Raw genomic sequence first — 922,746 nt, forward strand, 5'->3', positions numbered from 1 at the left:
TTATTTATTAATAATGAAAATTATAATAAATATATAATATATGGATACTATGCATCCCCGGCAGATTATCACATGACAAACGCAGCGGAGGGTATTCCCGGCATACCCGGAAACCCTGCACCCCGTTATGCAATTTAATCTATATTAAATGGCTATTTTAGCGACCAGTACGTCAGCAGATGCAGGCTGGCGGAGTAATAATCCTCTTGCGACAGGATGTTGTCGGTGACCTGGGCCTGATTCCCCATAATAGCGTCCCGGATGGCCAGCATGCCCGGCGTCAGCATGTAATTGGGCTTTTCGCCGGTGAGTACATCCACCCAGGCCGGGGTGCTCAGACGGTCGAACTGCCGCCAATAGCCGACATAGGGCCCCAGGGCCAGGCTCCTGGGCTGCGCCCAATTGATGTAGAGGGGAATGCGAACGGCATCGAAGCTGAAGCGGGCAGGCTTGTTATCCGCCGGAGACAGGGTTTTATCCGATCTTAGGGTGACCCAGTCGGTGGGCAGCTGCGGGTCGCCAAAACGCATCTGCGCCAGCAGCTTCAGGCCGTCGGTGGATAAATCATTCCAGGTTTTCAGGTGGCCCTGCTGATAAAACGCCTGCCAGGCCGGGAAGATGAAATAGGAGGGATTGAGCGTTATCGCGCTGGTTTGATTGAACCCCGTCACACCGGGCAGCAAGACGGTATAGCTGGCGTACCGGATCACGTTGTGTTTGATCAGCGCCTCCTGAAGCTTGCCGGAGGCGGCGATATAGGCCGGCTGCTGCCATTTTTGGCCCGCCAGCAGCAGTGCCCAGGCGATAAGGGTATCGCCGTCGGATGCGGTATTGAGATCCGCCACCGGCGGGGTGCTGGCGGGGTCGTAGCGCCAGGAATAGAGGCCGATATCTTTGCGATACAGGTGGGCATCGCTCCATTTCAGCAACTGATCAAAAGTGGCGCGATCGTTATTGAACACCGCCAGCAGCATGCCGAAACCCTGTCCTTCGCTGTGGCTGATATTGTGGTTGCCGGTATCGATGATCCGGCCTTCCGGCAGCAGAAAGCGGCTTTTATAATTATGCCAGCCCATGGTTTCCCCCTGGGTGGAGCCGGAGATCAAGGCAAAAACCAAACCTATCAGCAGTGCGAAATGGCGAGCGAATTTCATAAAACGACCGTCCCTTATAAGCCGTTACGGTAACTGAACGTCATCACGCCTTCGGCGCTGTCTTGCTGCCAACGCAGCGCAACATGTGATTGACCCCCTTGCGCCACCAGCCATGCGGCGTAGGCGCCTTCCAGTATTGCCGCCAGCCCGGCAATCCATTGCGACTCATCCGCTCCGGCCGCCGCCGCCGGGAAGGCATAATGCTTAAGCGTCAGCGAGGCCTCCGCCGGCTGCAGACGCACATAACCCCAGTGAAAACCGGCCCACAGGCGGTTAAGCTCGTCCTCGAGATCGCCGACGGTTTGCGCCTGCGCCATGGGAAAACGCTGGGCAAGACGGCTGCCCATCAGGTTGAGAAACTGCCGCCGGTCTTCATCGCCGGCGTTCTCGGCGATGCCGGAGAGCATAATATCCAGTATATCCTGCCAGCCGGACTGATATTGCCGCCGGCGATAATAGCCCAGCTCGGGAGAAGCGTTAAGCATATCCTGCATTCTTAATTACCACCCAATAAATATTTGAAATATAACAAGGCTGTGCTTTCGGAATAATCGCCGAATGTATCGTAACCCACCTGTCCGCCCACCGTTACATGAGGATTGATTTTATAGCTGCCGTTGGCATGCACATTATAACTTACGCCGTTTTTGCTTTGGGCGTCGTAATAGGCCGCGGTGCCATAACCCGCCGCCACCAGGGCTTCCAGTTCGGATTGCAGGGTGGAATTGCCGGGGAAATAAGCGGTCTTATCCTGGGTGTAGGATTGATAGCCCACCGAGCCCCCCAGGTTCAGGTTCCAGTCGTCGTAGGTTTGGTTGTAATTCACCGGCAGCGACACGCTGATATAGTTTTGCGGGCTGAAATACCCCCCCTGGCCGAAGCTGTAATAGCTCAGGTTTTTATCATAATCCATAAAGGTAATATTGACGCCGGTTCGCAGTTCGCTGTTGTCGTCGCGATAAGGGCGCATATAGACGCCCTCTGAGGATGTGATACCGGTATTGCGGGGAACGTTTTCCCCCACGTAGCTGTAGCCGCCCACCCCGGCATATAAGCCGGCGTCGCCGTCATCATAGGAGTACTGGATATAACCGCCGTTCTTGGTCACCTGTCCCCATTTATCGCCGCTGATTTTATCCCGGCTACCGACGTAGGCCAGCAAACTGTCGGTGACCGGCCGCCGTTCAGCGGTGATCGTCAGCTTGCTGAAATTGGTCAGGCTGGGGGACCATTGGAACCCGCCCACCAGAGTGCTTAGATCCTGTCCCAGCGGAGTGGAGCCGATATCCGCCTGATAGCTGTCGCCGCTCAGCGCCAGGTTCACTTCCGTACCGGTGGCTTTTTGCGAGCCGGGGGAGTCGGCGACATAATCGTCCGGGTTGACCGTGGTGGTGCTATCGGTGGTGGAAGAAGTGGTGGTGGTAGTGCTGCTCTGGGTCCCGTCGGCATTGGTGGTGGTGGACGTGGTGGTGGTGGACGTGGTGCTGTTCGCCGCGGCGGCGGTAGCGGCGGCGGCGGTAGCGGCCTCAACCATTCTGGCCTGCTGCAGCGCGCCGGTACCGAAACGGTTGCCGGAGGTGCCGGAGGTGGAGCCGGCGTCCAGTGAAACCGGCGTCACGGTGAGCTTAAGACGGGAGCTGTCGAACGGCACGCCGGAGAGAAGCAGGGGCGCCTTGATTTCGGTCAGGTTGCTAAGGCCGCTTTCGCCGTCGCGGCTGCGGATACCTATATCCCCCTCCACCCAGGTGGAGGTCGCGTCCTGCTCCTGATCGAGCAATTGATTGATTTGCTTGAGCGTGCGCTCTGCCGGCGTTTGCGCCCGGACCGGGGTTTGCGCCACGCCCGTCAGGGGCAGCGGCGTCACGGTATCGGAGCGCTGCCAGGGTAATATCGTGCCGTAGGCGGAGGCGGTACGCGGCGTAGGGGCATCGGTGCTCTTGTTGATAAAAGGATTGTCGGCGATTTCCAGTCCGCCCACCACCGGCGCGCCGCCGGCGCCGGAGGCGCTCATGCCGATAACCTGTCCCTTGGCCGAACGCAGGAGGGCGAGGGCCTGCTGGTGATCCCCTGCCGCTTCCGCAATGCGGGCTTCCAGTATCATGCGATCGACGGTACGCGGTCCCTGCATGCCCGCCACCAGCCGCTTGGCGCGGCCGATGTCCCCCTGCGCCAGCGCGGCATTGGCCGCGCCGGTACGGGCATCGTCATTATTGGGCTCTTTGGTCAGCACAAAGTCGTAGACCCGCATCGCCTGCTCGTTCATTTTGCCGGATTGATACAGGCGGGCCATGGCCAGCATCAAATCGACATTTTGCGGGTCGCTTTGCATCGCCGCGATGAGCTTATCGTAGGCGGCGGCATATTGTCCGCGCTCGCGCAAATCGTCCGCCTGCTGGATAACCGAACCCTGCCGGATGCGGCTCAGTTCGGCCGGGGTGCTGCCGGCCACAATCTTCGGATTGTTCAAAACGGCGTCCGCCTCGTCGTTAAGGCCCGCCTGGGTCAGTACGCCGATTTGCGCGGCATAGTCGTCGAGAGTGCCGTTAATCCCGGCCCGCATATTGCCGCGTACCAGGGACACCGCGGTGGCGCTATCCCCCAGCTTCATCAGATCCTGCGCCAGGTTGCCCACGTCGGACGGGGCGGACGGCGGCGTTTGCGCCAGGGCATGGAGCGTGTTCAACGCCGCGGTGCGGTTACCCTGCTGCATGTAAGCCTCGGCGCTGCTCATCTGTTCATTGAAGCTGACGCTGGCGGCCAGGTCGCGCATCGCCCGGTTACGGCGGTTTTGCGGTATCGAGGCCAGCAGTTGGGATGCCACGGACCAGCGCTTGGTTTCACTGGCGAACAGGGCGGCGGCATAGAGATTATCCGCCGGGGCGCCACGTTGGCCGGCGGCGGCCATCAGCGACTCCGCCTGAGCGCTGTTCCCCTGTTTTTGCAGAATGCGCGCCATATCCAGCCGGACCCAGATATTGGACGGCTGTTTTTGCAGCGCCTGCTGCAACAGGTTTAGCGCCCGTTGCGGATCCCCCGCCTGCAGCGCCTGGGCGGCCTGTTGCCGCAACGGATCCACATTGACGCCCACATAGACTTTCGGACGTTTATCCGCCGGAATGGTTTGCAATAACTGCTGCGCCTCGGCGCCTTTATGCTCCTGCTGCAGCGTGTAATACAGCCCCAGCTTGGCATCGGTATTCTGGCTGTCTTTGGCAAGCAGGCCGCGATAAGTCTGCTCCGCCCCCGGCAGGTCGTTTTTTCGGCGCTGCACATCGGCACGGAATAATTCCGCCGATGTGCCCTTGTCGCCTTCCTCCTGCGCCAGCGGTTCACTAAGGGCCAGGGCCGAATTCAAATCGCCGGAGGTCACCGCTCCCTTGGCTTTGTTCAGGGTGCCGTAAAAATGCGCGTCCTTGGCCAGGGACGCCCACTGCGCGCTGTTGGGACCGCCCTGTTTCACCGCCTGGTTCAGATAGTTTTCCGCCGCGGCAAAATCGCCGCCGCGCATGGCGATATACCCCAATCCCGCCAGCGCATCGCCGTCATTGGGGTTAGTGGTCAGCACCGCTTCAAACCGGCTGCGCGCCGCGGCGAGATCGCCGCTGTTCAGCGCGGTGTACCCCTGGCCCTTCTCCTGCCCGCCGACGCTTTGCTGGAAATGCGTCAGTACGCCGGCATCGTCTGGATGGCGCTGCATGTAGCTGTCGTAAACGGCTTTATCTTCCGGTTTCGGCGCCATCCAGATGAGCGCCTGGCGCAACGCGCTGTCCGCTTGTTTATTGCCGGCCGCCAGGGGCATCAGCAGGCCGATGCCTTCCCGGCGGCTGCTTTCGTCATAAGTCAGGATACGGCCAAGGGCCGCTTTGGCGGCATTGTCGGTGGGCTGCCGGCTCAGCCAGTCCCGCAGGCCGGCAATGGCTTCGGGGCGGGAGGCGGGTACGCCGGACAGCGTTTCGTAGTACTCCACCGCCAGGCTGTCCAGGGGCTTGTTACCCTGAAACAGCGTGCGATAGCTTTCCAACGCGCGGGCGGTATTGCCCTGGGCCGCCAATTGACGGGCATTGGCCAGCTGGGTGGGAGAAATGGCCTGCATGACCTTGGCGTTATCAAGATTTTGCAGCCGGGGATCGTTCGGAGAAACCGCCTCCAGCCTTTGCCGCCACTGCTGGGCCTGGGCCCGCTGTCCGCTGCTTAGGGCATAAAGGGCCAGCAGGTAGAGCGCATCGGCGTTGCTGCTGTCCACCGCCAGAATTTTCTGCAGCGATTCTTCCGCCAGTTCGTTATGGGCTTTGTCATGCCAATAGGCGGCCTGTTGCAACAGGGCATTGATGGCAGGGCTGTTTTGGGCCGCCGTGGCCATGGCGGAAAAGAACGATAGGCCCGCCAGGCCGACCAGGCACAGCGTTCTGAATTCTTTATTTTTGTCCTGTTTCATCTTCTCTTACCCATATGGCCCAGTGGTGCGATCCGTCTTTGAATCCCGTTATTTATTGGCGCTGTTCGCCAGGCGCTTGGCCGCATGCCGCGCCAGCAGCACAGTCACGCTGCTGCCGATGACGATAGCGAACAGCAGGCCGCATAATGAAAGAAAAATAATATGCTGGTTGGCATACCAGATAATCATCATGTACCAAGGCATCTCGCCGCGGGGGAACTGTGAGCCGACACTAAAACTCTTTACCCCGTTTTCGCTATTGATGACCGCAATGTCTCCGCGAATGCCCGCATTAATCGTTAATGACTGCAAATCGGTATTCAGGGCGGCAAGCTGGTCGCTGTCTGTGGCGGTGGCCATGACCACCAGCCGGTTGCCGGGCCAGGGAGAAGCGAAACTCAGAAAACCCCGCCAGGCGTCCGTGGAGGCCAGATAGCGATCCGCCTCCACGCCCTGCCGGAAGAAATTGCCGGAGAAATAGCCCTTAATCTTATCCGACAGGGTCTCCTCTCTGACCGACAGCAGTCCGTTGCGCATTTCAAAGGGCGAACCGGCCAGCACATCTCCCATCAAGGCGGTTTGCTTGAGGGAAGAGAAGACGAGAATATCCTTATTGGCCAATTGGGCATTATCACCCTGCAGACCGAGCCGCACTTCGACATGGTTCAGCGGGATGCCGGTGGCGTTGCCGGCGCGGGCGGCCATGGCCAGCAAGGCGGCGATTTCACCCGCCTCCGGCTTGGCGGGCAGCAGCATTACCGTCTCGGAAAAATCCGCCAGGCGGCTGAAGGGAAACGCCGCGCCGACGTAATACGAGAGGTTGGGCAATAAGGTGAAATGGTGTGTCTTGCTCAGATCTATGTAGGAATCGGGATCGATCCGGCTTTTGATATTGTTGCTGGTGAGCAGGCTGCACGGGGCATCCGGTTTCGGCTGCAGTGAGAAGTAGAACTCCAGCTGGTTGTCGCCATAGATCAGGTAAGGCGACAATTGCAGGCTGTAGGATTCCTGGCGGGTATCGCCCCCCAGCTTATGCCAGGCGGTTTCCACCAAACCGTGTTTATTCACCGAAAGGCTGCGCAAAAAGGTGCCGTTCAGGGTGATGCTCAGTTGGGAGCGATCCTCGTCAATCCAGCTTTCGGTGGGAAAGCGGTAATCGATTTGCACCGGGAAAAAGTCGCCATCCCACAGGAACAGATCCGGCGCCGCGCGAAAGCCGATGCGAATGCCGTCATGATATAAGCCGTTAACGGTAAGCGAGTCCGTATTTTGCGCCAAATCCTTCAGGTAAACCGGTTTGCTGGTATCAATCCAGCGCGGGGCATCATAGGGTTGCCGCAGCGGAATGCCCTGGGTAGCGACCTGAATAGTATCCTGCCGAGCGGGCAAGGGTGAAGAGATGGCACGATAAGCGGCCTGACGCAACTCTTCGCTGTTGCGTCCCACCACCAGTAACAGCTTGTAGACCGGATTCAGCGGATTATCAATCATTTGCAACGTCGGGCCAGAGGCGGCGGGCAGGGTGATGTCGCCGATTTTCTCTCCCGGCGCGCCGAACAGTATGCCGTTTTGCACCGGCAGTTCGTTCAAATGCACCGGAAAATTCACGTTACGGTAATTTGACAGCAGGCCGAAATAGGACGCCAGCATGGCGGCGGCGGTGACCGCTTCCGGTTTCACCGTCTGACCGAAAATAAACGACACCGAAGGGGATTGCATGGACATCGGGTCGAAAAAAGGCCGGGGAAAATGGCTCAGATCGCGGCCGATATCCAGTATCTGGCTGCTCAGCTGAATGTGGCTGGCGGGTAAAATGGTGACCCAATATTTATCCGACTGGTTGCGATCGCATTGCAGGGTATTTTCGTCGCTGACGCTGAAGCTGAGGTTGTTATTGCCCACCACCATGGCGGCGGGAATATCCAGTTGGAAGACATTATCCACGGCATTCGCCTGGTTCAACGCCACAGTGCCGAGATCCTGGCCGTTAAGCGTCAGGCGCAGGCTGGTATCGCGGGCGGCGAGCTCCGGCGAGACTTTAAGCGCCAGGAATAAGCGCGCGGTGGTGGCCACCTGATCCTGCGGCAGGGTGAAGACCACCCCCGACTGGAGCTGACCGCCGCTTAAGGTCAGGCCGTTGGGCTGGCCCATGGTGGCGACGCTGATGGCTTCGTCCCGGATGGGGTTTATCTGCGCCGACTGGCCGTCCGCCGCCTGCCCGCCGCTATTGTCCTGGGGTACGGCGCTTATCACCGGCGGCGGAAAATCCATCGGCAGTCCGCCGGTCGGCGCGCTGCCGCTATCGGACGACGCGGGGGCATTGGCGGCAGACGGTGGGGCAGCATCGGCGGAAGACCGGGCCGGATTGGCCGTTGCGGCGTCCGCCGCGCCCTGGCCGTCAGCGCTGCCCGGCGGCAAAGCCTGGCCGCCGGCCGGCACCGGCAGGGGCGGCAATCGATAGACCGGTTTCGCCGCCTCAGCGTTGTCCGCTCCGTAAGCCGGATTGATTTGGGCAGAAAACCCAAGCCCTCCCATAATGGCAATAACCACAAAAAAACAAGCAATCTTCCCGATACGCTGTGGCATTCGAATTTTTCCGAGTTAAGTCGCTTCACCAGGTCCGGCGGACTTGGCACTCTTTCTTTTCTGGCCGCGTTCTTTCCATGTGTTATAAAACAGTTCAAAAACACAACGGACAATGCTGGCAAAAGAGTGCAGCGGACGATCGCGCGGATAGGGCGGCGTTATCCAGGCATCCGCCCGGGCCAGGACCACCCGCACCAGTTCGCGTCTTTTTTCCAACGGCATCTCTTCAAACATCATTCGGATGGTATTGGCATCGGCATCTATCAGGCTGACGGGAATGCACACCCCCCCGGATTGGAGCAGCAATTCCACTTCCTCGATGCGATCGCGCTGATAGCGATCGTCGGGCGTGATCAATTTCACTCCGCCCATAGAGAGGTCCAGGGTTTCTGTGCGGGCGGAAATGCCGCTGGCGAAGTGGATAATGGCCGGTATTTTCACATCAATGCGGATGGTTTTGCGCACCTGTCGCGTCTCTTTGGCAACGGCTATCGCCGCCAGCAGGATGATGACGCTGAGAGATGCCCAGACGACGTTAAGCAGGATAACGCGCGGATCGACATTAAAGTAGTCATGCATCACCGCGCGCACAATACCGGCGGCAATGCCCAGCCCCAGCAGAACCGCCACGATCAGGTGAGGTTTAACGATATGAAAGTCGAAAAAGCCGACATCCAGCAGACCCCCCTTATCGGTAACGTTAAATTTGCCGTGTTTGGGGGAAATCAACGTCAGTACCGTGGGAATTATGAGATGGAAAGCCATCACCGTTTCATAGATTTCGCCCCAGAAGGCATAGCGGAAGCGGCCGTTCATGCGGGAGTTAATGTAGATTGCCAGAAACAGGTGGGGAAGCACATAGGCAAAGATGGTGCTGGCCGACGAGGCGATAATATTCTGGTTAAACAGGAGATAGGCCAGCGGCGCGGTTAAAAATACCACCCGCGGCAGGCCATATTGGAAATGCAGCATGGCGTTGAGATAACACAAACGCTGCTGCCATTTCAGTCCCCGGCCGAACAGAGGATTATCCATACGGAAAATTTGCGTCATGCCCCGGGCCCAGCGGGTACGCTGGATAACATGCAGTCCGAGGCGTTCGGTGGCGAGGCCGGCCGCCAGCGGCACCGACAAAAAGGCGGAGTTCCAGCCCAGGCGCTGTAGCTTCAGGGCCGTATGGGCGTCTTCGGTGACGGTTTCCACCGCAAAACCGCCGATCTCTTCCAGGGCGCTGCGGCGGATGACCGCGCAGGAGCCGCAAAAAAACGTCGCGTTCCAGTTATCGTTGCCCTGCTGCACCGGGCCGTAGAACAGCGCCCCTTCATTGGGGATATCCCGGGCCGCCGACAGGTTGCGCTCAAAGGGGTCTGGGGAATAGAAATAGTGAGGGGTCTGGATCAGCGCCAGGCGATCGTCAATGAGAAAGCTGCCCACGGTGGCCTGGAGAAAACCCCGGGTGGCGACATGATCGCAATCGAACACGCAGATATATTCGCCTTTGGTAATGGTCATGGCGTGATTAAGATTTCCCGCCTTGGCATGCTTGTTATCGTTGCGGGTAATGTATCCCACGCCGGCGTCGGCGGCGAAAACCGCGAATTCGCTGCGTTTGCCGTCGTCGAGAATGTAAATTTTCATTTTATCGCGGGGATAATCGATGCACTGCGCCGCGAGCACCGTGTCCCGCACCACGTCAAGGCTTTCATTGTAGGACGGCACGTAGACGTCCACCGTAGGCCAGGTCGCCGGATCGTCCGGCATCGGTTCTATTTTGCGCTTCAGCGGCCAGGTGGTTTGCAGATAACCCAGCACCAGGATCAGCCAGGCGTAAAGCTCCGCAATAAACAAGCCAATGCCCAGACCCGCCTCGATAACCGAATTGAAATGCAGCGTTTCGGTGGCGCGCCAGTAGATATAGCGGGTTGACATCAAAAATGACATCACCACCATAATCACGCTAACCAAATGGCTTTTACTGACGCCCAACAGCAGCAGCAAAACAATGCTTAGCAGGCCGAAAACATACTGCTTATCACTGTCCATGGGCGTGATGATGATCACCACCGCCACGGGCAGCAACAATAACAGTAGAAAGGCAAATATCAGCTTATTCATACCTGAACCTGTGCTTTATTTAATGCCTTGATTGGGCGCGGCGTAAAATTCCCCGTCACCCACTTTCACCCCGACGATAGCGGCGACCTTTTTACTGATAAGTTCGATATCAAAGGCAGCGGCGGAAACCGGGCTGAATTCGATGATGGAGCGCTGGGACGCATTGGCTTCCGGCACGCATTCGTCCCGATGGATGATGCCTAATAATCGGTCCCCCAGCCGCTGCTCGAAAAATTGCGAGACATCGCGGCTCAGATTTCGCCGCATATCGCTTTGGTTAACCACATAATATTCGCCGAGCCGGTTATTCATCGCCGAGCCGAGAAATTTATGATTTTCCATTTGCGGCAGCAGCGACAGCGAAGCGGTATCCGCCAGCATCACCACGATATGCAAATCCGCCAGGTTTTTCGCCGCTTTCAGCGCCGGGACCGGGCCGGGAGGGAAATCGGCGATAATCACCAGGCCGGGATAATTCAACACCGTATTCAACCCGCGCTGCAGAAAATGGGGATCATGGCTGACCGCGTTTTCAAATGCCAGCCGCTCTTCCTCTTCAACCTCGCCATAGGGCAGAACAAACAAATTGGCATCCGCTTTCAGGATAAATTGGCTCCAATCTACGGCCGTGGTCGCTTGGGCCACATAACCGCGGGTATCTGAAATAGGGACGCCAAAATGTAAACGCAGCGCGTTTTGCACATCAAAATCGATGACCAGCACCTTGCTGCCGCTACGGGCAAGCGCATACGCAAGGTTGGCGCTGACGGTCGTTTTCCCTACTCCGCCTTTTGGCGAACAGACACACACTAACGGCATAAAGCGATATTCTCTAATAGAAGTAAAAGGGGCATATCCCGGCCCGGCGCAACTCCGGTCGTCAGTGGGGACTTGCGGTTGAATAATCTACTGAAGCGCATTTCATTGACCGGGGCTGCTGCGGGCTCGCGGCGGCCGATGCCGTCAAAAATCGACGGCCCGGCGGCGGGCTGGGCGCGCACATTATCCCTATTCAATGGCGACGCCGGGGCTGCTGCGGGCTCGCGGCGGCCGATGCCGTCAAAAATCGACGGCCCGGCGGCGGGCTGGGCGCGCGCGTTATCCCTGTTCAAGGGCGACGCCGGGGCGGCGGCGGGCTGCGGAAGCCCGCGGTCGACGCTGTCCAGGATGGACGGCCGGAACCCGCGCTCGCCGTGACCGGAGCCGCTCACCGGCGAAGAACCGGCCGACGGCCTCTCCTCTTCCGCATAACCGGCACCCTGTTCAGCGGAAAGGACCTTGCTCACGGCCGCCATCAGCGGAGAGGCAAAGGAGGGTTCCTTAATGCCCTGGGCATTGTTTTTGCTCAAATCGCGGGGCGATGGCATGGCCGCCGGTTTATCGAAAGCCGAGGCGGTGAATTCCTTATTGGAAACCTGCACCGGTACTGGCTGGGTGGTTTGCCCCTGATCCAGGGGATGATACGGCTCGTCGGCAGCGGGTATTTGCTTGAGGATGGCCCAATTATGCGGGGTATTATGAGGGTTATTTTTGGGGGTTTCTTTATAATCAATTCCTTCCATATTTTATTTTTCTTTTAACCGCTTAATATCATCATAATTATTCATTTTCAACCTCATAGGTTAAATTTGGACGGCATCCCGCCGAGGCGTCTTTGCAGTAAAGAAAGTTGACGCCGATCGGCTTATCGAGTCTTTTCGGTGGTTCTAGATGATGGATATAACAGATCTAAAGATAAACTAATACATGTCTCATTTTTTTACAAAATTAAATCCGCTGAAACACCGTTAATCGCGTTATCCTCAAACCGGAGCGTTGCCAGGCTAGGCGTGTAAAAAGCATTATTTTTCAGGGTGAAAAATACGTCATTACAAATATAGCCATTATTCCGAGCAAAATGTCATTATCTGCAAGCCCTAAATAAAAGCCGTGAAAGACGTCGCGAAATGTTAAAGAAAACAGCAAATTCCGGCACGGCGGCAACGCGTTTATTCCCGCGGTCCGGTTTCGCACCGGCCTGATGCTTTCGCGGGTAACCGGCTGGCCGCCACGGTTCCGGTCCGGCTGTCCGGGACTGGAGCGACGCCAAAGTTTATCCTAAGACAGAATATTCGTATGCATAATGTCAACTTTTACGAGCTCTATAGGTTATACGCACAGTTTGAACGAAATGCTTGTTTTAAAGAACAAAATGCCGCTCAAGATAGTATATATTAATATACATATCTTTACCTATAGACTCGAGCGGCAATCTACGTTGTCAAAAAAGGTCAATCATCTTGGGATGTCCCCGGTACGCCGCGCTGAAAGTTTCGGGGATGAATGCCGTTGCTGGTGCGGCGGGACGGAAGGAATTCTTTGGAGAACAGTTTGCGGATCAGACGCTCATTAACGATTAAACAAATGGCATCGGTGTCAGGCGTGACACTGGTGGTTGTTTGCATCTTTATCGTGATCCAACTGTTCCATTTTGTTCAGCTCCGCCGTGAAGACTATGCCCAGCAGTTGCAAAATATCGCCATGTCGGTGCGACAACCTCTGGCCAACGCGGTGCTTAAAGCGGATGTGCAGCAAGCCGAACGGATACTCGATACCCTTAAACCGGTGGGCATATTAAGCCGGGCGGATGTGGTTTTACCGGATAACTTCCAGGTACTGCATGGGAATTTTCCTCCCGAGCGGCGGGTGCCGGATCTCATCGAATATCTATTCAGGCTGCCGGTGGAGATCTCCGTGCCGCTCTATGCGCTCCCCCATGTTTCCCATCCGCGCGCCCTGGCATCATTGGTGCTTCAGGCCGACTCATACCGGCTGTATCAGTTTATCGCCAGTACGTTCTCCACCCTGCTGTCTACCTTTATCTTGCTGGCATTGATCATGACCGTGGCCATTACCTGGTGCATGAATCGTCTGGTGGTCCATCCTTTACGGGAAATCGCCCGTGAATTGGAAAAACTCGCGCCTGAGGATACTCCCCGGCACCAGCTTTCGCTGCCGGATATGCATCGCGACGATGAGCTGGGGGTGCTGGTTCGCAGCTATAATCGTAATCAGCAGGTATTGTCCGGCATGTTCGAGGAACTGAGCCGTCTTTCCACCCGCCACGCCGAGACCGCGCTGCCCAACAAGAATCTTTTCACCGCCATGCTGGATTCACAGATGGCCTTGCCGACAAAATCGAAACATTTCTGCTTACTGGCCATCAGTATCGGCACCTTGCAGGAAGCCACCGGCGTAATGACGGAAGCGCAGCGGGGAATCCTGCTGATGACCCTTATCCGGCAGATCAAACAGCATATCAATGAAAACCGGTTTCTCGGCCAGCTTAACCATAATGAATTCGCCATTTTCGATAACGGCATCCAAAATCCGTTCGAAGGGATGCAGTTAGCGCAAAAAATCTTGAAAAGCATCAACGAACCGCTGAATATCGGCAGTCTGTCGCTACGGCCGATGGCCAGTATCGGCATCGCCCTGGGCCAGCCTCTTGATGAATCCGCCCATCAATTATTGCGCCGAGCCACCTCCGCCATGATGTCGGCCCATGACAAAGGCAAAAACCAGATTTTATTCTTCGAGCCCAAGCTGATGGAAATGGTCCATCGGCGTTTGACGCTTGAGAGCACCATCCTCGAAGGCATTGAGTTGGGCCGTTGCAAACTGTTCTTCCAGCCCCAGGTGGATATCCGCAATCAGCAGCTGATTGGCGCTGAGGTACTGTTGCGCTGGCGGCGTGAAGACGGTACCTATTCCCTGCCGCCGGATTTTATCAGCGAGGCGGAAGAGATAGGCGCGATGGTGCCCCTGGGCAACTGGGTGCTTGAAGCCTCCTGCCAGGTATTGGCCGACTGGCGCAAGCAGGGCATCCATATTCCGCTGGCGGTGAATATATCCGCCAAACAGCTGCAGGAAGCCAATCTGGTGCCTTACCTTAAATTGCTGTTGTCACGTTACGAAATCGGTCCTGCCCAACTGGTGCTGGAGATCACGGAGACCGCCGAGATCGATGAGTTTGAACAATCCCTGCTTTTACTGCGCCAGGTACGCGATTTGGGGATTTTGATCGCACTGGATGACTTCGGCATGGGTTACGCCAGTTTGTATTACCTGGACCGGTTGCGTAATCTGCCCATCGATCTGCTGAAAATAGATCGCAGTTTTATCGAGGGGCTGCCGGAAGACCCGGTCATGCTGCGTATTGTCAGCGCCATCGCACAGGTACTGGCATTACCTGTCATCGCCGAAGGCGTGGAGACCGAGGCGCAACGCCAATTCCTGCTGGAACAGAAAATCGCCTGGGGCCAGGGTTATCTCTTCGCCGAGCCTTTGCCGCAGAAGGTATTCGAACAGCGATTTCTGAATTTCGCCGCGGTGTAAGCCGCCGGCGCGACGCATCCGCCCTTGAATCGGACAAAATAACCGTTTGGTGTCTCAGGCCCGGCTCCGCCATGTCAATGCTTTTGTAAAGCCTTCTTGCCTCGTATTTTCCTGCTGTTTCAACGCGCAAGAGTAATATTTTCTGCGGTACGGTGACATCCGCAAAGGTCCGCGGTCTAACAACATGGTACACTTTGCGCCACACTTTTTTCCGACGGAAAAGTACTGACGATGGAACGCAAGTAGCCGTCTGACTGAGATACACATAATTTAATAGGTAGTTTTTGAGTAGGGGTTCACATGCAGGGCACCGGAATTCGTCTTTTCATGAGTGGAATGTTACTGGCGACGGTGGGTGGCAATGTGCGAGCAGAAGCATTACAACCCGATCCCGCCTGGCAACAGGGTAAACTCATCAATGGCTTCTCCTGGCAAGTATTGACGACACCGCAGCGGCCGAACGACCGGATTGAATTACGCCTGATGGTCAATACCGGTTCACTGGCGGAAAATGCGCAGCAGACCGGCTTCGCGCGGCTCTTGCCCCGGTTGGCGCTGGCCCACAGCGAAAATTTCTCCGCCACGCAGCTCAAATCTTTGTGGCAGCAGGGTGTCGATGCCGGACGTCCGCAAGCGCCGGCGGTCATTTCTTACGATTACACCCTATATAGCCTCAGCCTGCCCAACGGCCGACCCGATTTGCTGCGGGATGCATTCAGATGGATGGCGAACACCGGCGGGCGTCTCATCATTAATCCGGCGACAATACACAGCGCCACGCAGGGAGCCGATCCGGTGGCGACCGCTCCCGACAAGCCCGGCAGCACCTGGTGGCACTACCGCTTGAAAGGCTCGGTTTTGCTGGCGCACGATCCCGGCCAATCGGCCCGGCTACCCGTCAGCGGCCAGCAGTTGCAGCAATTCTACCAGCGCTGGTATACCCCTGACGCCATGACGCTGTACGTGGTGGGCAACGTGGACGGCCGCGGTTTGAACGAACAGATCGTGAAAGCGTTTTCTTCGCTGAAGGGTAAACGGGATACGCCTCCCCCCATGCCGGCGCTGTCGCCGCTGCCGTCTCAACCGGTCAGCCTGATAAGCGATAACGGCAAAGAGGATAGCCTGAAACTGATTTGGGACGCCCCGTGGCAGCCTATCAGGGACTCCCGTTCCCTGAACCTCTACTGGCGCAGCGATCTGGCGCGGGAGGCACTCTATATGCATGTGCAGCAAGCGCTGCAGGCGTCAAAGGACAATAATCTCAAACAGGCCAATCTGCGCTTCGATTGCAATGTTCATTACCAGCGCGCCCAATGCGCCATTCATATCGATACCCCGGCTGAAAATCTGATGCCCACCATGACTTTTGTGGCCCATGAACTGGCCGGCTTGCGTAATTCCGGGCTTGGCAAGGCGGAATTCGATGCGCTGATGGCACGTAAGACCGGGGAGCTCAGCACGCTTTTTGCCACTTATGCCCGCACCGATACCGGTATATTGATGAGCCAGCGTTTGCGCTCGCAGCAAAATGACGTGGTGGATATCGCGCCGGAGCAATACCAGAAATTACGCAACGAATTTTTGTCCCAATTATCGTTGCCGATGCTGAACCAGGAGCTGCGTAATCAATTATCCCAGAACGCGATCCTTGTCCTTATGCAGCCCAAAGATGAACCGGAAGTCAACATGAAGGCGCTGCAGGAAACCTACGATCATATCATGGCGCCGGGGCCGCAGCCCTCATCCATCGATGAGAGCAAACCGGAAGTCACGGACATCCCGCCGCAGTCCTGACGCATTTCAGCGCGGCCGGGGTGTTATACCGCAGCCGCGTTGTCTACAAGATCAGGCGCTCCTCTCTTCAAAACCGCCGGCAGAATTCACATGCCGGCCGGCGCGGCGCTAAAACCGTTTTTCCGCAGGGTGATATGGATTAGCCAGTACAACATACTCGCCACCAGCAATGAATTGATGGAGGGAATGCCCCAATGAACGAACAGGCCGAAAAGGCTGCCGATTATCCATGCGAACATGGCCGGCCAGCCGATGACCGGCGTAGCGGCGGCATCCGGTAATTGTCCGCTTATGCGGGTTGCCTCGAGGATGGATCGATGTGAGCGCAAAATATAATAATCAATCAGCATCACGCCGGCGATAGGGGGAAAAAACACGCCGAACAGCGTCAGTATCCCGGTGAATTGGTCGAGGATGCCCATGACCGACAGTGACGTGCCCACCACGCCCAGGAACAGCGTTAAACGCCGGTAGGACCATTTTTTGCCGGTAATGGCTTCCAACATAGTGGCGAAGCCCAAGGTGGAGGAATATAGATTGATATCGTTTATCTTCACCGCCGACAGCAGTGCCGCGGCCAAACCCAGCCAACCCGCGCTTTGCGTCATGATGGCCACCACATCTGACGTATGCAAGGCCTTGGCCACCAGAATGGCTATCCCGTTAACGATAAATTCCCCGATAAGAATGGAGAGCGTCATCATCCAGAAGACATGGCGGCCGCTCCGGCAATAACGGCTCATATCAGGGGAAACAATGGCGAACACCATATGGCCGCCGGCGATAATGGTGGCGGCCGCGCCAAGAGACAACGGCGGCCCGTCGGGCGCGGCATCCATGAGTTCCCGCAGGTCCTGGCCCTGTATCAGACCGAAGCAAATCCAGGCTATCGCCAGGAAAAACAGCGGCACCGCCACTTTTGCCGTCCATTTCAAACCTCGAAAGCCAAAGGCCACCAGAATGGTGAGCAACAGCCCTGATATGGCCGCCCCCCAACGAAAAATCCCCTGATGCTCCTTATCCAGGTCCAGCGCGGAGATAGCCCCTTTAGCAAGAATGGCATTTTGTACGCCAAACCATCCCAGCAGGCTGAAGGCAATGGCTAAGCCAATCATGGCCGAACCATAACGGCCAAAACCGCACCAGCGGGCCAGCAGGCTGGTGGACAATCCTTCCCGCGCAGCGGCAATACCTAAACCCAAACTGATGAATTCTAGGATGAGACTCCCCAATAGCGTGGCCCACATGGCCTGGGAGAGCGTCATGGAGTGCCCGAGCGTGGCGCCCAGCATGAATTGCACCAGCGACGTGGTGGCGCCGATGCGAATAAGGGCGACGCTGAACAGGCTGGCGCGGGCGGATGCCGGCACGCGGCCGGAGACGAAATCATCAGTGGAAATATGTTCTTTCATGGCTTCTCCTTGAAAATTGTTGCTGTCCTGAAATAGTGCCATGCACACCCTGTTTAAATGCTCAATCAATTTGAATTGTTAACCCCATTCACTGTAATCAATAAGCTTTTACTAAATTAACAAAATAATTAATTAAAAAAGTTATTTGCGATTTAATTGTAAATACGAAGATAATATCTATGGTCTAAATATATTTAGACGCGACTAAATTGGAAAAATCGTAAAATGATGAGTTATTTTTTCCATCTATTATCATAAGAAAAAACGACAGTAACCCAGCGCGCCTGTCACTTGAAACCTGATGGGTATATTTGAGGGGCGGCAATGGTGGATGACATCTCATCCGTTGTGAATTAATACACCTAAATGGCTGCGTTATAATGGCTTAACGCTACAGCGCGGGCGAAGGTAACCAGAATGTTCCGCCGCGTCTCGTGCAAAAGGCGCGACGGAATAACCGGCTGGGGTCGACGAAGCGGGGACTCAGCGCGGCATGGCTTCCCGGGGAATAATGGCGCCCCGGTATTGAATCACCGTGCCGGCGGTGAGATGGCCGCATTTGGCCGCCGCCTCGGCATCGCCGCCGGTCAGCCGCACCGCCAGGTAGCCCGCGCTGAACGAGTCTCCCGCCGCGGTGGTATCAACCACTTTTTCCTTCGGTAATTTTACGGCCGGTACGTCCAGCAGTTCACCGGCTTCGGTGGAGACCAGACAGGATTCGGCGCCGCGTTTGATCACGATTTCCCGCACGCCCCATTGGCGGGTGCGTGCGAGCACGTCGTCAACGCTGTGTCTTCCCCACAGCATGTCCTCATCGTCCAGCGTCAGAAAGGCGATATCGGTACAGGACAGGATATTTCGGTAAGCCGCCTGGGTTTCTTCTTTGCTTTGCCACAGGCGCGGACGATAATTGTTGTCAAAAATCACTTTGCCGCCCTTGTCACGGCAGGCTTTTAACAAAGCCAGCAACCGTTCCCGGCTTTTCGCGCTTAAAATGGCGATACTGATGCCGCTGAGATAAAGATAATCAAATTCGGCCAACTGCCGGCATATACGCTCGGAATCGTCGCTTTCAAGCCAATAACGGGCGGCGGCTTCATTGCGCCAGTAATAGAAGGTGCGCTCGCCGGTTTCATCCGTCTCGATATAGTATAAACCGGGCAAACGGTTATCCATTCGCTGAATCAAATCGGTTTGCACGCCTTCCCGCCGCCAGGCGCCCAGCATTTCCTCGCTGAAATTATCGGTACCCAGCGCGGTGACATAATGTACGCCGAGGGTTTCCGGCTTCACCAGCCGGGATAAATAGACCGAGGTATTCAGCGTATCGCCGCCGAAGCCGCGCTTCACATCGGTCCCTTTTTGGGACAGTTCAATCATGCATTCGCCGATGACGGCAATGTTTTGGGTTGTCATTAACTGCGACCTGTATGAGTAAAAAAGAATGGATAACAATATAGCTAGTCTCAACAGATTGGTTGGTACAGTCAATAGCCGATGAAACGTTGTTTTAATTTTTCATGACCTGGATCGTCTCCCGTCCAAATGCCCATCGGCGGCAAACGCCATGCCAAAACGGCGGGGCGGACCGGAAATCCTCGACTATGATTAATGTTACAAAGACGCTTGTGGAGGGACGAAACAATCATGACACTGACCAAAAAAGCGATCGGTGGGACAGTATTGTTTCTGCTATTGGTAATCGTTGCCCTAATCATTTTTATCGCGACATTTGATCTCAATCGCCTAAAACCAACCATCAATGAAAAAGTGACCGCCGAGCTGCACCGCCCCTTTGCCATTAACGGCGACCTGGGCGTGCAATGGATGCGCCAACCGGACCAGGCGGGCTGGCGCTCCTGGGTCCCTTGGCCGCATCTCCATGCCGAAGACGTGGTCTTGGGCAACCCGCCCGAGGTTCCCGGCGACTATACCGCCCGGATAAAAAGGGTGGAGGCCAGCATTTCACCGCTTGCATTGTTGCATAGGGAAGTTTATCTGCCCCGCATTACGCTGGTTGAACCCGATGCCGCGCTAAAGCGTCTACAAAATGGTAAGAATAACTGGACCTTTAATCTGGCTAACAGCGATCAGCCGCAGCAGGGCACTCCGCCTTCCCCCTGGTCGTTCAAGGTGGACGATATCGCTTTTGACCAGGGAAAAATCGGTTTTCAGGATCCCATCACCAAAGCCGACGTGCAGGTTCTGGTGAACCCGCTGGGCAAGCCGGTACCGTTCGCCGAGCTGGCCGGCGGCGAGGAGAAAGCCACCGGTACCGCTTCTCAGAATGCGACTGAAACCTCTTCGAAGAAAACCGCCGGAACCACGTCGAAGGAAACTACCGGAACCACGTCGAAGGAAACCCGGAACCACGTCGAAGGAAACCGCCGGAACCACGTCGACGGAAAGCGCCGGTACCGCTTCGCAGAAAACCGATGATTATGTGTTCGGGTGGAAAGTCAGCGGTAAATACAACAATGAACCCTTGAAGGGGGACGGAAAAATCGGCGGCATGCTGGCCCTGCGCAGCAGCAACCGACCGTTCCCGCTGCAGGCGGATGTCAGCTCCGGCTCTACCCGGGTGGTGCTGGCGGGAACCCTGCAAGACCCCATGAATTTGGGCGGTTTGGATTTGCGGCTGAAATTGGCCGGCGACAGCCTGGGGGATCTCCACGGCCTTACCGGTGTCGTGTTGCCGGACACGCCGCCTTACTCCACCGACGGCCATTTGATTGCCCGTTTCCAGGAGAAAGCGGGTAACCGTTTCCGCTATGAAAAATTCAACGGCAAAATCGGCCAAAGCGATATACACGGTACGCTGGAATATATACAGGGTAAACCGCGTCCTTCGCTGAGCGGCGAAGTGGAGTCCAATCAGCTGCGTTTTGCTGATTTGGGCCCGTTGATTGGCGCCGATTCCGGTACCGCCGGCAAGAAACAACAGGCCAAGACCAATTCAATCCAGCCGCCGGATAAAGTCCTGCCGTACGATAAATTCGATACCGACAAATGGAGCACCATGGATGCGGACGTGACTTTTAGTGGTAAACGCATCGAACATGGCAAATCCCTGCCCATCAGCGATCTGTTTACCCACGTCAAACTGGACGACGGCGTGCTGCTGCTGGACCCGCTGCGCTTTGGCATGGCAAGGGGCAACCTGAACTCCACCATACGGCTGGAAGGCAACCAGAAGCCCATGCGCGGCCGGGCCGACCTGCATGCGCGCAAACTCCAGCTTAAAGCGCTGTTCCCGGATGTGGCGGCGATGCGCAGCAGCATGGGGCAGTTAAACGGCGATGCGCAGTTCACCGGCACCGGTAATTCGGTGGCGGCCCTGCTGGGCAGCAGCAACGGTGAATTACGCATACTGATGAATGACGGCGTTATCAGCCGCAACCTGATGGAAATCGCTGGTCTGAACGTCGGCAACTACGTGGTGGGCAAGCTGTTCGGCGATGATCAGGTGAAGATCAACTGCGCGGCGGCGGATCTCGGCGTACGCAACGGATTAGCCACCCCGAAGGTATTCGTTTTCGATACTGAAAACGCGGTGATCAAAATCGACGGCACCACCAACTTCGCCACTGAGCGGCTGGATCTCTCCATTAACCCTGACAGTAAAGGGATGCGAATCGTGACGCTGCGTTCACCGCTGTATGTGCGCGGGACCTTCAAACATCCGGATGCCGGAGTGAAACCCGGCCCGCTGATTGCCCGCGGCGCGGCGGCGGTGGCCCTGGGGGCGGTATTGGCCCCGGCGGCGGCGCTGCTGGCGCTGATCTCCCCCAGCGGCGGCGAGGAGAACCAGTGCGGACCGATATTGCAGGAAATGAAAAACAGTAAATAAGAGCCGCTAATGACGCAAAATAGCGCAGCTGTGGTCCTGGATTTCCTCGGTAGAGGCATTATCGAAGTGCAGCAGACTGCGCTGGTTGGCCAACAGCGCAAAGGATCCATCCGGCAACTGCGCCAGCGCCAAACCAAAGTGCCCCATATTGCCGGCGGCGCCGGGAACCTCCCGCGCCAGGGTGATAAACGGGCTTTGCTCCGCCAGACCGGCGGCGGTGATGCGTTTGGCCAGGTAGGAATGACCCATCACCGCGGCGGGCAGCGGTTGCCAGGCTGAACCTATGCTGCCGGCTTCATCATCCAGCTGCCGGCGCACTTCGGGGCGCAGGCAGGAGATATGGATATGCAGCTGGTTTTGCGTCCGTGCGGAGGGTGAATTGATCGCCAGCGCCAAGGCCCGGTCGGGAACCGGCGCGCCGGCTTTTTCCGTCAGGTATTGCCGGGCTTGCCAGGCGTGATAAAAAAAGTTGGGCGTTTTTTCGTTCAACAGCACCGGACTTTCGATACCGACTATTTTTTCCACGGGAATCAGCAAAAATTGCAGCGGGCCTTCAAGGTCTTTTAGTACCGTATACCCCGCATCCAGATTCACTTCGCGACAGGGATCCGGCCGGTCGAGCTGCTGCTGGTGGGGTATGCACTTCTGGCTGACTATCTGCCACAGGGCATCGGGATTGCCGGCCGCCGCCACGTGGCGATAGTAATAGAAACCGCTGGATGCGGCGATGGCCACCGCGGCAAAAAACAGGATAAAGGGGTTGTGGCCCCAGCGCCATTTCATCATGAGTTATTCTCTGAGCGGGCTCCGAACGAACCGGATGACACGTCTTCCCGGCTGTTCTTATTCTAACGGACCGGCGGAATACATTCGCCGGTCCGCTTATCCTACGCTGTTTTAAATGAGAAATTATTACAATGCCAGATGACGGGTCTCGTGGGTGGCCAATAGCGCCAGCAGCGTCAGGACCGCCATGGAAGCCAGATAAATCCCCACATAGAATAGGCCATAATGGACCGTTAGCCAGGCGGCGATATAAGGGGCGACCGAGGCGCCGATAATGGACGCGACGTTATAGGAAAACGATGCGCCGGTATAGCGGACCTCCGTTGGGAACAGCTCAGGCAGTAATGCGCCCATGGGGCCGAATGTCAAACCCATCACAATAAAACCGCACAGCAGGAAGGCCATCACCAGCCAGGTCTCGCCGGAGCCGAGCATAAATGGAAAGACCAGCGCGAAAGCGATAATGGCCAGGGTAATGACTATCATGGTCTTGCGGCGGCCGAAGCTGTCGGCCAGTTGCCCGGAAACCGGCACCAGCAAGCCGAAACCGACGACCCCCACCATCAGCATCAGCAGGAAATCATTACGGGAAATGCCCAGGCCCAGCGGCTTGGGCGCGGTGCCGTAGGTTAATGAATAGACGGTCATAATGTAAAACAGGGTATAGGTGGCCACCATGATAAAGGTGCCCAGAACCGTGGCTTTCAAATGCTTGCCGAGCAGGGTGCCGATGGGCATGCGCACCTGGGCTTTCGCCAGGGCGATTTTGGCGAATACCGGAGTCTCGTGCAGCGATATCCGCACATACAGGCCGATGATCACCAACACCGCCGACAGGATAAACGGCACGCGCCATCCCCAGCTCAGGAACTGTTCGTCCGTAAGCCCCCAGGAGAGCAATAAGAATATGCCGTTGGCAAAAAAGAAGCCGATAGGCGCCCCCAGTTGCGGGAAGGAACCATACAGCGCCCGCCGGTGCGCCGGGGCGTTTTCGGTGGCCAGCAGCGCCGCGCCGCCCCATTCGCCTCCCAGCCCAAGCCCCTGGCCGAACCGCGCCAGGGCCAGCAGTATCGGCGCCAGGATACCGAGGGTGTGATAACCCGGCAGCAGCCCGATAACCACCGTCGATATGCCCATGGTCAGCAGCGAAGCCACCAACGTGACCTTGCGCCCGAGCCTGTCGCCGAAATGACCGAACAGCGCCGATCCGATGGGCCGGGCGACAAATGCCAGGGCGAAGGTGGCCAGCGACTGAAGCGTGGCGGCGGCGGCATCCCCGGGCGGAAAAAAGATATGCGGGAAGACTATAACCGCGGCGGTGGCATAGATGTAAAAATCGAAAAATTCGATGGCGGTGCCGATTAACGACGCCACAAGGACTTTGCCCCGTGAATTGGTCGGGACGGTATCGGAATCAAGGACGGGCGCGATGGTGGACTGCATTATTGTTTCTTAATGATTAAATGTGTAAAAGAAAGGCATCTTAGACAGAGAAAATCTCAATTTCAATGGCGTTTTATTGACCATCGGCGGGCCGGCGGCGCCTAAAAGCAGATAATACAAGCGGACTCACTTCCCGTAGCCAATCCCTCTCGTCAAAAGGGATATCGCAGGGTTAAACCCTGGCACGCCGGCGACAGGAGACGGCGAACCGGCGTTATATGCCGGATTATGGCTGAATTTTAGGAAAACCTGGTGACAACCACTGACGTAATCGCCTATGGGTAGGGTTATGCACTGGATTTTTCTTTGTTAGTGCTATGAGATAAGGAATGGCGTCTCTTAGGCCGGCCGGACACGGGCCGCGGACGCCAAGCCAAGGCTTAGGTGCGAGGCCCTGGTTCCTCCTTATAGTCGGCGGTGGCAATCCAGGCGGCGCAAAAAAGCGTCAGCCGGGCAAAGAAATAGAAAAAGGCCATCAACCCCAATACCGAACCGAAAGCGGCGCCGGAAGGCGAGGTGGCCAGTTTAGGCAGCGTCAGGGTCATAATGATTTTGATGACTTCAAAACCCACCGCCGCCAGCAGCGTTCCGCGAAAGATAGCCTTGCTATGGGGCCGGTGGCGGGGAATTATCCAAAATATCCACAAAAAAAGCAGATAATTGGCCGCAATGGACACGATGAACCCGGTGGCGGTCATGGCCGGGCGCAGCCATGCAATGCCGTCCAAGCCGAGGGCGGTGACGATGCTCTGCTGGGCGGCGCCGGCAATGGAGGTCAATGACAGCGTGACGATAAGCGCCACGATAAGACCGATCAGGGAAAGCAGGTCCCGCAGGTACTTCAGATAAAATTTCTCTTCATCCTGGGGGTTGCGCTCCCATTCATCCCGCAACTGGGCGCGGATCGCTTCGCGCAAATTACCCATCCAGTTCAGACCGGAATACAGGGCTATCAACAGACCGGTGATGCCCACCGTGGTTCGCTGCGCCACTGCGGTTTTCACCGTGGTTTTCAACGTATCGGCCAACGTCCGGTCGCTGATACTGTCGACAATTTTATTAATCAGGTCGGTGAGAATATCGGGATTGAACGCCAGGAAAAATCCGACCCCGGCGAAAGACACCATCAGAATGGGAATCAGCGACAGGAAGGAAAAATAGGTAATCGCCGCGCCAAACTGGCTGCCCATGCGATCGTTGAATCGATCCGCCGCCCGTAGCAGATGGGCTATCACCGGGTAATCACTTACTTTTTGGATTAAGCGACCCGATTTCAAAGCAAGTTTGTCCACCCGTTCATTGCCGGTATGGATATCGGCGAATATCTGTGGGGATTTTGATTGCCGGGCGGTGGCGGTCGTTGAGTTTTTGTCGGCCATAAATTCTCTTATCCGCTGCGGAAACTTAACCAGATAGAATCATTATAGGAAAAAATAGCGGCAACGGGGCGTGCCGGGGGTTATCTATGCGGCTTCGCGCCAATTTACCGGTATCGTTGCCATGGCGAGCGGCCTGGGGCGCGGGAAGCCGACGCCGGAGACTGGAATCTATTCTTGATATTTTTTTAACAAAAAGGGGTAAAATCATGAAAGCGGGAATCATAACAATCAATATTAATTTTATTTTAATGATGATGGTTTTTGATGGAATTGATTGCCAAAAATCCAATAATTCTTCTTAAATTAATAATATAGAAATAAAAGAAGTGTTAAACTTTCACTATTAACCTGGTTTTTTATTATATTAAACTAATTAATTGAATTATTATCGTACGTATGAATTAGCTGTTTTAATGCTATTGGAAAATGTGGCGTAATCAATAAAAATTAATTTGCGATATAGCTTATTAATATGCTATCTACTATTTAGAAGTTAAAGAAAAATTGGATTGAGATCACAATTTTGATTCTAAATATGGGATGAGGTTTTATCCATCGTGAGTTAATGGGATTAACTATGGCAAACACCACGGAAAATAAATTATCTATTTGGTCACTCTCCGCGTTAGTTGTGGGATCGATGGTGGGGCCGGTATTTTTCTTTACCGGCAACCTTCGGCCGTGCAACCGGTGGTTTTGGCGCCCTTATTGCCTGGGGTATCGCCGGGGAGGTATGCTGATGCTGGCATTTGTTTTCCAGTCGTTGGCTCAACGTAAACCCAATCTGGATTCCGGCGTCTTCATTTATGCAAAAGAAGGTTTCGGCGACTATTTAGGCTTTGCTTCAGCATTGGGTTTCTGGGCGGGGACCTGTATCGGCAATGTTTCCTATTTTGTATTAATCAAGTCGACGCTGGGGGCTTTTTTCCCGGTCTTCGGCAACGGTAATACCGTGTCGGCTGTGCTGGTGGCTTCAGTTATTCTGTGGGGATTTCATATATTACTTTTAAGGGGGGTAAAAAGCGCGGCGTCAATAAATACAATTGCCACTTTTGCCAAGATTGTTCCCATATTCTGCTTTATTATCATATTGATTATAGCTTTTGATCACAACCTTTTCGTTCTTAATTTCCATGGAGGAACCGATCCTGCTAATGCCGGTGTCCTGGCGCATCTGAATGATTACGGTTATGCCGGCCACGCGGCGCTGGCCATTACGTCGGCGGCGGGAACGGAATCCCTCTTTTCCCAGGTCCGCAGTACCATGCTGGTGACGGTATTTGTGTTCTTGGGTATTGAAGGGGCCAGCGTATACTCCCGTTACGCAGAAAAACGCAGTCATATCGGCCTGGCAACGGTGGTGGGATTTATCGGCGTGCTGTGCCTGCTGATATTGGTCACCATGCTGTCCTACGGCGTCATGCCGCGGGCCGATCTGGCGGCGCTGCGGCAGCCTTCCATGGCCGTCGTGCTTGAAGCGGTGGTGGGCCGCTGGGGCTCGATATTTATCAGTATCGGTCTGCTTATCTCAGTACTGGGCGCTTACCTTTCCTGGTCTCTGCTGGCCGCCGAAGTGTTGTTTTCCGCCGCCAGGCATCAAAGCATGCCGAGGATCTTCACCACGGAGAATAGCCGGGGCGTGCCGTCCGCCGCGGTATGGCTCACCAATATCACCATTCAGGTTTTTTTGATTTTAACCTTATTCAGCGATTATGCATTCCAACTGGCGCTTGAATTAACCAGCTCGTTAACTCTCATTCCTTATTTGCTGGTGGCGGCCTATGGTTTCAAACTGGCCTGGACCGGCGAAACCTATGAAACCATTAAACGCGGGCATAAGAAAGATCTGGTCTTTGCCATTATCGCCACTTTTTATTCTTTATTGATGCTCTATGCCGGTGGCCTGAAATATATACTACTTTCGGCCATTATTTACGGCCCTGGCTCTGTTTTATATCTCATCACCAAACGTGAACAACATGCCGTTTTTTAATCCGGTTGAAAAATAATTTTCATCATTGTCATGCTTGCCGCCATTGTGGCGTTGTGGAGTATCGCTACGGGCATTATCACGATCTAAGCGGATGGAGCTAATATGACCAGAAAAAGATACTGTTAAATATGGCGTGTATTCCGAAGTAGGTAAATTACGCAAGGTGTTGGTGTGCGCGCCGGGGCGGGCACATAATCGGCTGACCCCCAGTAACTGTGATGAATTGCTGTTCGACGATGTATTATGGGTAGAACGGGCGAAACGGGATCATTTTGATTTTATCGTCAAAATGCGCGAGCGCGGCGTGGATGTGCTGGAAATGCATAATTTATTGGCGACCACCCTGGAAAATCCGACGGCCAAGGCGTGGATTCTGGACCAGCAAATAGTGCCGAACGAGGTTTCACTGGGCATACTCAAGGAAACCCGCGACTTTCTCGACGGCCAGCCGTCCCGCCTATTAGCTGAAATCCTCATTGGCGGTCTTTCAACCACCGAACTGGCGGACGCCGGCCATTATGATAACGAAGAACTGAAATTGATTCGCGAAGCGGTGGGCATTACCGAATATATGTTGCCGCCGCTGCCCAATACGTTATACACCCGGGATACCACCTGCTGGATTTATGGCGGCGTGACGCTTAATCCGCTGTATTGGCCGGCCCGGCATGAAGAAACGCTTCTGACCGCCGCCATCTATAAATTCCATCCGGATTTTGTCCACGGGGATTTTGACATTTGGTATGGCGATCCCACACAGCACCATGGCACCGCCACTCTGGAAGGGGGGGATGTAATGCCTATCGGCAACAAGACCGTGCTTATCGGCATGAGTGAGCGTACCTCCCATCAGGCCATTACCCAACTGGCGGCCGCGCTGTTTGCCAATCCGCGTTCCGGTGTGGAGCGGGTAATGATTGCCGCCATGCCTAAACTGCGAGCGGCCATGCATTTGGACACGGTGTTCACTTTCTGCGATCGGGACGTGGTAACGCTCTATCCGACCATTGTTAATCAAATCAAAACTTTCTCCCTGCGCCCGGACAGCGGCCCCACCGGCATGAAGCTCAGCCGCGACGGCGGCAGCTTTGTGGAAGCGGTGGCGGCGGCGTTAAACCTGGACAAGCTTCGGGTGGTGGAGACCGAGGGCAACGATTACGACACCGAACGCCAGCAGTGGGACAGCGGCAATAATATGGTAGCCCTCTCGCCGGGGGTGGTGATGGCCTATGATCGCAACACCAAAACCAACACGCAATTGCGTAAAGAGGGCGTGGAGGTGATTGAAATCGTCGGCAGCGAGTTAGGCCGCGGCCGCGGCGGCGGTCATTGCATGACCTGCCCGCTGTGCCGTGACGCGGTGGAATGAAAGCAAGATGGCGCTAAACGCCAGGGGCGGTAATGCCATTTCGCATAATGATTCGCGAACCAGGGTAAAAATACACTAAGCTACCTTTTTCAGGAGCGTTTTATCTGGGCCGGGATAGCCCTTTTCTCCGAGTAAATTAAGGGGCTTTTATGCTGTTCCGCCGTTTTGAAAGCATGATCGATATTTTCCAGGAATCCCCCGCGTCCGCGCCGCCGGATCGGGTTTTACCCTTCTATGTGTATTATCTGCGCCAGGTGTGGCCTAGCTTCGCCGCTCTCCTGGTGGTGGGGCTTATCGGGGCGTTGATCGAGGTGGCGTTATTTCCTTACCTCAGCCGTCTTATCGACCTGGCGCAAAGCAGTGGTTCAGGTCAACGTTTCTTCAGCGAACACGGGCACGAACTGCTGTGGATGGCGGTGGTGATACTTATCCTGCGGCCGATTTTTTTGACACTGCACGATTTGCTGGTACACCAGACCATCAATCCCGGCATGACGAGCATGATCCGCTGGCAGAATCATAATTATGTCCTCAGGCAGAGCCTGGGGTTTTTTCAAAACGATTTCGCTGGCCGTATCGCCCAGCGCATTATGCAAACCGGCAATTCATTGCGTGATTCGGCGGTGCAGGCGGTGGACGCTTTATGGCATGTGCTGATCTACGCCGTCAGTTCGCTGGTGCTGTTCGCCGAAGCCGACTGGCGCCTGATGATTCCGCTGATCGTCTGGATAGTGGGCTATCTCTTTTGCCTGTATTATTTTGTGCCGCGGGTTAAATCCCGCTCGGCGGTCTCTTCCGCCGCCCGATCCCGCTTGATGGGGTGCATCGTCGACGGTTACACCAATATCGCCACGTTGAAGCTGTTCGCCCATACGGATCTCGAGCGTCAGTACGCCCGGGAAGCCATTACCGAGCAGACGGAAAAGACCCAGTTGGCGAGCCGGCTGGTGACCGGCATGGACGTCACCATTACCATCATGAACGGTCTGTTGATTGTCAGCACCACCGGGCTGGCGCTGTGGCTGTGGTCGCAGTCGTTGATAAGCGTCGGCGCCATCGCCCTGGCCACCGGCCTGGTGATTCGCCTGGTGAATATGTCCGGCTGGATCATGTGGGTGGTGAACGGTATCTTTGAAAATATCGGCATGGTGCAGGACGGTCTTAACACCATTTCGCAGCCGGTAAGCGTTACCGATCGCCCACTGGCGCCCAAACTGCAGGTGCGTGAGGGCGCGGTGAGCTTTGAAAATCTGCATTTCAATTATGGCAAGGGACGGGCGGTGATCGACGGCCTGAATCTGGCTATCCGTCCCGGTGAAAAAATCGGTCTGATTGGCCCCTCCGGCGCGGGCAAATCGACGCTGGTGAACCTGCTGCTGCGCCTGTATGACCTCAACGGCGGGCGTATTATTATCGACGGGCAAAATATCGCCGAGGTGAACCAGGAGAGCCTGCGGGCCGGTATCGGCATGATTACCCAGGACACGTCGCTGCTGCATCGCTCCATTCGCGAAAATCTGCTGTACGGCAGGCCCGGCGCCAGCGACGCCGAGCTGTGGCAAGCCATACACCGCGCCCGGGCCGATGAGTTTATCCCGATGCTGTCCGATGCCGAAGGGCGCACCGGCCTTGATGCCCACGTAGGGGAACGGGGCGTGAAGCTGTCCGGCGGCCAGCGCCAGCGTATCGCCATCGCCCGGGTGCTGCTCAAGGACGCGCCGATCCTGATAATGGACGAAGCCACCTCGGCGCTGGATTCGGAAGTGGAAGCGGCCATCCAGGAAAGCCTGGAAGTGCTGATGCGGGGTAAAACGGTTATCGCCATCGCGCACCGACTTTCCACCATTGCCAAAATGGACCGGCTGGTGGTGATGAGCGACGGTCGTATCGCTGAAATCGGCAGCCATAGCGAACTGCTGAGCCGGCAGGGACTCTATGCCCGGCTGTGGCAATACCAGACCGGCGGTTTTGTCGGCGTGGACTGACTCCTGACGCTTACTCTTGACGATAGGGCAGCGCTTTGCGCGCTTCTTCCGCCCAGGCGCGCACCGCGTCCCGTTCTTCGTTAAGAAATTCCGCCACCGCGGTTCGCAGCCCCGGATGGCGCAGGTAATGCCATGAATCGGTCAGCACCGGCTCAAAGCCGCGAATCAGCTTATGTTCCCCCTGGGCGCCGGCGTCGAAGCGCGACAGACCGTGGGTGATGGCATATTCGATTCCCTGGTAGAAACAGGTTTCAAAGTGCAGGCGATCGAACTCCGCCAGGCAGCCCCAATAGCGGCCGTAAAAGGTGTCGTCGCTCACCAGACTGAACGCCATGGCAACGGGTTGGCCCAGCCGGCATGCCAGCACCACCCGGATTGCATCGGGCATCCGCTGAGCCAGCAGGCTGAAAAAATCCCGCGTCAGGTAAGGCGACTGACCCCGCACTTCATAGGTATTGGCATAGCAGGTATAGATAAAGTCCCACTGCGCCTCGCTGACCTGTCCTCCGGCCAGCCAACTGAAATCAATGCCTTGCGCCGCCACCGCTTCGCGCTCCTTACGCATCTGCTTGCGCTTGCGCGAACTCAAGGCATCCATGAAATCCTGGAAATCCCGATAGCCGCGGTTATGCCAGTGATACTGGCAACCTAATCGATGCAGCCAGTCCGGCCGGGCCGCCAGAAGAGAACCGGCTTTGGCATCGGTGAAATTCACATGGGCGCCGGACCAGCCCTGTTCGGCCAGATAATCCGGCAGCGCATCCAGCAGTTTTGCCGCCGCCGTCTCCGCCCCCAGCACACGGGAACCGGTTACCGGGCTGAAGGGCACCGCCCCCAGCCATTTGGGATAATACTGAATTCCGGCGCGATGGCAGGCTTCGGCCCAGCCGTGATCAAACACGTATTCTCCGCTGGAGTTTCTTTTGCGATAGCCGGGCATGGCGGCCAGGCAGCGGCCGTTTTCCCGCCACAGCAAATGATGGGGACGCCAGCCGGAAAGCGGTCCCAGGCTGCCGCTCTCTTCCAGGGTCGAGAGAAAAGCGTGCTGTAAAAAAGGCTGTCCCGCGGGGACCAGGGCATCCCACTCGCCGGCGGGTACATCGTTCAGGTGCGCCAGGGACGTCAAAGACATAACGTTGTGCTCCGGTTACATGCCGTCAACCACAGACAGTAGCCAGTTGCCGGGCGATACGCAAGACAAGGGGCACGCAGAGCCAAAAGCCGGGCGCACCCACGGGTGGAAATGTGCGTTGCTCACGGCTTAATTGTGAAAGCGGTCTCTGCCCTATCCGCTTCAGATCCAGACATAATCAGGGATCGTGGAAAAAATCGATCATACTGAAAGGAGAATAAAAACATTATCAGGAGACTCCATGGGTTTTACGGGATGGATAGCGGCCGTGGGCGGTCTGTTGTTGTTGATGTCGCTGGCCTCCGGCTGGATCCATCGCGGTCCCGTCACTTCTTTCGGGTTGTATTTGGCGGCGGGCATTGTCTGTGGTCCATGGGTCCTGAATCTGCTGCGGGTGGACGTGGCCGCCCATGCGGTGCTGATAGAGCGGGTGACCGAAATTGCCATGGCGGCTTCCCTGTTTATCACCGGTCTCAAGCTGCGGCTGCCGTTTCGCGATCCGGGCTGGCTCATGGGGGTGCGTCTGGCCTTTCCGGCCATGATCTTTACCGTGGTGGGCGTCACCGTGGCTGCTCATTTTCTGGCCGGCTTTTCCTGGCCGCTTTCCCTGGTCTTCGGCGCGATAGTGGCCCCCACCGATCCGGTGCTGGCCAGCCTAATCTCGGTTAACGATGCACGGGACGACGACAGCCTGCGGGTTTCCCTGTCCAGCGAAGCGGGCATGAACGACGGCACGGCGCTGCCGGTATTGATGCTGGGGATGCTGCTGCTTAACGCCCATCATCCGCTGTCGTTTGCCCAACTAGGCCATTGGGCGCTGGTGGATGTTCTTTGGTCGCTGCTGGGGGGGCTGGGCATCGGTTTCGGCCTGGGCCGGCTTATCGGACATCTGGCAACCCATCTTTCAAGCTCGCAAAACGACAGCGCGCCCAATGATTTCCTGGCCCTATCCCTGGTGGCGTTAAGCTATGCCGCGGCGCAAAGCCTGGACGCGTCGGGCTTTTTGGCCGCCTTTGCCGCCGGTGTCGGCCTGCGCCGAACCGAACTGGGCATTTTTAACCGCCATCCGCCGGATCACCTGCCGGAAGAGGAGCGAGGCGGCACGGCGGAATCCCTGGTGAACCCCAACCAGCGTGAAGCGTCGGGCGCCACCGGGCCGCTGCGCTCCGTCGGCCTGGTGGTGAGCGACGCGCTCTCCTTCGGCGATACCATGGAGCGACTGTTCGCCGCCGGTATCGTGATCGTGCTGGGCATCACCTTGGCCATGCATTGGGATCCCCAGGGGCTGCTGATGGCCGCCATCCTGTTTTTGCTGATAAGGCCGGCCTCGGTTTACCTGGCGACCATCGGCAGCGGCGAGCCGCCTCTGCACCGGGCATTAATCGGCTGGCTGGGCATCCGCGGCATTGGCAGCATCAACTACATTACCTGGGCCTATAACCAGGGCCTGGCCGGCCCCGAGGCCGAACGCATGGCCAACATGGCCTTTACCCTGGTGGTGGCCAGCGTCATTGTGCACGGCGTTTCGGTGTCGCCCCTGCTGAACTGGCGGCAAGGCAAAATGGCGGCGGACGCGGAGCGGGAGAATAATCGGTAACCAAACAGGTGGTCTGGACAAAAAAAGGGATTACCCTTGCGCTGGGTGATCCCTTTGGCTTTATTTACCGAGCCCATTGTGAGGTAGGGTGAGTATTACTCTGGGCCCAGATCGTAAACGTCTACCGTAAATTCTTGTGCACCATATCCATTAAAATAGTAGCCCGGAGAGTGAAGCTCTCTACCTACGCCCGAATTAAGCGCGCGAATGGGAGTAAGACTATCGACGGCCAAAAGGGTAAAATCACGAGTAATGTCAAGGCGGCATTGTTGTGAAGATTCATTAAGTACATAAGAATTTGGGCACTCGCTAAAGGTTAAACCGCTCGTGGGAATACCCTAATACTATACCTATGACCCGCAGTAATAACTAAGGGACCAAAAAGGACTCTAATCCCAAAAATATGTTTCCGGCGGCGTCGATACCCTGTTTGGACCCAAAAATACAGGATACGTTACCACTGGCGTAAAAGTGATGGTTTCGCTGGTAGATACGGATGGATCGCTTCTCAGTTGCGCGCTGACGTTAAAAGAGCCGGGGTTAGAACTGGTGAAATAGGCGGTATACAGGCCATCGGTCCCGGTTGTTCTTGATACCGGTGGGTGGGTGGGAATGTGGTCGGAAATGAGTATAGTGCTGGAGACGCCGCTGCCGCCATAGGTTAAGTAAAACACCACTACGTTTTGGCTGGTGCCGTCCGCCGGTGCATAGTTGGCCACGATACGTGCGTTTAGGTCATAGTTGGTAGACGGGGAGACCGGGCATTCGGGTGAGGTAACAGGATGGCATATAGTATTCTTTTCCATCGCCGACCCCTTGAAAAATTGCTAGTTTAGTCAGTATTGACGTCTGCTCTTCGTGTAAACATAAATGTATGGAGAATCATTATTAATTTCTGTGATTGGTAATAATCGTAGAAAATGCTTAGCGCTTCAATTTAAGCGGTATTTAACTACTATTTATTTCAAAATTTTAAATTTACTAACCAAATCCAAAAACCAAAGAAACAAATTAAAAAAATTAGCATTCTACCGCCAAAAGCAGAAGGATAATAGCTGTTATCAGCATTTACTTTCGATTACAATGAAGATAGCAAGCTGTATAAGAAAGCAATGCCGATGAACTAGCATCAAGGTATTACCCTGGGATCAGGGTAATACCTTTATTTTAGGACATGGAACACCGTGCTTGTTATCAATCTGGGCCGTCATCGTATACCTGAACCACAAATTGCGTTACTGTTGGGCGATTCCAATAATATCTAACCGTAGCACGGAGATCCACTCCTTGGCCGGAGTTCGACGCTCGAACATGCACTTGATTAATACCGGTTTGCAATAACATTATGAAATCAGGAATTCTTGACGCCGAGCATGCTTGATTGCTTTGTTCAAACGCATAGTTACTGCAATAATTGATAGTCGACCATCCCGTAGCAATGTTTTCGATACGATAAGTATGGCCCGCAATAAATTCAAAAGGGCTTATAAGGCTTTCAATTCCCATATAAAAATTGAGAGGGATAACTACCAAAAGGGACCCTAAATAGATGGGATATGATGCTACGGGGATGAACGTCACTGTCTCGGAGGCGAACACACTTCTATTGCTTTCTACTTCCGCCCTGACGACAAAGGATCCTGGTTCGGTGCTGCTAAAAGAAGCAATATAGAGGCCATTGGGCGCGGTAGTGACCAGCTCAGTGAATGAGCCGTTAAAATATAAGCGTAACTGACCGGAGACGCTCGCGCCGCCATATGTTAAGTAAAATTCTACTTGGTTTATGCTGGTGCCATTGGCATAGGCATCATTAACGATTCTTCTGGACGTTAATTCGTAAGTCGGTTGAGGACCCGTCGGAATAAATGTTAACAAGCTATTGGCACTCACCGTGGGGTCTGCAGACAAGCTTGCGAATAATTGAACCGTTTCAGGTTCAGTATTTGTCGCCGCCACATCAAGAACGCCGTTGTTGTTGGTATAGGGAGTCGGAATAATTAAAGCGGCGCTGCCGCTAACGAAAAATTCAAGCTGCTGGTTGGCCACCTGAAAATTCACCGGGCTAGAGAGAGTGAAGCGTACGCCATTAAAGCTGGCGCCATCCGCCGGCGCATTATTAGCAACGATTTGTGAGGAGAGCACGTAATTGGCTAACGGCGATACCGGACACTCCGGAGGGATAACTGGGTAACATTTGTTTTCTTTTCCCATCATAGGCCTCTTAAAATGTTGATGCTATTTGTTAGGGAATACAATTGCTCTCTGTGTAAAATTAAATGGACCGAGCATATCATATCCAACTTACGGCATAGATAATTACTGTGGAAAACGGAAAAGACCTGCTAATAGTTAACCACCACATATTCAAAGACTATTTTGGCTCGCGCAGATGGTCTATGAGTAAGTGCGTAATCAATTACTATTATCTTGCTCTATGAAAACTATCTTTATTTTCCACTGTATGCCTCTTATACATTTTCAAGAACGTAAAGGCTTAAAGTAAAATGTTTTATTATGATTATATTGAAAATTACTGGGTTACCGTTAATGCTCATATTTAGCATTAACCCCATTTCACTACATCTTTTATATAAAAGTGACAAGTGTGGTATTTGTAGCATTGCCTAACGCATATTCAGCGGTGATAATGACACTTAAGACCACGGGACTTGTTATGCTAACGGTAATTTGTCCTTGGGTATTGGTTAGTGCTATTTCTGGATTTACGGCGGCTTGCGTAGGATTGGCGATAAAAGTCATCAATGCGCCAGGAACCACATTGCCGTCGATATCTCTAAGCGTGTAACGAATACGATAGATGCCTCCTACGGGTACATTGATATCGAGAGGTTCGGCGGAAATAGTATGGGTGATCGGTGAAGTGAAACTGACTACGGTATAATTATAGACCGTAGGCTGACCATCCAAAATGGCTTTTACTTCCACCGAAGCCGGGGTACCACTGCGCAAAGAAACCCGCGCCAGTCCTGCGTCGTTGGTAGTGTCAAAAGTGTTATATAAGCCACCCATGCCCCGTACTATCGAATAGCTTAGCACCCTACCCGGCACGGGCTGTTCAGTGGTGAAATCCCACAAAGTATATTGAATAATATTACTAGCAAAGTCATTTGCCGGCGCGTAATTGGTCTCGACATTGGCGATAATGCCCAAGCCGGTGATTTCATCAGGGCTTTCAAAAGTGGAATAGCTTACCGCAGATATCCCGTCGAACTGGCAAGTCACGGCCACCGTTTCCTGTTGGCAGTCGGTAAAATACACTATTGCTTGGCCCCGGTTATCCGTTATCGCGCTAGTTTGTTTGCTATCATCGCAAAACGCTGCATTGCCCGAAAGCCAGAATGTGACAAGAGACCCGCACAGCGGTAGCCCAAACCTATAAAGCGTCGCCACAGCATTATTTTTGTCTCTTCCGTCAGCCTTTGCGGTAGCGGAAGAGGTTAAGGCAAGATGGTAATCTCTCTTAGGAATATGATGAGACGAACATTGATTTTGCATAAAATACCTCCGGCAGATCTTCTGTTTTTATAGCTATAAAGATAAAATAATGTGACTAAGTGAATGTCACTCTGGTAAAATTTTCCGTGCCAAGACCCGACGGTAGTAAAGCCGTAATTGTCACTATTCCACTCGTATTGTTGGTCAATGTGAGGGTAATGTAGCCATTCGAATCAGTAAACTCCGCTGAAGGTGAAAGAGCCGCACCGCCGGTGGCACTGAAATTGATCGCGGCATTCGCCACCGGCAGGTCGCCGGCCAGGGTTCTGACCTGATAGCGTATTCTATTGACCCCCAGACCATTTCCCTGCGCCTTGTCAGCTTGTACTTCGGCCGAGATAAGCTGTGTCAGCAAGGTACCGAAAAAGGTTAGCCTGATATGGCTGTAAACGGTACTTGGATCGGATGCAAGAACGGTATGCACCGTCACGGTTCCCGGCACGCCGCTGAAGATGCGCAGTTGGGTATGCCCGTTGCCATCAGTGGTATCCGACAAAGGAGGCACAAGCGTGGCGCTGCCATCGACGCTGTATTGCAACAAGCGGCCGGGAGCACCTACGCCCGCCGGAGTAATTAGCCAGTAATCAATGATATGTGGGATTCCGCTGCCGGCCACAATGTTTGCGGTGCTCACCTCGGCTTCTAGTAGCAAGGCGTTATTGGAAACTTCCACCAGAACAGTCTCGGATGACGTCGTATTGCCGAAACGGTCCTCTATGATATAAGAGACTAAATATCTTCCTATGGGGGCGAAGACTGCCGGTATGCGGATCACGATGGGAAAGCTTGGATTATAATCCGCTACGGTGTACTGTCCTCTACCTATAAAATTCCACAATACCGTTATCTGGTCTAAGGGCGCAGGATTGGTATAAGCTGGAATCAGGACTATCACGGCTCCATCATTCGTAACGCTTTGGATGGGTATTATGCCATCGACCGTTTGTGGAAAAAGAGGATCCGCGAGTGCCATAGTTTTACCTTGTTTTAAATAAAATCCGTTAAATCAATGAAAGTATGACTTATGCTTTAAGGTTATGCATTGAACAATAGAATATATATAAAGGCTCACTCAAATAAGCAAGGTTAATATGCGCCATCGTTCTGCTAAAAAGGCTAACGTATCGGACTATTGAAGTTTTACCGCAGATGGGGATAAAATCAAAATATCCAAAACGGCATTGTGAATGCTAATTTTTGTCATCTGATTATTAATGGAATTGTGGTAGTTGATGCTGTAATAATAAAATGTATTATCAGACCAGGCGTTGTACCTTTAAAAGGTTAGAATGCTTTTCAATTCATTCGTCAACTAGCCCACTTTCTTTAAGGAACTGCTGCAAGGTACAAGTATTGAATTGAACACAGCCCCTCCCATGATCGGTCGGGGCATCGGCAGCTATCACTGTCGTCCTGCGGTATTGTTAACTCTGCTTATCGCATGGTCACCAATTCTTCCGCCGCCGTGGGATGGATAGCCACGGTATTATCAAAATCGCGCTTGGTGGCGCCCATTTTGATCGCCACGGCAAAACCCTGCAGTATTTCATCCATGCCCAAGCCGATGCCGTGCAGTCCGACGATTTTTTCATCCGGCCCGACGCACACCAGCTTCATGCGGCAAGGCTGGCGATGATCGGTGACGGCGGTATACATGGAGGTAAAGCCGGTTTTATAGATTTTGACCTCTTTCTCGCCGTATTTCGCCAGCGCCTCCGGTTCGGTCAAGCCGATGGTGCCGATAGGGGGATGGCTGAACACCACGGTGGGAATCAGGTTGTAATCCAGGTGTTCTTCCGGCTTGCCGTTGAACAGGCGTTCGGACAGACGGCGGCCCGCCGCCACCGCCACCGGGGTCAATTCCACCGCGCCGGTATTGTCGCCGACGGCGTAAATTCCCGGGACGTTGGTGTTCTGGTATTTATCCACCCGGATATAGCCGTTGCTGTCGGTTTCCACGCCGGCGGCGGCCAGGTTCAGGTTGTCGGTGGAGGGTTCCCGGCCGATGGCCCAAATCAGCGCATCAACAATAAATTCGCTGCCGTTTTCCAAGGTCAGCGTCAGGCTGCCGTCGCTGTTTTTGACGATGGATTCCGGTATGGATCCGGTATGCAGGGTAGGGCCTTCCGCGTTCATGATCTCCACCAGAGTATCGATAATCAGCGGGTCGAAGGTACGCAGCGGCGCATGTTTGCGCACGAACAGGTGCGTTTCCGCCCCCAATGCGTTCAGCACTCCGGCGAGTTCCACCGCGATATAACCGGCGCCCACCACCGCCACCCGCCGGGGCATGGCATCCAGGGCAAAAAAGCCGTCTGAATCGATGCCGTATTCCTCACCGACGATATCGATGTGGCTGGGACGGCCCCCGGTGGCAATCAGGATATGATCGGCGGTAATGCGTTCGCCGTTGACTTCAACGGTATGGGCGTCCACAAAGCGGGCGAAACCTTCAATAACGTCTACTTTGTTATTGCCCAGCACCCGTTCATAGGATTGATGGATGCGGTCAATATACGCGCTGCGGCTTTTGACCAAAGTCCCCCAGTCGAGACGGTTGATGGTGGTGTCAAAACCGTAATCGGGGCCGTACAGTTTTATCGCCTCGGCAATCTGTGCCGCATGCCACATGATTTTTTTCGGGACGCAGCCGACATTGACACAGGTACCACCGAGATATTTGGCTTCAATCAGGGCGCATTTCTGGCCGTACATCGCCGCACGGTTAATGGAGGCAATACCGCCGCTGCCGCCGCCAATAGCAAGGTAATCGTAATGTCTGGTCATCGGATCTTCCCTTTGTTCATATCAATGGGCACAAGTTTAACCCGCAAAGGTAAATTGTCGCAAAGATTGCATCAATCCCTCCAATAGGCGAAACGGCTATACCGGGTTTATCCCGGCCATTCCTGGATGACTCCGGGGATTTATTGCTGGATTCGTCAGCTAAACCAGGATTGGTCAGGATAGGGATCACTCCGGCGCCACCCAGCGCACCAGGGTATGGCCGATTCCTTCGGGCACCAGCGCCTGATGAATCCAGGGCAATAATTCATTCATCTGTTGTTCCAGCATCCAGGGGGGATTAATCACGATCATGCCCGATGCGGTCATGCCCCGTTGATCGCTGTCAGGGCGCAGCGCCAGCTCAATCTGCAAAATCCGGCGGATGCCGGTCTTCTCCAGCCCGGCCAGGATGCGTTTCACATTCTGACGCAGCACAACCGGATACCACAGGGCATAGACGCCGGTGGCGAAGCGTTTATAGCCCTCCTGGATGCCGGCCACCACGTCCTGATAGTCCGTTTTCATTTCATAAGGCGGGTCGATGAGTATCACGCCCCGCCGCGACGGCGGCGGCAGCTGGGATTTCAACTGCTGGTAGCCGTCGGCACGCAGCACCTCGGCACGGGGGTCTTTTTGGAATTCGCTGCGCAGCAGCGGGTAATCGCTGGAGTGCAGTTCCGTCAGGTGCAGGCGATCGTGCTCCCGCAGCAATTGGCGGGCAATCAGCGGCGAACCGGGATAATAACGCAAGGTACCGCTGCGATTGTAGTGATTGATAACCGTCAGATACGGTTCCAGCAGCGCCGGACAATCTTCCCGCTGCCAGATACGGGCGATACCTTCGCGATATTCGCCGGTGCGTTCGGCCCGGTCGCTGTTGAGCAGATAGCGCCCGGCGCCGGCATGGGTATCCAGATAGAGGAAGGGCTTATCCTTCTCCTTCATGGCGGCCAGGATCAGGCTCAGTACCGTGTGCTTGAGCACATCGGCGTGATTGCCGGCGTGAAAACTGTGGCGATAACTTAACATTTATTTATATCCAATTGGAATTTATCGATTTTATTATAATTAGCATTTTCTTCATTTGTTGCTTTCACAAAAGACCGCGCTGGTACAAAGCGGAGAAAGGATCACCGACCATAGTAATGGTATCAGACAGTTTATGGCTTCATTGACATTCCATAGACGATGGAGAGCAAAAAAACCGAGGAAATAAATGCACCTTTAGTTTCAGATACCGATTTAATCCTCTTGTTTTATTAATCGACCATCAAATGAAAAATCAATTTCTGTAACTGATTGCAACGCCTGCCGAAAATCAGTGTGTAGAGGATTTAAAATAGCATTGTTTTCTTGTGGAATAATGCATGATGGAATTATTAAAGCAATACCTTCAATTGAGTCAAGCCAACCTGTCCCCAAGTCCATGGTGGAAAACGGAGCCGGATCCTCTCTCCAGTCATCAGGCAAATAGGCATTTTCGAGGTATTCAACCTTATCATCGGGCAACTCGATACTGAAAAGGGAGTACTGATTCAGCAGGCTATCATGAATTGAATGCACAAGAATTTCTAATGAGGCCAGAGCGATGGTGGTAGATACATAAACAGCCGCACTGCCTTTGTGATTCCATCTCCTCCATAAATACTCGCGCCATAACCTTTTCATGCTTCCGCCGCATGGATTTTTTTTGTAAGCCTGTAAAAAATTATGAATAGAAGCCGTGCTCTAGCCTTCCCATCAAATCAAGGACCTCAAGCGCACCCCTCTCCGTGGCAAGAAGCGAGACCGGTGTTACATTTCCCAAGCCCTTTTCGGGGGTTCTCAACCCGGGTTTACGATCGGGGTTATTTCATCCAAAAAGATGTACGCTTGCGTCCATCACCCGCACAAGCCGGGCGATACGTTCACTTTCATCGGGTGAAAAAGTCGTTCCTGTACTTTTACGCCTGGCCACGTTTCTTTCATTTATGCCGGCAATCCGCAGAATATCGGCCTTAGACATGTCTGACCATTTATGAATACTTTCAAGTACGTTAACCGGAAGGCCAATCTTCAGCACATTGGTCAACTCACGGCCTCTGCTGACGGGCAGACCGGCAAATTTCCACAAAGCATTATGTTGTGGTTCATGGGACGGAATATAAGCTCTCATGGCAATCTCTCCAGCAGACATTTGTCATGTGATAGTATAGACAATTGTCAGATGGGTATAAAGCAATATTTATGCGTATTTTGCCAACGCAGCTGCAACTTGAAGTATGACGGGTATATATACAGTGAATGGCATCGTTTTGGGTCAGTCACCTCGTTCCGGCAATGTTACAAAACCGCGGCGGGGCGAGATGCGTATCCGCCGCCCAACTGGTATGCTGGGGGAGTATGCCGGTTTACCCGCTGGCGGATGCCGACGGCGGGATAAAAGCCGTCTCTATTACCGCTATGAAATCACGGGAGGCAGCCATGACTGCGATTAAACAGGTTTTGATAGCCTATGATGATTCCGACTGCGCCAAACAGGCGCTGGGATTTGCCTGCGAATTTGTCAGGCGTTTCGACGCCAGGTTACATATTGTTTCCGTCTGCCAATTGCCACAATTCGGCAGCGGAACCGCGACGGAAATGATTATCGAAAATGCGCGAGGGATATATGGGAAATTCTTCGATGGCTTGAAAGATAATCCCGCTTACCGGGATATGGATCTGGTGAAGCAAATGGAAATCGGTAACCCGGCGGAAATGATCCTGCATTATGCGGAAAGCCACAAAATAGACCACATTATCGTCGGCCATCGCGGTTTTTCCAATATTGAACGCTGGTTAATGGGATCGGTGGCGCGACAGATTATCGACAACGCAGGCTGCCCGGTCACCGTGATCCGGGAATCCTCTTATTCAGCACAATAATAACAAAGCGGCATTCGGCTGATAAAAAAGGCGAACGCCGGACTGATATTTTGCCGGTGTATGGAAAGAGTCGGGCTGAATGACACGCCGGCGGTGTGGAAAAACTCGCCGGTATGTCACGTGCCGATTAACCGTTTTCAAACGACACGCTGCTTCCATCAATGGTCATTGGACGGGCCGCCTGCATCCCCATCGGCTATCCCCAGCGTGAAATGGGCCTTGGCGGGATCCCCCACCTGGCGCGGCAGGTCCGCTTCCCAGGCCAGATAGGCGGCGCTGGCGGCGGCATTGCCCTCATGGCGATCGTGCAGCCAAAATAAAAAATCGATTTGCTGAGCAACGGCAGGGGTTTGCGAACTGCTGTGCAGTTCCAGTCCGGCGGCCAGCCAATCCTGCCGTTTACCCTCAACCGCCGTGGCGTTGAAACCCGCGTCGCTCAAATCCAGGACCACCCCTTGCGCCAGCGCCGGATCTTCGGCGAATACCAGGATGTCCCGGGCATTGCCGGCGACGGCAGGCAGATCATCCAGCCGCGAGCGGTTTACCCAGTGGGTGCCGGCGGGATGATACCGGCGATAGTCCCAGCTGCGGTCGGCGGAGAGTCCGATGGCGCCGTTCAGAAGCCGTTGCCGCGCGGCGGCGGCGTCTATCCGTGGGACGGTAGGCGGCGCAAGGAGACGGGACGGCGGGCGAATACCCTCGTCAATGCCTGCCAGCACATAGCATTGCCAGCCAAGCTGTATAAGCCAATGGGCAGTGGTGGCGGCCCGGACGCCGTCATTGTCGTTGAGCACAATTCGACTACCCCGCGTGCCCACCCATTTATCCAGCGCCTGAACCAGCTGCCCTCCCGGCACCCAGCGGGCGTCGGCCCGGTGGCCACGCCGGTACTCGTCATCATGGCGGACATCAAACACGTACGTGGTGCGGTTTTCATCCCCTTGCCACTGGCGGAGGGTGGCCGCATCAATGTGCGGTACATGGTAGCGCCGGGCCAGTTTTGCCGCTCGTTGCCGGGACGATTGGGCAGCGGTATCGCTTTGGGGCTGAAAGTAGCGATTGCCGTCCCGGACGGTGGCGAAATCCGCCAGCCGCCAGCCTTGGGTGCCGCCGGACAGCGCCGCGACCCGATTGGGGACGCCGGCGTTTATCAGGGTTTGCGCGCCGATAATGCCGCGGGTTCGGCCGGCGCAGGAAACCACCACCAGGGTCTGCGGCGAGGGGACCAGATCGTCGAAGCGGTAAAGCAGTTCGGCGCTGGGTACGGATATGGCGCTCGGTACATGGAAGCGGTCGTACTCCTCCACCGTCCGGCTGTCCAAAAGAACGTAATCCCCCTGCTGTTCAATCAGGCGCGCCAGCGCGTCGGCTTCGATGGCCGGCGTCCGGTAATGATGTTCGACGAATTCGGCAAACGCCTTGTACGGCACATTCACGCCTTTGAACAGCGGCAGGCCGGCCTGTTCCCAGGCGCCGATCCCTCCCTTCAGGATGTGAATGTCCGAATAACCCAGGGCCGACAGTCGTCCCGCGGCCCGTTCGCCCCCTCGGGTATCTTCCGCCAGCAGCACCGTGCGGGTATCGGCGCGGGGCACCAGCGCGGGGAACTGGCTTTCCAGCAGGCTGTAAGGCACGTTCACCGCCAGCAGAGGATGGCTGTCGCCATACAGCCCCTCTTCCCTGATATCGATAAAGGCCAGCTCTTCGCCGTCTTCAAGCCAATTAAGCAGGTCGGACAGGGGGACGGCCGATCCGTAATCATTATATTTAGTCATAAGTAGCCCATTGATAGCCGTCATCTTTCACGTGGCAGCCGTGCTGGCTGCCTATACCCGTCATATTTTAAGTTGCATGTGCGTTGGCGATACTCGGCCCCTCCTTGGGCCTCGCCCCTTCGGGGCCGCTGTAAGCAGCGTTCAAATCTGCTCCAGGCAGATTTGTCGCTGCGTTGCCGCCTTCCTGCAACTCGAACTATTTAGGGTATAGTGAAGTTAAATAATTAAAAAACTTACAGACGCAGGCCCGCTTGTTTAAGCAGCGGCAGGATGCGTTCGCCGAAGTAGGCCAATTCCGGTTCATAGTCCACAAAGCAGAGCTGCAGCCCGTCGCAGCCGATGGCTTTGAGGCGCAGTATTTGCCCGGTTATCTGTTCCGGCGTGCCCACCAGCTGGATATTGCCCCCCACGATGCGCTCATCACGCTGGTGGCCGCGCCAGGAACGGCTGTCGCCGGTGGCATGGGTATGGAAGAAGCCGTCCACCGCGCCATGGTCGGTCTGCCGGAGGATCTCCTGATAAACCCCATGGGCTTCTGCCTCGGTATCCCGGGCGATAATCATCGGATTCACCAGAATGCGGACGTTGCGGCCGATGGCCGCCGCCGCTTCCCGCACCTGGCGGGTGATGCCCGGCAGCGCCTCGATGGCCGCATCGAAAGAGGCGCCGGCGGGGCTGGTGACGAATATCAAATCCGCCTGGCGCACCGCCTGGGCGATGCCGGCGGCGGAGCTGGTGGCGCTGACGATAATCGGCCGGCCATAGCGGGGTTTAGGCGTGACGAAGGCCTTGCTCAGCGTCCATTGTGCGCTGTGGTAGTCAAGATCCTCTTCGCCGGCCCACAGCTGTTGCAGCAGGGAGACATACTCATCCGCCAGCTCATAGCGGCGGTCGTGGTCGGGCTGCTGTTGGCCGAACATGGACCATTCATCTTTGCGAAAACCGGTAACGACGTTGAGCCCCCAGCGGCCGCCGGACATATGGTCAAGGGTGGCGCCGAACTTGGCCAAATGCAGCGGATGCCAAGGACCGTAGAAAATATGCACGGTGGAGATCAGCAAAATGCGCTCCGTCACCGCCGCCAGCCCCGCCGCCGCCATCAGCGTGTCTAGGGCGGTTTCGCGATAGCGTATCTCGCCGCCGAAACCCCCCTTGGACAACCAGTGGGCCGGCCCGAACACCAGATCGAATCCCAGGGCTTCGGCCTGGCGGGTCAGCGCCGCGTTGTAATCGAAGGTCCAGTCGGTGGCCCGCGGATAGGCGGACATGGTCCAGCCGCCGTTATGTATGGGTAAAAACAGCCCGAGTATCAGCGGTTGATCCAGCACTTTCCCCAGCGGACTGTCAGGGGGAAGCGGCGGTAAAACGGGGTAAGGCATAGGCCACCTCAAAATGTATTTAATCGCGATAATCGGGTTCGCGCCGGTCCAGCAGCCGCCTTAACGCTTCAAAATGCAGCTGATAGCCGGGTTTGTATTGTTCTCCCGGCGAATTGTGCAGGGGAGTGTTATGGATTTGATCCTGCACCTTGTCCACCTGGGCCGGGCTTAAGCCCCGCAGGCGCTGGCCGGTCCACAGGGCGAACAGCTGGACCCGGGCGGCCCGTTCCAGGGTATAAAGGCGATCGTAGGCCTCGGCGGCGGAGCGGCCGGTCACCAGCACGCCGTGGTTGCCCATAAAAAGAATGGTTTTTTCACCCAGTATTTTCGCCAGGCGCCCCCCTTCCGCCGGATCGCGGGCCAGGCCGTCGTAGGCGTCATCGTATGCAATCTGATCGAGCAATAATGCCTCCGTCTGGCCGAGAGCCAGCAGGTGCTGGCTCTCCAGCCGGGTCAGCGCGCCGGCATAGGGCATATGGGTATGGAATACCGCCTGGTGCTTGGCATGGGCGGCATGTATCGGCGCGTGAATGCAATACGCCGAGCGTTGGATAATGCCTTCCCCCGCCAGGAGCTTGCCGTCGAAACCGATGGTCATCAGCTGGCTGGCCTGGATTTCCGACCAATGCAGGCCGAACGGCGGCAGCAGAAAACGATCGTTGGTGCCCGGCACCGCCAGGGTGAAATGATTGTAGATACCTTCGCTAAAATCGTGCCAAACCGCGAGCCGGTGCGCGGCGGCCAGATCCCGCCTGGCCTCCAGCCTCGTCTGCTCATCGGCATCATCAGCGAAATGCCCTCCGGCCTCCGGCCGCGCCTGCTCGGCGGCGCCCTGCCGTGACGACGGGCGGGTAGCATTGTCCGTGGCGGCTGCGGCGGTAAAAGGCTCGGTTTGTTCACGCGGGTCCTGTGGGTAGAAAGCGGTCATGATTATTTTCCTCCGGGTTCCAAAGACACGTCTTTAAGGGACGATAAAGCGCCGTCGGGAGCGGTGCTGACGCCTTTGAGCCGTGCGCTGTAGACGGTAAAATTCTGTTGTTCAACCAGGGGTATCACCGGCAGATCGGTTTGCGCCAGGCGCTGAAACTGGTGGAATTCGTCGGCGCGTTTGGTCGGGTCGCTTTCCACCTGCAGCGATGCAATCAGCGCATCCATCTTGGGATTGGTATAATTTGAGGCATTGGACCAAGGCGTTCCTTTGGCGATGTTCTTGCTCCAATAGTGGCGCAGCCCGCCAATCTGTGGGTCCATCATCGGCACCCAGCGGCCGGTCTCGATATCAAAATCGTAATCGCTGTAGATCCGCTTGATAAAGGTGGCCAGGTCCTGATTGCGCACCGTCAGTTCGATACCTATTTTGCTCAGGCTCTGGCGGATAAATTCGGCCTGGTTTTTAAAGCCGTCGTTAACCGGGAAATAGTCAATGGCCAGCTTAAAGCGAATACCGCCCGTCTTGCGGGGGTAGCCGGCCTCATCCAGCAGTCTTTCCGCGGCGGCGTGATCGTAGGGATACTGCGGTACGCCGTCGGCGGTGTAAAACTGCTTGAGGGAGGAGGGGATCGGACCGGTGGCCGGTTTTCCCAGGCCGTACCAGACCACATCCACCAGCGCCTGTTTATTGATGGCCCGGGCGATGGCCTGGCGGACCTTAAGATTCGCCAGGATGGGATTTCGCAGGTTGAACTCCAGGAAGGTATAGGCCGCCGAGGAATCGTAGCCCTGCTTGGTGACCACCAGCTGCGGATTTTGGCGCAAACGCTGTACGTCGGATAACGGCACCGAGTCATAAGGAGCGTACAGGGCTTCCCCGGTTTCCAACGCCGCCGCCCTGGAACCCGCGTCCGGAATGATGCTGAAAATGACTTTGTCTACTTTGGGTTTGCCGCTGTCCCAGTAGTCGGGATTGCGTTCCAGTTCGATATATTGTCCCCGTACCCACTTCACAAACTTGAAGGGTCCGGTACCCACCGGCTTGGCGTTGTAAGGGCTGGTGCGAATATCCGACCCGGCGAACAGATGCTCGGGCAGGATCTCCGCCTCATTGGCGTTAATGGAACTCATGATCACCAGGGAGGGGTGCTCAAGGCGGAATATTGCGGTGTAAGCGTCCGGGGTTTCCACGTCTTTCAGGGCGGCAAAGGTGGTGCGCCCCCGCGGGTGGACTTTTTTCCACAGCTCCAGGGCGGAGTATTTCACGTCCGCCGAGGTAAAGGGCTGGCCGTCATGCCATTTCACGCCGTGACGCAAATGAAAGGTGATGCTCAAGCCGTCCGGCGCCACTTCCCATGAGGTGGCCAGGCTGGGTTCCGGCTGCATATCCTGGTTGTAAGTGACCAGTCCTTCATAAATATTATTGGATACTACCCCGTTGGGAAAATTGGTGTTGAACGCCGTATTTAGCGCAACCGGTTCGGGCTGGACGATAGCGACCAAACTGCCCCCGGCGGCAAGTGAGGAAAACGCGGGGAAAATGCTGCAAAGACCCATGGCGGCGAATAGCGTTTGCCGCAAGGTTACACTGAATTTACGCATAGCAAATTATCTTATAACCTCGATGATGAACAACGAAACCTAATTCCATATAAATATTAAGGTGATGCCTGTTCAGTGATAAATCCCCGTTAAGAAGTCCGTTAAACAGAATGGGCGCTCATTTTTTAGTAACATATTAGAAACACTTTAAAATAGAAATCTATAACCCGTTTAGCCAATGCTTTTTTTGTATTAGCTAAGAACAAACATGATAATAAGCCACAGAAGTAGCGCGTATTCAGATTTAGCCAAGATTACGGCGTGAACGGGGGATTGTCAGCTATTGTAGCGCATGATTAATTAAGACAGACTATTCAAAATATTGCGTAAGATGCGAAGATGGCGGAATTTGCATCGGGTTAATGCTTTTAATCGCTATGGTTATGCTTTATTGTTTTTAACATTCTTATAGCATTGAGATGTCTATAAACATCATTTATTGATATTTAGTAAATGAGCTTGCGCCGGGATAATATTTGTCGGGTTTACATTTCACCTGCGCCATTCGACAAATAATGTTTATTAGAAAAAAAGGGTTAATCCATGTCCCGGAAGTTTATATCTGCTTTATCCCTGGGGATAATACTGCTGGCGCTAAATGCCATGGGCCGGGTACTGGCGGATGAGCAGACGCCGGTACGAGGCGGAACGCTGATCGCCGCTATATATCCTGAGCCGGTAACGTTGACGGCGACCTATAATAACCAATATGCCAATCGGGTTATCTCCGCCAATATTTTTGACGGCTTAGTGTATTATGACGATAACTACCGGCCCCAGCCCCGTCTGGCCACCTCCTGGGAGGTGGCGCCGGACGGCTTGAGCATCACCTTTCATTTGCGTCACGGCGTGAAATGGCATGACGGCCAGCCCTTTACCTCAGCGGATGTGAAATACTCCGCCCTGGAAGTCTGGAAAAAAGTCCATTCTCGCGGGCGGTCCACCTTTGCCGCCCTGAAAGACGTGGAAACCCCGGACGATTACACCGCCATCTTCCGCCTAAGTTCGCCGTCCCAGGTTATTCTCAGCGCGCTGGACGGCGCGGAATCGCAGGTGGTGCCTAAGCATATTTTCGACGGCGGCGACATTCGCAAAAGCCCGGAAAACGCCCGGCCCATCGGCACCGGTCCCTTTCGTTTCAAGGAGTGGAAGCGCGGACAGTACGTTATCCTGGAACGTAATCCGGATTATTGGGACAAGGGAAAGCCCTATCTTGACCGGGTGATTTACCGTTTTATCCCCGACGCGGCGGCGCGCAGCGCGGCATTGGAATCCGGCGAAGTGTCCTATATCCCCTACGCCGGGGTGCCGTTTTCGGATATAAACCGGCTTAAGCAAAATCCGGAACTGAAATTTGATTCCCGCGGGTACTCTTACGCGGCGCAAACCTATTTTCTCGGTTTCAATCTGCGCTCGGTCCCATTGTCCAATCTGAAAGTCAGGCAGGCCATTGCCCATATTATCGATAGGCAACGGATTATCGACACCGTCTGGTATGGTCAAAGCAATCCCGAATACAGCGTGGTGCCTCAATCATTGACCCAATTTTTCACGCCGGATATCCCCCGTTATGATTACAGCGTGAAGCAGGCCAATACTCTCCTGGACGAAGCCGGTTATCCCGTCAAGGCGGACGGAAAGCGCTTCACCCTGCGCCTTTATACCGACCCGAGTTCCAGCCAGTTCCTGCTGGCGGGGGAGTTCCTCCGCCAGGAATTCAATAAAATCGGTATCGCTATCGACTTTACGCCGCTGGACAACGCAACCTTCCTCAAGAAGGTCTATACCGATTATGACTTCGATATTATTTTCCAGGGATTCGGCGTGATGCTGGATCCGCAAATGGGGTTAACCCGGGTCTATTACTCCAAAGCCCAATCGCCGGGGGTGCCCTATGCCAACGCCTTCGCTTACGTCAGTCCGGCCACCGACCGATTGATCGAGGCCTATCAGAATGAAGTTGACCCCAAAAAGCGCATTGCCGTGATTGCGGATTTCCAGCGGCAGACCCTTACCGATCTGCCGCTGTTGCCGGTCATGGCGGCGCCGTTTTTTACCGTTTACAACCGTAAACTGCACGGTCTGGATTTCTCGCCGGCGGGAGCGCATTCCGGCTTTCGCGACGCCTGGATAGCCGGGAAATAGGGGTGCAGGCAGCGGGCACAATGTCTCGACCGCCGATCATGAGACGCCCTTATCTTAGCGGTGGCCAGCAGGATGATTCCTCATAGTGGCGATGGCCGGGCGCAAGATTTCTTGATTAAGGTCGGGTCCTGCGCGGATCCGTTATTTTTCACCGTTTTTTGGAGCAGCGTTATGTCCTTGAATATGACTCCCCCCACCCCCGCCGAAGCGCCGGAGGATCGTAACGGCCGGTTTGCCGAGCCGGTGGCCGGCCGGGATAGCCGGGACGATTTGCTCGCTGCGGCGCGGGATATCGGCGCCCGGTTGGCGGTGGACGCCTCGGTGCGGGATAAAGAACGCATTTTGCCCCACGATGAATTGAACTGGGTGTTACAGGCGGGCATTGCCGCCGCCAGGGTGCCCAAAACCCACGGCGGTCCTGAGCTGAACTACACCGACCTGGCGCGGATATCCATCCTGCTGGCGAAGGGCGACCCCAACGTCGCCCAGATATTGATCCCGCATTTTACCTCGGTTGAGCGCATTCGCCTTACCGGCACCCCCCATCAGCAAGCGCGCTATTTTCAGGGACTGCTGCGGGGGGATTTGATAAGCGGCGCCACCGGGGAACTGGGAGGAAAATTCGTGTCGGACATGACCACCCGGCTCAGTAATACCCCTCGGGGTTTGCGGCTGAGCGGCCAAAAATTCTACAGCACCGGCGGATTGATGGCGGACCGGCTGCGGGTCACGGCCAAGGATGATAGCGGCGATACGGTGTCGGTTTTCGTGCCGAGGGGGCGTGCGGGCATTGTGCAGCATGACAACTGGGACGGCATGGGACAGCGGTTAACCGCCAGCGGCACCACGGAGTTTCTCGATGTCGCGGTGGCCGAAGATGAAGTGATGTTTTACAGCGGCGAAGAGCGCAAGAAACGCAATTATCAGCCGGCCGCCACCCAAATGCTCCATTCCACCATTGAAGTGGGTATCGCCCTCGCGGTGCTGGACGACGCGGTGGCCTGGGCGCACCGCGGGGCGCGTCCCCGCGCCGACTCCGGCGTGCAGCGGTCGGTGGACGATCCCTACGTGCAGCATACCATCGGCAATATCATCGCCAACGCCCATGCCGCAGAGGCGGCGCTGCTGCGCGCCGCGGCGCTGGTGGATACGGCGGTGGCCGCCTGGTACGGCAACGCGGCGGCGGATGAATTGGAACAGCGGCTGATTGAAGGCTCCATTGCCGTCGCCGAAGCCAAGATAGTTTGCAATGGCGCGGCGCTGCGGGCGGCGGAGCTGATTTATGAGGTGGGCGGCTCGTCCGCCACCCTGCGGGAGAATAATTTTGACCGCCATTGGCGCAACGCGCGTACCCATACCACCCACGATCCCATTAATCACCGCTATCGCGTGGTGGGGAATTATTACCTCAATCAGACGCCGCCCCCCATCACCATGTATGACTGATAAAGCCTCGGTCCGGGTCGGATAACCGTTTCGCCATGGGTGAAAATGATGACAGAACAGAAAAGACAGATGCATTTGGGGGCTTTTTTACAGGATGTCGGCCATCATATCGGCGCCTGGCGCCACCCGGACGCCCCGCGGAACGCCGGCATGAATCTTGAGCATTTCAAGCTGCTGGCGCGGCGGGCCGAAGACGCCAAATTCGACATGATTTTCCTCGGCGACCAGATGACCTTTCAATACGAGGAGGACGAGCATATCGGCCGCACCACCCGGACCGTCAATTTCGAGCCGCTGACCTTATTGTCCGCTCTGGCGATGCTCACCCGCCGCATCGGGCTGGTGGCGACGGCGTCCACCAGCTATAACGAGCCGTTTAACGTCGCGCGCAAATTCGCTTCGCTGGATCATATCAGCGGCGGGCGGGCCGGCTGGAATATCGTGACCTCCTGGACGCTGGGGGAAGCGCTGAATTTCAATCGCGACGAGGTCATGGATCACGGCCTGCGTTATCAGCGCGCCCAGGAGTTTGTGGACGTGGTGCAGGGGCTGTGGGACAGCTGGGAAGACGACGCGCTGCTCAACGATAAGAAAACCGGACTTTTCTTCGATCCGGACAAGCTGCATGTGCTGGATCACCAGGGCCGGTTCTTCAAGGTGCGGGGGCCGCTGAATATCTCCCGCGCCATCCAGGGCCAGCCGGTGCTGGTTCAGGCCGGTTCCTCTTCCGATGGCCAGGATCTGGCGGCCCGCAAAGCCGAGGTGATTTTCACCGCCCAGCGATCCCTCGCCGAGGCGCAGGGGTTTTATCGCAGCGTCAAAGAGCAGATGCAGGCCCACGGCCGCCAGCCTCATCAGCTGAAGATCATGCCGGGGGTGTTTCCCATCGTCGGCGAGTCCCGCGAGCATGCCGGGGAAAAGTTCGAACAGCTGCAAGAACTGGTGGATCCTGAAATCGGCTGGCCGGTGCTGGCCCGGCATTTGGGCGGCTTTGATTTGTCTGGCTATCCTATTGACGGTCCGGTGCCTGAATTTCCCTTGTCCCAGGGCAACCAGAGCCGGCAGCGGCTGTTGGCGGATTTCGCCCGGCGGGAGAAACTGACCATACGGCAACTGTACTGGCATGTGACCGGCACCCGCGGCCACTGGGCGATTTTCGGCACGGCGTCGGACATTGCCGACCAGCTTGAAGAGCGCTTCACCGGCGGCGGCGCGGACGGCTTTAACATTATGGCCCCCTGGCTGCCGGGAGGATTGCTGGAGTTTATCGACCAGGTGGTGCCGGAACTGCGGCGGCGGGGGCTGTTCCGCACCGAGTACAGCGGGTCGACGCTGCGGGAGCATTTGGGTTTATCCGCGCCGCCGAACCGTTATACGCAGCCGGCTGCGGGAGCCGCCTTATGAGCGGGGCGCAGCGGCAGATGAACCTTGGGGTGTTTGTGGAGACTACCGGCCGGCACGTGGCCGGCTGGCGCCACGAAGGAGTTGATCCCCTGGCCCCGCTTGACGTCGGGCATTACCGGCAGGTGATCGGGATTGCCGAGCGCGGCCTGTTTGATCTGTTTTTCCTGGCGGACGGGCTGGCTATTCGCGATCGATCCGCCGAGCGCCTGGGCCGCGGGCCGAAAGCGCATTTCGAACCCCTGACCCTGCTGTCGGCCCTGAGCATGGTCTCCCGCCATATCGGACTGGTGGCCACGGCTTCCACGACCTTTAATGAGCCCTTTCATATCGCGCGTAAATTCGCCTCCCTGGATTTTCTCAGCGGCGGGCGGGCCGGCTGGAACATCGTCACCTCCTCAAGCCCGGCCGAAGCGGAAAACTTCGGCAACGGGCGGTTACCGCCGCCGGAGGAGCGCTACCGGCGGGCCGCTGAGTTTGTGGAGGCGGTGCGCGGGTTATGGGATAGCTGGGATGACGACGCCATCGTCGCCGATCGGGACTCGGGCGTCTATTTCCGCCCCGACGGCCTGCATGCCCTTCATCATCACGGCGAGTTTTTCGACATTCGGGGGCCGCTGAACATCGCCCGCCCGCCACAGGGACATCCGCTGCTGGTGCAGGCGGGATCGTCCTCCGCCGGTATCGGGCTGGGGGCCAGGGTCGGGGAGATCATCTATACCGCCCAGACCACCCTCGAGGATGCAAAATCTTTTTATGCCCGGCTAAAGGGATTGGCGCGGGAGGAGGGGCGTCAGCCCGAGTCGCTGCGCATTCTGCCGGGACTCTTCCCCATTGTCGGCCGCTCCCGCGACGAGGCCCGGGAAAAATTCGACTATCTGCAATCCCTGATTCATCCCGAGGTGGGACTGGCGCAGCTTGAGCATCACCTCGGCGGGGTGGATCTGTCCGGCTATCCGGTGGACGGGCCTTTGCCGGAAGACGCATTGCCCGGAGAAGGCGCCGACAGCCGGAGCGGGTTGCTCCGGCATATTGCCCGGCGCGATAGCCTGAGCATTCGGGATCTCTATCTGCAGGTTTCCATCGCCCGCGGCCATCCGGTGTTAACCGGCACCGCGGCGGATATCGCCGATTACATGGCCGCCTGGTTCCAGGAGGGCGGCGCGGACGGTTTTAATATCATGCCCGGCTGGCTGCCGGGCGGACTGGGGGATTTTGTCGACCTGGTGGTGCCGGAGCTGCAGCGGCGGGGATTGTTCCGCACCGAATACCGGGGTTCCACCACCCGGGAAATCATGGGGCTGGCGCGGCCAGCCAGCCGGTATAGCGCTGTTTGAACCCAATGACGGGGCTGCACTATTTCCAGGAAGTGATGTCCAGGAAGTGATGTCCAGGAAGTGATGTCCAGAAAGTGATGTCCAGAAAGTGATGTCCAGAAAGTGATGTTCAAAAAATGATGGGTGAAAATGATGGCCGGAAAGGGTGGCCGGAAAGGGTGGCCGGAAAGGGTGGTACTGGCGCGGCCGGCGAGCCGGGCCGAGGTGGCTTACATGAATAATCAGGGTTTACAGCGGGGAGTCAGGCGTGTCTGCACATTATAAAGAACAAGGCCGGCGGGACCCCGCCGGACCGGATGCGGTGAAGGCCACGGCGTTATTGGCGCAGGCGGAGGAGTTCAGGCTGCGTTTTGCCGCCGGCGCGCCGCAGCGCGACCGCCAGCGGCTATTGCCCCATGAAGAGATGCTGGCGCTGCGCCGCAGCGGCCTGTTGGCCATGCGTGTACCGCGAGAGTACGGCGGCCCGGAGATAGACATGGTGAGTTTTTCCCGGATTATACGCATGCTGGCTGCCGGCGATCCCAATATCGCCCAGGGCATTGCGCCGCATTTCACCAACCTGGAAAAACTTCGCATTTACGGAACGCCGGCGCAGCAAAAAGTCTACTTTGACCTGGTGCTGGAAGGCTGCTTGATGAGCAATGCCGCCGCCGAACGGGAAGGCGCATTTATCGGCGATGTCTCGACGCTGCTTTTCAGGGAGAATGGGGTCTGGCGCCTGCGGGGCAATAAGTATTACAGTACCGGCAGCCTGTTCTCCAGCATTATCCTGGTGACGGCGGCTCACGAAGAGGGGGGCCGGGCGGCGATTTTTGTCCCGGTTGACCGACCCGGCGTCACGGTGGCGGATGACTGGGACGGCATGGGGCAACGCACTACCGCCAGCGGCACCACCGAATTCGCCGACGTCGAGATTGCCGAGGAGGAGATTTTGCGTATTCCCGCCTATGGCGATCGCCGCACCCATGAGGGCGGCTTCGCCCAGTTGATACACGCCTCCATTGACGCCGGTATCGCCCGGGCGGCGCTGGAGGATGCCTGCGAATACGGCCGAACATCCGCGCGGGTATTGCGGGAAAGCGGCGTGCGCGGCGCCATAGAGGATCCTTATGTGCTCCACACCGTGGGGGAGATGGCCATTATCACCCACGGGGCGGAAAGCCTGCTGGAGCGGGGGGCGGTACTGCTGGAAAACGCGGTACGGGTTGCCTTCGCCGGCGGGGCGGATGCCGACAGGCTGCTGGGAGAGGCCTCGGTGGCGGTGGCCGAGGCAAAATACGCCACCACCGAAGCGGCTATCAAGGTGAGCGAGATGATATTCCGCATCGGCGGGGCATCGGCCACCTCAGCCCGGCTCAATCTGGACCGGCACTGGCGCAATGCGCGCACGCATACCACACACGACCCGGTGGCCTACAAGGCGCGGGCGGTGGGCGATTTTTATCTGAACGGCGCACTGCCGCCCATCAACACCAAAATCTAAGGGGTAGGGTCATGGAACTCGGTTTAGCGGGAAAAACGGTACTGGTGACCGGCGGCAGTAAAGGCATCGGTCTGGCGGTGGCTCGGGCGTTCATTCGCGAAGGAGCGCGGGTGGGTATTGTCTCCCGCGACGGGGGGAACCTGGAACAGGCGCGAAAGGCTCTGGAAGAAGAAGGCGCGGTCATTGCCGTGGCCCGGGCGGACCTGAGCCAAAGCGAACAGGCCGATGCCGCCGTGGCGGCGATTATCCAACAGTTGGGGTCCATCGATATTCTGGTGAACAGCGCCGGCGCCGCGCGCCGGAATCCGCCGGAATCCCTTGACAGCGCCGCCTGGCACGCCGCCCTGGACGCCAAGTATTTTACCTACATCCATACCCAGGACGCGGTGCTGAAACGCTGGGTGGATAAGGCCCGTTCAGTGGGTACGAGCCAGGCAGGCGGCGCGCCGTCGCGGCAGCTCGGCGCCATCGTCAATATCGTCGGCACCGGCGGACGGGTGCCTCATCCCTCCCATGTGGCGGGCGGCGCGGCCAATGCGGCGCTGCTGCTCTCCACCCTGGGACTGGCAAGCCATTACGCGCGCTACGGCATCCGGCTGAACGTGGTGAATCCGGGTTATACCCTGACCGAGCGCATGGACCAGACCGTGGCGCAGGAGGCGCTGCGCTTGGGAGTTTCACGCGAAAAGGCGTTAGAGCGGCTCAGCGCCGAATTGCCCCTGCGCCGCTTCGGCGAGCCGGATGAAATCGCCAATGTCGTGCTGTTCCTGGCCAGCGAACGCGCCAGCTATGTGGTGGGGGCATTAATCTCGGTGGACGGCGGCCAGCATCCCATAATTTAACTGATTGCCGGGTGCGTGCCGCAATTCCCATTGTTTAGCGGGGTATCCGGAGCGCCGCCGGGCCAAGCCGCTATTTTGATTAATAGAACCGATTATCCGGACGGCTATCGGACCCGAGTCGCTAAATCGAAGCGGCTCGTCCCCCCGAGCCGGCATTTCACGCCGCCGCCAGAATCAGATTGCGGGTATAGGCATGCACCGGGGCGGCCAAAATCGACATGGCCTCCCCGGCTTCGATAACGTTGCCGTCTTTCATCACGATAATCTGATGCGCCATGGCGGCCACCACCGAAACGTCATGGGTGATAATCAGGTAGCTTAGCCCGTGTTCCCGCTGCTGGCGCTGCAGCAGGGCGATGATCTGCCGCTGGATGGTGACATCCAGCGCGCTGGTGGGCTCGTCCAGCACCAGGATATCGGGATTGATGATCAGCGCCCGCGCGATGGCGATACGCTGGCGCTGTCCACCTGAAAATTCATGAGGATAGCGTTGCAGCAGACCGGGGAACTGCTCTTGTGTCAGACCCACCTCGGCGAGCATAGCCACGATGCGCCTATCCCGCTCGCGAACCGACAGCTCGGGGTGATGAAAATGCAGATTTTCACCCACGATTTGCGCAATGGACATGCGCGGCGACAACGAAGAGAAGGGATCTTGGAACACTGCCTGGATTTTGCGGCGCTGGGCCTTGCGTCCCTGCTTACTGCCGGCATTGGCCTGTTTCCACGATACTCCTTCCACCAGCAGGGAGCCTTCATGTCCCATCAGTCCCAACACCGCGGCGGCCAGGGTGCTTTTGCCCGAACCGGACTCGCCGATGACCCCCAGCGTCCGGCCCGGCGGCAGCGTAAAATCGGCATTTTTCACCGCATTGAAACGGTGGCGCCGAAACCAGTTGCTGATGCCCGGCTGGGATATGGGATAGCTTATATTGATGGCTTTGCCTTCCAGCCGCGGCGGCGTTCCCGCCGCAAAGGCCGGACTGTCGATATCCCGTTCGGGACGGCTGTTGATTAACCGGCGGGTATAAGGATGCCGGGGCGCCAGGAATAACTGCTCGGTGGGGGCGACTTCAACGATGTTGCCCGCCTCCATGACAATCACCCGATCGGCGAAGCGGCGCACCAAATGCAGATCGTGGGTGATCAGCAGAATGGACAAACCGTTCTTGCGCTGCAGGGCGGCCAACAGCTCAAGAATTTGCAGCCGCAGGGTGACATCCAGCGCCGTGGTGGGCTCATCCGCCAGCAGCAGCCTGGGCTCGCCCGCCAGCGCCATGGCTATCATGGCGCGCTGGCGCTGGCCGCCGGAGAGCTGGTGCGGATAGGCATGGGCACGGCGCTCCGGCTCGGGGATGCCGGTTTCCGCCAGCCGCGCCACGGCGCGGATCCAGGCCTGTTTCTGGCTCATTCGGGATTTCAGCCGGTAGACCTCGGCGATTTGGTCGCCGACGGTATGCAGCGGATTGAGGGCGGTCATGGGATCCTGAAAAATCATGGCAATATCTTTACCGCTGATATCGCGTATCTCCCGCTCCCCCAGCGCCAGCAAATCGGTGTTCTCGAACAAGGCCTTGCCCGATACCTCGGCGCCGGGAATCAGATGCAGCAGGCTCATGGCGCTGACGCTTTTGCCTGAGCCGGATTCTCCCACCAGGGCCACCTTTTCATGGGGTTTGATGTGAAAAGAAATCCCTTTGACGATCTGTTCGCCGTTAAAGCCGATGCGCAGATCCCGGACATCAAGAAGGTTCATTGGCGTCTCCCCGCCCGGTGATGGTAACAGGCGTCTTGCGGGCTTTATGCAGGCGCGGATTGAACACATCGTTCAGACCGTTGCCTATCAGCATAAAAGCCATGACGGTGAGAAAAATAGCCAGCCCCGGCAGGGCGGTCATATACCAGGCGGTGCGCAGCACCTCGCGCCCCGAGCCCACCATGCCGCCCCAGGTAACGACGCTGGGATCGCCGAGGCCGAGAAAGGAGAGGGATGCCTCGGATAAAATCACCTGGGCCACCAAGACCGACGACGCCACCATCACCGGTGCGATACTGTTCGGCAGTACATGGCGGACGATAATGCGAAAATGCCCCAGTCCGATGGTGGTGGCGGCCCGGACAAACTCCAGCTCCCGCACGCGCAGAGCCTCGCCGCGCACCAGCCGGGCGATTTGCGGCCATGAGGTGGTGCCCAGGGCCAGGGAGATGCTGAACGTGGACGGACCCAACACCATCACCATGGCAATGGCGAACAGCAGGCGAGGCATGGTGAGAAAGACTTCGGTAAGCCGCATCAGGACATCGTCAACCCAGGATGCGCCGAAATAGCCGGCGATCACGCCGATAATAATGCCCAGCACCACTGACAGCGCGGTGGCGAACAGGCCAATCATCAGGGAGGTACGGGCGCCATACAGCAGGCCGGACAGCATATCCCGGCCCATCATGTCGGTGCCCAGGGGAAACCTCGGGTCGCTGCCGGGCCACATCGTCGGGCTGCCCACCATATCCCGCGGGTCCCCCGGGAAGAAATAGGAGGCGGAAACGGCGCCGAACAGAATCAGCAGCAGCAGTATCAGGCCGCACTGGGCGGAGGCGGAGTCCGCCAGGCGCTGGAGAAATCGGCGTGACCTCATGAACGGCGCCTCCCGATGCGCGGATCCAGCGCAACATACAATAAATCCACCGCCAGGTTCATCAGCACCACCAGCAGGGAGCTGAACAGGAAAATGCCCAGCAGCAGATTAAGGTCGCGGGAAAAAACCGCATCATAGGCAAGACGGCCGATGCCCGGCCAGCCGAAGACCGTTTCGATAACCACCGAGCCGCTCAGCAGACCGCCGATTTCAAGGCCGGTAATAGTGATGATGGGCAGCGCCGCATTGCGCATGATATGGCCGAAAATCACCTGCCATTCCCGTAGTCCTTTGGCCCTGGCGGTGCGTACAAAATCCAGCCCGTAGACTTCCAGCATCGACGAGCGGGTAATCCTGACATACATGGACAGGAAGAACAGGCTTAGGGATAACGCCGGCAAAATCAAATGCCGCCCAACGTCCAGCAGGTATTGGAAGGTATTGGCGTAATCCGCCCCCACCGTGGACAAACCGCTGACCGGTAGCCAGCGCAGCTGTATGGAAAACAAGACGATTAGCAGCAAACCGATCCAGAACAGCGGCGTGGCGAAGCCGATGGTGGAGAACACGGAAATGAGCCCGTCCAGGGCTGAACCCCGGTATCGGGCGGCGATCATTCCCAATAATACCCCGACCACCAGCGCAAAGATGATGGCGGTTAGCGAGAGGGTAATCGTCGCGGGGAGCCGGCTGACGATAAGTTCGGATACCGGCATGTTTTCACGGAATGAATAACCCAAATCGAAATGGGCCAATGAAACAATATAATGGATAAATTGCTGCCACACCGGAATATCAAGTCCGTACAGATGGCGCATTTGGGCCATATATTCCGGCGTGGCGCCGCCCGATTCCCCCGCCACCACGTCGATAACGTCGCCGGGCGCCAACTTCATCAGCACAAACGCCAGTATGACGATGATAAATGTCGTCGGCAAAATCTGGAATAACCGCCAACCTATATACCCGATTCGGCCATGCATCGCTAATCTCCGGAATAACAAGCAGAAAAACCTTCTAGGAGGCGGTTATGCCGTTAAATTGCGCCTGCCGTTCCATTGCGCGCGAAAATGTCCCCAAAGATTCCATCAGCCGGTTTTCCAGCTCAGCACTGAGCTGCGGGTTACGGTCGTAATGGGTTATCTGGCTGTCCTCGGCAAAGACGCCGTGCAGGATTTCCTGCGCTTTCAGCGCGTTAAGCACCGGTTTGAGGGCATAATCCAGCGCCAGCATATGCCCGCTGGAACCGCCGGTAGCCACCGGCAGCACCACCTTGTGTTCAAAGGCCCGCTCCGGCAGCAGGTCCAGCAGGGTTTTCAGCGCGCCGGCAAAGGAGGCCTTATAAATAGGCGTACTGATAATGATTCCGTCGGCGTCCGCCAATTGCTCGATAAATACCTTCAGCGCCGGGCTGTCAAAACGGGCGTACAGCAGGTCTTCCGGGTTGAAATTGAATAAATTCCAGGGAGTGACGTCGATACCTTGTCCCTCGAGCCAATGCTGCGCGACGGTAAGCAGTACGGCGGATCTTGAGGGAAACCTGGGACTACCGGCCAAGGTAATAACATTCATGGCAACTCCTTAACTGCTTTCCAAAATGGCCTGATCACGTGATTTTTTGTCATGGTTAAGCCGCTGGTTCATACCGGTTCGGCAGCCTGATTTACATCTGGTTAACCATGTTATGATTTAAATCCTACAAATTAAAATACGTTTTATGGCTGACTATATTCAGAAATGGAGGATTGGCGGGGAATATTGATGGCCTTTAGAGGGATAGCGACACGCGTCGGGAGACGTGGCGCTGACTTATCAGTTTTAACGCATTTATAATTAAGGCTGTGGCTTACAGGCTCAAGGCGCAGCGATTCCCAAAGAGCTTGCTCAGGTATGACTGGAATGAGCGAGGACAACTCTGCCTGGAGTAGAATTGAACGCTGCCGGCAGCGGCCCCGGAGGCGAGGCCCAGAGAGGGGCAGGGTATTGACAACGTGCCTGCAGCTTGCAGTATGGCGAGTATAGGCATGTAAAAAATGTAAAGAAAGCGAGTGCTCCCATCTATTGGGGCGTAAACGGTAAATAGGACAAACTTTAGACAAAAAGGGATTAAAGCTGAAAGGCTGAATCTCAAAATGGAGCGGATTAAGCGACAAGTTTCAAACGGGAAAATGAACGCCTTTTTCCCCGAGGAAAAATAAGCGTATATATTGTCAAAACACCTGACCATAAAGCACATGCAGCTAATGGAAACCACAAAGGACGAAAAATGTTTAGGTAAGGAGTACCACGTTTGATAAGCAATATCTGCACCGCTTAAGATTGACGCAGAAAATAATATCGATAAAAGAGTAGAATATATCGAACTATTTTTTGTCATGAACAGGTTCTCTGTGCTGAAAATATTATCTAGACATAACATGCTAATATCGGCGGCGTTAATAGCAGATCTTTATCTCTTGTTGTTTAAACTGTTATCGCCTTGACCCTTCCCTTTTCAAAGCACCCACCGGCTATGGCGCCGCCGATCAGCCCTAATGCCAATCCCGGCGCGCCTCCCGCCGATCCCGCGACCATGCCTCCAATAACGCCATTATTGCAACTGATAACCTTATCGCCCAACTTATTATGATAACCACTAGAATTAGGCGCATTTTTCGAAGCGGCTTCAGCATTGCTGGCACTACTATGCTGGTTAACAGTAGATGAGTTATTCATAAGATTCTCCTTGTTAATAGTGATTATCTATTTTATCCGTTATGCTAATCATCCAATGGATATCACAAAACGCTTAATAAAATAAGCCACTTATCATCATTGTTCATGAGGAGGTATCAAGGCTCAATGACATTTTTCCACTTTACTTATTGGCTTGGTTAATTTCAAGGGATTTTCAAGATTCTTTATTACACATAAGTGATGTATTATATTTGCTGATTATTTATTATGATACGTCTTTTATTTAATTGAATGTCATCGCCTAGTGGGAATTTTCTTACTTAATAGGCGCACTCGTACCGCGCTTCGCATAAAATGTGAACCACATAATTTATAGACCCTATTTTTACGCTGAGGGGAGATGACTTCATCCCCTTTTGGAATCGCGGGTGGCCAGCCAGCATAACAATGAACCGGCGGTCACCATCAGCACACCCAGCCAAAAGGAGAGCAGCAGCTGGGTGTTCAACAGCACGCCCGCCAGCAGCGAGGACAATACCGGGGTGAAGTAGGACGCGGTGGCCAACAGCATTAAGTTACCCCGCATGATGCCGCGGTTCCACGCCGCATAGGCCACCGCCGAGGCGCCGCCGGCCACTAAAAAACGTACCACGGCGGCAACATCCATCTGCATCCCCCGTTCGTGGCTGAAGGCATATTGTATCCACAAGGTGACGGCGGTGAGGACAAAAAACAGCGTGACGCCGTCTTTCCCCTTTGCCCATTTCTTGGTGATATTACAATACGCCGCCCAAATCAGGGCGCCGCAAAAGGCCAGGCCGTAGCTTAGCGGATTCGAGAGGATATTCCGGCCTATTCTAGGCAGCGACCAGCCGCCCTCGCCGCCCATGATCCAGCCGATGCCGTATAGGCATAACAGCAGCCCCGGTATCAGCCATTTATTGGCTTTTTCGCCGTTAATCAATACCGCCATCAGAATGGTGAAACTGGGCCAAAGATAATTTACCATGCCGATCTCGATGGCCTGGGCTCGGTTATTGGCGTATCCCAAGGCCAGGGAGAGAAAAATCTCATAGCTGGCAAACAGGATACCGCCGGCTATCAGGTACCTGCGGGGAAAAGATCGCAGGGAAGGAAAACCCACCAGCAACAGCAAAAACAGCGAGCTGACGCTGTAAATTGTAGCGCCCCCGCCGATGGGGCCCAGTGCTTCGCTGACGCCCCTGATTAAACCAATGGTGCTGCTCCAGAGCAGAATGGCCAACAATCCGCACCCGGTCGCCTTATTTTCCGGCGAAACGACAAACATCTTTAACCTCTTTAAATGGGTGTTTTATTTCACCGGTTTCCACTGAAGGACGATGGTTACTTTTCCAGCATTCTGCCGGTTTTTTTCGCCTTCCATTTATCGATATGCCTATCGAACACAAATGTTCTCAGTCCACGATTGATAAGCAGAACGCAAAAAGCGGCAATGACAATGACGGACCAGGTTATTGCATGGCTAGTTAGCCAGTTGATTAATAATAACAAAACGCCGGTGACTATATAGCCGCCCATCTGTCGATAAAATTTGGCTTCCGAATCAATTTGCCGTTTGATTTTTGCCAACTTTTCGTCGATAGCCTGGGCCTGATGACGTTTCCCCGAGGTTGCTTCATCTGAGTAAAGCTCCGTGACGCTCAGGTCAAAAGCAGAAGCAATGGCTGCCAGGGTTTCCAGGCTGGCCTGCTCGCCATTCTCGATACGCTGTATGGTCCGGGCGCTTAAGGATGACAATTCCGCCAGTTGCTCCTGTGACCAGGCTTTCGCCAGCCGTAACGCCTTTATACGATATTCACTCATGATTCCACACCCCCGTTGTCTTTTGGTGGGATCAACCGTATCGCTTTTTACAACGTGCCGACACGACAGCAACCAGACAAACCGCCGACAGGGAGGCGACACTAAAGCCCTATCGGCGAAGGGAAGTTAACGCCAGTTCGGATTCTTCATAATACTGATGCGGCCGCAGCCCAACAGCGCAATGGCCAGACCGGCGAAGAAAAACACCGCCATCACCTCTACGCCCCAGCCGCCGACCTTGTCCATGGTAAAGACCAGTTCGGGCTTGGTAATCAGCCAGGCGAATATCATGGTAAAGCAGAAGATCAGCGCCGCCGGACGAACCAGAATGCCTAGGATAAGCAGAATCGGCATCGCAACCTCGCCAACATAAACGCCATATCCCACAGATGCCGGCAGACCGTGGGCCACCACCATGGCGATGATATTGTCGATACCGTGAATGATTTTATGTATGCCGTGCGGCAGCATCATGCCGCCGAAGGCCAGGCGAAGAATAAATTTCCCCAGATCCGGGTGGTCCAGCATCCGATTAAAAGCAGCTATCATTATAAATTGTCCATTGATAAAAAGATGAATAGTTATCGTTACATGTGTCACTTTGATATTCAATGACAATTCCCGCCGCCACCGCCATTGATTTTCGCTATAGTTAGCCTCATGTTATTCAGATAGATCTTTAACGATAATCAGGGCCGCCTTATGACTAATCCGTTACTTGCTTCTTTTATCCTGCCGCCTTTTTCCGCCATCAAGCCCGAGCATATCGTCCCGGCGGTAAAATCCGCCCTTGAGGATTGCCGCCGGACCGTGGAACAGGTAGTGGCGCTATCAGGCCCCTATAGCTGGGACAATCTGTGCCAGCCGCTGGCCGAGACGGACGATCGCCTGGGCCGTATCTGGTCGCCGGTGGGCCATCTCAATGCGGTGAAGAACAGTCCTGAACTGCGGGAAGCCTATGAACAAAGCCTGCCGCTGCTGTCAGAATACAGCACCTGGGTCGGCCAGCATAAGGGATTATACGACGCGTATCGCAATCTCCGCGACGGCGAGAACTACGGGGATTTGAGCGTGGCGCGCAAGAAGGCCATTGATAATGCCCTTCGTGATTTCGAGTTATCTGGTATCGGCCTGTCGCCGGAAAAACAAAAACGATACGGCGAAATCGCCGCCCGGCTATCGGAATTAGGTTCCGCGTACAGCAACAACGTGCTGGATGCCACCATGGGCTGGAGCAAGCTTATTACCGATGAATCCGAATTGAGCGGCATGCCGGAAAGCGCGCTGGCCGCCGCCCGCGCCAAGGCCGAGGCCAAAGGGCAGGAGGGATGGCTGCTGACCCTGGACGTGCCCAGCTATTTGCCCGTGATGACCTATTGCGACAATGCCGCGCTGCGGGAAGAGCTCTATCGCGCCTATAATACCCGCGCTTCCGATCAGGGGCCGAATGCCGGCAAATGGGATAACGGTCCGATCATGAGCGAAATCCTGGCGCTGCGCCATGAACTGGGGCAATTACTGGGATTCGCGAGCTACGCCGAGAAATCCCTGGCCACCAAAATGGCGCACGATCCGCAGCAGGTACTGGATTTCCTTACCGATCTGGCCAAACGGGCCCGGCCGCAGGGAGAGCAGGAGCTGGCTCAGCTGCGCGCGTTTGCCGCCGAGCACCATGGCCGCGACAATTTGCAGCCTTGGGATATCACCTACTACGGCGAGAAGCAAAAACAGCATCTGTATGCTATCAGCGATGAACAGCTGCGGCCGTATTTCCCGGAGCAGCGCGTCGTTAACGGCCTGTTTGAAGTGGTCAACCGGATTTATGGTGTGACCGCCGAAGAGCGAACCGATGTGGATACCTGGCACCCGGAGGTGCGTTTCTTCGATTTGTTCGACCACCAAGGGGAACTGCGCGGCAGTTTCTATCTGGATCTCTATGCCCGCGAAAACAAACGCGGCGGCGCCTGGATGGATGACTGCGTCGGCATGCTGCGCAAGGCCGACGGCAGCCTGCAAAAGCCGGTGGCTTACCTGACCTGTAATTTCAACCGCCCGGTCAGCGGCAAGCCGGCGCTGTTCACCCATGACGAAGTCACGACGCTGTTCCATGAATTCGGCCACGGCCTGCATCATATGCTGACCCGTATCGACACCCCGGGAGTTGCCGGCATCAACGGTGTGCCCTGGGATGCGGTGGAACTGCCGAGCCAGTTTATGGAGAACTTCTGCTGGCAGCCGGAGGCGCTGGAGTTCATTTCCGGCCATTATGAAACCCACGAGCCATTGCCAAAAGAGATGCTGGACAAGCTGCTGGCGGCCAAGAACTATCAGGCCGCCCTGTTTATCCTGCGTCAGCTGGAGTTCGGTCTGTTTGATTTTCGCATGCATTACGAGTACAGCGCCGAGCAAGGCGCCCGGATCCTGGACACACTGGCGGAAGTGAAACAACAGGTGGCCGTGATGCCGGCGGTGGAGTGGAGCCGTTTCCCCCATGCGTTCAGCCATATTTTCGCCGGCGGATACGCGGCGGGTTATTACAGCTACCTATGGGCGGATGTGCTCGCGGCGGATGCCTGGTCCCGTTTTGAGGAAGAGGGCATTTTCAACCGCGAAACCGGCAAGTCGTTCCTGGACAATATCCTGTCCCGCGGCGGTTCGGAAGAACCGATGGTGTTGTTTACCCGTTTCCGCGGACGCGAACCTACACTGGATGCCATGCTGCATCATTACGGTATCCGTGGGTAATCCATTGAGCGCTATGCCATGCCGCGCTATGGCGGGTTTCGAGGATAACGAGTGAGTTCTGTGTGCCTGAGCCGTGAAGGCGACGTGGATGCGCAGCGGCTTATCGCCCTGGCGGAGCGCTGGGGCTTGATCAGCGATCCGTCGGCGGTGATGGAGCTGATGTTGACGCCACAGCGTCTGGAATTGCGCAAACGGGATGAGCCAAAGCTTGGGGCTATTTTCGTTGATTTTGCCGGCGGCGTCGCCGCCCATCGCCGCCGTTTCGGCGGCGGTCGCGGCGAGGCGGTGGCCAAGGCGGTGGGGGTCAAGGGCAGTCACCTGCCGGACGTTGTGGATGCCACGGCGGGGCTGGGGCGAGATGCGTTTGTCCTGGCTTCGCTGGGGTGTCGGGTGCGGATGTTTGAACGCCATCCGGCGGTGGCGGCGCTACTGGATGACGGCTTGCAGCGGGCCTACGCCGATCCGGAAGTGGGTGAGTGGTTGCGTCAGCGGCTTACCCTGGTCCATGGCTCCAGCCTGGAAGGCTTAACGGGAGTACTGCCCCGGCCGGAGGTGGTTTACCTGGACCCGATGTTTCCGCACCGGCCCAACAGCGCGCTGGTAAAAAAAGAGATGCGCGTTTTCCAGTCGCTGGTAGGCAGCGATGAAGACGCCGACAGGCTTTTAGCGCCGGCACGAGCGCTGGCGACCCGCCGGGTGGTGGTGAAACGGCCCGATTACGCACCGCCTTTGGCCGGCATCGCGGCCCAGGCCCATATCACCACCAAGAACCATCGATTTGACTTGTATACGCCTGCGCCCGCCGAATCCTGATCACAACCCAGCTATTCCTCGTACACTTCTTCGTCGTTAAGCGGGACGATCAGCATATCCACATGTACGGTATTGATCAGCTGCCGCGCCGAAGACATCAGCTTGCTCCAGAAATCCTGATGGTGGCCGCATAACACCAAATCTACATCGTACTTGTTAATGGCATCCACCAGCACCTGGGCGAGATCGCCGCTGCCGCTCAGCACTTCGGCAATGGGATAACCGGCGTTTTGCGACAGCTGGGTCATGGCGTGCGAGGTCTCCTCGGAGATACGTTTTTGCATATCGCCCAAATTGACGTCAATCAGGCCGGTATAGAGATCGGAATAATTGACATCGACATGGATCAGCGAAACCTTGGCATTGTACGGTCTGGCCATCGACACGGCTTTTTCCACCAATACGTTACTTTCCGGTGAAAGGTCAACGGCGATAAGAATGTGTTTGTAAGACATAATCAGACTCCTTGTAAAATGTCACTCGTTAACTCGTCGCGGGTCATTCTTTCGGCCTGCCTGTGACAGAATGAGTTTACCACCCCGCGGCACCGGAGAAGTGATGCCGGGATCACGTCGAACCGAATAATATCAGCCGGTTGGCATAAACAACCATCACGTAAAATACGGCAGCGTCTCAAAAAATCAGCAGAAATATATGTTGCTGACTGTTAATGGTTTGAATATCAATGTACTCGTTCTAGTATAGTCATTTATGGGAGCCGGGTCGCAACCTTGGCACCCCACCGGCGTTGGCAAAAAAAATTGCAAAAATGCACAAATTTTGTCGCTTCGGTTGCTTTCTTTTGACAAACCTTTTCTACACTCAATATTGTAGAACCTCATAATACTGTGAGTAAGTTGATCTAATCTCAGACATATCATTTTTGGGGTGGGCTTGTTCAGCTCTGTGGTAAGTTATTAAGAGGCGTAACCGCTGAGAGCCCGCGGGTCGGGGATTCAGTGTGGATTTGCGTCGCCGGGGAGGGGGTATGATCAACACCGTTGCGCTTTTTTGGGCTTTATGTGTCGTCTGCGTCATCAATATGGCGCGCTATTACTCTTCATTGCGGGCGTTATTAGTCGTACTTCGCGGCTGCGATCCGCTGCTCTATCAGTATGTTGACGGCAGCGGTTTTTTCACCGCTCACGGGCAACCCAGCAAGCAGTTGAGACTGGTTCGCTATATCTATGCGCAACGCTACCTTGATCATCACGATCAGGAATTTATACGCCGTTGCGAACGGGTGCGGCGACAGTTTATGCTCACCAGCGGGCTGTGCGGGTTGATTATCGTCAGCCTGATTTCCCTGGCTATCTGGCATTGAGAGAAGGGCAAGGCGACCCTCAGGCCGCCTGTGTTACGCTATTGAATACATTTCAGCGCCAGCCAATAAAGAGACCCTGACAGCACAATCGCCACCGGCAGGGTCAGTACCCAGGCCAGCAGGATATTCTGCACCGTCTTGCTTTGCACGCCGCCGCCGTCCACCACCATGGTGCCCGCCACCGCCGAGGAGAGGACATGGGTGGTGGAAACCGGCATGCCGGTATAACTGGCGACGCCGATGGAGACCGCGGCGGTCACCTGCGCCGAAAGCCCCTGCGCATACGTCATGCCCTTCTTGCCGATTTTCTCGCCGATGGTGGTGGCCACTCGCCGCCAGCCGATCATGGTGCCCAACGACAGCGCCAGCGCGACGGCAACGATAATCCATAGCGGGGCATATTCAACGGTGGCCAGCAGGTCCTTGCGCAAATTCCCCAGCAAACGTTTATCTTCACCGGAGGTTTGCGGCAGTTTGACCAGTTTATCCGTGGTGTCGGCGATGCACATCAGCAGGCGCCTGACGTGTGAACGCTCGCCGGGGCTGAGGTGATCGTAGCTTTGCAGATTTTCCAATAACGCCATGGTGCGGTCTATGGCGATGAGCGCCCGGCTGCCGTCGCAGTGGAATACCGTGGTGGCGGGCAGGGCTGAAGGGAGATCGGGCGCCGGTATTACCTGCGTATCGGTATCGGCGGTTTGCGGCAGGGTTGCCGCATGCAGATGATAAAACTGCTGCAGGTTGCCGACGGCATCCCTGGTGCGGGCGATATCATAGCCGGTGGAGTTCATATTCACCATAAAACCCGCCGGGGCGACGCCTATCAACACCAGCATAATCAGGCCAATCCCTTTTTGTCCATCATTGGCGCCGTGGGCGAAGCTCACGCCCGCCGCCGAAAGGATAAGCGCCGTTCGGGTCCAGAACGGCGGCTTGCGCTTGCCGTCCTTCTTTTCCCGTTCCGCGGGGGTCAGGTGGATACGGCGGCGTTTCGGCGTGCCGCTCCAGTAACGGCGCAAACAGAATACCAACGCGCCCGCCAGTACCAGCCCCACGATGGGCGAGATGATAAGGGACAGGAAAATCTCAATCAGCTTTGGAATATTCAGCGCCGCCAACACCGAGGTATGGGTCAGCAGCGCATTGGTCAGGCCGATACCGATAATGGCGCCAATCAATGTATGGGAGCTGGAGGCCGGCAAACCGAAATACCAGGTGCCCAGGTTCCAGATGATGGCCGCCAGCAGCATGGAGAACATCATTGCCAGTCCGTGGGTGGAGCTGACATTCAATAACAGATCCACCGGCAGCAGATGAACAATGGCGTAAGCCACGCTCAAACCGCCCAACAGCACCCCGAGAAAATTGAATACCCCGGACATTCCCACCGCCAGCTGAGAGCGAAGCGCGCGGGCATAGATTACGGTTGCCACCGCATTGGCCGTATCATGAAACCCATTGATAGCTTCATATATTAATACAAATATTAACGCGATAACCAACATAAGACCGGTATGAAATTCCAGGCCGGTAAATAGATGCAGCATAAGGTTACGCCATTTATTGGACATGAACGGGGCGCATTATCTGCGACAACGGGGGCGCTGGAAAAGCAAAATATGACCTTTTTATGACATTTTTATTGACGCTGCCCTTGCGCTTGCTGATGATTATCATTTTTATCAATAGGTTAATTCTGTTTCACCCGGCGTTTTTTCGCGCGGCTGGCGTCTGCCGCGGTGGATGGCTACAATCAGGTGCCCCGCCAAACGCGCCGACCGGGGGTATCCCCCTTAAAAACAAAGGCGGGTGCACATAAGTCAATTGAGCATGATAAGAGTAAGAATAAGTTTGGTTTGTATTTATTGAGCGAATATAAATTGTTTAAGCATCAGTCGAAAGTGCAGACATTGAATGGATATAAATTGACTGAATACCAGTCGAGCAGACTCCTGTTGAAGAGTGATAAATTGATTGAGAATCAGTCAAGCGAGAATAGATTGGTCGGGCTTAAGGTGATTGAGTGAGCACAGGGGAACAATTTGACGCCATTATCATCGGTGCCGGGGCCGCGGGCCTGTTTTGCGCCGCCCAGGCCGGCCAGCGCGGCCTCAGGGTACTGCTGCTGGATAACGGCAAAAAACCGGGCCGGAAGATCCTGATGTCCGGCGGCGGCCGCTGCAACTTCACCAACCTGCACGTGGAGCCCGCCGCCTTTCTCTCGCAAAATCCGCATTTTTGCAAATCGGCCCTATCCCGTTACAGCCAATGGGATTTTATCGAGCTGGTACGGCGGCACCGCATTGCCTTCCATGAAAAAACCCTGGGCCAGCTGTTTTGCGACGATTCGGCCCAGCAGATCGTGACGCTGCTCCTGGATGAATGCCAGCGCGGCGGGGTGACCTTGCGGATGCGCAGCGAGGTGGCGGCGGTAGAAAAGCGTGGACTAGAAAAGCGCAGTGAACAGTTCCATGTGCTCCTCCCCGGCGGCGAGGTCACGGCGCCGTCGCTGGTGGTCGCCACCGGCGGCCTCTCAATGCCCGGACTCGGCGCCACGCCGCTGGGTTACCGCATTGCCGAACGGTTCGGTATTCCGGTGGTGCCCACCCGCGCCGCGCTGGTGCCGTTTACCCTGCATAAACCGCTGCTGGAGTCTTTAGGCGCTCTCGCCGGCGTCGCCCTGCCAACGCAGGTGGAAGCCGCCGGAGGCATGTCCTTTCGGGAAAATCTGCTGTTTACCCATCGGGGCCTGTCCGGCCCGGCGATGCTGCAAATTTCCAGCTACTGGCAAAACGGCGAATTTCTTAACCTCAACCTGGTGCCGGAGCGGGATCTGGGGGCGTTTCTCACCGAAGAGCGACGGGATCACCCCAACCAAACGCTGAAAAATACCCTGGCAAAGGTGCTGCCGCGCCGGTTTGTAGAGTGCTGGCATACCCTGTTGAACATCCCGGAATGCACCTTGACGCAGCTCAGCCGCCGCCAGCAAAACGACTGGGTGATGTCTTTGCGGCAGTGGCGCGTACAGCCCAACGGCACCGAGGGCTATCGCACCGCCGAGGTCACCCAGGGCGGCGTGGATACCCGCCGCCTCTCCTCCAAAACCATGGAAAGCCGGCAGGTGCCGGGGCTCTATTTTATCGGCGAGGTGGTGGACGTCACCGGCTGGCTGGGGGGCTATAACTTCCAGTGGGCCTGGAGCTCGGCCTGGGCCTGCGGGCAGGCGCTGGCCGAAGTCGCCGGCCTGTGAGCAGAGGAGCTTTATCCCCTCACCATGTCACCTCTATCTTGGCGGTGACCGTACGGCTGGTTCGGCCGTAGCCCCGGCAAAACATCATCGATACACCTTATGGAGAAATAGGTGTAACGACGCTGCTATGTCATCCACCTGCTCATCGAGCGCAAAGTGACCGGCATCAACCAGTTGAACCTCTGCATCAGGCACATCGCGCTGGTAGGCTTCAGCTCCCGGCACCAGGAACGAGCTGTCGTAGCGGCCCCAGATTACCAGCGTCGGCGGCTTATGCGCGCGCAGCCATGCTTGCCACCGCGGATATGCCGCGACGTTGGTCTGATAGTCATACAGCAATGCCGTTTGGATCTCCTTTTCGCCGGGCCGGGAAAGAAAGGCGTATTCGTCCGTCCAGCTATCGGGGTTGTAACATTCCGGGTTTGGGCTATCGCCGGCATGGCGGAATTTTGTACCCTCTAATGACATAAAGGCTTCAGGCACTTCCGGATGATTCTTTGGGTCGGCCCAATAAGCCTTGATGCCTTGCCATTTGGGCCCTAAGCCCTCTTCGTAGCTGTTGGCGTTTTGAATAATGAGGCCCTGAACGCGGGCCGGATGCGCCAACATGACGCGAAAACCTATGGGGCCGCCGTAATCCTGCAGGTAAAGGCTGTAGCGATCGATCTTCAATTGCTCAATCAGCCTATTGGTTGTTTCGGCCAGGTGGTCGAACGTATAGCGGTAGTGGGACGGGGGAGGGGCGTCACTTTGTCCGAAGCCGGGATAGTCGGGCGCGACGACATGATAGCGGGTGGCGAGCAGCGGAATCAGCGTATCAAACATCCTTGATGACGAAGGGAAACCGTGGAGCAACACGATGGTCGGTGCGTCCTTGGGGCCTGCTTCGCGGTAAAAGACACCGACGCCGTCTACCTGGACCTTATGATAGGTCGTGTTCGAATGCGTGGCAGGTAGGGCCGCGGGTGTCTTGTATGTAAACAAAGACAACGCGGCGGAGATGCTGGAACGGGACATTGCGTCCTCCTTTGGGCGTGCCGATTAATGGGTTGGATAGCGACCGATTAGCGCGGTACTGGCTCGACCGTAGCGTTCAGTTAACGTCGCGATGATTACATACAATTTTATCCGCCGCGACCCGTGAAAGAAAGCCCTACTGCTTTCGTATTCCGGATGGCTGGCAACGAACTGGTCGATGCGACGAATCAGCAATGATGGCAAGGTAACATAAGCTGCCCGTTTATTATCGCAACGGTCACCTGCTTTCCGGTGGTGAAACCGCAATGATGCCGCCAACGACCTTTCAAATTTATGGCGGGCCGGGCATTGGGCCTGCCGCCATTTGGAATGTAGCCTACCGTATAACAATGGCTTTTCATGTGTTCAGGTTTCTGGCGGCTGTTTTTATAGAACATGGTCATTGGGAAATTCTATATTTAATAGCGGGTTTTCTATAAGTTATCATCCTATTACCTTCAATTTCAGATAAAGAAAAACTTGTTGAAAAACGTCGAAATTTATCATCTGAAGTAATTAACATCACTGTATAATGATACGTCTTTTCGTTCTCAAAATTAAAATCTTTATTGGATATGCATTGATTCTGTAAGGGTCTATAATGCACTTTAGTATTATCGAAAGGCGTAAATAACTTATTACTGTGATTGCCAGCTTCTTCAATGAATATGAAACTCACTTCTTCTTCCGGATAGGCGGCGACGGTTACACAAATTTCATTATTAATAATATTCACTTTCGCTTGATAATCAAGATCTACAGGGTCGCCTAGTAAATGGCATGCTGTTATAAAACAAGTCATAAAGGTATTATTTCTTTTTCATTCGCTCACATTCCTGGGGAAATTTGGATAATGCACTTCTATAATGTAATAGTATTTCTTTATTTGGATCGCCTTTGAGATTTACCGCTTTTCCCAACTCTTTATGCCAATAGGATGGCCCATGTACAGTTAAAAGAAAATAATCCGCAATAATAGACGCCTGCTGTTCCATACCATATTCCCTTAGCATTTTTTGCCATCAAGCTGATATTGATAATTCGCAGCCCAGCTGAAAAGCCCTCTTGCTTTTACCCACATCCCTTTCTGATATTGCCAAACATGGGCCATTTCGTGAATGAACAAATGCTGTTCTCTATATCTTTCTTTGAAAAGTCAGGTGAATAGGTCGCTTCCCTGAAGTACAGCTCGCCATTAGGGGTCATAGCCACATTTTTCCCCTGCATACCAAAGGGTAAATAACCATCACAATGTACCCATACCTTGTGATATTCGATCTCATCAGCGTAAATTGATCGGGCAAGAGCGATCTCGCCTGAGGTTAATAAACGCAGCTTACCTTCCTTGGATTCCCGCAGTAAGACTGGGGCGTCATCAACGATTGGCGGTGGTGGTGGCGCAGTGAGGGGTTTCTTGGCCGACTGGGCAAATTGCACAGGCTCGTCCCGCATCGCTGGGGATGACGCCATTACCTGTTTTGCCGCGTTCTGAGCCCGGCAGTAGGTCGCATTGTGCAGTGAGATGATAAGTAGGGCTTTGCAGGGGCAGCCGCTCCTGCTGTCCAGCGTTCCGGCCAGGGGAATGACTTGGCTCGACATATCGCGGATGCCGCCGATGATGGCATAGGTTTTTTTATCTTTACCGCACGAGACTTTATCCCCGAGTCGGGCAACGGCGAACCCGCCCATTTTCCATGCAGGATCACCGGTGAGGATTCGCCCGCCGCAGGTGGTCTTATCACCGATACGAAGATAATTGCCTACCGCCATAATTAATCTCTCCTTGTGGACTTTATTTTATCCATGACCAAATAATACTTTGTTTCAATAATTATGCGCTAAACAATCAGTCGAAAAGTATGATGCTGACACAGCCATAAATATGATGTTGGTATGATTTTATTTGGCTTTTGGTGGCAGGCGGGATATATCCTGCGTCTTTTAAAATAACCGTGTTTATTATCCTAATGAAGCTTATTCAATTCCAAAAGAGGTTGTTTCTCATTAATGGCAAACGTTATCGTCTTTAGCTGACGAAAATAGGCAACATTGCATTTCAGTCATGATGACCTTGTAGGCCAATGTACACAGGGACGGTCCTTTGTCGCCCTTGCTGTTCAACGATTTCAAGATTGCGATAAAGGCCGCAATAATGGCTTGTTGCCTACCTGGGACAGCTTATCGCCAAGCCACTGCATGAATTCGATGACATGCTACGCCCAAAGAACGGGGCGTATCATGGTGAGGTGACCAAGTGAGGTGGGTGTGCCCGCGTGCCCGCGTGCACGATATAACGGCATGTTTAAGCTTCGGTACAAGATGTTCGAGGGCGTGTAGGTGTATTCGCCGTCGTTCCAATGTGGATCGGTGCGAATACCGTCGAATACCAAGGCCCAGATAGTCCCTTCATACTCCGGGTCATCCAGGTAATTGTCGATATTGGTGGCTTTCGGCACTGACTCTCCAACCCCATTTTTGCCGGGTGCTTGAACGGGTGGTGGCTGCCTTTTACTCTCACCAGATACCTTCCTTCAGCTTCAATCAACGCTATTGCGTTCCCGCTGCCCATCCGCCGGTTTTTTCCTTACTTCTGGGGTTATAAAGATGAAGTATTATCGGAAGTATTGCCAAGCTCCGAAGGTAACACGGTGGAATTTTTGAAATTATTTTGTTCAGGCTATTATGTTATCGTTGCACAATAAGCCAGTCCGCGGTTAATCGCTACGAATCAGTTTGCCCCCAGCCCGTCGGGAAGGATTCTTTGTCGATAAGGCTGGGTTCATTCATGGCATCTTTAGGGTACTTGCAGGGCACATAGTAACTCCTATAATAGTAGTAGCTAGAGATACGAGCAAACCGAGCCTCGCTGTGGGATGACATCTTATGAAAACCTCCTCAAATGAGTGGGCAAAATTCATCGCAGCCCCTGAGTTGGGAATGCAGGGACTGCATGCCTATTTTAATAAGCATCAATACGAGCGCCACTCTCACGATTATTATGTCCTCGGCACCATAGACGCCGGCGCGCCGAAAGTCGCCCTGGAAAACAGCTCATTTATCGCCCCCGCGGGAAGCGCCATGATCATCAATCCGGGTGATTCCCACGATGGCAAGGCCTGCGGGGATCAGGGCTACCTGTACAGCATGGTCTACGTGGAGCCTTGGGCCATTGCGGACATTGCCGGAGAATTCGGCGTTTCCACGCCTGCTTCCATACTCTTTACCCGTTCGGTGCTTACCGATCCGGACGTGGTCTTCGCCTTGAGGCGGCTCCATCGCACATTATTCTATGGGCAGGATCGGCTGGCGGTGGAAATACATCTGATTGAAGCGCTTAAACCGCTGTTGACCCGGTATTCCACGCGTCCCGCGACGTTGAGGGCGAAGGCGCATGATCCTCGCATCGAGCGGGTGCGGGAGCTTATCCATGCCTGTTTTGCCGATTCGCTGACCACAGCCGATATGGCCGACGCCGCGGGTCTTAGCCGGGTTCGTTTGAACCAGCTGTTTCGCGCCGCTTATGGACTTCCCCTCCATGCCTATCTCAATGGGGTTAGGCTGGAAGCCGCCAAAAAACTGCTGGCCTCCGGGCTATCGTCCGCCGACGTCGCGGCAACCATCGGTCTGTTCGATCAGAGCCATTTGATCCGGCGCTTCAAGGGCTGCTTTGGCATCACGCCGGCCCAGTTTGTCGATGCGCATTTTCCAGTTGTCCAATACGGCACGTCTCTAAGCCTTCCATAATCCCCTTCAGCCACAACAACCCACTTGGAGCGGACCGTATGCCTGATACAACCAATGAGCGGCAGCGTGGGCGCGCCTATGTCAGTCCTTCCGCCTGGGCCCTGGTAGTGATTGGCGCCGGAAGCGTGCTGTCATCCCTTGATCTTTTTGTAGTGAACGTAGCCTTTCCGGCGATCCGCGACGGCTTTCCCGGCGTCACCAACCAGACCATGTCTTGGGTGATAAGTGCTTACTCCATTGCGTTTGCCGCATTCCTGGTGCCCAGTGGCCGGATTGCCGATATTTACGGACGTAAGCGGGTTTTCAAAGCGGGTTTGCTGGTGTTCACGGTTGCAAGCGTAGCCTGCGCAATCGCGCCCGGCGCGCTGACTCTGATTGGCGCCCGCGGCCTGCAAGGCTTGGGAGCGGCGCTGATGATCCCCACCAGCCTGGGTTTGCTGTTGGCGGCCTATCCCCAAGAGCGCCACAAGCAGATGGTGGGCATCTGGGCGGCGACCGGGTCGGTTGCCTCGGCGTTAGGACCCATTCTGGGCGGCGCGCTGGTGGACATTAACTGGCGGCTGATTTTTATCGTTAATCTGTTTGTCGCCGCGCCGGCATGGCGGCTAAGCAAACATTTGACCGAAACGCCCATCGTTAACAGCGCCTTCCCCGATGTCATGGGCTCGCTACTGCTTATCATCGGCCTTGCGCTGTTGGTGGCCGGGATTTCATATGCAGGCGATTGGGGTGTGACGATCACGGCGCTTTGGTCGGTGTATTGTGGGGCCGCCCTGTCTTTGGCGCTATTTGTCCGGCGTTGCCTGACCTGCGCCTCGCCTGCATTGGATCTGCGCGTCTTTGCCGTATCCACTTTTACCGTCGCCACGGTGGGCATGGCCTTTTTCTACATGGGTTTCGCCATCATGCTGCTGGGCGGTTCGCTTTTCCTGACCGAGGTCTGGCGCTGGGCGCCGATGTTGACGGGCGCCGCCCTCGGCGTGGGCCCTTGCGCTGCGGTGGCGGCAGCGCTGCTGGCCGGCAGAACGACATTCTCACCCAAACAGCTGACGCTCGCCGCCGGGCTGCTGTTCTTTATCGCCGGGCTTTGGTGGTATGCCCTGTTAGGCGCCGAATCTCAGTATTTTTTCGCCTATCTGCCCGGCATTCTATTCACCGGCGCGGGCGCCGGGATCGGGCAAACCGGATTTCTTGCCGGGGGAGCTTCCGCTCTCCCGGCCCATCAATACGCCACCGGCACCGCCATTATCAATACCTCAAGACAAATCGGCGCGGCTATCGGCGTCGCCGTATTCGTGGCGGTAGCCGGGACCGCGCTGCATGCCGGGCAGTTCAAGACCGCCTGGCTGCTGATGGCGGCTTTCGGTTTGATGGCGACGCTTTCCGCGCTCTTGCTGACCGTCCGGACCGGGGATTGACGCTTTCGGTAATAGCCGGTGGGGGCCATCTATGATCTGCCCATTTCCAAAGGCGGTTTAGTTTGCGGCATGGAAGACCGCACTGCAATCCGCCACCAAGAAACATGGCGGCATAATGTCGTTAAAATCGGACATTAGAGCCAAAATTGAGGCTTAATGTTCGCAAATGCCGGCATTGAAATGAGTGGAGTTTGATGCCGCGGAATAGGCCATACAGGCCCACTCAGTCGGCGTACTGGGCAATACCGTTGCCAAATGACCAATTCTCCTTTTTCACCTCTACCAGATTGATAAAAACGTCGCCGGGAGAGACGCCGAGCTGATGATTCAGCTCATCGGCGATAGTCTGGTAAAGCCGCTTTTTTTGATCCAGGGTTCGGCCCTCATTGAGGGTTATCTGGATCATCACCAGCCGGTCGGTTCGCTTGATGCCCAGATATTGTGCGTCATAAACGAAATGCTCATGATCGTGCTCATTCAGCACCTGGAAGTTGTCGTTTTCCGGAACGGAAATGGCGGTTCGCATAGCATCGTACACGATATGGCCGATTTTTCCGATGTAGCCGCCGTCCTGATTCTTCATGGTATCTATACGTACTATAGGCATCGCTGGTGCTCCTGTTGCCGAGGATGTTTGAATCAGAGACGCTGCGAAGAGCGTCCCAACAGTATAAATGTCGCTAACGCCGATAGGGCGGCGATAACCGCCGCGCACCCCATCAGCAGGCTGAAGCCGAAAATGAATCCCTGATGGGCCGTTTGCAACCAAAGGGCGGTATCGGCGGACGGGATTTTTCCCGCCAGCCATGACTGCAGCTGGCCGGTTGCCACATGATGAACGGCGTCCCGCAGGTTGACGGTATCCGCCAGGGGAAGATTAAGACGCTTTAGAGCAAAAAAGCGGCTGATGCCCGCCGTTAACACCGCCCCCAGTCCGGTCAGCCCGATAAGCAGCCCGACAAAACGGAACGTGGATGCCAGCCCCGACGCCATTCCGGCACGCTCCAACGGTACGACCTGCATGGAGACCCTGGCGGTTTCACCGTTAAGCAGGCCGGCGCCCATGCCCAATATAAACATGCCTATGGCGACAAAAAGGTAACTGCCCACCGCGGCCCAGGCGATGTCGGCATTACCCGCCGCCGCCAGCAGCAGTCCGATAACCAATATCCCACGGCCGGAAAAGCGTTGCGAAAGGCGCGCGGCGAACCAGGGGCCGGCCAACAGGGGAATACTGAAAGGGAGCAGCGCCAGTCCGGTTTTACCCGGATTGGAAAAGAAGGTTCCCTGCAGGAAAACCGGCAGATAGGTGGTCATGACATAACAGGTGGACGCAAAGGCAAGCATCGCAAGGCTGCAACCGATAAATGCCGGGTTGCGAAAGAGCCGCAGATCCACCATCGGCCGTTTCTGGCGCCGTTCGGCGTAAATGAAGGCCATCATTAACAGGGCGCCGGCAAGAAAGAGCATCTTAACGGAAAGGAGGTTGAATCCCTGATTGCCGCCGTCAATCAATGCGGTGGCAAAGCAGGCCAATGCCGCGGCAAACAGTACCGCTCCGCCGATATCAAGGCGGGCGTGGAGCAGATCCCGTGATTCGATAACCGAACGCGTCGCCAGGATAAACAGCGCCGCGCCAATGGGCGCATTGATTAAAAAAGCCCATTGCCAGCCTAAACCGGCGGTGATGACGCCGCCCACGATCGGCCCCGCCGTGGCCGCTACGCCTATCACCACGCCCCAGGTCGCGAATGCCTTGGCTCGCTCGCTGCCCTGGAATTCATGGCCCAGCACGGCAAGGGCCGAGCTCAGCTGCAACGCGGCCCCGATCCCCTGCAGGGCCCGGCCGATATTGAGCTGCATAATGGTTTCCGACAAACCGCAGAGCACGGACGCTAAAGTGAATATCGCCACTCCCCACTGCAGGCTTTTTTTTCTGCCGAAGCGATCGGCCATGGCCCCGGCGGGCATCAGGCAGGCGACGAATGCCAGGATATAAGCGCTGACTACCCACTCCACGCCGCTGAAGGCGCTGTGCAGGGAGCCGGCGATGGACGGAAGAGAGACCGCAACAATATTGGCATCGAGCATGATCATAAACGAGACGCCGGAGGTCGCCACCAGGACTTCGTAACGCCGCTGCTTTTCCGACGGAGCCGCAATGATATTGGTTAAGGACATCGTCTTCTCTTTCGTTGAATGGCTAAAATAGATTATGACTATAATATATTTTAATCAACAAAAAAACTCAACGCAAATGAGAAGCCGATGTCCGGCGCAGCAAGGGGAAACCGTGCTGCCGTTACTTATTCCGCAAGTTCCACCGCCCTGCGTCTGTCATATTCCAGCTGGGCCCGTTCGATATCGGATTGATGGTGAGCCGCCCAGCCGTACAGGGCGGTAAAAGGTTCCTGCAATGAGTGTCCCATCGCGGTGAGAGAATATTCCACCGCGATGGGGGATGAGGTGATGACCCGTCGGGAGACCAGCCCGTTTCTTTCAAGGCGGCGGAGCGCTTCGGTCAGCGCTTTGTGGGTGATCCCGTCCAGACGCCGTTTGATGGCGTTGAAACGCGCGGGTTCCGCGCAGAGGAAGGTGAGGATCAATACCGACCACTTATTAGCGATCTGGTCAAGAATCGGCCTGGTGGACAAGGCTTCTACCAGTAGGCAGTCTTTGATTTTCGGCCTGGCTTCTTCCCGTATCGGGTTCTCAATTTTCGGCATGGGGGTTACCTCGTCTATATCTGGGCTACTTCAGGTGCGTAATTGACATTAGATATACGTCGTATATCTTGATGTCAACCTAAAAGATGAGGAGTGACCATGTCGAGATTAAACGGAAAGATTGCGGTTATCACCGGCGGCAACAGCGGAATCGGCTTTGCCGTGGCGCAGCGGTTTGTGCGGGAAGGGGCCTATGTCTTTATCACCGGGCGCCGGCAGGGGGAGCTGGACAGCGCGGCGGCATCGCTGGGAGCGAACGCCCAGGCGGTGTGCGGCGACATTACCTCTGAAGCGGATATGCAGCGTTTATACCAAACGGTTAAGGATAAAAAAGGCAAACTGGATATCCTGGTGGTGAACTCGGGAATATCGGAATACGCCACCTTGGACGACATCACGGCGTCCCATTTTGATAAGACCTTCAATCTGAACGCCCGCGCCTCGCTGTTCACCGTGCAAGGCGCCGTGCCGTTGATGCCTGATGGCGGCGCCATCGTGCTGATGGGGTCCATCGCCGGATTTATCGGCACGGAAGGATACGGCGTTTACGGCGCCACCAAGGCGGTGATGCGATCCTATTCCCGCACCTGGGCCAAGGAGCTTTCCGGCCGGGGTATTCGCGTGAACACCCTCAGCCCCGGTCCCATTGATACGCCGATGTTTGACAGCGCATCCGATGAACTGAGAAAAACGATGACGGGGCTGATTCCGCTGGGTCGTCTCGGCCGTCCGGAAGAGGTGGCGGCTGCCGCGCTTTTTCTCGCCTCGGACGAGAGCAGCTTTATCACCGGCGCGGAGCTCTGCATCGACGGCGGAATGGCGCAGATTTGATGCGGTCTGTTTTAGATAGCTTAAGCCTGGAGATGCGTTCCGTCAGCCGGTCTTACGTCCATGGGTTAAGGCGGAATTCGCGTTCGGTTAAAGGCGCTTAAGCCGTTCGGCCAACAGCGCCAGAAAGCGCGGATTATCTACCTGGGTCATCACCTGTATATTCGGCGGGGCGTCGCCGGGGTGGCCCGAGGCAAGGGTTACCAAGGTCTGGCCGCGCAAACCATCGTCTTGGCAGTTAACCCGTACCCGTCCCGATACGCCGTCAAACAGCGGCGGATCGATAAGCCAGGCGATCACGCAGGGGTCATGCAGGCAACGATCGCCGGTGCCGTAACGCTGGATCATGGCGCTGACTGTCGACGGCAGCGGGCCGGACTGCCGCAGGTCATCAAGAAAGGGTCCGCTGGTTTTGGCCTGGTGGGTGACATCCAGCCCGAACATCACCTGGGGTATGCCGGCATCAAGGACAATCCGGGCGGCCCAGGGATCGAAAAAAACATTGAATTCCGCCACCGGCGAGACATTGCCCGGACAAAAAGCCGCGCCGCCCATAAAGACGATCTGTTTGATTTTTGGCGCGATGTCGGGCTGTTTGACGATGGCCAGGGCGATATTGGTCATCGGACCGATGGGACACAGCGTGATTTCTCCCGGCGCCTCGTTGACGGTGCGGATAATGAAATCCACTCCGTGCAGGTCCTGCAGGGGCACCTTGGGCTCAGGAAACGGCACATCCCCCAGCCCGTCGCTGCCGTGTATCGGGGCGGACCGGCCCTGGGCCTCAATCATCGGCCTGCCGCAACCGGCATACACCGGAATATCGCCGCGGCCTGCCAGCGTGCATATCCGGCGTGCATTGTACTGAGTCTGTTCCAGCGGCCTGTTGCCCGCCACGGTGGTGATCCCCACGACCTCTATTTCCGCCGGCGAGGCCAGCGCCAGCAGAATCGCCACGGCGTCATCCACCCCCGGATCGCAATCCAGAATAATTTTATGTGTAGCCATTACGGTGCTCCGGTTGCGGCGCGCAAAGCCCGCCATCCTTTAATTTATCGCCGCCGATAAGAGGCTTAAATAAAGCTTTAATAGAGTCCTGAGTCTTTAAGCGCTTTATATGACACTTCAAACCCGTCTTCCTAAATGCCAAAGAGGCAAATTTCAGGCTATCCTCAGGACTCCCCGCGCCGGGTCCAGAGTGACCGTTTGCCCGTCATGAATCCGGTCCATAAGGCCGGTTATGCCCACCAGTATGGGAATGCCCATCGCCCGCGCCAGGATAGCGGTATGGGACAGAGGATGCCCTCCCTCCAGGGCAATGCCCGCCACCTTGGCGCGGTCCAGCGACGCCAGCCGGGAGGGGTATAATTCCTTGCCGATCAGGATGTATTCTTCACTGGGCGGCGGTGGCGGTGGCGGAGCCGTGTCAATCAGCGCCAGTACCGTGGCCTGCATATCGCGGACATCCAGCTCACGTACCCGTAAATACTCATCCTGCAGGCCGGCATAATCAGCTGCCATCGCCGCGGTCTCCTTACGCCAGGCTGCGGCCGCGCTGCCGAACCGAGGGATATTTTCCGCAACCGCGGCCCGTAGCCCCTCGTCCGACAGCAGCATGGCCTGCGCCTCGAAAATGCCGGCGAAGCGCGGTCCGAGCCGCAGTCTGATGGCGGCGGCGAGCTGCTCCAGCTGACGCTGCGCCTGGTCAATCGCCTCGGCAAAACGCCGCTGCTCCGGCTGCATGCAATCTAATGGGGCATCCGCGCGCGGTTGCGCCGACTGGGTTTGATTGCCCGTCATGGCCGGGATCCCTACCGCATTTTGCCTCGGGTCGCCGGTAAGACGCCAAGCGCGGGCGGTGACGGGGGGCTCCGCTACCGTTGTTCCTTGCAGCATTTCACCCTCTTGCGTCGGGATGGTCTCGCCAAAGCCGGTCCGGGCCTCCTGGAGAAATGCCGCCAGCGCCGCGTCGGCCTGCTCGCCTTCGGCGTACAGTACTATCTCGTCCCCCTGGCGCACCTGCAGGGCGGCTACCTGGTTTAGCCGCGTGGCGTCGGCGAACTGTCCGGTTTTTTCCAGCGTCAGCCTGGCGGCGAACGGCGAGAGCACCGATACCAGCCGGGCGGCGGGACGGGCGTGTAAACCGTGGGGATTCTCTATTCGCCAGAACGCGCGGCGCGCGCCTTCCCCCGGCGGGGTTGCCTGCGCCCCGGCGGCAGTGGCGGTTTCATCCGGCGGCGCTTTCCCGCCGGCGGGCACGGTTTCCCCTAATTGGGCCCGTTTGGCGGCCAGGGCATCCATGGCGTCGGCCATCACCCGGTCAAGATCGGCGCCGTTGGAAGCCGCCACCGCGGCCGCCAGCGTGCCTTCCACCAGCGGTGCGGCACAGAGCCTGACCTGCCGCGCCATATCCGGATCAAGGAGTTCCAAGGCCGTTTCGGCGCTGAGCAACGCGCTGCCCAAATCCATCATGACCACCACGCCGGAGGGATCGAACACCTCTTCAATAGCCGCCATGATCTTTACCGCATCGGTCCCGATGGGGTGCGCTTCGTCATCCACGCCGGCCGCCGTGATGAGGCGGCAGCCGCCCTGTATCATTTGACCCGCCAGTTCCGCCACCCCCTCCGCCAGTTTGGCGCTGTGGGAAACCACCACCAGATTCACCATAGCTTGCTCCATTCCGCCTGCCGCGCCGCTGACATCACGCCGTCGGCGTTTTCGCCGCCGGATTAACCTTGGCTAGCCCCGTTACCCTTGATGCACCGTGGCCGCCAGCGCCTCCACCATCAGCATCGCCGAGGTGGCGCCGGGATCCTGGTGACCGATGCTGCGCTCACCCAGATAGCTGGCGCGCCCTTTGCGCGCCTGCATGCCGACGGTTTCCTCCACTCCCCGGCGGGCCTCCGCCAAAGCGTGATCCAGCGCGGCGGCGAGGGTATCCCCTTCGCCCTGCGCCCGCTCGAGCGCCGCCACCACCGGCCGCCAGACGTCGCACATGGTTTTATCCCCTGGCTCCGCCTTGCCCCGCGCCGTCACGCCGTCCACGCCGTCCTTAATCATTCGATACAGTTCCGGTAGCTCAAGGCTCTCAAGGGAGGCGGTGCTTTGCGCGGCGCGGATAAAGAAAGAACCGAACAGCGGGCCGCTGGCCCCGCCGACGCTGGAGAGCAGGGTCATGCCGGTATTTTTCAGGATGAAACCGATATCCTTATCGGCGAAAGAGGGCAGCTTTTCCACTACCTTGCTGAATCCACGGTGCATATTAAGACCATGATCGCCATCGCCGATCTCGGTATCCAGTCCGGTGAGAAAATCCCGCTGCTGTTGAAAAACCTCGCCGCAGCGCTGTAGCCAAGCCACAATCTGCTGTTTGGTTAATGCCATGTCTGTCTCCCGTTAACTAACAATGCCAGCGCAGGGCGGGGGTATTCACCGGCGCGTCCCATAGCGCTAGGGTTTCTTCATCGGCCCGCATCAGCGTGATGGAAACGCCGTACATATCCAGCGACGTGCACCAGGAGCCCACCAGGTTGCGGGCAATTTCAATGCCGGCCTCGGCGCAACGCTCGGCAAGGCGCCGGTAAACGTCGTAGAGTTCGGAAAGCGGCGTGCCGCCAAGATTGTTCACCACGGCAATGACCCGTTCACCCCGTTGCAGCGCGTGTTTATCCTGGATCTCATCCTGCCAGTCCCCGAGTTCGCGATCCCAGCGGCGGATAGTGCGCTGGTAATTGCCGTTTTCAATCAGTGTAGCGAACATCTGGTCCACCGTGTCATCCAGGTTGTGAAAGTTCCGCCGCTCAATACCCGGCTCACCGTGGATGCCGACGCCGAATTCCATCTCGTTTTCCGCCAGGATAAACGACGGGCGGCCCGCGGCCGGCACGGTGCAGGCGCTGAGCGCTACGCCCAGGGAAAATCCGTCGTTGTTGAGCCGGTGCCCCAGGGCCTGCAGTTCATCGAGGTTGTCTCCCCGGGCCGTCGCCGCCCCCAGCAGTTTTTCCAGCACCACGGTATTGGCGACGCCGCGCCGGCCGGCGGTGAAGAGGCTGTCCTTGACCGCGACGTCGTCGTCCACCAATACGGTGGCCACCGGAATGCCGGCATCGTGCAGCAGCTCGGCGGCGGTTTCGAAGTTCATCACATCGCCGGTATAGTTCTTGATAAGCAGCAGAACGCCGTGGCCGCCATCCAGCGCCATGGCGCATTCGAACATTTGATCCGGCGTCGGGGAGGTAAAGATCTCACCCGGACAGGCGCCGTCCAGCATGCCTTCGCCGACATAGCCGGCATGCATGGGCTCATGGCCGCTGCCGCCGCCGGAGAGCAGCGCCACCTTGCCGGTGACCGGCGCATCGACACGGGTAACATACACCGGGTCCCGGTGCAGAATAAGAGCGGGATGAGCCGCCACCAGGCCGGCCAGCTGACCGGCCAGCAGATCGTCCACGCCGTTAATGAATTTTTTCATAGTGCGTTCCTTGGAAATAAGGGGGCCTTCCGGCATCGTTGCCGATCAAAAGCAGCGCCTCCGGATGCCGGCAAAAGCCGGCAGCGAACCGGATAGTCTTCAACATGTGCCTTCTCCTGTTCAGAATAGGCGGTTTATGTCCAGAGGCTGTCGGGCGAATGCAAGGAGCAAAATTACTGCGGAAAATCATTGAATTGTAGGAGGGGTTGAGACCAATTTCTGAGGGTGGCGTCTCATAACGGAACATCCCGTTCCAGCCGATGATGTACGCCGATATAACGTTCATAACGGGCGGGTTTTAACTGGTGTAAATCCACCAGCACCAGGCCGTCGACGCAGTTGTTGAAGGCCGGATCGGAACCGAAGTCAATAAACTGCACGCCGCCCGCTTCGCACAGTTCGGAATACTGTTTATACAGCGGGGGTATACTGCAGCCGAAGTTGGCAAACAGGCGTTTTAGCCGGTGGAGGTCTTCCTGGTAGTTATCGCCGGTGAATTGGGCCAGGACTTCGGGCAGCGAAGCGGGGTAAGGCCGGCGGGACGCGGCCAGCGGCAGCGAGGGGGCAAAATAGAGCCGGTAGAAGGCAATCAGCAGATCCCGCGCCGCCACGGGCATGCCGCCGGAAATGGACACCGGGCCGAACAGGTAACGGTACCGGGGGTATTTGGCCAGATAGGCGCCGATGCCAATCCAGAGATAATCCAGGCTGCGTTTTCCCCAGTAGGCCGGCTGGACAAAACTTCGCCCAAGTTCGATACCCTGCGCCAGAATGTCGTCCATCTGGTGGCCGTAATGGAACAGGCTGTGGGTGTAGATACCGTCAATGCCTTTGAGCCGGTATTGTTCCGCCGTGGGAATAAAGCGATAGGCGCCGACAATTTCCAGCCCCTGGGCATCCCAGAGGATCAAATGATAATAATCATCGTCATAGCCGTCCAGATCACGGCGGCGGCCGCTGCCTTCACCCACCGCGCGAAAGGCGATTTCACGCAAACGCCCCAGCTCGCGCAGTATGGGGACATAATCCTCGCCGTTACGTCGGTACAGATAAATGATCTTGCCGTCCGGTAAATGGCCCAGGATTTCACTGCCCTCCAGGGCGCGTTTCAGCACGGCGCGGTCTTCCGCCCGCGCTATGGCGGATTCGCTGTGGAAAAACCCTTCTTTACCTTGCCCCAGCCGGTAAACATGGCGACGGAAACGTTCGGCGAGATCCTTGGCCTGGGTATGGCCGTCATGCCAGTTGGCAAAGGGGATGCGCGCGCCTACCCTCAGCCGCAGCCGGTTGCCGCCCTGCAGGAACATCTCCCGTACCAGCAACAGCATGGACAATGGCCGGTATAATAGGGCAGAGGCATAAAACAGCGCGCTGTTGCGTCCGCCGATGTGCACCGGCACGATGCAGGCGCGGGTTTTGGCCGCCAGACGGATAAATCCGGTGTGCCAGTGGCCGTCCCGGATGCCTTTGCCGCCGAGGCGGGAAACTTCGCCGGCCGGGAAGAGTATCAATACCCCTTGCTTCTCCAGATGCTGCTGCATCATGGCCACCTGGTTGCGGCTGGTGCGATTGCCCATGTTATCCACCGGGATCATCAGACTGCCCAGGGCATCCACGCAGGACAATACGCGATTGGCCACGACCTTCACATCCGCCCTTACCGAAGAGACGGCATGCAGCAGCGCCAGGCCGTCCAAGATGCCCAGGGGATGATTGGCCACCAGGACCACCGGTCCGTAGCTGGGTATTTGCTCCAAATCCCGTTCGGACAGCTCACAGCGCAGGTTAAAATGCTCCAGCATCTGCTCCACCATATCCATGCCTTTGAGATGCCGGTAATCTTCCGCCAATTGCCGGAAATATTTTTCGCGGAATAAATAACGCAGCAGACTGAGTTTCCAGGGCGCGGTTTTATGCAGCGGATCAAGATCCTGCAGCACCATATCCATACTAAACATGGTATTACCTCCGGGTAACTTGCTTTGAACATAATCCGGACAGATGACAGTTCAATGGCAGGTAAATGATGATAAGGAGAATGATGCGTGCTTCCTAAAAACGACCAGCGCCGCGAGGAAATTATCTGCGCCGGGCCAGACAGATATAAAATAGTTGCTCATAAAAAATAATCGCTGCACTGAACCGGACCTTAGGTATAGCATTCTGTGTCTGAAATAAAGATTTCATTTATATGACATTCCTGTGACTATCAGATCATGCGGTGTTATTGAGCTTGTACTGCGTCGGCACGATAAAAGAGATTGCTTTTATTTTATTAACTGTCGTAATAATGTTTTCTCATGATTTGACGATATGAAAAATGCCGGCGGAAATTACTCAGCAATTAAACTTTAACGATGAAGTGACCGGGCTTATTTACGGCTATGTTTTTGAACCGGATACGGCGGCGCGTCGTATTCCCTCCCGTGAAGTGCTCAATGAATTTCAATCCATCGAGCCGGGCCGGGGGTTCATCTGGCTACATGTGAATCTTAATCACGCCACGGCCGAGAAATGGCTGAAAAAACATTTCGCCATGGCGGATTTTTTCTTCGAGGAGATTCGCCAGGGTTCGCGCAGTACCCGGATAGAACGCCAGGGCGAAGTGCTTTTCGCCGTGCTCAACGATGTGATATTTCGCCCCGAGGGCGGCGGGGAAGATGCGGCGACGCTCTGGCTATATTGCCGGCCCCAACTGGTGGTGACCGCGCGCCATAAGCCGGTGCGCCTGATCGAGAATCTGTTTCGCAAGCTGGATCAATTGATGCCTGCGTCGCCTACGGCATTATTGGTCGACTTGCTGGAAGAGCAGGAGGATGTGCTGGAGCAAATAGTCCGCCAGGCCAACCTGTACGTAGACGCCATCGAGGAGCGGCTGCTCAGCCACCATATCAAAAACAACCGTACCGCCTTGGGCCGCCTGCGTCGGCTGTTGTTGCGCTATCAGCGTTTGCTGGCTCCCGAGCCGGCGGCATTATTTCGTCTGATGAGCCGTCCTCCGGCATGGCTCGAGACCGTGGTAGTGCAGGATATACGGCATTTCGCCGAAGAGTTCACGGTAGTGCTCAATGATTTGGTGGGTTTGACCGAGCGGATTCGTTTATTGCAAGAAGAGATCGCCGCCAAACAGATGGAGCAAAATAACCGTACGCTGTTTCAGTTGACCATCATCACGGTACTGGCGCTGCCTATTAATATCGTTGCCGGTTTTTTCGGCATGAATGTCGGCGGTATCCCCTTTGCCAATAATCGCCATGGCTTCCTGCTGCTGGTGCTTATCGTGACGGGCTTTACCCTGATTACGGCCTATTGGGCGCTTAGGCGCCGGGACAATGATTAAGCCGGTGGGATTTCAAGGCGTCGATCGTCAATGTCTCAACCCCCCGGCATGCCCGGAGCGAATAAATGCACGTCGGACGAACGTGAGAACCGTTACTGATTATTTAAAATCAATGCGCTCGGAATGTGATAATTGAGACGAATTTCCCGGCCGGCGGGAATATCTTCCGTGGCGAATAACGCGATAACATTAACTCTTCGCCCACCCTCGAGGCAGGCCTTGAATTTCGCGCTTTCAGCGTTGTAGCCGGTTTTCGCCTGGCTGACGGGCGTGCCGTGATCATCGTATTTATAACGCGTATTGATTTTTGACAGTATGCCGTCACTGTCCAGATAGGTTATCGGCTGTCCTTTTAACGAGAGGTCGATAATATAAGCATGGTCAAACAGATCGGCGTCTCCCATTTCCTGCGGCGAGACCAGAACACCGGCAAAAATCCCTAAACAGGTTGCCCGAGGGATGAGTTTGGCGGCCAATACTCCCCATTGACCGATAAGGCAGGATTCCTGCGGCGGTACATCATCGCCGGTTAAGATGCGACAATCCAGATAATGAAATAACCTCCCTCTTTCGGCGCCGGTTGACGTTAATGATATAAAGGGCCTAACCGCTTGTGCACGGTAATGTTTCCCTGAATCGGCGATGGCGGAAAGGTCGGCGATATTTTGTATGGTTATGGTCTTTCCGGCGGTATCCCGGTATGGAGGCAAATCATTATCTCCGGAATAATAATCACGATTACGATTAATTATGGTTTGACGCAGCCGGTATTTTATCGCCATTTTCAATAAACCATTCATGGCCTGTCGGGAATAATAATGCATGGCGGCGCGCTCGATATCGTCGGCCTGTGCTTCCGATTTGCCGTTACGCATATTCACCAAGCGGGTAATGTATATTAGGGTAGATTCCGGCAAGTCCTCCGTAGGGAGAGAGGCGGGGTTGATGCCGATGGGGGCCAGAGCGGCCCGATCTTCTTGCGTTATCAATCTGGTGCTAAGGGAACGCATGCATTTCAGGGCTATAAGGATAGGCTTGCTGGGATGCGCCGCATTTATCCCCCGGGCGGCGGCGGATAATAATGCGCTGTCCGCTATCTGCCGCCATTGCCGCCAGAGCGGACGGCAATGGCGGCAGCAATTCTGCGCGGCGCGCAGGCGTTGCCGTAAAGCCTCAGTTTGGCGGGGCAATTCATTACGCAAGGCAGGGAACGAGATAAGATAGCCTGCGACATCCGGGGGGGCGATAGCGTCCATAGTAGTTCTTCCTTTTTGAGGCAACGGCTTTTATGCGTTATGGATTGGGTCACTGAATGCTCAGCGTTTCCATAGGGTAACATCGCAGGAAAAAGAGTATAGGGCCGGGCATGCACCGGAAGGAAAAGTGTTATTGCCGGGGGTGTCCCCGGCCTGATACGGTCACTCTGTAGCGGGTCGCTCGGAGGCGAAATAACATAATGCAATCGCCGGCAGTGCGGTGCCCAGAAGAGAGGCAAGCCCCCACCCGCCCTGGGCATAGGCCCATCCCCCCAGGGCCGAACCTATGGCGCCGCCGACAAAAAAGGTGGCCATATAGATGCCGTTCAGACGGCTTCGGTAGTGTTCTCCCAGAGCAAAAATGGCCCGCTGGCCAATCACCAGGTTCATGGTGACGCCAAAATCCAGCAGTATCGCCGCCAAGACCAGGATGCCCAGCTTCAGGTGGGAACCCGTATCGCCGATATGGGTAAGCAGAAACGCCGTGCCGGCGGCCAGCATGGCAAACAGCGTGGCGGGCTTGCTTAAACCGCGATCGGCAACGCGTCCGGCTATGGGTGCGGCGATGGCGCCGGCCACCCCGGCAAAGGCGAACAGCGCCACCCCCACCTGGGAAAGATGAAATTCCGGTCCGGTGAGGAGCAACGGCGTCACGGTCCAGAACAGGCTGAACGCGCCGAACAGGGCGGCGTGGTAAAGGGCGCGCCGCCGCAGGGTAAGATTATGCACCGCCAGGCTGCCGATAGAGGCCATCAGCGCGCGATAGCGTAGTCCCGGGGCCGGTCTGCGGACGGGTAAAACATATCCCAGCGTCAGCGTCAGCAGGATCATTACCAGGGTGGATATAATGAATACCATCCGCCACGACGACAAATGCGTGATCAGGCTCGATACCGGGCGGGCGAGCATGATGCCCAGCATCAGACCGCTCATCACGTCGCCCACCGCTTTGCCTCGCAGAGCGGGGGCGGAAAGATGCGCCGCATAGGGCACCAGTATTTGCACCGCCACCGAACCCAGCCCGATAAACACCGCGGCGGTCAAAAACAGGCTGACGGTATGGGCGAGTACCGCCGTCGCCAGGGCGGCAATACCCACGCCCATGACGCATAGCGTCAGCCCGCGGTTTTCGAACAGGTCACCTAGGGGCACGATCAAAAGCAGTCCCAGTCCATAGCCGATTTGCGTCATTGTCACGATAAGTCCGGCCGCCTGGGGCGATAGGCCAAGGGCGCGGCTGATTTCTCCGGCCAGGGGCTGGGCATAGTAGATATTGGCGACGATCAGGCCGCAGGCGGTGGCCAGGATCAGCGTCAGACGCCTGGATAAAGCCGGTGGTTGCGATGGTTGTGTCATGGGATCCCTTAAATGGGAATAACTATTCCCCAATAAAAAAGGGCCGATTTCTCAAGACGAAATCTACCCTACGACTTTAAGGGCCAGTTCAACCAGCCCAGGCATTTCTTCTTTGGCGCGTCCGGTTTTCCCCGGCACGCGCAAACCGAACCGTATGCATGACATCAGTTCCGCGTCGCTGCCGCCATAAATGCCGGCAGCGGTTTTTAATGCCATGGGCGGATTGTAGGTAATGAATGTTTCTCAATCAAATTAATCATTGGTAAATAACCATGGAATTTATTTTTTCGGCATGACGGCTGCCGCCGCCAGCAGCGTCAGCAGGATGGCGAGATAACCCACGCCTTGCCAGCCCGCCCGTTCCCAGGCCAGCATCGCGCACATGGAACCGAAAGTGCCGCCGAGAAACATCCCGCCCATAAACAGAGTATTCACCCGGCCTTTAGCCTCTTCGCGCAAACCGAAGATAATGTGTTGATTGGCCACCAGCGCGCTCTGCACCCCAAGGTCCAGCAATATTACGCCTACCGTTAAGCCGGTTAAGGATGTCCAGCCCACGAACAGCAGCCATGCCGCCAATACCAGCCCCACACCGCTCATGATTACCCGGCGGCCGCCAAGCTTGTCCGACAGCCTGCCGGCGGCGGGAGCGGCGAACACGCCCGCCGCGCCCACCACACCGAACAAACCGGCATATCCGGCGCCGAGGTGAAAGGCGGGCTGGGCCAGATAGAGCGCCAGTACGGTCCAAAAAGCGCTGAACGCGGCGAACAGCGCCCCTTGGGTCAGGGTTGCCTGGCGCAGGCGGGGTTCTTCACGCCACAGATGCACCAGGGAAGCCATCAGCGCGCCGTAGCCCAGGGCGGTTTGCGCCTGGGTTTTCGGCAGCATCCGGGCCATCAGCCAGGCGCCGAGCAGCGACAGGGGCACGCCCAGCATAAACATTCCCCGCCAGCCGACATAGACGGCTACCAGACCCGCCAGGGTTCTGCTCAGTAAAATGCCGCACAATAAACCGCTCATTACGCTGCCCACTACGGCGCCGCGACGGGCAGGTTCCGCCATGGAGGCCGCCAGCGGGACGATTTGCTGCGCCGCCGTGGCGCCGATGCCCAGCACCAGCGAAGCCGCCAACAGCACCCAGGCTGAAGGGGCAAACGCCGCCAGCAGGGACGCCAGCGCCAGAGTCAAAAACTGGGCCACTATCAATTTGCGCCTTTCCAGCAAATCCCCCAGCGGCACCAGTAGCAATAGCCCCGCCGCGTAACCCAACTGGGTGATGGTGGGTATAAGGCCGGTGGCGAACCGGCCGGGGAAACTGGCGGAAATGACCACCAGCATCGGCTGGTTGTAATAGATATTGGCGACCGCGATACCGCAGGCCGCCGCCATGGCGAAAATAAGCCAGGCGCCGAGCGCGTCGGTCTTTTCATTGGGTATTAACGTTGCGACAGACATCTTATTCCATCCATTCAGTGGCCGACTCCGGTCGGCGTTCGATGACGGAAGAATAAAGGATGTCCCGCCGGGCGGGTAGTGGGGGTAAAAAGATAGTATTTATTCCTGTTGAGAATAAAGCGGGTTCGCCAGGGGCGACGAAGCGCCTTGAACCACTTCGGCGAGGTAGGCGACAAATGCCCGGGCCTTGGCGCTGGCCATGCGGCCGGTAGGAAAAACCGCCCATAGATCCATGGTGGGCAGATGCCAGTCGTTCAGCACCGGAACCACCAGGCCGGCGGCCAATTCCGGTGCGAACATCCATTCCGACGCCATGGCAAGCCCCAGGCCCGACAGTACCAAGGTGCGGATGCCCTCCGCCGCGGATGCCCTCACCCGGCCCCGTCCATGGACGATGCGCTCCTCCCCATGGCGGCTGAAAACCCATTTGGAGCCGCCGCCGCCGCGCTGGGTATAGACTACCGCCTGATGAGCCACTAAATCCTCCGGTATCCGGGGTTCGCCGGCGCGGGTGAAATAGTCCGGCGTACCTAAAATCAGCAGGCGACAGGTAGCGAGGCGGCGGGCTATCAGGCTTGAATCCCGCAGATCGCCCAGCCGCAGCGCCACATCGATGCCTTCGGAAACAAGGTCGATATGGCGATCGTCCAGCACCACATCAATATAAAGGTCGGGATTGCGGGCCAGGAAGGCGCCCAGATGGGGCAGAATATGCAGGCGGGCAAAGGTGACCGGCGCGCAAATGCGCAGCCGGCCGGTTAATCCCGATCCCGAACCGCGGGCGGCCACCTCGGCTTCATTAATATCGTCCATGGCGCGTTTGGATCGCTGGTAATACTCCTCACCGGCCTCGGTGGGGGTCAGGCCGCGGGTAGAGCGAATCAATAGCCTGACGCCGAGCCGCTCTTCCAACTGGGCGACGGTTTTGGACACCGCCGGCTGGCCTAGATTCAAGCGCCGGGATGCCGCCGTAAACGATCCGCTTTCCACCACGCAAATGAACGTCTCCATCGCCGCCAGCCGATCCATGGTATTCCTCCCGGGAATGATTAAATCACTCCCGTCAGTCTACCTTTCAGGCTGGGGAAGCGGAAGGGGAAAGTATATTCCCTTATTACGTGCGGAGAATAGTGCGGCCTCGCGTTTAGCGGGCGTGCCCCATCAGCGCCGCATCATGCAAATCCAGGCGTTGCCAGAAATTCTGCTCCCCTTCGCCGGCGGACAGCGGGTAGCCGTTCGGTATGGCGGTTTTAACCAGCAGGGCCCGGCGCTGAGCTGCCGAAAGGTTAGGCAACGGCCCTTCCAGTAACACTTCGGCGCCAGCGGGCACCTTGACGGCACTGGCCGGCGCGGCGCTATCCTTCGGCAAACCGTAGGTCATGGTATAGCGATAGAACGAGGTCATGCCGCTGCCCAGATAAGGGTCGGCCTGGCCCTGGCTTTTGGCGCATTCGGCCAACGAGACGCCGCACTCTTTCTCCAGCGCGCCGCGCAACTGCTGTTTGGCTTCTTCGAACAGGGCGCGGTAGCGGGGATCGTTAAGAAAATGGGCAACGTTGCGTTCAGCCACCATACGGGAACCGATTATATCCAGCGGATAATGCACCCCAAGCACGATACGGGAGTAGCCGTAGCGGGCGCCGCGATCCACCAGCGGCACGAAGCGTTCCGGGATCATCTCCCCCATCAGCAGGGCATCGGTGTAACCGGTATTGGTATGGCCGCTGGGGAAGGCGCCCTGGGTGGCTGTGTAAGGATGGTTATCCTGGACCACCATGTCATCCGGCACCAGGTGAATTTCATTACCGGGCTGCAGGAAAGGGCGGGGATAATTGAAGTGGTCTTTGGCCGCGCCGGTGCTGATTTCCGAGGTTTTTATCAGCGCGGCGGCCTTGCCCATTTCGCCGTTTTGATAGGCGGCGAGGAAAGCTTTACCGAGCCGCGGACCGAGTGCATCGGCGATGAAAAACAGATAGTTCTGCCCTTCCGCATCCACCAGCGCCTGCTGCCGCTGTCCCTTGGTGGCGTCACGATTGATTTGGGTGACTATCGCCATGCTGCGCTTTTGTACTTCCGGCGTTAACTGCGAAAAATCAGATAAAAGGGCGATGCCTGCCTGTTGATTTTGTTTAACGGCAAAATCATAGCCGGATTGGGTCAGCCACTTTTTATCCGCTTGCTTGGCGGTTTGCTTGGCTTTATCCAACTGCGGACGGGTCAGGGTTGCCGCGTCGCCTTGCAGAGATTTGCGCAACGCATCCTGCACGTGCTGATCCAGCTCCAGGTAGTCGGCGTTCAGGCTGTAGAACGAGGTGGTATCCACGATGGCGCTGATTTGGGCCGGATCCTCCGCATTCGGTCGCGCCCAGGCCGAGGAAATGAGCATCGCGGTAGCCGCGACGACGAAAGAATAGGTATGCCGCATGTCGAGTCCTTTTAGCTAATCGAGACAAAAGAAGGAAAACGTCACAACATCATTAAGCTAGGCCGCGTTTATGACAATTTAATGTCAAAAGATACGGCCCCGTGATGTGGCCCTCCTTTAACACGCTCGGTTCAAGCTTCGGTGATTGATGGCCGGTCTGCCATCGCGGCCGGCACAGGCATCGCATTGATAAGCTGCGGTTATAAATCCTTCAGGTAGCAGCCGATGCTCTGCGCCGCTTTGCGTCCTTCCGCGATGGCGGTGACGATCAGGTCCGCCCCGCGTACGATATCGCCGCCGGCGAATATCTTGGGGTTGCTGGTCTGCAGCGGATAACCCGACACCACCGGCGCCACTACCCGTCCCTGTTTATCCAGCGTCACGTTATGATCCGCCAGCCAGGACATTCGGTGCGGACGGAAACCAAACGCCAGCAGTACCGCATCGGCGCTGATTATCTCCTCGGATCCGGCGATGGGCACCGCCTGCCGGCGGCCCGATCCATCCGGTTCGCCCATGGCGGTATGGATCATGGTAACGCCGGTGACCTGTCCCTGTTCATTAACCTCAAAGCGCAGGGGCTGGAGGTTGAACATGAATTCCCCCCCTTCCTCCCGGGCGTTTTTCACTTCCTTCTTCGAGCCGGGCATGTTTTTCTCATCGCGGCGATAGGCGCAGACAACCCGGGCGGCACCCTGGCGCAGCGAGGTGCGCACGCAGTCCATGGCGGTATCGCCGCCTCCCAACACCAGAACGGTTTTCTTTTCCATACTGGTAAAAGTGTGCTCATCGGTATCGGGATAGCCCATTAAATGGCGGGTATTGGCAATTAAAAAGGGCAGGGCGTCAAGCACGCCGGCGGAGTCTTCATGGTCCAGGCCGGAACGCATAGATTGATAGGTCCCCACCCCCAAAAACAACGCATCGAACTGTTCCAGTAATTGCTCCATGGTGATGTCCCGCCCGATTTCGGTATTCAACCGGAATTCCACGCCCATGGCGCTGAAAATTTCCCGCCGGCGGATCATGACGCTTTTATCCAGCTTAAAGGCCGGAATGCCGAAGGTCAGCAGGCCGCCGATTTCGGGGTAACGGTCAAACACTACCGGCTGGATACCGTTGCGCACCAATATGTCGGCGCAGCCCAGCCCGGCGGGGCCGGCCCCGATTACCGCTACCCGTTTGCCGGTGGGCTTAACCTGCGTCAAATCCGGCCGCCAACCCGCGGCGAGCGCCGTTTCAGTAATGTAGCGCTCGATATGGCCGATGGTCACCGCGCCCTGGTGTTCGTTAAGAGTGCAGGACTGTTCGCAGAGGCGATCCTGCGGACAGACCCGACCGCAGACTTCAGGCAGGCTACTGGTGCTATGGCTGAGCTCCGCCGCCTCAATGATGCGGCCCTGTCCGGCCAGCGCGATCCACTGCGCAATGGCGTTGTGCAGTGGGCAGGTCCATTGGCAAAAGGTCTGTTCGCCGCAATGCAGGCAGCGCGCGGACTGTTCGCCGATCTGCGCCTCGGTAAACGGCCGGTAAATCTCGGCGAAGGTGGTCTTTCGCTGTTCAAGGGGAATTTTGCTCGCTTCCAGCCGGGCAGGACGCGGCGCATCGAGCAGATTTACCACCGGCAGCGGGCCGGGAACGGTAAACGATGGCGGCACAACGGTCCGGCGGTCCGGACCGAACAGATGGCCGGCGGGATCCCTGAGGGCGGCGGCCAGACGTTTTTGCTGCTGCCGTTCATTCATCTGCCGTTCATCCATGATGTGCAGCGCCCGTGTCGGGCAGGCGCGGACACAGGCCGGATCGTAGTTTTGGTCGGCGCATAAATCGCATTTTTGCGCTTCGGTCCGTTGGTAGGACTCCGCCAGACGCCGGCTGGCGGGCTGCACAGTCTCGGTTACCACGGTTATCATGCCGAACGGACAGGCGATGACACAGCTTTTGCAACCGATGCAGAGCGCCTGACGCACCTGAATGGAATCATGGCTGCGGATAATGGCGTCGTTGGGACAGACGGCGGCGCAAGGGGCATCTTCACAATGGCGACAGGACACGGCAAAACTGGCGGAGGCGCCTTTCATTACCTGCAGCCGCGGCGTGAAGTATTCGCGTTTATCGGGGAAGAGGCCGCCGTGATGGCTGACGACACAGGCCACTTCGCAGCTGCGGCAGCCGATACAGGTTTCTGGTTCTGCGACGACAAATCTGTTCATGGTATTTTTCCTGCGGCGGGTATAGCCCCTCGCCGCATACATAATAGGAGAGTTCTGCCCGGAGCCGGGCAGCCAGGCGGCAAAATAACCTTACCTTTATAAAGGTTACTATTCCGCGAGCGCAATCCTTTTTTTACAATAAAACCGGGCGGCAGCGCCGGTTTGTGCAGGCTGCGGTAAACATTCCTCCCTTTTGGTGTAAATGCCCAACCCCGATGGGCGGGGTGGCAAAAGAGGCGCGCCTGCCTGCCGCCGCTTTTTCTGCGTGCCGGCGGTTTCGCGGCTATTCTTTTGCTTAGAACCCATCGATTTTTGTATGCAGGAGACGTGTATGAGTCACTCACCCATTGCCCCTGAACGGGCCGAAACCGACCGGCAGGTGGAAGCCTTTCTCAAATCACTTAACGCCGCCGATGCGCCGCCGGTTGAATCCTTATCGCCACAGGCTGCCCGTGAAGTGCTGATCCGGCTGCAAAAATCTGTTGGGGTCAATCTCGACGGCATTGATGAGTCCGAACAAATCATTATGGTGGACGGCCAGGAGCTGAGCCTGAATATCGTCCGTCCCGCCGGGCATAACGAAGCGTTACCGGCATTTATGTTTTTCCACGGCGGCGGCTGGGTAATGGGTGACTACTTCACCCATAAACGCCTGCTGCGGGATTTGGTAGTGGAAAGCGGCGCAGCCGGAGTGTTTGTGAACTATACCCCCTCCCCGCAAGCGCAATATCCGACGGCGATCCAGCAGGCATACGGCGCTACGCGTTGGGTGGCGGAGCATGGCGCCGCCGTCAATATCGACGGATCCCGGCTGGCGGTGGCGGGCAACAGCGTAGGCGGCAATATGGCGACGGTGGTCAGCCTGATGGCAAAAGAGCACGGCCGGCCTTCCCTTAAGTATCAGGTCTTGTTCTGGCCGGTGACCAACGCGGATTTTGCTACCGAATCCTACCAGCGTTATCCGGAAGGCTATTTTCTGACCAAGGGCATGATGGAGTGGTTCTGGGATAATTACACCACCGACCCGGCGCAGCGGCGGGAAATCACCGCCTCGCCCCTGCAGGCGCTGCCGGGACAATTGGCCGGTTTGCCGCCGGCCCTGGTTCAGGTGGCGGAGTACGATGTACTGAAAGATGAAGGCATCGCATATGCGCGTAAACTTAACGAGGCGGGCGTGGATACCACCCTGACATGCTATTACGGTTTGATCCATGATTTCGGCCTGCTCAATCCCTTGCAGCAGGTGCCGGGAGTGCGCAGCGCGCTGCTGCAGGCCGCGGCACAGCTGAAAAAACATCTGTTTTAACGCCTTGCGCAAGAAATGAGGGCCATGCAGGAGCACAAAAAGTGCGCTTTTGGGCAAATGCCCGGTGATTCTGGCATCCCCACGATGAATTGATCGTTACCATTCGTTATAGTTATTAACTATTTGTTCACAGGGCGGCTTCGGTGAGACCGCCCCTTTTGTATGAGTATGATGATGGCCATGCGTGGTACCTCTCCCCAGCCGGCCGCCAGCGGATGGCGTCTCAACCTGAAAATAATGTCCGTCGTTGTCTTTAATTTTGTTAATTATCTGACTATCGGACTGCCATTGGCGGTGTTACCCGGCTATGTGCATAACCATATGGGCTATAGCGCCTTTTGGGCCGGACTGGTCATCAGCCTGCAATATCTTGCTACCTTGATAAGCCGTCCCTGGGCCGGCCGGTATGCCGACCGGGTCGGGCCAAAACGCATTGTCGTGCTGGGATTGGGCGGCTGTCTGTTAAGCGGCGTAGGCTATCTGCTGTCATTACTTATGGATTCCTGGCCGGTAACGGCCCTGCTTTTTCTGTGCGCCGGACGCATCATTCTCGGTATCGGGCAGAGCTTTGTCGGTACCGGCGCCACCCTGTGGGGCGTGGGCTCGGTGGGATCTATGCATATCGGCCGGGTGATTTCCTGGAACGGCGTGGCCAGTTACGGCGCGCTGGCGGTTGGGGCGCCGCTGGGGGTCTGGCTGCACGCCATCGGCGGCCTGGGACTGCTGTCGGCATTTATCATCCTGGTGGCCGGCCTTGCCATCGCGGCGGCCATACCGCGTCCCAAGGTGAAAACCGTCGCCGGTAAACAAATCCCGTTCAGTGCGGTAGTTGGGATTATCTGGCGTTATGGCCTGGTTTTGGCCTTTGCCTCCTGCGGTTTCGGCGTTATTGCGACTTTCATCACCTTGTTTTATGCCGACAAGGACTGGAGCGGGGCGGCTTTTGCCCTTACGCTGTTCAGCGTGGCGTTTGTCGGTACCCGGCTGTTTTTCCCCAACAGTATTAATCGCTTCGGCGGCCTGCGGGTATCCATGGGCTGCTTTACCGTGGAAGCGCTGGGCCTGTTGCTGGTGTGGCAGGCCCCTTTGCCCTGGCTGGCGGGTGCGGGGGCATTGCTTACCGGGGCGGGATTTTCCCTGGTGTTCCCTGCGCTGGGGGTGGGGGCGATGAAAGAGGTGCCGCCGCAAAATCAGGGCAGCGCCCTGGCCACCTTCACGGCGTTTATGGATTTATCCCTGGGGATTGTCGGCCCCTTGGCGGGGTTGCTGATGGCCCACGCCGGCGTTTCGTCGATTTATCTCGCCGCCGCGGTTCTGGTGATAATCGCCTTGTTAATGACTCTGTCGCTTCAGCGCCGCGTTTTACGGCACCGGGCTTCCGGCCAGGAAGGCTGAAGGGCGCGGGCTTTATACCGGAACACTTCGCGGTATGGGCCTGCCGGGGCGGAAGATTGCATTCCGGGGACGCATTATACTCTCGCGTTAAGCGCTGCCGACAGCCGCCGGGATAGCGCCGGCGACGCATGATTTACCGACGGCATTACGGCCCCTCGTCGCCGCGAGCCGTGGTCGCCGAGGGTAGAGCGGTTATTTGATGGTGATGGTATTCAGTATGGTTTGGGCGTCGCTTTGGGCTTTTTGCTGATTGCCGGCCGGCAGCGTGACTTGCATGGTCAACAAATGATTGTCCACCTTGCCGAAGACCACCGAGGAATAGGCCGGCTTGCCGCCGCTGGAAACGATGCTGTCCAGCTGTTGCAGGGGCGCTCCGTTAACGGTGATGGCTTTGTTGGTCACCACCTGCAGGTCCGGATCCCGGGCGCGCTGCTGCTCTTCCATCCGCTGCGCCAACTGCTCCAGGCTTTCGGGGGTATCGTCGCCAAGAATCACGATAACCGCCTTATGGCCGGATTCATCGGCGTAAACGTGCATATTATTGGCCTGAGTGCCCACTTTACCGCTTTGATCGGTAATATCAGACGGCAAAGCAAAGGCCAGCTTGCCTCCCAGCAGATTCACCTTGTTGGTCGTCTGGGTCTGGGCCGCGCTGTTGCCGGCGGTGGCGTTTTGATCATTTTTATTATCACAAGCCGCCAGACCGATAACCAGCATGCCGATACCCACATACTTCGCTACATTCCGCATATATTTCCTCAATGACTCCATTTTCTCAGCCGGTAGGTCGGCATTTAGTCTGATAGCCCGTACGAATTATTCAGGGTATGAAAAGTCATTAACACTGAGTCAAAGGCTTTTTGCCAGCCATACCAAATTTTCCTCTTCATCATCCTGCGCGTCCACTCGCGTCAACCGATAATGATTTGTTATGAGAAACAATAGCATCCCTTTGAAGCGGTTGCGTGTTTTTACAGTAATCTTACTATAACCCCGCGCTCGGGCCCACTCCTCCTGTGCCGTCCATAGGGCGCTAGCGTAACCCCGGCGGCGGTACTCGGGTGATACACCCCCCAGCCAGCTGCAAAATAGCATACTGTCCAACGCATAACCGGCGATGAACCCTGCGGGACGACCGTCCGCTTCCGCCATCAGCAGATGATGCGGCTGGTTTTGCAGCCGCATTTCGATTTCCAGCAGGGTATGCCGCGTATCAAACTCGGGTAACTGAGCATAGAGCAGATGAATTTCTTTCGCACTGGCGGTGCGCAAGAAGACAGTCATGGCAATCTCCCGATAGCGAGTACGCCAAGAATAGACCAATCCGGACGTTAACTCAGTTGGAGAAATCCGGTTTCCGGCTGTTGCCTTAATTTCTTTAACAGCAGATTGAGCAACACCCCGTACATCGGCAAAAAGAAAAGCAAACTTATCAGTAGTTTAAAAGTATAGTCTACGATGGCTATTTCCACCCAATGGGTTGCCATAAAAGCATCGGTGCTGTGATAAAAAGCGATAAAAAAGAACGCCAGCGTATCGCTGAGATTGCCCAATACCGTTGATGCAGACGGCGCCACCCACCAGCGCCGGCCTTGGCGCAGGCGGTTAAATACATGGACATCAAGAATTTGGCCCAAAGCGTACGCCATGAAACTGGCGCAGGCGATGCGCGCTACGAACAGGTTGAATACGCCCAGGGCGCCAAATCCTTGGCACCGGCCCAGGAAGAACAGCGATGAGACGCCATAGGACACCAGCAGCGCCGGGACCATGACCGCCAGTATTATCCGGCGGGCCAGCGGCGCGCCAAAAATCCGGACCGTCAGGTCGGTGGCCAGAAAAATAAAGGGAAAGGTAAAGGCGCCCCAAGTGGTATGGAAACCCAGAATGGTCACCGGCAGTTGCACCAGGTAGTTACTCGAGGTAATGACAATGATATGAAACAAGGCAAGCCAGAACAGCGCGCGCAGACGCTGCCGGGGAGTAAATTCAAACATATTGCGGCCTTTTTTAGCTATGGGGTGAGGGAACCCAAAACAACCAGCGCGCCATTTTTGTTACGCGGCGCGCATCCTATCAGGTTATGCTGCTATCCGTTTATACTGATAACGCAGCCGCAGAGTTTATCATTGAACCCGCTGAAGCTTGCAACGGAATTTCACCGAGGTAAACTTCACGTGTGCGGGTGAACGCGGAATCAGGCACAGCGCTCGTGCTTAGCTTCTCAACGGAAGGCGAGCGCCCCATGGTGCGGTAGGCCCGCCGACACCGAGTCTGGACCGGACGTGTTAAAGGGAGACCGTGCTGATGGGGTCGAAGCGGGCGTGGTTTTCCCGCCCGCCGGAGCGCCCCATGGTGCGGTAGGCCCGCGATCATCGAACGTGCAGCGAGCATGTTAAAGGGAGACCGTGCTGATGGGGTCGAAGCGGGCGTGGTTTTCCCGCCCGCCGGAGCGCCCCACAGCGCGGTAGGCCCGCGATCACCGAACGCGCAGCGAACGTGTTAAAGGGAGACCGTGCCAATGGGGTCGAAGCGGGCGTGGTTTTACCGCCCGCCGGAGCGCCCCACAGCGCGGTAGGCCCGCGATCATCGAACGTGCAGCGAGCATGTTAAAGGGAGACCGTACCAATGGGGTCGAAGCGGGCGTGGTTTTACCGCCCGCCGGAGCGCCCCACAGCGCGGTAGGCCCGCGATCACCGATCGCGCAGCGAACGTGTTAAAGGGAGACCGTGCTGATGGGGTCGAAGCGGGCGTGGTTTTACCGCCCGCCGGAGCGCCCCACAGCGCGGTAGGCCCGCGATCATCGAACGTGCAGCGAGCATGTTAAAGGGAGAGCATGCCGCTGGGCGACAATATCCCCCTACGCTGTTCCTTTTATTTAGATACTGAATGCGGAAACATCTTTATGTCAGATCCATTCGCCGAAGCCGACCGTACCCTTGATGCCCAGGGGCTGCGATGTCCCGAACCGGTCATGCTGGTACGCAAAACCGTCCGCGGCATGGATACCGGACAAACCCTGCTGATCATTGCCGACGATCCGGCCACCACCCGCGACATCCCCGGTTTTTGCCGCTATATGGAGCATACCCTGGTGGCGCAGACAATCGATCGTCCGCCCTACCGTTACCTACTGCGCAAAGGGTAATATCAGACGTACAGCGAACGAACGATCAAAAAGTGACCGGCGAAATAACCGGCTGCGATCGCCGCCCTGGCCGCCCCGAACGGATAGCGGTAATGGCTGACCAGCCATACCACGGTAGCCAGCAGCAGCAGCGCGGTGCCGGCCAGCAATGAAAACCCATGGTCGTTGCTGCGGGCAAAATACTGCTCTCCCGCCACCCAAACCATCAGCAGGGTCATCGCGATATAGGTGCAAACCGGCCAGCGCAGCTCCTCAAGACGAGACCATATCACCGCTATCAACACCGCGCCAACGATCAACAATGCCGCCGGCAGCGGCCAGAAAACGGTAAAGGTCATCTGGCTGGCGAAACCGACGGTATAAAGCAGATGCGAGAGGAAATACGCGCCGATGACATACATCATCCGTTCCCTTGGCAAAAGCAGCAAGGTATCGGCCACCATGGTCGCCAGTAAACCAAGAATGATCAGATAACCGGTGGCGGTGATGACCGGCGCCTGGCATGCCAGGGCCAACAGCAGCAAAAGGGTGACCGGCCTGAATAACCAGCGCTGCCAGACCGGGCCGCGATAGGCGGCATCAACAAAAAGCCAGCCCGACAGCACAACCGCGATAAATGACCAGAGCATTTTTTTTCCTTATAGATGTGCAGAACTAATAATCCATGAAACAGCGAAATCAAAAGTTGGAATTCGGGTGCCGATCGTCGCTCCAAAGTAGGGATCGGTATATGTTTAAGCAAGATTAAGCAAGGAAGATGCGTCGCGACTGCGCTTCATGCTATGTTAGCGCCAGATTTTTTATATGCAAAATGCATTAACCCAGAATTTAGGGAGATAGCCGGGTTATGAGCAGCGAACAACCCCTATATCGGATTCAATTTATCAACAATGGCAAAAACTATCAGCTTTTTGTCCGTGAGCTTATCCAGAGCGCCATGTTCGGCTTTATTGAAATCGGCGATTTTGTTTTTTACAGTCATAGCACCGTGCTGGTGGATCCGTCCGAGGAGAAGCTGAAAACCGAATTCGAAGGCGTCACCCGCAGTTATATTCCGCTTCATGCCGTGATTCGTATTGATGTGGTGACCGAAAAAGGCAGCGCGCGAATTTCCGAACTGGGCGACAATGTCACGGTATTACCCTATTTTCCGGGTAAAAGCCCCAGAACATGAACCGTTCGCCGCGACACTTCTGAGCGCGCGGCGCCCCTGCGCGAAAGCCCTGCGTTTGACAAGCATTTGCGTATAACTCAGGGCCGCCGCAATTTTTTCTGCCAGGCCAGCATCTCGAATATGCCGAAAAGAAACATCCTGATCTGAAAGAGGATCGTGAATTTGGGCTCGTTTTTCGTCAGGGAGATCTTGAGCAGCAGCAGTTGCAAAACATGCATCAGCACCATGAATATCAGGGCAACATCAAAAAAATATTTCAGCGGCCTGGGGAAGGGCTGGATCACGTTCAGAATCAAAAAACACCAGACCAGCACCATCATTAAACGACCGAGATTAATCCACATCGTTGTGCTCCTGTGGTATGCCTTGACGGACAAATAGCCGGTATGCCACCTGGCCTGCGGATTTTTCGCGATGCAGGCGCCAGTTGGCGGGTATCGCCGGCGTACCGGTTTCCGTCTCTGTTTCGATATAAATCCACGCGTCCGGCGACAGCCAGTGATGTTGTTCCAGTAATTGCGCCGTCTGTTCGATAAGCCCCTTGCGAAACGGCGGATCGAGGAAAACCACATCGTAGGGTTCTCCAGGCTGCGCCAGCCAGCGCAGGCTGTCGGTTACCACCACCTGTCCGTTGCGGGCCCCCAGCAGCCGCAGGTTTTTATCCAGCTGCGCCGCCACGGCCCGATCCTGTTCCAGCAGCGTGGCCGCCGCCGCATGGCGGGACAGCGCCTCCAGACCCAATGCGCCGCTGCCGGCGAAACAATCCAGGCAACGGGAGTCCTGCACCTTCGGCGCCAGCCAATTGAACAAGGTTTCCCGCACCCGGTCGGTGGTGGGGCGCAGGCCGGGGCTGTCGGGAACCGGCAATTTACGTCCGCGCCATTGACCGCCGATCAGACGTATTTGCCCGGCGGGACGGGAGGGGGGATTTTTCGCCATATGCGCCTTGTGGTCACTCAAACGGTTGATAAGCCGTATCAGGGGATATTCTACCGGCCCGATGGCCCGGGGGGAATGTTAATTCGTCACAGTTCGCCAATAGAGCTGAAAAGCCGAGCCTTACGTGTTGGGGCACGGGGAAAAGTGATAAACTATCAGGTTAATCAGTCACGTTATACCCAATAGCTTCAAAGATGACGGGTATATTCATCCGCCATGATTATCAGGCGAGGAGTCTAGTCGCAAATGGCAAAAGATAAAAAACGCGGTTTCTTGTCCTGGTTAGGCCTCAAGCGCCCGGATGAGGAACAGGAAAACCCCCGGCCGGCGCCGGGGGAAGCTGATGACCGGGCCGTTGAGCAAAACGCGGATACCGTAGCGAAGCAGGCTGCGCCCGTGGCCGGTGAATCTGACGCCGTGCGCACCGCCAAGGATATCGTCGACGTCACCGAGCGGGTGGCGCAAGAGCAGGCCGCGGTCACGCCGGCTGCCGATGGCGGCCGCAATACGGCGCAGGCGGCAGAAACGGCGTCCTCCTCTCCGGTGCCCCGTGATGCCTCCGTCTTGGACAGTGTTCCCGCCCCCCGTGATGCCCCCGCCTTGGACAGTGTTTCCGCTCCGCATGATGCCTCCGCCTTGGACAGTGCCCTCCCTCCGGCGGACGAGCGCCCCGTCCAACGCGATGAGGCCGCATTGACGCTGGCGGAGGATGTCCGCCCCGACCGGGATCTCGCGCCGGCGGACGAATGGGAACCGGAACCTTTGGGCGCCGTTATGGCTGAGCCGCCGGTCACCGAGCAGGCGCGTCCGACCCGCGAAGGACTTTTTGCCCGTCTCAAACGGGGGCTGCTTAAAACCAAACAAAATCTCGGATCCGGATTTATCGGATTGTTCCGCGGTAAAAAAATAGACGATGATTTGTTCGACGAGCTGGAAGAGCAATTGCTGATTGCCGACGTGGGGGTGGAAACCACGCGTAAAATCATCTCCAGCCTGGTTGAACATGCCGATCGCAGCCATCTGAAAGACGCGGATGCGTTGTACGGCAAGCTCAAAGAGGAAATGGCCGCTATACTGGCCAAGGTCAGCCAGCCTCTGCAGGTGGGCGGCAAAACCCCGTTCGTTATTTTGATGGTGGGAGTGAACGGCGTCGGTAAAACCACCACTATCGGCAAATTGGCGCACCAGTACCAGGCGGAAGGCAAAACCGTTATGCTGGCGGCCGGCGACACCTTCCGGGCGGCGGCGGTGGAGCAACTGCAAATCTGGGGCCAGCGCAATCAAATCCCGGTGGTGGCGCAGCATACCGGCGCCGATTCCGCATCGGTGATTTTTGATGCCATCCAGGCGGCCAAGGCCCGCGGCATCGATGTCCTGATTGCCGACACCGCCGGCCGATTGCAGAACAAAAGCCATCTTATGGATGAGCTGAAGAAGATTGTCCGCGTCATGAAAAAGCTGGACGCGGACGCCCCCCACGAGGTTATGCTGACCCTGGACGCCAGCACCGGCCAGAACGCCGTCAGCCAGGCGAGACTCTTTAATGAAACGGTGCCGTTAACCGGGATTACGCTGACGAAACTGGACGGCACCGCCAAGGGCGGGGTTATTTTTGCCGTAGCCGATCAGTTCGGCATCCCGATTCGTTATATCGGTGTCGGGGAAGGCATCGAGGATTTGCGGCCCTTTAACGCCGATGATTTTATAGAGGCACTATTTGCCCGAGAGGATTAACTAGGATGATTCGCTTTGAACACGTCAGCAAAGCTTATCTCGGCGGACGGCAGGCACTGCAAAGTGTCAATTTCCACCTTCGTCCGGCCGAGATGGCCTTTTTGACGGGCCATTCGGGAGCGGGTAAGAGTACCTTGCTCAAACTGATTTGCGGTATTGAACGGCCTAGCGCGGGTCATATCTTTTTTGACGGTCACGATATCAGCCGCTTGAGAAATGGCGAAGTGCCCTTCTTGCGTCGCCAGATCGGCATGATCTTCCAGGATCATCATTTGCTGCTGGACAGAACCATTTACGACAACGTGGCGATGCCGTTGATTATCTCGGGAGCGAGCACCGAGGATATCAGGCGCCGGGTGTCGGCGGCGCTGGACAAGGTCGGCTTGCTGGATAAAGCGCGTAACTATCCCATCCAATTGTCCGGCGGCGAACAGCAGCGGGTGGGCATTGCCCGCGCCGTGGTGAACAAGCCCGCGGTTCTGCTGGCGGATGAGCCCACCGGCAATCTTGACGACGCACTGTCGGAGGATATTTTGCGGCTGTTCGAAGAATTCAACCGGGTAGGCGTGACGGTACTGATGGCCACCCACGACCTGGCGCTGATCGCTCGGCGGCGGTATCGTATCATGTCGCTGAATCAGGGAAGAATGGGCGGGGGCGTTGATGGCGAATAAACTTAACCGGCCGCAGACCGCGAGCGGCGCCAAAGCGGCCAAGAGCAAGGCTTTGCGGGGCGGCTGGCGCGAACAGTGGGCTTATGCCTGGAGCAATGCCTTCGGAGATATGCGGCGCCAGCCGTTAGCAACTCTCCTAACCGTTACCGTTATTGCCATATCGTTGACGTTGCCCAGCATATGCTATCTGGTATGGAAAAACGTCAGCCAGGCGGCGGCGCAGTGGTATCCAAGCCCGCAGCTCACCGTCTATCTGGATAAAACCCTGGATGATGATGCGGCCCTCAAGGTCATGAATCGCCTGAAGCAGGAAGCCGGCGTGGATAAGGTGAATTACCTTTCCAAAGAAGAGGCGATGGGGGAATTCCGTAACTGGTCGGGCTTTGGCGGCGCGCTGGATATGCTGGAGCAGAATCCGCTGCCGGCGGTGGCCATCATCACGCCGAAGCTGGATTTCCAAAGCGCCGACACCCTTAAAACGCTGCGGGATCGGGTCGCGGCGGTGCCTGGGGTGGATGAGGTGCGAATGGACGACAGCTGGTTCGCCCGACTGGCGGCCCTGACCGATTTGGTGGGACAGGTCGCGGCCACCATCGGCGTGTTGATGATCGTTGCGGTATTCCTGGTTATCGGCAACAGCATCCGTCTGAGCATCTTCAGCCGCCGTGACACCATCAACGTGATGAAGCTGCTGGGGGCCACCGATGGGTTTATCCTGCGGCCGTTTCTCAACGGCGGGGCTTTGCTGGGGCTGGGCGGCGCCATTGTTTCGCTGATCCTGTCGGAAGCCCTGGTATGGCGGCTGCAATCCGTGGTGGAGAAGGTGGCCTCGGTGTTCGGCACCACCTTTGCCCTGCACGGGCTTGACTGGTCGGAGATTCTGCTGCTATTACTGATTTCCACCATGATTGGCTGGCTGGCGGCCTGGCTGGCGACGGTGCAACATTTACGTCGTTTTACACCCCAATGATGTTTTTTTGTTATACTCGGATAACGATATTACAACCGCACAAGCTGATCTACGTTACGTTTTAACCTGAACTAATATGCTGCGAGTGGGTCTTAATATCGGCTGTTGATACAAAAGTTGCCCGTAAAACAACGGCCGCTTGATGTGACAGCATATGAGAATTTAGCGAGAGGACTTGAATGATTAAAGATATGCAAGCTTTAGCCCTGGTTCCCCAAGGCAGTCTGGAAGCCTACATCCGGGCAGCCAATGCCTATCCTATGCTTACGGCGGAGGAAGAGAGGTCTTTGGCTGAACAACTGCATTATCAGGGCGATTTGGAGGCGGCCAAGCGGCTTATCCTGTCTCACCTGCGCTTTGTCGTCCATATCGCGCGTAATTATTCCGGTTATGGTCTGCCGCAGGCGGATTTAATCCAGGAAGGCAATATCGGCCTTATGAAAGCGGTGCGCCGCTTCAATCCTGAAGTAGGGGTCCGGCTGGTTTCTTTCGCCGTGCACTGGATTAAAGCTGAAATTCACGAATACGTTCTGCGCAACTGGCGCATCGTGAAGGTGGCCACTACCAAGGCCCAGCGCAAGCTGTTCTTCAATTTGCGCAAAACCAAACAGCGCCTGGGCTGGTTCAATCAGGCCGAAGTCGAGATGGTGGCGCAAGAACTCGGCGTCACCAGTAAAGACGTGCGTGAAATGGAATCGCGCATGGCGGCTCAGGACATGACCTTTGATCCGACCCCGGATGAAGATGTCCGCGAGGGGCAATCCATGGCCCCGATGCTCTATTTGCAGGATAAGTCTTCCGATTTCGCCGACGGCATTGAAGAAGACAACTGGGATGATCATGCGGCGGACAAGCTCGGCCTGGCGCTGGAAGGCCTGGATGAGCGCAGCCAGCATATTATCCGCGCCAGATGGCTGGATGACGACAACAAGACCACGCTGCAGGAACTGGCGGATAAATACGGCGTTTCTGCGGAACGCGTGCGCCAGCTGGAAAAAAACGCCATGAAAAAAATGCGGATGGCGATAGAGTCGTAATTTGAAAGGCCTGCCTCATTGCTGAGGGCGGCCCTAGACTGCTGACAAGCGTACTCGGAGTCAATAAGGCGGGACAGGCTGCCAGAAGAGTAAACCGTCCGCGCCAGGGATGGCGCGGATCGAGCCTACATGGATGTATTCACGGCGAGTTTACGATCTGGCAGCCTGTCCCGACCGGGCAGTTTGTCAATAAGCTCAGGCACCCTCATTGCTGAGGGCGGCCTTTTTGCTTTCGGTGGTTAGCCCTTGACGCTGGCTATCACTTCGCGGGCGGTGCGCACGATGGCATCGGTCGTGATATCGAACTTGGCGTACACGTCTTGAATCTTGCCCGATTCGCCGAAGTCGTGCATGCCGACGAATTTGCCTTCAAAGCCGATGTACCTTTCCCAGCCCAGTTCAACCGCCGCCTCGATGGCGACTCTGGCCGCCGTATCCCCTAATACCGATTTTTGGTATTGGCGATCCTGCTCTTCAAAAAGCAGCCGGCACGGCATGGAGACCACGGCGGTGGGCACGCCTTCTTTTTGCATTATTTCCCGCGCCTCAACGGCAAGATGCAGTTCCGAGCCCGTTGCTATCAGGGTCAGCTGACGGGGTCCGCCCTGGGCCTCCAGCAGAACGTAGGCGCCCCGGGCCGATTTATTTTCGGTCCCGGCTTCTTTTCGCAACAGCGGCATGGGCTGCCGGGACAGCGCGATAAGGGCGGCGCGGCGCGGCTGCTCCAGGATCAGTTCCCAGCATTCGGCGGTCTCCACCGGATCCCCCGGCCGGTATACGCCCAGATGGGGAATCGCCCTAAGCGCCGCCAGATGCTCAACGGGCTGATGCGTCGGTCCGTCTTCCCCCAGCCCGATGGAATCATGGGTCATGACAAAAATTGTGCGTATACGCATCATCGCCGCCAGCCGGATGGCCGGTCGGCAATAGTCGGAGAAGCAAAGAAACGTGCCGCCGTAGGGGATTAAACCGCCATGCAGCGCCAAACCGTTCATGGCCGCGGCCATGCCGTGCTCGCGCACGCCGTAATGGATATACGAGCCATCATAGTGACCGGGGGTGATCTCCACCTGATTTTTCGCTTTGGTATTGTTTGACGGCGTCAGATCCGCCGACCCTCCCAGCATTTCCGGTATCGCATCGAACAGATGATTAAGCACGGCGCCGCTGGCTTGGCGGGTGGCCATGTCGGCTCCGCTTTTGATGAATTCTTCGCGCGCGGCGGCGATGGCGGCTTTCCAGTTTACCGGCAGCTCACCGCGGGTGCGGCGTTCGAACTCCCTGCGCAGATCCTCAGGCGTATTTTTCACGCGTTCCGCCCAGGCCATCCGGGCGGTCCGGCCTTTTTCGCCGATGGCGCGCCACTCTTTTAACAACTCCTCCGGGATCACGAACGGCGGTGAATCCCAGCCGAGGATTTTACGGGCGCCGGCGATTTCTTCCTCGCCGGGAGCATCGCTATGGGCTTTCTGGGTCCCGGCCTTGGTAGGGAAGCCAAAACCGATGATGGTCTTGCAGGCAATCAAGGTGGGTTGATCTTCTATCCCACGAGCCGTGGTGATGGCGTTGCGGATGGCGTCGGTGTCATGGCCGTCGATTTCCAATACGTACCAGCCCGACGCGCGGAAACGTTCAATCTCATTGTCAGAGACCGACAGGCTGGTGGCGCCGTCAATGGAGATGGAATTGTTATCCCAAAACGCAATAAGGCGGCCTAGCTTGAGGTGGCCCGCCAGGGAGATAGCCTCCTGGCTGATCCCCTCCATCAAACAGCCGTCACCGAGAAAAACGTAAGTGTAGTGGTTAACCAGGTCATCGCCGAAGGTTGCATTCATGATGCGTTCACCCAGCGCCATGCCGACCGATTCCGCAATGCCCTGGCCCAGCGGTCCGGTGGTCAGCTCAATCCCATCCGCGTGCCGGTATTCAGGATGGCCCGGCGTCTTGCTCCCTACCTGGCGGAAACGCTCCAATTCCTCCACCGGCATGTCCGCATAACCCGTCAAATACAACAGGCTGTAGAGCAGCATCGATCCGTGGCCGTTGGAGAGCACGAAGCGGTCGCGGTCCAGCCAGTGCGGGTCCGCGGCATCGAACTGCATGAATTCTTTGAACAGGACGGTGGCGATGTCGGCCATACCCATGGGCGCGCCGGGATGGCCGCTTTTCGCCTTTTGTACAGCATCCATGGAAAGGAACCGGATACAGTCCGCCATATCGCGAAGGTGCCGGTCACGAGGCGCCGGTACGCTTTTCGGCGCTGTTGGTGTTCCGGAAGGTTGTTCTGTCATCGTTATACCCTCTTATGTCATTGACGTTTAGCGTTCATCATCGAGTAAATGGGTAAGCGCAAGGCGTAAGACAACGGCATCCTGACCGGTGGAGCGACGGCATCCCATCCAGCGGAGATTAGGCCGAGCGGACCGTCTATCGTTTTGCTCGGCATTGGCCCCATGTGCTGCCCGCAAGTTACTTCGACGATCAACAGCTTAGTGGGAAAGGTATTGATACCACGGCATCTGATGGTTCTCTGTTCTACATAATAGCGTAAGACGTCGGTTCACGCCGCTCTTCGGTCATCACCTGGCGGCTTTCGGGACGGCGACTTCCCTTTTGAGACGAACGGAGCCAGCATCGGTAGTCTTTTGGTTATCAATAAAATAAAGATGCGGCTTCCCATACGCCTTTACCGCAATAATATTAATTGTTATTTTGCCTGTTACCGAAGGAATATATAGCAGTGAAGGAAAAATATATTAATTTTCATAAAATGATTATTGTTAATATTTTAATTTTTCATTGTAAGCGTGAACGGTATCTATCAATAACAACGCTGTCTCAAGGAGCGTAATAATGGACTATAGGGCTATTTACATTCTTATTATCAGCCGTATGTATTACCTGTTTACCCGCGGCCGGGTCAATATAATACAATGAATATGCCGTTATATTACTACCCGGTCATGGGCAGTTACTACGTCCCGCTACAGCGAGTGATGATGCCGTTAATCAATGTCGGTTATGCTTTACCCGGAGAATATGCCGCCAGGGCTGTACCGGAGCATATTCCCGCTATGAATGGCATACCGGGTATACGTGAAAGGCTCAGGGGCGCCGGGCAGGCCGCGCCGTTATTGCACTGTCCCTGCCTTAGTCAACGCCCGTCCCGCGTCGCCGCTCCGTTTAATACCGCCAGGGTATCCCGCGCCGCCTCCCGTCCGGTTGAGCATTCTCCCCCTCAACGGGCGCAGGCTCCTGACTCCGCCCGTGGCAGACGAAGTCCCGCATTGCCGTTAACCCGCCACAACGTCAAACAATGGGAGGGGGCGAATCCCGCGCCGGCAAATCCCAGTGGTGCGTGGCTGGTGAAAAAATGAATCACCGGTTAGCCATGGCGAAAGGGGGCAGGTGAAGTCCGGCGGAAATCATATTGCATACATTATACAAAAATGAGATATTGTATAAAATAATTGCCTATCAATGTGATTAAAAGAGGATTTCAATGAACACCGCCCCGGTCTATCTCAATCCCGAAGGCGCCTGCCCGGCGCAAGGACTCTATTCCCACGCGACGCGGGTGAGCACCGGCACGATGTATTATCTGGCCGGTCAGCTCTCCGTGGCGGAGGATGGCGGCGTTGCCGGGAAGGGAGACTTCGCCGCTCAGTTTATCCAGGTGTTCGCCAATCTTGAGGCGGTGCTGAAGGGCTTGGGTCTGGGCTGGCGGGATATCGTCAAATTCACCACCTTTATGGTGCACTCACAGCATATTGAATTGTTTATGCGGCTGCGCGCCGAGCACTTTCCCCATTTTTTTTCCGGCGATCTGTTTCCCCCCAATACCTTGCTGGTGGTGAACCGGCTGGTGAAAGAGGACTTTTTGCTGGAAGTGGAGGCTATTGCCTGCAAAAGCGCTGAAGATTTACGGTGAGATTGAAATAATTCCCGGCGGACAGGAAAGGCATGAAATAGTACACTGTTGCAGTTGGCGGGGCCGATAAGCAGCGATATTCCGGATGCCGCGGTGCGATAGCTCCGGGCTGGGGCGGCCTATGACAAATGAATTGATGACGGAATAACAACATGCCCTCAGTGATGCTCGCCGGCGGGTCCGCAATGCCGGAGCCGATGTCGTTGCCGGAAATAGTCTACCGAAAACTGCGTGATGCGATTCTCAACGGCGTCTATGCCCCCGGCGCCATGCTGCGCCAGGAAGAAGTGGCCGCCCAGTTGGGCGTCAGCCGCAATCCGCTGCGGGAGGCGCTGCCCCGTTTGGAGTCCGAGGGCATCGTGGTGCTGTATCCCCGGCGCGGTTATGCGGTGGTGAAACTGGATCCCACAGAAATATGCAATGTGTTTGATTTGCGTATTTTATTGGAAACGGACCTGGTGGCCCGCTCCGTCGTGCTGAAGACCAAAGCCGATGAGCAGCGGGTCCAATCCATTCTCGACGATATGGCGCTGCTGGTGGAGCAGGCGGAAGCCGCTGACAGAACCCGCTGGTTCGATTTGAACCTGCGCTTTCATGACGCCATGCTGCTGCCGGCCCGCTGTCCGCACCATATGAAAGCGCTGGCCCAGTCGCGAGGTGCGCTGGAGGCCTATATACGCGCCGAGGTCCGGTTGACGGGGGATCTTAACCAGGCCCAAAGGGAACATGCCGAACTGACCCTGGCGTTTATCTCCGGCGATAAGGACCGGCTGATCCGGCTGACCCGGGAACATTCCGAACACACCCGCGATCGACTGTTGCGCGGGCTGCCGCGCTGGCAATAGACGTCCCCGAAGAAAGGGACTCATCGTCCCCCTTCCTGATTCAGCTCGCCTTCTTAAGATGACGGCTATAGGTTTCATACAGCCAGCGATTGAATTCCGGCAGGATTTTTTCCAGATGGGAATAGCGGCCGCGGGGGGCGAAGCGGGATTTAAAGGCCTTCTGCATGGTCATATTGGTCTCTTCATCCTGCTCGCCGAAGGTTTCCGTTGAGGAAATCTGTACTTTGCGCATCCAGTCAAAATTGGGCAGTTCGGTGGTTTCCTTCGGATAGTAGAAGTTAATCAATAGATCGATGGAACCCACCGAACGGGGAAACACCCGGAAGGTGAACGCCTGGTCCGGCAGCAGACAGAAGAACAGCGTGGGGGGAACCGAGGAAAAAATCGTTCGGCGCCGCTCTTCGTCGGTAAGATCCTTTAGAATCGGGAACTGCGCTTTCTGGCTCGGGTTAAAGGCCGCATCCTGGCGCATACCTTCAAAGTAGGTGGAGTGGGTTAAGTAATTTTCACCCTCCTGCCAGTCGTCCCATTCGGAGAAACGGGCGTTTTCCGCCGGGGCTATTTCATGGAATCCCTTGTGCACATAGGAGGTGTGATAGGGTTCCAGGCCGTTTTCCAGCGTGATCTTCCAGTTCCAGGGATAATTCTGGTGCGCCAGGGTCGGCATCACCTGCATGTCGGCGAAATTATAGTGCCGCAGCTCTTCGTCGGCTTTCGCCAAGGTCGGCGCCAGCGGCGCGGCGTTCATATCGAAGTTGGCGAAAATAAAGCCGTGGAACAGCTCCATCTTGAGCTCCGGCAGCGCGGTATCTTCACGCTGCTGGGTAATGGGAATGGTCATGCCCATTTCCGGCGCCGCGCGCAGTTTACCGTCCAGGCGATAGGACCAGGCATGGTAAGGGCAGCTGAAGGTGACGCAGTTACCGGTTTTTTCCTCCGCGCAGTCACGTATCAGCGGATGGCCGCGATGCTGGCAGATGGCGGACAACACCTTGATGGAGCCGTCGTTTTGCCGTACCACCAGCAGCGGTTCGTCGATGATTTCAACGGTGAAATAATCCCCCGGATTGGGAATCTGGTTTTGATGGCCCAAAGCCAGCCAGCTTTTGGAAAAAACCGCCTGCTTTTCGAATTCGAAAAAAGCCTCTGAGGTATAAAATTCACTGGGCAGCGAACGTGCCTGGGTGAAATCTTTAATGGACGCTTCCATCATTTTGAGCAGTTCATCGATATTCACATCTGATTGAGTTTGTTTAATGCCCACAGCTACCTCCGGCAAGAATGAGTTGTCATGAGTGACATCGGGATGGGTTGTTGGTAAATGCTGCAACCCCACAGCGAATCAACATCAAAGGGTTCGGCCTTTATGATCAGGGCGATACCAATTCCATCTGCAATCCCCAGGGCGTCAGAAAATAAACCCAGCGGCGGCCCGCCAAGGGATGATCCGGGCCGATGACCGAAGGTTCGCCGAGAATTTTTACCCCCGGCACCTGCCGCAGGGCCGCCAGCGCCTGCGGGAGATTGTGCACGGTGATGCCAAGATGGGCGCCGCCGGCGTCACAGTTCCTCGGCATGGCCCGGTTAAGGTCCGGCGCCCGGTATTCGAATAATTCCAGCGCCGTGCCCAGGAAATCCAGCTTGGCCAGGCGGCAGGCGGCCTCGGGGTGCGTATTGAAGCGTTCCGCCATCGACGCCGCATTGTCCGGACCGGGCCGGTAATGGCGGCGATATAATTCGCGCGCCCCCAGGACCTGGATAAAGAATGCCGTCGCCGCGTCCAGATCCGGGACGGTGAGGGCGACGTGGTCCACCCTGCCGCATGACAGCACCGGCGCGGCGAGCGGCTGCGGAGTGCCGGGCTTCATGTTTTATCGTCCAGCGCGGCGAAGCGTTCTTTCAGCCAGCCCGCCCCATAAGGCGTGCGGAACTCGATATAAAGCTTGAGATGCCTGAAACGCCAGACGCCGTTACGGCGCTCAAACACATCGTCATAGCGGCCGCCCATCCACAGCGCCATCCGGTCCTGAAATGTGCAGGGTTCAAGAAGTTTCCAACTGCCGCGGCCCCGTTCGCCGGCGACGTATATAGATTCGTTCATTAAATAGTGAGTGGTAAAAGAGAGCCGGCGCGGGCTGGCCTCGAACATATCGGCAATGGCGTCATGGCCGGTAACCTTGTTGGCCGTACCCTGCGCCTCGCTTTCCCAGATACCGTCCGGCCAGAACAAATCGGCCACCGCCCGCCCGAGCTTATCGTCGCAAGCCTGCATATAGTCCGCTTTCAAACGGCGGATGGCATCTTGGGATTCCAGGGCGTCCAGGCGCTGTAGCAAAGACTGTTCGTCACCGGTCAGGTTTCTGTCAATGGGCATGATGTTCTTTGGATATTATTTTGGATACAATATAAAATACAATATGCGCCGGTGATTTATCACTGTCAACAGGCAAAAGTGGATATTGGAAAATGCGTATGACATGCTAGATTTCCTTGCCGGACATGAAACTTTTAACTTTCTTTTTTCAGCGATATAAGAAAAACAACCTATGAAGACTTCGAAAAGGCAAACGGCCACCGGGCGGACAACCGAGCGCATCCGGGAACTGATCATCAGCGGCGAAATCGGTGCCGGCGAAACCTTGCGTCAGGAAGAACTTTCGGTCCGTCTGGGCGTTTCACGCACACCGCTGCGGGAAGCGATTATCATCCTGCAAGCCGAGGGTCTGGTGATTAACCATCCCCACAAAGGCACCGTGGTCTACAAACCCACCGTGGCGGAGCTTGAGGAAATTTACGCTACCCGCCTGCTGCTGGAGCCGGCGGCGGCCCGATTGGCGACCCGCAACATGACGCCGGAAGCGCTGCTGGACGTGGATCGCATCGTGCATGAGATGACCGCCACCACCACGCCCTGGCAGTTAATCCGCCTTAATCATGAATTCCGCTATACCTTTTATTCCGCTTCCGGCAACCGAACGCTGGCGGACACCATCCGCGGTCTGACGCTGCGCGCCGAACCCTATGTCGGCATACTGGTAAGCGGGCTGAACCGGCCTTTCACCGATCAAGCCTTCGCCGCCCTGTTGGACGCTATCCGCGCCGCTGACGGCGACCGCGCCGCCGCCGTCACCCAGGCGCACCTCGAGGCGACGGTGGCCAACGTTCTGCCGATGCTGCAGCGCTGAGTCCGCTAAGGCGCACCTAGGAGCGGCGGTGGCCGGCGTCCTGCCGATGCCGCGGCGCTAAAGCGCGTCGAGAAACCGGCTTACGGTGCGGTTGAATTCGCCGGGATGCTCGTAAAAAGGCAAATGTCCGCACCGTTCAATGGTGTGCAGCCGCGCCCTGGGGAAACATGCCACCGCGGCTTCGGCGCGGGCATGGCTGGCACGGGGATCCTGGCGTCCCCACAGCAGCAGGGTGGGGGCGGCGACCTCATTGAGCCGTTCGGCGACCCGGAAGGGCCGTGCCCGATTTACATCCAGCATGGCCGCCAGCAGCGATTTATAAGCCTGGGCGGCGCCTTCCCTGGCATAGGCCGTTAATTGGCTCAAAATCAGCGGGTCGAAATCCAGCGTTCCGTCAAAACAGAGATTCGCCAGGCGCTGCCGGCAACTGTCCCAGGTGGCGGTATCAAAGGCGCTGCTGCCGTTGGCCAGGGTCTTGCCCAGGGTTGCCACGGTTTCGGCTTCGGTTTGCAGCGCGGTGCCGCTGCCCACCACCACCAGGCGCTTTATCCGCGCCGGCATACGTAAGCAGAGCAGCAGGGCAAGCTGGGCGCCGAATGAGCTGCCGACAATGGAGAATTGTTCAAAGTCCAGCCGGTCCACCAGCGCCTCCAGATGCGTCATTAGGGCGGCATGGCCGATATCGCCGCGATCGTCATACAGATCGGTAAAGCCATGGCCGAGCAGATCCGGCGCGCAAACGCGCCGCCGTGCCCCCAGGTCGGCCAGATTACGCAGCCAGACATCGGCGGAAAACCCCACCGGATGCAATAACAGCAGCGGTTCTCCGCGACCCGATTCAATCACCCGGGTGCGGATGCCCCCCGCCGTCAAAAATTGGATATGCATGGTCAGGCCTCCTCGCGCAGGCAGGCCAATGCGTCGGCGCGGGAAGCTTCTCGGGGCAGGAGGGCGGCGCCGGTATAAAACGCGAGATAGATGCTGTTCGGGTCGCGGGAAAAACAGCGGGCGCCTTCCTGCCGGGTTTGCCGAGCCATCCCCGCCGGCATGGCCGGCTGGGAGAGCAGAAAGGATTGGGGGGCGATTAAAAACCACAGGGAGTGCAGTCCCGCCTGCTCATCCCTTCCCGCCGCCACCAGGGCCACGCAGGCATGTTGTTGCCCGGGCAGACCCAATAGCGCCGCCTCCCCGCTCTGGCTGATAAGCTCCAGACCGGCGATGCGCCGATAGAAATCCAGTGAGCGCGGCAAATCGGCGACAAAAAATGTCCCGCCGCAGATCTCCATCGACTGGAGGGCCGCGCCGTCCACCCGGGTGTCTAGCCGGGGCAAAGGCTCAAAGGCCGGGAAAGGCGGCGTTGTCAGCGGATCCCAGCGGGCGCTGATCAGGTTATTTTGGTTTTCGGCATAAAAACCGCGCCAATCGGGCACGCTGTCGATATAGAACTCCACGGCGTTGCCGTCCGGATCGTAGAGATACAGGCTGCGGGACATGCCGTGATCCAGCGCCTTTTCCACTGCGATATCAAAACGTTCGGCGTTGCGGTAGGCCTCGATAAGCGACGCCTCGCTGCAGACGTGAAAAGCGATATGATTGAGGCCGGGCTGTCGGCCGCGAACCATGGTGTTCTGTACGCTGCCGTCCCGGCCGATCAGCGGGGCGCTGGAAACCTGCATTAATCCCATGTCGTGATGGGTGGCGCCGTTGCTGAGGAATCCCGCCTTGATGCCGGGTTCGCGAAAGACTTCGGTCAGGCCGCAGACATCCCGGTAGAACGCCACGGACTCGTTCACATCCGCCACGAAAATATTCGCATGGGCGAAGCGGTCGGGACGGAAAAGTGCAGTATTTGCGGACATTTTTCTCTCCAATCAATTACCCGGACATTACCGGAAGCGGGCGACGACGCTTTTTTCCAAGGCCGACATCACCAAAAACAGCAGGATGCCGAAACCGCCGGCCATCAGCGTCGCGGCCCACAGCAGGGCGATGCTGTCGCTTTGCATGGCGGAAATCAGCAGCGGGCCGATACCCTGATCCAGCCCGAACCATTCGCCGAAAATGGCCCCCACCATGGCGGCCGGCGCCGCCACTTTCAGGCCGGACATAAACGTCGGCAGGCATGCCGGCAGTTCCAGATGAAAAAATCGTTTGTTGCCGGGGCAGTCCAATACCGCGAACAGATCGTAATGGGCCTGGTTGACCTCGGCGAAACCGGACAATGTGGCGATAAATACGCTGAAAAAGACAAAAAAGGCGGCCACCGCGATGGGGAGATCCTGGCGTTCCATCGTCGCCAGCAGTACCGGCCCCAGGGCTATCACCGGCGTTGCGTTGATAATGGCCGCCAGCCGGGTGATACCCGGCCTGAGCCAATGGCCCAGCTGGGCCATGACCGCCAGCAGCGTGCCGATAAGGATGCCGATAAAATAGCCGCGAAATGCGCTGTCGGCGGTGTGCAGCAGCGCATCAAGGAACACCGCGTGGTTTTCCGGCGCCAGAAATTGCCCGATAACCTCGCTCAGCGGCGGTATCACCCCGCGCAGCCAGGACGATCGGCCGCCGGCTTCCCATAACGCCGGCAAAATGAAGGCCCCGGCTAAAGCATACAGCCGCTGGCGCCGTAACAGGCGAGTCGTCATGTCGGCACCTCAGTCAACATAAATCCTCCCCGGCTTCCAGCTCATCCAGCGCCAGGGTCAATTCATCGGACAACGCATGAAACTGCGGGCTGCGCATGATCTCCGGCTGGCGCGGGCGCTGGAAAGGTATGCGCCTTTCCATCCGCACCCGGCCCGGACGGGGCGACATCACAATGACCCGATCGGCGAGAAAAATGGCCTCTTCCACCGAGTGGGTGACCAATAACGTCGTCAGCCGTTCGGCGCTCCACAGCGCCTGTAATTCAATATTCAGCCGCCGTCTCGTCACCGCGTCCAGTGCGCCGAACGGCTCGTCCAGCAGCAGCAATTCCGGCCGCAAAACCAGGGACCGTGCAATGGCTACCCGCTGGCGCATGCCGCCGGAAAGCTGTTTCGGCCGGGATTTCTCGAAGCCGGTCAGGCCCATCAGATTGAGCAGCCAGGCGATGCGCTGTTCATTCACTTTATGTCCGGTGATTTTGCAGGGCAGCGCCACATTGTCCCAAGCGGAAAGCCAGGGCAGCAGGGCATGGTCCTGAAAGGCCACGCCTAATCGGTTGTTTTTGATGAACTCTCCCGGTCCGTCGCAGCCGTCCATCACCAGTTTCCCGCCGCTTGGGGTCTCAAGGCCCGCGATAAGGCGCAGAATGGTGGATTTACCGCAGCCCGACGGGCCAATCAGCGCGACGAATTCATATTTACCGATGTGCAGATCGACATTATCCAGCGCGGTGAATTCGCCGCCGCCGCTGGCAAACCGCTTGGAAACCTGCTTGAGATCCACCAGCACATGCTGCCCGGACGCGGGCTGTTGCGCCGGTATGATTTCTTCAGCCGGCGTCCCGGCGGTCGCCGCCGTAGAGGTTGATGAAAGCTGCATGGCGTGTCTCTTAGAGTAATTGGGTCCGATTGCCGAAGACCTCTTCGAGCAGGCTGGTATCCACATAGCTATCCACCGCGGGCAGCTGGGTTTCGCCGGCCGCGCGCAGCGCCGCATAAATGGGGCCGCTGATTTTGGTCTTGTCGATCCAGAGCATGCCTTTGTCGCGGGTCAAATCGCTTTGCGTCAGCGGAACCATGGCCTGATTGACCCGGAGCTGATGGGGCTGATCGATTTTCATGGAGCCGGCGTAGCGTTCCGCCACCAGTTTCGGCGCCAGGGTGGGATCTTTGGCATTCATTTCCCAGCCTTTGATACTGCCGCGCAGGAAGCCGAGAATAACTTTGCGGTTTTTGGCGATAGCGTCGCTGCTGACCACAATCGGGCTGGTATAGGTGGGCAGTCCCATAGCGGCGAACAGGATCATATTGGTTTTCACCCCCTGTTCCGCCAGCGTCACCGGTTCGGAGGTGGCGAACACGCTGATGATGTCGACGCTGCCTTTGGTCAGCGGTGTGGAGTCATAGCCGATGGGCACAAAGGTATAGCCGTTGGCCGGCAGGCCATTGATTTTGAATACGGCGTCAAGCTCGCGCTGACGTCCTTGGGCGGCGCCGATCCGCTTGCCCACCAGATCCTTGGCGCTGTTCAGCGGCAGGCTTTGCAGGCTGATGAGGGCCAGGGGCGAAGTCTGGAATACGGAGCCGATGACCGTCAGCTTGGCCTGGTGCTGAACAGCATTGATAGTGCTGGTGAGAAAGGTCGGCAAGCCGGCGGTACCGGCGCCGCCGGCCACGACCTGCTCCACGCCCTGCATATTGGGGCCGCCGGGCAGGAACTTCACGCCGATGCCTTCCTGTTTGTAATAACCCAAGGCGTCGGCGATATAAAAGCCGGCGAAATCCACGCTCGGGATCCAGTTCAGCTGCAATGAGACCGTATTGCCGACGGCGGCAAGGACGACGCCGGGGCCGAACAGCGATGCGATGGTAATGCCTGCGCCGGCGGCGGTGAGTAAACGGCGACGGCTGATGTGACCTTCTTTCATTTTTTTTCCTCTTTATAATATCTGTGCAGGGAATTAACGAAACTTCATGCTCACTTTTCTTTCCAACCCGCTTGCGATACCGAAGATCACCAGCGATAGCACTACGCCGATCAGGCTGACTTGCCAGGCCTGGTCGGTATCCATAATCTGTTGCGCTTTTGCCAGCCGGTAGCCCAGGCCGCGGGTGCCCAGCAGCCACTCGGCGGTCAGCGCGCCCACCACGCTGAGCATGGCGCTGATGCGCAGCGCGGTGATGATGTTCGGCACCGCGGCAGGCAAGGCCACGTGCAGATAATGCCGGCGTTTGCCGGCCCCCAGCACGTGGAGCAAATCCGCGGCCCCCGGCGGTATGCTGTCCAGGCCGGAGCGCGTCAGCACAAAGGCCGGAAAATAGGAAATCAGCGCGGCGATGACGATGATGGTGTAAAGGGTGTAGCCGAATATCGACGCGACGATGGGAATCAGGGCGATGGACGGCAAGGTATTGAGCAAAATGGTCAGCGGCGTCAATACCCCCGACAGCATGGGAGAAAACCAGCTGAGGGAGGCCACCGTGATGCCTAGCAGCATTCCCAGGCCCAAGCCCGTACCGATGACCATCAGGGTGGTCAGCAGGTCGGGCAGGTATTGGGCGAATCCGGTCACCGTCCCGGCCAAGGTTTGCAGGGGGGAGGGGGCAATAAGCGCGGGAACATCGTCCAGCACCAGCCAACACTGCCACAGCAGGATGATCAGGCAGTAAGGCCATATCATTCGGATAAGTCCTGCGGCGGCCCGGCCGGCTCCGCGACCGATGTCCTTTGTGCCGGCGGGCGGCGGCGCGGGTACTTCTCTTGCGGCCATAAAAATCCCCCTTGTCCCGTTACGTCCAAAAAACTGCATTTTTTTCGCCCATGGCGGTTTGCACCGGTTTAATGCAATTTCGGATAAAATTTTGGATATTTTGAATTTTATGCAAAAGCCGCTCCAATTTCGGCGGCTTTACAGACAGAAGCAGTCTGTTTTTTGTACTTACCTTACTCGCGCAAGGCTAAAACGGGATTGACTAACCTACCGATAGGCTGAATCTCAATCTCCACACGGTCGCCGTGACGCAGGAATCGGGGTGGAGTGAAACCGATTCCGACCCCGGCGCAGGTGCCGGTGGCGATGATATCGCCGCTCTCAAGGGACATGGTTCGGCTGATGGTTTCAATCAGCGTGGGGATATCGAAAATCAGGTCGGCAACGCCGGCATGCTGCCGCAGCTCGCCGTTGACCCAGGTTTTAAGCTGCAATTGCTCCGGGGCCGGGATTTCGTCCGCAGTGACGATGGCAGGCCCCATCGGGCAGTAGCCGTCCAGGCTTTTGCCCAGGAACCATTGGCGATGGGTCTGTTGCAGGGTGCGGGACGTCACGTCATTTACGATGGTATAGCCGAACACATGGGTAAGGGCGTCAGCTTTGGCGATATTACGGCCGCCCCGCCCTATTACCACCGCCAGTTCACCCTCGTAATCCGTGGATTCGCTGTAGTCGAGATAGGCGGGTATGGCCATCTCGGGGCCGATGACCGACGACGGCGCCTTGGTAAAAATCACGGGGAATTCAGGGGTGTTTTCGCTGGCGCTGGCATCAAACCCGCTGGCCTGGAACTCCACGGCGTGCTGATGGTAGTTTTTACCGACGCATAGAATATTGCGCGCCGGGCGGGGAATCGGGGCCAGCAGCTGTACTCGGTCCAGCGCCACCCAGTCGCCATGGTCTTCGTCGGGGTTATCTATCTGTGCAAACCGCCGGATCAGATGCAGCATATCGCTGCCCGCCTCACCGGGAAAAGCCTGTACCGCGGTGCCGGCGGTATTAAGGCGGCCGACCCGCACCACTCCTTCCAAGGCATAACTCACCAATTTCATGATTGGTTTTTCTCCTCTATGATCTCTGTAACGAGAAATGACAGCCTAGACCTTCCGGCACCCATATTCAACCAATATTGAATTGGACTGCATAATTGGCTTGATTGGGCTGAAATTGGCTATTCCCCTTGGCAAACCGGCGGATTGCGCGGCGCGCTCGCACTGAATCAGCCCATCAACTGCCGCCACCGATAACCTTTTGCACCTTTTGAAGGCAATACTCGTCTTCAATGGCGCAAAACAAGGGGGAACTGATTCATATTTAGCGCTCCGTAATCAGGATATGGTATCCTAATCTACGTTTCGGGCCGCCGTTGGTTGTTCCAATGGGTAACCAATCCATATCGGCCTGTTTTCCACCATTCCCGTACCGCAGGGTTCACGTCCCCTGGCAAACCCGCCGGGCCGTCGGCCGGCTCTGAAGGAGATCCCTATGAAACCCGCTATGGAAGCACAATCGGCAGCATCCTCGTCATCGACGTCCGCCAGGATTAAAACAAAAACGCATTCCGTTGCCGATCAGATCAAATCCTACCTGGTCCAGTTGGATCTGGCGAAAGGCGCGCGGCTGCCCGCCGAGCGGGAGCTGGCCCAGGCGCTGGGGATTACGCGCTCGATTTTGCGCCGGGGGCTGGATCAGCTTGATGCGGAAGGCTTTATCTGGCGTCATGTCGGCAAGGGCACATTCATCGGTTCGTCCCCCGCCGGTACTGCTTCCCTCAGCGCCGGTATGGACAGCTACATGAACCCGCACGATTTAATGGAAGTGCGGCTTTTCCTGGAGCCTCCCGCCGTGGGCCTGGCGGCCATTCGCGCCACCACCGCCGAGCTCGATGAAATCCAGGCCTGCCTGGAGAATTCCCTGAAAGCCTCTACGGCGCTGGAATATGAACATTGGGACGGACGTTTGCACCGGGCCATCATCAAAAGCACGAAAAATTTGCTGTTGGTGAAAATCGGCGAATTGTTCGAGTCGGCGCGGGACGAACGGGTCTGGGGTAAGCTCAAGGAGCGCTCCTCCACCCCCGAGCGGCGCGAGCACTATAGCCGGCAGCACCGGGCCATCGTGAACGCGCTGCTCGATCGTAACCGTCATGAAGCCGAGTCGCAAATGCGCGAACACCTTATCGATGTTCAGACCGATCTGCTGCGGGCCAGCGGACAGGCCTAGCGAGATCGGGCGGGCCTTCGGGGCGCGGGGCCGCCACCGCTATGCCATGATGAACAATTTATTTGCCCGGACCCGCCGGTCGTATAACCTTTTTAAAACCAATTTGGCATTAATTAAACCAATTTGGAGCCAATTTGCCTGTTTTATGCATGCAGCATTGGCGCTATCCCTGTTACAGCGTGTTTAATCTAAATTTTGTATAATCTCCCCGCTGTTTGTCCCTGACTTTGTCAAACCATTACAATATTGGTTGATTTCATCTCGGACCGAAGGCTATAGTTATCGCCGGGCGCTGACGTGCAGCTGGTTATCCGTAGGTGGCAGAGGTTTTGAACATGACCCATTCTCCCGACACTCTCGCCGTAAGATTGGTGCGCGTTACGTATCTTACGGAGCATGTCAGCCTGTTTGAATTCGCCTCGCTGGACGGCGCCCCATTGCCGACCGCCGCCGCCGGCGCGCATATCGCTCTGCAACTGCCGAACCTGGGGGAACGCGCCTATTCCCTGGTTACCGACAGCAGACATCCCGAGCGCTACGCCATCGCCGTGAAGCGCGAACCGGCCGGACGGGGCGGTTCGCGGCATATGCACGATGTGCTCAGGGTGGGGCAGGTGATTACCGTCACCCCGCCGCGCAATCTGTTTGAACTTAACGAGCAGGCGGAGGAAACGCTGCTGTTCGCCGGCGGTATCGGCGTCACGCCGATCCTGAGCATGGCCCGCCGTCTGCAAGCCCTTAACCGTCCGTTCAGGTTCTTCTATTCCAGCCGCTCCCGTATCCATGCGCCGTTTCTTGAAGAGATCGCCTGTCTTCCCGACAGTCATTGCCGTTTTGGCGATGAACACGGGCGCGATCCCTCCTTCGGGCAGACCCTCGCCGGCACCTCGAGAAATGCCCATCTCTACTGCTGCGGTCCGGTGCCGATGATGGACGACTTTCTGACGGCTGCCCGCGCCGCCGGTTTTGCCGAGGAACATATTCATGTGGAATATTTCGCCGCCAAGGAGACGCCGGCCCTAACGGGCGGTTTTGTGGTGAAACTGGCCCGCAGTAACCGCAGCCTGACGGTGAAGCCCGGACAATCCATATTGTCGGCCCTTCGTGCCGCCGGCGTGGCCATGACCACGTCCTGTGAACAGGGGATTTGCGGCGCCTGCGAAGTCCGGGTGCTTTCAGGCCTGCCGGATCATCGCGACAGCGTTTTGACGGATGAGGAGAAACTGGCCAACCAAACCATGATGGTGTGCTGTTCCGGCGCGTTAAGCGGTGAACTCGTCCTGGATTTATAACGGCCCTTGCGCCGCCGCCGGTACATTGTCGGCAGCGGTACGTTCAATTGTGGCACCGGCCACCCAGCAAAAGGAATATCCAGCGCCATGACGCAGAACAGGCTTTTTACCACCGTGCATGATGTACTCGATCCCCTGACCGGATTCCGCCACTCTTTACGCTGGCCCGCCGGCGGCGCGCTGCTTCGGGCGGATGCCTGGCCGAAAGGGCAAGGGCGGGATATCGACGGCAGCCATTTGTGGGTGCTGCCGGCGCTGTATGATGCCGATGCCCATTTGCCCATGGTGCCGTTCGGGGTCCGTCAGAGCGATTTGTACCGCGCCATGGCGGGGGGGATAGGTCAGATGAACGTCGCGCTGCCCTGGCAGCAGGCCAAACACTTCACGCTGCGGGAACTGGTTAACGACAGCGCCGGGTATTTCCCGGCCATCATACCGGTGCTCTCGGTCTCGCCGAATGAGGACAGTCGCGATTTCCCGCAATGGCTCAAGCAATATGCCGGGGAGGTAAAAGAGTGCCTGCCGTCGGTCTGTAAACTCTATTCCTACGATCCGCATTTCGAGCGCAATCTGGAGGCGGTGTGGCAGGCCGGGCTCAAGGCGGTGGTGTGGAACTCTACCGACGAAGCCCTTGAGCGTCTGGTGGTCAATGCCAATGCTTCGGGCCGGCCGCTGCATCTGCGGCACGCCGTTTCGGCCGGCATGATTGGTGTGATGCGCCGTGCCCGTCAGGCCACGCTGCAAAGCAGCCCGCATTTTCTGCTGCCGCTGGGGAAGGGTAAGCGAGAGTCCCTCACCGTTTTGCCTCCGCCCCGTCCGCCGGAGGATATCCAATCTCTGGCGGACAGCGTTTTAGACCAGGTGGATTTGCTTTCCAGCGACCATGGCGCGCCGCATCAGAGCGGCATTTCAGTCGGGCCGGGCTTGCAAACCCAGCAGCATTTTCTGCCGGTGCTGCTTACCCTTTGCGAACGTTATTCCTGGCCGCTGGAGTCCATATTGGCCAAAGTAACCCGGGCGCCGGCGAAGATTTTCGGCACTCGCGTGCCGCAGGGGGTGCTGCTGGTGGATCCTGATTACCGGGAAACCGTCGCTCCCTGGCCGAACCAGGCTTCGGACCGCGCGCCTTATGAGGGGCTGGAATTGACCGGCCGGGTATTGGCTATTAGCAATGACCGGCAGGTTTTGCTGGTGTAGGCGCAGCCACGATCTCCCTTTAACACGTACGGTTCAGGCCTTGGTGGTAGCGGGCCTACCGCGCTGAGGGGCGCTCGGTCGGGCAGAAAAACCATGCCCGATTCGACCCCACCAGCACGGTCTCCCTTTAACACGTACGGTTCAGGCCTTGGTGGTAGCGGGCCTACCGCGCTGAGGGGCGCTCGGTCGGGCAGAAAAACCATGCCCGATTCGACCCCATCAGCACGGTCTCCCTTTAACACGCACGGTTCAGGCCTTGGTGGTAGCGGGCCTACCGCGCTGTGGGGCGCTCTGTCGGGCAGAAAAACCATGCCCGATTCGACCCCATCAGCACGGTTTCCCTTTAACACGTACGGTTCAAGCCTTGGTGGTCGGAGGATTTTCCTGCCGCTTCAGCGCCTTTTATGCCAGCCGTCCTGCTCCAGGCAAAATCCGCAGGCGGCCATGAATTGCTCCATTACCGCCCGATCTTCCATCGGCTGGGCGCCGCTTAACCACCAGTGATTGATCTCCGGCAACTGTCGCTGTGCTTCATTGAACAAATACAATCCCACGCCGCGGCGCCGGGTTACCGGCCGCACCAGGGGCGAGACCAGCCTGCCTTCGCCCCATTCGTTATCAATGACCACCTGTACCGCGCCCAGCAACCGATCGTTGAACCTGGCGGCAAATACCGCATAGGAAGGTGAGAGTTTACCCGCCAGGGCGGCGATATCCTGTTCCGGCCATATTTTGGCCAGATCAATTTTATCCTGTTCGGTAAAATCGGAGAGTCGTTCGATTGTCAATTTCATGCGTGTAATCACTTAAAGACGTAAAGGAATAATGTAGCGAATTTGTTTATAAAAGATTATGTAAATCTTGCTATCGCAAAACCTCAAGAAACCTTATGTCATTCAAACATTTTCGGAGCAATTAAACTTACATAAAATGACAATCTAGCATGACTATCTGAAAGATTATCGAATGATGGATAATTATACCATTATTTTGTGCTGCCAATGCAGGTTATTTCTTAAAGTATAAGTTGATTTACAGCATAATATTTCTGTTTAATAATATGAAAATAAAAGCTTATTTTGGATCTTGCGTTCCAGAAGGCTAAATCATTATTACGTATAATAAAAACATCTGGTTGCCGTGGAAAGCCGGTTAATAATCAGACAGCAAACACAACAAACATGGAGAAAAGGTGGATGAAATTCAACAAAGGTAACGCTTTGCTGGCCGGTTGTATGGCCATGGCGATGAGCCATACTGTCTGGGCGCAGGATATCAAGGTAGCGGTTGTCGGTGCAATGTCCGGTCCGGTTGCCCAATATGGCGACATGGAATTTACCGGCGCGCGTCAGGCGATTGCCGATATTAATGCCAAAGGCGGCATAAAAGGCAATAAACTGGTGGCGGTGGAATACGACGACGCCTGTGATCCGAAACAGGCGGTGGCGGTGGCCAATAAGGTGATTAATGACGGCATAAAATATGTCATCGGCCATCTGTGCTCTTCCTCCACGCAGCCGGCGTCGGATATCTATGAAGACGAAGGGGTCATCATGATCACCCCGGCGGCCACCAATGCCGATCTCACCACGCGCGGCTATAAAATGATTCTGCGCACCACCGGCCTGGATTCGGATCAGGGCCCCACCGCCGCGAAATATATCCTCGATGAGGTCAAACCCAAACGCATCGCCGTGGTCCATGACAAACAGCAATATGGTGAAGGGTTGGCCCGCGCCGTGCAGGACAGCCTGAAGAAAAACGGCGGCAACGTGGTGCTGTTTGAGGGCATCACCGCCGGCGACAAGGATTTTTCCACCCTGGTGGCGCGTCTGAAGAAAGAAAACGTCGATTTTGTTTATTTCGGCGGTTACTACCCGGAAATGGGGCAAATCCTGCGGCAGTCCAGGCAAGCCGGCCTGAATATCCAGTTCATGGGGCCGGAAGGGGTGGGTAACTCATCGCTGTCCAATATTGCCGGCGCCGCCTCCGAGGGCATGCTGGTGACCCTGCCGAAGCGTTATGACCAGGTGCCTTCCAACCAGCCGATTGTCGCCGAGTTCAAAGCCAAAAAACTGGATTATACCGGGCCTTTCGTCTGGACGACCTATGCGGCGGTGCAGTCCCTCACCACCGGCATGGAACGGGCCGGCATGGATCCGGCGGATATCGTGAAGAACCTCAAAGCCAACTCGGTGGATACCGTGATGGGACCGCTGAGCTGGGATGATAAAGGCGATCTGAAAGGTTTCGAATTCGGTGTATTCAAATGGCATGCAGACGGCACTTCCACCGCGGTGAAGTAATCTGCTCCCTCCCCTTGTCTTAAAAAATCGTCGCCCCCGGCATCAGTCCCGCGCCGGGGGCGGCTACAAAGGTTATGGTATGTCCGAGCAGTTCCTTTACTTTTTGCAGCAGTTGTTCAACGGTTTGACGTTGGGCAGCACCTATGCATTGATTGCCATTGGCTACACCATGGTTTACGGCATTATCGGCATGATTAACTTCGCCCATGGCGAGGTGTATATGATCGGTAGCTATGTTTCGTTTATTGTCATTGCCGCGTTGATGATGATGGGTATCGATGCCGGCTGGCTTTTGATAGGCGCCGGGTTTATCGCGGCCATCGTCATCGCCAGCGCGTATGGCTGGAGTATCGAGCGGGTGGCCTACAAGCCCGTGCGCTCCTCAAAACGCCTGATAGCCCTGATTTCCGCTATCGGCATGTCCATCTTTCTGCAGAATTATGTCAGCCTGTCGCAGGGGTCCCGCGATCTGGCGCTGCCTAACCTGGTGAGCGGCCAGTGGATCCTGGGGCAAAACAACGGTTTTGTTACCAGCATCAGTACCATGCAATTCATTATCTGGGCAGTGACCTTTGTCGCCATGCTGGCATTGACGCTGTTTATCCGCTATTCCCGCATGGGACGCGCCTGCCGCGCCTGTGCTGAAGATTTGAAGATGGCCAGCCTGCTGGGCATCAGTACCGACCGGGTGATTTCGCTGACGTTTGTGATCGGCGCGGCGATGGCGGCGGTGGCGGGCGTGTTGCTCGGCCAGTTTTACGGCGTGATCAACCCCTATATCGGCTTTATGGCCGGCATGAAGGCGTTTACCGCCGCGGTGCTGGGCGGTATCGGCAGTATTCCCGGCGCCATGCTGGGGGGATTGATTCTAGGCGTGGCGGAAGCCCTTACGTCGGCTTACCTGAGCAGCGAATACAAAGATGTGGTGTCGTTTGCCCTGCTTATCGTGGTGCTGCTGGTATTGCCTACCGGGATTCTGGGCCGTCCGGAGGTTGAGAAGGTATGAAGATCAATACGTTCTTCGGCGCGCTGTTGTCCGCGCTGATGTTATTAGTGCTGGCCTCTATCGTCATGGGGATGCAGCTTAGCCTGGACGGCACCCGCCTGGTGGTGCACGGCGCCGGACAGGTGCGCTGGTATTGGATTGGCGCCGGCTGCGGGGTAGTGTTCCTGTTCCAGCTGCTGCGGCCCTCGTTCCAGCAGGGCCTGCAAAAAATCAGCGGCCCGTCCTGGGTGCTGCCCAGCTTCGACGGTTCCACGCCGCGCCAGAAATGGCTGGCGCTGGTGATGATCCTGGCCGCCATCGCCTGGCCGTTCCTGGTGTCCCGCGGTACGGTGGATATCGCCACTCTGACCCTGATTTATATCATGCTGGGCCTCGGCCTGAACGTGGTGGTGGGGTTGTCCGGCTTATTGGTATTGGGCTATGGCGGCTTTTATGCCATCGGGGCGTATACCTATGCCCTACTGACCCATTATTACGGCCTGAGTTTCTGGGAGTGCCTGCCGCTGTCCGGACTGGTCGCGGCGGTGTTCGGCCTGCTGCTGGGATTCCCGGTGTTGCGGCTGCGCGGGGACTATCTGGCGATTGTCACGCTGGGATTCGGCGAAATCGTCCGTATCCTGCTGCTGAATAACACCGAATTGACCGGCGGTCCGAACGGCATCAGCCAGATACCGAAACCGACCTTGTTCGGCCTTGAGTTCAGCCGTGAGGCACGGGAGGGGGGATGGGATACCTTTCATCACTTTTTCGGCCTGAAATATGACCCCAACGATCGCATCATCTTCTTATATATGGTGGCGCTGCTGCTGGTTATCTTGACGCTGTTTATCATCAATCGCCTGCTGCGCATGCCGCTGGGCCGGGCCTGGGAGGCGCTGCGGGAAGATGAGATTGCCTGTCGTTCCCTGGGTTTGAGCCCTACAAGAATCAAACTGACCGCTTTCACCATCAGCTCGGCGTTCGCCGGTTTTGCCGGTACGCTGTTCGCCGCGCGGCAGGGGTTTGTCAGTCCGGAATCGTTCACCTTCGTCGAATCCGCCTTTGTGCTGGCCATTGTGGTCTTGGGAGGCATGGGATCGCAGTTCGCGGTGATCCTGGCGGCGATTCTGCTGGTGGTCTCCCGTGAACTGATGCGGGACCTGAACCAATACAGCATGCTGTTGCTGGGTGCCCTGATGGTATTGATGATGATCTGGCGGCCGCAGGGCCTGCTGCCGATGAAACGTCCGCAAATGAAAATGAAAACCGGTAAAGGAGCGCAGGCATGAGCGACGCTGCTTTACAGCCGTTATTGTCCGTCCGGCAATTGTCCATGCGTTTCGGCGGCCTGCTGGCGGTGAATCAAGTGGATCTGGACCTGTTCCCCGGCGAAATCGTCTCCCTTATCGGCCCCAACGGCGCCGGCAAGACCACGGTATTCAATTGCCTCACCGGTTTCTACCGCCCCACCGGCGGCACTATCCTGCTGCGGGATCAGCATCTGGAGGGACTGCCGGGCCAGAAAATCGCCCGGATGGGCGTGGTGCGGACATTCCAGCACGTGCGGCTGTTCCGCGAGATGACGGTGATTGAGAATTTGCTGGTGGCCCAACATCAGCACCTGAAGAGCGGGGTATTCGCCGGCTTGCTGAAAACCCGCGCCTTCCGCCAGGCGGAAGCCGAGGCGCAGGATTACGCCGGTACCTGGCTGGACCGCGTGGGCTTGCTGGAGATGGCCAACCGCCAGGCGGGGAATCTGGCTTACGGCCAGCAGCGCCGGCTGGAAATCGCCCGCTGCATGGTGACCCGTCCTTCGCTGTTGATGCTGGACGAGCCGGCGGCGGGCCTGAACCCGAATGAAACCGCCGAACTGAATAATCTGATCGCGGAGCTGCGTTCACAACATAACGTCTCGGTATTGTTAATCGAGCATGATATGAAGCTGGTGATGGGCATTTCCGATCGAATTTATGTCGTTAATCAGGGGACGCCTCTGGCGAACGGCACCCCCGCTGAAATCCGTTCCAATCCGGACGTGATTCGGGCTTACCTGGGTGAGGCCTGATGAGTAAGAGAACAGAGATGCTGTCATTTAATCAAGTATCGGCCCATTACGGTAAAATCCAGGCGCTGCACGAGGTGAGTCTGCATATCGAACAGGGTGAAATCGTGACGCTTATCGGCGCCAACGGCGCGGGCAAGACCACCCTGCTGGGCACATTATGCGGCGATCCCCGTGCCACCGCCGGGGAGATATTCTTCGACGGCAATGAGATAACCCATTGGCCCACGGCGCGCATTACTCGCGCCACCATCGCTATCGTACCGGAAGGCCGCCGGGTCTTTTCGCGCATGACGGTGGAAGAGAACCTGGCGATGGGGGGCTTTTTTGCCGACCGCGTGCAGTATCAGCAGCGCATCAAACGCGTATATGAACTGTTCCCCCGACTCTACGAGCGGCGCATCCAGCGCGCCGGCACCATGTCCGGCGGCGAACAGCAGATGCTGGCCATCGGCCGGGCCCTGATGAGCCAGCCCAGGCTGCTGCTGCTGGACGAGCCCTCCCTGGGCCTGGCGCCGATTATCATCCAGCAGATATTCGATACCATCGAGCAGCTGCGCCAGGAAGGGATGACCATCTTCCTGGTGGAACAGAACGCCAACCAGGCGCTGAAGCTGGCGGATCGCGGCTATGTGCTGGAAAACGGCCGCATCGTGCTGGAGGATACCGGCGCGGCGCTGCTGGCCAATGAAGCGGTGCGCAGCGCGTATTTGGGGGGATAAATAAGACAGTGCGGCGCGGACTTTCCCACAGACATGCCTGTCTTCGCCATCGCTGATGGCGGGGCGGCGTGTCTTAGGCTAAGCGGCCATCATCTGTAAAAAGCTATCCCGCAGCGCATCCTTTATGTCTGGATTCCATGCCACCCCAATCTGCCAAAGGGCGTGGCTTTCCTCCGGCTGCACAATACTCACGCCCGTCGGCAGAAAATGGCTGATACCGGAGGGCAGCAAAGCCACACCGTTTCCCGCCGCGATTAATGCTAATAGGCTATGTATATCATCAGCGGCAGAGGAACATTTGGCGCTGAGATGATTTAATTTGAGGAAAAGGGCTGATTGCTCGGCCAGGCAGCGCCCGCGGCGCGGATTGATTTGCAGCAGCGGGTGTATTTCAAGTATGCGCTGGATATTCGCGGGATCCGCCTGAACGCTTGCAGGAACAGCCAGTACCAGTTTCTCTTCCATCAGCACCTTGGCTTTAAGGGGTTCGGGCATCGGCAAGCGGATAAAACCGGCCTGAAGTTGTCCCTCAATGAGCATTCGGCATTGCATATTGGACGGAATGTCATTTAACGATACTTCTACATTGGGGAATTGTTCACGAAAAGTATGTACCCAGGCAGGAGCAAGCTGAAATGACGATATGCCGAACCCAAGCGCCAGTTTTCCCTCGTTGCCTTCCCGTATTCGGGAGGTATATTCCTGAAAGTCATCGAAATGTTTCAGCAATTCGCCTGTTTTGGCATAAAGCTGTTTCCCCGCCAACGTGAGCATGGAACCATGGCGGCCACGCCGGAAGAGACTGACGCCGATCTGGTGCTCAAGCGCTTGAATTTGCTTGGTCAATGCAGGTTGCGTCAAGCACAGGATTTCGGCCGCGGCGTGATAACTTCCCAGCTCCGCCAAGGTAACGAATGACCGCAACAGCTTTATATCCATTCATCCATTCCCGCCGCTTATCAAACCTGGAAAAAAAGTCATTATACAGTGTGGTTTTTATGGGTGACATTGATATTCCTTTCAGGCAGTCGCCGCCATCCACATTAAGCGCGACGCGCTATTGTGTCATGGAGAAATAATAGATGAGTGAGAAAATAGCGGCGGTCTTGTTTGATATGGACGGCGTATTAATCGATTCACGGGCCGTCATTGAGCAGGGATGGCGCGAGGCTGCCCAAATGTACGGGCGCCGGATCGCACCGGAAGACATCGTTAAGCACATCCATGGACAGCCCGGGCCGCATACCATTCGCGCGCTATTCCATGATCTGCCGCTTTCCGATCAGGCGAAGGTTCAGGCGCATATTATCCATGTTGAAAATACCGCCGATTGCGAACCCATTCCGGGCGTGGCGCAGCTTATCGCTTCCCTCGGTTCGGCCGGGATTCCGGTGGGTATCGTCACCAGCGGTTGGCGCCTGAAAATCGATCGGGTCATCGCGTTACTCCAGGCTGAGCCCTATATCTCGGTAATCGTTGAACGGGATGACGTGGCCCGTGGCAAACCCCACCCCGATCCCTACCTGCTCGCGGCCGAACGTCTGGGTATACCCGCGAGCAGAACCGTCGTTTTCGAGGACGCCAAGAGCGGGGTGACTTCTGCTGTCGCCGCCGGCGCCTATTGCATCGGCATCGGCGATGAAGACCTGATACCCCTTGGCGCAAAAGTCGTCGTACCCGACTTCCGGGGCATGAAAGTCATCGTCAACGACGCGACAGGCGCTATCCTTTCATTCTGCCCAGGGTATGAGGTAATCGTGGAGCGGATTTCTGCGCATCATGACAAACGGCCGGCACTATGAGGCTACGGGGGCTAAGGGAACGGCGGGCGTGCATTTACTCTGACGGACCTGAAAGTCCTGCTATCGGCTCGTTATCTTACGAGACGTGTGCAGAACGCGCTCGATAAGCACCTCCTCATCGCGTATATCGTACATCAGGACATAGCGTCCGTAAGTGCAGCTTCTCCGGCTTTTTCCTAACTCTGAACGTTCGCGATAGGGCCGGGGATTTTCACATATCAGCTTACACTACTCGAGCAGCTCATGGGTAAAGCTGAACGCGAGTGTGGCCTTGTACCGTACCCCAGCGGCCTTGCAGAGAGCGAGCTAGTTTTGTTGCCGCGCCAGTGTTCGGGTTATTCCACCTCGAACGCGCTTTCATATTGCCGGCCGCCGTGCCAGAAGCCCGTGATGTTAACTTCCTGAGCTTCGTCATTCACCACTATGGCGATAATGGTGCGTTTTCGATAGTGGGTTATCCGTAACCCCGGCAACAGTTCGTCGCGCCGGTTTCCTCTGTACGGGAACTGCGCTAACGATTCGCAGTAACTCACAACGCCGTCCGTATAGCTTTGTGCTACACCCGCCGAAGCGGCGTCAGCGATATAGTCATAGAGTGCGATAAGCTGTTTGTTCGCTTCCGGTGCGAACACCACCCGATAGTCCGTCATGCCTTTTTGGTTTTCTCCCTGTGGGCCCGCGCTAGGTTGGCGCGCACTTCGTCCGCGCTCATTCCCCTGCTTGGGTCGGCCTTAAGCGCTTGATACGCCGGGACCACCTCTTCGCGCAGCCAGGTTTCCATGGCTCTATCGCGCGCGTCCAACGCTCGTAGTCCTTCGCGGATAACTTCGCTTTCCGAGGCATATTCGCCGCTGGCGACTTTGGATTTTACATTGGCTGCCATTTCATTGGGCAGGGTAATGCTCATTTGTTGTGTGGTGCGCATCGCGTTTCTCCTCCTAATGAGTAGGATTTAATCATACTCATTTTTGTCGCCCACGTCATCTGCCAGCAGGTCGGCCAGCAGTCCGGTGTCTTCATCAGCATCCGGACCTTCGCTCTCCGTCTGTTCCGCCGGGTGCGTCGACGCATGCACCGCCGACAGCGCCACCGGTCACCACGGTGGCTGTGCCTACCGCCGCCCCTAGTGCCGCCATAAATGTAATAAAATATTACTATAACTTTTAATCAGGCATTATGCGGCGCATTGAATGAAATTCAACTACTTATTGACCGGCGGTGTGGCGTGGTTTATGGCCGATAAAGCATAGGTCCGCATAGCAGGAGGGAGATTCAATTCGATAATTTAAGGGATTCTTCATTTCTCGTAGCAAGCCCGCTGTCATCCCGCTGTCACAACCCTGTTCTTATTCTGTCATTTCGACATGTCATGTTACAGACCGATGAATTTTTTCGTTGGGCATTCAGGAGACAGGCATGTTGAAGCACAGTATCCGTATAACAACAATGAGCATTGCACTGACGCTGGCGTTAAGCACCGGCGCGCAGGCCGTAACCGAAATACCTTTTTGGCATTCGATGGAGGGCGCGCTGGGCACCGAAGTCGACTCCTTGGCGACCCGTTTTAACCAATCCCAGTCGGATTATCGCATTGTCCCTTCTTACAAGGGCAACTACGAACAAAGCCTGGCGGCCGGCATCGCCGCGTATCGCACCGGCAATGCGCCGGCGATTCTTCAGGTGTATGAAGTCGGTACCGCCACCATGATGGCAAGCCATGCCATTAAACCGGTTTACCAGGTATTCGAGCAGGCCGGTATCAAAAACGATGAATCGGCATTCGTGCCAACGGTCTCGGGATATTACAGCGACAGCAAAACCGGCCATCTGCTCTCCCAGCCGTTCAATAGCTCCACGCCAGTGCTTTATTACAATAAAGACGCGTTCAAAAAAGCCGGTTTGAACCCCGATGTCGCGCCCAAGACCTGGCAGGAACTGGCGGAAGATGCGTCCAAACTGCGCGCCGGCGGCATGACCTGCGGTTACGCCAGCGGCTGGCAGGGCTGGATCCAGATTGAAAACTTCAGTGCCTGGCACGCCCTGCCGGTGGCCACCGAAAACAACGGCTTCGGCGGTTTCGATGCGGTGCTGGTGTTTAATAAACCCCTACAGGTCAAGCATATCCAGCTGCTGGAGGATATGAACAAGAAAGGCGATTTCAGTTATTACGGCCGTAAAGACGAGTCCACCGCGAAATTCTATAACGGCGAATGCGCAATGACCACCGCCTCCTCCGGTTCGCTGGCGGACATCCGTCAATATGCCAAATTCAATTACGGCGTGGGTATGATGCCTTATGACGCCGACGTGAAAGACGCGCCGCAGAACGCCATTATCGGCGGCGCCAGCCTGTGGGTTATGAACGGCAAGGACGACAACACCTATAAAGGCGTGGCGGAGTTCCTGCAGTTCCTGTCCAAACCGGACATTGCCGCCGAATGGCACCAGAAAACCGGTTATCTGCCCATCACCACCGCCGCCTATGAATTAACCAAGTCCCAGGGTTTTTATGATAAAAATCCCGGTTCGGATATTGCCACCAAACAGATGCTGAACAAACCGCCGTTGCCCTTCACCAAAGGGTTACGGTTGGGCAATATGCCGCAAATCCGCACCGTGGTGGATGAAGAGCTGGAACGGGTCTGGACCGGTAAAGCCACGCCGCAGGAAGCATTGGACAATGCGGTGAAACGCGGTAACGAGCTGCTGCGCCGCTTTGAACAATCGGTACGTTAAATCCACCCTTTCGACCCGCGGGTTATTGCCCCGGGTCGTTTTGCGTCCACCGGATTGGGTTGTCTATGGCTAACGCTCCGCATCGCGGTTTTACCAACACATGGCTGCCTTATGTCCTGCTGCTGCCGCAATTGGCGATTACCGCGGTATTTTTTCTCTGGCCGGCGGGAAAAGCGCTGTGGTATTCGGTACAACAGGTGGACCCCTTCGGCCTGTCCAGCACTTTTGTCGGCCTCGATAATTTCATCCGGCTGTCGCAGGATGAGTACTATCTGGCTTCTTTTGAAACCACGATGATTTTCAGCGGGTTGGTCACCGGTATCGGCCTGGTGGTCTCGCTATTTCTGGCCGCGCTGGTGGATCATGTCCTGCGGGCCAAGCGCATCTATCAAACCCTGTTGCTGTTGCCTTACGCCATCGCCCCGGCCGTGGCGGCGGTACTGTGGATGTTCCTGTTCAATCCCGGTATGGGATTGGTGAGTTATCTGCTGAACCACTTCGGCTATCTGTGGAATCATGCGCAGAATAGCGGCCAGGCGATGTTCCTAGTGGTGCTGATTTCCGTATGGCAGCAGGTCAGCTACAACTTTTTGTTTTTCCTCGCCGCGCTGCAGTCCATACCCCGTTCCCTGGTGGAAGCGGCGGCCATCGACGGAGCCGGTCCGGTCAGGCGCTTTTTTACCATTACGCTGCCGTTAATCTCGCCGGTGAGTTTTTTCCTGCTGGTGGTGAATCTGGTGTACGCCTTTTTCGATACCTTCCCGGTCATTGACGCGGCCACCGCCGGCGGTCCGGTGCAGGCCACCACCACGCTTATCTATAAAATCTATCGTGAAGGCTTTGCCGGATTGGATCTGGCCAATTCGGCGGCGCAATCCGTGGTGTTGATGATCCTGGTAATGATTTTGACGGTTATTCAGTTTCGTTTTGTGGAACGTAAGGTGCGCTACCAATGATTGAACATCGCCGCGGACTGGATATCTTTAGCCACATCATGCTGATTCTGGGGGTGGCCATCATCCTGCTGCCGTTATACATCGCCCTGGTGGCGGCGACGCTGGATGATAAACAAGTATTCCAGGTGCCCCTTACCCTGCTGCCGGGCAGTGCGCTGTGGGATAATATCCGCCATGTCTGGCTGCAAGGCGTCGGTTCCCAGGCGGTGCCGTTCAGCCGGCTGCTGTTCAATAGCCTGGTCATGGCCCTGGGTATCACCATCGGCAAGATTTTTGTCTCGATTTTATCCGCTTATGCCATTGTCTATTTCCGCTTCCCGCTGCGCAGCCTGTTCTTTTGGTTGATTTTCATGACGCTGATGCTGCCGGTGGAAGTGCGTATTTTCCCCACCGTCGATGTTATCGCCAATCTGCATTTACTGGACAGCTATACCGGGTTGACCCTGCCGTTGATGGCTTCGGCCACCGCCACCTTCCTGTTCCGTCAGTTTTTTTTAACCGTACCCCATGAATTGCTGGAAGCGGCGCGCATCGACGGCGCCGGCCCGCTGCGGTTTTTTTGGGATATTTTGCTGCCGCTGTCGAAAACCAACTTGGCGGCATTGTTCGTGATCACCTTTATCTACGGCTGGAATCAGTATTTATGGCCGATTCTGATTATCAATAACGGCGCCATGGGTACGGCGGTGGCGGGCATTAAAAGCATGATATCCCTGGGAGACGGCACCACACAGTGGAATGACGTGATGGCGGCAATGCTGCTTACCATGCTTCCGCCGGTGGCGATCGTGCTGCTGATGCAGCGCTGGTTTGTGCGCGGGCTGGTTGACAGTGAGAAATAATTATCTATGGCAAGTCTAATTTTACGATCGGTGGTCAAAAGCTATGACGGCCGCACCCCGGTAATCGCGCCGCTGGATCTGGATGTGGCCGACGGTGAATTTATCGTGCTGGTGGGACCTTCCGGCTGCGGCAAATCCACTCTGCTGCGCATGGTGGCCGGGCTGGAAAGCGTGAGCAGCGGCGATATCTATATTGACGGCGAGCGGGTAACCGAACGCGAGCCCAAAGATCGCGGCATTGCCATGGTGTTTCAGAATTATGCCTTATATCCCCATATGAGCGTTTATGACAATATGGCCTACGGCCTGAAAATCCGCGGCTTCGGCAAGCAGCATATCCGCAAGCTGGTGGATAACGTCGCGCAAATGCTGGAGCTGGAGGGGTTGTTGGCCCGCAAACCGCGGGAACTCTCCGGCGGGCAGCGGCAGCGCGTGGCCATGGGGCGGGCATTGGTGCGCGAACCGGCGGTGTTTTTATTTGACGAGCCGCTATCAAACCTGGACGCGAAGCTGCGCACCCAAATGCGCCTGGAGCTGCAACTGCTGCACCGGCGCCTGCGGACCACCAGTCTCTATGTCACCCACGATCAGGTGGAGGCCATGACCCTGGCGGAGCGGGTGATAGTCATGAACAAAGGCCGGGTGGAGCAAATCGGCACCCCGACGGAAATTTACCGCCGGCCGGCGTCGCTGTTTGTGGCCGGTTTCATGGGATCGCCGGCGATGAATCTGCTGCCCGGCCGAGTCAGCGAAGACGGCGGTTTTTTTAACATAACGGGCGGTCCCTCCCTCCCTTTTCCCGGTTTTGCCGCATTATGGCGCGGACGCGAGTTGACCGCGGGTATCCGTCCGGAGCATATTGAACAATCCAGGTCCAAAACCGGGGGTGTTGAATTGGAAGTCGTGACCCTTGAACAGCTTGGGGCCGATAATCTGGTCCACGGACGCTGGGGCGCCTGCGATATCGTAATGCGGCTCTCCCATGACGACCAACCCGCCATCGGCACGGTCCTCCCTATATTGTGCCCGGCCCAGGCATGGCACTTTTTTGATCCCTTAAGCGGATCCCGGGTGGAAATATGACAGAAGATTGGCCTTACCCGACTATTGTAGCCCACCGCGGCGGCGGCGCGCAGGCGCCCGAAAACACCCTGTCCGCCATTGATACCGGAGCGCGTCTGGGACAGAAGATGATTGAAGTGGACGCCAAGCTCTCCGCTGACGGGCAGATATTTTTGTTACATGACGATACCCTAGAACGCACCACCAACGGCCGGGGCATTGCCGGCGAGCAGCCTTGGGAGACGCTTTCCAGGCTGGATGCCGGCGAGTGGTACAGCGATGCTTTTCGCGAGGAGCCTTTGCCCCTGCTCACCGAGGTGGCGGCGCGCTGCGCCAAATATGGAATGGCGGTGAATATAGAAATAAAACCCACCACCGGCGCCGATGTTGAAACCGGCCGCGCCGTTGCGCTGGCGGCTAGGGAGCTGTGGCGCCATATGTCGCCGCCGCCGCTGTTATCCTCGTTTTCCGTCGAGGCGCTGGCCGAGGCGCTGAAAAGCGCGCCGGAACTACCGCGCGGACTATTGCTCGACGAATGGGACGACAACTGGCCGGCGCTGTCTCAGCGGCTGGAATGCAGCGCCCTGCATCTTAATCACGAACTGCTGACTGAAGAGCGCGTCACGAAGATTATCGACGCCGGTTTGCATATCCTGGCCTATACGGTGAACAGTCCCTATCGTGCGCGAACACTGCTAAGCTGGGGCGTCGATTCCCTCTGCACCGACCGGATAGACCTGATTGACGCCGATTTCGGCGCCGATTTCACCGAGAGCGCGAATTAGCCTCCTGCTTCAACCGATCAAATTCCGCCGGCAACCGGCGCCCTGCTTAGTGCGGTGAAAATTCCGCCGGGAAGGGCGCCATGCGTGAACGGTGCCGATTTCGCAATGAGCCGGCATCCTGTTTAAACGGTACTGATTCTGCCGTTACGGGTTTTGCTGCAGTTGATTGGCCGGCGCGTTTTGCTGCGTTCGCTGCCGATCGGCATTGAGCTGGGATTGCAGCTGGCTGCGCTGCTGGTCTCGTTGCATTTGCTGTTGAAGCTGTAAGCGGGTTTGCTGCTGTTGCGTGTTCATTTGCATTTGCTGCTGCAAATGCTGCTGGGCCGGCGACGGCGTGAAGGGCGGGTAAGGCTGCCCGGCAACCCCGGGCTTTTGCGCCGCCGACACCGCGCAGGCCGCCAGCGCGATCGTCAAACCCAGCCATATCATTAATTTCATATACACCTCGTTGGTGACACCCTACGTTAATTTTACGCCAAACCGGTGGAAACGCAGGGTTAGACTGTGCTTATTGCGATTCATGCCGCAGGATAAAAAAACCATAGGGTGCTAAGTTAATTAATAATTCGTTAGTTTACCATTTGGGTGAAGAATGTTTCTTGCCATTGTCTCCCGTTGCCGGGTCGGCTTATTACTGGCGGCGCTGTGTTCCCAGGCACTGCTATTGCCGGCCGCCGGCGCACCCCTCACTTACGGGGTTGAAAGCGATATTCATCACCCGGTCACCGCCCGGCACGGCATGGTCTCCACCGTGGACGAGACGGCCACTCGGGTGGGGGTGGATGTACTGCGCGCCGGCGGCAATGCGGTGGATGCGGCGGTGGCGGTGGGTTATGCCCTGGCGGTGACCCATCCGCAGGCGGGCAATCTCGGGGGCGGCGGCTTTATGCTGATTCGTACCGCCGCGGGCAAGACGGCGGCGGTGGATTTTCGGGAAATGGCGCCTGCCGGGGCCACCCGCAATATGTTTATCGGTACGGACGGAAAGGCCGACAGTCGGCTATCCCTGTTAAGTCCCCTGGCATCCGGCACCCCCGGCACGGTGGCGGGATTGTCCTTGGCGCTGGAACGATACGGTTCCTGGCCGTTGCAACGGGTGATGCAGCCGGCCATCGCCCTGGCAAAGAACGGATTTATCGTTAACCGGGCCCTGGCGTCCGATCTGGCCGGCTATGGCAAAGAAGTGCTCGTTAACCACCCGAACAGTAAAGCGGTATTTTTCAAGGCAGACGGACAGCCCTACGCAGAGGGGGAAAAACTGGTACAGCCGCAATTGGCCCATAGCTTGGAGTCCATCGCAGCCCAGGGGCCGGCGGCTTTTTATCGGGGCGCTATCGCCGATGACATCGCCGGCGAGATGCAGCGGCAGGGGGGATTGATTAGCAAGGCGGATCTGGCGGCCTACCGCGCGGTGGAACGCCAGCCGGTATCCGGCACCTATCGCGGCTACCGGGTTTATTCCATGCCGCCGCCGTCCTCCGGCGGTATCCATATCATCGAGATCCTGAATATTCTGGAGAATTTTGATTTGGCGAAAATGGGCGCCGGCAGCGCCGATACCATCCAGGTGATGTCGGAAGCGATGAAATTCGCCTATGCCGATCGCTCGGAATACCTTGGCGATCCCGATTTTATCAACGTGCCGGTAGCCGCACTCACCAACAAAGCCTATGCCAAAACCCTGGCGCAGCGCATCAACCTGGCACATGCCATTCCTTCCACCCAGATCAAGCCCGGCCGGATTCAGCCTTACGAGAGCGACCAAACCACCCATTATTCCATTGTCGACGGGCAGGGGAACGCAGTGGCGGTAACCTATACCCTGAACACCTTCTTCGGCAGCGGTATCATGGCGGGCAACAGCGGCATCCTGTTGAATAATGAAATGGATGATTTTGCCGCCCAGCCGGGCGTACCGAACATGTACGGGCTGGTGGGAGGGGATGCCAACGCGGTACAGGCGCGCAAGCGGCCGCTGTCGTCCATGTCCCCCACCATTGTGGAAAAAGACGGTAAAATCTGGCTGGTTACCGGCAGCCCGGGGGGCAGCCGAATTATTACCACCGTCCTGCAAATCCTCGTGGACACCATCGATTTCAAACAGAATATCGCCGACGCCACCGATGCGCCGCGTTTCCATCAGCAGTGGACGCCGGATGAGCTGCGGGTGGAAAAAGGCTTCAGTCCGGATACGCTGAGGCTATTATCTGAAAAAGGCCAGCATGTGTCGGTTCAACCGGTCATGGGCAGCACGCAGAGCATCATGGTGATGCCCGACGGCACCCTCAGCGGCGCATCCGATCCAAGAACCATAGATGATTTGACCGCTGGTTATTAGGGCCGGCCCCGCAGTTACCCTATGCACAACGCAATTGCCAGAGCGGGCGCGTGTTAAAGGGAGACCGTGCTGATGGGGTCGAATCGGGCATGGTTTATCTGCCCGACCGAGTACCCCACAGCGCGGTAGGCCCGCATTAACCGATCGTGCAACAAACCTGTTAAAGGGATACTGCCTAGGGTGATCGACGCGGCAAAAAGTGCGTCGGCCCAAGAGTATTGTTTGCTCAATAATCATTCATTTGTAAACCATATTCGTGATAATTATGATTACCGCATCGGCTATCATAGGGTTTTGCATGACAGGATGAGTGACGGTGCCGCTGCTTATTATCACGACTATTTTATGGGCGTTTTCCTTCAGCCTGATTGGCGAGTATCTGGCCGGGCAGGTGGACAGCTGGTTTTCGGTGCTGGTGCGCTTGACGCTGGCGGCGCTGGTATTTTTACCCTTTCTGCGCTGGCGCGGTTATCGCGCAACGCATCTGTTGCTGTATATGGCGGTGGGCGCCTGCCAATTAGGCATCATGTATATGATCAGTTACCGGGCTTATCTCTACCTGTCGGTGCCGGAATTTTTACTGTTTACCGTGATGACGCCGCTGTATGTCACCCTGGTTTATGACCTGTTGCGCCGCCGGCGCCTGCGCTGGGGTTATGTATTAAGCGCCCTGCTGGCCGTGGCGGGGGCGGCGATTATCCGCTACGACCATGTCAGCGAACATTACTGGCGCGGCCTGCTGCTGGTACAGGCCGCCAATCTGGTGTTCGCCGTGGGGCAGGTGGGTTACAAAAGATTGATGGAAGTCTATCCCATGCCGCAGCACACGGCATTTTCCTGGTTTTACCTTGGTTCATTCATCGTGGCGGTCATCGGCTGGTGGCTGTTCGGTAATGCCCGGCAATTGCCCACCACCTCGCTGCAATGGGGAATTTTAGTCTGGCTGGGGGTGGTTGCTTCCGCGCTGGGCTACTTTATGTGGAACTATGGCGCGACCCAGGTGGATGCCGGCACCCTCGGCATCATGAACAACTTCCATGTTCCCGCCGGATTACTGGTGAACCTGGCCATATGGCAGCAGCGGCCGCACTGGCCCAGCTTTATTGTCGGCGCCTCGGTGATTATGGCTTCGCTATGGGTGCACCGGCGCTGGATCGTTGCGCGTCCCGCACATAAGGCAGATGCGCGCACGCGTGCTGACGGGCCGAGCGAATAAACGCCTCGATGGCCGGCTGGCGCTGCTCGCCGTCCCGGGACGCCGCATATAGCCGGCTCCATAAGCCGCTGCCCAGCGTTTTGGTAACTATCAGCCCCTGATGTTCAAAACTCTCTACCACCCAGTGGGGCAGCGCGGCGATGCCCATGCGCGCCGACACCATCTGAATCAGCAACAGAGTATTGTCTACGCTTTTCAGCACCGGACTGACGCCGGCGGGCTGCAGGAACTGGCGCCAGACATCCATCCGCTGGCGCTGTACCGGGTAAATCATCAAAACTTCTTCACTGAGATCCTCGGGAGCGATGTGCTCTTTTTTCGCCAGAGGATGGTCCGGGGCCACCACCAACCGTACCTCAAAATCAAACATCGGCGTATAAAACAATCCACTGCGCGGCAGGATATCCGACGTCAGCACCAGATCAAGCTCCCCCTGCTGCAGGGCGGGCTGCGGGTCAAAGGTGACGCCGGAGCGGAAATCCACCAGCACCTCCGGCCATTGCTCGCGAAACTCGGTCAGCGCCGGCGTCAGCCATTGAATACAGCTATGGCACTCGATGGCCAGCCGCAGCGTCGTTTGATGCGGTTCCAGGCAATTTTGCAGCGCCTGCTGTACCTGAGGCAGGATTTGTTCGGCCAACTGCAGCAGGATCTCTCCCTGGGGCGTAAAGCGGAGCGGCTGGCTTTTGCGGACGAATAGTCTGAAACCCAGCCGCTGCTCAAGATCGCTGAATTGATGGGACAGCGCGGATTGGGTTTGATGAAGCTGGGCCGATGCGGCCGCCAGCGATCCGCTGTTACGCAGGGCTTGCAGCGTCCGCAGATGTTTAAGTTCGATCATGAGGGTGTTTCACCTGGAAGTGAATAATTTGCGCTTGTGGTTAATACAGTACATGTTGATTATGGATGTGTAAACATCTGGACGTCCATATGGGAGAAGGTAATGACAATACTAAGCCACACACTGGGTTTTCCGCGCGTCGGTCTGCACCGTGAATTGAAAAAAGCGCAGGAAAGTTATTGGGCAGGAAAATCCTCGCAACAAGAGCTATTGGCGGTGGGGCGCGAACTGCGGTCCCGTCACTGGCAGCAGCAGAAAGATGCCGGGGTCGATCTGCTGCCGGTGGGTGATTTCGCTTGGTATGACCATGTGCTGACCACCAGCCTGATGGTGGATAATATCCCGGCACGGCACCGGCAGGGCGACGGGCCGGCGGATCTGGATACCCTGTTCCGCATCGGCCGCGGCCGCGCGCCGGGCGGCGAGCCCGCCGCCGCCGCCGAAATGACCAAATGGTTCAATACCAATTATCATTACATGGTGCCGGAATTTACCCGCGGACAATCATTCCGCCTGGGGTGGACCCAGTTGCTGGATGAAGTGGATGAAGCCCTGGCGCTGGGCCACCGGGTTAAACCGGTTATCCTCGGGCCGATAACCTACCTGTGGCTGGGCAAGACCAAGGGAGAGGCTTTTGATCGGCTATCGCTGCTGGCGGAACTGCTGCCGGTGTACCGGCAAATACTCGGCGAGCTGGCGCGGCGCGGTATCGAATGGGTGCAAATCGACGAACCCGCCCTGGTACTGGAGCTGCCCGCCGACTGGCAACAGGCCTATGAAACCGCTTACCGTGAATTGGCGGGACCGGTCAAATTGCTGCTGACCACTTACTTCGACAGCATCGGCCATCATCTGGATCTTATCCGATCGCTGCCGGTGCAGGGTTTGCATGTGGATCTGATGGCGGGACAGGATTCACCCGACGAATTGCACCGGCGCCTGCCGGCCCACTGGCTGCTGTCTTTGGGCGTGATTAACGGACGCAACGTCTGGCGCGCCGATCTCGGCGCCTGGTTTGATCGTTTGCGCCTGCTATCGGGGCAACGGCCGATTTGGGTGGCCACCTCCTGCTCGCTGCTGCACAGCCCCATTGATTTATCGGTAGAATCGCGCCTGGATGAAGAAGTCAAAAGCTGGTTCGCCTTTGCCTTGCAGAAATGCGGCGAGCTGGGTTTGTTGCGTGCCGCCCTCAATCAGCCGGATGAGGCGCAGGTCTCCTTGTTGGAAGAGTACAGCCGGCCTATCCGCGCCCGCCGCCACTCGGACCGGGTGAACAATGCCCGGGTGCAGGCGCGTTTGACGCAGATTACCCCACGGGACAGCCAGCGCGGGCAAGCCTATGAACGGCGTGCCGAGCTGCAACGGCAGCGTTTTAATCTGCCGGCCTGGCCCACCACCACCATCGGTTCCTTCCCGCAAACCACGGAAATACGCGGCCTGCGTCTGGATTTCAAGCGGGGCAGCCTGGATAGCGCCCGCTACCGTGCCGGTATCGGCGAACATATCCGCCAGGCGGTGGCCGAGCAGGAGCGTCTGGGACTGGATGTGCTGGTGCATGGGGAAGCCGAGCGCAACGATATGGTGGAATATTTCGGCGAACATCTGGATGGGTTTGTCTTTACCCAGAACGGCTGGGTGCAAAGCTACGGATCCCGTTGCGTGAAACCCCCGGTTATCATCGGCGATATCAGCCGACCGTCGCCAATAACCGTCGAATGGGCGAAATATGCCCAATCCTTAACGGATAAACCCATGAAGGGCATGCTCACCGGGCCGGTGACGATTCTATGCTGGTCTTTCCCCCGCGAGGACGTCAGCCGCAAAACCATCGCCCGGCAAATCGCCCTGGCATTGCGCGACGAAGTGGCGGATCTGGAACAGGCGGGCATCGGCATCATCCAGATCGATGAGCCGGCGCTGCGGGAAGGTTTGCCGCTGCGCCAGTCCGAATGGCGGGAATACCTTGATTGGGCGGTGGAGGCATTCAGACTGAATGCCGCGGTGGCGCGGGACGATACCCAGATCCACACCCATATGTGTTATTGCGAGTTCAACGACATCATGGATTCCATCGCGGCCCTGGACGCCGATGTCATCACCATAGAAACCTCGCGTTCGGATATGGAATTATTGGAAACCTTTAAGGAATTCGATTATCCCAATGAAATCGGACCGGGCGTCTATGACATCCACTCGCCTAACGTACCCAGCGAGGAGTGGATTGTGGCACTGCTGCGCAAGGCGTCGGAGCGTATTCCCGCCGAACGGCTTTGGGTTAATCCCGATTGCGGGCTGAAGACCCGCGCCTGGCCGGAAACGCGCCAATCCCTGGCGAATATGGTGAGCGCTGCGAAACGGCTGCGTGCTGAAAAGGTTTAGGGCGGCGATAAACGGGCGGCGGCGGATTATTTGCCGTCGCCGCTCATTCCGTGCTGCGAAAACCATTGCAACATGCGCCGCCAGCCGTCTTCCGCCGAGGCGGCATGATAATTAGGACGGTAATCGGCATAAAAAGCATGGCCGGCTTCGGGATATACCCGAATTTCGGCCTTGGCATTGGCGGCGCTGAGCGCATGGCGCATAGCGTCAATATGCTCCGGAAGGATGCCGGTGTCCTGTGCGCCGTACAGGCCCAGAACCGGCGTCACCAATTCCTTCGCCATATCAACCGGGTGCCGTGGCGTCGTCAGCGTTTTATCCCCCACTAATTTGCCATACCAAGCCGCCGCCGCTTTTAACTGGGGATTATGAGCGGCATATAGCCAAGCGATGCGACCGCCCCAGCAAAATCCGGTTACCGCCAAACGCTGCCCGTCGCCGCCATGGGTGGCTGCCCAATGGGCGGTATGATCCAAATCCGCCATCACCTGCGAATCCGGCACTTTACTCACCAGCTCTTTAAATAATTGACCGATATCGTCATAGGCTGACGGATCTCCCTGGCGGAAATAGAGCTCCGGCGCAATCGCCAGATAGCCTTGCTTTGCCAGCCGGCGGCATATATCGCGGATATGTTCATGAACGCCAAAGATTTCCTGAATTACGATAACGATAGGCAAAGGCCGGCTTTCACCAGCGGGTTTCGCCATGTAAGCGGGCATCCGATCGCTTTGTGAAGGGATAGTGAACTGCCCCGTTTCCAGGCCAGCGTCATCGGTATGAATGGTAGTAGACGCGACATTGCCTGCTGCCGGGGCAAAGGCGGCCGGTTTCCTGTTCAGATCGAGGGTATCGTCGATGTTCATATAGCTGCCTTGTTGAGTTTTAACGTTAGGTTGATTATAGCTAAAGTTAATGGCTTGTGAATCATTTTAACAAGACAGTTACGATAATAAAAGTCTCATCCAATACAATTATTTTTAATGTAATAAATATATAAAACAAAACGGATATGTAATATGTAAATATAATAGAATTTTTACTTCACGCATCTCGCCGCGAGGATTTTTGACAGCCGATAACTTTATGAAAATCAATAGTTTTAGTTTATTTTTCGATTGTTTATCCGTTATTGCATCAATAATGCTACGTATATCCTCAAGGCTAGAATCATTTATAACGGAGAGCGAGGTATTGCCAGGCTGATATTTAAAATGTCCGTCACACTTTCCATTTTAATCTCCGCCCCGCGGTCGCTTTATGCAATTTATCTGCAGCGAAGCGTTATAAGTTCGATTTTCATTATCGATTTATTTTATTAAGAATCGACCCAGGCGAGGAGGATGGTATCAACAGAGGAATACGTTATTTTGTCGATAAATACATGCAAGATAATATAGATTTTAAATAATATTAAAAAAATTATAATAATGGAAAATTGTTATTTCTTTATTTAACACAATTTGAACTATTTCACGATGAAATTAATAGCTATGTTAAAAGAGCAATACTTTTAAAAATTCTGTTTTGGGAGTAACCACCATGACTATATCGATAGATTATTCCGTTGCCAAAACTCCACCTGCCGTTCATAACGGTGCGGCGGGCGCTGATACGGGCAATCTGGCCGCCAAGCTGGAATCCGTTAAAAATAGTCCTGATAACGTCTCGACTTTCTCTTTAACGTCATCGCTATCTGCTTCCGCCGCTAAATTATCCACTCGCCTGGGTTTGGACAAATTGATCAATGGATTGACATGGGTAGGCAGTCTGACCAGCAGTACGATGGGCAATATTGTGCAATTCAGTCAGTACGCTGCGGATACCGTGCAAATGGTCCATGACGGCGCAAAAATCGTACAATATGGCATAGAGCATGGCATCAAAGGGTTGCTAAGCGAAATCATGGTCTTATTAAAAGCTCAGTCGTTGCCCATAGTGGAACGCTGGATCGATAAAGTTTACGAAGCCGGGAAAGACGTCACCTTGACGCAGATCCTGAAGATCCTAATGGAATGTATTGCGAACAACCAAGAAATCAAAGGGTTGTTCAAAGAGATAATCGCAACCTGATAACGGTGTGAATGTGAGATGCCCCACGGATTTCGGCAGATAAATATTAGTATTCTAACGATATTATGTTTGGGTTAACATGTTATTTTTAGAGGTATCTGCCATGTCCTCATCCGATGTTTTTCATCTTGGTTTGACACACTCCGATCTGAAGGGTGCCACGCTCGCCATCATCCCGGGAGATCCGCAAAGGGTTGAAAAAATCGCCGCGCTGATGGAGAATCCGGTGCACCTAGCCTCTCACCGGGAATTTACCACCTGGCGAGCAGAAATATCAGGCAATCCGGTTATTATCTGTTCAACCGGCATTGGCGGACCCTCCACATCCATCGCCGTAGAAGAACTGTCCCAGTTGGGCATCCGCACTTTTTTACGGGTTGGTACCACCGGCGCGATTCAATCTTATATTCAGGTGGGTGACGTATTGATCACCACCGCCGCGGTACGTTTGGATGGGGCCAGCCTGCATTTCGCCCCTGTGGAGTATCCGGCGGTGGCGGATTTTGACTGCACTTCCGCTCTGGTGGGGGCGGCGAAACACCATCGAACGAAATTTCACATTGGGGTAACCGCGTCCTCCGATACCTTCTATCCGGGGCAGGAACGTTACGATACCTATTCCGGACGGGTGCTGAACCGCTTGAAAGGGTCCATGCAGGAGTGGCAAAGCCTGGGCGTCATGAATTATGAAATGGAATCCGCCACTCTGCTGACCATGTGCGCCACGCAAGGGTTGCGGGCAGGTATGGTGGCCGGCGTCATCGTTAACCGTACCCTGCAGGAGACCCCCGATGCCCGTTCCATGCAGTTGGCCGAAAGCGTCGCGGTAAACATCGTCGTCGATGCCGCCCGCCGTCTTATTATCTGATCCGATTATGGCGACCGGTGTAAACACCCCGGTCGTTTCAGTCCGGTTTAACCTGAAGATTCGCTTCAATGGCATGATAAGCCGTGCCTTCCTTACCGATATCCCGCCGATGTTAATCATTATTTCCCCGTGAGGAGAGCCTTGTCTTAGAGGATATTCCACCGTGGTATTGCTGGCGCCGGGGGGGTTGGGTAGAAGATGGCTTATCGGCCTTATCAACTGATATACCCTTCATCTTACATCTTTCATCTTTTGAGTGGCGGCGGCGTTGGCTGAAAGCCGAAATCCATCGGGTATAAATGGGTCTGGACATTTATACAGTTCCCACTTAACGTGACGGTTGGCACAGGTTACGGCGGAGGTTATATGGATTTCAGCCTGTTATACGCGGCGGGGGGCGTGCTGGCGGGGCTGCTGCTCGGCCTGCTCATCGCAAGCCACCGATACCAGAAACGGCTGGCAGATCATCAGGCGGCGCTGGGTTTGCATGAACAATCCCTGGCGTCGGCTCGGCAAGAGCTGGAGCGGGTAGAAGCGGCTCACCGTCAAAGCGTGCAGCAGCTCCGTGACGGCGAGCGTGAGCTGCGCGATCTCTACAGCCGGCTCGCCGCCGCGGAGGAGCGTCTGCAACCCCTGGAACACTGGCGAAAAGAGTGTGAACAGCTCAACGGCGAATTGCGGGCGCTGCGAGAGGTGAATAGCGCGCAAGAGGCCGAACTGCGGGAAGTGACTATTCGTCTGGAAGAGACCCGCATCGGCGCGGAAGAAAAACAGCGCTTGCTGATGAACAGCGAACAGCGGCTGGCATCGCAGTTCGAAAACCTCGCCAATCGCATTTTCGAGCAAAGCGGGCGCAAGGTGGATGAGCAGAATCGGCAAAGCCTGGATCTCCTGCTGACCCCTTTGCGTGAACAACTGGACGGGTTTCGCCGCCAGGTCCAGGACAGTTTCGGCCAAGAGGCGCGGGAACGCCATACCCTGACTCATGAGATCCGGAGCTTGCAGCAGCTTAACACGCAAATGGCGCGGGAAGCGGTCAACCTGACCAAGGCGCTCAAAGGGGATAACAAAACCCAGGGCAACTGGGGCGAGGTGGTATTAAGCCGTGTTCTCGAAGCATCGGGGCTGCGGGAGGGCTACGAATATCAAACCCAGGTGAACATTCAAATCGATAATGCGCATCGGATGCAACCTGACGTTATCGTGCGTTTGCCACAGGGAAAAGATGTGATCATCGACGCCAAAATGTCGCTGGTGGCTTATGAACGTTTTTTCAACAGTCAGGATGAAAGCGAGCGCCAGCTGGCGCTGACGGAGCATATTCAATCCCTGCGCGGGCATATGCGGCTGCTGGGGAGAAAAGATTACCAACAATTGCCCGGTTTACGCTCGCTGGATTATGTGTTGATGTTTATCCCGGTGGAGCCGGCCTTTATGCTGGCTATTGATAAGCAGCCCGAACTGATCGGCGAGGCCCAGAAACAGAATATCATGCTGGTGAGCCCCACTACGCTGCTGGTGGCCTTGCGGACCATCAGCAATCTTTGGCGCTACGAGCACCAGAGCCGCAATGCCCAGCATATTGCCGAGCGGGCCGCTCGCCTGTATGACAAGATGCGCCTGTTTGTGGACGACATGCTGGCCATAGGGCAAAGCCTCGACAAAGCCCAGGGCGGCTATCGTTCGGCCATGAATAAGCTGACGCAGGGCCGCGGCAATATTCTCAGCCAGGCCGAGGGGTTCAGGGCGCTCGGGGTAGAGATCAAGCGCCCCATCAATTCCGTGTTGGCGGAACAAGCGGAGCAGGGATATAACGACGCCGATATCAGCAATGCGCGAACTGCCGATGATGACCGCGATGGGCAAGACGAAACGCCGTTAACCATCCCCGATAATTGTCCGCCGTCGGTTGACGACAACGCTGTCCGGGGCGAAACTCCGGAGCAGGCGTAAGAGGAATATACGCCGACGATGCAAGCGGACCCTCGGCGCGGAGCGATAAGACTTCCGCTGAGTTGACCAGCCCTGCTGTGGGGCTTTGCGCTCGCTTCTGTTACACTTCTCTGATATCTCATTAAGCAGGATGAATAACATGGCAGATGAAGACAAACGCGAAACGACCCATTTCGGCTTTCGCACCGTGCCCAAAGATGAGAAAGCGGTTATGGTGGCGGATGTCTTTCATTCCGTCGCGGCAAAATATGATTTGATGAATGATTTAATGTCTTTCGGCATTCATCGCCTGTGGAAGCGTTTCGCTATCCATTGCAGCGGCGTGCGGCGGGGTCAGAAAGTGTTGGATCTTGCCGGCGGCACCGGCGATTTGACGGCGAAATTCTCCCGGCTGGTGGGAGAAGAGGGTGAGGTGGTCTTGGCGGATATCAACGATTCGATGCTGAAAGTCGGTCGCGATAAACTGCGCAATAAAGGCATTATCGGCAATGTGAGTTATGTCCAGGCGAATGCTGAATCGCTGCCGTTTCCCGATGATACCTTCGATTGCATCACCATCTCGTTCGGCCTGCGCAATGTCACCGAAAAAGAGCAGGCGCTGCGCTCCATGTATAGGGTGCTGAAACCCGGTGGCCGTCTGCTGATCCTGGAATTTTCCACCCCGTTGTTCAAGCCGTTGAACAAGGCATACGATCTCTACTCCTTTCACGTATTGCCGCGCATTGGCGAGATGGTGGCGCGGGATGCGGGCAGCTACCGTTACCTGGCCGAATCCATCCGCATGCATCCGGACCAGGAAACATTGAAAGCCATGATGCTCGACGCCGGTTTCGACTCCGCCGAGTATTTTAATATGACCGGAGGTATCGTTGCGCTGCACCGCGGTTATAAATTTTGATCGGGAAATCATATGCTGATGTCATTGATCGCCGCGACTCTTGAAATTGCTCTTAAACGCTTGCTGTATCAGGATCAATTCATGAAAACGGCTCGCCAGCGCCTCAAGGGTAAAACCCTGCGGTTTGAGCTGGCGGAACTGGACAGTCCGGTCATTTTGGTTTTTGGCGAATCACAGGCGGATGTTCTCACCTCTTGGGACGATCCGGCGGATTGCACCGTCAAAACGCATTTTTCCGCGATTCCGGCGCTGCGCCGGCGGCAACGGCTTCCCGCCCTGATTAAGCAGGGGGATCTAGAAGTGGATGGCGACATACAGGTGGTGCAGCAATTTGTCGCCCTACTGGATATGGCGGAATGCGATCCGGCCGAACTTCTGTCGCCCTATCTTGGCGATGTCCTGTCGGAAGGGCTGACGCAGCGCGTTTCCGCCCATGCCGATAATATCAAACGCCGCTGGACCGACCGGCAAACCCAATGGGGACAGGCGGTCACCGAAGAGTGGCGGCTATCCCCATCGGCCCTTGAGCTTGCCTGGTTCAGCGAAGAGGTAGACACCTTGGATCGGGATGGCGCCGCTCTGGCGGCCCGTCTGGAAAGAATGGAGATCAGCCGATGATTTTGGAGAAATCGGCCGCCTTTATTATATCGTGCGGGTATTGCTCAGCTACGGACTGGATGAACTTATTCCCAAAGTGCGCCTGACCCTGCCGCTTCGCCTGGGGCGCAAGCTTTTGTTCTGGATCCCCAATGAGCATGCCCAGCAGCCCTTGGGTGAACGATTGCGGCTGGCCCTGGAGGAATTGGGACCGGTTTGGATCAAGTTCGGGCAAATGCTGTCCACCCGCCGCGATCTATTCCCGCCGGTGGTGGCCGATCAACTGGCGATGCTTCAGGACCGGGTGAAACCTTTTGACGGCGCCCTGGCGCGCCAGCATATCGAACGGGCAATGGGCAAGCCGCTGGAGTCCTGGTTCGACGATTTCGATCAGCAGGCGCTGGCGTCGGCATCCATCGCCCAGGTCCATACCGCGCGCCTGAAAGAAAACGGTAAAGAGGTGGTGATCAAAGTGATCCGCCCCGACATCATGCCGATGATCAAAGCCGATATGCGGTTAATGTACCGGCTGGCCAGCTGGCTGCCGCGGCTGCTGCCCGACGGACGGCGTCTGCGGCCGGTGGAAGTCGTGCTTGAGTATGAAAAAACCCTGTTGGACGAACTGAACCTGCTGCGTGAAGCGGCGAACTCCATCCAGCTCAGGCGTAACTTTGAAAACAGCCCGATGCTCTATATACCGGAGGTCTATCCGGATTACTGTAGCGAGACCATGATGGTCATGGAACGCATCTATGGTGTTCCGGTGTCGGATGTGGCGGCCCTCGAGAAACAGGGAACCAATTTGAAATTACTGGCGGAACGTGGCGTGCAGGTCTTTTTTACGCAGGTGTTTCGTGATAGTTTTTTCCATGCGGACATGCATCCGGGCAATATTTTCGTCAGCTTTGAGCATCCGGAAAATCCGCAATATATCGGTATCGACTGCGGTATTGTCGGTTCGCTTAATAAAGAGGATAAACGGTACCTGGCGGAAAATTTCATCGCTTTTTTCAATCGCGATTACCGCAAAGTTGCCGAGCTGCACGTTGATTCCGGGTGGGTGCCCCCCGATACCAATGTGGAAGATTTTGAGTTTGCCATCCGTACCGTGTGTGAGCCGATATTCGAAAAACCGCTGGCGGATATCTCTTTCGGCCATGTTTTGTTGAATCTGTTCAACACCGCCCGGCGCTTCAATATGGAAGTACAGCCGCAACTGGTGTTATTGCAAAAGACCCTGTTGTACGTCGAGGGAGTGGGACGCCAGTTATATCCGCAGCTCGATTTGTGGAAAACGGCCAAACCCTTTTTGGAAAACTGGATCAAAGATCAGGTGGGTATCCCGGCCATCATGCGGGCGCTCAAAGAAAAGGCTCCCTTTTGGGCGGAAAAACTGCCGGAGTTGCCTGAGCTCATCTACGAGGGATTCAAGCATCATAAGTCACTGCAAAAGAGCGTGGATAAGCTGGCGGTGGAGTTTAAGCAGCAGCGCGTTAAACAAGGACAGGCGCGGTTTTTGTTCGGTATCGGCGCAACATTGCTGCTCTGCGGGACTTTTCTGTTATCGCAGGGAAACGAGATGTCGTCTTTTCCCGCCTGGTTGATGGCGGCCGGTATCGTAAGCTGGATCGTCGGCTGGAAACGCACTGAATAGTACGCTCGACATAATAATAAATAACCTGCATCCGGTTTGTAACCGGCAATATGAATCAACTTAAAACAGAGGTGCCTATGGGCGGTATCAGTATCTCACAATTGTTAATCATCGCGGTGATCGTCGTATTATTATTCGGCACCAACAAATTGCGCGGCCTGGGATCGGATCTCGGTGCGTCAATCAAGGGCTTCAAAAAAGCCATGAACGACGATGACGATAAAAAAACGCCGCCCAAGGCGGATCAAACCGTACAAGATGCGGACTTCACGACCCAACCCATTGCCCAATCCAGGCAATCCGAGTCGGAAGAGTCGAAAAGTAAAAATAAAGAGCAGGTATAATCCGTGTTTGATATTGGATTTGGTGAGCTGGCGCTGATATTCGTGATCGGGCTGGTGGTCCTCGGGCCCGAGCGTCTGCCGGTGGCGGTCAGAACGGTAGTGGGCTGGATCAAGGCATTGCGTTCGATGGCGGCGACGGTGCAAAACGAATTGAGCCAGGAATTGAAACTGCAGGAATTGCAGGACAGCTTGAAAAAAGTGGAAGAGGCCAGCAAAATAATCTGTCGCCGGAGCTGAAAGCCTCCATGGAAGAACTGCGCGAGGCGGCCGATTCAATGAAAAAAACCTTTCAAAGCAAGCTGGTTCCCGATGAGGAAAACCCGCCACATACTATCCATAATCCGGTGGTCACTGATTCCGCGGCGACACACAGCGGCGTGACCCCGGCCGAAGGCGCCAGCCAGGCGCAAGCACCGGCGATGGCCCCCGGCGCAGATGCCCCATCCCCGGACGAAATGGCCCGTCGGGCGGAAGAAACATTGCCGGTCCCGCCGGGGATTGCCGATGGCGTCACGCCGGATACAACAGTCCGTCAGCGGGAAACGCCAACGGCGGTCCCGCAAGGAATTGCCGATAATGTCACGCCGGCTAAAGCGGCCCGCCTGGCACAAGCGCCGGCAGCGGTTCCGTCCACCCCCGGCGAGTCCGGCAATGATGGTAAAAATTCAGTCGTAGCGGAGCCGAGCCAGCACCAGGCGCCACCCATTCCTACATCACATAACGATCGCTAAAACATGGCCGTTGAAGATACTCAACCGCTTATCAGCCATTTGATTGAGCTGCGTAAGCGATTATTGAACTGCATTATCAGTGTGCTGGTGGTATTCCTGGCATTAGTCTATTTTGCAAACGACATCTACCAGATCGTGTCGGCGCCGCTGATCAGACATATGCCGGCGGGCGCCAGCATGATCGCCACCGATGTGGCGTCGCCGTTTTTTACCCCCATCAAGCTGACCATTATCGTCTCGGTGTTTGCTTCCGCTCCGCTGCTGCTTTACCAGGTCTGGGCTTTTATCGCCCCGGCCTTATATAAGCATGAGCGGCGCCTGGTCATGCCGCTGCTGTTCTCCAGCACCTTTTTATTTTATGCCGGCATGGCTTTCGCGTATTTCATCGTTTTCCCGCTGGCATTCACTTTCTTCGCGCATACCGCCCCGCACGGGGTACTGATTGCTACCGACATCAACAAGTATCTCGATTTTGTCATGTCGCTGTTTATGGCGTTCGGCGTGTCGTTCCAGGTCCCCATCGCCATCGTCCTGCTGTGCTGGACCGGCGTGGTGACCCCGGAAAGCCTGAAGAAGAAGCGGCCCTATGTCCTGGTGGGCGCCTTCGTGGTGGGCATGTTGCTGACGCCCCCGGACGTTTTTTCCCAGACGCTGCTGGCTATTCCACTGTACCTGCTGTTTGAAATCGGCTTGTTCTTCGCGCGCTTTTATGTCGGCAAGGGCCGCCGCGATGGGCAGGATACGGATGAAAACGAGGATAGCGGCGATGGCGAGTAAGCGGACTACAACTCAGCGGTACAATCACTGACAAATCGTCTTGGAGCTCAAGAGGCGGGACGGGTTCACGGCTTGTTTGCGATCTAGCAATCTGTCTCGCCTGGACACTTTGTCATCGATCTCAGATAGTTTTTTATTGAGTAAAATAAACGCCGCCCTGGTTATGAACGGCGTTATTCAGGAGATAAGATTATGAGCAATGTCTATGGTGCGTATCCACATCGCCGCTTGCGCAGGGTTCGTCGCTACGACTTCAGCCGCCGGCTGGTGGCCGAAAATCAGCTGACGGTAAACGATCTGATTTACCCGGTGTTTGTGATGGAAGGCCACAACCGCCGGCAAGAGGTTCCCTCCATGCCCGGCGTTTACCGGATGACCCTGGATTTGCTGATAAAAGAGGCGGAAACGGTCGCCAAATTAGGGGTGCCGGTGCTATCGCTGTTTCCGGTGATCGAGTCCGATTATAAATCCCTTATGGCGGAAGAGGCCTACAACCCGGACGGGCTGGTGCCCCGCACCGTCCGGGCGCTGAAAGACGCGGTACCGGAATTGGGCTTGCTCACCGACGTGGCCCTCGATCCCTATACCACTCACGGCCAGGACGGCATCATTGATGACCAGGGTTATGTCATCAATGAAATCACTAAAGAGATCCTGGTTCGTCAGGCGCTGTGCCACGCCGAGGCGGGAGCTGAAATCGTCGCCCCCAGCGATATGATGGACGGGCGTATCGGCGCCATTCGTGAACGGTTTGAACAGCATGGCCTGGTGAACAACCAGATCATGGCCTATTCGGCCAAGTATGCCTCCTGTTATTACGGCCCCTTCCGCGACGCGGTGGGCTCAAGCGCCAATCTCAAGGGCGGCGACAAAAAGACCTACCAGATGGATCCGGCCAATAGCGACGAAGCCTTGCAGGAAGTAGCACAGGATTTACAAGAGGGGGCGGACATGGTGATGGTGAAGCCGGGCATGCCTTATCTGGATATGATTCACCGGGTCAAGGAAGAGTTCGGCGTACCAACCTTCGCCTATCAGGTTTCAGGTGAATACGCCATGCACATGGCGGCAATCCAAAACGGTTGGCTGCAGGAAAAACCGGCGATAATGGAATCATTGCTGTGCTTTAAACGGGCTGGCGCGGACGGCATCCTGACCTATTTCTCCAAACGCGTGGCGCAGTGGCTGCATGACGACCATCAACGGGGCTATTAAAAATACCCTTCATCTTTCAAGCCGCAGCGGCGTTGGCTACGCTTGGTCATCCCAGTCACTTAGTAATCTAAGCTCCTAGGAATGCCCATGCTTGCCGCCTTGCTGCAACTCGAAATCTATAGGGTATTTATATCCGCAGACTGCTGACAAAGTACTCTGCGTTAATAAGAGGGACAGGCTGCCAGAAGAGTAAACCGTCCGCGCCAGGGACCAATACGCCGGGAGCGTATTGGAACAACGCCGCCAGGCGTTGGCCCGAAGGGTGACCCTCAGGGTTGAGGGTCATAATCGCGCGGATCGAGCCTCCAGGGACGGATTCACGGCGTGTTTACGATCTGGCAGCTTGTCCCGACAAAGCACTTTGTCAACAAACTCAGGGTATTTATACTCGTCATCTTTCGAGCCGCAGCGGCGTTGGCTGCGGCCGCTCACTCGTTGACAATTTACTGCATCTTTTGGAATTGGCGATTGTCCAGGCTTTGGGAAATCTGCTTGTTAAGGAAATTAAGCAGCAGCATCGAGCGGGCTTCGCCGTCCGGCTCGGTGTAAATTGCCTGGAGTCCCTCAAAGACGCCTTCGGTTATCAACACGGTATCGCCGGCATGGGGCGTTTGCGGATCCTTAATCCCTTCATAAGCATGTTCCCTGAGCTCATTGATTACATCTTCCGAAATGGTTACCGGTAAATTGCCGAAACGGACGAAATGGCTGACGCCGCGCGTGGCGCTGATGGTGGTGGTATGAATGCGCTCGGGATCGAACTCTATAAACAGATAATTGGGAAATAGCGGCTCATTAACCTCGGTGCGTTTGCCCCGGACGATTTTTTCCAAGGTGACCATAGGAGTCAGGCAAGCGACCGCCTGTCGTTCCAAATGTTCTTTAGCGCGCATTAACTGACCGCGTTTGCAATACAATAAATACCATGCTTCCATAATCTGCTTTACTCGGTTCACTGATAATTCAGCATAGCAAAAGCCTTGAACTATATATAGCATCCGCTTTTAATGCTGCAGGCAGGTGGCATAAAAAATAATCTATTTACCCCGAATTTTGACAAAAGGCCAGCACGGTTGGTAAACAGACTTTATAATGCATCGATAACCCGGCTCCCGACGACTTTATGAAATACCGTGACTTGCGCGACTTTCTCTCTTTGCTGGAACAGCGAGGGGAGTTGAAACGAATTACCCTGCCCATCAGTCCCCATCTGGAAATGACGGAAATCGCCGATCGAACTCTGCGGGCCGGCGGACCCGCGCTGCTGTTCGAAAATCCCAAAGGTTATGCCATGCCGGTATTATGCAACCTGTTCGGTACCCCGGAACGGGTGGCGTTGGGTATGGGACAAGAGAGCGTCTTGGCATTGCGTGAAGTCGGGGAATTATTGGCTTTTCTTAAGGAACCGGAGCCGCCGAAGGGATTTCGCGACCTGCTGGATAAAGCGCCGAAGTTTCGCCAGGTACTGAATATGCCGGTGAAACGGCTCGGTTCGGCACCCTGCCAGGAGCAAATATGGCAGGGCGAAGATGTGGATTTATCACGCATCCCGGTAATGCACTGCTGGCCTGGAGATGCCGCCCCCCTGATTACCTGGGGGCTTACCGTGACACGAGGTCCCCATAAAGAACGCCAGAATATGGGTATTTACCGTCAGCAGGTTCTGAGTAAAAACAAAGTCATCATGCGCTGGCTTTCCCATCGCGGCGGCGCGCTGGATTTCCAGGAGTGGCGCCAGGCCCATCCGGGAGAAAGATTCCCGGTGGCGGGGGCGCTGGGGGCTGACCCCGCCACTATCCTGGCGGCGGTAACGCCGATACCCGATACTCTTTCCGAATACGCTTTCGCCGGGTTGCTGCGCGGTTACAAAACCGAAGTGGTTAAATGCATTTCCTGCGATCTTGATGTGCCCGCCGGCGCCGAAATTGTCCTGGAGGGATACCTTGAGCCGGGGGAAACCGCACCGGAAGGCCCTTACGGCGATCACACCGGCTACTATAATGAAGTGGATGAGTTTCCGGTGTTTACCATTACGCACATTACTCAGCGGCGTGACGCTATTTATCACTCCACCTACACCGGCCGTCCGCCGGACGAACCGGCTGTAATGGGCGTGGCGCTTAATGAAGTATTCGTTCCGATTTTACGTAAACAGTTTCCGGAAATTGTCGATTTCTATTTGCCGCCGGAGGGCTGTTCATACCGGCTGGCGGTGGTGACGATCAAGAAACGGTATCCGGGCCATGCCAAGCGGGTCATGATGGGCGTCTGGTCTTTCCTGCGTCAATTCATGTATACCAAATTTGTCATCGTGTGCGATGATGATATTAACGCGCGTGATTGGAAAGATGTTATTTGGGCGATAACCACCCGCATGGATCCCGCGCGTGATACGGTGTTAATGGAAAATACGCCGATTGATTACCTGGATTTTGCCTCGCCGGTTTCCGGATTGGGTTCAAAAATGGGAATGGATGCCACCAATAAATGGCCGGGTGAAACACAACGGGAATGGGGCACGCCCATTCTTATGGACGCTGAGGTCCGCACTCGTGTTGATGCGATCTGGGATGATCTGGCCATCTTTGAAAACAGTGGTAAAAGGCCGTGATATTTCTGGCTTTCTATTCCGTTTTGTATAATGACCCGACAGAGGGAATGCATGACAACAATGACCTGTAAGGTCACTTCCGTGGATGCTATCACCGATACGGTATATCGGGTGTGTTTAGTCCCTGAAGCGGCTTTTAGTTTTCGCGCCGGCCAATATCTGATGGTGGTAATGGATGAACGCGATAAACGCCCTTTTTCCATGGCTTCCACCCCGATGGAGAGTTCCTTTATCGAGCTGCACATTGGTGCTTCGGAGCTTAATCTTTATGCCATGGCCGTGATGGATCGCATTTTAAAGAACCGTGAAATCATCGTAGACATCCCCCATGGCGATGCCTGGCTCAGGGACGATACCCAGCGGCCGATCGTGTTGATTGCCGGCGGCACCGGATTTTCCTATGCCCGCTCCATTCTGCTGACCGTACTGGATAAACAACCGGAACGCGAAGTGGCCATTTACTGGGGCGGCCGCGAATTACAGCATCTGTACGATCTCAGCGAACTGGAAGCCCTGACGCTGCAGCATCCCCGTCTTAAAGTGGTCCCTGTGGTGGAACAGCCTGACGAAAATTGGCTGGGCAGAACCGGCACGGTGCTCAGCGCGGTCATGCAGGATTACGGCAACCTGGAGCAATACGACGTTTATATTGCCGGTCGTTTTGAAATGGCTAAAATCGCGCGGGAACGTTTCTGCGCTGAACGCGGCGCCACCGCGGAACGAATCTTCGGTGACGCGTTTGCCTTCATCTGACACTGGTTTGAATCCAGCGGTAAATTAAGGTCGGATTATGGAATCTTTTTCTTCTCTATATCAGGAGCATCTCGCGACGCTGCAAAAGCGGACCCGCGAGATCCTTGCCCGGCAGAATCTCGATGCGTTACTGATTCACTCCGGCGAACCCATCACGGCATTCCTCGACGATCAGGATTATCCCTTCCGGGTCAATCCACAGTTCAAGGCCTGGCTGCCGGTGACCAACGTCGCACATTGCTGGTTATGGGTCGACGGCGTGAACAAACCCATATTATGGTTCTACCTGCCGGTGGATTATTGGTACAGTGTAGAGCCGGTGCCCGACAGCTTCTGGACGCCTTTTATCACTATCGTACCCATCCGGAACCCCGACGATATTGGCGGATTGCTGCCGGCCCGCCGCGACAAGGTGGCATATCTGGGCTCCTCTGCTGCGCGGGCGTCAAGCCTCGGCCTGACGGCGAAAAACATCAATCCGAAACCGATATTGGATTTTCTGCATTTTCATCGGGCCTATAAGACCGATTATGAACTCGCCTGCATGCGTGAGGCGCAAAAACCGCCGTTACCGGGCACCGCGCCGCCAAGGAAGCGTTCCTCTCCGGCATGAGCGAATTCGATATCAATATCGCCTATCTCAGCGCCACCGGCCACCGCGATATCGACGTTCCCTATGGCAACATTATCGCGCTGAACGAGCATTCGGCGGTATTGCATTACACTACGCTTGAAAACCGCTGCCCGGATGACGTCCGCAGCTTTCTCATTGACGCCGGAACGGAATACCACGGTTACGCAGCGGATCTGACCCGCACCTACGCCGCGCGGAAAGATTCCGAATTCGCTCAGCTGGTGGCCGCCATGAATACGGAACAGCTGGCGTTAATCGACACCATCGAAGCCGGTGTCAGCTACATCGATTATCATATCCAGATGCACGGACGGATTGCCAAATTGCTCAAGACCTTCGATATCGTCACCGGCATCAGTGAAGAAGCCATGGTGAAAGAGGGGATTACCGGTCCGTTCCTGCCGCATGGCCTGGGGCATCCACTCGGGCTGCAGGTCCATGATGTGGGGGGCTTCATGCAGGACGATACCGGTACCCATCTGGCCCCCCCGGCCGCTTATCCATACCTGCGCTGTACTCGCGTTATGGAGCCGGGTATGGTCATGACCATCGAGCCCGGCCTGTATTTTATCGAATCGCTGCTTTCGCCCTGGCGCAGCGGCGCATTCAGCAGACATTTCAACTGGCAGCGCATCGAGATGTTCAAGGCTTTTGGCGGTATCCGCATCGAAGACAATATCGTCATAAAAGAAAAGCAGACTGAAAACATGACCCGCGATTTGAAGCTGGCATAATGCAGGCCTATTTCGTTCCCGCGGCGCCGGTCACCGCGGTGATGGAAATTAAAAAAAGTCGTTTTATCACCTTCCTGTCACCTGCGCGAGGGATTGATGCCGCCAGGGAGTGCATCCGGCAGGCCCGCGAGCAGCACCCCTCGGCGACACACCATTGCTGGGCCTATATTGCCGGACCGCCGCAGGATTCATCGCAGTTCGGCTTTTCGGACGACGGCGAGCCCTCCGGCACCGCCGGACGTCCCATGCTGGCACAACTTCAGGGCTGCGGGGCGGGAGAAATCACGGCGGTAGTGGTGCGATATTTCGGCGGCATAAAGCTGGGTACCGGCGGACTGGTAAGGGCTTACGGCGGCGGTGTGCAGCAGGCGCTAAAACTCATGGTCCGTGTGGAAATAGTCCCGCAGGTGGAATTCGTTGTATCTTGTCGTTATGAACAGCAGGCATGGATTGAAATGGCGGTCAAACAGGTTGCCGGCCGCATTGTCCAGAGCGAGTATGGCGAATCCATTAACTTTCGTGTGGCCATTCCCTTCGACAAGGTGGGCGAGGCTTCGCGGAAATTGGGCGATTTAAGTCGCGGCGCTTTGCATTTCTTGCCGATTACATAATAATCCCGTCCCCGGCTACCGTTGAATTTTTATTAAGGAACATGCTGAAATGCATTTTCGCGCCATAATCCGCATAGTCGGTCTGCTCGTCATGTTATTTTCCGGGACCATGATTGTTCCCGGTCTGGTGGCGTTGATTTATCGAGATGGAGCCGGCAGCGCCTTTACCCAGACCTTCTTTTTCACTTTGCTGATTGGTTTGCTGCTGTGGTTGCCGAACCGCCGCCAGAGGTATGAATTAAAACCCAGGGAAGGTTTTTTGATTGTGGTGCTGTTCTGGACGGTGCTGGGGAGCGTCGGCGCATTGCCGTTCCTGTTCGCCGATCACCCCGATCTGTCGCTGACCAATGCCTTTTTCGAGTCATTCTCCGGCCTGACCACCACCGGCGCCACCTCGCTGGTTGGCCTGGATAACCTGCCCAAGGCCATTCTCTTTTATCGGCAGATGCTGCAATGGTTCGGCGGCATGGGGATCATTGTGTTGGCGGTAGCAATTTTGCCAATACTGGGGGTTGGCGGCATGCAGCTTTACCGTGCCGAGATGCCCGGACCGTTAAAAGACAATAAAATGCGGCCGCGCATTGCCGAAACGGCTAAAACCCTCTGGCTGATATATCTCACTCTCACCATAATTTGCGCAGCGGCGCTCTGGGGCGCCGGGATGTCGGTTTTCGACGCCATCGGCCACAGCTTTTCCACCGTGGCCCTCGGTGGTTTTTCCACCCATGATGCCAGCATCGGCTATTACCACAGCCCGATGATAAACTCTATCGTGGCGGTTTTTTTACTGATTTCCGGTTGTAACTACGGCCTGCATTTTGCCGTGCTGAGCGGGCATAACCTGCGGGTATATTGGCGTGACCCGGAATTCAAGGTATTTATCTCCGTGCAGTTCATCCTGGTGGTGGTGGCCACGCTCATCCTTTGGCGTTTCAACGTGTACCAGACCGGACTACAAACCCTGAACCAGGCTTTTTTCCAAGTAGTTTCCATGGCCACCACCGCCGGTTTTACCACCGACAGCATCGCCCGCTGGCCGCTGTTCCTGCCGATACTGCTGTTGTGCTCGGCATTCATCGGCGGCTGCGCCGGTTCTACCGGCGGCGGCCTGAAAGTCATCCGTATTCTGCTACTTTATCTGCAGGGTTCGCGGGAGCTGAAGCGCTTGGTACACCCGAATGCGGTCTATACCATCAAGCTCGGCACCAGGGCTTTGCCGGAACGTATCCTGGAGGCGGTGTGGGGGTTCTTTTCAGCCTATGCCCTGGTTTTTATTGTCAGTATGCTGGCGATTATCGCCACCGGCGTTGATAATTTCTCCGCGTTTGCTGCGGTAACCGCTACCCTGAATAATCTGGGCCCGGGGCTGGGGGTGGTTGCGGAAAATTTCACCGCCATGAATTCGGTGGCTAAATGGATACTGATTGCCGACATGCTGTTCGGCCGATTGGAGGTATTCACCGTATTGGTGCTCTTCACGCCCACTTTCTGGCGCGAGTAGGTTTGTTATGCATATTTTGATTCTTTATTCCAGCCGGGACGGACAAACCCGAAAAATTTCGCGGTTTATTGCGTCCGCCCTTACGGATACCGCGACCTGTGATGTCGTTGATCTCAGCCAGGCCGATGACTGTTCGCTTCAGAATTACGATGGCATTATTATCGGCGCCGCCATCCGGTACGGCCATTACGCCGCCGACCTGCATAATTTCATCCGGCGGCATCTGGACCGGCTGAATACGCTGCCCAGCGCTTTTTTCTCCGTTAATCTGACGGCGCGTAAACCGGATAAACGCACGCCCGAAACCAATGTGTATACCCGTAAATTCCTGGCCGCTACGCCCTGGCGGCCTGATGGATGCGCCGTTTTCGCCGGTGCGCTGCGCTATCCGCAATACCGCTGGCTGGATCGGGTCATGATCCAGTTGATCATGCGGATGACCGGCGGCGAGACCGACAGTTCAAAAGAAGTCGAATATACCGACTGGGAACAGGTTACGGCCTTCGCCCGGGATTTTGCAGTTTTAACCGATAAAGCTTCCCGCCAGGAGGGCGAAGCGAAGGGATTTGGTGAAAAATAAACCGATCGGTGGAATTGTTGCAATTAGCACTTGTCTCGCCTCAGGAAATCCCTATAATGCGCCTCCACTGACCGGGATTAACCGCTGCGACGGACCGGGTCGGGAAGGGAAAAGCGCTTCGCTAAAGCAAATAAAAGCTTGACTCTTCAACGGGAAAGCGTAATATACGCAACCCGCGCCAGGTGAGAATAGTGCTCCCCGACGCACGCTCTTTAACAATTTATCAGACAATCTGTGTGGGCACTCACAAGACCGTATCGAAACACAACAATACAAGTCTTGAAGAGTGACAAACAGTTAATTCAAAAGATTAACCAGATGAAATCTTTGAGCATCAAGCTTTTAATTGAAGAGTTTGATCATGGCTCAGATTGAACGCTGGCGGCAGGCCTAACACATGCAAGTCGAGCGGCAGCGGGAAGTAGCTTGCTACTTTGCCGGCGAGCGGCGGACGGGTGAGTAATGTCTGGGGATCTGCCCGATGGAGGGGGATAACTACTGGAAACGGTAGCTAATACCGCATAACGTCGCAAGACCAAAGTGGGGGACCTTAGGGCCTCACACCATCGGATGAACCCAGATGGGATTAGCTAGTAGGTGGGGTAACGGCTCACCTAGGCGACGATCCCTAGCTGGTCTGAGAGGATGACCAGCCACACTGGAACTGAGACACGGTCCAGACTCCTACGGGAGGCAGCAGTGGGGAATATTGCACAATGGGCGCAAGCCTGATGCAGCCATGCCGCGTGTGTGAAGAAGGCCTTCGGGTTGTAAAGCACTTTCAGCGGGGAGGAAGGGGTTGGGTTGAATAGATTCAATCATTGACGTTACCCGCAGAAGAAGCACCGGCTAACTCCGTGCCAGCAGCCGCGGTAATACGTAGGGTGCAAGCGTTAATCGGAATTACTGGGCGTAAAGCGTGCGCAGGCGGTTTTGTAAGACAGTGTGAAATCCCCGGGCTCAACCTGGGAACTGCATTGTGACTGCAAGGCTAGAGTACGGCAGAGGGGGGTGGAATTCCACGTGTAGCAGTGAAATGCGTAGATATGCGGAGGAACACCGATGGCGAAGGCAGCCCCCTGGGTCTGTACTGACGCTCATGCACGAAAGCGTGGGGAGCAAACAGGATTAGATACCCTGGTAGTCCACGCTGTAAACGATGTCGATTTGAAGGTTGTGGCCTTGAGCCGTGGCTTTCGGAGCTAACGCGTTAAATCGACCGCCTGGGGAGTACGGCCGCAAGGTTAAAACTCAAATGAATTGACGGGGGCCCGCACAAGCGGTGGAGCATGTGGTTTAATTCGATGCAACGCGAAGAACCTTACCTACTCTTGACATCCAGAGAAGACTTCAGAGATGGAGTTGTGCCTTCGGGAGCTCTGAGACAGGTGCTGCATGGCTGTCGTCAGCTCGTGTTGTGAAATGTTGGGTTAAGTCCCGCAACGAGCGCAACCCTTATCCTTTGTTGCCAGCACGTAATGGTGGGAACTCAAAGGAGACTGCCGGTGACAAACCGGAGGAAGGTGGGGATGACGTCAAGTCATCATGGCCCTTACGAGTAGGGCTACACACGTGCTACAATGGCGCATACAAAGAGAAGCGAACTCGCGAGAGCCAGCGGACCTCACAAAGTGCGTCGTAGTCCGGATTGGAGTCTGCAACTCGACTCCATGAAGTCGGAATCGCTAGTAATCGTGGATCAGAATGCCACGGTGAATACGTTCCCGGGCCTTGTACACACCGCCCGTCACACCATGGGAGTGGGTTGCAAAAGAAGTAGGTAGCTTAACCTTCGGGAGGGCGCTTACCACTTTGTGATTCATGACTGGGGTGAAGTCGTAACAAGGTAACCGTAGGGGAACCTGCGGTTGGATCACCTCCTTACCGAAAGATACGCGTCAAGTGACGTGTCCACACAGATTGTCTGATAGAAGTGATGAGCAAACAGCTCGTATGGTTTACACGTGAAGCCCGGCTTCGCACGTGCAAGGCATCGTCCGATGATAGGAGAGCAACGCGATGCGTTGTTCGACTAGAAAGAGGTCGCTTACTTTCATTAATGAAAGTTTCGCCTTACGGAAAAGCAACGCGGTGCGTTGCAAGCATTTTCCGTGTCCCCTTCGTCTAGTGGCCTAGGACACTGCCCTTTCACGGCGGTCACAGGGGGTCGAACCCCCTAGGGGGCGCCAAACAGCCTACGCGTCTGATAAATTTCAGAGCGCATTTGAAAGAGTGCGCTGCGAAATACTGCTCTTTAACAATCCGGAACAAGCTGAAAATTTGAAAAAAACATGCTGAGCAAAATCAGTATGCGAGTCTCTCAAAGCAAGCAAACCTAGAATGCTGTTATGTCGATAACAGCCTCTGTCCAACGCTGGCGATGTCCGTAACAGGCCGCGCCGAAGCAAGACTGAGCGAACGACTGCAGGGCAAGGCGCCCGGCACGGAGAAACCGGAGTGGACTGTATGTCCATGAGGATTTCGAGTACCGGAGCAACGCGGCCATGTAGTCGTGCAGCCGGTCGGACAGAACAAACACTTTAGGGTTGTGAGGTTAAGTGACTAAGCGTACACGGTGGATGCCTAGGCAGTCAGAGGCGATGAAGGACGTGCTAATCTGCGAAAAGCGTCGGTAAGCTGATATGAAGCGTTATTAGCCGGCGATGTCCGAATGGGGAAACCCAGTGCAATTCGTTGCACTATCATTGCGTGAATCCATAGCGCAATGAGGCGAACCGGGGGAACTGAAACATCTCAGTACCCCGAGGAAAAGAAATCAACCGAGATTCCCCCAGTAGCGGCGAGCGAACGGGGAACAGCCCAGAACCACCATCAGCTTTTGCATCAGGAGAACGGTCTGGAAAGTCCGGCGACAGAGGGTGATAGCCCGTATCCGAAGGTGCAGAGGTTGTGGGTTCGATGAGTAGGGCGGGACACGTGATATCCTGTCTGAAGATGGGGACCATCCTCCAAGGCTAAATACTCCTGACTGACCGATAGTGAACCAGTACCGTGAGGGAAAGGCGAAAAGAACCCCGGCGAGGGAGTGAAACAGAACCTGAAACCGTGTACGTACAAGCAGTGGGAGCCTTGAGAAATCGGGGTGACTGCGTACCTTTGTATAATGGGTCAGCGACTTATATTCTGTAGCAAGGTTAACCGCATAGGGAGCCGTAGGGAAACCGAGTCTTAACTGGGCGCACAGTTGCAGGGTATAGACCCGAAACCCGGTGATTCAGCCATGGGCAGGTTGAAGGTTGGGTAACACTAACTGGAGGACCGAACCGACTAATGTTGAAAAATTAGCGGATGACTTGTGGCTGGGGGTGAAAGGCCAATCAAACCGGGAGATAGCTGGTTCTCCCCGAAAGCTATTTAGGTAGCGCCTCGTGAATTCATCTTCGGGGGTAGAGCACTGTTTCGGCTAGGGGTCCACCCCGGATTACCAACCCGATGCAAACTGCGAATACCGAAGAATGTTATCACGGGAGACACACGGCGGGTGCTAACGTCCGTCGTGAAGAGGGAAACAACCCAGACCGCCGGCTAAGGTCCCAAAGTCATGGTTAAGTGGGAAACGATGTGGGAAGGCATAGACAGCCAGGATGTTGGCTTAGAAGCAGCCATCATTTAAAGAAAGCGTAATAGCTCACTGGTCGAGTCGGCCTGCGCGGAAGATGTAACGGGGCTAAACCATGCACCGAAGCCGCGGCAGCGGGCGTATCACTTAAGACAATTGTGCGGTAAAGACGATTGACGGAGCGCAGCGACGTCAATGCGTTCATGACGTCGAGTTGACTTAAGGATACGCCCGTTGGGTAGGGGAGCGTTCTGTAAGCCTGAGAAGGTGGCCTGTGAGGGTTGCTGGAGGTATCAGAAGTGCGAATGCTGACATAAGTAACGATAAAGCGGGTGAAAAGCCCGCTCGCCGGAAGACCAAGGGTTCCTGTTCAACGTTAATCGGAGCAGGGTGAGTCGACCCCTAAGGCGAGGCCGAAAGGCGTAGTCGATGGGAAACAGGTTAATATTCCTGTACTGGGTGTGACTGCGAAGGGGGGACGGAGAAAGCTAGACCGGCCGGGCGACGGTTGTCCCGGTTCAAGCGTGCAGGTGGAGAGGACAGGAAAATCCGTTCTCTTATAACACTGAGGCGTGATGACGAGCCACCACGGTGGCGAAGGGTTGATGCTACGCTTCCAGGAAAAGCCTCTAAGCACCAGGTCACATCGAATCGTACCCCAAACCGACACAGGTGGTCAGGTAGAGAATACCGAGGCGCTTGAGAGAACTCGGGTGAAGGAACTAGGCAAAATGGTGCCGTAACTTCGGGAGAAGGCACGCTGGCATTAGGTGGAGGAACTTGCTTCCCGAGCTGAAGCCAGTCGCAGATACCAGCTGGCTGCAACTGTTTATTAAAACACAGCACTGTGCAAACACGAAAGTGGACGTATACGGTGTGACGCCTGCCCGGTGCCGGAAGGTTAATTGATGGGGTTATCCGTAAGGAGAAGCTCTTGATCGAAGCCCCGGTAAACGGCGGCCGTAACTATAACGGTCCTAAGGTAGCGAAATTCCTTGTCGGGTAAGTTCCGACCTGCACGAATGGCGTAATGATGGCCAGGCTGTCTCCACCCGAGACTCAGTGAAATTGAACTCGCTGTGAAGATGCAGTGTACCCGCGGCAAGACGGAAAGACCCCGTGAACCTTTACTATAGCTTGACACTGAACATTGAGCCTTGATGTGTAGGATAGGTGGGAGGCAGTGAAGTAGGGACGCCAGTCCTTATGGAGCCAACCTTGAAATACCACCCTTTAATGTTTGATGTTCTAACTCCGGCCCCTAATCGGGGTCGAGGACAGTGTCTGGTGGGTAGTTTGACTGGGGCGGTCTCCTCCTAAAGAGTAACGGAGGAGCACGAAGGTTAGCTAATCACGGTCGGACATCGTGAGGTTAGTGCAAAGGCATAAGCTAGCTTGACTGCGAGAGTGACGGCTCGAGCAGGTGCGAAAGCAGGTCTTAGTGATCCGGTGGTTCTGAATGGAAGGGCCATCGCTCAACGGATAAAAGGTACTCCGGGGATAACAGGCTGATACCGCCCAAGAGTTCATATCGACGGCGGTGTTTGGCACCTCGATGTCGGCTCATCACATCCTGGGGCTGAAGTAGGTCCCAAGGGTATGGCTGTTCGCCATTTAAAGTGGTACGCGAGCTGGGTTTAGAACGTCGTGAGACAGTTCGGTCCCTATCTGCCGTGGGCGTTGGAAGATTGAGAGGGGCTGCTCCTAGTACGAGAGGACCGGAGTGGACGCACCACTGGTGTTCGGGTTGTCATGCCAATGGCATTGCCCGGTAGCTACGTGCGGAAGAGATAACCGCTGAAAGCATCTAAGCGGGAAACTTGCCTCGAGATGAGTCTTCCCTGTGGCTTTAGGCCACCTGAAGGGACGTTAAAGACGATGACGTTGATAGGTCGGGTGTGTAAGCGCAGCGATGCGTTGAGCTAACCGATACTAATGACCCGTGAGACTTAACCTTACAACACCTAAGGTGTTTGGGCGATGAGAGCGTTGTCCGCGAGGGCGATGAGAGAATTTTCAGCGAAGTTCCGGATAAAGGCCAATGGTCATCGTTGAAAGATGACGGTTGGATAACGAATTTGCCTGGCGGCACTAGCGCGGTGGTCCCACCTGACCCCATGCCGAACTCAGCAGTGAAACGCCGTAGCGCCGATGGTAGTGTGGGGTCTCCCCATGCGAGAGTAGGGAACTGCCAGGCATCCATTAAGGCCGATACCTCGAGTGTGACAAGAGGCGTTGGTGAAGCACCACAAACGGTTTTATGACATGCGTTGACCCCGCAAATGTTAAGTTTGGGTGTAGTACCGAATCGTGGTGCGGTAGTTCAGTCGGTTAGAATACCGGCCTGTCACGCCGGGGGTCGCGGGTTCGAGTCCCGTCCGCACCGCCACCCTATTTAGGGGCGTAGTTCAATTGGTAGAGCACCGGTCTCCAAAACCGGGTGTTGGGAGTTCGAGTCTCTCCGCCCCTGCCAGAAAACAGATAAAGCCCTTCGCTTACGCGAGGGGCTTTTTTTTATTTTTAAACGCAATACATCCCTCGTAGTATGGCGCTATTTTTGTTATGCACTTACACAAAATAATGCTCAGATAACCAGTCTACTTTTAACGATGGAAGTGTCATTGGCTGATGATACCGCCCTTTGATAGGGCTGTTTTTATAAAATGATTTACCAGCCTGATTTCTTATGCGTTCCACAATTCGGACGCGGCGGGCAAGAGTACTGCGGAGGCGGATAGCACCCTGGGCGCGGCGGATAATATGGCTGCCTATAATAAAGCGGCGGAGTAACAAAATAAGTACCGGCAGGCTCTAAACTGTATTGTCCATCAAAGCCGACGGCGAACGCTTGGAAAGCATAATTAGTGTTCGGGTTCAAATTATACAAAGCAAGCCAGGGAGTATTTCCATCGGTTTGTCCCGCCCAGTAGCCGGGGCTGGCGGCTTGCCATACATTAAAGTATGCCACAGGCGCACCACCGATGCCGGGCGTCCAGCTAAGCAATACTGACGTTGGAGTAAGATTGCTGGTCACCATATTGGTAGGCGATACAGGCCTTTCATTGATTGGCCGATTACAGTAGGAAAAATTAGAATTCGTCATAATAATATCCTCAATCTCTCAGGTCAACGCTATAATCAATCAGACGCGATATGAGTTACTTTTCTATAAACAGTGGCGATGCGCAATAAACATTGTTGAAGTGAAGACATTTAACAGTAAATATAATTAAGATTAGAATCTTAGCTTTTAGATAAAAATATAACCATAAGTTTTATCAAAATTTGAAAATTATTATTTATTCCTATAATCTATTGGTTGCGTGGAATGCCGTCAATTGTCAAATTTAAAATGGAAGTTTCCTTTATCAATGCAAGAGGCGATATGCTTTGGATAACATAGTTAACTATATGATTTTAAATTCAATGCTATTACTAATAAATAGTTTGAAAGAAAAACAGAATTGATAAAATAGCCATTCGAAAGCATGACTTAATATGCTGGAGTGATCTGCCGGTTCGAGCCCCTTCACCTGATTCTCGTTTTACGGCGGGAGTGACCTCCACCAGCCATCACCAGGGCTTATAAAATTAAGCCGTCGCCAAGACTTTCAAGATCATAACGAAATGCCTTCCCGGCAACTGCCGCCCCAGCCGTGGGCGATCTGGCCTGATGCAGAATTTCGTTGCAAAAATAGAATCCGGGAAATAACAGCAATGTAATCCATATTTTCAAACCGATTTTACTAGGGTTTCATATGATCGAGAGACACTGTGCAATGCCGCAGCTCAAAATGTTGCAATAAATGTAAAAACCATAATGTTCTCGCCAAAAGATATATAGCAGATTAATGCATGGCTCAACTCATGTTACATGTTGATGAGTGAAATGTTAAGGCGGTATTTCCCTAATTTTGAAGCATTTAATTTTTCCTCTGTATGGACACTGTACAAAAATATATCCATAAGCCACAGATTTAAATGAAAAAAATTACGATGCCTCTCTAGTCCTATTTGTCAAAAGTGTGATGCGCTACGATATAAAAAAGCCTTTTCTTGTTTAATTTTATTGTTGTTAGCCTTTAAGAAATACCCGTACATTTTATGATTATAAGAGGACGATGACTATGTGGAAGCGTTTACTTTTAGGATCTGCCATTTCTGTCGCGATGTCTGCAATGGCACTGGCCGCGCCGTTGACGGTGGGGTTTTCTCAGGTCGGCTCAGAGTCTGGCTGGCGCGCGGCGGAAACTACGGTAGCAAAAAGTGAAGCCCAGAAGCGCGGCATAACGTTGAAAATTGCCGATGGACAGCAAAAACAGGAAAACCAGATTAAAGCGGTCCGTTCATTCATTGCCCAGGGCGTAGACGCCATATTTATAGCGCCGGTGGTGCAAACCGGTTGGGAACCCGTTTTACAGGAAGCCAAAAGCGCTAAAATCCCGGTCTTCTTGCTGGACCGCGCTATTGTAGTCAAAGACAACTCGTTATATATGGCCGTAGTAACCGCTGATAATGTGCTTGAAGGCCGGCTGATAGGCGACTGGCTGGTGAAAACCATGAACGGCAAACCTTGTAACGTGGTGGAACTGCAGGGTACGGTGGGCGCCAGCGTGGCAATCGATCGTAAGAAAGGTTTTGCGGAAGCCATAGCAAAAGCGCCGGCAATAAAAATTATTCGCTCTCAGTCCGGTGACTTTACTCGCACTAACGGCAAAGTAGTCATGGAAAGTTTTATTAAAGCTGAAAACAATGGTAAAAATATATGCATGGTTTTCGCCCATAATGATGACATGGCAATAGGTGCGATACAGGCAATCAAAGAAGCGGGGCTTAAACCGGGCAAGGATATTCTTACCGGTTCAATTGATGGTGTTCCTGATATTTATAAAGCAATGCTGGCGGGAGAAGCCAATGCTAACGTGGAATTGACGCCTAATATGGCTGGCCCGGCATTTGATGCGCTTAACGCATATTTAAAGGATGGAACAAAACCACCTAAAATCATTAAAACAGAAAGCAGATTATATCTGCCCGCCGACGCTCAGGCGCAGTTAGCCAAGAAAAGTGGCATGGGGTACTAAAAAGTCGCTGTTTTATACCTAAAAGAGGGAAGGTCGAACTGCGAGTGATCGCACATTATAAAAATTCGCCACTGGGACAGGGGCAGAGGGAATATTCAACGTAAAACATTCCGCGTCATGGGTCCCGCGCTAAGGCCCATGACGCGGCAACAGCACATGACCCGTGTTGTTTCAAACGCTCCTGGCCGGTGGGTTGCCAGCGGCGACGGTTTATTCTTCTGCATCCTGCCTGGCGGGTCGTGGCACGGTTTGTCAAAATCCGGGTCCTTAGGTGTATTGATAAGGCAGTTTTTCCGGCTACGTTTTCAGGAGCATATTCCGTGGGCATCAACGAAAAACACGATGACGTATTACTCAGGATTACCGGTCTGAGTAAAAGCTTTCCCGGTGTCAAGGCGCTTAATGACGTTTCGTTAAGCCTGCGACGGGGTGAGATTATGGCGCTGCTCGGGGAAAATGGCGCTGGAAAATCCACACTAATCAAAGCGTTAACCGGTGTCTATCAGCGCGACAGCGGCTCAGTCAATCTGGATGGTCAGGACATTCATCCCAAAAATACCGCTCATGCACAGTCGTTGGGTATCGGCACCGTGTATCAGGAAATCAACCTGCTGCCCAATCTGTCGGTTGCCGATAATCTCTTTATCGGCCGCGAGCCGCGGCGGTTTGGTTTTATCAATCGCAAGGAAATCAACCTCAGGGCACGGGACATTCTGGCCGGCTACGGCTTCGCCCTGGATGTAACGGAACCACTGGGGCATTTCTCCGTCGCCATGCAGCAGATTGTGGCGATTTGCCGCGCGGTGGACCTGTCCGCCAAGGTGCTGATACTGGATGAACCCACCGCCAGCCTGGATGCCAACGAAGTTGAAATGCTGTTTACCATCATGCGGCAGTTGCGCGATCGGGGAATCAGCCTCATTTTCGTTACGCATTTTCTCGATCAGGTTTACAAGATTTCCGACCGGATTACGGTATTGCGCAACGGTGAATTCGTTGGTACCCGCGAGACCCGTGAGCTCCCCCATATAGAGCTGGTGAAGATGATGCTGGGGCGCGAACTGGATGAACATGCCTTGCAGCGGGCCGGGCGCACGCTGCTCAATGACAAGCCGGTGGTGGCGTTTGAAGGCTACGGTAAAAAGAATACCATCATGCCTTTCGATTTGGCGGTACGGCCGGGGGAAATTGTCGGTCTTGCCGGCTTGCTGGGATCGGGACGGACGGAAACCGCGGAGGTCATTTTCGGCATCCGCACGGCGGATTCGGGCAGCGCCCTCATCAAAGGGAAAAGAAAGGTTATACGTTCTCCCAACCAGGCCTCGCGGCTGGGGCTGGGCTTTTGCCCCGAGGACCGCAAAACCGACGGCATTATCGCCGCGGCGTCGGTACGGGAAAATATCATTCTTGCCTTGCAGGTTCAGCGCGGCTGGCTGCGCCCCATCTCACGCAAGGAGCAAAACAATATTGCCGAGCGCTTTATCAGGCAGCTCGGGATTCGCACACCCAGTCCCGAACAGCCCGTTGACTTCCTTTCCGGCGGGAACCAGCAAAAAGTGCTGTTGTCCCGCTGGTTATTGACCAAACCGCAGTTCCTGATTCTCGATGAACCCACCAGGGGTATCGATGTCGGCGCCCATGCTGAAATCATTCGGCTGATTGAAACCTTGTGCGCCGATGGCCTTGCCCTGTTGGTTATCTCTTCGGAACTGGAGGAATTGGTGGGATACGCCGATCGGGTGGTTATCCTGCGTGACCGCAAACATATCACCACCATTCCCCTGGAAGAATTGTCGGTTACCGCCATTATGAATGCCATTGCCGCCTAAGGAGCATGAGGTTATGTCCGGTTCAACGCCTTCCTTGACTAAAACGGTTACCGCCAAGCGGTGGCCGAGCGGCATGCCTCAGCTGGCTGCGCTGATCGTGGTATTGATCGCCGACGGTATTGTCGCCAATAATTTTTTCTCGATACATATGCAGGACGGCCGGCTGTTCGGCAGCCTGATTGATATTTTGAACCGCTGCGCGCCGGTGGCCTTGCTGTCCATCGGCATGACGCTGGTCATCGCCACCGGCGGCATCGATTTATCGGTGGGCGCGGTAATGGCCATCGCCGGTGCGGTGGCCGCCACGCTGACGGTACATGGCTACAGCCTGCCCGTTGTCATTTTGTCCACAATAGGCGTCGGTGTGCTATCCGGTTTGTGGAACGGCACGCTGGTGGCACTGTTAAAAATACAGCCTTTTGTCGCAACCCTGATTCTGATGGTGGCCGGACGGGGTATCGCCCAATTGATTACCGAAGGGCAGATCGTTACCTTCGACAATCCGTCCCTGGCCTGGATTGGCAGCGGTTCACTGCTGTATTTCCCCGTACCGGTCTTTATTACCCTTATTACCCTGGTCCTGGCATGGCTGCTGACGCGTAAAACAGCGCTGGGGTTGTTTATCGAGGCGGTGGGAATCAATATCCGCGCCGCCAAGAACGCTGGCGTAAAAACGCGCGTCATCGTGATGTCCACCTACATACTGAGCGGAATATGCGCCGCCGTCGCCGGGCTTATCGTCGCCGCCGATATACGCGGCGCCGACGCCAACAATGCCGGTTTGTGGCTGGAGCTGGATGCCATCCTGTCGGTGGTTATCGGCGGCGGCTCGCTGATGGGCGGCCGTTTCAATCTGTTCCTGTCGCTGTTGGGCGCATTGATCATTCAGGGAATGAATACCGGCATTCTTCTCTCGGGCTTCCAGCCGGAACTCAACCAGGTGGTGAAAGCCGTCGTCGTGCTCTGCGTGCTGGTGATGCAGTCATCCAGTTTTATCGTTTTTCTCAGGAGGCGCCGCCGCCATGTTTAAACGCAACCTTCCCCTGGTGATCACCATCTCGGTCTTTATTCTGGGTTATCTGTTCTGCTTGACCCAGTTCCGTGGGTTCGCCTCCACCCGGGTCATTTGTAACATCCTGACGGATAATGCCTTTCTCGGCATCATTGCGGTGGGCATGACGTTTGTGATTCTTTCCGGCGGCATCGACCTGTCGGTGGGATCGGTTATCGCGTTTACCGGCGTTTTCCTGGCGCGGGTTATCGGCGACTATCATATGTCCCCGCTGCTGGCGTTTCCGCTGGTGCTGGTCATGGGCTGCGGGTTCGGCGCCTTTATGGGCTGGCTGGTGGATACCCTGAAGATTCCGGCCTTTATCATCACCCTGGCGGGCATGTTTTTTCTGCGCGGCGCCAGTTATCTGGTGTCGGAAGAGTCCCTGCCCATCAATCATCCCATCTATGACACTCTCTCCAACCTGGCCTGGCAGATCCCGGGGGGAGGGCGCCTGAGCGCCATGGGGGTACTGATGCTGCTGGTCATCGTATTCGGCATGATCCTGGCGCGCTATACCCGGTTCGGCAGCCAGGTATACGCCATCGGCGGCAACGCTACGGCCGCGAATCTGATGGGTGTCTCAACGCGCAGCACCACCATTCGTATTTACATGCTGTCAACCGGGCTGGCCACGCTTGCGGGGATAGTCTTTTCGATTTATACCTCCGCCGGCTATGCCTTGGCGGGAATGGGGGTGGAATTGGATGCCATCGCCTCGGTGGTTATCGGCGGCACCCTGCTCAGCGGCGGTATCGGCACGGTATTCGGCACCCTGTTCGGCGTGTTGATCCAGGGGCTGATCCAGACCTATATCAATTTTGACGGCACCCTTAGCTCCTGGTGGACCAAAATCGTCATCGGGATTTTGCTGTTTGCGTTTATCGCCTTGCAGCGCTTGCTGAATTCGCTATGGGAAAACAATCAAAACGCCAAAGTTACCAACATTCCCCGCACCGTAGGGAATCAAAGCGTCAAAACATCAGGGGCGGGATTGTGATCGGTATCTCTTTAATCCGCCTAAAACGGCTTTTAACGCATTTTAACCTGTAGAGGCTGGTGGGGTTAGGCAGACGTTTTAAGAGAATATGGCCGCGTTAAGGCGCTTAAATAACGGGAGTTTTCAGCAGTTGGCGTATGAGCGTGCGTTGATCGCTATTTTGTAACCAAACCGCATACAAAGGACGGAGCAACGGCGGCATCTCGGCGATGGCGATGAGCTCGGGGAAACTTTCCGCCCAGTGGCTGGGTAAAAAAACGCATGCCTGGGTGGTGGGCAATAAATAACGTGCCAAATGTGCCGAAGTGGTGCTCATGATCGGATTCGGATTATGCACCAGCAACCGGCTTTCATAAGTATGAAAATCCGCGCCCCATTCCAAACGGATATAAGGCCGCTCCTCTTCCTCCGGCTCGCTGGAGGCGGCAAAAAGTGTTAACGAAAAATTCCCCAGCAGCTGGCAGGTCAGCTCTTCCATTTTGGGAGCCTCCGTGGTTATGAGGAGATCCAACTGCCGTTCATGCAATTGATTTATCAGCGCGTGGCGCAAGGCGATGCGGGCCTCTACCTGCAGGGTAGGACGTTGCTGGTACAGCAACTGCAGCCATTGTCCCAGCCAAGCCTCCCAAAGCGACGCCGTGGCGCCGATAGACAACAGGTTATGCTGGAGCGAGCGTGTGACCTCCTGCTTGGCCAACTGCCAGGTGGCCATCAGGTTCTCCGCGTAGGGCAGCAGGCTCTCTCCGGCGGGGGTTAACCGGATATTATTGCGGTGCCGGGTGAACAAACTGACGCCTAATTGTGTTTCCAATTGGCGTATACGGAAGCTCACCGCGGACTGCGTCAGGTACAGCGCTTCGGCCGCGCGACCAAAGTGTCTGGTCCTGCTAACTTCTAAAAAGGTTTTAAGTAATTCCGTGTCCACGGCCATCTCCAAAAAATTTTTATCGTGACGATTTAAATGTTTTGTTTTACAGAAAGTCAAGCCTATCTAATACTCCGCGCCATAAACAGTACGGCTTATGAAAGGATGGGGAGCGCTTAAGATGGCGGACAGCTTTTCTACTACCAACCGGTATTTCGATAACAAAAACTACCCTCGCGGGTTTTCCCGACACGGCCATTTCACCATTCGGGAAGCCCAATTACTGGAACGTTGCGGCCATGCCTACAACGATCTGGACAGTGGTAAACGCGAGCCTGTGACCGACGAAGAGAAACAATTTGTTGCTGTATGTCACGGTGAACGGGAACCGTCAACGGAACATGAAAAAGTGTGGTTCAAGTACATAGAGCATATCCGTCGCCCCAAACGCTTCCATACCTTGTCCGGCGGTAAACCGCAGATGGATGTAGTGGAAGATTATACCGATAGCGAAGATTAATCCTTTCATGGGGCTTTCGCCCCATGTTATTCCATTTGTTGCCAAAGTTGTTGCAGTAAGCGGTCGATACTGCGATAGCTGACGGCTTCCGCCAAATGGCAACGCCGTATCTCCGGCTCGCCGGCCAAGTCAGCCAGCGTACGGGCGACCTTCAGCGTTCGGTGCCAGGCCCGCGCGGAAAGTCCGAGTTTTTCCATGATATTTTCCAAAAAAATCGCTTCAGCTTCGTCCAGGCGACAATAAACGCTTACCTCCTGATTATTCATATGTGCATTGATTTTCTGACAACGGCCCAACTGCGCCAGCCGGGCTATCCGCACCCGTTCCCGCACCGTCGCGCTCTGTTCGCCGTCCGTACCCGGCTGACGCAGCATGCCTGGAGGCAATAGCGGCACTTCAATGGACATATCGAAACGATCGAGGAACGGACCGGATAAACGGTTCAGGTAGCGCAAGGTCTGCTGGGGGCCGCTGCGGCTGTGGACGCCTTGATAATCACCGGAAGGGCTGGGGTTCATCGCTCCGATCAGCTGAAAGCGCGCCGGGTAGAGGACCTTGGCCTGGGCGCGGGAAATGTTGATTTCGCCGGCCTCCAGCGGCTCGCGCAACGCATCCAGCACCCGCCGCTGGAATTCCGGCAGTTCATCAAGGAACAGTACCCCGTTATGGGCCAGGGAAACTTCCCCGGGTCGCGGTATGGCGCCGCCCCCCACCAACGCCGCCAATGTGGCGCTGTGATGGGGGGCGCGAAAGGGACGCCGGCGCCAGTGCCGGCGGGCATTATCGACACTTATCAGACTGGCGATGGCGGCGGTTTCGATAGCCTCGTGATCGTCCAGGGCCGGCAACAACCCGGGCAGCCTGCTGGCCAGCATGGTTTTGCCGGTGCCCGGCGGCCCCATCAGCAGCAGGTTATGGCCGCCGGCGGCGGCGATTTCCAGCGCTCGCTTGGCCTGCTGCTGGCCGATAATATCCCGCAAATCGGTCCCTTCATGCTCGTCCGGCGGGTCGGCGTGGTATGCCACCGCGGCCAGTTCTCCCGCCCCCTGTATAAACCGGCAGACCTCCTGCAGCCGTTCGGCTGTCCGAACACGGCTATGGGGCACCAGCCCGGCTTCGGCGCCGTTGCGGTTCGACAGTATAAGCTGCCGCTCTGCCCGTGACGCTTCCAGCGCGGCGGGGATTGCCCCTTGTACCGGCCGGATTTCACCGGACAGCGCCAGTTCACCGAGGAATTCAAACCCGACCAGCTTCTCATGGGGGACCTGCTGTGACGCCGCCAGGATGGCCATGGCAATAGGCAAATCATAACGTCCGCCCTCTTTGGGCAGATCCGCCGGCGCCAGACTGACGGTAATGCGCCGGGCGGGAAAATCGAAGCCATTATTCAATAACGCGCTGCGTACCCGATCCCGCGCGCCCTTGACGGTGGCGTCGGGCAGCCCCACCAGGGTAAATCCGGGCAATCCCTTGCTGATGTGGGCCTCCACTGTTATCAAGGGGGCCTGGACGCCAATTGAAGCCCGGGTATAGACGAATGCGAGTGACATCACTGCCTCCATGCCGTGTTTTTACCCATTCTGCCCGACGACGCCGTGATGAATGATCTTAATAAGCGATCTTGCGGCGCCCATGGAGAAATTAATTTTCCCCATGATGCCCATGACACGGGTTATGCGTCCGGTCTCGCACGCTTTTTATGCGGTATGCCGCTGTGGTAATTCGGACTGACTACAGGGACAAAATGAAAAAAATTCATATGTAAACAAATTATTGAATATGTTTATGTTTATGCGTTTTTTGCGCCGCCCTCCGCGGCCGAAGAGATAAAAAAGAGTTGTCACCGGCGTCACTACTGTGATAACTCTGTAGGCATTCATTCGACCCGAAGTAAAATGAAAACCTATTTATGAAAGTCCTAGCCCAAGTGATTAGCCTAGTCGTGATTAGCGTGGTGGTGATTATTATCCCACCGTGCGGGGCTGCACTTGGACGACGAATAGCTTAGCAAACAAGCTTAACTCTCAAGAAAACCCCCGCACCGAAAGGACGGGGGTTTTTTTTTGCACCTTATTTTTTGGCAGGGTAAACGTAAAATGTATAAGGAACAGACCATGATTAACGGCATAAAATCCTGTTCCTGCCACCAGCGGGCGGGGATGTGACTATGAACGGGGCTCAGTGGGTGGTACAGGCGTTGCGCGCGCAAGGCGTGGATATGGTGTTCGGTTATCCCGGCGGCGCTATCATGCCGGTATACGATGCGCTCTATGACGGCGGGGTGGAACATCTGCTTTGCCGGCATGAACAGGGTGCGGCCATGGCGGCGATTGGCTACGCGCGGGCTACCGGCAAAGTAGGCGTTTGCATCGCCACCTCGGGTCCCGGCGCCACCAACCTTATCACCGGTCTGGCGGATGCCCTGCTGGACTCTGTTCCGCTGGTGGCCATTACCGGCCAGGTGGGCTCGGCGCTGATCGGCACCGATGCCTTCCAGGAAATCGATGTGCTGGGGCTGTCGTTGGCCTGCACCAAGCATAGCTTTTTGGTGGAGTCGCTGGAGGAGTTGCCGGCCATTATGACCGAGGCATTCGCCATTGCCGCCGGCGGACGGCCCGGACCGGTACTTATCGATATCCCTAAAGATATCCAGTTGGCAGTAGGGGATCTTAACCCGCATTTAATCAGCGTCGACGACCAGAGCGGCGTGGTCCAGGGCGATGTGGCGGCGGCGCGGGAATTATTGAGCCAGGCCAAAAAACCGATGCTGTATATCGGCGGTGGGGTGGGTATGGCGCGCGCGGTACCTGCGCTGCGTGACTTTATCGCCCAAACCGGCATACCGAGCGTGGCGACGCTGAAAGGTCTCGGCGCGCCGAACCCTGACGATGACTGTTATCTGGGCATGCTGGGTATGCACGGTAATCAGGCGGCCAATCTGGCGGTGCAGTCTTGCGATCTGCTGATGGCGGTGGGGGCGCGTTTTGACGATCGGGTTACCGGTAAGCTCAACGCCTTTGCCCCTCATGCCAAAGTGATTCATCTGGATATCGATCCGGCGGAATTGGGTAAACTCCGGCAGCCCCATGTGGCATTGCAGGGCGATTTGAACCGGATGCTGCCGGCCCTTGCGCAGCCGCTGTCGATAAACGGCTGGCGTTCCGAGACCCGGGCGCTGAAAGCGGAATACCGCTGGCGCTACGATCATCCCGGCCCGGCGATATACGCGCCGGCCTTGCTTGACAAGCTGTCCCGGCGGGCGCCGGAAAATACCGTCGTCACCACCGATGTCGGCCAGCATCAAATGTGGGCGGCGCAGCATATGCGTTTCAGCCGGCCGGAAAACTTCATTACTTCCAGCGGGTTGGGCAGCATGGGATTCGGCATCCCGGCGGCGGTAGGCGCGCAGGTGGCCCGTCCGCAGGATACCGTGGTCTGTGTTTCCGGCGACGGCTCGTTTATGATGAACGTCCAAGAGTTAACCACCATCAAGCGAAAACGGTTGCCGTTGAAAATCGTTTTGATGGATAACCAGCGATTAGGCATGGTTCGACAGTGGCAACAATTGTTTTTCGATGCACGTTACAGCGAAACCATCCTCTCAGATAATCCCGACTTCCTTGTACTGGCCAGCGCTTTTGACATCCCCGGCCAACGAATCACCCGCAAAGACCAGATTGATGCCGCCCTTGAGACCATGTTCGCCCACCAGGGTCCGTACCTGCTGCATGTCTCCATCGACGAAAACGACAACGTCTGGCCCCTGGTGCCCCCCGGCGCCGGCAATGAAACCATGTTGGAGAAATTATCATGATGCAGCATCAGCTTTCCATCGACGCCCGTTCCCGTCCCGAAGTATTGGAGCGTGTTCTGCGGGTGGTTCGTCATCGCGGATTCCGCGTCTGCGCGTTGAATATGGCGCCGCAAACCAATCCCGAAAATATAAATATTCAGTTGACCGTTGCAAGCCAACGCCCGGTCGATTTACTGTCTTCACAATTAAGTAAACTTATGGATGTCGCCTGTGTCGAGATCCTGCAATTGGCATCACAACAAATACGCGCCTAAGGCACGAGTAAGGAAAAGAAAATGACGACGAAGAAAGCTGATTTTATCTGGTTCAATGGCGAAATGGTTCCGTGGGCGGATGCCAAGGTCCATGTGATGTCCCATGCGCTGCATTATGGATCATCAGTCTTCGAAGGTGTGCGTTGCTATGATTCCCATAAAGGGCCGGTGGTTTTCCGTCATCGTGAACATATGCAGCGCCTGCGCGACTCCGCCAAGATTTATCGCATGCCGGTAAGCCAGAGCGTGGATGAACTCATGGCGGCAACCCGCGCGGTGCTGATCAAAAACAAACTGACGAGCGCCTATATCCGCCCGCTGATATTCGTGGGCGACGTGGGCATGGGCGTTAACCCGCCGCCGGACTATACCACCGATGTCATCATCGCCGCCTTCCCTTGGGGTGCGTATCTGGGCGAAGACGCATTGGATCAGGGTATCGACGCCATGGTCTCATCCTGGAATCGCGTCGCGGCCAATACCATACCCACGGCGGCCAAAGCCGGCGGTAACTATCTTTCATCCATGCTGGTGGGCAGCGAAGCCCGTCGCCATGGCTATCAGGAAGGAATAGCGCTGGACGTGCACGGCTATGTTTCCGAAGGTGCCGGCGAAAACCTGTTCGAAGTGAAAGAGGGCATCCTGTTTACGCCGCCCTTTACCTCGTCCGCCTTGCCCGGTATTACCCGCGACGCCATTATCAAACTGGCCAAGCAGCTCGGCATCGAGGTTCGCGAACAGGTGCTGTCCCGTGAATCCCTCTACCTGGCGGACGAAGTGTTCATGTCCGGCACCGCCGCTGAAATCACCCCGGTGCGCAGCGTCGACGGTATCCAGGTGGGCATCGGCCGCTGCGGTCCGGTGACCAAGCAATTGCAACAGGCGTTTTTCGGTTTGTTTACCGGCAAAACCGAAGACAGATGGGGCTGGCTGGATCCGGTCAATAGCTAAAAACAGATGATGAGTGTGGGCGGCGTATACCCAATAGCTTTCACGTTGCAGCAAGGCGGCAAGCTTGTGACAAATCTGTCTGGAACAGATTTGAACAGCGCTTGCGCTGGCCCGAAGGGTGAACCTCAGGGATGAGGTTCATCATCCCCAGGAGCTTAGATAACTAAGTGACTGGGGTGAGCGGGCGCAGCCAACACAGCTGCAACGTGGAAGATGAAGGGTATCGGCCGCCTGACAAAAAAGTTTAACTGGAGTATTGAGCATGCCTAAGTACCGTTCCGCGACCACAACCCACGGCCGCAATATGGCCGGCGCCCGTGCCTTATGGCGCGCCACCGGAATGACCGATGATGATTTCGGCAAGCCGATTATCGCGGTGGTGAACTCCTTTACCCAATTTGTGCCGGGTCACGTACACCTGCGCGATTTGGGTAAATTGGTGGCCGAGCAAATCGAAGCGTCCGGCGGCGTAGCGAAAGAATTCAATACCATTGCCGTGGATGACGGCATCGCCATGGGCCACGGCGGCATGCTGTACTCACTGCCTTCCCGCGAGCTTATCGCCGATTCGGTGGAATACATGGTCAACGCTCACTGCGCAGATGCCATGGTCTGTATTTCCAACTGCGATAAAATCACCCCGGGGATGCTGATGGCGGCGCTGCGGCTCAATATCCCGGCGATTTTCGTGTCCGGCGGACCGATGGAAGCCGGTAAAACGAAGTTATCCGACAAAATCATCAAGCTGGATCTGATTGACGCCATGATGCAGGGGGCCAATCCCAACGTGTCCGACGAAGACAGCAACCAGATTGAGCGTTCCGCCTGTCCCACCTGCGGTTCCTGTTCCGGTATGTTCACCGCCAACTCCATGAACTGCCTGACGGAAGCCCTCGGCCTCTCCCAGCCGGGCAACGGTTCGCTGCTGGCCACCCATGCCGATCGCAAGCAGTTGTTCCTCAATGCCGGTACCCGCATCGTCGGTTTGGCCAAACGTTATTATGACCAGGATGATGAAAGCGTATTGCCGCGCAGCATCGCCAATAAGGCCGCATTTGAGAACGCCATGACGCTGGATATCGCCATGGGCGGCTCAACCAATACCGTATTGCATCTGCTGGCGGCGGCGCAGGAAGGGGAAGTGGACTTCACCATGGCGGATATTGATCGCCTGTCCCGCAAAGTGCCGCATCTGTGCAAAGTGGCGCCGAGCACCCAGAAATACCATATGGAAGATGTTCACCGCGCAGGCGGCGTGCTGGGTATTCTGGGAGAACTGGACCGAGCCGGGCTGCTTAACCGCGGGGTGGGCAACGTGCTGGGCCTGACATTACCGGAAACCCTGCGGCAATATGATGTGATGGTCACCGACGACCCGGCGGTGAAAAGTATGTATTCCGCCGGTCCGGCCGGAATTCGCACCACCCAGGCGTTCTCGCAGGACTGCCGCTGGCCGTCCCTGGATACTGATCGCAAAGACGGCTGTATCCGTTCCCGTGAATCCGCCTACAGCCAGGACGGCGGGCTGGCGGTGCTTTACGGCAATATTGCCGAAGACGGCTGTATCGTGAAAACCGCCGGGGTGGATAAGAACAGCTTGGTATTCCGCGGTCCGGCAAAGGTCTATGAAAGCCAGGAAGAGGCGTCGGAAGCCATACTCGGCGGTAAAGTGGTGGCGGGGGATGTGGTGGTTATTCGCTATGAAGGTCCCAAGGGCGGACCGGGCATGCAGGAAATGCTCTATCCCACCACCTTCCTGAAGTCCATGGGCCTGGGCAAGCAGTGCGCGCTGATTACCGACGGCCGTTTTTCCGGCGGCACCTCCGGCCTGTCCATTGGCCATGTTTCCCCCGAAGCCGCCAGCGGCGGGTTGATTGGCCTGGCCAATGACGGCGATATCATCGCCATCAATATCCATGAGCGCAGTATCGCCCTGGACGTGGCGGACAGCGAGCTGGCTGCCCGGCGCGAATCCGAGCTGGCGCGCGGCGATGCCGCCTGGCACCCCCATGGCCGCGAGCGTCAGGTGTCGTTTGCCCTGCGAGCCTATGCCCTGCTCGCCACAAGCGCCGATAAAGGCGCGGTGCGCGATAAAAGCAAGCTGGGAGGCTAAGCCATGGCAGACTCACAACCGCTTCCCGCCGCGCCGTGCGCCGCGGAGTATCTTCGCGCCACGCTGCGCTCGCCGGTATATGAAGTGGCTCAGGTCACGCCGCTGCAGCACATGGACAAGCTGTCGGCGCGTCTTGGCAATAACGTGTTGGTCAAACGGGAAGACCGGCAGCCGGTGCACAGCTTTAAGCTGCGCGGCGCCTACGCCATGATATCCGGCCTGACCGAAGAGCAGAAAGCCCACGGGGTGGTGACCGCCTCGGCGGGCAACCATGCCCAGGGGGTGGCGCTATCGGCCACCAAATTGGGCATCAAGTCCCTGATCGTCATGCCGGTGGCGACGGCGGACATCAAAGTGGACGCGGTGCGCAGCTTCGGCGGCGAGGCCCTGCTCTACGGCGCCAATTTTGACGAAGCCAAAGCTAAAGCCATCGAACTCTCCCGGGAATTCAATTATACCTTTGTGCCGCCGTTCGACCATCCGGCGGTGATCGCCGGGCAGGGCACGCTGGCCATGGAGCTGTTGCAACAGGATGCCCATCTGGATCGCATTTTTGTGCCGGTGGGCGGCGGGGGTCTGGCCGCCGGCGTCGCGGTGCTGATTAAGCACCTGATGCCGCAAATCCAGGTCATCGGCGTCGAGGCGGAGGAGTCCGCCTGCCTTAAGGCGGCGCTGGATGCCGGCGAACCGGTGGATTTGCCCCGGGTGGGCGGCTTCGCCGAAGGGGTGGCGGTACGGCGTATCGGCGACGAGACCTTCCGTTTATGCCGTGCATATCTTGACGATGTGGTGACGGTTGACAGCGATGCCATCTGCGCGGCGGTAAAAGATATTTTCGAGGATGTCCGCGCCATCGCGGAACCGGCGGGGGCGCTGGCGCTGGCGGGTATGAAGAAGTATATCCAGCAGCATAATATCCGCGGCGAGCGGCTGGCGCATATCCTGTCAGGCGCCAATGTGAATTTTCACGGGCTGCGGTATGTCTCGGAGCGCTGCGAACTGGGAGAGCAACGGGAAGCCCTGATGGCGGTCACCATTCCGGAACAAAAGGGCAGCTTCCTGAAGTTCTGCCAGCTCTTGGGCGGCAGGGCGGTGACCGAATTCAACTACCGTTATGCCGATGCGGATAATGCCTGTATTTTTGTCGGTATCCGCCTGACCCGAGGCCATGCGGAACGGGACGAAATCCTGGCCGAACTTACCGCCGGCGGTTATCAGGTGGTGGATCTGTCCGATGACGAAATGGCCAAACTGCACGTGCGCTATATGGTAGGGGGCCGTCCCTCCAAGCCATTGCGCGAGCGCCTCTACAGCTTTGAGTTCCCGGAATCGCCCGGGGCGCTGTTGAAATTCCTGCAAACCCTCGGCACCCACTGGAATATTTCCCTGTTTCACTATCGCAGTCACGGCACCGATTACGGCCGGGTCATGGCGGGGTTTGAACTGTCCGATCGGGAGCCGGAATTTGACAAGCACTTGTCGGCGCTGGGTTACGAATGTCATAACGAAAGCCAAAACCCGGCGTTTCGGTTTTTTCTGCAGGGTTCGTGAGAAATAGAATCAATTTCTTTGACCTATGATATGGGCCTGCGCGGCAGGCCCGAAGGTAGCAGACGTAAGTTGAGTGAGTGATTCAACCTTCTTTCAATACTGTGGTTTTAATCTCGGCGGGAACTAAAATAGACATCAGCAGAGAGTCGTCTGCATAAAATTCCTTCAAGTCTAACGGTGACCCGTAAGATTTAAATTCAGGGCGAGATCCACTGACAAACAATTTATGTAACCCCTGTTGCAGTTCTGTCGGCAGTCGAGTCAGTCTAGGATTTTCTCTTAGATCCAAAATTCGCAAAGTAGGCGTCAATTCACCATGGAAAAGGATCAAATTGTTATTGTGCGCATAAAATTCGATAAGAAATAAAGGCAGTATCGGTATTTCTTCCAGTAGGTTGTTGCTGACATTAAGCATTTTCAGCGCCGGGGGTAAATCACCCGTCAGGACTTCAAGATGATTATAGCTGACATCGAGTGATTGTAATTCATATTGAAACTTCATATCCGGAAGAAATGTAAGCTGATTATTACTGGCGTTAAGCTTAATAAGGGTAGGCGCCAAAGCTGGGGTTATTTCGCTGAGTTGATTATTGTGGATATCCAATACTGTGATTGCTTTGGGCAGTACAGGCGGGAGGCTGGTCAAACCAAGGCCGCTGAGGTCTAGCTCATTACTATTATAACGCTCGCATTCAATCATACGTTGTAACGCGATGGACCTTTCTTCCCCCATTCCCGGTATCGCACTGTTTTTCCAGTTTTCCCATAGGATATAGGGTAAATCTACAAAATCGGAATAGTATAGGATCACTGTTCCAGAAGATAAGTTTGGGCAGAAATTTATCATTAAGTGTCTCCGTTATAAACGCAGAAGATAATACGTTTACATTTATAACGTGACTTAAACCTTCTATATAAATGACCGTTCCAGGCGCTGCCAGAACGCATCGATAAGCGGTTCCTGTAATCTTTTGATTTGTACGCAGACTCCCAGCTCCAGCGGCGCCACCGGTGTGCCGTGTTCGATAATTTGCACGCGGTTGCGCACCGGCTCAGGGCTATTGTCCACCACCACTGATGGAATCAATGCGATGCCGCAGCCCAGCGCCACCATGGAAACAATGGCTTCGTGACCGGCCACGGTGGCATAAATCTGCGGGGTTGAGATATGGTTGCTGCGAAACCAGTGATCGATGCGGCGGCGCGCCGGACCGTGTTCCGGTAAAATAAACGGCGTGCTGGACCAATCAGGGGTCTCCGCCAGCGCCTGGGCTCGCACCGGACAGGGCAGCGCAGGGGCGATAAGGATCATCGGAATCTGGCCGATGGGAGCGAAATCGATGCTGGCGGGCAGGATCTCCGGATGGCCGGCGATGCCTAGATCCGCATCGTTGGACTGTACTTTTTCCACCGCATCGGCGGGGTCGCCGGTGGTGAGTTTGATCTCTACCAGCGGATGCTCGGCGCGGAAACGATCGAGAATTGGCGGTAGATGGCTGTATGCGGCGGTCACAGAGCAAAACAGGCGTAATTCCCCGCTCAGAGACGGGCCGTGCTGGCCCAGGCGGTGTGATAACTGTTGATATTGCAGCAGCGTTTGCTGGGCGAAGATTTTCAATTGCTCGCCGGCATCGGTAAGCTGCACGGTACGATTATCGCGTAAAAACAGGGTGCGGCCTACGTCCTCCTCCAGCCGCTGAATCTGCCGGGACAGCGTGGACGGACTAACATGGGTCGCTTTGGCGGTGCGGCCGAAATGGCGACTTTCCGCCAAATGAAGGAATAATTTCAGATCCCTGAGATCCATAAAGGAGTCGCCTTGATATCATTGCACAATCTGCAACATGAGATTGTTAATATATCAATTTCAGCAACGTGATGCATGCTTTATAGTGGGCACCATATCGATCCCGCACAACGCTCCCGCCGGGCCCATGATCACTACACCCGGTTGGAAAACGCCAACTGAATTCGGCGGGCCGTTGCCGGGAACTCATACCCTATAGATGTCATAGATACGGAGTAGCAAGATGGCCAATTATTTCGATAGCTTAAACCTGCGCCAGCAACTGGAGCAGTTGGGTAAATGCCGCTTTATGGGCCGGGATGAATTCGCGGATGAAGCGGGTTATCTGAAAGGCAAGAAAGTGGTGATTGTCGGCTGCGGCGCACAGGGGCTTAATCAAGGCCTGAATATGCGTGATTCCGGTCTGGATATCTCCTATGCCCTGCGCCAGGCCGCCATCGACGAGAAACGTCCCTCATGGCGTAAAGCCACGGAAAACGGCTTTAAAGTGGGAACCTATGAAGAGCTGATTCCCCAGGCGGATCTGGTGGTGAACCTGACGCCGGACAAACAGCACTCCTATGTGGTGAAAGCGGTGCAGCCGCTGATGAAAAAAGGCGCGGCGCTGGGCTATTCCCATGGCTTCAATATCGTCGAAGTGGGCGAACAGATCCGTAAAGATATCACCGTCATCATGGTGGCGCCGAAATGTCCGGGCACCGAAGTGCGTGAAGAATACAAACGCGGTTTCGGCGTGCCGACCCTGATTGCCGTCCATCCGGAAAACGATCCCCAGGGCGAAGGCATGGCCTTGGCCAAAGCCTGGGCCGCCGCCACCGGCGGTCATCGCGCCGGGGTGCTGGAGTCCTCGTTTGTCGCCGAAGTGAAATCGGACCTGATGGGCGAACAGACCATCCTGTGCGGCATGCTGCAGGTGGGTTCACTGCTGTGCTACGACAAGCTGGTGGCCGACGGCGCCGATCCCGCTTATGCCGGCAAGCTGGTGCAATTCGGTTGGGAAACCACCACCGAAGCCTTGAAGCAGGGCGGCATCACCCTGATGCTGGATCGCCTGTCCAACAGCGCCAAACTGCGTGCCTTTGCGTTGTCCGAACAGTTGAAAACCCTGATGAAGCCGCTGTTTGAAAAGCACATGGACGACATCATCAGCGGCGCGTTCTCCAGCGGCATGATGGCCGACTGGGCCAATGACGACATCAAACTGCTGACCTGGCGTGAAGAAACCGGCGCCACGGCGTTTGAAAACGCCCCGGTATATGAAGGCAAAATCAGCGAACAGGAATACTTCGATAATGGCGTGCTGATGATCGCCATGGCGAAAGCCGGCGTCGAGCTGGCTTTCGAAACCATGACCCGTTCAGGGATTATCGCTGAATCGGCCTATTACGAATCCCTGCATGAGCTGCCGCTGATCGCCAATACCGTGGCCCGCAAGCGCCTGTATGAGATGAACGTGGTGATTTCCGACACCGCCGAATACGGCAACTATCTGTTCGCCAACGCCGCCATTCCACTGCTGAAAGAGACATTCATGTCCGGCCTGCAGCCGGGGGATCTGGGCAAGCCGGCCGCCGCCGCTGAAGTCGACAACGCGCAGCTGCGTGATGTGAACGAGGCTATCCGTCAGCATCCCATTGAGGTTATCGGAGCCACCCTGCGCGGCTATATGAAAGACATGAAGCGCATTGCGGTAGCGAACTGAGTTTGGTTCCGCGCCGTTGCCGGCGCGGACGGGTTGGTTTTCCTGCAAATAATTAGACTGTCAGGAAAACTTCAATAAGGCGTACACGTAACGTCTTATTGTCATCGCCTTGCACAAATACATGTTCGCCGACAGTATTACACAGCGAGAAAGCCTATACACGAGCTGACAGCAGACGAACTTCAATGCCCAAAAATTCAGGAATGTCCGGTTCATTTTATTTCCGTGACGAAGCTATCGCGGCTGCGCCGGACTTTTTTCAAGTTCACCAGCCAATCACCTTCGGACGCCCGATAACCCAGCGGCAGAATAACAACGCTACGCAGGTTCTTCGATTTCAAACCGAGGATCTCATCCACCGCCGCCGGATCAAATCCTTCCATCGGCGTCGCGTCAACCTCTTCGAACGCCGCGGCAATCAAGGCAGCGCCCAGGCCGATGTATGCTTGCCGCGCGGCGGCCTGATAGTTAGCTTCCTTTCCCCGAGCGGCGACGATACCCAGCAACTGCTGGCGATAATTTTCCCAACCCTCGTTTTTGAAACCCCGGACGTCATTGGTGAGGTCAAACATCATATTGACGCGGTCTGGAGTGATGTCGTCCCAGGCGGCAAATACCAGCAGGTGCGAACAATCGGTAATTTGCGCCTGGTCCCACGCTACGGTCCGAATCTTTGCGCGAACATCCGCATTGCTCACGACAAACAGCTCAAAGGGTTGCAGCCCGCTTGAAGTCGGCGCCAGCCGCACAGCTTCAACAATACGTTCGAGCTTTTCCGCAGGGACGGTTTTCGTCGCATCGTACTTCTTGGTTGCATAGCGCCAGGCCAGTCTTTCATTTAAGGTCGTCATTAGGTTTCTCATCAGATGTTATTTGCAGCACGCAGCGTCAGCGGCCGTTGCGTAGTGTTTTGGTTTACTCCGTGGAACCGGCTTATATTCGGGTGACTCATGAGGCTCAAATAAAAATACTATACGATTAGCATCCGTAACCTGTTATCGATTATGGCTCTTGCGTCCTTTATGGGGTGTTAACTTTCGAGGCGGCATAACAGTAGGTCGTTGCTGCCAATAGGCTCAGCAATGAGTGAGGGGCTGATAGGCCATCGTTAGGCGTTAACGTAATGTCTCGGACCGGTTTTTTCAGGGGCTGATCACGGTGTGATGTTCATTAATGTATGCTATGTGATACATTAACGTCGATAGGATTCCCTATAGAATGCAAATGGCGGTTTTGCACCCTGGTCTGGAGCAACCGTCCCCATCTGTCCGGGGGAAATATCCTGGAATGCCCCCACAGTTTATTATCGGGATACGGGATACGGGATACGGGATACGGGAATGAACTCCAAGGCCGGATCAATGGCAAATCCGTCCCTGGCCCAGTCTGCGGTATAGGTGAACTGATAACGTTCCGTTCCCCTGGATGCGTACACGTCCAGTTGGCCCACCAGGCGCTCGTTGCCCTGCCAGTGAATGACGACGTTAATAGACTTCATCCTTGTCTCCTGGTACGGATGCGGACGGGTAACTGTTCATCCATTAAATGTCGCTACCGATGTAATTATGACCCACCTACCAATGTAAATCTGACCCACCTGGGGTAACAATGGCAGCTTTAAGAAGCTGCCCATGCTGACATTGGAGTTACGAGTGGAGATCGCAGTTCTTTTACGTCAGGGCATGTCTATACGCGGCATTGCTCGCCAGCTTTCCTGTTCCCGGCAGACCGTCCGCCGCTATATCCGTATGCAGGAGTCCCCGGCCAAGGCCAGCTACAAGGCCAGGGCGCCGAGGCCCGGCAAGCTTGACCCGTATAAGCCTTATATTCTTGAACGTGTGTACGCCGCCAGACCGCATTGGATACCTGGCAGCGTCATGCTCAGTGAGATACAACTTCGGGGATATTCCGGTGGCTACAGCATGCTTACCGCCTTTTTGCTCAACCTCAAGCAACAACCGGCTGACCCGGTGGTCCGTTTTGAGACCCAGCCCGGCGAACAGATGCAGGTTGATTTCACCGTGATAAGACAAGGCCGTCACCCGTTGTTGGCTTTTGTCGCCACCCTTGGCTGGAGCAGGGCAACCTTTGTACGTTTCTACGCCTGCCAGGATACCGCCGCTTGGTGTGATGGCATCGAGCAGGCGCTGTGCGCCTTTGGCGGTACACCGCAGCACCTTCTTTTTGATAACGCGAAGACCATTATCCTTGAACGCGATGTCTATGGCGTTGGCCGCCATCGGTGGAACCCGCCGCTACTGGCGCTCGCGGAGAAGTACGGTTTTACGCCCCGCGTGTGCCGGCCTTATCGCGCGAAGACCAAGGGTAAAGTTGAGCGATTCAACCACTATTTGAAGACCAGTTTTGTCGTTCCCCTGGCGACCACGTTTAAGCAGGCCGGTTTAGTCCTTGACGTGGATTCTGCCAACAGCCGTATCGGGCCATGGCTTACCACCGTCGCCAACGCCCGCAAGCATGGCACCACCGGCATTCCCCCCGAGCAGCGGCTACAGCAGGAGATTGACGTGCTGCTCCCGTTGCCGCGCGAAGGCACAGAGGTACCGTTATCGGTTGATAACCGCCGGGTTTTGCCCGTGAGAGTTTTCAACATCCGCTGTCGGTCTATCAGTCGCTGCTGGAGGTGAGGTCATGAGCCTTCAGCATCAGCGGATCAGCGAACTGTGCGAGTACTTTAAGCTTGACCGCATCGCCGCCGAGTGGCCTGGATTGGCACAGAAGACGCTGGATGATACCGGAACGTTCGGCGATTTTCTGGAGCAGTTGCTTCGCCTGGAGAATGACAGCCGCAACGAGCGGCGGCGCCAGACGCTGCTGCGCCTGTCGGGTTTGCCTGCGGTCAAGACGCTGGAGCAGTTTGACTTCAAGTTTGCCAGCGGCGCACCACGGGCACAGCTGCAGGAACTGGCTGGATTGGCGTTTATCGAAAGACAGGAGAACATCGTATTACTCGGGCCTTCCGGCGTTGGCAAGAGCCATTTTGCCTGCGCGTTGGCACATAAAGTCGCGATGGCCGGACTCAGCGTACGCTTCATTACGGCGGCGGATATGATGTTGCAACTGGTCGCCGCTCACCGTCAGGGCGATTTAAAAGGCTATTTAGGTCGGTGTGTCACCAAGCCCCGATTATTGGTGATCGACGAAGTGGGTTATCTGCCGTTCGGTAAAGAAGAAGCCAATTTATTCTTCCAGGTCGTGGCCCGCCGTTATGAAACAGGCAGCGTGATATTGACGAGTAACCTGCCGTTTACGCAGTGGTCTGGGACGTTTGGCGATGATGAGACGCTGACAGCGGCGATGTTGGATCGACTGCTGCACCATGCGCATATCGTCCAAATAACCGGCCAAAGCTATCGATTAAAAGACAAGCTCAAAAGTGGTCAGCTAAGGAAACCAACGCTGGCTGAACCACAACGATAATTCGTGGGGGGGTGGGTAACTTTTACTTTGGCATGGTGGGTCACAATTCAATCGGTATTGACAATTAAATCCAGCCCAAGGGGATCACGCGTCCTGTCGATGATTTTTTCCAATTCATCCAGCTTGCCCAGCACATACAGCGCTATGGCATAACTTCCCATGGAGACCTTCGGATCGCCGGCCTCCAGCCTGCTGAGCGTGGCGCGGGTGATGGGGTGAAATTTATTGCAAAAGTGGGGGTGATGGGGGAAGGATGTTTACCTGAGAGAAGGAGCCCGCTCTTGGGGCGGGGTTTTCCGTTGCGGTGCCAGATTCGACATCCTAATGGTGGGTAATCTATCAGAGCTGGATAGCAATCCTTTTACCCGTAGGGAGCGTGACATCAATGCTCAGATCCCCGCCCAATGCTACCACATAACGTTTTAATGTAGACAGGCGAGGATCGTTATCGGGTTGCTCCATGCGAGCAACACTCGGCTGTTTAATGCCCATTGCCTCTGCCAGTTCAGTCTGAGAGATGTTGAGTGCTTCCCTGAGCTGGCTTAAGGCGATGTCGCGTCGAAGTACTTCCACTTTTTCAGCTACGCGACTTTGCACTTCCGGGCTTTCCCTGGCCAGCAGTTCTTTATAGGTTGCCATCGATTACTTCTCCAGTGTATCCAGATGATTGCGGTACTCTGATTCGGCAAACCGGATCATGTCCCGATAGAATCTCTTTTCGTTCAATCCGGTTTTATCAGCGGCACAGAGAATAATAGCGCGGCGAACAGGATCGAATGCAAAAAGGCTCTAACAGGATCACCACGGTGTTGTATACGCAATTCTTTCATATTAGGAAATGAGGTTGCCTGCAAGGTATCGACATAAGGTCGGCCTAACTGTGGGCCGTAAATTTCCAAAATACCCATTGAAACAAGCACATCTTCCCGTAATGAAACCTCTTGTTCTAAAAACCACTCATCAAATGCTTTTGTTGTAATGACTTCCCACATGTCGCGCCGCATAGCCTATTCCCTATACACATACTATAGCCTATTCACTATATTTTCAATGGGCAGACGGACAGCTTATTTTCGTCTGACACCAGGTTTTGGGATGAGCTCCTCCTCAGGAAGAACCGGGTAGCGCAATGATGGCCCGATCCGTTGAGTATCCCTGTCCGGCCTCAAGCCTGCTGAGCGTGGCGCGGGTGATGCCGATACGCTCCGCCATCAGCGAGGTGCTGATGCGACGCCGTTTACGCGCATGCTGTATATTGCTGCCCAGTTTCTTCAGGGCCTGCTCGACGCGGAATAGTCTCATATTTGTGTGCTATATTAAGCACTAACAATGATAATGACCTATATAGCTTGCATTTTTTGCGACGTCAGTTCAAGAGATAAACACTTATACCGAAAATTCTTGCCGTTTGATTTACGCCGTTGTATTGTGCCTTTGCATCTGCAAAATCAGATGTTGGGATTGGTCTCCCGAGAATCATACTGGCGACATATGACGCGTCCGCGTCTTTTTTTATGTCGTGCGTCCGGCTCTGGAAGCGATACATTATCGCTTCCCCATTCAATGGTGGGCTGGGCGGGGGCACCGCAAGGTGCGCCGGTTTCCAGTATGGCCGGTAAGACCAACTCCGTTCAGTCCATCACCCGCAAGATTGGTCTCTTCGGTGGTGGTTTAAAATCACATACTGGAGGCTGCCTGAATGGCTATGATCCTTAACCAAACTCATCCCTTGCTTTCAATCACGTTCAGTTCAACCACGGATTTCACCGAGCTGGCCGGGTATTGCGAACGGTTCGCTGAAACCCTGCTGGAAAGCAGCGATCCTAGATTGCGGCATGCACTTTGCGAACGGCTTAGCGATTGTCTTGCGCTGTTGTATCCTACGCTGGACGATCCTATTCCGTCTCACGTGATGGATAGACTGACGGTGGACGAACTTCCGCTGACATCGCCCCGTTTTGAGCCCGATTCCGATTTGCTCTGCGAATACTGCCAGGTGCTGGTGCAACTGCTGACCGAACGGGCGGTATCGCCGCAAAGGGAGAAAATCCTCACGGGACTGCTGTTTGATCTGACGAGCTATTTTGCCGAAGAATTGAAGGCGCCGCGCTGGATACGTACCGCCGACGGGGTGAAGTTTATTGCGGAAGTGGAGGTGGCGAGGGAACGCTGAGTGCCCCGGTATAAGATGCCCGCCTTCATTTGAGGCGGGTTTAAAATGTATTAGCGGCTCTTTTGATAACATGCTTTTGACAGTTTGCCCGCTGGATATATATGTAAAAAATTAGGGGTATTCCTGCCTGGCATGCAGCACAGCCAAAACTTCGAGATAATCACTGAGTACTCGATAAACAACGATGTAGTGAGGGATGACGACTATTTCTCTGGTACCCGGCACACGCCCAGGGCGATATAAGTAAGGGTGCTCAGTTGCAGGGATCACGGATTCTTCGATATGTTGCAGTAGAGATTCAGCGGGAATGATTGTGCTCAGCGATGAAGGCGATAAGGTGATACAAGTCGGTTCTTGCATGGTAAGTCCATTTGACGGTTAACATTGTTAAGCCAATCTCCTGCGATTATTTGATTTTTCGATAACTTTACGTGCGCCAGCCATAACCTCATTGTGCGGCACGTTGGGTATTGCCGCATTCATGGATGTATTGACTTTAGCGCGAAACCAGCATTCATAACGCCCGGCTTGCTCTTGGGTCTCGAATTCCGACACGATAGGGGACTGTTTTTTGACAAAACGTTTCCACGCTAATCCGGCAATATAGATCAGTTTGTCATTCTCAAAGGACATGACACCGCAAACGGAATCCATGTGCCTAAAAAAAGGGTCGGACCCGACAGTCCGACCGATCTCACTTGCCCATCCATGGCTTACAGCAAAAGAATGAGGTTGTAGAGTGCCACCCTAGTGCTAAATGGTTCCTTAACCGTTCCTAATTTTGGGCTGGCGGTACGCGCTTAGCTGCGTGGCATATTTCTTTTGAAAACGATAAATTATAGAATCATATGTTATGAATGCAAATAACCAGCAAAACTCTAATATTTTCTTTTACAGCTTGCGATAATTTTCCTAAGTTTGAATAAATATCATTCAGAGGTAACCTAATGAAGATCGCAGGCACTGAGTCAACATTATCTTGCACCGATTCTATAACGGATTTTAATTCACTGGCTAATAATGCTACATCAAAATTACCCACGGCATTGAATAATGCCAGGAACAGCACGGAAACAACCTCTAGATATAAACAGCATGACGATAATTTAAGCCTGACGTCCGTCGCCGCTACGCTGGCTGCCGGTACGGCCACTCTTGGAATGACGGTTTTGGAGGCGTGGTTCATTGCTTCGCCGGAGGCGCGTCTGGCTTCGTGGTTTTGACCCCATATTTCCATACACCTATTCCCGCTTAGGTTGATGGTTTCCCCCTGCGCCGATATTCTCTTGGTGAGCGATATCCTAAAGCGCTATGAGGGTGATATTCGTTGTAGTGCTCGAACGCCAGTGACAGGCTTAACACCGCCGTCTGGCTGTCCGGTTTTGGCATCATGCCGATATAATCACGTTTCATCGTCTTGACGAAGCTTTCTGCTACACCGTTACTTTGTGGACTTCTGACCCTGGTCGTTCTGGGCTCTAAGCCCAGCATTTTAGCGAAGCGCCGGGTTTCATCTGCGCGATAGGCCGAACCGTTATCCGTCAGCCATTCGATGGGCGCTGTCGGCAGGTTTTGCCCGAACCGGCGTTCAACTGAGCGCAGCATAACGTCCTGTACCGTATCGCTGTCATAACCGCCAGTGCTGGCCGCCCAGTCCAATGCTTCCCGGTCGCCACAGTCGATGGCGAAGGTGACCCGCAGCTTTTCGCCATTATCGCAGCGGAACTCGAAGCCATCCGAACTCCAACGGCGATTGCTTTCGGCCACCGACACCCGGCCTGTGTGGCGCCGGGTTTCCGGTGTGGGACTGGGTTTCGACTCTAACAACAAGCCGTTATCACGCATCACGCGCCATACCCGTTTTGCGTTCACCCTCGGCAGACCTTCCTGCTCCGAACGGCGGCGCAGATTAGCCCAGATGCGTCGATAACCATAACTCGGCAGGTCGGCAACTTCGGCACGGATGTGTTCCAGTAATTCGGCGTCATCCTGATGCCGCTGCTTGCGGCCATCCTGCCAGTCAGCCTGCCGATATCGATAAAGCGAGAGCTGCGCACGCGACACACCCAGAGCTTCACTCACTGGTTTTACTCGTCTTCCCCGGGCAATAAGGGTCCGTGCGCAATCCATTTTTTTGTTTTGCCGTATTCAACCGCCTCCTTGAGGATCTCGGCTTCCATGGTTTTCTTACCCAGGAGACGCTGGAGTTCGCGGATCTGTTTCATGGCACTGTTTAACTCAGAAGCCGGCACAACCTCTTCGCCGGCAGAGACCGCCGTCAGGCTGCCGTCCTGATATTGCTTACGCCATTTAAAGACTTGATTAGCATTCACATTATGACGACGAGCGACAAGAGAAACGGAGCTACCTGGCTGGAAGGTCTCCTGAACAATGGCGATCTTTTCCTGCGGAGTGCGGCGGCGACGTCGCTCTGGCTCAGTAAGAACAGTATCCATGATTTCACTTTGACTAGGCTTAAACATAGCTTTAAGACTACCTCGTATTTTAAGCGGGTCAAAGTGTCTGGATCATTAGGGGGCTAATACACTTCGTTAATCGCATGCACAACGGTAGGGTCGGCTACCGGCATGTTCATCGGTGGTAAGACCGGTCTTTACCTCTCGAAGAATATTTCCGGTGTCTCAGAGCTGGTAGGGGCAGGAATTGGCGTTGTGTGCGCGGGCGCATGGGGAGGAGTAAGCGGAGCGATTCTTTCTCAGGCAGTCAACAATAGATAATCACGTTTCATAAGTATTTTCTGAACACTTCTTGCAGCTTTGTTAAAGACTTACCAATACAACCGTTTATCCCATATCGGCGAAATTTTTGGAGAGTGTAAAACAAACTGAAGTGGCATAGGCCTAAAGCGCGTGGATATTAAATCTCCGCGCTCATTAGGCAGAGAATTAGATATGAAATACTCGCCCGCTACCATCAGGCAGATCGACGGTCAAACTTAATTTCCCCCCCATTGCTTCAATGTAGCGCTTTAGAGTAGTCAGCTTTACGTCGTTCCCGCGCTGTTCAATCTGCGTAACGGCTGGTTGGCTGACTCCCATTGCTTCCGCAAGGGATTTTTGTGACAAATGCAAATCTTCACGCATGAGTTGCAAGCCCGTTTCCAAGATCATTTCGTCAGCCATTTCCTTGATACGCGCTTGGCTCTCAGGAGAACGGGCGGCAATGGCATCACGTAACGTTTTCATTTTATATACTCCATAAGCTCTAACTTATATTTTCAATAATATAATCTATGGCTTATAAGTCCAGAGGTTTTGGCGTTTTTTGGAATGAACTCCACACAAGGTAAGCCCTCAATCTCCCCCGCGCTTTCTGCTACAATCTCCCTCCGTCACTTTCAGCCCCTATGAATCCGGGAAGCCTTATGCGTTTGAACCCCAGCCAGCAACATGCCGTTGAATTTGTGACCGGGCCGTGCCTGGTGCTGGCGGGCGCCGGATCGGGCAAGACGCGGGTCATTACCAATAAAATCGCCCACCTGATCCGCCAGTGCGGTTACCAGGCACGCCATATCGCCGCGGTGACCTTTACCAATAAAGCCGCGCGGGAAATGAAAGAGCGCGTGGCGCAGACCCTGGGGCGGCAGGAAGCGCGGGGGTTGACCATTGCCACCTTCCATACCCTGGGCCTGGAGATCATCAAAAAGGAATATAAAGCGCTGGGGATGAAGGCGAAATTTTCCCTGTTCGATGAATATGACCAGCAGGCGCTGCTAAAGGATCTGACCGAGCAGTGGATCGATGGCGACAAGGATTTGCTGAAACAATTGGCATCGGCCATCGGCAACTGGAAAAACGATCTGCTGGGCCCGGAGCAGGCCGAAGCCCTGGCCCGCTCCGAGCGGGATAAGCTGTTCGCGCACTGCTACGGCCTGTATGACGCCCATCTCAGGGCCTGCAATGTGCTGGATTTCGATGATTTGATTCTCAGGCCCACGCTTTTGTTGCAGCGGGATGCCGAGGCGCGTGAGCGCTGGCAGAACCGGCTGCGCTATCTGCTGGTGGACGAGTATCAGGATACCAATACCAGCCAGTATGAATTGGTGAAGATGCTGGTGGGGGCCCGCGCCCGTTTTACCGTGGTGGGGGATGATGACCAGTCTATATACTCCTGGCGCGGCGCCCGGCCGCAAAACCTGGCATTGCTGCAGCAGGACTTTCCCGCGCTGCAGGTGATTAAGCTGGAGCAAAACTACCGTTCCACCGAACGTATTCTCAAAGCGGCCAACATCCTGATTGCCAATAACCCCCATCTTTATGAAAAGCGCCTGTTTTCCAGCCTGGGTTATGGCGAGGCGCTTAAAGTGATCACCGCTAACAACGAAGATCACGAGGCGGAACGGGTGGTGGGTGAATTGATAGCCCATCACTTTATCCGCAAGACCCGTTACGGCGATTATGCCATTCTGTATCGCGGCAACCATCAGTCCCGGCTGTTTGAAAAAATGCTGATGCAAAACCGCATTCCTTACCGTATTTCCGGCGGTACCTCGTTTTTTGCCCGGCCGGAAATCAAGGACCTGTTGTCTTATTTGCGAGTACTCACTAACCCCGATGATGACAGCGCTTTTTTGCGGGTGGTGAATACACCGCGCCGTGAAATAGGTCCGGCGACGCTGCAAAAGCTCGGGGAGTGGGCGGCCACCCGTCAGAAAAGCCTGTACTCAGCAAGTTTTGATGTCGGGCTGAGCCAGACCCTCACCGGCCGTGGTCTGGAGTCGCTGCAACAGTTCACCGGCTGGATGGCCCATATCGCCCGGCTGGCGGAAAGCGAGCCGGTGCCGGCGGTGCGGGATCTTGTCCGCGGCATGGAATACGAGAGCTGGCTGTATGAAACCTCCCCCAGCCCGAAAGCCGCCGAGATGCGGATGAAAAACGTCGATCAGTTATTCGCCTGGATGACCGAGATGCTGGAAGGGTCGGATTTGAACGAGCCGATGACGCTGGATCAGGTGGTGACCCGTTTTACCCTGCGGGAAATGATGGAGCGGGGGGATAACGACGAAGAACTTGATCAGGTGCAGTTGATGACGCTCCATGCCTCAAAGGGGCTGGAGTTTCCCTATGTCTTTCTGGTGGGCATGGAAGAGGGCCTGCTGCCGCACCAAAGCAGTATCGACGAGAACAATATCGACGAGGAGCGCCGGCTGGCCTACGTCGGCATCACCCGGGCGCAGAAGGAGCTGACTTTCACCCTGTGCCGCGAGCGGCGCCAGTACGGTGAAACCATTAAGCCCGAACCCAGCCGGTTTTTATTGGAATTGCCCCAGGACGATCTGGCCTGGGAAAGCAGCCGGAAAATTGTCAGCGCGGAAGACCGCATGGTCAAAGGGCAAAGTCATCTGGCCAATATCAAGGCGCAGCTGGCCAAAGCCAAAGGGCAGGCCCTAAAATAGCTTAGCCTTAGACGTATTGGCTTGATTCATACTTCTTGTAAAATGTCTTTTGTGAATGAGTTTAACCTTCAGACTATAGCAAAAATTTTCTGCGCAGGCATTATCATAACAACTTTCCAGACGAAGGTGATTTTACCTACCCATTTTTGATTAGGAATGTCGGCATTAACGTGTGAAGTCAGCAGGTTGGGTGCCACAAATACACGAGGGTTGCTATCCGACATGATTTTAAAACGCGGTGCTGTATGCGCTTTCAACCCTTGGCGACGCAGACTGTCCGCAACTATTCTGCAGACCGATATAGGGCAGAATTAAGCATATTTTGGATAATCGTTTTTGAAAGTATTATTATCAATAAAACTATATTACATTCTTTTTAATAATAAGAGAATGGGATTTTGACAATATCAGCAACGCAGCATCGGGCATCAATAGGAAATTACCAGGATCAGCTTTACGAAAAAGCCTTGAGAGGTATTAATCATACTTTGGGAGCGATCGTAAATCATTCAACCATACCGGATGAAATGCGTCTTTTGCGTCGCAGATTAACCGAGCCGAAAACTCTTCGGAAATATTGAACATGCCATTAGGTCAACGTCTTTCCCGGCGGAGTAGTGTCGCCACCGCAGTTCAATGGCTGTTACTGCTTAATCAGATTCAGCCGAAAACGGCTGCATCAGTTGTTTCATGGGATACAGGATTGTTTGCGAGCGGCAGCGACCCGCTTTCTGTCGGCCGAAATCATGCCCCGTGATCAACCAGAGCACCATCGCGACGACGGATAAAACGAGCCCCGTCCGGGGTATATCGTTATCCAGCACTGATTACAGGGGCTGAAGCTGCACCCGTAACTCATGGTGATGAGGGTGTAATCAGGGATATAAAGGATGACAGCTATATTATTACAGGCGAACAAAAGAAAAATGAGCTGATTGCAGCATTAAAGCAGTATCTGATCTCCTATGGGCAACTAACATCAGATGAAGGCCAGGATTTTGAGTTTTTACTCAGGACAGCGTCTGCAGGCAATTCTTTAATCATCACACATTTAGGCGATTATCCTGACTTTGCGAATCGCGCAAAACGATCACTCATGGCAGATAACGACCCACGCACAGCAGAGCACATAAAAGAACACTGTGCTTATGAAGAAGAAGTGTTGAATGCCAGAGGAGAGAACGTAGGAAAACTGCTTATATTTCAGGCGCAGCGCGCTGAAAACCCGTTCCGGATGATTTTTGATAACACGGACGGAGGCGTCTCGCCTGAAGCACGGGGCGTTGCTCAAGGGCTGAATGTTTCAGCAGACATTTTGACGCTTGGTATCAAGCCACTTTTCGGGAAGTTAATTGCGAACGCAAAACGCCGGAAGTACTACCAAAATGAAGATGATGCAATCTGCGCAGAAAGGTACCGGAGATTGTTTATTGCTGAGCTGGCGACATCCCTTGACGTTGAAGGGTTGGCATACGTATCACGTCGAACTTCCCTGCGGGTGAAACCTTCAGAGCTCTTAAATGTTTTGCCTGTTCAGCAAAAAGCGGCCTTTTATACCCGGAATCCGTCAACCGGTATACGGAAAGAAATTCTGCTGGAACTGAAAAAGGGAAAATCCGCAATAAATGACGGTGGACGTCGAGTTTATCTGCAACCTACTCAAAAACCGAATGAGTTCATTACACACCATCCTGATGCCGTGAGACCGGAGCTGCTGGAGCGCAGGGTCATCGTAGATGAGAATAATCTTACATGGCGATATGCAGACAATTTTGATTCAACAGGGCTTAACGTCCACGTTAGTGAGGGAAGAAGCTCATAACGCTGCATGGTGATTATTATGAGCTTGCAAGGAATAGCGCCGGTAAGTACGATATAGTAGTACATCAAAAATCAGGTAATAAAGAGTACATTCTCGTTTATATGGAGCCGTTGTCTAAGACATGGCATATGAGTGTACATAACAAGCATCCAGTGTTTAACAATAAACAAAAGGAAATACTCTCAAAAATTAGGTCCAGCAAAGAGAAGGATTTTATTATATCCCAGAGTTAAATAATAATCAGCAATACTACGGTGAAGGGAAGATTTATTATCAAGAACAAATTGGTGATGCTGGGCACTATCCCTGGGGTAGATATATTGAGATGAACGGAGAGTTGGTGCCAGTAAGAGTTACTCAGCATAAAGGGCAAGGTGTATTATACGAGGTTTACAATGTCAAAAATCCGGATAATAACGGTTGGCCGGTCGAGTGGGATGGAGAACGGTGGATATTCGAACGCCAAAATTCTGTTCATGTGTCCAGATCTCTAAAAGAACAGGTTTCACCGGATATGTTTGCCAAAGATGTTAACGCAAGAACCCTTTCAGCTCCTGACCATATGGGTTTAAGAGTTGATTTGGATGGAAATAAATATATTAAAGTCAATGATAATTTTATTAAAATTGAACATCAGAAAGACCTGCCGTTTATTAGAAATGGCAATGGTGATAAGATCTATTTGAATTTCAAAAAAAATAAGTTTTATCCGGTGAAATTCGAAAGAAAAAATGGCTCTCTTGTATCAAATCAAGCCGAGATGAAAAAGATATACAATTAAACTCCCCATCAGGTCTTGAATTTAATCAAAAAATTCCAAAATGAGGCATGGGCCTTGACAAAAGTAAAGGTCAGGAACTCAAATTTTGATAAGCCCAATGCTGTAGGTTCTAAAATCGATGTCGTCTTCACAATGAAATATAACAAGTTGGACAGCAAGAAATTCAAGGAAATGCCAATCCTTGAGTGGAATGAGATTATAAGGGTTAAGGATGAAGATTCCATATGGGAATTTCAGACTGATATGTACAAGCATAACCCAACAAGTATGACTTTTTTCCCATGGATTAACAGATATGCAGAAGCATATAATTATGTGAAGGCGGCAAATAAGGTATCTTTTAATGGCAATGTGAAAATTTATAAAAATAACATGGAGCCGCTTGGGATAAATGATATTAAAGACGCACGCTCACCTGCTGAGAGGGTCAGGAATGTCCAAAATTATCTTGCAAAAAATGAAGGGGTGATGGAAATAACGATAACCGACTTGCCTCAAATGAATAAAAGAAACGATGGAAATAATAAGGAACGAAGGCTGGACTTTAATGTGGGATTTGATAAGGATTCTATGATAACGTTTGGGCAGGGGATATCTTTACGTAAAAATGGAGGGGCAGATGTGTTTGTTACTACAAGTAAAGAAATTAACCTCGCCAAAGGAAAAGTAAACGCCCAGCCCCCTGAAATAGTAACAAAACCAAGGGAGCACACCCTTTTGGCAGGTGAGGTTATATAATATTTGCATTCGGAACAACGCCATTTAGACGGCAGATTCCGATTAGCGGGTATTAAAGCACCGTACCTTCGCCACCACGCCATAGCCTGCTTTTTCGGGCTATGGCAGCAGCGTACTCTTTACGACCGCAATGTCGGCTTTTGCCAACCGCTACAGCATTACTCGTTAAAAGTCCCATGGCTTAAGCATGTATCTTCAAAATCCGTAGATGTTCAGGAACTGCCATCGTATATAAAATGACCTTCAATGTTAGCACAGTTACGTGCGGCAATCGCTCTGGTTCGCGGTAACAGAGCTGGCGGGACGGAACGATATCAAAATCGAAACCATCAATAAATTTCTTCCAGCAACAGCGGCCAATGGACGTAGCTTTGCCATTGGCTCTCCTGTTCCAGGTATTCCCCACGCAGGGGATGCTGATTCAGCCAGCCATGGGGCAACAGCACATGCAGGGTATCGTCCAGCGCCCGCAGTTTCACTTCCGGCACTGCGTCGTCGCGACGGCGGCTGGCGAAGATGATCGCCAGGCGCATCAGCCGGCACAGGCGATGCGCCATCCGGGGCGGCAGGCTGTTTTGCTGGTTTAACTGGGCAACGTCAATTTGTTGGCTTTGATTTTGCAACAGCGTAGCGATGAGCTTCTGCTGGGCAGGGGTAAAGCCGGGTAAATCAGTATGCCGGGTCAGGTAGGCGGCATGTTGCGGGGCATTTTTGATATCGATACTCAGGCCAATTTCATGAATCATGGTCGCGCAGTGCAGCAAAGTGAAACATCGGGAGTCCAACTGCCACGCTTTAGCCACCTGATGGGCGAAATTGTCCGCCAGCCGGCTCACCCGCTGCGCTTGTTCGATATCCAGCTGATAGCGGCGCTGCATGTTTTCCAGCGTCCGTTCGCGGACATCCAAGCATACCGAGATATTCAGCATGCCGTACATGATGCCTTCCCGCAGCGCGCCGCCGGCCAGCGTCATGGTTTTTATGCCCAGCTCATGGAAAATCGCCAGCAATATCGACAGGCCGCTGGGGAATACCAGCGCCCGTTCCAGGGTCAATCCCTCGATTTCCAGTTCTTCCAGCTTGCCGCACTGGATGGCCCGCTGTTTGAGCTGCAAAAGTTTGCTCAGGGTGATGTGTTCGTCCATGCCCTGCGCCACCATGATTTCCTGCAGGGCCTGTACGGTGCCGGACGCGCCGACGCAAATCTGCCAGCCCGAGGCCAGCAGGCTTGATGCCACCGGACGGATCATTTCCCGCGCCGCCCGTTCCGCCTGCTCGAAATTCTCTTTGGTCAGGCTGCGATCGTTAAACCAGCGTTCGAGCCAGGTAACGCATCCCATCTCAAGGCTGAACAGTTCCAGGGCACGGGCGCCCCGTCCCACTATCAGCTCGGTGCTGCCGCCGCCGATATCCACCACCAGGCGCTCGTCCGACCCCCCGGTGGTATGGGCCACGCCCTGATAAATCAGCCGTGCTTCTTCTTCGCCGCTGATGACCCGTACGGGATTGCCCAGGATTTCGCGGGCGGGGACCAGAAAGGCGTCGGCATTGACGGCAATACGCAGCGTAGCGGTCGCCACCACGCGAATATGCGCCGGCGGAATATCCTGCAAATGTTCGGCAAAAAGCGTCAGGCAGTGCCAGCCGCGCTGCATGGCTTCATGGGATAGCCGATTGTCGGCATCCAATCCGGCGGCCAGGCGCACTTTACGTTTAATGCGCGCCAGCGTCTGGATGGAGCCGCCCACCTCACGAACCACTAACATATGGAAACTGTTAGAGCCTAAGTCAATGGCGGCGTAAAGAGAGGTGCAGCTCGGCATCTTGGTTAGCCCGGACGTTTGCGGTTATGACGCGGCGCTCCGCTGCGACGGGATACGGAATGACGGCGCGGGCCCGTGCCGGGCCTGGCGCGCGTGAGCCGTTTCGGCGCGGGGAGCTCACTCAATAGCGCATCGCTATTGTATTTACTGACGGGGATTTGATGGCCGATATAGCTTTCAATCGCCGTCAGGTTCAATGCATATTCTTCACACGCCAGGCTGATGGAGCTGCCGCTTTCCCCGGCGCGCCCGGTCCGGCCGATACGATGAACATAATCTTCGCAATCATCGGGCAGATCGTAATTGAATACGTGGGTCACCAGCGGGATATGAAGGCCGCGGGCGGCGACATCGGTGGCCACCAGAATATCCAGCGCCCCCTGGGTAAAGTCTTCCAGGATACGCAAACGCCTTTTTTGCGAAACGTCGCCGGTGAGCAGGCCCACACGGTGTCCGTCGGCGGCCAGATGGCCCCAGATATCTTCGCAGCGGTGTTTGGTGTTGGCGAAAATGATGCAGCGATCCGGCCACTCTTCTTCAATCAGCGTTTGCAGCAGGCGCATCTTTTCTTCGTTGGAGGGATAAAACAGCTCTTCCTGGATGCGGTAGCCGGTTTTTTGCAGAGGCTCCACTTCCACATACTCGGCGTTGTTCATATGTTCAAACGCCAATTCGCGTACCCGGTAGGATAAGGTGGCGGAAAACAGCATATTCAGGCGTTGTTCAACGGCGGGCATACGCCGGAACAGCCAGCGGATATCCTTGATGAACCCCAAATCGAACATGCGATCGGCTTCGTCAAGCACCACCACCTGGATGGCACCCATATCGACATAGTTCTGCTTGGTATAATCAATGAGACGGCCGGTGGTGCCCACCAGGATATCGACCCCGGCTTCGAGAACCTTAAGCTGTTTATCGTAGCCGTCGCCACCGTAAGCCAGACCCATTTTCAGGCCGGTTGCCTGGGCTAAGGGTTCAGCGTCCGAATGGATTTGCACCGCCAGCTCGCGGGTAGGCGCCATGATAAGCGCCCGCGGCTGATTGATTTGGCGCTGCTCATCCGCGGGATGTGACAGTAAATGATGAAACGTGGCAGCGAGGAAGGCCAGCGTCTTTCCGGTTCCGGTTTGCGCCTGGCCCGCCACATCTTTCCCGTCGAGGGTGATGGGCAACGTCAGCGCCTGAATAGGCGTGCAATTACTAAACCCTTGCTTTTCAAGGGATTCAATAATCAGCGGGTGCAGGGCGAAGTCGGAAAACTTCTTTTCGGTTAAGTGTGTTTTGCTCATAGTGTGGTAGAATAACAGTTAACTATTGCATTACGAAAGCGTATCCAGTGAAATAAAGTCAACCCGGCGTCTGTAAGCTGTGAATCAGCCGGGTAATGATAATCCTGTGGAGTAGAACATGAGCGATAAAATTATTCACTTAAGTGACGACAGCTTCGACAAGGACGTGTTGCAGGCAAAGGGATTGTTCCTGGTCGATTTCTGGGCGGAGTGGTGCGGTCCCTGTAAGATGATAGCGCCGATACTCCTTGAAGTCGCTGATGAATTCGAAGGCAAGTTGACCATCGCCAAGCTTAACATCGATGAGAATCCGGCCACGGCGCCTAAATACGGTATCCGGGGCATTCCGACGCTGTTGCTGTTCAAGGACGGCGAAGTGGTGGCCACCAAGGTCGGCGCGCTATCCAAGGGCCAGCTGAAAGAGTTCCTGAATAAAAATTTGTAATTGCCCTGGGGCGATTTTTTGCCGGGCCCTGGCTTCATTATGATTTCTCGTATTGACCGCTAGACGCCCGTCAAGAACCATGCTAAGTTTATGTCCACTGCATTTAGATCTTACCCGTAGTTTGAATCTGAGCTTTACTCTTTGCCCGAGTCCCGTTATAGAACAGCATTGGCGTGATCAAGCAAGGTGTTCAGGCAATCTGGATTTGAATTGATACGTTTTTAGGCGCTCTCAATCTTCAGTCTTCTTGTATTCATATTGCATGATTTGCTGTTCATCAGCCCAAACGGGATGCACTGGGATTAAATGCCGTTAGACAGGCACGATTTTACGCTGCCATACCATCCACAAGAATAGTTCGAGAAATACCCCGAGTTTAAGAACCCACCATTATGAACCTTACCGAATTAAAAAATACGCCGGTTTCTGAGCTAGTTACTCTCGGCGAAAATATGGGGCTGGAAAATCTGGCCCGCATGCGCAAACAGGACATCATCTTCGCCATTTTAAAGCAGCATGCCAAAAGTGGTGAGGATATCTTTGGCGATGGCGTTTTGGAAATTTTACAGGATGGATTCGGTTTCCTGCGTTCCAGTGACAGTTCCTATCTGGCCGGTCCCGACGATATCTATGTTTCTCCGAGCCAAATCCGCCGCTTCAACCTGCGCACAGGGGATACCATTTCCGGCAAGATCCGGCCGCCGAAAGAGGGCGAGCGTTACTTTGCCCTGTTGAAAGTCAACGAAGTCAATTACGACAAGCCGGAAAATGCCCGTAACAAAATTCTGTTCGAAAACCTGACCCCGTTGCATGCCAACTCCCGTTTGCGCATGGAACGCGGTAACGGTTCCACCGAAGATCTCACCGCCCGGGTGCTGGATTTAGCCGCCCCCATCGGTCGCGGTCAGCGCGGCCTGATTGTGGCCCCTCCCAAGGCCGGTAAGACCATGCTGCTGCAGAATATTGCGCAAAGCATCGCCTACAACCATCCCGATTGCGTGCTGATGGTGCTGCTGATTGACGAACGGCCGGAAGAAGTGACCGAAATGCAGCGTCTGGTGAAAGGCGAAGTCATTGCCTCAACGTTCGATGAACCGGCCTCACGCCATGTGCAAGTGGCCGAGATGGTTATCGAAAAAGCCAAGCGTTTGGTGGAGCATAAAAAAGACGTTATCATCCTGCTGGACTCCATTACCCGCCTGGCCCGCGCCTACAACACCGTGGTGCCCGCGTCCGGTAAGGTATTGACCGGCGGCGTGGACGCCAACGCGTTGCATCGCCCGAAACGCTTCTTCGGCGCGGCGCGTAATATGGAAGAAGGCGGCAGCCTGACCATTATCGCGACGGCGCTTATCGATACCGGCTCGAAGATGGACGAAGTCATATACGAAGAATTCAAAGGCACCGGTAATATGGAACTGCACCTTTCGCGGAAGATTGCTGAAAAACGTGTTTTCCCCGCCATTGATTACAACCGTTCCGGCACCCGTAAAGAAGAGCTGCTTACCACGCAGGAGGAACTGCAGAAGATGTGGATCCTGCGTAAAATCATCCATCCCATGGGTGAAACCGATGCCATGGAATTCCTTATGAACAAATTGGCCATGACCAAAACCAATGACGAATTCTTTGACATGATGAAACGCTCTTAAACAACAAAAACTCGGGTAACGCCACGTCTAAACGTGGCGTTTTTTGTTTGTGATGCTAGGATAGTCGCATCTTGCTTGTCGTATCTTTCTTACCCAAGAGATTTCAAATTGCAGCTATAAGGGTAAAGGCAAGCGGTCTTTTGCTTCAATAAACCTGACGCAGAGTCGGGTACGATGAAAAGATGAAAGAAAAATATTTCAGTGTCACGGAACTTGGTGACAATTGAGGCAAAAAGTGTGAGGCGTACACCACAGTAGCGTCCCAAACAGCCCGATGGATGCAGAGAGCTTTCTATTGTGAACCTACTCAATATGAGTACTGATTTTATTGCCATTTTTCTGTTCTCAATGGTTTTTTTGTTTTTTCTGCGCAAGATTGCCAAGAAGATAGGTCTGGTGGATCGGCCCAATTACCGCAAACGCCATCAAGGGCAGATCCCGCTGGTGGGCGGCATATCAATCTATGCCGGTATCTGTTTCACTTTCATTTATACGGATCATGCCGTACCCCATATCGGACTCTATTTATTATGCGCGGGCATCCTGGTCATTACGGGCGCTCTTGATGATAAATACGATATCAGCGTTATCTCCCGCGCCGCCATTCAGGCGTTAGTCGCAATCGCCATGATGGTTTTCGGCGGCCTGTATATCAATAGCCTGGGTTTTATCTTCGGCCCGTGGGAAATGGTGCTCGGACCTTTTGGTTATTTGGTGACGCTGTTCGCCGTGTGGGCCGCCATCAATGCGTTTAACATGGTTGACGGCATCGACGGGCTGCTGGGAGGATTATCCTGCGTCTCTCTCGGCGCCATGGGCATCCTTATGTGCCTGGATAACAATCCCGGACTGGGGCTGTGGTGTTTCGCCATGATTGCCGCTATTTTACCCTATATCCTGCTTAATCTCGGGTTGTTCGGTCGGCATTACAAAGTGTTTATGGGCGACGCCGGCAGCACCATGATCGGTTTCAGTATCATCTGGATCATTTTGCAAAGCACGCAGGGCGCGGGCCATCCCATGAATCCGGTGACCGCCCTGTGGATTATCGCCGTTCCGCTTATGGACATGATAGCCATCATGTACCGCAGGATGCGCAAGGGAATGAGCCCGTTTTCCCCCGATCGGCAGCATATCCACCACCTTATTATGAGAGCCGGCTTTAGTTCCAGGCAAGCCTTTGTTATTATTACCGTTACTGCAGCTTTGCTGGCTGCTTTCGGCGTCGCGGGAGAACGCTGGCTGGTCTGGCCTGAATCCGTGATGCTGATTTTATTCGTGCTGGTATTCTTGCTTTATGGCTATTTGCTTAAATGCGCCTGGCGAGTAGCGCGCTTCGTAAAGCGGACAAAGCGGCGGTTCGGCGATAAAAGATTACCGGCCGGCCGCACTTCGGGACGGAAATGACACCAGATAAACATGCTTCCTCACACGACCCCCGACTGGATAATGAACTGGATATTCGCGGTCTTGTTCTCCGGTTATGGCGCGGCAAGCGCTGGATTGTCGCCATGGCGGCGATTTTTGCCGCGTGCGCCTTGATCTACTCTCTATTGGTGAAGCAGGAATGGACCGCTACCGCCATCACCGATCGGCCGACGGTGAATATGTTGGGCAGTTATTTCTCACAACAGCAATTTTTACGTAACCTGGATGTGAAAAACTCTACCTTGCCGACGTCGGATATGCCGTCTATCGGGGATGAAGCCTACCAGGAGTTTATCCGCCAGCTCTCCTCCTATGATACCCGGCGTGATTTCTGGCTACAGAGCGCTTATTACGTTGCCCGTAAAGAGGGGCGTTCCCGTGCCGATGCGCTGCTGCTGGACGAGATGATCAATAACGTTCAGTTCGTTCCCCGCGACGATGCGAAAAAGTTGCCGGACCAGGTGACATTGACGGCCGAAACGGCGGCGGATGCCAATACGCTGCTGCGCGCGTATGTCGCTTATGCCAACCAGCGCGCGGACGGGGTTCTGAACGAAGATGTCACCGGCGCCTGGACGGCCCGCGCCATCTCACTTAAGGCCCAGGTCAAGCGTCAGGAAGCGGTGTCCCAGGCCATGTTTGAACGGGATGTGAATGCGCTTCGGCAAGCATTGGAGATTGCCAAGCGGCAAGGCATCAGCCATAGTCAAACCGATACGCCGGCGGAATCTTTACCACAATCCGCCCTCTACCTGCTGGGGCAGCCGGTATTGCAAGCCAGGCTGTCGGCATTGCAGGCCGCCGGGCCCAATTTTGACCTGGAGTACGATCAGAATCGCGCAATGTTGGCTACGCTGAATGTAGGACCGACATTGCAAAATAAATTCCAGACATATCGTTATTTACGAACGCCCGAGGAACCGGTAAAACGCGACAGACCTCGCCGGGTTTTCCTGCTCATTATCTGGGGTGCCATGGGTGTGCTGGCGGGTGCAGGGATAGCGTTAAGCCGCCGTCAATGATGTTGCCATTGCACAAAGTAAACCCTGAATAATTCGAGTTGCAGGGGAGCCAACGCACCGGCAACCGGAAGTATGACGGGTTTAACCGGGCATCAATCCGGATAGATGCTCCGCACGCCACGCGGCAGAGCTTATACGGGCCATCCCGGTGGCTTACACGAGACGGAAGGGAATTGCTGTGAAAGTGTTGAGTGTCTTCGGCACCAGGCCGGAAGCCATTAAAATGGCACCGTTGATCTTGGCCCTGGCCAATGATCCGGCCTTCGAGTCAAGAATTTGCGTGACGGCCCAGCACAGGGAGATGCTGGATCAGGTTTTGCGTCTTTTCAGCATCATTCCCGATTACGATTTGAATATCATGCAGCCGGATCAAGGGCTGACGGAAATCACCAGCCGGATCCTTACCGGCATGAAACCGGTTTTGCAGTCGTTTGAGCCCGATGTAGTGCTGGTGCATGGCGACACCACCACCACCCTGGCCACCAGCCTGGCGGCTTTTTATCAGCATATTCCAGTGGGCCATGTGGAAGCGGGGTTACGCACCGGCAATCTTTACTCGCCCTGGCCGGAAGAAGCCAATCGTAAATTGACCGGCCATCTGGCCATGTACCATTTTTCCCCCACTGAAAACGCCCGGCAAAATCTTTTGCGGGAGGGTCTGGCGGCGGAAAGGATTTTCATCACCGGCAACACCGTGATCGACGCGCTGTTTTGGGTGCGCGATCGCGTCATGAATGACGCCGCTTTGCGCGCCGCCCTTGAGCAGCGCTACGATTTTCTCGATGGGCAAAAAAAGCTGATCCTGGTTACCGGTCATCGCCGGGAAAGTTTTGGCGATGGATTTGAACGGATATGTAGCGCATTGGCCCATATCGCCCGCAACCATCCCGAGGTACAGGTGGTGTATCCGGTGCATCTGAATCCGAACGTCAGCGAACCGGTGAACCGTATCCTCAGCGGCATAGCCAATATCAAGCTTATCGATCCCCAGGATTATCTGCCGTTTGTCTATCTCATGGATCGGGCTTATATGATCCTCACCGACTCCGGCGGTATTCAGGAGGAGGCGCCTTCACTGGGTAAACCGGTCCTGGTGATGCGGGAAACCACCGAGCGTCCCGAGGCGGTGGCGGCGGGGACGGTGCTGCTGGTGGGAACCGATCCCGCCAGGATACAGGCGGCGGTATCGACATTGCTTAATGACGTCGATGAATATCATGCCATGAGCCGGGCTCATAATCCCTACGGCGACGGACAAGCGTGCCGGCGAATAATCGAAGCATTAAAAAATCATCAGGTGAAAGTATGAGTTTTGACATGATTTCCATCATCGGGCTGGGCTACATCGGTCTGCCGACCGCCGCGGCGTTTGCCTCGCGCCAAAAACACGTGGTAGGAGTGGATGTCAATCAACGAGCCGTGGATACCATCAACCGCGGTGAAATTCATATTATCGAGCCGGATCTGGAGCGACTGGTCAAGAGCGCGGTTGATGATGGCTATTTGCGGGCGGTGACTCGTCCCGAAGCGGCGGACGCCTTTCTGATCGCGGTACCTACCCCGTTTAAAGACGGCCATGAGCCTGATCTGACCTATGTCCGGACGGCGGCCCTCTCCCTGGCGCCGGTATTGAAACCGGGGGACCTGGTGATTCTTGAATCCACTTCGCCGGTGGGCACCACTGAACAGATGGCGTTATGGCTGGCGGATGCGCGTCCCGATCTGCATTTTCCGCAGACGGCGGGAGATCAGGCGGATATCAATATCGCCTACTGTCCGGAGCGGGTCTTGCCGGGCAAGATCGTGGCCGAACTGATTAAAAACGATCGGGTGATCGGCGGGATGACCCCGCGCTGTTCCGCACGCGCCAGCGAGCTTTATCGACTCTTTCTGGAAGGTGAGTGTGTCGTCACGAACTCCCGTACCGCCGAGATGTGCAAACTCACCGAAAACAGTTTCCGGGATGTGAATATCGCCTTCGCCAATGAGCTGTCGCTGATTTGCGCCGAGCAGGGCATCAATGTGTGGGAGCTTATCCGCCTGGCCAATCGCCATCCGCGGGTGAATATTTTACAGCCCGGTCCCGGCGTGGGCGGCCACTGCATTGCGGTGGATCCCTGGTTTATCGTGGCGCAGAATCCGCAGCAGGCGCGCTTGATCCGGACCGCCCGCCTGGTGAACGACGATAAGCCGGCCTGGGTGGTGGACCGGGTGAAGTCGGCGGTGGCGGATTGTCTGTTTGCGACCAATAAACGGGCAGGGGAGGTGATCATTGCCTGTTTCGGGCTGGCGTTTAAACCGGATATCGATGATTTACGCGAAAGTCCGGCGGTGTCCATTGTCCAACGGATAGCATCCTGGCATCAAGGCGCTACCCTGGTGGTCGAACCCAATGTCCGGCAACTGCCCGAGTCCTTGGCCGGGCAGGCCACGCTCACCGAGCTGGAGGATGCGCTCAACCGGGCGGATGTACTGGTGATGCTGGTGGATCATCGTCAGTTCAAAGCGCTGCCTCCCTCGGCAGTACGCCAGAAATGGGTGGTGGATACACGGGGGGTTTGGCGGTGAAGCGGATACTGGTTACCGGCGGCGCCGGGTTTATCGGCTCCGCGCTGGTCAGGCATATCATCTCCGCTACCCCGGACAGCGTGCTGGTGGCGGATAAGCTGACCTATGCCGGCAACCTGGATTCCCTGGCGCCGGTCTCAGGGGATGAACGCTATCATTTCCAACGGCTGGATATCTGTGACGGCCCGGCGCTGGACCGGCTTTTGCAGGCCTACCGGCCTGACCTTATCATGCATTTGGCGGCGGAAAGCCATGTGGATCGCTCTATCGACGGGCCGTCGGCGTTTATCCGCACCAATATCGACGGTACCTATATTTTGCTGGAGGCCGCACTGCGCTATTGGCAGACGCTTGATCGGGCAAAGCAAGCGGCGTTTCGTCTGCACCATATTTCCACTGATGAAGTGTACGGGGATCTCGGCGCCTCCCAGGGCCTGTTTACCGAAAACACCCCCTATGCCCCCAGCAGTCCCTATTCCGCCTCTAAAGCCGCCAGCGATCATCTGGTGCGGGCCTGGCGGCGAACTTTTGGTTTGCCTACGCTTGTTACTAATTGCTCCAATAATTACGGCCCCTATCAGTTTCCGGAAAAACTGATTCCGCTGGTGATATTGAATGCCCTGGCGGGAAAACCGCTGCCGGTATACGGCGACGGCGGGCAGATTCGCGACTGGCTGTATGTGGAAGATCACGCCCGTGCCCTATATCAGGTAGCGTTGGCTGGGAAAATCGGCGAAACCTATAATATCGGCGGCCATAACGAACGTAAAAATATCGACGTTGTGGCCTCTATCTGCGAGATATTGGAAGACTGTGCGGTAGGCAAACCTGCCGGAGTGGCGAATTTTCGCGATTTGATCCGGTTTGTGACCGACCGGCCAGGGCACGATCGTCGCTATGCCATCGACGCCGGAAAAATCGAACGCGAACTGGGCTGGTTGCCGCATGAAACATTCGACAGCGGTTTGCGCAAAACCGTGCAATGGTATCTTTCCCATCCGGCCTGGTGGCGTAGAGTGCAGGACGGCACCTATGCCGGCGAACGTCTGGGACTGGCTCGCTGAGGGGCCGTCTGCGACCAGGCCGGCTAGTGTGCCGGTCATGGCTGTTTTTCAAGAATCGACGGCAGGAGAGCCTATGAAAGGCATCGTTCTGGCGGGCGGCTCCGGCACCCGTCTTCACCCCATCACCCGCGGCGTGTCCAAACAGCTATTACCCATATATGACAAGCCGATGATTTATTATCCCTTGTCGGTGCTTATGCTGGCGGGTATTCGTGACATCCTGATCATCACCACACCCGAGGACCAGCCTTCTTACCGGCGACTGCTGGGCAACGGCGACCAGTTCGGCATCCGCCTGAGCTATGCCGGCCAGCCTAGCCCCGATGGATTGGCGCAGGCCTTTCTGATTGGCGAAGCCTTCATCGCCGGCGAGCCCTGCTGCCTGGTGCTGGGGGATAATATCTACTTCGGTCAGGGTTTCAGTCCGAAATTAAGGCAGATAGCGACGCGCACACAGGGCGCGACCATTTTCGGATATCAGGTAATGGACCCAGAGCGCTTCGGCGTGGTTGAATTTGATGATAATTTTCGGGCGCTGTCCCTTGAAGAGAAACCGGCCAAGGCCAAATCCAACTGGGCGGTTACCGGCCTCTATTTTTATGACGCCCAGGTGGTAGAGTTCGCCAAACAAGTCACCCCGTCATCCCGCGGCGAACTGGAGATCACGTCCATCAACCAGATGTACCTGGAGCGTGACCAGTTGCAGGTGCAACTCCTCGGCCGGGGCTTCGCCTGGCTGGATACCGGCACTCACGACAGCCTGATCGAGGCCAGTATGTTTGTGCAGACGGTGGAAAAGCGCCAAGGATTTAAAATCGCCTGCCTGGAGGAGATCGGCTGGCGTAACGGTTGGCTGGATGACGACGGCGTACGCCGCGCCGCCCAGGCATTGTCAAAAACCGGCTACGGCCAATATCTGGTGAATTTACTTCATGCCCGTCCACGCCAATATTGAACCTCTGCGCTGGGAAAGCGACTTTTTCGGTTTCGCCAGCGGCAAACTGGTCTTTGACCCGGCGGCTCCGCCGGTGTCTTCAGCCGGGCTGGATGCCTTCAATATCGTCCAGGCCAAAGTGGCGGCCCAGTGCCCACAGCAACTCGATGCGCTGGCGGCCCTGAATTTTCGTCTTGTGGAAAGTGAAATCGACCTTAGCGTTAACGTCGCGCCGCCCGCCGGGCCCGACATCGGCAAAAACGCTTATTCCGAGACCGTTTCACACTCCTCCGCGAAAATTCGTTTTGCCGGGGCGGCGGATATTCCGGCGTTACGCGCCATGGCGTCCACCGCATTCACCCTGAGCCGGTTTCGCGAACCCTGGTATTCCGGCCCGGACAGCAGCCGATTTTACGCCCTGTGGGCCGAAAACGCCGTGCTGGGACGTTTTGATCACCGCTGCCTGGTGGCTGGTCCGCCGGAGGCCGTTAACGGCATGGTGACCCTTAGGGATATCTCCGCGGAAGAGGTGCGTATCGGGCTGCTGGCGGTGGATCCGGCCTTCGGCGGTCGGGGCATCGGACGTCTGCTGTTTAACGCGGCCCTGGACTGGTGTCGCGATCATCACAAGAAACGCCTGCGGGTGGCGACCCAGACCGGCAACATCGCCGCGTTACGGCTCTACATAGCATGCGGAGCGACCATAGACAGCGCCGCTTATTGGTTATACAGGTGAACATATGATTCCGTTTAACGCGCCACCGGTGGTGGGTACTGAAATCGATTTTATCCGCTCGGCGATGGGCAGCGGTAAACTCTGCGGCGACGGCGGTTTTACCCAGCGCTGCCAGCAGTGGCTGGAGCAGCGTTTCGGCAGCGCCAAGGTATTGCTGACCCCTTCCTGCACCGCGTCGCTGGAGATGGCGGCTATTTTGCTGGATATCCGCCCCGGTGATGAAGTGATCATGCCCAGCTACACTTTTGTCTCCACCGCCAATGCCTTTGTGCTGCGCGGCGCCGTCATCGTCTTCGTGGATATCCGCCCGGATACCCAGAACATGGACGAAACCCTGATCGAAGCGGCCATCACCGAGAAAACCCGCGTTATTGTACCGGTTCACTATGCCGGCGTGGCCTGCGATATGGACCCTATCATGGCGCTGGCGAAAAAATACCGGCTGTTTGTGGTGGAAGATGCCGCCCAAGGCGTAATGTCCACCTATAAAGGCAAGGCTCTCGGCACCATCGGCCATATCGGCTGTTTCAGTTTCCATGAAACCAAAAACTACACGGCGGGGGGCGAGGGGGGCGCCACGCTGATAAACGACCCGGCACTGATTGAACGGGCGGAAATCATTCGGGAAAAAGGCACTGATCGCAGCCAGTTCTTTCGCGGCCAGGTGGATAAATACACCTGGCGCGATATCGGCTCCAGCTATCTCATGGCGGATATCCAGGCCGCCTATCTCTGGGGACAGCTGCAGGCGGCGGAAGAGATCAACCAACGCCGCCTGGCCTTATGGCGCCGTTACCGGGACGCATTATTGCCTCTGGCGGAGCAGAATCGCATCGATATCCCCTTTATCGCGCCGGGCTGCGAGCAAAACGGCCATATGTTTTACCTGAAGTTACGGGATATCCACGATCGTACGGCGTTCATCAACCATATGAAGGCGGCGGATATCCTGACGGTATTCCACTATATCCCCCTCCATGACAGCCCGGCCGGACAACGTTTCGGCCGCTTCCACGGCGAAGAGCGCTTTACCGGCCGGGAAAGCCGGCGGCTGGTGCGTTTGCCGCTGTTTTACAATCTCACCGACGATGCGCAATCCCGGGTTATCGACGCCATAAACGGATATTTCTCCTGATATGTCGCTGGCCGGGGCGTCATTATGGACCGCCGCGTCGACGCTGGTAAAGATCGGTGCCGGCCTGCTGGTGGTGAAGCTGCTGGCGGTATCTTTCGGACCCGGCGGCGTCGGGCAGGCGGGTAATTTCAGGCAGTTGGTGACGGTGCTGGGCGTACTGTCCGGCGCCGGTATTTTTAACGGCATCACCAGGTATGTAGCGCAATACCGGCACCAGCCGGAATCGCTGCGCAGGGTGCTGGGCACCGGTTCCACTCTGGTGCTGGGGTCTTCCGCCCTGCTGGCGCTGGTATTTCTGTGGGCCGCAGGGCCCATAGGCCGCGCGCTGTTCGGCCATGACCACTACCGGTCAGTGATCTATGCCGTGGCGTTTATTCAGCTCGGCATCGCTTATGCCAATCTGATGCTGGCCATCCTGAAAGGATTTCGCGATGCCGCGGGGAATGCCTTGGCCGTCGGCTGCGGCAGCATACTGGGAGCGGGCGCTTACTTTCTAAGTTATTATCTCGGTGGCTATCAGGGTGCGCTGGCCGGTTTAGCGCTGGTGCCGGCCGCTACCCTGCTGCCGGCGGCCCTGATCGTCGCCCGGCGGCGGAAGGTTCGACTGGCCGATTTACGCCCGGCATGGGATCGGATCCTGGCCACCGAGCTCGGCAAGTTTACCCTGATGGCGCTGATGACCTCCTTTACCCTGCCGGTAGCCTACATCCTGATGCGAAATTTGCTGGCGCGTCATTACAGCTGGTCGGAAGTGGGCATCTGGCAGGGCGTCAGCAGCATTTCCGACGCTTATCTCCAATTCATTACCGCCTCGTTTACCGTCTATCTGCTGCCCACACTGGCGCGCTTGACCGACAAGCGCGATATCAGCAAAGAAATCGCCCGTACGCTGTTGTTTGTGCTGCCTGCGGTGGCCGTTGTCAGCCTGGTGCTGTGGCTTATGCGCGATATTGCCATCCGTTTGCTGCTGTCCGCACAGTTCGATGCGATGCGCGATCTCTTTGCCTGGCAGCTGATTGGAGATGTACTGAAAGTGGGCGCTTACGTATTTGGTTATCTGGTCATTGCCAAAGCCTCCCTGCGCTTTTATCTTCTGACGGAATTGAGCCAATTTATCCTGCTGACCGGCTTTTCCCATTGGCTGATTCCTCTCCATGGGGCTCTTGGCGCGACCCAGGCCTATATGGCAACCTATATCGTCTATTTCTTGCTATGCGGCGGCGTGTTTACACTCTATTCCAGGAAAAAATGACTTTGCTGATCCACGTATTGGGTGCCGATATCCCCCATCATAATGTGACGGTCTTGAAATTCTTTAATGACCGCCTGGCCGGTGCGTTGCCGGCTGAACAGGTGCGGCATTTTATGGTGGCGGCCTCTGATATCTCCCTCTATCCGGACTTTCCGGCGTTGGACATCGCTGCCTATACGAATAAACCGGCCTTGGCGCAGGCGGTCATCAAGCGTGCCGCCGCCGACCCGGGGGCGCATTTTTTCCTGCACGGGCAGTTTAATGCCGGCATATGGCTGGCGCTGCTCACCGGCCGGTTATCCCCGGCCAGGATGAGCTGGCATATCTGGGGGGCGGATTTATATGAAGAATCCGTACAATGGAAACATCGCCTGTTTTACCTGCTGCGCCGCCGCGCCCAGGGCCGCATCGGCCATGTATTCGCCACCCTGGGGGATCTCTCGGTTTATCAACCGCGCTATCCCAAGGTGCCGTGCGAGCCGCTCTATTTTCCGACCCGTATGGATCCCGACCTGTCTTATGCTCGTCCGCCGATGCCGGCGGGAAAAAAGTTGACCATCCTGCTGGGCAATTCCGGCGATAGCTCCAATCGACATCTGGATGGCTTGCAATCCATCCGGCGGCAGTTCGGCACCCAAGCGCGGATCGTTATACCCTTGGGCTATCCGTCGAACAATGACGGCTATATCGCCCGGGTACGGACGGAAGCGGAAAAGTATTTTTCCCCGGAGCAACTGGAGTTGTTAACCGAACCGGTAGCCTTTGACGACTATCTCTCCTTGCTGCGGCGATGCGATTTAGGCTATTTTCTTTTTAACCGACAGCAGGGCATCGGAACGCTTTGCCTGTTGATTCAGTTCGGCGTGCCTTTTGTGCTGAGCCGGCAAAACCCGTTCTGGCGGGATTTGGCGGAGCAGCAGGTGCCGGTATTATTCCATGGCGATGCCCTGGATACGGCGGTGGTAGAGGAAGCTCAGCGGCAGCTGTCCGCCGTGGACAAAAGCCGTATCGCGTTTTTCTATCCCAATTATATGCAGGGCTGGCGGCGTGCGCTGGCCGTTGCGGCGGGGACCACCCTATGACTCTGGGGCAGTTTGGCGGGTTATTGGTCGTGTATCTGCTGGGACTGGTGTTTGTCCTGACGCTGACCTATCGGGAATTCAGGCGTATCAGATTTAACTTCAACGTGTTTTTTCGGTGCTCTACCTGCTGACCTTTTATCTCGGCTTCCCGTTTACCTGCGTACTGGTCTTCCGTTATAACGTCCAGGTGGTGCCCGCGGAGTATCTGATGTACGCCCTGCTGGCAGCCACGTCGTTTTACGGTATTTATTATGTCAGCTATAAAACACGCTGGTTTGCCCCAACGCAAACCCGCCCCATCGGGCTGCTGGCGTTTAACCGGGTAGAGGCCCATCTGGTCTGGGTAATACTGGCGCTCATTGCCGTCGGGACCGTGGGGGTCTTTTTTATACACAACGGCTTCCTGCTGTTTCGCCTGCAATCCTACAGCCAGATTTTTTCCCGCGATGTCTCCGATGTGGCGCTCAAGCGGTTTTTCTATTTCTTTATTCCGGCGATGCTGGTGCTCTATTTTCTCAATCCCCACCGCCGCAGCTGGCTGCTGTTCCTGCTCAGTACCGTTGCCTTCGGCATCTTCACCTATATGGTGGTGGGGGGAACCCGGGCCAATATCATTATCGCCTTTGCCCTGTTCCTGTTTATCGGGATACAGCGCGGCTGGATAAGCCTGTGGATACTGGGCGGCGCAGGGGTGATGGCGATTGCGGGCATGTTCTGGCTGGCGCTGAAACGCTATGGACTGAATGTCAAGGGCGACGAAGCCTTCTACACTTTTTTGTATCTGACGCGCGACACGTTCTCCCCCTGGGAAAACCTGGCGTTGCTGTTGCAAAATGGCGATAAAATCATTTTTCAGGGACTGGCGCCGATTGTTCGGGATTTTTATGTTTTCATCCCCGGTTGGGTATGGCCGGAACGGCCTAATCTGGTATTGAATACCGCCAATTATTTCACTTGGAATGTATTGGATAACCATTCCGGCCTGGCGATTTCCCCGACGCTTATCGGCTCGTTACTGGTGATGGGGGGCGTTGTATTCATTCCTCTCGGCGCTATCGCGGTGGGCCTGATCCTGAAAATGTTCGATACCCTTTATGAGCGCGGCAAGGCAGCGTCAGATCGCTATCGCTCGGCTATATTGCAGGCGTTCTGTTTTGGCGCGGTATTCAATATCATTGTGCTGGTGCGGGAAGGCGTCGATGCGTTCGTTTCCCGGGTAGTGTTTTTTTGTTTGATATACGGATTTTGCCTGGTACTGGCTAAATTGCTTTTTTGGTTGCTTGACCGCGCGGGACTGATACGACCCCGGCAGCCGCGGGGAACGACAGAGGCGTTATAATCACCCCTCTGCAAGGATAAAAAACATGGATAACATTGACGGGGTACCTCAGTACCGGATTCGCGGTTTGGCTATCTGGGGCTTTCGCGACCAACAACACTGTGTGGATTACCTGTTTGACGGCCACCGGGTCAAAACCGGCTGTCTGGTGGCAATGAACGCCGAGAAGGTGTTGAAGGCGGAACGGGACGCCGCTCTGTTTGCGCTGCTTAATGAAGCGGAAATCAAATATGCCGACGGCATCAGCATCGTGCGTTCTATCCGTCGCAAATACGTCTCTGCCCGGGTTACCCGCATCGCCGGCGCCGATTTATGGGAAGGCATCATGGAGCGGGCGGGTAAGACGGGTACGCCGGTATTTCTAATCGGCAGCCGGCCGGCGGTGCTGGAGCAAACCGCGGCGATTTTACGCGCCAAATGGAACGTCGTCATTGTCGGCTGTCGGGACGGTTATTTCACCGAAGACGAAAAGCCCGCTCTCTACAACCTGATCCGGGAGAGCGGCGCGGCCATTGTCACGGTGGCAATGGGATCGCCCCGGCAGGAGAACATCATGTTCGAGTGCCGGCGCTATCACCCGGATGCGCTGTATATGGGCGTAGGCGGCACCTATGATGTTTTCACCGGACATGTCAGGCGCGCCCCTCTCATCTGGCGTAATATGGGCCTGGAATGGCTCTATCGGCTGCTGAGCCAGCCGGGTCGCATCTGGCGCCAGTGCAAACTTTTACGTTTTGTGGGTTATTATGTCAGCGGGCGCCTTTAATGGGCAGGAAATGAGCAAAGCGTCATCAAACACATCAAAAGTATGAAAAAGCACTAGACAGTCAGGCCGCGATTCCGTACTATCCCCACCCGCAACGGCGCTAAGCGCCCGTAGCTCAGCTGGATAGAGCGCTGCCCTCCGGAGGCAGAGGTCTCAGGTTCGAATCCTGTCGGGCGCACCATTTTTAGTGCGCAAGTGCTGTAGCAGTTGCTTCGCCGCGTTGCGGTAATTGGTAATGGTGATTGTAGCTCAGTTGGTAGAGCCCTGGATTGTGATTCCAGTTGTCGTGGGTTCGAGTCCCATCAGTCACCCCAGAATCAGTGGGCATGCGAAGGTGGCGGAATTGGTAGACGCGCTAGCTTCAGGTGTTAGTGTCCTTACGGACGTGAGGGTTCAAGTCCCTCTCTTCGCACCACAACCTTGATATATCGATTGTCGGTATCCTATGTCTTTCCCTGTACAGCCTATCCGCTTGACGGCGGTTATGAATGCAGTGGCTTGTAGTATGCCTTGTCAGAAAATGTAAAGACGCAAGAAATCGGCGAGTAGCGCAGCTTGGTAGCGCAACTGGTTTGGGACCAGTGGGTCGGAGGTTCGAATCCTCTCTCGCCGACCAAATTCCTCAAAGGCTTAGCCTGTTGACCTTCGGTCTGAGCTATAAAAGCTAAGAAACAGTAAGTTATTATGACTTGCTGTTTTTGTCTTTAGCGTTTCCCGTATTTTGTTATACCCTCCAGGTATTGACTGACATAGTGCCGATGCATCCGCCCGACGCCAACTTCCCGATAAAGCTCAATCACCGTATCGCCCAAAAGCCGATTCTGAAATCTGCTCTATACTTGTTTAGGGATTCTACGCATTTTCTCGGCATCTTCATCAAGGATGGCTGGTATGTTGAGGAAAACAGAGTAGGCTGGCAGTGAGGCGTTACTACCTGAAAATCATTAACCTAATTTTTCATAAATATAAATAGAATATGATGTATTCTAGCAAAAATTAACGTTTTCAGTTAAAACCTTGGTGAAAATATATTTTTCGCCGTGAAATTGTCAAAAGTGATTATTTATGGACAGCAAAACTGCCATATGACCAATAGCCGAGAATAATTGCAGGCGGCATACTTATATGAAAAATTAAGTCGGCTTTTTGAAAGGTGAAATGCCATGATGTGCGTTCGTAAAAAACGCCGGCATCTATCATTCAGCCGCCGCATGTTGTATCGTGCTGAAAATTTATTGAGGAAATCCTCTTTGTGGTCACCTTTTTATTAGAAAGTTTAAAACTCGCCGGATAGAGCATACGTCCTTAGAAAGCATAAGAGTCGATGAGAGGTAAAAAATGGAAGTTGATTTCTTATTAATTGAAAACGATGGAAAAACATCCATTTATCGGGATGAATTCAAAATCGGGCGTATCTTGGTGACACCAAAAATGACCTTGCTGGGTATGGCCCAAAGCAAAAAGAGGAAGTCAGTTCCGGCTGCCAGGAGTTATGAAACGGTTGTTCATATCAGCGCTGACGGACAGCGGTACGCGGTAGCATTTTCGGGGAAAACGTTATCCGCGCATGAAACCGATGAGTTAATCAAAAGGTCAGTTCCGAAACCGCTGCCGCTGTAAAAACTCCTTTCAAGCTATCGTCTCGCTCAGCGCAGATGGAAAGGGTGTAGAGGCAGTTGATGCTCCATTCTCGTTATTTCCCGTCTTATCAGATCATTGCTTGATTAAAAGTTAGGTTGGCCGGAACATTTTTAGCCATTGTTGGTGTATCAACCTTCGTTGCTGAAATATCTTGGTTGCGGCATTGATAACATTGCATATTTTCAATAACTCATACGTTATGAAATAATTTAACACTCTTTAATCTAATAATGAAGAATTATTCGGCTTATTCATTTTACTTCATTGTCGAAAGAGGCAAGTCACTAATTTAAATGAGCATTAAATCGCTGTGACTGATTTGGGAGGCCCTTGTGGCTAAATTTTTAATGATTGGCGGTTCCTTAGATGGACAAATACTCGAAAAAACCTACCCACGAGAAGTGATCCATAAACTTAATAATAACATAAAGTTAGGACCGGTAAGCGAGGCGGCGCAAATAGTGGAAATTAGCACTATTGAAACATATTGGGTGCACCATGCCTATTTTGAAGGGAAATTATATGCCTATGCCAGTTTAAAACCCTACAATCCCATAAAGTCAATGCGTTAATCAAAGCATCGGCCCTAGAGGCATTGAAATAGCCTGTCCGGTGAGGCGTATGGAAATGAGTCAAGAATATTGTTTAGGTTGACCACAATATTTATCATGCCATCGCTAAATTCCTTTGCAAACGGGCCGTAAGAAAGTCTTGCCTGGCGCAGTGCCGCGCTGAAACTGATAATAAAAGATCCTCATTATGAGGAAAACGAACGCTCTATGAGTAGGATCTGGCGAAATATTCGGTTGATAACCCGGTAGTCATCAATGCTGTTAATATTCAAAATCAGGTTATTACCTTATAGGATGCACTCTGGTTTACACGTAAATTAATCATCATGATTTTTACCCACCTTTGATGAAAAAGGTAAAACCAGTGTTCGCAAACTGTCAGCTTTTCGGCATGGATCTCGGGTTCCCTGATGTCTGTTTGACGCCTGCGCCCTTGCCGGTTCCGGTGCCTTACCCCAACGTGGCAATGGGATTTATGGCCACGCCGCGCACCTATAAAATCCTATTTTCCGGTTTGCCGGCACATAATATGTCCACGCTGACCTATGCCAGTATGGGCGATAACGCCGGGGTAAATCTGGGCGTGGTTTCCGGGACGGTCATGGGGACATCGCGTCATTTGACCGGTGCATTTACCACCTTGATTAAAGGCTCCCCCGCCACTCGTTTAACCAGCCTAACGTTACAAAACGGCAATAATACGGTGGGCATGCGTCTCATTCCCAGCCAATTCAAGGTCATGATGCTCGGCATATGACGGTCAAACGTTTAAAAAATTCCTATTGAAATATTCAGGAACGATTTTGCCTTTTTCCGCTAGTGCGCCCCGTATTACAGAGATAGTGTTTATGACGTTGTCGTTTAGACCGCATGCTGAATGTTTTCATTTGCTCCGTATGATTTTTTTTCTCAGCTTTTTCCTCCTCGGCGGTTGTGCTGCTAAGGAGGAGCCTGCCGGCCGTTGTTATTCGCTGGCGTTTGTAGCTGAAGGCGAAGCAAACGGCGGTTCGCCGTTAAAAATACATCTCTTTCTTTTAACCGATCGGTCTGCATTTATGTCAGCAATTTGTGCTGATTTGCAGGGCGATATCAATACAAAACTTGCAAATGCGCTTTTGGATAAAAAACATTTTTTTTTGTTGCCTGATGTACCTCTCACCGAACAAACCCTGACGGTTGTGCCTGGGGCAAAATTTATCGGGATCTTTGCCGAGTACAAGCATATAGCGCACCAGCATTGGCGATTTCTGCTGCCCTTGGAAGATGCGGACCGCTCCCCGTTATGGCGGCGGTTTTGGCCCGATGACGCCGATGCTTTCAAGCAGATTATTGTAGTTTCCCGCGACGGCTTGCGGCTCCCATGACCCATGAGCAGCAATGTGCGCATCCGCCGTACCGGGACCAAAGTAAATTCAGGAGAGCAACCATGAAAAACGTGCAGAAAGTTCTTTGGATGGAAGGCATGTTTTTGCGGCCGCACCATTTTCAGCAGGCGGAAGAGTACCTGGAAGATTGTCATCGGCGTCTGCGACAGGGCGCCTATATCTGGGGCTTTTCCTCCCTGTCGGTGGATGAGAGCCTGCTGGCGTTCGGCAAAGTCGCGTTGGCCGGTGCCGAAGGCCTGTTCCCCGACGGTACGGCTTTTCATTTTTCCGGCGCCGACGCGGCGCCGGCGGTCATGGATATCCGCGCCGATCAAGGCGGAGCGATCATCCTGCTGGCGCTGCCGATAACGCGTGCCGGACGCGAATCGGTGACCTTCACCGATTCGGCGGATTCGCTGGCGCGTTATCTAGGGGTTGAAAAGGAAGTTATCGACACAAATGCGCTCTCCACCGGCAGCGCAATGGTGTACTGCGGTAAGCTGCGGCTGCGGTTGATGCCGGAAAGCGAGCTTAATGGCGAATGGCTATCGCTCGGGGCGGTGCGTATTAAAACGGTGCATCAGGATGGCAGCGTCACGCTGGATCCCGACTATATTCCCCCGTTGTTGAATAGTCGAGCCAGCACGGTACTGCAGGGATTCAAACAAGAACTGGCAGGGCTCTTGCGTCAGCGCCGGAGACAACTTAGCCGCTATATTCAGCAATGCGACGGTAACCGGGAAATCTATCGGGATTTCATGCTGCAGTCGCTGATTCACCGTTTCAGCGCTGAGTTGGATCACGTTTCGGCGTTACCTTCAGTGCATCCCGAGCGGCTGTTTGCCCATTGGTTGTCCATGGCGCTTGAACTGACGGTGTGTCATCCGCCTTACTATTTTGACGGCGACATTCCACGTTATAACCATCGGGATGCCGGACGCTGTTTTTCCAATCTGATGCTGAAATTACGCCAGGGATTATTCATCGCCAGGGAGGAGTATGCGATATCTTTGCCGTTAACTAATCAAATGCCGGGCTTAAGCGTGGCCACGTTGCCCCATCCTGAAATGGTGCGGAATTTTGATTTTATTTTGGCAGTGCAGGGAGATTTCGGATCGGATGAGCAGTTCGCCCATTTTCTGGCGCAGATTAAAATAGCCCCCACCGGCCGGATAAACGATGTGGTGCAGTTGCAGCTGCCCGGGATTTCATTGAATGTTATGACGCAAGCGCCGAAGCAACTCGTTGGCCTGCACGGCTGGCAATATATTGCATTGGATAACCATGGTCCGTTATGGCCGGAGATTGAAAAAACCGGCGCCTTCGCTTTCTATCTTGGCGGTGAGTTCTCCGACCGAGCGCTCGCTTTTTGGGCCGTCAGGCGCCGGTCCTCCGTGGGAGATGGCGGAAAATGATAGGGGCAAATGAATATAGCCCGACGCCAGGGGCGCATTATAACCATTTGTTAATTAACTCTTTTACAATTTTGAATGCTATTGCACATTTCCGTTTTGTCCCGGGGCCGCCTGATCTTGCCGCCCTGCGACAAACAATGATCAATGAGGTGCGCCATTTTGAACAGGCTTGCCAGCGTCTCGGCTTGTCTGATGAGGAGATCAATGGGGCTCGCTATTGTCTATGTAGCTCGTTGGATGAAGCGGCAGCCCTGACCGAATGGGGGAAAAGCGATATTTGGGCCGGTAACGGCCTGTTGCTGACTTTTCATAATGAAACCCACGGCGGCGAAAAATTTTTCCAGATTATGGATACGCTGTCCCAACAACCGGACAAACATACCGATCTGCTGGAACTCATTTATTTCTGTTTAATGTTGGGTTTTGGCGGCCGTTACCGCGTGATTGAAAACGGTATTTACCGGCTCCAGATCATCACCCTGGATTTGGCGCGGCAATTGCGTAAAACCAAAGGGGAGTATGCCGCGCCGTTAAGCCTGCCGCTTTTTTCTCCGGTGACTCCTCGGCGCGCCGGCCGGCCGGGACTGTTGCTGCTGAGCGTCTTGCTTGTCGGTCTGGCCGCCAGTACCACCTATATTTGGCTTAATCAACGTCTCGAGCGGGTTGCCGAGCGGGTGCAAGAACAATTATACGGGTTGCCGTTGCCCAAGGCCAAGCCCCCTTTTGGCGGCATATCCCTGGCCGCGTTACGGCAACATTTCAAAGATGATATCGCCTCGGGAAAAATGGACATTGTCTTGCGGGAGGGGAACATCGTGATTTCACTGTGCGGCGGCGATCTGTTCGGCTCTGCTCGTGCGCGGCTCAACGCCGGTTACAAACCGGTGATTAGTCAATTGGCCCGGCTGATGCTAATGCACTCCGGTCCGATCATCGTCACGGGTTACAGTGATAATCAAAAAATCCGCACACCGGAATACCCGTCCAATGAAGCATTATCCCTGGCACGGGCGGAAGCGGTGGCGCGTCTATTGCGCTGTTCGCTGCGTCCGTCGCAACGGGTGCTGGCGGAAAGCGCCGCCGACGCCGCGCCCTTATTGCCGAACAATACGGCCAAAAACCGGGCTATCAATCGTCGGATAGAGATTGTTTTTCCATTGACGGTGCTCAACGCCGCAGACGGGGGCAGGGAATAAACCATGCTGAAAATGCTCTTGTCAGTGGTAACAAGTCGTTTATTTTGGAGCGGCGTGGTGGTTGCGGCTTTATGCCTATTGGTACTGTTTACAGGGCCGTTGTTGGCCTTCGGCGAGATGCGTCCGTTGACGGATATCGTCAGTCGCCGATTGACCGTCGGCATCCTTATCACGGTATGGCTGCTGTCAAGCTTGGCGCCGCGTATTTATCATCACCGACGGCAGCAGGCTTTATATCGCCGATTAAGCCGCTCTGAGACGCCCTCACCGGCCGGCCGGCCGGAAGACCAGTCGCTGGCGAAGAGTTTTAAACGCACCGTTCGTCTGCTGAAACATCATCACTTCAGCGGCGGCACGTTTTTGCGCCGGTGGTCGCAACGCCTCGGCCGGCAGTATATGTACCAATTACCCTGGTATCTGGTGCTGGGAATGGAGGGCAGTGGCAAGGATAAGGCGCTGCAATATGCCGGCCTGGACTTTCATCATTCCCTCCATCAAATAAATTGCTTATCTCCGGCGGACAATTCGGCAAATCACTGTGAATGGTATCTGACATCGCAGGGCGTACTGGTGAGCCCGTCAAGCGATTATTTAGCCCAGGGTAATGGATCTTGGCGGCTGATGCTGGGATTATTGACCCGCTATCGCGCCCGCCAGCCGATTAACGGTGTGGTACTGGCGGTCAGCGTACAAGATTTGCTGCATCTATCACCGGATGAGCTGTATCGGCAGGCGGTGTTGCTGCGTAAACGTCTGCTGGAATTGCGCCGGCGCTTCAATATCCGGTTTCCTCTTTATTTGATGATCACCAAAGCCGACCGGTTGGCCGGTTTCAGCCAATACTTCAGCCGGTACGACGGACCGGAGCTGGAACAATATTGGGGCATGGCCTTTCAGTGGCCGTGTGACCGGGGGCAGTACAGCGGTTTTCAGACGGACTTCGGTGAAGGTTACGACGGGTTGCAATATCGTTTGCACGCCGCCTTGGCCGATACGCTGGCGGCGGAGGGGGATCCCCGGCTGAGAGCGAAAATTTTGGCTTTTCCGCAGGCGTTTGCCGCGTTGCGCCCCTTATTGTTGCGTTATGTGTCCACCCTGTGCGCAGGATCCGATTGCGATGGCGACATTGCGCTGCGCGGACTGTTTTTTACCAGCGCCAATCAAAAAAACCACAGTTGCAAATTGTCTGCGTCGCCTGGTCAATCTACTGTTTTTGATTATGGTTATGCCGTGGACGAGACGTTCGAGGATAGCGTCAAAAATAGTGTGCCGTCCAGGCAAAGCTATTTTCTCAAGGCGTTATTCCGTGATGTGATCCTGGCTGAAGGCGGTCTGGCGGGGCTGAACTTTTGGTCCGCCTGCCGTCGCCGTTTTCAGGTCATCGCTGGCTGCGGCCTGCTGCTGGCTCTGCTGGGGGCCGTGGTGACGGAGTTTACAACCAGCTACCATAACAATCGGCTTTATCTGGCGCAGGTGGAGGGGCGAATTCACTCGTTGGCACAGCAAAGCGCGCGTTTGAATGATTTGGCAACGACGGGTCTGGCAAACCTGCTGCCTTTTCTCGATGATGTGCGGCAGTTGACCCGGCACGAGCAGTTCGACCTCAGCCATCCGCCGCTGAATTACCGTATGGGGATGTATAGCGGCACACTGTTTGGTAACGCCGGCGAAATTGTTTATCTGCACGCGTTGAAACGCCTGCTGCTCCCCCTGGTGGCGCAACACATCACCCAGATGTTATATCAGGCGAATGCAACCGACGCCGAGTTTGTCTATCAGGCTTTAGCCGCTTATCAAATGCTGTATGAACCACAGCACTATGACGGTGAATTCTTACTGGCTTGGCTAATCGCAACCTTGCCGTCGATGCCGGAAGTCATCACGCTCGGAGAAGAGCGGCGCGCGCACCTTGTGCGGCACCTTTCCCGGCTGGTCAACGGGCCGCCGTTGCGTTCACCCTATGCCAGGGATTCGCAGTTAGTGCGGGAGAAACAAAATGCTGTTCAGCAAATATCCCTGCCTCAGCGCGTATACTCCCGGCTCAAAAAAAACCTGTTGAATGACAGCCGGTTCGCCGCGGTCAATCTAGCAGATCTTGCCGCCGAAGGGGAGGGCGTATTGGTGCGTAAAAGCGGTCCGGCAGACCGAGCTTCCGTCCCCGGCTTTTTCACCCCCCGCGGTTACTGGCTGGGATTAAATCCGCTGATCGCGGATGAGGTGGAAGCTTTGCGGGTCCGGGATAGCTGGGTATTGAATCAGTTGGCTGAGCAAGGGAGCAAAACGTTTGCTAGCCGGGTTCGTTACCTGTATATGACTGATTTTATTCAGCATTGGGACGACTTCCTCGCCGATATCGATTTGAAACAAACGACAACGCTGCCGCAACGCATTAATCAGGTCCTTGTCATGTCCGGCGATCGTTCACCGTTGCGCGAGCTCCTGATCAATCTCGACCGGATTGTTTCGCTACCGGCCCCTCAAACCGATGAACCGCTGAAAAACCTGGAGGGAGATTTCAGAGCTGAAGCCATGTGCATGTTCCACCGGCTCTTTACCGACAAGCCGGAGGAGCAGTCTGACCAGACGCCGGAACGGATGGTCAGAAACCACTACCGGGATATTATCGATCTCGCCCGCCCGCAGCCGGCCAACGGCAATAGAACGGTATTCGACGACATAGTGCGGCAATTGGGCGGCCTTTATCACTATCTTGCCGCCCTGCGCGATCAAGAGTTGCCGATTGCGCCCGCGGAGATGCCGACTCAACTCCAGGCCAATGCCATGCGCCTGCCAACCCCGTTTCGCCATCTGCTGCTTTCCCTGGCGAAGGAAGCCCATCGCGATACCCACCGCGAGACCGTGCAACGGCTGCACCGGCTTTTTGCCGGACAAATAGGCGGATATTACCACTTTTCCCTCGCAGACCGCTTCCCCTTGGCGCCGAACTGCCGGAAAGAAGCGAGTCACGGTGATATAGCATATATGTTCGCCCCCGGTACCGGTTTGGCGGATCGTTTTTATCAGCGCTATTTGGCGGATAAAGTGAATACCCGTGACGAAAATTGGCGATTTTTCCCTTGGGTGAGAGAAGAAGACGCCCGTGACGATACCCTGCTGCTGACTTTTTTTCGGGACGCCGCGTATATTCGCGATGCGTTTTTTCGTCAAGGCGACGCGGCCCCCGCCTTTTCATTTACCCTGCGACCGCTGGAGATGGATAACCGGATCCTCAGCCTGGCGCTGGATATTGACGGTCAGTCCTTTGAATACAACCACGGCCCCTCCACCCCTTATCATATGAACTGGCCCGGACCGGAACAGACGGGCAGTGCACGTTTAACCATGACATCGAGCGACGGTCAGGTAAAAACCCTTGTTATGAAAGGACCCTGGGCTTTCCACCGGCTGCTGGACGCCGGTCATGTTCGCTGGGAGGACAATCATCCCGTCGGCCGGGTGACCTTTATTATCGAAGAACAGAAAGCCACGCTTGAAATCGCCGCCGACAGTATGCGCAATCCTTTTATATTACCGAACGTCGGCAGTATTTTCCAACAGGAGACACTGTGAATATCGAGACATTATTAACGCCCATCAGTGCCGACGCCCCTTGCGGCGTCAATATGGAATATGAAGCGGATTTTTTGCGCATGATGCAACTGTCGGGCGGCAAACAGGAACAGCAGTTTGGCAATACGCTTATCGCAGCGCAGGAACCGGACTGGCGGCAAGTGGAAAATCTTGCCTTGCGCCTGCTGGACAAGAGCAAGGATCTGAGGATTATGCTGCCGCTGGCCCAGTCATGGACGGCGCAACGCGGGCTGTCCGGTTATGCGGATGGTCTGGCGCTGATTGGCGAAGCCTTGACGCGATTTTGGGAGCCGTTATTCCCTCTGCTGCGGCAAGGGGAGGAAGATGATCCTTTTATGCGGATTAACGCCCTGCGGGAACTGGGTGATGAATTCACCCTGGCGCGGCTGGTGCGGCAAAGCCCGTTTATACGTGCCGGCGGCAGCGGCCTGACACTTTGGGAAACGGTGTCAACCCTGGAAAACCGCAGCGGAATGGAAGAGAAATATCCCGGAGGCCCGGTCCGGTTACTGAGCGATATTCATCAAGGGATGAGTCCGCAGGGGCACTGTATCCCCGTGGCGATTGCTGCCTGCGAACGTATCTTGGATATCTTACGCCACCGTCTGGGGGATAGTGCGTTACCGGAAATGTCATCATTATTGGCGGCGTTAAACGTCCTGGCGCCACCAGTCGCGACCGCCATCTTATCGCCCGCAGCGGCCGCCCATCCAGGAACAGCGCCCGCGAGCCATATCGAGCGGATGCCGGCGCCCGTCGAACATGCGGCAATATATACTCGGGATGAGGCCTGCAGGGCGCTGGAAAATGTGAAACGCTATTTCATGAGTTTTGAGCCCGGCCACCCGGCGCCTTTAATGATAGCCAGGGTGCAGCAGTTAATGAACCAGGATTTTCTGGCCATCGTCGGCAATTTAGCCCCCGAGGCGGTAACGCAATTAGAATATTTTTTTGGTTGTACCAATAAACCTCAATAAATTCATATTCACGCCAGTAATAATGTTGGCGTCTTTAAAATATGAACAGATATGCGACAGAAAAGGCTATTTTATTATTCGGTCATCATCAGTGATAAACAAGATGTTTGTATATCGTCGCCTTTAAATTTGTTGATAGAAATAAGCATAAGAATATTATGCATTATAATGGTCATAATAATGATCGAATATTTTGTCATGGAGTTGAAAAAATATGGATAAATCTACCGGCGCACAGAAATTTATTTCCCGCAATCGCGCGCCGCGCGTTCAAATTGAATATGACGTTGAACTTTACGGTTCGGAGCGAAAAGTGCAGTTGCCGTTTGTGATGGGGGTCATGGCGGATTTAGCCGGACAATCCCGTCAGCCGGCGCCGCGTATCGATGAACGCCGATTTCTGGATATAGATACGGACAATTTCAACGATCGTATGAAATCCTTTAAGCCCGGAGTGAGTTTCCAGGTAATAAATACCCTGACCGGAGAGGGTGAACTGTCGGTAATGCTGGATTTCACGCATATGGACAGTTTTTTGCCGGATGCCGTGGCACGCCAGATCGACCCTCTGAACCGCCTGCTGGAAGCCCACATCCATTTGTCGAATTTGCTTTCTTATATGGATGGTAAGCACGGTGCGGAAGATCTGATAGCGTCTATCTTGCCGGATAGCGCGTTACTTCAGCTGATCGCCGGCGCGCCGGCGGTGCCTGAGGACGTTGCGGCAGCGGCACATGATGGACATGATGAACTGCGCGTGTGCCATGTCCGCCTGTATGAAGCGTTTCGTCCAAAAACCGACCAGGCCCAGAGCGCGGTGGCGCAGGCGGTTAAAACCCTTGCGCAGCAGGTGCTGGAAAACCAACTGCCCGTGACCAATAATGCCTTTAGCGCCATTCAGGGGTTGATCTCGGCCATTGATGAAAAATTATCTCGGCAAATTAATGTGATTTTGCACCACCCTGACTTTCAGAAACTGGAAGGCGCATGGCGCGGACTGCATTATCTGGTGAGTAACACCGAAAGCAGCGACATGCTGAAAATCCGTGTGCTGAATATCAGCAAACAGGAACTCAGTCAGGCGTTAAAGCGTTATAAAGGCGCCAGCTGGGATCAAAGCCCGCTCTTCAAACGGATATATGAAGAAGAGTACGGCCAGTTTGGCGGCGAACCTCTCGGCTGCCTGGTGGGTGACTATTATTTTGACCATAGCCCTCCGGATACCGAATTATTGGGAGAAATGGCCAAAATCGCCGCCGCCGCCCATTGCCCTTTTATTAGCGGCGCGTCCCCCGGCGTGATGCAGATGGAGTCCTGGCAGGAGCTGTCCAATCCCCGGGATTTAAGCAAAATATTCCTCAACACCGAATATGCCGCCTGGCGCATGCTGCGGGAATCCGAGGATGCCCGCTATTTGGGCCTGGTGCTGCCCCGAGTACTGGCGCGGTTGCCTTACGGCATCCGTACCCATCCGGTGGATGCTTTCCTGTTTGAAGAGCAGACCGACGGGCCGACGCACGGCAATTATGTCTGGAGCAACGCTGCTTACGCCATGGCGGTGAATATTAACCGTTCCTTCAGGGAGTACGGTTGGTGTACCTCTATCCGCGGAGTGGAATCCGGCGGTGCGGTGGATAATTTGCTTTGCCATACTTTTCCCACCGATGATGGCGGGCTGGATATCAAGTGTCCGACGGAAATCGCCATTACCGATCGCCGCGAAGCTGAGCTGGCGAAAAACGGATTTATGCCGCTGGTCTATCGAAAAAATTCGGATTTCGCCGCGTTTATCGGTGCGCAATCGCTGCAGAAACCAGCTGAATATGACGATGCCGATGCCACCGCCAATGCCAATCTGGCCGCCCGTTTGCCTTATCTGTTTGCCTGTTGCCGGTTTGCTCATTATCTGAAATGCATTGTTCGCGATAAGGTAGGGTCTTTCCAAACCCGCGATGAAATGGAGCGCTGGCTGAACAAATGGATCATTAATTATGTGGATGGGGATCCGGCCAATTCCTCGCAAAAAACCAAAGCGCGCCGGCCCTTGGCGGCGGCGGAAGTGGAGGTGTGCGAGCTAGAGGACAACCCGGGTTATTATCAGGCCAAGTTCTTCCTGCGACCGCATTATCAATTGGAAGGCCTGACGGTATCGTTGCGGCTGGTATCGAAACTGCCCTCGCTTAAGCAAGCCGGTAAGGGGAACTGATCATGCATAATAGTCTTTATCTCCAGGTGGATGGTGTGACCGGCGAAGCCAAAGATTCCAGGCACAAGGGGTGGATAGATGTACAGACCTTCCGCTGGCAATTGAGGCAGCCCACTGAGGCCGGCGTGGGCGGCGGCGGCGGTTGCGGCCGGCTGGTGGTCAGGGATCTGGAGGTATTCGCCCGCATGGACAAAGCTATGCCGACGCTAATGACTCTGGGCGCGGAAGGCAAGAGGCTGAAAACCGTCAGCGTCGTGATGTGTAAAGCCGGCAGCGAGCAGGACGAGTATTTGCACATCATACTAAAAACCGTGATGTTGAGCGGTATTGAAATCGGGACGCATTCCGGGGATGACGGTATTGACGGCGGGGCCTTGAGCAAAGGGGATATCGGCGTTATCTACCGCTTTTCCCCCTCGCTGGTAGAGGTTAATTACCATGAGCAGGACGAAAACGGCAGTCCGGGGCCGCAGGTCACCTTTAACTGGGATGTGAAGGGAAATACCCAATAAGTGACCGCCGGGGCCGGGTCTCTTCCGTCCCCGGCGTTACACATTCAAGAAGGGCTCGGGGCAAAAATAAAAATCATCCCGATTGGAATGGCCGCTATTCAGCCCCAGCCAGCATCCTTGCCCCAGTGGGTGCCGGCGGCCCAATACGCAGCCCCGATAGTGTTCTTTCGCCAGCACCAGCTTGAGCTCCCAGATATATTCGATACCGGCATAGTGCGCCACCCAGCGCCGCAGCTCGGCGAGCCTGCCGGTGCGGCAGGGCTCCCCGTTAGGGGCGGAGGGCAGCAATTGCCGATACGTCCGCCAGGACAACGGTCCGATGACCAACTGAAATTTGCATTGCCTGTCCGCAATCGCAGTCCCGAGGCAACAGCGTTTACCCAGCGCGGGCGCGCCGCGCTTCTGCAGCCGTAATTGTGTTGCTCTCGGCAGGGCCAGCCAGTGAAACAGGTTTTCATGGATGTGGACCGGTACGGAAAACGAGTGGCGAATAATACTCGCCAGCCCCGCGGCATTGCGGGGATGACGTGTCAGATGCCCAGCCATGAAATAACGTGACGGTAAACCCGGCATATCGCCGTGCCCGGCGATATGACCCAGTCCGAGCAGACAGGCGGCGTAATGATCGAATCGCCGGTTATCCGGTCTGTCGAATGAAACACAGTGCTGAGCGTCCGCCCAGGCACGGTAAAACAATAAAATCAGCCGATGATGAAATATATCGGCAAAAGCGGCCAGACTGGTATCCTTGTATTGTCGCCGGCGCTGATAGGCATATTCCGTGATATGTAACGGTAGCGGCCCGTTTGGGCCGAACAGGCCGAATCCATGGATATCGATACGCCGCCGCCGACTGTCCGACATGGGTGAAATGGCGGCAATGGCGGCGGAGGCAAATCCCAGCGAGGGTCGCTGACCCATTCTCACCGGCTCATGACGCGGCAGGGGAGCGCGGCCCAGGGGATAATGCGCGCCGGCTTCTGCGTCCACCCGGCGCAATAACTGAAAGAGATCGTAGCGCCAGGGCTGTTCCGCGCGCGCCATCCAGTCATCGTTCTCCCCGCACGGGGCCGTGCGGTACGGGCCGGCTGCCTGTTTTACCGGCAACCGGCGATAGTGTGGGGCGGGGCAAAGCCGTCGCAAGCAGTTGATCTTCATAAAGGGGTTCTCCCCCCCGCCTGTGCCGGCCAAAAACCAATGGCGCCGCGTTGCACCGAGATGAGCCGAGTCTCGGTAAAACTGTTGATGGTCGCCAACCGTGCGAACAGACGGGACAGCACGCTGCCCAGCAGCCAGGAGCTCGCTCCGGAAAAAGCCTGCTCGTCCACCATAAGCTGTATGCTTATACCGCGGGCATACATGGCGGGCGGCGCCATCAATCGATGGCAGGGCTCCAGGCGGCAGCCACGGATACCGGCAATGTGCTGTCCGGCGCCGGCCTGTTCGGCATGAGTATTGAGCAGGCGCCGCAAAGCACCGCCGCTTTCATCACCATCCATCAGACTGAAATAATTAAGTTGCAGTTGATTGATCAACTGCCAGCAGGCATTGTTTTGTGCCTGCGCCGGCCTAGGCGCGCTGGGGCCATTGCGTAGCCGAATCCGCTGTATCGGCACGGAATCCTGCAGCACAAATCCGTCTGCATCCGCCGGTCCGTATTGCAAAGGCAGTTGGCGATTCGAGCACAAAACCTCGGCACTCAAAAACTTTAAATCGTTATGCCAAGGAGGATGTGCTTCATCGGCCAGAGCAATAAACACTTCCGAGCCGCTGTAGCCGTCACCGGCGGGCCAGGGTATCTGCTCCCGGCGTAAAGAAAAGTAGCCGGCGTCATGAGGGCAATCATCGCGCTGGACGGAATAGATCGGTTTGAACAGACGTTGGTAACCGTTGTCTCCCTGATGACCGCTGCCGTGCAGTTTCAGTACCGAGTAGATTTCGTAATCTCTGGGTCGGAGCCGGTCCACCACCAAATGATAATCGGGCTGCCGTTCATTGAGCACGATCCGCTCGGCGGTCCGGGGGAATAAATTGATTACCGGCGTACAGTGCAGCGCCAGATGATCCGCATTGACCCTGCACTCCAGCTCCGGTTCGGCTTTATCCAGCAACAGTATAATATCCAGTTGCCGCTGTTTTCCGCCCCGCGCCAGCAAGGGCTGTAATCCGTGGATACTGAAAAACCGGAAGCGGGGCGGAAAATAAAAATATTCCTGTACCAGGCGGTAACCGTCCAGATTGCGCTCGTCCGGCGGCAGCAGCGCCTGATTGATGTCAAATCCTTCATGATGCAGCGCGCCGGCGTCCAAACGCAGGTTTTGCGGCGAAAAACCACCGGTTTGGCACAATACGCCCAGGGTATGCTGCATAATCAATTCCAGCAATTGCTGCGCCTGCACATCTCCCGCACTGAGATAAAACATCAGATGATTGCACTGCATCTGCTCAAGGCAGACATTATCAAAACAGCTCAGTCTGATACGTAACGCGCTGAGCGCCTCCCCGGCCCCGTCCGCCGCGGGGGAAAGACCCGCCGGTAGGCCCCCAAGGGTAACATCCCGGATCTGCAAGGGCTGGAGCGTCACATCATGGGCGGTGCGATAGCGGCAGGTGATGCCTTTATACTTCAGCGCCCGGGCATCCATAACGGTGCCGCGGGGCACGACGAATCCCTGGCTAATGTCGCCTTTGCCGGCATCCGGCTGCAGCTCGACGATGGCCATGGACGGGATCCCGGCAAGATAATTCGGGTATAGCATGTTCAATAATTGGCCGGAAAAATGGGGGAATTGCGCATCCATTTTCATTTGAATGCGAGACGTCAGGAAGGCGAATCCTTCCAGCAGCCGTTCGACGTAAGGATCGGCTGCTTCATCGCCGCTCATTCCCAGTCTTCCAGCCACTTTGGGATACTGCCGGGCAAATTCCGTTCCCATTTCACGCAGCCAGGCTAATTCGCGGTTGTAATACTCCAGCATTCGATTATCCATGCCCTATCCTTTTTCGCCCAGCCTGACGTGGCCGGTTTCCAAATCCATATGACTGTAAAAGAGAAACTCGACATGGTCAGGCCGCCAGTGGAAGAATCCCTGAAGAGTGAATGATAAAATCTGCGGCGAGACGGACAGGGAAGGCGGGTGGCTGTTAATCCGCAGCCCGGTGGCTATAATCCGCGGTTCAAAACGCATGATCGCGGTCTTGATGTCGGCGGCGATATCCTGCCGCTGTATTTCCGATATCACTTTACCCGCCAGCGGCGGCATGCCGAAATTCAGGGTACTGCTGCAGATATGTTTTTTGTCCTGACCTGGCGGTAAAGACAACGGCCGGGTACAATTCAACAGGATTTGCAGGTTCGTCAGGATCGATGCTTGCAGGTGTTGCCGGGAAATATCCTGGCTATCCCAGGCTTCATCGGCATGTCCCGGCCGGTCATCGGTCAGCCGCTCCAGCAGCATCGGTAATTTCTGTTGTTGTGGGGCGTATGTCGCCCGGTTTCCGCCCGGCGGTGATAGGGTGTGGTCTGCCCATGTTAGCATGATAATCTTACCTTGAGGTCGCCGGCTAGCCGACATGGATTTGTTCGGCGTCCAGCTTGGTGATGGCGTCGGAGGTCATTAGCAGGTGCTTGCCGTGCAGGCGGGCATAATCCTCCGCCTCGCAATCCCATTGACCGACCCGGACATGCTCGGTTTGCGTGACTTTCCGCAGTAGCCGCTGGCTGATGGAGACCACCGTTTCCCAAACCGATTCCAAACAGCGGCCGACGATGGAGCCGTTTCCGACCCAAGCCGATAAGGCATTGCCGCGATAGTGCAACGAGTCGATGCGGCAATCCCCACGGCGGGCGTCGATGTCGAGGGTCTGGCTATGCAGGGCCAGCTTATCCGCGCTTGCGAGAGTCAGCGTTCCCTGCGGGGTGATGTGCAGATCGCCGTCAACGCTGAGTGAAAAAGGCCGGTAACGGTCGGCCCGGGTCAGTATCGCCAGCAACCATAGCTGCTGCCCGTTACCGGCAATCAGCACTTCATCGCCGGCTTGGGGTACCAACAGGCAACTGGCGGCCAGTCGGCATTGCCAGCCGCGCTGCCGGTGTTTCACAATGAAAAAACCATCCGGCAGTAAATTGACAACCTGTCCCACCGCCTGGGCGGGCGGGGTCACCGCCGGGGTACAATGTTTTTCTTGATTAAGCATAGTGCCTCAGTAATACGTGATTAAAGTTGACGGTATTTCGGCTTATGTTTTTTCGCTCCATTGTTCAGCCGCGTACAGCGCGTCGTCTTGCTCCACTAGCCCCTGGCGCTGTGAAAACGCGGCCTGCCTTTGGTTGGCCCGATGCAGCAGGGTGCGTTTGAATATTGCCTCCCGCAGATCGCATTCGCCCAGATCCGCCCGGCTGAAATCCGCATAGGTCAGATCGCAGGCGAACAGGCGGCTACAGTTCAGGCTGGCGTGATGGAACAGACACTGAACCAGCGTGCTGTGGGAAAAATCCGCCCGCTGCAGTTGAGCGCGGATAAACTGCCCCTGATTAAACCGGCTGTTCCGGCAGGCGGCGTCCTGAAGATCGCTGCCGATAAACAAAGCCCTATCCCCCTGAATACCCTCCAGGCAAGCGCCTTTGAGCGAGGCGCCGCTGAAGCTGCTTTGCGTCAATATGGACCGGCTGAAATCCACGCCGTCCATCCGGCTGTCGTTAAACTGGCAGCTTATAAATTGTTGCTCGCGGTAATCATTGCCGCGATGATCGCAGTTGAAAAACACGCAGCGTTCAAAACGGTTGCCGGTGAAGCGGGTTGAACGCAAACTGAGGTCAAATATTGTGCAGAGCGTCACCTGACAATCTTGCAGCATCCCCTGCGGCAGCGGGGTTTTAAAGAGGGTTACGGTATTAAGCGCGGTCCGGTCAAAAAACGCCTGTTTCAAGTCACTTTGCAGCAGATGGCAGCCGGTAAGCGATGCCTCGCGCCATCGGCTGCCCTGCAGAGAACAATGATTAAACAGATTGTTCTCTAGCCTGCATCCGGTGAACAGCGCCCGATCGAGGGAGCAATGGTTAAACCGGCATCGGGTGAGGGTGCCGAGGTGAAAATCTCCTTGATCCAGTCGGCATCGGTCAAACATGCAGTCGTCTAGATGATGTTGGCTGAACACCACCCGGTCAAACACCACATCGATAAATACCGCGCCGGCCAGGCGGACGCCAATAAGGGAATCGTTGTTTAAAATGAGCGATTCAATGATTTCTCCCTGACGAATTTTTTGTTGTAACGCTAAGGGAGAAAGGGTTGTATTCATGATTTCCCTTTCTTACGGGGCAGGGTTTTGCATTGCAATGTGTAAGCCTGCTGCCAGCGGGTCCGCTCATCAGCGACGGATAACGACAGGTCGGCGCGAAAGAGGTTGGCGGCGCGCAAATCGGCGCCGGCTAACCGGCATTTCTGTAGCAGCGCGCCGGTGAGATTGGCCTGGTTGAGCCGTGCGTCGGTAAAATCGGTGCGGACAAACAGGCAGCCGCGGGCGTCCATGGCGATAAGCTGTCCGCCGGTAAGATTCGCTGCGCTAAAATCACACCCCTCAGCCCTCGCCCGGGAAAAATCCGCCCCCGCCAGGGCGATTTGGCGAAAATTACAGCCTGACAGCCGCCCATGGCTAAAATCGGCCCGGCGGGCGCGGGTTTCACCGGTAAAAACACAATCAGTCAGTCGGCTTTTTCGGCAGCGAACGTTATCCAGCGCCATATGGATAAACGAACAATCCGTCAATGTCGCGGTGTCAAAGTTTACCCGTTCCAGGCTGCCGTCAAGAAAGGTCATTTTTGCCAGCCGGCCATGACTGAAATCCATTCGCTCAAGATGAACCGCCAAAAAAACGCAATTCTCCATGACCGCCTGATGAAATCGGCAGTCATTGAGCCGGGTGTGGTGAAACAATATGCCGTCAATCTTCGCCTGCTGGAAATCACAATGGCTGAAGGTCGTCTGTTGCACCAATACGCGCTGTAGACTTGCGGCGGTGAACCGGCTCTGTTGACACACCGCGCCGGTCAGGCAGGCATCGTCAAGTCGGGCGTTATTCAGCGAAACGTTGCAAAGAGAGGCATGGGCCAACATGGCTTCGCCGAGATCGGCATCGTCCAGCAGACATCCGTCCAGTTTGGCGCTCTCCAGCAACGCTTGGCGAAAATCCCCTCGTCTTAAATCCATGGAGCGCAGATCGGCGCCGCTAAAATCCTGATGGCGAAAATCCCGGGTGGTCTCCATAACGGCCTGCACCTGCCGGCGCAGGTTCAGTGAATGCTCATCGGCGAGGGGGGGCGCCGGCGGGCGGGTATCGGCGGAGAGCCGGTACATTTGATGCAATCCCTGTCGTGGGCCGGCTTCGTGAGAGATGCCGGTTAGCGGGGGTTCCGCGCTTGCCGCAGCGGATTGGCTTAATTGCAACAGGCGATAATAATGCGCCGGCCCGGTGGCGGGTTCATCGTTAATATCTGCATGTGCCGCCATGGCGGCGGCTTTTTGCCGTGCCTGTTGTTGATATCCGGTTGCCTGCTGTTGCATATCGGCCATAAAAGCCGGTAAATTATCCAACGCGGGAGGGGGAGGCGGCGTTGAAAACGTCCCCAAGTCCGGGCTGTCGGCGGTCGAAACCTGTACTTGCCCGCGCCGCTGCTGTTCCCGCCGCGCAAGATTTTCCCGCCAGGGACTTTCTTGCTGTCGCATGTCGGTATCCAGCCAGGGAGCGATCAGGCTTTCAGCCATTAAGTCCTGGTCACGCAGGGCATGTGCCGCGCCGGTATCCTTTTTTTCACGGCGATGGATGACCTCATGATAGTGCTCCGGAGGACGGGCTTCCCGAGACAATTCCATCGCCGCCGTCAGTTGCCGCACATCCGCCGCATCGTCCTGATCTATTGCGCAACAACCATGCCATATCAACAGCATTTTTTGCAGGTGCGGGAAAAACCACAGCGTGGTCGCCCGCAGGGTAATTTCTTCCGGACTCTGGCCCGGCGTGCCGGCGCGCTGAATAAAACAGCGAGCTTGCCACGGCGGCAGGCGCCCTTGCTGTACTGCTTTGTCGGGATGCATATTGCCGATACGCCATTCGGCCTCTAGAGGTAAGGCGCTTTGCTGCGGCCACCATTGATCCGGCTCGGCGCGGTTGAACAGATGCCAATCAATATCGCGGGCGTACCCCGGAAAATCTTGCTTTAGCCATTGGCTGTCGTATTTTTTGCCGATCCGTCCGAATTGCCTGGGCCAGGTAAAGTCCAGGGGACCGAAACCACAGGGCGGTGTTTTGTGCCGCAGCGGGCCGAGTGGGTGCCCGGGATGCTCGATGCGGGGCAGCGGGTGGTAGTGATGCCCCTCATGCATGACCGGCGCGGCGCCCATGCCGAGAGGATTCTCCGCTACATGTTCGCCGCCATAGGCATTTTCCCAATCCAGACGCAGTTTTTCGAAGGGGCGAGCAGGCGAGGGATAGCCGTTTACCCAATAACGTTCGCCAAATGCCAGCAGGCTTTTTTCCTTTTCCGCCACCCGGATAGTTGCCAGACAGACGTTTTTTTGTGCCTGATGGTGCGTATAGGCATAACCGGTAGCCAAAAATTCGGCGCAGGGTTTGGGAAGTGCCATATCCACCATCGCCGCGTTGCCGGTGAGTTCTTGCGCCGCCAATTGCCATAATTCCGGCTCGGGCCGTATCTTGGGCACGGCGCTCATGTCGGTCAGCGCCAGGACGGCTATACCCAACCGGTTTTCGCCTTGCCATTGCCAGGGGCGATGCAGTATCCCCAAGCGTAACGGTTTGATTATTTTCATGGACATGAGCCTTGTGGGTGTTCCCGGACTATGGCTATAGAGCGCGGCAAAGGTGGCGGTTCAGATAAATAGGGTGAGGACGCTGGTGTTCAGGTTTAATAAGGCGGTCCGAATATCCATTTGACCTTGAGTGATGTTGATGCCGATAGTTTCCATTTGCATGGCGGTATTGGCTATATTGACCATTTTGGTGGACATAACCAGATTATCGGTTTGCATGGACATTTGCGACATCGCGATATTGATCTGATTGATGTTTTCAGCCGTGCAGGCGACATGCACACTATTCATGGAATGGGTTTCGATGTTCTTTTGGACGTTGTGAACCAGTGAATCCGCGGAGATACGCATTTCCCCCGCGCTGCAAAGAGTGATGGCGGCGTCCGAGCATATCGAAAAATCTTTTTTCGCGTACTCATCGCATTTCCCGTCGATATGCCTGCTGGCGTCCCCTTTTATCCGGATGTCCCGGTCTTTCTCCACGGTGAGTTTATCGCCTCCCCGAATAGCGGTCAGTTTGCTTTTGACATAAAGAATATGGATCGGTTGCCGTTCATCACCCGGCCGGACGGCTGAGAGACGAAGAGGCACGGGCTGCCCGTCAGGAACACTTCCGGTCCGGCAGGTGGTTAATGCGTTATTCCCTTTATTTTCCTGGTCGGCCAACAGGCTTTCGCCATAGATAATCTTGTTCGCGGCTTCAAACATAAGACAGTCGCCGGCGTACTGACTGATGGTTTCACCGGCATGCTGACGAATGGTGTTGCTGACGATGCGCTCGCTATGCCCCTGGACCTGCCGGAAGTCACCGCCATTGATGATATCGGCTCGGCCGCCGCCGGCGATAATACCGGTTTTACCCAGTAAAAAGGTTTGCCGATCTGGCCCCGCTTTCAGCGTGTCGCAGGGGCCGTGGTGGGACGATGAGGTGCGGCCGGTTATCCGTTGCGTCAGATTGCCGTCGGTATCGTTATGCTGATCACCCTCGACGGATATCGTCATGTCCCGTTCGGCGTGCATAGCAAAGGTTTCCTGTCCGGGGGAATCCTCCAGATACAGGTAGCTGGCATTGTCCCGCCCGCCGGCTTTACTGCGGCTCATCATTCCCATTCTCGTGGCGTGCGCCGGCAGTTCCCAAGGCGGGAGCGCTTCTTCATTATAAACCCGGCCGGTGACAATCGGCCGATCCGGATCGCCGTTAATAAAATCGACGATCACCTCTTCTCCCACCCTGGGCACCTGCTGGCTGCCGTACTTCCACCCGGCCCAGCCGCTTGATACCCTGACCCAGCATGAACCGGTGTCATCGCCGGCGCCGTGCCTGTCCCAGCGAAACCTGAGTTTGACCCGTCCATATTTATCAGTCCAGATGCTCTGGCCCCGCGGACCGGTAACCTCGGCGGTTTGCGGTCCATGGGTTTTCGGCCAGGGCGTGACGCGGGCCGGTCGCCAGGTCACCTCGGCGGGAACCGCCTCGACGTCCGCGACAAATTCGGCGCGGGCTTCCTCCGGCGAGGATACCGATGAGGAAACGCCGTTCTGAAAACGAAAATCCCGCAGGCGATATCGCATGCCGGTTATCAGATAGCCGGCCATGACTGCCGGGCGAGGAAAGTTGAGCAAGGTAAAGGTAAAACCGGGCGCCATACCGCGGGCCGTTGCCAGGCCGGACATGGTTTGCTGGCCGGCCTCCAGCGCCTGCTGCCGGATTTGCGCCAAAAACTGTCCGTGCCGGTTATCCTGATAGCGGCCGGGCCAATCGAAGACACCGGTTTTAAGGGCGGCGAAGGAGGCCTTGTTCCGGCACACCTCCAGCAATTGCGCGCGTGGCTTGCGAAAATCGTAGTCGTCGAGAGAGCATAATTCGGGGGTGATTCGATGAGACATCGACCAGCGCCGAATGCCTTCCCCCAGCTCGGTCACGCCAAATCCCGGTTGTTCGTAAGCGATGGTTTCATAGCCGGGAAAAGGACCGTGGGCCTGCGGCGCATCGCATAACACCATAACGTGCCCGGCAGCATGATGCTTGAAATAATAATAGATGCCTTCGTGCTCCATCAGACGGCTGATGAAATCGAAGGCGCTTTCCTGGTACTGAACACAATTCTCATGGGGTTGGTAGCTGCAGCACAGCAGGTTTTCTACGCTAAAATGATATTCCGCCAATACGGACATGATAATATCCGGCAAGGTATACCCTTGCCAGATACGGCAATCCCGATTCATGGTCAGATACCACAGCGCGGGGCGCAAAAAAAACCTATAGAGGTTATATTTTTCTGTTTGCGAATCACGGCCGCTGAATTCAACGTGGCATATATGACCATGAAGATAACGCGATTCCCCTTCGGTGCAGGCTATTTCCAGCGCCATATCCTTGCCTAGCAGGGTTTCCATATCCATATCAATGCGCAGGCTCAGGCATTCCACCTCAAAAAGAAATAGCGCCGAAAGGCGTTCTTCCCCAACGAGCTGCTTGAATACCAAATCCGTCGGGCATTCATTATCAATGATAATGCGATTAATGATTTTGTAAGCCACTACGATTCCTCAATCCATTCATTGATAATAATAATGTTCGGCGCCTGGCTTAGCTTTACTAAACGCAGGTCTGTTGCTGATTAGACGCTAGGGTAATGGAATTCCGCCTCAATGTGTATAAGGTGTTTACAGGATATATCAGGCCAATATGCCAATTTCTTAACCAACGTCCCCATGGCCTTCGCCAAAAGAGATTACTCCACCAAACCTAGACGATGAGACCAGAGGACAAGTTCGGTGGCTTTATGTACATCCAGTTTACGCATGATATTAAGTCGATGGGTTTCAACGGTTTTCGGGCTTATGGAAAGGGTGCTGGCAATTGACTGGTTACCGGCGCCTTCCGCGATTTGTTTTAATACCTGGCGTTCCCTCGGGGTTAGGGATAGCGCGTCATTCGCCGGATCGTCCAGCAGGCGGCCGAGCCGGCTGTGATTCAATATGGGGTCGATATAGCGTTTTCCGGCGGCAACGATTTCGATGGCTTCCAACAGCCGCCGCGCCGGGCTCATTTTCGAGACAAAACCCGCGGCCCCGAGGCTTATTACCTTGGCGGCATGATGTTCGCCCTGTCGTGCGGTATAAACCACCACGCGTATCGCCGGCCAGCGGCGCATTAATTGCACCAAGACATCCTGCCCCTCCATACCCGGTAGCCCCAAGTCCAGGATGATGATATCCGGCCGGGTTTCGCGACAGAGTGGATAGGCGGATAGCCCGTTATGCGTGGAACCGACCACCTGGAAATGCGGAAAAGGCCGCAGCAATAAGTCGATGCCATGGATAATCAATTCGTGATCATCGATTATTAATATTTTATACATACTTTTCCTAATGATTATTTCTAAATAGTAGATTATGGCTTGTACCAAAAAACCAGAATAGTTCCTCCCCTAAACGCTAATTTTTTGCCACAAGAAAAGAGAGTATGCATTGACCATTAATACCGCGGGCGTTGGAAATATGATTGTCTATAAAATTCTCACTGTATAATTATAAAATGTGATCATATTTTAACTTACTTATAAATCAAGCATAAATTTCATCAGCGCACTTAATATTTCCATTCTGTTTAGGAATGGTACAATCGTAATGACCCTTTTCTCTCATGCGCTATTCTATACCCTGAATAATTCTATTTGCAGGAAGGCGGCAACGCCCTGCAACTTGAAGCAAGACAAGTTTAAAGAGCTTGGCGCATTGACGCTTTACTCTCCTTCTCGTCAAATAAGAACCATGGTAAAGCTTGACGTTGAAATAGGTTGTTTAAAATTCTATTTTTACTGAGTAGCCACTTGGTTGCGTCCGGTCACTGTTCATGATGAATAGTGACCGGACGCAACCAAGACATCCGATCTCGGGTCTACAACATTTCTGTACCATTAAGCTTACTCTTTGAAACACCAGGCCGGCTTGCCGATGTTGTCAAAAGACGCTCATGATTGTATTACTTATCGGTTTCAATAAAAAAACGGTGGTCCCGGAGGGCATATGCGGTTTTACTCTTGGATTTCTTAGTGAGGGCAAGAACGATGTCAAAAACGATGGCAAGATGGGGAGCTACTAATGAAATTATTGCGTTATGGCCTGCCAGGCGAAGAGCGTCCCGGCATACTGGATAGTCAGGGTAAATTACGCAGTCTCGATAAGTATGTGCGGGATGTGGGCGGTACCGCATTATTGCCGGCCTCCCTTAATGTGCTCCGTGGACTGGATATCCAGCAGTTGCCGCTGGTGGGCGGCGAACCCAGGCTGGGACCTTGCGTCGGCGGCGTGGGTAAATTTATCTGCATTGGCCTTAACTATGCGGACCATGCCGCGGAAACCGGCGCGGCGATCCCCGGTGAACCTATCGTATTCAATAAATGGACCAGCGCGATTATCGGGCCGAACGATGAGGTGCAAATTCCACGGCAATCGATGAAAACCGACTGGGAGGTGGAACTGGGCGTCGTTATTGGCCAAGGGGGCCGCTATATCAGCGAGCAGGACGCCATGAATCATGTGGCCGGTTATTGTGTGGTAAACGATATTTCCGAACGCGAATGGCAAATCGAACGGGGCGGCACCTGGGATAAGGGCAAGGGTTGCGATACCTTCGGGCCCATCGGTCCCTGGCTGGTGACCGCGGATGAAATTCCCGATCCCCAGGCGTTGAATTTATGGCTGGAGGTGGACGGCAAGCGTTACCAGAACGGGAATACCGGTACGATGATTTTCGGCGTCAGGCACATTATCAGTTATCTGAGCCGGTTTATGAGCTTGCAATCCGGCGATATCATCGCCACCGGCACGCCCCCGGGCGTGGGCATGGGGCAAAGGCCACAGGCCGTATTCCTGCGGGCGGGTCAAACCATGCGTCTGGGCGTCGAGGGATTGGGTGAACAGCGTTTAAAAACGATCCAGGCCTGAACAGATAGATTTTAGGTAGTGAATCCCGGCATGGCGGCCCATGCCGGGTCACAATCAGATGCGGTTAATGGCCGGCGGCTTTATCGATGGCGGCTTGTAAGGCCGCCTGATCAACCGCGCCGGCAAAAACAGTGATATTGTCTTTCGCGGCGCCTTCAGTGGGCATAATGACGAAGCCAGGAGTGCCGCTAAAACCGATTTGCTGCGCCAGCTCGTTGATATGGCCCAGCGTGGCGACATTTTTATGCAATTCCGCCGCCGCCGGCTGCGGGAAATGGATTTGTTTAAGCACGCCGGCGATATCTCCATCCGTCAATTTGCCTTCGTTGTGGCCGGTTTTATAGATCCCGTTGTGATAAGCAATATATCCTTTGGCGCCTTGTTCTTTCCACACGCTCAGGCCGGTTTCGGCGGCGGTGATGGAGGGCTGCCAGCGGCCGCCGAAAATCGGCCATTCCTTGAAGACAAATTTTACCTTGCTGTTAGCCTGCATCACGGATTCCATAATGGGCGCCATCTGATTGCAGTAGACACATTGATAATCGAAGAATTCCACCACCGCCACCTTGGCATCAGCCGGACCTACCGCGGGGGTATCTTTATCGGCGATTAGCGCGGCCTGATTATTCAATACGCCTTCGGTCAAGGCGCTCGCCTGCTCCTGGGCCTGTTGCGCCTGCAATTTCTGGCTGACCTGTACCAATATTTCAGGGTGCGCCATCAAATAGTCGGCGGCGATTTTGCCGATGGCTTCCTGCTGTGCCGGCGTGAAGGGCGCCTGTGCCGTGGTATCCGCCAGGGCAGTTCGGCTTATCAATGCAAGGGTCGTCACCAATACGGCATGTTTGAGTTTGAAATTCATCACATTTCCTTAGAAGCCGTCAAGTATACAAACATGACATAAATAGGGGGATTTCAGGGTGGGAGGATGCAGCATACCATCCTCCCACCGCTGCGAAAACGTAAATCATATGGGGTGAATAGGCAATGGATGGCGGCGGAGTTATGCCGTTACCTAAGATTGTCACTCAGTGGCGACATCTAACCTCATGTAAAAAAACGTTATATTGCGGATGAGCGGAAAACTGTCGTTATTCAGGGACAGTTAATGGCTGGGGGGAATGATGATGCCGGGCTATAGAAGTCGGAAGGCGGGATAAAAACTTGTGGATGCATGATATTTAATCACATGAATTTCAAGTATTTTTTTTCAAAAAAATCGTCTTGCGAGGCCTGTCTGCCGATGCTCTTGCCGGCCATAACGCCAGAGTGGCATGGGTTGTGCAACAGTCTGGAGGTAGATGCTCATTCCAACCCTTATGTTCGCGTTGACGCCTCATATCTACGCCTCATAAACCTGGGAATGACGCAGAGCCAAATTAGGGTGCCTATTGTCCATCCTCTTGATGAATTTTCATCAGACATCCCGGACAAACCGTTGAGTGAGGCACCACCTGTTGTCTTTGATCCGACCTTATGCACTTGCCTTGATGGCAAGTGCTTTTTTATGGCTGCGGCGATTTCAACGTCATCAGCAAACCGTCCCGACGCATCTGCGCCGACTCTTCCGGCAAATGCAGGCGGTCCAGCACATCCGCCAGCCAGGCGTAGTCATGGGCGTCCGGACGCTGTTTGAGCGCGGCGCGAAAAGCCTCGGCGGCGGCCTGCCATTCACCGCGCTTCATCAGCAATTGCCCCATAGTGCTATCAAGCAGCGGCGTGGCACCCTGCTGTTTAATCTGCTGGCGCAGCACTTTTTCCAACTGTTCGGGATCGCCGGTTTTCAGCCGGGGTATAAGCAACAGCAATTGTTCATTTTTCTGATTTTTCAGCCCCTTAACGATAATGGCCTGCGCGGTTTCATGATCATTGCATTCGATGAGATGTTCCGCCAGGGCCACCAGCAGGCGGGTATCGCCGCGGGTTTTGCGATCCTGACCGCGCCACCAGCGGTTAAGTCCTTCACTACCCTCATTTTCCATAATCTGATCCATCAGGCCGGTGTAACCCTGATAGGCCAGCGCATCTATTTTCACTTCCTCATAGACGCGGACTTTACGCATGGCCGGCAGGATATCCAGCAAAGCCTGCCAGGCATGGGTGCGGATAAATGCCTGTTCGGCCAGACGCAATACCTCCGGGTGCCGCGGGGCAATGGACAATAAATGGTCGACGCCATGGCGGGCAGCATGATTTTCATTGCGCGCCAACTGCAGCCGGACCCGGGTGATATCCACCGGCAACTGATCGCTGTCGGCGGCTTCCATAGCGCGCTCAAGATGCTGGTTGGCCCGGACATCATCCCCCCGCTGCTGGGCGGCTTCAGCGGCCAGCAAGTAGTTCACCACCGGCTGCTCCGCATGGTCGGCGTCACGGGTCAATAATTTTTCCACCTGGCGGTAGTCCCCTTCGGCCAGTTTCATCATTGCCGCTTTGGTGTGCCTCCGGGCATTGTGGCTTTTACGGCCGAGGAACCAGCGCTGCGTACGTGCGCCGGTGCGGAACACCCTGCGCAGGATGGCTTCGATAACAAACAGCACTATCAGCGATACAATCAATATAATGATGAGGCCGGTGACGCTGGTTTCAATATTGTAATTGTCGGTCTGTATCAATACGTAGCCCTGGTGACCGGCCACCATGGGGCCGATAACAATGCCGGCGATCAACAGGATAAGCAGCAAGAATACCCGTAGCATCGTCTATTCTCCCTGGTTGGCGGCGGCAGCGGTGGGTTGCGCCAACAGGTTGCGCACGCGGGTTTGCATCAGTTTTTCCATCAGGGGCTGGCTGCGCAGCTGATCCGGTACGTTCAGAGACACGCTTTGCTGGCTCAGGGCGTCCACGTCGGCGAGAAAAGCGCGGGTGCTGGCGTCATCGGTATCAAAATAGGCGCGTACCCAGGTGGACACGGTTTCCAGGGACTGTTGGTACACTTCGTTCTGATGGCGAGGCACTGCCTGGGCGGCGATGAGCAGGCGGGAGCGGATATTTTCCCGCAGATAAATATCCTGATTCGGTGCCAGCAAAGGTTCGGCGCCGGTATCTCTACGGCGGATAGTAATGAAATCATTGATAAAATTATGCCAGCTTTTGCTGAGATTTTGCCGCCATTCACGCACCGATCCCGAAAGCTTGCTGTCGCCGTCGCTGTCCATCGGCGCTTCATCGCTGTCGTTATCCGCCAGGCGCAGGTTATCCACCTGGTTCGACAGTTGATTCACTTTCAGAATTATGCCATCGAAATCAATCTGGCTGACGGCGGACAAACCGGCGATATCGTCGGTAATCGCGCGCCGCACCGGCATCAAACTGGGATCGTTCATGTCCGCCAGGCTGGCGTCGGCGCTTTTCAACAATGCGCCGGCGGTGACGACGTCCTGATCGCTCCACAGTTTACGACCCGCCAGTTTTATCAGAAAATCCGCCTGCGCCAATAGCCAGGTATTGGCTTCAGAGCCAGAAATAGTAGCGACTCTCTCTCGTAATTCTCCCAGCTGCCTGGTCTGATCCGCCGCCTGCTGCCGGGCGGCGGTCAATGCCTGGCCCTGTTGTTGCAGTGCGGTTTGAAATTGCTGCTGCTGCTGCTGCTGCGCCTGCTGCAGTTCGCTGAGACGGGATTGCAACTGCTGGCTGGCGGCGGCTTGCGCCTTGCCCTGGCGCACATTGTAGAAATAGAGCGCGGCGGCCAGCAGCAAGGCGAGGATAATGGCGATTACCGCCAGTATGATTCCTATAGTCGGTTTAACGCCGCCGGGACTGGCGCTTTTGCCTGCCGGCGACGGCTGCGCCTCGCCTAATGGGGGTGCCGTTGCTCCGGACCGGGATGCGCCGGAGGTATCCGCGGTGCCGGTCGCGTTTTCCTGCGGTATTGTTGGAGTAGTGTGTTCCGTCATATTGGCCTATCCCATGTTGAATTTAGAGCAGCACGCGCATAAGCGCATCATTGTCTGCCGCGTCGGCTACGACGATATCCGTCCAGCCCAATTGGCGGGCTAAAGCCCCTAATCGTTCACTCACCACAATCAGCCGGCAGGCAAGCAGCCAGGAGTCGCGATAGTAAGCAGGAATTAAAGTATAGAATTGTTGTAACATTTCGCCGCTGGTTATGATCAAAGTATTTATACCCAGTTGCAGGCATCGCCGACTTTGCTCATCACCGTCGTAACTCACCGGGCTGCGGCGGTAGCATTCGCAGTAACCGACGTCGACGCCCCGTTGGCGCAGCGTCTGTTCGAGAACTTCCCGTCCGCCGTTACCGCGCAAAATCAAGGCCCGCCGCCCCGCCACCCGTTGCAGGGCGGGAAGGTCGAGCAGATGCTCGCTGTTTTCGCCGTCGCGGGGATAGTCCACGTTTAATCCGCTCAGGGTATGCAGCAGTAATCCGCTGGTACGGCCCACGGCGAAATAATTGAGCTGCGGGGGCCACGCCACTCCTTGCCGGGCCAGCAAAGCGTGCGCGTAATTCACTGCATATTTGGATACCGCGAACAGCATATCCCCCGCCGTCAGTGTCTCAAGGCGCGACGGCAATAATGCCAGTTCTTCGCCGGGAGAGAATTCAATCAAGGGTAAATGCCAGGCGGATTGTCCCCGGGAGCGCAGGCGATTGACCAGCTGTTCGCCGGCCGGTGATGGACGGGTGACCAGGATGGTCATTGCGGCGGTTTTCCCTGGTAGACCAGGTCAAGGATGTCACGGGCGCCGCCCCGCAGCAGTTCTTCCGCCAGCGCTTCGCCCAGGGCTTGCGCCTCGGCGAGCGGGGCGCTGCGTTCAGCGCGGATTACGCGGCTGCCGTCAGGACTGCCCACCAGAGCCCGTAGCCACAGCCGGTCGCCGTGGATTTCGGCATAGCTGCCGATAGGCACTTGGCAGCCGCCGTCAAGGCGGGCGTTCATGGCCCGTTCGGCGGTGACCCGAATGGCGGTTTCCCGATGATGGAGCGGCGCCAGCAGTTTGAGCGTGCGGCTATCGTCCAGGCGGCATTCGATGCCCACCGCGCCTTGGCCGACGGCGGGCAGGCACTCTTCAGGCTCAAGGGGCGAGCGGATGCGTTCTTCCAGGCCCAGCCGCTTAAGTCCGGCCACCGCCAGGATCACCGCGTCGTAGTCTCCTTGATCCAGCTTGGCCAGACGGGTGCCCACGTTACCGCGCAGATCGCGGATGATCAAATCAGGCCGGCGTTCCTTTGCCTGGCACTGCCGGCGCAGGCTCGAGGTGCCCAGCACCGCGCCTGCCGGTAAATCTTCCAGACGATCGTAGCGGGAGGAAACAAAGGCATCGCGGGGATCTTCCCGTTCGCAAATCGTCGCCAAACCCAGTCCGTCGGGAAAGGAAACCGTGACGTCTTTCATGGAATGCACGGCGATATCGGCGCGGTCTTCCAACAGCGCCCGCTCCAGCTCTTTGATAAATAACCCTTTTCCTCCGACTTTGGCCAGCGGGGTATCCAGCATAATGTCGCCGTGGGTTATCATCGGCACCAGCTCTACCCGCAGATCCGGATGGTGGCGCAGCAGTTCCCCCTGCACGTACCGGGCTTGCCACAATGCCAGTGGACTTTGCCGGGTGGCGATCCTTATCAGGTTATCTTGCATAGTGTTCGTTACCGTTTCAATCATTCACCGCCCATCCTATCATTGCATCCCATCACTGCATCCTATCATTGATGGTAAGGCTCTGAAAGGCATAGGGATCCAGGGGGGGAAGCGTCGGGCAACCCGCCGACATCTTGGAATTAAAGGTAGCAACAGGGAAAAGTGTTATAATTAATGAGTAGCTTAACTTCCTTTACGGTCAAACAGCAAGGTGTTAAATTGATCACGTTTCCAGCAATTACCGGCCGAGCATTCTTCTAACTTTATATCCGGGCGGCTTTGGAAATAGGATTTTTTAGGCACCGGGATAACCAAGCGAGACGTCTTGTACTTCTATATCGAGACACTGAAACAGAGACTGGACGCGATCAACCAACTTAGGGTGGATCGGGCATTGGCGGCTATGGGGCCGGCCTTTCAGCAAGTCTACAGTCTGCTGCCAACCTTATTACATTATCATCACCCAATGCTTCCGGGTTACCTCGAAGGTAACGTACCCTGCGGCATTTGCTTTTACACGTCCGATGATAAACAAAACGCCTCGCTGACCGAGATGACCAAAAAATCGGCCATTCCGCTGGTGGCTCCAGTGAGCGGCGAACGGCCGATTACCGGCGTCTATTCCATGGGCAGCACGTCCTCCATCGGCCAAAACGCCAATTCGGATCTGGATGTCTGGGTCTGTCACCAGTCCTGGCTCGACAATGTGGAACGGGCCCAATTGCAGCGTAAATGCCTGCTGCTGGAAAAATGGGCGGCGGCCCAGGGCGTGGAGGTCAATTTTTTCCTTATTGATGAAAATCGCTTCCGCCACAATGAAAGCGGCAACCTCGGCGATGATGATTGCGGATCCACGCAGCATATCCTGCTGCTGGACGAATTCTACCGTACCGCGGTACGCATGGCCGGCAAGCGTATTTTGTGGAACATGGTGCCGGGGGATGAAGAAGATCATTACGATGAATATGTGATGTCGCTGTATGCCCGCGGCGCGTTGACCCCCAATGAATGGCTGGATTTGGGCGGCCTGGGTACGCTTTCCGCCGAAGAGTATTTCGGCGCCAGTCTGTGGCAGCTTTATAAAAGCATCGACTCCCCCTATAAAGCGGTGCTGAAAACCCTGCTGCTGGAAGCCTATTCCTGGGAGTATCCCCACACCCAACTGCTGGCGATGAATATCAAGCAGCATCTCCACGACGGCGAGATCGTCTCTTTCGGCCTGGATCCTTATTGCATGATGCTGGAACGGGTCACCCATTACCTGACCCAGATTAACGATATGACCCGGCTGGATCTGGTGCGGCGCTGTTTTTACCTTAAAGTCTGCGAGAAATTGTCTTCTACCCCGGCAAGCGTGGTCTGGCGGCGGGAGATCCTCAGCCAGCAGGTCAAGGAGTGGGGCTGGGACGAAGCGCGTCTGAGCATGCTCGACGATCGCGCTAACTGGAAAATCGGTCAGGTGCGGGAGGCGCACAACGAATTGCTCGACGCCATGATGCAAAGCTACCGTAACCTGATTCGTTTCGCCCGACGTAATAATCTAAGCGTCAGCGCCAGCCCGCAGGATATCGGGGTATTGACCCGCAAGCTTTATGCGGCATTCGAAGCGCTGCCCGGCAAGGTCACGCTTATCAACCCGCAGATTTCCCCGGATTTGTCCGAGCAGCACCTGACGTTTATCCATGTGCCGCAGGGGCGCGCCAATCGGGCTGGCTGGTATCTGTATAACCAGTCGCCGTCGATGGAATCCATCATCAGCCATCAGCCGTTGGAATATAACCGCTATCTGAACAAGCTGGTGGCCTGGGCCTGGTTTAACGGGCTGTTGACTCCTAAGACCTGCCTGCATATCAAAGGCAGCGATGTATGCGATCTGGGCCGGTTGCAGGAACTGGTAGCGGATGTTTCCCGCACTTTCCCGCTACGGGTTCCGGCGCCGACGCCCAAAGCGCTGTATAGCCCCTGTGAAATCCGCCATCTGGCTATTATTGTCAATCTTGAATACGATCCCACCGCCGTTTTCCGCAATCAGGTCGTGCATTTCGATTTCCGGAAACTGGACGTCTTCAGCTTCGGTCAGCAGCAGGAATGCCTGGTGGGCAGCATCGATTTGCTGTACCGCAACTCATGGAACGAAGTGCGCACACTGCATTTCAACGGCGAGCAGGCGGTGCTGGAAGCGCTGAAAACCATTCTCGGCAAGATGCATCAGGATGCCTCGCCTCCCGACACGGTGGAGGTGTTCTGCTATAGCCAGCATTTGCGCGGCTTGATCCGAACCCGGGTACAGCAGCTGGTTTCCGAATGTATCGAGCTGCGGCTTTCCAGCACCCGCCAGGATCCGGCCCGTTTCAAAGCGGTGCGGGTTGCCGGCCAGACCTGGGGATTGTTCTTCGAACGTCTGAGCGTCTCGGTGCAGAAGCTGGAAAACGCCATTGAATTTTACGGCGCCATTTCCAATAACAAGCTGCACGGCCTGTCCATCCAGATGGAAACCGATAAGGTGCATTTGCCGCCGGTGGTGGACGGCTTTGCCAGCGAAGGCATCATTCAGTTCTTCTTCGAAGAGAGCGCGGACGAACAGGGTTTCAATATTTATATCCTTGATGAAACCAACCGGGTCGAGGCTTACCATCATTGCGAAGGAAGCAAGGAAGAGCTGGTGCGCGATGTGAGCCGTTTCTATTCTTCATCCCACGATCGATTTACCTACGGTTCGAGCTTTATCAACTTCAATTTGCCCCAGTTCTACCAGATTGAGCAGCTTGACGGGCGTATCCAGGTGGTGCCGTTTCGCAACAGCGTGCTGTCGCATCTGGTGGCCGCCGCCCCCTATGATCAGGATGCATCTCAGCAGCAGGCGCGGTCGAATTAAACGTACCGGCCCAAGCAGCGCGACCCAACCTCCCCAACGATTCCTATTGCTTTTCAAGATCCAACTGCGATGATAGAGGGCTTGAGAGCATGAATGACAGGTAATGAATCGGATGAATAGTCAATTACGCCCCGTGATAACGGCGTTTTTAGTACTGGGATTGTACGGATGCGGGTTGAAAGGGCCGCTTTTTATGCCGCCGGCGCCTAAAACCACCGCTAAACCCGCTGAGTCACACAAGCTGACCACGACGGACACTTCCAGCCAATCACCGGTGCAAACGGCGAATCCCGGCAGTAACGCGCCTCATTCAGGCGATTCGGTCGTACCGTAAACGGAAGCGTAAAGGAGTGTCGTAAAAGGGTCGCAACGGGTGCTGAAAACGCGATTCGGTCGCATCCTGACATGAGAAGCGCTATGCTGCGCACAGAGTAGGTCAGCGGAGTAGGATATGCAGTTTTCCAAAATGCACGGTCTGGGAAACGACTTTATGGTCGTGGACGCCGTTACGCAAAACGTCTATTTTTCGCCGGAGCTTATCCGTCGTCTGGCGGACCGGCATTGCGGCGTGGGATTCGATCAACTGCTGGTGGTGGAGCCCCCGTACGATCCCGAACTGGATTTTCACTACCGCATCTTCAACGCCGACGGCAGTGAAGTGGCGCAATGCGGTAACGGCGCCCGCTGTTTTGCCCGTTTCGTCAGAATGAAAAGTCTGACCAATAAACGGGAATTACACGTCAGTACCCAAACCGAGCGGATGATCATCACCATTACTGATGATGATCAGGTGAGGGTGAATATGGGCGAGCCGAAATTCGAGCCGCAGGATGTCCCTTTTCGCGCCGCCAAAGCGGAAAAAACCTATATTATGCGGGTAGCGGAGCAGACGGTGCTGTGCGGCGTGGTATCCATGGGTAATCCCCACTGCGTTATTCAGGTGGAGGATACCGACGCCGCTCCGGTATCCTCCCTCGGTCCGCTGTTGGAAAATCACGAGCGTTTTCCCGAACGGGCGAATATCGGTTTTATGCAGGTGGTTAACCCCCAGAACATTCGGCTGCGGGTATTTGAGCGCGGAGCGGGGGAAACCCAGGCCTGCGGCAGCGGCGCCTGTGCCGCCGTGGCGGTGGGCATCCTTCAGGGCGTATTGTCGCAACAGGTGAAAGTCGAATTGCCGGGCGGCGTTTTGGACATCAGTTGGAAAGGTCCGGGCAACCCGCTCTTTATGACCGGGCCGGCGGTACATATCTACGACGGGTTTATTCATCTATGAAGAATATCGGGGAGCAAGTCGAGACGGCGCCGGTCCTGGACGACAGTACGGTTTCGCAATTCCTGGTACAAAATCCGGACTTTTTTATCCGCAACGCTCTCCAGGTCGAGCAGATGCGCATTCCCCATGTCAATCGGGGCAGCGTGTCCCTGCTGGAGTGGCAGATAACGCGCCAACGCCGGCATATCCAGCAGTTGGAAGAAGACATCGGCCGGTTGATGGAAGCGGCGGCGACCAATGAACAGCTGTTCAATCGCCTGCTGGATTTGCAAACCGACCTGGCCACCGCCGAAAGCCTGCAGGATTTCCTCAGCCGTTTGCAACGCTGGGCGCGCAGCCTCGGCTTGTCCGGTGCGCATATGCGATTATTCTCTGATAAATGGCTGATTGGCGCTCCCTCGGATTTTACCCATCTAGGCCTGTCCAGAACCGCCTTTGAGCCTTTGCGCATCCAGCGTCTCGGTCAGGGCAACCATTATCTGGGCACCCTTAACGGCCCGGAGCTGCTGCTGTTAATGCCTCAGGCCAGACAGGTCGGCTCGGTGGCCATGACCCTGATGGGTGAAGACGGCTCCCTGGGCGTGGTTATATTCACCAGCCGGGACAGCCAGCATTATCAATCCGGCATGGGGACCGTGTTGCTGCAGCAAATGGCTGCCCTGCTGCCCGGTTTGCTGGTGCGCTGGGTCGCTCGCCTATGACCGCCGGAGAATCGCCCCTACAGCCGAAGGTGGACGCCTTTTTGCGCTATCTGCGGGTGGAGCGGCAATTAAGTCCGCTGACCCAGGCCAGTTATGCCCATCAGTTAACCGCGCTGGTGGAGATTGCCGACGATCTTGGCGTCGCTGAATGGCCGCAGTTGGACGTAAGCCATGTGCGTTCGATGGCGACCCGCAGCAAGCGCCAGGGATTACAGGCCGCCAGCCTGGCATTGCGCCTGTCGGCGCTGCGCAGTTTTCTTGATTTTCTGGTGGGACGGGGAGAGTTGAAGGCTAATCCGGCCAAAGGCGTTTCCGCGCCCCGCGCCGGCCGCCATCTGCCGAAAAACATGGACGTAGATGAAGTCGATCGCCTGCTGGACATTGACAGCACCGATCCGCTGGCGGTGCGCGATCGCGCCATGTTGGAAATCATGTATGGCGACGGCCTGCGTCTGGCGGAAATGGTGAATCTCGACTGCGGCCATATCGATTTGGACGCCGGCGAAGTGAGAGTGGTGGGCAAGGGCAACAAAGAGCGCAAGCTGCCGCTGGGCAAATCCGCCGTCGCCTGGCTGCGGCATTGGCTGGCGCTGCGGGAATTTTTCGCCCCTGAGGACAATGCGGTATTTGTGGCGAAGACCGGTAAACGCATTTCCATGCGCAATGTGCAAAAACGTTTCGCCGAATGGGGAATAAAACAGGGCATTGAAAGCCATGTCCATCCCCATAAGCTGCGTCATTCGTTCGCCACCCACATGCTGGAATCCAGCGGCGATTTAAGGGCGGTGCAGGAATTGCTGGGCCACGCCAATCTCTCCACCACGCAAATCTATACTCACCTTGATTTTCAACATCTGGCCCAGGTTTATGACGCCGCGCATCCCAGGGCCAAACGAGGGAAGTCGTGATGCGTTTTTACCGCCCACTGCGCCCACTGCGGGCATTAACCTTTGATTTAGACGACACCCTGTATGATAACCGGCCGGTGATCGCCCGTACCGAACGGGAGTCACTGTTGTTTTTGCAGAACTATCATCCGGCCCTGAAATCCCTGGACGCGTCTTACTACCGCCGGATCCGGGCCGAGCTGCGCCAGCGGGAGCCGGAAATCTATCACGATGTGACGCGTTGGCGCTGGCGCGCGCTGGAACTGGGCTTGCGCAACCAGGGATTCAGCGATGCCGAGGCCGGCGCCGGCGCCGATGCCGCCATGGCGGAGTTCGCCCGCTGGCGCAGCAGCATTGACGTTCCCGCTGTCACGCATCAAACGCTGCGCGCGCTCGGCGCACGCTGGCCGCTGGTGGCCATTACCAACGGCAACGCTTCGCCCGCGGCCTGCGGCCTGGCCGGCTATTTCGCGTTTGTACTGCGCGCCGGTCCCGACGGGCGCGCCAAGCCTTTTCGCGATATGTACCATCTGGCGGCGGAAAAGCTCGGCCTGCCGCCGCAGAGTATCCTGCACGTGGGCGACGATTTGGCGGCGGATATTACCGGTGCCGTCCAAAGCGGCATGCAGGCCTGCTGGATAAACGATCGCGGCGGCAATTTCCGCCAGGCCCCCGACGCCCGCTTGCTGCCGCATTTGGAGATTTCGCGGTTGGAATCCCTGACAGCCTTGCTATAATCATCGCGGTTGCTGTATAAATAACCAGTAAATACGTACTAAAAGGCTCTTTATGGACGTCACTGAACTGCTTGCTGGCCTGAATGACAAACAACGCGAAGCCGTCGCCGCCCCGCGGGGCAACCTGTTGGTGCTGGCCGGCGCGGGCAGCGGTAAAACCCGGGTTCTGGTGCACCGTATCGCCTGGCTGCTGTCGGTGGAAAACAGCTCGCCCTATTCCATAATGGCCGTGACCTTCACCAATAAAGCCGCGGCGGAGATGCGCCATCGCATCGAGCATCTGCTCGGCCCGGGCCAGGGCGGCATGTGGATCGGCACCTTCCATGGTCTGGCGCACCGCTTATTGCGTGCCCATCATATGGATGCCGGCCTGCCGCAGGATTTTCAGATCCTGGACAGCGAAGATCAGCTGCGGCTGCTCAAGCGGATTATCCGCGCGCTGAACATCGACGAAAAGCAGTGGCCGCCCCGGCAGGCCATGTGGTACATCGGCGGCAAAAAAGACGAAGGGCTGCGTCCGCAGCATGTGGAAACCTACGGCAATCCCATTGACGCCACCTGGCTGCGTATTTACCAGGCCTATCAGGAAGCCTGCGATCGCGCCGGACTGGTGGATTTCGCGGAACTGCTGTTGCGCGCCCATGAGCTATGGCTGAACAAACCGCATATCCTGCAGCATTATCGCGATCGGTTCCGCAATATCCTGGTGGATGAGTTCCAGGATACCAACCGGATTCAGTACGCCTGGATCCGCCTGCTGGCCGGCGACCAGGGCAACGTGATGATCGTCGGGGACGACGATCAGTCCATTTACGGCTGGCGCGGTGCGCAGGTGGAAAATATCCAGCGTTTCCTTGATGACTTTCCCGGCGCGCAGACCGTCCGCCTGGAGCAGAACTACCGCTCCACCAGCAATATCCTGACGGCGGCCAACGCCCTGATCGCCCATAACGGCAGCCGGCTGGGTAAAAATCTCTGGACCGAGGACGCCGCCGGCGAACCCATTTCCATATATTGCGCGTTTAACGAACTGGACGAAGCGCGCTTTGTGGTCAACCGGATCAAAACCTGGCAAGAGGGCGGCGGCGCCCTTAACGACAGCGCCATTCTCTACCGCAGCAACGCCCAGTCCCGCGTCTTGGAGGAAGCGCTGCTGCAAAGCGCCATGCCGTATCGCATCTACGGCGGCCAGCGGTTTTTCGAACGGCAGGAAATCAAGGACGCACTGGCCTATCTGCGTCTCATCGCCAACCGCAACGACGATTCGGCCTTCGAGCGGGTGGTGAACACCCCCACCCGCGGCATCGGCGATCGCACCCTGGATGTGATTCGGCAAGCGGCGCGGGATCGCCAGCTCACCCTTTGGCAGTCCACCCGCGAGTTGCTGAATGAGCAGGTACTGGCCGGCCGCGCCGCCTCGGCCATGCGGCGCTTTATCGAACTGGTGGAAGCCCTGGCTGAGGAGACCGCCGATCTTCCCCTGCATGTGTTAACCGACCGGGTGATCAAGAATTCCGGCCTGTGGATGATGTATGAGCAGGAAAAAGGCGAAAAAGGCCAGGCGCGCATCGAAAACCTGGAGGAGCTGGTGACCGCCACAAGGCAGTACAGCTACCAGGACGAGGATCAAGATCTGATGCCGTTGCAGGCGTTTTTGTCCCATGCCGCGCTGGAAGCCGGTGAAGGACAGGCGGACGCGTATCAGGACGCGGTGCAGCTGATGACGCTGCATTCCGCTAAAGGCCTGGAGTTCAGGCAGGTGTTTATCGTCGGTATGGAAGAAGGCATGTTTCCCAGCCAGATGTCACTGGATGAGGGCGGACGTCTGGAGGAAGAGCGCCGGCTGGCCTATGTGGGCGTCACCCGGGCCATGGAAAAACTGACCCTCACCTACGCCGAAACCCGCCGCCTCTACGGTAAAGAGGCCTTTCACCGGCCGTCGCGGTTTGTGGGCGAACTGCCTCAGGAGTGCGTGGAAGAGGTGCGTCTGCGGGCCAGCGTGTCGCGGCCGGCGAACCATCAGCGCATGGGGACGCCCCTGAGCGAAAACGACAGCGGCTTCATCCTGGGGCAGCGGGTACGCCATCCCAAATTTGGTGAAGGAACCGTTATCAATCTGGAAGGCAGCGGCGAGCACAGCCGCTTGCAGATAGCCTTCCAGGGGCAGGGCATCAAATGGCTGGTGGCGGCCTATGCCCGGCTGGAGACGGTTTGACTCAGCCTGTGCCGTGCCGGCCGGTATAAAAGATATCCGCACCGGCAGGCTCCTGCGGCGGACGTCACAAATAATTCATCAATCAAAAAGCAGATTGTGCAAAAAATAGGCCATTGTGTCGTCGTTGCATATTGACAGCCTTTTTAATCTCGGCGTAACATGCGCGCACTATGATTGTGAGAGGATTACGCCTTGGACGCCCCCAGTAGATACTGGCTCGATAATCTGTTTATCAGGTACCACTAAGGCTTCCCCTATGCTGATGGCCTTAGCGGTTGTCAGCGACCCGCATGTATGTGTCGCGCTGAGTCAGATCTTTGATGGTCTGGAACTTGTCGGTGACATTCTCACCCCCCGGTTTCTCCTCTAATGCGTTTCCCGCTAGACACCGCTAAGGAAGCCATGGCGTATGCTTAACGCGTTTAAATTGGATCATAATCGCCTATCCCGTCTTGAATTGGATGAAGGCGATACGTTAACCGGTTCTCTCTGGGTGGATCTGATCGAGCCCGAGAACGGGGAGCGCGAAAAAGTTCAGGATGAGCTGGGACAAAGCCTGGCGACCCGCCTCGAACTGGAGGATATCGAAGCCTCCGCCCGTTTTTTCGAAGACGAGGACGGACTGCATATCCATTCGTTCTTTTTTTATGAAGACGCCGAGGATCATGCCGGTAACGCCACGGTAGCGTTCACCATCCGCGACGGCCGCCTCTACACCCTTCGCGAGCGTGAACTGCCGGCGTTCCGGCTGTATCGCATGCGCGCCCGCAGCCAGACCCTCACTGACGGCAATGCCTATGAACTGCTGCTGGATTTGTTCGAAACAAAAATAGAGCAGCTGGCTGACGAGATTGAAAACATCTACAGCGATCTGGAAGCGCTGAGCCTGGTCATTATGGAAGGGCATCAGGGCGATGAATACGATGAAGCCTTGTCTACCCTGGCGGAACTGGAGGACGTGGGCTGGAAGGTCCGCCTGTGCCTGATGGATACCCAGCGCGCGCTCAATTTCCTGGTGCGCAAGGCGCGTTTACCTTCCGGCCAGCTGGAGCAGGCGCGTGAAATCCTGCGGGATATCGAATCGCTGCTGCCCCATAATGAATCGCTGTTCCAGAAGGTCAACTTCCTGATGCAAGCGGCAATGGGCTTTATCAACATCGAGCAAAACCGCATCATCAAAATCTTCTCCGTGGTATCGGTGGTCTTTCTGCCGCCGACGCTGGTGGCGTCCAGCTACGGCATGAACTTCGAGTTTATGCCCGAGCTGAAATGGTCGTTTGGCTATCCCGGCGCCATTGCATTGATGATCCTGGCAGGCCTGGCGCCTTACCTGTACTTCAAGCGTAAAAACTGGCTATAACGCTGAGGGTGCGCCGGAAATAAGAAGATAATTTGTACGATAATTACTTATCTTGTTTCTGGTTTATGCTAAAACAATATGTTTTAGCATTACAGACAATTAACAATGAAACATTTGCCGTTATCTCTCCAGTGGCTGATATTGCTGTTTTTCTCATTGGCGCTGGGGTCCGCCCTGCAGTTGTATCACCTGCCGGCCGCCCTATTGCTCGGCCCGATGCTGGTGGGCGTGGTGATGGCTCTGTCCGGATCAACCCTGCATATTTCGCCTAAGGTTTTTATCGCTTGCCAGGCGGTGATCGGCTGCATGATAGCCTTGGTGCTCTCTCCGTCCATTCTCGGGATCCTGGTATCCTATTGGTGGCTGGTGGTGGTGGTGGTCTTGATGACGCTGGTGGCCAGCGGCCTGTCCGGCTTCCTGCTGGTGAGGTTCAGCAGCCTGCCCGGACCTACCGGGGCATGGGGCTCCTCGCCGGGAGGCGCGTCGGCCATGGTGGCCATGGCGGGGGAGTTCGGCGCGGATGTCAGGCTGGTGGCGTTTATGCAATACCTGCGCGTCTTGTTTGTGGCGGCGGCGGCCGCGATGGTAGCCCACCTCAGCCTCGGCGCGCAGAATAACGCGCCGGCGGAGATAATCTGGTTTCCCCCACTGGACTATCGTTTTGCCGCGACGCTTATCATTGCCGTCGTCGGCGCCTGGCTGGGCAGAAAACTGCATATACCGGCCGGGGCGCTGCTGATTCCCATGCTGGCGGGGGCGATGCTGCATATTACCGGTACCCTTACCATACAGGTCCCGCAGTGGCTATTGGCGCTGGCCTATGCTTTTATCGGCTGGAGCGTCGGCTTGCGGTTCACCCCGGCCATTGTGTTGCAAGCCTTGAAAACCCTTCCGCAGATGGTGGCGTCCATCGTGGGATTGATTCTGCTGTGCAGCGCGATGGCCTGGATTATGACCCTCTTGCTGCCGGTGAGCCTGCTTACCGCCTATTTGGCCACCAGCCCGGGCGGATTGGACACTGTGGCCATTATTGCCGCCGGCAGCCATGCGGATATGAGTTTTGTAATGGCCATGCAGAGCCTGCGGCTACTCTCCATCCTGTTGCTCGGCCCGGCCATAGCGCGCTTTATTTCACGCAATGCCGCGCCGCGCATGACGTGATTTTTTCTGCCAAAGCACGGCGTCGAAGATAAACACGGCCAGCGCCAGCCAGATAAAGCTGAACGCGTAGAGCTTGTCTTGGGTCATGGCCTCGCCATAGCAGAACACCGCCAGCAAAAACATCAGCGTCGGGCCGAGATACTGGAAAAATCCCAGGGTGGAAAGCCGCAGATTATTGGCGGCGTCGGCAAACATCAGCAGCGGCACCGTGGTGATGATCCCCGCCGAGATCAACAGCAGATTCAGCGACAGGCTGTTATCCCCCAGGTGGCTGGTGGGGCTGTCGGCGAAGTAGAACAGATACCAGGCGCCCACCGGCAACAGCCATAAGGTTTCAATCAGCATGCCGATTTGCGGGTCGATGCCGAGCCTTTTTCGCAGCAGGCCGTAAAAGGCAAAGCTGAAGGCCAGGCCAAGGGCAATGAGCGGCAGCGAACCGAATCTCCACAGCTGCATCAGCACGCCGCATGCCGCCAGCAGCACCGCCAGCCATTGCAATTTCCGAAACCGCTCGCCGAGAAACAGAATGCCCAGCAGGATATTCACCAGCGGGTTGATAAAATAACCGAGGCTGGCTTCCAGCATATGGCGATGATTCACCGCCCAGATGTACAGCAGCCAGTTGCCCCCCACCAACAGCGAGGTCAGGCCCAGCATCAGCAGCGTCCTGCCCTGGCGGAATATTGCCCTGACCTGCGCCCATTTGCCGCAAAGGGTCAACAACGCCGCCATGAAAAATACCGACCAGATAATCCGGTGGGTCAGGATCTCGGTGGCGGGCACCTGCTGGATCTGCTTGAAATAGGCCGGCGCCAGTCCCCAAATCAAGTATGCGCCGAGCGCGCATAACACGCCTCGGCGCGTGGATTGTTTATACATGAATCAACCAGACGGCAGTAAAGAAGCCAGCAAGTATAAGCCAAGCCCGTCGGGTTTGGCAGAGAGTAAGGTTTGCGTTAAAAAAAATCATGTTTTGGCAAATCGTGATAAATAAAAGCTTATCGTTAATGAAAATAGCTATTTGTGTGTAAACTAATTCAATTGCATACTTTATGCGTTGCGCACTTAGGAGATAAAAAATATGCGTAAGCTTTTGGGGGCCGCAGTACTTTTGGCAGGATCATCCACCGCTGTATATGCACAAGAAGCGACAGTAAAAACCGTTCCGGATGCACCCCCGGTCCGAGGCAGTATTATCGCCAATCTGCTGCAGGACCACGATAATCCTTTTCTTCTTTATCCCTATGAAAGTAACTATCTGATTTACACTTATACCAGCGACATCAATAAAGAGGCCATCAAGAGCTACGACTGGTCCGATCATGCCCGCAAAGATGAACTTGATTTCCAACTGAGCCTGGCATTCCCCCTCTGGCGCGGTATCGCCGGCGACAACTCGTTATTGGCGGCGTCCTATACCCAGGGATCCTGGTGGCAGGCCTCCAATACCAAAGAGTCCTCACCGTTTCGCGAAACCAATTATGAACCGCAGCTGTTTCTCGGCTGGGCTACCGACTATGATTTCGCCGGCTGGACACTGCGGGATGTGGAAGTGGGCGTCAACCATCAGTCCAACGGCCGGTCGGATCCCACTTCACGCAGCTGGGACCGCGCCTATACCCGCCTCATGGCGCAAAACGGCAACTGGCAGGTGGAGCTGAAACCCTGGCTGCACTTCGGCAGCATGGATGATAATCCGGATATCTCCAAGTACATGGGTTATTATCGTCTGAAAATCGGCTACGCTTGGGGGCCCAGCGTGTTTTCGGTGGAGAGCCATTATAACTGGAACAGCGGTTACGGCAGCGGCCAGCTGGGTTGGAGCTATCCTCTTACCAAACACGTACGTTTCTACACCCAGCTTTTTAGTGGTTACGGCGAGTCGCTAATTGATTATAATCACCGCCAAACCCGAATCGGCGTGGGTTTCATGCTTAACGACATGATGTAAAATGTTGCGGTTTTAATGACGGGCGCGGGAAATGGCGCTGTTCTGCAGGGAATAAGTTGGGGATGATGTGTCGACGGCGTTGGTGATAGATCGGGAAGCGCTGGCTGAACAGGTGTTGCACGACACCTTCGGCTATCAGCAATTCAGGCCGGGTCAGCAAGCATTGATTAATGCCGTCATGGGCGGCAGGGATTGTCTGGCGGTTATGCCCACCGGCGGCGGCAAGTCCTTGTGCTACCAGATACCCGCCCTGGTGATGGAGGGGCTGACGCTGGTGGTCTCGCCGCTGATTTCCCTGATGAAGGATCAGGTGGATCAGCTGCTGGCCTACGGCGTGGCCGCCGCCTGCCTGAACTCCACCCAGACCCGCGAGCAGCAGCATGAAATCATGGCGGCATGCCGTGAAGGACGCATCAAACTGCTCTATATCGCCCCCGAGCGTCTGATGATGGACAACATGCTCGATCAACTGCTGCAATGGCAACCGGCCATGATTGCGGTGGATGAAGCCCATTGCATCTCCCAATGGGGCCATGATTTCCGTCCGGAGTACCGGGCGCTGGGGCAAATCAAGCGGCATTTCCCCGGTCTGCCGTTTATTGCCCTTACCGCCACCGCGGACGATACCACCCGGCAGGATATTGTCCGCTTGCTGGACTTGCAGGATCCGCTGATTCAAATCAGCAGTTTCGATCGCCCCAATATCCGCTATACCCTGGTGGAAAAATACAAACCTTTCGAACAGCTGTGGCATTTTGTGCAGGGGCAGCGCGGCAAATGCGGTATTATCTATTGCAATAGCCGATCGCGGGTGGAAGATATCAGCGCGCGCTTGCAAAGCAAGGGCATCAGCGCCGATGCCTATCATGCCGGCCTCAGTAACGATCGGCGCGGGCAGGTTCAGGAGGCCTTTCAGCGCGATGATCTACAGATCGTCGTGGCCACGGTGGCTTTCGGAATGGGCATCAACAAGCCCAATGTGCGCTTTGTGCTGCATTACGACATCCCGCGCAATATCGAATCCTATTATCAGGAAACCGGCCGCGCCGGCCGCGACGGCCTGCCGGCGGAAGCCATTTTATTTTACGATCCGGCGGATATGGCCTGGCTGCGCCGCTGCCTTGAGGAAAAACCTCCCGGCGAGCAGCAGGATATCGAGCGCCATAAGCTCAACGCCATGGGCGCCTTTGCCGAAGCGCAAACCTGTCGCCGGCTGGTGTTGCTGAATTATTTCGGCGAGGGCCGCCAGCAGCCCTGCGGCAACTGCGACATTTGCCTCGATCCGCCGAAGCGCTACGACGGGCTGGAAGAGGCCCGCAAGGCCCTCTCCTGCGTTTACCGGGTGGGGCAGCGTTTCGGCATGGGCTATATCGTCGAGGTGCTGCGCGGCGCCAATAGCCAGCGTATACGGGAATATGCCCATGACCAGTTGCCGGTATACGGCATCGGCCGCGATCGCACCAGCGAGCATTGGGTCAGCGTGCTGCGGCAGTTGATTCACCTGGGGTTGGTAAGCCAGAATATTACCCGGCATTCGGCGCTGCAGTTGACCGAATCGGCTCGTCCGGTGCTTCGGGGCGAAGTGCCTCTGATGCTGGCGGAGCCGCGGGTGGCGAACCTGAAATCCCGCAGCGCGCCGAAAACCTATGGCGGCAACTATGACCGGCAACTGTTCGCCAAGCTGCGTAAACTGCGCAAGTCCCTGGCGGACGAGGCCAACGTGCCGCCCTATGTGGTGTTCAACGATGCCACCCTGCTGGAAATGGCGGAACAATTGCCGGTCACCGCCAATGATTTATTAAGGGTGAACGGCGTCGGTCACCGTAAGCTCGATCGTTTCGGCATGCCTTTCCTGACGATCATCCGCGATCACCTGATTGACGACGACGCGTTGCCGGTGCGCTGATGCGCCGAGAATAGAATCAAGATACCCACACACCTGCAGCTTGAAGTATGACGGGTAGAGAGGAGAGTTAATAATGTTAATGCTGTTCGCCACCGTGGCCATGGTCCATCTGATTGCGCTGATGAGCCCGGGGCCGGATTTTTTCTTCATCTCCCAAACCGCGGTCAGCCGTTCCCGCCACGACGCCATGCTGGGCGTGCTGGGCATCAGCCTCGGCGTCGCCGTTTGGGCGGCGCTGGCGTTAATGGGCCTGCATCTGCTGCTGACGAAAATGCAGTGGCTGCATAGCATTATCACGGTGGGGGGCGGTATGTATCTTTGCTGGCTGGGCTGGCAATTGCTGCGTTCCGCCCGCCATCCCGGGACACAAGCCGCCGAGCCGCTGCCGCATCAGGGATATAGCTTTTTGCGCGGCCTGTTTACCAATCTGGCCAACCCCAAGGCGCTGATTTATTTCGGCAGCGTCTTCTCGCTGTTCGTCGGCGATAATGTCGCCGCCGGCGCGCGCTGGGGCCTGTTTTTCATGATCGTCGGCGAGACCCTGTTCTGGTTCACTCTGGTGGCGATAGTGTTCGCCCTGCCGGCCATGCGCCGCGGCTACCAGCGCCTGGCGCGCTGGATAGACGGCGTGGCGGGAGTATTTTTCGCCGGTTTTGGCATCAGCCTGATTATTTCGCGGTAGCCAGCAGCGCGCCCACCATGATAAACAGCGAGCCGAAAGTGCGGTTCAGCCGCCGCATTTGACGGGGTCCTTTCAGGGCATGGGCAATGCGGGTTGCCAGGCCGGCATAGCCAATCATGACAATAATATCCATCACCAGGGTGGTAACGCCAAGCACCAGGTATTGCGCCCCCTGGGGATGTTGCGGCAGGACAAATTGCGGGAACAGCGCCGCCAGGAAGACGATGCTTTTGGGATTGGTGAGGTTGACAAAAACACCGCGCCGGAACAATTGCCGGCGCGGCATTTTGCCTGGCGGAGCGGCAAGGGTAAAGGTGCCGGCGGCGCGCCATTGCTGGATGCCCAGCCAGCAAAGATAAGCCACCCCCAGCCATTTCAGGATTTCAAATGCCAGCAGGGAATGCGAGAACAGCGTTCCAAGCCCGATACCCACCAGCAGAATATGCGTGGCCAGGCCCACCTGCAGCCCGGCAATGGACGCCACGGCGCCCCGATAGCCATGGCTGATGCCGGTGCTCATGGTATTGATGGCGCCGGAACCGGGGGAAAGGCTGAGGAGGGTTGTGGTCAGGAGATAGGTAAGCCACCAGTCCCAGGTCATTAAATGCGCTCCCTATATAGGTATTTTAATATCACTGCAACCCGAATAGTTTAGGTTGTATTACAATGTAAGCTTTTCCCCTACTTTACAGCAATATTTTCCGGCGCGCCGGACCTTAATTCTTTTGCCCCGCGTCATGCCAGGAGTATCAAGGGTGGTTTCAGGACATAAACAGAGCTGGTTGACACGCGAAGAACAATTCGCTGCTTTTTACACCGGTCCGCTGTTGGATTTTTGGCGCCGGCGCGAGGAGGGCGAATTTATCGGCGCCCAGGGCATGCCGATTCGTTTTGTCCGTTTACGTTCTCCGCGCCATAATAAAGTAGTGGTTATCAGCACCGGCCGCATCGAAAGCTACGTTAAATATCCTGAAATCGCTTATGATTTGTACCATTGCGGTTATGATGTGATGATAATCGATCATCGTGGCCAGGGGCGATCCGGCCGCCTGCTGGCGGATACCCATCGCGGACATGTTCTGCAATTCAATGATTATATTGCGGATTTTACTCAATTCTGGCAATGTTACGTTGAGACCGGCGGTTACAGCCGCCGTTTCGCCCTGGCGCACTCCATGGGGGGCGCGATATTGGCTTTGTTCCTGGCCGCCTACCCTGAATCCTGCGATGCCGCGGTATTATGCGCCCCCATGTTCGGTATTCGTTTACCGATGCCGCACTGGCTGGCCTGGAAGATACTGGAATGGACCGAACGGCGGCCCGCCATGCGCGATTATTACGCAATCGGCACCGGCCAGTGGCGTCCGATGCCTTTTATGCTTAATTTGCTGACCCACAGCTGGCAACGCTACCGGCGCAGTTTACGGTTTTATGCCGACGATCCGGAATTACGGATTGGCGGCCCGACCTATCATTGGGTCAGGGAGGGAATTCTGGCGGGCAACGATATCCTGGCCAAGGCCGCCGCCATTACCACGCCGCTGCTGCTGCTCCAGGCCGGTGAAGAAAAGGTTGTGGATAACCGTAGCCAGAATGCTTTCTGCCGGGCCATGGCCGACGCCGGTCACCCATGTGAAGGAAATAAACCCGTCAGGATCGAAGGCGCCCGGCACGAGATACTGTTCGAGAAGGATCCCTTGCGCGCCGAGGCGCTGAACATCATCACCGCTTTTTTCGCGCGGCATCATTAATTTTATTCCGGCGGTCTTCACCGTCGCTAACGCCAGAGGTTTAACAAGAATCATGTTTCACGTTGTCGTATCTGATTTGGACGGTACCCTGCTTGCGCCGGACCACACCCTCAAGCCTTACACCAAAGAAACTTTGCAACTGCTCACCGCCCGGGATATTCATTTTGTGTTCGCCACCGGCCGGCACCACATTGATGTGTCTCAAATCCGCGATAATCTGGGCATCAGCGCCTATATGATCACGTCCAACGGCGCTCGCGTGCATAATCCCGACGGTGAACTGATTTTCGCCCACGATCTGGACAGCGATATTGCCGGCGAGCTGTTCAGCCTGGTTCATGACGATCCGAAAATACTCACCAACGTTTATCGCCGTGATGACTGGTATATGAACCGTGACCGCCTCGATCAGCAGGATTTTTTCCGGGAGTCAGATTTCAACTACCAGCTGTTCGAACCGGGCATGCTGCCCACTGATGGCATCTGCAAAGTGTATTACACCAGTGACGATCATGACCGGTTAACGGAGCTGGAAGCCGCACTCAATGCGCGCTGGGGCGATCGGGTCAATGTCAGCTTCTCGCTGCCGGTTTGTCTGGAAGTCATGGCCGGCGGGGTCTCCAAGGGCCATGCGCTGGATCAGGTGGCTAAAACCATCGGCTACTCTTTGGCGGACTGTATCTCCTTTGGCGACGGTATGAATGATAAAGAGATGCTGGCCATGGCCGGCAAAGGTTTTATCATGGGTAATTCCCATCAGCGCCTGAAGGAGCTGCTGCCCGAGCTGGAAGTGATTGGCACCAATGAAGAAGAAGCCGTGTCCCGTTTATTGCGAAAGATGTATCTGGGCTAAAAAAAGACTTTACAAGTGCGAATGATAATGATTATTATCTCCATGCGTTCCGGATTTCCTCTCTGATGAGAGGGAGCCGCGAAAGCACGACATTGCTCACATTGCTTCCAGTAATACTTGAGCCGGCTTGGGTGCCGGCTTTTTTTTTGCGCGCCGTAAGGCCAATGTCAAACCTCAGAATGATGCCCAGCTTTCCCCTTTGCCCGGTTGCCCCTCTTTGGCCGGCTGCGGGTCCTGGTCCGCGGAAGGTTTGTCCTCAATCGCCTCATGGTGCGAGAGGGCATCGGCCAGCGAGGCTGAAGTCAGTTTAAACGTACTGACTATTTGCGTCAGGGATGCCGCCTGGGCCTGAAGTGAAACTGCCGCCGAGGCCGCTTCTTCCACCAACGCCGCGTTTTGTTGCGTGGAACTGTCTATCTGTCCGACAGCGACATTGATTTGGTGAATGCCGTCGCTTTGTTCGTTACTGGCCTGGGAAATTTCCTTGATAATATCAGTGACATTGTTCACGTTGGCCACCATGTCCGCCATAGAAGTACCCGCTTCTTCAACAAGTTTCATACCGTCATGTATCTGATTGACGGATTCATCAATCAGGTTTTTGATCTCTTTGGCCGCGGTTGCGCTGCGTTGGGCTAAGGCCCTTACTTCACTGGCCACCACGGCAAAACCGCGACCGTTTTCGCCGGCGCGGGCGGCTTCGACCGCGGCATTCAGCGCCAGAATATTGGTCTGGAACGCAATGCTGTCGATAACGCCGATGATTTCCGACATAGACTCCGATGATTTGCGGATGCTGCGCATCTTGTCCGTGACATGCCCCATCAGTTCACCGTTGTGTTTCACTATGCCGGACGCCCGCGCCGACACATCCGTTGCCTCGGCGGTATTCGCCGCCGTGTTCTTGATAGTTGAAGTCAATTGCTCCAGTGAGGCCGCGGTTTCCTCGATGGAAGCAGCCTGTTCCTCGGTGCGTGATGAGAGATCCTGATTACCCGAGGCGATTTGAGCCGTGGCGGCGGCAATCGCCTCCGCGCCATCCCTGACACGCTGTACAATACGATGCAGGTTGATATTCATATCTTCCAACGCCCGCAGCAATAAGCCGGTCTCATCCTTGGCGGTGATGGTTGCCGAGCCGGTCAAGTCGCCTTCCGCCACCTTCCTGGCCACGTTTACCGCCCGCTGAAGCGGGTGGGTAATACTCAGCGTAATGCGCCAGGCAATGAGAATACCCATGGCAAGGCTACCGAGAATCAATATTATCAGCACCAAACGGATTAATTTAAAATCCTCTGAAACCCGGAACTGGGAATTGAGCATTTTACTATCTTGGAGGGCAATGAATTTTTTTATTCCCGAACGGTATTCGGCAATAAGGGGCAAAGATGTCTCCATAAACTCGCGGGTCGCCGTCGTTTTATCTCCGCTGAGCATAGCGGCCTCGAAACGTTTGTTGGACGCGATAAAATCCTGCCGTACGGTGATGAGGTCTTTCAAAATCTGCATGGAGGGCGGATCCGTCAGGGCGCTCGCCATTGAGTCGTATTCTTCTCCGATCTGTTTCCGAATATCTATTATATGATTGATTTGGTGGTTGACACCGGTGGTGTCGGCAGCCAGCAGAATATATTGCTGCGTTGCTATAATTTGATTGAATTCGTCGACGATATTATTTGCGCTGACAGTGACCGGGTAGTCCACTGAAACGATACGAATGATGTTTTTATTGAACTTAGCAAGATTAAAGATGGATATTACGCCGGATAGTAGAATTAAGATTAATAGCAACGTAAAACCTATCGTTAATCTGCGACCAATTTTTATATTCGCAAGCCTCATACTCACTCCTAGATAACTACAGCCATTTCATAACCCCTATCCCTGTGTGTCGTTTCAGATGGGGAATGCGCTTTCCTAACGTGGAAAATGAAGACGATGTTTCTGCACTCAGCTTACTTATCGGATAGGCGGAGCGCTTCTTTACGATTTTGATCGGTTTAATCTTTCTTAGAATATTTTATGATAGGCGGTGACTATCATGTTTTGTTTATTGATCGATTATAGTTATATGATTGTAAAGCGATGTTTATCTATCGGTACGTTATCTGAAAAAAAAGTGAATCTTACAGCGTCCTTATCTGCAGGCAAAACCTCTGAAGCTACCGGCTTGATACGTTCAAATTTTTTGATGTCTGCGGTGAGTTTTTTATCCTTTCATATTCTCAGCCCAGGGATAGACTGTAAAAAAACATTGAGGAGACTTGAACATGATTTATTTACGTGCTGCAAAAGATCGGGGTCATGCCAACCACGGCTGGCTGGATAGCTGGCATTCGTTTTCGTTTTCCGACTACTACGATGCCAATTTCATGGGGTTTTCCGCTCTAAGGGTCATTAACGAAGACCGTATCGCGGAAGGTAAAGGTTTTGGGACCCATCCGCATAAGGACATGGAAATCCTGACCTACGTACTGGAAGGGACGGTGGAACACCAGGACAGCATGGGCAATAAAGAACAAATCCATGCCGGTGAGTTCCAGATCATGAGCGCCGGTACCGGCATACGCCATTCTGAATACAATGGCCGTGACGACATTCCGCTGCACTTGTACCAGATTTGGATCCTGCCGCAAGAAGCCGGCCTTACGCCGCGCTACGAACAGCGCCGCTTTGACGCGCCGCAGGGACGGCAACTGGTGCTGTCGCCGGATGCGCGGGAAGGCTCGTTGAAGGTATTCCAGGATATGACCCTGACCCGCTGGGCTTTGGGAGCCGAGGCGCAGGACACGCTGGCGCTGGAACCCGGCCGCAGGGTTTGGATCCAGGTGGTGCGCGGCGACGTGGATATCAATGGGCAACAGGCGCATGCCGGCGACGGTTTGGCGATATGGGATGAAAGCGCCTTATCCCTGCGGGCCGCCCAGGACAGTGAAATACTGATATTTGATTTGCCGCCGGTATAAGGGGCGGATGTGTTTATAAGCGAGGATTCGCCGTCAATCGTTTTACCCGCGGTTGACGGCTTTTCGTTATAAGCATACTCGCCGCCGGTTTTTTTTGCTAAACTCCCCCCATTCCAAGCTGGACTCTTATAATACTACATGAAGAAAAAAAGACCGGGTCTTCAAGATGTTGCCGATAAAGTGGGCGTCACCAAAATGACGGTTAGCCGCTATCTGCGCAACCCGGCTTTGGTTTCCGAAGCGTTGCAATGTAAAATCGCCGGCGCGCTGGACGAACTGGGTTATATCCCCAACCGGGCGCCGGACATCCTGTCCAATGCCACCAGCCGGGCCATCGGCGTGCTGCTGCCCTCATTGACCAATCAGGTTTTCGCCGAGGTGCTGCGCGGCATTGAAGCCGTCACCGATGCCAACGGTTATCAAACCATGCTGGCCCACTACGGTTATCAGCCGGAAACGGAAGAGCTGCGGCTGACCTCGCTGTTGTCTTATAATATCGACGGCCTGATCCTGGCGGAGCGTTCCCATACGCCCCGTACCTTGAAAATGATTGAAGTGGCCGGTATCCCGGTGGTGGAAATCATGGACAGCGTCTCGCCTTGTCTGGATATCGCGGTGGGTTTCGATAATTTCGAAGCGGCGCGGCAGATGACCCTGCTGATGCTGGATCGCGGCCACCGCCATATTGTCTATTTCGGCGCCCGCCTGGATGAGCGCACCATTATCAAACAGCGGGGTTACGAACAGGCGATGCGCGAACGTGGCTTGCCTGTCCATAGCGTGATGATCGTCGAGTCATCTTCCTATTCCACCGGTGTGGATTTGTTGCGCCAGGCTCGGGAAGAGTATCCGGCCATTGACGGCATAATCTGCACCAATGACGACCTGGCCATCGGCGCGGTGTTTGAATGCCAGCGGCTCGGCCTGCGCATTCCTCAGGACATTGCGGTAGCGGGTTTCCACGGCCATGATATAGGCCAGGTCATGCAACCCAAGCTGGCCAGCGTACTCACACCTCGTGAAGAGATGGGCCGCCTGAGCGCGGAAAAATTGCTGGCCCGGTTACGGGGTGAGGTGGTCGATCCGGTAAAAGTGGATCTTGGCTTCACGTTACTGGCCGGCGAGAGTATCTGATTTACCAGTTTATTCACCTATTGCTTTTCTTCTTGTTCATATCAGCGTCATTTACCAGGGTCATATTTATGATCTACATCCCAAAACGCTAATTTAGTCTTCAGAGTGGATTCCTTATCTGCGGATGTTACCGGTATCATGATACCGGTAACATCACTAATACTACTATGCTCAAACGGTTGGTTGGGAAATCACTCCCACTTGCGCATCACTAACCCGAATGCATAACTACTCGAAGGCCGGGGAAATCAAACCCTTGCCGGGAAAAAAGCCGTTGAGGATTTTTTATGCCGCTCTTTATCGTTGCTATCGGTGTGGCATTACTGCTGCTCCTGATGATTCGTTTTAAACTGAATGGATTTATAGCCTTGATCGTGGTGGCGCTGTTGGTCGGCGTGCTTGAAGGAATGCCAGTGAGCAAGGTGCTTGATTCCATAAAAAATGGTGTCGGCGGGACATTAGGCAGCCTGGCGCTGATTATCGGCTTCGGCGCCATGTTGGGTAAGCTGTTGGCAGATTGCGGCGGCGCGCAGCGTATCGCCACCACCCTGATTGAAAAATTCGGTAAGCAAAACGTTCAATGGGCTGTGGTATTAACCGGCTTTACCGTCGGTTTCGCGCTGTTTTACGAAATCGGTTTCGTCTTGATGATCCCCCTGGTGTTCAGTATCGCCGCGACGGCGCGGATTCCGCTGCTGTACGTGGGGGTGCCCATGGCGGCCGCGCTGTCCGTCACCCATGGTTTCCTGCCGCCCCATCCCGGGCCGACGGCGATAGCCACCATATTTCATGCTGATATGGGCAAGACTCTGCTGTTTGGCGCGATTTTGGCCGTGCCCACCGTTATCCTTGCCGGCCCGGTTTACAGCCGCTTTCTCAAAGATATCGATAAACCGGTGCCGGAAGGACTGTATAACCCGAAAATCTTCACCGAAGCGGAAATGCCGAGCTTCGGCGTCAGCGTCTGGACCTCGCTGATACCGGTGGTGCTGATGGCCTTGCGCGCGGTGGCGGAAATGTCCCTGCCCGCCGGTCATCCGATTCGGACCTATGCCGATTTCCTTGGCGACCCGATTATGGCGACGCTGATTTCAGTGCTGATTGCCATCTTTACCTTTGGCATCAACCGCGGCCGTACAGTGGATCAGGTTATGGGAAGCATCAGCGACGCGGTAAAGATCATTGCCATGATCCTGTTGATTATCGGCGGTGGCGGCGCGTTTAAACAGGTGCTGGTGGACAGCGGCGTGGGTACCTATATCGCCCGGCTGATGACGGGCAGTGCGATTTCGCCTTTACTGCTGGCCTGGTCCATTGCCGCGATTTTGCGTATTGCCCTGGGATCCGCCACCGTGGCGGCCATCACCGCCGGCGGTATCGCCGCGCCGCTCATTGCGTCCACCGGCGCCAGCCCTGAGCTGATGGTGATAGCCGTGGGCTCCGGCAGCGTTATCTTCTCCCATGTGAACGATCCGGGATTCTGGCTGTTCAAAGAATATTTCAATCTGACCATCCTGGAAACCATCCGGTCCTGGTCGGTATTGGAAACCATCATTTCGGTCTGCGGCCTGGTAGGCTGCCTGCTGTTGAATATGGCGATCGCCTAACGGATGTCCCGGCCTTACGGCCGGGATATTTGTGCCGGTAATGTGACCGAACAGTTTACATGCCCACCTGCTTGTAGGAGATCCACGGTTTTTTACCGGCGATGGCCTTTAAGTTCTTTTCATATGTCATGCCCAAAGTCTCTGAAACACGTTCAGACTCCTGCCGTAACTCCGAGGCGTTATGATCTGTCAGCGTAATCGTTGCCTTCCGGCCGCCGTAGACTCTATTAAAATTTTTGAAGAAAAAATCCTTCAGACCCATGCCGGATATGCCATTATCATAATCAGCCATACCACCGCACAACAGGATGTCCTTTTGGGCATCATAGTAAAAATAAGACCCTCGCGATCGCCTGATTTCAAAATACATCCTATGGGATAGCTATTCCTGATATAAATTACTATTTCATCGGCATATGCACACAACAGATGCTCCTGCGCCCTTATTTTTGAGCTGATTTTTTACTTGTGCTGGGGTATTCCTCGACTTTAATATCATCCCTGTCACTCAGGAATACTTCATGCGATATAACGCTACAAAAAACATCCAATATCCATTGGATGGCCGGTTTTGCTCAGATGATCAAGTTCCGGCGAAGAAAATGTTTGGGGATCGCTTGATCCGCTTTTCAAATACTCCGCCATCAAAAACAAGGAGGTGTTATCCCAGGATTGGCATTGGTTAGGATATCAAATTCAAGATGTTTCCTTTCAGAGTAATGTTTCTTCACCACAGAGTAAATATCGGTCTCATAAAAAATCTGTTATATTTAAATATGAAACATTCAAGCATGTGGGGTATCGTTTCAAAATTAGCGTTTTCAACAATATCTTCTTGTCCTTCCATGCGTAGCACTATATCATTGCCAATGTTTTCGACATGTATAACCAAGTCATTGGACAAGGCGATCTCGAGTTTTTTCGTTGGTATACGACTCCAAGAAAAAACTATGTAAAATAAAAAATATTATCTTTATAAATTTTTTTCTTCAACGCTGAGGTTATAAAGGGCCATAGTAATTACATCGGTTTCAATAGGTTCGACAGTGCTATATTGCGAACAGCCGCTACTAATGCTTAATTTAAGCAGCTGAAGCGTCCTTTTATGAGTAAACCGTACCGGGCTGTATCCTCGCTACTGATCGGGTATGAAGGCATATGTGGGGTTTGAGTTATGGGGCTGGTAGCATATATTACCCTTTGCTAAATATGATATGATGAAGCGAAATAGAACATAAAACTGAGAAATATACTGACTGCCGTCATCGCCCTGGCGCTACGCTATCAGTTGAGAGACTTCCAACATCTCCTGTGCGCTATGGTCGGTCAGGATCAGCGTTTCTTTTCGATCGGCATTTGCGCTATTGAACTTGATGGCAATAAAATCCCGCAACGCCATGCCGGATATACCTTTCTCTTTGGCGGCGGTTCCGCCAGAAAACACGATATCTTTTGGACATCATAGTAACAATAATGCCCCACGCCGCCGCCGACTTTGAGAATGCAGCCCTGCGGATAGGCGTTTAAGATGAGGTCCTGAAGGTTATCCGCATTTTCGTTCAGCCGTTTCTCCGGCGCTCTGATAAACAGACTGGCTTTATCTATTGAGCTTTTGTACAAATTGGCTTCAATATTGCCGATGACTATCTTGTCTTCTTCGCCGGAAATAAGGCAGCCGAAATCAATCTGCAAGCTACGTTTAGCTATATACTCAAGCGAAGGCGGTAAAACAAAATGGTATGGGCCTGGGGCTTCACTGCGTAAATATTCCGAGATCGCATAGCAGGGTTGCTCTTTTGATTATAAGCATTGATTATTACGTCTAATTCATTATGTTTTCTTTCAGTATAGCTCTTCAATATGGTAGCGTAAGTATCGGTGCCCTTGAAAAACTCTCATTATAGAATATAAAACGTTCAATCATCATCGGTATCGCTTCGAACTTGATATAGTCAACAAAATGTATTTTGTTCCCGATGGTCAGCATCATACCGTCGCCATTGTTTTTGACACTGAAAACCAGATTATTGGATAAGGTGATTTCCGTGCTTTTTGAGCCTGTAGCCGGCTCTAAGTCCAATGATTGGTATATGTTTTCAGATCGTAAATATAATCTCTTTTTGATAGACGTTTAGAGTGTCAAGGGATTATCGGTTTCAAGGGCGTTACGTCGTGAATGTTCGCTAATAAGGCTTGTCTCAAGCAGCTGAAGCGTTCTTTTTCCGGCGAGCCGGAATAGGTGCTGTTCTCGTTGTTGATAATATACAAAGGCATATGGGGTTGCTGGTTTACGGATGCTGGGAGCATATCTTACCTCTTGCTGACTATGAAAATTTGGAGCGTAATAATGGATAATGGCGTCGAGCAGATAGGCTGACTGCTTTATCCTACAGGCAATATTCAAGAAAGGAAGGCGGAAAATATTAAAATAGATATTTTTCCAGAAAGTTAAGTTTTATTTAATCTTCGTTACATATTGGACTAAAAATTTTATCTAAAAATTATTTAATTCGTTATTAATATATGGTTGTTATTACACACTGTTTGTAAATTATCGCAGGCGTTTTCCATCAGCGGCAAAGCATTGCCATAACGGGACGCGTAATGATCCCGATAAATGAGCGTAGCCAATACACCTGCAACTTGAAGTATGACGGGTATATCGTGCCCGTGAAAATACAGTCCCTGCGTTCTCGCCTGCTTAAAGGGCCGATGGGGGCAAAGCCAGCGCCCTTAACTCAGCCGGCTCCAGAAAAAATCGGCGATTGCCCGCCAGATGCTTCACCATAAAATCAATAAAGGTCCTTACCCTCAGGGGCAATTCCGTCCGCTGGCCGTAATACATATAGATGCCTTCATGATCGGTGACATGCTGAACCAATAGCGGTATCAGCCTGCCGCTGCGGATAGGCTCGGCGGCGGTGAAGCTGCCCAACTGGCCGATGCCCAGCCCGTCGAGCACCGCCTGGGCCTCCCCTTCGATATCATTGGTGCAAAAACGGGGCGTTACGTCCTGATATACCAGTTCGTCGTTGACGCGAAACTCCCAGGGGGCGATTTTTCCGGTATTCGCCGTGCGGTAGCCGGTACAGGAATGCAGGGCAAGCTCTTCTATTGAGGCCGGCGCCCCGTGCCGTTCAATATAAGACGGCGCGGCGCAAACGATCATCTGAATCGGCAGCAGATGACGCGCAATGGCCCCCTCCGACGGCAGTGCGCCGCCCCGGAAACCCACGTCCGCCCGATCCCCCACCAGATCGGTGAAACGGTCTTCAAGCTGGACATCCAGCTGTACTTCCGGATAGGCATCACAAAAGGCCATGAAATAGGTATGAAACAACGATAGACCCAACGCTCTCGGGGCGCTGACCTTTAACGGTCCTTCAATGACCTCGGTGGAACGCCGCGCGGCGGCGTAGGCGCCGGTGACCAGTTCTATGCCGGGTTTCACGCTGTCCAGAAAACGTTGCCCTTCTTGCGTCAGGCTTAATTTGCGGGTGGTGCGATGGAACAAGCGGATACCAAGGCTATTTTCCAGTTGCATCACCGCCTGACTGGCCGCCTGGGGTGAAATCCCCTGGTCAATGGCGGCCTTGCGTAAATTACCCAGCGCCGCGGCCCGGATAAAAGTGGTTATCGCGCGAATTTCATTCATGGCTCATCCCGTGATTCGCAAGTAAATACGGATTATCAGTCTAGCAAATGTCATCTAGTTTATTACAAACCATTCTTTATACTTTCTTCACTTTCAAAATACAGGGGCAAAAATCATGAAAAGCTATTCTGCATTCAAACGCGTGTGGTTTATTACCGGCGCGGCGCGCGGGTTCGGCGCCCTGGTTGCCGAGGCCGCGCTGGCGGAAGGCGACGCGGTTATCGCCACAGCCCGGAATCCCGACGCCCTTGTCAAGCGTTTAGGCATCTCTCCCGGGCTATTGCCGCTGAAAATGGATGTGACCGATTCGGAACAAATCCATGCCGCGGTGAAAGCGGCGGTCGCCACCTTTGGGCGGATTGACGTGCTGGTGAATAACGCCGGATTCGGTCTGCTGGGGGCGGTTGAAGAATCGGCTCTGTCAGATGTGCGGCGGATGTATGACACCAATGTGTTCGGCCTGCTGAGCATGACCCAGGCGGTTTTGCCGCAGATGCGCCAGCAGCGCGCCGGGCATATTATCAATTTTTCTTCTATTGGCGGTTACCGTTCCGCCGCCGGTTTCGGCGTTTACTGCTCCACCAAATTCGCCGTCGAAGGATTATCCGAGGCGCTGCATGACGAACTCAAGCCTTTGGGCATTCATGTCACGGTGGTGGAACCGGGTTATTTCCGTACTGATTTTCTCGATGCTTCTTCTCTGAGCAAATCCGCCCATATCATCGACGATTATGACGAGACCGCAGGCGCGGTACGCCGGGTCGCCGCCACGCTGAATCATAAGCAGCCTGGCGATCCCGCCCGTCTGGCAGCCGCGATGATCCAACTGGTTAACGCCGAGATGCCGCCCCTGAGATTGCCCATGGGGACGGATACTCTCGCGGCGATAGCCAAGAAAAATGCCTTGGTTGAACAGGAGATGAACGCCTGGGCTGCGCTGTCAGCCTCGACGGACTTTCCTGAATAAACAACAGCGGAATGAATGCCGGTGCAATTACTTCTATTCCTCATTATGTAAGGAGAACTGTCATGTTGATTTTTAAACGCCGTCTCGGCAAAGTAAAAAACAGCTTCGTCGGTTTTTGTGTCGTTTTGGCTTGGGTGTTGCTGGTCCCGACGACATGGGCGGAAGAGAATGGCGTTGAAGCGCAAAACAAGGCGATGGTCGTCGCCGGGTTCGACGCCTGGAAAAACGGTACCGGCAGTCCTTATGAGCAACTTGCCGATAATGCGACCTGGACTATCGAAGGCCATTCGCTGGCTTCCCGGACCTATAATGGCCGCGAGGATTTTATGGCAAACGTCATTCGCCCCTTCAATGCCCGGATGTCGGGACGCCTGATTCCGACTATCCGCAATATTTATACCGACGGCGACACGGTGATCGTGCATTTTGATGCCGCCGGCATGGCAAAGGACAATAAACCCTATCGTAATACGTATGCCTGGTTCTTAACCTATAAGGGCAACAAAATTGTTAACGCCACCGCCTTTTACGACAGCATCGCGTTTAATGATTTTTGGCAGCGCGTACAGCCCGCATCCTAAGGGATGCAAACCATCCGTTCCCGCTGGCGGGGACAGGATGTGAGGTCGATATTTAACCTGCAAGATTTGGAGAAGAAAATGCAATCACAACAAAAAGCGGTTTGGTTTATTACCGGCTGTTCCACCGGCTTTGGCCGTGAGCTGGCCGAGCTGACCCTGTCGCTGGGCTATCCCACCGTGGTGACGGCGCGTAATCCCGATCAGGTACAGGATTTAATCGCCGGCCATGAAGGCCATGCCCTGGTGCTGAAGCTGGACGTGACGCAGCAGGATCAGATTGACGAAGCCGTCAGCGCCGCGCTGAAGCATTTTGGCCGGATCGACGTTTTGGTGAATAACGCCGGTATCGGTTATTTCGGTTCATTTGAAGAGAGCCGGATGGAGGATGTGCACCGGATGTTCGATATCAATGTCTGGGGCCTGACCGCCATGAGCCGGGCGGTATTGCCGACGTTGCGCAAGCAGCGGAGCGGTACGATAGTGAATATCTCTTCTATCGGCGGCATTACCACCTTCCCGGCGCTGAGTTTTTACCATGCCACCAAATTTGCGGTGGAAGCGCTTTCCGAGTCGCTGTCGCAGGAAGTGGCGCCGTTGGGTATCAACATTTTACTTGTCGAGCCCGGGCCTTTCCGGACCGATTGGGCCGGCCGGTCGGCCGCCGAAGCGCCGCAATCCATTGCCGATTATGCCGAGACCGCCCATAAGCGGACGCAGGTCAGCCGGGGCTATAGCGGAAAACAGATGGGGGACCCGGTGCGCGCCGTGAAAGCCATCGTCAAGGCGGTGGAGGCGGATAACCCGCCGCTGCGATTGCTGTTGGGTAATGCCGCTTTGGAGAATGCCTATAAAAAGATCCAGCTGCTGCAGCGGGATTTTGACGGTTGGGCCGAGATGACTAAAGGGGCGGATTTCCCGGCAGGGGAATAAGTTTGGGCTGGGCGCTCTTCAACAGGTTCGTTGCACGATCGGTGGTAGCGGGCCTACCGTGGCATGGGGCGCTCCGCGGCCGACAATGGCCGCTTCGACCCCATCGCCGCGGTCTCCCTTCAACAGGCTCGTTGCACGATCGGTGGTAGCGAGCCTACCGTGGCATGGGGCGCTCCGCGGCCGACAATGGCCGCTTCGACCCCATCGCCGCGGTCTCCCTTCAACAGGTTCGTTGCACGATCGGTGGTAGCGGGCCTACCGTGGCATGGGGCGCTCCGCGGCCGACAATGGCCGCTTCGACCCCATCGCCGCGGTCTCCCTTCAACAGGCTCGTTGCACGATCGGTGGTAGCGGGCCTACCGTGGCATGGGGCGCTCCGCGGCCGACAATGGCCGCTTCGACCCCATCGCCGCGGTCTCCCTTCAACAGGTTCGTTGCACGATCGGTGGTAGCGGGCCTACCGTGGCATGGGGCGCTCCGCGGCCGACAATGGCCGCTTCGACCCCATCGCCGCGGTCTCCCTTTTACACGCTTGGCTCATGCCGCGGTGATAGCCTGCTTCAACTGCGCAAATAGGCCCGGGCGCCGTCCAGGAACATTTGGGTGGAGAGCATTACCAGCAGCAGGCCCATCAGCCTTTCCAGCGCATTGACGCCTTTATCCCCCAGCAACCGCAAAAACAGCGTGGATTGCATCAATATAATGACCGACAGGCCCCAGGCAATGAGCAACGCCACCACCAAGTGCGGGATCCGCTGCGGATACTGGTGGGACAACAGCATCAGGGTCGCCAGTATGGACGGGCCGGCCACCAGCGGGATGGCCAGCGGCACCAGAAAGGGCTCTTCCCCGGCCGGCAACCCGCTGCCGCCGCTTTCCGGCGTGGGAAAAATCATTTTCAGCGCGATCAGGAACATGATTATGCCGCCGGAAATCGATACGGTTTCCGTTCGCAGATTGAGAAATGACAAAATACTCTCGCCGGCGAACAAAAACAGCAGCATAAGCAGCAGCGCAATCAGCATTTCACGAATGACAATTATCCGCCGCCTTTTCGGTTCCAGATGTTTTAATACCGACATGAAAATCGGCAGGTTTCCTAAGGGGTCCATGATCAAAAACAGCAAAACGGTAGCCGAAATCATTTCAGTCATTATTAATTACCTCGATTTTCAGCTTTTTAACCCATGCGCTATCAAACCTTATCCTTGAGAGTAGGTAGGATGCTAATCTACCCATTTCCTCACCATTTGGCGGATATAAGCAGCGCAGCTGAAAAATTTGCTCTAATCAAATAATTTCACTTGCAGCAATTCAATCACTTTTTGTAATGTGGTCGTTGTGTAACCTGCAAGTTCCATGCAGCCAAAACACTACCAAGTCTCTTTGTCACCCTCCAAGGCAGGACAGTTAACATGAAAAACGTTGGTTTTATAGGCTGGCGCGGTATGGTCGGTTCGGTGCTCATGCAGCGCATGGCCGAAGAACGCGATTTTGACGCCATCCGCCCGGTATTCTTTTCAACATCCCAGCATGGCCGGGCTGCGCCGGTTATTAACGGACAACAAGGGATGTTGCAGGATGCCTACTCTCTGGACGCGCTCAGCGCGCTGGATATTATCGTCACCTGCCAGGGTGGGGATTATACCAACGAAATCTATACAAAGCTGAAGGAAATCGGCTGGCAGGGTTACTGGATCGATGCCGCGTCCTCCCTGCGCATGAACGATGACGCCATCATTATCCTGGAACCGGTGAATCAGGCGGTTATCCAGCAGGGTTTGAACGACGGTATCAAAACCTTTGTCGGCGGCAACTGCACCGTCAGCCTGATGCTGATGTCCTTAGGCGGGCTGTTTGCCCATGATCTGGTGGAATGGATTTCCGTGGCCACCTACCAGGCGGCTTCCGGCGCCGGTGCCCGCCATATGCGCGAACTGCTGGTGCAAATGGGCCAGCTCCATAATGAAGTGGCCAAGGAATTGCAGGATCCGGCTTCGGCGATTCTGGATATTGAACGTAAAGTTACCGCCTTGACCCGTAGCGGCACCCTGGCGACGGATAACTTCGGCGTCCCGCTGGCGGGCAGCCTGATTCCCTGGATAGATAAGCAGCTGCCGAACGGGCAGAGTAAGGAGGAGTGGAAAGGGCAGGCGGAAACCAACAAAATCCTGAATACCGGGCATGTGATTCCCATTGATGGTTTGTGCGTGCGTATCGGCGCTTTGCGCTGCCATAGCCAGGCGTTCACCATCAAGCTTAAGCAGGATGTCGGATTACAGGATATCGAGCAGATGCTGGCGACCCACAACGATTGGGTTAATGTGGTGCCCAATGATCGTGAACTGTCGATGCGTGAATTAAGTCCGGCTGCGGTCACCGGCACGCTGAAAACGCCGGTGGGCCGTTTGCGTAAGCTGAACATGGGACCGGAGTACCTCGCGGCGTTTTCCGTGGGGGATCAACTGCTATGGGGCGCGGCTGAACCATTACGCCGCATGCTGCGCCTATTGGCCTGATCTTCCCCCGCCATCTATACACCGGTCCCAGGGCAGGGGACCGGCTGACGCCTGCTTGGTTGAACTTTCTTTGTTCCACGTCAATATATTAATAAAACTTAACAATCAATCTTCTCCTCTGTGATCAATCTCGACTTATTGCAATGATTAACAATAGAAATCTTGCAGCGAAGTGATGAATTTTCAATAGTTTAATAAATGATTTAAATTTTCATTGTTGAGTATTAATCTTTCCTTTAAACCTTTGTCTATGCTTATTATTGGATGGGTATGGTTATGCCCACAGTGAAATAATCCTTTGAAGGGATTTCTGAGCATGCTGTCATCCCCCATTTTTCTTGCCGACACGGTCGGCAAGGATCGCTGCGCTTTGGGGAAACTGGGATGTGTGATGAAAGGATACGAACTGAATTTTTTGGAAATATTCTTTTATTTCATGGAGTAATCTAAGGAAGAATACCATGTCGGGATTTCCGGGCCATGAGGTCATCACAGCTTTGGTTTCAGGACGTTATGCGGATCCATTTTCAATTTTGGGTATGCATCTCACCAGCGAAGGATTGGAGATCAGGGCGTTATTACCAAACGCCAGTGCCGTGACATTAATTGAAAGTAAAACCGGACGTAAAATCACGGAATTAAACTGTGAAGACGACCGCGGTTTTTTTTCGGTGTTATTAAGCCGGCGCAAAAAACCGTTTCGCTATCAATTCGCCGTCACCTGGCACGAGCATACTTATATTATTGAAGATCCATACCGTTTTGGTCCCCTATTGCAGGACATTGATAGCTGGCTGCTGGCGGAAGGCACCCATTTACGGCCCTATGAGCGCTTAGGCGCCCACCCTGACGTTTTAGACGGGGTTGAAGGCATGCGTTTTGCGGTCTGGGCGCCCAATGCCCAGCGCGTTTCAGTAGTGGGCCAGTTCAATTTTTGGGACGGCCGGCGGCATCCCATGCGGCAGCGGCGCGAAAACGGTATTTGGGAACTGTTTTTACCGGCGGTAACGATCGGTCAGCTGTATAAATATGAAATCATCGACTGCAATGGCGAAACCCGCCTGAAAGCGGATCCTTATGCCTTTGAAGCGCAGATGCGCCCGGAGACCGCTTCGGTCACGCGGGGAATACCTGCCATTGCCGATGGAGATCCGGCCAGGAATGCAGCCAACGGGCGCCACCAGCCCATTTCCATCTATGAAGTGCATTTAGGCTCATGGCGCCGTCATGTGGAAAACAACTACTGGCTCAGCTACGGTGAATTGGCCCAACAACTGGTGGATTATGTCAAATACATGGGCTTTACCCATCTCGAACTGTTGCCCATCAATGAGCATCCTTTCGACGGTAGCTGGGGCTATCAACCCTTAGGTATTTACGCGCCCACCCGGCGTTTCGGCACGCCGGAGGATTTCCGGCTGTTTATCGACGCCGCGCACCAGGCAGGCATCAACGTACTGCTGGATTGGGTGCCCGGCCATTTTCCCGGCGATGAATTCGGCCTGGCGAAATTTGACGGCACCTCCTTGTATGAATATGCCGATCCCCGCGAAGGGCTGCATCAGGACTGGAATACCCTGATTTATAACTACGGCCGCAACGAGGTGCGCAACTATCTGGCGGGCAATGCTCTGTTCTGGCTGGAGCGGTACGGTATCGACGGGTTACGGGTGGATGCCGTGGCGTCGATGATCTATCGCGATTATAGCCGGCCGGCGGGCCAATGGGTGCCTAATCATTACGGCGGCAATGAAAATCTCGAGGCCATCGCTTTCCTGCGTTACACCAACCATACCGTCGGCACCCAGCGGGACGGCGCCATTACCGTGGCGGAAGAATCCACCTCGTTTTCCGGCGTCACCGCGCCCCCGGATTCGGGTGGGCTGGGATTCCATTACAAATGGAACATGGGCTGGATGAACGATACGCTGCGCTATATGCAGCTGGATCCGGTGCACCGCAAGTATCACCATCATCAAATGACCTTTAGTATGGTCTATGCCTACAGTGAAAATTTCGTCTTGCCGCTTTCCCACGATGAAGTGGTGCATGGCAAGCAATCCATTCTCAATCGCATGCCTGGCGATGTCTGGCAGAAATTCGCCAACCTGCGCGCGTATTACGGCTTTATGTGGGGCCATCCGGGCAAAAAACTGCTGTTTATGGGCAATGAATTCGCCCAATGGAAAGAATGGAACCACGATGTCAGCCTGGACTGGCACCTGCTGGACGATACCGACAGCATGCACAGCGGCGTGCAGCGGCTGGTGCGGGATCTAAATCAATGCTACCGGCAGCATTCACCGCTCTATGATCTTGATTACCGCTATGACGGTTTTGAGTGGCTGGTGGCGGACGATGCGGAAAATTCGGTGTTCGCGTTTTTGCGCCGCGACAGCCATGGCAATGAAATGATCGTCGTCAGTAACTTTACTCCGGTGCCGCGCCTGGGATATCGCATCGGTATTCCGACTCCCGGCCGCTGGCGCGAGGTGCTCAACACTGACTCTCAGTACTACAACGGCAGCAATATGGGCAACAGCGGCGAGCTGCACAGTGAACAGGTCCCCAGTCACCACCGTGAGCATTCACTGCTGCTCACCGTGCCGCCGCTGGCGACCATTTTCCTGGTCAGGGAGGCGTGATGATCCCACGGCCCGCCGGTTCCCCGGTCCTACAGGAAGCTGGCTTTGACGGTGAAGGCGGATTGCCCGCAGGCTTTGCCGCGCCGATGGCGGACGCTGACCACGGTGAAAATGCGATATCCGCCGGCGCCGCGTCGCCGTTAGGGTCGAGTTATAACGGTAGCGGGGCAAATTTCAGCCTCTATTCCGCCCATGCCGAACGGGTGGTGTTATGCCTGTTCGATGAACAGGGGCGGGAGAGGCAAATAGATTTGCCCGGACGCACCGGGGATATCCGGCACGGCTATCTGGCCGGCGTAAAGCCCGGCCAGCGATACGGCTATCGCCTCTACGGCCCGTTCGAGCCCCGGCAAGGGCATCGATTCAATCCGGCCAAACTGGTCATCGATCCCTGCGCCCGGGCGCTGGACGGCAAGGTGCCCGATGACCCGGCCCTGAACGGCGGCCTGGCGCAGCCTGATACCGCCGATAGCGCGTCGGCGATGCCGAAATGCCTGGTGGTGGATGAGCGTTACGACTGGCAGGAAGACGAATTCCCCGCCGTGCCCTGGGGCGAAACCGTGATTTATGAAGCCCATGTGCGGGGATTGACCCGATTACATCCGGACCTTCCGCAGTCGGTGCGCGGCACCTATGCCGGCCTGGCGCATCCGCTGATGATTGACTATCTGCGGCATATCGGCATTACCGCCGTGGAGCTGTTGCCGGTGCAGTTGCATGTCGATGAACCGCGCCTGCAGCGGCAGGGCCTGCGCAATTACTGGGGGTATAACGTGCTGGCGCCTTATGCGGCGGAGCCGGGTTACGCCTCCGGCCTCGACGGTAAAAGCGCCCTGGATGAGTTCCGCGATATGGTGAAAGCACTGCATCGGGCGGGCATCGAAGTGATTTTGGACGTTGTGTTCAATCACAGCGCGGAACTGGATGTCGAGGGACCTACGCTCTCGCTTCGCGGTATCGATAATGCCGCTTATTACTGGCTGGATGAAGACGGCGATTATCGCAACTGGACCGGTTGCGGCAACACCCTGAACCTGAGCAGCCCGGCGGTCACCGCCTGGGTGCTGGACTGTCTGGCCTTTTGGCGCCGGACCTGCCATGTGGACGGCTTTCGTTTCGACCTGGGCACGGTGCTCGGCCGCACCCCGGATTTCGTGCGCGACGCGCCGCTGTTTGCCGCGCTGCGGGACAATCCAGACCTTGCGGGCTGCAAGTGGATTGCTGAACCTTGGGATATCGGGCCCGGCGGCTATCAGGTGGGACAATTCCCGCCGCCTTTCGGCGAATGGAATGACCATTTTCGTGACGATATACGCCGGTTTTGGCTGCACGGCGATGTGTCGCTGGGAACGTTCGCCCGGCGTTTTGCCGCCTCCAGCGATCTCTTTGGCGGCCAGGGGCGATCCCCCTGCGCCTCGGTGAATATGCTGACCGCCCACGACGGTTTTACCCTGCAGGATGTGGTGAGCTACAACGAAAAACATAATCAGGCCAACGGTGAAAGCAACCGCGACGGGGCCGGCGATAACCATAGCAACAACCATGGCCAAGAGGGACCCAGTGCTGAACCCTCGGTCCGGCAGGCGCGGCGGGATAGCCAGCGGGCCTTGCTGGCAACGCTGTTGTTGTCCCAAGGCGCGCCGATGCTGTTGGCGGGAGATGAACTGGGCCACAGCCAGCAGGGCAATAACAATGCCTATTGCCAGGACAACGAATTGACCTGGCTGGACTGGCGGCAGGGGGATCGGGAATTGGCGGACTTTACCGCCGCCCTGATCCGCCTGCGCCAAAAGATACCCGCCCTCACAGACGATCGCTGGTGGCGGGAGAACGATGAGCAAACGGTACTTTGGTTAAATAGCCGCGGGCAGGCATTGAGCGCACAAGAATGGGAACAGGGCGAACGCCAAATGCAAATCCGGCTCTCCCGAGATCATCTCTTTGTGATCAACGCCACGACAAAAGCCTGTGAAATGACCTTACCTGAAGGGAAGTGGACGTTAATTGAACCGTTCAAACGCCCAGAACAACCGGGATCGGCCGACCACTTTTTCGTGGAAGCCCGTGCGGTTTATGTGCTGGTAAAACGATAATAAGGAGTCGGCCATGGTTAGGTTTGAAAGTAGTGACCCGGTGATGTTGGCCAGACAATTACCCATTCAGTCCGTCGCGTTGATTCTGGCGGGCGGACGTGGTTCGCGTCTGAAGGATCTGACCGCTAAACGCGCCAAACCGGCGGTACATTTTGGCGGAAAATTCCGCATCATTGATTTTGCGCTATCCAACTGCCTGAATTCCGGCATTCGCCGTATCGGCGTGATTACCCAGTACCAGTCCCATACCCTGGTGCAGCATATCCAGCGCGGCTGGTCTTTCCTTAATGAGGAAATGAACGAATTCGTCGATCTGCTGCCGGCACAGCAGCGCTTCGCCACCGAAAACTGGTATCGCGGCACGGCGGATGCGGTGTATCAAAACCTGGATATAATCCGCCGCTACCGCGCCAAATATATCGTCATTCTGGCGGGTGATCATATCTATAAAATGGACTACTCCCGCCTGCTTATCGATCATGTGGAAAAGGGGGCGAAATGCACCGTGGCCTGTTTGCCGGTTCCGCGTCATGAAGGCAGGGATTTTGGCGTGATGGCGGTTGACGATGAGTATCGGGTGCTGGATTTCGTGGAAAAACCGGCGGATCCGCCGGCCATGCCCGGTTCGCCGGATCAGGCATTGGCCAGCATGGGCATCTATGTCTTTGATGCCGATTATCTTTTCCAACTGCTGGAAGAGGACATGCTCATCGACAGCTCCAATCATGATTTCGGCAAGGATATCATCCCGAAGGTCACCGCCGCCGGAGAAGCCTGGGCGCACCCCTTTACCCTATCCTGTGTCTCCTCCGCCGAGGATGATTCGGCGCCGCCCTACTGGCGCGACGTGGGCACCCTCGACGCCTATTGGCGCGCCAATCTCGACCTGGCATCGGTAACGCCGGAACTGGACATGTACGATCAGCAATGGCCGATCCGTACCCATATGGAGCCGCTGCCGCCGGCCAAGTTCGTGCAGGATCGGGCCGGCAACCATGGGGTGACCCTCAATTCGCTGGTGTCCGGCGGCTGCATTCTCTCCGGAACCCATGTCATGCATTCCGTCCTGTTTCCCAGGGTGAGGGTGAACTCATTTTGCACCCTGGATGAAGCGGTGGTGCTGCCGGATGTCAATGTGGGCCGCTCCTGCCGGCTACGGCGCTGCATTATCGATCGCGCCTGTTCCATTCCCGAAGGCATGGTGATCGGGGAGAACGCCGAAGAAGACGAAAGACGATTCTATCGCTCTGAAGAAGGAATCGTACTGGTGACACGCAAAATGCTGGCGAGTCTAAATTAATTAAGCCGATTACGTTTGCGGTCATAGAACAGCAATAAGATAAGAATGGGAGCGATAATGCAGGTTTTACATGTATGTTCCGAACTTTTTCCCCTACTGAAGACCGGGGGGCTGGCGGATGTGGTCGGCGCTTTGCCCGCCGCGCAAATTATCGAAGGCGATGATGTGCGGGTGCTGCTGCCCGCGTTTCCGGATTTACGTAAAGGCATACCGGATACCCGCATCGTGAATCAGTTCGATGCGTTTAACCAGCACGTCACGTTATTATACGGCCGGTTTAACGGGGTCGGCATCTATCTTATCGATGTCCCCAGCCTCTATGACCGTCCGGGCAGCCCGTATCACGACCAGGATCAGTATGCCTATATGGATAACTACCTGCGTTTCGCGCTGCTGGGCTGGGTGGGCAGCGAAATGGCCACCGGACTGGACAGGACCTGGCAGCCGGATATCGTTCAGGCCCATGACTGGCACGCCGGATTGACCTGTGCCTATCTGGCCGCCAAAGGCCGGCCGGCGAAATCGGTGTTCACGGTGCACAACCTGGCCTACCAGGGGCTGTTCTCCCCGCGCCACCTGCCGGAGCTGGGGTTGCCCGAGGGCTATTTCCAAACCTACGGCATGGAGTTTTTCGGCCAGATATCCTATTTGAAAGCCGGACTGTTTTTCGCCGATCATGTCACCACCGTCAGCCCTACCTATGCCAGGGAAATCACCCAGCCGGCGTACGGCTACGGCATGGAGGGGCTACTGCTTTCGCTGCAATCCCAGGGGCGCCTGACCGGTATTCTCAACGGCGTCGACGACGCTATTTGGAACCCGACCCACGACCCCATGCTTTCCACCCGTTATAACCGCGACGTGCTGGAAGCCAAGGTTCATAACAAACGCCACTTGCAAACCGCCATGGGCCTGACGGTGGATGAAAAGGTTCCCCTGTTTGCCGTGGTCAGCCGCCTCACCAGCCAAAAGGGACTGGATTTGGTGCTGGAAGTCCTGCCGGATTTACTGGACCAGGGCGGCCAGCTTACGCTGCTGGGGGCCGGCGACGCCACCCTGCAACAGGGATTCCTGGCGGCGGCGGCGGAATACCCCAGCCAGGTGGGTGTGCAGCTGGGCTATCACGAAGCCTTTTCCCACCGCATTATCGGCGGGGCGGACGTGATTATGGTTCCCAGCCGTTTCGAACCCTGCGGACTGACGCAGTTATACGGCTTGAAATACGGCACATTACCCCTGGTGCGTCGCACCGGCGGGCTGGCGGATACGGTGACCGACAGCTCGCTGGAAAACCTCTCAGACGGTATCGCCAGCGGTTTTGTGTTTGAGGATGCTACAGCGGCCGCTTTACAGCGGGCAATCCGTCGGGCTTTTGTGTTATGGTCAAGACCTGCCCTATGGCGCTTTGTTCAGCGACAGGCGATGGGGCTGGATTTTAGCTGGCATGTCGCCGCCCGGGCTTATCAGTCTTTGTATCAACGCTTGTAGATATTCACTGATGGGGAATGAATGTCATGAACTCACCGTTTATTTATGCCTCACCCACGCTCAGCGTTGAAGCGCTGAAACATTCCATCGCGTATAAGCTCATGTTTACCATCGGCAAAGATCCTTCCGTGGCCAATAAACATGAATGGCTGAATGCGACGCTACTGGCGGTGCGGGATCGCATGGTAGAGCGCTGGCTGCGTTCCAACCGCGCCCAGCTGTCACAGGATGTGCGCCAGGTATATTATCTTTCGATGGAGTTCCTGCTCGGCCGGACGCTCTCCAACGCGCTGCTGGCCATGGGCATCTATGACGACACTAAAGCGGCCCTGGAGGATATGGGGTTTGAGCTGGACGATTTGCTGGAAGAGGAAAACGATCCGGGGCTGGGCAACGGCGGATTGGGGCGGCTGGCCGCCTGTTTTCTGGATTCCATGGCGACCCTGGCGTTGCCGGGACGGGGTTATGGTATACGTTATGAATACGGCATGTTCAAACAGAATATCATCAACGGGCAGCAGGCCGAATCGCCGGATTACTGGCTGGAATACGGCAACCCGTGGGAGTTCATGCGCCACTCCACCCGTTATAAAGTCCGTTTCGGCGGACGAGTCCAGCAAGAAGGCGCCAAAACCCGCTGGGTAGAGACGGAAGAGGTCCTGGCATGCGCCTACGACCAGATCATCCCCGGCTTTGATACAGACGCCACCAATACGCTGCGGCTGTGGGGAGCGCAGGCCAGCAACGAAATCAACCTGGGCAAATTCAACCAGGGGGATTATTTCGCCGCGGTAGAAGATAAAAACTTTTCTGAAAACGTCTCTCGCGTGTTATACCCGGACGATTCCACCTATTCAGGCCGCGAATTGCGCCTGCGCCAGGAATACTTTTTAGTTTCCGCCACGATGCAGGATATCCTGAATCGCCACTGGCTGATGCACCAAACCTTCGATAATCTGGCGGATAAAATCGCCATTCATCTTAACGATACCCATCCGGTGCTTTCGATCCCGGAATTAATGCGTTTGTTAATCGACGACCACAAATTCACATGGCAAATGGCTTGGGATGTGGTCTGCGACGTTTTCTCCTACACGAATCACACATTAATGAGCGAAGCGCTGGAAACCTGGCCGGTGGAAATGCTCGGTAAAATCCTGCCCCGGCATTTACAAATCATCTTTGAAATCAACGACCACTTTCTGAACGGGGTGCAAAAACTGATACCCGATGACTCCGCCCTGCTGGCCCGGGTGTCGATTATTGACGAGAATGACGGCCGGCGGGTCAGAATGGCCTGGCTGGCGGTGATTGCCAGCCATAAAGTAAACGGCGTGTCCGCCCTGCACTCGGAGCTGATGGTACAATCTCTTTTCGCCGATTTCGCCCGTATTTACCCCGATCGTTTTTGTAATAAAACCAATGGCGTTACGCCGCGTCGCTGGCTGGCGCTGGCGAACCGGCCGCTGTCGGCGGTGCTGGACGAGAATATCGGCCAGACCTGGCGTACCGATTTAAGCCAGTTGGAAGAGATAAAAGGCCAAATCGATTTTCCGGCTTTTATCCAGGACATTCAGAAAGCCAAGCTGAGCAACAAACGGGCCTTGGCTATCTATCTGGCGCGGGAGCTGAATGTCGTCACCGATCCGGCGGCCCTGTTCGATGTGCAAATAAAGCGTATTCATGAATATAAACGGCAGTTGCTGAACGTGCTGCACATCATCACCCGTTACAACCGTATCAAACAGGATCCGGATCTGGATTGGGTGCCGCGGGTGAATATCTTTGCCGGTAAAGCCGCATCGGCTTATTACATGGCAAAACATATTATCCATTTGATCAACGACGTTGCCGCGGTGATCAACAGCGATCCGGTGGTGAAGAACCGGCTTAAAGTGGTTTTTATCCCCAATTACGGCGTGAGTTTGGCGCAGTTGATCATCCCGGCGGCGGATCTGTCGGAACAGATCTCACTGGCGGGCACTGAGGCTTCCGGCACCAGTAATATGAAGTTTGCCCTCAACGGCGCGCTGACCATCGGCACGCTGGACGGCGCCAATATCGAAATGGGCGAACGCATGGGGGAAGAAAATATCTTTATTTTCGGCAATACCGCCGAACAGGTGGAGGAACTGCGGCGTAAAGGCTACAACCCGCGCCAGTATTTTGAACAGGATGCGGAATTGAACCAGGCGTTAACCCAGATTGCCACCGGCGCCTTCAGCCCCGGAGAACCCAACCGTTATCGTAACCTGTTCGATACCCTGGTCAATTTCGGCGATCATTACCAACTGCTGGCGGATTATCGCAGCTATGTGGATACCCAGGATAAAGTGGATATTCTCTATCGTAATCAGGACGAATGGGCGCGCCGTTCGGTAATGAATATCGCCAGCATGGGATATTTCTCCTCGGATCGCACTATCCAGGAGTATGCCGATGAAATTTGGCATGTGAAGCCCATCAGGTTATAGTAAAGAAACCGCTGGCGGAATCGGGCTAAAATCTCTTTTCTTCGCCAGCGGCAAAGGGTAAGTTCGGCATCACCAGGTTAAACTAAAGGCGTCAAGGGTAATGTTCGCCATGCCTGTCGTTATGAGATGAAGCTCCAGGCAGTTGAATTAATTAATGTCGGATATATTGCCGAAGCTTTTTAACCACACTTCCGATGGTCAAATGGTTTCCGCTTGATATTTTAACAATGTATAATATGTGGTCGCCAATAAAATAGGGTTAGTAGATATAGAATATAATATATTGATGTAATTATCATTTTATGAACAAACTCATTTATTCAAGAAATATCATAAATGATGCGCAAGGAATGTTCATAAAGCGCAGGCAGTTGTTTTTTAAAAGTGATTACCTTTTGGGATGTGAAAAATTATACATGGAGTAATAAGAGAAATGATGACTTACGAAGTTAATTATTCATGTCTGGAACCGAACAGAGTAGGCAAAGCTAATGATGATAATGGAAATAATAATCCGACATTTGTAAAATCCCTAGTAGGTGTAAGTTCAAGCCCTTGCGGTGAGCATTTTACAATGTTGCCTGCTGAAATGGTGGCAGAAATTATGATCCGTCTGCCAATAGTAGATGTATACCGTCTGGCAAATCTTACGAATACCACATGGCATCAAGCGAGGTTTATTATCTCAAAACGGGATGCTTTAGAAAAACAAGAATTATTGCGCACAGTGCATTCATTAAATAATTCTAAAGCATTGAAAAATGATAAAATTAGGTGTAGATCATTTTGGCGAGTATTATCAAGGCGCAGGTAATTTTAAAATTAGTCTCTCAGAAATAGTGATAAGTTCAAAAGAAACACTATAATCAAACTACTTTTAAAAAATAAAAAATTTAAAATCTCTTAACGAAGAGCACATTGATTTTTATCGAAGGCTGTCTATCTTGCTGTCTTATGGGGAACGCTTACGCTTTTGAAAAGCTACTCGCTATCCCTGGATATAAAAAGTTATGCGCACAAACGCATTTAACGCATTTGGTGACTCACACCTGCATGCTGCGGTGAGAAGCAAAAGTCTCGAGATGGTTAAGCTGGTTTTAAAGTCCAATATTTGCGATATTAATGAAAAAACCCTCAGGGAGAAACCCTCTTCAAAGCTCATGCTGGCTGAAATCTAAAGAAATCTGTAAATATTTATTGCAGATTAAAGGTATTGAACCTAAGATTCATAGTCGCAAGCATTCATTTGCAGAATTTGTTTTGTTTATAAAGAACGACGAGCTTATTGAACTAATGCTAATGCGGACAGATATAAGTTGGAAATTTATAGATAGAGGAGGTAATACTGCGCTCCATGGCATAATGCATTGCGAAAATGCAACCATTATGCACATGTTTTTAAAAAACGTAAGCTTGATATTAATGCTCGGAATTTTTGAGAGAAACTGCACTACATATTGCAACACGAAAATACTTTGCCGAAGGTATAAAAGCACTGCTTGGAAATTCCAATATTAATGTCAATGCTAAAGATCATGAAAATAGGACCCCGTTGGATATTGCATTACACAATGAATATGAGGATGCAATAAATATGTTGATATTCCATCCTAGGATAGTCTTTTCTAAGGCTAATAGGGACACCTTATCTGCTTTTGGAGCTATACTCCGCCCCCGCTATCCCAACCGACCCTGATTCAGGAGGCCAAAGAAAGGTTTCGTCCGCCACGGGAATGGCGGGCCAGCCACTCGGCTATATGCTGTTTTTGGCTGGCGTCGAGCCACATGCCCAGCTTGGTGCGCCGCCAGATGGCATCATCAATCGTCACCACCCATTCATGCGCCACCAGGTAATTCAGCTCCACCTCATACAGGCCGTGGCCGAAGTCTTCGCCGAGATCCATCATACGGGCGGTTCCCTTCAGCAGCAGTTCGCTTTGGCTGCCGTAGGTGCGGCTATACCGGCGCGCCAGGCTTTCCGGCAGAAAAGCGAATTTACGCCGCAGGGTGGCGGCATAATCATCCCGATCGCCATGGAGATCGCCGCCGGGCAATATCGCGCCTTTGGTCCAGGCTCCGGATGCGGATGGGTAATACTTCGCCAGCTTGTCCAAGGCATGTTCCGCCAGCTTGCGATAGGTGGTGAGTTTACCGCCGAACACCGACAGTAGCGGGGCTTTGCCGTGTTCGTCGGTTACCGACAGGGTATAATCGCGGGTTACCGCCTGGGGAGAATCGGATTCATCATCACAGAGCGGCCGGACGCCGGAATAGGTCCAGGCAATATCTTGGCGGCTTAACGGCTTTTTGAAATGGGCATTATAGACATTCAATAGATAATCGATTTCGTTTTCATCAATGGTCACTCCCTTCGGGTCGCCGTGATATTCCACATCGGTGGTGCCGATAATGGAAAATTCATCCAGCCAGGGGATGACAAAAACGATGCGGTGATCTTCGTTTTGCAAAATATAGGCCTGCTGGCCGTTATGCACGCGTGGCACCACGATATGGCTGCCCTTGATCAAACGGATGCCGTATTGAGACGGCAGCTTCAGGCTGTCATCAATAAACTCCTTCACCCAAGGGCCGGTGGCGTTGGCCAATCCCTTGGACTGCCAGGTCAGGGTTTTGCCGGTTAAGGCATCCAGCGCTTCAACATGCCATAGGCCTTCTTTACGCCAGGCACGGGTCACCTTGGTCCGGGTACGCACCTCGCCCCCTTTGGCAAGCACTTCCTGCGCATTGGCCACCACCAGCCGCGCATCATCCACCCAGCAGTCGGAATATTCAAAACCGCGCACAATCGACGGTTTCAAAACGGAATCCGCGCCAAAACGAATACCTCTGCTGGCCGGCAGGCTGGTGCGTTTGCCCAGATGGTCGTACATAAACAAGCCGAGGCGGATCATCCAGGCCGGACGAAGATGGGGGCGATGGGGCAGACGAAAACGCATCGGGAAAGCGATATGCGGCGCCATTTTTAATAAAACTTCCCGTTCAGCCAGGGCTTCGCTGACCAAACGAAATTCGTAATGTTCGAGATAGCGCAAACCGCCGTGAATAAGTTTGGAACTGGCGGATGAGGTTGCGCAGGCCAAATCATCTGCCTCCAGCAGCAGCACGGAGAGTCCGCGCCCGGCTGCATCGGCCGCAATGCCGGTCCCATTGATGCCGCCGCCAATCACAATCAGATCTTTGGTTTCCACAATCGCTTCCTCCAGATGTTCGAAAATGGTTCTTTTATTTTCGTTTTCGCTCAAGATTGTAATCGAAAACCAACATCTATGCCAAGTCTCTGTTGAAAATTTAAACTTATGCGTGATGGAGGTAACAGTTTCACCGGATCTGCTAAAAGGAATCCCTATGGAAAAAGGCTAGACGCCGGTGGAAGGATTGCTAAACTGGAAAAGCCCCGTGTGGGGGAAAATCTATGACTTCAAGCGGGGCGGCGGAGCACTATGGAACTTTTTGAGTCGATAAGCGTAGAGCAGGCCCGTCAGCGTTTGCAGCAGGGCGATGCCGAATTGGTGGATATCCGCGATCCGCAAAGCTATGCCGCCGGGCATACGCCGGGAGCGTTTCACCTTACCAACGATACTCTGGGCGCATTTTTGCAACGGACCGACCCCGAACGTCCGGTCATGGTCATGTGCTATCACGGCAACAGCAGCAAGGGCGCCGCGCAATATCTGCTGCAACAGGGTTTAAAAGCGGCCTACAGTATCGACGGCGGATTTGAAGCCTGGCGAAATGCCTTTCCCGGTGAAATCGCTGTCGCCGAATCAGCACAGTCATAAGGCCGGCCCTATCCCCTCGCCCCATCCTCGGCCTGTTGGCGGTGACGGCGAGCGGGGTGGTTAAATCGCTCATCACTCTGCGCCATTTTTCCATAATAGAAATTGACCGCCCGGCATTAACTTATTATGATAATTTCCTCAATATAGCATTTAGCGCAACAGACGAATTTTTATGGAGGATATATTATTTATTTCGGTTACTTTAAATTAAATAAAAATGTTTTACCTATAAATATGATAAGGCATTATCGAATAGCTAAGGGACGCTGGAAAGATAAATTAAGCGCATCGGTGTGCGTCTATTATTATCGCCAATATTATAAATAAAGATCATCTTCTTGTGCCTAATATAATGTTACTTAAAGATAAATCAAACTTATCATCATGTATCCGCTAACCTTTTCTACTTGGAAATTGAGGCTCATTCAAAAACCTCCGTTAACATGGCCATCAAGATAAATAAGAATACTGATAATAATAGTTATGAAGTTCCATAAATAAAGCTGTTGTCAATATTTCTATTAATATGAGGTGCTAACAATGTAAAAGATCATTTTAGGCTTATTACTCAATGCCAATATTGCATAAATTAATAAATACCATGAGAAAAGATGCTCTAATAAATATAATATTAGATATCTCATGACTTTCATAAAACCAATTGCACTGTTTATCATCTCCCGCTAAATCAAATATCAGGTAAAGAGAGACGATAATCTTTTCCAGGGAATCAAAGGATATTTCTATGCTAGGACGGCATTATCATTTCTTGCCTGCCCGTTATTCTGTGCCGGCCAGGGTGTCGTTATGGCCGGTGCTGCTAAGGCCAATGTTGTTATGGTCAATGCTGCTATCGCCGCTCTGCTCTTTTCAGGCCTCCGCCAGCCAGGGCGGCGGACAAGATATGCACCAGCAGGCGCAGCAAAAGGCCCTTGAACGGCAATTAACGCCGCAGGCGCCGGATATCACGCTTTTCGCACCACCTCCGGACCGTTCGGCGCTGGTTTTTCCCACTGAATCTCCCTGCCAGATAATTCATCGCGTCACGGTGGAAGGCACCGACGCCTTGCCGCGCTGGCTGCGGCTCAAGGATTTGACCGGGCATGCACAGGGCCATTGCCTCGGCACCCAGGGGATCAATCAATTAATGGCCGCGCTGCAAAACCGGCTGACCGATCATGGCTGGATCACTACCCGCGTATTGGCACCACAGCAGGATCTGCGCAGCGGGAATCTCAAATTGGTGATCTTACCCGGCCAGGTGGGTGAGGTTCGCTTTAGCGATGATTCTTCAAGTCACGCCGCCTTAGTAAATACTGTCCCGGCTCGCAAGGGTGATCTCTTAGACCTGCGGGATATCGAACAGGGCCTGGAAAATATGCAACGGTTGCCCACGGTAAAAGCCGTTGTCGAGCTTAATCCTGGACAGCTTGCCGGTGAAAGCGACATCCGTATCCACCGCAGCCAATCGAGCTACTACCGTCTGGGAACCTGGCTGGACGACGGGGGCACCCGGGCCACCGGACGCTACCAAAGCGGCCTGATGCTGGCTCTGGATAATCCATTGTCCTTCAGCGATTTGTTTTACGCCACCCTGGGCCGGGATTTAGGTTTCGCCGGTAAAAAACAAATTAAAACCTATGGCGCCCATTATTCGGTGCCGTTCGGCTATTGGCTGTTCAGTATCAACGGCGGCCATTATGACTATACCCAGAACGCGACGGAAATCGTAACCGGCAGCCTGCATCAGAAACGCTATCAGGGCAACAGCGGCAATCTGTCGGCGCAGGTAAAACGGGTGGTGCACCGCGGCGCCAGCTATAAAACTTCGCTGTCCTATGACGTCATGGCGCGTAAGAGCCGAAATTATTTCAATAACAACAAGCTAAGTAACGAAACACGACACACCAGCGCCTGGCGGATGGGATTATCCCATCGCCACCATATCGGCGCGGCAACTCTGGACGCGGGATTGAGCTATCAGCAGGGCACCCGCTGGTTCGGCGCTGAACCCGCCAATGAAGAACTCACCGGCACAGGCACCGCGCTGGGGAAAATCACCCGCTGGTCCGCTCTGCTCAATGCACCCTTCTCCCTGGGGAGTGAACGTTTTCGCTACGTGGCGCAATACAGCCACCAATTGAGCCACAGGCTCCTGACGCCGCCGGATCAATTCGCCATCGGCAACCGCTGGACGGTGCGCGGTTTTGACGGCGAGCGCACCCTCAGTGCCGATAACGGCTGGTATCTGCGCAACGATATCGCCTGGCGCACCCCGGTGCCGAGCCAGGAACTCTACCTAGGTATCGACTACGGCGAATTGCACGGAAGAATCGATCTTAAGTCCCCCGGCCGGCGCCTGGCGGGGGGCGTAACCGGGTTGCGCGGCGCCTGGCCCGCCGCCGGGCTTTCTTACGATGTGTTCACCGGCATCCCCCTGTCGAAACCGGACGGATTGGGAACCGACGGGCTCGCCTTCGGGTTCAATCTGATTTGGCAGCACTGAATCATCGATTGTTAATCCCGCAAATTACATGAACGCGGTATTGGGTCGGCAAGGAAACCAGGAAGACGCAATGAACAAAAATCTGTATCGAATCATTTTTAACCAGGCGCGCGGCATGCTGATGGTGGTGGCGGATATCGCTTGCGCCGGTCATGTATGCTCAGGGCGGGGCCAACCTGGGCGGATACTACCGAAGGCGGGTCGCCCCTGCCGGCTGGCGACGCTGAACTTTTGTTTGCTGATGGCTTTCGGGGGCATTTCATTTTCCGCCCGGGCCGGCTTCGCCGTCGACCCCCATGCTCCCGGAGATCAACAGCCCAATATCACCCAAACCGCCAACGGCATTCCGCAAATCGATATCCAAACGCCCAACGAACACGGACTTTCCCATAATTCTTTCAGCCAATTTGATGTGGATCCGTCCGGTGTGATCCTTAATAACAGCCGGGAACATACGCAAACGCAGCTCGGCGCTCTAGTGGACGGCAATTCATCCCTGGCCCGTGGCGAGGCCAGCGTGATACTCAATGAGGTGAATTCCCCCCACGGAAGCCACCTAAACGGTGCTATCGAAGTGGCCGGCCGCCGCGCGGACGTCATTATTGCCAATCCCTCAGGCATCACCTGCGACGGCTGTGGGTTTATCAACGCCCATAACGCCACCCTGGCCGCCGCCCAGGCGCTGGTGCAGGACGGCCGGCTAAAAGGCTTTGATGTTGAACGCGGCGAGATCGTGTTTGAAGGCCGCAACGTCAACCTCAACACCAATCACGCTTTGCTCATAGCCCGTGCCGTGCGGGTCAACGTCGAGGTTCAGGCCGGCGAGCTGACCCTCACCACCGGACGCAATGTAACGGACAGCCGGGGCAACGTCACCCACAAGAAAGCGGATAACGAGTCCCCTTCCCGCTATGCCCTGGATGTGGCGGCGCTGGGGGGCATGTACGCCCGTAAAATACAGTTGGTGGGCAATGAACACGGTCTGGGGGTGCGCAATGCCGGCCATATCGGCGCCGGCGTCGGTGAAATTACCCTCACGATAGCAGGCCGGCTGGAAAACAGCGGCTCGATCTCCAGCGCGTCCGATCTGCATATCACCGTGGTGGACGACGTGCATAATCCGGGGCGCATGTCATCCCAAGGCGATGTCGTTCTGCAGGTGGCCGGTGAGTTAAACAGCAGCGGCACCATAGCGGCCCGCGGCGCTATTTCCGCCAACTCGGCCAGCCTGCGCAGCGGGAAAGGAAGTGTCTGGGAAGCCGGCCGGGATGAGCAGGGCAATGCAACACCGGCAGGTCATCTGCTGCTGACCGCTTCCGGCGCCATCACCCTCGGCGGCGACAATCGGACTAGCGGGACACTGACGGCGGCGGGTTCGACCCTCGACTTGTCAGGCAGCCAAACAACGGCGCCGCGGATAAATCTCAGCGCATCCCAGGGCGAGACCCGTCTGACCGGCGCCGTCGTCCATGCCCCGGGTGGCTCGCTCACGATTAACTCTCCTCAGGGAATCAATAGTGAGAACGGCAACCTGGTCGCCCAAGAGATAACCCTCACCACCGCCACCCTGAGCAATAAAAAGGGCGTCATTCACCAAACCGGATCCCAGGATTTGATCTTGGCGATTCAATCCCCGTCCGATAGCTCAGCCCCTCAGCCTTCGGGTTCCGGGGTGCGCAATGGCGGTATTCAGAATAACCAGGTAATTGATGGCGATAGCCCACAGGACGTCGTATCTCCCGATATTGCCGTCACGCTGAATAATGCCGGCGGCATGATACAGACCGCAGGCAATGTCACGGTGGTCACCGGACGCCTGGCCAATACGGACGGCATGATACAAGCGGCGGGAAACGCGTCGGTGATGGCGAAGACTATTGACAACCAAAAAGGCAAGCTGCTTTCTGAAGGGAATGCCTCGGTGGCCGTTTCAACGCTTGCCAACCAGGGTGGCGTCATTCAGGCACCGGATCGCGTCAAGATCAATGCCGGGACGCTGGATAATAGCGCCGAAGGCCGGATAGTTACGAAAGGCGATGGCGAGATAAAAGCCCGATCCCTGGATAACACTCAGGGCTTGATAGACGTCAGCGGCAACCTGAAGATACATGCCGGAACGCTGGACAACCATGCCGGTAAAATTCATACCTTGGGCGCCGCGGTAGTGGATGCCACGGAGCGGCTGGACAACACCCATGGCGAGTTACATGCCGCCGGCGTCACGCTGGGTATCGGCACACTGTACAACTATGCCGGTGAGATACACTCCTCCGGCTTTGCGGTCATAAACAGCGCCATAGAGCTGGACAATAGCAAGGGCGAGATCCGTGCTGACGGCGACCTCACCTTGAAAACCAATGCACTGGACAACAGCGGCGGAAAGCTTTTTTCCCTGGGAGACACCCATCTTATCAACGCCAATCCGACCCTGGTTGGCGCTTTTATCAATGCCGGCGGCAGTATCCAGGGCAATCGGCATCTGGATATCGACACCGGCGCAATGGGCTTTGACAACCGGCAAGGTACGCTAACGTCTTTAAATACCCTGCAGGTGAAAGCCTCCGCCCTTGATAACCGGAACGGCCGGATTTACGTGGTGGACAAGGCAACCCTGCTGATTGGCGAACGGCTGGACAACGACGCGGGAACGATTCAGGGCGGCAACCAGCTAGCCATCCGTGCCGACGAGGTGATTAATACGAATACCCGCCGGGACCAACTGGGCATTCAGGCCCCACGAATGCACATCAACGCCCGGCGGCTGGATAATGCAAAAGGCTCGCTCAAAGGCGGGGAACAGCTTGAGGTCACCCTCACCGAGACGCTGGACAACCGTCAGGGACAGCTGTCCGCCAAAAAAATCAAGCTTGGGGATGATGTTTTGGGACATCGGCTGGAAGCGGACAATGACGGCGGAGAAATGATTGCCGAGGAACAGGGTTTCTACCTCCTGCGCCGCCTGACGGGTGGCGGTCGAATCAGCTCGATAGGGGATTTGGTTATCGGGCTGCAAAACGATTTCCACCTTACCGGCGAGATAAATGCCGGCGGCAATTTGACGCTGAATACAGCGGGCAGTATCCGCAATGATCATCTCTTAACCGCCGGCGGGATATCATTCCTCGACGCCGCCACATTGATGAATAACACATCGGCGCACCTCAAGGCCGGTGATTTGCAGCTCACCCTGCCCGGTACGCTGAGCAACCATGGTCAAATCGAGATCGGTACAGGGGAGCTTAGCGCCCAATCCTTAAACAATGCGGCAGGGGCGACCCTTAAAGCCGATGAGCTGCGGCTCACTTTACAAAGCGGCCTGGATAACGGCGGCGTGATCAACGCCGGCACCACTCGGCTCAATGCAGCATTCCTGAACAACGCCACGGCGGCGCAAATCCACGCCAAAGCTTTGTTACTCACGCTGCGGGACGGACTGGAAAACAGCGGGCTGATTAACACCGCTAAAGGCCAGCTCAACGCGCAATCCCTGGTCAATGCATCGGCGGCAGAAATCACCGCCGCCGACCTGCACCTTACGCTGCGCGACGGACTTGATAATGTTGGCCTGATTGACGCCGATACATTGCGTCTTGAAGCTAAAGCGCTTTCCAACGTCGGTAGCGGGCGCATTTTCGGCGATCATGTCGCCCTGCGAACCGATCGTCTGGAAAATCACGCCCAGGAAGGCCAGGCAGGCGTTATCGCCGCCCGTGAACGCCTGGATATCGGCGCCGGCCATATCGACAATCGCGATAAGGCACTGATTCTCAGCAACGGCAATATGTCCATCGGCGGCGGACTGGATGCCGATGGAAAAGCAACGGGCCGGGCCGGCAGCCTGGTTAATCATGACGCCGAGATAAACGCTGACGGCGATATGACCATAGCCGCCCGTGAAATCACCAACAGCAACGGCGGTATGGTCCTGACCAGGGTTTCCAGCAAAGAAAACCGCCATGAAGCGGTATTAAAGGGCAAGACTACCCGCTACGACTGGAACAACGTCAGGCGGAAAAAAGAAGCCTACGGGGTTCACGAAGCCTATATGCCTGATGGCAGCCACAACAATAACTTTTATGAATACCGCTATACCCGCCATATTACCGAAGATGCCGTACAGGAAAGCAATCCGGCGAAAATCCTGGCCGGCGGCCTGCTTACCGTAGATGCCGAATCCTTTATCAATCGCGACAGCCAGGTGAGCGCCGGTGGTGTCATAGACGCCAAAATCGGCGATCTGCGCAATGAATCGGCTCAAGGCGAACGGATCACTCAGGATCTTGGCAGGCAAACGCGCTGGTATGCAAAAAAACATAAGAAAAAGATGGGTGGCACCAAAACGTCCCAAGGTAGGGACGGCAGCAGATATCGTCCCATCCCCATCAGGGAAACCATCGACTTAAAAACCGCTGCCTGGAAGGAGAACACCCGTAGCGATTCCGGCTCACCTGAGACCCGCCCAGCGCTTAGCGGCCTGTTCGGGCGCATTCGCCATAACGACGAAGAGTCATTTACCGAGCATTGGAATCACTCGCCCTTTAAGGCGCCAATCCCGCCGGAGGGTCCGGAGCAGCTGTTTTTCCGCCCGCTGGATTTGGCAGTCGGCGAGTTTTATGAGAATCCCTTGCCACCGGTGTTAACTGCCGGCAATACCTGGACGCCGGCGGTGCGCGTTATGGTGCCGGAGGTCCGTCTGCCTGCCAGCAGCCTGTTTAGCCAGCACCCCGGTCCGGCCAACCCTTATCTGGTTGAAACCAATCCTCGATACACCCAGTACAAGCAGTGGATCGGCCTGGATTATATGCAGCAAAAAATGAAATTTGATCATAACTATACCCATAAACGCCTCGGCGACGGCTTTTACGAGCAACGCCTGGTGCGGGATCAGGTGCTTAACCTCACCGGCCAGCGGTATCTCGACGGTCACACCAACGATAACGAACAGTTTAAAGCACTGATGAACGCCGGTGTGCAATATGGCAAGGCTTTTAATCTGACGCCGGGGGTCATGCTCAGTCCCAGCCAGATGGCGTTGCTCACCACTGATATGGTGTGGCTGATAAATCAGGATGTTACCTTGAAGGACGGCAGCACACAGCGGGTGCTGGTGCCCCAGGTCTACGCCAGAGTGGGCAAAGGCGATCTGTCCGGCGACGGCGCACTGTTCTCCGGCCAGGACATCAAGCTGGAGGTGGCCGGCAACCTGGACAACAGCGGCGGCATCACCGCTCGTGAAACCCTGAAAGTGTCCGCGGAAAACGTTTCCCTCAGCGGACAGATGGCGGCCAAAGACATTGACGTACAGGCTAGGAAGGATATCAATCAGACCGGCGGACGCCTGTTCGGCGGCGACAGGCTCTCGCTGCTGGCCGGACAGGATATCCGCATCCAGTCCACGGCGCGCGGCGAGCAGGACAATCGCTGGCTGGATCGAACAGCGGGCATCTACGTACAAAATCCGGGCGGCGCGCTTGAACTCAAAGCCTTGAACAATATCACCCTCACCGCCGCCGATATCGCCAACCAGGGCGAAAGCGGGCGCACTGAGATCACGGCGGGCAATGATCTCAAACTGTATACGCTGCGCACCGCCAATACCGACAAGGCGTATTGGGACCAGGACAATTATCGGCTGGAAAGCCAGCGGACAGACGCGGGTACCCGTATCACCAGCGGCGGTGGCCTTGCCCTGTCGGCGGGACGGGATGTCAGCGCCAGCGCGGCCAATATCGACGCCGCGCAGCGGCTGGATCTGGATGCGGGGCGGGATATCACCCTGTCGGCGGGCCGGGCGGCTACCTCGGTTGTCGAACATATGAAACAAAGCAGCAGCGGCATGCTGTCGTCCATGTCCCTGGAAACCCATGACGAAGTCCATAGCCGACAGGCCCTTGGCACCTTGCTTAGCGGAGATGAGATCAGCCTTAATGCCGGCCGCGACCTGACGGTTACCGGCGGCGGCATCGCCGGCACCCAAGATATCGCTTTAACGGCCGGCAACAACCTGACCCTGACCACAGCCCTGGAAACTCATCATGAAAATCACTTCAGGCAGGAGCAGAGCTCAGGCCTGATGGGCAGCGGCGGCATCGGTTTCACCGTGGGTTCTGAAAGCCTGACACTCACCGATGATACCCTCCTCCACCAGCAAAAAGGCACCCTGGCGGGCAGCGCCGAAGGAAGCGCCACGCTGAGCGCGGGCGGGCGGCTAACCGTCCACGGCAGTGAACTGATCGCCGGTAACGGCATGGCTCTCAGCGGTGCTGACGTCGATCTTACCGCCGCTGAAAACAGCATTATCCAGCATCAAACCATGGAACAGAAAAAAAGCGGCTTCACCCTGGCGCTCTCCGGCACGGTGGGCAGCGCCATCAACAGCGCAGTGGAAAGCGCACAGCAGGCGGAAAAAACCGATAACTCCCGCCTGGCGGCCCTGCAGCGCGCCAAGGCGGCGCTGAGCGGCGCACAGGCGGTACAGGCCGGACGCATAGCGGCGGCCCAGGGCGATTCACCGGAAAACAACAACACCATCGGCGTCAGCCTCTCTTACGGCAGCCAGAGCGCCAGATCCGAACAACGCCATGAACAGCGCATGGCCCAGGGCAGCAGTCTTAGCGCCGGCGGCGCAATGACCGTCACCGCCACCGGCCGGGGCGGCGGGGGCGATATCATTTTACAGGGCGGTCAGCTTAAGGCGGGCAGCGATATCAGCTTCAAGGCCAAGCAGGATATCCATCTGCTTTCCGCCCTGAGCCGGGAAAAAACCGAGGGCAGCAACAGCAGCCAGGGCGGCTCGGTGGGGGTGGGCATCGGCGTCGGCCAGGGCGGCTTCGGCATCAGCGTGTTTGCCGGTATCAACAAAGGCAAAGGCAGCGAGAAAGGCAACGGCACCTTCCATACCAACGCCCTGCTGGATGCGGGACGGCAGGTCCGCCTTGAAAGCGGACGCGACGCCATCCTGTCCGGCGCGCAGGTCAAGGGGGAAACGGTGAAAGCCGATATCGGCCGCCATTTGCTGTTGCAAAGCCGGCAGGACAGCAATGACTACGATGCTAAACAGCAGAACGTCAGCGCCGGCGGTAGCTTCACCTTCGGCTCCATGACCGGCTCGGCCAGCGTCAACGTCAGCCGGGACAAGCTACGCAGCAACTACAGCGCGGTGCAGGAACAGACGGGTCTTTTTGCCGGCCAAGGCGGGGCGGATATCCGAGTGGGCGAACACACCCAACTGGACGGGGCGGTTATCGCCAGCGCCGCCGACGCAAGTAAAAACCGGCTGGACACCGGCACCCTGGGCTTCAGCGATATTCACAATGAGGCTGAGTTCAGCGCCGAACACCAAAGCATCGGCTTGAGCAGCGGCGGCCCCATCGGCGGCCAGTTCACCGGCAACCTGGCCAACGGCCTGCTGTCGGGGGTTAACCGCTCGGGCCATAGCAGCAATACCACCAGGGCGGCGTTCAGCCCCGGCAGCCTGCTTATCCGCAATCAGGCGGAGCAAAGACAGGATATCGCTGCCCTGAGCCGGGATGCGGAGCACGCCCACGAGACTTTAAGCCCGATATTTGATAAAACCAAAGAGCAGGAGCGGCTGCAACAGGCCGCGCTGCTGGGGGATATCGGCAATCAGCTGATAGATATCGTGCGCAGCGAGGCGGCCATCGGCGCTCTCAACGTCGCCAACAAAAGGGCGGAAAACATCAGCGAGGCGGACCGTCAGGATGCCCGTGATGCGCTGGCAAAGGGTAAAAACCCCAACGAAACCCCAACGGATAAGCAAATCAAGGACTATATCCGTGGCAATGCCTATAATCAGGCATTGTCGGAATCGGGATTCGGCACCGGCGGCGGCAACCTCAAGGCGCTCACGGCGGTGGTTGCGGCGGCGCAGGGACTGGCGGGCGGTAATCCGGGCCAGGCGCTCGCCGGACTGGCGGCGCCGTATGTGGCCACGGAGATAAAAGAGCGTTTCGACACCGACACGGCGCGTATCACCGCCCATGCGGTGGCGGGCGCCATGCTGTCGCATCTGCAAGGCCACAGCGCCCTTGCGGGCGGCGCGGGGGCGTTAAGCGCCGAGGTGGCGGCCAAGGGAATAACCCACTATCTGTATCCGGGCATCGAACCGGGACAGTTGACGGAAAAGCAAAAGGAGACGGTCAGCGCCTGGAGCAGCATGGTAGGCGGCTTGGCCGGCGGATTGACAGGGAAAGGCGGGGGAGATGTGGTGGCCGGAGCGCAGGCAGGGAAGAATGCGGTGGAGAATAACTCACTGGGCGGGGCGGCAGCGGGTTCCGGGCTTGGACTGTGGCTGGGTGAGATACCGGACTGCGATACGGAATGTAAGGCCCAACTGGCCGGGGATATCGCGCAAGGAAATGCCAAGGTGTCGGCTCATCTGGCGGGGACAATCGGTCTGGCCATGTTGCCCGGTGGAGCGCAGGTTGCTGCCGGCATCGGCAGTGGTGCGAATGCCGCAATACAATATGCTGTGGATGGTGAAGTTAGTTACACCGATGCGCTAATTGCAGGTTGGGTCGGTGGTTTAACGGCTACATCTGGTTTTGGGGTAACGGTGGGGGTGAATGCGGTTGGCGGTGCGGCGTCAAATGCTATTAAAGGGGATGACCCGTTAACTGGGGCTATAACTAGTGGGTTGGGTGCCGTAGGAGGATACGGTATCGGTAAAGGCGCAATATTGGGATCTAACGCTATCGGTAAATATGCAACCAAGGGTTGGAACCCGAAATTTGATCCTAACCATCTCAAGTACAGAGAAGTTAAGGGATTAATGGGAATCTCTAAGGAGATGTCCCCGAGCAAAATTCCTGGAGTAGCAGGCAACGTTGGATCATCAGCAGCTACGGAAATTGGTACTAAGATACTAGAAAAGCGCGTTGAGAAGCTGAAGACTCAAAACGATGAATAAATATTCTCAGTACAATGTCTTATTACCACAATGTATATTTATATTTTGTGCATTTGTTATTGGGATGATTATAATAAGCGTTATTAGTCTACTGGGTTTTGTATTTTTTAATGGGATAATTACAGGTATTTATGAATTGGATGGGGATTATATAATGTTAGCCGTTAAAGTTGGTGTCTATGGCGGTTCCGTGGCGGGTGGTGGGATAATTATTGCGAAGATTTTCAATGTTAGGGTTTTGACTCTGTTAGTTTATTAATTTGTTCTGCTACTTCTTACTATAGGCATTGGGCTAAATAATATTATTGATGAATCCTAGAAATTTGCGATTTTCCTTTAAATCCCGGCCCCCAAGCCGGGATTTTATCTTACAGGCCAGCCCGTTACTCCGCCTCAGTCACTATCACCAATCTTCCCGGTTCCACCATCACCCGTACGGCTTGATCGGTGGGAAACCCCGCCTCCATAAGCCACTGGCCCTTGAGATGCAGACTGGGGCTGCGGCTGTAATAGGTTGTCATCCGGGTCGCCCGCGTCTCGTGCCGGACACTGATATACCCGACCTTCAGCCGTCGCTGTGCTTTGGAAATACCTGTTTCTGACTTACAATCGTGCTTAGCCATGGTAACTATCCTCATTAGTTGCTTGTGGTCAGCGGGGTTGAGGTGCTCGTAACACCTCCGCCCCGCGCTGAATAACNNAGCTCTTCTCTTTAGCCGCTGTTTTACCAACGCGCGTCACGGTCTGGGTAACCTGACTCTTCACAATCATCGCATCGAGTACGGCTTTAGCCACCTCACGATCTTCCTCGGGCATGGCGGCCACCGCCTCAAAACGTAGCTTCATATCATCTTCCGGCTCACGCTCGCCGGGTTCGAACAACAGAAAATCCGCCGTGACGTGCAGGATAATCGCCAGCTTCTTGAGGGCATCGGCAGTAGGTAAAGAGCTACCGGCTTCGTAGCGCTTAATCTGCTGGACATGAATGCCGGTCGCGTCGGACAGGCCTTGTTGCGTGAGTCCGCGCTGCTTACGCAACGTGACAATGCGCTGGGAGAAACTCATGATGATTAACCAGTAATGAACGTTGTCCATGATAGTAACCCCCTCGGTTAAGCTGACTTGACTAAAGTATATTATAGTGTACCATAAAAGTACACTATATTAGTCTTGACAGGTTTTTACAGGAGTAACGCGATGGCCCGCATCCCCAAGGAAGAACTGGATGAACTCAAGCAGAAGATCTGCCTGCTGGGTCTGGCGGAATCGCAGGGCCATAAAACGCACAAGCAAGGCAGGGACTTCGTGTTGCTGTGCCCGTTCCATCAGGAGAACACCCCATCCTGCGTCATCAGCCCGAAAAAAAACCTGTTCCACTGCTTCGGCTGCGCGGCGGCGGGGTCGGTGCTGGACTGGGTGATGCACACGGAACGGTTGCCGCTGCCGGCGGCGGTGGCGTGGTTGCGGCGCTATGCGGGCAGCGTACCGGGGCGGGTGCTGGATCCGGTGTACGAACCGGCGAAGGTGGCGCATCCGCCGCTGGCCGATCTGGATGATGACGGCCAGGCGCTGCTGAGCCAGACGGTGGACTTTTACCACCGCAACCTGCTCCAGTCGCCGGAGGCGGTGCAGTNGCTGAGCAAACGCGGGCTGAACCATCCTGAGCTGGTCAGTCACTTCCGGTTGGGGTTCGCCGGGGCGCACGGCGTGGCAGGCGTCCTGCCGTCCACTCATGCCAATGAAGGCAAGCGGCTGCGTTCCCGGCTTACCGCGTTGGGCGTGCTGCGTGAAAGCACCCGTCAGGATCACTTCCGCGGCTGCCTGGTGGTGCCGGTGACGGGCTGGTCGGAGAGTTACGATCCGGCGGCGCGTGGCCGGATACAGCAGCTTTACGGGCGCAGAACCTTGGTTGACAGCCAGATCAAGAAGGGATCGCCCCGGCATCTTTATCTGCCGTCGCCGTTGACGGGCGTCTGGAACGAGCCGGCGCTGAAAGGGGCTGCCGAGGTTATCTTGTGCGAAGCGCTTCTTGACGCCATGACCTTCTGGTGCGCGGGCTACCGCAACGTGATCGCGGCGTTCGGCTGCAACGGCTTCACGGCGGGCCATCTGGCGGCGTTGCAATATCACGGGGTGAAGCGGGTGCTGATCGCCTTCGATCGTGACGAGGCCGGGGATCGGGGGGCGGAGGCGGTGGCCGGTAAGCTTCACGACGCTGGGATCGAGGCATGGCGTATCCGGTTCCCGGCGGGGATGGATGCGAACGAATACGCGCTCAGAAGCGGCAATACGCCCGGCACGATGAACATGGCGGTAGAACAAGCGGTGCGGATGGACAGCGGCGCGGGCGTTGCGACAGGCACGGTGCTTACCGGCAGTAACCCTTCTTCTTTAGCCGCCTTGCCGGGCATGCAGCCGGCCCCCGCCGCGCCTGACATCCCCTATGAAACCACGTCCGCCGGTGAGCTGTTGTTACGCTGCGGCCCGCGAGTGTGGCGGGTGCGGGGCTGGCGGAAGAACGCGCTGGCCGAGGTAATGAAGGTCAATGTGCAGGTGCGCGATGAGACCAGCGGAGCCTTCCATGTGGACAGCCTGGACATGTACCACGCCAAACAACGCCAGGGCTATATCACCGTCGCTGCCGGCGAGCTGGGGTGTGAAACGTCGGTCATCAAGCGCGAATGCGGCCGGGTGTTGCTGATGCTGGAGCAAAAGCAGGATGAGACCCGGCAGGCGGCGGCAGAGACTGAGGGCGCATCGGTTGCCACGGTCTCGGCGGAAGATGAAAAAGCCGCCCTGGTCTTGCTCAAATCCCCCGACCTGGCGGAGCGTATCGTCAATGACCTGGCCGCCTGCGGCGTGGTGGGTGAAGCCACCAATCTGCTGACCGGCTATCTGGCGGCCACTTCGCGCAAGCTGGCCAGCCCGCTGGCGGTGCTTATCCAGTCTTCGAGCGCGGCAGGGAAATCTTCGCTGATGGACGCGGTGCTGAACCTGATGCCGCCGGAAGAGCGGGTGCAGTACAGCGCGATGACCGGCCAGAGCCTGTATTACCTGGGGGAGAACAGCCTGCAACATAAAATCCTGGCGATAGCCGAAGAAGAAGGGGTCAGGCAGGCTGCCTATGCGCTGAAGCTCTTACAATCGGACGGCGAGCTGAATATCGCCAGTACCGGCAAGAACGAGCAGAGCGGCGAACTGGTGACGCGTGAATACCGCGTCAAAGGGCCGGTGATGCTGATGCTGACCACCACGGCGATAGATGTGGACGAAGAGCTGCTCAATCGCTGCCTGGTGCTGACGGTGAACGAATCACGCGAGCAGACGCAGGCGATACAGGCGCTTCAGCGGCATAAACAGACGCTGGCGGGCTTGTTGGGCGAGAGTGAAAAAGGTTATCTGACACAGTTGCACCAAAACGCCCAGCGGCTGTTGCGCCCGCTAAAGGTCGTGAATCCCTATGCCGACCGGCTGACGTTCCTGTCAGATAAAACCCGCACCCGGCGCGACCATATGAAATACCTGACCTTAATCCAGAGCATCACGCTGCTGCACCAGTACCAGCGGGCGGTAAAAAAGGTCGAGCATCGCGGGCAGGTTATCGAATATATCGAGGTGACGGCGGAGGATATCGCGTTGGCTAACCGGCTAGCGCACGAGGTGCTGGGCAGGACGCTGGATGAGATGCCGCCGCAGACGCGCCGGTTACTGGTGTGGCTGAAGGGCTGGGTGAGCGAACAGGCGCAAGGTCAGGCGCTGAAAACAGACGAGCTGCGCTTTACCCGGCGCGATGTCCGCGCGGCGCTGGGCTGGGGCGATACGCAGCTGAAAATCCACCTTGCCCGGCTGCTGGAAATGGAATACCTGCTGCTGTTCCGGCGCGGGCTGACCTATGAATACGGCTTGCTGTGGGATGGCGAGGAGAACGACAGCCCCCATCTGAGCGGGTTGCTGGACGCGGACGCCTTGCCTGACAGGCCGGTCACGATGGCAGGCAATGTGAACCGGTCGGGGTCTGACGCTGACCGGTCGGCCTGCGGTCGGGGTACGGTCGGCGGTCGGTCGGGCAATGAAAAAGCGGCATCAGCCCAGGCTGGGCAAGGCTCGGCGGAGAAGCCGGACGGCCTTGAGCCCAACGCGGTAATAAGAGAAAAAAATAACGGTGCAGCGGCCCATGCCGCCCTGTCGAGCGGCGTGACGGAGGTGACCCATGGCTAACCGCAAACCCCGCCCCGGCGCGTTGCTGAGCGTCGACGACATCTACCGCCAACCCATCGGCCCGGCCGACGACCCCAAGAGCCTGTATGCGCTGCTGTTGCGGTTCGTGGCGTGGCGGCGGGAGCGCAACTGGTCGGAGACCACGCTCAAGACGCAGACCCATCACCAGTATCACTTCATCCTATGGGCCGTCGAGCGCGGACTGCATCACGGCGCTGACATTACCCGGCCCATCCTGGAGCGTTACCAGCGTCATCTGTACCAGTACCGCAAGACCAACGGCGAGCCGCTGAGTTCGCGCACCCAGCGCAGCCAGCTGGAGCCGTTGAAGGTGTGGTTCCGCTGGATGAGCAAACACAACCTGATACTGGCCAATCCGGCCGCCGACCTGGAGCTGCCGAAGCTGGAAAAGCACCTGCCGCGCCATATCCTGAGCGTGGAGGATGTGGAGCGGGTGCTGAGCCTGCCGGACCTGGAGACGCCACAAGGTCAACGCGACCGGGCGCTGATGGAGCTGCTGTGGTCGACGGGGCTTAGGCGCGCTGAAGTGGCCAGGCTTGACCTCTACAGCGTGGACGGGAGCCGTAAAACGGTGACGGTACGCCAGGGCAAGGGCAAAAAAGACCGGGTTATCCCGATAGGAGAACGGGCGCTGCGTTGGGTAGAGCACTACAAGCAACAGGTGCGCCCGGCGCTTGTCATCAATCCGGCCATCACCGCGCTGTTCGTGGCGCTGGACGGCGTGGAAGGCTTAACGGTCAACGGTATCAGCTATGTGGTGGGCCGCTACATCAAAACGTCCGGTGTCGCCCGGTGGGGCAGTTGCCACCTGTTCCGCCACGCGATGGCCACGCAAATGCTGGAAAACGGCGCGGACGTGCGCTGGATACAGGCGATGCTGGGCCACGCCAGCCTGGAGAGTACGCAAATCTACACGCAGGTGAGCATCAAGGCGCTGTCGGCGGTGCATGCGTCGACGCATCCGGCAGAGCAGACGCAGAGCGAAGGGCCGGACGGTGGCGACGATGAAGACACCGGACTGCTGGCCGACTTGATGGCAGAAGATGAAACACCCATGAGGGGGGTTGACGCTAAACAAAACACCAAAGATACTAACAGATAGTAATAGATAATATCTTGAGTCTGGAGGCAACCATGACAACCAGTATCGCGCTGAGTCCTCACTTCGAAGAGTTTATCCGCGCGCAAATCGACAGTGGCCGTTATAACAATGTCAGCGAAGTCATCCGCGCCGGCTTGCGTTCGCTGGAAGAGCATGAACAACAACAGAAACTCGACGCGTTACGTGCAGCGGTAGAGCTGGGCGCGAACAGCGGTGAGGGCAAAACGGTAGAAGAGGTGTTCGGCCCCTTGCTGCAAAAATATCGGCGCATGATGGAAGATAATAAAGCGCAATGAGACTAAGAATATCCCCGTTGGCGGGGCAAGATATCGCCGCGATAGGCGATTACATCGCGCAGGATAACCCAACACGGGCGTTCAGCTTTACCCATGAGCTGCTCGAGCAATGTAAGCTGATAGGTGAAAATCCCTGTATCTACCGCGAACGCCCAGAGTTAGGAAAAAGCCGGAGAAGCTGCACTTACGGACGCTATGTCCTGATATACGACACACGAGACGATGAGGTGCTTATCGAGCGCGTCCTGCATGGCTCTCGTGATATCGACGGTCTGGGCTCATGGTCATCGGATGAGCTTAAAAGTTAGCTCGCTCCCTAGCAGTCCGCCGGTGTAGGTTGACAGGCAAGAGGCGCGCCCTCCTGGCGCACCTCTTGCCCCTGACCGACCGTGCTCCGGCGGTCAATGCCGCCCGGCCGGCACTGGGCTGGGTGCGTTATGCCGGAGCCGTTGCCGGCCGGTCGTCATTAACCATAACGTTGCGTTACGCGAAAGCCCCTGAACGGGGCCAACGCGTAACAAACGTTATAGCTGCGCCGATAAGCCTGGGGCGCTTCGCTACTGCCTCAACCACGCAACGCGGCTGGCCGCCGGTATCGGCCCCTTAGCCCGGCGTGACGCACAGGGCGGCGCCGTTGCCCGGCTTGCCCTCTGCTGCAAACCTCGGTTATCCCCTTAGCCCCGCCGGTGGGGCCGCCGTCCCTGGCGGCGTCAACGCCGGTGCCCATCCTCAGCAAACATCCAGGTCAACGACAAAGGGGCTGTCGGCCTGACGGCCTCCGCTTCAAGGCTACATGCCCGCCCGGCTGCGTCTGCCCGTCACGGCTCGCAGTCGCTGCGCTCTGCTCGTTCCCGTGCCGGCCAGCTTGCGCTACCCGCCCCGGTCCGGCGCGGTCATGCAAACCCTCCTTCCCTTAGCCGTCCGTGTCTCAAAGCGCCGCGCAACGTCGCTTGCGGGCTTCGCCAGCCCACGCCCGGCAGACGGTTCGCCGGGCCGCAGGCAAGCTGCGCCCCGCCTCACCGCCGCGATGTAAAAACCGCTTCGTATAAGAACCTGAGAGAAAAGCGTTGATACGCTGCTCTGGCAACGGCGCGTAAACAGGCGAAAAAGGCGCGTCGGGGCCTTCGGTCCGACAGGGTAAAGGACACTGGAGAAAACGCCGTCTAACGAGCTGATAGCACAACGAAAAATGACGTTCGATGAGAGGGCTTACATCAGGTGACGTTGTTGTGGAGAATAACTCACTGGGCGGGGCGGCAGCGGGTTCCGGGCTTGGACTGTGGCTGGGTGAGATACCGGACTGCGATACGGAATGTAAGGCCCAACTGGCCGGGGATATCGCGCAAGGAAATGCCAAGGTGTCGGCTCATCTGGCGGGGACAATCGGTCTGGCCATGTTGCCCGGTGGAGCGCAGGTTGCTGCCGGCATCGGCAGTGGTGCGAATGCCGCAATACAATATGCTGTGGATGGTGAAGTTAGTTACACCGATGCGCTAATTGCAGGTTGGGTCGGTGGTTTAACGGCTACATCTGGTTTTGGGGTAACGGTGGGGGTGAATGCGGTTGGCGGTGCGGCGTCAAATGCTATTAAAGGGGATGACCCGTTAACTGGGGCTATAACTAGTGGGTTGGGTGCCGTAGGAGGATACGGTATCGGTAAAGGCGCAATATTGGGATCTAACGCTATCGGTAAATATGCAACCAAGGGTTGGAACCCGAAATTTGATCCTAACCATCTCAAGTACAGAGAAGTTAAGGATTAATGGGAATCTCTAAGGAGATGTCCCCGAGCAAAATTCCTGGAGTAGCAGGCAACGTTGGATCATCAGCAGCTACGGAAATTGGTACTAAGATACTAGAAAAGCGCGTTGAGAAGCTGAAGACTCAAAACGATGAATAAATATTCTCAGTACAATGTCTTATTACCACAATGTATATTTATATTTTGTGCATTTGTTATTGGGATGATTATAATAAGCGTTATTAGTCTACTGGGTTTTGTATTTTTAATGGGATAATTACAGGTATTTATGAATTGGATGGGGATTATATAATGTTAGCCGTTAAAGTTGGTGTCTATGGCGGTTCCGTGGCGGGTGGTGGGATAATTATTGCGAAGATTTTCAATGTTAGGGGTTTTTGACTCTGTTAGTTTATTAATTTGTTCTGCTACTTCTTACTATAGGCATTGGGCTAAATAATATTATTGATGAATCCTAGAAATTTGCGATTTTCCTTTAAATCCCGGCCCCCAAGCCGGGATTTTATCTTACAGGCCAGCCCGTTACTCCGCCTCAGTCACTATCACCAATCTTCCCGGTTCCACCATCACCCGTACGGCTTGATCGGTGGGAAACCCCGCCTCCATAAGCCACTGGCCCTTGAGATGCAGACTGGGGCTGCGGCTGTAATAGGTTGTCATCCGGGTCGCCCGCGTCTCGTGCCGGACACTGATATACCCGACCTTCAGCCGTCGCTGTGCTTTGGAAATACCTGTTTCTGACTTACAATCGTGCTTAGCCATGGTAACTATCCTCATTAGTTGCTTGTGGTCAGCGGGGTTGAGGTGCTCGTAACACCTCCGCCCCGCGCTGAATAACTTAGCTCTTCTCTTTAGCCGCTGTTTTACCAACGCGCGTCACGGTCTGGGTAACCTGACTCTTCACAATCATCGCATCGAGTACGGCTTTAGCCACCTCACGATCTTCCTCGGGCATGGCGGCCACCGCCTCAAAACGTAGCTTCATATCATCTTCCGGCTCACGCTCGCCGGGTTCGAACAACAGAAAATCCGCCGTGACGTGCAGGATAATCGCCAGCTTCTTGAGGGCATCGGCAGTAGGTAAAGAGCTACCGGCTTCGTAGCGCTTAATCTGCTGGACATGAATGCCGGTCGCGTCGGACAGGCCTTGTTGCGTGAGTCCGCGCTGCTTACGCAACGTGACAATGCGCTGGGAGAAACTCATGATGATTAACCAGTAATGAACGTTGTCCATGATAGTAACCCCCTCGGTTAAGCTGACTTGACTAAAGTATATTATAGTGTACCATAAAAGTACACTATATTAGTCTTGACAGGTTTTTACAGGAGTAACGCGATGGCCCGCATCCCCAAGGAAGAACTGGATGAACTCAAGCAGAAGATCTGCCTGCTGGGTCTGGCGGAATCGCAGGGCCATAAAACGCACAAGCAAGGCAGGGACTTCGTGTTGCTGTGCCCGTTCCATCAGGAGAACACCCCATCCTGCGTCATCAGCCCGAAAAACCTGTTCCACTGCTTCGGCTGCGCGGCGGCGGGTCGGTGCTGGACTGGGTGATGCACACGGAACGGTTGCCGCTGCCGGCGGCGGTGGCGTGGTTGCGGCGCTATGCGGGCAGCGTACCGGGGCGGGTGCTGGATCCGGTGTACGAACCGGCGAAGGTGGCGCATCCGCCGCTGGCCGATCTGGATGATGACGGCCAGGCGCTGCTGAGCCAGACGGTGGACTTTTACCACCGCAACCTGCTCCAGTCGCCGGAGGCGGTGCAGTGGCTGAGCAAACGCGGGCTGAACCATCCTGAGCTGGTCAGTCACTTCCGGTTGGGGTTCGCCGGGGCGCACGGCGTGGCAGGCGTCCTGCCGTCCACTCATGCCAATGAAGGCAAGCGGCTGCGTTCCCGGCTTACCGCCTTGGGCGTGCTGCGTGAAAGCACCCGTCAGGATCACTTCCGCGGCTGCCTGGTGGTGCCGGTGACGGGCTGGTCGGAGAGTTACGATCCGGCGGCGCGTGGCCGGATACAGCAGCTTTACGGGCGCAGAACCTTGGTTGACAGCCAGATCAAGAAGGGATCGCCCCGGCATCTTTATCTGCCGTCGCCGTTGACGGGCGTCTGGAACGAGCCGGCGCTGAAAGGGGCTGCCGAGGTTATCTTGTGCGAAGCGCTTCTTGACGCCATGACCTTCTGGTGCGCGGGCTACCGCAACGTGATCGCGGCGTTCGGCTGCAACGGCTTCACGGCGGGCCATCTGGCGGCGTTGCAATATCACGGGGTGAAGCGGGTGCTGATCGCCTTCGATCGTGACGAGGCCGGGGATCGGGGGCGGAGGCGGTGGCCGGTAAGCTTCACGACGCTGGGATCGAGGCATGGCGTATCCGGTTCCCGGCGGGGATGGATGCGAACGAATACGCGCTCAGAAGCGGCAATACGCCCGGCACGATGAACATGGCGGTAGAACAAGCGGTGCGGATGGACAGCGGCGCGGGCGTTGCGACAGGCACGGTGCTTACCGGCAGTAACCCTTCTTCTTTAGCCGCCTTGCCGGGCATGCAGCCGGCCCCGCCGCGCCTGACATCCCTATGAAACCACGTCCGCCGGTGAGCTGTTGTTACGCTGCGGCCCGCGAGTGTGGCGGGTGCGGGCTGGCGGAAGAACGCGCTGGCCGAGGTAATGAAGGTCAATGTGCAGGTGCGCGATGAGACCAGCGGAGCCTTCCATGTGGACAGCCTGGACATGTACCACGCCAAACAACGCCAGGGCTATATCACCGTCGCTGCCGGCGAGCTGGGGTGTGAAACGTCGGTCATCAAGCGCGAATGCGGCCGGGTGTTGCTGATGCTGGAGCAAAAGCAGGATGAGACCCGGCAGGCGGCGGCAGAGACTGAGGGCGCATCGGTTGCCACGGTCTCGGCGGAAGATGAAAAGCCGCCCTGGTCTTGCTCAAATCCCCGACCTGGCGGAGCGTATCGTCAATGACCTGGCCGCCTGCGGCGTGGTGGGTGAAGCCACCAATCTGCTGACCGGCTATCTGGCGGCCACTTCGCGCAAGCTGGCCAGCCCGCTGGCGGTGCTTATCCAGTCTTCGAGCGCGGCAGGGAAATCTTCGCTGATGGACGCGGTGCTGAACCTGATGCCGCCGGAAGAGCGGGTGCAGTACAGCGCGATGACCGGCCAGAGCCTGTATTACCTGGGGGAGAACAGCCTGCAACATAAAATCCTGGCGATAGCCGAAGAAGAAGGGGTCAGGCAGGCTGCCTATGCGCTGAAGCTCTTACAATCGGACGGCGAGCTGAATATCGCCAGTACCGGCAAGAACGAGCAGAGCGGCGAACTGGTGACGCGTGAATACCGCGTCAAAGGGCCGGTGATGCTGATGCTGACCACCACGGCGATAGATGTGGACGAAGAGCTGCTCAATCGCTGCCTGGTGCTGACGGTGAACGAATCACGCGAGCAGACGCAGGCGATACAGGCGCTTCAGCGGCATAAACAGACGCTGGCGGGCTTGTTGGGCGAGAGTGAAAAAGGTTATCTGACACAGTTGCACCAAAACGCCCAGCGGCTGTTGCGCCCGCTAAAGGTCGTGAATCCCTATGCCGACCGGCTGACGTTCCTGTCAGATAAAACCCGCACCCGGCGCGACCATATGAAATACCTGACCTTAATCCAGAGCATCACGCTGCTGCACCAGTACCAGCGGGCGGTAAAAAAGGTCGAGCATCGCGGGCAGGTTATCGAATATATCGAGGTGACGGCGGAGGATATCGCGTTGGCTAACCGGCTAGCGCACGAGGTGCTGGGCAGGACGCTGGATGAGATGCCGCCGCAGACGCGCCGGTTACTGGTGTGGCTGAAGGGCTGGGTGAGCGAACAGGCGCAAGGTCAGGCGCTGAAAACAGACGAGCTGCGCTTTACCCGGCGCGATGTCCGCGCGGCGCTGGGCTGGGGCGATACGCAGCTGAAAATCCACCTTGCCCGGCTGCTGGAAATGGAATACCTGCTGCTGTTCCGGCGCGGGCTGACCTATGAATACGGCTTGCTGTGGGATGGCGAGGAGAACGACAGCCCCCATCTGAGCGGGTTGCTGGACGCGGACGCCTTGCCTGACAGGCCGGTCACGATGGCAGGCAATGTGAACCGGTCGGGGTCTGACGCTGACCGGTCGGCCTGCGGTCGGGGTACGGTCGGCGGTCGGTCGGGCAATGAAAAAGCGGCATCAGCCCAGGCTGGGCAAGGCTCGGCGGAGAAGCCGGACGGCCTTGAGCCCAACGCGGTAATAAGAGAAAAAAATAACGGTGCAGCGGCCCATGCCGCCCTGTCGAGCGGCGTGACGGAGGTGACCCATGGCTAACCGCAAACCCCGCCCCGGCGCGTTGCTGAGCGTCGACGACATCTACCGCCAACCCATCGGCCCGGCCGACGACCCCAAGAGCCTGTATGCGCTGCTGTTGCGGTTCGTGGCGTGGCGGCGGGAGCGCAACTGGTCGGAGACCACGCTCAAGACGCAGACCCATCACCAGTATCACTTCATCCTATGGGCCGTCGAGCGCGGACTGCATCACGGCGCTGACATTACCCGGCCCATCCTGGAGCGTTACCAGCGTCATCTGTACCAGTACCGCAAGACCAACGGCGAGCCGCTGAGTTCGCGCACCCAGCGCAGCCAGCTGGAGCCGTTGAAGGTGTGGTTCCGCTGGATGAGCAAACACAACCTGATACTGGCCAATCCGGCCGCCGACCTGGAGCTGCCGAAGCTGGAAAAGCACCTGCCGCGCCATATCCTGAGCGTGGAGGATGTGGAGCGGGTGCTGAGCCTGCCGGACCTGGAGACGCCACAAGGTCAACGCGACCGGGCGCTGATGGAGCTGCTGTGGTCGACGGGGCTTAGGCGCGCTGAAGTGGCCAGGCTTGACCTCTACAGCGTGGACGGGAGCCGTAAAACGGTGACGGTACGCCAGGGCAAGGGCAAAAAAGACCGGGTTATCCCGATAGGAGAACGGGCGCTGCGTTGGGTAGAGCACTACAAGCAACAGGTGCGCCCGGCGCTTGTCATCAATCCGGCCATCACCGCGCTGTTCGTGGCGCTGGACGGCGTGGAAGGCTTAACGGTCAACGGTATCAGCTATGTGGTGGGCCGCTACATCAAAACGTCCGGTGTCGCCCGGTGGGGCAGTTGCCACCTGTTCCGCCACGCGATGGCCACGCAAATGCTGGAAAACGGCGCGGACGTGCGCTGGATACAGGCGATGCTGGGCCACGCCAGCCTGGAGAGTACGCAAATCTACACGCAGGTGAGCATCAAGGCGCTGTCGGCGGTGCATGCGTCGACGCATCCGGCAGAGCAGACGCAGAGCGAAGGGCCGGACGGTGGCGACGATGAAGACACCGGACTGCTGGCCGACTTGATGGCAGAAGATGAAACACCCATGAGGGGGGTTGACGCTAAACAAAACACCAAAGATACTAACAGATAGTAATAGATAATATCTTGAGTCTGGAGGCAACCATGACAACCAGTATCGCGCTGAGTCCTCACTTCGAAGAGTTTATCCGCGCGCAAATCGACAGTGGCCGTTATAACAATGTCAGCGAAGTCATCCGCGCCGGCTTGCGTTCGCTGGAAGAGCATGAACAACAACAGAAACTCGACGCGTTACGTGCAGCGGTAGAGCTGGGCGCGAACAGCGGTGAGGGCAAAACGGTAGAAGAGGTGTTCGGCCCCTTGCTGCAAAAATATCGGCGCATGATGGAAGATAATAAAGCGCAATGAGACTAAGAATATCCCCGTTGGCGGGGCAAGATATCGCCGCGATAGGCGATTACATCGCGCAGGATAACCCAACACGGGCGTTCAGCTTTACCCATGAGCTGCTCGAGCAATGTAAGCTGATAGGTGAAAATCCCTGTATCTACCGCGAACGCCCAGAGTTAGGAAAAAGCCGGAGAAGCTGCACTTACGGACGCTATGTCCTGATATACGACACACGAGACGATGAGGTGCTTATCGAGCGCGTCCTGCATGGCTCTCGTGATATCGACGGTCTGGGCTCATGGTCATCGGATGAGCTTAAAAGTTAGCTCGCTCCCTAGCAGTCCGCCGGTGTAGGTTGACAGGCAAGAGGCGCGCCCTCCTGGCGCACCTCTTGCCCCTGACCGACCGTGCTCCGGCGGTCAATGCCGCCCGGCCGGCACTGGGCTGGGTGCGTTATGCCGGAGCCGTTGCCGGCCGGTCGTCATTAACCATAACGTTGCGTTACGCGAAAGCCCCTGAACGGGGCCAACGCGTAACAAACGTTATAGCTGCGCCGATAAGCCTGGGGCGCTTCGCTACTGCCTCAACCACGCAACGCGGCTGGCCGCCGGTATCGGCCCCTTAGCCCGGCGTGACGCACAGGGCGGCGCCGTTGCCCGGCTTGCCCTCTGCTGCAAACCTCGGTTATCCCCTTAGCCCCGCCGGTGGGGCCGCCGTCCCTGGCGGCGTCAACGCCGGTGCCCATCCTCAGCAAACATCCAGGTCAACGACAAAGGGGCTGTCGGCCTGACGGCCTCCGCTTCAAGGCTACATGCCCGCCCGGCTGCGTCTGCCCGTCACGGCTCGCAGTCGCTGCGCTTTGCTCGTTCCCGTGCCGGCCAGCTTGCGCTACCCGCCCCGGTCCGGCGCGGTCATGCAAAACCCTCCTTCCCTTAGCCGTCCGTGTCTCAAAGCGCCGCGCAACGTCGCTTGCGGGCTTCGCCAGCCCACGCCCGGCAGACGGTTCGCCGGGCCGCAGGCAAGCTGCGCCCCGCCTCACCGCCGCGATGTAAAAACCGCTTCGTATAAGAACCTGAGAGAAAAGCGTTGATACGCTGCTCTGGCAACGGCGCGTAAACAGGCGAAAAAGGCGCGTCGGGGCCTTCGGTCCGACAGGGTAAAGGACACTGGAGAAAACGCCGTCTAACGAGCTGATAGCACAACGAAAAATGACGTTCGATGAGAGGGCTTACATCAGGTGACGTTGTTGTGGAGAATAACTCACTGGGCGGGGCGGCAGCGGGTTCCGGGCTTGGACTGTGGCTGGGTGAGATACCGGACTGCGATACGGAATGTAAGGCCCAACTGGCCGGGGATATCGCGCAAGGAAATGCCAAGGTGTCGGCTCATCTGGCGGGGACAATCGGTCTGGCCATGTTGCCCGGTGGAGCGCAGGTTGCTGCCGGCATCGGCAGTGGTGCGAATGCCGCAATACAATATGCTGTGGATGGTGAAGTTAGTTACACCGATGCGCTAATTGCAGGTTGGGTCGGTGGTTTAACGGCTACATCTGGTTTTGGGGTAACGGTGGGGGTGAATGCGGTTGGCGGTGCGGCGTCAAATGCTATTAAAGGGGATGACCCGTTAACTGGGGCTATAACTAGTGGGTTGGGTGCCGTAGGAGGATACGGTATCGGTAAAGGCGCAATATTGGGATCTAACGCTATCGGTAAATATGCAACCAAGGGTTGGAACCCGAAATTTGATCCTAACCATCTCAAGTACAGAGAAGTTAAGGGATTAATGGGAATCTCTAAGGAGATGTCCCCGAGCAAAATTCCTGGAGTAGCAGGCAACGTTGGATCATCAGCAGCTACGGAAATTGGTACTAAGATACTAGAAAAGCGCGTTGAGAAGCTGAAGACTCAAAACGATGAATAAATATTCTCAGTACAATGTCTTATTACCACAATGTATATTTATATTTTGTGCATTTGTTATTGGGATGATTATAATAAGCGTTATTAGTCTACTGGGTTTTGTATTTTTAATGGGATAATTACAGGTATTTATGAATTGGATGGGGATTATATAATGTTAGCCGTTAAAGTTGGTGTCTATGGCGGTTCCGTGGCGGGTGGTGGGATAATTATTGCGAAGATTTTCAATGTTAGGGTTTTGACTCTGTTAGTTTATTAATTTGTTCTGCTACTTCTTACTATAGGCATTGGGCTAAATAATATTATTGATGAATCCTAGAAATTTGCGATTTTCCTTTAAATCCCGGCCCCCAAGCCGGGATTTTATCTTACAGGCCAGCCCGTTACTCCGCCTCAGTCACTATCACCAATCTTCCCGGTTCCACCATCACCCGTACGGCTTGATCGGTGGGAAACCCCGCCTCCATAAGCCACTGGCCCTTGAGATGCAGACTGGGGCTGCGGCTGTAATAGGTTGTCATCCGGGTCGCCCGCGTCTCGTGCCGGACACTGATATACCCGACCTTCAGCCGTCGCTGTGCTTTGGAAATACCTGTTTCTGACTTACAATCGTGCTTAGCCATGGTAACTATCCTCATTAGTTGCTTGTGGTCAGCGGGGTTGAGGTGCTCGTAACACCTCCGCCCCGCGCTGAATAACTTAGCTCTTCTCTTTAGCCGCTGTTTTACCAACGCGCGTCACGGTCTGGGTAACCTGACTCTTCACAATCATCGCATCGAGTACGGCTTTAGCCACCTCACGATCTTCCTCGGGCATGGCGGCCACCGCCTCAAAACGTAGCTTCATATCATCTTCCGGCTCACGCTCGCCGGGTTCGAACAACAGAAAATCCGCCGTGACGTGCAGGATAATCGCCAGCTTCTTGAGGGCATCGGCAGTAGGTAAAGAGCTACCGGCTTCGTAGCGCTTAATCTGCTGGACATGAATGCCGGTCGCGTCGGACAGGCCTTGTTGCGTGAGTCCGCGCTGCTTACGCAACGTGACAATGCGCTGGGAGAAACTCATGATGATTAACCAGTAATGAACGTTGTCCATGATAGTAACCCCCTCGGTTAAGCTGACTTGACTAAAGTATATTATAGTGTACCATAAAAGTACACTATATTAGTCTTGACAGGTTTTTACAGGAGTAACGCGATGGCCCGCATCCCCAAGGAAGAACTGGATGAACTCAAGCAGAAGATCTGCCTGCTGGGTCTGGCGGAATCGCAGGGCCATAAAACGCACAAGCAAGGCAGGGACTTCGTGTTGCTGTGCCCGTTCCATCAGGAGAACACCCCATCCTGCGTCATCAGCCCGAAAAACCTGTTCCACTGCTTCGGCTGCGCGGCGGCGGGGTCGGTGCTGGACTGGGTGATGCACACGGAACGGTTGCCGCTGCCGGCGGCGGTGGCGTGGTTGCGGCGCTATGCGGGCAGCGTACCGGGGCGGGTGCTGGATCCGGTGTACGAACCGGCGAAGGTGGCGCATCCGCCGCTGGCCGATCTGGATGATGACGGCCAGGCGCTGCTGAGCCAGACGGTGGACTTTTACCACCGCAACCTGCTCCAGTCGCCGGAGGCGGTGCAGTGGCTGAGCAAACGCGGGCTGAACCATCCTGAGCTGGTCAGTCACTTCCGGTTGGGGTTCGCCGGGGCGCACGGCGTGGCAGGCGTCCTGCCGTCCACTCATGCCAATGAAGGCAAGCGGCTGCGTTCCCGGCTTACCGCGTTGGGCGTGCTGCGTGAAAGCACCCGTCAGGATCACTTCCGCGGCTGCCTGGTGGTGCCGGTGACGGGCTGGTCGGAGAGTTACGATCCGGCGGCGCGTGGCCGGATACAGCAGCTTTACGGGCGCAGAACCTTGGTTGACAGCCAGATCAAGAAGGGATCGCCCCGGCATCTTTATCTGCCGTCGCCGTTGACGGGCGTCTGGAACGAGCCGGCGCTGAAAGGGGCTGCCGAGGTTATCTTGTGCGAAGCGCTTCTTGACGCCATGACCTTCTGGTGCGCGGGCTACCGCAACGTGATCGCGGCGTTCGGCTGCAACGGCTTCACGGCGGGCCATCTGGCGGCGTTGCAATATCACGGGGTGAAGCGGGTGCTGATCGCCTTCGATCGTGACGAGGCCGGGGATCGGGGGGCGGAGGCGGTGGCCGGTAAGCTTCACGACGCTGGGATCGAGGCATGGCGTATCCGGTTCCCGGCGGGGATGGATGCGAACGAATACGCGCTCAGAAGCGGCAATACGCCCGGCACGATGAACATGGCGGTAGAACAAGCGGTGCGGATGGACAGCGGCGCGGGCGTTGCGACAGGCACGGTGCTTACCGGCAGTAACCCTTCTTCTTTAGCCGCCTTGCCGGGCATGCAGCCGGCCCCGCCGCGCCTGACATCCCTATGAAACCACGTCCGCCGGTGAGCTGTTGTTACGCTGCGGCCCGCGAGTGTGGCGGGTGCGGGCTGGCGGAAGAACGCGCTGGCCGAGGTAATGAAGGTCAATGTGCAGGTGCGCGATGAGACCAGCGGAGCCTTCCATGTGGACAGCCTGGACATGTACCACGCCAAACAACGCCAGGGCTATATCACCGTCGCTGCCGGCGAGCTGGGGTGTGAAACGTCGGTCATCAAGCGCGAATGCGGCCGGGTGTTGCTGATGCTGGAGCAAAAGCAGGATGAGACCCGGCAGGCGGCGGCAGAGACTGAGGGCGCATCGGTTGCCACGGTCTCGGCGGAAGATGAAAAGCCGCCCTGGTCTTGCTCAAATCCCCCGACCTGGCGGAGCGTATCGTCAATGACCTGGCCGCCTGCGGCGTGGTGGGTGAAGCCACCAATCTGCTGACCGGCTATCTGGCGGCCACTTCGCGCAAGCTGGCCAGCCCGCTGGCGGTGCTTATCCAGTCTTCGAGCGCGGCAGGGAAATCTTCGCTGATGGACGCGGTGCTGAACCTGATGCCGCCGGAAGAGCGGGTGCAGTACAGCGCGATGACCGGCCAGAGCCTGTATTACCTGGGGGAGAACAGCCTGCAACATAAAATCCTGGCGATAGCCGAAGAAGAAGGGGTCAGGCAGGCTGCCTATGCGCTGAAGCTCTTACAATCGGACGGCGAGCTGAATATCGCCAGTACCGGCAAGAACGAGCAGAGCGGCGAACTGGTGACGCGTGAATACCGCGTCAAAGGGCCGGTGATGCTGATGCTGACCACCACGGCGATAGATGTGGACGAAGAGCTGCTCAATCGCTGCCTGGTGCTGACGGTGAACGAATCACGCGAGCAGACGCAGGCGATACAGGCGCTTCAGCGGCATAAACAGACGCTGGCGGGCTTGTTGGGCGAGAGTGAAAAAGGTTATCTGACACAGTTGCACCAAAACGCCCAGCGGCTGTTGCGCCCGCTAAAGGTCGTGAATCCCTATGCCGACCGGCTGACGTTCCTGTCAGATAAAACCCGCACCCGGCGCGACCATATGAAATACCTGACCTTAATCCAGAGCATCACGCTGCTGCACCAGTACCAGCGGGCGGTAAAAAAGGTCGAGCATCGCGGGCAGGTTATCGAATATATCGAGGTGACGGCGGAGGATATCGCGTTGGCTAACCGGCTAGCGCACGAGGTGCTGGGCAGGACGCTGGATGAGATGCCGCCGCAGACGCGCCGGTTACTGGTGTGGCTGAAGGGCTGGGTGAGCGAACAGGCGCAAGGTCAGGCGCTGAAAACAGACGAGCTGCGCTTTACCCGGCGCGATGTCCGCGCGGCGCTGGGCTGGGGCGATACGCAGCTGAAAATCCACCTTGCCCGGCTGCTGGAAATGGAATACCTGCTGCTGTTCCGGCGCGGGCTGACCTATGAATACGGCTTGCTGTGGGATGGCGAGGAGAACGACAGCCCCCATCTGAGCGGGTTGCTGGACGCGGACGCCTTGCCTGACAGGCCGGTCACGATGGCAGGCAATGTGAACCGGTCGGGGTCTGACGCTGACCGGTCGGCCTGCGGTCGGGGTACGGTCGGCGGTCGGTCGGGCAATGAAAAAGCGGCATCAGCCCAGGCTGGGCAAGGCTCGGCGGAGAAGCCGGACGGCCTTGAGCCCAACGCGGTAATAAGAGAAAAAAATAACGGTGCAGCGGCCCATGCCGCCCTGTCGAGCGGCGTGACGGAGGTGACCCATGGCTAACCGCAAACCCGCCCCGGCGCGTTGCTGAGCGTCGACGACATCTACCGCCAACCCATCGGCCCGGCCGACGACCCCAAGAGCCTGTATGCGCTGCTGTTGCGGTTCGTGGCGTGGCGGCGGGAGCGCAACTGGTCGGAGACCACGCTCAAGACGCAGACCCATCACCAGTATCACTTCATCCTATGGGCCGTCGAGCGCGGACTGCATCACGGCGCTGACATTACCCGGCCCATCCTGGAGCGTTACCAGCGTCATCTGTACCAGTACCGCAAGACCAACGGCGAGCCGCTGAGTTCGCGCACCCAGCGCAGCCAGCTGGAGCCGTTGAAGGTGTGGTTCCGCTGGATGAGCAAACACAACCTGATACTGGCCAATCCGGCCGCCGACCTGGAGCTGCCGAAGCTGGAAAGCACCTGCCGCGCCATATCCTGAGCGTGGAGGATGTGGAGCGGGTGCTGAGCCTGCCGGACCTGGAGACGCCACAAGGTCAACGCGACCGGGCGCTGATGGAGCTGCTGTGGTCGACGGGGCTTAGGCGCGCTGAAGTGGCCAGGCTTGACCTCTACAGCGTGGACGGGAGCCGTAAAACGGTGACGGTACGCCAGGGCAAGGGCAAAAAAGACCGGGTTATCCCGATAGGAGAACGGGCGCTGCGTTGGGTAGAGCACTACAAGCAACAGGTGCGCCCGGCGCTTGTCATCAATCCGGCCATCACCGCGCTGTTCGTGGCGCTGGACGGCGTGGAAGGCTTAACGGTCAACGGTATCAGCTATGTGGTGGGCCGCTACATCAAAACGTCCGGTGTCGCCCGGTGGGGCAGTTGCCACCTGTTCCGCCACGCGATGGCCACGCAAATGCTGGAAAACGGCGCGGACGTGCGCTGGATACAGGCGATGCTGGGCCACGCCAGCCTGGAGAGTACGCAAATCTACACGCAGGTGAGCATCAAGGCGCTGTCGGCGGTGCATGCGTCGACGCATCCGGCAGAGCAGACGCAGAGCGAAGGGCCGGACGGTGGCGACGATGAAGACACCGGACTGCTGGCCGACTTGATGGCAGAAGATGAAACACCCATGAGGGGGGTTGACGCTAAACAAAACACCAAAGATACTAACAGATAGTAATAGATAATATCTTGAGTCTGGAGGCAACCATGACAACCAGTATCGCGCTGAGTCCTCACTTCGAAGAGTTTATCCGCGCGCAAATCGACAGTGGCCGTTATAACAATGTCAGCGAAGTCATCCGCGCCGGCTTGCGTTCGCTGGAAGAGCATGAACAACAACAGAAACTCGACGCGTTACGTGCAGCGGTAGAGCTGGGCGCGAACAGCGGTGAGGGCAAAACGGTAGAAGAGGTGTTCGGCCCTTGCTGCAAAAATATCGGCGCATGATGGAAGATAATAAAGCGCAATGAGACTAAGAATATCCCCGTTGGCGGGGCAAGATATCGCCGCGATAGGCGATTACATCGCGCAGGATAACCCAACACGGGCGTTCAGCTTTACCCATGAGCTGCTCGAGCAATGTAAGCTGATAGGTGAAAATCCCTGTATCTACCGCGAACGCCCAGAGTTAGGAAAAAGCCGGAGAAGCTGCACTTACGGACGCTATGTCCTGATATACGACACACGAGACGATGAGGTGCTTATCGAGCGCGTCCTGCATGGCTCTCGTGATATCGACGGTCTGGGCTCATGGTCATCGGATGAGCTTAAAAGTTAGCTCGCTCCCTAGCAGTCCGCCGGTGTAGGTTGACAGGCAAGAGGCGCGCCCTCCTGGCGCACCTCTTGCCCCTGACCGACCGTGCTCCGGCGGTCAATGCCGCCCGGCCGGCACTGGGCTGGGTGCGTTATGCCGGAGCCGTTGCCGGCCGGTCGTCATTAACCGGCCCTGTACATGATTCTGTGTAAATGCCTTTCCTCAGAAGTGACCGTCCAGGCGGTCACCGAACTCGATAATAAAGCGGCTCATCGCCATACGCCAGTCCTTCAGCGGCATCGTCCATTTCTGTGATGCTGCCTGGATCGCCAGCCACACCACCTTTTTCACTGAGTCGTCTGTCGGGAACACCTTACGCTTTTTGATCGCGTGGCGGATTACGCTGTTCAGCGACTCGATGGCGTTGGTCGTGTAGATCACCTTGCGGATGTCCGGTGGGTAGCCAAAGAACGTGGCAAGATTCGCCCAGTTTACCTGCCAGCTGCGGCTTATCTGCGGATAGCGGTTATCCCAGGCACTGGCGAACGCTTCCAGCGCTTGCAAGCCAGCCTCTTCCGTAGGCGCCTGATAGATGGCCTTCAGGTCCCGGGTGACGGCTTTGTAGTCCTTCCAGGAGACGAACCGCAGACTGTTGCGCACCATATGCACGATACACAGCTGGATACGCGCCTGCGGGTAGACCGCATTGATGGCGTCCGGGAAGCCTTTCAGACCGTCAACGCAGGCGATGAGAATATCGTTCAGACCGCGGTTTTTCAGCTCCGTCAGCACGTTCAGCCAGAACTTTGCCCTTCATTTTCGGCCAGCCACATCCCCAGCAACTCTTTCTGCCCTTCGATATTGATGCCCAGGGCCAGGAACACGGTTTTGTTGATGACGCGGCTATCTTGCCGAACTTTAAGTACGATACAGTCAAGGTAAACAATGGGATAGACAGTATCCAGTGGCCGATTTTGCCATTCTACAACCTGCTCCATCACGGCATCAGTCACCTTCGATACCAGCGCCGGCGAAACATCAGCGTCATACAATTCTTTAAACGCGGCGGCGATCTCGCGGGTGGTCATGCCTTTGGCGTACAACGACAGGATCTGGTTGTCCATGCCGGTGATCCGGGTCTGGTTTTTCTTCACCAATTGCGGTTCGAAGGACCCCTCTCGATCGCGCGGAGTACGCAGTTCCAGTGGCCCATCGCCGGTGGTTACTGTCTTAGCCGAGTAGCCGTTGCGGGCATTGGAGCCGGTCCTGGGCTGATTTTTATCGTAACCGAGGTGATGTGTCATTTCAGCGTTTAGAGCCGCCTCGACACTGATTTTTTCAGTAAGCGATCAAACTGGTTGAGATCTTCCGGGTTTTAAGATTTTGGCCAATTCGTTAGCCAGAGCCTGCAACTGTTTTTCGTCCATAAATTAACCTGTTTTTGATGTTGGATAGAAGATATCAAAATCAGGCAATTACACAAATCTATGTACAGGCTCCATTAACCATAACGTTGCGTTACGCGAAAGCCCCTGAACGGGGCCAACGCGTAACAAACGTTATAGCTGCGCCGATAAGCCTGGGGCGCTTCGCTACTGCCTCAACCACGCAACGCGGCTGGCCGCCGGTATCGGCCCCTTAGCCCGGCGTGACGCACAGGGCGGCGCCGTTGCCCGGCTTGCCCTCTGCTGCAAACCTCGGTTATCCCCTTAGCCCCGCCGGTGGGGCCGCCGTCCCTGGCGGCGTCAACGCCGGTGCCCATCCTCAGCAAACATCCAGGTCAACGACAAAGGGGCTGTCGGCCTGACGGCCTCCGCTTCAAGGCTACATGCCCGCCCGGCTGCGTCTGCCCGTCACGGCTCGCAGTCGCTGCGCTTCTTGCTCGTTCCCGTGCCGGCCAGCTTGCGCTACCCGCCCCGGTCCGGCGCGGTCATGCAAAACCCTCCTTCCCTTAGCCGTCCGTGTCTCAAAGCGCCGCGCAACGTCGCTTGCGGGCTTCGCCAGCCCACGCCCGGCAGACGGTTCGCCGGGCCGCAGGCAAGCTGCGCCCCGCCTCACCGCCGCGATGTAAAAACCGCTTCGTATAAGAACCTGAGAGAAAAGCGTTGATACGCTGCTCTGGCAACGGCGCGTAAACAGGCGAAAAAGGCGCGTCGGGGCCTTCGGTCCGACAGGGTAAAGGACACTGGAGAAAACGCCGTCTAACGAGCTGATAGCACAACGAAAAATGACGTTCGATGAGAGGGCTTACATCAGGTGACGTTGTTGTGGAGAATAACTTCCTTAATGCAAAGCAGGCTTTGGATCTTGATAAGGAATTGTCGGAATGTCGAGAATCGGGCGGCGATTGTAGTGCTGTCGTCGATAAATATAAAGCTTTGAGTGATAAGCAGAGTGCAGAAACAAACGAAAAATTAAAAGACTTCCCGCTTGAAGCCCAAGTCATTGACAAGGAATTGGCTCTGGGTGGTATAAGTATGGCGGATCGTCCTAGCTGGATGGGTAAAATTCCCGGCGTGGATGTGATGACCAATGAAGAGGCAAAAGCTTACGTTCGACAATGGAACGGTCAAGATCTCAAGAACATAGATACAAATAGTCCTGGCTGGACGAAATTTGCAGCCTTTGCATCAGATCCCGAGAATCAGGCAGCGGTAGTATCAATGGGCCTACTGAGCAAGGATCTCGTTCATTTAGCAAAACCACTTTATCATCACAATCTTATCCTGTTGCTCTTAAGAGTTTACAAACAGGATTAAGAGATCCTGCATATATCGATAAATTGAAGAAGGATATGTTGAACGGAGAATTCAAATTCTCGGAGTCTAAAGGGCGTATTGCCGGTTATATTGATAACCAAGGGCGTTTTATATAACAGAGGGTAATCATCGTATGGTTGCAGCTCAAGAAATTTATAAGCAAACTGGCGATGCTTCACATATTGAAAAATTAATAAAGAATGGTGTATGGACTGAAAGTAAGAAAGCTCCTGCCGGAGCTGTTAAGATGCCTAAGCGTTAGCCGTGGAGATGGGAGATGAGAAAGTTAGAAATATACGTAAAATGTTTGAGCTAATTTTACCATACATTAGAAGCATTCAGTCGCAAAATGCTAAGGTAAAATCTCATGATTTATCTTGCTTTTTGAGGCTGAGCTTATACATAATCTACCAAAAGTCTCTTAGAAGAAGGTATTACAGAACATGACGTATGGTTTTTAAATTACCAGGCAAAATATTACTTTCAACATTGTAATGATGATATATCCCCTAATTATAATCAAAATATAAAGTATATTAAGGAGTTATTTAATTTGGTTCCAGAGGAATTAAAACCGGAGTTGTTATGGCCAGGTCCATAGAAAATGGCCAAAAATTACGAGCTGTGGTCCTATGTTTACGTCTAAATAAATTGGATGCAACTCGCCAGAACCAAATTCAAAAACTTACATATTGACGAAGCCGCATATAAAAGGTTCTTTAAAATCCTTAAGGCATAAGGGCATATGGACCCTGATTTTTATTAATATGTTATTCCCGGGAATCACGCCGGGGTTGTCGAATATCAATAGTATAATCCCGGCCTTCTACGCCGGGATCTTATCTTACATGCCAACCTGTTACCCCGCCTCAGGCAATATCACCAGTCGTCCCGGCTCCACCATCACCCGCACGGGCTGGCCGGTGGCGAATCCGGCTTCGCCCAGCCAATCCCCCTTGAGGTATAGACCGGGGTGACGACTGTAATAGGTAGGCACCGCCGCCGTGGTGACCGGCGGCGTCATTGGCGGCGTGGCTAACAGCGGTGTGCAGTTAACGACAAAGGGCGATAAGCCGTTCAGTTATACCGATGCGCTTATTGCAACTGGTATTGGTGCGGTGACGCAAGGACGGGGGATCGTGGCTCAAGAAGCGATTAACGTTGGCGGGGCTTACCTGGGTAGTACGATTAAGGGCGAAGATCCGGTGGGGCCGATGGTGGGGGCTGGCGCAGGTACCGCTGCGGGTGCGCTGGGGGGAGCAGTAGTAAAGGATAAATTAGCTCCTGTTATTAATAAAAATGCTGTAGAAATAAGCGGTGCAGTTACTGGTTCTATGATCAACGAGTCTGTTGGGGGAGAGGTTCAAAAGCAAATAAACAAAAAAGGTAAGGGGTAATGAAATCAATCGTAGTTGATCTTAAATTACTTGGAGCCTGTAAATTAAATTGTGTAATTGCCTGTTTTTGATATCGTTATCCGAACAGCGGAGACAGGCAAATTATGGACGAGAAGAAACTTCAGGCACTTGCTACAGAACTGGCCAAAGGCATCAAGACTGAAGCTGATCTCAATCAGTTTTCACGTATGTTGACTAAGCTCACCGTGGAAACGGCGCTGAACGCCGAACTCACTGACCACCTTGGGCATGAGAAAAACACGCCTAAAACCGGCACCAACACCCGTAACGGGTACTCCTCAAAACATTGCTTATCGATGACGGCGAGATCACGCTAAACACGCCACGTGACCGTGAAAGTACCTTCGAGCCGCAGCTTATCAAGAAGAACCAGACCCGTATCACCCAGATGGATAGCCAGATTTTGTCTCTTTATGCCAAAGGCATGACCACGCGTGAAATCGTCGCGACGTTCAAGGAAATGTATGACGCTGACGTGTCGGCCACCTTGATATCCAAAGTGACGGATGCCGTTAAAGAACAGGTAACCGAATGGCAAAATCGTCCGCTGGACTCACTGTATCCCATTGTTTATCTTGACTGTATTGTGGTAAAAGTCCGGCACAATGGTTCGGTGATAAATAAGGCCGTTTTCCTTGCCTTGGGTATCAATACCGAGGGCAAAAAAGAGTTGCTCGGCATGTGGTTGGCAGAAAATGAGGGCGCGAAGTTCTGGCTTAACGTACTGACCGAGCTGAAAAATCGTGGGCTTCAGGACATCCTTATCGCCTGTGTGGATGGCTTGAACGGCTTCCCGGAGGCGATAAACAGCGTCTACCCGCAAACACATATCCAGCTTTGCATTATCCACATGGTACGCAACAGCCTGAAATTCGTCTCGTGGAAAGACTATAAGGGCGTTACTGCCGGGCTGAAAGCCGTCTATCAATCGCCGACGGAAGAAGCCGCCCTGATGGCGCTGGATGCGTTCGCAAACGTCTGGGACGGTAAATATCCCCAGATCAGCAAAGCTGGCGGGCCCACTGGGAAAATCTCAATACCTTCTTTGGTTATCCGCCCGATATCCGCAAGGCAATCTACACAACTAATGCGATAGAATCACTCAATAGCGTGATCCGACAGGCTATCAAGAAACGCAAAGTGTTCCCGACGGATGACTCGGTACGCAAAGTGATATACCTCGCGATACAGTCGGCGTCGAAAAAATGGAGCATGCCGATTCAAAACTGGCGGCTGGCGATGAGTCGTTTTATTATTGAGTTCGGTGACCGGCTGAACGGTCACATTTAATAAGGTGGCAATTACACAGAATTATTTACAGGGTCATTACTTGCGTTATTACTATTTTATTGGGTAGCAATACTCATTGCTTTTGTTTTTCTTTCGAAAATTGCTGTGGCTTTGTTTTTTTATTTTAGTAACGGTAATTTTTATTTTGCTTGGACGGATGCTTTGGACTATGCCATCAAAGCTGGTTTAGGCGGAGGTATACCTTTAGCTTGCGGTATCTGGGTTATGTCAAAATTAGGGGAGCGTAAGAAATCCCTACTCCCCCCTAAAGGCTAAGATTATTAACCCCGGCAACTTCGCCGGGGTTCAATCATTAGCCCACCCGGCTACTTAGCCCGACTCTCTCCCGCCAGCTTCTCCCTGAGCGCCAGCCCCTGTATGACCTGCTCCAGCTCCAGCCGCGACTGGGCCGACAGCCGATCGGACTGTTGCAGCACCTCGTTGAGCCGCGAGCCGGACTGGGTGGTGATGACCAGACAGCCCTCCATGACCCGGACCACCAACGACATGCCGGTCAAAAAGCCGGCCTGCTGTAGCCACTTGCCCTTGAGCTTGACCTGGGGGTAACGGTAGGCATCCGGGCGTAGCCCACAACGCTCCGGCGCAGGGCTTGGGATATTACCGGTTCTGACTTATGATGCGCTTAACCGCTGTCTGGTGCTGACGGTGAACGAATCACGCGAGCAGACGCAGGCGGTACAAGTGCTTGAGCGGCATAAACAAACGCTGGCAGGCCTCCTGGGCGCGAGTGAAAAAGGCTACCTCACGGCGCTGCACCAGAACGCGCAGCGCTTACTGAAGCCGCTGAAGGTGGTCAACCCCTATGCCGACCGGCTCACCTTCCTGTCAGATAAAACCCGCACCCGGCGCGACCATATGAAGTACCTGACGCTGATACAAAGCATCACGCTGCTGCACCAGTACCAGCGGACGGTGAAAAAGGTGAACCACCGAGGCACGGTTATCGAGTATATCGAGGTGGCGAAAAGCGACATCGAACTGGCCAACCGGCTGGCGCACGAGGTGCTGGGCCGGACGCTCGATGAGATGCCGCCGCAAACGCGCCGGTTACTGGTATGGCTAAAGGGCTGGGTGGGTGAACAGGCGCAACGTCAGGCGCTGAAAACAGAAGAGCTGCGCTTTACCCGGCGCGATATCCGCGCGGCGCTGGGCTGGGGCGACACACAGCTAAAAATCCATCTCGCCCGACTGCTGGAAATGGAATACCTGCTGCTGTTCCGGCGCGGGTTGACCTATGAATACGGCTTGCTGTGGGATGGCGAGGAAAACGACAGCCCCCATCTGAGCGGGTTGCTGGACGCGGACGCCTTGTCTGACAGGCCGGTCACGATGGCAGGCAATGTGAACCGGTCGGGGTCTGACGCTGACCGGTCGGCCTGCGGTCGGGATACGGTCGGCGGTCGGTCGGTCGGCGAAAAAGTCTCTTCAGCCCAGGCGAGACAAGGCTTGGCGGGGAAACCGGTCGGCCTTGATGCAAACGCGGTAATCAGAGAAAAAAACAACACGGTCATGACCTTACTGCCTTCGGATAGGGACGCGGAGGTGAGCCATGGCTAAGCGAGCCGCCCGTGAGGGCTGCGCATCAAGCGTGGATGAACTCTACCGCAAGCCGGTGGGACCGAACCGCCCGGACAGCCTGTACCGGCGGCTGTTGCAGTTCCTGAGCTGGCGGCGGGAACGGCAGTTCTCGGAGAAAACGCTGACGGTGTGGGCGCACCACCTGTATCACTTCATCCTGTGGGCCAACGAGCGCGGGTTGCATACGCCGGGGGATATCACCCGGCCCATCCTTGAGCGTTACCAGCGCCACCTGTACCAGTATCGCAAAAGCAATGGCGAGCCGTTAAGCCCACGCACCCAGCGCACGCAGCTTCAGCCGTTGCAGGTGTGGTTCAAATGGGTGGTTCGTCAGGGCTTCGCGCTGGCTAACCCGGCCTGCGACCTGGAGCTGCCACGAATGGAAAAGCGGCTGCCGCGCCATATCCTGACCGTTGACGAGGTGGAGCAGATACTGGTTCTGCCGGATATCGACACCCCGGCGGGCCTGCGCGACCGGGCGCTGCTGGAAGTGCTGTACTCCAGCGGGCTTAGACGTTCAGAGCTGGCGGCGCTTGAGGTGTATGATATCCACCGCAGCCGGCGGACGCTGACGGTGCGCTTAGGCAAAGGCAAAAAAGACCGGGTCATCCCGCTGGGCAGTCGGGCGCTGGGCTGGCTGACGGCCTACCTGCACCGTGCGCGCTGCGAACTGCAACGAGGCCGGGCGACGCAGGCGCTGTTCCTGTCGCACAAGGGCGAGGGGCTGACGCCCAACGCCATCACGAATCTGACCAGCGCCTATGTCAAACGCTCGGGTATCGATAAGCCGGGCGCATGCCACCTGTTCCGGCATGCGATGGCGACGCAGATGCTGGAGAACGGCGCGGACGTGCGATGGATACAGGCGATACTGGGCCACGCCAGCCCAGAAACAACGCAAATCTACACGCAGGTGAGCATCGGGGCGTTGCAGGCGGTGCATGCGGCGACCCATCCGGCGGAGCAGGCGGACAGCGAAGGACCGGACGGTGACGATGATGTCGGACTGCTGGCCGACTTGATGGTAGAAGATGAAATACCCGGTAAGGGGGTTGACGTTAATAAAATCCCTATGGATACTAACAGATAGTAATAGATATTACTCTGTATCGGAAGATAACCATGACAACCAGTATCGCGCTGAGCCCTCACTTCGAAGAGTTTATCCGCGCCCAAATCGACAGTGGCCGTTATAACAATGTCAGCGAAGTCATCCGCGCCGGTCTGCGCGCGCTGGAAGAGCGCGAACAGCAACAGAAACTTGACGCGCTACGCGCGGCGGTGGAGCTGGGCATGAACAGCGGTGAAGGAAAAACGGCGGAAGAGGTGTTCGGCCGCTTATCACAAAAATATCGACGAATGATGGAAGGCAATAAAACGGAAGGAAACTAACGGTATCGCCGTTGGCGGAGCAAGATATCGAGGCGATAGGCGACTACATCGCGCAAGATAACCCAGGACGGGCACTCAGTTTTACCGAAGAGCTTTATCAGCAATGTCGCCTGATAGCTGATAATCCCTGGATATACCGTGAACGCTCTAAACTGGGGTACAGCGTCAGAAGTTGTGCTTATGGGCGTTATGTCTTAGTGTATAGCGCATCAGATCATACGGTCAGAATCGAACGTGTACTGCATGGGTCGCGTGATATCGACGGCTTGTTCTCCTGGCTGCCAGACGGTGAATAGCAGCCCACTCTCTGTAAGACCGCTGGGGTACGGTGACAGGCAAGAGGAGCGCCCGTCGCAAACTTGTTATGCCACGACTTCCGTTCATTATGGTGTATGCCATTGAAGCCCATAAAGTGCGAATCTTACGCGTTTTGCACACGTCTCGTAAGATAACGAGTCGATACCAGCAACTTTAGCCAACTCCCTATAAGTATGCATGTGCCGGTTGTCCAGGCTTCAGCGCGTCGCTTTGATCAGGTTAATAAAGCGGCAAGCTCATTCTGTCGTTCGTCATTAGCGAGCAATATTTTATTGTTCCAGCATACGGATTTGACAACATTTGGAATTGTTAAGGAACCATTTAACCCAGGCATGCGACTATGCAATTTCACTCTTATCCCTTTGCTGTGGTCGTAGAGCGGTGAGTGTACCAAGCAGTACCGGTCAGGCCTTCGGGTTCGACCATCTTTTTTTGTTTAAATGATGTATGTGTAAAAGTCCCGGCCCGCCTTAATCGAAAACATCTTTATCTTCAATAATTAATTGGTTAACGGATCAATATTGTTCTGAGTTCGTTGCTTGCTTGAAAATCTATCCCGTTTGATCAAAGGCTGAGATGCGCGCGGTCTATTTAAAGTGGCTGCATAGCTTGGAAAATAGCGCAGCGTTACTAAAATAGCATGGTATACTAAATGAAAATATATATTCTATTATCAGCATCTTTGTGTGCTTTGAGTCTGACTTCCTGTACGGCTTCGATTTACGGAAAAAATTATTAGCAGATAAGCAGTTAAGTGACAGCAGTATAAATTTAAAAATCATTGATAACAAATCGACCATGCAGATGGTCGATAATATTTTTGGTAAAAGAGATACTGGACGCTCAATCAAAATTCAATCTTTCCCTGATGGTAAATTATCTATCGCCACCTATCATGGCAATTTGAACGGATTAGGCGGCACTTATGCACATCGTGTGCTTTACGTGGCTTACGATGCTAATGATAAGGTCATAAATCATGATATAATTACTAATAATTTTAGCGACAAAAATAATTACGAAAAGATTATTTAAAGTACAAAAATATCGCTTATTATGAGCTTGCTAGAAACGATAAAAAGAAAAGGCAATATCAATTTTAGGCGAGCCGAATAAGATCACTTTTTCTGATGAAGGAAATTTGATGCTCGTTTATGAGAAAAACGTTAATTCAAGAGATGCATCTTCATACATTCCTATTTATAATTATGCAAACAGTACAGAATCAGGTATATCAGAAAGGCTATATCTGGAGTTTGGGAGAAATGACGAGCTGGTGAATATTTACTCGGTTTCAGTTCAAATAATCCAAGGGAGAGGAATCGTCAACGCTGAAAGCTACGATGAGAAATTCATTAGCTTATCTAAATTGCCCTGACGGGCACTTAATCATTGGTGATGGACGTAACCTACCGCATTTTTGCTTTTAACGTTAACACTCCAGACCAGACTTTTACCCGCCAAATGGGTCTGGAAACATTAGGAACTGTTAAGGAACCATTTAGGCCTGACGTGCCATTCTAAACTCTCATTATTTTGCTGTTTGCCATGGATGGGCGGTAGTACCGGTCGGACTTTCGGGTCCGACCTTCTTTAAACACCCTGTTTCCCAAACGGCCCTCGGCATCAACCTGCTAAGTATGAACCGGCCCCAATCGGGAATAAAACATCTCGCCTCTTTCACGGTCTCTGTCGCTGCCGGCATCGGCAAACAAGGTTACCACCCGTTCGTCCGGTCCCAGTGCGCGAGCCAGGTAATAGGCGCTCCTCCAGTTCGCCGCTGATGACGCCCCGATGCGGATGCCGGTAAGATGATTAAATTCAAACATGGCGCCCAATGCTTCTTCATATCCAACATGGTAAAACGGCACTTCGTCAGGAGTCATTCGGGTGATAAACGGTTGGCGAAAACCGAAACCCATCCCGCCGGCGCCTGCATACTTGTCCCGGCCATCGGGAGGAGCGAAGGTTGCAAAAGGCATCTCGCTGGGGGTGGTTCCCTGTACCTTAAGGTTCGGATTGTCGAATGCCAGCGCTGCGTATACGCCGGATAGCGTTCCGCCGGTTCCCACGGACGCCACCCAGCCATCGGCTCTGGCCCCTGCCAACTGACGCAGTATCTCTTTACCAGTCTGGTGCTGATGCACCGCCACGTTGGCCAGGTTCAAATGTTGTGACAATAGTGTCCAGCTGGGATCCCGCCGTTTGATTTCCTGCGCGCGGGCGATCATGCCCAACAAAAAATGCTGCTTATCCACCAGGGTGAGTTCGGCATTCGCCTCACGCAGGCAATTCACCAGCGTATCAGGTGAAGAATCGGGAATGACCAAATGCACGGGGATATCACAGAGATTGCCCAGCATCGCCAGCGCCCGGCCCATGTTGCCGCCGGAGGCATCCAGCAGCTTGAGCGGGCCCTGATTAAAATCGTGGCGATTGACGGCATCGCACATCAAGCCGAAAGCCGTACGATCCTTGACCGAGCCGAAAGGGTTGGCGGATTCCACTTTTGCCAGGATTCTGGCGCCTCCCTCGGGACCGGGTACCTCCTGTAACGGGGTGTTGCCGAGGGCGTTATAGAATGAGGCTAATTGCGGAAACATTTTCAGCGTTTTGGTGGGATCCGGTACGCCCTGCTGGGGATTGAATATTTCAAAATTCATCGTCGCTCCTTAGTTGATAATTCGGTAAAATACCTTTTCCCGCCATATTTCAAGCTGCAGGTGCGTTGAATTTCATCTGCCGCTCGGATTATTTAGGCTAGATTCTTGATGTTTTCACAATCGGCCCCTGTCAGAGAAAGCTTATCCCTAATAAAAATAATGGATATGACAAAAAGAATAGCGCTGCTGAGAAAATGTATTTATATTTGAAAGTATAACGGTAATTTTCAGCCATATCTTCGATATTAATGCAAGAAGACCGCTTAAAGACATTAATTATGGACTATTATTAACACTATGATTAGCATTGGGTCAATTATATTTTGCTAAATATATTATTGAATTAACAACATAACTTATTAATTATTTCAATAAAAATTAATGCATTTTTTGGCGTGGGACATGATTCCGAACGATCTTATTTCTGTCCGATGCTAATTAAATTCGAATAATATTAAGAAAGCAATATATCGATATCAGATGGGAAATGGCATGATAGTGAAAGCCGGCAGCATAGTCAGCTGCCGCTCATAGATCCCCATCCATGGTTGAAGGGACGGTTATTCCTGGACAACGCAATCCTTGCCCGGCGACGTTTCCCGCTTCGGGGAGAGCAGGACAAGTACCGCCGCTGCGGCGGCCAGTGTGACGGTAGCCAGTACGTATAACAGCATGGAAAACGCGGAATCATAGACGCCGGTGAGCGCCGCGCGCCCCATGGGGGCAAGCATGCCGGCGGACTTGTCAAGGTTGCCCGCGGCAAGCTGGCGGGCCGCTTCTCCAACATATTGGGCTGTTCCTTCCCCGGCAATGTTTTGCCTGACGGCGAAAAGCACCAGTGACGCGAGCAGTGCGTTCACCATGGCAAGGGTAATACCTTCGCTTGCCACCTTGGTCGTGTTGAAGATGCCGCTGGCCATACCGGCTTTATCGCGGGGCACGACGGTGACGGAAAGGCCGTCCATCAGCCCCCAGGGGAAGCCGGTGCCGACGCCGATAAGCAGAAGCGGGCCGAAAAGCCCCGACATCGGGCCGCCGGAGCCGATTTGGCTGAGCCAGAACAGGCCCGCGGCTGCGGGATAAGTCCCCCCGCCCGCCAGCCGGCTCGCCGGGATGGTCTTCGCCAGCATGCCGGCAATGGCGGGCACCGCCAGCATCGGGGCGGAAAGCGCGAGCATAAGAAGGCCGGCGTCCATCTCACTGTAGCCTTCTACCCCGACGAAACGCAACGGCAGCAGGATCAGCAGGACGACATAGGCATAACAGGTGGCAATCGGCAGTATCTGCACGCCGACAAACCTGCCATACCGGAACAGGGAGAGTTCCAGCAGCGGATGTTTGATATGGGTTTCGATAATGGCGAACACCGCCAATGCCCCCGCGCTGAGCGAAAACGCCCCGAGCACCGCGGGATCGGCCCAGCCGCGCTCCGGCGCCTGGTTCAGGCCGAGGGTCAGAAAACCGAGCGCGGCGATAAAGGATAACGCTCCGGGCCAGTCAAAGCGCGCGCTGTCCGGATTGCGGGTTTCGCGCATGACGGTAAGCGCTATAGCCAATGCCATGACATCAAGCAACGTTCCCGTCAGGAAGATGGAACGCCAGCCGAAACGTTCGATGAGGCTGCCGGACAAAAGCGGTCCGAGGGCAAGACCGATGCCGAAGGTGGTGCCGATCATGCTGAACGCGCGGGTTTGCGCGTGCCCGGTGAATTCCTGGGCCAGCGCCGCGGAGCCGCCCGCCAGCGCCGCGGCCGCGCCTGCGCCCTGCAGTGCTCGCAGGAGATTGAGAGTGATAATGCCGGGGGCAAAATCGAGCGCCAGGGAGCCAATGGCGAAGACGATGACACCGCCGATAAATACGCGCTTCCTGCCGTAGACGTCAGCCAGCGCACCCGCGGGCAGCATAAAGCTGCCAAAGGTAAGCATGAAACTGTTGGTGATCCAGTTAATCTGCGCGGCGCTTGCCTTGAATTCGATGCTGATAGTATGCGCGGCAAGCGCCCCACCGGTGAAGCTTATGGGCAGCGCCAGTGCCGCCAGGCAGACGGCAAGGAGCACCGCCAGCCCGTTTTTGCCGGTTGAGGACGCGAAGCTCGATGACATGGTATATCCCTCATTGTTCTGCGGTTGACAGCGTGATCCAGCAGGGAGCGGAATCATCTTGTCCTTTGTGCGGGCGCGGCCGTATTTATAACGCGCCGGCCCGTACACTTGGTCAGACTGTTTGTTCAGCAATCAGGGCGCGGTGGGCGTTGACCACGTCGGCCTCGTCCCGCAGCGCTTTTAATACGGAAGGATGGGCATCCATCCGTGCCTTCCAGGCCGTCACGTTCGCCAGGTGACTGACGTTGATGCCGGAGCGTTCGCCCCAAAAGGTTGCCCAGAGATAAGCATCGGCCACCGTCAGCGTGTCGCCGGCGAGATACGGGCGGCCGTCGGAGAGACGATCGTCGAGGATCTGATAGGCGGCGATGATTCTGCTGCTGGTCCATGCGATACCGGCCTCCGTCATCAGTTTGCGCATCAGGGGAATGTGCTTTTGCGCGATCTCGGTGGCGATAAAAACCAGCAACTGGTCATACTTAACTCGCTCCAGGGTGCCCTGGGGCGGGATCAGACCGGCTTCGGGATACTGGTCGGCCAGATAGGAGGTGACGACGATGGTTTCCGACAGCCGCTCTTTGTGCGCTTCGTCCAGAACCAGTAGGGGAACGTATTGCATTGGGTTTAATTCTGCAAAGTCGTCGCCATTGGAGGTGGACTTGCCGAAAACATCAAAATGAATGAGTTCAGGTGTAATACCAAGTTCATTGGCGATGATTTGCACAGCTTCGGAGCAGGTTTTGTCAGCGATATAAAGTTTCATTTCATAATCCTCTCGGGGAATGTTTTTGACAAAATGAAGTCTATCTGTGCCTGGAAGAGGGATAAACACCGCGTTAGGGTAAGCTCTGTATCCTGTAGGGAGACAATCCGGCGAAGGCCTGCCCTGGGGCCGGGGCAGACCCATTGGGTTCTCCCCCGGCGTAATGCTAATTGCGGATGCTGCGGAATGCCTTACGGACTTCATCCGCGAAAAGGACCGGCTGTTCAAAGGCTGCGAAATGGCCGCCGCGGGACGTCTTGTTCCAATAGACCAGGTTGGAATAGGTCTGCCGCGCCCAGGACTCGGGGGGAGTCCAGATTTCTCCCGGAAAGACCGATACGCCCACCGGGATGTGGACCGGAATGGCATAAAAATCGAGGTCCGGATGTTCGGCGTACATGCGCGCCGAAGAGGCGCCGGTATTGGTGACCCAATACAGGGTGATATCGTCGAGGATCTTGTCATAACCCAATACGCTCACCGGATCGCCGTTGCTGTCCGTCCAGGATTCAAACTTATCGTAAATCCAGCTCAACAGTCCCACCGGCGAATCGGCCAGGGCGTAGCCAATGGTCTGCGGACGCGTGACCATTTGCCAATAATAGCCGGAGCCGTCGGTGCCGAACCGGGCGAGTTGATCGTATACCCGCTGCTCATACGGGGTAGGGTAAGCCGGCTTATGCCTGGGCGTTACCAGCGGCAGGTTGGTGTGGATGGCCTTAAGCCCCGGGAGCTGCAGGCGGGCCATCTCGATAGTGACGTGGCTACCCCAGTCGCCGCCCTGGGCGGCATATTGGTCGTAACCGAGCCGGCGCATCAGAGTGTGCCAGGCTTTCGCGATGCGGTTTCGGTTCCAGCCTTTATCTTCCGGCTTGTCCGAGAAACCGTAGCCGGGAAGGGAAGGAATCACCAGATGGAACGCATCTTCCGCCTTACCGCCGTGGGCGATGGGATCCACCAGGGAGTCAATGATATCAAGGAATTCAATAACCGATCCTGGCCAGCCATGGGTCAGAATGAGCGGCATTGCGTTCGGATGGCGAGAGCGGACATGCAGGAAGTGAATGCCGAGCCCGTCGATGCCGGTTTTGAACTGCGGGTATTGATTCAACCGTTTCTCTACGCGGCGCCAGTCGTATTCGGTTTTCCAGTATTCGATGAGTTCCTTGATCCGGGCAAGACGTGGTCCCTGAGAGGCGTCCGGTACCGTCTCCTGTTCGGGTAAACGGGTCGCGTCCAGACGCCGTTTCAAATCCTCTAAAACGGCTTCGGGAATAGCAATGGTGAAGGGACTGAGAAACTCTGTCCGGCCGGGTGCGCTTTTCATGGGATCGATGAAATCTAACATAGCGGTGCTCCATTATATAAAATCATTGGCAGGGATTATTTCTGTTAAGAGACGGTAACTGTTTTCGGCGGCTGGATAAATTCGCCGTCAAGTGACGCTCTGTTTCGTTCCAGGCGACAATGCAAGGCAGCTGGGCCATGAAACCGGCTGCCGGGGGAGAAGCATCTGTCAAAAGGGGGGGAGCGGATGGATGCTTATAACGAAATGATCATTGGCGCCGGCTTGAACCGGCGCCGGCGCCAGGGTCTTTACACCGGCTATGCGGGCAGGGGGTGGCTAAGCGTCGGCAATTGTGATTACGACTTTGCCGAACGGTCCGCGGGCAAGGTGCTGATATGCTTGGCGGGCTTCGCTAAACGGATAGACCTTATCGATGACCGGTTTGATCTGATGCTGATTCAAGAAAATATTCATTCGCTCAAAGGATGTGCGGTGGCCCACGGCGATGCCGCGAATGGTCGTTTGACGGAACAGCAGCGGCATAATATCGAGCGACGCGGTCTGGCCGCTCAGAAAGCCGATTTGTGCAATCAGGCCGGCGGGTTTCGTGGCGGCCACAGACTGGTTCAGTCCGTTGCCGCCGGCGACGTCCAGTAAGAGATCGACACCGTTGCCGCCGGTAAGGGCAAGGGCTTCCTTTGCCCAATCAGGGTGTTTTTTATAATTGATGCCTTCGGCGGCGCCCAGCGCCCTGATCTTGGCCAGATTTTCATCTCTGCCCGACGTGGCGATAACGCGCGCGCCGAGGGCCGTTGCAATCTGGACCGCAAATAGGGATACCCCTCCGGTACCTTGCACCAGTACCGTCTGGCCCCTCTGCAAATGCCCCACATCCATCAGAGAGAACCATGCGGTGAGTGCCGCAATCGGTAACGTGGCGGTTTCCTCATCCGACAGAGTGTCGGGCGCCAGGACCGCGCTCTCTTCATGGATAATCATGTATTCGGCCAGTCCGCCGGGCAGCGGGGCGCCGAAGCAGTAGTCCGGCTCGTTCGGGCCAGGCGCGCCATCTATCCATCTGGAATAGAGCGTAGAGCTGACGCGATCCCCAATCTTGAACCGGCTGACGCCCGGACCGGTCTTGACTACTTTCCCCGCGGCATCGCTGACCGGAATCAATGGCTTGGGGATCATATTCGGCTCGTACAGGCCTTCAACGATCACCTTGTCCCGATAGTTCAGCGACACGGCGCCCACCTTGATAAGCAGTTCGCCTGTTTTCGGTTCCGGGGTGGGTATTTCCTCCAACTGCAGATTTTCCATGCCAAAATCTTTCAAGAGCCAGGCTTTCATAGCATATTCCTGTTGAAAAAGAGTGCGGGTATGCGCGCCGGCAAAGGCCGCGCTTTGGAGAGGACCATCTTCCGGTTATAAGCGGGCGGGATAAATATCCGCATCCCAACAGGACTGTTGCGTGCAGGCGAAACAATATGTGATGAACGCTTAACGCTTAACGCTTAACGCTTAACGCTTAACGCTTAACGCTTAACGCTTAACGCTTAACGCTTAACGCCCATTGCCCAATGCTCTACGTTTCACGTTAAGTCTCTAGCCAGTTGCCATGCAATGCGGGGAAATACTCCGTCACCCAATCGACAAATGCCCTTACCTGCGGGGCAAGATGCATCCTGCTGGGATAAAGCACGGATATGGGTCTTGGTTTGGGACGGTACTGCGGCAGCACTTCCACCAGGGCGCCGCTGGAAATATGATGGTCAACGCTTACCCCCAGCGCCTGGAGTATGCCGAAGCCGGCCAGACCGGCTTCGATGTAGGCCGCCGAGTCATTGACAAGAATCCCCGAGCGCAGATTAATCACGCGCTCTTTGCCATTGACCAGAAAACGCCATTCCAACGGCTTTCGCGACGCGCCGGAGAAATAATTCACCGCCTGGTGCCGGGCAAGCTCGTCCAAGGTCGCCGGATTGCCGAATTCAAGTAAATAACCCGGCGAGGCGCAGGTTATAAGGGGCGCCATGCCGATTCTTCGTCCTACCATGCTTGTGTTGGGCAGTTCACCCAGCCGGACGACGCAATCAACGCCTTCGGCAATAAGATCAATGGTGCGATCGGTGACTCCCAGAATCAACGAAATATCGGGATAGGTGCGGTTGAAGTCCCGCAGACTGGCCATAAAGCATGATTGGGCCAAAGCCACCGGCAGATCAATCCGCAGTCGTCCGCAGATATTCTCGTCATTGGCCGAGAACAGCGAGGTGGCCTCGGCGATGTCGTTCAATATATCCGTCACGCGGCCGTAAAACGCCTCGCCCTCCGCTGTAAGGATGACCTTGCGGGTGGTGCGATGGAAAAGGCGTACCCCCAGCGATGCTTCCAATTCCTGGATAATATGCGTGACGTGAGGGCGGTTTATCTGCATGGCATTGGCCGTCTTGGTAAAACTGCCAAGATCGGCCAGCCTGGCAAACACCCGTAGTGATTGGAGTAATTCCATAACGCCCTTTGGTTCGATGCCGGCGGCTGCGCAAGCGTGGGGATAGTGTATTTTACAGGTAAGAGGGACGACTTTGTCATTACCCCCGGTTGGTTTTAACATTTAATCGCCTATTTTTCCACCTAAGTCAGTAAGGTGGAAAACCCGGCTGGAAAAACTGAAAGAGCTGGAGCTTTATACGGAACAGGCGGATTTTTCGCGCTCAATACCAGCAAAGCAAACACGAAAATAAACAAAAGCCGGCGGCGAAAATTTTCTTGTAAAGAAAGACGAAAATTAAAAGATGATCTCCTGATGGCCGTTTATAATAGACCCTCAAGTCCGCATATAAGGTTCGTTAAACATATTCTAAGAGTATATGATAATGCATCATTCAATTACGTTAAAAAGGATAATGGGAATGTTTTCTACATTAAAATCTTTAAATGTTGACCTACCTTTAGGATCTAAAATGTCTCTATTTGTTCCTCTGAACAAAACAAATCCAAAGGTATTTTGCTTCTCTGACAAATGTAGAAGGTTGCTGTTATCCCATAAACAATACGACTCAAGAAACGAGAAGTGAATCATCTAATTTTATAAAATCTGAAGACATGAAAACGCCGTCTGAAAAGAACATAGGCGAACGTTTTTATTTCATCGATAAAATTAAAAGATAACCCTTATGTTATTCACATTACCGCCAAACAAATTCAGAGTATACCCCATCGATTTGAAATAGTCGAAGACACGAACATATCGTCATTGAAGTCCGACATCATGCTAAAATCTGATAAAGAAAAATATGACAATCATATTAGGAAATTAAAAGGTAGTTTTGAAAACCCAATGATAAAAAGTAAAGGTGTTGAGACAAAAGGATTGGACATACTCACGATTCTAAACGAGAATTCAAGATATGATGGAAATTCGCATTCTAATTATTCTTGTAATGATGAATTAAATATGACTTTACAGGAAGGATTAAATCCCAATTTCATTGCGGCATTAACATCGGAAGATCAGTATATTGAATTTAAACATGCTTTAGGTTTTTTTAATAAAAAAGATAATGCTATCTGTTTTTATTTTTCTCGTGGAGAATCTGTAAAGTTAAAATTAAATGAGAAGGGATTGCTTTTACGTTCCTCAGGTAAAAGCTTAAACATGCTTAAGATTTTTGATGCGGGAATACTAAAGCCTCGACTAGCAAACAGAATGCGAATTGATATTAGAGATGTTATAGAAGATACCGAACCAGTGGAACTGAAAATTGTAAATTCTAATGGATTCATCAGATTGCTGGAAATTGTGCTCAAAAAAGTCCGTGATTTATACAAGGGCAGTCAATATAAATCAACTAATAAAATACGGAACCATTTAAGTTCAGATGTCGAAGATGAAAGGCACCGTCGACTAAACGTGGCGAGAAACGAAACAGAAAACCTGGACATTAATCTGATAAAATCAATTGAGCTTGAAACAGGGAATTGTGGCGAAATGGCACACATTGCTTTAGCTATATGTCAAAAATATAAGTTAAATCCGCTTTTGATAGAATATGACACAAAGGAGGGTTTTTCTCATACGGTGTGTGGGGTGAGTGTAGATGGGAGCATGTATATTTTGGATCCTTGGGCGAATATTCTCAGTGAAGATAATAAACATAGAACTATGTTAGAATCCAAACTATCAAAATGGAACAGTGTGGGTAAACTAGTTATTAAACCCTTTAATGCTACATCGACTTCTGAATCATCTCCAAAGGGGTTAGATGGATTGCCGGTATCTCCAGGCGAAGCTCAGTCATTAGTGGTAACTGGACGCTTTAATTATACGTACGATATCGTAAGTAATAGTTTTATCGATTTTATTGAGAAAAAACTGGCGCAAAAATTAACAAAATTATACCTTGAAAAAGACGCTCTTCAAGAGATGTAATACTCTCGTGTCTTATAAATAAATTAGCCGCCTTTACTGATTGGCAGAGGTTATTATAGGCGGCTTTCGGCATCGCTATGGCGCGTTATAGCCCTTAAGGCGGGCCATGCCGCTATCCGTCTTACCCCCCCTGGCGGCACAAGCAAAGCTGAACGGACCACAATCTTCCTTCCCAAACCCCGTCAGCACGAAAAAATGACTTTATCCCAGGGCATGGGGGATGTGCTGGCGGACATGTTATGATGGTAATCAGTTAATTATCGCGGTGGGTGGCTGAATCGTTCAGGTTGACGCCGTGCACCGTCAAATATAACAATCAGGGATAACCCCAGCACTATGATCCGTGTAACGACCTTATCCAATCCCCGCCTGGCCCAGGCGTTTATCGATTATATGAAAAGTCAGGGCGTGACGATGGAAATGCAGCTGCAAGGGCGCGCGGCGGAGTTGTGGCTGGCCGACGACGGGGAATTGGCCCGTGTGGAGGCGGCATTGGAGATCTTTTTGCAGGATCCGCTGCACCCGCGCTACCAGGCGGCCAGCTGGCATTCAGGAACCGTGGGGCGCGGGCACTTCCGGCCTCAGCCCACATCCTGGCTGCCGGCCCTGCGCAGCAAGGCCGGGCCGCTGACCCTGGGCCTGACGATAGCCTGCGTGCTGGTCTATATACTGATGAACGTCCTGGGGGATGAGGTGGTGATGCGCTGGCTGGCCTTTCCCGCCGACCAGTCCCAGCGCGCGCAGCCGTGGCGCTGGGTAAGCCATATTCTGTTGCATTTTTCGCTGCTGCATTTATTGTTCAATCTGGTGTGGTGGTGGTATCTCGGCAGTGCGATGGAAAAATATCGCGGCTGGCTGCCGCTGGCGGTATTGACCTTGTTGTCGGCGGCAATCAGCGGGTTGGTGCAATTCCATTTCAGCGGCGCCTTGTTCGGCGGTCTCTCCGGCGTGGTCTATGCTCTGATGGGATATGTCTGGTGGTATGGCGAGAAAAATCCCGGCGGTCCGCTCCAGATGCCGCGCGGCGTCATCGTTTTCGCGTTGCTGTGGCTTATTGCCGGTTATTTCGATATTTTAGGCATCGCGATAGCCAATGCCGCCCATGTGGCAGGCTTGGCCATCGGGTTGTTAATGGCTTTCTGGGATACTCGCCGTAAAACAGGGGCAGGTCGCCATCGGTAACGGTAGGGCAGCAGAGGAATTCACGTGAAGCAAACGCAGCGGCATGATGCCATTATCGAGTTGGTACGTCGGCAGGGTTATGTCAGTACTGAAGAATTAGTGGAACATTTTGCGGTCAGTCCGCAAACCATCCGGCGCGATCTGAACGAACTGGCCGAGATCAATAAAATCCATCGCCACCATGGCGGGGCGGCTTTGCCTTCCAGCTCTGTTAATACCGCCTATCACGATCGCAAGGCCATGTGGTCGGCGGAAAAAGCGCGCATCGCCCAGCGGGTTGCGGCCCAAATCCCCAATGGCGCGACGCTGTTTATCGATATCGGCACCACGCCCGAAGCGGTGGCCCACGCATTGTTGGACCACAAGGATCTGCGGGTAGTGACCAATAACCTGAACGTTGCCACGCTGTTGACCGCGAAAGAGGATTTCCGCCTGATACTGGCCGGCGGCGAGGTGCGTACCCGCGATGGCGGCATCATGGGGGAAGCCACGCTGGACTTTATCTCCCAGTTCCGGCTGGATTACGGCATTCTCGGTATCAGCGGTATCGATATGGATGGTTCGCTGCTGGAGTTCGATTATCACGAGGTCCGCACCAAACGGGCCATTATCGATAATTCCCGCTGCGTGATGCTGGTTACCGACCACTCTAAATTCGGTCGTAACGCCATGGTTAATCTGGGGAAAATGTCACTGATAGATTATCTGTTCACCGATAAGATGCCCCCGCCCAGCGTGATGAGCATCATTGAACAATCCGAGGTGAAGCTGGAGCTGTGCTAGGCCCGGCCCGGCGTAAAAAGCAGCGGCGATCTCACCTTTTCAAGGCCGTTGACTATTCTTTGATCATCACAAACAAAACACTGTTTTTTTACGATAACTTGATATATCCATTTTATGGGGTTGTCCGTGATAATGACATGCCAGTGGGATGTCTTGCCGTATCCGGCGTTGATCAACTTATAACCAACAGGATAGAGACGCTCTTATGCCGAAAAACAAATTTGATAAAGCTGCCTTTCAGGCTGCCCTGGATCGGCGGTGGCAACATCTTGGCCTGCAAAATGCCCAGGAGATGACGCCGTTCCAGTGGTGGGATGCGGTCAGCGCCGCGGTCAACGAATTGATCCCCTGGCAACCGGCCACCGGCAGGCGGGACAGAAAAAATCCCCGTCACGTGAATTATCTTTCCATGGAATTCCTGATCGGCCGCCTCACCGGCAATAACCTCATTAATCTGGGCTGGTTCGATCCGGTCAAAAAGATCCTCGACGGCTATGGCATCAATCTAGGCGATCTCCTGGAGCAGGAAGTGGATCCGGCGTTGGGCAACGGTGGGTTGGGCCGGCTGGCGGCCTGTTATATGGATTCCATGGCAACGGTGGGACAGGATGCCATCGGCTACGGGCTGAATTATCAATACGGCTTGTTCCGCCAGCGGTTTGCCTCCGGCGAGCAGTTTGAAACGCCGGATGACTGGCATCGTGAATCCTACCCCTGGTTCCGGCATAATCCGTCGTTAACCGTCCAGGTTGGGCTGGGGGGGCGTCTGGAAAAGAATGAGCAGGGGGAGGTGGACTGGGAACCGGCGTTTACCCTGAACGGCGAGGCCTGGGACCTGCCGGTGGTGGGTTATGAAAACGGCATTACCCTGCCGCTGCGGTTATGGCAGGCGACGCATCCCCATCCCTTTGATTTATCGCTTTTTAATGATGGAAAATTTCTCAAGGCGGAGCAGGCGGGTATAGACGCCGCCAAGCTGACGAAGGTACTTTATCCCAATGATAATCATCTGGAAGGAAAGCAGCTCCGGCTGATGCAGCAGTATTTCCAGTGCGCCTGCTCGGTGGCGGATATCCTGCGCCGGCATCATTTGGCCGGCCGTTCGATACACAGCCTGCCTGATTATGAAGTGATCCAGCTCAACGACACCCATCCCACCATCGCCATTCCCGAAATGCTGCGGATTCTGCTGGATGAGCATCAATTATCCTGGCAGGAAGCCTGGCATATCACTTCGCGCACCTTCGCCTATACCAATCACACCCTGATGCCTGAAGCGCTGGAGCGCTGGGATGAAAAACTGGTACGCACGCTGCTGCCGCGCCACTACGCCATCATTCAGCAGATCGACCGGGAATTCAAAAAGCTTGTGCAAGCGCATTGGCCGGACGATGAAGAGGTGTGGAGTAAGGTGGCGGTGCGGTACGATAAGCAGATCCGGATGGCCAACCTGTGCGTGGTGTGCGGCTTCGCCGTCAACGGCGTCGCCGCGTTGCATTCCGATTTGGTGAAAACCGATCTTTTCCCGGAATATTTTGCGCTTTGGCCGCAAAAATTTCATAACGTGACCAACGGCATTACCCCGCGCCGCTGGCTTAAACAGTGCAATCCGGCGCTGGCGAGACTCATTGACGATACCATCGGCAAAGGATGGGTAACCCGGCTGGAAAAACTGAAAGAGCTGGAGCCTTATGCGGAACAGGCGGATTTTTGCGCGCAGTACCAACAAATCAAGCACGATAATAAACAGAAGCTGGCGGCGAAAATCAAGCAATTAACCGATATCACCGTCAACCCCGAAGCGCTTTTCGACGTGCAAATCAAACGGTTGCACGAGTACAAACGCCAGCATCTGAATTTATTGCATATTTTGTCCCTGTACCGTCAGTTGCGCAGCGATCCTAGCCTGGATATCGTGCCGCGGGTCGTGCTCTTTGGCGCCAAGGCCGCGCCGGGATATGCGCTGGCAAAAAATATTATTTATGCTATCAACCAGTTGGCTGAAAAGATCAATAACGACCCCAAGATAAACGACCGGCTCAAGGTGGTCTTTCTGCCGGATTACCGGGTATCGGTGGCGGAGTGGATGATTCCGGCCGCTGATCTGTCGGAACAGATTTCCACCGCCGGTAAAGAAGCCTCCGGCACCGGCAATATGAAGCTGGCGCTGAACGGCGCGTTGACCATCGGCACGCTGGATGGCGCCAATGTGGAAATCGCCGAACAGGTGGGAGAAGATCATATCTTTATCTTCGGTAATACCGTGCCGCAGGTGAAAACCCTGCTGGCTTCCGGTTATAAGCCGGCGCAATTGTTGAAAAAGGATAAAAACCTGAAGGCGTTGCTCACCGAACTGGGCAGCGGCTTATATAGCAATAAGCACAAACACGCTTTTGATCCTTTGCTGCAAAGTCTGCAACAGGGCGGCGATCCCTACCTGGTGCTGGCGGATTTCGCCGCCTATTGCGAGGCGCAGCAGCGTGTGGACGCGCTATTCCGCCGCCCGGAAGAGTGGACCCACAGCGCGGTGCTGAATACCGCGCGGGTGGGATTTTTCAGTTCCGATCGTTCGGTTCGCGATTATCAGCAGCGCATCTGGCAGGCAAAACGTTAAGGAGCAGCGATGGATCCCAAGGTATTGGATCAGGCCGCCGAGCGGGCGGGGATTATTCCGGAATATATTGACGCCTGGGGACAGCGCAAAGTAATCAGCACCGAGACCAAACGGCAATTGCTTAACGCCATGGCCGGTGTTACCGACGATCTCGCCCTGGCGGCGCCGCTGCCGCCGGTATGGGTAGTCAGGGAAGGGGAAAGCGCCGTGCTGTCGGTGGCGTTAAGCGAACCGGCGGATTGGGTATTAACCGAGGAAACCGGCCGGCAGCATGCAGGCTACCTCAGCGGCGGCCGGTTAGCGTTGCCTGCCGGGCTGCCGGCCGGTTATCACCGTCTCGCCCTGCGCAGGGAACTGCGCCACTGGAGCTGCCAGGTGATTGTCGCGCCGCCCCGTTGTTATGAGCCGGCGGCGTTGCTGGCGGGCCATAAGCTTTGGGGCGCCACCATCCAGCTTTACACCCTGCGTTCGCAGCGGAATTGGGGAGTGGGGGATTTTGGCGATCTGGCGCTGATGATTGAGGGCACAGCGAAAAACGGCGGCGCCTTTGTCGGCCTTAACCCCATCCATGCGCTGTATCCCGCGTTGCCGGGCTGGGCCAGTCCCTACAGTCCCTCTTCCCGGCGCTGGCTGAATATTATTTATATCGATGTGGGCGCACTGGATGATTTCCAGCAAAGCTCCGCTGCGCAGCAATGGTGGTGTCTGCCGGAAACCCAGGGGACCTTGTCCGCGCTGCGTGACGGCGATCTGGTCGACTATGCCGGGGTGATGGCGTTAAAACTCAGTGGATTAACCCTTGCCTTTCGGCACTTCATCACCCGCGGCCCGGAAGACCCGCAGCGTCGTTCATTCGAGGCGTTTGTCAGGGAGGGCGGCGAAAGCCTGCGGTTTCAGTCGACGTTTGATGCGCTGCATCGCCATCTTACCCTGGCGGGCCATCCGACGGAGGGCTGGCAGCAATGGCCGGAGCCCTTCCGCCAGGTTGACAGTGACGAAGTGCGCGAGTTCCGTCTAAAGCATCACCAGGACATCCGGTTTTTCAGCTATCTGCAATGGCTGGCGGCGCGGCAGTTTGATGACTGTTTCCAGCTCAGCCGCCGCTTGAATATGCCTATCGGATTGTATCGCGATTTGGCGGTTGGCGTCAGCGCCGGGGGGATGGAAACCTGGAGCGATCGCACGCTTTATCGCCTCGAGGTGTCCGTCGGTGCGCCGCCGGACCGGCTCGGTCCCCAAGGGCAGAATTGGAGCCTGCCGCCGCAGGATCCCAATGTGCTTTTCGCTCGCGCTTATGAACCCTTTATCACCATGCTGCGCGCCAATATGCGCCACTGCGGCGCACTGCGCATTGATCATGTGATGTCTCTGCTGCGATTGTGGTGGGTCCCGCTGGCGGGTAGCCCGCAGCAAGGGGCCTATGTCCGTTATCCGGTGGATGATTTACTGGCGGTATTGGCTCTGGAAAGCCATCGGCAGCAGTGCATGGTTATCGGTGAGGATTTGGGCACCGTTCCCCAGGAGATCACCGCCAAATTGCAGGCCGCGGGCATCTATTCATATAAGGTGCTGTTTTTCGAGCGCAAAGATCCCGCGCAATACCGGGCTCCCGATGAATATGTCCCGCAGGCCATGGCTACCCTGACCACCCATGATTTAGCCACCCTGCGGGGATTCTGGCAACTGGAGGATTTGCGGCTGGGCAACAGGCTGCATCTATACGCCGACGACGCAATCTATCAGCGCCTGCTGGCGGACCGGCAAAAAGCCCGGCAGGCATTGCTTGATGCCCTGCATGCGTGGAAATGCGTACCGGCCAAATTAGGCAAGAATGCCGAGCGAGTGGTCATGTCGCCGATTCTGAACCGGGGAGCCCATCGTTATCTGGCGCTCAGCCAATCGGCTTTGCTGGGGCTGCAGCCGGAGGACTGGCTGGATATGGCGCTGCCGGTTAATGTGCCGGGCACCACCGATCAATATCCCAACTGGCGGCGAAAACTGGTGCGCGAGGTGGCTGAAATCTTCGACGATCAGGGCATTACCAGGCTATTGCGGGAAGTGGGCCGGCTACGCAATAAAAGCGCCGACAGCCAGAATTCTTCGCCACGGCCCGAATGACGGGCCGAGTAAAAAGCCAACACGCCTGCAGCCTGGAAAATGAACGGTAGCGGCGGGCGCCTTAATAATAGGAGTGCTCGCCGCGCTGGTGTTCGGTTAAATCGCGAACCCCTTTCAATTCAGGGAATTTTTCCAGCAATTCCTTTTCAATGCCTTCCTTGAGGGTGTAATCCACCATCGAACAGCCGTTGCAGCCGCCGCCGAATTGCAGGATGGCCAGATTATCATCGGTGATTTCCATCAGCGTCACCTGGCCGCCGTGGCCGGCCAACTGCGGGTTGATCTGCGATTGCAGGACATATTCAACCCGTTCAATCAACGGCGCGTCATCGGAAACTTTGCGCATTTTTGCATTGGGCGCTTTCAGCGTTAACTGCGATCCTAACTTATCCGTTACAAAATCGATTTCCGCATCCTGCAAATAGGGGGCGCTAAGCTGATCGACATAAGCGGTGATTTTATCGAACGGCAGCACCGTATCAGTGGCTTCCACCGCGTCGGGAGGACAATAGGAGACGCCGCATTCCGCATTCGGGGTGCCGGGATTGATGACGAATACGCGAATTTGGGTGCCAGCTTCCTGATTGGCCAGTAATTTAGCAAAGTGTTCCTGGGCAGCATCGGTAATCCGGATCATGACATTCACTCAATAGTTGACTAATCTAGTCAGATATAATAACTCCATTAACCCGCCGACTACAAGGTACGGCAGATACACCACACCTGAACGGCTTTAGCCCGCCGGGACAGCAGCAGGCGGGTCAATTCCTCCACCGTACTGCCGGTGGTGACCACATCGTCCACCAATGCCACGGTTTTCCCCGCCACATCGATGCAGCAATCGAACGCCCCGCGCAAATTCCGGCGCCGGGCGCCGGCGTGCAGCGTTTGCTGCGGCGGCGCGGCGCGGATTCGCACCAGAGCATCGGCACGGTAATCCACCTCCAGCCAGCGGGACAGGGTATGTGCCAGCAGGTGGGTTTGATTATACCCTCTGCGCCAGTGCCGGTAAGCATGCAAAGGAACATTAAGTATAAGCTCGGGCCGGAAAACCTGTTGTTCCCGATGTGCTTCCTGCCAGCGCAGCAGCAGCAGCCGGGCGAGGACCCGCGCCAGGCCGATGCCGCCGTGATATTTTAGCCTTTTTATCAACTGGCTGAGGGGGGGTTGATAATCGGTGACATACAATAGGATTTCCCAGGGCGGTGCTTTCAGGAGACAACGCCCGCAGGGGCGGCCGGCGTTCCCGGCCGGCAGGCCGCAGCGGGGACAGCACCGGTCCCTGGCGTCCAGCAGCCGGACGGCGCAGCATCGGCAGATACCCTGATGGCTGAACCAAAGCGGTTGCCGGCATAGCCAACACAGGGCGCCAATGGTTAACATAAGCCGTTTTCCTTAACCCATATCTTCAACAAAAGAGACTATAACCGATGACGCCACTCTATTGGCATACCACCGGCAGCGGAACGACTGAACTTGTGCTGCTCCATGGCTGGGGTTTGAATTCCCAGGTATGGTCTTACATTGTGCCGCGGCTTACGCCGCATTTTCGGGTCCATCTGGTGGACTTGCCGGGATATGGCCGCAGCCAGGGCTTCGGGACCATGACGCTCGAACAAATGGCTCAAACGGTGGCGGAACGGGCGCCGGAACACGCCTGGTGGCTGGGCTGGTCGTTGGGGGGACTGGTGGCGAGCCAGGTGGCGTTAACCCTGCCGCAGCGGGTGGACGGGTTGGTCACCGTGGCCTCATCGCCCCGTTTCAGCGCCACCGACGGCTGGCCCGGCATCAAGCCGGACGTCCTGGTGGGTTTCGAACAGCAATTGGCCGAAGATTTTCATAAGACGGTGGAGCACTTCCTGGCGCTGCAAACCCTGGGAACGGAAACGGCCCGGCAGGATACCCGCCGTTTGAAACAGGTGGTACTGGCGCAGCCCCTGCCGTCGGTGGACGTATTGACCGGCGGCTTGGATATTCTGCGCACCGCGGATCTGCGGCAGGCTATGGCGGCCCTGGATATGCCATTTTTACGTCTGTACGGTAGCCTTGACGGGCTGGTGCCGCGCAAGGTAGCGGCGCTTCTGGACCCGTTATGGCCCCAAAGCAGCAGCTACCTGTTTGAGAAAGCCGCCCACGCCCCGTTTGTTTCTCATCCCGATCTGTTTTGCCAGCAGCTCATCAAATATATCCGACCATGATGGGGCAGCGCCGCCGTAACCTTCCCGCGCAAAATAATGCCTGACATTTTACCGTCCCCTGCGGCGGTAAAAGAGTTCCTGACCGGCCGTGAAATGCTTATTAAGCAATTTATCCCATAATCATTAAGTGCGAGGCGGTTATACCCTAAATAATTCGAGAGGGGATCGTTCAATTCTTTGTTTCCCCTGTTAGCGACTCATTTTAATTGAGAGGTGGTCTATATGAAAAAATTAATTTTATTCGCCATGACGCTTTGCGGTATTGTGTTTTCACTGAATGCGCTGGCGGCGCAAGAAATTACCGCTCAGGAAGCCGTAGAAAAAGGCTATAAGAGAATAGGCACGATTCATACCACCGCCAAGGCGACGTCTCCCATGGATGCCAAGGCCATCCTGTCGCAACGGGCGGATGAAAAAGGCGGTAATTATTATGTGATTATCGCCGGTCGCGAACACGGCAGATTCAGCGCCACCGCCGAGGTCTATGAATAATTCCGGCCAGCGCCGGGCGCAATAAAATAAAGCGCCGAATCTTTTAAGCCGGTGCGGGTTCTGCTTTGCACCGTGATTTTCTTTGCGGCCAAAAGCGTTTTGGCCGCGATAAACAAATCCGGCAACAAAAAACCGCCATACCGGCCCTTCATTACCTTAAGGCTAACGATCGGTCGCCGGGGTTAATTGATGACCGCCGCCGCCGCGCCCTAAACTCCCTTATCGTTTATACCCGTCATCTTTCAAGCTGCGGCTGTGTTGGCCGCCTTGCCGCAACCCGAAATCTGTTGGGTATTTTACCGCTGTTCGTAAAAAAACAGTCAATGTACCGAGGAGCTTTATCATGCCGCTTCATCAAGCATCCGCCAAAGTCTGGGATTCGCGGCGTACGGAAAAAAAACGCCGACTCGACAATCTTCGTGCCGTCGCCGACGGAAAAGTACTGCCCACCGATAAAATGACCGCTATTCTCGAGACTATTCTGGCCCCCGGAGATCGGGTGGTATTAGAAGGCAACAACCAGAAACAGGCCGATTTTCTTTCCCGCATGCTGGCTAAGGTCAATCCGGAAAAAATCCACGATTTGCATATGATCATGCCCAGCGTCAGCCGGTCCGAGCACCTTGACCTGTTCGAAAAAGGCATTGCCCGTAAGCTGGATTTCGCATTTTCCGGCCCGCAGAGCCTGCGTATATCCCAATTGCTGGAAGACGGGCTGATGGAAATCGGCGCCATCCATACCTACATTGAGCTGTACGCCCGCCTGTTTGTGGATTTGGTGCCCAATATCGCCCTGATTGCCGGTTTCAAGGCCGACCGCAAGGGCAATCTTTACACCGGTCCCAGCACCGAAGATACCCCGGCGCTGGTGGAAGCCACGGCGTTCAAAGACGGCATCGTTATCGCCCAGGTCAATGAGCTGGTGGATGATGAAAACGACCTGCCGCGAGTGGATATCCCCGGCTCATGGGTGGATTTTGTGGTGGTGGCGGATAAGCCTTTCTTTATCGAGCCGCTGTTTACCCGCGATCCCCGCTTGATTAAACCGGTGCACGTGTTAATGGCCATGATGGCGATTAAAGGCATCTACGCTAAACATCAGGTGCAGTCGCTGAATCACGGCATCGGATTCAATACCGCCGCCATCGAGCTGCTGTTGCCCACCTATGGCGAACAGCTGGGCCTGAAAGGCAAAATCTGCCGTCACTGGACGCTCAATCCCCATCCTACCCTGATCCCCGCCATTGAAAGCGGCTGGGTGGAAACCGTGCACTGCTTTGGCGGTGAACTGGGGATGGAAGACTATATCGCCGCCCGCCCGGACGTGTTCTTTACCGGCGCTGACGGCTCGATGCGCTCCAACCGCGCCTTCTGTCAATTGGCCGGTCAATATGCGGTGGACATGTTTATCGGTTCTACCCTGCAAATCGACGGTCTGGCCAACTCCTCCACCGTGACCCGCGGACGGCTGTCCGGTTTCGGCGGCGCGCCGAATATGGGGCACGATCCCCATGGCCGCCGGCATCCCACGCCCGCCTGGCTGGACATGATCGAAGAGCCGGATCCGATGCAGCGCGGTAAAAAGCTGGTGGTACAGATGGTGGAAACCTATCAGGCCGGAGCCAAACCGTCTTTCGTGGAAAAGCTGGAAGCGGTTGAAGTGGGCCAGGGCGCGGGTATGCCATTGGCGCCGGTAATGATTTACGGCGATGACGTGACCCATGTGCTCACCGAGGAAGGCATCGCTTATCTCTACCGGGCGCGTTCCATGGAAGAACGCCGGGCGATGGTGGCCGCCGTGGCGGGTATCACCGATATCGGCCTGGGAGTGGATGCCGCCAGGGTGGCGGATTTGCGCCGCCGGGAACTGGTGGTTTATCCCGAAGATATGGGCATCAAACGAGCCGACGCCAGCCGTTCCATGCTGGCCGCCGGCAGTATCGCCGATTTGGTTGAATGGTCGGGCGGGCTCTACCAGCCGCCGGCTAAATTCCGGAGCTGGTAATGAAAGCCCTTACGGCAGTCCCGGCATATGACGTTGAAGCGCAGGCTGACCGACTCTCCGCCCTGGCGGTGCGGGCGCTGATTGAAGAGGCCCGCCTGAGCCCTAAACCGGGACTGGTGGACAGCCGCGGCGCCGGGGCGCATCGGGATCTCAGTCTGGATCTCATGGAGCGCTCCGCCCTCAGCCTGCAGCCGACGTTTTACCGCCTGGCCTTGCACAGCTGGCTGCGGCCGGCCGACGGGGCGCTGCGCCAGGAAATCGGCCGTTTAGGCCGTGAAGGCGAGCAGCAGATGATGGCGGCTACCGACGGCGTTAATACCCATCGCGGCGCGATTTGGGCCCTGGGACTGCTGGTCAGCGCCAGCGCCATGCTGGGCGGTCGCGGCAGCGTGGCATTCATCGCCGCCGCCGCCGCGCAGCTGGCGTCGCTGCCGGATCCCTTCAGCCCCAAGAACTTTAGCAAGGGGCAGCGGGCGGTACAGCGCTACCGGGTGCCGGGGGCGCGGGATGAGGCCGTTGAAGGCTTTCCCCATGTGGTAAGCCGCGCATTGCCGCAATTACACCGCAGCCGCCGGCAGGGTGCCGGCGAATCCCAGGCCCGGCTGGATGCGTTAATGGCCATTATGTGCACGCTGACGGATACCTGCGTACTTAACCGTGGCGGTATGCCGGCGCTGAACGCCATGCACCGGGGCGCCTTGGCGGTCCTGGCCGCGGGGGGGGCCGCCACCCCCGCGGGGCGCGATGCCCTGGCCGAACTGGAGCGCCGTATGCTGCAAGACAACGCCTCGCCGGGCGGCGCGGCGGATCTGTTGGCGGCGACGATTTTCCTCGATTGGGTTAGCGCCTGATCATTTACATCATCATGAGGATGCTATGGAACGAATCGAATTGCATTTTCCCGCCGGTGAGGCATTGCCCGCACAGGCATTGGCCGGCGTAGTGGGTTCCGGCGATCTGGAGGTGCTTTATCAGCCCTCCGCGGATAAATCACTGCAGGTCACGGTGACCTCGTCGGTGGATGGCGGCCGGCAGCGCTGGCAACACCTGTTTGAACGGGTCGGCGCCGCCCATGCCCTGCCGGCGGGACGACTGGAGATCAATGATTTCGGCGCCACGCCCGGCGTTGCCCGTCTGCGGATCGAACAGGTTTTCGAGGAGGCCGAACATGTCTGAACGAACCAGTTTTATTGAATTAAGCGCCCGGCAGCGGGCCCGCGCCATGCTGGACGAAGGCAGCTTTCGTGAACTGCTGGGGCCGTTTGAACACATTGTTTCCCCCTGGCTCGAACCCCAGGGCATCGTGCCCCAGTCCGACGACGGTATGGTGGTGGCGAAAGGGACTTTGGACGGCAAGCCCACAGTGGTGGTGGCCATCGAGGGCGCCTTCCAGGGCGGCAGCATGGGGGAAGTCTCCGGCGCCAAGATGGCGGCGGCCCTGGAGCTTGCGGCGGAAGACCACCGCCGGGGTATTAACACCCAGGCGGTACTGATGCTTGAAACCGGCGGCGTGCGTTTGCAAGAGGCCAATCTCGGCCTGGCCGCCATCGCCGATATTCACGCCGCCATTGTGGATTTGCGCCGTTACACCCCGGTTATCGGGGTTGTGGCGGGCACGGTGGGCTGTTTCGGCGGGATGTCCATCGCCGCGGCCCTGTGCAGTCGCCTGATCGTGACCCGTGAGGCGCGTTTGGGCCTCAATGGTCCGCAGGTGATTGAACAGGAAGCGGGCCTGGAGGAGTACGACTCGCGGGATCGTCCGTTCATCTGGCGGATGACCGGCGGCGAAGTGCGCTACCAGGCCGGTTTTGTCGACGCCCTGGTGAAGGATTCGCTGGCGGAGGTCAGACAGACCACGGTGGATTTCCTGCGCCAAGGCGTACCGGCGCGGCTGCGCACCGACGACTATCGCCTGTATCTGTCCAAACTCAATGAATTCGACACCCGCCAGCAAGTGGAAAAAGAACAGACACTGGCGCTGTTTAGCCGGGAGGATCGCTCATGAATACCACCTACCTAAGTCGGGGAGATTATTGGTTTTCCCTGCTCACCACCGGCGCGACACCGCGCCATGGACAATGCGCCTCGGTAAAAGCGGCCGACGGAGAGCTTAACGACCAGCCGGCGCGCTATATCGCCGTGGTGCCCGATGCCGGTAATCATTACCCGCGCGCGGCGCTGGGGGAAGTCGGCCTGCTGGAAGGCTGGACGCTGGATGAAGTGGTCAGCGAGGTCATTGCCCTGGATAAAGATAACGCCGTTAAACGCGCCATCGTGGCCGTGGTGGATGTACCGAGCCAGGCCTATGGCCGCCGGGAAGAAGCCTTCGGCATCCACCAGTCATTGGCGGGAGCGGCCTCGGCCTATGCCCAAGCCCGGCTGGCGGGTCATCCGGTTATTGCTCTTATCGTCGGTAAAGCCATGTCCGGCGCTTTTTTGGCCCACGGTTACCAGGCCAATCAACTGATTGCCTTCAACGACCCGGCGGTCATGGTCCATGCCATGGGTAAGGAATCCGCCGCCCGTATCACCCTGCGCTCGGTGTCGGCGCTGGAAAAACTGGCGAAAACCATTCCGCCCATGGCCTATGACATCGAAAACTACGCCACCCTCGGTCTGCTGGCGCAATTACTCGACATCGCCAACCCGGACCAGGCCGGCGATGGGGACGTGCAGCGGGTGCGCGCCGCACTGACGGAAGCCTTGGCGAAAGCCCGTAAGCAAGGCAGTAGCCTGGCCAATCGGTTAACCGCCGAGAACCGCTACAGCTCGCTGCTGGTGAGGGAACGCATGCGTCAGGAGTGGTAACAAATATCCAGCCCAGGCCTTCAACACCTGCCGTCACCGGGAAATGGTCTCTTCAGCAACGGTCTACAGACTGCAGACAAACGTACTCGGCATCAGAAAGGCGGGACAGGCTGCTAGAAGAGTAAACCGTCCGCGCCAGGGACCAATACGCCGGGAGCGTATTGGAACAACGCCGCTAGGCGTTGGCCCGAAGGGCGGCAACCAGGGAGGGTAGCCGTAATCGCGCGGATCGAGCCTACAGGGACGTATTCACGGCGTGTTTACGAGCTGGCAGCCTGTCCCGACCGGGCACCTTGTCAACAAGCTCGGACTATTGCCCAAAGGGTGATAGCCGGACCGGTTTTATGCTGTTTTCCGGCTCACGAACAACAAAAATGCCATCGCGGCCGGGCCAAAAACATTATTTTTCATTATTGAACGGATGGTTATATGACTTATATTATTTTGCACGCTCTGGCGCCGATATTCGTGATCATGCTGCTGGGCTATTATGCCGGCAAAGCCAAAATGGTGGTGAACTCCAATGTTTCGCTGCTGAATGTGTTTGTGATGGACTTTGCGCTGCCCGCCGCGCTGTTCAGCGCCACGGTGCAAACCCCTTGGAAAGGGATAATCAGCCAGTCGCCGCTGATCCTGCTGCTGGTTTTATCCATGTGGATAGCCTATGCCGCGCTCTATTTCATCTGCACGCTGGGATTTAAAAAATCCCCCCAGGATGCGGCGGTGTTAACCCTGACGGTGGCGCTGCCGAACTATGCCGCCCTGGGCCTGCCGATTCTCGGCAGCGTGCTGGGGGAAAGCTCGGCCACCTCGCTGTCGGTGGCGGTGTCCATCGCCTGCGGTTCGGTATTGATGACGCCGTTCTGCCTGCTGATCCTCGAACGTGAAAAAGCCCGCGCCAGCGGGGAAAGCCATGGGTCCACCCTGATGCTGCTGCCGCTATTGATGTGGCGTTCGGTGAAAAAACCCATCGTCTGGGGCCCGTTGCTCGGGGTATTGCTGTCGGCCTGCGGAGTGAAGATGCCGGAAATCGTATTGGCTTCCATCAAGCCCCTGGGGCTCTCCGCCACCGCCTCGGCGCTGTTTCTCACCGGCGTTATCCTCTCGGCCCGTAAGCTGAAAATCAATGCGCCGGTACTGCTGTCCTGCCTGACTAAAAACATCATCCAGCCCTTTATAACCATAGGCCTGTTGTATGCTTTCGGGATTACCGGGCCGGTGGCCGTCACCGCGGTATTGATGATTGCCCTGTCGGCGGGTTTCTTCGGTATCGTGTTCGGTAACCGTTTCGGCGTGCAGTCGCCGGATGCGGAGGCCACGCTGTTGATAAGCTCCATACTCTGTATCATCACGTTGCCGTTGTTTATTACGCTCAGCGCCGGACTGTAGCCGGAGGAGTCGTTATGCGTCCGCCAGCACCGCACGATTTGTTATGGATTGATGATGGCCGCCGGCTGCACTGGCGGCCATCGCCGCCGTCCTGGGTCGCCGCCCAATGGTCGCCGTTATTGCCGTTGGTGGTACGACGTGACGGCAGCTTGCCGGCCTCTATTCCGGTGGGGATTCGCGGCACGCAACGTTCCCTGCGGGCCGCGGCCTGGGTCAATGCCGATGCCGTTACCCGCACGGCCACGCCGGAAGCGCTGGTGGGGCAATTGGCCCGCAGCGACCTCGGGGCCAACGAGGCGCTGCCGGTGATGCAGGCATTGCGCCAAATGGCGGCGGCGGATTGGCCCTGGCCCTGGGGCGTCACCGGCAGCTGCGGTTATATGCTGGCCACCGGCTTGCCGGTGTGCCGCGCCGAAAGCGATCTGGATCTGCTGATCCGCAGCTCGCGGCCGCCGCAGCCGCGAGATTTCGCCCCCTTGATGGCGTTCATACCCGCCTTGCCCTGCCGGGTGGATATTCAACTGGAAACGCCTCTGGGGGGCTGCGCGCTGACGGAATGGCTGCGGGGCGGCAAAGTCATGGTTAAGACCGCCGATGGCCCGATACGGGTAACCAACCCCTGGGCGAATGAGGAACAGGGCGATTGCGGCGTCGCGGACCATCATTAATCGCGCGGTCTGTCGGACGCGAGGGCAGGTTTTCCACCGTTTTACCATACCGGAGGGTTCGGTGAAAATTTTACTGACGTTTCCCGGCCAGGGGCCGCAGGTCCCCGGCATGCTGCATCACCTGCCCGATAACGATGAAACCCGTGGCCTGCTGGAGCGGGCCACGGCGATTCTCGGCGAGCCGGTGCTGGATTGGGATAGCGCAGAAGCGCTGCAATCCACCCGCGCCGTGCAGGTATGCCTCTATATCGCCGGGGTGGTCTATGCCCGGCAGGTACGGCAGGCCGGCATCCGGGCCGATTTCGTCAGCGGCCTGTCCATCGGCGCGTTTCCGGCGGCGGTGAGCGCCGGCGCGCTGGGCTTCGACGATGGCTTACGGCTGGTGGCGCTGCGGGGCGAATTGATGGAGCGGGCTTATCCCGACGGTTACGGACTGTCGGCCGTCACCGGCCTGTTGCAACGGCCGCTGGAACAGATTATCGCCCAGGTGCATCGGCCGGATAACCCGGTTTACCTGGCTAATCTGAATGCCGAGGATCAGTTCGTGATTGCCGGTAGCGAGCGGGCCATGGCACAGGTTTGCGTTCTGGCGCGGGAGCAGGGGGCGGGGCGCACCCAACGTCTGGCGGTGGCGGTGCCGTCCCATTGTGAACTGTTGCGGCAGCCGGCGACGGCACTGGCGGCCGCCATGGCGAAGGTCAGCCTGCGGCGTCCGGATATCGCTTATCTTAGCGGCAGCACCGGGCGGGTACTGTGGCAACCGGAGCGTATCGCCGACGATCTGGCGATGAACATGGCGCGGCCGGTACATTGGCAGGACGCCATGGTGAGCGCCTATGAACGGGATGTCCGCCTGGCGATTGAGATGCCGCCGGGGGCGGTGCTCACCGGCCTGACCAAACGCGTGATGGAACAGGGAGAGGCCATCGCCCTCGGCCAACATCCCCTGGAATTGATTATAGCCCTGGCCGGCCGCTTGTCTCGGCGATGAGGGACGGGGCCGCCTGTGCTTCGCTAGTCCGGCGGCCGAGGGCATACATCCTGCCTTCCGCCAGCAGGGCCAGTAAATCCGGGTCGTGCTCGCGGTTGCGGGCAAAGACCAGGGCGATGGTTTGCCGCATTTGGTATGGCGCCGCCAGCGGCAGCATGCGAAAGGCGGGATCGTGGATTTTTTTCATCCGCCCCGGCAGCAGAGTGCAGCCGACGCCGGCCTGCACTAGATTTACCATGGAGAAGATGTCGTTAACGCGGGTGACGATGTGCGGTTCAAAGCCGGCGATATGAAAGGCTTCCTGGAAGCCGTGATAGGTGGCGAATCCTTCGGTGAGGGAGACGAACTTTTCGTCTTTGAAATCCCGCAGATCCGCCGGACCGTTAACGATATGCGCGGCGGAGGCGGGTACGGCCAAAAAAATATCGTCATTGAATAACGGCAGGGTTTCAAAACGCGCCGGGTCTATTTGGGTATCGCTGACCGACAGCAGGATGGCATCCAACTGCTGGTCCTCAAGACGCAGCAGCAGATCCTGATTCGACCCCATCTGTAATTCCAGCTCAAGGTTCGGCCGGCGCAGTTTTAATCCCATGATCAATCGCGGTACGGTATCAAGGGTGAGAGAATAGAGCGTGCCGAGTTTTAGCCGGCCCTGCCCGACCCCGCCGCTTTTGCGGGTTTCCTCAATGCCCCGTTTCATCAGATCCACCACCTCGCGGGCATATTCCGCCAGGGTTTCGGCCGCCGGTATGGGTGAAAGATTACGCCCCTGGTGGATAAACAGCGGGCAGCGGACGCTCTCTTCAAGGGTATGCAACGCGCGGTGAACGCTCACCGTGCTTAACCCCAACAGGTCGGCGGTACGGCTGATATTGCGCTTGTCCATGAAAGCCAGGAAGATTTCCAGCTTCCGAAAGGTGATATCGTTATCAATCATAAAATTGCTTATATCCCGGAGATCTGGAGCCGGTGAGTCCGGTTAGGGATTCGTCAGCCAGAAAAACTGATAAGGTTCCAGACTAAACGCTATTCCGCCGGTTATCTCACGACACGTTATCACATCCCGGTAATGGCCGTCGGGCAAAGTGCAATTGATGGGTTTGATGCTCAGGTTGTACAGGCAAAGGATATTCTGGCGCGGATGACGCCGGTGAAAAGCAAACAGGGCATTATCCAGTTCCAGTATTTCCATGGCGGCATCCGGATGAAACGCCGGCTGTTGCCGCCGGGTTTGTATTAATCCGCTTAATTGATGAAATACCCGCGAGCGCAGCGAGGTTTCATCCTGCAGCGCCGCCTCGATGGCCTTCAGCGGATATTTTTCCCGGTTGACTGCCCGGTTGTAACCGGCCGCTTTTACCCCTTCATAATCGTTGCGCGAACCCAGTATGCTTTGGATGTAAACCGCGGGGACGCCGGGGAACGCCAGCAAAATGGCATGGGCCAGCATAAAGCGGCGCAGCCTGATATCATCCGTATCCTTGCGCCGGTTAAGGGCATCCATAAAGGTGACGTTGATTTCATAGGGGCTGGTGGTGCCGTCGGTATTTTGCTTGTAGGAAACCAGCGCCCCTTCCGATTCCAGATCCCGTACCAGGTTGTTGATTTCCAGCTCCGGCAGAATGCCCCGCAGTGGGTTCATGCCGATGCCGTCGTGGGATGCCAGGAAATTCAGGTACGTGGTATCCGTGCGTCCCGTTTCCATGGAGGACGCCCACTGCCGCAGGGCGCGGCTGCTGCCGTTGTGGATAGCGTGCAGCACCAGCGGCGGCAAGGGGAATTGATACACCATCTGGGCTTCGTCATGGCCGTTGCCGAAGTAGCTGATATTGTCTTTATGGGGGACGTTGGTTTCGGTGATAATCACGGTACCCGGCGCCACCTCATCGACGATGGCGCGAAACAATTTCACCAGCAGATGCGTCTTCGGCAGATGGATGCAACGTGTGCCGAGCTCTTTCCACAAATACCCCACCGCATCCAGCCGAATGTATTCCGCCCCTTGCGTCAAATAGTGCAGCAGCACCCCGATGATGTTGATCAGCACATGGGGATTGGCAAAATTCAGATCCACCTGATCGGCGCTGAAGGTGGTCCAGAGATATTTGGTTTGCTCGTCTTTAGTGGTAAAGGGCGTCAAGAGCGGCGAGGTGCGGGGACGAGTGACGGTGCTGAGATCGGTGGCGGGGGGCAGGGCGATAAAAAAATCTTCATAATCCGTGAGCTGCTCCCGATACCCCGCCAGCCATTTGCTGTGGGATGAAATATGATTACAGACAAAATCGAACATCAGGCGGGCGTACTCATTGAGTATGCTGATATGTTGCCAACTGCCGACGATGGGGTTTACCTGGTGATAGTCAATGACGGCAAAACCGTCATCGGAGGAGTAGGGATAAAAAGGCAACAGATGTATCAGGTTGAACGTCTCTTTCAGACGCTGTTGAAAAAAAGTGGTCAGGCTCACCAGCGTGGGCTGTTCCGCCTCCATAAACTGGTCCGCATAGGTAATCAGCACCACGTCCTTTTGGTCCCAATGGCTTTTGCGCGGCTGTTGCAGGGTCGATTTGGCAAAATTGATTTTACTTTTGATGGTATCCAACTGAGCCTGGGTCAATGACGAGGCATAAATCTCTTCAAGTAACTGGGTAATGGCTTCCATCATTGCACCTTGTTGATGTGACGACGTCCTGAAACAGCGTGACCTTGGCAAACAAGCCATGTTGTCAATGTAGCCATTAGAAATAAAAGCGCAAACCTTCTTATATATTCTGCATTGGCGGCAGCCGGTCCATTTCAGTCGCCAACGGCCATTAATAACCTTAATTACAATAGGTTATTACGACAGGATTTTATTCTGCTGCTTTTATCGGGCAGGAGATTTGCGGAGCAGTCCGATGGGAGGAGTTAACGTCCGGCAGTAACCAGTCGGTAAACCGGGGCACGGCATTGCCGTTTCTGCGGACAATGCTTGCAGCCGCCGGTAGGGGCGTCGGCAATACGCTCAACCTGTCCCATGCTTACCAGCTGTTCGAGCATGGCTTCGGTCATGGCGACGGAAAGGTTCAGCTGAGCGCTTAGCCGAGGGGTATCGGCCTGGCCCAGCAGCGCCAGGGCATCGCGTAATTGCAGCAGCTTGCCCACGGTTATTTCTCCGGTTGGCAGCAGCGGCCGGAAGCCGTAGCGTTCCGGGCGGGCCCGGGCCGGGCCAGTGACGGGGCAAAACGCTGCCTTAGCAGGTACAGTGACAAGATGAACAGCGCATTCGCCATCAATACCAGCAGGATGGCAAACGCGCTATCAGCCGGGTGGTCGGCAAAGGTTACCCCCTGGTAAAACAGCGTTGCCAATGAATAGGCCACGTTAATGCCCCAGAATACCGACAGGCTCATCCAGCCGCGATTGCTCTCGCGCGCGATGGCTCCCATCACTGAAACGCAGGGCACATACAGCAATACAAAGATAAGATAGCTGTAAGCGGCCACGGCGCCGCCGAATTTTTTGCTCATGATGCCCATTGACCCGCCGCTCATTTCGCCATCGCCCTTACTGGCTTCGATGGGGTTGGCAAGCACGCTCAGGCTCAGGGTGTCCAGCAGTTGTTGCCCGGTCAGCATCACTGCGTCGGCCAACTGGGCCAATAAATCATATTCATCCGCGTCGAATGGCGCCTCGACACGATTTTCCGCGGTATAAAGCTGATTCAAGGTGCCCACCACCACTTCCTTGGCCAATACGCCGCTTAACAACCCCACCGTGGCCTGCCAGTTATCCGGGGAAACCCCCATTGGCGCCAGCAGGGGGGTAATGGCCTTACCCACCGACGCCAGCGCTGAGGTGTTGATTGTCTCCGCCGCCGTGCCGCGCAGGGTAAAACTGCTCAGCATGCCGACAACAATACCGGCGGCGATAATCACTTTTCCCGCCCCCAGCAGAAACATTTTGAGCCGCTGCCAGGTCTGCGCCAACAGGCTTCGGATATGGGGAACATGGTATACCGGCAGTTCCATGATAAATGGCGTGGTCTCGCCGCGCAGAAGGGTGAGTTTGAGCATCAGGCCGGTCAATATCGCCACCACAATGCCCAGCAAATAGAGTGAAAACACTATCAGGGCGCCCTGCTGCCCGTAAAACGCCGCGGCGAACACCGCAAAAATGGCCAGGCGGGCGCCGCAGGACATAAAAGGCGCCATCATGATGGTCATCAGCCGTTCACGGTGGGCATCCAGGGTGCGGGCACCCATTACCGCCGGCACATTGCAGCCAAAACCCACTATCAGCGGTACGAAGGATTTGCCCGGCAGGCCAAGGGCCAGCATCATCCGATCCATGACGAACGCGGCGCGGGCCATATAGCCGGTTTCCTCGAGAAATGACAAAAACAGATACATCATGCCGATTTGCGGGATTAACGGCAGCAGCGTATTGATGCCGCAGCCGATGCCCTGCGCCAGCAGCCGGGTCAGCCAAAATGGAAAATGCAGGGTATGGCCCAGCCATTGAATGCCGTCGATAAACAACGCCGCCGAGCCCAGCTCAAAGAAGGGCTTGAAGGCTCCGCCGAGATTGATGGCCAAAAAAAACATCAGGTACATCACCAGGAAAAAAAACGGTATCCCAAGCCAGCGATTCAGCGCCAGCATGTCCAGGAGCTGGGTTGGCCGGCCGCCTTCGGCCTGCTGTCCGCCGCTCACCGACTCGCATATCCGGCCGATTTCGCGATAGCGCGCATCGGCGATAATCAGCGCCGGCTCGTCTCCAAGCGTCAGGCCCAGTTTGTCCCGGATGTTTTCCTGATATTGACGGGGAAGTCCTGCCCGGGCGCAGCAGTGGATATCGCCTTCCAATATTTGCAGCGCCAGCCAATGCCGTTGGTCGCGGGGGAGTATGGGGGGTAAACGGGGCACCAAAGCGTCCACGGCTTCGGTCAGCGTCGGTGGATAGATTACCGGCAGCGGGGGACAAAGATCGGCCGCGCCGCTAATGGCTCTTTTCAGGGCGTCAATGCCGTTGCCGCGGGTGGAAACCAGCGGCAACACCGGACACCCCAGCCGCCGCGACAGTGCCGGAATATCGATGTGAATGCGCTGCCCGCGCGCTATATCCAGCATGTTCAGCGCCAGGATACAGGGCATTCCCAGTTCAAGTATTTGCAAGGTCAGATAGAGATTGCGCTCCAGATTCGACGCGTCCACCACGTTAATCAGCAGGTCGGCTTCCCGGCCGAGTATAAAATGACAGGGAATCTGCTCATCCAGGGAGGTCTGCGCTGAAAGAGTGGTTAAAGAATAGGTGCCGGGCAGGTCAACCAGGGTAACATGCTGGCCGTTGGCGATAAATTCCCCTTCTTTTCGCTCCACCGTCACCCCGGCCCAATTGCCGACGCGCTGGCGTCTGCCGGTTAATTGATTAAACAACGTGGTTTTTCCGGCATTGGGATTACCGATCAGGCCGATGGTAAGCTGGTTCATATCCTTTGGAGCTTCCGTAGTAAGAATGGGCTTAGATAAAAATGCGGGATGGATTGATACTCCGACTTCTTAAATAAAGGCATTTAAAAAAAGTTTTCAAAATATTTACATCATTAATAGGAGATCAGCATCCATCATTGAATATAATCTGTGCAAGGTCGTTTTTCCGTAACGCTAAGTGTGTTCCACGGGTCTCAATTTGAATAGGATCACCCAAAGGGGCAATACGAACGACGCGAAATGAGCTGCCCGGCAGCATACCCAGGGACAAAAGTTTTTGCCGGAAGGCCAGGCTGATTTTGCTGGTGTAGCCGGTGATGGTATAGCGTTGATGTGGAATGAGGTGCATGTAATATTCTTTCTCATGAAATGGATGAACAACAATAAGATGTTATGAATTGAATAATATCCTCAATATTGATAATGTAATTTATTAGAAGACTGTAATATCAATATATACATTCATTTCATGATAATAGACAGGAAGGCCATCGGATGGCACAGTTTTTAACACCAATGAGATTCATTTGCAAATAAAAAGTATTCTTAAATGGCGCAAACGCTGGATATTTATTTGAGGTTAATAAGATATGTTTATTGGGATTGATTGAATGAATCTGTGATAATATTATCTAACTAATAGTTATTAACTATATTAATATGAAAAAAATATTACTCGGATCAATTAACGGTTAATGAATATCGTTTAAGGAGCATCAACAATAAAAAACCTGACTGGTAGGTCAGGTTTTTTTATTCTGCTTCGCCGAGATTGGTGGTCACTTTGAAGTAGCACCGCATGTATCTGTTAGCTCTAGGTGAGTTTAGCATTTTTTTTGGTATCGTCAATCTAATGTGACTGTCCGTTTCAGATGGAGAACATATAATCGGCGAGCTAACAGTTATGCGGATGCGGTCCTCTGAGCAGTAGTTGCAATTTACTCACTTCAACTTTACCCAATTAGAAACAGGTGGTGCTGTTTGATCTGCCTTCGCCCACAGAGTACTGCGTGTATCTGTTAGCGCTGATACCCGTCGCGAGGGAAACCCAAAGGCATAAGCGGCGTGTGGCGCTCTGTAATAAATAGGAGCAGCCTCAGTGATTAGTCTGAATACCATAGTGGTAACGCTGAATATAATTCACGTCACCCTGCAGATAATCGTTGTCGTCAAGCAGCTGACCGGACGCCCTTAAGGATCGAAGGAACTGAATAAAGGCGGAGGATTAACCACCTTCCGCCTTTTTAGTTGCTGAATCTTTAAATCATTCTGTATATTTTCTGTAAATCAACGTTTTTTACCCAACGCGGCGGCCAGCGCGTCGCCCATGGCGCTGTTGCCGGCGGCGGAGGGGCTGGCCTGACGGTTTTTCGACGCCGGCCGGGCCTGAGCCTCGCGCCGCTTATCGCCGCCGTCGCGGCGGCTGGCGGTTTCTCCCGGCTGCTCGTCCAGCCGCATGGTCAGGGCGATGCGTTTGCGCTGCAGGTCCACGTCCATGACCTTAACCTTGACGATATCGCCGGCTTTCACCACTTTATGGGGATCGTCCACATAATGCGTCGCCAGGGAGGAAATATGCACCAGGCCGTCCTGATGGACGCCGATATCCACGAATGCGCCGAAGTTGGTGACATTAGTGACGGTGCCTTCCAGTATCATGCCTAAGGACAGGTCATTCATGGTTTCCACCCCCTCGGCGAAGGTGGCGGTCTTGAATTCCGGCCGCGGGTCGCGCCCGGGTTTTTCAAGCTCTTTAAGGATGTCCGTCACCGTTGGCAACCCCACGCGCTCATCGGTAAAACGAACCGGGTCCAGAGTTCGCAGGGCACCGCCGTTACCCATGACCTTTTCCAAGGGCAGCTGTATCGCCTGGAGGATGCGTTCCACCACCGGATAGCTCTCAGGATGCACGGTTGAGGCATCCAGCGGATTATCGCCGTGATTGATGCGTAAAAAACCGGCGCACTGTTCGAAAGCCTTGGGCCCCAGACGACCGATCTTCAGCAATTGGTTACGATCCCGGAACCGGCCGTTTTCATCCCGCCAGTTGACGATATTTTGCGCCATCATACGGGTCAGCCCGGCCACCCGGCTCAGCAAAGGCACGGAGGCGGTATTCAGATCAACGCCGACGGCGTTCACGCAGTCTTCCACCACCGTATCCAGTTTTTTCGCCAGCAGGCTTTGGCTGACGTCATGCTGATACTGGCCGACGCCGATGGATTTCGGATCGATTTTCACCAGCTCAGCCAGCGGATCCTGCAGCCGGCGGGCAATGGACACCGCGCCGCGCAGCGACACATCCAGATCCGGGAATTCCAGCGCCGCCAGTTCCGAGGCGGAATAGACCGACGCTCCCGCCTCGCTGACGATGACCTTTTGCGCAGTGACGGCCGGGAACTGCTCTTTGACCTGGGCAAAGAACCGCTCGGTTTCACGGGACGCGGTGCCGTTGCCGATAGCCACCAGTTCCACCCGGTGCCTGACGCACAGGGCCGCCACGGCCGTCGCCGCTTTCGCCGTCTGGCCGGTATGGGGATAGATGGTATCCGTGGCCACCAGCTTGCCGGTATCGTCCACCACCGCCACCTTTACCCCGGTGCGCAAGCCCGGATCCAGTCCCATGGTGGGGCGCAGACCGGCCGGCGCGGCCATCATCAGGTCGTGCATATTGCGGGCGAATACCTGGATGGCCTCTTCTTCGGCCTTCTCCCGGATGGTGCCCAGCAGCTCGGTTTCCAGGTGCAGCAAGATTTTAATGCGCCAGGTCCAGTTCACCACGCTCCTGCGCCAGGCATCTCCCGGCGCCTGATCCAGCCGCAGCTGCAGATGATCGACAATCATCTGTTCGCAGTAGCTTTCACGGGGCGGTTCGTCGGAGTGCGGATCGGCGTTGAGGGATATTTGCAAAACGCCTTCGTTGCGACCGCGGAACATGGCCAGCGCGCGATGGGACGGGACCTGCGACAGGGGTTCCTGATGAGCGAAATAATCGCGGAATTTCGCCCCCTCCTCTTCCTTGCCGGCGACGACCCGCGACACCAGATGGGCGTTTTTCCACAGATAATGGCGGATTTTGGCCAGCAGGGCGGCATCCTCGGCAAAACGCTCCATCAGGATATAACGCGCCCCGTCCAGGGCGGTCTTGGCATCGGCCACGCCTTTTTCGGCGTTTACATAGTCCGCCGCCACTATTTCCGGCTGCCGGGAGGGATCCTGCCATAACAGATCGGCCAAGGGTTCCAGCCCCGCCTCGAGGGCGATTTGCCCGCGGGTGCGCCGCTTGAGTTTATACGGCAGATAGAGGTCTTCCAGCTCGGTTTTGCTCAGCGTCGCATTAATAGCGGCAGCCAGCGGTTCGGTCAGTTTGCCTTGGTCGTCGATGGATTTCAGAATAGTCTGACGCCGTTCCTCCAGTTCCCGCAGGTAACCGAGGCGGGTTTCCAACTGACGTAGCTGGGTATCGTCCAGGCCGCCGGTGACCTCTTTGCGGTAACGGGCAATGAAAGGGACGGTATTTCCTTCGTCAAGCAGGCGGATCGCGGCGTCCACTTGTTCAGGACGGGCCTTCAACTCAGCGGCGATAAGGCGATTCAGGGGTTCATTCATCATACTGTTTTGGTCGTCATCACGTTATAGGTAACTTATGCAGTGGACAGTTATACGGATTGCGTGAGCAAAATGCCAGCCGCGCGAGCATCCCCGACCCTGGTTTGAGAGGGGCGCCTCACCCAGCGCCGCGGTCTGTGGTATATTTTTATACCCGTCATAAGCTAGGTTGCATTTAGGATATATCGTCCGGCAATAATCCTTACGTTAAAAGGTCATGATGAAAACGAACCTTATTACCCGTCAGGGCTATCAGGAACTACAGGCGGAATTGGACCACCTGTGGAAGCGCTACCGGCCCGAAATCACCGAAAAAGTTTCCTGGGCCGCCAGCCTGGGGGATCGCAGTGAAAATGCCGATTATCATTACAACAAAAAAATACTGCGGGAAATCGATCGCCGGGTGCGTTATCTGCGTAAGGTATTAAAAGAAGCGCGGGTGGTGGATTACTCCCCTCAGCAGGAGGGCAAGGTTTTCTTCGGCGCCTGGGTGGAAGTGGAAAATGAGCAGGGGGAGCGTATTGGTTTTCGCATCGTCGGACCTGATGAAATTTTCAAACATAAATCCTACATTTCCATCGATTCGCCCATGGCGCGGGCGCTGATCAAAAAGCGGTGGATGACGAAGCGGTGGTGCAAACCCCGCCGGCCCCAAGACCTGGTATGTGACCGCCATTTCTTACCAGCCGCGGCCGGAATAATTCAGGATTATTTAACCGGGAAACAGGTTCTTAAATTTCGTAAACGGCGCACAATAAGAATGAAAGCTATTGGGTATAATCGGCGTCTTTGAAGCTCAAAATGTGGATAACTACGTATTTCCATATGCTTTGTAACAATTTTGCTTAGAATATACACCTGAAACCGCTGTCCGTGTCTTACAGGTTTCTGAACAATACGCTTACGGGTGTATCGCCTTTGGGAGAGAAACAATGCAAGAGAATTACAAAATTCTGGTCGTGGACGATGATATGCGTTTACGGGCATTACTGGAGCGGTATTTGACCGAACAGGGTTTTCAGGTACGCAGCGTCGCCAACGCCGAGCAAATGGATCGTTTGCTGACCCGCGAGTCGTTCCACCTGATGGTGCTCGATCTGATGCTGCCGGGTGAAGACGGTCTATCCATCTGCCGGCGCCTGCGCAGTCAAAGCAACCCGATGCCCATCATCATGGTCACGGCAAAAGGCGAAGAAGTGGACAGGATTGTCGGTTTGGAAATCGGCGCCGACGACTACATACCCAAGCCGTTCAATCCACGTGAATTGCTGGCCCGCATCCGCGCGGTCCTGCGGCGGCAGGCCAATGAATTACCGGGCGCGCCTTCCCAGGAAGAGGCGATTATCGCTTTCGGCAAATTCAAACTCAATCTCGGCACCCGCGAAATGTTTCGCGAGGACGAACCCATGCCCCTCACCAGCGGGGAATTCGCGGTACTGAAGGCCCTGGTAAGCCACCCCCGCGAGCCGTTATCCCGCGACAAACTGATGAATCTTGCCCGCGGCCGCGAATACAGCGCCATGGAAAGGTCCATCGACGTACAGATTTCCCGCCTGCGCCGCATGGTTGAGGAAGATCCCGCCCACCCGCGTTATATCCAGACCGTATGGGGTTTGGGCTACGTATTCGTGCCGGACGGCAGTAAAGCATGAGGCGATGGCGCTTCTCTCCGCGCAGTTCGTTTGCCCGCAGTTTGCTATTAATCGTTACCTTGCTGTTCGTCAGCCTGGTGACGACCTACCTTGTGGTATTGAACTTCGCCATTCTGCCCAGTTTGCAGCAATTCAATAAGGTCCTGGCCTATGAAGTCAGGATGTTGATGACCGACCGTCTGCAGTTGGAGGACGGTACGCTGCTGGAGGTTCCCCCGGCGTTTCGGCGAGAAATCTATCGTGAGCTGGGTATTTCCCTTTATACCAAGGCAGCGGCGGAAGAGAGCGGGCTGCGGTGGGCGCAACATTATGAGTTCCTGAGCCAGCAGATGGCCCAGCAACTTGGCGGGCCCACCGATGTGCGGGTGGAGGTGACAAAAAATTCGCCGGTGGTATGGCTGAAGACCTGGCTGTCGCCGGATATTTGGGTACGCATTCCCTTAACGGAAATTCACCAGGGGGATTTTTCACCCCTGTTCCGCTACACCCTGGCCATTATGCTCCTGGCCATAGGGGGAGCCTGGCTGTTTATCCGGATGCAAAACCGGCCGCTGGTGGATTTGGAACATGCCGCGCTACAGGTGGGAAAGGGGCTTATCCCGCCGCCGCTGCGCGAATATGGCGCCTCGGAGGTGCGCTCGGTCACCCGGGCCTTTAATCAAATGACCTCCGGCGTGAAAATGCTGGCGGACGATCGTACGCTGTTAATGGCCGGCGTCAGCCATGATTTGCGAACGCCGCTGACGCGTATCCGGCTGGCCACCGAGATGATGAGCGCCGAAGACGGCTATCTGGCGGAATCCATCAATAAAGATATCGAAGAGTGCAATGCCATTATCGAGCAGTTTATCGACTATCTGCGCACCGGGCAGGAGATGCAGACCGAAATGGCCGATCTCAACGCTATCCTGACGGAAGTGGTGGCCGCCGAAAGCGGTTACGAACGAATTATCGAAACCAGCCTGTTTGACGGCGAGCTGATGGTGAATGTGAATCCGTTATCCATCAAACGGGCGGCGGTCAACATGGTGGTCAACGCCGCCCGCTACGGTAACGGCTGGATCAAGGTGAACAGCGGCAAAGAGGCTCTGCGGGTCTGGTTCGAAGTGGAGGACGACGGTCCGGGTATCGAACCTTCCCAACTGAAGTACCTGTTCCAGCCCTTTGTGCGCGGCGACAGCGCCCGTAGCACCAGCGGTACCGGGCTGGGCCTGGCGATAGTACAGCGCATTGTCGACGCCCATACCGGCACGCTGGAGATTGGCAGCAGCGAGCGGGGCGGATTACGGATACGCGCTTATCTGCCGCTGCCGGTGAATGCCACGGATCATGCCGCGGGCACCGCCATGCTGAAGATGAGCTGAACATTCCAGCGGGCACCGCCGCCAAGTCCGGGGTGAGCTGGCAGTCGCGAAACCCTCGCCATGCTGATGCCCTGCTGAAATTCGGCGGCGCATAAAAAAGCCCTTTACCACCGAGAGACTGCCTTTCGGGGGTAAAGGGCGGATTGCTACAGGGTATTAGTCCATCATCAACCTGCCGGGGGGCTCTCATCCTTGAAAGCCGCTCCCTGTGTCGATAATCCTGCGGAACAACGACTTGCGGGCATTATTCCACGATTACCGGCACATGCGCCTTTAAAGCGCCGGCCCGGCTTTTACCAATGCCTGTCCTGCCGTGGTGTCGGTATATTTTTCAAAATTGGTGGTAAAGCGGCGGGCCAGATCCTCGGCTTTTTCCTGCCATGCCTTGGGATCCTCATAGGTCTTGCGAGGATCGAGGATATTGCTGTCTACCCCTTCCAGCTTCATCGGCACGGCAAGGTTGAATATCGGCAATGTAATGGTTTCTTCATCGTCGATATCGCCGCTTAATATGGCGTTGATGATAGTCCGGGTCGCTTTGATGGAAATACGTTTACCGGTACCGTTCCAGCCGGTGTTCACCAAATAAGCCTTGGCACCTACGGCGTTCATGCGTTTTGCCAGGACTTCGGCGTATTTTGTAGGATGCAGGGATAAGAATGCCGCGCCGAAGCAGGCGGAAAACGTCGGCGTAGGCGCCGTGATTCCCCGTTCCGTACCGGCCAGTTTAGCGGTAAATCCCGACAGGAAATGATATTGCGCCTGTTCCACGGTCAGCCTGGAAACCGGCGGCAGCACCCCGAAGGCATCGGCGGTGAGGAAAATCACTTTTGGATGCATGGCCGGCTTTGGAAACGGGTTTAACGATATTTTCAATGTGGTAGATGGGATAGGAAACCCGGGTATTTTCGGTTTTGCTGCCGTCATCATAATCCACGGTGCCGTCGGCGCGGACCACCACGTTTTCCAGCAGGGCGTCGCGCCGGATGGCATGATAGATTTCCGGTTCGGCTTCTTCGGAAAGATGAATGGTCTTGGCGTAGCAGCCGCCTTCAAAATTGAAGACCCCGTCGTCATCCCAGCCATGTTCGTCGTCGCCGATGAGACGGCGGTTCGGATCGGTGGAAAGGGTGGTTTTGCCGGTGCCGGACAGGCCGAAGAATACCGCGACATCATCATCGGCGCCGACGTTGGCGGAGCAGTGCATGGAAGCAATGCCTTGCAGCGGCAGGAGGTAGTTCATCATGGAGAACATACCCTTTTTCATTTCGCCGCCGTACCAGGTGCCGCCGATCAACTGCATCCGTTCGGTGAGATTGAATGCGACGAAGTTTTCCGAATGCATCCCCTGTTTTTGCCAATCCGGATTGGTGCATTTAGCGCCGTTCATCACCACGAAATCCGGTGTGAAACCGACTAATTCTTCTTTCGTCGGGCGGATAAACATGTTTTTGACAAAATGCGCCTGCCAGGCCACTTCGGTAATAAACCGAACCTTCAACCGGGTATTGTCATTGGCGCCGCAAAACGTATCCACAACAAACAGACGTTTGCCGGATAGCTGTTTCGCCACGAGCTGTTTAAGTTCGCTCCAGGTTTCCTGACTTAGCGGGTGATTGTCGTTATTGCCTTTACCCTGATCTGACCACCAGACCGTATCGCGGGTAACGTCATCGCGTACCAAATACTTGTCTTTCGGCGAACGCCCGGTAAAAATGCCGGTATCCACTGCTACTGCTCCGGACTGGGTCACGATGCCACGCTCGAAACCCTCCAGGGAAGGATCTGTCTCTTCCTGGAATAATTGCGCAAAGCCCGGGTTATAAATCAACTCACTGCAGTCGGTGATGCCATAGCCGACAAGGTCATGCGCACTGATACCATAACTTGCCATCTGACGACTCCTTAGCTTTCGATTAATGCCTACTGCGATTGTAAGGTTTAATCATTCCATCACTGAGAGGTGGGTCATGAAATGACCTAAGTCAGCAGTCTTTACACTGATTTGTGTGCTGACGCATAAATTTTGCTTCAGCTTGGGGTAATATCAGCAGGTTATCCTGCCTGGATTTCCGCATGACAGAAATCACCTTTTCAGTGCAATTGCACGTCAGAGCCGCTGTGGTCTTGCTTAAGCGTTTTGATATCGTCTGCGTCAAAGCGGTAAAGACTGCCGCAGAAATCGCAATGCATATCTATTTTTCCATCCTGGACAAGCATCTCTTGCAGGTCGTGTTCCGGCAGCGTCAGCAGCGCGTCAGCACATCGCTGGCGCGAACAGGTGCAGCGGAAGCTCACTTCCTGCGCCGGATACAGCGTGACTTCTTCCTGATGATAAAGCCGGTATAACAGTTCGTCCGCCGGAAGGTTAAACAACTCTTCCCCCTTGACGGTGGCGGTCAGCTGCGCCAGATGGTCAAAATCTTCCTCGCTGGCGTTTTGCGCCGGCAGCACCTGCAGCAGCATGCCGGCGGCGGCCACTTCGCCGTTATGGATGCCGGTGCGGATAAACAGCCGGGTCAGGAGCTGTTCGGATTGCAAAAAATAGCTCTCCAGGCAGTCGGCGAGGCGTTCTCCTTCCAGCCCCACCACGCCCTGATAGCGCTCACCTTCGTCCGGCGTCAGCGTAATGACCAGATAACCGTTGCCCACCATTTCATGCAGGGTGCTGTTATCGTCGATGGCGCCGTTGATACGCGCTACGCCGCGCATATGCTGCTCATGGTCGCCGTTGATAACCGCCAGACGCAACGGGCCGTCTCCCTGTAACTGTACGGTGATTTCACCCTTGAACTTCAGCGTGGCGGTGAGCAGGCTGGTGGCCACCAGCATTTCCCCGAGCAGGTTTTTCACGCATGGCGGGTAATCGTGCTGACCGAGGACTTGCCGGTAGGTATCATGCAATGAAACCAGTTCACCCCGAACGGCATAATTCTCAAACAAATAACGGTGCAGCTGGTCTTGAATGGCCATAATCGTCTCTTTTACCGGAGGTGGCCGGTTTACTCCCCAGGCTCACCATATTTAAATTTAATCAGGTTGCGACGCTCTTTTTTGTCCGGACGCCGGTCCGGATGGGTCACATTCTGTGCGTTTATCTTGCGCGCCGCGGCCAGTTTTTCCCGTTTCGCCACGCTCGCCTGGGTTTCGCTATAGAGCAGTTGCGCTTCACTGGCTGACCGGCGTTGCAGCGTCAGCGTAAGCGCAATCACCGTCCGTTCATCGTCACCCTGGCGAAGCGTGATTTGGGCGCCGCTTTCCATGATTTTACTGGGTTTGGTCCGTTGCCCGTTGTAGTGAACCTTGCCGCCTTCCACCATCTCGCGGGCGATAGCGCGGGTTTTATAAAACCGGGCCGCCCATAGCCATTTATCGAGCCGGATACTTTCATCCTGACCCTGTTCCTGAGTGCCCTTACTTTTCATCATGCCTCCGCATCACTACTTGGGGATAACCAAACGTATGGGTGGAAAGTAATAAATCAAGGTGCCGGTCCGGCAAAGTGCCGTCCATAGCATGGATAACATTATCAATCTGATGCCAATGGATAGCAGGTGGCATGCATGCTCCCGGAATGGTGGGCGGCGATACGTAAAACAGGGATGCCCGCGCCGGCCTGCGCCGGGGCGGACCTGTCCATTAGGGTAGCATATTTTTTTGTCGCACCGCGACGCGATGGGCTAAGGCAGCGTCTTCAGCGGCACATTGGGCAAATCGGGATTAAAGCAGCTTTCATAATACCGCTGGATATCCTGGTCGCGATGGCGGCTTTTCAGCAGGCGCCGCGCTGCCAGGCAGACATTCACCAGCGCGCTGATAATGACCAGCAATAACAACAAGGTGGTGCCCAGGTAACGCCAAACGGCAATGACATCCGGTTCGCTGTGCAGGGCTATGTGCCGGGTGCCGTTGACATCGACGCTGATATTGGTAATCACCCCCTGCGCGCTGAAGGGTGTGTGCAACAGCATGGACGAGAGACGCTGCAATTCCCGCCATTGGGCCACGCCGGTATAATCATATAACGAATTGACCGGCAAGGGGTGATCCACCAGCAGCTTGCCCTCGTCGCTGCTGATCAGGACCCCGCCCGGGGGAGGACTGTTAAGGGCGTTGGTGGCCAGTCGGGTTTCACTGGCGAAGAACGACCCCGTGGCGGCGTTGACCAGGTTTTCAAGGGTCTCGGCGCTGACCGGCCGCAATAACACATTCACTCCCTTCAGCGTCCCGCTGCGGGCGCGCTTAACCACCGACGGCCAGTCCCGGGCGTTGGCCAGATTGACCAGAGCGGTTTTAAGCCGGGCGCAGGCGGCATCGTCGCCGCACAAATCCTGCGTCTTCAATACGATATTGGCAAAGTCGTCCAGTAGGATCATGCCGGATTTTTGAATCGCGTTCGCCAGCACCGGATTTATTTTCGGATCGGAATTCAATTCCGGATGCAGCTGGGTATCGACGGTATTAAGCAGCGCCACCGCCTTGTCTACGGTGTCCGATTCAGGGGTGGGCAGGGGAACGGCGTTATTCCAGTAAATACTGGAACAGTCGAAGGGCAGGAAGGGATTTTTCGGCGCGGTGGTAAGCGTAGTATCCACAAAACACATGCCGGTCCCCTGCACCTTCAACGTATCGCCGATACGCAAAGGCGCCGCTTCGAGGGTTTTGGCTTCTGTCGCCTGGATATTCTGCGCCCCCTTCAGCCAAGCCGTGCTCAGCGTCAGCGGCAGCGAGAGCGGAACATAGGCCAGCAACAGGCACAGGACAAGCATAGAGCTGCAAAACAATACCAGGTTCTTACCCCAGCGCTGAACCGGGAAATTCACCATTTCGTCATGCAGTGAAAGAAACCGGCCCTGACGTACCACCTGGCGATTGATGTAGATATCCACCTCGGTTTTTTTACCCAAATCATGGTCGATAAAAGGCAGCCAGTGGGGTGGGTAAGTCAAATCGATAATGCCCAGCGAAACGGTCGCAAGGCGGTTGTGGTCGGATTCGCCGAATAGGCCCCAGCGTTTGGGCGTGCCCCGCAGACAATGGATGTCGAGCCGGGTGCGCTGCGACGGCGGCCGGAACAGCATCCAGCCGCCGCAGAGAATCAACAGACCGGCGACCGCCACCAGCCAGGGCACGGCCACCACGGGCGCCAGCAAACTCATGAACAGCAGCAGCAGCGCCGCGCTGACCATGGCGGCCTCCCGTATCCCCGAGGGACGGTTGACCGCGTGCTCCTGCGGCGTCTCCTTGCGGATATTCAGCAATTCGACCTGTTCGTTCTCCTGCTCGCGCATGGAGGAGTTCGGTACCGTCTGCGGCGGATTGACGGTTTGCGGCGCGTAGACATAGTCCACCAGCGAATGCCCATTGAGGGCAATGACCAGCGGGATGCCGGCTGTTCTAATCAGTTCGACGTGATTCTCTTCGGCGATGAATTGTTCCCATAGCGGGGGCAGGTGGATTTCCGTGCTGTCGAGATAATATCGCCACGTGTAAGGCGCGTCGGTGACCAGGCCATAGCGGGTAATGGCGTGGGTAGCCGCATAGATGTTCTCGCTTTGCGGGGTCAGTGCCAGTGATTCCGCCGTCGAGGCGGGCGCCAGCGGCGAGCTTTGCAGATGCTCATTAAGCTTGAAATAGTGTTCAATGGCCGCGCGTTCTTCCGCGGTCAGCTTGCGTGGGATCGGTTGCAGAAATGGCAAACGCTTGTTTGCGGCGGAGAGATGTCGTTTGCGATAAAGCCGGTAAGCAAGAACCGCGATCGCACAGGCAAACAGTACGGACAATACAAATGCTATTGTGCTCATGCCATCCCCATCGATACACGAAAAATTTGCGACACATCGAGAATATGATACGTATCAAGCTGGCGCCGTTTCGCGAGCATCCACCTTCGACAACGAAACATTCGATCCCTTGATTGATAAACCGCGCAGGAACGAAACAGGACGAGTATCAATACTTAGTACAGGTTAACAATCCATTCTTACCTGACATATCGGTATTTTCCTATTTTAATCTCAATAATTCTTTTCGCTTGCTACTAGATAACAATGAGTTGCTGATTCTTCCGGCCACTGGCGGGAAAATGAGCGGAACCGCTATTGACGGTTGCGGCGAAGGTTCTCATTAATGCACAATGCGATCAAGCCTTAAAACCGGCTAACGTTAACACCGTCAACATCCGGCATGGGAAACGACCTTCATCGTCTGCATCTGTTGTTTCGCCGTTCAGGCGGTTATGCTATGCCATGTATGTCGTCGACTCCGGGATAACTATGGATAAGCATCTGCAAAAACCAAAAATACATAAAGTCGAAACTGTCGCGCAATCCCGGGTGTTTAATGTTGAATCCGTTGATCTCGAGTTCAGCAACGGGGCGAGAAGGATTTATGAAAGGATGCAGCCTTCGGATCGCGAGGCGGTCATGATCGTGCCGGTGATCGACTCACATATTGTGCTGATTCGCGAATATGCCGTGGCGATAGAAGACTACGAGCTGGGTTTTCCCAAGGGACTGATTGATCCTGGGGAGGATATTCTCACCGCGGCCAATCGGGAGCTGATGGAGGAGGTGGGTTTCGGCGCCGGCCGGATGGATATCCTGACCAAACTGACCATGGCGCCCTCCTATTTTTCCAGCCGGATGAATATTCTGGTGGCGCGGGATCTTTACCCGCAGCGGCGCCAGGGCGACGAACCCGAACCTTTACCGCAGGTGCGCTGGCCCATCGCCGCCATGATGGATCTGCTGAACGAGCCGGATTTTCGCGAGGCGCGCAATGTGAGCGCGCTGTTTTTGGCCCATGCGTGGCTCCTCCAGAACCAGAAATAAAACGGCCGGCCTTCGGCGCGTTCACCCGCCGGCCGGGCACGGTTTAAGCCTTAGTGATAGCGGGCTTACCGTGCCATGGGGCGCTCGGGCAGGCGGGAAAACCACGCCTGCTTCGACCCCATTGGCGCGGTCTCCCTTTAACAGGTTCGATGCACGATCGGCGATCGCGGGCCTGGCCCGCCGTCAGAACAGTTCGTGGGATTCGCCGTTATCCATTAGGGTGGTGCCCACTTCATGCACGACTTTATCTTTTGGCTGCGTGCCGTCGATGAAATACTCTTCGCGGCTGTTGCCGCCCCCATCGGATAATTTGCCGCTGCTCTTGTCGATGCTGACGGTGACGATGCCCGGCGGCGGCGTGATTTTCTGCTCCGGTATGCCGTCCAGCGCCACTTTCATAAAATCATCCCAGGCCGGCTGGGCGCTTTGCGCACCGCCTTCGCCGCCTGAGGGGCTCCGGCCCAGGTCGCGACGGTGATCGTCGAAACCTATCCATACCGTGGTTACCGTCTGCGGACCGTAGCCGGAGAACCAGGCGTCCTTTGAACTGTTGGTGGTACCGGTTTTCCCGCCGATATCATGGCGTTTCAAATCGCGCCCGGCGCGCCAGCCGGTTCCCTGCCAGCCCGGTTCACCGAAGATATTGCTGTTAAGGGCGTCATGGATCAGGAAGGCCAGCGGGGTACTGATAACATGGGGGGCATATTGCTGCTCGCCGTCCGCTGCGGCCTGTGCGGGAGAAACGGTTTCCAGCCGCGGCATGGGGACGGCATCGTTATTACCGGGCTGATGGGATACGGCGACATTTTCCATGTCGTCATCGGACAAAACCGCTGATTTATTGGTATCGCCATATATCACCGGCAGGTTGCAGGTATCGCAGACGGTTTTCGGTTTGGCTTCGAACAGCACGTTACCCGACTCGCCTTCGATTTTGGCGGTGAGGTAGGGATCTACCAGGTAGCCGCCGTTGGACAGCACCGCGTAGCCGCGCACCATTTGCAAAGGGGTAAACGAGGCGGAACCCAGCGCCAGCGATTCGGTATGTACGATGTTCTGGGGCGGGAAACCGAAGCGCTGCAGGTACTCGGCGGCATAGTCCACGCCCATGGCGCGCATGGCGCGCACCATAACGACGTTTTTAGACTGCCCCAGGCCCTGGCGCAGCCGAATCGGACCGTCATAGGTGGGGGGGGAGTTCTTCGGCCGCCAGTCGGCGCCGGCGCCCGCATCCCAGCGGGAAATGGGCGCGTCGTTCAAGATGGTGGCCAGGGTCAGGCCCTTGTCCAGGGCGGCGGTATACAGGAAGGGTTTGATATTGGACCCAACCTGCCGCAGCGCCTGGGTTGCCCGGTTGAATTTGCTCTGGTTGAAGTCGAAACCGCCCACCAGCGCTTTTACCGCTCCGGTGGAAGGGTCCAGGGACACCAGCGCCGAGTTGACGTCCGGTACCTGCGCCAGCCACCAATCGTTATCCACCTTGCGTACCCAGATCTGCTGGCCGGGTTGCACCACATCGGTGACTTTCTTCGGCACCGCGCCCTGCAGCCGGTCGGTTCTGAACGGGCGCGCCCAGTGCATGCCGGTCATGGTTAACTGCACGCTGGTGCCGTCCGACATCATGGCGGCGGCCTGTCCGGCGTCAGCCTGGGTGATCACCGCCGGCAGCAGCGGGCCGTAAACCGGCAGCAATTTCAGGCTGCCGGTGATGCGTTTTTGATCCCAGGGCGTTTCGCCGATTTTCCATAAAACATTGCTCGGGCCCCGGTAGCCGTGGCGCATATCGTAATCAATGACGTTGTTCCGCACCGAGTCCTGCGCCGCCAGCTGAAGCTTTTTGGTGATGGTGGTGTAGACCTTGTAGCCGTCGGTGTAGGCATTATCCCCGTAGCGCTTGAGCATGTCCTGCCGGACCATTTCAGCGACGTAAGGCGCCGAGAAACTCATCTGCGGGGCATGGTAGTTGGCCACCAGCGGCGTATTGCGGGCCTGCTCGAACTGTTCTCGGGTGATGTAGTTCTCGTCCAGCATGCGGGACAAAACGAAATTGCGCCGCGACAGCGCGCGATCGTGGGAGAACAGCGGGTTGAACGTGGAGGGGGCTTTGGGCAAGCCGGCAATCACCGCCATTTCAGCCAGGCTGAGCTGGCCCACATCTTTACCAAAGTAGACCTGGGCGGCGGCGCCGACGCCATAGGCGCGGTAGCCGAGATAGATTTTATTCAGGTACAACTCGATGATTTCGTCTTTCGTCAGCAACTGCTCGATGCGAATGGCGAGAAAGGCTTCCTTGATCTTGCGGATTAATGTCCTTTCAGGACTCAAAAAGAAGTTGCGCGCCAGCTGCTGGGTGATGGTGCTGGCCCCTTGCGTGGCATGGCCGGACATGAGCGCAATGGAGGCGGCGCGCATGATGCCCACCGGATCTACGCCATGGTGTTCATAAAAGCGGCTGTCTTCGGTGGCGACAAAAGCATGCACCAGGTCAGGGGGTATTTGATCAAGCCGCAAGGGAATCCGGCGCTTTTCGCCGAACTGGGCAATCAATTCGCCGTCCGCGCTATAGACCTGCATCGGGATTTGCAAACGTACATCTTTCAGAGTGGCGACATCAGGCAGCTGCGGCTCAATGTATTTGTACATGCCGAATATCAACGCGGCTCCCAACAAGATGCAACACACTGCAAAAATTAATAAATATTTTACGAACTTCACCTGAGATTTCCCATTTCATGTCGTTTGGGCAGTTTATAAACAACCGCGCGCTAGTATAAAGGTAAGCCTGCACGTTGGATACGTACTTTTCATTACGGATGATAGGGAGCGGCAAAACATGGCATTCCGTCTTTGGCAGGTCGGATTGGAGATTGGAAACGGCGCGGTACGGGCCCTGGCGGTGCAACGCCGGCGAGGGGGTTGGCAGCTTAGACATTGGTGGCAGCGCGCTTTGCCGGCGGCGTCGTTAAATGAGAAGGAGGAAACCCCTTGCGACGGCGTCGGTCGGCTGCTGGCCGAGTGGCGCAAACAGTTGCCCGGTAGCATTTCGTTACGAGTTTGTTTGCCGGCTCATCTGTTTTCGCAGCGGCGGATCAAAGCGCCGGACCGGAGGCTGCGTGAACCGGAACGGGAATGGTATGTCGGCTCCCATGCCAAACGCCATTTCCCGGAGGACGGCGGCCCGCTGCTGTTTGATTACCAGGACGATCCCCTGGTGCCGCATACCCTGCTGGTCACCGCCGCCCGGCAAACTGCCGTAGCGCAATGGCAATCTTGCCTGTCCGCCGCCGGTCTTGATCCGCAGATCATGGATTTCATGCCGTGTGCCCTGCGTTGTATGGCCCGCCATGCCGAACTGGAGCGGAACGCCATGCTGATTCACGGGCTGGACGACGGCTGGTGCTGGATATCCCCTTTGTCCCGTCCTCTTGAATTCGGCTTCGTCCGCCGGGAGGACGCCTTAGACTTCGAGGCCTTGCGCCGGATAATCGGCCCGCCGCCGTCCGGCGAGAGGGGCGCGGTTTGCCCGGGCGCGTATTTTAGCAGCATCGCAGGCGCGGACGCGCCGAAGAATGCTCTTGCCTGGCCGCCTTTCGACACCTTCTGGCAGATATTTCCTCCCGTTCCGCCCCGGCCGCAGGCCTTTCTTATCGCCGGAGGCCTGGCGCTGCGCCCGGAGGATGCCTGATGTACCAGGTGAATCTGCTGCCGTGGCGGCAGCAACGCCGCCGCCGCAGGGCAAGGGCGGCGGGGGCCGTGCTGGCGGCTGAACTGCTGCTGGCTCTCTGTATCACCGGCGGGTTGGCCCTGCGCTGGCGGGAAGAGCAGCCGGTGCTGTCGGCGCGCCAGGCGCTGCTGCTGCGGCAGCAAGAACAGGCCCGGCGGCAGCGGCATGAGCACCAACAGCGGATGGACCAATGCGCACGGCTGCAGGATACCCTGGACCGTTGCCGGCGGAACCGGCTCGTTAACCAGCAATATCAGCGTTTTTCAACATTTGCCGGCGCTGTTGCCGCCGGGATTGTGGTTGACCTCGCTGCGCTTGCGGGAGGGGCGGTTGCTGGCCGAGGGCTGTAGCCGGAGTTATGCCGCCATCGCCGAAACTGATAGCCGCTTAAGGCATCATCCCCCGCTGGAAACGGCGCATTGGCGTGAAATTGCCCGTTTGGAGAACGGCCTGCTGCGATTTCAGCTGCAAGCCTCCTGGCCGGGGGAGGCGATAAAAGATGCGCCCCGCTGAACACTGGCCGTGGCGCGGGGGGGACCTGTCCTGGCGGGGTTTGACGTCGGCGCTGGCCGCGTCGGCGGCGATTATCGCCCTCGGCGCGTTGCTGCTGCTCCGTCCCGGTCACAGCGCTCTGGAAGATACGCGCCGGGATATCCGGCAGCTTGAACACGCGCTGCTGCAGCACCGGCGCGCCATGGCCGAATGGCCGGCGCAGACGCGGCTTGAAACGCGCATTTCATCAATCCAGCGCGATTTGGCCGCTTGCGAAACGGCGCGCCGGAAACCGGCTGTCTTTATCAGATCCATCGATCCCGGCGTTGGCGGGAAATTAACCTGGCGGGCCGCCCCGCTATCCCCCGCCGGGCACGACTGTCGCCGCCGCTGGACCGTGGCGGCGACCACGGATTATCCGGGGCTGCGCCTGATGTTAAAACGTTTGGCCGAGCTGTCGGGCGGTTTATCTCTGGCCTCTTTTGCGGTGGCGGCACGCGGGGGCGTCCTGGATATTGAGTTTGAGCTGGCGGAACCGGCGCCGGGGACGGACCATGGAAAATAGCCGTCGGCGGGGGGCGCTATTCATCTGGTTAAGCATCCTGCCATTGCCGCCAGGCGCCGCGCCGGTTTCGGCGGAGCGGGCAAGCGCTGAACGCAATCCCTTTGCCCCGGAACCGGACATCCGGGCAGGACGGACCGACGGCGCGCCGGTAAAAGGATGGGTGGGGGATAACGAATGCTGGCATCTTTGGACTACCGATAAGCAAGGCCGCTGGCATAAGCGCGAGGCGGAGGGGCCGGCCATTCCCCCTTTCGCCGCTGATTTTAACAAGCATGATTTTAACAAGGATGAAATACCGTGAAAGGACGCCGGTCAATTGCAGGATTGCTGTTTTTATTGTTGCCTATCGGGCTTTGCGCCGCGGAATCGCCCGCTGAATCTTCCGCCGGAAAAGGCAAGCCGGTGACGCTGGTGTTCGACGACGCCCCCATTCAGCAGGTATTGCGGGCCCTGGCTGAGCATCAGCGGCTCAACCTGGTGGTAGCGCCGGGTATCAAGGGCAATATCAGCCTCAATCTGCATGGCGTGCCCTGGCAGCAGGCGGTGGACCTGATCGTCGGTTCCGGCCGCCTTCACCTGGAGCGTCGGGGAAATGTGTTGCTGGTTTATCCCGCGGAGCAGCTTGCCGCCCGCCAGGAGCAGCAGGCCGAAGCGCAGCGCCGGCGGGAAAGTGAACAGCCGTTATCCAACCGGCTGGTGACGCTGCAGCACGCGGATGCCGCCGAAGTGGCGAAAAATATCGGGACATTGCGCAAAAGCCTTATGTCGCCTCGCGGTACCCTGGTGCTGGATAAACGTACCAATTCATTGGTGTTGCGGGATACCGACGAGGCGCTGGCCAACGTGACCGACTGGATAAAGATCTGGGATTTGCCGCTGGAGCAGGTCATGATTACCGCCCATATCGTGACCATCAGCCGCGATAATTTACGCAATATCGGCGTCGACTGGCAACATTCCGCCGATATGGGGCGGCGAACGGCGAACATGGGGGTGAGTCTGCCCCTGGGGGAGCATTATGCCAGCATGGGGTTCCGTCTGGCGCGCCTGAGCGGTCGTTTGCTGGAACTGGAACTGACCGCCCTGGAACAGGAAAACAAGGTGGATATCCTGGCCAGCCCGCGGCTGTATACCGCCCATCAGCGCACCGCCAGCATCAAGCAAGGCACGGAACTGCCCTATCAGATGAAAAAGAGCAAAAGCAAAGGCTCGTCCATTCAGTTCAAAGAGGCGGTGCTGAAAATGGAAGTGACGCCGAAAATACTGCGCAACGGCAAGGTCACTCTCGATTTGCGCCTCAGTCAAAACGTACCCGGACAAATGCTCAAGCAAGGTGGCAATGAGGGTGTTTCCATCGACATGGAGGAAATTAAAACCCAAGTGACCATTGCCGATGGGGAAACCATTGTTTTGGGCGGCATTTTCCAGCGCCAAAAACACGAAACCAAGGATAAAATTCCGCTGCTGGCGGACATCCCCTGGCTGGGACATCTGTTTAAACGCCAACAGGGACACTATAAACAGCGTGAACTGGTTATTTTTATAACGCCCACGCGAATATCAGGGTAAACTTGATTATCTCAATTTGGGCAAAATCGGGGCCTTAGCAACAAATTATGCGTTTTTTTCGCGATCAATTTGACGCTGTGACAGATTTCGCTTACAAGGGTAACCCATTGAGCATCGCTGTTTTTGCGTCACCTGTAATTTCGATAGCGATATCGGAATTCTTCCTTGCGGTGTGAGCATCGATTTAATCGGTTGCCAAACTACCCCGAGTGTTGAGATAATTTTTCGTCTGATTCTCGCACTATCGCTCATGAGTTTTCATTTTAGGTCCCGCCGCTAATTTGATTGGCGGGGCGGGTTGTCATTAACGAATAAAATTAGTAATAACGAAAAAAATGGCAGAGAAAAGCAATATCTTTTTGGTTGGGCCTATGGGTGCCGGCAAAAGCACTATTGGGCGTCAGTTGGCCCAACAACTTAATATGGAGTTTTTCGATTCTGATCAAGAGATTGAGCGACGCACCGGGGCTGATGTAGGCTGGGTATTCGACGTGGAAGGCGAAGATGGCTTTCGCGATCGTGAAGAAAAAGTCATTAACGAACTTACTGAAAAACAAGGGATCGTATTGGCTACAGGCGGTGGATCAGTAAAATCGCGTGAGACACGTAACCGCCTTTCTGCCCGTGGTGTGGTCGTTTATCTTGAAACCACTATTGAAAAACAGCTGGCGAGAACCCAGCGCGATAAGAAACGCCCCTTGCTGCAGGTTGAAGCCCCGCCGCGCGAAGTACTGGAAGCGCTGGCCAGGGAACGCAATCCTTTGTATGAAGAAATTGCGGATGTCACCATTCGTACCGACGAGCAAAGTGCTAAGGTTGTTGCCAACCAAATCATCAATATGTTGGAAAGCAACTGATCTAGTGTGTAACGAGATGCCGAAAAGGTCATTAAGCACCCCATGGAGAGGATTACTGTAACATTAGGGGAGCGTAGCTACCCGATTACGATAGCAGCCGGGTTATTCAGTGACCCGGCTTCTTTCCTACCGCTGAAAAGCGGCGCTCAAGTCATGGTGGTGACCAACGAAACGTTGGCGCCGCTTTATCTTAATCCTGTCCGGGCGATTCTCGAACACGCCGGAATCATCGTCGATCAGGTGATATTGCCCGATGGCGAACAGTACAAAACGTTAGCCGTCCTGGAGCGGATATTCACCGCCTTGCTGGAAAAGCCGCACGGTCGCGACACCACGCTCATTGCCTTGGGCGGCGGCGTTATCGGCGATATGGCCGGCTTTGCCGCCGCCAGCTATCAGCGCGGCGTCCGGTTTATCCAGGTACCCACCACGCTGCTTGCTCAGGTTGACTCGTCAGTGGGAGGGAAGACCGCGGTTAATCACCCCCTCGGCAAAAACATGATAGGCGCCTTTTATCAGCCGGCCTCGGTGATCATCGATTTGGATTGCCTGAAGTCCCTGCCGCCGCGGGAATTATCCTCGGGCCTGGCGGAAGTGATCAAATACGGCATCATTTTGGACTATGCTTTTTTTGTCTGGCTTGAAGAGCATATGGACAGCCTGCTTGCTCTCGATCCCGATGCGCTGTCTTATTGCATCCGCCGCTGCTGCGAACTGAAAGCGGAGGTGGTCGCCGCCGACGAACGTGAAACCGGCCTGCGGGCTTTACTCAATCTGGGCCACACCTACGGCCACGCCATTGAAACCCATATGGGCTACGGTAATTGGCTGCATGGCGAAGCGGTGGCGGCGGGCATGGTGATGGCGGCGCATGCCGCCCGGCGGCTGGGGCAATTCTCCGCCGACGACCTGCTGCGGGTTACCGGATTGCTGGCGCGCGCCGGATTGCCGGTGTCCGGGCCGGAAGGCATGGCGCCGGAAGAGTACCTGCCGCATATGATGCGTGACAAAAAAGTTGTTTCCGGCAAACTGCGGTTGATATTGCCCCAGGGCCTTGGCAAGGCTGAAGTGCGTGCCGGCGTGCCCGATGATATCGTATTGGCGTCAATCGCCGATTGCCGCACCTGAATCAGCCTTCTTGCCCCGGTCCCCTATGGGGGAGGGAAGATTAAGCTGGTTTAATCGCTTTAACCCTCCGCCGGGCCTTTGCGCCCGGTGGAATAATCTCTCAGTTGGAGAGTTGTAAATGGATGAGTTCAAGTCGGAAGACGAACTGAGACCTGACAGCAGTGATCGCCGTCCCCCACGTCAACGGAAAGGCCCCTCGGTTCCTAAAGTCGCGATGTCCAGACAGCATATGATGATTGGCATCGGTATCCTGGTATTGCTGCTGGTGGTTATCGGCGTCGGCTCGGCGTTGAAATCGCCGACCCAGCCGGATGCCGGCCAGCAAAACCCGACGACGGGTGAAAAGAATATCGATCTGTCCGGTTCCGCCGGTTCCTCCTCCGCGCCGGTCAATGGAACCGCGCCGGCGGCCAATTCCGCCAATCCGGATGCCAATAGTCCCGGCAGCGCCAACGGCGGGCTCTCCGCGCCATCCCAGGCCAACGGCGTTAACGGTACTGCTTCACAGCCCCAGGCCAACGGCGTTAACGGCGCTTCTTCGCAGCCGCAAACCCTGAACGCGCCCCCCATTGCCTCAACGCCGACCCAGGCACCGCCGGTTGTCGGCGCCGCGCCGCAGCACCGCATCGATTTGCCCGGCAATATGGCGGACGCGCTGTCGCAGCAAGGCAATCAGGTTAACGGCATGACCGAACAGATGAATAACGAGGGTTCCGCCTCGACCCTGCCCACCGCACCGGCCACGGTGGCGCCGGCGGGCAAGGAGCCGGCTCATAAATCCGGCGCGGTCAATACCTCCGTACCACCGGTCCACAAGGCGGCCAGGCCCCATGCCACGGTAGGCGCCAATGGACATGCAGTGGCCCCGGCTCCCATGGCCGCCGTCGGCCAGCAGCATAACCCCGCAACCGTCAGGAATACGCCTGCTGCGCCCGCCGGCAGGAATACCCGCGCAGCGGTTGCCGGCAGGAATACAGCCGCCGCCGCGCCCGTATCCGCGCCCGTATCCGCCGGCGCCCTGGCTCCGGCTACGCCCGCCCATGCGTCATCCGGTGCCATCCAGACCGCTCCCGCCGGTTTCTACACCCTGCAGCTTAGCAGCGCTTCGCAGGCGGCGACTCTGAACGCCTATGCCCACAAGCAGCAGTTGGGCCAGTACTGGGTCTATGAGACCCGCCGCGAAGGAAAACCCTGGTATGTATTGGTAAGCGGCGTTTATCCGACTTCGTCGCAGGCCAAGAGCGCGGTTGCGCAATTACCGGCTGATGTACAGGCTAATAAACCCTGGGCCAGGCAAATAGGCCAGGTCAAACAGGATCAGAACAAATAGTTCTTGAATTTAGCACTGATGTGCTGTCATAAACAGAGTACAATCCGCGGCTCTGAAGAGTGTATGAGTATCAATCGACGGCATGAAGAAGAACCGCGCGTTTTTAAAATGGGCTGGCGGTAAATATCCGCTAATAGAAGATATCCGCCGCCATTTACCGGCGGGCGATTGCCTTATAGAGCCTTTTGTCGGCGCAGGTTCGGTGTTTCTGAACACCGATTATGAGAAATATATTCTTGCTGATATCAATAGCGATCTCATCAACCTGTACAACATTGTAAAAGAGCGCACCGATGAATTCATCGGTGATGCTCGCCAACTATTTTATGCCGAGGCCAATACCCCGCAAATCTATTATTCGATGCGCAGCGAGTTTAACCTCTGTACTGATGCTTATCGGCGCGCGGTGCTATTTCTTTATCTTAATCGGCATTGTTACAACGGCCTGTGCCGTTATAATCTGAGCGGCGAGTTCAACGTTCCGTTCGGGCGGTACAAGAAGCCCTATTTTCCGGCAATCGAATTAAACTGGTTTGCCGAAAAGGCGCAAAGTGCGGTTTTCGTCTGCGAGCATTACCAGAAAACGCTGATGAAAGCCGAGTGGGGCTCGGTGGTGTATTGTGATCCTCCGTACGTGCCGCTATCGACGACGGCCAACTTTACGGCTTACCATACCAACAGTTTCAACAATATCGAGCAGCAAAACCTGGCGCGGATAGCTCATCAACTCGCCAGCGAAGTCCGGGTGCCGGTGCTGATTTCCAACCACGATACGTTGTTGACCCGTGAGTGGTACTGCGACGCGGTACTCCACGTGGTGAAAGGGCGTCGTACCATCAGCCGGAATATCCTGGGTCGTACCAAAGTGAATGAACTGCTGGCGCTGTATCATTATGCGGACCAGCAAGGAACGCCTGCGTCCGACCCTAACTGATTGGAGAAGCGGATGAAAAAATTCTTGATCGCCCCATCCATCCTGTCGGCGGATTTTGCCCGCCTGGGTGAGGATACCGCCCGGGTATTGGCGGCTGGGGCCGACGTGGTGCATTTTGATGTGATGGACAATCATTATGTTCCCAATCTCACCATGGGCCCGATGGTTCTCAAAGCCCTGCGGGATTTCGGCATTACCGCCCCTATCGATGTGCATCTGATGGTCAAGCCGGTGGACAGGATCATTCCGGATTTCGCCGACGCGGGCGCCAGTTACATTACTTTCCATCCCGAAGGATCGGAGCATGTCCACCGCTCCCTGCAGTTGATAAAATCTCACGGCTGCAAAGCCGGCCTGGTATTCAACCCGGCGACGCCCCTGAGTTATCTCGACTATGTCATGGATCAGCTGGATGTCATTTTGCTGATGTCGGTGAATCCCGGTTTTGGCGGACAATCCTTTATTCCCGGCACGCTGGATAAGCTGCGCCAGGTCCGCCGGCTGATTGACGACAGCGGGCGGGATATCCGTCTCGAGGTGGACGGCGGCGTCAAAGTGGATAATATCGGCGCCATCGCCGCGGCCGGGGCGGATATGTTTGTCGCCGGATCGGCGATTTTCGGCCATTCGGATTATCAGGAAATCATTGAGGCCATGCGCCGCGAATTAAACGGGATCAAACATGGCTGATGTGACGCGGATACGCGCCTTGGCATTTGACCTGGACGGTACGCTGACGGATACCGCGCCGGGATTGAGCAGCGCGCTCGATGGGGCGTTGCAGGCCCAGGGGTTGCCCGCGGCGGGGCAGGCGCGGGTCTCCACCTGGATTGGCAATGGCGCCGACATCCTGGTGGAGCGGGCGCTGAAGTGGGCGGGCGCAGAACCGGAAATCACGCTGTGCCGCCAGACCCGCCTGCTGTTCGACCAATTTTACGCCCAGACGGTGGAGCAGGGCAGCCGGCTTTTCCCGCAGGTGAAGGCCACCCTGGCACGCCTGGCGGAGCAGGGATTCCCCATGGCGGTGGTGACCAATAAACCCACGCCCTTCGTCGCGCCTCTGCTGGCCTCGCTGGAGATTGACCGTTATTTCTCCCTGCTTATCGGCGCGGATGACGTGGCGGCGAAAAAACCCCATCCCGCGCCGCTCTATCTGGTGCTGGGCAAGCTGGGATTATATGTGAACGAACTGCTGTTCGTGGGGGATTCACGCAACGATATCATGGCGGCCAAAGCGGCGGGCTGTCCCTGTGTCGGCATGACCTACGGCTATAACTACGGCGAATCCATCGCTGACAGTCACCCGGACTATCTGCTGGATCATTTTGCCGATCTTCTGCCCGTCCTCGGGTTGCCAACTTTACATAATCAGGAAACATATAATGAGTAAGCCCATAGTATTCAGCGGCGCGCAGCCGTCGGGTGAATTGACCATAGGTAACTATATGGGTGCGCTGCGTCAGTGGGTTAACCTGCAAGACGATTACGATTGCATATATTGTATTGTTGACCTTCATGCCATTACCGTTCGCCAGGATCCCCTCAAGCTGAGAAAGGCCACGCTGGACGTGCTGGCCCTGTACCTGGCGTGCGGCATCGATCCCCAAAAAAGCACCATCTTCGTGCAGTCCCATGTGCCGGAGCATACCCAACTGGGCTGGCTGCTGAACTGCTATACCTACTTCGGCGAACTGAGCCGCATGACCCAGTTCAAGGACAAGTCGGCCCGTTATGCTGAAAACATCAACGCCGGCCTGTTCGCCTATCCGGTACTGATGGCGGCGGATATCCTGCTTTACCAGACCAACCAGGTGCCGGTGGGGGAAGATCAAAAGCAGCACCTTGAACTAAGCCGGGATATCGCCCAGCGCTTCAATACTATCTACGGCGATATTTTTACCGTTCCGGAACCCTTTATTCCCAAATCCGGCGCCCGGGTCATGTCGCTGCTGGAACCGACGAAAAAAATGTCCAAGTCCGACGAGAATCGCAACAACGTCATTACCCTGTTGGAAGATCCCAAGTCGGTGGTGAAAAAGCTCAAACGCGCCATGACCGACTCCGACGAGCCGCCGGTGGTGCGTTACGATATAGCCAATAAGCCCGGCGTGTCCAATTTGCTGGATATCCTGTCCGGCGTGACGGGCAAACCTATCGCCGAGCTGGAACAGGAGTTCGCCGGAAAAATGTACGGCCATCTCAAGGGCAGCGTGGCGGATGCCGTTTCCGGCATGTTGATTGAATTGCAGCGCCGTTATCACGACTTCCGGGCGGACGAAGAACTGCTTAACCGGATTATGCGCGACGGCGCGGCCAAAGCCCGTGCCCGTGCCCGTGAAACGCTGGACAAAGTCTACGAGGCCGTGGGTTTTGTGGCGCATCCATGATCTGAATGCTGCACCGGCGTCCCAGGCGCGCTAAGATTGGAAATATCAGATCCACACCACTCGAGGCGCGCCGTGCAAATGCTTCCTTTGCAAAGAATCACCAACGTTCGTCTGCCCCAGCGTGAAGGCCTCTGGCAGATTGATATCGAACAAGAGCGGTTTCGCCAGATAAGCGCCGGCGGAACCGCCGGGCAAGCCCCCGCCGGGACCCTGGATGCCATGGGCGGATTGGCGGTGCCGCCCTTTGTCGAACCCCATATCCATCTGGATACCGCCCAGACCGCGGGCTCCCCCCGCTGGAATCAATCCGGCACGCTGTTTGAAGGCATTGAGCGCTGGGCCGAGCGCAAAGCGCAGCTCACCCATGAGGATGTCAAACAGCGCGCCTGGCAAACGCTGAAATGGCAAATCGCCAACGGTATCCAATATGTCCGCAGCCATGTGGATGTGTCCGATCCCCATCTGACCGCGCTGAAAGCCATGCTGGAAGTAAAACGGGAGGTGGCCCCCTGGCTGGAGCTGCAGCTGGTGGCATTCCCGCAGGAGGGCATACTCTCTTATCCGCGGGGAGAAGAATTATTGGAAGAGGCGCTGCGTTTGGGCGCCGATGCGGTGGGCGCGATTCCGCATTTCGAATTCACCCGTGAATACGGCGTTGAGTCTTTGCATAAAGCCTTTGCCCTCGCGCTGCGCTATGACCGGCTGGTGGATGTGCACTGCGATGAAATCGACGATGAGCAGTCGCGCTTTGTGGAAACCGTGGCGGCGCTGGCCCTACGCCACCATATCGGCCCTCGGGTTACCGCCAGCCACACCACCGCCATGCACTCCTACAACGGCGCCTACACCGCGCGGCTGTTTCGGCTGCTAAAGCTCTCCGGCATTCATTTCGTGGCCAATCCGCTGGTGAATATCCATTTACAGGGGCGTTTTGATGATTATCCCAAGCGTCGCGGGGTCACCAGGGTCAAAGAGCTGATGGCGGCGGGCATCAATGTCTGCTTTGGCCATGACGACGTGTTCGACCCCTGGTATCCACTGGGTACCGGCAATATGCTGCAGGTCTTGCATATGGGGCTGCACGTTTGCCAGCTTATGGGATACGAACAAATCAATCAGGGACTGGATTTGATCACGGTGAACAGCGCACGAACCATGAACCTTGGCGATTATGGCATTGCCGTCGGACATGGCGCCAACCTGGTGATTCTGCCGGCGGAAAATGGCTTTGATGCCGTAAGACGCCAGGTTCCGCCCCGTTACGTTATCCGCCGCGGACGGATAATCGCCCAGACCGAGCCGGCACAATCCACCCTGTTTCTCGCAGATTCACCGGAAATCGTCGATTTCAAGCGTTAACTTCATCCAATTGCCGTTTCACGGCGTTGCCGATGGTTTTAACCGCCTGTTCGATGGCGGGGGTAAGGGCAAGCGCGTAGCTCAGGCGCATGCAGTGGCGGTACTTGCCGGATGCGGAAAAAATCGGCCCTACCGCAATTTGCACCCCCACCTGATCCAATTGGCGGTTCAGGCGCAGCGAATCGAAATGCTCCGGCATTTCAATCCACAGCAAAAAGCTCCCCTGCGGCCTGCTTACCCGGGTTTCAGGCGGGAAATAGGTCTTGATCCAACCGGTCATGATGTCGCAGTTATGTTGATAGTGGGCACGCATCCGGCGCAAATGCTTCTGATATCCCCCCTGACGCACGAACTCGGCCACCGCCAGCTGCGGTTGCAGCGCGGTAGCGCCGGTACTGATGTATTTCATGTGGGTTGCCTGCTCCATGTACCGGCCGGGGGCAATCCAGCCGATACGCAGGCCGGGCGCCAGGGTTTTGGAAAACGAACTGCATAACAATACCCGGCCGTCTTCATCCAGGGATTTGATGGTCACCGGCCGGGGATAGCGGTAGGCCAGATCGCCATAGACATCGTCTTCGATAATCGGCGTATCGTAGCCTTGCGCCAGCGTCAGCAACGCCTGTTTATGGCTGTCCGGCATGATATATCCCAGGGGATTATTGCAATTGGGCGTTACCTGAATGGCTTTGATCGGCCACTGTTCGAGAGCCAGCTCCAGCGCCTCCAGACTGATGCCGGTCACCGGGTCGGTGGGGATTTCCAACGCCTTGATGCCGAATGCTTTTAAAGTCTGGGTCACGCCATGGAAACTTGGCGAGTCCACCGCCACGATATCGCCGGGCTGGCATAGGGCATGAATGGCAATGGAGAGCGCCTCGTGGCAGCCGGAGGTGATCATGATATCCTCCCATGACAACAGGTTGCCGCTGTCCACCAGGAGGCGGGCGATTTGTTCCCGCAGGGCGGGAGCGCCGCAGATATCGCCATAGGCCATGCCGCGCAAATCCGGCTGCAGCGCGATGCGGCTCAGGGCCTTCATCAACGGCCTCAGGGTCGGCGAGCTGATATCCGGCATGCCGATCCCCAGATGCACCATGCCGTCCTCCGGATCCGCCCGCAGCAATTTGAGCACCAAATCCCATTGGGAGATCTCGACCGGTCGCTGCGCCGGTCTGCTCATGGCCGGCAGCGCCGCTAATTCATGCTGCTGGCTGACAAAGTAGCCCGATTTCGGCCGCGCCTCGATCAGCTGCCGCTCTTCCAGTACCCGGTACGCCTGCTGAACGGTACTGATGCTCACTTCATGTTCCTGGCTTAAGGTACGCACCGAAGGCAGCCGCTCGCCGCAGGTGTATAAGCCCTGTTCTATGCGCTCGCCGATAATGCCGGCCAATTGATCGTAGCGTGTCATGCTGGTTCCATACAGATACAAGTGTACTTGTGAAAATCAATACAGATTGGCCCGGATAATACCATGACAGAAGATAAAAATGCGTATTGTATGGTAAAAATAATGGCTTTCTGAATCTGTACGGTGAGCGCCGATCCCTTCATCATAGTGGCAACATTTAACAAGGAGCAACCATGATGAAAACCCTGACAAAAACCTTCCAGGCCGTTCCTTTTTCATTACCACATCGCGCCGTGAACCCAATCCCGCAGCCTGATACGCTTTTCCGTCGGTTCATGGCCTGGAACCACCGTCGCCGCAATCGCGCCATTCTGATGCAATTAAACGACGATCAGCTGAAGGATATCGGGCTTTCCCGTGAGGATGTCCTGCATTACGGTGAAAAATAAACGGTTGTTGCCGCCTCATCGACTCCGAGCATGTTTGTCAGCAATCTGCTATCGCGGGCATGCTACTTGGCTCCGTGGCCGTACAGGCGGTGTTTGCTGACAAATCCCAGCAACAGGCAAAGAATGAACACTGCCAGATAGAGGCTGTTGGCGGTGGTCAACGCGGCTTTTGCGCCATATGATGCCACGATGGGCCCGGTGACCACAAACGTCAGCATGGTACCGACGGTGCCGCAGGTGAGGATAAAATTCACCAGTTTGGGCGACGTCACCCGGGTTTGCTGCGAACCCAGCGTAATGAGGGTGGTATAGATGGCGCTGGAGATAAATCCCAGTCCCAGCAGATAATAATGCAGGTGCGCCGGCCGATCGGTGGCGATAAACAGATACATGATGACTGCGGACAGCGCGGCAAGCAGGGTGACCATCCGCTGTAAATCCGTGAAACGCAGTACCGCGCTGAAAACCCACATCCCCAGCATATAGGCAATCCAGAATTGACTTACCAAACTCCCCGTCTGCTGTTGGCTCATGCCGAAGTTCAAGGCGGCGTATTCGGGTACCCAGGCGATAAAACCCAATTGGCCGAGGATATAGCATAACGCGGCGGCGGAGAGCAGCAATACCCCCAGTCCCCATTTCTCCTTTGACGACGGCTGCCCCCGCAGGGAGGCGTCTTGAGCGGCCGGCGCCGGAAACTCGGACAGCAGGGTCAGGATAAATATCGCCACATAGACCAGGCCGATACAGGCATACACCCAATACCAGGTAATATGCCGCGCCAGCATGACGCCGGCCAGCATGGGAAACAGCGTGCCGGCCATGCTGAAAAAGGAGTCGGAGAACAGCAGGCGCGCCCCCCGCTGGCGGCCGTCATAAAGATAGGTGATCAGATAGGTGCCGATGGACATGGTAATCCCGCTCACCACGCCTAATATAAAGATGTAAAATGAGAACAGGGCAATATTCCGGCCGCTCATCAATCCAAGCACCGTCACCGCCATCAGCACGAAACCGGCAATCAACTGCCGTTTCATGGGTATGATGGATATCAGCCAGGCATTGAGAAAAATCGATAACAGAATGCCGGAATTCAAAAAGGTGAAGGTGGAACCCATGCCGGATATCGGCAGATTAAAATAGTCGGCGATGTTGCCTAATTCCACGCCGGTGACAATCACTAAGGCGCCGGTTAATCCATAAGAAAGAAAACTAATCCATGTTAGCCGCAAGCGATTGCTATTATTCATTATAAACCTGTGAAAATCATACGATGGATGGCTGGCGCCGGTGGCGCAAAAGAGATTGGTTTCAACCTATATGGCAGCATATCATACCATTACAGCGTTAATTTTGGAGCTAAAAGTCATTTCATCGGGGCGTATCAGCGTTTTTTACAAGAACGCCTTGACGAATTTTTATGCCCTGTTACGTAAAAATAGGTAAATGGGTAGCGTTAGGCTGACCCCCTCTTTAGAATCTAAGCGCTTCCTGTTGCCCATGTCTTTACAAAGGAACCTTTCATGCTGAAACAAAAACTGGCGACCGCCGCATTATTTTTTTCTCTCGCCGCTTTGTCCTCCTCTGCGCTGGCTGCGCAGAAAGAGACTCATGTACTGCTCACCACTTCTGCAGGGAAAATTGAGCTGGCTCTTGACAGCCAAAAAGCGCCGGTCTCGGTTGGGAATTTTCTCGAATATGTGAAGAGCGGGTTTTATGACAATACTATTTTCCATAGGGTCATCCCCGGCTTTATGCTGCAGGGGGGCGGCTTCAATAAAGATATGACGCAAAAGCCGACTCAGGCGCCGATCAAAAACGAAGCCGATAACGGTTTGCGCAATTTACGCGGCACCGTGGCCATGGCCCGTACCGCCGATAAAGACAGCGCCACCAGTCAATTCTTTATCAATATTGCCGATAACGCTTTTCTCGATCACGGGCAACGTGATTTCGGTTATGCGGTGTTTGGCAAAGTGATCAAAGGCATGGATGTCGCCGACAAAATTGCCCAGGCACCCACTAAAAATATCGGGCCTTATCAGAACGTTCCGACGAAACCTATCATTATCCTGTCCGCCAAGATTCTGCCCTAACGTCCTTCGTCACGCCAGGGGGGAACGGTCGCTACGGCCTTTTCCCCCTCATGCCCCTATCCCGTCCCCCTTCAGGCGAATCCGCCATTGCCGGTTATACCCGTCATACTTCAAGTTGCAGGTACGTTGGCAATACTCGGCCCCTCCATGGGCCTCGCCCCTTCGGGGCCGCTGCAAGCAGCGTTCAAATCTGCTCCTGGCAGATTTGTCCTCGCTCGCCCCAGTCACTTACTCGAGTAAGCTCCTGGGGATTCGCGGCGTCGTCGTCTTCCTGCAGCTCGAATTATTTAGGGTATATACTTTAGGTAATTAACCGGGCCGATCGTTAACAGGGCTTCCCCATGAAAAAAATGACCGACAAGCAAAAAGCGCGATTATATCAGCAACGCCGTAATGAAAATTATAGAGAAAGCCAAAGGCTTCAAGGTTTTTCCGCCGAGCTGATCACCTTGACGCCACAAGAGGCGTTACGGCGAATCGACGAGCTCAGGAGCCATTATGAACGATAAATTCGGCGATGACCGCGATCCCTATTTTTACCCCGGCATCAAGGTGCTGCGCAATAAACTGAATATCCATGAGGCCGCCGGGCTGCTGGAGGCCGAACTGGCCTTGACGTCCCTTCGGGCCGCAACCCTTGAGCTGGGTACCGCCAAATTGGGACTACCGTGGCTGTGCGCCATTCACCATACCTTATTTCAGGATGTATACGATTGGGCCGGACAACTGCGGACGGTGGATATCTATCAAGACGATACGCGCTATTGCCACTTTGATTATCTTGAAAAAGAGGGCAACGCCGTGATGCAGCAGCTGGAGGATGAAAATTACCTGCAAGGCCTGTCCAAGGAGGAAATATGCCCTCGTCTGGCTCAATATTATGCGGATATCAATATGCTGCACCCGTTTCGCGAAGGCAACGGCCGTGCGCAGCGGATATTTTTCGAGCAGTTGATGGTGCACGCCGGCTACGATCCCCGTTGGCGATCCGTTGAACGGGACGAATGGCTGGCCGCCAATCGGGCCGGCGCGGTTGGCGAGCTGGAACCGCTCACCGCCCTGTTCATGCGGGTGGTGAATGAGCCGGGAGAAACGGAGTAGCCGCGGCCGGCCCGCTGCATGACGCTACCCCTCAGAGGACGGCGACGCTTTGATGCTGTCGACCCGGTCCGGATAAAATGCGACATGGTTTTTGATTGCCGCCACCGCGTCGTAAGGGTTTTCATAAGACCAGACGGCGTTAACCGATCGCAGGCCGCCGGGAGTAATGCTGTAATAAGAGCAATCTCCTTTGTAAGGGCAATACGTGTGGTGTTCGGTGCGCGTCAACAGGGACATATCGATGTCTTCACGGGGGATATAATACACCGGCGGATAATCCGCCTCCCGCAGCGTCAGCGCCTGCCGCGTATCGGCGATGGTTTTGCCGGCAACGGCCACCACAATATGCGAAGGGTTGGCCTCAACGGTAATGGGATGATCGGGGCCGGGAATCTTAACGGGCTTGGTAGTCATGGGACTCTCCTCTGCAAGACTGCATGTTATTGACCCCCATGGGCCTGAAAAACGAGTATGGAGTCGTTATTTCAGGGAGTCAATTTCATTACCGCTGTACGTATTTTAATTCAGCCGTTCCCGCAGGACCGCCTTGCCTAGATAAGCGAATTACGGCTTTCAGCCCAGGTCAGCAGCGCATCCAGCGCCGGACACAACGCTTGGCCCCAAGGCGTCAAACGATAGTCTACCTTGGGCGGGACCTGCTTATAGTCGGTGCGTATCACAATCCCGTCGGCTTCCAGCTGACGCAATTGCTGGGCCAGCATCTTTTGCGAAATATCGGGGATCAGTTTTTCCAGGTCGGAGTAGCGTCGCACCTGCCCGCCGAACAAATGGAAAAGGATAACCAGTTTCCAGCGGCCTTCCAGCAGGCGAAGCACCGATTCTACGCCGCTGGCGGCGGTCAGGGCGGTATAGGTTTTGTTGGTCATGGGCGCCTTTTTTGAACTTACTTTTTCGTGCGTACTTCCTAAAAAGAGAGCTTAAGGGGAAAATCCGGTAAAGGCAACCACCCGAACGGAGCAATCATGACAATCCTCTTACCTGAACCCATTGCCGGCTATTTCGCCGCGGACAATCAATTTACCCCCCAAAGCCTGGAACGTTTTTTTATGCCGGACGCCATCGTACGTGATGAGGGCAAGAGCTATCGCGGCCTGACGGCCATCACCGAATGGCGGCGTGCGGCCAAAGGAAAATATCAGTACACCGTCGAGCCGCTGCATTTCACGCAGCAGGACCAGGTAATCAGCCTGGTGGCCCGGGTAGCCGGTAATTTTCCCGGCAGCCCGGTTGAATTGACCTACACCTTCGGCCTCAGCGACGGGAAAATCGCCAATCTGGAGATTCGCCTATGATGGCTGAGACTGAATTTTCCGGCCGCCGCGTGCTGGTCACCGGCGGCACCAAAGGCATCGGCAAGGCCGTGGCCGCCCGCCTGCTTGCCGCGGGAGCCAGGGTGCTGATAACCGCGAGAAACCGGCCCGACCCAGTGCCGGAAGGCCAATGGTTCGTGGCGGCGGATATCGCTACACCGGAAGGATGCGCCGCCATAGCGGACGCCGTAACGGCCACGCTGGGCGGTATCGATATTGCGGTCCATGTGGCGGGGGGATCGTCGTCCCCCGGCGGCGGTTTCGCCTCCCTTGGGGAGAAAGAGTGGGCGGCGGAACTCAATCTCAACCTGATGCCGGCGGTGCGCCTGGATCGCGCCTTGCTTCCCGCCATGCTGGCCCAAGGATCCGGCGTTATCATCCATGTCACCTCCATCCAGCGGCAACTGCCGCTGCCTGATTCCACCACCGCCTATGCCGCCGCCAAAGCTGCCCTCAGCACTTACAGTAAAAGCCTGTCGAAGGAGGTCGGCCCGCGGGGCGTTCGCGTGGTGCGGGTGTCGCCGGGCTGGGTGGAAACGGAGGCGGCCGCCGGCATGCTGCGGGGGATCGCCGGGCGGGAAGGCACGGATCTCGACGGCGCCCGCCGGATCCTGATGGATTCCCTGGGGGGTATCCCCCTGGGCCGCCCGGCCCGGCCCGACGAGGTAGCCGAACTGGTGGCCTTTCTCGCGTCCGGACGCGCTTCGGCGATTACCGGCACCGAATACGTCATCGACGGCGGCACCGTGCCGACGGCGTGATATTCCCCGTTTAAGCGGTATAGCCGCCGTCGATGGTGAGCAGCGAGCCGGTAATGAAGCCCGCTTGCGGACCGGCAAGATAGGCCACCAGACTGGCAACCTCCCAATCCTTGCCCATGCGCCCCAGCGCCATCATGGGGCGCAGCATGGCGCGTTGGCTCTCGATATCGTTAATATCGGTTTCGGTGGGACCGGGTTGTACCGCATTCACCGTGATGCCCCGCGGGCCGAGATCCCGCGCGAAGCCGCGCGTCATGGCGCTCACCGCACCCTTGGTCATGGAGTAAATGGAAGCGCCGGGAAAACCGGTGTAGTCGGCCACTACGCTTCCGGTGGTGATAATGCGGCCCCCCGTCGTCATATGCTTAATGGCGGCCTGTACGGCGACAAACACCGCCCGTACGTTGACGTCCACCATTCGGTCAAAATCCTCCAGGGCAAACTCATCCACCTTGCCGTGGATCAAAATACCGGCGTTGTTCACCAGTATATCCAAAACGCCGAACGCGCCGGCGGTTCGGGCTACTGCCCGCCGCACCGCCTCGGCATCCCCACTGTCCGCTTTGATTGCCAATACTTTGCCGCCAAGGGCCTCAACCTCGGCAACCAATGCCAGCGCCCGCTCCTCTGAAGCGGCAAAGGTGAACGCGACGGCGGCGCCGTCGGCGGCCAGCCGGCGGACTATTGCAGCGCCGATGCCGCGGGATCCCCCCGTGACCAGGGCGACTTTACCGAGCAAAATTTTCGTCATGGGGTGTTTCTCCGGTAGGTTCAAATAGTTTTTCTATTCTGGATTAATCAGTCCAAAACAGGGTAAAAAAAGGATGCCCGTTATTTCAGACTCCGCAGCGCGGTGCGCGTGATGGAGCGCAGCGCTTCCGGGTCGGCCCCTCCGCGCGCCATGACCTTCAGGGCGATAAACGTCGCATTGAGGAATAGAGCCGCTTCCTGCGGTTGCACATCGGCGGCGATCTCCCCCTGAACGATGGCTTGTTTTATCGCGGATTCGAAAATGTGCTGCAAGGCAGCGCCGCTGGCGTCGCCAATGGCGGTAACTTCGCGGTCGCGCCGGCCGAATTCGCACAGGGCGTTTACCCCAAGGCAACCGCTTTCAGAGGAGGCGTGAGCACGCAGGGCAAAGCTCAGCAGGGCCGCCTCAATGCCGGCCAGGGGCGAGCCGCCACCCCGCAGGGCCGCCGCGATAGTGCCTATGCTCTCGAAACAATAGCGTTGCAGCGCTTCCAGAAAAAGCCGGCGTTTGTCGCCGAACGTATCGTACATGCTTTGACGGCTGATGCGCATTGCCTGCAACAGCGCCTCGGTGGAGGTGCCTTCATAGCCGTGCTCGGCAAAAACGCGGATTGCGCACGCCAGCGCTGTTTCGCGGTTAAATTCTTTAGGTCTCGCCATACTCAGCAGAGTAATGATAATAGATTAATCTGTCAATAATCAGATTGTGATGTGGGTTTGCCGGCTAAAGTATTGAGAGTCCGATGCCGATAGCTTAGGACAAGGCAGGTGATATCACCGGCACTTTCCAACGGGCAGGATGTTTTGCCGCCACGTTTATATCAATCATATTGGGGGCTTCAATGCAGGTTCCATCTTCCATAGCCGCCGCGCTGTTCAACATCGCCAATGCGGCGTCGTTCGCCAAACTTGGCGGATTCGGGATAAAGGCCTCGACGACGTCCTTCGCCGATGTTTACCAGAGTCAGCTGTTGCAGGCGGTGGATCCCAACGGCAGCGGCACCGTAACCGAGGATTCCCTCGAGCAGCAGGTTACGGCCGGCGGCGGCACTAAGGCCGAAGCCGATACGCTGTATAAGGCCATGGACGAGGATGGCGACGGCAAGGTTTCAGACCAGGAATTCAAGGACAGCATCCCGAGCCCGTTCAATACCCCGGATTTCGGCAAGGAATTCATCGCGCAGCAGATGTCGGGCGGCGGCGATGCGGCGGCAACGCCCAGCCTTGATTCCAGCCTGATTCTCGCCAATCTGGCGATGCAGGAGTCCGGCAAGGCATGAATTGACGGCAATGTCCTCCGCCGTCTCCCGAGCTGGAAAGCCTGCTGGCGTTATTCGCGAACTTTATTCACGAATGAAGCGAATGGAATGGCACTACCGGGACATTTGGGAAAGGCCAATACTGAATCCGTAAACCATACAGCAGACGGGGAGCACTCCCCGTCTCTTAACCTTAAGGATTCAAGCATGTCTAAACCACTTAGCAACAAACTCGCCCTGGTCACGGGTTCTTCCCGTGGTATCGGCGCCGCGGTGGCGGCCCGTCTGGCGGCCGACGGTGCATCGGTCATCATTACCTATGCCGCCGGCCGGGAACGCGCCGAGGCGGTGGTTAATGAAATCCGCGCCGCCGGCGGCGAAGCGGAAGCGGTTGGCGCCGATCTCGGCGACCCTAAGGGAATAGCTACCCTCATTGCCGCCATCGATGGCGCTTTCAGCGGTAAATTCAACGGCCGTCTTGATATCCTGGTGAATAACGCCGGCACGGTGGAGTACGGCCCGTTTCTCGAAACGTCCGACCAAAGCTACGACAATCATTTCAATTTGAATGTCCGTGCGCCCATGGCCTTGGCCAAAGATGCCGGCAGGCGCATGGCGAAAACGGGCTGGGGACGCATCATCAACATCAGCTCGGCGTTTGGCGAAGCCGCGCCGCTGCCCGGCGTGACCCTCTATATCGCCACCAAGTTCGCCCTGTCCGGTTTTACCAAAGGTCTTTCCCGTGAGCTCGGTCCATTGGGCATTACGGTTAACGGCGTCCAGCCCGGTCCCATCGACACCGAGCTGAGTCCGAACCCCGGCACGCCGGAATATGACGCCATGGTCAAGCTCACAAGCGTCGGCCGTTTCGGCAAGGTGAAAGAGATAGCCGCCGCCGTCGCTTATCTGGCTCACCCGGACGCCTCTTATACCAACGGCGAAAACCTTACCGTCGATGGCGGCTGGAACGCCTAGGATGCCGTATCCTTTTCACGAAATTGTTCCACCAGAAAATCCACGAACAGCCGGGCACGGATCGGCAGTTGGCGGCCAAAGGGATGCAGCGCGTGGATAGGGGATACCAGCATGGGAAACCCGGGCAGGACGTGGATCAACGTTCCGGCCGCGATGTCGTCGGCGACCGCGAACCGGGGGATTTGAATAATCCCCATCCCCTCGACGGCGGCCTGGCGAAGCGTGGCGCCGTCGCTGGTATCGAGAGGGCCGTCGGGGATGATGGAGGCGCCGCCGGCAAACGCGTAGGGGAAGGGACGTCCCGCAATAAGGAAACGCAGGCAGTCGTGATGTTGCAGATCGTCAAGGGTAAGGGGAGCGCCGCGGCGCTTCAGGTATGCCGGCGACGCAGCCAAAATATGATCGGTATAACCCAGTAAGCGGGCATTCAGCCCGGAATCCGGCAGGGCGCCGATACGCAAGGCGAGATCAAATCCTTCCCGGATGATATCGACGTTTCGATCGGTTACGTCGAGATCGAATTTAAGGCGTGGATAGAGAAGGACAAATTTCGCCACCCACCGCGCCATCAGCACGCGTCCCACCAAAACCGGCACGCTGATGCGGATAAGGCCCTGCGGTGTCTCGTTGGACTGAACATGATTTTCCGCTTCTTCCATTGCCTGCAGCAAAGGCGCCACCCGTTCATAATAATCCGTGCCTTCCACCGTCAGCCTCAGTGTCCGGGTTGACCGTTGAAATAGCCTCACCCCCAGGCGCTCTTCGAGACGGGCCACGCTTTTGGAGACGGCCGAGGGACTGGCCCCGATAATACGTCCCGCGCTGGCAAAGGAGCCGTTTTGAACCGTGCGGACAAAGGCGACAAGTCCGGTGGTCTTTTCCATGATGGTGGTCATTCAGGAACTTTGCTCACTAATTAAGTCAATTATGAGCAATATACGGCCTTTTATTCCGCTATTCCATTATTTGACTTCAGATATCCGATTCCTGACCTCTGGTTTTGACCTTTTGTCCCAGAATAGGTACGCGCGCCGCGCCAAGGCTCGATTTGCCTCACGCTAAAGCCGGTGAATCCCCCCGCCCGATGTTCGACAGCGGGATATGGAGCACGTTATACTTGGCTGAAATCCCGATGCGTGGGACAAGCTGACCCATTTCTTCATTTTCCTGCCTGAACAACCGGTAAAAATAGGCCACTCTTACCATGTTGCTGATCATCGATAACTATGATTCCTTTACCTATAACCTGTACCAATATTTCTGCGAACTGGGCGCACATGTAGAGGTTAAACGCCACGATGAGGTGCAACTGGACGATATCGACCGTATGGCGCCCGAGAGGCTGGTGATTTCTCCCGGCCCCGGTACCCCTGACGAGTCAGGCATCTCCATGGCGGCCATTGCGCATTTTGCCGGCAAGATACCGGTTTTGGGGGTTTGCCTCGGCCACCAGGCCATAGCGCAGGTATTCGGTGCCCGCGTTGTGCGGGCAAAGCAGGTTATGCACGGTAAGACCTCACCTATCGTCCATGACGGCCGGGGGGTTTTCGCCGGGTTGCCCGCGGATTTGACCATGACCCGCTACCATTCGCTGGTGGTGGAGACCGCCGGTTTGCCGCCCTGCCTGGAGGTTTCCGCCTGGAGCCTGCAAGAAGGCGTTCACGATGAAATCATGGGCATCCGTCATCGTACCTTGCCCCTTGAAGGTGTACAGTTTCATCCTGAGAGCATTCTCAGCGAACAGGGACATCGGTTGCTGGCGAATTTCCTGGCGATGTAAGCCGATGGCCCGCCGCGAATGCTTCAACCGGCCCGGCGTCGGTAGCGGATATAATTTTTTGCCGTTGAACGGCGATAAAAGATTGCATTGAAGTGATTTTTTATTCATATTTTATGATTATAATTTCATTTATCTTTTGCGGCGGATAGAGTAAAAAGCTTATGAAAACACATGATGACGCGGTAACCAGGGAAACGTTTGATCAGGTCATTTTGCCAGTTTATGCACCTGCTCAATTTATTCCCGTCAGAGGCAAAGGCAGCCGGGTATGGGACCAGGAAGGCAAGGAGTACATTGATTTCTCCGGCGGTATCGCCGTGACCGCCCTGGGCCATTGCCATCCGGCGCTGGTGGCGGCGCTGAAAAGCCAGGGTGAAACCCTGTGGCACACCAGTAATGTCTTTACCAATGAACCGGCGCTGCGGCTGGCGCGCAAACTTATCGATGCCACCTTTGCCGATAGGGTCTTCTTCGCCAATTCGGGAGGTGAAGCCAACGAAGCCGCCTTTAAGCTGGCCCGTCATTATGCCATCACCCGCCACAGCCCTTATAAAACCAAAATCATCGCGTTCCACAACGCCTTTCACGGCCGTACGCTCTTTACCGTCACGGTGGGCGGCCAACCCAAATATTCCGATGGTTTCGGACCGAAACCCGGTGATATTGTCCACGTGCCGTTCAACGATTTGGCGGCGGTAAAAGCGGTGATGGACGATCATACCTGCGCGGTGGTGGTTGAGCCGATACAGGGCGAGGGCGGGATCACGCCGGCCACGCCGGAATTCCTGCAGGGGCTTAGGGATCTGTGCGATCAATACCAGGCCCTGCTGGTGATGGACGAAGTGCAGTGCGGTATGGGCCGGACCGGTAAGTTATTCACTTATATGCATTATGGTGTCCTGCCGGATATTCTCACCACCGCCAAAGCGCTGGGAGGCGGTTTCCCCATCAGCGCCATGCTTACTACCGAGGAGATTTCGTCGGTGATGGCGGTGGGAACCCACGGCACCACCTATGGCGGCAATCCGCTGGCCTGCGCAGTGGCCGAGGCGGCGCTGGACGTCATTAACCAGCCGGCGGTGCTGGCGGGAATCAATGAACGGCATGACAGGTTTTTCAGCGCGCTGCAGAAGATTAACGACCGCTATCATGTGTTCGAAGAAATTCGGGGCATGGGCTTGCTGATTGGCGCCGCGCTGAAACCCGGCTACCACGGCCGGGCACGGGAATTCCTTCATGCCAGCGCCGCCAACGGTCTGATGATTTTGAACGCCGGTCCGGACGTGGTGCGTTTCGCCCCGTCGCTGGTGGTGGAATTTGACGATATCGATCAGGGCATGGCCAGGTTTGAACAGGCGGTAGCCCAGGTTACCGCCGGCTGAGCTCACTGAAAAAGAGCCTGGCGCGGACGGGTCACTTATCAAACCGCCTTTCTCGACCGGGCACTTTGCCAGCACGCTCAGCCGCCATTATCGGCGGCTATTGGGCATTTTCCCCCAATCGCCGCGATAGCCAGCGGCCGTGCTGCGGCCGCTGGCGCCAGGCAACCGACGAGATGGTATGCATTACTCCCAAATGGAACAGGATACGCCGCAGATGGCGTTCCATCGGGGTGCCCGGCTGCTCCGGCGTATCGCCGGCGGTGGCCAGTACCGGCTGTTCGCTGCTCGGACCATCGTATTCCAGCCGTTGCTGGCAGGTTTGCAGCGCCACCTCGCAGGCGGTCAGGTATTTTTCCGCCAGCATTGGCGTCAGCATGTAGTGATCCCGCGCCAGTATCGTCATGGCATTGATATGCTCAATAATAAACTGGCTATGGGTCACCCATAGGCGCATATCGATGAGGTAGCGGGAGTTGAAACCGGGCTCCTGCATGGCCTGGCTTAGCGAGGTGAACAGGGCGTTATGGGCCTGGTTGGCCCGCATACGGGCATAGGCCAGCGCCGCCGGCTCCGGATTCGCCTGTAATAACAGACGCAATGCGTCCTGATCCCTTTCCAGCGCCTGATGGGCGTTTTTGCGCAGCAGGCCGCTTTGCCACTGCGGCCACAGCCAGAGCGTACCGCCGAACGCCAGCATGCATCCGATCAGGGTATCCACCAGCCGCGGTACCAGAAAATGCGTACCGTTCAGGGACAATAGCTGCAGGGTGTAAACGGCGGTTACGGTGAAGCCGGTCATCGCCAGGCCGTAATTTTTCCGCAAAACCAGGTAAGCCGCCAGGGTCACCACCAGCATAAACAATAAAACCGTGCCGTCCCCCAGATGGAGCTGCAGGGTCGCGGCGGCGATAACCAGGCCGGCCAAGGTTCCCAGCGCCCGGTGCTGGATACGTACCCGGGTGGCGTTATAGCCGTTCTGGCTGACAAACATCACCGTCATCAGAATCCAGTAGGGTTTAGGCAGGTTGAACACCAGTCCCAGGCTGCTGCCGATGGCCAGCATAATGCCCAGCCGGGCGGCGTTGCGCAGCGCCATGGATTTGAGCGAACAGTAGCTGCGCAGCGCCTGCCAGAAAGAGAGCCGTTGCTGGTTATCCGCCATGATATCCCGCCGGTAGAGCGGACGTTGCGTCCTGAGCAGCCTGGCGATGCGGCTGAAGTGATAAAAACAAAATTGCCCCACCGGATTATCCGGATTTCGCTGGGCAATTTTTTCCACCGCCGACAGGGCTTCCGCCATGGTGAAACGGCCCGATAACCGATGATAAAGGATATCGTCCGCTACCACCCGCAGCCGGGCGGCAATCAATTGGGCATTATAGCGGATCACCGCTTCAGCGTGACTCTGCTCCACCAGCTTTTGCACTTCGTCCGGCTGATGCAAACTGACGGCGATATGCTCTTGCAGGTCCAGAGCCACCTGAAATGTCCGCAGCAGACGTTTGTACTGAAGCTGATGGTTGGCCGACAGCATATGCAGCTGCTGGTAAATTTGCGCAATCAGATCAATCACCCGCTGCTGCCGGGCAAACAGCGGCGGCAGGGCGGTTTCCGGGTCGGTATGCTGGGTCAGCAGGCTGTATTTCGCCTCGATATAATCCGCGAGCTCTCTATAGAGCAGGCTGAGGGTTTCCCGCATCGGCTGCTCTTTAAGCCATCGGAACCACAGGCCGGTAAACAGCCCGTACCAGGCGGTACCGGCGATATACAGCAGCGGCGGGATCCACACCGGGGCGTTGCCGGTCAGGCCGAGGGTAAAAATGGCGGCGATAAGGGAGGCGGGTAATAACCGCCCGTGCAACGGACTGATTTCACCGGTGACGCCCAGCGCCAGCGCCAGGCCCACCATGATAAAGGGCAAGGGTACGTGTACAAAGAGCAGCCACTGGATCAGTACGCTGCTGACGGCGAACAGCGTACCGCCGATGGCCAGGCGTTTAAAAAAGCGTTTATGCAGGGTATCCAGGCCGGCGATGTTGCAACAGGCGGGCACCAGGGAGAACAGCAGGCCGTTCTGCAGGCTGCCGAACAATAGCCCTATCGCCACCGGCAGGCAAAGCACGATGGTTTGCCGCAAGGCATAGTTGACTTCGGGGTGATAGATCAGTCGACGCCACATGCTGCCAACAAGCAGGCGTGGCACAGAGTACCACGCCTGTTTGATTAACGTTTAACGCGTACCGTAAACGACAATGGTCTTGCCGTGTGCGGAGATGAGATTTTGATCTTCCAGCATTTTCAGAATACGGCCCACCGTTTCGCGGGAACAGCCGACAATCTGGCCGATTTCCTGGCGGGTAATCTTGATTTGCATGCCGTCGGGGTGGGTCATGGCGTCGGGTTGTTTCGCCAGATTAAGCAAGGTTTGCGCGATACGTCCCGTGACGTCGAGAAACGCCAGATTACCGACTTTTTCCGAGGTGACCTGCAAGCGGCTGGCCATCTGCGCCGACAGACGCATCAGGATATCCGGATTCACCTGAATCAGTTGCCGGAATTTTTTATAAGAAATTTCAGCCACTTCACAAGCGGTTTTCGCACGAACCCAGGCGCTGCGCTCCTGGCCTTCTTCGAATAAGCCCAATTCCCCGATAAAATCCCCCTGGTTAAGGTAGGACAAGATCATCTCTTTACCTTCTTCATCTTTTATCAGCACCGCGACGGCGCCTTTGACGATGTAGTAAAGTGTTTCAGCTTTTTCGCCTTGATGTATTAGCGTACTCTTCGATGGATACTTGTGAATATGGCAATGAGACAGGAACCATTCGAGAGTCGGGTCTGTTTGCGGTTTGCCGAGAACCATTCGCTGTTATCCTCTTTTGTCATCGATGTCCTTGTTCAGGACATCGTATTCCCTATTACGGCGCTGTTTTATCGATCCATCTCCGTTGTAAACGGAGCGACGTTAGGGAACTTATTAGGGTCTGGTTTTAGTGATGTTCCGATCGCTCTCTTGCCCTTTCATTATCATGAGGTCGATCCAGCCTTGTTTTTAGCATAGGTTTGAAGCAGTGTCTTCTGTTGTCTTGCATCAGCATGAAGTATGTTAGGTAACATTGCCACCTTTCCAATAAAAATGTAGGGTGCAGGAAAAACTTTTTATCTGGAGTCATCATAATGCAAGCACGAGTAAAATGGGTCGAAGGTCTGTCTTTTATAGGTGAATCCGCCTCCGGCCACCAGATTTTGATGGATGGCAACGCAGGGGAAAAAGCGCCCAGCCCAATGGAAATGGTACTTATGGCGGCTGGGGGGTGCAGCGCCATCGACGTGGTATCGATTCTGCAAAAAGGGCGTCAGGATGTGCGTGATTGCGAAGTCAAGCTGACCTCTGAACGCCGCGACGAAGCGCCGAGGTTATTTACCCATATTAATTTACACTTTATAGTTTCCGGCACGGGGCTCACCGACAAAATCGTCGAAAGGGCGGTGGAGCTGTCAGCGGAAAAGTATTGCTCGGTGTCTTTAATGCTCGGCAAATCCGTGAACGTTACCCATAGTTTTGAAGTGCGTTTGCCGTCCTGAATGACGGATGCGTTACCGCTGGCGCGACGCTCCGGCCGCGCCCGGTTTATTCAATGCGTTTGCCTTCCAGTAGCTGCTTTACCAATGGTCCCATGATCAGTTCCATCGCCAGCCCCATTTTCCCTCCCGGTACCACCAGCGTATTGATATTGGAAATAAACGACCCCTGCAGCATCGCCAGCAGATAGGGGAAGTCGATATGATCCAGGCCGCGAAAGTGAATTACCACAAAGCTTTCGTCCAGCGAAGGGATGGCCTTGGCGGCAAAGGGGTTGGACGTGTCCACCGTGGGAACCCGTTGAAAATTGATATGGGTACGGGAAAACTGCGGTGTGATGTAGTTAATATAGTCTTCCATCGATCGCACCACGGAATCCATCACCGCTTCCCGGGAGTGTCCGCGTTCGCTGGTATCGCGCACCAGCTTTTGTATCCATTCCAGGTTGACGATGGGTACTACACCCACCAGGAGATCCACATGCTGCGCCACATTATGGTGGTCGGTAACCACCCCGCCGTGCAGCCCCTCGTAAAACAGCACATCCGTCGGCTCCGGCAGCGGCTGCCAGGGAGTAAAGGTGCCGGGAATCTGATTGTAGGGAACGGCTTCGTCATAGGTGTGCAGATATTTTCGCGCTTTGCCGTGGCCGGTGAGCCCATACTGCAGGAAGGTGTGTTCCAATAGGCCGAAGTCATTGGCTTCCGGCCCGAAATAGCTGATATGTCGCCCGAGATCGCGGGCCTTGCGAATGGCCATGTCCATTTCCGGACGGGTAAAATGGTGGAAACTGTCCCCTTCCAGCTCGGCGGCGTGAATATTCAACTGGTGAAAAATTTTACGGAAAGCCAAACTGGTGGTGGTGGTGCCGGCGCCGCTGGAGCCGGTAACGGCAATAATGGGATGTTGTGCTGACATGGTAACCCTACGCTTCGTTATATGGCGGCGTGATACCCTCAATAATTCAGGTTGCAGGAAAGCGGACGCACCTGCAACTTGAAGTATGACGGGTAGATTCACATGCGCCCGGCATGAAAGACTTGATTATTGTTATCATGTTTAGCGGCGCAGGGCCAATTTGCGTTATTCCGGATGAAACTGGCCGCGGGGCATAATATTGATGGTCTCATGCAGTTCCGACCATACCACTACCGCTTCGCCGCTTATCAGTTGACGTTTGACATCGGCGACTTTGGCCTCCAGTGTCTTTTCCTGTTCGCCGTAATCGGTGCCTTCTCGCAAGACAAAGGATTCAAGCAGGTTATACAGGGTGTCGGAGTCGATTTCTTCCCACGGAATAATCATCATGTTATGTCCAGTTTGTTAATGATTCAATGCCTTGAGGAAATTTCACCAGCAAAGCCTTGTGCGGATACAGGCGCGCTGTTAGTTTCTTACCTTCATTAAAGGGAGAGGAGCCCCCGAAACGTGGAACCGAGTCTTTTTCTTTCAATGTTGGGTTTTCTTTGGGTCGCTGCCATTACGCCCGGTCCTAATAATATGCTGCTCACCGCTTCCGGCGCGAATTTCGGTTTTTGGCGTTCAATGCCGTTGATGCTGGGTATTATGCTCGGGATGCAGTGCATATTGCTATTGGTGGCTTTCGGTATCGGCGGTTTAATTACCCTGTATCCGTCATTGCATTTTATGCTCAAAGTGGCCGGTTCCCTTTATCTGCTGTGGTTAGCCTGGAAGATTGCCACCGCGGCGTATGAAACATTGGAGACGGATGCGCCGCCGCCACGCCCCATTCCGTTTTACCAGGGCGGACTGCTGCAGTTCCTGAATCCCAAAGCCTGGTTGATGGCGCTGGGGGCGGTAGCCAGCTTCAGCCTGACGGGTAATGCCTATATTACTTCAGTGGGGGCCATCAGTATTGGTATTGTGACGGTGAATATCGTTTCCGGGACTATTTGGCTCGGCTTTGGTACGCTTATCGGCCGTTTGCTCAGCAGTAAACGCGCCTGGACGGTATTTAATGTCGCCATGGGATTGCTTACCGCGGCCTGCGTGCTGTTGATTTGGCGCTGATAAGGCCGCGCAATTTTTGCGGTCTTCCTTTAACACGCTCGGTTCACGCGCCGGTGATCGCGGGCTTACCGTGCCATGAGGCGCTCCGGCGGGCGGGAAAAACCACGCCCGCTTCGACCTCATTGGCGCGGTCTCCCTTTAACACGTTCGGTTCACGCGCTGGTGATCGCGGGCCTACCGTGCCATGAGGCGCTCCGGCGGGCGGGAAAACCACGCCCGCTTCGACCTCATTGGCGCGGTCTCCCTTTAACACGCTCGGTTCACGCGCCGGCGATCGCGGGCCTACCGTGCCATGAGGCGCTCTGGCGGACGGGAAAACCACGCCCGCTTCGACCTCATTGGCGCGGTCTCCCTTTAACACGTTCGGTTCACGCGCCGGTGATCGCGGGCCTACCGTGCCATGAGGCGCTCCGGCGGGCGGGAAAACCACGCCCGCTTCGACCTCATTGGCGCGGTCTCCCTTTAACACGCCCGGTGCGGCTTCGGTGCTGGCGCGGTCTTCCTTTAACACGCTCGGTTCACGCGCCGGTGATCGCGGGCTTACCGTGCCATGAGGCGCTCCGGCGGGCGGGAAAAACCACGCCCGCTTCGACCTCATTGGCGCGGTCTCCCTTTAACACGTTCGGTTCACGCGCTGGTGATCGCGGGCCTACCGTGCCATGAGGCGCTCCGGCGGGCGGGAAAACCACGCCCGCTTCGACCTCATTGGCGCGGTCTCCCTTTAACACGCTCGGTTCACGCGCCGGCGATCGCGGGCCTACCGTGCCATGAGGCGCTCCGGCGGGCGTGAAAACCACGCCCGCTTCGACCTCATTGGCGCGGTCTCCCTTTAACACGTTCGGTTCACGCGCCGGCGATCGCGGGCCTACCGTGCCATGAGGCGCTCCGGCGGGCGTGAAAACCACGCCCGCTTCGACCTCATTGGCGCGGTCTCCCTTTAACACGTTCGGTTCACGCGCCGGTGATCGCGGGCCTACCGTGCCATGAGGCGCTCCGGCGGGCGGGAAAACCACGCCCGCTTCGACCTCATTGGCGCGGTCTCCCTTTAACACGCTCGGTTCACGCGCCGGTGATCGCGGGCCTACCGTGCCATGAGGCGCTCCGGCGGGCGGGAAAACCACGCCCGCTTCGACCTCATTGGCGCGGTCTCCCTTTAACACGCTCGGTTCACGCGCCGCTGATCGCGGGCCTACCGTGCCATGAGGCGCTCCGGCGGGCGGGAAAACCACGCCCGCTTCGACCTCATTGGCGCGGTCTCCCTTTAACACGTTCGGTTCACGCGCCGGCGATCGCGGGCCTACCGTGCCATTAGGCGCTCCGGCGGGCGGGAAAACCACGCCCGCTTCGACCTCATTGGCGCGGTCTCCCTTTAACACGTTCGGTTCACGCGCCGGCGATCGCGGGCCTACCGTGCCATGAGGCGCTCCGGCGGGCGGGAAAACCACGCCCGCTTCGACCTCATTGGCGCGGTCTCCCTTTAACACGTTCGGTTCACGCGCCGGTGATCGCGGGCCTACCGTGCCATGAGGCGCTCTGGCGGGCGGGAAAACCACGCCCGCTTCGACCTCATTGGCGCGGTCTCCCTTTAACACGCCCGGTGCAGCTTCGGTGCTGGCGGTTGACTATAAAGGGCTATTCCCCTTCAAACTCTTTTATCAGGGTTTCAAGCTGTTCCTGGGCATCCAGCCACGCTGTTTCCGCCTGTTCCAACTGGGATTTTACCTGGGCCTGGCGCTGCAGACAGGCGGCGAGATCTCCTTTACGGGCGATATCGTACAGCGCTGAATCCGCCAGCTCGGCTTCCACTTTCGCCAGTTCGTTGCCCAGGGTTTCCAGCGCTTTTTCGTGGCGTTCGATGGATTTGCGCAGCGGCTGGGTTTGGCTGCGGAACTCGGCTTCGCGCCGCTTTTGGTCCTTTCTGGCCTGGGCGTTATTGGCGGAGGCGGGCAGATCCTCGCGGCCGTCGGCGCCCTGCGCCGCCTGGCGCTGCTGGTCCGCCAGCCATTGCTGGTAATCCTCCAGGTCTCCCTCGAAGGGCTCTACCAGCCCGTCATGAACCAGATAGAAATCGTCGGTGGTGGAACGCAGCAAATGCCGGTCATGGGATACCACTACCAGGGCGCCCTCAAAGTCAATCAGCGCCTCGGTGAGCGCCTGGCGCATATCCAGATCCAGATGGTTGGTGGGCTCATCCAGCAACAGCAGGTTAGGGCGCTGCCAGACGATCAGCGCCAGCACCAGCCGGGCTTTCTCGCCGCCGGAGAACCGTTCCGTACGCTCGGTGACCTTATCACCCTGAAAACCAAATCCGCCGAGATAATCCCGCAGCGCCTGCTCATACTCCTGCGGCGCCATCCGGTTCATATGCTGCAGCGGCGATTCGTCGGCCCGTAGGAACTCCAGCTGATGCTGGGCGAAATAGCCGAGCTTGATGCCTTTGGCCAGGGAGACCCTGCCCGACTGAGGCTCCAGCGTGCCGGCCAGCAGTTTGATAAGCGTTGATTTACCGGCGCCGTTGCGTCCCAGCAGCCCGATGCGCGAACCGGGCACCAGGTTAAACTTGATGGAATTCAGGACAGTGCGATCGCCATAGCCGGCGCTGACCTTTTCCATCGTCAGTAATGGATTGGGCAGGCTTTCCGGGGCGCGAAACCGGAATTGGAACGGATTATCCACATGGGCCGGAGCAATAAGCTCCATGCGTTCCAGCATTTTAATCCGGCTCTGCGCCTGGCGGGATTTGGTGGCTTTGGCGCGGAAGCGGTCGATGTAATGCTGCAGGTGCGCCACTTTTTCCTGCTGATGCTGATAAAGGGACTGCTGTTGCGCCAGTTTGGTCACACGTTGCAGCTCAAAAGAGGAATAATTACCGGTATATTCGTTCAATGACTGCTGTTCGATATGGAGTATCTTATTGACGACGGGATCGAGGAAGTCCCGGTCATGGGAAATCAGGATCAGCGTGCCGTTGTAATTTTTCAGCCACTTTTCCAGCCACATGACCGCATCAAGATCCAGATGGTTGGTGGGTTCATCCAGCAGCAGCAAATCGGAACGGCAGATCAGCGCCTGCGCCAGGTTAAGGCGCATCCGCCAGCCGCCGGAAAAATCGCTCACCGGCTTTTGCAGCTGTTCCTGGCTGAAACCCAGGCCGTGCAGCAGGCTGGATGCGCGTGGCCGTATGGTCCAGGCGTCGATGACATCCAGTTTGCCATGCAGCGTGGCGATGGCGTGACCGTCATTTTTTTCGTTGGCCAGCTGTAATTCGGATTCCAACTGACGATATTCCCGATCGCCGTCGATAACATAGTCTATTGCCGGTTCGTCCAGCGCGGGCGTTTCCTGGTTTACCCAGGCCAGGGACCAGTTGGCCGGGTAAGTGACATTGCCGGCATCGGCGCTGAGTTCATGTTTCAACAATGCCAAAAGTGTTGATTTGCCGCAGCCGTTTTTGCCCACCAGCCCGACTTTTTGCCCCGGGTTTACCGTGGCGGTCGCATTATCAAGCAGTACCCGGGTACCGCGACGAATTTGCACAGATGAGAAGACAATCATAAAGCGCCATAGTTTGAGAGTATGTTAAATTGACATTATTGAATGCAAGCCAGAGTGAAACGTCCTGGTTTTCGACTTCGCGGAGCATGGTAGCGGAAAACCCGCGCCCTGACGACGCTTTGGAGGGGAATTGATTACACAACCACCCAAAGTTTTGTTGCTGTATGCCCATCCCGAATCGCAGGATTCGGTTGCCAACCGGATTTTGCTGCAGGCGGCATCGCCCCTTGCGCATGTCACCGTACATGATCTTTACGCGCATTATCCGGATTTTTTTATCGATATTCATTATGAACAGCAATTGTTGCGAGAGCACCAGGTGATCGTGTTCCAGCATCCCCTTTATACTTATAGTTGCCCGGCGCTGCTGAAGGAGTGGCTCGACCGTGTATTGACGCGGGGCTTCGCCAGCGGCATCGGCGGCAATGCTCTGACCGGAAAGTATTGGCGGTCGGTCATTACCACCGGCGAGCCGGAAACTGCTTATCAGCATTTGGGATATAACCGCACTACCATGGAAGAGGTTCTGCGTCCCTTTGAACTGGCCGCGACCCTGTGTCGCATGCAATGGGTGTCGCCCTTGGTGGTTTACTGGGCCAGACGGCAAACCCATGACGCCTTGATGCGTCATGCCGATGCGTATGCGCGCTGGCTTAATGAGCCGGTGCAGGAAAGAGGGCAGCGTCTTGGGTAGCAGTCCGTCATTTTTAACCGCCGTCGTGCTGTTCCTGTTTGCCGCCGTGGTGGCGGTGCCCATTGCCCAGCGCCTGGGCATCGGCGCGGTAATAGGCTATCTGGCGGCGGGTATCGCCATCGGCCCCTGGGGACTGGGTTTTATCCGCGACGTGGATGAAATCCTGCACTTCTCTGAACTGGGGGTGGTGTTCCTGATGTTTATCATCGGGCTGGAGCTGAACCCCGGCAAATTATGGGAATTGCGGCGTTCCATTTTCGGGCTCGGCACGGCGCAGCTTGTCATTACCGCCGTTTTACTGGGCACCGTCTTGCTGCTGACCCATGCCTCATGGCAATCGGCGCTTATCGGCGGCATCGGTTTGGCCATGTCCTCAACCGCTATCGCGCTGCAGCTTATGCGCGACAAAGGCATGAACCGCAATGAAGGCGGCCAGCTCGGATTTTCGGTGTTGCTGTTTCAGGATATGGCGGTAATACCGGCGCTGGCGGTCATTCCTTTCCTCAGCGGCGGCAGCGGCGTACCCAGCGATTGGACGAAGATCGGCATGAAGGTGGCGGCGTTTTTCGTCATGCTGGTGGGCGGCCGTTACCTGTTGCGTCCGCTGTTTCGCTATATCGCCGCCGCCAACGTGCGGGAAGTCTTTACCGCCGCCGCGCTGCTGCTGGTGCTGGGAGCGGCGCTGTTCATGGATATGCTGGGCGCCTCCATGGCGCTCGGGACCTTTATCGCCGGAGTACTGCTGGCTGAAAGCGAATACCGCCACGAGCTGGAAATCGCCATTGAGCCGTTTAAAGGCTTGCTGCTGGGGCTGTTTTTCATCTCGGTGGGCATGGCGCTCAATCTGGGCGTCCTGTATGTCCATGTGCTGCAGGTCTTGGCCGGTCTGGCGATACTGGTGCTGCTGAAGGGAACGGTACTGTATATTCTGGCGCGCATTTTCGGTTTGCGTCGTTCGGTCCGGTTGCAATTCGCCGGGGTGCTGAGCCAGGGCGGTGAATTTGCCTTTGTGCTGTTCTCCGCGGCGGGGGCGCAGAAAATCCTGTCGCCGGATCAGCTGTCGCTGCTGCTGGTGACCGTAACCCTGTCGATGATCACCACGCCGCTGCTGATGAAGCTTATCGACGGCATTCTGACCCGCCGCTATAACGCCCAGGAGGAGCATGACGAAAAGCCGTTCGTGAACGACGACGAGCCGCAGGTGATTATTGTCGGTTTCGGCCGTTTCGGTCAGGTTGTGGGGCGGCTGCTGATGGCCAATAAAATGCGCATCACGGTGCTTGAGAGGGATATCAGTGTGGTCAGCCTGATGCGCAGCTATGGTTATAAGGTGTATTACGGCGATGCCACGGAGCTTGAACTGCTTCGCGCCGCCGGCGCGGAAAAGGCCCAGGCGATTGTGGTGACCGCCAATACCCCGGAGGCGAACATGGCGGTAGTGCATTTGTGCCAGCAGCATTTTCCCCATTTGAAAATCCTGGCGCGCGCCCGCGGCCGTGTAGAGGCCCATGAATTATTGCAGGCCGGCGTGACTCATTTTTCCCGTGAGACCTTTGCCAGCGCTCTGGATCTGGGCCGCAAGGCACTGCTGGAACTGGGCATGCATCCCCACCAGGCCCATCGTGCGCAGCAGCATTTTCGCCGGCTCGATGTGCGGATGCTGCGGGAACTGATGCCGCAGATGCAGGGGGATTTGGCGCAGATATCCCGCGTCAAGGAATCCCGGCGCGAGCTGGAGGATATTTTCCAACGGGAAATGATGAAGGAACGCTGGCAGCTAAACGGTTGGGAAGATGACGATCAACAGGGAGATAAACCTTATGACGGTTAAGCGTAAACGCTTTATTGCCGGCGCGGTATGCCCTCACTGCCAAAGCAAGGATACTCTGGCCCTGTGGAGTGATAACGATGTCGAGAGCTTTATCTGTGTGAAATGCGGTTTCACCCAGCAGCAAACTGACGGAACAAACGCGGAGAAAAGGCCGCTCCCGGAGCACATTATCGGTATTTTCCATCCGGAGTAGCCTTCACGGTCAGGTTTTTTTAAGCTGAAGGATACATACGTGCATTTTTTCGTTAGAATCTGCGCCAGTTTAGTTTCCAACGGTAGGAGATATCATGAAAGTTTCAAAAGATCTGGTGGTCAGTCTGGCCTACCAGGTACGTACAGAAGATGGCGTTTTGGTCGATGAGTCTCCGGTGAGTGCGCCGTTGGACTATCTGCATGGTTATGGTTCACTGATTTCCGGCCTGGAAAAAGCATTGGAAGGACATGACGTCGGTGATCATTTCGACGTGCATATTACCGCCAATGACGCCTATGGCCATTATGACGAAAACCTGGTTCAGCGCGTTCCCAAAGATGTGTTTATGGGCGTGGAAGAGCTGGAAGTCGGCATGCGCTTTTTGGCTGAGACCGATCAAGGCCCGGTTCCGGTGGAAATTACCGAAGTCGACGGCGATCATGTAGTGGTGGACGGCAATCACATGCTGGCCGGCCAAAACCTCAATTTCAACGTGGAAGTGCTGGCCATCCGCGAAGCCACCGCTGAAGAGCTTGAGCACGGACATGTCCACGGCGAACACGATCATCATCATGAGCACGATCATGAGCATGGCGATGACTGCTGCGGCGGACATGGTCACGACCATGAAGGCGGCGGTTGCGACGGTAAAGGCGGCTGCGGCTGTCATTAAGGGGTGAGGGGCCGGCTGCCGCCGGCCGGAAAAACCATGCCTGCTTCGAGCCCACCAGCACGGTTTCCCTTTAACACGATTGTTGCACGATCGGTGAACGCGGGCTTACCGCGCTGTGGGGCGCTCGGTCGGGCAGGAAAACTATGCCCGATTCGGCCCCACCAGCACGGTTTCCCTTTAACACGATTGTTGCACGATCGGTGAACGCGGGCTTACCGCGCTGTGGGGCGCTCGGTCGGGCAGGAAAACCATGCCCGCTTCGAGCCCACCGGCACGGTTTCCCTTTAACACGATTGTTGCACGATCGGCTAACGCGGGCTTACCGCGCTGTGGGGCGCTCGGTCGGGCAGGAAAACCATGCCCGATTCGACCCCACCAGCACGGTTTCCCTTTAACACGCTCATTTAACCTCTGGTGTTAGAGAGCTAACCGCCATGCGCAATGATAATCAATAGTGCGGCGGGGGCGTCTCTTCCGACTGTGAGGCGATCATCGAGGTTTGCTGCGTGCGCAGCTTCTCGGACAATAAGCGCAGCAGTTCCTGCAGGCGGCTGATGTCCCGCTCATGGGCTACGACGGTTTGGTTTAATTCTTCTATGGTGACTTCCTGAAAAGCCAGTCGGCCTTCCAGCAACTCCAGCCGTTGTTCGAATTGTGATAGTTCCATGATGTTCTCCTCCCGATATTGATAATGAAAAATGAGGGGGGCGTTATCCCTGCCGGCTTTTTTTAACGGTGATGCTACCCTTGATCCCACCCTATTCTAACGATAAAACGTCTCCATTGCCCGTCCTAAGCCTGTCTTGCGGAGCGCTTAAGCCACTTTGTTTCTTGACCCGCTGCGGTAGGCGATAAACAGGCGGGGGAGGGAAGGGGGGCGCCGGGGCGGGGGAATCTGGGCGTTGGCGTTAATAAAAGTAGCGCTATCGTCCTGCCTTCCCTACAATGGAAAACAGGGTCTATATTGATAGCAGGGATTTAGGATTGCAGGTGAAAAAAGAAAACGCCAATTCAACCATTATTGATATAGCGCGGCGCGCAAATGTCACCAATATCACGGTTTCGCGCGTGTTTAATCAACCCCATTTAGTTAAATCCGAGACGCGGGAAAAAATACTTTCCATCGCCAAGGAGCTTAATTATGTACCCAATGCATTTGCGCAAGGGTTGAAAAAAAACAGCAGCCGTATTATCGGCGTGGTAACCAGCAGTACCTATAATCCCTTTTATTCACACCTGATCCAGACCGTATCCCGAATCGCCAGGAATAAAGGTTATCAGATAATGTTATTTGATACTGATGACAGCGAAGCGGCGGAGAAGTTGGCTATTCAAACCCTGTTTAGTTACCAGGCCTGCGGAATATTGCTTTCCGCCGTGCGTGATGATAAAGCATATTCTCCGGCTTACCTGGATCTGGCGGACGTTTATCGAATTCCCCTGGTGCTTATCGACCGCGATATCTACGGAAAAAAACTGAGCGGCGTATTCCTGAATAATATCGAAATCGGCGTGCGCGCCGGCCGCTTTCTGGCGGAGCAGCCGGAGCAGCGCCTGTTGATCGTCGGGGGGCCAGAGGATTCGGAGATCACCAAAGATCGTACGGCCGGTATCATGGGAGCATTGATCGGCAATAATAAACAGGTGGAAATAATATATGGGGATTATAAATTCGATTCCCAGGAGCAGGCTCTGCGTAATTTACTGTCAGACAAAGAACGATGGCCTCAATATATTGTCGGCCTGAATGGCATCATTACCTTAGGCGCTATGTCGATTTGCAACCAGCTTAATATTTATAATCAGATTAAATTCTTTTCCATCGATACTCCTCCTTATTGTGAATCCTATGGTCAGCGGATCCCAGGTATATATCACAATACGGTATTACTGGGAGAAAAAGCGGCGGAGATATTATTCAAGCTTATTGAGAAGCCAAAAAATATGCAGGCGCCGCTGCGTGAATATGTTCCCGGCGAACTGACCGTTTAAGCCGTAAATCTATACCCTAAATAATTAGAGTTGCAGGAAGGCGGCAACGCAGCGAATCCCCAGCGCTTACTCAGGTAAGTGACTGGGGTGAGCGAGGAAAGCCAACGCACTTGTAACTTGAAGTATGGCGGGGTTTATTGGTGATGAGTTTGGGGTAAATTTTTCTTTCCCCTTTTAGGGGGAATAAACACTTTCCGTCGGCGCCAGCGCCGTTCGGCAAATATTGTTATTGACCGTAATAGGCGTTTTTTCCGTGCTTGCGCAGAAAATGCTTATTTAACAGGTCGGTTTGCATTGGCGCGATGGCCGGCGCCAATTGGCAGGTAAACAGCGCCATGGCGGCCACTTCCTCCAGCACCACCGCATTGTGTACCGCGTCGGCGGCATCTTTTCCCCAGGCGAAAGGGCCGTGGGAAAGCACCAGCACGCCGGGCATCTCCCCTGGTGAGCATTGTTGCCGCCGGAACGTCCGCACGATCAGTTCGCCGGTTTCCCGTTCGTAGTCTCCTTCTATTTCCTGCCGGCTTAACGGCCCGGTGCAGGGAATCTCGCCGTAAAAATAATCCCCGTGGGTGGTGCCCAGCGCCGGGATGGGGCGTCCGGCCTGCGACCAGACGGTGGCATAGCGGCTGTGGGTATGCACCACGGCGCCAATCTCCGGAAAATGCTGATACAGCACCAGATGGGTTGCAGTGTCAGACGAAGGCCTCCGGCGCCCTTCGACGATCCGGCCCGTTAAATCCACCACCACCAGGTCTTCCGCCGTCATGTCGGCATAATCGATGCCGGAAGGCTTGATGACGATCAATCCCTGTTGACGGTCGAGAGCAGACACATTTCCCCAGGTAAACGTCACCAATCCATATGTCGGCAGGCTCAGGTTGGCCGCCAGCACTTGCTGTTTCAGGTCATTCAACATGCTAACCCCCCCAGCCGCATCTGCTGCTCAATCCAGGTTTTGGCATAACGCACCCGATCGATGTCGTCCGTTTTGCCCCGTGCCCACATCTCCAGCAGATAGGGGCCGCGATAGTCCAGTTCCCGAAGAGTCTCGAAGGCATTAACAAAATCCACACAGCCGTCGCCGAAGGGCACATCGCGAAATTTGCCCGGCGAATCCGGCGTCACCGGCGAGGTGTCTTTAAGGTGGATGGCAGTGATCTTATTAATGCCTTTGGTCAATTCCCCCGCCACGTTATTGCCCCAGGCGCTGAGATTGCCAAGATCGGGATACACGGTAAACCAGGGGTTTTGAATGAGTTGGTCGAACTCCAGCCACTTGCTGATGCTATTGATAAACGTCGTATCCATTATCTCAATGGACAGCATCACTTGCGCCTTGGCCGCCTGTTCCACCGCCCAGTGAATGCCGTCGATAAACCGCGTCCGGGTATGGCGATCGGAAGGTTCATAATAGACATCATAGCCCGCCAGCTGGATATTCCTGATGCCGAGATCCACCGCCAGCGCCAGCGCTTTCTCCATCAGCTGATAGGCCCGCTGGCGGATAATGCCGTCCCGGCTGCCGAATGGGAAACGGCGATGGGCCGACAGGCACATGCTGGGCACCGCCACGCCGCTGTCCAATTTGGCCTGGGTAAAAGCCAGGCGTTCCCGCCGATCCCAATCCAGGCGCCGCTGCCGCTCCGGCTGTTCATCAATGGAGATTTCCAGGAAATCAAATCCCAGGTCCCGGGCGGTATCCAGGCGCTGCGGCCAGTCCAGCTGCAAAGGCAGGGCTTTTTCATAGATACCCAGGCAAATCCTTTTATCCGCCGGCTTGCCGTCGTTATCAAGCATAACTCACCTCGCTTAACGCCTTGGCGGTATCAAGGTAGCGGGCCATTTGCCGGCGCAACTGCAGATGGGCGTCCCGTTGCGGTGTATAGGTCCGGACCTCAGGCTGGGTTGCGGCGATGGCCGCGGCGAAATCGGCATAATATCCCCGGCCGACGGCGGCGCATAATGCCGCGGCGCGACAGCCGCTTTGCTTGATATCAATGACATCCAGCGGCAAGTTGCCGGCATCGGCGAACATCTGCATCCATACCGGCGAATGGGTCGGCCCGCCGGTGATGCGGATGCGTTTGACCTGCGGATTGAGCTGCAAAATCCGATCCTGGTGTAGTAGATGGGAAAACACAATGCCTTCGTAGAGGGCGTAGATAATGTCCGCTTTTTCATGATGGGATCGCATCCCCACCAATCCCCCCGCCAGATTGAGGCTGTAATTGGAGCCGAACAGATAGGGCAGGAACACGATTTCCGTATCATGCCCGCTGCGTTCGGCCACCCATTGATCAAACTGCTGGAAAGGGGTCTCTTCGTCGCCGCAGAAATTACGCATAAACCAAGCCAGATTGGCCGCCGATGTCGGACTGCCCTCATGCACGAAATACTTTCCCGGTACACAGTAGCTCCCCCAGACATAGGGATACTCCGCCGGGATAATGCTGTCGGTGACGCAGGTAGCGATGGACCAGGTGCCGGCCACGGCGCTGAGGGTCTGGTTATCGCACACGCCGGAACACACCGCCGATGCCACCACGTCAAACAAACCGCCGTAGACCGGCGTGCCGGCGGCCAGCCCGCAGGCTTGGGCCGCGGGCTCCGTTACCGACCCGGCCTGCTCGGCGGAGCCTACCACCGGGGCGGTTTTATGGCGCACTTCACTGATGCCGAAATCCTCCATCAGCTGCGGGTCATAGTCGCGTGTATGCTGGTTATAGAGATTGCTGCCGGAGATATTGGTCACTTCCGCCGCAATCACGCCGGTCAAGCGGTAGCGGACGTAATCGTGCACCATCAGCACCGACGAAATACGGGCGTAGTTTTCCGGTTCGTTGATTTTCAGCCAGCGCAGCAGGGTGGCCGGATGCGCGGTCCACAGCTGTTGCAGTCCGCGGGGATAGGTAAGGCTGTCGATACCCTGTTTCTGCCACTGCTGCACCAGCGCCAGCGCCCGGGTATCGGATGAGATGATGCCGTTGCGTACCGGGCGGCCTTCATGATCGATAGCGTAGAGCCCCTTGCCGTGAGAGGAGAAGCTGACGCCGAGGATGTCGGCGGGGTTCACTCCGCTATCCCCAATCACCTGCCGGACAACGCTGCATACCGTCTGCCAAAGTTCTCCCATATCCCGTTCGGTAAAACCCGGCTGCGGCGATAACACCTCGGCGTCGCGTTCGGCCACGCCTATCTCATGCCCATCGGCGCTATATAAACCTGCCTTGGTGACCGTCCCGCCGATGTCAATGCCTAGAAAACAGGCCATAGGGCCTCCTTGATAAAAGAATCACTTACGCTTCTCTGAGCTGATATAAATCGCCGCCAGGATAATGCCGCCCTTGATGACGTTTTGGACATAGGGGGAAACCCCCATCAGGTTCAGTCCGTTATTGAGGATGCCCAACATCATGGCGCCCACCAGCGTACCGATGATGGCTCCTTTGCCGCCGGTAATGGCCGTGCCCCCCAGCACCACCGCCGCGATGGCGTCCAGTTCAAATCCTTCCCCGGCATTGGGCTGCCCGCTCATTAGCCGGGAGGTCAACACCAGGCCCGCCAGGGCCGCGGTTATACCGCTGATGATGTACACCAGCAGTTTGTAGCGCGTGATGCGAATGCCGCTGAGACGGGCGGCCTCTTCATTACCGCCGATGGCATAGACATACCGTCCGAACGACATATGGTTGAGCATGGCGTAGGCAATGATGTAGATGCCGGCCATAATCAAAATCGGCACCTGGATGCCCATCACCTCGCCGCGGCCGAAAAAGGCGAACGGACCCGGCAGGCCGGAAACGGGATAACCGCCGGTATAAATCAAGGCGAGTCCCCTGGCTACGCTCATGGAGGCCAGGGTGACGATGATCGGCGGCATCCGGGCGTAAGCCACGCAGGCGCCGTTGATGGCGCCGAACAGCCCGCCGATCGCCAAACCGGCGAGCAGCGCCAGGGGCATCGGTATGCCGGTTATCATCAAACCGGCCGCCACCGTGCCCGATAACGCCATCACCGATCCCACCGAAAGGTCAATCCCGCCGGTGAGAATGGCGCAGGTCATGCCCACGGCGATAATGGCGTTGATGGAAACCTGCCGCGCCACGTTGGTGAGGTTATTGAAGGTTAAAAAGCTGTCGCTCAGAAAAACCATCAGGACAAACAGCACGATGAATCCCAACAAAGGGAAAACCGCCGGATGGCGCATGCATTTATCCCAATAGATGCGGCGTGGCGATGGGGTCATCACATCGCGGGAAGAAGGATTGCCGATACTGCTCATAATGAGCTCCCCGTTGCATGTAACATAATAGTGTTTGACTCGATCTGTTCGCCGGTGAGTTCCGCTACGATATGTCCGCCGCGAAAAACCAATACCCGATCGCAAATGCCGATGATTTCAGGGAGTTCGGACGATACCATGATGATCGAGATGCCTTTTTCAGTCAGCTGCTGCATCAGCTGATAGATTTCCGCCTTTGCTCCCACGTCGATTCCCCGTGTCGGCTCGTCAAAAATCAGGATATTGCAATCGTTGTTCAGCCAACGGGCTATCACCACCTTTTGCTGATTACCGCCGCTGAGGGTATTCACCTGAGTATCGCCGCCCGGAGTCTTAACCCCCACGGCTTTGATCAATCGCTGGACAATGCCGCGCTCTTTACGGGCATTGATAAAAATGCGGGCGGCTTTTTCATGGCGATTAAGGGTGATGTTTTGCGACACGGTAAAGGGCAGCACCAGACCTTCGGTTTTGCGGCTTTCAGGCAGCAGCCCGATGCCGTGTTCAAGCGCCTGGGCCGGAGAACGAAGCACGGTCGCTTCCCCCCGAAGCTTGATGTCTTTGCGATAGCAGGGCCGTGCGCCGATCATTGCCGACACCAGCTCCGTCCGGCCCGATCCCACCAGGCCGGCAAAACCGAGAATCTCCCCTTTCAGCAGATGGAATTCATCGGTGACGCCGTTTTTTTTATGCTGAATGCTGGCCTCCAGCAAGCGGGTATCGGGATCGATGAGATGGTTTTTCACCGGAAAGGCATTTTCCACCTTGCGGCCCACCATCATGTTCACCAGTTGTTCTATGTCGGTGGAGCCGGTGGGAACGGTACTAATGTACTCTCCGTCACGCAGCACCGTAATCTGGTCGCATATCTGGAAAATTTCCTCCAGATGATGGGAAATAAACACCATGCCGACCCCGAGCAATTTAAGATCGCGCATGACGCTGAACAATTGCTCCGCCTCTCCCGGCGTGAGCGTTGCCGTGGGTTCGTCCAATACCAGGATTTTCGCGTCCAGGGACAATGCCTTGGCGATTTCGACAAACTGCTGCTGCGCCACGCTCAGTTGCTCCACCGGTCGTTCCAGATCCAGTTGTACCTCCAGGCGTTTGAAAATTTGATTTACCCGGCGGCGCATGGCTTTCCTGTCTAAAAAACCGCAGCGGTTATGTATTTCCCGATTGAGAAAAATATTCTCAACCGCATCCAGGTAAGGAATTAAGGAAAACTCCTGAAAAATGATACCGACACCGGCGTTAATCGCTTCCCGATAATTTCCAAATTTCTTGGTTTCCCCTTCGATAATAATATCGCCGTCATCAGGGCGATAAATACCGCACAACACTTTAACTAACGTGGATTTGCCTGCCCCGTTTTCACCGAGCAGTGCATGAATCTCCCCTTGTTCAACGGTCAGGTTAATACCGTTTAATGCGTTAACGCCGGAAATGACTTTTTATCTGCCTGAGTTGCAATAAAGACGTCATGATAAATTCCTCGCCGGGCAAATGCGGCCGCTGCCGTTTGGCGGCGGCCGGAAATATATATACCCTTCATGTCTCGAATGGGTATCACCGCCGGTTACCAGCTAAAACCTTGTGCATTGGATTTATCAATCAATTTGACATCGACCGGTATTGTCTTGGGAACATTGGCGCCCCAATATTTGGCCAGCGCAATGCCTAAGCCGATTCTGACCTGATCGCGAGGAAATTGTGCGGCGGTGGCGATAAAGGGAGAATTGGGTTTCAGGATTTCTTTAATCGCTTCCGGATGACCGTCTACGCTCACCAGCTTGACTTTCGAGCCGCTGGCTTGGATGGCGGCCAGGGCACCCAGCGCGCCCACGTCATTCACGCTGAAAATTCCCGCCAGGTCCGGATTGGCCTGCAGCATATTTTCAGTTACCGTCAGCGCGGTATCACGTTCCTGTTTACCATTTTGTTTAGTAACGATTTTAATATCCGGATAGGCTTTCATCGCCGCCTCGAAACCCCGTACCCGTTCCAGGATAGGCACCACCGGAATGCCGTCCAGGATGGCGACTTTCCCTTTGCCGTTCAGGTTCTTGCCGAGGTATTGGCCGGCCAGAAAGCCCGCATCGTAGTTTTTGGAACCGACAAAAGAATCCAGCGGGCCTTGTGCCTGGGCGTCGATGGCAACCACCACCGCACCGGCATTATGGGCGGAAAGCACCGCGGACTGAACGCCCACCGAATCCGCCGGGTTAATCAGCAGAATATCGATTTTCTTTTGCAGCATATCCTCCACGTCATTTATTTGTTTGGAGACATCATGACGGGCATCGGCCACATACACGGTTGCGCCAATATCCTTGCCGGCTTGATCCAATGCTGCTTTCATGGTGACGAAGTAAGGATTATTCATCTCCTGAAAAGACATGCCGATGGTTATTGGCTTCGCCATGAGGCTCTGGCTAATAAAAGGCGTGAGTGCAATACAGCATACCGCAAATGTTTTTCTAATCGTAGACAACATATTATCTCTCCTGTAGGGTGTCGAGTTTTTATTATCAATATTTGTTGATCGATATTATTCTTGCGTATATGTATACGGGCCTGTCATTGCTGACAGACAAATGCTTTTCACATTGACAGTAATACGCTGCCGGGAAATATTAATATGACAACGTGAACATGATGCTAACTAACATCACTACCGCGCATTGTGATTCAGTGCAAACATTTGACTTTGTCATATATTTAACAGCGTTAAATAATACCGCTTTTAAAATGACCCGGCGGCTGTCCCGGCTTAGCTAGGGCAATCGGATAAAGACCGCTCATTGGCCAACATTCTTAACCGATGCATATTCTCTTTTAAATTAAGATAAACCTCCCGGTATTGTTCAAAGAGCCGATCGTAATGGGCATGGCGCATCGCATCCGGCTGTGCCCGTTCTGCAAGCGTGCTCCAGGTTTTGACAATATTCACGTCGCGAATCAATCCAACCCCCAATGCCGCCAGCAGCGCATCCCCCAGCGGCGCTTCCACCTCCTCTTTAAGCGTGAATACCGGATAACCGGTCACATCGGCGATGATCTGCATCCACAGATCGGAACGCGCCGCCCCTCCCACGACGATCAGGCGCGGCTCCAGCCGCACGGCGCCTTTTTGTCCGCACTCCATATTATCCCGCAGGGCAAAGGCAATGCCCTCCAGCACGGCGCGATAAAGATGTCCTTTGGTATGAACCAGCGTCATGCCCAAAAAAGCACCCGAGGCAAAGGGATCCCACAGCGGACTGCGTTCCCCCATCAGATAAGGCAGGAATAAAATGCCTTCGCTGCCCGCTCCGACGCTAAGCGCCTGGCGCTCCAGTAATTGATGAACATCTACGCCGTGCGATTGCGCCGCGGCCTGCACCTCAGACTGGCAGAACGTATCGCGAAACCAGCTGACCGCCGCCCCGGCGGTTCCGGCCCCGCCGAAAATATAGTTATCGCGCCGGCTGTTAATGACATAGGGCATGGAAATCAGCCGGTTGGCGGCATCCACTTCAGGATTGATATAGCCCCAGCACATGCCGGTGCCCATCATGGCCACATGATCTCCCGGCGCCACCACGCCTGCCGCCAGCGTCGCCACGGCGGCGTCGACCCCGCCTGCCATCACCGGCGTTTCGGGCTGCAGCCCCAGTTCGGCGGCGACTGACGGCAACAGCTCGCCCACTACCGCGCTGCTGTCCACCAGCCGATCCGGCATGAAGCGGCGGGGTATACCCAGCATATCCAGCGCCGTATCGGACCAGCGGCGGGCGTCGATATCATACACGCCGCCGATATTCCCGGCGGAACAGTGATCCACCGCCACCTGTCCGGTCAGTAAATAATTGACGTAGCTATTGGGTGGCAAAAATTGATGGATCTCCCGCCATATATCAGGGCAGTGCTGTTTGATCCAGAGCATTTTGGTGTAGCCATAATAGCTGTCCAGGCTATTGCCGGTAATACGAAACAGCTTTTCCGTATCCACATGCTCATTCACCCAGGCCACGGCATCCGCCGCACGGCGGTCCATCCAGATCAAACAGGGATATAGCGGCCGCATTTCTTTATTCACCGGAATACCGGCGCCGCCATACAGGCTGCTGACGCAAACCCCGCGGATTTCCTCCGGCGCCACCCCGGACGCCCGTACACAGGCGGCAATGGTTTGGCAAACGGCCTTGTACCACACATCCGGCCATTGTTCCGCCCACATGGGCTGCGGCTGGTCCACCTGATAACCGGCGGACGCCTGGCCCACGATCTTGCCGTCAAGACGCAATACGATGGCTTTGGTGCTTTGCGTCCCGATATCGACCCCAATGACATAATCCATCACCGCCTCCCGCCGTGCTAAGGATTGATGACCACTTTGATCGAGTCGGCCGAATCCGCCAGGGCGAAAGCGGTATCACACTCTTCAATGGGATAGCTGTGGGTCACGATGCCTTCCGCGGTCACCAGGCCGCGTTCAAACAGATCGATGGCGATTTCATAACTGTATGGGCCGAGATGGGCGCCGCGGATATCCAGTTCTTTACGATCGCCGATAACCGACCAATCAACGGTGGTCTCTTTGCCAAATACGCTGAACTCCACAAAACGGCCCAGTTTGCGGATCATCTGCAGTCCCTGGGTCACGCCCACAGGCGCGCCGGTGGCTTCTATATAGACATCGCAGCCGTAGCCGTCGGTCATGCCTTTGACGATAGCGTCCACATCCTGTGTTTTCGGATTGAGCACCACATCGGCTCCCAACGACCTGGCCAGTTCCAGCCGTTCAGCAATGGCATCAATCACCACCAGTTTCTTTGGTGTTTTCAGCCGCGCCACCTGCACCATGCAAAGTCCCAGCGGGCCGGCGCCGGCCAGTACCACCACATCATCCAGTTGGATATCGGCCCGTTCCACGGTATGAATGGCGCAGGCCATAGGTTCGATCAACGCGGCATCTTTATGAGAAAGGCTTTCAGGGATTTTATGGATGATGGCCCGTTCAGAAAACCGCATGTATTCCGCCATGCCCCCTTCGGCGACCGTTTTTTGAAAACCGTAAATATCATGTTTTTCACACATCCAATACTTGCCGGATTTGCAATAACGGCATTCCCAGCACGGAACAATTTGTTCGGCTAATATCCGGTCACCCGGTTTGATATGGAATTTTTCAGCGGCGCCTACGCCTAATTCCACCACGCGGCCATAAAATTCGTGCCCCGGCACCACCGGCGTTTTCACCCACGGATCGTCGCCCCAGAACATTTGCGCGCCGCTTTTTGCTTTGCAATCTCCTGCGCAAATACCGCAGCCATCGACTTTTATTACCACCTCTTTCGGACCGGGTTTTGGGGTGGGAATATGCTCAAATCTGTAGTCATGAGGGCCGTGACAGACGACTGCCTTCATAGATTACGGTAATTGGCTCATTTTCAGCTCCATGTTAGCTATTTTTAAATAATAATAGAAAATGTTGACGTTATCATTTTTTAACTAAAAACACATTATCGAGAAAAATACATCATTTTATGGTAACGAAAACGACGGATACGGTAAGGATCTGCTGGTGTTATTTGCTTAATGACAACGTTAACATTTCGAGATGATAGTAGTTTGGAATGAGAATAAAGTGAGTCAACTCACAAAATGTTAATGTTTAATCATATGGGGGAGGTTTTGTTATGATTTTGTGATGCCGCGATAAGGTTGCAAAATGGAAAAACGAAACTTCCCTTTGGAAAAAAAGTCTGAGAAAGACCCGATTAGTCGGGATAGAGATTGTGTTGTGTTTACGCTCACAGCTATAGTATCGGCTTAACTTAGTCATAAAACTTGGGAAGAGATAGCCCAGGCTATGGAGAAATGGATGAAATCACTGTTTAAAGTCACGCTGCTGGCCGCCACAATGGCGTTTGCGCTCAATACCGTTCATGTGCTGGCCGCGGATACCGCAGCAGCAGCCCCTGCGGCTAATGCGGATGCTCCTGCCGCAGCGCCGGCCGCCAATGCCGATGCTCCCGCCGCCGCGGGCACCACGGCGGCTCCCGCAGCCGCCCCGGCCAACGCCGTCTCGGACAAATTCAAAAGCAGCGAAGAACAGGCGGCTTATGCGCTGGGGGCGTCTTTGGGACGCTATATGGATAACTCCCTCAAGGAGCAGGAAAAGCTTGGCATTAAGCTTGATAAAGACCAGTTAATCGCCGGTGTCCAGGATGCCTTCGCCAATAAGAGCAAGCTGACGGATGAAGAGATTGAAGCCACTCTCCAGGGATTTGAAGCCCGCGTGAAAGAAGCAGCGCAGGCTAAAATGGAGCAGGAAGCCAAAGATAACGCCGACAAGGGCGATAAATACCGCGCCGATTTCGCCAAACAAAAAGGCGTGAAGAAAACCCCGGGCGGCGTACTGTATAAAGTCGAAAAAGTCGGCACCGGCAAAGCCCCAACCAACACCGATACCGTGGTGGTGAACTATAAAGGCACGCTGGTTGACGGCACGGAATTCGATAACTCCTACAAACGCGGCGAACCGCTGTCGTTCCGTCTTGACGGCGTAATACCCGGCTGGACCGAAGGTCTGAAAGAAGTGCGCAAGGGCGGCAAGATTGAACTGGTCATCCCGCCGGAACAAGCGTACGGAAAAACCGGCGTACCGGGCATTCCCGCCAATTCCACCCTGATTTTCGAGGTTGAATTGCTGGACATCAAACCGGCGGCCAAAACACCTGACGAAGGGAAACCGTCGGCAGATCAGCCGGCAGCCGGGGCTGAAACGGGCAAATAAGCTCCTGTCCCAGGTCGCCGCGGCGTGTTGATTCTTTAACATTCCGTCCCGGCCTGGCGGATTGCCGACACGCAAAGGCGGTGTTCTTCCGGCAAGGAGAACGCCGCTTTTTTGTAACATTGCCATGGGGATACGTAAGGTCGGGACGAGGGTTACGCCTTGGCGGGAGTGAACCTTGTCTCGGTTCGCCGGCTGAAAATCCCGTGAAATTCTTAAAAAAGGTATTACCGGTCATGAAGTTGCAAAAAATCTGTCCAAACACAAGGACAGCGTTTTACGGTATTTGCTAGACTAGCGGCCAGTAAATTTTTTATACAGCCGAGTCTGCCCCCCGATTGCGCGACAGGCTCTCTATAACGGGTGGTGTCTGCACATGTCTACTTCTCTTCCGATCCCAGATTTTACCGAACTGGATGTTTTGGACGAACGGCCATTCAGTCAGGTAGATCACGAAATCCTCGCCTCCTACGAAGCCGTTGTCGACGGGCTGGCCATGTTAATCGGCGAACATTGCGAAATTGTCCTGCATTCGCTGGAGGATCTGAAAAGTTCCGCCATACGCATTGCCAACGGCGAACATACCGGGCGCAAAATCGGATCGCCCATTTCCGATTTGGCGCTGCGCATGCTCCACGATATGGCCGGTGAGGACAGCAGCGTATCCAAAGCCTACTTTACCCGGGCTAAAAACGGCGTCTTGATGAAATCAGTCACCATTGCCATTCGCAACCGCGAGCAGCGGGTTATCGGTTTGCTGTGCATCAATATGAATCTTGACGTGCCGTTTTCGCAAATTATGCAAACCTTTATCCCCCCTGAGACGCAGGAGAACGCCACCTCCGTCAATTTCGCCTCGTCGGTGGACGATTTGGTGGCGCAGGCCCTGGAATTCACCATCGAAGAGGTGAACGCCGATCGCGGCGTGTCCAACAACGCCAAGAATCGCCAGATTGTTTTGAATCTCTATGAAAAAGGCATTTTCGATATCAAAGACGCCATCAATCAGGTAGCGGATCGGCTGAATATCTCCAAACACACGGTTTATCTCTATATCCGCCAGTTCAAAAGCGGCGATTTCCTGGGTTTGGACCGGTGAGCCTGGAATATTGCCTGATGGTGTCCGGTCCTGCGTACGGTACCCAGCAGTCCGCCAGCGCCCTGCAGTTTGCCCGGGCGCTGCTGGCGGCGGGACACCGGATTGGCACGGTTTTTTTTTATCAGGACGGCGTGCTTAATGCCAATATCTATACCTCCCCCGCCGGCGACGAGGCGGATCTGGTCCGCGCATGGCGGCAGTTTGGCCAGGAACACGGCGTGGCCCTGGAGGTCTGCGTCGCCGCCGCCCTGCGCCGCGGTATTGTCGATGAACGGGAAGCCGAACAGTTGAATTTGCCCGGAAATAATCTGCAGCCGGGATTCGTCCTGAGCGGCTTGGGGGCGCTGGCGCAAGCGGTTGCCCACTGCGATCGCTTCATTCAGTTTTAGGGTGCCGCCATGAAACGCCTCGCTTTTGTTTTCACCCACGGCCCCCATGGCAGCGCCTGCGGACGTGAAGGACTCGATGCCCTGCTGGCCGCTTCCTCCGTCTGCGAAGGTATCGGCGTTTTTTTCATTGCCGATGGCGTGTTGCTGCTATTGCCGGGACAACGACCGGCGGACATTCTGGCCCGCGATTTTATCGCCACCTTCGGCGTACTGCCGATTTACGACGTCGACCGCTTTTATATCTGTGGGGAGTCGCTGGCTGAACGCGGACTGGACGCGGGGCAACAATGGGTGCTCAAGACCGAAATCCTGCCGGCGGCGGATTGGCGGCAGCGGTTGTCCGAATTTGATATTGTGCTGACCTTCTAAGCTTCCGGAATCCACGATGCTCTATACCTTAAGCCGTTCCCCCTACGCCTCCGATCTGGCCTCGCTGTTGCTCACCGCCCGTGCCGGGGACGATTTGCTCCTGCTGCAGGACGGCGTCATCGCCGGGCTGGCGGGCACGCCGGCGCTGGAAAAACTACTCGCCGCGCCGTTGGGGCTGTATGCGCTGGATGTGGATGTGGCCGCCCGTGGATTGGCTGCTCATTTTTCAGACAAAATTGCCGTTATCGGCTATAATGATTTCGTCTCCCTCACGGTAAAACAGCCGCAGCAAATGGCATGGTAAGCAGGGTTTATTGTATATTTCTTGACACCTTTACCCGCGAGCCATAAAATTCTGCGTCCTCGTACTCTGCCTTGCGGCAAAACGAGGTGATTTATTACGTGTTTACGAAGCAAAAACCAGGAGCTTTATTGAATGGCAACAATTAACCAGCTGGTACGCAAACCCCGCACCATGAAGGTTGCTAAAAGCAACGTTCCGGCGCTGGAAGCCTGCCCGCAGAAACGTGGCGTATGTACCCGCGTATATACCACCACCCCGAAAAAACCGAACTCCGCGCTGCGTAAAGTATGCCGTGTTCGTCTGACCAACGGTTTTGAAGTCACCTCCTATATCGGCGGTGAAGGTCATAACCTGCAGGAACACTCCGTGATCCTGATCCGTGGCGGCCGTGTTAAAGACCTCCCGGGTGTGCGTTACCACACCGTTCGCGGCGCGCTCGACTGCTCCGGCGTTAAAGACCGTAAGCAAGGCCGCTCCAAGTACGGCGTGAAGAAGCCAAAGGCTTAATGGTTCTCCGTTAAGTAAGGCCAAACATTTTATTATTAATGTCAAAGAACTCATTGAGTTTTGGACAATCCTGAATTAACAACGGAGTTATCTCATGCCACGTCGTCGCGTCATTGGTCAACGTAAAATCCTGCCGGATCCTAAGTTCGGATCTGAGCTGTTGGCAAAATTTGTCAATATCCTGATGGTAGACGGTAAAAAATCTACCGCTGAAGCAATTGTCTATACCGCGCTGGAGACCCTGGCTCAGCGTTCCGGTAAAGGCCATCTGGAAGCTTTCGAAGTAGCTCTGGACAACGTGCGCCCGACTGTCGAAGTCAAGTCGCGCCGCGTCGGTGGTTCTACTTATCAGGTGCCAGTTGAAGTGCGTCCGGTCCGCCGCAATGCCCTGGCAATGCGCTGGATTGTAGAAGCTGCTCGTAAACGCGGTGATAAATCTATGGCTCTGCGCCTGGCGAACGAACTTTCCGATGCGGCAGAAAATAAAGGCACCGCCGTTAAGAAACGTGAAGACGTTCACCGTATGGCAGATGCCAACAAGGCGTTCGCCCACTACCGCTGGTAACCGCCTCGCAGTAGTTATGCTAACCAAGCGGGCGGGATAAAAAGTTCGCCCGCTTGGGCTAGCTCGAATAGAACGCCCCAGTAATCGAGGATACAAATGGCTCGTATAACACCTATTGCACGCTACCGTAATATCGGTATCAGTGCACACATCGACGCCGGTAAAACCACCACCACGGAACGCATTCTGTTCTATACCGGTGTAAACCATAAAATCGGTGAAGTCCATGACGGCGCCGCTACTATGGACTGGATGGAACAAGAGCAAGAGCGCGGGATCACCATTACTTCCGCTGCGACCACCTGTTTCTGGTCCGGTATGGCCAAGCAGTTTGATGCCCACCGCATCAACATCATCGACACCCCGGGGCACGTTGACTTCACTATCGAAGTTGAACGTTCCATGCGTGTCCTTGACGGCGCGGTGATGGTCTACTGTGCGGTAGGCGGTGTGCAACCACAGTCTGAAACCGTATGGCGCCAGGCGAACAAATACAAAGTTCCGCGCATTGCGTTCGTTAATAAAATGGACCGCATGGGCGCGAACTACCTGCGTGTTGTTGATCAGTTGAAAACCCGTCTCGCCGCTAACCCGGTGCCGATTCAACTGGCCATCGGCGCGGAAGAAAAATTCACCGGCGTTGTCGACCTGGTGAAAATGAAAGCCATCAACTGGAGCGAAGCCGACCAGGGCATCACCTTCAATTATGAAGAGATTCCGGCGGATCTGGTTGATTTGGCCCATACCTGGCACCAGCACCTGGTTGAGTCCGCAGCGGAAGCCAACGAAGAGCTGATGGACAAATACCTCGGCGGCGAAGAGCTGACTGAAGAAGAAATCAAGCACGGCCTGCGCCAGCGCGTGCTGAACAACGAAATCATCCTGGTAACCTGCGGTTCTGCGTTCAAGAACAAGGGCGTACAGGCGATGCTGGATGCGGTTATCGAATATCTGCCCGCGCCCACCGATGTTCAGGCCATCAACGGCGTGCTGGAAGACGGCGAAACCCATGCAGAACGCCATTCCAGCGATGCAGAACCGTTCTCGGCGCTGGCGTTTAAAATCGCCACCGACCCGTTTGTGGGTAACCTGACTTTCTTCCGCGTGTATTCCGGCGTGGTTAATTCCGGCGATACCGTGCTGAACTCCGTTAAAGACAAACGCGAACGTTTCGGCCGTATCGTGCAGATGCACGCCAACAAACGTGAAGAAATCAAAGAAGTGCGCGCGGGCGACATCGCCGCGGCCATCGGTTTGAAAGATGTTACCACCGGCGATACCCTGTGCGATCAAAGCGCGCCGATTATCCTGGAGCGTATGGAGTTTCCGGAACCGGTTATCTCCGTTGCCGTTGAACCGAAAACCAAAGCCGACCAGGAAAAAATGGGTCTGGCATTGGGGCGTCTGGCGCAGGAAGACCCGTCTTTCCGCGTATGGACCGATGAAGAATCCGGTCAGACCATCATCGCCGGTATGGGCGAGCTGCATCTTGAAATTCTCGTTGACCGCATGCGTCGCGAATTCAATGTTGAAGCTAACGTCGGCAAACCGCAGGTGGCTTACCGTGAAACAATCCGCAATACTGTAGAACAAGAAGGCAAGTTTGTTCGTCAGTCCGGCGGTCGTGGCCAGTTCGGTCATATCTGGCTGCGTATCGAACCGATGGAGCCCGGTGGTAAAGGCTACGAATTCCTTAATGAAATCGTCGGCGGCGTTGTTCCGAAAGAATACGTCCCCGCGGTGGATAAAGGCGTGCAGGAGCAGCTGAAGAACGGCGTTTTGGCCGGCTATCCGATTGTGGATGTCCGTGTCGCGGCTTTCGATGGTTCTTACCACGAAGTCGACTCCTCGGAAATGGCGTTTAAGATTGCCGCTTCAATGGCGTTTAAAGAAGGCTTCATGAAAGCCAAACCGGTTCTGCTGGAACCTATCATGAAAGTCGAAGTTGAAACGCCTGAAGACTATATGGGTGACGTGATCGGTGACCTGAACCGTCGTCGCGGTATGATCGACGGCATGGAAGATACTGCGACCGGCAAAACGGTTCGTGCGCAGGTCCCCTTGTCTGAAATGTTTGGTTATGCTACAGATCTGCGTTCACAGACTCAGGGCCGTGCTTCTTACTCCATGGAGTTCCTGAAGTACAATGAGGCACCGAACAACGTTGCTCAGGCCATTATCGAAGCCCGTAAAGCTAAATAAGTTTTAGGGTTTAAAATTATTATCCCGTGCTCTCGCTTAAGGTGAGAGCATAAGAGTAAGGAATATAGCCGTGTCTAAAGAAAAGTTTCAACGTACAAAACCGCACGTTAACGTCGGCACCATCGGCCACGTTGACCATGGTAAAACGACCCTGACCGCCGCCATCACCACCGTATTGGCTAAAGCCTACGGCGGCAGCGCCCGCGCCTTCGATCAGATCGACAACGCGCCGGAAGAAAAGGCCCGTGGTATCACCATCAACACCTCTCACGTTGAATACGATACCCCGTCCCGCCACTACGCGCACGTTGACTGCCCCGGGCATGCCGACTACGTGAAAAACATGATCACCGGTGCAGCCCAGATGGACGGCGCGATCCTGGTGGTAGCGGCAACCGACGGCCCGATGCCGCAGACCCGCGAGCACATCCTGCTGGCTCGCCAGGTAGGCGTGCCTTACATCATCGTCTTCATGAACAAATGCGACATGGTGGATGACGAAGAGCTGCTGGAACTGGTTGAAATGGAAGTACGCGAACTGCTGTCGCAGTACGATTTCCCGGGCGACGACACGCCGGTAATCCGCGGTTCCGCCCTGAAAGCGCTGGAAGGCGACGAAGCCTGGACCTCCAAGATCCTGGAACTGGCCGAAGCGCTGGACACCTACATCCCGGAACCGGTTCGCGCCATTGACAAGCCGTTCCTGCTGCCGATCGAAGACGTATTCTCCATCTCCGGCCGCGGCACCGTGGTAACCGGTCGTGTGGAACGCGGCGTGGTGAAAGTAGGTGAAGAAGTTGAAATCGTCGGCATCAAACCGACCGTGAAAACCACCTGCACCGGCGTTGAAATGTTCCGTAAACTGCTGGATGAAGGCCGTGCCGGTGAAAACGTGGGCGTGCTGCTGCGCGGTACCAAACGTGATGAAGTTGAACGCGGCCAGGTACTGGCTAAACCGGGTACCATCCATCCGCATACCCAGTTCGAATCAGAAGTCTATATTCTGAGCAAAGATGAAGGCGGCCGCCATACGCCGTTCTTCAAAGGCTACCGTCCTCAGTTCTACTTCCGTACCACTGACGTGACCGGAACCATCGAACTGCCGGAAGGCGTGGAAATGGTGATGCCTGGCGACAACATCAAGATGGTTGTAAACCTGATTGCCCCTATCGCCATGGACGACGGCTTGCGTTTCGCTATTCGCGAAGGCGGCCGTACCGTTGGCGCCGGCGTGGTAGCCAAGGTTATCGCTTAAGACTCCCATCTTCCTGGAGTCTGGCAAAGAAAGGGCGCTTCGGCGCCTTTTTTATTTCTTTCCATTTAATATTAACCCTATGGAATACCTCAAATTTACAAAACAATTATAATTCACCTATTGAAATGACAAGCGTTCTCATTTAAATTATTCGCAAGTTGGTTTAGAGAAGACGCAAATGTACGTTTGTTTATGTAATGCGGTAAGTGACGAAGCCATCCGTGATGCTGTCAGACAGTACCAACCCGTGTCGCTTCAAGAGCTTAAACAGATTGTTCCGGTAGGCACCAAATGCGGTAAGTGCACCTGCAAGGCGCGGGTCATCATGGAAGATGAACTACAGATCATTATGAGTTATGAAAAATTGCTTAATTAGTAGGGTTATTACCTTGATTTACTCTGCTCCGGTTATATTCTGTACTTAACCGTAACGGAGGAGTGCACTATGAAAGGCGATGCCCAAGTAATAACCCATCTCAATAAACTGCTCGGCAACGAGCTGGTTGCCATCAATCAGTATTTCCTGCATGCACGGATGTTCAAAAATTGGGGTCTGATGCGGCTAAACGACGTCGAATATCACGAATCCATTGATGAAATGAAGCATGCCGATCGTTATATCGAACGCATACTTTTCCTGGAAGGGCTGCCGAATCTGCAGGACCTCGGCCCCCTTAACATCGGCCAGGATGTGGAAGAAATGCTGCGCTCGGATCTTAACCTTGAACTGCAAGGGGCTCAGGATCTCCGTGAAGGCATCAATTATGCCGATAGCGTTCGGGATTATGTGAGCCGCGATATGCTCATCGAAATTCTCACGGATGAAGAAGAACATATTGATTTTCTTGAAACCGAGCTGGAACTGATCGGCCGCATCGGCGCGCAAAATTACCTCCAATCCCAGTTGAAAGATGCTGCGCAATAACGAGCGGGGCTGGATGATACTTCGCCGGTACTTTTACCGGCACGGTTCTAATCTGCCGTATAAATACGAAGATTCATAATAAACCCGTCCGCAAGCCGCATCAGTTCGTAGCAGGATTTTCTACGGACTGATGTATATCACCCAGCCGGCCAACGCCAGGCATGGGCCGAAGGGGATTTTCCCCTGTGTGCTTCCGCTTACGGCACAGACGGCCAGTCCGCTTAACGCCGCGTAGCAGCATAATCCCGGCAACGCCTGCCACCCCAGCCAGGCACCAAGGGCAGCCAGCAGCTTAATATCGCCGCCCCCTAGACCCTCATAACCCTTTACCCGCCGAAACAGGCGTTGAACACCCCAGAGCGCCATAGCGCCGCATATCGCCCCAAGCAGCCCGTTCTTGAACGCATCTGCCCCATCCCATGCAGTGACGTGGCTTGCGAGCCCGCAGGCCAGAAGCGGGCCGTTCAGCCGGTCCGGCAACAGCAGGGTAAGGGCGTCGACCCAACTGAGGGTCAGCAAAAACAAGCCAAAGAGCAGCCCGACGGGAAGATTCATCCCGGGCCCGCCGATAATCAGCATGGCGGTGAACACCAGGGCACAACTGCTTTCACAGCCGTATGAGCCGGCGTATGAATTACGTCGCGGGCGGTTCCGCCCCAAAGCCGGCCGCCGGGATGCCGGCGAGCCGTAACCGACGCCCCGCGCGCCGGCGGAAAATGCCCATGCCGGCATCGATTGCAGGATACGCCCGGTCAGATGCCCCATTATCACGCCATACAGCGCGACAGAGGCGATAAGCAGCCACTGCGCCACTATTTTTACCCTCCCTGGTTGCGGTTTTCATGGTTATGCGCTTTTATCGGGCGCATAATTCTCACGCATTGAAGCATGCAATATCCTTCCCCCTATGCCAAATGGTCTTGACAGTAATGGAATTCACTTCGCATGGTCATATCCCGCTTGCTTCCTGAGCGTATTTGCGTATAATGCGCGGGCTTATCTCGCATAAGTAAGGAATAAGCCGGCTCAATGTTACGTTGAGTTCGCGCTGGCACCACAGACGCATCCGCCAAAAGAAAGGGGGGTGTGGAAATGGCAAGTCGGCACACAACATCCCCGATATGGGGATAATACTGAACGATTACACTTCCCCATCAATCGAAATGGGTGCGAGGAGTAATTTTCTGCGTTTATAAATAATTGGAGCTCTGGTCTCATGCAGAACCAAAGAATCCGTATCCGTTTGAAAGCGTTTGATCATCGTTTGATCGATCAATCAACCGCGGAAATCGTCGAGACTGCCAAACGTACCGGTGCTCAGGTACGGGGTCCGATCCCGCTGCCGACACGCAAAGAGCGCTTTACCGTTCTGATTTCTCCGCACGTCAATAAAGATGCGCGCGATCAATACGAAATCCGCACTCACAAGCGTCTGGTTGACATCGTTGAGCCAACCGAAAAAACCGTTGATGCGCTGATGCGTCTGGACCTGGCTGCTGGTGTTGATGTGCAGATCAGCCTGGGTTAATCAGGTCACCAAACGATTGAGAGGTTGAAACAATGAAGGGTTTAGTCGGTCGTAAAGTGGGCATGACTCGCATCTTCACCGAAGATGGCGTTTCTATCCCGGTAACCGTTATCGAAATCGAAGCAAACCGCGTTACCCAGGTCAAAGATCTGGACAACGACGGATATCGCGCTATTCAGGTCACGACAGGCACTAAAAAAGCCAACCGTGTCACCAAGCCTGAAGCCGGCCACTTTGCCAAGGCTGGTGTAGAAGCCGGCCGCGGCCTGTGGGAATTCCGCGTCGAAGACGTTGAAGATATTGCCGCCGGTCAAAGCATCAGCGTTGAACTGTTTGCCGATGTTAAAAAAGTAGACGTTACCGGTACCTCCAAAGGTAAAGGATTCGCAGGCGTGACCAAGCGCTGGAACTTCCGTACCCAGGATGCTACCCATGGTAACTCCTTGTCCCACCGCGGCCATGGTTCAATCGGTATGAACCAGACGCCGGGTAAAGTATTCAAGGGCAAGAAAATGGCAGGTCAGATGGGCAATGAGCGCGTCACCGTTCTCAGCCTGGACGTAGTGCGTGTTGACGTTGAGCGCAACCTGCTGCTGGTCAAAGGTGCTGTCCCGGGAGCTACCGGCGGTGACCTGATCGTTAAACCGGCTGTCAAGGCGTAACGTCGAGGAGATAGGAATGGAATTGGTATTGAAAGACGCGCAAAGCGCGCTGACTGTTTCCGAAACTACCTTCGGGCGTGACTTCAATGAAGCGCTGGTACACCAGGTTGTTGTTGCTTACGCAGCAGGTGCCCGTCAAGGTACTCGCGCTCAGAAGACCCGTGCCGAAGTAACTGGTTCCGGTAAAAAACCCTGGCGTCAGAAAGGTACCGGCCGCGCACGTTCAGGTGATATCGCAAGCCCGATCTGGCGTTCCGGTGGTGTGACTTTTGCAGCCAAGCCGCAGGATCACAGTCAAAAGGTTAACAAGAAAATGTACCGTGGGGCGCTGAAAAGCATCCTGTCGGAACTGGTGCGTCAAGAACGTCTGATTGTTGTTGAATCATTTTCTGTCGAGGCGCCTAAAACCAGGCTGCTGGTTCAGAAACTGAAAGACATGTCGCTCACGGATGTGCTGATCATTACCGGCGAACTCGATGAAAATCTGTTCCTGGCCGCGCGCAACCTCTACAAAGTAGACGTTCGCGATGTCGCAGGTATCGATCCGGTTAGCTTGATCGCCTTCGACAAAGTCGTTATGACGGCTGACGCTGTGAAGCAAGTTGAGGAGATGCTGGCATGATTCGTGAAGAACGTTTGCTGAAAGTATTGCGCGCGCCGCACGTTTCTGAAAAAGCGTCTGCAGCGATGGAAAAGCACAACACCATCGTTCTCAAGGTAGCTATAGAAGCGACCAAAGCAGAAATAAAAGCCGCCGTGCACAAACTGTTTGAAGTCGAAGTCACTGATGTTCGCACCCTGGTCGTTAAAGGGAAAACGAAGCGTCATGGACAGCGTATCGGTCGTCGTAGTGACTGGAAAAAAGCTTACGTCACCCTGAAAGAAGGCCAGAACATGGACTTCATCGGCGGCGCAGAGTAAGTCGGAGGAGAAGAACAATGGCAATTGTTAAATGTAAACCGACATCTCCGGGTCGTCGCCACGTAGTTAAAGTGGTCAACCCTGAGCTGCACAAGGGCAAGCCTTACGGCCCGTTGGTGGAAAAACTCACTAAATCCGGTGGACGCAACAACAATGGCCGTATCACTACGCGCCATATCGGTGGTGGTCATAAACAACAGTACCGTATTGTCGACTTTAAACGTGATAAAGACGGTATCCCGGCAATCGTAGAGCGCCTGGAATATGATCCGAACCGTTCCGCCAACATCGCCTTGGTTTTATACAAAGACGGTGAACGTCGTTACGTGCTGGCGCCGAAAGGCCTGAAAGCCGGCGATCAAATACAATCTGGCGTCGATGCGGCCATCAAAGCCGGCAACACGCTGCCGATGCGCAATATCCCGGTGGGTTCCACTGTCCATAATGTGGAAATGAAACCGGGTAAAGGCGGTCAATTGGCACGTTCAGCCGGCGCCTATGTTCAGATCGTTGCTCGTGACGGCGCTTATGTCACGCTGCGTCTTCGCTCCGGCGAAATGCGCAAGGTACAGTCTGAATGCCGGGCGACCATGGGTGAAGTAGGTAATGCCGAACACATGTTGCGAGTACTGGGTAAAGCCGGTGCAACACGTTGGCGCGGTATTCGTCCGACCGTTCGCGGTACGGCGATGAACCCGGTGGATCACCCGCATGGTGGTGGTGAAGGTCGTAACTTTGGTAAGCATCCGGTCAGTCCGTGGGGCCTGCAGACCAAAGGTAAGAAGACCCGCAGTAATAAGCGTACTGATAAGTTCATCGTACGTCGCCGTAGTAAATAATTATTAGAGGATAAGCCATGCCACGTTCTCTCAAGAAAGGTCCATTCATAGACCTGCACTTGCTGAAGAAGGTAGAGAAAGCGGTGGAAAGCGGTGACAAGAAGCCTATACGCACTTGGTCCCGTCGTTCAACGATCTTTCCAACAATGATCGGTTTGACCATCGCTGTCCATAATGGTCGTCAGCACGTACCGGTGTTTGTTTCCGATGAAATGGTCGGTCATAAACTGGGTGAATTCGCGCCGACGCGTACTTATCGCGGTCATGCGGCCGATAGAAAGGCTAAAAAACGCTAAGGTAGGAGGAAGAGATGGAAACTATCGCTCAACATCGCCACGCTCGTTCTTCTGCTCAGAAGGTTCGCCTGGTGGCTGACCTGATCCGCGGTAAGAAAGTGTCGCAAGCTCTGGAAGTTTTGACCTACACCAACAAGAAAGCTGCTGGCCTGGTTAAAAAAGTACTGGAGTCTGCCATTGCTAACGCTGAACACAACGATGGCGCAGATATCGATGATCTGAAAGTCGCGAAGATTTTCGTCGACGCCGGCCCCAGCATGAAGCGTATCATGCCTCGTGCAAAAGGTCGGGCGGATCGCATCCTGAAGCGCACCAGCCACATTACTGTGGTTGTGTCCGATCGCTGAGACTCTGGAGACTAGCAATGGGTCAGAAAGTACATCCTAATGGTATTCGCCTTGGTATTGTTAAACCATGGAATTCCACCTGGTATGCGAATACTAAAGAATTCGCTGACAACCTGGACAGCGACTTTAAGGTTCGTCAATTCCTGAATAAGGAATTGGAATCCGCTTCCGTTTCTCGCATCGTTATCGAGCGCCCGGCTAAAAGCATTCGTGTGACTATTCACACCGCACGTCCGGGCATCGTTATCGGCAAGAAAGGTGAAGATGTCGAAAAACTGCGTAAGGTCGTGGCGGATATCGCCGGCGTTCCCGCGCAGATCAATATTGCCGAAATCAAAAAACCGGAACTGGACGCAATCCTAGTCGCTAAGGGCATTGCTCAGCAGCTGAAAAAGCGTGTTATGTTCCGTCGCGCTATGAAGCGTGCTGTACAGAACGCCATGCGTTTGGGCGCTAAGGGTATCAAAGTTGAAGTCAGCGGTCGTCTTGGCGGCGCTGAAATCGCACGTACCGAATGGTATCGCGAAGGTCGCGTTCCGCTGCACACGCTGCGTGCGGATATCGACTATGGCTTTGCCGAAGCGCACACCACTTATGGTGTTATCGGTGTAAAAGTGTGGATCTTCAAAGGTGAGATTCTGGGTGGTATGGCTGCCGTTGAACAACCGGAAAAACCGGCTGCTCAACCTAAAAAGCAGCAGCGTAAAGGCCGCAAGTAAGGAGAGTCGCTGATGTTACAACCAAAGCGTACAAAATTCCGTAAGATGCACAAGGGCCGCAACCGTGGTCTGGCTGCGGGCACGGATATTAGCTTCGGTACTTTCGGTCTGAAAGCTGTTGGCCGTGGTCGTCTGACTGCTCGTCAAATCGAAGCTGCGCGTCGTGCAATGACGCGTGCAGTTAAGCGTCAAGGTAAGATCTGGATCCGTATTTTCCCGGACAAACCGATCACCGAAAAGCCGCTTGAAGTGCGTATGGGTAAAGGTAAAGGTAACGTAGAGTATTGGGTTGCCTTGATTCAACCGGGTAAAGTCCTGTATGAAATGGACGGTGTTCCGGAAGAAGTTGCCCGCGAAGCATTTCAGCTGGCAGCAGCGAAACTGCCGATTAAAACCACCTTTGTAACTAAGACGGTGATGTAATGAAAGCAAAAGAGCTGCGTGAAAAAAGCGTTGAAGAGTTGAACGCCGAGCTGCTGAATCTTCTGCGTGAGCAGTTTAACCTGCGCATGCAGGCGGCAAGCGGGCAACTGCAACAGTCTCATCTGTTGTTGCAAGTGCGTCGCAATGTTGCGCGCGTGAAAACCTTATTGACTGAGAAGGCGGGTGCGTAATGAGTGACAAGATCCGTACTCTGCAAGGTCGTGTGGTCAGCGACAAAATGGAGAAATCCATCGTTGTTGCCATCGAACGTTTTGTGAAACACCCGATTTACGGCAAATTCATCAAGCGCACGACCAAGCTGCACGTACACGACGAGACCAATGTGAGCGCAATCGGCGACATCGTTGAAATCAGCGAATGCCGTCCGATTTCCAAGACCAAGTCTTGGACACTTGTTCGCGTTGTAGAGAAAGCGATTCTGTAATACAGTAAGCGCCCTCAAAAAGGTAAACGGCTCGGACTAGGGGCCGTTTATTTTTTCTACCCATATCCTAGGTGCGGTGTTATAATGCTGCGCCCTGTATTATGGGGTTTTTTTAACGACCTGTAATAGGTCCTTAAGTTGTAGTTGACATTAGCGGAGCACTAACATGATCCAAGAACAGACTATGCTGAACGTGGCCGACAACTCCGGCGCGCGTCGCGTAATGTGTATCAAGGTTCTAGGTGGCTCGCACCGTCGCTACGCAGGCGTCGGCGACATCATCAAAATTACCATCAAGGAAGCAATTCCGCGTGGCAAAGTAAAAAAAGGTGATGTCCTGAAGGCGGTAGTGGTGCGCACCAAGAAGGGTGTCCGTCGCCCTGACGGTTCTGTCGTTCGCTTCGATGGTAATGCTTGTGTTTTGTTGAATAACAATAGTGAGCAACCTATCGGTACGCGTATTTTTGGGCCGGTGACTCGTGAACTGCGTACCGAAAAGTTCATGAAAATTATTTCTCTGGCACCTGAAGTACTTTAAGGAGCGAATCATGGCAGCGAAAATCCGTCGTGATGACGAAGTTATCGTGCTGACCGGCAAAGATAAAGGTAAGCGCGGTAAAGTAAAGAATGTTCTGTCTACGGGCAAGGCCATTGTTGAAGGTATAAACCTGGTTAAGAAACATCAAAAACCAGTTCCGGCTACGAACCAGCCGGGCGGCATCGTTGAACAGGAAGCGGCAATTCAGCTTTCCAACATTGCCATCTTCAACGGGGCTGCCAACAAGGCGGACCGTGTAGGCTTTAAGATTGAAGACGGCAAAAAAGTCCGTATTTTCAAATCTAACGGCGAAACTATTAAGTAATTTGGAGTAGTACGATGGCGAAACTGCATGATTACTACAAAGACGAAGTAGTCGAAAAGCTAATGAAGAAATTCGGCTATCATTCTGTCATGCAAGTCCCTCGGGTCGAGAAGATCACCCTGAACATGGGTGTGGGTGAAGCGATTGCTGATAAAAAATTGCTGGATAATGCTGCTACCGATTTAGCAGCGATTTCTGGTCAAAAACCGCTTATCACCAAGGCGCGCAGATCCGTTGCGGGCTTCAAAATCCGTCAGGGCTATCCGATCGGCTGTAAAGTAACCCTGCGTGGTGAACGCATGTGGGAGTTCTTTGAGCGACTGATAACCATTGCTGTGCCGCGTATCCGTGACTTCCGTGGCCTGTCCACCAAGTCATTCGATGGCCGTGGCAACTACAGCATGGGCGTGCGTGAGCAGATCATCTTCCCGGAAATCGATTATGACAAAGTCGATCGCGTTCGTGGTTTGGATATTACCATCACCACTACAGCGTTATCCGATGATGAAGGTCGTGCACTATTGGACGCCTTTAACTTCCCATTCCGCAAGTAAGGCAGGGTTCTAATGGCTAAGCAATCCATGAAAGCACGCGAAGTCAAGCGCGTGAAATTAGCTGAAAAATACTTCGCAAAACGCGCTGAACTTAAAACCATCATCTCGAGCGTGAATTCTTCTGATGAAGAGCGTTGGGATGCGGTTCTCAAGCTGCAGACTCTGCCGCGTGATTCCAGCCCGTCTCGTCAGCGTAACCGCTGCCGCCAAACTGGTCGTCCGCACGCTTTCCTGCGGAAATTCGGGTTGAGCCGTATCAAGGTCCGTGAAACTGCCATGCGTGGTGAGATCCCGGGTCTGAGAAAGGCTAGCTGGTAATTGTCACCAATTGAATCACGGGAGTAAAGACAGATGAGCATGCAAGATCCGATCGCGGATATGCTGACCCGTATCCGCAACGGTCAAACCGCGAACAAAACAGCGGTCTCCATGCCTTCCTCCAAGCTTAAAGTGGCAATCGCCCATTTGCTGAAAGAAGAAGGCTTTATTGAAGATTATAAAATTGAAGGCGACACCAAGCCTACATTGGAACTTGAACTCAAGTACTTCCAAGGTAAGCCGGTGGTAGAAACCATTCAGCGTATCAGCCGCCCTGGTCTGCGTATCTATAAGAAAAAAGATGCGCTGCCGAAAGTTATGGCCGGTTTGGGTATCGCGGTTGTTTCCACCTCTAAAGGTGTCATGACTGATCGTGCGGCTCGCCAGGCTGGTCTTGGTGGCGAGATTATCTGCTACGTAGCTTAATCGGGAGGAAAACATGTCTCGTGTTGCAAAAGCACATGTCGTAGTTCCTGCCGGCGTAGAGATAAAACTCGACGGTCAGAACATTACGATCAAAGGTAAAAACGGCGAGCTGAGCCGTACTATCCACGACGCAGTTCATGTCAACTATGCGGACAATAACCTGACGTTTCTGCCCCGTGAAGGCGAAGCGAACGGTTGGGCCCTGGCGGGTACGACCCGTGCACTGTTGCATGCAATGATTGTCGGTGTTACTGAAGGCTTCACCAAGAAGCTGCAGCTGGTAGGCGTAGGTTATCGCGCCGCGGTAAAAGGCAATGTGGTGAATTTGGCCCTTGGCTATTCACACCCCATTGACCATGTTTTACCGGCAGGCATCACCGCTGAATGTCCAAGCCAGACTGAAATCGTGCTGAAAGGCGCTGATAAGCAGGCTGTTGGGCAGATCGCGGCTGATTTGCGGGCCTATCGTCGTCCTGAGCCCTACAAAGGCAAGGGTGTCCGTTACGCCGACGAAGTCGTGCGTACCAAAGAGGCTAAGAAAAAGTAAGGTAACACTATGGATAAGAAAGCAGCTCGTATCCGTCGTGCGACCCGCGCACGCCGCAAGCTCCACGAACTGGGCGCAACTCGCCTGGTTATACATCGTACCCCGCGCCATATTTATGCGCAGGTCATTGCCCCGAATGGTGCTGAAGTATTGGTGGCCGCTTCTACTTTAGAAAAAGCCATCGCGGAGCAATTAAAGGGTACCGGTAACAAAGACGCCGCCAGCGCCGTGGGTAAAACCATCGCCGAACGCGCTTTGGAAAAAGGCATCAAGGTTGTGGCCTTTGATCGTTCCGGATTCCAATATCATGGTCGTGTCCAGGCACTGGCAGATGCTGCCCGTGAAGCTGGCCTTCAGTTCTAAGGTAGGGGTGTAAGATGTCACAACACACTGAGAAGCAAGCTGGCGAACTGCAGGAAAAGCTGATCGCGGTAAATCGCGTATCCAAAACCGTAAAAGGTGGCCGTATTTTCAGTTTTACCGCTCTGACAGTTGTCGGTGACGGTAACGGTCGCGTAGGTTTTGGTTACGGCAAGGCACGCGAAGTTCCGGCAGCAATCCAGAAAGCGATGGAGAAAGCCCGTCGCAATATGTTGAATGTCGCGCTGAACAGCGGCACCCTGCAGCATCCTGTCAAAGGTGCTCACACGGGGTCGCGGGTGTTCATGCAGCCGGCTTCCCAAGGTACCGGTATTATCGCCGGTGGTGCTATGCGCGCCGTCCTTGAAGTCGCAGGAGTTCACAACGTGTTAGCAAAAACATATGGTTCCACCAACCCGATTAACGTGGTTCGTGCAACTATCGATGCGCTCGCTAACATGAAGTCTCCCGAAATGGTCGCTGCCAAGCGTGGTAAATCCGTTGAAGAAATTCTGGGGTAATTGACCATGGCACAGACTATTAAAATAACACAGACTCGCAGTTCCATCGGTCGTCTGCCGAAACACAGGGCAACTCTGGTTGGCTTGGGCCTGCGTCGCATTGGTCACACCGTTGAGCGCGAGGATACTCCTGCGATTCGCGGTATGGTCAATTTGGTTTCCTACATGGTCAAAGTTGAGGAGTAAGAGATGCGCTTAAATACTCTGTCTCCGGCTGAGGGTTCCAAACACGCGCCAAGGCGTGTTGGCCGTGGCATCGGTTCCGGTCTGGGTAAAACTGGCGGACGCGGTGTCAAAGGTCAGAAATCTCGTTCTGGCGGTGGCGTGCGTCGCGGTTTCGAAGGCGGCCAGATGCCATTGTACCGTCGTCTGCCGAAATTCGGCTTCACTTCGCGCAAAGCAGCAATTACGGCGGAAATTCGCCTGTCCGAGCTGGCGAAGGTAGACGGTGAGGTTATCGATCTGAATACGCTTAAAGCCGCTAACGTTGTTGGCACCCAGATTGAGTTCGCGAAAGTCATGCTTTCCGGCGAAATCAATCGCGCAGTAACCCTGCGCGGTCTGCGTGTCACCAAAGGCGCTCGTGCTGCAATCGAAGCCGCCGGCGGTAAAATTGAGGAATAAGTAGCAGATGGCCAAACAACCAGGATTAGACTTTCAAAGTGCTAAAGGCGGATTAGGCGAATTGCGACGCAGGCTTTTGTTTGTGGTCGGCGCTCTGATTGTCTTCCGTATCGGCTCTTTTATTCCGATTCCTGGTATCGATGCCGCTGTGCTTGCGAAATTGCTCGAACAGCAAAGAGGCACCATCATTGAAATGTTCAACATGTTCTCTGGTGGTGCGCTCAGCCGTGCTTCTATCTTCGCGTTGGGGATCATGCCGTATATTTCGGCATCGATCATCATACAGCTGCTGACTGTGGTTCACCCGGCGCTGGCGGAGATAAAAAAAGAAGGTGAGGCTGGCCGTCGCAAGATAAGCCAGTACACCCGCTATGGCACGTTGGTATTGGGGATATTCCAGTCGATCGGGATTGCTACCGGTTTACCGAATATGCCCGGGATGCAAGGCCTGGTTTATAATCCGGGCTTCGCGTTTTACTTTACCGCTGTCGTGAGCCTGGTCACCGGGACAATGTTCCTGATGTGGTTGGGCGAGCAGATAACTGAACGGGGTATCGGTAACGGTATCTCCATCATTATCTTTGCCGGTATCGTTGCGGGTCTCCCGCCGGCCATCGGCCATACCATTGAGCAAGCTCGACAAGGCGACATGCACTTCCTCGTGTTGCTATTGATTGTGGTTCTCGTATTTGCAGTGACGTTTTTTGTTGTATTTGTCGAGCGTGGCCAGCGGCGTATTGTCGTTAACTATGCCAAACGTCAGCAAGGGCGTCGTGTTTATGCGGCACAAAGTACACATTTGCCGTTGAAGGTGAATATGGCCGGTGTAATTCCGGCGATTTTCGCTTCCAGCATCATTCTGTTTCCGGCCACAATTGCATCTTGGTTCGGCGGCGGTACCGGTTGGGGTTGGCTGACAGCTATTTCATTGTATTTGCAGCCTGGTCAACCGCTTTATGTGTTACTCTATGCGTCTGCAATCATATTCTTCTGTTTCTTTTACACGGCATTGGTGTTTAACCCGCGCGAGACAGCAGATAACCTGAAGAAGTCCGGTGCATTTGTACCAGGCATTCGTCCGGGAGAGCAAACGGCTAAATATATAGATAAAGTAATGACCCGTCTGACCCTGGTCGGGGCAATGTATATTACTTTTATCTGCCTTATCCCGGAGTTCATGCGTGACGCAATGAAAGTTCCCTTCTACTTTGGGGGCACATCTTTATTGATTGTCGTTGTGGTAATCATGGACTTTATGGCTCAAGTGCAGACTCTGATGATGTCAAGTCAATATGAAAAAATGAAAGTTCGTGCTTCCGTCAAGAAGTTGTGTCGTAACTGCAAGATTGTAAGACGCCACGGTGTCGTACGTGTGATTTGCAGTGAGCCAAAGCATAAACAGCGCCAAGGCTAAAAATTCCGGCATTTTTTTCTTGCAAAGTTGGGTTGAGCTGGCTAGATTAGCCAGCCAATCTTTTGTATATCAACGCAACATCGTTTGAGTATCCTGAAAACGGGCTTTTCAGAATGGTGTTGCCGTTTACATTTTTAGGAGTGCATAGTGGCCCGTATAGCAGGCATTAACATTCCTGATCATAAACATGCCGTGATTGCATTGACCGCTATCTACGGTATCGGTAAAACCCGTTCGCAATCTATTTGTGAGAGTGCGGGCATAGCTGAACATGTTAAGATCAGTGAGCTGTCTGAAGAGCAGATCGACACGCTGCGTGAAGCAGTGGCTAAATTTGTGGTCGAAGGTGATTTGCGCCGTGAAGTTACCCTGAGTATCAAACGTCTTATGGACCTTGGTACTTATCGTGGTTTGCGTCATCGTCGTGGTCTTCCAGTCCGCGGTCAGCGTACTAAGACCAACGCCCGTACCCGTAAGGGTCCGCGTAAACCGATCAAGAAATAATCGGGGTGATTAAATAATGGCTAAGGCACCTATTCGTGCACGCAAGCGTGTTAAAAAGCAAGTTTCAGATGGTGTGGCTCATATCCATGCGTCTTTCAACAATACCATCGTAACAATTACCGATCGTCAGGGTAATGCGTTGGGTTGGGCGACGGCCGGTGGTTCCGGTTTCCGTGGTTCTCGTAAGTCTACTCCGTTTGCCGCACAGGTTGCAGCAGAACGCTGCGCTGAAGCAGTGAAAGAGTATGGCATCAAGAATCTGGAAGTTATGGTTAAAGGACCTGGTCCGGGCCGTGAGTCTACCGTTCGCGCGTTAAACGCGGCTGGTTTTCGCATCACTAACATTACTGATGTGACTCCGATCCCCCATAACGGTTGTCGTCCGCCTAAAAAGCGCCGCGTATAACGCCGCTTTTAGGTTAGTTGGAGAAAGAAAATGGCAAGATATTTGGGTCCTAAGCTCAAGCTGAGCCGTCGTGAGGGCACCGACCTGTTCCTGAAGTCAGGTGTTCGAGCGATCGATACCAAAGGCAAGATTGAACAGCCCCCTGGACAGCATGGCGCGCGTAAGCCGCGTCTGTCCGATTACGGGGTGCAGTTGCGTGAAAAACAAAAAGTCCGTCGTATTTATGGCGTTCTGGAACGTCAATTCCGCAACTATTACAAAGAAGCAGCGCGTCTTAAAGGCAATACCGGTGAAAACCTGTTGCAGTTGCTCGAAGGCCGTCTGGACAACGTTGTTTACCGTATGGGTTTTGGTGCCACTCGCGCTGAATCACGTCAATTGGTCAGCCACAAGGCGATCATGGTAAACGGACGTGTAGTCAACATCGCTTCTTACCAGGTTACTCCGAATGACGTTGTTAGCATCCGTGAGAAAGCGAAAAAGCAATCCCGTGTTCGTGCCTCATTGGAACTGGCTGAACAGCGTGAAAAGCCGACCTGGCTTGAAGTTGACGCTGCTAAGATGGAAGGGGTGTTCAAGCGCATTCCAGAACGTACCGATCTGTCTGCGGACATTAATGAACACCTGATAGTCGAGCTTTACTCCAAGTAAGGCTTAGTACCAAAGAGAGGACACAATGCAGGGTTCTGTGACAGAGTTTCTAAAACCGCGCCTGGTAGATATCGAGCAAATCAGTTCGACGCACGCCAAGGTGACCCTTGAACCTTTAGAGCGTGGCTTTGGCCATACTCTAGGTAACGCACTGCGCCGTATTCTGCTTTCGTCGATGCCGGGTTGCGCGGTGACCGAGGTTGAGATTGATGGTGTACTGCACGAGTACAGCACCAAAGAAGGTGTACAGGAAGACATCCTGGAGATTCTGCTCAACCTGAAAGGGCTGGCGGTGAGAGTTCAAGGTAAAGATGACGTTATCCTTACTCTGAATAAATCTGGCATTGGCCCTGTAACCGCAGCCGACATTACCCATGACGGGGATGTCGAAATCGTCAAGCCGCAGCATGTGCTGTGTCACCTGACCGATGAGAACGCAGCGATCAATATGCGTATCAAAGTTCAGCGTGGTCGTGGTTATGTGCCGGCTTCTGCCCGAATTCATTCGGAAGAAGACGAGCGCCCGATCGGTCGTTTGCTGGTCGATGCGTGCTATAGCCCTGTAGAGCGGATCGCCTACAATGTTGAAGCTGCACGTGTTGAACAGCGTACCGATCTGGATAAGCTGGTCATCGAAATGGAAACCAACGGTACGATCGATCCTGAAGAGGCGATCCGCCGCGCGGCGACCATTCTGGCTGAACAACTTGAAGCTTTTGTTGATTTACGTGATGTACGTCAGCCGGAAGTGAAAGAAGAAAAACCAGAATTCGATCCGATCTTGCTGCGCCCGGTTGACGATCTGGAATTGACTGTCCGCTCTGCTAACTGCCTTAAGGCAGAAGCCATCCACTACATCGGTGATCTGGTACAGCGCACCGAGGTTGAGCTCCTTAAAACGCCCAACCTGGGTAAAAAATCTCTCACTGAGATTAAAGATGTGTTGGCTTCCCGTGGGTTATCTCTGGGCATGCGCCTTGAGAATTGGCCTCCGGCAAGTATTGCTGATGAATAACCCGATCACAGGGTAAGGTTTTACTGAGAAGGATAAGGTCATGCGCCATCGTAAGAGTGGTCGTCAACTGAACCGTAACAGCAGCCATCGCCAGGCTATGTTCCGTAACATGGCCGGCTCTTTGGTTCGTCATGAGATAATCAAGACGACTCTGCCAAAAGCGAAAGAGCTGCGCCGTGTTGTTGAACCGCTGATTACACTTGCCAAGACCGACAGCGTTGCAAATCGTCGTCTGGCATTCGCCCGTACTCGTGATAACGAGATCGTGGCAAAACTGTTTAACGAGCTTGGACCGCGTTTTGCGAGCCGCGCCGGTGGTTACACTCGTATTTTAAAGTGTGGATTCCGTGCAGGTGACAATGCGCCGATGGCTTACATCGAACTGCTTGATCGTGCGGCAGAGTCACAAGTTCCAGCGGAAGCGGTTACAGAGTAATCTATAGCCGTCAGCTTACAAAACCCGGCCTTGGCCGGGTTTTTTATTTAGGTGCGCCGGGCATGGCGCGTAGCGCCTTGACGGGCGCTGTCTCTTGACCGTGGTGGTCAAGGGGCGACTTGGAGGTGTAAGTCCTCTGCACACCCGGCAAGGGGAAGTGCTAGCCGAACGGCAAGGGTGCCCACCGCGAGGTGGGATCTGAAGGAAGCTGAAGGCAAAATGCTGGTCTGACGAACAGGAAGCGGCTCAGGCGTTACAGCGGGGTAAGGCGGCCTATATCGTCAAAGCCCGATACTTGCACAGAACGCTGTAACGTAAAGTCGACAGGTATAAGCAGGAAGGTCGCGCGAATTACCCCGGGAGATCTGTACGTTTGCCATAGTGCTACCGAGCGTCGAGAGGCGACGGGATGAACGTGCAGAAGTCAGCCGAGGCCGTAGTAGCGGTGCAAAACCGGCATCGCGAAGGGCTGAACATGTACAACCGTGATTAGGACAGGTTATCTCGATGGGTATTGATGAGGCACAAGCGCAAAACATTGCGGCCCGGACAGGAAGGAGCGAACAGTATTCGCGAGAGCCGGTCCTGGGTGCTGAAATACCCACGGCGAAATCTGGGCAAACGAAAGCGGAACAACCCTTGTCAATCGAAGCGGTGATAACACGTAGCAACCTGATGCTGGCCTATCAGCGGGTACTTGAGAATAAAGGCGCAGCAGGGGTCGATAATCTGGGCGTCGGCGAACTTAAAGACTGGCTGAAACGGCATTGGCCGACGGTGAAAACGGCCCTGCTGGACGGAAGCTATGTCCCGCGGGCGATACGCCGGGTCGAACTGCCCAAACCTAACGGCGGAGTCCGGGTTCTGGGTATCCCCACGGTGGTGGACCGGCTCATTCAGCAGGCCATCCAGCAACACCTCACCCCGTATTATGAACCTGAGTTCTCCGAGTCCAGCTACGGCTTCAGGCCGGGCCGCAATGCCTGGCAGGCGGTGCGACAAGCACAAGCCTACGTGCAAGGCGGTCGGCGCTGGGTGGTGGATATGGACCTTGAGAAGTTCTTTGATCGGGTAAATCACGACATCATGGTGTCGAGGTTGAGCCGTAAGATCAAGGACGTAAGATTGCTCAAGCTCATCAGGCGTTATCTGGAAGCGGACATGGTCAGCGGCAAAGTGGTGACAAAACGGCGGGAAGGGATGCCGCAAGGCAGCCCGTTATCGCCGTTGCTCTCCAACCTGCTGCTGACCGACCTTGACCGTGAACTGGAGCGCAGGGGCCACCGGTTCTGCCGTTATGCGGATGACTGTAATATCTACGTGAGCAGCCGCAAGGCGGGAGAACAGGCGATGAACTCGATAAGCCGGTATCTGGAAAAGCATCTCCGGTTGACGGTGAATCGAGGAAAAAAGCGCGGTGGCCAGGCCCTGGGAACGCAAGTTCCTGGGATATAGCCTGACATGGCACAGGCAGGCCAGACTGAAAATAGCCGCGAGCAGCGTGGTCAGACTGAAGGAGAAAATCCGCAGCCTGACGACGGGAAACTGTTCAAAAGCGCTGAAAGCGGTGATCAGCGGTCTTGCGCCGGTGCTGCGGGGATGGATAAGTTACTTCCGGCTGACCGAAGTCAAAGGGATACTGGAAGAGTTGGATAGCTGGATACGCCGTAAACTGCGTTGCCTGATGTGGCGGCATTGGAAAAGGCCGTACGCAAGAGCAAGGATGCTGATGAGAGGCGGCCTGAGCGAAGAAAGGGCGTGGATATCGGCGACGAACCAGCGCGGACCCTGGTGGAACGCGGGGGCAAGTCATATGAATCAAACGTTGACGAAGAAAGTCTTCGAACGCGCAGGTCTGATATCACTGCTGGAGTTGCACAGGCAGTTCCAGTGTTGTAAATGAACCGCCGTATACGGAACCGTATGTACGGTGGTGTGAGAGGACGGCGGTTGTGAAACCGCCTCCTACTCAATTGCGCCGGGCGCCTGAAACATCACTGGTCGGGCTTCAGGCCCAGCGTGGGATAGTCGGTCAAACCGTGCGCGCCGCCGCCGAACAGGGTGTCGCGGTCATGCATATTGAGTTGCGCTCCGGTGCGCAGACGCTGCGGTAGGTCGGGATTAGCCACGAACGGACGGCCGAAACCGATCAAATCCGCCCAGCCTTCACGCAACGCCGTGCGGGCGCGCTCCGCGTTGTAGTGGCCGGCGTAAATCAGCGTGCCGGGGAACACCTCCCGAAGCCGCTGCTTGAAATCGATCGGCATATCCGGCGCATCGTCCCAGTCTGCCTCGGCGATGTGGATATAGCCCACGCCGATTTCGCCCAGCAGCTTTGCCGCTGCGGTGTAGGTGGTCTCTGGGTCATCATCGACGCAGCCGTTGAGGGTGGTCAGCGGGGCCAGGCGAATACCGACGCGGGTCTGGTCGCCAGTGCCCTCCACCAGGGCTTGCGCTACCTCGCCGAGAAAACGCAGACGGTTCTCCAGCGAGCCGCCATACTCATCGCTTCGGCCGTTGGCGCCGGAGTCGATGAACTGGTTGATCAGGTAGCCGTTGGCGCCGTGCAGTTCAACACCGTCAAAGCCTGCGGCCATCGCGTTGCGTGCGGCCTGGCGGAACTCATCGACAATGGCGTGGATTTCTTCCACCTGCAGCGCGCGCGGTTTGGATGCCGGCACAAAGCTCGGCATACCGTCGCTTTCAGCAACAAAGACATTCACGCCCTCGGCCTGGATGGCCGTGGACGATACCGGGGACTGCCCTTCGAGCAGGCTGATGTGGCTCAGGCGGCCGACGTGCCAGAGCTGCGCGAATATGCGTCCGCCCGCGGCGTGCGTGGCTTGGGTCACCTTGCGCCAGCCGGCGAGCTGCGCAGGCGTATGGATGCCCGGCGTCCATGCATAGCCTTTGCCGAGCGGGGAGATCCAGGTGCCTTCGCTGACGATCAGACCGGCGCCGGCACGCTGCGCGTAATAAGCGGCCATCAGATCGTTCGGCTCGTCGCCAGGTTGACTGGCGCGCGAGCGGGTCATCGGCGGCATCACGATGCGGTTGGGCAGTTCGAGGCCACCCAGGAAATAGGGTTGAAATAGCGGGTCTTGGATATCAGACATGATGGGTCTCCGCGACCGGCGCAGCCGCGCCGGTGGCTTGGGTAGGGAAAAGGGACAACAGGTACCAGTCGTTGTCGAGTGGGGCCTCGACGCCGATGCTGAATCCACCGGCGGCACGACGGCAAGCAGTGCAAGTGGTATGGTTGTGATTCAGGATATTGAACAAGGGTCACAGTATGCTGGGTTTACATTTGTAGATTAAGCCCTGTATAAGCCAAATTCTTTTGATATAAAATCAATAATGAAAACTACCTTAGACGAATTACAAGCGTTTGTTGCCGTTGTAGACACGGGCTCAATCACCGCAGCGGCGGAACAACTGGACCTGACCATTTCGGCTACCAGCCGTACGCTCAGTCGTTTGGAGGAAAAGTTACAGACGACCCTGCTGCGGCGCACCACGCGGCGGCTGGAGCTGACTGAGGAGGGAACGGACTTTTTGCAGCACGCGCGCACTATCCTTGCCTCGGTTGATGAAGCCGAAGAGCAAATGGCGGCAAGACGGATGCGGCCTGCCGGACGGCTGCGGGTTGATGCGGCTACTCCTTTCATGCTGCACGTTATCGTGCCGCTGCTGGAGGGGTTCCGTACCCGCTACCCGGACATAGAGCTGGAGCTCCACTCGACCGAGGGCATTATCGATTTGATCGAAAGGCGTACCGACGTGGCGTTCCGCATCGGGCCCCTGAAAGACTCTACTCTACACGCACGCCCCATCGGTAGTAGTCGTGTCCGCGTGCTCGCAAGTCCGGACTATCTGACACGCTATGGTATGCCGACTACGCTGGCCCAGCTCGGGACACATGCTCTTCTGGGATTTAATCATCCCGAATCTCTGAACGATTGGCCACTGCGCGAAGCGAGTGGGGTCACCTTGCACATCAAGCCATCGATTGCATCGTCCAGCGGTGAGACACTCAGGCACATGGCGCTGTCCGGCCTCGGCATCGTCTGCCTTTCTGACTTCATGACCCGCGAGGACCGCCAGAGTGGGCGGCTGGTTCAATTGTTCTCCACGCAAACCCTTGACGTGCGTCAGCCCATCAACGCGGTGTACTACCGCAACACGACGCTGGCATCGCGCATCACCTGCTTTGTTGACCATGTCACCGGCGTGCTGGGTAAACAGCCATTCGGTGAATGACGGGCGGTCTTTCAATATAAGCAATGCCAGGCAGTTCCAGGGTGTCATTGAACCGCCGCAATGCTGCACCTTATTCCCGTGCCTCTTATCATCGATTGCCCAATGCGTTATTCTTAACCGGGAAGCTATATAGATAAGGAGTGGCTTAGACGATGTGGTTATTCGATGAATGGGCCGAGCAACATATTCAGCAAGCGCAGAAGAACGGCGATTTTGATAATTTGCCTGGATACGGCAGGCCCCTGCAGCTTGATGATGATAGTGCCGTACCGGAGGAGTTGCGCACCGGTTATCGCCTGTTGAAAAATGCCGGCTATTTGCCGCCGGAATTACAGGACCGTAAAGATGCGCTGCAGCTCAAGGATTTATTGCAGGGCATTGAAGATAGCGACGCCAGGCATACCGAGATCGCCGCGCGGTTAAGGCTGCTGGAAATCAAGCTCCGTCAGGCTGGGTTGAGCACTGATTTTCTGCATCAGGGGTATCAGCCGCAGCTGCAGCGACGTTTCAGTAAAACGGGGAAATAGAGAGATGCCATAATTGGCCCTACCGCCTATCAACGGCAGAGGATGGAATGAGCAACGTAGAAAACGATTTGCTATAATTGCGCCCGCAGCGAAAAGGCACCCAGTGCCAGGCTTAACTTTTCATACCATTAAGACAGCAGGAAGAGAACATCATGGCTGACAAGTATCAACACACTAAAGGCATCATCAAGGACAATGCCCTGGCGGCACTCCTCAACGACCCGTTGTTTCGCCAGCGCCGCGAAAAAAATCTCAAGGGCAAAGGCAGTTATTGCCGCAAAGGAAAAAACGCAAAGGCCCGCGACTGGGAGGGCAGTGGCAAAATTATTTCACGTGATTTTACCACTGCCCTTCTGCCTGCATACCATTCCCGCGCGAACTAATGTCCTGTCCGCATTGTCCCGTTGTCTTTGTCGCAACGCCCGGCGGGAAATAGGGACTTGATATCCACGCTTATTCTATCGGTCTACCGGCCTGGGTTTGCTGCTGCTGTTTTAACAAATCCCGAATTTCGGTCAGTAACGTTTCCTCAGCGCTGGGGGGCGGCGGCGCGGCCGGCGCCTCCTCCTGTTTACGATGCATGCTGTTGATCAGTTTGACCACGCAAAATACGGCCAGCGCGACAATAATGAAGTCAAAAATATTTTGCAGAAAAATGCCGTATTGCATCACTACCGCCGGCGTATCTCCCTGCGCCGGTTTTAACACCCAGGCAAACTGTTTGAAATCGACACCGCCAATCAGCAATCCCAGAGGCGGCATAATGACGTTTGCCACCAGTGACGAGACGATTCTGCCGAAAGCAGCACCGATAATCACACCTACCGCCAGGTCTACTACGTTGCCGCGCATGGCAAATTTACGAAATTCCTGCAAAAAACTCATAGGCTTGTTCCCTTAGGTTAATAACAAATTAATTCTAACAAAGGATCATTATTTTACCAGAATGCTTCGAAGGTGAAGGTTATCGGGCCCTCAATATAAGGAATAGTCCGACATTAAGCGTCCTGTCAACGATCGGGCGGGATAATATCCCTAATAAGAATGGGCCCTTTATTTTACAGCGGCGTTTTTGTAGATCTGGGCGGCCTTTTCTTCATTGCCCGGCGCTAGAGCCGGGCAACTTAAAAATGACTGAAATATTGTTATGTTAAAACACATTAATATTTTTTATAGAAAGAAGGGGCTAGGTTGGAATAAGCGTTCCACATCGGTAATGAATTTTTTGTCGGTCAAAAACATAATCACATGATCCCCTTGCTGAATATGACTGTTTTTATTGGCTATGATCACCTCGTCGCCCCGGACGATAGCGCCAATAACCGTGCCGGGGGGCAATTTGATGGCGTCGATAGCCCGACCCACTACTTTTGACGTGCTCTCATCGCCGTGGGCGATAGCCTCTATGGCCTCAGCCACCCCACGGCGTAACGAGGACACGCTGACAATATCCGCTTTTCGCACATGGCCCAACAGCGCTGAGATCGTGGCCTGCTGCGGCGAGATGGCGATATCGATCACGCTGCCCTGCACCAGATCCACATAGGCGCGGCGTTGAATCAATACCAGCACTTTTTTGGCGCCCATGCGTTTGGCCAGCATGGCGGACATAATGTTGGCTTCGTCATCATTGGTGATGGCGATAAACACATCGATTTGTTCAATATGCTCTTCCGCCAGCAGCTCCTGATCGGATGCATCGCCGTAAAATACGATGGTATCCTGCAACAGTTCCGCCAGCTCAGCCGCCCGCTGCTGATCGCGTTCAATCAGTTTTACGCTGTAATCCTTCTCCAGCCGCTGCGCCAATCCGGCGCCTATATTGCCGCCGCCGACGATCATGATACGTTTATAGGGTTTTTCCAGTCGCTGGAGTTCGCTCATTACCGCCCTGATATGCGGCGATGCGGCCACAAAAAACACTACATCCCCCGCCTCGATAACCGTGGATCCCTGGGGACGAATCGGCCGATCCTGCCTAAATATGGCGGCGACGCGGGTGTCGATATGCGGCATATGCTCGCGCAGGGAAGACAGGGCGTTACCTACCAGCGGACCGCCATAATAGGCCTTCACCGCCGCGATGCTGACTTTGCCCTGGGCAAAATTCACTACCTGCAGCGCACCGGGGTATTCCACCAGCTTATAGATGCTTTCAATAACCAGCTGCTCGGGTGATATCAAGTGATCGATAGGCACGACTTCCGTCGAAAAGAGCCTGGCGGATTCCCGGATATAATCCGCCGAACGAATGCGCGCGATACGGTTGGGAGTTTTGAACAGGGTATAGGCAATCTGGCAGGCCACCATATTGGTTTCGTCGGAGTTGGTGACGGCGACCAGCATGTCCGCGTCTTCCGCGCCGGCTTCCCGGAGCACCCTGGGATGCGAAGCATGGCCCTGGATGGTCCGTAAATCGAACTTATCCTGCAGCTGTCGCAGAGGGTTGGGGTTGGTATCGACGATAGTAATATCGTTGTTCTCCCCCGCCAGGTTTTCCGCCAGCGTGCCGCCAACCTGTCCCGCACCAAGGATGATTATTTTCATTATCGACTCTTCATACTTATTTTGTCCGCGCCGGGTTATCGGCTGTTTGCCCTTTCGTTATCTTAGCGTAAAAGAAACCATCGCCCTCATTCGGGGCCGGCAAACATTGTAAACCGGGTTGCTCGGCGTCACCCGTGCCGGCGAGTTCGGCATCGGCATTTTCCTGCAAAAAGCGCCGGATCTGTTCGCGATTTTCTTCCGGCAACACCGAACAGGTGGCATACAGCAGCGTCCCGCCGGGTTTAAGCCGCGGCCAAATGGCGGTCAGAATTTGCCGTTGCAGCGCGGCCAGTTCGGCAATATCGCTGTCGCGGCGCAGCCATTTGATATCGGGATGCCGCCGGATAACGCCGGTGGCGGAGCAGGGCGCATCCAGCAAAATACGGTCCCACGTTTGCCCCTCGCTCCACTGCGCCGGCATTCGTCCGTCACCGACGATGACATTAGCATGCTGTCCGAGACGCTGCAGGTTTTCTTTGATCCGGCCGGCCCTCTGGGTATCCACATCCACGGCAGTGACCCGGGCCAAGGGAGCCAGCTCCAATATATGGGTGGTTTTTCCTCCCGGCGCGGCGCATAAATCCAGAATATCTTCCCCCGCCTGCGGATCAAGCCACAGCGCGCAGCCTTGCGCCGCCGCATCCTGTACCGTCACCCAGCCGCGATCAAAGCCCGGCAGCCGACCGACATTACAGGGAGTTTCCAGCCTGACCGCCTCCGGCAGCGCAGGGTGGGGGTAGGCGATGATATCCTCCCCGGCCAGCAGCTGCAGGTATTCATCGCGGCTGTTGAACAGCCGGTTAACGCGCAGCCACATAGGGGGCCGCTGATTGTTGGCGTCCATAATGGCCGAGGCTTCTTCGGGGTAAGCGGCCTGCAGCCGTCTAGCCAGCCACGAGGGATGAAGAAAACGGCTCTCCTGGCGGTCGTCGGCGACCATCAGTTCTTCATGTCGCCGCTGGAATTGGCGCAATACGCCGTTCACCAGCCCCTTGAGCTGCGGGTGCTTCAACGCAACTGCGCCGTCGACGGTTTCCGCCAGCGCGGCATGAGGGGGAATTCGGGTAAAGAGTAATTGATATATGCCCACCATCAGCAGGTAATGCACCGTTCGCTGTTTGCCGGTGAGCGGTTTGGCCATCAGTTGCCTGATGTATCCTTCAAGCTGCGGCAGCGTGCGTAAAATACCAAAACATAGCTCCTGCAATAATGCGCGATCCTTGTCGGCCAGGGGCGTTTGCAGCGACGGCAACACCTGGCTGAGGGATAATCCTTGATCGAGCACCTGGGCGACAGCCTTCGCCGCCAATGCGCGGAGGTTATAATGTTTATTCATAATTGACCGGAGGATGGTGGAAACAGCCGGAACGTAACCGCCCGGTTTTTCTTGCAAAAACCGGGCGATAACCCCCTGTAAAAATCAGACCAGAATTGTACCCGGAGTAAACCATTCACGGCGCGAATTAAGCAAATCCTGCGCCGACATGGGTTTTTTGCCCGCGGGTTGCAATAATAGGAGATTGAGCGCGCCCTGAGCCGTGGCCACCAGGATGCCGTTCTTGTCAGCACGGACGATGGTGCCGGGAATCGCATCGGGAGAAGCGTCCGCGGCCGTATCCTCCACCGCCGACCGCCAGATTTTCACCGGCTGACCGGCGATCGTGATAAAGCTGACGGGCCAGGGGTTAAAGGCGCGCACGCAGCGTTCCAGGTCGGCCGCGGGCAATTGCCAATTCAGGCGTGCTTCTTCCTTGGTTAACTTTTCGGCGTAGGTCGCCCGGCTCTCGTCTTGTTTTTCCGGCGCCAAATGACCCGCGGCGCTGCGGTCAAGGGTATCGAGCAGGGCGCCGGGGCCGAGAGCCGCCAATTTTTCATACAGGCTGGCGCTGGTGTCTTCCGGGGTGATGGGGCAGGAAAGTTTCAGCAGCATCGCGCCGGTATCAAGACCGGCATCCATTTGCATGATGGTGATACCCGTGGCGTCATCGCCGGCCCACAGGGCGCGTTGGATTGGCGCCGCGCCCCGCCAGCGCGGCAACAGTGAGCCATGGACGTTCAGGCATCCCAGACGCGGCATATCCAGCACTGCCTGAGGCAGAATCAAGCCATAGGCCACCACCACCATGATATCCGCTGCCAGCTCCGCCACCAGGCGCTGATTTTCCGGCGGGCGTAATGATTTTGGCTGGAAGACCGGCAGGTGATGCTGCTGCGCCAGCTCCTTGACCGGGCTGGCCGTAAGCCGGTTGCCCCGGCCGGCCGGGCGATCCGGCTGGGTAAACACCCCGACGACTTTATGTCTGGAACCGAGCAATGCGCTGAGATGGCGCGCGGCGAAATCGGGCGTACCGGCAAAAATGACACGTAGAGAATCGGACACGTTAATTCCTGTATGGCGACGATTATTTTTCGGCGCGGGCGTTGATCTTCGCCATCTTTTCCATTTTCTGACGTATACGCTGACGCTTTAAGGGCGAAAGATAGTCGACAAACAATTTACCTACCAGATGGTCCATCTCATGCTGGATACAAATGGCCAACAGCCCGTCCGCTTCAAGCTCGAATGACTCTCCTTCCCGATTCAGCGCACGCACTGTCACTTTTTCGGCCCGGGGCACAAAACCCCGTTGATCGGGGATCGACAGGCACCCTTCCTCAATCCCGGTCTCGCCGCTTTTGCTCAGCAGCTCAGGGTTTATCAAGACATGACGCTGATCATGGGTCTCCGATACATCTATGACGATAATACGCTGATGTATATTGACCTGGGTTGCGGCCAGGCCAATTCCCTCTTCGACGTACATGGTTTCAAACATATCATCCACAATACGGCGAATAGCGTCATTAACTTCTTTTACCGGTTTCGCAACAATGCGAAGCCGCTCATCTGGATAATGTAATACCTGCAATACTGGCATATGAGTCTATATCTGCGTCCGATTATGAAAACTATTCCACCTCTTATTCTAGACATTTCCCGTCCTGATTGACAGCATCGGTGCATAAATGTCGCGTCACCGGCAATACGCACGGATGCAGAGGTCAGCATGACGTTAATGGAAATATGGATGCGCCTGGCGGCGGTAAAGGGCTTGAATGGCGCAAAGGCGTTTGAATGTCTGTCACAATTGCCGCTCTCCGCTGACTTTGATCGGCAAGGGGCGCTTTTTGCCTACCTTACTCCTCGCCAGCGCCAGCGATTTCATCAGTATCCTTCCGCCAATATCGAAGCTGCGCTTCGCTGGCTGGAGCATCCCGGCCACCATTTTGTCAGCTTTTCCGATGAGGCTTATCCCCACCGGCTTCGAAATCTCGCCTGTCCGCCTCCCGCGCTGTTTGTCAAAGGAGATATTGGCTGCCTGAACTCAAAGCAGCTGGCCATGGTCGGCAGCCGCCGCTATACGGTATACGGGGAGCAGTGGGGATCCTGTTTTGCCGCGGCGCTGTCCCGGTGCGGTCTCACCATTACCAGCGGGCTGGCGCTGGGCATCGATGGTATCAGCCATCGTGCGGCATTGGACGCCAAGGGGCGTACCGTCGCGGTATTGGGCAGCGGGCTGCAGAACGTCTATCCGGCGCAGCACCATAAGCTCGCCGAGCGTATCGTTGGGGAGGGCGGCGCGCTGGTTTCGGAGTTTGTTTTGGACGCGGCGCCTCTGGCGAGCCATTTCCCCTATCGTAACCGGATCATCAGCGGGCTGAGCCTCGGGGTGCTGGTGGTGGAGGCCGCCGCCAGAAGCGGCTCGCTGGTTACCGCGCGATATGCCCTCGACCAGGGCAAGGATGTCTATGCCTTGCCCGGTCCGCTCGGCAATTCCGGTACCGAAGGAACCCATTGGCTGATTCAGCAGGGCGCTTATCTGATTACGCAGCCAAAAGAAATCCTGGATCAGCTCGGCAGCGGCCTGAATTGGCTGACTTTGGAGCAGGATAAAATTATTTATGCGGCAGAACGCGAAGTTGAATTGCCATTTGCCGATGTGTTGGCTAACGTAGGAGATGAGGTTACACCTGTTGACGTCGTCGCTGAACGTGCCGGCCAACCTGTGCCAGAGGTAGTGATTAAGCTGCTTGAGCTGGAGTTAGCAGGATGGATCGCAGTTGTACCCGGCGGCTATGTCCGTTTAAGGAGGGCAGGCCATGTTCGACGTACTAATGTACTTGTTTGAGACATATATCCACAATGAAGTCGAAATGCGTGTGGATCAAGATAAGTTGACCGATGATTTAACCCGTGCGGGTTTTCATCAGGATGACATTTATAACGCGCTGAACTGGTTGGAGAAACTGGCTGATTTACAGGATGGGCAAAGCAAAACCTTTACGATGAGTGCCGATCCGCTCGCTTTACGTATTTATACCGATGAAGAGAGCCAGTTCCTGGATACGGAATGTCGTGGATTCTTACTGTTTCTTGAACAGATTCAGGTGCTGAACCTTGAAACCCGTGAAATGGTTATCGATCGCGTCATGGCCCTGGATGCCGCTGAGTTTGATCTGGAAGATCTCAAATGGGTTATCCTGATGGTGCTTTTTAATATCCCAGGATATGAAAATGCATACCAGCAAATGGAAGATCTCGTATTTGAGGAAGATGAAAACCATCTGCATTAAAGAATGACAGACTTACTGATGATTGGAATTTATGGCAAAAGCCGCGCTTTTTACCGCCAGGCCCACTGAGCGCTGCCCTGATTGCGGGGCAGAGCTCGTCATCAGGTCCGGTCAGCATGGCCCGTTCCTCGGTTGCTCTCAATACCCCCGTTGCGCTTATATCAAACCGCTAAAACAGCATGCTGACGGACATATCGTCACCGTGCTGGAAGGGCAGACCTGCCCGGCCTGTCAGGGGACCCTGGTGTTGCGCCAGGGGCGCTACGGCATGTTTATCGGTTGTTCCAACTATCCCGTCTGCGATTATATCGCGGCGACGGATAAACCTGATGAGACCGCTTTTACCTGCCCGCAATGCCGGACGGGAAATCTGGTGCAGCGAACATCCCGTTTTGGTAAAACGTTTTACGCCTGCGATGCCTACCCCCGATGCCGGTTCGTGGTCAATTTTAAACCTGTCGCGGGGGAATGCGCTTATTGCCGTTTTCCGCTGTTAATAGAAAAAAATACCTCACGGGGCGCCATACTTTATTGTGCCGATAAACGCTGCGGCAAACCGGTTACAGTCAAAGAGAATGATGAAGAATAATCTGTCGGATCTGTCCGAATTGGTAAATAAACTGGGCCGGGACCAGGTGGTGGCATATCCCACCGAAGCCGTTTACGGCCTGGGCTGCGATCCTGACAGCGAAACGGCGGTGCGGGCATTGCTGGCGCTGAAGCTTCGTCCCTGGACCAAAGGATTGATACTGGTGGCCGCCGAGTACCGGCAGCTGCTGCCTTATATTGACGACAGCGCATTAACCCATCCGCAGATGGAACGGATTATGTCCAGTTGGCCGGGGCCGGTGACCTGGGTCATGCCCGCCAGGCCGGAAACGCCCCGCTACCTTACCGGGCAATTTTCGACCCTGGCAGTGCGCGTCAGCGCTTTTGAGCCGGTGCGGCAGCTCTGCCTGGCCTTCGGAAAACCGCTGGTATCCACCAGCGCCAATCTGTCCGGCCGGGAGCCTGCCCGGACCGCGGCGGAGGTACGGCTGCAGTTTGGTAATGATTTTCCGCTGATGGACGGCAACGTCGAGGGGCGGCTAAACCCTTCCGAAATTCGAGATGCCTTGACTGGCACCCTTATCCGCCAAGGCTGAAAAGACGAGAAAAGATTATGGAAACCTATGCCGTATTCGGTAATCCGATAAAACACAGCAGATCGCCCCGTATCCATGCGCTGTTCGCCGAGCAAACCGGTATCCCCCATACCTATGGCCGGGTATTGGCTCCCCCGGATGATTTTGAACAGGTTTTACGGTCATTTTTTGCCGATGGTGGTGAAGGGGCCAATATCACCATGCCGTTCAAAGAACGGGCCTTCGCCCTTTGTGACCAGCTGACCGAGCGGGCGTCCCAGGCCGGGGCGGTGAATACCGTGAAAAAACAGTCTGACGGAACGTTATTGGGAGACAATACCGACGGCATCGGCCTGTTAACGGATTTGCGCCGTCTGGAACTGATTCGGCCGGAAAGCCGCATTCTGCTGGTGGGCGCCGGCGGCGCGGCGCGCGGCGTTATCTTGCCTTTGCTGTCTTACGGCTGTTCAATAATGCTTACCAACCGGACATTTGAACGGGCGCTTGAGCTGGTATCGTTTTATCAGCATGTGGGCACTATCAACGCACAGCCGTTAAACGAACTCGCCGAACCGGATTTTGATCTCGTCATTAACGCCACGACTTCCGGTGTTCATGGCGAGGTACCGGCCCTGGCGGGCTCGTTGATTAATTCGTCGATAAACTGCTATGACATGTTTTATCAGAAAGGACTGACGCCTTTCCTGCAGTGGTGTGCTGATAGAGGCAGCGAGCATTACGCTGACGGCCTCGGTATGCTGGTAGGCCAGGCCGCCTATTCGTTTTTGTTATGGCATGGCGTCCTGCCCCAAATCAAACCGGTATTAGATTTATTACGCCAGGAGCAATCGACTTAACTCCCTTGGGCAAGATACTCGTCTTTCCAGCGTACATAGTTATCAGATGAATAGAGTAGTCTGCCGATTTCATTTGGCGTCAGCGCCCTGGATCTTCTGACCGGGCTACCCACATAAAGATAACCGCTTTCCAGACGCTTCCCTGGCGCTACCAGGCTGCCGGCGCCGATCATGACGTTCTCTTCAATCACCGCGCCGTCGAGTATAATGGATCCCATGCCCACCAAGACCCGGTTGCCGATGGTGCAGCCATGCAACATGGCTTTATGGCCTATTGTAACATCATCGCCAATGATCAACGGGTTGCCGGCCGGATTGTAATCGGATTTATGGGTCACATGCAGTACGCTGCCGTCCTGGATATTGGTTCTTGCCCCGATGATGACTTTGTTGACGTCGCCACGAATGGCCACCAACGGCCAAATGCCGACGTCATCCGCCAGCCTGACGTCCCCGATCACGACGCTGGAAGGATCGATCATGACCCGTTGACCCAGTTCCGGCACCATACCCCGGTATGGGCGCAGCGATCCTGAAGGTTGTAACATGACGATTACCTCAAGCAAATAAATTTAACTGACTTTATCGCCGAGATGGCCGCCATGACAACAACCGATGTGGTCAAAATCGCTTTTTTTATCGAGTCGGGTCAGGCTAGGATCTGAACGCGGCAGGGGTCCTCGATCTTCAAACCCGGGACGATCTCGACGCCGGATCGTTTAAGATCAATACGTCGGGGTTGAAAAATAAGCAATCAGTTGGAAAAGATCAAAAAACGCTTGTGCAATATAATCGGATCCCTATAATGCGCCTCCATCGACCGGGACTGTGAGCAGCTTCACAAGGACCGAAAACGAGTCAGAAGCAAGCCTGACGGGCTTGACACTGATAGGGGAAAGCGTAATATACGCCACCTCGCGCCAGACTGAATCATAGCGGCGCATGCTCTTTAACAATTTATCAGACAATCTGTGTGGGCACTCACAAGACCGTATCGAAACACAACAATACAAGTCTTAGAGTGTTTACCAGTTAATTCAGTAATGAATGAAACAGTAGATTCTTTGAGCATCAAGCTTTTAATTGAAGAGTTTGATCATGGCTCAGATTGAACGCTGGCGGCAGGCCTAACACATGCAAGTCGAGCGGCAGCGGAAAGTAGCTTGCTACTTTGCCGGCGAGCGGCGGACGGGTGAGTAATGTCTGGGGATCTGCCCGATGGAGGGGGATAACTACTGGAAACGGTAGCTAATACCGCATAACGTCGCAAGACCAAAGTGGGGGACCTTAGGGCCTCACACCATCGGATGAACCCAGATGGGATTAGCTAGTAGGTGGGGTAACGGCTCACCTAGGCGACGATCCCTAGCTGGTCTGAGAGGATGACCAGCCACACTGGAACTGAGACACGGTCCAGACTCCTACGGGAGGCAGCAGTGGGGAATATTGCACAATGGGCGCAAGCCTGATGCAGCCATGCCGCGTGTGTGAAGAAGGCCTTCGGGTTGTAAAGCACTTTCAGCGGGGAGGAAGGGTTGGGTTGAATAGATTCAATCATTGACGTTACCCGCAGAAGAAGCACCGGCTAACTCCGTGCCAGCAGCCGCGGTAATACGGAGGGTGCAAGCGTTAATCGGAATTACTGGGCGTAAAGCGTGCGTAGGCGGTTCGTTAAGTCTGTTGTGAAAGCCCCGGGCTCAACCTGGGAATGGCAATGGATACTGGCGAGCTAGAGTGTGTCAGAGGATGGTGGAATTCCTGGTGTAGCGGTGAAATGCGTAGATATCAGGAGGAACACCAGTGGCGAAGGCGGCTCTCTGGGCCGTAACTGACGCTGAGGCACGAAAGCGTGGGGAGCAAACAGGATTAGAAACCCCAGTAGTCCATGCTGTAAACGATGTCGATTTGAAGGTTGTGGCCTTGAGCCGTGGCTTTCGGAGCTAACGCGTTAAATCGACCGCCTGGGGAGTACGGCCGCAAGGTTAAAACTCAAATGAATTGACGGGGGCCCGCACAAGCGGTGGAGCATGTGGTTTAATTCGATGCAACGCGAAGAACCTTACCTACTCTTGACATCCACAGGAATTTGCAGAGATGCGAATGTGCCTTCGGGAACTGTGAGACAGGTGCTGCATGGCTGTCGTCAGCTCGTGTTGTGAAATGTTGGGTTAAGTCCCGCAACGAGCGCAACCCTTATCCTTTGTTGCCAGCACGTAATGGTGGGAACTCAAAGGAGACTGCCGGTGACAAACCGGAGGAAGGTGGGGATGACGTCAAGTCATCATGGCCCTTACGAGTAGGGCTACACACGTGCTACAATGGCGCATACAAAGAGAAGCGAACTCGCGAGAGCCAGCGGACCTCACAAAGTGCGTCGTAGTCCGGATTGGAGTCTGCAACTCGACTCCATGAAGTCGGAATCGCTAGTAATCGTGGATCAGAATGCCACGGTGAATACGTTCCCGGGCCTTGTACACACCGCCCGTCACACCATGGGAGTGGGTTGCAAAAGAAGTAGGTAGCTTAACCTTCGGGAGGGCGCTTACCACTTTGTGATTCATGACTGGGGTGAAGTCGTAACAAGGTAACCGTAGGGGAACCTGCGGTTGGATCACCTCCTTACCGAAAGATACGCGTCGAGTGACGTGTCCACACAGATTGTCTGATAACAGTATTGAGCAAGAAAAACCTTCTATAGGCTTGTAGCTCAGGTGGTTAGAGCGCACCCCTGATAAGGGTGAGGTCGGTGGTTCGAGTCCACTCAGGCCTACCATTCCTTCCCATGCTGCGTTGCGGCGCCACTCGTTTATTATTATAAACTTCGTGACCCCACGCCTTGCCTGGAAACGAATGGGCTATCGAGTTGAATTCTCTCTCAAAAGAAAAGGCTTCGTATTCATTATTGATGCGCGGCTTTCGGCGTTGAAAAGAAGCAATTCGTTACTAAAAGGTGAGAAACGACTTGGGGCTATAGCTCAGCTGGGAGAGCACCTGCTTTGCACGCAGGGGGTCAGCGGTTCGATCCCGCTTAGCTCCACCATTTCGCGCCGCGAAATGAGAGATTGTCTGGTTTTTCTTTAATTATTTCAGAGCACACTGATATGGCGACGCCTGCGGGTGAACGCGTGTTAAGTATGCTGCGAAATACTGCTCTTTAACAATCCGGAACAAGCTGAAAATTTGAAAAAACATGCTGAGCAAAATCAGTATGCGAGTCTCTCAAAGCAAGCAAACCTAGAATGCTGTTATGTCGATAACAGCCTCTGTCCAACGCTGGCGATGTTCGTAACAGGCCGCGCCGAAGCAAGACTGAGCGAACGACTGCAGGGCAAGGCGCCCGGCACGGAGAAACCGGAGTGGACTGTATGTCCATGAGGATTTCGAGTACCGGAGCAACGCGGCCATGTAGTCGTGCAGCCGGTCGGACAGAACAAACACTTTAGGGTTGTGAGGTTAAGTGACTAAGCGTACACGGTGGATGCCTAGGCAGTCAGAGGCGATGAAGGACGTGCTAATCTGCGAAAAGCGTCGGTAAGCTGATATGAAGCGTTATTAGCCGGCGATGTCCGAATGGGGAAACCCAGTGCAATTCGTTGCACTATCATTGCGTGAATCCATAGCGCAATGAGGCGAACCGGGGGAACTGAAACATCTCAGTACCCCGAGGAAAAGAAATCAACCGAGATTCCCCCAGTAGCGGCGAGCGAACGGGGAACAGCCCAGAACCACCATCAGCTTTTGCATCAGGAGAACGGTCTGGAAAGTCCGGCGACAGAGGGTGATAGCCCGTATCCGAAGGTGCAGAGGTTGTGGGTTCGATGAGTAGGGCGGGACACGTGATATCCTGTCTGAAGATGGGGACCATCCTCCAAGGCTAAATACTCCTGACTGACCGATAGTGAACCAGTACCGTGAGGGAAAGGCGAAAAGAACCCCGGCGAGGGAGTGAAACAGAACCTGAAACCGTGTACGTACAAGCAGGGAGCCCCATCACTAAGCCAGTGGTGAAGCTGCATATGCATCCTTTGCTAAAGGTGCGGTAGGCGGAGCGAAAGCGACGCCCAACCGACAAAATAAGCAGAGGGGCTTAGTGATGGGGTGACTGCGTACCTTTGTATAATGGGTCAGCGACTTATATTCTGTAGCAAGGTTAACCGCATAGGGAGCCGTAGGGAAACCGAGTCTTAACTGGGCGTATAGTTGCAGGGTATAGACCCGAAACCCGGTGATCAGCCATGGGCAGGTTGAAGGTTGGGTAACACTAACTGGAGGACCGAACCGACTAATGTTGAAAAATTAGCGGATGACTTGTGGCTGGGGTGAAAGGCCAATCAAACCGGGAGATAGCTGGTTCTCCCGAAAGCTATTTAGGTAGCGCCTCGTGAATTCATCTTCGGGGTAGAGCACTGTTTCGGCTAGGGTCCACCCCGGATTACCAACCCGATGCAAACTGCGAATACCGAAGAATGTTATCACGGGAGACACACGGCGGGTGCTAACGTCCGTCGTGAAGAGGGAAACAACCCAGACCGCCGGCTAAGGTCCCAAAGTCATGGTTAAGTGGGAAACGATGTGGGAAGGCATAGACAGCCAGGATGTTGGCTTAGAAGCAGCCATCATTTAAAGAAAGCGTAATAGCTCACTGGTCGAGTCGGCCTGCGCGGAAGATGTAACGGGCTAAACCATGCACCGAAGCCGCGGCAGCGGGCGTATCACTTAAGACAATTGTGCGGTAAAGACGATTGACGGAGCGCAGCGACGTCAATGCGTTCATGACGTCGAGTTGACTTAAGGATACGCCCGTTGGGTAGGGGAGCGTTCTGTAAGCCTGAGAAGGTGGCCTGTGAGGGTTGCTGGAGGTATCAGAAGTGCGAATGCTGACATAAGTAACGATAAAGCGGGTGAAAAGCCCGCTCGCCGGAAGACCAAGGGTTCCTGTTCAACGTTAATCGGAGCAGGGTGAGTCGACCCCTAAGGCGAGGCCGAAAGGCGTAGTCGATGGGAAACAGGTTAATATTCCTGTACTGGGTGTGACTGCGAAGGGGGGACGGAGAAAGCTAGACCGGCCGGGCGACGGTTGTCCCGGTTCAAGCGTGCAGGTGGAGAGGACAGGAAAATCCGTTCTCTTGTAACACTGAGGCGTGATGACGAGCCACTACGGTGGTGAAGGGGTTGATGCTACGCTTCCAGGAAAAGCCTCTAAGCACCAGGTCATATCGAATCGTACCCCAAACCGACACAGGTGGTCAGGTAGAGAATACCGAGGCGCTTGAGAGAACTCGGGTGAAGGAACTAGGCAAAATGGTGCCGTAACTTCGGGAGAAGGCACGCTGGCATTAGGTGGAGGAACTTGCTTCCCGAGCTGAAGCCAGTCGCAGATACCAGCTGGCTGCAACTGTTTATTAAAAACACAGCACTGTGCAAACACGAAAGTGGACGTATACGGTGTGACGCCTGCCCGGTGCCGGAAGGTTAATTGATGGGGTTATCCGTAAGGAGAAGCTCTTGATCGAAGCCCCGGTAAACGGCGGCCGTAACTATAACGGTCCTAAGGTAGCGAAATTCCTTGTCGGGTAAGTTCCGACCTGCACGAATGGCGTAATGATGGCCAGGCTGTCTCCACCCGAGACTCAGTGAAATTGAACTCGCTGTGAAGATGCAGTGTACCCGCGGCAAGACGGAAAGACCCCGTGAACCTTTACTATAGCTTGACACTGAACATTGAGCCTTGATGTGTAGGATAGGTGGGAGGCTTTGAAGTAGGGACGCCAGTCCTTATGGAGCCAACCTTGAAATACCACCCTTTAATGTTTGATGTTCTAACTCCGGCCCGTAATCCGGGTCGAGGACAGTGTCTGGTGGGTAGTTTGACTGGGGCGGTCTCCTCCTAAAGAGTAACGGAGGAGCACGAAGGTTAGCTAATCACGGTCGGACATCGTGAGGTTAGTGCAAAGGCATAAGCTAGCTTGACTGCGAGAGTGACGGCTCGAGCAGGTGCGAAAGCAGGTCTTAGTGATCCGGTGGTTCTGAATGGAAGGGCCATCGCTCAACGGATAAAAGGTACTCCGGGGATAACAGGCTGATACCGCCCAAGAGTTCATATCGACGGCGGTGTTTGGCACCTCGATGTCGGCTCATCACATCCTGGGGCTGAAGTAGGTCCCAAGGGTATGGCTGTTCGCCATTTAAAGTGGTACGCGAGCTGGGTTTAGAACGTCGTGAGACAGTTCGGTCCCTATCTGCCGTGGGCGTTGGAAGATTGAGAGGGGCTGCTCCTAGTACGAGAGGACCGGAGTGGACGCACCACTGGTGTTCGGGTTGTCATGCCAATGGCATTGCCCGGTAGCTACGTGCGGAAGAGATAACCGCTGAAAGCATCTAAGCGGGAAACTTGCCTCGAGATGAGTCTTCCCTGTGGCTTTAGGCCACCTGAAGGGACGTTAAAGACGATGACGTTGATAGGTCGGGTGTGTAAGCGCAGCGATGCGTTGAGCTAACCGATACTAATGACCCGTGAGACTTAACCTTACAACACCTAAGGTGTTTGGGCGATGAGAGCGTTGTCCGCAAGGGCGATGAGAGAATTTTCAGCGAAGTTCCGGATAAAGGCCAATGGTCATCGTTGAAAGATGACGGTTGGATAACGAATTTGCCTGGCGGCACTAGCGCGGTGGTCCCACCTGACCCCATGCCGAACTCAGCAGTGAAACGCCGTAGCGCCGATGGTAGTGTGGGGTCTCCCCATGCGAGAGTAGGGAACTGCCAGGCATCCATTAAGGCCGATACCTTGAGCGAAGCATAAGGTGTGGTCAATACAAGCTTAGAGCGCTGATATGGCTCAGTTGGTAGAGCGCACCCTTGGTAAGGGTGAGGTCCCCAGTTCGACTCTGGGTATCAGCACCAGTTCATTTGGCGGAGTCCGGCAAATAAAGAATTTGCCTGGCGGCACTAGCGCGGTGGTCCCACCTGACCCCATGCCGAACTCAGTAGTGAAACGCCGTAGCGCCGATGGTAGTGTGGGGTCTCCCCATGCGAGAGTAGGGAACTGCCAGGCATCCATTGAACGAAGCCCTCTGTGAAAACAGAGGGCTTTTTCCGTCTGTAAAATAGGCAGTTCGCTACTCGAGCAGAGAGTAGGACAACCGGCAACACTGCTTGAACGAAACCGAAGGCGGCTGGCAGTTAAAAATAGTCTACGAATAATTATCATTTCGTCGATTTCTGAAAGTCCTCTTTGCCACTCCTGATTACCATGGCTGTAAAATCAGGAGGCAACAGCCATGACATCCTCTTCAATATTCTGTGGAATACCCAAGGTTTCATCTCCACTACTCGATACAGAATGCGACACAGAATGCAAGGGCATTGGCAGGGCGGTTACGTCAGTGGAAAATCGTAATTTAACATTTACCGACTATCCTGGTCAATCATCGAGCTCATCTTCCGGCACCCACGGCAGCAGAGCGTCTCCCGCTATGAAGGGGAAAATCCCTTTTTTTAGCGTTACCACGCCAAGCGATGGGGCCGACTCCGCGCATAGGCCATCGGCGACATCAAAGTGTAACCCAGCAAATGTGCCAGTAAATATTGTCAAAACTGAGCCGGCAGTGAAAAACCCCAATAAATCCGCCAGTGCCAAAATAAAAATTATTTTTAAAAAAATAATAGAGGTCCTCCCGGCATACCTTGATGGAATGAGCACGGTTATGCTCACGGCGATAGCAGTGGCGGGAACGTTTGGTTTATCTTTTTTACCGTTAACGTTAGCGGTTACCGTTTTGTATGTGTTGTGCGTTGTATGGCGCGCTTGTCACGCTGATAAAAAAGATTGGGTCGCTATACTGATAAGTGCTTGGGCGTTTAATAAAATGAAGGTGGTACAAAGTGTTGCTGCAGGCGTTGTTGCGGGGGTGTCTGCTAAACTTAATGGCGCTAACTTGAAAGCCACATGGCTTGCAATGAAGTTAAGTTTTTATAAAAGCCGAGAAAAAGGTACCGAAACCGGCATGGCCTGCGCTAATGGGGTGGGAGTAAGCGTTGCCAAGGTACAAAAGCTGGCAAAGCAACAGGATTGTAAGGTCTCAGAGGCAAGTTATGCAGGAGCTATGGCCGGCTCGAACGCTGGAATTAATATTAATGGGACAATCGAAGGCAGTTCGAAAATAGGTGAAATGGCCGGAAGCGGTGCATTCCACGGCGCTATGGTTGGCAGGGAAGTGGATATGCTAGCTGAAAAGGGGGCGGACTTAGCCACGGCGGGTATACATGCCTACTGGCGCTTTTGGCTGCCGGATATCTTCCCGGCCCAGCCAGAAGGAGAACGTTCCGCAGCGGGTGATAACAGGCTGTTCCGCAGCGCCGACCTAAGCAAACATGACGAAAGCTACGTGACGGGGTTGGTCAATGCCTATTGGCGGTTTTGGCTCCAGGATGCCGTCGCCCCGGCCCACAGTCAGAGAAGCGCTTTTACGATGGGTAACGATGCGGCATTTATCGAAAAAGATAAGTTGGCAGAAAAATCTCCCTCGATTGTCCATGTCGATAGCCGATTAGGCAAAACAAAGCCTGATGCGCAACGGACTAATCCGAAAAGGGATAGAACGACAAATGGCGAAGTCAGTGCGGGCCTTGGCGAGTGGTTTGGCGCCTATACCGGCGGCATGGCCGGCGGCTTATATGCTGGGTTGGATCACCGCTCAGGTGGCCGCTTTAAACATGCCGCTTCGGCTATCGGCCAGCAGGTAAGCGCGGTGCGAAATTTCATGGGCACCAGCACTGTTGCGTCAACGCGAAACAGGCCGGCTTTCCCCGAAATTGATTAAGGGTTTTTGACAGACAGTAAAGAATGTCTGGCATGATGTCACGCGCCGGCATGATTTTCCGTAAGCCGCTGACCGCTGGCAGTGTCAAACAGGTGAAGGCTCTGCGCCTCCACCTCCAGCCACAACGGCTGGCCCGGCGGATTATTTAACCGGCCGGCGAACTGGACATGCAGCGCAAATCCGCCCCAGTCCACGTGGAGCAAGCTGGTTTCGCCGGTGATTTCCTGTAGCCGAAGCGTGGCGGGCGGCTGTGAAGAGGCGGCTACCTGCATGAAATCATGGGGACGGATACCCAGCGTCACCGGCGAACTTCCCTGCTGTCGTGCGGCGGCATGCCATTTTGCCGGCAAAGGAAACCACAGTTCGCCGCATTTCACGCCCGGCACGCCATCGCGAATTTCCGTCAGGCCGTTCAGCAGGTTCATGGGCGGAGAGCCGATAAAACGCGCGACAAAGGTATTTACCGGCCGGTCGTAAATCTCCAGCGGTCGTCCCTGCTGGACAATGCTGCCCTCCTTCATCACGACGATTTGGTCCGCCAGGGTCATGGCCTCGACCTGATCGTGCGTGACATACACCGTGGTGGTTTTCAACTGCTGGTGCAGTGATTTGATTTCAGCCCGCAATTCCATGCGCAGTTGGGCATCAAGGTTGGACAACGGCTCGTCAAACAAGAATACCCGGGGATTACGCACCATGGCCCGCCCCATGGCCACACGCTGGCGCTGGCCGCCGGACAAGGCTTTCGGCAGACGTTTCAGCAACGGTTCGATACCCAGCATGCGTGCCACCTGTTGTACTTTGGTCTGCTGCTCCAGGCGAGGCACTTTTTTAACCTGCATATGGAAAGCCAGATTCTCCGCCACGGTGAGATGGGGATAAAGGGCATAGCTTTGGAAAACCATGGCGATATCCCGATCCGCGGGATCGAGATTATTGATTTGCTGGCTATCAATAAAAATATCGCCGTCAGACACCGTATCCAGCCCGGCCAGTAAACGCAGCAAAGTCGATTTACCACAGCCGGAAGGTCCCACCAGAACCGTAAAGCTGCCGTCCGGGATTTTCAAATCAAGCGGATGCAGCACGGCATGTTTGCCATAATGTTTGGCGACTTTGACTAATTCTACGCTCGCCATGGATTACTCCTCCCCGGCAAAAGATTGAAGTGAGGTGCGATCAGGGTACTGGCGCGGCGAACTGCTGATGGCCCGTCCGGCGACCCGGGTGCCCCAATAAAGCGCCTGCCGGCGGTTATAACCATAAAGCAGCGCACTGAGGAAACCGGCGTTAAAGCTGTCGCCGGCGCCAATGGTGTCCACCACTTCTACTACTTCCGCGCCGCAGGATAAAACTTCAAGGCCGTCGCAGACCATCGCCCCCTGGCTGCCGTATTTGATGACGCAGGCGCCGCCCGGCGCCAGCCGCCGTGCCAGGGAGTGACCCGCCGCCGCCAGGTCGCCGCTGTCCGCCAGCCCCAGGGTCTCCACTTCATTCAACAGCAGATAATCGCAGTGGCCGATCCAGCCCTGGATCCGTTGGCGCAGTTCGCTGTTCCAGCCCGAAGGGGGCCAGCCGGTATCCACCGCCACCTTAAAGCCGCGCCGCTGTAATGTCGCCAGCAGCTCGGAATATTCTTCGAAGAGGCGCAGGCAGAGAAAGGTGCCGCACAGCAATACCATATCTCCCGGCGCCGCCTGCGGCGGTAATTGCCGCAGGACATCCTGTTGCGACAGCCGCACGATGTGCCCTTGGTTGCTGAAAAACGTACGTTCGTTATCGGGATGGGTGATGCCCACCGTCAGCGAGGTTTCACAGTCGTAGCGCGGCCAAAACGGTGCGCTGTCGGCAAAATAGTCCGCCAGCCAGCGGGCGAAATGATCGTTGCCCTGATTGGCCACCGCGCGGTGCCGGGTGCCCAAAGCCGCCAGGGCGAGAACGCAGTTGCCAGCCGACCCGCCGGGACGCAGTGCGCTGTGCTCGAGCATTGCCTCGGTGCCGCGGGCGGGCCATTCAAGCAACGTACCCATAATCAGGTCGATATTGATATTGCCCACTACATATAAAGTGGCCTCGGGTGCGGATGTAGTCATAGTCTATTGATATCGTCCTGTGATTAACCTTTGCTGCCGCCGCTGGTTAAACCGCTCACCAGGAATTTTTGCAGCCAAATGGCGATAAACAGCGGCGGAACCGACGCCAGAATGCCGACGGCGGCCACCAAACCGTCGTCGGTGGCCCGGCCGGCGGTAAAACCGGCGATAGTGACCGGCAGTGTTTGTGCCTGGATGTTATTGGTAAACAGCAGTGCGTAAAAAAACTCATCCCAGGCCAGCAGCCAGCCGAATACCGCCGAGGCGGCCAGCGACGGTTTCGCCAGCGGCAGGGTGATCCGCAGCAGTACCTGCCAGAAGCGCAGGCCGTCCAGTCGGGCCGCCTGTTCAATATCCAGTGGCAGGGCATCGAACTGGTTTTTCAGCATCCAGGTCAGAAACGGCAGTATCAGCGAGCAATACACCAGAATGAGTCCCAGGTGGGTATTCAGCAGCGACAGCTGCTGCAGCACAAAATAGAGCGGCAGCACAAAGGCAACCGGCGGCACCATATAAATGGCCAGACTGCCCATCAGCCAGCCGTCGCGGCCCGGGTAGCGGGAGAAGCTGAACGCCGCCGGAATGGCCAGCGCCAATGAAATCAGCGTGGCGCCGGTTGCGGTGATAATGCTATTGGCCAGGGCGTGCAAAAACAGGTCTCCCGGCTGGCCTGGTTCAAGGGACAACAGCCGGCCGTAGCGGCTGAAGTCCCATTGGCGCGGTATCCACTCCAGGGGAATCCGGGCGAGATCCGCCGATGAGCTGACGCTCATCAAAAACAGCCACAGCAAGGGGGCAAGAATGGACATCGCCAGCACCAGCGCCGCTCCATAGCGGAGCATTGTCCTGATATAACGTTTCATTGCTCAATTCCCCGTCGGCGCTGTCGCGCGATCATCAGCATGTAAATGGCGATCAGGATCCCGCACAGCAAGGTCATCAATATGGCGTAGGCGGCGCCGCTGCCGGCGCGCAAATAGCTGAAAGACTCCTGATAGACAAAAAAGCTCAGGGTCTTGGTGCTGTCCGCCGGACCGCCGCGGGTCATCACGTAAATAATGTCGAAAATCTTGAACGCGTCAATGGTGCGCAATATCAGGGCTACGCCCAGCGGGCCGAGAATGGCCGGGAAAGTAATGGCGCGAAAGCGCCGCCAGGCGGATGCGCCGTCAATGCGCGCCGCCTCGAATAAGTCGTCCGGAATCGATTGCAACGCCGCCAGGGTCAGTAGCGTCACCAAAGGATAATTTTTCCAAATATCGGCCAGCATCACCGCATTCATGGCCGAGTCAGGAGAGCCCAGCCAGCTGCGGTAGCTCCCGATCAGTCCGAGCTGGGTCAGCAAGGCGTTGATGCTGCCGTAATCCGGGTTGAAATTGAGCCGCCACATCATGGCGTTGACAATGGTGGGCAGCGCCCAGGGTAATATCACCAAGACCCTCAACAGGCTACGGCCGTAGAATTGTTGATTCAGCAGCAATGCCACCAATACCCCTATCACCCCTTCGAGCGCTACCGAGACGACGGTGAAATAGAGCGTACGCGCCAGGGCGGCGAGGAAATCGGGATCGGTCAAGGCATAGAGATAATTGTCGAAGCCCACCGGCTGCGGCGCCGCCCCGCCCCCAATCAGCGCGGCATCGGTAAAACTCAGCCAGAGGGTGCGGGCCAGCGGCCAGGCGGTCAGTAAAAACATCATCACCAGCATGGGTGCCAACAGCACCCATGCCTGACGACGCTCACGTTGCGGCAAACTGAGCATGAAGCAATCCTTAATGCAAACGATCCGCAGCCTTGGTCGCCGCCTGCATGCCGGCCTCCGGCGTCACCTGGTTTTGCAATACCTGCTGCAGGTTCTGCTGCAGTATATTGGAGAGCTGTGAATATTGATCGGTGGCCGGGCGCGACAACATCACATTCAGGGATTGTTTCGCCGCGGCGATTAACGGTTCCTGCCCTTGCTGTACCGCCGGGTCGTCATATGACGATTTCCATACCGGAAGGCTCAGCTTGGCATATTTGTCCTGCACCGGCTGTGAGACCATGTAGGTAATATACTGCCAGGCCTGTTCAGGATGCTGGCTGGCCTTGGCGATACCCAGCCCCATGGAGCCGTTGACGCCGGAAACGTCCCCCGCCTTGCCGCCCGGCGCCGGGACAATGCCCACATCCCCGGCCACTTTGCTCTGTTTGGGATCATTGGCCATGTTGTACATATAGGTCCAGTTCAGCGCAAAAGCCGCATCGCCATTGGAGAAGGATTTACGGACGTCCTCTTCCAGATATTCCCGCGAGTTGGGGTTGGTCAGGCCTTTGTCCAGCGTTTCTTTCATATAGGTGACGGCTTTCAGGGCGCCGGGATTGGTAAAATTGAATTTCCCCTGCTGGGTAAATTCGCCGCCGAATGCCTGGACCAGGGTGGTGTAATCGCAAATCAGCGCTTCCGCCTGTGACCAGCTCCAGACCAGGGGGTATTTAACGATGCCCTTTTGTTTCAGGATTTCCGACTGCTGTTCCACCTGCTCCCAGGTTTGCGGCGGGGTAGTGATGTCGGCCTTGGCGAGCATGGCCTTGTTGTAGTAAAGATATTTGGTGTCCAGAATCCACGGCAGGCCCCAAATCTTGTCTTTATAGGTGACTGTGCTCATGGCGCCGGAGAAGATCTTTTTGCTGTCATCGCCGTTAATGCGCGGGGTCACATCCTGCAGCAAGCCGAATTTATAAAATTCCGCCGGCCATATGGCGTCAAACAGCACCACATCGTAGCCATTGCCTCCGGCGCCTCTGGCGGCAACGATCTTGTCGTGCAACGCTTCGTACGGTACGAACTCCAGATTGACGTCAATATCGGGATGCTGCTTGGTGAAATCGGCGGTCATGGCGCGAATGTCATTTTCGCTGTAGGCGGCCTGGGTCATAAACAACGCGCTGATTTGGGTTTTGGCCAGGGCTTGCGCCGAGAGTCCCAGCGAGAGGACTGATAGCGCACAAAGGGTCAGGGCGGGGCACATTCTCTTTATATTCATAACGTCTCTCCGGAAACAGCCAGTGTTGGGGTGGGGATTAAATCAATTTGATTGTTTTAATAGGCGAAAGCAATAAGGACCTCTTTGTCCTGTGATGCCTGTCGCCGATACCCTTCATCTTTCGAGCTGCAACTCGAAATCTAATGGGTATAGATAAGCAAATGGCGTGCCGGGAAAGGCCTTCTGGAATAATTAAATCAATTTGATTGCTATAAAGCATATGCACATACTGGCGCTACGGGTGATGAGCGGTAGGGAGCAAATGAGAAATTCAGGAACCAATCTGGAGCACGCCAGGGCCCATAACCGCCGGGTAGTGATCGAAGCCATCCGGCTGCAGGGAGAACTGACCAGGGCGGAATTGGCGCGTCTTACGGCGCTGACTCCGCAAACGGTGTCCAACATTGTCCTGGAATTACAGCAGGCGGGGATTCTGTCATCTCATCTGCCGCGGCATGTGGGGGGACGAGGACAACCGGCGGTTCCCATCACATTAAACCCCGATAGCGCCTACTCCATCGGTATCCATCTCGATCATCAAACCCTGCTGGTAGTGCTGGTGGATCTTACCGGCAACGTCCGTTTCAGACGCCTTTGTTTGGTGCGAAAGCCCCAACCGGGTGCAACCTTGGTCTTGATTAAGCAAATACTGGCGGAAATGAAAAAGCAAGAGGTGATCGATTGGCGCAAATTGCTGGGCATCGGCGTGGTTATGCCGGGGCCTTTCGGAGTGGAAGGTATTTCGTCCCAGGGGCCGACAACGCTGCACGGCTGGGAAAATATTGATGTTGCGGCAGAGCTGTCGGCGGCCACCGGCCTGCCGGTCACGCTGGAAAATGATGCTACCGTGGCGGCCATCGGCGAGCGTTTCCACGGCGTGGCCAAGCAGCTGGATTCCTTTATTTATCTTTATATTGGAACCGGCTTGGGGGCCGGCATCTTTACCGACGGCCACATCTACACCGGCCATGCCCATAACGCCGGCGAGGTAGGCCATATGGTGGTTCAGCCGGACGGCCGGCCTTGCGCCTGCGGTAATCATGGCTGCCTGGAGTGCTATCTTTCGCTGCAGTCGGCCTATGAAGCCTGCGGGCTCGATCCGATGACCGCCATGCCGGAGGATCTGCTGCAGGTGGACGTGGCCTGTTTCGATCGCTGGGTTGAATCCGCCTTGCCGGCCACCCGCCAGGGTATCAATATTATCGAGTGTATTTTTGATGCCGAAACGGTGATCATCGGCGGCCAGATGCCGCAGCCGCTGGTAGAAAAGATTGTCCGGCGGCTGCATCCGCTATTGCGCTCGGTGCGCAGTAAATACCGTGACGAACAGCGGGTGCGCATCGGCATGACCGGTACCGATACCGCAGCGCTGGGAGCCGCGGCCCTGCCGATATTCGATGAATTCAATCCGCAATACGAAGTGCTGCTGAAATAAAAGCCCGCTGCGCGCGGGCTACCGGCCTTAATGAAGTATCTGCGACAGAAACGCGCGGGTGCGTTCGGATTTAGGCTGGGTAAAGAATTCGTCCGGCGGGGCTTGTTCGACGATCTCCCCGCGATCCATAAAGATCACCCGGTCGGCCACCGTGCGGGCAAAGCCCATTTCATGGGTAACGCACAGCATGGTCATACCGTCGTTGGCCAGGCCAATCATGGTATCCAGCACTTCTTTCACCATTTCCGGGTCCAGCGCCGAGGTAGGCTCATCGAACAGCATGATTTTCGGCTTCATGCACAACGAGCGGGCTATGGCTACCCGCTGCTGCTGACCGCCGGAAAGCTGGCCGGGAAACTTATTGGCGTGCTCGACGATGTGTACCCGCTGCAGATAATGCATGGCCAGCTCTTCGGCTTCTTTTTTCGGCATTTTGCGCACCCAGATCGGCGCCAGGGTGCAATTCTGCAGCACCGTCAGGTGTGGAAACAGGTTAAAATGCTGGAACACCATGCCCACTTCGGTACGCACCCGTTCGATATTGCGCAGATCGTCATCCAGCAGGGTACCGTCAACCACTATAGTTCCCTGCTGATGCTCTTCCAGATGATTGATACACCTGATGGTGGTGGACTTTCCTGAACCGGAAGGACCGCACAACACGATACGTTCGCCGGATTTCACCTGTAGATTGATGTCTTTCAGCACATGGAACTGGCCGAACCATTTATTGACGTTTTCCAGCGTAATCATCAATCGTTCGTTTGGGTTGGCGTTATTGTCGCTCATGGGTTACCTCAATGCGTGGAAGAATGCCCGGTATGAAAACGCCTTTCCAAATGCTGGCTATAGCGGGACATGCCAAAACAGAAAATCCAGTAGACGAGCGCGGCAAAGACGTATCCTTCCGTGGACATTCCCAGCCAGGCCGGGTCAACCGTGGCCTGTTGAACGCTACTGAACAAATCGAACAAACCGATGATAACCACCAGACTGGTATCTTTGAACAGTTCGATAATGGTGTTGACCAGACTGGGGATGACCATTTTCAGCGCCTGGGGCAAAATAACCAATCCCTGGGTTTTCCAATAACCCAGGGCCAGGGATTCCGCCGCTTCATACTGTCCCTTCGGCAACGCCTGCAAACCGCCGCGCACCACTTCCGCCACATAGGCGGACTGGAACATGATAACGCCCACCAGTGCGCGGATAAGCTTATCGATATTGGTGCCTTCCGACAGGAACAGCGGCAGCATCACCGAGGACATAAACAGGACGGTAATCAGCGGTACGCCGCGCCACAGCTCGATAAAAACAATGGAAAACCACTTCACCACCGGCATTTTCGACCGGCGGCCAAGGGCCAGCAGCACGCCTAGGGGCAAGGCGCCGGCGATACCCACCGAGGCGATAATCAGAGTCAAGGTCAAGCCGCCCCACTGGCGGGTTTCAACCCGGCTGAGGCCGAAAAAGCCGCCGTACAGCATGATCCAGGTAAAAAGCGGGAATGCCACCACCCAGCAGACGATGTAACGGCCGCGGCGGGGCATGGCTTTCCAGAATATCGGTATCAGGCTCAGAAGCCCTACCACCAGGGTAAGATTGATGCGCCAGCGCTGATCGATAGGATATAAACCGTACATGAACTGGCCGAAGCGAGCGTGGATAAACACCCAGCATGCGCCGTCACGGGTACAGTCGCTACGGGTCGCGCCGGTCCAGTTGGCCTGGAATATCAACCAGTTCAGCAACGGCGGTACCACCACCCAAAGCAGCCAGAGACAGAACAGTGTCAGAATGCTGTTGGTAACGCTGGAAAACAGGTTTTGCCGTATCCAGAACAGGGCCAGGCCCAGCCGGCTACGCGTCGGGGTTGCTACGGGTTCATGGGGAGTTAATGTCATGGTCATGGATTTCCCTTAGCGCTCAACCAATGCTTTACGCCGGTTATAAAGGTTCATCAAGAACGAAATCAGCAGGCTGATAATCAAATAAACCGACATGGTGATGGCGATGGTTTCGATTGCCTGCCCGGTTTGGTTCAATACCGTACCGGCAAAGAGAGACACCATATCCGGGTAACCGATGGCGGCCGCCAGCGAAGAGTTTTTTACAATGTTTAAATACTGGCTGGTGAGCGGCGGAATGATCACCCGCAGCGCCTGCGGCAAAATGACCTGGTTTAGCGTGACGGGATTCGGTAATCCCAGCGATCGGGCCGCTTCATGCTGGCCATAGGGAACCGACTGAATGCCGGCGCGGATGATCTCGGCGATAAAACTCGAGGTATAAATGGACAGCGCCAGCGTCAGGGCCGCCAGTTCGGGAATCAGCGCCATACCGCCGCGGAAGTTGAAGCCCCTGAGCGCAGGGACATCCCAATGCAGGGCATCGCCGAAAATAAACTGCGCCAGTGCCGGCAGGCCCAGGATAAGTATGATAATCCACGGCCAGCTGCGCCGCAGTTCGCCTGTGGCCATCTGATGCCGGCGGTTGAACCGGTAAAGCACCAGCGAGACCGCAACGGCTATCACTACGGCCAACAGTGTGGGAATGGCGCCAGTGCCGGCGAGCGGCATGGGCATATAGAGGCCGCGATTGCTGAGAAAAATCATATCAAAGGCGTTGATTGACTGGCGGGGGCCGGGCAGATTACGCAGTACGGCGAAATACCAGAAAAATATCTGCAGCAACAGCGGAATGTTACGGAAAGTTTCGACATAGATGGTGGAAAGTTTGCGTAACAGCCAGTTATCGGACAGCCTCGCCAGCCCGAGGAAAAATCCGAGGATTGACGCAAAAACGATCCCCAGCGCGGAAACCAGCAGGGTATTGAGCAAACCGATAATAAAGACTCGCCCGTAAGTATCGCCATCCTGAAAAGAAATCAGATGTTGTATGATGCCGAAGCCAGCGGCGTCGTTGAGAAACCCAAAACCGGAAGTGATGCCGCGATGATGTAAATTGGTCAGGGTATTGTGCAGAATGTAGCCGACAAATGAAAATAACACCACGACCGCGAGGATCTGATAAACCCAGGCGCGTACCGCAGGGTTTGTCAAGGAAAATGCGCCTTTTGCAGTTTGGCGTTGTCGCATGTGGAAAGCCCCGAAAATAAATCTGATGGAAAAACACTGGCGCCATGCGCCAGTGTTCCCGCCTATTGGCAGTTATAATTAACGTACGGGCGGAGCGTATTGGATACCGCCCTGATTCCATAAGGCATTCAAGCCGCGTTTGATTTTCAGTTCGCTACCCTGGCCGACGTTACGTTCAAAACTTTCGCCGTAGTTGCCCACTTGCTTGACAATCTTGTATGCCCAATCGTTTGGCAGTTTCAACTGTTCGCCGAAGTTGCCTTCTTTACCCAGTAGATGGGCCATATCGGGATTGGTGGGGGTGGCGAGCATCTGATCGACGTTCTTGGAGTTGACGCCCATTTCTTCCGCGTCCAGCATGGCGTACAGCGACCATTTCACAATGGCGAACCAGTCATCATCGCCGCGGCGGACCACCGGGCCTAAAGGTTCTTTGGAGATCACTTCCGGCAGGACCACATAATCATCGGGTTTACCCAGTTTGATGCGCAGCGCATAAAGCTGCGACTGATCGGAAGAGAGCGTATCGCAGCGGCCGGATTCCAGCGCCTTGGCCGTTTCGTCGGAGCGGTCGAATGTCAGCGGGGTATACTGCATTTTATTGGCTTTAAAGTAATCGGCGACATTCAGCTCGGTATCGGTACCGGACTGCAGACATACGGTTGCGCCATCCAGATCTTTGGCGCTTTTCAGCCCGGCTTTCTTTTTGGTCAAAAAGCCGATGCCGTCATAATAGTTGACGCCGGCAAACACAATGCCCATGGACGCATCGCGGGAAGAGGTCCAGGTGGTATTACGTGAGAGCACATCCACCTCGCCCGATTGCAGCGCGGTGAAACGCTCTTTGGCAGTCAGGGGAGTGTATTTAACTTTGCTGTCATCACCAAAAACGGCAGAAGCAACGGCCCGGCAAACGTCCACGTCCACGCCGGTAAACTTGCCGCTGGCGTCAGCGTAGGAAAAGCCCGGCAAACCGTCGCTGATGCCGCATTGTACGAAACCTTTTTTCTTAACCGCATCCAAAGTCGTGCCCGCATGTGCCTGGTTAGCTATCGCAAAGAGGGTTGCTGCGGCGGCTAACGCGGAAATCATAATTTTTTTCATAAAGCATCCTGTGAGGCCGAAAATAAAGCTAATGGTTTGATGCACTTTTGCCGCGCATCTGTCCTGTCAATGGCATATCGCCAGTATCCTCATAGCAAAGGGGATGCCAATTCGGCAATCGCATGTCTGCCGCGACATCACGGGCGTTTGGGACATCGGAACAGGCCTTTATGGGGCAAGCATGCACTTATTTGGTGCAATGGCGGCGCCAATGCACCACTTTACGGCAATGAGTTCCATTATATGGGAATGTTGTTCACATTTTGCGCAATATGCAATTTGATCGGCACTTTTGATAGCGCTTGTGATGGCAATGCGGGATAACGCTTGCATCCGAGGCGTCGATATGAGTTAATAGTGTCAACGGTTTGTAGCGCAGACCTATTTATGAAAGCCATTTTAGTAAAGTTGTTCTAGTAAAAGCGATAGTCTACCATCACTTCTTCGACGAATTTCCTTCTTAAGTGCCACCATAAGTAATCCCTGATAAACAGACCTCATCGCCACAATGTGGCACAAATAATTATGAAGGAAGTATCTATGTCTGACAAAGTGAAAGGTTTAGTAAAATGGTTCGACGCTGGTAAAGGTTTTGGTTTTATCACTCCTGAAGACGGCAGCAAAGATGTATTCGTACATTTTTCCGCTATCCAGAGCAATGATTTCAAAACGTTAGACGAAGGTCAACGTGTAGAATTCACGATCGAAAAAGGCCAGAAAGGCCCGTCTGCTGCGAACGTTGTCGCACTGTAAGTCCCGCTATTGTCAGTACCCGCTTGGCCAGCGCGGACGTTTAGTCTGCACGCTGTGACCCTATAGCAGTTACCTGATAGCAAAATTTAAGACCCTGACTTCTGTCGGGGTTTTTATTTGAAAACCGACATGATTTTGTTATCCGTTAAACGCCCTCACCTACTTATCGCCATGATCGGTTATAAAAAATCATAATAAGATATGGAATATTATCAATGTTGACATTAATTGAAAATTTAATTCTAATCAATACTCGTTTTGCTTATAAAATAATTTATTTTAATTAAAAGAGTTAATATTGGTGAATATTAATGAGTATAACAAACTATTTTTATAGAAAAATATCGGCGAATACAATAATCATAAAAATCAAAAGCACCTTCTCATCAACAACAGCAGTTATTTATCAACCGTTTGTCTGAGATGCCTGCTCATAGGGCCAGATATGATAATGCATCGCTATGGTTAAAAATAATATTATTGCTCACCAATGCCGCTCAACTGTCTCAAGGAGCCTCATTGTCGGCCAGTACGATTTCAAAACAGTTATATTTAAATGAAAGTAATGATTCGCCCATTCCTAAAAACTTATTGCCATAGTCAATGTCAAAATAATCCCACTGCTATCATACCAAAACGGCATTCAATCTATTATTATAGCGTCGACAATAAAGATGAAAAACATTTAACCTCTGAGCGGTTAAACCGTCGTAAAAAAGAGTCACGTCAAGGCAGGTTACAGAAATAAAATAATTTTAGATAACGGAGTCCGCAAATCCAAAAGTGATGTCGATGGCTTGAGAAAAATTGATATGGATTTAAAGCCTGCATTAGCGGTTTCCAATAGTTTTAAGTATTTTAATAAATACGAGTCGATTAAGACGTTCTTAAACGCTTATAAAAATAACTACCCTAATCTGTTTAAAGTGGCGGCTGATGAAATCAAAAGCGATAATCAAGAAAACCGGTTTGTCTCTCGACCCTGATAAAACCTATTTTCATCGGTTCACATCGGCGCAGAATGATCCCGCCTCGGTGACCGGGTGGCGCCATGATAGCACCACAGCCATAGAGTCAAGGACGTTGACTGAGTGCGTGCTGTACAACTTCTCTGCAGATGCTCGTGACAATATGGATGTTGTCGATCAGATGACGGGTATTTATAACGCTTCAACCTTACCCACAGGATGCTTTGGCGGCGAGAATCAGGTGCCGATCAAACCTTCCACCGTAGCTAATCTTATCATAGAGATGGATTTTTTTAATTTATATATATATAAATTGAATAAATATTGGCAGACGGATATTCCGGAATATATCTTTTTAGCCCAATTTCTTTTAGAAATAAGCCAGCCAACGCAATCTAATAAAAAGTATGCCGGCTTATTTCTACAGGCTTTTGGTCTTGTTCCCCAGAGGAAAGCCGCCATAAAAAAATATTTATTCGATATTAATGGTTTTAAGTCTACTGATATCATTATATTTAGTTTTGATGATTCTCAACATTACGGTATGTATGTACCAGGGAAGCCTGGGGGGATTTTTTACTTTCACACGCTTGAAACCATGAAAACATGGTTTATAAAAAGTTGCATGGAAAAAGGGAGTCGTGAAATTATTGCCGGCCATTTTTCAATTGACACCAGGCAGGAAGGAATTCTTCTTGATGGAGTCAATAGCTGGCTTGATTTTTTGGAGAAGATGCCGATGCGATAAACTACTTGGATAGGATCTGGTGGAGACGTGATGAAATAACGGATGATTTAGTTCGGTTTATCGTTATGCAACAGAAAAACAGGGCATTGAGCGACGCGGACAGTCTGATTAAATCCAATGCGGAGGTGCGAAGGGATATGGCTATAAAATATTTTTCCATTATGAATATGCTTTTGCCTAATCCTGTTACTCCCTTTATTTCCTTGGGGCTGGACATTGACAAAATGGTCAATGGCGATGATGAGCCAGAAAGAAAAGAGGCGGCACGCTTGGTGCTGGGCGATGGTATAAACGTGGCGCTAATCGCCATGGGAGGACTGCTGGAGGGAAGGATGTCCATTGCTTATAATGAAGGCGCTGGGTTCCGGTTTGGGGGTATGCCGGTATCGGAGCAGCTGAAAAATGAAATGTATCATATTGATTCAGCCGGGTCTCAAACATCAGAGAAGGCTTTTTCGTTTGAAAAAAACTTGTTAAACTCAACCCGCGATGAAATAAATGATAAAATAACTTTTCATAAAAATGTCTTAACAAATCTTGATAAACTCGATATCAAAGGAGTGAATATATCAACTTCAGCATTATCCAAAATCAATAACTTCGGTATTTTTCATGATGCGGTGGGCGATCAGTACCTCAAGATTAAAAACACGGTTTATCAAGTAAAACCTGCCGGACATCCAGGCTATTATTTCCTTGGTGAAAAAATAATATTGGCATCATCTTTAATAAGAAATTAAATCGATATCGGTTAATTGACTTGGAAAAGCTGCGCCTAACTGATGCCATTCCTTGTAAGACAACAAGGTCAATCAGCATAGTGGGTAACCGCCTTTGCCTCCCGCAATTTTCCCCGCAGGTAAGGCGGATTTTAGCCAGGCACATAGAAATAAATCCCTTATATGATTATAACGAATCTGCAATTGTATATGATAGGGATGGGAATTTTTTTAGAGATAGAGCTAATAATCAGAAATATATACTTTTCTCTAATAGATATTTTCCTGTTGAAGATATTGAGAATGGTTTTGTTATATACAAACCAGGGGAGCATGGGCATGGGGATAAGCTGACTCGGGTTTATTTCAGTCTCGATAATAAACAGTCTTACCTGATTACTCGCATGGAACGCATTGGAGAAATATTCAGTCAGGCGCTTATCGAGCCTAATCTATTAAAGATGAGAAATACACGGCCCCTGAACGCTCATGAGAGGCAAGCGTTGGCAGACTTTCAATACAAGAATATGCGACAAGTTAATGAGGCTTTGCATAAGCGCGTGTCTACCAGACATCGCCCGGTGGTTATTGACTCGGATGTTTTGCGACAAATAGAAAATATCCATTCCGCCTTGGCTAAGATGAAACCAGCGCAATGCACCGTAGTAAAATCGGCAGAATGCAAAAAGTGATTTTCTCAAACTTAAACCTAACGATGTGTTTATGGCTGAGAGCTTTATGCTGGCCGGTTTTAAAAACCAGTGGGGAAAGATATAAACTTGTATTGGGACTCTGAGGAAATACCGGTTGAATTTTCCGTACAGCTTAAAACAGAGGATATCCTATCAATTTACATGTCGGGGATGTCTCGGACATTGCTATTCTGGTAAAGGATAAAACCTTTTCAGGACCACTGATATACAAGGGCTCAAGGTAAGTTTGAAGGAAATTTCTTCATATGATGTAAGGAAGTATATCTCGAGCCTCAATGAGATACGGTCACTTAATGTTGATATTTCCCATGATGGCATAGACAGTTTAAATAAAGAAGTGCATCTCATGCAGGGATTACTCAAGAATAAATATTCCAGCTTACATAATGCGCCTGAGTATATGGAAAAATATTCAAAACTGCTATACGGTCTGGCGGAAAAACAGATTTACTCTTCCGCCCTGGAAGAATACACCGAGGCCGGCAGCGATTTTATCAATGACTGGCTGCGGTTCGGCAGCCGGTCCAAGGATACGGCAATTTTATCAGCTGATGAAGAGGCGGCCGAGCTGCTGTCCGACTATGACAAAATGCATGATTTCAATGGTTACGCCTTTCGAGTAGCTGAATATCCCCGCGGCGTTTACGGCCAGGCGGTGCAGGAAGGGGACATTGTGGCGGATAAGGGGTTTATGTCTGCCTCCGCGTTGCCCGTTAACTGCGTGGGCTGGAAAGAGGGCTGGACCAGGCAGTTTTCCAAAACCAGGGGGGATCAGATAATCGTCATATTCGATAAAAATGTGCCTAAAAAAATCGCCGGCACCGGTTTCCTTATCGATCACATCCTGGTAAAACCACGTACTCCGCTGAACGTGGTCAGTATTACGCCGGCCGATGATCTCAAGGGCAACCCGGTCCTTATCGTTAGTGTCAGCCGCGCCAAAAGCGCCCGGCGCATTAAGGATATATTCACCGGCAAGGTAATAATCTGATATTTACCGGACTAGGGTTTTATCGGATAAGTAGAGATGATTTCCAGCATACCGTTTATGACAAACTGTACGCCCATACAGACCAGCAAAAATCCCATCACCCGGCAGACTGCCTCGATGCCGCTTTCTCCTATCAGGCGCATGATGGCGCCGGAACTGAGCAAACATCCCCACAAGATGAGGCTGATGCAAAGAAAAATAAGCACCGGTGCGACGGTAATGACCCAGGGTGAGAAATAAACCGAGTCTTTTACGGTGGAGACCGAACTGATAATCATGGCGATAGTGCCGGGGCCGGCGGTGCTGGGCATGGCCAGCGGGACGAAGGCAATGTTGGGGGCGGGGTGGTGGTGTATTCCGTCGCCGGGCTGCAACTGGTCATCGGACTCATCTTTCTGCTGCGGGAACAGCATGCGAAAACCGATAAAAGCGACGATAAGGCCGCCGGCTATGCGCAGGCCGGGTATAGAGATGCCGAAGGTATTCATCACCACCGTGCCGGCATAATACGCCGTCATCATGATGATAAAGACATACACCGAGGCCATGAGCGATTGCCGTCTCCGCTCCTCCTGGCTCATGTGTTTGCCCAGGGCCAGAAATAATGCCACAGTGGTCAAAGGATTGGCCAGCGGCAGCAGCACCAGCAAGCCTAAGCCTATCGCTCTGAAGAGTTCGCCCATAGTATTTTATTTCCTTATTAAAAAAGCGCTAACGGTCTCCCGTTAACGCTTTTATTATTAATAAGTTAAGTTACAGTATCAATTCATACCGTACTTTTTCAATTTCTTACGCAGCGTGCCGCGGTTGATACCCATCATCAGGGCCGCGCGGGTTTGATTACCGCGGGTATATTGCATGACCATGTCCAACAGTGGCTGTTCCACCTCAGCCAGCACCAGCTCATACAAATCATTAACATCCTGACCATTTAATTGAGCAAAATAGTTCTTCAGTGCTTGTTTCACCGAGTCCCGCAGCGGTTTTTTTGTTACCTGATCCTGAGAGTTAACGGTGGAAACGGTCAGTACGTCAGAATTTTCGCGTTGTTCGAACATAGTTCTGTCAGCTCTTTTTTCAATTACGCAAGATTTTCAAAATATGCCTCCAACGCCTCCAGCTGTTCGCCGGCATCCTCTATGGCGTTGAATGTGCGCCTAAACTGGTTGTCGGGGGCATGCTCCTGTAAGTACCAGGAAACGTGCTTTCGAGCAATGCGGAATCCTTTGCCTGGACCATAAAAGTCGTGCAATTCCCGTATATGTTCTATCAGCAAACGCTTTACCTCGCCTAACGGCAGCGGCGGCAGCGTTTCCCCCGTATCCAGATAATGCTGGATTTCCCGGAAGATCCAGGGTCTTCCCTGAGCGGCGCGTCCTATCATCAGGGCGTCGGCCCCGGTGTAGTCCAATACCGCTCTGGCTTTATGCGGGTCAGTGATGTCGCCATTCGCGATAACCGGAATGGCGACAGACTGCTTAACTGCCCGAATACTGTCGTACTCCGCGTGACCGTTAAACAAACAGGCGCGGGTGCGGCCATGAATCGTGATGGCCTGTATACCACAATTTTCGGCCAATTGGGCAATTTCTACACAGTTACGGTGTTCCGGCGACCAGCCCGTGCGTATTTTCAGCATGACCGGCACGTCTACCGACTTGACCACGGATAACAGGATCTGTTTCACCAGATCCGGAAACTGCAGCAAGGCGGAACCCGCCATTTTCCGGTTCACTTTTTTAGCGGGACAACCCATGTTGATATCAATCAGCTGCGCGCCGTTCGCCACGTTAATGACGGCGGCAGCAGCCATATCCACAGGGCAGCACCCGGCAATCTGCACGGCCCGGATACCGGGCTCATCACTATGTACCATACGCAGACGCGACTTATCCGTGCGCCATACCTCAGGATTAGAGGAAAGCATCTCGGAAAACGTCAATCCGGCCCCCATTGCATGACAAAGCGCTCTGAATGGCCGATCTGTCACACCGGCCATCGGAGCGGCCATCAGGCAATTATCGAGCTGAAGCTGTCCAATACGCATAGACAAAGAGTGACCATACTGTGTCCGCAAGGGCGCGTATATTACGCATTTTTTTCGTCAGATGAAAGGCCAAACTTTGAACAATCCTGTGCTATAGATCAATGAAAATGTTCATAGGATGGCCTGCGTGACTATTTTTTTATAAATTACAAAGGGTTATTCTCATAAACACCTTTTGTGCGGTGGAAATTTTTTCACCAACAACTCATTTCTGCCGCGACGGAGGCTGGGGCCGGGCCCGGCCTTTGCCTCATTCGCGGCGGCGACCGGTTAACCGGCACCATTCCTCTTTCTCCGCCACGGGGTCCAGCAGGAAAGCGTCGGCATAGGCCGCCGCAACGCCCTCCGCCTGGCTGGCGAGAATGCCGGACAAACCGATAAGACCGCCTTTTTTTTCCGGCAAGGCGCAGAGCAGCGGGGCCAGCTCACGCAGCGGCCCGGCCAGGATATTCGCCACCACCACATCGGCGCGCAGGTTGTCGGGCTTATCCTGGGATAAAAACAGGGTGAGGCGCTCTTCCACCCCGTTACGGCGGGCATTGTCCCGGCTTGCCTGAATGGCCTGCGGGTCGATATCGATACCGATGGCGCGGGCCGCGCCCAGTTTCAGCGCCGCGATGGCCAGGATACCGGAGCCGCAGCCGAAATCGATAAGGGTCTTGCCGGCGAGATCGAGCCCGTCCAGCCATTGCAGGCAGAGGGCGGTGGTAGGGTGGGTGCCGGTGCCGAAGGCGAGGCCGGGATCAAGCATGACGTTTACCGCGCCGGCGTCGGGCACCGGTCGCCAGCTCGGGCAAATCCATAGCCGGCGGCCGAATCGCATGGGATGGAAGTTATCCATCCATTCCCGCTCCCAATCTTTATCCTCAAGCTGTTCGATTTTGTGGGCAAAACCCTCTCCCAGCAGCGGATGGCCCGCCAAGGCCTCTATTAACGCCGCCATATCGGCGTCGGCGGCAAACAGGCCTATGACATCGGTATCGCCCCATAAACGCGTCTCGCCCGGCAGCGGCTCGAAAACCGGGTTGTCGTGCGTATCCTGAAAGGTGACCGAGACCGCGCCGTATTCCATTAGCGCGTCGCTCAGGGTTTCCGCGTCGGCGCCGGTGGTATTGATCTTAAGTTGAATCCAGGGCATGGCTGCTCCGATAAAAAAGTGAATGGCCGGCCGGTTCCGCCTTGCCGCTACGTTTAAAAGGTCACAGACCGGCCGGTTCCGCCTGGCGGCCCGTTTCGCCGAACCTGTTGCCCGCCACAAAGGCCAGCAGGCTCAGCAGCAGCGAGGGCACAATGGGATGAAAACCGCCGGGTTGTATATCAAGCGTGGCCAGCACGGCGTAACAGACGCCGCCGCATATCATAGAACTTAGCGCACCGGCGGCGTTGGCGCGTTCCCAGTAAAGACCCAGCACCAGCGGCCAGAGAAATACCGCTTCAAGACCGCCGAACGCCAACAGGTTCAGCCAGATGATCATTTCCGGCGGGCGCCAGGCGGCCAGCAGCAGCAGCAGGCCGAGAATAAGCGTTACCGTGCCGGACATTCTGGTGAGCAGGCGCTGGTTGCCGGCCTGATGCGGACGCAGGCTGAGGTAGAGATCCTTGACGATCGTCGCGGAGGATTGCAGCAGCTGCGCATTGATGGTTGACATAATGGCCGCCAGCGGCGCCGCCAGGAAGATGCCGGCCACAAACGGCGGCAGTACGGTGATCATCAGCGTCGGGATGACCTGATCGGGGATCTTCAGGTCGGGAAGGATCGCCCGTCCCAGCGCCCCCGCCAGATGCATGCCGAGCATCAATACGCCGATCACCAGAGTGCCGATGATAATACCGCGGTGCACCGCTTTGCTGTCCCGGTAGGAAATACAGCGTACCGCGGTATGGGGCAGGCCGATTACCCCGAAACAGACCAGGATCCAGAACGACGCCATAAACGGCGGCGACAGAATATGATCCACCCCGGTGGGGGCGGTGAGCGCCGGCTGGATTTGGTGCAGTTTGGTCACCGCCGCGGACAGGCCGCCGGCGGCGTGAATGACGCCGTACAGCAGAATAAACGTACCCAGCAGCATCACCAGCCCTTGAAAGGCATCGTTGAGCACGCTGGCGCGAAAGCCGCCGAAGGCGGTATAGAGCGCGATGGTCACGCCGAAAATCAGCAGACCGGTATCATAGGGTATGCCGGCGGCAGTCTCCAGCAGGCGCGCGCCGCCGATAAACTGGACCGTCATGGCGCCGATAAACGCCACCAGCAGGCTTATGCTGGCCAGCCAGACCAGTAGCGGACTGTTATAACGGGCCAGCAGCGTATCGTTCAGGGTAACCGCGTTATAGCGCCGGGCCAGGATGGCGAATTTTTTTCCCAGCACGCCCAGGGAGAGCCAGACGGTCGGCACCTGGATCATGGCCAGCAGCACCCAGCCGAGGCCGTATTTATAAGCGGCGCCCGGCCCGCCGATAAACGAGCTGGCGCTGATATAGGTGGCGGTAAGGGTCATCGCCAGCACGAAGCCGCCCATGGAGCGGTTGCCCAGGAAATATTCGTTGAGGAAGTCGCCTTTCCGGCGGCGGCGGTAGGCATAGACGGAGAGGATAAATACCAGCGCCAGATAAGCTATCAGGGGGATGACAACCTTAGTTTGCATCGTTATCCTCCAGCGGTATATCGCGATAGATAAAGCGCACCATAAGGCAGCAGAGCAGCAGGAACAGCAACGGCACCCATAGGCAGGCCATTTCGAACCAGTGGGGTAAGCCGGTAATGCCCTGCTTATCGTCCGGCAGGTAGGCGGCCAGCAGCCAGGCAATCAGGTAAGCCACCGCCAGGCCGAACGCCCAGCGGGCTTCGCGGTGGGCCTGCGGAAATCGTTTATCCATGATGTTTATGCCGATAGAAGTCATAAAATAGGCCGGTAATAACCGGCCTGTTTCGCCTACATAGCGTCCTGCCCCGCCTCTTTAACTCCGGGATCGTTTTTCAGCGAGGTAAGACATATAATCTATTGTTAATACTGTTATTTTTCCTGCAGGCCGAGTTTTTTCTCCAGATAATGGATATTGGTGCCGCCGTGCTGGAAGTTTTCGTCATTCATGATTCTGAGCTGCAAATCGATATTGGTCTTGATGCCGTCGATAATCAGCTCCGCCAGGGCATTTTTCATGCGCGCGATAGCCACGTCGCGGTTTTCGCCGTAACAAATCAGCTTGCCGATCATGGAATCATAATAAGGCGGTACGGTATAGCCGCCGTAAATATGCGATTCCCAGCGGACGCCGAAACCGCCCGGCGCATGAAAACGGGTGATCTTGCCCGGGTTGGGCATAAAGGTGTTGGGGTCTTCGGCATTGATACGGCATTCCACCGCATGGCCGCGCACCACCACTTCTTCCTGCTTGATGGACAACGGCTGGCCGGCGGCCACCCGCAACTGCTCTTTGATGAGATCAATGCCGGTGATCATCTCGGTCACCGGATGCTCCACCTGGATACGGGTGTTCATTTCAATAAAGAAAAACTCGCCGTTTTCATACAGGAACTCAAAGGTACCGGCGCCGCGGTAACCGATGTCCCGGCAGGCCTTGGAGCAGCGTTCGCCGATGTAACGGCGCATGGCTTCGGTAATGCCCGGCGCGGGCGCTTCTTCCACGACCTTCTGGTGGCGGCGCTGCATGGAGCAGTCGCGCTCCGCCAGGTAAATGGCGTTGCCCTGGCCGTCCGCCAGCACCTGGACCTCGATATGCCGGGGATTTTCCAGGTACTTTTCCATATAGACCATGTCGTTGCTGAACGCGGCCTTGGCTTCGGCGCGGGTCATGACGATGGAGGATTCCAGTTCATGGTCGCTGCGCACTACGCGCATGCCGCGACCGCCGCCGCCGCCGGAGGCTTTGATGATAACCGGATAACCGATGCGCTTGGCGATGGCGCGGTTTTTCTCCATATCATCCCCCACAGGCCCATCGGAGCCGGGCACACAGGGTACGCCGGCTTTTTTCATGGCGCTGATGGCGGAAACCTTATCACCCATTAATCGGATGGTTTCGGCGCGCGGTCCGATAAAGATAAATCCTGAACGTTCCACCTGTTCGGCGAAGTCGGCGTTTTCCGACAGAAAGCCATAACCGGGGTGAATGGCCACGGCGCCGGTGATTTCCGCCGCTGAAATAATGGCCGGGATATTCAGATAGCTTTTTACGGAGGGGGGCGGCCCGATGCAAATGGTTTCATCCGCCAGCAGAACATGTTTAAGGTCGCGATCCACCGTGGAGTGTACCGCCACGGTTTTGATGCCTAATTCCTTGCATGCGCGCAAAATACGCAGCGCAATTTCACCACGATTGGCGATGACTATTTTATCTAGCATGTGGCGCCTCGTTATTCGATGACGACCAGCGGCTCGTCAAATTCAACCGGTTGACCGTTATCCAGCAAAATGGCTTTAACAACGCCGGCCTTATCGGATTCGATCTGGTTCATCATTTTCATCGCTTCGACAATGCATAATGTGTCGCCGACATTGACCTTCTGGCCGACTTCCACAAAGGGTTTGGCGTCCGGGCTCGGCGTGCGATAGAAGGTGCCCACCATCGGCGAGCGTACCAGATGGCCGCTCATGGTGGCGGGTACGGCGGATTCCGCCGCGGGCGCGGCGGCGGGAGCAGGGGCAATTGCCGGCGCCGCCTGCTGCTGCTGGGCGGGTATATACGCCTGTTGCATCATCGGATAGGCCTGCATCGCCGGGGCGCGGCTAATACGAACCGATTCTTCGCCTTCGGAGATTTCCAGCTCTGAAATGCCGGATTCTTCAACCAGTTCAATCAGTTTCTTGATCTTACGAATATCCATGAGTGGGTTCCATACACTAATTAATTGGATGCAGACAGCCGCTTAACCGCCGTCTGAAAAGCAAAATAATAACCGTCGGCGCCGAGGCCGCAGATAACGCCGACCGCAATATCGGAGAGATAGGAGTGATGGCGGAAAGGCTCACGCGCATGCACATTGGAAAGATGAATTTCAATAAACGGAATATCGACCGCCAGCAGCGCGTCCCGCAGGGCTACGCTTGTGTGGGTGAACGCCGCGGGATTGATGACGATGAAGTCGGTATTGCCACGGGCCTGATGGATACGTTCTATCAGGACATGCTCCGCATTGGATTGGAGATGGCTGAACGTAACGTCGTGCTCCTTGGCCAGCGTATCGAGATGGCTGACAATATCCGCAAGGGTGGTTCGTCCGTATTTATCCGGCTCCCGCGTCCCCAACAAATTCAGATTGGGGCCGTTAAGAAGCAAAATGTGCAATTTATCCGCCATCGTGCCGCTATCTCCCGTTAATTGACGATACCCGGTAGAAAATAACCTTATGGTATCAATTTGTCATCTTTTTGCTGCAAAATTCGCCGCAAATTGCCGGCCGCTTTATACATTATAAAGATATCGCGGCTTTTAGCCGCTAAATGCTGGCGATATCCGCGAAGTTTACCTTGGCGCCTGCCGCAAAGTGGAGAGCAAGATAGCGCATTTTGAACGGGGATAGAAATAAAAACTTATTGTTTCATGACCACCAATGGCGAAATTTTTTATAACGCAGAGCCAAAAGCACCGCCGCCCCTAGGGCATACATCAGGGGCAGCGGCGACAAAATTTTCACCGACCAAAGATAATGAATCGGGGCGAGGATCGCCACCACATAGATCAGGTTGTGCAGCGTTTGCCACCGGCCTTTCAATTTGCGCTGGGCGCGCTGGGTTGAGGTGACCGCCAGCGCCAATAATATGAACCAGCTGACAATCCCCAGCGTCAGGTAGGGCCGGCTTACCAGTTCGCTGCCCAGCAGGCCGAGATTATCGATGCCCAGCTCCAGCAGCGCATAACTGAGCAAATGCAGGGTGACCCAGGCAAAGCACCACAGGCCCAGCATGCGGCGGCAGCGGATCAACAGCGGCTGGCGGCCGTAGCGGGCCAGCGGCGTCACCAGTAGAGAGGCCAGTAGCAGCTTAAGGGCTGTCCGCCCGGTGAAATGCTGGATATCCTTGGCCGGGTCGGCGCTGAAATCTCCTTGCAATACCGCATAAACCAGCCAGACCAACGGCAGAAACGCCGCCAGGTGCAGCAGGATTTTGAGCCAGAAAATGTGCTTGAGGGTCAATCGCACTTAAAAATTCTCCCGTAGATCCAGTCCGCGATAGAGTCCGGCCACCTGTCCGGCATAGCCGTTGAACAACAGGGTCGGCTGGCGCTTTACATCAAGGATGCCGCCGGAACCTATCACCCGCTCCGTTGCCTGGGACCAGCGCGGGTGATCCACATGGGGGTTTACGTTGGCATAGAAGCCATACTCGTTCGGCGCCGCGAGATTCCAGGTGGTGGGCGGCTGGTCGTGGGTCAGCCGGATACTGACTATGGATTTTATGCCCTTGAACCCGTATTTCCAGGGAGTGATCAATCTGATGGGCGCGCCGTTTTGCGGCGGCAGGGTTTTGCCGTAGACGCCCACCGTCATCAGCGCCAGGGGGTGCATGGCTTCGTCAAGGCGCAGCCCCTCAACATAAGGATAGGCCAGGCCGCCCCCCAGCAGGCTATCTTTTTCGCCGGGCAACTGCGAGGGATCGTCCAGCGTCTGGAACGCCACGAAACGCGCCTGGCCGGTGGGTTCCGCCAGTTTAAGCAGCTTTCCAAGCTCAAAGCCTATCCAGGGCACTACCATTGACCAGCCTTCAACGCAGCGCATCCGGTAAATCCGCTCTTCCAGGGGGAAACGCCTGAGGATATCGTCCATATCCAGGGTGACGGGTTTCGCCACTTCGCCGTCGATGCGCACCTTCCAGCCGTCGGTTTTTAAGCCGCCGGCATTATGTGACGGGTCGGATTTGTCCATGCCGAATTCATAAAAGTTATTATAGCCGGTGACTTTTTCCTCCGGCGTTAACGGCAGCCCGGCGTGCCACTGCGCCGGCTGAGTGAAGGTCAGGGCTTTGCCGGGCGGAGCCTTGGGCGGCTCGTGCCGTTTTATCCAGGAGGCGATATCAGCCCGGGCCTGAAACGGTAGACTCAGCGCGGCCGCGGTGAGCCCCAAGGCTTTCAATACTTTCCTGCGCTGGAAAAAGGCTTCTTCAGCGGTGACATCGGCGTCGCGCAATGCACGGTAACGGTTCATGACGGGCTCCACAGGATCAAACCACAGGCTTTCACATTATTTATAAGTATGATGCATAAAAATCATTTTCATTCCCGCTACGCTTCAACGTGCTGTCAACTCCCCCTCGCTGACTGACGATTTTGGGGGATTTATAAACGTATTGGCTAAAAATATGTCATTTTAAACCAACTACCGATACACTTATTTTGATTTGCAACCGGCGGTAAAGGCGGCGACGGGGACGGACGTTGCGCCTTCCATCTTCCGGCTACGAGGGCGGCGACAGGTGACGTTGCGCTTTTCATACTCTGGTCGCAGATTAACCTCAGACTTTTATCGGGGCACAGGGATGCGATTGATAGTCAAACTCTCCGCAATGATGGCCTTATTGTGCTCGCTGGTGATGTTGTTGATGCTGTCGAGCAGCGCCTTAAGTTTTTTTTATCTTAATCAGCACCGCACCGATCGACAAATGGCGGCGCTGGCCTCGTCGCTGGATCAGGCGTTATTGACCGAGCCGCTGACCGCTCTTGACCATTGGCTGCCTTATGCGCTGAAAAGCACCGGCGTCGGCGGGCTGGAAATCCGGCAGGGAGAGAAAGTCCTGTACCGTTTCCCGCTGTCCGCCGAACCCGTGGCGCCCCCTTATGGTTACCGCCAGCGCCGGCTTGCGCTGGCTCACCGCCCGGACCTGCTGGTGACCGCGTCCTATCGGGCGGCGCCCCTGAGCGAGGGCCGTACTCTTGAGGTTACGGCGCCGGTGAGTATTGCCATTGTGCTGGCGGTATTGTCTTTGCTGGCGGGATTCAACTGGCTGCGACGGCAAATCCAGCCCCAGGAGACCCTTGAGCACCGGGCCAAACGTATCATCCACGGCGAACGGGACAGCGTGCGGGAAAATGCCGGCGAGCCTCCTTCCCTGACCGGCAGCGCCATTGACCGTTTGCTGAGCGACCTGGCCCAGGCCCGCGAACAGCGCAGCCGGGTGGATATTCTTATCCGGGCTTTTGCCGCGCGGGATGCGAAAACCGGCCTGAGCAACCGGCTGTTTTTTGATAACCAGCTCGGGCTGCAATTGGAAGATAACCAGGAGATGGGCGCCCACGGCGTGGTCATGCTGCTGCGATCCACCGATGCGGATATCATGGAAGACCGGTCCGGCAACCCGCAAGACAGCGGATTGCTGCACGCATTGATCAATCTTGTTTCAAGCTTTGTCATGCGCTATCCCAACGCCTTGCTGGCGCGCTATTTTCACGGCGATTTGGCGGTGCTGCTGCCCAACTGCTCCTTAAAAGAGGCGGAGTCCCTCGGGGCGCAAATCATCGGCGGGCTAAATACCCTGACGGCGTTGCCGGTACGGCAGCGGGATGATTTCCTGAATATCGGCATCTATCGCTACCGCAAGGGACAAACGGCGGTTGAGGTCATGGAATCCGTGGAGCGGGCCACCCGTGAAGCCGTTTTGCAGGGGGGGAATACCTGGTCGGTTTACGATAGTCGGGTGCCCGAGTCGGTGCGCGGTAATGTAAAGTGGCGAACCCTGCTTGAACGCACATTATCAGAAGACGGGCCGCGGTTATTTGCCAGGGAGGCCTATACTCGCGAGGGCCGTCTCGATCATCTGGTGATGATTAACCGCATTATCGAGGGCGGACAGACTGTGACCGCCGCCGAGTTTTTGCCGATGCTGCAGCAATTGGGCCTGATTGAGCGCTACGATCGCCAGCAATTAAGCCGGATTATCCCCTTGCTGGCCCAATTGCCGGATCATGTGCTGGCTTTCAGCATCAGCATTGACTCGCTGCTGCGCCGCGGATTTCTGGTGTGGCTGCGCAATATGTTGATGCAATGCGAAAAATCCCGGCGCCAGCAAATTATGTTTGAACTTGTTGAGGCGGATCTGTGTCAACACTTGGTGTCGCTGCGTCCGGCGTTACGCTTGCTGACCGGGCTGGGCTGCCGTCTTGCCGTGGTGGAGGCGGGTTTGACCATCGTAAGCACCGCGTATATAACGGCGGTGCCCATCGCCATGATCAAGCTGCATCCCGGCCTGGTGAGGGATATCCACCGGCGATCGGAAAACCAGCTGTTTGTGCAAAGCCTGCCGGAAGCCTGTATCGGCACGTCGACACACGTTTTTGCCGCCGGCGTCAGAACGCGGTCGGAATGGCAAACGTTAACGGATCATGCCGTGGCGGGGGCAAGGGACTTTTGCCCCGATTGCGTCGTTGGATGAGTTGGTAAAAATATTCACGCCATGATGCGTGATTAGTATAAAAGTTCGTGAAAAATTAACGTACAATACGCCCATTAACCGAAATGGTTAGTAGGCACTTACATTACCTGGGATCAGGTGGCCTGTCAGATTTTCTGCTTGGTGTTATCACCATCGACTGCAAGCAAGAGAATTTTTCTCACAGGAAGCCTGGCTTAAAACCGCGTCAGGGATTTCATCGGTGTGTGGGAATGTTAACGGGGACGTATTTTCATTGAAGTAGCGCCTTGTCGCTGCTTCTCGTGGTTGGTAAAGTAGGCGGATTTTATTTTCGCCCCAGCTTGCAGGATTATCCTTCAGTTATGTTTAAAAAATTTCGTGGCATGTTTTCCAACGACTTGTCCATCGACCTGGGTACAGCCAATACCCTGATTTATGTAAAAGGACAGGGCATTGTCCTGAATGAACCTTCCGTCGTCGCGATTCGACAGGATCGCGCCGGCTCGCCTAAAAGCGTTGCTGCCGTCGGCCATGAAGCCAAACAAATGCTGGGGCGTACTCCCGGCAATATTGCGGCAATACGTCCGATGAAGGATGGTGTGATTGCCGATTTCTTCGTGACCGAAAAAATGCTGCAACACTTTATCAAGCAAGTTCACAGCAACAGCTTTATGCGTCCCAGTCCTCGCGTGCTGGTATGCGTTCCGGTGGGAGCCACCCAGGTTGAACGCCGCGCTATTCGCGAATCCGCCCAGGGCGCGGGCGCTCGCGAGGTTTTCCTGATAGAGGAACCCATGGCCGCGGCCATCGGTGCGGGCCTGCCGGTTTCCGAGGCCACCGGTTCGATGGTGGTGGATATCGGCGGCGGCACCACAGAAGTGGCGGTCATTTCCCTCAACGGCGTGGTGTATTCCTCTTCGGTGCGAATTGGCGGGGATCGCTTTGATGAAGCTATTATTAATTATGTCCGCCGCAATTACGGATCGCTTATCGGCGAAGCCACCGCGGAACGCATCAAGCATGAAATCGGCTCCGCTTATCCGGGGGACGAAGTCAGGGAAATCGAAGTACGCGGCCGCAATCTGGCCGAAGGGGTTCCCCGGGGTTTTACCCTGAACTCCAACGAAATCCTTGAGGCGTTGCAGGAGCCCCTTACCGGCATTGTCAGCGCGGTAATGGTGGCCCTTGAACAGTGTCCGCCGGAATTGGCGTCCGATATTTCCGAACGCGGCATGGTTTTGACCGGCGGCGGCGCGTTGTTGAGAAATCTCGATCGCCTGCTGATGGAAGAAACCGGCATACCCGTAGTGGTGGCGGAAGATCCTTTGACCTGCGTCGCTCGCGGCGGCGGCAAGGCATTGGAAATGATCGACATGCACGGCGGCGATTTGTTCAGCGAAGAATAACCTGCCTCGAAAAGGGGGGAACCAGCCGGGTGAACGCTGAGATTACTCATCCTGGTCGGCGCCCCCCTTTTTTGTTGAGGAAAATGCATAGCTTATGAAGCCGATTTTTAGCAGGGGACCCTCTCTGCAACTCCGTTTGTTCCTGGCTGTCATGGTTGCCATTGCGGTAATTGTCGCCGACAGTCGGCTCGGTTCGTTTGTCCAGATACGCGCCTATATGGACACCGCCGTCAGCCCGTTCTATTTTCTGGCCAACGGTCCGCGCAAGGTGTTGGATAATATCTCGCAGACTCTGGCGTCCCGGGATCAGCTGGAGCTGGAAAACCACGCGCTGCGCCAGGAACTGCTGCTGAAGAACAGCGAGCAGTTGCTGTTGGGGCAATACCGGCAGGAAAACGCCCGACTGCGCGAACTGCTCGGTTCGCCGCTGCGGCAGGATGAACAGAAAATGGTGACGCAGGTTATCTCCACCAGTACCGATCCCTACAGCGATCAGGTGGTGATTGACAAGGGTGTGGACAACGGCGTGTACGTGGGACAGCCGGTCATCAGCGATAAAGGCGTGGTGGGCCAGGTGGTTGCCGCCGGCAAACTCACCAGCCGGGTACTGCTGATTTGCGATGCCTCGCACGCACTGCCTATCCAGGTACTGCGCAACGATATCCGGGTTATCGTGGCCGGCAACGGCTGTACAGAGGATTTGCAGTTGGAGCACCTGCCGGGCAATACCGATATCCGGGTGGGCGATGTCTTGGTGACTTCAGGTCTCGGCGGTCGCTTCCCTGAAGGATATCCTGTGGCGGTGGTCTCCTCGGTTAAGGTGGACACCCAGCGGGCGTATACCGTGATTCAGGCCAGGCCCACCGCCCAGCTCCAGCGCTTGCGCTATCTATTGCTGTTGTGGGGCGCCGATCCCCGTGGGGAAGTGCCGTTGCCGCCCGCCGAAGTCCATCGGGTAGCCAATGAGCGGCTGATGCAAATGATGCCGCAGGTTTTGCCGTCCCAGGATATCATGGGACCCGCGGCGCCCGCGGCATCGTCAACTACGCCCGCGGCGCCGTCAAATACGCCGGCGTCCCGGACGGGCGGATCCGCGGCGGATCCGTCGGCCGGGGATAACCAATGAACCGTTATCGCCGCAACGGCAGCTGGGTCATTTGGCTTTCTTTCCTGATAGCAATCATTTTACAAATCATGCCTTGGCCGGATGAGCTCTATCTTTTCCGGCCCTCCTGGCTGAGCCTGGTGCTGATTTACTGGGTCATGGCCATTCCGCACCGGGTGAATGTCGGCACCGGTTTCCTGCTCGGTCTGGTGATGGACCTGGTGCTGGGCTCCATTCTCGGCGTCAGGGCCCTGGCGTTAAGCATCCTGGCCTATCTAGTGGCGTTCAAATTCCAACTATTCAGGAATATGGCCTTATGGCAGCAATCACTCATCGTGGTGGTGCTGTCATTAAGCATGCACGTCATTGTATTTTGGGCCGAATTCCTGGTGATAAATATTTCGTTCCGGCCGGAAATCTTTTGGAGCAGCGTGGTGGACGGCGTGCTGTGGCCCTGGCTGTTTTTGCTGATGCGTAAAGTCCGTCGCCAATTTTCCGTGCAATGAGGACGATAATGACCCCTATATACCTCGCGTCCGGTTCGCCGCGCCGTAAAGAGCTGCTCACCCTGCTGGGTGTGCCGTTCGAGGTGCTGCGTGCGCCGATTGTCGAGCAACGGCAACCGCTGGAGCTTCCACGGGACTACGTGCGGCGGCTGGCGCTGGAGAAAGCGCTGGCTGGGGTGGCCATAGCGCCGGAATCGCGGCCGGTATTGGGGGCGGATACGATCGTGGTGCTTGACGACCGCATTTTGGAAAAACCCTTGGACAGGGATGATGCCGCCATGATGCTGACCGCTTTATCCGGCAGGAGCCATCGGGTGATGACGGCCGTGGCCCTGGCGGACGCGCAACGCCGGCTTTGCCATGACGTCGTGACCGAGGTCACTTTCCGCCAGTTGTCGGAACAGGATATTCATCGCTATATTGCAACAGGTGAACCGATGGATAAAGCCGGTGCCTACGGTATACAGGGATTGGGTGGAGCATTTGTCAGAGCAATCAATGGCAGCTATCACGGCGTCGTGGGATTACCGCTGGTGGAAACCTCTGAGCTGCTATGCCAATTCACGGCTCTAGAATGGCGCTAAACAAGGTACGAGGATAACATGGCAGCTGAATTACTGGTCAATATCACGCCCTCCGAAACGCGGGTCGCCTATATCGACGGCGGCATTCTGCAGGAAATTCATATCGAACGTGAAGCGCGGCGCGGTATTGTCGGTAATATTTACAAGGGCCGCGTCAGCCGGGTCCTGCCGGGCATGCAGGCGGCCTTTGTGGATATCGGACTGGAAAAAGCGGCGTTTCTGCACGCGTCCGATATTATGCCGCACACTGAATGCGTGGCCGGTGAAGAGCAAAAAAATTTCCACGTGCGTGATATCGCCGAACTGGTCAGGCAGGGCCAGGATATTATGGTCCAGGTGGTGAAGGATCCCCTGGGCACCAAAGGCGCGCGCCTGACCACCGATATCACCCTGCCGTCCCGCTACCTGGTATTTATGCCCGGCGCGGCCCACGTGGGGGTGTCGCAACGCATCGACAGCGAAGAAGAGCGCGAGCGCCTGAAGCGTACCGTGGCGGGGTATTGCGACGAACAGGGCGGTTTTATTATCCGTACGGCCGCCGAGGGTATCGGCGAAGAGGAACTGTCCCAGGATGCGGCCTTTCTCAAACGCCTGTGGACCAAGGTCATGGAGCGCAAGCGCCGCGGCCAAAGCAAATACATGCTTTACGGCGAATTGGCGCTGGCGCAGCGCATCCTGCGTGATTTTGCCGGCGCGGCCCTGGACCGTATCCGGGTGGATTCCCGGCTGACCTTCGATTTGCTGCTGGAGTTTACCGCGGAATATATCCCGGAAATGACCCATAAGCTCGAACACTACAACGGCAAGCAGCCTATTTTTGATTTATATGATGTGGAAAACGAAATCCAGCGCTCCCTGGAGCGTAAAGTCGAGCTGAAATCCGGCGGTTATCTGATTATCGATCAGACCGAAGCCATGACCACCATCGATATCAATACCGGCGCTTTTGTCGGCCACCGGAATCTCGACGAAACCATTTTCAATACCAATATCGAGGCGACCCAGGCCATTGCGCGCCAGCTGCGATTGCGCAATCTGGGGGGAATCATCATTATTGATTTCATCGATATGAATAACGAAGAGCACCGGCGGCGGGTGCTGCACTCCCTGGAGCAGGCGTTAAGCAAGGACCGGGTGAAAACCGGTATCAACGGCTTCTCGCAGCTGGGCCTGGTGGAGATGACCCGTAAGCGTACCCGTGAAAGTATTGAACATGTGCTTTGCAGCGAGTGTCCTACCTGTCATGGGCGCGGTACGGTGAAAACCATCGAAACCGTCTGTTATGAAATCATGCGGGAGATTGTGCGGGTTCACCATGCCTATGACTCCGATCGGTTTTTGGTCTACGCTTCCCCGGCGGTGGGGGACGCGTTAAAAAGCGATGAGTCCCATGCGCTGGCGGAAGTGGAAATCTTCGTCGGTAAACAGGTCAAGGTTCAGATTGAGCCGCTTTACAGTCAGGAACAGTTTGATGTAGTGATGATGTAGGCCTGCCTTCATTAAAGTCGATTGCGGGGCCGGGTATAAAAATAACACGCTTTTCGTGGGCGGAGAGCGACGGGAAGCAAGGAGAAAGGCGTGAAGCGACTGCCGGGGATATTGCTGGCCCTATGTGCAACCCTGATTGTCCTGATGGCGTTAGCGGTTAGCGGGTTACGTCTGACGCTGCCCTATCTGGATACTTTCCGACCGCAAATCATTGGGCGGCTCAACGCCGTTTACGGCGCCAATATCCAGGCGCGCGAAATGCACGGCAGCTGGCAGTCATTTGGCCCAACCCTGGATATCGGCGGTATCGAGTCCGTCACCGAAGACGAGAAACTGCACATCCAGCGGGTCACGGTGGCGCTGGACGTCTGGCAGTCCCTGCTGCACTGGCGCTGGCAATTCCGCGATGTCACCTTCTACCGGCTGCGGCTGGATCTCAATTCAACCCTGCTTGGCCGCGATCATCAAGGCAGCCCGATAAAATCCGATCAGCTTTCCGACCTGTTTTTACGCCAGTTCGACCATTTTACCCTGCGCGACAGCGAGCTCTCCTTCCTCACGCCTTCAGGAGAACGCAGCACCTTATCGGTGCCGCAGCTTACCTGGCTCAATAGCCCTCAGCGGCATCGTGCGGAGGGCCTTATCAGCCTGTCCAACGTCGAGGTGCATCAGGGGGCCATCCAGCTGCGCATGGACCTCAACGATGAAAAAGGCCTGCTGGACAACGGTAAAGTCTATCTTCGCGCGGATAATATCGATCTCAAACCCTGGTTCAGCCAATGGCTGCGCGACCAGACCGGGCTGAAAAGCGCCGACTTCAGCCTGGCCGCCTGGCTGGACCTCGATCATGGGGATATCACCGGCGGCGATGTCTTTTTCAGCCAGGGCACCGCCCAATGGCAGGACGGGAGCGACCAGCACCGGCTTGATGTCTCGAAGCTGGCCATGCACCTGAGCCAGCAGGGCGATGGCTGGCAATTGGATATGCCGGCGCTTAACATTGCCACCGATGGCGATACCTGGGCTCCCGGCGCATTATCACTGTTTTGGCTGCCGGAGAAAAATCGGCTATTCGCGCCGGATCAGGCCGGAGAAATCCGGGTGCGCGCCAAAAACCTGATGCTGGAAAGGTTCAGTCCGCTGCTGCCGCTGGTGTCGTTTATTACCCCCGCGTTACGGGCGCGCTGGCAGGACCTGCAGCCCAAGGGCACCCTGTCGTCCCTGGCGCTGGATGTTCCCCTTAAAAATCCGGAGCAAATCCGTTTTCAGGGAAGCTGGCACGATGTGGCCTGGCGGCAATGGCAGTTGTTGCCCGGCGCCGATCGCGTGGCCGGTTCGGTGGCCGGCACCCTGGCGGACGGTGAGCTTAGCGTGGCGCTGGATAACAGTACCCTGCCTTATCAGAATATGTTCCGCGCGCCTCTGGCAGTGCAAAAAGCGCGGGTTACGCTTAATTGGCAGAATAATGAACAAGGCTTGGCCTTGTGGGGCAAAAATCTCGACGTACGCGCCGATGCGCTGTGGATGACCGGCGATTTTTATTTCCACCAGCCCATCAATGGCGAGCCCTGGCTGAATGTCCTGTCCGGCATCCGGCTTTACGACGCGGCCCAGGCCTGGCGTTATTTCCCCGAGCCCCTGATGGGCACTCATCTGGTGGATTACCTCACCGGCGCGCTGAAAGGCGGGCAGGTGGACAATGCCACGCTGGTCTTCGCCGGCGATCCCAAGCAGTTTCCTTTCAAACATAACGACGGCCAGTTCGAGGTATATGTGCCGCTGCGCCATGCCGACTACGAGTTTGAGCCCGGCTGGCCGCATTTGCCGGACCTGGCCATTGATCTTGATTTCCTAAACGACGGCCTGTTCATGCACGCGCCCCTGGCGCAGCTGGGGGATGCCGCCGGCCACGACGTCGTGGCGGCGATTCCAGATTATTCCAAAGAGCTGTTGTTGATTGATGCGAGTATCAACGGCTCGGGCAAGGCGGTGGGAGACTATTTCCACCAGACGCCGCTGAAGGAATCCCTCGGTGCGGCACTGGACGAGCTGCAAATAGGCGGAAATGTTAGTGGGGACTTACATCTCGATATTCCTTTGACGGGCCAGCCTGTTACCGCATCGGGCAACGTGAATTTAAACAACAATACCCTGTTGATAAAACCCCTGGGTATGACCATGACCGGCATGAACGGCCAATTCCGCTATCGCAACGGCAATCTGGACAGCGAGGGCATGAAGGCGCAGTGGCTCGGACAGCCCATCAATATCGGTTTTAATACCCAAGAGCTGCCGGAGCACTATGCTATCAACGTCGGTTTGCAAAGCGTGCTGGCTATGGACCGCCTGAGCGGCATTCCGGCGCCGTTCCGTCAGGCGCTGTCCGGCCAGGCGGACTGGCAAAGCACCATCGCGGTGACGCTGCCGGTACACGGCAAGCCCACCTACGCTATAGGCGTAACCGGCGATCTTAAAAATGTAAGCAGTCACTTACCTCCTCCGCTGAATAAACAGAGCGGAGTACCGTTCCAACTGGCGGTAAAAGCCCTCGGTACCCTCTCCGGTTTTACCCTGAGCGGCAGCGCCGGCAAGAATACGTTTAATACCGAATGGCTTTTAACCAAACAGGTCACCTTGAAAAGGGGGGCCTGGGCGGTAGCGGGCGGCAAAGTACCGCCGTTGCCCGCCGATGACAGCCTGACCCTGAATTTGCCTTCCCTGGACGGCGAGCAGTGGCTGGCGCTGATGACGCCGCAATCGCGCTCGGAGGGTAAGGCGGTGGTCAGCCGGTTCCGTTTCCCCGATGCGCTGACGCTGAATACGCCGTTGTTGACCCTGGGGGGACAGCAGTGGCACGACCTGGCGCTGACCCGGGCCAATATCCCCGGCGGCAGCGCCGTCGTGGCGCGCGGGAAGGAAATCAACGGTAAGCTGACGCTCCCGGATAGGGGGCCCTGGCAAGCGGATATCCAGTATCTTTATTACAATCCGCTTTGGCCCAAGACGCAGGCACCGGCCGCCGGCAAGGATCAGAATGCCCTGCTAGGCGGTGACGATACCGCGCCCTCATTCAGCGATTGGCCGTCCATCGCATTGCGCTGCCAGGAATGCTGGATAATGGGACAAAACCTGGGACGGGTGAAGGCGGATATCGTGCCCCGCGAAAATTCCCTCGAGGTCGCCAACGGCGAGGTGGATACCGGCAAGTCCCGGCTGACCCTCGCCGGCGCCTGGTCAAGGCACGGCGCGCAGAACCAGACCGATGTGAAAGGCAAGCTCAGCGGCAAGGATATCGGCGAGGCCAATGACTATCTCGGCATCGATACGCCGCTGCGTAACGCGCCGTTTGATGTGGATTACGATCTGCACTGGCAGTCCGCCCCGTGGAGCGTGGATATCCCCACCCTGAACGGCGTTTTGCATGCTAATCTGGGCAAAGGCAAGATTGACGATATCAGCAGCGGCCGGGCCGGACGATTATTGCGGCTGGTGAGTTTTGATGCCTTGCTGCGTAAACTGCAATTTGATTTCAGCGATACCTTCGGTAAAGGCTTCTATTTCGACTCCATCAAAGGCACCGCCTGGCTTAAATCGGGCGTACTGCACACCAACGATTTGCTGGTGGACGGACTGGAGGCGGATATCGCCATGTCCGGCGATGTGAATTTCAATCAGCAGCAAATCAATATGGAAGCCGTGGTGGCCCCTGAAATTTCCGCCACAGTCGGGGTGGCCACCGCTTTTGCCATTAACCCGGTGGTTGGGGCGGCGGTCTTTGCCGCCAGTAAGGTCCTGGCGCCGCTGTGGAATAAAATTTCGGTTATTCGCTATCACATCAGCGGCAATCTGGACCAGCCGAAAATCCAGGAAGTATTGCGCCAGCCTCGCCAGCCCGCCGTTAAAGCCAAATAGGCCGCGTGCCCGCCATCGAAATCCATTGGTGATATTGCGCCGGCCCGCAGATGATTGAATTCGTTTTACCCATTTGACGTCGGCGGGGAATTGCCGCAGTCTATATCTAATAGCATGCATGGCATGTAGCAAAGCGTTCCAGCCGTTGCTGGCCATTCCATCAAATACAAGAGTGAAAACCTATGAGTCTGGCATTTGTCAGTGAGCAATTACTCGCGGCCAACAACCTGAGTCACAACGATCTTTTTACCCTTTTGGGGCAAATGACCGAGCGTCGCCTGGATTACGCCGATCTCTACTTCCAGTCCAGCTATCATGAAGCCTGGATGATTGAAGACGGCATCATCAAGGACGGCTCTTACAATATCGATCAAGGTGTGGGCGTTCGGGCGGTAAGCGGCGAAAAAACCGGTTTCGCCTATGCCGACCAATTGACGCTGAATGCCCTTGAACTGAGCGTCAATGCGGCGCGCAGCATTGTCAAAGAGCAGGGTAACGGCCGGGTGCATACCCTGGGGGAAATCCCTTATAAAAAGCTCTACCCGTTGCTGGACCCTCTGAACAGTTTGCCGCGGGAAGAAAAAATCGCCTTATTGCACCGGGTAGACAAAGTTGCCCGCGCCGCCGACGCGCGGGTGCGGGAAGTCAACGCCAGCCTGTCCGGGGTATATGAGCAGGTCTTGGTCGCCGCCAGCGACGGCACCCTGGCGGCGGATGTGCGCCCCCTGGTGCGGTTGTCCATCAGCGTACAGGTGGAGCAGGACGGTAAACGCGAGCGCGGATCCAGCGGCGGCGGCGGCCGTTTCGGTTATGACTTTTTCCTGGCGGACGATGGCGGCGATGTGCGTGCGGACAATTGGGCGCGGGAAGCGGTGCGCGTCGCGCTGGTGAATCTGTCCGCCGTCTCGGCGCCCGCCGGCGCCATGCCGGTGGTGCTGGGCGCGGGTTGGCCCGGCGTATTGCTCCACGAAGCGGTGGGTCATGGCCTGGAAGGGGATTTTAACCGTCGCGGCAGTTCGGTATTCAGCGGCCAAATGGGCAAGCTGGTGGCTTCTCCGCTGTGTACCGTGGTGGATGACGGCACGCTGGCCGGTTTGCGCGGTTCGTTGGCCATCGACGACGAAGGGGTGCCGGGCCAGTATAATATGCTGATTGAAAACGGAATTCTTAAAGGCTATATGCAGGATAAATTGAACGCGCGGCTGATGGGCGTTCCTCCTACCGGTAACGGCCGGCGCGAGTCTTATGCCCATCTGCCGATGCCCCGTATGACCAATACCTATATGCTGGCCGGCCAGTCAACGCCCGAGGATATTATCGCCAGCGTTGAATATGGGCTGTATGCGCCGAATTTCGGCGGCGGCCAGGTGGATATCACCTCGGGCAAATTTGTTTTTTCTACGTCGGAAGCCTATCTGATCGAAAAGGGTAAGGTCACCAGCGCGGTGAAAGGGGCGACGCTTATCGGTTCCGGCATCGAGGCGATGCGGCAGATTTCCATGGTGGGCAACGATCTGGCGTTGGATAAAGGGGTCGGCGTGTGCGGTAAGGAAGGACAGAGCGTGCCGGTGGGCGTTGGCCAGCCGACGCTGAAGCTGGATAAGCTTACCGTGGGCGGCACCGCTTGAGGTTTGGCCCGGGGCAGCGGGCCGGGGCTGCTTTGTGTGCTCCGGCGGCCATTGGCACGGTATACCTTTAACCGGCTCGTTGCACGATCGGCGATCGCGGGCCTACCGAGCCATGGGGCGCTCTCCCTTTAACACGTTCATTTCAAGCTCGGTGGCGGCGGACCTCTCCCTATTTAAGTATTACTATCCTGACGGAACGCCTGATAGACCGTGGCGACGTTTTTAAAGTAGTCCTGCAGATAGTTAATGCACACCTGCACCTTCAGCGGCAGTGTGTCCTTTTGGGTATAAACCGCATATACCGGGCGCGGATCGGAAAGATAGTGGTTGAACAGGATCTCGACGTCGCCGCGCTTGATTTCATCCAGCACCCACATGATAGGCACATAGGCAATGCCGGCGCCGGCGGTGAGCCAGCGGACCAGGGTCTGGGAATCGTTGGTGGCGAAACGGCCCTGGGGCGCCAGATGGAGGGTAATGCCTTCCGGCGCGATGAGCTCAAATTCACTGTCCGGCCGGACGTCGTACTCCAGCCAGGAAAAATTCGCCATATCACCGGGCTTCTCCGGAGCGCCATGGGCGGCAAGATAGCTCTTGGCGGCGCATACCACCATCGGCATGGCGCCGAGCCGTTTTGAAAACAGGCCGGAATCTTGCAACGCCCCGACCCGAATCACCAGGTCGAGCCCGTAGGCAATAATATCCGGCGCCGGGATGCCGGTCACCAGATTAACCGACAAGCCGGGATACTCTTTGAGCATCTCGGCGGTCATGGTGGCCAGAACGTTATGCGCCATGGTGGATGAACTGCCGATGCGCAGCGTGCCGATGGGGGTGTTATTAAAGGCGTAAAGCTGCTCATGCACTTCGTTAAACTCAATCAGCATGCGGCGGCATCCCTGGTAATAAATTTTGCCGGCCTCCGTCAGGCCGATGCTGCGGGTGCTGCGATTCATCAATTTGACCTGCAGCTCGCTTTCCAGCTTGGCCACGATCTGGCTGACGGACGACACGCTCATTTGCAGCTGTCTGGCCGCTGCGGTGAAGGAACCGCCTTCCACCACTTTGGCAAACACCCGCATCCGATTAAGTCTTTCCATTATTTACTCTGAGTTAAAAGTGATTTAGATCACATAAAGTTGAAAATCCTATACATCCGGGACTATTATATACCTATCGGTTCACCAGATCGCACAGTGGCATCCCTGCAAATTCCTTACTTTTATTGCCTTTTAATAAACAGTTACATTTGGGATGCGATGTTGCCCATCTGTCTAACCCTATTATGTCTATCTAAAATATCCATCAGTATACCCGTCATACTTCCAGTTGCAGGTATGTTGGCTTCCTCGCTCACCCCAGTCACTTACTTAAGTAAGCTCCTGGGGATTCGCTGCGTCGCCGCCTTTCTGCAACTTGAATTATTTAGGGTATAAACTTCCCGCTTTTGACTAACCTTGTGTAGTACGGGTGAAAAATTCCCGTGGGCCGGGTTAATCCGCATGAGAGGTCAACATTGATCCGGTCTGCCGGAGAGGGTTGAAGGAAAGTTAAGGAAAAGTAATGAGTTTGCTCCCGGTTATGGTGATATTCGGCCTGTCGTTTCCGCCGGTATTTTTTGAATTGCTGGTGTCCATGGCGCTGTTTTTCCTGCTGCGCCTGTTACTACAGCCGACGGGTATCTATGATTTTGTCTGGCATCCCGCCCTGTTTAATACCGCCTTGTACTGCTGCACGTACTACTTGATTTCTTGTCTTTTCGTCTGAGGCCGCTGTGAAAACTGTTCTAACAAAAATAATCAGAGTCGCGATTACCCTGCTGTTGGTCCTGATCGCCGCTATCGCTATTTTCCGAGCTTGGGTGTTTTATACCGAATCCCCCTGGACCAGAGACGCTAAATTCACCGCCGATGTGGTAGCCATTGCACCGGATGTCAGCGGCCTGCTCACCGACGTTCGGGTGAGCGACAATCAGCTGGTGCAGCAAGGACAAGTGTTGTTTGTGGTGGATCAGCCGCGCTATCAGCAGGCATTGGATGAGGCGCAGGCCGATGTGGATTATTATCAGGCGCTGGCGAATGAAAAACGCCGCGAGGCGGGACGGCGGGTACGGTTGGGCACCAATGCCATGTCGCAGGAATTGATCGATCAGGCCAATAACGATTTCATCACCGTAAGCCATCAGCTCGCCAAGGCGGTGGCGGCCCGCGATCTGGCGAAAATCGATTTGGATCGCACCATTATCCGCGCGCCGGCGGAAGGGTGGGTAACCAATCTCAGTGTTCATGCCGGTGAATTCATTACCCGCGGCACGGTGTCGGTGGCCCTGGTGAAACGAAATTCGTTTTATCTGCTGGCCTATTTGGAGGAAACCAAGCTGGAGAGGGTGCGTCCCGGCTATCGGGCGGAAATCACGCCGCTGGGCAGCAATGTGGTGTTTTACGGTACGGTCGACAGCATTGCCGCCGGGGTGACCAATACGAATGCGGTAGCGGACAAAAAAGGGTTGGCCACGGTGGATTCCAATTTGGAATGGGTCCGTCTGGCGCAGCGGGTGCCGGTGAAAATCCGGCTCGATGAGCAGCAGGGCGACCTCTATCCCACCGGCACTACCGCGACGGTGGTGATTACCGGCAGCAAGGATCGCCAGCCCGCCAGGTTATCGCCGATGATGCAATTGATACGTCGTCTACGGGAATTCGGCTAAGCGTAAGGTAATCAATTATTATGCTTTATCCTATTTTCATACGCTGCCGTTTCGCGATTAAATTGACCTTCGCCGTACTGCTGGCGCTGTTTGTCGGTTTCCATTTTCAAATGGAGACGCCGCGCTGGTCGGCGCTGACCGCGGCCATCGTCGCGGGCGGGCCGGCCTTTGCCGCCGGCGGCGAGCCATTTGCCGGCGCCATTAAGTATCGCGGCATGCTGCGTATCATCGGTACCTTTATCGGCTGTATCGGCGCCCTGGTGATTATCACCACCACCATCCGGGCGCCGGTGGTCATGCTGTTGCTGAGCTGTATTTGGGCGGGCTTCTGTACCTGGTACTCTTCGCTGGTCAAAGTGCAAAACTCTTATGCGCTGGCGCTTTCCGGCTACACCGCGCTGATTATCATTGTCGGCATCCAGACGGCGCCCCTGACGGCGCCGCAATATGCCATCGAACGCTGCAGCGAGATAGTCCTGGGCATCCTTTGCGCCATTCTGGCGGACGTGCTGTTTTCTCCCCGCTCCATCAAGCAGGATATCGATCGGGCGGTGGATCGGCTTTTGCTGGATCAATATCACTTGCTGATGTTGTGTCTTAATAACGCGCCGAAAGAAGATATTGATAAATCCTGGGGCGATTTGGTTAAGCGGACCACCGCCCTGGATGGCATGCGCAGTAATCTGATGATGGAATCTTCCCATTGGACCCGCTGCAACCGTCGCCTGAGGGCCATGAATACCCTGTCCCTGACGCTGATTACCCAGGCCTGCGAAACCTACCTGATTTTGCAAACCCATCCTGAGTTCGTTAATACCCAATTGCTGCTGTTGTTCAACGAGCCGGTGGTCACGGTAGCGGATATCCATAAGCGGATGAAGCTGATGCGCCAGGTGATCGCCGATACCCCGGCCAGACGGACTCCCCATACGCTTTATACCTGGGTGGGCACCGCCACGCGTTTTCTGCTGTTGATTAAAGGGGTTAAAAACAATACCCGTATCAGTAAAATCGAAGAGCAGGTCCTGGAGGATCAGGTGATTGTCGCCGCCCCGTCGGCGGAGCACCATCATGCCTTAATCAACGGCCTTCGAACCGGAGTGGCCACCGCGCTGGGCTTCCTGTTCTGGCTGTGGACCGGTTGGACCTCCGGCAGCGGCGCGGTGATAATGATTACCGTCATTACCGCCCTGGCGATGCGGGCGCCCAATCCGATGATGGTATGTAAAGATCTGCTCTACGGCATGACGGCGGCGCTGCCCGTCGGCGCTGTCTTCTATATGTACATCATGCCGGCGACCCAGCAAAGCCTGCTGCTGCTGTTCATTTCCCTGGGCATTTTGACGTTTATTGTCGGTTTCGCGGTGCAAAAACAGATATTGGGATCCATTGGCCTGATGGCTGGTACGCTCACGATTATCGGCCTGACCAATCCCATGTCGTTTTCCATCAACGGTTTCCTCGACGGCGCCATGGGTCAAATCATCGGCTGCGCGTTGGCGACGCTGGTGGTGATGTTGATTCGGGACAGTTCCAAAGCCCGCATCGGCCGGGTGCTGCTGAACCGGTTTGTGTTTGGCGCGGTATCGGCATTGTCCACCAATAAGGCCCGGCGCAGAGAAAATCATCTGCCGGCGTTATATCAGCAACTGTTCCAGTTGCTGACGCTGTTTCCCAGCGATATCGCCAAGTATCGCCTGGCGTTGATGTTGATCATCTCCCACCAGCGCCTGCGTACGGTGGATATCCCGGTGAATGCGGATTTATCGGCGTATCACCGCCGGATCCGCGCCACCGCCGACCGGGTGATCAATGCCCGCAATGAAATTCGCCGCGGCGAGCATTTCAACCGACTGTTGGAAGAGATGGGTATCTATCGGCAAAAGCTGCTGGATTATGACGCGCCCGCCGCCGTCATCGAACCGGTGGAGCGCTTAACCGATACGCTATTACGTTACCGGCATGCACTAAGCGGTTAAACGCCGCTCCCTATCTCCGTCGTGCAACTATACTTACTCCAAAAGATGGGAGGATATCATGCACGAAAATTCATCTATTCAGGATCATATCCTGTTTAACACCGGCTACCTGGTTAACGGCGAGTGGCATCGTGGCAAAGAGACGTTTGACGTGCTTAATCCGGCCACCGGGGAGGTGATTGCCAACGTGGCCAAAAGCGGCAAAACCGAAACCGAGGCCGCCATCGCCGCGGCCGCCGCCGCTTTTCCCGCCTGGCGGGCCAAGACCGCTAAAGAACGCTCTGAAATCCTGTATCGCTGGTACAATTTAATCATGGAAAACCAGCCGTATCTGGCAAAACTGATGACCGCCGAACAGGGTAAACCGGTAAAAGAGGCCGCGGGCGAAGTGGCTTATGCCGCCAGCTTTATCCAGTGGTTCGCCGAGCAGGCCAAACGCGCCAACGGCGAGATTATCCCCCCCGCCAAGGCGCATTCCCGCATCCTCGCCACGCGCGAGCCGGTAGGGGTGGTTGCGGCCATCACGCCGTGGAATTTCCCCCTGGCCATGTTGACCCGCAAGCTGGGTCCGGCCTTGGCGGCCGGCTGTACCGCCCTGATCAAACCCGCCAATAATACCCCGCTTTCGGCATTTGCCCTCTTGGCGCTGGCGCACCAGGCCGGTGTGCCAAAAGGGGTGGTAAACGGCGTGGCGGGTGATACCGCTGCCATCAGCGATGCCATCATGGCCAGCTCCGACGTCCGTAAGATAACCTTCACCGGTTCTACGGCGGTGGGGAAGACCCTGATGCGCCACGCTGCCGACACCATGAAAAAAATCTCCCTGGAACTGGGGGGCAACGCGCCCTATATCGTATTTGATGATGCGGATATCGACGCCGCGGTGGCAGGGGCCGTTGCCAATAAATTCCGCAACGCGGGCCAGGTATGCGTCAGCGTGAACCGCTTCTATATCCAGGCGGGGGTGAATGATGAATTTGTCCGCCGTCTGGCGGAGGAAGTGGCGAAACTCAAGGTAGGCAACGGCATGGATGACGGCGTGGTAGTCGGGCCGCTTATCAACCAGGCCGGTGTGGATAAGGTTCAAGAGCATGTCAGGGATGCGCTGGCCAAAGGGGGGCGCGCGGTGATCGGCGGCCAGCCCCATGCCCTCGGAGGTAATTTCTATCAGCCGACGGTCATCGCCGAGGCCAATGAGCAGATGACGCTGGCCCATGAGGAAACCTTCGGCCCCTTGGCGGCCTGCTTCCGCTTCGATACCGAAGAGGAGGTGATAGCAAGGGCCAACAATACTCCTTTCGGCCTGGCGGCGTATTTTTATACCCAGAACCTGCAGCGGGTCTTTCGCGTTTCGGCGATGCTGGAAAGCGGCATGGTGGGGGTGAACGAATGCGCGGTGTCTACTGAGCTTGGGCCGTTCGGCGGCGTTAAGGAATCGGGACTGGGCCGGGAAGGTTCGGTATTGGGCCTGGATGAATATCTGGAAGTGAAAACGCTGCATATCGGCGGCCTGTGACAGCTTTTTTGGCCACACCCGCCGCGGGCGCGGTATGGCATGCTCCCTGGATGACGGGTATATTGATAAAACGTGGTGCGGAGAACGCTAGATGGAGAAAGTATCCTTTGATTTCAGCCAGATACCTGATCTACCGGCTTTTTACCGTGACTTTGGCCGTCAGTTCGCGCTGTCGGAACCCCGGGATAGCAACCTTGACGAATTATGGCAAACCGTCACCCGCCGTTTGCCCTTACCGGTGGAAATCGAATTTCTCCATCTGAACGGGGCGAAAAAACGCCGCTTCGGCGCGTTGATACTGTTGTTTGATGAAGCGGAGGAGGAGCTGGAAGGACGGCTGCACTTCAACGTGCGGGGATAGTACGCGCGACGGTTAATCCGCCGCGGCAACTGACCTCAGGTACTGGAAAATCAAGCGGGCGGTCTTCCCCGGTTTGCCGGCCGCCAGTTCTTTTTGCGCGTTGCGTACCAGCGAGCGCAACTGCTGCCTGTCCGCCTCGGGATAGACGGCCATCACTTCCGCCACGCCGTCATCTCCCTGTTCAATGAGATGATCCCGCAGCGTTTCCAGCTTATGGAACAGTGTTATCTGCTGGTTATGCCGGTTTTTCAGCTTGTCCAGCGCCTGATGGATGGGTTCCACATCCCGGGCGCGCAGCATTTTGCCAATCAGCTGGATCTGGCGGCGGCGGCCCTCTTTTTTGATCCGCTGCGCCAGCTCTATGGCCGCCAGCAGATCGTCGTCGAGGGGGATTTTTTCCAGTCCGTTTTTGCCCAGTTCCACCAGTTCAACCCCGAGCTTTTTCAGCGCTTCGGCGTCGCGTTTGATTTCGCTTTTGCTGACCCAAATGATTTCGTCTTCATCTTCATCGGGTTGCGCGTCTGGCTGTTCGTCGAGCCAGTCGTCCGGTTGTTTGCTCATTATGCGGTTCCTCAAAAAGAGGCTCATCCTAACAGGTTGCAGAGGATCTTCAATGCCCTTATTTTACGCTATACCCTAAATAATTCGAGTTGCAGGTGCGTTGGCCCTCCTCGCTCACCCCAGTCACTTACTCAAGTAAGCTCCTGGGGATTCGCTGCGTTGCCGCCTTCCTGCAACTTGAATTATTTGGGGTATATACACCATCATACCCTTAATGGAGCGTGGTGCTTTTGCTTTTGTTTACAGTTGTTCCGGCAACCACTGCTGTCGCATACCGTGCCAAATGCTTTGCGTACTGATAGACTTATCGTTAATAGATGACCTTGGCTTCAGGCCGGTGGATATCACAATCCGACTCTGTTCGTCCTGCGGTAGCGTCACCCTCTTGCGGATAACCTTATAAACCTGGCGGATCAATGAAATTAGTCACTCAAGTTGCAGAACAGCGAAAATTATTGGAAAACGCGGTTGCGCAAGCGCTGGAGCTGGCTGGCGCCGGTTCGGACGCGGCGGAAGTCGCGGTGACCAAAACCACCGGCATCGGCGTCAGTACGCGTTATGGCGAGGTGGAAAACGTCGAATTCAACAGTGACGGGGCTTTGGGCATCACCGTTTACTACCAGCAGCGCAAAGGCAGCGCTTCTTCCACCGATTTGAGTCCGGACGCTATTGCGCGCACCGTCGGCGCCGCGCTGGATATCGCCCGTTATACCTCTCCCGACCCGTTCGCCGGGCCGGCGGATAAAGAATTATTGGCCTTCGATGCCCCGGAACTGGATCTGTTCCATCCCGCCGAGCTTGATGCGGAACGCGGCGCGGAGCTGGCGGCGCGGGCTGAGATGATCGCCCTGAAGGCCGATAAGCGTATTACCAATACCGAAGGCGGCAACTTTAATAGCCATTACAGCACTAAAGTTTACGGCAATAGCCACGGTATGCTCAGCAGCTATAACAGCAGCCGCCATTCCATCTCCAGCAGCGTTATTGCGGAAAGCGGCGGGAATATGGAACGCAACTATGCCTATACCATCAGCCGGGTGTTTGAGGATCTGCGCTCGCCGGAGTGGGTGGGTGAAGAGAGCGCGCGTCGCACCCTGGAACACCTCAATCCCCGTAAGCTGGATACCATGCAGGCGCCGGTACTGTTCGCCGCCGAGGTGGCGACCGGGCTGTTCGGCCATCTGGTGGGCGCTATCAGCGGCGGCAGCGTCTATCGTAAAGCCACGTTTTTGCTTAACGATCTGGGTAAACCCGTTTTGCCCGATTGGATGACCATTGAAGAGTATCCTCATTTGTCGAGAGGCCTGGCTTCTTCCCCCTTTGACAGTGAGGGCGTCCGTACCGAGGATCGCACCATCGTTAAAGACGGCGTTTTGCAGACCTGGCTATTAAGCAGTTATTCGGCGCGCAAGCTGGGTATGAAGACCACGGGCCATGCGGGGGGGATACATAACTGGCGCATCGCCGGCCGGGGTCTTGATTTCGCGGGGCTTCTAAAACAAATGGATCGGGGCCTGGTGGTCACCGAGCTGATGGGACAAGGGGTCAGTGCCATAACCGGCGATTACTCCCGTGGTGCGGCCGGTTTTTGGGTCGAACACGGTGAAATTCAGTATCCGGTAAGCGAGATAACCATTGCCGGAAATTTGCGGGACATGCTGCGCAATATTGTAACCGTAGGGGATGATATCGAGACGCGAAGCAATATACAGTGTGGCTCGATATTATTACCGATGATGAAAATCGCTGGTCAATAAAAGGTCATCAATAATGAAAATAAAAGCAGTAGCAATGTTGTCGTTAACCCTTCTCATGTTAAGTCCGCTGGCGGCGCAGGCCCGCGATCTCGGCGACGACATGGACGCCTTGGCGGCCAATTACAGCGCGGTAATGAAAACCGACGATCCGGCCACTCTTCAGCATGCGCTGAACGGCATGCACGATGCGGCGCTGGATGCGCGCAACGGCACCCCGCCCAAGCTTAAAGGACAGCCGGCCGACAGCGCGCAGATGAAAGACTTTCGTCAAGGCATCACGGATCTCATCGGCCAGATAGAGCAGGCGCAGGCCCTGGCGCAAAAGGGCGATATCAAGCAAGCCAAGGCAGTGGCGGCGCAATTCAAACAAACCGAAAAAGTCAATCACGCCAAATTCCGCTAAACACCCTTCATGATGGCCATTGCTCCCGCGCCCGGCGCAGGGCGGCAATGGCCGTACCCGCCGCCATCCTGTCCCGGCAAAGCAGCGTCGGGCCAGCATCTTTTATTATCCGCCGTCGATGCCTCGTTGCCGCAGCGTTTATATCCCCTGCCAGGCCAGCATAAACAGCAACATCCTGACGGGTTCCTGCGAGGGATGTTCACAGGAACGGTGGTTAAGCTGTGCATGCAAATGCAGCAATAAATGGCTGAACCTGTCCGCGTCGTTCAGGATCATTTTGACTCGAGCCAGGGCCTTGGTGCGGAATAATTGTCTGGCCAGCTTCTTATCGGATAAAAAGGCCACATGCTGAACGTTTGCCGCTTCGGATAAACTCACCAGGCTGTTGATTTCATCGCTGCTCATGTTTCCCGACTGTAGTCGGGCCATTAGCAACGGGAAATCGTCTTTAAACACCGGATTCACCAAGGTCTCTTCCTCCGTGACGCTTCCTTTGCCCACCGAACGGCTGATGGAGGCGATATTTTCCCCGGAGGGAATTTCCTTGCAGCCGTAGCGGCAATAATGCGCCAGATAATGGTTATGAGGCCCCTTCGACTGGCGATACCGGACATTGAACCATAGCCGCTTCAGCGGATCGGATTTCAGGGCTACCGTGGCAATGGCAAAGGAATCAAAGGAAGCTCCCCAAACCCGGCCGTAATCGTCTCCGGTATGGTTCTCCAGCAAGGCCAACGTTTTTTTCAGGTTGCTAATGAAAAGCGACCAGGCGCGGTGCTGTATATTTTGGCCTGCGCCGATTATTTGCAGCGCGGAATAGAACAGGGTCCGCAGCCGCGGCTGCTCTTTTGAGGACAGCAATTCCCGTACCAAAGCGTCACACAGGGAAAGTCCTTTACGAATAGCATTTGCCTGCGGCGCATAACGCGGACTCAGCGCGATCTCCGCTTCCCCTAAGCCATAAAAAATGATTTTTTTCAAACCGGAATGCGCCAGGCTTTTTTCAGCGGCCAGGGCCAGCCGACAGGATTTATCATTGGGCAATCTGAAACCTTGCCGATAGCTAAGGCGTGAATCAATTCCGTGTTCCAACATCACCGCTGATAGTGTTTTTTGGTAAGAAGCCAGTACCTGATCTCTGCCGGGAATATAAAAGAATTTTTTCTTCTTGTTATCAAACCTTATTTTTAACTCAATATTTTTATCGCCCCGCAATAGAAAAACGTTCTCGCCAGGCCCAGCGGATATTTCAAAATAATGGTTTTATTGTTAAATAGTCTACGCCATCAGCATCCTTGGCGATACCCAGGCTATTTACCGGTGTTAAATCGCCGGTTCTTTTGCAAAGCTCATTTAAATTTTCCATAAGCTTTTCATAAAGCCTGATGGAAATATCGCTGTATACCGCCATGGAAATCGCCGACCGCGCGTGATATTCACGGCCGGTTAAGCGTCCGAACTGCCAATGGTTTTTCTCATTATGGCATACCGGGTAACCGGCATTGTCCTCATGGTGAATATCAAAAACTTCGTGGGCTTTCAGCCGGCTATAGAAACGCAGCGGCATGATCTTGCCAAACAGGCGGACGGCCTGGAGATTTTCCCGCCTCTGTCCGCTTGCCGGCGGCAGAGTGATGCTGAAATGCATGTCAATCCTACCGTTAGGCCATGTGCGCAGGGTGCGGACATAACCGGAGGGCATCACTGATAATGCCGTTAAAACCCGCTCTAAACCCCCATTGACGTGCTGGGCGCCCTGCATTGCTTGCATATCATAGTTCATTAGGGTCCGAAATAACGACAGCGCTATTTTCGGCCCGGCTGAAAAATGAATAACACCTTCATCATCAAAGGGCAGTATTTCGCCGGCGGCGGAAAACAATAACGATAACGCCAGCCGAGACGGATCGGGAACAGGTGAATAGAACGAACCAGAAACAGGCGATTGAAGCGCCGTCTGACGCGCAGGCGGGTGATACGGACCGTCGCCTTCCAGCGGCTCAAGGGCGGTGAATGGCGCGATGGGCAAGGCATAGAGTTGGTTGAGCCAGAGAACGGAATCGCCATATCCGTTCTGCGGCCGGGCTTGCCGAACGTCAGGTAAATAAGCGGCATCGGCCCATGCCCGCTCCAGCTGCCGTTCGCTCACTATCTCATACAGCAGTCCGGAGGCTTTTTCTTTGTTTTGCCAAATATGTTCTGGATAATCCGCGATGTTTTCCAACCAACGCTCTACTCCCCACCGTCCGAAGATCACATCGCTGCCCTTACTGTCCCGCAAGGCAAAGTGCTTCAGGAGTTCTTGCCGTGCGAAGCTGTCCCTGCTTTGCCCGACGACCCACTCCCTCATGGCCGCACCGTTTTCAAAGCGGCGAAAGGGCTGTTGGGCCCGGGGCAGATAGAGCAGCACATCCGGCGCCCCCGGCGCTTCTATCACCGCCAGATCGGTAGCGAGACAGCCGTTGATATCAAAAAGAGAGATATTTAAACGATGGCGGCCGTCCTCCCCAAGCCCCAGGGCTTGCATGTATATGCCAATATCCCCCGGGCTGGGCTGTTCCCGGTGGTGGCTTAGCCCGTTTACGATATGGATTAGATTCGCCAGGGCATGGAATTCTTGGTTGACGCGCCGGTAATGGTGCAGGGCATGCTGGTAAACCGCCGTCAGCTTCAGAGAGTCCAGCAGCGGATCCAGGTCCGATGGCTTGAAGGGCAATAGATCGCCGCGCCGGGTACCTGTTACGCTTGCGTTGCCGCGATACACGCCATAATCATCATCCAGGGCCGCCAGGTCTTCCGCCTCGCCGGTAAAATATTTTTTGATGGCAAATTCCGTGAGGGTCAGAGAACCTTTCGGCCTGTCCTCAAGACCCTGGCTGACGGGAGAATCAGGCGTGGACCGGGAAGGATCATTTTGATGCAAAAAACAGTGGTCCGGATTGAGTGAGACGCCAAAGCGCCGGCTGATGGCCTCGGCCAACTGCTGCGCCACAATGTTGGTTATGGCGGGATAACTGTCCCGCAGGTAATGCCGTAACTGAACATAAGGCGCCGCCCAAAATGGGCCGCGGAACATCGTGTTTTGGGTGGTCGTCTCCGGTGGTAACAAGGTCTCTGATGACAGGTTCAATTTTGTCGCCAACAACGCTTTTAGCGTAACCGTCTCCGGGTAGGCCAAGGCTTCGGACGGTAGCGTTGCCGCGACCTCGGTAATGGCGTTTATCGGCGGCGGCGCCAAAACAGCGGCAGACCTGCCGGGCGCGGCGCCGCTGACGGCGGGGAAGGGCATCGCCACGGCCATCAAACCCTGTGCGAGCACCTGCAATGCGCGGCGGACTGGGGCAATAACCGTGGAGAATAAAGCTGCGGACAACGAAGAGGCGGCAGATCCGGCAAGAGCCTGGCGATCATGGCGCCGATCCGTTCCCGGCCCGGTTGCCGTGGCGGGTACGTGCGGCTTTTTTATGCCGTAATAGGCTTCCGCGATGCGCTCCCGCTGAATTTGCCGGCGACGGCTGTCACAGGCCCAGAGCCGCGCCAGCCTGCGACCCTCCCTTTGTTCCCTTTTTTCCGCCGGATTCAGGATTGTCCGGCCAAAGGGATCTGCCGCGGGCTTAGGGCTCTCCGTGGCGGTTGCGCATAAGAGATGCCAGTATCGGCAGATGCGGGTAAAAGCTGCGCCAGGGCCACGGGCAGTTTTAAACCGGCGCGGCGGGGAGCCGGTACAGAATGCCCGGCAAGATAATATTCGCCCAACAGCGCCAGCACGCCCAGTACCAGATAATCGCCTTCCGTTGGCGTGTTAAACCCGGCCGGAAAGGAAGATTATCGAGCCCCACCCGATCCTCGATATGATTCTTGATAAAATTTGCCAAGAGCATCAATTTTTCGCTTTGGGGTAAAATGGTCAGGGCGAAAAGGGAATCCTCTATCAGCACGCTGCCGATATTTTCTTCACTGCGCCAGAGGCGATAAAATGAATGAGCGGCTGCCAGCAGGAAAAGGAATGCCCAGGCCGGTTTTATACAAGAGCGAGAGGGATAAACGATCCGCTTCATAGGAAGTGACTATTTTAATCAAATGAAACAGCGTTCGTTTAAGATCTTCCGTGAACGGAACATTTTCTGTCGGTAATTCCTCCGGTAGGTCGTAATATATTTCGCTATCATCGTCTGTTTCATAATTCGGATCTTCACAATCAAAGAATTCGATTTCAGAATCATTGTTGTAAATATTATAATAATCTTTAAAGCCTTCGGTGATCTGCATTAATTTCCCCTTGTGGATTTATTATGGGTATTGGCGTGATATCCTTCTGACGGTATTTTTCCGAATCGCTGAGCAAGAGAAGTTAACCCATAATAAAAATCGGCACGCCGGGTTTACGGCATAAAAGTGGTAAATAACTCTTTATAGGCAATAAATAAAAGACGAAAATCGCTTGATGTTAATATGGAATGTTGATGAGATAAAGTTAATGGACTAATTATATGAGCAGTATTACTGCCATTTCATACCGGCAATGGGACGAAAATGTTCGTTATCGGAGCTGATCATATGATATGAACCTCCTATGCGTCATAGCTTGGCCGCACCTGGGGCCGTCCGCAATTGCGATATCCACCGGGCTTGAAAGGCCATCATGGGTGCCGGCAGGTGCCTGGATTAGCATGATATTCCTGCATTAAAGAGGGTGATTTGACGAGGAGTATGACATTTGGGGCGAATGAATATCAAAATTTACCATATATTAAACTTATATTTTAAAAATGAAGTATTATTTTATTAATTCATCATAAACTGCATTTTCATGCTGGTTAACGAGGCTACGTGAGTTAAAAGCGCTTTGCGGTCGAATTAAGCGGGTCAGATCACTTTCGTGAACGTTATTTCCGTTTCAAACTGGAAAAATAGCGGCTACAAACCCGGCGATATTAACGCTAGGGTAAATCATCAATAGCCTCACCATTGGGTGGCGCTGCAACTTGAAATCTATTGGGCATATTCATTTCGCTAAGGACGATATGGGAGTACACAGTGGTGGATAAAGCCGTACCCGCGACCGGGGGAAAGAATGAACTGGAACCGTTGTCCGCGGCGCTGATCGAAAAAGTGTTGGCGGGCATCATGGAGATGATGAAAACGAGAAATATTCAGGTCAATACCGTGCAGGAACAAATGCTGCATTCCCATGTCCGGGCAATGGTTCTGCGGTCCCTTACCGGTGAGCCGTTACCCGAGGTGGATGAAAGCCTGTTTGACGAAATCTCTCCGGATTCCATGTTAATGGCAAAAAAAGTGGTAAATGAATTAGGCAATTTACCGGTGGAAGAGGCCTATTTATTATCGGTTCATTTTGAAGTGGCGAAAGACAATACCGCTAAATAAAGTTGGAGGACATTTTATGGGTCAGGTAACAGTGGTCATCGGCGATCGTTTGGGTAAAGGCCAGAAAGTGGCCCAGGGCATTGAGCAGGCCGGCGGCAAAGCGATTGTCGTGCCCGGCATGGCCGCGGATATGAAGCTAGGGGACGTCATGCAAAAAGAGCAGGCGGATTTCGGCATCTCTTTTTGCGGCAGCGGCGGCGCCGGAGCCATTACCGCGCAGAATAAATACGGTTATAAAGCGAAATACGGCATGAGGTCCATTGAAGAGGGCGTCACTGCTATTCAGGAAGGATGCAAAGTGCTGGGTTTCGGTTTTATGGATAAGGAAGAGTTGGGGAAAAAGCTGATTGAAACCTGGCTTAAAAAATACGGCGCCGCCTGATGGAAGAGCAGTCGGTCATTAAAGTCAGGGTGGCGGGCAAAGGCGAAACCAAGAACGGTGCGCTGGCCGCCGCGTTAAGCCAGGTTCAGCCGTCGGTAATGAAATCCACCGGCGCCGTTTTGCTGCGTATCGAACCCATGCAGGTGGACGTGGTGAGCGCGGAAGAAATCCGCACGGTGGAAAAATTTCTTTTTTTCTTTCTGCCCAGGGAAAAGAGGAGCTACAGCGTGGTGTTGGATATTACGGTCAGCATCATCATGATCGATCCCGAAAAAATCCCTTTTTCTCAGCGTTAATCAGGTGGGTTAATACAAAAGGATAATCCGATGTTTCTCATCATTTTAATCAAGTCTCTTATTATCGGCGGGCTGGTGGGATTTGGCGTGGGCGCCGGAGCGGCCCGTATGTTCCATGCTCCCACCATTCAGGGCATGGGGGCGTTTCGTACCTTGGGAGAGCTGAATTCGTGCGAAGGGGATCCTGCATCCCATTTTTCCTTCGGCCTGGGATTTTTCTTTAACGCCTGGGCGTCTTCGGTGGCGGCCGGGTCTTTTACCCAGGATGTGGATCATCGCATTATCCCGCACTGGGGCGCGGCGGTGCTGATGATAAAAAACCGCCGGCTAGACCAGACCATGCACGATCCGCGGCGTATGGCCATTGCCTGCGGCATCATCGGCATGGTGGTGGTGGCGTTTCTTAACTCCACGGCTTCCGCCGTTCCGGCCGCGCTGCAGGTGACGGCGGTGAAGGTGCTGGTGCCTGCCGCCAATATTCTGGTGAACACCGTGATGCCGGTTATTTTCTGGCTGGCGGCCATTGATGCCGGCAAACGTTCGGGTTTTTGGGCGACGATTTTCGGCGGCCTGGCGCAATTGATCATGGGCAACGCCGTGCCGGGACTGGTGCTGGGGATTCTGATCGGCAAAGGGGTGGAAGAGGGCGGCTGGAACAAGATTACCGGCATCATGATGACGGCCATCGTGGCGCTGTTTGTCCTGAGCGGATTTTTCCGCGGTTTCGATATGAAAATGCTGCAGTCTTTCAGCCTGGGCGTTCCCGGCTGGCTGGACGCTATCCATAACCAGCTGAGCGGTAAATAACCTCGAGGGGATCCTGAAAATGGAACAAGAAAAACGCGGTTTTTGGTATGCCGACTGGTCTTTCCCGATCTTTGTCGGGGTACTGTCCGCCGGCATTTTCGCCGGTACCCATATGTATTATCTCTACGGCATCGGGGCGTTCAATGAAGTGGCGTTTGTCTCCATGCTGCGCACCGGCATAGATACCGGGGTATACGGCGCGGTGGCGGCCTTTGGCGCCAGCTTTCTGTTTGCCCGCATTATCGAAGGTTCGCTGGTGGGAATCCTGGATATCGGCGGCGCGCTACAGACCGGCGTAGGACTTGGGGTACCGGCGCTGCTGCTGGGGGCCGGCATTAAATATCCGCTGCAGAATTTCGCCGCGTCGCTGGCCACCGGCCTGGTGCTGGGGATAGTTATCGGCTGCCTGATTATCCTGGCGCGCAAGTTCACCATCAACCAGAGCAATTCCACTTATGGGGCGGATGTCATGATGGGCGCGGGTAACGCCTCCGGCCGTTTTCTCGGCCCGCTGATCATCCTGTCCGCCATCACGGCGTCGATCCCTATCGGTTTGGGTTCTCTGCTGGGGGCGCTGCTGTTTTATCTCTGGAATAAGCCCATAACCGGCGGCGCCATTCTGGGCGCGATGATACTCGGGGCAATCTTCCCCATAGCGCTGTAACCACGTATATCAGGTGCGTTATACGGAGAATGGCAAATGTATGATCTCATTATAAGACGGGCAAAAAAGAGTGACGGCAGCCTGACGGACATTGCCGTCCGTAACGGCAGGATAGCGGTTGTCGGGGAGGTGGACGAGCACGCCTCCGCCGCACAAACGCTCGACTTGCAGGGAGCGGTTTTCGCCAGCGCCGGCTGGATTGATGCCCATGTCCATTGTTACGCCAAATCGCCGGTTTATCACGATGAGCCGGATTTGGTAGGGGTTGCCGGCGGGGTCACCACCGTGATTGACGCCGGCAGCACCGGCGCCGATGACGTGGACGATTTCTACCGGCTCACCCGGGCGGCCGAGACTCAGGTGTACGCGTTTTTGAATATTGCCCGTACCGGCATCGTCACGCAGGATGAACTGGCGGACATGACGCGAATCGATCCGGTTGCCGTCCGTGAGGCGCTGCAAAACCATCCCGGTTTTATTATCGGTCTCAAGGCGCGCATCAGCAGCAGCGTGGTGGGAAGCAACGGCATCAAGCCCCTGGCGCGCGCCAAGGAGATGCAGCGGGAAACGCCTTCGCTGCCGCTGATGGTGCACATCGGCAATAACCCGCCGAGCCTGGATGAAATCGCGGATCTGCTCACTTCCGGCGACATCATTACCCACTGTTTCAACGGCAAACCCAACCGGATTTTATCCGCCAAAGGCGAACTGCGCTCCTCGATAAAACGCGCGCTGGGGCGTGGTGTGCGCCTGGACGTCGGACATGGCACCGCCAGCTTCAGCTTCGCCGTCGCCGAACAGGCGATCAAACAGGGCATTTTGCCCTATACCATCAGTTCCGATATTTATTGCCGAAACCGCATCAACGGCCCGGTGCATAGCCTGGCGGCGGTCATGTCGAAATTTTTTACCCTCGGCATGAACCTTGAAGAGGTTATCCAATGTGTCACCGCACACGCCGCCGAGGTATTGCGTTTACCGTCTAAAGGACGCCTGGCCGTGGGCGCCGATGCGGATTTGACGTTGTTCGATATCCGTACCGAACCTCAGGTTCTGGTGGATTCCGAAGGACTGTCCATTACCGGCGAACGTCATCTGGCGCCGCTGGCGGCCGTGGTGGCGGGTAAGGTCCTGTTAACCGATGAAGGGAAATCAAAAAATGTCTTCAATCTATGAGCAGTATCAGCTGAAGCAGGTAATAAACGCCTCCGGACGCATGACGATTCTGGGCGTGTCCACCCCGGCCGCGGACGTGGCTGAGGCGGTTAATTACGGTTTGAACCACTTTTTTGAAATGAAGGATCTGGTGAATAAAACCGGGGCCTATATCGCCGGCCTGCTGAAGGTGGAAAGCGCGGTGGTGGTTTCCTGCGCCTCCGCCGGCATCGCTCAATCCGTTGCCGCGGTGATTGTCAAAGACGATGCCTGGCTGTTGGAAAACCCGTATGAAACGGCATCCGGCGTGGCCCGGGATATTGTGTTGCCAAAAGGCCACAACGTGAATTTCGGCGCGCCGGTCTCCACCATGGTGGCCCTGGGAGGCGGTAAGGTCGTGGAAGCCGGCTATGCCAACGAATGTTCCGCCGCCCAGCTGGCGGCCTGCATTACGCCGCGCACCGCCGCCATTCTCTACATCAAGTCCCACCATTCGGTGCAAAAAAGCATGCTGTCGGTGGCACAGGCCGCCGCCGTCGCCCGTGAACACCATGTGCCCCTCATTGTCGACGCCGCCGCCGAAGAAGATCTGACGGTCTATTACCAACAGGGGGCGGACCTGGTGATTTACAGCGGCGCGAAGGCCATTGAAGGCCCCACCAGCGGTTTGGTCCTGGGTAAAAAACAGTTCGTGGAGTGGGTAAAGCTGCAGTCCGGCGGTATCGGCCGCGCGATGAAAGTGGGCAAGGAGGGCATTCTCGGCCTGACCCAGGCGATAGAGAGCTATACCCGGCTGCCGAAGACCACCGGACGGCAAATGGTGGATAAAATGGCGCCGTTTATCAGCAGTCTGAACGCGCTGCGCGGCATATCGGCACGCGTGGTATGGGATAGCGCCGGACGGGATATCGCCCGCACGGAAATCACCTTTGATGAAGCCGCGCTCGGCTGGAAAACCAAGGATATCGTCGACGCGCTGAAAAACGGCGACATCGCCATTTATTTTCGGGGCTATCGCGCCAATGAAGGCAAGATTGAAGTGGATGTGCGCAGCGTGACGCCGCCGCAGCTGGAGACCATTGCCGCCTGTATCGAAAATCTGTTTAAAGGAGCCGAGGCATGAAACTTACGCCGAATTTTTACCGCGATCGCGTATGTTTGAACGTGCTGGCGGGATCCAAAGATAACGCCCGCGCTATCCATGCCGCCGCCGAGGGCCATGTGCTGGTGGGCGTGCTGTCTAAAAATTATGCCGATGTTCCGTCCGCCGTGGCGGATATGCGCGATTACGCTGCGCTGATCGACAATGCGCTGTCGGTGGGATTGGGAGCGGGGGACCCGCGCCAATCGCTGATGGTCAGCCTGATTTCCCGGCAGGTCCAGCCGCAGCATGTAAATCAGGTGTTTACCGGCGTCGGCGCCAGCCGCGCCCTGCTGGGCCAAAGCGAGAGCGTGGTGAACGGCCTGGTTTCCCCCACCGGTAAAGCGGGCTGGGTGAAGATTTCCACCGGGCCCCTCAGCTCGGCGGCGCCCGACGCCATAGTGCCCATAGAAACCGCCATCGCGCTGTTGAAAGACATGGGCGGCAGTTCGGTGAAGTATTTCCCCATGGGAGGATTGAAAACCCGGGAAGAATTTGCGGCGGTGGCCCGCGCCTGCGCCGAACATGATTTTGCCCTGGAGCCTACCGGCGGTATCGATTTGGCGAATTTTGAACCGATTTTGACCATCGCGCTGGAAGCCGGCGTCGGCAAAATCATCCCCCATATCTACAGCTCGATTATCGACCAAACCAGCGGGCTGACTCGTCCGGTGGACGTCAAGGCCCTGCTGGCGATGGTGAAAAAGCTGCTGGGCTGAACGTCCGCTCGCGGAATCCCCGTTTATCCGACACGCCGTGAGAGATAAGGAAAAATATGAAAAGTAATTACGGGTTTATGATTTCCGGCTTAACCGCCGCGATGCTGGCCGTAGCCGCCACGCCGCTGTACGCCGCCCCAAAAGCCCCGGCCGCGCGTTATGCTTACGTCGGTACCTATAATCCGAACGGCGAGGGCGTTTACCGTTTTGATTTCAACGGCAAAACCGGGGCGCTCACCAACCGGACGCTGGTAAGCCAGTTGCCTAACCAGGCGCAAATGGTGGCGGCTCGCGACGGCCAGACGCTGTATATCGGCAACGAAATCGACAATTACAACGGCGGCAAGCACGGCGCGGTGGCGGCTTACCATATCAATTCCCAGGATGGCAGCCTGAGCCTTATCAATCAGGTGGACTCCCAGGGCGCCGGCCCGGTCTTTCTTTCGCTGACGCCCAAGGGCGACCATCTTCTGGTGGCAAACTATATCAGCGGCGTGGTGGCGTCATTCCCCATCGACGCCGGCGGTAAAATAGGTGAGACCGGCTCAAGCCAGCAGGATTCCGGTCCGGCCGGAGCGGGAAAACCGGCGGCGGCGGCGGAGGGCAGCTTTGCCGTCAGCGATCATAATGGTCCCCATGCCCATATGGTCGCGGCCGATCCCAGCGGCAAATTCGCTTTCTCCACCGATTTGGGACTGGACCGGATTTATCTGTGGAAACTGAACGATGCTACCGGGGCGCTGGAAGCCAACGATCCGCCCTTTATCAACGCGTCATCGGCCGGCGCCGGTCCGCGCCATTTCGTATTCCATCCCAACGGCAAGGTCGTCTTCCTGATTAACGAAGAGGCCTCGGTGCTCACCAGCTATCGCTTCGACAGTGCGAAGGGCACCCTGACGCAGTTGCACAGCCTCTCTTCGTTGCCGGCGAATTTCAAAGGCACCAATTTCGCCGCTGGCATCGTGTTGAGTAAAGACGGCCGCCATCTTTATGTGGCCAATCGCCTGCATAACAGCATCGCGCAAATCAACGTCACCGGCGAGGGCGCCATGGCCTGGGGCGGCGAGATCTGGACGCGCGGAGATTACCCGCGCACACTGACGATGTCGCCGGACGGCAGATATATTTTCGCAATGAATCAGCGAAGCGATAACATCACCCGGTTCCGGGTGGCCGGCGGCAGCGGCAAATTAGCGTTTGTTGACGATTACATTCCGGTGGGCAGCCCATCGCAGATGGTGATTGCCCCTTGAAAAGAGAATTCCTTGCACAGAGTATTCCCTAACCAGCGATACGCCGGGCTGACGGCGTAAGTAGGTACAGCGGCACGGGATAACAGGATGCCGTCCCGGACCGAATCGAAAGCGCTGTTTGCCGGCAATAATGATTGGAAGGATAATGGTGAGATTTCCCTATCAACGATTGGCCCACTTGTTTGACGCGCTGCAGCTCGAAACGCTGCCGCAGGACGAGCTGGCAAAACGCCTGGCAGTCTCAACACGCACCGTGCGGGCGGATATTATTGCTTTAAACGAAATTATCGCGCAGTACGGGGCCGCCTTTGTGTATAACCGCGGCAGCGGCTATCAATTGAAAGTAGATGACCCGTCGCTATTCTCCACCCTGCAACAGACGGTAAGCCATCGCGTCAATCTGACGCCGCGCACTGCCGCGGATCGGGTGGATTATCTGTTGATCCGCTTTTTGACCTCCGCGTTCTCGTTAAAGCTGGAGGATCTGGCGGATGAATGGTTTGTCAGCCGTGGAACGCTGCAAAATGATATGGCCGAGGTGCGTGAGCATCTGGCGCGCTATAACCTGAATATCGAAACCAAACCGCGCTACGGCATGAAACTGTTCGGCGCCGAGCTGTCTATCCGGGCCTGTTTGACCGACCTCTTGTTCCAGCTCGATGCCGGGGATCACGCCAATCCGCTGCTGAAAACCGAAAGCCTGGATCGCGGGACCTATGAAAAGCTTACCCGTTTTATGCATCAACTGCTGGCGCAATCGTCCATCCGCCTCACCGATGAAAGCGAGCGTTATCTGAATTTTTATTGCGCCGTGGCCATCAAGCGCATCGCCGGCGGTTTTCCCCTGACGGAGTTTGAGGCGGAAGAGGGCGATCCGGCGGTGAAACAGATATCGGTGCGGCTGATGGCAGAGCTGAAATCCCTGGCGGGCAAAGAGATCCCGGCGGCGGAAGAGGCTTACCTCAGGGTGAATATCGCCGCGCGGCGGGTGCAGAATATCCTGCCCACTGATATTAACGCTGACGACGACGAGTCGCTGGTGGACTATATCCTGTCCTATATCAATACCCACTATAACTACGATTTACGTGGCGATAAGCAGTTGTGTACCGATCTGCTTACTCACATCAAGACCATGATTACCAGGGTAAAATATCAGATTAATATCCCCAATCCGCTGTTGGCCAATATCAAGCAGCATTATCCCATGGCCTATGATGTCACCCTGGCGGCGGTGAACAGCTGGGGCAAATATACGCCGTATGTGATAAGCGAAAATGAAATCGGCTTCCTGGTGCTGCATATCGGCGTGGGTCTGGAGCGCCATTATGATATCGGCTATCAGCGCCATCCCCAGGTGCTGCTGGTGTGCGATAGCGGTAACTCTACGGTGCGTATGATTCAGGCGCTGCTGAGCCGCAAATACCCGCAAATCAGCGTGACCCGGGTCATTTCATTGCGGGAATACGAGAGATTGCCGGCGTTGGAGGAGGATTTTGTGATTTCCACCGTTCGGCTGGAGGAAAAGAATAAGCCGGTGATGGTACTGGCGCCGTTTCCCAGTGATTACCAGCTTGAGCAACTGGGTAAACTGGTGCTGGTGGATCGTACCCGGCCTTATATGCTGGAAAAGTTTTTCCATGAAAATTATTTTATGATCGTTGATAAGCCCATGGATCAACAGGATCTGTTCAAGCGGGTGTGCGGGCAATTGAAACGCGATGGGTTGGTGGGTAAAGATTTTTATCCGTCGGTGGTTGAGCGGGAAGCCATTGTCAGCACGCTGCTGGGGGACGGTATCGCATTGCCCCATTCGCTGGGATTGCTGGCGAAAAAAACGGTGATTTATACCATATTGGCGCCCCAGGGTATTCCGTGGGGCGATGGCGAAACCGCCTACGTGGTTTTTTTGCTGGCCATTAACAAGACTGATTATGAAGAGGCGATGGCGATTTACGAGCTGTTCGTGAATTTTGTCCGTGCGCGCGCCATGCCCAGGCTGCGGGAGAGCCGTGATTTCGCCGGCTTCAAGGCGGTGGCCATTGATAGCCTGAGCCGGGCTTAATCAGTCTTCGTTAAAGCCGGCGTTGAAGAGTTCAATGATAGCCGCCAGCGCCCGTTCTTCATCAGGGCCGGTGGCTTCGATTTCAATCAGCCCGCCCTTGGCGGAATCCAGCATCAGCAGCGCGATAACGCTGCTGGCTTCCGCTTCGGTCCCGAAGTCGTTGCGCAGCAGCACCTCGGCGTCAAAGCTTTGCACCAGATCGAATAATTTCATGGCTGGCCGGGCATGCATGCCGAGACGATTCTTGATTTCCACCGTTTGCTTGACTGTCATGAGCGTTTTTCCAGGGTTCGGTGTCTGGATTGGACATTTTTGCCGCGGGAGCGGAAATAATCCGCCAACTGCTCGGCAACATACACTGAACGGTGTTTGCCGCCGGTACAGCCAATGGCCACCGTTAAATAGCTGCGGTTGTTGGTCTCCAGCATCGGCAGCCACAGTTCGAGATAACTTCGGGTTTGGTAAATGAAATTATGGACTTCGGTGTGCCGGTCGAGAAAGGCCGCCACCGGTTTATCCAGACCGGTCATCGGCCGCAGTTTCGGATCCCAGTGCGGGTTGGGCAGGAATCGTACGTCAAAAACATAGTCCGCATCGATGGGCAGGCCGTGTTTGTAGCCGAAGGACTCGAACACCATGGTCAATTCGCGCTCGCGTTTGCCCAGCAGCCGGGTGCGGAGCATTTCCGCCAGTTCATGCACCGACATTTCCGAGGTGTCGATAATCAAATCGGCCCTGGAGCGCAGCGGTTCCAGCAGTTCGTTCTCCTGATCGATGGCGCTTTCCAGCGACAGGTTCTTGCTCGACAGCGGGTGCAGGCGCCGGGTATCGCTATAACGGCGGATCAGGGTGCTGCGCTCGGCGTCGAGAAACAGCAGCTGCGGCGAAAAGCTTTGCGGCAGGTTATCCATTGCATGCTCGAAAATTTCCGGCGTTTCGGGCATGTTGCGCACGTCAATACTGACCGCGGCGGAAATATTGCGATCCGCCAGGGTGGCGGCCAGCTGCGGCAGCAATACCACAGGCAGGTTATCGACGCAATAAAACCCCATATCTTCCAGCGCGCGTAGCGCCACTGACTTCCCTGAACCGGATCGACCGCTGACAATCATCAGCACCATGACGACTCCCCTCTGGCATTAACATCGACGCATTGGCGAAGAGGCCGCTATTTCCGCCAATCAAACCCCGCGGGTCGGTAAGCGTAGGATACTGCGCGTTAAGACCCGGCTTCTGTTTCCGTCATGATTTCATAAAGTTCTTCGTCGCTTTGAGCGGCGCGTAGCCGGCGGCAGACCGTTTTATCAGCCAGACGCTTGGCTACCAACGATAGCGTATGCAGGTGCGTTTTGCATTGTTCCGCCGGCACCAGCAGGGCAAAAAGCAAATCCACCGGTTGATTATCGATGGCATCGAAGGCGATGGGCTGCTCCAGGCGGATAAATACCCCCACCGCCCGCAGCGTGTCCTCTTCCAGTTTGCCGTGGGGGATCGCGATTCCATTACCGATACCGGTACTGCCCATGCGTTCACGGGTTAATACGGCGTCAAATACCACCTGCGGCGCCAGGTTAAGCTGTTTGGCCGCCAGTTCGCTGATTATTTCCAGCGCGCGTTTTTTGCTCTGGCACTGAATGGAGCCGCGGGTGCATTCAAGGCTTAACACCGTATTGATTTGCATTGCTGTATCGTTAGTCATTTCGTTTCACTTAGGCGCTGATTCACCTTTAAGACTCATCGGCCCATTATACCCGTCATCTTGCGAGTCGCGGGTGTGTTGGCTTAGTTGCTCGGCTCATCCATGAGCCTCGCCATTACGAGCCGATGCGAGGTCAGGCTGCGACAATGGCTACAGTGAATTAAAACTGTTTCAGTTTATCTTTATGCTTGTTAAGTTGACGCGCCAGCTTATCTATCAGCAGATCGATGGCGGCATACATATCATCCGCTTCCGAAGTCGCGTGCAGCTCGCCGCCATTGACATGTATCGTCGCTTCAGCGATCTTCTGCACCTTTTCGACTTTTAGAACAATATATACCTGATTGATTCGGTCGAAGTACTGTTCAAGCTTGGAAAATTTCGCAGTAACGAAATCGCGTAACGCATCGGTGATATCAACACGCTGTCCGGTAATATTCAGCTGCATAGTGTCTTCCTTCTCTGTGGAGGTCAAACCAATTGTTTTCGCTGGTTCGACGGCGGGATGGATAAGGACTCACGATATTTTGCCACGGTACGCCGTGCTACCATAATACCCTGATCGGAAAGCAGGGTAGTCAGCTTGCTGTCGCTGAGCGGCTTCGCCGGGTTTTCTGCGGCGATCAGTTTTTTCACCAGCGCGCGAATGGCCGTTGAGGAAGCTTCGCCGCCCCCTTCGGTATTGACGTGACTGGAGAAAAAATATTTAAGTTCGTAGATACCGCGCGGGCTGTGCAGATATTTTTGCGTGGTAACGCGAGATATGGTTGATTCATGCATATCCACCGCCTGGGCGATATCCGCCAGCACCATGGGACGCATAAACTCTTCCCCCTGTTCGAAAAATGCCTGCTGCTGCTCTACGATGCAGCGGGTGACTTTCAACAGGGTGTCATTACGGCTTTCAAGACTTTTAATCAGCCAGCGGGCTTCCTGCAGGTGGCTGCGGATAAACTGCCCGTCCGCATCGTTTCGGGTGGTGTTGCCCAGCGCCGCGTATTGCTGATTGATTTTAAGGTTGGGAATGCTGTCGGTATTGAGTTCCACCGTCCAGCGGTTATGCACTTTGCGCACCAGGACATCGGGTATCACATACTGCGATTCGGTGGTATTGATGGATTGGCCCGGGCGGGGATCCAGGGATTGAATCAGCGCCATCGCCGATTTCAACACCTCTTCTTTCAGCCGCGTCGACCTCAGCAGGGTACGGAAATCGTGGCTGGCCAGCAAATCCAGGTAATCGGTGACGATAAGCCTGGCTTCCGCCAGATACGGAAAGTCCTTTGACAGCTGCGAGAGCTGAATGAGCAGGCAATCACGTAAATCCCGCGCCGCCACACCCACCGGATCGAATCGCTGGACTCGTTTCAGCACCGCTTCCACTTCATCCATGGTCACGCTCTCTACGCCGATGCTTTCCAGGATATCTTCCAGCGGCACGGTGAGATAACCGGTCTCATCCACCGCATCCACGATGGAGGTGGCGATAGCGATGTCGGTGTCGGAAAAAGGCGTCAGCTCCACTTGCCACATCAGATAATCCTGCAGCGTCTGAATGGTCTCGCCCTGGTAAATCGGCAGCTCCTCGTCGCGATAATCCGTACCGGTGCCGGACGGGGTGCCCGCTGAATACATTTCGTCCCAGGTAGCGTCCAGCGGCAGTTCTTCCGGCATATCCTTTTGCTCCATCGCCTCGCGGGTATCGAGGGATTCGGAGTCGGGAGCGTCGTGCGGCGTGTCTATTTCTTCATGAACGTCCGATTGTTCGAGTAAAGGATTGCTTTCCAGCGCAGTCTGTATTTCCTGCTGGAGTTCAAGCGTGGACAATTGCAACAGACGTATCGCCTGCTGTAACTGCGGAGTCATGGCCAGTTGCTGACTAAACCTGAGTTGCAAACCTTGCTTCATATGATGCGTTAATTAACCTCATGGCCCTTCATTCTTCAGGACACCTTATCAGAGGCGGAACTCTTCGCCCAGATAAACACGTTTCACCTGCTCGTCCTGGAGGATTTCAGCCGGGGACCCGTGCGCGATGAGTTTACCCTGACTGACTATATAAGCACGCTCGCACACGTCCAGCGTCTCGCGCACATTATGATCGGTAATCAACACCCCGAGCCCGCTGTCGCGCAAATGTTCGATGATTTTTTTGATATCGATAACGGAAATCGGATCCACACCGGCAAAAGGTTCATCAAGCAAAATGAATTTAGGGTTGGCGGCCAGGGCGCGGGCGATTTCCACCCGGCGCCGCTCGCCGCCGGAAAGAGATTGTCCCATATGATCGCGCAGATGGGCGATATGGAACTCCTCCATCAGGGCATTGGCCCGGTCCTCGCGCTGGGCGCCGCTCAGGTCCTTCCTGATTTGCAGCACCGCCATCAGATTATCATAGACGCTGAGGCGGCGGAAAATGGAGGCCTCCTGCGGCAGATAGCCGATACCCCGGCGCGCGCGGGTATGCAGCGGCAGGATACTGATGTCGTCGTCGTCAATAACGATGCGGCCGGCGTCGCGCTGAATGATGCCCACAACCATATAAAACGTGGTGGTTTTGCCCGCACCGTTGGGTCCCAGCAATCCGACAATTTCGCCTGAACTGACCTTGAGGCTGACGTTTTCCACCACATGGCGGCCTTTGTAAGCTTTAGCCAGGTTTTCCGCGATTAATGTTGCCATAGGAGCTGTTAACCTTGTTAATTAGCGGCGGGTTTAACCGCCGGAGCGGCCTTCTTGGCCGGTGCGGCTTTAGCAGCCGGTGCGCCCGGCGCGGCCGGGGTTTTATCCTGCAACTGGGACGGCACCAGCACGGTTGTCACCCGTTTGCCTTTGTCGCTGAAGGCCTCCATCTGCTGCTGTTTCACCAGATAGGTAATACGATCGCCTTTGACGTTGCTGTCCAGCTGTTCGATGTAAGCGTCACCGGTAAGAATGACATAGTCGTTGGCCAATTCGTAGCGCACCTTCTGCGCATGGCCCTTCACCGGTTTACCGCTGTCCTGCATCTGGTAGAAGGTAACCGGATTTCCGTAGCCTTCCACCACTTCCTTGCCCTGCACGCCGTTGGGACGGGTAATGACGACCTTATCCGCCCTGATATCGATGGAGCCTTGTTTTACCACCACCGTGCCGGTCAGCGTCACGGTATTGGTGAGCATATCAACCGCCTGCTGCGCGGAGTCAACATTGATCGGCTGGTCGGTATCGCCGGTCAGCGCCATGGCCTTGGCGCTGAGCAGTAACAGCGCGCCGGCGGCGATGATGTTATGGATTTTGCTGCTGGTTCTGAATTTCATAAGAGGTCTTGACCTTTTCAATCAACTGGGCAGTCTTGCTTCGCAGATTTCCGCGCATCTTTGTGCCTACAGAGTTAAAGCCGACGCCATATAAGGTGACTACGTCATCAGAAGACACATCCTGCGTCACCAGATTCACTACCGCGTTATCGGTTCTGATGTGCTGCAGCTGTGATGTGTCGGTCAGGCTGTCTACCTGAACATGGCCATATAAATAAAGCATTTTATCACCGGTCAGCTTGGCCTGATCGGCTTTGACTGTCCAGGTCGCGACCTTGTTTTCATCGTACATCGTCGCCACCGGTCGGGTAAACCATGTGATTTGTTCCACGGCATATTGTTTTACATGATCGGATATCAGCCGGTAGTTCAGGCTCCCCAAGGGGTTATAGACCGTAGTGACGGTATGCTCGCTCTGATAGGTCGGCTCGCCGGTATCCGTCACCGCCGGGGCCGTCGCGTTGTCGTTATCCGCCAGGTTCCAGCCGATGAGCACCAATACCACGATAACCAGCAGCAGGGTAACCCAATATTTTGTCTTACTCATACCGACTGCCCTTTGGCATCCTCAAGCTTCCCCTGCGCCAGCAACAACAGATCACAGACTTCCCGCACCGCGCCGCGGCCGCCGCGGATATGCGTCACGTAATCGGCCTTGGGCGATAACAGCGGATGGGCATCCGCTACGGCAATAGCCAGGCCAACCCGCGCCATCACCGGCCAATCAATCAGGTCATCGCCGACGTAAGCCACCTGCTCCTCTGTTAAAGAGAGTTTATCCAACAGGGCTACAAAGGCCAAAAGCTTATCCGATTGCCCCTGATAAAGATGGACGATGCCCAGGGTTTTACAACGATCCTCCACCAATTTGGCGGAGCGGCCGGTAATAATAGCGACCTCGATGCCGGATGTCAGCAAGCTTCGGATACCGTAGCCGTCGCGCACGTTGAATGCTTTCAGTTCTTCGCCCTGGTTGCCTTGGTAGATCAGGCCGTCGGACAATACGCCGTCGACGTCGCAAATCAGCAGCCGGATATCCCGGGCGCGCCGTAAAACGGATTCTTCAACCGGTCCGTAGCATGTATCAATACGGGGGGTATCATGCATGGCGCAGTTCCTTCCTTGTTAAATGACGCCGGCGCGTAGCATATCATGCATATGCACCACGCCCAGCAGACGGTTTTGTTCCGCCACCAGCACCGAAGTGATATGCCGCGATTGCATAAGATTAAGCGCTTCCACCGCCAGGATGTTAGGGGTGACGCGGATACCGCCCGCCGTCATCAGGTCGGCGATGCGTGCCTTATTGAGATCCACGCCCATATCGAATACCCGCCGCAGATCGCCGTCGGTAAAAATACCTTCGATATTACCTTTCTCATCACATATAACGGTCATACCGAGATTTTTACGTGTCATTTCCAACAGAGCGTCCCGCAGCGACGCGTCGCGGGGGGTAATGGGGATTTCATCGCCATTGTGCATGATATCGGCCACCCGCAGCAGCAATTTGCGGCCCAGCGAGCCGCCGGGATGGGAGAGGGCGAAATCTTCTGAGGTGAAGCCGCGGGCCTGAAGCAGCGCCACCGCCAGGGCGTCCCCCATGACCAGCGCGGCGGTGGTGCTGGCGGTGGGCGCCAGGCCGAGAGGGCAGGCTTCCAGGGGAACATGGACGCAAATATGGATATCCGCGGCTTTGGCCATGGCGCTTTCCGGCTTGCCAGTCATGCAGATCAGCGGAATGCTTAAGCGTTTCAACACTGGGATCAGCGCCAGGATCTCATTGGCTTCGCCGGAGTTCGACAGGGCAATAACGATATCCTGGGCTGCAACCATGCCCAAATCGCCGTGGCTGGCTTCGCCGGGGTGGACAAAAAACGCCGGCGTGCCGGTGCTGGCGAAAGTGGCCGCCATCTTGCGACCGATGTGGCCGGATTTGCCCATGCCCATCACCACGACCTTGCCGCTGCAAAAAAATATTTTTTCACAGGCGCGGCGGAAATCGTCGTTGATATATTGATCCAGCTGCGCTAGACCGGCCCGCTCTACGGCGAGAACCTGCTTACCGGCTGCCGGAAAGTCAAAGTCCGGCGCTAATGATAAATGTGACATAAATTCATCCTGATGGCCCGGCGGTGTATCCGGGCTAAATAAACAGCACCGTAAGATAGGCGGCGAAGGCACCTAACAGCAGACCGCCCATCATTGAATTGATCCTGTGGTGTTTGCGTAAACAGAACGCCGCCAATACTATGCTGGCCGCCAGCATGACCCAATAATCCCGCCGGACCGCCAGCGGGTCCAGCGGCCCGGGGGAGAGCAGGGCGGGGACGCACAGCACCAGGAGGCTATTGACGATATTGGAGCCAATGAGATTTCCCAGGGCAATATCGTTTTCTCCTTTCAGCGCGCCGGCAATCACCGTTGCAAGCTCCGGCAGGCTGGTGCCGACGGCCACGACCGTCAGGCCGATGACCAGCTCTCCCACCCCCAGCTGCCGCGCCAGTACGCCGGCGTTATCAATAACCATATGCGCCGAGACGGGCATGATGATAAACGCCAGCGCCAGCCACAGCGCCGCTACGGTGTTGCCGCCGCCCCGCGGCAGCTCCGCCATCTGCTGGCGGGTCAGGCTGTCGTCCGGCGAACGCAGTGCCGGCCGGGACATGTTCACTACGGCGGCAATATAACCGATGCCCGCCAGTAACAGTATCATACAATCCCGGCGGCTCAGGATGTTATCCGCCAGCAACATACCGAACAATGCCGTGGCAAACAGCAGCAACGGCAGCTCCCGCCGCAGGATATCCGAGTGGAACGCTATCGGCCTGAAAAGGGCCGCGCCCCCGGCGATAAGCAGGATATTGGTGATATTGGAGCCGATGATATTTCCTATCGCCAGGTCGTTTTCATGATTCAGGGCGGCGGTAACCGAAATCATCAATTCCGGCAGGGAGGTACCCAACGACACCACGGTGCAGCCGATAAGCCATGGCGCGATCCCCAGCGAACGACTCAGGACGGCAGCACTGTAAACCAATCTATCCGCGCCATAAACGAGTAGAATAAGGCCGATAATAAGTAATGACGTGGTCAAAAACATGTAAAATCCTTGATTTGACTATAATCCTGGCCTGCCGGCGGCCGCTTCCTCCCCGCGGCGGGATAAATAAGTGCATCTCATCTATGGCGTTGTCTGATTTTGACCGCCAGGAGACAAAAAGTAAAATCCGGCCGCCGATCCTATCTTAACGCCGATAGGTAAGTTTATGTAAAAGTTCGATGATTTGGCGCTATTCATTTAATATCGTAGGTTAGAGCTCTTAGTGAGAACGTATAGGCAGTGAAATAATATGAATCAAAAGGCACCTCTGGTGGACATCCGCGGATTGAGTTTCCGCCGCGGCAATCGCCCGATATTCGATAACATCACCTTGCATGTCCCTAGAGGGAAAATCACTGCCATCATGGGGCCATCGGGCATCGGCAAAACCACCCTGCTGCGTCTGATAGGCGGTCAATTGGCCCCCGACAGTGGCGAAATCTGGTTCGATGGTGATAATATCCCGGCCTTGTCGCGGCGGCGGCTGTATGACGTGCGCAAGAAAATCAGCATGTTATTCCAGTCCGGCGCGCTGTTCACGGATATCAACGTGTTCGAGAACGTGGCGTTTCCCCTGCGGCAACATACCCGGTTGCCGGAGCCGGTACTGCGCACCACGGTGATGATGAAGCTTGAGGCGGTGGGGCTGCGCGGCGCCGCTTCCCTGATGCCGTCGGAGCTCTCCGGCGGCATGGCCAGGCGGGCGGCGCTGGCGCGGGCCATCGCTCTCGATCCGGAACTTATCATGTTCGACGAGCCTTTTGTCGGGCAGGATCCCATTACCATGGGGGTCCTGGTGAAGCTCATTGATGAATTGAACCACGCGCTGGGGGTCACCTGCATCGTGGTTTCCCATGACGTGCCGGAGGTGCTGAGTATCGCTGACTATGCTTATATCGTGGCTGAACAGCACGTCGTGGCGGAAGGGACGCCGGAGCAGCTGCGCACTAACGATGATGCCAGGGTGCGCCAATTTTTGGACGGCATTGCCGACGGGCCGGTTCCCTTCAATTATCCCGCCGCGGATTATAAAACCCAGCTTTTAGGTTCAGGGAGTTGACCGGGCCATGCTAACGCAAGCATTAGCGTCCATCGGACGCCGGGGCATTGATGTCTGCCTTGCCTTCGGGCGGGCCGGCCTGCTGCTGTTTAACGCGCTGGTGGGTAAACCCGACTTTCGCCAACAGTGGCCGCTGCTTATCAAGCAGTTGTATAGCGTCGGGGTGCAGTCCCTGATGATTATTATCGTTTCCGGGCTGTTTATCGGCATGGTGCTGGGGTTGCAGGGTTATATCATCCTGACCACCTACAGCGCCGAGTCCAGCCTGGGCATGTTGGTGGCGTTATCGCTGCTGCGCGAACTGGGGCCGGTGGTCACCGCGCTGCTGTTCGCCGGCCGTGCCGGCTCGGCGCTCACCGCCGAGATTGGCTTAATGAAGGCCACCGAACAGTTATCCAGCCTTGAAATGATGGCGGTGGATCCCCTGCGTCGCATTGTGGCTCCGCGGTTTTGGGCCGGGGTCATCAGCATGCCGCTGCTGACGGCGATTTTTGTCGCGGTGGGTATCTGGGGCGGCGGGGTGGTAGGCGTGGATTGGAAAGGTATCGATAGCGGCTATTTCTGGTCCGCTATGCAGGGCGCGGTGGACTGGCGTCAGGATTTGGTGAATTGCCTGATCAAAGGCGTGGTTTTCGCCATCACCGTGACCTGGATTGCGTTGTTCAACGGTTATGATGCGATTCCCACCTCCGAGGGCATCAGCCGGGCAACCACCAGAACCGTGGTTCATGCGTCCCTGGCGGTGTTGGGACTGGATTTCGTGCTGACAGCACTGATGTTTGGGAAGTGAGTTAATGCAAACGAAAAAAAGCGAAATATGGGTCGGCGTGTTTATGATTATCGCTTTATGCGCCATCGTCTTTCTCTGCCTGCAGGTGGCGAATATCCGCTCCTTTGGGAATACCGCCACTTATCGTATTTCCGCCTCGTTCGATAATATCGGCGGACTGAAGGTTCGCTCGCCGGTGAAGGTGGGCGGCGTGGTGATCGGCCGGGTGGCGGACATTACCCTCGATCCTAAAACCTATGCCCCCAAGGTGGCGATGGATATCGAATCCACTTACAACCACATCCCGGATACCAGTTCACTGGCGATCCGGACCTCGGGCCTGCTGGGAGAGCAATACCTGGCGCTCAACATCGGCTTTGAAGATCCCGATATGGGCACCTCCATCCTCAAGGACGGCGGCACCATTCAGGACACCAAGTCGGCACTGGTGCTGGAAGACTTGATCGGCCAGTTCCTGTACAAGAGCGGCGGCGACAACAAGTCGGCGCCGGACGGCGGCAAAAATCCTGCGGATGGAACGAACAGCGCGCCGGCCGCCGGCGGTGCCTCCGCTCCCGCGGCATCCGGCAACGGCGCCCAGCCCGCCGCGACGAATCACTGAGAGGAAATGACCTATGTTTAAGCGTTTGATAATGATAGCCCTGCTGGTGGTGATAGCGCCTTTGGCACAGGCGGTGGACCAGACCAACCCCTATGCCTTGATGAATGAAGCGGCGGGAAAAACCTTTACGCGCCTGAAAAACGAGCAGAGCCAGATCCGGCAGAACCCCGATTATCTGCGCACCATCGTGCGGGACGAACTGCTGCCCTATGTCCAGATAAAATACGCCGGCGCCCTGGTGCTGGGCTCCTATTACCGCGATGCGACCCCGGCCCAGCGCGATGCCTATTTCAAGGCATTCCAAAGCTATCTGGAGCAGGCTTACGGACAGGCCCTGGCCATGTACCGCAACCAAACCTTCCAGGTTGAGCCGGAAAAACCGCTGGGTGACGCCACTATTATCGCCATACGGGTGACCATTGTGGATCAGGGCGGCCGGCCGCCGGTCCGGCTTGATTTTCAATGGCGCAAGAACAGCCAGACGGGCAACTGGCAGGCCTACGATATGATAGCCGAAGGCGTGAGCATGATTACCACGAAGCAAAACGAGTGGGCTTCCACCCTGCGCCAGAAAGGCATCGACGGCCTGACACAGCAGCTACAGGCAGCCGCCGGCCAGCCCATTACGCTGGATAAGCAAAACAATGGCTGAGTCCCTGAGCTGGCAAGCCGACGGCGACACCCTGCTGTTGCGGGGCGAGCTGGATCGCGACACGCTGCTCTCCTTCTGGACGCAGCGGGATAGTCTCTTGCCGGGTATCCGCTTTCTGGATGTTTCAATGCTGGATCGCGTGGATTCCGCCGGCGTGGCCATGATGCTGCATTTATGCGCGTCGCAGGCTAAACAAGGCGGAGCGTTGGCATTAACCGGCGTCACGGAAAAACTGCGCACGCTGATTACCCTCTACAAGCTGCAAGATATTCTTCCTTCCGTAGATGATAAGCTGGCTTGAGCTTATTGACAAAGTGTTCGGTCGGGACAGGCCGCCCGGTCGTAAACACGCCGTGAACCCATCCCTGGGGGCTCGATCCGCGCCGTCCCTGGCGCGGACGGTTTACTCTTCTGGCAGCCTGTCCCACCTTATTGACTCCGAGTACGTTTGTCAGCAGCCACAGCCGGCGTAAGCCGGCTTCATACCCCTGATAATAACCCTCTGTCCTCCAAGATGTTTTTGTTCGGCCGTGCTTAAAGGCCAAAGGATTATCGTTATGCCTGTTTCCGATGGCGACGTATTCATCTAAGATAGCGGCTTGTTTCCCGACCCATGACAGTGATTTGACCATTATGGAAAACCACGAAATCAAAGAAGTTCTGATGAGCGCCCTGGCACTGCAAGAGGCTCATGTATCGGGCGACGGCAGCCATTTTCAGGTCATCGTCGTGAGTGAGCAATTTGCCGGTATGAGCCGGATCAAAAAGCAACAGGCGGTGTATGCCCCGTTGGCGGAATATATTTCGGATAATCGTATACATGCGCTTTCCATCAAGGCCTATACGCCTGATGAATGGCAGCGCGATCGCAAACTGAACGGCTTTTAGGCCGTCGGCGGCGTCCGGCGGCATTGCACCCGTTAATAAGAGAGCAGTTGTAATGGATAAATTTCGTGTCCAGGGTCCGACCCGGTTAAGCGGAGAAGTGACCATATCCGGCGCCAAAAATGCTGCGCTGCCGATATTGTTTGCCGCCTTGTTGGCGGAAAAGCCGGTTGAAATACAAAACGTCCCCAAATTGAAAGATATCGATACCACCATGAAGCTGCTGAGCCAGCTTGGGGCGAAGGTGGAACGTAACGGTTCGGTGCATGTGGATGCCAGCGGCGTCAATGTCTTCTGCGCCCCTTATGATCTGGTGAAAACCATGCGCGCGTCCATTTGGGCGCTGGGACCGCTGGTGGCCCGCTTCGGCCAGGGCCAGGTTTCCCTGCCCGGCGGTTGCGCCATCGGCGCCCGGCCGGTGGATTTGCATATTTCCGGCCTTGAGCAGTTAGGCGCCACCATCAAGCTTGAGGAAGGGTATGTGAAGGCGTCCGTCGATGGTCGCCTGCGGGGCGCGCACATCGTGATGGATAAGGTCAGCGTGGGCGCCACGGTGACCATTATGAGCGCCGCCACCCTGGCGGACGGCACTACCATAATCGAAAATGCCGCACGGGAACCGGAGATTGTCGATACCGCCAATTTCCTGATTACCCTCGGGGCCAACATCAGCGGCGCCGGCACCGATAAAATCACCATTGAAGGAGTGGCCCGCCTGGGTGGCGGTGTATATCGCGTACTGCCGGACCGCATCGAAACCGGAACCTTCCTGGTGGCGGCGGCCATTTCCGGCGGTAATGTTACCTGTCGCGCTACCCGTCCGGACACGCTGGACGCTGTATTGGCCAAATTGCGTGAAGCCGGCGCGGATATCGACATCGGCGAAGACTGGATAAGTCTTGATATGCATGGCAAACGCCCGAAGGCCATTACGGTGCGTACTGCTCCGCATCCCGGCTTTCCTACGGATATGCAGGCACAGTTCAGCTTGTTGAATCTTGTGGCGGAGGGAACCGGCGTTATCACTGAAACCATCTTTGAAAACCGGTTTATGCATGTGCCCGAATTGATTCGCATGGGTGCCCGAGCGGAAATCGAAAGCAACACCGTGATTTGCCATGGGGTGGAAACGCTGTCCGGGGCACAGGTTATGGCAACCGATTTACGCGCATCCGCCAGCCTGGTGTTGGCCGGCTGCATCGCCGAGGGCGTTACGGTGGTGGATCGTATTTATCATATCGATCGCGGTTATGATTGCATCGAAGCTAAACTGCGCAAGCTTGGCGCAAACATCGAGCGCATCAGCGGTGAATAGGCGGTAATTCTGAAACGGGCCGCCGGCGGCGGCCCTTCCACAGGTTATCCACAAGTCAATCACAGGGTTATACCGCGACACCGTTTTGCTGGGTTCCCGAAACCGGGCGATCATTGCCGTACTGAGATAAAACAAACTGCTTTATCACTTTGTTCAATACCGGAGTGGACGTAATGCCGTAACGTGCCGCTATGACCCGGTAGTTCCCACCGGAACGGATATCCGCCATGGCCCGATCTAAATAGCATTCTTCTAATGCAACACGTGCGATTGGAGAGATGATACCGAATCGCTCGGCGAGCGTTTGGCAATTTTCACCGGCAAGCACCCCGTTGCCGGCGACGGCATTAACGCAATCTGACTGCAGCACATCAAGGCTGGCCATGAGTTGGATGCCGTATTTCCTGGCAATGTCACGCCAATGGCCGCCGGCCTGGATGTCCTTCTGTATATCCCCGCCTTTGATCAGTTTATTTTCAAGCGTTGCCACCGCCTTTGGCTGAGTAATCCGATATTTTTCCCGAATTTTACCGGCATTAAGGCTGCCTTCCATTTTGGAATCGAGAATAAAATCAATAGTGGATAATTCCAGCTGGAGCCGTGCGGCTTCGGTTTTGAGACCCAGCCTTACGGCGATGCTATGGCAATCATTCTCCCACTTGATATCCCGCGTCCCCCTGGTGCTCACTACGTGATTTTCCAAAGCGACGCGCACCTCATCAGTAAAAATGCCATATTTGGCGGCAATCTGATGGCAAGTCAGGCGCAGGTTGCCTTTTCGCGTAATCAGACTCTGTAAAGAGCATTTTTCCAAGGCGACACGGGCATTTGGATGAGATATGCCATGCCTGGTGGCTAACACTTGACAGTTATTACCATGACGGGCGTAAGCCCCGGCCAGGCCTTCTACGGCATGGCTTTCTAATACGCCACGGGCGATATGGCTGGTTATTCCGTAATGTTTGGCCACGATATCGCAGTGCTTACCCAACTGAACTTCCGCTTTGGCAACACCGTTTATGGCATAGCTTTCGAGCAGCGTGCGTCCTTCAGGCGTAGCGATACCGTAGAGTCTGGCCAGTTCATCACAGTTATTACCGATGTGCGCCATTTCCCAAAGTCGGGTACGAATCGAAAAGTTCTCAATTTCGTTTCTCATCGCAGGGGTACATATGCCATATTTCTCGGCCAGCATAAGGCAATTACCGCCGGACCCTGCTTCTATTCCCAGGACGCCTCCTAACGCATAATACTCTAGATATTCTCGCCCGGTGGCGGTAATGATCTCATATCGTTGCGCCAGGATTACGCAGTTCTCGCCTCTTTGCGCCTTGATGCCGATGCAGTGTCTGACCATATAGGTTTCAAGCTGCATGCGTCCTGAAGGGGTAAAAACGCCATATCGCTCGGCAATATCCCCACAGGTGTCCGTTTCATTGATTAGAGGCCGGTATGCCTCGGTAAAAATATACTGCTCAAGCAGCGCAATACTCCCTTCTTCGCCGATACCGAATTTAACGGCGACGTTACGGGCATTTTTTCCCGCCCATCCTCCTTCGCCCGCCAAGGTGTTAACAATCAACCGTTCGAGTTCCTGTAGGGACGACGGGCTGGTAATGGCATACCTCGCTGCAACATCCCTCAAGCTGCTCTCGGCGGTAATTTGGTCAATCAGCAAACGGCAAAAGGCCGTTTTATCCTCGATAGCCCGCAGCTGAGATGCCAGGGAAGGGGTGCTTTCATAGTGAAGCCTCGCCTCGGCGGCATAGAGTGCCATGGCGATAGGCCGATCCTCTGGATTCATCTCGTAAATATGCCCGCCGAGACGTATCAGCGGCAGGACCCGCTGTTTTGCCGTCAATGCCTGTATTTTCGCCAAAGCGGTATCAAAATCCCTGATTGTGATTACCCATGACAAAGTATCGCTAACTGTACGGCCATAGTTGATTTCCTTGGCGAAATAGGCTTTTTGTTTCGTGTTGAATATCGTCGCCAGCGGCACCATATCTTCAGGCCGGATATAGCCGATAATGGTTTTCAATACCAAATCAGGCATTTCCGCCAGCGTCGGCGCCGCTGCCTTTGCAGACTGGGTATAACCAAAGACAGCGTCGCCGGACGCTATCAGTGGCCGCTTAAGAGCGCTATTGCTTAGACGGGTCAGGGTGGACGATACGGACCCGCCGGAATTCATTTCTTTATCAAGGCTGGTTAATGGATTTACAGAGGGGAAATTTCCCGGTAAAGCCGATGTTATGGGCAGCATTCCTCATTATCCTTAATAATATAGGATGAATAATTAGCGTTGCCACCACCGAGTCCTTCAAGACGATGTGGCAGATAATGATGCCAACGGTCTATCGGCCTGCGGTAAATGGCAACCATGATATAAAAAATCCGCTTATTAATTATCATCCACTCGGTTACCGGGAAATAAACCATCAAAGGAAAACTGCCGCTAAATTAACTATGGTTTAGATGGCATTTTATGGGAGTGGTCCGTGAGGAGTAGATTTATGACTGAATCGATCGCGAGTTTCCGCCTTATTTTTGACGCGATGGGATGATAGTGATATAGCCGCTTACAGCCCAGAGGAGTGTATATATTATATCTGCGGGGATTGTTAAACAGACGCCATATGACCTTAATTGCCATATGTCCGGCGCTGTGATCATATCGCAAAATTTATTCAGCCAAACAGGCAAGCCGTTTCCTGTTTGGCCGTCGTTAAATATTGGCAGGGGGACATCACCGCACGGCATCGGTAAAATTCCTATAATCTTTGCTTCATTCAGAGGACGGGTACTCTTGAATTGTCACCTGCAGGGTCATTTTGGCGCCGTTGCGCATTATCACTACAGGGATAACCGACCCCGGCCTGATTTCCGCCACCTGATCCATGGTTTCAATGGCGGACAGCGCCGCTCTGTTATTGACGCTCAATATCACGTCATTGACCTTAATGCCGGCTTGCGCCGCCGGGCCGCCGGGCGTGACTTCATTGACGATAATGCCCTGGATGCGATCCAGGCTGGTGCTGCTGGCATGCAACGGGGCCACTTCTCGCCCGCCGATGCCGATATAACCGCGAATCACCCTGCCGTCCCGGATAAGCTTGTTCATGACTTTGGTGGCAAGGGCAGTGGGGATGGCAAAACCAATGCCTTCCGGAGTCTCGCCGTTATTGCTTTTATCGAATGACAGGGTATTGATGCCCACCAGCTCCCCCAGGGAGTTGATCAGCGCGCCGCCGGAGTTGCCTTGATTGATGGAGGCATCGGTTTGAAGAAAGTTCTGCCGTCCGGACGGACTCAGGCCGATGCGGCCGGTGGCGCTGATAATGCCCTGGGTCACGGTCTGGCCCAGGTTATAGGGATTGCCGATGGCCAGCACCACATCGCCGATATGCGGGGCACGGTCAGGGTTGATGGGAATGACCGGCAGGTTGTTGGCATCAATCTTTAACACCGCCAGATCGGTGAGGCTGTCAGAGCCCACCAGCAACGCTTCATATACCCGGCCGTCTTGCAATGCCACGATGATCTGCTCAGCGTTATTGATGACATGCTTATTGGTGAGCACGTAACCCTTCTGGTTCATGATAACGCCGGAACCGAGGGTACGGATTTGCAGCTCGTTATGGGAATCGCTGTTCACGCTGCGGTTATAGACATTCACCACCGCGGGAGCGCCGCGCCGAACCGCCTGGTTAAAACTGAGGGGCGTTTCGCCATCGCCGCCGAAATGGCCGCTGAGCAGCGCGCCGGTCGTAGAGCGCAACGTAGGCACCGCCAGCAGTAAGATGCCCGCGATGACAAAACCGAAAATGACCGCACGTATAAGCTTAACCAGCATGGTAACCGACTATCGAAAAAGGGATGGGGGAAATAGCGGCAGGATAGCATGAGTTAATCGGGCACCGCAGTGCCGGCACCCGATTTTTTGTCAAATCAACGCAATAACAGGAAAATACTCTCGTCCCCACGGATAATGTTCATTGCCATTACCGGCGGTTTGGCATCCAGCACCTTGCGCAGCTGGACGAGATTTTCCACCCGTTCACGATTGATGCCGATAATCACATCGCCTTTGTGCAGGCCAATCTGCGCGGCGGGGGAATCTTTCACCACATCATCCACGGCGACGCCCTTGGTACCGTCTTTCAACTGGCCGTCGCTCAATGACGCACCCTGCAGCGAGGGTGAAAGCACTTCGGCGCTGGTGGTGCTGGAGGCGCTGTCATCCAGGGTGACGGTGACATCCAACGGTTTACCGTTGCGCAGCAAACCTATCTTGACGGCTTTACCCGGCGGTGTCGTGCCTATCTTCACCCGCAGCTCGGCAAAGCTGGTGATGGGTTTGCCTTCAATGGCGACGATAATATCGCCGGCCTTGATGCCGGCCTTGGCAGCGGCGGAGCCGGGCAGGACTTCGCTGACGAATGCCCCGCGCTGGGTGTTGATATTGAATGCCTTCGCCATGTCGGCGGTCATTTCGCTGCCCTTGATGCCGAGCAGGCCGCGTTTAACCGTGCCGAACTCGATCAACTGCTGGCTAAGGTTTTGCACCATATTGCTGGGAATGGCGAAGCCGATGCCGATATTGCCACCGCCGGGAGCCAGGATGGCGGTATTGATGCCGATGAGTTCGCCGTTGAGATTAATCAGCGCGCCGCCGGAGTTGCCTCGGTTGATGGAGGCGTCGGTCTGGATGAAGTTTTCCAGCCCTTCCAGATTCAGACCGCTGCGCCCCAGCGCCGAGATGATCCCGGAGGTGGCGGTTTGTCCCAAGCCGAAGGGGTTACCCACCGCCACGGCGAAATCCCCCACCCTTAACGCGTCGGAATCCGCCATTTTGATTTCGGTCAGGTTGGTCGGATTCGGCAACTGCAGCAGCGCCAAATCGGTCTGCTCGTCGCGGCCCACCAGTTTGGCATCGAATTCGCGGCCATCGTTTAACTGGACCTTGATTTTGTCGGCGCCGTTTACCACATGGTTATTGGTAATGACATAACCTTTGGCGGCGTTGATGATGACGCCGGACCCCAGTCCTTCAAACGGACGGGTATCTCCCTGCTGCCCCTGCTGCGGGTCAACCGGCCCGTTGGGTCCGAAAAAGTATTTGAATTCTTTCGGCAGGTTTTGCCGTTGTACCTGCTGGGTGCCCTCCACATGCACGCTGACCACCGCCGGCAAGACTTTTTCCAGCATGGGGGCCAGGCTCGGCATGGTTTGTCCGGGTACGGTGGCCGGCAATGCCGCTTCGACAGGAATAAAAGGAGTTAAACCGAGTCCGATGCAAAGTGCTAAGGCGCTGATTAAAGGGGTTTTCTTCATTAAGTTATTAACTCGTTTGCTGTCTGTGGACGACGTCATTAATAAGGGATCCTAATAAAACGCCACGTAATGACTCTAAGACCCTGCGGCCCTGACGAAAGTTCAGTAACGCCGCAAAGGTTGCGCCGGCGGCGCGGTGTCAACGTTACCCGCCGGCAACTGCCAAATTATTTACGCGGTTCCCGCGTAGTGCGCAGCAATCCGCTGGCGCTCTCGGGATAGTCGCGCGGCTGCATCCCAGGCGGAACCTGGTCGTTGTCGGCTTCCGCCTCGGTCAAACGATAATGGAACGGATTACTTTCGCCGGGCAGGTTGGGCAGCAGGCTATCGGAGCCTTTGGCCATATGCTGGTAAAGCTGGCGGTAATCGTGCGCCATATTATCCAGCAACTCCGCGCTCCGGGCGAAATGGCCGGTTAATTCCTGCCGGTACTCTTCCAGTTCCGCTTTGCTTTTTTCCAATTCATGCTGCAATGTCTGCTGCTGACGTAGCTTACGGTTACCGAACCGCATTCCGACCGCACCGATGATGACACCAGCAACTAATCCTATCAGCGCATATTCCCAGGTCATAATGACTCCTATATTTGACTTCGTTGTCCCGTAGGGTTTTCCAGACTCTATACCTCCCACTATAACCGTTTACCCGGCCGGAGTGGAACCCGTTAGCATGATGCCCGTCAAAGGGCGATTATTTGTTGCCGGGTTGTGTTCCGCACCGGGGCTGTTTAGGATGTCTCAGGCAAGAAATTGCGACTCGAAAGCTTTTGGGTATATCTATTTCATAATCAGCAGCCGGGAACATCCCTCACCATGCAAGAAATATCGCCATTGTTCCTTTATCAGCGCATGCTGGCGGAAGGGGAGTATCGGGCCGATGCTGTCCAGGCCGAGGCCATCGGTAAGCTGGATCGATTGCACCGCGAATTGCTGGCGCGCCGCGCCGAGCCCCCGGCGGATGCCGGCGGTATCTTCGGTCGCCTGGGCAAGAAATTATTGGGTAAAACCCCCACCGCGGAGCCGGTGCGGGGATTGTACATGTGGGGCGGAGTGGGGCGTGGTAAAACCTGGCTGATGGATCTCTTTTATCAGAGCCTGCCGGAAGAGCGGAAGCTGCGCCTGCACTTCCACCGGTTTATGCTGCGGGTCCATGAAGAGCTGGCCGTCCTGCAGGGGCGCGAGGATCCGCTGGAGATCGTGGCCGACGGTTTCAAAGCGCAAACCGACATACTCTGCTTTGACGAATTTTATGTCTCGGACATTACCGATGCCATGCTGCTGGGCACGTTGATGCAGGCGCTGTTCGCCCGGGGTATTACCCTGGTGGCCACCTCCAATATTCCGCCGGACGATTTATACCGCAATGGCTTGCAGCGTTCGCGCTTTCTGCCGGCTATTGAGATGATTAAACGCCATTGCGAGGTGATGAACGTAGACGCCGGCATCGATTACCGACTGCGCACCCTCACCCAGGCGAATCTTTACCTCACGCCCAACGACCCGCGCACCGCCGACGCCATGACCCGCATATTCACACGGCTGGCGGGTAAGGGCCCCGGCAACGCGCCGGTACTTACGGTCAATCATCGCCCGTTGCCCACGCTCGGCGCCGAGGGGGGCGTGGTGGCCCTGGATTTCGACACCCTTTGCGCCGGCCCGCGCAGCCAGAATGACTATATCGTTCTCTCCCGTTTGTACCACAGCGTATTGCTGCAAAACGTACACGCCATGGGCCGCACGGAGGAGAACACCGCCCGGCGTTTTATCGCCCTGGTGGACGAATTCTACGAACGCCGGGTCAAACTGGTGATGGCCGCCGATGTCCCCATGGCGGACTTGTACCGGGGGGACCTGCTTAAATTCGAATTCCGCCGCTGCCTCTCCAGGCTGCAGGAAATGCAGAGCGAAGAGTACCTGGCGGAGCCACATCAACCCTGAACGCCCAATGGCAGGGTAGGCCCGCGATCATCGAACGTGCGGCGAGCGTGTTAAAGGGAGACCGTGCCGATGGGGCCGAATCGGGCATGGTTTTCCTGCCCGACAGAGCGCCCCACAGCGCGGTAGGCCCGCGATCATCGAACGTGCGGCGAGCGTGTTAAAGGGGGACCGTGCCGATGGGGCCGAATCGGGCATGGTTTTCCTGCCCGACAGAGCGCCCCACAGCGCGGTAGGCCCGCGATCATCGAACGTGCGGCGAGCGTGTTAAAGGGAGACCGTGCTGATGGGGCCGAATCGGGCATGGTTTTCCTGCCCGACAGAGCGCCCCACAGCGCGGTAGGCCCGCGATCACCGAAATTGCGGCGAGCGTGTTAAAGGGAGACCGTGCTGATGGGGCCGAATCGGGCATGGTTTTCCTGCCCGACAGAGCGCCCCACAGCGCGGTAGGCCCGCGATCATCGAACGTGCGGCGAGCGTGTTAAAGGGAGACCGTGCTGATGGGGCCGAATCGGGCATGGTTTTCCTGCCCGACAGAGCGCCCCACAGCGCGGTAGGCCCGCGATCATCGAACGTGCGGCGAGCGTGTTAAAGGGAGACCGTGCTGATGGGGCCGAATCGGGCATGGTTTTCCTGCCCGACAGAGCGCCCCACAGCGCGGTAGGCCCGCGATCATCGAACGTGCGGCGAGCGTGTTAAAGGGAGACCGTGCTGATGGGGCCGAATCGGGCATGGTTTTTCTGCCCGACCGAGCGCCCCACAGCGCGGTAGGCCCACGATCATCGGTCGTGCAATGAGCGTATTAAAGGGCGCCGCGCCGCTCGGCGCAAATAGTAGTCGACCTTTGCCGCTGACTTCTCTATAATCTTGCGACCCCACGTTACAAGAAGTTTTTTTCCCGAAAACTTCGATCGCGCCAGCAACGGCTACTCGAAGGGGTGGGTTTGCTGGACTAGATAGCCGTGTGAGCCTCATAACTCTTAACGTTTGGGTGTTCACCAACGTGTAACTTCAATTGGGTAAGCTTTTAATGAAAACATTTACAGCAAAACCAAAAACCGTCAAACGCGACTGGTATGTTGTCGACGCCAGCGGAAAAACCCTGGGTCGTCTTGCCACCGAACTGGCCAGTCGCCTGCGCGGGAAGCATAAACCGGAATATACGCCGCATGTTGATACCGGTGATTACATTATCGTGTTGAACGCCGAAAAAATTGCCGTCACCGGCAAAAAGCGTACCGACAAGATTTATTATCACCATACCGGTTTCATCGGCGGTATCAAAGAAACGACCTTTGAAGAGATGATTGCCCGCCATCCTGAGCGTGTGATTGAAATCGCGGTTAAAGGCATGCTGCCAAAAGGCCCGCTGGGTCGTGCAATGTACCGTAAACTGAAAGTTTACGCGGGTACCACGCACAACCACGCGGCTCAGCAACCGCAAGTTCTGGACATTTAATCGGGATTATAGGCAATGGCTGAAAATCAATATTACGGCACTGGTCGCCGCAAAAGCTCTTCCGCACGGGTTTTCATTAAACCGGGTCGCGGCAACATCGTTATCAACCAGCGTAGCCTGGATCAATACTTCGGTCGTGAAACTGCCCGCATGGTAGTTCGCCAGCCGTTGGAACTGGTCGACATGGTTGAGAAGTTCGATCTCTTCATCACCGTTTCCGGTGGTGGTATTTCCGGTCAGGCCGGGGCTATCCGTCACGGTATCACCCGTGCGCTGATGGAATATGATGAATCGCTGCGCGGCGAGTTGCGCAAAGCCGGTTTCGTCACCCGAGACGCCCGTAAAGTTGAACGTAAGAAAGTCGGCCTGCGTAAAGCACGTCGCCGTCCGCAGTTCTCCAAGCGTTAATTTCCGGCTGTTTTCACGGCCACCGAAGCCCGACATTGTTCGGGCTTTATTATTTTTCAAACGTTGATTTGCCGTCAAATCTCTGATTGCGTCCATTTATTCAACATGAATTGCCCTCGCCATCCCCCTAAACATGCAAAAATCTGGTAAACTGTTCCACACTTTTATGCCTGTTTTTACTTGGCCGGCGTTTTTTCATACTGATGCAACCAGGGTTGGTTGCGGCCATGCCGGTAAAGTAACGATGGGTAACGGTGAAACAATTCAGGATAGTAGCCGGGTTGTATGGCTATTCGCGGTATTTTCTAGATAAACTTGGAGGTTTTCATGGCTGTCGCTGCCAACAAACGTTCGGTGATGACGCTGTTTTCCGGCCCGACCGACATTTTTAGCCATCAAGTACGGATCGTACTGGCGGAAAAAGGTGTCAGTGTCGAAATCGAGCAGGTAGAGATGGATAATCTGCCCCAGGACCTGATTGACCTCAACCCTTACCGCACCGTACCGACTTTGGTCGATCGCGAGTTGACCCTGTATGAATCGCGCATCATTATGGAATACCTGGATGAACGTTTTCCCCATCCGCCCTTGATGCCCGTTTATCCGGTGGCCCGCGGCACCAGCCGTTTAATGATGCATCGCATTGAAAGCGATTGGTACTCCCTGATGCGTAAAATCGAACAGGGCAACGCCCAGGAAGCGGAAAGCGCACGTCGTCAATTGCGCGAAGAACTGCTGGCGGTGGCCCCTGTCTTCAACGAGGCACCCTATTTCATGAGCGAAGAGTTCAGCCTGGTGGATTGCTATCTGGCACCTCTGCTGTGGCGTTTGCCGCAAATGGGTATCGAACTGGCGGGTGCCGGCGCCAAAGAGTTGAAAGGCTATATGACGCGAGTATTCGAACGCGACGCCTTTCTGGCCTCCCTCACCGAAGCCGAGCGCGAAATGCGCCTGCAGACCCGGGGTTAGCTGGTATGGAAGTCTCTCAACTTTCTCCTCGTCGCCCTTATCTGCTGCGGGCATTTTATGATTGGCTGCTGGATAATGAGCTGACGCCGCACGTGGTGGTGGATGTTACCGTTGACGGCGTTTCGGTGCCGATGGAATTTGCCCGTGACGGTCAAATCGTGCTGAATATCGCGCCGCGCGCGGTGGCTTCCCTTGAAATGACCAACGATGTGGTGAGCTTCAACGCTCGCTTCGGCGGTATACCGCGCCAGGTCAGCGTGCCCATGGCGGCGGTACTGGCGATCTACGCCCGTGAAAATGGCGCCGGCACCATGTTTGAGCCGGAAGTCGGTTATGAACAATACAGCGCGGAAGCGGGCGCATCAGCCCCTGATAAAGGTTCGGAGACGGTCATGTCCATTATTGACGGCGATCGCCCCGATAGCCAGGATGATACCCGTCCGGACGATGATGAACCGCCAACGCCGCCCCGCGGCGGCCGTCCATCGTTACGCGTGGTTAAATAAGCCCTTTTCGCAGGTATTCCCGCCCATTCGGGCGGGACATACAGAATCAGACCTCAAGATAATTCATGATGCCGTCGGCAGCTTTGCGGCCTTCGGCAATTGCAGTGACCACCAGGTCGGAACCCCGTACCGCATCGCCGCCGGCAAAGATTTTCGGATTACTGGTCTGGAAGGCGGCCTCGCTGTTTTCCGGCGCGATAATCCGCCCCTGTCCGTCGAGCTCCACGCTAAAATCAGCCAGCCAGGACATGGCGTGCGGACGAAAACCAAACGCCAGCACCACCGTATCCGCTGCCAGCACATGCTCCGACCCGGCGATGATTTCCGCACGGCGCCGACCGTGGGCATCGGGCTCGCCCATTTCGGTACGCACCATCTTGACGCCGCACACCTGTCCGGCGCCGTCGATTTCAATACTCACCGGCTGCAGATTGAACATAAATTCAACCCCTTCCTCGCGGGAGTTCTTCACCTCGCGGCGAGATCCGGGCATATTGGCCTCATCGCGACGGTAAGCGCAGATCACGCTGGATGCGCCCTGGCGGATAGCGGTACGCACACAGTCCATGGCGGTGTCGCCGCCGCCCAATACCACCACACGCTTGCCTTCCATGGAGACATAAGGCGCGGCGGGGGCATTTTCAAACCCCATCAGCCGTTTGGTATTGGCTATCAGGAACGGCAGCGCGTCCACCACGCCGGGGGCATCTTCATTATCCAGGCCGCCGCGCATGGATTGATAGGTGCCGACGCCAAGGAATACCGCGTCGAATTCACCCAACAGGTCGCTTAACATAATATCTTTGCCGACCTCGGTATTCAGACGAAATTCGATGCCCATCTCGCTGAAAATTTCCCGCCGCTTGATCATGACATCTTTTTCCAGCTTGAACGACGGAATGCCGAAAGTCAGCAAGCCGCCGATTTCCGGATGACGATCAAATACCACCGCCTGCACACCGTTGCGGATCAGCACATCGGCACAGGCCAGCCCGGCGGGGCCGGCGCCGATAATCGCCACTCGCTTGCCGGTGGAAACCACATCGCCGACGCTGGGTTTCCAGCCCATCTCGATGGCTTTATCGTTGATATAACGCTCGATATTGCCGATGGTGACGGCGCCGAATTCGTCATTCAGCGTACAGGATCCTTCGCACAAACGATCCTGGGGACACACGCGTCCGCATACTTCCGGCAGGCTGTTGGTCTGATGCGACAGCTCCGCCGCCTCGATAATCCGCCCTTCGTTGGCCAGCTTCAGCCAGTTCGGAATATAGTTGTGCACCGGGCATTTCCATTCGCAATAGGGATTGCCGCAAGAAATGCACCGATCCGCCTGCGCCTTGGTCTGCGAATCGGAGAAGGGTTCGTAGATTTCCACAAACTCAATTTTTCGGATCTTCAGCGGCTTTTTCGGCGGATCCACACGCTGCAAGTCGATAAATTGATAAACATTTTGACTCATTATTAACCTCTTACTGCGCTTGTACGCGTAGTTCCGCTGCGGAACGGCTACGGTGACCCAGCAATGCTTTCACATCACTTGATTTCGGTTTTACCAGGGTAAACCTGGAGGCCCAGGCCGGCCAATCCGCCAGGATCTCTTCCCCGCGGTGCGAACCGGTCAAGTGCACATGTTCGGTAATCAGGCCGCGCAAATGCTCTTCATGGATAGCCAACTGATCGACATCCAGCACTTCCACCAGTTCGGGATTGACGCGTTTACGAAACTCTCCTGTCTCATCAAGCACATAAGCGAATCCGCCGGTCATGCCGGCGCCGAAATTGACGCCGGTGCGGCCCAGCACACACACAATGCCGCCGGTCATATATTCACAGCCGTTGTCGCCAATGCCCTCCACCACGGTAATCGCACCGGAATTACGCACGGCAAAGCGTTCTCCGGCCCGTCCGGCGGCGAACAGCTTGCCGCCGGTGGCGCCGTACAGGCAGGTGTTGCCGATAATCGTCGCTTCGTGGCTGCGAAACGCCGAACCCACCGGCGGGCGGATGACGATGCTGCCGCCGGCCATGCCTTTACCCACATAGTCGTTGGCATCGCCGGTGAGGGTCAGCTCCACGCCGCCGGCATTCCAAACGCCGAAGCTCTGGCCGGCGGTGCCGGTAAAATGCGCCTTGATGGGATCGGCGGACATGCCCTGATCGCCATGCAGCGCGGCGATGGCGCCGGACAGCGTAGCGCCCACTGAACGATCGGTATTATGTATGTCGTAATAGAAGGTTTTGCTCTGCCGGGCTTCCACATGGGGCATAGCCTGCTCCAGCAGAGTTTTATTCATTAGGCCTTTGTCAAACGGCGGATTGCTGCCTTCGGTGCAATAGAGCGCCTTGCCGGGATGCGGCTGCGCGGTTTGCAGCAGCGGCGACAAGTCCAGCTTATGCTGCCGGGCGGAAATACCGTCCAGCTCAAGCAGCAAATCGGTGCGGCCAATGAGATCCACCAGCCGGGTCACCCCTAGTTCCGCCATCATCTCGCGGGTTTCCTGCGCAATGAAATGGAAGTAGTTGGTCACCAGCTCCGGCAGACCGCGGTAATGATCGCGCCGCAGTTTTTCGTCCTGGGTCGCCACGCCGGTGGCGCAATTGTTCAGATGGCAGATGCGCAGATATTTACAGCCCAGCGCCACCATAGGGCCGGTACCGAAGCCAAAGCTTTCCGCGCCGAGAATCGCCGCCTTGATAATATCCTGGCCGGTCTTTAACCCGCCGTCCACCTGCAAACGGATTTTGTGGCGCAGACCGTTTGCCACCAGAGCCTGCTGGGTTTCCACCAGTCCCAGTTCCCACGGACAGCCGGCATATTTTACCGAAGAGAGCGGGCTGGCGCCGGTGCCGCCGTCGTAGCCGGCAATGGTGATCAAATCCGCATAGGCCTTCGCCACGCCGGTGGCGATGGTGCCGACGCCGGGTTCGGAAACCAGTTTGACCGATACCAGGGCCTTTGGATTCACCTGCTTCAAATCGAAAATCAGCTGCGCCAGGTCTTCGATGGAGTAGATATCGTGATGGGGCGGCGGCGAAATCAGCGTGACGCCGGGCACCGAGTAGCGCAAGCGGGCTATATAGGGCGTGACCTTATCTCCAGGCAACTGGCCGCCTTCACCGGGCTTGGCGCCCTGCGCCACCTTGATCTGGATAACGTCGGCACTGGCCAGATAGGCCGGTGTTACGCCGAAACGGCCCGACGCCACCTGCTTGATCCGCGACACCTTATTGGTGCCGTAGCGGGCCGGGTCTTCGCCACCCTCGCCGGAATTGGAGAAACCACCCAGCCCGTTCATGGCCTGCGCCAGGGATTCGTGGGCTTCAGGGCTCAGTGCCCCGATGGACATGGCAGCGGTATCGAACCGTTTAAACAGATTTTCCGCCGGTTCCACCTGATCCAGGGTAACCGCCTGGCCGTTGGGTTTGATGGCCAGCAGATCGCGCAGCACGGCCACCGGACGCTCGTTCACCAGTTTGGCATACTGCTGATAATCACTGTACAGGCCGCTTTGCACCGCTTTTTGCAGCGTTTTAACCACGTCTGGGTTATAGGTGTGATATTCACCGCCGTGGACATATTTCAGCAGACCGCCTTGATCCAGCGGCTTGCGCTTAAGCCAGGCGCGTTTGGACAGATTCAGCAAATCCTGTTCGAAATCGCTGAAGTCGGCGCCGCCGATACGGCTTACCACGCCCTGGAAACACAAATCGGTCACGTCGCGATGCAGACCCACCGCCTCGAACAGTTTGGAGCAGCGGTACGAGGCCACGGTGGAAATGCCCATTTTGGACATGATCTTGTACAGGCCCTTATTGATGCCGTTGCGATAGTTCAGCATCACGGTACGGTAATCTTTTTCGATGGTGCCGTTGTCGATCAGGGCCGCCAGGGTTTCATAAGCCAGATACGGGTAAATGGCGGTGGCGCCGAAGCCAATGAGCACCGCGAAATGATGCGGATCGCGGGTGCTGGCGGTTTCAACGATCAGATTGGCGTCGCAGCGCAGGTTTTTTTCCACCAGGCGGGTGTGTATGGCGCCCACCGCCATCGGCGCGGGCACCGGCAGCCGGGTTGGGGAAATCAGCCGGTCGCTTAGCACCAGCAGTACCGTCCCCTGGCGCACTTTCTCTTCCGCCTCGTCGCACATCGCCAGCAGGGTCTGCTGCATATTCCGCTGCGTCGGATCGTAGGTAATATCCAGCTTGTCGGCGCGATAGTGGCTCTCTTCCTGGGTGGTGAGCTGGGTAAAGTCGGAATAGAGCAGGATCGGCGATTTGAAGGCCAGCCGGAACGCCTGTCCTTCCGCTTCGCAGAATACGTTCATCTCCCGGCCGATACAGGTGGCCAGGGACATGACGTGGGCTTCCCGCAGGGAGTCGATAGGCGGGTTGGTTACCTGGGCAAATTGCTGGCGGAAGTAATCGTAAATCACCCTCGGCCTGCTGGACAGCACGGCGAACGGCGTATCGTCCCCCATGGAGCCGGTGGCTTCCTGGCCGTTCTCCCCCAGCACGCGCAAAATGGAATCCAGCTCTTCATTAGAGTAGCCGAACTGTTTTTGATAACTGGCCAGCCGGCTGTCGTCCAGTTCGCGATGGCCTACCTGGTCGTCGGCGAGCTCTTCAAACGGCGTCAGGCGACGGACATTCTTTTCCATCCACTCTTTATAGGGATGGCGGCTTTTCAGATCGTCATCGGTTTCCGCCGAATGGAGGATGCGCCCGTTGCGGGTATCGATAACCATCAGTTCGCCGGGTCCGACGCGGCCCTTTTCCACCACTTCATCCGGCTGGTAGTCCCAGATCCCTACTTCGGACGCGCAGGTGATCAATTTGTCGGTAGTGATGACATAGCGCGCCGGACGCAGGCCGTTGCGATCCAGGTTGCAGGCGGCGAAACGGCCGTCGGACATCACCAGGCCGGCCGGTCCGTCCCAGGGTTCCATATGCATGGAGTTGAAATCGAAAAAGGCGCGCAGCTCCGGATCCATGTTCGGATTGTTCTGCCAGGCCGGCGGCACCAGCAAGCGCATGGCGCGAATCAGGTCCATGCCGCCGCTGAGGAACAGTTCCAGCATATTGTCCAGCGAGCTGGAGTCCGAACCGGTTTCATTGACGAACGGCGCGGCGTCCTGCAAATCCGGAATCAGGGGGGTTTTCAGCTTATACGCACGGGCCCGCGCCCACTGACGGTTGCCGGTGATGGTATTGATCTCGCCGTTGTGGGCCAGATAACGGAAAGGCTGGGCCAGCGGCCAGCGCGGGACGGTATTGGTGGAGAAGCGCTGATGGAACAGGCAAATGGCCGATTCCAGCCGCAGATCCGCCAGGTCCAGGTAAAAGCGCGGCAAATCCGCCGGCATACACAGGCCTTTATAAATGGTCACCAGGTTCGAGAGGCTGCAAACATAAAAGCTGTCGTCAACCACCCGTTTTTCCACGCGGCGGCGCGCCACATACAGACGGCGTTCCATATCGCGCGGGCGCCAGCCGGCCGGGGCGTTGACGAAAATCTGCTCGATGCGGGGCAGGGAGGAGAGGGCGATGTCACCCAACACGTCCGGATTGATGGGAACCTCGCGCCAGCCGATGATGGACAGCGTTTCGTTTTGCAGTTCCTCTTCCATTATCTTCCGGCTGGCGCGGGCTTCCTCCTCATCCTGGCTGAGGAAAATCATGCCCACCGCATAGTTCTTGGCCAAACGCCAGCCGCGCTCTTGCGCCACCATGCGGTAGAACCGATCCGGTTTTTGCAACAGCAGGCCGCAGCCGTCGCCGGTCTTGCCGTCGGCCAGGATCGCGCCGCGATGCTGCATACGGGCCAGCGCATGAATTGCAGTACGCACCACTTTATGGCTGGGCTCGCCTTCGATATGGGCAATCAGGCCGAAGCCGCAGTTGTCTTTTACTTGGGATTCATCGTACAACATATTCATGGACCTCCCCAGGCTCCAGGTGACTCTTACAACCTACTGCGAACAGGCGTATCGATATCGAGCGGCAGCGGATCAAACGCGTCAACACGCTGTTTTACCGCTGGCCCGCTCCGCGAAAACCTTATCGTGGCGGTCTTACTCATGATAAACGACTTGCTTTAAGAAGGAATCTCATTAACTGCATAATTATGACGCGTCGTCAGCCCCGCCGGAATTCTTCCAACGGCCTTCCAAATTAACGAGAAACACCACGCAGGTCAAATATGCCCGGCGACCGTCCCGGTTAGAGCCAAAACACGATTAACCATATGATTAAAAATAACTTAATAGCTATTTAATAAGCATTATCCCTGCAAATCATCCCCTGCCAATCATGCGCTGTCGCACTATAGTGCAGCCATTGGATCTCTGCACCATGCTAGGGCGGACACCTTTAATAGCAGGATATGCTGATATGGAGTGTTTTTGCCCATTATGTCTCTGTTTTTACAAATTAGTGACTATTTGAATAAGCCACCCGGCTCGAATAAGAAATATTAATCATAGCAGGTATGATTTATTTCTCATTATTATTGCATAATTATGCTTCTTTGGCGGCGGCTGCAAGGGGCTTTGATCGATATCATCATGCAAAGATGATAATTCCGCTAGCATTAACGGCCATACCCGAACCGGATGTAAAGAATATGCAGTTGCCGCAAGTAGTCAATATGTTTGGCGGGGATCTTTTGCGCCGTTATGGACAGAAGGTCTATAAACTCTCGCTGCATGGCGGGTTTAGCTGTCCCAACCGTGACGGGACCCTGGGCCGGGGCGGCTGTACTTTTTGCAATGTTGCCTCGTTTGCCGATGAAAATCGGCAATTCCTGAGCGTGGCCGAGCAGTTCGCCGAACAGACAGGCCGTATCGATCGGGCAAAACGCTACCTGGCCTATTTCCAGGCCTATACCAGTACTTATGCAGAAGTGCGCGAACTCGATCGGCTCTACCGGCAGGCCTTGGCACAGGCGGATATCGTCGGTATTTGTATCGGCACCCGTCCCGACTGCGTCCCGCCGGCGGTGCTGGATTTACTGGCGGAATACCGGCAGCAGGGGTATGAAGTCTGGCTGGAACTGGGGTTGCAAAGCGCACAGGATAAAACTCTGCACCGGATCAATCGCGGTCATGATTTCGCCTGCTACCAGCGCACCGCCGTCCTGGCCCGCCAGCGGGGACTGCAAGTGTGCGCCCATTTGATCATAGGTTTGCCGGGAGAAGACATCACCCACAACCGGGATACGCTGGAAAAGGTATTGGCCGCCGGGGTAGACGGCCTGAAACTGCACCCGCTGCTGGTGGTGGAGGGCAGCACCATGGCGGCCGCCTGGCGGGCGGGGCGGTTACCGGTGTTGACGCTGGAACACTACACTGCCCTGGCCGGCGAATTGATCCGCCGCACACCGCCTGAGGTGCTGTTTCACCGCATCAGCGCCAGCGCCCGCCGTCCGACGCTGCTTGCACCGTTATGGTGCGAAAACACGTTCACCGGCATGAATGCCATCTATCAAGACCTGTTGGCCAACGGTCCCCAGGGCGCCGCCCTCGGCACACCCTATCAAGGGATGAAGCCGCGCTTATCATAAACTGCGAGGTTCTTTCCTATCAGGCAACCTCAAGCCGCGGATTTCGCTAAAAAACTGTTTTTTGAGGTATCATTGACCCTAATGCTACTTAAGGAAACCGCTATGAAGCAAATCCGCCTGCTGGCGCAATATTACGTCGATCTGATGGTGAAATTAGGGCTGGTGCGGTTCTCGCTCCTGCTGGCGTCGGCGCTGGTGGTGCTGGCGATGATTGTGCAAATGGCCGTCACCATGCTATTGCGCGGGGAAGTGGAAAGCATCGACGTGGTGCGATCAATCTTTTTCGGCCTGCTGATAACGCCCTGGGCGGTATATTTCCTTTCGGTGGTGGTGGAACAGCTTGAGGAGTCGCGCCAGCGGCTGGCCCGGCTGGTGGACAAGCTCGAAGAGATGCGCAACCGCGATTTACTGCTTAATCAGCAGTTGCAGGAAAATATCGCGCAACTGAACCAGGAAATCGCCGATCGCGAAAAAGCCGAAGACGCCCGCCAGGGCGCGCTGAACAAGCTGACCGAAGAAATGGCGCGCCGTGAACAGGCGCAAATCGAGCTTGAACAGCAATCCTCCCTGCTGCGTTCTTTTTTGGACGCCTCTCCCGACCTGGTGTATTACCGCAATGAAAATAAAGAATTCTCCGGCTGCAACCGGGCAATGGAGCTGCTGGTGGGTAAAAGCGAGAAGCAGTTGATAGGCCTGACGCCCAAGGACGTCTACGGACCGGAAATTGCCGATAAAGTCATTGAGACCGATGAAAAGGTCTTCCGCCATAACGTCTCGCTGACCTATGAACAGTGGCTGGTCTATCCTGACGGGCGCCGGGCCTGCTTCGAGCTGCGCAAGGTGCCGTTTTACGATCGCGTGGGCAAACGGCATGGGCTAATGGGTTTTGGCCGCGATATAACCGAGCGTAAGCGCTACCAGGACGCGCTGGAGAACGCCAGCAGGGAGAAGACCACCTTCATCTCTACCATCAGCCACGAGCTGCGTACGCCCCTTAACGGCATTGTAGGATTAAGCCGTATTCTGCTGGATACCGACCTCAACAAAGAACAGCTCAATTACCTGAAAACCGTGCACGTCAGCGCCATTACCCTGGGAAATATTTTCAACGATATTATCGAAATGGACAAACTGGAGCGCCGCCACGTCCAGCTGGATAACCAGCCGCTGGACTTCACCGCCTTCCTGGTGGATTTGGAGAACCTCTCCGGTCTGCTGGTACAGCCCAAAGGGCTGAAGCTGGTGATGGACGCCCAGGAGCCGCTGCCGCGCAATATCGTCGCCGACGGTACCCGGCTGCGGCAAATCCTCTGGAATCTCATCGGCAATGCGGTGAAATTCACCCAGCAGGGAAAAATCACCATCCGCATCCACCGGGAAGGGCCGGATCTGCTCTGTTTCGACGTACAGGATTCCGGCATTGGCATCCCTGAAGAAGAGCAGGATAAGATTTTTGCCATGTATTACCAGGTCAAGGATCAGCAAGGGGGCAAACCGGCCACCGGCACCGGTATCGGCCTGGCGGTATCGAAACGCCTGGCGCAGGCCATGGGCGGCGATATCCAGGTGAAGAGCCGCCGGGGCGAGGGGGCCTGTTTCAGCCTATCCATCGTCGCGCCTGAGGTCGTTCCCGACGATGGAAATGAAGAGGAAGAACTGCCCTTGCCGGCGCTCAACGTCTTGCTGGTGGAAGATATCGAACTCAATGTGGTGGTGGCGCGCTCGGTGCTGGAGAAGCTGGGCAGCAGCGTGGATGTCGCCATGAACGGCCACGACGCGTTGACCATGTTTGATCCGGACGAATACGACCTGGTGTTGCTGGATATCCAGTTGCCGGACATGACCGGCCTGGATATCTCGCGCCAGCTGCGTAAGCGTTACAGCGATCGGCATTTGCCGCCGTTAATCGCCCTGACCGCCAATGTGCTCAAAGATAAGAAAGAGTATCTGGACGCCGGCATGGACGATGTGCTGAGCAAGCCGCTGTCGGTATCGGCCCTCACCGCCATGATAAAAAAATTCTGGGACCAGCCGGATAAAGCCGCCGATGACGTTGATGATGATGACTCGGCGGCGGAGCAAGAGCAGCAGGCCGTTTTGGATATCGCCATGCTGGAACAGTATCTGGATCTGGTGGGGCCTTCGCTCATCAGCCAAAGCCTGGAGATGTTCGAGAAGATGATGCCGGAGTATCTGGCGGCTCTTGACGGCACCATGGCCGCCCGGGATCAGCGCGCCATTGCCGAGGAAGGCCACAAAATCAAGGGCGCCGCCGGTTCAATCGGCTTGGTGCGTCTACAGCGCCTGGCGCAACAGATTCAGTCGCCGGATATGCCCGGATGGTGGGATAACGTGCAGGGCTGGGTCGATGATTTGCACCGGGAATGGCCGAACGATGTGCTGACGCTTAAGGCTTGGGCCGCGAAGGCAAAAAAATGACCCCGACGTAAGCCGGGGTGCGCGAATATAGCGCCAACACCAGGGAAACTGATTCTCGCCACTGTGCAGAGTTATCGGGCGTTCTTGGTTGGCAAGTCACTAAAATTCATTAAGCGTTAGTAAACAACATAGCAAAAGAACGAGATAATGTTACAAGAACCATTAAAATTTGGGATGTAGAATAGACTTTGTCAATAGAAATAAGATTTTGACCGCCATGACAGAAGAGAGATTTCTATGAAACGTGTGGGCCTCGTTTTAAGCGGCTGTGGTGTGTATGACGGCAGCGAAATACATGAAACGGTACTAACGCTGCTGGCTCTCGAACGGGCGGGTGCCGAAGTAATATGTTTTGCGCCGGATAAGATGCAACCTATTGTGATTAATCATCTTTCCGGTGAAGAAATGACGGAGAAACGCAACATGCTGGTGGAGTCCGCGCGCCTGGCCAGGGGTAAAATCCACCCCCTTTCCGAGGCGGATGCGGATAAGCTCGATGCCCTGATTGTGCCCGGCGGTTTTGGTGCCGTACGCAACCTCAGCGATATTGCCTTAAGGGGAATCGAGGGAGAAGTCGATGCCGATTTACGACAGCTGACCCGCCAAATACATAAGCAAAATAAAGCAATTGGCTTTATTTGCATCGCCCCGGCGCTATTGCCGAAACTCATCGACACCCCCGAACCTCTGCGGTTAACCATCGGCACCGACAGCGATACGGCGGAGATGATCGATGATATGGGCGCGACCCATGTTATCTGCCCGGTGGACGATATCGTGCTGGATGCCGCAAACAAAGTGGTCACCACCCCGGGCTATATGCTGGCCACCTCCCTCGCCGATCTGGCTAAAGGTATCGATAAACTGGTATCCCGGGTATTGGCATTGTGCGAGTGAGGTTTCGGTCCGGCGGAAAATCCGGACTATTTCGCCGATGCGCGCGGTGGCTGCTGATTGGCTGCGGGACCATTCTTGTTCTCTGGGTGGCCGCCATTCTGCTCTTCTCCTTTGTGCCGGTGCCTTTCTCGGCGGTAATGGCGGAGCGCCAGCTGGGGGCCTGGCTGCGCGGCGACGGCGGTTATGTGGCCCACTCCCGCTGGGTGGCGATGGATGACATCGCACCGTCCATGGCGCTGGCGGTGATTGCGGCGGAAGATCAAAAATTCCCCTGGCACTGGGGATTTGACATTGAAGCCATACAGGCCGCCGCCGCCCACAATGAGCGCAGCCAACGCATCCGCGGCGCCTCCACCCTGTCGCAGCAAACGGCGAAAAATCTGCTGCTGTGGGACGGACGCAGCTACTTCAGAAAAGGGCTGGAGGCCGGTTTAACCCTGGCGATGGAAACGGTCTGGACCAAACGGCGTATTTTGACGGTCTATTTAAACGTTGCGGAATTCGGTCGCGGCACCTTTGGGGTCGAGGCCGCGTCGCAGCGCTATTTTCATAAGCCCGCCGCACGCCTGACCCCATCGGAGGCTGCGCTGCTCGCGGCGGTATTACCCAATCCGCTGCATTTCCGCGCCGAAGCGCCCTCGCGCTATGTGCAGATGCGCCAGCAGTGGATATTGCGGCAGATGCGCCAAATGGGCGGGGAACAATTTTTGCGGGAAAACCATCTTCGTTAGCCGGCCCCGCCGCGGCGGCGGGGGACATGATGTTATTTCAGAATGGTAAAGGCGGTAGTGACGTGCTGTACGCCGCTGACCCGGCTGGCGATTTCCGCCGCCGACTGGGCCTCTTTATTGGTCACCAGCCCCAGTAAAAACACCTCGCCGTTTTCCGTCGTGACCTTCACGTTGGATGATTTCACCGAGTCGCTGGCCAGCAGCTGCGAACGAATTTTGGTGGTAATCCAGGTGTCCATGGAAGCACGTCCCATGCTTACCGGCTGGCCCTGGCGAATTTCGTTATACACCTCGGTGGCGCCATCGACGCCGATGGCGATTTGTTTGGCGCGGTTGGCCAGTTCGGTGGTGGGCGCCTGACCGGTTAACAAGACTTTGCCTTGATAGGCGGTTGCCACGATGCGGGCTTCTTTCTTGATCTGCTGATCTTTAGCCAAAGCGTTGCCCACGCGCGCTTCCAGCGTGCCGTCATCGACCTGGGTGCCTACGGTGCGCGGGTCGGTGGCGGATTTGGTCGCCACCGCGGCGCTGCCGACCACGACAGCACCGACGCATCCCTGAAGCAGCAGGGCGGTGAATAGCAGTACAAATGGGTAATGCACCTTCATTTGAGCTCCTTAATCGTCCTGGTGAGGAAACAATGAATTATCGATCAAATCACATAAACAATTCACCGTCAGCATGTGCATTTCCTGTATGCGCGCGCTGCGGTGGGAGGGAATTCGGATTTCAACGTCCTGGGGACCGAGCAATCCGGCCAGTTCGCCGCCGTCGTATCCCGTCAGGGCAATAATGGTCATATCCCGGGTCACCGCGGCTTCCACCGCTTTCACAATATCACGGCTGTTGCCGCGCGTGGAGATAGCCAGCAGAATATCGCCGGCCTGGCCGAGGGCGCGCACCTGCTTGGCATAGACTTCCTGTTGCAGGCGATCGTTGGCGATGGCGGTAAGCACCACGCTGTCCGCGTTCAGGGCGACCGCGGGCAGACTCGGCCGCTCGGTTTCGTAGCGATTGATCATGCTGGCGGCGAAATGCTGAGCGTTGGCGGCGGAGGTGCCGTTGCCGCAGCATAAAATCTTGTTGCCGTTGAGCAGCGCGTGCACCAGGGCGGTGGCGGCGCGTGAAATCGCGTCGGGCAAGGCCTCCGCCGCCGCGATTTGGGTTTGTATACTTTCGGTGAAACAGCCTTTTATTCTTTCCAGCACAGTCGTTGAACCTAATAAGTAATGGAGGAAACGGTTATACCCGGCATACTTCAAGTTGCAGGTGCGTTGCCGCCTTCCCGCAGCTCGAATGATTTAGGGTATATTAACCCGATGCGCCGAAGGCGTTTTGCAGCCATTCTAGCCGGTTACCGGTAATTGCCAAAATATCGAAACGGCAAGCGGATGTGTCTAGGCTCCCGCCCTGGCGCGACAGCCAAACCGCTGCCGCGAGCAGTAAACGGCGCTGCTTGCGAGGAGTGACGCTCTCGGCGGCGTTGCCGAAAGCGTTATCGCGTCGATAGCGCACCTCGACAAACACCCAGGTGTGTTGATCTTTCATGATTAAATCGATCTCGCCGCCGCGCACCCGCATATTGGCGGCGATAAAACGCAATCCCGCGTTTTCAAGATGGCGGCGCGCCCGGTCTTCCGCCCGCGCGCCCGCCTGCTGTCGATTTACATAATCTGCGTGATTTGTCCCTGTTGATATTTCAGCCAAGATAACTTCCTGTTAATAACACAATCCGGCGTCGCCGTCAGCACGCCGGTGTCGCCTGAGACCTGGAAACCGGGAATTTGACGCATTTGTGAGAAATGGTTTACTAAAGTCCAGGCATCCATCCCCATGGCATACAAACGCACCAGGGAATAATCTTCCTTGAACTGGGCGCTGACTTGCTGCAGCAAGGCCGGGTTCGATCCCGCCAGCAGCGGGATATCGCTGAACTCCAGCCCTTCCATTTCCAGACGGTAATCCGGACCGGCATCGGCCTGGTAGCTGCGCGAGCTGGCGTACAGCCCCAACTGCGAGCGCGAACTGACGCGCATATCGATGGAGGGTTTGATTAACGCCAATTCAGACGGCGTTGCGATGATATAGACCGCATCCACCGGACCACCGGTGGCGGAAGGAGAGACGGCGGCATCGCTGGGCGGGGCCGGGATGGTCAGGCCGGCGATGGTGACCGCCTGCGGCTGGGCCGCCGCCGCCGGGGCGGTGGAGACCGGCTGGCCGGTAAGCTGGATGCCGCCGCTGTTGATGGCCTGTTTCAAATCACCCATAGAGCCGATGCGCTGCTCCAGCACCGTACCGCCGCCCGCTTTGCTCCAGGCGTCGGCGAAGGCCTTGACGATCCGATCTCCCAGCGAACCGGTGGGCACCAGCAGCAGGGGTTGTTGCCTGTGCTGCTGGAAAATATGGTTCGCCGCGTCCCGGGCCTCGTCTTCCGGAGATAACGAAAAATAACAGATATTCGGCCGGTTTTGCAGGTTTTCAGGTTGGTTAAGCGCCAGGATATTCAGGCTGTTCTGGCTGGTGTAAAGCTGTTCCACTTCGTTTTTCAGCAGCGGGCCGACGATGACGGTGGCGCCGTCCTGCTGTGCCTGGGCCAGTAATGCCGGCAGCGGCTGTGCGGAAGTATCGTAGATTTTTATCTGCGGGCCGGCGGCGGATCCCACGGGGGCAGTTGCCAAGGGCGGGTTCGCCGCGGCATCCGGCGCGGCCGTGGTGACGGCGCCCTGCGGTGGGGCCGCCGCGGTATCCGGCGTGGCCGCGGTGACGGCGCCCTGCGGTTGGGCCGCTGCGGCAACCTGCGCGCCATCGGCGGGGATTGACCGCCGGCAGGGGCCGGCTGGGGGCTCCGCCGCGCCGTTCCTGGCGGCGTTAAAACCCTGCTGGATAGCGTCGGAGAACACCTGCGCCTGGCCGCTCATCGGTAAAAACAACGCAATTTGCCCGGTGGACGTGGGCTGGTAGTTCAGGACCTGGTTCAGCTGTGTCGGCAGGGTCTTGGCCGCCGGGTTTTGCGGGTAGCGGGTCTGCCAGTCCTTGATGCCGGCTTTCAGCAGTGACGGATCCTGCTTGTTGTCCTGATAAACATGCTGCAAATCCAGCCAGCCCTGCAGGACGTTTTCATTGGCGTTGATGACGAGGTTGGTCTGGGACTGCGCCGACATGGCCAGCAGCGTTTGCCAGGTCGCATCGATATTTTGCTGATGCGCCTGGTCCTTGAGCAAGGGTTCCTGGGCGATATAGGCGCGGATCACATCCAGGGACGGCTGCGACTGGCCCGCGGCGATTTGCACCTGATAATAGCGCGCCTGCTGATCGGGCGTCAGCTGGCTGCTGTCCATTTTTTGCGTGATGGCCGCGGCGTCCTGCGGACGCTTTTGCGCCACCGCCAGTTCGGCGGACAGCAGGAGTTGTTCATGTTGTTGGACATCGCTCAGCTGTTGGGGTAGCGTGCCGAGCTGCTGCTGCGCCTGATCGAGGCGGCCTTCGTTGATAAGTGCCCGTATGGCGAGTAATTGGTAGTCGGTCTTGCTATCATTGCCTGCCTGCTGCATTTGCTGCAAATAATAATCGGCGTTGGCGCCGGTTTTGATCTGAGCCGTGCCGGAAGGGGTTTGCGGTGTCTGGCCGGAACAGGCGGCCAGGATCAGTGCGACCAGCACGGCGGGTATAAAACGCCCTGTTTTAAAACTCATGACATATGAGGAAAGCATACTGTGTCCAGTGATGTTTTTTTCAAGATGCTCAATATTAAATCGGCAATCCGGATGAGACAATGAATCAACACCAACAAGCGGATATTTCCGCATCAACGCTTTATGTGGTACCGACTCCCATTGGTAATCTGGAAGACATCACCCAACGGGCGCTGTCGATACTTCAGCGTGTTGATTTGATTGCCGCAGAAGATACCCGTCATACCGGCTTATTGTTACAACATTTTGCCATAAATGCGCGCTTGTTCGCGTTACATGATCATAACGAACAGCAAAAAGCGGAAGTATTACTGGCGAAACTGCAAGAAGGACAGAGTATAGCGCTGGTTTCAGATGCAGGCACGCCGCTGATTAACGATCCGGGCTATCATCTGGTGCGCCGCTGCCGTGACGCCGGTATCCGCGTGGTGCCGTTGCCGGGGCCCTGCGCCGCCATTACCGCGCTGTCCGCCGCCGGACTGCCCTCCGATCGTTTTTGTTACGAAGGTTTTCTGCCGGCCAAACGCAAAGGCAGGCAGGACAGCCTGCGGGCCCTGGAACACGAACCGCGCACCCTGATCTTTTACGAGTCCACCCACCGCTTGCTGGAGAGCCTGCAGGACATGGAGGCGGTATGGGGGCCGGAACGGTATGTGGTGCTGGCGCGGGAGCTGACCAAGACCTGGGAAAATATCCACGGCGCGCCGGTGGGAGAATTGCTGGCCTGGGTCCTGGAGGATGAAAACCGCTCACGGGGCGAAATGGTGCTGATTGTGGAAGGATTCCACCCGCAGGAAGATGCGTTGCCGCCGGAATCGCTGCGTACCCTGGCCCTGTTGCAAAAAGAGCTGCCGCTGAATAAAGCCGCCGCTCTGGCCGCCGAAATCCACGGCGTGAAAAAAAATGCGCTCTATCGTTATGCCTTAGATCAGCTTGGGGATGACAATTGAATGAAAAGCCCTTATACTCCGCGCCGGAGTTGACCAGACAGTCGCCGCGTAACCGGTTTTTTTCGGAATACAGCTGTGAAGTACGGCTGTGAAGTACAGCTTTCGGAAAGAACAGTTACGGGGAGGAAAGTCCGGGCTCCATAGGGCAGGGTGCCAGGTAACGCCTGGGGGGTGCAAACCCACGACAAGTGCAACAGAGAGCAAACCGCCGATGGCCCGCATGCGGGATCAGGTAAGGGTGAAAGGGTGCGGTAAGAGCGCACCGCGCGGCTGGCAACAGTCTGCGGCACGGTAAACTCCACCCGGAGCAAGGCCAAATAGGGGTTCACAAGGTACGGCCCGTACTGAACCCGGGTAGGCTGCTTGAGCCAGCGCGCGAGCGCTGGCCTAGATGAATGACTGTCCACGACAGAACCCGGCTTACCGGTCATCTCCGACATTGCGTTAACCCCGTGCCCGTCAATGGCATGGGGTTTTTTTTATCCCGCCAAATCAATCAGCAGCGCCCGCAGCGATGAATGGGCCCGTACCCTGATTTGCTGCTCATCATGAATAAACGCGCCGTCGCCGCAAGCCAGCGTGAGCAGATTCGTCTGGTGGTTGCCGGTGTCCATGCCGCCGTGAATGGATTGCAAATAGGCCCGCGATCCTTTCGGCTTCAGGGTCAGGCTTTGGCCCGCCGCCAGCGCGATATGCCAGATCCACGCCTGCTGGCGTAAAACCACGCTGCCCTCCTCCCCATCGGGGGACGCCAGTAACGCCAGCGGACGTTCGGGCAGGGAAAAATGCTGGATCAACGGATTATCCCGCGCCGGACAGGCATCCAGCCAAAGCTGCATCCGGGTGAGGGGAGTGGCGCAAATATTGCGCTCGCTGTAACTGACGCCGGGCTGCGCCGCCAGCAGCAGGATATCACCCGCGCCGGCCTGAACATGGTTGCCTTCGCTGTCACGGTATTCCGCCCGGCCCTGCAAAATCAGGTTAAAAATATCCACTCGCGGGTAGGTGCGGGGCTGGAAAACGGCGCCGGGGCTCAAGACCTCCTGATTGAGAACCCGCAACGAGGCGAAACCCAGCATGTCGGGATCAAAGTAGTGCCCGAAAGAGAAGGTATAGCGGGCCTGTAGCCAGCCGTAATCCGCATGGCCGCACTGTTTGGCTGTTCTGTAAGTCATCATGGTGCATTCTGCTTATTTTGAGGTTTTGTAGGGTAAGGCTTGCCGCCCGCCGGCCCGTGGCGTTTGTGAAACGGTAACGCTAAAATCACTGTATAAATTGTAAGGGTCTGGACGGCGGAATGTTAGCAAGTTAATCTGGTCTCCATATTCAAAATTTCTGAATGAGACCCCGATGGCCAAAGAACGAGCACTAACGCTTGAAGCATTAAGAGTAATGGATGCTATTGATCGACGCGGCAGCTTTGCCTCGGCGGCGGATGAGCTGGGCCGGGTGCCCTCGGCATTAAGCTATACCATGCAAAAACTTGAAGAAGAGTTGGATGTGGTCCTTTTCGATCGCTCAGGCCATCGCACCAAATTCACCAACGTCGGGAGAATGCTGCTGGAGCGCGGCAGAATACTGCTCGAGGCCGCGGACAAGCTCACCACCGACGCCGAAGCCCTGGCAAGGGGCTGGGAAACCCATATTACTCTGGTCACCGAGGCGTTGGTGCCCACCGAAAAACTTTTTCCCCTGATTGAAAAACTGGCTCTCAAGGCCAATACCCAGGTTTCCCTTACCACCGAAGTGCTGGCGGGCGCCTGGGAACGCCTAGAGCAGGGGCGGGCGGATATCGTTATCGCTCCCGATATGCATTTTCGCGCGTCGTCGGAAATCAACAGCCGCAAACTTTATTCCGTGTTGAATGTCTACGTCGCCAGTCCGGATCACCCGATTCACCAGGAACCGGAACCGTTATCCGAAGTGACCCGGGTCAAATACCGCGGCATCGCCATCGCCGATACCGCCCGGGAACGACCGGTGCTGACCGTGCAGCTGCTGGATAAGCAGCAGCGGCTAACGGTGAGTTCGATGCATGATAAACGGCAGGCGCTGCTGGCGGGTCTGGGCGTCGCCACCATGCCTTATTCGCTGGTGGCCGAGGATATCGCCGCCGGCCGTCTGCGCGTGGTCAGTCCGGAGTACAGCATGGAGAGCGATATTATCATGGCCTGGCGCCGTGACAGCATGGGGGAAGCCAAATCCTGGTTCCTGCGGGAAATCCCCCGGCTGTTCGCCTGAGCCAATCAGTTATCCGCCGCCGGGCGGAAACGGTCATCGCGCCCATGGGGTTCGTTCAAATCCTGCTCCGGTCCGATGGAAATAATGCCGTACGGGTTAATGGTGGCATGGCTGCGGTAATAGTGGTTGCGAATATGCTCAAAATTCACCGTATCGGCTATTCCCGGCATTTGGTAAATATCGCGCAAAAAGCCGGATAAATTCAGATAATCCTCGATCCTGCGGCGATCGCATTTGAAATGGGTGACATAAACCGGATCAAACCGGATAAGCGTGGTCCACAAACGCAAATCCGCCTCCGTCAGGCGATCGCCGGTCAGGTAGCGGTGTCGGCCCAAGAGCTCCTCAAGCCTGTCCAGCGCCGCGAACACGCCGGTTACCGCCTCGTCGTAAGCCCCCTGCGTGGTGGCGAAACCAGCCTTGTACACGCCGTTATTCACCTGGTCGTAAACCCAGCCGTTGATTTCGTCTATCCGGGAACGGAGTTCCTGCGGATAATAGTCGCCGGCGCGGGCGCCGACCGCATCAAACGCGCTGTTGAACATGCGGATAATATCCGCGGATTCATTGCTGACTATGGTTTGCCGCTCTTTATCCCACAATACCGGCACGGTGGCGCGTCCGCTATAGACGGAATCCGCCTGGAGATAAAGCTGGTAAAGAAAATCCTTGTGGTAAAGCGGATCGCCGGTGGCGGCGGGAAAATCGGTGCCGAACGTCCAGCCGTTTTCCAGCATCAGCGGATGCACTACCGAAACCGGTATTATCTGATCCAATCCTTTCAGGTTCCGCATCAGCAGCGTACGGTGCGCCCAAGGACACGCCAGGGAAACGTACAGATGATAGCGATTGGCCGCCGCCTGATAGCCGTCGCCGCCCGAGGGGCCGGCTGCACCGTCGACGGTGACCCAATTACGGAACTGCGAGGCCGAGCGTTCAAAACGGCCCCCGGTGGATTTGGTGTCGTACCATTTATCTTGCCATTGGCCTTCCACGAGCAGTCCCATGATGTATCCTTGGCTAAGTCGGGTAATCAAATAGGCTATACGAGTTTGTTGACAAAGTGCCCGTCCCGCCCTTTTTGACTCCGAGCACGTCTGTCAGCAGTCTGACCCGCTTAATTATAAGCGGTTTACCATTTTTTGTTCAGAATGCGATCGATGCTGAAATATCCGGCGCCAAGCACCGCCAGCAGCAGGTAGCCGCCGGAAATCGACAGATTCTTCATAAAGTCTATCTGATTGGCCGCCTGTGAGAAGTCGCTATGAAAGATAAACGCGGTCAATAGCACGAAGACCACTGTCACCAGCGCGACGGTACGGGTCAGGAAACCGAACAGTATCGCCAGGCCGCCGCCAAATTCCAACAGGATGGTCAGGGGCAGCAGGAATCCCGGGACGCCCATGGACGCCATATACTGCTCCGTGCCGGCATAGCCGCCGCCCATTTTGCCGAAACCCGATACCACAAACAGTATCGGCATTAAAATACGCGCCACGAGAATGGCAGTATCATCTAATTTTTTCATTGTATTCCCATCCGATATTATAATGGCGGCATTCATAATGAACGCCGGTAACGCCAGGTTTTAAGCGGACTTATTCGGCTTAACATCCCTGATGTGCTTGATGGGGGGAATAGTATCCGGCGGGGGAGCAGGGCGATAGCAAGTAAAATTGTCTATTTCTATCAAATAAATTGAGTGAAGCGTGGCGGCATAAAAAATTGCCTGACGGCAGTTTAGACTGCTGACAAATGTACTCGGAGTCAATAAGGCGGGACGGGCTGCCAGAAGAGTAAACCGTCCGCGCCAGGGATGGCGCGGATCGAGCCTACAGGGAGGTATTTACGGCGTGTTTACGATCTGGCAGCCGTCCGCAGAACACTTTGTCAACAAACTCAACTGCCTGACGGCAGTTTAGCGATTAGCGTGATTGCAGGGTGGAGCGGATCAATTTCAGCGTGCCAAGGATACCCACCGCCCGTTTGGTCCAGCGTATGAACCGGCTGGGATGGCGGATATTGTAAAGGGCCAGCAGGCTTGAGCCGGCGATAAGATATTTACGCAGGTGAACCAGCCGGATCCAACTGCGGTCATAGCGGTAAGTGGCATACAACCACTCCCGCTTTTGTACCGAGAGGTCCAACCGTTGCTGATGGATACGCCGCAGAAGCTCGGCTTTGGTCTGTCGGGAATGGGACATTATCTGGCCTCCCTTTCTCTTTTACGCTCCCGTTCCTCTTCCTGGATTTCATCCTGCACTTTTTCCAGAATATTGCGATCGGCCAGCAGCTCTTCCCGGCTGGAGCCCAGCAGCGTCGATTTACGCGCTTTGCTCAGGGTCCAAAACGCGCCGATGATCGCCAGCAGGAACAGCACACCGGTTGTGGTGGCGATGGCCGTCAGGCGGTATTGCGGATCAATGGCCCAAATCAATAACACCAACAGGCTCATGAGTCCGAATGCGGCCAGCAGCAGCGTAATCCCCGCCATCATCAACAGCTGGATTATATTGGCCTTTTCTTGCTCCAGTTCAACCACCGCCAGCCGCAGGCGGGTTTCAGCCATACCGACAAGAATGGTAATAATCCGCTGGCCGATGGCGAATACACCCTTACCCGGGCCTTGAGTCTGCGATTCAATCATAATCAGCGCCGCGTGAATAATGCGCCGAGGACAAAGCCCACCAGGGCACCCACGCCGATTCCCGCCCAGGGATTTTCATGGACATATTCATCAGCCTTGCCCGCCACGACCTTGGTCTGTTCGGCCAGGCGTTCGCCGCTGTCTCCAAGACGGTTGCGGGTTTCTTTCAGTGCGCTTTCGGCTTTATTGCGTAAATTATCGAATTCCGCTTTAGATTTCTGAGAGGAGCCGCGCAGCACTTCTTCCAGCGTATCCGCCAATGATTTTAATTCAGCGCGTAAATGTTCAGAGGTAGTGTCTTTAGCCATTTTTTACTCCTTAGACGTTTACGAATGATGGCGGCCTGAAGGGACATAGTCCCTGAGCCTTCCTGGTCGGCAGATGAATGCTAACAATCAGCTTATCTACTGATATTTAATGTATGTTTAAAGCGTAGCCCTGGATTTAACAAACCGCAAAAACTTATAGCTTTTACGTGGGCTTAATTTTATGCCACGGCGCCGGGCGGCGGCGAAACGCGTCCGCCCGGCGCCGTGGCGAGGCCGGATCCACCCTCAGATAGCGGATATATCCCGATTGAAGCAGTAAAGCCACCGCCAGCGGGGATACTGACGGCTGTGGGATATCCTGTAGGTCTCCGGCAGCAAATCTTCCAGAGCGGTTTGCGCCGCCGAAGCCTGCTCCGGTGAATCCAGCAGGATAATGAGACTGTCTTTGGCAGGCGTAATGCTTTTGATCCTGATACCGCGCTCATCCAGTCGCTGGTAAATATAAAAACCGTCGGGCAGCGATCCGCGTTCGTTGGCAAGGGTTATTTGCAGCGCGGTTTCTTTTGTGAACAGGGCGGGCGCCAGCACCAGCACCAACAGCAGCGCCATCACCGCGGTCAGTCCCGACCGCCAGGAAATTTTTTCTTGAAGCCTCGTAAACATTACAGTCCTTTACCGATGTCGGGCGCGTTTTTCTTGCGCCACAATATCACCAGGGATCCCGCCAGACCGATAACCAGGAAGACCAAGGGCAGCAGCATCAAGCACAGCATCAATTCGTCTTCGTAGTACTGGAACAAGGCGGTTTTACCCAGGGCAAAACCTACCGTGGTCAGGAGGAATACCCATATCAGGGCGCTTATCCAATTAAAAAACTGGAAGCGGATATTGCTCAGCCCCGATAACCCGGCGATGGTGGGCAGCAGTGTCCGCACAAACGCCACGAACCGGCCGATAAGCAGCGCTGACAGGCCGTGGCGATGGAACATTAAATGGGCCCGTTCATGGTAGTGCCGCGGCAAATGGGATAACCAGCTTTGCACCAGCCGGGTATTGCCCAGCCACTTGCCTTGAATATAACTTATCCAGGATCCCAAACTGGCGGCGACGGTCAAGACCAGCAGCGTAAGGGGGAAGTTCATCGCCCCTTTCGATATCAGCACGCCCACCAGGATAAGCAGGCTGTCCCCGGGCAGAAATGCCGCCGGCAGCAGGCCGTTTTCCAAAAACAAAATGACAAACAGCACCAGATAGATGGTCCAAACCAGCGTTGGGTCGGAAAGTGTTTCAAAATCCTGTTGCCAAAGGGCATGAACCAGGTCATTCAATATATCCATGCAGCATTCCTAACGTGTAACAGCATCAGATTGCTCCCCGGCGGCCAGAGCAGTTTTAATAGGTGTCCGGAACGGGGGCGGCGTAGCAGAATAAAGTCGCAGTAACGGTCTCACCCGTCGGCGGGGCAAGGAGCATGGCCAGTCCGGCAAGCGCAAAACCGGGTTGCGCATGGGACGGCATCTGAAATGCAGCAGGCGTGAATACGCTGCTGATGTGCTCAAAATTGTAAATAAAACGACTTCACTGTAACAAAATTAAACAGACTGAGACAGAGGAATATACGCGAGAATGCCAGAGACGGGAGGCTTTTTTTTGACAAAAAAGGTTAATTCAGGCCATTTTTACCTGACCTGACAGAAAGAGAACAATTATTGACTCGTTCCGCCTTCCCCGAGGGAAGCCGGAACAACAAAATCGGCGGCGCTATTTTGTGCCGGTGGCGACGTTATCCAGATGAACCACTGGATTTTCGGTAAACATATACCGGTCTACGTTGAATTCGAAATCATCGGTGGTGGCATGAAACAGCATCTGCTTGGTGTTTTCCAGGTGTTGCCACATGGCCAGTTTGGCTGCGTAAGGATCCTTGCGGATTAACGCCTTGAGAATATGGTCGTGATCCTCGCACCAGCTTTCGATGGATTTATCATCGATATGTTCATGCAGCTTGCGCCAGTAAGGGTTATGCAGGCGCTGGCTCCACATTTGCTCGACGATGGTGGCCATGGCGGTATTCTGCGTCGCCAGCGCCACCTGGACATGGAATTTCAGGTCCCACTTCGAATCGCGGAACCGGTCTTCCTGCCGGGCGTTTTCCTGGATATCCATAAGCAGCACGATATCTTGCCGGGTCACCTGGGTGGCGGCAAATTCGGCGACATTGCTTTCAATCAGCTGGCGCGCCTGCAGCAGTTCGAAAGGCCCAGGGGTAGTGAACAACACTTCGCCGCTGGGGACCAGTAGATTTTTTTGCTGGTTTGACACGACATGAATGCCCGAGCCTTTACGTACTTCAACGTAACCTTCCACCTCGAGCATGATGATGGCTTCGCGCACTACGGTGCGGCTGACATTCATTTCTTCCGAGATAAAACGTTCCGCGGGCAGTTTTTCACCAACGCGATAGACACCGGACTCAATCCGCTTTTTCAGTTCAGCGGCCAGCTGTTGATATAATCGCCGGGTTTCTGTGAATTCCATAATGCGTGCTCTTAAAGGTAGGTAAACGTATCATCCGCTCGCGTACAGTCCGTCGCCATATTCACTATGGAACTGACGAGAAGCCATTATTTGTTATACCACTTAACCCTGTCAGCGCCTAGATGGCACTGTGTCCGTGATCGTACTTTTAACCGGTTTATTTTTCCGTTAAGGAAAAAAATCCCCGGCGGTGCTTTGGGCATTGGCCGGGGATATTGCCCTTCAAAACAGGGAGTGATGCTTGCCGCGTGTTTTAGCGCGGCAAGCATGGTTATTACCCGTGCGCCGGTTTAAGCGGCTCGATATTGGCAACAGGCGGCTGTACCGGGTTATTACGCAACAGGATCCAGATAAAGAATACGGCCAGCAAATCGAACACCGACAGGATGGCGAACAGCGGGCTGAAACCAATGGTATCGGCCAATGCACCCACCACCAGGGCGAACAGGGTACTGGCGGTCCAGGCAGCCATACCGGTCAAACCGTTGGCGGTAGCCACTTCGTTACGACCGAAGACGTCTGACGACAGGGTTATCAACGAACCGGACAGGGACTGATGGGCAAAACCACCGATACACAGCAAGGCAATTGCCACGTAGGGGCTGGTGAAAAGACCGATAAGCCCTGGGCCAATCATCAGGAAACCACCCAGCGTTACCACGAGTTTACGGGAAATGATCAGGTTCACGCCGAATACGCGCTGGAAGAACGGGGGCATATAACCACCCAGTACGCAGCCGAGGTCCGCAAACAGCATCGGCATCCAGGCAAACATCGCGATTTCTTTTAGGTTAAAGCCATAGGCTTTGAACATGAACAGCGGGATCCAGGCATTAAAGGTACCCCAGGCCGGCTCGGCCAGGAAACGCGGAATGGCGATACCCCAGAAATCACGTTTTTGAATGATCTGCCAGGCAGACATTTTTTTCGTATTGTTAATCTGGTGCTGTGCTTCCTGACCACCAAGAATATACTCGCGCTCTTCGTCGCTGAGCTTGGTCTGGTTTTTCGGGTGTTTGTAGAAAATCAGCCAGGAAATCGCCCAGGCCAGGCTCAATGCGCCCACCAGCACGAACGCCAGCTGCCAGCTGTGGATCATGATGGCCCATACCACCAGCGGCGGAGCAATCATCCCGCCGATTGACGAACCGACGTTAAACCAGCCAACCGCGATGGAACGCTCTTTGGCGGGGAACCATTCACTGCTGGCCTTCAGGCCGGCCGGAATCATTGCCGCTTCCGCCATACCTACCGCGCCACGTGCAATGGCCAGGCCGCCCCAGCTGGTTGCCAGCGCGGTCGCCATACAGAACAGCGCCCAGACGATAGCGAATACCGCGTAGCCAACTTTGGTACCCAGCATGTCCAGAACATATCCGGCTACTGGTTGCATGATGGTATAACAGGCGGAATAGGCCGCGATGATATACGAATATTGCTGTGTGCTAATGTGCAGCTGCCCCATAAGGGTAGGAGCCGCTACGGCAACGGCGTTACGCGTTAGGTAACCTAGTATCGTGCCGACGGTGACCAGCGCGATCATATACCAGCGTAACCCTTTTATTTTACGCATTACCACTTCTCCCGATGAGTATGAACCGCCATCTCAATTTCCCAGATATGATGGGATGGCGGATACCTGAGCCAGTCCGGAGGACTCTCCCTCCGGGTGTAGTTATAGTCTGGCGGATCGTGGCTTAACCTTGCCGACAACGCCTTGCCAACGTTGTCGCCTGGCGCTGCGAATCACCACCCAAAAACTTCGGCGGAAACCCCGCACCCCGACCTGCCGGATGAGGCAATGACTCAAAATGCAGTCATTGCAACAAAAATGATTGAGTCCAAACTCAATGTGGCGCTACGATAACTTGTCATACAGATTTAAAAGTTGAGAGCCATCACAAAAACCATTTTTTATTTAGGGGATAATCATTTTGTCCCGTTAGCCGGGGCGAAAGCCCAAAGCTGACCAATAGATAGTGAGTTTTTGTTACTTTTGGCAGGAAAAGCTATAACGATTCAGGCAGAAACGTTCAAATCTGCTAAATTGGTATAACACCTTCCAACAATTTAGAAACATAACTCATGAGAAATGAAGGTGAGGAGCCTGAAATGTCCCAGTTTTTGACTGAAGATTTTTTACTGGATAGCGAATTTGCTCGCCGTTTGTATAACGAATATGCCGTTGATCAACCGATTTTTGACTATCATTGCCATTTGCCGCCGGAACAAATCGCGGGAAATTACCGTTTCAAAAATCTGTATGATATCTGGTTGAAGGGTGATCATTATAAATGGCGTGCCATGCGCACCAACGGTGTGGCTGAGCGTTTTTGCACCGGCGACGCCGGCGACTGGGAAAAATTTGAAGCCTGGGCGCAAACGGTACCGCACACCATTGGTAATCCTCTTTATCATTGGACGCATTTGGAACTGCGCCGCCCGTTCGGTATTACCGATACGCTGCTTTCCGGTGAAACCGCCCGCCAGACCTGGGATCGCTGCAACGCGCTGCTGGCGAAGGATGACTTCACTGCCCGCGGCATCATCTCGCAGATGAACGTAAAAGTGATTTGTACCACCGACGATCCGGTGGATTCCCTGGAACATCACAGCACCATTGCGGCTGACGGCAGCTTCAAGACCAAGGTATTGCCGGCCTGGCGTCCGGATAAAGCGTTTAATATCGAGGCGGCGGGTTTCAACGATTATCTGAAACGCTTGGAAGAAGTCTCTGACACCGCCATCAGCGGATTCGGCGCGTTCCGCACCGCGTTGACCAAACGCCTGGATCACTTTGCCGCCCACGGCTGCAAACTGTCCGACCATGCGCTGGACGTCGTGGTTTACGGCGAAGCGGATGAAAATACCCTTAACGGCATATTGAGCCGTCGCCTGAGCGGCACCTTGCCGACCCAGGAAGAAATTGCCCAATTCAAGACTGCCGTACTGGTATTCCTTGGCGGCGAATATGCCCGCCGCGGATGGGTGCAGCAATACCATATCGGCGCGCTGCGCAACAATAACAGCCGTTTGTTCAAACAGCTCGGGCCGGATGTCGGTTTCGATTCCACCAACGACCAGCCGGTGGCCATGGCGCTGTCCCGCTTACTGGATGCCCAGGCTAAAGAGAATGCGCTGCCGAAGACCATTATTTATTGCCTGAACCCGTCGGATAATGAAGTTATCGGCACCATGATCGGCAATTTCCAGGGCGAAGGTATGCCCGGCAAAATGCAGTTCGGTTCCGGCTGGTGGTTTAACGATCAGAAAGACGGCATGCAGCGTCAGATGACCCAGTTGGCAACCCTTGGTTTGCTGAGCCGCTTCGTAGGCATGCTCACCGATAGCCGCAGTTTCCTGTCTTACACCCGTCATGAGTATTTCCGTCGCATTCTGTGCCGGATGATCGGCCATTGGGTACAGGATGGCGAAGCGCCTGCGGATATCAAGCTGCTGGGTGACATGGTGAAAAACATTTGTTTCGATAATGCGAAAAACTACTTTGACGTAGGGCTTTGATAACTATGGCAGGCCAGACGGCCTGCCTGGTTTCAGCGATCAAGCGATTTTTTATTGCCCGACAGCGGGTAATTTTTAAGGTAAATACAGAATGAAAACGTTAAACCGTCAAAACTTCCCGGGTCGTCAATATACGGATCGCGTGATCCAATTCGGCGAAGGAAATTTTCTGCGTGCTTTTGTCGACTGGCAGCTTGATTTGCTCAATGAGCATACCGACCTCGATGCCGGGGTTGTGATCGTTCGTCCCATCAATTCCGATTTTCCGCCGTCGCTGGATACCCAGGACGGTCTATATACCACCATTATCCGCGGCCTGAACGAACAGGGCGAAGCGGTGCGTGAGCCGCGCCTCATCCGTTCGGTGAACCGGGAAATCAATATCTACAAGCAGTTTGACGAGTATTTAGCGCTGGCCCATGACGCCAATATTCGTTTTGTCTTCTCCAATACCACCGAAGCCGGCATCAGCTACGTTGCCGACGATAAACTCACCGATACGCCGCCCGCCAGCTATCCGGCCAAATTAACCCGCCTGCTTTATGAACGCTTCAGCCATTTTGACGGCGCTGCGGATAAAGGCTGGGTATTGCTGCCGTGCGAACTCATCGATTATAACGGCAAGGCTCTGAAAGAGCTGGTATTGCGTTACGCGCAGCAGTGGGCGTTGCCGGCGCAATTCACCACCTGGCTGAACGAACACAATACCTTCTGTTCGACGCTGGTGGATCGCATCGTTACCGGGCACCCCCGCGGTGAAGTTGATGCGTTGCAGGCGGAGCTGGGCTATCAAGATACCTTCCTCGATACCGCCGAATATTTTTACCTGTTTGTTATCCAGGGACCGCAGTGGCTGGCGAAAGAACTGCGCCTGGACAAGCTTGAACTGAACGTCCGCATCGTCGACGACATCAAACCCTATAAAGAACGTAAAGTGGCTATTCTCAACGGCGCCCATACCGCGCTGGTGCCGGTGGCGTTCCTGTCCGGGCTCAATACCGTCGGCGAGGCCATGAACGACAAACTGATAAGCGGTTATGTGGAAAAAACCATTGCCGAAGATATTGTACCGGTACTGGACCTGCCCCACGACGAACTGACGTCGTTTGCCCAGGCGGTATTGAGCCGTTTCCGCAATCCCTTTATCCAGCATCAATTATTATCCATTGCGCTCAACGGGATGACAAAATTCCGCACCCGTATCCTGCCGCAATTGTTGACCTACCGTGAACAACACGGCGAGCTGCCTGCCCGGCTCACTTTTGCCTTGGCCGCGCTGATTGCGTTTTATCGCGGCGAACGCGATGGCGAAAGTTATCCGTTGCAGGACGATGATAAATGGCTCACCCGTTACAAATCGCTTTGGAGCGGTGTGAACAGTGGTGAAATCGCGTTAAGCACATTAGTGAATGACGTACTCGGTGATACCGGGCATTGGGAGCAGGATCTGCTCAAGGTTCCCGGTCTGGCGGAACAGGTGGAACAGCAGTTGCAGGCCATTCTAGACAATGGCATGCGCGCTGCGGTTACCGCCTACAGCTAAACGCATAAAGGTTATTTCATGCAAATTATTAAAATACATCCATTGGACAATGTGGCGGTCGCCCTGCAAGACCTCGACGCAAATGACACGGTGGATATAGACGGCGTGACCATCACGCTGCCGCAACCCATCGCTCGGGGGCATAAGTTTGCCCTGGCGCCTATCGGCGAAGGAGAGATGATTGTCAAGTATGGCCTGCCCATCGGCCATGCCCTCAGTAACATCGCTCCGGGTCAGCATATTCATTCCCAGAACGCCAAGACCAATCTTAGCGATCTGGATGAATATCAATACCAGCCGGCGTTCCGGACCCTGCCGGCGCAAATGCCGGATCGCGAGATCCAGATTTATCGGCGCAAAAACGGCCTGGTGGGGATCCGTAATGAACTGTGGATCCTGCCTACCGTCGGCTGCGTTAACGGCATCGCCAAGCAAATCCAGCAGCGTTTCCTTAAAGAGACGTTTGGGGCGGAGGATATCGACGGCGTGCATCTGTTCACGCACCCGTTCGGCTGCTCGCAATTGGGGCAGGATCATGAAAACACCCGCACCATGTTGCAGAACATGGTACGCCATCCCAATGCCGGCGCAGTGCTGGTAATTGGTTTGGGCTGTGAAAACAATCAGGTGGATGTCTTTCGTAAAACCCTGGGTGAATACGATCCCGACCGCGTAACCTTTATGGTCTGCCAGCAGCAGGATGATGAAGTGGAAGCGGGGCTGGAATGCCTGCGCGCCTTGTATCTGGCCATGCGTGAAGACAAGCGCCAGCCGGGCAAACTCAGTGAACTGAAGTTTGGTTTGGAATGCGGCGGCTCCGACGGGCTGTCCGGTATTACCGCCAACCCGCTGCTGGGCCGTTTTTCAGATTATGTTATCGCCAATGGCGGCACATCGGTACTGACGGAAGTGCCTGAAATGTTCGGCGCCGAACGGATCCTGATGAGCCGTTGCCGCGACGAAGAGACCTTCACCAAAACCGTCAACATGGTCAATGATTTCAAAAGATACTTCATGGCCCATGAGCAGCCGATTTATGAAAATCCCTCGCCGGGGAACAAGGCGGGCGGCATCACCACCCTGGAGGAGAAATCCCTGGGATGTACGCAAAAAGCCGGTCAAAGCAAGGTCATGGATGTGTTGAAGTATGGCGAACGTCTGCATGTGCCGGGGCTTAACCTGCTGAGCGCGCCGGGCAACGATGCGGTGGCCACCAGTGCGCTGGCGGGCGCCGGGTGCCATATGGTGCTGTTCAGTACCGGTCGCGGTACGCCTTACGGCGGTTTTGTGCCGACGGTGAAATTGGCCACCAACAGCGAACTGGCGAATAAAAAGCCGCATTGGATTGATTTCGACGCCGGCAGGCTTATCCACGGTATGTCCATGGAAGAAGTGCTGGGGCAATTTATCGATTTGATCGCGGAAATCGCCAGCGGCAAACATACGCGTAATGAAGTTAATGACTTTCGCGAACTGGCTATTTTCAAAAGCGGCGTAACATTGTAATTAACCGCTCTTGGCCTTAGTATAGAAACGGTGTTTCAATTTTGAAGCACCGTTTGTTTTTATGTGCCATACAGTTTTGCGTCATTTAATAGGAACGCCGTACCATGAGCCTTTACTGGATCGCCCAAGCAGTGGGGGGATTGGCTTTTATCGTCGGCATCACCATGTTTATCAAGCGTGATGACCGCAAATTCAAACTGCAGCTTTCTTTATACAGCGCCATTATCGGTTGCCACTTCTTTTTAATGGGCGCCAACGCCGCGGGCGCGAGCGCGGAGCTTAATGCGCTGCGCACCCTGATAGCCACCCGCACCCGCAGTATCATGGTGATGTTTGTCTTTATCATCCTGACCACGGCGCTGGGCCTTGGCGAAGTGAAGCACTGGGTCGAACTGTTGCCGGTTACCGGCACGGTAGCCAGCACCTGGGCGCTGTTCCGTACCCGCGGACTTACCACCCGTTGCATTATGTGGTGCTCCACCGCCGGCTGGGTGACCCATAATCTGTGGCTGGGTTCCATTGGCGGTTCGTTGACCGAGGGCAGTTTTCTTATCGTCAACGGCATTGCCATCATCCGTTTTCGCCGTATGCAGCTGCGTGGCATCGACCCGTTCAAGGACGAGACCACGGCGGTCAGCACCCGATAGTCTTGCCGATGCCTGACCCAGGCATTACTGGTTACCGCGCGTATCCCGGCGATGATTGATCCAGGCGTTGATTATCAGCGTGCCGGCTAATATCGCCGCCACCGCGCCCAGCGAAACGGAAATCGGGATATGGATAAAATCCACTATCATCATTTTCACGCCGATAAAAACCAGGATCACCGCCAGCCCGTATTTCAATAGCGAGAAGCGTTCGGCAACCCCGGCCAGCATAAAATACATAGCGCGCAGGCCGAGGATGGCAAACAGATTGGATGTCAGGACGATAAAGGGATCTGTGGTCACGGCAAAAATGGCCGGGATGCTATCGACGGCGAATATCACGTCGCTGAATTCCACCAGTATCAGCACCAGCAACAGGGGAGTGGCAAACAGCAGGCCGTTGCGCCGGATAAAAAAGCGCTCTCCCTGCAATTGATCGGTCATGCGTAAATGCCCGCGCAGCCAGCGGACCAATGGTTTTTCACCCAATACGGCGTCGTTCTCTTTTGAGAAGGCCATCTTGATGCCGGTCAGCAGTAAAAACGCGCCGAACAGATAGAGCAGCCACTGGAATTGCGTCACCAGCCAACTGCCGCCGAAAATCATCAGAGTACGCAGCACGATGGCTCCCAGTACTCCGTAAATCAATACCCGGCGCTGCATCTGGGTCGGGATGGCAAAATAACCGAACAGCATCAGCCAGACAAACACGTTGTCCACCGCCAGGGCTTTCTCTATAAGGTAGCCGGTGAGAAAAGCCAGCGCTTGGGTGTCGGCGACGGCCCGCCCTTGGGTGTCGGAGAGATGCCACCATAAGGCGGCGTTGAACAGCAGGGACAGCGAAACCCAGACCACCGACCACCAGGCGGCGCGTTTGAGCGTCATGGTGCGGCCCTGGAGCAACAGATCCACGGCCAGCATAATCACCACCACCAGGATAAAACCGCCCCAGAGCAGAGGCGTGCCAACGGTATTCATATGCGATTTCCTTCATAAAAAAAAACGGCTAACCGCGGAAGGCGTCAGCCGTTTTCCCCATTCCGGGCTGTAAACGAACCTTGCCTTCCGGCAAGGTCTCACTTACAACGCAGATGAATTTTTCTATTCTGGTTGCCCGGTAGCCGGATGCGCAAGCATCGTAATGACGGCAAACCGACGAAGAAGTTACTCCCCTTTGCTACGGGAACAATAATGTAAAAATTTGCGACAGTCAACTTGCCCGCCGCCATCGCGCTTTTCGCCGTCAGCTTCCGCTGCACGCCGGCTGTTTAAACCGCGAGGCTCGGGTTAAAGCGCGGCAAAGGGTCACGACCCTTTGCGTAAAATATAGCGGTTAACAAATGTCGCCATCAGATCCCGGCTTTGCGGCGTACCGCTAATACCGGTGCCCACCCGTGCCAGCTCCAGCTCCCGTTCCGGCTGTTCCTCCGTCATGGACCGCAGAAAGCCGTGCATGACTTCAGCGGTGAATTCCGGATGGAACTGCACGGTTATCGTATTTTCGCCATAGCGCAGGATCTGATGGGGATCTCGCTGGGAACGGGCCAATACCACCGCCTCCGGCGGAGGGGTCAGCACGGTTTGTGAATGGATAAGGTTCACCGGGAAGCCCTGCGTCAACGATGCCAGCAAGGGATCTTGCCCAGCCGCCGGCAACAGTTCGATATCCAAGGTGCCCAGCTCCATGCCGCCGGGATGATAGTCCACCTCGCCGCCCATGGCGTAGGCCAGCAGCTGATGTCCATAACATACCCCGAAAATCGGCACGCGTTCCGCCATGGCCTGGCGCAGCCAGCCGGCGGCGAATTCACTCCAGGGCAAGCGGTCGGTCACCATGGCCGATGAACCGGTAATCAACACACCGCCATAGGCGCCGGGCTCCTGCGGCCGTTCACCCGACGGCAAATGCACCACCGCCGCCTGTTCCGGCCGCAGACCCGCGGCGGCGAGAAACATACGGTCATAGTTACCGTTAGCCTGGCTGACCTCCTCGGGGGCATCGCCGGTTTGCAGAATCAATACCGGTAGGGACCGCGCCATTATGCCACCGTATCGGCACGGGAACGGTCAGCGGGGAAGACAACCCCGGTCTGGCGCCGTATCTCCGTCAGCAGTTTGGCCGTACTGCGGGATACTGCCAGGCCATCATGGTTGACGTCGCCATTTTCCACCAGCGCGGCGAACCGCTCCGCCTCGTATAGCATGGTATTGATATGCTGCGGCTGGCTCAAATCCTGTTTGTTGCCGTTGCGCGGAACCAGGAAAAGCTGCTGGCATTCAGACATTTTCTCGATGACCAATGAACCGTCCTCTCCCTGGATTTCGCAGGGCAATACCGTTTGGCTGACTTTGGAGTGCAGCAATGTGACATCAAAATCACCGTAGTTCAGGCAGACCGTGCCATGGGCGTCAACGCCGCTTGCCAGAAGCGTCGCGCTGGCCTGCAAAGAATGGGGTTCGCCCCACAGCGCCACGGCGGCGGCCAGCATATAAAACCCGATATCCATAATCGAACCGTTGGAGAAGGCCGGATTAAAGGTATTCGGCAGCTCGCCGTCCAGATATTTCTGGTAGCGGGAAGAGTACTGGCAGTAATTCAGCAGCGCCTTGCGAACCTTGCCGATACGAGGCAATGCCTGTTGAAGCGCCAGGAAATTAGGTAAACTGACGGTTTTGAATGCCTCGAACAGCACCACCTGATGCTCCCGCGCGCAGGTTATCATCTGTTCCACTTCCCACAGGTTCGAGGCCAAGGGCTTTTCGCAAATGACGTGCTTTTTATTGCGCATAAACAGCAATGCCTGGGGGCAATGAAAAGAATTGGGACTGGCGATATATACCGCATCCACGGCATCGGATGCCGCCATTGCTTCCAGAGAGTCAAAATAATGTTCTACGGGATAATCCTTTCCCATTTTTTGCGCTGCCGCGATATCCCGGGAATAGATAGCGGACAGTTTCAGTTTGCCGCTCTCATGGGCGGCATCGATAAATTGGCGAGTGATCCAATTGGTACCTATCACAGCGAAGCGAATCATACCTAATTTTTACCCTACGCAATATTTGGATACCCTAGATTATCATGCTAACCAAATCAGGCCAATATTCCCTTAATTCTCAAGATTGGGAGGAATTTGTCGACAAATCCTATAGGGCAATGACGCCCGGTCGGACTACTATAGTCACCAAACGAGCCGGCCCTTTGCCCGCGCCGCCGCCATAAGGTTTGTTGGTTGGCCGGTCACTCGTTATACTTCGCTAAGGGTGAATTTTAAGGAACCATCATGTTGTTGCAAGAGTTCGAAGTACGTATAAATAATGCCTTAACGGAGCTTGAGCAAAGCTTTGCGCGACACCAGCGGCAATGGCAGCTGGATCGTGAGGCATTGCAACAGCAATTGGATCTGAGCATGCGGCGCGAGGCGAAACTGCGCGAGCAAAATGCATTACTGATAAGCCAGCTCAATAATCTCGACACGTCGCCCGATCGCAACCCGCTAATCCATAAGATTAAAATACTCAGTGCGCACATTGATGCGCTGGCAAAGGATGCAGCGGCTTTTCGTCAATCTTGCCGCATGTGACATCACGCCGGCCCATGTTCTTGTTCCCTGTCTTTCTCCCGCTCTTTTTTACTGCGTTCTTTAAAGGTAACAGCTGGATCATTATTTCCCTTTCTACCAGGACCGGCGGGCGTCAGGGGAAATACGTTTCTCAGGTGAGTTCGCAGATTATTCCAAAGGGTCGGGGCAGGGCGGGTGTTCTTTTTTTCAAATACCACGGGCATGTCGTATGCCTGCGGCTTATAAAGCAGTTCAAGCATATCATCCCGGTCCTGCAAACCGTCGACATAGCCGTTTATCATACAATCCAGCACAAATTGAAAACGAAGCAGGGAGCTGGTGGTCCGTCTGCCTGCCTGCAACACGATGTCAAGAGTTTCCAAATGGACAATATAATTTTCGAACATCTCTCCCAGGAGTTTGGGTTCATCACGGGCGGCGTAGTGCGCAGATAAGCACAGTTTGAAAAAGTTGTAGGTATGGAGGCCGCAGTCATTACTGTATTGAAACGGTTGGCGCAGAGTGATGATTTTCGCCTCCTCACCCGGCCCAATCAGGCACTTAATCAATGCTGACTTATTATCATTTGTGTCGGGGGGGCTATTGCTGTCAAAAAGGGTAAAGTGATAACCCTCAGTCGTCTTGACGGCGAGGACTGCGCTGAAATGCCCGTCCGCCGCCCGTTGCGTGCTGTTATTAAGGGATGTGGACAGGATTGGGAACAGCAGTTTTTGCCCTGGAACAAGCCGCTTGAGTTTTTCCTTGGCGTTGTTTTTGAATAACACCGATTCGTCTTTGAGGTACTTGCCGAGATCAAAAGGGTCAATAGCCTCGTTCTCACTATACAGTAGCGTGCTGGAGAAAAAGATACCTTCTTTGTCCACGACGAGTAAGTGAATGGCGGTATCCAGTACCTGTCTGTCCATAGGATGGTAGGTGTGAGTCATGGGCGCAAGCGCCTTTGGAATTGTCAGAAAATGACCTATACTCTGATATAAATCCGTTAATTCAGTTAAGTCGTCGGCTAATCTGGCCATTTTTATATTGGACAACGTCATGGCGCAGAGTCTGGCTTTGATTCTTGTATTCAAATGCTCAAGATTAATCTGCCGTCGGACGGCGGCATAAAATAACAGTGATGCGCTTTGGTAAATCCTATCCCTTACCTGATTCCCCTGCCCCTCGCAGATCATAACGTCGTAAAGTTTTATCCCCAGAACGACTGATTTGCTGATGTCGCAAGGACCAAGCGGATTCGCTGGGGCAACGGGACACTGTTGCCATAGCTGGACAATAATGTCTGCTCTGGTACCTATATCCCCGTCATAGAACCTGTGCATTACCCTTCTTTCATCGTTCCGACAACGAAAATCAAGAGTGGGTATGGCCTGGGATGCAAGGGAATTTCCATTCAAGTGAAGCATACAAGCCTCTTGGAAAATTTATTTAAGGATATTTTCACTCTCTAAACCTGATTCAATTATTTATTAAATTCTTGTGATTATTTAAGTGAGATATAATTTAAAACTATTAGCTTAATATTTATCTGCCTATTTACTAACTTTTCGCTTTTAGAAAACACCTTAAAAGAAGAGACGTAAACTGTGAATTAAAAATTAAGCCAATTTATAATTAACCGTCTGATACGGTAAGCTATGGTCATAACAAGCGGTTCGCCGAAATGTCGTAGGAGACGTTATCGTTTTTCAGATAATGTCAGCACAAATCGGTGTTTCAATATGGAAAGAAATTGCGCTTTACTGTGGATCTGCATCGATTGTTGGCTGCGACGAGGTTTATCATGAAAAATACGTCAGTTTCTACCGTAAGAGGCATGTTCTGGCAGCGCATCCGGGATAAATTCATCTTTCCGGCCCAGCGGGATCCCGCCATGGATGTTGCGCGCAGATTGGCCGCGTTTTTGCCCTTGGGGTGCTTATACGGCGTTGAAATCGAAATGGAGTCCCTCGACCCGTCCCGCCATGACAGGGAGTAGTCACTGCCTTCTGATGGTGGACGTCAGCATGATGCCAGTTATGATGACGTCCGTCCGTACAGGCGCCGGATGGCTGAATACTTAGTGTGCCCCCACGTTTATTTCTGCTCCTAAGCATAAAATTTTATAGTCAATTGCCGATAATAAAGCCATTGCCATTTTCGCCAGGCATATCTCCCCATGATAGGGCTTCGCTTAACGTTCACTGCAACTGAACGCTAACGTGACGCGGATCGCTCGTGGGCATGTGCTGTCAGGAAAAACAGCAAAGTGACATTGCAAGGGTGCTTGTATGAATTTTATAAAAATATAAAGATAAGAACGGCGGTGATGGTTATTCTTATTTTCTTCTCTTTGCTGTGGCTAGGCGTTTCCGCATATACCCTTTATTCCCTTAATCAAGTCAATCAAACCTTGCAGCTGAGCAACAACGAACAGCTAAACAGCGACATCATTAATGGCGCCAATGACCATTATTATCGTGTCGTCACGACATTGGAACGTGCGGCCCGCGCCGGACAATCCGGCGCCCGTGCCGATGCCGACATGGAGTTGGGCTCGGTGGCCTCGGAGCTGGAGCTTATCGACCAGGGTTTGACGCAGTTCAAAGGCATCGATCACGGCCAGCTGGATCCGCTGCTGGTGGATAAAATTTACAACAGCTCGCTGCAGCTGCGTACCCTTGGCATACAGCCGCTCCTGCTGGCGGTAAAGGACGGGCGGTATGACGATTTCAACCAGGGTCTACACGACACCTATTTACCGCTGCGTAAGCAATTCACTTCGGTAATGCAGGAATACGACGGCGCGGTGGACGCTATCAAGAACGCATCCAATGAACGGATCGCCCTGTTGACGACCCTGTGCCAACGGGCATTACTGGCGGCGCTGTTGGCCGGAGTGGTAATTTTGCTGTTTACAGATCGTTATCTTGTGCGTCATCTGGTGAGGCCGCTTAATGCCATTAAAGGGCATTTTCGGTCACTGGCCGCCGGTCAGCTCGGTTTCACCATCACCGATATGGGTCGCAACTGTGTCGGCGAACTTATTCCGTTCCTGCGTGACATGCAAACCCACTGGGTTAATACGGTAACGCAAATCCGCGGCAGCGCGGAATCCATCTACCAAGGCGCCGGCGAGATTTCCCAAGGCAATACCGATCTTTCCTCGCGCACGGAGCAGCAGGCTTCCGCTCTGGAACAGACCGCCGCCAGTATGGAACAGCTCAACTCAACGGTAAAACACAACACAGAAAATGCCCACCAGGCCAGTAAACTGGCGAAAGACGCCTCGGAGACCGCCAAGAAGGGCGGCATCATTGTCGAGGAAGTTGTGGCGACCATGGGCAGCATAGCCGCCAGTTCAAAGAAAATCGTCGAAATCATAGATGTTATCAACGGCATTGCTTTCCAGACCAATATTCTGGCCCTCAACGCGGCGGTGGAAGCAGCCCGGGCCGGCGAACAGGGCCGGGGATTCGCCGTGGTGGCGGGGGAAGTGCGCAGCCTGGCGCAGCGCAGCGGACAGGCGGCGAAAGAGATTCAAACCCTGATCGGCGAATCGGTGGAGCGCGTCGGTATCGGTTCTAAACAGGTTGCCAATGCGGGCGCCACTATGGGGGATATCGTCAAGGCCATCACCCATGTGACGGATATTATGGGAGAAATCGCCTCTGCATCCGATGAGCAAGGTAAGGGAATTGCACAAATCGGCCAGGCGGTGACGGAAATGGATAGCGTTACCCAGCAAAATTCCTCGCTGGTACAAGAATCCGCCGCCGCCTCGGCGTCTCTGGAAGAGCAGGCCCATTATCTCACCGAAATGGTGGCGCTATTCCAACTGGCGCCGGTAACCACCGTCCCGGGGCGAGCCAAGGCGCTGGTAGGTGAACTGGTGGCCCAGGACCGTTCGCAAATGGGGGAGCGGGCCGTGCAAAACCGTGCCGGAACATCCGCCGTTGAGCCGTTAGCGCAAGGCCGCGTCAGAACATCCTCCGTTGAGCCGTTATACCAGAGTCGGGTACGGGCAGCGGCGTCGATGCAGGCAGCTCAACGAGCCGGTAGCCTGAACGATGCGGCTACGGGACAGACCTTCGCAAGAATCCCGGCCAATGTTACGTCCGCTCAAAAACAGCGCAGGGCACCGGCTAAAAAGACGCCGGCCGTGGTCGGCAAGCTTAAAAATTTGGCGCCGGACGCGAACTGGCAAACTTTTTAGTCCCTCACTGAACAATCAGGGTAATGAACGCCCGGTCTCAGGGGCCGGGTAGGGTGGCGGTAAGTCTAATGGCCATGGTTTTAATTTCAGTTGGTAGGGGGGACTACTCGAGGGGAGAATATTGCAAAAGTGCAATTTTACTACACTATTTGCAGATAATTTTTCTAATATGCTGGAATTTTTAAATGAAAGTTAAGGGAATGAATGAAGGTTTCTTTGTTTTATTGTTAGTAATCAGTACTATTGCTTTTATTCTTGTTCTTAAGGCTTATTACTCCGCAATTCTTTGGGCCGCAATCCTTGCCCTGCTTTTTATCCTATAAAACAAAGATAAGAGAAAACTCAAAGACAAAATGGACTGGCCTCTTTTATAACTATTATTTTTATTTGCCTCATTGTTTTCATACCTCTTTCATTAATCACAACCTCGCTTGCAATGGAATGCAATGATTTATATAACGCAGTTCAACATAACCAGATACCGTTTGCCACCATTTTCAACGGCGCCCTGGAGCACCTTCCCAAAAGAATGCAGGAATACATTTCCGTACACGATTTGAGCAATGTCACGACGCTGCAACACAAATTATCCGATGTATTTATGCGGGGGAGTCAAACGCTCGCCAACAGTGTGCTTTTGATCGGCGAGAGTACTTTTAGTTTCACGGTCAGCTTTGGCATTATGTTATATCTGATGTTTTTCTTTTTGAAAGATGGATCTCATCTTGTTAAATTGATCCTCGACTCGCTCCCTTTATCCAGATATATCAAACACCATCTGTTTGTAAAATTCGCCGCCGTAGCAAAAGCAACGGTAAAAGGGACTGTCATTGTCGCTCTTGTCCAAGGCGCCTTAGGCGCCATGGCGTTTTATATCGTGGGCGTTAAAGGAGTTATGCTTTGGGGCGCGCTGATGGCATTCCTTTCGCTCATTCCCGCTATTGGTTCAGCCATCATCTGGGCGCCCGTTGCTATCTATTTCTTCTTTGCCGGCGTTGTCTGGAAGGGCTTCTTTTAGTGGTATTTTTCGTCGTCATTATTGGTTTGGTGGACAATATCCTCAGGCCGCTGCTCGTGGGTAAAGACACTAAATTGCCTGACTATGTGGTGCTTATCTCTACCCTTGGCGGCATGGCATTCTTCGGCCTTAATGGATTTATCATCGGCCCGCTGATTGCCTCCTTTTATCGCTTGTTGGAATTTACTCTCCGGCAGAGATCATCGGGGAATGTGGTAGAGATAGATGAAGATATTATAACTGAAGCACAAGAAAGCGAAAATCTCATGGTACAGCAAGCAATAGATAAACTTGATAAAATCGAGAAAAGCGAAAGCATAGACAAGCCTTAAGGATATTTCCGGTCTATATGACCAGACACTATCCCTGCCAACGGCATTGCATCTTGGTTTTCAAACGTGTCCATAGGGCATCTTTGCTTCCAAAACATGTTCAACATGTATAGCATCATGCGTTATATGAGTTTCTATATAATGGTTGATGCCGAGGTCTAAATAACTGCGCCTAATAGTAGATCACCGAAGGGAACTCAATCCGGTTTGAGCGATCTGATCAATCGCCAAACATCACAAATCACCAACCGGACTGAGTTATGCCGATCATAGCACCCATACCCAGAAATGAACGACGCCAGATGCAAAAAATTGTCCAGAAAACGGCAGATAAGAATCATGCCAGACGCCTTATCGCCATGTTGATGTTGCACCGGGGTGAATCGCTGACTTGCGTTGCTAAAACCCTATGTGCCGCCCGTTCTTCCGTCGGACGCTGGATTAATTGGTTCACGTTATTTGGTATTGAAGGCCTGAAAAGTCTACCACCGGGCCGTCAAAAAAAATGGCCTGTCGACGACATGCTGCGAATGCTCAATTTGCTTGTTCAGCGCTCCCCGCAAGATTTTGGCTATCTGCGCTCACGCTGGAGTACCGAGATGTTAACGATTGAAATTAATAAGTTATTTAACTCTACGTTGCATCCTGGCTCACTTCGCCGTTGGTTGCCAGGAGCCGGCATTGTCTGGCGCAGAGCGGCTCCGACCTTGCATATTCGGGATCCTCACAGGAAGAAAAGCTGGCTGCAATTGATGAGGCATTGGCAAAGAACAGTGCTGAACATCCCGTGTTTTACGAGGATGAAGTTGATATCGATCTCAACCCAAAATCGGCGCGGACTGGCAGAAAAAGGTCAGCAGAAACGCATCCCTACGCCGGGTAAAATGAAAACATTACCTTGCAGGTGCGCTGCATGCTGGAACGGGCAGAGTGGATTACGTGAGTGGAACACGTAAAACTCAGGCTTGTTCATCGATATGCTATGCCAGCTGAGAAGCACGTATCGCAGCGCCAAAACGATCACCCTTATTGTCGATAATTACATCATTCACAAAAGTAAAAAGACATTGAAGTGGTTGAAGAAGAATCCAAAATTTATTCTTATTTATCAGCCGATTTACTCGCCATGGGTGAACAAAATAGAGCTCTTATGGTTAGCATTACACGAAACGGTGACCCGCAATCATCACTGTAAAACAATGTGGGAGTTACTAAAAAATGTCAGACAATTTATGAAAACCGCATCACCTTTCCCAGGCAACAAACCTGGACTAACAAAAGTGGAGCGGTAATAGGCGCAGTTATTTAGCTATATGAATTTGTACATGTTTTATCTGGGCGGCAATGCAGGCAAGTCTAATATCGAAGTTCACGACGTGCAGTTTGCCGCAGTGGAAACGCCTGGACAGGCCTGGCCGCTTTTGCGTGAAGCCTGGTATGGCGACAAAGACAAGATTCATCTTGACGGCTATACGATCATAAAGTGGACCGACGGCTATGATGTCACGTTGTCCACCGAACCCTATCAGGGCAAACAGAAGCTCTTTTTCGTTAATGCCGGCGGATACCGGCCGGATACCCTGGCGGAATTGCATGAGTTCGATCTGTTTGTGGCCGAGGACGCCGATGCCGCCAAAAGCCGGGCGCTAAAGACGCTGTTGCTCGGGATCGACCAGCAGCACAAGGATAACCTGAAGGACGTTGATGACTGCCTGCTATTGGATAAGGTGGGGGGATTTTATCTGCATCTTCATGAGAACCCCAATGGCGAGCCGGCGAAGCCTGCCTGGCAAGGTTATTTGCCCATCGGGGAATGATGGGCGCCTGCCGGAACCAGGCGCGCCGGCGGTGATGGTTTATTTATCTGATAGGCTATTGGCTGCTTTTTCAATGAGCGCGGCGACCTTGCCTGGCTGCGAAATATACACGGCGTGGCTGCCTTTAACTTCCACAACCTGGCTTTTGGCCCTGCTCGCCATGAAGCGTTCCAGGTCGGGGTTGATGGATCGGTCTTGGGTGGCGACCAGTGTCCAGCTAGGTTTGGTCTTCCATGCGGGCTGCTCCGCTGGCGTGCCGAAAATGGCCGCGGCGGGCATTACCTGGGAACGGGCCATGAAACCGGCCTGGCTGGCGGATATATCGGCTGCGAAATCAGCATGATAAACCTTGGGGTCAAGATACAGGAAATGGTCGGGAGTAGCGGTAATGCCCTTGCTGGCCTGGGGAATTCTTCCCGCCAGGGCGCCCAGTGTTTCCCCTTTTTCCGGCTGGAAGGCGGCAATATAAACCAGCCCCGCCACCTGCGGATCCTGGCCCGCTTCGCTGATGATAAACCCGCCGTAGCTATGGCCTACCAGCAGCGTTTTACCCTGCTGTTGATGAATGACACGCTGGGTGGCGGCCACGTCGTCAGCCAATGAGGTTTCCGGTTCTTGAACCAGCGAAACGTTGTAGCCTTTCTTATCCAGGATCCTAGTGACCGCCTGCCAGCCAGATGCATCGGCAAACGCGCCGTGCACCAGTACGATATTTTTTACCGGCTGGGCCTGTACCGCGCCTTGGGCCGAAAGTGAAAGCATGATGCCGGCAGCCAGCATACTCAGTGATCTTTTAAACATGATAAATCTCCTAAACAGGTAAATGGGTTGAAAACAGGCCTTGCCCGCTCGCGGTGTATCGTCTTCATTGCACCGCATGATGATAATTGTTTATCGCGATAAGTATTGCTGCGATAGATAATGATGAAAGCGCAGGAGCGTGTCAAGCGATTTGTTATTGCGATAGATAAAATCTGGATTTGTTGCTATGCTGATTGTCGACCTATCCATCTGACATCATGCAAAACAACCCTGGAGTCTGAAGTGACAAAGCCGCCGCGCCTGGAAGACCAGCTGTGTTATTCGATTTATTCAACCGCGTTGGCCATCAAAAGGCTGTATAAACCGATGCTGGATGCCATGGGCGTCACCTATCCGCAGTTTTTGGTGTTAAATGTGTTATGGGAGCAGGGGGAGCAGCCTATCGGCGCCATTGGCGAAAAGCTGGCGCTGGAAACCAGCACCCTGACGCCGTTGTTAAAACGTCTGGAAAACGAAGGATTTATTCAGCGGCTCCGCAACGTTCATGATGAGCGCCAGGTCATGATAACCTTGACCGACAAGGGCGCCGCCGTGCATGACAAGTCCGCTTGCCTGTCAATGACGCTGTTGTCCAGTTCACACCTGGAGTTGGGGCAGTTGCAGCGTTTGAATAAAGAGATCATCGCACTGCGTGATAACATCATTCAAAAGGTATAAGCGGGTGATGGATTAAGTCCTCATTGCGTCAATCATTATTTATGCGGACAAGAGCGCATAATCAACCCGGCGCGATGTCTTTTATTGGCGCTTTTTGTGGTATTCTTAACGCATACAATGGAGGCCATATGAAAAGATTCTTTGAGACAAAATATGAATTTGAGGATTATTCACCTGAAAAAGTCAGGCGTCTTGCTCAAGAAGTAATGCAGGAAATTGCAGACAAAAAAATTATTTCGAGCCTTATTGATATCGATATTATCAATCATCCTGAAAGGTGGCCTAAGGTTCCTAATAAGTCACGTGATGATTTCGATGATGTTATGTGGCGTAATTTACCGATAAAGGAACGATTTAAGATTCATTGCCGCGCAGGGTTCACCGCATGCCATGCCTTCATTCTTAGGTGGGTTTTTAATGATAGGAGAATGGCAGAGCGTAAGGAGAACCAAGAGATCTTCAAGACTGCGTTCTTAGAAGTCACCAAAAAAAATAAAAGTTATAATGATTAACAAAAACTTAGTAAGGCATGCCTAATTTTAACGGGTGAAAAATGTCATTTAGCGTGAATCCCCCTCCAAAACAATATCTGTATAATTCGCTAATTATTAAAGAAGGAGAGCCTGAACATATTCTGGCATATGCACTTTATAAGGTGCATAAGAATAAAGTTATTAATCAAGCTCGGCACGAACTATGGAGTGGTTCCCAACTCGCGCTGCAACTGAAAAGTTTGCATGATTCGGTAATCCAACAGGAAGGTATGCGGCAACACTTCTATCAGCAGGCAAGGGAGATGTCTGAAAAATTCGTTACCGAGACGAAGGAAAGGATCAAAAGAGATGCTGTGTCTGAATATCAGGAAAAGGTTGCGCAGTACCGGAGAATAATCACGCCACCCTGGGTGAAATTTGTCAAATGGCTTGGCGTTGGTTTATCAGGGCTTATCGCTTCAGTTGTTGTGATTGTCATGCTTACCGGCTTCAGCGCGCTATTTCTTGGCAAGGAGGGCAGGACGCAGATTGCGGTGGCAGCAGGAAAAACAATCTTTAAAATCCTGAACTCAGATATTCCCGTAGCGGATCATCTAACTGTAGATAAGCACAAATAAAATCTAGTTGCCGCTTTTTTCTAGCCGGGGGCTGTACTCCTCCCCTCTCGTTATAGGTCTGCATGGGCATAAATAGGCTGCTGCGTTAGGTCACTGCGTTAATTCGATATCAGTTTTGATGGATCGGGCAGGCGGCACCAGCATTTCCAACTGCTGCTGTTTCTCTATAAGAGTATATAACAGCAATTCTCTGATGTTTTCATCTTCGATTTTATAGGCGGCAAAGGCCAGCGCCTGGCATTGCACGTCGTCAAAGCACTGTTTGGAGGTATCAAGAAGGTTTTCCATGGTAATCACCTGATAAAGGCGAGGTGTAGCGTAGATGTTTCATAAGAGGCAAGGAAACAGATACGGTGACCTCAGTTGCGAGTACCACCGCACAAAAATTTATCAATGGCGGTGGCCCAAATAGGGTTCTCACAACCGGTCTCAACTATTCTCGGCCAGCCCTAAAGCTGCCCGACCTGAGCCACCATTGATATTACAACAAGTTTTGACTTGCTGTTCAATGATTACTTAGAAGACGACATAATACAACCTGCATATTATGCCGCCGTTAAGACTAGGGAGTGAGGGTCCCTACATTAAAAACTAATGCCGGACTAGCATAACGGAACTATTTTACGATTGGCAAGAAAAATATTAAAATATTACTTGCTATGTTAATATAATTAATAGGTTAAATATTTTTTGATAAAGAGATTTATATGTATACGTTAATTTATTTTCACATAAATATTTTTATCTTTATTGATTGGCGGCATTTTGGCCATATGTAAACTTAGGTAAATATTCGTTGGATCTGCTTTAATGATGTGATTACATCGTTAATTTATGTGACCGCCTTATTTTTATAGAGGTAGAACTGGGCTTTATCCGCGAATAAAAAAGGAGTTAATGCGATCTCTTATGCAAATACCCAATTTTAAGGAACAATTTGTTTTTAATAAATTTCTCCTGATTCATAATTGACTTAAATCACAAAGGTAGGTATTATACCCACCATGGAAGGCAAGGATGTCAGATGACCAGCGGAGAACTGATCAAGGGTTTGCAAGATGACGGGTGGATTATCAGGAAGATGGGTCCGAGAAAAACCAAAGGGAGTCACGTTACGCTGACCAAGCCTGGGTGGTTCAATATCATTACTCTCCCTCATCCGCGCAAGGACGTATAAAAAGGGCTCATCAAGCAGGTACAGCGGATATCCGGTATCGCATTTATCTGACAACGTGGTGGGATAGGTTTTATAGGAGGGTGTAATGATTTATCCGATTTTTATCTTTAGAAACGATCATGGTTTCGACGGCTACTTCCCCGGCATTGAGGGCTGTTTTTTCGCCAGTGATACCTTGGCGGGCGTAAGCAAAGATGCAGAAGAAGCGTTTGCGGTGCATATTGAGGCTTTGATTGAAGAAGGGCATCCACTTCCCCCACCGCCTAAGGATGTGCAATGTTATCTGGGGGATGCCAGATTGGCCGAGGAGAACGGCATAGTGGGATTTGTGGACATCGATCCGACGAAATATGAGCGTAAGGCGGTGAAATTCAATCTTACCATGCCGCAGAATCTGCTCACGGCCATTGACCGGTATATTACCACCAGCCGCCATTATAAAAATCGCAGCCAATTCCTGTCTGAACTGGCCAGAGAGAAAATTGCCCATTAATGGCATGCTCATTCCAACGGGGGATGCATGAGTGGATTAACCGGTAAAGTCGCCCTGGTCACCGGCGGCTCCAGGGGGATTGGCCGCGATGCCGCCCTCGCATTGGCCAAAGCAGGCTGTCAGGTGGCAATAAATTACCTTCAGGCCGACGAGCAGGCCCGGCAGGTGGTGGACGATATTCATCATAACGGCGGGCAGGCTATTGCATTCAAAGGCGATATCAGTTTGCCGGAACAGGTAAACCGAATTGTGCTGCAAACCCGCGGGGCCTTCGGTGAAATTAACATTCTGGTGAATAACGCCGGTATTGCCAAAGTCCAGGACTGGCAGGATATCACCCCGGACGATTGGGGTGCGGTGCTGGCGGCTAACCTCACCTCGTCATTTTTGATGTCCCACGCGGTATTGCCCGCCATGCAGCGGCGCGGCTGGGGCAGAGTGATTATGATATCGTCCATGGCGGCCCAAACCGGCGGGGTGATAGGGCCCCATTACGCCGCCAGCAAAGCCGGGCAGTTGGGATTGATGCACAGCTATGCCAATCTGCTGGCGGGTAAGGGCGTGACGGTGAACGCCATCGCGCCGGCATTGATTGAAACCGACATGATCAAAAACAACCCGAAGATCACGCCGGATCTTTTGCCGGTAAAACGCTTCGGCAAAACGGAAGAGGTGACGGCAGTGCTGATGATGCTGCTTAACAATGGCTACATCACCGGACAAACCATCAATGTCAACGGCGGCTGGTATATGAGCTGATTATTGGCGCGGGCCGGCGATATAACCAGACACCGCGCCGACAGTCTCGTATTATGGGGTGGCGGACCGCCCGCCATTATCACCCTAGCCCGCCAGCGTCGAGATCCATTGTGTCAATGGCTATCAATCACGAGATCTATTGAACCTCTGTAAAAACGCAAGGCAGGATCATTGAGGAGATAAATTGAACACTAGGTAACAATTTAAAACGGAATGCGTGTTTGATTATTGCGGAAATTTTAATACATAAATTATTAATTCTTTGTGAAGGCAATGTGCTTATTCAAAATTATTTAGGTGCTATTTTATTTATCATAACATATTCTTATTTGAATCCATGAAATTGATATCAATATAACATGCATGCGAAATAATCATCAAAATTAAAATATTGAAGATATCTTTTGAAAAGAGACGGACCGTTTAATTATTGTTTTATCTCAGTGATATTTTCGTCTTTTGCTTTTAACAAAGTGAATAAAATGTTTACTGATACACCTTTCGCGAATGCAATATTTACTATGTTCTCAAATATAAAAATGAACTAAGCTCACGTGGTTTTACTGCACCGGGCTCATGCAAGGCTTACATATTTGGTGGCTGCGCGATGCATTTGCATACAAATATCCGTATAAGCAGCGACTTAGACAGTCAAATGGATTTTTGTCGCAGTATGAAAGAAGAAGCCATCGGTCTGATAGAATCTATTAGTCCGGTTGATTATTTTGATAACAGGCATGGTCCGAGTATTTTAGTTTTTGATTCTCACTTTAACCCCGCGTTAGCCCCCATGCATGAAGATTATGATATCAATGCGATTGATATTGAGACCAATACTCCTTCACCATTATGGGTTTATCTTATTAGTAAATGCGATCTTGCTATTAGCAAACTTGGAAGATTTGGTGACATGGATCAAGAAGATATATATGCCCTTTTTCGGGCCGGCTTATCCATTGATGAATTCAGAACTAAGGCCATGGAAGCTGCTGATTACGCTGTCGGCCAATCTGGATTGCCTTCAAAGATTGAGTATGCTATTTCTATGTACAAAGAACTCATGGAGGAACTATGACTAAAGCAGATCTCAATCAAGTATTCGAGCGTGTATGCTTTGCAGGTCTTGAAAAGGCAAACGTTGAAGATATTAAAACAATAGCCATTTCGTTATGGCACCAAAACGAGCTGCCGGATACGTCATTATTGAAAACCAATGAGGCCAGGAAAACCGGAGGATTTATACTTGACCGGCTATGTAGATTCAATTGCGTACCATATAATTTTAAGAATGAAGTATTAGCTATAGCAGAATCATTGTATAAAAAATTATCTATGCCTGAAGCTGATTCAACAGAAAAAACGCCATTAGATAAACTTGCAGCAAAATGGGGATTGGATAGTGATCTATGCAAGTTTATGGGCGATATTTTGCCTTTTCAAACGCGTCATGCCTTTGGTTGCCGTTCGTTTGCTTGAAATGGTCGTTCGATTTTCCTGCAGCATTTGAACTCTTTTATTCTGTATTTAATCATCTTTTTCGCACGCCAGATCAAAAGCATCTTCTGGAAGTAGGAGCTTGACGGTAAACACCGACGCCCCGCTCGCGTATAGCAATATTTTTACCCTTAGGGCGAGTCAAAATTTCCTCTCATCCCGGTAGGGCAGGTCGCCACGGCTCAGCCCTATATCCCGTAATTGACCGTCGTTCAATGACATCAAGCCCTTACGATCTCGCCGGCGTGCCCGCCAGTGTTGATAGGCTTGAAATAACGCCGTCCACCATGCAGGGCGTTTTACGGCGATGTGCGTTAATCTGACGTCGCTACCGGCTTTGTCAAAGATGCCGTCGCTGGCGATGTTGTCGGTTAAGTCTTTGATGCCGTCGTTGCCGACGTTACCGGCGGGGTCGCCGTGGTCATAGCGGATCAAGTCACTCTTTTGCATTGCATTTTTCATGGCCGTTGTCCTTCTGGAACGCTTGGCAACAGCATGAAGCTTTTAAACAAAAGAGAGTAGATTCAATCCATTAGTGCTTTGACATATACAGATGGCGCAACCATGACACAATGTGCTATTTATAGGGGTAATCTGTACTCTTTTTTCCGCTCTTTTACCCTTGCCGGATGCGAAGTGATATCTGCTTATGGCTATAACGCGTTACCAAAATCTGGCTTCCATACTGAGCCAGCGTATTGAACAAGGTCTTTATCCCGCCGGTGTCCGCCTGCCGTCCATCCGGGTGCTGAGCAAGGAACACGGGGTCAGTATTACCACCGTGCAACAGGCCTATCGGGAGCTGGAAGATCAGCAGTTGGTGGAGGCGCGCCCCAAATCCGGCTATTTTGTTTCGCCGTTGAAAACCCGTCCCGAGCTGCCCGCGGTGTGTTCTATGTCTCAGTGCTCCCTGTCGATTCCGCAGTGGGATCAGGTGCTGGAGATGGTGGCCCCCCTTAAGGACGGCGAAATAACGTTTGTGTCGGCCGCCCCCGATGTCAGCGTCAGCAGCCTGAGGCCGTTAACCCGGGCATTAAGCCATTTGAGCCAGCGGCACGATCTGCGCACCCTGAGTTATGATGATGTCAGGGGATCTCTCGAGCTGCGTGAGCAAATCGCCCGGCTGCTTATTGACAGCGGCAGCCATATGGATGCCGGAAATATCATGATTACCAATGGATGCCGTGAAGCGCTGTCCATTGCCGTACGCTGCGTCTGCGCGCCGGGAGATATCGTTGCGGTGGAGAGCCCGAGTTTTCACGGCAGCTTACAGCTCCTGCACGGGCTGGGCATGAAAGTGCTGGAAATCCCCACCGACCCGGTGAACGGCATCAGCGTCGAAGCGTTGGAACTAGCGCTGGATCAATGGCCGGTCAAGGCCATTATGGTGACCCCCACCGCGCATAATCCGTTGGGTTATAATATGCCCCTCGAGCGCCGGCAAGCGCTGTTAAAGCTGGCTCAACATTATGATGTGGCCATCGTGGAAGACGACGTATACGGGGAACTCTCATTCGGCTATCCCCGGCCCGCCACGATAACCTCCATGGATGATGAAGGCCGGGTGTTGTTATGCAGCTCTTTTTCCAAAACGCTGGCGCCGGGCCTGCGGGTGGGCTGGATAGCGCCGGGCAGTTATATGAATCGCGCCGTCCACATGAAATACACCGGTTCCGGCTCAACCGCCAGCCTGACGCAGCTGGCCATTGTGGAGTTTATCAAACAGGGCCATTACCATAAGCATGTCCGCCGTATGCGCGGTCAGTATCAGCGTAATCTTGATATCATGACCGGCTGGATAACGAAATATTTCCCCTGCGGCACGCGTATCAGCCGCCCCCAGGGAGGATGTTTGCTGTGGATCGAGCTTGATCATGGCATCGACACTCAGCGGTTGAACGCCCTGTTGGCGGAGCACAACATCAGTATAGCCGTCGGTGCGGTGTTCTCTACCGCCGGAAAATTCCACAGCTGCATGCGGATAAATTATGCGCAGCCTTTAACCGCCGACATTGAAAATGCCATACGGCAGATCGGCGTTGTCATACATCAGCTATCAAGCCGTTCCGGTTTCGGGAATAGTGTTAAGTAATCGTTAACGCCGGTAAATCTTTGTCAAATAGCAGTTTTTAAGATATTTCGTGATCCATATAGTCCCTATATTAACTATTATTAATGCATTACTGGCTATACAAGCAGTTTGTCATGGAGATCATGAATATGAAAAAAACAACATTGGCGATAGTGATGACGCTGATTGCTACCAGCTCCTGCCTCCCCATTGCTTCCTTCGCCGACGACCATGGCGGACAAGACCAGCAGTGGCATCAAAAAGGCCATGAAGCACAACGGGGCCACGAGGGACCGCAGGGCCATGCCAGCCCGCAACGTGGTGACTTCCGTGGCCGTGAACGGGATCATTTTGCCGCCAACGGCCATGATTTCCGCCGCGGACGCCCATTGCCGCCCCAATATCGCAACGATCACTACCGTGTGCATGATTGGCGTCAACGCGGCCTGTATGAGCCGCCCCGGGGCGAACAGTGGGCTTACGTGAATGGTAACTATGTGTTAGTGGCCGTGGCGACGGGAATAATCACTTCCATTCTTATCGGTAACGCCTTAAACAACTAATTTTTCGCGATGCCGATGGCGGTCTTGTTATCAACGCCGCTGCAATAACCTTAGCCGATGCCCAGTGCATCGGCTTTTTGTCGCCGTTTTCCGCCTCAAATCCACTCCTCAGCACTTTCAGCGCCAGCCCTCCTTTGCAAAAGAATCATATTATTCATTTACACAAAGTATAAAATTATTCATAATAATTAAACTGAAATAAACGATACTCTCGGAGAGCACGATGTCTTCAAAGGATACACTTGAGTTTCATGTCCCTGAGCTGGAGCTGACGTTCAGAGCAAAACTACTGACCGATGACAATCCTGACGTGGTCCGGCAAGTGTTGGCGCAGCTGCCCCTGCACAGCATGCTGGGCCATGTGGTTATTTCCGGCGAGGCCGTATGGATGCCCACCCGCATTGTGCATCTTGGCCGCAGCAATATGGTGCCGCGCTCTCCTGGAGCGGTGTATCTCTACGCGCCCGGGCAATCGATTTGCCTGACCTACGGCCGTATTACCGAAAGCGCGAAAGTGAATAAATTCGGCGAGGTTTTTGCGGAGGATCTGCCCGCGCTGCAGCGGCTTGGCGCTCACGTTTGGGAACATACCGTTGCGCAACCCCGGCGCAATACCGTTGAAATCATTGTGAGGAAGGCCGCCTGATGTCTAGCATCACGAAATTTGAAGGTCATTGGCTTGACGCAAAAGCCATTATCGAGAAAGAAATTGATCGCGTCTGGCTGCATGAACCCGAAGAAATCCAGAAAATTCGCTGGGGTATTATCGACAGCGGCGCCGGCAGCGGCGAACAGTCCTTTTCGGTATTGGTGCATCTTGAGGCCTATTTGATGCTGGTGGGCGCTGACGTGATGTATCGTTTCCTGAAAATATCCCAATACGACGATATGCAGTTGCCTACCCTCAATCGTATTACCCGCGAATTTTTAACGGCGACCTTTAACGTATTTGAATTCATGACCGATCTCGGCCTGACCAATATGCATGCCATGGGACAAATGTATTCCGACGCATTGGATACGCTGGCCACCAAGGAAGAATACGTTGAGCTTACCGGCGCAATGATGACCTATGTAATTCGCATGCATCGCTGGATCCATTATATTTTTCCGTGGAATCTCGGCGTGGCTTTCCCGCACCGCAAGCCGGAGGAGCTGTTCGCCCTGACTAAGGTGTTGCCGGTTATTTAAATAGCCTTATATACCCGTCATACTTCAAGTTGCAGGTGTGTTGGCTTGCCAGTAACTCGAATTATTTAGGTTATAAATCAGTACATTGTAAGTTGGCGCCCAATAAATGTGGTAAACGAAGGGTCGCAGTCCGGTAGCGGTAGATACTAATTTTGTATAGACTGCAGGCTGAAATATAGGGTGATAAGCATGGCTGAAAGTGAATTCGTCGACCACCTCGACACTCTTCCCACAGGAATCACAATGGCTGACAGTGAGTTTAACAAAGACCTCAACATTCCTGATATGCCAGGCGTTGCCGCTATCAGCACGCAAAACGAGCGGCAAGCCATTTATGCCGAGCTTGAGCGGCGTGCCCAGGGCCAGCGTCTCACGCCGGCACAGCGGCGGATTGCCCAATGCCTGATTGAAAACAGCAATGAAATCGGCTTTCTTTCCAGTCTCGAGCTGGCAAAGCTTGCCAATGTCAGCCAGCCCTCTGTGACCCGATTCGCCACCTCCCTGGGTTTTGGCGGCTATCTTGAGATGCGCCGGCATCTTCGTTCCGGTCTTAGCGTCACCGAAGCCCGGACGGAAACCCTGGCCAATCGCTATCAGGCGGCGGCGCAAGCGGAAATGCACAACCTTGAAGAGCTGGGGAAAATGCTTGCCGATGAGAGCCTGATTGATTCCTTCGGCGAGGCCCTTGCTTCATCCCGGCCGCTGGCCGTCCTCGGGCTGCGGGCGTCAAGCGGCCTGGCGGCGCAATTTTCCTACTTCGCCTCGAAGGTGCATCCCGATGTCCGTCTGCTGACCGGCGGCGGTTCCATCAATGAAGATCTGCTTGAGCAGGTAAAAGCCGCCGGCGGTAAAACCTTGCTGGCCTTCATGATGCCGTTGTATCCGCGGGAAACGGTGCGGGCCCTGGAGTTTGCCCGGGAAATCGGTATATCCGTGGCCCTGGTGGCGGATGCCGGTTTGGCGGATTACTCCCGCTGGTCGGACAGGCTGCTGCAGGTGCCTATCAATACCAGCCTGGTGTTTGATTCCTATTCCGCCCCTGCCGTCATTGTGTCGGTGCTGCTGGACGCCATGTGTAATCATATGAAAAACGAGGCGGAAAGACGCCTGGATCATCTTGATCACTCTTCGCGCAAACGCAAGGTATTTACCGGCTGATATCAAGCCGACTGACTTTTTAAATTCAGCCATGTATCGGCAATATCATTCATCCTGATAAGGCGAATGTATACCCGCCGTAGGGCTTCTTTTATCTGACAACTGATTGTGAGACTACTATGGGCATTATATTAAAACCCGGTCATGTGACCCTTGCCATGCTGGAGTCCATTTACTGGACAGGTGAAATAGCATGCCTGGATCGCAGCTTCGATGACGCCATAAAAGCGGGCGCGTCACGCATCGCTGAAATAGCCCAGGGGAGTGCGGCTGTTTATGGCGTAAATACCGGTTTTGGCAAACTCGCCTCGATAAAAATCGATGGAAAGGACGTGGTTACGCTCCAGCGTAATCTTATTTTGTCCCACTGTTGCGGCATGGGTGCGCCATTGCCCGAGAATATCGTGCGGCTGATTATGTCGCTGAAACTGATTTCGCTGGGTCGCGGCGCATCCGGCGTCCGGCTTGAGCTGGTGCGGTTGATCGAGGATATGTTGGCGAAAGGCGTGATCCCGGTTATTCCTGAAAAAGGCTCGGTTGGGGCTTCCGGCGATCTGGCGCCGCTGGCGCATATGGCCGCCGTGATGCTGGGGGAAGGGGAAGCCTTCTTCAGCGGTGAAAGAATGAACGGCGCCGATGCGCTGGCAAAGGCTGGTCTGTCGCCCATTATCCTGGCGGCGAAAGAAGGGCTGGCGCTGATTAACGGCACCCAGGCTTCCACGGCGCTGGCGCTGGCGGGATTGTTCCGCGCCTATCGCGCCGCCCAGGCCTCGCTGATAACCGGCGCCATGTCCACCGAGGCGGCCATGGGATCGGCGGCGCCTTTCCATCCGGATATCCATACGCTGCGCGGCCATCGTGGTCAGATTGACGCGGCGGCGGCCCTGCGGGCATTGCTGAAGGATTCCGATATACTGGCCAGTCATGTGGTGAATGACGAACGGGTGCAGGATCCCTATTGTATCCGCTGCCAGCCCCAGGTGGCCGGGGCCTGTATCGATCTATTGCGCTCCGTTGCCCATACCCTTGAAATCGAGGCCAATGCGGTCACCGATAATCCGCTGATTCTGTCGGATGGAACGGTGATTTCCGGCGGTAATTTCCATGCCGAGCCGGTGGCTTTCGCCGCCGATCAAACCGCTATCGCGGTATGTGAAATCGGCGCCATCGCCCAGCGGCGCATTGCGCTATTGGTGGATCCGTCGCTGTCTTACGGCCTGCCGGCGTTCCTGGCTAAAAAACCCGGCCTGAACTCCGGCATGATGATAGCCGAAGTGACCTCCGCCGCGCTGATGTCGGAAAATAAACAGATGTCCCACCCGGCATCGGTGGATTCCACCCCCACCTCAGCCAATCAGGAAGACCATGTTTCCATGGCCTGCCACGGGGCGCGCCGCCTGCTACAGATGACGGATAATCTGTTCGGCATTATCGGCATCGAAGCCATGGCCGCCGCCCAGGGCATCGAACTGCGCGTCCCCCTGGCCACCAGCCCTGAACTGAGCCGCGCCCTGGAGGCCGTGCGTGCCGTAGTCCCTTCCCTGGAGGTGGACCGCTATATGGCCGACGATCTGGAACAGGTCCGTCAACTGGTATTAACCGGCGCCCTGCATGCCGCGGTGTCCGCCGAGTGTGTGCCCCGGCTATCCGGGAACGATGCGTCTGCCTGATATCAATCTGTGTCCAGGCCGTAAGATACCAAAGGCCGCATTTTGGCGTCGGTTGTCTTTGTTTGGTGTTTGTTGACTTGTGCAGCGGCCCATCATTCCGTATAGTTATGCTATACGGATAGGGTGCGCTCGCAGATGATTAAAAGTTTCAAGCACAAAGGAATGGAAAGGTTTTATAAAACGGGTTCTGCCGCCGGCATTCAAACTGCCCACACTTCGCGATTACGCGGGCAGTTGTTTGCCTTAAGCAAGGCTAAAAAGCCTTGTGATATGGGCGCTCCGGGATGGAATCTCCATCCCTTGAAAGGGAACGAGGCTGGCGTTTGGTCTGTGTCGGTTAACGGTGACTGGCGTATGACGTTTCGTTTTGATGCTGATGGCGACGCCGTTCTCGTCGATTATCGCGACTATCACTAATGGAGGCAATTATGCGTATGTTTAATCCGCCTCACCCCGGTGAGGTTTTGCGTGATTACCTGGAAGGGGTTAGCGTGACCGACGCCGCGGCGTCGCTAAAGATAACGCGCACGCAACTGTCCCGTATCCTGAATGCACATGCGGCGATTACTGCTGACATGGCGTTGCGTTTATCCAGTCTGCTTGGCACAAGTGCGGAAATGTGGGTGGATATGCAGTCTGAATATGAACTCTGGCAGGCGGCACAGAGGCCGCGCCCGGTTATCGAACCGCTGCATAGACCGCACGTTCACGCCTAAAAGACCACGCCAGCATCCAACCGGCGTGATCTTTTTTGCCGCTTTTCCCCTAAGCCAGGTTATTGCCCATCGTACTTGATGTCATCGTTAGCCCTGTTTGGCGGTTACGCCAGCGGGAAAACGATATCGGTTATTTCTCTCCGATTTCTACCCGCCTTTCCCCTAGCCATACCCCTCGCTAACGCCTTCCCGGCAGGAAATGAATAGCTTTTTTCTTTTTAATTTTTTATTGCATTTATTATTCACTTACTTTAGATTGATTTAAGTGGTTGAGATTTGTACGCCTGGAGACAGTGTGTGAATAACGAGAGCTTTTTTACGTTGGTGGGATTTAGCGCGAACGGCTGGGGCGCCATCCTGCTCTCCGGCGTCGCGGTCACCCTGGCGGCGGCCGTCAGCGGTTTGGTGCTCGGCCTGCTCATCGGCGTATTTGGCGCCTGGGCTAAAATATCCGGCGGCAAAACCCTCCGTTTTTTAGCCGATGCCTATACCACTCTGCTGCGGGGCGTGCCCGATCTGCTGGTCATTTATTTGTTTTATTTCGGCAGCAGCTCCATCCTGACCGCCATCGCCGGTTACTTCGGCAGCAAGGGCTTTTTCGCCTTGCCGGGTTTCATTGCCGGCACCATCGCCATCGCCGTCATCGCCGGCGCCTTGAGTACCGAAGTGCTGCGCGGCGCATTCCAGGCGGTATCAAAAGGCGAACTGGAGGCGGCCCGGGCGTACGGCATGGGTTTTTTCCTGCGGTTTCGGCGGATTATCACGCCCTTGACGCTTCGTCACGCCCTGCCCGGTATCAGCAATGTCTGGCTGGGGCTGCTTAAGGAATCCTCGTTGCTGTCGGTTACGGGCGTGGCGGAGCTGATGCGGCAGGCCCAGGTGGCTTCCGGATCTACCCGCCTGCCGTTCAACTTCTTTCTGGCGGCCGCCGCGCTGTATATCATCCTGGCGTCCTTCTCCGGTGTGCTGGTCCACCTGTCTGAACGCCACTATTCACGCGGCACCAGGAGGACATGATGGATCTCCCGTTTATTGTCGACTGCCTGCGGCGCATGCTGGCCGGCGTCCCGCTGACGCTGCAGCTGGCCGCCATCTCGCTGCTATGCGGGGCATTGCTGGGGTTGCTGATTGCCTTTGCCCGCCTGTCCGGTAATCGGCTGGTGGCCGCGTTCGGCTGGATTTATGTTCAGGTGATACGCAGCACGCCGCTGCTGGTATTGCTGTTTCTGATGTATTACGGGCCGGGCCAGTTTCCGGCCATTCGCCACAGCGTATTATGGCCGTTCCTGCGCGAGCCCTACTATTGCGCGCTGCTGGCGCTGCTGATTAACAGTTCGGGATACGCCGCTGAAATTATCCGCGGCGGCCTGCTCTCCGTACCCCACAATGAAATCGAAGCCGCCCGTGCCTGCGGCATGTCCGGCGTGCTGTTATACCGGCGCATTATCCTGCCCATTGCCATTCGCCAGGCGCTGCCCGCGTTCAGCAACGAAGTGATTGCCATGATAAAAGCCACCTCGCTGGTATCCCTGGTGACCTTGATGGAGATCACCGGCATCGCCACCGATATCGCCTCGGAAAGCTACCGGCCGATTCCGGTGTTTATCGCCGCCGGCGCCATTTACCTGCTGATCAATTTTATCCTGACCCGCATTATCCGGGCCATTGAACACGGTTTAACGCCCCATCTGCGTTCGCCTCCGGTGAATATCATCTTGAAGGAGTCCCCCTACGACCACAACTAGACTTCCCTTTTGCAGTGCCAACATTCAACCATATAGGAAAAGTTACATGAAGATGTCTGTTGTTACCCGGGTCGCTTTCGCTACCGCCATTACGCTGATGGGATGCCTCGGCGCCCATGCCGAACCCCAAAAATGGACAACCGTTAAAATCGTCACGGAAGGGGGATTCTTCCCGTGGAATTACACCAAGCCCGACGGCACCCTGGGCGGCTTTGAAATCGATTTGGCCAATAATCTGTGCAAACGCATGGGGGTGAGCTGCACCATTACCGCCCAGGCATTCGACAGCATGATTCCGGCCCTGAACGCCGGGAAATTCGATGCCATTATCGATGACGTGGCCATCACGCCGAAACGTAAAGAGGCCATCGAGTTCTCCGTGCCTTACGCTTCACTGTGCTATACCTTCGCCACCGGCAAGAACAGCGATATCGCCAAGTCCCTGCCGCCGGAAGATAAAGTGATTTCCCTTGATGACAACGCCGCGTCGTCCGAGGCCATAAAACGCGTGGCCGCCGCCCTGAAGGGCAAGACCATCGGCACGTTATCCGCCGGCACTTCCGTCACCTTTGTGAATACCTATCTGAAAGATGCGGTGCAGGTTCGCCAGTATAAAACGCCTGAATCGCGGGATCTTGATTTGGTCTCTGATCGGGTGGATGTCATTGTCGGTTCCAAAGACGCCATGCTCGGGGTCATCAAAAAACAGGGCAGCCAGAATATCGCCCTGTCCGGTCCCTGCTTCCAGGGCGGCGTCGTGGGCGAGGGTTCGGGCGTCGGCTTGCGTAAAGGGGATACCGAACTTAAGGCCATGTTCGATAAAGCCATCAAAGAAGCCCAGGCCGACGGCACCATTAAAAAGCTGTCCGAAGCGACTTTCGGCATGGACGTCACGCCGCTTTAACCTCTGGTCCGGCGCTTTAATCGGCATGCCCCTTCCGGCGGCGTGCCATAACGGTCTGTAGATACCGCGATATGCATCCGGGACGCTACAGCCCACTCGATATCAGGATTTTTAACGGAGAGAATGACTGTGGCTTCCACTGCCGTAACGCAGCGTCAGGTCAGAATCGGCGTCGATTCCGGCGGCACCTTTACTGACATCTGTATCTATGATGTGGCCGAAGGTTCCATTCACGTTTGGAAAGTGAGCAGTACGCCGGCGGATCCTTCCATCGGCATCGCCGACGGCATTGCCCAGGGCATCGCGTCGTTAGGGTTGGGGTCAGGTGAGTCTGTGAATGTGACTTACCTCGGGCACGGCACCACCGTGGCCACCAATGCGCTGATTGTCGGCAGCGGGGCGGCAACCGGCATGATTACCACGGCGGGTTTTCGCGATATTATCGAATTAAGACGGCAAAAGCGTGACGGCCTGTATGACGTGCAAACCGAAAAACCGCGCATCCTGGCCTTGCGCAATCAGCGGCTGGAAGTGAACGAACGGGTGCTGTTCGACGGCAGCATCATGACCCCGCTGGATGAGGAAGAAGTACGCGGCGCGGCGCGCCGGCTGCGTGAGGACGGCATCCGCGCCATCGCGGTGTGCTGCCTGTTCAGCTATCTGGAGCCCCGCCATGAGCAGCGTATCAAGGCGATCCTGGCCGAGGAGATTCCCGGCGCTTTCATCAGCGTCTCCCATGAGGTGAACCCGGAATTCCGCGAGTACGAGCGCTTTTCAACCACCGTGGTGAACGCCTATCTCGGGCCTATCATGCAGCGCTACCTGCAACGGCTCCAGCCTCGCCTGGAGGCCATTGGCATCGCCGCCCACCCTCATCTCACCCAGTCCAACGGCGGCGTGATTTCCGCCGATACGGCGCAGCAATTCCCGGCGCGTACCGTCCTTTCCGGCCCGGCGGCGGGGGTGATGGGGGCCACTACCATCGGTACGCTGTCGGGTTTTGATAATATCATTACCTTCGATATGGGGGGCACCTCAACGGACGTTTCGCTGATTTCCGACGGCCGGCCGCAGATGGCGAACGAATCGGTCGTACACGGCTACCCGCTGAAACTGCCGATGCTGGACATCCATGCCGTGGGCGCCGGCGGCGGGTCCATCGCCTCCATCGACGCAGGCGGCCTGTTGCAGGTAGGGCCGCAGAGCGCCGCCGCCGATCCCGGCCCCATTTGCTACGGCCTGGGCAACGAGGATAACCCCACCGTCACCGACGCCAATGTGGTGCTGCAGGTGCTCAATCCCACCCATCTGCTGAACGGGCGCCTGCCCATTGACCAGGCCAAGGCGAAAAAGGCCATTGCGCGGCTCGGTGATCGCATCGGCATGGATGTCATGTCGGTGGCGCAGGGTATTATCAGCGTGGTGGTCAGCAACATGGCCAAAGCCATCCGGGTCATTTCGGTGGAACGGGGCTACGACCCCAGGGATTATACCCTGTTCGGCTTTGGCGGCGCCGGCCCCATCCATGCCTCCCGGCTGGCGCGGGCGCTGGATATGCCCCGGGTGGTGATTCCCAAACACCCCGGCATCATGTGCGCCATCGGCCTGCTGCTCACCGACCTGCGCACCAATTTTTCCACCTCCCGGCTGATGCACCTGGAAGAAAGCAGCACCGGTGCCATGGAAGCGGCGTTCACCGATCTCGAGCAACGGGCAGGCGCCTGGTTTACCCATGAAAAAATTTTTCCCGACAATCGCGTTATGGTGCGTTCCGTCGACCTGCGCTACGGCGGACAAGGCTATGAACTGAATATTCCCTGTCCCGCCAGAGTGATTGACGCCGCCGCCGTGGAGGCGTTGAAAAAAACGTTCGCGGCCTATCATCAGCAGATGTACGGCTACATTGCCGAGGGGGAACCTATCCACCTCACCACTCTGCGACTGGAGGTCATCGGTCGCGTGCCAAAAGCGGATCTCAAACCGCTGGATAATGCCGTCACCCCCGTGTCGGCGGCGCGGCAGGGAGAACGGCAGGTGTGGCTGCCGGAAATGGGCGGTTTCACCCTTTGCCCGGTGTACGATCGCGAGCGCCTGGGGCCAGGCCATTGCCTCTCCGGGCCGGCCATTATCGAGCAGATGGACTCCACCACGCTTATCCTGCCGGGCCAGAACGCCACTATCGATAGCTATTTGAATATTATTATTGAGGAAGCCTAGGCCATGTCCGATAGCAACGTCTCATTACCGGCGCAGGCAGCGTATCAAAGAACATGCGATCCCATTACCGTGGCGGTGATCGCCAGCGCCTTGTCCACCATTGCCGAAGAGATGGGTAAATCGGTTATCCGTTCCGCCTATTCCACCAATATCAAGGAACGCCAGGACTGCTCCACCGCCGTTTTCGATCCCGAAGGCCGTACCATTGCGCTGGCGGAGCATATTCCCATCCATCTCGGCTCGCTGCTGGGTATCGCCAAATACGTGCTCGATCATAACGATCTCACGGACCTGCGTCCGGGCGATGCTTTTATCGGTAACGACGCCTATACCGGCGGCGGTACGCATTTAAACGATTTTGTGTTGATGGAGCCGGTGTTTCACGATGGGAAGCTGGTGGCCTGGGTAGCCAACCTGGCCCACCATTCCGATTTCGTTGATCGCAGCCACAAGCATATCTTCCAGGAAGGCCTGCGCATCCCGCCGGTGCGCCTCTATCGCGCCGGGATATTGCAGCAGGATATTCAGGCCTTGATTTTGCTGAACTGTCAGGTGCCCAGGGAGCGCATCAACGATTTGCGCGCGCAGATGGCCGCCAACCGGCTTGGGGTACAACGGGTCCAAAGCCTGTGCGAGAAATACGGCGCGGAACTGATGGCCAACGCCGCGCGGGAGTTTTTGCTCTCCACGGAACGGCGGACCCGCGCCGGTATTGCCGGCATCCCCGACGGCGTCTATGAATTCCGCCACGATTTCGACACCAATCTTATCGACGGCATTCTCGACCTGCAGGTACGCATCACCGTGCAAGGCGATGAAATTTTCTTTGAGTTCCCCGACGCGCCGCCGCAGATGCCTGCGCCCATCAATATGGTCTATACCGCCCTGCTGGCGACCATTTATTTTGCCGTTAAGGCCTTGATCGATCCCGATATTGCCGTGAATGAAGGCTTTTATCGCCCGATTCACGTTAACGCCGCCGAGGGCAGCGTATTGAATTCGTTGCCGCCTGCCGCGGTCTACAGCCGGACGGATATCGCGCAACGATTGGTGGACATGATTTTCGCCGCGCTGGCGCCGGTGGTCCCAGAACGCGTGGCCGCCGGGTCCACCGGCGGTACGCTGCTGACCACCAGCGGCATGCATCCCCGCACCGGGCGTTTCTATGTGTACAATGAAATGCAGGGCGGCGGCATGGGCGCGCGCGCCGACAAGGACGGCCTGGACGGCGTACAGGTGAATATCACCAACACCGCCAACCTGCCTATAGAAGCGCTGGAAAGCGAGCATCCGATCCTGATTGAACGCTATGAACTGGTGCGTGATTCCGGCGGCCCCGGCCGGTTTCGCGGCGGCATGACCATGCGGCGGCGGGTCAGGGTCCTTGACCATGTCGCCACCATCTCAGCCGGCGGCACCAACAGCCTGATTGCCCCCTTCGGCCTCTCCGGCGGCATGCCGGGATTGCCGGCGCGCGTTGACCTGCCGGAAGGAGCGCCGCCGCTGCACCGCCGCGCCGGCATGCTGCAACCGGGCGAGAGCGTGGATATGATTGCCGCCGGCGGCGGCGGTTTCGGCGATCCGAAGCAGCGAGACCGCGCCCTGGTATTGCGCGACCTGAAGGAAGACCGGATTTCACTGAGTGCCGCTCTGGATATTTACGGGATGAAGATGGACGAGATCCAAGATATATAAGGAGAGGGGGGGCTCAACCGGGTACCCTGTATTCCTTCAGGCCGATGAACGTGAAATAGGGGCTGGCGGCTGTCTTTGACACGACAGTAGATTTCTGGCTGAATCTGCAGACAAATGTGGATATATGGGACGTGCAAAATGATGCACATATGCAAGAAGAAATAAGTCGTGTTACGACCTTAGAATTTTTTGTGGCTCATAAGGGTATCAAACGCCACGGAATAGCATAGTCTCTTGTTCTAACGAAATAAAATCCATTGGGCTTGCTTATATGGTAAGAAAACGGAAATCAACTCTTCGTTTAATTTCCGTTTTTTCCATCACATCTCGAAGAAGATATCACCGGTCTCGGCTTTTAAAATCTTGCCTTCATCATTGGTGATAAGAACATAATTCCCGCCCATATAGGTCCAATGGCTGCCTTCATCCGGCGCCGGCAGGTGTCTGATATTCCACTGGACTATCTCATAAGGCTTGGTGCGATACAGGTCCGGCACGGTATCACCGATCTTATATTGTTTGGAATCGAGATAGAACGACTGAATTTCATAGGAATGCACAGCGGGCGGATTTTGTGCTGAATCGTTAGGCGAAGTTTGAGTCGCATCAGCCGGGGGATTCTGAGTTGCATCGGCAGGAGGATTTTGAGTCGAATCAGCAGGGGGGTTTTGCGTCGAATCGGCAGGGGGGTTTTGTGGCGAAATGCTGGGCGGCGTTGGTACGCCGACGCCCTGTCCATCTTCAGCATAGGCGGAAGAAATGAAGGGCAGCGCCCCCATAAAAAGAACCGCAGAAAACAACATGACCTTCGACTGACCCATAACTTCTCCGAATTTCAACCGTCTATCCCGGTAGGTAGATATTTAAATTGACACAAATCAAAAGGTTATGTCATCACTTTCTATTTCGATACGCCCTTCGGCAATGCTATACCGGCCCATAGACCCGACCGGATACGCCAAAGTACGGTGTAGAAGATAAGGAAATTTCCGGTCGAATGGCTGTATTTTTTGTAATAAAGCGTGATCGTGGTAATTATCAGAAAACTACGTTGATTTGGCAATAGATAACAGAGGTCGGTACAAGAATAAAATCACCCCGTAAACGCTTTGTTCATAGGGTATTCCGGTTGGCCAAGGCCTTTGTGTCAACATCGTGAAGTGGTGGCCCCTTTTCAACGTTTCCGTTGTCCACTGTTTATCGTTTTAACGTCCGCTCATTATCGCGTCATCTGACGCACTCTTTGCCGATAACATTCCTGCCTTGCGTTTATCTTTCAGCCGGTAACTTTGCCCCTTTATATTGACCGTGGTTGAGTGGTGCAGTAAGCGGTCCAGGATCGCCGATGCCAGCACGTTATCGCCGAACACTTCTCCCCAGTCCACGAAGCTTTTATTCGAGGTCAGTATGATGCTCGCTTTTTCATAACGCCGATTCAGTAGCCGGAAGAACAGGCTCGCCTCTTCCCGCGTCATCGGCAGATAGCCGATTTCATCCAGGATCAACACCCGGCTATAGCTTAACAGTTGGATCTGCCTCTCCAGGCGGTTTTCTTGTTTGGCCTTGAGCAGCGTTGCCATCAGTTTATCCAGCGGCGTGAACAGCACCCGGTGACCGCCATCCGCTGCTTTGACGCCCAGGGCCACCGCCAGATGGGTTTTCCCCACCCCCGGCGGACCCAGCAAGATAACATTTTCATTGCGCTCCACGAACGCCAGTCCCGCCAACTCGCGGATCACTTTGCGATCTATTCCCGGCTGGAAGGTGAAGTCGAACTGCTCCAGCGTTTTTATCCAGGGTAACCGGGCCTGCTTGAGCCGTGATTCCAGGCCCCGGCTACGGCGCCCGTTCCATTCCTGTGACAAGGCGCGGATCAAGAACTCCCGGTAGTTCAGTTCTTCTTTCGTGGCCTGCTCCAGCAGGTTTTCCACCGCGCCGCTCAGATGGTCCATTTTCAGCCGGGTCAGTAGGTTTTCCAGTTCGTTCATCACTGTAGTCCCTCATAGGCATCCAGCGGTCGTTGCTCTACCTGGCAGGTCCGCTGCCACAGCGCCTGGTGATGTTCCGGCACCGTCTGCCATCCGGCGGTGGCCGGTGACAACGGATGGCGGGCGATAAGCTCGTCATTGCCGTAGACGCGTAACTCGTCGTCCAGGGTAATGCGTACCGTAACCTGGCGCCCGCACCAGGCTTCGGGCAGGCTGTAGCGGTTGCCCCGCACGTCGATGTAGCCATCCCAGGCCGCTTGGCGGATATCGTGATAACTCGTATCGAACGGACCGGCGGGCAACGGTTGCAGGGCGGTTTTTTCCGCCTCGAACCGTTCTGCCGGTGTCTGATGGAACTGGCGCAGGTCGCGTTGATCGGCCTCTTGCGCCAGCCACTGGGTCAGGAGCTGATTGACGTGCGCAAAACTGTCGAACCGGCGATAGTGAACGAAGAAGTTGTGTTTCACATAACCCACCATGCGCTCCACTTTCCCTTTGGTCCTGGGCCGGTGAGGCCGGCAGGCGCGGGGATAAAGCCGTAGTGCTTCGCCAGCGACTGGAAGCCGGCGTTGAAGATAACCTCGCCGGTATTATCGTGTTTGAGCACCGCCGCCTTCTGGTTATCAACCAGCACGGTTTTCACGCAGCCGCCGAAGTAACCGAACGCCTGCACCAGCGATTCGTAAGTGTGCTCCGCATCCTGGCAGGGCGCGGCGAAGACATGAAAGCGGCGCGAGTAGCCCAGCGTATTGACGGCGAAGTTGATTTTACATGGCAGGCCCGCCACTTCTGCTTCCACTTCACCCCAGTCGTGCTGCAACTGATAACCGGGCTGCGTTTCGAAGCGGACGGTTTCACGACCATGCCGGAGTCGGCGTTTGGGCTGGATATATTCCCGCAGCACGGTGGTCCCGCCACCATAGCCTTGCGCCTTGATTTCCTGGAAAATCACTTGCGCGTTCCAGACATGTTCACTCAGGCGCATATCGATAAAAGCCATGTAAGGTTCAAGTTTGCTCATACGCCGTCGTGAAGACGTCCGGCGAGGACGTTCAGGCTCGGACAGGTGCCGCCTGACCGTGCGTTCTGAGCAGCCAATCTGACGGGCAATGTCGATAATATAAGCGCCATGAATGCGCATTTGTTTTATCATTAGGTGGTCCTCTCTGCTTAACATGGCGCTTCCTCTTTCGGTGTCGGAACCTTAAAGAAAGACCATGTTGGGTGGAGTGGACAACTTTTCCGATGAATTACGACCTTATATCAGCGATGCCGACATTTGACGCCGCCGCCAAGGTTAGAATGGTTTTCGAGTGGGCCCTGAAGAGTGAACAGCAATCACCTTATAGTTCTGAATAGCAACAGTATCAGCGGCATGCCTATGAAAAATCCATAGAAGCCCATGTCCATCCCATAGTCATGTTGTTTTGCCAGTAGGCCCATGGCTTTAATACAGGACCCAGCGGGCACTGATTCTCCAAGAAATTGCTCCTCCAAATCCTTTTTTGACATATAAAACATAAAGTCTAGCCAAAGATGAGCTACAAGATAAAAAGTAGCGAGAATTGTTATCGCGCTCCATCGTAGAAGCGTTTTTTTGTTCCGGTCCATATTCTTATCCAAAAGCTGCTTATAGATCCCTTAAGTGAGACAGATGTTGGACGTTGAGCTTATAAGCTTTCAAGAATATATGTAATTTCCTTAAGCACGGGAACGGTACCGTCCGGGGCCATGGCTAAAAATGCCGGCGTATCATTACCGCCGGACTTATGGCCGTCATCCTATCGCTGATAATCCAAACCAATTCGCCGTCGGAGCTTTGCATTATCAGACTAAGGCAATAGCGTTGTTATAAAGGCCTTTGGCCTCAGATACTATGGCGCGCGCTTGTTCCGCAGTTAAAATCCTCTACAGCCATCACCCTCCCTGAGTGAGAAAGCGCCATTAGGGCTGATGGAAATTCCGCTGGAGTTAGTAATGACTGTTTTGACTCCTGGCATATTGATGAGTTCCAATATGGGTCTTGTTCCGGAAAAATGAGATTGGCCAATAAACATGCTCAGTCCAAAATCAGTTTTACTGTACATTCCCCAACTAAAATAATCTTTCCATTCTCACCGATGAGCTGCTTTTAATTTTATAGATTAATTCACTGGCGTCCTCGAAATGAACTAAACCAGAGGAAACATTACTACCATAAATGTGAATAAGGGCGCGATTTTCGTAAAAACGCCATTCCAGCCAGATAATACTGCTACCGCAGAACAATCCAGCAACCCGTTAGTAGACAATATGGAAACGGAATCATGGGCCGTTCTCCACTCGCCGGAGTTCACTACACAAATATTATCAGGACTTCTTTTAACCTGCCAGTAGCACAAAATTATCCGGGAATTTAGACAGCCTATTCATTCGGATAACTTTTTCTTCATGAGCGTGAGCCTGCTCCTATGCATCAAATAGCGTTTTCCGAATGCTTCCCTGTCCAAGGATTAACCCGTGCATAGATTTCCTGCACCCCGTGATAACCAATTATTTTAACAGGAACATTAGTATTCGTATGAGGTAAAACGGCCATTTTACAACCTCCGGGGGCGAGGGAAGTTTGTCAATCACACCGGATGAAACGATACCCTTAGCTAAACCGGCTGTTTTTATCGGATGCCAATAGTATTGTTAATTCATTCCCTAATTTCCCGCTGAGCCCGGTCACCAGTTCAAATCCCGGATCAAGGCTTCTGAGTGCGCTTTTCCCAAGCGAAGCCAGTTCAAAGGTAGCGGGAAGGCGGATTTCTGTTAGCATGGTTTTAGCCACTGACGCCAGCGAGTCCATATTTAACGCTGTTTTCCCGACACGAAGCCCTCTCGCAAGCCCCATACCAAACTTCCCACTCAGACGTGCCGCCTGCCCGAAAGTAGGGATAAGCGAAACAGCATCAATGAGGCATGCAGGTACTGCCTGAAAGGCGTTGTGATTTATTATCCCATCAATGCAATCATAAAGGGTATCATATGCCTCACATGGTTCCATATGGTCTGGATGTCTGATTTGTCGTTGCCTAATTCATAGAGATGATTATAAATACTGTCACGATGTATTTTGCTAATAAAATCAACAAGCGCATTTCCTGTCTCGTCATTATCTATGACTTTTTTCTATCGGTGAATATTAAGTAGTGAAAATCGTCACCACTGCTCGTTACTTTATTATGTATAACTTTGTAATTACTCCCGAACTGGCTATAGTTCAAAAGCCCTCTTCTATATACTTGCGGATGTCTCGATCAACCCGGATCATTCTATAACCTTCCGTACTGTTGCCATGAACACCCTGCAGGGCATAGATTCTTTCTTCACCCCTTGATTCACTGATATAAGATCGGTTTTTCAAAGCCACATCGAAGTTATTATCAAATGGTATGCCATATGCAGAATGTACCGGCCTGCTCGTTCTCATATTGAAATGCACAGGATGTATGATGGCTCCGGGTGAAAAATAGCATTATAGTCATCTTTTGTTAACCCACTCAATGCTGAGTGTACCAGGTACTTATCGAGCTCATAAAAGCGGTCAGCGACCTCTGACGTCAGCTTTGATATTCGTCGCTTAAACTTTCCGGGCGTTATCACAGGGTATTATCATACCATTTAGATAATTTTGCTTTGCGCTCAACGCTGCCTTAGCATGGCGTTGCTCTTTGGTGCGGATGCCATCGGCCAAATCAGGCAGTACCGGCAGTTTCTCTATGGGGCACTGGGAAATGATCTTATCAGCCAGTTTACCTTTGCTGAGCCATCTACTGACTGATGCCTGATAATCATTATATTTACGGGTGATATCTTGGTGCATTTTCTCAACCATTCTTCTGTATTGAGTATATTCGTTGATGACCCCTACTCGAATAATCCGGAGATTTTGTTCCTGGTTAACTTTGTTTGGTGAATGAGTGGCTATGAAAAACAGTGACGGAGCGTGAAAATACACCATTTTATCTTCAGTTATGCCCTCTTTGGTGGCTTGCTGCCACATTTTTTCCGATTCTTATTGCTTCTTCCCGCGTATAAGCCTCCAGACTGAAGTCATCCAGAAATCGGGAACCGGTATAGAGAGCGGCAAAGTTGTAGTCGCCGAGTGCCATGCTTTTAACAGCTTTTTCTTCAAATTTAAGGACGGGTATCTCCTTGAGAAGGAAAGAAAACCACATAGCATTAAAATCGCCCCATCGTTCGTTCGGTATTTTGTGTAAATGTAATGATTTACTTTTATGTAATTCCTGCAATGACAATAAATGATGGATACTGCTGATAGTGAAATAAGAAGGATACGCATCGCCCGCCAATTTCCTGGCGATATATTCTTCCGGGCTCGTTCCCAGGATATTACAGAATACCCAGTAACGGATGACTGATTCCGCCTGTTGCGTGGAGAGTTTTTCGTGTTTTTTTGCGCCATACAGGCCTGCCGCCGTCAGGACGTGCCGGGCTAAAATTTTAACTTCTTTTGCATGCCCTGCGATGCCACCCTTCTCTGTATCAAAAAGATAACCCGCTACGACAGACATCAGAGTTTCTTTACTGGCAGGGGTTGTCTTCAACAGGTTTTTTTTACGGAAATGTTGAATAATTCTTTTGTTAGCCAGTCTTGTTACGCTAGGAAGATGCAAGCGATGTTCTCGGTTACTTACGGATTGCTGCTTTGGTTCAACAGGGCCTCTGGTGTTTAGTTGGCTTCTTACGGGTGATGCTTCCGCTACCGGGAATCTTAGTGGGTCAAGGCGATATAGAAACTGCCCGGTTTTATGAAATGCATCCGCGGCCAGATTTATTATGCCGTAATGTTTTGCCGTTGGATTTGACTCCCCCACGGAAACAACCGCTTTTTCGCCTCCCCAGTCTGCTGCTGGTGGTATTGGCGTTTTTGGCGTCTTTGTGAACGCCGGATTGACGGCCTGGGGACAAGAAAGTGATTTCTCAAATGGAGCCGGATACATCAAGGCATCGCATTTCGTATTAAAATGTGTGCTGGTGATTTCCCGCTGCCGGGTTTCTGTTTTACCGGTAACGCAGTACAACAGGCCTGACAGCCCACTTTCCTGTTTCAGCCTCTCAGTTGCCAGAGTGTGCTTTTTCAGCGATGCTGTGGTTTTGCCGGTGACATCGTCGCCCGGTTCTGTACCGTTGCTTTGATAAAAACCTCAGGATGCGCTGTTGAATTCGATGAAAAGGCGGCAATCGAAGATTTTGAAAGGCTTGCCAGCATGTCAGAGCCTGTTCCCTCATGGAATTTTCGTACCGTTTCTACGTAGGTATCCACTTCGAAAGCAGGTATACGGAGGGCATGTTCTTCCGGGGGGAATCCGTGTCTGGCCATATTGCCGAGAGCACGCCAACATTCGCCGGCGCGTATCAAAAGATTTGCCATAAAAGCAGGCAACCGCAGGAAACCACGTTGCGGAGCGCTTTTATCAGTTATCCAGTACCTGGCGGCTACCGACGTTAAAGCCAAAGCTGTAAACAGGTACTCTGAAGTGGGGCTCCACTCTTTCGGCTCCAGATAAGACGCATCGGTCCAACTGATTATCGTTTCCCGAATAAAACCGGCCAGACGAGCAATCATATTCAGGTTATCGGGCAGACATAATGATGCCAGTCCGAGTGAATGCAACATGGCACTGTCGATATTCCGTCTTTCAGTAATAGCTATGTACAAGCTGTCAGCCGCCATGACAACGTTGACGGGGAGTCCGGGAAGCAGTCTGGCAAGTCCGGTAGAAAGCAGTTCGCTCTGCTTATAATCTCCCAAGACTTTGATGAGCTGTTGGATACAACGGCGACAATCTTCCGTGAACGGGACCAGCGATTCGGCATATTTTTCCGCGGAGATCTGCTCAGATACGGACTCATTACCCGCATCAAACCATGTCTCGTCCATGTCAACATGGTCAATGGCATCAAACCAGATATCCTTTTCTTCTGGTGCTGACAGGCAAGCGGTTTTAAAGAAATCGTTTGTTAACGAGAAAGATATTGATATAAATCTATTTGGCATGATTTTCCTGCTGTTGATATTAAAAATCAGCAGCATATGACATCAAAACCTGCAAATTTACTTTCAGTAAAAGAGTTTTTATTAGAGGTAATTGTATTAATGATAACATTGAGAGGTTTTGTTTAAGCGAAAATGTATTCCTTTTGTTGCCACACGGTTCCACTGTTGCGGTCGCCGCTTTCCGGGGGGGGATTCTCCGGAAAGTGCGTTTGAATGTTCGAATGTTTAAAACAACGAAAGAAATGTAAGCACGTTCTAAATAACTGCGCCTAATAGTAGATCACCGAAGGGAACTCAATCCGGTTTGAGCGATCTGATCAATCGCCAAACATCACAAATCACCAACCGGACTGAGTTATGCCGATCATAGCACCCATACCCAGAAATGAACGACGCCAGATGCAAAAAATTGTCCAGAAAACGGCAGATAAGAATCATGCCAGACGCCTTATCGCCATGTTGATGTTGCACCGGGGTGAATCGCTGACTTGCGTTGCTAAAACCCTATGTGCCGCCCGTTCTTCCGTCGGACGCTGGATTAATTGGTTCACGTTATTTGGTATTGAAGGCCTGAAAAGTCTGCCACCGGGCCGTCAAAAAAAATGGCCTGTCGACGCCATGCTGCGAATGCTCAATTTGCTTGTTCAGCGCTCCCCGCAAGATTTTGGCTATCTGCGCTAACGCTGGAGTACCGAGATGTTAACGATTGAAATTAATAAGTTATTTAACTCTACGTTGCATCCTGGCTCACTTCGCCGTTGGTTGCCAGGAGCCGGCATTGTCTGGCGCAGAGCAGCTCCGACCTTGCATATTCGGGATCCTCACAGGGAAGAAAAGCTGGCTGCAATTGATGAGGCATTGGCAAAGAACAGTGCTGAACATCCCGTGTTTTACGAGGATGAAGTTGATATCGATCTCAACCCAAAATCGGCGCGGACTGGCAGAAAAAGGTCAGCAGAAACGCATCCCTACGCCGGGTAAAATGAAAACATTACCTTGCAGGTGCGCTGCATGCTGGAACGGGCAGAGTGGATTACGTGAGTGGAACACGTAAAAACTCAGGCTTGTTCATCGATATGCTATGCCAGCTGAAAAGCACGTATCGCAGCGCCAAAACGATCACCCTTATTGTCGATAATTACATCATTCACAAAAGTAAAAAGACATTGAAGTGGTTGAAGAAGAATCCAAAATTTATTCTTATTTATCAGCCGATTTACTCGCCATGGGTGAACAAAATAGAGCTCTTATGGTTAGCATTACACGAAACGGTGACCCGCAATCATCACTGTAAAACAATGTGGGAGTTACTAAAAAATGTCAGACAATTTATGAAAACCGCATCACCTTTCCCAGGCAACAAACCTGGACTAACAAAAGTGGAGCGGTAATAGGCGCAGTTATTTAGTACGAGGTGCCGTCTTTGTGAGCGAAATGCCATTTCCCGTCATCGCCCCTGACTGCGGAGATATCATCCGAGGGGTAATAGACCTCGTCGCCTTCCGAACGATCCCCTACCTCCAGGACAACACACGTCCCGGCGGTGCGATTTTCAAGATGATGAGCCGTACCGTTAGCAGCAAAGCCAGCGACCATGCCAGGCTTCATCCGGATCTCGCCTTCGTCGGTCAGCAACGTAGGTTCGCCCTCGATGATATAGATGAATTCGTCCTGCCGGGAATGTCGATGGTGCAAGGCTGAGACCGCGCCAGGGGGGAGGCTGGTCAGGTTGACGCCAAAATTTGACAAGGCAAACAGGTCGCCAAGGGGCCGTTTTACTCTGCCTGCCATGAGTGAGGCGAACGGCTCGGGGTAGTTGCTCGGTTTAATGCGAGGCGGTGCATCACTCGCGGTCAGAACTGTGATCTTCTTAGGCATGATGTACTTCTCCCGTGGGGACTAAACCGACACTTTAATGGTTGTAGCAGTGGCAGGGCTATATAAGCCTAACGAGCATCATTTTTTATTTCAACTCATTGTGTGTGAAGTGGCAGTGCCGATGTGTGGCGAATTGTTGCGTAAAACGCCGCCGCATCTGGTCCGAAACCAATACCGGCGACGGGGAATACCCCACGTGGGCTTGAGCCAGCCGCAGTTCACCGTTTTTGTCTGCGCCCGGCAACGGTTTCTTTTCCGTTTTCGCCTGTTTACGGAATTGCCGCAACGACAGCCTTATAAAACACGTCAATTGCCGCATTGACTGCTTTTTGTAGAATCACTTCTGTTTCTATGTTTAACGTCAAAAGTTGTACCTTTACGACCTCACCCTCTCTTTTGATCTCATCCTGCAAATCCGAATCATCAAGTTGTCCATTTTTCCTGGCCAGGAATAATTGCGCTAATATTTCCTTGGATTCGTCTAATACTTGGTCAACCTCTATTGCTATGGCATTGTCAGAATTGTGGATTTCATTTAACATTGCCACAAGCATTTCTTTGAGTACTTTATCAATATCGAACGACATGTTATTTCCTCCTAATAAAATTCTCATTAAACACAGTCTGAAGGTGCTTTATTTTTCTTTTATCGCCTCCCCTTTAGCCATTGCTGTAAATATTTTCAAGTATTGTTCCCTATGGGCTTCCGCTAGATAATCAGAGAAACCATCATTGATTCTGTGTTTTTTTTGGTCACCCTCCCAAAGTGTTAAGGCTATTTTTGACTGTGCTGTAGATTGTTCATTCAATGGTCTTATTTCATTTTTCATAACTAGTTCGCGGAGATCGGTTTCAATTGCATTGTATCTGTCTTTAAATTCAACATACTGCCTTTCATTTGGTGGCGTATCAAGCATGTTTCCCAAAAGATCTACTTCCTTGGAGGCACTTATTATATTATCTTTGATTGAACTATCATAATCAGCTACGTATTTAACAGTACAGCCTGCCGGTAATAATATTAAAACGGCAATCAAAGCATATAAAAATGAGTCCTTATATTGAAGGAAGTTTCACGCATTTTGCCCCTATCGATTGAATTACATCAACGGCAATACCTACAAACACACAATGTAACATCTTTGAATTTATAGCAATGAAATTGCCATAATTGCAATTAATTGAAACTTAACGATAGCATGCGTGATTTTATTTATTATCGCTAGTATTTGACATTTTTTGATACTAAATTCCAGAAATGACATCAAATTAGTTTTTATTTTTTATTTCACATGCTCACAAGTTGGATGAATTGCCTTTTTGATTTTAGAACGGTGGGCAGCGGCGATAATAGAGAGCCAGCCCTTAGAGCTTGATACAACGCATTGATAAGATAAAGCTTTCGCAGCAGCCTCGAAATCCAACCTGGCGGATGTGAAGGTGAGTATGGTGATATGCATGGATTTAGTTTGCGCAAGCTGCTGAGCACTCTATTAACGATTTATCACAGGAAAGTGAGTAAATTATTAATTATAAATATAATTTTCCAGAGATTAATTCAAAGTAGATTAAGGAAGATTGATCTGCGAAAGCAGGTTTTTATACATAAGATTGGCCACGGCAAAGAAATGTCATCGCCATTTCATCGCCAAGGCTGGGACACTTATGAGACACTTTACTCAAAGAGGGGAAACCAACACGGAAATTTCTTATGATAACTCAATGGATTATAAGGAATTTATTGGTGGCCCCTGCTGGACTTGAACCAGCGACCAAGCGATTATGAGTCGCCTGCTCTAACCAACTGAGCTAAGGGGCCGAGTGGGCGTTGATTATAGAGGAACGGCACAAACAGATCCATAGGGGCGCGTACTAGATGGCTGATTTATCGCCAAATCCCAGCTATTATGATTGGATAACAATAGCTAGGCATCATAAAGGAGCCGAAAAGATGCTTGAGGATATTCTGTCGCCAGGGTTAAGGGTTGTGTTTTGCGGTATCAATCCCGGATTGTCCAGCGCCCACAAAGGGCTTCATTTCGCCAACCCCAATAATCGTTTTGGAAGATCCTCCATCAGGCGGGTTTCACCGAGCGCCAATTCAGGCCGGAGGAGGGCCTGAGCTATTGGATAGCGGTTGCGGCCTCACCGTGCTGGTTGAGCGACCCACGGTGGAAGCGGCGGAGGTGACGCTCTCGGAGATTCGGGAAGGGGCCCGCGCCTGATTGAAAAATAGAATTTTATCAGCCTAAGGCGCTGGCGGTTTTAGGCAAGCAGGTCTATCGGCAGGCCTTTCGGGTGCGCGACGTGATGTGGGGCAAGCAGGAGATGACCATCGGCAATACCGAAATCTGGGTGCTGCCCAATCCAAGCGGCCTGAACCGCATGAGCTTCGGCACGCTGCTTAAATCCTATCGCGAATTGAACATGGCGCTGTCGCCGCTGCGGGATTCGGTCATAAAGAACCTCGGCGCTACGGAGAATTAGGCTTGGAAAAGCCTGCCGGCGTTATGGCGCTAAGGGCATAAAAAAGCCCCGCTGATCTAGCGGGGCTTTTACGATAAAAGCATTAAACGTCAGTTTAGCCATGTCGCCTTAAATCATCATATCAATGAAACAAGGGTAGCCAGTGCATGGCGTCGGGCTAGTCGTCCAGGAAGCTGCGCAGCACTTCCGAGCGGCTGGGATGACGCAGCTTGCGCAGCGCCTTCGCTTCTATCTGACGGATACGTTCGCGGGTGACATCGAACTGCTTACCCACTTCTTCCAGCGTATGGTCGGTATTCATATCGATACCAAAGCGCATGCGCAGGACTTTTGCTTCACGGGCGGTCAAACCGGCCAATACGTCATGGGTAGCCGAACGCAGGCTTTCCGAGGTGGCGGAATCCAGCGGCAGCTCCAGAGTGGTATCTTCGATAAAATCACCTAAATGGGAATCTTCATCGTCGCCGATGGGGGTTTCCATGGAAATCGGTTCTTTGGCGATTTTCAGCACTTTACGGATTTTATCTTCCGGCATCAGCATACGTTCCGCCAGCTCTTCAGGGGTGGGCTCGCGTCCCATTTCCTGCAGCATCTGACGGGAGATACGGTTGAGCTTGTTGATGGTCTCAATCATATGCACCGGTATACGGATGGTACGCGCCTGGTCGGCAATGGAGCGGGTGATGGCCTGCCGTATCCACCAGGTGGCATAGGTTGAGAACTTGTAGCCGCGGCGGTATTCGAACTTGTCTACCGCCTTCATCAAACCGATGTTGCCTTCCTGGATCAAATCCAGGAACTGCAGGCCGCGGTTGGTGTATTTTTTGGCGATGGAGATAACCAGGCGCAGGTTTGCCTCAACCATCTCTTTCTTGGCGCGGCGGGCCTTGGCTTCGCCAATGGACATCCGGCGGTTGATATCCTTCACCTGCTCGATGGTCAGGCCGGTTTCTTCTTCGATCTGACGGAGTTTTTGCAGGTTGCGATGGACGTCTTCATCCACTTCGCGCAGTTTTTCCGACCAGGGCTTGTTCATGGCCAGCGCGGCCTTGAACCAGGCTTCGCTGGTTTCATTACCGGAGAACAGCGTGACGAAGTTTTTCTTCGGCATTTTGCAGATTTCAACGCACAGCTTCATGATCAAGCGTTCCTGGGTACGCACGCGGTCCATCATGGAACGCATGTTGTTCACCAGGTAGTCGAACTGCTTGGGCACCAGTCGGAACTGTTTGAACACCTCGGACAGCTTGAGGATTTCGTCCGTTGATTTGGCATGGCTGCGGCCGTTGGTTTTGATAACGGTTCGCGTCGCTTCATACTGCTCGCGCAGCTCGACGAATTTCTGGCGGGCCAGCTCGGGATCGATGCTGTTATCATCGTCGCTGCTGTCTTCGTCGTCTTCTTCGTCATCGTCGTCGTCGTTCGCCAGCTCTTCAGTGGTTAACTCGGAACCGATATGGGTGGCGGTAGGGGCCAAATCTTCTTCGGCGTTGGGATCGACAAAGCCGGTGATCAAATCCGACAGCCGTGCTTCCCCCGCTTCGACGCGGTCGTACTGTTCCAGCAGGTAGGTGATAGCCTCAGGATACTCCGCGACGGAGCATTGAACCTGATTAATCCCGTCCTCGATACGCTTGGCGATGTCGATTTCGCCTTCACGGGTCAGCAGTTCCACTGTACCCATTTCACGCATGTACATACGCACCGGATCGGTGGTGCGTCCAATTTCGGATTCGACACTCGATAGCACTTGGGCTGCCGCTTCGGCGGCGTCTTCGTCGGTGTCGGAGGTATTTTCCGCCAACAGGAGATCATCGGCATCGGGTGCTTCTTCCATCACCTGGATGCCCATGTCATTTATCATCTGGATGATGTCTTCGATCTGATCGGAGTCGACGATATCCTCCGGCAGATGGTCATTGACCTCGGCAAAGGTCAAATAGCCTTGCTCCTTACCACGAGTGACAAGTAGCTTGAGCTGTGACTGCGGGTTTTGCTCCATAAGACGGTATCCACACTTCAGAGTAATTTCGGTGTTGGTCGGTGAAATTTCATCACCAACAAGAGATCAGGCCATTATTTAACGCCGCAGCCCACTACGGCATCGCACAGGGCATTGCCCTGACATTTATAGGCATTTAAGCCTCGTCATTCATTTTTTGGCCAACGCTTTATTTAGCGACCAAAGCTCTTTACGTTCTTCGGCAGTTAACCGGTGCGTTCTGTCGCGGGCGATTAACACTTCCTGACGTTGTTCAAGTATGGAGTCGTACAGGCTCGTCAGGGTATCGATAAAAGTTTCTTCGACCATATCATCTATGATCATGTGGTTCCAGGTTGCCAGGGTTTCAAGCTGTCGGCTGGATTTATTATCCCGATAATGCTCGAGCAGCTGTCCCGTGGTAATGCCTGGTTGCGCCTGACAGGTTTGCACTAACTCGATAAACAAAGGTACACCCGGCTGATTTGCCTGCTCTAAACCCGCAATTGACGGGATAAGAGCGCAAAGGCGCGGGTTTTGCACCAACAATCCTATAAGTATACGCATGGTTGTGCGTTTTATCCGGGGCTGGGGCGAAATATTTGTATTGCCCCCCTGTTGCGGTAGCAGCTTTTCCAGCTGGCTATCGTCCAAAATGCCCAATTTATTGCCTAATTGCTGGCGCAGGTACATACGCAGTGTTTCTCCCGGCACCTGTCCGATGAGAGGCAGGGCCAGGGTGCTCAATTTCGCACGCCCGTCCGGGCTGCTCAGATCCACCTGGGGCATCAGCGTCTCGAACAAAAATACCGACAGCGGCTGTGCTTGCTCGATAAGCTGCTCGAACGCTTCTTTGCCAATCTGGCGCACCAGTGTATCCGGATCTTCTCCGTCCGGCAGAAACATAAAACGCAGCTGACGGCCGTCGCTGAGATAAGGCAGCGCCGTTTCCAGCGCCCGCCAGGCGGCTTCGCGGCCGGCGCGGTCGCCGTCATAACAGCAGATAACCTGTTCCGTGGCGCGGTACAGCAACTGTATATGCTCGGCTGTGGTGGCGGTTCCCAGCGAGGCGACGGCATAATCTATGCCGAACTGCGCCAGCGCCACGACATCCATGTAACCCTCCACCACCAGCAGGCGCGAGAGTTCCGGATGCTGCTGCTGCGCCTCATAAAGGCCATACAGCTGGCGGCCTTTGTGGAAAATCTCGGTTTCCGGCGAGTTCAGGTATTTGGGCTGGCCTTCACCCAGAATACGGCCGCCGAAGGCGATAACCCGGCCCCTACGGTCCCGGATGGGGAACATCACCCGTTCGCGAAAGCGATCATAGGTCCTTCCCTGATCGTTAGTCACCAACATTCCGGCATCGTTCAATGCTTCTCTTTCTTCCGCCGACCGGCCGAAGCGCTTTAGAACGTTGTCCCAGCCCGGAGGAGCGTAGCCGATGGCGAAATGGCCGATGACCTCCGCGCTCAGCCCGCGTTTGGCCAGATACTGCTGCGGGGCCGTGGCGGTGTTCTGCTTGAGGGCCTGTGCGTAAAAACCGCTCAGCTGCTCCATAACCTGATACAGGCTCTGGCGCTGGTGGCGTTCCTGCTGGTTGGGTCCGGCCCCCGCTTCGTAGGGAACCTCCAGACCGTGCATGGTCGCTAGCTCTTCGATGGATTCGACAAACTCCAGCCGGTCAAAATTCATCAAGAAGTCAATTGCGTTGCCGTGGGCGCCGCAGCCGAAGCAATGATAGAACTGCTTTTCGCCATTAACGGTAAACGACGGGGTTTTTTCATGGTGAAACGGACAACAGGCGTGATAATTTTTGCCTTGCTTTTTAAGCTTCACGCGAGCATCGACCAGGTCGATAATGTCGGTGCGCGCCAGCAAGTCATTGATAAATACGCGTGGAATTCGTCCAGCCATAAGCCCTGATTGGTTAGCCTATAAACGAGAACAAGCCGTGCAACCCTTCCGGATCCCACGGCCTTCGTTTGCAACTTTCTGTATGCAACTACTAAGTCGTATGCAACTTCTAAGTCTGCGGATTAATCACGCGGTCGGGGTTTTCACCCCGAAATATTAATACAGACGAGTGCGGCGTGCGTTTTCGCGAGCCAATTTTTTAGCATGACGTTTTACTGCGGACGCTTTGGCGCGTTTGCGTTCGGTAGTCGGCTTTTCATAGAACTCACGACGACGGACTTCGGCCAGAACACCTGCCTTTTCACAGGAACGTTTAAAGCGACGCAGTGCTACGTCGAACGGCTCGTTTTCACGTACTTTAATTACCGGCATGTAACTCTCACCTCGATAGAATTCGGTTTTTGCTGCTGACCTGTTGTCAGCCATTTCAAAATGGTGCGGAATTTTACTTCAAGCATAGCTGTCTTGTAAAGCGCTAAGGACAACTCTCTTGCCGGCGAAGCGTTCGGCCGCCGCGTTTCCGGCTGATTTCTGTATAAGAGTATAGCGCAAAGCGCTTCAAATTGCCGCATCTGATTGGTTTTATCAATCAAAAAAGGTAATATCAAGCGGCTGTACCTTGCAAATCAAGATCCTCCCGGCCAATACCGGATCTTCAGGGTCAGCAAGGGGCATACTTGTAGCATGGCCCGGACAAGAAAGACACTGATTTTACACCGGGCAATGGTCAGGTGCGCCTCCCGCGGGCGGAGATTATGGTAGACTGTGCGCCGCTTTGGAGTGGAGCTGGTAAAAAATTATGCGTGTATTGGGTATTGAAACGTCCTGCGACGAAACCGGTGTGGCGATTTATGACCAACAGGCGGGCCTGCTGGCCAATCAGCTATACAGCCAGGTGAAGCTGCATGCCGATTACGGCGGCGTGGTGCCCGAGCTGGCCTCGCGGGATCATGTACGTAAAGCCGTTCCGCTGATCCAGGCGGCGCTGCTGGAAGCCGGCATGGGGGCGAAGGATATTGACGGCGTGGCCTATACCGCCGGTCCCGGCCTGGTGGGCGCGCTGATGGTGGGCGCCACGGTGGGACGGGCGCTGGCCTATGCCTGGGGGGTGCCGGCCGTTGCGGTACATCATATGGAAGGCCATTTGCTGGCGCCGATGCTGGAAGCGAATCCGCCGGCGTTTCCCTTTGTGGCGTTATTGGTCTCCGGCGGCCATACCCAATTGATCCATGTGGCCGGCATCGGCCGCTATACGCTGCTGGGTGAATCCATCGACGATGCCGCCGGCGAGGCGTTTGATAAGACCGCCAAGCTGCTGGGGCTGGATTATCCCGGCGGTCCGCGGCTGTCGCAACTGGCGCGGCAGGGCGTCGCCGGACGCTTTACCTTTCCGCGCCCCATGACCGATCGCCCCGGTCTGGATTTCAGTTTCTCCGGTTTGAAAACCTTTGCCGCCAATACTGTGCGCGCCAGTGAAGGGGACCCCCAGACCCGGGCGGACATCGCACGGGCGTTTGAGGACGCGGTGGTGGATACGCTGCTTATCAAGTGCCGGCGGGCGCTGGAACAAACCGGGCTCGAACGCCTGGTCATCGCCGGCGGCGTAAGCGCCAACAGTGCCCTGCGCGAACGCCTGGCGGCCATGATGCGAAGCCGAGGCGGCCAGGTATTTTATGCCCGTCCGGAGTTTTGCACCGATAACGGCGCCATGATTGCCTATGCCGGGATGGTGCGTTTGCAAAACGGGATCATGGGGGATTTGGCCATCACGGTAAGGCCGCGCTGGCCGCTGGCGGAATTACCGGCGCTGTAAGCTCCGCCAGGCTGCTGACAAACGTACTCGGAGTCAATAAGGAGGGACAGGCTGCCAGAAGAGTAAACCGTCCGCGCCAGGGATGGCGCGGATCGAGCCTACAAGGACGTATTTACGGCGTGTTTACGATCTGGCAGCCTGTCACGACCGGGTACTTTGTCAACAAGCTCCGTTATCAGCTTTTATGATTTTGCCGATCATCGATATCCAAATCCTTTTTGCGTTTGCGCCATAGGCGGCTTTCCTGGCCGCGCCATAATCGCTGGATATTGTCATGGTGGCGCAACAAGACCAGGCACGACAGCATCGACACGGGAAAAGTGAACTGCGGTTTAAACCACCAGACATAAAATGGCGCTATCAGGGCGCTGATGATAGCGCCCAGGGATGAATAACCGCTTAACAGCACCGTCAGCAGCCAGGTGCCGGCCATCAGCCCGGTCAGGTCCCAGCCGATGGGCGCGATGGCGCCGAACGCCGTGGCGACGCCTTTGCCGCCCTGGAAGTGAAAGAATACCGGGTAGATATGCCCGATACAGGCGGCAATGGCCACCAGGCCCAGGTAAAACGGCGGTATCCCCAGCCGGTAACCCAGCCAGACCGGCAGCATCCCTTTGAGCACGTCGAACACCATGACGCCGGCGGCGGCGAACCGGCCGCCCAGGCGCAGGACATTGGTGGCCCCAGGATTGCCGGAGCCGTGAGTGCGGGGGTCGGGCAGGCGGGCTATCCTGCAGATCAGGATCGCGCTTGATACCGAGCCGCAAAGATAGGCGAAGATTATCATGCCGATCGAAAGAGCATTCATAACCAAATTCCATCCCGTCATCATCGTTTTTCGTGGTCTAGCTGTGGATAATACGCATATTCCGTGCTAAGTGGTATCAGACATCCACAAAAACCGAGTATGGCTCATGGACATTGTATTTATAAAAGCATTAACGGTGATGGCGTTTATCGGCGTTTACGAGTGGGAACAGGAGCGCCGGCAGAAACTGGTTTTTGATATCGAAATGGGATGGGACAACCGGCCGGCGGCCGGCAGCGATGATGTGGCGGATTGCCTGAGCTACGCCGATGTCAGTGAGGCGGTGCTTGCCTTTGTGGCCGGTGGCCGTTTCGCCCTGGTGGAACGGGTGGCGGAGGAGGTGGCCGATTTGCTGCTGCAGCGTTTCGCCCTGCCCTGGGTGCGGATCGTCCTTTGCAAACCTGGGGCGGTACCCCAGGCCGAGAGCGTCGGCGTTATTATCGAGCGTACTCGCTGAAAAGTCTGAAAAAAAGACTTCTTAAGCTAAATTTCATGCAACGGAAACAGGGATACCGTATGTTATGTCTCATTTTCCGAATTGTTAGCGGCCGGAGTTTTAAACTGCCGCTTTTTTATTGTCGGTTGATTGAGGGGACGGTTTTGTATGACAGGTCTGCATGATTTATTTGTCGCGTTTATTTTAGGGATAGTCGAAGGGTTAACTGAATTTTTGCCGGTCTCTTCTACAGGACATATGATTCTGGCGGGCACGTTGCTGGGTTTTACCGATGACAGAGCGAAGACCTTCGAGGTGATAATCCAGTTGGGTTCTATCCTGGCGGTAGTGGTGATGTTTTGGCGGCGGTTGTTTGGTTTGATCGGCATTCATTTCGGCGAAGTCAAGCATGAGGGCATCGGACAGGGGCGGTTAACCCTGGTGCATATCATTCTGGGCATGGTGCCGGCGGTTATTATGGGCCTGGTGCTGCATGAGCAAATCAAAGCGCTGTTTGAAGCAAAATATGTCATGTACGCCCTGGTGGTGGGCGGTGTGCTGCTGCTGGCGGGCGAGTGGCTGAAACCCAAGCTGCCCCGGGCGCAGGGGATCGATGATATCACCTATCTGCAGGCCCTTATGATCGGCTGTTTCCAGTGCCTGGCGCTGTGGCCGGGATTTTCCCGTTCGGGTGCTACCATCAGCGGCGGTTTGCTGATGGGCGTCAGCCGTTACGCGGCGTCCGAGTTTTCCTTTATTCTGGCGGTGCCGATGATGATTGGCGCCACGGGGCTGGATCTTTATAAAAGCCTGCCGTTCCTTTCGTGGCATGATTTTCCGATGTTTGCGGTGGGGTTTGTGACAGCCTTTATCGTCGCCCTGCTGGCCATAAAATTCTTCTTGCAAATCATCAAGCGGATTTCGTTTGTGCCCTTCGCCATCTACCGGTTTGTTCTGGCGGCGGTGGTCTACTGGGTGATGATGTAACGGGCTGGAACGGCGAATTTTCCTGCCGCTACCTGTCCTTCCGGTATGCGGCGGGACAGGCTAGTCCTCTATAACCGCCGTTCGTGAGTGCTCTTTTTGCTGTTTCCATGAGGTCAGGGCGCGCAGGCGGCGCAGGCGAATCTCTTCGCCGATCCCGGCGCCGACGAAGCCGTCTTCAATCACCTCCCGGTTGGTCACCGAGGCCGCCACTTTGAAGGCCTCCCGCAGATAATCTCCCTGCGGGTACGCATTGTTTTCAAAACCGGTGCGGCCGCGGGCATCGGCTTCGCTGGCCGTGATCATTTGCTCCAGGCGCCGCGGTTTGCGCCAGACGTCGATGGCATGGAATAACTTCATCAGCGTCTTGGGCGTTAAACGGTCCACGGTATGGATCAAGTCATGATATTCGGCGACGACTGTAGCCAGTTCCCGTATGTGGTTCGGTACCCGCAAGCGTTCGCACAGGGTTTGCACCAGCCTGACTCCCGCCGGGCCGTGCCCGTGGTGGTGCGGCCATTGATCGCGCGGAGTCAGGCCCTTGCCCAGATCGTGGCACAGGGTGGCGAACCGCACGTCCACATCGGGCGTCAGCTGCGCCGCCACCGCCAGGGTCATCAGAGTATGTATGCCGGTGTCGATTTCCGGATGCCATTTGGCCGGGGCGGGCACGCCGAACAGGTTGTCGATCTCCGGAAACAGCGCCGCCAGCGCTCCGCAGTCGCGCAGAACCTGGAAATAGACCTGCGGATTGCGGGTGGCCAGGGCCTTCTCAGTTTCTTTCCATACCCGTTCCGTCGAAATAAGCGGCAGTTCTCCCGCCAGAGTCATCTGCCGCATCAGCGCCAGGGTTTCCGGGGCAATACGGAAATTCAAATGCGCGAAGCGGGCGGCGAAGCGGGCGACCCGCAAAACCCGTAAAGGGTCCTCGCCGAAGGCGTCCGAGACGTGGCGTAATAGGCGGTGTTCAATATCCCGCCGGCCTTGGAACGGGTCGATAAGCGCGCCGTCTTCATCCTGAGCGATGGCGTTGATGGTCAGGTCACGGCGCAGCAGGTCCTGCTCCAGGGTGACGTCCGGGGCCGCATAGCAGGTAAAGCCGGTATATCCCTGCCCGGATTTTCGTTCGGTGCGCGCCAGGGCATACTCTTCGCGGGATTGCGGATGCAGGAAAACGGGGAAATCCTTGCCCACCTGCTGATAGCCCTGCGCAATAAGCTCATCGGGGGTTGTACCCACCACGACCCAGTCTTTTTCCCGCACCGGCAAATGTAATAAACTGTCGCGAACAGCGCCGCCGACCAGATATCTTTTCACGCTCCACTCCTGACCATGTCGGTTTTGCCATCATGTCTTAATTGTAGTCCCATCCGCAATACTGTTGCCGCGCATTGTGCGGCTTTGCCGGGGTGAACCCGCGGGAGGGTCAGTTCATCCAGCGATTGTCCCGTTTGCGGCGGGGGATGATATGCGGCAGCAGCAATCCAAGGATAAGGCCAACCCCGGCGACGCCGCCGCCGTACAAAAACCACTGCATGATAATGGCCCGCTGCTTGTCATCCAGCTGTACCGCATCGGCGTCCGCTTTTTTCCTCGCCACCGTCAGCTGGTCTTTCAGACCCTGGTTCTCATTGCGCAGACCCTGGAGCGTACTGTCGTTTTCGGCTACTTTCTTCTGCATATCAACGGTGCGCCGGTTCCAGTCCGCATCAATGGTGGCGAGTTTTTGCGTCAGGGTCTGCACCTGTTGTTCCAGGGAGGGGACTTTTACGCGCAGGCTGGGCTGGTCGCTCAATTGATCCAGCGGGATCCAGGCGGTTCGGCCTTTGCCATCGCGGATCTGGCCGTAATTGGTGCTATCGTTCACACCCAGCAGCGCAACTTGCTCTCCCGAGTTCAGCGTGCCGACAATACGGAATTGATTGCCCGGCCCGCTGTGAATATAGGTGGTGAGATCGTCGGATATATAACGCGTCTCATCGGCATGAGTGCTAGCGGCGAAGCTTAGACTCAATAACGCGAAGCAAATATGGCGTAATTTGTGCATAGTTCCGTCGTTTTTCGGCTAATGTCGGTGGATAGTAAAGGGTTAAGTTTGACGGCGCAATGCTTAAACAAAAATGAGAACTATCTTACTATCAGGCTGCGCCCGGCTTCGCTGGGCGTGTTTGCGGCCCTTAGCCGGGGGTAATAATGCCGGTTGAGGGAAATGCGTTAATTGTTTTACTGCTTAGAACGCTTTATGGCGCCATAAGCCGTGAAAGGAGGCACAAGCGGGGCGGGGAGGAGTCAATTTTTGTCATAAATTTTCATTTAAATTATTACCATACTTGTTCAAATTATGCTTTAAGGTGATGATTACGCTCTTTAACATGACGATTCCGGCGTGTTTTCTGTTCTTAAGCGGCGTCGCCGATCGTCAGACATCAAACTATGGGTGTGGCCGAAGCTATGAGTGAAGAAATAGAAATAAAGTTTATCGTTCATCCCGGGGCGCTATCATCGCTGGCGGAAAGAGTATCCGCCGGCGAGGGTGTCCATACCCCGCCGCAACGTCTGATCAATATCTATTTTGAAACCGCCGACCTGTTTTTGCGTCATCATGGCATCGGTTTGCGCATACGCGGCAATGGCGACCGTTATGAAATGACCGCAAAAACCGCCGGCAAAGTTACCGGCGGGCTGCACCAGCACCCGGAGTACAATATCCCGCTATCCGGTCCCGAACTGGATCTGTCGCTGCTGCCGGCGGAAATCTGGCCTGCCGGAACGGATATCCCCAATCTGCAAAACCAGCTGAAACCGCTGTTTCGCACCGATTACCAGCGTGAAAAATGGGTAGTGGCCTTTGGCGAGAGCGAAATTGAAGTCGCTTTCGATCGGGGCGAGGTGACTGCCGGTGAACTGCGCGAACCCATCTGTGAGCTGGAACTTGAACTGTTGCGGGGTAATACGGCGGATTTGCTGGCCTATGGGCAAACCTTGTCTGCCGGGGGAGGGCTGCGGCTGGGCAGCCTGAGTAAAGCGGCGCGGGGATATCATCTCGCCGAGGGCAATCCGCCCCATGAGGTGCGCGCCCTGCCGCTGCCGAGGCCGAACCCCAAGGCCACCGTGGAGCAGGGACTAAGCGAAGCGCTGTCACTGGCGCTGGCGCACTGGCAGTATCATGAGGAGATCTGGCTGCGGGGCGTGGCGCCGGCGCGGGATGCCATTCTGACCGCCATTACCCTGATACGGGAAACCTTCGTGGTGATGGGCAATATGATCCCGCGCAAGGCCACCACCCATCTGCGCGCTATGCTGGCGGATTTGTCGCCCCTTATCGTCAGGGCCGACTGCTCACCGCAGACCCTGTGTTATGAGGCCGCCTATCTTGAGTGCAAACTGGCCCTGACCTCATGGCTTATTCTGTCCGGTTGGCAAAAAAGCATTGATGACGACGGTCGCCGGAAGCTGAACGGCTCTTTCAAGCGTTTCTCGGATATCACCCTGTCGCGCTGTGCCGCCGAGCTGAAGGTGGCGTTCGGCCGCACGCTGTCGCCGGAAGAATATCTCCAGCAATTGCCGCGCCTGGAGCGGCGAATCATGGCCTTTCATCTGCTTTCCGGCGCTTATCCCGCTAAAAAGGTTTTATCCTATATACTGCACTGGCAGGCGCTGGAGCAGGCGATTCTGCTGCCGGGCACCAATGACGTGGAACATATGCGGCGCCAGGCGGTCACACAGCCTGGATTCTGGCGCAGCGTGAACCAGCGCTGATTTAATGCCGGGCAGGCCGGGAAAAGGATGCGGGTAACAGGTTCACCCGCGACGTCGGGTGCTCGGGGCATGAGAGGAAGAGAACAATGGCGCAGCCGCTACCGCCGATATTACACCGTCAGGCACAATCCGTCCTGGCCGGGATGCCGTTCACGATACCTGCGGGGGACGAGGGGCTGGGGGTATTGGCCATCAGCGATTTTATCGCGGCGGCGCTGACAGCCCGTCCCGACTGGTATGAAGAGCTACGCCGGCAGCCGCCGGCGGCCGATGAATGGCGGCAGTACGATGCATTGCTGGGGCAGCGGCTGGCGGCGGTGGCGGATGAAGCGGACCTGATGCGGGAACTGCGGCTGTTTCGTCGCCGTACCCTGATGCGTATCGCCTGGTCGCAGGCGCTGCTCACCAGTGAGACCCCGCAGACCCTGACCCAGCTTAGCCGGCTGGCGGAAGTGCTGGTGTGCGCGGCGCGGGACTGGCTCTATCAGGCCTGCTGCCGGGATTGGGGCACGCCCTGCAATGGGGAGGGCGTACCGCAGCCGCTGCTGGTGCTGGGCATGGGCAAACTGGGTGGCGGCGAACTGAACTTCTCCTCCGATATCGATTTGATTTTCGCCTATCCGGAAAATGGCCATACCCGGCACGGGCGCCGGGAGCTGGACAATGCCCAATTTTTTACCCGCCTGGGGCAGCGCCTGATAAAAGTGCTGGATCAAACCACCGTCGACGGATTCGTCTATCGGGTGGATATGCGGCTGCGCCCGTTCGGCGATAGCGGACCCCTGGTCCTCAGTTTCTCCGCGCTGGAAGATTATTATCAGGAGCAGGGCCGGGATTGGGAGCGGTATGCCATGATCAAAGCCAGGCTGCTGGGCTTTGATGATGATGCCTATAGCCGTGAATTGCACCGGATGCTGCGTCCGTTTGTCTTTCGGCGCTACATTGATTTCAGCGTTATCCAATCGTTGCGCAACATGAAAAGCATGATTGCCCGCGAGGTCCGGCGCCGGGGGCTGGCGGATAATATCAAGCTGGGCGCCGGCGGTATCCGCGAGATTGAATTTATCACCCAGGTTTTCCAATTGATTCGCGGCGGCCGGGAACCGCGCCTGCAAGGACGCGCCCTATTGCCCACCCTGAGCGCTATCGGCGAACTGGGTCTGCTGGATGCCGGACAGACCGAACGGCTGAGCCGCGCCTATCTTTATTTGCGCCGGCTGGAAAATCTGCTGCAGGCCATCAATGATGAACAGACCCAGACCTTACCGGTGGATGAACTGAACCGATGCCGCCTGGCCTATGGTATGAACGAGGCGGATTGGCCGTCGTTATACCGTGCTCTCGGCACGCACATGCAGCAGGTGCGCCGCATCTTTGATGAACTCATCGGGGACGATGCGCCCGACCCGGCGGATCCGGCGGATTTTGGCCGTTACGGCACCCTGTGGGTGGATGAGGGTGAAGAGCCTGAACCGGATTTCTGGGAGCCGCACCTGACCGAGCCTTCTCGCCAGCGGCTGCTGGAACAGCTAACCGGCTTTCGCCGCGACGTGGCGAAGCGGACCATCGGACCGCGCGGACGCGAGGTGCTGGATCAATTGATGCCGCGTTTGCTGGGAGAAATCTGCCCGCGCCCGGACGCCGATATGGCGTTCAGCCGTTTGGCGCCCATCTTGCTCAGCATCGTCTCCCGCACCACCTACCTCGAATTGCTGCTGGAGTATCCCAAGGCGCTGGTGCATTTGATTCGCCTGTGCGCCGCCTCGGAAATGATCGCCAGCCAGCTGGCGCTTCATCCCCTGTTGCTGGATGAATTGCTTGACCCCGCCACGCTGTACAACCCGCCGGCGCCGCAGGCCTATGCCGATGAGCTGCGCCAGTATCTTATTCGGGTGCCCGATGAGGATGAGGAGCAGCAAATGGACGCGCTGCGGCAGTTTAAGCAGGCGCAACAGCTTCGCATCGCCGCCGGCGATATTACCGGCGTGCTGCCGGTGATGCGGGTGAGCGATCATCTTACCTACCTGGCGGAGGCCATCATTGCCGACGTGGTTCGGCAGGCCTGGCGCACCATGGTATCCCGTTACGGCCGTCCGGGGCATCTGGATGAAGAAAGCGGGCAGGGATTCGCGGTAATCGGCTACGGCAAGCTTGGGGGATGGGAATTGGGTTACGGGTCCGATCTCGACCTGGTGTTTTTGCATGATTGCCCGCCCGACGTCATGACCGAAGGAGAACGCCAAATCGACGGACGGCAGTTTTATTTGCGGCTGGCCCAGCGCGTCATGCACCTGTTCAGCACCCGGACCCCCACCGGTATCCTGTATGAGGTGGATCCCAGGCTTCGCCCCTCCGGCGCGGCCGGTATGCTGGTAAGCACCCTGGATGCCTTCGGGGATTACCAGGCCCACGAAGCCTGGACCTGGGAGCATCAGGCGCTGGTGCGGGCGCGTATGGTCTATGGCGATCCGGCCCTGGGGGCGCGCTTTGGCGAGATCCGTCGGGCGGTGCTGTGCCGGGAGCGGGATCCGGCGGCGTTACGCACCGATGTCAGCGAGATGCGGGGGAAAATGCGCCGGCATTTGGCCGGCAAAAGCGGCGATATGTTCGATATCAAAGCGGATGAAGGGGGCATTACCGATATTGAATTCCTGGCGCAATATCTGGTGCTGCGCTATGCCGCCGCCATTCCCGAACTGACCCGCTGGTCCGATAATGTCCGCATTTTTGAACTGATGGCCCGCCACGATATTCTCGACCCACGGACAGCGGAGGCGTTAAGTCAATCCTATATTACCCTGCGGGATGAAATCCATCATTTGGCACTGCAGGCACAGCCGGGCAGAGTAGCGGCCGACCGGTTCCCGGCCGAGCGCGCCTTGATTACCCAATGCTGGCGAAAGTGGCTGGACTGAGCCCTTTTTGCCGGTGGAAAAACGCATTTCCCCGGCGGTGAACGAGAGAATTCAACCCGCCTGTGCTACTATCCGGCGCAATAAATTGTTAAAGCGAGAGCGAATGGATGAAAGTAACGTTGCCTGATTTTCGCCGTGCTGGCGTGCTGGTGGTGGGTGATGTCATGCTGGACCGGTATTGGTATGGCCCCACTAACCGTATCTCCCCGGAAGCACCGGTGCCGGTCGTGAAAGTCGAGACTATCGAAGAACGGCCCGGCGGCGCCGCCAACGTTGCCATGAATATCGCCGCGCTGGGAGCAGGCTCGCGCCTGGTGGGCCTGACCGGCATGGATGATGCCGCCCGTGCGCTGGCGGATAAGCTGGGCGAGGTCAGCGTCACCTGTGATTTCGTCGCGGTATCCACCCATCCCACCATTACCAAACTGCGAATCTTGTCGCGCAATCAACAATTAATCCGCCTTGATTTCGAGCAGGGGTTCAACGGCGTTGACGCCGCGCCGATGCTTGAGCGCATCCGCCAGGCGCTGCCCGCCGCCGGCGCCCTGGTATTGTCGGATTACGCCAAGGGAGCGCTGGAAAAGGTGCAGGATATCATTCGCCTGGCTCGGGATGCCGGGGTTCCGGTATTGGTGGATCCGAAGGGTACCGATTTTACCCGCTATCGCGGCGCCACCATGCTGACGCCGAATCTGTCCGAATTCGAAGCGGTGGCCGGACAGTGCCGGGACGAGGACGAACTGGTGAGCCGGGGCATGAAGCTGATTGCCGATTATGATCTGTCGGCTCTGCTTATCACCCGTTCGGAACAGGGCATGACCCTGCTGCAACCCGGCAAGGAGCCGCTGCATTTGCCGACCCAGGCGCAGGAAGTCTACGATGTTACCGGCGCGGGAGACACGGTGATCGGGGTGCTGGCGGCAGCGCTGGCGGCGGGCAACTCCCTGGAGGAAAGCTGTTTTCTGGCTAATGCCGCCGCCGGGGTGGTGGTGGGCAAGCTGGGAACCTCCACCGTCAGTCCCATCGAGCTGGAAAACGCCATCCACGGCCGGGCCGACGCCGGTTTCGGCATCATGACCGAAACGGAGCTGGCCCAGGCGGTGGCTCAGGCCCGCCGGCGCGGCGAGAAAGTGGTAATGACCAACGGGATTTTCGATATCTTGCATGCGGGCCATGTCTCTTATCTGGCCAATGCCCGGCGGCTGGGGGATCGGCTCATTGTCGCAGTCAACAGCGATGCTTCCACCCAGCGGCTGAAAGGCGAACACCGGCCGGTGAACCCCTTGGCCCAGCGGATGATCGTGCTGAGCGCATTGGAGGCGGTGGACTGGGTGGTGTCGTTCGAAGAGGATACCCCGCAACGCCTGATTGCCGAAATCCTGCCGGATTTGCTGGTGAAGGGGGGCGATTATAAACCCGAGGAAATCGCCGGCAGCAAGGAAGTGTGGGCCAACGGCGGCGATGTGCGGGTGCTGAATTTCGAGGACGGCTGTTCCACCACTAATATCATCAATTCGATCAAAAGCGGCAAGCGGGGCTAAAGCTGAGTGCAGGCGTGAAAAACCCGGCAATCAATGGTTGCCGGGTAGGTTTAATTTTATATCATTTTTTCGGTTTGGCCGACGTATCGTCCGCCACATCGCCGGCCTCCGGCTCGTCAATGTCCGTCTTGGCGACGGCGGGTCCGGTTTCGGTTTCGGCCGCCACCGTCGGGGTCACGGCATTTCCCGGCATCGTTTCCAGGGCATTGATCCGCAATTCCAGCTGGCTCAGCTTTTCCCGGGTGCGCAGTAATACCTGAGTCTGCACGTCAAACTCCTGCCGGCTGACCAGATCCATGCGGCTAAACTGGCTTTGCAACACCTGACGGATTTTCTTCTCGACATCATCACCCAGTTCACGAATGCCTTTGGGCAGGGATTCATGGATTTGACGGGCAAGCTGTTCAATTTTTTTAGTATCAATCATCGGTGAGTTTCCTAGCGCGTAAGATAAGGTTAAGTGTAATGCCTGTTCGATAGAGAAGAAACTAAAACAGCGACACATTAATTATATCTCTTTATAGCCGCAAATTTTCCGCTTTGCCCCTCGCCGTTATTGCCCTGCAATTTCATTGGCGCTATAGTTATTGCGCTTATTCTCAGGGCGGGGCGAAACTCCCCACCGGCGGTAAACCTCTGCAACTATTGCGTGCAATAGTCGGGGGAAGCCCGCGAGCGCTCAGATTGCTGGTTGATCTGAGGTCAGCAGATCCGGTGTAATTCCGGGGCCGACGGTTATAGTCCGGACGGGAGAGAGTAACGGCTTACTATGGGCTTGTGCCCATTCTCGTTATTTTTCAGCCTTCAATGGCTCGCTCCTAAGTCCGCCCTGGTTCTGGTAATCCATATACTTTATGAGGTTTTATTTACCATGAATCAGACGCTTCTTTCCAAATTCGGTACACCGATGGAACGCGTGGAAAATGCACTCACCTCGCTGCGCGATGGTCGCGGTGTGCTGGTGCTCGACAATGAAGATCGTGAAAACGAAGGCGACATGATTTTTGCCGCCGAAAACATGACGGTTGAACAAATGGCGCTGGCTATTCGTCATGGCAGCGGTATCGTTTGCCTGTGCCTGACGGAAGAGCGGCGCCAGCAGCTGGATTTACCGATGATGGTGGAACGCAATTCCAGCCATTACCAAACCGCGTTCACCGTGACCATCGAAGCGGCGGAAGGGGTGACCACCGGCGTTTCCGCCGCCGATCGCCTGACCACCATTCGCGCCGCCATCAAAGATGGCGCCAAGCCCGGCGATCTCAATCGTCCCGGCCACGTCTTCCCGCTGCGGGCGCAGCCGGGCGGGGTATTGACCCGTGGCGGCCATACCGAGGCCAGTATCGATTTGTGCACCCTGGCGGGGCTCAAACCTATGGGCGTGCTGTGCGAAGTCACCAATGACGACGGCAGCATGGCCCACGCGCCGGAAGTCATCGAGTTTGCCCAAAAGCACGCTATGCCGGTGGTGACCATTGAGGATTTGGTGGCCTATCGCCAGGCGTTGGCCCAGCGGGCCAGCTGAGTTCAGGCCCGGAGGCAGCGGGCTTACCGCGCCGTGGGGCACTCCGGCCGCCGCTGGACGGCGGCTTCGACCCCATCGGCACGGTCTCCCTTTAACACGGTCGTTGCACGCCCGGTGATAGCGGGCTTACCGCGCCGTGGGGCGCTCCGGCCGCCGCTGGACGGCGGCTTCGACCCCATCGGCACGGTCTCCCTTTAACACGGTCGTTGCACGCCCGGAGGCAGCGGGCTTACCGCGCCATGGGGCACTCCGGCCGCCGCTGGACGGCGGCTTCGACCCCATCGGCACGGTCTCCCTTTAACACGGTCGTTGCACGCCAGGTGATAACGGGCCTACCGAGCCATGGGGCGCTCCGGCCGCCGCTGGACGGCGGCTTCGACCCCATCGGCACGGTCTCCCTTTAACACGGTCGTTGCACGCCCGGTGATAGCGGGCTTACCGCGCCGTGGGGCACTCCGGCCGCCGCTGGACGGCGGCTTCGACCCCATCGGCACGGTTTCCCTTTAACACGGTCGTTGCACGCCCGGTGATAGCGGGCTTACCGCGCCGTGGGGCACTCCGGCCGCCGCTGGACGGCGGCTTCGACCCCATCGGCACGGTTTCCCTTTAACACGGTCGTTGCACGCCCGGTGATAGCGGGCTTACCGCGCCGTGGGGCACTCCGGCCGCCGCTGGACGGCGGCTTCGACCCCATCGGCACGGTCTCCCTTTAACACGGTCGTTGCACGCCCGGTGATAGCGGGCTTACCGCGCCGTGGGGCACTCCGGCCGCCGCTGGACGGCGGCTTCGACCCCATCGGCACGGTTTCCCTTTAACACGGTCGTTGCACGCCCGGTGATAGCGGGCTTACCGCGCCGTGGGGCGCTCCGGCCGCCGCTGGACGGCGGCTTCGACCCCATCGGCACGGTCTCCCTTTAACAGGCTCGGTTTCACTCCGGCGTTAGCGGGCCGGCCACGGGGCGCTTTCTGGCCAGCAGGGTGGCGAACCGCAGCTTGATGCGGTTGCCGTCGGCATCGGTTTTATGCAGTTCCCCCAGGTCCTCGTTATATTTGATAATCTCCCATCCCTCGTAATACCGCTTCAGTTCGCCGAGTCCAAAGGTAAAGGGAAACGGGATGGGGCAGGGGAAGTCCGGCGTCGACATGGCGGCGACAATCAGGTTCATTCCCCCCGGCAGCGTGCTGCGCTGCATGTCGCCTATCAGGCGGCTGATACAGCCGGCTGGTAAAAACATCATCACCACCGTGGAAAGAATAAACTGATAGTGCCCGCTGATGGTCTCTTCGCTGATATCCAGCACCGACGCGCTGATATTCTGCCGTTCCTCGGCGGCGATAATCTCATTAAGGGCCGCGATGCTCTGGGGATTTTTATCATGGGCGGTTGCCCTGTAGCCCAGCAGATCGAGATATAGTGCATTGCGGCCGCCACCGCAGCCCAGGTCCAGCGCCTTGCCGGGCAACAACCCGCTGCCGGGCAATAAATAATTAGCCGCATTAATGACTTCGGAATGGGTACGGGTTAAGCCGTATTTCAAATGATAATAATCTTCCGGCCGGCAGTAAAACGCCAGCCGGCACCGGATATCATCTGACACGGCGGCAATGCGGTGCCACTGCTGCGGTTCCACCTGCGGCGGCTGCCGTAGGCTGGAAAACGTCCCGCTTTGCAGAATATCGCTATCCTCGTTAAGCAGATCAAAGGTCAGGCTGCCTTGCAATACCGTCAACCGGGCCCAGACGCCCTCTTTGGTATTGTGGCGCTCGCGAAAGGCCGCCGGGATCGTTTCGGCCGTCCAGATAGGCATGGTTTGATAACACAACAGTTCCTGCATTTGACTCTCCGTTATTGATTGCCCAGTTGGCGTAACAGTGAAAACGCCTCCTGCATACGTGCTTCGCCGGCCACAAAAGCGCACAAGCGCTGACGGTCGTCCCATGATGCCCCGCAGCAGCGCGGCGACAATGCCGGTGCCGGTCTGGCACAGGCTGAGCAGGTCGGCATTCAGGATCAATTCTACCCCTTGTTGCACCAGGCGAAGCTGCAATCGTGCGCTGACCTCGGCCGGCATCAGTGAAGCCAGGATGCTGGGGGCTTTATCCACCAAAGTAACCTCTTTACCCGCCCGGGCCAGGTCCATCGCCAGCTCGGTGCCGATCAAACCGGCCCCCAGCAACAACACCCGCCGGGACTGCCGTAACCGGGATTCTATCCGGCGATACTCCTGCTGGCTATTTAGCGTCAGGAATAAATGGCCGCCTTCCATCGGCGGGATCACCGCTTCGGCGCCGGTAGCCAGAATCAGCTGGCGGTAGGGATAGACGCTCTCTTCGCAATCGCAGGCAGGGTCGGGGCGCCGATAGCTACATCGATAACGGCGGAGGACTTTTTAGCTGTCCTGTCATTCACCGCCGGGGCATCAAGAGGGTGTAAGGCCCACTGGCGGGCTATCTCCCTGCCGTGCTCGCGGCAGATGTCCAGGGCTTCGCCGTCGGGCCGCCACTTCAGCTTGAGGGCCAGGGTAGTGTCGAACCCGGCGTCCATCAGCCTGGTTTGCACCCGGTCCACCGCGCCGCCGTTCCAGCCGTAGCTGCCGAAAGCGGAGGCTTTCTTGTCCCGAAAGCGCAGGCCGGTCAGTTCTTCCAGCAGGGCGGCCACTTTCGGCATCATGACGTTGTTCATGGTTGAGGATCCCGCCAACACTCCTTTGGAGCGGAAAATTTGCGTCAGGATCTCATTCTTGTCGTGCCGGGCCACGTTATAGATTTTCACCGCGACGGCGGGATCGATTTCGTTAATGCCTTGGGCAATGGCGTCAGCCATCATGCGGGTGTTATTGGACATGGTGTCGTAAAACAGGGTGATGCGATCTTCCTGATAGTTATCTGCCCATTGCAAATACTTAGCGACAATTTGCACCGGATCGTCGCGCCAGACCACGCCATGAGAGGTGGCGATCATGGATAGCGGCAGCTTGAATCCGAGGATTTCGTTGATTTTGGCGGTAACCAGACGGCTGAAGGGCGTCAGGATATTAGCGAAATAGCGCAGGCATTGTTCGAATAATTCATTTTGGTCTACTTCATCGTTAAACAGATGCTCATCGCAGTAATGCTGGCCAAAGGCATCGTTGCTGAACAATACCGCATCGCCGCTGATATAGGTCATCATACTGTCAGGCCAGTGCAGCATGGGAGTCTCGACAAAAATAAGCTGTTTATCGCTACCGATTTCCAACCGATCGCCGGTTTTGACAACATGGAAATCCCATTCAGGATGGTGATGGTGACCGTTAATGGAATCGATTGCATTAAGGGTGCAATAAATCGGCGTGTCTGGAATAATCGCCATCAGCGCGCTCAGGGCCCCGGCGTGATCTTCCTCTGCGTGGTTGATAACAATGTAATCAATATCGTCCAGATTGATTTCCGCTGCGAGATTTTGCACGAATTCATGGCTGAATTTATGATCCACCGTGTCTATTAATACGGTTTTTTCTTCGCGGATAAGGTAGCTGTTATAACTGCTGCCTTTGAGCGTCTTGTATTCGGTGCCGTGGAAGTCCCGTACTTCCCAATCCCGTTGTCCCACCCAATAAATATTATTTTTTACCAGTACGCTCATAGCCTTTCCCAATTCAATAATGTTAAATGATGGGAGAAAGATCGCATAGAGCGTGCCAGTGATTATCTGTCTGAATATTAATATTATTTTAAAGTTAATTGTTAAAATGACTATTTTTTTTATTTGTCTTTTTGACATAAATAGTGTCATAATCACATTCCTATGCCTTTATCCATTGAAACCTTAAGTCATCTCGCCATTGAGCTGCAATCGGGCATGTCCAGCCAAGACCGGTTTGCGCGGCTGATTACCGGCCTGCGGCGGCGGCTGGGCTGCGATGCCGTTGCGTTGCTAAGCTATGAGCAGCAGTTGTTCCGTCCGCTGGCCACCGCCGGGTTATCGCCGGATGTCTTGGGGCGGCGGTTTCGTTTGGCCGAGCATCCGCGCCTTGAAGCTATCGCCCGCGCCGGCGATGTGGTGCGTTTTCCGGCGGACAGCCAATTACCGGATCCCTACGACGGATTGATTCCCGGCCACCAGCAGTTCAAGGTACATGCCTGTATCGGCCTGCCGCTGTTTATCCACCAGACCCTGATCGGCGCGCTGACCCTGGACGGTATGGATCCCCATCAGCTCGATCATTTCAGCGATGAGGAATTGCGGCTGGTGGCGGCGCTCTCCTCGGTGGCCCTCAGCAATGCCCTGCTGGTGGAGCGGCTGGAGAAACAGGTCATAGCGCCGGTGAGCGCCGGCAGCGTATCGACGGCGGTTGGCGGCGACGAAATGATCGGGCTATCGGCGGTGATGCGACAGCTGAAAAAAGAGATCGGTATCGTCGCGAACTCGGATCTGAATGTGCTGATCACCGGAGAAACCGGCGTAGGTAAGGAACTGGTGGCCCGGGCTATCCATCAGGGGTCGCCCCGGGCGGCCAATGCCTTGATTTATCTGAACTGTGCGGCGTTGCCGGAATCGGTGGCGGAGAGCGAACTGTTCGGCCATGTAAAAGGCGCCTTTACCGGCGCCATTCACCATCGTATCGGAAAATTTGAGCTGGCGGATAACGGTACGCTGTTTTTAGATGAAATCGGCGAGCTCTCCCTGACGCTGCAGGCAAAACTGCTGCGCGTGCTGCAATATGGCGACCTGCAGCGGGTCGGGGATGACCAAAGCCTGCGGGTGAACGTCCGCGTACTGGCCGCCACCAATCGGGTGCTGAAAGATGCGGTGGTGGCCGGCGAGTTTCGCGCCGATCTGTTTCATCGCCTGAGCGTGTTTCCGATCCATGTGCCGCCGTTGCGGGAGCGGGAACAGGATATCGCCCTGCTGGCGGGATTTTTTTGCGAGCGCAGCCGGGAAAAGCTGGGGCTGGGCAGCCTGGTACTGGCCCCTGGCACGCTGGGATTGCTTACCGATAATCACTGGCCGGGCAATGTGCGGGAATTGGAGCATGCTATTTATCGCGCCACGGTATTGGCGCGTGCGGAACAAGGCGGGGGCGATATCCTGCTGCAGCCGCAGCATTTTGCCCTGGACGCGGCGCGTCCGGCGGCGGATAGCCGGCCTGATTCGCCGGAACGGGTGGAACTGGTCAGCCTGCGTCAGGGGACCGATAACTACCAGCGGCACTTGATCCGCCTGGCGTTGGAAAGCTGTGGAAACAATTGGTCGGCCTGCGCGCGCCAGCTGGCCATGGACCCGGGCAATTTGCATCGTCTGGCGAAGCGGCTGGGGATTAAATAAAAGGCCGCGGGATAATGAATGTGGGGTAGGCGTAAGGGTTGGATAGATTATATATTCAATATTTTTGAATGTCTTTATCATGCTTATCCGAGTTCATTATGTGAACGAAGCGCGTACCTTAACGGTTATGAAGCGCCCGGTGCGCCATACCATTAAGGAATAACCATGAGTGAATCCCGCATGCCCGCGCTGTTTCTCGGCCACGGCAGTCCGATGAACGTGCTGGAAGATAATCGTTATACCCAGGCTTGGGAACATCTGGGGCAAATCCTGCCGCGTCCCCGCGCCATTGTGGCGGTGTCCGCCCATTGGTATACCCGTGGAACCGCGGTTACCGCCATGGAAAATCCGCGCACCATTCATGATTTTGGCGGGTTTCCCCAGGCGCTGTTTGATATCCGTTATCCGGCCCCCGGTTCGCCGGCGCTGGCGAAAACGATCCAGGAAATCCTGTTGCCGGTTGAGGTGGCCGCCGATCAATCCTGGGGATTCGATCACGGCTCCTGGGGCGTGGTGAAAAAGATGTATCCCGCGGCGGATATTCCCATGGTGCAGTTGAGCATCGACGGGACAAAACCCGCCGAATATCATTACCGGCTGGGACGTGAACTTTCCGCGCTGCGTGACCAGGGGGTGATGATTATCGCCAGCGGCAATGTGGTGCATAATTTACGCATGGTAAACTGGCAGGGCGCGGCCGAGCCCTATCCCTGGGCAGAGTCATTCAATCAATTTGTTCGCGACAATATCGCCTGGCAAGGGGAGGGGCAGCACCCGCTGGTGGACTATATGCGCCATGAAGGGGCGGCGTTGTCAAATCCTACGCCGGATCATTATCTGCCGCTGTTGTATATTCTCGGCGCCTGGAACGGCAAAGAACCCATCTCGATACCGGTGGACGGCATCGAAATGGCCTCGCTGAGCATGCTGTCGGTCCAGGTGGGTTGATATCCCAGAAAAGGCCAGGATACAAGGCGCACCGATTACGGGCCACGCACCCGCACCCGGTCAGCCGAGTATGATGTGGGGATAAAACCGCGACAGATCCTGGGTTATCCGCTCTTTATCCTCGCGGATACCGATACCGCATGGCTGGTCGTTCACCAGCCAGCTGCCGATAACGGTGTAACTGTCGCCAAAAAGCGGCAGCGGGCAATATTGCTGGATAATGTAACCCTCTTCGCCATAGGGACCGTCCACCCGGGCGGTTTCCTGGCCGTTTTCAACGATGCGGATATTGGCCCCTTCCCGTGAAAACAGCGGTTTCGCCACATAGCTGGCCATGGGCGGCGGATTGTCTTCGCTGAAATAGGCCGGCAGCAGGTTGGGGTGGCCGGGAAACATTTCCCACAGCATGGGCAGCAGGGCTTTGTTGGACAGGATAGCCTTCCAGGCCGGCTCCAGCCAGCGCACCCCGGCATCCTCCAGCTTGGTGGAAAAGATCTCCTTGAGCATGAACTCCCAGGGATAGAGCTTGAACATATTGCCGATCACCTGGTTTTCGGTGTCGGTAAACTGTCCTTTTTCTCCCAGGCCGATCTCCTCGATAAACAGGAATTCATTGGCCAGTCCCGCTTCCAGCGCGCAATCCTGCAGGTATTGCACCGTACCGCGATCTTCATCGGTATCCCGGCAGCAGGCGAAATGCAGCGCCCCGAAGCCATGGCGCTCTTTCAGCTCGCGAAAGCGATCGATTAATTTTTCCTGCAGGCTGTTGTATTGATCGGCTCCGGCAGGCAATTGACCGGCCTTGATCTGATCTTCCAGCCAGATCCATTGGAAAAATGCCGATTCAAACAGGGAGGTGGGGGTATCGGCATTGTTTTCCAGCAGCTTGGGGGGTTGCCGGCCGTCATAGACCAGGTCGAGACGGGAATAGAGTGAGGGCTGGCCGCTGTGCCAGGCATTGCGGACAAATTGCCAGGTATGCTTCGGGATACGGAATTTGGCCATCAGCGCATCGCTGGCCACCACCTTTTCAACCACCTTCAGGCACATGCGGTGGATATCGGCGGTGGCGTCCTCAAGCTGGTCGATTTGCGCCAGCGTGAACTGATAATAGGCGTCTTCGCACCAATAAGGCTCACCGTACATGGTATGGAAATCAAAGCCATATTCGGCGGCTTTCTCACGCCAGTCCGGCCGTTCATACAGCGTTACTCGTTTCATCCGTCAGCCGCCCATACTGCGGCGCGGCACGGAGGAAGCGGCGGAACTGCGCTGCATCATGGTGTTCTGTCTGGCCACGGTTTCGCCGAAACCGCCGCGGGTCACGGTATTGGTGGCGGCGGGCTTGGGCGCCATGGCGCTTTTCGGCACATTCATGCTGCGGCCGCCGGTCGCCGGGCCGTAATTGCGGCCGCTGGCATCGACGAATTTGCCGTTGGCCGGGCTATTGGGCGCGCGGGAGGTGAACAAAGGCTGCTGGGAATAACCGCCGCCCATCATCCGGCCCATCATATAACCGGCCATCAGCGGCATCCAGAAGCTGCCGCTTTGCTGCGGTTCAGCCGCCGTGCCCGCCTGGGCCGGCGCCTGGGTGCACTGATTTTCGCCGAACTCCGCCACGCAATCGGCGCGGGAGGCGTATTTGGGGGCGGTTTTCTTGGCTTCCGCCATGGCATTCTTATAGGCGGTGGCGCACTGTTCGCTCATGGAGGGATTGGCGCGGGAACAGTCGTCGCTGTTTTGATAAAGCGTCACGTTTTCGTCGCTTTTTTCACAGCCGGCCAGAACGAATACCGCGCCTACCGCCAGCGCGGCCGGCGCCATTCGACAAACCCGCCAGCGCTTGCGAAAGCCGGCGTGGTTGATTTCTTTTGTCCGTTTCATTATTTTCCTGCTTTATTAATGTTTTAACTTACCCAGAGTTCCCCCTAAGGATAGGGGAAAAGCGTTTAAATAAGAAGCGTCGGCAACAACCATGAAACAACTTTACAAAGTTATACACAACGATGGGATCGGGGCGGGAGGATCAATGGGATCAAGCCAGGCGGGAACGGACCCGCCTGGATATGGCTTAGTGCTGGAACGGATTGCGTTTTTTCGCCGACGAGGATGCCGGTACGGTGGCGCTCACCGGAGTGGCGGACTGCCTGGCCGATTGGGCGGCATCGGACGGATTACTGCGGGGCGCCCGGGAGGTCTGGCCCGGGTTAACGCCTTCGGCATTGGCGTCCTGATTGGGATTCACCGGCGCCACGCTCTCGGGACTGGTGGCGATGGGTTGCCCAAGGGAGGCGTTCAGCGTACGGATATCATCCTCGTTGAGGGTGCCCAGGGCATTTTTAAGCGTCAGCTGGTTGATAACATAGTTATAGCGGGCGGTGGAAAGATTGCGTTTGGCGTCATACAGCGTGGTGGTGGCGTCCAGCACGTCGACAATGGTGCGGGTGCCAACTTCATAACCGGCTTCCGAGGCATCCAGAGAGCTTTGCGCCGAAATCACCGCCTGGCGATAAGCATCGATGCTGCTGATGGAGGCGGATATGTTATTAAAAGATGACCGCACGGTTTGCACCACACTGCGATGGGCGCTTTCCAACTGTTCGCTGGCGCTGACGAAGCTGTACTGCGCCTGTTTGACCTGCGAGGTCACCGCGCCGCCGGAATAGATAGGCACGCTCAGGCTAAGGCCGATGGCGTTCTGGCCGATATTGGTATTGTTATAATTGGCATTTCCGTTGGTCCGCGAACCGTTATAATCGGTATTGCTTAACGATGAACTGGCGGTCAGGGCTAACGTCGGATAATGGCCGGTTTCTTCCAAACGAATCTGTTCCCGCGCAACATCCTGCGACAAGCGGGCGCTTAGCAGGGTCAGGTTGCGCATTTCCGCTTCTTTCAACAGCGCGTTGATTGGCTGCGGCTGGGCGGCTTTAAAACGATCGATATTCAGCGACGCCAACTGCGGATAAAAGTTGCCGCTGATCTGGCGCAGGCTTTCCAATGCGTTATCCACCGTATTGCGGGCATTCACTTCGTCGGCCAACACGGTATCATAGTTGGAGCGGGCGTTTTGCACGTCGGTAATAGCCACCAGGCCGACGTTAAAGCGCTGTGTGGTCTGGTCCAGCTCCCGGTAAATCGATTGCTTTTGCGCTTCGGTATAAGAAAGTGCGTCGATGGCGCTTAATACGTTAAAATAGGCGGTAGCGGTATTAAGAATCAGCGTCTGCTGCTGGGTTTGGTAAGTCACATCCTGGACACCGGCGGTTTTTTCCTGCACCGTCAGCGCGCGCCATTTCGACATATCAAAAATGGTCTGGGTGAGCTGCAGCGAGCCGCTGGTCTCATTGGAATTGATATCCCTCTGATCGCGAAAGCCATTGTTATAGGTGTAGTCCACCCCGAGTCCAAGCTGTGGCAGCAGGGGGCTGCGGGCTTCGTTGATCTTTTCAAATGCTGCGTCGCGGTCAGCTGCCGATGCGCGAAGATCCGGATTGGATAGCCGTGCCTGCTGATACACTTGAAGCAGATTTTCTGCCTGACTTAAAGTACTGAATCCGCCGAGGCTCAGTCCAATAAGAAGGGGGAGCAGTTTCTTCATTTGCATTCCTTTTGATACAGCAAAATTGCTATGGTAGCGCTGTCGACAGATAAATATCGCCCGATTCTATCAGAGTCAGCGGAGTGTATGAGGTGGCTGAACGTGCCATCTTGTCTCTATATCACAAAATTTATCACAAACCTGCACTTTGCGGCACAGTGATTGCTTCAGCAACCACGAAATCGCCGATTATACAGACTAGGAGTCGTTAAAATGGCATTAACCGAACCTACACCCGTTACATTCGGTAAAGAAGATGTAGAAATTATTGCACGGGATAAACTTTACCAAGGTTTTTTTTCGTTGGAGCTGTATCGGTTCCGTCATCGCCTGTTTAACGGCGAAATGAGTGGAGAAGTCACCCGGGAAATTTTTGAGCGCGGCCACGCCGTGGTCCTGCTGCCTTATGATCCGATACGTGATGAAGTTGTATTATTGGAACAAATTCGCATTGCCTCTTATGATAGCAGTCCGACCCCCTGGCTGTTGGAGCTGGTAGCCGGTATGATCGAACCCGGAGAAACCCTCGAGCAGGTGGCTCGCCGGGAGTCGGTGGAGGAAGCGGGGCTTCAGGTCGGACGCTGCAAACGGATGCTAAGCTATTTGGCAAGCCCGGGCGGCACCAGCGAACGCCTGACCATTATGGCCGGGGAAGTTGATGCCGGGCTGGCAGAAGGTATCCATGGATTGGTGGAAGAAAACGAAGATATACGTCTTCACGTGGTGAGCCGCGAGCAGGCTTACCGCTGGGTGGAAGAGGGCGTTATCGATAACGCGGCCTCCGTCATTGCCCTGCAGTGGCTGGCCTTACACCATGAATCCTTACGAAAAGAGTGGACGGATTAATGACCAAGCGCTATACCCCTGATTTCCCGGAAATGATGCGCCTGTGCGAAACGAACTTCGCCCAGCTGCGCCGGCTATTGCCCCGCATTAATGAAGTAGGGGAAATGATAGCCTATCAGGTTAACGGCGCCAGTTATCGCCTGACCATTCTGGAAGCGACCCGTTACACCACCCTGGTGCAAATCATCCAGACCGAACCGCTGGTCAGTTTCTGGAGCCTGCCGTCCATGAGCGTCCGGCTGTATCACGACGCCATGGTTGCGGAAGTGTGTTCCAGTCAGCAGATCTATCGTTTCAAGGCACGGTATGATTACCCTAATAAAAAGTTACATCAACGTGACGAAAAACATCAAATCAACCAGTTCCTCGCGGATTGGCTACGCTATTGTTTAGCGTACGGGGCGATGGCAATTCCAGTGTGTTAGGCAGATTTCAATAACCAAGGATACCCTTTGGAAAGCCTGTTGAGACTTCCTGTGGCGAATGGGGCCATAATCAGGATTTTACAAATCACAGACACTCATCTGTTTGCCGGTGAGGATGAGGCGCTGCTTGGGGTGAACACCTATCGTAGCTATTGTGCGGTACTGGACGCGATAGAAGCGGAACAGCATCGTTATGATTTGGTGGTGGCCACCGGGGATCTGGCCCAGGATCATTCACTTGAAGCGTATCAGCTTTTCGCCAAGGGCATTTCGCGCCTGCCCGCTCCCTGCGTTTGGCTGCCGGGCAACCACGATTTCCAGCCGGCGATGGTTAAGGTGCTTGACGAGTGCGGCATTTCGCCGTCCAAGCATGTGCTTCTGGGTGACAATTGGCAGTTGATCCTGCTGGATAGCCAGGTGTTCGGCGTGCCTCACGGAGAACTGAGCGAATACCAGCTGGAATGGCTGGACAAAACCCTTCGGCTGCAGCCGGAGCGCCACACGCTGCTGCTGCTGCACCATCATCCTTCCGCTTCGGGATGCATCTGGCTGGATCAGCACAGCTTGCGCAATGCCCATATGCTGGCGGCGGTGCTGAATAATTTCCCGCGGGTTAAGACCTTATTGTGCGGTCATATCCATCAGGAACTGGATTTGGACTGGCAAGGCCGGCGCGTTCTGGCGTCACCCTCCACCTGCGTGCAGTTCAAACCCCATTGCACCAATTTCACCATCGATTCCGTCGGCCCGGGCTGGCGTTATCTCGATCTCTATCCGGACGGCAAGCTTGAAACCGAAGTCCACCGGTTATCGGGCGTGGAGTATTTGCCGGATACGGATTCGGAAGGCTATTAATGGCTGTTCTGCTCTATCTGCACGGTTTCAACAGTTCCCCTTTATCCTCCAAGGCGACTTCACTCATGGCCTGGCTGCGTCAGCACCATCCCTCCGTGAAAATGATCGTGCCGCAGCTGCCGATGTATCCCGCCGAGACCGCGGAATTGCTCGAAAGGCTGGTGCTGGAGAACGCCGGCGAACCGCTGGGACTGGTGGGGTCATCCCTCGGCGGCTATTACGCCACCTGGCTATCGCAAACCTTCAAGCTGCCCGCCGTGGTGGTTAACCCGGTGGTACGTCCCTATGAGCTGCTGACGGGATTTTTAGGCGTTAACGAGAATCCCTACACCGGTCAGCGTTATGTGCTAGAGTCTCGTCATATTTACGATTTGAAGTCCATGCAGGTGGAGAAGCCGGCATCGCCGGATCTTATCTGGCTACTGCAGCAAACGGGGGACGAGATCCTGGATTACCGCCAGGCGCAGGAGTACTACACTCATTGCCGTCAAACGGTGGAGTCAGGCGGGAATCATGCATTTATCGGGTTCGAACATTATTTCTCCCCCATCGTGGATTTCCTCGGGCTCGCCGCTGTCTGAATCCCCTGCGCATCGTCTTGTGCGAATTAACACTTTCCGAACCGGTGCCCTTTGCGGTAGGCTCTCCAACAATTTGTCACGATAGTCGATTAAACCATGACACAAGAAACCTATAATGCCGACGCGATAGAAGTGCTCAGCGGACTGGAGCCGGTGCGCCGCCGTCCCGGCATGTATACCGATACCACGCGCCCCAACCATTTGGGACAAGAGGTTGTCGATAACAGCGTCGATGAGGCGCTTGCCGGCCATGCCAAGCGCATTGAGGTGATTCTTTACGCCGATCAATCCCTGGAAGTGACCGATGACGGCCGCGGCATGCCCGTGGACATCCATACGGAAGAGGGCGTGCCGGCGGTGGAACTGATCATGTGCCGCCTGCACGCGGGCGGTAAGTTTTCCAACAAGAGCTATCAGTTTTCCGGCGGCTTGCACGGCGTCGGCATCTCGGTGGTGAATGCACTTTCCACCCGGGTGGATGTCACCGTTCGCCGCAACGGCAATATTTACGGCATCGCCTTCGAGAACGGCGATAAAGTAGAAGATCTGTCGATAAAAGGCACCTGCCCCAAACGCAATACCGGCACCAGCGTACATTTTTGGCCCGATCCGCAGTTCTTCGACAGCCCGCGCTTTTCCGCCTCGCGCCTGACCCATCTGCTGAAGGCGAAAGCGGTGCTCTGTCCCGGCGTTGAAATTGTGTTTATCGATCAGGTGAATAACACTGAGCAGAGCTGGTGCTATCAGTCCGGCCTTACCGATTATCTCAATCAGGCGATCAATGGCCTGATTACCCTGCCGGAAGCGCCGTTTGTCGGCAGCTTCGCCAGCGATACCGAAACGGTGGATTGGGCGCTGCTCTGGCTGCCGGAGGGCGGCGAGCTGTTGACCGAAAGTTATGTCAACCTGATCCCAACGCCCCAGGGCGGCACCCACGTTAACGGCCTGCGGCAGGGGCTGCTGGACGCTATGCGGGACTTCTGCGAATACCGCAATATCCTGCCCCGCGGCGTCAAGCTGTCGGCGGAAGATATTTGGGAGCGCTGCGCCTACGTGCTGTCGGTGAAAATGCAGGACCCGCAGTTCGCCGGCCAGACCAAGGAACGGCTCTCTTCCAGGCAGTGCGCCGCTTTTGTTTCCGGCGTGGTGAAAGATGCGTTCAGCCTGTGGCTGAATCAGAATATCCAAGTCGCCGAGCAGTTGGCGGAGCTGGCGATTTCCAGCGCCCAGCGGCGCCTGCGGGCGTCGAAAAAAGTGGTGCGCAAAAAGCTCACCAGCGGACCGGCCCTGCCGGGCAAATTGGCGGATTGCACCGCCCAGGACCTGGCCCGTACCGAACTGTTCCTAGTGGAAGGTGATTCGGCGGGCGGTTCGGCCAAACAGGCGCGGGATCGCGAATACCAGGCCATCATGCCGCTGAAGGGCAAAATCCTCAACACCTGGGAGGTCTCTTCCGACGAGGTGTTGGCGTCCCAGGAAGTGCATGATATTTCGGTGGCCATCGGTATCGATCCCGATAGCGATGATTTAAGCCAGTTGCGCTACGGCAAGATTTGTATCCTGGCGGATGCCGACTCGGACGGTCTGCATATCGCCACCCTGCTGTGCGCCTTGTTCGTGCGGCATTTTCGACCGGTAGTGAAAGGCGGCCATGTCTACGTCGCCATGCCGCCGCTCTATCGCATCGACCTTGGCAAAGAGGTCTATTACGCCTTGGACGAGAGCGAGAAAGCCGGCGTGCTCGAACAGCTCAAACGCAAAAAAGGTACGCCTAACGTGCAGCGTTTCAAAGGGCTGGGGGAAATGAATCCGCTGCAACTGCGGGAGACGACCCTCGATCCCAACACCCGCCGGCTGGTGCAACTGACCATTGATGATGAAGACGTGGAACAAACGCTGCTGATGATGGATATGCTGTTAGCGAAGAAACGCTCGGAAGACCGGCGCAACTGGCTGCAGGAAAAAGGCGACGAAGCTGAAATCGAAGTATGATAATTCCCTCGCGCTCCGCATTTGTCCGGAGCGCGGCCTGTCCTTTTTCGCCATCCGCCGGGCCGGGCCGGTATATAAAGCTGCCTGATTACGCGCTTGCGCTGCTTGCCTATAAAAATCATTCTGCCATATCGAGCCCATATCCTTTTGCCCGCGCGCTCCGAAACCCTCTGTGTACGCTGTTGCCGCCACATTAACCCGATGTTACTATTTCTGGCTGTAAAGACATACGGACGGTTACACGGCTATATTTCCCGGACTGAGAGACTGCGCTTCTGGAGAATGGATACTTATGATAGTGACTCAGCAATTAGCCGAGCTGGTGGCCGCATGCCATTGGATCGGCGCAAAGGGCTGGTGCCCGGCCACCGGCGGCAATATGTCGGTACGCCTGGACGGGCAAACCTGCCTTATCAGCGAGTCGGGCCAGGATAAAGGCTGCCTGGAGGCCGAACATTTTTTGCGGGTGGATATTCTGAGCCAGCGGGTGGACGACAACCGCAGACCGTCGGCGGAGACCGCACTGCATACGCTGATTTATCGCCGTGACCCGCTGGTAGGGGCGATATTGCATACCCATTCGGTGAATGCCACCGTACTCTCGCTCGCGCAAGCGGGTGATTCGCTGGTCCTGAACGGATATGAAATGCAAAAATCCCTCGCCGGCGTTCATAGTCATTTAACTCCGGTGACCGTCGCAATATTCGATAACGATCAGGATATCGCCGCCCTGGCGGAGCGGGTGGCGGCCCGCGATAAGCTTGAGGGACTGCGTCATGGTTTTCTGGTGCGCGGCCACGGCCTGTATTGCTGGGGACGGGATGTTAAAGAGGCCCGACGCCATTTGGAAGGGCTGGAGTTCCTGTTTCAATGCGCGTTGCAGCGTCGTTTGCTGGAGGCGAAATGATCAAGGCCGTCGTGACCGATATCGAAGGTACCACCAGCGATATCCGCTTTGTACATCAGGTCCTGTTCCCTTATGCCCGGGAGCGGCTGTCCGAATTCCTGCGCCGGCGCGAACATGAACCGGAAGTGGCCGCGGCTTTGTCGGAATTGCGCCATGAAATAGCCCGTCCCGGCGCCACCGTAGCCGATATGATTGCTGAATTGTTCAGTTTTATGGATGAGGATCGGAAATCCACCGCCCTGAAAATGATACAGGGCATGATTTGGCGTGAAGGCTACCTGAAAGGGGACTTCCAGGGCCATCTCTATCCCGACGTCGCTCCCCGGTTGGCTGAGTGGCGGCAACAGGGAATCTCCCTTTATGCCTACTCTTCCGGCTCGGTAGAAGCGCAGCAGCTGCTGTTTGGCTACAGCGAGTCGGGAGACTTGCGTCCGCTGTTCAACGGCTATTTCGACACCCGCATAGGGGCTAAACGACAAGCGGCATCCTATCGCAACATTGCCGCCCGCTTGCAGTGCCCGCCTAAGGAAATACTTTTTTTATCAGACATTATCCAAGAGCTTGATGCCGCGCGGGAGGCGGGCTGGCGTACCTGTCAGCTGATTCGGGACCCGGTGAAATGCCCGCCGCTGCATCCCCAGGCAACTCATTTTAACCAAATTGATTTACAGGAGCTGGCCTCATGAGCGCGTTAACCATTTTCACCGATTCCGATGCGAGCCGGCCCATTTGGCGAAGCCGTGACGCCGATGCCATCCGCGGGCAGCTGAATGCGGTCGGCGTCCGTTTCGAACGCTGGCGAGCCGACCGCGAACTGGGCGGCGATCCGCAGCCGGAGGAGGTCCTTGCCGCTTATCAACAGGCCATCCAACGGCTGGTGGCGGAGAAAGGCTATCAAACCTGGGACGTGATCAGCATGCGCGCAGATCACCCCCAACGGCAGGAGCTGCGCGCCAAATTCCTCTCTGAACATACCCATGGTGAAGATGAGGTGCGGTTTTTTGTCGAAGGCTCTGGTCTGTTTTGCCTGCACATCGCGGGGAAAATCCTGCAAATCTTGTGCGAAAAAAACGATTTGATCTCCGTGCCGGCGGGCACACCCCACTGGTTCGATATGGGTGCCGCGCCGCATTTCACCGCCATCAGACTGTTCGACAATCCCGAGGGCTGGGTAGCCCGCTTCACCGGCGATCCCATCGCCGATAACTACCCGCGGCTGGAACGCTAAGACCCGGCCCGCGATCGCCGATCGTGCAGCCAACGTGTTGAAGGCCCACTGTCAAGGTATGCGGGTTTTGAAAAAGCAATTATCTAACCAGCGGTCGCCGGAAAATCCCCGCGGCCACCTGCCCGGAGGTAATAACGCCGCTATCCAGCACCCAGGCGCTGATAAGTGATGCAGGAGTCACATCAAAGGCCGGATTATAAACCTCCGCGCCTTCCGGCGCCCAGCGGCAGCTGCCGAAACCGCCGCTTACGCCGGTAACTTCCCCCGCATCCCGCTGCTCGATAGGAATCGCACCCCCATCGGCGCACGCCGCGTCATGGGTGGTATGGGGCGCGGCGACATAAAACGGGACGCCATGGTAATGCGCCAGCACCGCCAGGCCATAGGTGCCGATTTTATTGGCCACATCGCCGTTGGCGGCGATGCGATCCGCCCCCGCCCAAACGGCGTCCACCTCGCCCCTGGCCATAAGCCCGGCGGCCATGGAATCGCACATCAGGGTATAGGGTATGGACAGTTCGCCCAGCTCCCAGGCGGTCAGGCGTCCGCCCTGCAGCAGCGGCCGGGTTTCACCCACCCACACCCGTTTCACTTTGCCCTGTCGATGCGCGCGGCGTATCACTCCCAGCGCGGTGCCGATACCGGCGGTAGCCAGCCCGCCGGTATTGCAATGGGTCAACAGGCGGCTGCCGGGACTCACCAGCGTCGCGCCATGGCCGGCGATAGCCTCGCACAGCGCCCGATCTTCCTCCACCAGCCGCAGCGCTTCCCGTCCCATGGCATCGCTATAATCCGCCGTTGCCAGCGCTTCGCCCATCCGCGCCAGGTTATTCATCAGATTCACGGCGGTGGGGCGCGCCGCCAGCAATTGCGCCAGCGCGGACAACAGCTCCGTGCGCGACATCCCTTGCTCCGCCAGCAGGCCCAGCAGCAGGCTGGCGGTCAAACCAATCAGCGGCGCGCCGCGTACCCGAAGGGCGCGGACATGATCAATAAGCTCATGCACAGTGGTGACCCGATACCAGTTTTTTTGCTGCGGCAGCGCCTGCTGATCCAATATCCACAAGCGGTTATCCAGCACCCGCAAACTGGTGGCGTTAATGTTCTGCATCAGTTGTTAAATCCTTTTAGGTTATTGCGCCAAAAAAGGTATTCTGCCAACATGACGTAAAGAAGTATAGACGTCCATACTCTTAAATAGAGGTGCTGAAATATGTCCGCTTACCGGTACGCTTACCGCCGCCGATGCCGTTGATTATGCCCGCCGTTATGCCGGGCTCAGCGACGCGGAAACGTTGATAAACGCCGAGGAAGTGGGGGATGGCAATCTCAATCTGGTGTTTAAAATCCTCGACGGCCAAGGCGTTAGCCGGGTAGTGGTCAAACAGGCGTTGCCCTATGTGCGCTGCGTCGGCGAATCATGGCCACTCACCCTCGATCGCGCCCGTATCGAGGCAGAAACCCTCCTTGCCCATGGCCGTTATTGTCCGCAGCATACCGTGCGAGTCCTGCATCATAATGCCGGTCTGGCGGTGATGATTCAGGAGGATTTGTCTTCCATGACCATCTGGCGGCGGGAGCTGGCCTATGGCCGCTATTATCCCCAGGCCGCCCGCCAATTGGGGGAGTATCTGGCCAGAACCCTGTTTCATACCTCGGATTTCTATCAGCATCCCCACGAAAAAAAAGCCGAGGTGGGCCGGTTCAGCAATCCGGAAATGTGCCAGATCACTGAAGATCTGTTTTTCACCGATCCCTACGGCGGCCACGACCGTAACTCCTACGAGCCGGCGCTGAACGAAGCGGTGGCCTCATTACAAAGCGATTCCGATCTCAAGCTGGCGGTGGCGGCGCTTAAGCATCGTTTCCTCACTAAAGCGGAAGCATTGCTGCATGGCGATATCCATACCGGATCGATCTTTGTCGCCGAAGACCGGCTAAAGGTTATCGATGCGGAGTTCGGTTATTACGGCCCCATCGGGTTTGATATCGGCACCGCCATCGGCAATCTGCTGCTGAACTACTGCGGCCTGCCGGGATTGCTGGGGCCGTCTGAGGCCGCCGCGGGCCGTGAACAGCGTCTGCAGGATATCGGCGAACTGTGGCAGGCCTTTGCCGAGAGATTCCGGACGCTAGCGGCGGAAAACACCCGAGACCTCGCCCTTGCCGAATCGGGCTATGCCAGCTGTTTCCTCCGGCAGGTCTGGACCGATGCCCTGGGTTATTGCGGTACCGAATTGATTCGCCGTACCATCGGCCTGGCCCATGTGGCGGATCTGGATACCGTGACCGATGCCGCCATGCGGCATAAATGCCAGCATCATGCATTGAAGCTGGGTAAAATGCTGATCCTGTCGGCGCCGCACATCGACGATGCGGCGGCGTTGATGGCCTGCATACGGCAGGGTGGCTAAGGTTCCGTCCGGGGCGGCTTAATGTAGCCCCCGGCCTGTCAATTCCATTTTCTTCTTCTATACTCATTTAAAGATATCATCCACTTAACTCCGCATTGATGATATCCCACCTCACAAGAAGGAAACGGAATGAAAATATTTCTCTGGATTATCGCAATTATCTTTATTGTCGGCCTGCTGACCATTACCGGCGTATTTAAATTAATCTTCTAGGACAACATCGGCGCCAATCAGGTCAGGCGTTCCCGGCCACATTGCGAGGCCGTAATGAACGCCTTAATTGAGTGACTCCGTTTCAGCATGCTACTCCGCTGCGGCGTCGGTTAAGGCAGGCCGTTTTGTGTCGCTGAGCATGGTTAATAACAGCAACAGCACCGCCAGGACGCAGCCGCCGATCATGACCATGAAACCGCCGTCCCAGCCGAAAAAATCCACGGTATAGCCGATAACGGCGCTGGCGGCCATGGAACCGTCCAGATAACCGAACAGGCCGGTAAAACCGGCGGCGGTACCGGCGGCTTTTTTCGGCGCCAGCTCCAGCGCATGCAGGCCGATCAGCATGACCGGACCGTAAATCAGGAAACCGATGACCAGCATGCACAACATGTCCACACCGGGGTTGCCGGCCGGATTGAGCCAGTACACCACCGTGGCGATGGTCACCAGCACCATGAAAAAGACGCCGGTGGCGCCGCGATTTCTGTTAAAGACCTTGTCGGACATCCAGCCGCACAGCAAGGTACCGGGAATACCGGCGTATTCATAAAGAAAATAGCTCCAGGACGATTTTTCCAGCGTGAAGTGTTTCACTTCTTTCAGGTAGGTGGGCGACCAGTCCAGAATGCCATAGCGCAGCAAATAGATAAAAACGTTCGCCAGCGCGATGTACCACAATAACCTGCTGGGCAAGACGTACTTCAACAGGATTTCACGGGTGGTGAGTTCCTGTTCGGCGTTTTCCCCGTCGTAGTGCTCCGGAAAATCATTTTTATATTCTTCGATGGGCGGCAGTCCGCAGGATTGCGGAGTATCGCGCACCAGCAGCCATGCCACCAGCGCCATGGCCATGGCCGCCAGCGCCGGTAGATAGAGTTTGCTGTGCCAGTCGCCAAACAAGGCCATGCCCACCATGGCTAATAGTGGCGGTATACCGCCGCCGACATTGTGGGCGCAGTTCCATACCGAGACAATCGGCCCCCGTTCCTTATGGGACCACCAGTGCACCATCACCCTGCCGCAGGCGGGCCAGCCCATGCCCTGAAACCAGCCGCAGATGAACAGCAGGACATACATGATGGCGATACCGGAGGTTGCCCAGGGCACCAGCCCCATGAAAAGCATTACCGCCCCGGCGAGAAACAGGCCGGTGGGTAGAAACAGGCGGGCATTGGACCGGTCGGAAACCGATCCCATGACAAATTTGGAAATACCATAAGCCAGGGAAACGCCGGACAGGGCAATGCCCAGATCTCCTTTTGAAAATCCCTGTTCCATCAGTTGGGGCATCGCCAGGGCGAAGTTTTTCCGCACCAGATAATAAGCGGCATAGCCAAAAAAAATGCCGAGAAACAATTGCCGGCGCAAACGGCGATAAAGAGGATCGGTGCTCTGATCCGGTACCCTTGGCCGATGGGCGGCGGGTTTGAACAAACTTAACATCTTATCTCCGGTATTGTCATGGTATGGGCTGCCTGCGGTTTCAGGCGGCAGAAGTATGAACGTCGAAACAAGTCATGTCGCCAGGGGAAATGACCTTCTGTGAAGACAGAGCGGATGTGAATTCAATATATGACAGGAATTTGCCTTAATCGGATAATAACTCTATAAACTTTAGGGTAATAGCCGGCGGGCAGCGCAGAATTCATGGCGAGGCTACCGTGAATAGTTCATTAAGATGCCCGAGCCTAACATTTTTTTACGGATATTTTTTGGCACAGGGCATCCCAACCGGCGACGAACGCGAGCCTCCACCTGGGTTGGGATGATTCTCGCAGCCGGTTTGACAAGGCGGGTTCCGATACCGCCTGTATCGCGGACATAACGTCTTCGTCGTTATGGTCGCCGGCTTCCCGCTCATCGACCGTGAAAAACGCCGCCGCAGGTCCGTGCGCGGCAACGTCGATGCCCAGGCGGGCCCATGCCGCAGGCACTATTTTTAGCTGGTTTTTATTGATTGAAAGAACGCGCAGCGATAATGGCGGTTTTTCCGATAAGCGCGATAGCCGGTTATTTTGGACATCAAGGAACTCGAGGGAATCGGGCAAATGCGTCGGCAGCCTGCTTAATTTATTGTTGGCGGCGTTTAGCTCCTTTAAATCGGTAAGCATCCTCGCCGAAATTTTTTTTAGCCGGTTATAGCCGACGTTGAGCTTGCGCAGATTCGGCGGCAAATCGTTCGGCAGGGATGTCAGCTTATTATTGTGGACGTCAAGTATTTCCAACCAATAAAGATGCGACATATTAGGCGGCAGGGTGGTGAGATTAAGATCGACCAAGCTTAATTGATTACATTTTCTTTGCCAGCAGTCCTCAAGCATATCCACGGCTATCTGCCGCAATTCGTCACTGCCGTGAGCCGCCTGATTTTGCCAGTAACCCCATGAGTCATACAATTCGTTACTGAGTAATCCAACGCATTCAATACTTTCAAATGCCGCAGTGGAATAGCATGTCTTTAATGTTGAAAAATTCATAGGGCATGGAATCCTTAATTGGTGTCATAAATATTTTCGGAAATTGGATTATTAAAATAAATATAATTTTTGCCTTAACCATTCTAAGACTCGAAAAAAGCCAAAATACTAACTGAGAGATATTATATAATATGTATTCCTCTGGCTCCTGCCGAGGGCCATATTCATAAGAGATATGATAACCCTGCCGCTCTGTTCAGCCCAGGCTCCATGCTCGGGGAAATCTCCGTTCGGCAATACGGGCCATTCAATCCGTTATGTTAATGAAAGATATTCAAAACAAGAGTATCGGCATCGGCCATGGTTGGCTTAATTTTCCAAAATAAGTAACTTTAAATGATATATTTTAGTTTCTAACGCATTTATCATCGTTTGTAAAATATATTTTCCAAGCATGTGTGATGGCTGTTGGCGATGCTTCTTTTTCACTGATCATGACTATTTTTATAATAATCATTATTCGCATTATCAATATCAGTAAAAGTATTCATTATCTCAAAGCAGGTGTTGAAACCATGAAATTAATTGACCCTCCATGATAACAAGGACCCTGTCACGGCGACGGCTATATAATACTACAATGCGGACGGCACGGTGTAAATTAGCGAAGGGCCAATTTCAAGCTCATCAATGGCATCTGAATCCCCCCGGAGATAATCCGACAACCACCTGCATAACGCCGGTGATTGTCGGAGGCAGTGCTTACGGCAAATCGCCATCGATATAGGCGTTAATCAATCGGTACGCTTCTCCAGAATATGGAAAGTGACATCCATGACGTCGTTCCTGATGTGGGCGCGGTGCGCATCCATATGCGGCGCCTGTTGATGCTGTTCAAGATGACGTATGCTTTTCCACTGCTCCAGCATGAAGATGGAGTCAGGGGCGGTTTTTCGCCACGGCACTTGCGCTTTGTAGTCGGTCAGCAAAGTATATTCACCGCAGCCATCTTCGGCCAGCACGTTGGGCCGCAGTGCCTGGATAGCAGCCAAAACCGCTTCTCGTCGTCCCGGTTTCACTTTGATTTCTGCAATTACCGTGATCATTACTTCCTCTGTCTTTGGATAAAAATGGGGGCGCCCACTAGTTAACCAAAGACGCGGCCCAGATGCTCGCGATATTTTATAATGTCTTGATCGATGAGCGGCTGCTTAGGAAATCATTGCATATGAAGGCCGGCGCCGCGGCAATTAACCCCTGTGACAGCCATAGGCCGGATAAGGTACTATCATTGGCTTGAAACCAACATACCCCAGGGTGTGCCAATCTACTCCCGAACACACCGCGGTAAGAGGAAGAACAATCAATGAGTGATTTGGCTCATGACGGCGCGGAACGCCTGGCGCTGCATAAATTCACCGAAAATGCGTACCTTAACTACTCCATGTACGTCATCATGGATCGCGCATTACCCTTTATCGGCGACGGGCTGAAGCCGGTACAGCGCCGTATCGTCTATGCGATGTCGGAACTGGGATTAAACGCCAACGCGAAATACAAAAAGTCCGCCCGTACCGTCGGCGACGTCTTGGGTAAGTATCATCCCCACGGCGACAGCGCCTGCTACGAAGCCATGGTGCTGATGGCCCAGCCTTTTTCCTACCGCTATCCGCTGGTGGACGGCCAGGGTAACTGGGGGGCGCCGGATGACCCGAAATCCTTCGCCGCCATGCGGTATACCGAGTCCCGCCTTTCCAAGTACGCGGAGCTGCTGCTGAGCGAACTGGGGCAGGGGACGGTGGATTATGCCCCTAATTTCGACGGGACGCTGCAAGAGCCGAAAACGCTGCCGGCGCGGTTGCCCAACATTCTGTTGAACGGCACCACCGGCATTGCCGTCGGTATGGCCACCGACATTCCGCCCCATAATGTCGCCGAGGTGGGCGCCGCCATCATCGAGCTGCTGAATAATCCCGCTGCCACCCTGGAAGACTTGCTTAATCATGTGAAGGGGCCGGATTTCCCCACCGATGCGGAAATCATTACCCCCCGCGATGAAATCCTCAAAATATACCAAAGCGGGCGCGGATCGGTGCGCATGCGCGCCTTATGGCATATGGAGGATGGCGATGCCGTTATCACCGCATTGCCTCACCAGGTGTCAGGGGCGAAAGTGCTGGAACAGATCGCCGGCCAGATGCGCGCAAAAAAACTGCCGATGGTGGAGGATCTGCGGGATGAATCGGATCATGAAAACCCCACCCGGCTGGTGGTGGTGCCCCGATCGAACCGCATCGATCTGGAACAGGTCATGAATCATCTGTTCGCCACCACCGATTTGGAGCGCAGCTATCGTATCAATATGAATATGATCGGCCTGGATGCCAGGCCGGCGGTGAAGAACCTGCTGGAAATTCTCACCGAATGGCTGGTTTACCGCCGGAATACGGTCCGGCGCCGCCTGAACTTCCGGCTGGAAAAAGTGCTGCGCCGCCTGCATATTCTCGAAGGGCTGCTGGTGGCCTATCTCAACCTTGACGAGGTGATCCGCATCATCCGTACCGAGGATGAGCCCAAGCAGGTGTTAATGCAGGCTTTCGCGCTGAGCGATACCCAGGCCGACGCCATTCTGGAATTGAAACTGCGTCATTTGGCCAAGCTCGAAGAGATGAAAATCCGCGGTGAACAGGCGGAGCTGGAGAAAGAGCGTGAAAAGCTCCAGGGCATTCTCGCCTCTGAACGCAAGCTCAGCAATCTGCTGAAAAAAGAAATCGAGACGGATGTCGCCGCCTATGGCGATCCCCGTCGTTCGCCTCTGGTGGCGAGAGATGAAGCCAAGGCCCTCAGCGAGCATGAACTGGTTCCCTCCGAGCCGGTAACCATTGTCCTCTCCACCATGGGGTGGGTGCGCAGCGCCAAAGGCCATGATATCGACCCGGGCGCGTTGAACTACAAATCCGGCGACACCTTCCTCTCCGCCGCGCGGGGCATCAGCAATCAGCCGGTGGTCTTTATTGATTCCACCGGCCGCAGCTATGCATTAGATCCCTCCTCCCTGCCTTCGGCCCGGGGACAGGGCGAACCCTTAACCGGCAAACTCACCCTGCCGCCGGGGGCGACCGTCGACCGGATGCTGACCGCCCCCAGCGATCAAAAACTGCTGCTGGCCTCGGACGCGGGTTATGGGTTCTTGTGTACCTTCGAAGACCTGGTCGCCCGGAACCGGGCCGGCAAGGCCATGCTGACCCTGCCGGAAAACGCCAAAGTCATGGCGCCGCTTTGGGTTAACGACGCTGTCGATTCCCTATTGCTGGTGATAACCGAGGCCGGCCGGATACTGTTATTCCCGGTGGGGGATTTGCCGCTGCTCTCCAAAGGCAAGGGCAATAAAATCATTTCCATTGCGGCGGCGGACGCGGCGTCGGGCAAGGATCGTATGGCCTGGCTGCTGTTGCTTTCCACCAAGGCGTCGGTGACCTTCTTTGTCGGTAAACGCAAACTCACTCTGCGTCCCGAGGATTTACAGAAATACCGTGCCGAACGCGGCCGTAAAGGCACCCTGCTGCCTCGCGGCCTGCAGCGTATCGATCGCATTGAGCTGGATGATCCGTTAGCGGCTGCTCTCTCCCCGGAAGGGGATGCGCCGGATCGCTGAGTATGATCTCGCCTGCCCGCGTCGCGGGCGGGCAGGCCGCACTCGACTACCCTGAATAATTCAAGTCGCGGGAAAGCCAACGCACCGGCAGCTTGAAGTTTGAGGGGATAAAAATAAAAACCGTGGATCCGGCCGGTTGGGCCGGATCCGAGCCGGTAATAGCCGTGTAATTTGTCATCAAGCCGGTATACTGGCGGTGGCTGAGGGTTAAGAGGTTAATATGTTAGCGATTATTCGCACAATTCTGGTGATAGTGCTGTCTGCTTGTATCTGCGTCTTTGGGTTGATTTATTGTCTTTTCAGTCCGCGAAATCCTCGCCATGTCGCTACCTTCGGCCATATGTTCGGCCGCCTGGCGCCGCTTTTGGGGCTGAAGGTGGAGATACGTTGTCCTTCATCCACGACGACCCGGCAAAACTGCATTTATATTGCTAATCATCAAAATAATTATGATATGGTGACCGCCGCGAGCGCTGTGCAGCCCAGAACGGTTACGGTGGGGAAAAAAAGCCTGCTGTGGATACCCTTATTCGGCCAGCTGTATTGGCTGGCGGGCAATTTATTGATAGATAGGGAAAATCGTTCCAAGGCGCATGGTACTATCAACGAAGTCGTTCGCCAAATCAAAAAGAAAAATATCTCCATCTGGATGTTTCCGGAAGGGACCCGGAGCCGGGGCCGGGGGCTGATGCCGTTCAAAACCGGCGCTTTCCATGCGGCCATCGCCGCCGGAGTGCCGATTGTGCCGATTTGCGTGTCTAACACCTCCAATAAAATCAAGCTTAATCGCTGGTCGAACGGGCTGGTCATTGTTGAAGTCATGCCGCCGGTGGATACCGCAGCCTACAGCCGCGATAAGGTGCGGGTGCTGACGGAAGATTGCCGCAACATCATGGCGGCCAAGCTGGCGGAACTGAATGCGGAAGTGGCTGAGCGCGAAGCGCGGATAAAATAGGCGGGCTTCTTTGTCCCGTGCCGTTACCGGCGGGACCGCCGCCGGATATATATACCCTTAATACTTCAGGTTGCAGGGTTCTTGTGGAGTAGATATGTCACTCAGTCGACGTCAGTTCATTCAGGCTTCGGGCATTGCGCTTTGTTCCGGCGCCATACCGCTGAGGGCAGGGGCCTCCGGACAGCCGGCCGCCTTACCGGTGCCGCCGTTGCTGGAGTCCCGTCGCGGCCAGCCGCTGTTTTTGACCCTGCAGCAGGCGCATTGGGAATTTATCCCCGGCCGCAGGACGGCGACCTGGGGCATCAACGGCGGTTATCTGGGGCCGACGGTGCGGGTTTATAACGGCGACGACGTCAAGCTTATCTATAACAACCGCCTCAACGAGCCGGTGGCCATGACCGTCAGCGGCCTGCAGGTGCCCGGTTCACTGATGGGCGGGGCGCCCCGCATGATGTCCCCCAATGTCGACTGGTCCCCGGTATTGCCTATCCGCCAGCCGGCGGCAACCTGCTGGTATCATGCCAATACCCCTAACCGCATGGCCCAACATGTTTATAATGGACTGGCCGGACTTTGGCTGGTGGAAGATGAGGTAAGCAAAGGACTGCCGTTGCCCAATCATTACGGAGTGGATGATTTTCCGGTGATTATCCAGGATAAACGGCTGGATAATTTCGGCGCGCCAGTGTACGACCCGCCCTCCAGCGGCGGCTTTCTCGGCGATACCTTATTGACCAACGGCGTGCAAAGCCCGTTCCTTGAAGTCTCCCGCGGCTGGGTGCGGCTGCGGTTGATCAACGCGTCCAATGCCCGCAGCTACCGGCTGCAGCTCAGCGACGGCCGGTCAATGCAGGTGGTGGCCGGCGACCAGGGCTTTTTACCGGCGCCGGTTGCGGTGACCCAATTGTCACTGGTGCCCGGCGAGCGCCGTGAAATCCTCATTGATATGTCGAAAGGGGAAGAAGTGTCCATTACCGTCGGTGCCGCGGCGGGCCTGATGGACAGGGTCCGGGGCTTTTTTGAGCCTTCGACCATATTGATTTCCACCGTGGTCTTGACCTTGAAGCCAACCGGCCTGCTGCCGCTGGTGACGGATAATTTGCCCATGCGCCTGCTGCCGGATCAGTTCGTGGACGGCAATATCAGCCGCACCCGCGAGTTCCGTCTGGGAGGGAGCCTGCCGGGAATCAACGGCGCCCTCTGGGACATGAACCGCACGGATTTCCAGGCGCTGCAGGGCAGTTTTGAACGGTGGATAATCTATGCCGATACGCCGCAGCCCTTTCATATCCAGGGCGTAGCGTTTTTGATCAAACGGGTTAACGGCAACGCGCCGCTGCCGGAAGATCAGGGCTGGAAGGATACGGTTTGGGTGGAGACCGAAATAGAGCTGATGGTCTGGTATCCCCAGGTCTCCTCGGATCATTTCCCCTTTATGTATTATAACCAGGTCCTGGAACTGGCCGACCGCGGCTGCGCCGGCCAGTTTACCGTGCAAACTTCCTCATAAAACTGGGCATGTACAGATGATTCGGAACCAATAAGGGTGGGAAAGGGTGCGAGAGGAGTAAACCGTCCGCGCCAGGGATGGCGCGGATCGAGCCCCCAGGGAAGGGTTCACGGCGAGTTTACCATCTCGCACTCTGTCCCGACCTTGCACCTTGGACATTCAGCCCGCTGTTAGGGTTTAACAAAGGTATCCGGGTTCGGCCCCAGGCGTTTGCCGCTATCCAACCGCCCGATGGCGTCCAGTTCGCTTTGTTCCAGCTTGAAATCGAAAACCTCGGCATTTTCCTTGATACGCGCCGGGGTGACGGATTTCGGGATCACTACACGCTGGGAATCCAGATGCCAACGGATAACGATCTGCGCCGGGGTCTTGCCATATTTTTCCGCCAGCTGGCGAATAATCGGCTGATCAAACACCCCTTTCCCGCCTTGGGCCAGCGGGCTCCAGGCCTCGGTGATAATGTCATGGGCAGCGTTGAACTTGCTTAGTTCGCGCTGTTGCAGCAACGGATGGAGTTCGATCTGGTTGATAACCGGAACCACGCCGGTTTCATCAAACAGCCGTTGCAGATGGGGGGCATGGAAGTTACACACCCCTATGCTTTTGGCCAGCCCCTCTTCCTTTAGCTTGACCATATCCCGCCAGGCCCGGACATAGGTGTCCTGCGCCGGCGCCGGCCAGTGCATCAGATAGAGGTCAACGTAATCAAGCTGGAGTTTTTTCAGGCTCTCTTCCATGGCTTTAGGCGCGGCGCTTTGGTCCGCGTTCCAAAGTTTGGTGGTGATAAACAGCTCCTCGCGGGGAAGCGCGGCGGCTTTGATCCCTTGCCCTACGCCCACTTCATTACGGTAAATGGCGGCGGTATCAATGGAGCGATAACCCAGTTTTAATGCTTCCCGGACCGAGGATAAGGCCTCTTCGTTACTGGCCTGCCAAACGCCTAAGCCAAACTGCGGCATGGTCTGCCCATCATGAAAAGTCACTGTAGGTTGCGTTGCCATAGTATCTCCTTTATAGCCGGTTGCCGGCGCGCAATAGGCCGGCAGTGGTAAAATCTGTATCACTAGTCTAGTAGACGCCACGGGATGCGGCAGGTCATGAGGTATACATTCCTATCCTCTATTGTGATTAACGCGGCATCGTGATTCAATGCATATTCCTCCTCGCTGTTTGCCTATTTATCCTAATAATTAGAGAAATATCGCCATAAATGGCAAAATAAATGTTGAATCATTCAATAGAGAGAATCCGTACGATGACAGAGAACCACTCCATTTGTACCCGGTTATCGATACGCGCCATGGAGTTGCTGCAGCAGAAAAACCGGGTAACCATACCCTATGTCAGGCTGCTGTTTACCGATACCTATTGTGCCCGTACGCCGGTTATGTATGAGCCGGGCATTATCATTCTTTTCCAGGGGCGAAAAACCGGCTATCTCGGCAACAAGGTCTTTGACTATAACGCCAGCAAATATTTATTGCTGAGCGTGCCGCTGCCGTTTGAATGCGAAACCTTTGCCTCGGCGCAAGAACCTCTGGTGGGGTTGGCGATTGGCGTGGATACCCTGATGCTGCAGGATCTGATTATCTCCATGGGAGATGACGCGCAGTTCCGGCCGGTAACCGCCCGCTCCAGCGGCATCAATGCGGCGCCCTTGACCGAGGAGCTGTTCTGCGCCGCGGAACGCCTGCTGGATATTATGGATAAGCCCATGGATGCAAGAGTGCTGGGGCCGAATATCGTGCGGGAAATCATCTATTATCTGCTGCAGGACGTCTGCGGCGATGCGCTGTTTGCGCTGGCGAACCGGCAAACGCATTTCAATCAGATCGCCAAGATACTTAAAAAAATAGAAAGGCAGTTCGCCGATAACCTGACCATTGAACAGCTGGCCGCCGACGTCAACATGAGCCTGTCGGCTTTTCATCATAATTTCAAGGCGGTGACCAGCACCTCGCCGCTGCAGTATCTTAAAACCTATCGGCTGCATAAGGCGCGGGTGTTGATGCTGCATGACGGTTTGAATGCCGGCACCGCCGCCATGCGGGTGGGGTATGAAAGCCCGTCGCAGTTCAGCCGGGAATTCAAACGCTACTTCGGCGTTTCCCCCAGGGAAGACGTGGCGCGAATTCGAACTCCCGGCTCCGGTTCGGCTATGCAGATTTAATTATTTCAGGCGGTATCTTTTATCTTGCGTTTACGCCAGAGCAGCAACAGCGTTCCCACCAGCCCGCTGCACAGCAATATCAGCGGCAACACCATCAGGATCATCATGACCTGATCTTCATGGTGTTTCAGCAATGGCATATGGCTTAAGGAGTACCCCAGCGTCAGCAAGGCGCTGACCCATATCAGCGCGCTCAGCCAATTGAAAAGCTGAAAGCGGGTATTGCTCAGTCCGGAAATACCGGCGATGGTCGGCAGCAGGGTGCGGACAAAGGCCAAAAAGCGGCCCACCAGCAGCGCCATCAGCCCGTGGCGGTTGAACATGGTGTAGGCGCGTTGATGATAATGGGCGGGCAGATGGAGCAGCCAGCTTCTGACAATTCGGGTGTCACCCAGCCAGCGCCCCTGTAGATAACTGAACCAGCAGCCCAGGCCCGCGGCGGCGGTGAGAACCAGCAGCGTGGGAACAAAACTCATTACCCCTTTCGCCACCATGGCGCCGGAAAGCAATAATAAACTGTCACCAGGTAAAAATGAGGCCGGCAGTAGTCCATTTTCCAAGAACAACATCGTGAATATTACGCAATAGACCACCCAAATTACCCGCGGGTTGGCTAATGCGGCAAAATCCTGTTGCCAAAGTGCGCGGACAATCTCATGTAATACACCCATTCGAACCTGCTCATCTCGTTTTAGTGCCACAGCGTATCGTCAATAGACCGGGTTGTCCTCGACGGCCCGCCCAATCAGACAATTTTCATTAACTATTTTAGACCTCTTTGCGTCAATGAGCGATTACCCAACCTCCCCGATCCGTACAAAACCGGCTTCCAGATCGGCGATAAGGTCATCGACATTCTCCAGACCGATATGAACCCTCACCAGGGTCCCGGTGAAATCCACCCCGCCGGCCGGCCGTATGGCCGCGATCTCTTCGGGCTGATTGGCCAGTATCAAGGATTCAAACCCTCCCCACGAGTAAGCCATGCTGAAATGTTCGAAATGATCGAGGTAGTGTTCAAGCTGCCGCTGGCTCAGCCTCTTTGTCAAAATAAAGGAAAACAGCCCGCTGGCGCCCTTGAAATCCCGCAGGAAGAATTCATGTCCCCGGCTGCCGGGCAGGGCCGGATGATTTACCGTCGCCACTTCAGTGCGTTCGGCCAGCCAACGCGCCACCCGCAGGCCGTTTGCCTCGTGCTGTTTAAGCCGGACGCCCAGCGTCCGCAGACCACGGGCGGCCATATATGCCGTATCGGCATCCGCCATTTGACCCATCAGATAGGATTGCTCGCGCAACTGATCCCAGCAGCGGGCGTTGGCTACCGCGGTGCCCAGCATGGCGTCGGAGTGGCCGATAATATACTTCGTACCGGCCTGGATGGAGATATCCACGCCCAGCGCCAGCGCCGGCAAGAGAATACCCGCGGCCCAGGTGTTATCCAGCATAATCACAATCTGGGGATTAACGGATCGCACTGCCCGCACGATGGCCGGAATGTCCTGCACCTCCATGGTGATGGATCCCGGCGATTCCAAAAACACCACGCGGGTGTTTTCCTGGATAAGATCCGCTATGCCGGCGCCTATCATCGGGTCAAACCAGGTGGTGGCGACATTCAGCTTGCCGAGAATATGCCGGCAAAAATCCGTGGTGGGTTCATAAACGGATCCGGTAACCAAAACATGATCCCCGGCGGAAACGAAAGAGAGGATGGAATTGGTTACGGCGGCGGCTCCGCAAGGATACAGAGCGCAGCCTGCTCCGCCTTCCAGTTCCACCATGGCTTGTTGCAATGAGAAATGGGTCAGGGTACCCCGCCGGCCGTAAAACAGTTCCCCGTTCGCCCGCTGCTCGGTAGCGTGCTTTTTGGCCTGAACCGAATCAAAAACCAACGAGGAAGCCCGTTGAATGACCGCATTGACCGAGCCCTGGGTGAATTTTTTATCTCTCCCGGCAGCGATCAGCGCCGTTTCAATTTTCTTAACCGTCATGTTCTGCGCTATGCCTTTCGCTTATGGTTTCACTTACGATTCCGCAGGCCGGGGAAAGCCTCGATTACACCCCCCTTTCGCGTAGTTAAGTTAACACGATTGCACGCCGACGGCAGGCGTTTTAACGCGTTAAAAAACCATTAACGCCTTTCATTATTCAGCGGCGTAAAATGATGGCTGGAGAACGGCCGCTAAAACCTCCCGCTGTCGGTAATCTTGATAAATACGTTACAAATTAAGCTACCATTTATTAATGAAGTGAAACTATTGGGTAGATTTCTGGCCGCATAATAAAATTGATACAAATAATAATGAGAACCACTATCAATTCGCGTCCTGTTTGTTATCATTCTCGCTGATTTAATTTCCTGTAACAGATTCCGGTGGAGGCATTTCGTGAAGACGGCTGTCATGACGATTATCCAGGACCTATCCTTTAAGGCTCGGCGATGCGCCGGCCCGCTGCCTGCGATCCTGCGCGGCCTGGCGGCGGCGTCACTATTTTCATGTGCATTAAGCGCCGCCGCGCCGCCGCAGGCCGCCGCCCAAGACCCCGGCGCCCAAAATGTTCAACAGGCGCCGTCCCAAGATGCCGCCCTGGACCAAAACATTCAGCGGACCCCCGCGTTTTCCGGACCGCTAAGTACCGATATGGGTTCGGCCCAGCAGCTTGCCCAAATGGATCTGTCGGTATGGGGAATGTACCGGCATGCCGATGTGGTGGTGAAAACCGTGCTGGTCGGTCTGCTGATAGCATCGATTATCACCTGGGCGCTTTTCTTCGGCAAAGGTATCGAACTGATGTCGGCCAAACGGCGTCTGCGTTATGAATTGAGAACGTTAAAAAACGTGCGCAGTCTGGATGAGGCGATTGAAACCGTTGCCGCATTTCGGACCGAAGGCGTCAGCTCCCGTCTGGTGGCCGAAGTGCAAAATGAACTGGATTTATCCGCTGGAACCAACGATAGCGCAGGCATCAAGGAGCGCGCCGCTTTTCGATTGGAACGGCGGGTGGGGGCTGCCAGCCGGATGATGGGCAAAGGCAACGGATTTTTAGCCACTATCGGCGCCATATCCCCCTTTATCGGCCTGTTTGGTACGGTATGGGGCATAATGAACAGTTTTATCGGCATAGCACATACTCAAACCACCAACCTGGCGGTGGTGGCGCCGGGTATAGCCGAAGCATTACTGGCAACGGCCGTGGGTTTATTCGCCGCCATTCCGGCGGTGGTGATTTACAATATCTTTGCCCGCACCATTGCCGGCTATAAGGCCATGGTAGGGGACAGTGCGGCGCAAATTCTCCTGCTGCTGGGGCGCGATCTGGATTTGGCCGCCGGCGCCGGCAACCGCGAACACAAAGCCGTTGCAAAGCTTCGGTTAGGGTAGGCTATGGCGATGCATTTGAATGAAGACATCGATGGCGACGGCGAAATGCATGATATCAACGTGACGCCTTTCATTGACGTCATGCTGGTGCTGCTGATTATTTTCATGGTGGCCGCCCCGTTGGCAACGGTGGATATCCGGGTGAATTTGCCGAATTCCACCGCTTTGGCCCAGCCCCGGCCGGTAAAGCCGGTTTATTTGTCGGTCAAAGCGGATAAACAGCTATTCATCGGCGATCGGGCGGTGGATATGAATACGCTGGCAGACGCCCTTAACCTCCAGACCCAGGGTAATAAAGACACCACCATCTTTTTTCAGGCCGATAAACAGGTGGATTATGAAACCATGATGTCGGTGATGGACGGTTTGCGCAAGGCGGGCTATTTCAAAGTGGGCCTGGTGGGCATGGAAACCCCCGGACAATAGTGATTCCCATGACATCCCCTTGGCGCAAAAGTATAATCAAGGGTAAAACATACCTATCCCCGCATCATTAACCTAAATGGTTGCCGCCGGTCACGCCGTGTACTTCAGCGGTGACATAACTGGATTCCTGGGATGCCAGATAGACATAGACCGGCGCCAGTTCGGCGGGCTGTCCGGCACGTCCCATCGGCGTCTGCGAACCGAAATGGGGGAGTTTTTCAACGGGCTGGCCGCCGGTAACCTGCAGCGCGGTCCAGATGGGGCCGGGGGCGACGCTGTTTACCCTTATCCCCTTTGAGATAACCTGCTTTGCCAACGCGCGGGTATAGGTGAGGATGGCGGCTTTGGTGGAAGCGTAATCCAGCAGGGAAGGACTGGGCTGGTATGCCTGAATGGACGAGGTGGTAATGATTGAGGCGCCCGCCGGCATATGGGGCACTGCGGCTTTGGTTATCCAGAACAGCGAGAAGACGTTGGTTTCAAACGTCTTGCGAAATTGCTCGGTGGTCAGTTCGGCAATATCATCGACCGCGGTTTGCTTACCGGCCACTATCGCCAAAATATCCAGGCCTCCGAGCTGATTGAGCGCGTTTTCCACCGTTTTGATGTTGACGGACTCATCGCTTAAATCTCCCGGCAACATCACCAGGTTTCGGCCGGCCTCTTTAATCAGCTCCGCGACCTGATCGGCATCTTTTTGTTCATCCGGATGATAAGAGAGGGCAATATCCGCGCCTTCACGGGCAAAAGCGATAGCCACTGCGCGGCCGATACCGGAGTCGCCCCCCGTGATCAGCGCCTTGCGCCCCGTCAGCCGGCCGCTGCCCCGATAGGTGCTCTCGCCGCAATCCGGAACCGGCCCCATCTCCGATTGCAGACCCGGCGATGACTGTTGTTGTTTAGGGAACTCGCCCGCCGGATATTGGGTTAAAGGATTTTGCATTTTATATTGATCTGATTCGGCCATTTTAATCACCTTGAGCTCGTTCGGACTGTAATAATTATTAGTAAGCCTAGTCGATTTTGACGCTTTGTCTAATGAGTGAAAATGGGGAATATTAAGTTGCGAAACCCATCTGGACCTATATTAAAGGGGTGTTTACCTGTCGCTTTATTAACGAGAAGATCACTTAAAGGCGTTATAAATAGGCTTAATTTTTAAAAAATAAAATATTATTTAGTTTTGAAGTTGACGGAAATGTATAATTTTAAAGATCAATCACTTTGCCTTTTATATCGTTCATGACGCATGTCTCCTTTTCGCAATACGCCGGATATCTAACGCTCTGGATGAATTGCAAATGGTTATCATTCCAACGATTTATGGCAATCTTCCGCTGTGTATTGTAGGATTGCTGCGGGTACCGGCATGCCGTCGCGGCACAGTTCGCTTCCTTGACGGCCGGGATATCGGGAATAATGGGCTTAGAATGCGTATCCTGCGGGGCGCCGGCAACCACCGGGCAACCAGTGCCGCCGCGCTCCGTTTCGGCGTCATTCGTGGCCTTGGTAGCACCCTGCTGCGTTTCTTTTTCCGTGACCAGCGTCAGATTGCCCTCGGCATCTTCATAAACAATACAAAAATTTCCCTGAAGTAATTCGACAATTTTCATACCATAACGTTTTACCGCCAGGCAGATGATGTCCAAGCTGAGAACCTCATGTTGTGATGGATAATGGCTATATAATAAATAATTCAGCAGCGGTAGATTGTCTATATGTCCAATAATATGCCATGACTCACTTTTTATATCAAAAGTGTGATATGGCGTGCGGTCGCCGATGAATAAAAATCCCTGTTTTATTTTATAAATTTTATCCTGAAGTGGGGTCGCAAAAGTTAATATAGTGTTTCCTTCGTTCAAAATGATGCAAAATCGATTGCTCATAGGTTCCCTTATAACTATCATAAACGTTAATAATGACTGGAGTGAATACGGGTTAGTGAAATACATTACTCGTTAATTTAATATCTTTAAAGCTGATATATAGTGTAGTTATTACCCTAGACTTTAGTACAGGTTGTGAGGATTTTCCTTTACTGATACCATAAAATCACTTTGTATTTAGTTAGAACAAAGGTAGTTAATTCATCATAACGATAAAAGGATGGGGTATGTTTAACTTAATTAGTGTAGATTACCAGGATATTATCAATGATAAGCTTGACGAATTATATTTGCTGCGAAAAGGACATTTAAAGATCGCCTCAATTGGCAGGTAGCCTGTGTGGGGACCGGGAGTTTGATCAGTACGATAATGAACATACCCACTATCTACTGGGCTGTTACGATGGCTACATTGTCAGCAGCGTGCGTTTTATCAGCATGAAGTATCCGAACATGATTACCGGCCCGTTCAAGGCATTTTTCAATTATCAAGCAGCAGAGGATGAAACCCTGCTGGAGTCGAGCCGGTTTTTGTCGATAAGGAACGGGTGAAATCGCTGTCTGAAACTAAGCTGCCCTTCTGCCACCTATTATTTTTAGGTATGGTGAATTATACGCGCACTATCGGTAAAACGGCCATCATGACCGTATGCAGTAAATCAATGTATACGCTTTTGAAACGAAGTGGCTGGAATATTACCATTGTGAGCATTGGATTGTCCGAAAAAAGAGCCCGTTTATCTGCTTCGTTTGGGCATTGATGACGAGAGTCAGGATAGTCTGATCAAATATATACGTCGTTATCATTATTGTGAAGAGGGTTATCTGAAAAATGGCCTATTTATCTTTGATATTTTACTTCATAAAAATAAACATCAACATAGCGCTTTCAACATGTAAATTCTTGCATGGCTAGAAATAAGCTTAACAGGTTAATGAAAATTCCGTTGGGTAACATCATGTCAATGACATGGGAAAGATAATGGCCGTAGTAATCATTCCATTTCTTTATGGTGTAACGTAATCCATGTCATTGACGCTTGATTATTCATAAATTTGCAGAAGATGTAAGTCAGACGCCTTTCTTATTGCATGTTTCGCATTAACCACGCCGAGTTTGACGATGAGATTGCCTATATGAAACTTGACCGTACTTTCAGTGATCCCCATGATAATAGCGATCTCATTATATGTTTTACCGAGGCTTGCCCAGCGAAGCGTTTCTATTTCTCGCGACGTTAATTCCTTTTCAAGTTTTTCCCGGAAAAGTTTACGATCGTACCTTCGCTCGATGATATAACGCTCATGGATTGTTAATAGCAACTGCTGCAGATTTTTTTTATTTTTCACCACATAATCTTGAAAGCAATCTGTATCTCCCTCCGTGTACAGGCTGAGGGTGGCGAGATTATTTTCATGATCGTGCAAAGTGAAAGTATGTCCGTTGGAAATATTGTACTTTCCGGCAACTTTGAAAATATCTTCATGGCGTGTGTCGTCAGAGGACAGGGTTTTATCGTTCCAGGTGAAGGGCATGATGCGCTGTAGTGCAATGATGATGACCGGGTCATGATGATATAGCGTCATATTGATATACGTATTAATCCATTCTGTGGGATAGTTAGAATATATGACCGGCTGATCCAAATGACGTTTATTGATTACCGAATAAGCAAATCGAGTATGTTCAGGAAAATTGATCTCCCGATGTATAAGATCATTGATTTCATCCGTAATGAGAACATGTTTATTATCTCGGGCTGATTTGACATTTATAAGCATTATGTTTCTCTATATTTACATGCAATGGTATTGGCAAGAACTGATTATTCAAGGGCTGGATTGAGTGCTAAATAGGGATTATTATTTGATTTGATAGTAAAACAAATAACAGGTTCGGTCAACGATAAATTATTTTCATCAATTAAAATAATATGCAAATAAAACAATATCAACAATAATTACTAGGAAGTTAATTAAAAATCAAAGTGTATCAATAATAATTACTAAACAGATGAAAACAATCATCACAGTCCTTCTTAGAAGCAAAGCTACTTTCTGTTGCGTGATGAATGCCGGCTAAATATTCCACCTGACCTGCTATGCCCCAATGTTCGCCATGCCCCCGATGGCTCCTGCCGCTCCTGCTACCCTCCTTGCTGCCCGCCCAATGCCTCTATTGCGTCCGCTGTGCCGGCCCCTGCCTATGTTTAAAGGCTTCTAAGACCCCCACCTCATTACGGTAAGTTGAAAGTTATTCATTAGGTGTATAATCTTCATGAGCGGCTAGGGTTTAACTGACTCCGGGATGCGGGATAATCTCTTCGCCGCGAAGAAGTAATGATGAGAAGGGAACATAGATGCGATGGTCACTGGATGCACCCGTTTTAGCAAAACTCACCAACAAACATCTGATGCTGCTATGGGTGGTAATCCCGCTATGCCTTTTTGTTGTTTCATTAGTTGTAATCGGCGCTATCGCGCAGCACACACTGAAAAAAAGAGCCGATAACGACATTCACAGCACGATAAAATTTATCGATACCATATTAGATGACGCCAGCGGCACGGCGGAAGAGGCGCTGACGCTGCTTGGACGGCCCTGCGGGGATGTGGTGGATCAATTACGCATCATGAGCGTGAAACATTCCCTGGTGCGCACGGTGAATCTAATTCATAACAATGTAATTTATTGTGGCACGGTGCCCTTGACGCCGCACCTACAGCTGATACCCCATACCTCCGGCGACAACTCATCCGCGACTTCCATTCAATTTCACAATGGTACCGCTCTTTTTCCCAATATCGCCGTTATAATAATGCATAAATACCGCGGCAACGACGGCGTCAGTACCATTATCGATACGCAGTATATGTCTTATATGATGAATATCGTCGGTACCGATAATCAGGTCATGGTTATCATCGGCGATCAATTTTTGTCGCCGCTGGGCAAGCTGGCGCCGGTCAGCGGTCTGGTAAACGAGTATATTGGCGTTACAGGGCATTCGCAAAAGTATCCCTACAAGCTGCAGGTTAATATCTCCCGCCACCGCTTTTTTGACGATCTCCTCGATACTTACGGTGTGGTAGTGCTTTTTTTGGCGGTGGTATCGATAGTCACCTCGTTACTGATCCGCAATTGGCTCAAGGCGCTGACATCCATCAGGACCACGATGGCGCACGGATTAAAGCGCAGTGAATTCGAGGCTTTTTTTCAACCTGTCATGGACGCGAAAAACAATTGTTGTACCGGTGTGGAAATCCTGGCTCGCTGGAACCATCCCACCGATGGAGTGGTTTCCCCGGAAGTGTTTATTCCCTTGGCGGAAGAGTCCGGCATGATCGTTCCGCTGACGCAGCAGCTAATGAAACAGGTTGCGGAGGTTGTGGCCAGAACGCCGGTTTTTTGGCGGGAAAGCTTGCATATAGCCGTGAATATCTCGGCGATTCATTTGCTAAACCTGCAGATCGTTGATGACTGCCGCGAGTTTTTACAGAGCGTGCAGGGCAAAAGATCACCTTATTGCTTGAGTTGACTGAACGGCAGTCCATTGAAATCAACGACGTCACTTTGCAGGTTTTATCGGCTCTGCAAGAGATTGGTGTTCGTATCGGTATCGATGATTTCGGCACCGGGTACTCCGGTCTTTCTTATTTAAGTAAAATGAATATCGATTTTCTTAAGCTGGATAAATCCTTTATCGCTATGATTGCGCTTGAAAGCACCACCAAGATCATCGTTGATGTGGTCATTGATCTGGCACAAAAGCTGAACATGCAGGTCATTGCTGAAGGCGTGGAGCATTTACACCAAAAACAGTATTTGCTCGACAAAAAGGTTATCTTTCAGCAAGGCTTCTTATTTTCAAAACCTTTACCCATAGCTCAATTCCAACGCTATTTCAGTCAGGAGCATGAACAGCGCAAACAATGAGTGTATATTCATTCATGTTGATTGCATTCGTAACAGTATTGAAGAATAATCAATAACTCTTTGCAAGATGGCCGGAGTTAACAGCAATTGTGGGCATAACTTACTGAAAAAATATATTATTTTGAGCACCCGCCGCGTAAGGATTGATGATTAATTATTAGCAGATTATTTATTTTGGACTTGTCTGTTTTGTTTTTAATAGTAAGGTTAGTAAAAGATACTCTCATAATTTGATTGTGGCTAATTAATCCAGTATCTAACTCGTTATCAATCTAAATAATTTTTAAAAATTAATCAAACAATGAACTAAATTCAATTACATTTAGCACATTGAGTCGGCACAAGACAGTGCTATATAATGGACCGGTTATTAGCGGAAAAAGTAATAGCTTACATTCGTTTAAAATAATTAGCGTAAAAATTATAAATAGAATCATTTTGTCATGAAGATGAGTGGTTCATGATTCAAGGAGAAAAGTCGATGGACATAGAGCGGCATACTGTTGTCTCCCAGAGCAATAAACTGGCGGTACGGTTATTTCCCGCACGTTGCGGGACCCCGTTTCCTGCGCCGGTAATCCTGCTTTGCCATGGCTTTTTTGGCATCCAGGACCTCCTGTTGCCGGTATTCGCCGACCTTTTCGCCGAGAACGGTTATACGGCGGTAACCTTTGATTACCGCGGGTTTGGCGACAGTGGCGGTGAGACCGGCAGAATTGTTCCAGAACAGCAGATCAACGATATTATCGCCGTGCCTGGAGTGGTGTAAAAACCGGCCGGATATAGACGTGAAACGCATCGCGCTATGGGGAACCTCACTGGGGGGCTGCCATGTGATGGAAGTTGCCGTGCGGCGTCCTGAAGTGAAATGCATCATCAGCCAAATGGGTTTCGCCGATGGAGAACAACTGGTGACGGGAGATATGGGCCATGATGAAAAAAAGAGATTTCTCAATACTATGGCGCGAATGGAACGGAAAAAGCGGCAATTGGGAAAAGAGCTGTTTGTGCCCATTAACAAGGTGATGACCGACGAGGAATCCCGCGTTTTTTTTGAAAAAAATAAAAATAGTTACCCTGCGCTGGATATCAAGGTGCCTTACATGACGGTGTGGGAAGCGATTCAATATCGCCCGGCCGCGGCGGCTGAGAAGGTCACCCAGCCGACATTGATGATTTTCGCGCAGAACGATAAAGTTATTGCGCTGGAGTACGGTTTGGCGTTCTATCAAGCCGTTGCGGCGGAGAAGAAATGCTATATACAGCCGAAGGCCGGCCATTATGATCTCTTTGCCGGCAAGCATTTTTCGCAGGTGGCGGAGCGCCAGTTGCACTGGCTGCGTGAATATCTCTAAATGGCATAAACACCCGCTGCCGCCTCGTTGCCACCCGACGAACGGCGCAATGCGCCGGTCGCCGGTTTTAATTTTCCGCAGCGGTCGCATTTGTCAAACGCCCGTGGGACGCCTGACCATAAACCTCAACGGGATCAGTACAGGTTTTTAAGTATGGATACTTCCAGGGGTTTCACCGTAAGCAACGCCAATTCATCTACCATCGTTTTAATATGTGCGGACTGGCCGTGCTTAGCCAGGATCTCATTGCTGGCCCAATGTTCGACGAAGATAAAATGTTCGGGGCGGTCTTGATCCTGATGAAGCTGATATTTCAAACAGCCCTCTTCCTTTCGCGTCGCTTCGACGCAAGGTTGGGTAACCGCTTTGATAGCTTCGGCACAGCCCGGTTTTCCTTCGATTACGGCAACTACATGGATATCGGTGGACATTGACTTCTCCTTTATTAAGGCGACTGACCCGGTTCCAACGCCGGGGCAATGTATTTTCACTTTCCAATATACTCCATTGAATAGCGTAGCATCATACCATCAGGATTTTTTGCGAACCCTGGTTCCGGATGCCATGAGCTTGCGGGCAAGCCGGGAACGTTACCATAATAGCGTTAACGGCCGCCGCGGTTTCGTCTATTTATTTTAAAGAAAAAATTACGGTGCGCAGTATGCTAAAATATTAATTTCCTTCCCGATATTCAGGGACTTGAATATGATGTTGTTTGCTCAGGATGAATTTATTTTCAGCGCATTTTGTTTCAAGGTGTAAATAAGGCTTGTCAGCTGAGGTGAGTCGACTAGGATCAAACATAACGGTTGTTTAACCATTCTATGATTAAGCAACCGGAGATGATAGATAGTTATTTTTATTAAGAATACTATGTATTACGGCATGAACTTTAACTCACTCGGAGGTCTCTGATGGCTACTCATCGTGGCGGTTCAGGTAATTTTGCTGAAGATCGTGAAAAGCGTCCAGCGCAGGCAAGAAAGGCGGCCAGCACAGCGGCGGGAATTTCAAGAACGATCCGCAACGCGCAGCTGAAGCCGGTGAAAAAGGCGGCCGCAACAGCCATGGCGGCGGAAGAAAACCTGCCCGGTAATCGGTCGGGAAATATGAATATGCAACAGCCACATAATTAAGCTTCGTTTAGTTATCCGGACGGCAATCATCCTGATGGATAGCGCAGCCTAATTATAGGGTCGCCATAGCTGATAACTGTCGGATTAATCTCCGGCAGTTTTTTTATGTGTTGATAAAATAAAACCAAATAAGGGAATTAATTATTTAATGCAGATAATTTAAAGGCCGCCATAGCCGAATGATTGCTGATGAATTCGCCGCTCAGGCATCCATGACTGTTATTAAAATAACGTGCACCGAAACGTGGAAAACGCGATACTGGGGATTGATGGGATAACATTATTTGGCCAGACTGGAGGGATAACCCCAATGAGCAACATTACCCTTTATCATAACCCTGCTTGCGGCACCTCCCGCAATACGCTGGCGCTGATTCGCCAGCAGGGATATGAACCCACGATCGTTGAATATTTGAAAACGCCCCCTGACCGGGAACAATTGGCAAAGCTGATTGGCGATATGGGCATCCCGGCGCGCGCGTTGATAAGGACCAACAACGACATCTATGAGCAGCTCGGTTTGGCGGAGGAGCGCTGGAGCGATGAGCAGCTGATTGATTTTATGGTGAACAATCCGATTTTAATCAACCGTCCTATCGTTGTCACCCCGCTGGGCACCCGGCTGTGCCGTCCCAAGGAGCGCGTGCTGGACATTTTACCCCATGGCTGAGCAGTCGGGACAACTCGGTAGGGCATCTGTCAGGTCCGCTAATGATTAGTTTTTGAGCGAACTCACAGAATTCACATCCGGCGGCGCGGCGTGCTTGTTAAATTTCCGGTCTCGCTTCATTATCGTAACCCGTACTTGGTTTCAGATTGTCAGCTAACTAAAACCTAAATCTCCTGTTTCTATTGCCCTGGCAGTGGCGGACAAGCGGTTTAGGTTTTTGCTTTATACTACCTGATTAAATCCGAGAACAATGACGTCAATATGACATGGTATGAACAATGTTAAATTGTGCTATCCGCGGGCCGTATCTCTTTTCCCTTATTCCATATCGTATTTAATCCTGTTTTATCCCTGCGGCCGCATAAGCGGCGGTAAAACGCCATTGGCTTGTTTTTATGTTGAAACGACCGTTTTTGTCGACGTTTATGCCGGATTATTTCTTTTGGTCAGTGGTTTATTGGGTTTTGTTAAACATTTATTAAAATTCACCTAATAAGGGCAGTAAAGCAGTGTTAATGCCTGAAGTTGGTGCATAAAAATACCCGATAGGGGCGTCAGGGAGTGACAAGACGATAAATTTCTATTTAAATTATTGATATAAATCTTATTTTTAGATATTCCCTCTTTGGCACGGCCTGTGCTTGATGTGGTTATCCCGCTGACGCCAGCACCATGTTTGTCTAAAGAGTAACAGACAGCCGCTGCCGGTGAGGCCGATCCCTAGACAGCTCACTTTATCGAGGCGCTTAAAATGGAAATTCAAAAACCCTACCTGTTGTTTCTGGCTGATGCCCACGATCGGCTGGCGGCAAAAGTCGCCACCGGCATTCGCTACTGGCATCCGGAATATTGCGTCGGTCAACTGAGGATGGCGGGTTGCCAGGTGGATTGCGAACTGCCTGATCTGGATATAGACGCCGCCGCGGCCAAAGGCGCCAAGACGCTGGTGGTGGGAGTGGCCAATCGCGGCGGCGTTATCAGCGAAAGTTGGGTGGCGCTGCTGCAACAGGCGCTGGAAAGGGGCATGGATTTGGCGGCGGGATTGCATAACCGTCTGTCCGATGTGCCGGTATTGAAAGAGACCGCCCGGCGCCTGGGGCGCAGCCTGTTCGACGTGCGCCACACCAGCGCGGTCCTGCCGGTGGGCAGCGGGCGTAAACGCAGCGGCAAACGCCTGCTGCCGGTGGGTACCGATTGCTCCTGCGGCAAAATGTATACCGCCCTGGCCATTGAAAAGGCGCTGCTGGCCCGTGGGCAAAAGGCGACTTTTCGCGCCACCGGCCAGACCGGTATTCTGGTAAGCGGCGCGGGCATCAGTATCGACGCGGTGGTGGCGGATTTCATCGCCGGCGCCGTGGAAGTGCTGGCGCCGGACAATGAGCCGGACCATTGGGATGTGATAGAAGGGCAGGGCTCGCTGTTTCATCCCTCCTTCGCCGGGGTAACCACCGGTTTGATTCACGGCGCCCAGCCCGATGCCCTGGTGTTATGCCACGAGCCCACGCGTACCGCCATGCGCGGGGTGGATTATCCGCTGCCGGATTTGGCGGATTGCATGGCGCTTAACCTTCAGATGGCGCAATTAACCAATCCCCTGGCGCGTTTTGTCGGCATCTCCATCAATAGCGCGCATCTGTCCGAGCCGAAGGCGCTGGAGTATATGGCGGACCTTGAGCGTCAATTCGGCCTGCCGGTGGCGGATCCGTTCCGCCAGGGCGTAGACCGTATCATTGATAATCTTTAATGGGGCGGGAAAATAGAATGACCAGAACCGTTTATATCAACGGCGACTTTGTGCCGGAGTCTGAGGCAAAAATATCCATTTTCGACCGCGGCTTTCTATTTGCCGATGCGGTATATGAAGTCATGGCGGTATTGAACGGCAGATTACTGGAAAATGCCGGCCATATCGCGCGCCTTGAGCGCTCCTGCCGGGAACTGAAGCTGCGGCTGCCGGTGACCGCCGCCGCCCTGGAAGCTATCCAGAATAAGCTTATCGCCGTTAACCAGCTGCGGGAAGGAGCGATATATCTGCAGTTAAGCCGCGGCAGCACCGGCGATCGGGAGTTCGATTTTCCGCAGGCCGAGGTGGAGCCGACGCTTTTGTTGTTTACCCAGGCCCGCCCGGTTATCGACAACGTCAAGGCCCGAACCGGGATCCGGGTGGTGACGGTGGAAGACATCCGCTGGCATCGCCGTGATATTAAAACCGTCGGCTTACTGGCCCCCTGCCTGGCGAAAGAGTACGCCCACAGCCAGGGCGCGGACGACGCCTTCCTGGTGGAAGACGGTTTTATAACCGAAGGCAGCTCTTCCAATGCCTGGATCGTCACCGAGCAGGGCACGTTGGTCACCCGGCAGCTCAGTACGGATATCTTGCACGGCATTACCCGCCGATCGCTGCTGGCACTGGCGGCGCGTCACGGCATCCCGTTTGAAGAACGCCCCTTCAGCGTTGAAGAAGTTTATCGCGCCGGCGAGGCATTTATCAGTTCCGCGACGTCCTTTATCTGGCCGGTGGTGGAAATCGACGGCAAACCCATCGGCGGCGGCAAGCCCGGACAGGTCACCCTGGCTTTGCGCAATATCTATGTGGAAATGGCGTTGGCAGCCACCGGCAACAGCGCAGGCGGCTGAGTGCGGCACATCCAGGAGTGAAATTGATTGTGATGTTTGTCGGGTTTGTTACTCGTACTTTGTACGGCGCGACAAATTCTGACCTTTAATTATCGTGCCGGGAGTTTGAGGTGCGAATGGGCCGTGGTATCGCTTATTGTGAATCTTGACGCACCGTTTTAATGCAGGCGCCTGCCTAATGGATTGTCTTTTAGACTATCTGCGGTAGGGATATCACCCGCTATAGGCGGTGCCCGCCAAAGTGGCAGAAATATTGCTTACTTAGAATGCTATCGTTTCCACCATCGCCAGGATTCGGCTTTATCCCGGCGAGTTCATGGGTTGTACGTTTTTGCTTTTGGATAACGGGTCCGCGCCGCTGGCGTATTGCTAAAAACAGTATAAAGGAACCAGATAATGTCATTAAAACTGCTGAGAACTCCGCTTTCCGCTGTGCTTATCGCCTGCCTGGGCACGGCCTTTGCCGCCCATGCCGATGTGGTTATCGGCGTCGCCGGCCCCTTCACCGGGCCCAATGCCACCTACGGGGATCAATATTGGCACGGCGCCTCGCAGGCGGCGGCGGATATCAATGCTGCCGGCGGCATCAAGGGGCAAAAAATTACCCTGGTGCAGGGGGATGACGCCTGTGAACCGAAACAGGCGGTGGCCGTCGCCAACCGTTTGGTGGATGAAAACCATGTCGCCGCGGTGGTGGGGCATTTTTGTTCTTCCTCCACCATGCCGGCGTCGGCGGTGTATGACGAGGCCGGCATTATCGCCATCACACCCGGATCCACCAATCCGCAGATCACCGAACGCGGCCAGACCGCCATGTTCCGTATGTGCGGCCGGGACGATCAGCAGGGCCTGGTGGCCGGCAATTACATCATTGATAAGCTGAAAGCGAAAAAAGTGGCCATTATCCATGATAAAGATACCTACGGTCAGGGATTGGCGGACGCCACCAAAGCGCAGCTTAACAGCCGGGGCGTGAAGGAAGTGATGTATGAGGGGTTATCCCGGGGCGAAAAGGATTTCAACGCGCTGGTGACCAAGATCCGCTCGGCGGATCCGGACGTGGTGTATTTCGGCGGCTGCCATCCTGAAGCCGGTCCGCTGGTGCGCCAGATGCGCGAACAGGGCGTGAAGGCCACCTTTTTCTCCGGCGACTGTATTGTCACCGCCGACATGGTGACCGCCGCCGGCGGTCCGCAATATACCAAGGGCGTGTTGATGACCTTTGGTAAAGATCCCCGTGAAATCCCGGACGGCAAAGCGGTGATTGAAAAATTCCGCGCCGCCAAGTTCGAACCCGAAGGTTATACCCTCTACTCTTATGCCTCGGTCCAGGCCCTGGCCGCTGCCTTTAACGCCGTCGGCGTCGATTCCGCCAAGGCCAGCGCCTGGCTGAAATCCCACCCGGTGAGTACGGTCATGGGGCAAAAAACCTGGGACAGCAAAGGCGATTTGAAGGTCTCCGATTACGTGGTTTATCAGTGGGACGATCAGGGTAAATATCACGAAGTCCCGTAATCCGCCGCTGAACGCCGACAAGCCTGAGTTCCATGGGGACTGTGCCGGATGTCCGGCGCGGCGACCATGGGATAACCGGTTCAAACGAGACTGCTGAATGATGGATGCTACCTTTTTGCAACAAATGCTTAATGGTTTAACGCTTGGAGCGGTCTATGGTCTGATCGCCATCGGCTACACCATGGTGTACGGCATTATCGGCATGATTAACTTCGCCCACGGCGAAGTCTATATGATTTCCGCCTATCTGTGCGCCATCGCCCTGGCCCTGCTCTCTTTTTTCGGCCTGCATTCGTTCCCCCTGCTGATTCTCGGCACCCTGGTGTTCACCATTGTCGTCATCGGCGTGTACGGCTGGGTTATCGAGCGTATCGCCTACCGGCCTCTGAGGAATTCCACCCGCCTGGCGCCGCTGATTTCCGCCATCGGCATGTCCCTCATCCTGCAAAACTATGCCCAGATCAGCCAAGGGCCGCGCCAGCAGGGTATTCCCACCATGATGGACGGGGTATTTAAATTCACCCTTGGCGGCGATTTTGTTCAAATCACCTATACCAAGGTTTTCATTCTGGTGGCCTCCCTGGCGGGGATGCTGGCGCTGACTTACCTTATCGGCCATACCCGGCTCGGGCGCATGTGCCGTGCTACCCAGCAGGACCGTAGAATGGCGTCGATGCTGGGTATCAACACCGATCGGGTGATTTCCCTGGTGTTTGTTATCGGCGCCGCCATGGCCGGGCTGGCGGGGGTGCTTATCACCATGAACTACGGCACCTTCGACTTTTATGCCGGCTTTATTATCGGCATCAAAGCCTTTACGGCCGCGGTGCTCGGCGGCATCGGCTCGCTGCCGGGGGCCATGCTGGGAGGACTTATTCTCGGCGTGGCGGAAGCGCAGTTCGCCGGCATGGTCAACTCCGATTATAAAGATGTGTTTTCATTTTCATTATTGGTGGTCATTTTGATTTTTCGTCCGCAGGGCCTGCTTGGCCGGCCCATGGTGGCCAAGGTATAAAGGGAGCTTGTATGTCGCAACCCGTAACGCGCGGCGCCATTGATTTCAGGCAATGCGCCGTGGATACCGTATTGGCCGGGCTTCTCGCGCTGATCATTTTCGGCCCCATGGTGGGGGTGGCGCTTAACGGTTACAGTTTTGACTTTCAGCCCCGGCGGCTGATGTGGGTTATCCTGGTGGTAATGGCGGGCCGCGCCCTGGTGAGCCTGTTTTGCAAACCGGTCCGGGGCTGCGCTTCCAAAGCCGTTTCCATGGCGACAGCGGCGGGGTGTATGTCTTGCCGGCGGGCTATAAAAGCCGTCTGCGCTGGAGTATGCCGCTGATAATACTGTTGGCGGTGATATTCCCCTTTGTAGCCACCAAATATGTCCTGACGGTGGGGATCCTGGGCCTGATTTATGTACTGCTTGGCCTGGGGCTGAATATCGTGGTGGGGCTGGCGGGCCTGCTGGACCTGGGCTATGTGGCGTTTTACGCCATCGGCGCCTACGGGCTGGCGCTGGGGCATGAATACCTGGGACTGGGCTTCTGGACCATGCTGCCGCTGGGGGCTCTGCTGGCGGCCCTGGCCGGCGCCCTGCTGGGCTTTCCGGTATTGCGCATGCACGGGGATTACCTGGCCATCGTTACCCTGGGATTCGGCGAAATCATCCGGCTGATTCTGAATAATTGGCTGGCGTTTACCGGCGGCCCCAACGGGGTTGAGGTGCCGTCTCCCACCTTTTTCGGGCTGGAATTCGGCCGCCGGGCCCGGGAAGGGGGCGTGCCGATTCATGAGTTTTTGCATATTCCCTATAACCCGAACCTGAAATTTGTTTTTATCTATGCCGTACTGACCCTGGTGGTCTTGCTGGTGCTGTACATCAATCAGCGCCTAAGGCGCATGCCCATCGGCAGGGCTTGGGAAGCGCTGCGTGAAGACGAGGTGGCCTGCCGCTCCCTGGGGCTCAACCATGTGCTGGTAAAACTGTCGGCCTTTACCCTCGGCGCGTCCACCGCCGGGGTGGCGGGGGTGTTTTTCGCCACTTATCAGGGTTTTGTCAATCCCACCTCGTTTACCTTTTTTGAATCGGCGCTGATCCTGGCCATTGTGGTGCTGGGGGGGATGGGATCCACCGTCGGCGTGGTGATGGCGGCGTTTGTGCTGACGGTGGCGCCGGAGCTGCTGCGCAGTTTCGCCGAGTATCGCGTGCTGCTGTTCGGTATATTGATGGTGGCGATGATGATTTGGCGGCCGCGCGGACTGATTCGCATCAGCCGTTCCGGCTTTGCGGCGCGAAAGGGGGTGGCGCCATGAGCGACGCCATTCTCAAGGTCGAGCATTTGATGATGCAGTTCGGCGGCATCAAGGCCCTTAACGATGTCAATCTGGAGGTGGAGCGCGGCTCCATCACCGCCCTGATCGGTCCCAACGGCGCCGGCAAAACCACGGTATTCAACTGCCTTACCGGGTTTTACCGGGCCTCCGGTGGGCGTATCGAACTTAATACCCGGCAGCGTAGCGTGGATATCATCCAAATCCTCGGCCAAAAATTCCGCGGCGAGGATTGGCTGCACCCGGCGCGCTGGGGCCGGCGGGTCTTCTACAAAATGTTCGGGGGCACCCACCTGGTGAATCGCGCCGGGCTGGCGCGCACCTTCCAGAATATTCGCTTGTTCCGGGAAATGTCGGTGGTGGAAAACCTGCTGGTGGCCCAGCACCGGCAAAGCAACCGTAATCTTATTGCCGGCATACTGAACACCACGGGCTATCGCCGGGCGGAGAACCGGGCGCTGGACCGGGCATTCTACTGGTTGGAAGTGGTGGACCTGGTGGACTGCGCCAACCGGCTGGCGGGTGAGATGTCCTACGGCCAGCAGCGCCGGCTGGAGATCGCCCGCGCCATGTGCACCGACCCGGAAGTGATATGCCTGGACGAACCCGCCGCAGGCCTTAACCCGGTGGAAACCCGCGCCTTAAGCGGCATTATCCGCCATCTGCGCGACAGCCACGGCATCACGGTACTGCTGATTGAGCATGATATGGGCATGGTGATGGAAATTTCCGATCATATTATCGTCCTGGATCACGGTGACGTGATTGCCCGCGGCGCGCCGCACTATATCCAGCAGCATGAAAGCGTCATCGCCGCCTATCTCGGCGCCGGCGATGAGGAGACGGCGTTATGAGCCGGATATCGGCGTTGAAACGTGGGGGTGCCTTCGCCTGTCCCGGCATGGCCGGTAAGGTGGGGGTTATATGAGCCGGATGCTGGAGTTCCAGGCGGTGGATGTGTTTTACGGCCCGATCCAGGCATTGCAGCAGGTCTCCCTTGAGGTTAACGAAGGGGAAACGGTAGCGCTTATCGGCGCCAACGGCGCCGGCAAATCCACCCTGCTGATGTCCATCTTCGGCCAGCCGCGTATCGCCGGGGGTAAAATCCTGTTCCGCGGCGAGGATATCAGCCGCAACCCGACGCACTCCATTGCCGCCGCCGGTATCGCCCAGGCGCCGGAGGGGCGGCGGGTTTTTCCGGATATGACGGTGACGGAAAATTTGCAAATGGGCACCATTCCCATCGGCAATCGCCATGAAGCGGAGGATTTGCAGCGCATGTTCACGCTGTTCCCTCATCTGGAAGAACGTCGCCACCAGCGGGCGATGACCCTTTCCGGCGGCGAGCAGCAAATGCTGGCCATCGCCCGGGCGCTGATGAGCCGGCCCAGGCTGTTGCTGCTGGACGAACCGAGCCTGGGACTGGCGCCGCTGGTGGTCAAACAGATATTCCAGACCCTGCGCGAGCTGGCGCGGGAAGGCATGACGTTGTTTCTGGTGGAGCAAAACGCCCACCATGCCCTTAGGCTTTCGGATCGGGGCTATGTGATGGTGAACGGCCGCATTCGCCTGCAGGGCACAGGCGCGGAGCTGCTGGCTAACCGGGAGGTGAGGCAGGCGTATTTGGGGGGTATATGATACCGGCTTAGGGGCGGGAGTGAGATTACCCCCGCCGATTATTGCCGATAGCGGAAAATGAATCACTCATCTTGAGCCGGTTCTTGCGCCACTGTCTCAGTGAATTCTCCAGCCGAATCATGAGTGGATTCTTCAGTCAACGTGTCTGTTGCCGATCCCGGCCCTACCGTATCGATATGCGTGACCAGCGGCAATGAATGGGTAACACGGCCACCCCCCGCCGGGGCGATATCATAAACAAATTCACCCTTCACGTCATCCAGCCCGGAAAGCAGGCCGCTGCCTTGGGTGATGTTGAAATTGATTTCCCCATTGCCGGCGGCCACCGTGCCGGAATGAATATGCCGGGTTTCGGCGGGCTCGTGGCTGTCGGCGCCGGGAGTGATATGCAGATTGATGCGGTAGGTGGCCCCCGCTTTAACTTCCGGCTGCGCCGGTATCCGAATGGTGACGCCGTGGCGAGTGGCTTCCCGATCGATTTTATTGTGCAACGAGGCGGGCAGCAGCACCGGCGCCAAAAGTTTGGCGACATTGCCGCCGGTAACGGTGATGTATTTCGGCTTGCACACGGCGACATTGCCGGCCTGATCAAAAACAGCATAATAGACGGCATAACGGCCGTCTTTGAGTACCGTACCGGGGGCAAACTGGGTTTTAAGGTTCAGCACCCAGGGCACGCCATACGGCAAGCCATCTATTTCGCTTTCTATCAAACGCTGCCGGGAGGCTTCTCCCCAATGAAAGTCAAACAGATAACCGGCGGCGATTTTTCCCGGCGAGGGAACTTCAGCCTGAACGCCGGATTTGATGGAATATTGATTGATATGGTCATGGGGCGCATTGGTCACCCTGACCTGCGCCAGTCCGGGAGAATAGGCAAATACCGAGGCTGTGGCCGACGGACCGTGATGAAGGGCAGCGGTAATGGTTATCACGCCGCCTAAAGGATAAGTGAAGTGCTTGACGGCCTTACCCGCATGGTCAGTGGTCACCGTTGACGGCGGCTCAAAGCGAAGCTGAGGCGAGGTGAATGAGACGTCCACATGATGAGCCGGGTCGCCGTGTTCGTTAACCACCGTTACGGTTACGGTTACGGTCGTTATCGACTCTGCCGAAACGGCATAACTTTCTGGCGTGGCTGTTAGGGAAATGGAATGTGGCATAGGTTATTCCTTAATATTAATTTTTATAAATGCAAATGCTAATCTGGATAATAAAGTGTTTAGGTGATTTGCATTAAATATACAATGTTTTTTTAACGTGGCTATGTCCAAAATTGATTTAATGTCATGCATATGAAGAGATTGTTTTATAATTCGGAAAAAAAAGACGATAGCAAAAGGCTATCGTCCTATCAATTGGATGATAATTAATGGTTTAAGTTGTTGCTGTTTACTTTAGAAAATTATTTATTATTTATCCTATTGTGGATAACTATCCCTGCCGGGGTATTTATCGTCTCGGTCCCAGCCTGGACGATGATCATGCCCATGCCCATGCCCGTGGCCGCCATGATGATGATCGTCGTCCTCCTCCGAGACTGTACTTAAGGGAGCTGGAGCTACCGTATCGATTTCAACCAACAAATGCCGGGAAGCCGCTTGCGGACCGGGAGGCGTGCCGCCGGGATTAACGGTGTAATAAAAATCTCCTTCAGAGTTGTCAATTCCCAGCAATACTCCGCTGGCGTAAGTCATAAGCACGTCAATACCCATAGTAGTCGCGGTTGCTGGTATATTAAGATTGCTGGCGACAGTGCGGGAAAGGGGGACATTGGCGGAGGGTGAGTTCGGTCTAGCGATTAAGAATACGCTATAGGTCCCGCCGCTGACCAGAGACGGTGAAGCGGGAATATGCAGAAACGGGTTACCAAAGGCTGCTAGCAAATTAATCCTGTTATTTAAAGTTAGCGGGTTTAATATTGGTGCCGCCAGGGTGCTCGGGGTAACACTGCTGCCTTGTACGGTAATCGTCCTTGGTGCGCTTGTTCTGGTATTTGAGGTTTCAAAGTTATAATCATCAGTTATTGCATAAAATACCCTATACTGACCGTTTGACAATACTGAAGCAGTGGGAAAGGTTGTTTTAATATTGATTATCCAAGGCAGGCCTACCAGTTGCCCAGCCTCATTATACTCGAGAGTTCTTTCCAATATTCTGCTTCCCCAGAAAAATCTCACGACGTTTCCCGCTGTCAGGCCCGCTTGTAAGGGGATGGTGGCCTGTATGCCAGCATTGATATCGTACTGGTCAATAACGCCATCCGAAGCATTGCTGACATGGGTCGTAGGGCTGCCTGTTGTAAAGATTGGAATTGATACCGTATCAGAATCATCGTCAATCGATGCGGTAATTTGCAGTACACGGCCAAAGAAACTGGCACCATAGTTAGCATCTGGGCCCGCGGCAATACCGAACATATTGGTTATGGCTGTGTCCGGATTGGGCGTAAAGAGAGGATAGGGTGCTTCAAAGGGCGTCGAGAAGGTGACCGTGACGTTTGGTTGCGGTTCTCCTAGTTCATTTACGACCAACGCGGTCAGTAGAAGCGTGGGGGCTGCGGTCGGTGGCGTGGTAATAGGCACCGTGGGATACGCATTGGGGGTGACGGTTAATGTTACGGTATTCGCCATGATCAAATCCTCAGTAAATTAAGTTAATTCATTTACTTGCTGCGTATTGATTTTCTAATGTGAATGTATAATCTTCAATGTTCTTTTTATCCCGAAGTGTGATAAAAAACATGCCTAAGTAGCTTTATAATTGTATGGATTTTTCGAACAATTAAGGTCTTAGTAATCAGACGGTTATTATTGTTGCCAGCTTATTGAAAATTGCCCGAGGCTAACATGATTTATCTTTTCAATTAACAATGTTTATTTTTAATCTGCGGGATAATAAAAAGGAAGCCCAGAAGGGCTTCCTCAGACTGTTGACGAACCCCATGTTTCTTGTGGGGTTCTTCTTTTTAGCGACCGAAGGTCGCGATCGCGTTATTTTCCCTCGACTGCATCATTCATTATCAACTTGCTCATATGACCGTTCGGGTCTTCCCCAAGGGCTTTATTGCCCTCAATAAGCGACGAAGAAGCGCCAGCAGCGCCATCTTCTTCATATTCTGCGCTGCGGCGGCTAGCAGGCATTGCATCTGCACTTTCATCAGTCCTCGGAAGCGGGCATATCGATGGCCGTGATGTTGTTTGGCATCGGCGAAGCTTCTTTCTACCGTCTCTTTTCGTCGGGCATAGACTTTTTTGCCCCATTTTGACAGCCGCATCTCATTGGCCCGCTCTTTACTGGCTTCCCAGACGTGTCGCGTCACGACCTTCTGTGTTTGCTGGCTTTGTGTGCAGTCCTTTAGCTTCGGGCAGCTCTGGCATATCTGTGGGGTCGAGTGGTAATGCCGGTAGCCTTCCCGACTGGTTGTCTTATAGATAAGTAATTCGCCTTGCGGACACCGATAGACATCCTGCTTTTCATCGTAGATGAAGTGTTTCTTCTGGAAGGTATTCTGGCCTTTATTGGGCCGGCGATAGCCCAGAACCGGCGTGATATCCAGTTGTTCCGTCAGATGGCAGATAGGGGCGGTGAAGTAACCCGCATCCAGACCGACGGCCACCGGGCTTAACGGGAAGCGGCTTAGCTGTCGTTCCAGTCGTGAGATATAAGGCTGCGCATCGTGGACATTGCCCGGAGTGGTATGGGTATCGGTAATTTCAATGACTCGATATAGGCACTGGGTTGGACCGGTTGGGGAACGTTGATGGCTTTGCGTGGATTGGCATTGGCTTTGAGATGGGTACTGTCGGTGTAGAGAACCCGTCCACCCACCAGTCCTTTGGCGATAGCCTGTTCAACAATATTATCGAATACACGCTGGAAAATATCGGTGCCGTTAAAACGGCGGATACGATTTTGGCTCAGGGTCGAAGCATCAGGCACTTTATCGGTCAGCCCCATGCGTAAAAACCAGCGGTAGGCCACGTTGACTTGAATTTCCTGAACCAGGCGGCGCTCGCTGGGGATACCAAACAGATACCCAAGCAGCATCATCTTAAACAAAACGACCGGGTCTATGGCGGGACGGCCATTGTCGTGGCAGTAAAGAGAAGCGACTTCATCACGGAGAAATTCAAAATCAATCGTGGCGTCAACTTTGCGCACCAGATGGTCTTTGGGCACCAGTTCTTCGAGGGTGACCATTTCGAGTTGATACTGCTGAGGGGACGATTCTTTTAGCATCAGGATAAGCTCGTTTTTTAGCCTACCCTTATTAGATCAAAGTCCTGACCAAAGGGCCAGGACTTTGTCAGCAGTCTGAGGAAGCCCAGAAGGGCTTCCCGAGCTTTAGCCTGTTTAAAGTCATTCAAAGGTTAGGTCAGAACCCGGATAAATAGGGCGGTTGGCCACACCCTGCCCGCCATCGTTAAAGTCAGCCATTTGCACGATGACATAGACCAAATTGGTGGGGGCGGGGCTTATCACATATGCGGTCGCTTGTCCTTCATCATCGGTTATTCCGCTACTCTCCCGCATAGTAGCAGGGGTAAATTCTGGTGTGCCTGCAACATAACGTCCAGCGGTAAAGTTCAAGTGGGTACCGACTACCGGCGAGCCGTCACGAAAAGACGTCAATTTGATAATTACGCTGGCGGGTGTGATGTTATCCGCCGGTGCCGTGTCAACCAGGGGTAGCATGGTCAAGTTGGGCAGCCTGAAATTCCCGCCGGTGGCGGTAAGCTCCGTGCCGTTGGTGGCGCGGGCGGTCAGGGTGGTGGAGCTGACATAGCTATTGGTGTATTGCACCCGGAGAATACCATCCGCGCCGGTGGCTCCGGAAGTGGTTGTTCCTCCGGCGGTGGGGACAACGAATCTGAATGTCCCCGTGGCGGCGCTGCCGCTTACGGTTATCAGGGCATTTTGCAATGGATTACCGGCGGCGTCGTGCACCAATATATTGGCATAGTTGGGGTCCGAGCCGTTGGACATACCGTTATTTTCCGTCACGGTAATGCTGACGATAAAGATATTACGCGCGAAGTTGACGGTTTGTGTGGCGGATACGCCGCCGGCTAATTGCGCGGTCACCACGCTGTCGCCTTCCGTCTCGCTGACCAGGGTCGCGGTAGCGATGCCGTCCGGGCCGGTGGGATTAATGACCGCGGTAGCAATGGCGCCATTGGTGGCGGTAAAGGCAACGTTTTGCTCGGCCAGCTTGTTGCCGTTGGCGTCTTCCACCAGGGCGCTGACCTCGTTGGTGTCGATGCCGTCAGCCACGGCGCCGGTGTGCACCACGGTCAGCACGACCCGTGCGGTGGCGGTGTCGGCGATAAATTCAATATTTTTACTGGCATTGTTGCCGTTGGTCAGGGTGGCGACCACCGTACTGCTGCCCGCCTTATGGCTGGTGAAAGTGGCACTCACCGTGCCGCCGACGCCGGTAGTAAGCATCACCGGGCTGATATCGACGTCATTGGCGGTAAAGGTGACGGATTGTCCCTCAAGATCATTACCCAAGGCATCGGTAACGTGGGCGCTGACCTCATTGGTGGCGGCACCGTTGGCCACGGCGCCGGTGTGAATCACGGTCAGCACGACCCGTGCGGTGGCGATGTCGGCAATAAAGTCGATATTTTTACTGGCATTATTGCCGTTGCTCAGGGTTGCGGTGACCGCCATGGTGCCGGAGCTTGTACTGTTAAAGGTGGCGGTGACGATGCCCCCCGCGTCGGTTGGATTGGTGGTCGTAAGAAGCAGAGCGGGGGCGGTGACGGTGAAGTTGACGGTTTGCCCGGCCAGCTTGTTGCCGTTGGCGTCTTCCACCAGGGCGCTGACCTCGTTGGTGTCGATGCCGTCAGCCACGGCGCCGGTGTGCACCACGGTCAGCACGACCCGTGCGGTGGCGGTGTCGGCGATAAATTCAATATCTTTACTGGCATTGTTGCCGTTGGTCAGGGTGGCGACCACCGTACTGCTGCCCGCCTTATGGCTGGTGAAAGTGGCACTCACCGTGCCGCCGGCGCCGGTGACAAGCACCACCGGGCTGATATCGACGTCATTGGCGGTAAAGGTGACGGATTGTCCCACAAGATCATTACCCAAGGCATCGGTAACATGGGCGCTGACCTCATTGGTGGCGGTGCCGTTGGCCGCCGCGCCGGTGTGAATTACGGTCAGTACCACCTTCGCGGTGACGGTATCGGGTACAAAAACGATATTCTCCGCCCGGCTGTTGCCGTTGCTCAGGGTAGCGGTGACCGCCATGGTGCCGGGGCTTTTGCTGATAAAGGTGGCGGTGACGATGCCCCCCGCGTCGGTTGGATTGGTGGTCGAAAAAAGCAGAGCGGGGGCGGCGACGGTAAAGTTGACGGTTTGTCCGGCCAGATTATTGCCGTTGGCATCGGTGACGTGGGCCCGAACCTCGTTGCGATTAATGCCGTCGGCCGTCGCGCCGCTGTTCTCCACAGTCAGTTCAAGGCGCGCGGTGGCGGCGTCAGCGATAAACGTGACGTCTTTTCCCTGGCTGTTGCCGTTGGTCAGCGTGGCGGTGACCGTGCTGGAACCGTCCTTGAGGCTGGTGAGGGTGGCGGTGGCGATGCCGTCCGCGCCGGTGGGGTTGATGACCTCCGTGACGGTGCCGAGGGTCGCGGTAAAGGTCACTCTTTGCCCGGCCAGCTTATTACCGTTGGCATCTTCCACTAAAGCGCTGACCTCGTTGGTGGCGGTGCCGTTGGCCACCACGCCGGTGCGTACCACCGATAGCGTCACTTTCGCGGTAGACGGGTCAGCGTTAAAGTTTGTGTTAACCGAACGGCTTACGCCGTTCAGGGTGGCGGTGACCACGCTGGTGCCGGCGCGCAGATTGGTAAGGGTGGCGATGGCGAAGCCGTCCGCCCCGGTGGTGCCGGTAACCGTGGTGACCGTAGCGCCGTTGGTGGCGGTAAAGGTCACCGTTTGCCCGGCCACCGGATTACCGGCCGCATCGGTAACCTTGGCCCGTACCTCGTTGTAATCGCTGCCGTTGGCAATGGCATCGTTTTTAGTGGCATTGAGGTTGGCGGCGGTGATTTGCGCCGCGACGGGCAATACCTCGATACGGGTGGAGGCGGTATTGGAGGCATTCTTTCTGACGTCGTAAGCCACCGCGCTCAGGTTATACAGGTTGGTGGCGGCGCCGGCGTGCTGATAGGGCGGCAAGGTGACAGTGAGGGTGTTTTGTCCCGCTTGCGTGACCTTACCACCGGCGGCGATGATTTCCGCGTCATTCCAATCGATATGATCCAGGGCGTATTTCGAGGTGACCTGGGCGGTGACCGTCAGCGGATCTCCTTCATAGCCGGTGACATGGTCCGGCAGCCTGAGCTCAATCACCTGCTGTTTCTGGTATTGCAATACAATATCATAGTTGCGATCCACCAGATCGTAGCGGTTGCCGGCCAGCGTCCGGAGCGACGCCACGCCGTCGGCACTAATTTGCGACTGCCAGGATGCCCCGAGCCGGTAATTCATCTGCAGGTTGAAGGTGGTGTCGTTCATATCGCCTTTGCCCTGGCGATAATCGACGCCAAGGGTGACCAGGCTGATGGGGGTGTAGTTCACGCCAAGGGTCACGGCGTAGGGATTATTTTGCAGATTGTCCTTGCCGAACAGCGCCACGTTATCGCCGCGGTATTGTTCGAAAATCAATTTGCCCCCCAACTGAGGATAAGAGGGTAAATACGCCTCGGCACGGATATCAAATCCATTGGCGGGGCGTTCATTATAATCTTCCAAATCCCTTGACTCGCGCCAGTCGGAAAGCCGGAAATAATTATTGGCGGAAAGTTTAAGATAATCCCGCCAGGCTTCCAGGCCCATGCCGAACCGGCGGTTATGGGCGGTAATATCCTCGTCATAAAAAGCGTTCATGCCGTACATCCAGCTCCCTAGCCAGGTACGGGCGCCGGCGCCGATATTAATGGTGTTGCGGCTGTCTTTATTTCGGTAACCCCACTGGCTAAACAGCATTTCGTTGGGTTTGTCATACAGCGGCACCAACAAATCGAACGCGCTGCCGTCCAGATGAAAGTCATCATTAACGTTTAGCTGTACCCGGGCGGTACCGAATTGGTTAAGCCATTGCTGGGCTTTCTGACCTATTTCCCCGGTGGCGGCGGAACGGAGCATGGCGTTGGCGGCCTCGCGGTTTTGATCCGCCGGCGCGGGAGCGCCGACGGAATTGCCGTCTGTGGTGAATATGCCGTTACCGGCGGACGGTTGCGCATTGAAGACAGACATTCCGCCGAAGTTGCCCAAAGAGGGATCTTGGGGTTTAGATACCGGGTCGTGGGCGGAAAAATCAGCGACATTCAGCGGAACGTCGATTTCATCCCCGACACCTGATTGTTCGAAAGGCTTGGAGAATGTCCGGAATTGATTAAATTTTTTGAGTTCATCCACGCTGAGATGATATTTGTGCGCAACGGAAAACGGAGATTCACCCGGCCCCAGGACATAAGGCTGGGTTGCAATAATGGTTTGCGGTTTTATCGCGGCGGCAATGGCCGGCGAAAATGCAATACTGATAGGAAACAAAAATTGGAAAACAAGGGTGATCCATACCATCAGATTAAATAATCTTAATTTATCCGCTGAGTAGCGACCCGCCAAATTAACTGTTTTTTTGAAGCTATGCGCGGCATGGATGAGCAATACGATCAAATAATTATTAAGAGAATTAACCATTTTTGTTACCCTGCCGTCTATTTCGTTTGGACGCGTGGAATCATTACTTCAGTATTCACTGAAAGCTTTTAATTAAATAATTTTCAATTAACGCATGTGGTTAATATATGAATGGCTTCTAAAATAAAATTTTTTTATCGATATCAAATGCCCTTGTATTAAAATCCGGTGATTACATTAACATTGCTAATATTCTTTCAGAATATGTAAGTTCTGACTGGGTTATAATATCGAGAGTGCCACATCACACATGACAATTCCATCATTTTTTATACATAGTCTATATTGAAAGTTAATTAACCTCAGTCACATAAATCGAAATTTGTTGCTCATTTAACGGCGGGAATGGGATATGGAGGAGGCGGATTGAGTCCGGTGGCGCCGGTTGGTGAGCAGGCCCAAGATGGCGCTCAGACAGGAGAAAGGCAAAACAGGATTGGATCTGATAACCCCTGCTTATCACCTTGAATATGGACGTTCATGGGGATTTTTGCTTTGGGATAGCCGGTAAAAAAGTTGGCGAGCCGCTACGGTCAAATACAAGCTTAGTTCATGACTATCGTATTCTTATGATTATGTTATGAGCATCTAATCACTATTCAGGAATAAATTTTATGAATCTATTATTCTGCTAAACAATAAATATTGCTATTGCATACAGCATGACGGTCTCCGCTGATCCGCTACGGTCTCGGCCCGGGCTGGGATTTGAGTTAATTAACGTGGAGACGGATATACCTTGGCAGGTCTTAATCTTTGTCGGTAACAGTGGTGGGCAAAACGGAATGAGCGCCGCAGGTTATTGTCATAATGATAGCTTGGCAATCAAGCTTCTTTTTTAGAAGCATTAGCGGTAAAAAAAATGTTCAAGAGGGGGAACAGGTAAATAGCGCTGAAGGGGGAATAGTCTGGTAACTATCCCCCCTGTATGAAACTCGGTTGTATTAACATGCTAAAAGAAGAAAATTGGGCGTTGATATCCGTAATACTTGAAGCCCTCCTCATTCCTTCATTGATACCCGGCGTGACGACATGGAAGGTGCCGCCGGCGGCTGTGGTGGCGGTAAAGGTCACCGTTTGCCCGGCCACAGGAGTGCCGGCGGCATCGGTGGCCTTGGCCCGCGCCTTGTTGTAATCGCTGCCGTTGGCAATGGAATCATTTTTAGTGGCATTAAGGTTGGCGGCGGTAATTTCCGCCGCGACGGGCAATACCCCGATACGGGTGGAGGAGGTATTGGAGCCCGGTTCACCGGTAAGCACCGATGGATGGCGCTTTGGAGAGGTAAGAATGTAAAAGAGGATAATTTTTAGCCCTGTCGCTCTCCATAGCCTATGAATTTTTATTTTAGAGTATCACTGGTTAACCATTCAAAAATTACATCAAATTAATTTGATAATTAAGGTTTGCCAGTGATACTGAGTATGGATATGTCAGTACAAGCAAGGTAAAAACTATCCTGTTAAGCACTTATCGTCATGATTAGTGATCAAAGGCATCATTTTTTCCTCCATAAATGCTTGATAGGCACGGGTGTAATAGATATGACGTTCTATGACTAACTTTTTATCATCGCAATCAAAAGGTATAAATTTAACCTTGAAGTTGCGATCGTTGATGATGTTAATTATGGACGACGGCATAAGCCCGATGGCGTCGCCTTTTTCAATCATAGACAATTGTACGTACAATTCAGGAATAAATACTCGCTTCGGATTTAGCTGATTCTTCGAAATATATCCTTCGATGCCATCGAATATCTCTTCATTTTATTTGCTTCATATTGAACCAGGATTTTATTCATAAAAGTTCGTTTTGGCTATAGTCTTCAGTCTTAAGATCGCTTTTAACCGCCAGCATGATGATGTCTGTTGACAATGCTTGGTGTAATAATCCCGGCGGACATTGAATCTTTTCTGGGTAAAAATATCTGACACAAACCTTTATTAAGAATGTCTCCAATATCTGTCTCATCAGAAGTAAAATATTCCAATGAGATATTGTTTTTGTGTCCTTAAACACTGGTGAAGATAAGAAAGGTGATAAATACGAATAGTCACGATGATCAAGTCCTATTTTTAAACTTGATTTACCACTCTGAATTTGATGAGTCTTTTTAATCACTTTCTTTTCAATTTCACAAATTTCCTGGTATAATGGAAGTAAAGTTGCATACAGATCACGTCCATAATTAGTGAGTTTTAAGCCATTGTTGGTTCGGGTAAATAATTTATGCCCCAGGTTCAATTCAAAAATTTTAATTGTCCGGCAAAGAGGAGACGGAGTAATGCAAAGTATAAGCGCCGCCATTCTTATGGATTGCTCTTGTGCGGTAACTATAAAATATCTTAATGTCTTAGATAATAGAATCATGTTAAACCTCCAACGTTACTAACTCATTTTAGGACGTCAAAAACAGTTAATTTGATAGACAAATTTTATAGAAAGGCTTAATAAACCATCCATAACGAAAATTTTAATTTTCGTTTAAAAAACTATAGCGTTGCAAAGACTTAATTTGTGGCTAATAAATATTTTTGCATAACATAATTCAGACGTGAGGCATAAAAATATCCATTTATTTTGATTAGCCTTAGGCACGCTTAAAACCTCGCGATTCTCTGTTGATTTTTTGTCTGTAGATATCTTCTTTTGCCTTCCTTTTGGTATTTTCCGAGGCCAGTCATTACAGCCGGAATTTATCGTGCCTGTTTTACTATGCGGTTTGCCGCAACGTAGCTTGACCATAACCGGTATGTGCCGGCCATCATCCGCAGACAGCGCTATGGTACCGGTCACGTCGGCTATCTGTAGGAGTGGATATATGTAGATATTTAATGCTAACCCCGCCGGGTGGATAATAGGTGAACTAAGTAGTTCTCATCACTCCAGTTTTTGCTGTATCAAGAGTTATCGCGTTACATCAGCTTTTGTTAACAAATCCGCAGAGATCTTTATGTTACTGCTATGGATAAAAGGTACGACTACAGTGTACAACTTGACAAGCCTTTCGTATGAGGAAATTGAAAAATTGCATGATATTGTTATCCAGCTCACGCTTAATAAACAATCTTGACAATAAAGGAAAGACATTACTAAAGGCAATGCTAATTTTCAACATTCAGGAGATATTATTATTTATTCACGATTCTTGTTAAGAGAGGAAAATCGTTATTGTTACCTATCAGTAAAATTAATATTTCTTTATAAAATTTAATTTTATCAATAGATTAGAATATCTTTTTATTATAAATATGCTTTATGCTAGGCCACTTTTCCACAATAAAATCATTAAAAAATTAGGAAAAAGGCTTATAAAATGGTGTTTTAATCTGTGATGACTGTAACATATCTGTTAAAGACAGTCATTTTCGTTTAGCTCCCGAACAGAACGTCGATAAATATGTTACTTACGTCCGGGATTAATAAATAAAAGCAATGGTTAGACCTGCTTTGGATAGGTGGCGCAGCCCGTATCTGTCGAAAAGAAATTTATTAAGATATTTTTAACCATTATCATGAAGAGTGTTAATGTGGTTCAGCGGTGCTTATGGTCTTTTTATTATAAAAATCAATAAGAAAATGAGAAAACAGCGAATTCTTATCGATCATAAATTAGACACAAATTTATATAAATTTTTGTAGTTGGTAAGCTGGTAAAACATAAATATTAATTTATAATCAAACTAAATATCAAATTTATCTTATCTATCAGCGCGTTATATTAGGATACGCTTATGGACGCAAAATCAAAAAACAGCTTGAGGAATTGCGGACCAGCAGTCGAAGCGAGCGCGCTACCTTACTGATGCCCTCTTCGGATTCTGTTGCTCCCAGAACCTTAGGCCAACGGCTGGCGGACAAGATCACCTCAATGATTGGCACCTGGACGTTTATAATAACGCAAACCATTATCATTGCAGGCCGCGTATCCCGCCCCTGCCATCATGATGAGTCAGAAGAGGGAAGGGGAAGTGGATCGCTACCGTGCTGAAATCGCCTCCAATGTCAACGTGAAAACCGATTTGGAAATGTATGCGCTGCACGACAAGATTGACTATCTGGAAGGGGATATTGTTAACTCTCTCAAAGAGCAATTGGCGCATATTTCACGCCAGTTGGAAGAACTGTAGTCAAAACAAAAATAGCCGGCGCGCCTCTCGGCGGGAAACGGGCCAACGCAGGTTACAGCGACGCTTTCGCGGCATGGATCCGAGGCAATATCGCCGAAAACAGCAGGTCCCTGAAGCGTTCCCCCGGTGCGGGGTTAAGCTGGGCTTTCGCCAGCAGATTGGCGCCTTGGAGCGATGAGACTATAAATCCCGCCATTTCTTCACTGTCCAGATGCGCATCCAGTTCGCCGGCTTTAACCGCGGCGCGCAGGCAATAAGCCAAGGATTGCTGGATCTCGTCGAATACGTCATTTAACCGCTGCCTGATGGGCTCGCTCCAGCCGCTGGCTTCGGCGGCGAAATTGCCAAGCAGACACCCGTCGCGCATATGGTTTTTATTAAGCCTGTCGATACCGGCGTCAATATAGGCACGCAAACGTTGCAGCGGCGGCAGTTGGTCATTACGCAGCGTTTCGCTGATGGTCTTGCGGGCATTGGCGAAGTAAAGGTCGATTACTTCCAGCCCGAACGCTTCCTTAGAAGCGAAATGGTTAGTAAACGACCCTTGGGGAACACCTGCCGCCTGGACGATATCCCTTACGCTCGCACCGGCAAAGCCATGTGCATGGACGACCTGCATGCCGACGGTCAGGATTTTTTCTTTATGAGATGCTCTAGCCATAAAAAGTAATATAGTCGTACGTATTAGTTTAGTCAACCGCTTACCCATTGGCCGCCGAAGCCACCCGCAATATCCGGGTAGTGAAGATTTTGTACGAGGCCGCGCTGGTCTTTTTACGGCGAAGACCCCGGCGAAATCGCGGACATGTCCGGCAACGGTCGGTATTTCCGCGATTTTAGTGATAATATTGATATTATTTCGCATTGCCGCGCCGGGTAGGCGTCAGCCATTATCGGCATAACGCCGCAAGGTGCGGTTCATTATCTGAAGCGATGGCGCTTTTCAAAGGCAAAAGGAGTTTTTCCCATGATCAGGGTGACCATTGCGGGGGGGACATGGACGGCGGTGGATAAACTGACCGATACATTGGCCGGGCAAGGGGCCAGGGTGCGGGTGCTAACCGATGCTCCCCATTCGGCTCGTGGGAATCGCGACAAGGGAAACGTTGAATATATGGCTATCCAACGGGAGGATTCATTGTCGTTGCGGGTTGCATTCCAGGATACCGATCGGGCCTTTCTGGCCGGAGGGGACCCGCAGAGACCTTCCCGCTACGATCTTGCCCTGATCGACGCAGCGGTGCAGGCGGAAGTGCCCTATCTGGTCAACCTATCGGAAGGCGGTGGATGCCCTGGGCAATCGGCAAGGCAATGGCAGAGTGAGACCGATAGGCATCTCGCCGCTCAGGGCATCACGACCACCCGGATACATCCGGCATTATCGCTGGATGCCGTTTTAGCCGTAGCGGTGCGCTTTGTGCCGTTGGGATTATGGGGCGGGATCGCGGGTTCCGGTCAGGCGGCGCTGGTGGACTCATCGGATGTAGCGGCCGCCGCGGCACGGATATTACTGGAAGGCGCCGAGCGCCACGCTGATAAGATTTATCATCTCACCGGTCCCACGGCGGTGACGATGGGTTATATCGCCGATTATCTCGAAGAAAACCTGTCACGGCGGGTAAGATATCACTACCGCGCCCGAGACGAACAGCGGACTCTCTACCTGAGAGCCGGTCTGCTTCCGCCGCTGATTGACGCACTGCTTGGGCAAGATACATTGATACGTGAAGGATTTTATGCCGAGACAACGCCAGACCTGTTTGCTCTTACTAAACGACCGGCATTAACAGTCATCGATTGGATTAAAGAACATCGCGGGGATTTTATCGCCGGGGAATAATCCGGCTTATGGTGTTACCTATAAATCCTTTATCTTAAGGATTAATTAATAATACCGTGGGGATGATAATGCTAATCTCATCGCAATTTCTCCATACCATTTTGATAGCTACCCGGCTTTAAGAGCAACAGGAGTATAATGCAAAAAGTTTATTCGAAAAAATAAAACTTACCTATCAAAATAATATGATACAACCAAACTACGCCTCTTTGTGGTTAAAGCTTTTCGGCCGAGGCGGCACCCTTGTTTTCGGCGGTTGCCCCGCCGATCGCCGGTCCGCGGGTAAAAAGAGGGCTTACCCGTTGATTTATCGGAAAAAGGCTTTGTTTATAAAGAGCGTTGCCCATGAATTAAGCTGAATTCCCTCATAATCGATTATTTAAAGTCCAGAATGGGTGCAGTTATTCCTATTAAATTTAATCTTCGTTTAATAAACAGGGATTATAGTTACTATCAAAATGCATTTATTAATGTGGTAACGAATATGGATCTCCTGCTGCCTTTTTCCCGCCCCTCAATCGGTGCAGAAGAGATAAACGCCGTTGAGCAGGTATTACAATCGGGCTGGATTACCACCGGTCCGCGGAATCGGCAATTGGAAATCGATTTTAGCGCGGCGTTCGGCTGCCGGCACGCTATTGCCGTCAGTTCCGCTACCGCCGGTATGCATATCGCCTTGATGGCTTTAGGCATCGGTCCCGGTGATGAAGTCATTACTCCATCCCAAACCTGGGTCTCCACGGCCAATATGATCGAACTGCTCGGCGCCCGGCCGGTGATGATCGATGTGGACCGTGATACGCTGATGGTGGATGCCGGCGCGGTGGAAAAGGCCATCACTCCCAGGACCAAGGCCATTGTCCCGGTTCATTACGCCGGCGCGCCGCTGGATCTGGATCCGCTGCGCGCCGTGGCCCTGCGTCACGGCATTCCGCTCGTTGAAGACGCCGCACACGCGGTGGGCGCACGCTATAAAGACGAATGGATAGGTGCTCGCGGCACCGCGATATTCTCTTTTCATGCCATCAAAAACATGACTTGCGCCGAAGGCGGTTTGATTGCCACCGACGACGATATGCTGGCCGAACGGGTACGCAGACTGAAATTCCACGGTCTCGGGGTGGACGCTTTCGATCGCGACAGGCTGGGGCGTAAACCACAGGCCGAAGTGGTGGAGCCCGGCTTCAAATATAATCTTTCCGATATCCACGCGGCTATCGCCGTGGTGCAGCTGGCGCGGCTTCCTGAGATGAACGCCCGCCGCCGGCGGCTGGCGGAACAATATCGCCGGCGGCTCGCGGATTCGCCCTTCCTGCCGCTGGGGTTGCCGGACTACGCCCATGGGCATGCCTGGCATTTGTTTATGATACGCGTCGATCCGGAGCGCTGCGGCCTGGATCGAGACCAATTGATGGAGCGCCTGCAGGATAAGGGGATCGGTACCGGCCTGCATTTTCGTGCCGTCCATACCCAAAAATTCTACCGTGAGCGTTATCCGCAGCTGTCGTTACCCGACACCGAATGGAATTCGGCGCGTCTGTGCACTCTGCCGTTATTTCCCGATATGACCCAGGAAGATGTCGATCTGGTGGTCAATACATTGTTTTCATTAGTGGAGCCGCCCAGTGCCTCGCGTTGAACCTCTTAATACCGTTTCGATCGTCATTCCGGTATTTAACGAACAAGAAAGCTTAACGGCGCTGATTGACCGTACCAGCGCCGCCTGCGGTCAATTACGCCAGCGTTATGAGATTATCCTGGTGGACGACGGCAGCAGCGATAATTCCGCCGATATTCTGTCGGCGGCGGCGGAACGGCCGGACAGCCATATCATTGCCGTGCTGCTGAATCGCAACTATGGCCAGCACTCGGCGATCATGGCCGGTTTTCTGCAGGCCACCGGCGATTTAGTCATTACCCTGGACGCCGATCTGCAAAACCCGCCGGAGGAAATCCCCCGCCTGGTGAGCGTTGCGGAAGAGGGTTATGACGTGGTGGGATCGGTTCGGGCCAACCGGCAAGATTCCTGGTTCCGCAAAACCGCCTCGCACATGATCAACAAATTGATCCAACGCTCCACCGGCAAAGCCATGGGGGATTACGGCTGCATGTTGCGGGCCTATCGGCGCCAGGTGGTGGAGGCCATGCTGCACTGCCATGAGCGCAGCACTTTTATTCCCATCCTGGCGAATTCCTTTGCCAGGCGAACCACCGAAATCAACGTAAGCCACGCCGAGCGGGAGTTCGGCGATTCCAAATACAGCTTTTTGAAGCTTATCAATTTGATGTACGACTTGATCACCTGCCTGACCACCACGCCGTTGCGGTTGTTAAGTCTGGTGGGCAGCGTGATTGCCGTATCCGGTTTTACCCTTTCGGTGATATTAATCGCCATGCGCCTGATCTTGGGTCCCCAATGGGCGGCGAACGGCGTTTTTACCCTGTTCGCCGTACTGTTTACCTTTATTGGCGCTCAGTTCGTCGGTATGGGGTTACTGGGGGAGTACATCGGCCGTATCTACAACGATGTCCGCGCCCGTCCCCGCTATTTTGTGCAGAAAGTGATCGGCCGGCAGCAGTCCTCGCATACTCAGGAAAATGAATGATGAAAGCTATTGTATTTGCTTACCATGATATCGGCTGTGTCGGGTTAACCGCCCTGGTGGAGGCCGGCTACGACGTTCAGGCGGTGTTTACCCATACCGACGAGCCCGGTGAAAATAAATTCTTCTCTTCCGTGGCGAGGCTGGGGGCCGATCTCGATGTGCCGGTGTATGCGCCGGAGGACGTCAACCATCCGTTATGGGTGGAACATATCCGCAAGCTGCGGCCGGATATTATCTTTTCCTTTTATTATCGCCATATGCTGAGCGAGGAAATTCTGTCCCTGGCGCCCTGTGGAGGCTTCAATCTGCACGGCTCGCTGCTGCCGCGCTACCGCGGCCGCGCGCCGGTTAACTGGGTGCTGGTCAATGGCGAAACCCAGACCGGCATCACGCTGCACCGTATGGTGAAAAGAGCCGATGCCGGCGATATTGTCGCCCAGACCATCCTGCCTATCGCGGATAACGATACCGCATTGAGCCTGCACGCCAAGATGCGCGAGGCGGCGAAACCGCTGCTGGACGATCTGTTGCCGCTGCTCAAGGCCGGAAATGTCGAATGTATGCCGCAAAACGAGGCCGAAGCCAGCTACTTCGGTCGCCGCACCGCCGCGGATGGCGAAATTTTCTGGCATAAGCCGGCACGGGAGATAGCCAATCTGGTGCGGGCGGTTACCGAACCTTACCCAGGGGCATTCACTTATCTTGGGGAGCGAAAGCTGATCATCTGGCGCAGCATGGCGCTGGATACTGTTCACGACAAGCAGCCCGGTACGGTGCTTAGCACCTCTCCGCTCACTATCGCCTGTGGCGAAGGCGCGCTGGTTATACAAAGCGGCCAGGGCGAGACCGCTTTGTATATGCAAGGCAACCGTCTGGCCCAGGAAATGGGTATTATGCCCGGCGTGCGCCTGGCGGCCAGGCCCGCGGCGGCGCATGGACGCAGGGTCCGGGTGCTGATTCTCGGTGTGAACGGTTTCATCGGTAATCATCTGACCGAACGCCTGCTGCGTGAAGATCGGTACGATATTTACGGGCTGGATATCGGTTCCGATGCCATTGAGCGCTTCCTGGATAACCCGCACTTTCACTTTGTCGAAGGGGACATCAGCATTCATTCCGAATGGGTCGAATACCATATCAAAAAATGCGATGTGGTCGTGCCGCTGGTGGCTATTGCCACGCCCATTGAATATACCCGTAACCCGCTGCGGGTGTTCGAGCTGGATTTCGAGGAAAACCTGAAAATCGTGCGTGACTGCGTGAAGTATCACAAACGCATTATCTTCCCCTCCACCTCGGAAGTATACGGCATGTGCGACGATCCGGAGTTTAACGAAGATACCTCCCGGCTGATCGTCGGGCCCATCAATAAACAGCGCTGGATCTATTCGGTTTCCAAGCAGTTGCTGGATAGGGTCATTTGGGCCTACGGCGCCAAAGAGGGATTGAAGTTCACCCTCTTTCGGCCTTTCAATTGGATGGGACCGCGCCTGGACAACCTTGACGCCGCCCGTATCGGCAGTTCTCGGGCCATCACCCAGCTGATCCTTAACCTGGTGGAAGGATCGCCCATCAAGCTGGTGGACGGTGGGACGCAAAAACGCTGCTTCACCGATATCAACGACGGTATAGAAGCCCTTTATCGCATCATTGAAAACCGTGACGGACGCTGCGACGGACAGATTGTGAATATCGGTAATCCCGCCAACGAGGCCAGTATCCGTGAACTGGGGGAGATGCTGCTGGCCAGCTTTGAGCGTCACCCGCTGCGCGATCGCTTCCCGCCTTTTGCCGGTTTCAAAAATGTCGAAAGCAAAAACTATTACGGCCAGGGTTACCAGGACGTTGAGCATCGAAAACCGAGTATAGAGAATGCCCGCCGGCTGTTGAACTGGCAGCCGGCCATTGCCATGGAGCAGACCGTTGCCGATACCCTGGATTTCTTCCTGCGCAGCACCATTTCCGCGGGTAGAAAAGGGTGAAACGAGTCGGATTACGGGTAGATGTGGATACCTTCAGCGGCACCCGGGACGGGGTGCCGCGTTTGTTGGCGCTTTTTGAACGCTATAATATTGTCGCCAGCTTCTTTTTCAGCGTCGGACCGGACAATATGGGCCGCCATCTTTGGCGGCTGATGTATCCGCGCTTTTTGCTGAAAATGCTGCGTTCCCATGCCGTGTCGCTTTATGGCTGGGACATCCTGCTGGCCGGCACGGCCTGGCCCGGCAGGAATATTGCCCGCTCGCTGGGGCCGCTTATGGCGCAGACCGCCGACGCCGGGCATGAAACAGGCTTGCATGCCTGGGATCACCAGGGCTGGCAGGCCATGGCGGGGCACTGGCCGTCAGCCGAACTTGAACGGCAGATCCGGCTCGGCGTGGACGCGCTGCAGGCCGGCATCGGCCGGCCGGTGACCTGCTCCGCGGCGGCGGGGTGGCGCGCCGACGGACGGGTGCTGGCGGCAAAGCAGAATTTTGGCTTTCGCTACAACAGCGACTGCCGCGGCGTCCATCCCTTCAGGCCGCTGTTGGACGATAACCGCATCGGCACCGTGCAAATCCCGGTAACGCTGCCGACGTTCGATGAAGCGATCGGGCGTGAAATACAGCTGGACGATTACAACGACTATATTCTCGATTTGATCGCCAAAGATATCGGTCCAACCGTTTATACCATCCACACTGAAGTAGAAGGCCGCTCGCAGTCGGGGATGTTTGAACAATTACTGCAACGGGCGCAACAGCAGGACATTCTTTTTTGTCCCCTAAGCGCGTTATTGCCGGCGGATATCAATTCATTGCCTCTTGGGCGCGTGGTTCGCACACCGTTTCCGGGGCGCGAAGGATGGCTGGGATGTCAGGTCCCGGTGGTTGAAACATGATGAAAATCTTGCAAAATGTCCGGGTCGCCGGCGGCGGTGTGGTCCTTTTTTTTGTCTTGCTCTATCTGCTTCCCCTGAACGGCCGTTTATTGTGGCAGCCCGATGAAACCCGTTATGCCGAGATCAGCCGGGAAATGCTGCAGCGCGGCGACTGGGTGGTGCCCCATTTGCTCGGACTGCGTTATTTCGAGAAGCCGGTGGCGGGCTATTGGTTGAACAATATCAGCCAGTGGCTATTCGGCGACTCCAATTTCGCCCTTCGTTTTGCGGTGGCGTTCAGCAGCGGTATTACCGCCATTTTGGTCTTCGCCCTGGCAATGATGATGTGGCGGCAGCGCCGCACGGCGCTGCTTGCCGCCCTGATTTTTCTTTCCATGACGTTAGTGTTCGGCGTCGGCACCTACAACGTGCTGGATCCGATGATTACGCTGTGGCTTACGGCGGCCATGGCCTGCTTTTACCTGGGGTGGCGCGCCGAAAGCCCGGGCAAAAAATGGGCGGCCTACATATTGCTGGGATTGGCCTGCGCCATGGGCGTCATGACCAAGGGGTTCCTGGCTCTGGCGGTACCGGTGTTCGCCGTGCTGCCCATCGCCATACAGCAGCGCCGTTTCCGGGAGCTGTTAATCTATGGCCCCTCGGCGGTGATGGCGGCGGTATTGCTCTGCTTGCCCTGGGCACTGGCGGTGGCGCACCGTGAACCGGATTTCTGGCACTATTTTTTTTGGGTGCAGCATATTCAGCGTTTTGCCGAGGACAACGCTCAGCATAAGGCGCCGTTCTGGTATTATCTGCCGGTGATCGTGGGCGGATCCATGCCCTGGCTTGGTTTGCTGCCGGGATCGTTGCTAAAAGGCTGGTTTGAGCGCCGCGTCCGGCCCGAGCTGTTTTTCCTGTTCTCCTGGGTCGTGATGCCGTTGCTGTTTTTCAGCATCGCCAAAGGCAAGCTCCCGACCTATATTTTGCCCTGCATGGCGCCATTGGCGCTGCTGATGGCCGCCTATGCCGCCGACTGCGCCGCGGCGTTACGTCATCGCGTTTTCCGGCTGAACGCGGTCATCAATATTATTTTCGGTGGGGTGTGCATCGTGGCGCTGGCGGCCATGGGCTTCGGCTTGTTCCATCACCCGCTGTACGGCCGGCAGGAGTGGCCGAAAATCGCCATCGGCATTATCGCCTTCGCGGGCTGGGTATTGTTCGCCGTTTTATCCCTGCGCCGCGCCGGACAACGCTTTGCATGGGTCGCGGCTTGTCCGCTGCTGCTCGTGCTGCTGGTGGGATATGCGATTCCGCAGCATACCATCGACAATAAACAGCCGCAGCACTTTATCCGGCTTAACGCCGATCTGCTGGATCGCAGCGGCTATATATTAAGCAATGATGTCGGTGTGGCCACCTCGCTGGCATGGGAGCTTAAGCGCGGCGATATCGAAATTTACCGGGAGAAAGGCGAATTGAGCTACGGGCTGGCTTATCCCGATGCGCAGGGACACTTTGTCAGCGGGCAGGATTTTACCCACTGGTTGTCGCAGGCTCGGCAGCACGGCAACGTGTCTCTGGTGCTGCGGCTGCGTGAGGACCATGATGTGGCCGGCGATCTGCCCCCCGCCGACGCCGTGCGGCAGCTAAACAAGTTAGTGCTGTATTTCTACCGGCAACGGCCATGAACGGCTATCTCCTGGTGTTGCTGGCGAGCCTGCTGGCATGCGGCGGTCAGCTGTGTCAAAAGCAGGCCGCCTTGTGCTGGCAGCGGCGCCGGCCGCCACAGCATCGCCGCCGGGCAACCCTGGGCTGGCTGGCGGCGGCGGCGGTGCTGTTGATTATTGCCATGGCCGTCTGGCTCAGCGTGCTGCAACGTTTGCCGCTGAGCCAGGCTTACCCCATGCTCAGTTTGAATTTTGTTCTTGTCGCCTTATGCGCGCACTGGCTTTTTCATGAGCGAATTACGCTGCGCCAGTGGTGCGGTGTGGCATCCATTATCCTGGGTATAGCGTTGATGGGGCTGTTTGCATGAAGGGATTATCCTGGGCGGCGGCCAGCGTGCTGTTGGTGACGGTGGCGCAACTGCTGATGAAATGGGGCATGGCGCAAATCCCCCTGCTGCCGTTGAATCTCATTGCTCCGGGTCTCGTTGCCTATTACGGGCTGCCGCTGCTGGCGTTAGCCGGCGGCATCCTGGCTTATGCCTTATCCATGCTGTGCTGGTTTTATGCTTTGCTCTATTTGCCGTTAAGCACGGCTTATCCGTTAATCAGTATCAGCTATGCCCTGGTGTATTTTGCCGCCGTTTTGCTGCCGTGGTTCAATGAAACGGCTACATTCTTCAAAACCTTCGGTGTCGCCTTTATTTTATTCGGCGTGTGGTTGATCAACGGCAAGCGCTCCGGGAAATAGCGATTTTCCCGTCTCTGTTTCATGCTTTTTTTTGCATCTCTTTTTGCACATTGAGCAGGTGAATGCCTTTAACGTTTACACCCTGAGCCCACTGTCCTTATGCAGCTCGCTGGCGCTGCCGGCCGGCTGGGCATCGGCGTCCCGCGGTCTGGGCTCGACAATGGTGACGACAAAGATCAGGCAGAGCAATGCCCCGACGGATAAGGCGAAAAAAACCATATTCCAGCTATAGTGGTCCAGAATCATCCCCACGATAAAGGGCAGGCACATTCCCCCCAATTGTCCGCCCATATTGATAATGCCATAAGCGATAGGATAGGTGGCTTTGTTCACCCGGCCCATGGCATACACGGAAAAAGCCGAATAGCCCAGGGCTAACAGTAGGCCGGTCACGAAAAACAGCGCGGTCAGCAGCCACTGATTTTCCGGTGCGTGGATAATGAGATTCATGGAAACAATGGTGGAAATGGCGCTGACCATCATCAGGGGTTTCCTCCTTTTTCCCAAGACATTATCGGACAGCCAGCCCCCAAGCAGATTGCCGATGAGCGTGCCGACAAAAGGGGAGGCCGCCAGCATGGCGGAATGCATTACCGAAAATCCCTTCTCCTGTAACAGGTATTTCGGCAGCCATGACATCAGAACGCCAACGGTGCCTACCATAAAAAAGTAGCCCAGCGCCGCGCCGTAAATATCCCAGCAGCGGAAACACTGTTTTGAACTGGTGAGGTCCGCCACTTCCCTAGTGCGAATCACGCGATCCAGCCAGTAAAAGCGGAATGCCTTGATCTCCCGTGCCTGGTTATTGAGCGAGGAGACGCCGCTCTTGATATATTTCAGCTCTTCTTTGGACACGAATTTACTTTGTTCCGGGTGGTTACAGACCATTACCGCCCAGATAATCGCCAAAAGGATGCCGGGAATACTAAACAGGATAAAAATATAGCGCCAATCGAAATTCATCAGGATCCAGGCGCTGATCAACGGCACAATAAGCGGCCCCATATTGGAGCTGGCCAAAAAAATACCGGTGGCCGTTCCCTTTTCTTTGGCGGGAAACCAGTTATTGATGGTTACCGTGGAGCCGATAACCACGGTGGACTCGCTGATCCCCACCAGCGTTCTCAGCATCTTGAGATGCAGGGCCGAATTCACCATACCCATCAGGCCTGTACAAATAGCGGTGAGAAAAATGCCCAGCGAATAGGTTATTTTAACGCCGAATTTATTGACCAAAAACCCGGCTGGGATTTGCATGATGGCATAACCGGCAAAAAAAAGGCTTACCAGAAGGCCTGCCTGCGTGTTGTCCAGATTATATTCTTTTTGAATAAACGGCAGGGCAAAGCCAATGTTAGCCCGGTCCGCATATTCCACCGTGTAAACAATAAATATTAAACTCATGACCCACCAGTGATACTGAGTCATCCTTTTTTCTGTATATTAGCCATGGGGATATCTCCTGAATAATATCCTTAGAAATAGGTTATAAGAGGCAATGGCAAAAGTATTGTCGGGGTAATAGTTTAGGGATATATATTACCCCGAGCTAAAAGTAAAATTTTGATAATACTAATTTAACTATTTACTGTTTTCATAATCCGCTTTGCGGCCGGTATAATACTTTTCTTCCGCCGCCCTGATTTCCGGTAAATTCAGCAATTGGTTAAATTCCTCAAAAGGATCATGTATTTGATGAAATTTTCAGTGGTGCCTTCCCGTTTTAATGTTTTCATTAATTCAGAAACGGCCCGGGCTTCGGCATACACTGAAGAGACGCAGAAAATAACCAGATTGTAGCCGATATCCTGCAGCTTCCCGGCGGAGAGCAGCGGGGTCCGCCCATGTTCAAGCATATTAGCCAATACGGGCACATTGAAACTGCTGGTGACGACGCGCATTTCCTCTTCCGATTCCACCGATTCGATAAACAATACATCCGCCCCGGCTTTTTCATACGCTTTACCGCGTTTTATCGCTTCTTCAAGACCATAACTGGTTCGTGCGTCGGTGCGGGCCATTATCAGCATATCGCCACGGCGAGCGTCGCAAGCCGCCTGGATTTTGCCTACCATTTCTTCCAGCGGCACCACGTCGCGACCCAGCATATGCCCGCATTTCTTAGGCGCAACCTGGTCCTCAATCTGCATCATGGCCACGCCGGCGCTTTCATAAAGCCGGGTGGTTCTGATCATATTCACGGCATTGCCAAACCCGGTATCGGCATCGGCAATAACCGGAATGTTGACGCGATCGACAATATTCCTGGCCCGCGTGGCCATCTCGACCTGAGTTAAAAGACCTACATCGGGCTGACCGAGCATGCTGGCGGCGGTACCGTACCCTGTCATATACACGGCTTCAAAACCGGTGTCTTCAATGATTTTCGCGGTTAAAACATCATGGGCGCCCGGCGCCACCAGAATATTTTTTTGCTGCAGTCTGGCTTTTAATTTTGTTCCCATTCCACTCATGTCAATTATTCCCGTACAATAAAGATGATTGTTTCTTTGCCGAAAGCTGATGCCTTTGGCAAACATCTTTCAGCGGCTCAGTACAGGAATAGCAGTTATCGTGCCAGAAAAATGCCCGATATTTATTTTTAAATAACCTTAAGATTCAATTGAATGCATGATATCGATTTTAATCGGCTTAATTTTTCCCATGTGTAGAACGGTTGTTTTAACAAAATTGATAAATATTTATCATTTATGTTATATCAATTTTGATATGCCATTATCAGCAGCGTGAATAAAGTGAAAATAGCGGCAAGAGAATGCAAAATTTATTCTTTATCTGCCTCACCGGCGGGATGATTATCCGACTCGCTATATTTCATCTCCTGAAGTTTGCGCCAAAGGCTCATGGTGCTGATCCCCAGTTTCTGCGCCACCTTGCTGTGACTCCCCTGGCATTCCGCCAGGCAGCTCATGATGATTTGCTGTTCGTGACGCTTAATCATGGTTTTCAGCGGCAAAGAGTCCCTTTCGGCCAGTGGCGGCAGGGAAAAATCGCCGGAGGCGCCGTCATCGGCGATGAGGTTCGGCGCAGCGCTTTTGATGCGAAGAAAAAGCCGGTCAAGCAGCAAACGCCGCTTTTTTTCGTCTTTGATTTGAAATAGCAGGGCGATGCGTTCCACGACGCTTTGCAATTCGCGCACATTGCCCGGCCAAGGCCAGGTCACAAAGGTCTTCTCCATAAAAGGATAGATCGCCGCCAACTGCTGCTCATCATGAATTAGCCGCGCCAGCAAACGTTTGCCGATGATCAGCGCGTCATCGCCCCGCGCTCTCAGAGGGGGAATATCCAGGGATAGGATGTTAAGGCGGTAATACAGATCTTCCCTGAACCCGCCGCTGGCGCAAAGCTGGCTTAAGTTTTTATTGGTGGCGCAGACGATGCGCACGTCAATTGAGAGAGTGCTGTCGCCTCCCACCCGGCGCACTTCTTTTTCCTGCAATATCCGCAGCAGCTTAACCTGGAAGGACAGGGGCAGCTCACCCATCTCATCAAGAAAGAGGGTTCCTTTATCGGCCAGTTCAAAAAGACCTGGTTTCCCTTTGCTTCTGGCGCCGGTAAAGGCGCCGGCCTCATAACCGAACAGTTCGCTTTCCAACAGGTTCTCGGGAATTGTGGCGCAATTAAGGGCGACAAAAGGGTTATCCCGGCGGGCACTGGCATGATGTATTCCCTGGGCAAAAAGTTCTTTGCCGGTACCTGACTCCCCTTGAATAAGCACCGTCGAGTCGGTTTTGGCGTAGATAGCGGCCAGCTCGATGATTTCACGCATATCCCCGTGCCCGGTGACGATATCTTCCAGACGGTATTTGGCGGCGAAGCCGGTTTGCTTAGGCTTGCGCAGCCGCATCTCCTGGTGCTTGATATCCGCTGCTTCGGTAAAGGTACAAACCACTCCCCGGCAGGAGGAGTCGATGATAATAGGTACCCTGTTGGTGACGATGGTGGCGTTGCCGATGTCTTGCAGTTCGCCGTATTCGGCGCGTTTGCTGTTTAAAACGCTCTCGACATTGGTATTAGGGATGACATCGCGGGCTTTATGGCCGAGCACGGAGCTGAAATCCACGTTCATGATGGATTCGGCCCGTTTATTCATGTGGGTGATATGATTGTCGGTATCGGTGACCAGGACGCCGTCCCACACGCTGTCCAAAATGGTTTGCAGCATAAAATTACGCTGGGTCAAAACGCGCCGGGTGCCGGCGATATTGCATGCTTCATTAAAAGCGATCCGCACCGAATCCTCTTCGGACTCCAGTACCTTGGCCCTAAGACCGTATTTTACCGCCAGGGGCGGGATCAATTGCCCGCCCAACAGCAGCTCCGCCCCGGCTTCTTTGGCCAGAATTATTTTATTTTCCAGCTCCTGAAAATTATCGAAAACAGCGTTGGTAATGTTGCAACGCACGGCCTGGGCCACCTGCTGCAAACCGTAAATTTCGTGCCCGAAGCTAAAACAGACGATTTTGCCGGCGGCGTCACCGGGGGCGGCGGACCGGTTGAAATCCAGCAGAGTCCGAAGAACGTTCAGCGCGGTAGTATGGACGGATACAATAGGTATATCATTAAAATTATTGCGTAAATATCCCGCCGTGCCGCCGCGGCTGATGATAATCTCGGTATGGGAATCCAGAGACTTGCGCGCCATCTCCGCAGCGTTGTCCAATACGCCGCGTACCAGCGTGATGCTGCAATCGAACTCCGGCGCGATCTTGCAGACCATTTTTGTCAGATCGTTGGTGGGGGAGACGACTAAGAAGTGATAATCTTTTTTTTCCATGGTCAATAGCAAGATCCCGTAGACACGTCAACGCGGACCATCTCACGCTCATGCAATAGTTTCAGCGGCCATGCCGGGACGTTAACAGCCTTATCCACTCATTTTCTGCGGGTTGTGTTGCAAAATTCAAATTTGTTTATGTTTCCGGACAAGAGAACCCGAGGGACTCTGAAAGATATCCTGCTCTCGGCCGGCGGCGCGCATTTTACTGACATAGGCGCCCCTCATTACGATAGGCGTTAAATAATATTTACCCGCTACGCCGTTTATCCGCACGTAATAATAAGCAATGCATTATCCTATTTTATTAATCAGCCTTCGAAACTATATTGGCTTAATTGGCTTAATTTATCTCATAAGCCGGTGGTATTTTAAATAACTGAGACATTCTTTACTCCCCGCGTAGAACTAAATCGGCCTTACGAAGCCATTTTCTTTACATCATGCTAAAAAAGCCTTTCAAAAAGTAGAATTGGTGGATAGGACCCGCAGAAAGAAAGGAATCAACCAATCGGACAATAATAATGCATCTTGAACAATGCCAGGTTGGCTTGCCATTCCTTACCGTATATTATCGCCATAATATATTTATTATAACTTTAATCGGCAAAAAAAAAATCGATCTCTGAAGGAAAAAAGAGTGCAACAGAAAAAACGGTGACTAAACTCCTTGTTTATTAATAGGCTGTAAGAATTTAAGGTTTAGAAACAGCGAAAAATTTACAGATTTTACGCAATCAAAAATGAGGAGTAGCGGTAACCGATTAGCCTCCTAACCATCTGTTTTTGATCTCTTTTTTTCCGGCATAACCATAAAGTTTCTAAGGTGCCGGTCGATAAAGATACTATATCAGTAAACCGTTTTACAGGGAGCGGAAATTAGCTGATATTTCGCTTAATAAAGACGAGGGCATTTCCCTCATACGTCTTCAACAGAGAATGCGTTTAATAGCAAATTTGAAAATTTATGTTTTTACATCCTGCACGTCTTTTCACACATATGCGCAGAAGTCAGCATAGATATAATTGACAGGAGCCTTACCATGAGCTTACTTAAAAATACCAGTATCAGGGTTATCCTACTAATTACGCTTGGTTTTTGATTTTATGGGGCGGGGTTTCCGCGTTTACTCTCTTTCCTAAATCAGGTAACTCAATTTTAGCGACCAGTGAAGAGCAAAAGGCCGATATAGATATCATAAGCCGCGGCAACGATCAGTACTTTCGCACCGTCACGCGACTGGCCAGGGCGATGGATTTTGTGCAAACCGGGGAAATGGCGGATGCGGATAAGGTTCTGGCAACGGCGGCAGACTCCTTTCAGAACGCCAAAGATGCCCTGGCCTCATTTAAGGCCAAGCCGCACTTATCGAGCGATACCGCCGTTACGGATGCCATGATTGATAGCTGGACCAAACTTATCAATCAAGCCCTTGAGCCGATGTTCCAGGCGGCGCGGGCCAAGCAGCTGGATCAATACCGCCAATTTTTCAGAACGCAATATCCGCCGTTTAGCGTGGCGTTTGGCGCGGCGGCCGAAAAATTCAAAGCACAGGCCCGTTCGGATGATTCTGTCAAACAGGTTTATACACTGGTGGATTTAAGCCGTAAGATCTTGATTGCCGCACTTGTTGCCGGCATTGCCATTCTGCTGCTCACTGACCGTTATCTGATCAATTTCATGATTAAACCGCTAAAGCGTATTGAATCCCAGCTTGAAACCCTGTCGGACGGACATCTGGGCGAGACTATCGCTGAATTCGGCCGCAACAATGTCGGACAGCTGATTCCTCATTTACAAAGTATGCAGCAAAGCCTGATCCGGACCGTGACGGCCATTCGGGACAGTTCGGCCTCTATCTACCAGGGCTCGGGAGAGATAAGTCTAGGCAACAGCGATTTATCGTCCCGCACCGAACAACAGGCTTCCGCTCTGGAGGAAACCGCCGCCAGCATGGAACAGCTAAGCGCGACGGTAAAACAGAATACCGAAAATGTATTTCAAGCCAACAAGATGGTGCAGGATGCTTCGGACACCGCTAAAAAAGGCGGCGCTATTGTTGATGAGGTTGTGGAGACCATGAGCAGCATCAGCACCAGCTCGAAAAAGATCGCCGATATTACCGGGGTCATCAACGGCATAGCGTTCCAGACCAATATTTTGGCGTTGAACGCGGCGGTTGAAGCGGCGAGAGCCGGCGAACAGGGCCGTGGCTTCGCCGTGGTGGCGGGAGAAGTGCGTAGCCTGGCCCAGCGCAGCGCACAGGCGGCGAAGGAAATCGAAGGGTTGATCAGCGAGTCGGTTGAACGGGTCAACACCGGTTCGGTTCAGGCCTCCCGTGCCGGTGAAACCATGCATAATATTGTCCAGGCGGTGGCCAAGGTCACCGATCTGATGGGGGAAATTTCCTCTGCTTCCGATGAGCAGAGCAGGGGGATCAGTCAGGTAGGGCAAGCGGTATCGGAAATGGACAGCGTTACCCAGCAAAATGCGGCGCTGGTTCAGGAATCCGCCGCAGCGGCCGCGTCCCTTGAAGAACAGGCCCGTCTTTTGACTCAAACCGTGGCCATTTTCCATCTGCCCGCCGGGGGAAATAGCGTCAATAACGCGCTGCCGGCCGAGGATAAGCCGGAGAAACGCCTGCTGTCGCCGCTTACCGCTTCACCGGAGCAGGAACATACATCGGAAAATTGGGAAACATTTTAATTTTTAAGCTCTGAATTTCAACACGGGTTTTCGCAGCCGCAAAGGGTCAGCGAAAACCCGGCTTACTTAATCTGTGCCTCTTTTATTACGAATTATCCGATATAGCCGAACCGCCTTTTTTCAGACAGGGTTGCCGCCGCCGGGGCGGGGCCGTTAATAAGCCTTTCATATGTGTCCGATATCATTCCGATTATTTGACTTACGGCCGGATGATTATCTTTATAGTTACCGGTCTGTCCGGCTGTAACGATTCTGAAATAAAGTGATCGAATACTGCTTTTTATTTAGCGCGGATAAAAAGATGTCTATTATCAAACCAGTGGTTCACTGGCCGAAAATCCTGAGGTTTCGACATCTGTCGCTGCCGGGATGGATGACCAGCCTGCGAGGCGGTTTCATACTTTTTACCCTGATATTTTGTTTGCTGCAGTGCGCTTCTATCGCTTTGTTAACCCGGCTGGTGACGCAAACGACGACCAATGTCACCACCGCCCGCATGATGACCGAACGGCAATCTCTGTTGAACAAATCACGCATAGAACTCTTGACCGCCAGCGACAATATCAATCGCGCCGGCATCTATTACATGCAGGATAAGCAAAGCGGTTCGGTGGGCAGTTGGAATGCCCTGGCGGACAGCGCCGATGCATCCCTCAAAGCCGCGCAGGGTTACTACTCTTCTTACCAGAAATTGAGTTCGGGACAGGATGACAGCGCTCTGCAGCAAAGTTTTTCCATGGTATTCGACGGCCTTCATGAGCAGTTAAAAGGCATCAGGGCCGATAATATCGACTCATTTTTTATGGTGCCGATCCAGGCATTCCAGGAACAATTCAACGGTCTGTTTTATCAATGGCTGCAGCAGGATAATGCCGATGCCGAGCGTTTTAACCAAACCATGCTGGCTTCATTGACCCATAACCGTAATATCTCCCTGAGTATCTCGGTATTGCTGATGGGTTTATTGGTCTTAGCCTGCCTGGTGTTATCCTTTGCGGTGGTGACGCCGCTCAATCGCGCTTTGCGCCATTTGGCGTCAATCGCCACCGGCAACATTGCCCATGCATTACCGGCTTCACGCTGGCAGTCCCGTGAAATCCACTGGCTTAACCAAGGTATCGATGAGATGCAGCGGGGCTTGCAGCACATCATTCAAGAAATCAATGAAATATCATCCCTGGTAATGCACAGCGCCAATGATATTGCCCAGCATAACCAGGGGTATAGCCGGCAAAACCAGCAACAAATGGCCGCCTTCGATGCCATCAGCGATAAACTGGACAGCGTTGCCCAGGACGTGGATAACGGGGCGCGTTTCGCCGGTAACGCCACCAAGCAGATGAACGACGCGGAAGCCTTAACCCGACATTGCGGTGAAATGGTCACGGAAGTTGATCGTAAAATGCATGAAATTGTGGCCGAATCGGAAAAAATCGCCGGTATTATCACGATGCTGGACGGGATCTCCATGCAAACCAAGCTGTTGGCGCTGAATGCCGCCATCGAGTCGGCCCATGCCGGTCTATACGGCCGCAGTTTTTCCGTCGTGGCGAAAGAAATCGGCTTATTGTCTCAAAAAAGCGGCAGCTCCACGCGGGAAATCGACCATCTGATCCACTCCACCCATAAGCATATCGACAGCGGTTTCAGCCGGGTTAAAGCACTGGATACCTTTTATCTGGATATCATCAAATCGGTGCGGGGGGTGTCGGTGTTGTTAGAGGAATTACAGCAGAACGCCAATCAGCAAAGCTTCCAGGTCAATACCATCGCCGGTGAGATTAAACGGCTGAACAGTCAGATACATCAAAGCCATTCCCTGACGGTGGCCAGTGCCCAGGCCTCCGATTCGCTGATTTCCCATTCCCAGCGATTGCGGCAAAGCGTCAGTAAATTCTCGCTGACCTTGTAGAGGCCAAACGGAAAACAAACGGTAACTTCAGCCGCCAGAAGGTTCCGCCGCCCTGAAAGGTGGCCATGTCCCGGCATTGGGAGAAACAATATTTAACACAGTGCCGGTCAGAATCAGTGGCAACCCCTTTTCATATCCCTGTACTCTGACAATATCCGTATTCCTTCGGCACCCTTTATTAAGCGACACTATTTACGAGGCGGTTGCAGGATCGCTCCGAATGAGGAGAACATTTTGGATAAACAGCTACCTATACGCATCGCGGTGATCGATGATTGGCAATCCGTTGCGGAGCAAGCCGTGGATTGGTCGGTTTTACACTCCCTGGGATCGGTGACTTTTCTTCATGATTACCCGGCGGCGCCCGCGCAAATGGCGGAGCGGCTGCAATCCTACGATGTTATTTGTCTTATGCGGGAACGCAGCCGGTTTGATAAGGACCTACTGACCCGGTTACCCCGATTGAAACTGCTGCTCACCAGCGGCATGCGTAATGCGGCTGTGGATACGGAGGCCGCCGCGCAGTCCGGCATTCTGGTCTGCGGGACCGAGAGCGGGAAGCATGCGGCGGCCGAATTGACCTGGGCGTTGATTATGGCCGTGACCCGTAACCTGGCCGACGAAGCGGGCTCCCTGAAAACAGGGGGATGGCAGGTAAGCCTGGGCGGCGGATTATACGGTAAGACGCTGGGCATTCTGGGTTTGGGTAAAATCGGCCAACGGGTTGCCGGTTATGCCCAGGCTTTCGGTATGCGGGTGATTGGCTGGAGCCAGAATCTCACCGCCGAGGGCGCGCAGCAGCACGGCGTGTCCTATGTCGCCAAGGAAGAACTCTTCAGGCAATCTGATGTGCTATCCATTCATTTAGTCTTGAGCGACCGCAGCCGGGGCATTGTCGATGCGTCTTCCATGGCTGTGATGAAACCCACCGCCTATCTGGTTAATACGTCGCGCGGACCGTTGGTAAATGAAGCGGCGCTAATCAAAGCCCTGCGGGAACATCATATCGCCGGTGCGGCGCTGGATGTATACGATCAGGAACCCCTGCCGCGGGATCACCCGTTCCGCCGCATGGATAACGTCCTGGCGACTCCCCATATCGGTTATGTCACCCAGGAGGATTACCGCATCTTTTTCACGCAGATGATTGAAGATATCCTGGCCTGGCATGAGGGTCGGCCCATACGGACCCTCTCTTGAACCGGTAGGCGCGACGTCGCAAAGCTAACCGCCATCGGCGTACTCCCCGCGCAGCCCCCCGCGGCGAAACGCCGTCGGGGACAAATTCTCATGGGTTCTGAACTGGTGCCGCAGCGTCGCTTCCGAGGAGTGCCCGGAAACTTCGGCAATTTTGGCAATGGAAAATGAGCCGTTGACCAGTAATTCCTTGGCGTATTCAAGCCGGCACAACGCCAGCCACTGCATAATGGGCAAGCCCATGGTTTCCTGAAAATGGCGCTGCAGGGTCCGTTCGGACATCATGGCCCGTTTCGCCAGGGATGACACCGTATGGGGCAACGCAAGATTGGCCCTCAGCCAGTCCACCAGGCCGGCAATCCGGTTTTCGCCTTTTTCCACCGCCTTGGTTTTAGGCAACTGCTGCTGGCGGCCTTCGCGGTGAAAAGAGATAACCAGCCGCTGGGCCACCCTATTGGCGACCCGGTGGCCGTAATCGGATTTGACCAAATGCAGCAGCATGTCCAATCCCGCGGCGGAGCCGGCGGAGGTCATTATCTGGCCTTCATCCACATACAGCGCCGAAGGCAAAACGTTGGTATCGGGATAGCGCTGCGCCAGCAGGCGCGCATGATGCCAGTGGGTGGTAACGCTTTTGCCATGGAGTAATCCGGCCGCAGCCAGTACAAATACCCCGGTACAGATGCTGCATATTCTGACGCCCCGTTGATAAGCGTCCCGCAGGCTTTGTAATAAACGCTCGGGAGGCGCTTCATCGATGTCACGCCAGGCCGGGATCACGATGGTGTCCGCGGTTTCCAGTATTTCCAATCCGTGCTGAATTTCCATGACCAGACCGCCGACGGCATGGATTCGATGCTCTTCCGCCGTACATACCGAGAAGCGATACCAATCAACATTCAGCTCGGGACGCTGCACGGCAAAAAACTCAATCACGCAGCCAAATTCGAAGGTACGCAGCCGATCGTAGGCCACGGCCACGACGTGATGTTTCTTTTTGGCAGAATTTATACGCATGTTGACTCTTCACATTCTATGAAGCAAGCAGATCGTCAAGGGATAATATCCCTGTTTTAAAGGCTTGGCGACGGCTAATTCGTTCATGTGATGCCGGACGCCTGGCATTTAATTGATGTTATATGAGGAGTAGGACATGCGCATCGCTCTGATTAATCCGGAAACCGAGACGCCGGACATGCGAGAGCTCTATGGCCATTATGAAAATCTGGCGCTGGGACTCATTGCGGCACAATTGCGTTCGGCCGGCTACAGTGTCGAACTTTTTGATTTGCGGGTGGATGGCTTTACCGAACATGAGATGGTGACGAAAATCATCAAAGGCCGGTTTACCCTGGTGGCGTTCAGCGTTAATTACGTCACGCTTCAATCCGCCCTGCGGATCAGCCAGCGTCTTTATCAGTTCGCCGAAGCAAAACCCTTTATTGTCCTTGGGGGTGAACATGTCTCTTATGAAGATGTCGGTATCCTTACGGCCTATCAGTCCATCGATGCCATCTGTCGCGGCGAGGGTGAAATCAGCCTGAAACGGCTGGTGGATACGGTCAGCAATGATTTCCCACTAAACGACGTCGATGGGATAACGTTCCGGGATCCGCAGACCGGACTGATACATATCAATAATAACCGGCTACCGAACAGCGAGCTGGACGGTCTTTCGTTCGCGGCACACGACATAGCCCATCGAGGCATAAAAACCGGCAGGCCGGTAAAAACGGGGATATTGATCAATCGAGGCTGTCCCTATCCCTGTGTTTTTTGCAATGCCCAGCGTTTCTTGGGCAATGAGTCAACCGGGGTCAGAACCCGCTCGCCGGCAAATGCCGTCAAGGAAATCGCCGCATTGGAACCCCTGATTAGACAGACCAAAGATTATCTGCATATTTATGATGCGACGTTTGTGACGCCGTCGAAAGAGAACAGATTATGGATGAATGCCTTTTGCGAGGAAATGGAACGCAGGGAACTGTCGCTGCCGCTTAATGTGTTTATCCGGGCGGACAGCTTCAATATTGATAAAGAAAAGATCACCAATTGCTTATGCGGTTACGCGCTATAGGCATGATAAGCACTTATCTGGGACTGGAGGCAGGGGACGATGAACAATTGGACACCTATAATAAAAAATCATCCCTTCTGAATCCAGCAGAGTTTTCCAGTATCTAAAATCCAAGGGAATAGCGGGCTCCACCAACGGCTGCATTACCTTTTTCAGGATGTCACTTTAAAACAGGTACAAAAACCATTCTTTTTATACGGCGCCGGTTTGGCTTCGTTCTGGAATATTTCTTCACGAGCGGAAACCCTGCCGGGAATACGGCTTAACCAGCATACCCTGATGGAGCACAGGTATGTACCCTGGGATGTTACGAATTATCATTTCAGCGACGGGAAAGTTGCGCAGCTTTATGCTTATGTAAAAAGGATTCATGACCGGTATGAAATCATCCGTCTGGAAGATCGCTTGTTACGGGAAATTCGCGATCAGATAAAAATCACGAATTTCCATAAGGGCCTGCTGGGTTATTCAGAGAGAGAAGCGGAGTTTGATCGCTATATTGAACTGATACAAGCAAATACGGTGGAATTTTTACTTGCGCTAATCAATGAGTTAGATGCTACCGGCTCGATATCGGATCGTTTCATGAAAGAGGAATTCAGCTATATCCCACGTTTGGAAAAAATGATAAGAGAATTATCTATAATATTTGGAGTGAATTGAATGAACATCAAAGTCTATATCGCACTCTCCCTTTCCGCTTTTTTCTGGGGTGGTTCCGCCATCGCAGGTAAATATGCTTTAGATGTCTTTGTGCCCTCTATTGTCACGTTTTTACGGTTTTTTATCGCAGCATTGATAATCTTATGTTTCATCAAGGATAAAAATAAACTTATCCGTATCGATTTAATTACCCATCTAAGAATGTTCGTTACGGCGATTTTTGGCGTAACGCTATGCTATTATTTTTACTTCAACGGATTGAACGGCAGCAGCGCTTTTAATGCGGGAATCATCGAAGCGACCATCCCCTTGATCACGTTGCTTATTGCCGCCATGTCGGGCATGGAGCATGTCAAACCCTGGCAGTTATTTGGCTTGATAATAGCCTATCTCGGCGTAACTATCACCATCACCGGCGGCGATTTGAATATTTTGTCTGCCGCGTCCTACAATATAGGCGATGTCATGCTGCTTGTCAGTACCTTGTGTTTCGGTATCTATAATGTATTGATTAAACGCTGGGTTATCCCCTTGCCGGGCATGATAAGAATGTTTTATCTGTTCTTTTACGGCAGTATAGCCTTCCTGCCATGGGTTTTGGCGGACGCTTTTCATCTGCAATTTTATTGCTATCCCGGGAAAAGCATCACATTTATAAGTATTGCTTCATTGTTGTTCATGTCCATCGGCGGCTCGGTGCTGGCCTACCTTTTTTTCAATCAGGGTATCGATAAAATAGGCGCCACCAAAGCGGCCTCATTCATCAATTTGGTGCCTTTTATCACGGTGCTGCTGTCAGTGTTCGTTTTAAAAGAGCCGGCCGGTTTGTTCAAATGGTTGGGTGCGTTAATTATCATCGCCGGCGTAATGTTGTCCAACAGAGCGACGGCGGCAAAGCCGCAAACCACCCCGTCGCCATGATCCCGGCGGAAATGGTTATGCCAATCCCCGTGATTATCGCTATGATAAATATTCCCCACTCTGCCTGAGCGGGATTATCCCCGTACCATGGGTTTAATTTGTTCCCCTTCCTTATGTCAGGTATATCGCTTAGAATGGACAACGCAATCATCTCTTTTGAGATTGATTTAATCAAATTTCCATAAAGCGAAGCAATACTTGAACGCTTAATCATAGCTAAAATTCCGCTTTATATCTTTTTTTGGCAAATTAAATGTTTCTTTTAAATATAAATAGTAATAAAACTGTAAGAAATTTAATTTAACATTAATTATTCTAACTATTAGAACGCTTATCAATGAAATCAATAATTCTAAGCATTATTGTTACAGCACATAATAGCGGAAAATATCTGGCGGCCTGTCTGTGCTCATTGAAGCTTGCCTTAGGGATCATTTTGACTTATGCGAAATATTACTCATTAATGATGCATCATCTGACGATAGTGAGAGCATATACGATCAATTTGCTCTCGGCTATGAAAACGTAAAAATTTAATGTTTCATATGAAAACATCGGGATGGTAAGAAACTTTGCGGTCCACAAGTGCAGTGGCCAATATATCACTATGCTGGATGGGGACGATCTGTTCATACGGGCTTCACTGATAGACATTTTGAATTTTCTCCGCTCCCGCAGACCCGATATGTTGATCACCAAGTTAAATGAAGTGATTGTAGAAGCGCCGGAAGGCAAGGTTGCGCCCTTTTCCGCCAGGAAGATCGGTCAAGACAGGGCCATCAGAGAGTATCTCATTCATAAATCCTTTCAGGCGCATTTCATCGGGAAGTTTATCAAAAGTGAAATTCTTAAAGACCATCATTTTCCTGACTTTATATGTTATGAAGATGCATTTCTTTTTAGAAGTTTTGCAGCATTGCGATAAAATATTTTATTCAGGTTCGGGACCCTATTTATATATCAAAAGAGCTAACTCTTTATCAGCGAAAATTGACGAGGGAAAAATTAAGCTTTATAAAATTTCGCTGGAAAGAATGGAGTCTATTCTCGGTGGCGACTATAAGTCACTACAACTTTGTCATTGGATAGATTTCGTTAATCGATATCATAATATCATCGCTCTTTGGCACGATCGCGGCGGGGTGAAACAGTGCCTGGAGAATGTAAGAACCTTGCCTTTTATGCTAAATCCCTATGTGCGCTTGAGTTTCAAACTAAAGCTTCTAAAAGTAAAAAAAATAACCAAAGCTTGGTGATAAGAATAAAATTCTCCCTCAGATAAAAATCCATGTCAATCCGCCAGTCACGGCGCCGGTACCTGAAGTTAATTTTTTGTTTAATAAAACATTATATGTTTTAATATAGGGTTTTAGCGCCATTGTGCTTACCTGGACGACTCCACCACGGCCGTTTTCCATCGTTGCCCGCTTTAGACAACTCTCAATGGTCATGGCCCATTGCACGGCTTAGCTGGTGCGGCTAGGGAAGGATTTTTTATAAGGCTATAATTTTATTATGAAAGTTAAATCGAACCGTCTTGTAGATCGGGCCGAGCCGGCAAAGATACCGCTTTATCAAAAGATGAAAGACGATCTGGTGCAGCGGGTTCTGAGCGGTGAATGGCGTCCGGGGGAGCTGGTGCCCAGCGAAACGGCGTTGGCAAATGAATATTCCGTCAGCGTCGGCACCGCCCGCAAAGCCATTGAGCAGTTGGCGCAGGAACGGATGGTGGTGCGCCAGCGGGGGCGCGGCACGACTATTGCCACCAACAGGGGCGGGAGCAGTAAGCCGTTTCGCTTTCTGAAATTTTTCTCCCGGGATCATATTCGAACGGAAGAGTCGATATATCTTGAGATTATGCCGGGCAAGGCCACGGCACAGGAAGCCAAGTCCTTTGGTATTGAGGCAGGCGCACCGGTGGCGCGCATGGTTCGGCTGCGGGCCGCGAACAAGATGCCCATGCTCATCGAAAGAGCCGCCATCAGGGAAGATTTATGCCCTAAAGCCAGCCAACTGATTACCCTTCATCGTCCGGTGAGCATCTCCAGCTTTCTCGACCGCATGTTCAATATTCTGATTATGCGGATCGATGAAAAGATATGCGCGGCGCTGGCCGACGAGGAGGATATCAAGCATCTCGGCGCCGCGGCGGGTGACCCTGTGCTGGCGGTAGAGCGTTTGTCTTACGATCTCGCCGGCCGGCTTATCCAGATAAGCCAATTGCATGTAGCCAAAGAGGCCTACTACGCCACCAGTACCAAGTGAATCACGTCATCAGGGACGCCATACCGGCCGCAAATCATCATCTATTGCCCAGTGCGGCCGGCCGCTCCTGATCCGCACTCCGCCAACCCATCGTTCCATTCCGGCTTGATCAAACCAGTAGGCGCAGCCTGCCGTTACCCGTTGTCCCAAGGATGTCAGCGTCAGCGTGCGTTCATGCCAGAGGCGCTCCGGCGGCTGTCAAGGATGTTGGCACCCTTAGTCATTTTTTATGCTGCATTTTCCAGCGCTGTTTCCGGCTTATCCGGATTCAACATCACCACTTCGACACGTTGCCATTGGCGACAGTGTTTTGACCATCGTTCCGGGTTGGCCCTTTGGGCTGATTCATACAAGGCTTTTCGGTTTGCCAACAGGGCAATGTCATGCCCCTGATGGCGTTGTTCCGGCGTCACATAACCGATAGCGCTATGCCGGTGCTCTTCGTTGTACCATCGGCTAAAACACTCAACCCACTGTCTTGCCTCATTTAGGTCCAGGAAGCCCGATGACGGCCACGCTGGAACATATTTCAGCGTTCTGAACAGCGATTCTACATACGGATTGTCGTTGCTGACCCGCGGCCGGCTGTGCGAACCGGTGATCTGCAGTTCTTCCAGCTTTGCTTTCAGCGTTTGGGATTTCATCGGCGCCCCATTATCGGCGTGCAGCACCAAAGGTTGCCGGTAGCACTGTTCACGCAGCACGGTACGCTGCAGCAGGGCGGCGGCCTGGTCACCATTTTCTTCTTCGTGAACCTCGTAACCGACGATTTTCCGGCTAAAGATATCTTCTATCAGATACAGATAAAATACCGGCCACGGACTCGTGACGCGAGCCAGGTGATGTCCCATGTCCACACGTGGCGGGGCGCACGCGCCTGATAGCTGGTCGGTTTATTGACCTTCAGCGGTGCCCGGCTACGCCCTCGATGATGCACCTGACCGTGGCGCCGCAGGATCCGGTAAAACGTCGATTCGCTGGCTAGATAGACCCCTGTGTCCGCCAGACGTGGCACGATTTGCGCTGGCGGCAAACTGGCATACTCCGGCTCGTGACACACGGCCAGTATTTGATGTTCTTCGGCGAGTGTCAGCTTATTGGCCGGTCGTGGGCGCACCGCCGAAGGCCGGCGGTCTTCGGCCTGCCCGTTCCAGCGCCGCCAGGTGCGCAGGCTGATGCCCACTTCTCGGCAGGCGGGGAGCAAGCGCGCACCGGCGCTCGTCGCCTCGCCTATCCACCGGATAAATTGCACTCGCTCGTTCGCTGGCGTCAGTCGTCCTCGTCTGCTATCCCGTAATAACCATTGAGCTTTTTTCGCAACACCAGCAACGCGGCCGCCTCCGCCAGGGCTTTTTCCTTTCGGGCCAGTTCTCGCTTCAGCCCTTTGATTTCTTTTTGGGCCTGTTTTTGCGACTGCCGGGTATCGGGTTGTGGCGTTTGAAGGAAGTCTTGTTTCCACTGGGCTATTTGTTCTGGATAAAGCCCTTTACGACGGCAATATTCGCCTAACTCGGCTTGACTGAGTGTGGCAGTTTCCACGATCACGGCAAAACGGGCTTCGGTCGACCATTGTTCGGTAGTTTTATTCGCTCCGGGCACGGGCTTTCCCTCCAATTTGGCCTGAATACGCCAGTTGTAAAGGGTAGCTTCCGATATTCCTTCTTGCTGTGCAAGTGCGCTAACAGTCATGTTGTGAGGAGGTAATAATTTGTCCAAAACAGCAGCTTTACGTTCAGGTGAATAACGTTTCATGTCAGGCTCCACTACCCCCAATTAGATTTTCAGTAGGGGATGCCATCTATCCTGACAGGGGGGGGCTCGGTTCCGGTCTCGGTTATCAACGGGGAGGGTGCGTCAATCAGCGGGCGAAGCAGGGCATGGAACATAGTATCGCCCAGGTACGGAAGCGGCTCCCGTTTCGCCATGAGCTCGGCGAATACTCGGCCAAAAGCAACCGTCCCTTTTTCACGTATGATTTCCAGCGCGAGATGTTCGGTTAACGAAAGACCGGTGCGAAGCGCCGGCAATTCCCTTAATTGCCGTAATAACGCCGGCGCCAGAAAAGGCAATGGCGGACTGGGAGCGTGCGCCAGCGCCGCCCAGGGCAGGGGTGATGAAGAACGATAGGCGGCCCAGGCACGGCGGGCCAGGCGCAACGCATCCTCACCCAGCGGCCGGCGCTGCGGCCAAAGCCAGGCAAGCAAATCGGGGGCGAGTTGGCCGATGCCGATAAATCGTTCCACACCGGGCACGTGATTGATTTCTATCAGCTCCAGCCGAGGGGGGCGATGCCGCAGTCCGGCCAGCAAACGGATCAGGAAAAGCTGATCGTAGGCATCCGCCTCGCACCACAGCACGACATGAGGGGAGTGCGCCAACTGGTCGATAGCGACGTATTCCTGAGCCAGGCGCTGCCTGCTTTCTGCTTCGTCCATGGCGAAGGCGCGGCTGATAAATTTACTCCGGACCGCCTGGAATTCCGGCGGCGGCAGGTCAGGTACCGGCCCCATGCATAAGGGATCGGTGAACATTCGGAATTCGCCTTTGAAGCCGGCGACGCGCAGAGTATGGGCTATGTCGTTGCCGCAACGCCAATGCACGGAATTTGCTTCATCGTCCGAATCGAATCCGGGATGGCGGGCGGCGAAAGCAATGGCGTCAATATGCGCCTTCAGCTTCGGCCAGCTGGGAAAGCCCAAGTCTTGGGCAATTAACCATTGCGCATCGGACAAACGACGGGGATGGGATGAAAATCCGGCGCCCGTAAGGCGTTCTTCCAGGTTGGGCGCGGCGCCGTTCCGTAGCTGCTTGAGCAGCTCTTTGGCACGCTTGCGCTGCTGTTCGAGGTTGATTTTACCGTCGTGGCGGGAAGAATATTGCAGATGTTGAGGCATACGATCTCCATGCTAAGCCTTGTCCGCTGTAAGGCCGGGAGCCGTATGGGCTATTCGTCTGGCTGATGACCTGGGCGCAGCCCTTTCCGCGGACGGGAGGCGTGGAGGACGCCATGTCCCACTATAGCCGAAGAGAAGATAATGACGCCACGCCTTTTAGGCGGAGGGTGTGAACGTGCGCTCTTGTTCGTTGGGCGAGGGTTGCAAAGGGCCTTTACTGGGTATCGCCGCGAAAACGTGCCAGGAGAGCGCTGGACATCCGGCATCCATCGGCTAAAATAAATACTGTGTGCATATACAGGTTATGCCAATGACGATGGATCTTTTTGAAGACGCGTTGCCGCCGCCGTGGCACGAACAAATCGCTCCCGGCGCGGTGGTGCTGCATGGTTTTGTCCGCGATCACGGTCCGGAGCTGCTGGCAGCGGTAAACAGCGTGGTAGCGCAGGTGCCTTGGCGCCACATGATCACGCCGGGGGGTTACCGCATGTCGGTGGCGATGAGCTGGTGCGGCAACGGCTGGACCAGCGACAATCGCGGTTATCGCTATTCGGATCGGGATACCCGCACCGGCAAACCCTGGCCGCCGATTCCGGAAATATTGATGGCGCTGGCGGATGAAGCCGCTGTGCAGGCGGGATTCGGCCATTATGTACCGGACTCATGCCTGATGAACCGCTACGATCCCGGCAGCAAGCTTTCCCTGCACCAGGATAAGGATGAAAATGATTTTGGCGCGCCTATTGTATCGGTCTCCCTTGGATTGCCGGCGGTATTTCAGTTCGGCGGCCTGCAGCGCGGCGACAAGGCTAGGCGCGTCCCGCTGGCCCACGGCGACGTGGTGGTGTGGGGCGGGCCGTCCAGACTCAATTATCACGGTATTTTACCGGTGAAGGAGGGGTATCATTCGCTGGTGGGTCCGCATCGTATCAATATTACGCTGCGCAAGGCACTATAGTATGATATTGCCATACCCTTCGACTCTCATAATATCCTGAATCAGGGGCGGCGTACCGATAGAGCAACACCTGCCGTGAGAATGACCAGCCCGACGATTTGCAAACTTGTGGGGTATTCGCCAGTCAAGGGAATGCCCAGCAGCATCGCGACACCCGGCGACAATGCGGGAAACAGCGCGGCGCGGCTGGCCCCCAAGTCCTGAACGGCGCGGGAAAACGCAAAAAGCGCTATCACCCCAGACAGTACGCCTTGAGCGACAATTTGCTCAAGAAACATGGCTGGGCTGATTTCGCTGAAAATGCGCACCCCCCCAGTGAATAGATAAATCGGTGTATAGATCAGCCCCGACAGAACCGACACCACCGCCGTGGCCTGGAGTGGCGCAATTTTCCATTGACGTTGCAAAACGGTGAACACCGCCCACATCGAGCCTGCGAGCGCAAACAACATATCGCCCACCCAGGCTCTCGAACTGCCGTACAACAGGCCAGGGCCTGCCGTCACGGCAAGACCGGCAACGATCACGAGCAAACCCGCGATCCTGGGGATGCCAGGCCTTTCACCCAGCAGCAAAGCGGCCAGCACGATGCTGACCAGAGTCAGCATGCCCAATTGAATGACGGCGGCATGGGCGAGCGGAGCGAAGTGATAGCCACTGGCGCCGACCACGATAAACAATGGCCCCGCCAACAGGGCAAGACAGACGCCCTTGCGCCAGCCCATGCCGGTTAGTCGCTGTGGCGAATGGCAAGCCAGCCAGGGCGCGAGAATGAGACCGGCGGTCAAGTAGCGCAGAAACGCCAGATCGGTGGCTTGCAGTCCAGCGGCAATACCTTGCCGGGAGACCACCAGAAACCCACCCCAGATCACGGCAGCCAGCAGGCCTGAGACCAGCCCGCGACGCAGGCGAAGGCGATCAGGGCTGGCGGCCTGCCCATCAATAGCAGTAACTCTGGTCATTCGACGGCTCCGCTTTAATAAAGAGAAAGGGCATTTTAAGGATCCCGTGGCATGACCGGCAGTGCAGGTCATCCCCTGTACATGGTCAGAAAGGGTATTGGCGACGCGTGCTCTGAACGGAAATCCAGTGCTCGGTGGTAAGGTCGTCGATCAATCCCTGCGCACCGAAACGGCCCAGCCCCGAGTTCTTCTCTCCGCCAAACGGCATATTGGCCAGATCGACCGCAGGCACATCATTCACATGCGTCATGCCTGCTTCAATCCTTTGGGCAAAGCGCACACCGCGATCAAGATCACCGGTGACAACAGCACTAGACAAACCGTATTCGGTGTCATTGGCGATATGCAGGGCTTGTTCCTCGCTTGCCGCCCGAATCACTGGCGCCACCGGCCCAAAAATTTCATCCCTGCCCAACCGGACCTCGCCCGTTATGTTGGTGAAGACATGGGGCGGCATGACCAGTCCCTGTGGTTGGGCGCCAAAACACAAAGTTGCGCCATCGGCGTGGGCCTGTTCGATCATCATCGCGACACTGTCGAATTGACGCTGGTTGATCAGCGGTCCAATGACCGTGTCGGCGGCATTCGGATCCCCATACTTCAACCCTCTTACACGGTCAACAAAGGCTTCCACGAAACGATCGTGCAGGGCGTCCTGCACAATGATCCGGTTGGCGCTGACACAGATTTGCCCCTGATGTAGAAAGCGCCCAACGATCGCCAAGTCGACAGCCTGGTCGAGGTCAGCGTCATCCAGAATGACCAGCGGATTGTTTCCGCCCATCTCCAGTTGTACTTTCTTCAGAACTTGGCCCGTTGTCGCGAGCCCGGCAATGCGCTTTCCCACCCGTGTCGAGCCAGTGAATGAAAGCACGCGCGATGCCGGATGCAATACGAAAGGATCGCCAATCAGGTTGTTGTCGCCCGACACCACACTTAATACGCCAGCTGGTAAGCCTGCTTCCTCGAATACCTTGCCAAGCAGCAGACCGCCGCTGACCAGCGTTTCACTGGCTGGTTTGAGCACCACGGCATTGCCCAGAGCGAGCGCGGGGGCCAATGCCCGGGTGCTCAGATGCAAAGGCCAGTTCCACGGGCTTATCACGGAGACCACACCCACCGGCTTACGATAGATACGATTCTCCTTGCCAGGAATATCGCCCGGGATGATCCGACCCCAAGCGCGAGTTGGCAGGGTTGCCGCCTCCAGGATAATTGAGCGCACCGCCGCCCATTCAATCTCGGCCTTGGTACGTACGCTGCCTGATTCCTTGATCAGCCAATCCACTACTTCAGCGTGCCGGGCGTCCAGCACGGCCACCGCACGGTACAGCACTTGGGAACGCTCGCCTGGAGTTGTCGCCGCCCAGTCACGCTGGGCCAGCGTCGCAGCCTGGAAAGCAGCATTGATGTCATCGATACTGGCTTCAGGGACTTCAAGCAATGTCTCGCCGGTGAAAGGGTTGGTATTGCGGTAGAGGGTGCCGGCGCTGCCCGTTTGCCAGCGGCCTCCTATCAGCAGCTCTTGAAATGAGTAGGGATGTGGCCGTTGAACTACAATCGCATTGGTCATTGTGGGATCTCCTAGAAATGGTGACCCCGAGTCTGATGCTCACAAACGCTACTGACCAATTCGAAGTACGCGAGCGCTCGATAAGTCTGGCTAATCGCGCCTGGCTATCGTGTCTGGGACCTCGGACGCTTTTAATCGAACAGCCTCCCCGGCCGCCAATTCGATGAAGTCCAGGACAAGGGGGTTCTGCTCTCCCGAGCGGGAAAACAACTCGACAGTCAGGGGGTCGAAGCCATTGACTGGTCGATAGAGTAATGTAGTAGGGATAACGGTGAAGACATAGACAGCACCGAGCAGCACGCCTAGGCCCTGTTCGACCAGGGTGATGCCCACCTGCGACTGGGTGGTCTCATAGACAATGTTGGGCTTGATCCCAACGCGCGCGAAGTGCGCGAGCAGCGAGTCGTACAGGGGCGCGTTCACTGACCTGCCCGGCACAATCAGCCGTTCGCCTGCAAGGTCCTCTATGCTCAATTGCGCACGGTTAGCCAGCCTGTGGGTGTCGCGCATCAACAGTGACCATTCGGATGCCAGCAGCGGTTGCGATGCAATGCCCGCCTTTGGACTGTTAGTCTGGATACGGACCCCGAATCCCACATCAATCACACCCGAAACAAGCGCATCGAGTTGCTGCGCGCCATTGAGTTCGTGACGAATGATGTTCACGTCCGGATACAGCGCTTGCAACCGAATCAACGCAGGAGGAATGAACGGCAGGTTGGTGTACTCAACCAGTCCAAGGGACAACCTGAACGACTCATTTTCTCCTGCCTCACGAGTTGAGCGCAGGGTCGTATACAGCAGATCGAGAACCCGAGCGACGCCATCGCGTAAAACCTCGCCTGCAGCCGTTAGTCGAACGCCTCGCGGATCACGTACGAACAACTGCACGCCGGCCAGTTCTTCGAGTTTTGCGATTTGCTGACTGAGCGCCGATTGAGTGACGTGCGCAGTGTTTGCTGCCTTGCCGAAATGCAGTTCGCGGGAAAGAATCTGGAAATAGCGCAGTTGACGCAACTCCAAAGCCCGCATGGGCAATATCATTTTTTCATCCAACGTGCACCTCTCTCCCTTCACCGTTGCACTCTGAAATATTATTAAATGCTCAACCGATGTTGCTACGTTGATCACCGCCTTTCGTCCACTGGCCATCGATTCAATGTGCCGCTTTCTTAATCATACTGTCAGTACCCATAATCTACTATCACCGCTGAGGGTACTTTTCATTCGCATACGCAAAAAATCAGCAATGGATTAAACAGTTCACACCATTGGTTGGAGGTACTGGTTGCGCTGTCGCATTCTTTGTCCTGTCCGGCATTTCAGATATCACCCTCAAATAGGTGGCTGTCCCAGCCGTAGTCGCGGGATCGAAACCGGCCGAACGGCCGGCAATCCCATCGAAGACCGGCGCCGAGCTACAGACGTGTTGGCTGGTAGCCGGCCAATGCCGACTCAAGGCTCAAACCCAGTCATTGCCAGGGTGCGCCCTGCGCGAAGGTCTCGACAAGAAAATCAGTCATGGCGCGCACCTTGGCGGGTGGCTTGCGATCGGCGGAACGTAGCAGATGAATGCCGCCGACATTTGCGGCGGGCTCATCCAGAATAACGGCTTCCAGACTACCCGCTCGCAATGCGTCAGCCACGATAAAGTCCGGCTCATAAAGCACCCCCATGCCAGCCGCCGCGGCGGCGACAAGGGCATCGCCGTTATTGGTGCGCAGTGGCCCCTTGATCGGTACGCTTTGATCCGCCTGTTTACCGAAGCGCCAGGCATTTGGCCACGATAGTGGCGAAAGCATGAAGCTCAGGCAGTTGTGATCTCCCAGCTCGGCCCAGAATGTCGGACGCCCCCGCCGCTGCCAGTAATCTGGCGCAGCACACACCACCATAGCGCTATCAGCAAGCTTCCGGGCCAATAGACGGCTGTCCTTCAGATGACCGACTCGGATGGTGAGATCCCATCCCTCTTCGAGCAGGTCGACAACGCGATCGTTGAGTCCCAACTCCACGTTGACTCCCGGATGCCGTTCGTGGAAAGCCGGCAGCAACGGAGCGATGTAGCGTACGCCAAACGACAACGGCACATTCAGCCGAAGCAATCCGGACACCTCGATACGCTGGGCTGCGATCAGCGCCTCCGTCTCTTCCAGCTCCGGCAATAAACGCGCGCACATCTCCAGGTATTGCTGCCCCGCTTCGGTCAGCGTCAACCGGCGCGTGCTGCGCTGAAGCAATCGCACTCCCAAACGTAACTCCAGTGCGTCCACATGCTTGGTGGCCATGGTCGGGGACAGGTTCATTTGCCGGGCGGCCGCCGATAGGCTGCCGGCCCGCGCGGTCCGCCAGAAGATCTCCATGCTTGTCACGCGATCTAGCATTTTATTTCATACCTCTGGTTGGAATTAAATTTAATAGAGCGCATATTATCAATCACAGGAAATAAATGCACCATTGATAGCATCTGATTTCCTATATCTGGCGTTATCCTATGACCCGGCATTCGCATCCTTTTCTCTGCGGAAATATGATTTCCCGGCGACAGTTACTCATCGGTGCAGCAGCAGGCGGCGCCGCGCTCGCACTTGGGCCGGCCAGGGCTGCAGACTCGTCTCTGAATGGGACCTGGCGCGCTGCAAGAGCCTTTGAAACAGCCCTGATGGAGTCCGTCTTCAGCGGGCATATCGTGGGTGCAACCGCTGTCGTTGCCCAAGCCGGCCAAGTTGTCTTCCAGAAAGCGTTCGGTTTCGCCGACCGTGAAGCCGGACAAGCCATGCGGGTCGACTCCCTGTACCGGCTGGCCTCCATGACCAAGCCAATCGTGTGTGTTACCGCACTGGCGCTCGCTGAACGGGAACTCCTGCAATTGGATGCCCCAATAACACGTTGGTTTCCCGATTTCCAGCCTCGCCTTGCCGATGGCAGCACTCCAACGATCACGCTGCGCCATCTACTCACGCACACATCGGGATTGGGATACGGATTTCTGGAAGAGCCGGACGACCCCTACCATCGCCTCGGCGTGTCCGATGGTATGGATGGCTCTGGTTTGACCTTGGCAGAGAATGTTCGTCGCATCGCTCAGGCTCCGCTGTTGTTCGCACCTGGTAGCGCCTGGCACTACTCAGTGGCGATTGACGTGCTTGGAGCCGTCATCGAACAGGCAACGGGCCGCCCGTTGGCCGACGCCGTGCGCGAGGTGGTCACCGCGCCGCTGGGCATGGATAGCGTCCGATTCGTTGCTCCGGAGGGTGCCTCGCTGGTGACGGCCTATGGTGACGCAACGCCGGAGCCGGTGAAGATGAGCGACCCGTTCGCGCTGAAGTTCGGCAAGAGCGCCATCGCTTATTCACCCGGACGTGCGTTCGATCCCAATGCCTTCCCTTCGGGCGGCACCGGCATGGTAGGTACCGCCCTTGACTATCTGCGCTTTGCGGAAGCGATGCGCACCGGGGGTGGCGGAGTCATCAAGCCGGAGACGGTAGCGGCCATGACTCGCAATGCAGTGGGAGATTTAGCCATTGACGCGGCCGGCCCCGGTTATGGATGGGGACTCGGCGTGGCCATCCTCAAGAATCCAAAAGCGGCGAAGCTCCCGCTGTCGGCCGGATCCTGGAACTGGTCTGGCGTGTACGGCACGCACTTCTGGGTTGACCCCGCATCCCAACTGTCCGTTGTGGTTCTGACCAATACGGCCGTCGCCGGTATGACCGGGGCTTTCGCACTGGCAACGCGCAACGCTGCCTACGCGGCCTAACCTCTAATCCATCCAGGAGAACCAACATGAGAACCTATCAATTGCAATCCGGCGCCGGCATCGGCGCCTTAGTACAAACGGATCTGGCTTCCCGTCCACTCGGCCCTCGCGACGTGCGAGTGCGTATGCGCGCCGCTGCGCTTAATGCCCGCGACCTGGCCTTTGCCCGCGGCGCCTTCTACAACCCACCGTCGCACCCGATCGTGCCATTGGTCGACGGATGTGGCGAAGTGGTGGAGATCGGTGACGAAGTCACCCGATTCGTTGTCGGTGAGCGTGTGATCACCAACTACTACCCGCGCTGGATCGACGGCACGATCACTCCAGCCAAGACTGCTGTGTCATTCGGGGCCCAACTGGATGGGACTTTGGCCGAGGAATTGGTCACGGATCAGGAAGGACTGGTGCGGGCCCCCGCCTCGCTCGATGACCGCGCTGCGGCAACGCTGTCCTGCGCCGGTCTGACCGCATGGCACGCACTTTTCGGCGTAGCCACGCTCCTGCCAGGGGCCAACGTGCTATTGCTGGGAACGGGCGGTGTTTCGATTTGGGCATTGCAACTCGCGTCTGCAGCCGGTCTTTTCCCCATCATCACATCGTCCCAGGATGACAAGCTGGAACGCGCCGTTTCGCTGGGAGCACGCGCTACCGTCAACTATCGCAGTACGCCCGAGTGGCAAAAAGAAGTCATCGGGCTCACCCATGGTCTAGGAGCCGATCTGGTCGTCGAAGTCGGCGGCGAGGGGACTCTGGCGCGCTCCCTGCAAGCCAGCCGCGCCGGGGGAACCGTGGTGGTCATTGGCCGAGTTTCCGGCGGAGGGGGCATATCGATCGAGCCCGGTGCCCTGATCGGGGGCGCCAAGCGACTGACCGGCATCACCACTGGCAGCCGCGCCTTGCTGGAAGACCTCGTGCGATTCGTTGATTCCGCCGCGATCACACCTGCCATCGACAAAGTCTTCGGGTTTGGCGAGGCACGCGACGCTTACGACTATGTCGCCCATGGACAGCACTTTGGAAAAACCGTCATCGACTTCAGCCAGTGATTTTTGCTGAATTCCGGCACGCCCTATCGGCTCACCGGCCCTGTCTCTATACAAACGTATAAATATTGGACAAACTTATGCGCCTGATCTTCATTGCGGTTTTATCCGTATTCACACTCATGGCAGAGGCAGCGATTGCCGCAGAACCGGTAAGGCTCGGTGTGACAACCATCCTCAGCGGCCCCAATGCCGATCGTGGTCAAAGTGAACGTAATGGCATCGAACTGGCATTGAAGCATATCAATATGAATGGCGGAGTGCTTGGTCGGTCGGTTGAAGCGGTCTATGCCGATAATGCTGCAGACGCAACCAAGGGCGTTGAGGCTGCACGACAACTCATCGAAAAGGACCACGTTTCAGTCTTGATCGGAGCGTTAGCAACCCCCGTAACCCGCGCCATCATGCCGGTGGCGAACGCCGCTCGAGTGCCCTTGGTGATAGATATCTCGGCCGGCCAGGAATTCGTAGACGCCGCAGGCATGGGTGGATTCGATTATATTTTCAAAACGAGCCCATCCGATTGGGACGTCGCAATTGGAATGATGCAATGGCTAAAGGCTCATAATGTAGGTACCGTCGCTATCCTGTCCGACAGCGACGTCTTCAATCAGGCCAATGTGGCCGCTATGGCCAAAGCGGCAAAGGAAGTCGGCATTAAAACAATCGCGACTGAAGTGATTCCTGCAGGAGAGGTCGAGCTGTCTGCCTCTCTACAGCGACTGGAAGGAGCGCGTCCAGATAGGATTGTAACTTTATTAGGCCGATCCAATCAGTCCTTCTTCAAAGCCTATGAGAAGAGTGCCGCGAGCATCCCGATTTCCGGGCGTATCGATTTTAATGCCGCACTCAATACGTTCACACCCGCCTTTATCAATTCCGGCCGATTTGATCAAGCGATAGGTATTTCGGTATTCGCGCCAGCAGTAGCCACAGGCGGTTTGGCCGCATTCATTCAGAATTATCGGCAGCAGTACGGTATAGCACCAACACAGCGATCCATCTTTGCCTACGAGGCCGCATTGCTTATCGTTGATGCGGTACGCCGGGCTGGAAACGATAATCCTGCCGACATTCAAAAAGCAATCAAGTCAACCGACATGGCATCCCTTCTCGGGGGAGATTTCACCATGGACATCCATAACCACTCGCATACGCATCTCCAGATAGTCGGCCTTCGGGATGGTAAGATAACGCTGATCGATAGCGTGACCAACAGCACACCATAGGCATCATCACTTTTCATTCACTCAAGGGAATAAGAAATTACGATGAGAGTATTGATTCTCGGAGCGACGGGCCAGGTCGGGCGCTACGCACTAAGCCAGGCATTGGCACATGAGGATATAAGCCTGATAATCGCACCCACGCGCCGGGCTCTTCCTGCTCATCCCAAACTCTGCAACCCCGTATCAGATGATCTGGAGCAAACCCTTCCCGGCATCCAAGCTCTGACCATTGACGCAATGATCTGCGCAATCGGAACAACAATTGCGAAAGCGGGCTCGAAGCATGCGTTTCGGCAGATTGATTACGTTCTGCCGATCACGTTCGCGGAAACAGCTTTGGCCCGGGGGGCATGGGCATGCGCCTTGATTTCCTCACCCGGAGCGTCCTTGAACATACCGCTAACCTATTGTCAGACCAAAGGTGAGTTGGAGCGAAACATCAAGAAGCTCGGTTTCCACTCGCTTACCATTATTCGTCCCGGAATGATTGGCGGTCACCGCGAAGAGTTTCGCTTGGCTGAGAGAGTGATCTTCCCTATTGCCAAAGCACTTGGCCCCATCTTGCCGCTGGGATTGCGCATCAATCCACCCGAAAACATTGCCAGGGCGCTGATCGACAGCGTCCTATACAGAAAAAATGGCATTTGCTTGCTTACTTCGAGAGACCTTGTGGATTATCCGGCCGCGTGATTTTAAAAGTGTTGTGGCCGTAACCCGCTTGAGCGCAGAAAACGTGCAGATTAAGTTCCAGCGCCAGACGGGTCAACATCCGGCCTTTGTAGTTATATAAGTTCCTCCGCAATTCGGGTAGACGTTTCAGCGGCATCGCGGGAAAATATCGGGTCACAATCGGCGCCACGCCTCCGCCAGCGTCACCTTGAGGATAAGCGCCGAAGGCCAGGCGGGATTCTTTGCCGCCGAAGCTGTAGCGGAAATACCACAGACGCGAGCCGCTGGTTGATACCAGTAGATACAGACCGTGGGCATCGGTGATTTTGTAGGATTTTACCAAGGTTTTAGCAGCACGGATTTTACTGTCAGTTAGAGCCATGTGAGGGTCACTCCATTCATCGAACTGAATGACCCGCAATTTGACCCCACATTTTCCGGATACCTAGGGATAAATCAAAACGTATCGGAAAGGGTTTTTACGCCAACTTATTGAATTGCAATAGCATAGGAATTTATAAGGAGGCATAAAAAAAGAATGGTGGTGCCCGGACTCGGAATCGAACCAAGGACACGGGGATTTTCAATCCCCTGCTCTACCGACTGAGCTATCCGGGCAACGGGGCGCATTAAACCGTATCACAAGGATAACGTCAACGGCTTTATCACCTTTGCCCGCTCGGTTGACGAGATTTCATGCAGCCCTCATCCCACCGCCTTGAGGCATATCCGGCTGCCTTTGGAAAGGCATTGAAGCAATAAGTTATGTCATAATTTATCCAAATTAATTAATTTAATTATTAATCAAATAGTTATAATCAATTTGGATTTTGTTTGTTTTAAAGATTTTTTCTTGAACAGAGAGTAAAAAAATGCAATTATTGCCCGAATTTCTCTTATTATTCCAAAAGGTCAATGGGGGCCGCAGGTATGAACAATTCCTTGCTGCTGCGCTGCCACATCAGTCAATTTTGTCTGATGGCGTTCTCCTATTGTCTCATCGATCCCTATTTTTCTTTCCCGCTCACGCCCACCATGCGGTGAGGTTACCCCTGACCAGCTTGTAAGCATGACTGAAATCAGAGGGCTCCTCTGCTTTTCCTTATGCTTATTGGCTGCCGTCATCAGCGGTTTCTTCCATAAGTGCCGAATTTCCTAGTGGAAAACCTTGAAAGTTAATGCGGGTTGAGAAATTTCTCTCCCATTTACGTGCCTCCCGGCACATACACTCATCCTTAACCTTTTGGGATCGGTGACATGAAACTACTTAAGATCGCGGCTAGCGCCAGCCTTGTCGGGCAACTGCAGACAGCACGGGAAATCGTGCTGTTGACCGAGACTGATTTTACCGATGTGGCCGCATTGGTGGTCACTCCGGACGATGTCCGGGCGGGGTTGCTGAATATACTGCGGAACACCGGGCTGTCGATTCCGGCGTTTGTAGCGATAAATGAGCAAGCGCAGGCTGCGGGCATGGCACTACCGAAAGAGGCCTCAGCACTGGTATTGAACGGTTCAAAAGAGAGTGCGGCCCTCTTGGAAGCCGCGGCGGATACTTATCAACAGACGTTGCTACCGCCGTTTTTCGATACCCTGACCAAATATGTCGCCATGGGCAACAGTACCTTTGCCTGCCCGGGACACCAGGGCGGCCAGTTCTTTCGTAAGCATCCCGCCGGCCGTCAGTTCTATGAGTTTTTTGGTGAAAACCTGTTTCGCGCCGATATGTGCAATGCCGATGTGAAGCTGGGGGATCTGTTGATACATGAGGGTTCGGCCAAAGAGGCGCAGAAATTTGCCGCCAAGGTGTTTAATGCCGATAAGACCTATTTTGTACTCAACGGCACTTCATCCGCCAACAAGGTCGTGACCAACGCCTTGCTGACCCGGGGGGATTTGGTCCTATTCGATCGTAATAATCATAAGTCCGTGCATCATGGCGCGTTAATCCAGGCCGGGGCGACGCCAATCTATCTTGAAACCGCCCGTAATCCGTTTGGTTTAATCGGCGGTATCGATGCTCACTGTTTCGAAGAGAGGTATCTCCGGCGCCAGGTGGCGGAAGTCGCTCCGTGGCGGGCCGATGAGCAGCGCCCGTTCCGTCTGGCGGTAATCCAGCTGGGTACCTATGACGGCACCATCTATAATGCCCGCCAGGTGGTGGACAAGATCGGCCATCTGTGCGATTACATCCTGTTTGATTCCGCCTGGGTGGGTTACGAACAATTTATCCCGATAATGGAACAATGCTCGCCGCTCTTATTGGATCTCAACGAACACGATCCGGGGATTTTTGTGACCCAGTCGGTACATAAACAGCAGGCGGGATTCTCACAGACCTCGCAAATCCATAAAAAAGACGCCCATATCAAAGGGCAAAAAAGATTCTGTAACCATAAGCGTTTTAATAATGCGTTTATGCTGCATGCCTCCACCAGTCCCTTCTATCCCTTGTTCGCCGCATTGGAGATCAACGCCAAAATGCATGAAGGCGCCAGCGGCCGGCGTCTGTGGCAGGACTGTGTGACATTGGGAATCGATACGCGCAAGGAATTGCTGGCGCAATGCCGGCTTATCCGGCCCTTTATTCCTGAAACCGTCAACGGCAGACCCTGGCAGGATTACGATACCGGCGTCATGTCCGGGGATGTGCGGTTCTTCAATTTTGAACCGGGCGAGAGCTGGCATGCGTTCAGCGGCTATACCGACAATCAGTATTTTGTCGATCCCTGTAAATTATTATTGACCACCCCCGGTATCGATCGGGTGAGCGGAAATTATTCAGCGTTCGGTATACCCGCCACCATCCTGGCGACCTATTTGCGCGAGCAGGGCATCGTGCCGGAAAAATGCGATCTGAATTCAATCCTGTTCCTGCTCACGCCGGCGGAAGATCGTCCGAAGATGCAGCGGCTGGTGGCGGCGCTGGTGCAGTTTGAACGCTATATCGAGCAAGACGCGCCGCTGTGCGACGTGCTGCCCAGTATTTATGAGAAGCATACCGATCGTTATGAAGGCTATACCCTGCGCCGGCTATGCCAGGAAATGCATGATTTATACGTCAGTTTCGATGTGAAGCAGCTACAGCGGGATATGTTCCGGCGGGAGTGCTTGCCGCAGGTGGCGATGAATCCGCAAGAAGCGAACATCGCCTTTGTGCGCGGTGAAGTGGAGTGTGTCGCCATTAGCAAAGCTGAAGGGCGCGTTGCCGCGGAGGGGGCGCTGCCTTACCCTCCCGGCGTACTGTGCGTGGTGCCTGGAGAAGTCTGGGGCGGGGCGGCGCAGCGTTATTTCCTGGCCCTGGAGGAGGGGCTGAACCTGCTGCCCGGCTTTTCGCCGGAATTGCAGGGCGTCTACGCCATCGAGCAAGAGGACGGCATCAAACGCCTCTACGGCCACGTCATCAGCCGCTAGCCCGAGGGCCGGTTAGCCGACGGTTGGTTAGACTGCTGACAAACATACTCAGTGTCAATAAGGCGGGACGGGCTGCCAGAAGAGTAAACCGTCCGCGCCAGGGATGGCGCGGATCGAGCCTATAGGGACATATTCACGGCGTGTTTACGATCTGGCGGCCCGTCCCGACTGGGCACGTTGTCAACAAGCTCAGGGCCGGATATCCGGCCCTTTAATTTTATTATTTCCCCCTTAGCGCCGGTAGTATTTCTGCAGGGTATTCACCTTATACAGATAACGCCGCGACTCGGCTGACGGATGTCTGGTGGTCAGGGTTTCATACACGTCCGCAGGCTGCAGTTCGTTGATAAGCTCGAAGGCCTGGTTTTTGTCGCTGGAGAACACCCGCAGAACGCTGCCCGCGCCGCCGTTATAGGCGGTGATGACCGCATAGCGCCTTGAGGTGGGATTGGCGATGCCTGCCAGGTAATTCGACTGCAGCAGGGCCAGATAGGCGGTCCCCGTGCGGTAATTTTTTTCTGGCTGTATTATTTTCCGGATCGAACAGGAAGCTGCGGCTTGGCTGGCCCCAACGGCCTTGCATTTTGAACACATCCCGGCCGGCGCTGTGCTGAACCACCTGCATCAGACCCAAGGCATCGGTATGACTGACCGCGTAAGGGTTGAAGCTGGATTCAGTCTGCATGATTGCCAGGATCAGGGATTCGTCCACGCCATATTTTTGCGCGGCGTTACGCACCATCGGCAAATATTTATGGGCACGCTTATCTAGATGGTTAGGCACGAGCTGGATGGTAATCGACCATATCACGTGCATATCGGAAGTCCGGCTCTGGAGCCGGGTTTGCAGCAGATAATCGGCAAAATTGGCGGCCCGTCCCTCCCAGCGAATGGGCTGGCCGGTGTTATCCACCACCTGGCCGTACAGGAAGGGTTCCTTGCTGATCTGGATATCATTGGCGTCGGAGTAAAGGTCGGTGCTGCTCGGATCGTCCCCCATCAGCAGGGTGCTGATAATCGCCTGCCGCAGATGCGCCGCAGGATCGGTGCCGGCGATGGTTTCCACCGTGATGGTGCCGGCGTCAAAGTTGATATGACTGCGGGTTAGGTATTGGTCGGTGTATTTAACGTAATCCTTTGGTCCGGCAATCAGGACTTCATTTATGCCCCAGATGTTTTCAACGTTATTGGCAAATTGCCCCATCAATATATCGAAGCCGTTGGTGTCTTTCACATAGGCTTCATTATCTTCATTTTTATGGCTGGAACACGAGAACAACATGGGCGCTATAACTAGCAAAGCTAAAATTTTCTTCATCTTACATGCCGTGTCGGGACGAAAAATACATAAGGGCTAATTCCGCCCTGAAACATACCCTAAAGAATTCGAGCTGCAGAAAGACAGCGACAAATCCGTCCGGAACAGATTTGAGCAGCGCCTGCGCTGGCCCGAAGGGGCGAGGCCCATGGAGGGGCCGGGTATTGCCAACGCGCCAGCAACATGAAGCATGACGGGTCGAAACGTCATTTGCTGGGCGGAGTATAGCCTTCGACATGCACATCCTGGCCCTCGAACAGGAACTTGACCATTTCCTGTTCGAGTATTTTCCGGTCGGCGGGATTCATCATGCTGAGTTTTTTTTCGTTGATAAGCATAGTCTGTTTGGACATCCACAACGCCCAGGCTTCTTTGGAAATGGTTTCAAAGATGCGTTTACCCAACTCGCCGGGATACAATTGAAAATCCTGCCCTTCGGACTCGCGTTTAAGATAGGTGCAATAAATCGTTCTGCTCATCGTTATTCCTCTTTGGCGACAGGCTGTAGCAATGCCGGTTGCCATGGTTTACCCACTTGTTTTAATAAGCGTTCTACCGGCGCGGCCAGTCCCACTGACGGTGGCTGCGCTAAGTTATACCAGAGTCCGGCGCCTTCATCCATGCAACCTTGCATATCGGTAAGATCCATGCGCAAGGGGACGATATCCAGATGAAAATGGCTGAACGTATGGCGAAAAGCCACCATTTGCTCGCCGCGTTGGATATCCATGCCGCGTCTTTTAAGCCACAGCGCCAGATCTTCCCGCCGGGAAAACTGCGGGAAACAAAACAGCCCGCCCCACAGGCCGACGGCCGGACGCTGTTCCAGCCAAATCCGCTGGTCTGACTGCAATAATAAAAACCAGGCGGTCTTTTCGGGCAAAACCTGCCGGGGTTTTTTGCCGGGATAGCGGGCCCAGGTCCCGGCGGCATAGGCTTCGCACCCCGTATGCAGCGGGCAGAGCTCGCATTTGGGCCTGGTGCGGGTGCACACCATGGCGCCCAGGTCCATCATGGCCTGGTTGAATGCTCCGGCGTCACGGGCCGGTGTGAGCTGTTCGCTTAAGGCCCACAGCCGCTGCTCCACCTCTTTTTTACCCGGCCAGCCTTCAATGGCAAAACAACGGGCCAATACGCGCTTCACATTGCCATCAAGGATAGGATAATGTTGGCCAAGCGCCAATGATAATACCGCGCCGGCGGTGGAGCGACCGATACCGGGCAGCTCCGTGATATCCTCATAGTTCGTTGGAAACACGCCATTGTGCCGGGAGGCTATCAGCCGGGCCGCCTTATGCAGATTTCGCCCGCGGGCGTAATAGCCCAGGCCGGTCCACTGGTGCAGCACTTCGTCCAGCGGCGCCGCCGCCAGCGCGCCTACCGTGGGAAATTTCGCTAAAAAACGCTCGAAATAAGGAATAACGGTGGCAACCTGGGTTTGTTGCAGCATGATTTCAGACAGCCATACTTTATACGGCGTTTTCTCCAACTGCCATGGCAGGGTCTTGCGGCCGAAGCGCTGGTACCAGTCCAGCACTTGCTGCGCGAACTGTTGCGCTTGTATCATCTGGGGAGTTTCACTCTCTGGCGGGTCTCGGGGTCGACGCTTCTGGCAGCGATTCCAGCACAGAGTTGTCACCCTGTAAACAGGAACTTTCTGAGGCCGCCCACTTGCTAATCAAGGTTATCTTTGCATAATGCGCGTTTGCCCATCAACTTGAACGACACGAAACCATTATGAGCAATAATGTTATCTCCCCCGAGTTTGACGAGCAGGGGCGTCCGCTGCGGCGTATTCGCAGTTTTGTCCGGCGGCAGGGTCGTTTGACCAAAGGTCAGCAGCTGGCGGTGGATAAATTTTGGCCGGCAATGGGGGTGGACTACCGGGCCATTCCGATAGCGTTCTCTTCGCTGTTCGGACGGGAGGCTCCGGTAACCCTGGAAATCGGTTTCGGCATGGGGGCTTCGCTGGTCCAGACCGCCGCAGCGCATCCGGATCAGGATTATCTGGGCATTGAAGTACATTTACCCGGCGTCGGCGCCTGTTTGTCGAGTGCAAATGAATCCGGTATCGATAATTTGCGGGTCATGTGCCATGACGCGGTGGAAGTGCTGGAAAATATGATCCCCGATGACAGCCTGGCGCTGGTTCAGCTCTATTTCCCCGATCCCTGGCATAAGGCACGGCATCATAAACGGCGTATCGTACAGGGACCGTTCGTGGATCTGGTGCGCCGAAAACTGCGGGCGGGGGGCGTATTCCACATGGCCACCGATTGGCAGCCTTATGCGGAACATATGCTCGATGTCATGAATCAGGCGGTGCATTTTCGCAATCTTTCGCCACAAAATGATTACGTGCCGCGCCCGGAACACAGGCCGTTGACCAAATTTGAACAGCGCGGACAAAGATTAGGGCACGGTGTATGGGATTTAATGTTCGAAAAAGTGGTCTGATAGTGCGGGCTATACCGCCGTCGATTTTCAGGAGAAGGTATGTTGCGCAAATTGGTGCTGGGTTTATTGATGTTAACGGCATGGCAGGCTCAGGCGGATTATCAGTGTCCGGTCAAGCCGCAGGACGATATTTTTATCAGCTCGCAGCAGGTGAGGGTGGCGGGGGCCAGCGGCGATATCACCATCACTCCCGATGGCCAGGTGGCGCGCAACGGCCAGCCGCTGAACCTGAACGGCGAACAGCGGCGCCAGGCGGCGGATTATCAGGCGTCGGTGCGGGAGCAACTGCCCTGGATCGATGAGGGCGCACGCAGCCGACTGGAAAAGGGACGCATTGCCCTGGACCGGATTATCGTACAGCAGTTGGGTAGCGACAGTCATGTGCGCGAACGGTTGACCACTCTGGATCGGCAATTGAAGCAGCAGATGAACCGTATTATTGAACACCGTCCCGAAGGGCTGGCGTTCCACCACCAGGCCATCGCCCAGGTTGAGCAGGACGGACGTCGCATTGTCCAGGACAGCATGGGGGGCGTGGTGCAGGACAGCCTGAACGAGATGGGGACGCAGCAAGCCATGAAAGCCGCCACCGGCAGCAGCCCGCTGCAAGCGGTTATGGGCAATCTGGGGAGTTTGCAGCAAGCGATTCAAAATGAGTGGAACAGCCAGGAACAGGATTTCCAGCAGTTCGGTCATCAGGTTTGCCAGCGGGTGACTCATCTTGAGCAGCAGCGCGGGGATTTGATGAAATCCCTGCAATAGCCCCGCAACGCGCCCGTTCCCGCGTGGTCGCGTGTTTCACTCTAAAAACCACGCGCCTGTTCCGGCGGTCGCGTGATTTATTCCATAAACATTTCCAGTAACGGGTTCAGGAACAGTTTGCCTTTCTCGGTAACCTGCCAGCAGCTGTCGTCTTCGGAGATATAACCGCCCGCCAGGGCCTGGTCAAGGGCAGGACGGACCGTTTCTTCATCCAGGCCGGTAAAGGCGCTGAACTCCTGCCGTGGGGTGGGTTCCGTGAGCCGGAAACGGTTCATGAAGTACTCAAAGGGCAAATCCGCCGGTTCCACCCCATAGCGCTTCTCCAGGTAGTTTCCTTGCATATAGCCACGGGGATGGCGCGTTTTGACCGTGCGCAGCAGGGTGCCGTCGGCCTGGGACAGCTTGCCGTGGGCGCCGCAACCGATGCCGAGATAATCGCCGAAACGCCAGTAATTCAGGTTATGCTCGCATTGAAAGCCCGGTTTGGCATAAGCGGAGGTTTCGTATTGCCGGTAACCGGCGGCGGCGAGCAGGTGGTTTCCCTGCTCGAAGATATCCCACAAGGCGTCGTCGTCCGGCAGGACCGGCGGACGGGAACCGAACAGCGTATTGGGTTCGATGGTCAACTGGTACCAGGACAGATGCGGCGGATTGAGGGCGATGGCCTGGCGTAAATCGTCCAGGGCCTGTTCCAGCGTCTGATCGGGCAAACCGTGCATCAAATCGAGATTAAAGCTGCGCAAGCCCAGACCGGCGGCCAGGCGGGCGGCCCCGCGGGCCTCCTGCGCACCATGAATCCGTCCCAGACGGATCAGTTTCTCTTCATTGAAGCTCTGCACCCCGATGGAAATGCGGTTTACACCGGCCTGATGATAGGCGTGAAAACGTTCGGCCTCTACCGTGCCCGGATTGGCTTCCATGGTAATTTCCGCGAAGGCGTTCACCGGCAATCGCCGGCGTACGCCATCCAGCAGGCGTTGCATGGCCTCGGAGCTGAGCAGGCTGGGAGTGCCGCCGCCGATAAAAATCGTGCTGATATCGCGACCGCCGGTATAGGCCAGATCCTGGTCCAGATCCGCCAGCAGATGATTCACGTACTCCTCATGGGGAACGTCGCCCTTCAGCGCATGTGAATTGAAATCGCAATAGGGGCATTTCTGTACGCACCAGGGGATATGGATGTACAGGCTGAGAGGCGGCAAGCTAAGCATGACGCAGGCCGTCCAGCAACAGCGCCAGGGCTTGGCCGCGATGGGACAAGCTCTGTTTCTCAGTCCGGCTCAATTCGGCGGCGCTGCAATCCAGCGCGGGGATCCGGAACACCGGATCATAACCGAACCCGCCGTCGCCCACTGCATCAGGCCCGATAACGCCGCGCCAGGCGCCGTGGCAAACCAGGGGAATGGGATCGTCGGCGTGGCGCAGATAGACCAGTACGCAATGGAAGCTGGCGCCGCGCTGGTGTTCCGGTACGCCTTTAAGGGCGTTTAACAGTTTTTCCAGATTTTGCCGGTCATCGGCATCGGGGCCGGCATAGCGGGCCGAGTATATTCCCGGCGCGCCGCCAAGATGGTCCACCGCCAGCCCGGAGTCATCGGCAATGGCGGGCAGGCCGGTGACGCGGGCGGCATGGCGCGCTTTAAGCAGGGCATTTTCAATAAACGTCAGGCCGGTTTCTTCCGCCGACTCCACCCCGAGCGAGGCCTGCGACACCACCTCCAGGCCGAAATCCGTCAGCAGTCCGGCCAATTCGGCGACTTTACCGGCATTACCGGTGGCCAATACGATTTTTTGCATAGTCCTGGTCCTTACGGATACCGTTTACAGCTGATACCACAGCCCCTGAAACAGATCCATCCCCAGATAGTTCAGCAGATAGAGGATCAAAATAACCACCATGGCGGAGAAGTCGATACCGCCCATGGCCGGAATAATGCGCCGAATCGGCGCCATCAGCGGTTCGCTGAGCTGAAACAGCACGTAATCCATCGGGCTGCGGCCCTGGCTGACCCAGCTCATCAAGGAACGGATGATAATCACCCAGAACACCAGCTGCCCGGCGGCTTTCAGCAGCGTCAGCAGCCCCACCAGCAAATTCAGCGGATCCACCGCTAACGCGCCGGCCTGAATCAGCATCAACAGCGGGAATTTCAGCGTGGCCAGAATATAGGCCAGTAGCAGCGACGCGCTGTCAATGGGGCCCGGCGACGGAATAATACGGCGCAGGGGGCCGATAATCGGCTGGGTTATCTTGACGATAAATTGCGAAAACGGATTATAAAAATCGCAACGTACCCATTGCATCCAGATACGCAGCAATAGCACCATGATATAGAGATCAATCACGGTGGTGACCAAAAACGTCAGCGTCAACATAAGAAGAAAGTGTCCTTAATAACGTTAAATTGCACGGAGTCGCGAAGTATCAGAATAATTTTTCCATTTCTTCCGCGCGCTTGACCGCCGCCCGCATGGCCTCGGCGACGGTTTGCGACAGTTGCCGTTCATCGAACACCTGCAGCGCCGCGGCGGTGGTGCCGCCTTTCGATGTGACATTTTGCCGCAATGTCCCAAGGGGGGTATCGGGACTTTTTTCAGCCAGTTCGGCGGCGCCGATGGCTGCCTGCCTCACCAGCATGGCCGCCGTCTCCTGGTCGAATCCCTGGTTGACGGCTTCTTGCTGCATGGCTTCCATCAACAGGAAAAAATAGGCCGGCGCGCTGCCCGCTACGGCGATAATTCCGTTGATATCGCTCTCTTTCCCCAGCCAGCAGGTTTTACCCACCGCGCCCATCAGGCCGGCGGTGAAGTCGCGGTCGGCCCGGCTCACCTGTTCCGGCGCGTAAAGCCCGCTCATGCCTTTACCCACCAGCGAGGGGGTGTTCGGCATAATCCGCACCAGATTTATGGATTCACCCAGCAGCGCCCGAAAGCGGCTCAGGTTTACCCCGGCGGCGATGGACAGCACCAGTTTGCCGGAAAAATCCACGTTCTCAAAAAGCTGGCGGCAAACATCCGCCATCAGCTGTGGTTTCACCGCCAGAACCACCACATCCGCCGATTGGGCGGCAGCGCTGTTGTCATCGACGGCGTGTACTGAAAAACGTTCCGCCAGCGCGTCGCGGCGCTGGGCCGTCGGCGCGCAAACGGTGATAAGTTCGGCGGGATAGCCTTGCGCCACCAGGCCGGAGATGATGGCCTGCGCCATATTGCCGGCGCCGATAAAGGCGATTTTGCGCTGTTGCATGCTCTTCCTCATCATTATGATTATGCTGTGGGGGCGCCGTAATCCCTGGCGCCGAAAATAGCGGTACCGATTCTTACCCAGGGTACTGCCGGCCGCAATCGCCGCCGCCATATCGCCGGTCATCCCGAGAGACAGGGTGTCGGCCTGGGGGAACTGCCGGCGTAAACCGTTAAAAAGCGACGCCATCCGCTGAAATACCGCCAGCTGCCGCTGATAATCGCTCTCCACCGCCGGGATGGCCATCAGTCCGCGCAGCCGCAAGCGGGGCAGTTCCGCCACCGCCGCCGCCAGCTCAGGCAGCCTGTCGGGCATAATACCCGACTTGCTCTCCTCGCCACTGATATTTATCTGAATCAGCACGTTCAACGGCGCCGATTCCGCCGGGCGCTGATGGTTCAGTCTCTGTGCCAGTGGCAGGCGATCCAAGGTGTGCAGCCAGTGAAAATGTTCCGCCACCAGGCGGCTTTTATTCGATTGCAACGGGCCGATAAAGTGCCATGACAGGGGAGGGATAAATTCCCGCTGCTGAAAATAATGGATTTTTTCGACGCCTTCCTGCACATAATTTTCGCCAAAAGCCCGCTGGCCGGCGGCAATGGCTTCTTCGATCGCCTCCACAGGTTTGGTTTTGCTGACCGCGAGCAAAGAAATTTCCCCGGGATCGCGGCCGCATTCCCTGGCGGTAGCCGAGATTCTTGCTGTTACCTGCTGTAAATTCTGTTCGATAGCGCTCATGTTTTCAGGAGGTCGTATGAATATGGATGAACTGGTGGCCCATAGTGTAAAGCATAATGCGTCAGATCTGCACCTTTGTCCGGGTTTGGCGCCCATCGTTCGTATCGACGGCGAGCTGCGCTCCCTGAAGACTCTACCACCCCTCGGCGAAGATATTATTACCGGCTGGTGCGAAGGCTTTCTCGGCCCCCGCGGCCGGGACGCGCTGGCACTGTCCGGCCAGGCGGACGGCGTGACGGCGCTGGCCGGCGGCCGGCGTCTGCGCGCTCATTTTTTCCGCCAGCATACCGGCGTTTCGGCCGCCTTCAGGCTGATTCCCGCGCAGATACCCACGCTCTGCGCGTTAGGGGTGCCGCCGGAGATAACGGAACTGCTGGCCCGGTCACAGGGCCTGCTGCTGGTGACCGGCGCCGCCGGCAGCGGCAAATCCTGCTCGCTGGCGGCCATGGTGGATCATCTTAACCATCTCCGCCGGCAACATATCATTACCCTGGAAGACCCGGTGGAATTTATCCATCGGCCGGATCGCTGTCTCATTCAGCAGCGGCAAATCGGCGAGCATTGCCGAAATTTCCGGGCCGGCCTGCTGGGGGCGCTGCGGGAGGATCCGGACGTTATCCTGCTGGGGGAGTTGCGCGACGCCGCCACTGTCCGTTTGGCGCTCACCGCCGCTGAAACCGGCCACCTGGTGCTGGCGACGCTGCACGCCCGGCATGCGTGCCAGGCCGTCAATCGGCTCCTGGACGCGTTCTGCGCCCAGGAGCAGGATTTTGCCCGCGGCATGCTGGCCGACAGCCTGCTGGCGGTAATGGCGCAAAAATTGGTGGCGCGGCAGCAGGGGGGCCGCATGGGTCTGTTTGAGCTGATGATCGCCACGCCGGCGGTGCGCAACCTTATCCGCGAAGGTAAAACCCATCTGCTGCCGGGACTGCTGCAGACCGGAAAGGGACAGGGCATGCTGACTTTTGAGCAAAACTCTCGGCAGCGGGGCGGCGGTTAGACCCCCGTTGTCCACGGTTCTATGATTTTACCAAGGGGGCCGCTAGGGTCATGAAATCTTAACAAACTGATGGGAGCAATTTTGCCATATAGTTTTTGCCGCGATGAGGAATATTTCTATTTATAGACACGCCGTTTATTTTGAAAAACGTTTATTGTGAAGAATTGTGTAATAACTAACTAAGCCGGTATATCTAATTAAAAAAACGCGTGACGTCGTTGCTGGCGAAGAATATCAGAACGGGGGAATGGAATAAAAACCGCAGGGCAGCAAAGAAGAGGCTATTGGACGGTCAAAGAAAATGACAATAACTTAACCGTTTCCCGTGGTGCCGTGATTTTTTTTCTGAAACCGCTGACGATATTGCCGGGGGGAGATACCGTAGGATTGATTGAACACCACGGAAAAATAATTGCTGTCGTCGAATCCGCATTGGGAAGCCACCTCGCCGATGGTTTGTTGCCCGCGGCGCAATAGGTCCATGGCTTTGCAAAGCCTTAGCTGCCGTAAATACTGGTTAACGCCAATGCCGGTCTGCTGTTTGAACAGCGATTTCAAACTGCGGGCATTCAACTGGTGTTGCCGGCAAAAGTCTTCCAGACGAAAGGGCTCATTGATACTGACGCGTAACGCCATCAGCAATAAATCCAGCTGTTCGGCATCGGAAAGCAGCAGACTGTCCGGAGAGTGGCGGAACCGTTTGAGCAACAGCGCCACCTGGAGAAACAGCGCTTCGCTGAGCATAATCGACAGCGGGTCGGTTTTCATGCATTCCCGCGCCAGCGCATCCACTTCCCGCCGCAGGACCGACATGCCCGGCGTGCTCAGCCGCCAATATCGCTGGGCCTGATCGACGTTTTCCCCCGGCAGCAGGGAGTCCCAGTCAGAGGATAGCGTCAGGCGATGGCGGCAATACAGGATATTATCCAGCTCCAGGTCGTTGACGGATTCGTAGCTGTGTTTATCGGCGGCGTTGATATAAAACAAATCGCCGCAGGTAATGGTGTAAGGCACATCGTTCAGGATATGCAGGCCGTTGCCCCGCCAGACGATGACCAATTCATTGAATTCATGGGTATGGGCTGAAAAGGCCGGCTGCGGATGACGATCCTCGACGGTGATTGCATTTTTATCTGACAGGAAATAATCGGTAGTATCCAGTTTCAGATGTGACATCGTGACCTTCCCCGGCACCTACACAAAAGGGGAATAATGGCACGTTCGCGAGAGCGATTTATTGCGCCGGGCATCATTTGCCATAATTCACCGTTAACTCATTGAAATCAATGTTCCCCGTTACGGAGCGTTTTAGGTGATAAAGAAAACTCCCGGCGGAACTGGGTGGAAAAATGATTACTGTCGCTAAAGCCGCAGGCGTGGGCAATTTCGGTAATGGTTTTATCGCTTTGCTGTAATTGCTTGCGTGCTTCCAATAAGCGCAGCCGGTTCAGGTAGCGCTGCGGGGTCATGCCGGTCTGCTGCTTAAGCTGGCGATGCAGGGTGCGCAGCGGCAGGGAAAACTGTTCCGCCAGGGCCATCCAGTCGATATCGTTGCAAAAGTTATGCTGCAACCAGCGTAACAAACCCTGCAAGCGCTGCTCCCGGTTGCCGTCGCCGCGGTTTTGGAAACAGCCGTTGCGCAGCATGATAAGCAATTGCAGAAACTGCCCTTCGCTGGCGGCAATGCTTTCCGGCGAAGTGTCCGCCATCAAGTCGCTCAAGGCGCGGATATACTGTTTGGCCTGTTGCATCTGCGCATGATTTATCTGCCAGCTCAACTGGCCGTCCGGCAGGTCGCGCGAGGGCAAAAAATCACTGAGGTCGGCCAGATAGCGAAATCCGTGGGGGGAACGGTACAACACGTTAATCAAATTCAGATCGTCGACGTTTTCAAAAAGATGATGATCGTCGGCACGAATAAAACAGACTGTTCCGCTGCCTAGCACGTAGGGCTGATCGTTGAGAACATGGATACCCGATCCCTTTTCAACGAGGACGATCTCCCAAAAATCGTGGTAGTGCTCGGGGAATGCAGGCTGAGGCCAGCGTGGTTCAATGGCCACCGTCGCGTCTTTTGAAATAAAGAAATCCTCACCGCAGAGTAAAGTCATTGCCGGTACCTCACCGTTATAGGGACTTTATAGTAAGGCGTGCTACTAAAATATAACCTTAAATTATTGACCGGCATCAGTGTCATTCGGGTTATTTTTTAAAGATTGGTGATAGTAAGATCAAAATTGCGGCGGTGATCACAGATGCGCCGACAATATATTTTTTTACATCAGGGACCCTGGCTGCCTGCCATATTTGTGATCTGCTTCACATTCATCTTCGCTATTCTGCCACCCGTGCATTCGGGGTGGCATTCACCGGAAGGTGATTAATGAACAAAGTTCTTACACTGCCAGCCATAGAATAAAAGAAATAATCGTAATGGCCGTGGGGAATATTCTCGCTGTCCATCTGACAGAGGAAGCTTATTATGAGTCAATCCATTGAAAATGCCTGGCAATTGGCAAGGCAGCGTTATGCGGATATTAATGTCGACGTTGACGCAGCCTTGACATTGCTGGATACCTTGCCGGTTTCAATGCACTGCTGGCAGGGTGACGATGTGGCCGGTTTCGAGAACCCCACCGGATCGCTGACCGGCGGCATTCAGGCCACCGGCAATTACCCCGGCAAAGCGCGTAATGTCCGTGAGCTGCGTGGGGATTTGGAGCTGGCTTTCCAGTTGATTCCCGGCCCGAAGCGGCTGAATCTCCACGCCATTTATCTGGAGGCCGAGGGTCGGGTTGAGCGTAATGAAATCGAGCCGAAGCACTTCGCCGGCTGGGTGGACTGGGCGCGTAATCACGATTTGGGCCTGGACTTCAATCCTACCTGTTTTTCACACCCCCTCAGCGCCGATGGCTTTACCCTGTCCCATGCCGATGCAGGCATCCGCCGCTTCTGGATTGAACACTGCCAGGCCAGCCGCCGGATATCCGCCTACTTTGGCCGCGAACTGGGTACTCCGTCGGTGATGAATATCTGGGTCCCGGACGGGATGAAGGACGTCACCATCGACCGGCTGGCGCCCCGGCAGCGCTTTATGGCCGCACTGGACGAGGTGATAGCCGAAAAGCTGGATAGCCGCCACCATATCGACGCCGTCGAAAGCAAACTGTTCGGCATCGGCGCCGAAAGCTATACCGTGGGATCCAGTGAATTCTGCCTGGGTTACGCCAGCAGCCGCGGTATCGCCCTTTGTCTGGATGCCGGCCATTTCCATCCCACCGAGGTTATCTCCGACAAGATCTCCAGCGCCATGCTGTTTGTGCCCCGGCTGCTGCTGCACGTCAGCCGTCCGGTGCGCTGGGACAGCGATCATGTGGTATTGCTGGACGATGAGACCCAGGCCATCGCCAATGAAATCATCCGCCATGATTTGTTTGATCGCGTGCATATCGGACTGGATTTTTTTGATGCGTCCATTAACCGCATCGCCGCTTGGGTCATCGGTACCCGCAATATGAAAAAAGCGCTTCTGCGGGCTCTTGTGGAACCCACGGGGCAACTGCGTGAATTGGAGCAGCAAGGAGATTACACCGCGCGCCTGGCGTTGCTGGAAGAGACCAAATCACTGCCCTGGCAGGCGGTGTGGGATAAATATTGTCAACTTCACGATGTACCGGTCGGCGGCGATTGGCTGCGGGTGGTTCGTGAATATGAAAGTTCCGTATCAAGCAAACGCTGAGGATAATGAGTTATGCAAACCATACTTTCTTCCTGGTTCGTACAGGGAATGGTCAAAGCCACCACCGACATGTGGCTTAAAGGTTGGGATGAGCGCAATGGCGGTAACGTCAGCCTGCGTCTGACGCCGGAGGATGTCGCTCCGTACCGTGCGGAATTCAGCCCCCAGCCCCGTACCGAATCCTTGACCCAGGGGGTGCCGGAATTAGCCAATTCCTATTTTTTGGTTACCGGTTCGGGAAAGTTTTTCCGCAATGTGCAATTATCCCCGTCGGATAATCTGGTGCTACTGCAAGTCAATGCCGAAGGAAACGGCTACAGTATTCTCTGGGGTCTGACCGCCGGCGGTCTGCCCACCTCCGAACTGGCGTCTCATTTCCAGTCCCATGTGGTGCGCAAGCAGGTGACGAAGGATAGCAACCGGGTCATTATGCATTGCCACGCCACCAATCTTATTGCCCTGAGCTATGTGCTTGATCTGGATAGCGCCCGCTTTACCCGCGAGCTCTGGGAAGGCAGCACCGAATGTCTGGTGGTGTTCCCGGACGGCGTGGGCATCGTGCCCTGGATGGTGCCGGGCACCGACGGCATCGGCGCGGCCACCGCTGAACAGATGGAATCCCATCCGCTGGTTTTATGGCCTTTCCACGGTATTTTTGCCAGCGGCCCAACCCTTGATGATGCCTTCGGTCTTATCGACACCGCGGAAAAGTCGGCGGAAATCATGGTTAAGGTCCGCTCCATGGGCGGGAAAAAACAGACTATCAGCCGGGAGGAACTGATTGCCTTGGGCCGCCGGTTCGGGGTGACGCCGATGGCGGCGGCGCTGGACGTGCAAAATGATTAGGAAGGCTTTCGTCATGCAGGTGAATCCCGAGGCCCATGAGGAGTACCGCCACCGCCACAATCCCATCTGGCCGGAGCTGGCGCAAACCCTCAAGGCCCACGGCGCACATCACTACAGCATTTTTATGGATGAAGAACGCCACCTGCTGTTTGCCTATGTTGAAATGGAATCCGAGGAGCGCTGGAATGCGGTGGCGCAAACCGAGGTATGCCGGCGCTGGTGGAAATACATGACCGCCGTAATGCCGTCCAACGAGGATAACAGCCCGGTGAGCAACGAATTGAAAGCGGTGTTTTATCTGGAGTGAGGCGTGTTCCCGGTCATCTGCTGTTCAAAGTAGCTTTCCAGGATAATGACCGCCGAGCCGGCATCGACCCGGCCCTTGCTCAAGGCACGGAATCCCCCGCGTTCGAATAAACCGGCGCGGGCTTCCACGGTGCTCAGCCGTTCATCGTGCAGCACGACCTCGTAGCCGAAACGGCCGTGCAGACGGTTGGCGAACTTGCGCGCCCGCAGGGTGAGGGGCTGTTCGCTGCCGTCCATATTCAATGGCAGTCCTACCACCACCAGATCCGGTTGCCACTCATGCAATAATTTTTCCACCTGCAACCAGTCGGGAACGCCTTCCTGCGCCCTGAACGCCGTTAATGGCCGCGCGGTACAGGTAATCTCCTGGCCGATGGCCACACCGATGCTTTTGGTACCGAAATCAAACGCCATCATAGTGCGATTGGACATTATGCATGGCCTGCTTCGTTGGCGATATTATGCATATCGATACCTAATTTGCGCGCCGCGTCGCGCCAGCGGGACGCGATGGGGGTGCGAAACAGGATTTCGCTGTCGGCGGGAATAGTCAACCAGGCGTTTTCCAGCAGCTCATCTTCCAACTGCCCTTTTTCCCAACCGGCGTAGCCCAGCGCCACCAGGACGTCCTGCGGCTGTTGGGCCGTTCCAAGGGTTTCCAGTACGTCTTTGGATGTGGTGATCATGGTTTCTTCGGAAATAGCGATGCTGGAGCCGAATCCTTCTTTAGGCGTGTGGAGGATAAACCCCCGATCGTCCGCCAGCGGACCGCCGGCAAATACCGGCTTATCCAGCCGGATGGCAGGGTCTCTCTCTACCGGCATGATTTTCAGCTTGAGGAGCACACTTTCTACTGTGAATTGCTCCACCGGCTTATTGATGATCAATCCCATGGCCCCCTCATCGTTATGTTCGCAGATATAGATTACCGAGCGCTTAAATAACGGATCCTGGAGTGAGGGCATGGCGATAAGGAAGTGATGCTGTAAATTCATTCTGACTTTTTTTATATAAAGAGTTTAATAAATAGGCGAAGAGCAAGTATGCGGGTAAACGGTCAATAAGTCACTGGCCGCAAGGTAAATCCTCTTGCGACCAGCCACAAATCAGTTTTTTCCCTGGGCTAATCTTTTTTCAATGGCGTCTAACAGCATGCCGGTGATGGAGATGGGAAATGCGGCTTCGATTTCCCGCACGCAGGTGGGACTGGTGACGTTTATCTCCGTCAGCTTGTCGCCGATAATGTCCAGACCGACAAAAATCAGGCCTTTTTCTTTTAATATCGGGCCAACGTCGCGGGCGATTTTCCAATCGCTTTCCGTCAGCGCTCGGGCTTCGCCACGGCCGCCCGCCGCCAGATTGCCGCGGGTTTCACCGGTTTTGGGGATGCGTGCCAGGCAGTAAGGCACCGGTTCGCCGTCTACCACCAAGACCCGTTTATCGCCATCCTTGATGGCCGGCAGGAAATTTTGCGCCATGCAAAAATGCCGGCCGTAACCGGTGAGGGTTTCGATGATTACCGAGAGGTTGGGATCTTCGGGTTTCACCCGGAATATGGAGGTGCCGCCCATGCCATCCAGGGGTTTGAGAATGATGTCCCCATGCTGGTGCCAAAAAGCGCGGATATGATCGTCCCGGCGGCTCACCAGCGTATCGGGGGTATGGTGGGCAAACCAGGCGGTAAAAAGCTTTTCATTGCAATCGCGCAGGCTTTGGGGCTTGTTGACAATCAGGGCGCCTTTATCTTCGGCCCGTTCCAGGATATAGGTCGCATAGATGAATTCGGTGTCGAACGGCGGATCCTTGCGCATCAGGATGACGTCGAGGGAGCCTAGTTCAATATCCTGCTCCCCATGAAAACTATACCAGTCGTCATAATCCTGCTTTACCGCCAGCAGCCGGGTGGTGGCCCTGGCTTCGCCGCCGCGCAGGTAGAGCGAACTCATTTCCATATAGTGAATCTGCCAGCCGCGGCGTTGCGCTTCGAGCAGCATGGCGAAACTGGTATCTTTCTTGATGTTGATGGACGAAATGGGGTCCATAACAATGCCGATCTTTATCATTGATTTCTCCTTTAACCCAGATCACCGAAACGAACCTGTAAAGCCGTAATGGCGGTGAGCGCTGTGGTTTCTGTGCGCAAAACTCGGGGCCCCAGCTGGATTTCGGTAAATCCGTGGCTGGAGGTCATGGCAATTTCTTCGGAGGACAAGCCTCCTTCCGGACCAATGAGCAACCGCACCCGTTCCACCGGCAGCGGCAGGGTATTAATGCTGTGCCGGGCCCGCGGATGCAGATTGAGTTTCAGTCCCGGTTCATGTTCCGCGCACCAATCGTCGAGATTCATGGCGTCGCGGATCTGCGGCAAGGCGTTGCGGCCGCATTGTTCACAGGCGCCGATAGCGATTTTCCGCCACTGCTGGATCTTTTTTGCCAGGCGCTCTCCTTCCAGCTTGATGCCGCAGCGTTCTGAAAACAATGGGGTAATGACATTCACTCCCAACTCGATGGATTTCTGGATGGTGAACTCCATTTTTTCGCCCCGGGACATCACCTGGCCCAAATGCAGGTGTAGCGGTGATTCGCAGTCCTGGGGCCGTACGGCATGGACCTGAGCCACGACGTTTTTTTTGTCCGCCACGGTAATCCGGGCATCGAAGACATGATTGCTGCCGTCAAAAAGATGCAGGGGCTGTCCTTCGGACAGGCGCAGCACCCGGGTCAGGTGGTGGGTGGCATCCTCGCTGAGCTTCACGCTGCCCTCGGCCGGGAGCGGCCCGGCATGATAGATACGCGGTATACGCATGCTGTTATCGTTTTTCCTGGAGTCGAAAATACCCGCTGCGCGTCGCGGTTACGCAGCCTGGAGTCGCTTTCCGGCGCCGTTTGGCCGCGCGTCGGGTTGTCCTATAGTAGGTCAGGGGTTTTATGACTGGCAAGCCCGCTGAACAATAAGGATTGGCATTCCCTTGCACCGCCTCGATGCGCCTGTCGCGTTGGCATTCCCAGGGCGTGACCGGATAAAGCCGGTCCCAGGCCTCGAACAGCTGGGTTTGCTGGCTCGACAGGTGCAAGTGATAGCGATCGCGCATATAAAAATAGGTGCGGGCAATGGTGCCCCGTGCGCGGGCCGGCGGCTCCGCCAGCTTATTTTTGAAATCGATTTTCATGGCGCATTGGCCGTATTGTCCTTCACCGCCGTTCCATTGACCGTACTGGAAGTTTTCCCGGTCGCCGTTGATTTCGCCGACGGCGGGCTGCAGATTGTGCAAATCATTTTCCATTTGCCGGTAGCCGGCGTCTTCGGCGCAATGTTTGCGGCCGCCGTTTTGCCAGCATTGCCGCTGATGTCCGAACTCCCAGGCCGGTACCACATGCTCCCATTCGATACGGTTGGCGCGCAGGGCGCTTTTGCGAATTTGGTAACCGCAGGAAGCCAGGTCCGGGATGCCTTTTTTACCTTGCCAGGTGATTTTACAGCCGCAGTAAAAGCTGCCCGGGGCGTCCTGATTGATTTTGACCGCCGCCGCCTTGGCCTGGCTGAAGTTATTGATTCCTTTGGCCGGTGCAACGGCGGGCATCAGCAGTAAGGGGAGAGAATAGAATAAGTAAAGTAACAGAGTCCGGAGCGTTTTATTTGGCATAACGGTTATTCAACAAAAGGAAAAACGCAGGGTAGCGAATCTCGCGGCTGTAGGCAAATCGGAGGGGGTCAGGCATTTTCATCGTAATGGAGGATATTGCCGCACTGGCGGCAGCGATATTGGGCTTCGCCCCGGCGGATGCGATTATGTCGGCGGATGGTTAAATCATGGCGCCGGCATCCGCACGCGTATGGGTAGGTATGGGTACGTACCGTGGCAAGGTCGAACTCATGGGTGCGGCGGGGATCGGACTTTAGGACTTCGGACATCATCCAGCGCCATTCCTTGCCGTGAGGCGCTACGCGGCCAAACTGGCGGAATACCAGTAAATGCGCTAGTTCATGGGGAACGACTTCTTCAATAAAGCTGGCCTGGTTGGCCAGGAGGAGGACCGGATTGATGCGGATTTCCCATTTTTCCAGCCAGGCGGTGCCCGCCGATGTGCCTCGTTGCCGATAGGTTAGCGTCGGTTCAGGAAAATCGCAGTTAAAATATTGGCCGGCCAGGCGCAGGTTTTCGCGCAAGCACTGCATGACGGCCTGCTGAAGGGCTATGGGGATGCGGATCGGTTTCATGAGAGCAAGATAAACCAGCTTTGGGGCCGGTGGCAAGTGGGGGGGGGGCCCGATGGCGGCGGGCCGGCCGCTTCGGACTATTGGCGCGGTTTCCCTTTAATATGCTCGCTGCACGCCCGATGCTCGCGGTTTCCCTTTAACACGTTTGCTGCACGTCAGGTGATAGCGGGCTTACCGCGCTGTGGGGCGCTCGGTCGGGCAGGAAAATCATGCCCGATTCGACCCCATCAGCACGATTTCCCTTAACACGCTCGCTGCATGCCCGATGCTCGCGGTTTCCCTTTAACACGTTTGCTGCACGTTAGGTGATAGCGGGCTTACCGCGCTGTGGGGTGCTCGGTCGGGCAGGAAAATCATGCCCGATTCGACCCCATCAGCACGATTTCCCTTAACACGCTCGCTGCATGCCCGATGCTCGCGGTTTCCCTTTAACACGTTTGCTGCACGTTAGGTGATAGCGGGCTTACCGCGCTGTGGGGTGCTCGGTCGGGCAGGAAAACCATGCCCGATTCGACCCCATCAGCACGGTTTCCCTTAACACGCTCGCTGCACGCCCGATGCGCGCGGTTTCCCTTTAACACGCTTGCTGCACGTCAGGTGATAGCGGGCTTACCGCGCTGTGGGGTGCTCGGTCGGGCAGGAAAATCATGCCCGATTCGACCCCATCAGCACGATTTCCCTTAACACGCTCGCTGCACGCCCGATGCGCGCGGTTTCCCTTTAACACGCTTGCTGCACGTCAGGTGATAGCGGGCTTACCGCGCTGTGGGGTGCTCGGTCGGGTAGGAAAACCATGCCCGATTCGACCCCATCAGCACGGTTTCCCTTAACACGCTCGCTGCATGCCCGATGCTCGCGGTTTCCCTTTAACACACGCTCACTTTGACAGGCACGTTGTCACGTTGGGTGAAAGCGATCTGATTGTTAGGCGCGATCGCCGATTTCACGCAGGGATTTGCCGGTCATCAGGTTCCGTTCGATATGTTCGAGGGAGATGTTTTTGGTTTCCGGTATCAGCCAGTAGGTCAGGAGGATAAACAGGACGTTCAGGCCGCCGTAGACCCAGAAGGTGTTGGCGTTGCCCAATTTATCCAGCATGGTCAGGAAGGTGGCGCCGACTATCATGTTGGCGATCCAGTTGGTGGCGGTGGAGACCGTGATGCCGAAATCACGGCCTTTGAGCGGCTGTATTTCGGAACACAGTACCCAAATCAGCGGACCGGCGCTCATGGCGAAACCGACGATAAACATCATCAGCATGACAATGGCGAAATATTTTCTAAAGTCGGTTTCGACGCCGATATGCAGCAGCGTACCCAATACGCCCATGCCGACGGCCATAACCAGGAAGCCCAGCTTGAGGGTGGGTTTGCGGCCCCAGCGATCCACCAGGCCGATGGCGATAAAGGTGGCCAGTACGTTCACCAAACCGACAATGACCGTTCCCCACATTTGATCGGCGGTACCGGAGAAACCGGCGATGCCGAAAATCTTCGGCGCATAATACATGATGACGTTCATGCCGGTGAACTGCTGCATTACCTGCAGCAAGATGCCCAGATAAACTACACGGCGGAAGTTGCCGTTGCTGGTGAACAGTGCCCAGCCGCTTTGTTTGATCTTCAGGCTTTCGCGGATTTCATCCAGTTCATTTTTGGCCTGCGCCGAGGTATCCCGCAGCATATCCAGAACTTTCTGCGCTTCGATGAAACGCCCTCGCGCCGCCAGCCAGCGCGGGCTGCCCGGCAGGAACAGAACGCCGATGAACAGCAATACCGCCGGGATGGTTATCACACCCAGCATCCAGCGCCAGGATCCGCTGTAGCTAAAGCCGGTATCGGATAAATAGGCCGCCAGGATGCCGATGGTAATCATCAATTGATACATGGAAATCATGCTGCCGCGGATTTTTTCCGGCGCGATTTCCGATAGGTATAACGGGGCGGTGTAAGAGGCGACACCTACCGCCAGGCCGAGGATAACCCTGGCGACGATCAGCAGTTCAACGCTTGGCGTAAACGCGGAGCATAACGAGCCGATTACAAACAGCAGCGCGCCAATCAGCAGACTGTATTTACGGCCGAGTTTCGCTGACAGCCAACCGGCGCCTACCGCGCCCACCGCCGCGCCGAACATCATTGAACTGACCACCCATTCCTGTTCATGGGGGGTGATTTGGAAATCTTTCGACAGGAAGGGTAACGCACCGGCAATCACGCCGATATCCAGGCCAAAAAGCAAGCCGGCAAGGGCGGCCATAAAACAGACGAAAAAGGTTATGCGAGCATTAGAGCTGCCTGACCTATGTTTGGCAGTACTCATAGTACCTCCCTAATAACTTCAAAAATTAATAATTATGTATGTTAGGCAAATGCCTGGGGCATTATGTGCGCCAGATCACAACTATGTAATCGATTACACTCACATATTTTTGTTTAGAAAGCATTTATGCCTAAGACGGCAGTTAAAACTTTTCAAAAGCGCGTCATTCTTGCCGTTGGCAAAACCGTATCCCGGTATTAATAAGCTATAGCTGAAAACGAAGCGGTAGGCAAAAATTTACCATGCAAATTGGAAGTTAACCGAATGAAATTCATGGAAATGAGAAAGTGTAACCGGTTTCATTTTTTGCTTTAAAGGATGAATTTACCGTTTATTTTAAACCGGCGGCGTCGCGCAGCAAATGCGCCTTATCGGTTTTTTCCCACGGGAAATGTTCGCGGCCGAAATGCCCATAGGCGGCGGTTTCGCGGTAAATAGGCTGCAACAAATCCAGCATGGTGATCAAGCCGTACGGACGCAGATCGAAGAATTCGCGCACCAGCGGGATCAATTTGTCATCGGCTATTTTACCGGTGCCGAATGTCTCGATGGAGATGGACGTCGGTTCCGCCACGCCGATGGCATAAGACACCTGGATTTCACAGCGGCTGGCCAGGCCCGCGGCGACGATATTCTTGGCAACGTAGCGGGCGGCATAGGCGGCGGAGCGGTCCACCTTGGACGGATCCTTGCCGGAAAATGCGCCGCCGCCATGGCGAGCCATGCCGCCGTAGGTATCGACGATGATTTTACGTCCCGTCAGACCGCAGTCTCCCATCGGGCCGCCGATAACAAAACGGCCGGTGGGATTGATGAAATATTTGGTGGCGGGAGAGAGCCATTCGGCGGGCAGCACCGGCTTGATGATCTCTTCCATCACGCCTTCATGGAGATCCGCCAGCGAAATGTCATCGGAATGCTGGGTGGAGAGCACCACGGTATCGATACCGACGACTTTATCGTTATCGTAGGCAAAGGTGACCTGGCTTTTGGCATCCGGACGCAGCCAGGGCAGGGTGCCGTTTTTCCGCACCTGCGACTGGCGTGAAACCAGGCGGTGGGCGTAGGTAATCGGGGCGGGCATCAATACGTCGGTTTCGTTGGTGGCATAACCGAACATCAGGCCCTGGTCCCCGGCGCCCTGTTCCAGCGGATCGGTACGGTCCACGCCCTGATTGATATCGGGGGACTGTTTGCCGATAGCGCTGAGCACGGCGCACGAGTTGGCGTCAAAACCCATTTCCGAATTGATATAACCGATTTCGCGAATGGTCCTGCGGGTTAACTCTTCGATATCCACCCAGGCGCTGGTGGTGATTTCGCCGCCGACCAGCACCATGCCGGTTTTCACATAGGTCTCGCAGGCCACGCGGGCTTTGGGATCCTGTGCCAGGATCGCATCAAGCACGGCATCGGAAATTTGATCCGCGATTTTATCAGGATGTCCTTCTGAAACGGATTCGGACGTAAATAGGTGTTTAGCCATCGGTCTCTTTACCTTAGAATACGGGTTAGAAATGACTGCGTAGCGCTGTGGATAAATCACCGGGAAAAGCGATTTTCCTCTGATGGCATTACGCGTCCTGCAACGTCCCGCGGATTAATAGCATTAAGCAGTGAGTCGCTGAGTTAATCGGTCATACCCCAATATATGGATGGATTAACTTCTGGATGGCTATTCTAGGACACCCAGGCGTCTAAACGCCAGCAATTTTTCTTCTGAAATGTGTCCGTCAGGGGCTAATGGCAACGATTCACCCGCTGAAAATGCTTTGTCATGATTTTCATTTTGCATTTTAAGGGCGTTGGCTGTATAAATTCGCGCGCACATACATAGAGCGCGATGTGAATGGCCTTCGTTTACATCTTGTAACTTTTTATCTGCACCGGACCGGCTCCCGCGCCGCCGGATGCGCCAGCCCGGGGGTGACACAGTTAATGATCCGCACTTCATCGGTCGTCACCGACCCTATTCTCCGCTGTCTCGCATGCCCGGTAACCTATACTTATTCCGCGTCATTCCCAGTTTCTCGCCGATGTTACCGATACTTCGGCCTGACGCCGGCCGCCGGGACCGGCAGTTCATCCGCCGGCAACTGAGCCGGCAGCGCCAGGCATTTCCATTTCATGCGGCCCATTTTTCATGGGTTTCTTCTGTCCCGTAGCACGGAGTTCATCAAGGTGTTTTACAATTATGGTACCGATGTACCGGATGCCCGCTGCATCCGGCGGCGTTTATTGCTGTTGGCGGCCTGTGGGCGCACGCTTAACCATGCCACCGTCGGTGGTTTTTACGCTGTGAAAACGGTGCACGGGATCATCAACGTGAACCGTGGGAGAGAGCAACATCATGTTTGATGATCAAAAACACCAAGGGCCTCACCGTACCGGCCACCATGATACTTTGCGTTCCATGCAGGAGGTCGCCATGAATGACAGCGATGCCAGTAAAATGATGCGCACCTACAATGTCGCTTACTGGGGAAACAATTACTTTGATGTCAACGAACTGGGCCATATCAGCGTATGCCCCGATCCGGATTTCCCCGAAGCGCGCGTGGATTTGGCCGAATTGGTCAAAGAGCGGCAAAACGACGGCCAGCGGCTGCCGGCGCTGTTTTGCTTTCCACAAATCCTTCAGCACCGGCTGCGTTCCATCAACGGCGCCTTCAAGCGCGCCCGGGAATCATTCGGTTACCAAGGCGGTTATTTCCTGGTTTATCCGATTAAGGTGAACCAGCATCGTCGGGTCATCGAATCCCTGATCAATTCCGGCGAGCCCCTGGGTCTTGAAGCGGGCTCCAAGGCGGAATTAATGGCGGTATTGGCCCATGCCGGCATGACCCGGACCGTGATTGTCTGTAATGGTTATAAGGATCGCGAGTACATCCGCCTGGCATTGATTGGCGAGAAGCTGGGTCACAAAGTCTATCTGGTGATTGAAAAGCTTAGCGAAATTAAACTGGTGCTGGAAGAGGCCGAGCGGCTGAACGTGGTGCCCCGTCTGGGCGTGCGCGCCCGCCTGGCGTCGCAGGGCTCCGGCAAATGGCAATCCAGCGGCGGCGAAAAATCCAAATTCGGACTGGCGGCGGTCCAGGTACTGCAACTGGTGGAACTCCTGCGCAGCAAAGGCCGCCTCGACAGCCTGCAACTGCTGCATTTCCATCTCGGGTCACAATTGTCCAACATCCGCGATATTGCTTCCGGCGTGCGTGAATCGGCGCGGTTTTATGTGGAACTCCACCGGCTGGGGGTCAACATCGAATGTTTCGACGTGGGCGGCGGGCTGGGCGTGGATTACGAAGGCACCCGTTCCCAATCGGACTGCTCCGCCAACTACGGTCTCAATGAATATGCCAACAATGTGATTTGGGGCATCGGCGACGCCTGTAACGAATTCGATCTGCCCCATCCCACGGTGATTACCGAATCCGGCCGGGCGGTCACCGCCCATCATACGGTGCTGGTATCGAATATCATCGGCGTCGAGCGTAATGAGTTCAGCGAGCCGAACCCGCCGGATGACGACGCGCCGCGCGCGCTGGAAAGCCTGTGGCAAACCTGGCAGGAAATGCAGGAACCCCTTAATCGGCGCTCTCTGCGCGAATGGCTGCACGACAGCCAGATGGATCTGCACGATGTCCATACCCAATATACCCACGGCATGCTGGATCTGACCCAGCGGGCCTGGGCGGAGCAGCTCTATCTGAATATTTGCCGCATGATCCAGGTACAGCTTGATCCCAGCAACCGCGCCCATCGCCCGATTATCGACGAACTGCAAGAGCGCATGGCGGATAAGCTGTATGTGAACTTCTCGCTGTTCCAGTCAATGCCGGACGCCTGGGGCATCGATCAGCTCTTCCCGGTGCTGCCGCTGGAGGGATTGGACAAACCCCCCGAAGGCCGCGCCGTGCTGCTGGACATCACCTGCGATTCCGACGGCACCATCGATCACTACATCGACGGCGACGGCATCGCCACCACCATGCCGATGCCTCCTTATGATGTGGATAACCCGCCGTTGCTGGGATTCTTCATGGTGGGCGCTTATCAGGAAATCCTCGGCAATATGCATAATCTGTTCGGCGATACCGCGGCGGTGGACGTGTTTGTCTTTAAAGACGGCAGCGTGGAGCTCAATGAATCCGATGAAGGGGATTCCGTGGCCGATATGCTGCAATATGTACAGCTTGAGCCGGATGTGCTGCTCGCCCGCTTCCGCGATCAGGTCAAAGAGACCGATCTTGATCCGGCGCTGCAGGCGGAATTCCTCGAAGAGTTCGAGGCCGGGCTTTATGGTTACACTTATCTCGAAGATGAATAATGATGAATAACGAAGGAACAAACATGAGCACCCTGGGCCATCAATACGATAACTCCCTGGTTTCCAATGCGTTCGGTTTTCTGCGGCTGCCGCTGGAATTCAACCCCTACGACAGCGATGCCGATTGGGTTATCACCGGTATACCTTTCGATATGGCCACCAGCGGACGTTCCGGCAGCCGGCACGGTCCGGCGGCTATTCGCCAGGTCTCAACCAACCTGGCCTGGGAAGGCTGCCGCTGGCCCTGGGATTTTGATGTCCGCCAGCGCCTGAAGGTAGTGGATTGCGGCGACCTGGTATTTGAGTTCGGCGATGCCCAGGATTTCAGCGACAAACTGCAACAGCATGCGGAACGCCTGCTGGCGGCGGGCAAACGGCTGTTATCGTTCGGCGGCGATCATTTTGTCACGCTTCCTCTGCTGCGCGCCCATGCCAGGCAATTTGGCAAAATGGCGCTGGTGCATTTCGACGCCCATACCGATACCTATGCCAACGGCAGCAAATTCGATCACGGCACCATGTTCTTCCACGCCCCTAACGAGGGGTTGATCGATCCGCGGCACTCGGTGCAGATCGGCATTCGCACCGAATACGATCGCGATAACGGCTTCACCGTGCTGGACGCGGCGCAGGTTAACGATCGCCGCGTGGAAGATATCATTGCCCAGGTAAAAGGCATTGTCGGCGATTTGCCGGTTTACCTGACATTTGATATCGATTGCCTGGATCCGGCCCATGCGCCGGGTACCGGCACGCCGGTGATCGGCGGACTCAGCACCGATCGGGCCTTAAAGCTGGTGCGCGGCCTGCAGTCGCTGAATATCGTCGGCATGGATCTGGTGGAAGTGGCGCCGTCCTACGACCACGCGCAAATCACCGCCCTGGCCGCCGCCACTCTGGCCCTGGAAATGCTCTATATCCAAGGCGCAAAAAAAGCCTGATAACTCCCCAAACACCGAAAGCTAAACCGGGCGTGTTAAAGGGAGACCGCGCCAATGGTGTCGAAGCGGCCATCCTGTGGCCGCCGGAGCGCGCCATGGCACGGTAGACCCGCTATCGCTGAAGCTGCAACCCGGCGTGTTAAAGGGAGACCGCGCCAATGGTGCCGAAGCGGCCATCCTGTGGCCGCCGGAGCGCACCATGGCACGGTAGGCCCGCTATCACTGAAGCTTCAACCCGGCGTGTAAAAGGGAGACCGCGCCAATGGTGTCGAAGCGGCCATCCTGTGGCCGCCGGAGCGCACCATGGCACGGTAGGCCCGCTATCGCTGAAGCTTCAACCCGGCGTGTTAAAGGGAGACCGCGCCAATGGTGTCGAAGCGGCCATCTTGTGGCCGCCGGAGCGCACCATGGCACGGTAGGCCCGCTATCACTGAAGCTTCAACCCGGCGTGTAAAAGGGAGACCGCGCCAATGGTGCCGAAGCGGCCATCTTGTGGCCGCCGGAGCGCACCATGGCACGGTAGACCCGCTATCACTGAAGCTTCAACCTGACTTGTAAAAGGGAGACCGCGCCATAGCACGGTGGGCCCGCTATCACTGAAGCTTCAACCTGACTTGTAAAAGGGAAACCGCGCCATGGCACGGTAGACCCCCTATCGCTGAAGCTGCAACCCAGCGTAACATCAGCGCCCATCCTGCCGGAAACGACCCGCCATTACCCGCCCCCGGCGGCTCGAACACCCCTCCGCCTGAATCTCACCTCATATTTCGCGCATTCCTGCATATACATTTATTACCAATTTAGGTTACATTTAGCGATATTTTCTTTCTTAGTCTCTGAAGTTAAGTGATTGATTTTCATATAGCTTGGTCAACGAGACACTATTCAATCCGAACTGGAGTATAAAAATGACACCCCGTAAAACATTGGCGAACGCCATTCGCGCTTTGAGCATGGATGCTGTGCAAAAAGCTAAATCCGGCCATCCCGGCGCCCCCATGGGCATGGCCGACATCGCCGAAGTCCTTTGGCGAGACTATCTGCAGCACAATCCGTCCAACCCGAAATGGGCCGGCCGCGATCGCTTTGTCTTGTCCAACGGCCATGGCTCCATGCTGCTGTACAGCCTGCTGCATCTCACCGGCTATAACCTGCCGATGTCCGAACTGCAAAATTTCCGCCAACTGCATTCCAAAACCCCCGGACACCCGGAATACGGCTACACCGATGGGGTTGAAACCACCACCGGACCCCTGGGGCAGGGCATTGCCAACGCCGTGGGCATGGCCATTGCCGAACGTACCCTGGCGGCGCAGTTCAACCGTGCGGGCCATGACATCGTCGATCACCACACCTATGTGTTTATGGGCGACGGCTGCATGATGGAAGGGATTTCCCACGAAGTCTGCTCTTTAGCCGGCACCATGAAGCTGGGTAAGCTGACGGCGTTTTACGACGACAACGGCATCTCCATCGACGGGCATGTGGAAGGCTGGTTCAGCGACGACACCGCCAAACGGTTTGAAGCCTACGGCTGGCACGTGGTGCGCGGCGTAGACGGCCATGACAGCGAAGCCATCAAGGCCGCCATTGAACAGGCCAAAGCCGTTACCGATCGGCCCTCGCTGCTGATGTGCAAAACGGTGATTGGCTTCGGTTCGCCGAACAAGGCCGGTTCCCATGACGCCCACGGCGCGCCGCTGGGTGATGCCGAAGTGGCCGCCACCCGCAAGCAGCTGGACTGGAACGAAGCGCCGTTCGTCATCCCGCAGGAAATTTACGACGCCTGGGACGCCAAGTCCGCCGGCGCCGCCCGTGAAGCCGCCTGGAACGAAAAATTCGCCGCTTACGAAAAGGCCTACCCGGAACTGGCGACGGAATTCAAACGCCGCATCGAAGGCCGTCTGCCCGCCGATTGGCGGCAGCAGAGCCAAGCCTACATCGAAAAGCTCCAGGCCAACCCGGCCAGCATCGCCAGCCGCAAGGCATCGCAAAACGCCCTGGAAGCCTTCGGGCCGCTGTTGCCTGAATTTTTGGGCGGCTCCGCCGACCTGGCGCCCAGCAATCTCACCATTTGGTCGAAGTCGGTTTCTCTTGGCGACAACCAGGCGGGCAACTATATCCACTATGGCGTGCGCGAGTTCGGCATGACCGCCATCGCCAACGGTATCGCCGTGCACGGCGGTTTTATACCCTATACCGCCACCTTCCTGATGTTTGTGGAGTATGCCCGTAACGCGGTGCGCATGGCGGCATTGATGAAAATCCGCTCCATCTACGTCTATACCCATGACTCAATCGGCCTGGGGGAAGACGGACCAACCCACCAGCCGGTGGAACAGCTGGCCAGCCTGCGCCTGACGCCGAACATGCGCACCTGGCGGCCCTGCGATCAGGTGGAATCCGCCGTGGCCTGGCAGCAGGCCATAGAACATGCCCATGGCCCGAGCACCCTGGTGTTATCCAGGCAGAATCTGGTGCAGCAGCAGCGTACGCCGCAACAGTTGGCCGATATCGCCCGCGGCGGTTATATACTGAAAGATACCGACGGTACGCCTGAGCTGATTATTATCGCCACCGGTTCGGAAGTGGCGCTGGCGGTAACCGCGTGGGAAAAACTCAGCGGGGAAGGCCGCAAGGTCCGGGTGGTATCATTGCCCTCGCCTGAGGTGTTCGATTTGCAGGATGCGGCCTATCGCGAAGCGGTACTGCCCAAAGCGGTGTCGGCGCGTCTGGCCGTTGAAGCGGGTATCGCGGATTACTGGTACAAATACGTTGGCCTGAACGGGGCAATCATCGGCATGACCGGTTTCGGCGAATCGGCTCCGGCCGAAGAACTGTTCAAACTGTTCGGTTTCACCGCCGAAAATGTATTGGATAAGGCGCGCACGCTGCTGGCGTAAATTCAATAAAATCTTTCAAGGCACCCTCGGGTGCCTTTTTTATGTTACGCCCGGAACGGAGACAAATCTTCGGCTGGTTCTAGCGTGGGTTCATGGCGGCAAATATGGCGTCATAGCGACCATCCCGCTCGGCCCAGCGCCGGGTTCTGTCGTGCTCCACCAGCACTTCACCGCCGGGGTGATCCCCCGCCGCCAGCAACTGCATAACCTCCGCCACGTATGCCGCGAGCGGAACCGCGCGCGGGTCGGAGGCCTGCTGTTCGCCCGTGAGTTCCGTCTGTACGTAGGGCGGCGCCAGTTCAAGCACCTCGACGGGAACATGACGCAACTGATGGCGCAGCGATTGAAGCCAGGAGTGCAGGAATGCTTTGCTGGCGCAATAACTCGGAAAATCGGCCCGGGGTACGAAAGCCAGGTTGGAACTGGTCGCCATGATTGCCGCGTCCGGCCGCCCTTGCAGCACCGGCAGGAAAGCCGCGGTCACGCGCAGCACTCCCAGGATGTTCGTCTCCACTATCGCCTGAGCGGCACAAACATCCCAGCCATCCGCGGTCATGTTCTCCGCCCGAGAAATACCGGCGTTGGCGATAAGCACGTTCAGTTCTGGAAAACGCGCGCGCACGTCGCCGGCAAATTGAGACAATGAGGCCGGGTCATTGAGATCGAGCGTCATTCCGATCAGGCCAGGCCGGCTTGCCGTTATTTCATCAAGCAGGGACTGCCTTCGCCCTGCGATGACAACCCGATTGCCGCGGTCGTGAAAAGCTTCGGCGAGCGCCCGGCCGATGCCGCTGGTACCGCCGGTGATGAGGATAGTGTTGCCGGTCATTTTCATGGTTCGCTGCTCCTTTATTATGGACTTCGAGACACTCCCTGCTGGGATCCTCTCGACAAAGGACGCGTTGGATGACGGTAACGCCTACGACAGCGCCCTGCGGGCAACTGCAGAAACGATTATTACGTGGCTGCATTGGCATCGTCAATATTTTCCAAACGGGATTTTTCCAAAAAGGCCTTGCGAAGCCTCTGAGAATGGGACCTCCCCTGTAAAACGGCCGGCAATGGTGACCGCGTCCCGCTCGTTTGGCTTAAGTCTGATTTTTCTCGACTATTTGTGCAAAAAAACACCGTTTTATCCAGCGAAAACGGATCTCCATCACATATTTGCCAAAATAATTCCGCTGCGCTCTTTTTTTGATTATTCTAGCTGAAGCGTTTCAGTCAACCATATGGGTGCGCTTTTGTTCATGTGGATGACCGTTTATAATCGGAACCGTCAACGTTGTCGCCATCCGAGCAGCCCTTTGTTCAGCGGTCTTTTTAACAGCCGTCCGTCGGGCTTGAATTTTCGCAAAAAGCGGCATGGGACGCATTTAGTGGTATAGTTGACTGTATAACATGCTCTACCGTCACGATCGTTTTCAACATTATCCTCGTCCGGACGGACGGCGGCCTACCGCGGGACACGTGAGCACGACAAGCAACGATTCCTCCAGGCCGGTATGTTAAAAACCCCGGTGATAAAACAAGAGCGGGACATATATAAAAGCGCGGCACCGCCGTCCGGGCACTCTTCCGGCGGGCGTTGACCGTAAGCAGCTTCCAGGCCGGCGGACGGCAACTCGTCTTCCCGCCGCCCAGGCAACTTTACAAGAATCAAACAAGAGGGTTCACCATGGCTGTAATTAAGATGACTGATCTGGATCTGGCTGGTAAACGAGTACTCATCCGCTCGGATCTGAACGTTCCGGTTAAAGACGGCAAAGTAACGTCCGACGCGCGCATCCGCGCTTCATTGCCTACCATTGAAGCCGCGTTGAAACAGGGCGCGCATGTAATGGTGACGTCCCATCTCGGCCGTCCGACCGAAGGCGAATATAATGAAGAATACTCTTTGCTGCCGGTGGTCAATTATCTGAAGGACAAGCTGTCGTCGCCGGTTCGTCTGGCCAAGGATTATCTGGACGGCGTGGACGTGGCTGCCGGTGAGCTGGTGGTGCTGGAAAATGTCCGCTTCAATAAAGGCGAAAAGAAAGACGACGAAACCCTGTCGAAAAAATATGCCGCCCTGTGCGACGTCTATGTTATGGATGCCTTTGGTACTGCCCATCGCGCCCAGGCTTCCACTCACGGCGTCGGCAAGTTTGCCCCGGTAGCCTGTGCCGGCCCGCTGCTGTCCAATGAACTGGAAGCCCTGGGCAAAGCCCTGGGCAACCCGGCGCGTCCGATGGTTGCCATCGTCGGCGGTTCCAAGGTCTCCACCAAGCTGACCGTGCTGGATTCGTTGTCCAAGATTGCCGACCAGCTCATTGTCGGCGGCGGTATCGCCAATACCTTTATTGCCGCCCAGGGACACAATGTCGGCAAATCCCTGTACGAAGCCGATCTGATCCCCGAAGCCAAACGCCTGCTGCAAATCTGTGAAATCCCGGTGCCCGCCGACGTGCGCGTCGCCACTGAATTCTCTGAAACCGCCGCGGCGACCCTGAAGTCGGCCAGCGATATCAAAGACAATGAACAGGTGCTCGATATCGGCGATGCTTCCGCCGCACAACTGGCGGAAATCCTGAAAAAAGCCAAGACCATTCTTTGGAACGGTCCGGTGGGCGTATTCGAATTCCCTAATTTCCGTAAAGGTACCGAAATCGTCGCCAAGGCCATCGCCGAAAGCGAAGCGTTCTCCATTGCCGGCGGCGGCGACACCCTGGCGGCCATCGATCTTTTCGGCATTGCCGATCAAATTTCCTATATTTCCACCGGCGGCGGCGCTTTCCTGGAGTTTGTGGAAGGTAAAAAACTGCCTGCCGTGGTGATGCTTGAAGAGCGAGCCAAACAGTAACGCAACAGCAAGCCGGGCGCGCGCCATTATCGGCGCGCGCTTTCGCCGTTGCGAAGTCTGTACGGGGCAACGGTGTCCAGTCCCTCTTTTTTAATGGCCTACAAAACAGGACAAAGCAATATGTCTAAGATTTTCGATATTGTAAAACCAGGTGTTATCACCGGTGACGATGTACAGAAAGTATTTGCCGTAGCGAAGGAAAACCACTTTGCTCTGCCCGCCGCTAACTGTGTAGGTACCGATTCAATTAACGCCGTGCTGGAAGCCGCCGCGAAAGTGCGCGCTCCGGTCATCGTTCAGTTCTCCAATGGCGGCGCGGCATTCATCGCCGGCAAAGGCCTGAAGGCCGAAGGCCAGACGCCGTCCGTATTGGGCGCTATTTCCGGTGCGCTGCATGTGCATCATATGGCCGAACACTACGGCGTGCCGGTTATCCTGCACACCGACCATTGCGCTAAAAAACTGCTGCCGTGGCTTGACGGCCTGCTTGATGCCGGCGAAAAACATTTTGCCAAGACCGGTAAGCCGCTGTTCTCATCCCACATGATCGACCTGTCGGAAGAGTCGCTGGAAGAAAACGTTGCCATTTGCAGCAAGTACCTGGCACGCATGGCTAAGATGAACATGACCCTGGAAATTGAACTGGGCTGTACCGGCGGTGAAGAAGACGGCGTGGATAACAGCCATCTGGACAACTCTTCACTCTATACCCAGCCGGAAGACGTGGCCTATGCCTATGAAAAGCTGAATGCCATCAGCCCACGTTTCACCATCGCCGCCTCCTTCGGTAACGTTCATGGCGTATACAAGCCGGGCAACGTGAAGCTTACCCCGAAAATCCTGGATAACTCGCAGAAATTCGTTTCCGAAAAATACGGTTTGCCGGCCAATTCCCTGAACCTGGTGTTCCACGGCGGTTCGGGCTCCACTCCGGAAGAAATCAAGGAAGCGGTAAGCTACGGCGTGGTTAAAATGAACATCGATACCGATACCCAATGGGCAACCTGGGAAGGTATTTTGAAGTATTACCACAAAAATGCCGGTTATCTGGAATCGCAGTTGGGCAACCCCGAAGGCGAAGATAAACCGAACAAGAAATACTACGATCCCCGCGCTTGGCTGCGTGCCGGCCAAGCGTCCATGGCTGCCCGTCTTGAGCTGGCGTTCCATGAACTGAACGCTGTCGACGTATTGTAATTTCCGTTCTGCAAAAGACGTTGTGATAAAAGGCCTCCAAACCGGAGGCCTTTAACATAATGAATTATAGGAATATTCCTGCCCTTTTTTCAGCCGTTGATTGGCGTCGAAAACGATTATTGGTTACGCTTAAGAAACTCCGTTGTTGTCGGCAGGTATGGCCGGCCGGTTTTTTTTCGCCTTACACCAGAGGGTAGGATAATAGAATGGAAGACCTAAACGTCGTCGATAAAATCGACCATGCCGGCAACTGGCTGGTTAATAACGAGCAGTTACTGCTTTCTTACGCAGTGAATATCGTGGCCGCGCTGGTGATTCTCTTTGCAGGGATCCTCATCGCCCGGGTGATTTCCCGCACCGTCAATCAGCTTATGCGATCCCGCCATATCGATATCACGGTGGCGGACTTCCTGTCGTCCATCATCCGTTATGGCGTCATTATCTTTACGGTGATTGCCGCGCTGGGCCGGGTGGGCGTTCAGACCGCGTCGGTTATCGCGGTCATCGGCGCCGCCGGCCTGGCGGTAGGTTTGGCCCTGCAAGGTTCGCTGGCCAATTTTGCCGCCGGCGTGCTGCTGGTGACATTCCGGCCTTTTCGCGCCGGCGAGTATGTGGATTTCGGCGGAACCGCGGGCACGGTGCTGATCGTGCAGATTTTTTCCACCACCCTGCGCACCTACGACGGCTTAATGATCGTGGTGCCCAACGGCAAAATCCTGGCAGGCAATATCACCAATTTTTCCCGCGAGCCCAACCGGCTGGTGAATCTCACCATCAGCGTCAGCTACGACGCCGATATCAACACGGTTAAATCCGTGATCACTGACATTATCAAGGCGGACAGCCGCGTACTGAAAAATATGGGCATTACCGTGGGGCTCAACAACCTGGGAGCATCGTCACTGGATTTTATGGTACGGGCCTGGGTCAAGAGCGGCGACCTGCAAAACGTCACCTTCGACTGGCTGGAACGGTTCAAACACGCGTTTGATGAACGACAAATCGGCATACCCTATCCGCAAATGGATGTGCATATGTATCGCACCCCCAAACCGCAGACCGCCGCCAACGAGGATGAATCCAAAAAGCCGGCCCCGGCGGCGGAGGGGCCCACGGCAGGCTAGTCCCGATTGAATCGAGTATGCGTAAGGGATCGCGTGTCAAAGGGCGAGCACCCAACGTGCAACGAACGTGTTAAAGGGAGACCGCGCCAATGGGGTCGAAGCGGGCGTGGTTTTCCCGCCCGCCAGAGCGCCCCATGGCTCGGCCCGCTATCACCGAACGTGGCAGCGGGCCTGTCAAAGTGATCGGATGCTGATGTGCCCCTCCTACGCAGCCGGCCCGCTGCCTCGGGCCAAACGCCCATTATTAGTTTTGCTAATTATTAATTAGAAATTTCCATTTCAACTGATGATGGCTTTTCATTACACTGCCGGTATTTTCTATTGCATAACAAAAGGAATACGGCATGTGGACTGTACTGTTCCAAGGGTTCGCCCTCGGCATGGCAACCATTGTCCCGCTTGGACCGCAGAACGTACTGGTCATGAATCAGGGCATCCGCCGGCAATATCATCTGTTGATTGCTTCTCTGTGCCTGCTCAGCGACATGGTGCTTATCTCGGCGGGCGTGTTTGGCGGCAGCGCGCTGCTGTCGCGCTCGCCCGTACTGCTGCAAGCCGTCACCCTGGCGGGGGTGGCGTTTCTCTCCTGGTATGGATTTAACGCCGTCAGGCATGCCTGGCGCGGCGACGAGGCGATGGCGGACCGGGCCGGTATGCTCCCCGCCAGCCGAGGCCGGGTGGTGATGACCATGCTGGCGGTGACCTGGCTCAATCCCCATGTCTATCTCGATACCCTGGTAGTGCTGGGCAGCCTCGGCGGTCAGTTAGATCCGTTGGCGCGACGCTTCTTTGCCGCCGGTTCCATCGGCGCCTCGGTGGTGTGGTTTTACGGACTGGCCCTGCTGTCGGCACGGCTTTCCCCCTGGCTGAACCGGCCGCCGGTACAAAGGGGCATCCAGCTGTTCGTGGGAATGGTGATGTGGATGGTGGCGCTGAAACTGGCGCGTCAGTCCTGGCCGCTGTCGTTGCTCATGACGCATTTACAATAGCTTACCGCAAATGCCCCGTTTGAAGACTCCTCCTATATTTTACCGGACGCACGGCGCGTTACTCTGCCGATGCAGCATAACCAAACGGTAAATAACTGCAAATAACATAGCCATAAGATGAAATTCGGTAATGATATGCTGCATCAGGATGAGTATATCTGCAATCCAACTCGACGGGAGGTACCATGAAGGTCAAGGCATTAGCATTAGCCGCCATATTGGGGTGGGGGGCGTTATCCACCCAGGCGCCGGCCGCGGAGCTGCCCGCCGGGCCGCACGTCATCACCTCCGGCGCCGCAAGCGTGGAGGTGGTGCCGGACATCGCCACCCTGACCATAGAAGTCTCCATTTCGTCCAAGGACGCCGGCGACGCCAAGAAACAGGCGGACGCGCGCGTTGCGCAATACTTTGATTTTCTGGCTAAAAACGGCGTAGAGAAGAAAGACATCAATGCCGCCAATCTGCGCACCCAGCCGGAATATGACTTCCTGAAAACCGGCGAATCGGTGCTGAAAGGCTACCGCGCGGTGCGCCAGGTCCAGGTTACGCTGCGGCAGCTTGATAAACTCAATGAACTATTGGACGGCGCGCTGAAATCCGGCCTGAACGAAATCAGGGCGGTGGAACTGGGCGTGGCCAATCCGGACGTCTATCGCGACAAGGCGCGCAGCCAGGCTATGGAAAATGCCTCCTCCCAGGCCCGTGCGCTGGCGGAAGGCTTCAAGGCCCAGCTGGGACCGATTTACAGTATCCGTTACCACGTGGCCAACTATCAGCCGGTTCCGGTAGCCCGGATGTTCAAAGCCAATGACGCCATGGCGCAAACCGATGCCGCGCAAACCTATGCGCAGCAGACCATTCGTTTCGACGATCAGGTCGACGTGGTATTTGAACTGCGGCCTCAGCCTTAAACCTGGCGCAAAGCCTGGCGGCCATGGGAAAGCAAGGCATCGGTCACTTTACGCATCATCCGGCTTTCCGGCGCAAAACGATGCCAGAACAGCATCCGGCGCTGGAACAGCCCTGGCGTAAGATCAATCAGCTCGCCGCTGTCCAGCTCTCTTTCGATTTGCAAATGGGGGATCATGCAACAGGTGGTGCCCTGGCGAGCCAGCTGGACAAACGCTTCCGATGAGTTGACGATATGGCAGGGCACGCTGCCCGGCGGCAGATCGAAATTCTGCTGTAAAAACGCCTGATGCATGTCGTCAAGATGATCGAACGCCACCGCCGGCGCTTTCAGCAGCGCGCTGCGGGTGACGCCGTTCGGAAAGTAGCGGTCGGCAAAAGGTTTCGATGCCACGAACAGGTAATCCAGGGCGCCCAGTTGATCCACCAGGCAGCTGGGCAGGGGCTGGGGCTGGATACTCACCGCCCCCACCACTTCACCGCGCCGAAGGCGCTCCTGGGTGCGGGTTTCATCCTCAACCTGCAAATTAAGCCGGATGGGCGAATCGGTCAGTACCGGTTTCAGCGCCGGCAGCAGCCAGGTGGCCAGGCTGTCGGCATTGACCGCCAGGGATAACAACAGGGGAGTATCGCTGCCGTTATCGGTGCCGAGCCATTCATCTTCCAGCAACTCCACCTGATGCAATAATGCCAGCAGCTTTTGGCCCTGTTCCGTCGGCCGGGGCGGGACGGTACGTACCAGCAGCGGCTGGCCGAAAAGATTTTCCAACTGTTTTATGCGTTGCGATACCGCGGATTGCGTTATACAGAGTTTCTGCGCGGCACGTTCAAAACCTCGTTCACGTATCACGGCGTCGAGCGCCTGCAGCGTTCGATAGTCCGGGCGTTTCATTCAATCTTCGTCCCCTAACGTCGGTGTATCCCTGCACTATGCCATAGTTTTGCCCCGGTAAGGTCTTAAAATCTTATGGATGAGGGTGGAGTGGTCCGGGCGCGTGCCGTTGCGGCGGAATTCAAGCTTTTTGGCCGGATATTGCTTTATAATACCGGCAAGTTGGATTTCCATAGGAAAAACATACCATGACGCAGGATGAACTTAAAAAAGCGGTAGGCTGGGCGGCATTGAAATATGTTCAACCCGGTACCATCGTCGGGGTCGGCACCGGTACCACCGCCGCGCATTTTATTGACGCTCTGGGCACCATGAAACACCAGATAGACGGGGCGGTATCCAGCTCCGAGGCTTCGTCGGCGAAATTGAAAGCGCTGGGGATCCCTTTGCTTGATTTAAACAGCGTGGATTCGCTGGATATCTATGTCGACGGGGCGGATGAGATCAACAGCCATATGCAGATGATTAAAGGCGGCGGCGCGGCGTTGACCCGTGAAAAAATCATCTCCGCCGTGGCGCGCCGTTTTATCTGCATTGCCGACGCGTCCAAACAGGTAGACGTATTGGGAAGATTTCCCCTGCCGGTTGAAGTGATCCCTATGGCGCGGGCGTATGTGGCCCGTGAACTGGTGAAATTGGGCGGTTTGCCCGAATATCGCCAGGGGGTGGTGACCGATAACGGCAATATCATTCTTGATGTGCGTAACCTGCAAATATTGGATGCAGTGGCGCTGGAAGATAAAATCAACGCTCTGCCGGGGGTGGTTACCGTCGGGCTGTTTGCGCGGCGCGGCGCTGACGTAGCGCTGATCGGCACTCCGGAGGGCGTCAAGGTTATCGAATAAGCCGCGGATTTCCCATGGGCGGGCCGGCCGGGCAGGGATATTGTTACCGATGCCGGCCTGACTGCGGGCGACGGATAAGTGTTAATTTTGTTTACATAGCATTTTTTAATTCTTTATCTGAAATTCAGTGATAAATATCACATTTAAGTCATTTAACTGCCATATATAGGACGTATGCCTGTCCCTCCAGAAGAATTATCCATAGCAATCACTTATGTTCGGCTCTTGTGCTGGGCGGACTTTGGTCAATGAACTTGCCGATGCGGCAATATTTGTTATTTTGTCCGGGTGCTGTGTTTTGCAGCCGCTTCTGAAGTATCAAAAAGGGTCGGGAAATGGCGAAAGTATCGTTGGAAAAAGACAAAATCAAATTTCTATTGGTTGAGGGCGTGCATCAGACCGCCATCGATAATCTGCGGCATGCCGGTTATACCAATATCGAATACCATAAAGGCGCATTGGACACCGAGTCATTGAAGGCATCCATTCGCGATGCGCATTTCGTCGGCATCCGATCCCGCACCAACCTGACGGAAGAGGTGTTTGCCGCCGCGGAAAAATTGGTGGCGGTGGGCTGCTTTTGTATCGGCACCAATCAGGTTGATCTCAAGGCCGCGCTGAAACGCGGCGTGCCGGTATTCAATGCGCCTTTTTCCAATACGCGTTCCGTGGCCGAGCTGGTCATCGGCGAGATGCTGCTGATGATCCGCGGTGTGCCGGAAGCCAATGCCAAAGCCCATCGCGGCCAGTGGAACAAGCAGGCCCAGGGCAGCTACGAAGCCCGGGGCAAAAAGCTTGGCATCATCGGTTACGGCCATATCGGTACGCAATTGGGTATCCTGGCGGAAGGCCTGGGTATGCAGGTTTACTTTTACGATATCGAGAGCAAGCTGCCGCTGGGCAATGCCCATCAGGTGGATTCGCTGCCGGAATTGCTTGGCCTCAGCGATGTGGTGACCCTGCATGTGCCCGATACCCAGTCCACTCGGAATATGATGAGCTCGGCGGAATTCGGCCAGATGAAAAAAGGCGCGCTGTTTATCAACGCCGCGCGCGGTACGGTGGTGGATATTCCGGCGCTGTGCGATGCCTTGGCCAGTAAACATCTTGCCGGCGCAGCCGTGGACGTTTTCCCTGAAGAACCGGCCACCAATACCGATCCGTTTGTTTCGCCCCTGTGCGAATTCGATAATGTTATCCTGACGCCGCATATCGGCGGGTCGACCCAGGAAGCGCAGGAGAATATCGGTACGGAGGTGGCGGGTAAGCTGGCGAAATATTCCGATAACGGGTCTACTTTGTCCGCGGTGAATTTCCCGGAGGTTTCTTTGCCGGAGCATGGTGAAAACGTCAGCCGGCTGCTGCATATTCATGAGAACCGTCCCGGTATTTTGACCCGTATCAACCAGATTTTCGCCGAACAAAGTATTAACATTGCCGCCCAGTATCTGCAAACCACGGCGGATATAGGCTATGTGGTGATAGACGTGGAAACCGATGCGGAAAATACCGCTTTGCAATTGCTTAAGGCGATACCCGGCACGATCCGGGCGCGTTTGCTGTACTGAGGTTTTGGCCCCAGGGCGGGGGCCGGCGCCTTGAGGGGACTGCGGCGGCTGCGAGATAGCCGCTGCATCCCCGTTGGTGCGGTCTCCCTTTAGCAGGTTCGCTGCACTCCCGGTGTCAGCGGGCCTACCGCGCCATGGGGCGCTCGGTTGGGCGGAAGAACCACGCCCGCTTCGACCCCATTGGTGCAGTCTCCCTTGAACACGTTCGTTGCACGTCCGGTGGTAGCGGGCCTACCGCACCATGGGGCGCTCCGGCGGGCGGTAAAACCACGCCCGCTTCGACCCCATTGGTGCAGTCTCCCTTGAACACGTTCGTTGCACGTCCGGTGTTTGCGGGCCTACCGCGCCATGGGGCGCTCGGTTGGGCGGAAGAACCACGCCCGCTTCGACCCCATTGTCACGGTCTCCCTTTAACAGGTTCGCTGCACGATCGGTGTTTGCGGGCCTACCGCGCCATGGGGCGCTCGGTTGGGCGGGAAAACCACGCCCGCTTCGACCCCATTGTCACGGTCTCCCTTTAACAGGTTCGCTGCACGATCGGTGTCTGCGGGCCTACCGCGCCATGGGGCGCTCGGTTGGGCGGGAAAACCACGCCCGCTTCGACCCCATTGTCACGGTCTCCCTTTAACAGGTTCGCTGCACGCCCGGTGGTAGCGGGCCTACCGCGCCATGGGGCGCCCGGTTGGGCGGGAAAACCACGCCCGATTCGACCCCATTGGTGCGGTCTCCCTTGAATACATTCGTTGCACGTCCGGTGGTAGCGGGCCTACCGCGCCATGGGGCGCTCGGTTGGGCGGGAAAACCACGCCCGATTCGACCCCATTGGTGCGGTCTCCCTTTAACACGCGACTCCCCTTAAACGGGCGATTGTGCTGTTGTGATTCTATTCAATCAAATTGGTCTTATTCATAATCATTTCAGTTTATCATGACTGGTAATAATCAGATCTAGATCGCATTTTTTATATTTTGACTCAATATAATCATTATGATTAAATGTAATCATACATGTGAGGGCAGAATGAAAATCAAAGCAACCATTGAGAGAATGCCGGGGGGGATGATGCTGGTCCCGCTGATTCTCGCCGCTTTACTCAATACCTTTGCTCCGCAATCGCTGGAGATCGGGGGGTTTACTTCGGCGCTGTTTAAGCACGGCGCCCTGCCGCTTATCGGCGCATTTTTACTCTGCATGGGGGCCGGTATCAGTTTTAAGGCCGCTCCGCGGGCGTTGCTGCAAGGGACCACTATCACGGTGACCAAGGTTTTGGTGGGGGTGGTGTTAGGCTTTGGTATTGAACATTTGTTTGGCACCGGCGGTATCTACGGCCTTTCCAGCCTGACGGTTATCGTGGCGATGGCGAATGCCAACGGTGGTCTTTACGCCGCGCTGGTGGGTGAGTATGGCACCGAACGGGATCTGGGGGCCATTTCCATTTTGTCTCTGGGGGACGGCCCGCTGTTTACCATGATAGCCCTGGGGGCGGCGGGGATGGCTAATATTCCGTTTATGGCGCTGGTGGCGGTATTGGTGCCGATTGTGGTGGGCATGATTTTGGGTAACCTTGATCATCAAATGCGTGATTTTCTTACCCGCGGCGGTCCGATTTTGATTCCGCTGTTCGCCTTCGCTCTGGGGGCGGGCATTAATCTTGATATGCTGGTAAAAGGCGGGGTGGCCGGGGTTGTGCTGGGCATACTGGTCACCGTCCTGGGCGGTTTCTTTAATATACGGGTCGATCGGCTGGTGGGGGGATCGGGTATCGCCGGCGCCGCGGCATCAAGCACCGCGGGCAACGCCGTGGCGACTCCGCTGGCCATAGCCCAGGCCGATCCTTCCATGGCGTCGGCCGCCGCCGCCGCCGCACCGCTGATTGCCGCATCGGTGATTACGACCGCCATCCTGACCCCGTTGCTTTGTGCCTGGGTGGCAAAACGTAATGCAGCATCCGTACTTCGGGAGAATAAAGCATGAAACTGGTAGTGGTGGCCGATGATTTTACCGGGGCTAACGACACCGGCGTGCAGTTGGCGAAGAAGGGGGCGAGAACCGAGGTGCTGCTTGACGAGCGGGCTACCGTGTCGCCGCGGGCCGATGTTCTGGTTATCAATACTGAAAGCCGTGCGCTGAGCGCGGAGGAGGCGGGGCTGAAGGTCAGCGAGGCGCTGCGGCCGTTTTTTCAGGAAAAAGCCGGGCAACCGATTATCTACAAAAAATCGACTCTACTTTTCGCGGTAACGTCGGGGCGGAGATCGCCGCCGCCATGAAGGCAAGCGGCGCAATGCTTGCCATTATCGCCGCCGCCATTCCGGCTGCGGGCCGCACCACCCGCGAGGGCCAGTGTCTGGTCCAGGGAATTCCCCTGGTGGAAACCGAGTTTGCCAGCGATCCGAAAACACCGATTTTATCCTCGCATATCGGCACGCTTATCGGTTTACAAAGCACATTGCCGGTTTACGAGGCATGCCTTGAGACTGTCCGGGGCGACGAGCTTAGCGTCTTTTTGCAGCAATTGGCGACCAAAGGACCCTGCTGTGTGGTCATGGATGCCGAACTCGATGGTGATTTGGTGCAAATAGCCCAGGCGGTGGGCAATTTGACGGCTTCTTATATTTTGGTCGGCGCCGCGGGCCTGGCCAACGCCTTGCCTCCCGCGAGCTATCTCACGCCCAAACAGCGCCTGCCGGTATTGGCGGTGGCCGGGTCCATGAGTGAAATAACCCAGCGGCAAATAGCGTATGCCGCACGTGAGAAGTCGCTGGGCATTGTGGATATCGATGTGGAAACACTGCTGGCGTCGCCGGAACCGGAAACCCTCTTCCCTTATGTCCGGGCGGCGGTGACGGTGCTGGAGGATCGGCAGCACTGCGTGTTGCGCACCTGTCGTGACGTCGGGGCACGGCAAGCCATTGACGAGCTGTGCCGCCGCTACGGCTATACGCGCCAGCAGTTAGGGGATTACATCGGTTTACGTCTTGGCGAAATCACCCGGCAAATCATCGCCGGCGCACAAATCGGCGGACTGTTTCTCACCGGCGGCGATATTGCCATCGCCGTGGCCCGGGCGCTTGGGGCCGAGGGATATCGCATTGCCGCCGAGGTGGCGCCCTGCGTGCCCTGCGGCACTTTTGTGAACAGTGAGATTGATGATTTACCAGTGATAACCAAAGCCGGCGGTTTTGGTAATGAAACCACCTTGCGCGATGCACTTTATTTTATTGAGGAGATGTACAGTGGTAAATAAAACGATAGCAATCACTATGGGTGATCCGGCAGGCATCGGTCCGGAAATTATTTTGAAATCCCTGGCGCAGGGCGAACTGTCCGGATGCAGGGCCGTGGTGGTGGGCTGTCTGCAAACCCTTCGGCGCATTCAGGCACTGGGCATTACGCCGCCGGCGGAGCTGAAGTCCATAGAAAGAGCGGATCAGGCAGTTTTCGCCCCCGGCGTCATTAACGTTATCGATGTGCCGCTGGCGGACCCGGCAGCGCTGGTGGCGGGACAAGTGCAACCCGCCGCCGGCGATTTGGCCTATCGCTGCATCGCCAAGGCCTCGGCCATGGCCATGGCGGGAGAGGTGCAGGGGATCGCCACCGCCCCCCTGAACAAGGAAGCGCTGCATGCCGCCGGGCATATCTATCCGGGGCATACCGAACTGCTGGCCGAACTGACCGGCAGCCGCGATTTCGCCATGGTGCTTTACACCGATAAGCTGAAGGTGATCCATGTCAGCACCCATATCGCGCTGCGGAAATTCCTTGACACGCTCAGCCGCGAACGCATTAAAACGGTTATTGGCATCGCCGATACCTTTCTTAAACGGGTAGGATTTTCAGCGCCGCGCATCGCGGTGGCCGGGGTCAACCCCCATGCCGGCGAACATGGTTTATTCGGCGATGAAGAGATTACCATCGTCGGTCCGGCCATTGAGGAGATGAAGGCCCAAAAGATAAATGTATTCGGTCCCTGTCCGCCGGATACCGTTTTCCTGCAAGCCTATGAGGGGCAATACGACATGGTGGTGGCGATGTATCACGATCAGGGACATATTCCGTTGAAATTACTTGGTTTTTATGATGGAGTGAATATCACCGCCGGGCTGCCTTTTATTCGGACTTCAGCCGACCACGGTACCGCCTTCGATATTGCCTGGACAGGCAAAGCCAAGTCTGAGAGCATGGCCATATCGATTCAGTTAGCCATGCAACTGGCCTAGTCATGGTATAGTCATGGCATAGTCATGGTACAGTTAAGCGGATGTTATGAAAGGACAAAGTCGTCTGGATCAGATTATGGATTTTCTTAAAAGCCATAATCTGGTCACTGTAGATCAACTGGTCGCGGCCGTATCTGCTTCACCCGCGACCATCCGGCGCGATCTGATCAAACTCGATGAACAGGGTGTGATCAGCCGCAGCCATGGTGGAGTGACTTTAAACCGATTCGTTCCGAGCCAGCCCACCACCAATGAAAAAATGCAGCGCAATCTGCCGGAAAAAAGGGCTATCGCCCAATTGGCGGCGCAGCTGGTGCAGCCCGGCGATTCGGTGGTGCTGGATGCCGGCACCACCATGCTGGAACTGGCGCGCAACCTTACCCATTTGCCGCTGCGGGTGATTACCGCCGATTTGCATATCGCCCTGCTTCTGTCCGAATTCAAACAGATCGAAGTGACCATCATCGGCGGCCGTATTGATGACAGCAGCCAGTCCTGTATCGGCGAGCACGGTCGCCAGCTGCTGCGCAATATCTACCCGGATATCGCCTTTATCAGCTGCAACTCCTGGAGCCTGCCCAAAGGCATCACCACCCCCACCGAAGAGAAGGCCGGCCTGAAGCGGGATCTGGCCGCCAATGCCCGTCGGCGGACAGCAGCAAATACGGCGCCTATTCCCTGTTTTGCGTATCGCCCCTGTCCGACCTGACGCAGGTGATAACCGATCGCGGCATCCCCGCCGAGATTGAATCCGCCCTGCGGCAGCAGCCGTTTACCCTGACGCTGGCCTGACCGCCTAAGCCGGCTTGAATTGCTTGGCGCAATGAGGCCGACTGATTCCATTGGCCGGAGGGAGCTCATTGGCGTGACCGCCGTCTCAGGCGTGATTGAGATTTACCATTGCCATTGACGAGAGGGCGTGATGATTTCCGGCAGGGGGATATCCCAGGGTTCAACCGGCACCTGTTCCACCTGCTGGCAATCATGGGCCAGGCCGATGGGGTAAAAACCCGACTCCCGCCGCCAGTGCCGCAAGGTGCGATCATAAAAACCGCCGCCCATGCCGAGCCGCTGGCCCTGTGCATCAAACGCCACCAGCGGGGTAAACAGCACATCCAACCGCGCCGGGGGCAGCAGGCGGGTGATATCCAGTTTGGGTTCGCTGATGCGCAGGCGGTTGACCGTAAGCGGGGTATCGGCATCATAGCGCAGGAACAGCAAATGTCCCGGGCTGAACGGGTGCAGCACCGGCAGGTAAATCTGCTGGCCGCGCTGGCGGAGGGCATCGATTATCGGCCGGGTATCCAGTTCGCCGTCAAAGGATAAAAACAGCGCCAGGGTTTTGGCGGCGGCGATGCGCGGATGCGCCAGCAAGCGTTCGGTAACCGCGTTTGAGGCGTCGGCCTGCTGCCGGGGGCTTAACGCTCGCCGTGCTTGACGGATTTGATTGCGGATGGACTGCCGCAGGATTGATTTGTCCGACGCTGGAGTCATAGAAAAGACGATGGTATGGAAAGGGGATCTCCGAGATGCCGCCGCAGGCTGTAACCCTTGAACCCATGGTTCAAGGTGAACGCAGCGTTCTAACCTTAAGGCTTCTCGGACGAACCGAGCATGCGCACCAGTTAAAGATCGCCACATTCTTGTGGTATAAATTATCGGCTCAGGGGACTGGCCCGCTGGCGAACACCTCAGAGAAATTTTATTTGTACGATTCGCGGGCTGAAACCCCGGCGACTATCGTTATTTGTACTGCTTGCTGCTATTCGAACCCCTTGCTGCTGTTCGAACTGCATACTGCTATTCGAACTGCGTTCCCGGACGTTCGGAAATCCGTCCTTGCTCTACCAAGGCTTGTTCGATCGTTTGCTGCAATAACCGGATTCGTTGCTCCATATTGGCCGCATAATCGCGCGTTTTCAACCTTTCTTGCGCCAGTTCGTGACAGACGTTCAAGGCCGCGATAAAAACAAGCTGTTCCGTATTGGTGACTCTAGTTCGAACTTTAAGATCTTGCAACCGCTGATTAAGATCCTCGGCCGCCTGGTTCAACGCTTCCTGTTGTTCCGGCGGGCAATTCACCCTTAACGTGCGGCCGAATATTTGAATATCTACCGGTTGTGCGGACATACCACCTTCCTGCATTGTTGCCGCGCCAACGCTTACCGCCACCCGTTTCACCATTGCGGGAGCAAAAGCGGACGCTACTATAATCAATCTATATAAAACAATCTATATAAAACAGAAGTTACAAGCCCTTTCTGGTATAGCGACGGACCTTGGTGGTAGCATAACACGAACTTATCCTGCCAACGACGATGAAAGCGCATGTCTATACAAAATACCTTGCCGGACTATGAAAATCTGAATCAGCTGCTTACCCAGCAGGCGGTGGCGTTAACGTCGGCGGAAATGCATGGTTTGATCAGCGGAATGCTGTGCGGCGGAAACCGGGACCACAGTTGGCAGACCCTGGTGCATGAGTTGACCAATGAAGGGCTGGCTTTCTCGCAGACCCTGGCGGAACCCTTGCGCCAGCTGCATGAGAGCACCGCCCACTCGCTGGAGGACGAAGAGTTCATGTTCCAGCTGCTGCTGCCGGATGACGAAAGTGCGACGGTGTTTGACCGGGTGGACGCCCTGGCGGGCTGGGTCAATCATTTCCTGCTGGGGCTGGGAGTTGTCCAGCCCCAGCTGGATAAAGTCAAAGGAGAGGTGCGGGAGGCGATTGACGATTTGCGTAATATCGGCCAGCTGGGTTATGACGAAGACGAAGATCAGGAGGAGTTGGCGCAATCCCTGGAAGAAGTCATCGAATATGTCCGTATGGCGGCGATTCTTTGTCATAATGATTTTACGCACCCGGAATCATCCGCGCCGCAGGAAAAACCCAAACCGACCTTGCATTGAGCCTTTGGCCCGCTCAGGTATCAGGCCGCCGGCACGGCGATAGCCGGTCAATACCATCACCATGAAAAGGCAGGAGAGAGTGATGACTCAACAAGAATATTTACGCCGTCGTCAGGCGTTACTGGCAAAGATGTCTCCGGCCAGCGCCGCCGTAATTTTCGCTGCGCCGGAAGCGACACGTAATGCCGACAGTGAATATCCTTACCGTCAAAACAGCGATTTCTGGTACTTCACCGGCTTTAACGAGCCCGAAGCCGCGCTGATCCTGATTAAAAGCGATGAAACCCACCATCACAGCGTACTGTTCAACCGGGTGCGGGATTTAACCGCGGAAACCTGGTTCGGCCGCCGCCTGGGCCAGGAAGCCGCGCCGGCCAAGCTGGGGGTGGATCGGGCCTTGCCCTGGGATGAGATCAAAAATCAGCTGCACCTGTTATTGAACGGCCTGGACGTGGTGTATCACGCGCAGGGGGAATATCCGTTCGCCGACGAACTGGTGTTCAATGCCCTGGCAACGCTGCGGCGCGGTTACCGCCAGCAGTTAAAGGCGCCGGCTACGCTGACTGATTGGCGTCCCTGGGCACATGAGCTGCGCTTGTTCAAATCGGCGGAAGAAATCGCCGTGATGCGCCGCGCCGGTGAAATCACCGCCCTGGGCCATACCCGCGCTATGCGGGCCTGCCGGCCGGGCATGTATGAATATCAGCTGGAAGGGGAAATCCTGCACGAATTCAACCGCCACGGCGCGCGTTTCCCCTCTTATAACACTATTGTTGGCAGCGGTGTGAACGGCTGCATTCTGCATTACACCGAAAATGAAGCGATCATGAAGGACGGCGATCTGGTGCTGATTGACGCCGGCTGCGAGTATCGGGGCTATGCGGGGGATATCACCCGGACCTTCCCGGTGGGCGGCAAGTTCAGCGCCGAACAGCGTGCCGTCTATGATATCGTGCTGGCGTCGCTGAATGCCTCGCTGGCGCTCTTCAAACCGGGCACCAGTATCCGCGACGTGACCGAGGAAGTGGTGAAAATCATGGTAACCGGCCTGGTGAAGCTGGGGGTCCTGAAGGGTGACGTAACCACCCTGATCGGCCAGCAGGCCCATCGGCGTTTCTTCATGCACGGGCTGAGCCACTGGCTGGGGATGGATGTGCATGACGTGGGGGATTACGGTACGCCCGAACGGGGCCGGATCCTGGCGCCGGGCATGGTGCTGACCATTGAGCCGGGCATCTATATCGCTCTGGATGCAGACGTGCCTCCAGCCTATCGCGGTATCGGCATCCGCATCGAAGATAACATCCTCATTACCGAACAGGGCAACGAAAACCTTACCGATTCGGTGGTGAAGGATCCGGACGCCATCGAAGCGCTAATGGCGGCGGCGCGCTAATTCATGACGGTAATCATCATTGGCGGCGGCATGGCCGGCGCCACCCTGGCGCTGGCATTGTCCCATCTGACCGGGGGGCGGCTCGACATCGATCTGGTGGAAAGCGCCGCTCCTGAAAGCCATCGCCACCCCGGCTATGACGGCCGGTCCATTGCCCTTGCCCAGGGGACCTGCCGGCAATTAACCGCTATAGGCGTCTGGCCGGCGCTGATGCCCGGCGCTACCGCCATTACCCAGGTGCAGGTCAGCGATCGCGGCCACCTCGGCAAGGTACGGCTTGACGCCGGGGATTACCGGGTACCCGCGCTGGGTTACGTGGTGGAGCTGCATGACGCGGGGCAGCGGCTGTTTTCGCTGTTGCGCCGGGCGCCCGGCGTCAGGCTGCATTGTCCCGCCACCGTCGCCACCCTGACCCGGCGCCGGGACGATGTGGAAGTGCGGCTGGATAACGGCGGGGTATTGACCGGCCGGCTGGCGGTGGCGGCGGACGGTTCCCATTCTCCCGTGGCCCGGCAATGCAATATCCAGTGGCGGCAGCAGGATTACCGGCAACTGGCGGTCATTGCCAACGTTTCCACCGCAATGCCCCACGGGGGCAGGGCCTTTGAGCGCTTTACCGAACACGGGCCGCTGGCGTTACTGCCCTTGTCGGGGGGACGCAGCGCGCTGGTCTGGTGCTTGCCCGAGTCACGGCGGGAAGAGGTCGGCGCCTGGGATGACGCCCGGTTCCGGGAGGCGTTGCAGACGGCGTTCGGCTGGTCCCTTGGGCGGATTGTTACCGTGGGGCAACGGCAGATTTATCCCCTGCACCTGCGTACCGCCTCGCATCATATCTCCCATCGCCTGGCGCTGGTGGGCAATGCGGCGCAAACCCTGCACCCCATCGCCGGGCAGGGGTTCAATCTGGGGTTGCGCGACGTGATGACCCTGGCGGAGACGCTGGCGGACGCGGCGGGACAGGGGCTCGATCCCGGCGGCTATGCGGTATTGCAGCGCTATCAACAGCGCCGGTTGCCCGATCAGTCCGGAACGGTAGGCATTACCGACGGGCTAATCGACGTGTTTGCCAACGGGCACCCGCCGCTGGTGATTGCCCGTAATCTGGGGCTGCTGGCCATGGCGCATTCACCCTGGCTGCGGGACACCCTCGCGCGACGCACCCTGGGCTGGGTGGAGCGTTAATTTCCGGCCTTCAACGAGGACTTCAGCTATGCAAGCATTCGATGTGGTGATCAACGGCGGCGGAATGGTGGGTTTGACCCTGGCCTGCGGTCTGCAGGGCAGCGGCTTGCGCGTCGCGGTGGTGGAGCAGCGGATGCCGGAAGCGATTCCCCCGGCCGAAAGTCCGGCGCTTCGGGTCTCCGCCATCAATGCCGCCAGTCAGCGCCTGTTGCGGCATGTCCGGGTATGGGACGATATCGTCGCGGTGCGCGCCACGCCCTACCGGGGCATGGAAGTCTGGGATAACGACAGCTTCGGTAAAATCGCCTTTGACGGCGGTCCCTTGGGATTCGAGCAGCTTGGGCACATTATCGAAAATCCGGTCATCCATCAGGCACTGTGGCGCCGGGCCGCCGGGTTATCGGATGTCGAGCTGTTTTGCCCGGCGTCGCTACGGCAAGTAGCCTGGGGCGAAAACGAGGCGTTTATTACCCTGGATGACGATCGGATGCTGACCGCCCGGCTGGTGGTGGGGGCGGACGGCGCCGATTCCTGGCTGCGGCGCTATGCCGATATTCCGCTGACTTTCTGGGATTACCAGCATCATGCCCTGGTAGCCACCGTGCGTACCGAGCGCCCCCACGGCGGCATCGCCCGCCAGGCGTTTCACGGCGACGGAATTCTGGCGTTTCTGCCGCTGGCGCAGCCCGATGTCTGTTCCATCGTCTGGTCCCTGCCGCCGGAGTTGGCGGAGCAGCGGCGGCAAATGCCGGCGGAGCAATTCACCGCGCAATTGGCCCGGCACTTTAATCTGGCCCTCGGTTTATGCAAGCTGGAAAGCGAACGGTTGACATTCCCCCTTACCGGCCGTTATGCCCGGGATTTCGCCGCGCACCGTCTGGTGCTGGTGGGAGACGCGGCGCATACCGTCCATCCGCTGGCGGGGCAGGGGGTGAATCTGGGATTGATGGATGTGGCCGAATTGCTGTCTGAACTGCAGCGATTGCAAATCGCCGGCAAGGATATCGGCCATTATGCCTATCTGCGCCGCTATGAACGGCGCCGCAAGCACAGCGCCGCCGTTATGCTGGCGGGCATGCAGGCCCTGCGTGAGCTGTTTGACGGCAATAATCCCCTCAAAAAATGGGTTCGTGACGCCGGATTGCGTTTAGCGGATACGCTGCCCGGTGTAAAACCGCGCCTGATCCGGCAGGCCATGGGGCTTACCGAACTGCCGTCCTGGCTGGATGAAGACGTCCGTTCGACTGAAAAAATCTAATCCAAGGGTTTTTTTTCATTATTATTTCTAATCCGAAGCCTCGGCAAAACGTATTCCAACAGCGTTTCGTCGGGGTTTTTTGTTATCAAATTTTGCGTTGAGGTCCTCCGATTTACCGTTTGTGCGCCGTTATAATCCCTTTGTCAGCATATCATGCTGATGAGGCGGGGAGAGTCGTTTAACATTATACTTCCTGGCAGGATAATTTAATTTATGGTTTCCCCCTGGATTAGGTGGTAACTTCTGGCAAAAGGTATCGTTTGCGCCGATGGAAGCCTGTTTTTTGTATAGGCCGAAAGCGTCGGCGCCTTCCAGGACATTTGTTGTATAGCCTCAATAATTCGAGTTGCAATAAAGCCAATGTAATGCAACGTGAAGCATGGCGGTTATATCGTCTGAATTGACCACAAAGAGAGAAAAGATGGCCCAGCTGACATCGCTGTACGAACAGCACATCGCGTGCGGCGCAAAAATGGTGGATTTCCATGGATGGATGATGCCGTTGCATTATGGTTCGCAACTGGAGGAGCATCACCAGGTCCGACGGGACGCCGGCATGTTCGATGTTTCCCATATGACCATCATCGATCTCCAGGGATCCCGCACCCGCGAATTTTTGCGCTACCTGCTGGCCAATGATGTGGCAAAGCTGACCCAGCCGGGCAAGGCCCTGTACACCGGGATGCTGAATGCGTCCGGCGGCGTGATTGACGATTTGATCGTTTATTTCCTGGCTGAAGAGGATTTCCGCCTGGTGGTGAATTCCGCCACCCGCGAAAAAGACGTTGCCTGGGTCACGGACCATGCTGAACCGTTTAATGTCCGGGTAACCGTGCGTGACGATTTAGCGTTGATCGCCGTGCAGGGACCGCAGGCCCAGGCCAAGGCGCGGACGCTCTTTACGCCGGAGCAGCTGGCGGCGGTGGCCGGCATGAAGCCCTTTTTCGGCGTGCAGTCGCAGGATTTGTTTATCGCCACTACCGGCTATACCGGCGAGGCGGGCTATGAAATCGCCCTGCCGAAAACCCGGGTGGAGTCGTTCTGGCAACAATTGCTGGCGGCCGGGGTCAAACCCTGTGGCCTGGGAGCGCGGGATACCCTGCGCCTCGAAGCCGGCATGAATTTATACGGGCAGGAAATGGACGAAAGAATTTCGCCCCTGGCCGCCAACATGGGCTGGACCATCACCTGGCAGCCGGAAGACCGTGATTTTATCGGCCGTGAGGCGCTGGAAGCCCAGCGCCGCGCCGGCACCGAACAGCTGGTGGGCCTGGTGCTGACCGAAAAAGGGGTGCTGCGCAACGAACAAACGGTGCATTTCACCGACAGCAACGGCAACCGGCAGACGGGGATCATCACCAGCGGCTCCTTTTCCCCGACGCTCGGGGTCAGTATTGCCATGGCCCGCGTACCCGCCGGTATCGGCGAGCAGGCTATAGTATTAATCCGTAACCGCGAAATGCCGGTTAAGGTGACCAAACCCGGTTTTGTCCGCGCCGGTAAACCGGTCGTTCAATTTTAACTTTGCGAGAGTGAGGATGGCGATGAGCAGCAGCGTGCCTAAAGAACTAAAATACACCACGTCCCATGAGTGGGTCCGTGACGAGGGCGAAGGCGTTTACAGCGTCGGTATCACCGAACATGCCCAGGAGTTGCTGGGAGACATGGTATTTATCGATCTGCCGGAAGTGGGCGCCGAATTCGCCGCCAGCGATGATTGCGCCGTGGCCGAGTCGGTAAAGGCCGCTTCGGATATCTACGCGCCCATCAGCGGTGAAATCGTGGCGGTGAATGAAGAGCTTGAAGCTTCGCCGGAGCTGGTGAACAGCGCGCCTTATACCGAAGGCTGGCTGTTTCAAATCAAAGCCGCCGACGAGAGTGAAGTAGCCGCATTGCTCGATGCCGATGCCTATGAGGCCACCCTCGACGAAGAAGATGACGAAGACGAATAACCGCCGCACGGCCCCGGTGAACCAACCGGGGCTTTTCCCGACCCGTTTGTGATTTCCCCCGTCCCATGCCCGATGCAGGAATTGTTGTTTATGACCCAGACTCTCAGCCAGCTTGAACACCATGACGCGTTTATACAGCGCCATATCGGCCCTTCCCCGGAACAGCGGGCGCATATGCTTTCAGCCGTCGGCGCCGCCACTCTGGACGCGCTGATTGGCCAAATCGTTCCCGCGGATATTCAGCTTTCCGCCCCGCCGGCGGTGGGCGAGGCCGCCACCGAAGCACGGGCGCTGGCTGAGCTGAAAGCCATTGCCGGCCGTAACCGGATCTGCAAAACCTATATCGGCATGGGCTACAGTGCGGTCATCACCCCGCCGGTGATTTTGCGCAACATGCTGGAGAACCCGGGCTGGTATACCGCCTATACGCCTTACCAGCCGGAGGTGTCGCAGGGCAGATTGGAAGCCTTGCTGAATTTTCAACAGCTGACGCTGGACTTGACCGGCCTGGATATCGCTTCCGCCTCGCTGCTGGATGAAGCCACCGCGGCGGCGGAAGCCATGGCGCTGGCCAAACGCGCCAGTAAACTGAAACAGGCCAACTGCTTTTTTGTCGCCGACGATGTGCACCCGCAGACGCTGGATGTCGTGCGCACCCGGGCGCGCACCTTCGGTTTCGATCTGGTGGTGGGACAAGCCGAAGCGGCGCTTGAACTGCCGGGGGTATTCGGCGTCTTGCTGCAGCAGGTAGGCACCACCGGAGAGCTCCATGATTACCGCGAACTGCTGGCGGCCCTGAAAGCCCGCCGGATAGTCAGCTGCGTGGCGGCGGACATGATGGCGCTGGTGCTTTTGGCGGCGCCGGGGGCCCAGGGGGCCGATGTGGTGTTCGGTTCTTCCCAGCGTTTTGGCGTACCCATGGGGTACGGCGGACCGCACGCGGCATTTTTCGCCGCCCGCGACGAGGTGAAACGTTCCATGCCGGGCCGCATTATCGGCGTTTCCCGCGACGCGGCGGGCAATACCGCCCTGCGCATGGCGATGCAAACCCGCGAGCAGCATATCCGGCGCGAAAAGGCCAATTCCAATATTTGCACCTCGCAGGTTCTGCTGGCGAATATCGCCGGCTTGTATGCCGTTTACCACGGACCGGCCGGGCTTAAACGTATCGCCGGGCGTATTCACCGCCTGACCTCGATCCTGGCGGCGGGCTTGACCTCCGCCGGCATCACGCCGCGTTTTGCCCGCTGGTTCGATACCCTGACGCTGGATGTGGCGGATAAGGCCGCGGTGCTGGAGCGCGCGCGGGAAGCCGGCGTTAACCTGCGTGCCGACCTGGACGGCGCGGTGGGGATTACCCTGGATGAAACCACCGGGCGCGAGGATATCGCCGCCCTGTATGCCATTCTCACCGGCAGCCGGCAGGCGCTGGATATCGATGCCCTGGATGCCGGCATCGGCGAGGTGATTCCGGCGCAATGGCTGCGTACCACCCCCATCCTGACCCATCCGGTCTTTAACCGCTATCATAGCGAAACCGACATGATGCGGTATATGCACCGGTTGGAGAACAAAGACTTGGCGCTGAACCAGGCGATGATCCCCCTGGGCTCGTGCACCATGAAGCTGAACGCCGCCGCGGAAATGATCCCCATTACCTGGCCGGAGTTCGCCGAACTGCATCCGTTCTGCCCGCCGGAACAGGCTGCCGGCTATCAGCAGATGATAGCGCAGCTCTCCCGTTGGCTGGTGCAGTTGACCGGCTATGACGCGCTGTGCATGCAGCCCAACTCCGGCGCCCAGGGCGAGTATGCCGGCATGCTGACCATACGGCGCTATCATGAGAGCCGTAACGAGGGCAACCGCCATATCTGCCTTATCCCCAGCTCAGCCCACGGCACCAATCCGGCCTCGGCGCAGATGGCGGGTATGTCGGTTATCGTGGTGGCCTGCGATAAGCACGGCAATATCGATTTGCACGATTTGCGTGAGAAAGCCGAACAGGCCGGCGACGAGCTGTCCTGCATCATGGTGACCTACCCTTCCACCCACGGCGTTTACGAAGAGACGATCCGCGAGGTGTGCCAGATAGTTCATCAGTACGGCGGCCAGGTTTACCTGGACGGCGCCAATATGAACGCCCAGGTGGGCATTACCTCGCCGGGCTATATCGGCGCGGACGTGTCGCATCTTAACCTGCATAAAACATTCTGCATTCCCCATGGCGGCGGCGGACCGGGTATGGGACCCATCGGCGTGAAAGCCCATTTGGCGCCGTTTGTGCCGGGCCATGCGGTGCTGCATATGGATGGAGTGCTGACCCGGCAGGGCGCGGTCGCCGCCGCGCCGTTCGGCAGCGCCTCCATTCTGCCCATCAGCTGGATGTATATTCGCATGATGGGGGCCGAGGGTCTCAAACAGGCCAGCCAGGTGGCGATTTTAAATGCTAACTATATCGCCAGCCGTTTGAACGCCGCGTTTCCGGTGCTCTACAGCGGTCGCGACGGCCGGGTGGCCCATGAGTGTATTCTGGATATCCGTCCGCTGAAGGAGGCGACCGGTATCAGTGAAATGGATATCGCCAAGCGTTTGATCGACTATGGTTTCCATGCGCCCACCATGTCGTTCCCGGTGGCCGGTACGCTGATGGTGGAGCCCACCGAATCGGAAAGCCAGGGGGAGCTGGATCGATTTATCGACGCCATGCTGGCGATTCGCGGCGAGATTGATAGAGTTGCTAAAGGGGAGTGGCCGCTGGAGGATAATCCGCTGGTTAACGCGCCGCATATCGAGCGCGAGCTGGCGGGGGAGTGGACTCATCCCTATAGCCGTGAGACGGCGGCGTTTCCGGCGGGCTTTGAGCATAAGTACTGGCCGAGCGTCAAGCGGCTGGATGATGTGTATGGGGATCGCAACCTGTTCTGTTCCTGTGTGCCGGTAAGCGATTACGAGTAGGGAAACGGCGGGCAGAGCCGGCATGCGTTCCCTTCAACATGCGCTCCCTTTAACACGCTCGTTGCATGTCTGACGATCGCGGGCCTAGCGCGCCATGAGGCACTCGGTCGGGTGGAAAAACCACGCCCGATTCGACCTCATTGCCACGCTCTCCCTTTAACACGCTCGTTGCATGTCTGACGATCTCGGGCCTAGCGCGCCATTAGGCACTCGGTCGGGCGGAAAAACCACGCCCGATTCGACCTCATTGCCACGCTCTCTCTTTAACACGCTCGTTGCATGTCTGACGATCGCGGGCCTAGCGCGCCATGAGGCACTCGGTCGGGTGGAAAAACCACGCCCGATTCGACCTCATTGCCACGCTCTCCCTTTAACACGTTCATTGCAGGTCCGGCGTTCGCGGCCCTTCATTAAATTGCTGTATGGGGTTTCGATGAGGCGGCTTGTTGTGTACAATGCAACAAATGTCGGATAAGGTCATCTCATCATTGTCGAATAACAAATCAAATATGCCAATAACCCGAGACGTGCGCCTGCCGGTGCAGGAGCGTTCAGCGGCTCGTATGGCCAAGGTGCTGGACGCCGCGGAGCGCATGCTGGCGGACGTGGGTCCGGAAAAAACGTCGATTCCCGCCCTGGCTGAAGCGGCGGATGTTCCCCGCGCCGCCATTTATCCCTTCTTTCCCGATAAATATGCCCTGTTTTCCCACCTGGCGCGTATTCATATGGAGCGCCTGCTGGATGCCTTGGCGCATTCCCGGACCGGGCACGCCGGTACCTGGCGGGCATGGGTCGAGACGGCAATCGAGGAGACGGCGGATTATTATAACGCCCATCCGGTGGCGAGCGTGCTGTTGCTAAGGGGCTCATTCGCCGACAGCGATCATGATGCTCATGGCGCCAAGAATGCGGCTATTGGCGATCTGCTGCGCGCCAAGGCGGCAAGCCTGGGGGAACTGCGGGCGCTGCCGGCGGTGCCGGATGCGGCGACTATCGCCGTTGAGATTGCGTTCGCCTGTATGAAGCACGGCTACGGGAAGGAAGGCCGGATATCGCCGGCGATTTGCCGGGAGGCGACACGGGCCGTGACGGCGTATCTTGCGCGCTGGGACGGTGGCGATGTCGGCGATTCACCGGCATAGCATTATCCTGCACCGGTCCGCTTCGTGACTTTTTTGCGCAGCAACGCATAGCATTGCGCCAGTATAAACAGGCCGGCCTGGGTAAGCACAATACAGGGGCCGGTGGCGCCGTCGATATGGAAACTCAGCAGCGTGCCGGCAAAGCATGACAGGACCGATACCGCCGTCGCCGTGAGCAGCAGCCGGTCGAAGTGCCGGCATAGCAGCAGGGCGGTCATGCCCGGCGCTATCAGCATGGCGATGACCAGTATTATCCCCACCGCCTGCAGGGCGGCGACGATGGTGAGCGCCAGCAGGCACAGTAGGCCGTAATGCAGCCGGCCTACCGGCAGCCCTTGTATCCTTGCTTGCGCCGGGTCGAAACAATACAGCATCAGGTCCCGGCGCTTCACCAGGATAATCACCGACGCCGCGGCGATTATCCCCAACTGGTGGTTCAGGCCGGACCGGCTGATGCCCAATACATTGCCGAACAGAATATGGCTGAGGTGCTGGTGGGTATCGACCCGGGAAAACAGCACCAGCCCCAGGGCGAACATGCCCGAATAGACAATGCCCATCACCGTGTCTTCCTTGACCCGGCAGTGATCCTTGATATAGCCGGTGGCGGCGGCGCAGGCGATGCCGGCGCCAAAAGCACCGACAATCATCGGCAGGCCGGCCAGATAGGCCAGTATGATGCCCGGCAAAACCGCATGGGAAATGGCGTCCCCCATCAGCGACCAGCCTTTTAATACCAAAAAGCACGAAAGCAGGGCGCAGACGATGCCGGTGGCGACGGCGGCAATCATCGCCCGCTGCATAAACGGGAACACAAAGGGCTCCGTTACATAGTCAAGCCAGCCGGTCATAACGGTTTGCCCGTGATGCGGCGACGGCGACGGGCCGCCAGCAGGCCGTGCCGGGGGGCGAACAGGAACGCCAGCAGGAAGAGCAGGGTTTGCAGCGTGACAATCACACCGCCGGTGGCCCCGTCGATAAAGTAGCTTAACCAGGCGCCGCCGGCGCCGGTGATAATACCGGTAAGCACGGCGATGATGATCAGCCGCGGGAAACGGTCGGTGAGCAGATAGGCCGTCGCGCCGGGAGTGATGACCATCGCGATCACCAGGATGGCCCCCACGGTTTGCAATGCTGCGACGGTGCACGCGCTCAGCAGGGTGAAAAAGATGATTTTCAGCCGCAGAGGCGACAGACCGATGGTGGCGGCATGGCCCTCGTCGAAAAACACCGCCAGCAGATCCCGCCAGATAAGACATAGCACCAGAAAGGAAATGCCGATGATAATCATCACCTGCCTGGCATCCTCATCGGCGATGCCGAGGATATTGCCGAAAATAATCGACTGAACGTTAACGCCGGTAGGGTTGAGGGAGACAATCAGCAGGCCGGCGGCAAAAAACGCGCTGAATACCAGGCCGATTACCGCATCTTCGCGCAGGCGGGAATAGTGGCGGGCCAGCGCCATCAGCAGCGCCGCCAGCATGCCGGTAATAAACGCCCCGGCGGCGATGGGCCATCCTAACGCATAGGCGCCCGCCGCACCCGGCACCACCGAATGGGATAACGCATCCCCCATCAGCGACCAGCCCTTGAGCATAAGATAAGCGGACAGAAACCCGCAAACGCCGCCTACCATGGCGCTCATCCAGATGGCCTTGGCCATATAGTCATACTGCCAGGGTTGCAGCAGCAGCGACATCATGGCCGAATCTTCATACCATCGACATCGACATCGACATCGGCATTGCCGGTGCCAATATCAGCGCCGGCGCCGGTTGTGGCAAGGGCTGTCGGTGGGTGCTCCGGCAGCGTGCCGAGCCGCAATGCGCCGCCGAAAACCCGCTCCAGATTCTGGCGGGTAAAGGTGGTGTCCACCGGGCCGGCCGCCATAACGGTGCGATTGATCATCACTACCCGATCGCAGTACTCCGGTATGCCGGCCAAATCATGGGAGGCGACCAGGATCAGATGGCCCTGATCCCGCAGCGACCGAAGCAGCCCGATGAGGATATCTTCCGTTTGCACATCGACCCCGGTGAAAGGCTCATCCAGCAGCATCACCCGGCCCTGCTGCGCCAGCGCCCGGGCCAGGAACACCCGCTTGCGCTGGCCGCCGGAAAGCTCGCCGATCTGGCGATGGCGCAAATCCCATAGCCCGACGCGGTCCAATGCCTCTTCCACCCACCGTTTGTCCCGGGCCGAGGGAATGCGCAAAAAAGACATGGCGCCGTACCGGCCCATCATTACCACATCCCTCACCAGTACCGGGAAACTCCAGTCCACCTCTTCCGCCTGGGGGACATGGGCGATAAGGTTTTTTCGCAATGCGTCGGCCACCGGCAGGTTGTCCAATGTGACCGTGCCCGCGGCGGGCCGCACCATGCCCAATATGCTTTTAAACAGGGTGGATTTGCCGCTGCCGTTCATGCCGATTAAGGCGCAAAGCGTGCCGCCGCAGAGGTGGAAACTGGCGTTGCTCAGGGCGGTATGGCCGTTGTTATAGGTTACGGTCACTCCGTCCATCCGCAGCTCGGGCCGATAGAGCGGGGTCATAAGCCGAATCCTTTGGCAATGGTGTCCGTGGTTTGGTAAAGCAGGCTAAGGTAGGTGGGCACCGGCCCGCCGGCCGCCGAAAGGGAATCCACATACAGCACGCCGCCATAGCGCGCGCCGGTCTCCTTGCTGACTTGGCGGGCCGGCTTGTCCGATACGGTGCTTTCGCTGAAGATCACCGGGATGCCATACTCGCGCACCTGGTCAATGACATGGCGGACCTGCCGGGGCGTGCCCTGTTCTTCCGCATTGATGGGCCAGAGGTAAAGCTCGCGCAGGGCATAATCCCGCGCCAGGTAGCTAAAGGCCCCTTCACTGGTGACCAGCCAGCGAAGAGTAGCGGGGATCCGGTTCAGCCGCGCACGCAGCGGCGCGTCCAGAGCGGCGATTTTAGCCGCGTATTCCCGGGCGTTGCGGTTGTAATCGGCGGCATGGGCCGGATCGTGTAACACCAGCGCTTTACGGATGTTTTCCACATAGATAAGGGCATTGCCGGCGGACATCCAGGCATGGGGATTGGGATTGCCGCGATAGGGACCGGCACGGATCGGCAACGGCTCGACGCCCTCGCTGACAACCGCCGAGGGGACGTCACGGACATTGTCATAAAAACGCTGGAACCAGCGCTCCAGGTTCAAGCCGTTCCAGAGCACCAGATCCGCCGACTGGCTTTTGACGATATCCCGCGGCGTCGGCTGGTAATCATGGATTTCCGCCCCGGGTTTGGTAATGGACTCCACCATAGCCGCATCCCCGGCCACATTTTGCGCTATATCCTGCAGCACGGTAAAGGTGGTGATGACCCTGAATTTTTTTTCGCCGTGGGCGCCGCCGGCGGCGAAAAACAGCAGACAGCCCAGCAGGATCCACCATGACGCGGCGGTTGGAAAGGGTTGGCGCTTTAGCGGGTTCGTCAGCATACAGTCGATTGGCGGCAATATCATTAGCAGGTGATAAAATGATGTCCATATATAGCACAGGCTATATTGTATAGCAAAGGCAATTTTAATGGACATCAATTAACAGACCGCCGCTGCCGGGTTGTTTATCATCCGCCGACGGTTACAATGCTATGCTTGCCGTTGTAGCTGCCGGCAGACAGATCATCCAGGCCGAAAAACAACCATGAGGAAATACCATGAACCGCCCGGAGAAAGACGCGTTCTCCATTCCCGCCGGCCAATTGGTTGATGCGAGGGAACATGCCCAGGGGTTTATGCAGGTCAGGCAGGCCCACCGGTCGGAACTGATGGACGATTACATCGAGCTGATTGCCGACCTTATCCAGGAGCGGGGAGAGGTTCGCCAGGTGGAGCTGGCCGCCCGCCTGGGGGTGGCGCAGCCCACGGTGGCCAAGATGATCAAAAAATTGTCCGCCGCCGGTTTGATCAGGCAGCTACCCTACCGGGGCGTATTTCTCACCGCCGAAGGGGAGATCATGGCGGCAAAAAGCCGTAAACGGCACCAGATTGTGGAATCATTCCTGCTGGCGCTGGGTATCAGCGCGGAAACTGCCCGCCGGGACGCCGAAGGCCTGGAACATTATGTCAGCGAGGAAACCCTGGATGTATTCCAGCGGTTTACCGAACAGGCCCAAAGAGGGAACGGACGATGAGGGTGTGCGGTGAACCGCGTCAAAGTCCGCCGCCCGCTCGGGCGAGCGTCGGTCGCCACAGGCGATTAATTAAGCGATAATCCGAAATTTCCATACTGCTTTTGCCCCGGGCCACGTATAATCCCCTCCCGGCGAAATAACCCCTTCAAGAGTGCATGTATGGTTTCCACCAGTTTGATCCAACCCGAACGCGACCTGTTCTCCTATCCGCTCTATTGGGCGGAATGCTACGGCACCGCGCCGTTTCTACCCATGTCGCGCGAGGAAATGGACCAATTGGGCTGGGATAGCTGCGACGTGATTATCGTCACCGGCGATGCCTATGTGGACCATCCGAGCTTCGGCATGGCCATCGTCGGCCGCATGCTTGAGTCTCAGGGGTTTCGCGTCGGCATCATCGCCCAGCCGGACTGGACCGATAAGCAGGACTTTATGCGGCTGGGCAGGCCCAACCTGTTTTTCGGCGTGACCGCCGGCAACATGGATTCCATGATCAACCGCTATACGGCGGATCGCAAACTGCGGCATGACGATGCCTATACGCCGGGCAATGCCGGCGGCAAGCGCCCGGATCGCGCCACGCTGGTATACAGCCAGCGCTGCAAGGAAGCCTATAGCGAGGTACCGGTGGTGCTGGGAGGGATTGAGGCCAGCCTGCGGCGTATCGCCCATTACGATTACTGGTCCGACACCGTGCGCCGTTCGGTCCTGGTGGATGCCAAAGCCGATATGCTGATCTACGGCAATGGCGAACGGCCCCTGGTGGAGCTGGCGCACCGGCTGGCGGCGGGCGAATCCATCGGCGACATACAGGATGTACGGAATACCGCGGTGATGCGCAAAGGCCCCTTGCCAGGCTGGAGCGGCGTGGATTCCACCCGACTCGATACCCCGGGGCGCATCGAGCCTATGCTCAATCCTTACGGCGACGACCTGCCGTGCGCCGAGGGCGAGGTGCCGGCATCCCGTGGTAAACCCGTAACCGTGCGGGCCGCCAAACCCAAGCCCTGGGAAAAGACCTACGTGCTGCTGCCCTCCTTCGACAAGGTCAAGGGCGATAAAGTCATGTACGCCCACGCCTCGCGTATTCTTCACCATGAAACCAACCCCGGCTGCGCCCGGGCGCTGATGCAGCAGCACGGCGACAGGTATGTCTGGATCAATCCGCCGGCCATCCCCCTAAGCACGCCGGAAATGGACAGCGTTTTTGCCCTGCCGTTCCAGCGCTTGCCGCACCCGGCGTACGGCAAGCAGGTGATACCGGCTTACGAAATGATCTACACCTCGGTCAATATCATGCGCGGCTGCTTCGGCGGCTGTGCGTTTTGCTCCATCACCGAGCATGAAGGCCGCATTATCCAGAGCCGTTCGGAAGAGTCCATCATCCGCGAAATCGAAGAGATACGCGACAAAGTACCGGGCTTTACCGGTATCATCTCCGATCTCGGCGGCCCCACCGCCAATATGTATATGCTGCGCTGCACTTCGCCGCGCGCCGAACAGACCTGCCGGCGGGCATCCTGCGTCTATCCGGAAATCTGTCCCCATATGGATACCGACCACGCGCCCACCATCAAGCTCTATCGCCGCGCCCGCGCCTTGCCGGGCATCAAGAAGATCCTGATTGCCTCAGGGGTCCGCTATGATCTGGCGGTAGAAGATCCGGCCTATATCAAAGAGCTGGCGATGCATCACGTAGGGGGCTATCTGAAGATCGCGCCGGAGCATACCGAACCGGAACCGCTGTCCAAAATGATGAAGCCGGGCATGGGCAGCTATAAACGCTTCAAGGAACTGTTTGACCTTTATTCCAATCAGGCGGGTAAAAAGCAGTATCTCATCCCTTATTTTATTGCCGCCCATCCCGGTACCCGGGACGAGGATATGGTCAATCTGGCGTTATGGCTTAAGAAAAACCGCTACCGCCTCGATCAGGTGCAGAATTTTTATCCTTCGCCGCTGTCCAGCTCTACCACCATGTATTACAGCGGCAAAAATCCCTTGGGGAAGGTGGATTATGACAGCGAAGACGTGGTGATACCCAAAGGGGATCGCCAGCGCCGGCTGCATAAGGCCCTGCTGCGCTACCACGATCCCGCCAATTTCCCGTTGATTCGCGCCGCGCTGGAGCAAATGGGCAGGCAAGACTTGATTGGCGGTCGCCGAGAATGCCTGGTACCGGCTCCAGGCATTGAAGAACAGCGCGAACTGCGCCGCACGCGGCGCTACACCCGGCCGGCGATGACCAAACATACCGGCGCTGCCCCACAGCCGGCGATGACCAAACATACCGGAGCTGCCCCGCAGCCGGCGATGACCAAACATACCGGCGCTGCCCCACAGCCGGCGATGACCAAACATACCGGAGCTGCCCCGCAGCCGGCGATAGCCAAACGTACCGGAGCTGCCCCGCGGCCGGCGGCGGCGGTGAAACCGGCCCTAAAGCCCGCGCGCAGCCGTAAACCTTGAGAATGACAGGGGGGCTTATTTCAGCCAGCCGTTTTGCTGAGCTTGGTTGAGATGGTGTTTCAAATGCTCCCAAAGTTCGGGATAGACATCGCCGATAAAGGCGTTGCGGGTTAATACCTGCTCCAGCCGGATACCGTTTTCCACCCAGCTTTGCCCTTGATTATGCAGATTCATCAGTACCGGCATCAGCCTGTCGAGCAGCAGGGCAAATTGCGCGTCCGCCGTTTCGCCCGCTTCATATTCCAGCCACAGCTGGTGAAAGTGTTGGCGCTGCGGTTCCGGCAGCAGGCCGAACAGCCTGACCGCCGCCGTTTCTTCCAGATCGTGCACCGCATGACGGCCCGCCAGATCGTACACCAGCACATCGCCGGCATCGATTTCAACGATATCGTGCACCAGCGCCATCTGGGTTACCCGGTTGATATCCACCTTGTCGCCGGCGTAGGGCGCCAGGGCCATGGCAGCCACGGCGAAATGCCAGCTGTGCTCGGCGGTATTCTCCTGCCGCTGCGTGCCCAAAACCTTGGTACGGCGTTGAATGCTCTTGAGTTTATCGATTTCCATCAAAAAAGCGACGACGTCGGTTAATTCCCCGAACGCCAATGCCGGTAATTCCTGCAACATGCTTACCCCAACGGCCAGACAGTGAAGCGCATCATTGTAGGGCAAAAAGGGTGTGAATTCGAATGCGGCGATAAAGGAATACCGGTTGATGGCGGACATATTTTGTTTAGCTTACGCGTGTACACTGGAATTATTCTCAGTTAAGCTTGTCCATGTACCAGATGTTTTAGCAAAAGACGTACGAGGAAGTGTAAGAATGGCTAATAAATTATTAGCTCAAGGCTATACGCTGGCGGAAGAGATAGCCAACAGCGTCAGCCACGGTGTCGGTTTGATATTCGGTATCGTCGGGCTGGTTCTGTTGCTGGTGCAGGCCGGGGATGTGGGCGCCGACGTCACCGCCATGACCAGCTACAGTCTGTACGGCGGCAGCATGATCCTGCTGTTCCTGGCCTCCACCCTCTATCATGCCATCCCCCATCCACCCGCCAAGCGGTGGTTGAAAAAACTGGACCACTGCGCCATTTACCTGCTGATTGCCGGCACCTATACGCCTTTTTTGCTGGTGGGCCTGGCCTCGCCGCTGGCGAAAGGGCTGATGGTCGTCATCTGGGGCATGGCGTTAGTAGGGGTGATTTTCAAACTGGCGTTTGCCCATCGATTCGAGGTGGTGTCGCTGATTACCTATCTCACCATGGGCTGGCTGTCGCTGGTGGTGATTTATCAACTGGCGCAACGTCTGCCGGTGGGCGGCCTGACGCTGCTGGCGGTGGGCGGGCTAATCTATACGGTGGGGGTGATTTTTTACGCCTGCAACCGCATCCCGTTCAACCATGCCATATGGCACGGTTTTGTGCTGGGCGGCAGCCTGTGCCATTTTCTGGCCATCTATTTCTATATCTGAATTTCATATCTGACCGTCGGCATGCCGGCCTGGCCGGCCCTTCACTCCCTGGCGAAGTGCGGGGCCGGTGCGGCCGCAATGACATCAATAGCCGTAACGGATGGCATCCTTGCTTTTTTGCATCAGCGCGTCGATTTTTTGCGCATACGCCTCAATGCCCTGGCTGTCTCCGGAGCGGGCGCTTTCACGCTGTTTCTGATTATAGACTTTCATCAACTGCGCCTGGGCAAAGCCGGGTTTGCCGTAGCACTCCATGCTTTTTTCCCAGCAGGCAATGGCGCTATCGATATCATTTTGCTCGGAAAAGCGTTTACCCAAGTCATTAAGCGCTTTCGAACAGTCCTGGGGCGACAGCCCCCGGGCCAGAATTTCCTCTATAGTGGTGTCCATAGGATCTCCATTATCGATCAATGAAAGAAATTGAGTATATGTCCGAATATCAGACCGACGCTGATAACATCCGAATCGCTGAAGGTGACATTGGCAAAGCCATACTGGCCGAGCAGCGGTAACAGCAGCGCCGGCAGCAGGGTTATAAAGAGTCCGTGAAAGATGCCGCCGATAATCGCCCCCCGCCGTCCGCCCACCGCATTACTGAATATTCCGGCGGTGCCGCCGGCAAAAAAGTTGGTCAGCATGCCCGGCAGGATCATTGCCAATCCGACCCAGGGAAAAAGAAACATACCGATCACCGAGCCGATGGTGGTGGAGATAAAGCCGATGATTACCGCATTAGGCGCGTAGGGGAACAGCACCGGGCAATCGAGGGCGGGTACGGCATTCGGCACAATGCGCATGGCGATGCCGCGAAACGCAGGCACGATCTCCGCCAGCAGTAAACGTACCCCGGATAATAATACATAGACGCCGACGACGAATTGTATCGCTTGTAAAAATGAGAACACCAGATAGTTAACCCCTTTCGAGTAAGCGGCAACGACATCCGGGCCGGCGGCGATGGACGGGATCAGATAAATGGGTATCATCACCACCATCATCGATAAATAGGTGTCTTGCAAAAACGACAGCGATTGGGGAAGTTCGAGATCTTCGGTGCTTTTGCTGACGTCGCCGGTCAATTTCGCCACTCCGGCCTGAACGATATATCCCACGGTACAAAAATGGCCAAGGGCAATATCATCGGAGCCGGTTATCTTGCGGACAATGGGTTGCGCCAGGGCAGGCATACATACTGCCATCAGTCCGGCAATAACGCCGCCTATAATAATCAGTTCTGCTCCCCGTAACCCGCCCATATAGCCGATAACGGAGCATACCGTTGCCATCCAGAGCGAAGCCTGTCCGGTTAGAAAAATATATTTGAAACGAGTGAACCGGGCGATGATTATATTGACGCAAAAAGCCAAAACCATTATGAGCGCCGTTTCCCGCCCCAGGGTTTGCTGCGCGATACCGGCGATAGAACCTACGTCGGTCACCACGCCACGCATATTGAACCCTTTTTGGAAGACCTCTCCCAAAAAATTGAGCGCATTGACAATGATATTAGCACCGGCCAACAGAACTAAAAAACCCAGCAGCGTTTTCAAGGTTCCGGTTATCACTTGGCCCGGGCTTTTCTGCTGGGCAATAAGCCCGATCATGGCGATTAGCGAGATCAATATCGATGCCTGTCCCAGCACATCATTGACGATAAAATGAAGGAAAGCCATATAAAGCCCCTGTATGGGTTAGCGGTAAGCTTATTAATGATGAATAATGTTATTATGCTAAGTAGCCCAGATTTTGCAGGATAGGCGTTAGCTTTGTTTTAATTTCCGTTTTGTCCACCAGTCTTTTCAGGTAAACAATGGTGGCATTTACCGTGTAATGTTGAAACTGAGAACGAAAGTTTTCGCCGGTGACAATAATATCCACCCGCATGGAAGTGGCGCTGGAAATATCGCAATGGGAAAGGTCCGCTTCCACGCCAAGATCTTTTAATGCCGATTCGATACTCATTTCACAGGCAAAACTGCTGCCCAGACCGGCCCCGCATACTGCCAAAATGGATAACTTTTTCATAGAATATTCCTTAATTGATCATATGGAGATGTCGCGCTGCCGAGACCAAATGGGGATCAAGCTGTCTTTTCCCACTTAATGCCTTATTCAGCTCACAGCTAACGGCCTGTCCGTTCAAAATGCCTATCAACATTCCGTGCCCGCCGGCTAGAATGACGTCTGCTGCTTTCTGGCCCAGGGCTATTGCCAATAGACGATCTTTCACCGAGGGTGAAGGGGCCCGCTGGCAAAATCCCAAAACCGTATGACGAATTTTAAACCCTATATTTTCTTCAATTATTTTGCCAATCTTTATCGACACGCCCTGCGTTCCCGCCAGAAAGGCATTTTCCATCGGATAACCTTCGGCACAGACCACCAATGCATAACCCTGGGGCGCCGCCAGGCACTGTCTGATTCTGTTGCACAGACCGCCCATATCCTGCGGATATTCAGGCAGTAATACCGCATGGGCGCCCCCCGCCAGGGCGCTGCCCAGGGCGATATGGCCGGCATCGGCGCCAAAGACCTCCAACAAAAACACCCGTCCTTCCATGTTCCGGGCGGTATTGTGCAATTGATCCAACGCGTTGGTCGCCACCGCCAGCGCGCTGTCAAAGCCGATGGTAAATTCAGTACCGGCGATATCATTATCAATGGACATGGGGAGCACCACCGTGGGTAAACCCTCCCGGTCCAGCAATAACGCCGCCTGCGACGAACCTCCCCCGCCAAACACCAGCAAGGTTTGCACGTCCATAGACCGCAGGCGGCTTCGGATGGCATGGCGGCCCGCCGGGGTCCAGGGCGAACGGCTGCGTGCGCTGCGCAACAGGTTTTTGCCGGAAGACACCGATGAACCCATCTCCGCAAGCGATAACGCAAAAGGAGATTGTTCAATAATACCGTCATAACCACCGTGGAATGCTAATATATCTAATTCCTCCCGCTGAGCGATTTGCGCGATGGCTGAATTAATACCCGCTGCATCGCCGCCGCTGGCGATAATGGCTATTCTTTTCATTTTTTCACTTATCAGAACTGACCGATAATATCCAGCACCTGCTGTTTATTAATCACTAATTTAAGATTTTTCACCGCCTCTTCATCGCAAAAAAATTGTGAAAGACTCGCAATCATTTCAATATGTGAATTGCTGTCTACCGCCGAGAGTCCAAAAATAATATATACCGGATCATTGTCTTCACTGCCGAAGTTCACGCCTTCTTTGACTAAAACCAAAGATAATGCGGTTTTGATTACTCCCTCCTCCGGCCGCGCATGGGGCATGGCAATTCCCTCGCCCAATACATAGTAAGGCCCAATTTGTTCATGCATGGCATAGATAGCCTGCAGATATCTGCTTTCCACAGCCTGTTGCGCTATTAATGACTGCACAGCCAATTCCACCGCGCTTTGCCAGTTATTAACCTGGTTAACTAAGGTGATATTGGCGTCATTAATCCAGTCCGTTAACATAAGAAACCTCATTAAGATATAAAATGTTTTTATAAGTATGGATTCGATAAATAAATAAAACTGTGATCCATCCATACCTATTTACTATTAACTAAAATCAATGACGATGCAATATAATTATAGAAACGCGTTAGATATCCGCAGTTATCTCATGGGAATAACCAGTGAAAATTATTATAAATAAAAAATTGCTATTCTTTTTTTTTGCCGTTTTGTAATAACTCCTTAAGCCGGTTTATTAATATCGACGGGTGACTCGAAGACCTGAGCGATCCAGTCATCCAATGCATTTATATCAACAAACTGATTTTGCCGTGCCAGATATACGGGGCCGAAAGCCATAGGCTCCGCGCGGTTTGCCAGCGCAATCAATTCAGGGACATATTCTTTCCCAGGGTGTCCGGGTAATCGCTGATCAAGGCGGGCGAGATAGCGTTCCGCAGCCAATTCCCCTGAAATATCGCACCAGACTTCGGCCAGACGGGTTACATCCGCCTGTATCAGGTAATTCCTGAGCACTTCTTTTGGTTGAAAACCAAACCAGGCATCAATAATAAAGGTACTTCCCGGGGGCGCGTCGGCGACGATAGACCAGATGGCCTGATAGCTTGCTCTGCCCAATACCCGGTTAAAGGCGCGATCCACACCGTCGATAAGCTGAAGGAAAGGATTCTTTATGCCGTCAAGAGATAAGTGCAACCAGCCGGTACGTTTAGAGAGCTCAACGGCGACAGTGCTTTTGCCGGACGCGGGAATTCCGTTGACCAGCACAACACGTTTGCCGTTTCCCGCGACAGGGCGCCCATATTCCGACGGCCTTGCGTCGGCAAAATGAGTTTTACCCGGTTCGTCGTGAGAAGCTGCTCTGGTATCAGCCATGGTGTACCTGTCCCGCCAATGCGCCTTGGTTAAGTTTGTCCGCACGATAATACTGCCGGATAACGGCCTGGATTTCATTCAGGCGAGGCACCGCCAGCGTCTCCAGCTTGCCTTTCGTCAATGCGCTGTCCAGGGAAATGCAGTCCTTCCAAAGGGAACGTCCGGCAATCACCCCCGAAGCGCCGTTGCTCATGGCGTCGGCCACCTGTTTCAAAAACGTGGCGTGATCGACGCCGGCGGAAAGCACGGCCCAGGGAACATCGCCGGCGATGCGGGTAATCTCGGCACAGGCCTGCGGCGAGCCGGGATAGGGCAGCTTCAATACCTTGGCGCCGCATTCCAGGGCAATCTTCGCGCCGCCTTTAATAAGCTCTGGGAATTTGGCTTTATACTCTTCGTCGCTTTCACCCTCAAGCTGATAGGTGAGATACTCAACCACCAGCAATATATCTTCTTTGGCGAAATCTTCCACGCACTGACGCAGTATAGCGATATTGTGACGGTTCGCCTCGTCATGATCGGAACGCAGGTATACCATTATCTTGCCGCCGGTGCCCCCCAGCTCGCGCACATGCCGGGCGTTCACATTGGGTACCAGCCGGGAAAGGCGGTAACCCTCAGGGGAAGTATCCCAGCCTGAGGCGTCCAGACCAATCAACAGGGCTGTATTGCGGGAAATCACGCCGTCGTCAACCAACTGCGGTACCGCGCAGACCGGATCCACCAGTACGCAGGAGGCATTGCTGGCCAAATAACGGGTGATATCGGCCTTAATCGTTCCCAACTGCTTTTCGGAAATTTTCGACTGCAGCTCCGGGTCGCTGGTGAGCAGGCTGCGCATAGCGCCGCGCTGGTCGCAGGCGATGACCATCATTGCGCCGTTATTGCCGCAGATTTGCTGATAGCCTCGTAACTCTGAAGTAGACATCTTTGACATTTATTACTCCTGGGCGTGAAATTTGTTGCATATTCACAAACGTTAATGCGACTGGCCGCGGCGTCATCCGACGTGCAAGAACAGGGTCAAACGCGCTCCGCAGGCCGGTTCATAAGGGGTTTACGCCAATGCTGGTCGTTGCAATTTCACTGGCATTGAGCAATAATTCCCCTATGTCAAAAACAGTGTAATACATTGCAGAAAGGAATTTCAAGCTGAAAGAACCAATTTTGCAAGATGTGACGGCAACGCGCGCCATGATGCATATGGTGGCGAAGCTGCACTATGAGTCAGATATGTCCCAGGTGGACATAGCCCGGAAGCTGGGTTTATCAACCGCGACCATTTCACGTTTGCTTAACAAAGCGCGCGCGGCGGGAATTATCAGGATTGAGGTCATTGAATTGACGTCGCCGGAAAATATGACTGACGAATTGATCCAGCGCCTTGGATTGAAGACGGCGTCGGTGGTGGAAACCCCGCCCAGCAATATTTTAAGCTCGCTGGCGACGCCTTTGTCCTCCCTCCTGCAGCAGGCGAAACTGGGCAGCGGTTCGGTGGTAGGCATTGGTTGGGGCCGGGCGATAAGGGAAGTGACCGTGGCAGGGTTGCCCCGCATACCGGGGATATTGACCGTCGCGCTGAACGGCGGTATGCAGCAGGCCGCGCCCCATTTCCAGATCAATGAGTTCGTCCGTCTGGCCGCGCAGCACATGGAGGGCACCCCTTATTTTCTGCATGCGCCTTATATCTCTTCCGCTGAACTGCGCGATGCATTTCTCAGCGACCACAGCGTTCAGGGTATTATTTCGCTGTGGGACCGGCTGGATGTCGCTATTGTCGGCGTCGGCTTGACCCATGCCCCCAAACCCAGCGAGTCCACCGCCGCCACTCTTGATGAGCAAGCGCTCAGCCAGGCCGCCGGCGATGTGCTGCGCCACTATGTGACCGAGTCGGGGGGGATCCTGCATTGGGAAGGGGAGGAGCGGATGATTGCCGCGTCGCCGGAGCAGCTGCGCCGCACGCCGCTGACCATCGGCGTCGCCGCCACGCCGGAGAAAGCCGCCGGGATTATCGGCGCCGTGCGATCCGGCATGATCAATTCTCTGGTGACCGATGTGAATACCGCCCAGGCAATACTGGATCGGTTAACCGCACAGGAAGGGGCGGAGCCGGCAAAAAAACCGGCATAAAAACGCCCTTCGCCTGGTTTGCGATGGCTAGTCCGTGAGGGTGTAGGGCAACGGCTGAATGGCCAGCGCCCCGGTGGTATCCTCTTTCACCCGCAGATGGCTGTCCGGCGCCAAATCGTTGTTTAAAACCGCCTGCACCCAGACCGTGCCGTCCTCCAGTTGGCAGGCGGCCAGCACCGTGCCGGTGCGGCGCCAGTTTTCCCCGAGCTGCAGTTCCAGGTCGTCGCCGACGGCCGGGACGTGGCCGGCTTTACCGGCAAGCCAGTAAAGGGCGCGTTTATTGGCGCCGCGGTATTTGGCGCGGGCCACCATTTCCTGACCGGCGTAGCAGCCCTTATCGAAACTGATGCCGCCCAGCGCCTGGAGATTGACCGCCTGGGGAATAAACTGCGTGCTGTTGGCGCTGTCTATCACCGCCAATCCCGCTTCGATATTCAGCGCCAGCCACTGTTGGCTGTCGTTGAACTGCGCCTGGCCCGCCAGCTTGTCCAGCAAACGCTGCAGCACCGCCTCGGTGGTCACCAGCAAAAAACGCTCAGCCGGCAGGCTGAAATGCAAAAGCGTGGTTTCCCCTTCCTGCACCACCGCATGCTGCGGGTCGGGCAGGTTGTCGAATATGCCGCTCAGGGCCGCCCGCGCCTGGAAACCGGCAACGCCTAACAACAGGATGCCGTCGTCGGCGGCGATGGTGACTTTGGAGAATACCGCATATTTTTTCAGTTCCGCCAGCTGCGCGTCCCGCACGCTGCGGCGTTCAATATACGCCATGCCTTCATTGCGGTGAAAGATCCGCAAATCGCTCCACATTTTGCCTTTTGCGTCGCAATGCGCCCCCAGAATATGCTGATCGGCAGCCATGGCGGCGACGTCGGTGGTCACTTGTCCCTGCAGATATTTCTCGGTATCCGGGCCGGTAAGCGTTACCAGCGCCCAGTCTTCCAGCGAAATCAGGGTTAAGGGCAAGTGGCTGGACGGCGTCGGCAGCCGTGGGGGGAAAGGAACGTTAAGCGACATATGACACTCCTGTGCTGTGAGGCTAAATATAGGTCAATGGTAAAATAGCCTCAGGGCTTTGCAAGCGGTTATTTCACCGCATTTTTGCCTATCCGTGCGATATGCATCGGGAAAAATTAGCAGAACGTGTCGGAATGTATCGTTTTATGTAATGCGCAATAGCAAAACAGGTTAAACTAGCTGCCGGAATGTCAGCATGGGAGGTATAAAGTCCATATGGATATCGATAATAGAGCCCGCATCCACTGGGCCTGCCGCCGGGGCATGCGTGAACTGGATATCTCGATAATGCCGTTTTTTGAATACGATTTCGACACCCTGAGCGACGAGGACAAAGGTTTGTTCGTGCGTCTGCTGGAATGCGACGACCCGGATCTTTTCAACTGGCTGATGAATCATGGCGAGCCCCAGGATAGCGGATTGAAAAAAATGATTAACCTGATACAAACACGAAATAAAGCCCGTGGCCCTCTGGCGCTGTGATGTAAGGGTGTCGTGGCGCACGCAAATCTTCTCCCTGGTGATTCACGGGATATTGACGCTATTGATTCTGTTATCCCCCTGGCCCGAGAACTACGGTCTGGTTTGGGTCACGCTTATTACGCTTGTGGTCTTCGAGTGCATTCGCAGTCAGAGAAATATCATGGCCTGTCGGGGGGAACTCGTGCTGCAAAGCGGCCTGCACCTGCGCTGGCATAATAAAGACTGGTTAATCAGGGGAACGCCCTGGATGCTGAAAAGCGGCATCCTGATCTCGTTACGCCAGGTGGGGGGAAGGCGCACACGCAAACTCTGGCTGGCGGCGGACAGCATGGACCAGCGCGAATGGCGCAGCCTGCGCCAGGCTTTGCTGCATGCCGCCTCGGTGCAACAGCGGCACGATCGTTAATTTCTTATAGCAGGGCGGCCATTTCGTTTAGAATTTGCTCGCACCATTGCTGCAGACGGCTGTCGCTCAGATCGTACTGATTCACCTCGTCCAAGGCCAGACCGACAAAATGCCGTCCGTCGGGGCTCAGGGCTTTCGGACTGGTGAATTCGTAGCCTTTGATCGGCCAATAGCCGATAAACCGCGCGCCGGTGGGCGTCAGGACGTCGTGCAGATAGCCCAGCGCGTCCAAAAACCATTCGCCGTAGCCCAATTGATCGCCCATACCGTATAAGGCGATAATTTTACCGGACAGATCCAGCCCGGACAGCTGCGGCCAGACCGCATCCCAATCCTCCTGGATTTCGCCGAAATCCCAGGTGGGGATGCCGAGGATCAATACTGGATAATCTTCCATGCGCTGTGGCGGCACATCTTTGATATTATGCAGCTCCACCAGGTCCGCACCGAGAATATCGCGGATTTTTTCCGCGGCCATTTCGGTGTAGCAGGTACTGGAGCCATAAAACAAACCGACTTTCATCTTTAGCCATACTCTTCATGACAACCTGATAACAACAAGTGTACCAGATTTACCTTCGTATCAGGCATAATGTAGCCTGTCGTAAACCAGCAGGGGCCTAGATGCAACAGCAGAATAACCCATGGATCGAACAGTTCCTTGATGCCCTTTGGCTGGAGCGCAACCTGGCGGAGAATACCCTGTCGGCCTACCGCCTCGATTTGCAGCAGCTTGACGATTGGCTGGTCCGGCAACAAAGCTCCCTTTTGAGCGCCGGGGCACCGGATTTGCAATCCTATCTCGCCGCCCGCCTGGCGGAAGGCTACAAAGCGGCCAGCTCAGCGCGGCTGCTCAGCGCCATGCGGCGTTTTTTCCAGTACCTGTATCGGGAAAAAGTGCGCGACGACGATCCCAGCGCCCTGTTGGCGGCGCCCAAGCTGCCCCAGCGCTTGCCCAAGGATCTCAGCGAGGCGCAGGTGTCGGCATTGCTTAACGCGCCGGTGCTGGAACAGCCCATAGAGATACGGGACAAAGCCATGCTGGAAGTGCTGTACGCCACCGGCCTTCGGGTTTCCGAACTGGTGGGGCTGACCATGAGCGATATCAGCCTGCGCCAGGGCGTGGTGCGGGTGGTGGGCAAAGGAGATAAAGAACGGTTGGTGCCGCTGGGAGAAGAAGCGGTACACTGGGTGGAGTATTATCTGGAACATGCCCGTCCCTGGCTGATGAATGAACACAGCTCGGATATCCTGTTTCCCAGCAATCGCAGCCAGAAAATGACCCGGCAGACGTTCTGGCATCGCATCAAACATTATGCGATTCTGGCGGGTATCGACAGTGCGCGGCTCTCGCCCCATGTCCTGCGGCATGCGTTCGCCACTCACCTGCTGAATCATGGCGCGGACCTGCGCGTGGTACAGCTGTTGCTGGGGCATAGCGATCTCTCCACCACCCAGATTTACACCCATGTGGCCACCGAGCGCTTGAAACTGATACACCAGCAGCATCATCCCCGGGGGTGAGCCGGTATAGGTTCAACCGGCCGGCATGATCACGGCCGTGATACCTCCCAATGCCGATAGAGGGATGTATCCAAGGGTCGCCTGCTAACGGACTTCACAAATACCATTAGGACAGATAATCAAAGGACTTAACAATGAAAAAAAGGCTGCTATTGCTCTCTTTCGTGGCGCTGGCCACCGCCCGCCTGGCTTATGCCGACGACGCCGCGATCACGCACGCCCTTGACCGCCTGGGCGTGCATCGCGCCGAAATCCAGCCCTCGCCGGTGGCGGGCCTGAAAACCGTGCTTACGGAAAGCGGCGTTCTCTATGTCTCCGATGACGGTAGGCATGTCATACAGGGCCCGATGTACGATGTCGGCAGCAGCCAGCCGGTGAATGTCACCAATCAATTATTAAACAAACGATTAAACGCCATGCAGGACGAGATGATCGTTTACCGGGCGCCTGTGCAAAAATACGTCATCACCGTCTTTACCGATGTCACCTGCGGGTATTGCCACAAGCTCCATGAACAGATAAAAGACTACAACGCGCTGGGCATTACCATCCGCTACCTGGCTTTTCCGCGCCAGGGCCTGAATTCCCAATCGGAGAAAGACATGGTTTCGGTCTGGTGCAGCGCCGACCCCAAAACGGCCTTTGATAAAGCCATGAAAGGCGACGCGGTGCCTCCGGCCACCTGTAAGACCGATCTCAGCCGGCATTACCAGCTTGGCGTCCAGTACGGCATCCAGGGTACGCCGGCCATCCTGCTGGAAAGCGGGGTCATGGTCCCGGGCTATCAAAGCCCGAAAGAGATGGCGGCGATGCTCGATCAGCAATCGCCAAACGGCGCGACGGGCGGCTGATAACGTGACGGACATGAAAACGGTATTACGGCGTCGCCCGGCGGCCGCCGCCGACGGGTTGCTTGACGTGGATCTTCCCCCCCTGCTAAGGCGCCTTTACGCGCTGCGGGGCATCAAGACCGGCGACGACCTCGAGCGCGGCGTCCGGGGTTTGCTGGCCTATCAGCAGTTGGACGGCATCGAACTTGCCGTGGATATGCTGGTGGGCGCGCTGGCGGATAACCGCCGATTAATGGTGGTGGGGGATTTTGACGCCGACGGCGCCACCAGCACCGCCGTCATGGTGCTGGCGCTGCGCCAGATGGGCGGGGAACATATCGATTACCTGGTGCCCAATCGTTTCGAGGACGGTTACGGCCTGAGCCCCGAAGTGGTGGAACAGGCCATGGCGCGCGGCGCGCAAATCATCGTGACGGTGGATAACGGCATTTCCTCCCATTCGGGCGTCGAGCTGGCGCACCGGCACGGCATCCCGGTGCTGATTACCGATCATCACCTGCCCGGCGAGACCTTGCCCGACGCCGATGCCATCGTGAACCCCAATCTGAACGGCTGCGCCTTTCCCTCCAAATCCCTGGCGGGAGTCGGCGTGTCTTTTTACCTGATGCTGGCGCTGCGCGCCCGGCTGCACGAAAGCGGCTGGTTCGGGCAAAAAAACCTGCCGGCGCCCAAGCTGGCTGAGCTGCTGGATCTGGTGGCTCTCGGCACGGTGGCCGATGTGGTGCCCCTTGACCGCAATAATCGCATCCTGGTGCATCAGGGCATCAGCCGGATCCGCGCCGGCCGCTGCCGGCCGGGTATACGCGCCCTGGCGGAAATCGCCAATCGCGACACTGCCCGGCTTTGCGCCGCCGATCTCGGTTTTGCCCTGGGGCCGCGCCTGAACGCCGCCGGCCGCTTGGACGATATGTCGGTGGGGGTTGAGCTGCTGTTGACCGAGGATCTGTCCCAGGCCCGCATGCTGGCCGGTGAGCTGGATTCATTGAATCAAACCCGGCGCGAGATCGAACAGGGCATGGAAACGGAAGCCCTGGCGCTGTGCGGCGAGATGGAGCGCAGCCAAACGGCACTCCCCTACGGTCTGGCGATTTATCACGCCGAATGGCACCAGGGCGTGGTGGGAATACTGGCTTCCCGCATCAAGGAACGCTTCCATCGCCCGGTTATCGCCTTCGCCCCGGCGGGGGAGGGCCTGTTGAAAGGATCCGGCCGATCGGTGGCCGGTTTGCATTTACGCGATCTCCTGGAAAGACTGGATACGCTCTATCCCGGCATGATCCTGAAATTCGGCGGGCACGCCATGGCCGCCGGACTCTCCCTGGAGCAGGTCCAATACGAACCCTTCCGGCAGCGTTTCGCCGAACTGGTGAACGAGTGGCTGGATCCGGCGCAGCTGGACGGCGTGGTCTGGTCCGATGGCGAACTGTCAGGCGCCGAACTGAACCTGCCCACCGCCGAACTCCTGCGCGACGGCGGCCCCTGGGGGCAAGCCTTTCCCGAACCGCTGTTCGACGGCAGATTCCGTGTGCTGCAACAGCGGCTGGTGGGTGAAAAACACCTAAAGCTCATGGTTGAACCCCTGACCGGCGGGCCGCTGCTGGACGGCATAGCGTTTAATATCGATAACCGGATTTGGCCCGACAACAGCGTCCGCACCGTTGAGATGGCCTATAAGCTGGATGTGAACGAATATCGCGGTAATCGCACGGTTCAATTATTAATCCAGCATCTCTGGCCGCTCTAAGCCTAAGACGCTACAAACATTGGCGCGGATCCGCTAGAATAGCCGGTTAATACGCACTCTATCTCTTTACGAGCAAATGACACTCATGTTTGAAATCAATCCGGTAAAAAACCGCATCCAGGACCTGTCTGAACGGACGGAAGTTCTCAGGGGGTATCTTTGACTACGATCTCAAGAAGGAACGTCTCGAAGAGGTCATAGCCGAGCTGGAACAGCCTGGCGTCTGGAACGAACCCGAACGCGCGCAGGCGCTGGGCAAGGAACGCTCCTCGCTGGAAGCCATTGTTGAAACCATCGATCAGATGACCCGCGGACTGGACGATGTCTCCGGCCTGCTGGAACTGGCGGTGGAAGAAGACGACGAAGAAACCCTTAACGACACCGTGGCCGAGCTGGACCAGTTGGAAGCCAAGCTGGCCCAGCTGGAATTCCGCCGCATGTTCTCCGGCGAATACGACAGCTCCGATTGTTATCTTGATATCCAGTCCGGCTCCGGCGGCACTGAAGCGCAGGACTGGGCCAGCATGCTGATGCGCATGTATCTGCGCTGGGCGGAAGCCCGCGGCTTCAAGACCGAAATCATCGAACAGTCCGACGGCGAAGTAGCCGGCATCAAATCAGTGACCATCAAGATCATGGGCGAATACGCCTTCGGCTGGCTGCGCACCGAAACCGGCGTGCACCGCCTGGTGCGCAAAAGCCCGTTTGATTCCGGCGGACGCCGCCACACCTCCTTCAGCTCGGCGTTTGTCTATCCGGAAGTGGACGACGATATCGATATCGAAATCAACCCGGCGGATTTACGCATCGACGTATACCGTGCCTCCGGAGCCGGGGGCCAGCACGTTAACCGTACCGAATCCGCGGTGCGCATTACCCATCTCCCCACCAATATCGTGACCCAGTGCCAGAACGACCGTTCGCAGCACAAGAACAAAGAACAGGCCATGAAGCAGCTCAAAGCCAAGCTGTATGAGTATGAGCTGCAAAAGAAAAACGCGGAAAAACAAGCGCTGGAAGACACCAAGTCAGACATAGGCTGGGGCAGCCAGATCCGCTCTTACGTCCTGGACGATTCCCGTATCAAGGACCTGCGTACCGGCGTGGAAACACGCAACACGCAGGCGGTGCTGGATGGCGATCTGGATAAATTTATTGAAGCAAGTCTTAAAGCCGGGCCAAGATGTCTGAATCACAATCACAGGAAGGTGCCCCCCAGGCGCTGGATTTAAATAACGAATTGGACCGCCCGCCGCGAAAAGCTGGCGCAGCTGCGCGAGTCGGGTAATGCGTTCCCGAACGATTTTCGGCGCGACACCACCTCCGACAAGCTCCATGCCGCCTATGACGGTAAGTCCGCCGAAGAGCTTGAGGCCCTGGGGGTGGAAGTCAGCGTCGCCGGCCGCATGATGACCCGTCGTATCATGGGTAAAGCCTCGTTCGCCAATCTCCAGGACGTGGGCGGCAATATCCAGCTTTATGTCGCCCGCGACGAGCTGGCGGAAGGCGTTTACAACGAACAGTTCAAAAAATGGGATCTGGGGGATATTCTCGGCGCCCGCGGCCGGGTTTTCAAAACCCGCACCGGCGAATTATCGATCCATTGCACCGAGATTCGTCTGCTGACCAAAGCCATGCGCCCGCTGCCGGATAAATTCCACGGCCTGGCCGATCAGGAAACCCGCTACCGCCAGCGTTATCTGGATCTTATCGCCAACGGCGAATCCCGCCACACTTTCAAAGTGCGCTCGCAGATCATGGTGGAAATCCGCCGCTTTATGGTGGACAACGGCTTTATGGAAGTGGAAACCCCGATGATGCAAAGCATCCCCGGAGGCGCCGCCGCCCGTCCGTTTATTACCCACCACAATGCGCTGGATATCGATATGTATCTGCGCATCGCGCCGGAGCTCTACCTGAAACGCCTGGTAGTGGGCGGCTTTGAACGGGTGTTTGAAATCAACCGCAATTTCCGTAACGAAGGTATTTCGCCGCGCCATAACCCCGAGTTCACCATGATGGAACTCTATATGGCCTACGCGGATTACCGGGATTTGATCGTGTTGACCGAAGACTTGTTCCGTACCCTGACGCAGCGGGTCTTGGGCAGCAGCAAGGTGGAATATGGCGATCATATCTTTGATTTCGGCCAGCCCTTCGTCAAGATGACCATGCGGGAAGCCATTTGCCATTATCGGCCGGAAACGAACCCCGCCGATTTGGACGACATGGCCAAGGCCAGCGCCATCGCCGAATCCTTAGGCATCCATGTGGAAAAAAGCTGGGGCCTGGGCCGGGTGCAAACCGAGATATTTGAAGAGACCGCTGAAAGCCACCTGATCCAGCCGACCTTCATTACCCAATACCCGGCGGAAGTGTCGCCGCTGGCGCGCCGCAACGATGAAAACCCGTTCTTTACCGACCGGTTTGAATTCTTTATCGGCGGCCGTGAAATCGGCAACGGTTTCTCCGAGCTGAACGACGCCGAAGATCAGGCGCAGCGCTTTTCCGATCAGGTCCGCGCCAAGGATGCCGGCGACGACGAAGCCATGTTTTATGACGAAGACTACGTCACGGCCCTGGAGCACGGCTTGCCGCCCACCGCCGGCCTGGGCATCGGCATCGACCGGATGATCATGCTGTTCACCAACAGCCATACCATCCGCGACGTGATCCTGTTCCCGGCGCTGCGCCCGCAGAAGTAAGGCGGTTGCCCCATCCGGTCAGGATGGGGTTCCCGGCAGGAGCGTATTGGCAATCCCAAAGGGCCGTCTAAAAATCGCCGGCCCTTTTGTTTGGCGATAATCGTTTAAAACTCACGCAGTTAGTCGCCGGACCGCTTGTCAGCCGCCGACATAAGGTTATAATGCTCTGCGCGTTTCTCCCGCGGGTGTAGTTCAATGGTAGAACGAGAGCTTCCCAAGCTCTATACGAGGGTTCGATTCCCTTCACCCGCTCCAAATTCTCCTGCTATTCCAGCATCCATAAGCTAAAAGATCAGCTTTTCTATATGGATAAATTCCTTATTACAGCTTTTTGAGTCCCACAACAGTTTCGATCATTATCGACTGTATTCGATACGGCTAATCGCTCAAAACATGGATTTCAATTTTACTGTAACGGCTATCGCATAAGCAGTGGAAAGTCTGATATCTGATTGCATGTAATTGAAAAATTGGGTTATAGTCACCTTGCTACGGCTCAATCCGTAGTCGGGGTTAGCAGCCTGGAACACTACTGGCGATATTGCATGCAAAACGCATGCTCTTGGTCGACGCTTTGGCACACCATAATGAACGCAGTTTAAAATTGTGTTTATCTATGTCTATGGTGGCTCAGGTGAGGCAGCCCTCGGGCTGGCCGGTTTCCAGTAGTGCCGGTACTGCTAACCTCGTCTGGGCTACCACCCATGGGATTAGCAGCTCTGGTGGTAGTTTTCATCATAAACTACTGTGAAGCGATTCTATGCCTAAGATACGTTCTTTACCTTCCCCTCCGATTAATCAATTACGGGGGAAAGCATAATGTTTGATAACACACATCTCACCATTGAAGAAGTTGTCGACCATTGTCGCGCCCTGACTCATGCCATTAGTGAAATTCAACATCCGGTGTACAGAGAATTGCTGCTATTTATACTCTTTGAACGACTGGAATTACTTAACCTTACGCTGGAAATGGAAATTCAGGAGGAGTGATTTCTGGATTAACTATTGACGGTTTAAGATAATGCCTTATCTGAATAAACTAATGTTATTTGATATGTTATGAAATAATTCTATTAAGGCGTTTTAAAACGAAGTCACCATAAAATAGAATCATGGGGGTAATATCTATTTTAGAACTTCCCTTTTAGTTGCTATATACAAGGAAAATTTGATCGCTTAAATATAGAGTTGGATATTTAATGAACAATAGTAAGCTATTGTTAATGACCATCACAATTAAAATCAAATGTCAATGTCCGTTTTGTTTGGTGTTTGAAATCCCGAAAAGTACATACTGTAGACATGCAAATCGAGTAGTCATCACCCTGTATATTTTAATTTATTAATGATTATGCATAGGAAAAATCATCTACCTGCGGGTTGCATGTGTCGTCAGGCAGGTTAATTTTATGGAGGTAGTGAAGAATAATGAAAAAGACTGGCACCCGGCAGACATCATAGCGGCCCTTCGTAAAGAGGGTACCACTCGCGGCCGTATCTCGTAAGGCGGGCCTCAGTTCAAGCACATTGGCAAACGCCTTGGTTCGTCCTTGGCCTAAAGGCGAATTTATTATCGCTGATGCGCTCAGTGTTCATCCGGCTGAAATCTGGCCAAGCCGATATTACGATGCGAACTATAATTTAATTGATCGATATATGTTAATAAGGAAGAATTGAAACCGCGTTTAATTTTATTACGCAATTACGATGCTTAAATCAGAATGCCGCATGTGTATAGGATGGATTTGGACGTGCCCTAGGTAGGCGCCTATTTACTATAAACTTATGGCGATGGTATTATGTCACTCGCAGGATGATGCTTGTATAAATATTTGATTATGTCTTCTACAATTTTGTCATTTTATTTCCGCGATGCAATCAAGGCGATTCAGTATTTCAAAACACCACTATTTTAAAATACTGAATCATTTTTATAATTGACATTCACTGCTATCCTTTTCTTTAATATGAAATGGTATTTCACTTTTCAACACTCCAATAAGCTACTCCTGCAATCAATAGTGAATTGATGGATGGTATCCCAATGCTATTAATTGTTCCAGCGAGACTACCTGTTATGCACGCGAGAATAGCCGCCCATCCGATTAGTGGAGTGTTTGTATCTTCGGGTAACGTATTGTTCTGTCTGAGAATAGCGAATCTTTTGGTATTCTGCTTTACCATAAAATAGCCCACAACCATTACGCTGACTATTGGCGGGAAAACAATGCCAAGCAGCATAAGAAAATCGGCAAACCGCTCGAGTATCCCCAGTAAAGAAAGCATCGTGCCCATTAACCCAATACTGATAGTAATAGTCGTGTAGTTGGCTTTTTCCCGGTCAGAACTGAAAAGGTGTTTGCAATCCCTAGAGATGAGGAATAAAGATTCAGGTCATTAACCCTTAGCGTGGAGAATACTACCGCCAGTAGCCCAATGCCCCCGTAGCCTCAGCCATAATTGTAACCACATCTTCTGTATTCAAAACTCTGGACAGAATAATGGCCAAGCCATTAATCAGGTACTCACCTGCAAGAATCGTAAACAATGTCATTGACAATACATGGGTAGACTTTTCGCATACCTTGTAATATCTGGGGTCATAAGTGCTGCGACAATACAACCTCCCATAATTATGGTTATTGCGTCGGGGACAGATAAGGTTTCACCCTGTGGCGTAGATCCCGCTGCGGTCATCAGACACTGATGCGAGAGTATATGGAAGGAGATGAAAGTGATAACCGTAATAAAAAGCGGAACCGCTATGCTGGCTGTGATTTTAAGCGCCTTAATGCCGAATGCCACCAGAAATGTCAGAAATATCCCTGATACGGCAGCCGACAGGCCAAATCCCGGGACACCGTTCAGCGCGTGGTTGATACCTCTGGCAAACACCGCATTTTGCACCCCGAACCACCCTAACAAACTGACAGCAATCACTATACTGACCAGTACCGACCCGATACGCCCGAAGCCGCACCAGCGTGCAAGCACTGTACCTGGCAATCCCTCTTTCATACCCGCATAACCCAGGGCAAATGTCAGCGCGCCAAATATCAGACTTGCAATGGTAATAGCAATAAAAGCATCGGCCATAGTCATTGAATGGCCTAGGAGGGCACCAAGCATAAACTGATCGAGTGCGGTTAACATCCCTGCATGAACCAGCGCGATACCCAAAACGATAAACGGCATTCAGGTGGCACCCGGCCGATAATATACTTTTCAAAGTTATTCATAAAAAAGTAAACCATTTTTAGAATTGAAGATGGTATATAACTGTCCATCCTGTTGTTAATATAAAGTTCACGCAATTGTTTTATATTAAAATTGATTTTTTGAAATACTGAATATAACCGACATTTCACCGCGCATGAAGAAATATTTAGTATGTAGGAGATCTCCTTTCTGGTATATCCATGTATAATTAACCAGATAATCCCGATACAGTTACCATCACTTTCATAAATGGGTATTTTATCACTGATAAAGGGGTAGGCTTTGAACAACCATTCCAGTGATGTACTTCCAAAACGCTGACACTGCCTTTTTATTCATGGTAATCTGGTCGTGCTTTATTAGCTCATCATGTAACTCATGCCACTCAGCGGGGAACTCAATATCCAGTTTTCCTTCAATTGGGAAATTATCTGGCGTGTTAGTGTACTTTCTCGCGGGTGGATTCATATAAACGTGTCGTGATACTGCATCCTTTATACCCAAGGTTCATCGAGTTTCTCAATTAATGTGATAGTATTGCTATATCCATTTTCAAACCTAATAAAAATCCTTTTATTAGCGAAAAATCTTAAATAAATAGTGCCTCGAAAATTTATGTGCAAAGCCGCCAAGATTTCCATACTCCGAATAGCCAAGATTTTTATAAAACCCTAAAGCCTGGAAACTTAAGGTATCCACATACGCGAAGTGACAGCCCCTCATTCTCGCTTCTTCTTCAGCTGTTGTCATTAGTGTGCGTCCATAGCCTTTCCCCCGAGACATTTCCCCTATCCACAAATATTGTATCTCAAGCCCGCCCCACCAAGTTCTTGCAATTATTCCCCCTTGTAAATTACCAGTCGGATCTTTTAAAACTATCCTGAGCGGATGGATGTGAACCGGCGAGAATTGATGGTTATATCCCCACAAGCCATCAAGTATCTGCTTTTCTTCGCCCTCATCCGGTACATCGCTTAGTATTAATTCCATGGTAATACCTTCATAAAACATTATTGCTACTAATAATTATTCTTTGTCAAAAGACAATAAGCTTCAGTCTCATTAGAGTGTAACAAACAGATGTCCGTTAAAATTTAAACAAGATTGAAACACGAAGGTTTTGGGGTTGCACAATAATGAAAATTTTGAACTAAACAACACTAGCCGCAGGTATGCGCTCCCTCAACTTGCTGCGGTAGTTCATGAATATAAAACTTATTTTGCCAACGTCTATGCTTATCGGCCCTTCAGCCGGCCGCCTTCAAAAGCGCGGCTTCCAGCTCCCGGTCGAGGTAGCGCCCGATTTCGGTGACCCGTTCGTCGCCAAGCTGGCCGAAGAGCGTGGAGGGTTTGTCATATTCGAAAACGGCCTCCCCGCCGTCGGTTTCAAACAGCGCGACGCGGAGCGGCGCATAGAGCGCCGCGCCCAGATTATGACGCGTCATCGTCGAGGCGGTGATGGGATTGCCAATCTCATATTGGACGGCGTTGCGCTTATGCCCGGTTATCGCCAGCAGATCGCCGTGGTCGCGCTCGAGAAACATGAAAAGCTTGGGTCCGTTGTCTACAAAGTGCTTGATACCCTCCCGATCGCCGTTGCTCAGCATGACCTGGATATTCGCGTCGAGTATGGGAAGGTCGGCCTCGATGGCGGCTCGCACCTGTGGAAAGGGGCGCCGGGAGGTTATTCTGACGTGTTCTATAGTGATGGGTTTGGAGGTGATCGTCGCGGTGGTCATGATGGGGTGCCTTTTGAAAATGGGAGAAATGGACGCGGGATCATACTGGTGTCGCGCCGCTGCTTGATTGGGCAAGACTCAAAGGAACAGGTCTTCTCCGACGTCATTACCGAGCAGCGCTCCGAGCTGGCCGGACAGCGAAAGTACCGGGCCCAGAGGGCTCATGGTAATGGATACGCGGTGGACGCCGCCTTCCGCGTTGCGCTCGATGATGGCCACGCCGGTTAACGGCATTCCGTTGGTAAGCTCGGCTTCATATTGCAGAAAGCTGCGTGATCCGACGGTCTCGAGAAAAATCGGCGTTTGCGATTTGTACAGCGTGGCGACGGTTTCGATGAGCTTTTTGATGTTTTCGCGACCGGAAACAGGCCGGCGCAGGGCTGTACCTGTCATTTCGGCGTCAGATGTCAGGTCATCCAGGAACGGGTGGCGCTGATGCGCTTCATGGGCCATTTTTTTCTCCAGTCTGCTGGTACGGGTTCAGGTGTCGGGAAGCCGATTTCGTCGGCGCATAGTCAAATGCTATCGCTGCTCCAGTGGCGCGAACCACGCGCTGGCAAAACCATCGCGGGTGGTATAATGGATGCGATGATTATAATATAGCGATCGTTATTCTATGGTGCAATGCTTACCGTGGTATATTTGGAGAATGAGGAATGAGATATCCGCCGGATCAGAAGGCTAAGGCCAAGGAGGCCATCCTACAGGCGGGAGCGCAGGCTCTCAGGACGAACGGTTTCAACGGGATCGGCGTCGACGGTCTGGCGGCGGCGGCCGGCGTCACGTCGGGGGCTTTCTATTCAAATTTCCCGAACAAGCAGGCGCTGCTGGAGGGCGTCATCGAGTCTTGCCTGGGCAAGTCCTTTATCGATTCCAATACCGCAAGCGTCGCCGAGCGGCGGGATCTTCTCCGGCAATGGCTAACCGAGTACATCAGCGCCAGTCATCGGGAGAATCCGGCATCGGGCTGCGTCATGCCGACCTTGAGCGCCGATGTCGCCCGTGCCGCCCCGGCGGTCCGGGAGGCATACCGGCTCAGGATGGCGGAATTGATCCGCAAAGTGTCGGCTGTCCTTGGCGGCAACGAAGCGGATCGCGAACGGCGGGCATGGAGCATCGTTTCGATGATGGTTGGCGTGATTAGCATCTCGCGAGCCATGCCCGACGGCGAGGAGGCCAACCGCGCCATCCGCCATGCCCTTGAGACCGCCGTCTCGCTTATAGGCTAAGAGCATGCCGCCCGGAGAGGCCCGGACAGACCGGCGTTTCGCTCCGCTGGCAGGCATGGCGTTATTACGATGCCGAGCTGACGCTTGCGGCGGTTTTTGAGTCGAGATTGTTTATGATACGGCTTAACAAAGAGATCAATACCACCTGTTCCTGTGATTGATTCGGATGAGATCGCAGCGCTTAACGAAGATGTTAAAAAATTCACTCACTCGACGCTGGTGGGTTAGGAATACAAATAATGGTACAGGGAAGGATTCCTCGAAAAGGCGATATTTGGCATTTCGATCCCGATCCGGTTTTTGGCCGGGAACTTAAGGGAAAACATTATTGCATTTTGATAACTGAAGAGGCGTTGAACCGGGCCCTGGGCGTAGCAATATGCTGCCCTTTATCAACCCTTGCCGTCGGTGCGCGCTCGGCCGGCGATAAGGATGGTCGGTTTCATAATTCGTCGGCGCCTCCCGCGCTTATTAGTCTTGAAGCAGCATGCCAAGGGGGGCCAGCGGGCCGACCGACATGAACTCGTACTGCGCGAAGCCGTTGGTCACCAGGGGCAGCGCTTCAATGGTCGCCTTGGCCTTTTCCACCGACTCGACGTTCATGAGGAAGATCACGCCGGGTTTATCGGTGCGATACCAGAACTGCTCAAGGGTGCCGTCAAGGTAGTGTTTAAGCGTGTCGGGCACTTCCTTCGACATGACCTGCTGACGTTGCTCCGGCGACATGGGTTTGATGATGGTTCCTATAGAGATAACTTTCATGATGGTATTCCTTATGCGGGGTGGGTTGTAAGAAGGTTTGAGTCTAGGCTGAGGGACTGAATAACAGAACAGTCGTAAACGACATTTTTACTGCGATTTACGCCATTGGGCAGGTAAGAAAGACATCGTCTTTCGACTGTGACTCCGGTGTAGTCGTAAACGACAATTTTAAGGTCTTTTACGCCATGAGAATTTTTATACTTGCCCTGGACGGGGTGTTTGATACCGGGCTGACCGTGCTGCTTGACGCGCTCAGGCTCGCACACAAATTCGCGGCTCAGCAGATGGGGGGAGCGCTGACTTTCGAGGTGTCAATCGTCGGCATGAGAAAGAAGATCAAGACCAGCCACGGGCTGGCGATACCTGTGCAGGGGATAATGCCGGACGCTAAGCCGGACTGGGTGATCGTTCCGGCGCTCAATACCGGCAGTCCGGAGACGCTGATTCCGGCGCTGGGACGGCGGGACGTACGCCAGGGAATGGAGCAGTTAAGGAAATGGCACGCCAAAGGCGCCCATATCGCGGCTTCCTGTATCGGGACGTTTTTGCTGGCGGAAGCCGGGCTTCTCGATGGGGGTGAGGCCACGACGACGTGGTGGCTCGCTCCGCTGTTTCGGCAGCGGTACCCGAATATTCTACTCGACGAAACCCGGATGCTCGTGCCGTGGGGCAGGATTGTTACCGCCGGGGCCGCCATGGGCCATCTGGATCTTGCCCTCTGGCTGGTACGCAAGTACAGCCCGGAGCTGGCGGCGGTGGTTTCCCGCTACCTGCTCGCCGACTTCCGTTCCTCACCGGCGCCCTACATCATTCCCAACCATCTGGCGCAGGCGGATCCGGTCATTCAGCGCTTTGAGCGGTGGGCGCGGGATCATCTCAAGGAAGGTTTTTCGCTGGCGGAGGCGGCAGGCGCGCTGGCCACTAGTCCCAGGACATTGCAGCGGCGCTGCCAGGCGGTGCTCGGTAAATCGCCGCTCTCCTACTTTCAGGACCTGCGTGTGGAACGGGCAAGATCCCTTATCCAGGGGAGCAGCCTCGATCTGGATACCATAGCGACCGAAGTGGGCTATGTTGACGGAACCACGCTAGGCACGCTGCTGCGCGAACGCCTGGGACGGGGGGTGCGTGAGCTTCGCGCCGATCTGCGTTGATTCAGGCCGCTGACAAACATACTCGGAGTCGATTTGGCAGCCTGTCTCGACCGGGCACTATGTCAACAAGCGCAAACCGTCTCGTTTTACGGGCGGTTTTTTCGCCGCCATGCATGCTTTTTCCCTGCGCATTCGACCGGTCAGGAGCCCGTCACCGCTTCATACAGCACCTGCAGCCGCAGGCGCAAAAACAGTACTGCCTGGTGCTTGCGTGATAGCAGCGTTTCAACGGCGGTACCGGTTTCCTCGGCAAGCTGCTTGAAGGAGTAGCCCTGCAGCTCGGTTTTTTCAAATGCCTCCCGCTGCGCCGCCGGCATATCTTCCAGCGCCAGCGCCAGTTCCTCCCAAACCAGCTGGCGCAGGTAGTCGTCCTCGGCGCCGCTTTGGGGATTGAACAGTATCTCACCCAGTTCTTCTCCGGCGGGCCACTCGCTGTCGAATTCGTCGGAGAGCGGCAGCTCGCGCTTTTTACGCGACCGGTCGATAAGCTCGTTGCGGGCGGCGCGATATAGCCAGGCGGCTACCTGCTCAATGGGGTGCAGATAGCTATCGGCCTTGAGCAACTGATAGCTTACTTCCTGATAGACATCTTCCGCATCGGCGATATTACCGGTACGTCCGGCGATAAACGCCCGCAGCCGCTGCTGGCAGCCACGCAGCGCAGCCATCAGGACGTGGCGCCGGTCTGCGGCGTTAGTCATTAGGCCTGGCCGTTGTCGTCGGTGCGCGGTTCATTGTCCCGATCCCTATGGTGGCAGCGTCCATGCCAGCGTCCGTGCCAATGGCCCGCGCCGCGCTGTTTGATAAAGGCTTCACGCTCCTCGGGACTCATCGCCATCCAGCGCTCGCGCATTTCTTGTCTTCTGCGAGCGAACATGCCGTGGCCGTGAAAGCTGCCGAACAGGATTTTACTGAGGATAAGCAATCCCAGCGCCTGGAAAAAGCCAATGCTCTTGACGCCGAAAATTACCGGCAGCAGCGCATTCCACAGCAGCATCACCAGCGTGGTGACGGCGGCGACAGCCACCACGGCCATAACCAATATCTTAAACTTGCGATCTCTCATGTTGTCCACTCCATACGGTTCAGATACAGAGGTAGACGAATCAGCCGGGAAAATATTTGCGTCGGCGACAGTTTTTTTATTTATTTGCCGGCAGAAGAGTAAGCCGCCAATGGCTACCGGCCGAAATAAGGCAGCCGGCCGCCCTTGAGAAAAAGAAACGCCAGCAACAGACCGCCCCACAGCGCCATTGTGATGTAACTGCTTATTCCCATGATATTTAGTCCGCTTTCCAGCATTTGCAGCAGGATCAGCGCCAATACCATACCGACAATCTTGCCGAAGCCGCCATCGGGATTAACGCCTCCCAAGACCGCCGCCAGGATACTGGTCAGCAAAAAGGATTCGCCGTAGCCGGCTTTGGCGGAGTTCAGCTTTGACATCATCATCAGCGCGGCCACCAGGCACAATAGCGAGGAGATAATATAGGTTGCCATAAGCGTGCGCGGCGTATTGATGCCGGAGTAATGGGCCGCCCGCTGGTTGGAGCCGATAAGGTAGATTCGCCGGCCCAGCGGAGAACGCTCCAGCACAATCCACATAACAATTGCCACCAGCGCAAAAAGATACAGCGGCACCGGGATGCCGAACCAATTATTGCTGTTAAGCCACAGCACATAGGCGGGGAAATTGGAAATCGCCGTTCCCTTGGATATCAGGATGGTTATTCCCTTAAGCAGGGTCATGGTGCCAAGGGTAGCCAATATGGGCGAGACGCGGATAACGGCTATCAATATGCCGTTCAGCAGGCCGATGACCAAGGCCATGCCGATGCCGGCCAGCAGCATTAGCAGGGCGCTGCCCGCGGACGGGGCGAAATGGGTGGCCACCCACGCCATGACCAGGGCGCAGCAGTTGGTGGTGGCGATAATCGACAGATTGATGCCGCCGGTCAGCATGGTTACCGCCATGGCGAACGCCAGCACGCCCAGAACCGGCAGCTGTGAACCGATAGACTGGAAATTCGACGCCGACCAGAATACGCCCGGGATCTGCGTGCTGAAAACCACGATGATCAGCAGCAGCAAGACCACCAGATACACTTCCACATGGTCTTTTACTTTCAGGCTATTCATGACAGGATCTCCGATTTACTGCGCTGGCTCCAGGCGGTGGAGCTGATGCTGACCACGATGACCAGGCCGGTAATCACCATTTGCCAGTAAGAGGAAATGCCCATCAGGTTGAGGCCGTTTTGCAGCATGGCCAGCAATATGACCCCAAGCATCGTACCCAACAGCGTGCCGCGCCCGCCGATAATGCTGGTCCCCCCCAGCACCACCGCCGCCAGGACGGTCAGCTCATAGCCCAGCAGCGAGTCCGGGGCCACCGTCATGACGGTATAGGATTGCACCACCCCGGCGATACCTGACAGCAGCCCCATAAAACCATAGACGAACAGCTGCAGTTTGAAGATGCCGAAGCCCAGCCGGGAGGCCGCCTCGCGGTTGCCGCCCATGGCATAGATCTTGCGGCCGATGCTGCTGCGTTTCATCAACAAGCCGGTGACTATCAGCACCGCCAGCAAGGTCATGATGGGCAGGTTCAGTCCGTAGTCATTGCCGTCGGAAGCGGTAAAGGTGAATATCGTCAGTCCGTTTTCAAACCAGTCGGGATATTTATAAAGCCAGACCCCTTTGGAAAAGTAGAGCAGCAAGCCGTAAAAGATATTCAAGGTGGAAATGGTGACGATGATGGAGGGGACTTTGAGCCGGTTGACCAATACAGCGTTTATAAGACCCAGAGCCGTTCCGACGCCGCCGGCGATAAGGAACGCCACCAGGAAATTACCGCCGTATTTCAGCAGCGCGGTGACCATGACGTACTGGGCAATAATGGTCATGGGCGGAAATGAAATATCAATGCCGCCGGAGATCAGGACGATAAACAGCCCGCACGCCAGAATCATCAGCATGGCATAGTTGTTGACCAGGTCATAGAGGTTGCCGAAGGTCAGGAAATCATCGCTTTTCAGGCTGAAAACCACTCCCAGGATAAGGATAGTCAAGATAAGCAGCCCTTCATGGCGATACAATTCCGTTTTGTTAACCATTGACCACCTCCGCCAACGCCGCCTCGGTCGTCTGTGACGTAAGAAATTCAGCCACCAGCTCACCCCCACGCATCACCAGGATACGGTGGCTGTTATAATAGGCCTCCTCGATCTCGTCGCAAATCATCAACACCGCGATGCCCTGTTCGGCCAGCGCATTGATAATCTGGTAGATGCCCGCTTTATTGGCTATATCAACCCCCACCGTGGGTGAATCGAGGATCAGCAGGCGCGGACGGGTCGCCAGCCACTTGGCTATGGCCACCCGCTGGGCATTGCCGCCGGAAAGCGTATTGACCGGAAGCGACGTATCGTCCGACTTGATGGTCAGCCGGCGGATCATCTCATCCACCAGGCGCTGTACACGCCGCCGGTCAATAAGGCGCCAGCGGTCCTTCACCTGCGGCAAGACCGTCGAGATGATATTATCCCCGATGGACTGTTCCATGACCAAGCCGGTGCTAAGACGATCTTCCGAGACATAACCGATGCCCGCGGCAATGGCGTCGCGGTTGCTGTTGAAATGCACCGGCCGGCCGTCAATCTTGATCACGCCGCTGTCCGGACGGGTCAGGCCGAACAGGCTCAGGCACAGTTCGGTTCTCCCCGCGCCCAGCAGGCCGGTGATGGCGACGATTTCCCCCTGATGCACCTTGAGGGAAATATCATGATATTGGCCGCGGCGGCTTAACCCTTCCACCTCCAGCACCACCGGTTTACCGCCCGGATAAGGGGCCAGTACTTGGTAGTCGAACGCCAGGCCGGTCATCAGAAAAGCCAACTGTTTACTGCCCATGTCGGCCGCGGGGAAGGTCCCGATATGTACGCCGTCCTGCAACACGGTAATACGATCCGACACGTCCAACACCTCATCCAGGCGGTGGCTGATAAATACCACGCAGATACCCCGTTCCTTCAACTGGCGGATGAGCCTGAACAGCCCTTTGACTTCCGTCATGGTAAGCGATGCGGTGGGTTCATCCATGATAATCAGCCGGGCGTCCTGCGCCAGCGCCCGGCAAATCGCCACCAGCTGGCGCTGCGCGATGGAGAGCGTCTCCAGCTGCGCGTGCAAATCAAGGGTAACGCCGATATCATTCAGAGTATGCTGCGCCAGTTGATACAGGCGGCGCTTGTTCACCCAAAGATGCCGATGGTAAAGATTGATGGCGATATTTTCCGCCACGCTCAGGTTGGGGAATAAAGAGAGATCCTGGTAAATCACCTGAATACCGCGTTTGACCGATTCCGCCGGCGTCAAATGGGAGAACAGATGATCGTCAATGGTGATTTTCGCTCCGGCATCCGGTTGATAGACGCCGGAGATGATTTTAATCAGCGTCGACTTGCCGCAGCCGTTTTGCCCTGCCAGGCTATGCACCTCTCCGGGCAATAAGGTCAGGGCAATATCATTAAGCGCTTTCACCCCGTAAAACGTTTTGCTGACATTTTCCATAGCGATTAGCGGCTTCATTGCAACCTCATCATCAAGCGTCCAGGCGACCGGCCGGGGTCGCTGCGGTCCTGCTCCGGCCACTGCGTTGTCTCAGGATGTCAATTGCGGGAACCCATCAATACAGGCTATCGATATTGTCTTTGGTCACCAGCAGCACTTTATGGAACTTAATGACTTTCTTGTCGGTATCGACGTCTGCTTTGCCGATATTTTTGACTTCGTATCCGGACCCGATGTTTTCACCTTTAAGCAGGCTGGATGCCACCGCCGTGAGCGCATATCCCGCGGTTGCCGGATCGTAGGTAATCCCCTCGGTGATATCGCCGCTTTTGATCAGCGACGCGGCCTGGGACGGGATCATCATGCCGTAGACATGGACCTTGTTTTTGGCGCGTTTTTCTTTAACCGCGCGTCCCGCCCCAATGGGCCCCTGGGATCCGAAGGCAACAATGGTGTTCAGATCCGGATGGGCTTTCATCAGATCAAGGGTAGTGCGGCGGGAATCATCAATACTCTCCGACACCGGCATACGGCTGGGTACTTCATGCATATCGGGGTAGTGCTCTTTCTGGTATTTCACGAACAGGTCCGCCCAGAGATTGTGCTGGGGCACCGTCAGGCTGCCCACATAAAGCACATAGCCCCCCTTGCCGCCGTTGAACTTGGCCACTTGCTCAACGTTGTCGGCGGCGAACTGCTGGTTGTCGATGATCTCGATATCCCAATTGGCGCTGGGCTGGCCCGGCGATTCGTTGGTCAGCACCACGATGCCCGCATCGCGCGCTTTTTTGAATACCGGCTCCAGGACATCGGCGTCATTGGGCACGATGGTTATCGCGCTGACTTTTTTCGCGATCAGGTCCTCGATGATCTTTACCTGCTGCGGCGCATCGGTGCTGGACGGGCCTATTTGAGTGGCATTCAGCGAGAAATCCTTACCGCCCTGGGTGACGCCTTCACCCATGCGGTTAAACCAGGGCATACCGGCAATCTTGGAGATATTGACAACTTCCGGCTGTGCGGCAAGCGCGCCGGACGCGCTTATCATCAGGCCCAGACAGCCCGCGGTTAACCAATTCTGAAGGGCGTTTGTTTTCATTTTATAATCCTCATGCGTTAGGAGGGTAGGGATGGCCAGAGTAGATACAGATAAAAGGCAAGAATCTATATTTCTGAAAAATAAGAAAATTAATCATTATAGTTACAAGGGTTAATTAGGATTTACACAGATGAAACATTTGAAATATGAATTGTTACAGGCGAGTAATCTATATACATACTGGCTGAATATATGGATAAATAAGGCACTATTCGGGTTTAAGATTGAGCTCACAAAGCTATCAGTGGAAACTTTACAAAGGGAAATGAGGTGATACTTTTAAAACAGCCATGCCCAATATTACTGTCCCCGTTATGCGCCTTTGCGGCGACGTCCCGCCGCGCTGCCACGCCGCTTTGCAAGAGATGACCTGAACATGAAGGATTCGGATATTTCATTGACGGCAATACGCGCCTTGGTCGCTATCGGCCGTCATGGAAATTTTACCCGCGCGGCGGCTGAGCTGGGCATTACGCAAAGCGCGGTAAGCCGCCACGTGGCGAATTTGGAAGCGGTCGCTGACGGACCGCTTTTCGAGCGACGAGGCGCGACGGTTGTCTTTACGCCGCGCGGATCTCAATTTTACGAATCGGTCAAAGACGCCATTTCCACCATTGAACTGGCGACTCAGCAGCTGGCCTACCGCGGACATTCTCTTAACCGAATCCGGGTCCGGACTTCAATGCCGAGCTTCGCAACGGCTGTTATGGCGCCCTTATTGGGTGGCTACACGGAGCGAAACGACGTTCAAATCGATCTCTTTACCTCCCTGTCATTTCCATTGCCGCAGGATGAGTATGATGTTCTGATCACCCGAGACCTCGTCCTGCCGAACACAGAGCGCTGGGAATTGGCTCGCGAAGGTTTGGTGTGCGTCGCGTCGCCGGGCCTGGCGGCAATCGTCGCCGAAGGCAGCGAATCGGAAGCCTGGCCCATGATAGCCGCCCGCTCGCGTCCGGATGCCATCGCCAAATGGGCGGCGGCCCATAAACGGCAAGCGGACCGTCTGAGCGTCCGGGCCACCTATGACCACTACTTCCTGGCGGTGGCCGCGGCGGCAGGCGGCGCCGGTTTGCTGGTTGTTCCCCATCTGCTGGTGCGCGATCGATTGCGCGACGGCACGCTGGTGCTCATCGACGACGTGGTCGTTCAGTCCGGTGATGCTTACACGGCTTACGTCAATCCCCGCAGCCCCTATAAACAACATGCGCGTGCTTTTTGCCAGTGGCTGGACGAGATCCTGAATCAGCCCGCAGGAGAATGATGTTGGGCCGTTATTACCTTGAGCGGCAGCAATAGCGGCAAAATACACAGCAGTAATATCGCAATGACAATCAGCGTATGAGATATGCCCAACCGATCCCCCAGCAGCCCGTACACTAAAGGCATCACGGCGCCGCATCCCAATGATGCCGTATAAAAAACCGCAAATGCCCGGGTTTGCTGGCGGGGTTTGGCCAGTTCGCCCACGGTGCCGTAGAGCACGGACGATGTCCCGTTCAAGGCGATGCCCAAGGGCACCAGCAGCAGATAGATGGCCGATAAAGGGATTTGCGTGAGCGCCAGAATGATTCCCGCCGTAACGATTTCGCTGACGGCCACCGTCTTCAGTATGCCCAGGCGCGGAGCCAGGGTGCCGCATACCAGTTTACCCAGCGCGCCGCCAATAAAAATAACGGTCAGGGCAAAACCCACCTGAGTCGCCGAAGCCCCTTTGGACGCCAGCAGAAAGGGCAGGAAAGTGAGCGTGCCGGTACGGGTCGCATTATCCAGACTGCCGATGGTACACAATGAAGCGAATGCCCTTTTTCTCTGCGTTTCAGTAAACAGCGGAGCCCCCGAGTCAGCCGTTTGCGGCGCCGTGTCGTCTGATGCTGAAGGCCGCGGCGCCATGGTCTTGGGCAAGCGTTTTTCAGAAGATAACAACCCGCTCAGGCAACCGGCAATAAGCAAGCCCGCGACGGCAATCAGTTGAACCGAGTGGCCCCAGACGGTAATCAGCAGCAGGGCGGAAAGCGCGCTGGGAATGATGGCCTTCCCCACATCCCCGAAAAAATTGTAGGTACTCAGGGCCAGGCGCGCCTGCAAGCGGGGAAAGCTCTGCGAGATGTAACTGGATGACAACGGATGCTGGACGCTAGCCCCGACGCCGCCTAGAACGATCAAGCCCATTAGCACCGGCAGGGTAGTGGCGAACCCGTAGCAGAATATCGCCGCCGTAAGCAGCAGGGTTCCGCCGATAAGAACCCTTTTCTCGCCGGCGACTCTTCCGAGCTCGCCGGCCGGAATTTGCAGCGCCGACATGGCGCCGGAAAACAGCATCTTCAACAGCCCCACCTGCGCCAGCGACAACCCGAACTGCTGCTGCCATATCGCGAACAGCAGGTAGTGCATGTCTGTGGCGCCGTCATGGAACAGGTGCGCCAGACTGGTGGCGCCGAGTATCCGTCTGCTCTGTGATTTTGACGCGGCGCCGTCGATAAATACCTCACTACTCTGCCGAGACATTCAGCGGCCCCCCTTTTTTCAATTTATCCATTACCAACATGCCGAACCGACTGCCTGGCGTTGCGCCGGTGGGTCTGGTTGATTGAATTCTCTTCCTCAATGTGCGCTTCTCTTCATCTACATCGCGTCTGATGCTGGTTGTCATCAAAGTGTCATAATGGAACATGATATGTTTCAGCGCCAATAATTTTTACTTCTGGGTAAATTTGAAAGTGATATTATGATAAAAACAGATGGGTCTATGATTAAAATAGATAGAGATATTGAGGCATTGATGACGGTGTATTTTTGAGCTGAAAATAGTTCAATGAAAGCGGTTTTAATAAATTATTTACTATTTTCATGACAGAGAAATATTAGATGGTGATTTTTGCGGCTTAATATTAACGAATCTTTTAAAGAAAATATCCATATTTCAATGACGAATTTAATTAACTTAAAATTATAAATGACTATTGTATAACGGCCCTCCATTGTAGTCTTGTTTAAAGATACTTGACAGATTCGGACAAATTCGTAATTGTCATTACGATAAATTTTGCAAAGACGCCGCTACCGTCTTTCATCTGCAGAAAGCGAAGCGGTGACCCGCTATGCCATTATGTATGATATCGTGCCAATAAAATATAATGCGTTGATTAACAGTACATATCCGATTTTACACCCTGCCTTGGCAGGGTTAAAGAAGTCGATATATCTTTTGATGAGAGACATGTCGTAAAAAAATTATTCAACCCGTTATGCTTTAAATAATTCTTTCTACTGGTATGTGATGGGCGAGATATGAGGTTTGGATTATATAACGTTATAGCCGTGACGAGTATTAGCAAACGCGTAGCCATAGGGCGATTGTTAATTTATTCGAATATCAACTTTTTCACTTTTTTGCGGGTCCATCTCGTTTAAGCGATAGCTGCCTGTGCGGCAGTGAACATAGGACTTGCCAGCGGTAACCAGCAGCGCCACTTCTGTGCGGCAGTGAACTCCGCCCGAGCCGCCGCCCATTCCTCATTTGCCTTCTGAGCTGCCTGTGCGGCAGTGAACGCACGCGCTGGCGAAACGTTCGCGGCATTCGTCTTCTGAGCTGCCTGTGCGGCAGTGAACCGCAGCATAAATAGCATTTTTGCATTCCCGTTCTTCTGAGCTGCCTGTGCGGCAGTGAACTTTCTCTCAGCACCCATTCCCTGCCACCTTATCTTCTGAGCTGCCTGTGCGGCAGTGAACATAATACTTTTTACCGGTCTGTTTATTTGTCGTCTTCTGAGCTGCCTGTGCGGCAGTGAACGGCAAAGCCGGCAGCATCACGTTGACCATCAACTTCTGAGCTGCCGCACAGGCAGCTCAGAAGTCGAAGCAATTGTTTTCTTAGGATAACTCACAGTTCACTGCCGCACAGGCAGCCCCGAAAAGAACGGCGTACCATCACGGCCATTTAGTGGGTTTATCGGGCAGATAATGAGGCTACTAATTTACTTTAAGTTCAGTCAGCCACTGCCCGCGTCGGCGACGCTGAATATTTTCGGCTATTCAAGGCGTTCATGCTAGAGCTGCTCGGATCGACTGATAAATAATTATTTATGCGACAGCGTAAAAGTTTCATCATTTTATTTTGACATAACTTTAAGCAGCGTGGCGCCGGAAATAATCAACGCAACGGCAATAATCCGGTAAGGGTTGAGACTTTCGCCAAATAATATCACGCCAATAATAAACGCGCCTATCGCGCCTATTCCCACCCACAGGGTGTAGGCGGTTCCCAGCGGCAATGTTTTCATGGCAATGGCCAGTAGGATAAAGCTTAATATCATGAAAATCAGCGTTATGGCGCTCGGTATCAGGTGGGTAAAACCCTCAGACGCTTTCATGGCGGTAGCCCAGACCACTTCAAACAGACCCGCTAATAACAGATATAACCAAGCCATGGTATCACTCCGATAACAGGGCCGTCCCTAAATGGGTTAAAGTCTGTCTGGTCGTCCAGAGAGAATATGAGCCTAGCACAGTTCAAAGGAAATTCAAACCCGGCAGTAATACTCGAATGTTGCCTGAATTTACTTAAATAAATATGATGTATAAATTATTTAATTATGAGGCATAACATGATCAGGGCAATTTACGATACCGATCCGGGCGTGGATGATGCTGTCGCCCTGCATTTCGCCGCTGAAAGCCAGGATATCGAGCTTGTCGGGATTACAACGGTGTTCGGCAACAACACCCTTGAGGTAACCACCCGCAATGCCCTGTTTCTCAGGGAGGAACTGGATATCTCCTGTCCGGTGGCGCGGGGCTGCGGAGTCCCGCTTATCATCGAACCCAATGCCCCGTCGGTGGCGGCGCACGGCCGTGACGGGCTGGGGGATGCCTTTCATATCGCGCCCCGCGGCGGGTTGGATAAACGTCATGCCGCGCAATTTATTATCGATACCGTGCGGGCCAATCCCGGGGAAATATCGCTGATAGCCGTCGGCCCGCTGACCAATGTGGCGCTGGCCTGCCGTCTGGATCCGGCTATTGCCGGTTTGATAAATCAGGTGGTCATCATGGGGGGAACCACTTTGCGCAACGGACACTTCGGTAATAAATCGCCGGTTGCCGAGGCCAATATCCACCGTGACCCCCATGCGGCTCAAATCGTATTTAACAGCGGCCTGAAGCTGACGATGGTCGGCCTGGATGTGACCCATGAGGTGCTGCTCGATAATTCGCGCTTGCGCCAATTGGAAAATCACTCTAACAAGCATAATCAAATCCTGTTTCGCCTCATTCAGGGCTATGTGGCCTATGCCAAAGCGCGCTATGGCCTGGACGGGATGCGCCCCCACGATTTGCAGGCATTTATCTGCGCCATCCATCCGGAGTTTTATCGCACCGTCGCCGGCAATGTGCAGGTGGTACTGGAAGGCCCCGCCGCGGGCCAGACGCTGCATTATTTCGGCGAGCATTTAAAGGGCCGCGAACATCTCTCTTCAACCGAGGTGTGTGTTGCCGTGGAGGCGCAGCGGGTGGCGGAGTGTTATTTCAACGCGCTGCTTAGGTAATTTTCCGGCCCGTTACCGGGCAGTTTGAGACATGGAGGCAACCAAGGCGCGGACCCGTTCATAATCCGCCGGCGTTGCCGGATTGTAGACGACCATGCTGAGATCGGGCCGGCCATCGACGGCAAAGGACGAATATTCCATGGCGATAAGTCCGGCCAGAGGGTGCTTCAGGCTTTTTAAGCCCTCGCCGTGCGCGCGCACGTCATTGTCCCGCCACATTGCCTCGAATTCCGGACTTTGGCGGCAGAGCTCGTCCACCAATGCCTCAATATTCTTCGCGGCGCCCGCCCGCACGGCGTCCGCCCGGAACGCCGCCACCACGAACCGGGCGACGCTTTCCCAGTCAAGCTGTGCCGCGCGGGTGTCGGGATTGAGGAATATCCGGCGCAGGATATTGAGCTGGCCGGGGACGAGGGATCCGTAATCGAACACCGCCGAGGCGGCACGGTTCCACGCCACCACGTCCCAGGTGCAGGTCTTTACAAAGGCCGGGCTGAACGGCAGCGCATCGAGCACGCCCTGCAGCCGCGGCGATATGCCTTCGTCCGCCTGGTAATGGACTTCGGGGGGGCGGCCCAGGGCAAGCAGGAAAAGATACTCGCGTTCAACGCCGGTCAGCATCAGTGCGCCGGCTATCCGGTCCAGCACCTCGGCCGATGGCGCGCCTCCCCGGCCCTGTTCGAGCCAGGTGTACCACGTCGGGCTGACATTGGCGCGCTGGGCCACTTCCTCGCGCCGTAGCCCCGGTGTCCGCCGGCGTGTCAATGAAAAGCCAAAGGCCGCCGGATCGAGTTTGCCGCGGCGATCCTTGAGGTAGGTTCCAAGCTGATTGGTAGAGGTGGCCGGCATGCTCATCCTGTTTATCCTTATACCCGTATAAAGTGACTGCTTTACCCCTATAAGATAAAGGCGAGAGCAATCTGTGTCTATACGTGCCAGTGACTTCATAAATTGACTTCACTAAAGCGAATCGCTATATTAATGTCAATCACTGAACTCATGGATGAGTTAATGCGACAGAAAATTACCGGCCTACGTAAGAAGCAACGGACGGTGTTAAATCAAATTTTCAAAACGCCGGTACCCTCTGGCGTCAAATGGTCTGATATTGAGTCACTCGTTTGCGCATTAGGGGGTGAAATCAAGGAAGGCAGCGGGTCTCGGGTAAGGCTTTTACTTAATGGCTGTATTGCCCGGTTTCATCGTCCCCATCCGTCGCCTGAAGCTGACAAGGGGGCGTTAGCCAACTTGAGGGAATGGCTGGAGAGCATAGGAGTCGAACCATGAAAAAAGTATTGAAAACCCCTAATACCATGGTTGTTGCCGGACAGCCGGCCATTATCAGCTATGTTCCGGAAATTGGCATGTTCCGCGGTAAGTTTATCGGCCTATCGGGCTATTGTGACTTTGTTGCCGATAGCATCGACGGTTTGAAAAGCGAAGGGGAGGTGTCGTTGCGTGAATACCTGGAAGATTGCCGGGAAAATCACATCGACCCTTACGAACGGGAAGAGAAAGTGAAAACCTTTACCCTCCGCTACCCTGAATCGTTCGGGGAGCAGTTGGCCGTTGCTGCCGCTGAACATCATGTCTCGGTGAATTCATTTATTGTTGAAACGTTAAATGAACGCCTTAAACACGCCTGAACCCCCGCCTTGGGAAGAAGCTGCTTGCGAAAAACAGGCAGGCTGTGCAAGCAATGTGACGTAGCTGAACGTTGAGTTTAGGGGATTTTTTGTGATATGCATCACACTATGGCATGTTATGCTGCTGGGGTTTGTCCGTGGCATAACAGAAACAGAGGTGTGAGCATGATTACCGGATTGCGCATTGCAACCGTGCTGCAAATGATATTAAACATCGGGCTGGTCTGTCTGGGGATTATTCTTATCATTTTTGGGCAAGGAAACTTACCATCTGGGCGAGGTGCTGCTGCATACGGACGCGGAGTCGTCAACCTACCTGCTTATTGAAGGTATTGTTAATTATTTTTATATTTCGAATTTATCGCGCTGATTGTGAAATACTTCCAGTCCGGCTATCACTTCCCGCTGCGCTATTTTGTGTATATCAGTATTACCGCAATTATTCGCCTGATTATCGTCGACCATAAAAATTCTCTGGATACGCTCTATTATTCGGCGGCAATCTTGATTCTGGTGTTCACCCTGTGGCTGGCAAACAGCAATCGCCTGAAGCGAGAATAGAGTGCCCATGGGGCGGCGCGGTCATTTTTTGACGTCCGCGCTATTGATTTTCGCTTTTTTCTGGTAATGATATTCATGTCAATGAGTTGGATTGATATAAAAATTTTCGACCTTTATTGCGGAGCTATTAATGTTAAACAGTATCGGCATTTTCTGCGGTTCCAGCGCGGGCCTTAACCCCGTATATCTTCAGGCGGCCAGAAATATCGGTGCTTTTTTTGCAAAAAATCATTTAAAAATTGTGTATGGCGGCGGGAAAGTAGGCCTTATGGGCGCCATCGCCGATGCGGCCATCCAACATGACGGCCAGGTGATAGGCGTTATGCCGCAGTCGCTGGTTGAAAAAGAGATTGCCCATACCGGTTTGACAAAACTCTATGTCGTGAAAGATATGCATGAACGAAAATATATGATGGCGAATCTTTCCGATGCCTTCCTGACCCTTCCCGGCGGCGCCGGCACGCTGGAAGAAATATTCGAACAATGGACGTGGGCGCAGCTGGGATTACATCAAAAGCCCTGTGCCTTTCTGAACGTCAATGATTATTTTTCTCATTTGCTGTCCATGATACGGCGCATGGCCGATGAGGGTTTCCTGAAAACTGAATATCTGGATATGCTGATCGTGGAACACCAACCGGATGTCATTTTGGAAAAATTCAGAAATTATCAGCCGCCGAAACATAAGTGGCAATAAATCATATATTCATCAGCGCCGGGCGTTGCTCAACGTACCGGCGCATCAATCCCCACAGCGGTGACATGAGTGTTCGCGCACATCAGTTAGACACCCACCATATTCAATGGCCGCCATTATAGCAACCCTGGGAGGCCAGGATATATCGCCTGCTGCGCCCTTAGTCCGGCGAGATCGCTTTTTTGTCCGCCCGTGCTGAAATGCCGGGCCGTAAGTAAACAGTAAGTCGTTGGGTTTTAAAGTCGTGCCGTCCTTTTTCAAACTCAAGAGCACGATTGTGACAAAATTTCTTAGCCATAGGTCCTGGTTGCCGTTATTGGCGGCGTCGGTTTTGCTGTACACGGGTGCGATTTGGGCGGAAGGTGTCAACGAGTCCGCCGGGGAGGATTTCGGCTTTACGCTGCTAAGCGATGCCCCGGATACCACCCAGTGGGGCCTGGGAGCTGGGCTGGGTTACCACCAATCGCCCTACAGCGGTTATGGTTCCGACTTTACACCGCTTCCTTTGGTCTATTTTGAGGACAAATGGGTGCGTGTCCTGGGGACCACCGTGGACGCAAAGGTCGGCAAATGGGGCGGCCTGCAGCTTACCCTGCGCGGCAGGTATGCCCTTGGAGACGGCTACAAGGGATCGGACGCGCCGATACTCAACGACATGCAAAAACGCAAAGGCGCCTTCTGGTTCGGCCCGGCGGCGGCGTGGGATATGGGATTCGGCACGCTTTCCGCTGACTTCCTGACCGCGGGCAGCAAAGGGCAAAAGGCCGATATCGAATTCGGCAAGTCCTTTGCCTTTGGGGATTTTACCATCAAACCCTATTTGAGCGCCCAGTGGCTCAGCGATAAAAATGTCGATTATTATTATGGCGTGATGCCGTCGGAAGCTCGTCCCGGACGTAACCAGTACAATGGCAAATCCACCTACAATACGTCGGTGGGTACAAGCTTTGGCTATAGCTTAACGCCGAACCAGAGCATAAGCCTTGACGTCGGGGTCACCCGCCTGGGCGGCGGCATTACCGATAGCCCGCTGGTGGGCAAAACCTATATTCCCGAGGCGAAGTTCGGTTATCTTTATACATTCAGGTGAGTAACGGCCTATGTCACGAGTGGCGCTGATCGAGGATCAGCAGCGCCTGGCGCAGATGATCCGCCAGGCGTTATTGAGCGCGGGAGTGGAAACGGATATTTTCGCCAATCTTTCCGAAGCTGCCTATGGGATGAAGCAGGCGGAGTATGCGGTACTGTTGGTGGATCGTGGATTACCGGACGGGGACGGGCTTAACTTTTTACGCAACCTGCGCGCCGGCGGCCAGATGACGCCGTGCTTGATGTTAACCGCCAGAGATGCATTGCACGATCGGATCGAGGGCTTGGAGAGCGGGGCGGACGATTATGTAAGCAAGCCCTTTGAAATGAGCGAACTGGTGGCTCGGGTGCGTACGCTGATGCGACGGCCGGTTAAAATGACCGCGCTGGTGCAGCGTTTTGCCGATATCTCCGTGGACCCGCAGGAGCACGCGCTGCGCTGCGGCGCCCGAGTAACGATATTGGCGCCGGCGGAGCTGCAGATCATGTTGTCGCTGCTCGGCGCCGGAGGGCAGACCGTGCGCCATGCGGTATTGGAGCATGCGGCATGGGGGCTGGCGGATGCGGTTACGCCCAATGCATTGGAGGTTACGGTCCATCGGCTGCGTAAAAAGCTGGCCGGCGTCGGCGCTACGGTACGCATCGCAAATATCCGCGGCGTGGGTTTTTCCCTGCAGTCCGCCGCATAAGTCCTTCATCCCGCAACATGCCCGCCGCTGGGCGACAGCACAGGAAGGAAAGTCAGTATGTTCAGGTATTGGATCAGCAGCCTGTCCGCCCGGCTATGGCTCATCAGCGTAGCCGCGCTGGCGCTGAGCCTGCCGATTATTACCGCTATTGTTCTGTATGTTTTTAATCAGTTCCCGGAATTCATGTGGCAGCGGGATAAGGATATGAAGACGGCGCAGGAGGTGGCGGCTGGGCTTCGGTTTGACGATAGCGGCCGGCCGGCATCAATAGTATTCGATCAGCAAACGGCATGGCTGGTCAAGACCGCCGCCAGCGAAATCCTCTATCGCGTATGCGATGAGGCCGGTAATATTCTGCTGCAATCTCCCCAGGGCCGGCTCTTCGGCACGCTGGACAGCAAGAATCTGGCCAACGAGGCGACCCTGCGCGAAAAGGTGATGATAGACGGACGGCGGTTCGATCTGGTGACGTTAGGCATCGATCAACAGGGGACGCGATTCTATGTCCAGGTCGCCACCAGCGAGATTTTCAATAAAGCCATCATGAATCTGAAACTCAAGCCGATCCCGGAAATTTTCGGCTGGTCACTATTCATTACTATGATTTTATTCAGTCTGACCTTTCCCTTCACGGTGCGCCGGGTCATGCGTCCGGTAAGAGTCGCTTCGGGCGCCGCCGCGTCCATTACCCCGGCCAATTTGAAAACCCGGTTGTCCTATAACGACATTCCAAGCGAGATAAAGCCGCTGCTCCTGGCGTTTAACGATGCCTTGGCGCGGCTGGAAAACGGCTTCAAAGTGCAGCAGGAATTCCTGGCCTCGGCCGCCCATGAGCTGCAAACGCCCCTGACCCTGATTCGCGGCCAGATTGAGCTACAACCGGAAATCAAAGACAAGGAACTGCTGTTTTTTGAAATCGATCTGATGGCAAGGCACGTACGGCAACTTTTGCATCTGGCGGAAGTGAGCGAGTCGCAGAATTATCATTTTGCCGGCGTGGACACGGTGGATGTCGCTCAGGATGTGGTGGAGTACCTGGCCCGCAAGGCCGATAAGAACCAGGTGAAACTGCAGGTGGACGCGCCGGACGCCCTGCCGTTGTTAACCGCTGACCGTAGCGCTTTGTTTATCCTGTTGAAAAATATCATTGAAAACGCCATCAACGTTACGCCGCCCTATGGCGCCGTCAGCGTTGCCATCAGCGACAGTTCAATTCAGGTACAAGACAGCGGACCGGGCATTAAGGCCGAATATCTGCCTTTCCTGTTCGATCGGTTTTGGCGGGCTCCCGACGCCGTCCATGAAGGAGCCGGGCTGGGCCTGTCTATTTGCAAGGAGATCGCGGTGGCCCATCGCTGGCGGCTGTCGGTGACGCCTTCCGCGCCGGGAACCCGGTTTATTGTCTGGTTTTAAGCCGGTCCGGCAGCTTAAAGCAGAGGTACGGCAGCCAGCGCGCAGCGGGTGAGTTCCAGATCTTCCTCCGAAGGGCTCAGGCCGGGCAAATAAACAAAATTAACGTTACCAATGCCCAGGGCCGACCGCGCGTAATGCAGATATGGCGTCAAAAAATCGGGTTGTCTGGCGTTTTCGCCGGTGCACGGGCCTCCGGATCGGACCAGTACCAGGGTGGGGCGGTCTCTGAGCGTCCCCACCTTGCCCTGCGGCGTTGTCTTGAAGCTGCGGTCCTTGCGCAACACATAGTCTAACCAGAGCTTTAGCGCCGCGGGTACGGCAAAGTTGTGCATCGGCGTACTGATCAGCAAACCTTCGCTCCGCTCCAGTTCGTCGATAAGATGTTCTGAACAGGTAAATGCCTCATCATCGCGAAGCGACGAGGCCGTGATCCCTTGAGCATACCGCGCCGACAGCGGGGGGAGCGGGTCAAGCACAAGGCTACGCGTGACCACCCCGACATCGGGATGGCGGGATGTGATGTCGTCGATAACGCCACGGGCCAGCCGTGCGCCGAGGGAATGACCGGCGTGGGGACTGCATTCCAAATAAAGCAGCGTGCTCATGATTTATCCCCCTGTAGCGACAGGGTGAAATGCAGTCCTTTGGACAGCAGGCCCCGGCGGAAGTAAAAGCGCTGCGCCAGAGCATTTGCCAGGCCGGTATCCAGCACCAGATAGGCGCACTCCCGGCGCATCGCTTCCCGGCGTAACGCCGCCATCAGGTCGCGGCCCTGTCCTTGGCTGCGGACACGAGCGGTTGCCACCAGGTCGTCGACGTAAAGAAAGCGCCCGTACAGCAGGTTTTCCTGCAGGCGGTAGCCCGCCAAGGCAGTGATTTGTTCGTCTTGCCACGCCGCCAGCAGCCGATAGCCTTGGCCGGCCTGCCGCCCTACCTGCTCGGCGAATGCCTGTGCGCCGGCAAGATGCGGCCTGAGTTCCCGCATAACGTCAAAGCAGGCAAGGCAATCCTGCTCGCTGTCGATATGGCTTATCCTGATGGGGGTCATAGCCGGTTTCCTTGTCGTCTTGATTGTTGAGTCTTAACAGTAGACAAAGAATGCCCCAGCCAACAGGTGCAAGAATTAACAATGAAAATAGGCCATGATCATGATTCCAATCTCTGCCCACGCTGCGCAGGCATGCGGCGCGGGGGCAGCAGGCGAGACTAAACCGAAATTGGCTATTTTTTGTATGAAATGAACGTTAAATCATGATATTCAAGCCAATAACCCGCTACTTTTTATCCCGCTTTGGGTTAGACTGCCAATGGCGGAATTTCCCCCGCCCATTTTGAATATTCAGGATAAATAATGAACAAGATTCTTGCTGCTGGCGCTGTCGCCAGCCTGATGTTTGCCGCCGCATCAGCCAGTGCCGCCAGCGTCACCGGTGAAGTGGGTGAACATTATACTAACCTGGGTTTTGGTTTCGGTACCACCACGCCCGGCCTGGCATTAACCGGTAACTGGGCGCACAACGACGACAACGGCGATGTGGCCGGTTTAGGCCTGGGGTACAATATTCCTTTCGGCCCGTTTATGGCCACCGCCGGCGGCAAAGGCCTGTATATGGGGCCGAAAGACGGCGATGAAGGGTACGCCGTCGCGGTGGGCGGCGGGCTGCAGCTGCCGGTGGCCGGCCTGTTCAGTCTGTACGGCGATTATTATTATTCCCCAGAGTCGCTTTCCAGCAGTATCGGCAATTACACCGAAGCCGGCGCCGGGGTGCGTTTGACGGCGATTCCGGTGGTGACGGTCAGCGTCGGCTATCGTTATATGGCGATAGACGGTAAAGACGGCGACCGCGACAACATTGTGGCCGACGGCCCTTATATCGGCGGAGCGTTCAACTTCTGACGGCTGCGCCGGCGGCCACATCCGCAGGGTTCCCTTTGACCGGCTCGTTGCACGATCGGTGTTCGCGGGCCCTGCCGTTCCATAGAGGGCACGCGTCAGGCGTCTTACTCCACAATCATCCATTCATCGGCGTTTTCGAACATCTCTTCCACCAGGCGATTCAATACCGCCTTTTCCTGTTTATTGGCGTCGGTGTTGATGCCGTTGGCCTGCATGGCTTTTACCTTTACTTCGGCGGCAGGGAAAACGCGATGGACGCGTTTCGCCAGCTCCGCCTCGATTAACGCGCCGGCGTTTGGTAAACCGCTGACGTTGCGCTTGTCATAAATCAATTCTACCCGCATAAAACCTCCCTTTTAGTGACACTGGTTTTTTATACAGATTATTCCGGGCGGGATCAATGGAAATGGCGGATTTCCCGCCATTTATTTAGGCCGTAATCCGCTGGGTTCAGGTTTAGGCAAGCCTAGGCAAACGGGAGCCGCCCAAGGTCAGGCCAGGGCGACATCGCTTTCTAACCGGCAGCTGCAGGCCAGCACGTAGCCTTCGGCGATCTCCGCCGGGCTCAGGGTCATGGTACTGGTGGTGGTATAGCGGCCGGTGAGGATCCGGGTTTTACAGCAGCCGCAAACGCCGGCGCGGCAGGCGGCGTTAACCGGGATTTTATTGGCCTCCAGCGCCGCCAGCAGGGTAACACCCACCGGCGCGCTGAATTCCCGCTGCAGCCGCGCCAGGGTGATCTTAAGCTGCCGCGTGCCGGTCACCGCCGGTGCATGGAATCGCTCCTGCATAAAAGCGGTGGCCCCCAGCGCCATGGCGTCCTTTTCCACCTGATCCATATAAGGCGCCGGACCGCAGGCCATGACTCGGCGGATGGCGATATCCGGCACCAGCGCCGCCAGGTGTTCCCGCGTCAGACGGCCGGCCAGCACGGGGGGAAGGGCCTGCTGTTCGGCAAACAGCGTCAATTTCAGCCGGGGCTGCAGCGTTGGCCAGGTTTTGGCGAAAATCACCTCCCGGGGTGAACGCACGCTGTAAATAACCTGAACATCCGCCCGCGGACGATTGGCCGCCAGCCAGCGGCACATGGACATGATTGGCGTCACGCCGCAGCCGGCGGCCAGAAACAGATACCGTTCGTCCTCTTGCCGGGCGCAGGTGAAGTCCCCTTGGGCATCCGACAGCCAGAGGTTGTCGCCGGTTTTTACCCGCTGTGTCAGCCAGCCCGATCCGCTGCCGTTTTCCAGACGGCGCACCGTCAATGTGACAAAACGGCTTTGCCCCGGCGTTGAAGAAAGGGTATAAGCCCGCAGGGTCTCGCTGTTGTTGATGCTGACCAGGGCGAACTGCCCCGGTTGGTAAGCATAAACATCGTGGCTGATCAGGGATAGAGTCCAGACATCGGGGGTCTCCTGCTCTATGTGATGGACCTGCATGGCGTGCGTGCATAACGCGTGAGGTGCAAACATCATGGCTCCTTAGGCGCAGGCGGCGAAAATGGCATCGAGATCCCGGGTCGCTTCGGTGATGGGACGTAGGCCGAATTGCTGATTAAGCACCGCCAGCAGATTGTCGGTGAGAAAGGCGGGCGCGGTGGGGCCGACAAAGATATTTTTTACCCCCAGGGACAGCAGCGTAAGCAAGATCACGATGGCCTTCTGTTCAAACCAGGACAGCACCAGGCTGAGCGGCAGATCATTGACGCCGCAGCCCAATTTTTCCGCCAGTTTTACCGCTAGGGTAATAGCCGAGTAGGCATCGTTGCATTGCCCTACGTCCAGCAGGCGGGGAAGCCCTTCCAGGGTGCCGAAATCCAGCTTGTTGAAACGGTATTTGCCGCACGCCAGGGTCATGACCAGACAGTCCTGCGGTACGCCGAGGGCAAAATCGGTGTAGTAGCTGCGTTCTTCCCGGCTGCCGTCGCAACCGCCCACCAGGAAGATATGCCGCAGCTTTTGCTGCGCCACCAGGTCGATAACCGTATCGGCGGCGTCCAGCAGCGTTTGGCGGCCGAATCCGATGGTTATCATATGCTCGATTTCACTGTAAGGAAAACCCGGCATGCTCTGGGCCTGTTTGATAACCGGCGAGAAATCCTCCCCTTCCAGGTGCTTTACCCCCGGCCAGCCGACGATGCTGCGGGTCCAGATCCTTTCGTCATATTGCCCGACGAAGGGATCGATAATGCAGTTGGAGGTCATCACCACCGGTCCGGGGAAACGGGCGAATTCAGTCTGCTGGTTCTGCCAGCCGCTGCCGTAATTACCCGCCAGATGGGCAAATTTTTTCAGCTCCGGATAGCCGTGGGCGGGCAGCATCTCGCCGTGGGTATAAACATTGATCCCGGTGCCCTCGGTCTGCTCCAGCAACATCCGCAAGTCCCGCAGGTCATGGCCGGAAATCAGTATGGCCTTGCCCGCCACCGCTTTCACGTTCACGCGGGTGGGCTTCGGATTGCCATAGGTTTCGGTCTCGCCGCGGTCTAGCATGGCCAGTATGGAAAAATTCATTTTGCCGATATTCATCGACTGCGCCAGCAGGTCGTCCATTTGCGCAGGCCGGGTGCCGAGCCAGGACATAATCTCATGGTATTGACGGTAGACTTCATCGTCATACTGCCCCAGTACATGGGCATGTTCCAGATAGGCGGCGGCGCCTTTCAGGCCGTACAGGCAAAGCATTCGCAATCCGTGTATGTCAGCGCCCACTTCGTCTTTATCGGTATTGAGGGCGAAACGTTGTGCTTCCGCCTGCAGCCCGGCCAGCGACAGGGCGGGCAGCGTGATATGGGCCATGGGATGCGAAATGTCCGCTCCCGGTGCCAGGGCCCGGCAGCGCGCAATCAATCTCTCGCGCAGGGCTATGGTTTCATGGGCATATTCGACGATGCGCGCCGAATCGAAGTTCACATTGGTCAGGGTGGCGAAAAAAGCCCGGGGTGCAAAGCTGTCTACCCGATGATCGACGATGCCCAGTTCACGAGCCCGTATCGCCCAGGCCGATAAGCCATGGAGCACCGCAATCAGCAGGTCCTGTAAATCGGAGGTTTCGGCGGTTTTACCGCACATTCCCTGCGCGTAGGCGCAGCCGTTAGCCAGAGGCGTACGGATGGTTTGTTCACATTGCACACAAAACATAATGAGATCTCCTTATAAGATGCATTTAAAATGCATCTTTAAGATAGAACGCCGCCGCTTAATGTAATAGTGCAATTTCCGCTAGTTAATCATTACTTGATATAGCGCAATTTTCGCGGGTAATCCGGATTGTCACTTCATAGGCCATTGGAATCGTTGCCGGCTGAAACTACCGCACGAAATGATCAGTAACAGTTCTAACGCAAAATTGAGCGGTAAAAACGAAGCGGTTTCTATAGACTTCTTTCATTCTTTACCCTTTTTCCCCAGGCTAGCGCTTCTTATGATTTCCTCCCTTTGCGATGGCATCATCGCCTTCGACTTGATGTGAGACCGACTCCATGTCTTTTATACAAATCGTTATCCTCGCTATCGTGCAGGGTCTGGCCGAATTGCTGCCGGTATCCAGTTCCGCCCATGTGATCATGGCCGAGAAGCTGCTGGGTCTGGATCCCACCGCGCCTGAAATGACGTTATTACTGGTGATGCTGCATACCGGCACCATGTTTGCGGTAATTCTTTATTTCTGGAAAACCTGGCGCAGCACCTATTTCAGCTCCGGCAAGGCCTTCCGCCACAATGCCTTTTATATTGTTCTGGCCACCGCGGTGACCGGCGTGGTGGGATTGACCCTGCAAAGCCTGATTAAACATCTTTATGCCCACAATGCCGCGGATTTTGAAATTGAGCATCTGTTTGGCAACAGCAGGCTTATTGCGGCGGGGCTGGCCGCCGCCGGCGTTTTGATTATCGCCTCGTCACGTTTTGGCGAACGCGAGGGCGGTGAAATATCAAGCGTCAGGGCGGTGGTCATCGGTTTGGTTCAGGGGCTCTGTTTGCCTTTTCGCGGATTTTCCCGATCGGGGGCCACCATCTCAACCGGACTGGCCATGGGGGTGACGCGCCGACGCGCCGAAGAGTTCAGCTTTGCCCTGGCGGTGGTGCTTACGCCGGTGGTGATCGCTAAAGAAGCGCTGCGGGCCTTACATGGCGGCGCGGCGAATCACCCATTGCCGTCAGGCGCAATCATGCCGATGCTGTGGCCCAGTCTGCTGGGGATGGTGTTCAGTTTTATTGCCGGCCTGGTTGCCCTGCGCTGGCTGTCGCGCTGGCTGGAACACGACCGCTGGCATCTGTTCGGCGGCTACTGCATTCTCGCCGCGCTGCTGGTATTTTGGCTCGGCTGACGCCGGAGATTATTGATCGGAGAAGATCAGCAGATCGTTAAAATGGTGGCGCTGCACCAGTAAATCCGCCAGGGTGTATTTATCCAGCACGGCGAAAAACGCCCGGGTAGCCTCGCTCAGCACCCCGGGCAGGCCGCAGACGGGGGCAATCACGCACCGGGTGCAGTCCACCAGCTTCTGGTTTTTCTCGGTGTGGCGGATAAGCGTGCCGAGATTGATATCCCGCGCCGGCCGCCCCAGGCGGATGCCGCCGCTGCGGCCGCGGATCGCCTCGACATAGCCCAGATGGGCCAAATCCTGCACTACCTTCATTAGGTTATTGCGCGAGATGTCATATAAGGCGGAAATTTCAGCGATGGACGACAGGCCGTCATCCCGCGAACCGAGGTAAATAATTACCCGTAATGCGTAGTCGGTATATCGCGTGAGCTTCATAAGCCCTCCTGACAGCCAAAGAGAGGCGGATAGTATAATTGCAAGCAGCAGATTCGCCTATGGCTAAACGTGTTCCAGCCGGCGGACACTTGTCTCCCTTCTGTTGCCCTTTGATTATGCAGCGCTATCTATTAAACCGCGACATCAGGCTGATAATGTTTTTCAGCCGATCCCCCTGTAACAAACGGTGCTTAGTGGGGTTCAGGTCTGGGGTCAGGGTTTCGAAAACGCCGCCGGGATAGACCACATTAATTAAATCCAGCGAGACCACGGCATAATTATAATAACTGCCGACAATCATATCCTGCGACTGCGGGGCCGAGGGATCCAGCATATTCTGGCCCACGCTGTAATCGTTGACGGGCGTTTTTACCCCGGCCACCGTCGCCATCAGGGTCGGTACCACATCGAAATGCGTGGTGCGCCGGTCGATATCGCCGCTTTGCCCATCCGGCAGACGCATAAACATCGGAACATGAATCTGCACATCGCTGTAGTTGCTGCCGTGCCCCCAGTAATTCTTTTTATGATCGTTAAATTCCTCGCCGTGATCGGACGTGATAATCACCAGGGTATTTTTATCCAGCCCGGCCTGCTGCAGTTTGGTTAATACCTGGCCAATCAGCCCATCATCGTAATAAAGCGCATTACGGTAGAGGTTATGATAAGGCGTGGGATCAAAATCATTATTCAGCTTGATATGGTCCACCCGATCCCAGTAAGGCTGGAACGGCGTTACCGGGTTAGGAGGCAGGTCATAACCGTGGGCGGCATCGTAAAACAGGAAACCAAAGAACGGCCGCGAGCCGTCGCGCTTGTCGATAAATTGCTTGAAATCATCGGTTATCTCTTGATCCCGCAGGGCGGGAGTACGGGCGCCGTTGCTGATCTTCAAATTGGGAATCTGGGCAAATACCGTTCGATCAAACGGCGGATGATTGATATTGGCGGAACCGTGTATGGAGAATTCATATCCCTGGTCCGCCAGCGTTTGCATTAACACCGGACGCTGGCCGCTGTTGCGTACCGACAGCCAATAGGTATCGGGCAGGCTATAGAACAAACTGAAAATACCCGGTTCGGTGGAATTGCCGCCGCTGCGGTGCTGATGAAAGCGCAAAGCCTGCCGGGCAAAGCGGCTGACGTTAGGGGTCACCTGCGGATTGGCGTCATCGTAGCGCCAGGCATCGATAAGGATAAACAGGATGTTGGGCTGCTGGGCCGGTTTTTGGAATTGGATAGCCTGCAAGGGATAATGCAGTGCCCCTTCGCTCGCCACATGCAGGTTGTTTTCCTTGTTCAGGGCCACCGAAGGATCCACTAGACCCCATTTTACCAGGCGGCTCTTGGCGGTTAAGGGGTAATACAGCGGAAATTGCCGGGTATAGCCGGGGATCTGGGTTTTATAATTGGCATCGTCCCAGACATGCAGCCCCTGGCTGACCAGAATACTGACCGCCATTAACACATAGGCCGGCTTGCGCAGCCGCTGCAGGCGCGGCATCCTCGCTGCCATGGCGCTGAACAGGCATTGCACCGCCAGCAATACCAGACCGATGCAACCGCCTATCAGCCAGGTATACCAGGAGAGATCGATGATATCCCGTCCCTGGAACAGCATTTCCAGCACTACGCCGTTCAGGTGAAAACGGTATTGAGCGTACACCAGGGTATCCACGACCAGCAGCGCACTGAGGAAAAACGCCATGAGGATACCGACGGAGCGGAACAGCCTGGGGGGCAAAAAACACACCAGGCATTGAATAATCATCGCCAGCACGCAGAAGGCGCCGAACAGCCCGTACTGCGTGGTGAGCAAATACACCACCGAGCGGATATCCCCCCGGGGAATGGAGATCCACTGCCAAAAGCGAAAAGCGACTGCCGTCAGTAAAAAGGCGTTCAACAACCAGAACATGCCGGCCCATTTAAGATTGAGCTTAGAGGAATGGAAGGCATTTAGTCTGAACATATTTTCAACAATCCTGCTTTTCAGTGGCAACGAGATAATTTGGGCGGTGAGATTTAACACCCAAATGGCTTTTATTCATTATCTCTTTGGTAAAAAACTGTTACCTATCTTGCCGGAGAGATGAGAAATGGCTTAATGAATAATGCATGTTAAGTAAAGTATAGATGCCGCGATCGGCGCGGCGGTATGCGGAAAATGTCTTTTGTAATGCCGGCTTCATGGGGGCGGGCGCATCTGCCTGTCTGGACAAGCCATAGATATTAGTGCAAAAGCGGTAAAAGCATTAGAAAAAACGCACAATACGTCCGTTGTTTATATCGGAGGCCGTCGGGCATTAATTAAAAATTGTAACCGGTCAGCCATGCAGCCCGGCGAAAAAGAGGCTTTTCCCGCCGGGATTGGCTTAATGCATCGCCGTATGCGAGGAATTATCGATGCTGATCTTTTTCCACCGGACGGCCGGACCAGTAACCGGCCAGCACGGAACCGGACAGATTATGCCAAACCGAGAACAGCGCGCCGGGCAGGGCGGCCAGCGGCGTGAAATATATCTTGCCCAGTGTTGCCGCCAATCCCGAGTTCTGCATGCCCACTTCAAGCGCCATTGTGCGGCAGGTGGTTTCGTCGAAGCCGAACAGTTTTCCGCCCCAGTAGCCGCCGAGCAGGCCGATACCGTTATGCAGGATCACCGCCGCAATGACCACCAGGCCCACCGAGCCGATAAATCCCTGGCTGCCGGCCACCACCGCGCTGATGATGGCGAGGATGCAGACCATGGAAAGCGCCGGCAGCCCCGGTTCAATGCGCTTGACGGCCTTGGTGAATAAATGATGGACAACCAGGCCGGCAAAAATCGGAATGACCACGATTTGCAGGATGCTCAGCAGCATGCCCGCCACATCCACCTTGATATGGGTATCTACATAGAGCCGGGTCAGCAACGGCGTGGCGAATACCCCCACCAGGGTGGATACCGCCGAGATGGTGACGGACAAAGCCACATCGCCTTTGGCCAGGTAAATCATCACATTGGACGCTGTCCCGCTCGACACGCTGCCCACCAGTATCATGCCTGCCGACAGATCCGCGGGCATATGAAACAGTTTGGCCAATAACCAGGCGGCCAGCGGCATCACCAGATAATGCAGGAAAGTGGCCGCCACCACCGGCGCCGGACGCGTGAGAACCCGTTTGAAATCGCCGGCTCTTAGGGTTACGCCCATGGCGAACATAATAAGCATCAGCAAATACCCCACATAGGGACCCATGGGGGTGAACGTTCCCGGGGAGTAATAGGCGATAACCGACAGCAAAACGGCCCACAGCGGGAACAGGCGGGTAATCTTGGCTAACATAGGGGGTCCTTGTCGTCTTTTTAATAATGGATGGGGTATAACCGCCGAAATTTCGGGTTTCGGCTCTTGCCACAGCGGAAGTATTTTTACCTTCAATTGCCGCCGGTAGCAATCACTCTGCTGCAAAAACGCTAATATTCCTTCGGTGAATATTCATCCACTGGAGGTGTCGCTTCGGTGGGATAATGTCAAGCACCGCCTTGGGGGAAGCGCAACAGATTGTTTTTTTTTGCATTGTGTGCAAACGGCGACCGCAAAATGGCCACCGTGAATGAGGGTTATTATCAAATATTGTTTGCCGGTGGGTTAAACCTGGACATTGCTTTTCATTTTTGCGGTGATGTCATCAACCAAATAGAGCCATTCCTCTTCCTCTATATCGTTTTGAAGCGTGTTATCTGAATTTCCACTGAAATACTGGTCTTTGACATTGTAAATATCGATGGGATGAAATATTTCCGCTTCGTCATCCCACATGATGTTACCCTCGTGGAGATCACCGTGTAATATGCCGACATGATTAAGTTTTTCCAGCATGTCCACGTACCGCTCAATGGCGTCAGGGGGTAAAGTGTTTGGGGGAAGCTGCGGAACCGTTTTACCTGGAATACGGTACATTCGCAGATAAAAATCTTCCTCTTCATTATGATATAATGTTGCCGAGTCCTCGCCGTAATAACGGCGGAATGAGTTGGATTCGTTAGTGGTCAAAGTTTTTATGTCAATCTGAAGATATTTATTGTCACGGACATATTTTTTTATGACATAGTTGTTATCACTGGCATCAGTAAAAACCTTACCATAGCAGCCCTCCCCTAATATGTCTCCCAGCTTCAGTTCAATAGGATGTTCGGGTTGGCCCACTGCAAACACTGAAACCGTTTTCTGCGCTTCTGATTGAGCGTTTTCAGGGTTGTGGGACTTCTTGAATCTCTTAGCCCACCGAGGTACTTTACCCGTTTGTTCAATTTCAAGAGCAAAACTATAATCATCATAAAAACCCCTTTCAGGAAACTGATATTTTAGCAATAATTCCCTAGCGCTGCCTTCAGTAAACCCATCCTGCTCTTTCAAAACGTCCAAGGCAAGTTTTCGTTTTCTTCCGCTCAAGCCTTCGGTAATGATATTGTTCAACCTCTCGCGAGCTGTCTCGACAGAGAATTTTTCATTGTTATATCGGAGATATATGCGATTACCCTTCATTGGTGCTTTGATACTGTATCTATTGCCATTTAATTTCTTTATCGGCAAGTATTTGTTTTCAACTTTCAAATAGGGTTTCTCTCGGGCGTCCCATCTTAATCCCTTATGGCCCGGCGCTGATAGCTGGCTGGCATCCATGTCGACGAGCATATCCCGCGTAACGGCTTTTTCAGTGAATTGGATGCATGAATGGACGTCGGTGTTCAAAGAGCCAGCGAGCGCCGTCAAACTCAACCGGGTAAGTCTCTTTTGATTATCAGAAATATCGAATATTTCATAATGCAGACGATTTTTCGATGTGATACGCTCTCTCACCGGCACCACCATGCCATTCATCTCAATGGCTTTATATAATATATCGTTTGAATAAGCATCGGTGTCTTCCACCCGGTATATTATTCCGGCGCCATACCTCTTTTGATTGCCGTTCTGTTCCGCGATGTACTTAACGTGTTTGTCGATTGGCATATTAAAATCATTAATAATTTTCTTCTGTCCGGTATTGAATACAGAATGCCCGTTGTGTTCTTCTAAATGCCATTCACGTGACAACGGTTCCCTATAGACAGGAAGATATTCCTTGGTACCGGATGTCTTATGAACAACGGCTTCATATTGTCGGTGACGATTCATACGTAATTCATGTTTCTCTCCTTGCAGGTGAATAAATGACTTGCCTTTACTGAATTGTACATTGAGCTCGGCGGCATCAACGCTATCGGCATATCGCCAGGTTGATTTCTCTTCATCAAAGATGACTCTCCTTTCCGGTAAGTCCGGCTTGGCGGGATGAGAATGATAAGTCATAAACTCATTTTGATCCGTCGGCTTCAGGTAAATGTTGTCTTTGCCATCGTGGGTCGCGCTCGCTGTTTTTTTGTTATCTACTACTTTTATCAGCAGTTCCTCTTGGACCCCGGTAGCAGGGTTGCGCAGCGAGTAGGCTGCCCGTTCGGACAGGGGAACCGAATGCATTATTTCTCGCGGTTTTAGGATTGGCGCTTTTCCCCGATGTCTGAACGTAAATCCCTCGACATTAATACCAGTAGCGAGTTCAGCCATGCTCAGATGGCGCTGTCTTTCTGCGCATATCTCGACTCCTTGCGATAGGTAGTATTCTCTTCTAAGATAATTGGCAATAAGATTTCCAATGAGGGGTTTTAAGCCCAGAGTCAAAATGTCAGAGAAGAAATTCAGCCCGTTTGTTACTTGCAGTGTTAAAGGGGATGGGCTTTCATCGGTATTGTCATATATCATTCGAAGAGGATTTTCTAACCGTCCAGCCCAGAACATCAAGGCTTTTCCTTCATTTTCGCCTTTAGTATTAAGCACGTCTGCTTCATAAGCGCAATGTTCTCGAATATGTTCGCCGATATACCGGCTTCTATCCGCATCAGAGATCCTTTTCGCTCTTGATGAGTCATTCTCGAATTTCATTACGGGCGTGAGAAAAAGGAATGCCGGAGGTGTTTTCTTTACATAGGTTTCAAGTTTTTCTGCGCCTGAGTCCGTTAATTGTCCGCTAACGACAAGGAAATTGAGTAACGATTCAATAAATTTTTCTTTGTCAATTCACTCTTTATGACATAGATATAATTATTCTGATCCCAGTAGGCCCCGTTTTGAGATAAATAAGCAGTGCCCACAGGCGTAGCGTCGGCCGTGGGAAATCTGAGCGGGTCATATTGGGTTACCAGCGCATCAAGCTTTTGCATGTATTGATAAAAAAATTCAGAGGCGGTTTTTCCCATATATTGATATAAATTGCTTTTTATATTTGTATTCTCGGAAATAATGTTGGGAATCCTATGATTTTGAATCGGAGCCGGTCTAGATTCAGCCTTAGGATAGTTTGTGTTCCTGGCGGCAGCCGCCATAATCTGTGCTTTACCGTTATGGCTGGGGGTGTTCTGCGCCGTGCCATTATACATGACGATACCCCCGCGGGGCTCCGCCGACGAATTCACGACCATTTTAATATGGGGTAAAATAGCTGAAAGGGTATAGAGAACAGCTATTCCACCCGGTTTGACCGGTATTTTCTCCTGTTGTGAACGGGCTATGCTAATAATCTGTTCCTGGATAATATTAGTATTATATTTTAGAAATTTATTTTCAAATGTACCTACATTCTTTCTGTGACCCACTGCGCTTATCGGCATGACGAGCTCTTCTCCGTTGAGTAAAAGTGTTATTAACACATCGCGGGAAAATACTACCAGATAACGTACCGCCGAATAATGAACGCCGGATTGACGAGCGGCGTTTGTGGAAGGATTTATGGGCATTCATTCGGTGGCCGCCATGGCGAATCCGAACATCAGCAAAGCCTGGCTGTGGGTAATTCCCCCCAGCGGGTGGTATAGGCGGGGGATAACATATCCCGGCGCATCGCCCATGAGGGGGCAATGCCTTGACCGGCGAACCAGACCCGGCCGATGCCGGTGTGGTTGATTTTATCCAGCACCGCCATCAGCTCCATACTGGCGCGCCGGGGGGGACAGGAATCGAATAAGTGCAGTTGCGCCTGGCGGGTCGGGGAAAAATCATTCAGCATTACTCCGGCCTTGGCGTAGCGCGGGCCCTCTTTCCAAATCCGTTCCAGCCCGCGCATGGCGGCGGCGACTATATCCCGCGTGTCCTGGGTGGCGGTCAGCAGGTTTTCACTGGCGCCGTTGGCATAATAAGGTTCATTGACGGCATAGGGTGAAGAGCGGATGAATACGGCTATTTGCCGGCAATATTGTTGTTCCTGGCGTAATTTTTCCGCCGCCCGCTCCGCATAGCGGCAAACCGCCTGCCGCATATCGGCCAGGGCGGTGACGCGACCACCGAACGAGCGGCTGCAGACAATTTGTTGCTTTACCGGCGTTTGCTCCTCCAGGGCGATACAGGATTCTCCCTGCAGTTCCCGCACCGTGCGTTCCAATACCACGCTGAAAGTCTTGCGGATAAACGAAATATTCGATTCCGCCAGCTGCAAGGCATTATGAATCCCCACGGCATTGAGCCGGCGGGAGATGCGGCGGCCCACGCCCCAAACCTCCTCCACCGGCACCAGCGACATCAGTTTGCGCAGGCGCGCCGGGTCGTTGAGAGCCACTACGCCGCCGGTGGCCGGCCACTGTTTGGCCGCGTGATTGCACAGCTTAGCCAGGGTTTTGGTGCGGGCGATGCCTACCCCAACCGTCAGACCGGTGTCTTGCCGGACCCTGGTTCGCACCCGATGGCCGAATTCCGTGTAGGGCATGCTGGCTTCGATGCCGCTAACGTCCATCCAGGCTTCGTCAATGGAGTAGATTTCGGTGCGCGGCGCCATGGCTTCCAGAATAGACATGACCCGGGCCGACATATCGGCATACAGCGCATAGTTAGACGAGAAAATCGCGATACGGTGCTTGCGGATCAGTTCCCCCAGCTGAAAATAAGGCAGGCCCATTTTTATGCCAAGCTGTTTGGCTTCTCTGGAACGGGCAATGACGCAGCCGTCATTGTTGCTCAGCACCACCACCGGCAACCCTTGCAGATCCGGCCGGAATACCGTTTCGCAGGAGGCGTAGAAGCTGTTCACGTCCGCCAGGGCAAACATGGCTAGTTCCGGGTATTATGGATGGCGTACAGCACCACGCCGAAGATTTCCAAAGCATCCGGCTGGGGATAGAGCGTCGGAAAAGCCGGATTCATCGGTTGCAGCGCCAGGCGCGGCTTAAGGCACAGCCGTTTGACGGTGAATTCGCCATCGACGGCGGCTATGACGATATCGCCATGACCGGCGGTTTCACCGCGATCCACCACTAATAAATCGCCGTCGCCGATACCGGCTTCAATCATCGATTCGCCGCTGGCGCGGACAAAATAGGTGGCGCTGGGATGGCGGATGCAATACTCGTTCAGGTCGAGCGTTTTTTCCACATAGTCCTGCGCCGGCGAAGGAAAGCCCGCCCGGCATTGATCGGCAAACAAGGGGAGCGATAGCACCGGCAGCATGGCATGGGCGCCGGAAAAGTCTGCGATAATCTTCATTCTTCCAACTCATTTATACTGTTTATGTGTCCAGTATAAATAAATTGTTTTGTTTGAAAAGACAGGGATTGAGGAGATTCGGCGGGAAGTTAATTAGCTCTATGATTAATATAAAGATCAAAAATAAGAATATCATTGGTAATGAGCAAAAAGTTTAACGGTAATTAATTAGCTATGCTAATCATTAGTTTCGTATAGTTATTTATCAAAAGCGATGTTATTTTGGCATTGATTATTAGCCAACCAATATTAAATATGCCGGCGGCGGTTCCGCCGGTATTGTTATATTTCACCCAGAGCGCAGCGACCTTGCCTTTAATCCCCTGGGCAAAAGCACCCGGACTTTACTACCGTAATGCCAGGCAGGCGTTTTTGATACGTTCGCAGGCTTCATGCAGGCGATCATCGTCAATGGCATAGGCGATGCGGATATAGGGCGATGCGCCGAAGGCCGACCCTTGCAGCGTGGCCACATGGGCATTCTCCACCAGATAGGCGGCGAAATCGCTGTCGCTGTCTATTGTCTTCCCTTGCGGCGTACGTTTGCCCAGCATCCCCCGGCAGTTGGCAAACACGTAAAATGCCCCCGGCGGCACTTCGGCGCCGAGTCCCGGCACCTCGGCAATGATCGACATGACCACGGCGCGCCGGGCCGCCAGCCGCCGCAGCCAGTCGGCGTGGAAAACGGCCGGTGTCGTCAGCGCCTCAACCGCCGCCGCCTGGGAGATGGAGCTGGGGTTGGAGGTACTTTGGGATTGCAATATCTGCATGGCCGAGATAAGCCAGGCCGGGCCGCCGGCATAGCCGATACGCCAGCCGGTCATGGAGTAGCCCTTCGACAGGCCGTTCACCGTCAGCGTTCTGTCTCGCAGGCGGGGTTCGATTTGCGCCAGGGTGACAAAGGGCTCGGCATCGTGGCGCATATGTTCGTAAATATCGTCGGACAGGATCATCACCTGGGGAGAATCCAGCAGCACCTTAGCCAGGGCTTGCAGCTCTTCGCGGGAATACACCGCGCCGGTGGGATTATTGGGGGAATTCAATATCAGCCAACGGGTACGGGGGGTGATGGCGGCGGCCAGGTCGGCGACCTGCAATTTCCAGCCCGACTGCTCGCTGCAGGGGACAATACGGGGCTCGCCTTCGGCCAGGGCCACCATGTCCGGGTAGGAAACCCAGTAAGGCGCCGGCACGATAACCTCATCGCCCGGTGAGATTGTTGCCAGGAAGGCATTAAAAATCAGCTGCTTGGCGCCGCATCCGGCAATGATCTCTTCCGGCTGGAAGACCAGCCCGTTTTCACGTTGGAATTTGCCGATAATGGCCCGTTTCAGCGCCTCGGTACCGGAAACGGCGGTGTATTTGGTGTCGCCGCGTTCGATAGCATCGATACCCGCCTGTTTGATAGATTGGGGAGTATCGAAGTCCAGCTCACCCTCACCCAGGTTGATAATGTCGATGCCGTTTTGCTGCATGGCGCGCACGATATCGGAAATCACGGCGGTGGGGGAGGGACGTACGCGCTTCATACGCCGGGCGATAAGTTCTGCTGACATGGATGCCTCTTCAAAGTGGGATAAGAAAATTGTATTATTTGACACATATAGTTCAATTTACATTAACATGGCCGAACCGGCCTTTCCTTTGTTGATTCCCTAAAGGAACCTATCCATGACGACCCTACTGGTGGTGCACGACACGCCGGAACCCGCGCTGTACGGCCTGATGGCGGCGAACGTGGCGGCGCAGCGCCAGCTCCCCCTGCTGCATCTGGCGGCGGACTACGACACCGGACGGTTTCCCGATGCCTGCCAGCATGTGCTGCGTCACGGCGGGCTGGTGACCAGCGGGCTGCTCTGGCTTGAACGCATGACCGGCCGCTCGCCCGGCGCCGCCTTAACCCCCGCCGCCTGCGCGCAGCGGGCGGCACGGGAGGATTGCGTGGTGCCCATCGGACCATCGCAGCGGGCCGCTTTATCCGTCCTGATCCCGTTGCTTGAGCAGGGCGGCGTCCCGTACCGTCTCTGGCATACGGTGAACCGCCGGGGCCGCCTGGTCCTGGAAGACCGCTCCGGCGGCGCGGCCATCGAGGGCGAATGGCGACCCGATACCTTCGGCCGCTGGCATGCCACGCCGCCACCGTCCTCGCCGCCGCATTCCACCCGCGGCGCGGGAAAACTCCGCATCGCCCTTATCGGCGCAAAGCAGGATCAGGCCGCCGCCTATCCCGCCACCCTGGCGGCTCTGGGGGATGCCGCCGACGCACTGGGCATTACCCTTGACGTGCTGTTCGTCCCGCCCAAAACGCTGTCGCCGGATGATGGCCTGCTGCCGGCAACGGTGGCGGGGATACTGCTGCCCGGCGGCGCGGATATGGGCAATGTGTCCGGACAGCTGGCGGTGGCGCGTTATGCCCTGCAACAGGGCATACCCACCCTCGGGTTATGCCTGGGCATGCAGACCATGGCCACCGCCGCCCTGCAGCAGCTGCCGGCATTACGGCGGGCCAACCTGCAGGAAGCCGACCCGGACGCGCCGGTGAAAACCTTTGTGCCGCTGCGGGATCCGAACCGCTATGGCGTACATCGCTCCGGGGAGCATGAGATGCGGCTGCGTACCGGCAGCCGGCTGGCGTCCATCCTGGCGGGCGATAACCGGCTGCGCTATAACCACCGCTATCAGCTCAATCCCGATCTGCTGGAGATGCTTCCCCGCTGCGGCCTGACGGTAAGCGCCACCGATAGCGCCGGCGCCATCGCCGACGGCATCGAACTGGCCGACCATCCGTTTTATCTCGGCGTACAGGGACATCCCGAACTGACCTCCGCCCCGGCGGCGGCACACCCGCTGATCATGGCCTGGCTGAAACAGGCCGCCTTGTCGGGGCGTTGATATATCCGCCCGTTTCTGCCGGCGCCGCACCGCACTCCAGGCGCCATGCCTCGCGGGCGGACATGGCATATGCCCGCCCGCGATTTCAGTTTTTCAGAACCACGCCGCCGCGGCTGTCCGCCGCCAGCCTGGTTAATTCTTCCTTAAGCTGGGCTATCACCGGTTCGGCCACGTCTATCAGCGGCGAACGCACATGGCCGCCGTCGAAACCGCGCAGGTTCATGGCGGCCTTGACCAATTGCGGCTGGCCGAAACGGCGCGCCAGACCCCGGTAGCCGTACCACAGACGATGCAAATCCCGCGCGGTATGGGCATCTCCCCGTTCCAGCGCCCGATAGGCCGCCAGGATAAGCTCCGGCAGCGCGCCGCTGTTGGTACTGCTGATGCCGTCGAATCCGCACATCATCGGCCCCAGGAAGGCCAGATCAGAGGCGCAAAACAGCCGCAGGCGTCCCGACAGGCGATTGGCCAACTGGTCGATAACGGTGGGATTCAGGTCGCCCTGTTTGATCCCCACCACCTGCGGAATGTCCGCCAGCTGTTCCAGCAGGGCCGGCGCCAGGGTGATGCCGATGCCCGGCGCGTTATACACCAGGATGCCGGTGCGGGATAAGGGCGCCATCTGTTTGAAAAAGCTGACGATCTGCTCGTCGGTGACCTCTGAAACAAACGGCGGCGTCACCATCGGCAGGCCGCCGAGCTCCCCCGCCAGGGCCGTCAGCTCCTTCACCGCCCGGGGATCCGAACCGGCGCTGCACAGCATGACCGGTACCCGGTCATTCACCGCATCCATCACCCGGCGGAAGATAGCGGCCCGTTCGGCCACCGTGAGCGTAGGGAATTCCCCATAGGTGCCGCCGATAAGAATGCCGTCATACCCCAGGGTAATGACGCGCTCCACGTTGCGGCAGAGTCCGTCAAAATCAATCTCGCCGTCGGCGGTGAAGGGCGTAACGGTAATATTAAAAATGCCCTTCAGGCGTTCGCGGCTTTCGACCAAATCTTTCATTGCAATTTCCTTTGATAAAATGGGGGTGGCAGGCCACCCCCGGCGATTATGACCCTAACTGATAGAGCGGACGCTCGGTTGAACCCAGTACCCGGTAGCCGGTTTCGGTGACGACAATGGTTTCGCTGACGCCGACGGTAAATTCCCCGTAAACCCGCAGCGCCGGCGGGATATGGAACGTCATGCCCGGCCGCAGTTCGGTGGTAATGCCGCTATAGAGGCTCAGGATCGCCCCTTCGCCCCAGTCCGGCGCAAAGGCGATGCCGATGGAATAGCCGGTGCGTTTTTTGAAGTTTTCGGTATAGCCGGCGCGGTCAATCACCCGCTGGCAGGCGATATGCGGGGTTTCGCAGGTGGCGCCGGGGCGGATGGCGTCCAGGGCGGCCTGTAAGGCTTCCTGGCAGGTCTTCTCCATATCCAGCGCGACGGCGGGCGGGGTGCCCAGCCAGGCGGAACGCATCAGCGCGGCATGATAGCGATCGTGGGTGGCGGACATTTCCAGAAATACCGCATCCCCCGCGGCGATGCGGCGGCGGCGCCAGGTACCGTGCGGCACGCCGCTGCGCGGTCCGGTGGAGACCAGCGGTTCCATGCCGACATATTCCGAGCCGGCGGCGATTGCCTGTCCCATCATGGCGGCCACCAGGTCGTTCTCGGTGGCGCCGGCGGCAATGGCATCGCGGCCCGCTTTCATGCCGGCATCCACATAGCGCGCGGCCAGCGCCATTTTTTCGATTTCCGCCGGCGACTTCACCGCCCGCAGCTGTTCGACGATGCCCGCCGCGTCATGGATAACCCCCAGTTTTTCCTGCAAGGCCTCATAGACGCTGATGGGCAGGAACCAGCCTCGTTTATCGATACCGATGCGGCTATTGAGCCATCCCCGGCCGCGCAGCACCTCCAGCAGGAAATTCACCGGATTATCCCCGTCCTGGTAGATGGCGGCGTCGCTGATAAAGGTATTGGAGATAAAATTGAAATATTCCAGTTGCCGGATAACAAACACCGGCTCGCCGTCAACCGGCAGGACCATGGCCTGGAAAGTGTAATACCCCGGCGTCTGCTGGCCGGTGAGATAGAAAATATTTTCCGGTCCGGTGATGATCATCAGGTCCAGCCCGGCATCGGTCAGCAGCCGGCGCGCCCGCTGTACCCGGCCACGGTACTCTTCCGGGGCGAAAGCGGATTGACTGCCCTGGACAATATTACCCACGTTTTGCATTAGTTAAACTCCTGAATAAACACAGCCCGGCCCGCATCAAAATGAATACCCAGACCGGTGGAATAAGAACAGCTGACCTGGCCCCGGCCGTAGATCACCCCGCTGACCGGATCGTCAATAATGCCGTCGGCGCCATAGAGTTCGGCATAGCGGGGCTGGGTGAGGTAAGCCACCTGAAGCGCCGCGGCGGTGGCGGCGGCGCCTTCGTTCATTTGGCCAATCATAAAGGGGATGCCGGCGTCCCGCAGCCGCCGGGCGGCCAGCACCGTCGGGGCGATGCCGCCGAGCTTCACCAGCTTCAGATGGGCCCAAACCTTGCCCTGAAGGGCAATGACCCGGTCGACGTCGGCCTCGCAGCTGACGCTTTCATCCAGCATCCAGGGGATGGGACTGTGCTCCGCCAGCCGGGGGATTTCATCCGGCCACTGGGGCCCGATGGGCTGCTCCACATAGCTCAGGCCGAAAGGCGCCAAGGCTTGCAGACGTTCAGCGGCTTGTTCGGGCGTCCACTGGCCGTTGGCATCGGCGGCCAGATGGATACGATCGCCGAAACGGTCACGCAGCGTCGCCAGACGCTGGATATCCTGCTGCGGCGTGCCGATGGCGATGCGGACTTTGAGCTGGGTGAAGCCCCGCGCCACATAGGCCTCGGCCTGTTGCAAAAAGACCTCCGGTGTGCTCCAGAACAGGGTTTGGTTGGTGGCGGAAGACACGGGAAACGCCTCCGGCGCGCCTAATAGTCCGGCCACGCTGGTACCCGCCTGGGCGGCGGTCATATCATGCAGCGCCAGATCCAGCAGCATGCGGGTCGGCGCCAGGTAAGGGGATAGCGTCGATTCCGAATGCTCCAGCAGCGTGGCGGCGGGCAACGACCAGTCTTGGCCGGCGAGGGCCCGGCGCACATCCGCCATGACCTGTTCGGCGGTAAAACCGTTGAGGTAGGCGATATTCAGCCTGACTTCCCCGATGCCCCTGCCGTGGCCGTCGTCCAGTACCAGATAGAGCGACTCAAGGGCGGGGATGCTGCCGGAAGAGGCGGTATGCAGCTGCAGTCCCCGATAGTGCAGATCGGCGCGGTAAAGAGCGGCTTTCACTTGGCGTTCTCCGCGGGCAGCATAGCGCAGGCCACCTGCTGATAAATCCGGCCGGCATTGATAAATTCATCCAACGGCACGAACTCGTCGGGTTTATGCGCTACCGCCAGCGAGCCCGGCCCGATGACGATGCCCTTGGTGCCGAGGCTGCGAAAATGCACCAGATCGCAGCCGCCCTGAAAACCGAAGGGCCCCGGCTCAGACTGGCCATGGGCACGGCAGGCCGCCAGGCCGGCCTGAACAATGGCTTCATCGGCGGCGGTTTCGGTGGCGCCGCCGGTAGTGGGCTGGTACCGCAAGACGCCGGCCCGCACGCCGAAACGTTCGCGGGCCACCGTCAGCAGGTGTTCCAACTCCTGTTTCACCACCTCTTCATCCTCGCCGGGCACCATGCGTCGATCCAGCAGGATGTCGCAGGCGCCGGGCAGGACATTATCGGCATGGCCGCCCCGGATACGGGTAACCGTCAGGCTGGCGGATCCCACCAGCGGATGGCAGCGGCATTTCACCTCGGTGTGATGCTGCTCTTCGATCAAGCCCAGCAACTGCCCGGCGCGGAAGATCGCATTCTCTCCCAGATCCGGCGTGCCGGAGTGGGCGGTGACGCCTTCCACCCGTACCCAGGGCCGCAGGCTGCCTTTATGGGCTGAGAAGGTGGCGTTGGAGGTGGGTTCGCCAATCACCGCAAAGTCGATGGCCGGCGGATTGTTGCGGACATAAAATTTCGCCCCTTCGCTGGCCGCCTCTTCATCAGCCACAAATACTCCCATCAGCGTGCCGGACCACTTGTGGCGATGGGCGGCCATCTGACGCATCGCCTCCAGCATGGCTACCAGCGGACCCTTGGCGTCGCAGGAGCCGCGCCCGTACAGGCGGCCCTCCCGTTCCGTCAGCGTAAAGGGTTCCGTGGACCAGCCTTCACCGGCCGGCACCACATCGATATGGGTATTGAAGGCAAAGCAGGGACCCTCGCCATTGTTGAGCACGGCGATAACGTTGGTGCGGCCGGGCTGATACTCGCTGTAGCTCAGATCAAAACCGGCATCCGCCAGCAAACCGGCGATAAGCTCCGCCGCTTCCCGTTCGCGGCCGGGAGGATTTTCGGTATTGACCGCCACCAGGGCAGCAAGATCCCGTTTCATGCGAGCGATATCAGGCTCGGCGCAAATCATGGTCTTCTCCAAAATGACACCCTTCTTAATGTAAAATCTGATCGAGAAAGCGCTGGGCGCGCTCGCTGACATCCCCACCGAAGAAATCCCGGCCGGTGGCGTTTTCAATGATTTCACCGCGCTCCATAAACACGATGCGGTTAGCGGCCCGTTTGGCGAATCCCATCTCATGGGTAACCACCACGCTGGTCATGCCTTCGGCGCTCAGATCGGTCATGACATCCAGCACTTCGCGGATCATTTCCGGATCCAGGGCCGAGGTGGGCTCGTCATACAGCATCAGCTTGGGCTTCATCGCCAGGGCGCGGGCAATGGCCACCCGCTGCTGCTGTCCGCCGGACAGCTCATCGGGAAAGGCATCGGCTTTATCGGGAATACGCACCTTGCCCAGCAGTTCCAAAGCGATGTCGTGGGAATCGGCCCGGCTCATGCCCAACACCGTCATCGGGGCGAGCATGATGTTCTCCGCCGCCGACAGGTGAGAAAACAGCTCATAGTTTTGAAATACCATACCGATCTCCTGCCGGATCCGGTGCGGCACTACCTCGGCGGCGGTGATTTCCTGGTTACCGAAAAATATGGCGCCCCCGTCCACCGGCTCCAGCAGATTCACGCAGCGCAGCAGGGTGGATTTACCCGAGCCAGAGGGCCCGATGAGCACCACCGTTTCCCCTTTATGTACGTTAATCGAGCAGTTTTTAAGAATGTGGTTACGGCCGAAAAACTTGTCGATGCCGATAATTTCCAGCATGGGTTTAGCGGTAGTTAAAGGATTTACAGTTATTGGTTCCATAAGGGCTCCTTAGCGTGGGGCCGGCTGGCGGGCGGCGCGGATCAGCCGATCCGTAAGCGAACCCGCGGGCTTGCGGCGTTTTTTCGGATCAAGCGCACGCTCCAGCCACGCCTGGAACACCATAAACAGGCTGGTGAGCACCAGATAATAAATACCCGCCGCGCACAGGGCCTCAAAATAGCGGAAGCTGGCGCTGGCGGTCTGGTTGGCCACCAGCAGCAGTTCCTGTACCGCAATCACCGAGACCAGGGCGCTGGATTTCAACATGCTGATCATCTGGTTGCCCATAGGCGGCAGCACGATGCGCGCCGCCTGCGGCAGTACCACCTTGCGCATGATCTGGCCGCCGGTCATGCCCAGCGCCATGCCGGCGGTGCGCTGGCCGCTTCTCACCGCCTGCAGGCCGGAGCGCAGAATCTCGGCCATATAGGCGCCTTCATTCAGGGATAGCGCGAGCACCGCGCAGGTAAAGGCGGAGAAGCGTAGTCCGAATGTCGGCAGTACGTTGTAGACAAAGATTATCTGGAATAGCACCGGCGTACCGCGAAACAGCCAAAGATAGACAAAGGCCAGCGCCGGGCCGGCTCTGAAACGCGACTCCTGCAGCAACGCCAGAATAAGTCCCATCACGACGCCGAAAAACAGCGAACACAGGGTCAGCAGCAGGGTCATTACCGCGCCCTGGAAGAATGCCGGTGAACACAAATATTGCCAGACAAGATCAATGGACATACCTTTTCCTCATAACGCGTTGCCCCAGGTCTTTAAAAGATTGATACGGAAGCGGGAAATTTCCATTTATCAATTAATTGCTTATAGGTTCCGTCCGCTACCACCGCCTTCAGTCCGGTTTCCAGGGTTTGCTTCATGGCGGCATCGCCTTTGCGCACCGCAAAGCCGATATGGGTGTCGGATTCAAACTCCGGACCGGTGGTCTCGAATACATCGCCTTTTTCGCTCAGCAGCGCCACCGCGCCGGGGGTGGAAACGAACTCGGCGTCGGCCCTGCCCTGGGCGACGGATACGGCGGAATCGGTGGCGGCAGGGAAGGTCATGACGTTAATCTCCTTCAGACCGGCGGCCAGGCAGTTCTTGTTATCCGCCCGCGCCTGGCTCTCTTCGATGCCCCCCAGGGTGACGGCAACATTTTTGCCGCACAGGGAATGGTCGCGTCCGGTTATCTTGGCCGGATTACCTTTACGCACCACAACCCGGCCGCCGATTTTCAGATAGGGCACGAAATCAACCTGCTCCGCACGGGCGGGATTGATGTACATGGCCGAATTGATGAGATCGATGCGCTTGCCTTGCAGCGCAGGAATCAACCCCTTGAACTCCATAGAAAGCGGCGCGGGCGTCAAAGACAGTTTCTTCGCCAGCGCATTGATCAAATCGATATCGAATCCAGTGATGGTATTGTCTTTAGTGAATTCAAACGGCATAAAGGTCGCGGCGGTGCCGTAGGTCATGCGGCCTTTTTCTACCCATTCAGGCTCCGCCGCCCGGCTGAAGAACGATACGCTAAGGCAGGTGACAACCAATGACATCAGGGCATAACGGCGTAATGGGGCTTTCTTGGTCATAACGGGCTCCGGTTTTCAAATGATTGGATTGCTCTTTGTGAGTCAATTAATACAATTATGAAGATAATTAATTGCTCTGTTTTGGTGCGCTTTCCGCACCAGATTAGGGCAGTATTCAGGTCTATTCTTGTCTGTTCGCCGGCCGCAATATTGTATATTATAAGTCAATAAATACATTAATCAGGGCGTTTATCCCATGGAGCAGCGTTCTACGGCTACCAGCCGGCGGTTGGCGAATCAAATCCTTGACCTGATATGTGAAGCAAGATTCGAGCCAGGTCATCATTTACGGGAACAACAGTTGGCCGATACCATCGGCGTATCGCGCACGCCGGTGCGCGCCGGTCTGAATTTACTCACCGGCCTGGGCATTCTGGAAGCGCGTCGCAACCAGGGGTTTTTTCTGGTAAAACCCTATGACGAACTGCAACGGATTAAAATCGACGTGCCTTCCAGCACCGATCAGGAGCTTTACGAACAGTTGGTGAAAGATCGTATCGCCGGCATTTTACCCGAATCCTTGACCCAGACCGACATTGCCCAACGCTACGATGCCGATCGCGGAGTATTGTCCCGGGCTTTGCTGCGCCTGGCGGAGGACGGCCTTATCGCACGCAACCAGGGCCATGGCTGGCGTTTTCAGCCTACGCTCAACACCGATGTGGCTTTGCGCAACGGCTACGGTTTCCGACTGATGATCGAACCCGCCAATTTGCTGACGCCGGGGTTCAAGGCGGATAAACGCGCCCTGAAACGGCTGCGTTTGCAACACCTGTTCCTAATTTCCCACCCCGATATCACTCAGGTGGAGAGCCGCCAGATCTTTGAAACCGATGCCAGCTTCCACGAACTGCTGGCGGAATGCAGCGGCAATTTTTTTGTCCTGCAGGCTATCCAGCAGCAAAACCGGCTGCGCCGGCTGCTGGAGTTCGGCAGCTATACCAACCGGCAGCGGGTGAGGGAGTGGTGTGAAGAGCATGTGTCCATTATGGACGCTATACGCGATGGCGAAATGCCCCAGGCAGCGGAGAAAATGCGCCATCACCTGCAGTCCGCTTACGACATGGTGGCGGATAAAGTCAGTAAAAAAAATACCTAGCTTGCAAAGAAAGAGAGAAGAATATGAATTTCGCGATAAATGACAAAGTGGCGCTGGTTACCGGGGCCGGCGGAGGTCTCGGACGCGCCATCGCGCTGGCGCTGGCGGCGGAGGAGGCTGCCGTGGCGGTAACCGGCCGCACGGCGGCCACCATAGAGGAAACCGTAGCGCTTATTGAGCAGGCCGGCGGTCGGGCGCGGCGCTATATCCTGGATCTGGCCCGGCCGGAGACGTTTGACGGCGTGCTGGCGGAGATCCGCCGGGATCTCGGCCCCATCGGTATTCTGGTGAACAATTCCGGCGGACCGCCCCCCGGCAAAGCCAGCGGCGTCGAGCCGCGGGTCTGGCAGGAGCAGTTTAACGCCATGGTGGCGTCGCTGATTCAACTGACCGATAAAGTGCTGCCGGATATGCGCCAGGCGGGATGGGGCCGGATTGTGACCAGCACGTCTTCCGGCGTCGTGGCGCCTATTGCCAATCTGGCGATATCCAACAGCCTGCGGATGGCGCTGATCGGCTGGTCAAAAACCTTGGCCGGTGAAGTGGCGCGCGAGGGCATAACCGCCAACGTTATTGTCCCGGGCCGTATCGCCACCGCCCGTGTCAGCCAGCTGGATGCCGCCCGCGCCGGACGCGAGAATATCAGTCAGCAGCAGGTAAAGGCCAATAGCCTGGCGACGATTCCGGCGGGCCGCTACGGCGAGCCGGAAGAGTATGGCGCGGCGGTGGCGTTTCTCGCCAGCCGGCAGGCGTCCTACATCACCGGATCCGTACTGCGCGTAGACGGCGGCATGATCCCTGCCTGCTAAGGATTGAATCTTCTCCTGGGACCGGAATGCGGCGGCAAATCCCTTGGGATATGCCGCGGTTTAAGATATTGAGACTATCGTGCGGATAAGCTGGGCGCTGTCCGGTGCCATTTGTCCTTGAATCAATGACGGGAAGGATGCGCGGATAACCTGTGCATTTTCACGAGGTCATTCAGGATGAAAACGGTACTGCCCACGGATGGGTATTCATCGGCAAGCGAATTCATGTCGGCCCTGCAGGGCACCCAGGGCGATGCCTTTTGGCTGCTCAAATCGCAGGGCCATTGGCACGGCGGCCTCCATCTTTTCGACAGCTTCGTCCCTGGGGCAATTTACCGTCCCGACGGCCCGGCCGGTCACGGCCTGAAAAGCATGACCGACGGCCATATCGTGGCCTACCGGCTCAACGACGATTACCGCGCCGCCGCCCACAACAAACGCGCCCTGAAATTCAGCACGACGTTTATTCTGGTGAAATCCACCTGCACGCCCGATAAGGCCAGACCGGCGCACGGGCTGGATTTTTATACCCTGTGGATGCAGCTGGCGCCGCTGTCGGTGTACGGCGCGAGCGACACCGTCATCGGCGAGGTGGCCGCCACGGCGCTTAAGGTCCGCCGGGACAATCCCGCGCCGGGCTGGGTGCGGCAGGGACTGCCCGGCGGCGACGGGGCGCAGGCGCGGACCTGTTACGATGTGCAAAACCGTTACCCGGCCCCGCGGGATACCTACACGCAGTTGCCTCGGCTCAGCACGGTGGAAATCCTGGAGGAGGCGACCTTTCTGCTGGACCGCCGTGCCGTGCCGTTTGTATACGTGCGGGTCATGTCCGTGCCCGAGGGGGTATCCGGCGGGCTGGCGGTGGGAGAGCGGCTGGATATCGGGACAGGAGAAGTATCTTAAACGCCGTGGCGGCACCGGCGCGCTTCCCGCTGGATGAAAGCGGCCCGTCAGAACGGCGTATTCAACGAGGTGGTCGCCCTGGCTGGCGACAACGTGCTGCCGGTTAGCGCCGGCGAGATTATCGGCCACCTCGGCTATCTGGAATCGCCCCACAGCGCTCCGCATCATTTCTGCCACCTTGAGGTGTTCAGCCAGGACAGCCGGCTGCCGGATTTTGTAGCCAACCGGGCCGGGGTCACCGCCGGGGAGCCCTTTATTCATTCCCCGGGCAAGCCGCGCTATTTCCACCGCGAGCGGGATAATACCTTTGTGGCGTCCGTCATCGGCGACGACCCCGTACTCACCGGCGAAGAACGCTTCACTCCACGAAGCAAAACCCGCTGGCAGAAGTCCGGGGATAACGCATGGTATGAGATTCCGGCGGAGAGGTCCTGGCTGGCCGAGAGCGACGTGACCGTAGTCAATCAGTTTGACCTGGCAAAGCGCGGATTTATCCTGCTGGAGCAGGATGAGCCGCCGCGGACTCTGCGACAAACGCCCCGAGAGGGCTGGCTGCGGCAGGGATTTCAGCGGCTCGCCGCGCTGGCGCAACAGAACACCCGCGATATGTATTCGTTAACCTACATCGAGGGCTACCAGCGGCTGCTCAAGGAGATGGAGGCCGACCAAGACGGTAAGGTCTGCGGCGACAGCCTGTGGCAGTTCCTGCACAATCGGCAACCGCATATCCAGCGTCAGGTGCAGCGTTTTATTGTCAAGCACCACAGCGAATGGCTGCATGACGGGATGTCGGCGCTGTGGCGGGCGGCGCTGGGTGAGCAGGCCGGGGAGCAGCCGGCCCTGGGGCTTTTCAATCGGCCGGTTTATAGATGCGGTGGGATGGATGAAGGACGTGCCGGAGATACGCAGCAGCGAGGCGCTGTGGCATTTGCATCCGGTGACGTTTTTGGAGGCTATTTCAGTTGTAAAAAGCGGCACGGGCACGATTACGCTTGAAATGCTGCGTAAAATTTGGACAGATTCAAAATACGCTAGTGATGAAACCTTGCAGGGAGTTGCGGATGAATTGAATGCTAATCTGGAACACTGTCATTTGGATACAAAAAACCGACTATATCATTTTATGGCGCAAGTTTATCAGGAGGTGGGGTTTAGATTTAGGATTATTGAGTCATTGGATTATCCTCCCGAAGGGCTTATAGTTCAATTCAAGTATTATAGAAATCACCGACATGAAGCAACTGAAGATGGCAGAAATTCGGCGCATCCAGCCCAACAAGAAACAATAGCAAATAAGGCCTATGGTGGAAGAGGTGGTAATGACAATATCGGTGATGGTTGGCGATATAGAGGAGAGGAATGAAGCAATTGACCTTCAAAGATAACTATAAGATGTTTACCGATTATCATACAAGCAAATGGGGTGAGGCGGTTGACTTTGTTATGAGTCCTGAAATTTTATCAAATATAAAATATACGGTACGTTCTGCTCTTGCTTATTGGGATAAAAATCATCTTTATCTTATTGCTGATAGAGGAATTAATTGGGAGGCATCATGTGAAATCAGTAAAATTATTAATAAATATACTGACTCTAAAAAGCGAGATATAATAATTTAACTCAATTTGTCAATGGGAATGTTTTTGATTTCTAAGCGTTAACCGAAAGTATTTTTATTCCAATTCTAAGATATTATCGTTAACTGTGTTTACAATACAATATATTGTCGCGATATTTTTTGATTTTTTCAACATTAATATAATAACTTTGTTTATTCTCTTCAATTCTATCCGCTTGAAAACCACATAGTAGACATATTCTTTGTTTTGAATCCAATTGAATTCGTAGTATAACGACCTTCTACATTTTCGAAATCTTTTATCACATTTTTGTTGTTGTGACTATTTTCAAGCTTGGATGATTTAATTGTTTACCAAATTTGTATTCAAGGATCTCTCCATTTTAATTACTGATACATGCTGGTTATTATCGGTTTTGCAACTAAATATTAATTCGTCCTTTCCAGCTTGTGCAGAAAAATGATGAAATAAAATACTAAAGAATAAAAAATTAATTTTCATGATGGTGCCTATTAATTTTAATGCTATGCATTTCTATAACAACAATATCCTGAGTCTGATAGACTTGATCTAGATAGCCTTTGAATAAAAGAGATTTGAATGATTTCATATCAGTTTTGGATGAAAAATTTTGTTGTAAATATTAAGGGTAATGAAATTTATCTGAATAGGATAACTTTAAACCTTATGAGGCTTCAAGTAAGATTTTGCAAAAGTCCAATTACATCAACCTGTCCGATTTGGAATTTCTGGTTTGAGACTTGTCAACTCTGCTCGGTGAGTTTGTTCACTTGCCTGTATATCCCCGACTCACCTTAGCGATCAGAGCGAGCACAGTCACACCCTTTATCCGCTTTGCCGTTGCCACGGCATAGGGCTATTATCCCTATAATCTACCCTAACAGGACAAGAACCATGACCGCAGTTGCCATCCCCTCAGTAATGCAAGCGATTGATATCAGACAGCCCGGCGGACCGGAGCAATTAGTGGCTATTGAAATGCCGGTTCCCCGGCCGGATGCGGGTTATTTGCTGGTGAGAGTGGCGGCGGCGGGGGTCAACCGTCCCGATGTGATGCAGCGGGCGGGATCATATCCGCCCCCTCCCGGCGCCTCCCTGATTCCCGGACTGGAAATCGCCGGTGAAGTGGTGGCCGTGGGCCCGGATGTCAGCCGTTTTGCAGTGGGAGATAAGGTCTGCGCCCTGATTGCCGGCGGCGGTTACGCCGAATATTGCGTCGTCCATGAAACCAACGCGCTCCCTATCCCACGCGGCTTCTCTTTATTGCAGGCGGCGGCGCTGCCGGAGACATTTTTTACCGTCTGGGCCAACCTGTTCCAGCGCGGGAAACTCCAGGCCGGCGAAATCCTGCTGGTGCATGGCGGGACCTCCGGTATCGGTACGGTTTCCATCATGCTGGCAAAAGCGTTCGGCGCCACGGTCCTGACCACCGTGGGGTCGGAGGAAAAATGCGCGGCGGCCATTAAGCTTGGCGCCGACAGCGCCATTAATTACCGCACCCATGATTTTGTCGCCGAAACGAAACGGCTGACCGGCGGGCACGGCGCGGATGTGATTGTGGATTTGGTCGCCGGCGATTATGTGGCCAGAAACTATGCCGCGGCGGCGGTGGAAGGCCGCATTTTGCAAATCGGTATACAGCACGGTCCGGCCAAGGAACTCAATTTGATGCCGTTGTTATCCAAACGTTTGACCCACACCGGCACCACGTTACGTCCGAGGTCAATTGAGGAAAAAGCGGCCATTGCCGCTGATTTGCAGGAGAAAGTCTGGCCGTTGCTGGCGGATGGCCGTTTGCAGCCGCTAATCGATAGCACCTTTCCTTTATACCGGGCCTGCGATGCCCATACCACGATGGAGGCCAGCACGCATATCGGCAAGATAATGCTGGTGACGCCGGGTTACGCCGACCTGTTGGTCTGAAAGGAAATAGCCGGATTTTAGGCAGACGTGCCCGCATCGGGCACGTTGTCTGTCTTGTCAATCTGCAAGCCTAGCGGCTAAAGCCAATATTGTCGTCAATCACCGCAGTGGGGCCGATGGGCACGCGTCCAGGCTGGGTGAGGGGCAGCTTGCGAAAGATAATCTTCTCTTTCCAAACTTTGCGCAAAAAATCCTCAAACACCCGGATGGTGAGTTGTTCTCCCGGACACCGGCGATAGCTGAACCCAAATGGGGCGAAGCCGGCAAAATCACATACCGGACTGGGCTGTCCGTCCGCCACGCCGAATACCGTGCCGAAGCCGCTGTTGGTAATGCTCACCTTGCGCCCGTCTTTAACCTCGAAGGAGGTCATGTCGAACGGACAGCGCGCCAGTCCTACCTGCCGGCATTTTTCCTCGTCGATGTCGGCACTGGTGGGAACCTCGCGGTAACGATCGGGATCGAACGTATCCGGCTCTTTCCACAGCTCTCGGCTGAAGCTGGTGGCGGTATGCGGCGTAATCAGATAGCTGTGGCGTTCAAAGGAAAGGCCAAGGCTGCGATGGGGCGACTCGCCATAAGCGGAATCGCGGGCGTCGCGGATGGCTGAAATACTGCCGCTGTTGGGAGAGATGGTGCGGAACAACTCCATGACGAACAATTCCAGCGGAGTATAAGGCGCGCCGTTGGCATGGTCGAAGTCCCCGCTCATGGTTTTTTGGAAACTGCTCCGAACCGCCTTGTCGCCGTCATTTTCACTTAAGCGCGACATTATGCCGTACAGGGAATTTCCCCATTGGCTCAGGGCGACAAAGTTGTGGAAACACTCGAAAATGATATCCTTTTTACTGAAATGCGTACCATCGCCGGCATTCTTCAGCCAATACCATGCCAGGGTTTTTTCGGGATTGGCGATGCGGCCATTGGCAATATCCTCCACCCGTTCATCGATCCAGGTCCTCAGGAAATCCAGCCGTTTACGTACCGCCATGTAGTTTTCATAAACGATGGGTTGCAGCGGATTGCGATAGGCCAGCACCGTATTGAATGCTTCACCGATTTCACGCACCTCGGCGGGAATGGCATTTCCTTTTACGCCCACATGCAAATCCCAATAGAGATCGAAGTAGTAGTCCAGGTAATGGCGCATAAAAGGGATGTTGGCAAATTTCGGATCCATCAGCTCATCAAAGAAAGCGCTCACCTTCTCGCTATACATGGGTTTGTAAAGGTCCGTTGTCATCGCGGAAAAGTAAATTCGTTTACGCAGATTATTTTCACCACGATTCTCCAATCCCTGTAAAAATACCGTACTGCCTTCTTCCGGCGTCGGTTGCCACTCTGAATAAATGAGGCCCCAAAGATCTTGGGGCAAGGCATTTTCTTTGCTCAGTATAAGATCTATTAATGGCAGCTTCGGTCTTTCCCCTTCGTAAAAGCTGCTGAGGAAATACGGGACTACAACATTCTCCACATAGGCCCGATCGAAATTGACCGGGATCGTTGCGCGAAAACGCGCCAGCGCCGTGGCAATTTCATCCGGCAACGCCGTAATCCCCCCGGAAGGGGGACTTTCGGCGGCGACCGCTCGGGCTGCCGATGTTCCCGCGGTGAGACCTAATGCAGCGGCACCTGTTAAAAATGTACGTCTCTTCATATTGGCGCTCCTCATAAAACAAAAAAAATTCTGTTTGATTCAATACCAGGTGGTAGGAAGTGTTATAAAAAAGAGTTCCCCATAGGTTAAGCGAATCAAAATAACTCATTAGCCGCGTTGGATGATTTATTCAAAGCGGTCTTATTAATATTTGGATATATAGGTGGTCATTATGCAAAAGCGCCGGCCGTAACCGGCATCAATTGACTTTATACACTACCTTTTATTAAATCAATGGCAAGGAGGGTAAAGGGTAGAATGATTTTCTGTGCTGTATATCAGTTCTCTATATATTGATATTAATGTCACGACAAAAAAGAGGCTTGATTCATAAATTATTTGCAGTTCATTAGCGTTAAATATCAAATAGACTTATATTCTTTTTTCAAAGGCATTTTATTTCTCATAAATCTGCTTTACGCTTTGGATTCCCCCGTTATAGCGCAACGGAAATAAACAGCGCATTTGCGACCCGGCTCGCTAAGATATTGGCATTAAAACATCAGCACATCTTATACCGTAAGCGCCGGCTTTACTTATCGTTCCCCGCATATCATTATTGCTATCGGATAATGTTCTCGACAATTAATGAGTGATTATGCACTGGAAATGTAAAGCGTGGGCATTGCTGGCCGGGTTCTATGCCGCTACCGGTTTTGCGTCGCAGGAAGAACAGATCAAAACCGACTGCGGCAAGATAGACGGCTATGGGCAGGCGGGAACGGCGGCCTACCGGCAGGGAGATATGGCCCGCGCCGTTGAAGAGTTTACCGCCCAGGCTGCCTGGGGGGAATTTTGCCGCCTGCCGGCGCCGGCGCTTGCCACCGCTTATAATAATACCGCGCTGGCCTTGTTTCGATCCGGTGAACCCTTGAAAGCCAACGCCTGGCTTTCACTGGCGCCGGACGATCCTAAAAGCCGGGTGAATCTGGCGCTGCTCCAACCGATATTGGCGCGGCTTGCTCCCGCGCTGGCGGCCACGCCGATGGGGAATTACTGGCGTTATGCCGGTCAGGGCGTGTGGAGCGTGCTGTCGGTCGTGCCCGCGGACGGCAATGCCTGGAAAATCACCTTTAACGGATATTACATGCCCGGCATGGGGATGTATTATGGTCCGAACATGGGTTCTTTTTCGGTGGTAGAGCCCATTAGCGATGGCAAGGCTACCTATAGCCAGGACGCCGCTGACAGCGGTTCGGCCTGCCAGGTGAATATGACCTTTTCCCCAGGCGACGTGCAGCTTGATACGGTCTCTGGGGATTGCGGCTTTGGTATGAACGTCCGGGCCGACGGCAAGTTTTTGCGGGTTTCGCTCTATTGAAGCGCGGCGTTGGCGCGGCATAACAATTGTGTTACTTTTCTAATTATAAAAAAATAACGATCTTCCTCTTTATCCCTCCTGTTTTTTCACAGCCCGCCCGGCCCGCGGCGGTTAAGTCATGGAGTGTGTTATGCCTATTGCCCTATTGGCCCTGGCCCTGAGCGCCTTTGCCATTGGAACCACCGAATTCGTTATCATGGGGTTACTGCCGCAGGTGGCGGCGGATCTCAAGGTGTCGCTGCCGGATGCCGGCTGGTTGATTAGCGGCTACGCCCTCGGGGTGGCCGTGGGCGCGCCGATCATGGCGGTGCTTACCGCCCGCTTGCCGCGCAAAAGCTGTCTGGCGTTGTTGATGGTGATCTTTGTGGTGGGTAATGCCTTGTGCGCCTGGGCCTATGGTTATGGCTTGCTGATGGTTGCCCGGGTAGTGACGGCGCTGTGTCACGGCGCGTTTTTTGGTATCGGGTCGGTGGTGGCCGCCGGGCTGGTGGCGCCGAATCGCCGGGCTTCGGCGGTGGCGCTGATGTTTACCGGCTTAACGCTGGCCAATGTGCTCGGGGTGCCCATCGGCACCTGGCTGGGGCAGCTTTACGGCTGGCGAGCCACCTTCTGGTGCGTGTCGGCGCTCGGCGTGGCGGCCTTTATCGCGTTGCTGGCAAGCCTGCCGTCACAGCAAAATGCGGAGTCCCCGGATCTGGCTAGGGAGTTCGCCGCCCTGCGCAACGGCAGCCTGTTGCTCTCGCTGCTGATGACGGTCTGTTTTGCCGCGGCGATGTTCACCTTATTCAGTTATATTGCGCCGCTGCTGCTGCAGGTTACCGGCGTGGGCAATCGCGGCGTCAGCTGGACGCTGTTTTTGATCGGCGCAGGCCTGACTCTGGGGAATTTTATCGGCGGCCGGCTGGCCGACTGGCGGCTTTCCGCCAGCCTGCTGCTGAGCTTTTCGTTTATTGCGGTCTTTTCCCTGCTGTTCAGTTGGACCAGTCATCAGCTTCTGCCGGCGGAAATTACCCTGTTTTTATGGGCGTTGGCCACCTTCAGCACCGTGCCGGCATTGCAAATCAACGTTGTGACCCACGGCGACGATGCGCCCAATCTGGTGTCGACCCTGAATATCTCGGCGTTTAATATCGGTAATGCGCTGGGAGCCTGGGCCGGCGGCAAGGTTATTGCCATTGGTTTTGGTCTGACCCGGGTGCCCATGGCCGCCTGTGCGTTGGCGCTGATAGGGCTGGCGGTCTGCCTGGTCACTTTCCGTCGTCCGCCGCGCCGCCCGGCGGTGGCATAATATTTCGCGCCGGCTTATTAATTATTGCCGGTGGCCTGCGCCAGCCTGGCCGGAATGCTATCGGCAAGCGCCTGCAAATGGTGGATGAACTGCGTCGCCAGCGAGGAGGCCGGCCGATGCAGCGGCCTGACCAAGCTCACGGTGAAAGGCACGCCGATGCTGAAGGGCTTGATCACTACCCCGCTGGCGGCGTAGTCCAGGGCGGTGAGGGGATTGACAATGGAGATGCCCACCCCGGCACGCACCATGGCGCATACCGATGCGGCGCTGTGCGTTTCCAGCACCAGTCGGCGGGTTATCTCCCGCTGTTCGAACAGCCGGTCCAGCAGTTGGCGATAGCCGTCGGTGACGGAGAGGCTGATAAAGGGCAGGTGGTGAAAATCTTCCGGCGTCAGGACGTCTTTTACGCTCAGGGGATGTCCCGCCGGCAGTACGCAAACCTCGTTCAGCGTCATCAGGGTTTGCCGTTCGGTACCGGCGGGAGTGAAGGTGTTTTCCGTCAGGCCGAGGTCATGGCGCTGGGCGGAAAGCCATTCATCCAGCAACGGCGACTCCTGCGGGACGACGCTCAGGCTCGCCTCCGGGTAGCGCTGGAAAAAGGTCCGGCACGCTTCAGGCAGCAGGGACTGGGAAAATACCGGCAGGCAGGCCACCGAAAGCTGGGTTTGCCGGTATTGCCGGATAGCCTGGGCCGCCCCGAGAATCCGATCCAGCCCATAGTAGGAACGCTGCACCTCTTCAAACAGTCGCAACCCTTCGCCGGTGGGTTTCAGCCGGCCCTTGGTCCGCTCAAACAGGGTTAACTGCAGCAAATGCTCAAAGCGCGCCAGCTCACGGCTTACGGTGGGCTGCGAGGTGTGCAGCAGCGCCGCGGCGGCGGTGAGGTTACCGGTGGTCATTACCGCATGAAAAATATCGATATGGCGCAAGGTGATGGCGGCCATGCAGTCGCTCCGGAAGTGCAAAGCCATATCATAAATGAATAGCTTTGCCCTATATAGATATTTTATCACCCGGGCGAGGATCACGGATAATAGCCGGCGGTGGAATGTCCCGGTAATCAGGTCAAGAACGAGGAAACCATGCCCCATAGCCTTTATGAAAACGCCGGCGCCTTGAACGCGAATAATCTCCGTTCCCTGGCGCAACGCTTCGGCGGCCCGGTTTGGGTATATGAAGCGGAAATTATCATCCAGCGCATTCGTCAGCTGCGGCAATTCGATGTTATCCGTTTCGCGCAAAAAGCCTGTTCCAATACGCATATATTGCGTCTGATGCGGGAGCACGGGGTGAAAGTGGATTCGGTTTCCCTGGGGGAGATCGAACGCGCCTTGCTGGCGGGCTTCACACCGGGACAGTCGCCGAGCGAGATCGTGTTCACCGCGGATGTGTTCGACGAGCCGACCTTGCAGCGGGTGGCGGAACTGGGGATACCTGTGAACGCCGGCTCGGTGGATATGCTGGCGCAGCTGGGCGCGCGCTCACCGGGGCACGGGGTCTGGCTGCGGATAAATCCGGGTTTCGGCCATGGCCACAGCCAGAAAACCAATACCGGCGGCGAAAACAGTAAACACGGCATTTGGCACGGGGATTTGCCGCGGGCTTTCGCCGAGATCCGGCGCTATGGACTGAAGCTGATTGGTTTTCATATGCATATCGGCTCCGGGGTGGATTACGATCATTTGCAGCAGGTGTGCGAGGCCATGGTGGAAGCCGTTATCGCCTCCGGTCAGGATTTGCACGCCATTTCCGCCGGCGGCGGTTTGTCCGTACCCTACCGGTTCGGCGAGGAGGCCATCAATACCGAGCACTATTTTGGCCTGTGGGATGCCGCGCGCCGGAAAATAAGCCGCCATCTGGGACATCCGGTGACGCTGGAAATTGAACCGGGCCGTTTTTTGGTGGCGGAAGCCGGCGTGCTGGTGGCTCAGGTTCGGGCGGTGAAAGAGATGGGCAGCCGCCATTTCGTGCTGGTGGACGCCGGATTCAACGATCTGATGCGCCCGGCCATGTACGGCAGCTATCACCATATTTCGCTGATCCCCGCCGACGGCCGTCCGCCCGTGGAGCAGGGCGACCGTGCCACGGTGGTGGCCGGTCCGTTATGCGAATCCGGCGACGTCTTCACGCAGCTGGCCGGCGGCGGCGTGGAACCGCGCATGCTGCCCGAGGCGCGGGTGGGGGATTATCTGGTGTTCCATGACACCGGCGCTTACGGCGCGTCCATGTCGTCAAACTACAACAGCCGGCCGTTATTGCCGGAGGTGTTATATGAACAAGGACACCCGCGCCTTATTCGTCGGCGCCAAACGCTGGACGAACTGCTGGCGCTGGAACAGGTGCCGGAAGAACTCCCTCCGGCCTAATCGTTAGCCTGCGCCCTCCGGCGTAACCGCTGCTACCCGGCGGGCGGGGATAGCGCCAGGCGGATGGCGCCGTCCGCCAGGCTTGCGACGCTGATTTGCCGCCAGCTTTGGATAATGCCTTCGACAGCGCCATAACTGGCCTGCTCGCCTCCCACCTGCACCGCCCGGCAACCGGCGGCCAGCGCGCTGGCTATACCGGCGGGCGCGTCTTCGAATACCAGGCAATCCCCGGGATCGATGCACAGCCGCCGCGCCGCCAGGAGGTAAGGCTCCGCGTCGGGCTTGCCCAGCACCACATCCTGAGACCCTATCAGTATCGCGGGAACGCGCAATCCGCAGGCGGCCAGTTTATGCAACGCCACCCGCCGGCTGGCGGAAGTCACCACCGCCCAGGGCAGGGGGCCGATATCCCGCAAAAAGCCGGCCGCTCCCGGTAGCGCCGAGACGCCGGCGAAATGGCTGATTTCCAGCTCGTCCAGCAGCGCGATGTGCCGCTCCAAATCCAGATGGGGCGCCACCTGCCGGATGATATCCCGCGAGCGTACCCCGTGACAGATAGCGAGCACCCGCTCCGGCGGAATACCGTTGTCCCTGCACCACTGGGTCCAGATAAGTTCGACATTGTGGGTGGATTCCACCAGCGTGCCGTCCATGTCCAACAATACCGCTTTTGCCTCAATGGAGATCATAACGTTTCACCTTGTTGTGGGCTTCTTGCCGGCACCACTACAACAGGCGCACGGCGGCTTGTATAATCAAATAAAGTTCACCGGTGATAGAGGATTGGAATGGAGATTCGGCAACTGCGGGCCTTTGTCGCTCTGGCGGAGCGTTTGAATTATCGTGAAGCCGCCGCAAGATTATGTCTGACCCAGCCGACGCTAACCAAACAAATCAAGATGCTGGAGGCGGAAGCGGGTTTGCAGCTGTTTCGGCGCGATAATCAGGGGACCCGGCTGAGCCGCCAAGGGCAGTTGCTCTATGAGGACGCCAAACAGCTGGTGGAGCGGTTCAGCGCTTTCAAAACCCGCTGCGGACAGCTCGGCAGCGGCCGGGACGCATCGCTGTCCATCGGATTTATCGGCTCCGCCACCAGCATCATGCCTGATATCATCACCCGTTTCAGCCAGCTTAATCCGGATATCGTTATCCAACTGCAAGACCTCTCCTCGCCCCGGCAACAGCAATTGATTTTGTCGGGACAGCTGCAGGCCGGTTTTATGCGCCTGCCGGTGGGGGCGCCGTTAACCTTCGAACGGACCGGGCATGATTGCCTGTGCCTGATCTTTCATAAAAATCACAGCCCCGAACCGGAGGGGATCGGTCGTTTGCTTAACGTCACCACCCTATATGTGCTGGATGCTGAAAACTGTCCCGGTTCCGCGCGGCAAATCGATAGTTTCATCAGCGCCGGAGGCCTTAGCCGGCGGCGGCTGCAGGCGATTAAAGATGCCCGCACCATCATGACCCTGGTGGAATCGCAAATGGGTGTCGCGATACTGCCCCGCAGCGCCATGACGTCCCGCCATCCGGAAGTGCGATGCCAGCGCCTGTCCGGCGCCTATGCCGACTGGGATGTGGGGCTGGTTTGGAACGAAAATATTCCCGATCCCCACCGCGATGTGTTTATCCGCGAAGTGGTCAAGCTCACCGCCGTGGCGGGTAAGCCTTGATGCCGGCGGATATTGCTTTCCTGGCGGACTGTCCCTGGCATAAGGAACTGGTGACGGACTGGTTATGGCAGGCTTTCGGCGATGGCGCCGGCCGCGAATTTTACGCCGCGATAGTTGAAAATGGTCTGCGGCGGCAGGGCTTGCCCATTACCTTTATCGCCCTGGAGCAGGGACGGCCGGTGGGAACCGTGGGCCTGTGGCGCAGCGACCTTTTGAGCCGGCAGGATTTGACGCCCTGGCTGGCGGCGCTTTATATCGATGAGGCGCACCGGGGCAGGGGATTGGGCCGGCAGCTGCTGGAATTTGTCACGACGTTCAGCCGCCGGGCGGGTTTCCATCGCCTCTATCTTTACGCCGCCTTTACCGGCTATTACGAACGTTTCGGCTGGTTATACCTGGGGGAAGGGGTGGAATACCCCCGCAAGCGGGTTTATCTTTATAGCTATCAGGGAAGGAGCTCATGATGCTTCCGACGGCGGCGGCGCGACAGAATGGCGTCTTACCAGCGTCGGACTGAAGGTATTGGTCACCTCCGGCAACGGATCGCCGTTGGCCAGCGCCAGCGCCAGCTGCGCCGCCTGGGTAGCCATCGCCACCACCGGATAGCGTATGGTGGTCAGGCGGGGGCGCAGGTAGCGCGATATCAGGACATCGTCAAAACCCACCAGCGAGATCTGTTCCGGCACATCGATACCATTGTCGCTTAACACCGCCAGCGCGCCGGCGGCCATGGAATCGTTATAGCAGGCGATGGCGGTAAAATGCCGGCCGCGCCCCAATAAATCGGTAATGGCCTGCTCGCCCCCCACTTCATCCGGCTCGCCGTAGGCAATGAGCTTCTCGTCTATGTCGATCTGATGATCCGTCAAAGCGTCCAGATAACC

809 protein-coding genes, 13 tRNA genes, 7 rRNA genes, 2 other RNA genes, 47 pseudogenes, 1 CRISPR repeat array and 1 riboswitch (1 of these 880 cut by a window edge) are annotated in these 922,746 nt (G+C 55.2%); of the genes and pseudogenes, 505 read left to right on the forward strand and 373 right to left on the reverse strand.

Annotated elements, in window-relative coordinates:
- Positions 1-152: 152 nt before the first annotated feature.
- Genes GTU79_RS00520 through GTU79_RS00550 form a run of 7 tightly spaced genes read right to left on the reverse strand, consistent with a single transcriptional unit; the run spans position 153 to position 11,852 of the window.
- Complete coding sequence (locus tag GTU79_RS00520; protein ID WP_203524509.1) at positions 153-1,154, reverse strand: family 8 glycosyl hydrolase; 1,002 nt, start codon at positions 1,152-1,154, stop codon at positions 153-155.
- Between the two features lie 14 nt (positions 1,155-1,168).
- Positions 1,169-1,639: a cellulose biosynthesis protein BcsD gene (gene bcsD, locus GTU79_RS00525; RefSeq protein ID WP_214513634.1), complete on the reverse strand. Its 471-nt coding sequence runs from the start codon at positions 1,637-1,639 to the stop codon at positions 1,169-1,171.
- Positions 1,640-1,650: 11 nt separating this feature from the next.
- Positions 1,651-5,589, reverse strand: a complete 3,939-nt coding sequence (locus GTU79_RS00530) for a cellulose biosynthesis protein BcsC (protein WP_203524507.1) — start codon at positions 5,587-5,589, stop codon at positions 1,651-1,653.
- A 48-nt stretch (positions 5,590-5,637) separates the two neighbouring features.
- Positions 5,638-8,175: a cellulose biosynthesis cyclic di-GMP-binding regulatory protein BcsB gene (gene bcsB, locus GTU79_RS00535; protein WP_253073467.1), complete on the reverse strand. Its 2,538-nt coding sequence runs from the start codon at positions 8,173-8,175 to the stop codon at positions 5,638-5,640.
- Between the two features lie 15 nt (positions 8,176-8,190).
- On the reverse strand, positions 8,191-10,290 hold the full coding sequence (bcsA, locus tag GTU79_RS00540; RefSeq protein WP_203524506.1) for a UDP-forming cellulose synthase catalytic subunit: 2,100 nt from the start codon (positions 10,288-10,290) through the stop codon (positions 8,191-8,193).
- Positions 10,291-10,305: 15 nt separating this feature from the next.
- Complete coding sequence (bcsQ, locus tag GTU79_RS00545) at positions 10,306-11,109, reverse strand: cellulose biosynthesis protein BcsQ (RefSeq protein WP_132923978.1); 804 nt, start codon at positions 11,107-11,109, stop codon at positions 10,306-10,308.
- Positions 11,100-11,852 (reverse strand): hypothetical protein, encoded by a 753-nt coding sequence (locus GTU79_RS00550; protein WP_214513635.1) that lies wholly within the window; start codon positions 11,850-11,852, stop codon positions 11,100-11,102. Before GTU79_RS00550 ends, bcsQ begins: the two co-directional genes overlap by 10 nt.
- Positions 11,853-12,660: 808 nt before the next feature.
- Here GTU79_RS00550 and hmsP point away from each other — a divergent pair.
- A complete protein-coding gene (gene hmsP / locus GTU79_RS00555; RefSeq protein ID WP_203524547.1) occupies positions 12,661-14,667 on the forward strand; it encodes a biofilm formation regulator HmsP in 2,007 nt (668 codons plus the stop codon).
- A gap of 300 nt (positions 14,668-14,967) precedes the next feature.
- Complete coding sequence (locus GTU79_RS00560) at positions 14,968-16,461, forward strand: insulinase family protein (RefSeq protein WP_132923975.1); 1,494 nt, start codon at positions 14,968-14,970, stop codon at positions 16,459-16,461.
- Between the two features lie 86 nt (positions 16,462-16,547).
- Here the strand turns inward: GTU79_RS00560 and GTU79_RS00565 are convergent, their stop codons facing one another.
- Together GTU79_RS00565 and kdgK are read right to left on the reverse strand one after the other, a co-directional pair.
- The gene (locus GTU79_RS00565) at positions 16,548-17,873 is read right to left on the reverse strand and encodes a purine-cytosine permease family protein (protein ID WP_203524504.1); all 1,326 of its coding nucleotides are present in this window, start codon (positions 17,871-17,873) and stop codon (positions 16,548-16,550) included.
- Positions 17,874-18,356: 483 nt separating this feature from the next.
- Positions 18,357-19,289 (reverse strand): 2-dehydro-3-deoxygluconokinase, encoded by a 933-nt coding sequence (gene kdgK, locus GTU79_RS00570; protein ID WP_203524503.1) that lies wholly within the window; start codon positions 19,287-19,289, stop codon positions 18,357-18,359.
- Positions 19,290-19,520: 231 nt separating this feature from the next.
- Between kdgK and GTU79_RS00575 the strand changes: the two are divergent.
- A pseudogene (locus GTU79_RS00575) lies at positions 19,521-20,145 on the forward strand (AsmA family protein); the annotation flags it as partial.
- 150 nt (positions 20,146-20,295) lie between these two features.
- Positions 20,296-21,723, forward strand: a pseudogene (locus GTU79_RS00580) (AsmA family protein); the annotation flags it as partial.
- A 6-nt stretch (positions 21,724-21,729) separates the two neighbouring features.
- Here the strand turns inward: GTU79_RS00580 and GTU79_RS00585 are convergent.
- From GTU79_RS00585 to yhjD, 3 genes are all read right to left on the reverse strand, one after another.
- Positions 21,730-22,506, reverse strand: a complete 777-nt coding sequence (locus tag GTU79_RS00585) for a CDP-diacylglycerol diphosphatase (protein ID WP_203524546.1) — start codon at positions 22,504-22,506, stop codon at positions 21,730-21,732.
- A 129-nt stretch (positions 22,507-22,635) separates the two neighbouring features.
- Positions 22,636-23,952, reverse strand: coding sequence for an MFS transporter (locus tag GTU79_RS00590; RefSeq protein ID WP_132923971.1), 1,317 nt, complete (start codon positions 23,950-23,952; stop codon positions 22,636-22,638).
- Between the two features lie 380 nt (positions 23,953-24,332).
- The gene (gene yhjD / locus GTU79_RS00595; RefSeq protein ID WP_203524501.1) at positions 24,333-25,331 is read right to left on the reverse strand and encodes an inner membrane protein YhjD; all 999 of its coding nucleotides are present in this window, start codon (positions 25,329-25,331) and stop codon (positions 24,333-24,335) included.
- An 86-nt stretch (positions 25,332-25,417) separates the two neighbouring features.
- Here yhjD and GTU79_RS00600 point away from each other — a divergent pair, with 86 nt between their 5' ends.
- From GTU79_RS00600 to GTU79_RS00615, 4 genes are all read left to right on the forward strand, one after another.
- On the forward strand, positions 25,418-25,633 hold the full coding sequence (locus tag GTU79_RS00600) for a hypothetical protein (RefSeq protein WP_203524500.1): 216 nt from the start codon (positions 25,418-25,420) through the stop codon (positions 25,631-25,633).
- Positions 25,634-25,908: 275 nt separating this feature from the next.
- On the forward strand, positions 25,909-27,324 hold the full coding sequence (locus GTU79_RS00605) for an amino acid permease (RefSeq protein WP_253073468.1): 1,416 nt from the start codon (positions 25,909-25,911) through the stop codon (positions 27,322-27,324).
- Between the two features lie 133 nt (positions 27,325-27,457).
- The gene (gene arcA / locus GTU79_RS00610) at positions 27,458-28,693 is read left to right on the forward strand and encodes an arginine deiminase (RefSeq protein WP_214513637.1); all 1,236 of its coding nucleotides are present in this window, start codon (positions 27,458-27,460) and stop codon (positions 28,691-28,693) included.
- Between the two features lie 149 nt (positions 28,694-28,842).
- Positions 28,843-30,678, forward strand: a complete 1,836-nt coding sequence (locus GTU79_RS00615; RefSeq protein WP_203524497.1) for an ABC transporter ATP-binding protein — start codon at positions 28,843-28,845, stop codon at positions 30,676-30,678.
- Positions 30,679-30,688: 10 nt separating this feature from the next.
- Here the strand turns inward: GTU79_RS00615 and GTU79_RS00620 are convergent, their stop codons facing one another.
- The gene (locus GTU79_RS00620; protein WP_203524496.1) at positions 30,689-31,810 is read right to left on the reverse strand and encodes a GNAT family N-acetyltransferase; all 1,122 of its coding nucleotides are present in this window, start codon (positions 31,808-31,810) and stop codon (positions 30,689-30,691) included.
- Positions 31,811-32,051: 241 nt separating this feature from the next.
- Here GTU79_RS00620 and GTU79_RS00625 point away from each other — a divergent pair, with 241 nt between their 5' ends.
- The gene (locus tag GTU79_RS00625) at positions 32,052-33,407 is read left to right on the forward strand and encodes a cation:proton antiporter (RefSeq protein ID WP_132923965.1); all 1,356 of its coding nucleotides are present in this window, start codon (positions 32,052-32,054) and stop codon (positions 33,405-33,407) included.
- 389 nt (positions 33,408-33,796) lie between these two features.
- On the opposite strand, the gene GTU79_RS00630 is transcribed toward GTU79_RS00625, so the two are convergent.
- From GTU79_RS00630 to GTU79_RS00665, 9 genes are all read right to left on the reverse strand, one after another.
- A complete protein-coding gene (locus GTU79_RS00630; protein WP_214513638.1) occupies positions 33,797-34,213 on the reverse strand; it encodes a hypothetical protein in 417 nt (138 codons plus the stop codon).
- 388 nt (positions 34,214-34,601) lie between these two features.
- Positions 34,602-35,621 carry an Ig-like domain-containing protein gene (locus GTU79_RS00635; RefSeq protein WP_203524494.1) on the reverse strand — a complete coding sequence of 340 codons (1,020 nt, stop codon included), beginning with the start codon at positions 35,619-35,621 and terminating at the stop codon, positions 34,602-34,604.
- 372 nt (positions 35,622-35,993) lie between these two features.
- Complete coding sequence (locus GTU79_RS00640; RefSeq protein WP_203524493.1) at positions 35,994-36,923, reverse strand: Ig-like domain-containing protein; 930 nt, start codon at positions 36,921-36,923, stop codon at positions 35,994-35,996.
- Between the two features lie 55 nt (positions 36,924-36,978).
- Complete coding sequence (locus GTU79_RS00645) at positions 36,979-37,896, reverse strand: Ig-like domain-containing protein (RefSeq protein WP_203524492.1); 918 nt, start codon at positions 37,894-37,896, stop codon at positions 36,979-36,981.
- A gap of 461 nt (positions 37,897-38,357) precedes the next feature.
- A complete protein-coding gene (gene gorA, locus GTU79_RS00650; RefSeq protein WP_203524491.1) occupies positions 38,358-39,710 on the reverse strand; it encodes a glutathione-disulfide reductase in 1,353 nt (450 codons plus the stop codon).
- A gap of 186 nt (positions 39,711-39,896) precedes the next feature.
- Complete coding sequence (locus tag GTU79_RS00655; protein ID WP_132923960.1) at positions 39,897-40,739, reverse strand: 23S rRNA (adenine(2030)-N(6))-methyltransferase RlmJ; 843 nt, start codon at positions 40,737-40,739, stop codon at positions 39,897-39,899.
- 213 nt (positions 40,740-40,952) lie between these two features.
- On the reverse strand, positions 40,953-41,378 hold the full coding sequence (locus tag GTU79_RS00660; RefSeq protein ID WP_338091452.1) for an RES family NAD+ phosphorylase: 426 nt from the start codon (positions 41,376-41,378) through the stop codon (positions 40,953-40,955).
- Positions 41,379-41,418: 40 nt separating this feature from the next.
- Complete coding sequence (locus tag GTU79_RS31255; protein ID WP_420854148.1) at positions 41,419-41,538, reverse strand: antitoxin Xre/MbcA/ParS toxin-binding domain-containing protein; 120 nt, start codon at positions 41,536-41,538, stop codon at positions 41,419-41,421.
- Between the two features lie 24 nt (positions 41,539-41,562).
- Positions 41,563-41,865 (reverse strand): antitoxin Xre-like helix-turn-helix domain-containing protein, encoded by a 303-nt coding sequence (locus tag GTU79_RS00665; protein WP_420854149.1) that lies wholly within the window; start codon positions 41,863-41,865, stop codon positions 41,563-41,565.
- Positions 41,866-42,029: 164 nt separating this feature from the next.
- On the opposite strand from GTU79_RS00665, the gene GTU79_RS00670 reads away from it, so the two are divergent.
- Positions 42,030-42,617, forward strand: a complete 588-nt coding sequence (locus GTU79_RS00670) for a universal stress protein (protein ID WP_214513639.1) — start codon at positions 42,030-42,032, stop codon at positions 42,615-42,617.
- A gap of 158 nt (positions 42,618-42,775) precedes the next feature.
- Here the strand turns inward: GTU79_RS00670 and GTU79_RS00675 are convergent, their stop codons facing one another.
- The 4 genes from GTU79_RS00675 to GTU79_RS00690 all read right to left on the reverse strand — a co-directional run bounded on the left by GTU79_RS00675 (position 42,776) and on the right by GTU79_RS00690 (position 48,303).
- A complete protein-coding gene (locus GTU79_RS00675) occupies positions 42,776-44,392 on the reverse strand; it encodes a rhodanese-like domain-containing protein (RefSeq protein ID WP_203524487.1) in 1,617 nt (538 codons plus the stop codon).
- A gap of 233 nt (positions 44,393-44,625) precedes the next feature.
- Positions 44,626-45,771: an LLM class flavin-dependent oxidoreductase gene (locus GTU79_RS00680; RefSeq protein WP_203524486.1), complete on the reverse strand. Its 1,146-nt coding sequence runs from the start codon at positions 45,769-45,771 to the stop codon at positions 44,626-44,628.
- A gap of 19 nt (positions 45,772-45,790) precedes the next feature.
- Positions 45,791-46,699 carry a class II aldolase/adducin family protein gene (locus GTU79_RS00685; protein ID WP_203524485.1) on the reverse strand — a complete coding sequence of 303 codons (909 nt, stop codon included), beginning with the start codon at positions 46,697-46,699 and terminating at the stop codon, positions 45,791-45,793.
- Positions 46,700-46,701: 2 nt separating this feature from the next.
- Entirely contained in the window at positions 46,702-48,303 is a 1,602-nt protein-coding gene (locus GTU79_RS00690) for an ABC transporter substrate-binding protein (protein WP_203524484.1), read from the reverse strand.
- A gap of 543 nt (positions 48,304-48,846) precedes the next feature.
- Between GTU79_RS00690 and GTU79_RS00695 the strand changes: the two genes are divergently transcribed.
- From GTU79_RS00695 to GTU79_RS00720, 6 genes are all read left to right on the forward strand, one after another.
- Positions 48,847-50,448: an ABC transporter substrate-binding protein gene (locus tag GTU79_RS00695; protein WP_203524483.1), complete on the forward strand. Its 1,602-nt coding sequence runs from the start codon at positions 48,847-48,849 to the stop codon at positions 50,446-50,448.
- 171 nt (positions 50,449-50,619) lie between these two features.
- Positions 50,620-51,894, forward strand: coding sequence for an acyl-CoA dehydrogenase family protein (locus tag GTU79_RS00700; protein WP_203524482.1), 1,275 nt, complete (start codon positions 50,620-50,622; stop codon positions 51,892-51,894).
- A 45-nt stretch (positions 51,895-51,939) separates the two neighbouring features.
- Positions 51,940-53,298, forward strand: a complete 1,359-nt coding sequence (locus GTU79_RS00705) for an LLM class flavin-dependent oxidoreductase (protein ID WP_203524481.1) — start codon at positions 51,940-51,942, stop codon at positions 53,296-53,298.
- The gene (locus tag GTU79_RS00710; protein ID WP_203524480.1) at positions 53,295-54,632 is read left to right on the forward strand and encodes an LLM class flavin-dependent oxidoreductase; all 1,338 of its coding nucleotides are present in this window, start codon (positions 53,295-53,297) and stop codon (positions 54,630-54,632) included. Before GTU79_RS00705 ends, GTU79_RS00710 begins: the two co-directional genes overlap by 4 nt.
- Before the next feature lie 247 nt (positions 54,633-54,879).
- Positions 54,880-56,115 carry an acyl-CoA dehydrogenase family protein gene (locus tag GTU79_RS00715; protein WP_203524479.1) on the forward strand — a complete coding sequence of 412 codons (1,236 nt, stop codon included), beginning with the start codon at positions 54,880-54,882 and terminating at the stop codon, positions 56,113-56,115.
- Between the two features lie 11 nt (positions 56,116-56,126).
- Positions 56,127-56,957 (forward strand): SDR family NAD(P)-dependent oxidoreductase, encoded by an 831-nt coding sequence (locus GTU79_RS00720; protein WP_203524478.1) that lies wholly within the window; start codon positions 56,127-56,129, stop codon positions 56,955-56,957.
- A gap of 157 nt (positions 56,958-57,114) precedes the next feature.
- Here GTU79_RS00720 and GTU79_RS00725 read toward each other — a convergent pair whose 3' ends face one another.
- The 8 genes from GTU79_RS00725 to GTU79_RS00760 all read right to left on the reverse strand — a co-directional run bounded on the left by GTU79_RS00725 (position 57,115) and on the right by GTU79_RS00760 (position 64,663).
- On the reverse strand, positions 57,115-58,713 hold the full coding sequence (locus GTU79_RS00725; RefSeq protein WP_203524477.1) for an ABC transporter ATP-binding protein: 1,599 nt from the start codon (positions 58,711-58,713) through the stop codon (positions 57,115-57,117).
- Entirely contained in the window at positions 58,700-59,593 is an 894-nt protein-coding gene (locus GTU79_RS00730) for an ABC transporter permease (protein WP_132923947.1), read from the reverse strand. The genes GTU79_RS00725 and GTU79_RS00730 overlap by 14 nt, the downstream gene beginning before the upstream one ends.
- Complete coding sequence (locus GTU79_RS00735) at positions 59,590-60,576, reverse strand: ABC transporter permease (protein ID WP_203524476.1); 987 nt, start codon at positions 60,574-60,576, stop codon at positions 59,590-59,592. The genes GTU79_RS00730 and GTU79_RS00735 overlap by 4 nt, the downstream gene beginning before the upstream one ends.
- A gap of 34 nt (positions 60,577-60,610) precedes the next feature.
- Positions 60,611-61,165, reverse strand: coding sequence for an NADPH-dependent FMN reductase (ssuE, locus tag GTU79_RS00740; RefSeq protein WP_132923945.1), 555 nt, complete (start codon positions 61,163-61,165; stop codon positions 60,611-60,613).
- 891 nt (positions 61,166-62,056) lie between these two features.
- Positions 62,057-62,308, reverse strand: a complete 252-nt coding sequence (locus tag GTU79_RS00745) for a hypothetical protein (protein ID WP_214513640.1) — start codon at positions 62,306-62,308, stop codon at positions 62,057-62,059.
- A 367-nt stretch (positions 62,309-62,675) separates the two neighbouring features.
- Positions 62,676-63,578, reverse strand: a complete 903-nt coding sequence (gene yddG / locus GTU79_RS00750; RefSeq protein ID WP_214513641.1) for an aromatic amino acid DMT transporter YddG — start codon at positions 63,576-63,578, stop codon at positions 62,676-62,678.
- Between the two features lie 56 nt (positions 63,579-63,634).
- Positions 63,635-64,114: a helix-turn-helix domain-containing protein gene (locus GTU79_RS00755; protein ID WP_203524473.1), complete on the reverse strand. Its 480-nt coding sequence runs from the start codon at positions 64,112-64,114 to the stop codon at positions 63,635-63,637.
- Between the two features lie 126 nt (positions 64,115-64,240).
- Positions 64,241-64,663: a DoxX family protein gene (locus tag GTU79_RS00760; protein ID WP_132923943.1), complete on the reverse strand. Its 423-nt coding sequence runs from the start codon at positions 64,661-64,663 to the stop codon at positions 64,241-64,243.
- 153 nt (positions 64,664-64,816) lie between these two features.
- On the opposite strand from GTU79_RS00760, the gene prlC reads away from it, so the two are divergent.
- Together prlC and rsmJ are read left to right on the forward strand one after the other, a co-directional pair.
- Positions 64,817-66,859 carry an oligopeptidase A gene (gene prlC / locus GTU79_RS00765; protein ID WP_203524472.1) on the forward strand — a complete coding sequence of 681 codons (2,043 nt, stop codon included), beginning with the start codon at positions 64,817-64,819 and terminating at the stop codon, positions 66,857-66,859.
- 51 nt (positions 66,860-66,910) lie between these two features.
- The gene (gene rsmJ / locus GTU79_RS00770) at positions 66,911-67,672 is read left to right on the forward strand and encodes a 16S rRNA (guanine(1516)-N(2))-methyltransferase RsmJ (RefSeq protein ID WP_203524471.1); all 762 of its coding nucleotides are present in this window, start codon (positions 66,911-66,913) and stop codon (positions 67,670-67,672) included.
- Positions 67,673-67,683: 11 nt separating this feature from the next.
- On the opposite strand, the gene uspA is transcribed toward rsmJ, so the two are convergent.
- Positions 67,684-68,127, reverse strand: a complete 444-nt coding sequence (gene uspA / locus GTU79_RS00775; RefSeq protein ID WP_132923940.1) for a universal stress protein UspA — start codon at positions 68,125-68,127, stop codon at positions 67,684-67,686.
- Between the two features lie 533 nt (positions 68,128-68,660).
- Between uspA and uspB the strand changes: the two genes are divergently transcribed.
- Positions 68,661-68,996, forward strand: coding sequence for a universal stress protein UspB (uspB, locus tag GTU79_RS00780; protein WP_203524470.1), 336 nt, complete (start codon positions 68,661-68,663; stop codon positions 68,994-68,996).
- Positions 68,997-69,034: 38 nt separating this feature from the next.
- Here uspB and pitA read toward each other — a convergent pair whose 3' ends face one another.
- Positions 69,035-70,543, reverse strand: a complete 1,509-nt coding sequence (gene pitA, locus GTU79_RS00785) for an inorganic phosphate transporter PitA (RefSeq protein ID WP_203524545.1) — start codon at positions 70,541-70,543, stop codon at positions 69,035-69,037.
- Between the two features lie 476 nt (positions 70,544-71,019).
- Between pitA and GTU79_RS00790 the strand changes: the two genes are divergently transcribed.
- A complete protein-coding gene (locus GTU79_RS00790; RefSeq protein WP_203524469.1) occupies positions 71,020-72,246 on the forward strand; it encodes a BaiN/RdsA family NAD(P)/FAD-dependent oxidoreductase in 1,227 nt (408 codons plus the stop codon).
- Positions 72,247-72,330: 84 nt separating this feature from the next.
- On the opposite strand, the gene GTU79_RS00795 is transcribed toward GTU79_RS00790, so the two are convergent.
- The 5 genes from GTU79_RS00795 to GTU79_RS31085 form a co-directional block, all read right to left on the reverse strand.
- A complete protein-coding gene (locus tag GTU79_RS00795) occupies positions 72,331-73,263 on the reverse strand; it encodes an alpha/beta fold hydrolase (RefSeq protein ID WP_203524468.1) in 933 nt (310 codons plus the stop codon).
- Positions 73,264-73,451: 188 nt separating this feature from the next.
- The gene (locus tag GTU79_RS00800; protein WP_203524467.1) at positions 73,452-73,667 is read right to left on the reverse strand and encodes a SymE family type I addiction module toxin; all 216 of its coding nucleotides are present in this window, start codon (positions 73,665-73,667) and stop codon (positions 73,452-73,454) included.
- Positions 73,664-74,065: a putative T6SS immunity periplasmic lipoprotein gene (locus GTU79_RS00805; RefSeq protein ID WP_214513642.1), complete on the reverse strand. Its 402-nt coding sequence runs from the start codon at positions 74,063-74,065 to the stop codon at positions 73,664-73,666. The genes GTU79_RS00800 and GTU79_RS00805 overlap by 4 nt, the downstream gene beginning before the upstream one ends.
- 7 nt (positions 74,066-74,072) lie before the next feature.
- Positions 74,073-74,258, reverse strand: a complete 186-nt coding sequence (locus GTU79_RS31080) for a hypothetical protein (RefSeq protein WP_338091453.1) — start codon at positions 74,256-74,258, stop codon at positions 74,073-74,075.
- 76 nt (positions 74,259-74,334) lie between these two features.
- Positions 74,335-75,033, reverse strand: a complete 699-nt coding sequence (locus GTU79_RS31085) for a PAAR domain-containing protein (protein WP_338091454.1) — start codon at positions 75,031-75,033, stop codon at positions 74,335-74,337.
- A gap of 1,113 nt (positions 75,034-76,146) precedes the next feature.
- Here GTU79_RS31085 and GTU79_RS00820 point away from each other — a divergent pair.
- Both GTU79_RS00820 and GTU79_RS00825 read left to right on the forward strand, forming a co-directional pair.
- Positions 76,147-77,007, forward strand: a complete 861-nt coding sequence (locus GTU79_RS00820; RefSeq protein WP_203524464.1) for an AraC family transcriptional regulator — start codon at positions 76,147-76,149, stop codon at positions 77,005-77,007.
- Positions 77,008-77,045: 38 nt separating this feature from the next.
- Positions 77,046-78,425, forward strand: a complete 1,380-nt coding sequence (locus GTU79_RS00825; protein WP_253073469.1) for an MFS transporter — start codon at positions 77,046-77,048, stop codon at positions 78,423-78,425.
- A gap of 223 nt (positions 78,426-78,648) precedes the next feature.
- Here GTU79_RS00825 and GTU79_RS00830 read toward each other — a convergent pair whose 3' ends face one another.
- The 3 genes from GTU79_RS00830 to GTU79_RS00840 form a co-directional block, all read right to left on the reverse strand.
- On the reverse strand, positions 78,649-79,032 hold the full coding sequence (locus tag GTU79_RS00830) for a tautomerase family protein (protein WP_203524463.1): 384 nt from the start codon (positions 79,030-79,032) through the stop codon (positions 78,649-78,651).
- A 32-nt stretch (positions 79,033-79,064) separates the two neighbouring features.
- On the reverse strand, positions 79,065-80,606 hold the full coding sequence (locus GTU79_RS00835; protein WP_203524462.1) for an MFS transporter: 1,542 nt from the start codon (positions 80,604-80,606) through the stop codon (positions 79,065-79,067).
- A gap of 125 nt (positions 80,607-80,731) precedes the next feature.
- The gene (locus tag GTU79_RS00840; protein WP_203524461.1) at positions 80,732-81,151 is read right to left on the reverse strand and encodes a winged helix-turn-helix transcriptional regulator; all 420 of its coding nucleotides are present in this window, start codon (positions 81,149-81,151) and stop codon (positions 80,732-80,734) included.
- 99 nt (positions 81,152-81,250) lie between these two features.
- Between GTU79_RS00840 and GTU79_RS00845 the strand changes: the two genes are divergently transcribed.
- Entirely contained in the window at positions 81,251-81,982 is a 732-nt protein-coding gene (locus GTU79_RS00845; RefSeq protein WP_203524460.1) for an SDR family NAD(P)-dependent oxidoreductase, read from the forward strand.
- Between the two features lie 87 nt (positions 81,983-82,069).
- On the opposite strand, the gene GTU79_RS00850 is transcribed toward GTU79_RS00845, so the two are convergent.
- The 5 genes from GTU79_RS00850 to olsF all read right to left on the reverse strand — a co-directional run bounded on the left by GTU79_RS00850 (position 82,070) and on the right by olsF (position 88,411).
- Positions 82,070-82,987, reverse strand: a complete 918-nt coding sequence (locus GTU79_RS00850) for a nucleoside hydrolase (RefSeq protein WP_203524459.1) — start codon at positions 82,985-82,987, stop codon at positions 82,070-82,072.
- Between the two features lie 153 nt (positions 82,988-83,140).
- Positions 83,141-84,649 (reverse strand): dihydroxyacetone kinase phosphoryl donor subunit DhaM, encoded by a 1,509-nt coding sequence (gene dhaM, locus GTU79_RS00855; RefSeq protein WP_203524543.1) that lies wholly within the window; start codon positions 84,647-84,649, stop codon positions 83,141-83,143.
- An 81-nt stretch (positions 84,650-84,730) separates the two neighbouring features.
- Positions 84,731-85,366, reverse strand: coding sequence for a dihydroxyacetone kinase subunit DhaL (dhaL, locus tag GTU79_RS00860; protein WP_203524458.1), 636 nt, complete (start codon positions 85,364-85,366; stop codon positions 84,731-84,733).
- Between the two features lie 16 nt (positions 85,367-85,382).
- Positions 85,383-86,453 (reverse strand): dihydroxyacetone kinase subunit DhaK, encoded by a 1,071-nt coding sequence (dhaK, locus tag GTU79_RS00865; RefSeq protein ID WP_203524457.1) that lies wholly within the window; start codon positions 86,451-86,453, stop codon positions 85,383-85,385.
- Between the two features lie 233 nt (positions 86,454-86,686).
- Positions 86,687-88,411: a bifunctional ornithine lipid synthase OlsF gene (olsF, locus tag GTU79_RS00870; protein ID WP_203524456.1), complete on the reverse strand. Its 1,725-nt coding sequence runs from the start codon at positions 88,409-88,411 to the stop codon at positions 86,687-86,689.
- A gap of 362 nt (positions 88,412-88,773) precedes the next feature.
- On the opposite strand from olsF, the gene GTU79_RS00875 reads away from it, so the two are divergent.
- Complete coding sequence (locus tag GTU79_RS00875) at positions 88,774-89,793, forward strand: transporter (protein WP_132923928.1); 1,020 nt, start codon at positions 88,774-88,776, stop codon at positions 89,791-89,793.
- A gap of 92 nt (positions 89,794-89,885) precedes the next feature.
- Here the strand turns inward: GTU79_RS00875 and GTU79_RS00880 are convergent, their stop codons facing one another.
- From GTU79_RS00880 to aegA, 7 genes are all read right to left on the reverse strand, one after another.
- A complete protein-coding gene (locus GTU79_RS00880; RefSeq protein WP_203524455.1) occupies positions 89,886-91,049 on the reverse strand; it encodes a hypothetical protein in 1,164 nt (387 codons plus the stop codon).
- 162 nt (positions 91,050-91,211) lie between these two features.
- Entirely contained in the window at positions 91,212-92,405 is a 1,194-nt protein-coding gene (locus tag GTU79_RS00885) for an MFS transporter (RefSeq protein WP_203524454.1), read from the reverse strand.
- Between the two features lie 63 nt (positions 92,406-92,468).
- Complete coding sequence (locus GTU79_RS00890) at positions 92,469-92,621, reverse strand: hypothetical protein (protein ID WP_203524453.1); 153 nt, start codon at positions 92,619-92,621, stop codon at positions 92,469-92,471.
- 63 nt (positions 92,622-92,684) lie between these two features.
- On the reverse strand, positions 92,685-93,863 hold the full coding sequence (locus GTU79_RS00895) for an MFS transporter (RefSeq protein WP_203524452.1): 1,179 nt from the start codon (positions 93,861-93,863) through the stop codon (positions 92,685-92,687).
- Positions 93,864-93,962: 99 nt separating this feature from the next.
- A complete protein-coding gene (locus tag GTU79_RS00900) occupies positions 93,963-94,892 on the reverse strand; it encodes a LysR family transcriptional regulator (protein ID WP_203524451.1) in 930 nt (309 codons plus the stop codon).
- A 115-nt stretch (positions 94,893-95,007) separates the two neighbouring features.
- Positions 95,008-96,288 carry an acid phosphatase gene (locus GTU79_RS00905; RefSeq protein WP_203524450.1) on the reverse strand — a complete coding sequence of 427 codons (1,281 nt, stop codon included), beginning with the start codon at positions 96,286-96,288 and terminating at the stop codon, positions 95,008-95,010.
- Positions 96,289-96,488: 200 nt separating this feature from the next.
- Positions 96,489-98,501 (reverse strand): formate-dependent uric acid utilization protein AegA, encoded by a 2,013-nt coding sequence (gene aegA, locus GTU79_RS00910; RefSeq protein WP_203524449.1) that lies wholly within the window; start codon positions 98,499-98,501, stop codon positions 96,489-96,491.
- Between the two features lie 331 nt (positions 98,502-98,832).
- Between aegA and GTU79_RS00915 the strand changes: the two genes are divergently transcribed.
- Both GTU79_RS00915 and GTU79_RS00920 read left to right on the forward strand, forming a co-directional pair.
- The gene (locus tag GTU79_RS00915) at positions 98,833-99,807 is read left to right on the forward strand and encodes an alpha/beta hydrolase (protein ID WP_203524448.1); all 975 of its coding nucleotides are present in this window, start codon (positions 98,833-98,835) and stop codon (positions 99,805-99,807) included.
- Between the two features lie 162 nt (positions 99,808-99,969).
- Entirely contained in the window at positions 99,970-101,202 is a 1,233-nt protein-coding gene (locus GTU79_RS00920; protein ID WP_420854150.1) for an MFS transporter, read from the forward strand.
- A 192-nt stretch (positions 101,203-101,394) separates the two neighbouring features.
- Here the strand turns inward: GTU79_RS00920 and GTU79_RS00925 are convergent, their stop codons facing one another.
- The 3 genes from GTU79_RS00925 to GTU79_RS00935 all read right to left on the reverse strand — a co-directional run bounded on the left by GTU79_RS00925 (position 101,395) and on the right by GTU79_RS00935 (position 103,199).
- A complete protein-coding gene (locus GTU79_RS00925) occupies positions 101,395-101,952 on the reverse strand; it encodes a DcrB family lipoprotein (RefSeq protein WP_132923919.1) in 558 nt (185 codons plus the stop codon).
- A 99-nt stretch (positions 101,953-102,051) separates the two neighbouring features.
- Entirely contained in the window at positions 102,052-102,486 is a 435-nt protein-coding gene (locus GTU79_RS00930) for a GNAT family N-acetyltransferase (RefSeq protein WP_132923918.1), read from the reverse strand.
- 47 nt (positions 102,487-102,533) lie between these two features.
- Positions 102,534-103,199, reverse strand: coding sequence for a 7-cyano-7-deazaguanine/7-aminomethyl-7-deazaguanine transporter (locus tag GTU79_RS00935; RefSeq protein WP_203524447.1), 666 nt, complete (start codon positions 103,197-103,199; stop codon positions 102,534-102,536).
- Positions 103,200-104,107: 908 nt separating this feature from the next.
- Here GTU79_RS00935 and tusA point away from each other — a divergent pair.
- Positions 104,108-104,350 (forward strand): sulfurtransferase TusA, encoded by a 243-nt coding sequence (tusA, locus tag GTU79_RS00940; RefSeq protein WP_132923916.1) that lies wholly within the window; start codon positions 104,108-104,110, stop codon positions 104,348-104,350.
- A 2-nt stretch (positions 104,351-104,352) separates the two neighbouring features.
- On the opposite strand, the gene GTU79_RS00945 is transcribed toward tusA, so the two are convergent.
- On the reverse strand, positions 104,353-104,979 hold the full coding sequence (locus GTU79_RS00945) for a lysoplasmalogenase (protein ID WP_203524446.1): 627 nt from the start codon (positions 104,977-104,979) through the stop codon (positions 104,353-104,355).
- 218 nt (positions 104,980-105,197) lie between these two features.
- Between GTU79_RS00945 and GTU79_RS00950 the strand changes: the two genes are divergently transcribed.
- Positions 105,198-105,524 carry a DUF1820 family protein gene (locus GTU79_RS00950; RefSeq protein WP_132923914.1) on the forward strand — a complete coding sequence of 109 codons (327 nt, stop codon included), beginning with the start codon at positions 105,198-105,200 and terminating at the stop codon, positions 105,522-105,524.
- A 77-nt stretch (positions 105,525-105,601) separates the two neighbouring features.
- Here GTU79_RS00950 and GTU79_RS00955 read toward each other — a convergent pair whose 3' ends face one another.
- Positions 105,602-105,868 (reverse strand): DUF1145 family protein, encoded by a 267-nt coding sequence (locus GTU79_RS00955; protein ID WP_132923913.1) that lies wholly within the window; start codon positions 105,866-105,868, stop codon positions 105,602-105,604.
- On the reverse strand, positions 105,858-106,463 hold the full coding sequence (rsmD, locus tag GTU79_RS00960; protein ID WP_203524445.1) for a 16S rRNA (guanine(966)-N(2))-methyltransferase: 606 nt from the start codon (positions 106,461-106,463) through the stop codon (positions 105,858-105,860). The genes GTU79_RS00955 and rsmD overlap by 11 nt, the downstream gene beginning before the upstream one ends.
- 246 nt (positions 106,464-106,709) lie before the next feature.
- Between rsmD and ftsY the strand changes: the two genes are divergently transcribed.
- The 4 genes from ftsY to rpoH all read left to right on the forward strand — a co-directional run bounded on the left by ftsY (position 106,710) and on the right by rpoH (position 110,878).
- Positions 106,710-108,197, forward strand: a complete 1,488-nt coding sequence (gene ftsY, locus GTU79_RS00965) for a signal recognition particle-docking protein FtsY (protein ID WP_203524444.1) — start codon at positions 106,710-106,712, stop codon at positions 108,195-108,197.
- Positions 108,198-108,202: 5 nt separating this feature from the next.
- Positions 108,203-108,871: a cell division ATP-binding protein FtsE gene (ftsE, locus tag GTU79_RS00970; RefSeq protein ID WP_132923910.1), complete on the forward strand. Its 669-nt coding sequence runs from the start codon at positions 108,203-108,205 to the stop codon at positions 108,869-108,871.
- Positions 108,861-109,841, forward strand: coding sequence for a permease-like cell division protein FtsX (gene ftsX, locus GTU79_RS00975; RefSeq protein WP_132923909.1), 981 nt, complete (start codon positions 108,861-108,863; stop codon positions 109,839-109,841). Before ftsE ends, ftsX begins: the two co-directional genes overlap by 11 nt.
- 179 nt (positions 109,842-110,020) lie before the next feature.
- Complete coding sequence (gene rpoH, locus GTU79_RS00980) at positions 110,021-110,878, forward strand: RNA polymerase sigma factor RpoH (protein ID WP_132923908.1); 858 nt, start codon at positions 110,021-110,023, stop codon at positions 110,876-110,878.
- Between the two features lie 239 nt (positions 110,879-111,117).
- Here the strand turns inward: rpoH and tkt (GTU79_RS00985) are convergent, their stop codons facing one another.
- On the reverse strand, positions 111,118-113,094 hold the full coding sequence (gene tkt, locus GTU79_RS00985; RefSeq protein ID WP_420854219.1) for a transketolase: 1,977 nt from the start codon (positions 113,092-113,094) through the stop codon (positions 111,118-111,120).
- A 717-nt stretch (positions 113,095-113,811) separates the two neighbouring features.
- Here tkt (GTU79_RS00985) and GTU79_RS00990 point away from each other — a divergent pair.
- The 3 genes from GTU79_RS00990 to GTU79_RS01000 all read left to right on the forward strand — a co-directional run bounded on the left by GTU79_RS00990 (position 113,812) and on the right by GTU79_RS01000 (position 115,654).
- Complete coding sequence (locus tag GTU79_RS00990; RefSeq protein WP_203524442.1) at positions 113,812-114,255, forward strand: hypothetical protein; 444 nt, start codon at positions 113,812-113,814, stop codon at positions 114,253-114,255.
- A gap of 125 nt (positions 114,256-114,380) precedes the next feature.
- Positions 114,381-114,809 (forward strand): RidA family protein, encoded by a 429-nt coding sequence (locus GTU79_RS00995; RefSeq protein ID WP_203524441.1) that lies wholly within the window; start codon positions 114,381-114,383, stop codon positions 114,807-114,809.
- 152 nt (positions 114,810-114,961) lie between these two features.
- Complete coding sequence (locus GTU79_RS01000; RefSeq protein WP_203524440.1) at positions 114,962-115,654, forward strand: GntR family transcriptional regulator; 693 nt, start codon at positions 114,962-114,964, stop codon at positions 115,652-115,654.
- Between the two features lie 40 nt (positions 115,655-115,694).
- On the opposite strand, the gene GTU79_RS01005 is transcribed toward GTU79_RS01000, so the two are convergent.
- The 3 genes from GTU79_RS01005 to GTU79_RS01015 form a co-directional block, all read right to left on the reverse strand.
- Complete coding sequence (locus tag GTU79_RS01005; protein ID WP_203524439.1) at positions 115,695-116,918, reverse strand: aromatic ring-hydroxylating oxygenase subunit alpha; 1,224 nt, start codon at positions 116,916-116,918, stop codon at positions 115,695-115,697.
- A 106-nt stretch (positions 116,919-117,024) separates the two neighbouring features.
- A complete protein-coding gene (locus tag GTU79_RS01010) occupies positions 117,025-117,522 on the reverse strand; it encodes a VOC family protein (RefSeq protein WP_203524438.1) in 498 nt (165 codons plus the stop codon).
- On the reverse strand, positions 117,519-118,028 hold the full coding sequence (locus tag GTU79_RS01015) for a nuclear transport factor 2 family protein (protein WP_203524437.1): 510 nt from the start codon (positions 118,026-118,028) through the stop codon (positions 117,519-117,521). Before GTU79_RS01015 ends, GTU79_RS01010 begins: the two co-directional genes overlap by 4 nt.
- A 172-nt stretch (positions 118,029-118,200) precedes the next feature.
- Here GTU79_RS01015 and GTU79_RS01020 point away from each other — a divergent pair, with 172 nt between their 5' ends.
- The gene (locus GTU79_RS01020; RefSeq protein WP_132923900.1) at positions 118,201-118,839 is read left to right on the forward strand and encodes a GntR family transcriptional regulator; all 639 of its coding nucleotides are present in this window, start codon (positions 118,201-118,203) and stop codon (positions 118,837-118,839) included.
- A 57-nt stretch (positions 118,840-118,896) separates the two neighbouring features.
- On the opposite strand, the gene GTU79_RS01025 is transcribed toward GTU79_RS01020, so the two are convergent.
- The 7 genes from GTU79_RS01025 to GTU79_RS01055 all read right to left on the reverse strand — a co-directional run bounded on the left by GTU79_RS01025 (position 118,897) and on the right by GTU79_RS01055 (position 125,304).
- The gene (locus GTU79_RS01025; protein WP_203524436.1) at positions 118,897-119,727 is read right to left on the reverse strand and encodes an alpha/beta fold hydrolase; all 831 of its coding nucleotides are present in this window, start codon (positions 119,725-119,727) and stop codon (positions 118,897-118,899) included.
- A gap of 2 nt (positions 119,728-119,729) precedes the next feature.
- On the reverse strand, positions 119,730-120,698 hold the full coding sequence (locus GTU79_RS01030) for a VOC family protein (protein WP_214513643.1): 969 nt from the start codon (positions 120,696-120,698) through the stop codon (positions 119,730-119,732).
- A 27-nt stretch (positions 120,699-120,725) separates the two neighbouring features.
- Positions 120,726-121,481 carry an ABC transporter permease gene (locus tag GTU79_RS01035; RefSeq protein ID WP_203524434.1) on the reverse strand — a complete coding sequence of 252 codons (756 nt, stop codon included), beginning with the start codon at positions 121,479-121,481 and terminating at the stop codon, positions 120,726-120,728.
- A 13-nt stretch (positions 121,482-121,494) separates the two neighbouring features.
- The gene (locus GTU79_RS01040; protein ID WP_132923896.1) at positions 121,495-122,361 is read right to left on the reverse strand and encodes an ABC transporter ATP-binding protein; all 867 of its coding nucleotides are present in this window, start codon (positions 122,359-122,361) and stop codon (positions 121,495-121,497) included.
- A 10-nt stretch (positions 122,362-122,371) separates the two neighbouring features.
- Complete coding sequence (locus GTU79_RS01045) at positions 122,372-123,409, reverse strand: ABC transporter substrate-binding protein (protein ID WP_203524433.1); 1,038 nt, start codon at positions 123,407-123,409, stop codon at positions 122,372-122,374.
- Between the two features lie 33 nt (positions 123,410-123,442).
- The gene (locus GTU79_RS01050; RefSeq protein ID WP_203524432.1) at positions 123,443-124,252 is read right to left on the reverse strand and encodes an ABC transporter permease; all 810 of its coding nucleotides are present in this window, start codon (positions 124,250-124,252) and stop codon (positions 123,443-123,445) included.
- Positions 124,253-124,425: 173 nt separating this feature from the next.
- Positions 124,426-125,304 carry a fumarylacetoacetate hydrolase family protein gene (locus GTU79_RS01055; protein ID WP_203524431.1) on the reverse strand — a complete coding sequence of 293 codons (879 nt, stop codon included), beginning with the start codon at positions 125,302-125,304 and terminating at the stop codon, positions 124,426-124,428.
- A 433-nt stretch (positions 125,305-125,737) separates the two neighbouring features.
- Here GTU79_RS01055 and GTU79_RS01060 point away from each other — a divergent pair, with 433 nt between their 5' ends.
- From GTU79_RS01060 to GTU79_RS01070, 3 genes are all read left to right on the forward strand, one after another.
- Positions 125,738-126,475, forward strand: coding sequence for a FadR/GntR family transcriptional regulator (locus tag GTU79_RS01060; RefSeq protein WP_203524430.1), 738 nt, complete (start codon positions 125,738-125,740; stop codon positions 126,473-126,475).
- Positions 126,476-126,810: 335 nt separating this feature from the next.
- Positions 126,811-127,767: a PDR/VanB family oxidoreductase gene (locus GTU79_RS01065; protein WP_203524429.1), complete on the forward strand. Its 957-nt coding sequence runs from the start codon at positions 126,811-126,813 to the stop codon at positions 127,765-127,767.
- A gap of 87 nt (positions 127,768-127,854) precedes the next feature.
- Complete coding sequence (locus GTU79_RS01070) at positions 127,855-128,964, forward strand: hypothetical protein (RefSeq protein ID WP_203524428.1); 1,110 nt, start codon at positions 127,855-127,857, stop codon at positions 128,962-128,964.
- Between the two features lie 392 nt (positions 128,965-129,356).
- On the opposite strand, the gene panM is transcribed toward GTU79_RS01070, so the two are convergent.
- Positions 129,357-129,758, reverse strand: a complete 402-nt coding sequence (gene panM / locus GTU79_RS01075; protein WP_203524427.1) for an aspartate 1-decarboxylase autocleavage activator PanM — start codon at positions 129,756-129,758, stop codon at positions 129,357-129,359.
- 402 nt (positions 129,759-130,160) lie between these two features.
- Between panM and GTU79_RS01080 the strand changes: the two genes are divergently transcribed.
- From GTU79_RS01080 to livF, 5 genes are all read left to right on the forward strand, one after another.
- Positions 130,161-131,270: a branched-chain amino acid ABC transporter substrate-binding protein gene (locus tag GTU79_RS01080; protein WP_132923888.1), complete on the forward strand. Its 1,110-nt coding sequence runs from the start codon at positions 130,161-130,163 to the stop codon at positions 131,268-131,270.
- Between the two features lie 79 nt (positions 131,271-131,349).
- Complete coding sequence (gene livH, locus GTU79_RS01085; RefSeq protein ID WP_132923887.1) at positions 131,350-132,276, forward strand: high-affinity branched-chain amino acid ABC transporter permease LivH; 927 nt, start codon at positions 131,350-131,352, stop codon at positions 132,274-132,276.
- On the forward strand, positions 132,273-133,544 hold the full coding sequence (locus GTU79_RS01090; RefSeq protein ID WP_203524426.1) for a high-affinity branched-chain amino acid ABC transporter permease LivM: 1,272 nt from the start codon (positions 132,273-132,275) through the stop codon (positions 133,542-133,544). Before livH ends, GTU79_RS01090 begins: the two co-directional genes overlap by 4 nt.
- Positions 133,541-134,320, forward strand: a complete 780-nt coding sequence (livG, locus tag GTU79_RS01095) for a high-affinity branched-chain amino acid ABC transporter ATP-binding protein LivG (RefSeq protein ID WP_132923885.1) — start codon at positions 133,541-133,543, stop codon at positions 134,318-134,320. The genes GTU79_RS01090 and livG overlap by 4 nt, the downstream gene beginning before the upstream one ends.
- 17 nt (positions 134,321-134,337) lie before the next feature.
- Positions 134,338-135,039, forward strand: a complete 702-nt coding sequence (gene livF / locus GTU79_RS01100) for a high-affinity branched-chain amino acid ABC transporter ATP-binding protein LivF (RefSeq protein WP_132927913.1) — start codon at positions 134,338-134,340, stop codon at positions 135,037-135,039.
- A 78-nt stretch (positions 135,040-135,117) separates the two neighbouring features.
- On the opposite strand, the gene GTU79_RS01105 is transcribed toward livF, so the two are convergent.
- Positions 135,118-135,978, reverse strand: a complete 861-nt coding sequence (locus tag GTU79_RS01105; protein ID WP_132923884.1) for a LysR family transcriptional regulator — start codon at positions 135,976-135,978, stop codon at positions 135,118-135,120.
- A 143-nt stretch (positions 135,979-136,121) separates the two neighbouring features.
- Between GTU79_RS01105 and GTU79_RS01110 the strand changes: the two genes are divergently transcribed.
- A complete protein-coding gene (locus GTU79_RS01110) occupies positions 136,122-136,841 on the forward strand; it encodes an HAD family hydrolase (protein ID WP_203524425.1) in 720 nt (239 codons plus the stop codon).
- Positions 136,842-136,901: 60 nt separating this feature from the next.
- Here GTU79_RS01110 and GTU79_RS31260 read toward each other — a convergent pair whose 3' ends face one another.
- The 4 genes from GTU79_RS31260 to GTU79_RS01130 form a co-directional block, all read right to left on the reverse strand.
- Positions 136,902-137,063, reverse strand: a complete 162-nt coding sequence (locus GTU79_RS31260) for a type II toxin-antitoxin system RelE/ParE family toxin (protein WP_203524541.1) — start codon at positions 137,061-137,063, stop codon at positions 136,902-136,904.
- 113 nt (positions 137,064-137,176) lie between these two features.
- Entirely contained in the window at positions 137,177-137,491 is a 315-nt protein-coding gene (locus GTU79_RS01120) for a type II toxin-antitoxin system RelE/ParE family toxin (RefSeq protein WP_203524424.1), read from the reverse strand.
- Positions 137,488-137,766 (reverse strand): type II toxin-antitoxin system ParD family antitoxin, encoded by a 279-nt coding sequence (locus tag GTU79_RS01125; RefSeq protein ID WP_203524423.1) that lies wholly within the window; start codon positions 137,764-137,766, stop codon positions 137,488-137,490. The genes GTU79_RS01120 and GTU79_RS01125 overlap by 4 nt, the downstream gene beginning before the upstream one ends.
- A 27-nt stretch (positions 137,767-137,793) precedes the next feature.
- Positions 137,794-137,931 (reverse strand): hypothetical protein, encoded by a 138-nt coding sequence (locus GTU79_RS01130; RefSeq protein ID WP_214514206.1) that lies wholly within the window; start codon positions 137,929-137,931, stop codon positions 137,794-137,796.
- Positions 137,932-138,287: 356 nt separating this feature from the next.
- On the opposite strand from GTU79_RS01130, the gene ugpB reads away from it, so the two are divergent.
- The 5 genes from ugpB (at position 138,288) to ugpQ (ending at position 143,222) form a co-directional block, all read left to right on the forward strand.
- A complete protein-coding gene (gene ugpB, locus GTU79_RS01135) occupies positions 138,288-139,577 on the forward strand; it encodes a sn-glycerol-3-phosphate ABC transporter substrate-binding protein UgpB (protein WP_420854220.1) in 1,290 nt (429 codons plus the stop codon).
- Between the two features lie 65 nt (positions 139,578-139,642).
- On the forward strand, positions 139,643-140,533 hold the full coding sequence (ugpA, locus tag GTU79_RS01140) for a sn-glycerol-3-phosphate ABC transporter permease UgpA (protein WP_203524421.1): 891 nt from the start codon (positions 139,643-139,645) through the stop codon (positions 140,531-140,533).
- Positions 140,530-141,375: a sn-glycerol-3-phosphate ABC transporter permease UgpE gene (gene ugpE, locus GTU79_RS01145; RefSeq protein WP_203524420.1), complete on the forward strand. Its 846-nt coding sequence runs from the start codon at positions 140,530-140,532 to the stop codon at positions 141,373-141,375. Before ugpA ends, ugpE begins: the two co-directional genes overlap by 4 nt.
- Before the next feature lie 6 nt (positions 141,376-141,381).
- Positions 141,382-142,458 (forward strand): sn-glycerol-3-phosphate import ATP-binding protein UgpC, encoded by a 1,077-nt coding sequence (locus GTU79_RS01150; protein ID WP_132923877.1) that lies wholly within the window; start codon positions 141,382-141,384, stop codon positions 142,456-142,458.
- Positions 142,455-143,222 carry a glycerophosphodiester phosphodiesterase gene (gene ugpQ / locus GTU79_RS01155; protein WP_203524419.1) on the forward strand — a complete coding sequence of 256 codons (768 nt, stop codon included), beginning with the start codon at positions 142,455-142,457 and terminating at the stop codon, positions 143,220-143,222. Before GTU79_RS01150 ends, ugpQ begins: the two co-directional genes overlap by 4 nt.
- Positions 143,223-143,366: 144 nt before the next feature.
- Here ugpQ and GTU79_RS01160 read toward each other — a convergent pair whose 3' ends face one another.
- Positions 143,367-143,660: a DUF2756 domain-containing protein gene (locus GTU79_RS01160; RefSeq protein WP_203524418.1), complete on the reverse strand. Its 294-nt coding sequence runs from the start codon at positions 143,658-143,660 to the stop codon at positions 143,367-143,369.
- 154 nt (positions 143,661-143,814) lie between these two features.
- On the opposite strand from GTU79_RS01160, the gene ggt reads away from it, so the two are divergent.
- Positions 143,815-145,560 carry a gamma-glutamyltransferase gene (ggt, locus tag GTU79_RS01165; RefSeq protein WP_203524417.1) on the forward strand — a complete coding sequence of 582 codons (1,746 nt, stop codon included), beginning with the start codon at positions 143,815-143,817 and terminating at the stop codon, positions 145,558-145,560.
- Positions 145,561-145,876: 316 nt separating this feature from the next.
- Positions 145,877-146,776: a carboxylate/amino acid/amine transporter gene (locus GTU79_RS01170; protein WP_203524416.1), complete on the forward strand. Its 900-nt coding sequence runs from the start codon at positions 145,877-145,879 to the stop codon at positions 146,774-146,776.
- Here the strand turns inward: GTU79_RS01170 and metR are convergent.
- Positions 146,682-147,617 carry an HTH-type transcriptional regulator MetR gene (gene metR / locus GTU79_RS01175; RefSeq protein WP_132923872.1) on the reverse strand — a complete coding sequence of 312 codons (936 nt, stop codon included), beginning with the start codon at positions 147,615-147,617 and terminating at the stop codon, positions 146,682-146,684. The two genes, GTU79_RS01170 and metR, sit on opposite strands and share 95 nt — an antisense overlap.
- Before the next feature lie 102 nt (positions 147,618-147,719).
- On the opposite strand from metR, the gene metE reads away from it, so the two are divergent.
- Positions 147,720-149,996, forward strand: coding sequence for a 5-methyltetrahydropteroyltriglutamate--homocysteine S-methyltransferase (metE, locus tag GTU79_RS01180; RefSeq protein WP_203524415.1), 2,277 nt, complete (start codon positions 147,720-147,722; stop codon positions 149,994-149,996).
- A gap of 26 nt (positions 149,997-150,022) precedes the next feature.
- Here the strand turns inward: metE and GTU79_RS01185 are convergent, their stop codons facing one another.
- Positions 150,023-150,862, reverse strand: coding sequence for a dienelactone hydrolase family protein (locus GTU79_RS01185; RefSeq protein ID WP_203524414.1), 840 nt, complete (start codon positions 150,860-150,862; stop codon positions 150,023-150,025).
- Positions 150,863-151,538: 676 nt separating this feature from the next.
- Between GTU79_RS01185 and GTU79_RS01190 the strand changes: the two genes are divergently transcribed.
- The 10 genes and pseudogenes from GTU79_RS01190 (at position 151,539) to hemB (ending at position 161,106) form a co-directional block, all read left to right on the forward strand.
- On the forward strand, positions 151,539-152,069 hold the full coding sequence (locus GTU79_RS01190) for a hypothetical protein (protein WP_203524413.1): 531 nt from the start codon (positions 151,539-151,541) through the stop codon (positions 152,067-152,069).
- Between the two features lie 103 nt (positions 152,070-152,172).
- Positions 152,173-152,937 carry a uridine phosphorylase gene (gene udp / locus GTU79_RS01195; RefSeq protein WP_203524412.1) on the forward strand — a complete coding sequence of 255 codons (765 nt, stop codon included), beginning with the start codon at positions 152,173-152,175 and terminating at the stop codon, positions 152,935-152,937.
- Between the two features lie 366 nt (positions 152,938-153,303).
- Entirely contained in the window at positions 153,304-154,890 is a 1,587-nt protein-coding gene (gene rmuC, locus GTU79_RS01200) for a DNA recombination protein RmuC (protein WP_203524411.1), read from the forward strand.
- 139 nt (positions 154,891-155,029) lie between these two features.
- Positions 155,030-155,788 carry a bifunctional demethylmenaquinone methyltransferase/2-methoxy-6-polyprenyl-1,4-benzoquinol methylase UbiE gene (ubiE, locus tag GTU79_RS01205; protein WP_132923866.1) on the forward strand — a complete coding sequence of 253 codons (759 nt, stop codon included), beginning with the start codon at positions 155,030-155,032 and terminating at the stop codon, positions 155,786-155,788.
- Between the two features lie 12 nt (positions 155,789-155,800).
- The gene (locus GTU79_RS01210; RefSeq protein WP_203524410.1) at positions 155,801-156,406 is read left to right on the forward strand and encodes a ubiquinone biosynthesis accessory factor UbiJ; all 606 of its coding nucleotides are present in this window, start codon (positions 155,801-155,803) and stop codon (positions 156,404-156,406) included.
- Positions 156,357-158,039: a ubiquinone biosynthesis regulatory protein kinase UbiB gene (gene ubiB / locus GTU79_RS01215; RefSeq protein WP_214513644.1), complete on the forward strand. Its 1,683-nt coding sequence runs from the start codon at positions 156,357-156,359 to the stop codon at positions 158,037-158,039. Before GTU79_RS01210 ends, ubiB begins: the two co-directional genes overlap by 50 nt.
- A gap of 77 nt (positions 158,040-158,116) precedes the next feature.
- Positions 158,117-158,383 (forward strand): Sec-independent protein translocase subunit TatA, encoded by a 267-nt coding sequence (tatA, locus tag GTU79_RS01220; RefSeq protein ID WP_203524409.1) that lies wholly within the window; start codon positions 158,117-158,119, stop codon positions 158,381-158,383.
- Positions 158,384-158,386: 3 nt separating this feature from the next.
- Positions 158,387-158,877: pseudogene (tatB, locus tag GTU79_RS30010) on the forward strand (Sec-independent protein translocase protein TatB); the annotation flags it as partial.
- Positions 158,878-159,117: 240 nt separating this feature from the next.
- A complete protein-coding gene (gene tatC / locus GTU79_RS01230; RefSeq protein ID WP_132923861.1) occupies positions 159,118-159,891 on the forward strand; it encodes a Sec-independent protein translocase subunit TatC in 774 nt (257 codons plus the stop codon).
- A 192-nt stretch (positions 159,892-160,083) separates the two neighbouring features.
- Positions 160,084-161,106 (forward strand): porphobilinogen synthase, encoded by a 1,023-nt coding sequence (hemB, locus tag GTU79_RS01235; protein ID WP_203524407.1) that lies wholly within the window; start codon positions 160,084-160,086, stop codon positions 161,104-161,106.
- Positions 161,107-161,549: 443 nt separating this feature from the next.
- Here the strand turns inward: hemB and rfaH are convergent, their stop codons facing one another.
- The gene (gene rfaH / locus GTU79_RS01240) at positions 161,550-162,041 is read right to left on the reverse strand and encodes a transcription/translation regulatory transformer protein RfaH (protein WP_203524540.1); all 492 of its coding nucleotides are present in this window, start codon (positions 162,039-162,041) and stop codon (positions 161,550-161,552) included.
- A gap of 188 nt (positions 162,042-162,229) precedes the next feature.
- Between rfaH and ubiD the strand changes: the two genes are divergently transcribed.
- From ubiD to GTU79_RS01300, 12 genes and pseudogenes are all read left to right on the forward strand, one after another.
- The gene (gene ubiD, locus GTU79_RS01245) at positions 162,230-163,717 is read left to right on the forward strand and encodes a 4-hydroxy-3-polyprenylbenzoate decarboxylase (RefSeq protein ID WP_214513645.1); all 1,488 of its coding nucleotides are present in this window, start codon (positions 162,230-162,232) and stop codon (positions 163,715-163,717) included.
- A gap of 51 nt (positions 163,718-163,768) precedes the next feature.
- Positions 163,769-164,470, forward strand: a complete 702-nt coding sequence (gene fre / locus GTU79_RS01250; RefSeq protein WP_203524405.1) for an NAD(P)H-flavin reductase — start codon at positions 163,769-163,771, stop codon at positions 164,468-164,470.
- 37 nt (positions 164,471-164,507) lie between these two features.
- Positions 164,508-165,838 (forward strand): annotated as a pseudogene (gene pepQ / locus GTU79_RS01255) (Xaa-Pro dipeptidase).
- Positions 165,838-166,449 carry an IMPACT family protein gene (locus GTU79_RS01260; RefSeq protein ID WP_203524403.1) on the forward strand — a complete coding sequence of 204 codons (612 nt, stop codon included), beginning with the start codon at positions 165,838-165,840 and terminating at the stop codon, positions 166,447-166,449. Before pepQ ends, GTU79_RS01260 begins: the two are co-directional and overlap by 1 nt.
- Positions 166,450-166,498: 49 nt before the next feature.
- Positions 166,499-167,950: a Trk system potassium transporter TrkH gene (gene trkH / locus GTU79_RS01265; protein ID WP_132923855.1), complete on the forward strand. Its 1,452-nt coding sequence runs from the start codon at positions 166,499-166,501 to the stop codon at positions 167,948-167,950.
- 7 nt (positions 167,951-167,957) lie between these two features.
- Complete coding sequence (gene hemG / locus GTU79_RS01270; protein WP_203524402.1) at positions 167,958-168,530, forward strand: menaquinone-dependent protoporphyrinogen IX dehydrogenase; 573 nt, start codon at positions 167,958-167,960, stop codon at positions 168,528-168,530.
- 343 nt (positions 168,531-168,873) lie between these two features.
- A 16S ribosomal RNA gene (locus GTU79_RS01275) occupies positions 168,874-170,414 on the forward strand.
- 229 nt (positions 170,415-170,643) lie between these two features.
- A tRNA-Glu gene (locus GTU79_RS01280) sits at positions 170,644-170,719 on the forward strand.
- 363 nt (positions 170,720-171,082) lie between these two features.
- Positions 171,083-174,067: ribosomal RNA gene (locus tag GTU79_RS01285) — 23S ribosomal RNA — on the forward strand.
- 124 nt (positions 174,068-174,191) lie between these two features.
- A 5S ribosomal RNA gene (rrf, locus tag GTU79_RS01290) occupies positions 174,192-174,307 on the forward strand.
- The 16S, 23S and 5S rRNA genes sit together here with 3 tRNA genes alongside, the layout of an rRNA operon.
- A gap of 115 nt (positions 174,308-174,422) precedes the next feature.
- A tRNA-Asp gene (locus GTU79_RS01295) sits at positions 174,423-174,499 on the forward strand.
- A gap of 8 nt (positions 174,500-174,507) precedes the next feature.
- Positions 174,508-174,583 (forward strand) — tRNA-Trp (locus tag GTU79_RS01300).
- A gap of 195 nt (positions 174,584-174,778) precedes the next feature.
- Here GTU79_RS01300 and GTU79_RS01305 read toward each other — a convergent pair.
- Positions 174,779-175,213, reverse strand: coding sequence for a fibronectin type III domain-containing protein (locus tag GTU79_RS01305; RefSeq protein ID WP_203524401.1), 435 nt, complete (start codon positions 175,211-175,213; stop codon positions 174,779-174,781).
- Between the two features lie 1,024 nt (positions 175,214-176,237).
- Between GTU79_RS01305 and ytfQ the strand changes: the two genes are divergently transcribed.
- The 4 genes from ytfQ to yjfF all read left to right on the forward strand — a co-directional run bounded on the left by ytfQ (position 176,238) and on the right by yjfF (position 181,074).
- Positions 176,238-177,194: a galactofuranose ABC transporter, galactofuranose-binding protein YtfQ gene (ytfQ, locus tag GTU79_RS01310; RefSeq protein WP_132923851.1), complete on the forward strand. Its 957-nt coding sequence runs from the start codon at positions 176,238-176,240 to the stop codon at positions 177,192-177,194.
- A gap of 326 nt (positions 177,195-177,520) precedes the next feature.
- The gene (ytfR, locus tag GTU79_RS01315) at positions 177,521-179,023 is read left to right on the forward strand and encodes a galactofuranose ABC transporter, ATP-binding protein YtfR (RefSeq protein WP_203524539.1); all 1,503 of its coding nucleotides are present in this window, start codon (positions 177,521-177,523) and stop codon (positions 179,021-179,023) included.
- A gap of 13 nt (positions 179,024-179,036) precedes the next feature.
- Positions 179,037-180,053, forward strand: a complete 1,017-nt coding sequence (gene ytfT, locus GTU79_RS01320) for a galactofuranose ABC transporter, ATP-binding protein YtfT (protein WP_203524400.1) — start codon at positions 179,037-179,039, stop codon at positions 180,051-180,053.
- A complete protein-coding gene (gene yjfF / locus GTU79_RS01325; RefSeq protein ID WP_132923849.1) occupies positions 180,046-181,074 on the forward strand; it encodes a galactofuranose ABC transporter, permease protein YjfF in 1,029 nt (342 codons plus the stop codon). The genes ytfT and yjfF overlap by 8 nt, the downstream gene beginning before the upstream one ends.
- Before the next feature lie 106 nt (positions 181,075-181,180).
- Here the strand turns inward: yjfF and hdfR are convergent, their stop codons facing one another.
- Positions 181,181-181,999, reverse strand: coding sequence for an HTH-type transcriptional regulator HdfR (gene hdfR, locus GTU79_RS01330; protein WP_203524399.1), 819 nt, complete (start codon positions 181,997-181,999; stop codon positions 181,181-181,183).
- 121 nt (positions 182,000-182,120) lie between these two features.
- Between hdfR and GTU79_RS01335 the strand changes: the two genes are divergently transcribed.
- Positions 182,121-182,459 (forward strand): MaoP family protein, encoded by a 339-nt coding sequence (locus tag GTU79_RS01335; RefSeq protein WP_132923847.1) that lies wholly within the window; start codon positions 182,121-182,123, stop codon positions 182,457-182,459.
- Between the two features lie 26 nt (positions 182,460-182,485).
- On the opposite strand, the gene GTU79_RS01340 is transcribed toward GTU79_RS01335, so the two are convergent.
- Positions 182,486-184,009, reverse strand: a complete 1,524-nt coding sequence (locus GTU79_RS01340; RefSeq protein WP_203524398.1) for a YifB family Mg chelatase-like AAA ATPase — start codon at positions 184,007-184,009, stop codon at positions 182,486-182,488.
- 359 nt (positions 184,010-184,368) lie between these two features.
- On the opposite strand from GTU79_RS01340, the gene ilvL reads away from it, so the two are divergent.
- From ilvL to ilvA, 6 genes are all read left to right on the forward strand, one after another.
- Positions 184,369-184,467, forward strand: a complete 99-nt coding sequence (gene ilvL / locus GTU79_RS01345; protein WP_132923845.1) for an ilv operon leader peptide — start codon at positions 184,369-184,371, stop codon at positions 184,465-184,467.
- A 159-nt stretch (positions 184,468-184,626) separates the two neighbouring features.
- A complete protein-coding gene (gene ilvG, locus GTU79_RS01350) occupies positions 184,627-186,273 on the forward strand; it encodes an acetolactate synthase 2 catalytic subunit (protein WP_203524397.1) in 1,647 nt (548 codons plus the stop codon).
- A complete protein-coding gene (gene ilvM / locus GTU79_RS01355; protein WP_132923843.1) occupies positions 186,270-186,527 on the forward strand; it encodes an acetolactate synthase 2 small subunit in 258 nt (85 codons plus the stop codon). The genes ilvG and ilvM overlap by 4 nt, the downstream gene beginning before the upstream one ends.
- A 21-nt stretch (positions 186,528-186,548) precedes the next feature.
- On the forward strand, positions 186,549-187,478 hold the full coding sequence (locus GTU79_RS01360; protein WP_132923842.1) for a branched-chain amino acid transaminase: 930 nt from the start codon (positions 186,549-186,551) through the stop codon (positions 187,476-187,478).
- A 262-nt stretch (positions 187,479-187,740) separates the two neighbouring features.
- Positions 187,741-189,591, forward strand: coding sequence for a dihydroxy-acid dehydratase (gene ilvD, locus GTU79_RS01365; protein ID WP_203524396.1), 1,851 nt, complete (start codon positions 187,741-187,743; stop codon positions 189,589-189,591).
- 3 nt (positions 189,592-189,594) lie between these two features.
- Positions 189,595-191,142: a threonine ammonia-lyase, biosynthetic gene (gene ilvA, locus GTU79_RS01370; RefSeq protein ID WP_203524395.1), complete on the forward strand. Its 1,548-nt coding sequence runs from the start codon at positions 189,595-189,597 to the stop codon at positions 191,140-191,142.
- A gap of 82 nt (positions 191,143-191,224) precedes the next feature.
- Here the strand turns inward: ilvA and GTU79_RS01375 are convergent, their stop codons facing one another.
- Together GTU79_RS01375 and ilvY are read right to left on the reverse strand one after the other, a co-directional pair.
- On the reverse strand, positions 191,225-191,989 hold the full coding sequence (locus tag GTU79_RS01375; protein WP_214513646.1) for a leucine-rich repeat domain-containing protein: 765 nt from the start codon (positions 191,987-191,989) through the stop codon (positions 191,225-191,227).
- 63 nt (positions 191,990-192,052) lie between these two features.
- Positions 192,053-192,949 (reverse strand): HTH-type transcriptional activator IlvY, encoded by an 897-nt coding sequence (ilvY, locus tag GTU79_RS01380; RefSeq protein ID WP_203524393.1) that lies wholly within the window; start codon positions 192,947-192,949, stop codon positions 192,053-192,055.
- Positions 192,950-193,172: 223 nt separating this feature from the next.
- Here ilvY and ilvC point away from each other — a divergent pair, with 223 nt between their 5' ends.
- Positions 193,173-194,651, forward strand: coding sequence for a ketol-acid reductoisomerase (ilvC, locus tag GTU79_RS01385; RefSeq protein WP_214513647.1), 1,479 nt, complete (start codon positions 193,173-193,175; stop codon positions 194,649-194,651).
- A gap of 212 nt (positions 194,652-194,863) precedes the next feature.
- Here ilvC and GTU79_RS01390 read toward each other — a convergent pair whose 3' ends face one another.
- Together GTU79_RS01390 and GTU79_RS01395 are read right to left on the reverse strand one after the other, a co-directional pair.
- On the reverse strand, positions 194,864-195,502 hold the full coding sequence (locus GTU79_RS01390) for a nitroreductase family protein (RefSeq protein WP_203524391.1): 639 nt from the start codon (positions 195,500-195,502) through the stop codon (positions 194,864-194,866).
- A gap of 452 nt (positions 195,503-195,954) precedes the next feature.
- Positions 195,955-196,149, reverse strand: coding sequence for a hypothetical protein (locus GTU79_RS01395; protein WP_214513648.1), 195 nt, complete (start codon positions 196,147-196,149; stop codon positions 195,955-195,957).
- 133 nt (positions 196,150-196,282) lie between these two features.
- Between GTU79_RS01395 and istA (GTU79_RS01400) the strand changes: the two are divergent.
- Both istA (GTU79_RS01400) and istB (GTU79_RS01405) read left to right on the forward strand, forming a co-directional pair.
- Positions 196,283-197,304 (forward strand): annotated as a pseudogene (gene istA / locus GTU79_RS01400) (IS21 family transposase).
- Entirely contained in the window at positions 197,301-198,089 is a 789-nt protein-coding gene (gene istB / locus GTU79_RS01405) for an IS21-like element helper ATPase IstB (RefSeq protein ID WP_214513649.1), read from the forward strand. The pseudogene istA (GTU79_RS01400) and the gene istB (GTU79_RS01405) overlap by 4 nt, the downstream one beginning before the upstream one ends.
- Positions 198,090-198,428: 339 nt before the next feature.
- On the opposite strand, the gene GTU79_RS01410 is transcribed toward istB (GTU79_RS01405), so the two are convergent.
- The 3 genes and pseudogenes from GTU79_RS01410 to GTU79_RS01420 all read right to left on the reverse strand — a co-directional run bounded on the left by GTU79_RS01410 (position 198,429) and on the right by GTU79_RS01420 (position 199,391).
- Positions 198,429-198,728, reverse strand: a complete 300-nt coding sequence (locus GTU79_RS01410) for a helix-turn-helix domain-containing protein (RefSeq protein WP_203524389.1) — start codon at positions 198,726-198,728, stop codon at positions 198,429-198,431.
- A gap of 3 nt (positions 198,729-198,731) precedes the next feature.
- Positions 198,732-199,081: pseudogene (locus GTU79_RS01415) on the reverse strand (type II toxin-antitoxin system RelE/ParE family toxin).
- Between the two features lie 115 nt (positions 199,082-199,196).
- Entirely contained in the window at positions 199,197-199,391 is a 195-nt protein-coding gene (locus tag GTU79_RS01420) for a helix-turn-helix domain-containing protein (RefSeq protein WP_203524388.1), read from the reverse strand.
- A 397-nt stretch (positions 199,392-199,788) separates the two neighbouring features.
- On the opposite strand from GTU79_RS01420, the gene GTU79_RS01430 reads away from it, so the two are divergent.
- Positions 199,789-200,262 (forward strand): hypothetical protein, encoded by a 474-nt coding sequence (locus tag GTU79_RS01430; RefSeq protein ID WP_203524387.1) that lies wholly within the window; start codon positions 199,789-199,791, stop codon positions 200,260-200,262.
- A 111-nt stretch (positions 200,263-200,373) separates the two neighbouring features.
- Here GTU79_RS01430 and GTU79_RS01435 read toward each other — a convergent pair whose 3' ends face one another.
- The 5 genes from GTU79_RS01435 to GTU79_RS01455 form a co-directional block, all read right to left on the reverse strand.
- On the reverse strand, positions 200,374-200,622 hold the full coding sequence (locus GTU79_RS01435) for a type II toxin-antitoxin system RelE/ParE family toxin (protein ID WP_253073470.1): 249 nt from the start codon (positions 200,620-200,622) through the stop codon (positions 200,374-200,376).
- A 27-nt stretch (positions 200,623-200,649) separates the two neighbouring features.
- The gene (relB, locus tag GTU79_RS01440; RefSeq protein WP_203524537.1) at positions 200,650-200,865 is read right to left on the reverse strand and encodes a type II toxin-antitoxin system RelB family antitoxin; all 216 of its coding nucleotides are present in this window, start codon (positions 200,863-200,865) and stop codon (positions 200,650-200,652) included.
- A 241-nt stretch (positions 200,866-201,106) separates the two neighbouring features.
- On the reverse strand, positions 201,107-201,499 hold the full coding sequence (locus GTU79_RS01445; RefSeq protein ID WP_203524386.1) for a hypothetical protein: 393 nt from the start codon (positions 201,497-201,499) through the stop codon (positions 201,107-201,109).
- A 14-nt stretch (positions 201,500-201,513) separates the two neighbouring features.
- Positions 201,514-202,718 (reverse strand): IS3 family transposase gene (locus GTU79_RS01450; RefSeq protein WP_203524536.1). Its coding sequence is split into 2 segments (ribosomal slippage): positions 201,514-202,400 and positions 202,400-202,718, totalling 1,206 coding nucleotides; the frame shifts between segments, so codons are not numbered across the junction.
- 450 nt (positions 202,719-203,168) lie between these two features.
- A complete protein-coding gene (locus tag GTU79_RS01455; RefSeq protein WP_203524385.1) occupies positions 203,169-203,468 on the reverse strand; it encodes a helix-turn-helix domain-containing protein in 300 nt (99 codons plus the stop codon).
- Between the two features lie 179 nt (positions 203,469-203,647).
- Between GTU79_RS01455 and rep the strand changes: the two genes are divergently transcribed.
- The 4 genes from rep (at position 203,648) to GTU79_RS01475 (ending at position 209,019) form a co-directional block, all read left to right on the forward strand.
- Positions 203,648-205,678 (forward strand): DNA helicase Rep, encoded by a 2,031-nt coding sequence (gene rep / locus GTU79_RS01460; protein ID WP_203524384.1) that lies wholly within the window; start codon positions 203,648-203,650, stop codon positions 205,676-205,678.
- A gap of 1,096 nt (positions 205,679-206,774) precedes the next feature.
- The gene (locus GTU79_RS01465; RefSeq protein ID WP_214513650.1) at positions 206,775-207,500 is read left to right on the forward strand and encodes a hypothetical protein; all 726 of its coding nucleotides are present in this window, start codon (positions 206,775-206,777) and stop codon (positions 207,498-207,500) included.
- A gap of 340 nt (positions 207,501-207,840) precedes the next feature.
- Positions 207,841-208,281: a hypothetical protein gene (locus tag GTU79_RS01470; protein WP_214513651.1), complete on the forward strand. Its 441-nt coding sequence runs from the start codon at positions 207,841-207,843 to the stop codon at positions 208,279-208,281.
- A gap of 54 nt (positions 208,282-208,335) precedes the next feature.
- Positions 208,336-209,019 (forward strand): hypothetical protein, encoded by a 684-nt coding sequence (locus GTU79_RS01475; protein ID WP_203524382.1) that lies wholly within the window; start codon positions 208,336-208,338, stop codon positions 209,017-209,019.
- A gap of 329 nt (positions 209,020-209,348) precedes the next feature.
- Here GTU79_RS01475 and gppA read toward each other — a convergent pair whose 3' ends face one another.
- Positions 209,349-210,842, reverse strand: coding sequence for a guanosine-5'-triphosphate,3'-diphosphate diphosphatase (gene gppA, locus GTU79_RS01480; RefSeq protein ID WP_203524381.1), 1,494 nt, complete (start codon positions 210,840-210,842; stop codon positions 209,349-209,351).
- Between the two features lie 5 nt (positions 210,843-210,847).
- Positions 210,848-212,134, reverse strand: coding sequence for an ATP-dependent RNA helicase RhlB (rhlB, locus tag GTU79_RS01485; RefSeq protein ID WP_203524380.1), 1,287 nt, complete (start codon positions 212,132-212,134; stop codon positions 210,848-210,850).
- Between the two features lie 118 nt (positions 212,135-212,252).
- Here rhlB and trxA point away from each other — a divergent pair, with 118 nt between their 5' ends.
- The 29 genes and pseudogenes from trxA (at position 212,253) to GTU79_RS01625 (ending at position 241,031) form a co-directional block, all read left to right on the forward strand.
- Positions 212,253-212,579: a thioredoxin TrxA gene (trxA, locus tag GTU79_RS01490; protein WP_132923830.1), complete on the forward strand. Its 327-nt coding sequence runs from the start codon at positions 212,253-212,255 to the stop codon at positions 212,577-212,579.
- Positions 212,580-212,971: 392 nt separating this feature from the next.
- On the forward strand, positions 212,972-214,231 hold the full coding sequence (gene rho / locus GTU79_RS01495) for a transcription termination factor Rho (RefSeq protein WP_132923829.1): 1,260 nt from the start codon (positions 212,972-212,974) through the stop codon (positions 214,229-214,231).
- 297 nt (positions 214,232-214,528) lie between these two features.
- A complete protein-coding gene (gene wecA / locus GTU79_RS01500; RefSeq protein ID WP_203524379.1) occupies positions 214,529-215,638 on the forward strand; it encodes a UDP-N-acetylglucosamine--undecaprenyl-phosphate N-acetylglucosaminephosphotransferase in 1,110 nt (369 codons plus the stop codon).
- Positions 215,635-216,681 (forward strand): ECA polysaccharide chain length modulation protein, encoded by a 1,047-nt coding sequence (wzzE, locus tag GTU79_RS01505; protein ID WP_203524378.1) that lies wholly within the window; start codon positions 215,635-215,637, stop codon positions 216,679-216,681. The genes wecA and wzzE overlap by 4 nt, the downstream gene beginning before the upstream one ends.
- Positions 216,682-216,859: 178 nt before the next feature.
- Positions 216,860-217,990 carry a non-hydrolyzing UDP-N-acetylglucosamine 2-epimerase gene (gene wecB / locus GTU79_RS01510; RefSeq protein WP_203524377.1) on the forward strand — a complete coding sequence of 377 codons (1,131 nt, stop codon included), beginning with the start codon at positions 216,860-216,862 and terminating at the stop codon, positions 217,988-217,990.
- A complete protein-coding gene (gene wecC, locus GTU79_RS01515) occupies positions 217,987-219,249 on the forward strand; it encodes a UDP-N-acetyl-D-mannosamine dehydrogenase (protein WP_203524376.1) in 1,263 nt (420 codons plus the stop codon). The genes wecB and wecC overlap by 4 nt, the downstream gene beginning before the upstream one ends.
- Positions 219,246-220,313, forward strand: a complete 1,068-nt coding sequence (rfbB, locus tag GTU79_RS01520) for a dTDP-glucose 4,6-dehydratase (RefSeq protein ID WP_203524375.1) — start codon at positions 219,246-219,248, stop codon at positions 220,311-220,313. The genes wecC and rfbB overlap by 4 nt, the downstream gene beginning before the upstream one ends.
- A 73-nt stretch (positions 220,314-220,386) precedes the next feature.
- Positions 220,387-221,268: a glucose-1-phosphate thymidylyltransferase RfbA gene (gene rfbA, locus GTU79_RS01525; RefSeq protein ID WP_203524374.1), complete on the forward strand. Its 882-nt coding sequence runs from the start codon at positions 220,387-220,389 to the stop codon at positions 221,266-221,268.
- The gene (rffC, locus tag GTU79_RS01530; protein ID WP_203524373.1) at positions 221,246-221,983 is read left to right on the forward strand and encodes a dTDP-4-amino-4,6-dideoxy-D-galactose acyltransferase; all 738 of its coding nucleotides are present in this window, start codon (positions 221,246-221,248) and stop codon (positions 221,981-221,983) included. The genes rfbA and rffC overlap by 23 nt, the downstream gene beginning before the upstream one ends.
- A 4-nt stretch (positions 221,984-221,987) precedes the next feature.
- A complete protein-coding gene (rffA, locus tag GTU79_RS01535; RefSeq protein WP_203524372.1) occupies positions 221,988-223,118 on the forward strand; it encodes a dTDP-4-amino-4,6-dideoxygalactose transaminase in 1,131 nt (376 codons plus the stop codon).
- Position 223,119: 1 nt separating this feature from the next.
- Positions 223,120-224,370, forward strand: coding sequence for a lipid III flippase WzxE (gene wzxE, locus GTU79_RS01540; protein ID WP_203524371.1), 1,251 nt, complete (start codon positions 223,120-223,122; stop codon positions 224,368-224,370).
- Positions 224,367-225,452 carry a TDP-N-acetylfucosamine:lipid II N-acetylfucosaminyltransferase gene (locus GTU79_RS01545; RefSeq protein WP_203524370.1) on the forward strand — a complete coding sequence of 362 codons (1,086 nt, stop codon included), beginning with the start codon at positions 224,367-224,369 and terminating at the stop codon, positions 225,450-225,452. Before wzxE ends, GTU79_RS01545 begins: the two co-directional genes overlap by 4 nt.
- Positions 225,449-226,791 (forward strand): annotated as a pseudogene (wzyE, locus tag GTU79_RS01550) (ECA oligosaccharide polymerase). Before GTU79_RS01545 ends, wzyE begins: the two are co-directional and overlap by 4 nt.
- 25 nt (positions 226,792-226,816) lie before the next feature.
- A complete protein-coding gene (gene wecG / locus GTU79_RS01555; RefSeq protein WP_203524368.1) occupies positions 226,817-227,557 on the forward strand; it encodes a lipopolysaccharide N-acetylmannosaminouronosyltransferase in 741 nt (246 codons plus the stop codon).
- Between the two features lie 104 nt (positions 227,558-227,661).
- Positions 227,662-227,738: transfer RNA gene (locus GTU79_RS01560), tRNA-Arg, on the forward strand.
- A gap of 57 nt (positions 227,739-227,795) precedes the next feature.
- Positions 227,796-227,871: transfer RNA gene (locus GTU79_RS01565), tRNA-His, on the forward strand.
- Between the two features lie 14 nt (positions 227,872-227,885).
- Positions 227,886-227,972: transfer RNA gene (locus GTU79_RS01570), tRNA-Leu, on the forward strand.
- A gap of 124 nt (positions 227,973-228,096) precedes the next feature.
- Positions 228,097-228,173 (forward strand) — tRNA-Pro (locus tag GTU79_RS01575).
- 722 nt (positions 228,174-228,895) lie between these two features.
- Positions 228,896-229,177 (forward strand): hypothetical protein, encoded by a 282-nt coding sequence (locus GTU79_RS01580; protein ID WP_203524367.1) that lies wholly within the window; start codon positions 228,896-228,898, stop codon positions 229,175-229,177.
- A gap of 353 nt (positions 229,178-229,530) precedes the next feature.
- Positions 229,531-229,770 (forward strand): hypothetical protein, encoded by a 240-nt coding sequence (locus tag GTU79_RS01585; RefSeq protein WP_214513652.1) that lies wholly within the window; start codon positions 229,531-229,533, stop codon positions 229,768-229,770.
- Positions 229,771-230,134: 364 nt separating this feature from the next.
- Positions 230,135-230,527, forward strand: coding sequence for a DUF4150 domain-containing protein (locus GTU79_RS01590; RefSeq protein ID WP_203524365.1), 393 nt, complete (start codon positions 230,135-230,137; stop codon positions 230,525-230,527).
- A gap of 46 nt (positions 230,528-230,573) precedes the next feature.
- Entirely contained in the window at positions 230,574-231,134 is a 561-nt protein-coding gene (gene tssJ / locus GTU79_RS01595) for a type VI secretion system lipoprotein TssJ (RefSeq protein WP_214513653.1), read from the forward strand.
- Positions 231,135-231,196: 62 nt separating this feature from the next.
- Entirely contained in the window at positions 231,197-232,549 is a 1,353-nt protein-coding gene (gene tssK, locus GTU79_RS01600; RefSeq protein WP_203524363.1) for a type VI secretion system baseplate subunit TssK, read from the forward strand.
- Positions 232,546-233,745 carry a type IVB secretion system protein IcmH/DotU gene (gene icmH, locus GTU79_RS01605; RefSeq protein ID WP_253073471.1) on the forward strand — a complete coding sequence of 400 codons (1,200 nt, stop codon included), beginning with the start codon at positions 232,546-232,548 and terminating at the stop codon, positions 233,743-233,745. Before tssK ends, icmH begins: the two co-directional genes overlap by 4 nt.
- A 3-nt stretch (positions 233,746-233,748) precedes the next feature.
- Positions 233,749-237,315 carry a type VI secretion system membrane subunit TssM gene (gene tssM, locus GTU79_RS01610; RefSeq protein ID WP_203524361.1) on the forward strand — a complete coding sequence of 1,189 codons (3,567 nt, stop codon included), beginning with the start codon at positions 233,749-233,751 and terminating at the stop codon, positions 237,313-237,315.
- Positions 237,312-238,313: a type VI secretion system protein TssA gene (gene tssA / locus GTU79_RS01615; protein WP_203524360.1), complete on the forward strand. Its 1,002-nt coding sequence runs from the start codon at positions 237,312-237,314 to the stop codon at positions 238,311-238,313. The genes tssM and tssA overlap by 4 nt, the downstream gene beginning before the upstream one ends.
- 214 nt (positions 238,314-238,527) lie before the next feature.
- Positions 238,528-238,944: pseudogene (gene tssB, locus GTU79_RS30015) on the forward strand (type VI secretion system contractile sheath small subunit); the annotation flags it as partial.
- A 120-nt stretch (positions 238,945-239,064) separates the two neighbouring features.
- On the forward strand, positions 239,065-240,519 hold the full coding sequence (gene tssC / locus GTU79_RS01620) for a type VI secretion system contractile sheath large subunit (protein WP_253073617.1): 1,455 nt from the start codon (positions 239,065-239,067) through the stop codon (positions 240,517-240,519).
- Positions 240,520-240,521: 2 nt separating this feature from the next.
- Positions 240,522-241,031: an Hcp family type VI secretion system effector gene (locus tag GTU79_RS01625; protein ID WP_203524359.1), complete on the forward strand. Its 510-nt coding sequence runs from the start codon at positions 240,522-240,524 to the stop codon at positions 241,029-241,031.
- Between the two features lie 36 nt (positions 241,032-241,067).
- Here GTU79_RS01625 and tssG read toward each other — a convergent pair whose 3' ends face one another.
- From tssG to GTU79_RS01665, 8 genes are all read right to left on the reverse strand, one after another.
- On the reverse strand, positions 241,068-242,189 hold the full coding sequence (gene tssG / locus GTU79_RS01630) for a type VI secretion system baseplate subunit TssG (protein WP_203524358.1): 1,122 nt from the start codon (positions 242,187-242,189) through the stop codon (positions 241,068-241,070).
- Positions 242,186-244,021, reverse strand: coding sequence for a type VI secretion system baseplate subunit TssF (gene tssF / locus GTU79_RS01635; RefSeq protein WP_203524357.1), 1,836 nt, complete (start codon positions 244,019-244,021; stop codon positions 242,186-242,188). Before tssF ends, tssG begins: the two co-directional genes overlap by 4 nt.
- Positions 244,022-244,024: 3 nt before the next feature.
- A complete protein-coding gene (gene tssE, locus GTU79_RS01640) occupies positions 244,025-244,570 on the reverse strand; it encodes a type VI secretion system baseplate subunit TssE (protein ID WP_203524356.1) in 546 nt (181 codons plus the stop codon).
- A gap of 25 nt (positions 244,571-244,595) precedes the next feature.
- On the reverse strand, positions 244,596-245,228 hold the full coding sequence (locus GTU79_RS01645) for a DUF3540 domain-containing protein (protein ID WP_203524355.1): 633 nt from the start codon (positions 245,226-245,228) through the stop codon (positions 244,596-244,598).
- Between the two features lie 42 nt (positions 245,229-245,270).
- Positions 245,271-246,332 (reverse strand): pentapeptide repeat-containing protein, encoded by a 1,062-nt coding sequence (locus tag GTU79_RS01650; protein WP_203524354.1) that lies wholly within the window; start codon positions 246,330-246,332, stop codon positions 245,271-245,273.
- Positions 246,329-248,860, reverse strand: coding sequence for a DUF2169 family type VI secretion system accessory protein (locus GTU79_RS01655; protein WP_203524353.1), 2,532 nt, complete (start codon positions 248,858-248,860; stop codon positions 246,329-246,331). The genes GTU79_RS01650 and GTU79_RS01655 overlap by 4 nt, the downstream gene beginning before the upstream one ends.
- 60 nt (positions 248,861-248,920) lie before the next feature.
- Positions 248,921-251,401 carry a type VI secretion system Vgr family protein gene (locus GTU79_RS01660; RefSeq protein WP_214513654.1) on the reverse strand — a complete coding sequence of 827 codons (2,481 nt, stop codon included), beginning with the start codon at positions 251,399-251,401 and terminating at the stop codon, positions 248,921-248,923.
- A gap of 194 nt (positions 251,402-251,595) precedes the next feature.
- On the reverse strand, positions 251,596-252,225 hold the full coding sequence (locus tag GTU79_RS01665; protein WP_203524351.1) for a two component system response regulator: 630 nt from the start codon (positions 252,223-252,225) through the stop codon (positions 251,596-251,598).
- Positions 252,226-252,967: 742 nt separating this feature from the next.
- Here GTU79_RS01665 and GTU79_RS01670 point away from each other — a divergent pair.
- The gene (locus GTU79_RS01670) at positions 252,968-253,813 is read left to right on the forward strand and encodes a fumarylacetoacetate hydrolase family protein (RefSeq protein ID WP_203524350.1); all 846 of its coding nucleotides are present in this window, start codon (positions 252,968-252,970) and stop codon (positions 253,811-253,813) included.
- Positions 253,814-253,877: 64 nt separating this feature from the next.
- Here the strand turns inward: GTU79_RS01670 and GTU79_RS01675 are convergent, their stop codons facing one another.
- From GTU79_RS01675 to hemC, 5 genes are all read right to left on the reverse strand, one after another.
- Positions 253,878-254,675, reverse strand: a complete 798-nt coding sequence (locus tag GTU79_RS01675; protein WP_203524349.1) for a DsbA family protein — start codon at positions 254,673-254,675, stop codon at positions 253,878-253,880.
- A 643-nt stretch (positions 254,676-255,318) separates the two neighbouring features.
- On the reverse strand, positions 255,319-256,512 hold the full coding sequence (gene hemY, locus GTU79_RS01680) for a protoheme IX biogenesis protein HemY (RefSeq protein WP_203524348.1): 1,194 nt from the start codon (positions 256,510-256,512) through the stop codon (positions 255,319-255,321).
- Positions 256,513-256,515: 3 nt separating this feature from the next.
- Positions 256,516-257,709 carry a uroporphyrinogen-III C-methyltransferase gene (gene hemX, locus GTU79_RS01685; protein WP_203524347.1) on the reverse strand — a complete coding sequence of 398 codons (1,194 nt, stop codon included), beginning with the start codon at positions 257,707-257,709 and terminating at the stop codon, positions 256,516-256,518.
- A 22-nt stretch (positions 257,710-257,731) separates the two neighbouring features.
- Entirely contained in the window at positions 257,732-258,472 is a 741-nt protein-coding gene (gene hemD / locus GTU79_RS01690) for a uroporphyrinogen-III synthase (protein WP_203524346.1), read from the reverse strand.
- Positions 258,469-259,410, reverse strand: coding sequence for a hydroxymethylbilane synthase (hemC, locus tag GTU79_RS01695; RefSeq protein ID WP_203524345.1), 942 nt, complete (start codon positions 259,408-259,410; stop codon positions 258,469-258,471). The genes hemD and hemC overlap by 4 nt, the downstream gene beginning before the upstream one ends.
- Before the next feature lie 325 nt (positions 259,411-259,735).
- Here hemC and GTU79_RS01700 point away from each other — a divergent pair, with 325 nt between their 5' ends.
- From GTU79_RS01700 to GTU79_RS01735, 9 genes are all read left to right on the forward strand, one after another.
- Positions 259,736-262,285: a class I adenylate cyclase gene (locus tag GTU79_RS01700; protein WP_203524344.1), complete on the forward strand. Its 2,550-nt coding sequence runs from the start codon at positions 259,736-259,738 to the stop codon at positions 262,283-262,285.
- Between the two features lie 112 nt (positions 262,286-262,397).
- Entirely contained in the window at positions 262,398-262,619 is a 222-nt protein-coding gene (gene lptM / locus GTU79_RS30020) for an LPS translocon maturation chaperone LptM (RefSeq protein ID WP_253073472.1), read from the forward strand.
- Positions 262,620-262,736: 117 nt separating this feature from the next.
- A complete protein-coding gene (dapF, locus tag GTU79_RS01705) occupies positions 262,737-263,561 on the forward strand; it encodes a diaminopimelate epimerase (protein ID WP_203524343.1) in 825 nt (274 codons plus the stop codon).
- A complete protein-coding gene (locus GTU79_RS01710; protein WP_203524342.1) occupies positions 263,558-264,262 on the forward strand; it encodes a DUF484 domain-containing protein in 705 nt (234 codons plus the stop codon). The genes dapF and GTU79_RS01710 overlap by 4 nt, the downstream gene beginning before the upstream one ends.
- Positions 264,259-265,170 carry a tyrosine recombinase XerC gene (gene xerC / locus GTU79_RS01715; RefSeq protein WP_203524341.1) on the forward strand — a complete coding sequence of 304 codons (912 nt, stop codon included), beginning with the start codon at positions 264,259-264,261 and terminating at the stop codon, positions 265,168-265,170. The genes GTU79_RS01710 and xerC (GTU79_RS01715) overlap by 4 nt, the downstream gene beginning before the upstream one ends.
- Positions 265,170-265,886 (forward strand): 5-amino-6-(5-phospho-D-ribitylamino)uracil phosphatase YigB, encoded by a 717-nt coding sequence (gene yigB, locus GTU79_RS01720; RefSeq protein WP_203524340.1) that lies wholly within the window; start codon positions 265,170-265,172, stop codon positions 265,884-265,886. The genes xerC (GTU79_RS01715) and yigB overlap by 1 nt, the downstream gene beginning before the upstream one ends.
- A 52-nt stretch (positions 265,887-265,938) precedes the next feature.
- A complete protein-coding gene (gene uvrD / locus GTU79_RS01725) occupies positions 265,939-268,101 on the forward strand; it encodes a DNA helicase II (protein ID WP_203524339.1) in 2,163 nt (720 codons plus the stop codon).
- 409 nt (positions 268,102-268,510) lie between these two features.
- The gene (corA, locus tag GTU79_RS01730; RefSeq protein WP_132923800.1) at positions 268,511-269,461 is read left to right on the forward strand and encodes a magnesium/cobalt transporter CorA; all 951 of its coding nucleotides are present in this window, start codon (positions 268,511-268,513) and stop codon (positions 269,459-269,461) included.
- A gap of 105 nt (positions 269,462-269,566) precedes the next feature.
- Positions 269,567-270,622 (forward strand): AbrB family transcriptional regulator, encoded by a 1,056-nt coding sequence (locus GTU79_RS01735; RefSeq protein WP_203524338.1) that lies wholly within the window; start codon positions 269,567-269,569, stop codon positions 270,620-270,622.
- Here the strand turns inward: GTU79_RS01735 and rarD are convergent.
- A complete protein-coding gene (gene rarD, locus GTU79_RS01740) occupies positions 270,593-271,501 on the reverse strand; it encodes an EamA family transporter RarD (RefSeq protein ID WP_203524337.1) in 909 nt (302 codons plus the stop codon). The two genes, GTU79_RS01735 and rarD, sit on opposite strands and share 30 nt — an antisense overlap.
- Positions 271,502-271,703: 202 nt before the next feature.
- Between rarD and pldA the strand changes: the two genes are divergently transcribed.
- From pldA to rhtC, 3 genes are all read left to right on the forward strand, one after another.
- Positions 271,704-272,573 carry a phospholipase A gene (gene pldA / locus GTU79_RS01745; protein ID WP_203524336.1) on the forward strand — a complete coding sequence of 290 codons (870 nt, stop codon included), beginning with the start codon at positions 271,704-271,706 and terminating at the stop codon, positions 272,571-272,573.
- 67 nt (positions 272,574-272,640) lie between these two features.
- Entirely contained in the window at positions 272,641-274,479 is a 1,839-nt protein-coding gene (gene recQ / locus GTU79_RS01750; RefSeq protein WP_132923796.1) for an ATP-dependent DNA helicase RecQ, read from the forward strand.
- Positions 274,480-274,552: 73 nt separating this feature from the next.
- Positions 274,553-275,161, forward strand: coding sequence for a threonine export protein RhtC (gene rhtC, locus GTU79_RS01755; protein ID WP_203524335.1), 609 nt, complete (start codon positions 274,553-274,555; stop codon positions 275,159-275,161).
- On the opposite strand, the gene rhtB is transcribed toward rhtC, so the two are convergent.
- Positions 275,148-275,762, reverse strand: a complete 615-nt coding sequence (rhtB, locus tag GTU79_RS01760) for a homoserine/homoserine lactone efflux protein (protein WP_203524334.1) — start codon at positions 275,760-275,762, stop codon at positions 275,148-275,150. The genes rhtC and rhtB overlap by 14 nt on opposite strands.
- A 136-nt stretch (positions 275,763-275,898) precedes the next feature.
- Between rhtB and pldB the strand changes: the two genes are divergently transcribed.
- Both pldB and yigL read left to right on the forward strand, forming a co-directional pair.
- Positions 275,899-276,912, forward strand: a complete 1,014-nt coding sequence (gene pldB, locus GTU79_RS01765; protein ID WP_132923793.1) for a lysophospholipase L2 — start codon at positions 275,899-275,901, stop codon at positions 276,910-276,912.
- Positions 276,913-276,964: 52 nt separating this feature from the next.
- Positions 276,965-277,765, forward strand: a complete 801-nt coding sequence (gene yigL, locus GTU79_RS01770) for a sugar/pyridoxal phosphate phosphatase YigL (RefSeq protein WP_132923792.1) — start codon at positions 276,965-276,967, stop codon at positions 277,763-277,765.
- Positions 277,766-277,939: 174 nt separating this feature from the next.
- Here the strand turns inward: yigL and GTU79_RS01775 are convergent, their stop codons facing one another.
- Complete coding sequence (locus GTU79_RS01775) at positions 277,940-279,607, reverse strand: methyl-accepting chemotaxis protein (protein WP_203524333.1); 1,668 nt, start codon at positions 279,605-279,607, stop codon at positions 277,940-277,942.
- 428 nt (positions 279,608-280,035) lie between these two features.
- On the opposite strand from GTU79_RS01775, the gene GTU79_RS01780 reads away from it, so the two are divergent.
- From GTU79_RS01780 to gntT, 3 genes are all read left to right on the forward strand, one after another.
- Entirely contained in the window at positions 280,036-280,731 is a 696-nt protein-coding gene (locus GTU79_RS01780) for a pirin family protein (protein WP_203524332.1), read from the forward strand.
- A gap of 138 nt (positions 280,732-280,869) precedes the next feature.
- Positions 280,870-281,865 carry a gluconate operon transcriptional repressor GntR gene (gntR, locus tag GTU79_RS01785; RefSeq protein ID WP_203524331.1) on the forward strand — a complete coding sequence of 332 codons (996 nt, stop codon included), beginning with the start codon at positions 280,870-280,872 and terminating at the stop codon, positions 281,863-281,865.
- Between the two features lie 287 nt (positions 281,866-282,152).
- Positions 282,153-283,472 (forward strand): gluconate transporter, encoded by a 1,320-nt coding sequence (gene gntT / locus GTU79_RS01790; RefSeq protein WP_203524330.1) that lies wholly within the window; start codon positions 282,153-282,155, stop codon positions 283,470-283,472.
- A 55-nt stretch (positions 283,473-283,527) separates the two neighbouring features.
- On the opposite strand, the gene GTU79_RS01795 is transcribed toward gntT, so the two are convergent.
- The 3 genes from GTU79_RS01795 to GTU79_RS01805 all read right to left on the reverse strand — a co-directional run bounded on the left by GTU79_RS01795 (position 283,528) and on the right by GTU79_RS01805 (position 287,127).
- The gene (locus GTU79_RS01795; RefSeq protein WP_214513655.1) at positions 283,528-283,764 is read right to left on the reverse strand and encodes a hypothetical protein; all 237 of its coding nucleotides are present in this window, start codon (positions 283,762-283,764) and stop codon (positions 283,528-283,530) included.
- A 1,040-nt stretch (positions 283,765-284,804) separates the two neighbouring features.
- Positions 284,805-285,164, reverse strand: a complete 360-nt coding sequence (locus GTU79_RS01800) for a hypothetical protein (protein WP_214513656.1) — start codon at positions 285,162-285,164, stop codon at positions 284,805-284,807.
- 1,009 nt (positions 285,165-286,173) lie between these two features.
- Positions 286,174-287,127: a LysR family transcriptional regulator gene (locus GTU79_RS01805; protein WP_203524327.1), complete on the reverse strand. Its 954-nt coding sequence runs from the start codon at positions 287,125-287,127 to the stop codon at positions 286,174-286,176.
- 115 nt (positions 287,128-287,242) lie between these two features.
- On the opposite strand from GTU79_RS01805, the gene GTU79_RS01810 reads away from it, so the two are divergent.
- The 3 genes from GTU79_RS01810 to GTU79_RS01820 all read left to right on the forward strand — a co-directional run bounded on the left by GTU79_RS01810 (position 287,243) and on the right by GTU79_RS01820 (position 289,605).
- Complete coding sequence (locus GTU79_RS01810) at positions 287,243-288,094, forward strand: oxidoreductase (RefSeq protein WP_203524326.1); 852 nt, start codon at positions 287,243-287,245, stop codon at positions 288,092-288,094.
- A 62-nt stretch (positions 288,095-288,156) separates the two neighbouring features.
- Positions 288,157-288,675 carry a nuclear transport factor 2 family protein gene (locus tag GTU79_RS01815; protein ID WP_203524325.1) on the forward strand — a complete coding sequence of 173 codons (519 nt, stop codon included), beginning with the start codon at positions 288,157-288,159 and terminating at the stop codon, positions 288,673-288,675.
- Between the two features lie 78 nt (positions 288,676-288,753).
- A complete protein-coding gene (locus GTU79_RS01820) occupies positions 288,754-289,605 on the forward strand; it encodes an oxidoreductase (protein ID WP_203524324.1) in 852 nt (283 codons plus the stop codon).
- Between the two features lie 560 nt (positions 289,606-290,165).
- Here GTU79_RS01820 and GTU79_RS01825 read toward each other — a convergent pair.
- Positions 290,166-290,759: a YhgN family NAAT transporter gene (locus GTU79_RS01825; RefSeq protein ID WP_132923780.1), complete on the reverse strand. Its 594-nt coding sequence runs from the start codon at positions 290,757-290,759 to the stop codon at positions 290,166-290,168.
- 261 nt (positions 290,760-291,020) lie between these two features.
- Here GTU79_RS01825 and asd point away from each other — a divergent pair, with 261 nt between their 5' ends.
- The 8 genes from asd to GTU79_RS31265 all read left to right on the forward strand — a co-directional run bounded on the left by asd (position 291,021) and on the right by GTU79_RS31265 (position 303,820).
- Positions 291,021-292,124: an aspartate-semialdehyde dehydrogenase gene (gene asd / locus GTU79_RS01830; RefSeq protein ID WP_203524323.1), complete on the forward strand. Its 1,104-nt coding sequence runs from the start codon at positions 291,021-291,023 to the stop codon at positions 292,122-292,124.
- Between the two features lie 461 nt (positions 292,125-292,585).
- Positions 292,586-294,769, forward strand: coding sequence for a 1,4-alpha-glucan branching protein GlgB (gene glgB / locus GTU79_RS01835; protein WP_203524322.1), 2,184 nt, complete (start codon positions 292,586-292,588; stop codon positions 294,767-294,769).
- A gap of 86 nt (positions 294,770-294,855) precedes the next feature.
- Positions 294,856-296,862 (forward strand): glycogen debranching protein GlgX, encoded by a 2,007-nt coding sequence (glgX, locus tag GTU79_RS01840; RefSeq protein WP_203524534.1) that lies wholly within the window; start codon positions 294,856-294,858, stop codon positions 296,860-296,862.
- Between the two features lie 13 nt (positions 296,863-296,875).
- Positions 296,876-298,162 carry a glucose-1-phosphate adenylyltransferase gene (gene glgC / locus GTU79_RS01845; RefSeq protein WP_203524321.1) on the forward strand — a complete coding sequence of 429 codons (1,287 nt, stop codon included), beginning with the start codon at positions 296,876-296,878 and terminating at the stop codon, positions 298,160-298,162.
- A gap of 57 nt (positions 298,163-298,219) precedes the next feature.
- Positions 298,220-299,650 (forward strand): glycogen synthase GlgA, encoded by a 1,431-nt coding sequence (gene glgA, locus GTU79_RS01850; RefSeq protein ID WP_132923776.1) that lies wholly within the window; start codon positions 298,220-298,222, stop codon positions 299,648-299,650.
- Positions 299,651-299,676: 26 nt separating this feature from the next.
- On the forward strand, positions 299,677-302,124 hold the full coding sequence (gene glgP / locus GTU79_RS01855; protein WP_203524320.1) for a glycogen phosphorylase: 2,448 nt from the start codon (positions 299,677-299,679) through the stop codon (positions 302,122-302,124).
- 433 nt (positions 302,125-302,557) lie between these two features.
- Positions 302,558-302,938, forward strand: coding sequence for a hypothetical protein (locus tag GTU79_RS01860; protein WP_214513657.1), 381 nt, complete (start codon positions 302,558-302,560; stop codon positions 302,936-302,938).
- A 621-nt stretch (positions 302,939-303,559) separates the two neighbouring features.
- Positions 303,560-303,820 (forward strand): ankyrin repeat domain-containing protein, encoded by a 261-nt coding sequence (locus tag GTU79_RS31265; protein WP_214513658.1) that lies wholly within the window; start codon positions 303,560-303,562, stop codon positions 303,818-303,820.
- 1 nt (position 303,821) lies between these two features.
- Here GTU79_RS31265 and glpD read toward each other — a convergent pair whose 3' ends face one another.
- The gene (gene glpD, locus GTU79_RS01870) at positions 303,822-305,333 is read right to left on the reverse strand and encodes a glycerol-3-phosphate dehydrogenase (RefSeq protein WP_203524317.1); all 1,512 of its coding nucleotides are present in this window, start codon (positions 305,331-305,333) and stop codon (positions 303,822-303,824) included.
- A 252-nt stretch (positions 305,334-305,585) separates the two neighbouring features.
- Between glpD and glpE the strand changes: the two genes are divergently transcribed.
- The 3 genes from glpE to GTU79_RS01885 all read left to right on the forward strand — a co-directional run bounded on the left by glpE (position 305,586) and on the right by GTU79_RS01885 (position 317,359).
- Positions 305,586-305,924 carry a thiosulfate sulfurtransferase GlpE gene (gene glpE, locus GTU79_RS01875; protein ID WP_203524316.1) on the forward strand — a complete coding sequence of 113 codons (339 nt, stop codon included), beginning with the start codon at positions 305,586-305,588 and terminating at the stop codon, positions 305,922-305,924.
- 829 nt (positions 305,925-306,753) lie between these two features.
- Positions 306,754-308,430 carry a ShlB/FhaC/HecB family hemolysin secretion/activation protein gene (locus tag GTU79_RS01880; protein WP_203524533.1) on the forward strand — a complete coding sequence of 559 codons (1,677 nt, stop codon included), beginning with the start codon at positions 306,754-306,756 and terminating at the stop codon, positions 308,428-308,430.
- A gap of 70 nt (positions 308,431-308,500) precedes the next feature.
- Positions 308,501-317,359 (forward strand): hemagglutinin repeat-containing protein, encoded by an 8,859-nt coding sequence (locus GTU79_RS01885; RefSeq protein ID WP_214513659.1) that lies wholly within the window; start codon positions 308,501-308,503, stop codon positions 317,357-317,359.
- A gap of 383 nt (positions 317,360-317,742) precedes the next feature.
- On the opposite strand, the gene GTU79_RS01890 is transcribed toward GTU79_RS01885, so the two are convergent.
- Both GTU79_RS01890 and GTU79_RS01895 read right to left on the reverse strand, forming a co-directional pair.
- Complete coding sequence (locus tag GTU79_RS01890) at positions 317,743-317,982, reverse strand: SymE family type I addiction module toxin (protein WP_214513660.1); 240 nt, start codon at positions 317,980-317,982, stop codon at positions 317,743-317,745.
- 109 nt (positions 317,983-318,091) lie between these two features.
- Positions 318,092-318,424 (reverse strand): annotated as a pseudogene (locus GTU79_RS01895) (helix-turn-helix domain-containing protein); the annotation flags it as partial.
- 132 nt (positions 318,425-318,556) lie between these two features.
- On the opposite strand from GTU79_RS01895, the gene GTU79_RS01900 reads away from it, so the two are divergent.
- The 5 genes from GTU79_RS01900 (at position 318,557) to GTU79_RS30025 (ending at position 324,759) form a co-directional block, all read left to right on the forward strand.
- A complete protein-coding gene (locus tag GTU79_RS01900) occupies positions 318,557-321,577 on the forward strand; it encodes a CHC2 zinc finger domain-containing protein (RefSeq protein ID WP_214513662.1) in 3,021 nt (1,006 codons plus the stop codon).
- Positions 321,570-322,700: a site-specific tyrosine recombinase XerC gene (xerC, locus tag GTU79_RS01905; RefSeq protein ID WP_214513663.1), complete on the forward strand. Its 1,131-nt coding sequence runs from the start codon at positions 321,570-321,572 to the stop codon at positions 322,698-322,700. The genes GTU79_RS01900 and xerC (GTU79_RS01905) overlap by 8 nt, the downstream gene beginning before the upstream one ends.
- Positions 322,701-322,732: 32 nt before the next feature.
- On the forward strand, positions 322,733-322,996 hold the full coding sequence (locus GTU79_RS01910; RefSeq protein ID WP_214513664.1) for a type II toxin-antitoxin system ParD family antitoxin: 264 nt from the start codon (positions 322,733-322,735) through the stop codon (positions 322,994-322,996).
- A complete protein-coding gene (locus tag GTU79_RS01915) occupies positions 322,993-323,304 on the forward strand; it encodes a type II toxin-antitoxin system RelE/ParE family toxin (RefSeq protein WP_214513665.1) in 312 nt (103 codons plus the stop codon). Before GTU79_RS01910 ends, GTU79_RS01915 begins: the two co-directional genes overlap by 4 nt.
- 921 nt (positions 323,305-324,225) lie before the next feature.
- Entirely contained in the window at positions 324,226-324,759 is a 534-nt protein-coding gene (locus tag GTU79_RS30025; RefSeq protein ID WP_253073474.1) for a hypothetical protein, read from the forward strand.
- Between the two features lie 521 nt (positions 324,760-325,280).
- On the opposite strand, the gene GTU79_RS01925 is transcribed toward GTU79_RS30025, so the two are convergent.
- Together GTU79_RS01925 and GTU79_RS01930 are read right to left on the reverse strand one after the other, a co-directional pair.
- The gene (locus GTU79_RS01925) at positions 325,281-325,520 is read right to left on the reverse strand and encodes a SymE family type I addiction module toxin (RefSeq protein WP_214513660.1); all 240 of its coding nucleotides are present in this window, start codon (positions 325,518-325,520) and stop codon (positions 325,281-325,283) included.
- Positions 325,521-325,596: 76 nt separating this feature from the next.
- Positions 325,597-325,962 carry a helix-turn-helix domain-containing protein gene (locus tag GTU79_RS01930; protein WP_338091487.1) on the reverse strand — a complete coding sequence of 122 codons (366 nt, stop codon included), beginning with the start codon at positions 325,960-325,962 and terminating at the stop codon, positions 325,597-325,599.
- Positions 325,963-326,094: 132 nt separating this feature from the next.
- On the opposite strand from GTU79_RS01930, the pseudogene GTU79_RS01935 reads away from it, so the two are divergent.
- From GTU79_RS01935 to GTU79_RS01955, 5 genes and pseudogenes are all read left to right on the forward strand, one after another.
- Positions 326,095-329,105: pseudogene (locus GTU79_RS01935) on the forward strand (CHC2 zinc finger domain-containing protein).
- Positions 329,098-330,228, forward strand: coding sequence for a site-specific tyrosine recombinase XerC (gene xerC, locus GTU79_RS01940; RefSeq protein ID WP_214513663.1), 1,131 nt, complete (start codon positions 329,098-329,100; stop codon positions 330,226-330,228). The pseudogene GTU79_RS01935 and the gene xerC (GTU79_RS01940) overlap by 8 nt, the downstream one beginning before the upstream one ends.
- Positions 330,229-330,260: 32 nt before the next feature.
- Entirely contained in the window at positions 330,261-330,524 is a 264-nt protein-coding gene (locus GTU79_RS01945; protein WP_214513664.1) for a type II toxin-antitoxin system ParD family antitoxin, read from the forward strand.
- The gene (locus GTU79_RS01950; RefSeq protein ID WP_214513665.1) at positions 330,521-330,832 is read left to right on the forward strand and encodes a type II toxin-antitoxin system RelE/ParE family toxin; all 312 of its coding nucleotides are present in this window, start codon (positions 330,521-330,523) and stop codon (positions 330,830-330,832) included. Before GTU79_RS01945 ends, GTU79_RS01950 begins: the two co-directional genes overlap by 4 nt.
- Before the next feature lie 922 nt (positions 330,833-331,754).
- On the forward strand, positions 331,755-332,426 hold the full coding sequence (locus GTU79_RS01955) for a hypothetical protein (protein WP_214513667.1): 672 nt from the start codon (positions 331,755-331,757) through the stop codon (positions 332,424-332,426).
- A gap of 382 nt (positions 332,427-332,808) precedes the next feature.
- Here GTU79_RS01955 and GTU79_RS01960 read toward each other — a convergent pair whose 3' ends face one another.
- Positions 332,809-333,048 (reverse strand): SymE family type I addiction module toxin, encoded by a 240-nt coding sequence (locus GTU79_RS01960; RefSeq protein ID WP_214513660.1) that lies wholly within the window; start codon positions 333,046-333,048, stop codon positions 332,809-332,811.
- 76 nt (positions 333,049-333,124) lie between these two features.
- Complete coding sequence (locus tag GTU79_RS01965) at positions 333,125-333,490, reverse strand: helix-turn-helix domain-containing protein (RefSeq protein ID WP_338091487.1); 366 nt, start codon at positions 333,488-333,490, stop codon at positions 333,125-333,127.
- Positions 333,491-333,622: 132 nt separating this feature from the next.
- On the opposite strand from GTU79_RS01965, the pseudogene GTU79_RS01970 reads away from it, so the two are divergent.
- The 4 genes and pseudogenes from GTU79_RS01970 (at position 333,623) to GTU79_RS01985 (ending at position 338,360) form a co-directional block, all read left to right on the forward strand.
- Positions 333,623-336,636 (forward strand): annotated as a pseudogene (locus GTU79_RS01970) (CHC2 zinc finger domain-containing protein).
- Positions 336,629-337,757: pseudogene (gene xerC, locus GTU79_RS01975) on the forward strand (site-specific tyrosine recombinase XerC). Before GTU79_RS01970 ends, xerC (GTU79_RS01975) begins: the two co-directional pseudogenes overlap by 8 nt.
- Before the next feature lie 32 nt (positions 337,758-337,789).
- Positions 337,790-338,052: pseudogene (locus GTU79_RS01980) on the forward strand (type II toxin-antitoxin system ParD family antitoxin).
- Complete coding sequence (locus GTU79_RS01985) at positions 338,049-338,360, forward strand: type II toxin-antitoxin system RelE/ParE family toxin (RefSeq protein ID WP_214513665.1); 312 nt, start codon at positions 338,049-338,051, stop codon at positions 338,358-338,360. The pseudogene GTU79_RS01980 and the gene GTU79_RS01985 overlap by 4 nt, the downstream one beginning before the upstream one ends.
- Positions 338,361-338,558: 198 nt before the next feature.
- Here the strand turns inward: GTU79_RS01985 and GTU79_RS01990 are convergent.
- Positions 338,559-339,763, reverse strand: a pseudogene (locus GTU79_RS01990) (IS256 family transposase).
- An 840-nt stretch (positions 339,764-340,603) separates the two neighbouring features.
- On the opposite strand from GTU79_RS01990, the gene GTU79_RS01995 reads away from it, so the two are divergent.
- Entirely contained in the window at positions 340,604-341,095 is a 492-nt protein-coding gene (locus GTU79_RS01995; protein ID WP_253073475.1) for a hypothetical protein, read from the forward strand.
- A 133-nt stretch (positions 341,096-341,228) separates the two neighbouring features.
- On the forward strand, positions 341,229-341,357 hold the full coding sequence (locus GTU79_RS30965; protein ID WP_275956913.1) for a ParB N-terminal domain-containing protein: 129 nt from the start codon (positions 341,229-341,231) through the stop codon (positions 341,355-341,357).
- A 597-nt stretch (positions 341,358-341,954) separates the two neighbouring features.
- Here the strand turns inward: GTU79_RS30965 and GTU79_RS02000 are convergent.
- Positions 341,955-342,119 carry a SymE family type I addiction module toxin gene (locus GTU79_RS02000; RefSeq protein ID WP_203523014.1) on the reverse strand — a complete coding sequence of 55 codons (165 nt, stop codon included), beginning with the start codon at positions 342,117-342,119 and terminating at the stop codon, positions 341,955-341,957.
- Positions 342,120-342,126: 7 nt separating this feature from the next.
- On the opposite strand from GTU79_RS02000, the gene GTU79_RS02005 reads away from it, so the two are divergent.
- Both GTU79_RS02005 and GTU79_RS02010 read left to right on the forward strand, forming a co-directional pair.
- A complete protein-coding gene (locus tag GTU79_RS02005; protein WP_203523013.1) occupies positions 342,127-342,492 on the forward strand; it encodes an adhesin in 366 nt (121 codons plus the stop codon).
- A 104-nt stretch (positions 342,493-342,596) separates the two neighbouring features.
- A pseudogene (locus GTU79_RS02010) lies at positions 342,597-343,803 on the forward strand (IS256 family transposase).
- Positions 343,804-344,129: 326 nt separating this feature from the next.
- Here GTU79_RS02010 and GTU79_RS30030 read toward each other — a convergent pair.
- Together GTU79_RS30030 and GTU79_RS31270 are read right to left on the reverse strand one after the other, a co-directional pair.
- Entirely contained in the window at positions 344,130-344,312 is a 183-nt protein-coding gene (locus GTU79_RS30030) for a SymE family type I addiction module toxin (RefSeq protein ID WP_253073476.1), read from the reverse strand.
- Positions 344,313-344,315: 3 nt separating this feature from the next.
- Positions 344,316-344,420 (reverse strand): annotated as a pseudogene (locus GTU79_RS31270) (SymE family type I addiction module toxin); the annotation flags it as partial.
- 19 nt (positions 344,421-344,439) lie between these two features.
- Here GTU79_RS31270 and GTU79_RS02020 point away from each other — a divergent pair.
- The 5 genes and pseudogenes from GTU79_RS02020 to GTU79_RS02040 form a co-directional block, all read left to right on the forward strand.
- A pseudogene (locus GTU79_RS02020) lies at positions 344,440-345,381 on the forward strand (DNA primase); the annotation flags it as partial.
- On the forward strand, positions 345,374-346,492 hold the full coding sequence (gene xerC / locus GTU79_RS02025) for a site-specific tyrosine recombinase XerC (RefSeq protein WP_203523012.1): 1,119 nt from the start codon (positions 345,374-345,376) through the stop codon (positions 346,490-346,492). The pseudogene GTU79_RS02020 and the gene xerC (GTU79_RS02025), both read left to right, overlap by 8 nt.
- Before the next feature lie 32 nt (positions 346,493-346,524).
- Positions 346,525-346,794 carry a type II toxin-antitoxin system ParD family antitoxin gene (locus GTU79_RS02030; RefSeq protein ID WP_203523011.1) on the forward strand — a complete coding sequence of 90 codons (270 nt, stop codon included), beginning with the start codon at positions 346,525-346,527 and terminating at the stop codon, positions 346,792-346,794.
- Positions 346,795-346,805: 11 nt separating this feature from the next.
- The gene (locus GTU79_RS02035; protein WP_203523010.1) at positions 346,806-347,090 is read left to right on the forward strand and encodes a type II toxin-antitoxin system RelE/ParE family toxin; all 285 of its coding nucleotides are present in this window, start codon (positions 346,806-346,808) and stop codon (positions 347,088-347,090) included.
- 820 nt (positions 347,091-347,910) lie between these two features.
- Entirely contained in the window at positions 347,911-348,147 is a 237-nt protein-coding gene (locus tag GTU79_RS02040; RefSeq protein ID WP_214513668.1) for a hypothetical protein, read from the forward strand.
- A 599-nt stretch (positions 348,148-348,746) separates the two neighbouring features.
- Here the strand turns inward: GTU79_RS02040 and GTU79_RS02045 are convergent.
- The 6 genes from GTU79_RS02045 to GTU79_RS02070 form a co-directional block, all read right to left on the reverse strand.
- Positions 348,747-349,775, reverse strand: a complete 1,029-nt coding sequence (locus GTU79_RS02045; RefSeq protein WP_203523008.1) for a pyridoxal-phosphate dependent enzyme — start codon at positions 349,773-349,775, stop codon at positions 348,747-348,749.
- Between the two features lie 560 nt (positions 349,776-350,335).
- On the reverse strand, positions 350,336-351,877 hold the full coding sequence (locus tag GTU79_RS02050) for an MFS transporter (RefSeq protein WP_214513669.1): 1,542 nt from the start codon (positions 351,875-351,877) through the stop codon (positions 350,336-350,338).
- Between the two features lie 112 nt (positions 351,878-351,989).
- Positions 351,990-352,640 carry a glutathione S-transferase family protein gene (locus GTU79_RS02055; protein ID WP_203523006.1) on the reverse strand — a complete coding sequence of 217 codons (651 nt, stop codon included), beginning with the start codon at positions 352,638-352,640 and terminating at the stop codon, positions 351,990-351,992.
- Positions 352,641-352,806: 166 nt separating this feature from the next.
- Positions 352,807-353,988 (reverse strand): epoxide hydrolase family protein, encoded by a 1,182-nt coding sequence (locus tag GTU79_RS02060; RefSeq protein WP_253073477.1) that lies wholly within the window; start codon positions 353,986-353,988, stop codon positions 352,807-352,809.
- Positions 353,989-354,264: 276 nt separating this feature from the next.
- Positions 354,265-355,281, reverse strand: coding sequence for a zinc-dependent alcohol dehydrogenase family protein (locus tag GTU79_RS02065; RefSeq protein ID WP_203523005.1), 1,017 nt, complete (start codon positions 355,279-355,281; stop codon positions 354,265-354,267).
- A 247-nt stretch (positions 355,282-355,528) separates the two neighbouring features.
- Positions 355,529-356,443 (reverse strand): LysR family transcriptional regulator, encoded by a 915-nt coding sequence (locus GTU79_RS02070; protein WP_214513670.1) that lies wholly within the window; start codon positions 356,441-356,443, stop codon positions 355,529-355,531.
- 759 nt (positions 356,444-357,202) lie between these two features.
- Between GTU79_RS02070 and GTU79_RS02075 the strand changes: the two genes are divergently transcribed.
- The 5 genes from GTU79_RS02075 (at position 357,203) to malQ (ending at position 365,060) form a co-directional block, all read left to right on the forward strand.
- Positions 357,203-358,363, forward strand: a complete 1,161-nt coding sequence (locus GTU79_RS02075) for a hypothetical protein (RefSeq protein ID WP_214513671.1) — start codon at positions 357,203-357,205, stop codon at positions 358,361-358,363.
- A 336-nt stretch (positions 358,364-358,699) separates the two neighbouring features.
- Entirely contained in the window at positions 358,700-359,545 is an 846-nt protein-coding gene (glpG, locus tag GTU79_RS02080; protein ID WP_203523002.1) for a rhomboid family intramembrane serine protease GlpG, read from the forward strand.
- 24 nt (positions 359,546-359,569) lie between these two features.
- On the forward strand, positions 359,570-360,328 hold the full coding sequence (locus GTU79_RS02085) for a DeoR/GlpR family transcriptional regulator (RefSeq protein ID WP_203523001.1): 759 nt from the start codon (positions 359,570-359,572) through the stop codon (positions 360,326-360,328).
- Positions 360,329-360,533: 205 nt separating this feature from the next.
- The gene (malP, locus tag GTU79_RS02090) at positions 360,534-362,942 is read left to right on the forward strand and encodes a maltodextrin phosphorylase (protein ID WP_203523000.1); all 2,409 of its coding nucleotides are present in this window, start codon (positions 360,534-360,536) and stop codon (positions 362,940-362,942) included.
- Positions 362,943-362,951: 9 nt separating this feature from the next.
- Positions 362,952-365,060 carry a 4-alpha-glucanotransferase gene (gene malQ / locus GTU79_RS02095; RefSeq protein ID WP_203522999.1) on the forward strand — a complete coding sequence of 703 codons (2,109 nt, stop codon included), beginning with the start codon at positions 362,952-362,954 and terminating at the stop codon, positions 365,058-365,060.
- 61 nt (positions 365,061-365,121) lie between these two features.
- Here malQ and nfuA read toward each other — a convergent pair whose 3' ends face one another.
- Together nfuA and gntX are read right to left on the reverse strand one after the other, a co-directional pair.
- The gene (gene nfuA / locus GTU79_RS02100) at positions 365,122-365,697 is read right to left on the reverse strand and encodes a Fe-S biogenesis protein NfuA (RefSeq protein WP_132923741.1); all 576 of its coding nucleotides are present in this window, start codon (positions 365,695-365,697) and stop codon (positions 365,122-365,124) included.
- A 59-nt stretch (positions 365,698-365,756) separates the two neighbouring features.
- Positions 365,757-366,443, reverse strand: coding sequence for a DNA utilization protein GntX (gene gntX, locus GTU79_RS02105; RefSeq protein WP_203522998.1), 687 nt, complete (start codon positions 366,441-366,443; stop codon positions 365,757-365,759).
- 47 nt (positions 366,444-366,490) lie between these two features.
- Between gntX and bioH the strand changes: the two genes are divergently transcribed.
- The 10 genes from bioH (at position 366,491) to mdcH (ending at position 375,611) form a co-directional block, all read left to right on the forward strand.
- The gene (gene bioH / locus GTU79_RS02110) at positions 366,491-367,258 is read left to right on the forward strand and encodes a pimeloyl-ACP methyl ester esterase BioH (protein ID WP_203522997.1); all 768 of its coding nucleotides are present in this window, start codon (positions 366,491-366,493) and stop codon (positions 367,256-367,258) included.
- A gap of 222 nt (positions 367,259-367,480) precedes the next feature.
- Entirely contained in the window at positions 367,481-367,750 is a 270-nt protein-coding gene (locus GTU79_RS02115; RefSeq protein ID WP_132923738.1) for a YdgH/BhsA/McbA-like domain containing protein, read from the forward strand.
- A gap of 343 nt (positions 367,751-368,093) precedes the next feature.
- Positions 368,094-369,755 carry a malonate decarboxylase subunit alpha gene (gene mdcA / locus GTU79_RS02120; protein WP_132923737.1) on the forward strand — a complete coding sequence of 554 codons (1,662 nt, stop codon included), beginning with the start codon at positions 368,094-368,096 and terminating at the stop codon, positions 369,753-369,755.
- Positions 369,755-370,606 (forward strand): triphosphoribosyl-dephospho-CoA synthase, encoded by an 852-nt coding sequence (locus GTU79_RS02125; protein ID WP_203522996.1) that lies wholly within the window; start codon positions 369,755-369,757, stop codon positions 370,604-370,606. The genes mdcA and GTU79_RS02125 overlap by 1 nt, the downstream gene beginning before the upstream one ends.
- A 25-nt stretch (positions 370,607-370,631) precedes the next feature.
- Positions 370,632-370,931: a malonate decarboxylase subunit delta gene (locus GTU79_RS02130; RefSeq protein WP_132923735.1), complete on the forward strand. Its 300-nt coding sequence runs from the start codon at positions 370,632-370,634 to the stop codon at positions 370,929-370,931.
- On the forward strand, positions 370,924-371,760 hold the full coding sequence (locus tag GTU79_RS02135; protein ID WP_203522995.1) for a biotin-independent malonate decarboxylase subunit beta: 837 nt from the start codon (positions 370,924-370,926) through the stop codon (positions 371,758-371,760). Before GTU79_RS02130 ends, GTU79_RS02135 begins: the two co-directional genes overlap by 8 nt.
- Positions 371,757-372,563, forward strand: a complete 807-nt coding sequence (gene mdcE, locus GTU79_RS02140) for a biotin-independent malonate decarboxylase subunit gamma (RefSeq protein WP_203522994.1) — start codon at positions 371,757-371,759, stop codon at positions 372,561-372,563. Before GTU79_RS02135 ends, mdcE begins: the two co-directional genes overlap by 4 nt.
- Before the next feature lie 429 nt (positions 372,564-372,992).
- Positions 372,993-373,952: an AEC family transporter gene (locus tag GTU79_RS02145; protein WP_203522993.1), complete on the forward strand. Its 960-nt coding sequence runs from the start codon at positions 372,993-372,995 to the stop codon at positions 373,950-373,952.
- Positions 373,953-373,966: 14 nt separating this feature from the next.
- Positions 373,967-374,620 carry a malonate decarboxylase holo-ACP synthase gene (locus GTU79_RS02150; protein WP_203522992.1) on the forward strand — a complete coding sequence of 218 codons (654 nt, stop codon included), beginning with the start codon at positions 373,967-373,969 and terminating at the stop codon, positions 374,618-374,620.
- Positions 374,621-374,681: 61 nt separating this feature from the next.
- The gene (gene mdcH / locus GTU79_RS02155; protein WP_203522991.1) at positions 374,682-375,611 is read left to right on the forward strand and encodes a malonate decarboxylase subunit epsilon; all 930 of its coding nucleotides are present in this window, start codon (positions 374,682-374,684) and stop codon (positions 375,609-375,611) included.
- Here the strand turns inward: mdcH and GTU79_RS02160 are convergent.
- The 6 genes from GTU79_RS02160 to GTU79_RS02185 form a co-directional block, all read right to left on the reverse strand.
- Positions 375,577-376,551: a LysR family transcriptional regulator gene (locus GTU79_RS02160; protein ID WP_203522990.1), complete on the reverse strand. Its 975-nt coding sequence runs from the start codon at positions 376,549-376,551 to the stop codon at positions 375,577-375,579. The genes mdcH and GTU79_RS02160 overlap by 35 nt on opposite strands.
- Positions 376,552-376,593: 42 nt before the next feature.
- Complete coding sequence (locus GTU79_RS02165) at positions 376,594-378,276, reverse strand: alpha-amylase family glycosyl hydrolase (RefSeq protein ID WP_132927903.1); 1,683 nt, start codon at positions 378,274-378,276, stop codon at positions 376,594-376,596.
- Between the two features lie 245 nt (positions 378,277-378,521).
- A complete protein-coding gene (locus tag GTU79_RS02170; protein WP_203522988.1) occupies positions 378,522-378,758 on the reverse strand; it encodes a FeoC-like transcriptional regulator in 237 nt (78 codons plus the stop codon).
- A gap of 2 nt (positions 378,759-378,760) precedes the next feature.
- Positions 378,761-381,085: a Fe(2+) transporter permease subunit FeoB gene (gene feoB / locus GTU79_RS02175; protein ID WP_203522987.1), complete on the reverse strand. Its 2,325-nt coding sequence runs from the start codon at positions 381,083-381,085 to the stop codon at positions 378,761-378,763.
- 124 nt (positions 381,086-381,209) lie between these two features.
- A complete protein-coding gene (feoA, locus tag GTU79_RS02180; protein ID WP_203522986.1) occupies positions 381,210-381,434 on the reverse strand; it encodes a ferrous iron transporter A in 225 nt (74 codons plus the stop codon).
- 938 nt (positions 381,435-382,372) lie between these two features.
- A complete protein-coding gene (locus GTU79_RS02185; protein WP_203522985.1) occupies positions 382,373-384,697 on the reverse strand; it encodes a Tex family protein in 2,325 nt (774 codons plus the stop codon).
- A gap of 217 nt (positions 384,698-384,914) precedes the next feature.
- Between GTU79_RS02185 and greB the strand changes: the two are divergent.
- From greB to envZ, 3 genes and pseudogenes are all read left to right on the forward strand, one after another.
- A pseudogene (gene greB, locus GTU79_RS02190) lies at positions 384,915-385,395 on the forward strand (transcription elongation factor GreB).
- Between the two features lie 231 nt (positions 385,396-385,626).
- A complete protein-coding gene (ompR, locus tag GTU79_RS02195; protein WP_003853014.1) occupies positions 385,627-386,346 on the forward strand; it encodes an osmolarity response regulator transcription factor OmpR in 720 nt (239 codons plus the stop codon).
- On the forward strand, positions 386,343-387,710 hold the full coding sequence (gene envZ / locus GTU79_RS02200; RefSeq protein WP_132923723.1) for a two-component system sensor histidine kinase EnvZ: 1,368 nt from the start codon (positions 386,343-386,345) through the stop codon (positions 387,708-387,710). Before ompR ends, envZ begins: the two co-directional genes overlap by 4 nt.
- A 273-nt stretch (positions 387,711-387,983) precedes the next feature.
- Here envZ and pckA read toward each other — a convergent pair.
- The 4 genes and pseudogenes from pckA to GTU79_RS02220 form a co-directional block, all read right to left on the reverse strand.
- Positions 387,984-389,604: pseudogene (gene pckA / locus GTU79_RS02205) on the reverse strand (phosphoenolpyruvate carboxykinase (ATP)).
- A gap of 200 nt (positions 389,605-389,804) precedes the next feature.
- On the reverse strand, positions 389,805-390,683 hold the full coding sequence (gene hslO / locus GTU79_RS02210; protein ID WP_203522982.1) for an Hsp33 family molecular chaperone HslO: 879 nt from the start codon (positions 390,681-390,683) through the stop codon (positions 389,805-389,807).
- A 29-nt stretch (positions 390,684-390,712) separates the two neighbouring features.
- Entirely contained in the window at positions 390,713-391,135 is a 423-nt protein-coding gene (hslR, locus tag GTU79_RS02215) for a ribosome-associated heat shock protein Hsp15 (RefSeq protein ID WP_203523177.1), read from the reverse strand.
- Between the two features lie 255 nt (positions 391,136-391,390).
- The gene (locus tag GTU79_RS02220; RefSeq protein ID WP_203522981.1) at positions 391,391-393,514 is read right to left on the reverse strand and encodes an IgaA/UmoB family intracellular growth attenuator; all 2,124 of its coding nucleotides are present in this window, start codon (positions 393,512-393,514) and stop codon (positions 391,391-391,393) included.
- A gap of 471 nt (positions 393,515-393,985) precedes the next feature.
- Here GTU79_RS02220 and nudE point away from each other — a divergent pair, with 471 nt between their 5' ends.
- A complete protein-coding gene (gene nudE / locus GTU79_RS02225; RefSeq protein WP_214513672.1) occupies positions 393,986-394,543 on the forward strand; it encodes an ADP compounds hydrolase NudE in 558 nt (185 codons plus the stop codon).
- Between the two features lie 183 nt (positions 394,544-394,726).
- Here nudE and mrcA read toward each other — a convergent pair whose 3' ends face one another.
- Positions 394,727-397,258, reverse strand: a complete 2,532-nt coding sequence (gene mrcA / locus GTU79_RS02230; protein ID WP_203522980.1) for a peptidoglycan glycosyltransferase/peptidoglycan DD-transpeptidase MrcA — start codon at positions 397,256-397,258, stop codon at positions 394,727-394,729.
- A 118-nt stretch (positions 397,259-397,376) separates the two neighbouring features.
- Here mrcA and pilM point away from each other — a divergent pair, with 118 nt between their 5' ends.
- From pilM to GTU79_RS02300, 14 genes are all read left to right on the forward strand, one after another.
- Positions 397,377-398,228, forward strand: a complete 852-nt coding sequence (gene pilM / locus GTU79_RS02235; protein WP_203522979.1) for a pilus assembly protein PilM — start codon at positions 397,377-397,379, stop codon at positions 398,226-398,228.
- Positions 398,228-398,617 carry a hypothetical protein gene (locus GTU79_RS02240; protein WP_214513673.1) on the forward strand — a complete coding sequence of 130 codons (390 nt, stop codon included), beginning with the start codon at positions 398,228-398,230 and terminating at the stop codon, positions 398,615-398,617. The genes pilM and GTU79_RS02240 overlap by 1 nt, the downstream gene beginning before the upstream one ends.
- Positions 398,583-398,780, forward strand: a complete 198-nt coding sequence (locus GTU79_RS02245; RefSeq protein ID WP_253073618.1) for a hypothetical protein — start codon at positions 398,583-398,585, stop codon at positions 398,778-398,780. Before GTU79_RS02240 ends, GTU79_RS02245 begins: the two co-directional genes overlap by 35 nt.
- Complete coding sequence (locus tag GTU79_RS02250; RefSeq protein WP_203522977.1) at positions 398,767-399,324, forward strand: hypothetical protein; 558 nt, start codon at positions 398,767-398,769, stop codon at positions 399,322-399,324. Before GTU79_RS02245 ends, GTU79_RS02250 begins: the two co-directional genes overlap by 14 nt.
- Positions 399,314-399,625 carry a hypothetical protein gene (locus GTU79_RS02255; RefSeq protein WP_203522976.1) on the forward strand — a complete coding sequence of 104 codons (312 nt, stop codon included), beginning with the start codon at positions 399,314-399,316 and terminating at the stop codon, positions 399,623-399,625. The genes GTU79_RS02250 and GTU79_RS02255 overlap by 11 nt, the downstream gene beginning before the upstream one ends.
- Positions 399,622-400,893: a DNA uptake porin HofQ gene (hofQ, locus tag GTU79_RS02260; protein ID WP_203522975.1), complete on the forward strand. Its 1,272-nt coding sequence runs from the start codon at positions 399,622-399,624 to the stop codon at positions 400,891-400,893. Before GTU79_RS02255 ends, hofQ begins: the two co-directional genes overlap by 4 nt.
- Before the next feature lie 335 nt (positions 400,894-401,228).
- On the forward strand, positions 401,229-401,750 hold the full coding sequence (gene aroK, locus GTU79_RS02265) for a shikimate kinase AroK (protein ID WP_214513675.1): 522 nt from the start codon (positions 401,229-401,231) through the stop codon (positions 401,748-401,750).
- 42 nt (positions 401,751-401,792) lie between these two features.
- Complete coding sequence (aroB, locus tag GTU79_RS02270; protein ID WP_203522974.1) at positions 401,793-402,878, forward strand: 3-dehydroquinate synthase; 1,086 nt, start codon at positions 401,793-401,795, stop codon at positions 402,876-402,878.
- 118 nt (positions 402,879-402,996) lie between these two features.
- A complete protein-coding gene (locus GTU79_RS02275; RefSeq protein ID WP_203522973.1) occupies positions 402,997-404,208 on the forward strand; it encodes an SPOR domain-containing protein in 1,212 nt (403 codons plus the stop codon).
- A gap of 82 nt (positions 404,209-404,290) precedes the next feature.
- Positions 404,291-405,142 (forward strand): adenine-specific DNA-methyltransferase, encoded by an 852-nt coding sequence (gene dam / locus GTU79_RS02280; protein ID WP_214513676.1) that lies wholly within the window; start codon positions 404,291-404,293, stop codon positions 405,140-405,142.
- 12 nt (positions 405,143-405,154) lie between these two features.
- Complete coding sequence (gene rpe, locus GTU79_RS02285; protein ID WP_132923709.1) at positions 405,155-405,832, forward strand: ribulose-phosphate 3-epimerase; 678 nt, start codon at positions 405,155-405,157, stop codon at positions 405,830-405,832.
- Positions 405,825-406,532: a phosphoglycolate phosphatase gene (locus GTU79_RS02290; RefSeq protein ID WP_132923708.1), complete on the forward strand. Its 708-nt coding sequence runs from the start codon at positions 405,825-405,827 to the stop codon at positions 406,530-406,532. The genes rpe and GTU79_RS02290 overlap by 8 nt, the downstream gene beginning before the upstream one ends.
- Entirely contained in the window at positions 406,525-407,529 is a 1,005-nt protein-coding gene (gene trpS / locus GTU79_RS02295; RefSeq protein ID WP_132923707.1) for a tryptophan--tRNA ligase, read from the forward strand. Before GTU79_RS02290 ends, trpS begins: the two co-directional genes overlap by 8 nt.
- A 78-nt stretch (positions 407,530-407,607) precedes the next feature.
- On the forward strand, positions 407,608-408,888 hold the full coding sequence (locus GTU79_RS02300; protein WP_203523176.1) for a cytosine deaminase: 1,281 nt from the start codon (positions 407,608-407,610) through the stop codon (positions 408,886-408,888).
- Here GTU79_RS02300 and GTU79_RS02305 read toward each other — a convergent pair.
- Positions 408,878-410,302, reverse strand: coding sequence for an aminotransferase-like domain-containing protein (locus tag GTU79_RS02305; protein WP_132923706.1), 1,425 nt, complete (start codon positions 410,300-410,302; stop codon positions 408,878-408,880). The genes GTU79_RS02300 and GTU79_RS02305 overlap by 11 nt on opposite strands.
- Positions 410,303-410,475: 173 nt before the next feature.
- On the opposite strand from GTU79_RS02305, the gene GTU79_RS30040 reads away from it, so the two are divergent.
- A complete protein-coding gene (locus GTU79_RS30040; protein WP_243701472.1) occupies positions 410,476-410,691 on the forward strand; it encodes a DUF1127 domain-containing protein in 216 nt (71 codons plus the stop codon).
- Between the two features lie 62 nt (positions 410,692-410,753).
- On the opposite strand, the gene tsgA is transcribed toward GTU79_RS30040, so the two are convergent.
- Positions 410,754-411,941, reverse strand: a complete 1,188-nt coding sequence (gene tsgA, locus GTU79_RS02315) for an MFS transporter TsgA (protein WP_214513677.1) — start codon at positions 411,939-411,941, stop codon at positions 410,754-410,756.
- Positions 411,942-412,214: 273 nt separating this feature from the next.
- Here tsgA and ppiA point away from each other — a divergent pair, with 273 nt between their 5' ends.
- The 3 genes from ppiA (at position 412,215) to GTU79_RS02330 (ending at position 413,888) form a co-directional block, all read left to right on the forward strand.
- Positions 412,215-412,787: a peptidylprolyl isomerase A gene (ppiA, locus tag GTU79_RS02320; protein ID WP_203522971.1), complete on the forward strand. Its 573-nt coding sequence runs from the start codon at positions 412,215-412,217 to the stop codon at positions 412,785-412,787.
- A 341-nt stretch (positions 412,788-413,128) separates the two neighbouring features.
- The gene (locus GTU79_RS02325; protein WP_132923703.1) at positions 413,129-413,296 is read left to right on the forward strand and encodes a YhfG family protein; all 168 of its coding nucleotides are present in this window, start codon (positions 413,129-413,131) and stop codon (positions 413,294-413,296) included.
- Positions 413,286-413,888, forward strand: coding sequence for a putative adenosine monophosphate-protein transferase Fic (locus GTU79_RS02330; protein ID WP_203522970.1), 603 nt, complete (start codon positions 413,286-413,288; stop codon positions 413,886-413,888). The genes GTU79_RS02325 and GTU79_RS02330 overlap by 11 nt, the downstream gene beginning before the upstream one ends.
- Before the next feature lie 24 nt (positions 413,889-413,912).
- Here GTU79_RS02330 and GTU79_RS02335 read toward each other — a convergent pair whose 3' ends face one another.
- Complete coding sequence (locus GTU79_RS02335) at positions 413,913-414,302, reverse strand: DUF427 domain-containing protein (protein ID WP_203522969.1); 390 nt, start codon at positions 414,300-414,302, stop codon at positions 413,913-413,915.
- A 137-nt stretch (positions 414,303-414,439) separates the two neighbouring features.
- The gene (locus GTU79_RS02340) at positions 414,440-414,775 is read right to left on the reverse strand and encodes a winged helix-turn-helix transcriptional regulator (protein ID WP_203522968.1); all 336 of its coding nucleotides are present in this window, start codon (positions 414,773-414,775) and stop codon (positions 414,440-414,442) included.
- Positions 414,776-414,871: 96 nt separating this feature from the next.
- On the opposite strand from GTU79_RS02340, the gene GTU79_RS02345 reads away from it, so the two are divergent.
- Positions 414,872-415,201 (forward strand): nuclear transport factor 2 family protein, encoded by a 330-nt coding sequence (locus GTU79_RS02345; RefSeq protein ID WP_203522967.1) that lies wholly within the window; start codon positions 414,872-414,874, stop codon positions 415,199-415,201.
- Positions 415,198-415,980: an SDR family oxidoreductase gene (locus GTU79_RS02350; RefSeq protein WP_203522966.1), complete on the forward strand. Its 783-nt coding sequence runs from the start codon at positions 415,198-415,200 to the stop codon at positions 415,978-415,980. Before GTU79_RS02345 ends, GTU79_RS02350 begins: the two co-directional genes overlap by 4 nt.
- A 10-nt stretch (positions 415,981-415,990) precedes the next feature.
- Here the strand turns inward: GTU79_RS02350 and GTU79_RS02355 are convergent, their stop codons facing one another.
- On the reverse strand, positions 415,991-416,731 hold the full coding sequence (locus tag GTU79_RS02355) for a 3-oxoacyl-ACP reductase family protein (protein ID WP_132923697.1): 741 nt from the start codon (positions 416,729-416,731) through the stop codon (positions 415,991-415,993).
- 80 nt (positions 416,732-416,811) lie between these two features.
- Positions 416,812-417,390 (reverse strand): TetR/AcrR family transcriptional regulator, encoded by a 579-nt coding sequence (locus tag GTU79_RS02360; protein ID WP_203522965.1) that lies wholly within the window; start codon positions 417,388-417,390, stop codon positions 416,812-416,814.
- Positions 417,391-417,572: 182 nt separating this feature from the next.
- Between GTU79_RS02360 and GTU79_RS02365 the strand changes: the two genes are divergently transcribed.
- Together GTU79_RS02365 and GTU79_RS02370 are read left to right on the forward strand one after the other, a co-directional pair.
- Entirely contained in the window at positions 417,573-418,010 is a 438-nt protein-coding gene (locus GTU79_RS02365) for an EF-hand domain-containing protein (protein WP_203522964.1), read from the forward strand.
- A 186-nt stretch (positions 418,011-418,196) separates the two neighbouring features.
- Positions 418,197-418,964, forward strand: coding sequence for an SDR family NAD(P)-dependent oxidoreductase (locus GTU79_RS02370; protein ID WP_203522963.1), 768 nt, complete (start codon positions 418,197-418,199; stop codon positions 418,962-418,964).
- Here the strand turns inward: GTU79_RS02370 and GTU79_RS02375 are convergent.
- Positions 418,961-419,860, reverse strand: coding sequence for a LysR family transcriptional regulator (locus tag GTU79_RS02375; RefSeq protein ID WP_214513678.1), 900 nt, complete (start codon positions 419,858-419,860; stop codon positions 418,961-418,963). The two genes, GTU79_RS02370 and GTU79_RS02375, sit on opposite strands and share 4 nt — an antisense overlap.
- A gap of 308 nt (positions 419,861-420,168) precedes the next feature.
- On the opposite strand from GTU79_RS02375, the gene GTU79_RS02380 reads away from it, so the two are divergent.
- Together GTU79_RS02380 and argD are read left to right on the forward strand one after the other, a co-directional pair.
- The gene (locus GTU79_RS02380) at positions 420,169-420,744 is read left to right on the forward strand and encodes an aminodeoxychorismate synthase component II (RefSeq protein ID WP_203522961.1); all 576 of its coding nucleotides are present in this window, start codon (positions 420,169-420,171) and stop codon (positions 420,742-420,744) included.
- 161 nt (positions 420,745-420,905) lie between these two features.
- Complete coding sequence (gene argD, locus GTU79_RS02385) at positions 420,906-422,126, forward strand: bifunctional acetylornithine/succinyldiaminopimelate transaminase (protein WP_132923692.1); 1,221 nt, start codon at positions 420,906-420,908, stop codon at positions 422,124-422,126.
- 97 nt (positions 422,127-422,223) lie between these two features.
- On the opposite strand, the gene GTU79_RS02390 is transcribed toward argD, so the two are convergent.
- Together GTU79_RS02390 and crp are read right to left on the reverse strand one after the other, a co-directional pair.
- Positions 422,224-424,305 carry a YccS/YhfK family putative transporter gene (locus GTU79_RS02390; protein ID WP_203523175.1) on the reverse strand — a complete coding sequence of 694 codons (2,082 nt, stop codon included), beginning with the start codon at positions 424,303-424,305 and terminating at the stop codon, positions 422,224-422,226.
- A gap of 51 nt (positions 424,306-424,356) precedes the next feature.
- Entirely contained in the window at positions 424,357-424,989 is a 633-nt protein-coding gene (gene crp, locus GTU79_RS02395; protein WP_034895576.1) for a cAMP-activated global transcriptional regulator CRP, read from the reverse strand.
- 314 nt (positions 424,990-425,303) lie between these two features.
- Here crp and GTU79_RS02400 point away from each other — a divergent pair, with 314 nt between their 5' ends.
- Positions 425,304-425,711, forward strand: a complete 408-nt coding sequence (locus GTU79_RS02400) for an OsmC family protein (RefSeq protein ID WP_132923691.1) — start codon at positions 425,304-425,306, stop codon at positions 425,709-425,711.
- Positions 425,712-425,757: 46 nt separating this feature from the next.
- On the opposite strand, the gene GTU79_RS02405 is transcribed toward GTU79_RS02400, so the two are convergent.
- Together GTU79_RS02405 and GTU79_RS02410 are read right to left on the reverse strand one after the other, a co-directional pair.
- Positions 425,758-426,627, reverse strand: coding sequence for a phosphoribulokinase (locus GTU79_RS02405; RefSeq protein ID WP_203522960.1), 870 nt, complete (start codon positions 426,625-426,627; stop codon positions 425,758-425,760).
- A 165-nt stretch (positions 426,628-426,792) separates the two neighbouring features.
- Positions 426,793-427,014 carry a YheU family protein gene (locus GTU79_RS02410; RefSeq protein ID WP_132927897.1) on the reverse strand — a complete coding sequence of 74 codons (222 nt, stop codon included), beginning with the start codon at positions 427,012-427,014 and terminating at the stop codon, positions 426,793-426,795.
- A 123-nt stretch (positions 427,015-427,137) separates the two neighbouring features.
- Here GTU79_RS02410 and GTU79_RS02415 point away from each other — a divergent pair, with 123 nt between their 5' ends.
- Positions 427,138-427,740 (forward strand): LysE family translocator, encoded by a 603-nt coding sequence (locus tag GTU79_RS02415; RefSeq protein ID WP_132923689.1) that lies wholly within the window; start codon positions 427,138-427,140, stop codon positions 427,738-427,740.
- A gap of 1,632 nt (positions 427,741-429,372) precedes the next feature.
- Here GTU79_RS02415 and GTU79_RS02420 read toward each other — a convergent pair.
- Positions 429,373-431,295 (reverse strand): ABC transporter ATP-binding protein, encoded by a 1,923-nt coding sequence (locus GTU79_RS02420; protein WP_203522959.1) that lies wholly within the window; start codon positions 431,293-431,295, stop codon positions 429,373-429,375.
- Positions 431,296-431,428: 133 nt separating this feature from the next.
- Here GTU79_RS02420 and kefG point away from each other — a divergent pair, with 133 nt between their 5' ends.
- From kefG to slyD, 4 genes are all read left to right on the forward strand, one after another.
- Positions 431,429-431,989: a glutathione-regulated potassium-efflux system ancillary protein KefG gene (kefG, locus tag GTU79_RS02425; protein WP_165934291.1), complete on the forward strand. Its 561-nt coding sequence runs from the start codon at positions 431,429-431,431 to the stop codon at positions 431,987-431,989.
- Complete coding sequence (kefB, locus tag GTU79_RS02430; protein WP_243701471.1) at positions 431,982-433,820, forward strand: glutathione-regulated potassium-efflux system protein KefB; 1,839 nt, start codon at positions 431,982-431,984, stop codon at positions 433,818-433,820. The genes kefG and kefB overlap by 8 nt, the downstream gene beginning before the upstream one ends.
- Positions 433,810-434,013, forward strand: coding sequence for a YheV family putative zinc ribbon protein (locus tag GTU79_RS02435; RefSeq protein ID WP_413726455.1), 204 nt, complete (start codon positions 433,810-433,812; stop codon positions 434,011-434,013). The genes kefB and GTU79_RS02435 overlap by 11 nt, the downstream gene beginning before the upstream one ends.
- 94 nt (positions 434,014-434,107) lie before the next feature.
- On the forward strand, positions 434,108-434,686 hold the full coding sequence (slyD, locus tag GTU79_RS02440; RefSeq protein WP_132923684.1) for a peptidylprolyl isomerase: 579 nt from the start codon (positions 434,108-434,110) through the stop codon (positions 434,684-434,686).
- A 448-nt stretch (positions 434,687-435,134) separates the two neighbouring features.
- Here the strand turns inward: slyD and GTU79_RS02445 are convergent, their stop codons facing one another.
- Positions 435,135-435,353, reverse strand: a complete 219-nt coding sequence (locus GTU79_RS02445) for a protein SlyX (protein ID WP_203522957.1) — start codon at positions 435,351-435,353, stop codon at positions 435,135-435,137.
- A 323-nt stretch (positions 435,354-435,676) separates the two neighbouring features.
- Between GTU79_RS02445 and GTU79_RS02450 the strand changes: the two genes are divergently transcribed.
- On the forward strand, positions 435,677-436,678 hold the full coding sequence (locus GTU79_RS02450) for a LacI family DNA-binding transcriptional regulator (protein WP_203522956.1): 1,002 nt from the start codon (positions 435,677-435,679) through the stop codon (positions 436,676-436,678).
- 226 nt (positions 436,679-436,904) lie between these two features.
- Here GTU79_RS02450 and araD read toward each other — a convergent pair whose 3' ends face one another.
- The 8 genes and pseudogenes from araD to GTU79_RS02490 all read right to left on the reverse strand — a co-directional run bounded on the left by araD (position 436,905) and on the right by GTU79_RS02490 (position 446,375).
- Positions 436,905-437,597 carry an L-ribulose-5-phosphate 4-epimerase gene (araD, locus tag GTU79_RS02455; RefSeq protein WP_253073478.1) on the reverse strand — a complete coding sequence of 231 codons (693 nt, stop codon included), beginning with the start codon at positions 437,595-437,597 and terminating at the stop codon, positions 436,905-436,907.
- Positions 437,591-438,478 carry an L-ribulose-5-phosphate 3-epimerase gene (locus tag GTU79_RS02460; protein ID WP_203522955.1) on the reverse strand — a complete coding sequence of 296 codons (888 nt, stop codon included), beginning with the start codon at positions 438,476-438,478 and terminating at the stop codon, positions 437,591-437,593. Before GTU79_RS02460 ends, araD begins: the two co-directional genes overlap by 7 nt.
- Entirely contained in the window at positions 438,471-439,952 is a 1,482-nt protein-coding gene (locus GTU79_RS02465; protein ID WP_203522954.1) for an FGGY-family carbohydrate kinase, read from the reverse strand. Before GTU79_RS02465 ends, GTU79_RS02460 begins: the two co-directional genes overlap by 8 nt.
- A gap of 21 nt (positions 439,953-439,973) precedes the next feature.
- On the reverse strand, positions 439,974-440,927 hold the full coding sequence (locus GTU79_RS02470) for an ABC transporter permease (RefSeq protein WP_253073619.1): 954 nt from the start codon (positions 440,925-440,927) through the stop codon (positions 439,974-439,976).
- A 32-nt stretch (positions 440,928-440,959) separates the two neighbouring features.
- A pseudogene (locus GTU79_RS02475) lies at positions 440,960-442,448 on the reverse strand (sugar ABC transporter ATP-binding protein).
- Positions 442,449-442,542: 94 nt separating this feature from the next.
- Complete coding sequence (locus GTU79_RS02480) at positions 442,543-443,460, reverse strand: ABC transporter substrate-binding protein (protein WP_132923676.1); 918 nt, start codon at positions 443,458-443,460, stop codon at positions 442,543-442,545.
- 276 nt (positions 443,461-443,736) lie between these two features.
- Positions 443,737-445,305, reverse strand: coding sequence for an FGGY-family carbohydrate kinase (locus tag GTU79_RS02485; RefSeq protein WP_203522951.1), 1,569 nt, complete (start codon positions 445,303-445,305; stop codon positions 443,737-443,739).
- A 17-nt stretch (positions 445,306-445,322) separates the two neighbouring features.
- A complete protein-coding gene (locus GTU79_RS02490) occupies positions 445,323-446,375 on the reverse strand; it encodes a zinc-binding dehydrogenase (protein ID WP_253073479.1) in 1,053 nt (350 codons plus the stop codon).
- Between the two features lie 457 nt (positions 446,376-446,832).
- Here GTU79_RS02490 and fkpA point away from each other — a divergent pair, with 457 nt between their 5' ends.
- The 11 genes from fkpA to bfr all read left to right on the forward strand — a co-directional run bounded on the left by fkpA (position 446,833) and on the right by bfr (position 455,359).
- Complete coding sequence (gene fkpA, locus GTU79_RS02495; protein ID WP_132923673.1) at positions 446,833-447,747, forward strand: FKBP-type peptidyl-prolyl cis-trans isomerase; 915 nt, start codon at positions 446,833-446,835, stop codon at positions 447,745-447,747.
- A 373-nt stretch (positions 447,748-448,120) separates the two neighbouring features.
- The gene (locus GTU79_RS02500) at positions 448,121-448,843 is read left to right on the forward strand and encodes a helix-turn-helix transcriptional regulator (RefSeq protein WP_203522949.1); all 723 of its coding nucleotides are present in this window, start codon (positions 448,121-448,123) and stop codon (positions 448,841-448,843) included.
- Positions 448,844-448,860: 17 nt separating this feature from the next.
- Positions 448,861-449,232: a sulfurtransferase complex subunit TusD gene (tusD, locus tag GTU79_RS02505; protein ID WP_203523173.1), complete on the forward strand. Its 372-nt coding sequence runs from the start codon at positions 448,861-448,863 to the stop codon at positions 449,230-449,232.
- Positions 449,233-449,241: 9 nt separating this feature from the next.
- A complete protein-coding gene (gene tusC, locus GTU79_RS02510) occupies positions 449,242-449,601 on the forward strand; it encodes a sulfurtransferase complex subunit TusC (protein ID WP_132923671.1) in 360 nt (119 codons plus the stop codon).
- Positions 449,602-449,617: 16 nt separating this feature from the next.
- Complete coding sequence (tusB, locus tag GTU79_RS02515) at positions 449,618-449,905, forward strand: sulfurtransferase complex subunit TusB (protein WP_203522948.1); 288 nt, start codon at positions 449,618-449,620, stop codon at positions 449,903-449,905.
- Between the two features lie 132 nt (positions 449,906-450,037).
- Positions 450,038-450,412, forward strand: a complete 375-nt coding sequence (gene rpsL / locus GTU79_RS02520) for a 30S ribosomal protein S12 (RefSeq protein WP_132923669.1) — start codon at positions 450,038-450,040, stop codon at positions 450,410-450,412.
- Between the two features lie 94 nt (positions 450,413-450,506).
- The gene (gene rpsG / locus GTU79_RS02525) at positions 450,507-450,977 is read left to right on the forward strand and encodes a 30S ribosomal protein S7 (RefSeq protein WP_011412093.1); all 471 of its coding nucleotides are present in this window, start codon (positions 450,507-450,509) and stop codon (positions 450,975-450,977) included.
- 96 nt (positions 450,978-451,073) lie between these two features.
- Positions 451,074-453,179: an elongation factor G gene (fusA, locus tag GTU79_RS02530; RefSeq protein WP_203522947.1), complete on the forward strand. Its 2,106-nt coding sequence runs from the start codon at positions 451,074-451,076 to the stop codon at positions 453,177-453,179.
- Between the two features lie 70 nt (positions 453,180-453,249).
- Positions 453,250-454,434: an elongation factor Tu gene (gene tuf / locus GTU79_RS02535; protein WP_132923667.1), complete on the forward strand. Its 1,185-nt coding sequence runs from the start codon at positions 453,250-453,252 to the stop codon at positions 454,432-454,434.
- Positions 454,435-454,612: 178 nt separating this feature from the next.
- Positions 454,613-454,810, forward strand: coding sequence for a bacterioferritin-associated ferredoxin (gene bfd / locus GTU79_RS02540; protein WP_214513680.1), 198 nt, complete (start codon positions 454,613-454,615; stop codon positions 454,808-454,810).
- 69 nt (positions 454,811-454,879) lie between these two features.
- On the forward strand, positions 454,880-455,359 hold the full coding sequence (gene bfr, locus GTU79_RS02545) for a bacterioferritin (protein WP_132923665.1): 480 nt from the start codon (positions 454,880-454,882) through the stop codon (positions 455,357-455,359).
- A gap of 120 nt (positions 455,360-455,479) precedes the next feature.
- On the opposite strand, the gene GTU79_RS02550 is transcribed toward bfr, so the two are convergent.
- Entirely contained in the window at positions 455,480-456,172 is a 693-nt protein-coding gene (locus tag GTU79_RS02550; protein ID WP_214513681.1) for a prepilin peptidase, read from the reverse strand.
- 403 nt (positions 456,173-456,575) lie between these two features.
- On the opposite strand from GTU79_RS02550, the gene rpsJ reads away from it, so the two are divergent.
- The 30 genes and pseudogenes from rpsJ (at position 456,576) to GTU79_RS30045 (ending at position 472,081) form a co-directional block, all read left to right on the forward strand.
- Positions 456,576-456,887: a 30S ribosomal protein S10 gene (rpsJ, locus tag GTU79_RS02555; protein ID WP_001181005.1), complete on the forward strand. Its 312-nt coding sequence runs from the start codon at positions 456,576-456,578 to the stop codon at positions 456,885-456,887.
- A 32-nt stretch (positions 456,888-456,919) separates the two neighbouring features.
- A complete protein-coding gene (gene rplC, locus GTU79_RS02560) occupies positions 456,920-457,549 on the forward strand; it encodes a 50S ribosomal protein L3 (RefSeq protein ID WP_132923664.1) in 630 nt (209 codons plus the stop codon).
- Positions 457,550-457,565: 16 nt separating this feature from the next.
- Positions 457,566-458,171 carry a 50S ribosomal protein L4 gene (rplD, locus tag GTU79_RS02565; protein WP_132923663.1) on the forward strand — a complete coding sequence of 202 codons (606 nt, stop codon included), beginning with the start codon at positions 457,566-457,568 and terminating at the stop codon, positions 458,169-458,171.
- The gene (gene rplW, locus GTU79_RS02570; protein ID WP_132923662.1) at positions 458,168-458,470 is read left to right on the forward strand and encodes a 50S ribosomal protein L23; all 303 of its coding nucleotides are present in this window, start codon (positions 458,168-458,170) and stop codon (positions 458,468-458,470) included. The genes rplD and rplW overlap by 4 nt, the downstream gene beginning before the upstream one ends.
- Positions 458,471-458,487: 17 nt before the next feature.
- On the forward strand, positions 458,488-459,309 hold the full coding sequence (rplB, locus tag GTU79_RS02575; protein WP_132923661.1) for a 50S ribosomal protein L2: 822 nt from the start codon (positions 458,488-458,490) through the stop codon (positions 459,307-459,309).
- A 17-nt stretch (positions 459,310-459,326) separates the two neighbouring features.
- Positions 459,327-459,605: a 30S ribosomal protein S19 gene (gene rpsS, locus GTU79_RS02580; RefSeq protein WP_132923660.1), complete on the forward strand. Its 279-nt coding sequence runs from the start codon at positions 459,327-459,329 to the stop codon at positions 459,603-459,605.
- 14 nt (positions 459,606-459,619) lie between these two features.
- Complete coding sequence (rplV, locus tag GTU79_RS02585; protein ID WP_011412083.1) at positions 459,620-459,952, forward strand: 50S ribosomal protein L22; 333 nt, start codon at positions 459,620-459,622, stop codon at positions 459,950-459,952.
- A 17-nt stretch (positions 459,953-459,969) separates the two neighbouring features.
- A complete protein-coding gene (gene rpsC / locus GTU79_RS02590) occupies positions 459,970-460,671 on the forward strand; it encodes a 30S ribosomal protein S3 (RefSeq protein ID WP_203522945.1) in 702 nt (233 codons plus the stop codon).
- A 12-nt stretch (positions 460,672-460,683) separates the two neighbouring features.
- Positions 460,684-461,094, forward strand: coding sequence for a 50S ribosomal protein L16 (rplP, locus tag GTU79_RS02595; protein WP_132923658.1), 411 nt, complete (start codon positions 460,684-460,686; stop codon positions 461,092-461,094).
- Positions 461,094-461,285 carry a 50S ribosomal protein L29 gene (rpmC, locus tag GTU79_RS02600; RefSeq protein ID WP_132923657.1) on the forward strand — a complete coding sequence of 64 codons (192 nt, stop codon included), beginning with the start codon at positions 461,094-461,096 and terminating at the stop codon, positions 461,283-461,285. Before rplP ends, rpmC begins: the two co-directional genes overlap by 1 nt.
- The gene (rpsQ, locus tag GTU79_RS02605) at positions 461,285-461,539 is read left to right on the forward strand and encodes a 30S ribosomal protein S17 (RefSeq protein ID WP_132923656.1); all 255 of its coding nucleotides are present in this window, start codon (positions 461,285-461,287) and stop codon (positions 461,537-461,539) included. Before rpmC ends, rpsQ begins: the two co-directional genes overlap by 1 nt.
- 166 nt (positions 461,540-461,705) lie before the next feature.
- Positions 461,706-462,077 (forward strand): 50S ribosomal protein L14, encoded by a 372-nt coding sequence (gene rplN, locus GTU79_RS02610; RefSeq protein WP_132923655.1) that lies wholly within the window; start codon positions 461,706-461,708, stop codon positions 462,075-462,077.
- 10 nt (positions 462,078-462,087) lie between these two features.
- Positions 462,088-462,402 carry a 50S ribosomal protein L24 gene (rplX, locus tag GTU79_RS02615; RefSeq protein WP_132923654.1) on the forward strand — a complete coding sequence of 105 codons (315 nt, stop codon included), beginning with the start codon at positions 462,088-462,090 and terminating at the stop codon, positions 462,400-462,402.
- A gap of 14 nt (positions 462,403-462,416) precedes the next feature.
- Positions 462,417-462,956, forward strand: coding sequence for a 50S ribosomal protein L5 (rplE, locus tag GTU79_RS02620; protein ID WP_203522944.1), 540 nt, complete (start codon positions 462,417-462,419; stop codon positions 462,954-462,956).
- Between the two features lie 12 nt (positions 462,957-462,968).
- Positions 462,969-463,274, forward strand: coding sequence for a 30S ribosomal protein S14 (gene rpsN / locus GTU79_RS02625; RefSeq protein ID WP_203522943.1), 306 nt, complete (start codon positions 462,969-462,971; stop codon positions 463,272-463,274).
- A gap of 33 nt (positions 463,275-463,307) precedes the next feature.
- A complete protein-coding gene (gene rpsH, locus GTU79_RS02630) occupies positions 463,308-463,700 on the forward strand; it encodes a 30S ribosomal protein S8 (protein WP_132923651.1) in 393 nt (130 codons plus the stop codon).
- 13 nt (positions 463,701-463,713) lie between these two features.
- Positions 463,714-464,247, forward strand: a complete 534-nt coding sequence (gene rplF / locus GTU79_RS02635; RefSeq protein WP_132923650.1) for a 50S ribosomal protein L6 — start codon at positions 463,714-463,716, stop codon at positions 464,245-464,247.
- 9 nt (positions 464,248-464,256) lie between these two features.
- The gene (gene rplR, locus GTU79_RS02640; RefSeq protein ID WP_132923649.1) at positions 464,257-464,610 is read left to right on the forward strand and encodes a 50S ribosomal protein L18; all 354 of its coding nucleotides are present in this window, start codon (positions 464,257-464,259) and stop codon (positions 464,608-464,610) included.
- 14 nt (positions 464,611-464,624) lie between these two features.
- Complete coding sequence (gene rpsE / locus GTU79_RS02645; RefSeq protein ID WP_132923648.1) at positions 464,625-465,128, forward strand: 30S ribosomal protein S5; 504 nt, start codon at positions 464,625-464,627, stop codon at positions 465,126-465,128.
- Between the two features lie 6 nt (positions 465,129-465,134).
- Complete coding sequence (gene rpmD / locus GTU79_RS02650) at positions 465,135-465,314, forward strand: 50S ribosomal protein L30 (protein WP_132923647.1); 180 nt, start codon at positions 465,135-465,137, stop codon at positions 465,312-465,314.
- Between the two features lie 3 nt (positions 465,315-465,317).
- The gene (rplO, locus tag GTU79_RS02655) at positions 465,318-465,752 is read left to right on the forward strand and encodes a 50S ribosomal protein L15 (protein ID WP_132923646.1); all 435 of its coding nucleotides are present in this window, start codon (positions 465,318-465,320) and stop codon (positions 465,750-465,752) included.
- Positions 465,753-465,759: 7 nt separating this feature from the next.
- Positions 465,760-466,986: pseudogene (gene secY, locus GTU79_RS02660) on the forward strand (preprotein translocase subunit SecY); the annotation flags it as partial.
- 66 nt (positions 466,987-467,052) lie between these two features.
- On the forward strand, positions 467,053-467,166 hold the full coding sequence (gene rpmJ, locus GTU79_RS31785) for a 50S ribosomal protein L36 (RefSeq protein ID WP_132923644.1): 114 nt from the start codon (positions 467,053-467,055) through the stop codon (positions 467,164-467,166).
- A gap of 147 nt (positions 467,167-467,313) precedes the next feature.
- Entirely contained in the window at positions 467,314-467,670 is a 357-nt protein-coding gene (gene rpsM / locus GTU79_RS02665; protein ID WP_132923643.1) for a 30S ribosomal protein S13, read from the forward strand.
- 16 nt (positions 467,671-467,686) lie between these two features.
- Positions 467,687-468,076 carry a 30S ribosomal protein S11 gene (gene rpsK / locus GTU79_RS02670; protein WP_025420689.1) on the forward strand — a complete coding sequence of 130 codons (390 nt, stop codon included), beginning with the start codon at positions 467,687-467,689 and terminating at the stop codon, positions 468,074-468,076.
- A 30-nt stretch (positions 468,077-468,106) separates the two neighbouring features.
- Complete coding sequence (rpsD, locus tag GTU79_RS02675; RefSeq protein ID WP_132923642.1) at positions 468,107-468,727, forward strand: 30S ribosomal protein S4; 621 nt, start codon at positions 468,107-468,109, stop codon at positions 468,725-468,727.
- A gap of 25 nt (positions 468,728-468,752) precedes the next feature.
- Positions 468,753-469,742, forward strand: a complete 990-nt coding sequence (locus GTU79_RS02680) for a DNA-directed RNA polymerase subunit alpha (protein WP_132923641.1) — start codon at positions 468,753-468,755, stop codon at positions 469,740-469,742.
- A gap of 40 nt (positions 469,743-469,782) precedes the next feature.
- A complete protein-coding gene (gene rplQ, locus GTU79_RS02685) occupies positions 469,783-470,178 on the forward strand; it encodes a 50S ribosomal protein L17 (protein ID WP_132923640.1) in 396 nt (131 codons plus the stop codon).
- Positions 470,179-470,685: 507 nt separating this feature from the next.
- On the forward strand, positions 470,686-471,633 hold the full coding sequence (gene ltrA, locus GTU79_RS02690; RefSeq protein ID WP_253073480.1) for a group II intron reverse transcriptase/maturase: 948 nt from the start codon (positions 470,686-470,688) through the stop codon (positions 471,631-471,633).
- Positions 471,596-472,081, forward strand: coding sequence for a group II intron maturase-specific domain-containing protein (locus GTU79_RS30045; protein WP_253073481.1), 486 nt, complete (start codon positions 471,596-471,598; stop codon positions 472,079-472,081). Before ltrA ends, GTU79_RS30045 begins: the two co-directional genes overlap by 38 nt.
- Positions 472,082-472,172: 91 nt before the next feature.
- Here the strand turns inward: GTU79_RS30045 and GTU79_RS02695 are convergent, their stop codons facing one another.
- Positions 472,173-473,294, reverse strand: a complete 1,122-nt coding sequence (locus GTU79_RS02695; RefSeq protein WP_203522942.1) for an alkene reductase — start codon at positions 473,292-473,294, stop codon at positions 472,173-472,175.
- 241 nt (positions 473,295-473,535) lie between these two features.
- Between GTU79_RS02695 and GTU79_RS02700 the strand changes: the two genes are divergently transcribed.
- The 3 genes from GTU79_RS02700 to GTU79_RS02710 all read left to right on the forward strand — a co-directional run bounded on the left by GTU79_RS02700 (position 473,536) and on the right by GTU79_RS02710 (position 475,348).
- The gene (locus GTU79_RS02700; RefSeq protein WP_132923638.1) at positions 473,536-474,438 is read left to right on the forward strand and encodes a LysR family transcriptional regulator; all 903 of its coding nucleotides are present in this window, start codon (positions 473,536-473,538) and stop codon (positions 474,436-474,438) included.
- Positions 474,439-474,590: 152 nt separating this feature from the next.
- The gene (locus GTU79_RS02705; protein ID WP_132923637.1) at positions 474,591-474,965 is read left to right on the forward strand and encodes a DnaJ family domain-containing protein; all 375 of its coding nucleotides are present in this window, start codon (positions 474,591-474,593) and stop codon (positions 474,963-474,965) included.
- A gap of 152 nt (positions 474,966-475,117) precedes the next feature.
- A complete protein-coding gene (locus tag GTU79_RS02710; protein ID WP_203522941.1) occupies positions 475,118-475,348 on the forward strand; it encodes an alternative ribosome-rescue factor A in 231 nt (76 codons plus the stop codon).
- A 70-nt stretch (positions 475,349-475,418) separates the two neighbouring features.
- Here GTU79_RS02710 and mscL read toward each other — a convergent pair whose 3' ends face one another.
- The 5 genes from mscL to def form a co-directional block, all read right to left on the reverse strand.
- The gene (mscL, locus tag GTU79_RS02715) at positions 475,419-475,850 is read right to left on the reverse strand and encodes a large-conductance mechanosensitive channel protein MscL (RefSeq protein WP_132923635.1); all 432 of its coding nucleotides are present in this window, start codon (positions 475,848-475,850) and stop codon (positions 475,419-475,421) included.
- A gap of 285 nt (positions 475,851-476,135) precedes the next feature.
- Positions 476,136-477,512, reverse strand: coding sequence for a Trk system potassium transporter TrkA (trkA, locus tag GTU79_RS02720; RefSeq protein WP_214513683.1), 1,377 nt, complete (start codon positions 477,510-477,512; stop codon positions 476,136-476,138).
- Between the two features lie 16 nt (positions 477,513-477,528).
- Positions 477,529-478,848, reverse strand: coding sequence for a 16S rRNA (cytosine(967)-C(5))-methyltransferase RsmB (rsmB, locus tag GTU79_RS02725; protein ID WP_203522940.1), 1,320 nt, complete (start codon positions 478,846-478,848; stop codon positions 477,529-477,531).
- An 84-nt stretch (positions 478,849-478,932) separates the two neighbouring features.
- Positions 478,933-479,892 (reverse strand): methionyl-tRNA formyltransferase, encoded by a 960-nt coding sequence (gene fmt / locus GTU79_RS02730; RefSeq protein WP_203522939.1) that lies wholly within the window; start codon positions 479,890-479,892, stop codon positions 478,933-478,935.
- Positions 479,893-479,914: 22 nt separating this feature from the next.
- Positions 479,915-480,430 (reverse strand): peptide deformylase, encoded by a 516-nt coding sequence (gene def, locus GTU79_RS02735; protein WP_132923631.1) that lies wholly within the window; start codon positions 480,428-480,430, stop codon positions 479,915-479,917.
- 129 nt (positions 480,431-480,559) lie between these two features.
- On the opposite strand from def, the gene dprA reads away from it, so the two are divergent.
- Genes dprA through aroE form a run of 5 tightly spaced genes read left to right on the forward strand, consistent with a single transcriptional unit; the run spans position 480,560 to position 484,107 of the window.
- Positions 480,560-481,681: a DNA-protecting protein DprA gene (gene dprA / locus GTU79_RS02740; RefSeq protein ID WP_203522938.1), complete on the forward strand. Its 1,122-nt coding sequence runs from the start codon at positions 480,560-480,562 to the stop codon at positions 481,679-481,681.
- A complete protein-coding gene (locus GTU79_RS02745) occupies positions 481,653-482,126 on the forward strand; it encodes a DUF494 family protein (RefSeq protein WP_132923629.1) in 474 nt (157 codons plus the stop codon). The genes dprA and GTU79_RS02745 overlap by 29 nt, the downstream gene beginning before the upstream one ends.
- 31 nt (positions 482,127-482,157) lie before the next feature.
- Positions 482,158-482,715, forward strand: a complete 558-nt coding sequence (locus GTU79_RS02750; protein WP_132923628.1) for a DNA topoisomerase family protein — start codon at positions 482,158-482,160, stop codon at positions 482,713-482,715.
- Positions 482,702-483,271 carry an L-threonylcarbamoyladenylate synthase type 1 TsaC gene (gene tsaC / locus GTU79_RS02755; protein ID WP_203522937.1) on the forward strand — a complete coding sequence of 190 codons (570 nt, stop codon included), beginning with the start codon at positions 482,702-482,704 and terminating at the stop codon, positions 483,269-483,271. The genes GTU79_RS02750 and tsaC overlap by 14 nt, the downstream gene beginning before the upstream one ends.
- A 17-nt stretch (positions 483,272-483,288) precedes the next feature.
- Entirely contained in the window at positions 483,289-484,107 is an 819-nt protein-coding gene (gene aroE / locus GTU79_RS02760) for a shikimate dehydrogenase (RefSeq protein ID WP_203522936.1), read from the forward strand.
- Here the strand turns inward: aroE and GTU79_RS02765 are convergent.
- Complete coding sequence (locus tag GTU79_RS02765; RefSeq protein ID WP_203522935.1) at positions 484,104-484,655, reverse strand: gamma carbonic anhydrase family protein; 552 nt, start codon at positions 484,653-484,655, stop codon at positions 484,104-484,106. The two genes, aroE and GTU79_RS02765, sit on opposite strands and share 4 nt — an antisense overlap.
- 532 nt (positions 484,656-485,187) lie before the next feature.
- On the opposite strand from GTU79_RS02765, the gene GTU79_RS02770 reads away from it, so the two are divergent.
- The 8 genes from GTU79_RS02770 (at position 485,188) to GTU79_RS02805 (ending at position 492,929) form a co-directional block, all read left to right on the forward strand.
- Positions 485,188-486,729, forward strand: a 16S ribosomal RNA gene (locus GTU79_RS02770).
- Between the two features lie 74 nt (positions 486,730-486,803).
- A tRNA-Ile gene (locus GTU79_RS02775) sits at positions 486,804-486,880 on the forward strand.
- 191 nt (positions 486,881-487,071) lie between these two features.
- A tRNA-Ala gene (locus GTU79_RS02780) sits at positions 487,072-487,147 on the forward strand.
- A 411-nt stretch (positions 487,148-487,558) separates the two neighbouring features.
- Positions 487,559-490,635 (forward strand): 23S ribosomal RNA (locus GTU79_RS02785).
- 124 nt (positions 490,636-490,759) lie between these two features.
- A 5S ribosomal RNA gene (rrf, locus tag GTU79_RS02790) occupies positions 490,760-490,875 on the forward strand.
- Between the two features lie 59 nt (positions 490,876-490,934).
- Positions 490,935-491,010 (forward strand) — tRNA-Thr (locus tag GTU79_RS02795).
- 35 nt (positions 491,011-491,045) lie between these two features.
- Positions 491,046-491,161: ribosomal RNA gene (gene rrf, locus GTU79_RS02800) — 5S ribosomal RNA — on the forward strand.
- Positions 491,162-491,714: 553 nt separating this feature from the next.
- Positions 491,715-492,929, forward strand: coding sequence for a hypothetical protein (locus GTU79_RS02805; RefSeq protein ID WP_203522934.1), 1,215 nt, complete (start codon positions 491,715-491,717; stop codon positions 492,927-492,929).
- Positions 492,930-492,967: 38 nt separating this feature from the next.
- On the opposite strand, the gene GTU79_RS02810 is transcribed toward GTU79_RS02805, so the two are convergent.
- The 5 genes from GTU79_RS02810 to GTU79_RS02830 are packed head-to-tail and all read right to left on the reverse strand — an operon-like array spanning position 492,968 to position 498,048.
- On the reverse strand, positions 492,968-494,068 hold the full coding sequence (locus GTU79_RS02810; protein ID WP_214513684.1) for an ABC transporter ATP-binding protein: 1,101 nt from the start codon (positions 494,066-494,068) through the stop codon (positions 492,968-492,970).
- 3 nt (positions 494,069-494,071) lie between these two features.
- Complete coding sequence (locus GTU79_RS02815) at positions 494,072-495,022, reverse strand: carbohydrate kinase family protein (protein WP_203522932.1); 951 nt, start codon at positions 495,020-495,022, stop codon at positions 494,072-494,074.
- A 23-nt stretch (positions 495,023-495,045) separates the two neighbouring features.
- The gene (locus tag GTU79_RS02820) at positions 495,046-495,885 is read right to left on the reverse strand and encodes a carbohydrate ABC transporter permease (protein WP_132923621.1); all 840 of its coding nucleotides are present in this window, start codon (positions 495,883-495,885) and stop codon (positions 495,046-495,048) included.
- Complete coding sequence (locus GTU79_RS02825; RefSeq protein ID WP_203522931.1) at positions 495,882-496,784, reverse strand: carbohydrate ABC transporter permease; 903 nt, start codon at positions 496,782-496,784, stop codon at positions 495,882-495,884. Before GTU79_RS02825 ends, GTU79_RS02820 begins: the two co-directional genes overlap by 4 nt.
- Before the next feature lie 10 nt (positions 496,785-496,794).
- Positions 496,795-498,048, reverse strand: coding sequence for an extracellular solute-binding protein (locus tag GTU79_RS02830; protein WP_203522930.1), 1,254 nt, complete (start codon positions 498,046-498,048; stop codon positions 496,795-496,797).
- A gap of 262 nt (positions 498,049-498,310) precedes the next feature.
- Here GTU79_RS02830 and GTU79_RS02835 point away from each other — a divergent pair, with 262 nt between their 5' ends.
- On the forward strand, positions 498,311-499,483 hold the full coding sequence (locus GTU79_RS02835) for an ROK family transcriptional regulator (RefSeq protein WP_203522929.1): 1,173 nt from the start codon (positions 498,311-498,313) through the stop codon (positions 499,481-499,483).
- A gap of 27 nt (positions 499,484-499,510) precedes the next feature.
- Here GTU79_RS02835 and GTU79_RS02840 read toward each other — a convergent pair whose 3' ends face one another.
- The 4 genes from GTU79_RS02840 to GTU79_RS02855 all read right to left on the reverse strand — a co-directional run bounded on the left by GTU79_RS02840 (position 499,511) and on the right by GTU79_RS02855 (position 503,685).
- The gene (locus tag GTU79_RS02840) at positions 499,511-500,272 is read right to left on the reverse strand and encodes an amino acid ABC transporter ATP-binding protein (protein WP_132923617.1); all 762 of its coding nucleotides are present in this window, start codon (positions 500,270-500,272) and stop codon (positions 499,511-499,513) included.
- Between the two features lie 8 nt (positions 500,273-500,280).
- Positions 500,281-501,387 carry an amino acid ABC transporter permease gene (locus GTU79_RS02845; RefSeq protein ID WP_132927894.1) on the reverse strand — a complete coding sequence of 369 codons (1,107 nt, stop codon included), beginning with the start codon at positions 501,385-501,387 and terminating at the stop codon, positions 500,281-500,283.
- 15 nt (positions 501,388-501,402) lie between these two features.
- The gene (locus tag GTU79_RS02850) at positions 501,403-502,581 is read right to left on the reverse strand and encodes an amino acid ABC transporter permease (RefSeq protein ID WP_132923616.1); all 1,179 of its coding nucleotides are present in this window, start codon (positions 502,579-502,581) and stop codon (positions 501,403-501,405) included.
- A gap of 78 nt (positions 502,582-502,659) precedes the next feature.
- Complete coding sequence (locus GTU79_RS02855; RefSeq protein WP_132923615.1) at positions 502,660-503,685, reverse strand: amino acid ABC transporter substrate-binding protein; 1,026 nt, start codon at positions 503,683-503,685, stop codon at positions 502,660-502,662.
- A gap of 540 nt (positions 503,686-504,225) precedes the next feature.
- Here GTU79_RS02855 and cspE point away from each other — a divergent pair.
- From cspE to GTU79_RS02880, 5 genes are all read left to right on the forward strand, one after another.
- Entirely contained in the window at positions 504,226-504,438 is a 213-nt protein-coding gene (gene cspE / locus GTU79_RS02860; RefSeq protein WP_132923614.1) for a transcription antiterminator/RNA stability regulator CspE, read from the forward strand.
- Positions 504,439-505,374: 936 nt separating this feature from the next.
- A complete protein-coding gene (locus tag GTU79_RS02865; RefSeq protein WP_214513685.1) occupies positions 505,375-506,154 on the forward strand; it encodes a dermonecrotic toxin domain-containing protein in 780 nt (259 codons plus the stop codon).
- Between the two features lie 137 nt (positions 506,155-506,291).
- Positions 506,292-506,894 (forward strand): hypothetical protein, encoded by a 603-nt coding sequence (locus GTU79_RS02870; protein WP_214513686.1) that lies wholly within the window; start codon positions 506,292-506,294, stop codon positions 506,892-506,894.
- A 20-nt stretch (positions 506,895-506,914) separates the two neighbouring features.
- Positions 506,915-507,565 carry a hypothetical protein gene (locus GTU79_RS02875; RefSeq protein ID WP_214513687.1) on the forward strand — a complete coding sequence of 217 codons (651 nt, stop codon included), beginning with the start codon at positions 506,915-506,917 and terminating at the stop codon, positions 507,563-507,565.
- Positions 507,566-507,986: 421 nt separating this feature from the next.
- The gene (locus GTU79_RS02880) at positions 507,987-508,577 is read left to right on the forward strand and encodes a hypothetical protein (RefSeq protein WP_214513688.1); all 591 of its coding nucleotides are present in this window, start codon (positions 507,987-507,989) and stop codon (positions 508,575-508,577) included.
- A gap of 11 nt (positions 508,578-508,588) precedes the next feature.
- Here GTU79_RS02880 and GTU79_RS02885 read toward each other — a convergent pair whose 3' ends face one another.
- The 11 genes from GTU79_RS02885 to msrP form a co-directional block, all read right to left on the reverse strand.
- Positions 508,589-509,260 (reverse strand): MarC family NAAT transporter, encoded by a 672-nt coding sequence (locus tag GTU79_RS02885; RefSeq protein WP_132923612.1) that lies wholly within the window; start codon positions 509,258-509,260, stop codon positions 508,589-508,591.
- Between the two features lie 78 nt (positions 509,261-509,338).
- Positions 509,339-509,635: a DNA-binding transcriptional regulator Fis gene (gene fis, locus GTU79_RS02890; RefSeq protein WP_132923611.1), complete on the reverse strand. Its 297-nt coding sequence runs from the start codon at positions 509,633-509,635 to the stop codon at positions 509,339-509,341.
- A gap of 23 nt (positions 509,636-509,658) precedes the next feature.
- Positions 509,659-510,624 carry a tRNA dihydrouridine synthase DusB gene (gene dusB / locus GTU79_RS02895; RefSeq protein WP_132927893.1) on the reverse strand — a complete coding sequence of 322 codons (966 nt, stop codon included), beginning with the start codon at positions 510,622-510,624 and terminating at the stop codon, positions 509,659-509,661.
- A 250-nt stretch (positions 510,625-510,874) separates the two neighbouring features.
- Positions 510,875-511,762 carry a 50S ribosomal protein L11 methyltransferase gene (gene prmA, locus GTU79_RS02900; protein WP_203522925.1) on the reverse strand — a complete coding sequence of 296 codons (888 nt, stop codon included), beginning with the start codon at positions 511,760-511,762 and terminating at the stop codon, positions 510,875-510,877.
- Between the two features lie 61 nt (positions 511,763-511,823).
- On the reverse strand, positions 511,824-513,269 hold the full coding sequence (panF, locus tag GTU79_RS02905) for a sodium/pantothenate symporter (RefSeq protein WP_203522924.1): 1,446 nt from the start codon (positions 513,267-513,269) through the stop codon (positions 511,824-511,826).
- Positions 513,259-513,501 (reverse strand): YhdT family protein, encoded by a 243-nt coding sequence (locus GTU79_RS02910; protein ID WP_203522923.1) that lies wholly within the window; start codon positions 513,499-513,501, stop codon positions 513,259-513,261. Before GTU79_RS02910 ends, panF begins: the two co-directional genes overlap by 11 nt.
- Before the next feature lie 137 nt (positions 513,502-513,638).
- A complete protein-coding gene (gene accC / locus GTU79_RS02915; protein WP_132923607.1) occupies positions 513,639-514,988 on the reverse strand; it encodes an acetyl-CoA carboxylase biotin carboxylase subunit in 1,350 nt (449 codons plus the stop codon).
- An 11-nt stretch (positions 514,989-514,999) separates the two neighbouring features.
- Positions 515,000-515,470, reverse strand: coding sequence for an acetyl-CoA carboxylase biotin carboxyl carrier protein (accB, locus tag GTU79_RS02920; protein ID WP_132923606.1), 471 nt, complete (start codon positions 515,468-515,470; stop codon positions 515,000-515,002).
- A gap of 20 nt (positions 515,471-515,490) precedes the next feature.
- Positions 515,491-515,943 (reverse strand): type II 3-dehydroquinate dehydratase, encoded by a 453-nt coding sequence (gene aroQ / locus GTU79_RS02925; RefSeq protein ID WP_132923605.1) that lies wholly within the window; start codon positions 515,941-515,943, stop codon positions 515,491-515,493.
- 241 nt (positions 515,944-516,184) lie between these two features.
- Complete coding sequence (gene msrQ / locus GTU79_RS02930) at positions 516,185-516,784, reverse strand: protein-methionine-sulfoxide reductase heme-binding subunit MsrQ (protein ID WP_203522922.1); 600 nt, start codon at positions 516,782-516,784, stop codon at positions 516,185-516,187.
- Complete coding sequence (msrP, locus tag GTU79_RS02935) at positions 516,785-517,786, reverse strand: protein-methionine-sulfoxide reductase catalytic subunit MsrP (protein ID WP_203522921.1); 1,002 nt, start codon at positions 517,784-517,786, stop codon at positions 516,785-516,787.
- Between the two features lie 331 nt (positions 517,787-518,117).
- Between msrP and csrD the strand changes: the two genes are divergently transcribed.
- The 8 genes from csrD to tldD all read left to right on the forward strand — a co-directional run bounded on the left by csrD (position 518,118) and on the right by tldD (position 530,615).
- Positions 518,118-520,007 carry an RNase E specificity factor CsrD gene (gene csrD, locus GTU79_RS02940; RefSeq protein WP_253073482.1) on the forward strand — a complete coding sequence of 630 codons (1,890 nt, stop codon included), beginning with the start codon at positions 518,118-518,120 and terminating at the stop codon, positions 520,005-520,007.
- 341 nt (positions 520,008-520,348) lie between these two features.
- Entirely contained in the window at positions 520,349-521,392 is a 1,044-nt protein-coding gene (mreB, locus tag GTU79_RS02945; protein ID WP_004385136.1) for a rod shape-determining protein MreB, read from the forward strand.
- Positions 521,393-521,486: 94 nt separating this feature from the next.
- Positions 521,487-522,518 (forward strand): rod shape-determining protein MreC, encoded by a 1,032-nt coding sequence (gene mreC / locus GTU79_RS02950; protein ID WP_203522919.1) that lies wholly within the window; start codon positions 521,487-521,489, stop codon positions 522,516-522,518.
- A complete protein-coding gene (mreD, locus tag GTU79_RS02955) occupies positions 522,515-523,003 on the forward strand; it encodes a rod shape-determining protein MreD (protein WP_132923600.1) in 489 nt (162 codons plus the stop codon). Before mreC ends, mreD begins: the two co-directional genes overlap by 4 nt.
- A gap of 8 nt (positions 523,004-523,011) precedes the next feature.
- A complete protein-coding gene (locus tag GTU79_RS02960) occupies positions 523,012-523,587 on the forward strand; it encodes a Maf family protein (protein WP_203522918.1) in 576 nt (191 codons plus the stop codon).
- A gap of 18 nt (positions 523,588-523,605) precedes the next feature.
- The gene (gene rng, locus GTU79_RS02965; RefSeq protein ID WP_132923598.1) at positions 523,606-525,075 is read left to right on the forward strand and encodes a ribonuclease G; all 1,470 of its coding nucleotides are present in this window, start codon (positions 523,606-523,608) and stop codon (positions 525,073-525,075) included.
- Positions 525,076-525,165: 90 nt separating this feature from the next.
- On the forward strand, positions 525,166-528,987 hold the full coding sequence (gene yhdP / locus GTU79_RS02970; protein ID WP_203522917.1) for an AsmA2 domain-containing protein YhdP: 3,822 nt from the start codon (positions 525,166-525,168) through the stop codon (positions 528,985-528,987).
- Positions 528,988-529,169: 182 nt separating this feature from the next.
- Positions 529,170-530,615, forward strand: coding sequence for a metalloprotease TldD (gene tldD / locus GTU79_RS02975; RefSeq protein ID WP_132923596.1), 1,446 nt, complete (start codon positions 529,170-529,172; stop codon positions 530,613-530,615).
- Positions 530,616-530,788: 173 nt separating this feature from the next.
- On the opposite strand, the gene aaeR is transcribed toward tldD, so the two are convergent.
- On the reverse strand, positions 530,789-531,715 hold the full coding sequence (gene aaeR, locus GTU79_RS02980; protein ID WP_132923595.1) for an HTH-type transcriptional activator AaeR: 927 nt from the start codon (positions 531,713-531,715) through the stop codon (positions 530,789-530,791).
- 463 nt (positions 531,716-532,178) lie between these two features.
- On the opposite strand from aaeR, the gene aaeX reads away from it, so the two are divergent.
- From aaeX to GTU79_RS03005, 5 genes are all read left to right on the forward strand, one after another.
- Positions 532,179-532,382: a p-hydroxybenzoic acid efflux pump operon protein AaeX gene (aaeX, locus tag GTU79_RS02985; protein WP_132923594.1), complete on the forward strand. Its 204-nt coding sequence runs from the start codon at positions 532,179-532,181 to the stop codon at positions 532,380-532,382.
- Between the two features lie 7 nt (positions 532,383-532,389).
- A complete protein-coding gene (gene aaeA, locus GTU79_RS02990) occupies positions 532,390-533,322 on the forward strand; it encodes a p-hydroxybenzoic acid efflux pump subunit AaeA (protein WP_203522916.1) in 933 nt (310 codons plus the stop codon).
- Between the two features lie 20 nt (positions 533,323-533,342).
- On the forward strand, positions 533,343-535,301 hold the full coding sequence (gene aaeB, locus GTU79_RS02995) for a p-hydroxybenzoic acid efflux pump subunit AaeB (RefSeq protein ID WP_203522915.1): 1,959 nt from the start codon (positions 533,343-533,345) through the stop codon (positions 535,299-535,301).
- Positions 535,302-535,359: 58 nt separating this feature from the next.
- Entirely contained in the window at positions 535,360-536,817 is a 1,458-nt protein-coding gene (locus tag GTU79_RS03000) for an NAD-dependent succinate-semialdehyde dehydrogenase (protein ID WP_203522914.1), read from the forward strand.
- Between the two features lie 91 nt (positions 536,818-536,908).
- Positions 536,909-537,178 (forward strand): barstar family protein, encoded by a 270-nt coding sequence (locus GTU79_RS03005; RefSeq protein ID WP_132923590.1) that lies wholly within the window; start codon positions 536,909-536,911, stop codon positions 537,176-537,178.
- A 12-nt stretch (positions 537,179-537,190) separates the two neighbouring features.
- Here GTU79_RS03005 and yjgA read toward each other — a convergent pair whose 3' ends face one another.
- On the reverse strand, positions 537,191-537,739 hold the full coding sequence (gene yjgA / locus GTU79_RS03010) for a ribosome biogenesis factor YjgA (RefSeq protein ID WP_132923589.1): 549 nt from the start codon (positions 537,737-537,739) through the stop codon (positions 537,191-537,193).
- Positions 537,740-538,155: 416 nt separating this feature from the next.
- Here yjgA and pmbA point away from each other — a divergent pair, with 416 nt between their 5' ends.
- Both pmbA and cybC read left to right on the forward strand, forming a co-directional pair.
- Positions 538,156-539,496 carry a metalloprotease PmbA gene (gene pmbA, locus GTU79_RS03015; protein WP_203522913.1) on the forward strand — a complete coding sequence of 447 codons (1,341 nt, stop codon included), beginning with the start codon at positions 538,156-538,158 and terminating at the stop codon, positions 539,494-539,496.
- Between the two features lie 13 nt (positions 539,497-539,509).
- Positions 539,510-539,899: a cytochrome b562 gene (cybC, locus tag GTU79_RS03020; protein WP_203522912.1), complete on the forward strand. Its 390-nt coding sequence runs from the start codon at positions 539,510-539,512 to the stop codon at positions 539,897-539,899.
- Positions 539,900-540,037: 138 nt separating this feature from the next.
- Here cybC and GTU79_RS03025 read toward each other — a convergent pair whose 3' ends face one another.
- From GTU79_RS03025 to GTU79_RS03035, 3 genes are all read right to left on the reverse strand, one after another.
- A complete protein-coding gene (locus GTU79_RS03025; RefSeq protein ID WP_214513689.1) occupies positions 540,038-540,943 on the reverse strand; it encodes a hypothetical protein in 906 nt (301 codons plus the stop codon).
- A gap of 205 nt (positions 540,944-541,148) precedes the next feature.
- Positions 541,149-543,272 (reverse strand): dermonecrotic toxin domain-containing protein, encoded by a 2,124-nt coding sequence (locus GTU79_RS03030; protein WP_214513690.1) that lies wholly within the window; start codon positions 543,270-543,272, stop codon positions 541,149-541,151.
- 581 nt (positions 543,273-543,853) lie between these two features.
- Positions 543,854-544,168: a hypothetical protein gene (locus GTU79_RS03035; RefSeq protein WP_214513691.1), complete on the reverse strand. Its 315-nt coding sequence runs from the start codon at positions 544,166-544,168 to the stop codon at positions 543,854-543,856.
- A gap of 819 nt (positions 544,169-544,987) precedes the next feature.
- Here GTU79_RS03035 and GTU79_RS03040 point away from each other — a divergent pair.
- From GTU79_RS03040 to GTU79_RS03085, 10 genes are all read left to right on the forward strand, one after another.
- Positions 544,988-545,287 carry a PRD domain-containing protein gene (locus GTU79_RS03040; protein WP_165934290.1) on the forward strand — a complete coding sequence of 100 codons (300 nt, stop codon included), beginning with the start codon at positions 544,988-544,990 and terminating at the stop codon, positions 545,285-545,287.
- A 16-nt stretch (positions 545,288-545,303) separates the two neighbouring features.
- Positions 545,304-545,669: a glycine-rich SFCGS family protein gene (locus tag GTU79_RS03045; RefSeq protein WP_132923585.1), complete on the forward strand. Its 366-nt coding sequence runs from the start codon at positions 545,304-545,306 to the stop codon at positions 545,667-545,669.
- Complete coding sequence (locus GTU79_RS03050) at positions 545,669-545,965, forward strand: DUF4312 family protein (protein ID WP_203522910.1); 297 nt, start codon at positions 545,669-545,671, stop codon at positions 545,963-545,965. Before GTU79_RS03045 ends, GTU79_RS03050 begins: the two co-directional genes overlap by 1 nt.
- A 30-nt stretch (positions 545,966-545,995) precedes the next feature.
- A complete protein-coding gene (locus GTU79_RS03055; RefSeq protein WP_132923583.1) occupies positions 545,996-546,772 on the forward strand; it encodes a DUF4311 domain-containing protein in 777 nt (258 codons plus the stop codon).
- Positions 546,773-546,791: 19 nt separating this feature from the next.
- Positions 546,792-547,436 (forward strand): DUF4310 family protein, encoded by a 645-nt coding sequence (locus GTU79_RS03060; protein ID WP_203522909.1) that lies wholly within the window; start codon positions 546,792-546,794, stop codon positions 547,434-547,436.
- 36 nt (positions 547,437-547,472) lie between these two features.
- Positions 547,473-548,612, forward strand: coding sequence for an amidohydrolase/deacetylase family metallohydrolase (locus GTU79_RS03065; RefSeq protein WP_203522908.1), 1,140 nt, complete (start codon positions 547,473-547,475; stop codon positions 548,610-548,612).
- Positions 548,596-549,714 (forward strand): DgaE family pyridoxal phosphate-dependent ammonia lyase, encoded by a 1,119-nt coding sequence (locus GTU79_RS03070; protein ID WP_132923580.1) that lies wholly within the window; start codon positions 548,596-548,598, stop codon positions 549,712-549,714. Before GTU79_RS03065 ends, GTU79_RS03070 begins: the two co-directional genes overlap by 17 nt.
- Positions 549,711-550,451: a 2-dehydro-3-deoxy-phosphogluconate aldolase gene (gene dagF, locus GTU79_RS03075; RefSeq protein ID WP_132923579.1), complete on the forward strand. Its 741-nt coding sequence runs from the start codon at positions 549,711-549,713 to the stop codon at positions 550,449-550,451. The genes GTU79_RS03070 and dagF overlap by 4 nt, the downstream gene beginning before the upstream one ends.
- Positions 550,452-550,507: 56 nt before the next feature.
- The gene (locus GTU79_RS03080; protein WP_203522907.1) at positions 550,508-551,704 is read left to right on the forward strand and encodes a lactonase family protein; all 1,197 of its coding nucleotides are present in this window, start codon (positions 550,508-550,510) and stop codon (positions 551,702-551,704) included.
- 145 nt (positions 551,705-551,849) lie between these two features.
- Entirely contained in the window at positions 551,850-553,769 is a 1,920-nt protein-coding gene (locus tag GTU79_RS03085) for a BglG family transcription antiterminator (protein WP_203522906.1), read from the forward strand.
- On the opposite strand, the gene npr is transcribed toward GTU79_RS03085, so the two are convergent.
- The 11 genes from npr to GTU79_RS03140 form a co-directional block, all read right to left on the reverse strand.
- Entirely contained in the window at positions 553,770-554,042 is a 273-nt protein-coding gene (gene npr, locus GTU79_RS03090; RefSeq protein ID WP_132923577.1) for a PTS phosphocarrier protein NPr, read from the reverse strand. It lies immediately after the preceding gene.
- Complete coding sequence (gene rapZ, locus GTU79_RS03095) at positions 554,039-554,890, reverse strand: RNase adapter RapZ (RefSeq protein ID WP_132923576.1); 852 nt, start codon at positions 554,888-554,890, stop codon at positions 554,039-554,041. Before rapZ ends, npr begins: the two co-directional genes overlap by 4 nt.
- Before the next feature lie 98 nt (positions 554,891-554,988).
- A complete protein-coding gene (gene ptsN / locus GTU79_RS03100) occupies positions 554,989-555,468 on the reverse strand; it encodes a PTS IIA-like nitrogen regulatory protein PtsN (RefSeq protein ID WP_132923575.1) in 480 nt (159 codons plus the stop codon).
- A 160-nt stretch (positions 555,469-555,628) separates the two neighbouring features.
- On the reverse strand, positions 555,629-555,916 hold the full coding sequence (gene hpf, locus GTU79_RS03105; protein ID WP_132923574.1) for a ribosome hibernation promoting factor: 288 nt from the start codon (positions 555,914-555,916) through the stop codon (positions 555,629-555,631).
- Positions 555,917-555,939: 23 nt separating this feature from the next.
- Complete coding sequence (gene rpoN / locus GTU79_RS03110; RefSeq protein WP_132923573.1) at positions 555,940-557,376, reverse strand: RNA polymerase factor sigma-54; 1,437 nt, start codon at positions 557,374-557,376, stop codon at positions 555,940-555,942.
- A gap of 48 nt (positions 557,377-557,424) precedes the next feature.
- Positions 557,425-558,150 carry an LPS export ABC transporter ATP-binding protein gene (gene lptB, locus GTU79_RS03115; RefSeq protein WP_132923572.1) on the reverse strand — a complete coding sequence of 242 codons (726 nt, stop codon included), beginning with the start codon at positions 558,148-558,150 and terminating at the stop codon, positions 557,425-557,427.
- A gap of 17 nt (positions 558,151-558,167) precedes the next feature.
- Positions 558,168-558,767 carry a lipopolysaccharide ABC transporter substrate-binding protein LptA gene (lptA, locus tag GTU79_RS03120; protein ID WP_132923571.1) on the reverse strand — a complete coding sequence of 200 codons (600 nt, stop codon included), beginning with the start codon at positions 558,765-558,767 and terminating at the stop codon, positions 558,168-558,170.
- Positions 558,736-559,314 (reverse strand): LPS export ABC transporter periplasmic protein LptC, encoded by a 579-nt coding sequence (gene lptC, locus GTU79_RS03125; protein WP_132923570.1) that lies wholly within the window; start codon positions 559,312-559,314, stop codon positions 558,736-558,738. The genes lptA and lptC overlap by 32 nt, the downstream gene beginning before the upstream one ends.
- Entirely contained in the window at positions 559,311-559,874 is a 564-nt protein-coding gene (gene kdsC / locus GTU79_RS03130) for a 3-deoxy-manno-octulosonate-8-phosphatase KdsC (protein WP_203522905.1), read from the reverse strand. Before kdsC ends, lptC begins: the two co-directional genes overlap by 4 nt.
- Before the next feature lie 18 nt (positions 559,875-559,892).
- On the reverse strand, positions 559,893-560,879 hold the full coding sequence (gene kdsD, locus GTU79_RS03135; protein ID WP_132923568.1) for an arabinose-5-phosphate isomerase KdsD: 987 nt from the start codon (positions 560,877-560,879) through the stop codon (positions 559,893-559,895).
- Between the two features lie 34 nt (positions 560,880-560,913).
- A complete protein-coding gene (locus GTU79_RS03140; protein WP_214513692.1) occupies positions 560,914-561,870 on the reverse strand; it encodes a calcium/sodium antiporter in 957 nt (318 codons plus the stop codon).
- Positions 561,871-562,120: 250 nt separating this feature from the next.
- On the opposite strand from GTU79_RS03140, the gene mlaF reads away from it, so the two are divergent.
- The 7 genes from mlaF to murA all read left to right on the forward strand — a co-directional run bounded on the left by mlaF (position 562,121) and on the right by murA (position 567,173).
- Positions 562,121-562,930 carry a phospholipid ABC transporter ATP-binding protein MlaF gene (gene mlaF / locus GTU79_RS03145; RefSeq protein ID WP_203522903.1) on the forward strand — a complete coding sequence of 270 codons (810 nt, stop codon included), beginning with the start codon at positions 562,121-562,123 and terminating at the stop codon, positions 562,928-562,930.
- Between the two features lie 7 nt (positions 562,931-562,937).
- On the forward strand, positions 562,938-563,720 hold the full coding sequence (gene mlaE / locus GTU79_RS03150) for a lipid asymmetry maintenance ABC transporter permease subunit MlaE (RefSeq protein ID WP_203522902.1): 783 nt from the start codon (positions 562,938-562,940) through the stop codon (positions 563,718-563,720).
- A gap of 4 nt (positions 563,721-563,724) precedes the next feature.
- On the forward strand, positions 563,725-564,321 hold the full coding sequence (gene mlaD, locus GTU79_RS03155; protein ID WP_132923564.1) for an outer membrane lipid asymmetry maintenance protein MlaD: 597 nt from the start codon (positions 563,725-563,727) through the stop codon (positions 564,319-564,321).
- Positions 564,322-564,334: 13 nt separating this feature from the next.
- Positions 564,335-564,973 carry a phospholipid-binding protein MlaC gene (gene mlaC / locus GTU79_RS03160; protein WP_132923563.1) on the forward strand — a complete coding sequence of 213 codons (639 nt, stop codon included), beginning with the start codon at positions 564,335-564,337 and terminating at the stop codon, positions 564,971-564,973.
- Positions 564,966-565,274 carry a lipid asymmetry maintenance protein MlaB gene (gene mlaB / locus GTU79_RS03165; RefSeq protein WP_132923562.1) on the forward strand — a complete coding sequence of 103 codons (309 nt, stop codon included), beginning with the start codon at positions 564,966-564,968 and terminating at the stop codon, positions 565,272-565,274. Before mlaC ends, mlaB begins: the two co-directional genes overlap by 8 nt.
- Positions 565,275-565,606: 332 nt before the next feature.
- Complete coding sequence (gene ibaG / locus GTU79_RS03170; RefSeq protein WP_132927890.1) at positions 565,607-565,861, forward strand: BolA family iron metabolism protein IbaG; 255 nt, start codon at positions 565,607-565,609, stop codon at positions 565,859-565,861.
- 52 nt (positions 565,862-565,913) lie between these two features.
- Positions 565,914-567,173 carry a UDP-N-acetylglucosamine 1-carboxyvinyltransferase gene (murA, locus tag GTU79_RS03175; protein WP_132923561.1) on the forward strand — a complete coding sequence of 420 codons (1,260 nt, stop codon included), beginning with the start codon at positions 565,914-565,916 and terminating at the stop codon, positions 567,171-567,173.
- Positions 567,174-567,240: 67 nt separating this feature from the next.
- Here the strand turns inward: murA and GTU79_RS03180 are convergent, their stop codons facing one another.
- From GTU79_RS03180 to zapG, 4 genes are all read right to left on the reverse strand, one after another.
- On the reverse strand, positions 567,241-569,439 hold the full coding sequence (locus tag GTU79_RS03180; protein WP_203522901.1) for a hypothetical protein: 2,199 nt from the start codon (positions 569,437-569,439) through the stop codon (positions 567,241-567,243).
- Positions 569,440-569,961: 522 nt separating this feature from the next.
- On the reverse strand, positions 569,962-571,029 hold the full coding sequence (degS, locus tag GTU79_RS03185; RefSeq protein WP_132923559.1) for an outer membrane-stress sensor serine endopeptidase DegS: 1,068 nt from the start codon (positions 571,027-571,029) through the stop codon (positions 569,962-569,964).
- A 95-nt stretch (positions 571,030-571,124) separates the two neighbouring features.
- Positions 571,125-572,510, reverse strand: a complete 1,386-nt coding sequence (gene degQ / locus GTU79_RS03190; protein ID WP_132923558.1) for a serine endoprotease DegQ — start codon at positions 572,508-572,510, stop codon at positions 571,125-571,127.
- Positions 572,511-572,677: 167 nt separating this feature from the next.
- Positions 572,678-573,082 carry a Z-ring associated protein ZapG gene (gene zapG / locus GTU79_RS03195; protein WP_132923557.1) on the reverse strand — a complete coding sequence of 135 codons (405 nt, stop codon included), beginning with the start codon at positions 573,080-573,082 and terminating at the stop codon, positions 572,678-572,680.
- 240 nt (positions 573,083-573,322) lie between these two features.
- Between zapG and zapE the strand changes: the two genes are divergently transcribed.
- From zapE to sspB, 5 genes are all read left to right on the forward strand, one after another.
- Positions 573,323-574,447: a cell division protein ZapE gene (gene zapE, locus GTU79_RS03200; protein ID WP_203522900.1), complete on the forward strand. Its 1,125-nt coding sequence runs from the start codon at positions 573,323-573,325 to the stop codon at positions 574,445-574,447.
- A gap of 1,027 nt (positions 574,448-575,474) precedes the next feature.
- The gene (gene rplM, locus GTU79_RS03205) at positions 575,475-575,903 is read left to right on the forward strand and encodes a 50S ribosomal protein L13 (RefSeq protein ID WP_203523171.1); all 429 of its coding nucleotides are present in this window, start codon (positions 575,475-575,477) and stop codon (positions 575,901-575,903) included.
- Between the two features lie 15 nt (positions 575,904-575,918).
- Positions 575,919-576,311: a 30S ribosomal protein S9 gene (gene rpsI, locus GTU79_RS03210; RefSeq protein WP_132923554.1), complete on the forward strand. Its 393-nt coding sequence runs from the start codon at positions 575,919-575,921 to the stop codon at positions 576,309-576,311.
- Between the two features lie 327 nt (positions 576,312-576,638).
- Positions 576,639-577,280: a stringent starvation protein SspA gene (sspA, locus tag GTU79_RS03215; protein ID WP_132923553.1), complete on the forward strand. Its 642-nt coding sequence runs from the start codon at positions 576,639-576,641 to the stop codon at positions 577,278-577,280.
- A gap of 5 nt (positions 577,281-577,285) precedes the next feature.
- Complete coding sequence (sspB, locus tag GTU79_RS03220; protein ID WP_132923552.1) at positions 577,286-577,786, forward strand: ClpXP protease specificity-enhancing factor; 501 nt, start codon at positions 577,286-577,288, stop codon at positions 577,784-577,786.
- A gap of 46 nt (positions 577,787-577,832) precedes the next feature.
- Here the strand turns inward: sspB and GTU79_RS03225 are convergent, their stop codons facing one another.
- Together GTU79_RS03225 and gltB are read right to left on the reverse strand one after the other, a co-directional pair.
- The gene (locus GTU79_RS03225; RefSeq protein ID WP_132923551.1) at positions 577,833-579,251 is read right to left on the reverse strand and encodes a glutamate synthase small subunit; all 1,419 of its coding nucleotides are present in this window, start codon (positions 579,249-579,251) and stop codon (positions 577,833-577,835) included.
- Positions 579,252-579,261: 10 nt separating this feature from the next.
- A complete protein-coding gene (gene gltB / locus GTU79_RS03230) occupies positions 579,262-583,722 on the reverse strand; it encodes a glutamate synthase large subunit (RefSeq protein ID WP_132927889.1) in 4,461 nt (1,486 codons plus the stop codon).
- A 692-nt stretch (positions 583,723-584,414) separates the two neighbouring features.
- On the opposite strand from gltB, the gene mnmL reads away from it, so the two are divergent.
- The 4 genes from mnmL to mtgA all read left to right on the forward strand — a co-directional run bounded on the left by mnmL (position 584,415) and on the right by mtgA (position 589,420).
- On the forward strand, positions 584,415-585,353 hold the full coding sequence (gene mnmL, locus GTU79_RS03235) for a tRNA modification radical SAM protein MnmL/YtqA (RefSeq protein ID WP_132923550.1): 939 nt from the start codon (positions 584,415-584,417) through the stop codon (positions 585,351-585,353).
- A gap of 102 nt (positions 585,354-585,455) precedes the next feature.
- Positions 585,456-587,792, forward strand: a complete 2,337-nt coding sequence (gene arcB / locus GTU79_RS03240; protein ID WP_203522899.1) for an aerobic respiration two-component sensor histidine kinase ArcB — start codon at positions 585,456-585,458, stop codon at positions 587,790-587,792.
- Between the two features lie 237 nt (positions 587,793-588,029).
- Positions 588,030-588,689: an isoprenoid biosynthesis glyoxalase ElbB gene (elbB, locus tag GTU79_RS03245; RefSeq protein WP_132923548.1), complete on the forward strand. Its 660-nt coding sequence runs from the start codon at positions 588,030-588,032 to the stop codon at positions 588,687-588,689.
- A complete protein-coding gene (mtgA, locus tag GTU79_RS03250; RefSeq protein ID WP_420854151.1) occupies positions 588,680-589,420 on the forward strand; it encodes a monofunctional biosynthetic peptidoglycan transglycosylase in 741 nt (246 codons plus the stop codon). The genes elbB and mtgA overlap by 10 nt, the downstream gene beginning before the upstream one ends.
- 32 nt (positions 589,421-589,452) lie before the next feature.
- On the opposite strand, the gene dolP is transcribed toward mtgA, so the two are convergent.
- From dolP to GTU79_RS03270, 4 genes are all read right to left on the reverse strand, one after another.
- On the reverse strand, positions 589,453-590,028 hold the full coding sequence (gene dolP, locus GTU79_RS03255; protein WP_203522898.1) for a division/outer membrane stress-associated lipid-binding lipoprotein: 576 nt from the start codon (positions 590,026-590,028) through the stop codon (positions 589,453-589,455).
- Positions 590,029-590,037: 9 nt separating this feature from the next.
- A complete protein-coding gene (gene diaA / locus GTU79_RS03260) occupies positions 590,038-590,628 on the reverse strand; it encodes a DnaA initiator-associating protein DiaA (RefSeq protein WP_132923545.1) in 591 nt (196 codons plus the stop codon).
- 103 nt (positions 590,629-590,731) lie between these two features.
- On the reverse strand, positions 590,732-591,127 hold the full coding sequence (locus GTU79_RS03265; protein WP_203522897.1) for a YraN family protein: 396 nt from the start codon (positions 591,125-591,127) through the stop codon (positions 590,732-590,734).
- Positions 591,085-593,133, reverse strand: a complete 2,049-nt coding sequence (locus GTU79_RS03270; protein WP_214513693.1) for a penicillin-binding protein activator — start codon at positions 593,131-593,133, stop codon at positions 591,085-591,087. The genes GTU79_RS03265 and GTU79_RS03270 overlap by 43 nt, the downstream gene beginning before the upstream one ends.
- Before the next feature lie 62 nt (positions 593,134-593,195).
- Between GTU79_RS03270 and rsmI the strand changes: the two genes are divergently transcribed.
- Both rsmI and rnpB read left to right on the forward strand, forming a co-directional pair.
- Positions 593,196-594,065: a 16S rRNA (cytidine(1402)-2'-O)-methyltransferase gene (rsmI, locus tag GTU79_RS03275; protein ID WP_132923542.1), complete on the forward strand. Its 870-nt coding sequence runs from the start codon at positions 593,196-593,198 to the stop codon at positions 594,063-594,065.
- Between the two features lie 25 nt (positions 594,066-594,090).
- An RNA gene (rnpB, locus tag GTU79_RS03280) (RNase P RNA component class A) lies at positions 594,091-594,504 on the forward strand.
- Between the two features lie 40 nt (positions 594,505-594,544).
- Here the strand turns inward: rnpB and GTU79_RS03285 are convergent.
- Positions 594,545-595,243, reverse strand: a complete 699-nt coding sequence (locus GTU79_RS03285) for a pirin family protein (RefSeq protein WP_203522896.1) — start codon at positions 595,241-595,243, stop codon at positions 594,545-594,547.
- A 172-nt stretch (positions 595,244-595,415) separates the two neighbouring features.
- Between GTU79_RS03285 and GTU79_RS03290 the strand changes: the two genes are divergently transcribed.
- On the forward strand, positions 595,416-596,306 hold the full coding sequence (locus tag GTU79_RS03290) for a LysR family transcriptional regulator (protein ID WP_203522895.1): 891 nt from the start codon (positions 595,416-595,418) through the stop codon (positions 596,304-596,306).
- 5 nt (positions 596,307-596,311) lie between these two features.
- Here GTU79_RS03290 and GTU79_RS03295 read toward each other — a convergent pair whose 3' ends face one another.
- From GTU79_RS03295 to GTU79_RS03335, 9 genes are all read right to left on the reverse strand, one after another.
- Positions 596,312-597,313: a glutathione S-transferase family protein gene (locus GTU79_RS03295; RefSeq protein ID WP_203522894.1), complete on the reverse strand. Its 1,002-nt coding sequence runs from the start codon at positions 597,311-597,313 to the stop codon at positions 596,312-596,314.
- Positions 597,314-597,438: 125 nt separating this feature from the next.
- On the reverse strand, positions 597,439-597,834 hold the full coding sequence (locus GTU79_RS03300; RefSeq protein ID WP_214513694.1) for a DoxX family protein: 396 nt from the start codon (positions 597,832-597,834) through the stop codon (positions 597,439-597,441).
- Positions 597,835-598,231: 397 nt separating this feature from the next.
- Positions 598,232-598,510: a YqjK-like family protein gene (locus GTU79_RS03305; protein ID WP_132923537.1), complete on the reverse strand. Its 279-nt coding sequence runs from the start codon at positions 598,508-598,510 to the stop codon at positions 598,232-598,234.
- Positions 598,510-598,953, reverse strand: coding sequence for a phage holin family protein (locus tag GTU79_RS03310; RefSeq protein ID WP_132923536.1), 444 nt, complete (start codon positions 598,951-598,953; stop codon positions 598,510-598,512). Before GTU79_RS03310 ends, GTU79_RS03305 begins: the two co-directional genes overlap by 1 nt.
- 2 nt (positions 598,954-598,955) lie before the next feature.
- Complete coding sequence (locus GTU79_RS03315) at positions 598,956-599,261, reverse strand: ElaB/YgaM/YqjD family protein (protein WP_132923535.1); 306 nt, start codon at positions 599,259-599,261, stop codon at positions 598,956-598,958.
- Between the two features lie 246 nt (positions 599,262-599,507).
- Complete coding sequence (gene mzrA / locus GTU79_RS03320) at positions 599,508-599,885, reverse strand: EnvZ/OmpR regulon moderator MzrA (RefSeq protein WP_203522893.1); 378 nt, start codon at positions 599,883-599,885, stop codon at positions 599,508-599,510.
- Positions 599,885-600,559, reverse strand: a complete 675-nt coding sequence (locus GTU79_RS03325) for a DedA family protein (protein WP_203522892.1) — start codon at positions 600,557-600,559, stop codon at positions 599,885-599,887. Before GTU79_RS03325 ends, mzrA begins: the two co-directional genes overlap by 1 nt.
- Before the next feature lie 424 nt (positions 600,560-600,983).
- Positions 600,984-601,760: a transcriptional regulator ExuR gene (gene exuR, locus GTU79_RS03330; protein WP_132923532.1), complete on the reverse strand. Its 777-nt coding sequence runs from the start codon at positions 601,758-601,760 to the stop codon at positions 600,984-600,986.
- Between the two features lie 274 nt (positions 601,761-602,034).
- On the reverse strand, positions 602,035-603,333 hold the full coding sequence (locus GTU79_RS03335; RefSeq protein WP_132923531.1) for an MFS transporter: 1,299 nt from the start codon (positions 603,331-603,333) through the stop codon (positions 602,035-602,037).
- Between the two features lie 539 nt (positions 603,334-603,872).
- On the opposite strand from GTU79_RS03335, the gene uxaC reads away from it, so the two are divergent.
- The 4 genes from uxaC (at position 603,873) to GTU79_RS03355 (ending at position 608,978) form a co-directional block, all read left to right on the forward strand.
- A complete protein-coding gene (uxaC, locus tag GTU79_RS03340; protein ID WP_203522891.1) occupies positions 603,873-605,282 on the forward strand; it encodes a glucuronate isomerase in 1,410 nt (469 codons plus the stop codon).
- Positions 605,283-605,373: 91 nt separating this feature from the next.
- Positions 605,374-606,825, forward strand: coding sequence for a tagaturonate reductase (locus GTU79_RS03345; protein ID WP_132923530.1), 1,452 nt, complete (start codon positions 605,374-605,376; stop codon positions 606,823-606,825).
- Positions 606,826-606,843: 18 nt separating this feature from the next.
- Positions 606,844-608,331, forward strand: a complete 1,488-nt coding sequence (locus GTU79_RS03350; protein ID WP_132923529.1) for a UxaA family hydrolase — start codon at positions 606,844-606,846, stop codon at positions 608,329-608,331.
- Between the two features lie 104 nt (positions 608,332-608,435).
- Positions 608,436-608,978 carry a YgjV family protein gene (locus GTU79_RS03355; RefSeq protein WP_203522890.1) on the forward strand — a complete coding sequence of 181 codons (543 nt, stop codon included), beginning with the start codon at positions 608,436-608,438 and terminating at the stop codon, positions 608,976-608,978.
- Between the two features lie 24 nt (positions 608,979-609,002).
- Here the strand turns inward: GTU79_RS03355 and GTU79_RS03360 are convergent, their stop codons facing one another.
- The 3 genes from GTU79_RS03360 to GTU79_RS03370 all read right to left on the reverse strand — a co-directional run bounded on the left by GTU79_RS03360 (position 609,003) and on the right by GTU79_RS03370 (position 612,016).
- Positions 609,003-609,956: a TerC family protein gene (locus tag GTU79_RS03360; protein WP_132923527.1), complete on the reverse strand. Its 954-nt coding sequence runs from the start codon at positions 609,954-609,956 to the stop codon at positions 609,003-609,005.
- 327 nt (positions 609,957-610,283) lie between these two features.
- Positions 610,284-611,018 carry a glutamine amidotransferase gene (locus tag GTU79_RS03365; RefSeq protein WP_203522889.1) on the reverse strand — a complete coding sequence of 245 codons (735 nt, stop codon included), beginning with the start codon at positions 611,016-611,018 and terminating at the stop codon, positions 610,284-610,286.
- Positions 611,018-612,016, reverse strand: coding sequence for a Gfo/Idh/MocA family protein (locus tag GTU79_RS03370; protein WP_203522888.1), 999 nt, complete (start codon positions 612,014-612,016; stop codon positions 611,018-611,020). The genes GTU79_RS03365 and GTU79_RS03370 overlap by 1 nt, the downstream gene beginning before the upstream one ends.
- Positions 612,017-612,262: 246 nt before the next feature.
- Here GTU79_RS03370 and GTU79_RS03375 point away from each other — a divergent pair, with 246 nt between their 5' ends.
- Entirely contained in the window at positions 612,263-612,562 is a 300-nt protein-coding gene (locus tag GTU79_RS03375; protein WP_132923524.1) for a hypothetical protein, read from the forward strand.
- Positions 612,563-612,564: 2 nt separating this feature from the next.
- Here the strand turns inward: GTU79_RS03375 and GTU79_RS03380 are convergent, their stop codons facing one another.
- Entirely contained in the window at positions 612,565-613,881 is a 1,317-nt protein-coding gene (locus GTU79_RS03380; protein ID WP_203522887.1) for a hypothetical protein, read from the reverse strand.
- 461 nt (positions 613,882-614,342) lie between these two features.
- Between GTU79_RS03380 and GTU79_RS03385 the strand changes: the two genes are divergently transcribed.
- The 5 genes and pseudogenes from GTU79_RS03385 to GTU79_RS03405 all read left to right on the forward strand — a co-directional run bounded on the left by GTU79_RS03385 (position 614,343) and on the right by GTU79_RS03405 (position 619,921).
- On the forward strand, positions 614,343-614,537 hold the full coding sequence (locus tag GTU79_RS03385; protein WP_132923522.1) for a hypothetical protein: 195 nt from the start codon (positions 614,343-614,345) through the stop codon (positions 614,535-614,537).
- Between the two features lie 330 nt (positions 614,538-614,867).
- Positions 614,868-616,754, forward strand: a complete 1,887-nt coding sequence (locus GTU79_RS03390) for a methyl-accepting chemotaxis protein (protein ID WP_214513695.1) — start codon at positions 614,868-614,870, stop codon at positions 616,752-616,754.
- A 403-nt stretch (positions 616,755-617,157) separates the two neighbouring features.
- A pseudogene (locus GTU79_RS03395) lies at positions 617,158-618,104 on the forward strand (AI-2E family transporter).
- A gap of 260 nt (positions 618,105-618,364) precedes the next feature.
- A pseudogene (locus tag GTU79_RS03400) lies at positions 618,365-619,396 on the forward strand (IS630 family transposase).
- Between the two features lie 21 nt (positions 619,397-619,417).
- Entirely contained in the window at positions 619,418-619,921 is a 504-nt protein-coding gene (locus GTU79_RS03405; protein WP_203522884.1) for a DUF1543 domain-containing protein, read from the forward strand.
- Positions 619,922-619,960: 39 nt separating this feature from the next.
- Here the strand turns inward: GTU79_RS03405 and GTU79_RS03410 are convergent, their stop codons facing one another.
- Positions 619,961-620,722 carry an alpha/beta hydrolase gene (locus GTU79_RS03410; RefSeq protein WP_203522883.1) on the reverse strand — a complete coding sequence of 254 codons (762 nt, stop codon included), beginning with the start codon at positions 620,720-620,722 and terminating at the stop codon, positions 619,961-619,963.
- 243 nt (positions 620,723-620,965) lie between these two features.
- Between GTU79_RS03410 and GTU79_RS03415 the strand changes: the two genes are divergently transcribed.
- The 3 genes from GTU79_RS03415 to GTU79_RS03425 all read left to right on the forward strand — a co-directional run bounded on the left by GTU79_RS03415 (position 620,966) and on the right by GTU79_RS03425 (position 622,511).
- Positions 620,966-621,400 carry a MarR family winged helix-turn-helix transcriptional regulator gene (locus GTU79_RS03415; RefSeq protein ID WP_203522882.1) on the forward strand — a complete coding sequence of 145 codons (435 nt, stop codon included), beginning with the start codon at positions 620,966-620,968 and terminating at the stop codon, positions 621,398-621,400.
- Positions 621,401-621,528: 128 nt separating this feature from the next.
- Complete coding sequence (locus GTU79_RS03420) at positions 621,529-621,912, forward strand: hypothetical protein (RefSeq protein ID WP_203522881.1); 384 nt, start codon at positions 621,529-621,531, stop codon at positions 621,910-621,912.
- A gap of 41 nt (positions 621,913-621,953) precedes the next feature.
- A complete protein-coding gene (locus GTU79_RS03425) occupies positions 621,954-622,511 on the forward strand; it encodes a hypothetical protein (RefSeq protein ID WP_203522880.1) in 558 nt (185 codons plus the stop codon).
- A gap of 90 nt (positions 622,512-622,601) precedes the next feature.
- Here the strand turns inward: GTU79_RS03425 and GTU79_RS03430 are convergent, their stop codons facing one another.
- The gene (locus GTU79_RS03430; RefSeq protein ID WP_203522879.1) at positions 622,602-622,799 is read right to left on the reverse strand and encodes a hypothetical protein; all 198 of its coding nucleotides are present in this window, start codon (positions 622,797-622,799) and stop codon (positions 622,602-622,604) included.
- A gap of 736 nt (positions 622,800-623,535) precedes the next feature.
- Here GTU79_RS03430 and GTU79_RS03435 point away from each other — a divergent pair.
- From GTU79_RS03435 to GTU79_RS03455, 5 genes and pseudogenes are all read left to right on the forward strand, one after another.
- A pseudogene (locus GTU79_RS03435) lies at positions 623,536-623,685 on the forward strand (type II toxin-antitoxin system HicA family toxin); the annotation flags it as partial.
- Positions 623,686-623,773: 88 nt separating this feature from the next.
- The gene (locus GTU79_RS03440; protein WP_132923513.1) at positions 623,774-624,181 is read left to right on the forward strand and encodes a type II toxin-antitoxin system HicB family antitoxin; all 408 of its coding nucleotides are present in this window, start codon (positions 623,774-623,776) and stop codon (positions 624,179-624,181) included.
- A 27-nt stretch (positions 624,182-624,208) separates the two neighbouring features.
- Complete coding sequence (locus GTU79_RS03445; protein ID WP_203522877.1) at positions 624,209-624,940, forward strand: SDR family NAD(P)-dependent oxidoreductase; 732 nt, start codon at positions 624,209-624,211, stop codon at positions 624,938-624,940.
- A 607-nt stretch (positions 624,941-625,547) separates the two neighbouring features.
- On the forward strand, positions 625,548-626,015 hold the full coding sequence (locus tag GTU79_RS03450) for a DUF6036 family nucleotidyltransferase (RefSeq protein WP_338091455.1): 468 nt from the start codon (positions 625,548-625,550) through the stop codon (positions 626,013-626,015).
- Positions 626,012-626,416: a hypothetical protein gene (locus GTU79_RS03455; protein WP_214513697.1), complete on the forward strand. Its 405-nt coding sequence runs from the start codon at positions 626,012-626,014 to the stop codon at positions 626,414-626,416. The genes GTU79_RS03450 and GTU79_RS03455 overlap by 4 nt, the downstream gene beginning before the upstream one ends.
- 159 nt (positions 626,417-626,575) lie before the next feature.
- On the opposite strand, the gene GTU79_RS03460 is transcribed toward GTU79_RS03455, so the two are convergent.
- The gene (locus GTU79_RS03460) at positions 626,576-626,896 is read right to left on the reverse strand and encodes a DUF1127 domain-containing protein (RefSeq protein ID WP_253073483.1); all 321 of its coding nucleotides are present in this window, start codon (positions 626,894-626,896) and stop codon (positions 626,576-626,578) included.
- 193 nt (positions 626,897-627,089) lie between these two features.
- Between GTU79_RS03460 and GTU79_RS03465 the strand changes: the two genes are divergently transcribed.
- The 13 genes from GTU79_RS03465 to GTU79_RS03525 all read left to right on the forward strand — a co-directional run bounded on the left by GTU79_RS03465 (position 627,090) and on the right by GTU79_RS03525 (position 640,364).
- Complete coding sequence (locus tag GTU79_RS03465; protein ID WP_203523168.1) at positions 627,090-628,526, forward strand: aminotransferase-like domain-containing protein; 1,437 nt, start codon at positions 627,090-627,092, stop codon at positions 628,524-628,526.
- 128 nt (positions 628,527-628,654) lie between these two features.
- Positions 628,655-629,068 carry an RcnB family protein gene (locus GTU79_RS03470; RefSeq protein ID WP_203522874.1) on the forward strand — a complete coding sequence of 138 codons (414 nt, stop codon included), beginning with the start codon at positions 628,655-628,657 and terminating at the stop codon, positions 629,066-629,068.
- A 223-nt stretch (positions 629,069-629,291) separates the two neighbouring features.
- Positions 629,292-629,714 (forward strand): DUF3830 family protein, encoded by a 423-nt coding sequence (locus GTU79_RS03475; protein WP_132923507.1) that lies wholly within the window; start codon positions 629,292-629,294, stop codon positions 629,712-629,714.
- A complete protein-coding gene (locus GTU79_RS03480) occupies positions 629,714-630,259 on the forward strand; it encodes a cucumopine synthase-related protein (protein WP_203522873.1) in 546 nt (181 codons plus the stop codon). The genes GTU79_RS03475 and GTU79_RS03480 overlap by 1 nt, the downstream gene beginning before the upstream one ends.
- 243 nt (positions 630,260-630,502) lie before the next feature.
- Complete coding sequence (locus tag GTU79_RS03485; protein WP_203522872.1) at positions 630,503-631,417, forward strand: MurR/RpiR family transcriptional regulator; 915 nt, start codon at positions 630,503-630,505, stop codon at positions 631,415-631,417.
- A gap of 119 nt (positions 631,418-631,536) precedes the next feature.
- A complete protein-coding gene (hutH, locus tag GTU79_RS03490; protein ID WP_253073484.1) occupies positions 631,537-633,087 on the forward strand; it encodes a histidine ammonia-lyase in 1,551 nt (516 codons plus the stop codon).
- A gap of 135 nt (positions 633,088-633,222) precedes the next feature.
- Positions 633,223-633,504: a type II toxin-antitoxin system RelE/ParE family toxin gene (locus tag GTU79_RS03495; RefSeq protein WP_203522871.1), complete on the forward strand. Its 282-nt coding sequence runs from the start codon at positions 633,223-633,225 to the stop codon at positions 633,502-633,504.
- A gap of 11 nt (positions 633,505-633,515) precedes the next feature.
- Entirely contained in the window at positions 633,516-633,803 is a 288-nt protein-coding gene (locus GTU79_RS03500) for a HigA family addiction module antitoxin (RefSeq protein WP_132923503.1), read from the forward strand.
- A gap of 297 nt (positions 633,804-634,100) precedes the next feature.
- Positions 634,101-634,820: an ABC transporter permease gene (locus GTU79_RS03505; protein WP_203522870.1), complete on the forward strand. Its 720-nt coding sequence runs from the start codon at positions 634,101-634,103 to the stop codon at positions 634,818-634,820.
- On the forward strand, positions 634,817-635,548 hold the full coding sequence (locus GTU79_RS03510) for an ABC transporter permease (protein ID WP_275956915.1): 732 nt from the start codon (positions 634,817-634,819) through the stop codon (positions 635,546-635,548). Before GTU79_RS03505 ends, GTU79_RS03510 begins: the two co-directional genes overlap by 4 nt.
- A 46-nt stretch (positions 635,549-635,594) precedes the next feature.
- Positions 635,595-636,452 (forward strand): transporter substrate-binding domain-containing protein, encoded by an 858-nt coding sequence (locus GTU79_RS03515; RefSeq protein ID WP_203522869.1) that lies wholly within the window; start codon positions 635,595-635,597, stop codon positions 636,450-636,452.
- A gap of 129 nt (positions 636,453-636,581) precedes the next feature.
- Positions 636,582-638,669, forward strand: a complete 2,088-nt coding sequence (locus tag GTU79_RS03520; RefSeq protein ID WP_203522868.1) for a hydantoinase/oxoprolinase family protein — start codon at positions 636,582-636,584, stop codon at positions 638,667-638,669.
- Between the two features lie 3 nt (positions 638,670-638,672).
- Complete coding sequence (locus GTU79_RS03525) at positions 638,673-640,364, forward strand: hydantoinase B/oxoprolinase family protein (protein ID WP_203522867.1); 1,692 nt, start codon at positions 638,673-638,675, stop codon at positions 640,362-640,364.
- 320 nt (positions 640,365-640,684) lie between these two features.
- On the opposite strand, the gene GTU79_RS30970 is transcribed toward GTU79_RS03525, so the two are convergent.
- From GTU79_RS30970 to GTU79_RS03560, 7 genes and pseudogenes are all read right to left on the reverse strand, one after another.
- Complete coding sequence (locus GTU79_RS30970) at positions 640,685-641,203, reverse strand: RcnB family protein (RefSeq protein ID WP_275956916.1); 519 nt, start codon at positions 641,201-641,203, stop codon at positions 640,685-640,687.
- 366 nt (positions 641,204-641,569) lie between these two features.
- On the reverse strand, positions 641,570-642,352 hold the full coding sequence (istB, locus tag GTU79_RS03535) for an IS21-like element helper ATPase IstB (protein ID WP_162368808.1): 783 nt from the start codon (positions 642,350-642,352) through the stop codon (positions 641,570-641,572).
- Positions 642,352-643,529 (reverse strand): annotated as a pseudogene (gene istA, locus GTU79_RS03540) (IS21 family transposase). The gene istB (GTU79_RS03535) and the pseudogene istA (GTU79_RS03540) overlap by 1 nt, the downstream one beginning before the upstream one ends.
- A gap of 1,458 nt (positions 643,530-644,987) precedes the next feature.
- Positions 644,988-645,383, reverse strand: a complete 396-nt coding sequence (locus GTU79_RS03545) for a hypothetical protein (protein ID WP_214513698.1) — start codon at positions 645,381-645,383, stop codon at positions 644,988-644,990.
- 576 nt (positions 645,384-645,959) lie between these two features.
- Complete coding sequence (locus tag GTU79_RS03550; RefSeq protein WP_214513699.1) at positions 645,960-646,382, reverse strand: hypothetical protein; 423 nt, start codon at positions 646,380-646,382, stop codon at positions 645,960-645,962.
- Entirely contained in the window at positions 646,348-647,424 is a 1,077-nt protein-coding gene (locus tag GTU79_RS03555) for a hypothetical protein (RefSeq protein WP_214513700.1), read from the reverse strand. Before GTU79_RS03555 ends, GTU79_RS03550 begins: the two co-directional genes overlap by 35 nt.
- A 56-nt stretch (positions 647,425-647,480) precedes the next feature.
- Positions 647,481-648,437 (reverse strand): hypothetical protein, encoded by a 957-nt coding sequence (locus GTU79_RS03560; RefSeq protein WP_214513701.1) that lies wholly within the window; start codon positions 648,435-648,437, stop codon positions 647,481-647,483.
- 321 nt (positions 648,438-648,758) lie between these two features.
- Between GTU79_RS03560 and GTU79_RS03565 the strand changes: the two are divergent.
- Positions 648,759-649,792: pseudogene (locus GTU79_RS03565) on the forward strand (IS630 family transposase).
- Between the two features lie 13 nt (positions 649,793-649,805).
- Here the strand turns inward: GTU79_RS03565 and GTU79_RS03570 are convergent.
- From GTU79_RS03570 to GTU79_RS03585, 4 genes are all read right to left on the reverse strand, one after another.
- Entirely contained in the window at positions 649,806-650,279 is a 474-nt protein-coding gene (locus tag GTU79_RS03570; protein WP_253073485.1) for a cupin domain-containing protein, read from the reverse strand.
- A gap of 269 nt (positions 650,280-650,548) precedes the next feature.
- Positions 650,549-650,866 carry a hypothetical protein gene (locus GTU79_RS03575; protein ID WP_203524856.1) on the reverse strand — a complete coding sequence of 106 codons (318 nt, stop codon included), beginning with the start codon at positions 650,864-650,866 and terminating at the stop codon, positions 650,549-650,551.
- A gap of 48 nt (positions 650,867-650,914) precedes the next feature.
- Positions 650,915-651,205, reverse strand: a complete 291-nt coding sequence (locus GTU79_RS03580; RefSeq protein WP_214513702.1) for a hypothetical protein — start codon at positions 651,203-651,205, stop codon at positions 650,915-650,917.
- Positions 651,206-652,021: 816 nt separating this feature from the next.
- Positions 652,022-652,098: transfer RNA gene (locus GTU79_RS03585), tRNA-Ile, on the reverse strand.
- Positions 652,099-652,230: 132 nt separating this feature from the next.
- Here GTU79_RS03585 and mug point away from each other — a divergent pair.
- A pseudogene (gene mug, locus GTU79_RS03590) lies at positions 652,231-652,766 on the forward strand (G/U mismatch-specific DNA glycosylase).
- Positions 652,767-652,923: 157 nt separating this feature from the next.
- On the opposite strand, the gene rpoD reads toward mug, so the two are convergent.
- From rpoD to rpsU, 3 genes are all read right to left on the reverse strand, one after another.
- Positions 652,924-654,768: an RNA polymerase sigma factor RpoD gene (gene rpoD, locus GTU79_RS03595; RefSeq protein ID WP_132923488.1), complete on the reverse strand. Its 1,845-nt coding sequence runs from the start codon at positions 654,766-654,768 to the stop codon at positions 652,924-652,926.
- Positions 654,769-654,918: 150 nt separating this feature from the next.
- The gene (gene dnaG / locus GTU79_RS03600; RefSeq protein WP_214513703.1) at positions 654,919-656,664 is read right to left on the reverse strand and encodes a DNA primase; all 1,746 of its coding nucleotides are present in this window, start codon (positions 656,662-656,664) and stop codon (positions 654,919-654,921) included.
- Positions 656,665-656,820: 156 nt separating this feature from the next.
- Entirely contained in the window at positions 656,821-657,036 is a 216-nt protein-coding gene (rpsU, locus tag GTU79_RS03605) for a 30S ribosomal protein S21 (protein ID WP_001144069.1), read from the reverse strand.
- Between the two features lie 427 nt (positions 657,037-657,463).
- On the opposite strand from rpsU, the gene tsaD reads away from it, so the two are divergent.
- Complete coding sequence (tsaD, locus tag GTU79_RS03610; protein ID WP_203522863.1) at positions 657,464-658,477, forward strand: tRNA (adenosine(37)-N6)-threonylcarbamoyltransferase complex transferase subunit TsaD; 1,014 nt, start codon at positions 657,464-657,466, stop codon at positions 658,475-658,477.
- A gap of 175 nt (positions 658,478-658,652) precedes the next feature.
- On the opposite strand, the gene plsY is transcribed toward tsaD, so the two are convergent.
- Entirely contained in the window at positions 658,653-659,285 is a 633-nt protein-coding gene (gene plsY / locus GTU79_RS03615; protein WP_132923485.1) for a glycerol-3-phosphate 1-O-acyltransferase PlsY, read from the reverse strand.
- A 106-nt stretch (positions 659,286-659,391) separates the two neighbouring features.
- On the opposite strand from plsY, the gene folB reads away from it, so the two are divergent.
- Together folB and bacA are read left to right on the forward strand one after the other, a co-directional pair.
- The gene (gene folB, locus GTU79_RS03620; RefSeq protein WP_203522862.1) at positions 659,392-659,742 is read left to right on the forward strand and encodes a bifunctional dihydroneopterin aldolase/7,8-dihydroneopterin epimerase; all 351 of its coding nucleotides are present in this window, start codon (positions 659,392-659,394) and stop codon (positions 659,740-659,742) included.
- A gap of 147 nt (positions 659,743-659,889) precedes the next feature.
- Positions 659,890-660,708 carry an undecaprenyl-diphosphate phosphatase gene (bacA, locus tag GTU79_RS03625; RefSeq protein WP_203522861.1) on the forward strand — a complete coding sequence of 273 codons (819 nt, stop codon included), beginning with the start codon at positions 659,890-659,892 and terminating at the stop codon, positions 660,706-660,708.
- 60 nt (positions 660,709-660,768) lie between these two features.
- On the opposite strand, the gene GTU79_RS03630 is transcribed toward bacA, so the two are convergent.
- A complete protein-coding gene (locus tag GTU79_RS03630; RefSeq protein WP_203522860.1) occupies positions 660,769-662,022 on the reverse strand; it encodes a multifunctional CCA addition/repair protein in 1,254 nt (417 codons plus the stop codon).
- A 109-nt stretch (positions 662,023-662,131) separates the two neighbouring features.
- The gene (locus GTU79_RS03635) at positions 662,132-662,752 is read right to left on the reverse strand and encodes a TIGR04211 family SH3 domain-containing protein (protein WP_203522859.1); all 621 of its coding nucleotides are present in this window, start codon (positions 662,750-662,752) and stop codon (positions 662,132-662,134) included.
- 404 nt (positions 662,753-663,156) lie between these two features.
- Between GTU79_RS03635 and GTU79_RS03640 the strand changes: the two genes are divergently transcribed.
- The 3 genes from GTU79_RS03640 to hldE all read left to right on the forward strand — a co-directional run bounded on the left by GTU79_RS03640 (position 663,157) and on the right by hldE (position 668,920).
- Entirely contained in the window at positions 663,157-664,464 is a 1,308-nt protein-coding gene (locus tag GTU79_RS03640) for a CYTH domain-containing protein (protein ID WP_132923480.1), read from the forward strand.
- A gap of 86 nt (positions 664,465-664,550) precedes the next feature.
- Complete coding sequence (gene glnE, locus GTU79_RS03645; protein WP_203522858.1) at positions 664,551-667,379, forward strand: bifunctional [glutamate--ammonia ligase]-adenylyl-L-tyrosine phosphorylase/[glutamate--ammonia-ligase] adenylyltransferase; 2,829 nt, start codon at positions 664,551-664,553, stop codon at positions 667,377-667,379.
- Between the two features lie 107 nt (positions 667,380-667,486).
- Positions 667,487-668,920: a bifunctional D-glycero-beta-D-manno-heptose-7-phosphate kinase/D-glycero-beta-D-manno-heptose 1-phosphate adenylyltransferase HldE gene (gene hldE / locus GTU79_RS03650; RefSeq protein WP_132923479.1), complete on the forward strand. Its 1,434-nt coding sequence runs from the start codon at positions 667,487-667,489 to the stop codon at positions 668,918-668,920.
- 61 nt (positions 668,921-668,981) lie between these two features.
- Here the strand turns inward: hldE and ubiK are convergent, their stop codons facing one another.
- Positions 668,982-669,347 (reverse strand): ubiquinone biosynthesis accessory factor UbiK, encoded by a 366-nt coding sequence (gene ubiK, locus GTU79_RS03655; RefSeq protein WP_203522857.1) that lies wholly within the window; start codon positions 669,345-669,347, stop codon positions 668,982-668,984.
- A gap of 164 nt (positions 669,348-669,511) precedes the next feature.
- A riboswitch (FMN riboswitch) is annotated at positions 669,512-669,682 on the forward strand.
- 109 nt (positions 669,683-669,791) lie between these two features.
- On the opposite strand from ubiK, the gene ribB reads away from it, so the two are divergent.
- Positions 669,792-670,445, forward strand: a complete 654-nt coding sequence (gene ribB / locus GTU79_RS03660) for a 3,4-dihydroxy-2-butanone-4-phosphate synthase (RefSeq protein ID WP_132923477.1) — start codon at positions 669,792-669,794, stop codon at positions 670,443-670,445.
- A 930-nt stretch (positions 670,446-671,375) separates the two neighbouring features.
- Here ribB and tehB read toward each other — a convergent pair.
- From tehB to norV, 3 genes and pseudogenes are all read right to left on the reverse strand, one after another.
- Positions 671,376-672,281, reverse strand: coding sequence for an SAM-dependent methyltransferase TehB (gene tehB / locus GTU79_RS03665; RefSeq protein WP_203523164.1), 906 nt, complete (start codon positions 672,279-672,281; stop codon positions 671,376-671,378).
- Positions 672,282-672,464: 183 nt separating this feature from the next.
- Positions 672,465-672,725, reverse strand: a pseudogene (locus tag GTU79_RS03670) (FAD-dependent oxidoreductase); the annotation flags it as partial.
- A 128-nt stretch (positions 672,726-672,853) separates the two neighbouring features.
- Positions 672,854-674,071 (reverse strand): annotated as a pseudogene (gene norV / locus GTU79_RS03675) (anaerobic nitric oxide reductase flavorubredoxin); the annotation flags it as partial.
- A gap of 162 nt (positions 674,072-674,233) precedes the next feature.
- Between norV and norR the strand changes: the two are divergent.
- The gene (gene norR, locus GTU79_RS03680) at positions 674,234-675,754 is read left to right on the forward strand and encodes a nitric oxide reductase transcriptional regulator NorR (protein ID WP_203522855.1); all 1,521 of its coding nucleotides are present in this window, start codon (positions 674,234-674,236) and stop codon (positions 675,752-675,754) included.
- 165 nt (positions 675,755-675,919) lie between these two features.
- The gene (gene ygiD, locus GTU79_RS03685; RefSeq protein WP_203522854.1) at positions 675,920-676,702 is read left to right on the forward strand and encodes a 4,5-DOPA-extradiol-dioxygenase; all 783 of its coding nucleotides are present in this window, start codon (positions 675,920-675,922) and stop codon (positions 676,700-676,702) included.
- Positions 676,703-676,762: 60 nt separating this feature from the next.
- Here ygiD and GTU79_RS03690 read toward each other — a convergent pair whose 3' ends face one another.
- The 3 genes from GTU79_RS03690 to tolC form a co-directional block, all read right to left on the reverse strand.
- On the reverse strand, positions 676,763-677,923 hold the full coding sequence (locus GTU79_RS03690) for a glutathionylspermidine synthase family protein (protein WP_132923474.1): 1,161 nt from the start codon (positions 677,921-677,923) through the stop codon (positions 676,763-676,765).
- 3 nt (positions 677,924-677,926) lie between these two features.
- Positions 677,927-678,586 carry a DUF1190 family protein gene (locus tag GTU79_RS03695; RefSeq protein ID WP_203522853.1) on the reverse strand — a complete coding sequence of 220 codons (660 nt, stop codon included), beginning with the start codon at positions 678,584-678,586 and terminating at the stop codon, positions 677,927-677,929.
- A gap of 187 nt (positions 678,587-678,773) precedes the next feature.
- Positions 678,774-680,303 (reverse strand): outer membrane channel protein TolC, encoded by a 1,530-nt coding sequence (gene tolC, locus GTU79_RS03700; protein ID WP_132923472.1) that lies wholly within the window; start codon positions 680,301-680,303, stop codon positions 678,774-678,776.
- 213 nt (positions 680,304-680,516) lie between these two features.
- On the opposite strand from tolC, the gene nudF reads away from it, so the two are divergent.
- The 8 genes from nudF to GTU79_RS03740 all read left to right on the forward strand — a co-directional run bounded on the left by nudF (position 680,517) and on the right by GTU79_RS03740 (position 687,137).
- Positions 680,517-681,149, forward strand: coding sequence for an ADP-ribose diphosphatase (gene nudF, locus GTU79_RS03705; protein WP_203522852.1), 633 nt, complete (start codon positions 680,517-680,519; stop codon positions 681,147-681,149).
- Complete coding sequence (locus tag GTU79_RS03710; RefSeq protein WP_203522851.1) at positions 681,149-681,574, forward strand: DUF1249 family protein; 426 nt, start codon at positions 681,149-681,151, stop codon at positions 681,572-681,574. The genes nudF and GTU79_RS03710 overlap by 1 nt, the downstream gene beginning before the upstream one ends.
- Positions 681,575-681,601: 27 nt before the next feature.
- A complete protein-coding gene (gene cpdA / locus GTU79_RS03715) occupies positions 681,602-682,429 on the forward strand; it encodes a 3',5'-cyclic-AMP phosphodiesterase (protein WP_203522850.1) in 828 nt (275 codons plus the stop codon).
- Positions 682,429-683,010: an esterase YqiA gene (yqiA, locus tag GTU79_RS03720; protein WP_132923470.1), complete on the forward strand. Its 582-nt coding sequence runs from the start codon at positions 682,429-682,431 to the stop codon at positions 683,008-683,010. Before cpdA ends, yqiA begins: the two co-directional genes overlap by 1 nt.
- Positions 683,011-683,106: 96 nt before the next feature.
- Positions 683,107-685,002, forward strand: a complete 1,896-nt coding sequence (gene parE, locus GTU79_RS03725; RefSeq protein WP_132923469.1) for a DNA topoisomerase IV subunit B — start codon at positions 683,107-683,109, stop codon at positions 685,000-685,002.
- A 292-nt stretch (positions 685,003-685,294) separates the two neighbouring features.
- Entirely contained in the window at positions 685,295-685,909 is a 615-nt protein-coding gene (locus tag GTU79_RS03730; RefSeq protein ID WP_203522849.1) for a methylthioribulose 1-phosphate dehydratase, read from the forward strand.
- Positions 685,906-686,595: an acireductone synthase gene (gene mtnC, locus GTU79_RS03735; RefSeq protein WP_132923467.1), complete on the forward strand. Its 690-nt coding sequence runs from the start codon at positions 685,906-685,908 to the stop codon at positions 686,593-686,595. The genes GTU79_RS03730 and mtnC overlap by 4 nt, the downstream gene beginning before the upstream one ends.
- Positions 686,592-687,137, forward strand: coding sequence for a 1,2-dihydroxy-3-keto-5-methylthiopentene dioxygenase (locus GTU79_RS03740; RefSeq protein ID WP_203522848.1), 546 nt, complete (start codon positions 686,592-686,594; stop codon positions 687,135-687,137). The genes mtnC and GTU79_RS03740 overlap by 4 nt, the downstream gene beginning before the upstream one ends.
- Positions 687,138-687,216: 79 nt before the next feature.
- On the opposite strand, the gene mtnA is transcribed toward GTU79_RS03740, so the two are convergent.
- Entirely contained in the window at positions 687,217-688,248 is a 1,032-nt protein-coding gene (gene mtnA / locus GTU79_RS03745; protein WP_203522847.1) for an S-methyl-5-thioribose-1-phosphate isomerase, read from the reverse strand.
- A gap of 100 nt (positions 688,249-688,348) precedes the next feature.
- On the opposite strand from mtnA, the gene mtnK reads away from it, so the two are divergent.
- Together mtnK and GTU79_RS31790 are read left to right on the forward strand one after the other, a co-directional pair.
- Positions 688,349-689,551 carry an S-methyl-5-thioribose kinase gene (gene mtnK / locus GTU79_RS03750; protein WP_214514120.1) on the forward strand — a complete coding sequence of 401 codons (1,203 nt, stop codon included), beginning with the start codon at positions 688,349-688,351 and terminating at the stop codon, positions 689,549-689,551.
- Positions 689,552-689,680: 129 nt separating this feature from the next.
- Complete coding sequence (locus GTU79_RS31790) at positions 689,681-689,764, forward strand: small membrane protein YohP (protein ID WP_023654377.1); 84 nt, start codon at positions 689,681-689,683, stop codon at positions 689,762-689,764.
- Between the two features lie 90 nt (positions 689,765-689,854).
- On the opposite strand, the gene glpT is transcribed toward GTU79_RS31790, so the two are convergent.
- The 3 genes from glpT to GTU79_RS03765 form a co-directional block, all read right to left on the reverse strand.
- Positions 689,855-691,210, reverse strand: coding sequence for a glycerol-3-phosphate transporter (glpT, locus tag GTU79_RS03755; RefSeq protein ID WP_203522845.1), 1,356 nt, complete (start codon positions 691,208-691,210; stop codon positions 689,855-689,857).
- A gap of 245 nt (positions 691,211-691,455) precedes the next feature.
- On the reverse strand, positions 691,456-692,244 hold the full coding sequence (locus GTU79_RS03760; protein WP_203522844.1) for a leucine-rich repeat domain-containing protein: 789 nt from the start codon (positions 692,242-692,244) through the stop codon (positions 691,456-691,458).
- A 734-nt stretch (positions 692,245-692,978) separates the two neighbouring features.
- Entirely contained in the window at positions 692,979-693,290 is a 312-nt protein-coding gene (locus tag GTU79_RS03765; protein WP_132923461.1) for a putative quinol monooxygenase, read from the reverse strand.
- A 260-nt stretch (positions 693,291-693,550) separates the two neighbouring features.
- On the opposite strand from GTU79_RS03765, the gene parC reads away from it, so the two are divergent.
- The 3 genes from parC (at position 693,551) to ftsP (ending at position 698,304) form a co-directional block, all read left to right on the forward strand.
- The gene (parC, locus tag GTU79_RS03770; RefSeq protein WP_203522843.1) at positions 693,551-695,839 is read left to right on the forward strand and encodes a DNA topoisomerase IV subunit A; all 2,289 of its coding nucleotides are present in this window, start codon (positions 693,551-693,553) and stop codon (positions 695,837-695,839) included.
- Between the two features lie 220 nt (positions 695,840-696,059).
- Positions 696,060-696,794, forward strand: a complete 735-nt coding sequence (locus GTU79_RS03775) for a 1-acylglycerol-3-phosphate O-acyltransferase (RefSeq protein ID WP_203522842.1) — start codon at positions 696,060-696,062, stop codon at positions 696,792-696,794.
- A gap of 94 nt (positions 696,795-696,888) precedes the next feature.
- Positions 696,889-698,304 carry a cell division protein FtsP gene (gene ftsP, locus GTU79_RS03780; RefSeq protein ID WP_203522841.1) on the forward strand — a complete coding sequence of 472 codons (1,416 nt, stop codon included), beginning with the start codon at positions 696,889-696,891 and terminating at the stop codon, positions 698,302-698,304.
- A 170-nt stretch (positions 698,305-698,474) separates the two neighbouring features.
- Here ftsP and dkgA read toward each other — a convergent pair whose 3' ends face one another.
- Positions 698,475-699,305: a 2,5-didehydrogluconate reductase DkgA gene (gene dkgA, locus GTU79_RS03785; RefSeq protein ID WP_203522840.1), complete on the reverse strand. Its 831-nt coding sequence runs from the start codon at positions 699,303-699,305 to the stop codon at positions 698,475-698,477.
- A gap of 254 nt (positions 699,306-699,559) precedes the next feature.
- Between dkgA and GTU79_RS03790 the strand changes: the two genes are divergently transcribed.
- Positions 699,560-700,474 carry an AraC family transcriptional regulator gene (locus GTU79_RS03790; protein WP_132923456.1) on the forward strand — a complete coding sequence of 305 codons (915 nt, stop codon included), beginning with the start codon at positions 699,560-699,562 and terminating at the stop codon, positions 700,472-700,474.
- Positions 700,475-700,479: 5 nt separating this feature from the next.
- Here the strand turns inward: GTU79_RS03790 and GTU79_RS03795 are convergent, their stop codons facing one another.
- Positions 700,480-701,145 carry a DedA family protein gene (locus tag GTU79_RS03795; protein WP_203522839.1) on the reverse strand — a complete coding sequence of 222 codons (666 nt, stop codon included), beginning with the start codon at positions 701,143-701,145 and terminating at the stop codon, positions 700,480-700,482.
- 123 nt (positions 701,146-701,268) lie between these two features.
- Entirely contained in the window at positions 701,269-702,465 is a 1,197-nt protein-coding gene (gene metC / locus GTU79_RS03800; RefSeq protein ID WP_203522838.1) for a cystathionine beta-lyase, read from the reverse strand.
- 396 nt (positions 702,466-702,861) lie between these two features.
- Between metC and exbB the strand changes: the two genes are divergently transcribed.
- Together exbB and exbD are read left to right on the forward strand one after the other, a co-directional pair.
- Positions 702,862-703,857, forward strand: coding sequence for a tol-pal system-associated acyl-CoA thioesterase (exbB, locus tag GTU79_RS03805; RefSeq protein WP_253073486.1), 996 nt, complete (start codon positions 702,862-702,864; stop codon positions 703,855-703,857).
- A gap of 3 nt (positions 703,858-703,860) precedes the next feature.
- A complete protein-coding gene (exbD, locus tag GTU79_RS03810) occupies positions 703,861-704,283 on the forward strand; it encodes a TonB system transport protein ExbD (RefSeq protein WP_203522837.1) in 423 nt (140 codons plus the stop codon).
- Positions 704,284-704,350: 67 nt separating this feature from the next.
- On the opposite strand, the gene GTU79_RS03815 is transcribed toward exbD, so the two are convergent.
- Both GTU79_RS03815 and GTU79_RS03820 read right to left on the reverse strand, forming a co-directional pair.
- Positions 704,351-705,250 carry an SDR family oxidoreductase gene (locus tag GTU79_RS03815; RefSeq protein ID WP_132923452.1) on the reverse strand — a complete coding sequence of 300 codons (900 nt, stop codon included), beginning with the start codon at positions 705,248-705,250 and terminating at the stop codon, positions 704,351-704,353.
- Between the two features lie 241 nt (positions 705,251-705,491).
- Complete coding sequence (locus GTU79_RS03820; RefSeq protein ID WP_203522836.1) at positions 705,492-706,172, reverse strand: carbapenam-3-carboxylate synthase domain-containing protein; 681 nt, start codon at positions 706,170-706,172, stop codon at positions 705,492-705,494.
- Between the two features lie 324 nt (positions 706,173-706,496).
- Here GTU79_RS03820 and GTU79_RS30055 point away from each other — a divergent pair.
- Positions 706,497-706,933 (forward strand): annotated as a pseudogene (locus GTU79_RS30055) (acyl-homoserine-lactone synthase).
- 283 nt (positions 706,934-707,216) lie between these two features.
- On the opposite strand, the gene GTU79_RS03830 reads toward GTU79_RS30055, so the two are convergent.
- Positions 707,217-707,954 carry a LuxR family transcriptional regulator gene (locus tag GTU79_RS03830; protein ID WP_214513704.1) on the reverse strand — a complete coding sequence of 246 codons (738 nt, stop codon included), beginning with the start codon at positions 707,952-707,954 and terminating at the stop codon, positions 707,217-707,219.
- A gap of 578 nt (positions 707,955-708,532) precedes the next feature.
- Here GTU79_RS03830 and GTU79_RS03835 point away from each other — a divergent pair.
- The 4 genes from GTU79_RS03835 to GTU79_RS03850 all read left to right on the forward strand — a co-directional run bounded on the left by GTU79_RS03835 (position 708,533) and on the right by GTU79_RS03850 (position 711,464).
- Positions 708,533-709,711 (forward strand): CSS-motif domain-containing protein, encoded by a 1,179-nt coding sequence (locus GTU79_RS03835; protein WP_214513705.1) that lies wholly within the window; start codon positions 708,533-708,535, stop codon positions 709,709-709,711.
- A complete protein-coding gene (locus GTU79_RS03840; RefSeq protein ID WP_214513706.1) occupies positions 709,699-710,109 on the forward strand; it encodes an EAL domain-containing protein in 411 nt (136 codons plus the stop codon). The genes GTU79_RS03835 and GTU79_RS03840 overlap by 13 nt, the downstream gene beginning before the upstream one ends.
- A gap of 481 nt (positions 710,110-710,590) precedes the next feature.
- Positions 710,591-710,878, forward strand: a complete 288-nt coding sequence (locus GTU79_RS03845; RefSeq protein WP_214513707.1) for an alpha/beta hydrolase family protein — start codon at positions 710,591-710,593, stop codon at positions 710,876-710,878.
- Between the two features lie 19 nt (positions 710,879-710,897).
- A complete protein-coding gene (locus GTU79_RS03850; protein WP_214513708.1) occupies positions 710,898-711,464 on the forward strand; it encodes an alpha/beta hydrolase in 567 nt (188 codons plus the stop codon).
- A gap of 134 nt (positions 711,465-711,598) precedes the next feature.
- Here the strand turns inward: GTU79_RS03850 and GTU79_RS03855 are convergent, their stop codons facing one another.
- A complete protein-coding gene (locus GTU79_RS03855) occupies positions 711,599-711,895 on the reverse strand; it encodes a putative quinol monooxygenase (protein ID WP_132923446.1) in 297 nt (98 codons plus the stop codon).
- 483 nt (positions 711,896-712,378) lie between these two features.
- On the opposite strand from GTU79_RS03855, the pseudogene GTU79_RS03860 reads away from it, so the two are divergent.
- The 10 genes and pseudogenes from GTU79_RS03860 to GTU79_RS03900 all read left to right on the forward strand — a co-directional run bounded on the left by GTU79_RS03860 (position 712,379) and on the right by GTU79_RS03900 (position 721,390).
- Positions 712,379-712,560, forward strand: a pseudogene (locus GTU79_RS03860) (con-10 family general stress protein).
- 350 nt (positions 712,561-712,910) lie between these two features.
- Positions 712,911-713,267: pseudogene (gene arsC / locus GTU79_RS03865) on the forward strand (arsenate reductase (glutaredoxin)); the annotation flags it as partial.
- Positions 713,268-714,021: 754 nt separating this feature from the next.
- Positions 714,022-715,014, forward strand: coding sequence for an N-acetyltransferase DgcN (gene dgcN / locus GTU79_RS03870; RefSeq protein ID WP_203522830.1), 993 nt, complete (start codon positions 714,022-714,024; stop codon positions 715,012-715,014).
- A 17-nt stretch (positions 715,015-715,031) separates the two neighbouring features.
- Positions 715,032-715,907 (forward strand): D-amino-acid transaminase, encoded by an 876-nt coding sequence (locus GTU79_RS03875; protein WP_203522829.1) that lies wholly within the window; start codon positions 715,032-715,034, stop codon positions 715,905-715,907.
- A gap of 396 nt (positions 715,908-716,303) precedes the next feature.
- Entirely contained in the window at positions 716,304-717,422 is a 1,119-nt protein-coding gene (locus GTU79_RS03880; protein ID WP_203522828.1) for a branched-chain amino acid ABC transporter substrate-binding protein, read from the forward strand.
- Positions 717,423-717,522: 100 nt separating this feature from the next.
- Entirely contained in the window at positions 717,523-718,437 is a 915-nt protein-coding gene (locus tag GTU79_RS03885) for an ABC transporter permease subunit (RefSeq protein ID WP_203523161.1), read from the forward strand.
- 11 nt (positions 718,438-718,448) lie between these two features.
- A complete protein-coding gene (locus GTU79_RS31090) occupies positions 718,449-718,760 on the forward strand; it encodes a DUF3382 domain-containing protein (RefSeq protein ID WP_338091456.1) in 312 nt (103 codons plus the stop codon).
- Positions 718,649-719,734, forward strand: coding sequence for a high-affinity branched-chain amino acid ABC transporter permease LivM (gene livM, locus GTU79_RS03890; protein WP_338091457.1), 1,086 nt, complete (start codon positions 718,649-718,651; stop codon positions 719,732-719,734). Before GTU79_RS31090 ends, livM begins: the two co-directional genes overlap by 112 nt.
- A complete protein-coding gene (locus GTU79_RS03895; RefSeq protein WP_203522826.1) occupies positions 719,731-720,606 on the forward strand; it encodes an ABC transporter ATP-binding protein in 876 nt (291 codons plus the stop codon). The genes livM and GTU79_RS03895 overlap by 4 nt, the downstream gene beginning before the upstream one ends.
- Positions 720,607-720,685: 79 nt before the next feature.
- Positions 720,686-721,390: an ABC transporter ATP-binding protein gene (locus GTU79_RS03900; RefSeq protein ID WP_420854165.1), complete on the forward strand. Its 705-nt coding sequence runs from the start codon at positions 720,686-720,688 to the stop codon at positions 721,388-721,390.
- Positions 721,391-721,452: 62 nt separating this feature from the next.
- Here GTU79_RS03900 and GTU79_RS03905 read toward each other — a convergent pair whose 3' ends face one another.
- The 6 genes and pseudogenes from GTU79_RS03905 to GTU79_RS03930 all read right to left on the reverse strand — a co-directional run bounded on the left by GTU79_RS03905 (position 721,453) and on the right by GTU79_RS03930 (position 732,485).
- The gene (locus GTU79_RS03905; RefSeq protein WP_203522824.1) at positions 721,453-722,553 is read right to left on the reverse strand and encodes an Ig-like domain-containing protein; all 1,101 of its coding nucleotides are present in this window, start codon (positions 722,551-722,553) and stop codon (positions 721,453-721,455) included.
- A 258-nt stretch (positions 722,554-722,811) separates the two neighbouring features.
- Positions 722,812-724,023 (reverse strand): hypothetical protein, encoded by a 1,212-nt coding sequence (locus tag GTU79_RS03910; protein ID WP_214513709.1) that lies wholly within the window; start codon positions 724,021-724,023, stop codon positions 722,812-722,814.
- A gap of 398 nt (positions 724,024-724,421) precedes the next feature.
- Positions 724,422-725,632 (reverse strand): annotated as a pseudogene (locus GTU79_RS03915) (transposase).
- 120 nt (positions 725,633-725,752) lie between these two features.
- Positions 725,753-729,994, reverse strand: a complete 4,242-nt coding sequence (locus tag GTU79_RS03920; RefSeq protein ID WP_203522822.1) for an Ig-like domain-containing protein — start codon at positions 729,992-729,994, stop codon at positions 725,753-725,755.
- 1,035 nt (positions 729,995-731,029) lie between these two features.
- Positions 731,030-731,374: an Ig-like domain-containing protein gene (locus GTU79_RS03925; protein WP_203522821.1), complete on the reverse strand. Its 345-nt coding sequence runs from the start codon at positions 731,372-731,374 to the stop codon at positions 731,030-731,032.
- A gap of 538 nt (positions 731,375-731,912) precedes the next feature.
- Entirely contained in the window at positions 731,913-732,485 is a 573-nt protein-coding gene (locus GTU79_RS03930) for a LysR family transcriptional regulator (protein ID WP_214513710.1), read from the reverse strand.
- A 1,544-nt stretch (positions 732,486-734,029) separates the two neighbouring features.
- On the opposite strand from GTU79_RS03930, the gene GTU79_RS03935 reads away from it, so the two are divergent.
- Complete coding sequence (locus tag GTU79_RS03935; protein WP_275956917.1) at positions 734,030-734,245, forward strand: DUF1003 domain-containing protein; 216 nt, start codon at positions 734,030-734,032, stop codon at positions 734,243-734,245.
- Positions 734,246-734,297: 52 nt separating this feature from the next.
- On the opposite strand, the gene GTU79_RS03940 is transcribed toward GTU79_RS03935, so the two are convergent.
- A complete protein-coding gene (locus GTU79_RS03940; RefSeq protein WP_214513711.1) occupies positions 734,298-734,906 on the reverse strand; it encodes a TetR/AcrR family transcriptional regulator in 609 nt (202 codons plus the stop codon).
- Between the two features lie 306 nt (positions 734,907-735,212).
- On the opposite strand from GTU79_RS03940, the gene GTU79_RS03945 reads away from it, so the two are divergent.
- The 8 genes from GTU79_RS03945 (at position 735,213) to arnF (ending at position 743,966) form a co-directional block, all read left to right on the forward strand.
- Positions 735,213-736,085 (forward strand): Rossmann-fold NAD(P)-binding domain-containing protein, encoded by an 873-nt coding sequence (locus tag GTU79_RS03945; RefSeq protein ID WP_203522817.1) that lies wholly within the window; start codon positions 735,213-735,215, stop codon positions 736,083-736,085.
- A gap of 484 nt (positions 736,086-736,569) precedes the next feature.
- Positions 736,570-737,724 (forward strand): UDP-4-amino-4-deoxy-L-arabinose aminotransferase, encoded by a 1,155-nt coding sequence (gene arnB, locus GTU79_RS03950; protein ID WP_203522816.1) that lies wholly within the window; start codon positions 736,570-736,572, stop codon positions 737,722-737,724.
- Positions 737,711-738,691, forward strand: coding sequence for an undecaprenyl-phosphate 4-deoxy-4-formamido-L-arabinose transferase (gene arnC, locus GTU79_RS03955; RefSeq protein WP_203522815.1), 981 nt, complete (start codon positions 737,711-737,713; stop codon positions 738,689-738,691). Before arnB ends, arnC begins: the two co-directional genes overlap by 14 nt.
- Positions 738,691-740,673: a bifunctional UDP-4-amino-4-deoxy-L-arabinose formyltransferase/UDP-glucuronic acid oxidase ArnA gene (gene arnA, locus GTU79_RS03960; RefSeq protein WP_203523160.1), complete on the forward strand. Its 1,983-nt coding sequence runs from the start codon at positions 738,691-738,693 to the stop codon at positions 740,671-740,673. The genes arnC and arnA overlap by 1 nt, the downstream gene beginning before the upstream one ends.
- On the forward strand, positions 740,670-741,572 hold the full coding sequence (arnD, locus tag GTU79_RS03965) for a 4-deoxy-4-formamido-L-arabinose-phosphoundecaprenol deformylase (protein WP_203522814.1): 903 nt from the start codon (positions 740,670-740,672) through the stop codon (positions 741,570-741,572). The genes arnA and arnD overlap by 4 nt, the downstream gene beginning before the upstream one ends.
- Positions 741,572-743,239: a lipid IV(A) 4-amino-4-deoxy-L-arabinosyltransferase gene (gene arnT, locus GTU79_RS03970; protein WP_203523159.1), complete on the forward strand. Its 1,668-nt coding sequence runs from the start codon at positions 741,572-741,574 to the stop codon at positions 743,237-743,239. The genes arnD and arnT overlap by 1 nt, the downstream gene beginning before the upstream one ends.
- Positions 743,236-743,586 (forward strand): 4-amino-4-deoxy-L-arabinose-phosphoundecaprenol flippase subunit ArnE, encoded by a 351-nt coding sequence (arnE, locus tag GTU79_RS03975; RefSeq protein ID WP_203522813.1) that lies wholly within the window; start codon positions 743,236-743,238, stop codon positions 743,584-743,586. Before arnT ends, arnE begins: the two co-directional genes overlap by 4 nt.
- Positions 743,583-743,966, forward strand: a complete 384-nt coding sequence (arnF, locus tag GTU79_RS03980; RefSeq protein ID WP_203522812.1) for a 4-amino-4-deoxy-L-arabinose-phosphoundecaprenol flippase subunit ArnF — start codon at positions 743,583-743,585, stop codon at positions 743,964-743,966. Before arnE ends, arnF begins: the two co-directional genes overlap by 4 nt.
- Before the next feature lie 75 nt (positions 743,967-744,041).
- Here arnF and GTU79_RS03985 read toward each other — a convergent pair whose 3' ends face one another.
- The 3 genes from GTU79_RS03985 to GTU79_RS03995 form a co-directional block, all read right to left on the reverse strand.
- Positions 744,042-745,370 carry an MFS transporter gene (locus GTU79_RS03985; RefSeq protein WP_203523158.1) on the reverse strand — a complete coding sequence of 443 codons (1,329 nt, stop codon included), beginning with the start codon at positions 745,368-745,370 and terminating at the stop codon, positions 744,042-744,044.
- 251 nt (positions 745,371-745,621) lie between these two features.
- Positions 745,622-746,431: an isocitrate lyase/PEP mutase family protein gene (locus GTU79_RS03990; protein WP_214513712.1), complete on the reverse strand. Its 810-nt coding sequence runs from the start codon at positions 746,429-746,431 to the stop codon at positions 745,622-745,624.
- Between the two features lie 320 nt (positions 746,432-746,751).
- Complete coding sequence (locus tag GTU79_RS03995; RefSeq protein WP_203522810.1) at positions 746,752-748,764, reverse strand: sigma 54-interacting transcriptional regulator; 2,013 nt, start codon at positions 748,762-748,764, stop codon at positions 746,752-746,754.
- 1,043 nt (positions 748,765-749,807) lie between these two features.
- Between GTU79_RS03995 and GTU79_RS04000 the strand changes: the two are divergent.
- The 3 genes and pseudogenes from GTU79_RS04000 (at position 749,808) to GTU79_RS04010 (ending at position 754,583) form a co-directional block, all read left to right on the forward strand.
- Positions 749,808-751,471, forward strand: a pseudogene (locus GTU79_RS04000) (methyl-accepting chemotaxis protein).
- Positions 751,472-751,772: 301 nt separating this feature from the next.
- Positions 751,773-753,383: a methyl-accepting chemotaxis protein gene (locus tag GTU79_RS04005; protein WP_203522808.1), complete on the forward strand. Its 1,611-nt coding sequence runs from the start codon at positions 751,773-751,775 to the stop codon at positions 753,381-753,383.
- A gap of 234 nt (positions 753,384-753,617) precedes the next feature.
- The gene (locus tag GTU79_RS04010) at positions 753,618-754,583 is read left to right on the forward strand and encodes a D-2-hydroxyacid dehydrogenase family protein (RefSeq protein ID WP_203522807.1); all 966 of its coding nucleotides are present in this window, start codon (positions 753,618-753,620) and stop codon (positions 754,581-754,583) included.
- A 24-nt stretch (positions 754,584-754,607) separates the two neighbouring features.
- Here the strand turns inward: GTU79_RS04010 and ftrA are convergent, their stop codons facing one another.
- Positions 754,608-755,597 carry a transcriptional regulator FtrA gene (gene ftrA, locus GTU79_RS04015; RefSeq protein ID WP_203522806.1) on the reverse strand — a complete coding sequence of 330 codons (990 nt, stop codon included), beginning with the start codon at positions 755,595-755,597 and terminating at the stop codon, positions 754,608-754,610.
- Positions 755,598-755,733: 136 nt separating this feature from the next.
- On the opposite strand from ftrA, the gene GTU79_RS04020 reads away from it, so the two are divergent.
- The 6 genes from GTU79_RS04020 to GTU79_RS04045 all read left to right on the forward strand — a co-directional run bounded on the left by GTU79_RS04020 (position 755,734) and on the right by GTU79_RS04045 (position 760,506).
- Positions 755,734-756,657: a B12-binding domain-containing radical SAM protein gene (locus tag GTU79_RS04020; protein ID WP_214513714.1), complete on the forward strand. Its 924-nt coding sequence runs from the start codon at positions 755,734-755,736 to the stop codon at positions 756,655-756,657.
- Positions 756,658-756,864: 207 nt separating this feature from the next.
- Positions 756,865-757,320, forward strand: coding sequence for a hypothetical protein (locus GTU79_RS04025; RefSeq protein ID WP_214513715.1), 456 nt, complete (start codon positions 756,865-756,867; stop codon positions 757,318-757,320).
- On the forward strand, positions 757,321-758,241 hold the full coding sequence (locus tag GTU79_RS04030; RefSeq protein ID WP_132923419.1) for a DMT family transporter: 921 nt from the start codon (positions 757,321-757,323) through the stop codon (positions 758,239-758,241).
- A 685-nt stretch (positions 758,242-758,926) separates the two neighbouring features.
- Positions 758,927-759,166: a hypothetical protein gene (locus GTU79_RS04035; protein ID WP_214513716.1), complete on the forward strand. Its 240-nt coding sequence runs from the start codon at positions 758,927-758,929 to the stop codon at positions 759,164-759,166.
- Entirely contained in the window at positions 759,123-759,497 is a 375-nt protein-coding gene (locus tag GTU79_RS04040) for a hypothetical protein (protein WP_214513717.1), read from the forward strand. The genes GTU79_RS04035 and GTU79_RS04040 overlap by 44 nt, the downstream gene beginning before the upstream one ends.
- Positions 759,498-759,756: 259 nt before the next feature.
- The gene (locus GTU79_RS04045) at positions 759,757-760,506 is read left to right on the forward strand and encodes a GntR family transcriptional regulator (protein ID WP_203522802.1); all 750 of its coding nucleotides are present in this window, start codon (positions 759,757-759,759) and stop codon (positions 760,504-760,506) included.
- Positions 760,507-760,733: 227 nt separating this feature from the next.
- Here the strand turns inward: GTU79_RS04045 and GTU79_RS04050 are convergent.
- Together GTU79_RS04050 and GTU79_RS04055 are read right to left on the reverse strand one after the other, a co-directional pair.
- Positions 760,734-762,258: pseudogene (locus GTU79_RS04050) on the reverse strand (IS3 family transposase).
- 29 nt (positions 762,259-762,287) lie between these two features.
- Complete coding sequence (locus tag GTU79_RS04055) at positions 762,288-763,400, reverse strand: DUF1835 domain-containing protein (RefSeq protein WP_203522801.1); 1,113 nt, start codon at positions 763,398-763,400, stop codon at positions 762,288-762,290.
- A gap of 310 nt (positions 763,401-763,710) precedes the next feature.
- On the opposite strand from GTU79_RS04055, the gene alkB reads away from it, so the two are divergent.
- On the forward strand, positions 763,711-764,358 hold the full coding sequence (alkB, locus tag GTU79_RS04060) for a DNA oxidative demethylase AlkB (RefSeq protein WP_203522800.1): 648 nt from the start codon (positions 763,711-763,713) through the stop codon (positions 764,356-764,358).
- A gap of 41 nt (positions 764,359-764,399) precedes the next feature.
- On the opposite strand, the gene GTU79_RS04065 is transcribed toward alkB, so the two are convergent.
- From GTU79_RS04065 to GTU79_RS04080, 4 genes are all read right to left on the reverse strand, one after another.
- Positions 764,400-765,320, reverse strand: a complete 921-nt coding sequence (locus tag GTU79_RS04065) for a DMT family transporter (RefSeq protein WP_203522799.1) — start codon at positions 765,318-765,320, stop codon at positions 764,400-764,402.
- An 85-nt stretch (positions 765,321-765,405) separates the two neighbouring features.
- Positions 765,406-766,893, reverse strand: coding sequence for an aldehyde dehydrogenase family protein (locus tag GTU79_RS04070; RefSeq protein ID WP_203522798.1), 1,488 nt, complete (start codon positions 766,891-766,893; stop codon positions 765,406-765,408).
- Positions 766,894-766,983: 90 nt separating this feature from the next.
- Positions 766,984-767,949, reverse strand: a complete 966-nt coding sequence (locus tag GTU79_RS04075) for a LysR substrate-binding domain-containing protein (protein ID WP_203522797.1) — start codon at positions 767,947-767,949, stop codon at positions 766,984-766,986.
- A 416-nt stretch (positions 767,950-768,365) separates the two neighbouring features.
- Positions 768,366-769,274 (reverse strand): LysR family transcriptional regulator, encoded by a 909-nt coding sequence (locus GTU79_RS04080; protein ID WP_203522796.1) that lies wholly within the window; start codon positions 769,272-769,274, stop codon positions 768,366-768,368.
- A gap of 110 nt (positions 769,275-769,384) precedes the next feature.
- On the opposite strand from GTU79_RS04080, the gene GTU79_RS04085 reads away from it, so the two are divergent.
- From GTU79_RS04085 to GTU79_RS04100, 4 genes are all read left to right on the forward strand, one after another.
- A complete protein-coding gene (locus tag GTU79_RS04085; RefSeq protein WP_253073487.1) occupies positions 769,385-770,650 on the forward strand; it encodes a serine hydrolase domain-containing protein in 1,266 nt (421 codons plus the stop codon).
- Positions 770,651-770,676: 26 nt separating this feature from the next.
- Positions 770,677-771,696: a zinc-dependent alcohol dehydrogenase family protein gene (locus GTU79_RS04090; protein ID WP_203522795.1), complete on the forward strand. Its 1,020-nt coding sequence runs from the start codon at positions 770,677-770,679 to the stop codon at positions 771,694-771,696.
- A 77-nt stretch (positions 771,697-771,773) separates the two neighbouring features.
- Complete coding sequence (locus GTU79_RS04095; protein WP_203522794.1) at positions 771,774-772,922, forward strand: ABC transporter substrate-binding protein; 1,149 nt, start codon at positions 771,774-771,776, stop codon at positions 772,920-772,922.
- Between the two features lie 42 nt (positions 772,923-772,964).
- Positions 772,965-773,612 (forward strand): Rossmann-fold NAD(P)-binding domain-containing protein, encoded by a 648-nt coding sequence (locus GTU79_RS04100; protein WP_203522793.1) that lies wholly within the window; start codon positions 772,965-772,967, stop codon positions 773,610-773,612.
- A 168-nt stretch (positions 773,613-773,780) separates the two neighbouring features.
- Here the strand turns inward: GTU79_RS04100 and GTU79_RS31795 are convergent.
- Positions 773,781-773,973: pseudogene (locus GTU79_RS31795) on the reverse strand (Arm DNA-binding domain-containing protein); the annotation flags it as partial.
- A 160-nt stretch (positions 773,974-774,133) separates the two neighbouring features.
- Positions 774,134-774,209: transfer RNA gene (locus GTU79_RS04110), tRNA-Phe, on the reverse strand.
- 639 nt (positions 774,210-774,848) lie between these two features.
- On the opposite strand from GTU79_RS04110, the gene GTU79_RS04115 reads away from it, so the two are divergent.
- The gene (locus GTU79_RS04115) at positions 774,849-777,005 is read left to right on the forward strand and encodes an ornithine decarboxylase (RefSeq protein ID WP_203522792.1); all 2,157 of its coding nucleotides are present in this window, start codon (positions 774,849-774,851) and stop codon (positions 777,003-777,005) included.
- A gap of 231 nt (positions 777,006-777,236) precedes the next feature.
- Here the strand turns inward: GTU79_RS04115 and mltC are convergent.
- From mltC to mutY, 3 genes and pseudogenes are all read right to left on the reverse strand, one after another.
- Positions 777,237-778,323: pseudogene (gene mltC / locus GTU79_RS04120) on the reverse strand (membrane-bound lytic murein transglycosylase MltC).
- A 206-nt stretch (positions 778,324-778,529) separates the two neighbouring features.
- A complete protein-coding gene (locus GTU79_RS04125) occupies positions 778,530-778,802 on the reverse strand; it encodes an oxidative damage protection protein (protein WP_203522790.1) in 273 nt (90 codons plus the stop codon).
- A gap of 2 nt (positions 778,803-778,804) precedes the next feature.
- Positions 778,805-779,890, reverse strand: a complete 1,086-nt coding sequence (gene mutY, locus GTU79_RS04130) for an A/G-specific adenine glycosylase (protein WP_203522789.1) — start codon at positions 779,888-779,890, stop codon at positions 778,805-778,807.
- Between the two features lie 170 nt (positions 779,891-780,060).
- Between mutY and trmB the strand changes: the two genes are divergently transcribed.
- Both trmB and GTU79_RS04140 read left to right on the forward strand, forming a co-directional pair.
- On the forward strand, positions 780,061-780,780 hold the full coding sequence (trmB, locus tag GTU79_RS04135; protein ID WP_203522788.1) for a tRNA (guanosine(46)-N7)-methyltransferase TrmB: 720 nt from the start codon (positions 780,061-780,063) through the stop codon (positions 780,778-780,780).
- 39 nt (positions 780,781-780,819) lie between these two features.
- Positions 780,820-781,542, forward strand: a complete 723-nt coding sequence (locus GTU79_RS04140; RefSeq protein ID WP_132923400.1) for a YggN family protein — start codon at positions 780,820-780,822, stop codon at positions 781,540-781,542.
- 77 nt (positions 781,543-781,619) lie between these two features.
- On the opposite strand, the gene hemW is transcribed toward GTU79_RS04140, so the two are convergent.
- The 5 genes and pseudogenes from hemW to GTU79_RS04165 all read right to left on the reverse strand — a co-directional run bounded on the left by hemW (position 781,620) and on the right by GTU79_RS04165 (position 785,524).
- On the reverse strand, positions 781,620-782,753 hold the full coding sequence (hemW, locus tag GTU79_RS04145; protein ID WP_203522787.1) for a radical SAM family heme chaperone HemW: 1,134 nt from the start codon (positions 782,751-782,753) through the stop codon (positions 781,620-781,622).
- On the reverse strand, positions 782,746-783,339 hold the full coding sequence (gene rdgB / locus GTU79_RS04150; RefSeq protein ID WP_132923398.1) for an RdgB/HAM1 family non-canonical purine NTP pyrophosphatase: 594 nt from the start codon (positions 783,337-783,339) through the stop codon (positions 782,746-782,748). Before rdgB ends, hemW begins: the two co-directional genes overlap by 8 nt.
- 24 nt (positions 783,340-783,363) lie before the next feature.
- A complete protein-coding gene (locus GTU79_RS04155) occupies positions 783,364-783,918 on the reverse strand; it encodes a YggT family protein (RefSeq protein WP_203522786.1) in 555 nt (184 codons plus the stop codon).
- Positions 783,919-783,967: 49 nt separating this feature from the next.
- Positions 783,968-784,789, reverse strand: a complete 822-nt coding sequence (gene proC, locus GTU79_RS04160) for a pyrroline-5-carboxylate reductase (RefSeq protein WP_203522785.1) — start codon at positions 784,787-784,789, stop codon at positions 783,968-783,970.
- A gap of 20 nt (positions 784,790-784,809) precedes the next feature.
- Positions 784,810-785,524: pseudogene (locus GTU79_RS04165) on the reverse strand (YggS family pyridoxal phosphate-dependent enzyme).
- Positions 785,525-785,540: 16 nt separating this feature from the next.
- Between GTU79_RS04165 and GTU79_RS04170 the strand changes: the two are divergent.
- Positions 785,541-786,524 (forward strand): type IV pilus twitching motility protein PilT, encoded by a 984-nt coding sequence (locus GTU79_RS04170; RefSeq protein WP_203522783.1) that lies wholly within the window; start codon positions 785,541-785,543, stop codon positions 786,522-786,524.
- 312 nt (positions 786,525-786,836) lie between these two features.
- On the opposite strand, the gene rhaR is transcribed toward GTU79_RS04170, so the two are convergent.
- Positions 786,837-787,700 carry an HTH-type transcriptional activator RhaR gene (gene rhaR, locus GTU79_RS04175; RefSeq protein ID WP_203522782.1) on the reverse strand — a complete coding sequence of 288 codons (864 nt, stop codon included), beginning with the start codon at positions 787,698-787,700 and terminating at the stop codon, positions 786,837-786,839.
- A 107-nt stretch (positions 787,701-787,807) separates the two neighbouring features.
- Complete coding sequence (rhaS, locus tag GTU79_RS04180; protein WP_203522781.1) at positions 787,808-788,635, reverse strand: HTH-type transcriptional activator RhaS; 828 nt, start codon at positions 788,633-788,635, stop codon at positions 787,808-787,810.
- A 371-nt stretch (positions 788,636-789,006) separates the two neighbouring features.
- On the opposite strand from rhaS, the gene GTU79_RS04185 reads away from it, so the two are divergent.
- From GTU79_RS04185 to rhaM, 3 genes are read left to right on the forward strand one after another with little or no spacing between them, the layout of a single operon-like run.
- The gene (locus tag GTU79_RS04185) at positions 789,007-790,263 is read left to right on the forward strand and encodes an L-rhamnose isomerase (RefSeq protein WP_132923391.1); all 1,257 of its coding nucleotides are present in this window, start codon (positions 789,007-789,009) and stop codon (positions 790,261-790,263) included.
- Positions 790,264-790,275: 12 nt separating this feature from the next.
- A complete protein-coding gene (gene rhaD, locus GTU79_RS04190; protein WP_132923390.1) occupies positions 790,276-791,109 on the forward strand; it encodes a rhamnulose-1-phosphate aldolase in 834 nt (277 codons plus the stop codon).
- Positions 791,102-791,416, forward strand: a complete 315-nt coding sequence (rhaM, locus tag GTU79_RS04195; protein ID WP_203522780.1) for an L-rhamnose mutarotase — start codon at positions 791,102-791,104, stop codon at positions 791,414-791,416. The genes rhaD and rhaM overlap by 8 nt, the downstream gene beginning before the upstream one ends.
- Here the strand turns inward: rhaM and ruvX are convergent.
- The 8 genes and pseudogenes from ruvX to metK all read right to left on the reverse strand — a co-directional run bounded on the left by ruvX (position 791,404) and on the right by metK (position 799,442).
- Complete coding sequence (gene ruvX / locus GTU79_RS04200) at positions 791,404-791,847, reverse strand: Holliday junction resolvase RuvX (protein WP_203522779.1); 444 nt, start codon at positions 791,845-791,847, stop codon at positions 791,404-791,406. The genes rhaM and ruvX overlap by 13 nt on opposite strands.
- Positions 791,847-792,410 (reverse strand): YqgE/AlgH family protein, encoded by a 564-nt coding sequence (locus GTU79_RS04205; protein WP_132923387.1) that lies wholly within the window; start codon positions 792,408-792,410, stop codon positions 791,847-791,849. The genes ruvX and GTU79_RS04205 overlap by 1 nt, the downstream gene beginning before the upstream one ends.
- 111 nt (positions 792,411-792,521) lie before the next feature.
- Positions 792,522-793,478: a glutathione synthase gene (gene gshB, locus GTU79_RS04210; protein WP_203522778.1), complete on the reverse strand. Its 957-nt coding sequence runs from the start codon at positions 793,476-793,478 to the stop codon at positions 792,522-792,524.
- A gap of 11 nt (positions 793,479-793,489) precedes the next feature.
- Positions 793,490-794,221, reverse strand: a complete 732-nt coding sequence (rsmE, locus tag GTU79_RS04215) for a 16S rRNA (uracil(1498)-N(3))-methyltransferase (protein ID WP_132923386.1) — start codon at positions 794,219-794,221, stop codon at positions 793,490-793,492.
- 120 nt (positions 794,222-794,341) lie between these two features.
- Positions 794,342-794,996 (reverse strand): annotated as a pseudogene (gene endA / locus GTU79_RS04220) (deoxyribonuclease I).
- Positions 794,997-795,127: 131 nt separating this feature from the next.
- Positions 795,128-795,634 carry a SprT family zinc-dependent metalloprotease gene (locus tag GTU79_RS04225; protein ID WP_132923384.1) on the reverse strand — a complete coding sequence of 169 codons (507 nt, stop codon included), beginning with the start codon at positions 795,632-795,634 and terminating at the stop codon, positions 795,128-795,130.
- Positions 795,635-796,558: 924 nt separating this feature from the next.
- Complete coding sequence (locus tag GTU79_RS04230) at positions 796,559-797,956, reverse strand: sugar porter family MFS transporter (RefSeq protein ID WP_132923383.1); 1,398 nt, start codon at positions 797,954-797,956, stop codon at positions 796,559-796,561.
- A 331-nt stretch (positions 797,957-798,287) separates the two neighbouring features.
- Entirely contained in the window at positions 798,288-799,442 is a 1,155-nt protein-coding gene (gene metK, locus GTU79_RS04235) for a methionine adenosyltransferase (RefSeq protein WP_132923382.1), read from the reverse strand.
- Positions 799,443-800,137: 695 nt separating this feature from the next.
- On the opposite strand from metK, the gene GTU79_RS04240 reads away from it, so the two are divergent.
- The 5 genes from GTU79_RS04240 (at position 800,138) to tkt (GTU79_RS04255) (ending at position 806,127) form a co-directional block, all read left to right on the forward strand.
- Positions 800,138-800,314 carry a hypothetical protein gene (locus tag GTU79_RS04240; protein WP_203522776.1) on the forward strand — a complete coding sequence of 59 codons (177 nt, stop codon included), beginning with the start codon at positions 800,138-800,140 and terminating at the stop codon, positions 800,312-800,314.
- On the forward strand, positions 800,307-802,283 hold the full coding sequence (gene speA / locus GTU79_RS04245) for a biosynthetic arginine decarboxylase (protein ID WP_203522775.1): 1,977 nt from the start codon (positions 800,307-800,309) through the stop codon (positions 802,281-802,283). Before GTU79_RS04240 ends, speA begins: the two co-directional genes overlap by 8 nt.
- A 23-nt stretch (positions 802,284-802,306) precedes the next feature.
- Positions 802,307-803,224: an agmatinase gene (gene speB / locus GTU79_RS04250; protein ID WP_203522774.1), complete on the forward strand. Its 918-nt coding sequence runs from the start codon at positions 802,307-802,309 to the stop codon at positions 803,222-803,224.
- Between the two features lie 76 nt (positions 803,225-803,300).
- Entirely contained in the window at positions 803,301-803,435 is a 135-nt protein-coding gene (locus GTU79_RS30975; protein WP_275956918.1) for a hypothetical protein, read from the forward strand.
- A 697-nt stretch (positions 803,436-804,132) separates the two neighbouring features.
- Entirely contained in the window at positions 804,133-806,127 is a 1,995-nt protein-coding gene (tkt, locus tag GTU79_RS04255) for a transketolase (protein ID WP_203522773.1), read from the forward strand.
- Positions 806,128-806,206: 79 nt separating this feature from the next.
- Here tkt (GTU79_RS04255) and GTU79_RS04260 read toward each other — a convergent pair whose 3' ends face one another.
- Positions 806,207-806,962 carry an SDR family oxidoreductase gene (locus GTU79_RS04260; RefSeq protein ID WP_203522772.1) on the reverse strand — a complete coding sequence of 252 codons (756 nt, stop codon included), beginning with the start codon at positions 806,960-806,962 and terminating at the stop codon, positions 806,207-806,209.
- Between GTU79_RS04260 and GTU79_RS04265 the strand changes: the two genes are divergently transcribed.
- The 6 genes from GTU79_RS04265 to GTU79_RS04290 all read left to right on the forward strand — a co-directional run bounded on the left by GTU79_RS04265 (position 806,946) and on the right by GTU79_RS04290 (position 813,187).
- Positions 806,946-807,338: a hypothetical protein gene (locus GTU79_RS04265; RefSeq protein WP_203522771.1), complete on the forward strand. Its 393-nt coding sequence runs from the start codon at positions 806,946-806,948 to the stop codon at positions 807,336-807,338. The genes GTU79_RS04260 and GTU79_RS04265 overlap by 17 nt on opposite strands.
- 464 nt (positions 807,339-807,802) lie before the next feature.
- A complete protein-coding gene (gene pgk, locus GTU79_RS04270) occupies positions 807,803-808,966 on the forward strand; it encodes a phosphoglycerate kinase (RefSeq protein WP_203522770.1) in 1,164 nt (387 codons plus the stop codon).
- Between the two features lie 120 nt (positions 808,967-809,086).
- Entirely contained in the window at positions 809,087-810,163 is a 1,077-nt protein-coding gene (gene fbaA, locus GTU79_RS04275; RefSeq protein ID WP_132923376.1) for a class II fructose-bisphosphate aldolase, read from the forward strand.
- Between the two features lie 206 nt (positions 810,164-810,369).
- A complete protein-coding gene (gene mscS, locus GTU79_RS04280) occupies positions 810,370-811,287 on the forward strand; it encodes a small-conductance mechanosensitive channel MscS (protein ID WP_203522769.1) in 918 nt (305 codons plus the stop codon).
- 344 nt (positions 811,288-811,631) lie between these two features.
- Complete coding sequence (locus tag GTU79_RS04285; protein ID WP_203522768.1) at positions 811,632-812,276, forward strand: LysE family transporter; 645 nt, start codon at positions 811,632-811,634, stop codon at positions 812,274-812,276.
- Between the two features lie 185 nt (positions 812,277-812,461).
- Positions 812,462-813,187 carry an oxidative stress defense protein gene (locus tag GTU79_RS04290; protein WP_132923373.1) on the forward strand — a complete coding sequence of 242 codons (726 nt, stop codon included), beginning with the start codon at positions 812,462-812,464 and terminating at the stop codon, positions 813,185-813,187.
- Here the strand turns inward: GTU79_RS04290 and GTU79_RS04295 are convergent.
- Positions 813,184-814,077, reverse strand: a complete 894-nt coding sequence (locus GTU79_RS04295) for a LysR family transcriptional regulator ArgP (protein WP_132923372.1) — start codon at positions 814,075-814,077, stop codon at positions 813,184-813,186. The two genes, GTU79_RS04290 and GTU79_RS04295, sit on opposite strands and share 4 nt — an antisense overlap.
- A 188-nt stretch (positions 814,078-814,265) precedes the next feature.
- On the opposite strand from GTU79_RS04295, the gene rpiA reads away from it, so the two are divergent.
- From rpiA to GTU79_RS04325, 6 genes and pseudogenes are all read left to right on the forward strand, one after another.
- Positions 814,266-814,922 carry a ribose-5-phosphate isomerase RpiA gene (gene rpiA, locus GTU79_RS04300; protein ID WP_203522767.1) on the forward strand — a complete coding sequence of 219 codons (657 nt, stop codon included), beginning with the start codon at positions 814,266-814,268 and terminating at the stop codon, positions 814,920-814,922.
- Between the two features lie 335 nt (positions 814,923-815,257).
- Positions 815,258-816,490, forward strand: a complete 1,233-nt coding sequence (gene serA, locus GTU79_RS04305; RefSeq protein ID WP_132923370.1) for a phosphoglycerate dehydrogenase — start codon at positions 815,258-815,260, stop codon at positions 816,488-816,490.
- A gap of 1,020 nt (positions 816,491-817,510) precedes the next feature.
- Positions 817,511-818,464 carry a 2-keto-3-deoxygluconate permease gene (locus tag GTU79_RS04310; RefSeq protein ID WP_132923369.1) on the forward strand — a complete coding sequence of 318 codons (954 nt, stop codon included), beginning with the start codon at positions 817,511-817,513 and terminating at the stop codon, positions 818,462-818,464.
- Positions 818,461-819,734, forward strand: a pseudogene (gene dtnK / locus GTU79_RS31275) (D-threonate kinase). Before GTU79_RS04310 ends, dtnK begins: the two are co-directional and overlap by 4 nt.
- Entirely contained in the window at positions 819,694-820,707 is a 1,014-nt protein-coding gene (locus tag GTU79_RS04320; RefSeq protein ID WP_132927877.1) for a D-threonate 4-phosphate dehydrogenase, read from the forward strand. Before dtnK ends, GTU79_RS04320 begins: the two are co-directional and overlap by 41 nt.
- A 46-nt stretch (positions 820,708-820,753) precedes the next feature.
- Positions 820,754-821,499: pseudogene (locus GTU79_RS04325) on the forward strand (DeoR/GlpR family DNA-binding transcription regulator).
- Between the two features lie 102 nt (positions 821,500-821,601).
- Here the strand turns inward: GTU79_RS04325 and GTU79_RS04330 are convergent.
- The 3 genes from GTU79_RS04330 to zapA all read right to left on the reverse strand — a co-directional run bounded on the left by GTU79_RS04330 (position 821,602) and on the right by zapA (position 822,837).
- The gene (locus GTU79_RS04330) at positions 821,602-822,201 is read right to left on the reverse strand and encodes a 5-formyltetrahydrofolate cyclo-ligase (RefSeq protein WP_203522765.1); all 600 of its coding nucleotides are present in this window, start codon (positions 822,199-822,201) and stop codon (positions 821,602-821,604) included.
- A 23-nt stretch (positions 822,202-822,224) separates the two neighbouring features.
- Positions 822,225-822,408, reverse strand: a non-coding RNA gene (gene ssrS, locus GTU79_RS04335) — 6S RNA.
- A gap of 99 nt (positions 822,409-822,507) precedes the next feature.
- Positions 822,508-822,837, reverse strand: coding sequence for a cell division protein ZapA (gene zapA, locus GTU79_RS04340; RefSeq protein ID WP_131867692.1), 330 nt, complete (start codon positions 822,835-822,837; stop codon positions 822,508-822,510).
- Between the two features lie 198 nt (positions 822,838-823,035).
- Here zapA and GTU79_RS04345 point away from each other — a divergent pair, with 198 nt between their 5' ends.
- The 8 genes from GTU79_RS04345 (at position 823,036) to GTU79_RS04380 (ending at position 833,502) form a co-directional block, all read left to right on the forward strand.
- Positions 823,036-823,617: a YecA/YgfB family protein gene (locus tag GTU79_RS04345; protein ID WP_132923365.1), complete on the forward strand. Its 582-nt coding sequence runs from the start codon at positions 823,036-823,038 to the stop codon at positions 823,615-823,617.
- 82 nt (positions 823,618-823,699) lie between these two features.
- Positions 823,700-825,013: a Xaa-Pro aminopeptidase gene (gene pepP / locus GTU79_RS04350; RefSeq protein WP_132923364.1), complete on the forward strand. Its 1,314-nt coding sequence runs from the start codon at positions 823,700-823,702 to the stop codon at positions 825,011-825,013.
- A 3-nt stretch (positions 825,014-825,016) separates the two neighbouring features.
- Positions 825,017-826,195: a 2-octaprenyl-6-methoxyphenyl hydroxylase gene (ubiH, locus tag GTU79_RS04355; protein ID WP_203522764.1), complete on the forward strand. Its 1,179-nt coding sequence runs from the start codon at positions 825,017-825,019 to the stop codon at positions 826,193-826,195.
- A gap of 28 nt (positions 826,196-826,223) precedes the next feature.
- Positions 826,224-827,453 (forward strand): FAD-dependent 2-octaprenylphenol hydroxylase, encoded by a 1,230-nt coding sequence (ubiI, locus tag GTU79_RS04360; RefSeq protein WP_214513718.1) that lies wholly within the window; start codon positions 826,224-826,226, stop codon positions 827,451-827,453.
- 421 nt (positions 827,454-827,874) lie between these two features.
- Entirely contained in the window at positions 827,875-828,975 is a 1,101-nt protein-coding gene (gcvT, locus tag GTU79_RS04365) for a glycine cleavage system aminomethyltransferase GcvT (protein ID WP_214513719.1), read from the forward strand.
- Between the two features lie 22 nt (positions 828,976-828,997).
- A complete protein-coding gene (gene gcvH / locus GTU79_RS04370) occupies positions 828,998-829,405 on the forward strand; it encodes a glycine cleavage system protein GcvH (RefSeq protein ID WP_203522762.1) in 408 nt (135 codons plus the stop codon).
- A 90-nt stretch (positions 829,406-829,495) separates the two neighbouring features.
- Positions 829,496-832,360 carry an aminomethyl-transferring glycine dehydrogenase gene (gcvP, locus tag GTU79_RS04375; protein ID WP_203522761.1) on the forward strand — a complete coding sequence of 955 codons (2,865 nt, stop codon included), beginning with the start codon at positions 829,496-829,498 and terminating at the stop codon, positions 832,358-832,360.
- Positions 832,361-832,869: 509 nt separating this feature from the next.
- A complete protein-coding gene (locus GTU79_RS04380; protein WP_203522760.1) occupies positions 832,870-833,502 on the forward strand; it encodes a TetR/AcrR family transcriptional regulator in 633 nt (210 codons plus the stop codon).
- Positions 833,503-833,504: 2 nt separating this feature from the next.
- Here GTU79_RS04380 and GTU79_RS04385 read toward each other — a convergent pair whose 3' ends face one another.
- From GTU79_RS04385 to GTU79_RS04400, 4 genes are read right to left on the reverse strand one after another with little or no spacing between them, the layout of a single operon-like run.
- Positions 833,505-834,353: a metal ABC transporter permease gene (locus tag GTU79_RS04385; protein ID WP_203522759.1), complete on the reverse strand. Its 849-nt coding sequence runs from the start codon at positions 834,351-834,353 to the stop codon at positions 833,505-833,507.
- Positions 834,350-835,207 (reverse strand): metal ABC transporter permease, encoded by an 858-nt coding sequence (locus GTU79_RS04390; RefSeq protein ID WP_203522758.1) that lies wholly within the window; start codon positions 835,205-835,207, stop codon positions 834,350-834,352. Before GTU79_RS04390 ends, GTU79_RS04385 begins: the two co-directional genes overlap by 4 nt.
- Positions 835,204-836,058: a metal ABC transporter ATP-binding protein gene (locus tag GTU79_RS04395; protein WP_253073488.1), complete on the reverse strand. Its 855-nt coding sequence runs from the start codon at positions 836,056-836,058 to the stop codon at positions 835,204-835,206. Before GTU79_RS04395 ends, GTU79_RS04390 begins: the two co-directional genes overlap by 4 nt.
- Positions 836,055-836,978, reverse strand: coding sequence for a metal ABC transporter substrate-binding protein (locus GTU79_RS04400; protein WP_203522757.1), 924 nt, complete (start codon positions 836,976-836,978; stop codon positions 836,055-836,057). The genes GTU79_RS04395 and GTU79_RS04400 overlap by 4 nt, the downstream gene beginning before the upstream one ends.
- A gap of 218 nt (positions 836,979-837,196) precedes the next feature.
- Here GTU79_RS04400 and mntR point away from each other — a divergent pair, with 218 nt between their 5' ends.
- Together mntR and GTU79_RS04410 are read left to right on the forward strand one after the other, a co-directional pair.
- Positions 837,197-837,673, forward strand: a complete 477-nt coding sequence (mntR, locus tag GTU79_RS04405) for a manganese-binding transcriptional regulator MntR (RefSeq protein WP_203522756.1) — start codon at positions 837,197-837,199, stop codon at positions 837,671-837,673.
- A 159-nt stretch (positions 837,674-837,832) separates the two neighbouring features.
- Positions 837,833-840,142, forward strand: a complete 2,310-nt coding sequence (locus GTU79_RS04410; RefSeq protein WP_203522755.1) for a YgiQ family radical SAM protein — start codon at positions 837,833-837,835, stop codon at positions 840,140-840,142.
- Positions 840,143-840,157: 15 nt separating this feature from the next.
- Here GTU79_RS04410 and GTU79_RS04415 read toward each other — a convergent pair whose 3' ends face one another.
- Positions 840,158-840,766: an HD domain-containing protein gene (locus tag GTU79_RS04415; protein WP_132927875.1), complete on the reverse strand. Its 609-nt coding sequence runs from the start codon at positions 840,764-840,766 to the stop codon at positions 840,158-840,160.
- 196 nt (positions 840,767-840,962) lie between these two features.
- Here GTU79_RS04415 and trhA point away from each other — a divergent pair, with 196 nt between their 5' ends.
- Positions 840,963-841,610: a PAQR family membrane homeostasis protein TrhA gene (trhA, locus tag GTU79_RS04420; protein WP_132923352.1), complete on the forward strand. Its 648-nt coding sequence runs from the start codon at positions 840,963-840,965 to the stop codon at positions 841,608-841,610.
- Between the two features lie 84 nt (positions 841,611-841,694).
- Here trhA and GTU79_RS04425 read toward each other — a convergent pair whose 3' ends face one another.
- The 7 genes and pseudogenes from GTU79_RS04425 to GTU79_RS04455 form a co-directional block, all read right to left on the reverse strand.
- Positions 841,695-842,000 (reverse strand): hypothetical protein, encoded by a 306-nt coding sequence (locus GTU79_RS04425; protein ID WP_203522754.1) that lies wholly within the window; start codon positions 841,998-842,000, stop codon positions 841,695-841,697.
- Between the two features lie 38 nt (positions 842,001-842,038).
- Positions 842,039-843,283 (reverse strand): annotated as a pseudogene (locus GTU79_RS04430) (PTS sugar transporter subunit IIC); the annotation flags it as partial.
- Positions 843,284-843,335: 52 nt separating this feature from the next.
- Positions 843,336-843,635: a PTS sugar transporter subunit IIB gene (locus tag GTU79_RS04435; protein ID WP_132923349.1), complete on the reverse strand. Its 300-nt coding sequence runs from the start codon at positions 843,633-843,635 to the stop codon at positions 843,336-843,338.
- Between the two features lie 10 nt (positions 843,636-843,645).
- Entirely contained in the window at positions 843,646-844,638 is a 993-nt protein-coding gene (locus GTU79_RS04440; RefSeq protein WP_203522752.1) for a 6-phosphofructokinase, read from the reverse strand.
- Positions 844,639-844,649: 11 nt separating this feature from the next.
- Positions 844,650-845,093: a PTS sugar transporter subunit IIA gene (locus GTU79_RS04445; RefSeq protein WP_203522751.1), complete on the reverse strand. Its 444-nt coding sequence runs from the start codon at positions 845,091-845,093 to the stop codon at positions 844,650-844,652.
- Positions 845,094-845,318: 225 nt separating this feature from the next.
- A complete protein-coding gene (locus tag GTU79_RS04450) occupies positions 845,319-845,972 on the reverse strand; it encodes a P-loop nucleotide/nucleoside kinase family protein (protein WP_203522750.1) in 654 nt (217 codons plus the stop codon).
- Positions 845,965-846,909 (reverse strand): tagatose-bisphosphate aldolase, encoded by a 945-nt coding sequence (locus GTU79_RS04455; RefSeq protein WP_203522749.1) that lies wholly within the window; start codon positions 846,907-846,909, stop codon positions 845,965-845,967. Before GTU79_RS04455 ends, GTU79_RS04450 begins: the two co-directional genes overlap by 8 nt.
- A gap of 239 nt (positions 846,910-847,148) precedes the next feature.
- Here GTU79_RS04455 and GTU79_RS04460 point away from each other — a divergent pair, with 239 nt between their 5' ends.
- Complete coding sequence (locus GTU79_RS04460; RefSeq protein ID WP_243701591.1) at positions 847,149-848,102, forward strand: sugar-binding transcriptional regulator; 954 nt, start codon at positions 847,149-847,151, stop codon at positions 848,100-848,102.
- Positions 848,103-848,129: 27 nt separating this feature from the next.
- On the opposite strand, the gene ygfZ is transcribed toward GTU79_RS04460, so the two are convergent.
- Entirely contained in the window at positions 848,130-849,116 is a 987-nt protein-coding gene (gene ygfZ / locus GTU79_RS04465; RefSeq protein ID WP_132923344.1) for a tRNA-modifying protein YgfZ, read from the reverse strand.
- A gap of 216 nt (positions 849,117-849,332) precedes the next feature.
- Here ygfZ and sdhE point away from each other — a divergent pair, with 216 nt between their 5' ends.
- Positions 849,333-849,599, forward strand: coding sequence for an FAD assembly factor SdhE (gene sdhE, locus GTU79_RS04470; protein ID WP_132923343.1), 267 nt, complete (start codon positions 849,333-849,335; stop codon positions 849,597-849,599).
- Positions 849,580-850,005 carry a protein YgfX gene (locus tag GTU79_RS04475; protein ID WP_132923342.1) on the forward strand — a complete coding sequence of 142 codons (426 nt, stop codon included), beginning with the start codon at positions 849,580-849,582 and terminating at the stop codon, positions 850,003-850,005. The genes sdhE and GTU79_RS04475 overlap by 20 nt, the downstream gene beginning before the upstream one ends.
- A 4-nt stretch (positions 850,006-850,009) precedes the next feature.
- Here GTU79_RS04475 and fldB read toward each other — a convergent pair whose 3' ends face one another.
- A complete protein-coding gene (gene fldB / locus GTU79_RS04480; protein ID WP_132923341.1) occupies positions 850,010-850,528 on the reverse strand; it encodes a flavodoxin FldB in 519 nt (172 codons plus the stop codon).
- A gap of 101 nt (positions 850,529-850,629) precedes the next feature.
- Between fldB and xerD the strand changes: the two genes are divergently transcribed.
- From xerD to GTU79_RS04525, 9 genes and pseudogenes are all read left to right on the forward strand, one after another.
- Positions 850,630-851,529, forward strand: coding sequence for a site-specific tyrosine recombinase XerD (xerD, locus tag GTU79_RS04485; protein ID WP_132923340.1), 900 nt, complete (start codon positions 850,630-850,632; stop codon positions 851,527-851,529).
- A gap of 134 nt (positions 851,530-851,663) precedes the next feature.
- A complete protein-coding gene (gene dsbC, locus GTU79_RS04490; protein ID WP_203522747.1) occupies positions 851,664-852,380 on the forward strand; it encodes a bifunctional protein-disulfide isomerase/oxidoreductase DsbC in 717 nt (238 codons plus the stop codon).
- Positions 852,381-852,393: 13 nt separating this feature from the next.
- A complete protein-coding gene (gene recJ / locus GTU79_RS04495) occupies positions 852,394-854,124 on the forward strand; it encodes a single-stranded-DNA-specific exonuclease RecJ (protein WP_203522746.1) in 1,731 nt (576 codons plus the stop codon).
- An 85-nt stretch (positions 854,125-854,209) separates the two neighbouring features.
- Positions 854,210-855,356, forward strand: a protein-coding gene (gene prfB, locus GTU79_RS04500; protein WP_214513720.1) for a peptide chain release factor 2 whose coding sequence is annotated in 2 segments (ribosomal slippage) — positions 854,210-854,284 and positions 854,286-855,356 — 1,146 coding nt in all. Because the reading frame shifts where the segments join, the coding sequence is not laid out codon by codon here.
- Positions 855,308-856,829, forward strand: a pseudogene (gene lysS / locus GTU79_RS04505) (lysine--tRNA ligase). The gene prfB and the pseudogene lysS overlap by 49 nt, the downstream one beginning before the upstream one ends.
- A gap of 181 nt (positions 856,830-857,010) precedes the next feature.
- Positions 857,011-857,084 (forward strand) — tRNA-Gly (locus tag GTU79_RS04510).
- Between the two features lie 367 nt (positions 857,085-857,451).
- Complete coding sequence (locus tag GTU79_RS04515; RefSeq protein ID WP_253073624.1) at positions 857,452-857,580, forward strand: ash family protein; 129 nt, start codon at positions 857,452-857,454, stop codon at positions 857,578-857,580.
- A 68-nt stretch (positions 857,581-857,648) separates the two neighbouring features.
- The gene (locus GTU79_RS04520) at positions 857,649-857,822 is read left to right on the forward strand and encodes a hypothetical protein (RefSeq protein ID WP_203522743.1); all 174 of its coding nucleotides are present in this window, start codon (positions 857,649-857,651) and stop codon (positions 857,820-857,822) included.
- Between the two features lie 419 nt (positions 857,823-858,241).
- Positions 858,242-858,509 (forward strand): annotated as a pseudogene (locus GTU79_RS04525) (helix-turn-helix domain-containing protein).
- 303 nt (positions 858,510-858,812) lie between these two features.
- Here the strand turns inward: GTU79_RS04525 and GTU79_RS04530 are convergent.
- From GTU79_RS04530 to GTU79_RS04550, 5 genes and pseudogenes are all read right to left on the reverse strand, one after another.
- Positions 858,813-860,071, reverse strand: a pseudogene (locus GTU79_RS04530) (cytosine permease).
- Positions 860,072-860,206: 135 nt separating this feature from the next.
- Positions 860,207-860,341, reverse strand: a pseudogene (locus GTU79_RS31280) (hypothetical protein); the annotation flags it as partial.
- A 286-nt stretch (positions 860,342-860,627) separates the two neighbouring features.
- Complete coding sequence (locus tag GTU79_RS04540; RefSeq protein ID WP_203522742.1) at positions 860,628-861,041, reverse strand: GNAT family N-acetyltransferase; 414 nt, start codon at positions 861,039-861,041, stop codon at positions 860,628-860,630.
- 257 nt (positions 861,042-861,298) lie between these two features.
- Positions 861,299-861,790, reverse strand: coding sequence for a DUF302 domain-containing protein (locus GTU79_RS04545; RefSeq protein WP_203522741.1), 492 nt, complete (start codon positions 861,788-861,790; stop codon positions 861,299-861,301).
- Positions 861,791-861,868: 78 nt separating this feature from the next.
- Positions 861,869-862,243 (reverse strand): hypothetical protein, encoded by a 375-nt coding sequence (locus GTU79_RS04550; protein WP_203522740.1) that lies wholly within the window; start codon positions 862,241-862,243, stop codon positions 861,869-861,871.
- A gap of 203 nt (positions 862,244-862,446) precedes the next feature.
- Here GTU79_RS04550 and GTU79_RS04555 point away from each other — a divergent pair, with 203 nt between their 5' ends.
- Positions 862,447-863,019 carry a TetR/AcrR family transcriptional regulator gene (locus tag GTU79_RS04555; RefSeq protein ID WP_203522739.1) on the forward strand — a complete coding sequence of 191 codons (573 nt, stop codon included), beginning with the start codon at positions 862,447-862,449 and terminating at the stop codon, positions 863,017-863,019.
- A gap of 239 nt (positions 863,020-863,258) precedes the next feature.
- The gene (locus GTU79_RS04560) at positions 863,259-863,540 is read left to right on the forward strand and encodes a type II toxin-antitoxin system PemK/MazF family toxin (protein WP_203522738.1); all 282 of its coding nucleotides are present in this window, start codon (positions 863,259-863,261) and stop codon (positions 863,538-863,540) included.
- Here GTU79_RS04560 and GTU79_RS04565 read toward each other — a convergent pair.
- Positions 863,491-863,781 (reverse strand): hypothetical protein, encoded by a 291-nt coding sequence (locus GTU79_RS04565; protein WP_203522737.1) that lies wholly within the window; start codon positions 863,779-863,781, stop codon positions 863,491-863,493. The genes GTU79_RS04560 and GTU79_RS04565 overlap by 50 nt on opposite strands.
- A gap of 185 nt (positions 863,782-863,966) precedes the next feature.
- Between GTU79_RS04565 and GTU79_RS04570 the strand changes: the two genes are divergently transcribed.
- A complete protein-coding gene (locus GTU79_RS04570; protein ID WP_203522736.1) occupies positions 863,967-864,932 on the forward strand; it encodes a GlxA family transcriptional regulator in 966 nt (321 codons plus the stop codon).
- Positions 864,933-865,072: 140 nt separating this feature from the next.
- Here GTU79_RS04570 and GTU79_RS04575 read toward each other — a convergent pair whose 3' ends face one another.
- From GTU79_RS04575 to GTU79_RS04600, 6 genes are all read right to left on the reverse strand, one after another.
- Positions 865,073-865,633 (reverse strand): RNA polymerase sigma factor, encoded by a 561-nt coding sequence (locus tag GTU79_RS04575; protein ID WP_243701464.1) that lies wholly within the window; start codon positions 865,631-865,633, stop codon positions 865,073-865,075.
- Positions 865,633-865,998, reverse strand: coding sequence for a hypothetical protein (locus GTU79_RS04580; protein WP_132923323.1), 366 nt, complete (start codon positions 865,996-865,998; stop codon positions 865,633-865,635). Before GTU79_RS04580 ends, GTU79_RS04575 begins: the two co-directional genes overlap by 1 nt.
- Before the next feature lie 113 nt (positions 865,999-866,111).
- Positions 866,112-867,071: an ABC transporter permease gene (locus GTU79_RS04585; protein ID WP_203522735.1), complete on the reverse strand. Its 960-nt coding sequence runs from the start codon at positions 867,069-867,071 to the stop codon at positions 866,112-866,114.
- The gene (locus GTU79_RS04590; protein ID WP_203522734.1) at positions 867,068-868,048 is read right to left on the reverse strand and encodes an ABC transporter permease; all 981 of its coding nucleotides are present in this window, start codon (positions 868,046-868,048) and stop codon (positions 867,068-867,070) included. Before GTU79_RS04590 ends, GTU79_RS04585 begins: the two co-directional genes overlap by 4 nt.
- The gene (locus GTU79_RS04595; protein WP_203522733.1) at positions 868,041-869,522 is read right to left on the reverse strand and encodes a sugar ABC transporter ATP-binding protein; all 1,482 of its coding nucleotides are present in this window, start codon (positions 869,520-869,522) and stop codon (positions 868,041-868,043) included. The genes GTU79_RS04590 and GTU79_RS04595 overlap by 8 nt, the downstream gene beginning before the upstream one ends.
- 97 nt (positions 869,523-869,619) lie before the next feature.
- Positions 869,620-870,552 (reverse strand): autoinducer 2 ABC transporter substrate-binding protein, encoded by a 933-nt coding sequence (locus tag GTU79_RS04600; RefSeq protein ID WP_253073625.1) that lies wholly within the window; start codon positions 870,550-870,552, stop codon positions 869,620-869,622.
- A gap of 427 nt (positions 870,553-870,979) precedes the next feature.
- On the opposite strand from GTU79_RS04600, the gene GTU79_RS04605 reads away from it, so the two are divergent.
- On the forward strand, positions 870,980-871,867 hold the full coding sequence (locus tag GTU79_RS04605) for a LysR family transcriptional regulator (RefSeq protein ID WP_132923319.1): 888 nt from the start codon (positions 870,980-870,982) through the stop codon (positions 871,865-871,867).
- Here GTU79_RS04605 and GTU79_RS04610 read toward each other — a convergent pair.
- The 3 genes from GTU79_RS04610 to GTU79_RS04620 form a co-directional block, all read right to left on the reverse strand.
- A complete protein-coding gene (locus tag GTU79_RS04610) occupies positions 871,849-873,111 on the reverse strand; it encodes an MFS transporter (protein ID WP_203522732.1) in 1,263 nt (420 codons plus the stop codon). The two genes, GTU79_RS04605 and GTU79_RS04610, sit on opposite strands and share 19 nt — an antisense overlap.
- Before the next feature lie 852 nt (positions 873,112-873,963).
- Positions 873,964-874,116 (reverse strand): hypothetical protein, encoded by a 153-nt coding sequence (locus GTU79_RS04615; protein WP_214513723.1) that lies wholly within the window; start codon positions 874,114-874,116, stop codon positions 873,964-873,966.
- Positions 874,117-874,126: 10 nt separating this feature from the next.
- Positions 874,127-874,396: a CRISPR direct-repeat array (repeat unit 29 nt; unit sequence TCTTCTGAGCTGCCTGTGCGGCAGTGAAC).
- Positions 874,397-874,715: 319 nt separating this feature from the next.
- Positions 874,716-875,033 carry a DMT family transporter gene (locus GTU79_RS04620; RefSeq protein WP_132923316.1) on the reverse strand — a complete coding sequence of 106 codons (318 nt, stop codon included), beginning with the start codon at positions 875,031-875,033 and terminating at the stop codon, positions 874,716-874,718.
- Positions 875,034-875,210: 177 nt separating this feature from the next.
- Here GTU79_RS04620 and GTU79_RS04625 point away from each other — a divergent pair, with 177 nt between their 5' ends.
- A complete protein-coding gene (locus GTU79_RS04625; protein ID WP_203522729.1) occupies positions 875,211-876,152 on the forward strand; it encodes a nucleoside hydrolase in 942 nt (313 codons plus the stop codon).
- Positions 876,153-876,164: 12 nt separating this feature from the next.
- Here GTU79_RS04625 and GTU79_RS04630 read toward each other — a convergent pair whose 3' ends face one another.
- Entirely contained in the window at positions 876,165-877,001 is an 837-nt protein-coding gene (locus GTU79_RS04630; RefSeq protein ID WP_203523153.1) for a helix-turn-helix transcriptional regulator, read from the reverse strand.
- 162 nt (positions 877,002-877,163) lie between these two features.
- Between GTU79_RS04630 and GTU79_RS04635 the strand changes: the two genes are divergently transcribed.
- The 7 genes and pseudogenes from GTU79_RS04635 to GTU79_RS04665 all read left to right on the forward strand — a co-directional run bounded on the left by GTU79_RS04635 (position 877,164) and on the right by GTU79_RS04665 (position 882,247).
- On the forward strand, positions 877,164-877,439 hold the full coding sequence (locus tag GTU79_RS04635; protein WP_203522728.1) for a type II toxin-antitoxin system HicA family toxin: 276 nt from the start codon (positions 877,164-877,166) through the stop codon (positions 877,437-877,439).
- Positions 877,436-877,798, forward strand: coding sequence for a type II toxin-antitoxin system HicB family antitoxin (locus tag GTU79_RS04640; protein WP_203522727.1), 363 nt, complete (start codon positions 877,436-877,438; stop codon positions 877,796-877,798). Before GTU79_RS04635 ends, GTU79_RS04640 begins: the two co-directional genes overlap by 4 nt.
- A 165-nt stretch (positions 877,799-877,963) precedes the next feature.
- A pseudogene (psiE, locus tag GTU79_RS04645) lies at positions 877,964-878,359 on the forward strand (phosphate-starvation-inducible protein PsiE).
- Between the two features lie 130 nt (positions 878,360-878,489).
- Positions 878,490-879,056 (forward strand): LOG family protein, encoded by a 567-nt coding sequence (locus GTU79_RS04650; protein ID WP_203522726.1) that lies wholly within the window; start codon positions 878,490-878,492, stop codon positions 879,054-879,056.
- A gap of 277 nt (positions 879,057-879,333) precedes the next feature.
- Positions 879,334-880,146 (forward strand): MipA/OmpV family protein, encoded by an 813-nt coding sequence (locus tag GTU79_RS04655; protein WP_203522725.1) that lies wholly within the window; start codon positions 879,334-879,336, stop codon positions 880,144-880,146.
- A gap of 10 nt (positions 880,147-880,156) precedes the next feature.
- Positions 880,157-880,834, forward strand: a complete 678-nt coding sequence (locus tag GTU79_RS04660; RefSeq protein ID WP_132923309.1) for a response regulator transcription factor — start codon at positions 880,157-880,159, stop codon at positions 880,832-880,834.
- A gap of 57 nt (positions 880,835-880,891) precedes the next feature.
- Entirely contained in the window at positions 880,892-882,247 is a 1,356-nt protein-coding gene (locus GTU79_RS04665; RefSeq protein ID WP_203522724.1) for a sensor histidine kinase, read from the forward strand.
- Positions 882,248-882,261: 14 nt separating this feature from the next.
- Here GTU79_RS04665 and GTU79_RS04670 read toward each other — a convergent pair whose 3' ends face one another.
- Positions 882,262-882,852, reverse strand: a complete 591-nt coding sequence (locus tag GTU79_RS04670) for an FMN-dependent NADH-azoreductase (RefSeq protein ID WP_203522723.1) — start codon at positions 882,850-882,852, stop codon at positions 882,262-882,264.
- Entirely contained in the window at positions 882,849-883,295 is a 447-nt protein-coding gene (locus GTU79_RS04675) for a GNAT family N-acetyltransferase (RefSeq protein WP_203522722.1), read from the reverse strand. The genes GTU79_RS04670 and GTU79_RS04675 overlap by 4 nt, the downstream gene beginning before the upstream one ends.
- A 303-nt stretch (positions 883,296-883,598) precedes the next feature.
- Between GTU79_RS04675 and GTU79_RS04680 the strand changes: the two genes are divergently transcribed.
- Positions 883,599-884,144 (forward strand): YfaZ family outer membrane protein, encoded by a 546-nt coding sequence (locus tag GTU79_RS04680; RefSeq protein ID WP_132923305.1) that lies wholly within the window; start codon positions 883,599-883,601, stop codon positions 884,142-884,144.
- Positions 884,145-884,248: 104 nt separating this feature from the next.
- Here the strand turns inward: GTU79_RS04680 and GTU79_RS04685 are convergent, their stop codons facing one another.
- The 3 genes from GTU79_RS04685 to hcp all read right to left on the reverse strand — a co-directional run bounded on the left by GTU79_RS04685 (position 884,249) and on the right by hcp (position 887,281).
- Positions 884,249-884,488, reverse strand: a complete 240-nt coding sequence (locus GTU79_RS04685) for a DinI-like family protein (RefSeq protein WP_132923304.1) — start codon at positions 884,486-884,488, stop codon at positions 884,249-884,251.
- Between the two features lie 147 nt (positions 884,489-884,635).
- The gene (hcr, locus tag GTU79_RS04690; protein WP_203522721.1) at positions 884,636-885,613 is read right to left on the reverse strand and encodes an NADH oxidoreductase; all 978 of its coding nucleotides are present in this window, start codon (positions 885,611-885,613) and stop codon (positions 884,636-884,638) included.
- A gap of 9 nt (positions 885,614-885,622) precedes the next feature.
- Entirely contained in the window at positions 885,623-887,281 is a 1,659-nt protein-coding gene (gene hcp / locus GTU79_RS04695) for a hydroxylamine reductase (protein WP_203522720.1), read from the reverse strand.
- A 341-nt stretch (positions 887,282-887,622) separates the two neighbouring features.
- Here hcp and GTU79_RS04700 point away from each other — a divergent pair, with 341 nt between their 5' ends.
- A complete protein-coding gene (locus GTU79_RS04700) occupies positions 887,623-888,468 on the forward strand; it encodes an undecaprenyl-diphosphate phosphatase (protein WP_203522719.1) in 846 nt (281 codons plus the stop codon).
- Positions 888,469-888,477: 9 nt separating this feature from the next.
- Here the strand turns inward: GTU79_RS04700 and GTU79_RS04705 are convergent, their stop codons facing one another.
- From GTU79_RS04705 to GTU79_RS04740, 8 genes are all read right to left on the reverse strand, one after another.
- Complete coding sequence (locus tag GTU79_RS04705) at positions 888,478-888,903, reverse strand: Rrf2 family transcriptional regulator (RefSeq protein ID WP_203522718.1); 426 nt, start codon at positions 888,901-888,903, stop codon at positions 888,478-888,480.
- A gap of 124 nt (positions 888,904-889,027) precedes the next feature.
- Positions 889,028-890,875, reverse strand: coding sequence for a DUF3413 domain-containing protein (locus GTU79_RS04710; RefSeq protein ID WP_214513724.1), 1,848 nt, complete (start codon positions 890,873-890,875; stop codon positions 889,028-889,030).
- A gap of 428 nt (positions 890,876-891,303) precedes the next feature.
- Positions 891,304-892,230: a ketopantoate/pantoate/pantothenate transporter PanS gene (gene panS / locus GTU79_RS04715; RefSeq protein WP_203522716.1), complete on the reverse strand. Its 927-nt coding sequence runs from the start codon at positions 892,228-892,230 to the stop codon at positions 891,304-891,306.
- 306 nt (positions 892,231-892,536) lie between these two features.
- Positions 892,537-894,870 (reverse strand): OspG family effector kinase, encoded by a 2,334-nt coding sequence (locus tag GTU79_RS04720; protein WP_214513725.1) that lies wholly within the window; start codon positions 894,868-894,870, stop codon positions 892,537-892,539.
- 74 nt (positions 894,871-894,944) lie between these two features.
- Positions 894,945-895,721 (reverse strand): hypothetical protein, encoded by a 777-nt coding sequence (locus tag GTU79_RS04725; RefSeq protein WP_214513726.1) that lies wholly within the window; start codon positions 895,719-895,721, stop codon positions 894,945-894,947.
- Between the two features lie 32 nt (positions 895,722-895,753).
- Positions 895,754-897,022, reverse strand: a complete 1,269-nt coding sequence (umuC, locus tag GTU79_RS04730; protein WP_203522714.1) for a translesion error-prone DNA polymerase V subunit UmuC — start codon at positions 897,020-897,022, stop codon at positions 895,754-895,756.
- A 2-nt stretch (positions 897,023-897,024) separates the two neighbouring features.
- Complete coding sequence (umuD, locus tag GTU79_RS04735) at positions 897,025-897,456, reverse strand: translesion error-prone DNA polymerase V autoproteolytic subunit (RefSeq protein WP_203522713.1); 432 nt, start codon at positions 897,454-897,456, stop codon at positions 897,025-897,027.
- 347 nt (positions 897,457-897,803) lie between these two features.
- Positions 897,804-899,012, reverse strand: a complete 1,209-nt coding sequence (locus GTU79_RS04740) for a pyridoxal phosphate-dependent aminotransferase (RefSeq protein WP_203522712.1) — start codon at positions 899,010-899,012, stop codon at positions 897,804-897,806.
- A gap of 115 nt (positions 899,013-899,127) precedes the next feature.
- Here GTU79_RS04740 and GTU79_RS04745 point away from each other — a divergent pair, with 115 nt between their 5' ends.
- Positions 899,128-900,348 (forward strand): glutamine amidotransferase-related protein, encoded by a 1,221-nt coding sequence (locus GTU79_RS04745; protein WP_214513727.1) that lies wholly within the window; start codon positions 899,128-899,130, stop codon positions 900,346-900,348.
- 85 nt (positions 900,349-900,433) lie between these two features.
- Here the strand turns inward: GTU79_RS04745 and GTU79_RS04750 are convergent, their stop codons facing one another.
- The 7 genes from GTU79_RS04750 to GTU79_RS04780 are packed head-to-tail and all read right to left on the reverse strand — an operon-like array spanning position 900,434 to position 907,221.
- The gene (locus GTU79_RS04750) at positions 900,434-901,357 is read right to left on the reverse strand and encodes a dihydrodipicolinate synthase family protein (protein WP_203522710.1); all 924 of its coding nucleotides are present in this window, start codon (positions 901,355-901,357) and stop codon (positions 900,434-900,436) included.
- Positions 901,358-901,403: 46 nt separating this feature from the next.
- A complete protein-coding gene (locus tag GTU79_RS04755) occupies positions 901,404-902,579 on the reverse strand; it encodes a M24 family metallopeptidase (RefSeq protein ID WP_203522709.1) in 1,176 nt (391 codons plus the stop codon).
- Positions 902,579-903,673, reverse strand: a complete 1,095-nt coding sequence (locus GTU79_RS04760; RefSeq protein ID WP_203522708.1) for a mandelate racemase/muconate lactonizing enzyme family protein — start codon at positions 903,671-903,673, stop codon at positions 902,579-902,581. The genes GTU79_RS04755 and GTU79_RS04760 overlap by 1 nt, the downstream gene beginning before the upstream one ends.
- Complete coding sequence (locus GTU79_RS04765; RefSeq protein WP_203523152.1) at positions 903,670-904,845, reverse strand: M20 family metallopeptidase; 1,176 nt, start codon at positions 904,843-904,845, stop codon at positions 903,670-903,672. The genes GTU79_RS04760 and GTU79_RS04765 overlap by 4 nt, the downstream gene beginning before the upstream one ends.
- Before the next feature lie 25 nt (positions 904,846-904,870).
- A complete protein-coding gene (locus GTU79_RS04770; protein ID WP_338091459.1) occupies positions 904,871-905,638 on the reverse strand; it encodes an amino acid ABC transporter ATP-binding protein in 768 nt (255 codons plus the stop codon).
- A gap of 9 nt (positions 905,639-905,647) precedes the next feature.
- Complete coding sequence (locus GTU79_RS04775; protein WP_132923288.1) at positions 905,648-906,370, reverse strand: amino acid ABC transporter permease; 723 nt, start codon at positions 906,368-906,370, stop codon at positions 905,648-905,650.
- A gap of 32 nt (positions 906,371-906,402) precedes the next feature.
- Complete coding sequence (locus GTU79_RS04780; RefSeq protein ID WP_132923287.1) at positions 906,403-907,221, reverse strand: ABC transporter substrate-binding protein; 819 nt, start codon at positions 907,219-907,221, stop codon at positions 906,403-906,405.
- Between the two features lie 196 nt (positions 907,222-907,417).
- On the opposite strand from GTU79_RS04780, the gene GTU79_RS04785 reads away from it, so the two are divergent.
- The 7 genes from GTU79_RS04785 to GTU79_RS04815 all read left to right on the forward strand — a co-directional run bounded on the left by GTU79_RS04785 (position 907,418) and on the right by GTU79_RS04815 (position 913,557).
- Positions 907,418-908,320, forward strand: coding sequence for a GntR family transcriptional regulator (locus GTU79_RS04785; RefSeq protein WP_132923286.1), 903 nt, complete (start codon positions 907,418-907,420; stop codon positions 908,318-908,320).
- 23 nt (positions 908,321-908,343) lie between these two features.
- The gene (locus tag GTU79_RS04790) at positions 908,344-909,129 is read left to right on the forward strand and encodes an SDR family oxidoreductase (protein ID WP_203522707.1); all 786 of its coding nucleotides are present in this window, start codon (positions 908,344-908,346) and stop codon (positions 909,127-909,129) included.
- Positions 909,130-909,306: 177 nt separating this feature from the next.
- Positions 909,307-910,032, forward strand: a complete 726-nt coding sequence (locus GTU79_RS04795) for a hypothetical protein (protein WP_214513728.1) — start codon at positions 909,307-909,309, stop codon at positions 910,030-910,032.
- A 33-nt stretch (positions 910,033-910,065) separates the two neighbouring features.
- On the forward strand, positions 910,066-911,028 hold the full coding sequence (locus GTU79_RS04800; RefSeq protein ID WP_214513729.1) for a hypothetical protein: 963 nt from the start codon (positions 910,066-910,068) through the stop codon (positions 911,026-911,028).
- On the forward strand, positions 910,979-911,395 hold the full coding sequence (locus GTU79_RS04805) for a hypothetical protein (RefSeq protein WP_214513730.1): 417 nt from the start codon (positions 910,979-910,981) through the stop codon (positions 911,393-911,395). The genes GTU79_RS04800 and GTU79_RS04805 overlap by 50 nt, the downstream gene beginning before the upstream one ends.
- On the forward strand, positions 911,392-911,652 hold the full coding sequence (locus GTU79_RS04810) for a hypothetical protein (RefSeq protein WP_214513731.1): 261 nt from the start codon (positions 911,392-911,394) through the stop codon (positions 911,650-911,652). The genes GTU79_RS04805 and GTU79_RS04810 overlap by 4 nt, the downstream gene beginning before the upstream one ends.
- Before the next feature lie 876 nt (positions 911,653-912,528).
- Complete coding sequence (locus GTU79_RS04815; protein ID WP_203522705.1) at positions 912,529-913,557, forward strand: NAD(P)H-quinone oxidoreductase; 1,029 nt, start codon at positions 912,529-912,531, stop codon at positions 913,555-913,557.
- A 70-nt stretch (positions 913,558-913,627) separates the two neighbouring features.
- On the opposite strand, the gene GTU79_RS04820 is transcribed toward GTU79_RS04815, so the two are convergent.
- Positions 913,628-915,214 carry a cytochrome P450 family protein gene (locus GTU79_RS04820; protein WP_203522704.1) on the reverse strand — a complete coding sequence of 529 codons (1,587 nt, stop codon included), beginning with the start codon at positions 915,212-915,214 and terminating at the stop codon, positions 913,628-913,630.
- A 598-nt stretch (positions 915,215-915,812) separates the two neighbouring features.
- On the opposite strand from GTU79_RS04820, the gene GTU79_RS04825 reads away from it, so the two are divergent.
- Both GTU79_RS04825 and GTU79_RS04830 read left to right on the forward strand, forming a co-directional pair.
- Positions 915,813-916,535: a tetratricopeptide repeat protein gene (locus tag GTU79_RS04825; protein WP_203522703.1), complete on the forward strand. Its 723-nt coding sequence runs from the start codon at positions 915,813-915,815 to the stop codon at positions 916,533-916,535.
- 130 nt (positions 916,536-916,665) lie between these two features.
- Positions 916,666-917,823 (forward strand): MFS transporter, encoded by a 1,158-nt coding sequence (locus GTU79_RS04830; RefSeq protein WP_203522702.1) that lies wholly within the window; start codon positions 916,666-916,668, stop codon positions 917,821-917,823.
- 17 nt (positions 917,824-917,840) lie between these two features.
- Here GTU79_RS04830 and GTU79_RS04835 read toward each other — a convergent pair whose 3' ends face one another.
- Complete coding sequence (locus GTU79_RS04835) at positions 917,841-918,767, reverse strand: LysR family transcriptional regulator (protein WP_203522701.1); 927 nt, start codon at positions 918,765-918,767, stop codon at positions 917,841-917,843.
- Positions 918,768-918,905: 138 nt separating this feature from the next.
- Here GTU79_RS04835 and lysA point away from each other — a divergent pair, with 138 nt between their 5' ends.
- Positions 918,906-920,189 (forward strand): diaminopimelate decarboxylase, encoded by a 1,284-nt coding sequence (lysA, locus tag GTU79_RS04840; RefSeq protein WP_203522700.1) that lies wholly within the window; start codon positions 918,906-918,908, stop codon positions 920,187-920,189.
- 32 nt (positions 920,190-920,221) lie between these two features.
- Here the strand turns inward: lysA and GTU79_RS04845 are convergent, their stop codons facing one another.
- Positions 920,222-920,878 (reverse strand): HAD-IA family hydrolase, encoded by a 657-nt coding sequence (locus GTU79_RS04845; protein ID WP_203522699.1) that lies wholly within the window; start codon positions 920,876-920,878, stop codon positions 920,222-920,224.
- A gap of 99 nt (positions 920,879-920,977) precedes the next feature.
- Here GTU79_RS04845 and GTU79_RS04850 point away from each other — a divergent pair, with 99 nt between their 5' ends.
- Positions 920,978-921,862 (forward strand): LysR family transcriptional regulator, encoded by an 885-nt coding sequence (locus tag GTU79_RS04850; protein ID WP_203522698.1) that lies wholly within the window; start codon positions 920,978-920,980, stop codon positions 921,860-921,862.
- Entirely contained in the window at positions 921,862-922,326 is a 465-nt protein-coding gene (locus tag GTU79_RS04855; RefSeq protein ID WP_203522697.1) for a GNAT family N-acetyltransferase, read from the forward strand. Before GTU79_RS04850 ends, GTU79_RS04855 begins: the two co-directional genes overlap by 1 nt.
- Here GTU79_RS04855 and galR read toward each other — a convergent pair.
- Positions 922,321-922,746, reverse strand: partial view of an HTH-type transcriptional regulator GalR gene (gene galR / locus GTU79_RS04860; RefSeq protein WP_132923274.1) — the 3' end only. It continues 588 nt past the right edge of the window; the window shows 426 of its 1,014 coding nt (coding positions 589-1,014); its start codon lies off the right edge, out of view — the gene reads right to left on this strand; it ends in the stop codon at positions 922,321-922,323. The two genes, GTU79_RS04855 and galR, sit on opposite strands and share 6 nt — an antisense overlap.

It is taken from the genome of Sodalis ligni (assembly GCF_016865525.2).
Taxonomy (GTDB): Bacteria; Pseudomonadota; Gammaproteobacteria; order Enterobacterales; family Enterobacteriaceae; genus Acerihabitans; species Acerihabitans ligni.

Coding starts and splice junctions, on each gene's coding strand:
- GTU79_RS03525 (WP_203522867.1), top strand. CDS start 638,673: ATGTCCGATAGCAACGTCTCATTACCGGCGCAGGCAGCGTATCAAAGA.
- hemX (WP_203524347.1), bottom strand. CDS start 257,709: ATGACGGAACACACTACTCCAACAATACCGCAGGAAAACGCGACCGGC.
- GTU79_RS00660 (WP_338091452.1), bottom strand. CDS start 41,378: ATGAAAAGGTTATGGCGCGAGTATTTATGGAGGAGATGGAATCACAAA.
- GTU79_RS00710 (WP_203524480.1), top strand. CDS start 53,295: ATGAGCGGGGCGCAGCGGCAGATGAACCTTGGGGTGTTTGTGGAGACT.
- exuR (WP_132923532.1), bottom strand. CDS start 601,760: ATGGAATTCACAGAAACCCGGCGATTATATCAACAGCTGGCCGCTGAA.
- GTU79_RS01065 (WP_203524429.1), top strand. CDS start 126,811: ATGACCCATTCTCCCGACACTCTCGCCGTAAGATTGGTGCGCGTTACG.
- GTU79_RS01825 (WP_132923780.1), bottom strand. CDS start 290,759: ATGACTGAAATGATTTCGGCTACCGTTTTGCTGTTTTTGATCATGGAC.
- GTU79_RS03775 (WP_203522842.1), top strand. CDS start 696,060: ATGTTAGCGATTATTCGCACAATTCTGGTGATAGTGCTGTCTGCTTGT.
- GTU79_RS02815 (WP_203522932.1), bottom strand. CDS start 495,022: ATGACTACATCCGCACCCGAGGCCACTTTATATGTAGTGGGCAATATC.
- speA (WP_203522775.1), top strand. CDS start 800,307: ATGTTTGATGATCAAAAACACCAAGGGCCTCACCGTACCGGCCACCAT.
- GTU79_RS03895 (WP_203522826.1), top strand. CDS start 719,731: ATGAGCGACGCCATTCTCAAGGTCGAGCATTTGATGATGCAGTTCGGC.
- kdsC (WP_203522905.1), bottom strand. CDS start 559,874: ATGCATGATACCCCCCGTATTGATACATGCTACGGACCGGTTGAAGAA.
- GTU79_RS04640 (WP_203522727.1), top strand. CDS start 877,436: ATGAAAAAAGTATTGAAAACCCCTAATACCATGGTTGTTGCCGGACAG.
- aroK (WP_214513675.1), top strand. CDS start 401,229: ATGGCAGAGAAAAGCAATATCTTTTTGGTTGGGCCTATGGGTGCCGGC.
- GTU79_RS04225 (WP_132923384.1), bottom strand. CDS start 795,634: ATGAAACCGATCCGCATCCCCATAGCCCTTCAGCAGGCCGTCATGCAG.
- GTU79_RS03450 (WP_338091455.1), top strand. CDS start 625,548: ATGCATTTGCATACAAATATCCGTATAAGCAGCGACTTAGACAGTCAA.
- dagF (WP_132923579.1), top strand. CDS start 549,711: ATGAAACTTACGCCGAATTTTTACCGCGATCGCGTATGTTTGAACGTG.
- GTU79_RS02335 (WP_203522969.1), bottom strand. CDS start 414,302: ATGACTACCAAGCCCGTTAAGATTCCCGGCCCCGATCATCCCATTACC.
- GTU79_RS03335 (WP_132923531.1), bottom strand. CDS start 603,333: ATGCGTAAAATAAAAGGGTTACGCTGGTATATGATCGCGCTGGTCACC.
- dkgA (WP_203522840.1), bottom strand. CDS start 699,305: ATGGCAACGCAACCTACAGTGACTTTTCATGATGGGCAGACCATGCCG.
- GTU79_RS01150 (WP_132923877.1), top strand. CDS start 141,382: ATGGCAAGTCTAATTTTACGATCGGTGGTCAAAAGCTATGACGGCCGC.
- crp (WP_034895576.1), bottom strand. CDS start 424,989: ATGGTTCTCGGCAAACCGCAAACAGACCCGACTCTCGAATGGTTCCTG.
- rpsH (WP_132923651.1), top strand. CDS start 463,308: ATGAGCATGCAAGATCCGATCGCGGATATGCTGACCCGTATCCGCAAC.
- zapE (WP_203522900.1), top strand. CDS start 573,323: ATGCAAGAAATATCGCCATTGTTCCTTTATCAGCGCATGCTGGCGGAA.
- GTU79_RS02300 (WP_203523176.1), top strand. CDS start 407,608: ATGCTTCCTTTGCAAAGAATCACCAACGTTCGTCTGCCCCAGCGTGAA.
- GTU79_RS02275 (WP_203522973.1), top strand. CDS start 402,997: ATGGATGAGTTCAAGTCGGAAGACGAACTGAGACCTGACAGCAGTGAT.
- GTU79_RS01105 (WP_132923884.1), bottom strand. CDS start 135,978: ATGGATATAAAGCTGTTGCGGTCATTCGTTACCTTGGCGGAGCTGGGA.
- GTU79_RS03815 (WP_132923452.1), bottom strand. CDS start 705,250: ATGGCCGAATCAGATCAATATAAAATGCAAAATCCTTTAACCCAATAT.
- GTU79_RS02480 (WP_132923676.1), bottom strand. CDS start 443,460: ATGTTGTCTACGATTAGAAAAACATTTGCGGTATGCTGTATTGCACTC.
- GTU79_RS02305 (WP_132923706.1), bottom strand. CDS start 410,302: ATGACACGCTACGATCAATTGGCCGGCATTATCGGCGAGCGCATAGAA.
- rfbA (WP_203524374.1), top strand. CDS start 220,387: ATGAAAGGCATCGTTCTGGCGGGCGGCTCCGGCACCCGTCTTCACCCC.
- glnE (WP_203522858.1), top strand. CDS start 664,551: ATGGCGCAGCCGCTACCGCCGATATTACACCGTCAGGCACAATCCGTC.
- GTU79_RS04580 (WP_132923323.1), bottom strand. CDS start 865,998: ATGAGAGATCGCAAGTTTAAGATATTGGTTATGGCCGTGGTGGCTGTC.
- recJ (WP_203522746.1), top strand. CDS start 852,394: ATGAAAACGGTATTACGGCGTCGCCCGGCGGCCGCCGCCGACGGGTTG.
- GTU79_RS02420 (WP_203522959.1), bottom strand. CDS start 431,295: ATGATTGTCTTCTCATCTGTGCAAATTCGTCGCGGTACCCGGGTACTG.
- slyD (WP_132923684.1), top strand. CDS start 434,108: ATGAAAGTTTCAAAAGATCTGGTGGTCAGTCTGGCCTACCAGGTACGT.
- GTU79_RS04065 (WP_203522799.1), bottom strand. CDS start 765,320: ATGACCAGAGTTACTGCTATTGATGGGCAGGCCGCCAGCCCTGATCGC.
- GTU79_RS02490 (WP_253073479.1), bottom strand. CDS start 446,375: ATGAAGGCAGTCGTCTGTCACGGCCCTCATGACTACAGATTTGAGCAT.
- GTU79_RS02410 (WP_132927897.1), bottom strand. CDS start 427,014: ATGATTATTCCGTGGGAAGAAATCGACTCCGACACCCTGTATAACCTG.
- lysA (WP_203522700.1), top strand. CDS start 918,906: ATGCCCCATAGCCTTTATGAAAACGCCGGCGCCTTGAACGCGAATAAT.
- ubiB (WP_214513644.1), top strand. CDS start 156,357: ATGGCGCCGCTCTGGCGGCCCGTCTGGAAAGAATGGAGATCAGCCGAT.
- arnA (WP_203523160.1), top strand. CDS start 738,691: ATGAAAGCTATTGTATTTGCTTACCATGATATCGGCTGTGTCGGGTTA.
- parE (WP_132923469.1), top strand. CDS start 683,107: ATGACACAAGAAACCTATAATGCCGACGCGATAGAAGTGCTCAGCGGA.
- GTU79_RS03995 (WP_203522810.1), bottom strand. CDS start 748,764: ATGGAAAAAAAAGATTATCACTTCTTAGTCGTCTCCCCCACCAACGAT.
- GTU79_RS01960 (WP_214513660.1), bottom strand. CDS start 333,048: ATGGCTAAGCACGATTGTAAGTCAGAAACAGGTATTTCCAAAGCACAG.
- npr (WP_132923577.1), bottom strand. CDS start 554,042: ATGACAGTCAAGCAAACGGTGGAAATCAAGAATCGTCTCGGCATGCAT.
- GTU79_RS00835 (WP_203524462.1), bottom strand. CDS start 80,606: ATGTCCTTAACCAATATCATTGCGGCTCCGTCGGAAAAGCAGCGGCGT.
- gppA (WP_203524381.1), bottom strand. CDS start 210,842: ATGCCGAGCTGCACCTCTCTTTACGCCGCCATTGACTTAGGCTCTAAC.
- GTU79_RS03445 (WP_203522877.1), top strand. CDS start 624,209: ATGAGTGGATTAACCGGTAAAGTCGCCCTGGTCACCGGCGGCTCCAGG.
- GTU79_RS02330 (WP_203522970.1), top strand. CDS start 413,286: ATGAACGATAAATTCGGCGATGACCGCGATCCCTATTTTTACCCCGGC.
- GTU79_RS03285 (WP_203522896.1), bottom strand. CDS start 595,243: ATGATGACTTACAGAACAGCCAAACAGTGCGGCCATGCGGATTACGGC.
- GTU79_RS02360 (WP_203522965.1), bottom strand. CDS start 417,390: ATGGCGAGACCTAAAGAATTTAACCGCGAAACAGCGCTGGCGTGCGCA.
- GTU79_RS00755 (WP_203524473.1), bottom strand. CDS start 64,114: ATGAGTGAATATCGTATAAAGGCGTTACGGCTGGCGAAAGCCTGGTCA.
- dhaM (WP_203524543.1), bottom strand. CDS start 84,649: ATGGTGAATCTGGTGGTGGTTTCCCACAGCGCCAAACTGGCGGAGGGG.
- hemW (WP_203522787.1), bottom strand. CDS start 782,753: ATGCTTAGCTTGCCGCCTCTCAGCCTGTACATCCATATCCCCTGGTGC.
- GTU79_RS04020 (WP_214513714.1), top strand. CDS start 755,734: ATGCGCATCGCTCTGATTAATCCGGAAACCGAGACGCCGGACATGCGA.
- GTU79_RS02345 (WP_203522967.1), top strand. CDS start 414,872: ATGACAATCCTCTTACCTGAACCCATTGCCGGCTATTTCGCCGCGGAC.
- GTU79_RS01580 (WP_203524367.1), top strand. CDS start 228,896: ATGGAAGTTGATTTCTTATTAATTGAAAACGATGGAAAAACATCCATT.
- tusA (WP_132923916.1), top strand. CDS start 104,108: ATGTCAGATCCATTCGCCGAAGCCGACCGTACCCTTGATGCCCAGGGG.
- glpT (WP_203522845.1), bottom strand. CDS start 691,210: ATGTTAAGTTTGTTCAAACCCGCCGCCCATCGGCCAAGGGTACCGGAT.
- aaeR (WP_132923595.1), bottom strand. CDS start 531,715: ATGGAAAGACTTAATCGGATGCGGGTGTTTGCCAAAGTGGTGGAAGGC.
- GTU79_RS01375 (WP_214513646.1), bottom strand. CDS start 191,989: ATGATAAATTTCTGCCCAAACTTATCTTCTGGAACAGTGATCCTATAC.
- GTU79_RS03070 (WP_132923580.1), top strand. CDS start 548,596: ATGTCTTCAATCTATGAGCAGTATCAGCTGAAGCAGGTAATAAACGCC.
- dhaK (WP_203524457.1), bottom strand. CDS start 86,453: ATGAAAAAATTCATTAACGGCGTGGACGATCTGCTGGCCGGTCAGCTG.
- rpiA (WP_203522767.1), top strand. CDS start 814,266: ATGACGCAGGATGAACTTAAAAAAGCGGTAGGCTGGGCGGCATTGAAA.
- sspA (WP_132923553.1), top strand. CDS start 576,639: ATGGCTGTCGCTGCCAACAAACGTTCGGTGATGACGCTGTTTTCCGGC.
- GTU79_RS00685 (WP_203524485.1), bottom strand. CDS start 46,699: ATGACCGCTTTCTACCCACAGGACCCGCGTGAACAAACCGAGCCTTTT.
- rpsE (WP_132923648.1), top strand. CDS start 464,625: ATGTCACAACACACTGAGAAGCAAGCTGGCGAACTGCAGGAAAAGCTG.
- GTU79_RS02470 (WP_253073619.1), bottom strand. CDS start 440,927: ATGACCCCATCGCCACGCCGCATCTATTGGGATAAATGCATGCGCCAT.
- feoA (WP_203522986.1), bottom strand. CDS start 381,434: ATGCACCTCATTCCACATCAACGCTATACCATCACCGGCTACACCAGC.
- ugpQ (WP_203524419.1), top strand. CDS start 142,455: ATGACAGAAGATTGGCCTTACCCGACTATTGTAGCCCACCGCGGCGGC.
- nudF (WP_203522852.1), top strand. CDS start 680,517: ATGGCATTAACCGAACCTACACCCGTTACATTCGGTAAAGAAGATGTA.
- GTU79_RS04680 (WP_132923305.1), top strand. CDS start 883,599: ATGAACAAGATTCTTGCTGCTGGCGCTGTCGCCAGCCTGATGTTTGCC.
- GTU79_RS04810 (WP_214513731.1), top strand. CDS start 911,392: ATGAAGCAATTGACCTTCAAAGATAACTATAAGATGTTTACCGATTAT.
- GTU79_RS01305 (WP_203524401.1), bottom strand. CDS start 175,213: ATGACGAATTCTAATTTTTCCTACTGTAATCGGCCAATCAATGAAAGG.
- icmH (WP_253073471.1), top strand. CDS start 232,546: ATGATAGGGGCAAATGAATATAGCCCGACGCCAGGGGCGCATTATAAC.
- GTU79_RS00850 (WP_203524459.1), bottom strand. CDS start 82,987: ATGGCTACACATAAAATTATTCTGGATTGCGATCCGGGGGTGGATGAC.
- GTU79_RS03485 (WP_203522872.1), top strand. CDS start 630,503: ATGGCTGACAGTGAGTTTAACAAAGACCTCAACATTCCTGATATGCCA.
- yhjD (WP_203524501.1), bottom strand. CDS start 25,331: ATGGCCGACAAAAACTCAACGACCGCCACCGCCCGGCAATCAAAATCC.
- rplP (WP_132923658.1), top strand. CDS start 460,684: ATGTTACAACCAAAGCGTACAAAATTCCGTAAGATGCACAAGGGCCGC.
- GTU79_RS03910 (WP_214513709.1), bottom strand. CDS start 724,023: ATGGCGAATACCGTAACATTAACCGTCACCCCCAATGCGTATCCCACG.
- rpsK (WP_025420689.1), top strand. CDS start 467,687: ATGGCTAAGGCACCTATTCGTGCACGCAAGCGTGTTAAAAAGCAAGTT.
- gntT (WP_203524330.1), top strand. CDS start 282,153: ATGCCGCTCTTTATCGTTGCTATCGGTGTGGCATTACTGCTGCTCCTG.
- GTU79_RS04550 (WP_203522740.1), bottom strand. CDS start 862,243: ATGGCCCATGAAGCGCATCAGCGCCACCCGTTCCTGGATGACCTGACA.
- GTU79_RS03295 (WP_203522894.1), bottom strand. CDS start 597,313: ATGGGACTGCTCGTGGAAGGCCAATGGCAAGATAAATGGTACGACACC.
- GTU79_RS03380 (WP_203522887.1), bottom strand. CDS start 613,881: ATGCACAGGTTCTATGACGGGGATATAGGTACCAGAGCAGACATTATT.
- GTU79_RS04555 (WP_203522739.1), top strand. CDS start 862,447: ATGAGATATCCGCCGGATCAGAAGGCTAAGGCCAAGGAGGCCATCCTA.
- GTU79_RS01650 (WP_203524354.1), bottom strand. CDS start 246,332: ATGAATACAACCCTTTCTCCCTTAGCGTTACAACAAAAAATTCGTCAG.
- GTU79_RS01445 (WP_203524386.1), bottom strand. CDS start 201,499: ATGGAAATATGGGGTCAAAACCACGAAGCCAGACGCGCCTCCGGCGAA.
- accB (WP_132923606.1), bottom strand. CDS start 515,470: ATGGATATTCGTAAGATCAAGAAACTGATTGAACTGGTTGAAGAATCC.
- GTU79_RS01815 (WP_203524325.1), top strand. CDS start 288,157: ATGTTGATTTTTAAACGCCGTCTCGGCAAAGTAAAAAACAGCTTCGTC.
- GTU79_RS04670 (WP_203522723.1), bottom strand. CDS start 882,852: ATGAGCACGCTGCTTTATTTGGAATGCAGTCCCCACGCCGGTCATTCC.
- GTU79_RS03140 (WP_214513692.1), bottom strand. CDS start 561,870: ATGTTTTTGACCACGTCATTACTTATTATCGGCCTTATTCTACTCGTT.
- GTU79_RS01210 (WP_203524410.1), top strand. CDS start 155,801: ATGCTGATGTCATTGATCGCCGCGACTCTTGAAATTGCTCTTAAACGC.
- hemB (WP_203524407.1), top strand. CDS start 160,084: ATGAGCAATGTCTATGGTGCGTATCCACATCGCCGCTTGCGCAGGGTT.
- tssE (WP_203524356.1), bottom strand. CDS start 244,570: ATGCTAACATGGGCAGACCACACCCTATCACCGCCGGGCGGAAACCGG.
- GTU79_RS00845 (WP_203524460.1), top strand. CDS start 81,251: ATGTCGAGATTAAACGGAAAGATTGCGGTTATCACCGGCGGCAACAGC.
- panS (WP_203522716.1), bottom strand. CDS start 892,230: ATGTTAGCCAAGATTACCCGCCTGTTCCCGCTGTGGGCCGTTTTGCTG.
- GTU79_RS02040 (WP_214513668.1), top strand. CDS start 347,911: ATGCAGATGGTCGATAATATTTTTGGTAAAAGAGATACTGGACGCTCA.
- GTU79_RS00600 (WP_203524500.1), top strand. CDS start 25,418: ATGCGGCTTCGCGCCAATTTACCGGTATCGTTGCCATGGCGAGCGGCC.
- bcsA (WP_203524506.1), bottom strand. CDS start 10,290: ATGAATAAGCTGATATTTGCCTTTCTACTGTTATTGTTGCTGCCCGTG.
- GTU79_RS01160 (WP_203524418.1), bottom strand. CDS start 143,660: ATGAAATTAATGATATGGCTGGGTTTGACGATCGCGCTGGCGGCCTGC.
- GTU79_RS03360 (WP_132923527.1), bottom strand. CDS start 609,956: ATGAATACCGTTGGCACGCCTCTGCTCTGGGGCGGTTTTATCCTGGTG.
- GTU79_RS04850 (WP_203522698.1), top strand. CDS start 920,978: ATGGAGATTCGGCAACTGCGGGCCTTTGTCGCTCTGGCGGAGCGTTTG.
- GTU79_RS03430 (WP_203522879.1), bottom strand. CDS start 622,799: ATGGAAAACCTTCTTGATACCTCCAAACAGTGCTTTGACGACGTGCAA.
- GTU79_RS02045 (WP_203523008.1), bottom strand. CDS start 349,775: ATGAATTTTGAAATATTCAATCCCCAGCAGGGCGTACCGGATCCCACC.
- pilM (WP_203522979.1), top strand. CDS start 397,377: ATGGCATTCCGTCTTTGGCAGGTCGGATTGGAGATTGGAAACGGCGCG.
- GTU79_RS04615 (WP_214513723.1), bottom strand. CDS start 874,116: ATGGGCGGCGGCTCGGGCGGAGTTCACTGCCGCACAGAAGTGGCGCTG.
- plsY (WP_132923485.1), bottom strand. CDS start 659,285: ATGAATGCTCTTTCGATCGGCATGATAATCTTCGCCTATCTTTGCGGC.
- ytfT (WP_203524400.1), top strand. CDS start 179,037: ATGTCCGGTTCAACGCCTTCCTTGACTAAAACGGTTACCGCCAAGCGG.
- uvrD (WP_203524339.1), top strand. CDS start 265,939: ATGGACGTCACTGAACTGCTTGCTGGCCTGAATGACAAACAACGCGAA.
- tldD (WP_132923596.1), top strand. CDS start 529,170: ATGAGTCTGGCATTTGTCAGTGAGCAATTACTCGCGGCCAACAACCTG.
- rhtC (WP_203524335.1), top strand. CDS start 274,553: ATGTTAATGCTGTTCGCCACCGTGGCCATGGTCCATCTGATTGCGCTG.
- msrP (WP_203522921.1), bottom strand. CDS start 517,786: ATGAACCGTTACCGTGCATTGCGCGACGCCGATGTCACCGCTGAAGAA.
- GTU79_RS03945 (WP_203522817.1), top strand. CDS start 735,213: ATGATCAGGGTGACCATTGCGGGGGGGACATGGACGGCGGTGGATAAA.
- fre (WP_203524405.1), top strand. CDS start 163,769: ATGACAACAATGACCTGTAAGGTCACTTCCGTGGATGCTATCACCGAT.
- GTU79_RS02835 (WP_203522929.1), top strand. CDS start 498,311: ATGAGAAATTCAGGAACCAATCTGGAGCACGCCAGGGCCCATAACCGC.
- GTU79_RS04035 (WP_214513716.1), top strand. CDS start 758,927: ATGTTGATCACCAAGTTAAATGAAGTGATTGTAGAAGCGCCGGAAGGC.
- GTU79_RS02845 (WP_132927894.1), bottom strand. CDS start 501,387: ATGACATTAACTCCCCATGAACCCGTAGCAACCCCGACGCGTAGCCGG.
- ilvA (WP_203524395.1), top strand. CDS start 189,595: ATGGCAGACTCACAACCGCTTCCCGCCGCGCCGTGCGCCGCGGAGTAT.
- GTU79_RS04170 (WP_203522783.1), top strand. CDS start 785,541: ATGAATATGGATGAACTGGTGGCCCATAGTGTAAAGCATAATGCGTCA.
- GTU79_RS02705 (WP_132923637.1), top strand. CDS start 474,591: ATGTGGTTATTCGATGAATGGGCCGAGCAACATATTCAGCAAGCGCAG.
- GTU79_RS03065 (WP_203522908.1), top strand. CDS start 547,473: ATGTATGATCTCATTATAAGACGGGCAAAAAAGAGTGACGGCAGCCTG.
- GTU79_RS01125 (WP_203524423.1), bottom strand. CDS start 137,766: ATGCGCACCACACAACAAATGAGCATTACCCTGCCCAATGAAATGGCA.
- GTU79_RS02830 (WP_203522930.1), bottom strand. CDS start 498,048: ATGAATATAAAGAGAATGTGCCCCGCCCTGACCCTTTGTGCGCTATCA.
- GTU79_RS01070 (WP_203524428.1), top strand. CDS start 127,855: ATGACGCAGAACAGGCTTTTTACCACCGTGCATGATGTACTCGATCCC.
- mreC (WP_203522919.1), top strand. CDS start 521,487: ATGAAGCCGATTTTTAGCAGGGGACCCTCTCTGCAACTCCGTTTGTTC.
- GTU79_RS00760 (WP_132923943.1), bottom strand. CDS start 64,663: ATGATAGCTGCTTTTAATCGGATGCTGGACCACCCGGATCTGGGGAAA.
- mzrA (WP_203522893.1), bottom strand. CDS start 599,885: ATGTTTACGAGGCTTCAAGAAAAAATTTCCTGGCGGTCGGGACTGACC.
- GTU79_RS00935 (WP_203524447.1), bottom strand. CDS start 103,199: ATGTTTGAATTTACTCCCCGGCAGCGTCTGCGCGCGCTGTTCTGGCTT.
- ftrA (WP_203522806.1), bottom strand. CDS start 755,597: ATGCGTATAAATTCTGCCAAAAAGAAACATCACGTCGTGGCCGTGGCC.
- rplV (WP_011412083.1), top strand. CDS start 459,620: ATGGAAACTATCGCTCAACATCGCCACGCTCGTTCTTCTGCTCAGAAG.
- gorA (WP_203524491.1), bottom strand. CDS start 39,710: ATGACCAGACATTACGATTACCTTGCTATTGGCGGCGGCAGCGGCGGT.
- GTU79_RS04400 (WP_203522757.1), bottom strand. CDS start 836,978: ATGCTGACGAACCCGCTAAAGCGCCAACCCTTTCCAACCGCCGCGTCA.
- GTU79_RS00645 (WP_203524492.1), bottom strand. CDS start 37,896: ATGGCACTCGCGGATCCTCTTTTTCCACAAACGGTCGATGGCATAATA.
- GTU79_RS01335 (WP_132923847.1), top strand. CDS start 182,121: ATGGCGGACAGCTTTTCTACTACCAACCGGTATTTCGATAACAAAAAC.
- GTU79_RS02765 (WP_203522935.1), bottom strand. CDS start 484,655: ATGTTACAACCTTCAGGATCGCTGCGCCCATACCGGGGTATGGTGCCG.
- GTU79_RS01780 (WP_203524332.1), top strand. CDS start 280,036: ATGATTTATTTACGTGCTGCAAAAGATCGGGGTCATGCCAACCACGGC.
- GTU79_RS04100 (WP_203522793.1), top strand. CDS start 772,965: ATGAGAGTATTGATTCTCGGAGCGACGGGCCAGGTCGGGCGCTACGCA.
- rplF (WP_132923650.1), top strand. CDS start 463,714: ATGTCTCGTGTTGCAAAAGCACATGTCGTAGTTCCTGCCGGCGTAGAG.
- mdcA (WP_132923737.1), top strand. CDS start 368,094: ATGCCGCTTCATCAAGCATCCGCCAAAGTCTGGGATTCGCGGCGTACG.
- rplW (WP_132923662.1), top strand. CDS start 458,168: ATGATTCGTGAAGAACGTTTGCTGAAAGTATTGCGCGCGCCGCACGTT.
- GTU79_RS03695 (WP_203522853.1), bottom strand. CDS start 678,586: ATGAAACGGACAAAAGAAATCAACCACGCCGGCTTTCGCAAGCGCTGG.
- yddG (WP_214513641.1), bottom strand. CDS start 63,578: ATGTTTGTCGTTTCGCCGGAAAATAAGGCGACCGGGTGCGGATTGTTG.
- GTU79_RS02075 (WP_214513671.1), top strand. CDS start 357,203: ATGCTAAAATCTGATAAAGAAAAATATGACAATCATATTAGGAAATTA.
- GTU79_RS03035 (WP_214513691.1), bottom strand. CDS start 544,168: ATGCAGATCACCGAAGGCTTTAAAGATTATTATAATATTTACAACAAT.
- tehB (WP_203523164.1), bottom strand. CDS start 672,281: ATGCAGGAACTGTTGTGTTATCAAACCATGCCTATCTGGACGGCCGAA.
- glpG (WP_203523002.1), top strand. CDS start 358,700: ATGATCCGTGTAACGACCTTATCCAATCCCCGCCTGGCCCAGGCGTTT.
- gcvH (WP_203522762.1), top strand. CDS start 828,998: ATGAGCAGCAGCGTGCCTAAAGAACTAAAATACACCACGTCCCATGAG.
- mscS (WP_203522769.1), top strand. CDS start 810,370: ATGGAAGACCTAAACGTCGTCGATAAAATCGACCATGCCGGCAACTGG.
- GTU79_RS03290 (WP_203522895.1), top strand. CDS start 595,416: ATGGCCAAAGAACGAGCACTAACGCTTGAAGCATTAAGAGTAATGGAT.
- ssuE (WP_132923945.1), bottom strand. CDS start 61,165: ATGAATGTTATTACCTTGGCCGGTAGTCCCAGGTTTCCCTCAAGATCC.
- rpsI (WP_132923554.1), top strand. CDS start 575,919: ATGGCTGAAAATCAATATTACGGCACTGGTCGCCGCAAAAGCTCTTCC.
- GTU79_RS00840 (WP_203524461.1), bottom strand. CDS start 81,151: ATGCCGAAAATTGAGAACCCGATACGGGAAGAAGCCAGGCCGAAAATC.
- GTU79_RS04260 (WP_203522772.1), bottom strand. CDS start 806,962: ATGAAAATGACCGGCAACACTATCCTCATCACCGGCGGTACCAGCGGC.
- GTU79_RS02840 (WP_132923617.1), bottom strand. CDS start 500,272: ATGAGCGACAATAACGCCAACCCAAACGAACGATTGATGATTACGCTG.
- GTU79_RS03990 (WP_214513712.1), bottom strand. CDS start 746,431: ATGGGAACAAAATTAAAAGCCAGACTGCAGCAAAAAAATATTCTGGTG.
- arnT (WP_203523159.1), top strand. CDS start 741,572: ATGAAAATCTTGCAAAATGTCCGGGTCGCCGGCGGCGGTGTGGTCCTT.
- bfd (WP_214513680.1), top strand. CDS start 454,613: ATGTACGTTTGTTTATGTAATGCGGTAAGTGACGAAGCCATCCGTGAT.
- GTU79_RS04700 (WP_203522719.1), top strand. CDS start 887,623: ATGTCTTTTATACAAATCGTTATCCTCGCTATCGTGCAGGGTCTGGCC.
- norR (WP_203522855.1), top strand. CDS start 674,234: ATGCCTTTATCCATTGAAACCTTAAGTCATCTCGCCATTGAGCTGCAA.
- GTU79_RS00520 (WP_203524509.1), bottom strand. CDS start 1,154: ATGAAATTCGCTCGCCATTTCGCACTGCTGATAGGTTTGGTTTTTGCC.
- bfr (WP_132923665.1), top strand. CDS start 454,880: ATGAAAGGCGATGCCCAAGTAATAACCCATCTCAATAAACTGCTCGGC.
- GTU79_RS00945 (WP_203524446.1), bottom strand. CDS start 104,979: ATGCTCTGGTCATTTATCGCGGTTGTGCTGTCGGGCTGGCTTTTTGTT.
- tssK (WP_203524363.1), top strand. CDS start 231,197: ATGAAAAACGTGCAGAAAGTTCTTTGGATGGAAGGCATGTTTTTGCGG.
- rhaM (WP_203522780.1), top strand. CDS start 791,102: ATGATTAGGAAGGCTTTCGTCATGCAGGTGAATCCCGAGGCCCATGAG.
- livF (WP_132927913.1), top strand. CDS start 134,338: ATGCTGTCATTTAATCAAGTATCGGCCCATTACGGTAAAATCCAGGCG.
- tssG (WP_203524358.1), bottom strand. CDS start 242,189: ATGAAGATCAACTGCTTGCGACGGCTTTGCCCCGCCCCACACTATCGC.
- kdsD (WP_132923568.1), bottom strand. CDS start 560,879: ATGTCACATTTATCATTAGCGCCGGACTTTGACTTTCCGGCAGCCGGT.
- GTU79_RS03795 (WP_203522839.1), bottom strand. CDS start 701,145: ATGGGTGTATTACATGAGATTGTCCGCGCACTTTGGCAACAGGATTTT.
- GTU79_RS01645 (WP_203524355.1), bottom strand. CDS start 245,228: ATGCTTAATCAAGAAAAACATTGTACCCCGGCGGTGACCCCGCCCGCC.
- GTU79_RS02165 (WP_132927903.1), bottom strand. CDS start 378,276: ATGGAAGCCATTACCCAGTTACTTGAAGAGATTTATGCCTCGTCATTG.
- rpoD (WP_132923488.1), bottom strand. CDS start 654,768: ATGGAGCAAAACCCGCAGTCACAGCTCAAGCTACTTGTCACTCGTGGT.
- xerC (WP_203524341.1), top strand. CDS start 264,259: ATGACCGCCGGAGAATCGCCCCTACAGCCGAAGGTGGACGCCTTTTTG.
- GTU79_RS02885 (WP_132923612.1), bottom strand. CDS start 509,260: ATGGGCGAACTCTTCAGAGCGATAGGCTTAGGCTTGCTGGTGCTGCTG.
- bacA (WP_203522861.1), top strand. CDS start 659,890: ATGACAGGTCTGCATGATTTATTTGTCGCGTTTATTTTAGGGATAGTC.
- hutH (WP_253073484.1), top strand. CDS start 631,537: ATGGGCATTATATTAAAACCCGGTCATGTGACCCTTGCCATGCTGGAG.
- GTU79_RS00700 (WP_203524482.1), top strand. CDS start 50,620: ATGTCCTTGAATATGACTCCCCCCACCCCCGCCGAAGCGCCGGAGGAT.
- GTU79_RS00830 (WP_203524463.1), bottom strand. CDS start 79,032: ATGCCTATAGTACGTATAGATACCATGAAGAATCAGGACGGCGGCTAC.
- malQ (WP_203522999.1), top strand. CDS start 362,952: ATGGATCCCAAGGTATTGGATCAGGCCGCCGAGCGGGCGGGGATTATT.
- ftsY (WP_203524444.1), top strand. CDS start 106,710: ATGGCAAAAGATAAAAAACGCGGTTTCTTGTCCTGGTTAGGCCTCAAG.
- GTU79_RS03270 (WP_214513693.1), bottom strand. CDS start 593,133: ATGCTTTCCTCATATGTCATGAGTTTTAAAACAGGGCGTTTTATACCC.
- GTU79_RS04765 (WP_203523152.1), bottom strand. CDS start 904,845: ATGATTTGCGCCGAGCCTGATATCGCTCGCATGAAACGGGATCTTGCT.
- GTU79_RS01985 (WP_214513665.1), top strand. CDS start 338,049: ATGAGACTAAGAATATCCCCGTTGGCGGGGCAAGATATCGCCGCGATA.
- GTU79_RS01260 (WP_203524403.1), top strand. CDS start 165,838: ATGCAGGCCTATTTCGTTCCCGCGGCGCCGGTCACCGCGGTGATGGAA.
- metK (WP_132923382.1), bottom strand. CDS start 799,442: ATGGCTAAACACCTATTTACGTCCGAATCCGTTTCAGAAGGACATCCT.
- rplN (WP_132923655.1), top strand. CDS start 461,706: ATGATCCAAGAACAGACTATGCTGAACGTGGCCGACAACTCCGGCGCG.
- GTU79_RS04755 (WP_203522709.1), bottom strand. CDS start 902,579: ATGCAAAACGTGGGTAATATTGTCCAGGGCAGTCAATCCGCTTTCGCC.
- GTU79_RS03845 (WP_214513707.1), top strand. CDS start 710,591: ATGGACATAGAGCGGCATACTGTTGTCTCCCAGAGCAATAAACTGGCG.
- GTU79_RS04125 (WP_203522790.1), bottom strand. CDS start 778,802: ATGAGCAGAACGATTTATTGCACCTATCTTAAACGCGAGTCCGAAGGG.
- rffC (WP_203524373.1), top strand. CDS start 221,246: ATGCCCGTCCACGCCAATATTGAACCTCTGCGCTGGGAAAGCGACTTT.
- GTU79_RS00635 (WP_203524494.1), bottom strand. CDS start 35,621: ATGATGGGAAAAGAAAACAAATGTTACCCAGTTATCCCTCCGGAGTGT.
- nfuA (WP_132923741.1), bottom strand. CDS start 365,697: ATGATCCGGATTACCGATGCTGCCCAGGAACACTTTGCTAAATTACTG.
- tkt (WP_203522773.1), top strand. CDS start 804,133: ATGACACCCCGTAAAACATTGGCGAACGCCATTCGCGCTTTGAGCATG.
- aegA (WP_203524449.1), bottom strand. CDS start 98,501: ATGAACAGATTTGTCGTCGCAGAACCAGAAACCTGTATCGGCTGCCGC.
- sspB (WP_132923552.1), top strand. CDS start 577,286: ATGGAAGTCTCTCAACTTTCTCCTCGTCGCCCTTATCTGCTGCGGGCA.
- rhtB (WP_203524334.1), bottom strand. CDS start 275,762: ATGACCTGGGACTGGTGGCTTACCTATCTCCTGACCACAACCCTCCTC.
- rpsD (WP_132923642.1), top strand. CDS start 468,107: ATGGCAAGATATTTGGGTCCTAAGCTCAAGCTGAGCCGTCGTGAGGGC.
- yigL (WP_132923792.1), top strand. CDS start 276,965: ATGTTTCACGTTGTCGTATCTGATTTGGACGGTACCCTGCTTGCGCCG.
- rpsU (WP_001144069.1), bottom strand. CDS start 657,036: ATGCCGGTAATTAAAGTACGTGAAAACGAGCCGTTCGACGTAGCACTG.
- mlaF (WP_203522903.1), top strand. CDS start 562,121: ATGAATCAAAAGGCACCTCTGGTGGACATCCGCGGATTGAGTTTCCGC.
- GTU79_RS04790 (WP_203522707.1), top strand. CDS start 908,344: ATGAATTTCGCGATAAATGACAAAGTGGCGCTGGTTACCGGGGCCGGC.
- rplR (WP_132923649.1), top strand. CDS start 464,257: ATGGATAAGAAAGCAGCTCGTATCCGTCGTGCGACCCGCGCACGCCGC.
- GTU79_RS00795 (WP_203524468.1), bottom strand. CDS start 73,263: ATGTCCCGTTCCAGCATCTCCGCCGCGTTGTCTTTGTTTACATACAAG.
- GTU79_RS03545 (WP_214513698.1), bottom strand. CDS start 645,383: ATGGAACCATGTGAGGCATATGATACCCTTTATGATTGCATTGATGGG.
- yqiA (WP_132923470.1), top strand. CDS start 682,429: ATGGCTGTTCTGCTCTATCTGCACGGTTTCAACAGTTCCCCTTTATCC.
- GTU79_RS01655 (WP_203524353.1), bottom strand. CDS start 248,860: ATGAAAATAATCAAACCGTTACGCTTGGGGATACTGCATCGCCCCTGG.
- corA (WP_132923800.1), top strand. CDS start 268,511: ATGCTTAACGCGTTTAAATTGGATCATAATCGCCTATCCCGTCTTGAA.
- asd (WP_203524323.1), top strand. CDS start 291,021: ATGAAAAACGTTGGTTTTATAGGCTGGCGCGGTATGGTCGGTTCGGTG.
- xerC (WP_214513663.1), top strand. CDS start 329,098: ATGGCTAACCGCAAACCCCGCCCCGGCGCGTTGCTGAGCGTCGACGAC.
- GTU79_RS04055 (WP_203522801.1), bottom strand. CDS start 763,400: ATGCCTCAACATCTGCAATATTCTTCCCGCCACGACGGTAAAATCAAC.
- GTU79_RS01050 (WP_203524432.1), bottom strand. CDS start 124,252: ATGGCCGCAAGAGAAGTACCCGCGCCGCCGCCCGCCGGCACAAAGGAC.
- GTU79_RS02055 (WP_203523006.1), bottom strand. CDS start 352,640: ATGAAACTTTATATCGCTGACAAAACCTGCTCCGAAGCTGTGCAAATC.
- GTU79_RS03310 (WP_132923536.1), bottom strand. CDS start 598,953: ATGATTGAATCGCAGACTCAAGGCCCGGGTAAGGGTGTATTCGCCATC.
- GTU79_RS04705 (WP_203522718.1), bottom strand. CDS start 888,903: ATGAAGCTCACGCGATATACCGACTACGCATTACGGGTAATTATTTAC.
- GTU79_RS03000 (WP_203522914.1), top strand. CDS start 535,360: ATGCACGAAAATTCATCTATTCAGGATCATATCCTGTTTAACACCGGC.
- GTU79_RS01395 (WP_214513648.1), bottom strand. CDS start 196,149: ATGAAGTCTATTAACGTCGTCATTCACTGGCAGGGCAACGAGCGCCTG.
- GTU79_RS01795 (WP_214513655.1), bottom strand. CDS start 283,764: ATGGCTGATTATGATAATGGCATATCCGGCATGGGTCTGAAGGATTTT.
- hemD (WP_203524346.1), bottom strand. CDS start 258,472: ATGACCATCCTGGTCACCCGTCCATCACCGGCCGGCGAACAGCTGGTC.
- GTU79_RS03570 (WP_253073485.1), bottom strand. CDS start 650,279: ATGCCTAAGAAGATCACAGTTCTGACCGCGAGTGATGCACCGCCTCGC.
- GTU79_RS01035 (WP_203524434.1), bottom strand. CDS start 121,481: ATGACGACTCGCCTGTTACGGCGCCAGCGGCTGTATGCTTTAGCCGGG.
- GTU79_RS03425 (WP_203522880.1), top strand. CDS start 621,954: ATGTCATTTAGCGTGAATCCCCCTCCAAAACAATATCTGTATAATTCG.
- GTU79_RS02680 (WP_132923641.1), top strand. CDS start 468,753: ATGCAGGGTTCTGTGACAGAGTTTCTAAAACCGCGCCTGGTAGATATC.
- tatA (WP_203524409.1), top strand. CDS start 158,117: ATGGGCGGTATCAGTATCTCACAATTGTTAATCATCGCGGTGATCGTC.
- GTU79_RS01015 (WP_203524437.1), bottom strand. CDS start 118,028: ATGCCCATTGACAGAAACCTGACCGGTGACGAACAGTCTTTGCTACAG.
- rpmD (WP_132923647.1), top strand. CDS start 465,135: ATGGCACAGACTATTAAAATAACACAGACTCGCAGTTCCATCGGTCGT.
- wzzE (WP_203524378.1), top strand. CDS start 215,635: ATGACACCAGATAAACATGCTTCCTCACACGACCCCCGACTGGATAAT.
- GTU79_RS04205 (WP_132923387.1), bottom strand. CDS start 792,410: ATGAATTTACAGCATCACTTCCTTATCGCCATGCCCTCACTCCAGGAT.
- GTU79_RS02870 (WP_214513686.1), top strand. CDS start 506,292: ATGGCTATAAAATATTTTTCCATTATGAATATGCTTTTGCCTAATCCT.
- GTU79_RS04330 (WP_203522765.1), bottom strand. CDS start 822,201: ATGACTCCAGCGTCGGACAAATCAATCCTGCGGCAGTCCATCCGCAAT.
- GTU79_RS00640 (WP_203524493.1), bottom strand. CDS start 36,923: ATGCAAAATCAATGTTCGTCTCATCATATTCCTAAGAGAGATTACCAT.
- aroB (WP_203522974.1), top strand. CDS start 401,793: ATGGAGAGGATTACTGTAACATTAGGGGAGCGTAGCTACCCGATTACG.
- mlaC (WP_132923563.1), top strand. CDS start 564,335: ATGTTTAAGCGTTTGATAATGATAGCCCTGCTGGTGGTGATAGCGCCT.
- rmuC (WP_203524411.1), top strand. CDS start 153,304: ATGGATTTCAGCCTGTTATACGCGGCGGGGGGCGTGCTGGCGGGGCTG.
- GTU79_RS04005 (WP_203522808.1), top strand. CDS start 751,773: ATGTCTATTATCAAACCAGTGGTTCACTGGCCGAAAATCCTGAGGTTT.
- GTU79_RS00995 (WP_203524441.1), top strand. CDS start 114,381: ATGAACACCGCCCCGGTCTATCTCAATCCCGAAGGCGCCTGCCCGGCG.
- GTU79_RS02710 (WP_203522941.1), top strand. CDS start 475,118: ATGGCTGACAAGTATCAACACACTAAAGGCATCATCAAGGACAATGCC.
- prmA (WP_203522925.1), bottom strand. CDS start 511,762: ATGCCCTGGATTCAACTTAAGATCAATACCACCGGCGCCGACGCGGAA.
- GTU79_RS01910 (WP_214513664.1), top strand. CDS start 322,733: ATGACAACCAGTATCGCGCTGAGTCCTCACTTCGAAGAGTTTATCCGC.
- GTU79_RS02000 (WP_203523014.1), bottom strand. CDS start 342,119: ATGACGCCGCCGGTCACCACGGCGGCGGTGCCTACCTATTACAGTCGT.
- rsmD (WP_203524445.1), bottom strand. CDS start 106,463: ATGGCGAAAAATCCCCCCTCCCGTCCCGCCGGGCAAATACGTCTGATC.
- GTU79_RS01025 (WP_203524436.1), bottom strand. CDS start 119,727: ATGCATATCCAATTTTTGACGGCGGGGGGCATCCGCACCCGGGTGATT.
- GTU79_RS00550 (WP_214513635.1), bottom strand. CDS start 11,852: ATGGAAGGAATTGATTATAAAGAAACCCCCAAAAATAACCCTCATAAT.
- GTU79_RS03390 (WP_214513695.1), top strand. CDS start 614,868: ATGGTTATTCTTATTTTCTTCTCTTTGCTGTGGCTAGGCGTTTCCGCA.
- cspE (WP_132923614.1), top strand. CDS start 504,226: ATGTCTGACAAAGTGAAAGGTTTAGTAAAATGGTTCGACGCTGGTAAA.
- GTU79_RS02910 (WP_203522923.1), bottom strand. CDS start 513,501: ATGGATAAACGATTTCCGCAGGCCCACCGCGAAGCCCGCTGGGCGTTC.
- GTU79_RS04155 (WP_203522786.1), bottom strand. CDS start 783,918: ATGTTGACGCTGACGTTTTTGGTCACCACCGTGATTGATCTCTATATC.
- GTU79_RS04585 (WP_203522735.1), bottom strand. CDS start 867,071: ATGAATAGCCTGAAAGTAAAAGACCATGTGGAAGTGTATCTGGTGGTC.
- GTU79_RS01390 (WP_203524391.1), bottom strand. CDS start 195,502: ATGACGACCTTAAATGAAAGACTGGCCTGGCGCTATGCAACCAAGAAG.
- ribB (WP_132923477.1), top strand. CDS start 669,792: ATGAATCAGACGCTTCTTTCCAAATTCGGTACACCGATGGAACGCGTG.
- GTU79_RS04750 (WP_203522710.1), bottom strand. CDS start 901,357: ATGAAAGATTTGGTCGAAAGCCGCGAACGCCTGAAGGGCATTTTTAAT.
- dam (WP_214513676.1), top strand. CDS start 404,291: ATGAAGAAGAACCGCGCGTTTTTAAAATGGGCTGGCGGTAAATATCCG.
- hslR (WP_203523177.1), bottom strand. CDS start 391,135: ATGAAAAGTAAGGGCACTCAGGAACAGGGTCAGGATGAAAGTATCCGG.
- aroE (WP_203522936.1), top strand. CDS start 483,289: ATGGAAACCTATGCCGTATTCGGTAATCCGATAAAACACAGCAGATCG.
- GTU79_RS02185 (WP_203522985.1), bottom strand. CDS start 384,697: ATGATGAATGAACCCCTGAATCGCCTTATCGCCGCTGAGTTGAAGGCC.
- istB (WP_214513649.1), top strand. CDS start 197,301: ATGAGCCTTCAGCATCAGCGGATCAGCGAACTGTGCGAGTACTTTAAG.
- GTU79_RS01545 (WP_203524370.1), top strand. CDS start 224,367: ATGACTTTGCTGATCCACGTATTGGGTGCCGATATCCCCCATCATAAT.
- GTU79_RS04455 (WP_203522749.1), bottom strand. CDS start 846,909: ATGTCAAAGATGTCTACTTCAGAGTTACGAGGCTATCAGCAAATCTGC.
- glgC (WP_203524321.1), top strand. CDS start 296,876: ATGGTTAGGTTTGAAAGTAGTGACCCGGTGATGTTGGCCAGACAATTA.
- GTU79_RS00530 (WP_203524507.1), bottom strand. CDS start 5,589: ATGAAACAGGACAAAAATAAAGAATTCAGAACGCTGTGCCTGGTCGGC.
- GTU79_RS04785 (WP_132923286.1), top strand. CDS start 907,418: ATGGAGCAGCGTTCTACGGCTACCAGCCGGCGGTTGGCGAATCAAATC.
- yjgA (WP_132923589.1), bottom strand. CDS start 537,739: ATGAGCAAACAACCGGACGACTGGCTCGACGAACAGCCAGACGCGCAA.
- GTU79_RS01735 (WP_203524338.1), top strand. CDS start 269,567: ATGAAACATTTGCCGTTATCTCTCCAGTGGCTGATATTGCTGTTTTTC.
- GTU79_RS04140 (WP_132923400.1), top strand. CDS start 780,820: ATGTTGCGCAAATTGGTGCTGGGTTTATTGATGTTAACGGCATGGCAG.
- GTU79_RS03305 (WP_132923537.1), bottom strand. CDS start 598,510: ATGTCCCATTCCCGACAGACCAAAGCCGAGCTTCTGCGGCGTATCCAT.
- livH (WP_132923887.1), top strand. CDS start 131,350: ATGTCCGAGCAGTTCCTTTACTTTTTGCAGCAGTTGTTCAACGGTTTG.
- GTU79_RS04230 (WP_132923383.1), bottom strand. CDS start 797,956: ATGAGTACTGCCAAACATAGGTCAGGCAGCTCTAATGCTCGCATAACC.
- GTU79_RS04435 (WP_132923349.1), bottom strand. CDS start 843,635: ATGAAAAAGTTATCCATTTTGGCAGTATGCGGGGCCGGTCTGGGCAGC.
- GTU79_RS03730 (WP_203522849.1), top strand. CDS start 685,295: ATGATAGTGACTCAGCAATTAGCCGAGCTGGTGGCCGCATGCCATTGG.
- gntX (WP_203522998.1), bottom strand. CDS start 366,443: ATGTTAACCATTGGCGCCCTGTGTTGGCTATGCCGGCAACCGCTTTGG.
- GTU79_RS00895 (WP_203524452.1), bottom strand. CDS start 93,863: ATGTCTGTCGCAACGTTAATACCCAATGAAAAGACCGACGCGCTCGGC.
- prlC (WP_203524472.1), top strand. CDS start 64,817: ATGACTAATCCGTTACTTGCTTCTTTTATCCTGCCGCCTTTTTCCGCC.
- GTU79_RS00730 (WP_132923947.1), bottom strand. CDS start 59,593: ATGAGGTCACGCCGATTTCTCCAGCGCCTGGCGGACTCCGCCTCCGCC.
- GTU79_RS00590 (WP_132923971.1), bottom strand. CDS start 23,952: ATGCAGTCCACCATCGCGCCCGTCCTTGATTCCGATACCGTCCCGACC.
- GTU79_RS00680 (WP_203524486.1), bottom strand. CDS start 45,771: ATGCCTTACCCCGTTTTACCGCCGCTTCCCCCTGACAGTCCGCTGGGG.
- GTU79_RS02290 (WP_132923708.1), top strand. CDS start 405,825: ATGGCTGATGTGACGCGGATACGCGCCTTGGCATTTGACCTGGACGGT.
- ubiE (WP_132923866.1), top strand. CDS start 155,030: ATGGCAGATGAAGACAAACGCGAAACGACCCATTTCGGCTTTCGCACC.
- fbaA (WP_132923376.1), top strand. CDS start 809,087: ATGTCTAAGATTTTCGATATTGTAAAACCAGGTGTTATCACCGGTGAC.
- ompR (WP_003853014.1), top strand. CDS start 385,627: ATGCAAGAGAATTACAAAATTCTGGTCGTGGACGATGATATGCGTTTA.
- trhA (WP_132923352.1), top strand. CDS start 840,963: ATGGCTAATAAATTATTAGCTCAAGGCTATACGCTGGCGGAAGAGATA.
- rplQ (WP_132923640.1), top strand. CDS start 469,783: ATGCGCCATCGTAAGAGTGGTCGTCAACTGAACCGTAACAGCAGCCAT.
- mreB (WP_004385136.1), top strand. CDS start 520,349: ATGTTTAAAAAATTTCGTGGCATGTTTTCCAACGACTTGTCCATCGAC.
- GTU79_RS04290 (WP_132923373.1), top strand. CDS start 812,462: ATGAAGGTCAAGGCATTAGCATTAGCCGCCATATTGGGGTGGGGGGCG.
- GTU79_RS01880 (WP_203524533.1), top strand. CDS start 306,754: ATGTTGTTATGGTCAATGCTGCTATCGCCGCTCTGCTCTTTTCAGGCC.
- ftsX (WP_132923909.1), top strand. CDS start 108,861: ATGGCGAATAAACTTAACCGGCCGCAGACCGCGAGCGGCGCCAAAGCG.
- GTU79_RS02240 (WP_214513673.1), top strand. CDS start 398,228: ATGTACCAGGTGAATCTGCTGCCGTGGCGGCAGCAACGCCGCCGCCGC.
- GTU79_RS00720 (WP_203524478.1), top strand. CDS start 56,127: ATGGAACTCGGTTTAGCGGGAAAAACGGTACTGGTGACCGGCGGCAGT.
- GTU79_RS03495 (WP_203522871.1), top strand. CDS start 633,223: ATGATTAAAAGTTTCAAGCACAAAGGAATGGAAAGGTTTTATAAAACG.
- lptB (WP_132923572.1), bottom strand. CDS start 558,150: ATGGCAACATTAATCGCGGAAAACCTGGCTAAAGCTTACAAAGGCCGC.
- GTU79_RS01930 (WP_338091487.1), bottom strand. CDS start 325,962: ATGAGTTTCTCCCAGCGCATTGTCACGTTGCGTAAGCAGCGCGGACTC.
- GTU79_RS00725 (WP_203524477.1), bottom strand. CDS start 58,713: ATGAACCTTCTTGATGTCCGGGATCTGCGCATCGGCTTTAACGGCGAA.
- GTU79_RS03740 (WP_203522848.1), top strand. CDS start 686,592: ATGAGCGCGTTAACCATTTTCACCGATTCCGATGCGAGCCGGCCCATT.
- GTU79_RS02030 (WP_203523011.1), top strand. CDS start 346,525: ATGACAACCAGTATCGCGCTGAGCCCTCACTTCGAAGAGTTTATCCGC.
- GTU79_RS04095 (WP_203522794.1), top strand. CDS start 771,774: ATGCGCCTGATCTTCATTGCGGTTTTATCCGTATTCACACTCATGGCA.
- tsaD (WP_203522863.1), top strand. CDS start 657,464: ATGCGTGTATTGGGTATTGAAACGTCCTGCGACGAAACCGGTGTGGCG.
- GTU79_RS04520 (WP_203522743.1), top strand. CDS start 857,649: ATGTTTGATAACACACATCTCACCATTGAAGAAGTTGTCGACCATTGT.
- GTU79_RS04415 (WP_132927875.1), bottom strand. CDS start 840,766: ATGTTGCAGGAATTACCGGCATTGGCGTTCGGGGAATTAACCGACGTC.
- GTU79_RS02855 (WP_132923615.1), bottom strand. CDS start 503,685: ATGAAAAAAATTATGATTTCCGCGTTAGCCGCCGCAGCAACCCTCTTT.
- GTU79_RS03835 (WP_214513705.1), top strand. CDS start 708,533: ATGCGATGGTCACTGGATGCACCCGTTTTAGCAAAACTCACCAACAAA.
- lptA (WP_132923571.1), bottom strand. CDS start 558,767: ATGAAATTCAGAACCAGCAGCAAAATCCATAACATCATCGCCGCCGGC.
- GTU79_RS02350 (WP_203522966.1), top strand. CDS start 415,198: ATGATGGCTGAGACTGAATTTTCCGGCCGCCGCGTGCTGGTCACCGGC.
- hemC (WP_203524345.1), bottom strand. CDS start 259,410: ATGCAAGATAACCTGATAAGGATCGCCACCCGGCAAAGTCCACTGGCA.
- GTU79_RS01040 (WP_132923896.1), bottom strand. CDS start 122,361: ATGCAGCTTTCATCAACCTCTACGGCGGCGACCGCCGGGACGCCGGCT.
- hpf (WP_132923574.1), bottom strand. CDS start 555,916: ATGCAGCTGAATATTACCGGACAGCGTGTTGATATCACCGATGCGTTA.
- arnF (WP_203522812.1), top strand. CDS start 743,583: ATGAAGGGATTATCCTGGGCGGCGGCCAGCGTGCTGTTGGTGACGGTG.
- GTU79_RS04345 (WP_132923365.1), top strand. CDS start 823,036: ATGTCTATACAAAATACCTTGCCGGACTATGAAAATCTGAATCAGCTG.
- ruvX (WP_203522779.1), bottom strand. CDS start 791,847: ATGTCCAATCGCACTATGATGGCGTTTGATTTCGGTACCAAAAGCATC.
- GTU79_RS03440 (WP_132923513.1), top strand. CDS start 623,774: ATGATTTATCCGATTTTTATCTTTAGAAACGATCATGGTTTCGACGGC.
- GTU79_RS04080 (WP_203522796.1), bottom strand. CDS start 769,274: ATGCTAGATCGCGTGACAAGCATGGAGATCTTCTGGCGGACCGCGCGG.
- GTU79_RS04780 (WP_132923287.1), bottom strand. CDS start 907,221: ATGACCAAGAAAGCCCCATTACGCCGTTATGCCCTGATGTCATTGGTT.
- mlaB (WP_132923562.1), top strand. CDS start 564,966: ATGGCTGAGTCCCTGAGCTGGCAAGCCGACGGCGACACCCTGCTGTTG.
- GTU79_RS01670 (WP_203524350.1), top strand. CDS start 252,968: ATGAAATTATTGCGTTATGGCCTGCCAGGCGAAGAGCGTCCCGGCATA.
- GTU79_RS02255 (WP_203522976.1), top strand. CDS start 399,314: ATGGAAAATAGCCGTCGGCGGGGGGCGCTATTCATCTGGTTAAGCATC.
- rpmC (WP_132923657.1), top strand. CDS start 461,094: ATGAAAGCAAAAGAGCTGCGTGAAAAAAGCGTTGAAGAGTTGAACGCC.
- GTU79_RS00665 (WP_420854149.1), bottom strand. CDS start 41,865: ATGAGAGCTTATATTCCGTCCCATGAACCACAACATAATGCTTTGTGG.
- trxA (WP_132923830.1), top strand. CDS start 212,253: ATGAGCGATAAAATTATTCACTTAAGTGACGACAGCTTCGACAAGGAC.
- GTU79_RS04855 (WP_203522697.1), top strand. CDS start 921,862: ATGCCGGCGGATATTGCTTTCCTGGCGGACTGTCCCTGGCATAAGGAA.
- GTU79_RS03370 (WP_203522888.1), bottom strand. CDS start 612,016: ATGATTCGCTTCGCTGTGATAGGTACCAATTGGATCACTCGCCAATTT.
- ptsN (WP_132923575.1), bottom strand. CDS start 555,468: ATGACTAACGATACAGCAATGCAAATCAATACGGTGTTAAGCCTTGAA.
- rpsG (WP_011412093.1), top strand. CDS start 450,507: ATGCCACGTCGTCGCGTCATTGGTCAACGTAAAATCCTGCCGGATCCT.
- GTU79_RS03940 (WP_214513711.1), bottom strand. CDS start 734,906: ATGGCTAGAGCATCTCATAAAGAAAAAATCCTGACCGTCGGCATGCAG.
- ilvD (WP_203524396.1), top strand. CDS start 187,741: ATGCCTAAGTACCGTTCCGCGACCACAACCCACGGCCGCAATATGGCC.
- GTU79_RS02070 (WP_214513670.1), bottom strand. CDS start 356,443: ATGGAATTACTCCAATCACTACGGGTGTTTGCCAGGCTGGCCGATCTT.
- GTU79_RS00625 (WP_132923965.1), top strand. CDS start 32,052: ATGGGTTTTACGGGATGGATAGCGGCCGTGGGCGGTCTGTTGTTGTTG.
- GTU79_RS01665 (WP_203524351.1), bottom strand. CDS start 252,225: ATGTATAAAATATTAATAATCGATGATCACGAATTGATTATCCATGGC.
- glgX (WP_203524534.1), top strand. CDS start 294,856: ATGGCGGACGCTGACCACGGTGAAAATGCGATATCCGCCGGCGCCGCG.
- rplX (WP_132923654.1), top strand. CDS start 462,088: ATGGCAGCGAAAATCCGTCGTGATGACGAAGTTATCGTGCTGACCGGC.
- GTU79_RS01810 (WP_203524326.1), top strand. CDS start 287,243: ATGAAAAGCTATTCTGCATTCAAACGCGTGTGGTTTATTACCGGCGCG.
- GTU79_RS00605 (WP_253073468.1), top strand. CDS start 25,909: ATGGCAAACACCACGGAAAATAAATTATCTATTTGGTCACTCTCCGCG.
- glpE (WP_203524316.1), top strand. CDS start 305,586: ATGGAACTTTTTGAGTCGATAAGCGTAGAGCAGGCCCGTCAGCGTTTG.
- rpmJ (WP_132923644.1), top strand. CDS start 467,053: ATGAAAGTTCGTGCTTCCGTCAAGAAGTTGTGTCGTAACTGCAAGATT.
- ilvY (WP_203524393.1), bottom strand. CDS start 192,949: ATGGATCTCAGGGATCTGAAATTATTCCTTCATTTGGCGGAAAGTCGC.
- GTU79_RS00880 (WP_203524455.1), bottom strand. CDS start 91,049: ATGGACGCTATCGCCCCCCCGGATGTCGCAGGCTATCTTATCTCGTTC.
- GTU79_RS04090 (WP_203522795.1), top strand. CDS start 770,677: ATGAGAACCTATCAATTGCAATCCGGCGCCGGCATCGGCGCCTTAGTA.
- GTU79_RS01060 (WP_203524430.1), top strand. CDS start 125,738: ATGAAACCCGCTATGGAAGCACAATCGGCAGCATCCTCGTCATCGACG.
- GTU79_RS02500 (WP_203522949.1), top strand. CDS start 448,121: ATGTCTACTTCTCTTCCGATCCCAGATTTTACCGAACTGGATGTTTTG.
- ilvC (WP_214513647.1), top strand. CDS start 193,173: ATGGCCAATTATTTCGATAGCTTAAACCTGCGCCAGCAACTGGAGCAG.
- GTU79_RS01190 (WP_203524413.1), top strand. CDS start 151,539: ATGACTATATCGATAGATTATTCCGTTGCCAAAACTCCACCTGCCGTT.
- GTU79_RS04575 (WP_243701464.1), bottom strand. CDS start 865,633: ATGACTAACGCCGCAGACCGGCGCCACGTCCTGATGGCTGCGCTGCGT.
- tatC (WP_132923861.1), top strand. CDS start 159,118: ATGGCCGTTGAAGATACTCAACCGCTTATCAGCCATTTGATTGAGCTG.
- GTU79_RS03985 (WP_203523158.1), bottom strand. CDS start 745,370: ATGAGTTTAATATTTATTGTTTACACGGTGGAATATGCGGACCGGGCT.
- GTU79_RS04675 (WP_203522722.1), bottom strand. CDS start 883,295: ATGACCCCCATCAGGATAAGCCATATCGACAGCGAGCAGGATTGCCTT.
- aroQ (WP_132923605.1), bottom strand. CDS start 515,943: ATGGCGGATAAATTGCACATTTTGCTTCTTAACGGCCCCAATCTGAAT.
- rhaS (WP_203522781.1), bottom strand. CDS start 788,635: ATGACTTTACTCTGCGGTGAGGATTTCTTTATTTCAAAAGACGCGACG.
- GTU79_RS00925 (WP_132923919.1), bottom strand. CDS start 101,952: ATGCGGAATGTAGCGAAGTATGTGGGTATCGGCATGCTGGTTATCGGT.
- gltB (WP_132927889.1), bottom strand. CDS start 583,722: ATGTTGTACGATGAATCCCAAGTAAAAGACAACTGCGGCTTCGGCCTG.
- dgcN (WP_203522830.1), top strand. CDS start 714,022: ATGGAAATTCAAAAACCCTACCTGTTGTTTCTGGCTGATGCCCACGAT.
- bcsB (WP_253073467.1), bottom strand. CDS start 8,175: ATGCCACAGCGTATCGGGAAGATTGCTTGTTTTTTTGTGGTTATTGCC.
- panM (WP_203524427.1), bottom strand. CDS start 129,758: ATGAAATTGACAATCGAACGACTCTCCGATTTTACCGAACAGGATAAA.
- GTU79_RS04650 (WP_203522726.1), top strand. CDS start 878,490: ATGTTAAACAGTATCGGCATTTTCTGCGGTTCCAGCGCGGGCCTTAAC.
- GTU79_RS00585 (WP_203524546.1), bottom strand. CDS start 22,506: ATGAAATGGCGCTGGGGCCACAACCCCTTTATCCTGTTTTTTGCCGCG.
- degQ (WP_132923558.1), bottom strand. CDS start 572,510: ATGAAGAAAACCCCTTTAATCAGCGCCTTAGCACTTTGCATCGGACTC.
- uspA (WP_132923940.1), bottom strand. CDS start 68,127: ATGTCTTACAAACACATTCTTATCGCCGTTGACCTTTCACCGGAAAGT.
- GTU79_RS02745 (WP_132923629.1), top strand. CDS start 481,653: ATGTTCGACGTACTAATGTACTTGTTTGAGACATATATCCACAATGAA.
- GTU79_RS00900 (WP_203524451.1), bottom strand. CDS start 94,892: ATGGATCGGCTGGCGGCGATGGAGACGTTCATTTGCGTGGTGGAAAGC.
- GTU79_RS00915 (WP_203524448.1), top strand. CDS start 98,833: ATGAGTCACTCACCCATTGCCCCTGAACGGGCCGAAACCGACCGGCAG.
- GTU79_RS03515 (WP_203522869.1), top strand. CDS start 635,595: ATGAAGATGTCTGTTGTTACCCGGGTCGCTTTCGCTACCGCCATTACG.
- GTU79_RS04820 (WP_203522704.1), bottom strand. CDS start 915,214: ATGAAGAGACGTACATTTTTAACAGGTGCCGCTGCATTAGGTCTCACC.
- GTU79_RS04425 (WP_203522754.1), bottom strand. CDS start 842,000: ATGGACACCACTATAGAGGAAATTCTGGCCCGGGGGCTGTCGCCCCAG.
- rhlB (WP_203524380.1), bottom strand. CDS start 212,134: ATGAGCAAAACACACTTAACCGAAAAGAAGTTTTCCGACTTCGCCCTG.
- trkH (WP_132923855.1), top strand. CDS start 166,499: ATGCATTTTCGCGCCATAATCCGCATAGTCGGTCTGCTCGTCATGTTA.
- GTU79_RS31090 (WP_338091456.1), top strand. CDS start 718,449: ATGTCGCAACCCGTAACGCGCGGCGCCATTGATTTCAGGCAATGCGCC.
- GTU79_RS01925 (WP_214513660.1), bottom strand. CDS start 325,520: ATGGCTAAGCACGATTGTAAGTCAGAAACAGGTATTTCCAAAGCACAG.
- GTU79_RS02065 (WP_203523005.1), bottom strand. CDS start 355,281: ATGAAAGCCTGGCTCTTGAAAGATTTTGGCATGGAAAATCTGCAGTTG.
- arcB (WP_203522899.1), top strand. CDS start 585,456: ATGAAGCAAATCCGCCTGCTGGCGCAATATTACGTCGATCTGATGGTG.
- gcvP (WP_203522761.1), top strand. CDS start 829,496: ATGACCCAGACTCTCAGCCAGCTTGAACACCATGACGCGTTTATACAG.
- feoB (WP_203522987.1), bottom strand. CDS start 381,085: ATGAACCAGCTTACCATCGGCCTGATCGGTAATCCCAATGCCGGAAAA.
- GTU79_RS04285 (WP_203522768.1), top strand. CDS start 811,632: ATGTGGACTGTACTGTTCCAAGGGTTCGCCCTCGGCATGGCAACCATT.
- GTU79_RS04445 (WP_203522751.1), bottom strand. CDS start 845,093: ATGTTAACGGACTGGATTAATGACGCCAATATCACCTTAGTTAACCAG.
- GTU79_RS02125 (WP_203522996.1), top strand. CDS start 369,755: ATGAAAGCCCTTACGGCAGTCCCGGCATATGACGTTGAAGCGCAGGCT.
- pepP (WP_132923364.1), top strand. CDS start 823,700: ATGACTCAACAAGAATATTTACGCCGTCGTCAGGCGTTACTGGCAAAG.
- GTU79_RS04450 (WP_203522750.1), bottom strand. CDS start 845,972: ATGGCTGATACCAGAGCAGCTTCTCACGACGAACCGGGTAAAACTCAT.
- mutY (WP_203522789.1), bottom strand. CDS start 779,890: ATGATACAAGCGCAACAGTTCGCGCAGCAAGTGCTGGACTGGTACCAG.
- mtnC (WP_132923467.1), top strand. CDS start 685,906: ATGATCAAGGCCGTCGTGACCGATATCGAAGGTACCACCAGCGATATC.
- GTU79_RS01045 (WP_203524433.1), bottom strand. CDS start 123,409: ATGAAAGAAGGTCACATCAGCCGTCGCCGTTTACTCACCGCCGCCGGC.
- ugpA (WP_203524421.1), top strand. CDS start 139,643: ATGGCTAACGCTCCGCATCGCGGTTTTACCAACACATGGCTGCCTTAT.
- tkt (WP_420854219.1), bottom strand. CDS start 113,094: ATGGCGGACTGTATCCGGTTCCTTTCCATGGATGCTGTACAAAAGGCG.
- tsaC (WP_203522937.1), top strand. CDS start 482,702: ATGATGAAGAATAATCTGTCGGATCTGTCCGAATTGGTAAATAAACTG.
- GTU79_RS01860 (WP_214513657.1), top strand. CDS start 302,558: ATGATGACTTACGAAGTTAATTATTCATGTCTGGAACCGAACAGAGTA.
- GTU79_RS03350 (WP_132923529.1), top strand. CDS start 606,844: ATGCAAATTATTAAAATACATCCATTGGACAATGTGGCGGTCGCCCTG.
- GTU79_RS01775 (WP_203524333.1), bottom strand. CDS start 279,607: ATGAGGCTTGCGAATATAAAAATTGGTCGCAGATTAACGATAGGTTTT.
- ftsP (WP_203522841.1), top strand. CDS start 696,889: ATGTCACTCAGTCGACGTCAGTTCATTCAGGCTTCGGGCATTGCGCTT.
- GTU79_RS02375 (WP_214513678.1), bottom strand. CDS start 419,860: ATGACCACCATCATGGAAAAGACCACCGGACTTGTCGCCTTTGTCCGC.
- sdhE (WP_132923343.1), top strand. CDS start 849,333: ATGGATATCGATAATAGAGCCCGCATCCACTGGGCCTGCCGCCGGGGC.
- tssF (WP_203524357.1), bottom strand. CDS start 244,021: ATGGATAATCGAATGCTGGAGTATTACAACCGCGAATTAGCCTGGCTG.
- GTU79_RS03930 (WP_214513710.1), bottom strand. CDS start 732,485: ATGATTCTATTATCTAAGACATTAAGATATTTTATAGTTACCGCACAA.
- GTU79_RS02820 (WP_132923621.1), bottom strand. CDS start 495,885: ATGAAACGTTATATCAGGACAATGCTCCGCTATGGAGCGGCGCTGGTG.
- GTU79_RS01185 (WP_203524414.1), bottom strand. CDS start 150,862: ATGAACATCGACGATACCCTCGATCTGAACAGGAAACCGGCCGCCTTT.
- yjfF (WP_132923849.1), top strand. CDS start 180,046: ATGTTTAAACGCAACCTTCCCCTGGTGATCACCATCTCGGTCTTTATT.
- GTU79_RS04320 (WP_132927877.1), top strand. CDS start 819,694: ATGCACTTTATTTTATTGAGGAGATGTACAGTGGTAAATAAAACGATA.
- GTU79_RS02435 (WP_413726455.1), top strand. CDS start 433,810: ATGACGGTTAAGCGTAAACGCTTTATTGCCGGCGCGGTATGCCCTCAC.
- GTU79_RS01055 (WP_203524431.1), bottom strand. CDS start 125,304: ATGAAATTGGTGAGTTATGCCTTGGAAGGAGTGGTGCGGGTCGGCCGC.
- GTU79_RS04795 (WP_214513728.1), top strand. CDS start 909,307: ATGAAAACGGTACTGCCCACGGATGGGTATTCATCGGCAAGCGAATTC.
- GTU79_RS04310 (WP_132923369.1), top strand. CDS start 817,511: ATGAAAATCAAAGCAACCATTGAGAGAATGCCGGGGGGGATGATGCTG.
- GTU79_RS01805 (WP_203524327.1), bottom strand. CDS start 287,127: ATGAATGAAATTCGCGCGATAACCACTTTTATCCGGGCCGCGGCGCTG.
- GTU79_RS03325 (WP_203522892.1), bottom strand. CDS start 600,559: ATGGATATATTGAATGACCTGGTTCATGCCCTTTGGCAACAGGATTTT.
- GTU79_RS04540 (WP_203522742.1), bottom strand. CDS start 861,041: ATGGAATTAATACTAAGCGATGTACCGGATGAGGGCGAAGAAAAGCAG.
- fldB (WP_132923341.1), bottom strand. CDS start 850,528: ATGAAAGTCGGTTTGTTTTATGGCTCCAGTACCTGCTACACCGAAATG.
- GTU79_RS02700 (WP_132923638.1), top strand. CDS start 473,536: ATGAAAACTACCTTAGACGAATTACAAGCGTTTGTTGCCGTTGTAGAC.
- GTU79_RS03455 (WP_214513697.1), top strand. CDS start 626,012: ATGACTAAAGCAGATCTCAATCAAGTATTCGAGCGTGTATGCTTTGCA.
- GTU79_RS04815 (WP_203522705.1), top strand. CDS start 912,529: ATGACCGCAGTTGCCATCCCCTCAGTAATGCAAGCGATTGATATCAGA.
- GTU79_RS02370 (WP_203522963.1), top strand. CDS start 418,197: ATGTCTAAACCACTTAGCAACAAACTCGCCCTGGTCACGGGTTCTTCC.
- GTU79_RS03300 (WP_214513694.1), bottom strand. CDS start 597,834: ATGAAAAAATTAGATGATACTGCCATTCTCGTGGCGCGTATTTTAATG.
- xerC (WP_214513663.1), top strand. CDS start 321,570: ATGGCTAACCGCAAACCCCGCCCCGGCGCGTTGCTGAGCGTCGACGAC.
- ytfQ (WP_132923851.1), top strand. CDS start 176,238: ATGTGGAAGCGTTTACTTTTAGGATCTGCCATTTCTGTCGCGATGTCT.
- GTU79_RS00800 (WP_203524467.1), bottom strand. CDS start 73,667: ATGACCATGTTCTATAAAAACAGCCGCCAGAAACCTGAACACATGAAA.
- degS (WP_132923559.1), bottom strand. CDS start 571,029: ATGCTGGTTAAGCTTATACGTGCGGTCATTTTCGGTTTTGTCATCGCG.
- GTU79_RS01120 (WP_203524424.1), bottom strand. CDS start 137,491: ATGACGGACTATCGGGTGGTGTTCGCACCGGAAGCGAACAAACAGCTT.
- GTU79_RS04600 (WP_253073625.1), bottom strand. CDS start 870,552: ATGATAAGCGCGTCCGGCGCGCTTGCCGCACAGCCGGAAGTTGTCAAT.
- GTU79_RS01455 (WP_203524385.1), bottom strand. CDS start 203,468: ATGAAAACGTTACGTGATGCCATTGCCGCCCGTTCTCCTGAGAGCCAA.
- GTU79_RS02405 (WP_203522960.1), bottom strand. CDS start 426,627: ATGTCAGCACAACATCCCATTATTGCCGTTACCGGCTCCAGCGGCGCC.
- ugpE (WP_203524420.1), top strand. CDS start 140,530: ATGATTGAACATCGCCGCGGACTGGATATCTTTAGCCACATCATGCTG.
- dapF (WP_203524343.1), top strand. CDS start 262,737: ATGCAGTTTTCCAAAATGCACGGTCTGGGAAACGACTTTATGGTCGTG.
- udp (WP_203524412.1), top strand. CDS start 152,173: ATGTCCTCATCCGATGTTTTTCATCTTGGTTTGACACACTCCGATCTG.
- ubiH (WP_203522764.1), top strand. CDS start 825,017: ATGACGGTAATCATCATTGGCGGCGGCATGGCCGGCGCCACCCTGGCG.
- GTU79_RS02850 (WP_132923616.1), bottom strand. CDS start 502,581: ATGCGACAACGCCAAACTGCAAAAGGCGCATTTTCCTTGACAAACCCT.
- kdgK (WP_203524503.1), bottom strand. CDS start 19,289: ATGACAACCCAAAACATTGCCGTCATCGGCGAATGCATGATTGAACTG.
- bcsD (WP_214513634.1), bottom strand. CDS start 1,639: ATGCTTAACGCTTCTCCCGAGCTGGGCTATTATCGCCGGCGGCAATAT.
- dhaL (WP_203524458.1), bottom strand. CDS start 85,366: ATGGCATTAACCAAACAGCAGATTGTGGCTTGGCTACAGCGCTGCGGC.
- rpsN (WP_203522943.1), top strand. CDS start 462,969: ATGGCTAAGCAATCCATGAAAGCACGCGAAGTCAAGCGCGTGAAATTA.
- malP (WP_203523000.1), top strand. CDS start 360,534: ATGCCGAAAAACAAATTTGATAAAGCTGCCTTTCAGGCTGCCCTGGAT.
- rfaH (WP_203524540.1), bottom strand. CDS start 162,041: ATGGAAGCATGGTATTTATTGTATTGCAAACGCGGTCAGTTAATGCGC.
- uspB (WP_203524470.1), top strand. CDS start 68,661: ATGATCAACACCGTTGCGCTTTTTTGGGCTTTATGTGTCGTCTGCGTC.
- GTU79_RS00875 (WP_132923928.1), top strand. CDS start 88,774: ATGCCGGCGGAAATTACTCAGCAATTAAACTTTAACGATGAAGTGACC.
- GTU79_RS02220 (WP_203522981.1), bottom strand. CDS start 393,514: ATGAGCACAATAGCATTTGTATTGTCCGTACTGTTTGCCTGTGCGATC.
- GTU79_RS01965 (WP_338091487.1), bottom strand. CDS start 333,490: ATGAGTTTCTCCCAGCGCATTGTCACGTTGCGTAAGCAGCGCGGACTC.
- rffA (WP_203524372.1), top strand. CDS start 221,988: ATGATTCCGTTTAACGCGCCACCGGTGGTGGGTACTGAAATCGATTTT.
- GTU79_RS03900 (WP_420854165.1), top strand. CDS start 720,686: ATGCTGGAGTTCCAGGCGGTGGATGTGTTTTACGGCCCGATCCAGGCA.
- ltrA (WP_253073480.1), top strand. CDS start 470,686: ATGGGTATTGATGAGGCACAAGCGCAAAACATTGCGGCCCGGACAGGA.
- fkpA (WP_132923673.1), top strand. CDS start 446,833: ATGAAATCACTGTTTAAAGTCACGCTGCTGGCCGCCACAATGGCGTTT.
- argD (WP_132923692.1), top strand. CDS start 420,906: ATGAAAACACATGATGACGCGGTAACCAGGGAAACGTTTGATCAGGTC.
- dsbC (WP_203522747.1), top strand. CDS start 851,664: ATGAAAAAAAGGCTGCTATTGCTCTCTTTCGTGGCGCTGGCCACCGCC.
- tssM (WP_203524361.1), top strand. CDS start 233,749: ATGCTGAAAATGCTCTTGTCAGTGGTAACAAGTCGTTTATTTTGGAGC.
- GTU79_RS04775 (WP_132923288.1), bottom strand. CDS start 906,370: ATGTCCATTGATCTTGTCTGGCAATATTTGTGTTCACCGGCATTCTTC.
- gcvT (WP_214513719.1), top strand. CDS start 827,875: ATGGCCCAGCTGACATCGCTGTACGAACAGCACATCGCGTGCGGCGCA.
- GTU79_RS03080 (WP_203522907.1), top strand. CDS start 550,508: ATGAAAAGTAATTACGGGTTTATGATTTCCGGCTTAACCGCCGCGATG.
- rapZ (WP_132923576.1), bottom strand. CDS start 554,890: ATGGTGCTGATGATTGTCAGCGGTCGATCCGGTTCAGGGAAGTCAGTG.
- rng (WP_132923598.1), top strand. CDS start 523,606: ATGGCAGCTGAATTACTGGTCAATATCACGCCCTCCGAAACGCGGGTC.
- GTU79_RS03550 (WP_214513699.1), bottom strand. CDS start 646,382: ATGTGGCAGCAAGCCACCAAAGAGGGCATAACTGAAGATAAAATGGTG.
- trkA (WP_214513683.1), bottom strand. CDS start 477,512: ATGAAAATAATCATCCTTGGTGCGGGACAGGTTGGCGGCACGCTGGCG.
- ibaG (WP_132927890.1), top strand. CDS start 565,607: ATGGAAAACCACGAAATCAAAGAAGTTCTGATGAGCGCCCTGGCACTG.
- GTU79_RS02130 (WP_132923735.1), top strand. CDS start 370,632: ATGGAACGAATCGAATTGCATTTTCCCGCCGGTGAGGCATTGCCCGCA.
- trmB (WP_203522788.1), top strand. CDS start 780,061: ATGAGCAATAATGTTATCTCCCCCGAGTTTGACGAGCAGGGGCGTCCG.
- GTU79_RS04565 (WP_203522737.1), bottom strand. CDS start 863,781: ATGAAAGTTATCTCTATAGGAACCATCATCAAACCCATGTCGCCGGAG.
- GTU79_RS03560 (WP_214513701.1), bottom strand. CDS start 648,437: ATGCTGCTGATTTTTAATATCAACAGCAGGAAAATCATGCCAAATAGA.
- GTU79_RS00565 (WP_203524504.1), bottom strand. CDS start 17,873: ATGAAAGAACATATTTCCACTGATGATTTCGTCTCCGGCCGCGTGCCG.
- GTU79_RS03045 (WP_132923585.1), top strand. CDS start 545,304: ATGGGTCAGGTAACAGTGGTCATCGGCGATCGTTTGGGTAAAGGCCAG.
- metC (WP_203522838.1), bottom strand. CDS start 702,465: ATGACGGTTAAGAAAATTGAAACGGCGCTGATCGCTGCCGGGAGAGAT.
- GTU79_RS04390 (WP_203522758.1), bottom strand. CDS start 835,207: ATGATGTCGCTGCTGCTGCAACCCTGGCAGTATGACTATATGGCCAAG.
- GTU79_RS04605 (WP_132923319.1), top strand. CDS start 870,980: ATGAAGGATTCGGATATTTCATTGACGGCAATACGCGCCTTGGTCGCT.
- GTU79_RS02160 (WP_203522990.1), bottom strand. CDS start 376,551: ATGATTGATAACGATATCACCTTTCGGAAGCTGGAAATCTTCCTGGCT.
- GTU79_RS30030 (WP_253073476.1), bottom strand. CDS start 344,312: ATGTCGTTGGTGGTCCGGGTCATGGAGGGCTGTCTGGTCATCACCACC.
- GTU79_RS04720 (WP_214513725.1), bottom strand. CDS start 894,870: ATGAAATTCGAGAATGACTCATCAAGAGCGAAAAGGATCTCTGATGCG.
- rpsL (WP_132923669.1), top strand. CDS start 450,038: ATGGCAACAATTAACCAGCTGGTACGCAAACCCCGCACCATGAAGGTT.
- GTU79_RS04710 (WP_214513724.1), bottom strand. CDS start 890,875: ATGTTCAGACTAAATGCCTTCCATTCCTCTAAGCTCAATCTTAAATGG.
- ygiD (WP_203522854.1), top strand. CDS start 675,920: ATGAGTGAATCCCGCATGCCCGCGCTGTTTCTCGGCCACGGCAGTCCG.
- rsmI (WP_132923542.1), top strand. CDS start 593,196: ATGAATCAACACCAACAAGCGGATATTTCCGCATCAACGCTTTATGTG.
- umuC (WP_203522714.1), bottom strand. CDS start 897,022: ATGTTTGCCCTGGCGGACGTGAACAGCTTCTACGCCTCCTGCGAAACG.
- GTU79_RS03005 (WP_132923590.1), top strand. CDS start 536,909: ATGGAGAAAGTATCCTTTGATTTCAGCCAGATACCTGATCTACCGGCT.
- mdcE (WP_203522994.1), top strand. CDS start 371,757: ATGAATACCACCTACCTAAGTCGGGGAGATTATTGGTTTTCCCTGCTC.
- GTU79_RS04635 (WP_203522728.1), top strand. CDS start 877,164: ATGCGACAGAAAATTACCGGCCTACGTAAGAAGCAACGGACGGTGTTA.
- GTU79_RS01340 (WP_203524398.1), bottom strand. CDS start 184,009: ATGTCACTCGCATTCGTCTATACCCGGGCTTCAATTGGCGTCCAGGCC.
- GTU79_RS00620 (WP_203524496.1), bottom strand. CDS start 31,810: ATGTCTTTGACGTCCCTGGCGCACCTGAACGATGTACCCGCCGGCGAG.
- mntR (WP_203522756.1), top strand. CDS start 837,197: ATGAACCGCCCGGAGAAAGACGCGTTCTCCATTCCCGCCGGCCAATTG.
- mtnA (WP_203522847.1), bottom strand. CDS start 688,248: ATGCAGAACATTAACGCCACCAGTTTGCGGGTGCTGGATAACCGCTTG.
- GTU79_RS01625 (WP_203524359.1), top strand. CDS start 240,522: ATGCATAATAGTCTTTATCTCCAGGTGGATGGTGTGACCGGCGAAGCC.
- rplE (WP_203522944.1), top strand. CDS start 462,417: ATGGCGAAACTGCATGATTACTACAAAGACGAAGTAGTCGAAAAGCTA.
- GTU79_RS00955 (WP_132923913.1), bottom strand. CDS start 105,868: ATGTGGATTAATCTCGGTCGTTTAATGATGGTGCTGGTCTGGTGTTTT.
- GTU79_RS04560 (WP_203522738.1), top strand. CDS start 863,259: ATGGTACAGGGAAGGATTCCTCGAAAAGGCGATATTTGGCATTTCGAT.
- GTU79_RS03830 (WP_214513704.1), bottom strand. CDS start 707,954: ATGCTTATAAATGTCAAATCAGCCCGAGATAATAAACATGTTCTCATT.
- GTU79_RS04515 (WP_253073624.1), top strand. CDS start 857,452: ATGGTGGCTCAGGTGAGGCAGCCCTCGGGCTGGCCGGTTTCCAGTAGT.
- GTU79_RS00825 (WP_253073469.1), top strand. CDS start 77,046: ATGCCTGATACAACCAATGAGCGGCAGCGTGGGCGCGCCTATGTCAGT.
- GTU79_RS03315 (WP_132923535.1), bottom strand. CDS start 599,261: ATGGCTAAAGACACTACCTCTGAACATTTACGCGCTGAATTAAAATCA.
- metR (WP_132923872.1), bottom strand. CDS start 147,617: ATGATCGAACTTAAACATCTGCGGACGCTGCAAGCCCTGCGTAACAGC.
- GTU79_RS04835 (WP_203522701.1), bottom strand. CDS start 918,767: ATGGCCGCCATCACCTTGCGCCATATCGATATTTTTCATGCGGTAATG.
- GTU79_RS02865 (WP_214513685.1), top strand. CDS start 505,375: ATGAAATCAAAAGCGATAATCAAGAAAACCGGTTTGTCTCTCGACCCT.
- mnmL (WP_132923550.1), top strand. CDS start 584,415: ATGCAGTTGCCGCAAGTAGTCAATATGTTTGGCGGGGATCTTTTGCGC.
- GTU79_RS03050 (WP_203522910.1), top strand. CDS start 545,669: ATGGAAGAGCAGTCGGTCATTAAAGTCAGGGTGGCGGGCAAAGGCGAA.
- GTU79_RS00670 (WP_214513639.1), top strand. CDS start 42,030: ATGTTACAAAACCGCGGCGGGGCGAGATGCGTATCCGCCGCCCAACTG.
- GTU79_RS00560 (WP_132923975.1), top strand. CDS start 14,968: ATGCAGGGCACCGGAATTCGTCTTTTCATGAGTGGAATGTTACTGGCG.
- hldE (WP_132923479.1), top strand. CDS start 667,487: ATGAAAGTAACGTTGCCTGATTTTCGCCGTGCTGGCGTGCTGGTGGTG.
- ubiI (WP_214513718.1), top strand. CDS start 826,224: ATGCAAGCATTCGATGTGGTGATCAACGGCGGCGGAATGGTGGGTTTG.
- GTU79_RS02135 (WP_203522995.1), top strand. CDS start 370,924: ATGTCTGAACGAACCAGTTTTATTGAATTAAGCGCCCGGCAGCGGGCC.
- GTU79_RS03855 (WP_132923446.1), bottom strand. CDS start 711,895: ATGTCCACCGATATCCATGTAGTTGCCGTAATCGAAGGAAAACCGGGC.
- GTU79_RS03420 (WP_203522881.1), top strand. CDS start 621,529: ATGAAAAGATTCTTTGAGACAAAATATGAATTTGAGGATTATTCACCT.
- GTU79_RS03875 (WP_203522829.1), top strand. CDS start 715,032: ATGACCAGAACCGTTTATATCAACGGCGACTTTGTGCCGGAGTCTGAG.
- GTU79_RS03500 (WP_132923503.1), top strand. CDS start 633,516: ATGCGTATGTTTAATCCGCCTCACCCCGGTGAGGTTTTGCGTGATTAC.
- rhaD (WP_132923390.1), top strand. CDS start 790,276: ATGCAAACCATACTTTCTTCCTGGTTCGTACAGGGAATGGTCAAAGCC.
- GTU79_RS01010 (WP_203524438.1), bottom strand. CDS start 117,522: ATGAAGCCCGGCACTCCGCAGCCGCTCGCCGCGCCGGTGCTGTCATGC.
- GTU79_RS02150 (WP_203522992.1), top strand. CDS start 373,967: ATGCGTCCGCCAGCACCGCACGATTTGTTATGGATTGATGATGGCCGC.
- GTU79_RS02445 (WP_203522957.1), bottom strand. CDS start 435,353: ATGGAACTATCACAATTCGAACAACGGCTGGAGTTGCTGGAAGGCCGA.
- GTU79_RS02750 (WP_132923628.1), top strand. CDS start 482,158: ATGGCAAAAGCCGCGCTTTTTACCGCCAGGCCCACTGAGCGCTGCCCT.
- GTU79_RS00950 (WP_132923914.1), top strand. CDS start 105,198: ATGAGCAGCGAACAACCCCTATATCGGATTCAATTTATCAACAATGGC.
- GTU79_RS04800 (WP_214513729.1), top strand. CDS start 910,066: ATGAAAGCGGCCCGTCAGAACGGCGTATTCAACGAGGTGGTCGCCCTG.
- bioH (WP_203522997.1), top strand. CDS start 366,491: ATGACGCCACTCTATTGGCATACCACCGGCAGCGGAACGACTGAACTT.
- GTU79_RS04395 (WP_253073488.1), bottom strand. CDS start 836,058: ATGACCCCGCTCTATCGGCCCGAGCTGCGGATGGACGGAGTGACCGTA.
- GTU79_RS00805 (WP_214513642.1), bottom strand. CDS start 74,065: ATGACTTGTTTTATAACAGCATGCCATTTACTAGGCGACCCTGTAGAT.
- GTU79_RS03920 (WP_203522822.1), bottom strand. CDS start 729,994: ATGGTATGGATCACCCTTGTTTTCCAATTTTTGTTTCCTATCAGTATT.
- GTU79_RS03635 (WP_203522859.1), bottom strand. CDS start 662,752: ATGCACAAATTACGCCATATTTGCTTCGCGTTATTGAGTCTAAGCTTC.
- rplM (WP_203523171.1), top strand. CDS start 575,475: ATGAAAACATTTACAGCAAAACCAAAAACCGTCAAACGCGACTGGTAT.
- GTU79_RS00820 (WP_203524464.1), top strand. CDS start 76,147: ATGAAAACCTCCTCAAATGAGTGGGCAAAATTCATCGCAGCCCCTGAG.
- GTU79_RS02460 (WP_203522955.1), bottom strand. CDS start 438,478: ATGCTTGATAACGACGGCAAGCCGGCGGATAAAAGGATTTGCCTGGGT.
- rplC (WP_132923664.1), top strand. CDS start 456,920: ATGAAGGGTTTAGTCGGTCGTAAAGTGGGCATGACTCGCATCTTCACC.
- GTU79_RS00735 (WP_203524476.1), bottom strand. CDS start 60,576: ATGCATGGCCGAATCGGGTATATAGGTTGGCGGTTATTCCAGATTTTG.
- lptM (WP_253073472.1), top strand. CDS start 262,398: ATGAATAGTCAATTACGCCCCGTGATAACGGCGTTTTTAGTACTGGGA.
- cybC (WP_203522912.1), top strand. CDS start 539,510: ATGAAAATAAAAGCAGTAGCAATGTTGTCGTTAACCCTTCTCATGTTA.
- GTU79_RS00690 (WP_203524484.1), bottom strand. CDS start 48,303: ATGCGTAAATTCAGTGTAACCTTGCGGCAAACGCTATTCGCCGCCATG.
- tolC (WP_132923472.1), bottom strand. CDS start 680,303: ATGAAGAAACTGCTCCCCCTTCTTATTGGACTGAGCCTCGGCGGATTC.
- murA (WP_132923561.1), top strand. CDS start 565,914: ATGGATAAATTTCGTGTCCAGGGTCCGACCCGGTTAAGCGGAGAAGTG.
- GTU79_RS03180 (WP_203522901.1), bottom strand. CDS start 569,439: ATGCTGCCCATAACATCGGCTTTACCGGGAAATTTCCCCTCTGTAAAT.
- GTU79_RS03905 (WP_203522824.1), bottom strand. CDS start 722,553: ATGCCACATTCCATTTCCCTAACAGCCACGCCAGAAAGTTATGCCGTT.
- GTU79_RS04085 (WP_253073487.1), top strand. CDS start 769,385: ATGACCCGGCATTCGCATCCTTTTCTCTGCGGAAATATGATTTCCCGG.
- zapG (WP_132923557.1), bottom strand. CDS start 573,082: ATGACCTGGGAATATGCGCTGATAGGATTAGTTGCTGGTGTCATCATC.
- ggt (WP_203524417.1), top strand. CDS start 143,815: ATGTTTCTTGCCATTGTCTCCCGTTGCCGGGTCGGCTTATTACTGGCG.
- GTU79_RS04570 (WP_203522736.1), top strand. CDS start 863,967: ATGAGAATTTTTATACTTGCCCTGGACGGGGTGTTTGATACCGGGCTG.
- GTU79_RS04045 (WP_203522802.1), top strand. CDS start 759,757: ATGAAAGTTAAATCGAACCGTCTTGTAGATCGGGCCGAGCCGGCAAAG.
- GTU79_RS00615 (WP_203524497.1), top strand. CDS start 28,843: ATGCTGTTCCGCCGTTTTGAAAGCATGATCGATATTTTCCAGGAATCC.
- GTU79_RS01420 (WP_203524388.1), bottom strand. CDS start 199,391: ATGAGACTATTCCGCGTCGAGCAGGCCCTGAAGAAACTGGGCAGCAAT.
- rpsQ (WP_132923656.1), top strand. CDS start 461,285: ATGAGTGACAAGATCCGTACTCTGCAAGGTCGTGTGGTCAGCGACAAA.
- GTU79_RS04385 (WP_203522759.1), bottom strand. CDS start 834,353: ATGACCGGCTGGCTTGACTATGTAACGGAGCCCTTTGTGTTCCCGTTT.
- ilvM (WP_132923843.1), top strand. CDS start 186,270: ATGATGCAGCATCAGCTTTCCATCGACGCCCGTTCCCGTCCCGAAGTA.
- hslO (WP_203522982.1), bottom strand. CDS start 390,683: ATGGCCATTCAAGACCAGCTGCACCGTTATTTGTTTGAGAATTATGCC.
- GTU79_RS04440 (WP_203522752.1), bottom strand. CDS start 844,638: ATGAAAAGAATAGCCATTATCGCCAGCGGCGGCGATGCAGCGGGTATT.
- GTU79_RS01090 (WP_203524426.1), top strand. CDS start 132,273: ATGAAGATCAATACGTTCTTCGGCGCGCTGTTGTCCGCGCTGATGTTA.
- arnE (WP_203522813.1), top strand. CDS start 743,236: ATGAACGGCTATCTCCTGGTGTTGCTGGCGAGCCTGCTGGCATGCGGC.
- GTU79_RS00890 (WP_203524453.1), bottom strand. CDS start 92,621: ATGGCATTAAAAACCGCTGCCGGCATTTATGGCGGCAGCGACGCGGAA.
- GTU79_RS03085 (WP_203522906.1), top strand. CDS start 551,850: ATGGTGAGATTTCCCTATCAACGATTGGCCCACTTGTTTGACGCGCTG.
- GTU79_RS02880 (WP_214513688.1), top strand. CDS start 507,987: ATGGAAAAATATTCAAAACTGCTATACGGTCTGGCGGAAAAACAGATT.
- GTU79_RS03060 (WP_203522909.1), top strand. CDS start 546,792: ATGGAACAAGAAAAACGCGGTTTTTGGTATGCCGACTGGTCTTTCCCG.
- GTU79_RS01020 (WP_132923900.1), top strand. CDS start 118,201: ATGAAGACTTCGAAAAGGCAAACGGCCACCGGGCGGACAACCGAGCGC.
- speB (WP_203522774.1), top strand. CDS start 802,307: ATGAGCACCCTGGGCCATCAATACGATAACTCCCTGGTTTCCAATGCG.
- folB (WP_203522862.1), top strand. CDS start 659,392: ATGGACATTGTATTTATAAAAGCATTAACGGTGATGGCGTTTATCGGC.
- rpsC (WP_203522945.1), top strand. CDS start 459,970: ATGGGTCAGAAAGTACATCCTAATGGTATTCGCCTTGGTATTGTTAAA.
- serA (WP_132923370.1), top strand. CDS start 815,258: ATGGCGAAAGTATCGTTGGAAAAAGACAAAATCAAATTTCTATTGGTT.
- GTU79_RS04620 (WP_132923316.1), bottom strand. CDS start 875,033: ATGGCTTGGTTATATCTGTTATTAGCGGGTCTGTTTGAAGTGGTCTGG.
- rsmB (WP_203522940.1), bottom strand. CDS start 478,848: ATGAATAAACATTATAACCTCCGCGCATTGGCGGCGAAGGCTGTCGCC.
- GTU79_RS04770 (WP_338091459.1), bottom strand. CDS start 905,638: ATGGAACCAATAACTGTAAATCCTTTAACTACCGCTAAACCCATGCTG.
- GTU79_RS03055 (WP_132923583.1), top strand. CDS start 545,996: ATGTTTCTCATCATTTTAATCAAGTCTCTTATTATCGGCGGGCTGGTG.
- GTU79_RS03885 (WP_203523161.1), top strand. CDS start 717,523: ATGGATGCTACCTTTTTGCAACAAATGCTTAATGGTTTAACGCTTGGA.
- GTU79_RS03575 (WP_203524856.1), bottom strand. CDS start 650,866: ATGTCGTTCGATATTGATAAAGTACTCAAAGAAATGCTTGTGGCAATG.
- ppiA (WP_203522971.1), top strand. CDS start 412,215: ATGCTGAAACAAAAACTGGCGACCGCCGCATTATTTTTTTCTCTCGCC.
- ubiD (WP_214513645.1), top strand. CDS start 162,230: ATGAAATACCGTGACTTGCGCGACTTTCTCTCTTTGCTGGAACAGCGA.
- GTU79_RS04185 (WP_132923391.1), top strand. CDS start 789,007: ATGAGTCAATCCATTGAAAATGCCTGGCAATTGGCAAGGCAGCGTTAT.
- GTU79_RS02060 (WP_253073477.1), bottom strand. CDS start 353,988: ATGTTAGATTTCATCGATCCCATGAAAAGCGCACCCGGCCGGACAGAG.
- GTU79_RS31790 (WP_023654377.1), top strand. CDS start 689,681: ATGAAAATATTTCTCTGGATTATCGCAATTATCTTTATTGTCGGCCTG.
- araD (WP_253073478.1), bottom strand. CDS start 437,597: ATGTTGAATGACCTGAAACAGCAAGTGCTGGCGGCCAACCTGAGCCTG.
- GTU79_RS03475 (WP_132923507.1), top strand. CDS start 629,292: ATGTCTTCAAAGGATACACTTGAGTTTCATGTCCCTGAGCTGGAGCTG.
- aaeB (WP_203522915.1), top strand. CDS start 533,343: ATGCTTTATCCTATTTTCATACGCTGCCGTTTCGCGATTAAATTGACC.
- GTU79_RS01885 (WP_214513659.1), top strand. CDS start 308,501: ATGAACAAAAATCTGTATCGAATCATTTTTAACCAGGCGCGCGGCATG.
- GTU79_RS02390 (WP_203523175.1), bottom strand. CDS start 424,305: ATGTGGCGTCGACTGATCTATCACCCCGAAGTCAACTATGCCTTGCGG.
- tsgA (WP_214513677.1), bottom strand. CDS start 411,941: ATGAATAATAGCAATCGCTTGCGGCTAACATGGATTAGTTTTCTTTCT.
- GTU79_RS00885 (WP_203524454.1), bottom strand. CDS start 92,405: ATGACACAACCATCGCAACCACCGGCTTTATCCAGGCGTCTGACGCTG.
- pgk (WP_203522770.1), top strand. CDS start 807,803: ATGGCTGTAATTAAGATGACTGATCTGGATCTGGCTGGTAAACGAGTA.
- umuD (WP_203522713.1), bottom strand. CDS start 897,456: ATGAAGATTATCGCAGACTTTTCCGGCGCCCATGCCATGCTGCCGGTG.
- rho (WP_132923829.1), top strand. CDS start 212,972: ATGAACCTTACCGAATTAAAAAATACGCCGGTTTCTGAGCTAGTTACT.
- GTU79_RS01410 (WP_203524389.1), bottom strand. CDS start 198,728: ATGGCAACCTATAAAGAACTGCTGGCCAGGGAAAGCCCGGAAGTGCAA.
- GTU79_RS03510 (WP_275956915.1), top strand. CDS start 634,817: ATGATGGATCTCCCGTTTATTGTCGACTGCCTGCGGCGCATGCTGGCC.
- GTU79_RS03365 (WP_203522889.1), bottom strand. CDS start 611,018: ATGGCGCGGTCCCTACCGGTATTGATTCTGCAAACCGGCGATGCCCCC.
- arnB (WP_203522816.1), top strand. CDS start 736,570: ATGGATCTCCTGCTGCCTTTTTCCCGCCCCTCAATCGGTGCAGAAGAG.
- GTU79_RS04665 (WP_203522724.1), top strand. CDS start 880,892: ATGTTCAGGTATTGGATCAGCAGCCTGTCCGCCCGGCTATGGCTCATC.
- wzxE (WP_203524371.1), top strand. CDS start 223,120: ATGTCGCTGGCCGGGGCGTCATTATGGACCGCCGCGTCGACGCTGGTA.
- fusA (WP_203522947.1), top strand. CDS start 451,074: ATGGCTCGTATAACACCTATTGCACGCTACCGTAATATCGGTATCAGT.
- hcr (WP_203522721.1), bottom strand. CDS start 885,613: ATGTTTGCACCTCACGCGTTATGCACGCACGCCATGCAGGTCCATCAC.
- GTU79_RS04685 (WP_132923304.1), bottom strand. CDS start 884,488: ATGCGGGTAGAATTGATTTATGACAAGCGCAACGTCAGCGGTTTACCA.
- pmbA (WP_203522913.1), top strand. CDS start 538,156: ATGAAATTAGTCACTCAAGTTGCAGAACAGCGAAAATTATTGGAAAAC.
- def (WP_132923631.1), bottom strand. CDS start 480,430: ATGCCAGTATTGCAGGTATTACATTATCCAGATGAGCGGCTTCGCATT.
- GTU79_RS03375 (WP_132923524.1), top strand. CDS start 612,263: ATGTTGTTGCAAGAGTTCGAAGTACGTATAAATAATGCCTTAACGGAG.
- wecG (WP_203524368.1), top strand. CDS start 226,817: ATGGATAACATTGACGGGGTACCTCAGTACCGGATTCGCGGTTTGGCT.
- rpsJ (WP_001181005.1), top strand. CDS start 456,576: ATGCAGAACCAAAGAATCCGTATCCGTTTGAAAGCGTTTGATCATCGT.
- GTU79_RS03225 (WP_132923551.1), bottom strand. CDS start 579,251: ATGAGTCAAAATGTTTATCAATTTATCGACTTGCAGCGTGTGGATCCG.
- mscL (WP_132923635.1), bottom strand. CDS start 475,850: ATGAGTTTTTTGCAGGAATTTCGTAAATTTGCCATGCGCGGCAACGTA.
- lptC (WP_132923570.1), bottom strand. CDS start 559,314: ATGAGTAAGACAAAATATTGGGTTACCCTGCTGCTGGTTATCGTGGTA.
- panF (WP_203522924.1), bottom strand. CDS start 513,269: ATGCAAACTAAGGTTGTCATCCCCCTGATAGCTTATCTGGCGCTGGTA.
- GTU79_RS03480 (WP_203522873.1), top strand. CDS start 629,714: ATGTCTAGCATCACGAAATTTGAAGGTCATTGGCTTGACGCAAAAGCC.
- rplB (WP_132923661.1), top strand. CDS start 458,488: ATGGCAATTGTTAAATGTAAACCGACATCTCCGGGTCGTCGCCACGTA.
- GTU79_RS01000 (WP_203524440.1), top strand. CDS start 114,962: ATGCCCTCAGTGATGCTCGCCGGCGGGTCCGCAATGCCGGAGCCGATG.
- tusB (WP_203522948.1), top strand. CDS start 449,618: ATGCTCTATACCTTAAGCCGTTCCCCCTACGCCTCCGATCTGGCCTCG.
- GTU79_RS01430 (WP_203524387.1), top strand. CDS start 199,789: ATGGCTATGATCCTTAACCAAACTCATCCCTTGCTTTCAATCACGTTC.
- hemG (WP_203524402.1), top strand. CDS start 167,958: ATGCATATTTTGATTCTTTATTCCAGCCGGGACGGACAAACCCGAAAA.
- GTU79_RS01360 (WP_132923842.1), top strand. CDS start 186,549: ATGACGACGAAGAAAGCTGATTTTATCTGGTTCAATGGCGAAATGGTT.
- GTU79_RS01950 (WP_214513665.1), top strand. CDS start 330,521: ATGAGACTAAGAATATCCCCGTTGGCGGGGCAAGATATCGCCGCGATA.
- rplD (WP_132923663.1), top strand. CDS start 457,566: ATGGAATTGGTATTGAAAGACGCGCAAAGCGCGCTGACTGTTTCCGAA.
- GTU79_RS01710 (WP_203524342.1), top strand. CDS start 263,558: ATGAAGAATATCGGGGAGCAAGTCGAGACGGCGCCGGTCCTGGACGAC.
- rsmE (WP_132923386.1), bottom strand. CDS start 794,221: ATGCGTATACCGCGTATCTATCATGCCGGGCCGCTCCCGGCCGAGGGC.
- aaeX (WP_132923594.1), top strand. CDS start 532,179: ATGAGTTTGCTCCCGGTTATGGTGATATTCGGCCTGTCGTTTCCGCCG.
- GTU79_RS01435 (WP_253073470.1), bottom strand. CDS start 200,622: ATGCAAGAACCGACTTGTATCACCTTATCGCCTTCATCGCTGAGCACA.
- GTU79_RS00705 (WP_203524481.1), top strand. CDS start 51,940: ATGATGACAGAACAGAAAAGACAGATGCATTTGGGGGCTTTTTTACAG.
- gshB (WP_203522778.1), bottom strand. CDS start 793,478: ATGATAAAGATCGGCATTGTTATGGACCCCATTTCGTCCATCAACATC.
- GTU79_RS03345 (WP_132923530.1), top strand. CDS start 605,374: ATGAAAACGTTAAACCGTCAAAACTTCCCGGGTCGTCAATATACGGAT.
- GTU79_RS03820 (WP_203522836.1), bottom strand. CDS start 706,172: ATGAGCAATCGATTTTGCATCATTTTGAACGAAGGAAACACTATATTA.
- GTU79_RS02115 (WP_132923738.1), top strand. CDS start 367,481: ATGAAAAAATTAATTTTATTCGCCATGACGCTTTGCGGTATTGTGTTT.
- pldA (WP_203524336.1), top strand. CDS start 271,704: ATGCGTAAGCTTTTGGGGGCCGCAGTACTTTTGGCAGGATCATCCACC.
- GTU79_RS04830 (WP_203522702.1), top strand. CDS start 916,666: ATGCCTATTGCCCTATTGGCCCTGGCCCTGAGCGCCTTTGCCATTGGA.
- GTU79_RS02355 (WP_132923697.1), bottom strand. CDS start 416,731: ATGACGAAAATTTTGCTCGGTAAAGTCGCCCTGGTCACGGGGGGATCC.
- trpS (WP_132923707.1), top strand. CDS start 406,525: ATGAGTAAGCCCATAGTATTCAGCGGCGCGCAGCCGTCGGGTGAATTG.
- GTU79_RS03880 (WP_203522828.1), top strand. CDS start 716,304: ATGTCATTAAAACTGCTGAGAACTCCGCTTTCCGCTGTGCTTATCGCC.
- GTU79_RS04610 (WP_203522732.1), bottom strand. CDS start 873,111: ATGTCTCGGCAGAGTAGTGAGGTATTTATCGACGGCGCCGCGTCAAAA.
- proC (WP_203522785.1), bottom strand. CDS start 784,789: ATGCAACAGCGCAAAATCGCCTTTATCGGCGCCGGCAATATGGCGCAG.
- GTU79_RS04630 (WP_203523153.1), bottom strand. CDS start 877,001: ATGCCGGCCACCTCTACCAATCAGCTTGGAACCTACCTCAAGGATCGC.
- GTU79_RS04295 (WP_132923372.1), bottom strand. CDS start 814,077: ATGAAACGCCCGGACTATCGAACGCTGCAGGCGCTCGACGCCGTGATA.
- dusB (WP_132927893.1), bottom strand. CDS start 510,624: ATGCGTATTGGACAGCTTCAGCTCGATAATTGCCTGATGGCCGCTCCG.
- uxaC (WP_203522891.1), top strand. CDS start 603,873: ATGTCCCAGTTTTTGACTGAAGATTTTTTACTGGATAGCGAATTTGCT.
- GTU79_RS04070 (WP_203522798.1), bottom strand. CDS start 766,893: ATGACCAATGCGATTGTAGTTCAACGGCCACATCCCTACTCATTTCAA.
- GTU79_RS03470 (WP_203522874.1), top strand. CDS start 628,655: ATGAAAAAAACAACATTGGCGATAGTGATGACGCTGATTGCTACCAGC.
- glgP (WP_203524320.1), top strand. CDS start 299,677: ATGAACTCACCGTTTATTTATGCCTCACCCACGCTCAGCGTTGAAGCG.
- olsF (WP_203524456.1), bottom strand. CDS start 88,411: ATGTTTAGTATGGATATGGTGCTGCAGGATCTTGATCCGCTGCATAAA.
- dolP (WP_203522898.1), bottom strand. CDS start 590,028: ATGAAGGTGCATTACCCATTTGTACTGCTATTCACCGCCCTGCTGCTT.
- GTU79_RS03760 (WP_203522844.1), bottom strand. CDS start 692,244: ATGAATTTTTCAACATTAAAGACATGCTATTCCACTGCGGCATTTGAA.
- envZ (WP_132923723.1), top strand. CDS start 386,343: ATGAGGCGATGGCGCTTCTCTCCGCGCAGTTCGTTTGCCCGCAGTTTG.
- rpoN (WP_132923573.1), bottom strand. CDS start 557,376: ATGAAGCAAGGTTTGCAACTCAGGTTTAGTCAGCAACTGGCCATGACT.
- exbD (WP_203522837.1), top strand. CDS start 703,861: ATGGCGATGCATTTGAATGAAGACATCGATGGCGACGGCGAAATGCAT.
- GTU79_RS04845 (WP_203522699.1), bottom strand. CDS start 920,878: ATGATCTCCATTGAGGCAAAAGCGGTATTGTTGGACATGGACGGCACG.
- GTU79_RS02465 (WP_203522954.1), bottom strand. CDS start 439,952: ATGGCCTGTTTTCTAGGCATTGACATCGGCGGGACGGTCACCAAGGCA.
- wecC (WP_203524376.1), top strand. CDS start 217,987: ATGAGTTTTGACATGATTTCCATCATCGGGCTGGGCTACATCGGTCTG.
- GTU79_RS03690 (WP_132923474.1), bottom strand. CDS start 677,923: ATGAAACGAGTAACGCTGTATGAACGGCCGGACTGGCGTGAGAAAGCC.
- dnaG (WP_214513703.1), bottom strand. CDS start 656,664: ATGGCTGGACGAATTCCACGCGTATTTATCAATGACTTGCTGGCGCGC.
- GTU79_RS30040 (WP_243701472.1), top strand. CDS start 410,476: ATGATGAAAACCCTGACAAAAACCTTCCAGGCCGTTCCTTTTTCATTA.
- mlaE (WP_203522902.1), top strand. CDS start 562,938: ATGCTAACGCAAGCATTAGCGTCCATCGGACGCCGGGGCATTGATGTC.
- rplO (WP_132923646.1), top strand. CDS start 465,318: ATGCGCTTAAATACTCTGTCTCCGGCTGAGGGTTCCAAACACGCGCCA.
- GTU79_RS04380 (WP_203522760.1), top strand. CDS start 832,870: ATGCCAATAACCCGAGACGTGCGCCTGCCGGTGCAGGAGCGTTCAGCG.
- GTU79_RS31080 (WP_338091453.1), bottom strand. CDS start 74,258: ATGGAACAGCAGGCGTCTATTATTGCGGATTATTTTCTTTTAACTGTA.
- GTU79_RS01030 (WP_214513643.1), bottom strand. CDS start 120,698: ATGTCCGCAAATACTGCACTTTTCCGTCCCGACCGCTTCGCCCATGCG.
- GTU79_RS02810 (WP_214513684.1), bottom strand. CDS start 494,068: ATGGCGAGCGTAGAATTAGTCAAAGTCGCCAAACATTATGGCAAACAT.
- parC (WP_203522843.1), top strand. CDS start 693,551: ATGAGTGATTTGGCTCATGACGGCGCGGAACGCCTGGCGCTGCATAAA.
- GTU79_RS01675 (WP_203524349.1), bottom strand. CDS start 254,675: ATGAATTTCAAACTCAAACATGCCGTATTGGTGACGACCCTTGCATTG.
- GTU79_RS02960 (WP_203522918.1), top strand. CDS start 523,012: ATGACCCCTATATACCTCGCGTCCGGTTCGCCGCGCCGTAAAGAGCTG.
- GTU79_RS00930 (WP_132923918.1), bottom strand. CDS start 102,486: ATGACTGTCTTCTTGCGCACCGCCAGTGCGAAAGAAATTCATCTGCTC.
- rpoH (WP_132923908.1), top strand. CDS start 110,021: ATGATTAAAGATATGCAAGCTTTAGCCCTGGTTCCCCAAGGCAGTCTG.
- rpe (WP_132923709.1), top strand. CDS start 405,155: ATGAAAAAATTCTTGATCGCCCCATCCATCCTGTCGGCGGATTTTGCC.
- alkB (WP_203522800.1), top strand. CDS start 763,711: ATGACGATGGATCTTTTTGAAGACGCGTTGCCGCCGCCGTGGCACGAA.
- rarD (WP_203524337.1), bottom strand. CDS start 271,501: ATGTATAAACAATCCACGCGCCGAGGCGTGTTATGCGCGCTCGGCGCA.
- GTU79_RS02050 (WP_214513669.1), bottom strand. CDS start 351,877: ATGTCATCGAGCTTCGCGTCCTCAACCGGCAAAAACGGGCTGGCGGTG.
- glgB (WP_203524322.1), top strand. CDS start 292,586: ATGTCGGGATTTCCGGGCCATGAGGTCATCACAGCTTTGGTTTCAGGA.
- GTU79_RS02695 (WP_203522942.1), bottom strand. CDS start 473,294: ATGTCTGATATCCAAGACCCGCTATTTCAACCCTATTTCCTGGGTGGC.
- rep (WP_203524384.1), top strand. CDS start 203,648: ATGCGTTTGAACCCCAGCCAGCAACATGCCGTTGAATTTGTGACCGGG.
- mlaD (WP_132923564.1), top strand. CDS start 563,725: ATGCAAACGAAAAAAAGCGAAATATGGGTCGGCGTGTTTATGATTATC.
- GTU79_RS02340 (WP_203522968.1), bottom strand. CDS start 414,775: ATGACCAACAAAACCTATACCGCCCTGACCGCCGCCAGCGGCGTAGAA.
- istB (WP_162368808.1), bottom strand. CDS start 642,352: ATGAACGAACTGGAAAACCTACTGACCCGGCTGAAAATGGACCATCTG.
- GTU79_RS02400 (WP_132923691.1), top strand. CDS start 425,304: ATGCAAGCACGAGTAAAATGGGTCGAAGGTCTGTCTTTTATAGGTGAA.
- accC (WP_132923607.1), bottom strand. CDS start 514,988: ATGCTAGATAAAATAGTCATCGCCAATCGTGGTGAAATTGCGCTGCGT.
- GTU79_RS04030 (WP_132923419.1), top strand. CDS start 757,321: ATGAACATCAAAGTCTATATCGCACTCTCCCTTTCCGCTTTTTTCTGG.
- GTU79_RS02825 (WP_203522931.1), bottom strand. CDS start 496,784: ATGCTCAGTTTGCCGCAACGTGAGCGTCGTCAGGCATGGGTGCTGTTG.
- ilvG (WP_203524397.1), top strand. CDS start 184,627: ATGAACGGGGCTCAGTGGGTGGTACAGGCGTTGCGCGCGCAAGGCGTG.
- ilvL (WP_132923845.1), top strand. CDS start 184,369: ATGAAAGTCCTAGCCCAAGTGATTAGCCTAGTCGTGATTAGCGTGGTG.
- csrD (WP_253073482.1), top strand. CDS start 518,118: ATGCGATTGATAGTCAAACTCTCCGCAATGATGGCCTTATTGTGCTCG.
- GTU79_RS03765 (WP_132923461.1), bottom strand. CDS start 693,290: ATGATCACGGTAATTGCAGAAATCAAAGTGAAACCGGGACGACGAGAA.
- GTU79_RS03405 (WP_203522884.1), top strand. CDS start 619,418: ATGAATTTGTACATGTTTTATCTGGGCGGCAATGCAGGCAAGTCTAAT.
- GTU79_RS01890 (WP_214513660.1), bottom strand. CDS start 317,982: ATGGCTAAGCACGATTGTAAGTCAGAAACAGGTATTTCCAAAGCACAG.
- GTU79_RS03790 (WP_132923456.1), top strand. CDS start 699,560: ATGACAGAGAACCACTCCATTTGTACCCGGTTATCGATACGCGCCATG.
- GTU79_RS01945 (WP_214513664.1), top strand. CDS start 330,261: ATGACAACCAGTATCGCGCTGAGTCCTCACTTCGAAGAGTTTATCCGC.
- GTU79_RS01915 (WP_214513665.1), top strand. CDS start 322,993: ATGAGACTAAGAATATCCCCGTTGGCGGGGCAAGATATCGCCGCGATA.
- GTU79_RS02145 (WP_203522993.1), top strand. CDS start 372,993: ATGACTTATATTATTTTGCACGCTCTGGCGCCGATATTCGTGATCATG.
- GTU79_RS03460 (WP_253073483.1), bottom strand. CDS start 626,896: ATGAAAAATGCAATGCAAAAGAGTGACTTGATCCGCTATGACCACGGC.
- GTU79_RS03710 (WP_203522851.1), top strand. CDS start 681,149: ATGACCAAGCGCTATACCCCTGATTTCCCGGAAATGATGCGCCTGTGC.
- hemY (WP_203524348.1), bottom strand. CDS start 256,512: ATGCTACGGGTATTCTTGCTGCTTATCCTGTTGATCGCCGGCATTGTT.
- GTU79_RS00920 (WP_420854150.1), top strand. CDS start 99,970: ATGAGTATGATGATGGCCATGCGTGGTACCTCTCCCCAGCCGGCCGCC.
- GTU79_RS03640 (WP_132923480.1), top strand. CDS start 663,157: ATGAGTGAAGAAATAGAAATAAAGTTTATCGTTCATCCCGGGGCGCTA.
- xerC (WP_203523012.1), top strand. CDS start 345,374: ATGGCTAAGCGAGCCGCCCGTGAGGGCTGCGCATCAAGCGTGGATGAA.
- zapA (WP_131867692.1), bottom strand. CDS start 822,837: ATGTCCGCACAACCGGTAGATATTCAAATATTCGGCCGCACGTTAAGG.
- GTU79_RS04725 (WP_214513726.1), bottom strand. CDS start 895,721: ATGCCCATAAATCCTTCCACAAACGCCGCTCGTCAATCCGGCGTTCAT.
- nudE (WP_214513672.1), top strand. CDS start 393,986: ATGGATAAGCATCTGCAAAAACCAAAAATACATAAAGTCGAAACTGTC.
- GTU79_RS04410 (WP_203522755.1), top strand. CDS start 837,833: ATGGTTTCCACCAGTTTGATCCAACCCGAACGCGACCTGTTCTCCTAT.
- pitA (WP_203524545.1), bottom strand. CDS start 70,543: ATGCTGCATCTATTTACCGGCCTGGAATTTCATACCGGTCTTATGTTG.
- rhaR (WP_203522782.1), bottom strand. CDS start 787,700: ATGTCACATCTGAAACTGGATACTACCGATTATTTCCTGTCAGATAAA.
- GTU79_RS01080 (WP_132923888.1), top strand. CDS start 130,161: ATGAAATTCAACAAAGGTAACGCTTTGCTGGCCGGTTGTATGGCCATG.
- bcsQ (WP_132923978.1), bottom strand. CDS start 11,109: ATGCCGTTAGTGTGTGTCTGTTCGCCAAAAGGCGGAGTAGGGAAAACG.
- xerD (WP_132923340.1), top strand. CDS start 850,630: ATGCAACAGCAGAATAACCCATGGATCGAACAGTTCCTTGATGCCCTT.
- tusC (WP_132923671.1), top strand. CDS start 449,242: ATGAAACGCCTCGCTTTTGTTTTCACCCACGGCCCCCATGGCAGCGCC.
- GTU79_RS04625 (WP_203522729.1), top strand. CDS start 875,211: ATGATCAGGGCAATTTACGATACCGATCCGGGCGTGGATGATGCTGTC.
- rdgB (WP_132923398.1), bottom strand. CDS start 783,339: ATGCAAAAAATCGTATTGGCCACCGGTAATGCCGGTAAAGTCGCCGAA.
- GTU79_RS02250 (WP_203522977.1), top strand. CDS start 398,767: ATGCGCCCCGCTGAACACTGGCCGTGGCGCGGGGGGGACCTGTCCTGG.
- tusD (WP_203523173.1), top strand. CDS start 448,861: ATGGTGTCCGGTCCTGCGTACGGTACCCAGCAGTCCGCCAGCGCCCTG.
- GTU79_RS04040 (WP_214513717.1), top strand. CDS start 759,123: ATGAAGATGCATTTCTTTTTAGAAGTTTTGCAGCATTGCGATAAAATA.
- GTU79_RS04115 (WP_203522792.1), top strand. CDS start 774,849: ATGAAACTACTTAAGATCGCGGCTAGCGCCAGCCTTGTCGGGCAACTG.
- GTU79_RS02325 (WP_132923703.1), top strand. CDS start 413,129: ATGAAAAAAATGACCGACAAGCAAAAAGCGCGATTATATCAGCAACGC.
- GTU79_RS02485 (WP_203522951.1), bottom strand. CDS start 445,305: ATGGATTATGTCATTGGGGTCGATATCGGGACGCAAAGCACCAAAGCC.
- rpsS (WP_132923660.1), top strand. CDS start 459,327: ATGCCACGTTCTCTCAAGAAAGGTCCATTCATAGACCTGCACTTGCTG.
- ugpB (WP_420854220.1), top strand. CDS start 138,288: ATGAGCATTGCACTGACGCTGGCGTTAAGCACCGGCGCGCAGGCCGTA.
- GTU79_RS00675 (WP_203524487.1), bottom strand. CDS start 44,392: ATGACTAAATATAATGATTACGGATCGGCCGTCCCCCTGTCCGACCTG.
- gntR (WP_203524331.1), top strand. CDS start 280,870: ATGAAGAAAAAAAGACCGGGTCTTCAAGATGTTGCCGATAAAGTGGGC.
- GTU79_RS04595 (WP_203522733.1), bottom strand. CDS start 869,522: ATGAAGCCGCTAATCGCTATGGAAAATGTCAGCAAAACGTTTTACGGG.
- GTU79_RS04590 (WP_203522734.1), bottom strand. CDS start 868,048: ATGGTTAACAAAACGGAATTGTATCGCCATGAAGGGCTGCTTATCTTG.
- GTU79_RS03355 (WP_203522890.1), top strand. CDS start 608,436: ATGAGCCTTTACTGGATCGCCCAAGCAGTGGGGGGATTGGCTTTTATC.
- pldB (WP_132923793.1), top strand. CDS start 275,899: ATGCCAGGAGTATCAAGGGTGGTTTCAGGACATAAACAGAGCTGGTTG.
- mreD (WP_132923600.1), top strand. CDS start 522,515: ATGAACCGTTATCGCCGCAACGGCAGCTGGGTCATTTGGCTTTCTTTC.
- GTU79_RS00905 (WP_203524450.1), bottom strand. CDS start 96,288: ATGCGGCATACCTATTCTTTCGTCGTCGCGGCTACCGCGATGCTCATT.
- GTU79_RS01820 (WP_203524324.1), top strand. CDS start 288,754: ATGCAATCACAACAAAAAGCGGTTTGGTTTATTACCGGCTGTTCCACC.
- GTU79_RS04660 (WP_132923309.1), top strand. CDS start 880,157: ATGTCACGAGTGGCGCTGATCGAGGATCAGCAGCGCCTGGCGCAGATG.
- hcp (WP_203522720.1), bottom strand. CDS start 887,281: ATGTTTTGTGTGCAATGTGAACAAACCATCCGTACGCCTCTGGCTAAC.
- GTU79_RS04825 (WP_203522703.1), top strand. CDS start 915,813: ATGCACTGGAAATGTAAAGCGTGGGCATTGCTGGCCGGGTTCTATGCC.
- ubiK (WP_203522857.1), bottom strand. CDS start 669,347: ATGATTGATACTAAAAAAATTGAACAGCTTGCCCGTCAAATCCATGAA.
- GTU79_RS04740 (WP_203522712.1), bottom strand. CDS start 899,012: ATGTCAGCAGAACTTATCGCCCGGCGTATGAAGCGCGTACGTCCCTCC.
- livG (WP_132923885.1), top strand. CDS start 133,541: ATGAGCGACGCTGCTTTACAGCCGTTATTGTCCGTCCGGCAATTGTCC.
- GTU79_RS31085 (WP_338091454.1), bottom strand. CDS start 75,033: ATGGCGGTAGGCAATTATCTTCGTATCGGTGATAAGACCACCTGCGGC.
- GTU79_RS00695 (WP_203524483.1), top strand. CDS start 48,847: ATGTCCCGGAAGTTTATATCTGCTTTATCCCTGGGGATAATACTGCTG.
- elbB (WP_132923548.1), top strand. CDS start 588,030: ATGAAACGTGTGGGCCTCGTTTTAAGCGGCTGTGGTGTGTATGACGGC.
- GTU79_RS01110 (WP_203524425.1), top strand. CDS start 136,122: ATGAGTGAGAAAATAGCGGCGGTCTTGTTTGATATGGACGGCGTATTA.
- GTU79_RS02365 (WP_203522964.1), top strand. CDS start 417,573: ATGCAGGTTCCATCTTCCATAGCCGCCGCGCTGTTCAACATCGCCAAT.
- ftsE (WP_132923910.1), top strand. CDS start 108,203: ATGATTCGCTTTGAACACGTCAGCAAAGCTTATCTCGGCGGACGGCAG.
- ygfZ (WP_132923344.1), bottom strand. CDS start 849,116: ATGTCGCTTAACGTTCCTTTCCCCCCACGGCTGCCGACGCCGTCCAGC.
- GTU79_RS02380 (WP_203522961.1), top strand. CDS start 420,169: ATGTTGCTGATCATCGATAACTATGATTCCTTTACCTATAACCTGTAC.
- GTU79_RS00990 (WP_203524442.1), top strand. CDS start 113,812: ATGAATATGCCGTTATATTACTACCCGGTCATGGGCAGTTACTACGTC.
- GTU79_RS00655 (WP_132923960.1), bottom strand. CDS start 40,739: ATGTTAAGTTATCGCCACAGTTTTCACGCCGGCAATCACGCCGATGTG.
- GTU79_RS04745 (WP_214513727.1), top strand. CDS start 899,128: ATGACGACCCTACTGGTGGTGCACGACACGCCGGAACCCGCGCTGTAC.
- GTU79_RS00745 (WP_214513640.1), bottom strand. CDS start 62,308: ATGAATAACTCATCTACTGTTAACCAGCATAGTAGTGCCAGCAATGCT.
- dprA (WP_203522938.1), top strand. CDS start 480,560: ATGACGTTAATGGAAATATGGATGCGCCTGGCGGCGGTAAAGGGCTTG.
- metE (WP_203524415.1), top strand. CDS start 147,720: ATGACAATACTAAGCCACACACTGGGTTTTCCGCGCGTCGGTCTGCAC.
- GTU79_RS00630 (WP_214513638.1), bottom strand. CDS start 34,213: ATGGAAAAGAATACTATATGCCATCCTGTTACCTCACCCGAATGCCCG.
- GTU79_RS30965 (WP_275956913.1), top strand. CDS start 341,229: ATGGTTGCAGCTCAAGAAATTTATAAGCAAACTGGCGATGCTTCACAT.
- GTU79_RS04545 (WP_203522741.1), bottom strand. CDS start 861,790: ATGACCACCGCGACGATCACCTCCAAACCCATCACTATAGAACACGTC.
- yigB (WP_203524340.1), top strand. CDS start 265,170: ATGCGTTTTTACCGCCCACTGCGCCCACTGCGGGCATTAACCTTTGAT.
- GTU79_RS01465 (WP_214513650.1), top strand. CDS start 206,775: ATGGCAGATAACGACCCACGCACAGCAGAGCACATAAAAGAACACTGT.
- fis (WP_132923611.1), bottom strand. CDS start 509,635: ATGTTCGAACAACGCGAAAATTCTGACGTACTGACCGTTTCCACCGTT.
- glgA (WP_132923776.1), top strand. CDS start 298,220: ATGCAGGTTTTACATGTATGTTCCGAACTTTTTCCCCTACTGAAGACC.
- GTU79_RS03410 (WP_203522883.1), bottom strand. CDS start 620,722: ATGTTTAAAAGATCACTGAGTATGCTGGCTGCCGGCATCATGCTTTCA.
- GTU79_RS03385 (WP_132923522.1), top strand. CDS start 614,343: ATGAAAAATACGTCAGTTTCTACCGTAAGAGGCATGTTCTGGCAGCGC.